We start from the raw sequence: 922,746 nt of genomic DNA, 5'->3' as shown, positions 1-922,746 counted from the left end.
GGAGCGCGGGTGTCGCGCTGAGGTTGAATATCGTCAGTGACAGAAACGGACATTCTCTGTGCAGACATGGGGGTACTCAAAATCAATCCTTATCCGGAAAAAATACGGCAAAAACATCAGTGGACAAATCATAGAATTAGCTCGATTGTTTTGTATAATATATTAATTGTTAATAATGATATTTTATAAATATGAATATCGAACTCAGGCACTTACGCTACTTTATTGCTGTTGCTGAAGAGCTGCATTTCGGTCGTGCGGCGGAAAGGTTGCATATCTCCCAGCCGCCTCTCAGTCAGCAGATACAGGCACTAGAAGAGCAAATTGGTGCTCAACTGCTGGAGCGAAATAACCGTAATGTGCGCCTGACACAGGCCGGCGAATTATTCCTGAAGGAGGCCTGGGCCATCATCAGCCAGGTTAATCAGGCAGCAGAGCGAGCAGCCCGCATTCAGCGTGGTGAAATAGGGGAGCTTAATATCGGTTTCACCTCATCAGCCCCCTTTGTTAAACAGGTTTCGCGTAGCCTGTTGCAGTTTCGCCAGCGCTATCCTGAGGTGCATATCCAGATGATGGAGATCAACACCAAGCAACAGATTGCACCGTTGCTTGACGGTAAGCTGGATCTCGGGGTGATGCGTAACAACCCATTGCCGGATATGCTGCGTCATCAGTTATTACTGCATGAGCCGATGGTAGCGGTTGTTCATGAAGAACACCCGCTGGCCTCTGTTCCCGGCGGGCATATCAGTATCCAGCAGCTAGCTAACGAACCCTTCGTATTTTTTGCCCGTGAAGTGGGAACGGCGCTATATGATGAAGTTATGAACTTGCTCAAAAAGTACGGCATTACACCCTACATTACGCAGGAAGTCGGCGAGGCGATGACGATTATCGGCCTGGTCTCATCTGGATTAGGGGTCTCCTTGCTACCAGCGTCATTCCGTCGCATCCGGATAGATGGCGTGAAATACCTGTCGTTGCAGGAAAAAGATGCTATCAGTGAAATGTGGTTAGTAACCCACCAGCACCGCCCGCTGAACACCGCTGCCCAGACGTTAATCACACTAATGTTGGGTAATACCATCAAAAATATGTGCGGTTAATCACATATCGAATCAAATATTTGACGGCTATTTACAAAAGCTCCACCATAGCCTCAGTTTTTTATTTTACAGCGTAAAAAATACCTATTACGCCTAATTGCAGGAGCCGTTTTACCGTGATTGTCAGTGGTCAGCCGGGACACATCGATCAGATCAAACAGATGAACGCAGGTGGCGTTTATCGACTGATCGATGAACATGGCCCCATCTCCCGCATTGAGTTGTCAAAACAGGCTCAGCTTGCTCCCGCCAGTATTACCAAAATCGTGCGCGAACTGATGGAGGCGCATCTGGTACGGGAAACCGAGTACCAGGAGATGGGAAGCCGCGGGCGGCCGGCAATCGGTCTGGTATTGGATACCGAAGCGTGGCATTACCTGTCGGTACGAATCAGCAACCAGGTGATGACCCTGGCCCTGCGTGATTTGAGTGGCCATCTGGTGGTAGAGGATAAGGTTGATTTACCCAGCGAACATCCCCAGCCACTACTGGAACGCATTCTGACGGACATCGATCAGTTTTTTATCCGCCACCAACGTCAGTTGGAACGACTGACCGCTATCGCCATCACCTCACCCGGCATGGTGGACTCATCCACCGGCATCATTCACCGTATGCCGTTTTACGCCGTAGAAGAAATGGCGATTGGTCCGGCGCTGGAAAAGTGCACAGGGGTACCAGTTTATCTGCAACATGATATTTGCGCCTGGACGATGGCAGAAGCGTTGTTTGGCGCATCACGCGGTTGCCAAAACGTTATCCAGATAGTTATCGACCATAACGTCGGTGCCGGCATTATTACCGGTGGACGGATACTGCATGCCGGTAGCCGAACATTGGTGGAAATTGGCCACACTCAGGTTGACCCTTATGGTAAACGCTGTTATTGCGGTAACCACGGATGTCTGGAAACCGTTGCCAGCATTGAAAGTATGCTGGAACTGGCTCAGCAGCGGCTGAAGGGCTCGATGAGTTCGCTGTTGCACGGCTCACCGCTGACGGTCGAGTCTCTGTGTGAGGCGGCGCTGAACGGTGATCAACTGGCAAAGGATATTATCGTTGATGTCGGCAATAACGTAGGCCGTATCACCGCTATCATGGTTAATCTGTTCAATCCAGAGAAAATTCTGATTGGTTCTCCACTGAATCAGGCAGCCGATATTCTGTATCCCGCAATCCTTGATTGTATCCGCCGCCAGGCATTACCGGCTTATAGTCACCATCTGCAAGTCACATCGACCCATTTTTATAATCAGGGAACCGTGCCCGGTGCCGCGCTAATTAAAGATGCGCTGTATAACGGCTCTCTGCTGATTAAACTGATGCAGGGTTAACCATCACTGCATCGTGTCTTCGCTTACCGACAAAACATTGCGCTAACGCAAGCCGCTCCACAGGCCCATCCCCTAGACTTTAGGCTTCATCAGTACGTTTTTTGAGGTTTATTTTTTCAGGTGGGGCCTGCTGGAGTGGTGTTTTCATGTTAAAGCGTATGTTTGTTACAGGAACGGATACTGCCGTTGGAAAAACAGTAGTATCGAAGGCGTTATTACAGGCGCTGACGAAAACGGGCAAAACCGTGACGGGATATAAACCTGTCGCCAAGAGCTGTAAGGAAACAGAAGAGGGGCTGCGTAACAAAGATGCGCTGATCTTGCAGGAAGCCTCGTCGATCCCACTGTCCTATCAGCAGGTCAATCCTGTGTCGTTACAGGAAGATGAAATCAGTGCCAGTGAACAAGAGATTAATTACTGCGCGATGACTGAAGGGCTGAACCAGCTTGGCGTGTTATCGGACATGGTTATCGTCGAAGGCAGTGGCGGCTGGCGTACCTTAATGAACGACATGCGGACCTATTCGGAATGGGTGGTTCAGGAGCAATTACCGGTCGTTTTGGTGGTTGGGATAAAGCTCGGCTGCATCAACCATGCGCTGCTGACGGCGCAGGCGATTATTAATGATGGGTTGCCGCTGGTCGGCTGGGTTGCAAACCGCATTAACCCAGGGCTGGCTAACTATGCTGAAATCATCCAGGCGCTGCGGGAAAAAATTCCTGCCCCTCAATTGGGGGAGTTGCCATATTTGCCCCGCGCAGAGCAACGGGATTTATCTACCTATATTGATCTTTCCGCGATTAGCCAGTCGTTCTAACCATCGACAGGCGCCCGGTTCCATATCATCCACAATGCATGGCGGAGGTATTCCTCCGGTGGTTTTCATTCAGGTATGGCAAGGTATTGATGTAATTTTTACTGCTCAATAACGAATGTAAAAAGGGGAGAACGCCGCTCCCCCTTTTTTATTGCATCGATTTATTGTGTTGCGGGCTTCATTATTAACGCGGAATAGGTTGTTGAACGACCCTAACGCTTCTTACCCATCGGGTGAGAACTCAGGTCATCACTGTCATTATCCGGCAGGCGGATATAAACGATTTTCTGTGTATCCTGTCCGCAATGACCAACAACCTGACCACCGTGCTGGCTGACCTGATCGTTAGGTACGATATCCAGCTCAAAACCGGATTCAGGTACGCCATTGCTGATAATCTTGCGAGCGATGTCATCGCGAATACGTTCACAGGAGGCTTGTGAAGCTTGTGCGATAAGTGGTGTCAGTAATAGTGTTATTGCACCGGCCAGCATCGTTTTCTTCATGGCATCCTCCCACTCATCTTGATGGTTTATCTGCCCAAACACGGGCAGATAAAGTATAGATCAACCTATCAGGGTGTTACCGGGCGGCCGGAGCGACGGTCAAGACAGCGCGAAGAGTTGGGTTCCCAATAAGCATTGAAGTTGGAACTGGCTTTGCATTTTTCTTCAAGCGCTTCTGCCATATCGGCTTTATCGAAATCTCGATCGGCTTTATCAACGCGTTTTTCAAGATGCTTGTTCACTTTATTACGCAACGTACGTGTCTCGTTCCAGTCTTCGCTACTCTGTCGCGCCGCTTCTTTTGATAACGCACTGTTGCCGTTATCAATCACGATGTGTTGCGCGGCCTGTGCTGATGACAAAAGGCTCAGACTAAACAGGGATGAGGAAAGAAGAAGGAGTAAATTACGTGTTTTTTTCTGCATGTTTCACCCAGACAGGAGTTCTGTAAATACGAAAGCAACGTTGTCATAACAAAAGATAGCGTTATGGTGACTATAGCATCCGCTACCATCAACAAACTATAACTGAACTAACATATTCAGGGTATATCGCTGCTTTCACTGCAGTGTCGTCTGGGCAGAGTCGGCATCGCTGGGCCGGAATGTTTCATGGCATGACAGTGATACCGCTCCGCGTTCGTCCCTGAATATCCACATCAGGCATTGGCGCATCACACCAGCCTATTTATGTGGTACTAACTTTATGTGGTACTGCCGGTATGAATTACTCGTCACGGGTGACTTTCAGGCCGCCGTACGTCTGGCTTACCGGCATCATTTCCAATGTGTTGATATTGACATGAGAGGGTAATGTCGCCACCCAGAACACCGCTTCTGTCACATCTTCCGGCGTCAGTGGGTTGGATTTATCATATGTCTGGCTGACCTTGGCTTCATCGCCTTTAAAGCGTACGGCTGAAAATTCGGTACCACCGACCAGGCCGGGTTCAATATTGGTCACACGCACGCGAGTACCGGACAGGTCAGCCCGCAATCCCAGACTGAACTGACGCACGAATGCCTTGCTGGCACCGTAGACATTCCCACCAAGATAAGGCCAGTTGCCAGCTGTCGAGCCGATATTAATGATATGGCCCACATTGCGTTTCACCATTTCCGGCAATAACGCATGGGTCATAAAGACCAGCCCTTTGTTATTAGTATCGATCATGGTTTCCCAGTCATCGACGTTGGCTTTATGCGCAGGCTCTAGCCCTAAAGCCAGACCGGCATTGTTGACCAGCACATCAATGTTGCGCCACTGGGCTGGCAACGCAGCGATAGCCTGCTCGATGGCTTGCCGATCGCGAACATCAAGACGAAGCGTGAAAAGCGCATCGCCATATTCAGCTTTCAGCGCATCAAGACGTTCCTGGCGGCGCCCTGTGGCGATAACCTGATGGCCTTCTTTGATAAAACGCCGGGTAATTGCCTCACCAAAGCCCGCCGTCGCACCGGTAACCAAAATAATCATGCGTTTTTCCTCTGTTATTTCTGACTGCAATTATTTCTGATTGCAATGCCTGTCACACCCTAATGAAAATCAGCATACCTCAACCTCAGGGCTATCTCTATGTCAGTGTTGATCTTTTCGGTGCGCCTCGTATTCAGGATAGCGCGTTGCACTGTGTTGCAGACATTCTATTGAGCCCGGCTGCAGGCTAATTAACGCCGGGTTGTTATAGGTTATTGTCTGGCACTATAGTGATTTTTGAGGTAATGATTAAGCAGGGTATCGATAACACCGGTAAGGAGCGTTTATGGAAAACAGTAAAAGTCACCAGCAGTCCGTCGAGCAACAGTTTGGCGAACAGGCTCACGCCTATCTTAACAGCGCCGTTCACGCCCAAGGTGAAGACCTTACCCAGTTGGCCCTGCGTTTGCAGGATAACCGCCATGCCAGCGTGTTGGATTTAGGCTGCGGTGCGGGTCATGTCAGCTTTACCATTGCCGGCCTGGTCAACAAGGTGGTGGCATGCGATTTGTCGCCGCGGATGCTGGATGTCGTTGCCAGTGCTGCACAGGAAAAGGGGCTGGCGAATATCACGACTGAGCAGGCGGTAGCAGAATCATTACCATTTGCTGATGCGAGCTTTGATGTGGTGGTTAGTCGTTATTCGGCCCATCACTGGCAGGATGTCGGGCTGGCGTTGCGGGAAGTCAGAAGGGTGCTGAAACCGGGAGGCGAAGCGATTTTCATGGACGTGATTTCACCCGGCCACCCGGTGCTGGATGTTTATTTGCAAACGGCGGAAATGCTGCGCGACACATCGCATGTACGCGATTATTCCTCGGGTGAATGGTTGACACTGCTGAGCGAAGCTGGGTTAACAGTACGCTCTGTGCAAACATCGCGTCTGCACCTGGAATTCCAAAGCTGGGTGACGCGGATGCGGACTCCGGAACATTTTGTCACGGCAATCCGCGCCCTGCAGCAGCAAATGTCGGCTGAAGTTATCCGCCATTACGCTATTGAGCCTGATGGCTCCTTTACCACCGATACCGCTTTTATTGTTGCCAGTCGGGGATAAAGGAGCGAGTAAAGGAACCAGGTCGCGGGTTAGGCATCATCCATTTCCTGATTATCCGCTTCAACGGCGTCGTACAGCCGCTCCAGAATATCAGGGAATGCTGACTGAACACGGTTCCAACTGGGGACAAATGGCTTGTCCCCAGGGCTGTCGCTGTATGCCTGTCCTGATTGGGTAATGACATCGGCAAACAGCTCGACTGCTGATTCTTCGGTATGGCGATCAAAATGCAGGCCATTCATACGGGCATCATGCTCGAATGAGTCGATCATATCCAGTGCGGTTCGATAATAAGTGGCACGTAACACCCGGAACGAATCCGTCGTGATATTCACGCCCTGAATTGCCAGTTTGCGGTATAGCGCTTTGGTGATATCCATTGCCATACGCTGCAACCCGGAGCTGGGGTCGTTTTCCGACATCGGTTGATGTTTGTGGTCGTAATTGTCAGCGATATCCACCTGACAGATGCGGCTGGTTGCTGTTCCCCGGTGGATTTCAGACAACATACCGATTTCCAGTCCCCAGTCGCTCGGAATGCGCAAATTCCGCAACACATGGCTGCGCATCGCGAACTCACCGGATAATGGGTAGCGAAAACTGCGCATATACTCGAGATAATCTGAATTACCGTAAACGCTTTGCAGCGATTTCAGCAAGGGGAAGACCAGCAAACGCCCAACCCGGCCATTCAGTTTTCCCTCGGCTACCCGCGCGTAATAGCCTTTGCAGAAATCGTAGTGAAAATAGGGGTTGGCGATCGGATAGAGCAGGCGAGCCAGCATAGTGCGATCGTAAGTGACAATGTCACAATCATGCAATGCAATACAGGCCGTGCGCCGTGACGCTAAGGTATACCCAACACAAAACCAGACATTACGGCCTTTGCCTTGTTCCATCGGCGCTAGTTCCTTGTCGGTCAGTTCCTGACTGAGCCGGGTCAGGCGGGGACCATCGTTCCACAAAATGCGGTGCCGCTGCGGAAGGCGGGAGAAAAACTGTCGGGCAAACAGAAACTGCTCGCGGTCGGCCCTGTCCAGCCCGATGACGATTTCTGACAGGTAAGGTACCTGAGAGAGCATATCGACAATCTTATCCAGCGCCGGGCCTTCCAGCTCAGAATACAGGGAAGGGAGGATCAGCCCCATACTGCTTTGACCGGAAAACACCTGTAACTCGTATTCCAGTTCTTCAACGCTGCGCCGGGTAAGGTTATGAAAATTGGTAATCATTCCATCCTGATAGAATTCACTCATGATTGCTATTCCTCCCATGTCAATCAAACAGTTCAGCCCCGTAGCGGCCAAGAAAATACGTGAGCCCTTCATTCCAGCCAGCCGGTCCGGCAGCCTGTGTGCGGTAGACCTCCTTATGACTTTTTTGTGACAACGTCACTTTATGGTTGTGGTGACCTTTAATGACCACGGCGTAATCAGTCGCTTCCAGTAACGATACATCGTTGGGGCCATCACCTAATCCCAGAGTAACCAGGGATTGTCTGCTCGCGGTTTGCATCTGTTTTATCAGGTGCTGTACCGCAATACCTTTGCTGATACCGAAAGGCATCACGTGAAGAAAGCGGCCGCCTTGTGTTAAACACAGCTGTATTTGGGCCAGACAGGTCCTGAATGTTTCCAGCGATGTCGCATCGTCTTGCCACAATATAGGCTCGGAAGCGTAGCGTTGACGGGCCAGCGCCGCCTGTGACAGTGTCAAACCTGTCGCCGCTACCACAGTGGCATTATCCATGTCAGCAAAGCCACAGAAACGAAAGCCATGTTGTTCACGTAACCGCTGTAGTTCCCGACAGAGATCAGGGTAGGTAAGGGAATGCATTGAACGTGTGGATAGCGGTGGTGTTTGCCAGCATGATGGCAGCAAAATGTGAGCACCGTTTTCCGCGATAGCTGGCATATTGCTTAGCCCCAGTTCCTGCTGCAGTGGCATGATTTCCGCTGCCGTTTTACTGGTGGTGATAACAACCGGCACCTGATGGCGTTGCAAGCGGTTCAGACAGGGTTTGGCTGCATCCCAACTGTAGGTGTCGTGATCCAGTAATGAACCGTCCAGATCGGTAAAAATAACCCAATTCGTAGTCAATTCAGGCACTTTACCTCCTGTGTCTATGTTGGGATGATGAGGGAATGATATAAGGCAACTGACATGCGGATTGGCGACATAACGCTATTCGCCTGATTATTTTTATGGAAATGATTCGAATGCTTTGTTAAGCCTAGACAGGGATCACGGTTTTGGCAAATTGATGGTTATAGCTCAAGTCCATTGACCACGAGGATTACCAGCCCGAACGCCAGAACCCGTCTGACCTTTCATTGGTTCGCATAATGTATATTATGTTAAATTAAATATACCATACGGTGTCCTAGTGTCTATGCCTACGGTCAGTCGATTATCGTGGATGGTTTTTCATTTTCGGGTGACCAGTAACCACCACTGCCATGGTAGGTTTCTGCTCCCAAAACGAATTGAGTTCCGCAATAAGTACATACGAAGTGGTAATCAACTATATCACCCCACTCCATCTTCTCTGCACACTCACGGAAGTTGTATTGGTTTCTGCCATTCATTGTTTTAATTTCGGACAAAATCCCTTCATTGATCGAGTCTCGGGCAATGCGAATTGCCTTTCGTAATTGATCTGGTACCCGGATAACGTATTTAACACATAGATCCTGACAGTGCTCACAGCTCATTTAGTTGTGCCTCATGTTGTTAGTCTGGGCCTTTTATCAGGCTCATTGCTCAGGTATGAAACCACTTTGCACTTAATAAACTCGTGAACAAATCGCAACCTATTCACACCATGGATAGGTCGTATCCACCAGGTGCGGATTCTCAAAAAATGTTGGTGGAATAACATGAGGCTTTTCGTAAGGAGCCCATCATGTTTATTGCAAAAAAACTTGCTACAACAACGCTGTTAACCGGATCGTTGCTGTTATACCCTGCTCTTCACTCTATGGCAGCTGACGTCCCCCAGCATACTGTTCAACAGCAGGCTGGTGGCTATAGCGTTCAGGTTGGTAAAGTTCTTGTCACATCATTTACCGATGGCAGTGTCGCGCAAGATCTTCACCGGCTGCTGCTGCGTACAACAACGCAGAATACGGACGCGTTATTGGCTAAAAACTTTCAGTCCAACCCGGTTGAAGCATCCATTAATGCATTTCTGATCAGTCTGCCCGGACGCAAAATATTAGTTGATACCGGTGCTGGCCAACTATTTGGCCCCGGCAATGGCGGTCGACTGATTGAGAGCCTGGCGACCCAAGGGATTCATCCGCAGGATATTACGGATATTTTGCTGACTCATGCGCACTCCGATCATGCTGGTGGCATGGTTAAAGACGGTCAGCGGGTATTCGTCAATGCACGCGTGTTCGTGGGAAAACCGGACATTGATTTTTTCTTTGATAACGCGAATCAGCAAAAAACAGGCTACGACAAAAGTTACTTTGATATTGCCCAGAAAACCTTAAAACCCTATCTGGATGCGGGTAAAGTTGTGCCGTTTTCAGGCTCTGCGGAGCTAATACCGGGTATTACGGGTACGGTGCATCCTGGGCATACGCCAGGATCGGCGTTCTATACGCTGACAAGCGAGGGTGAAAAGATAACCTTTGTGGGCGATCTTATCCACATCGCTGCCGTGCAGTTCCCACAGCCGAATATCACTATCGCGTATGATGAAGACCAGGATCGTGCTGCTGGTGTGCGCATTCATGCGTTTGAAGACTTTGCCAGAAATAAAAGTCTTATTGCCGCCCCCCATTTGCCGTTTCCCGGTATTGGTTATGTTGCCCGAAACGAACATGGCGGCTATGCGTGGGTGCCCGTCACCTATACTGATCGTGCTGCTGCCGTCACACAGTAAACGGAAACAGAATGATGCCATTTTCAGACATTGATATTGACCTGATGCTGACGCTAGATGCATTGCTAAAAGATCAGAACATCACGCACGCCGCTGCGCGACTGGGTATCAGTCAACCAGCAATGTCAGCCCGACTGTCGCGCTTGCGGGCCATCTTTGGCGATCAACTGTTTATTCCTTCCCCACATGGACGTGGGGTTTTACCAACCCCACGAGCTGAATCGCTGCGACCACAGGTTGTGAGCGTTCTGCGCGATATATCGACCATGCTTGAACCGGTGCATTTTGATGCGGCAAGCAGTAATCGAACGTTTGTGATTGCGCTGCATGAAAATCCGGCCCTGATGCTGGGGGCAGATCTGGTTAATCAATTTCGGGTGGCCGCACCAGGTATCCGGCTTCGCTTCGCCCTGCCGGAAAGTACGCGTTTACCTGAGCAGTTGGAAAGTGGTGACATCGACATCTATATTGGCGTGAATGCCGGTGCGCATGATGCCTGGATCAGACGCAAACTTTTTGACGATGAGTTTGCGACTGCGCAGCGTAAAGAACATCCACGAGGCACGGCTCCCCTTGACCTGAAAAGTTATTGCGCCCTTCCTCATCTGGTCGTTTCTTCCGAAGGGGATCCGTTTACCGGTTTTGTTGATCAAACGCTGGCAGGTCTGGGGTACCAGCGTAGCGTGGTGATGTCCACCCAAAGCTATGCCATGGCACCACCGATTGTCGCTGGAACAGATTTGCTTTGCACGTTACCCAGACGAATGTTGCAACGTTTTGCTCAGACACTCGATATTTTTACTCCACCGGTCCCCCTACAACCGATTGTCATCAGCATGTATTGGCACCCCAAAAATAGTCATGATCCGGCCAACGTCTGGTTACGTGCACAACTGCTGTATGCGGCAGGCCTTCAACCGTGAGGTTAACTATTCCGTTGTCAGCGCATCGTAAACACTGCGTAGCCGTGTGCGCAGGTAAAGAACGGCTTTGTGTTTGCGTGATAACAACGCCTGAACGCTAACGCCGGTTTCGGCTGACAACTCGTTGTAGCTATAGCCCTGCAACTCGGTTTTGTCGAACACTTCACGTTGTGCGGATGGCAATTCAGATAACGCCGCGTCCAGCTCATCCCACAATAGCGCTTTAAGATACTCGTCTTCCGGCGTTTGCGGTGTGCCGAACAGCGTTTCCGCCAGTTCATCCTCCGGAAAATCCCCATCTGCATCGTCAGTGAAATATCCGGATAGCGGCAGCTCGCATTTTTTGCGTGCCCGGTCGGTCATCTCGTTACGTGCGGCACGAAACAGCCAGGCGGCGACATTTTCCACCGGCTGTTCTACCGTCATCAACTGATAAGTCACTTCCTGCAAGATATCGTCAGCATCATCACGTACAGCCGTCCGGCCACGGATAAACGCGGTTAACCGCGACCGGCAGGCTTTGATGGCTGATATCAGCAGCGATTCTCCCGCCATTTCGGCTTTCATCGCGGTTACTCGGCTTCCGGTGCTTTAGGTGCGGCATCTGTTGAATTGCGATCATGACGACGCCCATGCCAGTTGCAGCGATCGTGATGGCCAAATCCGTCACGGCGTTGCCGGATAAATTCTTCACGTTGTTCCGGTGTCATTTGCATCCAACGCTCATGCATACGGCGGCGCTCACGTGCCATACCAAACATTCCAGGCCGGAATCCCAGACCGCCGAACAGAATACGACTCAGTACCAACAGGCCAAGTGCCTGCCAGAAATCAATACTTTTTACTCCAATAATCGCGGGTAACAACGCATTCCATAACGACATCACCAGCAATCCCAGAACGACAAACAGCACAACGGCAATCAATAACGGCTTTGCCATCCGGTGCCCATGGAACCCATAACCTCTGCCGTGCCGATACATTTCACTATTTCTCATCATATCTCTACCTCATTACATTCGCGGATAACTTGCTTGTGATGTAGTAGACGAATGAGCGGGAAAAATATTGCTGAAAATTTGAAAAAATAGTCGAAAGGCCGCTACAGAAAACTACCTGCTTCCGCGGCAGCGTCTGTTATGCCGTTAGCAGGTGACTATCAGATACCAGTTGCCAAAGAACCTCGGTATCGATTTCTTGCAAGACTACACTGACCCAATGCTCTTTGTTCATATGGTAAGCCGGTAAAACACCGTTGATTGAACGCAGTGAACCGATCATCTCTGGTCTGGCTTTGACGTTAACGATTTCCACATCCGCATCACCTCCCCGTCCCAGTTGGTGATTTTTCACGGTCATATGCACACAAAACCACTTTCGGTTCGGATGCCGAAATACGCAGGCATCTGTGTTTTTCCATGGATAGTCCGGTGATACCCCATATTGCTGTGCAATGCTTTCAAAAAATTGTGCTGTGTTCATACCATATGGTTCTCAGTGGGCGCTCTTTCTATCTGCATTTGGCTCATTTTTCGCTGAGCGTGTACAGTAAGTCTCAGCTCATTAAACCTGAAGGTTTAAAAAATCACACAACCCGCCTTAGGTAAGGTACTTTCTTTATAAAGAAGACTGAAACAACACAGCATAAAAAAACAGCTGCGGAAAATAATGGTATAGCGATGATAGATTGAACTATCCACTGCTTAGCGGCCAGATAATAAAATAACTCGACAAAAACGGGATGGATGAGATAGATACCAAGGCTAATTTCAGATAAAAATCTTAACTTTCCAGGGTTAATGGCGCTAGTACTGCACCCTTTAAGAATCCACATGAAAGAGATAGACATAATGATGACATTAATACTGAGGTAGTTATAAAAATAGAGGCCGGACTCTTTCCCCAAGAGGAAAGATAGCAAATAACAAAGCAGGCAGGTAAAAACAAACGACGTGAAAAAAATAACCATGTAATGTGGTAACGAACGGCTGGGGTTGCTTCTGCCTATTAAGTGACCACAAAGATAATATGGAAGGTAATAAAGAAACTCACTAAAGAATAGAAAATCGTTACTTTTGATAGAGAAATTATACATATCTATCAATGAGCAAAAAGCGAACATCATGAAGACAAAAAATAATAAAACCCCTCTTTCCGTGTTTATCACTACGACTCTAATTAATGGGGTAAAAATATACAACCCCATTATCATGTATAAAAACCACAAGTGATAATAGGGCCTGCCATTCACGATGTTTCTTAATACTTCAATCTCACCACTACCACTCACTCTTGCTTTGATTACCCCCCATAAAATAAAAAAAGCTGACCAGAAAACCAATGGATAAAAAATCCTACTCATTCTCTTTTTGTAGAAAAAAGAAAGACTTTCATTTTTATCTGGAGAGAGCAATAAGGCTCCGCTAATCATGACAAAAACAGGAACACACCAGCGAGTTAACGAATCATATATGTTTCCTGCCCACCAGGAAAGGCTACCAAGCTCGGCTAAACTTACCGTGTAAGCTGATATATGCAAAACAATAACCGCAAAAGTCGATACAATCCTAGCTATATAGAGCCATTCCATTCTGTTATATTCTCTTTGTTATATATTCCATGCAAGCGATCAGTGGCATAGTGTTTTATTGATGATAGTTTTAATCCATTTCAATGAATACACATCCATGGTGCGGCTAGTCTTACATCTCAATAGATATGTTGAACCGACAAGGATAAGTCTTGCTCAATAGCACAGTGTAACGATTAACCCTGCGTGGGTGAAGGCATCGGCGATGACCAAAATTAAAAGATGGCAAGTGAAATAACCCTAATGAAAAAGTGAAGTAATCATATCACAGTCAAAATAGCATTCCACGTATAAAACATGCTACTGACGTTACATGATAAAAAATCGTGAGCACGATGTCACTACGCCATACCCGCATCCAGACCGCTTGTACCCGACAGACTTGCGAGAGTTCGTAAACCTGGGCGCTACGGCCCCCGCTGTTCTTTGTGCTCTCACTGCACGGAGGTAAGTACGCCAATCCATTAAGCATTACTTATGTACCAACAAACCCGCTGACGATAGCACTGTTTCGTTTATTGTCAGCCTTTTCCATAAATGCATTAATTTTGCTATTTCCAAGTTATAACAAAAAGTTAGCCAGCGTATTACCAATGTGGGGGATAGACTTTCTTTGCTAACTATATAAGTATACCGGCCGATGATGGGATGGCTTTTTGAACACCAGCAAGAGTGTTGATGAGATGTCTCCCGCAGTGCGTTCTTCACTGGGGATTCAGATGACTCCGGCATTTGTCGCTTGCAGTGCCTGGCTGAGCGTGAATGGTGGTCAGGTAGACGTGTTTGCCAAGTTGTTGTCTGTTGCAGGTGCTATTCATGATCAGGCTGATTCCGTGGTACTGCTCTCAACCGTTTTCCCCTGCATTTTGGAGCTTCTCATTTGGTGTGGCGTCACTGGCAACAACCTCCATCCGGTTGGGACATGCCGTGCCAGGAGGCACATTATACTGGATGGCCTTTCCACTATTTATTGCATCGAATTTTATTATCGCCCTACTTATTGTAAAGACAAGTATGCTTTTACTCAGAGGGAAGCTCATCGTCTGGGATGAAATCGATAAAAAGTAATAGCAAGGATAAAAATACTGGTATCAGCCAGTGTTTTTATCATAGCCACCGTTGGCTCAAAAACGCTATCTCACACCATCATTTATTCAATATATATCATTGCATTAGGTGTTTTAATTTCTTTATCCATTCCTGATGATGATAATCTTCGGCGTAAATAACAACCCAAGCTTTATTTTAATCCATAAATTAAGATTTTTCTTATTTAGAAAAAAGCAATTGTCCAACACTGTTAATGCTGAAGCAGGATATGCTTCTTATTTTTACAGTGAATAATATATGGACATGAAATGATGAAGCTCAAAACAGTTTTATTAGCATCCTCAGTATTATTTTTTCCTCTGACTCAACATGCCCAGGCAGCCTGGGAACTTGGTGATATTTGTTATGGGTACGCAACACCTACTGGTTCAGGCTATTCCGGTGGTGCTTTATTATTGGATCCCATCCCTTCCAATATGGAAATTACTGCGTTAAACCGGACACAACTAGACTACCACGGAGTTAAAGCGGCACTTGCCGGTGCTTATTTGAAGGTCACCGGTCCGAAAGGAAGCACGACTGTATATGTGACGGATCTTTACCCTGAAGGGGGAGATTGTGCTTTAGATTTATCATTCAATGCCTTCGAGAAAATTGGTAATTTGCAAGATGGCAAGATCAATATTCAGTGGGAGCTGGTCAAAGCGCCGGTCAGTGGTAACGTCGTGTATAGGATTAAGGAAGGCTCGAATCCTTACTGGGCAGCAGTGCAATTCAGGAACGTGAAATACCCCATTATCGAGGTAAAGTATTTACGAGATACACAATGGGTCAGCGCACCCAAAACGGATTACAACCACTTTATTTTTGAGTTCGTTGGTAAGAATGATATCCCCATCGAATTTACCGATCTTAAAGGCAATATATTAAGTGATACGCTCCCGCCGATGCCGGATGGCACGTCATCAGCCTATCTGATCACCGGAAAAGTCCAACTGCCATAATCGATCAATAACGTGTGTCGCCTTCCTCTGAGGGTTACCGGTTGAACGGGTAACCCTCTTCTCTCTTTCTTTTATCCATTTTCTACACGCTTTTCGAGCCCTCCGGCTGATCACACGGCCGGGCTGAAACTTTGCCACACTTCACATTTCTTAATGATTTGTGATGTTACTCAGAACTACGGCGGGGTCACACTCAGATAATCATAACCGTCTACACTATGATTACACGGCATTTTTCCTGATACTCACTCTTCACCGGGATGTGCATATGATGAATACGCAACAAGAGAAATCACCTGGTTTATTGGCTATTTCCGCGTTGGGCATTGTTTTTGGCGATATCGGTACCAGCCCACTTTATACCTTCAATACGGTAATACAGCTAGCTGGTGACGCTACTCAGCCAGCCACCATCCTGGGACTGCTCTCCACACTGTTCTGGACCTTAATCATTGTTACCTCTGTCAAATATGCGCTGTTCGCCATGCGGATTGATAACAAAGGTGAAGGTGGCGTTCTGGCGTTGATGTCTCTGCTACAAGGTAATCAACCCAAACATCAGAAGTGGATCATTGCTGCCGGCCTGCTTGGTGCGGCATTTATTTATGGCGATGGGGCGATTACGCCAGCTATTTCTGTGTTGTCGGCGCTGGAAGGATTGGAACTGGTGTTTCCTGAAACTGCAAATTATATCCTGCCGCTGACGCTGGCTCTGTTGATTCTTCTCTTCGCTATTCAACCGCTGGGCACAGACAAAATCAGCCGATTTTTTGCACCGGTGATGCTGCTGTGGTTTGCCGTTCTGGCGTTACTGGGTATCAAGAGCATTTTGAGTTATCCCGCCGTGCTCTGGGCGCTGAACCCAGGTTATGCGTTGGCATTTTTTGCCAGCCACGGACATATCGGCTTATTGATTCTTGGTGGTGTATTTCTGTGCGTGACGGGAGCGGAAGCACTGTATGCTGATATGGGGCATTTTGGTCGCAAGCCTATCTGGCTTGCCTGGTATGTGATGGCACTTCCTTGCCTGTTGCTCAATTATGCCGGTCAGGCCGCATTTATTTTATCCGGTGCGGATGTCAGCAATAATATCTTCTATCGCCTCTGTCCACCTTCATTGCAAGTGCCCTTGATTGTTCTGGCAACCCTAGCGACTATCATCGCCAGTCAGGCAATTATCTCAGGTGCCTTTTCGATGACCCGCCAGGCCATTCAGTTAGGCTGGCTACCCAGAATGAAAATTACCCAAACGGCGGAACAAAGTTATGGGCAAATTTACCTGGGAACCATTAACTGGCTATTAATGGTGGTGACACTCAGTCTGGTTATTTTTTTCCAATCGTCAGAGCGACTGGCCGCGGCTTACGGTATTGCCGTATCCATTACCATGCTGATGACGACGCTGTTGTTGTATATGGCAATGCGCAAGATTTGGCACTGGAACAGAATGCTGAGCCTGAGTATCACCACAGTCTTTATCCTCATAGACCTCGGTTTTTGCGTCGCCAATATGCTGAAAGTGTTCGAGGGTGGCTACGTTCCCCTGCTACTGGCTATGCTGATTTTCTGCATTATGTTTATCTGGCGTCGGGGCGTGACCCGGGTATCACAAACGGTGTCGGAAAAAACGCAGTCGGTGGATGAATTCCTGTCTTCATTACAGAAGAATGGTATTTCACGGGTGCCGGGCGTGGCCGTATTTTTGACCAGAATACAAAATGTGGCGCCCCCGGTAATGCGCTGGCATGTGAAGCGTAATCACGCACTGCATGATAAAATTATCGCGCTGACTATTCAGGTACTGGATGTACCGCGAGTCAGGAAGGAAGATAAACTGATTATTACCGAGCAGTACCCGGGTTTCTGGCAAGGTGTGGCTTACTACGGATTTATGGAAAAGCCCAATATCCCCGATCTGCTTAAACAAACGCCACCGATTCAGGCATGCAACGACCATGAAGCCGTAACTTACTATATCGGGCATGAGTCGATTGTTGCCAAAGACGGCACTGATGCCCTGCCACGCTGGCAATCCTATCTTTTTGCCTGGATGATGAGAAACAGCCTGCATGTTACAGAGTACTATCAGTTGCCGGGCAATCAGGTAATCGAAATCGGTCGCCGAATAGCTATCTAACCTGCCATCGAAGGGTGACAAGCGTTTTTTCTGTCTGTCACCCTCTCATCTCACTTTTCAACCCTGCTTTGCGATAGGAACAGTAGTGTTTCAGGCGGAAGTTTGGTTGATAGAAAATAGTATGTTGTAACTAAATGATGTTAATTATTGGGTCATGATGACAGGCGATAAATATTCTCGGGAAGCGTTCAGGAATAAAGGGCGGAAAACCGCCCTTCTCTGATGTAAACGTCAAACAACGAAATCCGATGTTTGTGATACCTGACCCACGATTTTCACCAGGAATTCCGCGGAAGTATTGTTATCGAGATTCAGGTAAAGATTGCTGACATTGGATGAGGCATCCCAATTAAACATGATCTCCCCACCGCTACCGCTGAACTGATTAACAAAGTGCAAATTGTGGCCGGTATTGAATGCAGAGAGATCGATCTTATCAACCCCGGTCTGAAAATCGAGAATCCAGTCTGGGGCGCTAACACTCGAGTCAGACACCGCGGTATACACAAAGGTATCTTTGCCACTACCACCATACAGACGATCGGCCCCGCCCCCACCATAAAGGATATCGTCACCAGCGCCACCTTGCAGGGTATTATTGGTGTCGTTGCCAATCAGTACATCATTGCCTGAACCGCCAATCGCGTTTTCAATGGTGACCCCGTGAGCAATCGATATATTGCCTTTCAGGCCGCCGACATCCGAAAACGCGCCTTCATTGAGATTGATACGCTGGTTATTGCTGTAGCCGGAGAAATCAAAGGTGTCGTTACCACCGGCATCCCATACCGAGAAAATCAGCGCCTTACTGCTGCTGGTGGCGGTATAGAAATCACGATCGGTATTGGAATGGAATCCGTAGGTGGTATCCCCCATACGGGTGGACATATTGGCACCGTATAAACGCTGGATGGCCTCGATATCATCCAGCATCGGCCCAGCGGCATAGTGGCCTTTGAAATCACCGCCCGTATTTTTCTCACTCCAGTAACTCATAATACTGAACTGGCGGGTGTCTTCCGCATAAGTGACATCGCTGTAACTGGGGTTCCCTACCCCGGCATTATAATCACCAGGATGATTCAGGCCCAACGCATGGCCAATTTCATGCGTCAAGGTCTGGCGGCCGTACTCCATCGTATCCGGACTACGAATGTTATCCACATTGTAGTTGTACCAGGTCGAGCCTGAAGCGCTACCACTTCCCGGCAGGTACGCATAAGCCTGGGAACCGTAGTCTAAACGACCGCTAGAATCACGGGTGTAATTACCGAAGGTGACATTAGCCGACTGATTACCGGTAACCTCCGTAAACGTGATATTGGCGACGTCCGCCCAGGATTGTAGTGCCAGCTTCGCCTGGGAAATTTGTGCGGCATTGAATTTGACAAAACCGGTATCGCCATCCGGTGTAGCTCGAGCTGACTGCAGAAATTTAAACGTCAGGTTAGCTGATTTGCCAAACACATTCGCACCGTTCCAGCTCACATTGTCACGGGTAATTTGCGCTCCTGCCTCCTCAAGCGAGTAAGAAGGCTTGCCGTTAATCGTCAATCCATTACCACGTTCATGGTAGTGCAGCAAATTATAAATGGCGTCATAACTGCTGCTGGGGGCAGATAGTGAATGTAAAGCGTCATCATCACGTGAAGACAGATTTCTTTCCATAAAACCCTCATTCTCATGAATAATCATAAAGCGCCATTAGATTTTGGGATAAAATTACCCTACCAACTTAATGGCCTATTTTTAGGAAATAAATTTGCTAATTTCAGATATAACCTGATCAGCACTGTCACCAGCACTGACTAGTTATATAATTCACTGTAATGAATTTGTAAAGAATGTGTCGTTATTTTTCCATTTTACCACAGTGATAATATGAAAATTTAAATACACCGCTAATTGATGGAAATGGAATAAGTTATAAGAATGACAGAAGAGAAAAAGAAAACGATTGCTTTGCGATAAATAAAGTATTACTAGCCGTAGATTATTGCAGTAAAGAATAATACTGCGACAGGGTATTAATAATAAAACAGGGCAGAGAGTCTGCCCTGTGTATGACGTTCAGTAATTAATTACACGATAACATCGGACTGTGCTACCTGACCGACGATACGTACCAGGAAATCGACAGAGCTGTGGCCCGCTTCATGTAACCACAGATTCGTGATGCTGTCCGCCGCATCCCACTGCAGTATGATTTCCTGCCCTTTACCAGAGAACTGATCCTGCACAAAACTCAGCTGTCCCTCGCTACGGAACGCCGACAGATCGATTTTGTCCACGCCGGTCTGGAAATCAGTGATCCAGTCGTACGCTGACAGGGTAGAATCCTGACCGCTGCCGTAGACGAAAGTATCACGCCCGGCACCGCCGGTCAGGGTATCCGCCCCAGCACCGCCGTACAACACGTCGTTGCCTGCGCCGCCCTGCAGCACGTTATCAGCACTGTTGCCAACCAGAATATCGTTGCCGGAGCCGCCAATTGCATTCTCGATAGTGACCCCGTGCGCAATCGATACGTTGCCTTTCAGGCCGCCAACATCCGAAAACGAACCTTCATTGAGGTTGATTCGCTGGTTACTGCTGTAGCCAGAGAAATCAAAGGTGTCGTTGCCACCCGCATCCCATACCGAGAAAATCAACGCCTTGCTGCTGTCGGTCGCGGTATAAAAATCACGATCGGTATTGGAGTGGAATCCGTATACCGTATCGCCAGTACGGGTGGTCATATTGGCACCGTACAGCTTCTGGATAGCCGCAATATCATCCATCAACGGACCGGCAGAGTAATGACCTCTGAAATCACCACCGGTGTCCTCCACATCCCAGTAACTCATGATGCTGAACTGACGGGAATCTTCTGCATAGGCCGCACTGTTTTTATAGCTGATATCCCCTTCACCGGCGTTATATTCAGCCGGGTGGCTCAGCCCCAGAGCGTGCCCAATTTCATGCGTCAGAGTCTGACGGCCATATTCTTCAGCCCCCGGACTGCGAATATTGGACTGGTTATAGTTATACCAGGTGCTGCCAGCCCCCTGATACTGACCGGGATAATAGGCATAGGCCTGAGTCCCATAATCCAGATTACCGCTGGCATCACGGGTATAATTACCAAAGGTGATATTGGCTGATTTATTTCCCGTTACCTCGGTAAACGTCAGGTTGGCGACATCAGCCCAGGATTGCAATGCCAGTTTCGCCTGTGCAATTTGCTCTGCATTGAATTTCACAAACCCGGTATCCCCCGCTGGGGTTGAGCTTGCTGATTGCAAAAACTTAAATGTCAGGTTGGCTGATTTACCTAATACATTGCTTCCATTCCAGGTGGTATTTTCCCGGGTGATTTGCGACACAGCCTGATCAACAGAATAAGAGGCCTTGTCATTCACTGTCAGACCATTACCCCGGTCGTGGTAATGCAGGAAATTATACACCGAATTATACGTATTGCTGCTATTGGCAGATAATGCACTTTGCGCGTCATCTTGACGTAAAGACAGATTTTTTCCCATAAAATCCTCTGAAAATAATATAACCGAGAGTAGCCATTACTTATTCAGGGCGACCACATCCCTGCCAGAATGGCATGTAAATAAGATTTCGATGGAAATCTTATTAAACAGGATAGTGACACTACCCTGTTTAATATTTTCAGTGATTAATTACACGATAATATCGGACTGCGACACCTGACCGACGATACGCACCAGGAAATCGGCAGAGCTGTGGCCCGCTTCATGCAACCACAAATTCGTGATGCTATCTGCCGCATCCCACTGCAGTATGATTTCCTGCCCTTTTCCAGAGAATTGGTCCTGCGCAAAACTCAGCTGCCCTTCGCTACGGAATGCCGACAGATCGATTTTGTCCACACCGGTTTGGAAATCAGTGATCCAGTCGTACGCAGACAGGGTAGAATCCTGGCCGCTGCCGTAGACGAAAATATCGCGACCGGCACCGCCGGTCAGGGTATCCGCGCCCAGACTGCCGAACAGCACATCATCGCCCGCGCCGCCCTGCAGCACGTTATCAGCGCTGTTACCAACCAGAATATCGCTACCAGAGCCGCCAATCGCATTCTCGATAGTGACCCCATGCGCAATCGATACGTTACCTTTCAGGCCGCCGACGTCTGAGAACGAACCTTCATTGAGGTTGATACGCTGGTTACTGCTGTAACCAGAGAAATCAAAGGTGTCATTGCCACCGGCATCCCATACTGAGAAAACCAGCGCTTTGCTGCTGTCGGTCGCGGTATAAAAATCACGATCGGTATTGGAGTGGAACCCGTATACCGTATCACCAGTGCGGGTGGTCATATTGGCGCCGTACAGCTTCTGAATAGCCGCAATATCATCCATCAATGGTCCGGCGGAGTAATGGCCTTTAAAGTCTCCACCCGTATTTTCCACATCCCAGTAGCTCATGATGCTGAACTGGCGGGAATCTTCTGCATAGGCCGCACTGTTTTTATAGCTGATATCCCCTTCGCCGGCGTTATATTCAGCCGGGTGGCTCAGTCCCAATGCATGCCCAATTTCATGGGTGAAGGTATGGCGCCCGTATTCTTCGGTACCCGGGTTACGAACAGTCGATTGGTTATAGTTGAACCAGGCGCTACCCGATAGCGGATGCGTCCCCGGATAAGCCGCATAAGCCTGCGTATCCGTATTCAGACTGCCATCGGCATTGCGGGTGTAATTGGCAAAGGTAATATTCGCTTTTTGATTAGGGCTGACTTCGGTGAACGTCAGGTTCGCGACATCCGCCCACGACTGTAATGACAGTTTTACCTGTTCCATTTGTACCGGTGTAAATTTTACCGGTCCGGTGTGGCCGTTGGGCGTCGACGTAAAGGTATTCAGGAACGAATAAGTCAGATTCGCTGCCTTGCCATACACATTATCACCGTTCCAGGTGGTATGCGGTCGGGTTAACCCTTCATCCACCGCTTTATCCGTGGAATAAGACGGCTTACCATTCACCGTCACGCCATCGCCACGTTGATGGTAATACCAAAAATCATAGACATCGGCATAGCCGATATAATTACCTGCCTTGGCGGCAGCAGAGGTATTTAATGGTATATTTTCGTTTTGTTGCATATTACTTCTTCCATAAAGTCTGACTTATTTATTACAGTCAGAATGCCTTATTCGCCATTATATCGTCGGCAGTCACCCTGACTGCCAACGAATGGCACACCCTTCTTTCGTAGCCTGCTACGAAAGAAATCTTGTGGATACGGCATAAATTCGCGCAACACGCGCTTATTAATGTGTTTTATTGCCGGATGGCGTTTTTACCTTCCCCTTTCTGGCAACATCGGCGGGTTGGAACCAGGCAGCCAGTTGCATCATGTCCTGTTCATTGAGTGTACCTGCGGTATAGCGCAGAATTAACCATGCCTGAAGCCAACGATATTTCACTTCCGCCAGTTCACGCCGGGCGTTGTACCACTCCTGTTCCGCCATCAATACATCCAGATTAATACGTTCACCACCGGCAACGCTTTGGCGCGTAGCGCGAATGGCTTCCTCTGCGGCATCGACACTCATTTGCCAGGCTCGGATCTTGGCCGCGCCGTTGGTACACAGGTTAAATTGACGACGTAATTCTGCGAAGGTTTGCCGGGTCTGATTATCCAGTTCAGCCTGATTTTGCTCATATTCCGCTGTCGCCTGACGCATTGACGCCGACACCGCACCGCCGGAATACAGCGGTACACGCACCTGCAACCCTACCGTCTGGGTGTCATATTTCTGGTTATAGTTATATTCGGATTCAGACAGGCTATTGCGGGTGGACGCCACCAGATCCATGCTCGGCAGATGACCGGCACGGTTACGCTCGATTTCATAGCGACTGTAACCGACGTTCTCTCGCTGCACCGCCAGCTTTGCGTTGTGCCGGACCGCCAGTTCACGCCATTGCGTCAACGAACGGTTTTCCGTCACATTATCCGGCAACACATCCAACGCCAGCGGCGACAAATCCTGAATCTGTAGCGGCGAGCCAATCATATTTTCCAGCGTAGTCATGGCGGCATCCAGCGTATCTTCCTGCTCAATACGCTGCGCATTGGTGACAGTGTAACGCGCCTTCGTCTCACGCAGATCGGTTTGCGTCCCTTCCCCCGCCGCCAGCAAGCGACGATTCAACGCCAATTGTTCTTCGTAGGCGCGACGTTGCGCATCAAGTAACGTCAATTTTTCTTGTGCCAGCAGCGCGTCACTCCAGGACTGATACAGCCGAACCATCAAATCCTGGCTGCGATCACGAAATCGCTGATCGGCCATCAGTTTACGACTGATACCCTGCTGATAACGCGCCCAGGCGGCATAATCCAGCAACGGCTGACGCAGCGTCAGCGTTGACACATAGTTGTCGTAGTCACGTTGACTGGTGTTATTCACCGTGCGATCCCGCTGCGTCACCTTGGAATGGCTGTAGTTGACACCGTAGTTGTACTGTAACGACGGCAACAATCCGGCCCGACCGATCGCCACTTCTTCCTGCCCGGCATCCCGTTCAAAACCAGCCGCTCGCAACTGCGCATCATTACGCAACGCCAGTTCCCAGGCGTCTACCAACCCCATAGCCTGAGCACCGCCGCCCGTCAGAGATAACCCTATTGACAGAGATAACACTACCGCCAGTAATACCGCTTTCCTTCGCATTGCTTCCTTCCGTTACTCTTCCGTCAACGCCAGATGCATACGATCCATCAACGGCTTAAACAGATAATTGATAAACGAGCGTTCCCCGGTACGCACAAAGCCCTGCACCGGCATGCCAGGTTTAATCTCCAGCCCATGCAACGTTCGTTTGCCTTCTTCGCTCACCTGAATACGCAGGCTGTAATACGGCATGCCGTCTTTCTCATCGACCAATCGGTCGGCGGAAAGTAAGGTCACTGTCCCCGGAACGCGAGGTGTTGTACTCTGGCTAAACGCGGTAAATTGCAGCTCCACCGGCAACCCGGCCCACACTTTATCCACCATTTCTACCGGAATGCGACCATCCACCAGCAAGGGCTGATCTTCCGGCACGATTTCCATCATCACCTGTCCGGCGGCGATCACCCCACCTTCAGTGAACACCTTCATATCCACCACAGTACCGGCAACCGGCGCACGCACTTGCACATTGGCAAGATTAAAATCTGCCTTCTCGCGCTGGCTTATCACTTCATTCAGTTTGGACTGTACGTCAGATAACTCGCTGCTTACTTCTCGGTCATATTCCTGCTGACGCTGGGCAATACGCAGTTTCTGTTGCTGAATATCACGACGGATTCGCCCTGCTTCGCCGCTGGTTTGCGCCAGTTCACCGCTTACCTGCGCAAACAGCCGCTCCATCTCCAACATTTTATTGCGTGGCACATAATTCTCCGCCGCCAGTGGGCGTAACCCTTGCAACTGCTGGCTTAATACGGCTTGTTCCGACTGTTTGCTGGTGATCACTTTTTGCAGCGCGCCAAGCGATGTCTCCATACCGTCGATACTGGCGCGCACACCGTCAGTTTCCAGTTTCAGGGCTTGTTGTCGGCTATACAGCAGGTTTTCCTGTAACGCGATAATGCCCGTCATTTCCGGCCGCCGACGAGCCTCAACCAGCCGGGGCGTCGCCACTAGCGATGGTTGATTACGCTGTTCCGCCAGTAGCCGGGCTTCGCGTGCAATCAACTGATCATATTGGGAACCCAGGCCCTCGCTGGTGGTACGGGCATCAACGGCATTGAGCGTCAGCAATACCTGACCGGCGGCAACCCGGTCCCCCTCTTTGACCTGAATGCGCTCGACAATGCCGCCTTGCATGTGCTGAATCACTTTACGATTGCCAGACACCACGACATTACCCTGCACCGCCACGCCTTTATCCAACGGTGCCAACAAGGCCCACAGCAGAAAGCCGCCAAAACCGGCAAACACCAGCCACCAGCCTAATCGCAACGCCTTTTCTTCATCACGACTGGCGCGATCGCGCATTGTCGCTTCGTTTAATTCATCCTGTGCCGTTACATCCATGCCTGTCATTGGTTCATCCCTGTTATTGCGGCATCACAGCCGGCGCATTCATTCGGGCCTGATTGGCTGCGCTACGTTGCTGCAACTCCGTCAGCACATCCCGGGCCAGGCCCACACGCTGTTGCTGGCCTTCATGGAGGATCAGAATTTTTTGTGCCAGCGTAGTCAGCGCCGGACGATGCGTGATGAGCACCACGGTGGCACCACGTTTTTGCAGTGCGACAATCGCCTGCATCAGGGCCTTATCACCGTCACTGTCAAGGCTGGCATTGGGTTCATCTAACACCAACAGGCAAGGATCACCGTACATCGCCCGGGCCAGACCAATACGCTGACGCTGTCCCCCCGACAGGCCACTACCGCCATCCCCCAATTCCGTGTCATATCCCTTCGGCAAGGACAAAATCAGCTCGTGTACCCCCGCCAGTTTTGCCGCCGACACCACTTTTTCCGGGTCGGCTTCGCCAAAGCGGGCAATGTTTTCCGCCAGTGTTCCTCTGAACAACTGCACGTCCTGTGGCAAATACCCAATAGCCGGGCCAAACGCGCTTTTATCCACCAGATCCAGGTCTGCACCATCCAGGCGTACTTTGCCTTGTGTCGGCGCTTGAGCACCGACCAGCAAGCGAGCCAATGTAGACTTACCCGAACCAGAAGCGCCCAACACCACCAGCGTTTCCCCCGCTTGTAGTGAAAAATGGATATTCTGTAATCGGGCGTTACCATTACCTTGTGCCGGGCGCAGTGATACCTGTTCAACACTGAGATGACCTTCCGGGGCGGGTAATGCCATCGATTCTGGGCGCGGCGGATACACCGCAATCAGCCGCGTCAAACGTTGCCAGGCAATGCGTGCGCTGCTCCACTGTTTCCACACGCCGATCAACTGATCGATCGGGCTTAAAACACGACCAACCAGAATGGAGCCAGCGATCATCATCCCCGGTGTAATTTTGCCGTCGATCGCCAGCAATGCCCCTAACCCCAACATGAATGATTGCAACGCGATACGGCTGTATTTGGAGGCACCACCCACCGCTGCGGCACGCTCGCTGGCGAGATTTTGCAGAGAAATAAAGCGGTAATGACGTGCCAGCCAGCGCCGACGCAGGTTACCCAACATCCCCATCGCTTCAATCACGTCAGCATTGCGCAGTTGGGCATCAGCCAGATGGGTCGCCTGCTGGGATTGCAGGTTAGCTTCCGCCAGTGGTTGGCTGGTCAGATACTGGTTTAGCCAGGTCAGCGCAACCAGTACGACGGTACCGCCCAGAGCCAGCAACCCCAACCAGGGGTGCAATAAAAACAGAACCAGCAAGAACAACGGGAACCACGGTACATCGAAGAAGGCGAATAACGCATTGCCAGTAATGAACTGGCGCAACAGGGTTAAATCGGTGAGTGCCATTCCGGCGCGACCATCACCGGCGTCAAGATTACGGGCAAAGGCCGCATTGAAAACATCCTGATTGAGCGCCAGGTCGATCCGGGTCCCCAGTCGCACGACCAGCAGGCTGCGAACCCATTCCAACGCCCCCATAAACGCGCACAACCCCGCCATCAGCAGGGTCAGCATCAGCAGGGTAATGCCGTTGCCAGACGCCAGCACCCGGTCATACACCTGCAGCATGTAGACCGAAGGAGCCAGCATCAGCAGGTTAATGACCGCGCTGAAAATACCGACGCTCCAAAAACTGCGGCGAAACTGACGCAGTACGCCGAACAGCGAACGATCTTGCTCAGAGGAAGCATTCACGACGGACGACTCCCACTCAGGCTTTCTTTTTCAAAATACGCACACTGCCGTTAGTCAGCGTATGTTCATACTGATCGCGATTACGGCTAAAAAACGCTACTGCCGAACCGTCTGCCTGTGTCAGCGTCACCCCATCAGGTGTAGGTCGCCAGCCAACCGGAGCTTCCGGCAACAGCGTTTGCAGACAGGTCGTGTCGCCAACCAGCCGCCAGGTCGTGCTATCAAGCACCTCCGTATTCAGACGGATATCGCAGTGCTGTTCCGTGCCGCTCAATACCCACTCTCCGCTCAGCTCCGCTGCAGACGGTAATCTCAGACTGCTCGCCATACATCCTCCACTCAGTGCACTCAGTAATGTCGCAATAATCAGCTTTTTCATGATATTCCCATCTTTCGGTTATCAGAGCGCGCCATTCATGATTGAAACTATCTGGTTAAATACATTGATAATGGCAGGCTCATCCACATGAAGCATGGCCTGCCATTATTTGATGGCCCTGTAAATAACAGGGGTTTTCTATTCCCGCTTTATTTTCGTTAAAAAATCACGCGGTCGTTGAACGATTACACTATTATTAAACAATGAAATCCGACGGCTGCAACGCCGTACCGACAATGTTCACCAGAAAATCAGCCGAACTGTGTCCGCTTAAATGCATCCACATATTGGTCTGATTAGCTTGTCCATCCCAATTCAACAACACTTCGTTGCCAGCGCCAGAGAAATGATCGACAAACTGGAGATCATGATTCTTATTAAATGCGGATAAGTCGATTTTATCTGCACCACGCTGAAAATCAGTAATGGTATCCGGTGCCGATGCGAGCGAGTCTTTTTCCCAGGCATAAACAAAAATATCTTTACCCGCCCCACCCGTTAAAATATCAGCGCCGCCATCACCGTACAGCACGTCATTACCCGCCCCACCGTCAATACGGTTATCAGACAGATTACCGACAAGGACATCATTACCGGAACCGCCGATAGCATTTTCAATTACAGCGCCCGCCGCAATAGAAACATTACCTTTCAAACCGCCGACATCTGAAAACGTACCGCTAATCAGGCTAATGCGCTGATTCGAGCTATAACCGGAAAAATCAAAGGTATCATTGCCGCCGGCATCCCAAACGGAAAATATCAACGGTGTTTTGCTGTCGGTCGCGGTATAAAAATCACGACCTGTATTAGAGTGGAACCCGTATACCGTATCACCAGTGCGGGTGGTCATATTCGCGCCATACAGTTTTTGGATAGCAGCGATGTCGTCCATCAACGGAGCAGCGGCATGATAGCCATGAAAATCGCCACCGGTATAGCCTTCATTCCAGTAACTCATGATACTGAATTGACGGGTATCCTCGGCGTAGGTCACGTCTTTATAGCCAGGGTTGCCATCGGAGGCGTCATAATCCCCCGGATGATACAATCCGAGCGTGTGGCCAATTTCATGTGCCAGCGTATTGCGGCCAAATTCATTAATATCCGGCCGCTGGTTATCAGCCTGATTGTAATTAAACCAGGCTGAACCGGCCCACTTCCAATTACCAGGATAGAAACCAAAGGCCTGGCTATTGTTATCCGTATGGCCATCTGAGGTTAATGTATAGTTACCGAATTTAATCGTAGCCTGTTGAGGGTTTTTGACTTCCGTGAAAGTCACATTCGCTACATCGGCCCAGGATTGTAATGCCAGCCTGGCCTGCTGAATTTGTGCGGCGTTAAATTTGACGAAGCCTTTGTAATTATCCGGCATATTGGCATCAGAAACTGACTGAAGAAAAGCGTAAGTCAGTGCGACAGGTTTACCGAAAACGTTTTCGCCATTCCAGGTGACATTACCTCGGGTTATTTGATCACGCGCCTGCTCCAGCGTATAGGATGGCTTATCGCCAATATTGCCATCCCCACGGTGGTGATAATTCCAGAATTGATAGACATCCGCCACACCGGTATAGCCACCGGCCGATGCGGAAGAAAGATCGGTTTTTTTGCTATATAAAGCCATCACGCTTCCTCCATGAAATTACGTTCATATTTGATGATGTTATGTGCGAACATAACATCTTTTTATAAACACACGCGTTTTAAGCGCGTAATTCATAAAACTCTCGCTGAACACCCACCATTCACTTTTTCTTTTCTGTTCTGTTAAAAGCGAATGTTCCCTGTTAGGCATAAATCAACTATTCAGGCAGCATAGCCTGACAACACAGACAGGTTAGTAAAACAGAAATAAAATGACAAGATTTCATCAAGAAAATCGATGTTTTGTTACAGACAATTCAGGCTGCCAAAAAAAAACCAGACAGAAGCGTGTGGAAGGAAAAATTAGCAGAATAAAAAATGGTGCGTAAGTAGCCAAACGCACCACTTCAGAGCATCACTCAGTCATCAATGACGGAATAACAACGGCACTACAACGACGCCAGCGTACTGCGGATGACATCAGCATACGGCGTCGTCGGACGACCTAGCAGCGCTGACAGCGCGTTCTTATCATCAAACAACCCACCTTTTTCCGCCCCTGCATCCGAATCAGCCAGCATATCGGCAAGGCCACCTGGCAAGCCTGCGCCTTTTAACGCGTTGGCGAACTCGGCTTGCGACAGGTTGACATACTGCAATGGCTTGCCGCTCTGCCGGGCAACTTCAGCAGTAAACTCCGCCAGCGTATAGCTATTGTCCCCGGCCAGTTCATAAACTTTTCCTGCCTGACCGCCCAATTGCAGCACGAGAGCCGCCGCCTGTGCATAATCACTCCGCGCCGCTGACGCGATACGCCCTTCACCGGCCGCGCCGACGAATGCACCATGCGCCAACGCCGGGGCAATACTGGCGGCATAGTTTTCGGTATACCAGCCGTTACGCAAAATCACATGAGGAATGCCGGAAGCCTTTAACGCCGCTTCCGTCGCCAAATGCTCTGTCGCCAATCCTAATGGCGACGCATCAGCATGCAGCAAACTGGTGTAGACGATAAGACCGACGCCTGCCGCTTTAGCCGCGTCGATAACGGCTTTATGTTGCGTTTCGCGCTTGCCAACCTCACTGGATGAAATCAACAACAGCTTTTCGACCCCGCTCAGTGCCTTGACCAGTGTTTGCGGTCGATCGTAATCGCCATAACGCACATGGATCCCTTTTGACGCCAGTCCACTGGCTTTCGCTGGATCGCGAACCACAGCAATGATGTGCGCTGTCGGTACTGATTTCGCCAGAGTATCAATCACTAAACGGCCTAACTGACCGGTTGCTCCTGTAATCGCAAACATCGTGTACTCCTGTTTATGGGGAAATACCGCTGCACGCTTCAGCCCGTATATCCTAAACATCGGTATCCGGTTGAAACTCATACCTGCAGCATATGGCCTTAACTCACTTTTAGTAAGTACTAACAAAAATGTTAGTGTGAAATAACAATGCGAGCATCATCACAACATCCCGGCCACTGGCTTCCTGCTGACGCGTTACCGGGTAATCTGTAAAATGGCTACGGCCGGTTTTTTAGTTTCAGTCATATCGCACTTATGCGATATTGCTTTCTCAGAGAGCTGATGACGCAAATATTTGTCATATTTGTCACTTCTTTACTTATTTGATTCGTGCCCATCAGAATTATAATCGCAGACAGTGGACACGATTTTCTGCCTTGACGGTTTATCACAAAGGGTCTCTTTGGCGTGGCAAAATTATTTTTACGCAGTGGAAATTTAGACGATTTTCTTGCGTTGGGAGAGAACGGCCAGCCCGTTTATGCTTCGGCGCTACAACTACGGGAAACACTGCGTCTTCGCAAACAACAGCCTATCGCTGATTGTCTGGCTATTCCTCAGCCTAATGAGGATGGCGATCGCATCGACTGGTATTCCCCCTTCTCCGGTAAAATTACTTCCTGGATGGCAGCCAGCGACGAACAACGCGAGCAAGCGTTGACGCTGCTGGAGCACTATCTCAACACGGTTGACGCGATCAGCGAACGAGCGCGTCAGTCCGACAAACCGGCACAAAAACTTTTCGGCGTATTGTTGTCGAAGGCCTTTCAGTTTCCGGGTTCCAATCATGTGTATCTGGTGGACGATAAACCGGTTATTACCTTCTGGGGATTCGTCAGCCTGGGCAAAAAATCTCGCCAGGATGTGCTGGAGTGCTTGCGCCCGGTTGAACTCCCGGAGCCGGAGCCAGAACCGTTGCCGGAAGTCACGGTGCACATTGCCGAGCCCGAACCGGAGTTACCGCCGCCGCCCGTCGTCGAGCCGGAACCCGTCGTGATTGCCGAACCGGTCGCAGCGCAGCCCGCTCCGCTGTCGGCGCGCCGTGTCTGGACCAGCCCTTGGGTACTGGGTCCGGGTGTCGCACTGCTGGCGACACTGGCGTTTCAGATCCGCGGCTGCGTTTCCCACCCCGAAACTAGCGCGCCCTCCGCCGTGACCGCCATCAAACCGGAAAAACGCGCACTGGGTGCAACGCCGCCAGAAACACTCCCACAACCCAATCTGCCATTAAATGTGGCCACACTGCTGCCACCACCCGTCGCAGCAGAACCACAGAAAAAATCGGAAGAGAAAGCACCGCCAGCACCAGCTGCAGTAGAGATGGCCGCAGCACCGAAAGGCGCGCTGGTGATGCCAGCCGACGCGGTGAAAATCGGCTCCATCCGCTTCCTGGATGGCAACTGGCAAGCCACACTGTCGGTGAAAAACCCACTGACCGGTAAGCCGCCAGTACTGCGCTATCAACTCAAAAACGGCAAAGGCCGGGTGCACTTTACCTATGGCGACAACATCACCTGTCAGGCCGAGGTGGAGGCTGGGTTGCATCAATCCGGTAATCTGGTGATCAACAGCCGCTACCGTGCGCGCTGCAGCGATGGTTCCCGCTATCCGATGCCGGAAATCGTCTGTACCCGACAGGAGTCGAGCGAGGCTGCTGAATGTAAAGGCCGCTATGATGCCGACACTGTGCTACCGATGACGATTAAGCGTGAGAGTAAATAACCATGCTGGCAACCCTGACAGATTACAAACAACACATTACGCTGATTCAAAATAGCGGTATTCAGTTTCTTGATTTTGCGTTGAAGCTCACGCCAGCCCGCGCAGGATTCGCCAATCGTTTCGTGCGTAAAAGCGCCAACGGGCCGTTGCTGCGACTGACCTATAACGAACACAGCGGGAAATACACCCTGCCAAGTGCGATGCAGGTGCTGCCGGAAGCGGTCAACCCGGAATCCAGTTATACACTGGAGCAGTCTCTCCATTTACTGAGCAATGCGTGGTTACCGCTACCGTTCTTCCGCTTTAACCCACCACGTACGTTTATGGGCGGCCCGAATAACTGGGCGCGGGTACAGGTACTGGAACTCGACGAGCCAGACGATGACGGCAACACCCACCGAATCTGTCTGGCGTTCGATACCCGTGTTTACCCGGAAAGTCATGACCTGGAAGCACTGGCCCCTAGCGAGAACGATATCAACGCCGGGCGACTGTTTACACTGGCTTACCACAGTGAAGAACTGGATGATTTTCTCGACCAGACCTGGGTGGACGGTTGGTTGCGCGAAACCTTTTCGCAGCAAGCGCTTACGGTGGAAAACCGCAAGCCTCGCGACATTCGCCAGAACCTGCGTGAATTCGAATATCAGGCGCATTACCTGAATCTGCTGGATATTATGGCGACGCTGCTGGATGTACCGGAAATCCGGATCACCAGCGGTACCTTAAAAGAACCCGCCATTAACGTGGACCTGATCCTTGATGTCGGCAACTCTCATACCGCCGGAATCCTGGTGGAAGATCATGCCGACGAGAGCAACGGCTTGCGGCAGACCTACGAATTGCAGATTCGCGATTTGAGCCAGCCTCATTATTTGTACAATGAGTTGTTCGACAGCCGGGTGGAATTCGCCCAGGCACGCTTCGGTAAGCAAAACTTCTCCTTTGAAAGCGGGCGCGACGACGCGTTTGTCTGGCCATCGATTACCCGCGTTGGCAGAGAAGCCAGCCGTCTGGCGCTACAGCGTCAGGGAACCGAAGGTTCCAGTGGTATTTCCAGCCCTCGTCGCTATCTGTGGGATGAAGAACCGTACGTGCCAGGCTGGCGTTTTAGCCAGACAACCAGCCCGCGCCAGCAGGAGCCGCTGGCGACCGCCATGCCGCTGACCATGCTGGTCAACGATGAAGGCCAGCCCCTGTTCAGCCTGCCGCTGGATGAACGCCTGCCGGTGTTCGACCCACACTACAGCCGCAGTTCGGTCATGACATTTATGCTCTCCGAGTTGCTGGCACAGGCGCTGATGCAAATGAACAGCGCGGCCCAGCGTCTGAAGATGATTCATGCCAATGCGCCGCGTCAGTTGCGCAATATTATTCTGACCCTACCGTCAGCCATGCCCAAACCAGAGCGTGAGATTTTCCGCCGCCGTATGATCGAAGCGATCGGGCTGGTGTGGAAAGCGATGGGCTGGCACCCGTCCGATGATGAGTTCATAACGGCGGACGATAAACGCCGCAGCACCGTCCCCGTACCTGACGTGCAAATGGAGTGGGATGAAGCCACCTGCGGGCAGATGGTGTACCTCTATAACGAAGCACAAGTGAATTTCGGTGGCCGGGCAGAAGCCTTTTTCGCCAGCATGGCGCGGCCGGATAAAGAGCTGGCAGATGACGAGCAGCTGGGGAAAACCTTGCGCATCGCGTCTATCGATATCGGCGGTGGTACCACCGATCTGGCGATTACCCAGTACTGGCTGGATGACGGTGTCGGCAGCAACGTCAAAATCATTCCTCGTCTGCTGTTCCGTGAGGGGTTCAAAGTCGCTGGTGATGACATTTTGCTGGACGTGATCCAGTTGTATGTCCTGCCAGCCCTGCAGGCGGCGTTGAAAAAAGCCGGTGTCACCAGCCCGGATAGCCTGATGACCCGCCTGTTTGGCAGTGAAGGCCGCATGGATGGTCAGTTGACACTGCGTCAGCAGGTGACGCTGCAAATGTTCATTCCTATCGGGCAGGCGATTCTGGAAGCCTATGAACGATTCGACCCGCTCGATCTGAATGCGGAAATCGACACCACGTTCGGTGAAATGTTGTCGCAAACACCGACACGTAAGGTGCTGGATTACGTCAACACCGAGATCCAACGCGAATTACCGGATGAAGAGACCCCGTTTGACATTCTGCAGGTGCCGCTGATTCTGCGTCTTAGCAAGCTACACAGCGAGTTTCTGGCTAACCGCATGAGTATCACCCAACATTTACGCTTGATGTCGGAAGTGGTATCGCTGTACGCCTGCGATGTGCTGCTGCTGACCGGTCGGCCGTCCCGTTTCCCAGGTATTCAGGCGTTGTTCCGCCATCTGCAACCGTTGCCGATTAACCGTATGATGTCGCTCGATGGCTATCACACCAGCGACTGGTACCCGTTTAACAAGCGCGGTCGCATTGAAAACCCGAAATCCACTGCGGCGGTGGGGGCCATGTTATGCCTGTTGGCGCTGGATCTGCGCCTGCCTGGCTTCTACTTCAAAGCCGGGGATTTCGAGCCCTATTCCACCGTGCGTTACCTTGGCATGCTCGACAACACCAATACGCTCACCACCGATAACGTCTACTATAACGATATTGATCTGGATGATGCGGATTTCACGCTGGATGACCAACCCGGTTTTGAAGTGCGCGGTTCGCTGTGCCTCGGCTTCCGCCAGTTAGATAACGAGCGTTGGCCCGCTTCGCCACTCTATTCGCTGTCGATAGTCGACCCGGAGTTGGCGCGTAAAGTCGCGGGTGACAGCGTCCTGCATGTGCGCCTGAAAGTCGTACCGGGTGACGATAACCCCACGCCAGAACGCGTTGAAATAGCCAGTGCGGTGTTAGGGTCAGGACATACTATTTCACCGCATCAATTGAGGTTAAAACTGAATACCTTATCCAGCACAGTTTCCGGCATGGCACATTACTGGATCGACAGCGGGAGCGTCTTCAAGAAATGAAACCATTAACGCCCAAACAGTTGTCGAGCCGACTCAGCCGTCAGTTACAATCCGTTTCACAAGGCGTGGATCAGGCGATCGCCTGGGTAGAAGAGACCCGACGCAACGTTCCGCGTCTGGATATGGAAGCCGATCGGCTGATCATTAAATTGCGTCGTTGTCGCAACAAAGCCCGTGGGCTGTCCGAGTCATCGCTCAAAGAGATCGCCATGGGGATGTTCGGTTTGGCTCAGGGGGGGAAAACCTACCTGCTGACATCTCTGGCTGGCGGAGAAAACGGTCGAATCGAAACGTCCGTCGGTGGCGTCACACTGGATTACCAGAAAAATATCAACCCGGACAACCAGCAACCGGCGTTTGTCACCCGTTTTACCCGGCAGGTTGAAGGCAAAAATACGCCGAACCCGGTGCAACTCCAGTTGCTTAACGAAGCCGATATCGCCCGTATTATGGCTTATTCCTTCATTCTGGAAGACGCTCAGAACAACACAGCGGAACTGGATGAGCAGCATATTGCCGAGCACCTGAAAACCCTGTCGCTGCACCGCCAACAGGAGCCCGTGGCCGGGCTTGGCAGCGATGATGTGGTGGCGTTGTGGGATTACCTGACACGTCATGACGCCCGGCGGCAAAAACCGCTGGAGCGCAAGTTCTGGCCACTGGCGGTCGAACTGGCTCCACATCTCAGTATCGACGATCGCGCCAGCCTGTTCTCGGTGCTGTGGGGCGAACGCGCAGACTATACCTCGCTCTATCGTCATTTTGCTCACACGCTGGAGCAGCTCTCCGGTGCCCGAAAAGTACTGGCACCGATTAGCCTGCTGGTGGATGAAGCGTTGCAACCGGACAGCGGCATTTTTAATGCCAGTCAGTTCGACCGGCTTAATAGCCCTTCCGACCTGAGCGTACAGGTACGCCCTATCGTGAATGGTCGTGCTGCCCGCGGCGTGGAACTGTCACTGGCAGAACTGATTATGCTGACAGCCGAAGTGCTGATTCCACTGCTGTCACCGCCGAAAGAAACCCTGTTCGGTCAGGTCGATCTACTCGATTTCCCAGGCTTTAGCCTGCAGGATGAACCCGAAGCGGAGTCGGATGACGATAACCCGGACCGCCTGTTGCGGCTCAAACCGCATCCGTTATCCCGGGCGTTGCTGCGCGCCAAGCGTGCTTATTTGCTGGAGCGCTATACTGACGATCAGGAAATGAATCTGCTGATGGTGTGTACCGCCGCAGCCTGTAAAGCAGATGTGCGCCACGTCGGCCGGGCGCTGGATTTTTGGGTTCGCCATACTCAGGGGGAAAACCCGCAAATCCGCAGCCGCCGTAAACCTGGCCTGATTTGGGCGGTCACCCGTCATGACAGGCGTTTCACCCATGGCCATAACAACGATGAAGCGGTACAGCGCTATGTGGGTAACCCCGGCGATGCCTGGGGCACCATGCTGGCGATGGACAAGCGCGGTATCAACCGCATGGCTGCCTGGCTGGATACCGAAGTTCGCCGCGAGGTCAAACTGGGGCGTATTAACGAACAGTTGAGCGAATTACAGCGCGAGTTGTCTGATAACCTGCTTGGCAGTTGGTACCAACCGGCCGGTGCTGATGACCCGGCGCGCAAGCAACACATCGCCGAATCAATGCTCAAGGCGCTGCAGACACGAACCGGCGTACACGGCGAGTTGCTGGAGCGCTTGCTCCCTTCTCGCGATGAACTGCGTCACCTTTATCTGCAGCAACAAGAGCAGCAATCGCGTAATTTTGCCGCCTATCAGGAAACACAGGATACCGCTGTGCCGATGGCCAGTTACGAGCCTTTTGGCGTCGGGCTGGATATCGACCTCTTCAGCGATGATAGCGAACCGGCTGAAAGCGAAGAAAAAGCAGCGCCCGTCGTACCCGTGCAAACAGAAGAGGACCAGGCCGAGAATCACAGCTATGAGGCAGAGTTCGCCCGCAACCTGTATCGTTACTGGATCAATCACCTGCGCAATTTACCGGAAAATGTCGCCATCATTGAGTTGTTGGGGATTAACCGCCCCACAATCGAAATGCTGGTGGAAGAGCTGATTACCGCCAGTATTCGTCTGAAACTCGAAGACGAATTACAAATCATGCTGGTGGATTCCGGTCAGCTAGGGATTAACCGGGAAAGCAAAGCAGACCGTCAGGTATCCCGCGCACTTAATGTGCTCGGTGATTTCGTCGCCTGGCTGGGCTTCCAGCAAATATCGGAATCCCTGCGCCCGGACAGCCGAGTCAACAAAGGCAACAAGATCTTCGCTAAACCGGAAAAGCAGGTCGCCAACTTTGGTACCTCGCGTCGACTGACGAAGCTATCAGTCACTCCGGTCAACAACACCGCGTATTACATCTATGACTGGCTGATTGGTCTCAATGAGATGATTATCCAGAACGCGGGTTACGCGGCTGGTCGTGATATCAAGCCAAAACAACGTGAACGTCTGGGAACGATCCTCAGTCAGATCAAACCCACGGAAGGTTAACGGCTCAGGCGGAGCAGCAGGCTCCGCCTCCCTCCCTTTTCTGTACAAAAGTTTACATAATCAAATAATTGTGTCGCTTTTCACACCTCTTCTTTCGACAAAATCACGTTATAAATCAGGCTGGTCTTGCAAAAACGCAGCGCTCACGTCATAGTTTCATGCGGGGTGCGTACTGTTGTACCGAATGTCTGCTATTGTCATGCTTTTTCGTTAATTCGCCCGGTTTAAAACACGCTGTTGATTTAAAAAAAGGAACACAGACCACCCCGTTCTTTATTCCGCCATCTTGATGCTGTTCTGTTTCTTCTGCTATCTCGTGAGAACATGAGAACAGAAAAGCACCACTTCCAGGGATATCAGTTGCCGCTATCGATTGGGTATGCGCCAGTCGTACTGACCATCCGAGTTCACATATCCGGTTGCTGATGCCGTTTTTCGACCTATCACCCTAAAACGATTAACTAAGATAAAGAGAGCATCGCCTATTCCACGACGCCTGACACCCGGATCAGACGCGCGGGTTTCTCTTAGCTGTTCACGACATGGCACAGGTAACGCATCATGAGTAACAGTAGCGAATCCGATACCGCATTTGATGATTTTCTGACCCTTTCCGCCCTGCTTACCGGGTTCAGTCGATTTGAACTGACCGGTACCGGGCTGGCCCATGACTATTTCGCCTGGCTGCAACAGGCAGCCCCTTTACCCTTCAAACAATTGCAGCGCGATTTTTCAGCACAACCCGACGATGACACCATAAGGCTCACCTGGCTGCAAAACACCGTGCTGACATCGTCATCACTCGGGCCAGTCGCACGCAGCCTGCTACGGCTGTGGTATACCGGGCAGTGGATCCCCGTCAGCCCGACACCCCATGCGGATGCCCAGTTTCTCAGCGAGTCGGCCTGGCGCGAAGCCTTGATCTGGCAGGCTATCCATGCCCATCCACAGTCAATCCGTCAACAAGAGTTCGGTGCCTGGGCCGAGCCACCGATAGCCGAATGGAGAACACGTGGATGAATCTTGTCACGCCCCATCAGGCAGAACAGACCGATTACGATGTGGTGATTGTCGGCGGCGGCATTGCCGGGGCGCTGATGGCCAAAACACTGACTCGCGCAGGCAAGCGTTGTCTGATACTGGAAGCTGGCTCTGGAGATAACCTGCATTACACCGGCTACCGGGGAACGCTGACGCACTATCGCCAACGGCCGGATAAAAGCCATCAGGTATCGGGTGTACATAATATCAATGCACCCGTACCGCACGATACGGCATTGCACTCGCTGCTACCAGGTGGGTACGACGACCGTGGTTATCTGGTGCAACGCGGCCCGCTGCCGTTCAGTTCCACCTATTGCCGCCAGCTCGGTGGCACCTCGCTACACTGGCTTGGCACTGCTATGCGCATGCTACCAGAAGACTTCGAGTTGCAAAGCCGTTACGGCGTCGGGTTGGATTGGCCGCTGCGTTATAACGACCTGGAACCCTGGTATCGGGCTGCCGAGTATGAGCTGGGGGTATCGGCCAATGTCGAAGAACAAGCGTATGCTGGTATTCATTTTCCAGCGGACTATGTTTATCCCATGCACGGGATACCTACCGCCTGGGGTGATCGGCAACTGGCCCGGCGTCTGACCGGTATGAGTATCATGGAGGACGGGCAGTCTATCCCTTTGTCGCTGCGTGGTACCCCATCGGCCCGTAACGGTGTACCGCATCCCGCTTATGACCATGGGCGCGGCTATCACCCGCGTGGGGCCGCCGGTAACCCGCACCTTGGTCTGTTTTGCACCGGTAATAGTTATTGCACGCCGCTTTGCCCGACACAGGCGCGGTATAATGCACTGAAAACACTGGAAGACGCCGATGCTACACGGCTGGATGTGCTCACCTGCAGTGTGGTACATAAGTTATTGATAGACCCCGCCACCGACGCCATCACCGGTATCCAGTTTCGTCACTATGTCCATCATGAAACGGCATTACATCACTTGCATACCGTCAGCGCCCGACGCTATGTACTGGCTGGCAACGCGATTGCTAACGCGGTTCTGCTACTGGCGTCCGGTGCCTGCAAAGGCAATGATCTGGTAGGCCGCCATCTGATGGATCATCCGGTATTACCGGTTTGGGGTCGGGCAGATGCACCGCAATGGCCGATGCGTGGCCCGCTGACCACCTCAGGCATTGAAGCGATGCGAGGCGGCAGCGCCCGTGTACACCGGGCGGCGTTCCGTATCGAGCTAAGCAATGACGGCTGGCGTTGGCCTGTGAACAAACTGTATGACGATGTCGAAGCGTTACTGAAAGATCCCCTGTGTGGCCCTCGCTTACGCAGTCAGATTCGTGAGCGGCTGTCCCGGCAATGCAGCGCGCGTTGTATGGTGGAGCAGTTGCCAGAGTACAATAACCGGGTGACGATCCATCCGGATTACCGCGATGCGTTGGGTAATTACCGCCCGGTGATTCATTACGATCTGTCGCTGTATACCCGCGCGGGTGTTGCACGCGCCAACACGGTTATGCGGCAGGTTTTCCGGCAGATGGGGGTACATAACTACAGCCATTATTCACCGGATGAACCCGGTTATTTTACCTGTCAGGGCCAACCGCTGGCGTTTACCGGTGCCGGCCACATCGCAGGGACCCACTGCATGGGGAACTCTCCGCACCACTCGGTGGTGGATCGCCAACAGCGCAGTTGGACTCATAAGAATCTCTATCTGGTAGGAGCCGGAAACATGGTAAGCATGGGAACGGCACCACCGACTCTGACACTGGCAGCACTGACGTTATGGGCGGCGCACACAATTCTTTCCGAACTGGACAGAATGTGTGCCAGCACACGTTAAACGTGAAAAAAGCGCTACAAAAGATGATGATATTCAGGTTTCATGCTAGGAATAAATAGATAAGACTAATTACACACTTCGTCACTGCCGCAACTGACTAGACGGAATAACACCATGAACTTAAACGAACAAAATCAACAGCACGATTTGGATGCGACTTTCAGGGAAAAGGGCTACGTCAAACTCACCAGTCATAAAGATTTGGCCCATGAACTGGACGACATCCGCGATCTCCTGCAAAAGGCGATGGTGCTGGAACATGCGGTAATCCCCCCCTATCTGACCATGCTTTACACGGTGAATGACGATATCGACCCACGGGTGACTGACGTTATCCATTCGGTCGTAATAGAAGAAATGTTGCACTTCGTCATGGTCGGCAACCTACTCAACGCGGTAGGCGGCACACCCGATATTAGCGGCCCCAGTTTTATGCCTGACTATCCGGCTACACTACCGTTCGGCATTGAAGATCTGGAAATTCAGCTCCACCCGTTTTCCCAGCACGCCATTCATCAGGCGATGCAAATCGAACACCCCAAGTACGTTCGCCCGGAAGTGGTAGCCAGTCATGTTTGCAGTGACATGTCTATCGGTGAGTACTACATCTACATCGAATCACGCTTACGTGCGGCGGTAGAGTCTTTCGGCGAAAAAGCCGTGTTCTGCGGCGACCCAACCCGTCAGATCGAACCAGAACAGTTCTGCCACGGCTCATACGGCAATATCACGCCCGTAGTCGACCTCGATAGCGCGGTCTATACCCTGCGTCAAATTTGCGATCAGGGCGAAGGTTCACCACACAATATTTGGCAGGGTGACGAAAATAATGTGCCGCATTACTACCGCTTCAACGAAATCTACTGTGAGCGCATGTATACGCACGGCGATACCATCGCCAGCGGCCCAACCGGCGATCCACTGAATATCGAATGGGATAAAGCGGTAAAAACCCACAGTGCCGCCAAAATCACCGATTACCCGGAAGGCGAACTGCGTAAAGCCATTGTGCGTTTCAATCGCCGTTACAGCGAAATACTGGAAAACCTGCAACTGGCACTGTCCGGTCGGCCGCTGAAACTTACCCCGGCGGTCATGGCAATGGGATCGTTGCGCGAAGATTTCCGCGCCATTGTCGCCCATCCGTTCCCCGGAGATAACGCGTACCACGCCGCACCGACATTCGAATACACTCCGCCACCGCCGCCGCGTTTTCAGGCTAAAAGTCAGGCGGTCACCTTCGCCAATAACCAGGCCACGTTGGAAAAACTCTCTCAGGCTTATGCCGCTGGCGACTTGCAGATGGCACTGGCTTGCCTGAGCGAACAACTGGTGTGGGACATGACCGGCCCGGTAGATGTGCCCTATACCGGCGTCTTCTACGGTCATGAAGGCTTCTCCCGTTTTTGGTCACTGATGGGCCAGACAGTGGAGTTCAGCAGTGAGGTGGTGGAAAAAGTCTTCTTTAGCGACAATCAGGCGATGGCTTACGGCAGCCAGCAAGGGATCACCAAATCTACCCGCGTACCTTACAGCTACGACTGGGCAATCCGGTATGAATTTACCAGTGATCACCGCATTCGGTTGATGCGTCATTATTTCAACCCGATGCGAATTCAGGCCGCGTTGGCGGCCACGCCACCAAAACCACGGTCGTTCATCAACAAATAACGCCGTTTTTGATGGGTTTGATTTAATAGGTTTGATTTGAACGGGCACCGCCGCATTGGCGGTGCTTTTTTATTTATATCAAATCAGATCGCGTCAGCGACTGAGTTATAGGATGAAAAACGGTTCGATTATCTGTTGTACCTCGGGGATAGCCGTTGCCACATGCATGCCTCCCGCCTCGTAGCTTCCCCGATATTTCACCACCAACCCGGCCTCCGAACCGATGACCACCCCGGCGGCGATATCCCAAATGCTGGTGTTCTTTTCCACGTAGCCGTCGGTAAAGCCCAGCGCGGCAAAACTCAGCCCAACCGTTGCACAACGATAGCGCGCCACCGCCCAGCCTTCATCGCGCAGATAGCCGTCGAGCATCGCCACTTCCGCCGCGGCCCATTTATTGCTTTCGCCCAACGCCAGCAAGCGCACTTCGCTAAAGGGAACCTGACGGCGATAAGGCATGCCATTGCGCCAGACCCCGCATCCAATTGCGGCTGACAGCGTCAAGCCCAGCATCGGTAACGCAATGGTGCCAACCACCGCTAATCCGTTTTCGACATACCCGATGGAAATCCCCCACAGCGGCAGCCCACGTAAAAAGTTGGTGGTGCCATCAATCGGGTCGATAGACCAGAAACTATCGCCAACCTCTCCGCCCATTTCCTCGCCTAAAATGGCGTCATCAGGAAAGACATCTTTCAGGCGATCACGAATCAACTGCTCTACCTGACGGTCTGCATCGGATACAAAATCGTTGGCGGATTTCTGTTCCACTACCACGCTGTCACGCCGGGCAAACAATTGCCTCGCCAGTAACGCGGCCTCTTCCATAACCGCGTTGGCGGTCTCAAAGCGTAACTGCAAATCAGACATGACGTCCTCCGGTTATATCACCCCAGCAAATCGGGAATATCAGACAGTACGGTCTGCGCACCCTTATCCAGAAATCGCCGGGCTTGTGCGGCATCATTGACAATTGCTACCGCGTATTCAATACCACTGTCAGCCAGAATATGCAGCGCTTCATCATCCAGCAGTTCCGACAAACAGTGCAAAATCTGGCAGTTCGTTTCCTGCAACAGCGCAACGGGGTTTTTAGGCGGTACCACGACGGCAAAGGCACGCGGTACATCCGGCATCAATCGGGCCGCCGCCTGAATTGAGCGAACAGAAAAACTCGACAGAAACAGGCGATCACGATTAGCAGGCCACATGGACTTCAGCACCGCCAGGGCGACCTCCGCCGTTTCCACATCATCACCGGCGGTGGGCTTGAGTTCGAGTTGCAGCCCCATGTCTAATTCCAGTACACATTCAATCAATTCCTGCAAAGTAGGAATTGTCACGCCAGCGAATGCGTCGCCAAAGTGTGCGCGTGCGTCAAGCTGGCGAATCTCCGCCAGTGTTAACCCGGCGACCAAACCACGGCCGTTGGTGGTGCGATCGACCCGGTCATCGTGAATGATCACCGGTTGACCATCCCGGGTCAGTTTGACATCCACCTCCAGCCAGGTCGCGCCCTGTTGCGCGGCTTTACGCATTGCAATCAGCGTGTTTTCCGGTGCCAGCGAGGAGGCACCACGGTGGGCAATGAGTGAAGATGCTACCACACGGCGGCGGCGTGAGTGCTCGGTTACAACATCAGACATAATGGTTTCCCTGGTGTTTCAATGCATCGGTGTTGAGTAAAAAAATGTGTTGATATCTGGATGACGTCAGGCGTCTTATCGTGTCGTTACGCCCAGACGGACACCGGAAAGCACCAGCCGGGTTCCGGTATTGCGGCCAGGCATCGTCATCTCATTTCAGCATCACGTTTTGGATAAACTGTTTTCTAATTTCATCACCCAACGGTTTAGCCGCCCAGGCGAAGCTGTGTGACCTGTCCAGAGAACCCGCAGCCGGTACGTCGGTTCCTGCTGGCATTAATGGTGCTGTACCAAACTGAGAATGAAAGCGACGTTGGGTGTCAGGCAGTGTCAGCCAGTGGATAAACAACAATGCCGCCGCTTTGTGTCGGGCATTAGCGGGAATGCCGACGACATTACCGCCGCCCGGCATACCAAAATCGGGCAGGTAAAATTTGATATCCGGCGACAGTTCCCCTTTATGTTGCAGCGAAAGCACCAAATCTTCCCAGGAGGCGGCAAGTTTAAACTCACCGGCATTGAGCCGGGTGATGCTATCGGCATTGGAAGCACTGATCACCAGACTACTTTTGTAATGGTTGAACCAGCGCCAGGACGGGGCGAGCTGCTGCACTATCTCCGGTGTAACGCGCCCATCGCGATAGTTCACATCTGGTACCAGCGTACGGGTGACAGACTCGATAAATGCAGGCCCGGAACCGCCATTCTCTACGTTAAAAGTGAATTCGCCGGGGTTTTTCGCCAGAAACTGTTCGAGTTGAGGCAACGAATGCGGCAGGTCGGCCTCCTTGATACGGGCTGAATTGTAAGCGATGACCGTCTGATTACCCCAGAACGCCACGGCGTAGCCTTTCGTATCAACCCCTTCTATCTGATAGGTTAGCTTGTCGCCACCGGGCAACCGCGACGTCAGCGGCCCCCAGAACAATTTGGGCCCATTGAACAACCCAAACTGACTGCCACCCACGGATATCACATCAATATCACCCTGGTCGCGGTTCTGTTCCGCCAACAGCTTATTGATACTGCCCGCCGCCTCGCCATCCGGAATGGTGACCCGAATACCGTACTGTTTCTCAAACGCTTTCACTTCATCGCGCAGCCGATCCTGGTAATACCAGTTAAACCAGGTGAGTTGCCCTTCCTGACGCGCTTGTGCTTCCACGTCCTGCCAGGACATCGTTTTTAAATCTGCAGCCTGAGCCCCACACAGTGGCAACAACAACACCGGCAATGCCACCAGCTTGCGTAAGGACGACTGCGTAAATCGAGTAAACATGCAAGGTTCCCCTGATGATTTCCCTGATAAGTCGTGAGGCCGCCTCATCGCTATCCTTTATTGACAAACGCTGAGGTCGGCACATTTTTGAGACAGCGCTCCATCAGCAGCATCAACACCACGTTGGGCACCACCAGAATCAGCGACACCACTGCAGCGTTAGGCCGGATGAAGTTATAACCAAGGTATGAATACAAAATGGTAGGTACGGTGATGAAATCCGGTGCCCCCACGATGTAGGAAACGGAAAACTCTTCGATAGAGAGGATGAACACCATAATCATCGCCGCCATCACCCCAGATTGCAGGGATGGCCAGTAGGCAACCCGGAAGATCTCCCCCCTGCTGGCACCCAGATTGCGCGCCGCATCCACCAGGTCCTGCCGGACCTGGCTAAAAGAGACACTCAGAATGCGAATGGCGTATGGCATAAATAACACGGTGTGCCCGACAAAAATCCCCATAAACCGCGAATAAACCCCCAATCGCATCAATAACGAGGATAAGAACACCGCGATAACAAACCCCGGCAAGACGATCGGCAACAGTGTCATTAACTGTGCAACCCCCTTTGCCGGAAATGACAACCGCCCAAACGCATAAGCCGTCGGCATCGCCAGCAGCAGGCATGTTACGGTGACACAGGGTGCCAACAGGTAGCTGTGCAACAGCGCATCAGGTAGCGACGTGGTATTCCACAGCTCGCTCCAGCGCAATAACGACAAGACCGGCGGAAAGACATCCGGGTAAGACCAGGGATGCGCCGGGTCGACCAGGGACCACAGTATCGCCATGGCAAATGGCAGAACCAGCCAGACAAGCCCCAAGAGCAAAAGCAACATGACCAGCAGGCGATTGAGTCGGTTAACGGCTGTTTGTTGCATCGGTTATCTCCTTATGCCCCGCACGACGACACCTGTCGCCAGCGCCAACAATCCCGCCCCCACCAGTGATAGCAACATGAGCATCACCGCCACGACCGCCGCCTGATTCCAGCCATCGGTTCCTGACTGTTGTACCCGCAACATCAGTTGTGCCATGGAGTTCAGGTTGACCGGCCCTGCGACCGACTGAAAGGAGAAGTCACCGGCGGCACCGATGAAGATCAGCATCATGGCCGTCTGCAATGCCCGCAACGTTAACGGCAGCACAATTCGCCGAAAGCGAACCCATACACCGGCCCCCAGATTACGGGCGGCCTCCAGCACCGTTTCACCGATGGCCTGCACGGAGCCGCTTATCAGCAACAACGCAAACGGCATCTGTTTCCAGATTTGAAGCAGGATCACACCGATACCGTTGGCGTCATTCTGCATACGGATAGGCCGTTCCGTTAACCCCAGCCGCAGCATCGCCACGTTGAGAAAGCCTTGATAGGAAATAAAGTTGACGAACAGAAACGCCGCCGTCAGCCCCGGGACCAGCAACGGCGCTTTGAGTACCGCACGCAAGGTCACAGCACCTGGAAACGGTTTACGTAGCCAAATGGCTAATGGGTACGCCAGTGCAACGGACAACACGGCGCTAAACAACGCGATACGGGCTGAATAGAAAAAAGAGCGCCAGAGTTGCTCGTCCGCCAGCATGACCTGCCAGAAACGCAGCGAAAACGCACTGTCTCCGGCAAAATTGAAAAAACCGAGCGACTGGGAGAACGCCATTCCCAACACCGCCCCCATCACCAGCACGATAACCCCCACGCCAGGCAGCAGTAGCAGGTAAGCCATGAATGACGATTTCATGTCACCTCCTCGCGCAAAAAGCGTAATGCGTCCGGCGGCAGCGAAAAGGTATAGGTTTCCCCTTCCAGTAGCGGCTGGTATCCCAACAGTTGAATGCGATAGCAGGTCATGTCGGAATCCGTCGGGCTGCCCTCGATGTCGGTCAGGTTGCCGAGAAAAGTATGGCGTTTCACACGCAGAGAAAAAATATTCTGCCCCGTTGCGGACTGTGACAGCAGGCGAACGTTTTCAGGACGCCAGCACAGATAAAGTCGATCCCGAACCGGCGGTTCGTCAGAGGCGACCACCAGCTCGCCCAGTGGCGTCACCACCCGATAATGCCCGCTGTGTTCATCCCGCGTCATTACCGTGCCGACCATAATATTGGCGGTACCAATAAAATCCGCGACAAAGCGGTTGACCGGCCGCTGGTAAATATCTTGTGGAGTACCGGCCTGAATGATATTGCCGCCGTGCATCACCATCACCTTGTCAGACATGGCTAACGCTTCAGCCTGATCATGCGTGACATACACCGCGGTAAAGCCCTGTTTGCGTTGTAACGCACGGATCTGCAACCGCAGTTGCTCGCGCAACCGGGCATCCAGGTTGGACAAGGGTTCATCAAACAGCATCACATCCGGCCGCACGGCCATGGAGCGCGCCAGCGCCACGCGCTGTTGCTGCCCTCCGGAGAGCTGAGCAGGCAACTTATCCAAATGCCCGGCCATCGCTACCGTTAACGCGGTTTCCACAACCCGGTGGCTTAGCGCCTCTCCCGACACCCGGCGTTGCTGTAATCCAAAGGCAATGTTTTCTGATACGGTCAGGTGGGGAAACAACGCGTAAGATTGAAAGCACATCGCGGTGTTACGTTTCTCTGGCTCAAGACCATTCATCTCTCGGCCACCAATACGAATGGCCCCACCATCCAGCGGCACAAAGCCGGCAATAGCCCGTAAGAGCGTGGTTTTACCGCATCCAGACGGCCCCAGCAGAGTAACGAATTCACCTTCGTTAGCCTCGAATGATACCGCCTTGAGTACAGGTGTATCACCGTAAGCCACACTGGCGCGCTCCACTTCCAGTCTACTCATTCACACGTTCCCCGTTGTTCGTCAGGCACCTGTTTAATCAGGTGAAAACGCTGCCAATTGAATTTATAATGCATTATGCATAATAATAATGACAAATACGTTTCAAATGCGTCACAGAAAATAGACAACACAAACAAATGATATATAAGAAAATAAATTTAAATTAACTGTAATATCTGATGAAACCATATCAATCATAAGGTTTTATCTGATACCAAGGGTTATTATCATTCTTTATGTTTAATAATTGGTAGCACCGGCATTTCCGGCACGCTCTCCTACATCAGCGATGAGCTAACTGCACGACAAGACGTGATAAAAGGATCATAAAAACCATGAAGACACACGCGGAGGCCCGCGCCTGATGTGGCCAATACTTCACGACAATGCAAGTGTCACAGTGAATGAACGTCTGGTTCTGGATATCGTTCGTCGTAACCGGAACATCATGCGCTCTGCGGTATCACCGCAGACCAACCTGACCCAACCCTCGGTACATCGAATTATCGATAACCTGCTGGAGCGAGGGCTATTGCAGTTAGGCGATAGCATTGTGCATGGGCGTGGGAAACCCAGCCCGGCACTGGAACTGGCACCATCGGCACGGTATAGCATCGGTATCTCAGTGAATACCGATGCGCTGGCGTTTTGCCTGTGTGATTTCAGTTGTCAGGTGGTCTACGAGGAAACCATCGATATTCCGCTGGATGACCGCACGCGTGCGTTGTTTATGTTGAAAGAGCAGACACGTAAAGCGCTGCAGCAGTGTGCGATCCCTCTCTCTGCGGTGGTGGGAATAGGGTTCGCTATGGCGGGCTATCTGGTGGACGAAAAACGGTTATTTAACGCACCGGAGCCGCTTCGTGACTGGTCACTGGTGGATATCAAAAGTGAACTGGAGACCCTGTTTGATCTGGAAGTCTGGACAGAGAATAACGCCACCACCGGTGCAATTGGCGAGTCTGTGCTGGGGGCGGGGTTGCAGTACCCTACCTTCGGTTACCTGTCATTCAACTATGGCTTTGGCGCGGGGCTCATCCTCAATGGTCAGTCCTTTGCCGGCTCTTTTGGCAACGCCGGAGAAATCAGCCGTCTTTATACCAGACAAGAGTTTTCCTCCCGCCCTGCGCTGGGTGAATTGCTTAAACGGCTTAATGCACAGGGTATCGATATCCAGCGGGTCAGTGCCCTGCGTAAGCAGTTCAATCCACAATGGCCAGGTGTATCCGACTGGGTTGAAGAAGTCAGACCCTGCCTGAACCGTGCTATTGATGCGCTGCGGGCGGTAGTCGACCCGGCAGCGATTGTATTTGGCGGCGAGTTACCAACGGCATTGGGAGAGATGCTGCTTACTGTTCCTCCCACCCAGCAACCACCACGTTATGGGCACGCCGCTCGCTATCCACAGCTGTTGCTAAGCCAGATCCAACATGACCCGGCCGTGATTGGCGCAGCATTGATGCCGTTCAAAGCACGCTACTTCGCCTGAATGGATATGGGTAATGGATGGTTGCACAGCGAGCGGCTGTTACACATGAATGGTGACAACGTCACTTTACACCATAGCGTCGGCGGCCTCCGTCAGTAGCGCTACCAGCGTTGCGACCTCCGTGTCGTAAGGCTGTTTGTCTTCTTCCACTACCAGATAGAGCGGCGTAAAACGCCGCCCGCCTTGTGGCAAGGGCAGCAATTTCAGTATGCCGGACGCCAGCCCATCCGCCACACGCGCTTGCGGCATCCAGCCATAACCCACACCGTGCATCACCGCTTCGATGGCCGCTTCCACCGTGGTAAATGTCCAGTTTTCCGTGCTGGCGGGTTTATGCAGACTCTCTTTCTGCTGTTGTCTGTCAATAATTTCAATCAATGGATAGGCGCTAAGATCCGCAAATGACAACGGCTGGGCGCGCTGATGCAGCGGATGATCTGCCCGCGCAACAGCGACGAATGCCATGTCCATCAGCAATCGCCCCCGGTTAATCCCCTCCCACGGCTGGGAAATCAGCCAGATATCAGCCTGATAGTCAGCAAGCTGCGACCGACTCTCGCTGCGTAGCACCTCCATTAAATGGACTTGAGTGTGTGGATGACGGGACTGAAAGGTACTCAGCGCGGCAAACAACGTCGGTTTGGGGAAAATGCTATCTACCACCAAATCAATTCTGGCCCGCCCGCCGTGCCGCAGCATGTCTGCACGCAACTCCAGCGTGTGAAAGGCATTAAGCAACGGAATAGCCTGCGTCAGCAGTTGCTGCCCCTGTGCAGTCAACACCGTCCGACGCCCGGATGGTGCCAACAGCGAAACCCCCAGCCGTTCCTGCATCAATGATAATTGGTAGCTCACCGAAGACTGGCTACGGTTAAGCGCTTGCGCGGCCTGAGCAAACCCACCCAGCTCCACCACCGCCCGTAGCAGCGCCCATTGTTCCAGTGTCGTTTTCGTCAACATCTGCGTCATTCCATCTGTTGGTGTTGCCGGCACAAGCCAGCTATTCAATCTAATTATTGAATTAATTAACACTAAAAACAGCGTTATTCATCAATTTATTCAGACCTTATACTCTGTTGCAGCCAACAATAAGGAAAACAGTATGAGCACTTTCGACAAACACGATCTCAGCGGTTTTGTAGGAAAACATCTGGTATATACCTACGATAACGGCTGGAATTACGAGATATACGTGAAAAATGGTCACACACTGGATTACCGCATTCATAGCGGTATCGTGGCCAATCGCTGGGTAAAAGATCAGGAGGCGTTCATTGTCCGAGTCGCCAGCGATGTTTACAAAATCTCCTGGACGGAACCAACCGGCACCGACGTGAGCCTGATGGTCAACCTGGGTGATCGCATTTTTCACGGCACCATTTTCTTCCCACGTTGGGTCATCAATAACCCGGAAAAAACTGTCTGCTTCCAGAATGAGCACATTCCGTTGATGGAATCTTACCGTGCCGCGGGCCCGGCCTACCCAACGGAAGTGATTGACGAATTCGCCACCATTACGTTCGTGCGTGACTGTGGTGAAAACAACAATAGCGTCATTGATTGCCCGGCCAGCGACTTGCCGGACAACTTTCCGCAGAACCTGCGTTAAGTCACCCCGCGGCGGGCTGCCCGGTCCGCCGCGGGTAATCTCCTCGTTTTAAATAGAATCAGGTTATACGCTGAATAGACTGTATTCAGGTTAGGAGAAAACTCCACTTATGCGTGTATCGATTTTCGGGAGGATTACGATGATTGTTAATACGATTGTTAAAGAAAGAGATAATCGAAAAAAGGACCTTAGGAGAGTATCAAATGGAGCATTCTCTTAAGGCCCTGTGTGTAATTAACCGTTAACGACTGATATACAGTATAACACAATATTCATTGTGTATATTCCAATAAGGAAAAGCAAAGGAAATATCCTTATACTAACCTTTTCATTCTTCAATACGAAAAATCTAATTGCATTTACCAGCAAGAATACAACTGGCAACCATAACAGATAAGAAAAACCACCTAAAACTGGATTTACGTTTACATAGCAGATGATGACACCAATCACACCTAAAGCGGCCCCCAATAGATGGGATTGTACAGGGCCAATATCGTTGGAATAAAGACCATCCTTTACATTCTTCCACCGAGTTTTTCTCAAAATCTCTAAAGAAAGGAAAGACAATGCGAATGGAACAACAAAAAATATATATCCGCTCTTATAATCATACCCATATTTAGTTAATAGGAAAAATAAATAATATATATATATTTGAAGACTGGCAGGAAAAGCTATCACTAGTTGAAAAAACGAATTAGCACTAATCTTGTTAACGACCTTGTCGATAAGCCAAATAAACAATATATATATAATCATTGTATATGGTAGTAATGAATTATTATTTAATAAATTCAAAACAATTATTAACAACGCCGTTGTTACACTATAAAGAATAATATCGGTTCTTGATACCACCCCCTTTACCAAAGGTCTTTCTGGGTTATTTTTGATGTCAAATTCATAATCCTTTATCTCATCGATGACTCTAATAAAGAATAAAATCAAAAAGCCTATAGCGATTGAGAGAAAGTCTCCAATTGTAAAAAACATTTTCTCTCCTGTAACAAGTGCAAAAAACGCCTCCATTCCGAAGAACCAGACAATAGAAAAGAAGATATAAAATTTAACGGGGAAAACGATATTACAAAAATTTTTTAATCTTTCCATCTTTCTCTACCTTGTTATATATACAGAATGAGATCCCTTTCTGCATCAATTACTCTGAAATAAGGGTTATTTCCCCTGTGGCTCCATTCATTTCAATAAATTGCCCATCTTTGAATAGCTCAGTACAATTATCGACACCGACGATTGTTGGTATGCCGAATTTACGCCCAGTTATTGCGGTGTGGGATAAAAGGCTTCCTTTTTCTACAATAATTCCAGTGGATTTAACCATAAGGAATAACCAAGCTGGATCCGTTTCTCTTGTTACCAAAATAGTTCCTTCAGGAATGCTTTCGATAGCCTTAGAGTCGTGTACTATTCTAACAACACCTCTCGCAATACCAAAGGAAGAACCAATTCCTGATAACTTAGCATTTGTATTCTTATTATTAATAATGACACCATTGCGTGAGAAAAAAGAAGAAAATAGCTTCTCTTCTTTATAGGTCTCAAATTGCATTGAGCGATGAGTAACAATGCTCTTCAGATCCAACGTACTATCAACACATTTTGCATAGTTAAATATTTCCGTGACGGAAAGATGCATTATATCGTCTTTTTTTTCGATAGCACGTACCTTCATCAAATCATCAGCTAATTTATCAAATACATGCTTTGCATAATCAAAAACTTCACTTCGAAGATATCGGGTATCTTCACGTATCTTAATAAATTCAACTAATGACCTAATTGATAATCTTAAGACCGTTCTCCATAAGAAGGGTATACGTTTATAAATACTTTCGATATCTTCACTCGAATGCTGATATGATTTAGTAAAATCATTCTGCTTAGATAGTGTTAATACTTTTAGCTGCTTAATAAATTCACTTTTATCTAAACGATTTGAAGGACTTTCTATCTTTAGTTCATGCAGACCTCTCGCACCGTACTTATCAATATGCTGATTGATTATCGCCTTGATTTCTTCATATTCAGGTTGAGTATCAATCATTTGCCAAATGATGTTATTATCATTTAATGAAAATAATGTAGAGTATAAGTCTTCCTCTTTGATTAAACTCGAAATCCTAATCGAAGATTCAATAACATCTGTACTTGTTAGATTATCACCTTCAGAGATCAGTCTATTATCGCGGACGACTACTGTTCGGTTCTCGAGGACAGGTCATAGTTGCCCGCCGCGATATCGGAAGAGGCTTTTGCCACGCTATAAACACTATGCCGGATATCTGCTATCAGCTGACGCAGTTTTTCCGTCATCGACATCATCGCCAGCGTCAATTGTCCCAGTTCATCATGCCGTTCCACGGTCACACTGGCGGACAAAAAAAGCCCCGCCAACTGGCAGGGCTGAGCCTATCAGGCAATAACCATCACTCTACTTAGCGCCCGCCAGCAGACTTTTGCCGATGGACAACACCACCCCAGCCTGACGCTGCTGTGCCGGTTCGAACGCTTTATTGTCAACCAGTGTGACCGGCTGGATTTCCACCACTCGACCTTTCACTACCGCAGAACATAATGAATGCACAACCTGATCATTCAGAATGGTCAGCAGACACCGGAATTTTGGGGTGCCATCGGCAACCAGATCCCTTTTCTCTGGGCGAATTCGCTGGCGCAGCATCTCTTTCTCGGAACTGGCAACCGCGGCATCCAGTTCACTTTCACCGGTCACCTCCTGCCCGCTGATTGATGGCGGAATATAAATGGTGACCAGCGTCTTACGTTTTGTCGCGGTATCCACATATTCTGCCTGCACGGAATGCTCTTTAGCATCCACTTCCACGCCGCGACGTTTTAAGCCATCAACCACCGCCGGTAACGCATCAGCCAGTTGTTGCGAGGTATAACCGGCAATCAGATCCGGATTTTTGTTATCGGCGAAACCATAGAGCGGCATCGCCAGCAACAGGCCACATAGCCCTTTCGTTACCACACCCTTACTCATTTTTTTCGTCTCCTTCGTGCCTAATTTTTTCATCACATTTTCCATCCCCTGATTACACTATATATCGAATTGTTGTTTTATCAGTGTGATAGACTCAATTTTTGTCCTGCTTGCGTGATTGTACCGTCTGAGAATGCCCAAACGCTGCTGTGACTCGCCCTCCCGGTGCAGATTCTCGCCCGCAATACGTGACAACGTCACCAAAAACTGGCGCGCTATACCGTGCCGACTATATTTGGCTTGAGGGAATCCGTTTTATTGGGTACCCGTTGATGAGATAACGGGCGTTTTATGCCCTCGGCATGACCGCTGATGTTGCCGCGTAATACTCAGGATTGCGGCAATAGCATGACAATGGAAAAAAGGGAGCATCATGAAACTCAACGCACTGATTCTGTCTGGCCTGTTCATCAGCGCCATCACCCACGCAGCCAGTACGACCGTCACGCTAAAAGAAGCACTGCCCACTGGCGATGGCGATACGCTTGGCAATATCACTATCACGGAAACAGAGTATGGCTTGCTGTTTAGTCCCAACCTGAAGGGGTTGCAGCCTGGCATTCACGGTTTCCACGTCCATGCTAATGCCAGTTGCGCGCCGGGCGTACAAAATGGCAATACCGTGCCAGCACTGGCAGCGGGCGGGCATCTGGACCCGCAAAAAACCGGTCGGCATCTCGGCCCTTACAATGATAAAGGGCACCTGGGCGATTTACCTGGCCTGGTCGTCAACGCGGATGGCACCGCGACTTATGAGGTACTGGCGCCACGGTTAAAAACGCTATCAGAAGTGAAAGACCACGCCTTGATGGTTCATACCGGTGGTGACAACTACGCCGACACGCCGAAGGAACTTGGCGGCGGTGGAATGCGCATCGCCTGCGGCGTTATCCAGTGACGTACCCCGGCCGATGCGGCCGTACACCGCATCGGCCATTTCTGCAGCAGTCATTGCGATAGTGAAATCCCCGCTCACCCACATATACATTAACAAAACTAAGTAATTTCATTTTTTACAAAAAATTTTCTCATCATTCCTTGATCCACTCACCTACCACTATCATCAATGTGATCCCGCACACGGAATTAGATTTCTTGCCTATTCGAGTGGTGGCAGGTGATCACGATCACCCTACACTCTATTCGCATCTCGTAGGATAAAATCAGGCTTCCCATTAAATTAATTTAAATATAGGGAGTGGAAATATTATGTCATCTTTCCTGAGCCATATCGCAATCCCGGGTTTAACAAGGAACCGCCCAGCACGTGGCACCTATCGTTGTGACGCCTTACCCACCTCATTGTCTGCTCTCGGGCTCCCCTCAAAACCAGGGTTGCTGTTGGCGTTTGTCCCTCCTGAAGCCAGCTTTTCCGAGGTCAACCGTGCCTGGCAACGTTTTTCAGCCCCTAATCGCACGGTGATCACCCTCTCCTCCACCGGCGCGTTATGCAGTCAACGTAATCGCTCTGCTTACTGCGAGATGAATAGCCCGCAAGGCAGTTGGTTATGGATGCCTCAATCGCTGATCGCCAGACATGAGGTACATCTGGTCGATCTACACATGCATGACAAACCCAGTGCTCGTGTCAGAATCGACGCCATTAAACGAGAACTGGATCGCCTGAATGTCAGTATGCCGCTCTCTCCGGATAACACCTTTGCCCTGATTTATTGTGATGGTCTGGCGGCATCGGAAGGGTTTTTGATGCAGGCCTGGTACGCCTGCCGTCGTTTCCCCTGCCTGACTATCGGTGGCGCAGCTGGAGGACGGCTCGATTTCAGCGGCACCTACATTGGTGCAGACAACACCGTGCTACAAGGAAAGGCGGTGATCGTGTTCTGTCAGATGGCACCTGGCAAATCATTTGCGCCATTCAAGAGCCAGAACTTTGAACCGACAAAACAGAGCTGGCTAGTGGCGGATGCTGATCCTGTCGCCCGTAAGGTGAAATCTGTTTTTGATGCCAACGGCCATGAACAGCCGATTATTGAGGCGATCGCTGCCTGTTTACGCTGTCCGCCAGATCAAATCAGCCAGCATCTGACAGGAAAAACGTTCGCGGTTAAGGTCAATGACGAATACTTCGTTCGTTCTGTCGCCGCCATTAAAGAAGACCATATTGCCTTTTTCTGTGACCTTGAATTTGGTGACCGACTGCATCTCATGCAATCAACCGATTTTATCGCCACCACCGAACGGGACTGGCAACAGTTTGTGTCACAACATGGCAAACCGGAGCTGTTACTGCTCAATGACTGTGTACTGCGTAGGGTTGGCAACACCAATCTGGAGCAGGCTCAGTTTTTTGATCAGGTTCCCGCCGCTGGATTTTCCAGCTTTGGTGAAATTCTGGGGGTGCCTATCAACCAGACGCTATCCGCACTGGCATTTTTTGACCGTGACGTGAAAGCCATGAACCATTTCCCTGTCGAATACGCCGCCTACGCCGGTCATTATGCTCAACGCGCCCTGCGGCGTTGGGAAGCGCTGCATGACATTCAGTCGGCCGTAGTCAAACAAGTGGTTGATTATGAACAGGCATTGGCACCGCTGTTGATCGCCATGCCTCAACTGGAACAGGCAACGCTACGCCAGAGTGATACACTGGATGTGGCTCAAAGCAGCATCCGTGCAATTAGCGACTCCGCCTCAAAAACACAAGAAGCACAGGTCCGGCTGGAAACCGGCCTTAACGACCTGGAGCGTATTTCAACCAGCATCAGCCATATCACCAACGGCATCAACGCGATTGCGGATAAAACCAATTTGCTGGCGCTGAATGCCGCCGTAGAAGCCGCCCGTGCGGGCGAGGCAGGACGGGGATTCGCCGTGGTCGCGGATGAGGTCCGCAAACTGGCAAGCTCCTCTAAAGAGCAGGTTGACGCGACAACCCACAGCATTAACGAAGCGGTTCAAACCATCGCGCATATCCGCTCCATTGCTCAGCAAACCGTCACGACAACCGCACAAATGGCGGATAAAAGTATCTCGGCAGCCAACCAAATCGCCACCATGAGTGCCGAAACCGACAAGGACCGGGCCAACATGACGGCGAATCTGGGTAATCTGAAAGATCTCGCCAAAGGTATGGACGCCATGCAAGATGCCGTTAACCAGTTGACGACGCTTCAAAAACTGGCCTCATCCTGATTCTGCCGTGCCCTGGAGGTGCTGGCCGTGTACCCGGCTAGCACCTCCAGCCCTTTCTAAAAATCATGCAGTTTTCATGTGACAGATGTTGCTATTAAAGCGACAATGCGCCCACGCTTAAATCTGGTTACCACGTCACTGTTATTGGCTGACGTTACATAACACGATATCCATGCAGACATTTTTATTTGATTCGCTCCCCACGCCCATTGGGGAATTATTATTGATTGCTGATGAAAATTATCACCTTAGAGCGGTGGAATGGCGTGAGTATGAAGAGAATTTATATCAATTGCTGAATAAGCGTTACCGTCATGACCCGTTCGTGTTAAAAGCCTGTAATAACCCTGGTCAATTGACCGATGCGTTATGCGCCTATTTCGCAGGCGATCTGAACATTATTGAGACCTTGCCCGTCGCTGCCGCAGGCACCGACTTCCAGCATCAGGTCTGGCAGGCGCTTCGAACCATACCTTGTGGTAGTACAACCACTTACGGCGAACTGGCCGCCCGACTCGGGCAACCAGGTGCCGCCCGTGCCGTTGGGCTGGCCAATGGTTCCAATCCCATCAGTATTGTCGTTCCCTGCCATCGTGTTATTGGTGCGCGAGGTGCGCTCACTGGTTACGCCGGCGGCATTCATCGTAAACAATGGTTATTAACCCACGAAGGGTATTTACCACAGCAGGATTTATTCAACCGCAATCACTGAGTGAGTGAAAATCCGGGAGTGGTGAAGCGAAGAATCCAAATATCGTGCCAAAAATATTAATAAGCTCACTATTTACTTGTCAGTTCCAGAGATAGCAGATCTTATCAGACCCAATAAAAGCTGTTAAAATTGACCAATATCAATTATCGCCTGAGTAAAGTCTATGATTCCTGAAAAGCGAATAATCCGACGCATTCAGTCTGGCGGCTGTGCAATCCATTGTCAGGATTGCAGCATCAGCCAGCTGTGTATTCCTTTCACACTGAACGAGCATGAACTCGACCAGCTCGACAACATTATCGAAAGGAAAAAACCCATCCAGAAAGGGCAAGCGTTGTTCAAGGCCGGTGATGAACTGAAATCACTGTATGCTATCCGCTCAGGTACCATCAAAAGCTACACCATCACCGAACAAGGCGATGAGCAAATCACCGGTTTTCATCTGGCAGGCGATCTGGTTGGGTTTGATGCTATCGGTAGCGCCCAACACCCCAGTTTCGCTCAGGCACTGGAAACGTCCATGGTGTGCGAAATCCCATTTGAAACGCTGGACGACTTGTCCGGTAAAATGCCCAACCTGCGTCAGCAAATGATGCGGTTGATGAGCGGCGAAATCCGTGGCGATCAGGACATGATCCTGCTGTTGTCGAAGAAGAACGCCGAAGAGCGCCTGGCCGCCTTTATCTACAACCTTTCCCGCCGTTTTGCCCAGCGCGGCTTTTCACCTCGTGAATTCCGCCTGACCATGACTCGCGGTGATATCGGCAACTATCTGGGTCTGACGGTAGAAACCATCAGTCGCCTGCTCGGCCGCTTCCAAAAAAGCGGTATGCTGGCCGTAAAAGGTAAGTACATCACTATCGAGAATAATGAACTGCTAGCCGAACTGGCAGGCTCATCACGCACAAAAGCTTAATACCTTCTGTACAGCGCCGGATCAATGATTGCTCTGAATTGTTGATCCGGTCGCGCTCATCTTATTGTTCAAAGCGATTTCCTTGCGTTACTCTTAACGGGCAGGCTGCAGAGTGACAGCCAACAGGAGGAGCTATGGCGAAGTATCAGAATTTACTGGTAGCTATTGACCCCAATCAGGATGACCAGCCCGCACTGAGACGGGCCGTTTATCTGGTCCAGCGGCTTGGTGGTCGTATTAAGGCGTTTTTGCCTATCTACGACTTTTCCTACGAAATGACTACCCTGCTCTCTCCGGATGAAAGAACCGAGATGAGACAAGGGGTTATCGCCCAAAGAACCGAATGGATTGCGGAACAGTGTAAATACTACCTTGATGCGGGGATCCCCATTGATATCAAGGTCGTCTGGCATAACAAACCTTATGAAGCCATTATTCAGGAGGTGATTGCCGGTAAACACGATTTATTGCTCAAAATGGCTCACCAGCACGACAGGCTGGAAGCGGTGATTTTCACCCCGACCGACTGGCAGTTACTGCGTAAATGTCCTTGCCCGGTCTGGATGGTGAAAGACCAGCCCTGGCCGGAAGAAGGTCGCGCACTGGTGGCGGTCAATCTGGCGAGTGAAGACCCCTATCACGACCCGCTTAATATAAAACTGGTATCCGAAGCGCTGGATTTAGCTCGTCAGGTCAACCAAACCGAAGTCCACCTGGTTGGTGCTTATCCGGTCACCCCCATCAATATTGCCATTGAACTGCCGGATTTCGACCCCGGCGTCTATAACGGGGCTATCCGCGGCCAACACCTGCTGGCGATGAAATCTCTGCGACAGAAGTTTAATTTGGATGAACGCGTCACCCACGTGGAAAAAGGTTTGCCGGAAGAGGTCATTCCCGACCTGGCTGAACATCTGCAAGCTGGGGTGGTGGTGTTGGGATCGCTTGGGCGCACCGGCCTGTCCGCTGCGTTTATCGGCAACACGGTAGAACACGTGATCGATCACCTAAAATGCGATTTGCTGGCAATTAAACCGGACGACTTTGTTTCTCCGGTCACATTGCAGGGTGAAAATGACGCGGGTAGTCAGGAAAAGACCAACTGACCGCTGCGGCTATCACGCTCAGTCACCACTCTCAATAACAACAGGGGCCATCGGCCCCTGTTGTTTTATAGATTGTTGTTTTACTGATGTTTCATCGAATTGATGCTGACTTACAACGCTTTCAGAATCGCTTCCACGCTTTCTTTGGCATCGCCGAACAGCATTTGGGTGTTCTCTTTAAAGAACAGCGGGTTCTGCACACCAGCATAGCCGGTATTCATCGAACGCTTAAACACGATAACATTCTGCGCTTTCCAGACTTCCAGTACCGGCATACCCGCAATAGGACTGTGTGGATCTTCCTGAGCGGCAGGGTTAACGGTGTCGTTAGCGCCAATCACCAACACGGTATCGGTATCGGTGAAATCATCATTGATCTCATCCATTTCCAGCACGATATCGTAAGGCACTTTCGCTTCCGCCAGCAGAACGTTCATGTGCCCTGGCAGACGACCAGCAACCGGGTGAATACCAAAGCGCACCGTAATGCCGCGGGCACGCAGTTTAGCGGTAATGTCATGCACCGGGTATTGTGCCTGCGCCACCGCCATACCATACCCCGGCGTAATAATCACCGAGGTAGAGTTTTTCAGCAGTTCCGCAACTTCTTCTGCGGTGGTTTCACGATGTTCACCTACGGCTTCATCACTACCCGCCGAAGAACCGTCCGTACCGAAACCGCCAGCAATAACGCTAATGAACGAGCGGTTCATCGCCTTACACATGATGTAAGACAGAATCGCACCAGAAGAACCCACCAGCGCACCGGTTACGATGAGCAGGTCGTTGCTCAGCATAAACCCTGCCGCCGCTGCCGCCCATCCTGAATAGGAGTTCAGCATGGAAACCACGACCGGCATATCCGCGCCACCGATAGAGGCCACCAGATGCCAGCCGAACGCCAGCGCAATCAACGTCATCAGCAGCAACGCGAATGCCTGCATTCCAGCACTGCCGGTTTTGACAAACACCAGCAACAACAGGAATGACAGTACCAACGCCAACAGATTCAGCTTATGGCGATTAGGCAACATCAATGGTTTCGATGAAATCAAACCACGCAGTTTACCAAACGCGACGATCGAACCAGTAAAGGTCACCGCACCGATGAAAATACCCAAAAATACTTCGGTCAGATGGATATTTTCCATGATAGGTTCAGCAATATCGGCTTCGCCAATAAAGCTGTTGAAACCGACCAGTACCGCCGCCAGGCCGACAAAGCTGTGCAGAATCGCGACCAGCTCCGGCATTTCGGTCATTTCAACCTTGCGAGCCAAGCGCACACCGATAGTACCGCCGATCACCATCGCGACGAGAATCCAGCCTACGTTCCCGGCATGCGGCCCCAGGATGGTCGCCAACAGCGCAATCGCCATCCCGCTAATACCGAAAATGTTCCCCTGACGCGACGTCTCGTGTTTGGATAAACCAGCCAGGCTGAAAATAAACAGAATTGCAGCAACGATGTATGCTGCTGTCACTAATCCTCCAGACATCCGTTACCCCTTAATTCTTACGGAACATTTTCAGCATGCGCTGAGTGACGGTAAACCCGCCGAAAATATTGATGCTGGCGATCAGCACGGCGATGAAGGAGAGAAAGGATACCCATCCCCCATGCCCAATCTGCAACAACGCCCCCACCACAATAATGCCGGAAATCGCATTGGTGACCGACATCAATGGTGTATGCAGCGCGTGACTGACGTTCCAGACCACGTAGTATCCCACCACGCAAGACAGTGCAAATACCGTGAAGTGAGACAGGAACTCTTTCGGCGCCACGTTTGCCAGCCAGCCAAACAATACTATCGCCAACGCGATGAAGATAAATTTCTTCCAGGGCGACGCAGGTTTAGCTTCTTGCGGTGCCACCGCTGCCGCCGGCTTAGCCTGTTGCGCTTGTGCTGAAACCTGAATCGGCGGGGCTGGCCAGGTAATTTCACCGGATTTAACCACGGTCACACCGCGAATCACGTTATCCTCGAAATCAATCTCGATTTCGCCGTTCTTCTCTTTACACAGCAGTTTCAGCAGATTCACCAGGTTAGTGCCGTACAACTGTGACGACTGGGTCGGCAGGCGACTGGGCAAATCGGTATAACCGATGATCTTCACGCCGTTTTCTGTCACCGTTACCTGATCAGCGACGGTCAGCTCACAGTTACCACCGGTCTGGGCAGCCAGGTCGACAATCACGCTGCCGGGCTTCATGCTCTGCACCATTTCACGGGTAATCAGTCGCGGTGCCGGTTTTCCCGGGATCAACGCAGTGGTGACGATAATATCCACCTCTTGAGCCTGTGCCGCGAACAGCGCCATTTCGGCCTTGATAAAGGCTTCAGACATCACTTTGGCGTAACCATCGCCACTGCCGGCTTCTTCTTCGAATTCCAGTTCCAGGAATTCGGCGCCCATACTTTTCACCTGCTCTTTAACTTCCGGGCGTGTATCGAATGCACGAACGATAGCGCCCAGGCTTCCGGCAGCCCCGATCGCGGCGAGCCCCGCCACGCCAGCACCGATGATCATCACCTTCGCCGGTGGTACTTTACCTGCCGCCGTTATCTGACCGGTAAAGAAACGGCCAAACTCATGCGCCGCTTCAACAATGGCACGATACCCGGCAATGTTTGCCATTGAACTCAGCGCATCCATGGACTGGGCACGAGAAATACGCGGCACAGCATCCATCGCCAGAACGGTCACCTGACGCGCCGCCAGTTTTTCCAGCAATGCCGGATTCTGAGCAGGCCAGATGAAACTAATGATCGTACTGCCAGCGCGCGTGAATTCTATTTCTTCATCCAGCGGCGCATTCACTTTGAGCAGAATATCGCTCTGCCAGATCTCCGCTGTATCCAGAATTATCGCGCCAGCTTGCTCGTAAGCACTGTCCTCGAAACTGGCCGGTTTGCCCGCCCCACGCTCAATAGCGACCTCAAAGCCCAGTTTCAGCAGTTGCTCCACCGTTTTTGGCGTGGCTGCGACACGGGCTTCATTGGCCAACCTCTCTTTTGGTACACCAATACGCATTGTGAATCCCTTTTCGTTGTCACGAAGGTTTTATATAGGCTATGTCAATCACTTGAAAAATGACTTGTCGCTGTTACCAGCACCCGCGGCGGCAGCGATAAGTCCCTTTATAACCTACTTAAAATGGAATTAATGATCCACCGCTAAAACCATTACGTTCTAAAAGCAGAGTTATGACAGGCAGCAATGCCCATTTACGGTCAAAAATCACAGCTAAAACAAGTTTTTCTACCATTATTGCTATAACAATATTCAAAGACGCCTCACAAAAAAGCACTGTTAACGCTTTGTTAACCGCACTAATTGCGATAAATATCGTTTATAAAATGAATTCGATTATTAATGGTGATTATTTCCATTTTTCTCTTTCCCTGTTGTTCACCGCATGATTTTGTAAGATTTGGCTTAAAATGCAGAGGCATAACATCAGGTTCCATGCCATAATCAGCGGCTACCACATAAAGATGGCTTGGAACGTATTCACCGTATGCGTCAGGCGAAAGGATTTTTTATGAAGCTGAGAACTAGCGTTGTTGCATCCACACTCTTATCAATAGTAGCGTTTTCGACGCAGGCTGCGCAGGAACTTACGCCAGAAAAAGCACAATCACTACAGCCCTTTAAGCGTATTACCTTTTTTGGTCGTTACGATGCTATTTATGAAGCAACTGCCGATGCCTCTCAAAAGGCCGATGAGAGCGGCGCGGCAGCGTTTTACATTCAGGGTACTTCCGAAGTTAACGGTGGCCGTTGGCAGGTAACCGTTGATTTATATAAAAAAGATGCACCGGCTGCCATCAAAGATACCTCTTACCGTGAATTCAGTGGCGTTAAAGAGTTGCCAAAAGATGAAGCGGTGCGCCAGGAACCTTATGATACCGTTACCGTAACTGGTTATTTCGGCAATCAGCCAGAAGTAAACGAGGCTATCGGTAAAGCCGCCCAGCAAAAAAAAGCATATTCTTTCTATATTGTTCGCCAAGTCGATATCAACTCCAGCGGTGCCACTCAGTCAGTTACCGCTTTTATCTATAAGAAAGATGCGCCAAAACGTCAGGTACAAAGCCCTGATGCTATTCCGGCAGACTCTGAAGCGGGTAAAGCAGCCATTGCTGCTGGTGGTGCCGCCGCGGCTAAAGTGGAAATTCCCGGTGTGGCAACCTCTTCAAGCCTGAGCGATAAGGTGGGTAACTTCTTCCAGACCCAGTCTTCAAACGTAGGTTCACGTTACACGGTAACGATGCCGGATGGCACCAAGATTCAGGAACTCAACAACGCCACTGCCGCTCAGATGGCACCGTTTGACTCCATTAGCTTCCGCGATAGCTTTAGCAGCCCGACAGACATTTCTGAAGCCGTAGCCAAACGTGCTTACAAGAAAGGTGCTAAGTTCTATCACATCACCAAACAGTGGCAGGAAAACGGCGACCACTACACTATCGGTGCCGACCTGTACAAATAATCACCGTGCGTGATGCATAAAAAAACCGCCAGATGGCGGTTTTTTTGTGTCTGAAAGGTCGATTAATTACTGGTATCCAATTCCGGGAAATTTTTAACCAGCTCATCAATCGCTTTCATCTGTTGCAAGAACGGCTCCAGCTTATCCAGCGGCAATGCCGAAGGACCGTCACATCTGGCACTGTTCGGTTCTGGGTGGGCTTCAATAAACAACCCGGCGATGCCGACAGCCATACCGGCTCGTGCCAGTTCAGCGACCTGAGCACGGCGTCCACCTGAAGCCGCACCAAACGGATCACGGCATTGCAGTGCATGCGTGACATCAAAAATTACCGGTGCGCCATGCGAAACCTGTTTCATGACATTGAAGCCCAGCATATCCACAACCAGGTTGTCATAACCGAAGTTGGTGCCACGATCGCACAGGATCACCTGCTCATTGCCGCCTTCGCGGAATTTATCCACGATATTCCCCACCTGACCGGGGCTAATGAACTGTGGTTTTTTGATATTGATAACCGCGCCCGTTTTGGCCATCGCCTCGACCAGATCGGTCTGGCGGGCCAGGAAGGCCGGTAACTGAATAACGTCGACGACCTCAGAGACCGGTTGAGCCTGCTGAGGTTCGTGCACATCGGTAATGATTTTCACGCCGAAGGTGTCCTTCAGCTCCTGGAAAATCTTCATCCCTTCTTCCAGACCCGGGCCACGGTAAGAGTGGATAGAGGAGCGGTTCGCTTTATCAAAGGAAGCCTTGAAAACATAGGGGATGCCCAGTTTCTGCGTCACCGTGACATAGTGCTCACAAATACGCATCGCCAGTTCACGGGATTCAAGCACATTCATGCCGCCAAACAGCACAAACGGCAGATGGTTGCCGACCGGGATAGACCCGATGTTAACCACTTTATTGTTCATAAACTTACCTTATTGTCGGATAAATCAGATATTCGGATTTCCGGTTATGCCCCGAACTAATGCAGCACAATCTGCTTATGTTCAATGGAGTGAATCTGTTTTTTGATCATGTCGCTGACCGGGTCTTCCGGGCACTGCTCTACAAAGTAACTCAGATCTGACAACGCGATATGATCGCAGTCTAACTGTGCATAAATCAAACCACGGTCACGAATTTCATACGGGTCTTCAGGGTCAAACTGCAACACAGCCTCACTGGCACGCAGCGCCAGCTCCATCTGCTTTTCTTCCATTAGTGCGACTTTGAGCGTATCTAACAGCTTGCGGACAATCATCACGTTTTCCGCTTCATCCAGATCGCTATCCAACAGTCTGGCAGAGAGGCCGATATTGCCTTTCAGCCAGACCTCAAGCACATGCTCGCTCAGCGTGTCGCCATTTAGCGGATTAATCAGCCACATTTCATCATCGAGCCAATCCGCACGTAAAATAAGTTGGGTGGGGAAAATCACAGGCATCAGAGGCAGATCTAACTGATGAGCGATATGCAGGAAGATAATCCCGAGCGACACCGGCATCCCTTGTCGGGTGGCCAGCACTTTGTCCAGCCATAGCACGTCAGACAAATGGTACACACCGCTGGCACCGCCAAAACCCCAGGTATGGAAAAAGAGGTCAATCAACTGCTCCAGTTGTTGATCCTGATCCAAATCGGCGGAGATGGTCGCTCGCGCTTCATCAACAAGCTGTTGCAGATTTTGCTTCACTTCCTGCGCGGAAAAATCGCGGCGTATCGACTGGGAAACCAGGATCACGCCTTCGCTTAAGGATGACTGGTTAAATTCAAAATCAGCAATAGAACTCATAGTTATTCCATCAAAGCAAAGATAACGTCAGCTGCACGCCTGAAAAACGAACTTCATAACCGCTGCCCACACGCCCCGCGAGTCCGGTCGCGCCAGCGAATCCGATAATAATGCCAAATCGCGTGTTCGTCAGCAGCTCTGTCTGGAACCTCAAGCGATAATGACCGCTAATCATTACCAATGTGATCCTGTTCAAGTTGTGCCACCAGAGGCCCCAACGGGTTTAGCGCTGGTCAGGCGAACCGACGGACCATTGTCCCAACGTCACCCGCTCATTATCACCATAATCACGGTGCGTTTTCACCTGAGCGAACCCCTGTTGCGACAACAGTTTCCGAACCGACTCGCCCTGCTGCCAGCCATGCTCCAGCAGTAACCAGCCACCATCCAGCAGGAAATCACCTGCCTGTCGGATAATGTGCTGCAAATCAGCCAAACCCTGTGCGCCTGCCACCAATGCACTGGCTGGCTCAAAACGCACATCGCCACATGACAGATGCGGGTCATGTTCATCAATATACGGTGGGTTGCTGACGATGACGGCAAATCGCTCTTCGCCCAACGGCGAAAACCAATCGCCCGGCAAAAATCGGGCATTATGGATCCCCAGTTGGCTGGCATTCTGGCTTGCCAACGCGACCGCATCCGCTTGGCGATCAATACCCACAACCTGACAGTCAGGCCGTTCATGAGCAATCGCTAATGCTATCGCCCCGGTACCGGTCCCTAAGTCCAGCACCGATGACGCACCGTCCGGCAGATGCGCCAGTGCCTGCTCGACCAGACATTCGGTATCCGGCCGCGGGATCAACGTCGCCGGCGATACTGCCAACGGTAACGACCAGAATTCCCTATACCCGATCAAATAAGCAATCGGCTCGCCGGTTACACGCCGTGCCAGCAGGGACTCCAGCGCCAGCGCTTCGTCGCCAGTCAGTTCAGTTTCGCCAAACGCCAATAGAAACGTACGGCGTTTACCGGTCACATGCTCCAGCAGGATTTCAGCATCGCGCTTGGGGCTATCACTTGCCTGAAGCCGGACTGTCGCCTGTTTCAACCAGCTCTGATAATTCATTGATCCTGCTCAGCCAGCGCTGCCAGTTGGTCAGCCTGATATTCCTGAACGATAGGCTGAATCAACATATCCAGCTTGCCTTCCATCGCTTCATCCAACCGATAGAGCGTCAGGTTAATACGATGATCCGTCACTCGCCCTTGGGGGAAATTGTACGTTCGGATACGGTCAGAGCGGTCACCACTCCCTAACAAGTTACGTCGGGTAGAAGCCTCTTCCTGTTGACGCTTATGCATTTCCGCAGCGCGAATACGAGCAGCCAACACTGACAACGCCTTGGCTTTATTCTTGTGCTGCGAACGCTCGTCCTGACACTCCACCACAATGCCGGTCGGCAGGTGGGTAATACGGATAGCGGAATCCGTGGTGTTGACGTGCTGCCCGCCCGCACCGGAGGAGCGGAAGGTATCGATTCTCAAATCAGAAGGATTGATGTCAGGTAACTCGGCTTCCGGCACTTCCGGCATCACGGCCACCGTGCAGGCAGAGGTATGAATACGGCCCTGAGACTCGGTGGCTGGCACACGCTGAACACGGTGACCACCGGATTCGAATTTCAATTGCCCATAAGCGCCATCACCGATGACCTTGGCAATCATTTCTTTGTAGCCACCGTGCTCGCCGTCGCTTGCGCTCATGATCTCGACCTTCCAGCGGCGGGACTCGGCATAACGGCTGTACATGCGAAACAGGTCACCGGCGAATAACGCGGCCTCATCACCACCGGTACCGGCGCGGATTTCCAAAAAGCAGCCACGTTCATCATCAGGGTCTTTTGGCAACAGCAGCACTTGCAGCTGTTGTTCCAGATCTTCACTGGCTACTTTAGCCGCCTGCAGTTCGTCCTGGGCCAAATCACGCATTTCAGGATCGTCCAGCATCAATTCAGCCGTTTCGATATCATCCTGCGTCTGCTGCCAGCGCTCAAAGCAACGGGTAATGTCGGTAAGTTGCGCGTACTCGCGGGACAACGCCCGGAAACGGTCCATATCGGCAATCACACTGGGTTCCCCCAGCAGCGCCTGTACTTCTTCATGGCGCTCTTGTAACGCTTCCAGTTTGGCAACAATAGAAGACTTCATGCGGGCAGTTCAATCCTGTGTTGAATCATATGGGGGGAGAAGAATGCTAGTTCAGGCCGAGGCTGTCACGCAAAATCTGCAAACGCTCAACATCGCCATCGCGGGCGGCCTGCTGTAACGAACGGGTGGGCGCATGGATCAGGCGGTTGGTCAGGCGGTGCGTCAGTTCCTGCACGATGGCCTCAACATCACCACCATTCTGTATTGCCGCCAGCGCTTTGGTTGTCATCTCTTCACGCAGGCTATCCGCCTGAGAGCGATAATCCCGGATAGTCTCTACCGCTGACTGCGCGCGCAGCCACGCCATAAACTCTGAACACTCCTGCTGTACGATGGATTCAGCCTGAATTGCCGCCGCTTTGCGCTGCGCCAGATTGTGCTGAATGATCGCTTGCAGGTCATCCACGCTGTACAGGTAAATATTCGGCAATCGTCCGACTTCCGGCTCGATGTCACGCGGTACCGCGATATCCACCATCAGCATCGGTTGGTTGCGACGCGTTTTCATCGTGCGCTCCATCATCCCTTTACCGATGATGGGTAATGTACTGGCGGTAGAGCTGATGACGATATCCGCCTGCGGTAAATACGCGTCCAGCTCCGCCAGCGTAATGACTTCTGCACCCACCTCTTCGGCCAGCGCCTGAGCGCGCTCACGCGTACGATTGGCAATCACCATTCGCTTCACACGATGTTCACGCAGATGGCGGGATACCAGCTCGATGGTTTCGCCTGCGCCGACCAACAGCACATTGACATCCGCCAGCGATTCAAAAATCTGCCGCGCCAGCGTACAGGCGGCAAACGCGACCGATACCGCACTGGCACCAATATCCGTTTCGGTACGAACCCGTTTGGCGACGGTGAATGATTTCTGGAACATGCGCTCCAGATCGCCTGACAGCGAACGCTCACGCTGGGAATCCGCAAACGCTTTTTTGACCTGCCCCAAAATCTGGGGTTCACCCAATACCAGAGAATCCAGCCCGCTGGCGACACGCATCAGATGGCTGACGGCAGCGTTGCCTTCATGCCAGTAAAGATTTTTGCGGATGTCATCAGGGTTCAGCTGGTGATAATCACACAGCCAGGCGATCAACTGTTCGTGCCGGTTTTCCTGCTCTTCCACACTGAGATACAGCTCAGTGCGGTTACAGGTAGACAACAACACACCGCCTTGAACCAACGGTTGTTGTAACAGACTGTGCAGCGCCTGCCCCTGTCTGTCTGGCGAGAACGCGACGCGCTCGCGAAGAGAGACGGGTGCTGTTTTATGATTGATACCAAGCGCAAGCAGGGTCATGGTCTAGAGAGTAATCCCGGTGTTAGTATGGGTTTCATCTAAGGGGCATTCTACTTGAAGCCTGCGGGCAAGAAAAGTAACCCCGATTGACTAGACTCACGTCATCAGCGTCTTACCAGGTAACATCACAAGGATTGACGCTGCCAGCCAACCCCGTTAGCGTGACGCCTTGTTGTGAACCTATGATGCTTGTAACAGGACCTCTTCGACATGCCCAATAAACCCACCCAAGCCTTACGGTTACTGCCTTTGGCGAGTGTGTTACTGACTGCCTGTACCCTGACTCAGCCCTCCTTGCCAGGCAAAAAAACCACCTCTCCCGAGTGGCGCGAACACGAGCAGAAAGTACAAAATTTGACCCACTATCAAACGCGCGGCTCGTTTGCCTATATTTCTGATAGGAAAAAACTGTATGCCCGTTTTTTCTGGCAACAGCCCTCCCCACAGCGCTACCGCCTGTTACTCACCAACCCGCTTGGCGGCACAGAACTGGAGCTTCAGGCAAGCCCGGACCTGGTGCAGATAACCGACAACCAGGGCAAGCGTTATATGGGTAAAGACGCGCAGTACATGGTTCAACAGTTAACCGGCATGGCGATTCCGCTCGACAACTTACGCCAGTGGATGCTTGGCCTGCCGGGCGACGCACAGGATTTCACACTGGATGAACATGCGCTGCTGCGTAGCGTCAACTATCAGCAAGGCGATCAGCACTGGAATGTCTCCTACCTGTCTTATACCGATGGTCCGTTGCCATTGCCGCAGAATCTGGAACTGACTCAGGGCGAGCAGCGCATCAAACTGAAAATGGACAACTGGACAACGCAATAAATCATGGCGACTGCAAGCAACCGCTGGCCTTCCCCGGCCAAGCTGAATCTATTTTTGTATATCACCGGTCGCCGACCGGACGGGTATCATAATTTGCAAACGCTGTTTCAGTTTCTTGACTACGGCGATACGCTGACCATTACGCCACGCCAGGATAAGCACATCGTGCTGCTGACGCCGCTGCCCGGCGTTCCCGATGAACAGAATCTGGTAGTTCGCGCCGCCCGTTTGTTGCAGGAATGGTGCCAACAGGCCGGATTACCGTTTGCCGGTGCTGATATTGGTATCGATAAACGTCTGCCGATGGGGGGCGGTCTGGGTGGTGGCTCCTCAAATGCCGCCACCGTGCTGGTGGCACTCAATCAGTTGTGGCACAGTCAGGTCCCCGTGGACACACTGGCCGCGCTGGGCCTGAAACTAGGGGCGGACGTACCGGTATTTGTGCACGGGCACGCCGCATTCGCCGAAGGGGTGGGAGAGCAGTTAACCCCCGCCTCACCTGCAGAGAAGTGGTATCTGGTGGTGCATCCCGGTGTGAGTATTCCTACCCCGCTCATCTTCGGCGATCCAGACCTGACGCGAGACACGCCAGTACGCCCATTGTCACAGTTACTGACACAAACTTTCAGCAACGATTGTGAAGCCGTCGTAAGAAAACGTTTTCGTGAGGTTGAAGAGCGACTTTTATGGCTGTTAGAATACGCACCGTCGCGCCTGACTGGCACCGGCGCTTGCGTGTTTGCCGAATTCGACACCGAGTCCGCCGCTCGTCAGGTGTTAGACCGGGCCCCGGAAGGTTTACAGGGTTTTGTTGCCCGTGGAATGAACGTTTCTCCACTGCAACAACAGCTTTCCGGGCAATTCAAGGGTTGCTAAAACACCACCGCCGACCGTGGTGCTCTAACGATCTTATCCACACCCGTATGTATATCCTGCTTGCGGTACGACACACGGCCTTCCGCAGGCGGAATATTTCTCTGGACGCAAGCTTGAGGTTCTTCTCGTGCCTGATATGAAGCTTTTTGCTGGTAACGCTACGCCGGAACTAGCACAACGTATTGCCAACCGTTTGTACACCAGTCTGGGCGACGCTGCTGTTGGTCGTTTTAGCGACGGCGAAGTCAGCGTACAAATCAACGAAAATGTACGCGGTGGTGATATTTTCATCATCCAGTCGACCTGTGCTCCCACCAACGATAACCTGATGGAACTGGTCGTTATGGTTGATGCCCTGCGCCGCGCTTCCGCAGGACGCATTACCGCTGTCATCCCCTATTTCGGCTATGCTCGCCAGGATCGCCGTGTGCGTTCCGCCCGCGTGCCGATTACGGCTAAAGTCGTGGCTGATTTTCTCTCCAGCGTCGGTGTTGACCGTGTCCTGACGGTGGACCTCCATGCCGAGCAGATCCAGGGCTTCTTTGATGTGCCGGTAGACAACGTGTTCGGTAGCCCAATCCTGCTCGAAGACATGCTGCAACAGAGTCTGGATAACCCGATCGTGGTTTCTCCGGATATCGGCGGTGTGGTTCGCGCCCGTGCTATCGCGAAGCTGTTGAACGATACCGACATGGCGATCATCGATAAACGTCGTCCTCGTGCCAACGTTTCTCAGGTGATGCATATCATCGGGGACGTAGCGGGTCGTGACTGCGTACTGGTTGATGACATGATCGATACCGGCGGCACGTTGTGCAAAGCGGCAGAAGCGCTGAAAGAGCGCGGTGCCAAACGTGTCTTCGCTTATGCAACCCACCCGATCTTCTCCGGCAACGCTTACGAGAACATCAAGAACTCTGTCATTGATGAAGTGATTGTCTGCGATACCATTCCGCTGTCGGAAAATATTAAGTCACTGCCGAATGTACGCACGCTGACATTATCTGGCATGCTGGCAGAAGCTATCCGCCGTATCAGTAACGAAGAATCTATTTCTGCGATGTTCGAGCATTAATCGATATTTCGGTTAGCAAGGCGACGCCACCGGAGCATTATTATCCGGTGGCGTTTTTATTGGCATCACATTATGACGATGCGTATTATTTATACCCGTCTTTATTCTTCTTACCCGATTCTGGTGAATATCTCCCCCACCTCACTCGGATTGCAGGACAACACGTTCTTGTTTTGAACATTCATACGTTGAACATTCACAGCTGAACGATGCGCTTGGGCCTCGTTACAGATCGAGTAAAACACCAACTCACGCCTGCAACGTGAAATATGACGGGTATACATAACCCCCCGCCTGCGACCGACGGGTCGATTGCGTCTGAAGCTACACGTGACTCAGGGGTGACGCTCGCGGCGGCAGCGTTTATCAAAGTGTTTCAGCCACCAGTAACGGTCCGTCACACTCTCACGACCACTAATACGTGCACCTGTCAGCCACAAAATAGCGCCAGCAAAAATAGCCAGTAACTCTACATAATAGAGCGACCCCGGCAGATTTAATTCAGGCAACTGATTAGCAATCGAATACGCTATTCCGGCAACCATAAGCAACAGACCCAATCCCATGAATGCGTTGCCCACTCTCACAGCATTTCTACGTTTCATATTTCACCTCCAGAAATATCCAGTGGAAATAATCAGACCAGAGAAAATAATCTGAATTGTGCTGCGTGTCCTTCTGATCTGTTTACAGTATAAGCAGCCCCTCCGCCTAGGGTTGCGTGAAGGATCACATGTTGGTGATCAACAGCCCCTGCGTTACACTACCAGCTTTGCCAATTCCCCAGATACGTGGCATGCCCCTGGCCGTTTGAAAACGTATCGCGTGAGTCGTATCCAATAATGAGTGGTATGCAACTGTGAGTGGTATCAAATTGATTGTAGGTCTGGCGAACCCTGGTGCCGAATACGCCGCCACCCGCCACAATGCGGGCGCTTGGTACGTTGACCGCCTGGCTGACGCCTACCGGCAACCGCTGAAAGAAGAGAGTAAATTTTTCGGCTATACCGCACGTCTGTCTCTGGCAGGCAACGATGTACGTTTGCTGGTGCCCACGACGTTCATGAACCTGAGTGGTAAAGCCGTGGCCGCCATGGCAACGTTTTATCGCATTCAACCTGATGAAATTTTGGTGGCACACGATGAACTGGACTTACCGCCCGGCGTCGCCAAGCTGAAACTTGGCGGTGGTCACGGTGGTCACAATGGGCTGAAAGATATCGTCAGTAAACTGGGCAATAACCCCAATTTCCACCGTTTACGCATTGGCATCGGCCATCCGGGCGATAAAAACAAAGTGGTGGGATTCGTGCTCGGTAAGCCGCCTGTCAGCGAACAGACGCTGATCGATCAAGCCATCGACGAATCCTTGCGCTGTACCGATATTTTGATGAAAGAAGACATGGTCAAAGCCATGAATCGCCTGCATGCGTTCAAAGCGTCATGATGACGTATCGGGCGGATCGAGTTCATGCCGCATTATGTGTATAATTAGCATCAAGACTGACTTTTTCCATTCTGACAGGCTTTTTACACGCAAAGCCTGATGATTAGTGATTTTTAAGGTGACATAAACATGGGATTCAAATGCGGTATCGTTGGGCTGCCTAACGTGGGTAAATCTACTCTGTTCAACGCGCTGACCAAAGCCGGTATCGAAGCGGCCAACTTTCCGTTTTGTACTATCGAACCCAACACCGGCGTTGTGCCGATGCCGGATCTACGCCTCGACCAACTGGCTGAGATCGTCAAGCCGCAGCGCACCATCCCCACCACCATGGAATTTGTGGATATCGCCGGTCTGGTAAAAGGTGCCTCCAAAGGTGAAGGTCTGGGTAACCAGTTCCTGACCAACATCCGTGAAACCGAAGCCATCGGCCATGTGGTACGTTGCTTTGAGAATGAAAATATCATCCACGTTGCGGGTAAAGTGAACCCAGCGGAAGATATCGATACCATTAACACCGAACTGGCGCTGGCGGATCTGGATACCTGTGAGCGTGCGCTGCACCGTGTACAGAAGAAAGCCAAAGGCGGCGACAAAGACGCTAAAATTGAGCAAGCGGCGCTGGAAAAATGCCTGCCGCAACTGGAAAAGGCTGGCATGCTTCGCGCCTTAGATCTGAGTGCAGAAGAGAAAGCCGCCATTCGTTACCTGAGCTTCCTGACGTTAAAGCCGACCATGTACATTGCCAACGTCAATGAAGACGGTTTCGAAAACAACCCCTACCTGGATCAGGTGCGTGAAATCGCGGCCAGCGAAGGTTCGGTGGTGGTTCCTGTCTGTGCGGCGGTGGAGTCAGACATTGCCGAGCTGGACGACGCCGAGCGTGACGAATTCATGGCCGAACTCGGTCTGGAAGAACCGGGGTTAAACCGCGTGATTCGTGCTGGTTACAAACTGCTGAACCTGCAAACCTATTTCACCGCTGGGGTGAAAGAAGTCCGCGCCTGGACCATCCCGGTCGGTGCGACGGCTCCGCAGGCAGCCGGTAAAATTCATACCGACTTCGAGAAAGGCTTTATCCGCGCCCAAACCATCGCCTTTGATGATTTCATCACTTACAAAGGTGAACAAGGTGCCAAAGAAGCCGGTAAAATGCGTTCAGAAGGGAAAGAATATATCGTTAAAGACGGCGATATTATGAACTTCCTGTTTAACGTCTAAATCGCTTCTGTTGTCTCATGAGATCTCAATACATCGCATGAGGATTGACAAGCCATTGATAATCCACGCAATAGCGTGGATTTTTCTTTTCATGATGTCTCATGTAATCTCATGGCAGCGCAGTCAAAAATGAGTATAGAGATGCAAATAGCGGTATAAGAAACTGGCAAGAACCCACTATGCTCACTGATACGCAATGCCGCACTGCCAAGCCGAAAGAAAAATTCTATCGACTTAACGACTTTAACGGCCTCTACTTCGAAGTGAAACTCAACGGAAAATCAAGCATGTTTGCGTTGGGTGAGTATCCAGCGGTAAAACTCTCCGAAGCACGAGAGAAATGTGAGCAAGCGCGAAAGCAGGTCGCGGGTGGAGTCAACCCAGCACAGGCTTGTCAGTTAGATAAGATCCGCAAAGTCAACGACGCATCCAACACTTTTGAACTTATCACCAAAGAATGGTTGCAGATGAAAGACTGGTTACTGGGACCACTTTCTTACGCAGGATATACACTCGCGAGTTCTTCACCTCAACGAGGTGAAGAACCGTAACGATAATGGGCATTGTCGCCGCGAAAACCTTAATCAATCAGGCGCGTCTCATCTGCCTCATAGCGTAAAAAATCAAAATGAGCTTCGTGTTGATGGAGCATCGCATCCACACAGGCCAGCCCGAAAAATGCACCGGTAAATTCCCCATACTGGCTATACTCATCGGAAAATGCCGTCGTATCGTAGCGTTCGCCAATCGGCTGATAATCACCATCGCTCAGTGACCAGTAACAGCAGATATCCCGCCCTTCAATTCGCATCTGGAGAAAGACCGGCTCGTCACCTGACCTGACAGGCTGCGCAATGTCATGCCGCTGACCGTTATCCACATGAATTACCGACAGCACGGGTTCCTCTATTGATGCATCCCAGGTCTGCAGCAGGTAGAGATAGTTCATGTTGTCGTAATAAAACACTAAGCCCGCACTGTGTTGGTAGACCTGCGGGGAAAAGGTGAGTTTAGTGGTGATAGTGCAATAGACCGAGGTCAGTTTCTTCGCCAGTAGACTCACCTTGTTGGTCGAACTTAACGACTCCTGCCCCCGTAACGTGACATGGCTGGTGCGCGTTTGCAGCGAGGTAAAGCGGCGAAAATCGATGCGCGGCGCGTAATAACTGTTATCCAGCTCCGCCTTATCAAAATGATCCATCGGCGCATCCGGCGCAAACGGGAAGGGCGGCAAGGCCGATGCGTTGACCTCATGTCGGGCAATATTGCCCCCGCCTTTTAATCTTAACCAGTTATCCGCCGTCCAGTACATCTCCTGAATGGCGGTTTCCCGGCCAAGGGTGCAACGCCGTTCCTCACGAAACGGTCGGCTACATAAATGAACCAACCAGACCTCCCCTTGAGGCGTCTCGACATAGCTGCCGTGCCCGGCTTTTTGCAGGTAAGTTTCCGGATTGAAGTACTGCGGCTTAAGGTGGTTTGCATCGTGGCGTTCATTAAAGTTTTCACTGTGCGATGTGACAATCGGATTTTGCGGGTCGCTCTTATACGGCCCCCAGACATTTTTCGCCCGCCCCATAGTGACCGCATGCCCGTATCCCGTGCCACCTTCCGCCGTCATCATGTAGTAGTAATCACCGCGTTTCGTCAGATGAGGTGCCTCTATGCACCCCCGATCAGTACCACCGGACCAGATGCGTTGAGGAAAACCGATAATGGCTTTCTGCACCGGAGAATACTCCACCAGGCAAATGGCGCCGGGTTTTTCATAGCCAGGGCGTGTTTCCCACTCCAGAGAGACAATCCATTTCCGTCCGTCGGTATCATGCAGTATCGACGCATCAAAACCGGCGGAGTGAAGATAGACAGGCTCACTCCACGGTCCGGTTACCTCTTTGGCGGTAATCAGGTAATTGTCGACATCAAAATAGCGGGCATTCATGGAGTTCATTACGCCATAAATGACATAGAACAACTGCTCCTCTTCACACCAGGTCAGGCAAGGTGCCCAGATGCCTTTGGCGGAGGGCAATTTTCGCAAGTCGGGGGCATTGTCATCCTGCAAAATGTGTGTCAGCAATTGCCAGTTTTTTAAATCCCGCGAATGATAAATGGGGATCCCCGGAAACCATTCAAATGAGGAGACAGCAACATAATAATCATCGCCTCGGCGGCAAATACACGGATCGGGATTAAAGCCTTTGAATATGGGATTCTGAATCATAAATAACCACTCTTTATCCGTTATTAACGTAACCTGTTATCCCTGATTTTACCGCCCGTATTTTTACCCAGGTATATTAAACGCCCTCGTAAATATAAGAAGTATCTCCCATGCAGGTGATCCCTTTCACAGAAAATAAAAAGCGCCTTTATCTTAATGGCACTGGCAGGAAAAACACATGCCGTGCTATCAACGGTTAGTACTGTTCTGCCGAATAAGAAAAGTAATCAGAGTCCGCATAAGCCTGTTCGCCGGTCAAATCCTGGCAACACATGCCCACAAAGGCTCCGGTGAAGCGCTCAATATTGTGTTCTTTAAAGTATTGGTCATATCGTAAAAGCAGACCAGCCCGGCCATTGCTGGAACGCACGCGGGGAAAAATCCACACAGGTCTGCGCGGTATAGGCAAAATCTGTCTGCCGCCGGGCCAGCAAACGCTGGTAATGACGAGAACTAAGAGACTCACGGCAACGCAGGCGCAGCCAGCCGTTTCTTTCACGAAGCGAACACATCTCTTCACCGAGCGGAATGCGCAGCGATTGGTAATGCAGAGCCAGGGTCGTGGAGCCAAAATCATCTTTCGTCGGCAGTGCGGGCCACGGGTGCTCTTCCAGACGGGTATGAACCACGCTTTCCGGCCTCGTTTTCTCATTTACATAACAATACCTTTATTTTCAAGGGATGATCAGCGTGGTGAAACAAGCGCCGTATTCACGTTATGAAAAGCAAGCTTAATTGTGGGCAAAAAAATTATTCTTTGGTGGGTTTTATATGATTTTTTGCGCGACCAGTGAAACGTCTATCACACTCAGAAAAGAAGCCCCTATTTTATTCAGCATCCATTTTTAACATTGTTATTTTATGAACTTAGCCCGTTAGCGACATCAGTGGTAGTTCTAACTTTAACCCTGAATGACAATGGGGTATCGCTCATCATTTCTCGGAATTTAAGACAAAAATAGGCACTATCAGTAAAACCTGCGCGCTGCGAAACATCACTAATCCGAAGATCAGTATTTGCTAACAAATTAACTGCAATATTAATTTTTCTCAGCAACATAAATTTCTTAAAACTAATACCGAAGGTGAGCTTAAATGTTTTTGAGAACCACGATTTCGACCAGTGGCAGATTCGTGCGGCCTCCTCCGTGGTAATTTCATAATTTTCGCTCACATCAATGGATTTAAGTAACCTTATAAGCTCCCCGAGATAAGTATTGTTTGCTATTTCCGTAATATGCACAGCCGCTTTCAGGTTTTTAAACGCATGCAGCAAAATACTGCGGATAAGCGAGCGGAAAAGTGTGTCGGTAAAATCACTAAACTCGCCACACCAGTTAAATAACATCTCCAGTCGGTCGGCGTCTTCAGCGCCGAGCACGGCCATTGCACCGCACTGCAGCGCGTCGGATGCCAGCGCGTACTCATCAAGCCACTCTTTTTCAAATTGCAGAAGATAACGAACATGATTTGTCTGAGCCGGGATGCTCATCTCATGGATCATTAGTGCTGGAACATAAATCAATGTATTGTTTTCTATAAACAATTTCTCACTTCCAATGGTAAAGCTCCCGGCTGATTTCCTGAACCACATCAGCTCGTGCATCATATGGTAATGAGGCACAACCTCTATACCTGGGAAGTTGTCGATAGCATCGACCCGGAAGGTGAACAGCTCCCCGGCGCGAACAGGTATTTTTTCGAAAACGGGAGATTCGTCACTCATACAGTACACTCTTCTTATATTTAACGGGATTGTTTATACATATCACAAGCGAGCTTGGCAATAACTTAATTATTGTCTGTTAGAGCAAGTTTGTTACTTCTTATCTGATGGAGTCCCTATGAATAGTACACAACTAACTGTAAAAGAAAAAATAAGTTATGGGCTGGGCGATACCGGTTGTAATCTAGTTTGGCAGACCGTAATGTTGTTTATGGCCTATTTTTATACTGACATTTTTGGCTTAAGCCCTGCTCATATGGGCACCATGTTTCTGGCGGTACGTTTCCTGGATGCCGTAACAGATGTATTAATGGGCGCGGTGGCTGACAGGACAAAATCAAAATATGGTCAGTTCCGTCCTTACTTATTATGGTTTGCCATTCCTTTTGGTGTGCTTTGCTGTTTAACCTTTTACACCCCAGATTTATCTTACGGTGGCAAACTGATTTACGCGTATGTTTCTTATACATTACTTTCGCTGGTTTACACCGCCATTAATGTGCCCTACTGCGCAATGATCAATAATATTTCAAATGACTCCAGAGAACGCGTGTCACTACAATCCTGGCGATTTGCCTTAAGCACCCTGGGGGGATTAATTGTTTCCCTGACAGCCCTGCCACTGGTGGCTTATCTGGGGAAAGGTAATTTACAGAACGGATATTTCTACACCATGATGGTGATGGGTACGCTAAGCATTATTCTCTTTTTTATCTGCTTCGGTCTGACAAAAGAGCGTTTTTCAACTGATGTCGAATCAACCAAAAAGAATAGCATTCTCGACGATCTTAAAACACTTATTGCTAATAAAGACTGGCGCATTTTGTTTGCGCTCAATGTGGTTAACCTAGTGGCTGTGCTGTTTAAAGGCGGTACCACTCTCTATTTTGTAAATAGTATTATGAATCGCCCCGATTTGGGCAGCATGTTACTGACCGCCACGCTGGCATCGGGAGTACTGGGTGCGATGGTTTCGTCCACTATATTCAAAAGCATCGATAAAGTGAAAGGGTTTAAAGCAGCAATGCTCCTCGAAGCCGCGCTACTACTGGGCATGTATTTTATTCCTGGCAGCAATGTTATTGCCATTTTCTCGCTGGTGATTATGATCAATATCATCCAGCTCGCAGCGACCCCCTTACAGTGGAGCATGCTGTCAGACATTATCGATGCTGAGAAGCAAAAAAGCGGGAAGAAACTCAGCGGAATCGTGTTTTCCACCAATTTATTCGCCATTAAGTTAGGGATCGCCATTGGCGGCGCGCTGGTAGGATATCTGCTCGCCTGGGGCGAGTATGTCGGCGGTGCAACAACGCAAACCGCATCGGCATTAGAAACCATTCGGCTATTATTCACCGTGTTTCCGGCTATTCTGGTGGCATTGTTGGTGCTAATCATGCGCAAATACAGCCTCAACGATAAAGCGCTTACGACCATGACGCATAAAAACTCAGCGGCATAAATTCACAAAGGCGACCGGTCTCCCCGGTCGTTTAGTCTTTTACGTTCAACATGTTGTGTAAACCTAGAACAAGGGGCCGCCGGCCGCTGCTGAAAAATGCATCTCCCTTTATGATACAGACAGGAACATCTCACTACGGCGCCGCTAAAAGTGAGTACACCGATGAGTGCAATGGCGGTATAAAAAACAGACAAGGAATCGCTGCTTCAGATGAGATGGATGAGGCTGAACTTATACGCTAAGAACTACGCTACCCGTCTGTTTTTGAAGAGTAAACCATTACCATCCGAGCTGAACAAGTCTACCTGCTCTTTTTTACTCTTCTGACAGCAATTTCTGCGCTGTCGCTAAAGCATCTTCCTTTGAGGATGCCATCATCAAAGGATAGCCCCAGAATTTTTCATATACGATAGCGAAGGGTTTGGCCGCAATCCGTTTGGCCTTGTTTGGTTCAATGTGGATTGATGCTTTGACGAAAGCCCGTAATTCACCCTTGTGAGCTTTCATCCAGCGTGTAATCTGTTTCATCTCTTCAGGCGAGTGCTCATGTTCATGTTCGTCGTGCATCGTGCCTTCATCGTTCAAGAGGACAAAGACCTCCTGACGGGCAAGCAGAGTTTCAAACTCTGTAAACGGGGAGATGTTTGGATCCTTACCAGGAGCAGCCATTTGTATCCACACAAAAGGGAACTGAGCGGCATCAATTCGCATATGAATATTCCTTCCAACGTTTGATTTTATCAATTGTCGATAGCCTCACCGACCAGTAAACGTATTTACATCAGCGAGAAACCTCGAACAGCAACACACCAACACGGTTAGTCCAAAATTACCTGATTGGGCATTAGACTGCATTGCGAATGTTGGTCATAATATTGTTCAAACCTGCCATGTGATGTTTTCCTTCAACCCGAGGCCCAGTCAAGACCATGTCACGCCAACCCTCACTGGATTCTGTTGCTCCCTTCGATGTTGATAGCATTCCCCGGCCCGTAGTCTCTTTGAGCGCATCCATGGTGTCCAAAGGTTGGGAACAGGAGAAGCACCAGCATCGCAAAGCACAATTGATCTACTCGGTGAGAGGTATGCTCAACTGCGAGGTGGAGGATGGGGTGTGGATTGTCCCGCCACATTGTGCGGTATGGATCCCGGGTAATTTACCGCATTCCGCTCGTGGTTCCGGCGATACGGAATGCTACTGCTTATTTGTCGAACCAGAGGCTGCGCCAGCGCTTCCGAAAATCTGTTGCACGATTTCAGTAGGACCTCTTTTGCGCGAACTACTACTGAAGGTCGCCGGTTTCCCCCAGCTATACCTGACCGATGGCCCCGAAGGCAGGTTGATAGCAACGCTGCTGGATGAATTGTCTGCGGCCCCTGTAGAAGATCTGCATTTGCCGATGCCTCGCGATCGCAGGCTACGGCGGCTTGCAGAAATGCTGCTGGCCGATCCGACGGACAAATCGTCTTTAGGCGAATGGGCTAATCGTATTGGTATGAGCGAAAGAAGCATGAGTCGACTGCTTCTACACGAAATTGGAATGAGTTTTGGCCGCTGGCGTCGGCAGTTGCACGTCATCCTTTCACTTCAGCGTCTCTCAAGAGGTGAAAGCGTACAAACGGTGGCTCTGGAGCTTGGCTATGAGAACGCCAGCGGATTTGTCACCATGTTCCGAAAAGCAGTCGGTAAGCCACCAGCACGTTACCTTTTCGAACGAATGGCGAGTTCGGCTGGCGGTGAGTCAACCTCTATGCCTGATATAATTCGTTTGGATTAAACGCACGGCTGATTAGCGCACGAAGTGGCTGCTGAACGATAATCCATACTTATCGGAGACGAAACTGACTGGCTCGGGCAATATTCGGGTTGGGTCGATACCGGTGCGACGGAGGGATTGGCATCGCACCGGTATCCTGGCGTTACTGGATACTGCCCTGCTCCCATCCGCCACCCAGCGCCTTGAATACGCTAACCCTCGCGGAACCGACCTGTTGGTCAGCCGCGGCCACCTGTGATTTCGTATCTATCAGGTTTTTCTGCGCGACAATCACATCGAGATAACTGATCGATCCAACACGGTACTGCTGCTGAGCTAACCGGAAGGCGTTCTCTGCACGATTACGCGCGTCGACCAACGACTCTCGCTGCTGTATCGCTGCACGATAGGCACTCAATGATTGCTCAGACTCTTTCAGCGCATTCAGTACGGTGCCATCAAAGTGAGCCAGTGATGCTGCAGTTTGCGCCTTCGCCTGAGCAAGATGGCTACGCGCCACCATCATGTTCGGGAATGACCAGGAAATCAGCGGACCGACTGAGAAAGACCAGGTGCGATTGCCTGTCAGATAGTCATTACGCAGGTAGTTTCCTGAAGCACCCAGTGAAACCCTTGGGTAAAGGTCAGCCACTGCCACGCCGATGCGTGCAGTATCGCCAGCTAACTGGCGTTCGGCCTGCCGCACATCAGGGCGACGACGCAGCAATGCGGTGCCGTCACCAACCGGTAGCACACCCGCGAGCTCGGGCGCTTTGGTGCAGTCACGAGCAGAAGCTGGCACCTGCGATGGCGTGCGGCCCATTAATGCAGCCAACTCGAACAACGCAGTATCCCGCTGACTCTGTAACGGCGGTAGAGAGGCCTCGGCCTGAGCCAGCGTCACACCAGCCCGCTCCACATCCAGATTTGATGCCGCACCGGCGTGCGCCTGATTGCTGATGAGTTCCAGGCTGTGTCGGGCCAGTTCAACGGACGAATGCGCGACATTGATGGATTCACCATAGGCGCAGGCATCGATGTAGGCCCGTGTCGTTGCAGCGACCACAATGACTTTCGCTGCATCGTAGTCAGCAGCGACAGCATCAGTGTCAGCCTGTGCAGCTTCAATATCACGTCTGACCCGACCGAACAGGTCTAGTTCATAAGAGACGTTAAGTCCACCGCTGTAACTCCACTGGGTAGGTGCCTGCCCGGAACCCGTCCATGTGGTCTGGTCGCGTCCGTAGCCTGCTCCGCCCGATACGTTAGTCGATGGAAGCAAGCCACTTTGCGCCTCCTTGTAAACAGCCCGTGCACGTTCAAGGTTAGCCAGAGCAACACGCAGATCGGTATTGGCAGACAGTGCTTCCAGCACCAGACTGTTGAGTCTGGGGTCATCATACAATTTCCACCACTCAGATGGCAGAGAGTGCGCCGTATCCGTATGGTCCGATTTGCTGACAAAAGGACCTGCTGCGGTTTGAGGTAAAGCAGGCGCATGGTAATCAGGGCCACTGGCGCAACCGGTGATAAAGCTGGCAACGGCAGTGCTCAGGAAAGTAGCGCGCAAAATGGGAAACAAGGCCCGACGCAGAGCGATGCCCATGGCGTCGGTGTGGGCAGAAAACAGATCAGAGTTCGACATCAGGTGCCTCCGTAGTAGCGAGTTCGCGTGCACGGGGGCTTTCCGCGACTGCCCGATGATCCTTGGCAACGAAGCTATAAATTGTGGGAAGTACGAACAACGTAAAGAAGGTGCCGATAAGCATCCCCATCACCACGACGATACCGATGGAAAATCGGCTCGCAGAACCTGCACCATCAGCGAATAAAAGCGGTACCAAACCAGCGACCATCGCCGATGTTGTCATCAACACAGGACGCATACGCACCGTCGCCGCCTTCTCAATGGCCTCTATACGGCTGATATTTTCATGGTGCTGAATGTGGTTGGCGAACGTGACCATCAGAATTCCGTGCTTGGAAATCAGCCCTATCAGGGTGACGAGTCCAATCTGGGTGTAGATGTTGAGCGTCGCGTAACCCAGCCACAATGGTACCAGTGCGCCACAGATCGCCAGTGGAACCGTCACCAGGATCACCAGCGGATCACGCAGGCTCTCGAACTGCGCTGCCAACACGAGGAAGATAACCACGAGTGCGAAGCAGAAGGACACCAGCAGGCGGTTGCCTTCCTGTACAAACTGGCGACTGTCGCTGAGCCAGTCCACGCTGGTTCCGGGCGGCAGTGCCTGCGATTGCAGGAAAGCTACCGCCTCTCCCATGCTGACGCCCGGCGCTGGCAACATTTCCAGTGTCGTGGAGTTCATCTGTCCGAACTGGGTGAGCTGGTTGGCCTGCGGACGCATGTCGATGCGGGTCACGGTCGATAGCGGCACCAACGTGCCAGAGGTCGCCTTGACATAAAAGCGCCCGAGGTCTTCTGGCGTCATACGTTCGCTACCGCGCACCTGCGGGATCACATCGTAGGAGCGATCGTGAAAGTTGAAGCGGTTGACATAGTTTTCGCCGACCAGCACGGCCAGGGTATCAGCAATCGACTGCATGGTTACGCCCATTTCGCTGGCGCGGACGTTGTCGATGGTGATGTGCGCCTGCGGGCTGTCGTAAGACAGGTCGTTCTGCACGTAAAGGAACAGGCCACTGGCATAAGCGGCGGCCTTGATCTTCTCGCCGGTCTCGTACAGCGTATTGAAGTCATCGGGTGAGCGCAGCACCATCTGCACCGGCAGGCCACCGCTAGAGCCTGGCAGCGGTGGCAATTGCACGGCGGTCAGCGTCTCGCCCTCGATGGTGCCGCCGGCTGCCTGAATCTGGCCCTGGATTTCGGTGGCCGAACGCTTGCGTCCCGACCAGTCCTTCAGTATGGCGCCGCCGAGCATCATGTTCTGACCGCCGGCGGCGTCGCCGATGTTCATAAAGCTGCTGTCGAACTCAGGAATTTGCTCGAACAGTTTTTCGATCTGTTGAGCATAGCGGGCGGTGTAGCCCACGCCAGCGTATTGCGGTGCTTTGGTGACGACGATGACGACACCCTGATCCTCAGTCGGTGCCAGTTCGCGACGGGCACCGGCGAACAACACCACGATAGCCACCAGCACGACTACGCCGACCAGCAGGACCGCGCCGCGAGCGGCCAGGGTATGTGCAAGCATTCGCCCATAGAGCGCAGTCAGACCTTCCATGTAGTGTTCAACCCGCTTCGCCAGCCGTCCCTCGCCTTGCCTGGAACTGAGCAGCATCGAACTCATCACGGGCGAGAGTGTCAGCGCGACGACCCCCGAGACGATCACCGAGCCGGCCAGCGTGAAGGCGAACTCCTTGAATAGTGCGCCGGTCAACCCACCCATCATGCCGATAGGCGCGTAGACCGCCGCCAGCGTGATGGTCATGGCGATCACCGGTCCGACGATTTCGCGAGCGCCGAGCAATGCCGCACGCACGGGTGACAGTCCGTCCTCAATGTGGCGATGGATGTTCTCCACCACGACGATGGCATCATCCACCACCAGGCCGATCGCTAGCACCATCGCCAACAATGTCAGCAGGTTGATCGAGAAACCGCAGGCCAACATCAGTGCCGCCGTACCGACCAGCGACAGCGGGATGGTGACCACCGGGATGATGACGGCGCGGAAGGTGCCGAGGAACAGGAATATCACCACGATCACAATCACGATGGCTTCGACCAGCGTGTGCTTCACTTCTTCGATGGACGCATTGACGAAACGTGCCACGTCGTAGTTGGGGGCGACAGTGAGCCCCGGCGGCGCCATCGCGCGGATCTTGGGCAACAGTTCGTTGGCCCGTTTGACGATCTCCAGAGGATTGCCATCGGGCGTAGGCTGCAGGGCGACGAAGATCGCGGGGACGCCTGTCGCGAACGACAGGTTGTTGTAGTTCTGGCCACCGACTTCCACCGTGGCGACATCCGACAGCCGCACCACACCGCCTTCTGGGCTGGACTTGACGACCATCTGGCGGAAGTCCTCCACGCCGCGCAGGTCGGTGGCGGCGCTGATATTGGTGACGGTCAGGGAACTCTTGAGCTGGCCCGGTGCGGCCTGCACGTTGTTGGCGCGCAGGGCGGCCGCAATCTCTCCAGCCGATAGTCCATGCGCGGCCAACCGTACCGGATCGATCCAGATGCGCATGGCAAGCGCCTGGCCTCCATAGACGTCGGCCGAGGCCACGCCCGGAATACTCGTGAACAGCGGCTGCGCCACCCGGGAGGCGAAATCCGTCACCTGCGAGATCGAAAGGGTTTTGCTGTAAAAGGCGATGTACTGCACCGCCGTGCCGCCTTCAGTGGACTTGCTGATGACCGGATCGGTGACGCCCGCCGGCAACTGGTACTTGACCTGCTGCACCTTGGCGAGGACTTCCGTCATCGTTCGATCGGCGTTGGCATTGAGCACCAGGCGCGCCTTGATCTCGCTCTTGCCCTGCGTAGTGGTCGAACTGAGGTATTCAATGCCGCTGGCCGTGGCGATGGATTGCGCGATCGGCGTGGTCACGAACCCCTGCATCACTTCCTGGGTTGCGCCCGGCAAAGTGGTACTCACGCTAATGGTGGCGTTTTCGAGATAAGGGTACTGACGCACCGGTAACTGGAAAACGGCAGTAATACCCATCAGCAGGATTAACAGGCTGACGACCAGCGCCAGGATAGGTCGGCGGATGAAAATATCAGTGAGGTGCACGATGTTGTCTTCCTATTTTGCGTTGGCGGCAGAGTCAACGGTCGCAGAGGCCGTGGTACTGATTTTCACGACTGCGCCTGGCGGGAGCCGGTTCTGACCCGCTGTCACCACGATGTCACCAGCCTTAACGCCTTGTGTCACCACGACTTCTTCCCCAAGTCGCCGACCCGTAATAACCGGAACAGCGACCGTTTTACCGATCCCTTGAGCATCCGCACTTTGCACGAGTACCACACTGTCGCCAGAAGCTGAGGTCTGGATCGCCGTCTGCGGTAAGACTATGGCATCGTTACTGGCAGGTAATGTCAGCCGCGCCGTCGCGTACATGCCGGATTTCAGAGACTGGTCTGCATTGGGTAACAGTGCCTGAATGGCGATGTTACGTGTTTCTCTATCAATTCGAGGGTCGATGGTGCTGACTTTAGCCGTGAATACCCGCCCCGGTGCCGCATCCACCGTGACCTGAACGGATGCACCAGGCGTCAATTTGGGGAGATCCTGCTGAGGCAACGTGAAGTTAACGTAGAGTGGGTCGAGTTGGGTCAGCGAGGCTATCTCATCACCGGCGTTGAGATACTGACCAGGATTGATGCGACGGATACCAAGCTGACCGGAGAACGGCGCACGAATAGCCTTTTGCTGTATACGCGCGTCCAGTTGCTTGACCTCAGCGGCGGACTGGGCGGCTTCCGACATGCGCTGCTCCAGCAGTTCGCGGGATCCGGCACCCGTAGAGGCCAGTGCCTGAGAACGTCGCAATTGCAGTTGCGCAAAATCAGCTTTGGCTTTGGCAGCGAGTCGATCAGCTTGTTCGGGAGCATCGTAGAGCTGTATCAGTACATCCCCTTCCCTCACAAACTGGCCCGCTTCGAAGTTAATCGCGGTCACACGGCCAGACGTGTCTGGCGCGAGCAACACTTCGCGCACAGCCTGCAAACTGGCCACAGCCTGAAGTTGCTCTGCAACACTACGGGGTTCAGCGCGGATCGTCGATACCGGTATAGGCGGTAGGGCCTGATATTCTGCGCCACTGCTGCGACTGGCCCGCCAGGTGTACAGCAGGCTGAAGACGACAATGAGACCAATTATGCTGATGGCCGCAGGCTTCACATGGCGATTCATCCCGATGCTCATAAGGATTCACCTTTGTACGGGGAGACGAACAAGGTTGGCGGCTTGGGCTGTATTACCTGCCCGCGAATATTTCGTGGATACATCGATGTTCCTCATAAATTTGAGTTTCTGGCTTTGCTGACGCGTGTATTTGCTCACGTTGAGACATTCAGAGGGTCACTCTAACTTTTTGAGGGTGCCGAGCAGTTGCGAAAATTTGTCATGTTATTTCGCATTCCAGCCAAAGATTTCATCAACGTCACTTTGGCTGAATTGAACAACTATATGGCTGTATTTCGCTATCGAAACATGATCTCTCATTGTTAAATGAGAATGAGTTTTATTTGATTGTTGCTGCGGATTTTATTCTTTCGGAAACTTGATGCACCAGCGTCCTATCGAAGATGGCAGGCCCAGGTGCTGGGTACATAAGCATCAATATTGATCGCCAGGAAAATATTGAAGCAGGTGACGTAGGACATTCGTTTGACAGCGTTGTCCGGATAAATCTCTTAACACGACCTCTCACTTAAACCAAATGAGTTCATACACACATGAAATTTAGAGGATTTTTTGTTAAACGACCGTCTGCTGTCATGATCAGTGCGTTTATCAGTTCATTGTCATTTCCCGCAATGTCGGCAGACAATGCTCCGTCCTCCACCACCGAAGATACCATGACCGTAACTGCCGATGGTCAGAATCATTCTTCAGAAAATGCATGGGGCCCGGTAGGCTCTATGGTGGCAAAACGCAGTGCGACTGGTACCAAAACGGATACACCGTTACGTAAAACACCACAATCAGTCACCGTAGTGACTCGTGAAGAAATGGATCTGCTCGATCCTCCAAACCTGAAAGACGCTTTTCGTTATTCCGCGGGCGTGATGACTGACAACCGAGGCTCAACAACCTTATTCAATTCCGTCAATATTCGGGGTTTTAGCCAGATTGCAGATAATATTTACCTTGATGGACTCAAACTACAGAGTGACGATTATGCTTCATTCCAGATTGACCCTTATATGCTGGAACGCGCTGAATTGTTACGTGGTCCCGCATCAGTCTTATACGGCCTGAGTGATCCCAGTGGTGTTATTGCGCTGGTGAGCAAACGCCCGACCGCGGAAACCATACGTGAAATTCAGTTTAAGGCAGGCAACCATAATCTTTTTCAAACCGGTTTTGATTTTGGCGGCGCGGTTGACGATAAAAGAGAATTAACGTACCGACTGACAGGGGTGGCCAGCGATCAGGATCAGCAACAAGTCGGTGAAAAGGCAAAACGTTATTCGATAGCGCCGTCATTCACCTGGCGTCCAGATGACAAAACCAGCTTTACTTTTTTAAGCAACTTTCTTAATGAACCGGATGTTGGCTGGTTCGGCTATTTACCTAAAGAAGGGACCGTGACTAGCGGGGCCGGCGGTAAGTTGCCGACCCACTTTAATGATGGCGAGCCGGGCTACAATAAAATTTCCCGAAATCAGAAGTTAGTCGGTTATACCTTCGATCATCAGATTAACGATAACTGGACCATACGCCAGAACCTGCGCTACGGAACGGTCGATATGGATTACAGGACCATCTATGGGAGTGGTGTTTCCATGTTTGACCCCACTCAGCTAGCGAGAGGGGCATTGGCGTTCAAGGAGGATTTGTCGACCTTTGCAGTCGATACTCAGGCACAAAGCACGTTTTCTACAGATGCTGTTGATCACACGCTGTTGATGGGGGTGGATTATCGCCACACCCGAAATGACGTCTGGCATGCGCTTGGTCTGGCATCAAATCTGAATCTGGTTAATCCTGTTTATGGTAATACCGCAGTGCAGTATTACGGTTACACTAGCCAGATAGACCGCCAGGAGCAAACTGGACTGTATCTACAAGATCAGGCTGAGTGGAATCGTTGGGTATTAACCTTGGGCGGGCGGTACGATTGGGCTAAAACAGACACGGTCAATCGCTTGAGCGACAATGCTGTCACCAAACAGGACGACAATCAATTTACCTGGCGTGGGGGCGTGAATTACCTGTTTGACAACGGTATTTCACCTTATTTCAGCTACAGTGAATCTTTCCTGCCAACCAGCGGCACCGACTATGCCGGTAATACATTCAAGGCGTCACGTGCAAAACAATATGAGGCAGGCGTCAAATATATCCCTAATGATGGAGCGATTTCGGCAACGTTATCTGTATTTCAGTTAACTAAAGATAAGAACCTGAGCACCGACCCAGAACATATCTATTATTCAGTACAAAACGGTGAAATACGGTCAAGGGGGATTGAGCTTGAGACCAAAGCGTCGTTAACTGAAAATGTGGATGTTATCGGGAGCTATTCATATACAGATGCAGAATACACCAAAGACACGTTATACCAGGGTAATCGTCCTTCTGAAATTCCAAGAAATATGGCAACACTGTGGGGGAACTACACTTTGCATGAAACCGCACTGAGCGGATTGACGTTAGGACTCGGAGGACAGTATATCGGTTCAACGAAAGGTGATACCGCTAATACCTTCAACGTGAAGCCCTACACCATCTGGAATGCAGCAATCCAGTACGATCTGGCCAGATTTAACCTACCGGGTTCAAATGTAGGGGTCAACGTCAATAATCTCTTTGATAAAAAATATGTGGCAGCGTGTTACGCAACGACAGCGTGCTATTACGGAGCCGAACGTCAGATTACGGCAACGGCCACCTTTAGATTCTGAAACATGGCGCATCCTGAACGATGGTAGCGTTTATAGTATGTGGTCATTGAGAAAGCCAGAAATGCCCTGGGATTTTTTCTGTCGACTACTAGCCTGCAGCCACAGTCAGAATAGCCTTTTCAGAATAACTACTGAGAAAATATCAATACCTTTCTTCATGACTGGATACGTTTTGAAAATACCGTTCTTAACGTACTGAGGTGTCATCAGGAAAATATTGATTCAGGAACTGCACAGAAAAGGAGCATTCCCCCGAAATGCTCCTTTTTATATTGCAGGTATACTGTCGCTAACGCTCTTATACGCAAGCTATAGGGGTTAATTATTTGCGAACACTCACATTAACTGGACTTCAACAAACGCGTGTTTTTATCAACGAACGCCGTAAAAATAAAAAAGTGTGGAATAGGCCAGCATACCAGACATGACGGTAATAAAAAGACTGCGAGATAACACACCAGAAATCCCAGCAAAAATCGCAGCAACAAGTGAAATACTTATCCCCGTCGCTGTTAGTACAGGTTTATTTAGCAATTCAGCTGCAATAATTGCGGCCATTATGGCTGATGGGATAAAATTGAGCCATTGCTGGGCCATGACTGAAAGCCTGAACCTGGACAAAAGGATAATAGGTATAGCCCGCATACCTGCAGTAATAACCGCTGAAAGTGTAATAGCAATAATGATATGTCTTTCCATATTAACCTCTATGTTTCTCCTTCAGCCTGAGGGCGATAGTGGTCAATGTTGCTGATAAGGCAGCAGCGATAACGACCAGTAAACTCATATCAAGATGCCCTGCGAAACAGGCGGTGATCATCATTGAGGTCACGATGGTGAAAAACTCAAGCGCTTTTCGCTTACTGGCAAACCATGTCATCAGCACCAGACCAATGAACATGGATACGAGGCTAAAACTTAATCCTTTCATTAAGGATTCAGGTATGGCGGAGGCAAACCAGGCTCCTGCGATACACGCAATAACCCAGTTAACCCAAGCAGCAAGGTTTAGGCCAAACATCCAGTAAAATGGTAAAGCGCCCTGTCGAGCCCCATACTCAGCGGCAACGCCAAATGTTTCATCCGTAAGAAGAATACCATTGAGTATTTTTTGACTCATGGTGTTCTCTCTAAAATAAAGGCTGAGCGCTGAACTCATGAGTAAATAACGTAAATTGACTAATACCACACTTAAAACAATTGAAACTGTTTCAGCGCCAGCAGCCCACAGGGAATAGAATAAAAACTGGGCAGAACCCGCATACAACCCCCCTGCAAGCAATGCGGTTTGCACAACAGAAAAACCAGATAGCGTTCCAATAGCGCCAGCAGCAAAACCAATGCTCCAATAACCGGTGATGGTTGGCAGGCAGGCAATCACGCCAGCCCTGAACAGCGTGTAAGCTCTGCTACCCTCTCCCGTTTCGTGCGTCACTGACATCAGAAACCCCCGTAGACCAGACATTGACGAGTCACTGATTTTAAGTAGTCTGATAAGGAGTGATAGGATAATCCTGCTCCTCCGCCTCTCTCCTGGCTTCTTTTATTCAGGTAACGGTTATTCATGATAAATACGCGCGATAACATCAAACTCTGGAAAGATTCTGGTTTGTTTGACGGGACAGAAATTTTGCAAGCATCCTGCTTCGAGCACAGCTACCCGCCTCATTTTCATGAGGAGTTCGTTATCGCCGCCTTTGCCCGCGGGGCCCAGAAAAATCGGATATGCCGGGATATCGGTGTCGCGACCGCAGGTACCGTCATGGTTATTCACCCAGGAGAAATCCACACTGGTGAAGCGTTTGAGCGAGATAAAGGATGGGATTATTGCGCCCTTTATCCGTCAGAAAAACTCCTGAATAAAATCGCTGACACGACTCTCAAAGGGCACGGCTATTTACATTTTGGCAAAGGGGCTATGCGGTATGATCGGGGACTTGCCAGACGGCTTATCCACACCTCGTCGGTATTATTAACAAGCGATGATACTCTTGAGAAAGAATGTGCTTTATTCGGCGCATTAAGTTGTCTCATTAGTCAATACGGTAAGCGCTCTGGGGATACAACTCATCTGTTATATTCAAAAGCTGATATTCGCGATGCGATTGACTACTTGCAGGACATGCATGATAAAAAAGTCAGTGTGAAAGATGTGGCCACTGCGGTTGGCATGAGTGAGTTTCATTTTATGCGCGTTTTTCAGGCTACCACGGGGCTCTCTGTACATCGCTATTTAACACAAATCAGGCTCTTCAAGGCCAAAGCGCTGCTATCTCAAGGTGTGAGTGCGATTGAAACGGCACACTCTACCGGTTTTTTCGATCAAAGCCATTTGATTAAAAATTTCAGGTTGCATTTTGGCATCACACCCAGCGCATACGCAGCGGGTTGTATTACATAATGGGGTGAGAGCGACCTTTTGTGTTTGCTTCAGGGTATTTCCCCTCACCACAATCGGTAGCTCTCGTACTTTCAGACTGTTCAGACTGATGTGTCAGATCGCATCGTGACGACTACAGACTATGAGACACATTATTTGCTGACAAACGTTGTCACACTTAACGGGTTCAGCCATGCCGTTGCCTTGCCGCTACTATCAACCTGATATGTACCGCCATATTCAACGTTCAGCGATGCTGACGTGCTGTATTTCTCAAATTTAGTCACGTTGGCGTTACTGATATTCAGTGACAGCATCTGGTCGGAGTCATTGGTATTGACAGCAACAATCACCATTTTTCCATCCGTATTCTTATAAGCGGTCAGATGAACATTTGACTGGGGATTTTCCGTTGCCTGAATGCGTACCGCTCCGGGGCGAACGAAGCGGGCATATTGTGACATCACATAACCCCGCTTACTGACTTTACCGTCTTCTGTCAGTAATCCATACGAGCGACGGATATACCACCAGACGTAAGCGCTATAGTTTGACACCATGCTGGCATTCAGTTCAGTACCCACCTCAATCGCCGATGCCCAGTTATTCGCTGATTGCTTGGAATCCACATAGTGTTCGGTCATCCACAGTTGCTTACCGGCATTCTGTGCTAACGGATAGGGTTTAGGCGTCGTGCCATACAGGTGCCCACCGATGATTGACACATATTTTGATGCGTCACTGTCTTTCAATACCGGGTCAGTTAACCCAGGGTTAAAACCTAACGACTCTGCGACAATCACTTTGAGGGAGCCGAATTTGGATCCTTGCGATTTGAGATAGTTTTTAAATTCATCACCACTCCATTCGCAGGATTCATAGTCAGGCGTCCAGTCTGGCTCGTTTTGTATCGAAATGGCATACAGCGGTGCGCCGTTAGTCTGCATATATTTGGAGAAATCCAGCAGATGCGAAGTATAAGCAGAATAATGCGCCGGTAGTAAACGTCCACCGTTTATCAGACTGTTGTTGCTCTTCATATAAGCCGGTGGTGACCAGGGGGTTGCCATTATTTTGGCACCCAGTGAAACAGCCTGACGTGCACTCGGAAGCTGTATATTCCATTTACTGGAATCTGGATCAATTCGGACGCGCATAATTGACAGCCCTATCTGACCAGCCCCACTCCCGTATGCAGCATTAATTTGTTCCGTGGTGAGATCATTGATCCATCCCACCCCACTCATTCCACCAAAACCTTGAATTGTTTGATAATTAACTTTTGCGTCAATTTTTACTGTATCAGCATATACAGAGAGAGAACCTGCCGTAGCCGAAACAAATAGAGCCGCATGTAAACAATGACGAACCCAGAGACTAACATTTCCATTCATAGCATCCATCCTTAATAAATGAATATTTAGAAATAATTGGAAATAATTGACTTTGTAATTCCTAATAACACGATGGGGGGTATAAAAATCCACCGAGAATTACATTGTAATAGTTATTTACTGATATGCAATTTTATAAATAGATATATCATGAATGGTTTTTCATTCAGTCATTATATTAACGAAACGGTATAATAAGATAAATAAACACCGAACTAATAATTAGCTCATTCTCTATTTTCTATCTTTAACCTGATATTCGAAATAAATAAACCACAACACATACTGGCCGCAAAAGCGGCCAGTATCCTTGAGATTATCCACGAGTAAAAGCAACGAAAGAAAACCTGATATCGGTCATCAGCTCACTTTAGCAACCTGACCTTTACTGCCTTCCCTTTAATTTTACCTTGTTGCAGTTGCTTCCAAACCTGACGCGCCAGCGACTGCTTGACGGCCACATAAGCGTGCATTGGGTGGATAGTAATCTTGCCGATATCCGCACCATCCAATCCCATGTCGCCGGTTAGCGCGCCCAGAATATCGCCGGGGCGCATTTTGGCTTTTTTGCCGCCATCGATGCATAGTGTTGCCATCGCCGCTTCCAGAGGCGTGATGCGCAACCCACTGGGCAATGGATGCCAGGTCAGTTTCATCTTCAGCATCTCTTCCAGTGCATTCGCTCGCTGTGCTTCTTCCGGTGCACACAGGCTGATGGCAAGCCCCTGTTCACCAGCACGGGCGGTACGGCCGATACGATGGACATGCACTTCAGGATCCCACGACAGTTCGTAGTTAATCACCATCTCCAGTGCTTTGATATCCAGCCCGCGTGCAGCAACGTCGGTTGCCACCAGCACACGACTGCTGCCGTTGGCAAAACGCACCAACGTCTGGTCACGATCGCGCTGCTCCATGTCGCCGTGCAGCGCCAGTACACTTTGGTTACTGTGGGTCAGCGCATCGTATACCGCCTGGCAATCTTTCTTGGTATTGCAGAACACGACGCAGGACGCGGGCTGCTCGCGGCTCAGCAACTTTTGCAGCAGATCGAGCTTGCCGTTGCGCGACACCTCATAGAATTGCTGCTCGACCGCAGGCAATTCATCCACCGTGTCGATTTCAATGACCAACGGATCACGCTGAATACGACGGCTGATGGCGGCAATCGCCTCCGGCCAGGTGGCGGAAAACAGTAGCGTCTGGCGTTCAACCGGCGCGTGGTGAATCACCTCGTCGATGGCGTCGGCAAACCCCATATCGAGCATGCGATCCGCTTCATCCAGCACCAATATCTGCAATGCATCAAGGCTGACGGTCTCTTTTTTCAGGTGATCCAACAGTCGGCCCGGTGTGGCGACAATAATATGGGGAGCATGAATCAGCGAGTCACGCTGGATGCTAAACGGTACGCCGCCGCACAACACCAACACTTTGATGTTCGGCATACCACGTGCCAGACGACGCAGCTCATTGGCGACCTGGTCGGCCAGTTCGCGGGTCGGGCACAGCACCAACGACTGGGTATTGAACTGCCCGGCATCAAGATGCTGCAGCAGGCCCAGGCCAAAAGCCGCCGTTTTACCGCTGCCGGTTTTCGCCTGCGCACGGATGTCTTTCCCGGCAAGGATCGCCGGTAATGCCGCAGCCTGAATCGGGGTCATGGACAGATACCCTAATTCGTTTAAGGTGGTGAGTTGTTCCGCAGCAAGCGCGTTCAGTTCAGCAAATGAGGTCACAGTGAAAATTCCAGATAAATTCGGCCGACAATAATACCATTCCTTGACTGCCATGCCGCGAGGAGTTTTCTCTACCTCAGCGGATCGATGCGTCGTTCAATGACGTCTGCGCCCGCCACTCTTTTTTTAAGATCGCATACACATAGGTATTGTCGTATCGCTGTACTTCATCTGGCGTGCTGCGCCATACCGGAACAAACTCCAGAAAACAGGCTTCTCTGCGCATATTCAGGCGCTCACACATTTTCTGCGATCGGACATTATAATCTTCGACGTACGCATAAATTCGCCTTCCATTTTTACTGTCAAACAGGAAATTGAAAAATGCCCGCGCCGCTTCACTGGCGTAGCCCTTCCCTTCGTATTTTTCATTAAAATGCCAGCCGACGCCGTACGTGTCGTTATCCACGTCATCCCGCTCAGCAAATACATGCCCGATGAGGGTATCCGTATCTTTCAGGCAAACAGCAAATTGCGTTTCATCGTGATGCCTGCGCTGTACTTCGCTGATGGCATCCTCAAGGGTATCGAGCTTTTCCTGCATAAAACAATTCATGCGCGGCTGGGCGAGATATTCCCATAACCCGGCTGCATCTTTCGTCTCGAAGGGTCTAATGACGAGTCTTTCGGTGGTTATTTTCATCGCTATGATGCGTCCTCAACAAGTCAGATATCGACGGTGTAAACAGGTAGACTGCGACACCCTATCGCACCATTCCTAAACCACTGGACAATTTAATGAGAACAAACGTGACCACCGTGCCATCAGGAAACGACTGGCGGGCTACTCCACCAGTCCGCTGACCCGGAGTACCCGTCGACTGACTGCCTCTGCCAGCACTGTACTGTGTTCGCCGGCACAACCGAGGCTGAAGGCCTGCTTCGCACGGGTGATGCCGGTGTAAACCAGTTCACGGGTCAGAATAGGGCTTAAGCTATCGGGTAGCAGCAAGGCGGTGTGGGCGAATTCCGACCCTTGCGATTTATGCACCGTCATGGCGAACACCGTTTCCACTGCTGACAACCGCCCCGGCATCATCCAGCGAATGCCTGAGGAGCCATCACCGACCGGGAACGCAACCCGGGTGACCCATAGTCGGGAACCGTCCGGCTGCGTCTGCGGTACTGTCAACGTAATGCCGATATCACCGTTCATCAGCCGCTGCCCATAATCGTTGCGGGTCACCATCACCGGCCTTCCCGGATACCAGCCTTGCCAGCCAGCCAGCAGCCTTTCCCGATACAGCAAATGGGCGATGCGTTCATTCATGCTCTCGACGCCCCACGGCCCGTTACGCAACGCACACAGCAACTGAAACTGACCAAACGCCGCCAGAATTTCTGTAGCCCAGGCGTCAAACTCATCCGGCGATGCCGCCAGTGCTGGCCGTGTCGACGCCATACGCCGCAGGTAGTCACCGTAGCCCACTGGGGCACGCGTACCGGGTCGAGCATCGAATCGGCTGGCGGCACCGTCGATAACCCATTCACGCAACGTATTGTCATCGTTTGCGGTGAGTGTCAGTTGCGCCAAATCAGCAAACCCATGCCGCCAGACAGACGCCAGCGCCGCGCTATCTCCCGCGTTGACCGCGTCAGCCAGTTTCCCAATGCCGCTGTCAGCACCAAAACGGTAACTGTGGCGCAGCATAACGATAGACTGATCCAGCGCATTGCCCTGCGGGTCAAGCAACTCGTCATCCGGTGCCTCTCCCGTCACCTCGCGCAGCCAGTCACGAGTCTGCGGCAGATAATGCCCCTTTGCGGCGCGTTGACAGAGTTCCCCCATCAACGCCCCCGCCTCCACCGACGCCAGTTGATCCTTGTCGCCCAGCAAAATCAGCCGGGAATCGCGTGGCATGGCGGCCAGTAACGCCGCCATCATCTCCAGATCCACCATTGAGGCCTCGTCCACCACCAGCACATCCAGCAGCAGCGGATTATCGGCATGGTGCCGGAAATGTCGGGTATCCGGTCGGCTACCTAGCAAGCGATGCAGCGTTACCACCTCACTGTTAATGTGCGAACGAATCGCCTCTCCCTGCGCCAGCCCGTCCAGCGTCAGGCTGGCAATGGCCCCAGCGATGGATTCGTTTAGTCGCGCCGCTGCCTTGCCGGTCGGTGCCGCCAGTCGGATACGCAGCGGTTTGCCCTGCTGCTCCAGCGCCAGTGACTGCAACAGCGCCAGCAATTTCACCACCGTGGTGGTTTTCCCGGTACCCGGCCCACCGGTGATGATGCTAAAGGCGCTGCCCGCCGCCAGTGCACAAGCCAGCTTCTGCCAGTTGGTGGTATGGGATGTCGTCGTAGGAAATAGCGCCTCCAGCCGCTGGCGTAGCGCTGCTGGCGCGATGGCTGCACGCAAGGTTTCGTTGTGCCGTAACTGTCGGGTAATCGCCTGACGGACATCCTGCTCATACTGCCAGTAACGGCGCAGGTAAAGACGCGAGCCTACCAACACCAGCGGGGTCACCCCTTCGCCCGACGCCACCAGTTGTGGCTGCTGCAATGCCGCCAGCCAGGCTGACAGAGTCACCCCCGCCAGCGCCTGTGCCGGTCGTGCTACCTTACGGTTGTCACTGCGATCGCCTTCCGGCGGCAGCGCCAGCGAGAACCCACTGTCAGCCAGCGTAGCGGCCAGATCGAGACACACATGCCCGCGCCCAAGCTGATAACTGACCAGCGCTGCGCCCAGCAGCAACAGGGGTGATGCCTCCGGGCATTCCTGATGCAGAAAGCGCACCAGCGCGCGATCCAACTCTCGCAACCACCCGCAATCAACCCACTGATCCAGTAGTTGAACCACATCATCATGGTGAGTGAGGGTCATACCGTCACCTCCGTATCGCCGCTAAACAGGCAGTCCAGCGAATCAATCAGCGCCCGCTCCGGTCGCTCAGCGTAAACGCCGCCCCCCGGTGCCTGACTACCGCGCAGGAACAGATACAACGCCCCACCGACATGACGATCGTAGTCATAATCTGGCAGTCGGGAGCGTAGTAAGCGGTGCAAGGCAAACAGGTACAAGGCCAGTTGCAGATCATACCGATGATCTAGCATCGCTCGCGCCATATGCGCTGAGTCATAGTCGGCGGCGTCCGCCCCCAGCCAGTTGGACTTGTAATCCAGCACGTAGTAGCGCCCCTGATGTTCAAACACCAAATCGATAAAGCCTTTCAGCATGCCATTGAGCGCATCACGCATCAGCGGCACGCGTGGTGCCCCCGCCAGAGTGGCGGCGCTGACCCGTTGGTCCAGACGTTGCGTATCGACCTGATTGAGCGCAAACCAGAATTCCATTTCCACCTGATACTGCGTCAGACCGGCCAGCGACACCGTACCAGCGGGTGATGCGGGCAACGACAGCGGTTGGTTGAGTTGCGCCATCAACCAGTCGGTCAGCATCGATATCCACGGTGTCCAGCCCTGTCGGTTACAGCGTCGCGCCACCTGATCTTCCACTCGCGGGCGATCCATTGCCAGAGCGGCAAACCCCTCTTTACCCGCCCACTCCAGCAGCCCATGCAGAAAACTGCCCGGCACCGCACCGCGCGGAAAACTGTACATATCGTAGCCGACCGGCAATGACGGCAGGCGTTCTGCGGCGTCCTGCGGTTCGCTAAAGGTTTCCTGCCGGGCACTCTGTACTTCAGCGGCGTCATGGGCAGCGGACTCACGACGCTCCTGATACTGCCCCTCCGGTGCCAGTTGCAGCCCGGAATAACTGGTGATGCGCCAACGGTGACGGCGAATATCCGGTAACGGCGGCTCTTTTCCCAACGCAGGGGTTTCCCGTACCGCGCGATATACCGCGTCATCGTCTTCTGGCAGCGGCGCTATCTGGCTGTGTGGCCCGCCCCAGAGCGACAAACATGACGCCAGTTGCCCTGCTTCCAATGGCTCACCGGCACCGAGCAGATAACCGGGCGCGCTTTTCTCAAGCCCTTTCAATGGCGCGATTCCTAGCCACAGCGCATAGCGCGCGCGGGTCAATGCGACATAAAACTTACGCAGGTCTTCCCCCAGGCGCTCATGGTCGGCACGCGTAACCGCCTCATCGCTGGCAATCAACTCAAAGCGCAGTTGTCCGTCATCATCATGAAATTTCAGCGGCACATCCCGATGGCTGACCGTGCGGAACGCACAGGCGAACGGCAAAAACACCAGCGGGTACTCCAATCCTTTCGATTTATGAACGGTCACCACTTTGACCAGATCCGCGTCACTTTCCAGTCGCACTTTCAGGCTATCGCTACCGGGATTATCCGCCTGACACTGCTCCGCCAGATAACGGATCAACGCGTGTTCGCCGTCCAGATGCACGCTGGCCTGTTGCAGTAACTCCGACAGGTGCAGCACATCGGTCAACGCCCGGGCGTTATCGGCAGCCAGCAACCGACGCGGGACATCAAACTCCCACAGCAACCGCCGTAGCATCGGCAACACGCCTTGCTGACGCCAGCATTGCTGGTAGCGAACAAATTGTATCACCCGGCTTTCCCACTCCTGCTCGTCGTGGTTAAGGCGGTCAAGCGCCTGCCAGCTCAGCCCCAGTAACGGGGTAGCCAGCGCGGCGCGTAGCAACCGGTCGTTCTCCGGGTCAGCACAGGCGGCCAACCAGCAGTGCAGTTCTCCTGCCTGCGGGCTATCAAACACCGACTCACGGTCAGACAGATACACACTGCGCACACCGCGAGCAGACAGTTGCGCCCGCACCGCCATCGCCTCGCGCCCGCTATTAACCAGCACCGCCATATCGCCCGGTTTAACCGGACGCCAGCGTTGGTCTGACGAGACAAAACCGGCCTGCCCCTGCTCGCCCAGCTGTAACAGTCTCACCATTTCACGTGCGCACCCCGCCGCCATTCGCTGACGGTATTCAGACGACGACAGCGGTTCATCGGTTTCCAGCGTCCAGCAGGTCAACGCCGCGGCTGGCGTTCCTGCCTGCACCCAGATGTCATCACGGCCGTTGGCCTGCACCGGTAAAAACGGCACCGGGTTGTCGCCATCTGGCTGACGAAATAAAAACGCGCCTGCGCCGTTGGCACGGTTCTCCGCTTGCATAAACACCTGATTAACGGCATCGACCATCGTCTGCGTGGAACGAAAGTTGGTCCCCAACGTGTAATGCCGACCGTCGGTATCGCGCCGGGCACGCAAATAGGTGTAGATATCGGCACCGCGAAACGCGTAAATCGCCTGTTTCGGATCGCCTATCAGGATCAACCCCTGTTGCGGATCATTGGTTGCCACCCGGTACAGCGTATCGAAAATGCGGTATTGCAGCGGATCGGTATCCTGAAATTCGTCGATCATCGCCACCGGGAACTGGCGGCGAATGCGTTGGGCTAGTCGTTCGCCGTTATCGCCGCGCAATGCGGCATCCAGCCGGGTCAGCAAGTCCTGAAACCCCATCTGCGCCCGGCTTTCCTGCTCGAAGCGAAAACGCTGGTGTATCCAGCGGCAGGCGTGCCGTAACAGTTGACTACGTGGCTCCGGCAAGTCGTCCAACTGCTGCGCTAAGGTTTCCATCGCACGTAACGCCGGATGTGTCGGTGCTTCGTCCGGTACTTTCCAGCACTCCCGTAACCCTTGTGGCGTCAGCCGCGTCCAGCCGGTGCCGATATCCAGCGTCGTCTCGTCACTGCTGGCCCAGTGTTGCAGTTTATCCAGCCACGGGTCGAAATAACGGGCCTGTAGCTTGCGGCCATCCGCTTTTTTCTCTGCCACGGCGGCGTTCAGCAGGTCGCGTAGCTCGTCGCACCATTGCGCCCAGGGCGCTTTCAGCTCCGCCAGTTGGCGTGTTTTTTCATCACGAACGGTGCTGAATATCTGTGCGGGCAGGTCATCAATGCCAATCTCATCGGCATAGTCCAGCAACGGCGTGACGCTGCGATAAAAATCTTCCGGTGCGGCCCAGCTATCGCGCAGTTCCAGCACATCACGGGCATCGAGCGGGAAAAAGAAGGTGCGCCAGTAATCACGCACCACCTCCAGCAGCAATTCGCTCTGGTCGGTTTCCAGCGTCTGATTAAACAGGCTGCCGCTGTCAAACGCGTGTTCACCCAGCATCCGGTTACACCAACTGTGGATGGTGGACACCGCCGCTTCATCCATCCATTCCGCCGCCAGTTGCAGTTTGCGGGCGCAATCCGGCCACTGCTCCAATGGGTAGTCGGCGCTCAGTTCGCGCAGTAGCGGATCAACCTCGTCATCCTCACCCGCCGAGCCGTCCTTGTCGCCCAGTTGAAAGTAAGCCGCGGCCTGCGCCAGCCGTGCGCGAATACGGTCACGCAGTTCGCGGGTCGCGGCATCGGTAAAGGTCACCACCAGAATATCTGGCGGGTTGAGCGGACGCGAGAAAGCGTGCTCACCACCGTGCCCCAACACCAACCGCACATACAACATGGCGATAGTAAAGGTTTTGCCGGTACCGGCGCTGGCCTCAATCAACCGACTGCCGCAGAGAGGAAAGCGCAGCACATCCAGCGCAGAAGGTAACGCGTTCGCCGTCATGGCTGGCCTCCTGATTTTTTATTTCTCGCCGATGCGGCTTTCAGTGTGTGGTGTAGCGGTGCCAGCAACTGCTGTACCCAGCGGGCAAATTCGCCGTCGGCCCACAGCTGCTCGAACGTCGGGAAAGCCCGCGCCAGATAAGGGTTGGACGCTGATTCCGCATATTTACGGTTAGCAGGATCATGCTCCTCATAGCACTGGCGTGCCGCTTTTGCCGCTTCACCGTCAGCTGGTTGCCCCGGCTCACCGCCAACCTCCAGCCAGCGAAACCCGGTTTTCACCGCAACGGGCAACGGGTAACGCATGCCCTCCCGCCAGGCGTCCAGCAGTGACTGCCAGTAAGCCGCCGCCTGCGCGGGCTCCAGCGCAGGCAGATGAACAGTACCGTTTTTGCTGACCAGCGTGCTGTGTAACGTCTGCCCGCCGAGGTGCCCGGCCAGATGCGCGACCCAGAACGGCAACAGTTTATCCAGGCGATAACTGCGACGGGTGGGATGGAGCAACCCACCGCTTTCCAGCACCAGCCGACAGCGGTTCCCCTGTTCGTCACGGCGCAGTTCGTTTAGCCAGTCTTCCAGCGGTAACTCTGGCAACGACAGCGCTTCGTCCGGTATCGGTGTCGGCCATTTATCCCGCTCCTGTTGGTAACGGGTAAACAGGTCTGCCATGGGTTCTGCCAAATCCTGCTCCAGTACCGTGGTGAAACCGCCGGGTGCCAGCTCACCACGCCGGGCGATACGCTGCAAATGCTCAGCCAGCGCCTGCTCGCGGGGAATCTGCCGCTGCAACGCGGCTTTTTGTACCTGGATCAACTCATGTTGCAGACGCCAGTTTTCCAGTGCATCGATAGCAAACGGTTCCTGATCCTGGCTGGTGGGGTCTTCCTGCTCAAACCAGACGTTGAGCCGTAAACGAAAGAAGCTACGCACCGGGTCACGCACAAAATCGGCCAGTTGACGCAACGTCAGCACCCCATCCTGCACATAATCATCCAACACGGCATTCGGAGCGGCGGCAGTGTGCGGTAACGCGCCATCGTATGACGGCAGCCCGGCACGCCATTCGCGGGCATAACTGAACAGCGAACTGCCCGCGGTAAAATACTCCGGGCTGAAAGGTTGCAACCGGTGTTCCACCGTTAACACGGGCAATACGTCTTGTCTGTTAACCGTCCGCCAGCCATTGCTGAGGTGGTCGCGCAGTTGCGCGACCAGCACCGAGGGCGGACGTTCGCTGTTATCGTGGATGCTGCGCCCAACCCAACTGATATACAGCCGCTCACGTGCCGACAGCAGCGCCTCCAGAAACAGGTAACGGTCATCTTCACGGCGGGAACGGTCACCGGGTCGGTAATCCTGCCCCATCAGATCGAAGTCCAGTGGCACCCGGTTGCGGGGGTAATCACCGTCATTCATGCCCAGCAGGCACACATGGCGGAATGGGATAGCGCGCATCGGCATCAATGTGGCGAAGGTAACGGCCCCGGCGAAAAACGGCTGGGTCAGGCTCGCCTGTTCAAATAACCCCAGCCAGTGTTCCCGGACTACCGATAACGGCAGTTCCTGCGTCAACGCGACCGATTCGCACGCCTCCAGCCAGTTCTGCAACCCTTCGTCCAGTTGCAGTAGCATGAAGCCATCCTCGCCATCATCCGCCGCAAAAAACGTGCTCAGCAGTACACGTAACCGCTCGCCCCACTGCTCCGGCGTCGCAGGCTGACAAAGCTGCTGCCAACTGTAATCGAGCCGGTCGAGCAACCACGCCAGTTGTCCAGCCAGCGCAGCATCCAGCCCGCCGATTTCATCCAACGGTTCGATATCCCGCCAGGCGCTACCTGCACCCACCGCATACCCCAGCAGCATACGGCGCAGGCCGAAAAACCAGCTGTTCTGCTCCGGTGCATCCGGCAGGTTAAGGCTTTGGCGCTGACGCGCATGCAACCCCCAGCGCACGTTGGCTGCCCGGATCCAACGCTGCAATAACGGTAGCTGTTCTTCCTCAATGGCAAAACGCTGGCGCACCGCCGGTACATCCAGTAGATCCAGCACATCGCTGACCGCCACGCGCGACTGCGGCAGGTGCAACAGTTTTTCCAGCGCCGCCAGCACCAGGTTGTTCTGCCGTGCACCGCGATCCGCCACACTGAATGGGATATAACGCGGGTCCTGCCGGTCTATCAATCCGAATACCGCCTGAATATGTGGCGCATAGCCATTGATGTCCGGCACCATCACAATCACATCGCTCGGGCGCAGCGTCGGGTCGGCGGCAAACGCCGCCAGCAGTTGGTCATGCAGCACTTCGACTTCACGCTGCGGGCTGTGCGCCAGATGAAACCGGACAGAACCGTCCTGATCGGGGTCGATGGCCGGCCAGCGCGACCGGCTTTCCGACAGCGGGCGCAAATCCCGAATGTCGTCCTGTAACTGATGCAGCAGGCAGTCTTCGCCGTTGCTGTTAAACAGATCAATACGCGAGATTACCGGTTGCAGTTGGGATTCATATTGCTCACGCTGGTCGTACTCATCGAGCAATCCGATGTAGTCTCGCCCTTGTTTGCCCCATGCCGCCAGCAGTGGGTGGGCATGCTGATGTAACTCCTCCAGCGCAATCACCTCTGGCATACCAGGTTTTCGCTGCTGACGGGCGCGTTCAGCACGTAACAGATCTTTATCAGCAATAATGTTGCCCCAGTAATGTTCGCACGGGTTATGCACGCACATGAACACCTGGGTCCAACGCCCGATAGCCGCCAGCAGTTCCAGTGCCTGTTGCGATAACGACGAAATACCAAACACGACAACACGCGACGGTAAACCGGCCGGACGCTCACTGTCGCCTCGTCGGTCGACCTCGTTCAGAAAACGTCGGTGCAGCGCCGCGCGACTGGTGCCGGACAGCGCCTCGCCGGTATCCGCCAGCAGTGCGCGCCACAACAACGGTTGCCAGCGCTGCTCCTCTGGTAGCGGCTCCACGCCACGTCGGTGGCTGGTCAGCACATCCCGCCCCTCGCTCCAGTCAGCCAGCCAGTCGGCGCGATACACCTGATATTGGTCGAACAGGTCAGCCAGCCGTTCGGCCAACTGGTAGTGTTTTCGCAAATCGGTATCCTGTCGCAAAAAACGCGCCAGTGCGGCAAACTCGGGTTGTGTCAGCAGGTCCGGCAACAGGCGTAACAGCCGCCATACCAACAACGGTTTATCAAAGGGGGAGGTTTCCGGTACCTGCTCACGACCCAGCATCGCGCGGTAAACCTGCCAGAAAAAACGTGACGGTAACTGAATATCCAACGCGGCAGCCACACCACACCCGCCATCGCGGGCATCGAGCGCCAGCGCCAGTTTCAACCACTGCCCGATACCGTTGCTTTGCACCAGAATCAGTTCGTTTTCCAGCCCGGACAGCGGATTGGCCGCCATCCACGATACCAGCACGTCACGCAGCGCTTCAGGATGGTTGCTGTGGATCGCCATCAAACCGGGTCGTAACCTGTTTTCGTTCATCGCTCTCTCTGCTCGTTGCCGCACCGGATGTACCGAATAAATAACCGAATAACAGTACAGTCAGTAAATATCTTAGCATTCATGGGATTGGCTGTGATACCGGGAAGCGCGTCGTGCGAAGCCGGTCGCAGCCGCGACCGGTGTGATGGTGTTGATACGATGATTTCAGGGATAAGAATTTGTTAGTACAGACCTCGTCAGGCCGCCTGACTGTCCGTCAACGACTGCGTGATAAAGGCACGAACGTCGCCAACCTGTCGGATATAGCCATTGAGTAACGCGGTAAAACCCGGCTCATCCAGCTTATCGAGCGGGTATTGACTGCACAGACGCAGGTTATCGAATTCATCCAGTGCCAGCCAGCAGCCGCGCATCGCCGCCATCTCGAAATTGAGCAGTAACATCAGGCGGTAGATACCGGGCCGTTCTTCCCCTTGCAGGCTCACTATCTGGCAGTGCAGTAGCAGGTTGTCGCTTTGCGCTGGCACTTCGATGACCGCTGCCTCTTGCCCTTCTGCGTCATTCAGAACACAGATGCCGTTATTGAGCGTCAGCCGGGTGTGGTTAAACTGACTAAAATGTTGCAGCAAACGCGCCGCCTGTTGTTGTGCTGAGGTCATGGTGTTTTACTCCTTATGCTTTAATGAACCGCTAATGCCTTAATGAACCGGTACCAGGTTTTCGCTTTCCGCGGTTTCGCTATTTACTGTGCCGCGCCAGACGGTATCCGCCGTTGCAGACCTTACTGTTTCGCCAGCGTAATACCTTGCTGGTACAGATGATTGACCGCCTGCGATACCTCAGGGCTGGCTTTAGCGATAGCCCCTTCCAGACTGAAACTGGCGGGGTTGTTCTGGTTCTGGCCGTAGCTGAAGTTAATCTTGCCCAGCAGTTTGGTCATGCTGACATCGGCACTGCTACCTGCGCTGACAATCGGCAGCGGAAACGCCAGCCCTTCCTTGTTTTTTACCGTTTGGGTGAAATCGACTGACTTGATACGCAGGTTGTTGCTGTCACGGAAAATAGCCGCAATGTCATCCTTACCCAGCGTATTGTTCTGGATGCCTTTTTCGACCCTCGCTTTCACCTCGTCTTTCAACTCCAGGCTGACGCCCGCGGTGGCATTAGTCAGTGACTGCATTTTTTGCACTACGGCTTTCAGCGCCGGGTTCTCCTCCATAAACCCATGAATACGTTCGGCGTTGGTGGGTGGCAGGTTATCGCTAACCAGCTTACGCAGGGCATGGAAAATCCCGTTGCTGTCCAGTTTGGCGAGGTTGGCGTACGTCGTGCTGTAGCTGGCGCTATCGAGCGTCACCCCCTGTTTTCCCGCCGCGTCATGCTGTCGAACCTTCGCCTGCAAATCCCTGATGGCACCATACTGACCATCGTCCGCCGGGGTTTTCGCGTCAAAATGTGTATTCAGAATAGCCAGTTGTTCGCCAACATCTGTCAGGTCTTTCACGCCTTTCAATACCTGTTGTGTCTCCGGGTCGGTGAATTTTTTCTTCAATGCTGTCAGCAGGTTATCCATTTCGCGCTGTTCCAGCGGTTGGGCCGGTTTGATCTGCATACTGATACTGTGGTTGGTTTTGGTGTCCACCGTCATCGTGGCTGACGCACCGGTCGTTAGCGGGGCTATCCACGCCCCATTCGGGTCCGGTCGGGTGATTCCGGCAAACGCGGTGGCGTTGGCCCCGACATTCACCTGGTTCATGAAGCGCGCCCGGTTGTTGGTGGTCGCATTCTGCTCGGTGAACGCCCCCCGCACCGTGCTGTGCTCATGGCTGGCCGACATCAGGTTCGCCCCGGCACCCACGCCAACAGAAAAACGGGTCGCCGAAGTCGGCACTTTGCCTTTTTTCGACGCCGCGGGTTTATCCGTCAGATTGATTTCAGCGCGGGCATCTGCCGTCAGTGCCGCATCCACATCAAATTTAATGGAGAATCCCTCTTTGACCCGGTGGTCGTTCCCCTTTGCCACCAGTTCCAGCGGGTTCACCTTGCCCTCCATCAGGTTATCGATAAAACCGGGCAGCTCTTTTTCGCTCAGCGTAAATTTGAGGCCATGTTGCTGAACGGTTCCCAGCCCGGCAGAGAGACTGCCGCCGAAGCGAACGTCCAACGTCACGGTGTGTTTTTTATCGTCGAAATCAAAACGCTTCTTAGCATCATTCGGTATTTGCCCGGTTGAGACCCCAACTTTGGCGTTCAATCCCCCATTGCGCCCAAAGTTAACGTCAATACCATTGTCGCTGCGGCTAAAGGTGAGGCTATAGGTGCGATCGCCGGTGACGCCGCCGTTGGGCACAATCGGGAAAGCGGTGGCGTTGAGCATCACTTTGGCCTTCGCCGGTACATAGAAGGTGCTGGCACCAGCGTTATAACTGCGGTTAACGGCCAGGCTTTCACCATTATCCAGAGATAAAATGGTCTCTTTGAGTTTACTGGCCAACCCGGCCTTATCGCTGGCATCCAGCGAGGTGCGAGAGGTCAGGTTGATAGCGCTTTTTTCGTTGCTAAACGCGTGAGTAAAGGTTTTCACCGCATCGTAATCCGCCTCCAGCGCGCCAAACCGGGTAAACCCCATATCCGTGACCTTTTTGACGTCGTTATCACCGTAATGGTGGTCACGCAGCGCACTCAGGGCCGCGTGCATCGGCTTAAGATCAGCCGCGGTCGGCTGTTTACCGGAGAAGGCGGCCAGTTGGTCAACGATGCCGTGCAGATCGCTTGCCGTCATGACATCCAACGCCAGACGTGATTTGGTCAGTGCCATCGCATCGCCCAAATCACGCCGGGGCCCGGTTGCCACGCTGTCACTCTGGTAGCTCATGTCGACTTTTTTGGCGACGAAGGTGTTCAGCAATGCCCCGGCTTTGCTGTCTTTGGAAAGCGGTGCCGCATTGATGACCGTCGACAACGCCACACTCAGATCTTTGCCGGAACGCTTATCATTGATGGCTTGAGCCACCGCCTTGAATGCCGAGGGTTTGAATGTGTCGTTGACCTCGCCGCCAGGTTGCAATACCCCCTGATGCTTGCCTAACAAGGTGGCGGATTTAGCCGCGCTCATTTCCAAATCGTTCTGGAATGATGTCAATGCTGCCAGCAACGGCCTTCCAGCCTCGCCTAAATCGAGTTTTTCCAGCCGACTTTGCAAATCTTCGCGTTTAGCACTCCAGCGATGAGAAGAGACCGCCAGTTCCAGTTTTTTGAACAGGTTGGCTTGCGTGTCGTAAAGCTGTGACAGCCCTTCTCGCCCTTTCAGGTGGTGTTGTGCGGCGTCAATCGGCTTTCTGGCTATCTCTTTCACCGTTTCTTTGACATAAGCCCCCAAAAAATCACCAAAGTGGCTGTTGGTCTTGTGCCCCTCCATCCCTGAGCGCCCCAGAACCTGTGCCTCCACTTTCCCCGTGAGGTGAGTCAATGGAATGTGTACCGCTTTGGTAGCACCCGCCAGCCGATCATAGGCAGCCGCAGCGGCACGCGGCGCATGCGTGTCGGGGGTTTCCGGCGTGGCGGTTTTCCAGCCCTCGGCCGTTAAACTGTGCTGCTGATGCCCGTCATCCACGATCATCGGCTCGTGATTTTTACTGGTCGATAACCGCTCGGCTTTCACGTTGTCCGGCAACGCAACTGGCTGCCACTGGCTACTGGCTCGCGCCTCTGCGTGACCCTGTAACGCTTGTTTATCCAGTCGGAATACCTGCCCGTCGTTATTGAGTGCAAACAGGTTCTGTTCCTTATCCAACGCCAGATGTTTCACTTCACCGTGCAGTCCATCGGTCGGTAATGGCTGAGGTGGTATCGCCGCACGTTGTAACCCCGGCTTGTTGAGATGCAGTTGCAATGTGCCTTGTGCGGTGGCGGTAACATATTTGTTGCCATCCACCACCGCCAGTGCCCTGGTACCGCTGTTTTTATCCGGCCCGGATAACGGGTCACCCGCCGAGGGCGAGTTACGTCCTTGCGTGACGGCAAAGACGTTGTTATCGCCGTGGGTCACGCTGTCGGCTTTTTGGTTGATGGACAGCTTCTTCACCTGCCCTTCATCCAACACGTAGGCCTGATTATCCAGGCCTCGCGTCAATTGGGTGGCACCCACCTCGGTTTTGGTCCAGCTCTGAGTGGTATTGTCGAGGTAGTGAATTTTGCCGTCATGCAGCGCCATAGCCCCCAGCCGCCCCATGTCCATCACGTCATGCGTTGGTGGGTCCTGTTTGGTTAACCCGGCCTGATTATCCACCACCAACGCATCACTCAGATTCCAACCGGGCTTGAACCCTTCGGTCTCCCCCGGTTTACTGCCATCCGCCAGCGGTGCCAGATGTTTTTGCCCGGCAGCATCGTTAACCTGTGCATGCATGGCACCGTGTTCATCCGCCACAAAGCCTTGCACCTTGTGATGTTCACCCAATACCGCATTCAACGCCGGGCTGTGATACGGCTCCAGTTTCACGGTATTGTCGCCAGTCGATGGCAGCGTCCCGACAAAAACCTTGCCTTCATCATCGGCCACAAATAAACGATGGCCTTCCAGCCCGACGGCTCTGGCGTTCACCTGTTCACTGCCGCGAGCCAGTGCCACATGCCCTTCGAGCTTCAGGTTAAGCGTGAGGTGCTGGTCTGCCGGGGCATCGGCTTTCGGCAACAGATGGAGCTGTACCGTGCTGTCCTCTTTTTCCGTCAATAACGCCACGTTGTGCTGTGCATTGGCGAAGAAGGATTTAATTTTGTCAGCAAACGGCAGCGATTCCTGCCCTGCCGACAGGCTAGCCAGGGTTTTATCCCCCTTCACGGCATACAATTTGCCATCGGCCTGACTCGCCAGATGGCTGTGCGGCGTATCGCTCTTTTTCTCCCACACCTGATCGGCGTTCAGGCTATACAGCGCTTTGTCATGAATCCTCAGCGTCAGGTTCTCGTTTGACGGGTCGGTGTGCCCCCCTGTCAATAATGCCTTAACCGCCTGACCCGGTTGTGGCAGGTTGATGGTATTGACACCACTGTGGTTAACGACGGACGCACGGATGTGCGTATCATCCATCTCCAGCGCAAATCTGGCCTGATGCTTACCGGACAACGCTTGTGCGGCTTTACCTGCCTGCGCCGGAGCACTGGAATGCAACGCCACCATCCTGTCGCCCACCAGATGCAGGCTAAACAATCGGCCGCTTTTATCCATCAGCACGTGTTGGCTACCATCGTCGCTAGCCTGATGCGCGACAAAAGGCAACGTGTTCTTACCGAGTGTTTGCGACAATAGCGTTTTCAGGTGATCGGACACCCCTTCGCCCAGTTCAAGCCGCCCTTTCTTATCCAGCGATATCACGCTGCCTGCGGTGCCGGCCCCGACTACCGCAGGCGTATTCGCGGCTGTTGATAGCGCACGGTCTATCGCCCCTTTCATGCCTTGCAAATTGGGAGAACGGCCAATCTGCGCACCTTCACCATTGGGAAGCGATGGCTGCTGGCTAACTTGTGCGATACCGGCGTGCATCCCTGCCCGTTGCAGCGACGCCGACGTGGACTGCGCGGGCACGTTCGTACTGCCTTGCGTCAACGTATGACTGCGTTGGGGGACGGTGTTCTGGATGTCTGTCAACGACGATTGTCGCTGAATAGGATTAATGTTGCCCAACATTGGCCTTCTCCCGTGTGCTGGATTGAGTGCGGTGATGCCTGTTGAGTGGCCTGTTCTCGTCTTCAGTTCCACCAGCCCACAGAGTGCTCTCCCACATTCCCCCTGCGTGCATTCCCCCACCGTGAGGGATGGAACCATCACGCCGCGTTCCTCACTCAGCAAACAGCGGGCATTTGCCGTGCTGACACGCGCTCGTTTTCGATGACGGGCATCCATATCCTGATAAACAGAGGCGAACTATGGCTGATATCAACATCACGCTAAGTCTCCCCAGTGCTGGCCTGAATGGCGGACTGGGTGGCGTTGGCGGTGCAGACAACCTCAATAACGGCCCGCGTGGTAACGGGCTTTCCGGCAATCAATCCAGTGCGCAGGAAAACAAACTGCTGGAGGCGCTGGCGGTGCTCATGACCGCGCTGCTCCCCAGTCTGCTGAACAACAAAGACGGTCAGAGCAGCGGCGACAGTCCTCTCGGGCGAACCAGTGATGCACTTGGTGGCGGTGCAGGTAACGCACAAGGCGGCGGGCAGAGCAACGGTCTGGCCGACGGACTGAATAGCGGCTTGAGCAGTCTGGGTGATGGCGCGGGAGCAAACGGTAGCCAGGGTCAAAACGGGTTGACCGACATGCTAACGAAATTGCTGGACTTGCTGATGCCGAAAAACGGGGCTCAAGGCGGACAGGGATTGCAAGGTAGCGGACTGGACAGCAGCGGTGGTGCGGGCGGCGCGCAAGGTGCAGGCGGTGCATCCGGGGCTGGGGGAACGGGCGGTCTGGAGGATCTCAGTAAATCACTGTTGCAGGACTCAGGCGAAAACAGCCTCGGCAACGGTATTTCTCCAACGCAGGATGGTGGCGGCCAAATCAGTGATAACCCGTTGGTGAAAATCCTGATGGCATTGGTGGCGATGCTGATGGAAAACCAGAAAAACCAATTTGGTCAGCCTCAGGGCGGCTCCGGTGGCGGAAGTGGTGCGGCACCGGTATCCGGCGGCAATGCGGCCCCCGGTGTCGGTAGCGGAGCAAACCCAGTTCTGAGCGGCACGGCACCTGAAACTGGCGGTATCGCACCAACCGGGGCCAGCCATAACGCCAGCGAACTGACCGACAGCAAAGGCGGAACACCACTCGGTATGGCTCCTGCACCTGCCGAGGCAGGCAGCAATACCGACAACGCCACGGTGTGATCATCTCACGCGCCGGTTTGTTATCTCCTGGGGAAGAACACATCAGGCGCGTTTTTTAGTCGGTTAAAGACAGTTCATTCGGCGAAAGGCAGGCCGTGTCGCCTGCCTGTTTGGTGAACGGTATCTCATCTTTGGGTTAAAGGGGCATATCATGTCAGATATCAGCATCACGCTTCGCATCCCCAGCACGGGGCTTGCGAGCGGTATTGGCGGCACGGACCGCATAACGAATAACGGGCCTTACGGCGCGCAGCGATCGAGTGGAACACCGAATAAGTGCCTAAATCCACCACGCTACTGACAGGAAATTCATCATGACCGAACATGATATCGGCACGCCTACCCGCTGGACTGAACTGGTCGACCGGGGCGGATATATCACACCCGAACAACGTCAGGCATTCGAACAGGCTATCCAGATGGTTACCCGACGTTTCAATCTGGTTTTGAGCAAAAAAGAATTACCGCGTAGTGGTCAGTTCGACTTTGACGCTTTTGTCGACTCGTTGGAGGCTGATTTTCTGAAAAGCGTGGATACCACGTTGGATCCAGAAATGAACAGCGACGTAGGACAAACGGCATTCTGGGTTATTCGTCAGATAGCCGACCATTTGATCGCCCTGCAACAACAACGGCATGCGTTATAATTCGTGAGCCTATCCCACCTTACAAGCCAGCGCCAGACGCTGGTTTTTTTATGCCTGATGCCAGTACGACGTTTCCTCTCGTGATGCCGCATCCGAGCCTGACGAAATGAACCATCCTGAATCGTAATGACAAAAGTTTGTAAAGCAAGACAGTAATGAACGACTCCCGTAATCTAATCCAACCTGATTTCCACTCGCCACGCGTAAACTGTCGGCACATGATATGAAAAAGAAAAAACGCCTGCGCACCATTGTGTTAATACTCCTTCTCTTGCTGATCTACGTTAACCGTGAGTCGTTTAACCCGTTTGCCCCTGACTGCAACGCCCGTTCTCCGGCCTCCGATGTACCTGCAGCCTGTCGAAAACCGGTGAAAGAGGTCGCCCCCGGTTTCGAACTCTGACCTTCTGCCAGACACGGTGCTTTTACCGGGACTCAGCCGGGACACACTGAGTCTCGGCATTGATACTGTTATTTGTTTTTTCGCTTATTATGATTTCATAATAATAAATTTACGCATTCCTTACCATTGCGGTTATTTATTTCAATCCATTTCCACAATATCGTTTTTCTTTCTCTATCCTTACAAAAATTACGTTTAGCCTTTTTCTATGCCATTAATAGAAAAATAAATCACCACCTTTTCACCCGATTGATTTTCACTCTTTATTGAACCACTTCTGCGCCAATCGCCCCTGATAGAAAAATAATTTTAATTATTCTATATACCTATGCGGCGTCGTGTATTTCATGCACGTGTCGAGCGTAGTTAATTTTCTGGCAAATACTACAAGGAGAAATATCATGGTGATGTCCATATCCTCCAACTACGCGGGGTTATATAATTCCGTGTTGCAGGTATCCGGCGTCAGTTCCACGTCGTCCTCCTCATCTTCTGTAACGGCGCTCCCTTACCGTAAACAGGATGATGATAAAGAGGGGGGCTTGTTTTCGTCTTTGGTGACAGCGTTATCTTCAATTGGTATCACGCTTGGCACCAGCAGTACCTCGGAAACCAGTTCCACGACATCGTCAACATCCTCAACAGACAGCAGCACGTCGGACACCTCATCTTCCAGCGCGAAAGAAGCCGTGGCCACCTTCCTGCATACGTTGATGGATACCCTGCACAGCATCGGTGCGTCATCCAACTCATCGTCGCTGTCTGACAACCCGATGAAAAATGACCTGTCTTCACTGATTAGCGCACTCTCTTCCGACTCCTCTTCCAGCAGTTCTGTGTCGAGCAGCCAGTTGAGTGAATTACAAAGCGCCTTCAGTTCAATGGTCACCGCTTTGGGTGGCGATAGCAGCAATGCATCCCTGTCGACTTTCCTGCAAAGTTTTTCCTCTTCGCTGGCTTCCGCCTCATCACAAGGCAATCTGGTTAATACCGCCGCTTGATGGTCGTTTGCCCGAGACGCTTTCTCCGCCCTGCCAGACAGGGCGTTTTGCCCTTTGTCTGTGATCTCCGCGTCCTTTCTGTACAATCAGACCATTCTCTTACCCAATCAAAAATAATTAGAAAAAATTAATAATAACGTTATACCACGCCCCGTTTCACGCCATTTAATTCCAGAAAAAATGGCACATCAAGAACAACTCACCGCCCAAAATCATTCAGTGATTTTAATCATTTCGTTCACTTTTTCTTCCTGTTTGTTTTTATTTAATCCGATAGACTCAACTCTCAATTCCCTGACAGAAAAAGGGAAAAACACCTGCAGTCGTTCGCTTATTACGCCGTCGCTGTCGTTCAATTCTGAAGGTTATCACCTGTCAGCACGGCTTTTATCACCCCAGTCAAGGAGACCACGATGCAATACACTGGGAAGTACTTAAAGAAAACCGCACTACTCTTGACCATGATGGCGGGCATCAGCAGCTGGCAAGCGCAGGCTGCCGTTGCACCCGATACCCGTTCACTGGATGAAATTTATCAGAGCGCGCTCAGCGAAGGCGGGACGGTCACCGTTTATGCCGGTGGCGATGTGCAGTCACAGCAAACGGGCTTCAAGCAGGCGTTTGAGAGCCGTTTTCCTGGTATCAAGCTGAATGTCATCGTCGACTACAGCAAATATCACGACGCGCGTATCGACAACCAACTGGCGACCAATACCCTGATTCCGGATGTGGTGCAGTTACAGACGGTGCAGAATTTCCCTCGCTGGAAAAAACAGGGGGTTTTGCTGAATTACAAACCCATAGGCTGGGACAAAATTTACCCGGAATTTCGTGACGCAGACGGTGCCTGGATTGGTGCGTACGTCATCGCCTTTAGTAACCTGGTCAACACCCAGTTGCTGGATGAAAAATCCTGGCCGCGAGAGGCTAACGACTATCTGCGCCCCGATTTAAAAGGCAACCTGATACTGGCCTATCCAAACGACGATGACGCGGTGCTGTTTTGGTACAAACAGATAGTGGATAAATACGGCTGGGAGTTTGTAGAAAAACTTCAGGAGCAAGACCCGGTTTATGCACGAGGCACTAACGTCCCCGGCGCGCAAATAGCCACCGGTAAATACAGCGCCACCCCAAGCAGTTCTGGCGCACTGGTTCCCGCAGCAGGTTCGGTAACCCGATTTGTACTGCCGAAATCAGACCCCTTTGTCTCCTGGGCGCAGCGTGCTGCCATCTTCAAACAGGCCAAACATCCTGAAAGCGCCAAGTTGTATCTGAGCTGGCTGCTGGATCCGCAAACACAAACGCAGGTTGCGCGGATGTGGTCAGTGCGTACCGATGTAGCTCCACCCGCAGGTTATAAGCACATCTGGGAATACAGAAACACCCGTCCACAGGCGTTTGTCGACTTCATGTCTGATCGCGCTGCCGTTGAACGCTTCCGTGCCCAAATGAGTCTGTATGTAGGCGAAGCCAAAGGCGATCCCACACCTGGTTGGCTGGGCCTGCACCCGGATGCACCGTTGTCTAACTAAATATCACTGTATTCATTGACTACATGACAGGGCCATTCTGGCCCTTTTTATTTAGGTATCGTTACCATGACAGCGATAAATCTGCTTTTTCTGCATATTCGTTGGGAACGAATTTGACCAGCCAACGGAACGGCTGGCCTCTGGTGAGAGACAGGATGTCTCTCATTTCATCCCGATGGGCTTACTCAGGTAAGTGATTCGGGTGAATGACAAATCGGTATACGCCGATTTGAACGCTGCCTGCAGGGCCCGAAGGGCGAAGCCCATTGATGGGCCGAGTAACGCAACCAACACACCTGCAACTTGAAGTATGACGGGTATATCTGCTTATCTTGGATATGAAATGGCAACCTTACACTCATCACAAATGAATCCCTCATCCGCCTTATTGTGGGGTGTCGCAGTCGTCGAGAAATATCTTAAACAGGGTTCTTCTCTTTCTATTTTAATACGCAAATCCCATGACATTTTTTCAGAAAAGAACACAACACAATTCACACCACTCCATCCATATGACACCTCTTTCACTTCATTCCCTACAGCAAGAGACAACTCAATTGCATGATTTATGTGTGACGACTTCGCACTAGTCTTATTCAAATTTTATTTACCCCTAACACTATTCCTGCGAGGAATCGCCTCACAGCATGCATACCGAATTTTAATTATCTGCCCCTGTGATTTCATCAATACTTGCCAGCAATGCACAATGATTAATTCAAATTATTCTCATATAAATCTAAATTTTCATTCCAGAATAAAATTAAATTCCTTATCCGCCCCTTTCCCCTGATATCTATCTTTAGTTCTTTTAAGAATATCACTAATAACATCAAAGGAAACACCCAATTTTTCTCGGGAAACTGCTGATTGTTTCCAATGTAAAAACACACCGCAAGCCATGCCTGAGCTTAACCAATCCCAGAGAGCGTCGGTATTATTACCATAATACACCCCAAAGTCTAAAGCATTGGCTAATGCACAATGAAAATCAAACTCTGTGTTTATTATTCCGCCATCTATTATAATCTTTTGGCACATATAAATCCTTATCAAATCTACTCCTGCCCTTGATATTATCATTTCATAAAATCCTGTAATGATATAGTGAATTTTTACAACGCATTACGTTTCTCAATAAGCCATCGGACCATAAGATGATGGGAAGCATTTCAAACAGCAAGCCCTTCACGATCTAAGTTCATGGCAACACACTTAGCACCTCTCAGGATATGACTCTCCACAGCTACCTGAGTCGAATCTGCACCACTGTTGCTCGCCACCTTCGCTATTTAACTGTAGATATATAACTCGATCGAACTTTCAGCACCAATCTCTCCTAAAAACCGGTTCGTATCCACTGACCAGTAAATCACTGGTTTTTCTCCATTTTCTACCTCTATCAGAAGAGAGAAAATAAATATAACATTATATTTTTCCTTGATGCCATTTAAAGTGAAAACCTTATCCTTTAATAGGGATAACAATTTCTCTGTTTGCTCACCAACATCATAGGATTCTTCTTTCTCCGTGCATTTTGACCAACTTGTTTCTGTAGTTGGTCTTCTCCTTGTTCCACCAGTAAAACCTTTTAGACAGATTTCCGTTGGTTCAATACGTAAAATTTCTGTTATTTCATGAGGATCAAAAATATCCCCACAGATAGAAAACTCTGCCTTTACAGTTGTTTTATTCATTACTCATTCCACTCGTTAATACCTTCTCTGGTTGAAACAGCTTCGCCTGATCGAATATCGGATTCAGTACCCTGTATCCGCGCCCGCCACCTGCGGCGAACGGCTACTGCACACGGTCGACGTGGCTGTGCATCTTGTCACGACAAAAGCTGATGCTCTCCCCAGTATCAAATCAGCATGTCTGTCGGTAGTATGAATCTTATTGCTTGTTTGATCGATAGTTTTCTGTGTCAGACTTCTTTGGATACAGGGTTTTAATGCGATAATCGACATCATTCAGCTCGGCTGGTGTATTTGGCGGTTGATTAGTTTGCACAGTTCGGGCTTAAGGACTACTGCTGGCCGTAAGAAATCTGACTTCGTACAGACTTGTTGGTTATCGTAAGTGCTAAACGTAGACGAACAGATAAAAAAATCTATTTTTTTACGTACTGAGATTTATCATAAAATTTTAGATTAGATCTTCACCATTCAAAAGCACAATAACGTTCTCTTCCCCTAACTCTCGCCTGAATAAATCTGCTATTCCAGAAGTATTCAAACTGGGGAAAGACTTATCATTGACCGAAACTAAAAAATAGGATTTTGGCTCTTTTAAACCATGTTCCTCAGCAATTAACAACTTGGTTTCTTGGTTGTATTTTTCGATATGGTCATCAATAAACTCAAGTTGTTGGCGATTTAAAATCTCATGCGGTTCAAATATAAGATATGGTCCATCAAAAACATGAGCAGTGCTTATCTTAGTCATATCTAATCTTTCCTTCAACACATCAATATTTATTGATGTATAACATATAATATCAATTGCCATTTACGTACCTTACTTATTTTTTATTGGTTTTAAAGATCTGGCAGTAACCTTCCCAATATTCTTAGCCGCGTTAACCATCACTGTTCTAAAATCTTAACCATCGTTGTGACTGCAGCAGTATTGCCATCCTCGATAGTTCGCTCCTATACCACCTGACATCGTCACCCACGCTACCGCTCAGCACATAAACTAACGCTCTCGTGGAAACCTATCGATATTTCCATGGCGGCCGTATATCACTCACGTGTTTTCAACAGATCGTACTGTACCACGGTCACGGAGTTCGATGAGAGAGTTAACCGCCCCAATCAGGCGGTTAAATTCCAACAGGAATGGCGAAGTCAGGCGTAGCGAGAGAAAGAGAGATCGTCGTACTCAATGGCTGGCGTTTTGCCGGAGATAATATCGGCGAGCAACTGACCGGAGCCGCACCCCATTGTCCACCCCAGTGTGCCGTGGCCGGTGTTCAGATACAGGTTTTGCAAGGGGGAACGCCCCACCAATGGCGTGCCGTCTGGCGTCATCGGTCTCAGCCCAGTCCAGAACGTCGCCTGTTCCACTGGCCCACAGTTGGGGTACAGATCACGCACCACCATTTCCAGCGTAGCCCGGCGTTTCTGGCTCAACGAGAGATCAAACCCAGCTATCTCAGCCATACCGCCGACGCGAATGCGCTGATCAAAACGCGTAATCGCAATCTTATAGGTTTCATCCAGTACGGTGGACACGGGTGCTCCCTCTTCGCTGGAGAGCGGGATCGTCAGCGAATACCCCTTGAGTGGATAGACCGGGATATCGAACCATTTTTCCAGTAAGCCGCGAGAATAGGAGCCACACGCCATCACATAAGCATCTGCGGTAATTTTTTCACCGTTGCAATGCACTGAGCTAACCCGTTGCCCTTCCACGGCGAGATGTTGTATCGGGCTATTGAAACGGAAGGTAACCCCCGCCGCCGCCGCCAGCGTCGCCAACTGCTGAGTAAACAGCTGGCAATCACCGGTTTCGTCATGCGGCAGTCGCAATCCCCCGGTGAGTTTGTGGCGCACGCCCGCCAGCGCCGGTTCGACAGACGCCAGTTGGCTTGCTTCCAGCAATTCATACGGGACACCGGCTTCCTTGAGCACCGCGATATCACGGTAAGCATTTTCATACTGCTGTGGGGTTCTGAACAGTTGTAATGTTCCCCCCTGACGCCCTTCATAGGCAATACCGGTTGCGGCACGCAGCGCTTGCAGGCAATCACGGCTGTACTCGGCCAGCCGGACCATGCGGGCTTTATTAACCCGGTAGTGTGCGCTGTCGCAATTTAACAGCATCTGCCACATCCAACGTAGTTGCGTGGCGGTAAAGTCCGGGCGAATCGCCAACGGGGCATGCTGCTGAAAGAGCCATTTGACGGCCTTAAGCGGAATACCCGGCGCCGCCCAGGGGGCAGAATAACCGGGGGAAATCTGCCCTGCGTTAGCTGCGCTGGTTTCCAGGGCTGGCTCAGCCTGCCGGTCAATAACCGTGACATCATGCCCTGATTGCGCCAGATACCAGGCGGTACTGACGCCGATAACACCACTCCCTAAAATTACCACCTTCATTGTTGCTATTCTCCCTGCTTCCTCCGCCAATCCGGCGAAATATGCTGCGTAACAGTTTAAACACCAAAATAAAAACCTACTTTAACATGCGGGTATTAATTGTCATCTGTTGCAGATATAGCTTTTATTTATTATGAGAGAGTGAACACAACAACGTAGGATAACCCATAGCGGTGTGTCGCTATCAGGCGTAGCGCTGACGGCGCGTTATCCGGCTTTCTCCCTAAAGCTTTCATCCAAGCTACCGATTTCACATCACTTTTCTCAGAATAAGCTACGATTAAGTATGCCGACGCAATGAAGTGGCGGCAGTTATAGTGAGGGGTGCGCTGATGGCTATATCGACTGATGAGCGGGTAACAAGCCCACAACGTCTGAATGACGGACCTGACTGGACATTCGATTTGCTGCAGGTCTATCTGGATGAAATTGACCGGGTAGCCAAACTGTATCGTCTGGATACCTATCCCCACCAAATCGAGGTGATCACGTCTGAGCAAATGATGGACGCCTATTCCAGCATCGGGATGCCCATCAACTATGCCCACTGGTCGTTCGGCAAGAAATTTATCGAAACCGAACAACGCTATAAACACGGCCAGCAAGGGTTGGCCTATGAAATCGTCATCAACTCCAATCCGTGCATCGCGTATCTGATGGAAGAAAATACCATGCCGATGCAGGCATTGGTGATGGCACATGCGTGCTACGGTCATAACTCCTTCTTCAAAGGTAATTACCTGTTTCGCAGTTGGACCGACGCCAGTTCTATCGTCGATTACCTGCTGTTCGCCCGCCAATACATTGCCCAATGTGAAGAGCGCCACGGTGTCGATGAAGTGGAGAAACTGCTCGATTCCTGCCATGCACTGATGAATTACGGGGTGGACCGCTATAAACGACCGCAAAAAATCTCGCTGGAAGAGGAAAAAATGCGCCAGAAAAGTCGTGAAGCCTACTTGCAGAGTCAGGTCAACGAACTTTGGCGCACACTGCCACGTCGTGAACAGGAAGCCTCACCGGAGAAAGCGCGTCGTTTCCCCCATGAGCCGCAAGAGAACCTGCTCTACTTCATGGAGAAAAATGCCCCGCTGCTGGAGCCGTGGCAGCGTGAGATTTTGCGTATCGTGCGCAAGATAAGTCAGTACTTTTATCCGCAAAAACAAACACAGGTGATGAACGAAGGCTGGGCGACCTTCTGGCATTACAGCATCCTCAATCATCTTTATGACGAGGGGAAACTGTCTGACCGTTTTATGTTGGAGTTTCTTCACAGTCACACCAACGTCGTCTACCAACCGCCGTACAACAGCCCGTATTACAGCGGCATCAATCCGTATGCCCTCGGTTTTGCGATGTTCCAGGATATCAAGCGCATTTGTCAGAGCCCGACGGAAGAAGATCGTTATTGGTTCCCGGATATCGCTGGCAAAGACTGGCTGACAACGCTGCATTTCGCGATGCAAAACTTCAAAGACGAAAGCTTTATCAGCCAGTTCCTCTCGCCGAAAGTGATGCGAGATTTTCGGCTGTTTACCGTACTGGATGACGATCGCAACAATTATCTGGAGATTGCCGCGATCCATGATGAAAAAGGCTACCGGAAAATCCGCCAGGAGCTTTCGTCCCAGTACAACCTGAGCAACATCGAGCCCAATATACAGGTCTGGAACGTAGATTTACGCGGCAATCGCTCATTGACGCTGCGCTATGTACCGCAAGACCGTGCACCGCTGGATAAAAGCAGCCATGAAGTGATGAAACATGTTCATCGTCTGTGGGGATTTGACGTCACACTGGAACAGATGAACGAGGATGGCAACATTGAGCTGATCGACCGTTGCCCGCCACGCAATCCAGCCTTATGACCAAGGATGTTTCCATAAAATAACGGGTAGCGTTGAAGCTACCCGTTTTTATTGTCTGATTCTTTAGTGGTGAATGTGACTACCGGCGACCTTCCGCCAGATCACGCGGGATGGCGTTTTGCATGCTATGCCACAATGCCCCGCTCTCTTTACCATACTGACGAATCGCATCAGGCACCTGCTCATACAACCCGTCACGACCCAGCGATTCCAGACGGCGATAAAACGCCAGTGCTGTTTTGCGAGCCTCAGGATTAGAGAAGTAATAACGCCCTACCCGAATGTACAACCCTTTCAACCCGTTGATGATAAGACCATAAATCGGGTTGCCGGAGGCAAAAGCCAGCCCACGGAACACGTTGTAATCCAGCTCGGCATACGCATCTGACGTATCCTGAACAGACTCGGCCAGCTTAAGAATTTCTACCGATTTTGCCGGATGCAGACGGATTGCAGTGCGGATAAAAATCCCGGCGATATTCGTGCGCACCGCCAGCAAGTTATCGATCAACTGAGGAACGCTGTCATGATCGAGTCGAGCCAGCGTTTCCAGGATATTTAATCCGGACGTTTCCCAAAAATTATTGATTTTGGTCGGTTTGCCATGCTGGATAGTAAGCCATCCATCACGGGACAGGCGCTGTAGCACCTCGCGTAACGTCGTACGCGTCACCCCGATCAACTCGGACAACTCCCGCTCAGCGGGCAGAATAGACCCAGGAGGGAAACGATTATTCCATATACTTTCAATAATATATTCTTCCGCGAATCCCGCCGGACTTTGCGCCTTTATAACCATAAGTTTATATTCCGTAGCGATGTTTACCAGTGAAAGTCAACATCATCATACCAAACGAACCCTACATCACATAGCATAGCAGGACCTGAAAATCTCAATTCGACATAAAAACTGTGACTAAAGACAATTCCCCGTAAACAAACGCGAATATCCCCCACGCTTTACGATAATTTTCTCTAAACACCCATCAAATAGTTAAATTAAATTAACGTGAAAAGAGGAAAATTGATGCGCCAAGCGCAATCTGCCACCCTATTTCCTCTACATACATTGCAGGCACCCTGTCAGATAGCGACGTGGTGTCTGCCATTATTCTCATTTTAACCACCTCGCCGTTTCCGCCAGACTCCCATTTTTCGGGGTGGCGTTGTGCACAGTGGTTATTTTTCCCTGGGCATAGCCCTGAATGCTACCTGCCGCGATTCGATGGCTCATCCGCGTCGGCAGACTATTTTCACTGGCATGACCAGTCCAAATCAAGTATGGCATGCCATCCTGAGTAATATTGAAGTTTTGTTATTACGGATTTTTATGACAACGGGAAGCTATTCCAACAAACGGTTATTATCGCCACGCTCATCCTGAGAGATGGCATCCGTGACAACAATAGCACCATCAGTTACATGGCAAGCAAGCACACAGCCACGGCACCATTATTCAATACAGTTATGATTGATCAATAGCGTCATGCTCTGGAATAAATCGTGTATAGTAAGGGGCGGATTTTGTCACGAAACTGGCGATCCCTCACAGAAAGCGTTAAAAACAGCAAGGTATTTGTTGGCACAGCAGAATCTTCGCTCAGGCGCTGATGCACATTCCATGCGGTACAGGGCAACCCCACCACCGCGAGAAACGTCAGTTCACCCGAACCAGAGATTCAATGAGGGCGGTGAGCACGGTTATCACTGCTCATATTATCGTTTTTAGCATGGAATATTTTTTATGTTGCGATTTTTAAACCGTTGCTCCCGCGGCCGGGGTGCCTGGCTTCTGATGGCGTTTACGGCACTGGCTTTTGAACTGGTTGCCCTCTATTTCCAGTACGTAATGATGCTAAAACCTTGCGTACTGTGCATTTATCAGCGAACTGCGCTCTATGGTGTCATGGCCGCCGGGCTGGTGGGAGCTATCGCACCGGGCAGCGTGCTGCGTTATCCAGCTATCGGGTTATGGATTTACAGTGCCTGGGAAGGTCTGGCATTGGCTATCAAACACACCAATATCCAGTTGCACCCTTCGCCGTTCGTTACCTGTGACTTTTTTGTCAGTTTCCCATCCTGGCTGCCGCTGGACAAATGGCTACCGGCTATCTTCACCGCGACGGGCGATTGTGCCGAACGTCAGTGGAACTTCCTGAATCTGGAAATGCCGCAGTGGATGATCGTCATTTTCGCAGCTTACTTGCTGGTGGCCGTGCTGGTACTGATTGCCCAGCCATTCCGCCCCAAACGTCGAGACCTGTTCGGCCGTTAAATATTTCGATAAATCCCCAAACCACGAAGACTCCGGGCCAGATTAATTCTGGCCCGGCTGGTTTTAGACGATACGCTAACGGCTAGTCCTGAACTGTTGTTTCTGACGAACACCCTGTTCGCATCACATTAGTCTCTCCGTCAGGCTGCTCGGTTTTATCTCGCCCACTCCGGTTTGTTGAGGATATGGTCTTGCCAGTCCACCACATCGCTTTCACGCACCGCGATATAACGCACCGAGATCCGCTGCTGGTGCATCGCTGATTTGGAACCCGCCAGCAACGGATGCCAGGGTTGTAACCCTTTGCCTTCATGGATCAAACGATAAGCGCAGGTTTCCGGTAACCAGTCAAATGACAACAAATTCTCTCGCGTCAGCTTGATGCAATCCGGCTCATACTCGAATCGACGTGCGTAATTACGGCACTGGCAGCTTTTAATGTTCAGTTGGTTACACGCGACATTGGTGAAATAAAGCTCTTCCGTATCCTCATCGATCAGCTTATGCAGGCAGCAGCGACCGCAACCATCACAGAGTGTCTCCCACTCGTCGTTCGACATTTGTTCCAATGTTTTGGTTTCCCAAAAGGGTTGTTGAGTCATGACTGCAATTCCGATGATAAACAGGAGGTCTGTGGCGTATTGTAAAGGCGGATGATGAGGGATACCACCCGCAGCGACACCGCGGGTGGTGTTAAATCAAATGACGTGGGTAGTCAACGTGCGATCGTTAAGCGTAATGGTCAACGCATCGCCTACCTGTAACGGCCCCACACCCTGAGGGGTTCCGGTCAGGATAATGTCTCCGGCGCGCAAGGTGAAAAAGCGGCTCATATAAGCTATCAGCGGCAGGATTGGTGTAATCATATCGCTGGTGTTGCCTTGCTGGCGTACCTCACCATTGATGTTGATGCCCAAATCCGCCTGCTGCGGGTCGCCAAATTCAGCCACAGGAATGAAGCCCGATACCGGACAGGAACCATCAAATCCCTTCGCTTTTTCCCATGGCTGCCCGGCTTTTTTGAAACCGGCTTGTAGATCACGCAGCGTCAGGTCCAATGCCACACCATAGCCTGCGATGGCTCTGGCGACACGTTCTTCGTTTGCCTGTTTGAGCGGCGTGCCGATCAATACAGCCAGTTCAACCTCATGATGTACCGATCCCAATTCTTTCGGAATAACCACTGGCTGGCGCAAATCGCACAGCGCGGTCTCAGGCTTGATAAACAGAACCGGTTCCGCCGGTTTGGCGCTACCCATTTCACGGATATGCTCGGAATAGTTACTACCGACACACACCACTTTGTTGACAGGAAAATCCAGTAATGCGCCCTGCCAGTCTCTGTGTTGATACATGAACCCTCTCCTGACTTTTCTGTTAGTGGATGCGCCAGCCCACCACCGTGAGCGGGACATAGCCTGCCCATCATACCGGCATCACCATCCAAAAAGTAAGCACAATTGATGAACAATAGTGTCTGAAATGTATCAGAAATCTTGCGCTACCTTTAGCTCGCACCACCAATACACCAGGCAAAGAAAGGAATCCTGAGGGGCGCTAGAAAATAGATTTATTTATAATACACCTGTATATAAATCAGTATCCGAGAAATAGCATCAGTAAAATTAACGCATTCACCTGGTTTATTTCTGACACCCCTGTATTAAAAAACAGCGGCTAATTCCTCCAACGGTCCTGACCATTATATGAAAAATAATTTGGACATTATTTTTTCGCGCTTGCCTGCAACTCATCCAATAGATTTTCCGGCGGCGGGGGCAGTTGCAGATAAAAGCCGTGTTCCTTAATCATCTGTTTTACCTTCTCTATATCTGCTGAGGCCAGTTTCTTACTGCCATCAAGCGGTAATAACATCACCAGATGTGGCAGGCCAAAACTTTTCATCAACTCTGCCGGAACTCGGGAAAAATCGTCTTTTTTTTCGACGTAGAGATATGTTTGCTCGCGTTTAGAACTTCTATAGATCACACAATACATGTTTTTTACTCTGAACCAGGAAAATGGTGTCTTGCCTGTATTTTCGTGTGACTATAACATGCTTGGAGCGCTCTGGAATATCATGCCTTAAATGTTACTCTGGGGATTTAAAGATGCTGAAACTGAGTCAGGACAGATGTCACAAACGCCAATTGAGTTGAAAGGCAGCAACTTTACCTTATCTGTTGTTCATCTGCATGATGCACAGCCCGACATTATTCACCAGGCCTTGCAGGAAAAGATTGAACAGGCACCGGCGTTTCTCAAAAACGCGCCGGTTGTTGTCAATGTATCGACACTGCCCGTTGATGCAGACTGGAGTAAGCTTCAGCAGGCGATTACCGACGCCGGTTTGAAAGTCGTCGGGGTAAGTGGATGCGATGATGAGCAACTCAGGCACGTCATCGCCAGAGCGGGACTCCCGCTATTACGTGAAGGTAAATTACGTGAAGGCAAGGAACGCTGGACGACTCAACCTCCGGCACCGGTTGCTACACCCGTTAAAACCCGGGTGATCAACACGCCCGTCCGTTCCGGACAGCAAATTTATGCTCGCGACTGTGATCTTATCGTCACCAGCCATGTCAGTGCCGGTGCGGAGGTCATTGCCGACGGCAATATCCATATTTACGGCATGATGCGCGGCCGTGCGCTGGCAGGTGTTTCTGGCGATGTCAGCAGCCAGATCTTCTGTACCCAGTTGGCCGCTGAACTGGTGTCTATCGCCGGGCGTTACTGGCTTAGCGATCAGATACCGGAAAGTTATTTCGGGAAGGCGGCGCGCCTGAAACTCAATCCGCCTGACCATGTTTTGACTATACAACCTCTAGACTAGGCCCTTGAAAGGAATTATTTATGGCACGCATCATTGTTGTTACTTCAGGTAAAGGGGGCGTTGGCAAGACCACTTCAAGCGCGGCCATTGCTACCGGTTTAGCCCAAAAAGGTAAGAAGACAGTTGTCATCGACTTTGACATCGGTCTGCGTAACCTCGACCTGATCATGGGATGTGAGCGCCGGGTCGTGTATGACTTTGTGAACGTCATCCAGAACGACGCGACCCTGAATCAGGCGTTGATCAAAGATAAGCGTACCGAAAACCTGTACATATTACCGGCTTCACAAACCCGGGATAAAGATGCACTGACCCGCGAAGGCGTGGATAAGGTTCTCAACGATCTGGCTGACATGGAGTTCGATTTTATTATCTGTGACTCCCCGGCAGGCATTGAAACCGGCGCCTTGATGGCGTTGTATTTCGCCGATGAGGCCATCATTACTACCAACCCGGAAGTTTCGTCAGTGCGTGACTCCGACCGCATCCTGGGGATTTTGTCGTCCAAATCGCGCCGTGCGGAACAAGGGCAGGACCCTATCAAGGAACACCTGCTGCTCACCCGTTACAACCCAGGTCGTGTCAGCCGTGGCGATATGTTGAGCATGGAAGATGTTCTGGAAATTCTGCGTATTCCGTTGATAGGCGTCATCCCGGAAGACCAGTCCGTATTGCGAGCGTCCAACCAGGGTGAGCCTGTTATTCTGGATAAAGAAGCCGATGCTGGCAAAGCCTATGCGGATACCGTGGATCGCCTGCTGGGCGAAGATAGACCGTATCGGTTTATTGAGGAAGAGAAGAAAAGCTTCCTGAAACGACTCTTTGGGGGATAAATCATGGCGTTACTCGATTTCTTTTTGTCCCGCAAAAAAACGACAGCCAATATCGCCAAGGAACGGCTACAGATTATTGTCGCGGAGCGACGCCGTGGGGACAGTGAGCCGCATTATCTGCCGCAGCTCAAACGTGACATTCTGGAAGTCATCTGTAAGTACGTGCAGATAGACCCGGAAATGGTGACGGTACAGTTAGAACAGAAAGGCGACGATATTTCCGTACTGGAACTGAACGTTACGCTGCCGGAAGCCGACGAACCCGCAGCACCCACGCCGACTGTCGACAAATAATCACCGTTTCCCTGCTCCAACACAACAGGTAACCGTTTCCACCACCGCCCCTGCAAATCAGGGGCGGTAGTTTTCGTCATGATGATTTATCGTGCTTAATAATGAGCCAGAATGGCTTGCAACCCATCCCCAAACAGACGAGCGCGCCAGCCAGTGACCATTTCCGGCGAATTATCCAGCGATACCAGTTTCCAGTGCCAATTCAGCAAACGGTTAATCTGCCGCCGGGATGCCAGCAATTCTGCTGATAAACCGCTTTGTTCAGCGCACTGCTGAACCAGCGCCTTGATATCACGGAAGGCTTTCTTGTAGCCGGGGTAATCGATCAGGTTAACCACGGCAGGCGGATAATCCGCCTCGCTCAGCGGCGCGGTTTCCGCCACTAGCGACAACAGCGTCTTACCATGATAACGAATCTCCGGCCCGCTCAGGCCTAACGAGTCCAGCTCGCCGAGCGAACCGGGAAGGCAACGAGCGATCTGCCACAGATTCTCCTCACGGACAATAAAATTAACCGCGCTATCACGCTCCCGTGCTTTACGCAGACGCCACGCCGCCAATTTTTGCAGACAAGCCAGATGACGCCCTCTCAGTTGCCAGGCATTACCGATTTCCCGATACGCCATCTCTGGTGCCAGCACATCCTGACGACGCTGGCATAACAACAAACACTCATCCAGCGCCGCCTCCAGCCAGCCAGCCGCCCGTGTCTCTTCTACCAGCACTCTGGCTACCGGTAGCAGATAAAACACGTCGGCGGCCGCATACTGGCACTGTCTCTCACTCAATGGACGCGCCAGCCAGTCGGTGCGGGACTCGCTTTTATCCAGCACAACCTGGCGGTAATCCGCCACCAGTGCCGCAAACCCATAAGACAATGGCTTACCCAAAAATGCCGCCAGAATCTGGGTATCGATAAAGGGCGATGGCAGGCAGCCGAACGCATTTAAAAACACTTCTAAATCTTCACTACCGGCATGCAGGAACTTGGTCACCTGCGGGTTCTGCAACAGCGCCCGAAACGGCTCCCAGTTGCTGATTGCCAGCGGGTCTATCAACGACAGATTCTCGCCGTCATATAACTGGATCAGCCCCAGTTGCGGATAGTAAGTACGGGTACGGACAAACTCGGTATCCAGCGCGACTTCGGACACCGCGCACGCCAACGCGCACACCGCTGATAATCCTTCATCGGTCGTAATCAACTGATAATTCAAAACGGTATTCTCTTGGTTGTACCCCGGTGCGAACAGCCGCGCTCAGGGCATAAAACACATTCATGACGAACCACCAACACGACGCGGTTCTACCGGTCCGTCAGGGCAGGCAAGGGCCTGGCGAAAGGTGATGTTGTCCTGTGGTATACTCAGCAGGCAGGCTCTCACCATACCCGTCATGACCGTCACAGGCAACCATCAGGCAGCTGACTGCTCATTACGCAGCTCACGCCGGAGGATTTTCCCCACGTTGGATTTAGGTAACTCACTTCGGAACTCAAACAATCGTGGCACTTTATACCCCGTGAGGTTACGGCGACAATGGCTAATGAGTTCCTCTACCGTCAATGAGGGGTCGCGACACACCACGAAGACTTTCACCGCTTCCCCGGACGTTTCACTGGTCACGCCGACGGCGGCGGCTTCAGAGACCTTAGGATGGCGAACCACCACTTCCTCTATCTCGTTAGGATAAACATTAAAGCCAGATACCAAAATCATATCTTTTTTACGATCAACGATTTTCAGAAAACCCTGCTCGTTTGACGTGACAATGTCACCGGTTGCCAGCCAGCCCTCTTTGAGCACCTCTTGCGTCGCGGCCGGTTGCTGCCAGTAACCCGACATCACCTGTGGGCCGCGCACCCATAACTCCCCGGGTTCGCCGGGTGCCACATCCAGCCCATCATCATTGATGATTCGCACATCGGTGGACGGCACCGGCAAACCGATGCTGCCGCTATAGTGCTGCAAATCGTAAGGATTGCCCGCCACCAGCGGTGCACTTTCCGTCAACCCATAACCTTCCAGCAGGTGAATACCGGTCAGTTTTTCCCAACGTTCAGCCACCACCTGTTGTACCGATGCGCCACCGCCCACCGACAAGTGCAACGAGGAGAAATCCAGCCGACTAAACGCTTCATTGTTCAGCAACGCGTTAAACAGCGTATTCACTCCGGTAATGGCAGTAAACGGATAATGCGACAGTTCTTTAATCATGCCGGGGATATCGCGCGGATTGGTGATCAGCAGGTTTTTGCCGCCCAACTCGACAAACAACAGGCAATTCACTGTTAACGCGAAGATGTGATAGAGCGGCAGCGCCGTTACCACCAGTTCGCGTCCTTCATGGAGTACCGGACCATACGCCGCTTTAGCCTGCATCAGGTTAGCCTGCATATTTCGGTGAGTCAGCATGGCACCTTTGGCAACGCCGGTGGTGCCACCGGTGTATTGCAGAAAAGCCAGATCCTGGTTATTAACCTCCGGGCGCACATAGGGCATCCGTTTACCCTGCTGCAAGACACGGCGAAACGAAATAGCATCCGGCAGGTGGTACTTCGGTACCAGTCGCTTGATGTACTTAACCACAAAGTTAACCAGCGTACCTTTCGCCGGTGCAAGTTGATCGCCCATACGGGTCAGAATCACATGCTTCACCGGGGTGTTATACACCACCTTCTCCAGCGTATGGGCGAAATTGGAAACGATAACAATCGCTGAGGCACCACAATCTTTTAGCTGGTGCTCCAGTTCACGCGGCGTATACAGAGGATTGACGTTGACTACCACCAGCCCGGCGCGCAACACACCAAACAGCGCGATCGGATACTGCAGCAAATTAGGCATCATCAGCGCGACGCGCTCACCTTTTTTCAACTTCAATTGATGCTGCAGATAAGCGGCGAACGCCCGACTACGCTCCTCCAGCCGACGAAACGTCATGACCTCGCCCATATTGATAAAGGCGGGCTGGTCGGCATAACGCGCTACCGCTTGTTCAAACAATTCGATCAGCGAAGCATAACGATCCGGGTCAATTTCTGCGGGGACATCCACCGGATAACGCGCTAACCAGATTTTTTCCAAAACGTCACTCCCGAGATATTTTTTAAGTGGCATAATCAATCCCAACCCGAGTGATCTGTAACAACATTTTAACTCATATTAACAACTGTGAAGTTCACAATGCTCAGGTTGAGAAGACGATCACTTAATTTCAACGTATTGCTATTACTGCAAATACTGCAAAAACCATAACGACAAAAAAATGAGGCGACCCTCGCCGCCTCTTTTTACTATCAGGTCATCTGACTATCAGGTCAGTGCCTGACGGATGATGAGTATTACTCCGTTACCACCGTCTCCACCTGCACCGGTGCGTAGCCATCATTCCAGCCCGGCCCCCAGCCTGGACCCCAGACGTGACGATAGCGACGGTCCCACCAGGGATCATAAGCCCGTGGCGGCAACACCATCTGCTGCACCACTCGCCAACGTTTGTAGCCTTCTACCTTCACAACCACAAACGTGTATGGCCGTTCACCAATTTTACCCTGCTCGCTACCGGTAATAGGTCCGACGACCGTGATGAGTTGATTTTTAAACTCCACCGGTTCCAGAAAACCGTTCACGTAGGCCACTAGTCGCCCTTCCGACGGCTCATCAAGCCGTGGTCGACCTGCGTTATCCAGCGGTAACGTCACGATTTCCAGCCGGGTGCGGTTGGCTTCATTGCGAATATCCGCAATCCGGCCGCCAAAGCGTGACTCCTGCCCGACATACAGATTGGGTGCATTCATCACCCGAATCAGATCCATCTGCGGTGTTGCCGACGTGCCACGGATTTCATCCGGCACCGTGACACAACCGGATAACACACTCAGGCTTAGCAACAACAGCGCACACCACCCACCCCGAGTCCACCCTGACCGTCTGCGTTCAAACGCTTGATTGGCGAAACATTCGATTGTCATCACATACACCTGCCTGCTGCCGTTAAGTTATGACAGATACCTGAATTAGACTGTAGCTGATGCGATAAGTTGCTGTTATTCGCGGCCGGGTAATTTTTTCCATGCCACGTTGTTGCGCAGATAACGGGGCTCAGCCTGTTCGACGCTCACCGCCCCACCTGACGACCATAACTGACAGGCCATCGGCAACATGTCTTGTGCCTGAGGCAACTGCACATCGGTATGATTCAGGGTGACCGCCGGGTCACCCAGTAAATCCGGGTAAGTTTGCCAGCCGGTTCCGGCCGTGGCCCAGTCGCCACTCAGCGATGCCGTCAGCGCCTGTACCTGAACCGGTGCCAGCACGGCCTCACTCGCTTCACCCTGCCAGTGACCTTGTGGGTCACGCTCATAACTCGCCCAGTAGACTTCCCCCATACGGGCGTCAATCGCGGCCAATACCCGGTTCGCGCCGGTCAGGCGGTACGCGCCTTGCGCCAGCGTCGCCAGCGTCGACACGCCAAGCATCGGCAAACCGGCACCCAGCGCTAACCCTTGCGCAATGCCGATACCAATACGCACACCGGTGAAACTACCCGGCCCCCGAGCGAACGCCAGCGCGTCCAGTTGATTGAGCGTAATACCCTGCTCGGCCAGCAGTTGCTGAACCATCGGCAAGACTCGCTGGGTATGTTCACGAGGGCAAACCTCAAACAGGGAATGGATTTCACCATCATTCCAGAGTGCAACAGAACAGGCTTCCGTTGCGGTATCAAGCGCTAAAATTCGCGTAGACATGCCAACCTCAGGCAGGGAGAGAATATTTCAACGGCGCGCATCATAACAGCCAGCGCCGGTAAGCGTCACGGTTTGCGCGTCAGAAAATCGATAGCCTGACGCAAATCGCGCGTTCTTGGCGCGGGCGGCAGGCTGGTCAAAAACACCTCACCATAGGGTCGTGTCACTAATCGATTATCGCAAATCACCAACACACCGCGATCTTCCACATCGCGAATCAGCCGACCAACCCCTTGCTTTAGCGTAATGACCGCATCAGGCAGTTGTACCTCATCAAACGGATCACCACCGCGCACCCGGCAATCCTCCATACGCGCTTTCAGCAGCGGGTCATCCGGTGAGGTAAACGGTAGCTTGTCGATAATCACACACGACAACGCATCCCCTCGCACATCGACGCCTTCCCAAAAACTGCCGGTCGCTACCAGCAGCGCATTGCCCGCCGCCAGAAACTGCGCCAGTAATTGCGGCTTACTGGTTTCCCCCTGGATCAGCACCGGTAACGTTAATGAGGCACGAAACTCCGTAGCCAGATCACGCATCATCTGGTGTGAGGTACACAACATGAAGCAACGGCCCTGATTGGCTTCGATGAGTGGGCGTAACAGCCGCGCCAGTTGTCTGGCAGCGCCAGGGCGATTGATCTCCGGCAGGTTACGCGGTACGCACAGTAATGCCTGGGTCGCATAGTCAAACGGGCTTGGCAGCAGTAATGTGCGAGCCTGATCCAGCCCCAACCGCTCGATAAAATGCGTGAGCTGCTCGTTAACTGACAGCGTAGCTGAGGTAAACACCCAACAGGCCGGTTTCTCTTTCATCACATCGCGAAAGCGGTCTGCGACCGACAGTGGCGTCAGCGCCAGCACAAAATGACGCGAGGTGCATTCGTACCAGTAGCTGTAGCCAGGTTGCTGCACATCACGCAGCCGCTTTAACCGAGCCCGATAAACGGTCGCACGCTCAAAGGCAGCGTCCAGCAACGCAGAACGGCCCAGCGATAACTTCGCCACATCACAGCACAGCTCCAGCGCATCATCCAGCAACGTCAACGACCGCTGCAACACATTATCCGTGACAATGTCACGTAAATTACCACGAAATCCCGGGTCACCCAGCGCCAGCCGGAAATCCTGGGTGCTCTGGCTCAACCGATCGGCGCTTTTCTGCAACTGACTGGCGTCGCGCACTTCAGTGCGGTAAGCAATCACGATATCTTTGGCGAGATCCAGCAACTGACGACTGGTGAGCTGCTGACCAAAGTACTGGCTGGCAATATCGGGAATCTGGTGGGCTTCGTCGAATATTACGACGTCGCTATCGGGGATCAATTCAGCAAACCCGCTCTCTTTGACCACCATATCCGCTAAATAAAGATGATGGTTCACCACGACCACATCGGCATCCATCGCCCGTCGACGGGCCTTCACCACAAAACAGTCTTTGTAATGTGGGCAATCGCTGCCAAGACAGTTATCGTTGGTGCTGGTCACCAGCGGCCATACCGCGCTGTCTTCGGCGACATCGCCGCACTGGCTGATGTCGCCGTCTTCCGTTTCGCTGCTCCAACTGCGCAACCGTACCAGCACACGCAGTACTTCATGACCGAGATCGCCGCCCGCCAGCGATTGCTGCTCTAAGCGTTCGATGCACAAATAATTGGCACGGCCTTTTAGTAGCGCCAGCTTACCCTGAAACTGTAATGCATCGGCGACTTTCGGTAGATCACGGCTATACAGTTGATCCTGCAACGCGCGCGAGCCGGTAGACACAATCACTTTTTTGCCAGAACGCAGAGCCGGTGCCAGATACGCATAGGTTTTGCCCGTACCGGTACCCGCTTCCACCACCAGCGGTTGTCTGGCATCAATAGCTTCCAGCACAGCCGCCGCCATCTGCCGTTGTGGTTCACGCGGCTGGAAGCCCTGAATCGCCCTCGCCAGTACGCCATCCGTTGCAAAATCGTCGATTGTGTTCTCTGCTGTCACGCGGTCTCTCTTGTCTGACAATGCTGTCACCTGAATGCGGCCGAATAAGGTGGCTGATTATGCCAAGCCTGCGCGCACGACACCACTCCGGCTCAGGTATCCACAGCACGCGGGTATTCGCGCCCCACTCTGGAGTCACGCGGAAAGACGAATTGTGTTAGTCTCTGCGGTTTTAGCGCCTGTTCCACTTTGTACAATTCTACTCTGCACAACTGCACTGCACATGCTGCAATACGCAAATCCTGCAACGCGCACATACCACAAGGAGACTGACTTCATGGCCATTACCCGTATCAATCCCGACGCACGCTGGTCCGACGCGGTTATCTATAACAACACGCTGTACTACACCAGTGTGCCGGAAAACCTGGATGACGACGCCAAGGCCCAAACCGAAAACGCGCTCGCATCGCTGGATGCCATCTTGCAACAGGCGGGCAGCGATAAGAGTCGCCTGCTGGATGTCACTATTTTTCTGGCCGATAAAGCGGATTTCGCCGCCATGAACGCCGCCTGGGATGCCTGGGTCGTAGCAGGTAGCGCACCGGTGCGTTGCACCGTCGAAGCGAAACTGATGAACCCCAAATTTAAAGTGGAAATCAAAGCGATCGCCGCTGTGGAATAACACTCGCGGGCGGCGGTGACCTGTGCCGCCCGTCAGCCATTACTCTTGTGCGTCGTCATCCTCAAAACGCGCCACCACCCGCGCCCCTTGGTGGTTTTGACGCAATTCCTCCGCGACCTGGGCGATGGCTTCACCGCTACTCATGCCTTCCGCCATCAGATGCTGTATTCTTTCCACCGCTTGTTGCTGCTGCTCATGGGTCAGCGCCGGGATACCTGCAAACATCATTCTTCTCCTGAAAACCTTTTTATGCCGACAATGCCCGCGTCAGGTTGCGGTTTGTGGTACGCTTGCAACACTGCAACGCCTGCTGCCGGTTCAGCACTCGGCTGCCGGTATGACCAACACCGCGAGACCATACCAATACCGTTATGCCGACATCGATAGTCTATCATGCTCTGTCCTACCAACCGGATGTGCTGTTACGCCTTTTTAGCACACTCTCACACCAGCCTTGGGCGATGTTGCTCCATTCCGGATTTGCCGACCATCCTCATAACCGGTTTGACATTCTGGTCGCCGAGCCACGCCTGACGCTAGAGACGATTGGTACACAAACCACCATTCAACAAGGTGATACCCGGCAGATTTCGATCGAAGACCCGTTTTTATTGCTGCAACAGCACATCGATGCGCTGGCAGTCAACGTCCCACCCCATCCGGATTATCCGTTTCAGGGCGGCGCGCTGGGCCTGTTTGGGTACGATCTGGGTCGACGGGTAGAAACCTTGCCGTCAGTGGCGGCGCGGGATATCGACCAGCCTGACATGGCGGTAGGTATTTACGATTGGGCGTTAATTGCCGACCATCACCAACAACGCCTGACCCTGGTGTGCCACGGAGATATCGCGAGCCGACTGGCCTGGATAAATAATCTTTCCCCCGTTGAGCCGGGCGCATTTTGCCTGACCAGCGACTGGCAAGCCAACATGAGCCGCGAACAGTACGGTGAAAAATTCCGCCGAATTCAGGACTATCTGCGTGCTGGCGATTGTTATCAGGTCAATCTGGCTCAGCGTTTTCAGGCGGCTTATCAAGGGGATGAATGGCAGGCCTTCCTGACGCTTTCCGCCAGCAACCGGGCACCGTTTTCTGCTTTTTTGCGATTACCGCATAGCGCCGTGCTCAGCATTTCGCCAGAGCGTTTCCTGTGGCTGCACGATAACCACATTCAAACGCGACCGATCAAAGGCACACTGCCGCGGCTGCCGGATGCCGACGAAGATGCCCGTCAGGCGCAGCGATTGGCTGACTCCGAAAAAGACCGTGCAGAAAACCTGATGATCGTTGACCTGCTGCGCAACGATATTGGTCGGGTCGCCGTGCCGGGTAGCGTGCGTGTTCCCGAGTTATTTGTCGTGGAGCCTTTTCCGGCGGTACACCATCTGGTCAGCACCATTGAAGCGCAACTCCCGTCGCAACAGCACGCCACGAACCTGCTACGCGCCTGCTTTCCCGGCGGCTCGATCACCGGCGCGCCCAAGGTACGCGCGATGGAGATTATCGAGGAACTGGAGCCTCACCGACGCAATGCGTATTGCGGCAGTATCGGCTATCTCAGCGTTTGCGGCACCATGGATACCAACATCACCATTCGCACACTGATCGCCACCAACGGCACACTTTCCTGCTGGGCGGGTGGTGGAATTGTGGCCGATAGCGAAGAACAGGCAGAATATCAGGAAACATTCGACAAGATTGGCCGCATTCTGCCGTTATTAACAGTATCGACTATGGATTAAACCGGAGGGCTGAACATCATGACGGATACCACGCTGTTGCCTTTCTTACCCGATACAGATGATGACGCCCCTTACGATCTGGACGCATTTATTACACGCTTTCAGTTGCAAACAGCACCGGTTTTGCCGATTACTCGCCACCAACAGCAGGCGGCTGTGCTGATACCGATTATCCGTCGCCCGGACCCATGCCTGCTGCTGACACGCCGTTCGCCCCACCTGCGTAAGCATGCCGGACAGGTAGCGTTCCCCGGCGGAGCGGCAGATCCGGAAGATACCTCGCTGATTGCCACCGCGCTGCGTGAAGCCGAGGAAGAAGTCGCCATTCCGCCAGCATCGGTTCAGATTTTGGGTACACTGCCTGCCTTCGACAGCTCCAGTGGTTATCAGGTCACGCCGGTGGTCGGCCTGTTACCGGAAAACACGCCTTTTCATCCTAACGCCGATGAAGTCGCAGAACTGTTTGAAATGCCATTACGAGAGGCGTTTGCCCTACAGCGTTACTACCCGCTGGATATCAAACGCCATCAACAACGCCACCGGGTTTACCTTTCCTGGTATCAGCAACAACTGGTCTGGGGGCTGACCGCCGCCATCATTCGTCAGTTAGCACTGCACGTGGCGATGCCGGAGTCCGTTTGATTTTGCCGTGTTTCCCTTCGCCAGCTATAAGTTATTTTTCGGCATAACATAACTTTATTTCATGTGAAAAGCCGAATATGTCAGCATACTCTCCACTACAATAGCGCGATCTATCGAGTTTTATTCTAAAGCAAGTCAGCTTCGCGCCATCACACCGGATATGTGGTGGTATAGCGAGCAACGACGACCCGCTTCCTATATAGTCACAACAGGCAACGCCCTGAGAGGAGTTTCAGCGTGATAAGCGTATTCGACATGTTCAAAATCGGAATTGGCCCCTCCAGCTCTCATACGGTTGGACCGATGAAAGCCGGTAAGCAATTTGTCGATGAACTGCAACAGCGGGATTTGCTGTCTCGTACCGATCGGGTCATGGTCGAGGTTTACGGCTCTCTCGCTCTGACCGGCAAGGGTCACCATACCGATATCGCGATTATTCTTGGTCTGGCGGGTAACCAACCCGATACGGTAGATATCGATGCTATCCCGACGTTCATTCGGGAAGTCGAGCAGACCGAACGGTTGTCTCTGGCAGGCGCACATGAGGTCGCCTTCCCCCGCGAAGGCGGCATGATCTTTCGGGGAGAAAATTTGCCGCTGCACGAAAACGGCATGACGCTGACCGCTTTTGCTGCCGATCTTCCGCTGTTTCGCCAAACGTATTACTCGATCGGCGGTGGGTTTATCGTCGATGAAGCGCACTTTGGTCAGACTCAGGAAGATACCCTCACCGTTCCGCATCCTTACCGCTCGGCCCGGGAAATTCTGGAGCACTGCAAACAGAGCGGACTTTCTATTTCCGGCATGATGATGCGCAATGAACTGGCGTTGCATAGCCGTCAGGAAATTGAAGATTATTTCGCTGCGGTCTGGCAAACCATGCGTGCATGTATGGATCGCGGCATGAATACCGAGGGCGTGCTACCTGGCCCGCTGCGGGTGCCGCGCCGCGCCGCCGCGCTTCGCCGCATGTTGGTCTCCTCGGACAAGCTATCTAACGACCCGATGAACGTTGTGGACTGGGTCAACATGTTCGCACTGGCAGTCAACGAGGAAAACGCAGCCGGAGGACGGGTTGTCACCGCACCGACTAACGGCGCTTGTGGTATCGTGCCGGCGGTACTGGCCTACTATGATCACTTTATCGAACCCGTCGGCCCCGGTATCTATCTGCGTTATTTCATGGCGGCTGGCGCGATTGGGTCGTTGTATAAAATGAATGCGTCTATTTCCGGAGCGGAAGTCGGTTGTCAGGGCGAAGTGGGTGTGGCCTGTTCGATGGCGGCGGCGGGTCTGGCTGAATTGCTGGGTGCCAGCCCGGAACAGGTGTGCGTAGCCGCAGAAATCGGTATGGAACACAATTTAGGCCTGACCTGCGATCCGGTTGCCGGACAGGTGCAAGTGCCGTGTATCGAGCGCAATGCTATCGCGTCCGTCAAAGCCATCAACGCGACCCGCATGGCGATACGCCGCACGACTGAAGCGCGCGTATCACTCGATAAGGTGATTGAAACCATGTACGAAACCGGCAAAGACATGAACGCCAAATACCGTGAAACTTCCCGCGGTGGGCTGGCAATCAAGGTTCAATGCGACTGATGGCAAACGCTCCATTGATTTATCCTGACAGGAATTGATACTTTTGCGCCAGTAACGCCCGCCACAACGGCGGGCGTTACATCACTCGGCCGACACGGCTTATACAGCGTTTTCTGCGGTTGTTTCCGGTATACGAACCACCCGAACCAGTTCAATACGGTAGTCCGTCGCTTCCACGATCAGGAAACGCAATCGGTGCAGCTCCAGTGTGTCGCCCACTTTGGGGAATTCATCGCTGTGCGCCAATAACAATCCCGCCAACGAGGTATAATCCTCTTTCGGGTCGACCAGGTCCTGCACATTGAGCACCTGCTGCAACGAATGCAGATCGGTCCCCCCTCGTACCAGCCAGCCGTCCCCGTCTTCGATGATGTCCAGCGTTTCATCTTCATCCGGGAATTCGCCAGCAATTGCCTCCAGAATATCCAGCGGCGTAACCAGCCCTTGTACCACGCCAAACTCATTGGTGATGATCACCAGACTGCCTTTTGCCCGGCGCAGTACCGGCAGCAGATTGATCACATCCAATGTTTCAGGGACCACGATCGGCGGGTTGTTGGCAGCGAACTGTTCCACATCGGTATGTTCTTCCAACGCGACCAGCAAGTCTTTGGCACGCACGACACCGACCAGCTCATCCAGCGATCCCCGACACACCGGAAACAGACTATGGGGTGTATCCAGTAATTGCAGACGAATATCTTCCACCGACCGTTCGCTGTCCACCCAGGAAATATCGGTACGCGGCGTCATAACACTACGCAGGGAGCGGGAAGCCAGCGTCAGCACCCCGCTTATCATGTAGCGTTCTTCTTCCGCAAACGTTTCTTCCGGTTGTTGCAGCGGCTGCTCTTCCTCATCATGGGTCGCTTTGCGCGCCCCCATCAGACGCAAAATCGCTTCGGCGGTACGTTCACGCATAGGTAAGTGCGACTGGTGTTTGATGAAGTTGTGTCGGGCAACCTGGTTAAACAGTTCGATAATGATCGAAAAACCGATCGCCGCGTACAGGTAGCCTTTCGGGATATGGAAACCAAACCCTTCAGCAACCAGACTCAGGCCGATCATCAGCAGGAAGCTCAGACAAAGCACAACGACGGTTTGATGCGCGTTCACAAAACGGGTTAACGGCTTCGATGCCAATAACATAATGGCCATCGCAATCACCACGGCGGTCATCATCACACCCAGATGGTTGACCATACCTACCGCTGTAATCACCGCATCCAGCGAGAACACCGCATCCAGAATAACGATCTGTACCACTACGGCCCAGAAACTTGCCTGCGCACGGTTGGCATTGGGATCATGCGGGCGATTTTCCAGCCGTTCATGCAATTCCATCGTGGCCTTGAACAGCAAAAATATCCCCCCGGCCAGCAAAATCAAATCGCGGCCCGAAAAGCTAAACTGCCCGACGAAAAACAACGGTCGAGTCAGTGTCACCATCCAGGAAATCAGTGATAGCAGGCAAAGCCGCATCAACAGCGCCAGCGATAAACCGATGACTCGCGCCTTGTCACGCTGTCTGGCAGGCAGTTTATCTGCCAGAATGGCGATGAACACCAGGTTGTCGATACCCAATACAATTTCGAGTACCACCAACGTCAGTAAGCCTGCCCAGATTGAGGGATCCAGCAAAAATTCCATGTCAGACTCCGGAAAATGAACGAGCAAACGACATCAATGCCGTCGCATTATGCAGCGAAAGAAAAAGAGAGATATCAGTACAAGGCTGAATACGGCCTGAATGGCCAATTAGCTGAAGAACCCCACCGGCCAGCGCCGGAGTAAAAGAAATGAATCGTCGGTGACAGTCCATAGGAAGGGCGTTTACCCGTAACTCCTCTGTAATTAAAGGGAGAGTAACTTTAACAGAGTCAATGCTATTTTCCACAACGATTTTCTGTGACTCCAGCCGGTCGCATCATGGGCAACACAACCATCGTCAGCGCAATTCCGCTACTAATTGTCGAGCGATATCACATAATTTATTTATTCGACCCCTAAAATAAATCCTGCCGATGTCAGTCTGTCCTGAATCGATTCATAAAGCGGCGTAATGCGTACCTTACGCGCTTTTTGTGCCCTATATCGGAAAGAATCAGGCAAGAAACGGTATTGCAGCCATACTGAATATCGCTCACAGATAAACGTGACGAAATTTATCCAGATAATCAGACAGATTTCACTCTCAACAAAACAGTGATTCTTGAAAGGAGGGAGCAAGTGAGTATTGCCATCATACTATGCACTCACGGCGCCACGGCCGGTCCGCTGTTAAATACAGCTGAAATGATTCTTGGTGAACAGAGTAACGTTGGTTGGATTGATTTTGTTCCCGGCGAAAACGCCGAGATCCTGATGGAAAAATATCAGGCGAAACTAGCCGAGCTGGACACCTCGCAAGGTGTGCTTTTTCTGGTCGACACCTGGGGCGGTAGCCCGTTTAACGCGGCCAGCCGTCTGGTGAACGACAAGAAAAATCACGAAGTGATTACCGGGGTCAATATTCCCATGCTGGCCGAAACATTTATGGCCCGCGACGACAACCCAGCCTTCGACGAACTGGTTGCCATCGCTCTGGAGGCCGGTCGTGCTGGCGTCAAAACGCTGAAGGCACCAGAACCGGGAAATGCGCCTCGCCCTGCCCCTGTCAGCGCCAAACCAAGCGCACCACCGGGAGCGGGTGGACACATGAAAATCGGGTTGGCCCGCATTGATGACCGCCTGATTCACGGGCAAGTCGCCACCCGCTGGACCAAGGAAACCAACGTCAGCCGGATTATTGTGGTTAGCGACGAAGTGGCGGCGGATAACGTGCGAAAAACGCTACTGACTCAAGTCGCTCCTCCCGGCGTTTCTGCGCATGTGGTCGATGTCGCCAAGGCTGTCAGAGTTTACGATAACCCGAAATACGCCGCTGACCGCGTTATGCTGCTGTTTACCAATCCAACCGATGTACTGCGACTGGTGGAAAACGGCGTCGAGATTAAGTCGATCAATATTGGCGGGATGGCTTACCGTCAGGGCAAAACCCAGGTCAATAATGCAGTATCGATTGACGACAAGGATATCGACGCGTTCAACAAGCTCCATGCGCGAGGTATTGAGCTGGAAGTCCGGAAGGTATCGACAGATACCAAACTCAATATGATGGATTTGATCACCAAAGTGCCGCGTTGACGCCTCCGGAGCAACGAAGCGCGTAACGACGTTATTGTTCGGACCACTATTCTCACAGGAGAAGTACCATGGAGATCACCACGTTTCAAATCGTGCTGATATTTATTGTGGCCTGTATTTCAGGTATGGGTTCTATTCTCGACGAATTCCAGTTTCACCGGCCACTGGTGGCTTGTACCCTCATCGGGCTGGTGCTGGGCGATCTGAAAACCGGGATTATTATCGGCGGTACACTGGAAATGATCGCATTAGGCTGGATGAACATCGGTGCGGCGGTTGCACCCGATGCGGCCCTGGCCTCTATCATCTCTACCATTCTGGTTATCGCTGGTGGCCAAAGCGTCGGTGCCGGGATCGCTCTGGCTATCCCGCTGGCTGCCGCAGGTCAGGTATTGACCATTATTGTGCGCACTATCACCGTCGCCTTCCAGCATGCCGCTGACAGCGCCGCCGAGCGCGGTAACCTTTCCGCTATCAGTTGGATCCACGTTTCCGCCCTGCTGTTGCAGGCCATGCGTATTGCTATCCCTGCGGTGATTGTTGCCATTTCAGTCGGAACAGAAGCGGTACACGGCCTGCTCTCTTCCATCCCCGAAGTGGTCACCACTGGGCTGAATATCGCCGGCGGTATGATCGTAGTCGTCGGTTATGCGATGGTCATCAACATGATGCGCGCCGGTTATCTGATGCCATTTTTCTATTTGGGCTTTGTTACCGCCGCCTTCACTAATTTCAATCTGGTCGCACTGGGTGTCATCGGTGTTGTTATGGCGGTGCTGTATATCCAACTCAGCCCTAAATACAACAAAGCTCATGGTGCAGCGGCTGCATCGTCAAACAACGATCTTGATAACGAACTGGATTAACAGGAGAGCAAGCCATGGTGGACACCACAAAGAAACTGACTCCCAGCGATATTCGCGCCGTGTTCCTACGCTCGAACCTGTTCCAGGGGTCGTGGAATTTTGAACGCATGCAAGCACTGGGCTTCTGCTTTTCCATGGTACCGGTGATTCGTCGCCTCTACCCGGAAAACTCGGAAGAGCGCAAACAGGCGATTAAACGCCATCTGGAGTTTTTTAATACACAGCCATTTGTCGCCGCCCCCGTTCTGGGCGTGACGATGGCGATGGAAGAACAGCGCGCCAACGGCGCACCGATCGACGATGGGGCGATAAACGGCCTGAAAGTCGGGCTGATGGGGCCGCTGGCCGGTGTGGGTGACCCGATATTCTGGGGAACAGCGCGCCCTGTCTTCGCGGCGCTGGGTGCTGGCATCGCTATGAGCGGCAGCCTGCTTGGTCCTATCCTGTTTTTTGTATTGTTTAATCTGGTGCGCCTGTTGGTGCGCTATTACGGTGTGGCTTACGGTTACCGTAAAGGGGCGGATATCGTGAGTGACATGGGTGGCGGCTTGCTGCAAAAAATGACTGAAGGGGCGTCGATTCTGGGGCTCTTCGTCATGGGGGCGCTAGTCAACAAATGGACCCACGTTAACATTCCTTTGGTGGTGTCGCGCGTAACTGGGCAGGACGGGCATACCACCGTCACGACGGTGCAATCGATACTTGATCAATTGATGCCAGGTTTAGTGCCGTTACTGCTGACATTTGGCTGTATGTGGCTTCTGCGCCGCAAAGTGAATGCACTTTGGTTGATTGTCGGCTTTTTCGTTATCGGTATCATCGGTTACTGGATTGGCGTGTTGGGACTCTGACGCAACCGGCCGGGGCAACCCGGCCATGTTATTTTTTGTATTGTTAGACAGAGAGATCGTTAAACTGTCATCGCCTTACGTTCCTGACGATATTTGCCACTTTCACCATCCAAATTGTTTTTAGCGCCTATCACCACCATTGGAGTTGTACATGACTTTTACCGACGTTGTTCTGATGGTCTCGATTGCCTTGTCACTGCTGTACGCCATTTACGATGAGTTCCTCATGGGTCGACAGCATGGTCATACCCTGCTCAAGGTGCAATTGCGACGAAAACACCGACTGGACGCGCTGATCTTTATCGTATTGGTGGCGATACTCATCTACAAGAATGTCACAACGCAGGGCGCTTACCTGACAACATTGTTGCTTTTTTCGCTCATACTCATGGCGATATATCTCACCATGATTCGTTACCCAAAATTACTCTTCAAAGATCAGGGTTTCTTTTATGCCAATACCTATATTCCTTATCACCGTATTAGGAATATGAATTTATCAGAAGACGGCATTCTGGTGATTGGGCTTGAAAAAAGGCGACTACTGGTGGCGGTCGATGATTTGGATGATTTAGAGAAAATATATAATTTTATGATTGAAAATCAATGAAATGAAATAAATTCGCTTTGCGAATAAATCGTCATCCATATTAACCTAATATATCTGGTCGCTATTTTAACCACGTAGTATTGTTTTAATTTTCACCAATTGTTTCCGGCCTTTTAAAGATGAAAATAATTCTCAATTTCAATTAAACCCATATATTATTTATTGTTGTTTCCTGCAGGAATAATATGGTATCTTTGCGCCGTCCTTGGGGAGTAGCCGATTCCTGATATCTCACATTCAGGAATGCTCGTATCAACATACTCGTTCTTCACTGAACGTGGTACGAGCGGCCAGACTGGCAGGCGAGACCATAGACACGTGATCCGTCGTCTGGTTGGGGGGGGATTACGTGGATATGGAGAACTGCCCAGCCGAGGCCATTTATTATGAATTTATCCGCTACACTCATTCTTGCTTTTGGCATGTCTATGGACGCTTTTGCTGCGTCTATTGGTAAAGGTGCCACACTGCACAATCCCCGTTTCCGTGAAGCTATACGAACTGGTCTCATCTTCGGTTTTGTCGAGGCGTTGACGCCGTTAATCGGTTGGGCGCTCGGATTTTATGCCAGCCGTTTTATTCTCGCCTGGGACCATTGGGTTGCTTTCAGTCTGCTGCTCATTTTGGGCGGCCGTATGATTGTGCAAGGGTTAAAAGGCGAAGACGCCTGTAACTGCGAGAAAATATCTAAACACAGTCTGTTCGTTTTGGTGTGCACCGCTGTCGCCACCAGTCTGGATGCGATGGCGATTGGCGTCGGGTTGGCGTTCCTGCAGGTGAATATCTTCCACACCGCGATGGCCATCGGTTGTGCCACCATGATCATGGTGACACTCGGCATGATGATTGGCCGATATGTCGGTCCCATCCTGGGTAAACGAGCCGAAATTCTTGGTGGCGTGGTTCTGATCGGCATAGGCTGCAACATTCTTTACGAACACCTGCTCGATCTCGCCTGATGAATACACCAACGGGCAGCCTTCGCTGCCCGTTCGTTATCCCACGCGCTTCAACCTTCGCGCCGGTGCAATCGAATCAGAAAATCGGTTTCACACTCAAACTGCGATTCTGCCATTAATCCATCACGTACATCCGGCGTCGCTCGCCACGCAAATGGCGTCATCTGTAATAGACTAGCGGCATCCGTTCCCGTCATCGACATGCGATACTGTAGCCGCTCAACGGTTTCCAGCACAAACCCCGGAAATACTTCATCAATTTCAGGATGCGGTTTGACATCCTGGTAAACCCGCGCTTTGAGCGACAATAAATGGTTGGGCCCTGGAGAGACGGTCATCACCCCTCCTCCAGGCTGAATAACCCGCGCCAGTTCGTCGCCATTGCAGGGCGCATAGATTTTCAATACGGCAGCCAAAGAGTTGTCCTGAAAAGGCAGCCGTTGGCTGGAGGCCACACAAAACATGACCTGGGGATAGCGTTTTGCCGCTCGCTGTATCGCCGCTTTAGACACATCTAGCCCATAAACAGGCATCTGCTGCGGGGCGAGTTTGTCCGCTAGCGCGGCCGTGTAATACCCCTCGCCACACCCAATATCCAATAATGCCCCCGGCAGTCCCTGCATGCAGAAAGACAGGCGCTCTGATACCCGATCGCGCAGCGGCTGATAGTGCCCATTATCAAGAAAAGCCCGGCGGGCCTGCATCATTTCAGCACTGTCTCCCGGCTGTTTGGAGCGCTTAAACTGCACTGGCAGTAAATTGACGTACCCTTCCCGTGCGCGATCAAAATGGTGTCGTCCACAAGACCAACGATCGGATTCGGCGTATAGGGGTTGATGACATAGAGGGCATTGATAAGGCACTGACGATTTTTGCATAGCGTTCTTGATGATGAGAAAAGCAAAAAACCCGCACAGGGCGGGTTTTATGGCATGAGCTGGAAATTACAGCGCAACAACATTCACTGCAGAAGGACCTTTCTGGCCATCCTGAATTTCGAACTCAACATTCTGGCCTTCAGCCAATGTTTTGAAGCCGTTGCCCTGAATTGCAGAGAAGTGTACGAACACGTCTTTGCTGCCATCAGCCGGAGTAATGAAACCGAAGCCTTTAGACTCGTTGAACCACTTAACCTGACCTTTAATCTTTGCCATTTCAAAGTTTCCTTGAATAGTTTAAACCGCACTGAGGCGTTATACAGAAAAACCAGAGTCGTTACTGCTTGAGGCACTAAAATAAGGATCGGCAGAGAAGTGGTATTCAACGCTAACGTTTGTACTCAAGACTTCTTTACTGAAAATGCCATTCATATACAGAACTGTACCTCGTTTTACCCAGATGCGTTATTACATACTATGTAATCGTTGGCAAGCCATTTTTTACCAGCAATGGACATGTCGCACAAATTAGAACCTTTAATGTATCATTAATATCCACTCTACAATATCCCGGGATATTGATACACCAAAGCATTCTCTTCGGTGCACCCAACCATTTGATTATGTGCACGGTATTTCAATTACGCAAGTCGCTATGATCGACTTATTGCTGAATGTACTATGCCATAAAAAAATAATATTACTCATCAATCACAGGATGTAGTCGCTGTCCAGACACTGTTGGCAAAAAGTGTGACTAAGGCTTTCTTTTTTACTCTTTTGTAATAAGAGAACCCCCTCAAACCGGTCAGCACGACAGAACGTCTATTTCCAATCGTGACTATCCGCTTTTATAATAATGAAACATAGCAAATAGATATGAAAAATAGTTCTGAGCATCCTCAACAACCGCCTCCTCAGAACGCAAACGCATGCTGAGCCTGGGTAACCGTATCGTCATATAGCCCGCCACCGTCGTCCTGGCGTTGCCAGACACATGTTAGCCAGAGTAATAAATCAGCACACTGGCAACGCCTGATCTACCGGGTCACACATTCCCCCCCAGAACAGAGATAACATTATTTTTGCAAAAAAATGATGTAATGATGATTTATGTCCCGTTTATTACAGATTCATTTCTATTTTTTAGCCGCAGAAAAAATGTTTATACCCGATTATTACTCGATGACACCGGTTGTTTATTTCTCCATGGGTCAATAATGTTACGGAGTTATATTTCTCACGCTGCCTGTATCACCATCATTCAATCGGTGTGATCACATTTTGCACCGAACAAAAAATTAATCTGTATCAACCTCTGACGCATCCGCCAGTAATAAACAACATCAGCCCACGTCAAATTCACTATTCCGTTCGTTCATTTACCGTTGTGTGCTCGTTTTTTGATCTCCATCGTGACAACCCCGACACAGCGCGTTATTGTGTCTTTACCGCCACTATCCAATCATTCACGTCTATACCGGCACCGGCGGGTTCATCTTTTTCTGAGGGGCAGACCGGTCAGTCTCTGCATCATGGTGATGCACATCTGCAAACCTCATTTCCGGTAGCAACGATAACGCTGCCAGCTGTGCGCCAGATTCTGTTTTTACTCTGCATAAATCGCTAACGTAATGGTACATCGGCAACATCAACGGGAGGTGACCTATGTGGCAGACGATCGAGCAACTGCTGGAAGAACATCTTGGCCACGGTGATATCCTGGATCGGCGGGAATTACCTGGTGGTGAAGTTCATTCCGCCTGGTATCTGCGTTACGGCCAGTATGACGTTTTCGTCAAATGCGATGCCCGTGAATTACTGACCAAATTTCGGGCAGAAGCCGAGCAACTGGAACTCCTGGCGCGTAGCCAAACAGTGCAGGTACCGGCTGTTTATGGTGTCGGCAGCAACCGCGATTACAGCTTTCTACTGCTGGAATACCTCGCTCCCAAACCCGCATCCGCCCACGATGCATGGCGGCTGGGGCAGCAGTTGGCACAGTTGCACCAATGGAGTGAGCAACCGCAGTTTGGGCTTGATTTTGATAATGACCTCTCGACTACCCCCCAACCCAATGCCTGGCAGCGCCGCTGGTCCAGCTTTTTTGCCGAACAACGCATCGGCTGGCAGCTACAGTTGGCAGCCGAAAAAGGGCTACATTTTGGGGATATCGATGCACTGATTACGCTGGTGGAAAAACGCCTTTGTGGCCATCATCCACAACCGTCGTTGCTGCATGGTGATTTATGGTCTGGAAATACCCTCAACACCGACCGTGGCTATTATCTGTTTGACCCCGCCTGTTACTGGGGAGACAGGGAATGTGATTTGGCGATGTTGCCGCTGCACCCTGAGTTACCGCCACAGATTTACGATGGCTACCAAAGCGTCTGGCCACTGGAGAGGAATTTTGTTGAGCGACAGCCAATCTATCAAATTTACTATCTGCTTAATCGTGCGAACCTGTTTGGCGGCAAACACGTGGTGACAGCTCAACAGGCGATAGAACATCACTTGTTATAATGCACAACTGGTTGTCGTCGTACGCAGACAATCAGACTCGATACCGGGGCAGCGTCAGCCCCGGTAAGCTCACCCCACTATACCGACGACTTTCAGCGTCAGGTAACCGATGACGCCAACAACAATCGGCAGGATGTACAGCGGAAAGAATTGCAACAAAATCGTATGCCGGGGCAGCTCTACACGTGACTCCAGTTCTTCACGCGTTTTACCTTCATCCCCTTTGACCTTCTCCAGAATCAACTGGTCTTCCAGCCCTTCCCGGATATGTTTTACCTGGCGGGACAAACGGGAACCAGACACTTGCAATGCCAGGCCAACAAACATCAGCACATAAATAAGCCAAAACATAACAGTAGCGGGTGACGACAAACGACCAAAGTCAGGAACCGGTGAGTTGTACCAAAAGAGGTTTAAAAACGGTGTATTGAAACGCAGCACCTCAACAACCAGATGTAAAAAGTCCTGCATCACACCATTGATCCCCTGCTTTTTCTCGGTAAAAGCATGGATGAGATTGGCCAGTGAGATAATGGTCGAAAGCAAAGCAGGAAGGAAGACGACCCACCCCGTAATACGCTTAATCACGGCAAAAAGGCCAGCCTGTTGATACGTCATGTGTTCCCCTTGTGCGTGACGTCACGCCCAGTGCCACGGTGGGCAAAAAGTGTAGACCCATAAAACCCGTTAGCAGGGTACTTCAGGTTTTAACAGAGTCAACGTTTTCTTTCCCGGCCACCTGGCTACCTATTTTGACCACGATAGCCATCCAGACGATGAAAAGCAGAACATAAGAATAGGATATAAGCAAGGTGTCGACACCGTCGCCGACACCTTAATTAATAGAAGAAAATAAATAGAAGAACGCAGATTATGCGAAAAACTCAGAGGAAGTCGGCACGTTTGGGCGAGAAGGTATCAATCAGTACACTGCCTTCTTCAAGCGATACCACACCGTGCATTTCATGCTTCACCGCCATGTAAGCATCGCCGGTTTTGAGAATGCGCTTTTCGCCTTCAATCACTACTTCGAAGCTCCCTGCCGCGACATAAGCTATCTGATCATGAATGTCGTGTGTGTGTGGCGTACCGATAGCGCCTTTGGCAAAATGGACGCATACCATCATCAGGTCATCGCTCCAGGTGATGATTTTACGTTTGATACCGCCGCCCAGTTCTTCCCACGGCGTTTCGTCGTCAATAAAGTACCTTCTCATGCTTTCTCCTCAAAGGTAATACAACGTGCTTCCCTGATGTGAACAAGGTAACACAAAGGGTTATGCCGCTATTCTAGTAACAACGGCATCAGATTAAACATAAAATAAGCAAAACCATGACGTCTCTCAAGAAATAAATAAAACATTATTTCATTTTTATTGAATTCACATCTCAACCGCACTATTATCGCGTCATAACACGAAAGAACCGGGCAAAAAAGGTTCAGGTGACGTTGTCACTGCCACGCAAGGTGACCTGTTCCGCCCGGCGCTTTCCTGTCAGGCCATGGCCTGATGTCTATCTGAAAGCGAGGAGCAACCATGCAAGTCCGTCAGAGCATCCACAGCGACCACGCCCGCCAGCTTGATACTGCTGGTCTGCGGCGCGAATTTCTGATCGAGCACATTTTTGATGCAGACACCTGCACCATGACGTATAGCCATATTGACAGGATCATCGTAGGCGGCGTTATGCCCGTCCATCAGGTGGTGACAATAGGCGAAGACGTGGGGACACAATTGGGCGTCAGCTACTTTCTTGAGCGTCGTGAATTGGGCGCCATCAATATCGGCGGCAACGGCGTAGTCAGCGTTGACGGCGAGCGCTATGAAATTGGTCACGAAGAAGCGATTTACATCGGCAAAGGCGCACGGGATATCCGGTTTACCAGCGTAGACCCGTCTGCCCCGGCGCGTTTCTACTATAACAGCGCGCCTGCTCACACCACTTATCCAACACGCAAGATTACCGCCGCTGATGCGTCTCCCCAAACCATCGGGGATAACGCGACCAGCAACCGACGTACCATCAACAAATATATCGTTCCTGATGTGTTACCGACCTGCCAGCTTACTATGGGTCTGACCAAACTGGCGGAAGGTAGCCTGTGGAACACCATGCCGTGTCATACCCATGAGCGCCGTATGGAGGTGTATTTCTACTTTGATATGGACGAGGAAACGGCCGTGTTTCACATGATGGGGCAACCACAGGAAACGCGCCATATTTTGGTTCACAACGAACAGGCGGTGATTTCGCCGAGCTGGTCGATTCATTCTGGTGTAGGCACCAAACGCTACACCTTTATCTGGGGTATGGTTGGCGAGAATCAGGTTTTCTCAGACATGGATCACGTCAAAGTTAGCGAATTGCGCTAGCGGCTTACCCACCAGATTTCGTGTTGCAGGAAAGCGGCAAGCAGGCAAATCCGTGTCCCGTAGAGGGGATGGTGAAAGCGGCCACTCGACCGGCAACCTGAAAAATGACGGGTATAACCGGTATTTCCCTACAGTAACAAGCTCACGACAAAACATGTCGTTTACAGAGAGATTAAAGCTATGATTCTAGATGCATTCAATTTACAGGGCAAAGTGGCACTGATTACGGGTTGTGATACCGGCCTGGGTCAGGGTATGGCTGTCGGTCTGGCAGAAGCAGGTTGTGACATCGTCGGCGTCAACATCGTTGAGCCGAAAGAAACCATCGAAAAAGTCACTGCCACAGGCCGTCGTTTCCTCAGCCTGACCGCTGACATGAGCGATATCTCCGGTCATGCTGCACTGGTGGAAAAAGCCGTAGCTGAGTTCGGTAAAGTGGATATTCTGGTTAACAACGCTGGCATCATCCGTCGTGAAGACGCCATCGAGTTCAGTGAAAAGAACTGGGATGATGTGATGAATCTGAACATCAAGAGCGTGTTCTTCATGTCGCAGACTGTTGCCCGTCAGTTCATCAAACAGGGTCATGGCGGTAAAATTATTAATATCGCCTCCATGCTGTCCTTCCAGGGTGGTATCCGCGTACCGTCTTACACCGCGTCCAAGAGCGCCGTCATGGGGATCACCCGCCTGCTGGCCAACGAATGGGCAAAACACAACATCAATGTAAACGCTATCGCCCCTGGCTACATGGCAACCAACAACACCCAGCAGTTGCGTGCCGATCAAGACCGCAGCAAAGAAATCCTGGATCGTATCCCGGCGGGTCGTTGGGGTCTGCCGCAGGATTTGCAAGGCCCGGCCGTGTTCCTGGCATCCAGCGCCTCCGATTATGTGAACGGTTACACCATCGCAGTCGACGGTGGCTGGCTGGCTCGCTAATTTTCTACAAAATTTCTTTATGGACAAAGGCACAATGTATTATTGTGCCTTTCTTCTATCTATCAGCAAGTTACTCTTTCCACTCCTTCCCTCCCGGTTTCCAAATTCTCCATAAAAAATTTTCAAAACAACGTTCCGACTTTGATCACACTTTCGATACTGAGCACATGACGAAAATATAACTTGGGCAATATAATCAATCAAAACAATGTTTCTATTTATAAGGAACTGTTTCTTCCAGTTCTGCAAGAAGGTAGTCCATGAGTATTTTTACTGATTTGAACACCAGCAGAAAATGGCAAATCGACCAGTGGTTATCGGCGATTAACAGCCACATTGAAAAGATTCAGCAATACGCTCACAGCGCGGTCAATCCCACGCCGTTATTGGCTGACGGATTTGAGATAAAAACACAATCTCCCGTTGTCTGGCGGTTTCCCGATGGCCATGATGCACCAATCTCTAACTTCGCCAGTCAGCAAAACTGGCTGCGTTTATTAATATCCATGAGCGCAGTCACAGAAACAGAAAAATATCGTCAGTCTGCTTTTGCTCAGTGCGAATATTTTCTGGACCGCTTTGCCGATGAAAATAGCGGGCTTTTTTACTGGGGTGGCCATCGTTTTATTCATCTCGACACATTAGCCAGTGAAGGACCAGAATCAAAATCGCTGGTACATGAATTAAAGCACCATCTTCCTTATTATGAGTTCCTGTATCAGGTCAACCCTGAAAAAACCCATCATTTTATTCAGGGATTCTGGAACGCACATGTAGAAAATTGGGATAGCCTGGATTTGGGGCGCCACGGCGATTACGCCAAGATGCGCGATCCACACGTCTTTGAGCATGCCCGGCATGATGTCGTCGACCCTGCCAAATGGCCGGAGCTGCCGTTAACCAAAGGGTTAACCTTCGTTAATGCCGGTACTGACCTGATCTACGCCGCCTTCGTTTACGCCCGCCACAGCGGTGATACACAGGCGTCTGACTGGGGTAAACACCTCTACCGGCAGTATGTATTGGCGCGTAACCCGGAAACCGGCATGCCGGTTTACCAATTCAGTTCGCCATTGCAGCGCCAGCCCGTACCGGCTGATGACAATCAAACCCAGTCCTGGTTTGGCGACCGCGCACAGCGGCAGTTTGGTCCGGAATTTGGCACCATTGCCCGTGAAGCGAATGTGTTGTTCCGCGATATGCGTCCATTGCTGATCGACAACCCGCTGGCAATGCTCGATATTTTGCAACACCACCCTGATACCGAAACACTCACTTGGGTCATCACCGGCCTGAAAAATTACTACCAATACGCTTATGATATCGACAGTAATAGCCTGCGGCCGATGTGGAACGATGGCCAGGACATGACCGGTTACTGCTTCAAGCGCGATGGTTACTACGGCAAGGCGGGTACCGTGTTAAAGCCGTTCCCGCTGGAAGGTGATTATCTGCTGCCATTGGTGCGTGCCTGGCGACTGAGTCACGATAGCGACCTGTATACGTTGATCATGACGATGTTGTCACGGTTGGAAAAAGAAGGCTTTCATCAGTCCGCCTCACCATTCCTGTTGTTGGCAATTACCGAACTGGCGCACACTCAGCAATCCGCACAGTGGGCGGAATATGCCTGGCAAATGGCGGAAATTTTATTTAAGCGTCATTTCCACCACGGCTTATTTGTGCGCTCTGAACACCATCGTTATGTACGCCTTGATGACCCCTTCCCTGCCATTCTGTTGACGTTGATCGCCGCCTGCAGAAATAAATGTCAGGAAGTTCCTACGATATTAACCCAAGGGGGATATATCCATGGCGATTATCGGATTAATGGAGAAAGCCGGGTTATTTATGACACGGAGTTTATTTACCCAGAGAAACTAATTTATTGATTTTATTTTTACAGACTCACCATTACAAAAGTAGGTAAGCATTATGAATGAAAACAGAATGCTGGGGCTAGCTTATATCTCCCCCTATATAATAGGGCTGATAGTTTTTACCGCTTTTCCCTTTATTTCGTCGTTCGTACTCAGTTTTACTGAATACGATTTAATGAGTCCGCCCACCTTCACCGGCCTGGAAAATTACCACCGGATGTTTATGGAGGACGATCTTTTCTGGAAATCCATGGGAGTGACGTTTGCTTATGTGTTCCTGACCATTCCGCTGAAACTGATTTTCGCACTGCTCATCGCATTCGTGCTGAACTTCAAATTACGTGGCATCGGTTTTTTCCGTACAGCCTATTATGTGCCATCAATTCTCGGTAGCAGCGTCGCTATCGCCGTACTGTGGCGCGCATTGTTCGCCATTGATGGGTTACTCAATAGCTTTATCGGCGTCTTCGGTTTAGACCCGGTTAACTGGCTGGGCGAACCCTCGCTGGCGTTAATGTCAGTCACCTTGCTGCGTGTGTGGCAGTTCGGTTCCGCGATGGTTATCTTCCTGGCTGCTCTGCAGAACGTGCCGCAATCCCAGTATGAAGCAGCGATGATCGATGGTGCCTCAAAATGGCAGATGTTCCTGAAGGTCACCGTACCGCTGATTACGCCGGTTATCTTCTTCAACTTCATTATGCAGACAACGCAGGCGTTCCAGGAGTTTACCGCGCCCTATGTCATTACTGGTGGTGGCCCAACCCACTACACCTATCTGTTCTCGCTCTATATCTACGATACCGCGTTCAAGTATTTCGATATGGGGTACGGTGCCGCGCTGGCATGGGTGCTGTTCCTGGTGGTAGCCGTATTTGCCGCTATCTCCTTCAAATCGTCTAAATACTGGGTGTTCTATTCCGCCGATAAAGGAGGAAAAAATGGCTGATATTCATTCTCCACTCTCTGCGCAGAACATCGCCGCAGAAGAAGTTCGCCGCACGCTGCGCCGTGAAAAAATCAGCGCCAGCATCCGCTACATCATTTTGCTGGCCGTCGGCATCCTGATGCTCTACCCGCTGGCGTGGATGTTCTCAGCATCGTTCAAACCGAACCATGAGATCTTCACCACCCTCAGCCTGTGGCCGACACACGCCACCTGGGATGGTTTTATCAATGGTTGGAAAACCGGTACCGAATACAACTTCGGTCACTACATGATCAATACCTTCAAGTATGTGATTCCGAAGGTGGTGTTGACGGTCATTTCTTCCACCATCGTCGCTTACGGTTTTGCCCGGTTCGAGATTCCGTGGAAGAACTTTTGGTTCGCCACGCTGATCGCCACCATGCTGTTGCCAAGCACCGTTTTGCTGATTCCGCAATACATCATGTTCCGTGAAATGGGCATGCTGAACAGCTACCTGCCGTTGTATGTGCCGGTTGCATTCGCCACCCAGGGATTCTTTGTCTTCATGCTGATTCAGTTCCTGCGTGGTGTACCGCGTGATATGGAAGAAGCCGCACAGATCGATGGGTGCAACTCCTGGCAGGTACTGTGGTATGTCGTAGTGCCGATTCTGAAACCGGCCATCATTTCGGTCGCACTGTTCCAGTTCATGTGGTCAATGAACGACTTTATCGGTCCGCTGATTTACGTTTACAGCGTCGACAAATACCCGATTGCGCTGGCGTTGAAAATGTCTATCGACGTGACAGAAGGCGCACCGTGGAACGAAATTCTGGCAATGGCGAGCATCTCCATTCTGCCGTCCATCATCATTTTCTTCATGGCGCAGCGCTACTTCGTTCAGGGCGTTACCAGCAGCGGAATTAAAGGTTAATTGAGGATTTATCATGGCTGAAGTCATTTTCAACAAACTGGAAAAAGTTTACTCCAACGGTTTCAAAGCAGTTCACGGTATCGACCTGACGATCAAAGACGGCGAATTCATGGTCATCGTCGGTCCGTCTGGTTGTGCCAAGTCCACGACCCTGCGCATGCTGGCCGGTCTGGAAACCATCAGCGGCGGTGAAGTTCGTATCGGCGACAAGATCGTCAACAATCTGGCACCAAAAGATCGCGGTATCGCGATGGTGTTCCAGAACTACGCGCTCTATCCGCACATGACGGTGCGCGAAAACCTGGCCTTCGGTCTGAAACTCAGCAAGATGCCGAAAGACAAGATCGAAGCGCAGGTGAATGAAGCAGCCAAAATTCTGGAACTGGAAGAATTGATGGATCGCCTGCCGCGCCAGCTATCCGGTGGTCAGGCGCAGCGTGTGGCGGTAGGCCGTGCCATCGTGAAAAAACCGGATGTATTCCTGTTCGATGAACCACTCTCCAACCTGGATGCCAAGCTGCGTGCCTCAATGCGTATCCGTATCTCGGATCTGCATAAGCAGTTGAAAAAGAGTGGGCATCCTGCGACCAGCGTCTACGTGACCCATGACCAGACCGAAGCCATGACGATGGGTGACCGCATTTGCGTGATGAAGCTGGGCCACATCATGCAGGTGGATACACCAGATAACCTGTATCACTTCCCGAAAAACATGTTTGTCGCCGGTTTTATCGGTGCGCCGGAAATGAACATCAAGCCGGGCAAACTGTTGGAAGAAAACGGTCAGATCTCATTGCAGGTCGGCCAATACACCATGAGCTTGAACCAATCCAAGCAGGACAAAGTTCGCAATTATGTGGGTAAAGATATCTGCTTCGGCGTTCGCCCTGAATACGTCACGGTATCGGAAACACCTTTCGATGGCGGCCATTTCCAGGGAGACCTGGTGCGTGCCGAAAACATGGGCCACGAATTCTTTATGTACATCAAGGTTGATGGGTTTGAGTTGACCAGTCGTATGCCATCAGACGAAGCGCGGACGATTATCAACAACAGCATGCATCGTCAGGTGTATTTCAAATTTGATATGGATAAATGCCATATCTTTGATGCAAAAACAGAACAAAATATCTCTCTCTAACAGGAGTATAACCGATGAAAAAAGTGATCCTACGGACATTAATTGCCTCTTCTCTGGCGCTGATGGCGCACCAGTCTTTTGCTGCTGACCAGGTTGACCTGCGCATGTCATGGTGGGGCGGTAACGGTCGTCACCAGGTGACATTGAAAGCCATCGAGGAATTCCAGAAAAAGTACCCGGACATCAAAGTTAAAGCAGAATACACCGGCTGGGATGGTCACCTGTCCCGCCTGACTACCCAAATCGCAGGTAATACCGAGCCGGACGTGATGCAGACCAACTGGAACTGGCTGCCGATTTTCTCCCGCACAGGTGACGGTTTCTACGACCTGAACAAGGTGAAAGACGTACTGGATCTGTCGCAGTTTGATGCCAAAGAACTGCAGGCCACGACTGTCGACGGCAAACTGAACGGGATCCCGATCTCGGTGACAGCACGTGTGTTCTATTACAACACCGAAACCTGGAAGAAATCTGGCTTAACTTACCCGAAAAACTGGGATGAGTTGATGAACGCCGGTAAAGTCTTCAAGGAAAAACTGGGCGACCAATTCTACCCGCTGGTACTGGAGCATCAGGATTCTCTGGCACTGCTGAACTCCTACATGGTTCAGAAATACAACATCCCGGCGGTAGACGAGAAGAACAAGAAATTCTCTTATACCGAGGCACAGTGGGTAGAATTCTTCGAGACGTATAAAAAGCTGGTTGACTCCCACGTCATGCCGTCTGCGAAGTACTACGCCTCGTTTGGCAAGAGCAACATGTATGAAATGAAGCCATGGATTGCGGGTGACTGGGGCGGTACTTACATGTGGAACTCCACCATCACCAAATACTCCGACAACCTGCAGCCACCGGCCAAACTGGAGTTAGGCTCCTACCCCATGCTGCCAGGTGCTAAAGAGGCAGGGCTGTTCTTCAAACCTGCTCAGATGTTGTCCATCGGCAAATCCAGCAAGCATCCGAAAGAAGCGGCCATGCTGATCAACTACCTATTGAACAGCAAAGAAGGGATTCAGGCGTTGGGCCTGGAGCGTGGCGTGCCGTTGAGCAAAGCAGCCGTCGCTCAATTGCGTGCTGATGGTGTGATCAAAGACAACGATCCATCCGTGGCTGGTCTGAATCTGGCATTGTCTTTACCACATGAAACCAAGACATCACCTTATTTCGATGACCCACAAATTGTCGCATTGTTTGGTGATGCCATTCAGTATATCGATTATGGTCAGAAATCTGTGGAAGAAACGGCTAAATATTTCCAACGGCAGGCTGATCGTATTCTGAAACGCGCAATGAAAGAATAATTGCCATTTGATTTTCTATTTAAAGCCCCGAGCGCTAAGCCGGGGCTTTTTTATTTAAATTGAAACAAAAAGAATCATTCTGTCGATCATCGTCACAATTTGAAATGATTTTGAATTCATTGTGATTCTAAAAGATCAAGATCACAAAACGAAACCAAATAATCCATAAAATAGAACTCGTTCCATAAGAACACATCGATTTTATTTTTTTATTCTTTTCTTTATCTGTATATATATAGGGAAAATACAATGAAGATTAAGTTATTAACTTTGGCTGTTGCATCTCTGGTTAGCATTAATGCTTTAGCTGTATCCATCGATTATCGTCATGAAATGCAGGATACCGCTAAGGCGGGTCATAAAGACCGTCTGACAATTGCTCATCGCTTTGCTAATGGTTTCGGATTATCTTCTGAAGTGAAATGGGCGCAATCCAGCAATGACAAAACGCCGGATAAACCCTTTAATGAGCAAGTCAGCAACGGAACTGAAGTGATTGCCAGTTATGTTTACAAATTCAACAACACCTTTTCCATTGAGCCAGGTTTGTCTTTAGAATCAGGATCATCCGGCAACAACTATCGCCCTTACATTCGCGGTCGTGCTAATGTCACCGATGATTTGTCTGTCGCGTTACGTTATCGTCCTTACTTCAAACGTAATAGTGGCAATATTGGCAAGGACAATACGACAGATAAAGGTTATACGTTAACCGGTAATATCGACTATAACTTCCTGCAAGTTTACACCATCGGTTACGAGCTGGAGTATAAAAAAGCCACCTCGGGTGAGGTTGTTCTTGCCGACAACGATGATTACGAGATCACCCATAACGTGAAATTGTCTTATAAATGGGACAAGAATTGGAAACCCTATGTTGAAGTGGGTAACGTTGCCGGTTCTAAATCCACCGATGAACGTCAAACACGTTACCGTGTCGGTGTGCAGTACAGTTTCTAATTCACTGACCACGATATCTGGAATATTGCGTCAAAACGGATAATAACCGTGTTATTATTGCGACATTTTTATTATCCAGGTTAATATCTGCCAGAAATTAACCAAACCATCAATTCGTCATTTTAAATTTCTGTGCCTATTTCCCTTTATGGGAAATAATATTACTCGCCAGTTTGGGTAAACATTTTATTCTCTTCGATGAAATGTTTACCTGTTTTTTTATCCCCACCACCGTCATACTGACTCAATAAAAGCAATGGATAAACGGCTATGTTACTACGCAAATTCATTACAGGAACACTTATCATGTCTGTCAGTGGACTCACCTTCGCCGACACCACCTTCCCGATATGGCCGCAAGGCGACGCGCCCGGTGCGGTAACATCGTCAGTACAGCAGCAAGTGGTTGAACGCAGCAAAGACCCCACACTGCCAGACCGTGCTGTAACCGGCATACGCCGACCAGAAATCACGGTTTACGCGCCAGAAAACCCTAACGGCACCGCACTATTAATTACCCCTGGCGGCTCTTACCAGCGCGTCGTACTGGATAAAGAAGGCAGTGACCTGGCACCGTATTTCACTCAACAAGGTTACACCTTGTTCGTCATGACCTACCGTATGCCAGCCGATGGCCATCAGGAAGGTGCCGATGCGCCACTGGCCGATGCTCAACGCGCGATCCGCACCTTGCGTACCCATGCCGCACAATGGCGTATTAACCCGCACCATATCGGCGTGATGGGATTCTCTGCCGGTGGGCATGTTGCAGCCAGCCTCGGTACGCGTTTTGCACAAGCCGTTTATCCGGCTCAGGACGAAATAGACTACGCCAGCGCCCGCCCCGACTTTATGGTGCTGATGTACCCCGTCATCTCTATGCAGGAAAGTATTGCCCATCCAGGCTCGCGCAAAGCGCTGATAGGCTCGCGCCCCAGCGACGCACAAATTCAGCGTTATTCCGCAGAAAAACAGGTAGGTGCACAAACTCCACCGACATTTTTGGTACATGCGATTGATGACCCCTCGGTGTCAGTAGACAACAGCCTGGTGATGCTGGCAGCACTGCGAGAGCACCACATTCCAGCCGAAATCCATCTGTTTGAACAAGGGAAACATGGTTTTGGTATCCGAGGGACAACCGGACTACCTGCGGCTATGTGGCCACAGTTATTGAATAACTGGATAAAATCACTGCAATTAGATAAAAAGTCCAGGAATCAACCAGATAAAACATAACTGGTTACAGCGTCACACCTTCCGTCAACTGTTGCAATCTCTTATACTGTATAAAATGACAGTTTTTGAGATGTTTCATGACCGCGGAAGGCCACCTCCTGTTTGCCGTAGCCAGCGCAATCTTTGCAAAGAAAGCAGAACTCTCACCCGCTCTGGCAGCGGGTGACTGGTGGCATATTATTCCCGCCGCAATGCTAACAGCCCTGTTACCGGACATCGATCATCCTAAGTCGATTCTAGGCCAGCGTCTGAAGTGGATTTCCGTACCGATCGCCAGGTTGTGTGGCCACCGTGGTTTTACACATAGTTTGCTGGCGATATTGGTCGGCGTTTATGTCATTCGTACCCGGCTACCGGTCGGCTGGCCCTTACCGGGTGATGTCTACCATGCCATGATCGTGGGGTATTTAAGCCATATTGTCGCTGATATGCTGACGACCGCTGGCGTACCACTGTTATGGCCGTGCCGGTGGCGTTTTCGTCTGCCCATTCTCAATAGCGATAAAGGAAACCAACTGGAGCGCCTACTGTGCGTAGGCCTTATTCTGTTTATGTTATGGCAACCACAACAACCGCTGGAATCCTGGCACTACGGTGAACCCGCGCGCTGGTTGCAGCAATTCGGCCAACAATTGCATGAACTACTGATGCGTTAAATCAACGCCAACCTCGTTATTCCATTCGGTTTAATCAATGTTAGTTATCTCTATAACCGCAATATAAAAGACCTGCTATTCTACTGCGCTGGCTACGTTTCCTTCTGACCGTAGCGGTGATAAACATTAAAAAAAGGAGTAGTGGGATGAATTCTCCGCTGATAATAAATGTGCTTGTTTTTGCTATGCTACTTTTCGCACTCGGGTATGGCGGTAATAAAAGCTGGAGTCTGTCTACAAAGGTACTGCTGGGGCTGGTTACTGGCGTGCTGTTTGGGCTGGTATTACACCTGATTTATGGTGATGACAACCCGGTCATCCGACAATCCATCGCCTGGTTCAACATCGTCGGCAACGGCTATGTGCAATTACTGCAAATGATCGTAATGCCGTTGGTGTTCGTGTCGATTCTTAATTCAGTGGCGCGCTTACATAACGCGTCATCGCTGGGAAAAATCAGCCTGCTGGCTCTTGGTACGCTGCTGTTTACCACGCTGATCGCCGCCTTAATCGGTATCTTTGTGACCAATCTGTTTGGGCTTACCGCTTCAGGGCTGGTGCAAGGCTCACAGGAAACCGCGCGGCTGTCGACCATTCAGACGACTTATGTTGGTAAGGTCGCAGACCTGAACGTACCACAACTGCTGCTGTCGTTTATTCCGAAAAACCCGTTTGCCGACCTGACCGGTGCCAACCCGACGTCAATCATCAGCGTGGTCATTTTCGCGGCCTTCCTTGGCGTCGCCGCCCTGCATCTGGTCAAAGACGATGCGGTGAAAGGTGAACGCGTACTGACATCGATTGATACCTTGCAATCCTGGGTAATGAAGCTGGTCCGTCTGGTTATGCGCCTCACACCTTATGGCGTGATGGCATTGATGACCAAAATGGTCGCCAGCTCTAACCTACAAGATATCCTCAAGCTCGGCGGTTTTGTCGTGGCGTCCTATCTTGGCCTGGGATTAATGTTTGGCGTGCATGCCGTGTTACTGGCGTTGACGGGCATCAACCCTGCCCGCTTCTACCGCAAAGTCTGGCCGGTGCTGAGCTTCGCGTTCACAAGCCGTTCCAGCGCGGCCACTATCCCGCTGAATATTGAAGCGCAGACGCGCCGTATCGGCGTACCAGAATCTATCGCGAGCTTTGCCGCGTCGTTTGGTACCACCATCGGTCAGAATGGTTGTGCGGGGTTATATCCGGCAATGCTGGCCGTCATGGTCGCCCCAACGGTTGGCATCAATCCGTGGGACCCAATGTGGATAGCCACTCTGGCCGGCATTGTCACCCTCAGTTCGGCCGGTGTCGCAGGTGTTGGCGGCGGAGCCACCTTCGCTGCGCTGATTGTCCTGCCAGCCATGGGCTTACCTGTGACACTGGTGGCGCTGCTGATTTCGATTGAACCACTCATCGATATGGGCCGCACCGCGCTTAACGTCAGCGGTTCCATGACTGCGGGTACCGTAACCAGCCAATTGCTCAGGCAAACCGATAAAGTCGTGTTTAATCAGGATGATGACACGGCATTAACGCACCGTTAATCCCTGTCGCAATGTTATAAAGCCATGCCGACAACGTTGATGTTCTTCGCGTCGGCATGGCACTTCACGTCGACATAGCATTAACCACTTAGAATTTCGGGTTGGTGTCGTATTCCTGGCAGCTCTGGAACCCCTTGTTCAGTACATGTCCAGTCTCATCAAAGCTGACAAAGTAGTACTGCACCTTACCGTCTCGGGTACCTAGCACATAAGTATTACAGGTTCCCCTGGCATGAAGCATCGTGGCCTGCGTCGACGCAGGTCCGGCAATCTGATTCACCTCCTGACGACTCATGCCTTTTTTCACGTCCTTCACCACCGGTTTAGTGAAAAAATTTTCTGCACGATCGTAAGCCACACACCCAGTGAGCATCAGGGTACTTGCTGCGATACACAGGAATAAATCACGTTTCTTCATGGAATGACCTCACTCATTCGCTATCGGTGTTGCTAAGACTAGATAGCAGGCTCGGCTTTTTCAAATACCTTATTGTCTTTCAACAGGCTGATAATTGGCGAAAAAGCCCCCGATCCACTGTAAAACCTCCGGCTTTTTCTTGTTCTTTTACTCCGTCGGAATTAACGTTACTCTTTGGCGATGTGAGTAATTGTTCTGGCACATCAATAGGTTCAGTAGGGGGTGGACATGTCATTACAGCAAGAAATCATTCGGGCGCTCGGGGTAAAAAACGCGATTGATCCGGCACAGGAAATCCGGGTGAGCGTTGATTTTTTAAAGAATTATCTGAAGGCGCACCCGTTCGTCAAAAGCCTGGTACTGGGGATCAGCGGCGGGCAGGATTCGACGCTAACTGGCAAATTATGCCAGACCGCTATCACCGAATTGCGTCAGGAAACCGGCAAGGCTGATTATCGCTTTATTGCGGTACGACTGCCGTATGGCGTGCAAGCTGATGAGCAAGACTGCCAGGATGCGATTCAGTTTATCCAGCCTGACCAGGTACTGACCGTCAATATCAAACCGGCAGTAGATGCCAGTGAAGCGACGCTGCGCGCCATCGGTATTGAGCTGTCTGACTTCGTCAAAGGCAACGAAAAAGCGCGTGAGCGTATGAAAGCACAGTACAGCATCGCGGGCATGAACGCGGGTTTGGTGGTGGGTACCGACCATGCAGCGGAAGCCGTCACCGGTTTCTTCACCAAGTACGGTGACGGCGGCACCGACATTAACCCGATTTTCCGTCTCAACAAGCGACAGGGTAAAGCCTTACTCAAGCTGCTGGGGTGCCCGTCCCACCTTTACACCAAAGCGCCAACAGCAGACCTGGAAGATGATCGTCCATCCTTACCGGATGAGATGGCTCTCGGCATCACTTACGAGAAAATTGACGATTATCTGGAAGGCAACACGCTTGATCCGATCGACGCCGCGATCATCGAAAGCTGGTATCGTAAAACCGAGCATAAACGCCGCCCACCGATTACCGTTTTTGACGACTTCTGGCGTTAATAACCGCGTCACTGCGTTAATTTCTCTGGGCAGATACGACTATCGGCATCTGCCCGCTTTCTTGCTACGTGATAGTCAATAGCCATGATAGTCGATAATCATTAATGATACCCATAACCCCTCGCCGCGCTACGCTGGCTGGCTTGCTGGCAATCGTACTCTGGAGCACTTCTGTCGGGGTGATTCGTAGCCTGACCGAAGCATTAGGAGCGTTAGGCGGCGCCGCCATGATTTACACCACCAGCGCGATATGCTTGCTGTTATTCGGGCATCGCCCCACCTTTCGTACTCATGCCAGGATCTACCTGCTACTCGGCGGAGCTTTATTTGTCAGTTACGAAATCTGTTTTTCATTGTCGATTGGGATGGCACAAAACCGTCTGCAGGCAATGGAACTGGGAATGATTAATTACCTGTGGCCTTGCCTGACCATTCTGTTTTCGCTGTTTATCAATCAACAAAAAAGTCGATTATGGCTGTGGCCGGGCCTTGCCCTTTCAATAACCGGTATTCTGTGGATTCTGAAAGGTCACGGTGACTGGACTCCCACCCTGATGTGGCAGAATGTCAGCACCAACCCGCTAGCTTATTGCATGGCTCTGGCCGCGGCACTGGTTTGGGCGTTGTACTGCAATATCTCGCGCCGTTTCGGCAATGGCAAAAGTGGCATCCTGCTGTTTTTCATCGTTACGGCGGTGGTGCTGTGGGGGCAATATCTGCGCAGTGACGCGCCGACGTTCTCTTTTTCGATTCGCACCCTGCTCGAATTGCTGTTTATCGGCGGTTCAACGGCATTGGCCTATGCCGCGTGGGATACCGGTATTCAACGCGGCAACATGGCATTACTGGCAACGGCGTCTTATTTTACCCCGATACTGACGACGCTGATGGCGGCGCTGTGGCTACAAACCACGCCTTCAGTAGCGTTCTGGCAAGGCGTTATCATGGTGACGCTGGGGGCGCTGCTGTCCTGGCTGGCAACACGCGGAGCACCTTAAACGGCGACAGGATTGTGTTTCTCGATTAAAATGCATCCATTATGCAACTTAATGGTCACCATGGGAGCACAGCAATGTCTTCTTCCTCCGGCAAACGTATTCAACGGGAAATCCGTACCATTCAGGCGATGATCACGTTGTATGAACGTGCCTTTCCAGCCCCAGCCGATGACGCGGATTATTATGTCAGGCTGCAGGACTACGCCTTGAACCGGCTAGAAAAATGTTACTACGGGGAAAACAAACCCGCCTGTAAACAATGTCCGATCCATTGCTATCAGCCTGCGAAGCGAGAGGAAATCAAGGTTGTCATGCGGTGGGCCGGGCCAAGAATGCTGTTGCACCATCCAATACTGGCAATCCGACATCTGTTAGACGACCGTAAACCAACACCTGCCGCGCCGCAACGCCCGCGCACAGTACTCCAGCGCAAAACAGTAGTCCAGCGCAAAGTAGTCCAGAACGAAGTAGTAAAAAGGCCTGAATCGACTACTATATTTTCAGACGATTCTGCAAAAGGAAAAGGCCGCTAATGCGGCCTTTTTGTCAAATCAGGACTCTTTGGGTGACGCGTTTTCCACTCTGCTCTTTAATTTCTGCCCTGGACGGAACGTAACGACCCGACGCGCCGTAATCGGAATATCTTCGCCGGTTTTTGGGTTACGTCCCGGGCGCTGGTTCTTGTCCCGCAAATCAAAGTTGCCAAACCCCGACAACTTAACCTGCTCACCATTTTCCAGAGCGCGCCGGACTTCTTCGAAAAACAACTCGACGAGCTCTTTGGCATCCCGTTTGCTGAGCCCAAGCTTTTCAAACAGGTATTCAGACATTTCAGCTTTAGTAAGCGCCATAGGTTAATCCCTCAAGGATGCTTGGAATCGCTGTTTTAGTGCTGCTACACATTGCGCAACGGTAGCGGCAATTTCCTCTTCTGCCAGTGTACGAGCGGTATCCTGCAATACCAGACTGATAGCAAGACTCTTATACCCTTCCGCTACGCCCTTGCCCCGGTACACGTCAAATAAGTTTACGCCAACTAACTGATTTGCGCCAACTTTCTTGCACTCGTTCAAAACATCGCCAGCAGGCACGCTTTCAGCCACTACCACAGCGATATCACGACGGTTTGCCGGGAAACGAGAAATGTCCGCCGCCTCTGGCACCACACGATCAGCGAGCTTATCCCACAGCACTTCAAACACCACGGTACGACCGTTCAAGTCCAGCTTGCGTTCTAGTTCCGGATGAACAACACCGATATAACCGATACGCTCGCCAGCCAGATAAATAGCCGCACTCTGCCCTGGGTGCAATGCTGAGTGGCTCTCTGCGCGAAACTCAATCGCAGACAGTTTCCCAGTCAATGCCAATACCGCTTCCAAATCGCCTTTCAAATCATAGAAGTCAACGGTCTGACGTGCCAGATCCCAATGCTCTTCGTAGCGAGTCCCTGTGATAACCCCTGCCAGCATAGTTTCCTGACGCACGCCCAAGTCAGCGCTCTGGTCTGGAACAAAGCGTAAACCGCTCTCAAACACCCGCAGACGGCTTTGTTGACGGTTCTGGTTATACACCACCGCCCCCAACAACCCACTCCACAGAGACAGGCGCATAGCGGACATTTCTACCGAAATTGGGCTCGGCAGAATCAACGCCTCTTCACCGGGATGAATCAGCGACTGAATTTTAGGATCAACGAAGCTGTATGTGATCGCCTCCTGAAAACCGCGATCCACCAACAACGTTTTCACACGCTTAAGCGTCAGACTCGCTTCGCGATGTTGCGTCATCTTCAGCGGCGCTTGAGTAGGAATATTCGGAATGTTGTTGTAGCCGTAAATACGAGCCACTTCTTCCACCAAATCTTCCTCGATAGCCATATCGAAACGCCAGCTCGGCGCAACCGCCTGCCAGCCATCAGCAGCTTTCGTCACCTGGCAGCCCAGACGGTTAAGAATATCGCTGACTTTCTCATCGGAAATCACATGACCAATCAACCGATCCAGCTTGTCGCGACGCAACGTAATGGTCGCACGTGCCGGTAAATCTTTTTCACTGCTCACATCCACGACCGGACCAGCGTCACCGCCACAAATATCCAGTAGCAGACGCGTCGCACGCTCGATTGCCTGATACTGCAATGCCGGATCGACACCACGCTCATAACGATGTGATGCATCTGTATGCAGACCATAACGGCGGGCACGCCCTGTAATCGACAGCGGATTAAAATAGGCACATTCCAGCAGCACATCTTGCGTGTCACCATTTACGCCAGAATGTTCACCACCAAAAATCCCACCCATCGCCAGCGCTTTTTGATGATCGGCAATCACGAGTGTATCAGCGCTCAGGGTAGCGTCAGTGCCGTCCAACAGGCGCAGGGGTTCCCCTTCTTTCGCCATGCGAACCACAATACCGCCTTCAAGACGATTAAGGTCAAACGCATGCATTGGCTGGCCGAGTTCCAGCAAAACATAGTTAGTGACATCCACAACCGGATCGATGGAGCGGATACCACAGCGGCGCAGTTTTTCACGCATCCACAGCGGCGTAGCCGCTTTCACATTGATACCTTTGACCACTCGCCCCAAATAACGCGGACATGCGTCACTCGCTTCAACCTGAATGGGGAATTGATCGGTAATCGTAGCGGGCACCGGCTCAGTCGTCGGCACCGTCAACGCCATCGCATTTAATACCGCAACGTCACGCGCCACACCCAAAATGCCCAGACAATCGGCACGGTTAGGGGTTACGCTGATCTCAATAGTATGGTCATCCAGTTTCAGGTATTCGCGGATGTCGGTACCCAACGGCGCATCGGACGGCAGTTCGATAATGCCGCTATGATCTTCGGAAATCCCCAGCTCGGAGAAAGAACACAGCATTCCCTCAGACGGTTCGCCACGCAGTTTGGCAGCCTTGATTTTGAAATCGCCCGGCAATACTGCGCCCACCGTGGCTACCGCCACCTTGAGCCCTTGACGGCAATTCGGCGCACCACAAACGATATCCAGCAAGCGCTCACCGCCAACATTCACCTTAGTGACACGCAATTTGTCCGCATTGGGATGCTGCGCACATTCCACGACTTCCCCGACAACCACACCATGGAAGGCACCCGCGACCGGCTCGACGCCATCCACTTCCAGGCCTGCCATCGTGATTTGTTCAGATAAGGCATCGCTGCTGATAGCTGGGTTAACCCATTCCCGTAACCAGAGTTCACTGAATTTCATCTTGATATTCCTGCCTTATTTAAACTGTTTGAGGAAGCGTAAATCGTTTTCGAAGAAGGCGCGTAAATCCGTCACGCCGTAGCGCAGCATGGTCAGACGTTCCATCCCCATACCGAATGCAAAGCCGGAATACACTTCCGGATCAATGCCGACATTACGCAACACGTTTGGATGCACCATGCCGCATCCCAATACTTCAAGCCATTTGCCGTTTTTGCCCATCACATCCACTTCGGCGGAGGGTTCGGTAAACGGGAAGTAGGACGGGCGGAAACGCACCTGTAAATCTTCCTCAAAAAAGTTGCGCAGAAAATCATGTAGCGTTCCCTTCAGATTGGTGAAGCTGATGTTTTTATCCACGATCAGCCCTTCCATCTGGTGGAACATCGGGGTATGTGTCTGATCGTAATCGTTACGGTAGACACGCCCCGGTGCGATAATACGGATCGGCGGCTGCTGTTTCTTCATCGTACGAATCTGTACACCGGATGTCTGTGTACGCAGCAGGCGGGTAGCATCGAACCAGAACGTGTCATGGTCAGCACGCGCCGGGTGATGTCCGGGAATATTCAATGCATCAAAGTTATGATAGTCGTCTTCGATTTCCGGGCCTGATGCCACGGCAAATCCCAGTTCGCCAAAGAAGGTTTCAATGCGATCAATCGTGCGGGTAATCGGATGCAGACCACCGTTTTCCATCGTCCGGCCAGGTAGAGAGACATCGATGGTTTCCGCTGCCAGACGGGCATTCAGCTCAGCATTTTCCAGCGTTTGCTTACGCGCATTCAGCGCGTCCTGTACTTCCTGCTTCGCCTGATTGATCACCGCGCCCGCGGCAGGACGCTCTTCAGCAGGCAGCTCGCGCAGCGAGGTCATCTGAAGGGTTAAGTGACCTTTTTTGCCCAGAAACTCGACGCGCACATTTTCCAGTGCGGCGACGTCTCCAGCCTGTTCTATGGCTGCTCTGGCTTTAGCAACCAGTTCTGCGAGATGTTGCATTGCATTCCTCTTCTTCTGCCTGTATGGCCGACAATCATGATTGGAAAGATACGGTTTTCAGTGCGCCAAACGTAACTATGACTACGAATTAAGAAATCCGAACCAATAAAAAAGCCTCCACAGAGGAGGCTTAGGCGCTACTTTTCGTTTCTCTTCTTACGCGCAAAGCCCCCGACGTTCAGGCGCTAAAGTAAAAAAAGAAACGGAAAATAGCAGCGTTCATACTTGCGTTACCTTTTGCTGTCATTGTTGATGCGTTATTACTTTCTAACCCGTTGACAATATACCAATTTCGCTCGTTCTGAAAGTCTTTCATCTACGATAGTGGAACATTGTCGGCTTTTTCACGGCGGCAAAGACGAAAAGAGGGAGACTAGCTCCCTCTTCCATCTGACTTACGCCAGAGCTGATTTCGCTTTTTCAACCAGTGCGCTGAAAGCCACTTTGTCGAATACGGCGATGTCAGCCAGAATCTTACGGTCGATTTCAACAGAGGCTTTTTTCAGGCCATTGATGAATTTGCTGTAAGACAAGCCATTCTGGCGGGCTGCTGCATTGATACGTGCAATCCACAGCTGGCGGAACTGACGTTTACGCTGACGACGGTCACGGTAAGCGTACTGACCAGCTTTGATTACTGCCTGGAAGGCAACACGATAAACGCGCGAACGGGCACCGTAGTAACCTTTCGCTTGTTTCAGGATCTTTTTGTGACGTGCGCGAGCAACCACACCACGTTTTACGCGAGCCATATGCTCTCTCCTAAAGTCTTAATTCTGAGTTAAAAAAAGTTACTTATGCGTAAGGCAGACATGCTGCAACCAGGCCCAGATCGCCTTTGGAAACCATGGCTTTCGGACGCAGGTGACGCTTACGTTTAGTCGCTTTTTTGGTCAGAATATGACGCAGGTTAGCATGCTTACGCTTGAAACCACCGCTGGCGGTTTTTTTGAAGCGTTTAGCGGCGCCACGTACAGTTTTAATCTTTGGCATTGTTATTTCCACTTCGCATTGTTAAACAATGAATCAGATAAGGCGAACAAAAACCGCGCTACGCGAAGGCAGCGCGGACGTTGTTACTTGAATGCCTTACTGTTTCTTCTTCGGTGCCAGCACCATAATCATCTGACGCCCTTCGATCTTGGTTGGGAACGACTCGACGACAGATAACTCATTCAGATCATCACGAATGCGGTTAAGCATTTCGATACCGATCTGTTGGTGCGCCATTTCACGACCGCGGAAACGCAGTGTGATCTTGGCTTTGTCACCATCTTCCAGAAAGCGAACCAGGTTGCGTAGTTTGACCTGATAGTCGCCATCATCGGTACCAGGCCGGAATTTGATTTCCTTGACCTGAATAACTTTTTGCTTCTTCTTCTGTTCTTTAGTGGCCTTACTCTTCTCGTAAAGGAACTTGCCGTAATCCATGATTCGGCAAACCGGCGGTTCGGCGTTCGGGCTGATTTCAACTAAATCAACACCTGCTTCCTCAGCTTTCTCTAACGCTTCATTCAGGCTAACAATACCAATCTGTTCGCCATCAACGCCCGTCAGACGTACCTCTTGTGCGCGAATTTCTCTGTTGATGCGATTAGGACGCGCCGGTTGAACTCGTTTTCCGCCTTTAATACCTTATTCCTCCAACTGATGAAGACTACGGCTGCGAATCTCTTCTTGCAGCTTCGTGATTACTTCACTGACGTCCAAACTTCCCAGATCTTTGCCGCGGCGGGTGCGAACAGCGACTTTTCCTGCTTCCACCTCTTTATCGCCACAAACAAGCATATAGGGAACACGCCGTAAAGTGTGCTCGCGGATTTTAAAGCCTATCTTCTCATTTCTCAAGTCCGCTTTAACGCGAATGCCCGCATCCTGCAATTTTCTTGTCAATTCGCTGACATAATCAGACTGACTATCCGTAATATTCATGATGACAGCCTGAACCGGTGCCAACCAGGTCGGGAAGAAACCGGCAAACTCTTCGGTCAAAATCCCGATAAAACGCTCCATCGACCCGAGAATAGCCCGATGAATCATGACAGGGACCTGACGCTCGTTGTTTTCGCCGACATAGGATGCACTCAGACGGCCTGGCAACGAGAAGTCCAACTGTACCGTACCGCACTGCCAGGCGCGATCCAGACAGTCATGCAACGTAAATTCGATTTTCGGACCGTAGAACGCGCCCTCACCCGGTTGATACTCAAACGGAATAGCGTTTTCAGTCAATGCCGCAGCAAGGTCTTCTTCAGCCCGGTCCCACATGTCATCACTGCCGATACGTTTTTCAGGACGCGTTGACAGTTTCACCACGATTTTCTCGAAACCGAAGGTGCTGTACATGTCGTAGACCATCTTGATGCAGCTGTTTACCTCGTCACGCACCTGCTCTTCGGTACAGAAGATATGGGCGTCATCCTGCGTAAAGCCGCGTACACGCATCAAACCATGCAGGGAACCTGACGGCTCATTACGATGGCAACTGCCGAACTCCGCCATACGCAACGGCAGGTCACGATAGGATTTCAGCCCCTGATTGAAGATCTGCACATGGCCAGGGCAGTTCATCGGTTTGACGCAGTATTCACGGTTTTCAGACGACGTCGTGAACATGGCTTCTTTATAGTTTTCCCAGTGCCCGGTTTTTTCCCACAGCACACGGTCCATCATGAACGGACCTTTAACTTCCTGATACTGGTATTCTTTGAGCTTCATGCGCACAAAGGCTTCCAGTTCACGGAAAATCGTCCAGCCATCGTTGTGCCAGAACACCATACCCGGCGCTTCTTCCTGCATATGGTACAGGTCTAGCTGCTTACCAATTTTACGGTGGTCACGTTTGGCGGCTTCTTCAAGGCGTTGCAGGTAGGCACTTAACTGTTTCTTATCCGCCCAGGCGGTACCATAAATACGCTGCAGCATTTTATTTTTGCTGTCACCGCGCCAGTAGGCACCGGAAGTTTTCTGCAGTTTAAAGTGGTGACAGAAACGCATATTCGGTACGTGCGGACCACGGCACATATCGATATATTCTTCATGGTGGTACAGCCCAGGGCGATCATCATGGCTGATATTTTCATCAAGAATCGCCACTTTATAGCTTTCGCCACGCGCCATAAACGTATCACGCGCTTCCTGCCAACTGACTTTTTTCTTAATAACGTCGTAGTCTTTGCCGGCCAGCTCATGCATCCGCTTTTCAAGCTGTTCCAGGTCTTCCTGTGTCAGCGTATGTTCCAGATCAACGTCATAGTAAAAACCGTTGTCGATGACCGGGCCAATCGCCATTTTGGTATCTGGCCACAATTGCTTGATAGCATGTCCCAGCAAGTGCGCACAGGAATGGCGAATAATTTCCATCCCCTCTTCGTCTTTGGCGGTGATGATGGCCAGCTGTGCGTCAGATTCAATAACATCGACCGCATCAACCAATTCACCATTAACGCGACCGGCAATACAAGCCTTCGCCAGGCCAGGGCCGATATCCAGCGCGACATCAAGAGGAGAAACGGCATGGTCGTAATGACGCTGACTGCCGTCAGGAAGCGTAATAACAGGCATGTAAATTCCCTTATTTGCAGTGGTGAGCCACACGAAAGCCCACATACAAAAGATAATTGTGTTTGATATAGAAGGTCGGAGAGAAAGGATTTAACCCACAATTGTTAAATCAGTCCCATCCTGTTGACAGGCAACATGGTGACGGCCACCACACGGTACAGCGGTTCAGCCAAAGACACCAGCAATAGCCCGACGGCGTAGAGTAGCACCATGCACCGAGCGATGCCACCCGTTGGGCCAAAACAGGCGGCAGATAATCGATAAATACCAAAGCATTCAGACGAGTTGGGTACATTCGACGGTATATCGCTACACATCGAACGCTTACCGTTCAGGGATCATGTCCTTGAACAAAGTGTCCACTTCGCTTTCTTTAGTTTCAGGCAATACTGGCTGTTCCGTTACCGGTTCTACGCTCTGTGGCTCTGTTGCCGTTACCGGCACCAGCGCTTGTAGTAGCGCGATTTGTTGTTGCTGCTGATCAACAATCTCATGCAACAATCTTATCTGCTCATTGGCCCGGACACTGGCACGATTGATAAAGAACCACACCAGGATCACCAGCAGTACAATCAATGCGACAAAAACCACTTCCAGCATGTCTGAAGCAAAACTACTCATGTCTAAAACCTGTTACATAACCTGACTCAGGCGCGCATTCTAGCACTGTGCCGCCAGACAATTCGACAGTCATACCGCAATTCCCTGGCTGAAAAGCAGGTTCTGCCCATAAAAAAGCCTGTCACTGGGACAGGCTAATAGCCAGAGCGTGGTAACGGGTAACGTACCCTACTCTTGTCAGAACGGGTAATCGTGGTAACCCATTTGATCAGAAATATTGCGCGCCGCAGTATGCAGCATAGCCACATACTCATGCTTATTATCTTCTGAAAAACGAATCGTCGGAAAAGAAATACTCAGACCAGCAATCACTACGCCAAAACGGTCAAAGACCGGAACAGCGATACAGCGCAGCCCTTCTTCCTGCTCTTCGTTGTCTTCGCCGAATCCTTGCTGACGAACCAGATCAAGTTGTGGCAACAGTTCTTCTGTACTACCGATAGTGTGCACGGTACTACGCTTGAACTCGACATTAGATAGAATGCCTTTAACCTCTTCACGATCGCGCCAGGCCAACAATACCTTACCAATCGCGGTACTGTGCAGCGGGTTACGGCGGCCAATACGGGAATACATGCGCAGGTTGTACATAGAGTCAATTTTATGGATATAGACAATACTGTCTTCATCCAGCGCGCCGAGGTGGATAGTTTCGCGTGTTAATGCGGACAATTCACGCATTTGAATATCCGCACTGCGAATCAAGTCCACATTCTGTAATGCTTTCGCACCCAGTTCGAACAATTTCAACGTCAGTGAATATTTCTCTGACTCACCTTCCTGAGCAACATATCCCAGCGATTTCATCGTCTGCAGGAAGCGATAAACCGTACTTTTAGACATCATCACACGTTGTGATAGTTCAGTGATGCCAATTTCACGCTCTTCGCCTAATGCCTGCAAAATACCAAAAACCTTTAAGACTGACGACACGGAATCGGGTTGTTTATCTAAATCTGCAATAGCCATTTTTTTGGTTACCCTACTCAGTATTTTTGTTTTAAAAAAAATAGAACACTTGTTTTAGTATAAAGGGAACGCTCTGAATATGGCAATCAGGCATTACTATAACAGACAACATGATTAAATATTGCCCACTGCAATAGTACTGCCGGATTAATAATCTTATTGTAAAGCGAAAAAAAACCGCGCCCTTGGTGGGCACGGTTGCAGATGCTATTAGTGCCAGACAGAATCAGGCACTTTTGCCAGATAGAGCGCCGGTTTACCATCGACATCCGACGTAAACAGAATATGTTTATCGTCCGGTGTGAATGATGGATGTGGGTGCGTCACCTGACGGTCACCTTCCAGTACTTCCCATGACGTATTGTGTTGTGCAACCTGGAAATGTTTCCCGGTCTTCATGTTGAACACATACAGGAAAGGATCGTTTTCAATCTTGTAACCACCGTCATCTTTCACGTCTACGGGGGCGTTGCAACCATCCCCTACCATTAGCGTGCCATCATAGTTACTCATCAGATGCGAGCACGGCGGCATTTCTGTCAGTTGACGGTTTTCCAGCGTAACGGGGTCAACACTGCAAATAAAGCGGTTAGTGCTGCCTTTCAGATAAGAAACATAAGCCAGTGCAGAGCCATTCGGCACCCAGAATTCATGAGTACAGCTTTCACCTGGAGCATGCTCTTTCACTTTGCGCATGTTGGTGCCATCTTCATTGATGAACCACATGCGAGCATCCACCAGGTCATGCGGGCCTTCGTGACAGAAGGCGACCGTATTATCGTCGCCAGGACGGTAAATCGGGTGACCCAACCATTGTTTTTCCTGCAAAATGGTCGTGGCGTCACCGGTTTTAAGATCGATACGAATGAGGCGGCAGCATGGGTTGGTGAAATAGAACTCCTGGAATTTTTTCCAGTCAGTCAACGGCTTCCAGTCTTCTTTTTTGATCTCAATTCCCACCATCTTGGTGCAATCAGAGTTGGCGACCCAGGTACCGTATCCGACCCAGTCATCCGGTACCTGATAGATATTGGTTTCTTCCAGTGTGTTAAGATCGACACGCATCAGGTTGCGAACATTCTTCACATAATACAGCGCGTCATCGTTCGGAGACAGGAAGCCGCCAAAGGTATTGTCGCCAGTACCTTCGGTCAGTTGAGTAGCCTGCTGAGTTTTCAGGTCTAACAAATAATAGTTCCACGGCCCATCAAATGCCCCACCAAACAGCAGTTTGCTACCATCATTGGAAAAACACTTCTGGTAGAAGTAGTTGCGGTGGCAGATGACATCGGGAGGGGTGAGACGCACCACTTCGGTGCCGGTGACTGAGTCCTGGTAGGTATGGAACGTAAAAGAAAGCTTTTTACCTTTGGCCATCCGTAAATCCTTAGCGCTTATCGTGAAAAATCAGACGCCGCCAGGTGAAAGAACCTGTCACTCCGGCAAATCGCCTTGTTATACCGGTATTGTAGAAACAATGTTTCACTTTTCCGTGATCATGGTTTTATTTTATAAAACATTCTTTCGCTTTTCACTGACTGTTTGCGTTTGCGCAAGATTATTTTGCCAGACAGGGCGTCGGGTAAGACGGCGGTACATCAGGCTAATTACCAGAAAAAACAAAGGCCCAACAGGGCCTTTGTACATAAAACAATCTCATTGAACACGTGCACATGATTAGTGCGCGCGGATTATTTGAGATACTCACCAGAGCGCAACGCCTCAATACGTTTGTCCAGCGGCGGATGCGACATGAACAATTCGCTAAGAGACTTGGACTTACCGTTGATGCAGAATGCCATCATGCTACTGGCCTCCTGCGGTTCATAGCTGGTTTTCAGGCGCTGTAACGCAGCAATCATTTTCTCACGACCAACCAGTTTCGCCGAACCAGCATCAGCATGGAATTCACGATAGCGGGAGAACCACATGGTGATGATGCTGGCCAAAATACCAAACACCAGTTCCAGCACCATGGAAACAGCCATATAAACCAGCGGGTTACCGTTACCACTCTCTTCACCATCGTCACGGTTACCAGAAAGAAAACCGGTAACAATTTGCGCAATGATGCGGGAGATAAAAATAACGAAGGTATTCACTACACCTTGAACCAACGTCATCGTGACCATGTCACCGTTAGCAATGTGACTGATTTCATGAGCAATAACCGCTTCGGCCTCGTCACGGCTCATATTCTGCAATAACCCGGTGCTAACCGCGACCAGCGAACTGTCGCGACGTGCGCCTGTCGCAAATGCATTGATATCGGGAGCATGATAGATAGCAACCTGTGGCATGGCGATACCCGCCTGCTGAGACTGCATCCGCACGGTATCCAGTAACCAGCGCTCGGTTTCATCACGGGGTTGTTCAATCACCTCACCGCCGACGGAGCGCAGCGCCATCCATTTAGACATCAGCAGCGAAACAATTGACCCGCCGAAACCAAACACACCGGCCATGATAATCAAGCCCGCCATGCTGTTGTGCTGGACTCCCGTCAGGCTGAGTACCAGCCCGAACACCACCATCACCGCCAGGTTGGTGAGCAGGAAAAGCGCAATACGCATCATATGATTAAGATTTCCTCTTTCAGCAAAAGCAACAAAAGTGTTTGCAACAACCACATCGTATGGGCTGCGTCGTCATTTTCAAGCATCCATAACCTTTATGTTACCAAATTAACATAAATTTACACTTTTATTCGGGCTTAATTTGGGTAAAACAGGGAAGCGGTATACTCAGAGCACAGATTATCTCTGAACCTTATTTTGGAAAGATGTCTGGCAGGCGTATAGTTTACGTTCAATCTCAGTCAGACGAGCGCCAGACTGATGTGCAAATGGTGGTGTAAGTAAATATAACCGATGTCATAGTGGAGGAATGTTCACCGTACCAAGATCCCTCGCCCCATTCGATCGCGCCAACCCACCATCGATGCTAAAACTACATGGTTAATGGCAGCAATACAGAGACTGTCTGCCGCTTTCGCACTGATCCATACTGGTGACAAAAAATGCCTCGGCCTTATTCGCAATTCGCTGACGGGCCGATTCGGTTACATCGCCTGATGAAGCATCAACCCAGAGGCGTATCCTCCAGATCGAGCAATTTCTCGAACTCCGCTGCCGGCATCGGCCGACCAAACAGATAGCCCTGAGCCTGCTCACACCCTTTATTAAGCAGTCTTTCACACTGATCCTGCGTTTCCACGCCTTCGGCAATCACATCCAGACCAAAACTTTTTCCTAAATACAGAATAGCGCGGACAATCGCCGCATCGGGTGCCGACTCACACATGGCGCGCACGAAGGTCTGATCGATTTTAAGCCGGGTAACCGGGTAATGTTTCAACATACTGAGTGACGCATAGCCCGTTCCATAGTCGTCAAACGCAATGCCAATACCGCTATTACGCAACTCATTGAGGGGCTTCATCATATTTTCGTCATGTCGCAATATGATGTTCTCTGTAATTTCCAGCTCTAGCGCACTGGGTTTCAGGCCGGTTTGCGCCAGCACATCTCTGATTTTCTGCGCCAGCATGCCTGAGCGGAACTGTGCTGCAAACAAATTGATGCTGATCCGGAAATTTTTTGCCCCGGCACGACACCAGTCGGAAGCCTGTTGACAGGCTGAGCGCACAACCCAATCGCCAATACGTTCCGCCCAAGGCCCACGCTCCAGCGCTGACATAAATGCCGCCGGGCCCAACAACCCTTTATAGGGATGACGCCAGCGTAGTAGCGCCTCCGCCCCCACAATCTTGTTATTGACCAGATTGACCTGAGGTTGATAGAACACCTCAAACTCCTCCTGCTCATACGCCCGGATAAACTCCAGTTGAAAGGCATGACGGGCCTGAAAGACTTCTCTCAACTCACGGGTAAAGAAGCGATAGCAGTTTCGCCCGTCGGCTTTCGCCTGATACAACGCCAGATCAGCGCTGGTCAGCAAGTCCTGCACGGTGGTTCCATGCGCCGGGTACATGACTAACCCAATGCTGGCGCTGGTGTTGATTTGTTTGTCGTCAACGGGAACGGCTTGCGAAATATCATGGATGATTTTTTCCGCCAGTCTCGCGACCTGCTCTTCATCATTCTGGTTTGGCAACAATATCGCGAACTCGTCGCCCCCCATGCGGGCGACCAGATCGCCAGAATGGGCGTTGTCCTGCAGTCTTCTTGCCACACTGGACAAAATTTCGTCACCGCTGGCATGACCGAGGCTGTCATTGATATCTTTAAAGCCATCCAGATCAATAATCATGATGGCCGCGGGTTCACCGTTTTTTAGCACCTGATCCAGCGTGGACGTCAGCAAGGTACGATTCGCCAGCCCGGTAAGCGGGTCACGGTGCGCCTGCAAAAAGAGCCGCTCCTCGTAACGCTGTCTTTCCGTAACATCACGCAGGATGATGCCATAACGCGTCTGGTTATGATCCCGCCACATGGATACCGTCAACTCAGTTGATATCAATGTGCCAGACAGCGCACGGGTTTCCAGCTCGATTGAGCTGCCTTTAAAAATTGCGGTTTTGTCCGTCGCCAGATGGTGCAACTGCACAACAAACATATCCGGGACGATGATGCTGATGTGCTCACCGATAATCTGATCGCGGTTGTATTCCAGCATTTTTTCCGCAGATTCATTCCAGAAGGTGATAGTCCCTCTGTCATTGACGCACAAAATGGCGTCTGGTGACGACTCGGCAATGCTCTCAAAACGGGCCTGGCTGGCCCGGCGCGCTAAATCCAGCCGCCGCATTTCCAGTTTGTCCATCACCAACGCGGCAAAATCCTGCAAGTTATGCGCATCACGGGCGCTAAGAGAAGAACGGGGTTTGTTGTCGATGATGCACAACACACCGATCGGAAAGCCGCTAGGTGTTCGAAGTGGAATACCGGCATAAAAACGGATGTGCGGTTCGCCAGTTACCAGAGGGTTATCTCTGAAGCGGGGGTCTTTGCGCGTATCGGGGATCACCATGATCCGTTTCTTGAGAATCGCATGAGCACAGAAGGATTCATCTCTGGAGGTTTCGCATATCGACATGCCAGTACTGGCAGCAAACAGCTGTCGTTCTTCTTCTATCAGCGAAATCAACACGATAGGGACGTTAAAAACGTTAGCCGCCAAATTGATCAGATTATCAAAACCAGGATCAGACAGCGGTTTACTAATGCCGTACTCTCTTAACGCCGCAAGTCGGCTTTTCTCATCTTTATTTGCTGGGGCTCGACTCATGGGGGTTCCCCTCACATTATCCATTGTTTTTTCTGTCAGAAAAAATTGTAGCCTGTTGCCGCGACGGCACTTACCGTAACTTTTCACGCAAAAAAAATCATCGACGAATAAAATCCATCGATATCTTTCGATTAAATTTAAAACGATAACTGGCTACTATCCCTCTTTGCTCTGTCTCTTCCCCATACCAGGGAGCTCATCGTTCATGCAAATTATCGGGCAGCGCCAACAGAATAGCAAAATGCCGACGAGGAGGAAGACCCTGTTTCCAACATTTTCAGAGATTCTCAGCTTTTAATAAAAATAGCGATAAACGCAAGTGGTTAATTATCCTAATAGATCGTTATTCCCAATCATCAACCAAAACTTGATAACTTATCGCTATAAATGTTTATTGTCGGTAACTTTCCATAGCCAACCAATCACCGGATATTTTTTCTCCGAACGGTTAAATACTGGAAAAGACTTTTTCTTTAAGGGAATCGACGTACAAAATCAAAATAACAATTAGCTGACTGATGATATATCAACCTCAGTTTCTATTCTGACTCGATGCCAAAACGAGCAACAAAACAAACCACTATTCGTCCTCTGGCGTTATAACAACCAAATTTCGACGATGAATTCGGATAAAAAGCATCAAAAACGAGAAGAGAATGTAATGTGATGGTTCTAAATTGATAGCACAAAAAAGCGAAAGAGGAAAAAAACACGGCGCAATAGCCGTAACATTAGTAAGGACTACAGAGGAATACATCGGAGAGGCCGTACGAATCGTACGTCGTTAAAGATAAAAAAAACCTCACGGAAGCCTGACCACCGTGAGGTTTGGTACGATGTCGCCATCGATTACATGTTGCTGATGATATCCTGAGCGAATTCGCTACATTTACGCAGCGTAGCGCCTTCCATCAGACGTTCGAAGTCATAGGTGACCGTCTTGTTCCTGATAGCGCCTTCCATCCCTTTCACGATCAGGTCAGCCGCTTCAAACCACTGCAGGTGGCGCAGCATCATCTCAGCAGACAAAATAACCGAACCTGGGTTCACTTTGTCCTGACCGGCATACTTCGGCGCCGTACCGTGAGTCGCTTCAAACAGTGCACATTCGTCACCAATGTTAGCCCCCGGAGCGATACCGATCCCACCAACCTGAGCTGCCAGCGCATCAGAAATATAATCACCGTTAAGGTTCATACAGGCGATGACATCGTATTCAGCCGGACGCAGCAGGATCTGCTGCAGGAAGGCATCGGCAATAACATCTTTAACGATGATATCTTTGCCGGTTTTCGGGTTCTTGATTTTCACCCACGGCCCACCGTCGATCAGTTCGCCGCCGAATTCTTCGCGAGCCAGCTGGTAACCCCAGTCTTTGAACGCACCTTCGGTGAACTTCATGATGTTGCCTTTGTGCACCAGCGTGACAGAATCGCGATCATTGGTGATGGCGTATTCAATGGCGGCACGAACCAGACGCTTAGTCCCGGCTTCAGAACACGGTTTTATACCGATACCACACTGCTGCGGGAAACGGATTTTCTTCACACCCATTTCATCTTGCAGGAACTTGATGACTTTGTCCGCTTCCGGTGTGCCAGCTTTCCACTCTATACCGGCATAAATGTCTTCAGCGTTTTCACGGAAGATGACCATGTCAGTCAGTTCGGGTTGTTTCACCGGGCTCGGCGTACCTTCATAATAACGAACCGGACGCAGACAGACGTACAAATCCAGTTGCTGACGCAGTGCCACGTTTAAAGAACGGATACCACCACCTACCGGCGTAGTCAGCGGCCCTTTGATAGCAACGCGATATTCGCGGATCAGATCCAGCGTTTCATCTGGCAACCAGACATCTTGACCATACACCTGAGTGGATTTCTCACCGGTGTAAATTTCCATCCAGGAAATTTTGCGCTTACCCTGATAGGCTTTGTTTACCGCGGCATCGACAACGTTAATCATGGCTGGCGTAACATCAACACCGATACCGTCACCTTCGATGAACGGAATGATCGGATTAGCAGGCACGACCAGTTTACCCTGGGCGTCAACCGTGATTTTCTGCCCTTCTGCCGGTACAACTACTTTACTTTCCATTAACCTCTCCTTCGAGCGCCATTTTGTTAATGACTTGTAAGATGCGTGTCAATACTACTTGAATATTTAGCCTGAGCCAATCACAAACCATTTCGAGTATAATGTTTTTGTCATTCACAGCCAGTAATAAGATGAATAAATTCCCTGTTAGAAATCACCAACTTAAACGATTCAGCTCTCGACCAAAAAAAAATGAGCCTGGCGTCGTCACCCAAAGGCGCATCGTCTTGCTTAATAAACCGTTCGATGTGCTTTCTCAGTTTACCGATGAAGGCGGCCGCGCCACGCTGAAAGACTACGTTCCCTTTCGCGATATCTACGCCGCCGGGCGACTCGATCGGGACAGCGAAGGCCTGCTCATTCTGACTAATGACGGCAAATTGCAGGCACGGCTGACTCAACCCGGCAAGCAGACCCCCAAAATTTACTATGCCCAGGTTGAAGGCATTCCCGATGAAGACGCGCTGCGTGCTTTTCGCACCGGTTTGGTGTTAAACGATGGCCCTACACTGCCTGCGGGCGCAGAACGTGTGGATGAACCCGCCTGGCTGTGGCCACGCCAGCCACCTATCCGCGAACGTAAAAACATTCCGGTGAGCTGGCTAAAAATCACACTCTATGAAGGCCGTAATCGCCAGGTAAGACGGATGACGGCGCATATCGGCTATCCGACACTGCGTTTGATTCGCTACAGTATGGCTAACCACACTCTTGATGGATTACTCCCCGGCGACTGGAAGGAGATTGATCATGTTTAAACCCCATGTAACCGTGGCCTGTGTTGTACAGGCAGAAGGCCATTTTCTGGTAGTGGAAGAAGAAATCAACCATCGTCGGCTGTGGAACCAACCAGCAGGTCACCTGGAAGCAGACGAAACGCTGATTCAGGCAGCCCAACGGGAGCTGTTCGAAGAAACCGGCATCCGAGCCATGCCACAACATTTTTTGCAACTTCACCAGTGGATCGCGCCAGATAGTACCCCCTTCCTGCGTTTTAGCTTCACAATTGATCTACCCGAACGGCTCCCAACCACGCCGCACGATAGCGACATCCTCTGCTGCCACTGGCTGAAGCCAGAAGAGATTCTTCAGGCGCCGTGTTTACGCTCGCCATTGGTCGCCGCCAGCCTGCATTGTTATCAGCACGGCCAGCGTTATCCGCTGAGCCTGTTGGAAGCGTTTAACTGGCCATTTCCCATCCCTGCCTGATATCTTCCGGTTCGCCGTTTAGCCAGCGGCGAACCCGTTTCACCTGAAAGCCGGTTTTCAGGTATCGCGCTATCAGGTCAATGACGCGCAAGAAAATGTGTGATCACGATAAATGTGTTAACCTATTGCGCTTGTTTTTCGCTTTAACGCTTTACACCACCTCACTGAGTTTGAGTTCGCGAGATGTCCATGTCAGATAACAGCCAGAAAAAAGTCATTGTCGGTATGTCCGGCGGTGTTGACTCATCGGTATCCGCCTATCTGTTGCAACAGCAAGGGTATCAGGTGGAAGGCCTGTTCATGAAAAACTGGGAAGAGGATGACGACACGGAGTATTGCTCCGCCGCCACCGACCTGGCCGATGCGCAAGCGGTCTGCGACAAGTTAGGCATAACGCTGCACACCGTGAATTTCGCCGCCGAGTACTGGGACAATGTCTTTGAGCATTTTCTGGCGGAATACCGTGCAGGTCGCACGCCTAACCCGGATATTCTGTGCAACAAAGAAATCAAATTCAAAGCCTTCCTGGAGTTTGCAGCCGAAGATTTAGGCGCCGACTACATTGCTACCGGCCATTATGTCCGCCGTCAGGATATCGACGGTAAAAGCCGTCTGCTGCGTGGTCTGGACGGCAACAAAGACCAGAGCTATTTCCTTTATACCCTGAGTCACCAGCAAGTGGCACAAAGTCTGTTCCCGGTGGGTGAGCTGGAAAAACCCGAAGTGCGGAAAATCGCCGAGCAGTTGGACCTGGCAACCGCCAGGAAAAAAGACTCGACCGGCATCTGTTTTATTGGCGAGCGCAAGTTCCGTGACTTCCTGGCTCGTTACCTGCCAGCGCAACCTGGCCCTATCTTATCTGTAGACGACGGTAAGGTGATGGGTGAGCATCAGGGGTTGATGTACCACACGCTGGGGCAACGCAAAGGCCTCGGCATTGGTGGCGTTAAAGAAGGCGGCGATGACCCGTGGTACGTGGTTGATAAAGATGTCGCCAGCAATGTGTTGTACGTCGCACAAGGGCACGAGCATCCCCGCCTGATGTCCGTTGGCTTGATTGCCCAACAACTCCACTGGGTTGACCGCGAGCCGCTGAGCGCACCGCTGCGTTGCACGGTAAAAACTCGTTATCGTCAGGCAGATATCCCGTGTTTGCTGACACCGCTGGATGCAGACCGTATCGAAGTCCGCTTTGACGAACCGGTCGCCGCCGTCACGCCGGGCCAGTCCGCCGTATTCTATCAGGGTGAAATCTGCCTTGGTGGCGGCATCATCGAAGAACGCCTGCGTATGGTGCCATAACCGGCTCACACCGCATTCGACCAGAGGAGCTTCAACGCTTCTCTGGTTTTTTTCTGACTTTTCTCTTCTTATTTCCCGTTTGCTGTCTTTTTTTGTTGCGTCACTGATGCGTTTTGCCACTCATCCCTTCCCTCTCTTCTCCACCTGATGACGTCAAATAAAACACCGCGTTGGCACCTTTTTCGTTGTCATGACACTAAACTTTGAAGTACCGAACGATCAGGATGAACGATTTGCAACCCGTGCTGGGTTTTGCCGGGTTGATACTGGGTTCATCTTGATTTTTATGGCATGATCATCGCCTTTTTAGGCTGTGTGAGTGAAAAAGCTGGAGATGTACGCCAGTTTTTGACTTCTTTTCTGGGGAAAATTGGCTGTGCAGTCAGTATCGCCATTCCGGACCCACACAGTGGCCAGATGATGTTGACAGGAGTAATTGTGGCTAAAAATTATCATGACATTACGCTGGCAATGGCAGGAATCTGCCAGTCTGCTTATTTGGTGCAGCAACTCGCGCATCAAGGCAGTTGCAATACGGATGTATTAAAAACGTCACTGAAAAGTATCATGAATATTAACCCATCCAGTACGATGGATGTGTTTGGCAACGCGGAACAGCATCTGAAGATTGGGCTGGAAACGCTGCTGGGGATCCTCAACTCGTCACGCGAAGGTCTGGGCGCTGAGTTGTCGCGCTATACGTTTAGCCTGATGGTGCTGGAGCGCCGACTGAACAATAACCGGGCCGCACTGGATGAATTAGGCAACCGTATCAATAAGTTGGACAGACAACTGGAACACTACGACTTGTTATCAGACACGTTTATTAACGTACTCGCCGGTATTTATGTGGATGTCATCAGTAAACTGGGCCCCCGTATTCAGGTAACCGGCGCGCAAGATGTGCTAAAAAGCCCGCAGATTCAGGCGAAGGTACGTGCCGTACTGCTGGCAGGGATCCGTGCTGCCGTACTGTGGCAGCAAGTGGGCGGTAGTCGGCTACAGTTGATGTTCTCCCGTAGTAAACTGGTACGCCACGCACAAGAGATCTTGAACCGCTGCCACCACACCCTCTGACAGAGACACCGCTTGATTGATGGTGGCTGCTTATTCCGGTTCAGCCACCGTCATGAGATACTAGTTATCAGACGATGCTGTTTGTCATGCGCTGTTGTTACGATGCGCGGTTATTTGCCATGAAACGCGATTCGTCATGCGATAGGATGGCGATAATCTATGTTATTTATTTGAAAACAATCCCAGGAGTTGCTTGCGATGGAATTATCCTCACTGACCGCCGTTTCCCCCATTGATGGACGCTACGGCGATAAAGTCAGCATGTTGCGCACTATTTTCAGCGAATACGGTTTGCTGAAATTCCGTGTGCAGGTTGAAGTACGTTGGCTGCAAAAACTGGCGGCCTGTGCAGAAATCAAGGAAGTTCCTGCATTTGATGCCGACGCAAACGCTTTCCTTGACAAGATTGTCGCTGAATTTAGCGAAGAAGACGCCGCGCGCATTAAAACCATCGAACGCACCACCAACCATGACGTCAAAGCGGTGGAGTATTTCCTGAAGGAAAAAGTGGCGGCGGTTCCGGCTTTGCACGCCGTGAATGAATTCATCCACTTCGCCTGCACGTCTGAAGATATCAACAACCTGTCCCACGCCCTGATGCTGGATGCCGCTCGTCGTGACGTCTTGCTGCCGTTCTGGCGTAATATCATCGATGCCATCAAGCAACTGGCGCAGCAGTACCGCGATATCCCGCTGTTGTCCCGTACCCACGGGCAGCCCGCCACACCGTCGACTATCGGTAAAGAATTTGCCAACGTCGCCTACCGTATGGAGCGTCAATTCCGCCAACTGCAACAGGTGGAAATCCTGGGTAAAATCAACGGTGCTGTCGGGAACTATAACGCCCACATGGTGGCGTACCCGGCGGTTGACTGGCACCAGTTTAGCGAAAGCTTCGTCACCTCACTGGGTATTCAGTGGAACCCCTACACCACACAGATCGAACCGCATGACTATATTGCCGAAATGTTCGATTGTATCGCCCGTTTCAACACCATTCTGATCGACTTTGACCGCGATGTGTGGGGTTACGTGGCCCTTAACCATTTCAAACAGAAAACCATCGCCGGTGAAATTGGCTCTTCTACCATGCCGCACAAAGTTAACCCGATCGACTTTGAGAACTCCGAGGGTAATCTGGGGCTGGCTAACGCAGTAATGGGCCATCTTGCCAGCAAATTGCCGGTATCACGCTGGCAGCGCGACCTGACCGATTCAACGGTACTGCGTAATCTCGGCGTGGGCGTAGGCTATGCCGTTATCGCTTATCAGGCATCCCTGAAAGGCATCAGCAAGCTGGAGGTCAATCGTGACCACCTGCTGGATGAACTGGATCACAACTGGGAAGTACTGGCTGAGCCGATTCAAACGGTAATGCGTCGTTACGGTATCGAAAAACCTTACGAGAAACTCAAAGAACTGACCCGTGGCAAGCGAGTAGACGCGGAAGGCATGAAGGCGTTTATCGACGGGCTGGCGCTGCCGGACGATGAAAAAACGCGTCTTAAGGCATTAACACCGGCCAATTACATCGGTCGTGCCATCAAACTGGTTGACGAACTTTAACCTTATTTCGGGCGACATCACCGTCGCCCGAGCTATTTCCTGCCTCATCGTTTAGCCCCAGTTGAGCACGATTGTGGATAATGCTGACGTACCTTACATCTATAAGGTATTTTTGTCGTTGGCTATCCTAAATGACGGTAAACGCGCTGGTCAGCACAGCAAGACCTGTACAACGCGTTAACAGTTCTCTAAGTTTGGATAATTCACTAAGTTTGGATCGTTCTCATCAGGCAATGGACCGAGGAAAACCGTCATGCGTATTCTTGTGATTGAAGATAATGTTCTGTTACGCCATCACCTGAATGTCCAGTTAAATGAAATGGGACACCAGGTTGATGCAGCGGCGGACGCAAAAGAAGCGGATTATTTCCTTCAGGAACACGCGCCAGACATCGCGATTGTCGATTTGGGATTGCCGGTAGAAGATGGCACCAGCCTGATCCGCCGCTGGCGCTCGCATCAGGTCAAATTGCCAATTTTGGTTCTCACCGCTCGGGAAAGCTGGCAGGAAAAAGTCGCGGTTCTGGAAGCGGGTGCGGATGATTACGTCACCAAGCCGTTTCACATTGAGGAAGTCGTCGCACGCATGCAGGCGCTGATGCGTCGCAATAGTGGCCTGGCGTCTCAAATTATCAGCCTGCCGCCCTTTGAAGTGGACCTGTCACGTCGCGAATTACTGGTGCATGGCGAACCGGTCAAGCTCACCGCGTTTGAATATACCATCGTCGAAACGCTTATCCGCAACAACGGTAAGGTGGTCAGCAAAGAATCACTGATGCTGCAACTGTATCCCGACGCGGAGTTGCGGGAAAGTCATACCATCGACGTATTAATGGGACGGCTGCGCAAGAAACTGCAATCTGCCAACTCCCATGATGTTATTACCACCGTTCGCGGGCAGGGTTACCGCTTCGATATCTAATTATTCTGGACGGCAAGTTGAGAAAATCTCATTTTTCGCTGCGTTTTCGCTTTCTGATTTCGACCGCTGCGGTAGTACTGGCACTCACACTCTCCTACGGTATTGTCGCAGTAGTGGGATATAGCGTGAGTTTTGACAAGACGTCATTCCGCTTGCTGCGCGGCGAGAGCAACCTGTTTTATAGCCTGGCGCAGTGGCATGATAATCAACTGACCATCGCAACACCGCCTGAAATCGATATTAACTACCCTACGCTGGTATTTATCTACGATAAACACGGCCACCTATTGTGGCGGGAACGCGCCGTTCCGGAGCTGGAATCCCAGATAAAACCTGAATGGCTGGAAAAAACGGATTACCACGAACTGGACGCCGACTCCAATACCAGTAATGCCGTCTTACAAGGCAGCAGCCCGCAAATGCTGGATAAGTTGCACGCCTACAGTTCGGAAGACAAAACACCGTTCACCCATTCCATCGCCGTCAACGTTTACCCCGCCTCTGAACGTTTGCCTAAACTGGTTATCGTGGTGGTAGACAGGGTGCCGCAGGAACTGCAACAGGCGGATGTGGTGTGGGAGTGGTTCCGTTACGTGTTTATCGCTCATCTGGTGTTGGTACTGCCGTTATTGTGGCTGGCAGCCCACTGGAGTCTGCGGCCTATTAAGCATCTGGTGCATCAGATAAGCGAACTGGAAAGTGGTTCCCGCGAGCACCTGGATGAAAATCCACCACGCGAGTTGAACAGTCTGGTGCGAAATCTCAATACATTGTTGAGTAACGAGCGCCAGCGTTATCACAAATATCGAACGACGTTAACCGACCTGACCCACAGTCTGAAAACACCGCTGGCGGTGTTGCAGACCACGTTACGCTCGTTACGCACCGGCAAAGAGCTGACCATCGAACAAGCCGAACCCATCATGCTGACGCAAATCAGCCGTATCTCGCAGCAAATCGGCTATTACCTGCACCGTGCCAGCGTGCGGACCGAACACCTCACTATCATACGGGAAGTGCACTCCGTTCCGGCACAGCTCGACGCGCTCTGCTCCGCGTTGAATAAGGTGTACCAGCGTAAAGGTGTTGTGCTGACCATGGACATTGCCCCCGAGCTGACCTTCATTGGCGAGAAGAACGACTTTATGGAGGTCATGGGCAATATTCTCGACAACGCCTGTAAGTATTGTCTGGAGTTCGTTGAAATCAGCGCCCGCTATTCCGGCCAAAAACTGCATCTGGTCGTTGATGATGACGGCCCTGGTATTCCTGACAGCAAGCGCGAAGTCATTTTCCAGCGCGGTCAACGGGCGGACACATTGCGCCCGGGGCAAGGCATTGGGCTATCCGTTGCCGCAGAAATCATCGAGCAATATCAGGGCGAAATTCTTATCGGCTCCAGCGCACTCGGCGGTGCCAAAGTAGAAGCGATTTTCGGTCAGCAGCACCTCGGCCAGAATGATAATTAATGCGCTCTGCTGCGAATCACCTACACTGTAGTGAGTGGTACGGTTGTCATTAATTAACATCAACCTTGTTATTAACAGCCCGGTTAGCGACAACCCCCATCGTTATTGCCTGCGGTCGAGCGCATCGACCGCGCTTTTCAGCCTGCCATCTCATCTGTGAATAAAGGGCAAACACCATCACGGCGACTTCGTTATAATCGTCGATAGCTCCCTGTTACTGGAAATGCGTTATGGACTACCAACTTAATCTTGACTGGCAGAACTTCCTGACTCACCACTGGCAAAAAAAGCCGGTAATCATCAAAGCCGGTTTTCCTCATTTTCTTGATCCCATTAGCCCGGACGAATTAGCGGGACTTGCGATGGAAAACGAGGTAGACAGCCGTCTGGTCAGCCATCGTGACGGTCGCTGGGATGTCAGCCACGGCCCGTTTGAAAGCTATGACCATCTGGGAGAAAGCAACTGGTCTTTACTGGTACAAGCCGTCGACCACTGGCATGAGCCTTCTGCCGCGTTGATGCGCCCTTTCCGTCAGCTACCTGACTGGCGTATTGACGACCTGATGATTTCATTCTCGGTGCCCGGCGGCGGCGTCGGCCCGCATCTTGACCAATACGATGTGTTTATTATTCAGGGCACCGGACGCCGTCGTTGGCGCGTTGGCAACAAGGTGCCAATGAAGCAGCATTGCCCACATCCTGACTTGCTGCAGGTTGCACCGTTCGACGCCATTATTGATGAAGAAATGGCACCCGGCGATATTCTCTATATTCCGCCGGGTTTTCCGCACGAAGGTTATTCTCTGGAAAACTCGCTCAACTACTCGGTGGGGTTCCGTGCCCCCAGTTCCCGCGAGCTGGTCAGTGGTTTTGCCGACTATGTGTTGTCCCGCGAACTGGGTGGCCAACGCTACAGTGACCCGGATATTCCTTCTCGCGCCCATCCAGCCGACGTGTTACCACAGGAGTTGGATAAACTTCAGCACATGATGCTGGAACTGGTGCAGCACAAAGACGCCTTTCATCAATGGTTCGGCGAATTTGCTTCCCAGTCACGGCATGAACTGGATTTGGCACCACCGGAGCCGCCTTACCAGCCAGGCGAAGTATACGACCTGTTACAACAGGGCGAGGCATTGCGCCGTCTTGGCGGATTGCGGGTATTGCGTATTGGCGAAACCTGTTTCGTCAATGGCGAACGGCTGGAGAACCACCCACCGCAGGCGATCGCCGCCCTGGCACAATATGACGTGCTGAACATCGGGCGATTTGGCGACACGCTGGACGATCCGTCTTTCCTTGCCCAGTTGACCGCTCTGGTTAACAGCGGTTACTGGTACTTTGTTGACTGATTATCGTTGGCTGATTATTGCTCTGCCATCTAAAACACAGAAGACGCCAAACGGCGTCTTCTGTGTTAGTAGCTTACTAACCATCAGGCTTTTACTGACGCACTCTCATTGCTGGTTTGTCGGCTCTTAGCCCGTAATGCCGTCAGTTCGGCGATACGTATAATCACTGCCACTGCGCTTTCCATCCCTTCCAGCGTCACAAATTCATGCTTACCGTGAGCATTGTAGCCGCCAGTAAACAGATTGGGGCACGGCAAGCCACGGAAAGATAACTGAGCGCCATCCGTACCGCCGCGAATCGGTTGCATCAGCGGCGTAATCCCGCAATCACGCATGGCCTGCTGCGCCAGCGCGATGATATGGGGATGCTGCTCCACTTGTTCACGCATGTTGTAGTAGCTATCGGTGATCGTGACTTCGATATAACAATCCGGGTGCAGGCCCTTACCCACTTTTTCCGCGATATCCAGCAGCGTTTTCTTGCGCCGTTCGAAGCTATCACGCTCAAAGTCCCGAATGCTGTAGTGCAGTTCAGCCCGTTCTACCGTCCCTTTCGCGCTATTGAGGTGATAAAACCCCTGATAGCCGTCGGTCTGCTCTGGCGTCTCATCGGCCGGTACGAGTTGATGAAACCGTGTCGCCAGTGACAACGCATTGACCATCACCCCTTTTGCCCAGCCCGGATGGACGTTGTTACCGACAATCTTCACGACAGCCGACGCAGCATTGAAGTTTTCATACTCCAACTCACCCACACCACCGCCATCTACCGTATAGGCCCATTCCGCCCGGAATGCATCGACATCAAAGTGCTGAGCACCTTTACCGACTTCCTCATCCGGCGTGAAAGCAATACGAATCTCACCATGTGGGATTTGGCGTTTCTTTAGCCGAACCAGTGCGGTCATGATCTCCGCAATGCCGGCTTTATCGTCCGCCCCTAACAGCGTTTTGCCATCAGTCGTAATCAATGTCTGTCCAAGCAGATGATGCAGTACCGGGAACATCACTGGCGACAAGACTTCATCACCCATACCCAGCGCGATATCACCGCCACGGTAATTCTCGACAATCTGTGGATTAACATGTTTGCCGCTAAAATCCGGTGAGGTATCCATATGGGCGATAAACCCCACCACCGGCACAGGCCAGGCAACATTAGCGGGTAATGTCGCCATCACACAGCCATGCTTGGTGAGCGATACCTGTTCCAGTCCCAGTTCAATTAATTCTTGTTGCAGCGCCTGCGCCAGCTTCAATTGCCCTTCCGTGCTCGGCACCTGCCGAACACCCGGTCGGGATTGGGTATCAAACGCAACGTAATTCAAAAAACGATCAAGTAATTTTTCCATCATCACCCCCTCCGATGGATTACAGGTTTCATTATGTAGAGGGTGCCTGTACCACATATTGCGTCAGGTCAGTTTTTATTGGTTTTCCGCCCGGCACCGCTGCCTTACACCGCCCATAACGCCGGGCAGCGCGTCAGCCACCATGCCAGACACGCCCGGAACACCTACAACGAATTAATAAACAGACAACATCTCAAGACAGGCGGCAGACTTACCGCCACAGGGCAGGAAGCCGGGCCGACGGCTGATTGCGTATCGGCCCGGGGAAAACATCACAACCACTCGTAATACTGGCCCTGGCGTTTATCACAGCCGCAACAGCCGCCGCATTTGGGTGCGGCATCCCCTTGATGGAAGCGGATTTTGCCTTTCTGTACCCACACCTCCAGCATTCCCTCCACCACACCGGGATCGGCCTTAAAAGCCGTGCTGATATCTTGCAGCGACACCTTTTTTCTTTCGCGGACAAAATCCCGCAATTCAAGTAGCGTCATTATGTCTCCCCGGCGGGCAGTTGCCCGCCCGACTGGTTTATTTTACTTCACCTACCACGGTGCGCTGGCGTTGCAGACCATTGCGGCGCAGCAACATCACTGTGACACACAGCATTGCCGCCACCCCCACCAGCGCACACAGCGAATACAACGGGTGCTGACTAAACCGCCCAACCTGATACACCACCACCGCTGTGCTATAGCCAACCTGAATGGTCCAGCCAGCGCAGAATAGCGTCCAGGCGGTGCCCACCTCACGCCAGATGGCGGATACCGCCGCCACACAAGGGATATACAACAGCACCATCAGCAGGTAACTAAACGCCCCCAAACGGCCATCAAACAGTTGGCTGATCACAGTCAGCGAGGTCACCGAGAATTTATTGTCTTTGGCAATCGTGGCGGTATCACTCAAATCACCGACATTGATCCCTAACGGGTTTAATACCGCGTCACCCAGCTTGCCCAGATTTTCAGGGATAGTCGCCAGCGCATCGTGAATACCACCGGTCAGGCTAAAAGGTTTGGCTTCCGCTTTCGCGCCGCCGTCCTGCGAGGCTGCCATTGCGCCGTACAATGAATCCAGCGTACCGACAACCGCTTCTTTGGCGAAGATCCCGGTGAACACGCCCACTGCTGCCGGCCAGTTTTCATCGCGAATGCCCAGCGGCTTGAATACCGGCACGATGGCTTGCCCCACCGCCGACAGCACCGACTTCTGGGTATTCTGGTTGCCAAAGGAACCGTCGGTCCCCATCGAGTTAAGAAAGCCCAGCACCGTCACCACCACGACAATCAGCCGCCCGGCACGCAGCAAGAACCCCTTCAGGCGCTCCCAGGTACGAATCAGTACACTACGCAAGCTGGGCAAGTGATAAGGGGGAATTTCCATCACAAAGGCAGACGCTTCACCTTTCAGCGCGGTATTTTTCAGCAAAAAGCCGGTCGCAATCGCCGCCGCGATACCGATCAGATACAACCCGAATACCAGGTTTTGTCCGCCTTCGACAAACAAGGCAGACGCAAACAGCACGTACACCGGCAACCGTGCGCCACAGGACATAAACGGTGCCATCATCACCGTCACCACACGGTCACTATGGCGCTCCATGGTGCGCGTCGCCATCACCGCCGGTACGTTACAACCAAACCCGACAATCAGCGGCACGAACGCCTTGCCCGGCAAACCGATGCCGCGCATAAAGCGGTCCATCACAAACGCCGCTCGCGCCATATAGCCAGAATCCTCCAGCCAGGACAGGAACAGATACAGACAACCGATCACCGGAATAAAGGTGGATACGGTCTGAATACCGCCGCCCACGCCATCTGCCAGCAGGGTTTTCAGCCATTCCGGGGTATGCAACGCCAGCAACAGCTCGCCGAATCCATCCACCATCAGGGTACCGAACAGCTTGTCGAAGAAATCGGTAAAGGCGCTACCGATATTGATGGTGAAGACAAACATCAGGTACATCACCAGCAGGAAGATCGGAATACCAAAAAAGCGGTGCAATACGACACGGTCAATTTTGTCGGTCAGGGTTGCGGAAGCCTCACCACGGCGGGTAATCACCTCACGCGCCACCGCGCCAACGAACTGGTAACGCGCGTCCGCCAGAAAAATATCCAGTTCATCCTCATACTCAGCGACCAGCCGGGCGACTTCAGCATCGGCAAAGGCCAGCGTATCCGCAGGCACCCGGTTACGCACCGACATGTCGCCTTCCAGCAACTGAATCGCCAGCCAATACGGGTTACGAATCGCCGCCTGCCCTTGCAGTTGATCTGCAATCGCCTGCGCCGCCTGGTTCAGTGGCGCGTCATAAGGAATCGACACCGGTGGAATCACCGGTTGTGCCAGCGCGGCCTGACACACCTCATGCAACATCGAGATGCCTTTCTTCTGGCTGGCGGTAATCGGGATGACCGGGCACCCCAGGCGCTGCTGTAAACCGGCGATATCAATATCCAGCTTACGTGCGGCGGCGATATCCATCATATTGACGGCCACCACCATCGGCACCTGCATATCCAGCAACTGCGCGGTGAGATACAGATTTCGCTCCAGATTGGAAGCATCAACGATATTCAGTACCAGATTGGCTTCGCCGGACAGGATGTAATCACGTGCAACCCGTTCGTCTTCCGAGCTTTCGGAAGACGGGTTCAGCGAGTAAACCCCCGGCAAATCCACCAACGTCACCTGTTGCTGCTGATAACGGTAACTACCGACTTTCTTTTCCACCGTCACGCCGGGCCAGTTACCGACCGTTTGTTTACCGCCGGTCAGGACGTTAAATAGCGTCGTTTTGCCACAATTGGGGTTACCCACCACGCAAATTACGGGTTGCGTACTCATAAAAAATCCTTACCTGCCCGGATTAACATTTTTCCAGAATCAAAATCTGTGCTTCGCCTTTACGCACGCTGATCGATGCACCACGCAGGCGCAGTTCTATCGGATCACCCAGCGGTGCGACTCGCGACACCGAAAACTCCACTCCCGGCGTCACGCCCAGCGCCAGCAGGCGCTTGCGGTAATCCGCCGATCCTTTCTGAAACCCCAGCACACGCCACTGTGTGCCCACTGCCAATGCTTCCAGTGTCATCGCTGTGTAAACCTCATACCCATTGCTGCCTGATAAAGAACAACGGGTGTCGTAAACCCGTTGTCATCAACCGGTTGCCAGAAACTGAACGTGACAAGCCAATTGCCATCGTGTTTATTGCTGTGGCGATACCCACACTTGCTTACCCATCTCCCAGTTGATCGCCACCCGGCTATCCCCGGCGGCCAACATTAACGGCTGGTTGGCATCACGCTGAATCACGCGCACCTGGCCACCGACACGGATGCCAAGCTCAGTCAGCCGCTGCTGGTACTCGCCCGTTGAGCGAATACGCGCCACTACAGCATTCACGTTGATAGGGAGATCAAGCAGCGTTTGAAGACTCAGAGCCATACACCATTCCTTCAATGACAGTGCGCCGCACCCCGCCTGCGTTACAACACGGCGGCAATGCATTAAGGTAAGTAATAACGATTATCAATCATATTCCTGTCTACGCATCGCCTTTTGATGTGCGTCAAGGGAGGTGAAGATTGGGGGGATAGAGTCAGAAGGGTAATGGAGGTAAAGAGTAATAGAGGAACGACTGAGGGTTGGCGATAATACAGAGCCTCGCTGTCGAACATGAGTCAGGGTAAACGTTATCCGGTCCCGCTCCCCCGGTGGACTCACCCGGTAGAGCTAACGCTTACGGTAATGTCCCGCTATTTTTCGGGAGGTATGCAGTATGCGCAGAACACAAACCACATGCTCTTCAACGGCATAGACAATGATGAACGGGAAGCGTGGCACCACCAGTTTCCGCTGTTTTTCCGTTTTCCCGGCTTTTACCCCCGCCTGCGGATTGTCCTGAAGGATGTCGGCCATACTGACGAACCGGTCATCCGTGGCACTGGCTACCGATAATCCCGCTTCTTTATACAGATAACGGAAGATGGCCTCACGATCTGCCTGTGCCTGCTTTTCCCACTGAATGGCTGATGTCACAGCTTGCCCCGTGCTGCCTGTATTTTCAGTTCATTCATGTGGTGGTTCATTTCTTCGTTACTGATAAACTCGCTTTCCCCGTCCTCATAACGGTTGAACGCTTCCAGAATCTGTTGCTCCAGCCAGCCCTCATGCTCACTGTTTTGATAGTGACGCTCCTCTGCGGCCAGCTCTTCTGCCCGCTGACGCATTACCTCTGTCAGGCTCATTCGCCGTCTTTCCGCTGCCTGCATCGCCAGACGCTTGGTTTCCTCGTCAATTCTGAAGTGGATTGTTCCCATCATTTTTCACCTTTGTGGTGTCACTTGTGTTGTCATTATGCAGGCGGTTTTTCGGCCTGTCACGCTCAACATCTGGCCGTTTTTCATTCTGCCTGTTCACTGCCATCTGACGGTATTTCTCCGACAGACGACCGAACACCACCTGCGCCTCCTTGCCCGGCCCGCTATTCACGCCCAGCTCTACCGCCGCCCGCAGCGCATCCAGCGTCATCTGTTGCTCCCGCCCTTCCCGCACCTCAGCACTTACCACCTCGCTGACGTTGTTGTAACGGCCACTGTCGATTTGCTCACGGATAAACTGCTCGAAGTACGGACTTAACGCGATACTGGTTGCCATCATTGCCTCCAACTCTGCGGGATAGTATTCATTACTATCTGTCAGACTTTTCGTCCTTTGCCGCACTACCCCTCTTCTGATACACCTCTTCATCCACCATCAAAGCAGCTATATCAGGCAATACAACGCATTTCCCAAGCCGAACGCTATGCACGCGCCCGCTTTCAGGCGGTGTCGCTGCAAGGCGCATGGCTCACCGAATCCGGATTTACCGACGGGATGCCGTTAAAAATACGGGTCATGCCCGGCTGCATGGTCATCACCGCCCAGAACACCCGCGAGCTGTGGCACTGTCTCGAAGGACTCAGCATTGAACCCTTTGGCCCGGACGCCGCCGCCAACTGGATCAAGCATTACCCCGGCGGCCTTAAGTTCGCCGGGTAACCAACACCACCCCCGGCCCGCGCCGGGGTTTTTGTTTTAACGCTGGGGTGTCGGGGCATGGCCCTGACCGGATGGTTTTGGGGGCACGGCCCACTGGCGGTGGCCACAAAACATTTCCTGTCCGGGGGTTGAGGTATTTTCAGGCCACCGCCGCCGCAACTCACGCTCAAGGGCCGCGGGCTGGACGATCTCGGCTTTAACACCGGACAGCCCGTTACCGTCACCGTGGAGCGCGGGCGGCTGGTGATTGAAGCGGAGCTTAGGATCTAACCGGTAAAAACAACGATCCCGGCGCGGGGCCGGGATCGTTTCTATAACTGAGTCTTTACACCCAAGCGAATCATTTCAGTTGGGAACAAAGGTTGTAATATTATTTCATCATTAAAAATGAATAATTTTGGCGACAAGGCCGTAACATCATAAATATTTTCAGCAATCAATTTTAATTTCGTCTTAAATACAGGAATACTAGCATCATCTGCAAAAACGAATACATCATCGGTTTTCATAGGGCTCTTAATCAACAGATCATCAATATTTTCATAATCTGAAGATTTTATTTCTGACCAAGTAATCCCCCCTTTTGAAAATGGATATTTTTTTAAAATATCCATAGCATCCTTCAAGGCTTGACCCTCAACCACACTAAAATCAGCACTAAGTGCTTCTTTACACTCTTCAAATAAAGTCATCTACTTTACCTGTTTAGCTGTTTCAATATCGTTTCAAAAGACTTTTCATTACCCTCAAATGGTATGACCTGCTTAATTGCTTTCCCCGGACCTTTACCTTGAGAATAATCCCATGTATTGATGTGAGTACCTTTTTCCGGATCATAATCGACACGCCAGCCTACCTTACCATCGCCAGATTGCCGACCAATAACCTTTCCATTCCCAGCACTTATCTCTAACCGCCCAATAACAGGTTTAGAATCAGCCCCTAAATTACCTACGATATCCAACGCCTTATTTCGAGCACTTTCCCAGTTTTTCTCTGGTTTAAGTATTTGCTCAATTTTATTCCCAGACTGAGAGCTAGTTTTACCCTTACCAATTCCACCGAACGCCGCCGCAGCAGCATTCGCAACAATCCCAGCCTGAATCTCATCCAGACCATATTCTTTCTGGAGTGCTTCTGAGACTTTATTTGTTGCAACAACACCTTCAACCTGTATTTGCTGCGCAAACGTAGCTGTCAGGTCATAGACCATCTTGATCGGGATATCTTCTCCCAAAGCACGATCTATCGACTGCTTCACCGCCATGCTGTCGGCCAACACATTACCATATTTCTGCTGGCATGTTGCCGGATCAGTCGCACAATCACTGATCAGTTGTTTCTGCTGAGCGGTACTTAACTCCTCGTATTTCTTAATGATGTCATTACAGTCACCACCATTTGCCTGACAGGACTTCATTTCAGCAGACCATGCGTCTATCTGTTTACTGCTCAGATAGTTATTCTCCACCTCATTCTTCGCGGTATTCGCAGCGCTTCCGGCATCAGTCAGGTTACCACCGGCCAGACCACCCACGCCAGCGCCCGCTATCATCACCAGATTTGCAACCAGCTGTTTTTGCTCCGGCGATAGCTGCTCCACATCGGGGTACAGCGCCTTGGCAATCAACCCACTCGCCGCCGCTGCAGTGAACCCGCCCAGTGCACCGCCGGTCGCACTTCCTCCCTGAGTTCGTGCAAGGAACGCCCCCAACACCGTGTGCAACGCTATACGAACCGACTTATTACCGTCGCTCGCATCCTTAACCAGTCTCGCCAGATACGGTGCTGCCGCGCCACTTAGCGCGCCTTGCAGGTTTCCTCCCAGCCCTCCAGATAATGCAGCCGTCAGCGCCGTACCGGCCTGCCAGTAGAGGCTCCCCTGAGCGTAATCTGTCGCTGCCTGTCTGACTTCCTCGCTGAGTTTTATTCGTGCTTCCAGTTCACCAGCCGGGACGCCTTCGCGGGTCAGCCTTTCCCGTGCTGCCGTTTCAGCCTCACTCCGTTTATACGCCCCATACGCGTCCATCGCCTGTACACCCAGCGAGGTTATTTCTTTCTGGATAGCCAGCCGATCTTCGACCTCACGCCGTGTAAATCCATCGGCCACATAACCCAGCGTACCCGACGTATCACGACTGAGCTGTCCGAGATCTTGCGACTGCGACGCATCGTGAATGAGTATTGTACCCGGTGCTACCGCAGAGCGGGTTGTGCCTGACGCGTGGCCCTGAGTTTGCAGCAATCCCCCCACTGGTGAGCTGTCCGTCGAGGCACCCATGCTTATCCCACGCCCCTGATAAGATGAGGCATTGGCGATGTCACGCCAGCCCAGCGTGCCCGTTTCCAGCCGGTTCTTTTCCGGAGTTGCCGTAGACGCCAGTACGACGCCATCCAGTTGGGTGTGGTTGCCGACGTGGATGTCGTAACCCCCCTGACCCGCAAACAGCCAGGTCTGCTGCTGCACACTGTCATAACTGCTGTGCATTTTATCCTGACTGGCGCTCAGGTAAGCGCTGCCGGTCATACTGCCAAAGGTAAAGCTACCGCCTGCCGACACGCGGGTCAGTGTCGGATCATCATGGAGCTGTTCTGCTAGTTTTGCTACAGACAGCCGCTACGCTGTGTTATCTCGCTAAAATCAAAGATTACGCATTTCCCAAGCCGAACGCTATGCACGCGCCTGCTTTCAGGTGGTGTCATTGCAAGGCGCATGGCTCACCGAGGCCGGATTTACCGACGGGATGCCGTTAAAAATACGGGTCATGCCCGGCTGCATGGTCATCACCGCCCAGAACACCCGCGAGCTGTAGCACTGTCTGGAAGGCCTCAGCATCGAACCCTTTGACCCGGACGCCGCCGCCAACAGGATCAGGCATTACCCCGGTGGCCTTAAGTTCGCCGGGTAACCAACACCACCCCCGGCCCGCGCCGGGGTTTTTTGTTTTAACGCTGGGATGTCGGGGCATGGCCCTGACCGGGTGGTTTTGGGGACACGGCCCACTGGCGGTGGCCACAAAACATTTCCTGTCCGGGTGCTGAAGTATTTTCAGGCCCCCCGCCAATCAGACCCAAGGATGGCGGGGATTGCGGTGGAGCTAAGGGGCTGACAAGCAGATAAAAAATCCCGGCCTGTTAAGAACTGGGATTTTTATTTCGCTAATTGTATTAAATTTAGCTATAAATATATAAATCAATAGAACTTTCGGCCCCAATACAACCCAAAAAACGGTTTGTCTCTGCTGACCAATATATAGCTGGCTTCTCCCCATTTTCTACTTCTATTAAAAGAGAAAATATGAATGCAACATCATATCTCTCTTTTATTTCTTGCAAAGAAGAAATTTTACACTTTAATAAAGACAGCAATTTCCTTGTTTGCTCATCCACATCATAGGACTCTTCCTTCTCTGTACAAATTGACCAACTATTCTCCGAGCTTGGCCTTTTCCTCGTCCCACTAATAATACCTTTTCGATGAACCTCCATAGGCTCTATCTGTAGTAATGCAGTTATCTCATTGGGTTCAAAGACATCTCCACAAATGGAAAACTCTGCTTTTACTGTTGTCTTATCCATATAACTGCCCTACTTATTAATAAATTCGCCAGTCGGGATACCTTCACCTTTCCCGCCCTTTCTAAAAATCCACAACTGTCCATTATCTTTATCAACATAAATATCATAATGATCCTACCCACGTAATGTGGACACAGCCCTAAGCGAGGTTTTCGTTTTCAAATTGTTCCGGGCTGAGACCGCCACAGGCACTGTGACGACGCCAGCGATTGTAATCACACTCGATATAATTAAATACCGTCGTCCGCATAATTTCACGGTCGGTAAAACGCTCTCCGTGGATACATTCCACTTTCAGTGAATGAAAGAAGCTTTCCGCGCACGCATATCGTAGCAACAACCTGTTGCGCTCATGCTGCCGTGCAGGTTGTGCCGCTTCAGTAATGCCTGATAATCCGCTGAACAGTACTGCCCGCCGCGATCCGTGTGAACGATAACGTTTTTCCGGGCGTTTACGCCGCTAGATACAGCCAGCCCTCATCCGTGCGAAGGTACGTGATATCGCCTGCCTACTTCTGGTTCGGGCCACTAGTGATGAAGTCCTGCTTCAACAGGTTTTCCGATACCGGCAGACCGTGTTCGCGGTAGCTGACCGGGCTGAATTTGCGGCTGGCTTTTGCCCCTAATCCCTGACGACGTAGGCTGACGGCGATGGTTTTGATGTTGTACTCCGGCAACTCATCAGCAAGGCGTGGTAAAGGTAAAGCTACCGCCTGCCGACACGCAGTCAGTGTCGGATCATCATGGGGGGGTTCTGCTAGTTTTGCTACAGACAGCCGCTGCGCTGTGTTATCTCGCTAAAATCAAAGATTACGCATTTCCCAAGCCGAACGCTATGCACGCGCCTGCTTTCAGGTGGTGTCATTGCAAGGCGCATGGCTCACCGAGGCCGGATTTACCGACGGGATGCCGTTAAAAATACGGGTCATGCCCGGCTGCATGGTCATCACCGCCCAGAACACCCGCGAGCTGTGGCACTGTCTCGAAGGACTCAGCATTGAACCCTTTGACCCGGACGCCGCCGCCAACTGGATCAAGCATTACCCCGGCGGCCTTAAGTTCGCCGGGTAACCAACACCACCCCCGGCCCGCGCCGGGGTTTTTTGTTTTAACCGAGGGGTGTCGGGGCATGGCCCTGACCGGGTGGTTTTGGGGACACGGCCCACTGGCGGTGGCCACAAAACATTTCCTGTCCGGGGGCTGAAGCTTTTTCAGGCAACCTCGCCACTTATGCTCAAGGGCGGCGGGGGATTAAAGCGTAACTCAAGAGCCGACCGGTAAAACAACGATCCCGGCACAGGCCACGATCATTGTTTAATTAAGCAATCTCGTTTCGACATTTCCAGTATCAAAAAACTCTTTAAATACCAATTTAACAATATCAAAGTTCTTTGTTATATTCTGCGCAGGCCAATTATCTCCTAATATCATTATTTCAATATTAGGCTGAGAAAGATCCCTGTAAGTTTTTACAACATACTCACCATCTTTCACTCCACCTAATGTCATAAAGTAAAACCCCTTTTCAGTTCTAAGTTGTAAGCACTCTGCTTCACTTTCATTACTATTGATTACATCAATAGTTAAAGTACCCTTCTTTCCTTCAATCCGTTCCAAGCGGAATTCAATATCATCCCACAATGATATTTTTTTATTCCCACCATCACCTTCTAAAGTCCAACTTAATTTAAGTACCATGTTAATCCCTAGCCTTAAGTGATTTCATGCCCGGCTGCCAGTAAAGAACTGAGCCAGTAGCTTCTTCATAGATGGTTAAAGATTTAAGTCCAGCTTTATCGGCCATTGCCGCGACATCTCCTCGACAAAAGCCACAGACGGGCTCTTTAGAAACACTCATAGTCATCTCACGTCCTTGGGTCATACCTTTCTCAAATGCTTGTTGGATAACGCCAACTTCAGCATGTGCCGTGGCCATATTCCCATTTGGAAGTGCTTTATTCTGCTTATCTATTTTTACCTGAACCCTACCATCAATAAGAGTTGGTTTATCCACATCTGCAAGAGCGGAAGGTCTTGCTCCTTGGTTTGTATCGGAGAACTCAACACCATCTACATTCCCCCTCGCTACAACTTTCAAATTTGCATCAATAATTTTACTTAATTGCTTTGCCGCTGCTTCACCTAATACAGGCGTCACTGATGCAAAGAAGATATCTGCACCTTCTTTTAATTCCGCATACCCTTTCGCCGTCTCATAATCAACGCCTTTGTTCTTCATAAAGAAGTTGATCATGGCATCCCTAACTTGCTGCTTGTTCTGTGCATCAACACTGGTGATATTCAGCAGGTTCACTATCTGGCCGTAGGCATCGCCGTACTGCTGGCTGGCTCTGGAGTTATAGGTGCCGGTGTTTTCATACTCCACTTTGGCTTGATAAGCCTCCAGCCGCGCGGCTGCACAACCCGTACTGGCAGCATTTCCGTTACCGCAGGCGGCGATAACTTTCTTATCCCTTGAGATATCCAGTTCCGTTAACCGGGCAACGTCTTTCTCCGCCTGTTCACGCTCTGCCGGGTCTGTGCTGTTGCGGAGTTTCTGCTTCGCTATCTCAAGTTCTGATTTCTCAGAGACACTCAGGAAGTTATTCTCGATCGCATTACGCCCGGCCTGGGCACCTGTCGCTGCCCCCTCGACGCTGCCAGATGCAATCCCCGATGCCAGACCCGCAGCCAGTGACGCCAGTGCGCTGACCGATTGTTTTTCCGCTTCCGTCAGGTCGCTGGTGTCACGCCCTCCATACAGCTCCTTCATGATCAGCAGCCGGGCGGTCAGCTCGCCACCTGCCGCGCCCACGGCTCCCGCTACCGCATCCTTGCCCGACAGTTGCGCTACCACCGCCCCCATCAGTGCATGGCCCATCGCATTGGCCGCGATGTCCGATGCCGTGGCTTTACGCTCGTCTGCTGGCATCGTGACGCTTTTCACCAGTTGCGCCAGATACGGTGCCGAGGCACCCGCCAGCGCCTGCTGCAGGTTACCACCGCCGGCCAGCGACTGAATGGCCGCCGTCGCCGCCTGCGCCGCCCGTTGCAGGTCACTGCCGGTGCCGTAAGACGCCATCACCGCCTTGTAATCTGCCGTTTCCGTCAGGTCTTTCCTGTATTTATCCCACGCTGCCTCGGAGGCGTTATCCGCCGGGCGATCCACCTTGCCACTGGCTTCGGCCGCCCGCGTCGCACGAATTTCCCCTTCGGTGCGGATGACATCCATCACCTGTGAGCCCAGTTCACCGACCATCTGCGCCGTCTGCAGGCGCTTCTGCTCCTTCTCCTTGTCAAATATCGGACTCAGCGCATTATTGGCGTGCTCCACATCCCGGCTCAGGGTGGCAATGTCCTGCTGCTGACCGGCCTGATTACGGATAATCAGTGCACCGTCGCTCACCGCAGCGTAAGTGGTACTGCTGGCGTTGCCGCCACGCCCCATCGACATCAGGGCCGACGGCGCGGTCAGCGCGGCGGACTTCATCATATCCGACAGGCTCAGTGACGGGCTGGCACTGAGTCCGATGCCGCTGTGCGACACCGAAAACACCGCCTGATTGTCGATATTGCTCCAGCCCAGCGTGCCGGTATCCAGCCGGTTTTTATCTGCGCTGGCCGTCGAACCAATCACTGCCCCATCCAGTTGGGTGTGGTTGCCGACGTGGATGTCGTAACCCCCCTGACCCGCAAACAGCCCGGTCTGCTGCTGCACACTGTCATAACTGCTGTGCATTTTATCCTGACTGGCGCTCAGGTAACCGCTGCCGGTCATACTGCCAAAGGTAAAGCTACCGCCTGCCGACACACTGGTCTGCCTGGAATCATAGCGGTTGTTATCCTGCTGGCTTGCCAGCAGCAGATCGCCCCCCACATCGGCCACGATGCGATCACCACTGACCTGTGCGCCGATGAGACGGGTGTCTCCACCACTGGTCAGGCCGACTCGCTGCCCCGCATCCACCGTGGTTTCCGACCAGCTGTTGCCGCTGCCCATCTCACGGCCTTTGGCCGCGTTGACGTTGGCAAAGACGCTGAATCCTGCCCCACTGTTACTCAGCCCAAAACTGACACCAATATTCCCGCCGCTGCTGCTGCTGCTGCCGGTCAACGACTCAGTATTGCGTGCCGACAACAGATTAATCGCGTGAGCCGCATTCAGGTCTACGTTGTTGGCAGCCTTTAACTGGCTACCGACGGCAGTGATATCGCCCTGGCGGGCCACTACGCTGATATCATGGCCCGCATTCAGCGTCGAGGCAAAACTCTGTGACTGTTCACTGCTTTGACTGCTGCTGGCACGCTGCGCCCCCAGCGACACGCTGATGCCGACAAACGACGACGCCCCCTGGTTATTGGTATCAACCTGCGTGCCCTGATAAGCCTGATACCCTGACAGCGCGGCTTTCATTCCCTGCAACGCCTGCAGGCGGCTGTCACTCTGCTCACGCACCGCCTGTACCGCCTGTACGGCACTGTTCAGCGCCGACCCCACCACACCAGACAGCGTCACCGTCAATCCGGCGGTTTTCTGCTCCATCTTCTGTGACTGGCGATGGCTGTCGTAGCCCGGATCAATGGTGACCGTATTGCCCACCACCTGAATATCCCGCGCCGCAATCACATCGGTGGCGGACAGGTTCACGTCCTGCCCGGCATGCAGGCTCACCGACCCGCCGGTGCTGCCCAATGTGCTTACGCTCTGGCTTTCCGTCGTCCCCGCTGACGCCAGTGTCTGACGAAGTGAGGTACTGCCGATGGTAAAGCCGATTCCGCCTCCGCTGAACACCCCGCTCTTTTTACGGCTGACATCCTCGTACTGCCGGTAGGTCTCCACACTGGCCGCCGTGTTGATATTATGCCCGGCTGTCAGCGCCACATCGCCGTCCGCCGCCACCGACGAGCCGCGTACCCCGATATCATTCCCCGCCGTCAGCGCCACGCTGCCTGCCGACAACAGCGTGCCTTTCTCCGTGGTCTGCTCCCGCTCCCGCAACGTGTGCGTGGTGGTGCTGGACAGGAAACCTTTCTTCACCGTGGTTTCTTCAAAAAAGTCGTGCTGACTTTCTGTCGCCGACAGCAGGTTCAGGTCACGGCCAGCCTGTGCCGTCAGTGCCCCACGCGTTTCCGCCTGCGCCCCTTGCAGCGTCAGGTCCTGCCCGGCCCGCAGGCTCAGCCCGTCACCCGCGTTCAGCACCGTGCCCTGCTGCGTCACCGTCTGCTGCCAGTCCAGATGGCGGTTCCACGCGTTCGAGCTGAACTGCTCCTGCTCAGCGGACAGCAGGCTCAGGTCACGCCCCGCCGACAGCGCCATGGTGCCCGTCGCGCTCAGCTGTGCCGCCGTGCCATTCAGGTCACGCCCGGCATTCAGGCTCAGGTCGCCCCCGCTGGCGAGTGTGCTCTGCACCAGCCCCTGCTGCCGACGCTGTGTCGTGGCACGCCCGTCCTGACGCACCGTCTCCGTCACCGTGCCCAGCGCATTCAGCTGGATGTCGTTGCCTGCTGCCAGCGTCAGCGGCCCGCCCGCGCTCAGTTGCGCCCCGTTCAGGGCGATATCGTGCCCTGCCTGTAACGTCAGCCCGCCCTGTGCGGTTATCAGCCCGGTCTGGCCGATATCGGTACGTGTCAGCGACCCACTGCCCCGGCCGTCCCTCGCTTGTGTGTGCCACTGGTTGGTCGTTGTGGTATTGACGATATCCCCGTTGACGCTTGCCAGCGTCACCGTATTGCCCTTAATGGTGGCACTGCTGTTGGTCAGATTACCCAGCGCCACCAGATTAAGCGCGCCCCCCGCGTTCAGCAGCCCGCCCTCGCTGTTAGTGACCTGCCCCCCGCTGGTGACGGTCAGTGCATTCAGCGCCGTCACCGTGCTGCCACGGTTGTCGATATCCCCGCCCGCGCTCAGGCTGACGCTGTTCGCCACGATGCGGCTGCCTGACAGGTTGGTTTTATCCGCCTGCGCCAGATACAGCTTCGGTGCCAGCACGGTTTGCCCGTCGACGGTAATGTTTTCCCACCACACGATGCTGTGGCTCAGCCCCGCCACCTGCTCTGGACTGAGGCTCACCCCCAGTTGCAGGTTCAGCCGGCTTTTCTCCGCCGCCGCGTTATCCATCAACGTCTGCATCTGCGCCAGGTCCGACCCCACGCCATTGAGGTAACGTTGCCCGGTCTGGCTCAGTACCGCATTGCTGATGTAACGGGTGTCAAACGCCGCATCGCCCAGAAAACGGTAGTCGTGCTCCGCGTCCAGATTCAGCTTGCCCAGCAGGTAGGATGAACCGAGGAACTGCGTCGGGTCGGTCAGCGTCGGGCTGGTCTCCACCGGCACGCTGGTGCCCGGTGTCTGCCCCAACAGGCGACGCAGGTCGCCAAACAGGCTGTTGTCGACCTGCCCGAGCTGGCTCAGCAGCGGGTTGCTGCGTATCAGGTAGCGACCGTTGCTGCTGGTGTCAGCGACAAACAGTCCGTTCTGACTGGTGGGTAACGGGTAGTCGTTTAGCGACGGGCCACCCAGCTGGGCCAGCGCCGCCTGCAAGGCATTCAGTGACGGATCACTATTTCCGGCCAGCGACAAGGGGTCTCGCCCTGCCACTAATGACGGTGACGCCGGGGTATTCTGGCTGCCCGCCCCATTGGCGGTGCTCAGCGTTGGCGTGGCTATCGCCGGAATAAAGCCGCCGCTGCCCGGTTGTAAACCGGTGTTACTGATGTTCTGCGAGAAATTGGCGGTTATCGCACCACCCGCCTGAATGGTGGCGTTGTAGGACTGGCCGGGGGTGTATTCGGTGGTGGGATCGCCATCTAATTTAAAGAAAAAATCACCTCGTCCTGAAGATCCTGCATAGACATATCTAAGTTTCTGGCTACTCGTCCCTGCCTGATAAGACTGATTATTAAGTTGTCCTCCACTTAATAATATAATTCCTCGACTCGAAAGGCTGGACGCATTGTTATTCAACGTTTGTGCCGATATATCTAAATTTCCTGCTGAATTAAATTGCGCTATTCCTCCGCTTGCAGTGACAGCGATAGTTTTCTGTCCAATAGCTACAATTTGAGTAGAGGCTTTCTCAGATGGCACTGTTCCATATTGAGTACGGCAAATCTCACCATGACCATTATTAGTACCAGACCCACCCGAACACACCTCATAGGCGTATGACTCAAGCTCATCTGGTTTAAACCAGCCCTGCGGAATGGTCGCCCTCGTCCCGCCCGCCCATGACGGCATATCCGCCACCGAGCTGCTGCTTTCGGTCACCGTCAGCCCTTCGCGCTGGTTGGTTAGCGTGCCGGTGCGCACCGTGATATCGCCGCGCTGCGTTTCGATAGTGCCTGAGCTGTTCAGTACACTGCTGCTGGCGTTGCCTGCCGCGTCACGCTGTATCCACAGGCTGTTCCCCGCCAGAATGTTGCCGAACCGGTTGATCAGGGCATCCGACAGCAGTTGCAGATTGCCGCCGCCATACAGCAGGCTGCTGTTGTCTATCAGACCGCCCGCCTGCAGCAGCAGGTCCGCCGCCGTGCCGACAAAGCCCCGGTTGGTGATGTTGCCATCGGCCCGCAGACTCAGCGGCCCGCCGCCCTGAATACTGCCGCTCGCCGTCTGGTTGATGGCTGCCGCCGACAGGGTGCTGGTGCCAGTGCCCGCGACGATGCGCCCCTGCTGTGTCAGCGTGCCGGTACTGCTTACTGTCACGCCGTTGCCCTGCAACGTCCCCGCCTGTAGCAGGTCACCCGTGACATTCAGCGTCAGTTGGTCGCCCGCCGCCAGGGTGTGAGTCAGGGTGAAGGGGCCGCCGATATCCGCCTGCAGGCTTCCCAGCGCCGCCAGTTCCCCTTCCTGCGTTAACGTGCCGGTACGCAGTTGCAGGTTCCCCGCACTGTACAGTCGCGCCCCGCTGGCATTATTCAGCCCAGCCGACTGGAGTGTCAGCCCCGTCAGCCCCAACAGCGTGCCCCGGTTCGTCAGTTGACCATCGGTGGTGATGTCCAGTTGCCGCGCCTGCGTCGTCCCGCTGTTATCGAGTTGGAGCGCGTTCAGCGTCAGCCCGTTATACCCTTGCAGTACACCACCGTTTTGCAGCGTCCCGGCCTTGACGGTGGTCTCCGTGCCACTGATTAACCCGGCACTGTCCAGACGGTCAGCCTGCAGTTGCAACGCTCCACCGCTGGTCAGCTCGCTCCCGGCAAGCCCGGTATACGCACCGCTCAGTTGCAGTGTGCCGTTATTGACCCCCAGAATGCGCCCACCGTTATCCAGCGTGCCTGACGTCAGCGTCAGATTGTCTGCCTGCCACACCCCCTGATTGCTGAGCACACCGGTGGTTATCTCCCCGCGTCCCGCACTCAGCAGTTGGCCGTTCGCCCGGTTGTCGAGGCGGCCATCAAAGGCGGCCGACAGGCCATCCTGCGCTTTTACCGTGCCACTGTTGTCCAGTGCTGTGCCCGACAGCGTCATCAGCCCGTCGGTGTTGAGCAGGCCACTATTGTGCTGCTGCCCGGCCGCTATCGTCAGCGCCTGTGCGCCTAACAGCGTGCCGCTGTTATCCAGACTATCCGCCGTCACCGACAGCCGCGTGCCCCCGAGACTGCCGCTGTTACCCAGCCGCCCGCCCGTGATGTCCCAGGCACCGGACGCCAGCAGGATGCCGCTGTTATCCAGTGCCTCCAGCGTCAGTTGCCCGTCGCCGCCCAGGTTCACCGTGCCCTGATTGCGCCACAGTCCGGTGTGCAGTTGCAGCCCCTGCGCCGATAACGCACCGGCCGTGTCTGCTGCCCCCGATGACAGCGTGACTGTCCCGCCGCTGGTCAGCGCGCCGTCTGCCGTCTGGCTGAACCCGGTCAGTGCATTCACCCCGAGCGACTGTCGCCCCTGCACTACCCCGCCGTTCCACAGCGAATCGCCGCTCAGCGTCACCGCGCCACCCGACAGCACGCCCCGGTTGACCGTCTGCCCGGCGGCTATCGTCAGTCCACCGCCTGACAGCAATGAGCCGCTGTTATCCAGCTCGGTCTGTGCCTGTATCGACAGCCCCTCGTCCGCCGACAGTGTCCCGCTGTTGCCGAGTTGCCCCGCCTGCAGCCTGACCTGACGCCCGCTCACCGTGCCCCGGTTGTCCAGCACCGGCGTCGTCAGTTGTACCTGCCCGCCCGCCAGGGTGCCCCGGTTGCTCAGGCTGGCCGTCTCCAGCGACAGCGTGCCGCCAGCCAGCAGGGTGCCGTCCCATTGCGTCGTGGTCAGCCCACCCAGTGACAGGTCACCTGTTGACTGCCAGCGCCCCGCGCCGCTCAGGCTGCCGCCACTGACCGTCAGCGTCTGCGCCCCCGCATCGCCATCCAGTGACAGCGCGTCACCCTGCAGCGTCAGGCCGCTGCCCGCCTGCCAGGCACCACCCGACGACTGACTCACCGCGCCCGTACTGTTCAGGCTGAGCCGGTCGCCCGCCAGCTGGCTTTGCCCCAGCGCCAGCTCCGCGCCCGACAGCGTCAGACCGTACCCCGGTTGTACCGTGCCGCTGTCACTCACGCCCGCGCTCAGCCGCGCACGGTCGGCGCTGATGCGCCCGTCACTCGACAGCGTCAGCCCCTGACCGGCCTGTGTCCGGCTGCTCCCCAGCGTGATGCCCTGCTCGCCCCGCAGTGCCACCGCACCCTGCGCCTGCTGGTCGCCCGAGACCACCAGCGTGCCGCCCTGCGCCGTGATGTTCCCCTGCGCTATCGCACTGCCGACCTGCAACCGGCCGTTCGCCGACAGTTGGATGTCCCCCTGACGTGCGCTCAGCCCGGCGGTGTTCACCCCGACACCCTGCTCCGTCGATACCAGACTGATACGGTTGGCGTACATGCCCCCGAGCGCCCCGGTGTCCAGCGCCAGCACCGGCGTGGCCCCGCTTCCCGCCTGCGGCGTTATCCGCCCGTCGCTCCCTACCCGGTTCGCCCCCAGCACTACCTGCGCATCACGTGCATTCAGCCCGGCTTGCAGATTTGCTGTGCGCGCTATCAGCGCAAAATAGTCACTCTGGCTGGCGTCCAGCCCCGCCCCGTCGACCAGAATGTCACCACCGCGCACGTCCAGACCGCTCAGCCCGCCCGCCGCGTCAAACTGCGGGGTGCCGGTGGTCAGCGTGATGCGCGGGGTGTTGATAAAGCCACAGCCGCTACAGGTGATGCCGTACGGGTTCGCCACCATCACGCTGGCCGCCTGACCGGCCACCTCCAGGTAGCCCGCCAGATGACTGCGGTTGGGCGACACCACTTCGTTGATGATGGCCGAGGCGGCGCGACCGTTCAGGTTGGGGTTGTTCTGCAGCAGGCCGCCCAGTTGACTCGGTGTCAGTTGGGCGGTGCCGTTGTTGAGGATGAGTCCGCGGTTATCCACGTTGAAGTCGTTATAGCGGTTGTGAGACAGCCCGGCCGCATTCGGTGTGGCGATGTTCACTACCGGTACGCCGTTTCCTGCCGCCTCCAGCGTGGTATTGCCCGACGCCACTGTCACGCCTGCCGCCCATGCGGGCAGCAGCGGCTGCAGCCCGGTCAGCCACACCAGACACCACACCATGACTCGCTGCGACGACTTCACCGCTTTCATCCCTGAACTCCTGACTCTGTGCTGTATGAAAACCCCATGTCGTGCCGACACAGGAAAATGGGTTTAACGTATTGAAATAAAAACACTATTTTTAATAAATAAACGATATTGCGTGTGTCAGAACGACACCCCGACCCGGTAACCCACCACCAGGGTGTCGGGTTGTAGCCATGCCGGGTAGGATAGCGGCCACCCCATCGTCACCTGCTGGCTGAGCCAGCGGTTGGCCACGGTGACCCCAACGGCGCCCCCCCATAAGGAGGCCGCTGTCGCGTCATCCTGTTTATGGTTGTAGAGGTGCCCCCCGTCGATGGCCGCCATGAACGTGACAGCGCCCACTACCGGCAACTGCCACGTCTGCCAGTTCAGCTCATTACGCCAGTACGCACCCCGGTTGCCGGCGGTGTACTGTTCACGGAACCCGCGGATGGACGACTCCCCGCCCAGTGTCAGCTGTTCACTACCGTACAGTGCACGGGCCGAGTATTGTCCGTACAGACTGCCGAGGTAGGTGATGCTGTCGGTAACCGGGTGATAGTAGCTGGCTGACAGCGTCCATTTATTGAACTCGGCTCGCGGCGCATCGGCGCTTTTGTCGGTATCAGTTTCTGCGCCAAGCCAGCGGACACCGCGGTTATAGGTCGGGTTAACCGTCGCCAGGCCGCCCCACAGCTTCTGGCTGTGATTGACCCCTAACGACACACTGCTCAGCGTGCGACTGCTGGACGGCAACAGCGCCCCGTTCAGATAGTTGTTACCGGTTCGCTGACTGAGCGCGCCGGTCAGCGCGGTTTTCATCGTGCCGTTGCGGAACACCACACGGGACAACGACAGCCGGTGGGTATCGCTGTCACCGGTAGAGCGCCAGGGGAAATCGCGGTTGATGAAGGTATTGCGATAACGGCTTTGAGCGTAGCTGTAGCCCAGGCTCCAGTAGCCATACGGCAGGGAAAAACCAGCCTGCAGCATCTGCGCATCATGACTGGTGGCAAAACGGCTGCTATGGCCGGCAGTGAGAAACCACTGGTCAGCCACGCCGAACAGATTATCCAGCGTCAGGCTACCGGTCAGCTGTTCCTGACCGGTGCTTTTCTGGCCGCTGTTGTCGAAGGTCAGTCCACCGCTGAACGGCAGGCGGGCTTCGCGGGTCAGGTTAACTACCGAGTATCCCGGCGTGCTGCCCGGCAGGATTTCGATGGTCACCTGCTGAGACGGCATGCGGTTCATCTGCTCCATCCCCTGTTCGATATCGCGCAGGTTCAGGATGTCCCCGTCATGAGCCGGAAACGCGATACGGGTCATCCGTTCCGTTTGCCTGTTGATGGTGATTTTTTCCAGCCGCCCTTCCAGAATCTCCAGTTGCAGCACACCCCCTGACAAATCCTGTTCACTCAAGAACGCCCGGCTGGTGATATAGCCGCGCTGGATATACCAGTTGCTGACGTCATGCACCAGCTGGTTGATGTGCTCAAGGTTGTTGCAACGATTGAGGTAGCCAGCGGTCAGGGTGGCCTGATCCCGTGGGCTCAGTAACGTGCTGTGATTAAAGCGAATTTCATGCAGGGTAAAACAGGGGCCTTGCGGCGTGTTATCCGCTTTTAGTGGTGCCTGCACGATGTTGCTTAACTGCTGGAGGGCTTCTCGCTGTTGGCGGGACTGTTCAATCACATCCGACTGATGTTGCTGGATTTCACTTCGCTCCGCCGGATTCAGCGGCGCACAGAGCGCGGAAACGGAATAACCGATAAAGAAAAAGCTCACGATCAGGTCAGCTTTCCTGCGACTGACAGGCATGATGCACATCCATGTAAATAGAAACAGAAGGTAAAGATTACCTAAATAATAATGTGCATTTATTTCGAAAACAATACAAAACCTTACAATTAGGTTGCCGAAAAACACCAATATTTCAGAAACAACCCATTGATTTGAGTGATTTTCATATTTTTTATGACAATAAGTTCTAAAAAGAACCCATAACATCAACAAGGATCACAATATTGCTGGCACATCGATGAATAAAAGGAAACGAAATCTATAAATAGGAAACGAAATCCGAATGACAACGTACCCAGCCTGCCTCTGTTCTACAGCAGAAGAGACGAGTTTCCTCGCCTCTTCCCGACCGTCATTGCCTGATATTCATGGCGCGTTATCAGGCGTTCGCCAGCTTACCTAACGCCATGTTGGCTATCTTGTCACCGACGACGCCAGCATCAATGCCCAGTGATGCACCGCCTGCCCCCCGCAGATTCAGGTTGGTATTACCGGTATCACCCGCTACCGCGCTTTTAATCATCCCCAGCGCCTGACGGAATTTATCCATGCTGGCACCGGTCATGCCGTCATCATCCGGTTTACTCAGCGCTTTCGCCCAGGATTTGTCGTCTGTTTTTGCTGAACTCCAGCTGTCTTTCTGATACTGCGGTTTACCAAAAATTTCCGGATATTGATCCATAAACTGGCCGACTTCTTTTGCCAGCCCACGATCTTCCTTATCCACAAAATGCCGGTTATTGCCATCTACATGGGTGCTGACATTGCTCAGGGCATTGAGCGCCGCACTCTGCCCCACGCCCATACCGATAGCATTACCCAACTGGTTGAATGCGCCTGCGCCACTCAGCCCTTGCAAACCGCCAGCCCCCAGCGATAGCCCGGAGAAGCCGCCCATCGCCTGGCCCAGACCATTACCCAGAATAGAGGACAACGCATTCCCCATCCCTTTACTGAATGCGTCCATGTTGTCCGGTGTCATCTGGTTGCCGTTTAGCAAAGACTGAGGCATCTGATCGCCCTGCTTCATCATGCCGTTAGCCGTATTGTTGCCCAAAAGCGTATCCAATACCTTCTGGAACATGTCGGACAACGGGTCACTACCGGATGCCGACGTTGAGTTGCCAGTCCCTTGTCCACCACCAGCGCCTTGTTTCGCCCCCAACGCCTGCGCCATAACACTGGCAAACATCATCGCGGTCATCGCAGAAGTCAGCTTATCGATAGTGCTGCTCAGCTTGTCCATACTGGAACCCAATGATGGCGTCGCGCTATTCAGGCCTTTCAAGCCTTGTGACCCCAGTCCCAGCCCGGCGACACCCAAGTCGCCGCCGATGTGTGCTTTGATCGTAATTTGCATAATCTCGTTTCCTCATTCATGTCAGATGTTCGCAACAGTACCTGCAACGGATGCCTACGCCGCTCCCGATGTGGGCATCATGATGGATACTGGTTACTGAGTGACACGGGCAGCGAAACGGTTCCCCACATTCACCGGTTTGACCTAAAAAAGCGGCAGTTAGCGCACAAATCGCGGCACGTTGTGCTCTTTTTGCGCTCGCGTTGTCGAAACCGGCGGTAATGTCAGCTCGGCCAAGGCAAACAGCTGTTCAACCCGTTGTGCATAGGTGTCAGACGCAGGCGGCAACGGCCACCAGAGGATCAGTACGTCGCTGCCGTTCAGGCACAGGTGGCATCCGTCATACTCCGCCGCTTGCTGATAACGGCGTTCGAGCAGGCGGCGATACAAACCGGGATAGTGTTTCCTGGGGTGAATCTGCAACATGAGTTCATAGCCATGATCAGCGAGCTGAAACACCAGCTCGATACCGGATTGCGGCGACCAGCGCGCCGCCCGATGCCGGGTGATCGCGGCCATAAACGCCATCATGGCATCAACCATCCTGATGCTATCGGTCATGGCACGCTCACCAGAGTAAAATCGGCCGCGCCGGGTCGCATGTCCGTCTGCCACCAGATAACCATCTGTCGGCCATCAGGATCCGGACGGCAGCTCACGGATGTACAAGCACTGGTCGGCGTGCGGGCAGCACAAGCGCTCAGCATCAGCGCCGCGCACAGCAGCAGTAGGGTTTGATAACGCATCATTTTTCTTCCTCACGCTATGAATGGTGTGAACCGTCAAGGGGTAATGAGTGACGCACGCGCAGGTTGCGTGTTTTTGGCCGGAAGCAGCGCCAGATACACCTCGGTAGATTCGCCAGGGGCCAGCGTCGTCTTCGGCCAGGCGGCGACCGCCAGCGTACGACTGCTGGCACACCGGGCTTCGTCAAAACGCTGGGGATGGATGCCGGTATTTTTCACCACGCCTACCGTCAGGCTGAAAGACACATTGCTGTACCACTGGTGGCGGTTATTCTGATAACTCAACGACGGCGACGTGCGGCATATGTCCGACAAACTCGGCCCATGACTATCACTGGTGAACCCGGCTGGCATCTGGCCGCTGGCCAAATCACGCATGGCATTTTCTACCGTGCCGAACAGGTCGGTTTTACTGTTACGCTGCGCTACGCGCCCCATCGCGTCATTCAACTGACGACGGTTATCCGCCGACACAAACCGGGTAGGGTCGTTTTGGTCGCCAATCAGATGTGGGGTCAGAATAAACAACCGTTCACGGCGAGAAACTTCGTGCTGGCGGGAGGTGAATAGCTTGCCAAGCCAGGGAATGTCGCCCAGCAGCGGTACACGTTTATCACGATCGCCACTTTCCTCAACATGAAACCCGCCCAGCACCAGCGCCCGGTTTTCGCCAATCAGCGCCTGTGTACTGACCGTACCGCGTTTCACGCCAGAGGCTGTCCCCTCGGTATTGGTTTCCACCTGGCCGTCTTCAATATCAATAACCAATTGAATACTGCTGGTACTGCCGCGACCAACGACACGTGGCGTGACCTGCAGGCTGGTGCCCGCGGTCACCGGTTGTACATTCGCCACCCGCTCACCGGTGGCAGTAATAAAGGCGGTACGGCTGAAATCGATCACCGCGGGTTGGTTTTCCAGCGTCAGTACCGATGGATTAGCGACAATCGACGCGGTTCCCTCACCTTCCAGCGCCTGAATATCGGCGAAAAACCGTTTGAAATCGCTGACAAAGAGTGTGCTGGAACCTGACATCAGGTTAGCGCCGCCGGTCACCGCACCCAGTTTCCCCTGCCAGTTGGCCTCCAGTCTTGAGAGTGCCGTGCGATCGACATCCAAAATGATCGCATCAATATTGACCAGATTTTGCGGCACATCGATCTTGTCGATCAGTTGCTGGTATTCCTCCCGCCGTTTTTCGTCATCGCGAATCAGGAGCGCGTTGTTACGCACGTCTGCCGATACTTTGCCATTAAGTTGATCTTTTTTACGGGAACTGGCCGCCTCACCGCTGCTGGAGCGGCTCGCCAGTCGGGCCAACATGGCGCGAGCATTACGTTCAATGGCCTGGCTGGCATCCTGCCCACCTGCCCCGTTGGCCTGCGCCATCCCACCATCACTGCCCATACCACTAACAGCACCTGATGCCCCCGCCGGGGCGCTGCGGTTGCCATCCATCAGCTCATTTAACATGGTCGCTACGCCGGGGATCACCAAACGCTGATCGCGGTACTGAATGGTGCGATCGGATACCGAGGCATAACGCAGCGGAAACATCATCACCTTGCGGCGATCGTCTTTGGTTTCGCGTTGCTGGCTGAAATTGCGGATCAGGCTGACGTACTCCGCGGGTCCGGTGACCAGCACCACGCCTTCCTCGGGCAGTTCCCCCCAGCCAAAACGCGTGTCCAGCAGGCCAATACCGGTCAGCGCCTGCTTCATGTCGGGTGCCGCATCTTGCGAGACTTCAATGCGTACCGATGTCTGCTCATCCTGGGGGCTGACGTACAACACATTGTTGTAGACGAACCATTGAAAACGGTGCTCCAGCGCCAGCCTATCCAGAAACGCGGTGGCGTTGTCGGCACGGATTTTGGCATCAATGTTGACGTCCTCAATGTTGCCTACTCTCAAATCGACGCCATGACTGTTGGCGAAATCCTGTAATACCGCTGATAGTGGGGTTTGTTCGGCGGAATAGGCATAAGCGCCTTTGTTCCAGTCAGATGGCGTCGCCGCGTGCGCGCTGGGCAACATTCCCATCAATACCAGCGACCAGCAAAACAAACGATAGAGGTTGAATAACAGTGCATACAGCGCGTTACGCATGCTGATCTCCTTGCAAAAAAGCCAGTGTTTTCAGATTCAGCGGCGGCGGCGATGCCGGTCTGGCAAGCGGTGCCAGCAGGCTTTGCCAGACATCCCGCTGATTAACCAGCGCTTCCAGCGTGCGGCACAATCGGACAGGGTCATCCGGTTCGTGTCGCATCAGTAACCATAATTGAGCGTCTGCGCCAGACCAGCACAGGGCGGCGGCGTCCATGCCCAAACGCAACACGGCGGCAGACGAATAACGCAGCGCCTTGTGCAACAACCGGTCATCCACCTTAACCGGCAAGGTCACCATGGCAGCACATCCCACACCGTCGTGATAGCGCGTCAACACCACCGGGCCGTCATCAATGTGCAGCGTCAGTTGACCTGCGGTGCTGTTGAGCCAACGCTCAATCACGCCGGGTAACTCAGTTGAAGTCATTGATGATGGCCTTCGCCAGGCCGTGCTTGACGCTCAGCATCTGCCCGGCTGCCCAGTTGGCGTTTGAGTAGTCCATGCTGGCTTCATAGAACGCATAGGTATCCGCCGGGCTGACCTCTCCCTCCGAAATGGTTTGCGCCATCTCATCAAGCCGGGACTGCGCATCGACAAATGCGCTGTCCAACCGACGTTGAATAGGTGAAGACAAAGACATGGTTGCGTGCTCCTGTGAGTTGAACGGGTGTGTTGAGTCGAACGAGTCTGTTGGTTAAACCGACATGGTTTCTCTGCAGTTGTGTGGCTGACGAAGAGGCGTGGTTCCATCGGGAATGAAAAGCGGTGCGCAGGCGATAGCGATACTGGGAGGGAACAGTTCCGTCACATGAAAACAAACAGGCCGTGCCTGATGGCATCGGCCTGTTACGCTAACGGACGGCTATTGAACCGGACGCGTTAAAACGTCGTCGTCCCGTACTGATAACGGTAGAAACGGCGGTATTCTGGTTTCTGTGGGTTATCTGACGACAATGTATCCTGCAATGACTTACTGCTTAAGCGGAAGATGATGTCATACGAGGCAGGGCTGGTCTGTTTGTTAAGCAGACTTATCAGTTCCGTTTTCGCACCGGCTGCAAGCTGGTTGATATAGTCGTTTTCAATCTGGCTCAGCAGGCGAGCCGATTGTTCCCAGTTAGGGTCGAACGACACCAGTTGCTGCAAAAACGCAATCGGCGCGACGCCTTTACCCTGATACAACGCGGAGATTTCGTCTTCTTTGCTGACCGGTGCCGAGTGGCGGAAACCAGCCATCACCAGTTTCGCACGTTTGGCAGGACCGGCCTGTTTGCCCATTTGCTCGGTGATGAAATGATACCAGCGGTAATCAAAGGCAAAGCTGGAGCGAGCATCATATCGGGCGCTGTAGACGATGGTATCGAACACCTCTCGTCCGCCGAACCATTTACTTTCCAGTTCAGCCAGGATCTGCGCCAGGGTTTTATCTTTAAGAATCGCGTTAAAGGCGTTGGTGTCTTTATCCGAACTCTGCTGTCCCTGCACCGGGTCGACTACCACCAGTCGGATCGTTTTCGCGTTCGCCCAAACACCCGGCGCCTGATTTTGCACCGCCAGATGATACAGCTCGGCCAAAAACTCGGTTAAGCCCACCGCCGCGCCCCGGCTGTGCCCGCCGACCACCAGTTGGTATTCCTTCAGCGTCTTAAGGTAATCCACCAGCGGGAACAGGCTATCCAGCGTTACTACACCGGCACGGTCGTCATACCCCTGTACTTGATCATAACGGACGCCCAATGCCTGGAACATATCCACAACACTACCGCCCCAACTGGCGCGTTTGGCCAATGCCTGCGTTTTGGTCAACATGGCGGCAGTGCCGATGCCGTCGATAGCAACGACGGCGCTGAAACCACTGATTTCAACGTTGGCAAGAAAATCCTGTTTCGTGGTGCCCGTGCCGCAGAACCAGATTAGTACTTTATCCATAGGTAACCTCTTGGTTTTCAATCGATTGGGTTTGTGCATCTTCATTGGGCAATGTAGCGCGGCATGCGCCTGCGGGCTGTGTGATAACAACGGAAATTCAGGCCATAACGATGGCGTAGAACCGGCAATACCGCGTCCATTGCGATAACGGTTCAGGCAAGCGCCAGCCTGCCAAATACCCTCTCAGCGGACTGGCAGAACCGAACGAATGCAGACTACAAGATGAGGCGCGCCGGTGAACGCTGCCGGGGTTGTGTGGTGATCAGACAGGCCTGCGACAGCGCAAGACAACCAGACCCCAGTCGTCTTACACTGCCTGAGCATAAACAGGGTTATCAGGAGTGAGCGTGGTGAAAACCTATCTTGAGAATGACCAGTTAAATGAGAAATACCCGGTGCAAACATTTGCACTGCAATCGCTGGACGGGAAGGCCACCCTCACCGGTCAGGTCAACTACCCGCAAACGCCGGTAGGGCGTTATCCGTTAGTGATGCTGGTGCCCGGTAGCGGTATGCACGAACGTCATTATCTGCTTGGCAATAGCGGCACTCAGGCGGATTTTGTGTTTACCTGTCTGGCACAGGCGTTTCTGGACGCCGGGCTGGCGGTGCTGCGGTTTGATGACCGTGGCGTCAAAAGTCACCCGCGCGACAAGGCGCTGGATAACCCGGAATACCTGTTCAACCGTGATCTGGCATACCGGCGTTTATTTATCGACGCCGCCGTTCGCCAGACGGTCACCCCACAAAGTCAATGCGACGACCTGTATACGCTCTATCAGTACGCCATCGACCTGCCACACATTGACCGTCACAACCTCATTTTGCTGGGTCATTCCGAAGGTACGATTAACCTTAGTCGCCTGATGTCGCGTTACACCGTCACGGCTAAAGCCCTGCTATTTATTTCCCCACTGTTCTCGTCCATGAAACAACTGATGGAATGGCAGTTGATTCACCGCACGGTCACCTGGCTTAACGCCATTCCCCGTGCTGGCGACCGGCTGACGCTGGAGGAGTTGAAAAACGGGTTTGGTCACAGCCCGCTGGCGTTCCTGCAACCTATCAGCGACCTGTTGCCCTACAAGGGGTATTGGGATCAGGCGGATTTCGATGGCATGACGGCCAAATTGCAGGCGAGTTTCGAGCAACAGAGTGCGATGGTGTTAGGGCATGACAATCAGGAGCCGTGGCCAGCCGACGCACCATTCACCCACTCGTCTTACGCCTGGTGGAAACAGTGGTATCAGAATGCATTGCCGGAAATTGAGCACCTGGCGCACTGTCGAAGCCGTATTCTCTGTTATTTCGGCGAGATGGATACGCAGGTCAATGTGGCAGCCGAAGTGGCATTATTCGAGCGAGTCCGACACCGTTTTCCGCATGTTGATATCACGCGGCTGCCCGATGTCGGACACACGCTCGGTATCCACGGTCTGTTGGGGCCGATGACCGAGTCATGCGCTGACCTGCTGGTGCAGGCAGCGCACAATATTGTGACATCCTGAATGGTAATATCGTGACCACAAGCTAGAGACCATCGGGGTTAGCCGCAGCGCAATCTGTCAAGCAAAGCATGATCGGGATAACCATCCGCCGCTAACCCCTGCTGCTGCTGATAAGTACGGATTGCCTGCGTGGTGCCGCTTCCAATATTGCCGTCGATAGCGCCCTGATAGAGATGTTTTTCCTGTAGCAGAATTTGTAGCGCTTCGCGCTCTTTGAGTGTCAACGGCGTTTCCTGCTGCGGCCAGGGTTTGAGTACCGGCGTATCATGCTGGTAGTTATCCGACAGCAAGCCAACCGTTAGGGCGTAGGAAACGTAATTGTTATACCGCAGAATAGCGCGGAAATTTTCCGTTACCAGAAACGCTGGGCCATTCTTGCCGACCGGCAGCAATATCGAGGCTTTCTCGGCAGACAACGACGTCAGGTCTCGGGGCACAGCAGTTTTCACCCCAAGCGCCTGCCAGTCAGCAACCGTTTTCTGATTATCCAAACCGGAAACGGCATAATCAAAACTGGCGGGCAGATTGACCTCCATCCCCCAGGGCACGCCCGCTTTCCATTTGGCCTGCTGCATATAATTTGCCACTGACGCCAGCGTATCCGGGAATGAGGACCAGATATCAGGGTGGTGATCGCCATCAAAATCCACCGCGTATTGCAGATAAGAGGTGGGTATGAACTGGGGCATCCCCATTGCGCCAGCCCAGGAGCCTTTTATCTGCTCCGGCCGCGCATCGCCGTTTTGTATCATGCGTAACGCCGCAATCAGATTCTGCCGGTTAAACGCCCGGCGATAATTGTAGTAATCCAGCGTCGCCAGCGAGCGGACAACCGCTTTGTTGCCGGTATTAGCGCCATAATTGCTTTCAATGGAGAGGAAGGCGAACAGCAAAGGGGGCTCCACCTGATAGCGCTGCTCAATGCGCGCCGTCACCTTCGTGTATTGCTTGAGTAACGTTTTCCCTTGCGCCAGGTTATCCGGCGTCACCCGCTGTGCAATGTAGGTCCACACCGGCACGATCACTTCAGGCTGTTTTTGCGTAGCCGCCACCACATCGTTGTCTGGGGTCAGACCAGCGAATGCGCTATCAAAGGTATCTGCCGTGATTCCCTGTGCCAGAGCCTCCTGACGCACCTCGGTTTTCCATTGCTCAACGCTTTCATCTGGCGTCGGTAGCCCTGTGGGCGTGTTGGTGACACCGTGTTCTTTCAGCAAGCCCTCAATATCCCGACATTGGCCGGGAGGCGTATGTCGGTGGGCACAGGAACTTAACACCCCGGTGCCAAGCAACACCACTATGACCTTCATTACCTTCGATATCGACATCATCGATGATGTCTGGGCACGGTTATTGATCATTTGCTTATTCCATTAGAGACAAAGACATGCCCTGGCAACCCCGTACCATTAGCAGTATCAAGATTCTAGCGGTATCAAGATTCGTGTTACCGAAATGATGGTTACCGGGTGCGGCGATGACAGCGTGTCATTTCTCTTACAGTAATAGTGCAGCAACAGGCGGGAAGATACAGACAACCGGTGACATAAGTGTCACCGGCTGGGATTATCCGTAGTATTACATGTGTCAGAGTAACGACGTATTGCAGCTTGCTCCTGTACTCGTCATCACACGCCGTTTAAGGTAGGCGTCGGCCCTTGCGGCAACAGGTGTTCTACTGCCCGCTGCCAGCTCAGGGTCATGACGCCCTGCGCGGTAATCAGTTTCAAGGTATCCTGCATCAGCGCCTCATCGTTGCTGAGTTTCCAGCCCAGATGGCTGTGTTCGGTCAGCCAGGCGGACACATCGGCCTGGCGGTCAGGGTGACAATACAGTGTGCCGCGTCCTTCCCCTCTCTGGGTACGTAATAACTGGCGCAACAACGCCGGGTAACGCTCAGCGTCAGGGACCGTGTTGAGGATGTGCTGCATCGCATCGCTCAGCAAGTGGTTGCACTGCGATACCAACCAGCTTTCCATCTGCTCACGCTCCTGCTGCCAGCCACGTAATATCTCATCCGCCTGCTGCCAGAATTGCCGCTCCGCCTGAACGGTCGCCAGCGCAACAGACTCCTGCGCCTGCTGGCGTGCTTCATCCAACAACACTTGCGCCTGTTGCCGGGCCTGGTCTATCACCGTTAGCCCATGCTGATGCTGATGCAATTGCCCAATCCGGATCACCTCTGCATCCTGCATATCGGTGCCTGCCACCAGTTTTAAACAGCGTCTGGTCAACATACTCCCTCTCCCTGATAGTGGTGAGACTCACAATTGATAACGTAGCGCCAAGTAGTTTATTTAGTGAACTATTTTAACAAGAAACTACCCAGACCGTATGCCTGCTCTGTCACGACTTTCCAGATGATCGCGTCACACAGACTGGCGATGCGGCTGGCTGGTAAGTCTTTAGACAACGGCTCTTGTGCACGTTCACGCCAGCTACGTGGGTACAACAGTGGTAAACGACTCCAACAGGGTGCAGGAAAGCGGTGGCGTAATATCACCAACGCATCCTGTTCCCGGTGTTGCGAAAACGCCAGCGACGAGGGCAACCACAAGCCGGGGCGCAGTGCTTTCGCCAACCGTCGGCACCAGACGGCCAGTGCTTGCGGTAATTCACCTGACGTTTCACGGCAGACTGCGGCTATCAGCACCAGAACCTGATGACGAGCTGGCGGCGCTAGTTGCCCCAGTTGCAGCAACGCATTTTGCGGCTCAGGAGGATAGGCTTCTTCTAGATCAAGACGATGACGTATGGCGGTATGGTGCACCGACGCCAGCGCCATATCGCTCTCGTCAAAGCGCGACGCATCGAACCAACTTGGGTCCGCCTGTTGTAAACAGCCATAACACCACCACTGGTTCCAGCGCAGGACGTCGTTATCATCGGGCATGCTGTTCATGCTCAGCCCTCACGTCAGGTTGCGCCTGCTTTCTGCTGGCTATCCGTTGTGACCACCAGGGCTGACCAACACGCCAGCCCAGTACTCCCGCCAGCGCCAACGCCAGTAAACCGGCCAGCCACTGTAATTCCGTCATGGTCTGCGGCATCAGTTGAAACGGCCCCAGTGATACGGTTGGAATATGATCTTTGTACGGTTCCGCTGGCACAAATACGATAGCCAGGTCTTTTTCGCTCTTACCGGCCAGCCCCGGAATACTGCTGGCCACCATACGGCGAATGCGCGGCTCAATGCTGTCTGGCTCCAACTCAGGCCGGTATTTGATAAACACAGCGGCGGACGCCGGTTGAATGGGTTCCCCCGGTGCAATACGCTCAGGCAGCACAACATGAACCCGCGCCACCAGCACGCCGTCAATTTGCGTGAGTGTGGATTCCACTTCCTGAGACAAGGCATAAATGTAACGAGCGCGCTCTTCCAGCGGTGTGGAAATCACGCCGGTCTTCTGAAATACCTGACCCAGATTAGTGCGGGCCTGACGGGGTAATCCGGCGGCATTGAGAATGTTGACAGCTCGCTCCATGTCCTTGACATCAATAAGAATACTGACACCCGCTTTATCCATGCGCTTTTCCGCCCCAATGTGATAGCCCCCTAACGCGGCAATCACTTCATTGGCATCGTTTTCAGAAAGACCGCGATGGAGCTCCACGCGATCACCGCAACCAGCAATCAGCATCGCCAGTAGCAGGGTCAGGAATCGGTGCAGGACGGATTTACTCATTATGGTGCCATTGATTATGGGTTGATCTGCCTGGGTTAATCATGACGAGGCGAGTCATGCATTAACTCAGGGTTATCGATTATTGCAGGTTGGTCAGTTTTTCCAGGCTCTGAACGCTTTTCGCTACCACCTTAGCGTTAAGCAGACTTTCCAGATAAAACGACGACAATGTCCGGGTCGCATCCATCACATCTTTCGGGTTATTACCAGTGATGCTTTTACCGACCTGACGCTCGGCCTTTTGCAGCAGGTTTTCCAGCTTGTCGGATTTCTCCGCCAGCGCCCCTAGCCAGGCTTTGTTATCGGCACTCGGTGTTGCCGGGGCGGCGGGTTCGATAGCAGAGCTAAACCAATTTACATCCGCTTGCACAGGGATATCCAGACGGCGCGGCTCATTGCCATTGATAACGCCATTGACAACGTCCTGAGGCGCATTGACGCGGGTCACTTTCATCATGAGTCCGTTCCTCTTTGATGGATGTTTTTTGGTGAATGCTTTTTTGATGACCGTTTAGTGATAAAAAAACCGGGGGAACCTCCCCCCGGTAGTCGACTACCTACACACCATCAGAACTGAATAGCTTTGGCCGCTTTCTGCCCGGAGTTCATGGCTTTGGTGGCGGAGTCCATCTGCATATCCGTGATGGATGAAATGGCGTTGGTTTTCATGGTCTGCGCCTGGGCGGCAGAGGTCATCAATGTCGTTTGAGCAGCGGTAGCGTCCAGCATTTTCATACTGGTCATAGCAGCAGCGTTAGACAATCCCATCATGATAGATATCTCCAGTTAACAATTGATTGATAAAGTAAATTTCGCCAGTGAACCGGCGACAGACACAGTCATCGTGTTCATAAGTTAAGTAGGAGAAAGTCCGGGGGAGTTCCGAAAGCGATTCACTTTTTTTCCCCCGGTGGTGATAACAGGATCCAGCCTGATACATAACAGGTTACGCGGTTATCAGCGTTACGGCCCGCACTTACGGTCCGCACTGCCATTCACGCTACAGTCCTCACGCCACAGTCCGCGTGCGGTGACATTCAGCAATTTGATACGGTGATAGAGCGTACGTTTGGGGATACCCAGTTCATTGACGACGTTATCGATACAGTGATCGTTACGCTGCAACGCCTCCTGAATCAGGAAACGCTCAATGCGGCGCAACCGCACTTTCAGTGATGTCAGCGGCGTATCATTCCCCGCTTTCTCAGCGTTCGCGACGACCGGCACCGGTGAGAGCCCCAGCACCCAGCGTTCCGCGGCAGCCTTCAGTTCACGGATGTTGCCTGGCCAGTCATGCATCAACAGTTGTTCCTGCATCATGGCTGACACACCGGGTACCGGCCGTTTCAGCCGCGCGGCCGCGTCGTGCAAAAAACGCTGAAACAGCGGCAGGATAATCTCCGTGCGCGAACGTAATGTCGGCAACTGAATTTTTACCGTATCCAGCCGGAAGTAAAGGTCACGGCGAAAACGCCCTTTTTCCACCAGTTTGTGCAACGGCGTTTGTGTGGCGACAATCACCCGCATGTTCACCGGTTTGAACTGGGTGCTGCCCAGCCGCTCAATACCGCGACTTTCCAGTACCCGCAGCATTTTCGCCTGTAGCGTCAACGGCATACTGTCGATTTCATCCAGAAACAGGATACCTTTGTCTGCGGTTTCCAGATACCCGGCACGCGAGCGGCTGGCACCGGTATACGCGCCGGATACCACGCCAAACAATTCGCTTTCCGCCAGTGTTTCCGGGACGGCAGCGCAATTCACCGCCACCAGCGGGCCGGGGCAACCGGAAAGCTGGTGAATACGACGCGCCAGCGTATCTTTACCGGTGCCGGTTTCACCTTCCAGTACGATATCAACATGGAGAGGGGCAATAGTGTGGATGAGTGAAGAGAGTGGACCATGTATATCTTCCAGAGGGGGGGTTAACAAAGACTCATGGGAGACACAATGAAGTGACTGCTCGAATTCATTGCTATTCCTTATCGTCATGACTACTCCTGTATTTTTCCTGTATTCCGTTATCGCGCTGCCAGGTCATATCCCTGTCAGGCCGTTACGTGGGTAACGGCATCCTGCTTATCTGACGACGGTCTCGTCATCTTGACGATTTGCTAACGATTAACAGCGATAAATCTGACCGCCTTAACAGCTTATTAATGGTATGCGCACACATTACCGTCGGCAGCAAAACAAACCATCAGCCAACCGCTGAAGTTAAGGTAGGGATTTCAGTGCGTGAAGTAGGAATAGTCTGACACCGGAAACGAGTGTAATCAGCGTGTTACGGAAATTGAGGGCAGGAATGCCCCCTCAGCCGTCGCAACGTCTCGTCGCGACAAACACGGGGGCTAAACAGCAGAGTAGCGTCAGACGATTAAACGCTGGCTCAATGCGTATTTCACAATATCCGCATTGGTGGTGAACTGCATCTTCTCCATTAATCGTGATTTATGGGTACTGACGGTTTTATTGCTGATAGCCAGCATATCGGCAATCGCATTCACCCCCAGCCCCTGCGCCAGCATGACCATGATCTGATGCTCGCGTGTGGTCAACAGATCATGACGGCCATCGCCTTGTGCCTGGCAATCCGCAAACACGATTTGCTCGGCGATGCTGTGGTCAATATAGCGCGCGCCCTGTGCAACCCGGCGAATCGCCGACAACAACGTCTCCGGATCTTTATCTTTCGTGATATAGCCAAGCGCCCCGCTCTTCAGCACCCGCCGGGCAATTTGCGGCTCGCTGTACATGCTTAACACCAGAATAGGCAAACGCGGATACTGCGCCACAATGCGGATAATCAGCTCTTCGCCACAAATCCCTGGCATACACATATCCAGCAGCAGCAAATCAACCTGACATTCCCGTAGCTGCGAGAGTACCTGTGAACCGGTTCCTGCCTCTGCCACCACTTCCAGCCTCTCGTCTAATGCAAAGATCTGTTTTAACCCTTCACGCATAATCACATGATCGTCGGCGATCATCAGTTTTATCAGTCTATCCATTCGCGTTTTCGTCCTCTTTAGAGAAATCTGTTTTACGCGGTATCCTGCGGAAACGTCAATCGAACCAGCGTACCGACTCCCGGCTGGCTGTCTATCGTCACTTCACCTCCCAGCATCCGGCCACGTTCTTTCATACTCATCAGGCCGAAAGCATTCGGTTTACAGGTTTGAGCGTCAAATCCTTTACCGTTATCGCGCACGCTTAGCACAATCATGCCGTCGCGATTTTCCAGCGAAATCACCACCTGTGTCGCCTGGGCGTGCCGTGCAATGTTGGTGAGCGACTCCTGTACCACCCGGAACGCCGCGGTCGCGTACTCATCATTGAGCAGTACTTCCGGCTCGGGGGCATGCAACAAACAAGGGCAGCGATACTGACGAATGAAATCATCACGCAGCCACTCCAGTGCCGGCGTTAAGCCCATGTCCAGCACGTTGGGGCGTAACCGGGTCGCGACATGTCGCACCACCTGGATGGTCTTATCAGACAATGCCATTAAATTCTGTAATTGTGTCAGCATATGCGGATTATCGCGGGCAAACTGCATACGCATCAGCGACAGACTCATGCGCATGGAGGTCAGGTGTTGACCCAGTTCATCATGGATCTCTCTGGCGATATGCTTGCGTTCCTCTTCCCGGGAAATCTCCCTCTGGCGCGCCAGCAACCGTAATTGCATGTGGGAGTCCTCGAGCTTTTTTTCGGCGTAGCGTATGGCGGTGATGTCGCGCCCGACCGTCAGAATCGAGGTCAACCGACCATTCTGGTCAAACTCCGGCACACACCGGATGTGATGGATAACCCGATGGCGTGTGGTGGTAACACCAATGTCCTCTTCCAGTTCCCCCTCAACGCTGCTTTGCGTATCCACCACCTGCTTCACCAGTTGCAAAATTCGCTGTGCGCAGCGGGCATTCGGTAGTAAATCCGTCATCCTACGTCCACGTAACTGCTCGGCGGTAAAACGCAGGTGGGCCAGCGTAGCGGGGTTGGCATACTGGCAGTTAAGCTCGGGATCAAACCGCGTAATCAGATCCGGTGAATTCTCAACCAGCGCCTGGAATTCCTGCTCACGCGCATAGGCCAGTTGTTCGTTCTGTTTACGCTCACGAATATCTCTGACTACACACATACTGTACTGTCGTCCTTTATGGAGAAAATGATTCACGCTGACTTCTACCGGCAATACCATCCCCGAGCGGGTTTTATGCTGGGTTTCAAACGTCAGCCCACGCTTCCAGCAGCGCGGATCACGCCAGTGGCGATTCGCCTCTTCTTTTCTCCAGCTCAGATCGATGTTGTGTATCTGCATGCGATGAAAATCGTGGCTACTGTAGCCCAGCATGCGACAGGCCTCGTCATTGACGTAACAAAACCGCTCCCTATCGTTGACGATATAAATGGCATCCTTGATACGGCTAAAGGCAAAATCCACCAGCTCCAGCGGCGGTACGTCGTCCGGATGTTGGGGTTGCCGGGAAGTCGGGGTATATAACATTGCCATCTCCTTGCTAGCGCTAAGCCTGCCGACGCGCGCTTACAAGCGTCGGCAGCGAAAGGAAAGCCGCAGGCATCGCCTTCAGGTGAGAAGACCTGCGACCCTGTTAGGCGGCACCACCACACCACGTGGCGGCGACAGCCTGATGCTGACTGACAGGTTCCTTCATCTCCCGATTCCAGGGAGATGCCCTCCTGAGCATGGCAATATAAGTCATCCCCCGCGCGGGTGTACCGCGCAGGGGCTGGGCTTATGCATCAACGGCCTGGCGCAGATATCCTCTGGCGCGGGAAAGACGCGAACGAACAGTACCAATGGGAATGTTGAGCTGTGTGGCAATATCCTGATAGCTGATATCGGCATCCAGCAGCATCACTAACATCTTGCGAGTGTCCTCCGGTAAGTGCGCACTGGCAGCAAGCGCGCGGTCCAACGCGTGATCACACTCGGTAATACGGCTGGGATCGATATCCGTTGACATCACGTCCACGGCCTCCAGTACCTCGTCGCTGATATCGACGGTGCGATAACGCGACTGCTTGAAGTGATTACGCACCAGATTCAAAGCGATGCCGAAAACCCAGGTCTCCGGACGTGAGGCACCAGCGAATTTCTCACGGTTTTTCAACACTTCCAGATAGGTCATCTGCTGTAAATCTTCCACATCTTCACGGTTCGATACGCGCTTGCGAATGAAGTTTTGCAGTCGCTTGCCATGCAGGCGGAAAACCTGCTCCCAGTCCACGGTATTGGCAGGGGTATGAATCTGACACGCATCCAATTGTTTCAGTGCAGTAGTTTCCATTTCATTCACTCTCCATCGTTGTGCCCTCATTGGCGCATCCGGGAGAGCAAGGCGCGTGCCAGCCCATGAAAACCACTTAACCAACTGTTATATAATAATTTATTTTTTATCTCTGTGGCGTTTTACGCCAGTTGTTGCCCATGAAATTCGGTCCGAATTGCAAACTCTTGCAGAACAAATCAACCAAGTAATTTCAATTATAAATAATAACTAATAGTTACTTATTATTGTTGACTTGCATCATTTAACGGGAACCCACCATCAGGTCCAGCCACATAACAGCACACCGCTAACGCTGAGGCCGCTCAGGCAGGACAGGACCATGATTTCACTCAACAACGTTTCTTCTGTGCTCACGACCAGCAGCACATCCATCAACGACAACGATATCGACGATCAGGAGCCGGTCGGTTCACCGGCCAAAGCCAGCGAGGCCCGTCCGTCGCACGACAAAGCGCTGAACGATGCGATGGAAGAAGTCACGGCCAGTTTTGGCGAGCAGGTTGAACGAAAAAGCAAAGCGCTTAGCCGTCGGCAAATCAGCCAGCCGCAAAGCCGCATGCTGGCCAATATCGAACGTATCGAAAAACTGACAGAACTGTTTCAGTTACTGGAAAACCCGAAACACCCGACACTTGACCAGCAAATTCGTCAGATGCAGGCGCTGTTGCAGCAGTCTGCGCCACCGACGGTCGATGCTATTTTGCAAGCGGCAGGCGGTGATGCGGCGCGCAGCGATATCGTGCTGCGCCATGTGTTAAGTCAGGCACAACAGCAGCAGGACGCCGCGCTCACGCAGGCAGCCAGCCAGAGCCTGACGCAGTTGCAACAAGAGAAAGGGCCGGAAGTCCGGGCCGGTCTGAACACCGCCGCCGCTATCTCCCTGTTCAGTACCGATCCAAACCAGAAGCAAGCGCTGCGTGAGCTTTACTACCAACGCATTGTCCACCAACAGTCTCCTGCCGCCCTGTTGGATGCCCTGCTGGAACGTTTTGACGCTCAGCATTTCGCGGCCGGGTTGCGCACCCTCCAGCGAGCGCTGGCGGCGGATATCGCCTCTCTGGCGCCATCCATCTCAAAAACGGCGCTGAGCCGGATGCTCAGCAACCTGAACGACTCACGCCAGCTCAGCCATACGCTGTCGGCCAGCCAGTCACTGTTGGCAAGACTGGCATCGCGGATGCCGGAATGCACACTGAATGCGGTAGAGCTGACACGACGGTTAATTGGCCTGAGCGGCAACGGGGCGTATGCCCGCGATCTGCACAATCTGGGCCGCGAAGTCGCCGGGCAGGACAGGCAACGCCAGTTACTGTTTTTCAACGGGTTGCTGCCGCTAGTGAATGACCTGCCGCACCCGCTGTGGCGCGATGCCAAAAACCGGCTCACCGCCCTGCAACTGATTCGTGGTCTGATTGGCGACGTCGCCCAGTACGAAAAACAGCAACAGAACGACCGAACCCAGGCTAAGGGGTAACCGATGGCTGTACTGATCGCCTGGCTTAACCGTTTTGCCATGAGCGCGATGCAGCGCTCCGAAGTAGTGGGTGCCGTGATCGTCATGGCGATTGTGTTCATGATGATCATCCCGCTGCCGACCGATCTTATCGACGTGCTGATCGCGTTCAATATCTGTATTTCATCGCTGCTGATTGTGCTGGCGATGTACCTGCCCAAACCGTTGGCGTTTTCCACGTTCCCGGCGGTATTGCTGCTGACCACCATGTTTCGGCTGGCGTTGTCCATCTCCACCACCCGGCAGATCCTGCTGCAACAGGATGCGGGTCACGTGGTGGAGGCATTCGGCAACTTTGTGGTGGGCGGCAACCTGGCGGTCGGTCTGGTGATCTTCCTGATCCTGACGGTGGTGAACTTTCTGGTCATTACCAAAGGGTCGGAGCGGGTGGCGGAAGTCGCTGCGCGCTTCACGCTGGACGCCATGCCCGGTAAACAAATGTCCATCGACAGCGACCTGCGCGCCGGGTTGATTGACTCGCAACAGGCTCGCCAGCGCCGGGAAAACCTCGCCAAAGAGAGCCAACTGTTCGGCGCGATGGACGGCGCGATGAAGTTCGTGAAAGGGGATGCCATCGCCAGTCTGGTGATCGTGTTTATCAACATGATTGGCGGCTTCGCCATCGGCGTACTGCAAAACGGCATGGCCGCCGGTGACGCCATGCATATCTACTCGGTGTTGACTATCGGCGACGGGTTGATTGCCCAGATCCCGGCGCTGCTGATTTCCCTGACCGCTGGTATGATCATCACCCGTGTATCAGCTGACGGCCAGCAAACGGACAACAATATTGGCCGGGAAATTGCCGAACAGCTGACCAGCCAACCCAAAGCCTGGATTATCTCCTCGGTCGGCATGCTGGGGTTTGCGCTGCTGCCGGGGATGCCAACACTGGTCTTTGTGATGATCAGTCTGGTTTCGCTCGGTAGCGGGTTATTCCAGCTCTGGCGTGCCAAACAAAACGGCCTGCAGGATGCGTTACTGGCAAACGATAACCTACCTGCCGATCAGAACGGTTATCAGGACCTGCGGCGTTTCAACCCCACCCGTGCCTACCTGTTGCAGTTTCACACGGTATGGCAAAGCGCCGCTGCTGCCGCTGTTTTGGTGCAAAACATACGACGTCTGCGCAACCGGCTGGTGTACCACTTTGGTTTTACCCTGCCCTCGTTCGATATCGAATTCACCCCTGCCATACCGGAAGATGAATTCCGCTTCTGCGTCTATGAAATTCCGCAGTTGCGGGCCAGTTTCGGCGTGCCGTTACTGGCCGTTTTACGGGAACAACTACCGCAAGACACACCAGACGACGGCATGATACCCGGCTTGCCTGCCCGCGATGAACAGCACCTGCTGTGGATGACGCCGGAACACCCGATGCTGCAACAACCACAACTGTGCCCCTGGAGCGCAGAGGCGCTGATCCTGAACCGCATGGAGCATGCGATACACCGCAGCGGCGCACAGTTTATCGGGCTACAGGAAACCAAATCGATCCTCGCCTGGCTGGAGAGCGAACAACCGGAACTGGCGCAGGAACTGCAACGCATCATGCCGCTATCGCGTTTTGCCAGTGTGCTGCAACGGCTGGCGTCGGAACGGGTACCGCTGCGCTCAGTGCGGCCGATTGCCGAAGCGCTGATCGATATCGGCCAGCATGAGCGCGACATCAACGCCCTGACCGACTATGTGCGTCTGGAACTGAAAGCCCAGATTTGCCACCAGTACAGTCAGGACGACAGCCTTACCGTTTGGTTGCTGACACCGGAAACCGAAGAGCTGCTGCGTGATGCGTTGCGCCAGACGCAAAACGACACCTTCTTCGCGCTAAACCAGGAATACGCCGCCACCCTGCTCGGCCAGTTGCGACGCGCATTCCCGCCGATGCTGCCGCCATCGGCACTGATCCTGGTCGCGCAGGACCTGCGCAGTCCGCTGCGCATTCTGTTACAGGACGAGTTTCATCACGTCCCCGTGCTGTCATTCACCGAACTGGAATCGCACCTGTCTATCAACGTTGCCGGTCGTATCGACCTGCTGGACAGGACTGATCCTTTTAACGCATAGGAAACGCAACATGTTTGAACTACGAGTTCTGACCGGATTGCACCGTGGGGCCGCGCTGCCGCTGAGCGGAACCTCATGGCGTATAGGCTCGGCCGATGAAGCCGACATGGTGCTCTACGATCCCGGGATCCGCGAGCAACACTGCCTGCTGGAAGCCGCCCCTGACGGCTGGCAGGTCTGCGTATTGGATGGCCCTGTCAGCAATAGCGAAGGCCACACCGTAGAACAGTCGCTACGGTTGCCGCCCGGCACACCGTTCGCCGTCGGGACCATCTGGTTATGTGTGGTCAGCGCCGACACCCCGTGGCAGGACAACACCTCAGCCACACCGTCACAAGACACATCAGGCCACGGCCGTGCGGCCATCGACGTTGGCAACGCTGACATGCATGCTGACATGCCCGCAGTGGATACCGACATCACCGCAGATACGCGCCAGCCTTCCCTGCCGGAAGCGACCACCGCACGCCGGGAAAAACGCCGTCTGCCGCTGTGGGCGAAATTCAGTTACCTGCTACTGGGCGTATTGCTGTTTATGATCGTCGGCAGTTGGATGCTACAGGAAACGGCAGCGATGCCACCTGCGCCGTCACCGCAGGATAACCGTTTGCCCGTCGGCACGCTGCCACAGTTAAACAGCACGCTGCACACCATGCTCACCGACCGCGAACTGGAGCGACTGGTCACCCTCAGTCAGGACAACAACCGCGTCGTGCTGAGCGGGGCGCTCTTACCCGCGCAACACACCCGACTGGCACGGATGCTGGCGCAATTCCACCAACGCTACGTCACCGCCTTACAGATTGAAAACCGCACGACAGAGAAAACCGACGCGCTACCGTTCCAGATTGTGCAAGTCACCAGCGGTCCGAAAGCCAACATCGTCACCGCAGATGGTCGACGCCTGTTCGTCGGCGACGAGGTGGATAACCTGCGGCTGGTCAGCATCAACGACAGCCAGATCGAATTTCGCGGCAAGCAGCAGATCAAGGTGAACTGGTAATGACGACGCAGGACACCATCGATACCCGCTATCCCGCGCTCACCCACTGGCTGCAACAGCGGCAACGCCAACTGGCGGCCTATTCACCGGTGACGCGGCAGGGGCAAATCATCGGCATCAGCGGCATTTTGCTGGAATCCAGCCTGCCTAACGCCCGCATCGGCGATTTGTGCCTGATCGAACGTCACGATCACTCACAGGTGCTGGCGGAAATTGTCGGCTTCAGCCCGAAAAATACCTTTCTGTCGGCACTGGGTGCGCTGGACGGTATCGCTCAGGGCGCTGTCGTCACGCCGTTGTACCAGCCGCATTGCGTACAGGTATCCGAAGCCCTGTTGGGCAGTGTGCTCGACGGCTTCGGCAGGCCGCTGGAACACGGCAGCCACAGCGCATTCGTAGAGCCTGGCTCGCTTAGCGCCAGCCCGCCGATACCGGTGATCGGCGATGCCCCACCGCCGACCGAACGCCCACGCATTGCCTCACCACTCCCGACCGGCCTGCGCGCCATCGACGGTCTGCTGACTATCGGCTGCGGCCAACGTGTAGGGATATTCGCCGGTGCAGGCTGCGGCAAAACCACCTTGCTGGCAGAGCTGGCACGTAATACGCCCTGTGACGCCATCGTATTCGGCTTAATCGGCGAGCGTGGCCGCGAACTGCGCGAGTTTCTCGACCACGAGCTGGATGAGCAGTTACGAAGCCGCACCGTGCTGGTCTGCTCTACGTCCGATCGCAGCAGCATGGAGCGCGCTCGCGCAGCGTTTACCGCGACCGCCATCGCCGAAGCCTTTCGCGCCGCAGGTAAGCAAGTGCTATTGATTATCGACTCATTAACCCGCTTTGCTCGCGCCCAGCGTGAAATCGGCCTGGCGCTCGACGAACCACAGGGGCGCGGCGGGTTACCGCCTTCGGTCTATACCCTGCTGCCCCGGCTGGTCGAACGTGCCGGGCAAACCCGTCAGGGGGCGATCACCGCGCTTTACTCGGTGTTGATCGAACAGGACTCCATGAATGACCCGGTCGCCGACGAAGTCCGTTCGCTGATTGACGGTCACATCGTGCTGTCGCGTCGTCTGGCTGAACGCAACCACTACCCGGCTATCGACATTCTGATGAGCCTGAGCCGCACCATGAGCAATGTTGTCGACACAGAGCATACCCGCAACGCCAACGCTGTACGCCGACTGATGGCGGCTTACCAACAGGTAGAAATGCTGATTCGTCTCGGTGAATACCAACCGGGGCACGATGCGTTCACCGACGCGGCCGTCAACGCCAACGACGACATCAACCGCTTTCTACAACAGGCGATGCGTGAACCACAATCCTTTGACGACATCCAGAGGCAACTCGCCGGGGTGAGTCAGTATGCCGAGGTCTGACACCATGAAATCTGTCAGCGTAATGGAAGAAGAACAGCCAGACAGCCGTGTGCAGGAGCTGCACGCGGTACTGACGCCGTTATTGCCGATCCGCCGCCAGCGTCTTAGCCGTGCCGAACGCCAGTTGCGTCAGGCCGAACTGGCGCTCAGGCAAACCGAGGCCGCATTGCGCACCCAACAAGCACAACTGGCGCAGTTGCAGGCCGAATGGCAGCAACAGCGCGACACCTTTCTGCACGAAGCCTTGGGCAAAACCCAAACGCTGGAAACCCTGAAAAACCAGCTGGAGCAGGAACAACAACACATCCGCCAGATTCAGGCACAGGTACTGCTGTGTACCGACTGGCAACAACAATACCTGAGCCAACAGCAGCACGTCGGGCAGGCAAGGGAAACCGCGCGCCTTTGTCAGAAAGCCGTCGAGAAGCTCGAATTTCTGTTAACCACCTATCAGGAGGCGATATGACCCCGTCCCGGCCCATCCCACCCGAGGTTTCGCCACCCGGCCTGTCATCGTTATCACACCACCCGCAACCGGATCTGTCCGGTTATGGCTACGGTGCTGACGATGAGGCGTGTTGGGAGCCGTTTGGCCGTCTGTCCGATCCAGACGGCGCACTGCCCGATATCAGCTGGCTGCCGTTTGGCCCATCGCTGGCGCTGTATCCCGCGCTTACGCCGACGTCCTTCCAGGATACCCCGCTGCAAACAACACCCGTCATACCTGCGGGCTGGTCGGCGCTGGAATCCTCGCTGGCCGACATGCCGTTGTTACACCGTGGCGAACCGCTGTCGTTCAGTGTGCAGTTACCACAACTGGGTAGCGTAGACGTACGTATGGTGGCGCTCCCCGCTCACGGCTGGGATGTGTCGCTGCGTTTTGGCAAAACTACCTATGAACGGTTGAAAAACCAGCGTGACGCGTGCCGCCATTCGCTGGCAAGCACGTTGCGTGCACCGGTACGCCTGCAATTCGACAGCCGGGAGGATGACGACCTATGACCCCACTGGCACAGACACTACGGCGCATCAGTCAGGCACAGGCAGCGCTATCCCGCCAACTGGCGAGCGCACACCGTTTCGCCTTCATGCTGGAGGGTCAACCGGGGGAATTGCGCATACAGTTAGCGGACGATACGCCCGCTGCCGGAGTGGAAAGCGGCTGGTGTTGCCACGATGGTACGTTATGGCTGGACAATGCCGCCCCGTTGCTGTCGTTACTCTCCGCCTGCCCGGCGCTGCTACCCGGCGAGCATGACAGCAATGACGCGGTGGCCCGCTACTGGACGCACTACAATCAGGCGCTCAGCCCGGCATTGCGCGAGCTGTTCGGTGAGATTCAGCCTTTGTTACCTGCACAACCTGATTCTGTAGCAGGGTCGGATGACCGCACCTCTTCAGATGACAACAGATACTCAGATGACAACACGTCGGCCGAATTAACCGTGTGGCTGGAGGTGATGCGGGGCGATTTTCGCATTCGCAGCCGGTTACGAACCGCACGCCATACGGTGCAACGTTGGCTATGTCGGCCGGGGTGGTACGCACCACACTCGGCTTTGCCCAATCACCTGGCGATACGCCTGCCATTAATACTGGCAGACGTGACGTTGTCACAAGAGCAATTGGCGAGTCTGGAACCGGGCGACGTGATCTGTCCACATAGACAGTACTTCTCACCGCAAGGCGACGGCAGCATTACGCTGGCCGACCGGCGGTTAGCCGGGCAACTCAGGATGGACACACTCGCCCCTTACTGGTTTGCCGTGACAGAACTGGAGGAATGCCCCGTGACCACATTTCCTGGCGACACAACGCCCTTTGGCGACCCGATACCGTTTGACGACACCGCTTCTTACGGCAATATCGCTTCTTACGGAAATACCCCGCCGGATAACAGCAACGTGCAGGAAACATCACCCTGTGCCGAGAGTACGTTGCCGTTTGGTGAGCCGCTATCAGGTTATCCACTGCCACCGCTCGCGCTGGCACTGACGGTACGCTACGGCTACCTGACGCTGACACTACAGGATTTGCAGCAACTCGCCCCCGGTACCGTGTTACCCCTGCAACAGGCCATCCCCGGCGAAGCCACGCTGTATCACGGCGAACAACCACTGGCACAGGGAGAACTGGTGAATGTAGACGGTCGACTGGGGTTGCAAATCACCCGTGGGCCGGTTGCTGTCAGGGAGATCGCCACGGAGTCATTGCGATGACCTCGGGCAATTTCGACCCGGTGATGTTTGCCCTGTTTCTGGGCTCGCTGTCACTGATTCCGCTGATGATGATCGTCTGTACCTGTTTTCTGAAAATATCGATGGTACTGATGCTCACCCGCAACGCCATCGGGGTGCAACAAGTGCCGCCCAACATGGCGTTATATGGTGTAGCGCTCGCGGCCACACTGTTCGTGATGGCACCGGTATTCAGCGACATCAAACAGCGGTTTCAGGACGCACCGGTGGACGTTAGCAGCCTTGATGCGCTGGAAAGCAGCGTGACCCGCGGCATTGAACCGTTACAGAGGTTCATGTCGCGCAACACCGACCCGGATATCCTCACCCATCTGCATGAAAACAGCCTGCGCATGTGGCCTGCTGCGATGTCGGAGAAAATAACCACCCAGAACATCCTGTTAATCCTGCCCGCTTATGTGCTCTCAGAGCTACAAGCCGGGTTTAAAATCGGTTTTCTGATTTATATCCCGTTCATCGTTATCGACCTGATTGTCTCTAACGTCCTGCTGGCTCTGGGGATGCAGATGGTCGCGCCGACCACCCTTTCGCTCCCGCTCAAGCTATTGCTGTTCGTGCTGGTTAACGGCTGGACGCGTCTGCTAGACGGTCTGTTCTACAGTTACCTGTGAGGTCGTCATGGAAACGCTCACGCTGTTCCGACAGGCGATGGTGTTGGTGGTGATGCTGTCTGCGCCGCCGTTGCTGGTCGCGGTGGTGGTCGGTGTACTGATTTCACTGCTACAGGCGGTGATGCAGTTGCAGGACCAAACGTTGCCTTTTGCCGTCAAACTGGTGGCGGTGGGGTTGGTGCTGGCCATGACCGGCCGCTGGATAGGCGTTGAGTTAATCCAACTGGCGGTAATGGCTTTTAATATGATCGAACACGTCCGGGCATGAGGTGACGATGCTCTCTCTTGCCTCCCTCCAGTCTATTTACGACTTTATTTACGCGCTGACGCTCGGCGTGGCCCGGTTGTATCCATGCCTGTTTCTGGTGCCGCTGTTCTCTTTCACCGTCATCAAAGGCATGCTGCGCAACGCGGTGGCCCTTGCCATCGCGCTAGTCCCGGCCGGTGCTATCCAGCAACACATGTTAACCACCACGATAACCTGGCCCATGTTACCCGCGCTGTTGCTCAAAGAGCTGGTCATTGGGTTGTTGCTGGGGGTGGTGCTGGCCATGCCGTTCTGGCTGTTTGAATCTGTTGGCGCGCTGTTCGACAACCAGCGCGGCGCGCTGACCGGCGGCCAGCTCAACCCGGCGTTGGGTAACGATGCCACCCCGCTCGGCCACATGATGAAAGAGCTGTTTACCCTGCTGCTGATCATCACTATCGGGTTTTCCGGCTTCACGCAATTATTGTGGGACAGTTACCAGCTATGGCCAGCGTTGGATTTTCTGCCGCCGTTATCGGAGCTGGGTTTTCACACCTATCTCGGTCTGCTCAACGACACCTTTCAACACATGATTGTGTATGCCGGCCCGCTAGTGGCGTTGTTACTGTTGCTGGAATTCAGCATCGCCATTCTCAGTCTTTACAGCCCGCAATTGCAGGTCTACGTGCTGTCCGCCCCAGCCAAATGCCTGGCCGGAATGGCATTCTTCGTGCTCTACATGCCGGTGTTGCAGTTTCTCGGTGAAGGCCGACTCAAGGCACTGGCCGACCTGAAACACCTGTTTCCACTATTCTTTCAAGCGTCGTCCTGAACACTGAATACGACGATTAACCACTAAGGTGCCGGGATGAGCGAAAAAACCGAAAAACCCACCCCCAAGAAATTGCAGGATGCGCGCAAAAAAGGGGAAGTCGGTCAAAGTCAGGATGTTCCCAAACTGCTGATTAGCTTTGCACTACTGGAGATGATTCTGGCGCTGACCGACAACGGCATGAGCAGATTACAGGCATTAATGCAATTGCCGCTGAGCCGTCTGTCTGACTCGTTCGGCCATGCCGCCGATGAAGTGTTCAGCGAAGCACTATCACTGCTGAGCACCTTCTGCCTGTTAACCGTCAGTGTGGCGCTGTTGATGCGTATTGTCGGCGGCTGGATCCAGTATGGCCCGCTGTTCGCGGTGGAAGCGCTAAAGATTGATTTCAACCGCCTTAATCCGGTCAATCAAATCAAGCAAATGTTCACAATGCGCAAGCTCACCGACATGCTGACTAACATCCTGAAGGCAACCACCATCGGACTGGTGTTCTGGCTCGTCGTCATACCACAATTGGAATGGCTGGTGGAGTTAGCCTATGGTGACCTGACCGCCTTCTGGAAAGGTGTGGAGAGTGTACTGAAAAGTGTGGCGCGCACCACCCTGTCCTCACTGCTGGCGCTGGGGATACTCGACTTCGGTTTGCAAAAATACTACTTCCTCAAGCAGCAACGCATGAGTCATGAAGATATTCGTAACGAGTTCAAAAATTCCGAAGGCGACCCCCACATGAAGGGACATCGCAAATCGGTAGCACAGGAAATCCTCAACGAACCGGCCAGCCCTCGCGCCAAACCCAACATCGAGGATGCTGACCTGCTCTTGGTTAACCCAACACACTATGCGGTAGCGCTGTTCTATCGCCCCGGCAAAACGCCATTACCGCGCATTCTACTCAAGGGTGAAGACGAACAGGCCAAAGCGCTCATCGCCCGCGCGCATCAGGCCAATGTGCCGGTGATCCGTTTTATCTGGCTGGCGCGAACCCTGTATCGGGTTCCCGAGGGGCACTACATTCCACGCCATACGTTACAATCGGTTGCGCAGGTCTACCGGGTATTACGCCAGTTGGATAACGATCTGAGCCAGCAGGAAATCATTGAACTGGATTAACCACGCATTAGGCCATGTCTTTTATTTTACTATTTCGCTTAGACATTTATTTGGGGTATATCCCTGCCGATAGCCTATCGGCAGGTAAACACGTTAGCGGTCTAAAAAGATAAAATCATATCGCCGCACCGGCTTTTGTGTACCACGGTTGTTGACCTGGACAGTTTCTCAGGTTCAACATATCGACATGCTGTAATGTTTTTTCTCCCGACGCATTATCAACAATTTTATACACCCTTAAGTATTTTCCTGTTTCTGCGTTCCGGTCATTGAAATCAATCGTCACGTAATAAAATGAACCCGCCTCAGGCTTAAAGGCAATCACGCTCTCTGACACTAACACATCGGGCGAGAAGAACGACCGGTGATTGTTTTCACCGGTGTAGAGCACCCTGACCGCGATATACCCATTGGCACTCACCCAGAACTCTTGATGCTTATCACTCATTTTATCGACGACTGGCATCCCTATTGATTTTTTGCTCAACCGCATGACAGGAACGAATCCGTTATTTTTTGAGTAGAGATCAATACATGTTTTCGTTTCCGGGTAGACCCGCGTTCTATTATTATTCATGTCGAAGGCAATACCGACTCTTTTATCGGCAAGCGAATCTGTTAAATATTTATTATAGTCACTCACAGTAGTCAGTGATGAACATGCTGTTAATAACAACAAGCCAGCCAACCCCAAATATCTCACCACAATCACTCCTTCCAGCTCCATATCATTATTTGATACATCAGAATCTCCCACACCATTGTCGATCACGATCAGTCAGTATCGATGTAGTCGTCCAATCTATCGCCCTGATGATGCTTGCGATACCGGACGTAGTATCGCTGTAACCCCGCGGTTTCGACACCACTGCGTAAAGAAAAAGCTATCACCGTCAAAAATCGTTTCAATATAATCCTGCACTTAGGTTAAATATTTGCTATTACGGCAATTATTCTCCTGTTACGGATACAAAGTGCGCTTATGTTCAAGTCGTTTTTTCCCAACCCTAAGTGGTTTTTCTCTTCTGCGTTGATCTGGTCGCTGGTGGCAGTCATCATCTGGTATGGCTGGGGACGCTCGCTGGGTGACAGCCTGCTGCACATCAGCGAACCGTTACCACACGGAGCCGCGCGGTTTTGGTCACCTGCCTTTTTGTGGTTTTACGGTTATTACCTGCTGTGCGTCTGCCTTTTCGCGGGAGCCTGGGCGCTATTACGTCCCCACCCCTGGCAACGCTGGTCTATCCTGGGAACCTCACTGATTATTTTCGTTACCTACTTTTCGGTGGAAATCGGGGTGGCGGTAAACGACTGGTATGGCCCTTTTTATGACCTGATCCAAAAAGCCCTCAGTGCCCCTAACGCGGTGACGATTCAGGCGTTTTACAAAGAGTTGCTGATTTTCCTGGGTATTGCGCTAACGGCCGTCACCGTGGGTGTGATGAACCTTTTTTTCGTCAGCCATTATGTTTTTCGCTGGCGTACCGCGATGAATGATTATTACACTTCGCACTGGCAGTCCTTACGGCACATTGAAGGGGCGGCACAGCGTATTCAGGAAGACACCATGCGCTTTGCCTCCACCGTGGAAAGCCTGGGTGTCGACCTGGTGAAATCATTGATGACGTTGATAGCCTTTTTACCGGTGCTGGTCAGCCTCTCATCCCATGTCAAAACCCTGCCGTTGATTGGCGAAGTGCCTTACGGCCTGGTGATCGCAGCGATTGTCTGGTCGCTGGCAGGAACGGGCTTGCTGGCGTTTATCGGCATCAAACTGCCGGGGCTGGAGTTTAACAACCAGCGTGTGGAAGCCGCCTATCGTAAAGAGTTGGTCTATGGTGAAGACGACGCCACCCGAGCCACGCCGCCGACGGTAAAACAGCTGTTCATCAACGTGCGGAAAAACTATTTCCGGCTCTATTTCCATTACACCTACTTCAATATTGCACGGGTGCTCTATCTGCAAACCGACAATGTGTTCGGCATTATCATGCTGCTACCGTCGATCGTCGCAGGTAGTCTGACGCTCGGTCTGATGAACCAGATAACCAACGTGTTCGATCAGGTGCGAAGCTCATTCCAATACCTGATTAACTCGTGGACCACCATCGTCGAGCTGATGTCGATTTATAAACGTCTGCGTAGTTTCGAATCGGTGATTAAGGACGTGCCGATGGTCACCGACGCGGCGGATGCAACGTCCGGCGCCTGATAACCGCGCCCCGGTTCTGTGTAGCCAGTCGGCCAGAAAGCACAGAACCGGGATTCTCTCACCACCGCCTTTATTCTGTTGATCCCCTTCTCCGCCATACCTGAATGAACATGCTCAATCCCACTTACCATCGATAGCGAGAGATAGCGCATTATATAGTGGACTGTATAGCGCACATTATCAGTTCCGAATTATTCGGGGTGTATACCCTTCATACTTCAAAATGAGAGTGACTGCCCTCCCCCTGATTATTTCTTTTCTTTATCGGAAGAATCACATTATTTTCTCGACTAACAACAAAATGAAAAAATATGACTTAGTCAGGACATTTAAAAATAATTTTTTGAAAAAGAGAGCAGATAAAACCCTGCCCAATACATCATCTGACTAGTACATGAAAACATTTAACAACTTGCAAACGGAATACCACCAGAAAAAAACCAAACTGGAATAAGAAACACAAACAACCTCTACTTTCATTATGTTAGCAAGTGTTTATAATTATAAAAAATGTGATAAAATTCACACGTTTTTCTCATCGCGAAAGAAACCCATCTCTGTATTTTTGAAAAACACGGACGTTAACAGATGGTCACTCTCTGTTGATCTGTATTGTCAACACATTTAGCTCTGTAGGAAACCTTGATGAATTCAATTATGCATACCTATAACAATTTGAAGGTTGGTAGTAAACTGACAATAGGGTTTGGACTCATTTTAGTTATGTCCGCCTTTATCATGCTATCCGGGGTTAATGGTTTTCGTAATATTGACGCTTACGTCAACAAATCCATTATCAGCAATGACATTAATAATAACCTGAACGATGCCAGACGCGCCCGCCTCGATTTCCAATATACCCATGACTACAGCTCAATAGATAAAGTGGGCGACCTGATGGCAAAAGTGGGTCAGTCACTGAAGCAGGCCAACCAGTTCACCTGGAGTCCTGATGCACGTAAGCTACTGGATCAACTCAATACCGCCTACAACGTCTATGTCCCAGGAAGAGAGGCGCTGATCAACGCCAGCAAGCAGCGTGATGCCGTGGCGCAAAAACTCAACCAGGACAGCAGTGCCAGTGTCCTGAGTTCACTACGCACCCAATTCAGTGCGAGTACGCAGACACCAGAATTGCAGTTGGAATTTATCACGCTGTACGAACAGTTGGCAGATATCCGCGATATGGCACATGAGTTGCTGCTGACCCCTTCCGCACAAACTGAATCCAACCTGCGTAAAGCCCTTAGCAGCACTCAGGCCGCATTCAATCAAAGCCTGCCGAAATTCAGTGCGGAACAGCAAGGCTGGTTGAACCAGGCCTGGCGTTTCTTTTCCGCCTATAACGGCTACATTGACGATTACATGAATGCTTTCCGTAATGAGAGCGCCGCCACCAGCACCATGAGCGGTGCGGCTGTGATTTTGGATAACGCCTCCAACGATTTATATGCCGGTCAGTTGGCGCTGGTCAGCAACACCACCGCCAGTTCACAGTGGCAATTATTGCTGACCGGGCTAGTGATTATCGCTATCGGAGTATTGATGGCCTGGCGTATCACTTTGCAGATTACCCGTCCACTGCACCAGAGCCTGTCGATAGCTGAACGGATTGCCCAGGGCGACCTGACGGCCTCCATCACCGTCGTTCGCCGCGATGAACTGGGGATGCTGATGTCTGCAATGGCAGACATGAACCATAAACTCCGCGAGATGATCGGTGAAATTCGTGAAGGCGTGAGCAACGTGGCGTCGGCCGCATCGGAAATCGCGGCCGGTAACACCGACCTCTCCTCACGCACCGAGCAGCAGTCTGCCGCCGTCGTGGAAACCGCCGCCAGCATGGAGCAGTTAACCTCAACGGTGAAACAGAACGCCGATAACGCGCATCACGCTTCACAACTGGCTGCCGATGCTTCCGCTAATGCGACCCGCGGCGGCGAAATCGTCACTAACGTCGTTAGCACCATGAATGAAATCGCCGTCAGTTCCCGGCGTATTTCCGACATCACCTCGGTTATCAACAGCATTGCCTTTCAGACCAATATTCTGGCGTTGAACGCCGCGGTGGAAGCCGCACGTGCCGGTGAGCAAGGCCGTGGTTTTGCTGTGGTGGCGGGCGAAGTACGCAGTCTGGCCCAGCGCAGTGCCCAGGCCGCTAAAGAGATCGAAACCCTGATCAACGAGTCGGTTAGCCGGGTGAATACCGGTTCCACCCAGGTGGAAAGCGCCGGTAAGACGATGGATGAGATCATTCGTTCCATCTCCCATGTGCATGACATCATGGATGAGATTGCCTCCGCCTCTGATGAGCAGAGCCGTGGCATCAACCAGATTTCCACCGCCGTCGCCGAAATGGATGCCACCACCCAGCAAAACGCTGCGCTGGTGGAACAATCTTCCGCCGCAGCCAATTCACTGGAGGAGCAGGCTCAGACGCTGGAACACGCGGTGTCGTTTTTCCGGATCAGCCATGGCGGAGCTACAGCATCACCGACACAACGCAACACCATCAGCGCCAAAGCGCCGTTAATGTTGGGGAAATCTAAATCGACCACCAAAGCGTCTGCTACGGTGAAACCCTCATCGGCAGCCGCCAAAGATGACTGGGAGTCGTTCTAATCCGTTTTGATAACGGTGCCGGTCAATTTCTGCTACGTTTGATAACGACGATTGTTGGTGCATACCACACAGCATGGCAATAAACGGCCATGCTGTGTTTAGATTCTGCTTTTTACCCTGCCTTGTATCGCCCATTTATTTTCCAGAAACGTATGTTGAGCGCTAAAATGCCTCCACCAACGACGCAACGTAAAGATTATCACTGAGTATTGTCACTCCCATGATTACTTTTTTGGGTATTCCATTTGAAAAAATCCAAAAAAATGGATGAGGCATCAACCATCGATAGTCGATATCTCATTTTTCATTAATCCATTGATAAAATCACTTTTTAATACTATTTTATAAAAGTGTAGTTATTGTATTACCTCCTTGTGAGGTACATAAATCATGACATTTAGAACAGTTATATTCAGTTTACACCGTGACTCACAGTAACAATGCAGATTAGCGCAACTATAATGATAAAATACAGCTTCAGTACTGAGGCTATGAAGATTTAGCTTATTGAATTATTCAAATCGGTTTTTCCCTCATCATTACTCTGGCAAATCAAGAAAGGAAGGGCCAATGAATACTGTTTTTGATGCTTATAACAATCTCAAGGTCGGCGTAAAGCTAGCTCTGGGGTTCGGATTAATATTATTGATGGCCGTCATTATCATGCTGTCTGGAATAAATGGTTTTCGTAATATTGACGCCTATTCACAAAAATCGATTATCAGTAATAGTATCAATAGCAATCTGGAAGAGGCCAGACGCGAGCGTCTGCGTTTTCAATATACCCACGATTATGCTGCCCTAAATAAAAATAGCGAATTGCTGAATAAAATAACGCAATTGCTGAACACGGCAGAAACGCTGAAATGGGATGCGGATACCCGTATCCTGTTGGATAAAATAACTCAGGCCAGCAAGGAATATAATACGGCACGGGGAAACTTGCTCACCGCCAGCCAAAAGCGGGATGCTATCGGCCAAAAATTATCGCAGAATACCATCAGCAACATCATTGATACCCTGCGCAAGCAATTCGACAGCGCTATGTTGCCACTGGAATTGAGACTGGAGTTCCTATACATCCATGAGGCGCTGTCTGACATTAAAGATGCCGCGCATGAGCTGACGTTAGCCCCCTCAGGTGAAAACGAAGCCGCACTTCGCAAGGCACTGGACGCCGCACAGCATATCCTCACGCAGGCTCTGCCAAATTACGATGCAGAACAACAGGCGTGGCTGAATCAGGCCTGGCAGTTGTTCGCCACCTACGACAGAGATGTCAGCCTGTATATGGCCGCGTATCAGGAGGAAAACACGGTCTCTCAGCGTATGGCGGATATCGCGCTGGTGCTGAATCAGGCAACGACACAGCTTTATCAGGCACAATTAACCAAGGTCGATGACATTACCCGTCAGTCCCAATACAAGCAGTGGGTTATCGGCCTGGCGATTATCGCTATCGGCATGTTGTTGGCCTGGCGCATCACCTTATTGATTACGCAACCATTGCGTCAAAGCCTGTCGCTGGCCGAACAGATTGCTCAGGGTGACCTGACCGCCACCATTACCGTCAACCGGCGCGACGAGCTAGGCCAATTGATGACGGCGATGAATCAAATGAACCATAAACTGCGCGACATGATAGGAGCCATTCGTGAAGGTGTAAACCATGTGGCGTCGGCCGCATCGGAAATCGCGGCCGGTAACACCGACCTCTCCTCACGCACCGAGCAGCAGTCTGCCGCCGTCGTGGAAACCGCCGCCAGCATGGAGCAGTTAACCTCCACGGTGAAACAGAACGCCGATAACGCGCATCACGCTTCACAACTGGCTGCCGACGCCGCCAATAACGCCACTAAAGGCGGTGAAATCGTCACCAACGTCGTCAGCACCATGAATGAAATCGCCACCAGTTCCCGACGTATTTCCGACATCACTTCGGTTATCAACGGTATCGCCTTCCAGACCAATATTCTGGCGCTGAATGCCGCGGTGGAAGCCGCGCGTGCCGGTGAGCAAGGCCGTGGTTTTGCTGTGGTGGCGGGCGAAGTGCGCAGTCTGGCCCAGCGCAGCGCGCAGGCCGCTAAAGAAATAGAAACCCTGATCACCGAGTCGGTCACCCGGGTCAATACCGGTTCCACCCAGGTGGAAAGCGCCGGTAAGACGATGGATGAAATCATTCGTTCTATCTCCCATGTTCATGACATTATGGGAGAAATCGCTTCCGCGTCGGATGAGCAGAGCCGAGGGATTAACCAGATCTCAAGCGCCGTCGCCGAAATGGATGCCACCACCCAACAAAACGCCGCGCTGGTGGAACAGTCGTCCGCGGCAGCTAACTCACTGGAAGAGCAGGCTCAGGCACTGGAACAGGCGGTGTCGATTTTCCGCCTCGGTGATAGTGACGCTCACCGCGTTACCCGCCAGGCCCCCGGTACCCTCGGCGCGAAAAAACCGCTGATGCTGGCCACTGCGACAACCGGGTCTCACTCGCCAGTGGCAAAAGATGAGTGGGAATCGTTCTAACCGATAGCATCAGTCTCATCATGGCGGGCAATGCCCGCCTTATGCCATGACTTCCGTTAGCCGCCCCGTGCATAAGCTCTGTCATTCTTCGCATTTAATGTCGTACTGATTTCCTGTAATACTGCCTACGCGCACCTCCATCATGTTAATGATATTAAAGCATTATTTATGATAACTAGCCGATGGCGCGCACGGTATCACCTTTTATTTATTGATTAATCCAACGCCTGGTTTTATCGGGGGATGAACAGCGTAGCCAGGCCCACACTGACACGTAACATCCCCGCTGATTCAGGCGTTTAACCATTCACACACGGGGACATTATGACTTTATCTTTTCGCAACATGATTGCCGCGCTGGCGCTGGCCGCCGCGCCCTGGCTGGTTCAGGCCGAAACGCCAACCTCCACCTGGCAGCACATCAAACAAACCGGCGAACTGCGTATCGGCGTAGCGCAGGGCGAACCCTGGTATTTCAAGAACGCGGCGACCGGCGAATGGGATGGCATCGGCTATCAGGTTGGTAAGGTGCTGGCGAAAGACCTTGGGGTCAAGCTGGTGGCGGTGGAAACCACCTGGGGCAACGCAGTCGCCGCGCTGCAAACCGGCCAGATCGACACCATGCTGGTGCTTGACCCCACTGACGAGCGCAAAAAAGCGGTCGATTTTCCGGAGCAACCTTTCTTTTGGTATGCCCAGGGGGTACTGGTGCGCGATGGCATCAATGTTACCAACTGGGAAGATCTCAACCGGCCGGATATCAAAATCGGCGTCACGCTGGGCTCCAGCCCGGATTTGCTACTGACCAAAAACCTGCCGAAAGCGCAACTGGTGCGTTTCCCCAACATGGATGAAGGCGTGGCGGCGTTTTATGCCGGTCGGGTAGACGCGTTGTCCTATTTCCATCCAGCGCTGGCGTTGCAACAGGCCAAAGTCGGCAAGGGTAACCTGATACTGCCAAAGCCCATTGTGGCGGTCAGTACCAGTGGCGCTATCCGTAAGGAAAGCGACCCAACCTTCCATCAGTTCCTCAATGACGAATTCGGCAAGCTCTATCAATCCGGCCAGATTCAGCAGTTCTACGAACAGGCACTGAAAGCCCGCGGCGTGGACATCAGCAAGGTGCCGCCAGTGATCCGCGAAGCGTGGAAATAACCGGCGAACAGGGAACGTCAGCCAGCAAACAGTGGTGCCAGCAGCGCCCCCACATCCGGCTGGCGTTCCAGACTGAGCAGCGCATCAATAAGACGCTCGCTCTCGTTATCCCCCAGTCGCCGCGACAGATTGTCGCGGCACTTGCGCACAATCTCCGCTTCTGTCATCGGGTTCTCTTCACACCCCGGCGGATAATCCACTGTCGGCGCGTTCAACCACCGCCCGTCAACGTTCACCCTCACCCGGCTGACAGGCCGCCGCTGTACCGCCATCAACTGTTCCAATTCGTTATCCACCACCAACTCGACCCGCCGGGCAAACGCCAGCAATGTCGCACTCTGCCGCGTGGCCGCGTCGCTCCAGTTCTGTCGGGGAATGCCGTAGGCCAGGCAGGCCAACGCCAGCGGGACGCTGAACTGGGCATCGGTTTCACTCAACACCTGCGTATCGGCGAATTGTTCTACCAATGTCCGACTACCGAGCACCTGAACCCGCACAATCCGACCCGGCGACAACGCCTGCTGCGCCAGCAGTTGCTCAAACGCCGCCAGTGCAGTGTGCATCCAGCGGCAAACCGGATAGCGTTTGATACTGGCATGGTGCAATCGCCACGCGTCCCCCAGCCCATCAACCAGTAGCGAGGTATCACATTGGTCAGAGCCAGCCATGCGCCAGAACCCCTGTTCGCCTGCCAGCACATCGCGCGGCCCGATAATACCCTCCCGGTGCAGCAGCACCCCGCGCACCCCGGCTTCCGTCGCCGGTGCGTTGTAATCCTTCAACGCCACCAGCGGCCGCTGCTGCCAGTTGTACTTGTGTAGTCCCGGTAGTGGGGTCAGCGACGCCGCCAGCCCGATAGCGTTCTCCAGCCCGGCGGCATCGCAACCGCAGAGCAGACCGAACACGACCGCCGCACCGAGCGACTGATGCTGGCACACGCCGTACACCTGCTGAAAACGTTCCGGGCTGGGCTGCTGAGACAGGATCACGCGGCCATTGATTTCCCAGGCGGCGACCAGCGCACATAACAACTGCGCGCCGGATATCCGCCGTCCGTCCAATGCAGCCAATGCCGCCGCCACCAACGTCGCGCCAGGGTGACCCATACCACGACCCTCTCGTTCAAATCCATCGTCATAATCCAGTGCGTTCATCGCCACCGAATTGACAAATGCGGCTCCCAGCGCCGACAGCCCATCCCGGCTTCCCAGCACCGGCGATGTTCCCACCGCATATTGCTGACGCGCCATGCGTTGCGCTTGCAAAAACACCTCGCTCTCCAGCCCGGCGACGCCGCAGCCCAGCGCATCCAGCAGATGTAGCAGGATTTTTCGCCGCCAGACCGCAGGGATCGCCTCTGGCGTAAGCTGGCAGGCAAAGCGGGCCAGCGTCAGGGTTATCGGGGAGGTAGCGTGCAAAGAGGTCATCGGTCCAGATTCCGGTCGGCGTCAGGGATGGCATTTGATGATAACACTGCGTTTTCCAACTGCTTTATGCCATTTTCGCCACCGTTGAAACCAAAGGTGATAACCCGTCGCTTCATCAGCGGATGGATATACCGCTGCATGGCTATCAGGCTGTATGGCTTTACCGCCAAACAGAATTTTATTTCTAAAAATCACATATAGATGGTCAATTATATTATTTTCATGCTGTTATGCCTGAGCTCTACCATGTGCACCTCGCTATGATCCGAGGTGATGACTATGTCTATTCCTACATCCGTGCTCAGCCTGATCGGCAACACCCCGTTGCTGGAGCTGACGCAGTTTGATACCGGCCCTTGCCGGTTATTCGCCAAGCTGGAAAACCAGAATCCCGGCGGCTCGATAAAAGATCGTGTGGCGTTATCCATGATTGAAGCAGCAGAACAGCAGGGAAAATTACAGCCTGGCGGCACGCTGATCGAAGCCACCGCTGGCAATACCGGGCTAGGGCTGGCACTGGTGGCGGCTATCAAAGGCTACCGGCTGATTCTGGTGGTACCGGACAAAATGAGCCGGGAGAAAATCTTCCATCTGCGCGCACTCGGTGTCGATGTACGCCTGACCCGATCTGACGTCGCCAAAGGCCACCCGGACTATTATCAGGACTATGCACAACGGCTGGCAAACGAGATCCCCGGTGCGTTCTACATCGACCAGTTTAATAATCCTGCCAATCCACAGGCCCACTACCGCACCACCGCGCCGGAATTGTGGCAGCAGATGGAGCATGACATTGACGCGATTGTGGTTGGCGTCGGTTCCGGCGGCACGCTGGGTGGACTGAGTCGTTACTTTGCCGACGTATCACCAAAAACCGAACTGGTACTGGCCGACCCGGCCGGTTCTATCCTGACTGACTATGTACGACAAGGCACAATTGGCGACGCGGGCAGTTGGCTGGTGGAGGGCATCGGCGAGGATTTTTTGCCAGCGCTGGCTAACTTCAGTCAGGTAAAACAGGCCTACGCCATCAGCGATCAGGAATCATTTCAGGCCGCCCGCGAACTGCTACTCAAAGAAGGTGTACTGGCCGGTTCCTCCAGTGGCACACTGCTGGCGGCGGCGCTACGCTACTGTCGCGCCCAAACCGAACCGCGCCGGGTGGTGACGCTGGTTTGCGACAGCGGCAACAAGTACCTGTCGAAGATGTTCAACGACTACTGGATGATTGAGCAAGGGTTAATCCAACGCCCGCCGCTGGGCGACCTGCGCGATCTGATCACCTATCGCCATAATGAAGGCGCTACCGTGTCTGTCTCCCCCAATGATTCATTGGCGATCGTGCATGCCCGCATGCGGCTGTATGACATTTCCCAGCTACCGGTGCTGGAACACGACCGGGTAGTCGGGGTGATTGATGAGTGGGACCTGCTCAACAATCTCAAAGCCAACCCGCGCCATTTCTCGCTGACCGCCCGTGATGCGATGACCGATCAGGTCAACACCCTGCAGAAAGACGCCTCGTTCGATCACCTGCTGACCACGTTTGATCGCGGTCATGTCGCCATCGTTCTGGACGGCCAGCGTTTCCTCGGCCTGATTACCCGCACCGATGTGCTCAATCACTGGCGGCATCTGGTGCGCTGACCTTTCTACCGTTTACCACAAGGATTTATCATGAGCCATTTCGACACGCTGACCGTTCACGCTGGCTACACCCCAGACAGCACCGGCGCAGTCATGCCAGCAATTTACGCTACCTCAACCTTTGCCCAGCCTGCTCCCGGCCAGCATACCGGTTACGAATACTCACGCAGCGGCAACCCGACCCGTCACGCGCTGGAAGCCAATATCGCCGCGCTGGAAGGCGGTATTCAGGGTTTTGCTTTCGCATCCGGACTGGCGGCTAGCGCCACCATACTGGAACTGCTCGATCAGGGCAGCCATATCGTCGCAGTGGATGACATTTACGGCGGCACCTGGCGATTGCTGGACCGGGTGCGCAAGCGCACCGCCGGGCTAAGCGTCACCTATGTCGACCCGACCGACCTGACCACGCTGGAGCAGGCGATCACCCCGCAGACCCGGATGATCTGGGTGGAAACCCCCACCAATCCGTTGTTGAAGCTGGCGGATCTCCGCGCCATCGCCGAGCTAGCCCAGCGCCACGGCGTGATAAGCGTAGCGGACAACACCTTTGCCTCTCCGGCTTTACAACGCCCGCTGGAGCTGGGCTTTGACATCGTGGTGCACTCGGCCACCAAATATCTGAACGGCCACTCGGACGTGGTCGCCGGGCTGGCGGTGGTCGGGCGGGACAAGGAACTGGCGGCGCAACTGGCGTTTTTGCAAAATGCGGTAGGCGGGGTACTCGATCCGTTCAGCAGCTTCCTGACACTGCGCGGTATCCGCACGCTGGCGCTGCGCCTGGCCCGTCATAGCGACAACGCGCTGACGCTGGCGCGCTGGCTGGAACAACAGCCGCAAGTGGAACAGGTGTACTACCCCGGCCTGCCGTCTCACCCGCAACATGCGTTGGCGCGTCAGCAAATGAGTGCGTTCGGCGGCATGATAAGCGTCAGACTACGTGGCGACGCCGAGTACGCCAGCACGGTGATTAAGCGTACCCGACTGTTTACGCTGGCGGAAAGTCTGGGCGGAGTAGAAAGCCTGATCAGCCAACCCTTCAACATGACCCACGCCTCCTTGCCGCTGGAACAGCGTCTGCACCTCGGCATCACGCCGCAGTTGTTGCGCCTGTCGGTCGGTATCGAAAATGTAGAAGACCTGATTAATGACATCCAACAGGCGTTAACCGGCCAGACGGCGTAATCCCGCGTATCAGGGCTGTCATCGACAGCCCGATTTTTCTGCCCGCAACTTCAGCGAATTTCCCGCTTTCCTTAGCTAAAAATCGGCTATCAATCCGCTTTTTTAGCATTTACTTATCACATTTTTCGGCTGCTAAGATGCTGAGAATATAAAAAGCACCATCGATATAACAATATCGTAGTCGAGTTCACAATTCGTACGCCATTGGCGTTATCAGGGAAAAACACATGCGTTATCAATGGGATTTTTCCGCCCTGCCACACTGGTGGCCGCTGCTGCTGGACGGGTTATGGGGAACAGTCCGCATCGGCTTTACCAGCATTCTCATCGGGATGCTGGCCGGTGTGCTGCTAGCCACGATGAAACTGTCGTCCACCCGGCTGTGGCGCCTGCCCGCTCACCTGTTCATCGGCTTTTACCGCAACACGCCCGCCATCGTGCATTTTTTCTGGATTTACTACGCACTGCCGGTTATCAGTCCGTTGACCCTGTCGCCGTTCGCCGCGGCGGTAACCGCCCTGTCCGCACAGTCGGCCGCGTTTTACGCCGAAGTTTACCGCGGCGGCATCCTGTCGATTGCCGAGGGGCAGTGGGAAGGGGCCAAAGCGCTCGGCATGTCGCGCCCACTGGCGCTGCGCCGCGTTATCCTGCCGCAGGCGTTGCGACGCATGATCCCGCCGCTGATTGAGCGCTCGTTCGAGTTGATTAAATCCACCTCGCTGGCGTCATCACTGGCTTACGGCGAGCTGTTGTATCAGGCGATGCAGATCAACAGCCAGAGCTTCCGCCCGCTGGAAATTTACAGCCTGGCGGCGCTGCTCTATTTCACGCTGCTGTTTGTCCTTAGCCTGCTGAGCCAGTACGCCGAGCGGCGACTGTCCTACACCCGTGTACAGTGAGGTCGCCGATGCACTATCAATGGAACTTTGGCTTTATCTGGCAACAGTTGCCCATCCTGCTGCGCGGGCTGGGCGTCACACTGGAATTGTGGCTGCTGGCGGGCATCGGTGGCACCCTGCTCGGCTTGACGCTGGGCATCACCCGCACCGCACGCCGCCGCGCCGTCCGCCTGCCGGTAATGGCATTCGTTGAACTGTTTCGCAATACGCCGGTGCTGATCCAACTGATCTGGTTTTACTACGCCCTGCCGGTGCTGACTGGTCTCCAGCTCAGCACCTTTGGCGCGGCGGTGCTGGCGCTGACGCTCTACACAGCCGCTTACAGCACCGAAATCTTCCGCGCTGGTCTGCAATCGATGGAGCAAAGCCAGTGGGAAGGGGCTAAAGCGCTCGGCATGTCTTATCCGCTGGCACTACGCCGCGTGATCCTGCCGCAAGTGTTGCAGCGCATGTTGCCCGCGCTGACCAATCGATTGATCGAGTTGGCAAAGGTCACCTCGCTGGCGTCGATGCTGGCGGTCAATGAATTGATGTATCAGGGGCGACTGCTCAGCAGCGACACGTACCGCCCGCTGGAGATTCTCACCGTGGTGGCGCTGTTCTACTTCGTGCTGATTTGGCCCGGCAGCTATCTGGCCGCACGGCTGGAGCGGCGCTGGCGTTCCCCTTTATCAACCCGGTAGCTTTTTATCAACCCGGTAATTCTTTATCAACCCGGTAACCATCTATGACTGATTCACAGGATATCGTTTTACGGCTGCGCGGGCTGACCAAAGCATTTCACGGTCAGCCGGTGCTGAAAGGCATCGACCTGGATGTACGGCGCGGGGAGAAAATCGCCATTATCGGCGGCAGCGGCTCTGGCAAAAGTACCCTACTGCGCTGCCTGAATTTCATGGAAGTGCCGAGCGGCGGCACCATCGAACTGGATGGCGACGTGCTGGGGCACCCCTTGCCGGACGGTACGCGGCGCTACCCGGAAAAGCAATTGTGCGCGGTGCGCCAGCGTATCGGCATGGTGTTCCAGCAGTTCAACCTGTTTCCTCATCAGAGCGTGTTGCAAAACGTGCAGGAAGCCCTGCTGTCGGTAAAAAAACTACCGCGTACCGAGGCCGACACCATCGCCCGTCGGCAACTGGAGAAAGTCGGGCTGGCGGATAAGCTTAACGCCCGCCCCAGCAACCTGTCCGGCGGTCAGCAACAGCGGGTGGCGATTGCCCGTGCGCTAGCGATGGAACCGGAGATCATGCTATTTGACGAGCCCACCTCGTCGCTCGACCCGGAACTGGTGGGCGAGGTGCTGCATACCATTCGCGCTCTGGCGGACGAGGGCCGTACTTTATTGCTGGTGACCCACGAACTGGGTTTCGCCTGGCACTTCGCTGACCGGGTTATCTTCATCGCCGATGGCGTTATTCACGAAATGGGCAGCGCAGAGCAGGTGCTGCGCCATCCTCAACAACCGCGTACGCAGGCGTTTCTGGCCCGCTTCGCCGAACGTGCGTTTTAAGGAGTCACCATGAGCGCTTCCTCCCCTTCCGCCGTCAGCAGCCAGGCTTACCGGCACGATACCCGCAACGATGACGTGCAGGTGTACGTCAACGGCGAATTTGTGCATCGCTCGCGGGCGGTGGTGTCGGTCTTTGATTCAGGTTACGTCTGCGGCGATGGCGTGTGGGAAGGTCTGCGGCTGGTCAATGGCCGCCTGATTTCCCTCGATGCCCATCTGGACCGCTTACTGGCGGGTGCAGCCGCCATTAGGCTGGATATCGGCCACACCCGCGCGGAGCTAATCGACATTATGCGGCGCACGCTGGTCATCAACGGCATGACCGATGGCGCGCACCTGCGGCTGATGATCACCCGCGGGCGTAAAAGCACCCCCAATCAGGACCCGCGCTTTATCCTCGGCGGGGCGACGGTGGTATGCGTAGCGGAATACAAAGTGGTGGATGAAACGGCGAAGCAACGCGGACTGGCGCTGTTCACCTCAAGCTATCGCACCAGCACGCCGGATGTGTTCGACCTGCGACTTAACTCCCATAGTCGTCTGAATCTGATTCAGGCATTGTTACAAGCTATCGATGCTGGGGCTGACGAAGCACTGATGCTGGACCCACACGGCTTCGTCGCCAGTTGTAACTCCACCAACTTCTTTATCGTGCGCCGCGGCGAACTCTGGACCTCCAGCGGTCGCTATTGCTTTAACGGTATCACCCGCCAGACGGTGATCGCGCTGGCGCGTGCCCACGGTCTGACGGTGCGGGTGGATGATTTCACGCTGGCAGAAGCGATGACTGCCGACGAAGCCTTTGTCACCGGCACGCTGGCCGGCATTACGCCAGTGCGTAGGCTGGATGGGCGGGAGTTTGAAGCGGCGAACCGCACTGTCACTGAACAGATCAGAGAATGGTACCAGACGTTTATCGAAACCTAATCGGTGTCGCCAACTGACGGTGTAAAAACCGGGGCCAGGCCCCGGTTGCTGTTGGTCAGCGAAATCCGTATTTTTCACGCAGCCCCAGTTCCGCCACAATGCGCACCCCACGCTCCAGCGCGTCGCCGTCCAGGTCGCGCAGCGGGCGGCGCAGGCTGCCCGCAGGCAGGCCGACCGCCTTCATCAGCGATTTCACCGCCACCGGGTTAATGGCGGAATAGGTGTAGTGCAGCAGTGGCAACAGATGCTGGTACGCGTCGCGGAAACGTTCAGCGTCACCCGCCTCGCGCCACGGTCGGGAGATCGCCGCCAGTTCCGCCGGTGCGATATTACCGGTCATGTTGGCGGTGCCGTGGCCACCCAACGACATCGTGGGAACAACCAGACCGAGGTTGGGCGAATCACAGCACATTACCGATACGTCCGGGTTGCCTGCCAACACTTGTGCCACCTGACCAACACGGGTGGTGGATTCTTTATGGATCACGTAATTCGGGTGCTTGAAGATACGCAGCAGCGATGTCCAGTGCAGGTCGGTTTTCACTCGCGGCGGGTTGTTATAGATACCGAGCGGCAGGTCGGTGGCGTCGGCGATCTCCAGAAAATAGTGCTCGATATCACTTTCGCTGGCGCAAATATAGGCGGGCGCGGCGATAATGGCACCATCAGCCCCGTTGTCTTTGGCAAAGCGTACATAGTCGATGGTGGTATCGGTATTGTTGCCGGTACAACCGAAAAAGATCTTCATCTTGCCGCTGTTAAAACCGGCGGTACGACGAATGATTTCCCGGCGCTCTTCCGGCGAGAGCATCGACACTTCGCCGGTAGACCCCATAATCAACACCGCCGCGGTGCCGTTTTGCTCCTGAAACTGCAACAGGGTTTCAAATGCGCCGAAATCCACACTGCCGTTGTCGTTAAACGGGGTGATCAACGCGACAAAAGACCCTTCAATTCTCTCTCTGCTCATAGCTATTCCTGTCTGATGATATGTCGTTGTCATAAAAAACGGTTATTCGGTCGGCGCGGAATCGGCCGACGGTGCCGCGAAACCCGCGCTGACGAACCGCAGCAATTGCTGCAGTACCTGTTCGTCGTCGTTGCTGTCGCACAATCCCTGCGACAACAGCGTCAAACGCCCGGAACGTGGATCGACATCCGCCAGCACGTGCATCGCCGCACCTCGTGCAAACTCATAGCGCCAGATAGCCTCCGCACGTGAAATATGTGGCACCGCCCGGACGAATGCCTGAATAAAACGGTGGGCCGTGCCATCGAAATGGTCGGACAGCAACAGCGATACTTCGCCCTGCGGCGTGGCACGCAGGTGCTGCAACAACCGCACTGCGATACGGCCACCATCCGGCGTGCGAGCGCTCTGCACCAGCGGACGCAACAGGGCATCCAGTAATGCCGACAGTGGCAGTGAATCGCCCCACTGCCGCTCCGCGTCGTCCAGCAAACGGCTACGCTCGGCGTTCAACGGTTGCAGCACGGCATCCAACACCGCCTTCAACAACCCCTCCTTGGAGCCGAAATGGTAGTTAATAGCGGCGACATTGACCTGCGTCGCTTCAGTAATCTCCCGCACCGTCGTCAGTTCGCTGCCTTTGTGGGCGAAACGCGTCATCGCTTCTTGTAAGATCCGTTGCCGGACATCTCCCTCTTTTTCTTTGGCTGCTGTACTCATTGATGGTCCTTTTGTCGTCCTTTGATAGTGAATCCACACGCTGCGGCGTACCCGGATTTACCCAGGTCATCGACTAACGATGCGCCAGCGTCAACCCATTCAAATCGATATCCGGCGTTCGACCGGCTATCACATCCGCAACGATACGCCCAACACCTGCCGCCTGTGTCCAGCCGTTGGAGCCTTGTCCGCAGGCCAGAAACAGCCCGGCTACCGGCGTAGCACCCACATAGCCGGGGCCGTCCGGTGTCATCGGCCGCAGGCCGCACCAGCGTTGTGCTGTCTGATAGTCGCCCACGCCGGGGAATAGCCGCTGCGCCACACTCGCCACAAAGGCGCTTTTCTTCGCGTCTGGCCGGGTACTGAAATCGGAAATTTCGGCAATCCCTGCTGCCCGCAATTGATTCCCCAAACGGGTGATCATCACCTTATGATGCTCGTACATCACGCACACCCGCGGGGCGGCGGCATCGTCGGCAATCGGCAGCGTTACCGAGTACCCTTTTACCGGATAAATCGGCAGACGGATGTCCACCTGACGCAACAAAGGCACCGATGCGCATCCTAATGCCACGACCACTGCATCCGCCGTTAGCACACCGGCAGGGGTTTCCACACCGGTTACTCGCCTGTGATCATCGCTCGCCCGCAGGCGTTCGATCGGGGTATTGAAATGGAAACGCACGCCGCGCTGCTGCAACACCGCCGCCAGCTGCCGGGTAAACAGCGCGCAGTCCCCTGCTTCGTCATCCGGCAGATAGAGGCCACCGCTCAGCGGTGCGTCCGCCTGCGAGAGCGCCGGTTCGATCTGCGTCACCGCCTGACGGTCAACCAGTCGGTGATTGACGCCAAACTGCGTCAACACCTGCGACGCATGATGCGCCATCGCCAGTTCCTGTTCGTCGCCGAACAGTTGCAGTACCCCCAGCGACGACTGGGCGTAATCCAGTCCCAATTCATTGCGCAGTTGGTGCAAACACTGTTGGCTGTAGTGGGCGATACGCTGCATCCGGCTTTTGTTGGCGCGATAGGCGTCCAATCGGCAGTTACGGGCAAAACGCCATAGCCACTGCCACTGCGCCGGGCTAAGCGCCGGGCGCCATTTGAGCGGTGCCTGCGGCACGAACAGCCAACGGAATGCCTTGAGCAACATGCCGGGCGATGCCCAGGGGCCAGCGAAACCGGGACAAATACCACCCGCATTGGCGAAACTGGCCTCCAGCGCCGGGCCGGGCTGGCGGTCGATCACCTCAACCTCAAACCCTTGCTGATGCAAATACCAGGCACTGGTGACACCCACCACGCCTGCGCCAAGTACCATCACTTTCATGCGATACCTCCTGCGAGGGGCAGTTCCTGACGCACCAGTTCCACCCAGTAACGCACTCCGACCGGGATCAGCGCATCGTTAAAATCGTAATGCGGGGTATGCAGTGGTCGGCCGTGGGCATCGTCGTCATCGCCATTGCCCACCATGATGAACGCACCGGGGCGCTGCTCGAGCAGATAGGCAAAATCCTCCGCCCCCAGCAACGGCGTCATCTCGCCATTGACCGCGTCCGAACCGGCTACCCGCTCGGCGGCCTGCTTCGCACGCCCGGCCATCTCCCGCTCATTAACCAGCACCGGATATTGAAATTCATAATCAACCTCTGCCGTCGCGCCGAACGCCTGTGCGCTGTGTTGCGCCAGGGTGGTCAGCCGTTTGGCCAGCAGCTCGCGGATAGCCGGTGAGTAGCTACGCCCGGTACCGGTCACGGTAACGCGGTCGGGGATCACGTTAGGTGCCAGCGGATCACCGCCGCCGATATGCCCCACGCTCAGCACTGCCGCCTCCATCGCCGGAACGTTGCGACTGACCACCGTCTGCAACGCCAGCACGAACTGCGCGGCGGGCAGTGTCGGGTCAATCGACAGGTGCGCACCGGAACCACCGTGGCCGCCGGTGCCGTGGAACACGACACGCCAACTGTCGCTGGCGCACAGCATCGGCCCGCTGCGCAACGAAAAACGCCCTAGCGCGATGCCAGGTTTGTTATGCAGCCCGAACAGGTGCTGGCACGGGAAGCGACTCAGCAGACCATCGTTGAGCATCGCCCGCGCGCCGCCCAGCCCTTCTTCGGCAGGCTGGAAGATAAAATGCACCGTCCCGGCAAAATCCGGATGGCGGGACAACAACCACGCCGCCCCCAGCAACATGGCGGTATGACCATCATGGCCGCAGGCGTGCATCTTGCCGTCGTACGCCGAGGCATACGGCAGGCCGGTTTTCTCTTGCAGGCGCAGCGCATCCATATCGGCGCGCAGACCGATCACCCCCTCGCCCGGCTGTTTCCCGCGCAGCGTCCCCACCACGCCGGTGCCGCCGATGTCGGTGGTCACCGCCAGCCCCCACTCGCGCAATTTCTCCGCCACCAGCGCCGCGGTGCCAAACTCCTCAAACCCGATTTCCGGATGCTGATGAATATGGTGGCGGATCCCGGTCAGCACCGGAACCATCTGCCGCAGCGTCTGTTCATAGTCTGCCATGTCGTATTCCCCCTGTTCTGCGCCTGTTTGTGGCAGGTGCAACAGTTAAAAAGTGCCCGGATAGCTGCCGCCGTCAATCAGCCAGTTCTGCCCAGTGATGAACGCCGCCTGCCGTGAACACAGGAACGCACAGACAGCCCCGAACTCTTCCGGCTGCCCATAGCGCCCGGCCGGGTTGGCCGCAGCACGCTCCTGATGCAGTTGCTCATAGGATTTGCCGGTCTGCGCCACCAGCGACTGGATGTGTTGCCATTGGCCGTCGGTATCGAAGATGCCCGGCAGAATATTGTTAATAGTGACATTGTCACGTACTACCGTACGGGACAGCCCGGCGACAAAACCGGTCAGCCCCGAGCGGGCACTGTTCGATAGCCCCAGTTCTAATTGCGGGATCTTCACGCTGCGGGAGGTGATGTTAACGATGCGCCCGAAGCCGCGCTGACGCATGCCATCTACCGTCAAACGCATCATTTCGATCGGGCCAAGCATCATGCCATCGAGTGCGTCCAGCCAGTGCTGGCGCGTCCAGTGGCGAAAATCGCCCGGTGCAGGGCCGCTGGCGTTGTTGATCAGAATGTCCGGCTGCGGGCAGGCTGCCAGCGCTGCCAGCCGTCCTTCGTCACGAGTAATGTCCGCCACCACCGCCTGCGGGCGTACGCCGACCGCCTGTTCTATTTCATCCTGCGCCTGACGCAACGCAACCTCGGTGCGCGCTAACAGCGTGACCTGCACGCCCTCCTGCGCCAGTTGACGGCTAACGGCTTTACCCAGCCCACGGCTGCCACCCCATACCAGCGCCCGTTTGCCAGCAATACCCAAATCCATATCAATGACCCCTTATGCGTTAACCACAGAGAAACGACTGGCGTGCGCCGTGAGCGGCTGCCTGCCCGGTACCGAGTCCAGCAGCAGGCGAGTATACGGGTGCTGCGGTTGCCGCCAGATTTGCTGGCAATCGCCGCTTTCCACACACTCGCCATGCTGCATCACCATCACCCGGTCGGCGATGTAGCGCACCACGGACAAATCATGCGAAATGAACAGCAGCGATAGCCCCATTTCACTCTTCAGTTCCACCAGCAAATTGAGGATCTGCGCCTGAATCGACACATCCAGCGCCGATACCGGCTCGTCGCAAATCACCAGTGACGGATTGACTACCAGTGCACGTGCAATGCCAATGCGCTGACGCTGGCCGCCGGAGAACTCGTGCGGATAACGCTGGAGACTGCTCTGTGGCAGGCGAACCCGTTCCAGCGCCTGACTGATCAGCCGCTGACGCTCCGCACGCTGGGTTACGCCGTGCACAATCAGCGGCCGTTCCAGAATGCGCTGGACATCGTGGCGCGGATTGAGCGACGCGTACGGATCCTGAAAAATCATCTGCACCCGGCGACGCAGCGGCTGCAGCTGCGACTCGTTCAGATGGGTAATATCCTGGCCGTCAAACAACATCCGGCCTTCAGCAACAGGCAGCAGACGCAAAATGGTCTTTGACAGCGTCGATTTGCCGCAACCGGATTCCCCCACCAACCCCAGCGTTTCGCCGGGATAAATGTCCAGCGAGATATCCTTCACTGCATTCACCACACCCTGCGAGGTGGCGTAGCGGGTATGCACCCGATGCAGCGACAGCAGCGGCGTGCGGGTGGTATCCGGAGCCGGAACACTACGCAGCGGCGGCGTCACCACCGTCACCTGCCCGGCGTCGCCATTGTCGGGATGACGGATCTCCGGCAGGCACTGCTGCCGGTAGTGCAGGTCATCGGCCAGATGCAGTGACGTCGCCAGTAGACCATGGGTATAGGGGTGCTGCGGCCGCTGAAACAACACATCGGTTGGCGACTCTTCCACCTTGCGTCCGCCGACCATCACCGCCACACGGTCTGCCCACTGCTCCACCACCCCCAGATCATGGGTGATCAGTAGCAGGCTCATCGACAACTCGCGCCGCAGTTGATCCAGCAGCGCCAGAATCTGCGCCTGAATGGTGACATCCAGCGCGGTGGTCGGCTCATCGGCAATCAGCAGCTTCGGCTGGCAGGCCACCGCCATCGCGATCATCACCCGCTGACGCTGCCCACCAGACAACTGATGCGGGTAATCGTCGATACGCCGTGGCGGCTCAGGGATCTTCACCAGGTCCAGCAGCTCGATGGCACGCGCCCGCGCCTGAGCCGGCGTCAACGACTGGTGCGTTAATAGGGTTTCGACGATCTGCTGGCCGATGGTCAACACCGGGTTGAGCGAGGTCATCGGCTCCTGAAAAATCATTGAAATCGCGTTGCCACGCAGCTGACGCATCGCGGTGTTCGGCAGCGCCAGCAGATCCTGCCCGTCGAACAGAATGCGCCCGGTGACCTGTCCCGGCGCACTGACCAGCCGCATGATGGACAGCGCAGTGGCGGATTTGCCGCAGCCGGATTCGCCCACCAACGCCAGCGTTTCACCGGGATTAAGCGCCAGATCGAGGCCGCGCACCGCCTGATGACCGGGAAAGGTCACCCGTAAATCCTGAATCTCCAACAGCGGGGTCATACGCGTTCCCTCCGTGAGCGAGGGTTCAGTGCGTCGTTGAGCGCATCCCCCACCAAATTGAGCGCCAGCACGGTCAGCACTAGCGCACCGCCGGGGATCGCGGTCAAAAACCACGCCGAGCGCAGCGACTCACGACCAGCACCGATCATGCTGCCCCAGCTCACCCGGTTCGGATCGCCAAAACCGAGGAACGACAGTGCGGATTCGATCAAAATGGACGACGCCACCATCACCGAGGTGGTAACGATGATCGACGGCAGCGCATTCGGTAGGATCTCCTGCGCCATGATGCGCAGACTGGAAAACCCCTGACTGCGCGCTGCCAGCACGAAATCGCTTTCACGCCAGGTACGGAATTCCGCCCGCACCAGCCGGGCGATGGTCGGCCAGGAGGCGACACCGATAGCGCAGGAAATCAGCGTCACCGATGGCTGACCGATGGCCACCAGCACCACCACCAGCAGAAAGGTGGGAAAGGTTTGAAACAGTTCAGTGACATGCACCAGCAGGTGATCAACCTTGCCGCCAAAGAAGCCAGCAATCGCACCGACGGTCATGCCGATCAGCAGGCTGACCGCCACGGCGGAAAAGCCTATCTGCAATGACACCTGCGCCCCATGTACCACCCCGGCGGCAACATCACGCCCCAGCGAATCGGTGCCTAACGGGAAAGCAGGATCCTGCCCCGGCCACAGAAACGGCTGCGCGACCATATCCAGCGGGTCACCGGGGTAGACCCACGGTGCCGCCAGCGCCATTACCACTACCAACACCAGTAGTGCGACCCCCGCCATGCCTGAAGGATTGCGCAAAAATAGCCTCACCTCTGGCGACAGCCGCACACGGCGGCGCGGCGGCACCCGTTCACCAACGGCGGTGCGGGAAGAAACAGTATTTTTCATATCAGTTCGCCTTGATTCGGGGGTCCAGCCAGCTTTGCAGTACGTCGACCAGAATATTGGCGACGATCACCAGAAACGCTGACAGCAGCAACACACCCAGCAGCACATTGAAATCGCGCGCCATCACCGCCTCCAGAGCCAGTCGGCCAAGCCCCGGCCAGCTAAATACGGTTTCCACCACCGCCGCACCGCCCAGCAGGTTACCGATGTGCATCCCAGCAACCGTGGTCACCGGCAACAGCGCGCAACGCAGAATATGGCGTAGCGTCACCCGCCACGGACTCAGCCCCTTCGCATGGGCAGTGCGGACGAAATCCTGCCGGTCGATTTCGAGCATCGCCGCACGCGTCAGCCGGGCGTAAATGGCGATAAAGAAACTGCTCAGAGCACCGACCGGCAACACCGCATGCAGCAACACATCGCGAAGATAAGCCCAGCCATGCAGATCTGCGCCGATGGTGGCGCTGCCGCCACCCGGTAACCAGTCAAGCCGGACCGAGAACAAAATCAGCGCCATCAGTCCAATCCAGAACCCCGGCGTGGAATAGAGCAACAGCGCCAGCAGCGACAGCAACCGATCCGGCCATTTACCTGCCCACACCGCCATCACCGCCCCCAGGGCGATCCCGGCCACGATTGCCACCAACTGCGAAGCCAACATCAGCAACAGCGTCTGCGGCAGACGGGACAGGATCAATTCCGTCACCGGCGCGTTGTAGCGCGGTGAAAAACCCAGACTGAAATGCGCCAGATTGGACAGATAGTTGTACAGTTGATGCAGTACCGGTAGATCGAGCCCGAACTGCTGGCGTATCTGCGCGGTGGTTTCGGCGGTGGCACTGCCTGCTTCGGCGGCCAGTACGTCCGCCGCATCACCCGGCACCAGTTGCAGCAAAAAGAACACGACGATCACGATACCGATGGCCACCGGCACCGCATGCAGCAACGTACGCCACAGCACCTGCCGGATGCGTTCACTATTTCTCATCACTTACCTTTATATGCAGAGGCGACGCCACAGAGCGCGCCATCGGATACCGACGCGCTCCCGGTTCATAGGTCATTAATCCAGCCAGATTTCCGACAGGCTGCCATTGGTGCCCTGAATATCGGTCAGTTGGTTGTGAACGCGTGTGTTGTAGATAGTCAGGCGTTTAAGTTGCAACAGATTGATGTCCGGCAGTTCCTGCGCCACGATGCGCTGGAAAGCGCGAAACTCCTCAGCACGTTTGGCCGGGTCGGTCTCTACTGCCGCCTGCTCCAGCAACCTGTCTACGTCCGGGTTGGCGTAATGTGAACCGTTGCCGAACGCCACACCCGGTTTAAAGGCTTGCGACCAGTACAGCCGTTGCACGCCGACTGTCGGGTCAAACAGGTTGGAGATGGAGTGGTTGGTGAACGCGAAATCCCGATCGGTATACACACGCTTGACGTAGGTAGCGAAATCCTGCGACCGGATGGTGACGTCGATTCCCACCTTAGCCAGCGCAGATTTCAGGTATTCCGCCACGCGCTTGAAGCCATCGCCGTACGGCATATAGTCATGTACCAGACGGAAACGAATGCCGTCGGCCTGACGCGGAAAACCGGCCTCGTCCAGCAGCTGTTCGGCTTTTTTCAGGTCAAACGGGTATGGCGATGGCGCGCTATCGTGGAACTGGGCCAGTTCCGGCGTAATCGGCGTTGGCGAATTGACAGCGTAGCCGTACCACACCACGTTACGCAGCACATCGCGGTTGATGCTGTGGGCGATCGCCTGCCGTACCTTCAGGTTTTTCAGGTATGGATTGTCCAGATTGAACTCGATGCGGGTCTGCGTCGGGCCGTAACCGTAACCGCCAGTTTCAATCGCCAGCTTGGGGTTTTTCTTGACGCGATCCAGCTCATTGAGCGGCACCGGCGATTCACTGCCCAGATCCAGCCCACCGGTCTCAAAGGCGATCAGGCGGGTCGCCGCGTCAGGAATGAATTTCACCACCAGACGATCCACGTATGGCTTTGGCTGATCCCAATAGTTGGGATTGCGCTCGTACACAATGTGGCTACCGCGCACCCACTCCTTGAAGATGAACGGCCCGGTACCTACCGGCGCTGTGTTGTAGGGGTTGGTACGAATATCGGTGCCGTCATACAGGTGTTTGGGAACGATCGGCGCTTCGTTGGCGGAAAACGCGCTGATCAGATAAGGCGCGGGCTGCGACAGCTCCACAATGGCGGTATAAGGATCCGGCGTTTTCACTTCAGTGACATTGGCAAAGGTGCCCTGCCCGCGGGAATTGTATTTCTTGACCGTCAGGATGGAGAACGCCACGTCAGCGGAAGTGAAATCCTTGCCATCGTGCCATTTCACGCCCTGGCGTAAATGGAATGTGTACTGTTTGCCGTCCGGGCTCACTGACCAACTGGTTGCCAGTTGTGGAATCGGCTTCATGTTGAAATCGTAGTTCAGCAATCCTTCGATCACTTTGGCGTTGACCTTGATAACCGACCCACCGCTGTTGACCAGCGACGTCAGCACCGGCGGTTCCGGCTCGACCAGAAAATTCAGCGTGCCGCCATGTTTGGGTGTCGTCTCCGCGGCCTGGCTCATCGCGCCAAACAGCGATGCGGCCACCAGCAAGGCCGCAAAAAGCGATTTATTGTTCATGTTGTTATCCCTGGATGAAATGGGTGATGTCCGGTCATTATCCGTGCCGCAAGCGCATGGTGACCGGGCAGGCTCCGGCATACGGTAGGTGTTCAACTCTGCGGAAAAACTAACCCAACGCTTGTTTGAAATGAACGTTTAATTTTGGATAAGTAATGCGGAAAAACGGATAATGAAGAGCGTGAATGTGGGAAATAACACAGGTAAACGAAAATAAAAGCGGCCAGTGACGCCGCAGGGGATTTCTACCGATGCCCTGGCCGGTTTACGCATTATCCGGCAGCAACGCCAGCCGCTGGATAATGAAGAGTATGACTGCCTGTTCGTTGCCAAAACCGATGATAAGCGAAATCATCACCGCGATTTGCTGTCGCCATACCGAGAACGACTAAACCTTCACCGCTTTGGCACTCAGCCCAACCAGTGCCAGCAAGGCCGCCACCACTAAAAACGCGGCGGACAAACTGCTGTGATGCGCAATAAACCCGATACTTGCCGGCCCAGCTAATATTCCCAGATAACCCAGCGTGGTGACCGCAGGTACCGCCGCCGCCTGTGGCATGCTGGTCTGACGCCCGATGGCCGAGAACATGACCGGCACAATATTGGAACACCCCAACCCGATCAGCGCATAACCGAGCAACGCGACCGACCAGAACGGAACCCACACCGCCAGCATCAACCCAGTGACCGCCAGCGCGGCCCCCAGCATCACCACCGGTTGTGCTCCCAGTCGGGTTACCACCCGATCGCCGGTCAGACGGCCGAGCGTCATGGTGGCGGCAAAACACGCAAAACCGAGCGCACCTTGCGCATCCGGCATGCCGCGGTATTCGGTCAGAAATACCGCGCTCCAGTCCAGTACCGCGCCTTCCGCCAGGAACACGGCAAAGCAGATCAACCCCAGCACCAGTACCGTACCGCGGGGGACAGCAAACGCCGGGCCTTCCGGCGGATTGGCGTACCTCAGCAAACCGGGCAGATGCGTCAGCAATAACAGCACCATCACCACCACACTGATCAGACTCGCCACCAGCGGCGACAACCCCAGCGACATCATGCCGCTCATCGCCCCGGCACCGACGATACCACCAATGCTGTAAAACCCATGAAACCCTGACATCATGGCTTTACCTGAGGCTTTCTCCACCAAAATCGCCTGTACGTTCATCGCACAATCGGTGGTACCAACCCCAATACCGAATATCAGTAATGCCAGCGCCAGTGGCGCCGCATTCGGGATCACCGCCAGCCACGGCAAGATCAGGCAGAACAGTAATACCGCCAGCGAAATCACCTTACGGCAGCCAAAGCGCGTGGTCAGCATACCGGTTACCGGCATCGCCACCAGCGCGCCGCCTCCCAGACACAGCAACAACAGACCGAGCATACCGTCATCCACGGCGGTATTTAGCCGGGCGAACGGCACCAACGCCGCCCAAACCGACGTACCAAACCCGGCTAAAAAAAACATCACGCGCGTCGCACGTTGTTCGCGCCGTCCCGGTTCATCAAACAACGGGGCAGCTACAGGTGAAAGCGTCTGGGAGTCCGTCAACGGTTGCATAAACGATATCGTCTCATGAGAAAGAAATAGACCAATGACCACATCGGCGTATGCGGTCTGCTAACGTGTTCGGCGTTACCCATTCAGGATCCGTAGCACATCTTCGTGTAAGCGCGGGCATCCCGTCGCCAGTATCTGCCCACCGGTTTCCGGCCGTGTGCCCTGCAAGGTGGTGACCACACCACCGGCCTGCTCCACAATCGGGATGAACGCCGTAATATCATAAGGTTGCAGCGAATATTCCAGACAGATATCGATATGCCCGGCCGCCAGCATCGCCATCGCATAGCATTCACCACCGTAGCGGGTCATTAGCGTACGCTCGGTGAGATCCCGGAAGTGGACTTGCGGATAGCGTTCGATAGGTTCCGGCGATGTGGTGTGCAAAATAGCCTGGTCCAGCGACACGCTCTTACGGGTTTCCAGTCGGCGTTCACCCTGTGGACCACGGTACCAGGCGTGCTCGCCATCCGCCCAAAAGGCTTCGCCGGTGAACGGCTGGCTCATCATCCCCATCACCGCACGTTCGCGATACAACAACCCAATCAGCGTGCCCCATACCGGCAGTCCACACAAGAACGGCCGGGTGCCATCGACCGGGTCCAGCACCCACTGGATATCACCGCTACCGGTCACGCCAAATTCCTCCCCCATGATCGCATGGTCCGGGTAGTGTTCGATAATCAGCGCCCGAATCACCCGCTCCGCTTCCCGGTCAGCATCTGTCACCGGATCAAACCGAAACCCTTCTTTGGGTTTGCTACCGACATGCAGATTCTGCTGCGAACGAAAACGCGGCAAGGTTTGCTGACTGGCGGCGTCAGCCAGACGATGGAAGAATGCGATATCGGGTAATGACTGACTCATGGTACTCACCTCTTTCGATAGGCTGCACATCACCACTATTTAATTGACAATTTAATTGACAATTCGGCGTCCCAGTGATTAATTTTGCTCGTTGTGCTCGATTAAATTAATTATAAGGCTTGTTTATGCTCGATTATGCATCTTTTCCTGAACAACGACAATCGTTGATCCGCGATCGATTAGCGAAGGAAGGTCGGGTGGTTTGTACGTTACTGTCGCAAGAGTTACAGGTATCGGAACACACCATCCGGCGTGATTTGCAGGAACTGGCGCGAGAAGGTGTATGCAAGCGGGTATATGGCGGTGCGGTCAGCCTGGCACCGGCTGACGGGCATTTTATTACCCGGGCTTCTGCCGACAGCGACGCGAAAGACCGGCTGGGGCAATCCTGCGCCGCGTTGATTCAGGCGAACCAGTGCATATTTATCGATTCTGGCTCGACCAACCTCGCCATCGCCCGGGCGATCCCGCCTGCGTTGCCCGTCACTGTCGTCACCAATTCGCCCGCTATCGCGCTGGAAATGATGCAATCCTCCCACGCCGAGGTGATCATACTCGGCGGGCGGGTGCAGCCCCACACCGGCGGCGCACTGGGTATCACACCGCAAAAACAGCTGGAGAATATCTATTTCGATCTCTGTTTTCTGGGCGGTTGTGCACTGGATACCAGCGAAGGGCTAACGGTGTTTGACTATGAAGATGCCGAGTTCAAACACGCGGCGGTGGGCAAGAGCAACGAGGTTGTGGTGGCGATGACCTCGGACAAACTCCCGGCCATCGCCCGTTACCATGTCATCCCCTGCGAAGACATCGCCACACTGGTGGTGGAAGCGACCATTGCGCCAGATAAACTCGCGCCTTTTCGCGACAAAAAAATGACTATACGGTTTGCCGGCACGCCGTAAAACAGGCGCAACCTGGCACGATGACCTTCTCGCCAACTTCTCGCTTAGCTATCGGGGCCACACACTGACAGCAATGGCCCCAGCCGCCATACACAATAAGGGCGCAACGACCAGTAGCGCTCAGCGCTTTCCACTGTGTTAGCTTCATCATGCTGTTGCCAATGAATGGCAGCATCACCCTGAATCTGCAACAGATCACCACTCACCCAATCCAGGATCAATAGTGCGGCGCGGGGTTCAGCTAACAGGTTACCCAGTGTGTTCATATAACGGTTGCCGCGAAAATCAGGTATCCACAGCCGTCCATCCCGATAACGGATAAACCCGGCTGGCCCCCCACGATGAGAAATATCCATGCCATTCCAGCCGTAGCTGGCGACAAAGGCGGTATCCGCACGGTGTAATATCCTCCTGACATCATCGTCAACACCGTCATGCACCTGACAAGTCGTCTCGGTGCCAACCAACGGCATCAGACATCGCTGCCGGATATACTGCGGGCAGTTGCCAAAGCTCTCTCGCACCGCCAGCCTGATCCCTTTTGCGTCCAGCGCGTCAATGACACCGTTCACCCGATTTCGACGCCGGGTCATAAAATCGATCCCCAGACCGCCTATCAAACCGCCGACACACAGCGCGCTCGTCAACGGATCTGACTCGGTTGGCATGGCTCCAATAAGCAACTGGCGCGCATCCGGCGTTGATAAAAAGCCAGGTGCGCCCGATAACACCGTTGCTACCGGCCACCCATCCCGACCGCGTGTAGCAATAAAAAACAACCGTAACCCAGCGAAAAATTGTTGATGCTGTATCGGCATCGCATCACGAATTGCGGCCGAAGAGACGGAAAAGCCTGCATACTGTTGCGCACGACGTTCATCAGGGTGGAAGCTCACCATCACGCACCCGGTTCCGGCAACGGTTCAAAGCCGGGTAACGCCGCCACTCGCGCCAGCCAAGCCCTGATTGACGGCCAGGATTCCAACGTGATGCCGCCTTGCGGTGCCGCTGCCACATACGCATAGCAAGCCAGGTCGGCGATAGTTGGCTGATCACTCACCAGCCAGTCGCGCACCTGCAAATGGGCGTCCATCTGAGGCAGGAAACGCTGCGCTACACGCACCGCGGAATCATAGTCTTCATCAACACCGAACAGCCGGATCAACCGCGCCGATGCGACACCATAACGAATCTCCCCGGCGGCTTTGCCCAGCCACTGGGTAATTTGCGCCGCAGTCTGCGGATCATCCGGCAACCAGTGGCTATCCGGCGCATAGCGTTTGACCAGATACACCATAATGGCAGCGCTGTCGGCCAGCGTGACCTCACCATCGACCAACACAGGAATCTGGCCGAATGGATTAAGACGTTTGAATTCAGCATCGGTACGCACGTCAGCAGGCGCGGGAATAACCTCATAAGGCAACGCCAGCATGTTCAGCAGCAGACACACTCGATGGCAATGACCGGACAACGGCGTAGCATACAAATAACGGGACATGGTTTTCTCCTGTGAAGTTCTGTTGCCAGACTACTTTTTCCTGGAGTAATGTGAATCCCTGCCAGATGAAATAGATAATTTCACTTTATGGAATAATAATGGACCGTCTTGATGAGCTGCTTATTTTTACTACCGTGGTCAGTCAAGGCAGTCTGAGTGCCGCTGCACGTCAGTTACACCGCTCGGCCCCTGCCGTTACCCGCGCCATTGCGGCGCTGGAGCAGCGACTGGGTACTCGCTTACTGGAACGCACCACCCGCAAAATTGCCCCAACCCCAGCCGGTCTACGGTTGGCAGAACGCGCCCGCATGCTGCTGGCGGATTATCAGGAGGCGGTACAGGAATCTAACGAGAGCCAACTCCGCGGTATGTTACGTCTGACCGCACCAGTACAATTCGGCCGTCGTCACGTCACACCAGTGGTAATAGCGTTTCTGTCACAGCACCCGGATATTCAGATAGAACTGCTGCTCAACGACCGCAATCAGGATCTGATCGAGCAAGGTTTGGATATGGCGGTACGAATTGGCGACCTGAAAGACTCATCAATGATTGCCCGCCAGGTCGGCAGTGTTGGTCGTATGCTGGCAGCCAGCCCAACTTATCTTGCAGTGCGGGGGACACCCGTGCAGCCGGGCGATCTGGCTCACCATGATGTGATCGCCGGATCGCTGCTGCCAGTGGTGGAGTGGCGCTTTGACGCACATGGAGCGATGGTCAAAGTACCTATTTCTCCACGGTTGATCACCAATGACGTAGAAGCACAGTGCGTAGCGGCTCGCGCGGGTTATGGCATCGTTCGCTTGCTCAGTTATCAGTTGGAGGACGATTTTCGTAACGGCTCGCTGGTTCATCTGCTGCCGGAATGGGAACCCGCTCCCCTTCCGGTACAATTGGTTGCGCCGCATCGGGAACTGATGCCTCGCCGGGTGAGAGCGTTCTGGGAGTTTGCCTGCGAGCAGTTGCAGGAAAGATTACAGAAAAGTATATGATGGCTACGGCGAGTACCGCAGCCATCATCGCAGCAGAGGTCTTATACCCATAGTCAGCAATGGCGCTTATCCACGGTTGGAATCAATGCCCGCCGCGCAATTTCTCCGAACGACGACGCAGCACTTCCATCACCACCAACAGCACCAGCGCGGCAGCCACCATCATCGTCGCTGCGGCTGCGATAGTCGGGTCAAGGTTTTCGCGGATCCCGGCGAACATCTGCAATGGCAACGTACGCTGCCGCGGACTGGCGAGAAACAGCGTCACAATCACCTCATCAAACGAGGTGGCGAACGCAAACAGTGCGCCGGAGAAAACGCCAGGGGCTATCAGCGGCAGGGTTACCCGACGAAACGCCAGCAACGGCGGCGCACCCAGGCTGGCGGCAGCACGAGTCAGGTTCTGGTCGTAATTTTTCAGCACCGCGGTGACGGTAATCACCACAAATGGCACCCCCAACACCGCATGGGCCAGCACCAACCCGATGTAGCTATTGAGCAGTGACAGCTTGGCGAAGAAGAAAAACATCCCGACTGCTACGATCACTACCGGGGCAATCATTGGTGAAATCAGTACCGCCATCACCAACGACTTGCCGCGAAACTCACCGCGAACCAGCCCCACCGACGCCAGCACGCCCAATACGGTTGCCAGTATCGTCGCCAGCGGCGCGATCAGCAGGCTGTTGCCCAACGCACCGAGCCATTCACTGGAGTGAAAAAACTCCCGATACCAGCGCAGGGAAAATCCGGCCAATGGGTAGCTGAGGAACGACCCGGCATTAAACGACAGCGGTACGATCACCAGCACCGGCACGATCAGAAACAGCAACATCGCCGCGCCATAAAAATTGAAGAAGCCATTCCACACCCGCAACAGCTGCGATCCCTGTTGTCTCATTTCCTTCATCGGTTTCATCGCTTGCTCCTTCTTTTAACGCGCCGCCGCTTCGGCGTCGGTGCGGGTAACACGGATATACACCACATACAGCAGTACTACGATCACCAACAGTTGCGTCCCCAGCGCGGCCGCCATTCCCCAGTTCATGGTGGTATTGGTGAAAAACGCCACGAAATAACTGAGCATCTGGTCGCCTGGCCCGCCAAGCAGCGCTGGCGTAATGTAGTAGCCAATCGCCATCATGAACACCAGCAACGCACCGGCCGTCACCCCGGCGTAAGTCTGCGGCACATACACCCGCCAGAACGCCAGAAACGGATGCGCGCCCAGCGAAATCGCCGCCCGCACATAGTTAGGCGAAATACCTTTCATCACCGCATACAGCGGCAACACAAAAAACGGCAACAGGATATGCGTCATGGAGATATAGACACCGATGCGGTTAAACACCAGCACCAGCGGCTCATCAATAATGCCCAGACCTATCAACGAACGGTTGATCAGCCCGCCGGATTGCAGCAACACGATCCAACTGGCGGTGCGCACAATCAACGAGGTCCAGAACGGCAGCAACACCAGAATCATCAATAAATTGGCGCGGTTATCCGGCTGTTTCGCCAGCCAGTAAGCCAACGGATAACCCAATGCCACACACAGCAGCGTAACGACACCGGCCATCAGCAACGTGCGCATCAGCACATCGACATACAACGCCTGATCTGCCGGCTGTGCCACCACCTTATCGGTTTGTGGGTCAACCTTATGGTCAAACACCGCCAGCAGGTAATAGCTGGTAAACGGACTCGACGCTCGTTCGATGGTTTTCCAGGTGTTGAGCTCCCCCCACATCGGCTGTTCGGCGATCAGCTGTTCACGCAGCCCCGGCTGTTCATCCGACGGCAGTTTACGCAGGGTACGGGTAATCAGCGTGCGGTACTGGCTATCTTCATACCCCAGCCGCTTGGTGATCGTAGCGACCTGCCCGGTACTGCGAGCATTACGCAGGTCGCTCACCAGCGCACGAAACACACTTTCATCCGGCACCGCTTTGCCGGGCCAGTTCCGCATCGCCTCCACCGTCATTGGCATACTGACGCGCAAATCCGGGTTAGACACGCTTTTGCCCAGAATCGACAGTATCGGGAACAGAAAACTGACCAGAATAAACAGGAATAGTGGTGCTATCAGCAACAGCGACCGTTTCTGATAGAGGGCCTGCGCCTGACGCAGTTGCTGTTTCAGACTGGTGCGACCTTCCTGATTACCGACTGGCGGTTTAGCCTTCAACATCTCATTCTGGGACATAAGCGTGCTCTCCTTGTTCAATACCGGTTCAGGATTACTTCTGGGCAGCCCAGGCGTTGAAGCGCTGCTCCAGCTCTTCGCCGTGATCAATCCAGAATTCGGTATCGACCTGCACCGATTGCGCCAGGTTATCCGGAGCGGTTGGCAGGTTGTTGCTGATGGACGGGCTCAGTAACGCGGTGGTTTTGCTGTTGGTCGGCCCATAAGCGATGTTTTCAGCAAACACCTTTTGGTTTTCCGGCTGGTTGGCGAACGCAATAAACTGTTCAGCCAGCGCTTTATGCTTGGAGCCTTTTACAATCGCCCAGCTATCCAAATCGTACAGGCCATCTTTCCAGACGATATTGATGCCCGGTTTTTCTTTCTGCGCCACGGCTACGCGGCCATTGTAGGCAGAGGTCATGACCACATCCCCAGCCACCAGCCACTGCAACGGCTGTGCACCGGATTCCCACCACTGAATATTGGATTTGATCTGATCAAGTTTTTTGAACGCGCGATCAACACCCGCCGGGGTCGCCAGCACGTTGTAGACATCTTCACGCTTCACACCATCAGCCAACAACGCGATTTCCAGCGTGAACTTGGCGCTCTTGCGCAGCGCGCGCTTGCCGGGGAAGTTTTTCACATCCCAGAAATCAGCCCAGCTTTTGGGGGCCTGCTGTAATTTATTGGCGTTGTAAGTCAGCACCGTGGACCAGACAAAAATCCCGGCACCGCATTCAGAGACGGCACCTTTAACGAAATCAGCCTGATGACCCAGCTTTTGCCAGTCCAGCGGTTCAAACAGTCCCTCGTTACATCCACGCAGCAGTTCCGGGCCTTCCACTTCCACCACATCCCAGCCAACCTGCCCGGTCTGCACCATTGCGCGGATACGAGCCATTTCACCATTGTATTCACCGGCTTCGATCGTGCCTTTGCCCGCGGCCTGGAACGGCTTATAAAACGCCTTATCCTGTGCATCTTTATTGGTGCCGCCAAAGGAAATCACGGTCAGATTATCAGCCCAGCTCTGGGAAGCCATGGCAACGAGCAGAGCGGATAGTGCAAATTTTTTCAACATGGTCTGGCTCCTAAAGAGAGTAGTCAACGTATGTCCACAAGGGGAAAACCCTTAAATTTTTTTGATGCATGACATCATTCTGTATAGCAGTTTTCATGCCAGTTTCTATCGACTGGATTAAAAACCGCCGGATGGAGCCGTGGAAGTCCCACACTGTGCAAACTGCACAGTGCTGGTGTTATTTTTAATCTGATAGACTGTTTTTTACTGCGACAGTCGGTGGTTGATTTGCCTTGTTATGGTGCAATCGGTTAGCGGACTGCACCAGACTGGCCCGGCCGTTCCTGACATGAACATCCTTGTTCATCCGAATGCATCCGTCGTCAGGCTGATGGGGTAAGGTCAACACAGAGATATTTCATCTCCAGGTATTCCTCAATGCCGAAGCGTGAACCTTCGCGTCCCAGCCCCGACTGTTTTACCCCGCCAAATGGGGCCACTTCGTTAGAAATGAGGCCGGTATTAATGCCGACCATGCCGTACTCCAGCACTTCCGGCACACGCCACTGGCGGATGGCGTCACGGGTATAGACGTAGGCTGCCAGGCCAAACTCGGTGTCGTTCGCCATCGCCACCGCCTGCGCCTCATCGTCAAACGGGAACAACGGCGCCACCGGCCCGAATGTTTCCTCTCGCGCAAACCGCATCTCGCGTGTTACGCCACCTATCACCGTCGGCGTAAAGAACGTGCCGCCCAGCGCATGGCGTGAACCGCCGGTCAGCAACGTCGCCCCTTTGGCCAGGGCATCGCTAATATGCGACTCGACCTTGCCGACCGCGTCCTGATCAATCAACGGGCCTTGCGTCACGCCGGGTTGCGTCCCCTCGCCCACGTTCAGTTTTTCCACTTCCTCCACCAGCCGTGCAGCCAGTGCCGGGTAGATACCCCGCTGAACATAAATGCGGTTGGCACAAACGCAGGTCTGGCCGCTATTGCGGAACTTGGACGCCAGAATGCCTTTTATCGCCAGTTCCAGATCGGCGTCGTCAAATACGATGAACGGCGCGTTGCCGCCCAGTTCCAGCGACAGTTTTTTCACCGTCGGCGCACTTTGCGCCATCAAAATGCGGCCAACTTCGGTGGAACCGGTAAAGCTCAGCTTGCGCACGACCGGGCTATCACACAGCACTTTACCCACCGAGGCGGCTTCGCCAGTCACCACCTGCAACACACCCGCAGGGATGCCCGCCTGTAGCGCCAGCTGCGCCAGCGCCAGTGCGGTGAACGGTGTCTGCTCCGCCGGTTTGACTATCATGGTGCATCCGGCCGCCAATGCAGGCGCCGCTTTACGGGTAATCATCGCAGCCGGGAAGTTCCACGGCGTGATCGCCGCGCATACGCCGATGCCTTGCTTAATCACCAGCAGGCGTTGATTGGCCTGCGGCGACTGCAACACACTGCCTTCCACCCGCTTCGCCTCTTCGGCAAACCAGTCGATAAACGAATTAGCGTAAGCGATTTCCCCACGGGCTTCCGCCAACGGTTTCCCCTGTTCAGCGGTGAGGATCGCCGCCAAATCGTCCTGATGGTCACGAATCAATTGCGCCCATGCCTGCATCAGTGCCGCACGCTCTTTACCAGTACGCTGACGCCACACCACCAGCGCCTGCTCAGCCTGCGCAATCGCCTGCTGAGTCTGCTGCGCCGTGACCAGTGGAATGCTGCCCAGTTCATCACCGGTCGCCGGGTTGTTCACGCTCAGTCGAGCGCCGTTATGGCTGTCTTGCCACTCGTCGCCAATCAGACATTGCTGGCGGAATAACGCTTTATTTTTTAGTTGCATAGCTACCTTTTCGCTCACACTCACTTCGCCAGAACCTGGGCCAGAATAGACAGTGCTTTGCTGAACTGGGCATCCGGAATGGTCAGCGGATACAGAAAACGGATCACGTTGCCATGCGTACCACAGGTCAGTAACAGCAGCCCTTGCTCCAGCGCCGCTTGCTGGTATTTTTTGGTGATTTCCGCGCTCGGTTTGCCGGTTTTCGGGTCATTAAACTCCACCGCCACCATAGAGCCACGGGCACGGATATCGGCGATCGCCGGGTTGGCGGTTTTCGCCTGTTCCAGCGCTTCAACCAGTGTAGCGCCAAGGCGTTGAGCACGCTGGCATAGTTGTTCCTCTTCAATCACATCCAGTACGGCCAGCGCCGAGGCCACCGCCAGCGGGTTACCCGCATAGGTACCACCCAACCCGCCGGGGCCCGGTGCGTCCATCACCTCGGCACGCCCTACCACGCCGGAAATCGGGAAGCCGCCGCCCAGGCTTTTCGCCATGGTGATCAGGTCCGCTTTATCGTCGTAATACTCCATCGCGAACACCTTGCCGGTACGGGCAAAGCCGCTCTGTACTTCATCAGCAATCAGCAACATGCCGTATTTGTCACACAACTGGCGTACACCACGGATGAATTCCGGCGGTGCCACATTGAATCCCCCTTCGCCTTGTACCGGCTCCAGCAGAATGGCCGCGACCTGATCGGCACCGATATCGGTATGCAGAATGCGATCAATGCTCTCCAGCGCCTGTTCTACCGTAACGCCGTGTTGGGCATTCGGGTACAACGCATGAAAAATGGACCCTGGGAACGGGCCGAAACCGGTGGAATACGGAGCCACTTTGCCGGTCAGCGTCAGGGTCAGCAGTGTACGGCCGTGGAACGCCGCACCAAAGGCAATCACGCCAGGGCGCTTGGTGTAAGCACGAGCAATTTTCACTGCGTTTTCAACCGCCTCGGCCCCGGTGGTGAAGAAAGCCGTTTTGGCCGGGCCGGCGATCGGTGCCAGTGCATTCAGACGCTCCGCCAGTGCCACATAGCTGCCGTAAGGCACGATTTGATAGGCGGTGTGGGTGAATTTTTCCAGTTGCTCACGTACCGCCGCCAACAGTTTAGGGTGACGGTGGCCGGTGTTCAGTACCGCAATCCCGGCCGCAAAATCAATATACTCGCGCCCTTCAACATCCCACAGGGTGGCATTCTCCGCCTTGTCGGCATAGAAATCACACATCACACCCACGCCACGCGGCGTGGCGGCCAAACGACGTTGATTCAATTCGCTGTTACTCATTTTCCGCTCCGATTCGATGAACACACCACCCAATAAGGGTTGACGATTGACGTTACGATGTTGTTATTTATCTCCTGTATGGCCCTATAATCCAGAGCCAGTTTTTAATATTTAAAGGATCCACTTTGCGCTCATTACTGACCGATTTGCTGCTGCAGGGGCTGGAACGCCAGTTGGAAGGCACCCTTAACAAGCGGCTGTACGACACCATCCGCCTGGCGATTCTTTCCGGTGATATCGCGCCGGGGCGGCGTTTACCCTCGTCCCGCGACCTGGCGCAGCAGTTATCGCTATCGCGCAATACGGTGATCGCCGCCTTTGAACAACTACTTGCGGAAGGCTATATCGAGACCCGTACCGGCAGCGGCAGTTACGTCACCGAACAGTTGCCAGACACCCATACGCCGGATATGCGCGACGATACGTTGTCGCCACTACGCCCGGCCGTACAGGAAATTTCCCGACGGGGTATGCATCTGCTGGGGTATGCCGGTGCATCGGCTCGCCAGTGGGGCGCGTTTATGCCGGGCGTTCCGGATATCGCCAGCTTTCCGCATGACCTATGGCGGCGGTTGCAGACCCGCCTGTCCCGCCGCCTGAAGCCGGAACAGCTCTCTTATTCGCCGATCGGCGGTTGCCCGGAACTGCAACAAGCGCTGGTGGACTACCTGCGGGTGGCGCGTTCGGTGACCTGTACGCCGGAACAAATCCTGATCACCGAAGGGACCCATCAGGCGATGGATCTACTGGCCAAAATGCTGTGCAACCCGGGTGATTTGGCATGGATTGAAGACCCCTGCTATTGGGGCATGCGCAATGTGTTGACCATCAATGGTCTGCGTGTCGCGCCAGTGGCGGTGGATGAGCAAGGCATGGTGCCGCCGGACGATGTCTCGCCGCACTCGGTGCCCCGGTTGATTTGCGTTACGCCATCACACCAGTATCCGTTGGGGGCGGTGATGAGCCTGACTCGTCGCCAGCGGCTGCTGGCGTTGGCGCAGGAACACAACAGTTGGGTGATTGAAGACGATTACGATAGCGAATTCCGCTTTTCTGGCAGCCCGATTCCGGCTTTGCAGGGGCTCCAGACACAACCTCCGGTTATCTACATCGGCACCTTCAGCAAAACACTCTATCCGGGGCTGCGAGTCAGTTACATGGTGCTACCGCCGCAACTGGCGCGGGAGCTGAAAATAGCGCACGCCGAGTTGTACCGTGGCGGGCACCTGCTGACGCAACTGACGCTAAGCCAGTTCATCAGTGAAGGGCACTACGCCGCTCACATCCGCCGTATGCGCCTGTTGTACGCCCGCCGTCGCGCGCTGCTGAGCGAATTGATTGTGCAGCATTTGGGGGATGACTACCTCGGCTATAACAGTAACGCCGGGCTACACCTGATTCTGCGCTTGCCCGACCCCATCGATGATGTGGTACTGGCCGCCCGTATTCTGCAACACGGCGTGATGGTTAAACCGCTTTCCAGTTACTACCTGCACCCAGCGCATCAGCGCGGGCTGTTGCTCGGTTACGCTGGTGTCGATGAGGCTGAAATGGTACAGGCGTTTGACGTGATTCTTCGCTGTTTACGCGCGCTGGAAAAGCAGCTCGGCTAAGGCCCCAGAGAGCCCGAGCGCCCTACTCGCCACCCGCCCCAATTGGTGGCAGTAGCCCTCATCCAACCTCACATTTTTGTTCGCACCACTGCACAACGCTGGTGCTTTTGTTTAACAAAAAATCACCATTTTGATGCAATCTCAGCAAACAATGCACCATACTGTTCAGGCATTCTGTTTGTTGCACCAGTGTTAATGCTGTGCACTATGCACTGTTAATACACAGGGTAATAGCCGGACATTCGCGTTCATCTCGGTAACCGGCTGAACATCTGACGCCTCTTTTTTATCCCAAACTAATAAGAAAAGTTTCTCAATTAAGTATCAGGCACGACTTATGCATAAGTCATTATCAGCATCGAGCTACGACACGTGAGAGAAGGGAAGAATGAAAACCTACGTCAGCTTCAAAAATATTCAAAAAACCTACGATGGCGATCGTCTGGTGGTCAAAAACCTGAATCTGGATATTCAGGAAGGTGAATTCCTGACCATGCTGGGCCCATCCGGCTCCGGTAAAACCACCAGTCTGATGATGCTGGCCGGGTTTGAAACGCCCACGCAGGGTGAAATCCTGCTGCGTGACACCCCATTGCACAACCTGCCCCCCCATCAGCGCGGCATCGGCATGGTGTTTCAAAACTATGCCTTGTTCCCGCATATGACGGTGGCGGAAAACCTGGCGTTTCCACTGTCCATTCGCCGCCTGAACCGCAGTGACATCAAAGAGAAAGTGGACCGCGTGCTGGACCGCGTCAAGCTGGCTAATCTGGCTGACCGCTACCCGGCGCAGATGTCAGGTGGCCAGCAGCAGCGCGTGGCGCTGGCCAGAGCGCTGGTGTTTGAACCCCGGTTGGTACTGATGGATGAACCCTTGGGCGCGCTGGACAAGCAACTTCGCGAACATATGCAACTGGAAATCAAGGAACTGCACCGGGCGTTAGAACTTACCGTGGTGTACGTCACCCACGACCAGAGCGAAGCGATGACCATGTCAGACCGGGTGGCGGTGTTCAATGACGGCATCATCCAACAGATGGACAGCCCGAGTGATATCTACGAACACCCACAAAATACCTTCGTGGCGCAATTTATCGGTGAAAACAATACGCTGATTGCCACCCAATGCGGCAGCGATGGCGATTATTATCAGGCTAAACTGGATGACGGCACCGTCCTGCGCGCGCTGAAAGTACGCCCCAGTTCACCGGGTAAAAAAATCCATCTATGCATTCGCCCGGAGCGGGTAAAAGTTAACGCCAGCGTCCTGCCGGATGGTGCCCAGCAGGTTCGCGCCCATATCCAGCAATTTATCTATCTTGGCGATCACGTTCGCATGATGACCGAGGTGGCCGGGCAGCCACAATTTATGGTGAAACTGCCTGCCAGCGACGTTAACCCGAACTGGCAAATTGGCAGTGAAATCCACTTATCCTGGTTGCCGGAGCACCTGCGCGCACTGGATGTGGTCGTCGTACAGTAAATACGCCACGGTTCGGCGCGGATCTCGCCATCGATCAACGCCGAACTGTTAATGTACCGCTCAGTTAATCCGGCTAGTTTCCGTTTGGGTAGCGCGCCTTCATTGGGTAAATCATCTTCGTTAGGTAAACCGTCGTCTTTGAGCAGATAGTCGTCTGCCCAAAACCATGCCACTATATATTCATGTTATAGAGTTCATGCTATAGCGTTTATGCCATAGGGTTCATGCCACAGGCGGTTGGCGTTTCAGCGCTATCCCCCTCGCCCGATACTCACTTTCACACACGGAGCGTCTTAGCTATGCCACATGTTGCCATCAAGTATTTTCCCCGCAATCTGCCGGAAACCGTCAAACAGGATTTGGCAAACGATATCAGCGACCTGCTCAAGAAGTACCTGAACGCGGAAGACAAGTCTATCTCGGTGGCGCTAACCGAAGTCACGCCAGAACGCTGGAAAGACGACGTTTACGATATCGAAATCGGTCCAGAACTGGATAACCTCACCAAAAAACCGGGCTATTCGATGTAACGTCAACACATGCAGCACGTTGTCGGTGTTCAACCGCGAGATGGAGTGCACACTGGTTGCTGTGCAGAAATTCGTGTTATCCCGTCAAGAACAAGGCTCATGATGGGCCTTGTTATACAAATCGACCTGTCTGTCGTTCGCCACCACGGCTTTTCCCTCTTTTAGCATTGGCATAAGCCAGCTCAGTAACATATGGATTCCTATGGTGAATATGTGGGGCTGGGCCACCTGCCCCCTCCCTGACCTGACCATATGCCTGACCATGAATATGGCTCATGTTGTCATGAAATTAAGTCTCTTTCACTCACCCATTAACTCTGGCATAAAATATGCTAAACCTTACTTATTGGTAACATGAAGATCACCAAGTGATAAAATAAAGTCATTTAAGATCAACAAATTAACCAAGTTTTCATATCAGGCAGCAGGATAAAAGAACGCGATGACTAAAAATTTTACATTTACGATTAAGAGCAGTTGCTTCGATGAGAACTATAACCCTTCCGAAAACACGCGCATCACCACCAACTTTGCGAATTTGGCCAGGGGAGCGAACCGCCAGGAGAACTTACGCAACACATTGGTGATGATTGATAATCGCTTCAATACATTAGCGTATTGGGATAACCCCAAAGGTGACCGTTATTCTGTTGAGCTTGAAATCATTTCTGTTGATCTGCATATTGCCAATAATGACGGCACCTTCCCGGCCATTGAAATATTGAAAACAAACATTATTGATAAAAAAACAAACCAACGGATTGAAGGTATTGTAGGCAATAACTTCTCGTCTTATGTGCGAGATTATGATTTTAGTGTGTTGCTGTTAGAGCACAATAATAACCAGCCCGAATTTAGCATTCCAGATAACTTCGGCGATTTGCATGGGAATATATTTAAGCATTTCGTCAACTCACAGGAATACAAAGATAATTTTAAAAAATCACCTGTAATATGTTTAAGTGTTTCCAGTAAAGATATCTATCATCGCACTGGAAACCAGCATCCTGTGTTGGGTATCGAATACCAGCCAAATGGTTCTTCTTTAACCGAACAGTATTTCGAAAAAATGGGGTTACAGGTTCGCTATTTTATGCCGCAACATAGTGTTGCGCCTTTGGCTTTTTATTTTTCTGGTGACTTACTGAGTGATTATACTGATCTTGAGCTTATCAGTACCATCAGCACGATGGAGACTTTCCAAAAAATTTACCGACCTGAGATTTACAATGCTAACTCTGCCGCAGGGCAATACTATCAACCCGACCTGAATAATCAGGACCATTCATTAACCAAGATTGTTTATGATCGGGAAGAGCGCAGCCAGTTAGCGATTAAGCAAGGGAAATTTGCTGAAGAGCACTTCATCAAGCCGTACAAACATATTCTTGAACAATGGTCTGCCCATTACGCGCGTTAATTCACCAAAAATATAAGGTCACCTGCTATGAAAACATTGCTACCCACTTCGACTGCGGGCAGTTTACCCAAGCCCTCCTGGCTCGCTGAGCCTGAGAAACTGTGGTCCCCCTGGAAATTACAGAATGAAGAGTTGATTGAGGGGAAAAAAGATGCCCTGAGTTTGTCGCTGTTTGATCAACTGCGTGCGGGTATTGATATTGTCAGCGATGGCGAACAAACACGCCAACACTTTGTCACCACGTTTATTGAGCACCTGAGCGGTGTGGATTTTGAGAAACGTGAAGTCGTTAAAATTCGTAATCGTTATGACGCGAGCGTACCGACAGTTGTCGGTGCGGTGGCGCGTCAAAAACCCGTTTTTGTTGAAGATGCCAAATTCTTACGTCAACTCACCAGGCAACCCATTAAATGGGCGTTGCCGGGGCCGATGACGATGATTGATACACTCTATGATAGCCACTACAAAAGCCGCGAAAAGCTCGCCTGGGAATTTGCAAAAATACTCAATCAGGAAGCGAAAGAATTAGAGGCTGCGGGTGTCGATATTATCCAGTTTGATGAGCCGGCATTTAATGTTTTCTTTGAAGAGGTGAATGACTGGGGGATCGCCGCGTTAGAAAAAGCCATTGAAGGGCTGAAATGCGAAACGGCTGTACATATTTGCTATGGCTATGGCATCAAGGCCAATACTGACTGGAAAAAAACGCTAGGGTCAGAATGGCGGCAATATGAAGAAGCGTTTCCCAAACTGCAAACATCGAATATCGATATCATCTCACTGGAATGCCATAACTCGCGTGTTCCCATGGATCTGCTGGAACTGATTCGCGGTAAAAAAGTCATGGTAGGTGCCATTGATGTGGCAACCAATACCATTGAAACACCAGAGGACGTCGCCGATACGCTACGAAAAGCACTTCAGTTTGTGGATGCCGATAAGCTCTATCCTTCTACCAACTGTGGTATGGCTCCCTTATCTCGTCGGGTCGCCATAGGCAAGCTCAATGCATTAAGCGCAGGCGCAGATATCGTCCGCAGAGAGATCCTGGCTAAATAACACCGCTGGATTGTCGATCATTAAAAACTCAGTCCGTGTCTGGCGCTCAGCTCAATCGCCAGATAAGCCAAACCACCAACCGGACTGAGTCATATTGATCATTACGTGATGACGGATAAAAAGCAGCGAATTTATATAATGCCGTCAGCCCGTTTTTTTAGACCATACCATTATTGCCATGACGCAAAAATGCCGGCCGCTGATTCAAGCGCATAAACCATGCGTCAATGGCAGGTACGTCGGGATGGGCAAACGGTGTCATTTTCCAGCGATTCACCGACAACCCAAGCACCACATCCGCCAGCGTAAACGTCTCACCAGCCGCCCATGCACCGGTGCGCTGGAGTTGTTGTTCCAGAATACCAATACAGTGGTTCCACGCGTTAATGCCTTCGGCAATCGCATTCTGATCGTTATAGGCTGGGTTCTTACGCGCCAGAGCGGGGAAGACATAACGCCAGGCGTTATTAAATTCGGTCGCCTGCCAATCCATCCAGTGCTCGACGTTAGCACAGGCCTTTGGCTCATTGGGGAGTAAGTCATCGCGCCCGGCTTTACGCGCCAGATAGCGACAAATCGAATTCGATTCCCACAGCACGAACTCATCGTCAATCAACACGGGCACCATCTCGTTCGGGTTCATGGCGCGAAATGCATCGGTTTGCGTCGAGGCAAATCCGCTACCGTAATCTTCCTGAACGTAATCCAGCCCTACTTCTTCGCAGGTCCAGAGTACTTTACGCACATTTATTGACGTCGTTTTGCCCAGTATTTTCAGCATACTTCGAATATCCTTCCGCGTGATTAATCGTTTAAAAACACTACACCAACCTCATGTCTTGTTGCTACTGGCAGCAGCAAATTGACATGGTTGCAGCGCATTCGTGAGCTTATGCTTTTCACTGCAAGTGCAGATTGTGTGACGCCTCTCAAATCAATCCCTTTACGCTGACATCAAAAACCGGTTTGGCAAGAGCCTGAGCACGCGTCATCCCCCCCTGGCAGGCCCCTTCAGGTTTATAGCCGACAGTGGGAGGCTGCTCAACCACCTGAAAGCATCATACCGTCGCGTTGGGCAAAAACCGTCACGCTCATCGTGGACAACGACATCATCAATAACAGCTTTTGATAACTGCGCAAAAAATTTTCGCAATTCCACCCCTAAAAATGAAACACCGTTCCAGCAACCTCTTGTTTTATCAATAATTCCAGTTATTACGATGAAAAAAATAAAAAAACGAGGTCGAATTAAATATTGCCAAAGCTCACAAAATATGAACGAAAAATTTTTTCGTATTGCGCACATTAAATACATAGTGATTTAATCATTATTGAAATAATCATCACGCTCTGACTGGGAATAAAAATGGAAAAACGCATTCTGAATAAAAATATCGACTTACTTTTAAGTGGATTCACTGAATTAAAAGACAACGGGCGATTTAATGAACCCAATCTTGACGGTAGCATCGGAGATTATATTTCATTTGCCAGTTGGGAATGGCCACAGGGCGTTGGGCTATTTGGACTGGTGCGTTTATGGGAGAATAATAAATCGAATGACCTTTATCAAATTATCGATAACTGGTTTCAGAAAAATATTGAAAAAGGGCTGCCGGGCCTGAACGTGAATACCACCGCACCGATGCTTCCCTTATCGCTTTTCTGGTCTCATCACCGGCAGCCCCATTATCAGCAGGTGTTGGATAACTGGGCAACCCGCGTGATGACCGAACTCCCGCGTACACCAGAACAGGGCTTCCAGCATGTGGTTTCCGACGGCATTAATGAGATGGAGCTCTGGGACGATACGCTGTTCATGGTCGTGCTGTTCCTGGCGCACTACGGTACGGTATCCGGGCGCAAAGAACTGGTTGATGAAGCGGTGCGTCAGTTCTTGCTGCATGCACGCTATCTCAATGATCCCCAAACCGGTTTGTGGTACCACGGCTGGAGCTTTGTCGAGAACAGCAACTTTGCCAATGCACGTTGGGCGCGTGGCAATGCGTGGATTACTGTTGGCATCCTCGAGTTACTGGACCTTGCCGATGTGGACACGGGCGTGCGCGAGTACCTGATCGAGTGTCTGAAAAAGCAGGTCGATACGCTGATTGACTTACAGGCAGATAACGGCGCATGGCACACCTTGCTCGACCATCCTGACTCCTATACCGAAATTTCCGCCACCGCAGGTTTTGGCTATGGCTTATTAAAAGGCGTACGCATGGGAATTGGCGATGAACGGTGGCAACAGGCGGGTTTAAAAGCGCTGGCAATTGTTCAGGATAATATTGATGCCAAGGGGACTGTGCATAACGTTTCTTATGGCACTCGCATGGGGCGAACACTGCAATTTTATAAAGACATTCCATTACAACCTACTGGGTATGGACAGTCACTGGCAATATTATGCCTGAGTGAAGGTTTGCATTTCGTTAATTAAAAATAAAACTGAACCGTTCTCTTTTGGAGAAAAATAATGGCTATTGAATATAGTAATTTTAATTTAACGGCAGGTAATGCTGTGCGTTACTGGCAGCTATCCGATATTTCAAGTTTACGCTATGACACGGTGGATTTACCGATGGCTGGCGAAATGGATCCGTTTTTCTTTTTAAGCAAACATAAGAACTTCATTCCGCATACTTACCCGTGCCGTGATATTTTTCGCCAGCACTTTTCCGAGAAAAAGCCACAACCGTTTGCAAGCGCAAACTATTCTCGTTGGTGGTTCCCTTTTGCCTCAGACAGAGTCGATCTGTCCGGCTTTTGGTTCCGTCCAACCCGCGTTGGGGCCTGGGCCAGAACGCTGCTCGATTGCCCGCAGGCGGGTGAATATCGTTTTCGCCTGACAACCTGTGGCGGCACGGTGCTAAAGCTCAATGGTGAAGAAGTACTCTGGATGGCTGATTACCAGCGCAATCTGGAAAGCCAGCGTGAATTCAGCCTGTCACTGCATGCCGGAAAAAACGAGCTTGAGATCTGGTTCGATGATTTAGCCGAACGTGATATTCGTTTCTTTTTCGAACTCGACTACCTTGCTGGCGAGCCGCTACACATTGCGCTGGAAACACCCCTGTCTGACATACAAGTCAAAGAGATGGAACAGCTGTTGGACGGCGTTTCCTTTGAGCATCCAGTGTATAACCGTGGCACCATTCGCCTGGCATTCCCGCAGCCTTCCTCGACGGACTATAGGTTACACGTCAACGTCCTGGGCGATTTTATCTCACTCGATAAACCCGTAGCATTTCACACCCAACTGACCGCCGGTGAGTCGCTGGTAGCCATTGCTGAAAGCGAAGAGATCCCGGCGGACTTCCGCAATTTCCACATAACACTGCAACGCGAAGGGTTCCGAATTAGCCGTACCCTGGGGGTTGAAATCTGCCACGCCGACCGGCAGAAGGATATCCCACAAACACAGGAAGCGCGGATTGCTGAAGCGCTAAGCGTGGTCGCTCATGAAGGTGAATACAGCAGCGTCAAAGCTCTGGCGCGTCTGGCCTGCGGCCTTAACGATGAGCAAACCCAGCAGATGCTTGATGGTGTTTTGCCGTCCGTACTCGACTGTCATGATTGCGCAGACTTTACCCTTGTTCCGCTGTTGTGGTGCCGCACAGTGTGGGGCGATGAGATCGACCCGGTAGTACGCGGGCGTATTGATGACGCCATTCTGCGTTTCCGATACTGGATGGATGAGCCTGGCAACGATGTCCAATGGTACTTCTCTGAAAATCACGCACTGTTGTTCCACACTGCTGCGCTACTGGCGGGCAATCTCTTCCCAGAGGCTATTTTCACTCGCTCCGGACGTAGCGGACGTGAGCAGGCGGCGGCAGGTAAAGCGCGCGTCATCAACTGGCTGGACCATTTTGAACAATGCGAAATGGCCGAATGGAACTCTGCGCCCTATTTCCCCATCGATCTGAAAGGATTAACCGCACTCGCGGCGCTGTCAGGCGACGCGCAGATAAGCAAACGAGCGATTGCGGCAATAGAGCGCCTGCTCACGCAGATTGCCCGTTCAGCCCATCAAGGCTTTCTGACCGCCTCGCAGGGACGTTCGTACGAACATACCCTACGCGCCGGACGCTCTCTGGAACTTGCGGCCATTTCGCGTTTGCTCTGGGGAAAAGGCAACTACGGCTGTCGCTTCCATGCACTGCCGCAATTAGCACTTCTGCTGCGTGATGGCCTGCTCAATCCTCCGAGTGAGCTCGCTGACGTTGCCGCCTGGCAACAAAAAGAGAGCGCTACCGAGTGGTGTTTTGCACAAGGTGCTAACCGAATTGCCCGACTGTATCACTACAAAAACCACCATGCGGCAATGGGGTCAATAGCGGGCTACCGCTGGGGTGAATGGGGCTATCAGGAGACACCTTTCCATTTACGCCTTGGCAGCCAACCCGAAGCGCAGATCTGGATCAATCATCCGGGAGAGACCCTGCACGGTGGCTTCGGTCGCCCCTCCTACTGGGGTGGATGCGGCACGCTCCCCCGCGTTCAGCAATATCGAGGATTGGCCGTGCTGATTTTTAATTTGCACGAGGACCAACCGTCCTTTACCCACGCGTGGCTGCCGCAAAGCCAGTTTGATGAGGTCGCTATCAACAACCAGTACGCAGCCGTACGCAGCGGTGACGGAATGGCGCTGCTGATGGGAAACCAGGCGTTTGAAATGGTGAATACAGGCCCAACCCGAGACTGTGAAATTCGCCTTAACGGGCAGCAAACCTGTTGGCTGGTGCGCATCAACGACCGTGTCGATAGCAGTCTGGACACCTTTAGCACGCGCTTTAGCTCCCTGGCAATGACTCAACACGGCGACGGCAGCATAGCAGTGAACGATCCGCTGTACGGCACAGTGTGTTTCCTGGCTGACGGGCGAGTGAACGCCGAAGGCCGCACTCTTGACCCTCAGCAGTGGAGCGTCATTGGCAGTAGCTGTGAACTTCCTCTGTAGCCAACACCCGACACAGACCGGGCAAGGAAAATAATAATGGATACACAAATCGACAAACAGTCAGCACCTTCAGGGCGTACCTCTGGTCATGTTAATCCGAGCAGTCTGCACAATTCCGCACTCGAAGGGGCTAAACCGCAACGCAACTATCGCTGGGTAGTGTGTTCCATGCTGGTATTTGCTACGACAGTTAACTATATGGACCGTCAAATTCTCGGCCTGCTGGCACCGATGCTGCAAAAAGATATCGGCTGGACGGAGATGGAATACAGTTGGCTGGTCAATGCTTTTACCGTGGCTTACGGTGTCGGCACGCTGGTATGTGGGCGAATTATCGACAAACTGGGGACCAAAATTAGTTATGCCGTGGCGATGGTCGTTTGGAGCACCGCGGCAATGCTGCATGCTGTCGCCGGTTCAGTCATCGGTTTTGCGGTGGTACGTGTACTGCTCGGGCTTGGAGAATCGGCTAACTTCCCGGCTGCAATGAAAGTGATTGCCGAGTGGCATCCCAAAAAGGAGCGCACACTGGCGACCGGCATTCTTGGGGTTGCGGTGAATATCGGCGTGGTGATCTCTCCGGCACTGATTCCACTCATCGCGATACATTATGGCTGGCAAGGCGCGTTCTTAATTCTGGGTGCGGTTGGCTTTCTGTGGCTGATCCCCTGGTTCCTCGCCTTTGGTCCGGTGAAGGCGAAAACCAGTGCGGAAGAACAGGCCTGGATTGCCCAGGATAAAGAAGAGATCGTGAATGTTTCCGCCATTAAATGGTCGCGTCTGTTGGGTTATCGACAACTGTGGGCCGTGGCATTAGGTAAAATGTTGACCGACCCAATTTGGTGGTTCTTCCTGTTCTGGCTACCGAAATGGCTGCATGAATCACGCGGTATCGACATGAAAGGCTTAGGCCTGCCGCTTATCGTGATTTATCTCTTCGCCATCGTTGGCAGCCTGGGGGCTGGCTGGTTACCCGGTAAGCTGATGAGCAAAGGCTTCAGTACCGCCAGCGCGCGCAAAATCACGATGCTTATCTGCGCCTGCCTTGTTTTACCGATTTTCGCCGCCACTCAGGTTGAAAATCTGTGGGCTGCAGTGGCGCTGGTTGGTTTGGCCGCAGCGGCTCACCAGGGCTGGTCCGCCAACATTCTGACCTCAGTATCCGACCTGTTCCCAAGCGCTGCCGTCGGCTCAGTCGTAGGAATTGGCAGCACGTTTGGGATGATCGGCAGCGTCATCTTCTCTACCGTAATTGGTGCCGTTCTCGATGCATCAGGTAACTACTGGGCTCTTTTCGCCATCAGCTCCGTCGCTTACCTACTGGCATGGGCGGTTATGTATCTCCTGCTCGTGCCGAAAATGGAACGTGCTAATTTTGATTAACCTGCTTTCTTTCCGGTGGCCCGCATCACTCGATGCGGGCCACCGATTGACGTTCCACAATGGAGCACGCCAGCTCAATACGCCTTGGCGTCTCAACACTACCTGCAATCATATCCTGCAACAGCTCTAGCGCCAGGGTGCCAATTTCCTGTACTGGAAGATGAACGGTGGTTAATGGTGGTGTCGCAAAATCGGCCTGCGGCAGGTTATTCATACCGATCACCGAAATATCTTCCGGCACGCGTAGTCCCAAGGCCCGTATGCCATTAATCGCGCCGAGCGCCAACGAATCATTGGCACACAGTATCGCTGTACACTCGCCCGGATTATCGCTCAAGCGCGCAATCACCGCCTGCTCCGCCAGCTCTGGCAACCAGTCGCTTACCGTCAAGACGCGCGAGTTGTCGCACACCAGTTGACGACAGCGCATCGCTTCACGCCAGCCGTCCTCCCGTTGTTCAATCGTCCGTCGGCCGGGATGGGTTAAAAACAGAACGTCGCGATGCCCGCGCTCCAGCAGATATTCGCAAGCCATGCGCGTTGCCGAACGATTACAGGGAAGCACGCTGGACAACCGCATCAACGGATCTTCCGTATTCACTAAGACCGCCGGTTTTTTCAGGTTCACCAACGTATTCAGAAAGACGCCGTCATCCACCGTCAGCGCCAATACCCCACCCACGTCAGGCTCTTCCAGCAGCGCCTGCAAAACACCATTGTTATTATCGTTGAGCGGATGGGTAATCAGATCAACGCCCAGCACCTTCGCTCGCTCCTTTAATCCTTGCAACACGTACCAGCTAAACTGGTAGCGGTTATAATCCAGCATCGCTACCTGCGAAATAGCCAGAACGATTCGCGCGCCGTACAGCTCCTGAGCAGGGGTATAACGCATAGCACGCGCCACCTCCTGAATCCGCGTGCGCAGTTCGTGACTAACCCCTTTTTCACCTGACAGCGCTCGTGACACCGTACTGAGCGAAGTTCGGCAACGGGTGGCAATATCCTCCAGTCGTACCCGGCGATATCCCGCCTCTCGCTCTTCCCGATTACCTGGTTTACTCATATCCCATCCTTTCTGCCTCCGCTCAGCGTAATCCCAAAGACCTTTTTATACAGTGTGGTGAAATAGTTGCTGTTAGCAAAACCGCATAAACAGGCAATTTCGGTCGCCAGCCTCTCCGTTTCGCTTAATTTAATCCGCGCAGATACCCTACGCTATCGTTCCCGATACAGTCGTTCAGGCCTGTCAGCGGCCAGGAGCTGAGGTTATCCGTATAGTCATTCGCACCCTGAGAATTACACGTTGAAGTGATTCAGGGTATGCGCTTAGTGGTTACGAATGTTGAGCGAGAATCATGCGATGATCGCCGCTTTTCTTTCGAGCCAGTAGGTGCTCCACGTTCGCCTACGAATACTCAGGGCATGCAGACAAACTGCTGGCTGTATTCAGCATGCTTCGAATGTCCTTCCGCGTGATTAATCATTTAAAAACACTACACCGACCTCATACCTTGTTGCTACTGGCAACAGAACACTGGCCAGTTGCAACGCATTCGTGAGCTTATGCTTTTCACTGCAAATGCAGGTGGTGTGGCGCTACCCAGACGAATCGCTACACAAGAGCTGCGACTCGAAATGTGTGGATGCTCAGTGGCGGTTCAACTATAACGGCAGGTTCATCTTCCCAGGATGGTACAGTCAACTCTGCTATTGATTTGTCATGCAAATAAGAAGTAGCGCTCATTTTATTACCTTAGCGAGTAATATTCTGTGAATAGATCTCAGGAGGAAATACCATGAAAAAGCTTCTGATATGTTGTTTGTTCGGGAATACCGCAAACTCTCTCGCCAAAAAGATGCAGTTACTGGCAGAAAGGAAGGGCTACCATCTAATCATTAGTGCTGTGGGTCTGGATAATTTCACCAGCGTAGCTCCCGTTTTCGACGGTTTTCTCATTGCGCCGCACATTCAGTACAAACTTGCAGAGATTAGAGAGATTGTCGGAGACTCTCGTTCAATTGCAATTATTGAAAGTCTGCTCTATGCATCACTGGACGCGGAGAAAGTTTTAAAGTTCGTGATGGAGCAGATGCCTGAACTAGCAGCCTGACGCTGACGGCCGTACCTCTTGTGCGGCCACCTCTCTCATGCATGGAGTTTGAGCATAACATGATGGTCTACCCTATTAATTAATAAACCGTGAAGCGGAAGTTATCCTCTCACGGATAATGAGTTGTTCGTAAGCACTCGAAAATTGAACGGTTCGAATTATCGAAACACGTAGATTTCAAGTGCCGCAAGGATTGTGGCTTCCAACAGGCGACCTTTGTCCTGCTCTCCCTGATTAACACAGTATGAAGTTCGCTGTGCGCGTTTTGGTACGAAACCAAACATTGTGTCATCATCGGACTGCTATGGGCGAGGAGCGGAAGTTCGCAAGGCAAGACTAACATCACGGTATATTGATCAACGGGGAGCCGGTCAGTTTCAGAGTGAAAAGAATAATAATTCTAACATCCACGATATTAATCCCTTACTTCACTCCTCTTTCCAAAATAAAATTCAGTTGGTAATACTAAGTTGAATATTTACTGAGTTTACTGATATGTATGCCTAGCCAGGTAAGTTCATCGTTAGGAATAGCAATGGCGTAATGGATTTTTATATAGTCACGAATTGCCTCAGCAACCACCATCGCTTTTGGATGGAAGCGAATTAATTCATTATAGAAGTCATCAGTTTCTTCTATTGCAAGGCTGTCATTTAATACTCTTTCAGCGAAATATCTTAAATGCGTAATAAACCTGGCATAGTGGATTGAATTAATATCAATATTTTTATTGAGTTTATAGCGAACAATTTCAGCAATTCTATTCACTAATTCCACTTGCTTATGTGCATTAGTCTCATCACATTGAGAACTTGCATTGATAATATGAAAAGCAATGTGTACAGCCTCATCATCAGGAAGATTCACTGCAAACTTAGCTGATACCAAATCTCTTGCTAACTCGCCAATACTATATTCCTTCTGGTAGTAACGCTTTATTTCCCAAGTGAGTTTGTTCGCGATGTTCGCATTTGTCTTGCAGCGCTCGACAGCAAAATGTAAGTGTTCCGCCAAGGTAAATAACAAAACTGAATTAAGCTTTTCGTTGTAATGTGCTTGAGCCAGTTTAACTATTTCGTGTGTGATTTCAAAAAAATCCGCGGGAATTGTGTCCGTTAGTGACAGATAATGCCGCGACTTAAGCGTATTCAAAGGTATAAAGACCTGTTCTACACTATGTAAGTCGATCATTGTGCCCGGTTTGGTGTTAAAACCTATACCTTTGCCAAAGAGTATAATCTCTTTTCCGTCATTCTCAGCAAGCAGCATACTGTTATTTAAGGACTTTTTAACTTTCATCTCAATTCCCGCGGTAGCAAATGATTAACTTAAATCAGTCCCGTTAGTCGCTATGACCTTTCGATACCAATAGAAGGAGTCCTTGCGTAACCGATTCAACGAACCGTTCCCCTCGTCATCTTGATCTACATAAATAAAACCATAGCGTTTGGTCATTTGCGACGTTCCAGCACTGATAATATCAATTGTGCCCCAACTGGTATATCCCATCAAATCAACGCCTTCTCTGACTGCTTCAATCATCTGCTCGAAATGTGCACGAAAATAATTAATGCGGTAATCGTCATGAATTTTCCCATCAACCACTGTATCTTTTGCACCAAATCCATTTTCAACAATGAATAAGGGTATTTGATATCGGTCGTAAAGCTCCAGTAGCGATATTTTAAGCCCAACCGGATCTATTTGCCATCCCCATTCAGAAGCGGGTAGATGTGGGTTTTTCACACCCATGATAGTGTTTCCGGCAGTGCGCTCTGCATCGGACTGAACAGACTCCGTGATGGACATATAATAACTGAATGAAAGGAAGTCTACAGTATAGTGACGTAACGTTTCCAAATCATCCGGCTGCATTTTTATCTTGATTTTCCGTAGTTCCAGGTCCCGCCTAATTAATGGTGGGTATTCACCTTTAATCTGAACATCTGAATAGAAATAGTTTTCTAGATTTTTTTTCAGAGTGGCTTCCACGTCATCAGGATGACAGGTCAGCGGGTAAGTGGTTAACTTGGTAAGCATGCACCCTACCTGGCTACCTGGTATCTTTTCGTGACAGTCTCTTGTCGCTAACGCCGAAGCAACAAACTGATGATGCAACGCCTGATAAATATCCTGCGTACTCTCTCCTGGTAAACTTTTTTCTTCGCGAACACCTGCAGTCGTAAAAGGATGTCGATGAATGCTATCAATTTCATTGAATGTTAACCAGTAACGTACCAGATTCTTGTAACGGTCAAAGCACACATTTGAATAACGCACAAACGCATCAACAACATTTCGGTGGACCCAGCCATTATATTTCTCACTCAATGCTAATGGCATTTCATAGTGTGATAGCGTAACTAGTGGTTCAATGCCAAGTCTGCGCATTTCAGTGAACATATTTTCATAAAACTGTAAACCACGTTCATTCGGTTGCTCATCTTCACCTGTGGGGAAGATTCTTGACCAGGCGATTGATACTCGCAGGACTTTTATACCCATTTCTGCAAAAAGGGCTAAGTCTTCTTTGTAACGATGATAAAAATCTATGCCTCTGCGTTTAGGATAATTTTTATCATTCTCACCCTTAAGCGCATCACTAACGTTCTCATCAGATACGGCCATATGGCCAGCATAATCGCTTGTGCTCAAATGTGCCTTATAGGCGACAGCATCTGCAACGGAAGGCCCTTTGCCGTCAACGTTCCATGCGCCCTCTGCCTGATTTGCTGCAATGGCTGCACCCCATAAAAAATTCTCGGGAAGAATAGGTTTCGACATAATTATTAAGCCTCTTTTAGTGAAAGAATATTAAATTGATGGGTTGCTTCAGTTTGATCGGTTGACGGCTTCATCATAAAACGATCGCTATTGGTAATAACCATTACTACGACTGGGTCATAACCCGCTTTAATGATTTCATCAATTTCAAATTCGATTAATAGTTCACCAGCCTTAACGCGTTGGCCATCTGTAATTGTGGGGTGAAAGCCTGCACCGTTCATTTGTATCGTATCAATTCCAATATGAAAGATAATCTCTACTCCATGGTCAGTCATCATGCTTGCTGCATGGCCACTTTCGAACACATGCTCAATAACGCCATCGGCAGGTGCATATAGTGCTCCCACAGTTGGAAGGATAGCGATACCATCCCCCATGATTTTTGAAGAAAATACATCGTCGTTGACATCTGTCAGGGGGATTACTTTGCCTTCAACCGGACTGGTAAAGGTAAATTCTTTTGCTAAGCCTGGAGTAGCAGTGGCCTCTGTATCCTCAAATTTGGGCTTTTCTTCATCAGGGAGAGGAATTGCAGTCTTTTCTTTCCAAAAGAATAATGTTGATAAAAATGCCAGGCAGAATGAAATAAGTGCACCGATGATTGCATACATCAAACTGGTTGGATTATCTGGGGAAGCAAATATTGAGATACTGGCAAGGCTCGGTGCTACTATTGCGTAAGCTGAGACCATCATAAATCCCATGAAGAATCCACCGACCATTGCACCTAACATCACAGAAATCAGTACTGGCTTATGCAATAAAGTTATACCGTAAAGTGCAGGTTCAGTAATGCCAAACAGGGCTGATATTCCGGAGGAAAGTGCAGTACCTTTAAACATTTTATCTTTACTTTTGAGAGAAACTGCAAGGCAGGCACCTGCTTCAGCTATATTGTGAGCTAAGGAAGCTGGATTATACAAAGATTCTTTACCCGTTTGCCCCATGGACATTATTGCGTAAGGAAGAAAAGGTTTATGCATTCCAGCAGCCACAATAAATGGTAGCCCGCCCGCCAGCAAGCCTGTGGTGATGAATCCAAATTTTCCATGCATCCAAAGGATTAACTGTGTTAACAGAGAACCCATTTCAAAACCTAATGGCCCAAGAATAAGTAATGTTACGGGAACCGTTGTGACCAGAGATAACATGGGTGATAAGAAACCACGTAATGCATTAGGCGTGTAACGATTAAAAAGAGATTCAGTCTGTGCATAAAAAATAACACAAAGGATTGCGGGAAATACCTGCGCTGCATAGGAGACGTTCGTAATATCGAAAGTCATTAACGTTGCTCCTTGCTTTGCCAGTGTAGTAAACGTGGGCAACAACAAGACTGAAACAGCAGTCAATGCAACTAATGGATTCACTTTAAGCTTATTCGCAGTAGTGATTGCGATAAGTAAAGGTAAAAAGTAAATAGGCGCGGTTCCAATGCAGTCCAAAATTTTATAAGTTGAACTGTCTTTCGTAAGCCATCCAGCCATATCCATAATAATTAAAAGGGATTTCAGCACGCCGCCACCTGCAATAGCAGGTATGAGTGGTTGAAAAATACTAATAACAAAGTCAATCAGCCATACATTCCACCTTTTTTTGATAACGGGTTTATGTTTCGCGTCATCATTATTACCCATTAATGATTTAATAGCATCAAACACTTTGATAACGTCTTTGCCAATGACTATCTGACACTGCACATTTGTCACAACCCCCATTACCTCAGGTAATTTTTGGAGCTCAGATACCTCCACTTTAGAGTTGTCATACAAGCTTAATCGTAATCTGGTTGAGCAATGTTCAATGTGTTCTATGTTACCTGCTCCGCCGACTAATTCGATAATTGTACGCCCAGTATTTAGATGATCCATAAGTTGCCTCATGAGCAAAAAAAAGACCTGAAACTCTTGCCCCAAAAGAGGGGGGAGTTTCAGGTCTTGCCTGCATTACCAGTTACACGCCTGTACTACATATTTGCCAACGATATACTATATGTATAGTTACAGACAACAAATTTTATCCATGTTTTATGAAAATGTGACAGCTATAACATAATGAACCTCATAGATACTTACTGTAGACAGATCCTGCAGTAGCGTTTTCTTTCCATATTTGGTTTCCAGTTAAAATCAATTATTTATAATCTAAACAAATGCTACTGCCAATTTGTTTTATTTAGGATGTGGTTATAAATTCTTGATTCAAAAAAGTGAAGTATGACAACGATTATTCCGGCTTCATGAACAATCTCCCAAAAAGAAGACCTGAATGCACTTTCGAATCAAAGAGAGTTCGAAAGTGCACTCAGGTCTTGCCTGCTTTAGCAGTTACACGCCCGTAAACCAATTGACACATTAATAAATATAAAATATGCATTTGACAATGATAAAATCATCGTTCCTCTTGAAATGTGAGCCACTTAACACTTGGTTATGTACACTTTGGTGTTCATGTATCACATAAAGTTTATTTTCAATTACTTATTTTAACACATAATTTCGTTTCCACTGACCTAAGGGCTGATTACTATCTCCGATGAAATATCCAGACCGGGATGACAATGCCTCACACTGCCAGTAAATTCATAAACTGCATTACAATAAGTAATACCCCCCCCCTTTTTTCTGCTGACAATGACTAAAACTACTTTGCTTTATAATCTAAAAGAATCGTTTCTGTTTTTTATTTACTGAGTTGCCTTTATTCTCATCGTACTCTCTTTCGTAATAATCTGTAGATTACTATTACAATCCGTATGACTTTATACTTAGATAGAAGCGGATATATGCAACGCGAAATCCACTTCAATGCCTAGGTAACGAATTATCTTCCCAATTTATTATCGCTTGGCAGTAGACGGATAACACGAAAAAAACTGTCCAACATCAACGCCATTGATACACCGATACCCTCGGCAAACTGTATAGGTAGTGCTACCCGTGATCTATTACCTGGATTGGTCATGGCAACTTCCGCCTTTGACTCGAAGCAGACAGCCCCAAAAGACATGCCGTCCGCTCGCTCTACGCGAAAAGTGAAAAGTGAAAAGTGAAAAGTGAAAAGTGGATAGTGCCTTTTATCAAAATAATGTCATTGTGATGACCGATATCCTTCCACACGATTATCGGGTTGACCAGATACAAGGCTTGCCAATAAAGGAGCGCAGCGCATCCATAAAGATACTCACTCGCGCAGGTGGGTTTCTTAGCGCCCGTAAAGCATATATTCCTGTGGATGCGGCCGGATGTTCGGCCCACTCCGGGCATAACAGCGTAAGTAAGCCGGCTTTAATATCAGGACCAGCAACCCAGTCGGGGAGATAAGCAATTCCCAGGCCTTCAATGGCTGCAAGGCGCATTGCTTCAAAATCGTCGCAGCCGAAAACCGGATGCGTAAGACTGCTGCGGGCAGGATGCCCCAGAATATCGCTCCAGTGCAAAAGATCGCCTCCATGCAACTTATCAATGAGGCGATGGGTCCTGACTTCAGAGAGATGATGCGGCGTACCCGCCTGTAAGAGATAGTCAGGACTGGCGCAGAGCACACGTGTCTGTGTTGCTATGCGCGTACCAATCAACGTACTGTCTGACATATCGCCAATGCGTATCACTATATCCAGCCGCTCCGCCACCGGATCGGCAATCCTCTCCGTCAGGTCAAGTTCGACGCTCAGTTCAGGATACTGGCGGGCGAGTTGCCCCATCACCGGCAATACATAGCGCTTACCAAACGTCGGGTAACAGGCTACACGTAGTGTGCCTGTTACATCGCCTTTCATCGAGGAAAGCTCCTGGCGTGCATCATCCAGTGAATCCAGTATCTGCCTCGCGCGAATTAACAGGGCTTCTCCCGCATCTGTCAGCGTCAGATGGCGGGTAGAACGCAAGAACAGTGGCGTCTCAAGGTAGGTTTCCAGCGCATCTATCTGACGGCCTATCGATGAGGGGGTACGGCCGCGGCGGCGGCCTGCACCAGAAAAACTACTTTCCCGCGCCACATCGACAAATACGCCTAAAAACTCAGCAAATTTTTCTGACTGCATCTGTGCATTCTTTGCATAGCTGTTTTGGGTAATGGCTATCTTATCAGCAATACGCTTCGCTCTTAAGCTTCTCCTCACCAGACAAACATCATCGTTCATGTCCAGAAGGAAGAAGCCCGTGCAAACACAACAGTATGATTCACTTTATCTTTTCATCAACGGCCAGTGGCTGACCGCTGGCGATCGGGATACCTCCGCTGTTATCAATCCTGCCAACGGCACAACGCTCGGCCGCCTGCCACTAGCAACAAATGCAGATCTTGATCAGGCGCTCATCACCGCAGGCGAAAGTTTCCACGTATGGCGCAACACGGTGCCCGATGAGCGCGCCCGTATTATGAAAAAAGCCGCAGTGCTGATGCGCGAGCGTGCAGAACACATTGCCACGCTGATGACGCAGGAAGAAGGCAAGCCGCTTAGTGAAAGCCGTGATGAGGTCCAGCGTGCAGCCGATTATTTTGAGTGGTTCGCAGAAGAAGCGCGACGGATTGATGGACGCGTTGTACCGGCTAACCGTCCCGGCGTACAGCAACTGGTAAAACGACAGGCAATTGGTCCGGTAGCCGCTTTTACCCCGTGGAATTTCCCGGCAATCACGCCGGCCCGCAAACTCTCAGCCGCACTGGCAGCAGGCTGCAGCGTGATTCTCAAACCCGGTGAAGAGAGCCCTGCTACTGCGTTGGCGCTGGCACGCTGCCTTGATGATGCTGGTTTACCCAAAGGGGTACTGCAAATTGTCTTTGGCGTTCCCGACAAGGTTTCCGCAAAGCTTATTGCTTCGCCGATTATCCGCAAAGTTGCCTTTACTGGTTCCGTTCCCGTCGGACGATTACTGTCTGAACGCGCCGCTGCAGGCGTTAAACCTATTTCACTTGAGCTGGGCGGTCACGGACCGGTGCTTGTCTTTGAAGATGCAGATATTGAGGAAGCGGCAACGGGCGGAGCAGCAAACCGTTTCCGTGGTACAGGGCAGATCTGTATTTCCTCGACGCGTTTTCTTGTGCAGCGCAACGCTTACGAACGCTTCGTGCAGCGCTTTGTTGAAGCCACTGAGAGCCTTGTCATTGGCGATGGTATGGAGCCAGGCACTCAGGTTGGCCCGCTAGCTAACGAAAGGCAACTGGAGAAAATGGCTGCGCTGGTTGAGGACGCCGTCGCGCAGGGGGCCACTGTACTGACAGGAGGAAAGCGTATTAACCGTCCTGGCTTCTTCTTTGAACCCACCGTACTGGCAAACGTGCCCATGAGCGCCCGTATTATGCATGAAGAGCCTTTTGGCCCGATTGCCATCATGCGTCCGTTCGACACCATCCAGGATGGTCTGGAAGAAGCAAACCGACTGCCTTACGCCTTGTCTGCCTACGCCTTTACCTCCAGTGCGCGTACCGCACTGGAGGTAGGAGATGGACTGGAAGCCGGGATGATTGGCATTAATCAGTACCGCATCATCGCCACAGAGCTACCGTTTGGCGGCATGAAAGACAGTGGGCATGGCTCAGAAGGTGGACGTGAAGGGATCGCGCCGTATCTGACCAATAAATTTATCAGCCAGATCTGAATTTTTGTCGGAGATGATCATTATGAAACCCATTGACTTTACCAGCCCACGCGCAGCAGCCCGTCCGTTTACACCTAAGCTGGCTGATTTTGTAGAACATCCGCTTTATTCAGACGTCTGGGCCGATCCGGCGCTGACTCCCCGCGATCGCAGCCTGATTACCATCGCCTGCCTGATTGCGCTGAATCACGCAAATGAATTACCTGCGCACCTTCGTCGCGGCATTGAAAACGGCCTGACCGAGTCAGAGTTGAGTGAAGTGATAACACATCTGGCATTTTACGCCGGTTTCCCGGCGGCAATCACCGCCTCTGCTTACGCGAACGCTACGTTTTCAGAAAGCAAATAACGACACATCACCCGTCTGCTGACTAAAGGCGGGCGACAGAAAACCCCTTGCTCAAAGGTACAGATGAACATGAAAGCCATTACATTTGAAGAATTTGGTACGCCGGACGTGCTGAAAGTGGCAGAGGTGGAAAAACCTCTGCTGCGCCGGAATGACCTTCTGATACGAACCCATGCTGCCGGCGTAAATCGTGCAGATCTGACTCACCGTAAAGGGGGGTATGGCCGCCCTGATTTTGGTGATTCAACCATTATGGGGCTGGAGGTTGCCGGTGAAGTTATTGCGGTCGGTGATGCAGTCGACAGCTACAAGCCTGGTGATCGCGTAATGGGAATTGTCGGCGGCGGTGCGTATGCAGAATTTTCCCGCATCGATTACCGGATGGCGATGCCCATTCCTGATGGGCTCGACTATATTCAGGCCGCAGCTATTACCGAGGTGTTTGTGACTGCGCATGAAGCCCTGATACACCTGGGCAAACTAAAAGCCGGGGAAACTGTACTCATTCACGCAGGGGCTGGCGGGGTTGGCGGTGCGGCAGTACAACTGGCGCATGCTACCGGTGCCACCGTTTTTACAACGGTAAAGGCGAGCAATCAGGAGCAGGCCCGCAAGTTAGGTGCGGACTGGCTAATTGATTATGAGAAGGAAGACTTTTCAGAAGTAATAAACAAATTAACGGATGGTAAGGGAGTGAATCTTATTCTGGACTTTATTGGTGCGCCTTATTTTGAACGCAACATCAATACGCTCGATTTTGGCGGACGTCTTATCCAGATTGGCATAATGGGCGGTATCGATAACGCAAAAATTCCACTCGACCGACTCTTATACCGGCATCTCCAGATTACGGGCACGGTAATGAAATCACGCTCACAGGATGTTAAGCATGCGATGTCCCGCAGATTCCGTGAACACTGGCTTTCAAGCTTTGAAAAAGGTGTCCTGAAACCCGTTATTGACAGCGTTTATCCCTTGTCAGAGGCCGCTGCTGCTCATCAGCGCATGGAATCAGGTCTGAACGTAGGAAAAATCGTTCTGAAAATGGAATGATCGCATAGAGCGGGCATTACCTGGGTAATGCCTGCCCTCTTCCTGTAGCTAAATTTCCGGGCTGACTTAACAGCTTTGCTTCAGACCCTGAATCTGACTGGTTATTTGCACTCAGACTGGGCACTTCCGACAGGGCCGCTTTCCCTTGGGCAAGCCGCATATAAAGGAGTCAGCGAATCGGTAATCTGAAACCGAAAGCTATATTAGAATTTCTCGCCGGAAGCGAAGTCAGTTCTGAAGCCCCACTAAAACTCAGTTAATCATAGATTTAGAATAGAAGACATCCGCTCCGGACGCGAGGCAAGCTGTAGGACTGTGAGGTCTGCCATGAGCGAACAACGGAAGTTATCCGCTCACGGATAAGGGTGGTTCGTAAGCGCTCCAAATTGAACGCTTCGAATTACCGAAACACTTAGCTTTTAAGTGCCGCAAGGATTGTGGCTTCCATTTTCTCCGGAGTAGTGAACGGTGCAAAACGCTTGAGCGGTTTACCGTCGCGACCGATCAGGAACTTAGTGAAGTTCCATTTGATCCGTCCACCCAGCACGCCGGGCAATTCGTTTTTCAGATAACGAAACACCGGGTGTGCGGCGGTTCCGTTGACCTCTACTTTCTCGAACATCGGGAAGCTCACACCATAGTTAATGTGACAGGTCCGCGCGATGTCGTCGGCGTTGCCGGGTTCCTGTTTACCGAACTGGTTGCAGGGGAAACCCAGCACCACCAAACCCTGGGCGGCATATTTCTGGTAGAGCGCTTCAAGGCCGCCGTATTGTGGCGTGAAACCGCAATGGCTGGCGGTATTAACGACCAGAACCACCTTACCAGCGTAGTCAGCCATCGGGATCAGCTGGCCGCCCAGACTGGTGGCTGTAAATCGGTGAAAGGTAGTCATATCGGAATCCTCAAAGCAGAACCAGTTCGACGCCGACATTGCCACGTAACGCGTTACTGCCGGAGCATGGGCCGTGGCGAGTAGATTCTGTTCCTGATGGCGTGGCAGGCCTGGAATCGTGTGCGATACATCTTTGCAAAGCCGAACGAAAAGAACAACCAACAGGCGACCTTTGTCCTGCTCTCCCTGATTAGCATAGTGTGAAGTTCATTGAGCGCGTTTGGGTACGAAACCAAATATCGTGTCATCACCAGACTGTCAGAGCGGACATCAGTGCTGTCCGCCGATTGCTCAGGGCTAAATGTGAATAACTACAACCGAATCATGACCGCTGCGGTGATGCAAATTTTGCAGCAATCATTTCAGATGTGGGTTGTATTCCCCCAAGACTCCACTGCTCTGGTTCATGCTCGTCAATTCGAATCCATACCGAACGCCGAAACTCAGGATCGCCTTTCCCCTCAATTTCAACAATAAGGTCAGTCATACGACGTAGAAGTTCATTTTTTTGCTCCGGGCTCAAAATCCCTTTAATGGTTTGCACATTAACGAAGGGCATTGTATTCTCCTTAACCTGCTGGGTATTAAAATCATACTTAGGTTAAGAGGCAAATGGACACATGTCAAAAGATAATTCCTTACCGTACTTGTTACCTGAACTTTGCGGGCTTGCCGCGGCAGCAGAACTACTTGGAGATCAATGGATTTTGTTGATTCTAAGGGAAGCCTTTTACGGGGTTAATCGCTTTGAAACGATACGTGCACATACAAAAATTACGAAGCAGACATTGGCAAACCGATTAAAAAAAATGACTGAACTCGGTCTACTTTGCAAAATCCCCTATCAGGAAGAAGGTACACGTGAACGCTATGAATATGTTCTCACCCCCAAAAGCCGATCGCTGGCACCGCTTCTTTTTTCCCTAATGGAATGGGGACATAAAAATATATTGCATGATGAACCACATATTTCCTTAGTTGATAAAAGTACAGGGGACGTAGTGCACAGTGCATTTGTATCAACAAGGGGGAATATCGTTGATGCTAAAAATCTCAAGATAGTGGCTTTCAAACGTTAATATGTCTACTAACGTTATTCTCGCTGGTCTCGTTCGCTAATTAAATGCCTGCATTTGATGTCCGCCTCTGGAACCGCGCAGATAAGCCTCTCGGGCTGAGAGGCTGCTCTGAGCGATGAGCAGAAGTTATTAATTGTTATTAAAGCTGTTGGACTAATTCTTGCCGGAGACGTATTCGGTCCCCCACTTCCATTTCGGCCCGTAAATGGCTGCAATCACTGCCCTAATCCAATCACGCTCCTGACTTATACCGCGTCCGACTCGCGCGCATCGTCGAACCGTTTATGTGCTTCGGCGATGGTGAAACGGTTATCGTTTGCCCAATTCACAAGCGCCATCACCGGCACTAACAGCGTCCGGCCCAGTTCGGTGAGTTCGTACTCGACTCGTGGCGGAATGGTCGGATAGATCGTCCGGGTGACAATACCGTCGCGCTCCATACCACGCAAAGTCAGCGTCAGCATGCGTTGGGAGATGCCTTCAATACCGCGCCTTAACTCGTTGAACCGCAGCTTTCCATTAGCCAGCGAAGCAATAATGTAGAGACTCCATTTATCGCCAATGCGATCCAGTATCTCGCGGGTGGCTTGACAGCCTCCTGTACTAGGTGCTGGCAGTGCTTCGGGCAAATTTTTGTGACTCAGTGACATGGATGTGCCTTCTTGTTAAATGCAGACAGGAATCTTAGTATCCTCTGTATCAATAGATAACCAGGGACATAAATGTTACCTGATATCTATTTTATATCACATAAGGAGCCAACATGAGCAAAATCCTGCAGATCACATCCAGTCCACGCGGGGCTGAAAGTCTTTCCACTCGCTTCGCCACTGAGATTGCCAATGGCATCCAGATGCAACTTGGCGGCTCATTGACCGTTCGAGACCTTGTCGCAAACCCGGCACCGCACATTACGTCGGCCTATATCAAGGGCCGCATGATGGCTCCTGATGTGCGCACAGCAGAAGAAACTCAGGCCGTCGAACGCGCCATGGAACTGGTTGATGAATTGCGTGCCGCCGACGTGATTGTACTCGGATCAGGCATGATGAATTTCGGTCCCTCTTCGCAGCTCAAGGCCTGGATTGACAACATCACCTGGCCGGGCATCACCTTCAGTTACGAAGCAGGCGTCCCCCGTGGACTGCTGACCGGCAAGAAGGTTTATCTGGTCACTGCCGCTGGAGGGGTATTCTCGCAGGGAGTCTATGCACCGTTCGATTTCCAGACCAACTATCTTCTGCACATGCTCGGCTTCATCGGATTGACCGACGTCGAGCTCATCCGCATCGAGGGCACAGTGCACGGCCCGGAAGCGGCACAGGCCGCCTTAGCGAGTGCAGACGAGACGGTGAAATCCTTGCTGGCGACAATGGCTTAAATTCATGAACCGGAGCCAAATTATCTTGTGTTCAGGCGCGGGTACCGGCAGTTCCAATAGTTGAAGAAGGAGAAAGCAGGCATGTTGAAAATCGACTTATATACCGAGATCACCTGCCCCTGGTGCATCATCGGTCAATATCGTCTCGACAAGGTTCTGAAAGAGCGCTTTCCCGAACTTGCGGTTGACATTCATCATCATCCTATCCTGCTGATGCCTGACGCCCCTGCTCAGGGATTATATATCCCCGACTTGCTTTTTAAGCGATACGGCGTAACCAACCCGAAGACTTTGTTTGCCCGGGTCGAAGATGAAGCCAGTGCGTCTGGACTTGACCTCGATCTTGGGCGGCAACGTTATACCTATCCGACACAGGCCGCACACGCGATCATCATGGCAGCGGGAGAGCGCGGTCGCGATCACCGAAGCTTACTTCCTGCATGCGAAGAATATTGGCAAAGCGGATGTATTGGCAGACATCGCCATATCTCATGGTTTTGAACGCGATGAAGCGCTTGCTATTGCGCATGATCAGATATGGCACGAAAGGGTCGCGCAAGCGGCGGCTGACTCCGCCGCTGCCGGTGTTCAGTCAGTTCCATACTTCGTTTTCGGTACTCATGTGGCTATCAACGGAAGCCGCAGCGAAGATGAGATAACAGCGGCGATTGTAAACTGCTCCCCATAAAGTTACATCTCTCCATGTTATCCACGTCCGCTCCTGGCACAAAGGGGACAGGCCGATGCGTAAAGCGTCTGCTATGAGCGAGGAGCTGAAGTTCGGAATGCATACTTACATCGATGCGTCTTAAGCAAAGGGGAGCAGGTCAAATCGACTCATTATACAATCAAGCCAGCTAAGTGCTTGTAGGGTCCATCCAATACATCTAACCCCATATGTTTAGCCAATGCTATAGCTTCATCATATTCAGTTTGGCTAAGCTGTACTTCATACTCACAAATATGTTCGCATAAGATTTCAAAGGCTAATGGTTCTTCGTTAAAGTTTATATAGTCCAAAGCACCTTCAAGTAGAAAAGGCTCTAATCTACCTTCAAATGCCTTTCCAAAATTCCTTATTCGATTAGCAAACATTTTTTAAAATTCCTCAATTGACTGCTCTCCATAAATTAGCATATATCAATGTCTGCTTTTGGCTGTGAGTTCAACAGGTCGATGCAACGCTATCCTTAATCGAAGGGGGACGTTGCCATGAAACGAAGAACTCGCATCTACTACACACCAGAACAAAAGGCGATTATCTGGGACAGATATAAGCGAGGTGATTCCCTGCATGATATCGCCAGAATGTTCGACAGATATCATTCTTCTATTATGCCTACTATCCACCAGACTGGTGGATACCGTCCCCCTGTCCGAAAGCGGCACCGGTTAGCGCTTTCGCTTGATGAAAGAGAGGAGATATCCAGAGGATTGGTAGCAAAACGCAGCATCAGGGACATCGCTGTTAAATTATCAAGAGCTCCTTCAACGATTAGCCGCGAGATCAGGAGGCACGGCGGTGCAAAACAATATCGTGCAGCAAAAGCCGATACTGCTGCGTGGGAAAATGCTCTGAGACCAAAACCCTGCAAGCTAATCGAAAGCCCCACGTTGTGTAAAATCATCGCAGAGAAGATGCATCAGGACTGGTCGCCGGAACAGATCGCCGGTTGGCTGAAACGCTGTTATCCGGATAGTCAGGAAATGCATGTGTCACACGAAACGATATATAAAACGCTTTTTATACAAACCCGGGGGGCGTTAAAAAAAGAACTGCAGCAATGCCTCAGAAGCGGAAGAGTCGTGCGTAGATCCAGAACATCATCGCTTAAAGGGAAAGGATTAGGGTCAATCCCGGATACGATCTCTATCAGCGAAAGGCCACCTGAAGCAGCTGACAGAGCCATACCAGGTCACTGGGAAGGTGACCTGATCCAGGGCTCTAAAAACTCCTATATCGTCACCCTCGTAGAACGTCATTCCCGTTTTGTTATGCTGGCCAAAGTCAGGGACAACAAGACCATAACGGTTATATCTGCACTCATCAGACAAGCCCGGGAATTACCTGCTGAGCTTTATAAAACATTAACATGGGACCGGGGTGCTGAAATGACCAGCCATACCCGGTTTACCGTAGCCACAGATATTCAGGTTTACTTCTGCGATCCTCAATCCCCCTGGCAACGCGGCTCAAATGAAAATACAAACAGATTACTCAGACAGTATTTTCCAAAAGGAACTGACTTATCAGTTCACAGCCAGCAAAGACTAAACAGTGTTGCCAGGCAGCTCAACGAGAGGCCAAGAAAAACGCTAGACTATGAATCACCCGCAGAGCGTTTTAACCAATGTGTTGCATCCATCAGTTGAACTCACAGCACTTAGCGGACCACCAGAAATAATCACGCAAGCACCAATACTGAATCAAAACCAATCACAATCCAATAAATATACCCGATTGATAAAACCCCCTATCATCCCGACGATAACGCGTTATAAAAAAAAGCCCCCAACCATCAGGTCAGGGGCTTTTCAATATCGACACTCACATCACATTAGAATGCAGCGGCAAAAATCTCGACGATTTCCGCGTGAGTAGCTTTTTTCGGGTTAGTCAGGCCGCAGGCATCTTTCAGCGCGTTATCGGCCAGGATGTTGAAGTCTTCTTCTTTCACACCCAGGTCTTTCAGGCCTGCCGGAATACCAACGTCACGCGCCATCTGGCTGATGGCCTGGATAGCCGCTTCCGCCGCCTGCTGGTCGCTCAAACCGGCGACATCCACACCCAGTGCGACGGCAACGTCTTTCAGGCGCGGTGCAGCAACGGTGGCGTTATAACGCTCAACGTGCGGCAGCAGTACCGCGTTACACACCCCGTGTGGCAGGTTGTAGAAACCGCCCAGTTGGTGCGCCATCGCATGCACATAACCCAGTGACGCGTTATTGAATGCCATACCGGCCATGAACTGGGCATAGGCCATCTGTTCACGCGCGACCATGTTTTTACCGTCTTTCACGGCGTCACGCAGGTGGTCACGAATCAGTTCCATCGCTTTGATCGCGACCGCGTCGGTAATCGGGTTGGCGGCGGTCGACACATAGGCTTCGATAGCATGGGTCAATGCGTCCATCCCGGTGGCGGCAGTCAGTGATGCAGGCATGCCGACCATCAGCGCCGGATCGTTGACGGACATCACCGGTGTCACGTTTTTATCCACGATCGCCATTTTCACGTGGCGCGCTTCATCGGTGATGATGCAGAAACGGGTCATTTCAGAGGCCGTCCCCGCCGTGGTGTTGATGCCGATCAGCGGCAGTTGCGGTTTGGCAGAGACATCCACGCCTTCATAGTCCGCAATTTCGCCGCCATTGGCCGCCAGCAGAGCAATCCCTTTGGCGCAGTCATGAGAAGAGCCACCACCCAGCGATACAACGCAATCGCTGTTGTTCGCTTTGAGAATTTTCAGGCCTGCATCCACGTTGGCCACAGTCGGGTTCGGCTGCACGCCGTCATACACCTCACTGTCGACCTGATATTTCTTCAGCAGTTGCTGCACGGAAGCCGCAACACCAATCTTGTTCAGCACGCCATCCGTTACGATTAACGCGTGTTTGAAACCCTGCAACTGAATCTGCCTTGCCGCTTCCTCTAATGCCCCTTCGCCCATCAGGTTTAAGGCTGGAATGTAAAATGCGCTGCTCATAGATCACCATCCATTTATTACAGAGTTTTAACTTGAATTCATCCTAGCATTGACATTTTTCAGTAAAATTGACCCAGAACAAATTTCTAACATTCTTTAACCCCTGAAGTGAGAAATCATTCTTTTGTTTCATATGCACTGATAACTGACTGTTATTTTAGTAAATAACCATTTCATATCGTGAAATTATATTGCCGCTAACATAATCAGCCACCAGACTGACGCAACACGTGCATTACAATTCGTTTACACAAGAAATGATGCTGATGCGAAACCTTTTCGGGTAAAACGAGCAAGGCGAACAATAACCCCATGATGAAAAGTCGTTGACGATAAGACGGGATGAGAGGTGATAAAAATTATTTTGAATCAGCTTGATAGGTAATTTTTAGACTGATGGGTCGCACAGAGACAACGCCGCCGTCGTCAAGCGGCGTTGTTTTGCAGAGAAACGGCTGAATTAGTGGCGGTTTCTGACCAACTGATAACGGCGGGTCAGATACTCAATCGGCGCGCTCCAGATATGCACCAGACGGCAGAATGGGAATAGCAGGAACAACGTCATCCCCAATACCAGGTGTACCCGGAAAATGAAGGCCACATCATCCAGATAGGCAGATGCACCACCACGGAAAGTGACGACGGCCTGCGCCCAGTTAACCAGCTTCATCATTTCGCTGCCATCCATATGCTGGGCAGAGAACGGGATGGTCAACAACCCCAACGCCGCCTGAATCACCAGCAATGTCAGGATCAGAATGTCACCGGTGGTGGAGGTGGCGCGGACACGCGGGTTAGTCAGCCGACGTCTTAACAACAAGATACCGCCAACCAGCGTCAACAGACCGCAAGCACCGCCACCGAACATCGCCATTTTCTGTTTTACGTCCAACGGCAGGAAAGATTCGTACATCCAGTGTGGCGTCATCATGCCCACAAAATGGCCGCCCAGTACGCCAAGAATGCCGATGTGGAACAGGTTAGACGCCAGCCGCATGCCTTTTTTATCCAGCATCTGACTGGAGCCAGCACGCCAACTGTACTGACCATAGTCATAACGCAGCCAGCTGCCGACCAGGAAAACCGCACCGGCGATGTAAGGATAGATATCGAATAAAAACAGATTGAGGTAATGCATCAGCAATCTCCTTTGACCGGTGAAGCGTCAAGGTTCAGGTAGTGCGGTGCCACCGCGTCGGCGAACCGACGCTGATGACGAGTCTGTTGCGCCGGGGCGCAGCCCGCGTCGGCCAAAAAGCGGACCTGCTCCTCCTCCCATACGGCATCCAGCGCCTGCGGCGTGTCGTCGCGTGCTTCTTGCGCTACTTTCTCCGCCACCGCGTCGCTTGACGGCTCGCACGCCGCCAGCGTCAGTAACAACTCCAGCAACAGGGCATAGTCACTGTCGCGCTGGCGTAAGCGCTCCGCCAGCAGCGTCAGGATCGGCGCAATATCACGCAATCCATCACGCGCGGCCTGCGGTTCACGCAACGTCAAATACTCCAGATACAGCGGCAGGAAATCCGGCAGTTCACGGCAGTCCAGCTCCAGGCCGACCTCACGGTATTGCGCCAGCAAGTCCACCATCGCCTGACCACGCTCACGCGACTCGCCATGGACGTGTTCAAACAGCAGCAATGACAGCGCACGACCGCGATCAAACAGCTCGCTGTAGCGCGCCTGCCGGTCCAGCAGGTCGCCCTGATAAAAGTCGCCGATGAACTGCAACAACTGCGCGCTTTGGCGCAGCGGCAGCTCGTCAGCCTGCTCCAGCGCCTCCAGCATGTCCTGGCGCTGTTGCCACAGCTCCGCATCCGGGTACTCCAGCAGCCGGGCGATAACACGAAGGCTGATCATGACTTGTTCTCCTGCATCCGCCGGCTCATGTTCTGGGTTTTGCTGGTGACGTCGATAGCGTCAATGCGGCGGCTGTTAAACAGGTTGAACGAGGAATCGCTACCGTGGCAGCCGTCGCCGAAACTAAAACCACAACCATGCGCTTCCGGGAAGGCTTCACGCGCCAGCTCACGGTGACTGGACGGCACCACAAAGCGATCTTCATAGTTGGCGATCGCCAGATAGCGGTACATCTCTTCGGCCTGCGATGGCGTCAGCCCCACCTGCTCCAGCGCGCTGGTATCGGTGACCTGCTCGACGGTTTGCGCACGCTTGAAGTGACGCATCGCCAGCATGCGACGCAATGCACGCAGCACCGGACGGGTATCGCCCGCTGTCAGCAGGTTCGCCAGATACTGCACCGGGATACGCAGGCTTTCGACGTCAGGCAAGACACCGCTGTGCGCCAGGTTACCCGCATCGGCTGCCGCCTGAATCGGTGACAACGGCGGCACGTACCACACCATCGGCAGTGTGCGGTATTCCGGGTGCAGCGGCAGCGCCAGTTGCCACTCCACCGCCAGTTTGTACACCGGCGATTGTTGTGCGGCTTCAATCACGCTGAGCGGAATGCCGTCACGTTGTGCCTGAGCAATCACCTCGGGGTCGTTCGGGTCGAGGAAAATGTCTAACTGACGGCCGTACAGATCGGTTTCATTCTCCGTGGAGGCCGCCTGTTCGATACGGTCGGCATCGTAGAGCAGGACACCCAGATAGCGGATACGACCCACGCAGGTTTCCGAGCACAGCGTCGGCATGCCGGATTCGATACGCGGATAACAGAAAATACATTTTTCTGATTTGCCGCTCTTCCAGTTGAAATAGATTTTCTTGTACGGGCAGCCGGTCAGGCACATGCGCCAGCCACGGCATTTATCCTGATCGATCAGCACAATGCCGTCTTCCGCGCGCTTGTAAATCGCCCCACTCGGACAGGTAGCGACGCACGCTGGATTCAGGCAGTGTTCGCACAGTCGCGGCAAGTACATCATGAAAGTGTTTTCGAACTGTCCGTACATGTCTTTCTGCATGTCGTCGAAGTTCTTGTCCTGCGAGCGTTTGCTGAACTCACCACCCAGATCATCTTCCCAGTTCGGACCGTTTTCGATCTTCTCCATGCGCTGGCCGGTTATCAGCGAACGCGGACGTGCCACTGGCTGATGCCGACTTTCGCCGGCACGTTGCAGGTGTGCGTAGTCGTAGTCAAACGGCTCGTAGTAGTCATCCAGCGCTGGAACATCCGGGTTGGCGAAAATCTTCGACAACACCCCCACACGGTTACCCATGCGCGGTTCCAGTCGACCATTGATCTTACGGATCCAGCCGCCCTTCCATTTTTCCTGATCTTCCCAGGCATGCGGGTAACCGGTGCCGGGTTTGGTTTCCACGTTGTTGAACCAGGCGTATTCCACCCCTTCGCGGCTGGTCCAGACGTTTTTACAGGTCACCGAACAGGTGTGGCAGCCAATGCATTTATCCAGATTCAGCACCATGCCGACTTGTGAACGAATTTTCATCAGGCTTTCTCCTGCAGATGAGGTTGCACATGGGAAGACGGGTCGTCATGGCTGTCCTCATCCAGCCAGTCGATACGGTTCATCTTACGCACCACCACGAATTCATCGCGGTTAGAACCGACGGTGCCGTAGTAGTTAAAGCCGTACGCCAGTTGGGCATAGCCGCCAATCATATGGGTTGGTTTCGGGCAAACACGCGTCACGGAGTTATGGATACCGCCGCGCTGGCCGGTGATTTCAGAACCCGGCAGGTGCACCAGTCGCTCCTGCGCGTGGTACATCATGGTCATCCCTGCCGGAACACGCTGGCTTACCACCGCACGGGCCGTCAGCGCACCGTTGGCGTTAAATACTTCTATCCAGTCGTTATCGACGATGTTCAGCTCGCGGGCATCATCCTCGCTCAGCCAGACGATCGGACCACCACGGCTGAGTGTCAGCATCAACAGGTTTTCACTATAGGTAGAGTGAATCCCCCATTTCTGATGCGGCGTCAGGAAGTTGAGCGCCTTCTCCGGGTTACCGTTCGGTTTCTTGTTCAACAACGGCTGAGCAGCACGGGTATCTACCGGTGGACGGTAAACCAACAGGCTTTCACCGAAGGCACGCATCCACTCATGATCCTGATACAGTTGCTGGCGACCGGAAATCGTGCGCCACGGAATCAGCTCATGCACGTTGGTGTAACAGGCGTTGTAAGACACATGCTCGTCTTCAAGGCCAGACCAGGTCGGGCTGGAGATGATCTTGCGTGGCTGCGCCTGAATATCCCGGAAGCGAATTTTCTCATCCTCTTTCGGGTGCGCCAGATGGGTGTGATCACGCCCGGTCACCTTGCCCAGCGCATCCCAGGCTTTCACCGCCACCTGACCGTTGGTTTCCGGTGCCAGCGACAGAATCACTTCAGCCGCATCAATGGCACTGTTGATTCTCGGACGACCCGCCGCTGCGCCCTCTTCCTGCACCCGGTTCAGGCGCTTGAGGAAGTCCACTTCATGTTGAGTATTCCAGCTAATACCTTTACCACCGTTGCCGAGTTTATCCAGCAGCGGGCCGAGTGAGGTAAAGCGGGCATACAGGTTCGGGTAATCGCGTTCCACGGTCATAATGTGCGGTGCGGTTTTACCCGGAATCAGGTCACATTCGCCTTTTTTCCAGTCTTTCACACCCAGCGGCTGCGCCAGTTCGGCGGCGGAGTCGTGCTGAATCGGCAGCGTGACCACATCGGTTTCTACCCCAAGGTGACCCTGACACACGCGAGAGAAGGTTTTCGCCAGCCCTTTATAGATTTCCCAGTCGGTTTTCGACTCCCAGGCTGGGTCGACTGCCGCCGACAACGGATGAATGAACGGATGCATATCCGAGGTGTTCATGTCGTCTTTTTCATACCAGGTGGCGGTCGGCAACACGATGTCGGAATAGAGGCAGGTACTGGACATACGGAAATCCAGCGTCACGACCAGATCCAGCTTGCCTTCACCGCCTTGTGCGCGCCATTCCACTTCTTCCGGCGTGACCGCACCCTGCTCGCCCAGGTCCTGTCCCTGAATACCGTGCTCGGTACCCAGCAGATACTTCAGCATGTACTCATGGCCCTTACCGGAAGAACCCAGCAAGTTGGAACGCCAGATAAATAGGTTACGCGGGAAGTTTTGCGGGCTGTCCGGCTGCTCAGCGGCAAAACGCAGACGACCGGCTTTCAGTTCCGCTACGGTGAAATCCTGCGGTGACATACCGGCGGCAGCAGCCTGTTCGGCGATACGCAGCGGATTAGCTCCCAGTTGTGGTGCGGAAGGCAACCAGCCCATGCGCTCAGCGCGCACGTTAAAATCAATCAAACTGCCACTAAAGCGTGATGAGTCTGCCAGCGGCGACAACAATTCCTGCGGTGCGACGGTTTCATAACGCCACTGGCTGGAATGGTTATAGAAGAACGAGGTGCTGTTCATGTGACGTGGCGGACGCTGCCAGTCCAGACCGAACGCCAGCGGTAACCAGCCGGTTTGCGGACGTAGTTTCTCCTGGCCGACATAGTGTGCCCAGCCGCCGCCACTCTGCCCGACACAACCGCAGAAGATCAGCATGTTGATGATCCCGCGGTAGTTCATGTCGAGGTGATACCAGTGGTTCATACCGGCACCGACGATGATCATCGACCGTCCGTGGGTTTTGTCGGCGTTGTCGGCAAATTCACGTGCGATGCGGATGATGTTCTGCCGTGATACGCCGGTAATCTGCTCGGCCCACGCCGGGGTATAGGCCTTGACCTGATCGTAATCACTGGCGCACTGTGCGTCATTCAAGCCACGATCCACACCGTAGTTAGCCAACGTCAGATCAAAGACGCTGGTCACCAGCCCTTCCTGACCATCAGCCAGCGTCAGGCGTTTCACCGGCAGTTGATGCAGCAGCACTTCATCGAGCGCGACGCTGGCAAAGTGTTCACTGGTTGCACCGCCAAAATACGGGAAGCCGACGGACACCACCTCATCATGGTGGCCCAGCAAGCTCAGTTGCAGGTTAACATCACGTTGGGAGCCCCCTTCGCGCTGTTCCAGATTCCATTTGCCTTGTTCACCCCAGCGATAGCCGATAGAACCCTGCGGTGCCACCAACTCGCCCGTGGTTTCATCAATGGCGATGGTTTTCCATTCCGGGTTGTTTTGCTGGCCCAGATTCCCCACCAGGTCGGCGGCACGCAATAAACGCCCGGCGGCGTAGCTGCCATCAGCACGCGGTTCCAGCAACACCAGCATCGGCATGTCGGTATAACGGCGCACGTAGTCGGTGAAGTATTGACGCGGTTGCTTGAGATGGAACTCGTTGAGGATCACGTGGCCCATTGCCAGCGCCAGCGCGCTGTCAGTACCTTGTTTCGGGTTCAGCCACTGATCACACAGTTTGGCGATTTCGGCATAATCCGGGGTAATGGCTACTGTTTTGGTGCCTTTGTAACGGACTTCAGCAAAGAAATGCGCATCGGGGGTACGGGTCTGCGGTACGTTGGAACCCCAGGCAATAATGTACGACGAGTTATACCAGTCGGCCGATTCCGGCACGTCGGTTTGCTCGCCCCAGGTTTGCGGTGAGGCGGGCGGCAGGTCGCAATACCAGTCGTAGAAACTCAGGCATACCCCGCCCATCAGCGACAGGTAACGGGCACCGGCGGCGTAAGACACCATCGACATCGCCGGGATCGGCGAGAAACCAATCACCCGGTCCGGGCCAAAGGTTTTGGCGGTATACACGTTAGCGGCAGCAATCAGCTCATTCACTTCCTGCCAGTCGGCACGGACAAAACCACCACGACCACGGACTTGCTTGTATTCTTTCGTTTTATTCGCATCGCCAACAATCGACGCCCAGGCATCTACCGGGTCAGCATGGTGACGACGCGCTTCACGCCACAGCTTCATCAGGCGCTTACGCATCATCGGGTATTTCAGGCGGTTAGCGCTATAGAGATACCAGGAGTAACTGGCACCGCGTGGGCAGCCGCGCGGTTCATGGTTCGGCAGATCAGGCCGGGTGCGGGGGTAATCGGTTTGTTGCGTCTCCCAGGTGACCAGCCCGTTTTTGACGTAAATCTTCCAGCTACATGAACCGGTACAGTTGACGCCATGCGTCGAACGCACCACTTTGTCATGTTGCCAGCGGCTACGGTAGCCATCCTCCCAGTCACGGTTGGTATTCAGTGTCTGGCCGTGATCACCGGAAAACGGTTCGGCCACCTGTTTGAAATAGCGTAACCGGTCAAGAAATTTGCTCATCCGGACTCTCCTGCTGCGGAACCTGACGGTTCCTGTCGTTATAGAAGTACACGTGGGTATTGCTCACTACGGTGCAGGGTAGCCAACTGAATAAGTATCAGAATTGACAGCGATCAAGCCCTCAGGAGCCGGTTTATGGTGGGGTTCGGGAAAATACCACCTTGGTGGTAGCAGAAAAAATCCAGATAATTAACTGATAAAAAAGGAAATATTGAGGATTGAAATGATAAGGTCAGGTGACATTTGCTCATGGAGACTCTTTGGAGGTAGTAGAATGCCATCGGCCACGTAGCCGGGCGTTTTACCTCCTGTTTGCCTTTGGTTCATCCAGCATCAGTCTGATGCTGATAAATCCTGCACCAGAAAATCCAATAGCGTGCGCAGTGTAGCAGGCATATGACGCCGCGACATGTAACACGCGTAAATACCCAGTGTCTGTGTCTGGTAATCCCCCAGCAGCGGCACCAGCTCTCCGGCATTCAGCCCGGTACGCACGACAAATTCCGGCAAACAGGCGATCCCCTCGCCCGCCCGAGCCGCTGTCAGCAGCACCAGCGTGTCATTGGCCACCACGCGTCCCGACACCATGACACGGTGCTGCGCCCCGCTCTCCCGGTGTGTAAAGCGCCATTCCCGCCCAAGACGGATATGGTTAAGACAATTATGCCGCACCAGATCGTTCGGCGTGGCCGGCGGAGCATGGTGCGCCAGATAATCCGGTGACGCGCAGACCACCGATGCACAGCGCCCCAGTGGTTTGGCTATCAGGTTAGGATCCGGTGAGTTCGTCACGTCTACCGCCAGATCGATACGCTCTTCCGCTAGCTTGATGGCACGATCTGTCAGTATCAGTTCTGTTGTAGTACGAGGGTAACGAGCGCGATAGCGCCCCAGCGCTTGCGCCAGATAAGACTGCCCGAACGACACACTGCTTGCGACCCGGATCACGCCGTGCGGTTCCGTATTACCACTGCTGGAAAGTGCCGCCATGTCCTCAGATAACGCTAAAATCTGACGGCAGCGCACCAGCATGTCGTTACCGACGCTGGTCAACCCCAGACTGCGGGTTGAGCGATGCAGCAACCGCACCCCTAACCCGTGTTCCAGTGCGGCAATGTAACGTGTGGCCATTGAGCGCGATATATCCAGTTTATTCGCCGCTGCGGTCAGACTTCCCAGGTCTGCCACCGCTACAAATACCTGCATCGCAATAAGACGATCCATAGCGCCCCTATTGAGCGATATATGCAACAAACTATGGCTGATTCTAGGGTTTATTCGTTCACTTCAGGAAGCAATAATAATCATCAATAATCCAAAATAACCCTATGAGACTGATTATGCTTAAGAAATACCTCGCGTTGTATTTTACCTTCGGGTTGCTGACCACACCGGTCACCGCCACGCTGGCACAAACGTCGCCGTCTTCCGCTGTCCCGGCCGCATCATCACTGGCGGGTTGCCCATCCGACGCCATTAACGCGCGTTTTGTCGAGTTCGGCCGCACCGGGCGTATGCCACCAGACCTAAACCGTTGGTTAAACGATCCACAGGCCCAGGCGATTACACCGTATAAAGCGTTCGATAATGTCTATTTCGTCGGTGTGTGCTGGGTGTCCGCCTGGCTGGTCAAAACCAGTGCAGGCCCGGTGTTGATCGATACCTTGCATGAACCCTATGTCGATCAATTACTGGCTAACATCCGTCAGGTTGGCGTTGATCCGGCGGATATCAAATTGGTATTGATGACACACGGACACTTCGACCATGTCGGTGGAGCCTATAAGATCAAAGCCCTCAGTCAGGCTCGATTTGTTATGACACAGCCAGGCTGGGACGAAGCACTAGAGGGTGCCAAACAATCGCAACACACCCCCCATCCCTGGAAAATGCTTGACCACGCCGATATCGTGGCGCATGACGGGCAAACCTTCACGGTCGGTGATACGACGTTTTACGCTTATGCCACCCCCGGACATACCTGGGGAACGACCTCTTACGCCTTTGACGTCAACGATGGCGACAAGACCTATCGAGCCATCACCATCGGGGGAATGGGGCTGAATGCGATAGAAAACGCCCGGCAGGTCGAAGCCTACCTTGCCAGCATTGAGCGGATAAAACGCCTGATTACCGACCCGCAGCATCCAATCATGGTCCACCTCACGGCCCACCCGTTCAATACCGGTTTAACGGAAGCGAAAGAACGCCTGAAAACACGCAAACCAGGAGACCCCCACCCGCTGGTGAATCAGGCGGCGTTAATTAAACAAATGGACAGCGCCTATCAAGAAGCGGAACAGCGACTGGCGGACGAGCAGAAAAAAGAACGAGGAAACAAGCAGTAAATCGAACTGACATATGCCTGATAGCAGCCAGGCAGAAAAGCGGGAAGGCGTCATGTTGAATACACCGAGCCGGGACATCTCACCGGCTCGGTATCATCACCCGCTGGACTACGCGCGGGCTTTACGTCCGTAACACAGCCAGGTGATCAACACACAGGCAACGTAGAACACCACAAACACCTTCATGGCTCCGGCAGGTGAACCGGTCAGCGCCAGCGATGTACCAAACGCTTTCGGAATGAAAAAGCCGCCGATAGCACCGATAGCGGAGATAAACCCTAACGCTGCGGCGGTATCGGTCACCGCGCTACGCTGCGCTTCCTCAGTATCACCACCTGCGGCTGTTACCCTTTCCATCGTCATACCACGGAAGATAACCGCGATCATCTGGAAGGTGGAGCCACTTCCCAGCCCGGCTGTCAAAAACAGCAGCATGAAAATGCCGAAGAACATCAGGAAGGAACCCGGCTGATTCTGACCCGGCAATGCGGTGAACAGCAGCAGTGACAGGATAGCCATCAACACAAAATTAATCAGTGTCACCCGCACACCACCGAAGCGGTCCGACAGCATGCCCCCCACCGGACGCGCCAGCGCACCAAGCAACGGCCCGAAAAAGGCGTAATGCAGGATTACCACATCCGGGAACTGGGTTTTCGACAGCATAGCGAAACCGGCGGAAAAACCGATAAACGAGCCGAACGCCGACAGATACAGTACGCTTAAGATCCACAGATGTGCGCGTTTCAGTACCGGCAACTGCTGGCGCAGTGAGGCTCTGGCGGTGGAGAGATCATTCATACCGAACCAGGCCGCCGCCGAAGCGATAAGCAACAACGGTACCCATACCCAGGGCGCATTCTGCAGCCAGACCTGGCTGCCATCCGGCTGAACGATACCTTTACCCGTGAAACTCAGTACTGGCAGAAAGATCACCACCGGCACCAGTAACTGCATCACGCTAACGCCCAGATTGCCAAACCCGCCATTTAACCCCAGCGCACCACCCTGCTGTGCTTTCGGGAAAAAGAAGCTGATATTCGCCATGCTGGAAGCAAAGTTAGCGCCAGCGAATCCACACAGCAGCGAAATAATGATAAATACGTTGTACGGTGTCTGTGGATCCTGCACGGCAAACCCCAGCCACACACACGGAATCACCAGAATCAGCGTACTGAAGGTGGTCCAGCGGCGTCCGCCTGCCAGCGGAATAATAAATGAATACGGTACCCGCAATAATGCCCCGGATACCGATGGTAATGCCGTCAGCATAAACAGTTCATCGGTACTGAAATGGAAACCGACTTTGTTCAAATTGACGGCCACTGTGCTGAACAACATCCAGACACAGAAAGCCAACAACAGACAAGGAATGGAAATCCACAGGTTACGTTGCGCGATACCACGCCCCTGTTTTTGCCAGAACTGTACATCCTCCGGGCGCCATTCCCGGATAACAGTCTGCCGTGAAGCACCTGGCGTAATGGTTGACTGCGTCATAACAAGCCTCGGTCAGAAAAATACCCCTATCACTACGCGCCACATTAGAGGGTATGACCGAAGCAAACTTGATATACATCAACAGCTTGTTGGGTAAAAAAATGCGCTGATTTAACACCCACTCCCAAATAGGTAAGTCGCTATGACCAGTTAATGGTGTCGTTTCATCATGTTATGACCATTAACTCCGTCACGGTACTCACCACTACCTACCAATGGAAATTGTGGAGTAACCCTTTGTGGGTATAGGGTTACTTCTGGAAATAAGAAAAAATGCCGTGGTGTGGCATGAATGGATTTCGACACTGAATCCACGATAGCTAACCGGCGTCGGTCAGAATCAAGGTAACCTGTCTGACCCGCAGTCTATTCTTTAGCATACACATGTGTTTCCACTTTCGTCACAGGCGGTTTCCCTCATGTTAAGACGCTTTCGGCTTCCACTCTCACTGGTCAATCAGGTGGCGTTGTCCATGCTACTGCTTGGCCTGCTGGGTATTGCTGGTATGGCGATATCAAGCTGGATGTCACAAAGCATTCAGGGCAACGCACACGCCATCAATAAAGCCGGTTCTCTGCGCATGCAAAGTTACCGGTTATTGTCGATGGTGCCGCTTAGCGCGGGCAGCGACCATTATCTGCAAGAGCTGGAGCGGGATGAAAACGACAACGATCTGCGTCAGGCGGTCATACGCGAGGGGCTAAGCGAGCAACTCACCACGCTGCAACGTTACTGGGCCGATCAATTGAAACCAAGTCTACGTCAGGCAGAACGTCCGGCGGATGCCGCCGACGCTGTCGCGGATTTTGTCCACCATCTGGACGCGCTGGTACTGGCTATCGACCAGAAGACAGAAGCGCACCTGCGGCTGGTGACGCTGGTACAGCGCATGTTTATCGTCATCATGCTGTCGCTGTTGGTGCTCACCTTTTTCTATCTGCGTCACCGGCTGCTGACCCCCTGGCGCAAGTTGCTGTCGATGGCTCAAGCCATCGGTCAGGGTGAATTTCACCAGCGGGTGACCCCGCACGGCCAGGATGAAATGAGCACGCTGGCACAAGCGCTAAACAACATGTCGGATGAACTGTCGACGATGTACCGCGACCTGGAACAACGTGTAATCGAAAAAACCGCTGATTTACAACAAAAAAACGACACCCTGGCGTTTCTTTATCGTTCCAGTCGCCGCTTGCATACCAATGCGCCGCTGTGTAGCCGCTTGCTGCCCGTGCTGGATGAACTCAGCGCGTTGATGCCGCTGACCGGCATTCAGTTACAGTTGTATGAAGATAACCATCAGGCGCATGTCACTCCTTCCAGCCTGACTGTCATTCCCAACCCTGACACCTGCCCGGACAGCGCCTGTCAGCGTTGTGCACACTTTTCAACCCGGATGACGTATGAAGGCAAACCCGTAAGCTGGAATCTGCATGACAAGCTCGGTCACTACGGTGTGGTGCTGGCACGACTGCCGGTTCACCAACATCTGACCCCCGACCAACACCAGTTGCTCAATACGTTACTGGAGCAGCTAACCAGCACACTGGCGCTGGAACGGCAATCCAGCCATCAACAACAACTGATGCTGATGGAAGAACGCGCCACCATCGCCCGGGAGTTACACGACTCGATTGCCCAGTCGCTCTCTTGTCTGAAGATTCAGGTTAGTTGCCTGCAAATGCAGCACACCGCGCTGACACCAGAAATACAACAGCAGTTGGACGCCATGCGCGATGAAATCAATACCGCTTACCGGCAGCTACGTGAATTACTGACCACTTTCCGTTTGAAGCTGTCAGAATCCGGCCTGCTGGCAGCATTACGATCCACCGTGGAGGAGTTCAATCAACGGCTCGGCTATGACATCGTGCTGAACTACCAACTGCCACCGCAGGCCGTCTCTGCCCACCAAGGGATCCACCTGTTGCAGATCGTGCGTGAGGCACTGAGCAACACCTATAAACATGCACAGGCGACAGCAACCAGCATTACCCTGAGTCAACAGCAAGGGTATATCGAGCTGCGTGTGCGCGATAACGGCATCGGCATCAGTGATGACAACCGTCGTACCAACCACTATGGTCTTATCATCATGCGCGACCGCGCCCGAAGCCTTCACGGCGACTGTACTGTTCAACGTCTTGTTTCCGGCGGCACGGAAGTGTATGTCCGTTTTCAGGCCGACTCTCGCCAGCCCCCCGTATTATCAGGAGAAAACCATGACTAATGACGCCTCTACCGTACTGCTTATTGATGACCATCCGATGCTACGCAATGGCGTCAAACAGCTACTCAGTATGGCGCCAGACCTGTGTGTGGTCGGTGAGGCCAGTGAGGGGGAACAGGGTGTGACGCTGGCAGAACAGCTCGACCCGGACCTGATCTTGCTGGATTTGAATATGCCGGGCATGAACGGGCTGGAAACGCTGGCCCGCCTGCGGGAAACCTCGTTATCCGGGCGCATCGTGGTATTTACCGTGTCGAACCATGAAGAAGACGTGATCAGCGCCTTTAAAAGTGGAGCCGATGGCTATCTGCTAAAAGATATGGAACCGGAGGACCTGCTGGTCGCGCTTCATCAGGCAGCGGCGGGGAAAATGGTACTCAGTGATACCCTGACGCCGGTTCTGGCAGCCAGCCTGCGCGAGACACGCAGCACGGATACCCGTGATATCCAGCAATTGACCCCGCGAGAAAAAGACATTCTGAAGCTGATAGCCCAAGGGTTGCCCAACAAAGTGATCGCCCGCAAGTTGACGATTACCGAAAGTACGGTAAAAGTACACGTCAAACACCTGTTGAAAAAAATGAAGCTGCGCTCACGCGTAGAAGCGGCAGTCTGGGTAGTACAAGAGAAGATTTTCTAACCGACGGCGGCCCGTGCCGCCAGTCATTCTGTTATCCGCCATCATCGCTCGATGATGTTGTCTTTTACGTTTAGATGTTAAAAATTACAGTAAAATACACCTACCTACATTTCTATACGTTTGTTTGCAATACGGCTGATAGAGTAACCGCCGTTCATAATTTTTAGTACTTTATCGCCATTTTCCTAGATATTTCCCCATATTCATTTCCTAGACTCACCTCGTTCGGCGTTTCATTGCGCTTTAGCCAGGCTTAACCGGAGGAAAAAGAGAATGAAAGTCAGAGAACGATTTATTGGACTTGAATGGCTCCGATTTTTGCTTGGATGCTATGTGATGGTTTACCACACCGTACATATCTATCCGCAGCGTGACAAGATCCCTTTTCTCAACGAACTGACCAGCATGGGATTCTTCGCCACCAGCACATTCTTTGTGTTGTCTGGCTTTCTGCTGACGCACGTTTATCTGCGTGAAGGCCAGTTGCGTGAACCCGCCCGGCATTTTTTGGCTAAGCGGCTGTTTAACCTCTACCCAATCCATATTATCGGTCTGGTGTCCTCGATTGTGGTGGTCAGCCTGATGCACTGGCTGGCCATCCCCCCCGAGGGGCACGTCGCCAGCGCCCGTTTCGTCATTTACGACAGTAACGACCCCGGTGTCGCCCCGGAAACCTTACGCCACTACATGGATAACGTGCAGTTGGCTGTTAATGGACTGCTGCAACTGCTGATGTTACAGGCTTGGAACCCCTATTTTTTGACCTTCAACGCGCCGTTGTGGTCGGTCTCGACGCTGTTCTTTTTCTATTTACTGTTCCCGTTACTGGCTCCACGGTTGTTGGGTAGCCGTTACCCGCGGCTGTGGCTGGCGGCCCTGTTCTTGTTATATCTGCTGCCGCCGGTATGGGTTATCTGGCATCAATTATATGGCGTGCCGTATACCGGTTTGCTGCAACGCAATCCGCTACTCCGACTGCCGGAATTTTTAGCCGGGATAGTAGGTTACGCCATTTTCCGCCAATATCGGGACGGTAAGATACCGGCGTTGACATGGATGCAAGGTGCTACCCAACGTAAAGCGCTGGGCGTATTTATCGGTCTGAGCTTCATCATAGCGACCTGGTTGTTTACGCATGGCGAGCACTACTGGTATTTCCTGTTGCACAACGGCCTGCTGTTACCGGCACAGGTTGCCTTGGTCTGCTTGTGTGCTCATGCCCGCGAACCAGGCAGCGATACGCTGAAAACCTGGGCAACCCGCCTGGGTGGCGCATCACTGTCGATTTTCGCCTTGCACGTGCCGCTGTTTAATCTGTTCCGTACCTTAGAACAGTTATTACGCGGCAATCCGTTGCAATGTTTTACCGACTGGCAGGCCTGTATCGATGCGGCAGGACGCGTGGACGTCTCCATGACCGGCTACGGCGTATTCCTGCTCACAACCGTTACCTTGTGCGTGATATTCCAGGAACAGGTCGTGACCCGCATGAAACAGTCGCTGACCGAACGCTTCCTCACTCGCCGCTTCCAACCTTCCCGCAGCGCAGCCTGATGACAGCGGCTATAACGGTGATGTGATCGCCATCACCGTTATAGCCGTAAATCATTAATCACACGGTTTATAACAATTTCCATTCTAATTATGGGTCACTTATACCTAGAGGCGCGGCACGATTCCTGTTAATGTTGCCTCGCCGGGAAGTAACCGGTATATCGATACATCGGCAAGCCGTTCGAACGGCGTCTTTCACTTTTAGTCATTCACTGTTTTATCTGACATCATGACATATTCCAAACATGCACTTTCGCCGCTGGGTCTATTCATTGCGCTCAGCGCTGCAGGCATTTCCACCAGCCATGCGGACACCGTCTGGCTAACCAACGGTGACAAGATCAGCGGCCAGATTACGCTGCTGGATAGCGGCAAGTTATTCATCAAAACCGATTATGCCGACACCCTGTCGGTAACCTGGGACAAAGTTAAAACCTTCCAGACCGACCACGGCATGGTGATTCAGGGGCAGCGTTACGAAAAAGGCGTGCTTTACCCGTCTATCAAAGCCTCTGACAGTTCACGTGCTATCGTGGCGCAACCCGCCAGCGTAGACGGGCAACAAGTCAGCGCCGGGCAGGAAACGCTGCCGTTGTCCGATATCAACTCAATGGTCGTTCCACACCGTTGGGTGGAGGATTTCTCCTGGAAAGGCAATATCGATGTCAGCCTGGCCCACAAGAAAAGCTCCACTGAAACCGACAACCGTGATGCAACGCTGAGCACGCGCCTGCGCCACGGCACATGGCGTCACAACCTGGATGCCAGCTACCACATGACCAAAGAAGACAATGTGGAAAGCACCAAAAACGCCGACGGTGAATACGCGCTGGATAAATTCATCGACGAGCACTGGTTCTGGCAGGGTCGCTATGAATACAAACGCGACTGGATAGAAAACATCAAGGTCAACCGCTCTGTGGGTACCGGTCCGGGTTACCAGTTCTGGGATAACGATCTGGGTGCGTTCTCGGTTACAACGCTGGTTAACTCCCAGACGTTTATTTATCAGAACAACAGCGAAGACAATTTCTACTCCGGTGGCCTGAAGTGGAGCTACGATCGCTTCCTGTTTAGCAAGCGTACCGAGCTGTTCAGCGATGGCGAAGTGGGCCGTTCGTTTGACAGCACCACCCCGCTTTATTTCAAAGCGGGTGCAGGTCTGCGCTTCAAAGTTACCGACTGGTCATCCGTCAGTATGAAAGTCTCCCGCAACCGTACCGAAAGCGTACAGGGTAATGTCAATGACACCCTGTACTCGCTGGGTCTGGGCGTCGGCTGGTAATTTACCGCGTTCTGGTTCCTGCAAATATCGCAGGAACCCTCTGTTAAGCACCGCGGAATTGTTGAATGCCGTGAAATGCGGCGATAAAAAAAGCCCGGTTTGTTTAAACCGGGCTTTTTGTTTTTGCTCACCGTAGCACCACAGCCTTACTGTGACTTCGATTCCTGTTTAGACAGGTCTTCCGCAATCTGGACGGTTTCATTCAGATATGCATCCGGATCCTGATAATCCTTCGGCAAGTCATCCAGCGATTTCAACGGCGGTTTACCCTGACGTTTCAGTCGATCATTGATGCGTTGCAGACGCGTTGCCTCGTCTTCGTTGTTTTCTTTCTGGCGCTGCACCAGGTTCAACGACACGTGATTACGCTTCTCTTTCATCTCCTGATAACGCGCCACATCCTGCTGGATATACTGGAATTCCGGATCCTTGGCGATACGCGCATTGTGCTGTTCAATCAGCCACGGCAACAACGGTTTCATGTCGCCCATCACGGTATAACTGGCCGGTTTGATGCTATCCCACGGCAACGCGTTATCTTCAAACTTCTCGCCGGTATCCACCGCCTCGTTGCCGGTCGGCATCACGATATCAGGCGTTACCCCTTTACGCTGGGTACTACCGCCGTTAATGCGATAGAACTTCTGAATGGTGTACTGCACTGAACCCAGCGCTGGCCACTCAGGGCGTAACATCTGGTCGTAAATACGATTAAGAGAACGGTATTGCTGCACCGTACCCTTACCGAAGGTGGGTTCACCCACAATCAGTGCACGGCCGTAATCCTGCATCGCGGCAGCAAAAATCTCTGACGCCGAGGCGCTAAACCGATCAACCAGCACCACCAGCGGGCCTTTGTAATAGATAGTGTCATCCGTGTCGCTATCTTCACGGACCTTGCCGTTATTGTCGCGCACCTGCACCACTGGCCCGGTGGGAATGAATAGCCCCGACAGGCCGACCGCTTCGGTTAACGCACCACCGCCGTTGCCACGCAGGTCGATAACGATGCTACTGACGTGCTCTTTTTCCAGTTTTTGCAACTGTACTTTCACATCATCCGTCAATCCGACGTAGAAACCGGGGATATCCAGCACACCAACTTTGTCTTTGCCGACATCTTTGATGGACATTTTCACCGCACGGTCTTCCAGGCGAATGCGCTCACGGGTCAGCGTGATGGTTTGCGTTTTGTTGCCCTTACCTGCTGGCAACACTTCCAAACGCACCTTGCTACCTTTCGGCCCTTTGATCAGCGCGACGACGTCATCAAGCCGCCAGCCAATCACATCCACCATCGGCTTACCCGCTTGTCCTACACCTACGATACGATCGCCAACGCTAATGCGTTTACTTTTCGCCGCCGGGCCACCCGGCACCATCGAATTGATGACGGTGTAATCTTCATCCATCTGCAGCACCGCACCAATACCTTCGAGCGACAAGCTCATTTCAGTGTTGAACTGTTCGGTATTGCGGGGAGACAGATAACTGGTGTGCGGATCGATTTCCCGCGCGAAGGCATTCATAATGAGCTGGAACACATCTTCGCTATTGCTCTGGACCAGACGGCGAATCGCAAACTGATAGCGTTTGGTCAAGGTTTCCTTGATTTCCGCATCGGTTTTGCCGGTCAGTTTCAGGCTCAGCCAGTCATATTTGACCTTGGCATCCCACAGTGCGTTGAGTTCGTCTACGCTTTGCGGCCAGGGCGCTTTAGCGCGATCAAGGTCAATAAAATCGTTGCCGTTGAGGTTAATCGGCTTTTCCAGCAGCGTCAGCGCATACTGATAACGCTCAAAACGGCGCTTCTGAGCCAGGTTATACATGGCGTATGGCAGGCTTAGCTTGCCATTCTTCAGATTTTCCCCTAACTCACCTTTCTGACCGGCAAACTGCGCCACGTCTGAAGCCAACAACACGTTATGGCTGTAATCCAGCATGTTGAGATAACGGTCGAAGATCTTGCCGGAAAATTGTGCATCCAGCATGAACTGGCGATAGTGGGAACGCAGAAAGCGCGATGCCACGCGCTCACTGACGGTAGAATGCTGCGCTTCTGGCTGTAGTTGAGGAATTTGGTCTGCGCGGGTGATGTTCTCGCTGGCAAAACTGCTCCCGGACAGCAAAAGCCAGGTTAATGCAACTGCTTTAACAAATTTGTTCATGCCCTGGTTGGCCTCCGTATCAGAACTGCAAATGTTCTGCGCGTACGATCATCGCCAGACCAGAAGCCAGTTGTACCCTGACCCCGTCTTTAGCGATCTCCAGCACAGTGGCATCCATGGCGTTTTTGCCAGCCCTGACCTTGATTTCCTGGCCGATTTGCAAGCTGGAAATATCCGTCACCGCTTGCCGTTCCGGTGTTACCGCACGGGCTGCTTTAGGCTGACGAGGTTGGGATTTATCGGATGACGGAGAAGCGGTCTGTGTGGCGCGAGGAGAAGATGGACGCGGCTTGCGCGGCGCGGCACCAGCGGCATCACGTTCACGACGCGGAGCATTTTTGCCGGCAGACGGACGCGTACGGGAAGGTTCGGCTTCACCGGACTCGCGTTTCTTCGCCTGTTGCTCGGCACGCTGAGCCTGGACTCGAGCCTTAGCCTCTTCCAGTTGCTTGCGGGCATGCTCCACATGCTGCTGCTCAAGCTCGCCGCACGGGTTGCCGTCAAGGTCAACGCGTTGAGCGCCGAGTTTAACGCCATACAGATAACGCCAGCTTGACGTATAAAGACGAAGCGCAGAGCGCAACTGCGTCTTGCTAACGTGTTCAGATTCGGACACGCGTTCGACCAGATCCTGAAAAATACCAATCTTTAACGGACGCGCTTCGCCTTCAAGCGTGAAACAAAGCGGAAAACGCTCTGCCAGATAGGCGATCACTTCTTTACTACTGTTCAACTTAGGTTGATTTTCCATGAAATTTCCTGATTACAACGGGTTTGCCAACCAGCGCAGGCATGAACAGGCGTCATTATAATGACGCCATCGGCAATTGCTACGTTATCCTTGTCGCAACATAAGAGAATTGATGAAAGATAGCAGATCGCTCTGTGACAATTGGCGGCATAACACCGCAGCGATAGCCAGTAAACCGGCTTCGTCTTCGGCGTCAAAGCGCTCATGGACTGTGCTGTCAATATCCAGCACGCCAATCAATTGACCATCCACCATCAGTGGCAACACGATTTCAGCATTGCTGGAGGCATCGCAGGCGATATGACCGGGGAACGCATGGACATCGCCGACCCGTTGAACATGGTTTTCCGCAATAGCTCGACCACAGACCCCTTTTCCTGCTGGAATACGCACACAAGCCGGACGCCCTTGAAACGGCCCCAGAAACAGCGTGTCGCCTTCCAGCAAATAAAAGCCGGCCCAATTCACACCATCCAATCGTTCAAACAGTAACGCACTGCTGTTTGATAATATCGTGAGGAAGCGATCTTCACCGGCAATCAGTGCGGTTAAGTCACGTTCCAGTTCATTGTAGAATTGTTCTTTTTTCATCATTTGCATAGGCAGAAATTGTCTTTACGGACCGCCTGACGGCTGATGTCCGCAGTACATTACATAAACTCTCGCGTCGGGATGCTACAGGATTTCTCTTGCCAGCCCAACTTTCACCGCACGGGGCGTGCCATAAAGCCACCGTCATCGCACGTTATACCACGCCCGACACCGATAATTGCCCGCAGGATACCGTCTGATGACACCATCATGTGACCTGACAAGAGTAGCAGTGATTTTGTGTCATCCATCATTCAGTTACACTATGATAATACCTGTCCTGTTAACCTGCCCGCAGGAAATATGAAAATTTATAACGCCGCTGCGCCTGTCGAGTCGGCCGATTCGCCGCCTGCCGCGCCGCGCCGCTTTCAGCGTTGCCCGCAATGCGACCAGCCCTTCATGTTGCCCCGGCTCAAACGCCATCAACACGGTCACTGCCCGCGCTGTGCGGCACATCTTGCCAGCGGCCGCGATTGGTCTATCTCCCGTCTGGTGTCGATGGCCATCGCCATGCTGGTACTGATGCCGTTTGCCTATACCGAGCCGCTGCTCAATATTCGCCTGCTGGGTGTTTCCATCAATGCCAGCTTGCTGGAAGGTATCTGGCAAATGACACGCCAGGGCCACCCGGTTACCGCCAGTATCGTGGCATTTTGTACTATCGGTGCACCACTCACCCTGGTTTTCGCACTGTTGTATCTGTTTTTCGCTCCACGCGTCGGTATGAACCTGCGTCCGGCCTTGTTGCTGTTCGAACGCCTGAAAGAATGGGTCATGCTGGATGTGTATCTGGTCGGTCTGGCGGTCGCGTCGATTAAAGTGCGTGAGTTTTCCGAGGTTCTGCCCGGCAATGGGTTGCTGGCGTTTCTGGTGCTGATGGCGCTAAGCCTGTTGACGCTGATTCACCTTAATGCCGAGCAGCTCTGGCAGCGCTACTACCCACAGAGAGACCCACAACGTGATCAGCAGCGTGCCAACTCAGCCTCAACAGAAGCTCTGGTCTGCCTGTCCTGCCATTTTACTGCACAGCCTGACCATCAAGGCCGTTGCCGTCGTTGCCATGTGCCGCTCACGCCGCGCCGTCCTTATAGCCTGCAAAAATCCTGGTCGGCGTTGATTTCCGCCGTTATCTTGCTGTTGCCTGCTAATTTGATGCCGATCTCAATCATTTATGTCAACGGTGTTCGCCGCGAGGACACGATTTTTTCCGGCATTATGTCGCTGGCGGCCGGGAATGTCCCGGTGGCGCTGGTGGTTTTTATCGCCAGTATTCTGGTGCCGTTCAGTAAGGTTATCATCACCACATTTCTGCTGGTCAGCATCCATTTTCGGATGAAAACCGGCCGCATGCTCCGTATGCGTCTGCTGCGCCTGATGACCTGGATTGGGCGTTGGTCGATGCTCGACCTGTTCGTCATCGCCCTGACCATGTCGCTGGTTAACCGCGACCAATTGCTTGCTTTTACCATGGGACCTGCAGCGCTTTATTTTGGCGCTGCCGTTATCTTGACCATATTGTCTGTCGAGTGGCTGGATAGTCGACTGATATGGGATAACGACTAAATTAATAGGATAACAATGTCGAACTCAACGCCGATGCCCGCCGCTGAAGCCCGCATCAAATCCCGACGTCGCTTGTCGCCTTTCTGGCTGCTGCCCGTTGTCGCCTTGCTGATTGCTGGCTGGTTGCTTTACACCAACCAGCAGGAGCGTGGTGCGACGGTAACGATTGATTTCGTCTCGGCGGACGGCATCGTTCCCGGCCGCACACCGGTGCGCTATCAAGGGGTGGAAGTCGGTACTGTGCGCAACATAAAACTCAGCGATGATTTGCGCACGATTCAGGTCGTCGCCAGCATCCGTAACGACATGAAGGATGCGCTACGCAGCGGTACCCAGTTCTGGCTGGTGACGCCCAAAGCCTCACTGGCCGGAGTATCGGGGCTGGATGCACTGGTCGGCGGTAACTATATTGGCATGTTACCCGGCCGTGGTGACCCGGCGACACACTTCACTGCACAAGATAATCAGCCGAAATATCGCGCTAACAGTGGCGAATTGCTGGTACACCTGCATGCTGACGACCTGGGGTCGCTCAATGCCGGTTCGCTGGTTTATTTCCGTAAGATTCCGGTTGGGAAAGTCTACGACTACAGCGTTAATGCCGATCACCGTGGTGTGACGATTGACGTATTGATCGACCGCCGTTTCACCGGGTTAGTGAAAAAGAACAGCCGCTTTTGGAACGTTTCCGGGCTAAAAGCAGATGTCAGTTTCAGCGGGGCGACCGTTGAAATGCAAAATCTATCGGCACTGGTTAACGGTGCTATCGCTTTTGACTCGCCCGAACAGAGCGAACCCGCCTCTGCGGACCAAATTTATGATTTGTATCCGGACCTGGCACACAGCCAGCGTGGCGTGTCGATAACGCTGGACTTGCCTTCTGGCGATAAACTACAAGCCGGGCACACTCCCCTGCTGTATCAGGGATTGGAAGTGGGGACACTGCAACGGCTTACCCTGGAAGCTAACCAGCGCGTCACCGGTGAGTTAATTGTCGACCCGTCCGTGGTGCCGCTGATGCGAGACAACACCCGCATTGAACTGGCCGCACCGCGTTTATCGCTCAGTGATCTCAACCTGCCCAGCCTGTTAGGGGGGACAACACTGACGCTCATCCCCGGCGAGGGCGAACCGAAGCAACACTTTACCGTGGCTGACGCCACACAACAGCAGCTGCAGCAGCCCGGTGCCCTCAACGTCGAATTAACGGCCGACCAGAGTTACGGTATCGACAGCGGCCAGCCGATCATGTTGCATGGTGTGCAAATTGGTCGCATTGTTCAACGCACGCTGACCGATAACGGTGTGAGTTTTACCGCCGTTATCGACCGCCAATACCGTCACCTGCTGCATAAAGACAGTCAATTTGTCGCCAGTAGCCGGGTCAATGTCAAACTTGGGCTGGATGGCGTACAGATGCTGGGCGCCAGCGCGCAAGAGTGGCTTAACGGCGGTGTCACCGTGTTACCGGGCTCGGCCGGCGAGCCACAATCACGTTACCCGCTCTACAGCGATCGGGAAAAAGCCGGTGCCGGTATTCAGGGGACAACGCCCCCCACCACACTGACATTATTGGCCGACAGCCTGCCGGATATTCAGGACGGCTCCGTCGTGCTGTATCGCAAATTTCAGGTCGGTGAAATTACCCGTATTCGCCCCAAAGCCGAAACCTTCGAAATCGATGTTTATATTCGACCGGAATACCGCAAACTGCTCACCGATAACAGCGTATTCTGGGCCGAGGGCGGCGCGCGCGTGCAACTGAACGGCGCAGGACTGACGGTTCAGGCTTCTCCGCTCAGCCGGGCGCTGAAAGGGGCGATTAGTTTTGACAATGTCGACGGCGCTGCCGATGTGCAAGGCGGCAAGCGCCCGTTGTACAGCAATGAAACCGCCGCCAGAGCCATTGGCAGCCGAATCACATTACGCACCTACGATGCCAGCAAGCTCTCCGCCGGTATGCCAATCCGCTATCTTGGCATCGACATCGGCCAACTGGAGTCACTCAAACTGGCGGATCAGCGCGACGAAGTGCGAGTGCAGGCGGTGTTGTACCCGGAATACGTTCGCCATTTTGCCCGTGCGGGTACCCGTTTTTCGGTGGTGACACCCGAAATTTCCGCGGCTGGGGTCAACCACCTGGAAACGCTGATCCAGCCCTATATCAACGTCGAGCCAGGCAATGGTGCCGTTACCCGCAGTTTTGAACTGCAAAAAGCCACGATTTCCGACTCACGCTATCAGGACGGACTCAATATCAGCGTTGATACCGCGGAAGCCGGATCGCTACAGATTGGTACCCCGGTACTGTTCCGCGGTATTGAGGTCGGCACGGTGACCGGCCTGTCACTCGGCACCTTGTCCGATCGGGTCTCTGTCGCGCTGCGTATCAGTAAACGCCATGCCCATCTGGTACGCGATAACTCGGTATTCTGGCTCGCTTCCGGCTATAACCTGCAATTTGGCCTGACCGGCGGTGTTATCAAGAGCGGTACGTTCCAGCAATTCATTCGCGGCGGCATCGCCTTTGCCACACCACCCACCACACCGCTGGCACCGACAGCACAGGCCGGTAAACACTTCCTATTGCATAGCGAAGAGCCCAGTGGCTGGCGCGACTGGGGAACCGCCCTGCCGGAACGATAAGCACAGACGGCGGCTCACCGCATCAGAAGCAGTGAGCCGCCATCCCTTCCCATCACTGGGATATGGTAAGATTCACACTTTGATTGTTGTTGTAACGGAAACGCTGCTGTGGCTAAACCTATTCCTGCCTCCCTCACCCCCGATTTTCTGACCGCCATGCAAGCCATCATGCCTGCGCATCTGAGCATGGATGACTTCGTCGATGCCTGCCAGCGGCCATTACGCCGTAGTATCCGCGTCAACACATTGAAAATCAGCGTGCCTGATTTTCTTACACTGGTCGCCCCCTACGGTTGGGAAATGGAAGCGGTGCCCTGGTGTCACGACGGTTTTTGGCTGCTCAACGCGGATGAAGAAGCCATGCGGCTGGGTAATGTGCTCGAACACCTGAGCGGCCTGTTTTACATCCAGGAAGCCAGTTCGATGCTACCGGTCAGTGCGCTGTTCATGGGGCATGATACCCCAGAGCGGGTGTTGGATATGGCCGCCGCCCCCGGCTCTAAAACCACGCAGATTGCCGCCCATCTCAACAATCAGGGATTGATTGTCGCCAACGAATACTCCGCCAGCCGGGTGAAGGTTTTGCACGCCAACCTGCATCGTTGTGGCGTGAGCAATACCACGCTGACACACTTTGACGGCCGGGTCTTCGGCAACGCCTTGCCTGAAACCTTTGACGCTATCCTGCTGGATGCCCCTTGCTCTGGCGAAGGCGTCGTCAGGAAAGATCCTGCCGCCATGAGTCACTGGTCGCTGGAAAGCATCGCTGATATCGCCGCCACTCAACGCGACCTGATACTCAGTGCCTTCCATGCATTGAAACCGGGCGGCGTGCTGATTTACTCCACCTGTACCCTGAATCATCAGGAAAACCAACAGGCGTGCCATTGGTTAATGCAACAATTCCCCGGTGCGTGTGAAATCGAGTCGCTAAAAGATCTGTTCCCGCAAGCACATCGCGCTCTGACGGACGAGGGGTTCCTGCACGTCTTCCCACAGATTTATGACAGCGAGGGTTTTTTTGTGGCGCGCTTGCGTAAAACTGCGAGCGTACCGCCGCTGGCACCGCCGGATTACAAACCGGGCAAGCTGCCATTTACGCCGCTCAGCAACAAAGATGCACAACTGATTTGCCAAAACGCCCGACGTTTGGGGTTGCGATGGTCAGAGCAGCAGTTACAGCTGTGGCAGCGAGACGATGAGATCTGGTTGTTTCCAACCGCACTGCAACCGATGCTGGGTAAAATGCGCTTCTCCCGTATCGGCATCAAACTGGCAGAACGTTTTGCCAAAGGGTATCGCTGGCAGCATGAAGCCATTGTGGCGCTGGGCGACCCTCACAGCCCGAACGCCTTCGCGCTTACTGCCGAGCAGGCCGTGGACTGGTTCCGGGGAAAAGACATTTATCCTCCCGTCTTCATCGACCATGACGACATGTTATTGACCTGGCAGCAGACTCCGTTGGGGCTCACCAAGCGTGTTGGTCAACGGCTGAAAAACACTCTGCCTCGCGATCTGGTACGCGATGGTGCCAATCTTGTGCTTGCTATCGATTAATCTTTCATTCCATCGCTTAATCTTTGACCGGGTCGCCGTTTGTGGCGTTCCCGATCGACGTTTTTCATCTACACTCACAACCAAGGCGTAGTAACCTGTTGAGGAATCTATGTTCGCACTGGTGATCTTTGTCTGTTACCTGGGGGGTAACTGCGAGAGTCTGGTCGCGGGAACCTATATCAATGAGCCACAGTGTCTGAGCGCCATGGAGGAGCAACAAATCCGTAATGGCGGCTGCTTTCCGATTGACGATTTTCGCAGCGGGTACTGGAAACCGGCCCACGAATACCGTGACCGTTAATCCCCCACGCGTCCTGTGTTTTGCAGCTACGCACGGCAGCTCCGGCAGCGCACGCCATAACCGTTATTGACTCGCTCTACACACAAGTCAATACGTCCCCAATAAATGACAACGCCATAACGCAGAACGCATAAAAAAGGGCAATGCCGTAACGGTAACGACATTGCCCAAACTGATGTAATAAAGACCGACTGTTATGGACAGACTCTCACTCACTTATCAAAACTTCACCCACTCATCTTTGTCAGAATGGTGTTTAGCACTACCAGACGACGACTGATCCATCTTCGCTGTGTGTTTGCGCCCTGACTGGCTCGATTTACCGGACGACGGTTTACCCAACAATAGCGCCTGATGATTGGCTGCTGCACCGGAAGTATGGGTATGGTGGTGCGTATGGGAATCGTCACCTAAATGAAACGCCGATACCGCCTGCATCAGCAACTGTGACTGTTCTTCCAGCGCATTAGCCGCCGAGGACGACTCTTCCACCAACGCGGCGTTTTGCTGTGTGGTGCTATCCAGTTCAGTCACTGCCTGGGCGATTTGGCTAATCCCGCGACTTTGCTCATCGGATGCCGAGGCAATTTCTCCCATGATGTCAAACACATGGGTAATAGAGCGGACGATATCCTGCATGGTTTTGCCTGCATCATCCACCAGCTCTGAACCGGTATTCACCCGCGATACCGATTCCTGAATCAGCCCTTCAATTTCTTTTGCTGCCTGCGAGCTGCGCTGAGCCAGATTACGTACCTCACTGGCGACGACAGCAAAACCACGCCCTTGTTCGCCCGCTCTTGCCGCTTCAACCGCCGCATTCAGCGCCAGAATGTTGGTCTGGAATGCAATACTATTGATAACCGAGGTAATTTCGGAAATGCGTTTAGAACTGCTTGAAATATCATTCATGGTTTTCACCACGTTACTGACTATCTCACCGCCTTTGATGGCATTTTGTGAGGCTTCTGAGGCCAGTTGTGAGGCGTGATGCGCGTTTTCCGAGTTCTGTTTTACCGTTGAGGTCAGCTGTTCCATACTGGCGGCGGTTTCCACGACGGCTGCCGACTGCTGCTCCGTGCGGGACGACAGGTCTGTATTACCGGCCGCGATCTCCGCCGACGCCGACGCCACATTCCCGACGCCTTCGCGAATATCCCGAATCATAGTGCGTAATTTGTCATTCATGTTCGCCATGGCGGTGATCAACATGCCTAGCTCATCACGGCGTGAAGAACTAACCGATGACGAGAGATCACCATCGGCGATGCGCTCAGCCACCGACAGCCCCTGCTTAAGTGGCATCACAATCTGCACCGAAATACGCCATGCCATGATGATGCCAAGCAACACCACCGCCAACCCGGTCACCATCATTTTCAATTCCGATGAACGGGTGGTTTGAGTCGAGTTAGTCAGTTGCTGACTAAACAGGGCAGACACATCTTTATTCAATTTATCCGCGGATGCCGTCATTGCCTGACTGGCGCGGGTTTCATCCTGAAATGCTGCCAGATATGCTCCTGCAGATTGACGATACACCAGAAAATAATCCCAGGCAGTTTTCAGACTGCCTTGTATCGCTGCTGGCAATTGCCCGGCTTTTTCTTTAATGGCTTTTTCCGCCGTATCAATACTCTTCAGCGTCACCGCCAACGTATTATCAGACGGTGCCAGCAACAAATCATGGGCTACATCACGAATATCCGACATGCGTTCACCCAGTTGATACAGCACCAACTGGGTATCAGAAGGAAGCCCGGTTACCTGCTGCCACTGGCTCTGGAACGTTTCCAGTACTTTTTCACTGTCGTCCTGACTGATTGCCAATCCTGCGGTATCACGCTTTTTACTGGTGGCAATAAACGCTTCTCGCGTAGCACTATAGGCTTTCAAATCCTGATCGATACGTTCAACATCATCAAAGGTATTCTTATCCCAGTTCAAATTTTTAGCCTGAGCGAGGATATCGCCCATCTTATTAACCAGCACCCCATTTTTCTCAATCACACTGTAATCGTGCGTGAACTGGAATTGCGTACGCAAGACGCGAGCTTGTGCCAATGTAGCATTAAGATCATTCGTCACCTGAACCTTAGTATTACTATCATCGATGGTACGAAACCCGACGAGGCCGGATATCAATACCACCAGTGATAATAACAGCACTAAGCCAAACCCTAACGACAGCCGGGTTCCCACTTTAAGATTATCGTATTTTTCACCCAGAATACTCATAGCATCACCTGTTTATGATTATCGTAATCTGATTACCAGCGTATTATTTCTGCCATCACCATACTGTAAACATATTGATTCACCTGCACTCCAAACACATAAGGCATAGCACATAGCAACGATAACGGATAAAAACAACGTCATGTAATAATTTAGCGATTAACTACTCACAGAGATTCTCTACCATCCAGGTTTTATGGCCACACACTCCACCTCAAAAATTATCGACCTGTATAAAGAGTAGTTTAATAAAAACACCTAATAACACCCAATAAGTAGACAACTATCACAACTCATCTTTTTTCAATTAAATATCTAATAAATCATAACCATGTAGAATAAATAAATCTTTATTCTAAAAATGAGTGCGAACAATAATGTGGAAAATAAAAAAGCAACATAATAATAATCAGCTATAATTGTGCCCTCACGCCATCGAGGCAATCACAGGAGTCAATGTAATTACAATGTTAATTGGATGATATCTATTTGATGGCGATTTTTTATGGTCGCGTGGTTATTCACGTAATATACCCTAAATAATTTGAGTTGCAGGAAGGCGGCAACCGAGTGAATCCCCAGGAGCTTACTCAAGTAAGTGACCGGGGTGAGCGAGGGAAGCCAACGCACCTGCAGCAACTTGAAGTATGACGGGTATATAGACTTCAATAAGACAGCAAACGCATTGCCAACCGTAATACCGTCACGATAACCGGACGCTCCTTGAGCATGCATGACTGACAGCCGCAGAAACCTGCGTTACAACGACAGATTCACGAGGATAATGACTAAGAGAGAACACATACAGCGCACCTCGGCACGCTATATGTGTTGATGTTGATTTTAGAGACTGGGCGTTAACGTCAGCACCACCACCCCACGGGGAGTGACCTCGTCGACCCCACACTGGAATTGCAAACCGCCGCCTTCAACCTGCATTTTGCGCCCCGGCAACAGGGCTACATCATAGATATCGTTTTTACCGTCAATGTCCAGCAACCAACGTCCATTACTGATACTGGTAATACCGGTATCCACCAGCCAGGAAGCGGTGCTCCCCTCCACCAGCAACGGTGCATGCAAGCCAGCAGGAATACATTGCGGGTCAGCTTTCCACTCCCCTGCCTCCTGCAATTTACCCGTTTTCAGTACGTTGCGTGGAATCAGGGTAATACCCGCGTCATCATGACGGCTCACCGGCGTATCATGCTGTTGCGGCGATCCTTTACCGGTCGCCAGCCACGCCAGTGACACCCCGGTATCCAGCGCACAGGTTACGACGACATCCCCAGGAAAGAAATCTCGCCGAATCCAGGTACTGATCGTCCCGGGCGCAATGCCCAGTAAGTCACCCAACTCTTTTTGCGTACTAAAGCCATAGGCATCAAGCATACGACGCAGTACCGCCTTACCACCCGATGATAGGATTTGCTCATAAAGCGCCTTACCTTTCAGCGGTGATTTATGAGCAAAAACATTCGCATTTGCAAACTCGCCAGTTACCAGCCATCCTGCATCGGCTCCAGTATCTAGCGCACATTTAAGAATAATGTTACCCGGCACGTTCCCTCGCTGAACCCAGTTACTGATTGTATTGGTAGGTATTTCAGTTACCTCGCTCAGTTCCTTCTGAGTCTTTACTCCATAGCTTGACATGATGCGCTCAAGCACGGAGGCCGCAGACACGGCATCACTATTTGTATTCAAAAACACCTCACGAGTATTTACATATACACGTTACGTGTTTTATAGTGTCGACATAGCACATGTAACACCATAGAACACCCTGGCCTGGGGGAGATATTGCTTTATGTCGAACGAGATTTCAATTCTATCGCTCATTTCTGAGGAAAATCCTACGTCAGTGAGTGCTTTTTGTGTCATCGCAACACCGGCAGCCATAGATTATCGAATACCTCATTTTATGCCTGCTCAGGTAACGGCGACTTTCACCTGCTTGCACAACACGATGCAAACGGTATCGGCAATGGCTGATCTCTGGCGCTATCCACCTGCTACCGGGAATACAGACTGCACCGCAATCGATCTCCCCAGTTCCTGTTATTTTGCAAATGCAAAAACGCCGTTCACTCCTGACTGGAAATCGGACGCATTTTCACTTGTTGCAACGTTACAGCTGCTGCCAAATGGGCAATACCATTTGAACGCTGTGAATGATACTAATGACTTTACCATGAAATTCGGAAATTCGAACTCTACTAAAGTTCAGTACCACCATCCCCAGTTCAGCAACCGGCCAAACGACCGTGATAGTCAGCGAGCGTCATCATGAAGCCGCATTATGCCTTTACTGCCAATCACCTGCAGGCTCTGCCGCCAAATTTGCGGGCGCTGCTTGGAAAACATTTTGCTGATTCGCGCTGGGAACAGACATGCCTGTTTTACCAACGACTTTCGGAACGCTATCGGCGCACGCTGTGTTTTCATGCTGCCTTGCACCAACGCTGGTGTGTCTACCTGCTTGATGAGATGGATGAAATGGCAAGAGAACGGGTTGTCAGCGCGTTGAATGAACTACGCAACGCATTTGGCGGGTCGGAGATTAAGGAAAGAAGTGACGTATTGCCATTAGTCACCCGCTTACACCTTAGCGAGCGCCGCACACTGTTTTTTCACGCTGGGCTTACAGCGCGGGAATTCAACCACCCTTTGCGGCGTATCGATGAGCCAGATTGCCAATGGACAGATGCACTGGTTCGCGCTGCCGGTGAATTACACAGCCTGTTTAGCGATGCCCCCGACATTCTGTCCAGTATCAAACCCGAACATTATTTTCGCTAACACCCGTTTTTATCGCTAACGGCTGATTTCATCAGAAAACCACCGCCGTTAACTCAACCGCCGCCAGACAAGCCGCCATTTTGGCTGGCAGGACTTGTTGCGGCTTATTATCAGGAGAATGTATGAAAAATAACCAAAAAAGACACTGCACAAGCTTCATCCCACCGGGTAGCCGCCCGCAGGATAGCTGGCGTACCGACCTTGCTCATCGCTACAGCGAGCATCTGGATAATCTGGCGCAACACGCCTGTCAGGAGCATTTATCCGCACAGGAGCTGGTAGCGCTATTGCAACAGGAAGCAGAAAACATCCGGCACCAGCTGTGGGAGGCGCACTGATGGCAGACAGTATGGACATCTCTCAGGAGCAGCAAGCGTTACTGCTGGATGCACAAATTGCGCACGCACCGCGCCCGTCATCCCATCGGCATTAGTCTGTGAAGATTGTGATGCGCCGATTCCCGAGGCTCGTCGGCTGGCGATTCCCGGTGTGGTGTGCTGCGTATCCTGTCAGGAAATCCGTGAACAGCGACTACGCCATTACCGGCCGCTGTCCTGATGACAACATCTACGAACTGACAGACCGGGAGCGATACGGTGATTTGTGCCGATCATCCGGCAAACACGCATTGGGTAAACAACACGCGGGCTGGTTATGACGTCTGACAACAGCGAAAAAAGTGTCGATAACGGGGAACAACGCTGGGCATACGCCTGGAATGCCCCTCGTACGGCTATTCTGCCCGAATCCAGTACGCTGTCTTCAGATACACTGCGACAAGGGCAGGCAGTCTTGTATCAACTGGCGCTGTTACCGCGTTTCCTCGCTGATCACTTTCGGCGACGCTTCGAGTATCTCAAGCAACATCAGGGGCTACAGGCCGCGTTTAACTACCTGTTAGCGGTGGTTCATCGTCGGCTGTGGCCCCGAATCGACGCCGTTAACTCCCGTTACCGGATGAACACTCGCCGTTCTTCGCGCTTCATCAGTGAGGCGGAACAATACTACCAACTGCCGGACATGCCAGATCGGGTGCTGTCTGCATTTGCCAGCCGTATCGCCGGTCACATGAATGATGCCTACAACGCGCGTTGCGATCAGTACTTGCAGGCGTGTAGTGGCAATCATCACATGCCGCTATTCAGTGACGAGATACAAACCCGTCTCTATGGTCAATTGGCGACGCTGGCACAGGCACTGAACGTAACCCCGGCGTACTGGCATCGCCACCAGAGTGGAACGCTCACGCTAGAACAAGCCTGCGCCGGTATCATGCGGCTGGTGACCCCGCGCTGGTGGGAGCGCCAGTTAAAAATCCAGCGCACCCGTTGGCGTGAAGCGTTGTGGATTGCCAGCGGCGAAGTCAGCCGGGCGGCATCGCCCTTTCTCAGCCGTCAGGCCTGGCAGGAGAGTCACTACCGCCGACTGGCGACGCTGGATTTCCTGAAAAGTCGGGATCTGGAAAACACCCGCAGCGGTGAGCGTGTGGATCTGATCGATAAAGTCATGTCCAGTATCGCTAACCCCAGTATTCGCCGTATGGAACTGATGGCGATGCTGGCAGGCATTGAACGTTATGCCACGGCTCATCAACACATCGGTATGCTGGTAACGCTAACGGCCCCAGGGCATTACCATCCAACCCGTACCCGTAATCACGACCAGGTATTGCCTAACACTGGATGGATGCCGGATTGCCCATCTCCCAAAATGACTCAACATTATTTGGTCAAGCTGTGGAGCAAAATTCGTACTGCACTCAAAGACCGCAAATTATCCGTTTACGGTCTGCGGGTCGTCGAACCGCATCATGATGGTACGCCACACTGGCACCTAATGTTGTATTGCGAGCGCGCGCAGCGTCAGTCTATCGTCGATGTCCTACGGCGTTATGTGTTACAACAGGAAAACAGCGGCGCAATGCAACGCTTGTTTGACTGCAAACACATCAACAAAGGCGGAGCAACGGCCTATGTTGCCAAATACATTGCCAAAAATATCGACGGCTACGCATTGGACGATGAAACAGACAATGAAACGGGAAAGCCATTGAAAGATATGGCGGCCGCCGCTTCTGCATGGGCATCGCTGTGGCGTATCCCCCAGTTTCATTTTATTGGCCTGCCTACCGTCGGTGCCTATCGGGAATGCCGACGCATTCGCAGCCGCTCTCTGGCAGGCTCATTGGGGGAGCAAGCTGAACGAGTGAGACATGCCGCCGACCACGGCGACTTTGCTGCCTATATTGAAGCGCAAGGGGGGGCCAACGTGGCCCGAAAATGCCAGTCGGTTCGCGTCGCCAGAGCCGCCAGCGAACGACTAAACGCTTATGATGAAACGATCGTGCGTACCGTCGGCATTTTTTCTGTCCAGTGCGGCAGTGAACGCGTCTTCCCCACCCGGCCAGATGAATGGCGAATCGTGGCTAAAAACCGTACCACTCACCACGACGAAACCGATAGGCATCGGTCTGCTCTCCCTTGGAGTTCTGTCAATAACTGTGGGGGGGTAATTTCACCGGCCTCACTCCCATCGTCATACCGTGATATTCCTCGTGTTCCTTCAGCACGATTAACCAATTTCCAGCGTGACAAACTGGCGTCATTAGGCCCCCGGTTAAGACAACAAGGCATTCACCTTTCACGCTGGGAACGGGAAGCACTGGCTCGCGGCGCCAGGGTCAGCGTTGACGGGCAACTGATTGATGAAATTAGGAATAAAGCTATATCCGCCGTTGATGGAAAGCGCATCATGGACATACAGGTCCTGCACTTATGAGTTGACGAATATTACTGAATAAAGTACTGTATATAAATACAGTCTCACAATGGAAGAGGTACCGTGGAACAGACTGAAAGCAGAGAGCTGACCTTGTCAAGGATTCGATTAATTGCCGATATGTCTTTGATATCACAATGCAATCCTGAAGAAATGAAAATTGCCATGTCGCTAATCGCCGACTTATCTCACGGCGAGCTCCCACATAGTGATTATCAGCAATTTCTGAAGAGCAGTGGTGATGGGCAACGGCTAAAGGCATGGTTAGAGCAACAATCGTTGTGAGGGATTGCGATGGATAATAACGACCGGCATGAAACTCCTGGTTATTTAACCAGAGGCACGGCAAATTAATGGATTTTCTCTGTGGCCAATGCGCCAGACTTATACACAGCAGCATCTTTTTTCGTATCCAGACCGTTTGATAATAACGGCCAATCCGATTAAACCCGGAATATACGTTTTGGCATGAATTATAATAACTGACTCAGTGCAGACCTGTTCGTTGGTAATATTTTTTTCGTTTTATACAGCAAGGTAGAATTAAGAGCCTATCCCAACTGGCGCGATAATGGAGGAAATAGCCTGGTGGGATAGGTTCTGTCATATCGCCCCATCCTCCCTTTTAATCATTCGAATGACATAACAACGCGCTTATATGTTGTTGTGCTATCAGCACCACACCGCGCCTGCATTGCAGTTGAGGCTGATCCTCGGGAGGATAACGAATCAGAAACAGCCTGTTTTATTCGGCCTTATTTTATCTGCACTCAAAGGTATCACATGAAAGTCTACGCTCATCAGGACGACTCGCTGGATGCGCTCTGTTACCGCTATTACGGCCGTACGCAGGGCGTAGTTGAAACCGTCATGCAATCCAACCCGGGACTGGCAGATCTTGGCCCCATTCTGCCACACGGCACTGCCGTTACCCTGCCCGATATCAGCGTGTCCAGTTCTCAGGAAAGTATCAATATTTGGGAATAATCAGCCTACGCTGACGATCGCCGCCACACCAGGAACCTTACTATGCAAAAACCGCAAAGCCTCAGACTTGCACTGACCACAGCATTACCGTCATTGAGTAATGCATTACAGTTTCGGATCCAGGAAGGTGAAATTGCTGCGTTGCAGGAACCCTCTCTGTCATTCGAATACCGTTATCAGCTGCTGCTGACGCTGAATAATTTCGCTGATAACCCCGATACACTTTTCGTCACGCTGTTACTTTGGGTTCGCCAAAACCAGCCCGATTTACTGACGCGGGAAAGCATTCGCAATAAAGGTATTAGTTTCACCATTGATAATAATGCTGATAATACCAGTACGCTGTCTATTCGCCTTAACCTGACAGAACGTAATCGCGTCAGCGAACTAAACCAGACAGTGCAGGTCAATTACGAACCGGAACCCACTCCGCCTGAACCGGTTAGCCGACCCATCGCACTCTATATTGCTGGGGAATTGATCAGTCAATGGAAAGGCAACTGATCGTTTGAAATAACACTATCCCCATAAAGGCCGTTGTGAAAGCGGCCTGTTTTTTCACTATTACCTCATTCCTGCCTCAGATATTCTCCCTCTGTCATAGAGTGATTCCTGATATTACTCTCTTATTATTTTATTTATCTCCAATTTGTCATCATCACTCTATCCGCACTTTTTTCGTATTCATTTCCCCTAATCTCTCATGCCAGGTTATTCGCCAATAACTCGCGACATATTATTTAGCGTTTACCTCTCAACAAATAATGCAACTACCGGTGGTATCCGTAGCCACACAACCGTGGACAATTGTCTCATTCACCGGGAAGACGCATGCTTCCCACCATGAATACATACGAATATCTCTCCGAAATCCAGCGTGCGCTGCGTAACCTGATTCGTATCGGCGTCGTTACTGAAGTTGATACCCAACAGGCACGCTGTCGTGTGCAGACCGGTGGCATGGTCACCGGATGGCTCCATTGGCTGTCCCGTCGCGCGGGGAGTTCCCGCGAATGGTGGGCACCGTCGGTGGGTGAACAGGTACTCATACTTGCTATAGGAGGCGAACTCAACACAGCTTTTGTCGTACCGGGTATTTATAGCGATAACCACCCTGCACCATCGGTTTCTGCGGATGCCTGCCACATCCGTTTTCCCGATGGTGCCGTGATGGAATATGAACCAGCGAACGGCGCACTGACCGTCACCGGCATCAAAACCGCCACTGTCGTTGCGGCAGAATCCGTGTCCGTTACCACAAAAAACGTCACCATCAACGCCAGCGAACGCATCACGCTGGATACTCCGGAAGTCGTCTGTACGCATAAGCTGATTACTCAGACCATCGAAGTACAGCAAGGCGGCAGCATCACAGGCAGCGTCACCCATTCAGGGGGCAGTTTCTCCTCCAATGGTGTGGTGGTCCATACCCATCAACACGGCGGCGTACAAAGTGGCGGCGGCACTACAGGAGGACCTTTATGACCAGCGCATCGTACACCGGCATGAATCGCAACACTGGCGTAAGCCTGAGCGATCTGGAACATTTGCGCCAGAGCGTGCGCGATATTCTAACCACCCCGCAAGGCAGCCGGGTCATGCGGCGCGATTATGGCTCGCTGCTGTCCACGCTTATCGACCAACCGCAGACACCCGCCCTGAAGCTACAGGTTCAGGCAGCCTGCTATGTCGCGCTGTTGAAGTGGGAACCCCGCCTGACGCTGACGTCCATCTCAATGGAAAGCCACTACGACGGCCAGTTGATTGTGGATATTTCCGGCTCGTTGTCCGGCAACAGCACATCCCTTTCGTTAACCATTCCTGTGAGCTGAGATCATGCCCATTATCGATTTAAGTCAGTTACCCGCCCCAAGCGTCGTGGAAACGCTGGATTATGAAACCCTGTACGCCTCGCGCAAGGAAACGCTGTTATCGCTTTACAGTGACGATGAACGTGCCGCCATTGCTCGTACCCTGACCCTAGAGTCAGAGCCGTTGGTAAAACTGCTGCAGGAAAACGCCTATCGCGAACTCCTGTTACGACAACGCATCAATGAAGCCGCTCAGGCTGGGATGCTGGCGTTTTCCCGTGGCAACGATCTGGATCAGTTGGGTGCTAACGTTAACGTATCGCGACTGGTGATCACCCCGGCCGATGCGAGCACTGTTCCCCCGACCGCCGCAGTGATGGAGTCTGATACCGATTTTCGCCTGCGTATCCAACAGGCTTATGAAGGCCTGAGTGTGGCGGGCTCCATCGGCGCATACCAGTTTCATGGACGCAGCGCCAGCGGCCAGGTCGCCGACATTTCGGTTATCAGTCCTGGCCCTGCCGAGGTACTGGTATCGGTCCTGTCTCGGGAAAATGACGGTACCGCCAGTGACGCGCTCATCGCCACCGTTAACGCCGCACTCAACGCCGAAGATGTCAGGCCGGTGGCAGATCGGGTCACCGTCAAATCGGCGGTGATTGTTCCTTACGACATCAATGCCACGCTGTATTTGTACCCCGGACCAGAAGCCGAACCGATACGTGCGGCTGCCGAGAAGAAGCTACAGAGTTACGTCACCACCCAGCACCGCTTGGGACGCGACATCCGCCGATCGGCCATTTACGCGGCATTGCATGTGGAAGGCGTTCAGCGGGTAGAGTTAGCCAGTCCGGCCGCTGATATCGTACTGGATGATACCCAGGCGTCGCATTGCACTGGCTACACCCTGATATTGGGGGGCACGGATGAATAAAAGCCCCCTGCTTCCCCCCGGTTCATCCACACTGGAGCATGCGGTCGCGACGACCGGCGCCAGTGTGGAAAACGTGCCGATTCCCCTGCGCCAGATCTGGAATCCCGACACCTGCCCGGTCGAGCTGTTGCCCTATCTGGCCTGGACATGGTCGGTTGATCGCTGGGATGAAAGCTGGTCGGAAGCCGTCAAACGAAAAGTCATCAAAGATGCGTTTTTTATCCATCGGCATAAGGGCACTATCGGCGCACTGCGCCGGGTGGTTGAACCGCTGGGATACCTGATTCGCATCAAAGAGTGGTGGCAAACTGGCGACGTTCCCGGCACCTTCCGGCTGGATATCGGCATCCAGGAATCGGGCATTACAGAGGAGTCCTTTCAGGAGCTGGAACGCCTGATTGCCGATGCCAAACCCGTCAGCCGTCAGATGTTAGGGCTGAATATCAATCTGGACACGCAAGGTACCGTCTCGCTGGGCGCCAGCTCTTACAGCGGTGACGAGTTAACCATCTACCCCTACTTCCCAGAAACCATCAGTATTTCGGGCGAAGAATTCACCGGTGGTGCGATTCATCTGATTGACGACCTGAACGTCGGCGGTTAATCCACGCTCCTCGCCAAGCCAGCCTGCGCTGGCTTTTTTTATGTCCCCCTCCCCGATGTTGTCTGCGCCTTGCGCCAACACCCACCAGATGCGGCCTGGCAGACACTCTCGCATACTACCGTGACGCAATCACAGCCGGGGTTCAGCCGGCTGGTTATCACCAGTCAGCACCCCAGCATCCCCGATGCCACTACGGCATCCTACCTTGTTAACCGTATGAGTAATCTGCATGAGTACAAAATACTTTGCTTTACTGACGAATATCGGCGCGGCGAAGTTGGCCAACGCCACCGCGTTGGGTAGCCATCTGGCTATCACGCAAATGGCCGTGGGCGATGGCGGCGGCAGCCTGCCAACCCCAACGCCGGCCCAAACCAAGTTGGTCAACGAAAAACGTCGTGCGCCACTCAATGCACTGAGTGTCGATCCCCAAAACACTAACCAAATCATTGCCGAGCAGGTTATTCCTGAAAATGAAGGCGGCTGGTGGATTCGCGAAATCGGCCTGTATGACAGCGACGGCGACCTGATTGCCGTAGCAAACTGCGCCGACACCTATAAACCGCAGTTGCAAGAAGGTTCAGGCCGGGTGCAAACCGTCCGCATGATCCTGATTGTGAATAGCGCTGACGCCATCACCCTGAAAATCGACCCGGCGGTCGTGCTGGCAACACGACAATACGTCGACGATAAAGCGATTGAGGTGAAAGCATACGCCGATAGCCAGCTCAACGCGCATATCACCGCCGCCAACCCTCACCCACAGTACGCACCGCTCAACAGCCCTGCGCTGACTGGCGTGCCAAGTGCCCCGACTGCGGACAAAAGCACAAACTCTACCCAACTGGCCACCACCGCATTTGTCAAAAACACCGCCTTGCTCAAAGAGCAAAACGGTGCCGATATCGCCGATAAATCGGCTTTTCTCGCAAACCTGGGTTTAAGCGACACACTGAAAATCGCCGATATTGTTGGCATTCCGTTGCCCTGGCCACAGGCGACGCCGCCTGCTGGCTGGCTCAAATGCAACGGTCAGGCTTTCGACAAAAACGCCTTCCCGAAACTGGCGCAGGTCTACCCCGGTGGCGTACTACCGGATTTGCGCGGCGAATTTATTCGTGGCTGGGATGATGGGCGCGGGGTGGATAGCAACAGAAGCATACTTTCGCTACAGGGCGATGCGATTAGAAACATCACCGGGTTTGTAAGTGGTGTTTATGTTGGATTTGATGCTTACACTGGTGCGTTTTATGATACCGGTTCCCGAAATTCAATAGCACCAGCATCGGCAGTTGTTGGACAAATGAACGATGACTTTGCGTTCGATGCTTCCAGAGTAGTGCCGACAGCCAACGAAAACCGGCCCCGCAATATCGCCTTTAGCTATATAGTAAGGGCTGCCTGATTATCTAGTTGTATAGGTCCCATAGAGGTCAAAGTGCTACTACGCGGTGAGGAAACTCGCCGCGTTTATGCTTACTGGGTGATATTTGATGGCGCTCTGGTTATAGTAGGGGCGTAGTTAAGTAGATTATTGCGAGTGACACGATGACTCCTGACGAAAAAGCCCTATTCCTTAACGCCATGGACGATGTCAAACCGCTGAAACCGTCCTCAACCGTCGTTCACCTGAAGTCCTCCCTCCCGAATGTGACGTCTCATTGTGTGCAAGAACCCGAGCTGGATAATTTCCTGATTACTGGATTTTTGGATCTGGTTTCGTGTGACACTCCATTGGAATTCAAAAGAGAAGGCATCCAGCAAGGGGTGGTGGACAAATTACGTCAGGGAAAATATGCGCTGGATGCCAGCCTGAACTTGTTGCGACAGCCCATCGAAACCTGTCGACAGAATCTGTTCGTGTTCATGTTACGGGCACAGCAGGAGAATTTGCGCAATCTGCTGATCATTCATGGTAAAAGTCGCCATGATAAGTCGCATGCCAACGTGGTGCGTAACTACCTGTTTCGTTGGTTGCAGCAGTTTGATGCGGTGCAGGCATGCTGTGTTGCTCAGCCATTTCATGGTGGTACTGGTGCCTGTTATGTGTCGCTGAGAAAATCAGAGCAGGCCCGACAGGATAACCGCGAGAGGCATGCTAAACGTAGCCGGTGACGAATGTGGCTTATCTGATAACAAAAACGCCCGGCTGACCGGGCGTTAATGCATTAATTGTTCAACGCTAAACTAAAATAGCTCAACGCTAATAACTCAATTCTGCGATGGGGGGGCGACTATGGCCGAATTGCCCCTTGGCGAAGATCATTAGTGATGTCAGTAACGCCGGAATGGCAAGAATAGTGAACATAGCGCTCAATCCCCACCCCATACTGACAACTTGCGCACCCGCAAACGCACTCATTATGGCTCCCATGCGCCCAATGCCATGCATCCAGCCTGAACCGGTAGCTCGGGCCTCAGTCGGATAATAACGCGCCGAAAGCGCATTCATGCCGGTATTGGCACCGTTAAGGCAAAAACCGCTGCTGAAAGCCACCACAGCCAGGAGCACGAAATAAGCATGAGTGACCCCAATCATTGCTGTGGCAACACCACCGACGGCATAAATCACACCCAGCGCCAGATGTGGATTAACCCGGTCCATCAGCCAGCCGGCAAATAGCGAACCGAATGTACCGCCGGCCTGATAGAGCGCCGTGATGACGGTCGCTTCGGTCACGCTCATGCCAGCCTCTTTAATAACGGTTGGCAACCAGCTTCCCAGCAAATACACCATGAACAGGCCAAAGAAATAGCCGCCCCACAACATAATACTGCCGAAACGATAAGAGCGGGACAGCACCAGTCTCACGGCAAACGCCGGTGGTTTTTCCGCTATCGGTATGGCAAACAGGCTATCGGCCTGGGTCACGCCGGGGGCTATCTTATCCACAATGTGATGTATCTGTCGTGAGTCTGCTCGCTTGCTAACCAGAAAGCGTACCGACTCGGGTAGCTTTAACAGCAGGAACGGCATCAGTAACAGTGGCAAAATCCCCCCCAGCAGCAAGACAGAATGCCAGCCCCACTGCGGAATCATCCATGAGGCCGCAAATCCACCACTGGCGGCACCGAAACTAAAACCGCAAAAAACCACGGTAATGATGAAGGAGCGTTTTTTCTCTGGAGCAAATTCTGAGACTAGCGTACCTACATTTGGCATCGCTGCTCCCAGACCTAACCCGGTCAAAAAGCGGAAAATGACCATGTGCTGCACGTTTTCGGAAAATGCTGTCAGTAATGTCCATAGACCGAACAGAAACACACTGGCGATAATGATAGTTTTACGCCCACGCCAGTCTGCCAACGGGCCAGACACCATGGCACCCACTGCCAGACCAATCAATGCCGCGCTGATAACCACGGCTAATTCTGCATTACCAATTCCCCACGCCGTTTTCAGTGAAGGGGCAATAAACCCCATGATGGCGATATCCATACCATCAAGCGCAATAATGCAAAAACACAGGAGAACGATCAGTTTCTGGTAAGCGCCAAGCGGACGCTGGTTAATCAGCTGGCGTACGTCAATCGCGGTGGAACCTGTCACGCTTTTTCTCCAACAATACCGCAAAATGTTCACAATGGCTTACACTGTAAACAATTATTTCCGATAGGGAAATACGATGCTGAGAAAATTTTGTGTAACAATGAAAAAGCAGCGCTCCTTTAGGAGAAACGCTGCCCGGCAAGCTGCCTGATTTTACTGGAGTGGCTGGGGAAGATGAATAATCCACAGTTGGCTGGTTGCCTCATCTTTAGGCAGTGGCTCCAGCTCCAGTTGGGTATTGACCGGCTGGCCGTTTAGCGACAGTTTGCCATCAAACCCGACCTGATATTTGCCTATTTTCTTTACACCGTTGGCAGGATTGATCAGCACAGACTGTAAACCAAAATCGTTGTCATTGGTTACCGCCAGCGTGCTGGTATCAATCAACGCTAGCCCTTCCGCTTTTTCCGGTTTCCAGCCTAACTGGCGTAAATCGACCAATTGCTGTTTTTTCGCCAGTACAATACCGCGTGTTGTCAGTGTTTCGGCATCGTTCCACTCTGGGGGCTGTGTCGTATCCAACGGGGTTAAGTCACTGGCTCCGCGGAGATCTACACGATAAATCAGGTTGCGCATGACCTGCTCTCTATCCGCCCCTTGCTCAATCACCAACACTTCATGATCGTTTAGCGCGACCATGTCACCAATTTTGGCATCGCCTGTTTTCTTCCATCTTTCGGCATCCAGCGGATAACCATGCATCGCTGTTTTACCTGTTGCGGGATCAAAACTGACCAGGCGGGTGAATAGCGCTTTATTTTGCGTTTTCCCATCGATATTCAATGTACTTTGTACCGCCGCAAGAATGCGCCCATCAGGCATTCGGGTGATACCTTCAAAGCCCCGGTTAGGTTGTCGCCATTTAAGAATGTTAGGGAGACCACTGGCGATCCCTTGTTCATCGTTTAACGGGGTTGGCCCCACTTTTTTCAGGATTTTACCCTGGGTATCAGTCTGGATAAGAAATGGGCCGTACTCATCCGAGATCCAAAATCCTCCCAGACCATCAGGTGTAATCCCTTCAGTATCTAATCCCCGACGATCGTTTGGCAGCGTTTGCAGCACATCATTGAGGGCTACTTCATTGGTTGTGCCGATCAAAGTGCCTGGTAATGGCAAACCGCTGGCGGGGCCCGATTCATCATGCAATGGATGTAGCGCCGTGGCTTGTGCGCTTTTAGCATCCACGGTAATAGTCATAATCGCAGGGGTAAAATCAGGAGCAGCAAATATTTTCGCCTCTCTCCCCTGATATTCCGGTGCATCTGCATTTGGCCCACGATCAGTGACGGTAGCAAATATCAGTTTGTCCCCCTCCCGCCTGATGAATGACAACCCGGAACCGACCCCCATTGGAAAACCATTGGGGAAACGCGCTTGCCATTTGCCGTGATAACTCACCCGATCATTATCAGGAAAGGTAATCTGGTATTGGTCGGTTTGAATGTCGGCAGCGTAGACTGCATGGGTTAACAGCATCATAGGGAGAAGAGGTAAGCCAAAGCGCATAGTTGAATCCCGTGATAGAGAAGTGGCGAGATTACACTAAGACGGTAATACGACGCTTGTATGACAATCCCCATAGCCGATTACTTTAGAAAACGCGGTGAGTTTCCTCACCGCGTAATCGCGTACTGATAGGGTCTAACTGATGGAGTCTATACGGCAAGTGGGGCAACAAACTCTACCGTCAGGCTGCCCTCACAATATAACTAAAGGCGATGTTGCGGGGGCGAGCGCCACCAACTCGAAATGCAGCATTATTGTTTAATGGCCGGTTAGCATTTGGATCAATCTGCAAGTTTGCACTGCTACTGTTTGAGTAAGCATAATTATTCCATACAAAAGCATGCCCTTTCAGTGCAGGACCATAATCAGAGTCATTAATTGTGTCAGTCTGCATCGCATCGTTGAACTCATCGACTGTTGCCAGGTTAGCCACACTGCCTTCAACAACAAGTAGTTGTGCAGCATCAGGACCGATGTCAGCAGTAATGAGGGACGGGGCCTGTCGTGATAACAGTCCTCTCCCCGCATCCACCCCGCGCCCATCATCCCAGCCACGAATAAACTCACCGCGCAAATCCGGTAGTACGCCACCGGGGTAGACCTGTGCCAGTTTCGGGAAGGCGTTTTTGTCGAAAGCCTGACCGTTGCATTTGAGCCAGCCAGCAGGCGGCGTCGCCTGTGGCCAGGGCAACGGAATGCCAACAATATCGGCGATTTTCAGTGTGTCGCTTAAACCCAGGTTTGCGAGAAAGTTTACAGATAAATACAATCAACTTTTTCAGGAGGTTACGTTATGCTTATCGGTTATGCCCGGGTATCGACCAGCGATCAAAACACCGAATTACAGAAAAATGCACTGAACAGTGCAAATTGTGAGCTGATTTTCGAAGATCAGGCCAGCGGCAAAAACGCCAGGCGACCGGGGCTTAAACGCGCATTGCGTAAACTCAAACGTGGCGACACGCTGATTGTCTGGAAACTGGACCGACTGGGCCGCAGTGTGCGCGATTTGATTACCATGGTGTCTGACCTGCAAAGCCGTGGTATTCATTTTCGTAGCCTGACAGATGCCATTGATACCTCCACGCCTGCTGGCCGTTTCTTTTTCCATGTCATGAGTGCACTGGCGGAGATGGAACGCGAGTTGATAGTCGAACGTACCCGGGCGGGATTAGCAGCAGCCAGAGCCGCCGGTCGCATCGGTGGGCGGCGGCGAATTATGACACCCGATGCGATTGATCATGCCAAAACATTGTTAAGTAATGGCGCAACACGCTGGCAAATCGCCAATATCATTGGGGTGTCAGAAAAAACCATCTATAAATATTTCCCCGCCAAAATGGCGGGGTAGCTATTATTATAAAATAAAAAATGTAAGTTCCGATAATTCACGTTGAAATAGTAAAGTCAATTCAGGCTTTATCCTTTTTCACACAACACGCTTACCATGCATAACCTGTGTTTTCGAAAAATAATAAAAGCGCGATATCACTCGCGCTAACAACGTTATTAATATTGAGAGAAAATACATGGAAAAATATAGCTCACCTTGTTCACTGGATCTCATTCTCGGCAAAGAGAATCTGTATAAAAACAGCCCGATTAATATCGGCAGTATTACCATTGGATGTGCCAAATGCCAGGATAGCCAGCAAGATACCCCAGCGACGCAACCCTCAACGATCGACGGGTTGAAAGATTTGGTCGGTATCCCGCAACCCTGGCCGCTGGCAGAAGCACCAGAAGGCTGGCTGAAATGTAATGGTCAGGCATTTGACACTGCGAAATATCCACAACTGGCGAAATTGTACCCTGCTGGCACGTTACCGGATCTGCGCGGCGAATTTATTCGTGGCTGGGATGATGGCAGAAATGTCGACACTGGACGCACTCTTCTCAGTTGGCAGAAAGGAACCTTGACTGTATCAGATCCAACGCTGTCATCGGTCAACATTGGTGCACTGATCCACAGTAATAATGATGCAGCCAATACTTATCTCGCCATGGGTTTTGATAAAGTAGATAAAAAAGATTATGAGATGCTTCGCTCTGCAATTAATGTCGACTCAGCAGGAGCACAAGATCTGGATAATAACGGCTGGGCTAATGGGTATGGTTCTACCCGTCCGCGTAATATTGCTTTCAGCTATATCGTTAAGGCAGGTTAATCATGACAACACCAAACGAAAATACGACTCAGCTGAATGAACAGGGGCTGAGTGTCAGCAATGGGTATATTCAGGTTTACCATATTGACCCACAAACACGGGAATATATCGGTAGCACCCGGGAATACCTGATGGAAGGTGTTGGCATTCCAGCGCACAGCTTTACGGATACGCCACCGGATGAGCAAGCTGGCCACACGACCGTGCGCAGTCAGGACGGTTTAACCTGGGAAAGTATTGTCAATTATCGCGGACAGACCGCCTACGATAAACAGACACGTCAATCCACCCAGATAAGCCAACTCGGCGACCTGCCCGATACCCTGACGCTCTTGCCGCCGACAACCGACTATGATGTCTGGCAAGGTGACAACTGGGTAACGGATGAAAAGGCAAAACAGGCCGCTCAGCTTACTGCCGCTCAGCAGCAGCAGGCGAGTTACCTGACGCAGGCGGAAAAACGCCTGACCGTACTGCAGTACGCGGTTGAGCTGAACATGGCGAGCGAACAGGAAGTTCAGGCACTGAAGGACTGGAAAACCTATCTGGTCTTGTTAAACCGGGTAGATCTGTCTGCCGCGCCCGCTATTGACTGGCCAACCATGCCAGCCTGATTGAGCGTTCACACTGACGCCCTCTGCTGATGTGTGCCCTGCCAAAGATGCCGTTGCCCCCCCAACGGCATCTTTTTTATTTCCACTTAACTATCTGTTTTTAATTAAAATTAAAACACTCCACTTATTCCCCTGTTGTGCCATCCGATACCAAACCCCATTCGGATGCCTTCTTTTTTGTGGCAAGGCACTATTACTCCCACCCCACAACAGGAGACATTCTTGATGAGTGATTTTCATCACGGTACGCAGGTCGTCGAAATCAACGACGGTACCCGCGTCATTTCAACTGTATCAACCGCGATCGTCGGTATGGTCTGTACTGGACCAGATGCTGACGCCGCCACTTTCCCACTGAATACACCGGTGCTGATTACCGATGTACTGACCGCCGCAGGCAAAGCCGGTAAAACCGGTACCCTGGCTGCTGCGTTGCAGGCCATCGGCGACCAGACCAAACCGGTTACGGTAGTCGTTCGTGTAGCGGAAGGCGCCAACGAGGCTGAAACGGTATCCAACATCATCGGCGGTGCCGATGCCAACGGTAAATACACCGGCATGAAAGCCCTGCTGGACGCGCAGGCTGTGACTGGCGTGAAACCGCGTATCCTCGGCGTTCCGGGGCTGGATTCTCAGCCTGTCGCTACCGCGCTGGCGGCTATCTGCCAGTCACTGCGCGCCTTCGGTTACGTGAGCGCTTATGGCTGCAAAACCCTGTCTGACGCCATCAAATACCGCGGCAACTTTAGCCAGCGCGAACTGATGGTGATTTGGCCGGACTTCGTTGCCTGGGACACCACGACTAACGCCAGCGCAACAGCTTACGCCACCGCACGTGCGCTGGGCCTGCGTGCCAAAATCGACCAGGAAACCGGCTGGCATAAAACCCTGTCTAACGTCGGCGTTAACGGTGTTACCGGCATCTCCGCAAGCGTGTACTGGGACCTGCAGACCATCGGTAGCGATGCCGACCTGCTGAACCAGGCTGGCGTCACCACGCTGGTACGCAAGGACGGTTTCCGCTTCTGGGGTAACCGCACCTGCTCCGACGATCCGCTTTTCCTGTTTGAAAACTACACCCGCACGGCGCAGGTACTGGCCGACACCATGGCCGAAGCGCACATGTGGGCGGTCGACAAACCGGTAACTGCCACCCTGATCCGCGACATCATCGAAGGTATCAAGGCTAAATTCCGCGAGCTGAAATCCAATGGCTACATTATCGACGCCGATTGCTGGTTCGATGAAAGCGCCAACGACAAGGAAACGCTGAAGGCAGGCAAGCTGTACATCGACTACGAGTACACCCCGGTGCCGCCACTGGAAAACCTCACGCTGCGTCAGCGTATCACCGACAAGTATCTGGTGAACCTGGCCGCATCTGTTAACAGCTAAGGAGCGACAGACTCATGGCACTGCCACGTAAACTTAAATATCTCAACCTGTTCAACGACGGTATGAGCTACATGGGCCAGGTGCATTCCGTCACCCTGCCGAAACTAACCCGCAAACTGGAAAACTACCGTGGCGGCGGTATGCAAGGTTCCGCGCCGGTGGATTTCGGTCTGGACAACGACGCCCTGGTGATGGAATGGAACATGGGCGGTCTGCCGGACAGCGCCTTCTGGAGCCAGTACTCCCTGCCGGGTGCTGATGCCGTTCCGTTGCGTTTCGCCGGTTCTTACCAGCGTGACGACACCGGTGACATCACCGCTGTTGAAATCGTACTGCGCGGCCGCCACAAGTCGATTGACAGTGGCGAATCCAAGCAAGGCGAAGAAACCGATGTCCGTGTTTCCACCCAGTGTACCTACTACAAACTGATCATTGATGGCGTCGACATGATTGAAATCGACACCATCAACATGATCGAAAAAGTTAACGGCGTTGACCGTCTGGAACAGCACCGCCGCAATATCGGTCTGTAATGACCGCTTCATGGCCAGCTACGGCTGGCCATTCTTATTGATAAAACGGGAGTCTTTATTATGACGGCTGAAAACACTGTACAACACCACGTGATTACCCTGAACGCCCCGATTAAACGCGGCGACACGCAGATCGACGCGATTACGCTGCTCACGCCAACGGCAGGTACGTTGCGTGGCATCGGGCTGGCAGCACTGGCGAGCGCCGATGTGGAAGCGCTGATTAAATTGCTGCCTCGCATCACCTACCCGGCCTTGACCGAGGCGGACGTGATGGGGCTGGAACTGCCTGATCTGCTCGAATTCGCCGGTAAGGTGATCAGTTTTTTATCACCGGGCTCGGTTCGCTAACGCCCCCACCGAGCCTCACGGTTGACGACCTGATGGCGGATATTGCGGTGGTGTTCCACTGGCCGCCATCAGAACTTTTCCCCATGAGCCTGGCAGAGTTGATTAACTGGCGTGGCCGGGCGCTACAACGAAGTGGACAAGACTATGCCTAAGCCATCAACTTCCCCAGGTTCGGGGTCTGCGGCAACACAGCGCAACAACGCTCCGGACAACAGCATTTTCTCACCGCTGCGAGACAATGTGTATCTGAATAAAATCAACAGCGTATTGCTGGATTTCTTGAGCAAAGCCGGTCAGCTCGCCAACAGCGGTACATCAACCGTTGCCAGCGCGCAGAAAAGCAGCGGAAAAAAAGGCGGCAGGACTTCTGCCGCCGCACAGCTGGGGATGCTGGGTAATCTCGCCAGACGGTTCGATGCCATCACCGCTGCGCTGAACCCAACGTATGCTGCATTGAAAAATGCCCATCACTTATCGCAAACCGGCAATAGTGGCCTCTCTCGCTCAGGTCAGAGCCCGAACGCTGGCGTGACGCAATCACTTATTGCCCAGGCCAGTGACGGTGTCAACAGCATCTATTTATCTGCCGCTGCCGCCATGCAGGCACAACAACATATCGCCGGTCTGGTGCCCTCTGCCAGACTGGCTTCCGCCTCTTTGCCGGGCAACGTCTCATCATTGCTGAACGCACAGCAAAGCCTCAATCTGCCGACCAACCTACTGCCACAGATTGGCACGGGTGCAACATCGCAGACTGGCGCTGAGGGGCTGAGTGCCCTCTTCGGTACCGCCCAGGAGTCTTTCGTCGGTACGGAAGAAACCAGCATGATGATATCCGCCTTAAGCAATGCGGATCTGGATGACGGTGATGGCAGTTCAGCGTTTCAGGGCGGGCTCGATAATCTGCAGGCGCTGTCAGGATCCGCGATGCAATTGCTCAACCAGCCGGGTCTGATGAACCAAAACAACGTGGAAAACCACGCCAGCTTGCAGTCCGACATGACGAACGGCCATTACAACGCCCTCTTGCCGAATTCATCACAACGTTATTTCGACCAGCGCGTGGTCAATAACATCACCATTACCGTACCCGAAAACAGTAACCTCGACGTGATTAAGCAATACATCGAAGAGGCACTAAGAAAATACAGCCCGAATAGCAGCGCCTATTCCTACAACTCGATGACCTCTAACCTTATTTCATGAGGATAATATGATGATGCTTGCACTGGGTTTATTTGTCTTTCAATTGCAAACACTGCCGTACAGTACCCTCAGTCGTAATGTTAATTATCGCTGGGCCAACAATGGCCGTATCGGTCTACGCCCTGCGCAGCAGTTTTTGGGGCAAGGTAACGAAACCATTAGCCTTAATGGCGTACTGTGCCCTGAAATTAACGGCAAGTTCAGTAAACTCTCGTTATCAGCGCTGGAACTGATGGCCGGGACAGGTCGCGCCTGGCCGTTGATCGAGGGTAGCGGCACCATTTATGGCATGTTCGTCGTTGAAAGCCTGCAACACACCAATACGGAATTCTTCTCCGACGGCAGCGCCAAGCGTATCGAATTCACGATTAACCTGACACGTGTCGATGAATCGCTGATAGCCATGTTTGGCGACCTCAGCCAACAAGCTACCGATTTGTACAACCAGCAGATTACACCGGCCATCACGTCCGCCAAAGCCGCCATCGGAGGTGTCTTCTCGTGATAGTAAATAACCGCATTGGTATTGCAGACCAGCTTGCGCCGGACTATCAGATAACACTGACGGATTCATCCGGTAACCCCCAGACGACCCGCAATCTTAGCCAGCGGCTCATTTCGCTGTCACTGCACGATGTCCTGGGATTTGAATCCGACCAGCTATCGCTGGATATCGATGACAGCGACGGCAAAGTGCTGATGCCCAAACGCGGGGAGAAAGTCAGCGTTAAAATCGGCTGGAAGGGTAAAGCACTGGAGGATAAAGGCACCTTTGTGGTTGACCAGGTCAGTCACAGCGGGGCACCGGACAGAATTACCCTCAGCGCACGTAGCGTTAATTTTCGCGGCGACCTCAACACGCCACGTGATGGTTCCTATAACGCGACCACGCTGGGCGATATCGCCCGGACGATTGCGGAACGCTACAGCCTGCTGGCATCAATCGACACCTCGCTGGCTAATACGGCAATCGTGCACGAAAACCAATCCAAAGAGTCCGATTTGTCGTTTCTCTGTCGTCTGGCCAGAAAATACAGCGGCACAGTAGCGATAAAAAGCGATACGTTGCGACTCTTCGTCGCAGGCAGCGGTACGGCGGCAGATGGCAAAAATGTCGCGACGTATCTGATCGAACGCAGCGACGGCGACTCTCACAGTTTTACGATTGCCGATCGCATTGCCAATACCGCGATCACCGCCAACTGGCATGATAGCCGCGATGCAAAAACACATACTGTGAAGATTAGCCGTCAGCGTAAAACACAGACCACGGCGTCAACATCGCACCCCAGCGCCAAATCGGCTAGCCAGCCGTCCGATCTGTCGACTGACGATTATCTGGCCGGGGAAGAAGACAGCCAGCAAACGCTACAAACCACCTACGCCAGCCAGGACGAAGCCACGCAGGCCGCGGTGAGTAAATGGCGTGAAACCCAGCGTGGCACGGTAACGTTCTCGATTTCGCTGGCACGCGGTATGGAGAATCTAAAGCCTGGCGCGCTGGTGAATCTCAAAGGATTCAAGCACGTGATCGACGAGCGGCAGTGGACTATCAAACGTCTGACCCACACCATCGCCGGTAACGGTTTTACCACGGCGGTTGAGTTGGAAGTGTCGATGCTGGATGTCGCTTACGACATTAGCTACAGCGTAGTGGATAACACCAGCGCGCAATGAATCACTTTTCGAATTTAAAGTTTGCAAATTCGAATTTGATCGCATAGTATGTGTGTAAGATGTTTAACTAACCCGTACACATAAGGTGATTTCAAAATGATGCATTGTCCTTTGTGCCGTCATTCCGCTCATGCCCGCTCCAGTCGCTACCTGTCTGAAAATACCAAGGAGCGTTACCACCAGTGCACCAACGTCAACTGCGGTCATACGTTCGTGACGATGGAAGCCATTACCCGCTCCATCATGGTACCCGGCAAAACTGAACCGGTTGACGGCGAACGCAAGTAACCCGTTATTCCTCTCTCCCTCCGTGTTTCCTTACTTTTCTGACCGTCTTTCCCCGCCGCCCGGCGGGGTTTTTTATGCATCAGAATACACATAAAGTGTTTTTCCTGGCTTTACTCGTCAATCATTAGCAAAACGTATTATTGACGCAGACCGCCATCGGCTCGTAGTATCAAACCGCTTTTACTGATTTTCAGTCACTTGCTGCGACAATGTCTCACGGTCTGCCGGGCCATCAGCGCCGCAAGGAATGAATCCTGCCGTGACGATGGTGCACCTTCCTTTTCACCATCAAAAATCAGACGCTGACACCGCTTTGAACAACACGGGAGCAGGAAGGCGTCATGGCAATGCGCCCATGTTTTCCTGCTCCACAGCAGGGAGAATACCCATGATGGACGCCACCCTGGCCTACCGCGCCAGTCTGTTACACTTTGTCGACGACCCACTGCACCACCCCGACGCCACGCGCTTTATCGAAGACGGTGCGCTATTGGTGCGTAACGGCCGTATTCAGGACGCCGTGCCGTATGACAGCCTCACCGAAACGGATCGTCAGGCGATAACGGTTATTGACTACCGTGGTCAATTACTGATGCCGGGATTTATCGACACCCATATCCATTTTCCCCAGACAGAAATGATCGCCTGTTACGGTGAGCAACTGCTGTCCTGGCTTAATACTTACACCTTCCCTACCGAGTGCAAGTTCGCTGATGAACATTACGCTCGTAAACGGGCGGTATTCTTTATTCAGGAACTGTTACGGCACGGTACCACCAGCGCGCTGGTATTTGCGACTGTCCATCCCCAGTCGGTTGATGCGCTGTTTAGCGCCGCCGAAGACAAAAACATGTGCCTGATTGCCGGTAAAGTCATGATGGACCGCCATGCGCCGGACGAGCTGTGCGACACCGCCCAGCAGAGCTATGACGAGAGCAAAGCGCTGATTGAAAAATGGCACCACCGTGGGCGATTGCGCTATGCGGTCACGCCGCGCTTTGCCGCCACCTCCACCCCGGAACAACTGGCGCTGGCAGGCCGGTTATTGCAGGAGTATCCGGATGTGTATTTGCATACTCATCTGTGTGAAAACACGGACGAAATCGCCTGGGTCAAGTCGTTGTTTCCCGAACAGCAACACTACCTCGATGTCTACCACCACCACGGGTTAACTGGACGCCGCTCGGTGTTTGCTCATGCTATTCACCTGCACCCGGATGAAATTCACACGCTGACGCGTAGTCAGTCCGCCGTGGCGTTTTGTCCCAGCTCCAATTTGTTTTTAGGCAGCGGCTTATTCCGACTGCATCCGTTAAAAGCCGCCGGGGTTCGTGTGGGCATCGGTACCGATGTTGGCGCAGGTACCAGCCTGTCGTTGCTGCAAACCCTCAGCGACGGTTATAAAGTGCAGCAATTGCAAGGCGAAAAACTCTCGGCACGCGAAGGCTTCTATCAGGCCACATTGGGGAGTGCTGCTGCACTGTCGCTGGATGACAGGCTGGGTAATTTTCTGCCGGGCAAAGACGCCGACTTCGTGGTGCTGAACTGGGCCGCGACACCACTGCAGCAACTCCGCCAGCAGCAGGCTACCTCGCTGGACTCACGGCTGTTCGCCCTAATGATGCAAGGTGATGACCGAAACATCAGCGCGACTTATGTTCACGGTCAATGCGTCTATCGGCAAGGTCAATAAACCACGAACCTGTCTGTGATAAACCGGACTGGATTACACCCTATAGAGTGACACATCGCACATTTCGCTAAAAAAAGTCGTGTTGCGGTGTGCCACCTACCGATAACTATTCTTGAATCTTGAATCATAACCGGACAAGCGCTCAGGCCAATTGCGGGATGGCGACATCCGCTGCGCTCTGCCCTTCGCAGAGCCGACAGCCACTATCATCAGGTATTATAAGGTTTCGTCATGACGTCCCCATGCCATCGTTGTAGCGAAGAACAGCAAGACATCCTCGCGCGCATGCTGAATATTTTCGACACCCAGCCCGCTGATGAACTCCCGCGTCTGGCACGCATCACCCGCACCTTTTTCCAGGTGCAGAGCGTGGTGATTTCGCTGGTTAACAGTGAGCGCCAGTGGTTTCTGACAAAAGAGAATTTTCCGCGTCAGGAGCCCCCTATCGAATTTTCCTTCTGCGCTCATACCGTCAGCGCCAACGCACCGCTGATCGTTCCAGACACTCTGCTGGATTCACGCTTTGTGAATAATCCGCTGGTCACCGGCGCAAACCCGATTCGTTTTCACGCCAGTTACCCACTGCGTTCTTCACTCGGTACGCCACTGGGTGCGCTGTGCCTGTATCACCATCAACCACGTACCTTTAGCGACGAGGAACTGCAGCAACTGAGCGATTTGGCCTGCATCGTGCAAACCGTGCTGCATAAAGCCGAAATGCAGGCGCGTGAAGCCATAGCGCAGGAAAAGTTGCATCACGCGGATTACATTAACCAGCAGATGTTTTCCAGCGCGGCCATTGGTCTGGTGCTGGTAGCCCCGGATAAACGGCCGATAAAGGTCAATCCCGCGTTTTGCGATATGCTCGGCTACGATGAGCAAACGTTACTGACGCTACCGGTGGAAAAGATCGTCCACCCGGAGGATATGCCCGCATTAATCGCCGACCACGAACGGCTGATGAACAACGATGTGCGGGAAAGCACAAAGCAACGCCGCTACATCCGTGCAGACGGCAGCGAACTGTGGGCACAGGTCTCTATTTCGGTACTCAGCAATCCCGACGGCAGCAAGTTCGGCTTGTTACTGGCGCTGACCGACCTTAGCGCGCAAAAAGCCTCGGAGCAGCGATTACGCGACCTGAGCCTGGAGCTGGAAAACCGGGTAGAACAGCGCACCGCCGAACTGTACCAAAGCCATCAATTCATTCAGGACATCACCGACCATATTCCGGCGATGATTTCCTGCATCAATCCGGATAACGTGCTGGTTTTTGCCAATCGCCACCTACGCAGGTTAATCGGTCATGAGCATGACACCCTGTATCAGCGTGATATCCATGACATCTTTCGCCCAAAGGAGCTGGCGTTGCTGTTGCCACGGCTGGAGGAATCACGCCAGAAACAGCACCCGGCGTCTTTTGAGCATGAAGTGGGCATGCCTGACGGCCAGCGCGTCACATTGCATACCGAACTGGTGCCCGCCGAATCACCGGAACTCGGCACCTATATCCTCTCCACCGACATCACCTACCTGACGGTGTTGCGCGATCGGCTATCATTTGAAGCCAATCACGACCACCTGACCGGCCTGCCCAACCGACGTGCCGTCATCAGTTATCTGCAACGACTGGCGGGCAAGAAACGGCGTGGGGCGCTGGCCCTGCTATTTTTTGATATCAATAACTTCAAACACTATAACGACCATTTTGGGCATGATTTTGGCGATCGGGTCATCAAAACCTTTGCCCGGCTGCTACGCCAGAATACCCGCTCTTACGATTTCATCGGACGGCTGGCGGGAGATGAATTTCTGATGGTTATTCATGAACAGCAGAATCTGTCCAGCGAAATTCGCAGCATCACCCAGAAACTGAAGGCGAAGATTGAAAAACCGGTCACCATTCGCCATCAGACGATTACGCTATCCGCCAGCGTGGGGCATGCCATTTTGCAAGAGGACGCGCCGCTTAACGCCAATGAGCTGATCCGCAAAGCGGATAGCGCTATGTATCGGGCGAAACGCCGTTATGTTCCCCCGGCATAATGGCCCTAACATTTTAGCCTGATGACGATTTACCTCGTCATCACTTACTTTGCCATTACTTTTACTTTGCCATTATCTTATACCCAAAATAATTCGAGTTGCGGGACAACACGCATGCGTGTTGAACAACGCCACGCGTTGGCCCTTTAGGGCAAGGCTCATTAGAGCCTTGTCACGCGGCAAGTGAGTGACAAATTCGTTGGGAACGAATTTGACCAGCCAACGGCTGGCCTCTGGTGAGAGACAGGATGTCTCTCATTTCATCCCGATGAGCTTACACCGGTAAGTGATTCGGGTGAGCGACAAATCGGCATGCGCCGATTTGAACGCTGCTTGCAGCGGCCCGAAGGGCGAGGCCCATTGATGGGCCGAGTAACGCCGCCAACACACCTGCAACTTGAAGTATGACGGGTATACTTTGCCATAATCAGCAACCCCACCTGCCAGAATAAGAATAACGAAAAACTATAAAAATAATATTGTCCGGACGATCATCCTGCTTATTCCACTGGGATAACGAGAAGCTGTGTCATAAGTATTTCCTGTGATGATAATCACGTTTTTTTTAAAGTTCTCACTTTTGATTGCCGATGGATTTTTTACCGACGTCATTATTCCATCACCGAGAGCAAACCATGTTCAGAAATATAAAAATTGTCACCGGACTTTTTTCATTACTACTGGCATTAAGTCTATTGCAGTTGGTCAGTTACGGTTTTTTCTTTGGCGCCATGAAGAGTGATCGCAATAACTTTGTCGTCGCACAAACGCTGCGCAAACAGAGCAGCGAGTTGAATGCGTCCTGGATAGCCCTGATCCAGACACGCAATACCATGAATCGCGCCATCGCACGTATGATTATGGAAACCAACAACATTCCCAGCGCCGGAAAATCGGCCGAGCTGATTGATGTCGCCAATCAGTCGCTGGCTCAGGCAGACAAACATTTCGCCGCCTATGCTCAAATTCCGTTATTGCCGGTACAGGACGCCGCGCTGGCGAAAGACATCAACGCAAATTACCAGGCACTGCGTCGCGTATTACAGCAAATCGTCGATTTGATCAAAACGCAGGACGTCAAAACCATTCAGGCACTGCCGACACAAAAAATGCAGGACGCCTTCCAGAATTCCTTTGATGCCTATTTCCGTCAAAACGATGCCCTCAATGACAGCGCGGTGACCGATAGCAACCAAAATTATGACTACAGTATCATCGTGATAGCCATTTGTGTGTTGATCCTGCTGTTCGCCACCAGCAGTGCCTGGGTGTATATTCGCCGTGTCCTGTTGCAGCCATTACGCCGGGTAATAACGCACTTGCACCACATCGCCACCGGCGACCTGACACAGTCGCTGCACATTGAAGCGAAAAATGAAATTGGCCAATTGGCACAGAGTGTCCGCCATATGCAACAGTCGCTGACTGATACCGTCGGGAAAGTGCGTACCAGCGCAGATGAAATTTATCGCAGCGCCAGTGAAATTGCCGGTGGCAATAGCGACCTTTCCTCGCGTACCGAACAGCAGTCGGCATCACTGGTAGAAACCGCCGCCAGCATGGAGCAGTTAACCGCCACCGTTAAACAGAATGCCGACAACGCCCGTCACGCCTCTCAGCTGGCGCGCGACGCGTCTGATACCGCTCACAAAGGGTTGCAGGTGGTGGATAACGTGGTCAGCACGATGAAACAAATCAGCGGCAGTTCGCAGAAGATCAGTGATATTACCGGGCTTATCGACAGCATCGCCTTTCAGACCAATATTCTGGCGCTCAACGCGGCGGTAGAAGCCGCACGCGCAGGGGAACAGGGCCGCGGCTTTGCCGTGGTAGCCGGTGAAGTACGTAATCTGGCGCAGCGTAGCGCCGAAGCAGCCCGCGAAATCAAAGGGCTTATCGAAGACTCGGTTAATCGGGTGCACGAAGGCTCGGTACTGGTGACCTCTGCCGGAGAAACCATGGGCGATCTGGTGAAAGCCGTTTCACGCGTCACCGATATCATGGGGGAAATCTCGTGTGCATCGGAAGAGCAAAGCCATGGTATCGATCAGGTCAGCCAGGCCATCAGCGAGATGGATCGCGTCACACAACAGAACGCGGTACTGGTAGAACAATCCGCTAATGCGGCCGTCTCACTGGAAGAGCAAAGTGACCACCTTAACCATGCGGTGTCGCTGTTCCGGCTTCATGCAACGCCCTCCCAGGACAGCGGAAAAAAACGGCCAGTCATCGGCACATCCGGTAAAACACCGTCGCCGTTAACGCTTCCCGGCAAAACCGCCACCGCCGGAGCCTACCACGATGCTGGCAACTGGGAGACATTCTGACTCCTCCCTCCCGACTGAGAACCTGCTTTTATCGTCCGCCCTGCTTTTGGGCGGACACCCCATGAACGCGCTTACCAACCGCTTATCCACTGCGTATCTCACGCTTTTATCACGACCAGACGCTATTCTTCTATGCCCTTCAAAAACCACTGGCAATAAATAATGTGCTACCGGATAAACACCTGTTAGATGAACCCCTGGGACATGATTTGTTTTCTCTTTTTCTGCTATTCATCTCTGCCCATCGATGGCGATAACCGTCAGGCGTTTATTTTTCATCACAACCTTGCGATAGCGCATCATTATTTTCTGCTGAAAATGAAATTTGCCAGACAAATGCTAAATTTAAAATGATATCGGATCAGATCTCATGTATATGTTTGTTATTGTTAGGTTGCGGAATCGTTAACTGCATCAACGGTCGGCTGTCTATGGCCTGAACAGGGCATATATCGTCAGCTTTTCATTAAAAAGCGAGCTATAGGTAAAAAAACAAATCACAGATTACGCTACGGGTATCCCAATAATTCAATAGCGGGACGTCAGCATTGATGCGCACGACGTCCTTCGAAAAGGAATACGTCAGGGAAGACGGGATAATAAAATCAGCGCACCTGCACGCTGAAGCATCTCGGCTATATATCTTTTCTATGCGACAGACCCTGAAGTTCAAACTAAAAATAATTTTCACGAGGACCTGAAATGCGCAACAACCAGCCAGTCACACAAAGGGAATATATTTTTGACAAGGATGCCACACTCATGTCGGTCACCGACGTGAATAGCCATATTGTTTATGCCAACGATGCGTTTATTGAGGTCAGTGGTTTCGAACCCGATGAAATTGATGGACAACCACATAATTTCGTCCGTCACCCAGATATGCCGGTCGAGGCCTTTCGCGACATGTGGCAAACACTCAAGCAGCAAGAACCCTGGACAGCACTGGTCAAGAATCGACGCAAAAACGGCGATCATTACTGGGTGCGCGCCAACGCCGTCCCGATTGTGCGCCAGGGACGCACAACCGGATATATGTCCGTGCGTACCCAACCTTCCCGTCAGGATGTGGATGCGGCGGAAAAATTGTATCAAACCATGCGTGGCGATCAGGGTAAAAATCTGAAATTACACAAAGGGGTACTGTTTCACACTGGCCTGACCGGGGTGTTTTCACGTCTGAAGCTGATATCGATGCGCTGGCGTTTGCGCGGGCTTATCACGCTGACGGCGTTGATAAGCTACATCGCGTTCTGGTCGCTTCATGGCGATTTTGACTCTGATTTTTATATTACCAGCGCGTTTATGACCGGCATGATGCTGCTGCTGGATGGCTTACTGGAGTGGCAGTTAATCAACCCGATTGAAATGGTCAAACAACAGGCGCTGGATATCGCTACCGGTAACGTCACCACCCTGGATTATGGTAGTCGCGGCGATGAGATTGGTACCATCCAGCGTGCTATCGGGCAACTGGGGTTGATGTTTCGCTGGCTGGTGGACGATATCAGCACGCAGGTGCTGAACATCCGCTCCGCCAGCGACGAGCTGGCCCACGGCAGTGAAGACATGAGTGACCACGCCGAACGTACCGCGGCGAATGTGCAGCAGACCGCCGCTGCCATGAACGAAATCAATACCACGGTGCAGACCAACACCACTACTACCAGCGAAGCCAGTCAACAGGCCTCCACCGCCTGTGATGCGGCCATCAGCGGCGGTCGGGTCATTGGCGAGATGGAAAAGACCATGGACAGCATTGTCGCCAGTTCGGAGAAAATTGCCGGTATTACCTCCATTATCGATAACATCGCCTTCCAGACCAATATTCTAGCATTGAACGCCGCCGTGGAAGCCGCGCGCGCGGGCGAACAAGGGAAAGGGTTTGCTGTGGTAGCTGGCGAGGTACGTAATCTGGCACAGCGTAGCGCCAGCGCAGCCAATGAAATTAAGCAGTTGATCGAATCCAGTGTGGAACAGGTCCGCACCGGTTCCAGCCATGTGCGGGACGCGGGCAACAGTACACAAAACATCGTCACCCGGGTAAATAGCGTCAGCCAGTTGATTGCGCATATTGCGGATTCGACCAAAGAACAAACGGTTGGACTGTCTGAAATCGGCCGTGCGGTGGAAGAACTGGAACAGATCACCCAGAAAAATGCGGCTCAGGTCAATGCCTGTGCGCAGGCATCGGATCAGTTAAAACAACAGGCACGCCGACTGGAACAAGCGTTACACGTATTCCGTTAACGCATATCAACCTTTCCAGGCTATTTACACAACGCCCTGATGAACTTGTCAGGGCGTTTTTTCAGGTACCGTTCGGGAAAATCCCCACTTCGGACAAGCGTGGAGCGCGATGCGTAATGGTTACTGTGCTCGCGACTTGTTGTTTTCACGCCAGCGCGCCACTTGCTCTTTTGTCACATCGTCTTTATAACAGGCGGGTGCCGCGCCGCCTTTGCGGCTCCAGGCGCTACGCCCGCCACAGCGGCTGCCATTGCTGGCAGAACTATATGGACAGGCACAATTCCCCGCATAACTGGCAATAGATTCCTCAATAATAATTTGCTTGATCTCATTATCGCTCAGGCGGGTATTTTTCGCGTCCGCGGTTGCAGCCAATAAAACACATGACGCACACAATAATTGGAAGAGATATTTTTTCACGATACATTCCTTACCCAGACAATGTTTCTTACCTAAATACTTTTTACCTACATACCGTTTCTTGCCTAAATACGGTTGTTTACTCAAATAATGTTGTTTGTTCAAATAGTGTTATTTGCTCGAACGATGTGGCTTACTCAAATAATGCGTCTTACCCGGAAAAGGGTATTCCCCGCCCATTCACGTTGCCGCATACCCTATCGTCACACCGTATCCGGTAGCGTCATCTGTGCTTAAGAGCCTTGCAGGACAGGCCTTCGCCCCGGTTATCGACAATCTGAAACCAAGTGGAGCATAGCGATGTTTATTGATGGCGGCCATCACTCACATTGCGTCTCGAATTAGCATTCGAAGTAGTAAGCATAGAACGATTATTCAGATAATGCCGGTATACCCAAAATAATTCGGGTTGCAGGCAAGCGGCAAGTGAATGAATCCCGATGAGCTTACTCAAGTAAGTGATTCGGGTGAGCGAACGCAGCCAACACACCGGCAACGTGAAGTATGACGGGTATAAAATGGTTATTTTTATTTCTCAGGATATCGATTGTTCTTTATTTCCCGCCATCTGTTGATTTCTCTCTGCAGGCTTTCCCGGCTCGCTGAACACAATACAGCGTCAGCTCACCGCCAAATACCGCACCGGTATCGATATAGTGGATATTCCAGAACGTGAGGGGCTTTCGCAACGGCGTATGACCAAACAGGAAATCGTCTGCGCCGACGATAGGCCCACCGATCCCGGCCATCGCCTGGCTAAGTCGTTGCCGATTCCATAATACCTGCGCCCAGGGCAACGGCTGCTCAAACTGGTAGCAGTCGGCCGGGTAATCGGCATGTGCTACCACCGTGCGCTGGGTTGCGGTCACGATTTCGATGACATAAGGCAATTGTGCCGCTTGTGACAACCCGTGACAGGCCAGCCTTTGCTGTTGCTCTTCGAGCCTGAAAAACCAGTCGCCGCCATTGGCCCGCCACAACGCAATACGCCCGGCATCGTTTAACGCATCCAGCGCCATCTGCTCATGATTACCCCGCACGGCGCGAAACCACGGCTGTTGTAGCAAATCAAGACAGGCCAGATTTTGAGGGCCACGATCGATCACATCGCCGACAGATACCAGCAGATCACAACCGGTATCAAACCCGACCCGCTCCAGTGCCGCTATCAGGGACTGATAGCAACCGTGTAGATCGCCCATAACAAAGATATGTCGCCAATCAACACCGGTAATACGCTGATAGGCTGGCGGTGGTTGAACATGGGTCATGATACCTGCCTCCCTGTCGCCGCATTGCAGCCAAGAGACCTCCGGTTGAGGTATAGTCCGTACAATGTGCGGTGATAATGATGCGGCAATGCGTTTTTCCACAGCTGATGTGAGTGAGTATGTCCGAAATAATGTCCGAGCAAGTGTCCGGGAACCTGTCCCAGCGTTTTCGTTTTGCCATCGCACTGCTGCTAACCGGCATCCTGTCTGGTCTTGGCGGTATGTTACTGGCGCTGTTGCTCCACACCATTCAACACCTGGCCTATGGTTACAGTGTGGACCATATCATCAGCGAGGAAAGTTTTTTACAGGGAGTCAGTGCGGCAGAGCCCACCCGCCGGTTTCTTGCCTTGCTGGCAGGCGGGCTGATCGCCGGGTTGGGCTGGTACGCGCTCTACCGCTATGGCCGTCGGCTGGTGAACATCAACGCGGCATTACAGGCTGATAAGCCTGACATGCCGATAAAAGAAACCATCATCCACACCTTATTACAGATTACGACCGTAGCACTCGGCTCACCACTGGGTCGGGAAGTGGCACCACGTGAACTGGGGGCATTGGCCGCCAACCATCTCTGTCGCGCATTACGCATGACCCCGGAAGACACCCGGTTGCTGATTGCCTGCGGTGCCGGTGGTGGGCTGGCGGCGGTGTATAACGTTCCGTTGAGCGGCGCGCTGTTTGTTGTGGAAGTCTTGCTGGCGCGCGTTCAGATCAAAACCTGTCTGGCTGCTTTTTTCACCAGCGCGACAGCCGCCCTGATAGCCCGTGTCGCGCTGGGTGATGAATACCAGTACCACCTCACGATGCCGCTGACGGTATCCAGCGACCTGACCGTCTGGGCGTTGATCTGCGGGCCGATATTCGGGGTCGCCGCCTATGGGTTTAGCCGACTCACCCGCCATGCCCGGCAGCATTCACCGCGAGACGCCTGGCTGATTGTCACCAACCTGCTCAACTTCGCGTTACTGGGCGCGCTGGTGATCATCCTGCCGCAACTGGCTGGCAACGGCAAAGGGCCGGCGGAGCTGAGCTTCACCAGCCAGCTGTCAGTATCGATGGCATTACTGCTATTGGGGTGCAAGGTGTTAGTGCAATGGGGCAGCTTGCGCGCTGGCGCGCAAGGCGGCTTGCTGACACCGGGACTTGCGAACGGCGCGTTACTGGCAGTGGCGTTAGGCGGTATCTGGTCGTGGTTCTTTCCGGACAACCAGCCGGGTGCCTATGCCGTCATTGGTGCCGCCGCGTTTCTGGCGACATCAATGAAAATGCCGATCACCAGTCTGGTTCTGATTATGGAACTGACTCATGTCAGCGACGATTTCTTTGCGCCCATGGCACTGTGTATTACCGGCGCGGTCGGTACCGGCATGCTGATTGAGAACATGACGGCAGATAAAAAATAACGCTGGATACCCATCGACGGTGGGTAAACGAGCGGGCAATACAGCCATCGTCATTCTGGTGGCACCGCTTTCGCCTTGCTGATTTCATCGAAATAGAGCATGGAATTGGTCATGCTCTGGCGAGCATTCACCAGCGTACTGCGTAACGCGACTAGCCGTCTTCCCTGCAACATGAGCACGAACGGCGAGTTATCCCTGACCGCCCGTTGCAATTGCTGGTAGATATCACGCCGCACCACGGGATCGCACTGCGCGGCGGCCGCTCGCGTCATCTGGCTGAGTGCCGGAGGGGCCGACCACCCCAACCGCCCGGCCAGCGTGCCGGGCTGGCTAAGCGCGAACGCGCTGGCATTACTGTTAGGATCAATATAGTCTGGCCCCCAGTAGGTAAATACCGCCTCAAAGCGACCGCTACGCATACGCGTCCACAGTTCGCTCTCCACCACCATCTGCACATCAATGCGAATATCGGCACGAGCGAAACTGTCCTGCAACGCCTGCGCCACCTCCACATACGGTGGTTGATTCGCCACCAGTAAGGTAAACCGGCTGCCCGCTGCTATTCCGGCATCGCGCAATACCTGCCGCGCTTTCGCCACATCCAGCCGGAACGGCTCTTCCTGCAGCGCGGCATCAAAGCCCTGCGGCAAAAAATTCTGATGCACGCTGAACTGTTTTTTCAACAATTGCTGCGCAATGCTCTGGTAGTCAACCAGCCAGCGCGCCGCCTGCCAAAAAGCGGGTTGCCCGAGAAATGACGCCGTCTTGCTGCGCGTATTAAAACCCAGATAGTAGATTTTGGTGCCTGATGTCATTTGCACCGTCACGCCGGGGTGGCTTTCCAGAGCGCTGAATTGATCAGCCCCCAGGTCGTACGCGACATCGGCATCACCTTGTAGCAGCAACAGGCGCCGCACACTCGGGTCGGCCACGTCTTTTAAAATCACCCGCGGTAATATCGGCGGATGACGGGCGTAGGGGTTACTCTCCAGCAACAAAGCCTGCTGCGGCAAATAGTGTCGAATGTGATAACTGCCGCTGCCTGCCGAATGCGTCTTCAGCCATTTGTTGCCGAAATCGCCGTTATCACTGTGTTTTTCCACCACTTTACTGTCGACAATCAGCGCGACGCTGGCCGACAGCAGCCGCAACACCAGTTCGCTGCCAATATCGCGACTCCAGCGTATTTCCAAGCGCTGATCGTCGATTTTGCGAAATTGTGCCTCGATATTGCCCGGCTCCCACCCCAGCTCATTGAGAATAAACGCCGGTGTTTTATTGAGCTTCACCGCCCGGGTCAGTGAATAAATCACATCATCAGCCTGTACCGGGTTACCGGAAGCAAACACCGCACCGGGGTCCAGGGTAAACGTCAGGCTTCGTTCGTCCGCGCCGGGATGCCAGTCAAGCGCTAACGCGGGTTCCAGTTGGGTGGGGTTATCACGACTGCTGGTGACCAGTCCTTGATACAGTGAGGTAAGGCAGCTGCTGCTGACAGTTTCAAAACTTTCCGCCGGATCAAAACTGATAATACTGTTCAGGGAAATGGCGACGACCAGCGTATCACCCGGTGTCGACGCTTTCGCTGGCAGACTGAATAGCAGCATCAGTAAAACGGCAAACCATACCTTCATCGTTTCGTCCTCAGTATCGCGGCATCCATATGGTCAGAAGGATGGTGGTCAGCGGGATCCTGTTCTATGGGATGATGTTCCGTGAGATCATGTTCAGTGAGACTGTAGCCTGCCGTCTTGCATCCACAACACGCGATCACACATGTGTTCCATCACATTGCGGTCATTGCTGACCAGTATCATGGTCAGGTCGTCGCTCTCCCGCAGACGTGTAAGTAGATTGAACACTCGCGCCTGCCCGAGCATGTCCAGCGCGGAGGTGGCATCATCAAGCAATAACACGCGCGGGCGCATCAGTAACGTGCGCAATAACGCCATCAGTTGGCGTTGTCCGCCAGATAATTGATGCGGGTAATTATCCAGCAGATAGCCGGGCAAACCCAGTTGCCCCATCCCTTGTGCCAGTCGCTCATCCACATCGGATACGCCCATCAGCCGCAACGGGTCGCTCAGGGTTTTACGCAGCGTATGGCGTGGATGCAACGACGCGTAGGGGTCCTGAAAGACCATCTGTACCTGTCGCCGCAAGACCGCCCCGAATGACCGACCGGGATGTATCGGCTGCTCAAGCAATGTCATCGTTCCCGACCAGTGGGGGTTCAGCCCGGCCAGTGCCCACAACAGTGAGGACTTGCCACTGCCGGATGGCCCGGCCAGCCCGAAACATTCGCCCTGTACCACCGTAAAACTGGCGTTATGCACAACGTCATGGCGCTGATACCCCTGCCAGTGCGCCACACTCACCTGCTCGACTACCACGGCCATCAGTTCGTGCATCATGCCGTTCCTTCCGGTTCGTCCGGCATCATCGGCAATATCTGCCCGTGCGTCTGTTTACCCGGCTGGGAATGCCAGAGCATCTGGGTGTAAGGGTGTGTCGCATTCGGTAGCTGCGACGCGGGCAGCGTATCCACCAGATGGCCCTGGCGCATCACCAGAATGTGGGCACAATGGTGCACGACCAGTGGTAAATCATGGCTAATCAACAGTAGCCCCATGTGGTGTTCGGTGAGCAAGTGGTCAAGTAACGACAGCACCTGCACCCGGGTTTCCCTGTCCAGCGCAAAGGTGCGTTCATCGATAATCAACAGATCCGGCTGGGTAATCATCGCCATCGCCAGCATCACCCGTTGTGCCATACCGCCGGAAATCTGGTGAGGATAACAGGCCAGCACCCCACCGGACTCCGCCAGACCAACAGCGTTAAGACTCTCCAGCACGCGTTCTTGTCTTTCATGGCGCGGCAACCGGGTGTGCAGCCGCAGCGGCTCCTCCATTTGCCAGCCTATCGTGCGCATCGGGTTTAATGCCTGCTTCGGCTCCTGCATCACCATCGCGACACGCCTGCCACGCCATTGCCGCCACTGCGTCGAACTAAACCGCAACAGGTCCTGCCCGGCCAGCTCAAGCCGCTCCGCCTGCATCTGACACTCATACGGCAGCAATCCCATCAGCGCCCAGGCCAATAGCGATTTCCCCGCGCCGGACTCGCCCACCAGCGCCACCCGCTCTCGCCGCATACTAAATGACAACGGGTGCACCAGCACGTGCGGCTGACCGTTACGACGCCAGATCGAAAGATTTTCGACCTCCAGCAAGCAGGAGTCAGTGTTTGCCATAACGAGGATCCAGTCTGTCGCGCAGAGCGTTGCCCAGTAAATTAAAGGTCAGGCTGGTAAATAAAATCGCCAGCCCCGGCATGGTGGCAACCCACCACTGTTCCAGCATCACATTACTGCCTTCCGCTACCATCGCGCCCCATTCCGCCATCGGCGGCGGTGCGCCCAACCCCAGAAAGCCCAGGCCAGCGGCCGCCAAAATCATATTGCCCGGCGTCATCGCGGCACGGGCCATCGCACCAGGCAGACACAATGGCAGTACGTGGCCATACATCAATCGCCATCCACTAATGCCTTGCATACGGGCGGCCAGCAGAAACTCACTGTTACGCAGCGCCATCGTTTCAGCTCGCGCTTGTCGGGCAAACTGCGGCCAGGCACTTAACGCCAGTGCCAGTGCGCCATGCAGTAATCCTGGGCCCAGCACCGCGACCAGCGACAGCGCAATCACCAATCCCGGCAGCGCCAGCATGATATCCGTCAGTCGCATCAATACTTTATCTATCCAGCCACCCAGATACCCTGCGCCCACCCCCACGATAAGCCCAACGGGAATCGTGATGATGAGAATCAGCGCCACCATAATCAATACGGGGCGGGTACCGTAAATCACCCGTGATAACAGGTCACGCCCAAAACCGTCGGTCCCCAGCCAATGCGCCTGGCTCGGTGGTTGCAATCGCTGGATGATATTGTGGGTATAAGGGTCAAACGGTGCCAGCCAGGGGGCGAAAAGCGCCACCAGCGTCAGTAAGATCAGCATAAAAAAACACACATTGATGCTGTTGAGCGCAACGCGACGACGCGCCGGCCGACGGCTAACCGGGAACAGAAATGTCCACCTCATCGTGTACGTGGGTCCAGCAAAAAGATCAGCGCATCCGCCAGTGCATTGAGCAGGATGAAACAGACCCCAATCAACAGCGTCGCCCCCAGTACCGCCGGAATGTCAGCGGCAAACAGCGCCGTCGTCAGGTAACGCCCTACGCCAGGCCAGGAAAACACCGTTTCCACCAGAATCGCCCCTTCCAGCAAGCTGGCGTAAGACAGCATCAATACCGTCACCATGACCGTCTGAATATTGGGCAGGATATGAAAAAGCAGGATACGCCACCGACTGGCCCCCATCGCACGGGCTAACGTGACGTATTCTTTACCACTCTCTTCCAACAGCGCCGTGCGTAACATCCGTGCGATGCTGGCCATTGACACAAACCCCAGTACGCAGGCGGGCAGCCACAGGTGTGCCAGCGCGTTACGAAGCATCGCCAGATCGCGACTCCAGTTGCCGAATAACACAAATCCGGTCGGTAATTCGGCCGAATACTGATAAACGTCATCGATCCGTCCCGGCCCGGCAGACCAGTGCAACACCGAGTAAAACAGCAACAGGCTGAGTAATCCAATCCAGAATACCGGTACGGAATACCCCAGCAACGCCACCGTACGCACCAGATAGTCTAAAACACCGCCGGGTTTCAACGCCGATAACAGCGCCAGCGTAATGCCTCCGCCAAATCCAAGCACGATGGCGCTGGTCGCCAGTTCAAAGGTAGCCGGGAAGGTGCGCAGTAAATCGTCCAGCACCGGTTGCGAGGTGGTACGCGATACGCCGAAGTCGCCTTGCATCAGCGCACACAGGTAATCCCAGAATTGCAGCCACAATGGCTTGTCGAGCCCCAGTTGCTGGCGCACCTGGCTATAGGTAGCATCGCTGGCATGTTCTCCCGTGACGGGCAACACCTGATCAACCGACGCTAAATGGGTTAACAGGAAGGTAAAAAACAACAAGCCCAACAACGTCAGGCACAATGAAAGGAAACCACCCAGCACCTTGCCGGGACGCGCCGCAGTTCCCCATATCTGTTGATAAAATGAACTCATTGACGGTGGCCTTGTTGCCGGTCTGACAATCCCAGTCGTGACACGTTGCCTGCATGGTATCATCACTGCCGCCGGACCGGTATAGACAACCGCCGCCTCAGTGTATGCCTACCCTGCTGGCTAACACCGCCAACGTGCCGCCAGAACACCACCAATATCAATCAGCACGGGGACTCCTGTGCCGGGCCAATGGAGAGGTTTTGTTGCAGCTCACGCACCCGCTGCGCCAGCGCGCTCAGGCTTTCGTCCTCCATACCGTAATGATTCAGTTCCTGTTCCAGTGCGAACAGATACTGGGCATTGGTACCGAGCGGCCCGCTGGCGCGGGCAATCAACGGCGCGATGCTCTGAATACAGGTATCCGCTTCCAGCAATGGATGTTCCGGGTTGGTGACAAACACCAGCGCGGTAATCGGCTCCCGGTTCTGACACCGTAACTCGCACCACAATGGCCGGTAACAGCCGGTCAGCATTTCGCGCTTCCACAGCAGTTCCAGTTCGTCGCGCAGCGTCATTTCAGGCAACCGATAGGCCAGCCCGGTCGTTTCGCCTCCCGGTTTCAACCCCAGCATGCGGCCGGGCTGACTGTGCGTCCCACGCCCTGCGGTAAGGCGCAGACAAAAGGTACGATGCCAGCCATGAAGCGTTGCCACACAGACTTCTTCGGCATCAAACACCGGGTTCCACATCAACGAGCCATAGCCAAACACCCAGACAGGGCTTTGATCGGGGCGGGATGCCAACGTGCACGCCAGAGATGCCTCTCGCTGCTGAGGCGTTAGCAGCAATGATTCATCAATTTTTCCAAACGAGGTTTTACAATCCGCTTTCTGCAAGAAATCACGCGTCAACACTACCTACTGCCCTCACTAAAACGATTTTACTGCGCGGCGGCATCGCCTTGTCTATTCTGGCCGATTATCAACCCTATAATCAACGCAGGTATTGCTTATTTCTACGGCAAAATATCGTTAATCTTTACCAGAATTATCATAAAGCCGATGAGACATTAAGAGCTGTAAGAAAATGCAATGACAACAAGGTGGAGTGACCACGCCTTAAGCACTATCTCGCCCGGCCCCCGGCATTCGGTACCATCGCATCAGGAATCGTGTCAAGAATAAACACCGGGCTTGCCGCCCAACGCACAACCATTCGATTAATGAAAAAATAGCACTCACGCCTTATTTATTGCTCGATAACCCTAAAAACAACTATGTATAGAAAGATAAAGTGCGTTATTCTTTAGTAAAGAGAGTAAACAAAACCAACAAATTCTTTTATTATTAATCATATAAATATTAAATAACAAAAACCCTCAGCCACCTTTCATTTTATGAGGTTACCCTGAGGTTTCAGCAATAATTCAACACCGAGATTATCACGAGGCAGCGAAAACATTCAGGTAACACCGCCGACTATGGCCAGCGCCAGGCTATATCTTGTCGGCAGCGATAAACACCCGGATACCGCCTCAGCATTTTTTCCAAAACGAATTGTTTCCAAAACGCATAGCTTCTCGCGCTGCATTGCTTGCAAGAAACCGTTTTTCACCACCTGTTGCTTTCACGACATTCTGTTTGCAGACGGTATTTTTTTCAGACGGTATATAAGGAGACCCGACCATGCCGACATCCACTGACGCGGTGAAAACCCGTCATCACGAATATACCTTGATTTTCCCCCTGCTGGCGTTGCTGGTGCTCATGCTCTGGGGTGATAGTCGCAGCTTGCCCGCCATGGTCGGCATCAATCTGCTGGCGTTGGTAGGGATCCTCGCCAGCGCATTTAGCGTGGTGCGCCATGCGGATGTGCTGGCGCATCGTCTGGGTGAGCCCTACGGGTCGCTTATCCTCAGCCTGTCGGTCGTCATTCTCGAGGTCAGCCTGATTTCAGCGCTGATGGCGACCGGGGACGCAGGCCCGACGCTGATGCGCGATACCCTCTACTCCATCATTATGATCGTCAGTGGTGGTTTGGTCGGTTTCGCCCTGTTGCTGGGCGGGCGAAAATTCGCCACGCAGTACGTTAATCTGGGCGGAATCAAACAGTACCTGATGGCTATCTTTCCGCTGGCGGTGCTGGTGTTGGTGTTCCCGGCCGCCTTACCGGACGGCAATTTTTCTGTGGTGCAATCCATTATTATCGCGCTGATTTCAGCCATGATGTACGGCGTCTTCCTGCTGATTCAAACCCGTACGCATCAAAGCCTGTTTGTTTATGAGCATGAAGACGAGGGCGATGACGGCGACCCACATCACGGCAAGCCTTCCGCACACAGCTCTGCCTGGCATGCCGTCTGGCTGCTGGTCCACCTGGTGGCGGTCATTGCCGTAACCAAGATGGACTCCCCGCAGTTGGAAGGGCTGCTGGACGCTATGAACGCCCCGTCCCAGTTCACCGGTTTTCTGGTCGCGCTGCTGATCCTCTCGCCGGAAGGTCTGGGGGCGATTACCGCCGTACTGCGTAATCAGGTGCAACGTGCGATGAACCTGTTCTTTGGTTCCGTGCTGGCAACCATTTCGCTGACGGTCCCCGCCGTGACGTTGATAGCTACCCTCACCGGCCGGACGTTGCATTTCGCCCTCGACTTGCCTCACATCGTGGTGATGCTATCGGTACTGATCTTGTGCCAGATTTCGTTTTCTACCGGTCGCACCAATGTGCTCAACGGTAGCGCTCATTTGGCGCTGTTTGTGGCGTACCTGATGACCGTCATGCTGTAAGCACACCGCTGTTCTCGCTGTGCCGGTATCGACAACGTATATCGGCGCAGGCCGCCAGCGACGATCGACAGTGTGGCACGGCCGCAATAGCGACACATTTACCCCGAAAAAACCTTTCTATTGATTTATCGCTGGATCTTCGCCAAAAAACAGGCGTATGGTATCGACTTTGGACTGTGTCCTACCGTGGTGGCTGCGTTTTTTATTCACGTTTTTCAGGCAACCACCGCAGGCGGCACACGCCCTGGCCGTGACGGGCCGCTGTCGACCCGCCTGTTTTTCATTGTTTGGTTCTTGCTTTCCATGAAATCACACCGAATTAACGGTATCAGACCGTTCAGCGCGCTGATTGAAGCCTGCTGGCGAGAAAAGTACACCTTATCGCGTTTTACCCATGATGTTATCGCCGGCATTACTGTCGGTATTATCGCCATCCCACTGGCAATGGCGTTAGCTATCGCCAGCGGCGTGCCACCGCAGTACGGGCTTTACACCTCGGCGGTTGCTGGATTGCTGATCGCCATCTGCGGCGGTTCGCGCTACAGCGTATCGGGGCCGACAGCCGCGTTTGTGGTCATTCTCAACCCGGTGTCGCAACAGTTTGGTCTTTCCGGCCTGCTGGTCGCCACCCTACTCTCCGGGGTCTTTTTACTGCTGATGGGGCTGTGTCGGCTGGGTCGGCTGATTGAATACATCCCCTTGCCGGTCACGCTTGGCTTCACATCGGGTATCGCCATTACCATCGCCACCATGCAGGTAAAAGACTTTTTCGGCCTGACGATGGCGACCGTGCCGGAGCACTATGCCGCCAAAGTCGCGGCGCTGGCGCTGGCTATGCCCACACTCAACATCGGCGATACCCTTATCGGCGCCACTACACTATTGGTATTGATAGTCTGGCCCCGACTCGGCGTTCGCCTGCCGGGGCACCTCCCTGCACTGCTGGCTGGCACCGCCGTAATGGGGGTGCTGTCATCGTTTCATATCGAGATCGCCACCATCGGTTCGCGTTTTAGCTACCTGTTGGCCGACGGCAGCCACGGGCAAGGGATCCCGGCGATCCTGCCGCAGTTTGTCCTGCCGTGGAACATCCCCGCGCCGGATGGGCACACCATGACGCTGAGCTGGCAAAGCCTGTCCGAACTGCTGCCAGCCGCATTTTCGATGGCGATGCTGGGTGCCATTGAATCGTTGCTATGTGCCGTCGTACTGGATGGGATGACCGGCCGAAAACACCACCCCAGCAGCGAATTGCTGGGCCAGGGCATCGGCAATATGGTTGCCCCGTTCTTTGGCGGCATTACCGCTACGGCGGCGATCGCCCGCTCGGCGGCAAACGTGCGTGCGGGTGCGACCTCACCTATCGCCGCGGTGATCCATGCCTTGCTGGTATTGCTGTCTTTGCTGGTGCTGGCCCCTTGGCTGTCTTATCTGCCGCTCTCCGCCATGGCGTCGTTGCTGCTGCTGGTGGCCTGGAACATGAGCGAGGCGCACAAAGTGGTCTATATCCTGCGCCGGGCACCACGCGACGATATCCTGATATTGCTGTTGTGCATGGGGTTAACCGTTCTGTTTGATATGGTGATCGCCATTACGGTTGGTATTGTGCTGGCCTCATTGCTGTTTATGAGGAATGTGGCGCGCATGACCCGACTGAGCGAACTGCCAGGCACCGTTGCAGACCAGCGGCTGGTGCTGCGAATCAACGGCCCGCTATTCTTTGCGGCCGCGGAGCGCCTGTTTACGGAACTGATGGAACGTGTCGAGCCTTATCCAACCATTATCCTGCAGTGGGATGCGGTCTCGGTGCTGGATGCGGGCGGCCTTAATGCATTCCGCCATTTTGTGGAATTGTTACCGCCGGAAAAACAGTTGATTCTTACCGACATCCCGTTTCAGCCGCTCAAAACACTGGCTCGGGCGAATGTGACACCGATTGCCAACCGGCTGGGCTTCTACGCGACGCTGGAACAAGCACTGGCAGAAACAAAGCCCCAGCACGACGCTCTCAACGCCTGACGACCGACCGGCCTTAGCATTGCGCGAGGCCGGTTTTTCCTCATCAGTTAAAGAACAGATAGGTTAAAAAACAGATTAGCAAAATGCGGCTGACGCCACGGAATGCACCGAGAGGCATTCCGCCTGCTGACTCAGCACCAGTTCGTAGCCGCGGCACGCTCGCTCGATTATCTGCAACTGGTCGCCAGACAACGCATACGGTAACTGGATATCCAGCTCCGTCACCCCATGTTGGCATGCCAGTGTAATCAACCGAGAAAGATTGGTTTCATCGCTGGCCTGAGTGGACAGCACCTGCATCGCCAGCTCCAGCAGGTCATCTTTCCCCGTGGCACCGGTCGTTCCCACCGCCATGGAAGATTTGGTCACCATACCAAAAATAGGCATAACACCATACAACGCATCAACAAAACGCCAGCGCTTGCGGCACAGCGCACCCAGGTACGCGGTGTAATCAATACACATCCTTTCAGAGGAGCCCGCAGGCCCAGAGTGAGCCTCTTCCATCCCTTCTCTCCTTTCCGCCAGGCGACCATTGCCGTCGCGCCATTCACATCAACCATTACAACGTAAAAAGGATTAATAAGGTATAGTATCTCTAACAATTGTAGAGCTATACGGCAAAAGCAGGGGCTTTTCTGCTGGCAATGCGATCCAGCGCACCCTACGCTTTTGCCGTCGCTTCCATGCTGTCGCATGAACCATAATACGCGTACTGTTGTGAGTAGAATGTCATGTATAAAGTTGTTTTTGTTGAGGATGATCCGGAAGTTGGCAAACTGATTGCAGCCTATCTGGGCAAACATGATATTGATGTGCACATCGAGCCTCGTGGTGATAACGCACTGGCCTTCATCGAAGAACAACAACCCGACCTGGTGCTACTGGACATCATGTTGCCCGGCAAGGACGGTATGACGATTTGCCGTGAACTCCGCCCGCAATACACCGGCCCGATCGTTCTGCTCACCTCGCTCGACAGCGACATGAACCACATTCTGTCGCTGGAGATGGGGGCCGATGACTATATCCTGAAAACCACGCCGCCCGCGGTCCTGCTGGCACGTTTGAGATTACATTTCCGTCAATACGCCGCCGCACCGCAACCTGTCGTTGAGAAAAACACCCCGGAAAAAGCACAGGTGCAGGTGCATAAATCGCTACATTTCGGCCTGCTGTGTATCGACCCGGTTAACCGCGACGTCACGCTGGCGGACGAAAATATTCCGCTTTCCACGTCGGACTTCGATTTACTGTGGTTACTGGCTACCCACGCCGGGCAGATCATGGATCGTGAAGCGTTGCTCAAGGCGTTGCGCGGCGTCAGTTACGACGGTATGGATCGCAGTATTGATGTGGCGATTTCCCGTCTGCGTAAAAAACTCTACGACAACGCACTGGAGCCAGTGCGTATCAAAACCATCCGCAACAAAGGCTACCTGTTCGCCCCGAATGCCTGGGAGACCCTCACGCCATGAAAAAACTGTTTATTCAGTTCTTTCTACTGCTGTTTGCCAGCTTTCTGGTGATGACGCTGCTGGTCGGGTTGGTGTACAAAGTCACGGCGGAGCGCGCCGGTCGACAATCGATGGACGACCTGATGAAAAGCTCGCTGTACCTGATTCGCAACGAGTTACGCTCCATCCCCCCCAGAGAGTGGCACAAGACCATCAACCAGATGGATCTCAATTTGTCGTTCAAGTTACACATTGAGCCCATCAATAAATATCGGCTCAGCACGCTGGCGCAACAACGGCTGATTCAGGGTGAAATCGTCGCGTTGGACGACGAGTACACCTTCATCCAGCGTATTCCGCGCAGCCATTATGTGCTGGCGGTCGGCCCTATTCCCTACTTGTTCTTCCTGCATGAAATACGTCTGGTCAATTTACTGTTTCTGGCGTTAATCGGCCTGTCGCTGGCGCTACCGGTGTTCTTATGGATGCGCCCACACTGGAAAGCGATGCTACGACTGGAAAGTGCGGCACAACGGCTGGGTGACGGTCATCTGGAGGAACGCACCCATTTTGATAATACCTCCAGCCTGTTTCGCCTGGGCGTGGCATTCAACCGTATGGCCGATAACCTCAACCAATTGATTACCAGTAAGAAACAGCTTATCGACAATATTGCCCATGAGCTGCGCACCCCGCTGGTTCGGTTGCGTTACCGGCTGGCGATGAGCGACAACCTGACCGATGACGAGCAGGAAGCCATCAACCGGGATGTCGGCCAACTCGAAGCGCTCATCGACGAACTGCTGACCTACGCCCGTCTTGACCGGCCGCAGGTGACGCTGCATCTCGAAGAGATCGACCTGTCGCAATGGCTGCAAAAACGGGTCGATGATTTTCGACTGGTGCACGATGACAAACTGATTGAACTGGATGTCGCGAGCGGTAACCATTTCGGCTATGTCGACCTGCGCCTGATGGAGCGGGTACTGAATAATCTGGTCAATAATGGTTTACGTTTCTGCCAACAACGCCTGCGGGTAGGGTTGACGCTCGATCAGCAGACCGCGTGTCTGCAAGTGGAAGATGACGGGCCAGGTATCGCGCCGCAAGACCGTGAGCACATTTTCGAACCCTTCATCCGTCTGGAGGCTGGCATCGAAAACAGCAGTGGCGGTTGCGGTCTGGGACTGGCCATTGTTCACGCCATCGTGCGAGCTTACAATGGCACTGTCGAAGTCGACAGCAGCCCGTTGGGAGGCGCTCGTTTCCTGTTCCGCTGGCCGATTGTCACCGCCAAACCCGCGTCAAACTCTTCGTCTGCGAACCTTGTACAATCCGTTACACGCGGAAACCAAACACTCACAGATCGTTAGCGTAGCTTATCTTATGCTTCAGTCATCGGCCCACCCTGGGGCTTGAAATGTGAACGGGATAACGAGGAATTTACGATGAAAAAATTTTTAGTGTTGATCGCAGGTGCGGCTCTGGGTCTGTCCTCTGTAGCCTTCGCAGCTGGCACCACTGCTGCTCCGGCTAACGCCCCGGCAACTGCTGCCGCTCCGGCTAAAGCGGATACCGCGAAAAAACCGGTGAAAAAAGTTGAGAAGAAGAAAGCGGCCCAGAAAGCTCAGGCAGCTAAAAAACACAAAAAAGTAGCCAAGAAAAAAGCTCCGGCTGCTCAGAAAGCCCAGGCTGCCAAAAAACACAAAAAAGTAGCTAAGAGAAAAGCCCCGGCTGCTCAGAAAGCTCAGGCTGCCAAAAAACACAAAAAAGTAGCTAAGAAAAAAGCCCCGGCTGCTCAGAAAGCCCAGGCTGCCAAAAAACACAAAAAAGTAGCTAAGAAAAAAGCCCCGGCTGCTCAGAAAGCTCAGGCTGCCAAAAAACACAAAAAAGTAGCTAAGAAAAAAGCCCCGGCTGCTCAGAAAGCTCAGGCTGCCAAAAAACACAAAAAAGTAGCTAAGAAAGCTCCGGCTGCTCAGAAAGCTCAGGCTGCCAAAAAACACAAAAAAGTGAAAAAAGCGAAAAAAGTTGCTGCTCCAACAGCCGCTTAATTCACCCAGGTAAGAAATAGTTAATGGTCATGAACACCGGTAGCGATTATCGGCATGACAGTAGTGTTATAAAACACCCGGTTCGCCGGGTGTTTGTTTCATGGGGGACCTGATAATGCTGCGGCGTTATTCATTCGAAATCATGTTGTCCTTCCTGCTTATCTGCGCGTTGGTCATTGTCGTCTTTTTCCTGTAATCCGATTTCACTCTCACCAACGCGCCCAAATCAGGTTATTCGATCCACCTGACTACCCTATCGTTTCCTGCTTTGATGTCGGCATGCTACGTTTATAGTGGATTGATGACGGTTACTACGCTGAATTTTTTCATTTTTAAAGGCCATTCATTACATGCGCATATCAGCCTGGTTGTTATGTTCATTGAGCGTGCTCGCCCCTTACGTGTGGGCCGATGACGACGCCTCAACCCTGACGGAACAACAAAAACAGACCCTGTTCTTTAATCATGATGATCGCGATAGCGTGCCGGATACCTCCCAGTGGCCATGGCAGGCGATTGGTCAATTAGAAACCGCCAGCGGCAACCTGTGCACCGCCACCTTGATTTCGCCCCATCTGGCACTGACGGCAGGCCACTGTGTCGTAGCACCACCCGGTGTACCGGACAAACCGGTCGCACTGCGTTTTCTGTCGACAGAAAATGGCTGGCGCTATGAAACCGATAAAATTGAAGCGTTAACCAATAAGAAACTGGCCAAAATGTTAAAAGCGGACGGTGATGGCTGGATTGTTCCCCCCGCTGCCGCACCGTGGGATTTCGCCCTGATTCGCCTGCGGGAAACACCGCCGGGCATCCGCCCATTACCTATCTGGCAAGGCACGCAGGAAGAACTGAAAACCGCGCTGGATGCGGCACAACATAAGGTTACTCAGGCCGGTTACCCGGAAGACCATGAGGACACCTTGTACCGCCATCAGGATTGCCAGATTACCGGTTGGGTCCAGAAAACCGTGATGGCCCACCGTTGCGACACCTTACCGGGCGATAGCGGTTCGCCGTTGATGCTGAAAACCGCCGGTAGCTGGATTCTGGTCGGCATCCAAAGCTCCGCCCCGGACGCCAGCAACCGCAAACTCGCCGATAACCGCGCTGTTGCAGTCACCGCCATACGCCAGCAGTTGGAAGCACTGGCTAAAGAGAAACGCTGATAGCAATGACCCGCCGGTATCGTCGCTGACGTGCCGGCAGTTTCCCGTTCCCTCCCCTATACCGTCTGCCCCTACCCCTTTTTTGCCGTAAAAGCCCACAAATTGTTAATGGTATTAACCTTCTCTTATACCTAAGAGTAACCTGTTCATACCTTTTACCGACAAGTTGAAACTTATCTTTCAATGAAGCGATCCAGCCACCTGACCCGATTTTTTGATCTCTCTATAAACGATTACTCCTAGAACGATATCAATAAGTTACATTTTTATTTTAGGGAGCATCATGTACGAATACTTACAATTCTCACTTGGCGTATTGCCATTAGTGATAATGATCATTCTGATTTTGAAAATCAAAATGCCCATTCATCATTCCGTCCTGATCACCCTGGTGATCACGGCAATATTGAGCATGACGGTCTGGCACATGCCGTTACAAACACTCGGGTCAGCCATTGGCTATGGGGTGATAAAGGGCTTATGGCCTATCATTATTGTGATTCTGGGGGCGATTTACAGTTATAACCTGATGCAAGAAACACGCAGCATGGATGTTCTGCGTGACGTACTGGCCAGCATCAGCGACGACAAGCGTATTCAGGTGCTGTTGATTTCCTGGTGCTTCGGCGGCTTCCTTGAAGCGGCAGCAGGCTACGGTACCGCCGTGGCGATTCCTATCGGTATTCTGATTGCGCTGGGTTTTAACCCACTAAAAGCGGCCATCGCCTCATTGGTGGCAAACACCGTGCCCACCGCCTTCGGTGCCGTCGGTATTCCGGTGTCGATTTTGGCAGAGCAGGTCCACCTGCCGGTCACCGCCCTCGGCGGCACGATCATTTTGCAACTGGCGTTGTTCAACATTCTGCTGCCGTTTGTGATTATTGCCATCATCGGCGACGGTGTGAAAGCGATAAAAGGCGTGGTGGGCATCACGCTGGTGTGTGGGATTACCACCCTAATCCCGCAGTATTTTGTCGCCGTTCACCTGGGTGCAGAGCTGCCAGCGTTTGCAGGCAGCCTTGTCAGCCTTATCGCGGTCGCGGCCATGGGGCGCGCACGTAAAGGGCAAACCGACCCGCGCTATCTTATTCAGAATAATACCCGCTCAGGGGCGTTGCCTTCAGGCCGTGAATTGCTGAAAGCCTGTTCTATTTATATGCTTATTTTTACCTTTATCCTGCTTTGTTCGCCGTTATTCCCCGGCATTAAGCAGGTTGTCGGGCAGGTGACCTCAACGCTGTCTTTCCCGTTACCGCAAGGAAAAGCGCTGTCACTGAAAATCGACTGGATAGCCACACCGGGTGTGCTGATCATTATTGCGACCCTGCTGGGTGGTTTCATTCAGGGTGCCACGTTAGGCAAGATGCTGAGTGTGTTAGCTAGCACGATTAAGCAGTTGAAAAACTCGATTATTGCTATCACCACTATCGTCGCGATGGCGACCATCATGGATGTCAGTGGGCTTATCGCCACGCTGGCGCAGACCATGGTGAATCTCACGGGGGGTGCCTATGTCTTTATCGCGCCTATCATCGGTGCGCTGGGGACGTTCGTCACCGGTAGCGATACCAACTCGAACGTTCTGTTCGGCAAGTTGCAAACTGTCGCGGCAGAAAAACTCCATATTGACCCCGTCTGGCTGGCGGCTGCTAACACCTCCGGGGCAACCGGCGGGAAAATGATCTCCCCGCAGAGTATCGCTATTGCGGTATCCGCCACCCGAATGGACGGACAAGGCAGCGCCATTATGGCCAGTACGCTGAAATACTGTACCGCCTATATCCTGATTCTCGGGCTAAAAGTCGGGCTGTTTTATTATTTATTTATGTCTTAAACCTGTTTATGTCCTGAACCTGTTTGTTTTTCCGAATAATCAGCGTCAGACAATAACGTCTTATCATAAAAACAAGCCTATATCCTGTATTGGAGAGATGTCGTGAATGTTAACTTTTTTGTGACCTGTATCGGCGACGCGCTGAAATCACGCATGGCACGTGATTCGGTGCTGTTGCTGGAGCATTTAGGCTGCCAGGTTCATTTCCCTGAAAAACAGGGATGCTGCGGTCAGCCCGCGCTCAATAGCGGCTATGTGAAAGAAGCCATCCCGGGGATGAAAAACCTGATTGCGGCGCTGGAAGAAAACGACGACCCGATTATCTCCCCGGCGGGTTCTTGCACCTACGCTATCAAAAGTTACGCCTCCTGGCTGGGTGATGAACCGCAGTGGGCGAAACGCGCTGAGAAGGTCGCCGCGCGGATGTTCGACCTGACCTCGTTCATCGTCAACACGTTGGGCGTCGTCGATGTGGGCGCGCGTTTACCCGGCAAAGCGGTTTACCATCCGTCCTGTAGTCTGTTTCGCAAAATGGGGGTGAAAGAAGAACCGCTGGCGCTGCTAAAACAAGTCGACGGTCTGACGCTGCTGCCGTTTCAGGCACCGGAAACCTGCTGCGGTTTCGGTGGTACCTTCTCGGTAAAAATGGCGGAAATCTCCGGTGAAATGGTGAAAGAAAAAGTGGGCCATATTATGGATGCCGAGCCGGATTACCTGATCGGTGCCGATGTCAGTTGCCTGCTCAATATCGGCGGACGTCTGCAACGCGAAGGACGCCCGGTCAAGGTGATGCATATCGCCGAAGTGTTGATGAGCCGCTGAGGAGGTTACCCATGTACTTAAAAACCAGCGATGTTGCTTTCAAAGCGCGTATCAAGCAGCAGATAGACGACCCCATTATGCGTAACGCCGTTGCCAACGCGCAGGAGCGCATCGGTGCCAACCGCCAGAAAATGGTGGATGAGTTGGGGCATTGGGAAGACTGGCGCGAGCGTGCCAGCCAAATCCGTGAACACGTACTGGCTAATCTGGATGCCTACCTCTACCAGCTCTCAGAACGCGTCAGCGCTAACGGCGGTAACGTCTTTTTTGCCAAAACCAAAGAGGACGCGACGGATTACATTCTGCGTGTCGCCCAGTCGAAGCAGGCGAAAAAAGTGGTCAAGGCCAAATCGATGGTCACCGAAGAGATTGGCATGAACCACGTGCTGCAGGAAGCCGGTATCCAGGTGATTGAAACCGACCTTGGCGAATACATTCTGCAGCTTGATGGCGATCCACCGTCACACATCGTGGTACCGGCGATTCATAAAGATCGTCACCAGATTCAGCGTGTGCTGCGTGAAAAACTGGGCTACGACGGGCCGGAAACCCCGGAGGCCATGACACTGTTCATCCGCCAAAAGATCCGTCAGGATTTTCTGAGTGCGGAAATCGGCGTCACCGGCTGTAACTTCGCCGTGGCGGAAACCGGTTCCGTGTGTCTGGTGACCAATGAAGGTAACGCCCGCATGTGTACCACCCTGCCGAAAACACACATCGCGGTGATGGGGATGGAGCGTATCGCGCCAACGTTTGAAGAGGTGGATGTGCTCATCACCATGCTGGCACGCAGTGCCGTCGGCGCACGGCTAACCGGGTACAATACCTGGCTCACCGGCCCACGCGAGGCAGGTAATGTGGATGGCCCGGAAGAGTTCCATCTGGTGATTGTCGATAACGGCCGATCCACCGTGCTGGGGTCGCAGTTCAAGGACATATTGCGTTGTATTCGCTGCGGCGCATGCATGAACACCTGCCCGGCGTACCGTCATATCGGCGGTCACGGCTACGGTTCTATCTACCCAGGCCCTATCGGCGCGGTCATTTCTCCCCTGCTGGGTGGTTACGATGATTTTAAAGATCTGCCTTACGCCTGCTCGTTGTGTACCGCCTGTGACAGCGTATGCCCGGTCCAGATTCCGTTATCGAAACTGATTCTGAAACACCGCCGGGTCATGGCAGAAGGTGGGCTCACGCCCAAAGGCGAGCAGAGCACGATCAAGCTGTTCGCTTATGCCAACAGCCACCCGACGTTATGGAAAGTCGGCATGATAGCGGGTGCCCGTGCCGCCAGTTGGTTTATCCGGGACGGGAAACTCCCCATTAACATCGGCGCCATCAGCGAATGGACACAGGCACGCGACTTGCCGCCCGCCGATGGTGAAAGTTTCCGTTCCTGGTTTAAAAAACACAAAGCGCAGGGAAATAAATGATGAATCATAGAGACGCATTTTTAGCCGACATCGCCAACGCACTGGACCGACCGGTTCGTCATCTTCCGTCGCCGCCGCCGGTTCCTGCGCATGACCATGCCCAGACCCGTCTGACTGAACTTAACGCGCAGCAACGCTGTGACGCGTTCATTGAATGCGCCACCAACGTCATGCTGGCGCATTGTGAATTGACCACCGAGGCGGATGCCGCGGAGGCTGCATGGCGTTTATGCGAACGCTATGGCCGCGAGCCCGTCATCCTCAGTGGCGATGAGCGACTGGTCGCGTTGGGGATCACCGCCCGGTTGCAGGAAGCCTGCCACGCCGTGGTGTGGGATCCTGCGCGGGGAGACGAAAATATCCGGCTGGCTGAGCAAGCCAAAGTCGGCGTGGTCTACGCGGAATATGGGTTAACGGAATCGGGCGGCGTGGTGCTATTTTCCACCCCGGAGCGCGGCCGTGCGGTCAGCTTACTGCCGGAGTCGTCAATTTTTGTGGTACGCAAGAGCACGATTTTGCCGCGTGTCGCGCAACTGGCGCACCATCTGCATCAGTTGGCGGAGCAAGGCACCCGTATGCCTTCCTGTATCAACCTGATAGGCGGCCCCAGTTCCACCGCCGATATCGAACTTATCAAGGTGGTCGGGGTACACGGCCCGGTTAACGCCGCGTATCTGATTATCGAAGACTGTTAATTGCCACCATTAATTGCCACTATCCCCTTGCCCGATGCTACTTGAGCACCGGGCAAGGGCTATGCAGCGTTTACTGCCTCAAGCCCGGTACTGCTACAAGGCCGGTTATCCCGCTATCCGCGTTACCCGTCTATCTGATCCATCGCCTGCATAATGCGTTTATCAGAAATGGGATACGGCGTGCCCAGTTGTTGGGCAAAATAGCTGACACGCAACTCTTCGAGCATCCAGCGGATGGCTTTCACGTCATCATCATCGCGTCGTTCCGGCGGCAGCTTATTCAGCCACTGTTGCCAGGCCTGCTGCACCTGCTCGACTTTCAGCATCTGCGCCCGATCGCGGTGAACATCCTGCGCCAGTTTATCCAGCCGACGCTCAATGGCTTGCAGATAACGCAGCACATCCGGCAACCGCTTATAGCCGTTATCGGTCACGAAACCGCGAAATACCAACCCGCTCAACTGACTTTTGATGTCGCTTAACGCCAGTGCCAGCGCCATGTCCACCCGGCCTTTCAACCGTTTATTGATGTTGAACACCGTGGTGAGGATCTGCTCCACCTGACGAGCGATATCCACCACCGTATCGTTCAGTTCCGCCCGCACACGTTCGTGCAGCTGTCGAAACGCCGCTTCCTGCCACACCGGGCCACCGGCTTGTTCCATCAATTTGTCCACACCGCAGGCGATGCAATCGTCAATCAGCTCCAGCACCTTGCCGTAAGGGTTGAAATACAGCCCCAACTTGGCCTTATTCGGCAGTTTCTCGTGCAGGTATTTAATGGGTGACGGAATATTCAGCAGCAACAGACGGCGCTGACCACGCCACATCATCTGTTGTTGCTGGTGCGGCGAATCAAACAGACGGATTGCCACGCTGTCTTTTTCATCCACCAGCGCCGGATAGGCTTTTACCGCATAACCGCTCCGTTTTTGTTCGTAGCGCTCCGGTAAATCGCCAAAACTCCAGATGTGCAAATCGCGTTGCTCGATGCCGTCATCCGCCACCGCCGACAACGTCTGTTGCACCTTCTCCTGCAACTGATTTTTCAGCGCTCGCAACTGCTTGCCTTCCCGCAGCGTCCGGTTTTTCTCATCCACCACCCGGAAGGTAATTTTCAGATGATCGGGCACCTGATCCCACTGCCAGGCTTCGCGATCAACCGTGACACCGGTCATCAGGCGTAACTCACGCTCCAGCGCCTCCAGCAACCCTTTTTCCAGTGGGGTGACCCGCGCCAGAAACGCTTGCGCGTAGTTAGGTGCCGGCACAAAGTTACGCCGTATCGGTTTTGGCAATGACTTGATCAACGCCACCACCAGATCACGCCGTAACCCTGGGATCTGCCATTCGAATCCGTCTTCTTTCACCTGATTCAACACCGGCAGCGGGATATGCACGGTTACGCCGTCCGCATCCGCGCCCGGTTCAAACTGGTAGGTCAGCCGTAACCGCAACTCACCCTGCTGCCAATGGTTCGGGTAATCCAGCGCGCTGACACGCTCCGCGCCATCTTTGATCAGCATTGCCTTTTCGAAATTGAGCAATTCCGGGTTGGCTTTGGCGGCCTGCTTCCACCAGCTATCGAAATGGCGGCTCGATACCACATCCTGCGGCACACGCTGGTCGTAGAACGCAAACAGTGTCTCGTCATCCACCAAAATATCGCGACGACGGGATTTGTTTTCCAGTTCCTCCACTTCCTGGCGTAATTGCTGGTTAGCCCGGAAAAACCCGTGTGAAGTTTGCCAGTCGCCTTCCACCAGTGCGTGGCGAATGAACAGTTCACGCGACACCACCGGGTCGATAGCGCCATAGTTCACTTTACGGGCGACCACCAGCGGCAAACCGTACAGCGTGACCTTCTCCTGCGCCATCACCGCGCCCTGCGCTTTTTCCCAGTGCGGATCGCTATAACTGCGTTTGATAAGATGCTGCGCCAGCGGTTCGACCCATTCCGGTTCGATGCGGGCAGCGATACGCCCCCACAAACGGCTGGTTTCCACCAGTTCCGCCACCATCGCCCACTTCGGCGGCTTCTTAAACAAACCGGAGCCAGGGAAAATGGCAAACCGGGTGTTCCGCGCGCCGCTGAATTCCTGCTTATCGACGTCCTTTTGACCAATATGTGACAACAGCCCGGTCAGCAACGCGCAATGCAGGCTGCGGTAATCCGCCGGTTCGCTATTCACCGGGAAGCCCAGCTCTTTTACCACCTGACGCAATTGGGTATAGATATCCTGCCATTCCCGCACCCGCAGGTAGTTGAGGTAGTCGCTACGGCACAGCTTGCGAAACTGGCTGGATGACAAGGCTTTTTGCTGTTCCTGCAGGTAGTCCCACAGGTTGACGAACGCCAGAAAATCGGACTCTTTGTCGGCAAACCGGCGATGTTTTTCTTCCGCCGCCTGCTTTTTCTCTACCGGGCGTTCGCGTGGGTCCTGAATCGACAACGCGGCGGTAATGATCATCGCCTCACGTACACAGCTGGTCTGTCGTGCTTCCAGCACCATACGCGCCAGACGAGGGTCAACCGGCAGTTGCGCCAGTTGCCGCCCCTGCGGGGTCAGGCGATAGCGGCCGTCATCGCTGGTGTGAATCGCACCCAGCTCTTCCAGTAACCGTACCCCGTCCTGAATATTGCGCTTGTCCGGCGCTTCGACAAACGGGAAGGCCGCGATATCCCCCAGCCCCAACGCCGTCATCTGCAAAATGACCGAGGCCAGGTTGGTACGCAGAATCTCCGGGTCGGTAAATTCGGGCCGGGAGAGAAAATCCTGCTCAGAATAAAGGCGGATACAGATACCCGCCGCCACACGGCCACAACGCCCTTTTCGCTGGTTGGCGGAAGCCTGTGACACCGGCTCAATCGGCAAGCGTTGCACCTTGGTGCGATAGCTGTAACGGCTGATGCGCGCCGTGCCGGGGTCAATCACATAGCGGATACCCGGTACCGTCAACGACGTTTCTGCCACATTGGTCGCCAGCACGATGCGACGCCCGTGGTGAGACTGGAATACCCGGTTCTGCTCCTGACTGGAAAGACGCGCGTACAGCGGCAAAATCTCTGTGTGCGGCAAATCGAGCTTGCTTAATGCATCGGCCGTATCGCGGATTTCCCGCTCGCCGCTCATAAACACCAGAATATCGCCCGGCCCTTCGTGACACAGCTCATCCACCGCATCCAGTATCGCCTGGAGCTGATCGCGGTCGCTGTCTTGCGCTTCTTCCACCACCGGCCGATAACGCACGTCCACCGGGTAGGTACGCCCGGACACTTCGATCACCGGCGCACTACTGAAATGGCGCGAAAAACGCTGCGGGTCGATGGTCGCCGAGGTGATGATCACCTTAAGGTCCGGACGTTTCGGTAACAGTTGTTTGAGGTAACCGAGAATAAAATCGATATTGAGGCTGCGTTCGTGGGCCTCATCAATGATCAGCGTGTCGTACTGCATCAGCAGCCTGTCCTGCTGAATCTCCGCCAGCAGGATACCGTCGGTCATCAACTTGACCAGCGTGTTGTCACCCACCTGATCGTTAAACCGCACCTTGTAACCCACGGTGCTGCCCAACGGGGTTTCCAGCTCGGCGGCAATGCGGTCCGCCACGCTGCGGGCCGCCAGTCGACGCGGCTGGGTATGGCCTATCAGACCGGTCACGCCGCGCCCCAACTCCAGGCACATCTTCGGCAACTGGGTGGTTTTACCTGAACCGGTTTCCCCGGCCACAATCACCACCTGGTGATCGCGGATAGCGCTGAGGATCGCCTCACGTTTCTGGCTGACCGGCAACGCCTCTGGATAATGGATGGTCGGCAGCGACGTCCTGCGTTGTTCTACCCGCAGGCGAGCCGTGTCAATCTCCTGACCAATTTCCTGCGCAATCGCCACCTGTGCCTGTGGATTCCCCACTTTCATCGCGCCTTGCAAACGGCGACGCAAACGTTGCCGGTCACGTAGCATTAAGGCATCAAGTTGAGGTTCTAACGCATGGAGAGGTGATGTCACGGTGCAATTCCTTACTGTCTGATTCCGGGGGGGCGTCGCCATACCGAACACGTATGGGTTATGGCCGCTGTCCGGTGCCGCTGGTCGGCAAGCATCGCCTGATGGTTACCCCAAAAAACGGTTACCAGAAAAAATAATGACCAGCGCAACATGGCGAAAACACAAATTCGGGCGGCGGCATGGTATCACATTGACGGCGCAGGCTATATGCCATCAAAAGGGATTCTGCCGCGCTATCTCTCACCCCTCTCACCCTTCATTCAATAAAATCGAACAAAGAACTCGAAATATTGCGCTATCCCGTTGCCCATAACACACCTATGATGCATTCATACGACGACAACGTTCGTTCTGTCACACTTAACAAGGAATAGGCAATGAGCAAAGTACTCGTTCTGAAATCAAGCATTTTGGCTGACTTCTCTCAATCCAACCAGTTGGCTGACCACTTTACCGCCTCCTGGCAGGCAGCACACCCTGCTGACACCATTACCGTTCGCGACCTGGCCGCTCAGCCGGTACCGGTGCTGGATGGTGAGCTGGTTGGTGCAATGCGTCCTTCCGACAAACCGCTGACCCCGCGTCAGCAGGACGCGCTGGCGCTGTCCGACGCTCTGATCGCCGAATTGCAGGCGCACGACGTTATCGTGCTGGCCGCCCCGATGTACAACTTCAACATTTCAACCCAGTTGAAGAACTATTTCGACTTTATCGCCCGTGCTGGCGTCACCTTCCGCTACACCGAGCAAGGACCGGAAGGTCTGGTGAAAGGCAAACGCGCCGTGGTACTGACCAGCCGTGGCGGTATCCACAAAGATACCGCAAGCGATGTGGTCGCACCGTACCTGCGCCTGATGCTGGGCTTCATCGGCATCACCGATGTCGAATTTGTGTTTGCGGAAGGTATCGCTTACGGCCCGGATATGGCTCAGAAAGCGGTGGCTGATGCTAAAGAACAGCTGTCTCAGTTGGCATCTGCATAATACTCCCCGTCCTTCTTCACGTTGCCGGTGCGTTGGCTGGCCTGCAACGTGAATGATTTGGGGTATATAACAAATTAATGACCCTCATACTCGCCGCCGTGTTGCCTGATTATTCCTTTTTATGGCACACGGCGTTTTTTTATGACTTGTCTATAACGACTACTCGTCTATAACGACGCCTTTACTACCCTGGGTTTTCTTTATCTGCTCACCGGCGCGGTTACCGGCGCTATCGAGCAGTTGTGCCGTTTCTTTATCCGTGTGAATACGAATGTCGTGTTCAATATGCACGTTCATGTTGATGGTAATCGGCTCCTTTGGCGCCGCCACCTCAATGCGCGGGGTGCAGCCGGTTAGCAACACGGCCGTTATCGCGACACAGGCTGTTCTCATCTCGTCCTCTTACGGCTCATCACCTTACCATTCATCATCGATTACTCAGCGACCTGTTGTTCCAGTGCCGCCTTCAGATTGTCGCCAAAACGCAGGCTGCGCCATAACTGGAAGATGTTTTCCTGCTGGCGATAATTGAGCACAATGTCACGCCGTGACAGATCATTCATCACGCTTTGCCCCGTAATGCGCGACACCAGCGACAACTCTCCGTTCTGACTGATATCGACCGTCACCCAGGAACGTCCCACTTCCAGATAGCGCAACCAGGCTACAGCAGTGGCATTGGCGACACTGTTTCGCGCCAGTTGGTCCGCCAGTTGCGAATCCAGCTCTATGGTCAATGGCGTATCATTGGTGAATTTGCCGTCTTTGACCAGCATTGACGGGTGGCTGAAGTTCAGCGGGAGTACGCCGCTCACCCGGCCGGACATCGACAGTTTCTTCACCTTCAGGCCACTCACCAGTTCACCAATATCAATCCCTTGTAGCCGTAATATCGCCGAATCATGCGCTGGCAGGCGCAACGGCGATAACGACAGGTGCCCTTCCAGCACATCCAGGTCCAGCTGCGCCAGCGTAAACGGGTGACGCTCACTGTAAGGATAATAGCCGTACAGTTGTATATCGACGTTTTGCATCGGGAACAGGCTATCGAGCCGGCTAATGCGTAACGCCACCGGACGGGAAATGCCCAACTGCCAGCGATGATTTTCGAAGCGATACGGCAGCACAAAGTTCACCCCGCTGACTTCGCCATCCTCCAGCCAGGCACTGGCGTTTTTCACCACCCAATGCCCCCCGGCGCGGAATCCCTGTCCACGAGCGGCGGAAAACGCCGCTTGTGCGTAAAACTGCCCGGTACGAATAGCCAGTTGCCAACGTGGCGGTAACAATGTCTGGAATACCCGTAACGGCTGAGGCGCCCACCACCCGTTACCACGCAGCCGTTGTCCGTCCCAGCGACCGTTAAGTCGAATAGGGCCGACCGCCTGCGCCTGCAACTGACCATTCCATTGGAAATCCTGCAAATTGCGGCCATGAATATCCAGCGCCAGTTCGGTGGCGGGCAGTGTGCCAGCACCGTGAAAATTCACCTGCTTCGCCGCCAATTTCAGTGCGCCACGCAACGTTCCCGTCGTGGGGTCGCGTCGCCAGCGCAGGGGGTCGGTCAGCGTCAGCCTCGGCTGTTCTACCGTCACCACGCCGTAACGCAGTTGATTAAGACCGCTGGACAACGACTCGACGTCAATCTCATTGTTCTGCCAGCGCCCCTGACCTGCGATATCCCATCGGCCTTGCAACGGCGGCAACTCGCCCTCTCCCCAATAACGCCAGCGCCAGTCACCGCTGTCTGGCCAAAACTGCTGCGCCTTACCGTCAAGGTGCAAGCGAAAGCGCCCCCAGTACCGGTCGCGTACGTTGACAATCGCCTGTAACCTGCCGCTCACACCTTGTCGGGTAACCTGAATTCCCGCCAGCGGCCAACGCGCTTCCTCTAGCTCCACGTCCGGACGCGGCATTCCCCAGGCCCGTAACAGCGCGCCCGGTAGCAACGCCACGGTAGGATCAAGCACCGCCCCTTTCACGGTACCCGGCAATGACGCGAAAATGGACAAGTCAGGCAAATTCACTTGCCCGGTAAACTGGAAGCGCATATCGCTGTCGGTCAGCCCCAGCAAACCGGGTCCCAGCGACAGCACGGCGTTAGCGCGGCCATGATGGCCCTGGGTCAGGATATTGAGGCGTGCTTCCAGCCGCAGTGGATCGCGCGGTTGCAACAGATCATACAATGTCAGCGAAACGCCGCCGGTCAACGGCTGGCTGGCATACGGCCAACGCCAGCGCCCGTCCTGAATACGCAGGTTGCCATCACTTATCCGCCACGGCAGCGTCAGCAGCGGTTCGTCCATTGACGCTACACTGACCGTCAACTCGCCCTGATTGCCCTGCCAGCGCAACACCGCACTGGCCGGTTCCGGTAACCGTAATGGTAACCCGACGCCTTGCACCTCCCCCCGTTGCGGCAGGCGGTTAAGCGTTGGTGCCAGATGCATCGCACCGTTGATTTGTAGCGGTGTTTCTTGCGGTGCCGTGCGCATCAGGCCTTGATGTAGCGTCAATTCAGCGCCACGCAGTTCGGCCTGCACCTGTAGCTGGTCGCTTTGGATACGGAGTTGCTGGCGCGATGCGTCGGTAGACAGTTGCAGACTTCCCGCCTCGGGCAGCCAGGGGGTGAGTGCAACGTGGTGCAGAATCAATTCGGTTTCCGGCAACCACTGTTGCCACTGCGCTAATCGAGGTGCCGTCATCGCGGAAGAGGCAGGCCACTGCCGCAAACACGCCGCATCCAGCGTCAAGGCTTGCGCCTCCAGGTGCCAGCGCCCTTGCCGATAACGCACCAGCAAACCGGACAGCGTCGCTGGCTGACACGATGCCAGACGCAGTTGTACATCGGGCAACCAGAATCCCCCCTGACGCCAGCCGGGCGTGTCATTCAACGCCACACTCACACCGACAGGCAGATAGGGCTGCAATACCACGGGCAACCAGCGCGGCATCGTCAGGCAGGCGATGATTCCCCCTAGCGGCAGCGCAACGATCAGCAGGGTCAGCCATCGGGTACAGCGTATAAACGTCAGCATGGATTATGTTTCAGGGTGTTCTGGCTATCATCATTTTTATCATTCAGTGCGAATTGTTACGATTAATGTGCTAAATGTCACCATTCAGTTCACATTACCCAGCAAAATCCGTACATACCAATTACCTGATCATGATAAAATTTTTACATAAGCGCAGTATCTGACTACGCTCCGCCTCTGATGGCAGGCACGGTGGCGACGCCCGTACACCGCGTTCCTGCCCGGATTATCGATTCATCAGCATTGTTGATTATTTAGACAATATGGACTCGCTTTACCCTTCAATATCGCAAAAAGGGATGCTTCATGCGTAAAAATTACCCGGTAAGCCAACGTCAGTATCCGCTGGATGCCAACACCAAACTGATGTCGGTCACCACCCCTGATAGCCTCATTACTTACGCCAACGCCGATTTCATCAACGTCAGCGGCTATGAGCCGGAAGAACTGATGGAGCAACCGCATAATATTATCCGCCATCCGGATATGCCACCGTCGGCCTTCGCGGACATGTGGAATACGCTAAAAGCCGGAAAAATCTGGACCGGTGTGGTCAAAAACCGTCGCAAGAACGGCGATCACTATTGGGTACGCTCCAGCACGACGCCGCTAAAGCGCGACGGCAAGCTGGTCGGTTATATGTCGGTACGCACTGCCGCTACCACAGACGAAATCAGCCAGGCGGAAGCACTCTATGCTCAGGTGAATCAGGGTACCCTGAAAAACCGCACTTTTCACCACGGTTTGGTGGTGTATACCGGTCCGCTGAAATGGTTGAGCATGTTCAAAACCATGCCGCTGCGCTGGCGTATTCGCAGCTATTTTGGGCTGCTGGGGCTGATGCCGCTGGCTATCGCTTTCGCGCTGCTGCCGAAAACGGCGTTGGTATGGGGCGTGTTTGCCGCCTTGATCGCCTGCGCCTGCCTGTTCTGTGAACTGCTGGTACAGCATATCGCCAAACCGACGGAACTGATCCTCGATCAAGCGATGCGCTCTGCGTCCGGCCAGGCTAACAGCCTGACTCAGCTTAACCGTGCTGATGAGATAGGCATGCTAATGCGCGCCGTCAATCAATCCGGCATGAACTTCCGCACCTTTGTCGATGACGTCAACGTCAACCTGCATGAACTCAAAACCGCGTGTAGTGAAATCGCCCAAGGTAACCACATTTTGGCCGAATGCTGCGAGAAAACCGAAGAGAGCCTGCAACAAACCGCCGCTTCGGTCGAACAGCTTACCGCGACCATCAAAAGCAATGCCGACGCGTCGCTACGCGCCTCGCAATATGCGCAAGACGTCAATCAGGTCGTCAATGTCGGCGAGCAAGCCGTTTCGGAGGTTGCCAATACGATGGATGCAATCACCCGCGCCAGTGAACGCATCACCGATATCATCAGCGTGTTGGATAATCTGGCATTCCAGACCAATATTCTGGCTGTCAACGCCGCCGTAGAAGCTGCCCATGCCGGGGAGCAAGGTAAGAGTTTCGCGGTGGTCGCCAGTGAGGTTCGTTCGCTGGCGCAGCGCAGCGCCTCCTCCGCCAAGGACATCGCGGCATTGATCGACAATACGCTCTCCAGCATCCGCGCCGGCGACCAGCAAGTGGCTCACACCAACCGCTCGATGAACAACATTTTGGTCAAAGTGCAGGAAGTGACGCACTTGATGAATGACATCAGCCTGGCCACTAAAGAACAGTCTCAGGGGCTGCAGCAGATCAATGACGCAGTCAATCGCATTGACGAATTGACCCACCAGAATACCGCGCTGGCGAGCCAGTCCAACTCCGCCACCGGGCACCTGCAGCAGCAGATCGCCAGCATGGCGCAAGCCATCTCGGTATTCGGCGCCTCAAAGTAAGTCACACCATCCTTGTCATGAAGGAGGGGAAATTACCCCTCCTTTTTTGTTGTTTTCAACCATACCGCCGCCCTGACGTTTTCATCCCGTTATCATGATGGTAGTAACAGTTTGTCTGTTTATGGTTTTCTGCTAGCTTATTCTGGTTGCCATCATCACGGCAGGTGATAAAACCACCTATGACAGATGCGCAACCGACAATACCCTGTGGAGAGACCATCATGAAGCTGGCGATTTACAGCACCAAACAATACGACCGCAAATATCTGGAACAGGTAAACCAACAGTTCGGGTATGAGCTGGAGTTTTTCGATTTTATGCTGAGCCCGCGCACCGTCAAAATGGCGGCGGGATGCGACGCGGTTTGCATTTTCGTCAACGATGAAGCCGGGCGTGAGGTGCTGACCGAGCTGGCGAATACCGGCATCAATATCCTGGCGTTACGCTGCGCTGGTTTTAACAACGTCGACCTGGAAGCAGCCCGCGAACTGGGAATTCGGGTGGTGCGTGTACCGGCCTACTCACCGGAAGCGGTAGCAGAGCATGCGGTAGGCATGATGATGAGCCTCAACCGCCGCATTCATCGCGCGTATCAGCGCACCCGCGATGCCAATTTCTCACTGGAAGGGTTAATTGGATTCAACATGTACCAGCGCACGGCGGGGATTATTGGCACGGGGAAAATTGGTATCGCCACCCTGCGTATTCTTAAAGGATTCGGCATGACGCTGCTGGCACACGACCCTTACCCGAATCCACTCGCACTGGAACTGGGCGCAGAGTATGTCGACCTCGATACCCTGTATGCCCGCTCAGACGTGATTTCACTGCACTGCCCGCTGACACCGGAAAACCATCACCTGCTCGACCAGAATGCGTTTGCACGCATGAAAAATGGCGTGATGATCATCAACACCAGCCGGGGTGGATTGATTGACTCTCAGGCCGCCATCGACGCGCTCAAACAGCAGAAAATCGGGTCGCTGGGCATGGATGTGTATGAAAACGAACGTGACTTGTTTTTTACCGACAAATCCAACGACGTGATTCAGGATGACGTGTTCCGTCGGCTTTCGGCCTGCCACAATGTGCTGTTTACCGGTCATCAAGCCTTTTTGACAGAAGAAGCATTGACCAGCATCGCCGACACCACCTTGCACAACATCCAACAACTTAGCGAAGGCGTACCCTGCCCCAATCAGGTCAATTCGTGATCACACTGCCGGTGGCGTCATGCTGCCGGTTTACTTACCTGCTTGCTTACCTGCCGAATGACTCGCCGGGATCACCCCGCCGGGCAATGACCGTTCATTAATGAGGTTTCGTCGCAGCGCTTGCCATTCGCCAACAGGCAAGTACCGATGCTGGCCCCACTCAACTGGCGCGAAACCCCCATGCGCCCACCGGCCAGCGTGCAGTTCACCGCGGCCGGGGTCTCCTGCCCTTGCCAGGCCGCCCGTTGCGGCGCGACCGACTCCTGCATTTGCGTCGATTCAGATTGTCCGCCACTACATCCGCTACTACAGACCACCAGCATCAGCGCCGTGCCCACCACCAGCCATTGCGGCATCATCATATTCTTGTCGACTCCTATATCGTGAGTGTGAGAAAGCATGAATGTGAGAAGCAATCCGTCCATTTTATCGCTAAATAGGGGAATACGGCATAGTCCTATTTACTTCTCTTTTCAAGCGCTGTTTATGGCGTAAAACGTCATCGGTTGCCCCCATTTTTGCCTCTCATGTTTTTACTCACGGTAAGTAACAAATACAATTATTGTCAGGGTGATAAATTATATGTCCTTATTTTTCAGTGAATAAAGACAGCCATTCGTTGGTCGATTAATGGTTAGGCTGGTAATCAATCAGCCTAATTGCCAACGGGAGTAGATAATGGCACCTGTGAGAAAACGTTTTTTTGACATGCATGTCTCAACCAAGCTGTATCTGGGTTTTGCCATCATTTTATTTTTAGTGGTTATGTCCTCAGCACTGAGTATTTACCGTTTTTCAACCATCAAAGCGTACGACGGCAAGAACGACCTGATGCATACCGTCATCATGGATATTTTTCAGGTCAAAATTGCCAGAACAAAGTATTTCGTCAGCAATGACAATGAGCCTTACGACACCATGCTCAGCTATAACAATGACCTGGCTAAAAACCTTGAACAGGGTAACCAGTTATACCGTGAAAGCGAGTTCAGGCAGCCGCTGGCCCAGATGCAGAAACACCAGATTGCCTTGCAGCAGTCCATCAGTGAAATGGCGCGCGCCAAACACGCGCTTAGCGACGCCTACACCCAGTTTAACGGTATTTCAGTCGATGCCGCCCTCTCCCGCTTTCGCAGCAGCCTGACAACCATCACGTTTCCATCCGATAACGACCGGGAAAAAGCCATGGATTTCATCCTGGCGGTCGCATCTTACAAAGCAACGGCCGATGCGGTAGTGATTGAACATACTCCCGCTGCGCTGAATATGCTGCAAAGCCGTTTTGGCGATCTCGAAAAAAACTATCGCGACCTTGCCGCACAATTTCCTGCCGACAAAAAAGCCGCGCTGGATGCATTCTGGGGAAATGTCGTTAACCTGAAAACCGGTGCGGAAAATGACCTGGCGGCGTACCAGACGTTGTCGAACGCGGAAGCCGCGGTGAAAACCGACGGCGACAACGTCAGTAATATCGCCAAAGAGGTCATCAAGCGCCTGAATGAGATCAACACCACACTGACCAACAACGCCATCACCGGTACGGCGGCCTTCGCCCTACTGGCACTGGTATTCGGCCTACTGGTGTCACGCTATATCACCCGCCAGATTACCCAACCGGTATCCCACAATCTGGTACTGGCAGAGCGCATCGCCAGCGGCGACCTGACCGCCCGTATCGAAACCACACGTCATGATGAGCTGGGCCAGTTGACTACCGCCATGGCCGGGATGACCGAACGGTTGCGTCAGATGATCGGCAACATCCGTGATAGCGTGAGCAACGTAGCAGCGTCTGCCGCACAAATCGCCCACGGCAACCATGAACTGTCGTCCCGTACCGAGCAACAATCCGCCGCTGTCGTCCAGACCGCCGCCAGCATGGAACAGCTGACCTCAACGGTGAAAAACAACGCCGACAACGCTCGCCACGCCAGCCAGATTGCGGCGGAAGCCTCCAAAGATGCTCAAACCGGTGGTGACGTGGTACAAAACGTGGTCAATACTATGAACGACATCGCCGTCAGTTCGAAAAAAATCGCCGATATTACCGACGTTATCAACAGCATCGCCTTCCAGACGAATATTCTGGCGCTTAACGCCGCTGTGGAAGCCGCGCGTGCCGGAGAACAAGGGCGAGGTTTCGCCGTCGTCGCAGGCGAAGTGCGCAATCTGGCACAACGCAGCGCGCAGGCCGCACGTGAAATCGCGGATCTGATCACCGATTCGGTTCGTCGTATCGATACCGGCTCCATGCTGGCCTCAGAAGCCGGTGACGCGATGCAGAAAATCCTGCGCTCAGTTTCTCGCGTCAACGACATTATCGGTGATATCGCCGCAGCGTCGGATGAACAGCGCCGTGGAATCGAACAGATCGCCAGTGCCGTGAGTGAACTGGATGTCACCACCCAGCAAAACGCCTCGCTGGTTACAGCATCCGCGTCCTCCGCCAGCTCGCTGGAGGAACAATCCGTACAGTTGGAAACACTGGTGAGCCATTTCCGGCTAACGCAGGATAATCAACCGTTAGAGAATCGACGGTTAGATAATAAATATTTAGGAAATAAACAGTTAGATAGACAGCCGTTATTGCCCCGTACCGCCTTGACGGCCAGCCCCCGCAATTCGTTATCCACATCGAGTCAGGCTACATTGAATCAGGCCACACTGTCGTTAAACCACAACCGTCGCCAGAACCAGCAGGACTGGGAAAGCTTCTGAGTCAGCCGGTTTGTCATCAGACAGCAGCGCTACTCAGTAATAAAAAAACCGGCAAGGACGCCGGTTGATCAGTCAAACCATGATGGTAAATCAAGCTATGATGCACCGTCACGGCATCATGCCGTTGCCCTCGTTCGCGGGTTAACGATCCTCAATCGAATGCATCTCGACTTTTTCTGCCAGTGACACTTCCACCTTGATGTCATCGGTCAGCGTCAGCATCGCCTTTTTGTCCATGCTCACCACGGCACTACGCTGTGGGATGAGGAACTGCCGCACGCTCTCGCCTTCAATCATGTCTTTGCCATTCTCAACACCATGCCGGGCCGACAGCAGATAATTCACCATCCCGTTATAGGTGATCCGATACCCACCATCGGCAGGTTCCACCCGGTAGTTAAGGGTAATTTTCGGCAATGCTGCCTTATACGTACCGCGAATTTCATCCCAGCGTGCCGGGTTACCGGTCAAATAGACAGAATCCACCCAGTTAGTCTGGCCCTTCAACACATGGCTCGTATCGTAGGTAAAGTAATACGGCGAGATAAATGTACTGTTCAGGCTCGTTGTCTTGGTACGGAATACCGAGCATCCTGACAACATCGCCGTGACCGCTACGGCCAGAAGCAGTTTCTTCATGGGTATTGTTCTCTTTTCGCCAACAGTTTCAGCCCGGGCAAGGGCCATACCGTGTCTTGTCATGGCCTGTCGCACAACGCATGCAGGCACCGGGTCCTGTCCACAGGATAGCAGTGTTCTCCCCCGTCGATGAGAGGAAAAAGGGGCAAGTCGGGGGATAATTATCCGTATCGGCAAAGGCCATCGATTATCCCCACCCTACCTATCTGTTTGCTGAGCCACCAGCAAACGCGTCTGAATAGTGTATTCAGCCACAAACGATAATATAACGCCATCGTTCTTCTCATGACGCTGAAATATATCCACCTCAGTGAGCAATAACGCTGAAGCGGCTTCCCATTCATCCTGCTGGCGTTAATTTTTATCATTGACGTCAGCTAACACGCTTATTAAACGCCTATGAAAAAGAATAACACCACCCGGAAACAACTCTTCGTCGTGATAAAAAAAACGCGGTCATTTACGAAGAAAACGGAAATAAACTCCCAGTCACGACAAAATAACTCAGAAGCCAATAATACAGCATCTGGTTATTCTACTTTGCCAGCAACCGGGCCAGACAATATTCGATCATCCGCACCGGAATCCGCACGGCCATCATCAGCGCCAGCCGCCGCCAGCCAACCGACACCGCCTACAACGCCACCGGTGACAACGGTTCCGCCGCTGCCTAAGTTTTCCCCACCACAGACGCCCACGCCGCCTGTGGAAGCACCGACACAGCCTGCGGCAACCAATACCACCCCACCCAGCCAGCCGACGCCTGCACCGACTGCCTCCGCGCCCACCACCGAACCGGCCGCACCGCAAGAACCGGCCTCTGCGCCATTTGCACCTGATTACGCCGCCGCGGGAAGCCAGTTAAGTAAGCTGATGTCCGGCATGGCAGCACCGTTGTCGCGCCTGGCAGGCACCGTACCGGGATTACTCTCGTCCGCATCGGCATCTTTGGTACAGGCAGCCAAAGGTAAGGCCGTTGAATCCAAACCAGTTCCTGGCGAATCTCAGGCTTCGCCTGTCGACGTTAAGCCGGTCGAAGTTGACGTTAAGATTAATTCCATCGCACCGACCTCATCATCTGATTCGTCAACACCGACTGCTGCTGCCGCATTATCAAATAATGCAACAGCATCGACGCCTAAACCTATTGCAACGGTAACCTGGAACCCTGCTACCACCATAAGTTCGCTGCAACGCAAAGCTAAAAAAGAATCTATAGGTTATTGCGCCAGAGCCGTTGTAGATGCCATTCAGGCTGGTGGAACAAAAATAGAAAGAGCGCCTGCGGCGAAAGATCTTGGTTCCAAACTCATTGCCGCTGGTTTTACCGCCGTATTCTCCATGCCTAGGCCATCAAAAGAATATGACCGCAGCAAACTGCTTCCCGGTGACATAGTTATTCTGGAAGGGTTTAAGCAGGATATAAAAGCTGGGATCAAAAAAGACCACCCATTTGGCCATGCTGCCATGTACGACGGCAGCAAATGGATTTCTGACTTCAATCAACCCGGATTCTATCCCGGCTCTGATTACCGAGCAGCTCGGCCCGGATACACCATTTATAGAATGGTTACCACACAGGCCCAAATTGACGCGATTAACGCATCTCAAAATACCGAACCGGCTTCCCACACAGCAGTATCGACACCTCCGGCAACAGTCACTCAGGCTACACGGTCATCTACATCAGCACCGATATCACGGCCTACAGCGCAGACACCGCAACCGTCTGCAACCGTCGCTCGTACTGCACAGCAAACAGTGAGTCCTTCTGTACCATTAACACGCTCTACTGTTTCTAATTCTAATCAATCGGGAAATAAGCCGATATCATCGGATCAAGACTTTCTTAAAGAATTCAACATAGATATATCCTTCTTGAGGGAGTCAGAAGGTATGAGAACTGACGGGTATGTTCCTTTAAATAAAGATGGCACTCCTGTCGAAAATTCGGGAGTAACCATAGGAATGGGGATTGACTTAGGTCAGCGGGAAGCAAAAGATTTAATACGCGATGGTGTACCCAGTAGCATTGTAGAAAAGCTTAAACCCTACATGAAATTAAAGAAAACAAGTGCATTACAGAAAATACGAGAAATGCCACTAAGATTAACCTCAAATGAAATAAATATACTATCAAATATCTATATTCAAAAATCACTGCAGTCCTTAGAAACTGAGTTTGACAACGAAAGTAAAGGTGTGAAATTCTCACAATTACCTGTAAATACGCGAACCATGATTTTAGATTTAGCACATCAATATGGGAATTTAAAACTGAAAACGCCCAAAACATGGGGATTTATAATAAACCAGCAATGGGATGAGCTGGTCAGAGAGCTAAACAATTTCCACGATAAATACCCAACCAGAAGAGGAAGGGAAGCCGCACTAATAGTGGATGATATTAATAACGGGAGAATATAACTCCTCCTGATGCAGGTGGCCGCTTAAACGGCCACCTGACGTTACCCATTATCAGGTTTATCCTTCCACCAGACTCCCCTTGCACGCACTTAATGGTACACTTAGCCCCCAGCAATGCTGGAGCACCGGCCCCATGAACACGAGCTACCGTTAAATGTCAGAAAATCAATCTGTTACACCTAAGCAGCAGTACAACCTCAACAAATTACAAAAGCGTCTGCGTCGTAACGTGGGCGAAGCGATTGCCGATTTCAATATGATTGAAGACGGCGATCGGATCATGGTCTGCCTGTCCGGTGGCAAAGACAGCTATACCATGTTGGAGATCCTGCGTAATTTGCAGCAGAGCGCACCGGTGAACTTCTCGCTGGTGGCAGTGAATCTGGACCAGAAGCAGCCGGGGTTCCCGGAGCATGTGCTGCCGCAGTATCTGGACAGTATCGGCGTTGAATATAAGATTGTGGAAGAAAACACCTACGGCATCGTGAAAGAGAAGATCCCGGAAGGGAAAACCACCTGTTCACTGTGCTCTCGCCTGCGTCGCGGCATTCTGTATCGCACTGCCACCGAACTGGGTGCCACCAAGATAGCGCTTGGCCACCACCGCGATGACATCCTGCAAACGCTGTTTCTGAACATGTTCTACGGCGGCAAACTGAAAGGCATGCCACCCAAACTGGTAAGCGATGACGGTAAGCATGTCGTTATTCGCCCCCTGGCGTATTGCCGTGAAAAAGACATTGAGCGCTTTGCGGATGCACGCCAGTTCCCGATCATCCCGTGTAATCTGTGCGGTTCACAACCAAACCTGCAACGTCAGGTGATCAAAGACATGCTGCGCGATTGGGATAAACGCTACCCCGGCCGTATCGAAACCATGTTCAGCGCCATGCAAAATGCGGTGCCATCGCATCTGTGCGATACCGCCTTGTTCGATTTCAAATCGATCCGTCAGGGCAGTGCTGTCGTGGATGGCGGCGATTTAGCGTTCGACCGTGAAGAAATGCCGCTACAACCCGCAGGCTGGCAGCCGGATGAAGATGACGAAGATAACACCCGGCCACTGGAACGTCTGGACGTGCTGGAGATTCGCTAGTTTTCGCATTTACCGATTTAACAACGCAAGTGGTTGATCGGCGGTGTGATGGCCGCCGATACGTTCACTGCCAGCCTGCGTTTTATTGCAATGGTTGTTTAATCGCTGGTTTCAACGTAAACACGACAGTCTTCGACGCCAACCCCAGATAACAACATCGTCAAATTACAGGCAAAAAAAAGCCGACGAAACGTCGGCATGGTGTGAATTAATTGTGCTATGCAGTAATTCAAAAAAGGAAGTAAGACAATATGGAGCGCAACGCCCATCGCTTGACGTTGCATTCACCTGCGGGATGCATAGTGCCGCAGGTGGGGGCCAAAAATGTTGATATTGCTCAATATTGACAATGGTTTTTATCTCCGCCACCGGTTGTGTGATATTTCACGCAATAATTCCACCGTGCCACTCACAACCATTTACTGCGTTTTAACCACCAGGCAACGCCGCCCACTAATAACACCAACATCAGGCAAAATACGCCAAAACCAATACCGCTATTCGCGCCAGGAATACCGCCCAGATTAACGCCAAATAATCCGGTCAGAAAGGTGGTGGGCAAAAACACCATCGCCAGCAACGACATGGTATAGGTGCGTCGGTTCATGGCATCCGTCATCAACGAGGTAATTTCATCAGCAATAACGGTGGTTCGCGCGATACTGGCATCCAAATCCTCCAGCCCGCGGCCAAGGCGCTCGGCGATTTCCTGCATGCGACGGCGATCGTCATCCTGCATCCAGCTAAATTTTTCACCGGACAGGCGCGAGAAGATATCACGCTGCGGCGTCATATAACGGCGCAACACAATCAGCTGCTTACGGATCAGCGCCAGCTCACCGCGCGGTGGAATGCGCTGTTCCAGTAACGCATCTTCCAAATCGATGATTTTCTCATGCAGCTCGTCAATGAACTCACTGGTGTGGTCGGTTAATGCCTCAGCGATGGACACTATCCAGTCGCCGCTGTTGGCAGGCCCGTTGCCCTCTTTCAGGTCGCTCATTACCTCGTCGATCGCCGCGACCTTGCGGCGTCGGGTAGAAACAATCAGCCGCTCAGAAATAAACACCCGGATAGCGACCAGTTCGTCCGGCCGCTCATTGGGGTTGTAGTTGATGCTGCGCAGGGTCACCAGTGTACCCTCGCCCAGCCGGACCACGCGGGGCCGGGCACTTTCGCCCGCCAGCGCATTGCGTACGCTATCCGGTAACAGGGTGGTTTCGTGCAACCAGCGCACGCTGGCCGATTGTGTCGAGTCGAGGTGCAACCAGACGGGTAACCCTCCGTCCTCTCCCAGCCCACTCTCTGCCAACGGCAGAATGCCGCCCTGTCCATCCAGTTGATAGGTAAAAACCGCCCCCATATGCTGGATAGCGTTACTGTCCATCACGTCCACACTTCCTCTCCTGACTTCACTCCTGCTTTGTTCACCACGCACATCTTACTGCCTGTATACCGGCCTGCAATCGGAAAGCGGCGCACCGTGATACCCGGATAACCCCTCGATAAAACCCGGCAGCCCCGTTTATCAGTGCTTGAGAATATACAGCGTGTGACTGTAGGCCACATCCTCCGGGTTAGTGATGGGATAACCTTTAACCCAGGGCTTGATCAGTCGGCCGTTGGTGTACTGGTAGATAGGCGCGATCGGTGCCTGTTCCGCCAGAATCTGCTCGGCGCGGTTATAATCCTCGTTGAGGATCTTCCGGTCAGTCTGTCCGGCGGTGTCCGCCATCAGGCGGTCATAGTCGGCATTATTGAAACGGGCGATATTGCCGCTGTGGCTCGAAGTCAGCAGCGACAGGAAGGTGGAAGGCTCATTGTAATCACCAATCCAGGACGCGCGTATCACATCAAAATTACCGGTGTTACGGCTGTCGATGTAGGTCTTCCATTCCTGATTCACCAGTTTGACGTCCACACCGAGCTTCGTCTTCCACATTGACGCGATTGCAATGGCGATTTTCTGGTGAACTTCCTGCATGTTGTACAACAGCGTCAGTTTCAACGGTCTGGACAGGCCATAACCAGCGGCCGCCATCAGCGCTTTAGCCTGCATGTCCAATTCAGCCTGTGAATACTGTTGCAGTTGTCCCGGTTGCGGCTTGAAACCGGCGGTGACATCGGGCGTAAAGCGATAGGCCGGCTTTTCCCCCGTCCCCAACACTTTCTCAGCAATAATCTTGCGATCGATGGCATAAGAGAGCGCTTTACGCACCCGTACATCGTTGGTCGGCGCACGCTGGGTGTTAAACGCATAATAGTAGGTACCCAGTTGCTCTGGCGTAAACACCTGCCCCGGCAGATCTTTCAACAGTTTCTGATACTGATTTTTCGGGAAGGATTCGGTGATATCGATATCGCCCGCCAGATAACGCTTGGTGGCGTTAGATTCCTGATTGATAGGCACAAACGTCACTTGCGTCAGGCGAGTATTCGCGTGATCCCAATAGTGATCGTTAGGGGTCAGCACCAGCTTTTCATTCACTACGCGCTCTTTAAGCACAAACGCGCCGTTACCCACCAGATTGCCGGGTTTAGTCCACTCGTTACCGTATTTCTCCACGGTGGCCTGATGCACCGGGTAAAGGCTGAAATTGGCCATCAGGCTAATGAAATACGGTACCGGTTTGCTCAGTTGCACCTTTAGCGTGTGGTCATCAACCGCGACAGCCCCGAGCTTATCGGCAGGCAACTTACCGGCCAGAATCTCATCGGCATTGACGATTCCCGCCATTCGGGCAAACCAGCTAAACGGCGAGTTATTCTGCGGCGTTACCAGCCGCCGCCAGCTGTAAACGAAGTCTCTGGCGGTGACCGGGTCGCCATTTGACCAGCGCGCATCCGGTCGCAAAGTAAAAATAAAGGTGCGGTTATCGTTAGTCTGCCAGCGCTGAGCCACGCCGGGAATCGGGTTGCCGTGCGCATCCTGATTCACCAGCCCTTCAAACAAATCGCGAATCACCTGAATTTCCGGTAGCCCCACTGCTTTAATCGGGTCCAGCGAAGCGGGTTCATCCTTGATATGGCGTACGATCTGCTGCTGGTCCGCCAGTACCGTACCGGGGGGAACCTGTGCCGCATTCGCCCCACCAGTCAGAGAGGTCATCAGTATGGCGCAAAGCACGCTCACGGAAACTGCAGAGTCACGAAATTGCATGTTGTGTCCTTTAACCAAAGAGCCGTGTCCTGCCACCCCGTAGCAGTGCATGGCTCGAATTATGTTGGGCATGTGCCTACTGAAAAAATCGTTATCAAGCTGGAAGTTATCATAGTCGTAAACCCGCCCTTCCAGCCAGTAGCGCGAAAGCGGTTTGCAAAGCGCCCCGCAATTCAGATTCACCGACGCGACCAGCCCGAATTTTTTGTTATTATCAGACGATATAACGCAGCAACAGTCAGGATAACACCATGACAGATATCGGATTTATGCCGCGCCCTCGTACCGAGCGCGGGGGATTTACCTCACCGGGTCAGGAGTACGGACGTTCCCGGCTCGGTGCGCCGCTACTGTGGTTCCCGGCGGAAAACGCAGGAAAACACAGCGGATTGATCCTCGCGGGGACGCACGGTGATGAAACCGCCTCGGTGGTCGCACTCTCGTGTGCCTTGCGCACTCTGGCACCCGGCAATCGGGCGCACCATGTGGTACTGGCGGTCAATCCGGATGGGTGCCAGTTGGGGTTGCGCGCGAATGCCAACGGTGTTGACCTCAATCGCAATTTCCCCACCGCCAACTGGCAGCCGGATGGCACCGTCTACCGCTGGAGCAGCGATACCCCGGTGCGCGATGTGCAGATATCGACCGGCAGTAGCCCTGGTTCTGAGCCAGAAACACAGGCACTGTGCCGTCTCATCGAACACTTATCGCCACCATGGGTGGTGTCGTTTCATGAACCGCTGGCCTGCATTGATGACCCCCAACACTCCGCATTGGGTACCTGGCTGTCGGAGACCTTTTCGCTCCCGCTGGTCGACGATGTGGGGTATCCGACACCGGGATCCTTTGGCAGTTGGTGTGCTGAACGCCAGTTGCTGTGCATTACGGCAGAATTACCGGTGATCGCCGCAGACAGTGCCACTCAGCGCTATTTGCCAGCACTGACCCAGTTACTGAGCCATAACTTTTTATACCAATGTTGATAATGTTGCCCTACACTAATCGACATGTTAATCACCTGTGATAGAAGGACGTAAGCATGTCAACAAATGTACATTTCCAGGGTAACCCGGTACCGGTAGCAGGATCTTTCCCGGCTGCGGGCAGCAAGGCACCGGCATTTTCACTGGTTGCCAAAGACCTCTCTGATGTGGCGCTGAGCCACTACGCCGGCAAGCGTAAAGTCCTGAACATTTTCCCAAGCATCGATACCGGTGTGTGCGCCGCTTCTGTGCGTAAATTCAACCAACTGGCTTCCAGCCTGGATAATACCGTTGTCCTGTGCGTTTCTGCCGATTTGCCATTCGCGCAGTCTCGCTTCTGCGGTGCAGAAGGCCTGAACAACGTGGTAGTTCTGTCTACACTGCGCGGTGCGGAATTCAAAGAAAACTACGGTGTGGCGATTGCCGAAGGCGCACTGAAAGGGCTGACCGCCCGTGCCGTTGTCGTGCTGGATGAAAACGACAATGTCCTGCATAGCGAGCTGGTAAACGAAATTACCAACGAGCCAGACTACGATGCAGCCATCGCCGTTCTGAAATAAATCCCGGCGATAATCCACAGAACAATGCCAGTCTGTTGACTGGCATTTTTTTACTGCTTTCACCTTGTCCAACAGCGCATCACCCACCCGACAGGGCTTATTCCCCACAGGCCACCGTCTGTGACACGGGGCGTGATGGTCGGTTACGCAGCGCGCACAACACCAACACCAGCATGACGACCCATTCCGCCATCAATGCCGCTGTCAGTGCGCTGGCAAAATGCCCGCCGCTGGCGTGCAACACATGCACCAGCACGGTACCCAGTACGATAGGCCCCAGCCCCAGTGATGCCTGTTGCATGGTAGAAAGCAGCGCACTGCCCGCCCCTGCCTGCTGCGTCGGCACGTCAGACATGCCAATCCGATAGAAGCTACTGACGATAAACGCCTGACCAAACCCAATCATCATGGTTGCGGGCAGTAATTGCAGCACCGATACCGGCCAGCGCCAGGCGAGCGACGCCATCAACAACGCCAGGCCGCTCATCTGGATAGCACACCCGATCAGCAGCACACTTCTGTTCCCCAGACGGGTCAGCAGGCGGCCGCTAAACAGCGATGAGACAAAATAAGACAATCCCAGACCGATAAAACTGTTACCCGATTGCAACGGGGTAAAGCCCGCGCCGGATTGCAGGGTATACGCCACCGCAAACATGAACCCGCTCCAGCTGGAAAAGAACAGTAACGCCAGCAACAAGCCAAAACGGATCCCCGGTAACCGGAATAACGCCGGTGGCAGCAACGGCGCAGGCTGGCGGTTTTCTACCCGCCATAGCCACGCAAACCACAGCAGACTGCTCAACAATACCGCCACGCAACTCAACGGCCAGTGCCAGATTGGCCCCAATGCCAACGGAAACAACAGGCTGGCTAACCCTAATGACAACAGCACGGTACCGGGTAAATCCAACGCCACCGGTTTTTCACCGCGGGTATCCGGCAGGCGTGACGGTGCCACCAACAACACCAACAGGCAAACCGGCAGATTGACCAGAAACACGCTCCGCCAGCCATAACCGGCGATATCTAACTGAATTAAAAATCCGCCTAACACCTGTCCGACCACAAACGCCAGCCCGCCAATCGCGCTGTAAAGCCCCAACGCCCGGGCATGCTCGCGCCCTCGCAGGCAGACATGAATCGTCGCCAGAATCTGCGGCACCACCAGTGCCGCCCCAACACCTTGCAAGGCGCGGGCCGCCAGCAGCACCCATACCGACTGGGCGATGCCACACAACAACGACGCAACGCCGAACACGGCTACGCCCGTCAGAAACACCCGGCGTCGGCCCAGGTTGTCCCCCAACCGCCCGCCCATTGCCAGAGAGACGGCAAACGCCACACCATACACCGACACAACCAGCTCCAGCTCAGCCGGGCTGGCAGACAGTGAATGGGCGATCGCTTCCAGTGCGACGTTGACGATCGAAAAATCGATCATCGGCAACAGTTGGCCGGTCAGCAATACCATCAGACCGATGCCGGTAAGCCCCTGTGAAAGTGAAACCTGTTTCATCGCAGTACCCGTTGTGTTAATTCTGTGAGGTAGTTAGCATTATCGATAATTTAAACGGGTACCAGTTCCTGTTTATCCTGGTATAAAAACTACCTGTCTGTCATGTTCCCCCATCTGGAGATTGCTATGGTTATGCCGACACCCGTTCCTGCTGCTGACTCCCGGGTTACGCCACTACAACCGGATAACCGTAAACGGCTGGGGGCGTTTTTACGCGCACGACGTGAAAGCCTTGACCCGCTGCGCCTGGGGCTTTCCATTCCCCGCAAGCGGCGCACGCCGGGGCTGCGCCGCGAAGATGTGGCGCTGCTGGCCGATGTGGGTATCACCTGGTACACCTGGCTGGAGCAAGGCCGTGAGATTCGCGCTTCGGCTAAAACGCTCACGGCGATAGCCAATGCCCTGCAATGCAATGAAGCCGAAACCCGACATCTGTTTATGCTGGCCGGGCTGCCATTTTCCCCCTCAGCTCAGGCCAGTTGCGAGAAAATCAGCGCCGACAGCCAACGCATTCTCGATCAACTCAACCCGCTTCCGGCGGTGATCGTTAATGCGCGCTTCGTCATCCTGGGGTTTAACCTTACCTGGTGCCGGTTGCTGGATATCGACCTGCATCAGTTGGCACCGGAAGATCGTAACTGCATCTGGCTGGCGCTGACGCACCCGAACTGGCGGGAAAGGATGGTCGATCAGCAGGATTTACTGCCCAATCTGGTGGCGATGTTTCGCGCCCAGATGACCGAGCATGCCGGGGAACCGCTGTGGGAAGCACAGCTACAGCGCTATCTGAACGCTTCGGACGAGTTTCGTCAGTTGTGGTATCAGCGTTACGAGGTGCAAGGCGTGGATGATAAAATCAAACGATTTCGTCATCCCTCGTTGGGTATTTTCACCCTGCGGCAAATCAACTGGTGGAGCGCTTCGCGCAGCGGTGACCGGCTGCTGGTCTACATGCCTGCCAGCGAGCAGGATAGCGCGCAATTGGCACAGCTGGCGCAACTGCCGCCACCTGGCGATGCACCGCATTCGTCATAAACGCTACCGGTCCCCTCGCCCGCATTAAAGCTGAGCGCTGTCAGCCGGTTTCAGTCGCAATTGTCGGGTGCCGGTACCCGGTAATAACGGTGTCTGCGCTTCGCTTATCCAGCGGTGATACCCATCGAGCCACCAGCGACTGAGCGGATTCCCACTCTGCCCCCCCGGCAGGCTCAACGTCGCGCCAGCGTCATCACCCGGCGATATCACCAGCCGCTCCGACGCGCCAAACGTCGGGCGATTGACGTGTGGCACGTTGTTGTCTCCGGATAGCGGGTATACCGGCGCTTGCAGCAAACGGCCCAGCAACGGCAGTGACGACGCCAGCGGGTGAGCGATGTGGCTCTGATTCTCATCCCCCCAGCGACGGTGGCCCTCGCCGTTATCCCGCCATACCGTTTCCAGTTGCTGTAACGAAAGCTGGCACCAGTTCTTCGCCGGTTTCGGTACCCACAAAATGGCCTCATCACGCATGAGCTGTTGTACCGTCATATCCCAGCGCGGGTTAGCTGCCCGGTAACTGGCCTTCGGCCACGCTTGCGACAGTTGTTGATCGAATGTGCCGAACAGGTGTTGGTAAAGCGCCTCACGCCAGCGATTCAGCAACAGGTACGCCACAGAATCGGCCGATGCCTGACCATCCCATTGCTGTAATAACGTTTTGATTGCGGTGTAATCGGCCATCGAGTCAGGCGCAGAGGCATTCATGCACTCCATCAACCGGTCACGCCAGCTGGCCGCCAGCAGTGCGCGGTTATCGAGTTGGATCCGGTGCATCGCGGCAATATCTGGCTGGCTGACCGCCCCCAACGCCTGATGAATCGCCGATGCGCGCACACCGGGGTCCGCCCCGCCATCCCCGAGCCGCTCCCCCTGATCATCAAACAGCATACGGTTGTTGGCAGCAACAATGACGCCTTGCGGCGGGTCGATGATTTCAGGATAGGACTCGGGGGGTAACCCACGTTCACGCCAGCGCGCCTGCGCCAGATCAACCAGGGGGAACGTGTTCTGCCTGCCGGGCATCAGGCGGTCCGGCAGTACGCCAGCCAGCGTCCAGCCGATATGGCCTCGGTTATCCGCCACCAACAGGTTTTGTGCTGGCAGACCGGCGCGCTGCCCCGCAGCCAGCGCGTCTGGCACGGAGTGTGTTTCTGCCAGCGACATCAGCGACAGATCCAGCGCGCCCGGCAACTGGAGTACCCAATGCATCGCCATGCGTCCTTGTCCGGTATCGACCACCGGCCCCCAGTCGCTGGTTTGCACGGTCATCGTCTGTGGCTCGCCATGACTGACTGTCAGCGTTTCCTGCACCGTGCGTTGATGGCCTTCCTGATGATCCAGTTTCACCCAGTCAAAGGTATCGACATAACTGTTGGTAAAACCCCAGGCAATCACCCCATTACTGCCACTGACGATAGCAGGCGCACCGGGCAGAGAAAATCCGGTCAGGCGCAGTGTGCCCGCCTCCGTCGGGTAAATAAGCTGTGCGCGATACCATATCGTCGGCAGGCTCAAGCCAAGATGCATGTCGTTAGCCAGTATCGCCTTCCCGGCGGTGCTCACCAGCCAGCCATTACTGCCTTTGGCTTGCTCCTGGCCGCCAACTGACGCCCCAGTCTTGCCACCAGACTGCCCCCACCACGATGGCGGCGTAGCCGGTTCTTGCGAAAAAGGCGGCAGCTGGCCTGCCAACGGCGCATCCCATACGCTGGCATCCGGCAACAAAAAATCAGCCTGTTCCGGCGTACTCTGGCTGGCAATCCAGCCACGGGCGTACTCCCGACCAAACTGGTTATCCTGCAAATCAAAATACATGGAGGCGATCACCAGCAAGGTGTCTTCCGGCAACCAGACTTGCGGCTTAACGCGTAGCAACCAATATTCAAACGGACGCGTTTTCAGGCTACTCAGCCCGGCATTGACCCCATCGGCATAACTGCGCAAGGTCTGCTGCTGCTCAACGGGCAATGCCTGCCAGTTTCGGGCCACTTGCTGGCGCAACAAGAACAACCGATGCTGCCGGTCCAACGGTAACGCCGCCGCACCTACCAGCGCCGCCAGTTCTCCTGCGGCATTGCGTCTTAGCAAGTCCATCTGGAAGAAGCGGTCTTGCGCATGGACAAACCCCAGCGCGAAGGCGGCTGACTGGCGATCGTTAGCCCGGATGATCGGCACACCGGCATCGTCCCGGTCGATCGTCACAGCGGTGTGCAACCCAGGGACGCGTAACTCACCGTCTATCGGGGGTAAACTCTGGCGCAGTAACCACCATACGGTGGCAGCCAGCGCTATCACCAGCACGCCCCCCAGCGACAACGCGCCAACCGTCAGCCTTCGCCAGTTTTTGATACGCACAATCTATTCTCCCGCATTATTCAGGTGAGCGTTAATGACCATAGCGTGGGGCCAAAAACTGTTGCATTATCATTTGTATCATCCTGTATCCGCCAGGCTGATTTTCTGGAGGTGATATGTTCCCACTGCTAACCGAGCGTTTGAGTCTGCGCCCGTTCATGCCTTCTGACGACGTCGCGCTATTTGACGCCATCCGTGAATCGATAGAATCCGTAGGACGCTGGCTACCGTGGTGCGTGCCCGATTACGATCTGCCAATGGCACAAAGCTGGATAACCTTCTGCGAACAGCTACGCCGTGAAGGCACCGCCTTTGATCTGGTGATCACCGACCGTACTACTGGCGATCTGTTGGGTTCCATCGCCATCAACAATATCAGCAAAGCCTACCGACTCGGCAATATTGGTTATTGGGTTCGCCAGTCTGCACAGGGCCAAGGGGTCGTTCCTGAAGCGCTACGAGAAGTGGTGCCATTTGGTTTCGGCACGCTGGGGTTGACGCGACTGGAAATCATCGCCGCCGAGGAAAATCACGCCAGCCGTCAGGTCGCGGAAAAAGTCGGCGCTCATTTCGAAGGGTTGCTGCGAAACCGGATTATCATTCATGACCAACCGGTCACCGCCGCGCTCTATTCGCTTATTCCGGGAGATGTGCTGGCTCATTGATGTTTGTCGGTGTTGATAACACCGGCAGCGTTGAGTTTTGCCCAGATTGATGTGTGCTGTGTGTCCGCAGGTGCTCATGACGCAGAGCCACCATGAGCATCGAAGGCCATCATAGACGTATTTAATTACCGCCATAGTATGTCAGGTTGCGGGGGGCATATTAGCTGCCTTATTAAAAAATAAGGCAGCAGTGTAAAACGCAGAATTAAGCCAGTAGAGTGCGATAGCGTGCGACCTGTGCATCAATGTCTGTATCACTGATATTCATGCTGCCACCCGTAATGAAGGGGGTGATATATGACATACCGGTGTATTTCGCGATCGATTCAAATGAAAGCAAGTATTCGCCAACAGTATGTCCTATTTCCCCGTCAGCCTGATAAGCCGATTCAGTCCCACCGAGTGAAACGGCCAGCATCAGTTCTTTTCCGAGCAACGCTTCACCTTCGCTACCATAAGCCCAGCCATAGGTAAGAACATCATCCAGCCATTGCTTGAGCAACGGGGGGGTGCTGTACCATTGCATAGGAAATTGCAAAACGATCCGGTCTGTATTTTCTAATGCCGCCTGCTCGACCATTACGTCAATGTTTCTGTCAGGATAAAGCGAGTACACATAGCGCACGTTCACGTTTGACAGGTTTTCAATACCGTTGGCCAGGGCTGAATTTACGCGTGATTGATTAATAGTAGGGTGAAAAACTAATACTGCTGTTTTCATTTCTTATTCCTTGCTATTTAAAAAAATGTTTCATCGATGTCGATTTGGGATAATTTTTCATTTATTTCCGCTAACTCAGACCGGTTCAACTGAACATCGACGGCTTTGAAATTTTCTTCTAATCGATGCAATTTTGTGGTACCGGGAAGAGGAACAAGGTAAGGCTTTTGCGCCAGTTGCCAGGCGAGAACCACCTGCGCAGAAGTGGCATTTTTCCGCTCCGCAATTTTCGCAATTAAATCTAATAAAGCCTGATTACGCGCAATCACGTCGGGTTTAAATCGCCCCATCAGGCCTCTAAAATCACCGTCCTGATATGTTGTCTCTTTGGTGATTTTTCCACTGAGAAATCCGTTACCTAAAGGGCTGTATGCCATAAATCCAATATCCAGTTCTTCGCAAACCTGAAACAACGCATTCTCGGGTTTACGCCACATCATTGAATACTGGTCTTCGATGGCCGTAACAGGACAGACAGCATGAGCGCGTCGGATATATTCGACGGGTGAGTTTGATAACCCCCAATAGTTAATTTTCCCTTCGGTGATTAATTCCTCCATGACGCCAGCCACCACTTCTGGCTCTACATTCGGATCAATACGATGTTGGTAGAGCAAATCGATACAATCTACCTGCAACCGTTTTAAAGAGCCGTCCACTTGTTTTCTGATCGATTCCGGGCGGCTATCGACTATTGGCGTGAGCTGCCCCTGAATATTCTCCAGCCCCGTCACCCCAAATTTCGTCGCGACGATGACAGCCTCTTTATTATCCTTCAGCGCCTCACCTAATAACGCTTCATTTTCAAATCCATAAATAGGTGCTGTATCAAAAAGATTGCAGCCTAATTCGATAGCTTTATGTATTAACGTCGTCATGTCCTCGCGCGTGGCGGTTTGACCATAACCATGACTCATCCCCATACAGCCCAGCCCCATCTCTGAAACAACCAGACCTTGCGAGCCTAACCTTCTCATTTTCATGTTGGATTCTTTACCCTCTTTATGAATTAACGCGCTGATTTTCTGATAAGTCGATTGAGTGTGCGTCGTCAGACACTGACGCAAACCGGCTTTCTGGCAATCCAGGAAATACGGGTGACTGGGCCTGAAATAACGCACCGTCATATTCGGTTGGTGCAGAAAGGCCTACGCGTGCACTGGTACAATAGAGCGTATCGAGTGATCTCCCCCCCAGTACCGGACAGGTCATCTGGATGCCTGGAGAGGGCAAAATGCGGTCTGGTTCTCCTGCGGGACTGTAACGCACAACCCGGCTACCGCCCCACTCGGCGTTCCATAGATAACCCTGCGCATCAATGCAGGAGCCATCCGGCGCACCCTCTGCGTCAATCTCGGCAAAAAGTCGCTGATTGCTGAGCGAAGGGTAATCACAGCAGAAAATCCGCCCTTGTAAGGAATCGCTGTAATACATGGTGCGGCCATCCGGGCTGAAGCAAATGCTGTTAGGAATGGCGACAGCGGGCAAATCCAGCGTCTCCGTTTCCAGCGTGCTGGCGTTCAGCCGGTGAAATTTACCGATGGACTGCACAGGACTGCCTTCGTGCATCGTGCCAAAGACAAAGTTTCCGGCACGATCGCAGCGGCCATCGTTAATACGCGTTCCCGGTGCGCCGGGTGACGCAGCAAGCTCGGTAAAGCGGTGGCTTCGCAGGTTGTAATAGCCCAGGCGGGACGCAAACCCCATTAGCAATATGTCTGTGTTATCTGTCAGTGCAAACGAACCGAGCCGTTCCGGTAAGGACCAGCGACTGATTACACTGCTATTTTCCCGGATGGAGAGCAGCTCGCTACCCTCAATATCTGTCCAGTACAGGCTGCTCGTCTTTTCGCACCACACCGGGCACTCTCCCAGTTCATTTCTGACATGCGTCGCAGCAGTAAACATCATCGTCTCCCTCAATCTGGCGGTATTCCCCCGCCTTTTATGCGTTACGTTCTAAAGCCTCGGCGAGTGGCTTCGCCCTGTCAGTTCAGAAAGCGCGACACCAAACGATCGCCGAACAACGAGATGGCAAGCCCGCTCAGCATGATCAGTAATCCACTCAGTTTGATGACCGACACCGGCCTTCGGATGGCACCCAGCAGGCCAAAGTGGTCAATCACCTGTGATGAAAGTAATTGCCCGGCAATGGCAAGCCCGAGCAGGGCTGAAAAACCAATTTTCGGGGCGAGCACGACATAGCTGAACAGCGCGCAAGCGCCAATCAGGCCACCGGTCAGACTCCATAACGGTTGCGACGGGATGACGGCAAGCGAGGTGAATAATCCCCCTCGCAGCAGCGAGTAAAGCCCGAGGCTGAACGCCCCGGCAGCGAAGGAAAACAGCGCGGCGGTAACCGGGTCACCCCCCAGTCCTCTTGCAAGCTGGCTGTTGACGGTCGTCTGTAGCGTAATCCCCAGGCCTGCGGCAAAAGCAATCAAGTAATAAACCGTGCTCATGTGTTTCATTCCTGTCAGTGTGCCTGCTGCAGCGCCAGGAATGTTTCAGCAAACATATCAGGCTGATAACCGGCCGCCGCAAACAGGTGTTGACGGGATTCATCAATCGCCGCTCGAAGCTGTTCGCTATCAACACCCAGCACCTTGCCGCCCTGCTTGACGATACGTCCGCCGATCATCACCGTATCGATATTGCTGCGCTCCGCCGCATGAACGACGGTACCCAGCGCATTGCTGGATGGATAAAGGTTGATGTCATCGGTTCGGATCAGTATCAGGTCCGCCTGTTTTCCGGGGGTCAGGCTGCCGATTTTTTCCTGCAACCCTGCACAGGCAGCACCGTCAAGCGTGGCGGCTTTTAGCAGGGTATGAGCCTGAAGCGTAACCGGCGTATGCGCGGCACCACAGCACTGGTGCTGGTGCATGCCCATAACACGCTGGAGATAAAACGCCACGCGCATCTCCATAAACATATCGCCACTGTAAGAGGTCTCGTTATCGACGCTCAGACCTGGGTTGATACCGTGGCGCAGGGCTGACTGCATGGCAAACATACCGTCTTCAATGCCGTAGTGGGCATCTGACCGTGGGCATACGTTTACCCGCAAGCCCGCCTCGCGCAGGATTTCCCACCCGGTGTCTGGCAGTGAGGTGCAGTGGTTAAAGATATTATCCGGGCCGAGTAACCCTTTTCGGTGTAGTCCTTCCAGCTCCGCCGCCATCTCACCACCGAAGAATTCAGTAATAATCGGCAGGCCCAGCCTGCGAGCTTCGGCCCACATCTCTGGCTCCAACTGGGCCATCACCGCAAGAGAAACCAGGCTGTCAGGGTTATTCTTGAAATATTTTTCCTGCAGGCGTTGCCAGTTACCGGGCCAGTGCGCTCGGTCCCACTCTCCGCTAACGGGTGCCCCCGACGCATGAACAGCACGAATGCCAGCATCAAGCAACGCTTCAACAGCGGCATCAGCGTGCGCACCGGAGCGGCTGTTGTGCGAGTTATCAATCACCGTGGTGATACCAGCATCGATGCAGCCCAGGGCGGTAATCAGGTTGCCGATGTACATGTCAGCGGGACGATAGTATTTGGCAAAGGAAAAGTGTGTGGCATTGCAATAATCCTCAAGCGTAGCGGCATTGGGATTGATTCGGCGCAGCTGGCCTTCCCAGGAATGGCGATGGGTATCGACCATGCCCGGCATGGCAATCATGTTGGTTGCATCAATAATGGCCGCATCCCGGCCCTCCAGGTTTTCGCCTACAGCCTTGATGGTGGTGCCATCGATGAGAATATCTCCGCGCACCTTATTCCCCCTCTCGCTATCCATGCTCAGGATGGTGGCACCGCGGATCAGCGTCCGGGCAAGGGGGTCTGTCGTGTGATGTACGATATTCCTGTTGTAATCCGTCATTGATATTTCACCTTCACATAGGGAGTGGCGTAAAGGTACGGAAAGTCATTAGAGCGAAAAAGCCAGCCAAACTGTTTTTATTATTCATGAATAACGAATAATCTTGATGGTCGGGAATGTCATTACAGTGAGGTCGATAGAAAATGGATCGCATTCAGGCCATGCAGATTTTTATACGCGTTGCGGAAGCCGGAAGTTTCATCCACGCCGCACAAACACTGTCTTTGCCGGCCTCAACGGTGACGAGCACGATTAAAAATCTCGAAAAACATCTGCAGGTGCGGTTGCTGAACAGAACAACGCGGCGGGTCAACCTGACGCCAGAAGGTGCACAGTATCTGGCGAGTTGCCGTGAAATACTCGCGTTGATTGCGCATACAGAGTCTAGCCTGACGGACGCCATACAACGACCGCAAGGGCGTCTGCGGGTTGATATGCCCGCAGGGATTGCTCACGCGGTGATTACGCCGAATCTGAAAGATTTTCGCCGACGCTACCCGGATATCTATCTGATGATAGGCGTTAGCGATCGTCAGGTAGACCTCATTCAGGAGGGTGTGGATTGTGTGATACGCACCGGCGATCTGAGTGATTCAACATTGATAGCCCGTCCGCTTGGGAAGTTAACCTGGGTAACCTGTGCATCACCAGCGTATCTGCACGCAAAGGGGACGCCGCTCACCCCTGATGATCTGTCCCACCATCAGGTTATTCATTATTTCTCGGGAAACGCCAGGCGCGCGAATGAAATGCGCTTTGTTCGCGGTCATGAAAGCAAAATTGTTCAGGTTAACGGCGTGGTGGCAGTGAATGAAACCGGCCTTTATATAAAGATGTGTCTTGACGGATATGGGCTGGCGCAGCTAGCGAAAAGCGTGGTATCCCGCTATCTGCAGGACAAAAGGCTGATTGAAGTGCTGGAGGATTGGCGACCTGCTGGCGTGCCGGTGACGTTGCTTTATCCACATCACCGTTTCGTTTCGCCAGCACTACGCGCATTCACTGACTGGGTTGCTGAACTGTTCCGCAACGAGATGCCTGAACAGTGCTCAACGTCCTGACAATCCGCTTCGCACTGTGAGTTCAACAAGGCGATGCCACGCGAAGTCAGTACACCGTCGATCACAAGCCCGAACGACCAACGTACCAGCATCACTCCGTCAATTATCATCGCCGCAGAAGAAAATCACGCCAGCCGTCAGGCCGCAGAAAAAGTGGCCGCACATGTCGAAGGGCTGCTGCGCAACCGGATTATTATTCATGGCCTGTCGGTATCGGTGGCGTTATATTCGTTGATTCCGGGGGATGAGCTTATTAATTAATTTTTTTTAGCGTGATGTGCTGCCAGATTTACTGCACTCGAATTATTTCAGGTATATCGTTCGCCTTATCCAGATACTGGCCGCTATTTTTAGATGGCAATAGATAAATACCGCTGCCAGAACCGGTTCGTTTTTTCTTCATTTTCTCTGAGGAGGCTATTTTGCTAAAATTCATTTAAAAATGATGACGGATTACTTTTATCTTTCACGCAAAAAACCTGTAACTTACACACCTTACCATGATGATTGGTATTGAAATAAATCATCGCTACGTTTAGCTTTTATCATAAAGCCTTCCCATCACGATGGTGTTATAATATTCCCCATCAGAAAGTATTTTATCACTCCTCAACACACCTTCTATCTCAAACCCAAATTTTTTATATAAAGCAATCGCTGTCGTATTAGTTTCCAGAACATTCAGTGTTATTTTTTTTATTTTATTCTTATCAGCCCAGTCAATAGACTCCTTCAAAAGATTGCTTCCCACACCATATCCCCAGAACGCTTTAAGCACACAAACCCCAAACTCCACTTTATGCGAGAACCGTTTGAGGTTCACCCCTTCACACCGTGAAAAGCCAACAAGATGGTTATTCACGATAACCACCAAAAATAAGTTTCTGGTACTTTCCGTATCTGCACGAATGAGTTTTTCAAATCCTGACTCGTCAATAAATCCCTCGCCAGATTCTCTGTCCAGATTTTCTGTTTCTCCATCAATCTTCAGTCTTAATTGGGATAATACTTTCGCATCAGCTTCAACGGCTGATCTAATCGTATAGCGCAATCCCTTCGCTACGTGTTCTTTATGACTAATAACCATCATCACCTCATGGCACGTAAAACAGCATCCAATACAATGTCATCGCACCCCTGGCATCAAAAGGCACGGCTATCTTGCTTCATAGACACTTATCTTCATAACCACGTTTTCAATAAAAGGATAGTACAGTCATCCGCTTTTTTATTCGTGATTACTCGTCCTCATCCCCACTTTTACGGCTACTCAGCCCATATTCCCGCAATTTGTTGGCGATGGCGGTGTGAGAGACGCCAAGCCGTTTGGCCAGCTTACGGGTACTCGGGTAAGTCTGGTAAAGGCGGGTTAATACCGAACGTTCAAAGCGCTTGCTGATATCGTCGAGCGAGCCTTCCAGTAAATCGTCATTGTGGGTAATTTCCGGCTGAAAGGCCGGTAAATCGATATCGTGCAGGCGCAGTTCGCCACCGTCCATTTGCGCCAGCGCGCGATAGATGGTGTTTTTCAACTGCCGCACGTTGCCCGGCCAGCCATACTGCGGCAGTAGGTTGCGCACTTCCTGAGCGATAGGCGGACGCGTCATGCCTTGCTCATCAGCAAAGCGGGCGACGAACAGCTCAACCAACGGCATGACATCCGCCGGGCACTCCCGCAGCGGCGGCAGTTGCAACGTCAGCACATTCAGACGGTAGTAGAGGTCTTCACGGAACAGGCCACGCTGCACCAGGTCGAGCAAATTTTTCTGTGTCGCGCAGATAACCCGCACATCCACATGCACCTCATGCTCTTCCCCTACCCGGCGAAACGTCCCGTCGTTGAGGAAACGCAGCAGTTTAGTCTGCATCTGCGGTGACATTTCGCCCACTTCATCCAGCAGTACCGAACCGCCGTTCGCCTGCTCAAAGAAGCCTTTCTTGCCTTCCAGCGCGTTGGGGTACGCGCCCGGCGCATGGCCGTAAAGCTCGCTTTCCATCACGTCATCTGGCAAGGCAGCGCAGTTGAGCGCCAAAAACGGTTTTTTACCGCGGCTACTGCGCAGATGGCAGGCGCGGGCCAGCATATCCTTGCCGGTGCCGGTTTCGCCTACCAGTAACAACGGCGCATCCAGCATCGCCAGCTTGCGTGCCTGTTCCACCACCTGCCGCATGCGTGGGCTCACTGCCACGATATGATCGAACTCGCGCTCATCGTTAACGGGGGTATCCTGTAACTGGCGGCCCATGCGTGCAGCAGATTTCAGCGTCACCAGCGCGCCGACGACAGTAGGTTTCCCTTTATCGTCTTCCAGGTGAACCGGGGTGACTTCCTGCAGGAAATCCTGACCGCGTAGCACCACGCGGGTGGTTTCCGGCTGGCCGCCCTGCTCTTGCCAGCGGGTGATAGGGGAATCATTGAGCAACTGGCTGATGGTCAATGTACGGGCTTTTTCCTGCGTCAGCTCAAACAGGCTAAGGGCTGCCGCGTTGATAAGCTCCACTTTTCCTTTCAGGTCACATGATAAAACTGGCTCAGGCATCGACTCCAGCAACGCATTCAGCGCCCGATGCTCCCGTTCGGATGGCATAAACGCCACGGTACGCACATCACTGACCCCCGCGATGCGGCGAATTTCCGTCATCAGTTCGCGGAATGTGTCAAAACCGAGGGTGGTGAAATTGAGGTAGATACGACCCGCAGGATCAATTTCAATACCGCGCAGGTCGATATGCCGCAATACCAGCAGATCCAGCAATTCACGAGTCAGACCAATGCGGTCTTCACAAAATACTTCCAGACGCATCAATAAAACCTTCTTCTATCAGGTGCGGCAGGGACGAGAGCTGCATCATACCCTTTCACCGCCACCGGATGAAGTGGGGTGTCAGCAAAAGTTGACACCCCGGCAAGTGAATTTCAAGTTTACTTCGCCTTTTCCTCTTCAGGAAACGGTGTTGTCAACATGGAGACCATAATCCGGATGCCATCGATATAGTTGCCGATGCGCATATTTTCATCAGCGCCATACGAACTGTTATCCGCATTCACCAGTGAGACCACCGCAAACGCGTTTTTCAGCGCGGCCAATGCGCCGTTAATCGGCGGCGAGACCCCCAGCATGCGGTTTTTCTCCGGCTCCCCTTTTACCGGTGCCTTCACGCCGTCTATCGCCCATTTCGCCAGTGGCGACGCCATCTGGGTGCGCACCGCAAAGGAACTGCCTGACGAGGTCATCATGCTCATGGAGATAAGCCGGGCATTATGATTACGTTCCTGTAACGAGGGCGAATCCGAACGAACCACGTAGAACCCTTTCGACACCACGTATTTTTTCAGCAGGTCATACAGATAATCTGGCGATGTTTCAGGCACAGTACGGATATTGATACTGGCGGTCGCGGTTGAGGGAATAGCGTACACCGCCTTACGGCCGGTATCGCCCGCCCGGAACCCAATCACATCCAGCGATGGGTACTGCACGGCTTCCACCGGGTTGGGTGCCATTTTCTCCAGTTGGGTTACCCCATAACGGCTTTCGATAGTGCCCGGCTGCGGAGCCTGCGCGGCCAGTTGCTTATGCTCGTCGTCGGTTAATTTGACCCGGTCATAGAAACCGGGCAAGGTCACCCGTCCATCGGCGTCTTTAAGCCCGGCCAGCAATGTCGCCATCTGTTGCACCGGGTTAATAATCACATTACCGAACGCACCGCTGTGCGCAGCCGGGTCCGGGCCAAAGACCGTCATATCGACCTGTATCGACCCGCGATAACCGAAGGTGATCACCGGTTTGTTATTGGTGTTCACCGCGCCATTGAAAATCACTACGCCGTCGTTTTTAAGCCGGGCCGCATTCTGGTTGACCACCGCCGTCAGGTGCGGCGACCCGCGCTCCTCTTCAGAGTCGAGTAACACCTTGATATTTACCGTCGGCGTTATGCGTGCGCTTTTAATCGCATCCACTGCTGTCAGGAACATCGAGATAACGCCTTTCCCATCCGATGCGGACCGCCCAAAAACACGCCACTCCGGATCCAACCCCGGTTGCGTCAGCCGATCATTGGGCTGCGGCATCCAGATTCCGCGAGAATCTTTAATTTTCAACGTGGGTTTCCAGGGGTCAGACGTCCAGTCAGAGGCGCTGGCTGATTGGCCGTCAAAGTGCATCAGAAACAACACCGTCGGGCGATTGGGCTGGATAGGCCCCCACTCCGCATACAACATCGGGTGTGCGCCATTAGCCAATTGCTGGGTGGTGAATCCGCGCTTTTGAAACACCTTATCCAGCCAATTGAGGTTACGCTGAATATCAGCGGCGACATCGGTATCGTTACTGAGCGTCAGGCCCTCAAGATATTCGGGAAAGCTGGCCTTAGCGAAATTCAGGCCTTCAGTGGGCGTCATGACCCACTGTTGAGCCTGAGCAGAGCCTGCCAGCGCCAACGCACCAAGCACGCTGACCAACAGGCGTTTTTTGCCACGAAACATTATCAGTATCCTTCCAGCCAGAGGAAAAAAAGAACATCCATCTTCTGGTTATCGGCAGCATCGAACATCGTGTGAGCGATTTGCCTGCCGGGTTACCCGTTACCCGTCATACTTCGAGTTGCAGGTGTGTTGGCTGCGTTCGTTCACCCGAATCACTTACTTAAGTAAGCTCATCGGGATTCACTCTCTTGCCGCCTTCCTGCAACTCGAATTATTTAGGGTACAAATCCATCAGGTTGCCGCACAATGGCAACCTGATGGATAACAAGTATAGATAAACATGCTTCGTGGCAACGCGGGCTACATCAAAACCCGGTTGTTTTTAGGCGGTATTCTTCATAACGGATGGGCAACGGCATCTCCACCCCCTCAGATATTTTCCAGCCGAACGCCACGAGTTCGCGGACCAAATACCCCAACGGTGACCACCACGGTTAACATGCTGATAATGATAAACGCCAGCACGCCACTGGTATCGTAGTGCTGTAAAATCAACCCGATGACCAGGCTACTGAACGCGGTAGACAGACGGCTGAACGAGTAGCAAAAGCCCACGCCGCGAGCGCGAATCGCAGTGGGAAAAACCTCGGTCTGGTAGGCATGATAGCTGATGGTCAGCCAGGCGTTGGAGTAAGCGACCAGAAACCCGCAGACAATCAACCACAGCGGTTGGGTCTGAAAGGCAAACAGGGTACCGCATACCACGGTCATCAGTGACGACAACACAATGTGCCATTTATTTTCGAGTTTCCCGATATACCAGCAGCACAGTAGCGACCCGAGCGGATAGGCAAGCGTAATAAAAAAGGCGTACAACAAACTGTGGGTGACGGTGGCTCCCTGCCCTGCCAACAGCGTCGGCAGCCAGTTACCGAAACCGAAAAAACCGATGGCCTGAAACACATTCATCACCATCAGCATCAGGGTTCGGCGTCGGTAACGCGGCGACCAGATATCACGAAAGCGACCACGTGACGGGGAGGTGATGACCGACTGCGACGGCGTCAACGCTTCCCCCGGCTGTACACCGCAACGGTGTTCCATCGCCGTCATCACCTGCTCGGCTTCCCGATAACGCCCGCGTGACAGCAGCCAGCGCGCCGACTCCATCAGATTGCGCCGCAACAACCACACCACCAGCGAACATAGTGCGCCGATAATCACCACATAACGCCAGCCAGACAGCCCCCAGAACTGGTGCGGCACCAGCCACCACGACATCAGCGCCACCGCAGGTACCGAGAGGAATTGCATGAAGAATGCCAACGCAAACGCCCGGTTGCGCAGGTGGGTCGGCATCCATTCAGACAGGTAGGTATCGATGGTCACCAGTTCCACCCCCAACCCAATGCCGACCAAAAAGCGACACAGGATCACCCCTTGTACCTGATGCTGGAACGCCATCAACAACGAGAACGCGCCGTACCACGCCAGCGCAAACATGAATGCGCTGCGACGCCCCAGTTTGTCAGCCTGCGGAGCCAGCACACTGGCCCCGACGAACAAGCCAAGGAAGGTGACGCACGCGAAAGTCGCCTGATCCGATACCCCGAGGAGTCCTGCCTGACCGGCATGAAAGATATTCTCGTTCATCAGACCGGTGCTGATATACGCCGTCTGAAACAGGTCGTAGAGTTCAAAGAACCCCCCCAGCGACAGCAGGATGATGAAGCGCCATAACCCCCACGACGGGGGCAAGGCGTCAATACGTGCCGCCAGTATATGGAGCGGAAGTGGATGATTGACCGTATAAACCGTCGGCGCACTGCGTTCAGTAAAGCTGGTGTCCATGGCTTGCCCCTGATTGATGATATACCCTTCATACTTCAAGTTGCAGGTGTGTTGGCTGCGCTCGTTCACCCGAATCACTTACCTGAGTAAGCTCATCGGGATTCACTCTCTTGCCGCCTTCCTGCAACTCGAATTATTTTGGGTATAGGTTATCGATAATCACGTTCCGGCAAACCATAGCGGTAATAATCATCATTTATTACTGCTTATAAATGGAATTATTTTCAGAATATGACGGTATGACCAGGCGGTAACAGGCGGCCTCACCCGTTTACTAGAATAATCGATAGGTTATCACCATTATTACCCCAAATGGCGATATATCTGGTTACATCATGCACAACCTGTGGAGGGAAGTCAGTGGGTTGTACCAGGGGTTATTCCCCTGGTGACGACGGTGTTTTTACCCGCATCCGGCCAATCAGTTCGCGCCGGAAATCGCCCAATCGGGGTTTATCATCCAGCCACGGCAATGGGCGACATAACTCCATGGCGCGGATCCCCAGTCGTGCGGTCAGCAACCCAGCCCCCAGCCCTTGCGCGGCACGTGCCGACAGGCGAGCCGCCAGATCCTGTGACATCCAATCCATGCCGATTTCCCGCACCAGTTCACTGGCACCGGCAAACGCCACATTCAGCAGCACCAGTCGGAACAGGCGAATCCGGCTGAAATAACCCAGCTCGATGCCATACAACCGGGCGATACGATTAACCAATCGCAGATTGCGCCAGGCAATGAACGCCATATCCACCAGCGCCAACGGGCTGACGGCAATCATCAGGGCGGACTCGGCGGCGGAACGGCTAATCTCACGACGCGCCTGCGCATCCAGCACCGGTTGAACCAGACGCGCGTATAACTCCGTCACCTCGCGGTCGTTGTGGGTATCCTGCAGCGACGCCTGCCAGCGTTGCAGCGCTGGATGCCCGGCCTCAAGTCCGGCCTGACGGGCCAGATGTTCGCAAAACGCCCGGGCTTGCCCGGTGCTGTGACTGTTAAGCAACGCCCGTGCCCGGTCTCGGGTTTCCGCCCGCTGGCGCAGCCGGTACAGCCGACGCCACTCCACCGCCAGCGACCCGACACCCGCGCCAACAATCAGAATACCGGCGGCCACAGCGCCAAGCGCAATCCAGTCCTGGCCGACCCACGCCTGATACAGCGCACGTCCACCCTGCGCCAGCGCACTCAGGCCGAACAACGCCACACCGACCCCCAGCATGCGTCGCCACAGACTACGACGTGGGCGCAACGCATCACTGACCACCTGCTCCGCCCCTTCGCCGTCATCGGTCTGCGCATCGTCAACGGCGACGGTCGGCGCGAAATGGCGGGCGTCACCGTCATCAAAGGCAACCGAGGGTCGCAACGATGCCGCCGCTGGTTCAATCGGCGTATCGTCAAAGGTGATGCGAGGCTTTAGCGGTTCACTCATCGCAATTTATCTCCCAGTAAAAATTCCATCACCGTATCCATACGAATATGCGGCAGCGGCAGGTCCATCTGCATCTCTTGTGGACGGAACGGTTCGAAATGGAACCCCTGCTCACGCCAGAAGGACGGGTCCGGTAACCGTGCCGGGACGTCACCCGGATACAGGGTAATAGGCTCACCGTCCGCCAGCCGGTTGCCGCGCAAAGCAGGCAACGATTGTCCCTGATGCGACACCACGCCGCTTTGCGTCGCCTGCACGGCCGCAATACCAGCACAGTCGATCTCGATGCCCTCGAACGCCACATTGCGCCAGGCTTCCTGCACCAGTTGCTGCAACAGCGACACCAGATTGGCGTGCTGGTCGGCGGTAATATGGTCAGACTGGCTGGCGGCGAACATCAGCCGGTCGATACACGGCGAAAATAACCGGCGCAACAGCGTGCGCTTACCGTAATGAAAACTCTGCATCAGTTGAGTCAGCGCCAGTCGCATGTCGTTAAACGACTGCACGCCATGATTGAGCGATTGCAGGCAATCCACCAGTACGATTTGCCGGTCAAAGCGGACAAAGTGCTGGCGATAGAACTCACGCACCACATGCTGGCAGTAGTATTCAAAGCGGCGGCGCAACATCCCGATCACCGTGTGTTCGCCTGCCTGCGCCAGCGCAGCATCCAGTCGTTCGTCGGGCTGAGGCCAGGGGAAAAACTGCAATACCGGCGCACCGGCCAGATCGCCCGGCAACACAAAACGCCCCGGCTGAATGAAATGCAAGCCTTCCTGCTTACAGCGCAACAGGTAGTCGGTGTACGCCTGGGCGATCGCCGCCAGTTGGTTTTCATCGGCGGGGGCCAGCGGGTCAAGCCCTTCACACAACGCCAGAAAGGGCTGTGCCCAGCGTAGTCTGTCCCCCTGCAACAGGGTGGACATCTGCCGGGACCAGTCGGCGTAGCTTTGCTCCAGCAGCGGTAAATCCAACAGCCATTCACCGGGATAATCGACGATTTCCAGATACAGCGTGGCGGTATCACGAAAGTGACGCAACAGGCTGTCGCGGGAGCGGTAGCGCAGCGCCAGTCGGATTTCACTCACCCCACGCGTCGGCGTCGGCCAGGCAGGCGGCACGCCGTATAACGACGCCATGCCTTCGTCATACGCAAACCGGGGAATAGCCAAATCCCGCTGCGGAATACGACGAGCCCCCAACAAGCGGTTTTCGCGCACCACCGAAAACAGCGGCAACCGCGCGCCATGCTGCGCGTTCAACAGTTGATTAACCAGTGAGGTAATAAACGCCGTTTTGCCGCTGCGGCTCAGGCCAGTAACGGCCAGCCGCAGGTGACGATCGGCGCTGCGATTGACCAGCGCGCTGAACTCGTTCTGTAAGCGGTTAACATGATGGGAATAAGCCATGACACTCCTGTTGGTTGTCCTGTCACATGATCGTCCTGCCATATCCGGCCACCGTCGCGTTGCCTGTCAATTACGGAAAACAGCACACACGCAAACCGCATACCCACAAACAATAATGCGACGGTGCAAAAAACGGTGAGCAGAATTCGATGCCTGCGCCACGAATCCTGCTCAGAAGATCAGGCCAGCCGGGTGGCTGGCAGCGCGATTACAGTTGGCGAAACTTACTGCGCACGCCGTAGGTTTCTGACGTGATATAGCGTTCGATATGGCGTAAGCGTTGTTCGCTGGCGCTCAATATCGCATCGGCTTGATCGAGCAACGTCTGCGGTGAAGCCTCATCACGTGTCGTCGTGTATGCCTCCGGCGGCGCGGGTTCCAGTACGAAACTGAGAACGATATAAGCGATGACCGTAATCAGAAACAGACCGAAAAAAATCGACAGCACGGCAATAAAACGCACCAGTTTTACCGGCACATCGAAATAGCGCGCCAGCCCGGCACACACGCCTTTAATCATGCCCTCTTCCGGCAGCAGGTAAAGTTTTCGCTCGGCACGGGTGTTCATCAGGATTGTCTCCAGTTGGGATGTTCCGCATCCAGAATCTGTTCCAGCGCCTCAATCCGTTCGCGCATGCGCTGTGCGTCTTGCGTTAACCGGGTCAGCCGCTGCATTTCAGCCTGATCCCACTGAGGCGCACGGCGGCGCTGACTGTAATGCAGCCACAACCACAGCGGTGCGACAAACAGCAGAAACACCGTCAGGGGAATCATTGTCATTACCAGAGCACCCATTTTTTCTCCTTAATTATTATGGTGATGCAGCCTGGCTGCCGCCGAAACGGCAACCAGTAATCATTATTCCGCCGGTTTGACTTTCGCTTTCAGCGCAGCCAGTTGCGCATCGATCTCGTCGCTGGTTTTCAGCTCGGCAAACTGTTGATCCAACGATTTTTGTTTACCCAGCCCCACGCTTTCCGCTTCCGCCTCCAGGGTATCGATACGGCGTTCAAACTGCTCGAAGCGCGCCATCGCTTCATCCAGTTTACCGCTATCCAACTGGCGACGAATATCACGGGATGAACTGGCGGCCTGATGGCGTAATGTCAGCGCCTGTTGACGGGCGCGGGTTTCGGTCAGTTTATTTTCCAGCTCGCCAATTTCGCGTTTCAGGCGATCCAGCGTTTCTTCAACCGCCGCACCCTCTTGCTCCAGTACCGTGACCAGTTCCGTCAGCTTCTGTTTTTCTACCAGCGCCGCTCGCGCCAGGTCTTCACGCTCGCGCCGTAACGCCAGCTCGGCTTTTTCCTGCCACTCCTGCTGCTGGCTGCGCGCCTGTTCAATACGGCGAGCCAGTTGTTTCTTTTCCGCCAATGCCCGGGCGGAGGTAGAACGCACTTCAACCAGTGTATCTTCCATTTCCTGAATCATCAGCCGCACCAGTTTTTGCGGGTCTTCAGCCTTATCCAGCAAGGCATTGATATTGGCGTTCACGATGTCGGCAAAACGGGAAAAAATACCCATACTCTACTCCTCAATGATTTCCGGCGTCTGCGACGCCCGGTTCGTTATCTCCATCAGCCGTTGCCTGATGACATCCTGACATAATCAAATACTGTGCCAGTTTTTAAAATCGTCATAATTGCATGATAAATAATGTGTTATTGATTTCGATATACAATAGACGCGTGCTTTGCTATGGTCAAATTGACCAACAAGTGGTGAAAAAAACAAGGCGATATCATGACGCATGGACAGGATTCGTTACTGGGCGAGGCCAACAGTTTTCTGGAGGTGCTGGAGCAGGTGTCCCAACTGGCGCAGCTCAATAAACCGGTGCTGGTGATTGGCGAACGCGGCACCGGTAAAGAACTGATTGCCAGCCGTCTGCATTACCTTTCTCCCCGTTGGCAGGGGCCGTTTATTTCACTTAACTGCGCCGCCCTGAACGACAACCTGCTGGATTCCGAACTGTTCGGCCATGAAGCCGGGGCATTTACCGGCGCACAAAAACGTCATCTGGGCCGTTTTGAGCGTGCCGACGGCGGAACCCTGTTTCTGGATGAACTGGCGACCGCGCCGATGCTGGTGCAGGAAAAGCTGTTGCGGGTGATTGAATACGGCGTACTCGAACGTGTGGGCGGCGGGCAACCGCTACAGGTGGATGTCCGACTGGTGTGCGCCACCAACGAAGACCTGCCCGCGCTGGCGGCACAGGGCAGGTTCCGCGCCGACCTGCTTGACAGGCTGGCGTTCGATGTAGTTCACCTGCCGCCACTGCGCCAACGCCAGCAAGACATCATGCTGCTGGCACAGCATTTCGCGGTACAGATGTGCCGGGAATTGGGCTTGCCGCTGTTTCCCGGCTTCAGCCCACAGGCGGAACGTACCCTGCTGGACTACAGCTGGCCGGGCAATATCCGCGAGCTAAAAAACGTAGTGGAACGCTCGCTGTACCGCCATGGTGCCAACCCGGACGCGGTGGACAGCATTATCCTTAACCCGTTTACGCCACTGGCTCCCCCCGCACCGGCGCTCGACTCGCCACATGCGGGGGCGACGGGCTTACCCACGCTGCCGTTGAATCTGCGTGACTGGCAGCACCATCAGGAGCGACAACTGGTAGAGCGGGCGCTCGTTCAGGCGCAGTTTAACCAGCGTAAAGCCGCCGGGTTGCTGACACTCACTTACCATCAGTTTCGCGGCCTGCTGAAAAAGCACGAGATCGGTGCCAGTGACTAACCGCGGCCTGCAAAGCCCCACCGCCGCAATCACTGCCCCCGGCAATAAAACCGGGGGCAGTGCGCGTTACCACTCGTCAAACGGGTCGACCAAATCCTGCCAGCTCTCCACGCCGCCCAGCAGTTCCTCATCCGTGAGCAGGCAGACATTCAGTTGGGCGGTAATCCACGCCTGATCCAGATGTTGGCCAATAAACACGATTTCCTGTCGCATATCGCCGAACGGCTCCTGCCATTTCTCCTGAATCGCCGCCAGGGTTTCTTCGTCCTGCGGCCAGCGCTCTGGTGCGACCGCTTTCCAGAACAGACCGGCCAGCCCGTAGCGCAAAATCCCCCCAGCCTGATGCCAGGACCCGGCCTCGAACGGACGGCTCGCCAGCCAGAAAAACCCTTTGGAGCGCAGCAAACGACCCGGTCCCCACTCCTCGCGGCTCAGGAAGTCATAGAAGCGCTGGGGGTGAAACGGCCTGCGTGCCTGATAGACAAAGTTACCGATGCCATACTCTTCGGTTTCCGGTGTATGGCTACCGCGTAGCTCCTGTAGCCAGCCCGGCGTCATGGCCGCCGTTTGCATATTAAAACGCCCGGTATTTAACACTTCGTCCATCGGCACCTGCCCGTGGGCAATCGGCAGAATTCGCGCGGAGGGATTGAGTGTGTGGAGAATAGCGATCACTTCATCACGCTGGCTGTCGGTCATTTCATCGGTTTTACTGACCAGCAGCACATCACAAAACTCAATTTGTTCAATCAGCAGGTCGGCGACACTGCGAACATCGTCGTCTCCCAGGCTCTGCCCCACCGATTGCAGACTTTCCGCCGCCTGATACTGCGCCAGAAAGCTGGCACCATCCACCACGGTGACCATCGTATCCAACCGGGCGAACTCAGACAGACATTGCCCTTGTTCGTCTTCAAACGTAAACGTCTCTGCCACTGGCAACGGCTCGGAAATGCCGCTGGACTCGATCAACAGATAATCGTAACGCCCGGTGCGAGCCAGTTCACGTACCGCCACCAGCAAATCTTCCCGCAGGGTACAGCAGATACAACCGTTACTCATCGACACCAGTTTTTCCTGACGGTGATCCAGCGTCACCTCCTGGTTAACCAAATCCGCGTCGATATTCACTTCACTCATGTCATTGACGATCACCGCGACCCGACGTCCCTGACGATTATTCAGAATATGGTTCAGCACCGTGGTTTTCCCGGCCCCTAAAAAGCCGGAGAGTACGGTAACGGGTAAAGGTTGCATGCAAGTGCTCCTGCTCAAAAATGATTGCCCGGCGACCGACTTAGCGCGAGTCACCGCTGGCTGCGCATACTACCACAAAATAGATATGTTATAACATAACAATTACGGGTGACGGATATGTGCTTTCCGTGGTGTACAAATACCTGCCAGCCGCTGCCGACAACCCCAGCAGTTTGTAGAAAAAACCGGCAGATAAGCGTAAGAAATTGGGTGGAATCACAGAGTGCGGTACACTCTGTGTATTGCCGATTGTCTGAAAAAAACCGTATGTCCGGAAAACACATTCTCATACTGGCGCTGGCCTGGCTGACACAGTCCTCTCTGGCACAGACGCCGACCGTCCCCGACGCGCCGGTGCCCCCTATCCGCCAGAGCGGTTTTGTCTATTGCGTCAACGACGTTCTCAACACTTTCAATCCCCAAATGGCGCGTAGCGGGCTGATGGTGGATACGCTGGCCGCGCAACTCTATGACCGTCTGCTGGGCGTTGACCCTTATACCTATCGGTTGATGCCGGAACTGGCGCAGCACTGGGAAGTCACCGACAACGGCGCGACCTACCGTTTCACCCTGCGTCGTGATGTGCCGTTCCAGAAGACCGCCTGGTTTACCCCCAGCCGGATGATGAACGCTGACGATGTGTTGTTCAGTTTCCAGCGCATGCTGGACAAAAAGCACCCGTTCCATGATGTCAACGGCGGCGAGTATCCTTACTTCGACAGTCTGCAACTGGCGGATAACATACAAAGCATCCGCAAGCTGGGCGATTACACCATCGAGTTCCGTCTGCAAAGCCCTGACGCCTCGTTCCTGTGGCATCTCGCCACCCACTATGCACCTATCCTGTCGGCGGAATACGCCCAGCAACTGACCCGTCAGGACCACCGGGAATTGCTTGACCGCCAACCGGTGGGGACTGGTCCTTACCGGCTGGAACAGTATCGCTACGGGCAGTACGTGCGGCTCAAACGCAACGATAACTACTGGCGCGGCGAACCACGTATGGAGCAGGTGGTTATCGACCTGGGTGCCGGTGGGACCGGTCGCCTGTCAAAGCTGTTGACAGGCGAGTGCGACGTGCTGGCCTACCCGGCCGCCAGCCAGTTAAGCATTCTGCGTAATGATCCTCGTTTGCGGCTATCGCTGCGACCGGGGATGAACGTCGCCTATCTGGCGTTTAACGTGCGAAAACCGCCGCTGGATGATGCTCGCGTGCGTCACGCCATCGCGCTGGCTATCAATAACGATCGTCTGATGCAGTCGATTTACTACGGCACTGCCGAAACCGCCGCCTCGATTCTGCCGCGCGCCTCCTGGGCTTACGACAATGAAGCGCAGATTTCCGAGTACAATCCGGATAAAGCGCGCCAGTTACTCAAAGAGTTGGGCATTCACGGCCTGCAATTGCAATTGTGGGTGCCGAGCGCGTCGCAGTCCTATAACCCCAGCCCGGTGAAAACCGCCGAACTGATTCAGGCTGACCTGGCGCAAATCGGCATTCGGGTAACCATCATGCCGGTAGAGGGCCGTTTTCAGGAAGCACGCCTGATGGAGATGAACCACGACCTGACGCTGGCCGGTTGGGCTACCGACAGTAACGACCCAGACAGTGTGTTCCGCCCGTTATTGAGCTGTGCCGCTATCCGCTCCCAAACCAACTATGCTCACTGGTGTGATCCCGATTTCGATCAGGTCTTGCAGGACGCGCTCTCTTCCCAGCAACTCTCCCGACGTATGGAGTACTACCGGGTCGCCCATCACATTCTGACCGAGCAGTTGCCGGTGCTACCACTGGCCTCATCGCTGCGGATGCAAGCCTACCGCTACGATATCAAAGGACTGGTGCTCAGTCCGTTTGGTAACGCCTCCTTCGCCGGTGTTTACCGTGAGGACGGCAGCGATGGCCATAAAGACAAACCGGATGAGCACGCCGTTGATCCGTCTTCCAACGCGCCGATCCAGGGGGAACAACCGTGATTATCTTTACCCTTCGTCGCTTGTTGTTGCTGCTGGTCACGCTGTTTCTGCTGTCGCTGATTGGCTTTAGTCTGCTGTATTACACCCCACACGCACCACTTAGCGGGGCGGCGCTGTTCGACGCCTATCGCTTTTATTTCGTCAGCCTGTTGCAGGGGGATTTTGGCGTTTCCAGTATTAACGGACAGCCGATTAGCGAGCAGTTGCGCGATATTTTGCCCGCGACCATCGAACTGTGCCTGCTGGCGTTTTGGCTGTCGCTGTTGGTGGGTATTCCACTCGGTATCACCACCGGCGTGTTGCAACACAAAGCCGCCGATCGGATGATTAGCGCGCTGGCACTGCTGGGCTTTTCATTGCCGGTATTCTGGCTGGCACTGTTAATGACCTTATTCTTTTCGCTGCATCTGGGCTGGTTGCCAGTTTCTGGTCGTTTCGACCTGCTTTACCCGGTACCGCCGGTGACCGGTTTTGCGCTGATCGATGCCTGGCTTTCCCATTCTCCCTACCGGGACGAGATGATCGCCAGCGCCATACAGCACATGATTCTGCCGGTGCTGGTGTTGTCTGTCGGCCCGACCACCGAAGTGATTCGCCTGATGCGTATCAGCACCACTGACATTGGCACCCAGAATTACATTAAAGCGGCGATTATCCGTGGGTTACCCCGCGCGACGGTCATCCGCCGTCACCTGTTGCATAACGCCCTGCCGCCGATCATTCCGCAACTGGGGCTGCAATTCTCCACCATGCTGACACTGGAGATGATTACCGAGGTGGTGTTTAACTGGCCGGGCCTTGGCCGCTGGCTGGTCAACGCCATCCGCCAGCAGGATTTTGCGGCGATTTCCGCCGGGGTGATGGTGGTCGGCGCGCTGGTGATCACCATCAACGTGCTGTCCGATATCTGGGGCGCCATGACAAACCCGCTGAAACATAAGGAATGGTATGCACTCCGATAACATCTACGGTGAAAAAGCGCTCCCCAGCCGCTGGGTCGACACCTGGACAGTCTTCCGGCAGGACCGGATGGCGATGGTGGGTTTTTACGGATTCCTGTTGCTGCTGGGGTTATGCCTGTTTGGCAACACGCTGGCGCCCTACGCGTTGGATCAACAATTTCTCGGTTACCAATTGCTGCCGCCGTCCTGGTCACGTTATGGCGAAGTGTCGTTTTTTCTCGGCACCGATGACCTGGGCCGCGACCTGCTGAGCCGCTTGCTGAGCGGCACCGCGCCGACCTTCGGCTCGGCGCTGCTGGTTACGCTGGCCGCCACGCTGGTCGGTATTGTGCTCGGCATGCTGGCGGGGGTCACCCACGGCCTGCGTTCTGCGGTACTCAACCATATTCTCGACCCGCTGCTGTCGATTCCCTCGTTGCTGCTGGCGATGGTGGTGATTGCGTTTATCGGCCCGCAACTGAGCCACGCCATGCTGGCGGTGTGGATGGCGCTGCTGCCGCGTATGGTGCGCACGATTTATTCCGCTGTGCACGACGAACTGGAAAAAGAGTACGTGACCGCTGCCCGGCTGGATGGTGCCTCCACACTCTACCTGCTCTGGTATGCCGTGGTGCCCAACATCCTGCCGATACTGGTCAGTGAAATTACCCGTGCGCTCTCCATCGCCATCCTGGATATCGCCGCACTCGGCTTTCTCAATCTCGGCGCGCAACTCCCCTCCACCGAATGGGGTGTACTGTTGGGTAATTCGCTGGAGCTGGTGTACACCGCGCCGTGGACGGTGATGCTGCCCGGTGCAGCCATTACTGTCAGCGTACTGATCGTTAATCTGCTGGGGGACGGCATTCGCCGCGCCCTGCTCGCTCAAACCGAATAGTGACGGAACTGCATCATGGCATTACTGGAAATTCGTAATCTGACCATTGAATTCCTCACCCCGGATGGCCCGGTGAAAGCGGTGGATCGCGTCAGCATCAGCCTTAACGAGGGTGAAATTCGCGGGCTGGTGGGGGAATCCGGCTCTGGCAAGAGCCTTATCGCCAAAGCCATCTGCGGCATCAACAAGGAAAACTGGCGTATTACCGCCGATCGTTTCCGTTTCGATGACGTGGATTTGCTTCAGCTCACGCCCCGTCAGCGCCGTAAACTGGTACGGCACAACATGTCGATGATCTTTCAGGAACCACAATCCTGTCTGGATCCCTCCGCGCGTGTCGGTCGCCAGTTGATTCAATCTATTCCTGGCTGGACGTACAAAGGCCGCTGGTGGCAGCGCGTCAACTGGCGCAAACGCCGGGCCATCGAATTGCTGCACCGCGTCGGCATCAAAGACCATAAAGACATTATGCGCAGCTACCCCTATGAACTGACCGAAGGGGAATGCCAGAAGGTGATGATCGCCATCGCGCTTGCCAACCAGCCCAGACTGCTGATTGCCGATGAGCCAACCAACGCGATGGAAGCCACGACACAGGCGCAAATTTTCCGCCTGCTTTCCCGTCTTAACCAGAACAACAACACCACCATTTTGTTAATCAGCCACGATTTGCAGACCATGAGCAAATGGGCGGATCGTATCAACGTGTTGTACTGCGGCCAGACAGTGGAAAGCGCGGTCAGCGATGAATTGATCAGCGCGCCGCACCACCCTTACACCCAGGCATTGATCCGCGCCATGCCGGATTTCGGCTGTTCATTACCACACAAGAGCCGCCTGAATGCGCTGCCGGGGGCGATTCCGGCGCTGGCGCATCTGCCCGTCGGCTGTCGGCTGGGGCCGCGTTGTCCCTATTCGCAAAAACGCTGTATGACAGCACCGCCGCTCGTTCCGGTGAAAACCCATTGGTACGCCTGCCACTTCCCGCTCAATATGGAGGAATCCTGATGGTGGAAACCCTGCTGGAAGCCCGTAATCTCACCAAAACCTTCCGCTACCGTACCGGTTGGTTCCGGCGTCAGCACGTTGAGGCGGTGAAATCGGTGAGTTTTACGCTGCGTGAGCGGCAAACGCTGGCGATCATCGGCGAGAACGGGTCGGGCAAGTCCACGCTGGCCAAGATGCTGAGCGGCGTGATCCCCCCCACCTCCGGCGAGCTGGTCATTGACGATCATCCGCTGCAATACGGTGACTATCACTACCGCAGCCAGCGTATCCGCATGATCTTTCAGGATTCAGCCAACTCGCTCAACCCACGCCAGCGGATTGGTCAGCTACTGGAGTTGCCGCTGCGGCTCAATACCGACCTGACGCCGCAAGAGCGGGAAAAAGCCATTAATCTGGCGCTGCGTCAGGTTGGCCTGCGTGCCGACCACGCCACCTACTACCCGCACGCACTGGCACCGGGTCAGAAACAGCGTATCGGGCTGGCGCGGGCGTTGATTCTGCAACCCAAGGTGATCGTGGCAGACGAGGTGCTGGCGTCACTGGATATGTCGGTACGCTCCCAGATAATCAACCTGATGCTGGAGCTACAGGAAAAACACGGCATCTCCTATATCTACGTCACCCAGCATCTGGGCATGATGAAGCACATCAGCGACCAGATTCTGGTGATGCAGGCGGGCGAAGTGGTCGAACGCGGCAGCACCGCCGATGTGCTGGCATCGCCGTTACACGACCTGACCAAGCGCTTGATCGCCAGTCACTTTGGTGAGGCGCTGAGCGCCGACGCCTGGCGACAGGATAGTAACCGCCCGTAAAAACCTGTGCTGAACTAGACAACATCGCCGGGTGAGCCGTATGGATGGGGTGAAAGCCCCTCCGGCCTCTAGTGGTTGGAGTACCCCTTGGGGCACCATACATGCTAGAATCGCCCAGTTTATTCACATCGATCATGGTAAATAATTATTTTTATTAACGATGATCGCAGTAACAATGATCACAAGGATACTGCCATGGGTTTTCTTAACGGTAAGCGCATTCTGGTAACGGGCGTTGCCAGCAACCGCTCCATCGCATACGGTATCGCACAGGCAATGCATCGTGAAGGTGCAGAACTGGCGTTCACCTACCAGAATGACAAGCTGAAGCCGCGTGTGGATGAGTTTGCCAAAGAGTTTGATTCGAGCATCGTGTTACCCTGTGATGTGGCAGAAGATGCCAGCATTGAGGCACTGTTCACTGAACTGGCGAAAGTGTGGCCGAACTTTGATGGCTTCGTGCACTCCATCGCTTACGCGCCGGGCGACCAGTTGGATGGCGACTACGTCAACGCCGTTACCCGCGAAGGTTTCTCCATCGCTCACGACATCAGCGCCTACAGCTTTGTAGCAATGGCGAAAGCCTGCCGCAGCATGCTGAACCCGAACGCTGGCCTGATCACCCTGTCCTACCTGGGTGCTGAGCGCGCCATCCCGAACTATAACGTCATGGGTCTGGCTAAAGCCTCTCTGGAAGCTAACGTACGCTATATGGCTAACGCTATGGGCGCGCAGGGTGTCCGCGTCAACGCCATTTCCGCAGGTCCGATCCGTACGCTGGCCGCTTCCGGCATCAAGAACTTCAAGAAGATGCTGTCTCACTGCGAAGCCGTCACGCCGATCCGCCGCGTGGTCACCATTGAAGACGTGGGCAACGCTGCCGCGTTCATGTGTTCTGACCTGGCAGCCGGTATCTCCGGTGAAATCCTGCACGTTGACGGCGGCTTCAACATCGCCGCGATGAACGAGCTGGAACTGGGCGAATAATCATCTATAACAGTAAACGAGTCATATGATTCGTTTACTGTTATTCATCAAATTATCAAATATCTACTAGATTAATATCACAAAAATCATATCCTTTTCAGGTCTCTGATTTAAAGACAACCCTCGCCAGAAAAGCGTAAATCACTATATATCCTATTCTCTACCTTAAATCCCCCAAAAAACGGCAAATTCCTCCAAGTGGAACATGATAATAAAAAATAAAATGAACCTATTATTTATCATATTCACTTCACAAGATAAAAAGAGGTATACATGTTATTAAAGAAAGGAACCCAACTTTTTCATATTACAATCATCGAGCATGAAAAAAACTTTATTGAGAAAGGGATTAAGATACAGCATGGAAATGTCAATGCCCAAGGCAAAGGCTTCTACCTGACAGAAAAAATTGACCTTGTTTTCCAATGGAACCATGCTGAAGATAAAGAACACTTTTTAAATGGATACTGTATTGTTTTTTGCACTGTTTTAAACGATATTCCTGAAGACAATGATGGAAGTGTTATTATTTCTGAAAAAGAAGTCGTATGGAAAAAATTTAATCCAGAAGGCAAGGCTATTGATTTAGCAGTTGAAAAGATCATTATAATAAAAAACCTGACTGGTACAGAGAAAGAAAAATTAGAGACTTATCTAGAAAACTGGTTCGACGCCTAAAAACACAACCCAGAGCCACACCTGCGCCTACTACTTTTTCTGGCAAGCAAGAACCACAGAATACCAGCGCCAACGGCTGGTATTCTGCATCGTACAGAGAATAACCTAAAGCAAACGGGCGACTGAACGCTCACCCAGCCAGTGCTGCGCGGCGTCAAAGAAATGTTGTGCCAGCATGGTGGCTCGCCCGGCTTCGGCAATCACCACCGCACCGTGTCGTGACATCGGTGTCAGTGCCAACGGCCGCCAGGCCAGTTCCGGGGTCATCTCCGGCAGCAAACTGCCATTGGGTACAATGCCGCACCCCAGCCCGACGAACACACTTTGCATCAATTGCAGTATCGAGGCGCTTTCCACCCGCACTCGCGGCGTCACCCCGGCTTCCCTGAACTGACTGTCCAGATAGCGGCGAAAGTAACGGCTGGGTTCCGCCAGACACAACGGCACAGTCGCCAGTTCCGCTAATGTCAGTGGGCCGTCCCCCTGTAGCGTGGGAAAGTAGCGTGGATGATACAGCAGCGAGGCCCCCTGCTCCGCCAGCGATGAGGCCTGAAAATGTAACTCGCGCAGCGTCGTCAGTTCGAAAAAACCGATCCCGACATCCACCGTGTGGGCAGTGAGTGCTTCCAGTAACTGATCGGCGCTAAACAGTGCGACCTGATAATCCATCTCCGGGTAGGTACGGCTGACCTCGGCCAGCAAGGCCGGTACCGCCATGCTGCATTGTGGTACCGCACCGATACGCAACAACCCGCTGGTACCGCGTGCCAGTGATGCTACCTCCAACTTCAACCCCTGATACACCGACACCATTTCCCGCGCCCAGGCCAATACCCGCTCGCCTTCGGCGGTAAACCCCTCGAAATTGTTACCCCGATTGATAAGCGACAGCCCCAGTTCCCGCTCCAGGTTCTTCAGTCGCATCGATAATGTCGGCTGGCTGACAAAACTGGCCTCGGCCGCACGGCCGAAATGGCGCTCTTTTTCCAGATTGCACAAGTAGATAAGTTGCTTAATGTCCATCAGGTTCTCCAGCATGTCAGGCTGGGGCAGTATACCATCCCCCTCTGGCGCAGCAGAGATGACCACCACGATAAGCATCCTCTATCCCGCTATTATCCCCTTTGATTAGACGCCCTGTGACACGCCGCCTACACTCTTGATTAGCAAGCAAAGTTTTAAAGATTTTTTTACATACTAAAAACATCATCACCTGCGTAGCGAATCATGAAATTTAAATCTGCCATTAAGCCATACCGCGCCGCTGCTGGCGGTTGGGGCTCACTGGAAGCCACCACCCGCTTTGTTCTGGACAGCAAGCAAGCGCTGAAAAATATCCGTAATTTGATGCGAGTCAATAAAAGCAAAGGGTTCGACTGCCCCGGCTGTGCCTGGGGAGATGACAACAGCAGTACCTTCAGCTTTTGTGAAAACGGTGCCAAGGCGGTCAGTTGGGAAGCCACCCGCAAAGCCGCCGGGCCGGATTTCTTCGCTGAGCACAGCGTCAGTACACTGCGCCGCCAGAGCGATTATTTCCTTGAATATCAAGGCAGGCTGACTCACCCGCTGCGTTACGACCCGGAGCGCGACCATTACGTACCGATAAGCTGGGACGATGCCTTCGCGCTTATCGCCAGCCATATCCGCACGCTGGAACACCCCGACCAGATGGAGCTTTATACTTCCGGTCGGGCCAGTAACGAAGCCTCGTACCTGTATCAACTGTTCGGCCGTATGGCGGGCACCAATAATTTCCCCGACTGCTCCAACATGTGCCATGAAGCCAGCGGTACCGGGCTGAAACAGAGCATTGGCGTGGGTAAAGGCACGGTACGATTAGCGGATTTCGAACACGCCGACGCCATTTTCGTCTTCGGTCAGAATCCCGGTACCAATCACCCCCGTATGCTGCACAGTTTGCGACATGCCGCCGATCGCGGTGCGCATATCGTGGCGTTTAATACCTTGCGCGAACGGGGTCTGGAACGCTTCGCCAACCCGCAAAACCCGCTGGAGTTGCTGACGCCGCTGTCCGGCACCATCAGTGAAACCTACCTGCAACCGCATCTGGGCGGTGACATGGCGGCAGTACGCGGCATGGTAAAAGCGCTGCTGGAAGCCCATCGTCAACGGCTGGACGCGGGAGACAGCGGGCTGTTCGATCAGGACTTCATTAATAAGCATACCGACGGCGTCAACGCCTATCTGCAACAGGTGGATGCCACCTCATGGGACAAAATCACCCAGCAATCGGGGCTGAGTGAGGCGCAAATCCGCTATGTCGCCGATATTTACCGGCGCTCTGAGCGGGTGATCTGCACCTGGGCGATGGGGGTGACTCAACACCGTCACTCGGTCGCCACGGTACGGGAAATCGTCAACCTGCAACTGCTGTTTGGTCAGCTCGGCAAGCCGGGGGCAGGTTTGTGCCCGGTGCGGGGCCATAGCAATGTGCAGGGTAACCGCACCATGGGGATTGATGAAAAACCCTCTGACGCGATGCTCGACAGTCTGGCACGTCACTTCGGTTTTACCCCGCCGCGCGGCCACGGCCACAATACCGTACAAGCGCTGGAGGCGATGCTGCGTGATGAGGTACGGGTCTTAATCGCGCTGGGTGGCAATCTGGCCGCCGCCGCACCGGATACTGAGCGCACCGCACAGGCGCTTAGCCGCTGCGAACTGGCGGTGTATATCAGCACCAAACTCAACCGCAGCCACCTGATTACCGCACAGCGTGATACGTTGATTCTGCCGACGCTGGGGCGCACCGAACGGGATATGCAGGCCAGTGGCCCACAATTCGTCACCGTCGAGGACTCGTTTAGCATGGTGCATGCCTCTGAGGGGATAAGCCCGCCGTTGTCGGACCAACAACGCTCGGAAACGGCCATCGTGGCGGGCATTGCCCACGCCGTCCTCGGCAACGCGCACCTCGACTGGCTGGCGCTGGCGGCCGACTATAACCTGATCCGCGATCACATCGCCGCCACCCTGCCGGGTTTTGCTGACTTCAATCAGCGCTGCGCCGAACCGGGGGGATTCTGGCTGGGTAACGCCGCCGCCGACTACCGTTTCAACACCGCCACCGGTAAAGCCGGTTTCAGCGCCGCCGCCTTACCCGACAGCGTGGTGCCGGTATACGGTGATACCCCGGCACCGTTTACCCTGCAAACACTGCGTTCCCACGACCAGTACAACACCACGATTTACGGGTTGGATGACCGTTATCGCGGCGTGTACGGCCAGCGCGACGTGCTGTTTATGCACCCGGAGGACATCGCCGCGCTCGGTCTACAAGACGGCGACAGGGTGGATATCGAAACCCTGTGGCATGACCACATCGAGCGTAAAGTCCGTGGGTTTCGGTTGGTCAGCTATAACATTCCTCGCGGTAATCTGGCGGCGTACTATCCGGAAACCAATCCGCTGGTGCCGTTATCCAGCTACGGCGACGGCACCTTCACCCCGACGTCCAAATCCGTGCCGGTACGCATTACCCCCAGTGCCGACACCACGCTGCAACGCATCGCCTGATACCCCTGGCCGGGTGGGTTCTTTTCACGCCCGGTTTAATCCATCATGCTACCCACAACGGGTGTCATACTGATGCCCGTAAACTCCGACAACAGATTGTTTAGTCGTTATTTGCAACCGTGCCATACTCAAGTAAGATTAACTAAGAAGAATGTCATCAGTGTTGGTTCCAAGGAGATAAAACATGTTGAAGGCAACCCGTAGGTATCTTCGTGCCGCCGGCAGCATTTTAGATCTGATGCCAGCGACAGACTATCTGGCAGACATCAACAAGCAAAGTGATGCGCAGAGAATGGCCAGTGATTTTCAAGCCATAGGTGACGACCTAAGAGTAGCGATGAATGCATACGGAAGAAGAAAAGGAATTGCGTCAGGGATTGCAAAACGCTGACACACAGAACAGGGAAAATGAAGAGGCACAGGCGCTTGCCGAAAGAGTCGAGTCTACGCTGATTGAAAACCCGGTATTCCTTGAGCGCTTGCTTGCCAGGCCACAGATTCAAGCCATCGTTTCATCCACATTTTTTCGCGGACCGCTTCCCCCTCCAGAAATGCTGAAAGAGTACGATGATATCGTGCCCAACGGCGCTGAAAGGATCATGGCGAAAAGCGAGCGAGAGCAGGCCCATCGTCATCGTATCACTGAAAAAGGCCTCGACGGCGAGATAAGCAGAGACAGACGCGGGCAGTGGATGGCATTTGCCATTACCATGACTATTCTGGCAATCGCGACTTTTTTTGCCTGGAAGGGCGAAATGGTGTTTGCCGGTACGTTAATCACGCTTGATTTAATCGGGCTGGCGTCGGTATTTGTTATCGGAAGATATCGTCCTTCCAACAACAGCGAATAACCCACCCACCTACCCCGAGACGTAGTTCGAACACGTCGGCATTGTACAGGCTGTTCATTGCAGCAACGCTTGCCGCCAGCGGCCGATTCGCGTAAAACTGTCTGCCGCTAAAGCCACTATTAACCGCAATTCTGGACGCTATGTTTCAAGATAACCCGCTGCTTGCGCAGCTTAAACAGCAACTCCACTCTCAGACGCCACGAGCGGAAGGTATCGTCAAAGCCACCGACAAAGGATTTGGTTTTCTTGAAGCCGACGCGCAGAAGAGCTATTTCATCCCGCCGCCGCACATGAAGAAAGTGATGCACGGCGACCGTATCATCGTCACGCTGCATACCGAAAAAGAGCGCGAAATCGCGGAGCCGGAATCGCTGGTGGAACCGTTTCTGACCCGCTTTGTCGGCCGGGTACAGAAAAAAGATGACCGCTTGTCTATCGTGCCGGATCATCCGTTGCTGAAAGACGCCATTCCGTGCCGCCCGGCGCGTGGCGTCGAGCAGGACTTTAAAGAAGGCGATTGGGCGGTCGCGGAAATGCGCCGTCATCCGTTGAAAGGCGATCGTGGTTTCTTTGCTGACCTGACCCAGTACATTACTACCGGCGATGACCCGCTAGCCCCCTGGTGGGTGACGTTGTCGCGTCATAATCTGGAGCGCGAAGCGCCGAACGCCGACGCGGCCGAACTCGACGATGGCTCGCTTGAGCGTGAAGACCTGACCGGGCTGGATTTTGTCACTATCGACAGCGCCAGCACCGAAGACATGGATGACGCCTTGTACGTGCAGGACAACGGCGACGGGACGCTGGATATGACGGTGGCCATCGCCGACCCGACCGCTTACGTGCGTGCCGATAGCGAGCTGGACAGCATTGCCCGTCAACGCGCGTTTACCAACTATCTGCCCGGCTTTAACATTCCGATGCTGCCGCGCCACTTGTCAGACGACATCTGTTCACTGCGCCCAAACGAACGCCGTCCGGTGTTGGCCTGCCGCATGACCGTCGCCGCTGATGGCGCACTGAGCCAGATTCGCTTCTTTGCCGCCTGGATCGAATCGCGTGCCAAACTGGTGTACGACGAGGTGTCGGACTGGCTGGAGCAGCGTGGCGACTGGCAGCCGCAGAGCGATAACATCGCCAGCCAAATCCGTCTGTTGCATCGCGTGTGTCAGGCGCGCAGTGCCTGGCGCTCCACCCATGCGCTGGTGTTCCGCGATCGCCCGGATTATCGCTTCCTGTTAGGCGAGAAAGGTGAAGTGCTGGATATCGTTACCGAACCACGCCGCATCGCTAACCGCATCGTGGAAGAAGCGATGATCGCCGCCAACGTCTGCGCGGCACAGGTACTGCGCGACACCGTCGGTTTCGGCATTTACAACGTCCACACCGGTTTCGATCCGGTCAGTATTGATCAGGCGGTTGCCGTGCTGGAGAGCAACGGGATTCATGCTGAGGCTCAGCAACTGCTGACGCTGGAAGGCTTCTGTATCCTGCGCCGTGAACTGGACGCCCAACCGACCCAGTTCCTCGATAGCCGTATCCGTCGTTTCCAGACATTTGCAGAAATCAGCACCGCTCCCGGTCCACACTTTGGCCTGGGTCTGGAGGCTTACGCCACCTGGACGTCACCGATTCGTAAATACGGCGATATGGTTAACCATCGTCTGCTCAAGGCCGTCATCACCCATACCGCAGCAGACAAACCGCAGGATGACGTCACGCAGCAATTGGCTGAGCGTCGTCGTCTTAACCGTATGGCAGAGCGTGACGTCAGTGACTGGCTGTACGCCCGTTTCCTGAAAGACAAAGCCGGTACCGACACCCGCTTTACCGCCGAGATTATGGATGTCAATCGTGGCGGCTTGCGTGTACGTCTGCTAGAAAACGGGGCTTCCGCCTTCATTCCAGCCTCGTTTATCCACGCGGTACGCGACGAGCTGGTCTGTAGTCAGGAAACCGGCATCGTGACGGTAAAAGGCGAACCCGTCTATCGCCAAAGCGATACCCTGACGGTGGTATTAACCGAAGTGCGGCTTGAAACGCGCAGCATTATCGCCAAACCCGCCGCCTAATCCGCATCCGTATCACGCCACCCCACCGGGTGGCGTTTTTTTATCGTCGGGAGCACACCACAGCCCCTGTAACCGAGAGCAACATAACGGAGAGGTGAACATGAAAAGAATCACACTGGGAACAAGTACCCTGTCAGTCCCGAATATTGCGCTGGGTTGTATGCGGCTGGCGGGCAAGACACAGCAGGAAGCCGCCACGGTGTTGCAAACGGCGCTTGATGCCGGTATCGATTTCTTTGACCACGCCGATATTTACGGCGGTGGCCGTTCCGAAGAGATGTTTGCCGCCGCGGCGCGTCAGGCGGGCATCACCCGAGATCAGGTGCTGCTGCAAAGCAAATGCGGTATCCGCCCCGGCTTTTTCGATTTCTCCAAAGCGCACATTATTGCGTCGGTCGAAGATAGCCTGAAACGCCTGAACACAGATTACCTCGACACCTTGCTGCTGCACCGCCCGGATACGCTGTGCGAGCCAGATGAAGTCGCCGCCGCCTTTGACGCATTAGAAACCAGCGGTAAGGTGCGCTATTTTGGCGTCAGCAATCAGCACCCGTTGCAGGTCGAATTACTGAAAAGCGCGGTGCGCCAGCCGCTGCTGACTAACCAGTTACAGCTTAGCATTATGCACACGCCAATGATTGACGCGGGTTTCAACGTCAATATGACCCATGCGCCGTCACTGCACCACGACGGCATGGTGTTGGAATACAGTCGTTTGCAGAAGATGACCATTCAGGCCTGGTCGCCCTTCCAGTACGGCTTCTTTGACGGTGTATTCGTGGATAACGATAAATTCCCGCAGCTCAATGCCACGCTGACGCATATCGCCAGCGAGCACGGCGTATCCACCACCGCGCTCGCGGCGGCCTGGATCCTGCGTCACCCAGCCAGTATGCAAGTGATTGTCGGCAGTATGGACCCACAACGCCTGCAAGACATCGCCACCGCCTCTGAACTGCACATCAGCCGCGAAGAATGGTATGAAATTTATCGTGCGGCCGGTAACAAGCTCCCCTGAGCTGACTTTACCGTGCCTTGCCCGGCTCCCGCCGGGCTTGCCGCGCCGGGCCATTCCCCCATCACCCGTTTCTCTCTGATTGAAAATACAGACAACTGCTTTATTCGTAACAAAAATATATCTTTGCTCACATTTTTATCTTGTTATGACCACGCTGATTAATCGCTGCACTATGGTTATTTATTGATATCACAATATTTCCTGTTATCCCGCTGTGGATACGATTCGAGTATTGCTGGTGTCTTGCCGTATTCGTTACGCCAAGAGGTTCGTTGACAGGGTGCCAGGATTATCGACGACCGGGAATCATAACCAGTCAGGAGTCAGTGAGATGAAAACGATCAAGAGCGTGTCTATCTGGATAGCTGTTGCTATAGCCGGCGCCGTGGCGTTTGCCATGCTGGCGCTGAGTCAGGGAGAGCATGTGAGCGCCGTCTGGCTGGTCATCGCCGCCGTCGCGTGCTACAGCATTGCCTACCGTTTTTATAGCTTGTTTATTGCGCGTCGGGTGTTCGAACTGGATGACCGCCGTTTAACCCCAGCGGAGCGTCACAACGATGGTCTGGATTACGTTCCTACCAACAAGTGGGTGTTATTCGGCCACCATTTTGCCGCTATCGCCGGTGCTGGTCCATTGGTGGGGCCGATTCTGGCGGCGCAAATGGGTTTTCTGCCGGGTACGCTGTGGATCCTGATCGGCGTGATGCTGGCAGGTGCCGTGCAGGACTTTCTGGTGCTGTTCATCTCCACGCGTCGTGATGGTCGCTCATTAGGCGAGATGGCGCGTCAGGAATTAGGGTCGTTCGCCGGGGTCGTCACCATGCTGGGCGCACTGGGCGTAATGATCATCATCCTGTCGGCACTGGCGCTGGTGGTGGTTAAAGCGTTGACCAACAGCCCGTGGGGGGTATTCACCATTGCGGCCACCATCCCGATTGCGCTGTTTATGGGGGTCTACATGCGCTTTCTGCGACCGGGCAAGATTGCCGAGGTGTCGCTGATAGGCTTTGTGCTGATGATGATGGCGATTGTCTACGGTGGCGACATTGCCGCCCATCCTTACTGGGGACCGTTTTTTACCCTGAAAGGCACCACCCTGACCTGGGTACTGGTGATTTACGGATTCATTGCCTCGGTACTGCCGGTCTGGCTGTTGCTGGCACCGCGCGATTACCTCTCCACCTTCCTGAAAATCGGCGTGATCGTCGGGCTGGCGATCGGCATTCTGTTTGCTATGCCTGAACTGAAAATGCCTGCGGTTTCACGCTTTATTGACGGCAGTGGGCCGGTGTTCTCAGGCAGCCTGTTCCCGTTCCTGTTTATTACCATCGCCTGCGGTGCTATCTCCGGCTTCCACGCACTGGTCTCCAGCGGTACCTCGCCCAAACTGGTTGAGCGCGAAAGTCACATCCGTTTCATCGGTTATGGCGCAATGCTGATGGAGTCTTTCGTCGCCATCATGGCGCTGATTTGCGCCTCGGTGATCGACCCCGGCGTGTATTTCGCCATGAATGCGCCCGCCGCGCTGATTGGCACCACGGTAGAAAACGCCGCGCAAGTGGTCAGTGGCTGGGGCTTTGTCATCACACCGGCTGATCTTAGCAGCATCGCCAAAGACGTCGGTGAAGCCTCGATTCTCTCGCGTGCTGGTGGTGCGCCGACCTTTGCCGTTGGCATGGCGCATATTATTACCGACATCTTCAATAGCCGGGCCATGATGGCCTTCTGGTATCACTTCGCCATTCTGTTCGAAGCGCTGTTTATTCTTACCGCCGTTGACGCCGGTACCCGTGCCTGCCGCTTCATGGTGCAGGATCTGGCGGGTTTGGTGGTGCCGGGGATGGGGAAAAGTCACTCCTGGCTGGGCAACATGGCCGGTACTACCGTGGCGGTAGCGGGCTGGGGTTTCTTCGTCTATCAGGGGGTGATCGACCCGCTGGGCGGTATCAACACCTTGTGGCCGCTGTTTGGCATTGGTAACCAGATGCTGGCCTCAATGGCGCTGATCCTCGGTACGGTCGTGCTGTTCAAGATGAAAAAACAGCGTTACGCCTGGGTGACGATACTGCCTACCGCCTGGCTGTTTATCACCTCGATGACCGCAGGCTGGCAGAAGATTTTCCACGAAAAACCCAGTATCGGTTTTCTGGCGCAGGCTAAACGCTTCTCGACAGGTATCGAATCCGGCACCCTGATAGCGCCGGCCAAGAACATGCAGGACATGGCAACCATCGTGTTTAGCAACCAGATTAACGCCATCCTGTGCGGCTTCTTTATGCTGGTGGCGGTCACCATGCTGGTCGCTGCGTTCTTCGCTATCCGCCGTGCATTAAACAGTCACAGTCCCACCACACACGAAACCACCGCCGCCTGGCGACAGGAGGCGCATAACAACTGATCCCTTCAGATTTTTTCCGGGCCCATGTCACACCGCTCACGCCCCCATTGCCAGAGGGCGTGAGCACTATTTAGTGATGTGCTGCTTAGTGATGTGCTGCCTGTTGCGATTGTTCTTGCTCCGGCGCGCCCTCTTCTTGCACGACGGTGCCATCGCCACCTTTGACATGTTTTGACCACATCGCGGTGATGATCGGAACCAGAACCGACGTCACAATCACCGATGTCGCCACCAGTGTCGTGGCCGCCGGGGCCACCGGTTTAAACGCCGGGACCATTTCCGCAATCAGCACCGGTGTCGCCACCGCCGCCCCTGCCGAACTGGAAGCGGCAATCCCCGCGGTACCGTCACCACCTCCCAACAGCTTGTCCGCCACCATCAACGGGATACCGGTAATGATGATCACCGCGACACCTAGCATAACCCCCAGGAACCCGGTCTGACCGATAACGCTCAAATCAATGGTATTGCCCAGCGCGAACGCAAAAAAAGGAATGAGCATCTGCACCGAACGGCTGAAAAACTCACGCAATTCCGGATCCAAATTCCCCAGTACAAACCCCACCAGAAACGGCAACACCGCACCGACAAAAACATGCGGTTCAAACGAGGCGATACCGGCGGTGCCTAGGATCACCATCGTCATCAGTGGGCCAGACTCCAGCGACATCAGCACGAACGCGCCGGATTCTTCTTTAGTGCCATATTGCTGCATAATGGACGCATACAACCCGCCATTGGTCATGTCCATCGCCGCCACCAGCGCCAAGGTGGACAACCCGGCAAAAAAGCCGGCTTCCACCCCATGCGCCGGCAGCAGGCGTGACGCGAGGGCTGCCACCACCCAGGCTACCGCAATTTTCGTCACCACCAACGTGCCAGATTTACGCAATACCGTTGCGGTGGCACTCAGCCGAATCGATGCCCCCATGCAGAAAAACCACACCGCCAGAATCGGCACCGTGCCGCTGATCAAACCGTTGGTAAACGACCCGAAATACTTGCCAGCACCCGGCGCAAAGGTATGACACAACGCGCCAAGAAACAGCGGCACCAGCATCATGCCACCCGGAATCTTTTCAATAGAACGTTTGATATGCATAGGATTCATTGCCTGAAAAAGGGACAGAAACCATGAGCAATACAGACGCATCCGTCATGACCTGCATCTACCACCTGAACCGCGCATTCATGACGTAACACCGCCTGTTCAGCCCACCCGAAGCAAGGCCGTGTCACATCCCTGAACTACATCGCCACCATTGATCACCAGCATTGGCGATGTAGAAAATCGGCAATGAAGATGCGTCGATGATAAAGAAAACAGCAAGGAGGACAGCGACCCCATACTTCTCAGTGCTGAAGGTAGTCGTTTAATGATGAGAGAAAAGTGATCATTGGCAAGCAAATAAAACGATGTTTCTATTTTGCGGGTTCGTTATTTTGTTTATTCCGCAATGGAGAAAAAGATATCTATCCCCCATTGCGAGAGGTAAAGCACGTATGACGGGCAACCAGCGCGTGACGGCTAGATCCCTGATGAATCACTGCCCGTAGTAAGCGTTCTTACCGTGTTTACGCAGATAATGCTTATCCAACAACGTGGATTGCATTGGTTCCAATGTTGGGGTCAGTTGACGCGAGAAAATCCCCATGTAAGCGATTTCTTCCAGCACCACGGCATTGTGCACCGCGTTATGCGCATCCGTTCCCCAGGCAAACGGGCCGTGGGTATTGACCAATACCGCCGGAATATCTTGTGGCGACAATCCCCGCTCACGAAATGTCTCGACAATGACCTGCCCGGTTTCCCACTCATAGCGCCCGTTGATTTCCGCCTCGGTCATCAATCGGGTGCAGGGAATAGGCCCATAGAAATAATCAGCGTGGGTGGTTCCCCACGGCGGTAAATCCTTACCCGCCTGTGACCAGATAGTGGCATGGCGTGAGTGCGTATGGACGATTCCGCCCAACGCTGAGAAAGCCAGATATAACACGCGGTGGGTATCGGTGTCAGACGAGGGCTTACGCTGCCCTTCCACCACCCGGCCGCTTTCCAGTTCAACGACGACCATGTCTTGCGCGGTCATCACGTCGTACTCGACCCCTGAGGGTTTAATCACCATCAGACCGCGCTCACGATCCACCGCGCTCACGTTTCCCCAGGTGAAGGTCACCAGTTGATGCCGGGGTAAAGCCAGATTAGCTTCAAGCACCTGAATTTTAAGTTCTTCCAACATCATCCGCCCTCCTGTGTGGTTTGCCCTATTCTCACGTCGGGCTACCGGCACAGGTATGGGCTGAATGGCTGAAAAACGGGCTGTGTTCTGCTGGGACGACAGGAAAGGGATCACGCCGACACCGAAGGCGTGCCTGAAAGCAGGTCGTATTGCTGCCATCGCCGCCAGCCTACTGTGAATTAAGAGTTTTTCACCTGTTACGCCCCCTGCCGATAATTATACTGGCAGCCAGATAGACACAGCACGTCACGGCAAGTCATCGCGCTCTGTCATAACGCCCCTTGCCACGACAATAACATTATTCATGGCCGTGATAGTGCGCTGCCATGCAAGGTGAATAACCGGAGAAGAACCATGCAAATCAATAAAAAATTCACAACCGCCGTTCTGGCTATGGTGATCGTCAGTACACTGGCAGGCTGTGCCGGTATGAATAAACGGCAACGGAATACCGCCATCGGCGCGGGTATTGGCGCACTCGGCGGCGCGGTATTGACCAACGGCAGCGCCCTCGGCACGGTTGGCGGCGCAGCGGTAGGTGGCATCATCGGTCACCAGACGACGCGATAACCACCCCGCAAAACAAACAGGCTCCCAAGGGAGCCTGTTTGTTTTCATACTGCTATTTTCATGCTGTCATCAATGCCTGTCGCGGCACAGAGGAGGTTTACCCCCCAGCCAGCTTGACCTTCATCCCTTTGGCTTCCAGCAGTTGCTTGAGTTGATCGCGTTTGTCGCCCTGAATTTCGATCACCCCGTCTTTAACCGCACCGCCACAACCGCACTTCTTTTTCAGTTCGGCTGCCAGTACGTCCAGCGCCGTGTCATCCAGATCGATACCGGTAATCAGACAAACGCCCTTACCCTTGCGGCCACTGGTCTGGCGTTGAATGCGCACAATACCGTCCCCTTTCGGACGGGCCGCTTTCTGCTCGGGTTCATCAATACGCCCGGTTTCGGTGGAATACACCAGCCGGCTGTTATCGTCGCGCATTATTTCTCTCCCAGCGAAGCCAAAATCGTTTTCAGGGTCAAAGCCGGATCAGCGGACTGGGTAATAGGACGGCCAATCACCATATAATCCACACCGGCGTGTTGTGCCTGCTGCGGCGTCATAATCCGACGCTGATCGCCGGCATCGCTGCCCGCCGGGCGAATACCTGGGGTAACCAGCCGGAAATCTGCACCGCACACCTGTTTGAGCCGCACGGCTTCATGGGCAGAACACACCACCCCATCCAGACCACACTGCTGGGTCAACCGCGCCAGCTTTTCTGCCTGCTCGGCCGGAGAGAGCGTAATCCCCAGTCCCTGCAAGTCTGCGTCATCCATGCTGGTCAGTACCGTCACCGCAATCAGTAACGGCGCGTCACTACCAAACGGCACCAGCGCCTCACGGGCAGCCGTCATCATGCGAGCCCCTCCGCTGGCGTGGACATTCACCATCCATACGCCCAATTCTGCCGCAGCGGCTACGGCTCTGGCCGTGGTATTGGGAATATCATGAAACTTAAGATCGAGAAACACCTCAAAACCACGCTGTTGCAAATCGCTGACCAGCTGCGGCCCGAACAGCGTGAACATCTCTTTGCCGACCTTCAGCCGACAGTCACGCGGATCGATACGGTCGACAAACGCATAGGCGGCATGTTGATCGGCGTAATCCAGCGCCACAATAATCGGCGAGCCTGAAGCCGTGATATGCGAAGGCGTCGTATTCGAAGAGATGATTGGGCTGTTCACTGGTATGCTCCCGTCGTTAAGCCTGAGTGAGTTAATCATTTTATGGCGCGCATTCTACCTGCCCCTGCTCCTAAATGCCAAACCACGCCGACGCTTAACCCAGGCGTAGCGTCCATCGGACTTTAGTATGTTGTAACTAATATGCGTCGTGCAGGATGAAGTGAAAATGGCGGGGTGACGTGACGAGCCGTTCTGGCAGCGGTTGGGGAGCAGAATGGCCGGACGACTTATTCCCCGTCCAACCCGCGAATCGGCTTAACACTGGCCCAGGTACGGCAGGAAGGACAATGCCAGTAGAGTGATTGCGAGGTAAAACCGCATTTATGGCAACGGTAACGTGGTTTGGCCTGGATTTGCTCGCCAACCATGTTACGCAGCACCAGCAGGCTTTCTTTGGCACGGCCATCTTCCGCTTCACGCAGATGGTAGTCGATCAACCGGTGGAACACCCGCATTGTGGGATGGCGCTGCAACTGGCGCGTGACGTAAGTCTGTGCCGACTCGGTGCTTTCATACTGTTCCAGCACATCGGCCATCATCAGATCTGCCGTGGAACCACTTTTCTCTTCAACACAACGACGCAGAAATGCCGCCCACCCTTCAGGTTGTTGCAGGTGACGGTAGCACTCCTGCAACATCGGCAGAGTTTCACTGACCAGTTCGGTATCCTGTTCCAGAACCTGCTGCAGTAATGCAACAGCCTGCGCGTAATTCTGCTGCGCCATATAAATGCGCCCCAGCATGATGGACGCGCGCGCGCATTGACTATCCGCCGCCGATGCCTTTTTCAACATCGCCAGGGCTTTATCAAGATCATCGCTGCCCATCGCCTGTAGCGACTGTTCACAGTAGAAGTGGGCGATTTCACTGCGAAATTGCGTTTTGCCCAATTTCACCAGCTTTTCGGCGGTGTCGATAGCGTTTGGCCAGTCACTGGTAGATTGATGAATCTGAAGCAGTTGCTGCAACGCGCTGACGCGAAAATCCTCTTCATCCACCAGTTGCTTAAAAATCTCTTCGGCGCGGTCGTACAAACCGGCCACCATGTAATCACGCCCCAACTGTTGTACCGCCAGCAGGCGTTGTTCAAAACTGAGGGACGCGCTTTCGGTGAGCGCCTGATGGATACGGATAGCCCTGTCAACCTCGCCGCGCGAGCGAAACAGGTTGCCTAGCGTCAGGTGAGCTTCAAAGGTATTGCTGTCATCTTTGAGCATGTCGAGAAACAACTCGACCGCTTTATCCTGCTGGTTAGACAGCAGAAAGTTTACCCCAGTGACATAATCGCGCGACAGGCGGTTGGTTTCGTCCTGCTTGTCCTGCTGTGCACTCCTGCGCCCCATATACCAGCCATAGGCGGCGGCAACCGGCAGCAACAGAAACAGCAGTTCTAGCATGGAGGCGATCCTTAGTGGGTAGCGGACTCAGCGGAGGTCGCACCGCTGGCGCTCTCCGGGGCAGACAGTTGCTGCTCAAGACGTTTGATTTTACGTTGTTCCCGCCCTAGCGCAATGCGCAGGCGCAGATAAAACAGGCCACAGATCACCCAGCCGAGCGCAAAACCAGCGGCAAACAGCGTTGCTAGCAACGTCGACAACCGGTATTCCCCCTGAGCCAGCAGGTAGTTAAAAGTAATCACCTGATCGTTATGCGCTCCCAGCGTGATCGATACGATAAATACCGCCAGCACCAGAAAAAAAATCAGCATATATTTCACGTTCGCTTCCTGTGATATCGCCTTAAACGGATGAATTATGCCAAATTTCGGCAGTGAACCCTATTAACTTAACATTTCCTCAGCGGAGGGGGAACGCTAACGGGGGCCGTAAAAGGAAAAACGGGGGTGAGCGGCACACTAGCGACACATCAGCGGCGGCTGCGACAGTCAATCCGCGAAGCCGCCTTGTTATCATAGGTATCTACCGGCATTCGTATCCACCGGTTGTGAATATCCAGATGATGGATATTCACGTCGCCATACCCACTCAACCGATTTCCTTATCAGCAATCATCGGGCGTTCGGGCGGGCTTGCTGGGGGTACCGTGTTGCTATTTTGGGTGGCGCTACCGCCAGCAGTGGTCCACACCAGCGCTGCGCCAGCAAGACTGCCACCAGCGAGACCACCATGCCTATCAAGGTGGCGGCTGCCACGTCCTGCGGCCAGTGCATCCCCAGCAACAAGCGGCTGGCAATCACACTATTCGCCCACAATACGATGAGAGAAACCATCAGATAATGACGCCGCGTCCACAGTAATCCCACCGCCAGCAACGCCCAGGTAGCGGCAAACACGGTGTGGCCCGATGGGAAGGAGTAATCCGCCTGTTCCTGCCAATGCTGGCGCTGCCATGGTGGCAATTGCGAGACTTGCTGAAGTTGCTGTTCCAGCAAACTGGCGCGCTCGCTGGCGGGTAATGAGTAAAAATAGTGTTCATCCACCTGATGCGCTTGTTCGAGCCAGACCACAAATGGCCGGGCTTCCTGCGTCAGGTTTTTCGTTACGGATTTCACACCCTGCCCCAGCACAATGCTGGCAAACAGGATAGCCAGCAGAGTCAACGTCGGGCGCAGAGGTAGTCGCAGCAGCCACAGAAAACAGGCCGACAGCACCACGCTGGTCAGAATTCCCCACGGGGCTGATACTGTCTGTGTCATCCAGAATAACGGTTTGAGCCACCATCCTGACACGGTTGGCTGCCAGTGCCATCCCGTGATCCAGACCAATATAGGCAACACCATCAACGATATTGTGCCAATTACGGTGCGTCTGGCGAGGTCGTACATTACTTCTCCCTATAATTCAGCAGGATATTAGAACAAAATTTTTACATTTTTATCAAAAAATGGGACATCGGTTTTCAGTATGACGTAAACTATCTGTCAGTTCTGTCAACGACACCACGATTATCCCGAATCATTCAGTCATCGATAACAAAGCAGGTGACTATCCGCCACCGGAGCGCAGCCCGGCAGCGGCGATACGAGATTCCCTTCCTGCCTGGAGCGGGAATTTATCATTTATGCGTTGGAGAGTAACATGCAGCTAAAACGGGTGGCGGAAGCCAAACTACCCACTCCGTGGGGCGATTTCCTAATGGTAGGATTCGAGGAAACAGCAACCGGGCGCGATCACCTGGCGTTAGTGTACGGTGATATTTCCAGTCCCGAACCGGTACTGGCGCGAGTACACTCTGAATGTCTGACGGGAGATGCACTGTTTAGCCTGCGTTGTGATTGTGGCTTTCAACTGGAAGCGGCACTTAATCACATTGCCGAAGAAGGGCGCGGCATTCTGCTGTATCACCGTCAGGAAGGACGTAACATCGGTCTGTTGAATAAGATCCGGGCTTATGCGCTACAGGATCAAGGTGCCGACACGGTGGAAGCGAACCACCAATTGGGCTTCGCTGCCGACGAGCGTGATTTCACACTGTGTGCGGATATGTTCAAGCTACTGAACGTGGAAGCAGTACGTCTTTTGACCAACAACCCGAAGAAAGTCACCATCCTGACCGAAGCGGGCATCAACATCGTTGAACGTGTGCCACTCATCGTTGGCCGCAATCCGAAAAACGAGCATTATCTGGCCACCAAGGCCGCCAAAATGGGCCACTTGCTGGACAGCGAATAATCCCCCTTCATCGTCACACCAGGCGGTAACCGCCTGGTGTGCTCTCGACAATCAATGATCGCCAATCAATGTTTGACGATATAAATATCCTTGCTGTAAAAATCCCCTTTCAGGTCAGGTTTAAACCCACCCACATACGGCTTCACCATCTGGCTACGCACGTAATAATAAATCGGGATCAACGGCATCTGCTGTTGCAGGATAGTTTCCGCCTGATGATAAAGCGCGTTGCGCGCCTCCAGCGACGATGCCATCACCGCTTTATCCAACACCTCGTCGTACGCCTTGTCAGTAAACTTGCCGGTATTATTACTGTCGTTGGCACGCAGGGTGTCAAAATAGGTGGAAGGTTCATTATAGTCAGCCCCCCAGGAGTTCCTCACTACCTCGAAGTTGCCGGTACGTGAGGTATCCAGCAGCGTTTTCCACTCCTGATTCAGCAATGTCGCCTCCGCGCCGAGATTCTGCTTCCACATCGAAGCGGCAGCAATAGCAATCTTTTGATGGGACTCGGAGGTGTTATACAACAACTGGAATTTCAGCGGATGACTTGCATCGTAGCCCGCTTCCTTGAGCAGTTTTTTCGCTTCAGCGTTACGCTGCTGCTGCGTCCAGTTCGCCCATTCCGGCTGATTGCTGGTATAGCCAGCCATGCCACGAGGCACGTAGTTATACGCCGGTACCTGGCCCTGCCCCAGCACCTTATCGGCAATCACGCTCTTATCGAGCGCCAGATCCAGCGCACGTCTGACCCGTGGGTCATTAAACGGGGGTTTTTGGGTATTGAAGCGATAAATATACGTCGAGAGATACGGCGTCACCTTCACTTCATTCGGTAATTCCTGTTGCAAGGATTTAAACAGCTGGTTGGGCATGGTGTACGTTGTGTCGACTTCCCCCGCTTTATAGCGGTTGACTTCGGCCGTATTGGACACGATGACCAGATAGGTCACTTTGTTCAATACCGTGTGCGCGTTATCCCAATAGTTAACGTTACGTTTGGCGGTGATACGCTCGTTGACGACCCACTCGGTCGGCACAAACGGTCCGCTGCCGACAAAATTGCTCGTTTGGGTCCATTTGTCGCCGAATTTCTCAATGGCTGCTTTCGGCACGGTCACCATCACATAGTGGTCGACCATTGGCAGGAAATAAGACAGCGGTTGATCCAGCGTTACCTGTACCGTTTGTTTATCCAATGCCTTAATACCCAGTTCCTGCGTGCTCTTCTTACCCGCGATAATATCGCTGGCATTCAGCACATGCATACTGCCGAGGTAACTTTGATACGGCGACAAGGTTTTGGGGTCTATCAGACGCTGCCAGCTAAATACCACATCATCAGCGGTGATCGGGCTACCGTCCGACCATTTCAGCCCCGGGCGCAGGTGGAACGTCCAGACCTGATTGTCTTTATTTTCCCAGCGATCCGCCAAACCGGGTGCCACCGTGCCGTCATCGTGCACCGACACCAACTTTTCAAAAAAATCGTGGACCAGGTTCCCTTCAACATCACTTTCCACTTTATGTGGATCCAGCGACGCGGGCTCGGACCCATTGGCACGAACCAGTTCCTGTTTATCTGCCAGTTGTACACCCGCCGGTACCACCGCTGCCTGCACTGAAACCGCTGCGACACTCAACACACCCAAAATGGATGCCAGCCAACCCTTGTCTATCGTCATTCTCTGCTCCTCTGCATGACGGTCTTATTTCCATTTACCGTGGTATAACGACCGTTACCCCACGACTTGAATTATTCAGGTGTAATAATTTTATGTTATGAATCATGGCATTAAACCATCAACCACTAATACTGTATCCGTGAGAACAGTACAAGTACGCAACGCACAATTCCCGTCACACATCATCATGGCAAAACGCGCTCGACATAGACGCTGGGCACAATCATCCAGATCACAATCATCCAGATCACAGCCATCCTGATCACACTGAACACAGCCATATGTGCAGAACGTTCGTAGCAACGACCTGAGCCAGAATAAGAATAGCGTGATGGTGCCAGGGCGCCCTGCGCTTCACCAGATAATGGTTTTACATCCGCGGATATGCGGTGTGGATGGCAACGGATTTGTCCGATGGCTGGAGACTTCCGCATTGCATTATCGTCGAGCGACCGTCATGGCGTATTGATTGATAACGGACAGCACGTTTAACGCATTTTTAACACACCGAATTGTAAGATAAACCACACATCAGGGTGAACATTCCCTCATTGCAACCGATAACAATAGGAAGAGGAGGACTCTCTGCAGACTAACGAATATTGGGAAAAGGAGACAACCCGGCAGTGCGTTGATTTCACAGCACTCTTATCTTGCGATGCCGCGCACAGCCTGATTCTGTGATTTATAGCAATATGAATTTACATGATCGTGTGAAAACGCTTACGTTGTTAACACTATGCTCTGATAGAACATGCTCTGATAGAACATGTTTTGATACAACATGCACTGACACGATATACCTGACACTACAACTCACCGCAAAGACGTTTACTGAAGGAATGGCGAATGAAACTCTATTACAAACCGGGAAGTTGCTCACTGTTTCCTCATATCATCCTGCATGAGACCCGGGCCAAGTTCACACTGGTGAATGTCGACCTGCGTACCAAGAGAACCGAGCAGGATGTCGACTACCTGCAGATCAACCCCAAAGGAATGGTCCCGGCGCTGGCATTGGATGACGGAACGATTTTGACGGAAAATATTGCTATCGCCCTGTATCTGGCAGACAAAGCACCGCAATATAATCTGATAGCACCATCCAGCACTATCCATCACTACCGCGCCATTGAGTGGCTGGCCTACATTTCCACTGAATTGCACAAATCGTTCACGCCGCTGTTCCGCCCCGGAACACCGGAACTGTACAAAGATTTGCTGAAAAGCTATCTGGAACAACGCTTTCGTTACCTGAATCAGGTACTCAGCGAACACGATTATCTGGTCGGTAACCGGTTTGGCGTCGCCGATGCTTACCTGTTCACCATTTCTCGCTGGGCACATGACCTGAAATTTAACCTGCTCCAATTCCCTGCGTTGGTGGCTTATCTGGAACGTGTTTCCGGGCGACCGGCGGTAGAAAAAGCGCTGACGGCGGAAGGGCTTGAAGTGAAATTCTGACAAGTCAGAATGATGGAAATACACACTGCACTTATCGCAGTAACCATAACGGGGCTCAACGCCCCGTTATGATATGCAGGTCACCGCTGGTTTTAGTCACTACTGATTTTAGTAGCTTTTAGTGGCTACACATTTAGTGACTACCGATTTAGCAACTACAGACGAACGGCCTGGAAATGGTGACGCGGCTGTACGATGCCATCCTGCGCGGCCACCAGTTGCAGTTCGTATTGTTCCATTTCTTTGGTGACTAACATCACCTCGTAGACGGCCGCCGTGGTGTGTTCCAGCGCTTTTTCCGGCGCGACGCCTTTTAGCAGACTCACCAGTAACAAACCGCTGGTCAGGTCACCCACTCCCACCGGCTGGCGCGGTCCAAAATCCACCAGCGGCCGCTGGATATGCCAGGCCTCTTTCGGGGTAACCAGCAACATTTCAAAACTGTCTTTACTGGCGGCTGCACGGCTTAAGTGTTTAACCAGCACCAGTTGCGGCCCGCGCTGACACAGTTCACGACTGGCCTGCACGGCTTCCTCTACCGTATGAATCGTCCGCCCGCTCAGCAGCTCCAGTTCCGGCAGGTTGGGGGCAATCATGTCGCTTGCCTGCAGTGACTGATTGCAGTGAAAATCCGTCACTCCTGCTGGCACAATGCAGCCTTTTTCCGGCGTACCCATTACCGGGTCGCAGAAATAAATGGCTCGCGGATTCGCCGCCTTCACCCGGCGTACTACCTCCAGAATATGCCCACCCTGCTCTGGTGAGCCAATATACCCACTCAGTACTGCGTCGCAGTCCTTCAGATGATCAATATTACTGATGCCCTGAGCAATTTCGGTCAGGTGTTCGGCGGGCATAACACAGCCTGTCCACTGACCATATTGCGTGTGGTTGGAGAATTGCACGGTATTCAGCGGCCAGACATTGACGCCCATCCGACGCATGGGGAACTCCGCCGCGCTGTTGCCGGCATGACCGAAAACCACGTGAGACTGAATCGACAGTATGTTTTTCATGAAAGTGACTACCTTTGCCTGCTCAAATGCGATGTGCTTGTTTTTATATACTGCTGGTTATTAAACCGTTTCTTATCGAACAGCGTCATGCTGTTATCCCGTCCGCCACGGTATGGCTGATACGGTATTACCTGGTGAGCTTGTCAGGCTATCCCCCACTGTGGGGAGATACCTAAAAACGAAGGGAGCATGTTGCTCCCTTCAGTGTCGCTATCAGTCTTTCCAGCAGACCAGGCAGTAGTTTTTCTTGCCCCGACGCAGCAAGGTATAACGGCCAAACAGACGGTCAGCATCCGTAAAGGTGTATTCTGGATCAGACTGTTTTTCACCGTTGATCGTGATCGCGTTGGAGGCGATGGTCTTACGCGCCTGCCCACGAGAGGGCTGCAATTCAGAATCAACCAGCGCCTGTTGTAAATCCGCGCCTGTCGCCAGTTCCACCATCGGTACGCCGTCTTGCGCCAGTTGCGCGAAATCCGCTTCAGTCAGGTCGCTCAGGTTACCGTTAAACAGACTCTGGGTGATACGTTTAGCGGCTGTCAGCCCCTCTTCGCCATGCACCAGACGGGTCACTTCTTCCGCCAGAACGTACTGAGCACGCGGCGCCACCCCACTATTCTTGTCCTCTTCTTCCAGCGCATTGATAACGTCAATGTCGAGGAAGGTGAAGAACTTCAGGAAGCGATACACATCCGCGTCAGAGGTGTTGATCCAGAACTGGTAGAACTTGTACGGACTGGTCTTCTTCGGATCCAGCCATACTGCTCCACCTTCGGTTTTACCAAATTTGGTCCCATCAGCCTTGGTGATCAACGGAACCGTCAAGCCGAACACCTGCTTCTGATGCAGGCGACGGGTCAGGTCGATCCCGGAGGTGATGTTACCCCACTGATCAGAACCACCAATCTCCAACTCCACGCCATGCAGCGCATTCAGCGAAGCAAAGTCGTAGCCCTGCAACAGGTTGTAGGAAAACTCGGTGAAGGAAATGCCCACGTCATCGCGGTTCAGACGTTGCTTGACCGCTTCTTTGTTGATCATCTGGTTGACGGAGAAATGCTTACCGATATCGCGCAGGAACGTCAGCACGTTCATGGAACCAAACCAATCGTAGTTGTTGGCTGCTATAGCGCTGTTGGTGCCGCAGTCAAAATCCAGGAAAGGAGCGACCTGACGGCGGATTTTCTCCACCCACTCCTGCACTGTTTCTTCGGTATTCAGCTTACGCTCGGCGGCTTTGAAACTCGGGTCGCCAATCAACCCTGTAGCACCACCCACCAGCGCTACCGGTTTGTGTCCGGCCATCTGAAAGCGTTTCAGGCACAGCAGCGGTACCAGATGTCCCAAATGCAAGCTGTCGGCGGTCGGGTCGAAGCCGCAATACAGTGCAATTGGCCCCTGCGCCAGTCGCTCTGCTAACGCGCCCTCGTCCGTTACCTGGGCCACCAGGCCCCGCTCTTGCAATTGTTGAATCAGATTGCTTGCCATCAAAGTCTCCATGTATAAACGACTGCACCTTTGCCGGTACACGACTTTTCGCCATAGCGGCGAAAGTAATAATTCAGGGTGACATAGAATAAAGCGCCGTCACCGGGAGTGCCAGCGCTTAACTCAACAAATTCCGGTGATTTAGGGTGCCAGCCGGTCAATTGTCCAGCCATTGCCCTCGCGTTGGTACAGAAAACGGTCATGCAGGCGGTGCTCGCCCCCCTGCCAGAACTCCACCGACTCGATAGTGACACGGAACCCACCCCAGAAGCTCGGCAGTGGAATCTCACCTTGCTGGAACTTCTGCTTCATTTCAAAGAATTTGCTTTCCAGCATACTCCGGGCAGAGATGCGGCTGGACTGCTTGGAAACCCAGGCACCAATCTGGCTATCGCGCGGGCGACTATGGAAATACTTCATGACATCGAGCATCGGCAGTTTTTCCGCCTTACCCAGGACGATGACCTGACGCTCCAGCATGTGCCAGGGGAACAGCAGACTGATACGGGCATTGGCAGCCAATTGCTGAGCCTTGCGGCTGCCCATATTGGTATAAAACACCATGCCTTTTTCGTCATAGTGTTTCAGCAGTACGATGCGCTGATAAGGCTGGCCCTGCTCGTCGACCGTTGCCACGCACATCGCGGTAGGATCCGCCAATTGCGCTTCGCAGGCTTGTTTCAGCCAGCGTTCAAACAGATCGAGCGGGTTGGCGGTGAGGTCACGACGGCGCAGGCCGCCTTGAGTGTATTCACGCCGCAAATCGGCGATATCGACGCTTGCGGCCTGTTCCGGCGCAAGGGCCACCTTGTTGCGGGCATTGTCGTTTTCTGTGGTCATGCAATCCTGCCGTTGCCTTATCGGGCGAGAAAGGGGAATGGCCCATTTTGCTCCCGCGTCGCCGAAATCTCAACGCCCGCAACGACATACAACGGCATAGAAACGGCCTTACTGCAACACGCAATCATTCACGATGATTCTGTCGCCTCTGACGATAAACGCCTGTTGACCCTTGCTCCAGAACGTATAACGATCATCGCTGTAACGCGTACCAGACGCAGCCGGCACCTGTGGCAAAGTGTGAGATTCGCCATCCAGCAGGAACGTCACGCTATCGACCTTTTGGCCGGAATTCAGTGTGACGGTAAGCGGCATGGTGCCACATTGGTAGTGTAAGGTTTGTGGCTTCGCCGTCGGCATAAAATGGGCGCAGCCACTGAGCAAGACCAATGCCCCAGCCATAAACAGTGGTTTCATCTTATTTTTCTCCGTCTTTTTCTGGCATTCGACGATTCCGGCATCCCATCCGAACCATCGCACAAAAGAGGAGTCTATCAACAACGCGCTAACAGGCCTGTCGGCAAAATCTGATTACGCCACCCTCATCCGATTTACGGTACCATCGCGGGATAAATCGCCCCCAGGACAGTTTCACGGCTGGCACCCGTCACCGAGGGTAAATTGCCCGGCAACCCCGACAAGGTACGAAATGCCAGCCAGGCGAACGCTAGCGCCTCCATATCATCACCCCGGATACCGAAGTTATCGGTCGGGCAAACCTCAATACCCGGCAGACGCGCTGACAGTTGGCTCATCAGCAATGGATTACGTGCGCCACCGCCACACACCAGTACGCGTTCACAACCACCGGTCAGCAGCACCTGTTCCGCGATGCTTTCCGCCGTCAGCGCCACCAGCGTAGCCTGCACATCTTCCGGGCGCAAACGCTCCGGGTACAAACGTGCAAACGACGCCAGTTGCCTTTCCAGCCATGTCAGATTGAAGTACTCACGCCCGGTACTCTTTGGTGCCGCCAGACCGAAATACCAGTCGGCCAGCATGTGGCTCAGTAAGCGGTTATCCACCTGCCCCGTCAGCGCCCAGGCGGCATCTTTGTCATAGGGCTGCGCCCGATTGCGCCATACCCAGGCATCCAACAGCATATTACCTGGCCCGGTGTCGTAACCTTTTACCGCCTTCCCCGGAGCCAGCACCGAAATATTGGCGATCCCGCCGATGTTCAGTACGATTCGTCGCTCCACTGGATGTTGCAGCAAAGCGTGGTGAAAAACGGGTACCAGCGGTGCCCCTTGCCCGCCCAACGCCATGTCACGCCGTCGAAAATCACCCACGGTGGTGATGCCGGTCACCGCGGCAATACGGTTACAATCGCCAATCTGCATCGTACAAGGGGCATCGCCGTCTGGTTCATGCCAAACCGTCTGGCCATGACAACCAATCGCGGTAATATCCCTCGCATTCAGGCCGGTCTGGCGTAATAACGCCTGTACCGCGTCGGCAAACAGCGCGCCAAGGCGGGTATCAAGCCGCCCCAGCTCGGAAAGCGTTACCGCCTGCCCTTGATTCATGCTCAGTATCGTCTGGCGAATCTCAGGCGAAATCGGGTGACAATAACTGGCTTGCTGTGCAACGGTGTGCTCGTCAATGGCGGCCAGCACCACATCGACACCATCCAGGCTGGTGCCAGACATCACGCCAATATATCTTCCAGACCTCATCGGGTTACCTTTCGTTATGTAAATGACCGCCTGTTACGCCATAGCGGCATCGGCGCACACGGTTCGTGGAGCGCGGTTTTCTGGCCCAATTTTGTCTTTTTTGTCAGACAGATGCCAGAACAGATCGCCCATTATCATTCAGTGCCTTTTTTCAGAAAAAGAAGGATTCTCAAGGAACTTTATAACGCGTTTATTATCAATTTAGTCGCGCTATTCTATCTTTGATGCTAATCGACACAGTAGAATGGTGCGTTCGACCACGCCATAATGCGACAAGAGATAATTCGTCGGCTCAGGCTGCGCCTTCCGACACAGACACAGCTATAACAGGAGTCTTTCTATGATGAAACGTTTTCTCGTGATCACTTTAGCAGGTATCACACTGGCGGGTTGTGCTAACACCAGTACTCTGTCAGGAGACGTTTATAGTGCATCTGAAGCCAAACAAGTCCAGACGGTAACCTACGGTACCGTTGTCTCCACCCGTCCGGTACAGATTCAGGCCGGGGAAGACAGCAATGTCATCGGTACGATCGGTGGCGCGGTACTGGGCGGACTGGTGGGGAATACTATCGGTCGTGGTACGGGTCGTAATCTGGCAACAGCGGCAGGCGCGGTTGCAGGTGGCGTTGCGGGTAACAGCATTGAAGGCGCGGTTAACCGCGTTCAGGGGGTTGAGCTGGAAATCCGTAAAGATGACGGCAGCACCATCATGGTGGTACAAAAACAAGGCGACACCAAATTCCACGCCGGTCAGCGTGTAGCGATGGCCAGTAATGGTCGTTCCATCACGGTATCTCCTCGCTAAGCGATAATAATCAATCACCACCCAACGGGTGGTGATTGCCTTATCGCCCTCATCCGACTCGCCTGTTCAGATATTCGTACGCTATACCCGTTATAACGTCATACCTGTTATAACTTCAGGTTACAGGAATGTTGGTGTTATCAGTCCAGCCCTGACTTTTACCCTTCAGGTCTGAGGCCTATCGAACACAACGCCGCTCCCGATGACGTTGCACGTTATCTCAGTGACTTATTCATGCAAGTCACTTCAAATATGCCCGATTACCGCATTGCAAGATTCATCATGAATCTTGCAATGAAGGGTTAACGCCTTGCACAACATACAATTGAGCAACATAAAATTGAACAACATGCCATTGTACAACACGCAAGCGCACTGTCCCGCTACTCGAATCATTGTGAGTATATATTGCCTGAAATTCGAATTACCTACCGGGACATTTACTGCTTCTATTAATTAAGACTGAGTCTCATGTAATGCCAATATGTTTTTTTCCAGCCGGGAGATAATAGTGGCTAACTCATCCACTTCGGCAGGGGTAATACCATCTAATATTTCACTGCGTGTTTGGTCAATAACATCATTGACCGCCTGGATGATCGGATCGGCCATATCGGTTAACAGAATTCGTTTGGCGCGTCGATCATGGGCACAAATATGTCGGGTAATTAACCCTTTGTCTTCCAATTGATCCAACGTTCGCACCAACGAAGGCTGTTCTATTCCAATCGCCTTGGCAAGTTGAATTTGGGACTGCCCCGGAGGCAGTTGGTGAATATTATGCAGCGTGACCCAGTGAGTTTGAGTGAGCTCTAGAGGCTTCAATCGATGATCAATCAAAGCACGCCATACACGAACCAACCGAGCTAAATCAGAACCTAACGGCAATTCCATCACTTCTCCTTATAGTTAGCATACTAAGCAACTTCCCTGGATTGCAATCAACTCTGATTTAAAACGAAAGTTTTATAAAAATGTCTTATTGTTATCTATCTATTCTAGCAAATAATAATTAATTAAAAATGATCTTGAACTTAATTTATGCCATTAAATATCACCATGTCGATTAAAACAGGGTGGGCTGATCCGGTTCTGAGGATGTTGAATTTTTCTCATTTCGCTGCGAACGCTTCATCCTTTGGCGGCATAATCGCAACACATCCTGTTTTTGCGCATCACTCATCGTTCCCCAATTAAAGCGCTCGCTACGGCTTCGAAAACAACCACGGCAGAAGCCCCGGTCATCCGCCTGACAGATACCGCGGCACGGGTTGGGAACGGGAAAAAGCTCGAGCTGCTCGGCCACAGTACCTCCTCATCCGACATCTTTATTGAAACCTTGATTGTTGCCACTGGCAAGCCTTACGTAGCGTTAATACGCAATTAACCACCATATTTCCGTTTATCCTGGTTGTTTGGCGGCAAACGCGCATCAAAGCAGGACTCAGCGGCACAACACATCACTCAGCCACAGGTTTGGACTCCCCCCGGCAACGACGCTATACTCTGGCCCTATTGTTTCAGACGATAACGGAATACCTGCGATATCGTCCAGACGGCTAACCCACGGATCAAAATAGGGGTCATTATGCGTTTACTTCACACCATGCTACGCGTTGGCGACCTGCAACGCGCTATCGATTTTTATACCAAGGTACTGGGCATGCGTCTGCTGCGCACCAGTGACAATCCGGAATATAAATATTCTCTGGCATTTGTCGGCTACACCGAGGAAAGCGAAGGCGCGGTGATCGAACTGACCTACAACTGGGGTGTAGACAGCTATGACATGGGTACCGCCTTTGGTCATATTGCCCTGGGTGTGGATGATGTTGCCGGAGCGTGTGAGCGTATTCGTCAGGCGGGCGGCAAAGTGACCCGTGAAGCAGGCCCGGTCAAAGGCGGCACGACGGTGATCGCCTTCGTTGAAGACCCAGATGGCTACAAGATAGAACTGATTGAGCGTTCACAAGCCGGTCAGGGCCTGGGTAACTGATTCTATCCTTGTCTGTTCAGGTGCCGACGGCACCTGCCTTTTCCGGGGGACAATGCCATGTCCGGCTGCTGCATCCCCCGACACAATTTGCCATAATGCGCACTGCATGTTGCTGAAGAAATAAGAAACGAATGGCTGAGAAAAATAACCTGAATGCGCTGAATGCGCGTTTTCGTGGCTTTTACCCTGTGGTGATTGACGTTGAAACCGCCGGATTCAACGCGAAAACTGATGCGCTGCTGGAAATTGCAGCCGTAACGCTGAAAATGGATGAAAGCGGTTGGTTACAGCCGGACGACACCTTACATTTTCATATCGAACCCTTTGAAGGCGCGATTCTGCGGCCTGAAGCGCTGGCGTTTAACGGTATCGACCCGACCAATCCTCTGCGCGGTGCGGTGAGTGAATATGACGCCCTGCATGACATTTTTAAAGCCGTTCGCAAAGGTATCAAAGACCAGAATTGTAATCGTGCGATCATCGTGGCGCATAACGCGACCTTCGATCACAGCTTTCTGATGGCGGCGGCTGAACGTTGTGGGCTGAAACGCAACCCATTCCACCCGTTTGCCACTTTTGATACCGCCGCGCTCAGCGGGTTGGTGCTGGGGCAAACCGTGTTGGCCAAAGCCTGTATTGCCGCGGAGATCCCTTTCGACGCCAGTCAGGCACATTCGGCACTGTATGATACCGAGCGTACCGCACAGCTGTTTTGTGAACTGGTCAATCGGTGGAAACGGATGGGGGGTTGGCCGCTGGCGGGCGGTGTCGGCGATACCGAAGACGCGCCACTGGCTGTCGACGAAGAATAAGGCGGTACAGCTACTGCTCACACGCTGTCCTATGCTGGCGTAAAACAACGATAAACAGGCTGTCAGGCAGCTCAATGCTGCCTGACAATAAGGAAGACTACTGCTGGCCTTCCTGCTCGGAACGGTGTTTGTCGGCAGTCTCTTTAATCAACTTTTGCAGTTCGCCGCGCTGATACATCTCAATCACGATGTCGCAACCGCCAACCAATTCACCATCCACCCACAACTGCGGGAATGTCGGCCAATTGGCATATTTCGGCAATTCGGCGCGGATATCCGGGTTCTGCAAAATATCTACATAGGCAAAACGTTCGCCACACGCCGACAACGCCTGTACTGCCTGAGCAGAAAAACCGCAGCTTGGCAGTTTGGGAGAGCCTTTCATGTACAGCAGAATCGGGTTTTCAGCAATCTGGCGCTGAATTTTTTCAAGTGTCGTTGTCGTCATTCTATTGCTTCCTCAAGCGCGTGATGAACGGCCCTTCAGGACCGCTCATATGACTCGCGGCAAACCGTGGCATACCGCTTCTTTTGTTTTGTATTCTAACGATAGCGACGGCCACAAAAAAACGCTATCTTTTATAGGGTTTTATCCGGGCGACGCGTAACGGTACAAAGCGACGCCAAATCGCCTGATAATTAAGCAGCAAACGCTGTTGTTAACGTTTTCTCACTATTTTGTAGTAGGATTATTCTATCTCCCGCTTTTTTATCAGGTCATTTTCGGGAATACTGTGAAGATTGAACGATTGAGGACAACATTCGGTCAGAACTATCATGCGGTTATTTATTACGCTCTTTTTATTATTTTTCAGTAATCTATTTTCTGGTCTGGCGCTGGCTAATCCGCATGGCGGTGCAGTGTTACCTCGCAAATCTGGCGTAGAAACGGCAAATAAAGCGCTTGATGAATCCAAAAAGAACAAAGTTACCAAAAACGCCAACAAAAAAGGTGCGGAGCCGACGCACGGCAAAAAACCGGAGAAAAACGCGAAGTCTACGCCAGCCAAAACCGTAGCCAGCCATGATAAAAATGCAAAGTCGCACAATGACAAGAAGTCTGCGGACAAAAAGTCGGTGGCGGCCGTAGCGCATTCCCCTCATACAAAATCGCAGCCTGAGAAAAGCACGCATACTGCCAGTACTCATACCACTAACAGTGCTCATGCAACTAAAGCGGTATTAGCTAAAACGGCAAAAAAAGAAACAACAAAGAAAGAGACGCTGGCGCAAGCTAAAACCAGCCACAAAGCCCATGAGCTGGCGGTGGCTAAAAGCGCACACAAAAAAGGTAAAGCGGCGGTCGACGAAGAAGATGAGGTAGCGGCCACATCTTCACATGGTAAAAGTAAGAAAGGTAAACACGATAAAGCGGCGCTGACCATCAGTGCTGCTCACCAAAAACGCTATCAGCACGCTAAATTGACTGCCATGAACAAGCTGATGAGCCAAATCGGTAAACCTTATCATTGGGGCGGTTCAACACCTTATTCAGGTTTTGATTGCAGCGGGCTGGTGTATTACGCCTATAAAGATGTGGTAAAAATCCCGATTCCGCGCACCGCCAATGAGATGTTCCACCTGCGTGACGCGGCTCCCATCAAGAAAAGCGAACTGGAAAGTGGCGACCTGGTGTTCTTTCGTATCACCAACCGCGGCGCTGCCGACCACGTTGGCGTCTACCTGGGCAATGGCCGTTTCATCCAGTCACCGCGATCGGGTTCCGATATCAAGATCAGTAAATTGAGTGAAGATTACTGGCAGGATCATTATGTCGGCGCTCGCCGCGTGGTGACACCGAAGACCATTCGCTAACAGTGATTCGCCAGATAATCACCGGCTAAACGACCTAATGAATAACGAGAAAAGGGGCACTAGCCCCTTTTCTGTTTTCTTTTTCTACACCGGCGATCTGCTATCAGTTCAATACCGCAGTGAAACCAAAGACAATGATCACCGCCAACGCAACCAACGTACTACACAGTGACATTTTCAAATTTGTATCCATCGTATTCTCCTGTATGTGACTGATGATCGCCGTCATCCCGTTACGTCTGAATCAGCACCGTATCCCGGCGGATGGGGAAACACACAAAGTATAGGTCTATTATGACCCGACTGAAGTCAAAAAACCGGTTTCTGCGTCACAGAGATAACACAAATTGCCTCTTCCCCTTTCGCTCTAAATCGGCCAAAATCCGCAGTTTACCGTGTACACTGCGTTGGTCGAAGCGTCAGCCCTCCCTTCAAGCTACACACCTCGGCATGTCTCCTACTGAAATGTTGCCTTGTTGTCCAGCAGGAGCAAAATTCACGCAGGCAAACGATTAACAACATATTTACTGCTGTAACAGACCCACGACTGTAACAGATGAGTTCAGGAGTCACTTTAGATGGCAACGATTAAAGATGTGGCAAAACGCGCAGGCGTTTCAACCACAACCGTATCACACGTGATTAATAAAACACGTTTCGTCGCCGAAGAGACCAAGGCTGCGGTACGCGCAGCTATTGATGAATTGCATTATTCACCCAGTGCGGTGGCCCGAAGCCTGAAAGTCAACCACACCAAATCCATCGGACTGCTGGCCACCTCCAGCGAAGCCCCCTATTTCGCTGAAATTATCGAAGCGGTGGAAAACAGCTGCTACGCCAGAGGCTATACGCTGATTCTGTGTAACTCTCACAATAATCAGGATAAACAGCGTGCTTATCTGTCCATGCTGGCGCAAAAACGTGTTGATGGCCTGCTGGTGATGTGTGCCGAGTACCCGCCTGAACTGCTGTCAATGCTGGCGGATTATCGCCACATCCCGATGGTCGTCATGGATTGGGGCGGAGCTCACAGCGATTTCACCGATACCATTGTTGATAATGCGTTTGCCGGTGGGTATATGGCCGGTCGTTATCTGATTGAGCGCGGGCACCGCGATATCGGCGCCATCCCCGGATCTCAGGGGCGCAATACTGGCAGCGGGCGTTATCTGGGCTTTCTGAAAGCGCTGAAAGAGGCGGATATTCCTCTACGTGAAGAGTGGGTGGTTCAGGGTGACTTTGAACCCGAATCAGGCTACAAAGCCATGCACCAGATTCTGGCGCAAAAACAGCGACCGACGGCGGTATTCTGCGGCGGCGATATTATGGCTATGGGGGCGATTTGTGCAGCGGATGAACTGGGCCTGCGTGTACCGCAGGATATTTCGGTGATCGGTTACGACAATGTGCGCCACTCCCGCTATTTTACGCCAGCGCTCACGACCATTCATCAGCCTAAGGAACGACTGGGACAAGCGGCATTCTCCATGTTGCTTGACCGCATCACCAGCAAACGCGAGGAAGCGCAAACCATCGAAGTCCACCCGACGCTGATCGAGCGTCGTTCTGTTGCCGACGGTCCATATCTCGATTACCGCCGTTAATGAATTAGCCAGACGATTTCGTTATCACTCGCAGGTGTGTCAACCGCCGCCATACCGCGCTGTAAAGCGCCAAAGCGTGCCTCCCTGGCACCCTAATATAGAACGCAATGTGCTGCTTTAGCCCGATGAATCTTGTCGACGGGTTAAAGCAGTCATACACTTGTCACTGTCATTGACGACAATAACCATGATCAGACGATGCTTTTAGCAGTACGCATCGCCTTACTTTTTCTACCCCACTAATGACTGTTGCACCGTTTGTCACGGCCGGGGTAGACGCCTTTCGTGTCGGCTTGTCTCTTATTTTCCTCTGAGGCTCTCAGGGATAGACGATGACGTGTGGAATGGGTACATCGAATACCCTCCCCATCGCCATAGTTGTCTGGTTTATCCCGTATAACGCATGTATCTGGCAAGGTAGGGAGAAGTTATGAGTTCATCTTATGTGGAGGATCTGGGTACCCCCAGTCAACCCTGGTTCCAACTGGTTAATGAAATGTTATCGGCCGCTGATATCGCCATTAACGGTTCGCGACCGTTTGATATTCAGGTCAAAAACCCTGAACTGTACAAGCGCATATTGCGTGACGGGTCACTGGGTCTGGGCGAAAGTTACATGGATGGCTGGTGGGAATGTGAACGGCTGGACATGTTTTTCCACCGTGCGATACGCGCCGGGCTGGAGAAGCAACTGCCCCAGCGTTGGCAGGATACGCTACGGATACTGATGGCGCGCCTGACCAATCTGCAATCGCGTCGGCGGGCATGGATTGTGGGTAAGGAGCATTACGACCTCGGTAATGATCTTTTTAGCCTGATGCTAGACCCGTACATGCAGTACTCCTGTGGTTACTGGAAACAAGCCGAAACCCTGGAGCAGGCACAACAAGATAAGCTGCGCCTCATTTGCGAGAAATTGCAGTTACGCCGCGGGATGACACTGCTGGATATCGGCTGCGGCTGGGGCGGTCTGGCTGAATTTGCCGCCCGCCATTACGGTGTTAGCGTAACCGGTGTGACTATCTCCCGCGAGCAACAGGCATTGGCGCAGCAGCGCTGTCAGGATTTGGATGTCACCATTCTGCTACAGGACTACCGCGATCTGAATCGGCAGTTTGACCGTATCGTTTCCGTCGGCATGTTCGAACATGTCGGCCCGAAAAATTACGATACCTACTTCCAGGTGGTCAGAAAAAACCTCAAATCCACCGGCCTGTTCCTGTTGCATACCATTGGCGCAAACGAAACCAGCCTGAAGGTTGATGCCTGGATAGACAAATACATCTTCCCTAATGGCTGTTTACCCTCAGTGCAGCATATCGCCCAGCACAGCGAGCCTTATCTGGTCATGGAAGACTGGCACAATTTCGGCGCGGACTATGACCGAACCCTTATGGCCTGGCACGAGCGCTTCCAGCAGCACTGGCCCACCTTGTCAGCACGCTACCCCGAGCGCTTCCGGCGGATGTTCAGTTATTACCTTAACGCCTGTGCTGGCGCGTTTCGCGCACGCAACATCCAACTCTGGCAGGTGTTATTCAGTGTCGAAGGAATTGAAGGCGGCATGCGCGTGGCGCGATGACTGGGTGGGCGGCATATCGCCCACGCTCCCCCACCGCTCTCGCCCACGAGGGAACATCTACAAACAAAAACCGGCAGTCAGGCTGCCGGTTTTTATTATGAATAACAGGAATAACGCGTACTCAGACGCCTTTTATTCCCCCAACTATTCACTCTTCGCGGCAAGCTCTGCCGCCAGCGCTTGTTGTTGCTCTGCCTGACGAGCCATAACACGCTCAACCGTGTCGATAATAGCCTGAGTCTGCGGGTCAATTTCGATATTGATACGGTCGCCCAGTCGTTTTTGCCCCAGTGTCGTGCGTTGCAGGGTTTCTGGAATCAGGTGTACACAGAAACGACTGCGGGTCACTTCACCGACCGTCAGGCTGATACCGTCAATACCAATAAATCCTTTGTGCAACACATATTTCATCTGCGATTCATCAGACAAGCGGAACCAAATCTGATGATTATTTTCCGATGTCAGAATTTTCACTATTTCTGCTGTACACATGATATGACCAGACATGACATGCCCGCCAATCTCATCGCCATATTTGGCTGCACGCTCCACATTAACCCGATCGCCGACTTTCACGTCACCCAGATTGGTCAACCGCAGAGTCTCTTTGATCAGATCAAAACTCACCCGATCACCGTCGATATGGGTGACAGTCAGACAGCAACCGTTGTGTGCTACGGATGCGCCCGTTTCCAGTCCCGGCAACAGTTCGGGGGGCAGTTGAACGACATGGGTGCGGAAATTGGGTTTTTCATCGACGGACACGACGGTCGCCGTGCCCTGAACAATACCGGTAAACATGGTGTTGAGCTTGCCTCCTAATCAGTAATAGGCGTGAACGCCCCATGACAGCGGAGCAGCCGACGCCCGACAGTGGCGACGTTCACTTATGTCTGGCAGTTTGCACCATATCATCAGGAAAACCAAACGGGATCATTCTCTGTCAGTCAATCATTGGTTTACTGTTGGCAAATAGTTACAATACTTCATCTTTTTTCGTAAAAATAAAGGATGATTGCCTTTCTCTCCTCATTAGAGATCTCTCTCCATCCTGCATTAGGAAGGTGTTTTCGTGCAGAAGTACTTATCAGAAGCCTGTCATTTGCTGGCGCTGGCTATTCCGGTCATCATCGCGCAAGTATCACAAACCTCAATGGGTGTGGTGGATACCATCATGGCAGGCTCCTACAGCGCCACGGATATGGCCGCCGTAGCCGTAGGGACATCCATCTGGTTGCCTGTCATTCTGTTCGGCCACGGTTTGCTGATGGCGCTAACCCCCGTCGTAGCGAACCTCAACGGTTCCGGACGTCGAGACCGCATCGCGCATCAAACCCAGCAAGCCTTTCTGCTGGCGACAGGCATTTCCATCCTGACCATGGTGGTGCTTTATCAGGGGAAATACGCGATCAACCTGATGCATGACGGCGCGCCGGAGCTGGCTGACAAAGCGGTGAATTATCTGCATGCGTTGCTGTGGGGCGCGCCCGGTTATCTGTTCTATCAGGTATTGCGCAGTCAGTGCGAAGGACTATCCAAAACCAAGCCAGGTATGGTGATCGGCTTTATCGGCCTGTTGATTAACATCCCCATCAACTACGTGTTTATCCACGGTAAACTCGGCATGCCGGAACTGGGTGGTGTCGGCTGTGGCGTGGCGACGGCCTCCGTATACTGGATAATGATGCTGATGATGGCGATATATTCCCGCCACGCTTACTGGCTGAAAGATATCCGCCGGTTCAACACCCCGTTAAAGCCGGATTGGACGGTACTCCGGCGTTTGTCCGGTCTGGGGTTGCCGATAGCACTGGCGATGTTATTTGAAGTGACATTATTCGCCATCGTCGCCCTGCTGGTGTTGCCACTCGGGGTCGTGAATGTGGCAGGACACCAGATTGCGCTTAATTTCAGTTCACTGATGTTCGTACTGCCGTTGTCGGTGGGTGTTGCCGCAACCATTCGTGTCGGCCACCGCCTGGGAGAAGGCTCGGCACCCGCCGCCCGGGTGGCGGCACGCACCAGTATTGCGGCCGGTGTGTTGCTGGCTATATGCACCGCTATCTTTACTATTACGCTGCGTGAACCTATCGCCATGCTGTACAACAAAAACCCGGATGTCGTGGCGATGGCATCGCATTTGATGCTGCTGGCAGCGGTCTATCAGATTTCTGATGCCGTGCAGACCATCGGCAGTGGCGTCTTACGTGGCTACAAGGATACGCGCGCTATCTTCTTCATCACGTTCATCGCTTACTGGTTGCTGGGGTTGCCCAGTGGTTATGTGCTGGCGCTAACCGACATCGTGGTGCCACGTATGGGGCCTGCGGGATTCTGGTGGGGATTTATCATCGGCCTGACCTCCTCCGCCACCATGATGGTACTGCGGATACGCTGGGTACAGCGCCAGTCGCCAGATCGTATTCTGGCACGAGCCGCACGATAAAGACGTCAGAGCGCCGAAAAAAGCGGCGCTCTGTCTACAAGCTCGTCAATCAGTGAGATACAACGGGAATTTTGCGTTTTTCTCCTTGCAAGCGTCCATCCAGCCCGTTAATATTCGTCCCCGCTGTCGCCCTGACAGCGACTGATAAAAATAATGCGTTCATAGCTCAGTTGGTTAGAGCACCACCTTGACATGGTGGGGGTCGTTGGTTCGAGTCCAATTGAACGCACCATTTTTCAGGCATTAGCCTTACGCTAATGTGCACGTTGCGACCGTAGCTCAGTTGGTTAGAGCACCACCTTGACATGGTGGGGGTCGGTGGTTCGAGTCCACTCGGTCGCACCATTTCATGTTCTATAATCGTACACTGACGTCTACAGTGCGTGGAACAGCAGAAAATCTCCATCTTCTTTTGTTCCAGTGAAATCTATCGAAATACCCCCCAATCCAGCGATTTTAAATCCACGTATTAAGTTCATCTTGAATACGAGTGAATTCGATCCCAGATTGTTACTGTCAAGCGGTACTGCCGGGAACCCAGAATCCAGCTCTGACTCATAATCCGGAGCGATGAACATACCCGATGTAGTGACCCATAATGGAATTGCTAAACATTACAGCGGACCGTGCGTGGATAATAAGCAAGGCAACACCTTCCTTCACCATTGATGATGGAGAGGTGTGTTAGTTAGGTTACAACAACGACAATGCTTGGGGGTAGGCCGCGTTGTTTAGCCTATTCCGCGCAGTTAAAGATCGTAATTTAAAATTGTGTAATTTAATGTACATTGTTTTTCATGAAATAATATCTGGGATAAAGATAAGACACTGGTCGATAAAATATAAAGTAAAAAATAAGAAAGGTGACCTCGAACGCACGGCTCAATGGAAACATTCATTAATGGAAACATTCAGTGAGATTTATCCGAATGCTGTTACGTCGATTATAAACCTTGCTATATTAATGATCATCGAATGAGCATTAATTACATGGAGAAAAAAATGAGGCTTTCGTTAATGTTTATATTGGCGAGTTCGACATCACTTATTTTTAATGATTCAGCTGTCGCCAGTTCTTCTCATATAAAGCTATCACAACCTTGCTGTGAAAAACCAAACCAGGATGGTGTTCTTTCATCTGATAAATTAATATATCTCATATCAATCTCTTCTCAGTATGATGAGAGCATCATCCCAGAAATAAAAAAAGCATTTTCCTCTTCTGGATATAGTATTGACACAACTTATCTCCATCAAAATCCGACGCCATTAGGCTATACAGACACCGATAAAGCCCGTGCGGATACATTGATTAAGGCCATGACAGACGATAAAGTAAAGTACCTCTGGTTTGTAAGAGGGGGAGCGGGCGCCCTTAATTTATACCCTTACCTCTATGAAAAAAAAGAAGAAATTGCCAAATCAACGCCTAAGGTACTTATCGGATTCAGCGATGTCACTGCAATACATTATTATGTTAACAATGTAATAAAATGGCCAAGTGTTCACGGGATTCTCGCATCTTATAATATGGAGATGCATGCTATAGACGGAAGCAAGATTAATATGTATAGCAGCATTAATGACACACTTGCTGCCATTTTTAAAGGCAGTACATACAGTGGAGTTTCACCGATGAATTCCGTCGCTTATGCCGGAGCCATAGGGGTTGCAAGCGGTGGCAATCTGACGCTAGTGCAGTCATTTTTTTCAACAAAATATGAAGAGAATTACTCAAAAAAAATCTTGTTATTAGAAGATGTTAATGAAAACCCACGACAACTTGACCGAACATTACATCAACTGCTCTATAAGAGAAACTTCCACCCTAAAGCAATAATTTTTGGACAGTTTTACAAGGATGACATGGATAACAAAGATAAAGAAATATATAAATATGCCATCAGCAATTTTGCAAAAAAAGCGAATTACCCCGTATATTACTACCCAGAATTCGGGCATGGGTACACGAACACACCCTTTATTCTTTCGAAAAGATTAGAGATAGATTGCAATATAAAATATGAGTATTGCAGCCTTAAACAACCTCCCCTTTATCGGCATTAGATTAGGCGTACAACATCCACAACGATCACCACCTGGCACAACATTTTTTCGGCACAACCATCACGGTACCAACGAGTCTAAAATCGCCGACCTGCACCACAACAAGTTGCCCCGATAGTTAATAAACGTCACCCTATTTCCAACTTACACCATCTACCGATATGTAGGAGACCAGGATGAAATATTCGGTGCAACCGACTAAATAGCTATTTAGCTAACTGATGGGACTCAACTCAGACTGCTCAATAGTAAAATACGGGCAAAATTTGTATCAGATATGGCAGAGCATCCATCGGTATTACTGTGCGGATTCTGTGTTGCTTGCTCTCGAAAACAATGTCATTGGTGTTTAGATACCGAAACGGGCAGGATACCCCACCCGTTTCGGTGCCTGACGGGTATTTCGGTTATTTAAATATCTTCTGCACAAACTCGATATAGGCCGGACGCCAGACGTCCATTTCATGCCCTAAACCAGGGTATTGCCGGTAATCAAATTTAACACCTTTCTGCTCCAGTTGCGCTTTCAACCCAGCGATATCTTTACCGGTCACGGTATCTTTTTCACCCACGGCTACGCTGAAATTATGCAGTTGCCGATTGATAGCAGCGGCATTCCCCAGTTGTGCGGTGACCTGTGCATTCGGCACGGTTTCCGTCGTCACACCGCTAAAAGTTGCCAGCCAGCCGAAATAATCCAGATGACTCATGCCGGACACCAATGCCTGATATCCCCCCTGAGACAACCCGGCCAGCGCACGGCCATCCGCATCCCGACGTGCATTGAAGCGCTCGCTGACCAGCGGAATAATGTCATGGATCAGCTCGCGATCAGCGGCGGCGGCATTACGCGGATAGAACACCTTACGTCGATCTTTCGGCAAAAAATCTTCCGCAATCGCGTCTTTCGCATCGGTTTCGGTATCCGGGATCACCACCAGCATCGGCGTGATTTTTTTCTCCGCCAGCAGGTTATCCATGATCTGGGGGATACGCCCTTGTCTGACGGCAGAATCCCCGGCATCACCAAACCCATGATAGAAATACAACACGGGCAGCGGCTTACCGGTACCGGTGTATCCCGGTGGCGTCCAGACATAAATCTGCCGTTCTGATTTCAGCGACGCTGAATGGTAGGTCACTGTACGCAGTTCACCATGTGGCACCGCCCGTGTATCCAGCACGCTACCGGGTACCAGAATCATACTGGTATTGACCTGACGCTGCGGTTTGGGGAAAGCGGAACCGGTATCAATACTGCGAAAACCATCCACATTAAAAAAATACTCATACAGGTTGGGCTGCTTTGGCTCGCTACGCCACGACCAGATACCCAGATCGTTTTTTACCATCGGGTGGGCAACCCAGGTTTCAGGCGTTGCACCGGTCACGACACTCACCGATTTCGCCGCCGGTGCAAACAACCGAAACGTAATACTGTTATCCGCGTTTACCTGTGACAAATACTGTTTCGTCGGCACATCAACACGCGGTAGTTCCGGGATAGCCCCCGAGGCGGCTAACGCCGTCAGTGGTGCCGAGATGCTCAGTGCAGAGAACAACAGGTACAGACAGGTTTTCCTGGTTTTCATTATTAACCTCTTTTTGTCGGTGCAGGGAAAAGAAACACGCTGTGTCAATAAAACGGCGCAAGTTCATGTAACGTGATGGACGCCCGGCTGCCAGTTGACGATGCTACGGTAGCGGGCGCAGGATTGTCCGCGATCGGCGTAGCGGTTTTCGTTATGCCGCCAACATTATTTTTCACACGCTTATCGACAATAAAGCACGCTCTGATTGGCGTGATAAAAATGGAAACATTATTTGCAGGTACATGTTTTCGCCCCCCAAAACAGAAAGGATTGAGAGCATGATGCTATCGCTAAAAATAACTGTCATGTGCACGTTGCAGGTATACCTGCACGCCTGCAACGTGAATATTCCCGACGATGATCGGGTCGTCGTTTTGTTAGCGTGTCAGCGTTTTTCCGTGGCTGGCAATAACGGACTGATACCAATAGAAGCTCTTTTTACGCCGCCGTTCCAGCGTTCCCTTGCCAGTATCATCACGATCAACATAAATAAAACCGTAGCGCTTTGACATTTCCGCTTTTGAGGCACTGACCAGGTCAATTGGCCCCCAGCAGGTATACCCTACTACCTCCACGCCATCGGCAATCGCTTCGCTAACCTGCACCAGATGAGCATTTAAATAACGGATACGATAATCATCGTGTATTTCGCCATTGTCTTCGATTTTATCTTTCGCTCCCAGGCCATTCTCAACAATAAATAATGGCTTTTGATAGCGGTCGTACAAGAAATTCAGTAAATACCGCAACCCTAGGGGATCAATCTGCCAACCCCATTCAGAACTTTCCAAATAGGGGTTCGGCACCATATTCAAAATATTGCCACGCGTTTTTTCAAGTTGCGCCTCATCGGTGCTGACACAGCCGGTCATATAATAGCTAAACGAAATAAAATCGACGGTGGCGGTCAGATCCTGCTTGTCCTGTTCCGTAATCATCAGCGTAATACCCTGCTCACGGAAATAACGCTGCATATATCCAGGGTACGCACCACGTACCTGCACATCACCGAAGAAGAGCCATTCCCGGTTCTGGTGCAGGCTTTCCATCACATCTTCCGGTTTGCTGGTCAGCGGGTAGAGCATCGCCCCCAGCAGCATATTGCCGATTTTCGCGTCCGGGATGAGTTCGTGACAGGCTTTCACTGCTCTGGCACTCGCAACCAGTTGATGATGGATAGCCTGATAAATCGCCGCCTTGCTGCTGTCTGACGGTAACCCAACACCGGTAAAAGGCGCGTGGAGCGACATGTTGATCTCATTGAATGTCAGCCAACGCTTCACCTTATGCTGGTAACGCGCAAACACCGTGCGGGCATACCGCTCAAAACAATCGATGGTCAGACGATTACCCCAGCCACCATGCTTTTTCACCAGTCCATACGGCATTTCATAATGTGACAACGTCACTAATGGCTGAATACCGTGTTTTGCCAGCTCATCAAACAGCCGATCGTAAAATGCCAGCCCCGCTTCATTCGGTTCCAGCTCATCTCCCTCGGGAAAAATACGTGTCCAGGCAATGGATACACGCAGGCAGGTAAAGCCCATTTCAGCAAACAACGCGATATCTTGCGGGTAACGATGATAGAAATCGATCGCCACATCTTTAATACCGCTGTCGCCGGGCTGGCGCTCCACAATATTGCCGAAAATCCCCTGAGGCTGTAAATCTGAGGTGGAAAGCCCTTTTCCATCCGTCAGATAGGCACCTTCCACCTGGTTGGCGGCAATCGCACCGCCCCATAAAAAGTGTTCCGGGAAAGGATTACTCATCACTGATCTCCTGTATCGCTATTCATGCATTATTCAACATACCAGCTGTAGCAGCGGTGTATTGGTATCGACCTTGCCACTGGCGATGGGCGTTACCCCTTGATAATTCTCACTATTGGTAATCACTATCGGCGTGGTAAGGTCGTATCCTGCCGCCTCAATCGCCGGGCCATCAAACTCCAGCAACAGATCACCTCGCCGCACCACATCACCGACACGCACATGCGGAGTAAAGTAGCGGCCATCCAGCCGGACAGTATCAATACCAACGTGTATCAATATTTCTGCGCCGCCCCTTGATGCCAGACCAATGGCGTGGTGGGTCTTAAACACTGACATGACGGTGCCGTCTACCGGCGCACAGAGCCGCCCCTGCAAAGGCCGGATAGCAACCCCTTTGCCCATCACGCCGCTGGCAAAGGTGCGATCGGTGACCTGCGCTAACGGCGCGACCTCACCCACCAACGGACTACACAGTTCTTCCGCGTACACCCGGTTTTCGCCACGAGTCAAGGCGTCATCACGGGTCAAGGGTTCATCACGAGTAACGGGTTCATCGTGAACCACACCGGTGTGATCCGGTGTCGCGGCGGGTCGCGTTGTACTTTCCACCACCGCCTCTTGTGCGTCGTCTTTCGGTATGCCGAATGCCCAACTGGTTACCGCCGCGAATATGAACGCTGCCAGTGTTCCGATAACAGCCGCCCAGACGCTGCTATCTACACCGGTCGACGGAATGATCTGGGTAAAAGTAAAAATACTCGGGAAACCAAACGAATAGATGGTGGTGTGGAAATACCCCATGACCGCCGCGCCCACCGCCCCCCCGATGCAACCAAAGATGAAAGGACGGCGTAGTGGTAAGGTCACACCGTATACCGCCGGTTCAGTGATACCGAAAATTGCGGCGGAAAACGCCGATCCGGCAATGCCTTTGCGCTTCATGTCGCGAGTGCGCAGTAGTACGCCAAGCGTCGCACCAGCCTGGCCGAGTACCGCTGGCGTCAACAACGGCAGCAGCGTGTCATGCCCCATCACGCTCAGGTTATTCAGCATCAGCGGCACAAACCCCCAGTGCAGACCGAAAATCACGCACACCTGCCAAAATGCCCCCATGACTGCACCAGCCAGCATCGAGTTCAACCCATACAACCATTGATACCCGCCCGACAGCATCTGGCTAAGCCAGGTGGCACTGGGACCAATCACTAAAAATGTCAGAGGGACGCTAATGGCAACACACAGCAGCGGCGTGAAGAAATTGCGAATATTGGCGTGTAGCCAATGGTTCAACGGTTTTTCCAGTTTGCAAGACACCCAACTGGCGAACAGGATCGGAATGACCGACGAACTGTAGTTAATGAAGGTTATCGGGAGACCCAAAAAATGGAGTATCGGATGATCGGGTGCCTGCATGGCGCTAAAAGCGGCGATCATACTGGGGTGAACCAGCGTGGCGCCAATCACCAGTGTCGTAAACGGGTTGCCGCCAAATTTCTTGCCCGCGGTATACCCCAGCACAATCGGGAAAAAATAGAACAGCGCATCACTGGCGGCAAACAACAATTTATAGGTGCCGCTACTCTCCACGATTATCTGGGTGGCAATGCCCAGCGCCAAAAACCCTTTCAGGATCCCCATTGCCGCCATCACACCGACAAAGGGCGTAAAAATACTGGAAATAATATCGATAAAACGGGCTAGCAGGTTCTCTTTCTTCTCTTCTGACGAGGCAGATGGGTCGCTAAAACGCGCCATACCATCAAGCGATAGTAATGCCTGATAGACCTCAGCGACCTGATTACCCACCACGACCTGAAACTGCCCACCGCTTTCCACCACCATAATAATGCCGGGATTATTTTTCAGGGCATCCGCATGGGCAGCAGCATTATTTTTTAATTTAAACCGCAAGCGTGTGGCGCAATGGATCACGCTAATAATATTATCCTGACCCCCTACGCCCTCTTTTATCTCACTGGCTAATGTTTCGTAATTCATGGTGATATCCTTAATGCTCAGTCCATGCCCGAAGCAAACTGCTGAGTGGCTGCGCTCTACACTATCAGTAAACCTTGATGTCAGCGCACCCGGGTTCGCGGCAAAAAAAAACCTGAACCGTTTCATTGCGGCGTAACGCTCGCAAAAAACGGTTCAGGTTTTGCCTGTATTCTCCTTAGTGGGATATACAGTCGCAATCCATATTTCTTACATTACAGACTACCAGCGTAGTGTATTCTGACAAGCGTTTCGCACCGGTCATCGGCTATTTTGTGATGTCACGCACTCTTCTGTTGCTCGATGCCAGCATTTATTTTTTCGCCTGTTCCTGTAATTCAGCACGCACCCGCTCAATGTGAATAGTCAGAAACATCAGCTCTTCTTTTGTTAGCTGATACTGGTAATTCAGTATCATGTGATCCTGAATTTTCTCGGCACACCGATACGCCAGACTGTATTTCTCTTTTACCACATCGTGTAGCGACTCATCTTCACTGGAAACCGGTATACGCCCCAATAAACGCTGGGCAAAAAACTTCAGGTGGGTGACAAAGCGATGATAGCTGAACGCCTGCTCGTTATAGTCAAGATGGAGATGGTACTTAACAATATTCAGTATCTCCTGCATGATGCGAGTGATACGCATCACTTCCGGCATATGGCTGTCCAATTGTGCGTTCACCAGGTGCAATGCAATAAAACCCGCCTCATCCTCCGGCAGCCGCACCCCCAAACGCTGGTGAATGATGTCCAGCGCGTCCAGCCCGACGGCAAACTCTTTTTGATACAACCGTTTTACTTCCCACAGCAGTCCATTAGGGATATCCACGCCTTGTCGATGCCGTTCAATGGCAAAATGGCAGTGGTCGGTCAGCGAGATGTAGAGGCTGTTTTGCAGGTTTCCGGTCAGCTTTTCTTTTGCCAGCGCGATGATACGATCCGCCGTCGTCACCACCTCCAGTGGAATACGCTCCAGCACATCACTCAGACGCGCGGTCAGTTCGCTGCTCCGCAAAGAAAAAACCTTCTCGACAAGGGTGGTGTCCAGCATCTCGCCCGGCCGTTTTTTAAATGCCAGTCCTCGCCCCATCACGACCTGTTCGTTACCCTGCTCATCGATGACTGTGACGACATTATTATTCAGTATTTTAGCGATCTTCATTGTTCAACCCCTGAAAACAAAAAAACCAGACGCTCGCAACCAACGCGAACATCTGGTTTTGCCTGCCAACGGCAGTAACAACCCCGGGCTGCACACCGCCACAACGCCACCCTCTCGCTGACCATGTACAACCTGCAAATGTTAACTTACCACCAGCATACAAGGGCTCAACTGCCCGGTGATGGAAACGTGACCGGATCGACACAAAGCCAGCATTATCACGACAAATTATTGTCAGACCTGTCACTGACGCCTCGCGTTTAGCGCCATCGCCACACCGACAGCTAGGTGTTTTTCGTGCATTTGCGCAACAAGTTTGTGTAAAAACAATAAATCGTACATTTTTTTGCGCAAGAGCACGAAAATACGTGCTATACATCCCTTCAACGGCTTGTATCTCTTTGCCTGATAACTATAATACGGAACGTTGTTTCATTGAATGGTTTCAGCGAATCCACGTGCCACTGATAAAAACACAACCAACAATCTATTCCTCAGGGATATTGCCGCCTCGCCCACTCCTTACCATGGGCAATATCCAGTCACGTGCTTCTTCACTCTCCCTCGTCTGTCACCATCTATACTTATCATTTCATTCTCTCGCAATCGCAAACATATTGTCCCCGGCTGTCAGGTCTCAGTCTCAGCTAACCGCCGGTCATCCTGTTTTTTTATCCATCACAACTTGTAGAAACTACCGTTATGAAAAAGACCAAAATTGTTTGTACTATCGGCCCGAAAACCGAATCAGAGGAAGTACTGGGCAAGCTGCTGAACGCCGGTATGAACGTCATGCGCCTGAACTTCTCTCACGGTGACTACGCCGAACATGGTCAGCGCATCAAAAATCTGCGTGCCATTACAGAAAAAACCGGCCAGAAAGCGGCCATCCTGCTGGATACCAAAGGCCCGGAAATTCGTACCATCAAACTGGAAAACGGTGCAGACGTTTCTCTGACCGCGGGCCAGACTTTTACTTTCACCACCGATACCAGCGTTGTCGGTAACAAGGAACGCGTGGCAGTCACTTATGCGGGTTTTGCTGATGACCTGAGCGTTGGCAACACCGTGCTGGTCGACGATGGTCTGATTGGCATGGAAGTCATCGAGATCAACGGCGGCGAGGTGGTGTGTAAAGTACTGAACAACGGCGACCTCGGCGAGAACAAAGGGGTTAACCTGCCAGGAGTATCCATCCAGTTGCCAGCACTGGCGGAAAAAGACAAACGTGACCTGATTTTCGGTTGCGAGCAAGGCGTCGATTTCGTTGCAGCATCCTTTATTCGTAAGCGTTCTGACGTAGAAGAGATCCGCGCCCACCTGAAACAGCACGGTGGCGAGCACATCCAGATCATTTCCAAGATCGAAAACCAGGAAGGCCTGAACAACTTCGACGACATCCTGGACGCTTCTGATGGCATCATGGTTGCCCGTGGCGATCTGGGTGTTGAAATTCCGGTTGAAGAAGTGATCTTCGCCCAGAAGATGATGATCGAAAAATGCAACCTGGCTCGCAAAGTGGTGATCACCGCGACGCAGATGCTGGATTCCATGATCAAGAACCCACGCCCGACTCGCGCTGAAGCCGGTGACGTTGCCAACGCCATCATCGACGGTACCGACGCCGTCATGCTGTCTGGCGAGAGTGCCAAAGGCAAATACCCGCTGGAAGCGGTCAGCATCATGGCGACCATCTGCGAACGTACTGATAGAGTCATGACGTCACGGCTGGATAAACTGCAAAACACCAGCAAACTGCGCATTACCGAAGCGGTGTGCCGCGGTGCGGTGGAAACGGCAGAGAAACTGGAAGCCCCGCTGATCGTGGTTGCCACCCATGGCGGTAAATCCGCCAAGTCTATCCGTAAATACTTCCCAACGGCTCGCATTCTGGCGCTGACCACCAACGAAATCACCGCCCGCCAGCTGCTGCTGAGCAAAGGTGTGGAAACCATGCTGGTGAAAGAAATCGCCTCTACCGATGATTTCTACCGCATTGGTAAAGAAGCCGCGCTGAAGAGCGGTTTAGCGCAGGAAGGCGATGTGGTTGTGATGGTTTCCGGTGCGCTGGTACCGAGCGGCACCACCAATACCGCGTCAGTCCACCGCCTGTAATTCGATAATGAGAATTTTTTAAAGCGCCCTACGGGGCGCTTTTTTATTTTTCGCGATAGACGGCGATGATAAATAGCACGATCGGTTAGACAAAAAAGATATATCCACGGCCATGAAGGCCACAGGACTCTGATAAAATGGCCCTGTTTTCCTTACTTTTTTAACCTGTTTGTAAAACTCGATGATTCTTTGAGCGAACGATCAAAATTAAGCATGTTCCCATCAAAAATTTATTCTCATCAGAAAACGGTTTGTGTAATACTTGTAACGCTACATGGAGATTAACTCAATTTAGAGGGTATTAATAATGAATCGTACTAAACTGGTACTGGGCGCGGTAATCCTGGGTTCCACTCTGCTGGCTGGTTGCTCCAGCAACGCTAAACTGGATCAGCTGTCTTCTGACGTTTCTTCTCTGAACGAGAAAGTATCTGCTCTGACCAGCAAAGTTGACGCTCTGGCTACCGACGTGCAGGCTGCTAAAGATGACGCAGCTCGTGCTAACCAGCGCCTGGACAACCAGGTTCGTACTTACAAAAAGTAAGAACTGGTTGAATGAAAAATGGCGCACTTCTGTGCGCCATTTTTTTTGCCCTTCATTTTACACCTCTGCCCTCACCACTCACATCACCACAGACTCATGCGTGCCGCCAATCTGGCGCAGTACCCTCTCACGCTGTATGACAAACCCGTGTATTCGGACGAGGCGACTGAGCCTGCTCCCCCTCTGAAGGCTTATACACCTGATGAGTTATCTCTCTGAGTGGTTATCTACCTGAAGGACTACTGAGGACTGTGTCAGAACGCCCGTTCACACATGGCGCTCTGACACCCGTTGCCGTTAGTGTGACGATGACGTCTTCACCGCCGATATCGGCGCAGCGTTTTGCGGTAGCAATGACGATGGTTGCTGAGGAACAGTCTGCCCGGTATTGACCAGCACCGGCATACCAGAGCGACGCACAATCGCGTTATGAACAGCATCAGTATCGGTATCACCATTGTGGATAAAGGCCTTCACTTTCTGGTTCAGGGCAATCGGCATGGTTTGCGGGTCATCTTTATCGGTATGAGACAGCGGCTGATGCACTTCGACATACCGTTTCCCATCCGGCTCCACCGCAATCTTGATAGGCTCATTGATGATCTGTACACGGGTACCTACCGGCACGTCATTAAACAACGCCTCAATGTCTTCCGGGCGCAAGCGGATACAACCGGAACTCACCCGCATACCGATACCAAAATCGGCGTTAGTGCCGTGGATAGAGTACACCCCGCCGCTTTTCTCCAGCCGCAATGCAAACAATCCCATCGGGTTATCCGGCCCACCGGGTACCATAGCGGGTAAATCAATACCCTGTTCTTTGTAATGACGCCGCGTATTCGCGGTCGGGATCCAGGTCGGATTCGGGCGACGCTCAATAACGTGGGTCACCATTACCGGTGTATTACGACCAAGCTGGCCGATGCCGATAGGATAGACGATGACGGTGTTTTTCCCTTTAGGAAAATAGTAGAGCCGCAGTTCTGCCAGATTTACCACTATCCCTTCTCGCGGCGTATCCGGCAGCAGCATTTGCAGCGGGATAGTCAGGCTGGAGCCAGGTTTCGGCAGATAGGGATCGGTACCCGGATTAGCTTCCAACATCCCCAGCAAACCAATTTTAAATTTGGCGGCAATGGTTTCCAGTGGGTGACCATCATTAGGTACGGTGTAGCTAATATTTTCCCCAATCAGGCGGCTATCTGGGGGTGGCAGAGTATATTCCGTCGCGCTGGCAGGCTGTATGCCCGTCAGGCAGGATGCAAACAATAATCCCATCAGGGTAAGCGCACGTTTCATTATGAGTTTCCTGTTGTAATTCTGAAGATAGGGTGAGCGCCAGAGTATGCGTCAGGTCTGCGTCTGTCACAGGCACGGAAGCATCGCCACCGGCGGGCACTTTCTTTCTTATTTCTTATCAATAGGTTGAATCTCTTTCGTCATTGGAAAGCCCCAAGGATAAAAGCAGGGTAGCAGGAAATCCACCGGATGGATTCCGAAATGTGACACATCAAAGCGCAGAAATAGCGCTCAGTCGGTACGAATCGCCGTCAGGTAACGGATAATAGTCACCGACAATATTCCCTCATACCGTCAGCCCCGCCCTACCCCCTCTCATATTCCCTTCCCTCAGACAAAGCCACGGGTCAAAAACGTTGCATGATCAACCACTCGAAAATATGATAATGATTCTTATTTCGCAATGAGGTGCCCGATATGTTTCCGTTCCGAGCCTGGTTGCAGACACAGATTGATGACTACCGGCGGCAACTGCGTAACGCCACCATGGAGTTTTATCTGGCAGAGTTATCGCTGGAACGGGAGGATGGCGATATCAGTGATTTGCGCCACTACTACCTGACGGGGCTTCATATGGCAGAGCTGAGTCAACAGCACGGTGACGAAAACAGTTATCTGTTCAGCCTGATCAAACTACATCAGCGTCTGATTCATGAAATCAACAACGCCGAACGCGACCGTTTGTTCCGGGTACAAAGCTACTATTTTGCACACCAGACGCTGCGGTGCATTTGTACTCAATTCAATCTGATGGGTAACTGGGATAAGGCCACCGCTTTCCAGGCGGATTTTATGCAACGGGTGGCGTTTATTCCCTGAAAGGAAGCAGACGCTGTCCTGCCAGGCCTCAAACCTGGCAAGACACAGATAAGACAGATATCAGGCGTCGGGTGAAATCACCGCGGTAGTCAGTCGTGAGGTGCAGCACAGTCGATCCTGGCTGTCGAAAATATCAATCTGCCAGACTTGCATCCGTTTACCGGTGTGCAACGCACGACACACTCCTCGCACCTCGCCTTCGGTGACCGCCCGCAGGTGGTTAGCGTTAATCTCCACCCCCACTACCCGTTGGTCGCCTTCTGAACACAAGTAACCGGCGATAGAGCCCAGCGATTCCGCCAGCGCCACCGACGCCCCACCATGCAGCAGACCAAACGGCTGGCGGGTGCGATGATCCACCGGCATCACCGCTTCCAGCGTATCGTCACTCAGGCGCGTCATGCGGATACCGATATGGCCGGCCATACCGCCCACCGCCATCTGGTTGAGTTGTTCTATATTTACACTACGTTTCCACAGCATCACACCAGCTCCAGCAACGCCTGCAACGGATGTTTGACTCCACGCCCTTCCACGCGCTTAACCTGACTACGACAGGAATAACCGGTAGTCAGACAACGCGCCTGCGGCAGCCGTTGCAGGGACGGTTGCCAGGAAAGAGCATAGATCCCCTGAGAATGGGCCAGATTGCGGGTTTCATGACCGTAAGTACCGGCCATACCGCAACAACCGACGCTGACATTTTCCAGCCGGGCACCAAAATGCGCGAAAATCGCCGCCCACTGTTGTCCGCTGGCAGGCAACGCCGTGGTTTCAGTGCAGTGACCGAACAAATACCACGGCTCGTCACGCAGGGCCGGAGCGCGGTCATCACGGCTGTTCACCAGCGTCGTCAACCACTCATGTACCAGTTGTACCTGAAACTCACCGCGCCTATCACCCAGCACTTCCCGGTATTCGTCCCGATAACACAGCACCAGCGCCGGATCGACTCCCACCATCGGTAACCCCAGACGGGCAACCCGGTTCAGAAACTCGGCAGTTTTACCGGCGGTTTTCGCAAAACGCTGCAGGAATCCTTTGATATGCTGCGGTTTACCGTTCGGTGAGAACGGCAGCAACACCGGCCGTAACCCCAACTTTTCGACCAACCGAACAAAATCCGCCACCACCTGTGCATCGTAATAGCTGGTAAAGGGATCCTGCACGATCAGCACGTGATCAGCACGGGCCTGCGCTGACATCTGCTCCAGTTGCTCCAGCGTGGTGGTCATCGCCCGGTGACCGACAAACTGCTGGCGCAGCGATGGTGTCGACAGTAACGGCAAATCCACCATACCGATCACCGTACGGCTAATCGTATTGACCCACGGCTGGCTCAGGAAGAAGTTAAACGCTTTCGGACTGCGCGCCATCAACGGGGCGTAGCTTTCCACACCGGCTACCAGGTAGTCGCGGGCCGGTCGCAGGTAACGGGTGTGGTACAGTTGCAGAAAACGGGCACGAAAGCCGGGCACATCAATTTTGATCGGGCATTGCGTCGAGCAGGCTTTACAGGCCAGACAACCAGACATCGCCTCTTTGACCTCATGCGAGAAGTCATACTCGCCCTGACGCGCCGCCAGGGTATTGCGGGTTTTGGCGATCAGGCCGCGAAAACTGACGCGCTGGCGCGGCAGTGCCTGCTCCAGTGCCAGCGGATCTACCCCTTGCTCTGACAACAAACGCAACCATTCGCGCACCAGCGTGGCGCGCCCTTTCGGCGAGTGGATACGGTTGCCGGTCACTTTCATCGACGGGCACATCGGGCTGCGGGTATCGAAATTGAAGCACAGACCGTTACCGTTACACTCCATGGCACCACGGTAAGCGGTACGTACTGTCAGCGGAATCTGCCGGTCATAGGTGCCGCGTTTTACCGCGTCCACTTTCATCATCGGCGCATCTACCCCCAGCGGCGCACAGATCTTGCCGGGGTTGAGGCGGTTATCCGGGTCAAACGCGGCTTTGATTCGGCGCAACTCGTCATACAGTTCCGGCCCAAAAAATGCCGGGCTGTATTCAGCACGGAAACCTTTACCGTGTTCGCCCCATAACAGGCCACCGTATTTGGCAGTGAGCGCCACTATCTGATCGGAAAGCTGTTTCATCAGCACTTCCTGCTGTGGGTCGCACATGTCCAGTGCCGGACGGACATGTAACACCCCGGCATCGACGTGGCCAAACATACCGTAACTCAGGTGGTGGCTATCCAGCAGTGCACGGAATTCGGCAATGTAATCCGCCAGATGCGGCGGCGGTACACAGGTGTCTTCCGCAAACGGGATCGGCTTTGCCAGCCCTTTGCTGTTGCCAAGCAGACCGACCGCTTTCTTGCGCATGCCGTAAATACGCTCGATCCCCACCAGATCACGACAAACCTGATAGCCGATCACCCCGGCCTCACGGCTAACCAGCAGTCCATCCAGACGTTCGCACAACGAGGCCACCTGGCCATCGATAAGCGTTTCATCGTCACCAGCAAACTCGACAATGTTTAACCCTAGCATCTCTTCGCCGGGGACATCGGTGATAAGTTCGCTGACTGAGTGCCACACGATGTCCTCACGTGCCAGATTCAGCACTTTCGAATCCACCGTCTCCACCGACAGTGCGCGTGCTTCCACCATGAACGGCGCGTTGCGTAAGGCGGAATCGAACGAGTCATATTTGACATTAACCAGCCGCCGCACCTTGGGCAGCGGCGTGATGTCCAGCTTCGCTTCGGTAATAAACGCCAGCGTCCCTTCCGCACCGGTCAGGATGCGGGTCAGGTCAAAGGTTTGCATATCATCGCTGAACACATGACGCAGGTCATACCCGGTCAGAAAACGGTTCAGCTTGGGAAATTTGTCGATAATCAGCTGGCGCTGCTCACGGCAACGATGCAGCACGGTGTGGTATATACGCCCGACCGGTGAATCTTCCTGCGCCAGTTGTTCCGCCAGCGCGACCGGCATCGCCCGCGTATCCAGCAGTTCACCGCCAGGCAGTACCGCGCGCAAACCCAACACATGGTCTGAGGTTTTGCCATACACCAGCGACCCTTGTCCCGAGGCATCGGTATTAATCATACCGCCCAGCGTCGCGCGGTTACTGGTGGAGAGCTCCGGCGAGAAAAAGTAGCCGTAAGGTTTCAGGTACTGGTTCAGTTGATCCTTGATGACCCCCGCTTCCACCCGTACCCACCCTTGTTCCGGGTTGATTTCCAGAATGCGGTTCATGTAGCGCGACATATCCACCACAATACCGTGATTGAGCGCCTGTCCGTTGGTGCCGGTGCCGCCGCCACGTGGCGTGAACACCAGCTCATGAAAACGCGCTTCACCCGCCAGCCGGGCGAGCAGTGATACGTCAGCGGTCGAGCGGGGAAACACCACCGCGTCCGGCAATAACTGATAGATACTGTTATCCGTCGCCATCGTCAGGCGATCAGCGTACTGCGTGGCGATATCGCCGGTAAAACCGTGTTGTTTCAAGGCTTCCAAAAAGCTCAGCACCGGTTGAACGATTCCCGGCGCTTGTGTGATCTGTGGGATCATTATCTGTTGACCCTGTCCATGCGAGAGGTGTTTGCCAATAAAATACGTGTCGGCGGGCAGCAATCCGCTACCTGCAGGCCTTTCGTTTTATCATATTTCCCCCGGTAGTGCGTCAACGGATCAATAAAAACTTAAACAGGCAACGACCATAAATCCATGTTGCGACACAGCGCCGATAGCCGCTCACGCTCAGGAATCACTGTGCAAATCGCTGTAAATCACGCATGATAAATTCTGGCCCGGCTTCTGACTGTCAGCCAGACAGACATGACCGCCAGCCCTGTTTTCATCATCTTGCATTAGGCCTGTCGCCTGAATTAACGAGGTAACCTCTCTTGATGAGACAATCTCAGTCACAGCGATTCGATCTCGCTCGAATACTGTTTAGCCTGTTATTTATTGGCATTATGATCATTGCCTGCTTCTGGGTCGTACAACCCTTTATTCTCGGGTTCGCCTGGGCCAGCATGGTGGTTATCGCCACCTGGCCGCTGCTCATCCGATTGCAGCAGATACTCTGGGGATACCGTTCGCTGGCCGTTATCGTCATGACCATACTGCTGGTCTTGTTGTTCGTTTTCCCGACATCCATTCTGGTCAGTAGCGTCATAGACAACGCTTCCAACCTGATCAACTGGGTCAGCGCACAAGGGCGGATGACCCCGCCGTCGCTTGACTGGCTGCAATCCATCCCGCTGGTGGGTGCCAAGTTGCACAGCAGTTGGCATGCGCTGGCGCACAGCGGCGGCCCGGCGCTGATGGCCAAAATCCAGCCCTATATCGGCCAGACGGCTTCCTGGGTTGTTTCTCAGGCGGCACATGTCGGCCGTTTCCTGATGCACTGCGCACTGATGGTGCTATTTAGCGTGTTGCTGTACAGCAAAGGCGATCAGGTGGCCCTGGGTGTGCGCCGGTTTGCCATTCGGCTGGGGGGTCAGGGCGGGGATTCGGCGGTGATTCTGGCGGCTCAGGCTATTCGAGCGGTCGCCCTTGGGGTCGTCGTCACCGCCATCGTACAGTCGGTGCTGGGCGGTATTGGCCTGGCGCTGGCCGGTATCCCCTACACTACGCTGCTCACGGTATTGATGTTTTTGTCTTGTGTGGCGCAAATCGGCCCGTTGACCGTACTGGTACCGGCCATTATCTGGCTGTACTGGAGCGGTGACACCACCTGGGGCACCGTCTTACTGGTCTGGAGCTGTGTCGTCGGCACGTTGGATAACATTATTCGCCCGTTGCTGATTCGTATGGGCGCGGATTTACCGATGTTGCTGATCTTGTCCGGCGTCATCGGCGGGTTGCTGGCATTCGGCATGATCGGGTTATTTATTGGCCCAGTAGTGTTGGCGGTGTCCTACCGTTTATTGTCGGCCTGGATGAAAGCCTCACCGGAACCGCAGCCGATCCGCACGCTCTCACACCACCACAAAAAACCCTGATTACTGCATTCATTTCCCGGTGTAATCCGCACCGGGAACATTCCTAATATGTAAGATAATTTTATCTTTTTAAGAAACCTCCCAGCCATAAAACACTATTTTTGCTATTTAACTCGATTCCAGATCGATTTTCCTGAAAAAAACACTTTTACCGCAAATCAATAATTCAAAAATAATTAACCATTAGGATGATTCCTAATGACTCGACTCGGTCCAAAACCTAGTATTCATACCCGGAGCTATTGTTAACGTAATGTTTGTCAGTGAGGTTTCTCCTCGTCAGAGCTAGTAACGAATTGCTGTGTGTAGTCTTTGCCCATCCCCCGAGGTGGGCATTTTTTTTATCTGCACCTTGCCGCCAATACCGTCTACAGGCATAAAAAAAACCGCCCGGCATCTGCGCCAGGCGGTTAGGTATGATCGAACAGTCAGACGAAATGTTAGCGTTTTTCAGCCAGGCTCAGCCAGGTCTGCACCACGGTATCCGGGTTCAGCGACAGGCTATCAATGCCTTCATCCATCAGCCAGGCCGCGAAATCTTCATGGTCAGACGGCCCCTGACCACAGATTCCAACGTATTTGCCTTGTTTTTTCGCAGCACGGATCGCCATTGCCAGCAACGCCTTCACCGCGTCATTGCGTTCGTCAAACAACTCGGAGACGACACCAGAGTCGCGGTCCAGCCCCAACGTAAGCTGGGTCATGTCGTTCGAGCCGATAGAGAAACCATCAAAGTGTTTCAGGAACTCATCCGCCAGCAAAGCGTTGGACGGAATTTCGCACATCATGATGATTTTCAGGCCATTCTCGCCACGTTTCAGCCCTTGATTCGCCAGCTCCGCCACCACGGCCTCCGCTTGCGCCACTGTGCGTACAAACGGAATCATCACTTCGACATTGGTCAGCCCCATGCCGTTGCGGACCCGTTTCACCGCTTCACATTCCAGCGCAAAGCAGGCACGGAAATTCGGCGATACATAACGACCAGCGCCACGGAAGCCCAGCATCGGGTTTTCTTCTTCCGGTTCGTAGCGAGTGCCGCCCAACAGGTTGGCGTACTCGTTGGATTTGAAGTCGGACAAACGCACGATCACACGCTTCGGCCAGAACGCTGACGCCAGCGTCGCGATGCCCTCTTTCAGACGTTCGATATAGAATTCCACCGGATCGTCATACCCTTGCATCAGGGTGCGGATTTCACGCTGCAATTCTGGCGTTTGCTGCTCAAACTCCAGCAACGCACGCGGGTGAACCCCAATCATCCGGTTGATGATGAACTCGAGGCGCGCCAACCCGACCCCTTCATTCGGCAGGCAGGCGAAATCGAATGCCCGGTCCGGGTTACCGACGTTCATCATGATTTTCAGCGGCAGCGGCGGCATGGCGTCCACCTGCGAGCTTTTCACGGTGAAGTCCAGCAAGTCCTGATAGACATAGCCGGTATCGCCTTCAGCACAGGACACAGTGACTTTTTGGCCATTCTGCAAACGCTCCGTGGCATCGCCACAACCCACCACCGCAGGAATACCCAGTTCACGAGCGATAATCGCCGCATGGCAGGTACGCCCGCCACGGTTGGTGACGATAGCCGCCGCTTTTTTCATGATCGGCTCCCAGTCAGGGTCGGTCATGTCGGTCACCAGCACATCACCCGCATTCACTCGATGCATTTCACTGATGTCATGGACGATTTTCACTTCACCGGCACCGATGCGATGGCCGATAGCACGCCCTTCCACTAACACCTTACCGCCCGCTGGCAGATGATAACGTTCCATCACCTGACCGTTGGAGCGCACCGTTTCCGGTCGTGCCTGCACGATGTAAAGCTTGCCGGTGTGACCGTCTTTGGCCCACTCGATGTCCATGGGGCGGCCATAGTGTTTTTCGATCAACAGCGCCTGATGCGCCAGCGCCTGCACTTCGTCATCACTCAGACAAAACCGGGTACGCTGTGCTTCTTCCACGTCTTCCACCCGCACCTGTTTGCCGTGCTCTTGCGTTGCGGCATACACCATGCGGATTTTCTTCGAGCCCATATTGCGGCGCACAATCGACGGTTTACCGCTCAGCAGCGTCGGTTTATGCACATAAAACTCATCCGGGTTCACCGCACCCTGTACCACCATTTCACCCAGGCCCCAGGCTGCGGTAATAAATACCACCTGATCGAAACCCGATTCGGTATCCAGCGTAAACATAACGCCAGAAGCCGCCAAATCGGAACGCACCATGCGCTGTACCCCGGCGGATAACGCCACGCCACGGTGATCATAGCCCTGATGCACGCGATAAGAGATGGCGCGATCGTTAAACAGTGAGGCAAACACGTGCTTCACCGCCACCATCACGGCGTCTATGCCCTGTACGTTAAGAAAGGTTTCCTGCTGACCCGCGAAGGACGCATCCGGCATGTCTTCCGCCGTTGCCGACGAGCGCACCGCAAAGGATGCTTCCGGTTCGCCATCCGCCAGTTGCTGATAGGCGCTACGGATAGCCTGCTCCAGCTCCGGCTGGAATGGCGTATCAATAATCCACTGACGAATCTGTGCACCGGCTTTAGCCAACTGGCTGACGTCGTCGGCATCGGTGCGATCCAACAGCTCATAGATACGCTGATTGATACCGCTTTGGTTAAGAAAGTCATTAAACGCCTGGGCGGTGGTCGCAAAACCATTCGGAACCGACACCCCAAGTTCCGACAGATTCGTGATCATTTCCCCCAGCGAGGCATTTTTGCCTCCCACCCGCTCAACGTCGTGCATACCAAGCTGGTTATACCACAGGACATTACGCATATCAGGGCCGTTGTTAGACATCGAAAATAATCCTTTTTGCATACAATTAGGGTGTGAAATATTTCGCCGTGAATGAGTTTCGGCTTTATCAGCGTAGCACAGGGTTTCAAAAAGGACGGAAAGGTGAATCGATCAACCAGGTGAAAAAAAAAGGAATTCGTGGATTGAGATTGCTAAAAGTCAGAAAAATCCCAATATTGTGAAATAATATCATCGTAATCATGAGGATAATGAAATGCCGTTTCAACAAAAAAGTCAGGAAACACCTGATTTTCGGCACAAAAGCCTTATACCCAAAATAATTCGAGTTGCAGGACAACACGCATGCGTGTTGAACAACGCAATGCGTTGGCCCTTCAGGGCAAGGCTCATTAGAGCCTTGTAATGCGGCAAGAGAGTGAGTCCCGATGAGCTTACTCAGGTAAGTGATTCGGGTGAACGAACGCCGCCAACGCACCTGCAACTTGAAGTATGACGAGTATATGATAGCCAGCGAGGGCATTTAAGGAGTCAGTATGGAAAGAAGCGTATTTTATGTATCCGACGGCACGGCCATTACCGCAGAAGTGCTAGGCCATGCGGTCATGTCCCAGTTTCCGGTCGGCACCACCAGCTACACCTTGCCGTTTGTCGATAATGAAACCCGGGCCGCCGCTGTTCGCGATCAGATTAATAGCTTATACCATCAAAGCGGCGTGCGCCCACTGGTATTCTATTCCATTGTCACGCCCGCTATCCGCGACATCATCATCGGCAGCGAAGGATTTTGTCAGGATATCGTGCAAGCGCTGGTCGCGCCGCTGCAGCAAGAGTTGGGGGTTTCACCAACGCCGGTAGCCAATCGCACCCACGGGTTAACCGCCAACAACCTGATCAAATATGACGCCCGCATCGCCGCCATCGACTATACGCTGGCGCATGATGATGGCATTTCATTGCGAAATCTCGATCAGGCACAGGTGATTCTACTGGGCGTTTCCCGCTGCGGCAAAACCCCCACCAGCCTTTATCTGGCGATGCAATTCGGCATTCGCGCCGCCAACTATCCTTTCACTGCCGACGACATGGACAACCTGTTATTACCGGACGCGCTCAAGCCTTATCAACAAAAACTGTTCGGGTTAACCATTGATGCCGAGCGCCTCACCGCCATTCGTGAAGAACGCCGCGGCAACAGCCGGTACGCGTCCCTGCGGCAATGCCGTATGGAGCTGAGCGAAGTGGAATCGCTGTTCCGTCGTCACCAAATTCGCTACATCAACACCACCAATTATTCGGTAGAAGAAATTTCAGCCAGAATTATTGACCTGATGGGCATAAATCGACGTATGTATTAATTGATCTCATCCATCGGAGTAGCAAATCTCCTGTGATAAACTACGGTCATCGCGGTCAGGCGGTCCCGCAGGCATATAGGTGGCTTTACAGCCACCTCCCCGCAGGTCAACCAGGCCGACAAGGATCGATACGATAGATTTCACGGACATTTAGAGATTACACATGCAACTAACTGATCAGCGGCGCAGTGAACGACTTGCCAGTCTGATGACGCCCCATGAACTGTTGACCGAACTTCCGCTCACACCGGATATCGCCGACACCGTCATCGCCTCACGCGCACGCATAGAACGTATTATTTCCGGGCAAGATCGCCGTTTGCTGGTGATCATTGGCCCATGTTCCATTCACCATATTGATAGCGCCAGAGAGTATGCCCAACGTTTGGCCGCATTACGGACGCGATACCAGCACCGGCTGGAGATTGTCATGCGGACCTACTTCGAAAAACCACGCACCGTGGTGGGCTGGAAAGGGCTGATAGCTGATCCACAGCTTAACGGCAGCTTCCTGATCAATGAAGGATTGACGCAGGCGCGCCAGTTGCTGCTGGATATCAACGCGCTTGGGCTGCCAACCGCCACCGAGTTTCTGGATATCGTCACCGGGCAGTACATTGCCGATACCATCAGTTGGGGAGCCATTGGCGCACGCACGACCGAGAGCCAAATCCATCGGGAAATGGCCTCTGCGCTTTCCTGTCCGGTAGGGTTCAAAAACGGTACCGACGGCAACGTCCGTATCGCGATTGACGCTATCCGTGCCGCCCGCGCGCGTCATATGCTTTTATCGCCTGATGAACACGGCCGTATGACGGTGTATCAGACCCACGGCAACCCATTCGGACATATTATTCTGCGTGGCGGCAAAGCCCCCAATTACGAAGCGGAGCACATTGCCGCCGCCTGCAACGCGCTGCGGGAATTCTCACTACCAGAACGACTGGTGGTGGATTTCAGCCACGGCAACAGCCAGAAACAGTTCCAGCGGCAACTGACGGTCGCCCAGACGATATGTGACCAGATTCGTGACGGTGGCAGCGCCATTGCTGGCGTGATGGCCGAGAGTTTTTTGGTAGAAGGCACCCAACCGCTACGCCATCCAGACCAACTCACCTATGGTCAGTCGATTACCGACGCCTGCCTCGGCTGGCAAGATAGCGAACGTCTGTTAAGTATGCTGGCGGATGCGGTAGACAGCCGTTTTGCTCGCTGACGGGACGCCATTCGGCGCACTGCATCACCCAAACCTGAAAACGAAAACCTCCGCCGCAGCGGAGGTTGTTCCCTTTTCGATTGACAAGGCGTGATCAGGCCATCACTGCCCTGTCCTCCATGGCTTCTCGCCAGCCTCCCAACCAGTTAGACCGGGCATCGATAGATTGATAAGGACAGAGCTCCTTGGACCGGCCAATGATACCAGCCTGGTAGCCCCGTGAATGCGCCCGTGCCAGACGATCTCTTTTCTGTCTCTTCATGCCTTGTTTCCCTCATTTCGACTCTGGTGGAAAGAAAACAGTGGTCGTTTTTCATGCAACCACACTTTGTGAATAGCCATTTGGGAGACGAAGATCAAGGCGCAAAATTCACGCCATTGTCATATTTGTGAACCAGAATGAAGAGTTTTCCGTAGAATAAAACCACATTTCGCGCTAACCGGCTGAGACAAAAACAAAACCCCTGAAACCCGATCATGCTCACAAAAACGGGATTCAGAGGTATTTGCTATAACTCAATCTCTCTCGGTATAAGACATCCGAGTTTCACGTCAGATAAGTCTTAATTCGCGGCTAATAGCCGCTGACTAATCTGCTCTGCTACCTGCTGCCAGCCTTTGCCAAGCGCGGCAACCAATGCGTCATAACCATCTTCGGTTTGTGCCACCTCGAAACTAAACGGCTGGATCACGATACGCTTATTGCTACGTAGCACCCAATCCCCCTGGATAACCGCTTTACCGTCAAAGCGCCCCTGAAACGCTGTCACATTAATTTGCAAACTGGACGCCGCCGCGCTGGCAACACCGTTAGTCACCACATTCCACCCCGGCAGACGGGTGCGTAACGACGATGCCAACGCCTGCTGCAGTTGCTGATCCAGCGGGCTGGCCCACAGATTGTTGGTGGCAATGGTATAACGCACTGCTGAGGTCTGGAACACGATGCCGTTTCCAGCCAGCGAATCGGTCAGGACAACGGGCGCTACCCACAACTGGCGACTGTCGGCTGGCGTCACCGACAGGCTGGTTGTCCCCTGCGTCATAGCAGGCAGTTGATAATAGACTTTCTGCGGGCTGCTACAGGCAGCCAGCAACAACACCAGCCACAACGGCCATTGCTTTATCATGGTTTCGCCTTCTTCGGTTGTGGATCACGGGCACCCGGTGCCTCGAAAATCAGCGCGTTACTCTTGTCATTCAGGGTACGCAGCAGCGGCTGCAACTCACGCAACGTCTGATCGAGGCGTTGCATATCGACCACCATGCGGTTGTAGGCCGGTGAGCCGGGCTGTACTCCTTGCAGGCTACTGTTCAGCTCGCGCAAGGTGCGTTGCATATCCGCGGGCAACTGCTGCATCGCATCGCTACTGGTCAGCTTATTGAGTGACGCCAGCGTTTTCTGCAACTCACGCAGGGTGGACTGACTCTCTGTCAGGGTTTTCGTTGCCTGTTCCACCATCGGATTGAGTGGCAGGCCATTGATCTTATCCAACACCGACATCAGTTTTTGCTGAATCTGCGTCAGGCCGCCATTCACCGTCGGCAGCACCGGGTAACCATCCACCTGCGTCAGCGACGTCATCCGGCCTTTCTGTTGCGGGTAAAAATCCAGATCCACATACAACGCACCGGTCAACAGATTGGCGGTTTTCATGGATGCCCGCATCCCCGAGTCGGCACCTTTGCTTAACTCTCGCTCCAGGTTGATCTGGCCACGTAATCCAGGCTTGAGCCGCCCTGGTTCGATGCGTACCAGGACCGGAATGCGATAATCGCTATCAAAACGCTGCGACATGTTTTTAGGAAAGAACGGCACTTCGGTCACGGTCCCCAGGCGGATGCCACGAAACTCGACCGGTGCCCCCGCCTGCAAGCCACGAACCGACTCGTCGAAAAACAGCAAATACTCTTTGTATTCGGTGTAAAGCGAATCCTGAATACTGTTCTGATTATCAAACAGTTGGTATTCATCACGCTCATGCGCCGGGCTGCCGATGTCCCAACCGGTAGGCACATCAAAACTGACGCCGCCACTGAGCAACGTACTCAGCGAGCCCATCTCCACCCGCATTCCCTGTGCCGACAGATTGAGCGCCACGCCGCTGTCTTTCCAGAAACGGACATTCGATGTCACCAGTTGGTCATAAGGTGAGGCGACAAACAGTTGATACTGTATTTTTCTGGCGGCGGGATCAAAATGGCTGGTTTCTACCGAGCCCACCCGATAGCCACGAAACAGCACCGGGTCGCCCGCGCTCAGCTGCCCGGACTGTACACTGTTGAGAATAATACGGATCCCTTTCGCGTCAGGTGACGCCAGCGGTGGCGAATCCAGTAGTTTGAACGTGCGGCTGTCTTCCTTGCTGGAGCCTGGCTGGAGTTGGATGAACGCGCCGGACAGCAACGTTCCCAACCCGGAAACACCCTCACGGCCTATCTGTGGCTTGACGACCCAAAACGCCGAATCCTTGCTCAGCAGTTTATCCATGCCGTCGTTTAACCGTGCCTTGATCTCCACCTGGTGCAAGTCTTCGCTAAGCCTCACCCCTTCCACCACGCCCACGTTCACGCTGCGGCTTTTGATCGCCGTTTTTCCCGGCTCGATTCCATCCGCATTACTGGTGGTCAGCGTAATTTCCGGCCCCTGATGACTCACGTGATAAAACAGAATCCAGGCGCCAATCAGCACGGTCACAATCGGCACTATCCATACCGGCGACCAGCGTTTGATAGTTTCTATCTGCGCCATACCTTGATTAGTGTTCGTCAACAGAATGCTCCTCTCCTTGCACGTGATGCCTATCCCACAGCAAGCGGGGATCAAAGGTCATTGCGGCAATCATGGTCAGAATGACCACGGTGGCAAACAACACCGCGCCGATGGCCGGATAAATGCTCATCAGTCGGCCCATACGCACCATCGCCGACAGTACGGCAATAACAAAAACATCGATCATGGACCAGCGCCCCACAAATTCCACGACCTCATACACCCGGTGCAGACGTTCGGTGTCATGACGACGCGCGCCGTGCGCACACCAGCACAACCACCCCATCGCCAGCATTTTAAGCGTGGGTACCATGATACTGGCGACAAAAATCACCAACGCGACCGGCCACGACCCGGAATCCCACAGCAGGATAACCCCGGACATGATGGTCGAGGTGACGTTATGTCCCAGGGCTTCGGTCACCATAATCGGCATCAGGTTGGCAGGGACATACAGCAACACTGACGTGAACAGCAGCGCCAGTGTCCACTGCAAACTGTGACGCCGCCGCACATGACCATGGGTATGGCAGCGTGGGCAACGCACTACCGCGGCAGGCAGAATCGCACTGCAACAGTGACAGGAACGCACCCCCTGCGCTTGTCCAACCCGCCCGACTTGTAGCCCGGCTGGCATCAGCGGCGGTGGTGCGACGTCATCCCACAACCAGCGACGATCCAGACTCTGAAAAGCCAACAGTTGCAACAGACAGAAAACGATATACGGGATAAAGCTGGCACCGATGCCAATATCGCCGTATGACATCAGTTTGACGAAGCTGACCAGTACACCAGCCAGGAAGATTTCCGCCATGCCCCAGCTTTTCAACTGGAACAGCAGCCGGGTAAACAGGCGCCGCACCCCATCAGGCAACGGCGCGCGCAGACACAGTAACAGGATCACCGTCATCGAACAGGCGGGAACCAACTGGGCAAACAGCAGAAAAAGCGTCGCCATGCTGACGTAGTTTTCCGCCACCATCACCCGGGGAATTTCCAGTAAGGTGATTTCACTGCGAATACCGGCCACGCTCATCGAAACGAAAGGAAACAGCATGGACAGCAGCAACATCATCAGTGCGCTAAACGCAAAACTGGCCGGACGCCAGCGCGGCTCGCGCTGACGGCTGGATAACGCGGTTTTACAGCGCGGGCACACCGCCCGCTGCCCATCCTGTAATGTCGGCAGTTCTACCAGCAGATCACAATGCGGACACAGCATATGCCGGTCATAGTGGTGGTGATGCACACCCATTCGCCGCCTCCTGTGGCCTGGCTGATAACAACAATCGCTCATACTGCCGCACGGGCATTACCGGGGTGTTAACGCGATGGAGGCGCTCGCCTTAACACTCCGGCTATTACCGTTAAAAAAACATTACCGTTAAAAAGCATTACCGTTAAAAATGACGCGCCGCGGCACAACACCGCGCCTCAGCCGTTCTTTTGTGCCTCAAGCGCTTCCCAGCGCTCAAAACAAGTCTCCAGTTGCTGTTCCGCTTGCGCCAGCGCCGCCAGCACTGGCTGAGTTTCATCATGCGATCGGGAAAAGAATGCCGGGTCATTCATCTGCTGTTGCAGCGAGGCAATCTCACCCTCAAGCGCTTCAATACGTTGCGGCAACTGTTCCAGTTCACGCTGTTGGTTATAACTGAGCTTACCGCCGCTACGTTTAGCTGGCTGTGCTGCCGGTGTGCTTTGTGCGCTCTCGCTATCAAGGTCTTCTTTGGTTGCCACGCTTTTTACGGGGGCAGCACTTCGCAATGGCGCAGCGGAGGCACGCTGGTATTGGGCATCATAATACCCGCCGACATAGCGGCCAATCAGGCCGTTGCCTTCAAAAATCCAGCACTCGGTGACCGAGTTATCGACGAACTGACGATCGTGGCTGACCAGCAGCACGGTTCCTTGATAACTTTCCAACAGCTCTTCCAGCAATTCCAGCGTTTCCACGTCCAGATCGTTGGTCGGTTCGTCGAGAATCAGCAGGTTGCTGGGTTTGAGGAACAACCGCGCCAGCAACAGACGGTTACGCTCCCCACCTGACAGCGCTTTTACCGGTGTCATGGCACGTTTCGGGTGGAACAGGAAGTCCTGTAGATAACCCAGTACATGGCGCGGACGGCCATTGACCATCACTTCCTGTTTCCCTTCGGCGAGGTTATCCATCACCGTTTTTTCCGGGTCTAACTCAGCACGGTGCTGATCGAAATACGCCACTTCCAGCTTGGTACCACAGTGAATGCGCCCGGATGTCGGTGCCAGTTGACCCAGCATCAGCTTTAACAGCGTGGTTTTACCGCAGCCATTCGGCCCGACCAGCGCGATTTTATCGCCGCGTTGTACCTGAGCAGAAAAGCCCGATACCAGTGTTTTCCCGTCGACCTGATACTGTACGTCTTCCAGTTCAAACACTATCTTGCCAGAGCGGGCCGCTTCTTCCACCTGCATTCTGGCGTTGCCCATGACTTCACGGCGCTCAGCCCGCTCTTGTCGCATCGCCTTGAGCGCCCGCACCCGACCTTCATTACGGGTACGGCGGGCTTTGATTCCCTGACGAATCCACACTTCTTCCTGCGCCAGTTTGCGGTCGAATTCCGCATTCTGCAGTTCTTCCACCCGCAACGCCTCTTCTTTCCCCAGCAAGTATTTATCGTAATCGCCAGGCCAGGACACCATCTTACCGCGATCCAGATCGACAATACGGGTGGCCATGTTGCGAATAAACGACCGATCATGGGAAATAAACACAATGCTGCCGGAAAATGCTTTGAGGAAACCTTCCAGCCAATCGATAGTGTCGATATCCAGGTGGTTGGTGGGTTCGTCCAACAACAATACCCGCGGCGCGCTGACTAACGCCCGCCCTAACGCCGCTTTACGCAGCCAGCCGCCAGACAACGCCGACAACGGCGTATCCGCCGATAACCCCAGTTGGCCCAATACCTCGTTGATACGGTCTTCCAGCTTCCACAGCCCTTGGTGGTCCAGCACGTCCTGAATCTTCGCCAGTTGATTCAGGTTCTTCTCGCTGGGGTCTTCCCCGACCTGACGCAACGCTACATGGTAGGCTTTCAGGTATTCCGCCTGCGCCGCGACGCCTTCGGCCACGAAATCAAACACTGTACCGTCGATATCGCGCGGCGGATCCTGCTGCAAGCGCGCCACAATCAGGTCTTGCTCGTACACCAGCCGACCATCATCCAGCGGGATTTCTTTTGCCAGAATTTTCAGCAAGGTGGATTTGCCCGCGCCATTGCGCCCAACCAGACACACACGCTCGTTGTCTTCAATATGCAGTTCGGTGTTGTCCAACAGCGGCGCATCGCTGAACGATAGCCAGGCGCCGGATAAACTGATCAATGACATAGTCGTTATTTTTCCTCGCCGGCGTGTTTCAACAGCCAGCAGTTGTGAATCTGACGGTTACGGGCGAAATCTTGCGACTGTGTTTGCGCGGTAATTTCTTTCGCCTCCAGTCCCAGCGTGGCAAGCCCGGCCTTGTCCATCTGGAATCCGCGTTTATTGTTAGAAAACAGGATGGTACCGCGAGGGCGCAACAGGCGCTTGAGCTGGGTCATCAGCATCAGGTGGTCACGCTGTACATCAAACGATTCGTCCATCCGTTTAGAGTTGGAGAAGGTTGGCGGGTCGATAAAAATCAGGTCAAACTGTTCGCGGGTTTCCCGCATCCATGCCAGGCAATCAGCGTGGATCAGCCGGTGCTGACAACCGGTCAGACCGTTAAGACGCAGGTTTTTCTCCGCCCATTCCAGATAAGTACGCGACATATCCACCGTGGTCGTAGAACGCGCGCCGCCAAGCCCGGCGTGCACACTGGCGCTGCCGGTGTACGCGAACAGGTTGAGGAAATCCTTGCCGTTACTCATTTCGCCCAGCATACGGCGCGCGATACGGTGGTCGAGAAACAGCCCGGTGTCCAGATAGTCGGTCAGGTTAACCCACAGTTTGGCGTTGAACTCCGATACCTGCAGGAACTCCCCTTTCTCCGCCAGCTTTTCGTACTGGTTTTTGCCTTTCTGACGCTCACGGGTTTTCAATATCAGATGACTGGCGGGCAACCCCAGTACGCTCAGGGTGGCGTTAATCACATCAAACAAGCGCTGGCGCGCTTTCTGGGCATCAACGCTTTTCGGCGGTGCGTATTCCTGAATCACCACCCGATCACCGTAACGGTCTACCGCGACGTTATATTCCGGCAGGTCGGCGTCATACAGGCGATAACACTCAATGCCCTGCTGCTGCGCCCATTTCTCCAGCTTACGCAGATTCTTGCGCAGACGATTGGCGAAATCCTCGGCAAAGGCGGCTGTAGTTGGCGCACCGCTTTCGTTTACCGCCAGTTGGTAATTTTTCTGCACGCACTCCAGCGGGCCGTTTTTGGCTTTGAACTGGCGATCAGCACGTAGTTGCAGGCAACTGAGCAATTCTGGCGAGGCGCTAAACAGCGACAGCTTCCAGCCGCCGAACTCGCTTTTCATTTTACGACCGAGCAGGTTGTGCAACGCAATCAGCGCCGGTTCGCTCTCCAGACGCTCACCGTAAGGCGGGTTACTGACCACTGTTCCCGTCGGCCCTTGCGGCAGCGGGTTCTTTAACTGTGTAGCGTCATGGGCTTCAAACCGAATCAGGGAGCTAACACCAGCACGGCGCGCGTTGCTGCTGGCGATCTCCACCATACGGCGGTCAATATCGGAACCGAAGAAACGGGAGGTGGTCGCCTGCAAACCCGCTCGGGCACGCTCCTGTGCCTCGGTGGTAATGCTTTTCCACAGCGTTGGGTTATGTTTTTGCCAGGCCAGAAAACCCCAATGCTGGCGATGCAAGCCGGGAGCGCGATCGGCCGCCATCATCGCCGCTTCAATCAGCAGCGTACCGGAGCCACACATCGGGTCCACCATCGGCGTACCGGTTTCCCAGCCAGAACGCAGCACAATCGCCGCTGCCAGGTTTTCTTTGAGCGGTGCCTGTCCGGCCATGTCGCGGTAGCCGCGCAAATGTAGACTCTCGCCGCTGAGATCCAGCGCGATGCTGGCCTTCTCGCGTTGCAGAAAAACATTAATACGGATATCTGGCTGCTGACGGGCAACATCCGGGCGCTGGCCGGTTTTACGGCTGAAGCTGTCGACAATCGCGTCTTTCACCTTGAGCGCGCCGTATTGGGTGTTGCGAATCTCATCATTGGTGCCGGTAAAATGCACGGCAAAGGTATGATTGACGTCAAACACCGAACTCCAGTCTATCGCCTGCACCCCCAGGTACAGGTCCAGATCGCTATAGACTTTACACTCGTTGAGCGGCAGCAGGATGCGCGATGCCAGTCGGCTCCACATCAGGCTTTGGTACAGCAGCCGATCGTCTCCCTGAAAGTGCACCCCGCCCTGCACCACCGTGCAGTGCTGCGCGCCCAGCGCTTCAAGTTCACTTTTTAACAATTCTTCCAGACCACGTGCCGTGCTGGCAAACAGAGAGTTCATATCGCGACGATTACCTTCACTAAAGGACGACCTTGAAAAGAACGCTCTCCCAAAGAAAACGTCCTCGAAAAAAACGCACCGGAAAGAAAACCGGCATCGATAAAGAAAATTGAGGCGCATTATAGCTAATCCCGGCGGCTTGTCATAAAGTTGCCGCTTTACGTCAGCAAGGAACCCTCACCGTGATTGTGTTAAGTCGGCTTTTTGTTCATCCGGTTAAATCCCTGCGTGGTCTGCAATTGTCACAGGCGATGGCCAGCCCCAGCGGCCTGGCGTTTGACCGCATGTTTATGATCACCGAGCCCGATGGCACCTTCATTACTGCCCGTCAGTTTCCACAACTGGTGCTGTTCACGCCAGCGTTGACGCACGAGGGGATTTTCCTGTCCGCGCCTGATGGGCAGACCTGTCTGGTACGCTTTGACGATTTCGCCCCTGACACCGCGCCGACAGAAGTCTGGGGTAATCATTTTCAGGCACGGATCGCCCCCGACGCCGTCAATCACTGGCTGAGCGGTTATCTGCAACGACCGGTACAACTGCGCTGGCAAGGGCCGACACAGTCACGCCGTGTCAAACGCCACCCGGATATCCCGCTGGGATTTGCCGACGGTTATCCCTTCCTGCTTGTCAACGACGCCTCGTTTAACGATGTACGCAACCGTTGCGGTGCCGGTATCCGTATCGAGCAATTCCGCCCTAATCTGGTGGTCAGTGGTGCAGAGGCGTTCGCTGAAGACAGTTGGCAGACCCTGCGCATCGGCGAAGTGATGTTTGATGTGGCAAAACCCTGTAGCCGCTGTGTGCTGACCACAGTGAGTCCGGAACGTGGACGCAAGCATCCGGCAGGCGAGCCGCTGGCGACGCTGCAACAATACCGAACGGCGGAAAACGGCGATGTCGATTTTGGCCTCAATCTTATCGCCCGCAATAGCGGCATCATCCGCGTGGGCGACAGCGTCGAGGTGCTGTCGACTAAACCGCCCCGACCTTATGGCGCGGGTGCCGTCACAGAAAGCCTGACACCGCCACCCAGTGCTGCCAAACCGGTACAAATTACCTATCAGGGGACACGTTTCACCGGCAACAACCAGCAAATTCTATTGGAACAGCTGGAACAGCAAGGAATACGCGTTCCTTATTCATGCCGGGCCGGGTTGTGCGGTTGCTGCCGACTGACACTCAACGACGGTGACGTGTCACCACTGAAAGCCAGCGCGCAGGGAGAGGACGGAACGATACTGGCATGCAGTTGCATTCCGGCTGGGGATATTACGTTAACCTGATCAATGGCATTAATCTGATCAATAGCATTAACCTGACCCAATGGCATTAGCCTGACAGGTTATGCATGGCGCGGGGCAACATGCCTCGCGTCGTCAATATTCAACCGGCAAAGGCGTAACGCGCCGATGTTTCGTCGTTTTCTTCCACCGCAGGACTGAGACGATCGTGCATGATTTTGATGGCATCGCCCAGTTGCATCGCTTTCCCACTGAGCGTCAATTGCCCTTGCGCCAGCACGCACAGGCTGGCTTTATCACCGGCCTCCACCACCATGAAATTCGCCATTTCCGGGCGCTCATTGAGTTGTACGCTAACCTGATCACCGGTTTGCACCACAGTCTGAACCTGTGGTTGCGCCACGAAATGCCAGCTTTTCGGCATCATCGGTTTCAGGAAACGATTCGCCACCAGCGCGTTCAATACCAGTTCAGCCCGAGCTTCAGCCGATAACGCCAGTGTCTGGCATTTCTCCTGATAAGTGAAAAACAGTGCGGCATCCTCAACACAGAATACGCTGGGCGTAAACGCATCCGGCGTTAGCATTGAAGAAGAGAAACGGGAACGAAATACCATGCCGTTGGCCAGATCAAGCATCAGGCGCGCCTGATCGGTATCGAAATACCAGCGCCAGCTATCATCAGGGGTTAATTTCATCACATTACCTTTATTTATGCCTTACTGATGCCAAAGTCCCGGAAAACAGGCCAGGATGAATAATCGGTGCCACATCAATAAGCAACCGAAATGAATTAGGTGTAATCAGCCTGCCTGAAATTCAAATTATTTGGGGTATAGGCTATCTGTCGTCATCGATAGCATTAAAAATACCCCATCAGGCACGATGATGCTGTATTTTTGCACAAACGAAGAAAATATAGACCAGCGCAAGGGAGAAATAAACCCCCAACGCCTATATTCCCGTCATACTTCAAGTTGCAGGTGTGTTGGCTACGTTCGTTCACCCGAATCACTTACCTGAGTAAGCTCATCGGGATTCACTCTCTTGCCGCCTTCCTGCAACTCGAATTATTTTGGGCATAACGGGAATGAAAAATCAGATGTGGGTAACAATATCTTTAATCAGTCGCGGTCCACGATAAATAAATCCGCTATAAATCTGAACCAGCGTCGCACCAGCCGCTAATTTTTCTCTGGCAGCGACCACCGAATCAATTCCGCCGACGCCAATAATTGGCAATCGGCCCTGCAATTCCTGTGACAGTCGACGAATCACTTCGGTGCTACGCAACTGCAATGGACGCCCGCTTAATCCACCGGTTTGCCCGCAATGATTCAGTCCCTGAATCAATTGTCTGTCGAGCGTGGTATTGGTGGCTATCACACCATCGATATTATGGCGCACCAGACTGTCGGCAATTTGGATCAATTCTTCTTCGGAAAGATCCGGCGCAATTTTTACCGCGACCGGCACATATTTCTGATAATGGGCATGCAGCTCAGCCTGTTTATCTTTTACAGCCTGTAACAAATCATCCAACGCATCACCATATTGCAGCGTGCGTAATCCCGGTGTATTGGGAGAGGAAATGTTGATAGCGATATAACCGGCATGAGAATAGACCTTATCCATGCAGATCAGATAATCCTCTTTTCCCTGCTCTACCGGCGTGTCTTTATTTTTGCCGATATTAATGCCCAGCACGCCACCAAACCGCGACTGTTTGACATTTTCCACCAGATTATCGACCCCACGGTTATTGAACCCCATGCGGTTGATAAGCCCTTCTGCCTCCACCACCCGAAACAGGCGCGGCTTGTCATTACCCGGTTGCGGACGCGGTGTCACGGTGCCGACTTCGATAAAGCCGAACCCCATCGCGCCGAGCGCATCAATGCACTCGCCATCTTTATCCAGCCCGGCGGCCAGCCCCAGCGGGTTGCGAAACGACAGCCCCATGCAGGTTACCGGCTTGGTAGGGACTGACTGACGAACCAGCCATTCAAACGGGGTGTGGGTGATACGGCGCAACTGATGCAGGGTAAACTCGTGCGCCTGTTCGGGGTCGAGCTGGAATAACGCTTTACGAATGAGGGGATACATGACTTCTCCTGAATTCCCGGTTATAAACCGGGGGCGTATTATCATCCATCAACGGGCGAAAGGGAATTGACCTGGGCTAAAAAACGCCACAACAACGCAATCGTTTTCCTTTCTTGCTGCTGGGTTGGGGATTTTTTATCCGTTTTTTCACTTTTCATTCCACAATAAATCATTTTCCGACCCTCTCCCTCCTCTGCCAGACTAGCCAAACAGTTATTAAATCGTGACAAATGCTAATTTTCAGTTATAAGGAGTCGCTATGCGCGTTATAACGCTGGCAGGAAGCCCCCGCTACCCTTCCCGGTCAACGGCTTTACTACACCACGCTGGAAAATGGCTGGAGGCCAAAGGCGTCGAGGTGTTGCCGTGGCATCTGCATAATTTCCCGCCGGAAGACCTGCTCAATGCCCGTTTCGACAGCCCGGCGTTGCAAACCCTGAACGAACAGCTCGCCAGCGCCGAGGGTGTGCTGGTCGCAACCCCAATTTATAAAGCGTCGTTCTCCGGCGCGCTGAAAACCCTGCTGGACCTGCTGCCAGAACGGGCACTGGAACATAAAGTGGTATTGCCACTGTCTACCGCCGGTTCCGTCGCTCACATGCTGGCTATGGACTACAGCCTCAAGCCAGTGCTAAACGCGCTGAAAGCCCAGGAAATCCTGCAAGGCGTATTTGCCGATGACAGCCAGATAAGTCACTACGATCGCACCCCGCATTTCCACGATGTGCTGGAAACGCGTCTGCAAGAAGCGTTGCACCTTTTCTTTCAGGCATTGATTCGCCGTCAGCCTGAACCACTGCGTCAGAGCGCCTGACTCCGGTTTCATCTATAAGGAAAAATGTCACATGCTATCCTCGATTAAGCACGCCGCCTTGACGCTGCTTTTTACCGCCGCCTTTAGTACATCCGTGTTTAGCTCATCGGCCCTGGCACAAACCGAGGACGCGCCTAAACAATTGCGCATCGGTTTTCAGAAAGGCTCGGTCAGCCTGGTGCTGGCTAAAACCCACCAGTTGCTGGAAAAGCAATTCCCGCATACCAAAATTAGCTGGATTGAATTTCCCGCCGGGCCGCAAATGCTCGAAGCGCTAAACATCGGCAGTATTGATATTGGCAGTACCGGTGATATTCCGCCGCTGTTTGCCCAGGCTGCCGGTGCCGATCTGGTTTATATCGGTGTCGAACCGCCGAAACCCAAAGCCGAGGTGATTCTGGTTCGGGACGACAGCCCCATCAAGACCGTCGCCGACCTGAAAGGCCGCAAAGTAGCGTTCCAGAAAGGCTCCAGCTCGCATAACCTGCTGCTGCGTAACCTGCAAAAAGCTGGTCTGGCCTTCACCGATATTCAGCCTGCTTATCTGACACCGGCAGACGCTCGTGCCGCGTTCCAGCAAGGCAACGTCGATGCCTGGACTATCTGGGATCCCTACTATTCGGCAGCGCTGTTGCAAGGGGGTGTCCGCGTTCTGGCCGATGGTACTGACCTGAACCTGACCGGGTCGTTCTATCTGGCCTCACGCCATTATGCCGAGCAATACGGTCCGTTCCTGCAACAGGTGCTCAACACCCTGACCCAGGCCGATGCCCTGACCATCAGCCAGCGGGCGCAAAGCGTCACACTACTGGCGAATGCCATGGGGCTGCCGGAAGCTGTCATCAGCACCTATTTCGATCACCGGCCTATTACGGTGATTAAGCCGGTGGATGAACACACCCTGCAGGCACAGCAGCACACCGCTGATCTGTTTTACGAAAACCATCTGATCCCCACCCGACTGGATGTCGCCAGCCGCATCTGGCACGCGCCGGTCACCCCCTAATTCTCAGCACGATTGCATGGAGACGATACGAATGAGTCTGAATATTTTCTGGTTTCTGCCTACTCACGGTGACGGCCGCTATTTTGGTCGCGGCGAAAATGCCCGCCCGGTTGATTACAGTTACCTGCAACAAATAGCCCAGGCAGCGGATCGTCTGGGGTTCGGCGGCGTGCTGATCCCCACCGGACGCTCCTGTGAAGACTCCTGGCTGGTGGCATCGTCACTGATCCCCGTCACCCAGCGTTTGCGTTTTCTGGTGGCGTTACGGCCGGGAATTATCTCGCCAACGTTGGCCGCGCGTCAGGCCGCCACGCTGGACAGACTGTCTAACGGGCGGGCGTTGTTTAATCTGGTGACCGGCGGTGACCCGGAAGAACTGGCCGCTGAAGGCCTGTTCCTTGATCATGAACAGCGCTATGAGGCTTCAGCAGAGTTTACCCGCATCTGGCGGCGGGTACTGGAAGGCGAAACCGTCGATTACGATGGCAAGCACATTCAGGTCAAAGGCGCCAAACTGCACTACCCACCGGTACAACAGCCACGCCCGCCGCTGTATTTCGGCGGTTCATCCGATGCGGCGCTGGATCTGGCAGCCGAACAGGTAGAGCTTTACCTCACCTGGGGTGAGCCTCCCGAGCAGGTGAAAGAAAAGATCGAACGCGTACGGGCCAAAGCCGCGGCAAAAGGGCGTAGCGTACGGTTCGGCATCCGCCTGCACGTGATTGTACGAGAAACCAATGAAGAGGCGTGGCAGGCCGCCAATCGCCTGATCTCCCGGCTGGATGACGACACCATCGCCGAAGCGCAGGCATCGCTGAAACGTTTTGACTCCGTGGGCCAGCAACGCATGGTGGCGTTACATGGCGGTCGCCGTGACAAGCTGGAGATCAGTCCCAATTTGTGGGCCGGTATCGGTCTGGTGCGTGGCGGTGCGGGGACGGCGTTGGTCGGCGACCCGCAGACGGTGGCGCAGCGCATCCAGGAATATGCCGATTTGGGTATCGATACCTTTGTGTTGTCAGGCTACCCGCATCTGGAAGAGGCCTATCGCGTGGGCGAATTGCTGTTCCCGCATCTGGATGTCGCGGTACCCGAGGTGCCACAGCCACAGCCGCTGCGCTCACAGGGTGAAATCGTCGGCAACGAGTTCGTCCCGCTGCTCAAAGCGGCACAAAGCTAAGGAGCAAGCCGATGCTGAGGATCCTGACACCGATCACCGCACGCCTGACGCCCTGGTTGCTGCCGTTACTGCTGGTGGTGCTCTGGCAACTCGCTTCCAGCGCAGGCTGGCTTTCCACCCGCATTCTGCCGTCACCGCAGGCAATCACCCATACCTTCTGGCGGCTTATCCGCAGTGGTGAACTGTGGCAGCACCTTAGCATCAGCACCTGGCGTGCGCTAACCGGGTTTGCTATCGGTGGCACGCTGGGGCTGGTGTTGGGGTTTATTACCGGGTTATCCCGCACGGGTGAGCGCTTGCTGGATACGTCCATGCAAATGCTGCGCAATGTGCCGCATCTGGCGCTGATCCCGCTGGTGATCCTGTGGTTTGGCATTGATGAAAGCGCCAAGATTTTTCTGGTGGCGCTCGGCACCCTGTTCCCCATTTACCTCAACACCTACCACGGCATCCGCACCATCGACAGCGGCTTGCTGGAAATGGCGCGCAGTTACGGGTTATCGGGCTTTCGGCTGTTCCGCGAGGTGGTGCTACCCGGCGCGCTACCGTCGATCATGGTCGGTGTGCGCTTTTCGCTCGGCTTGATGTGGCTGACGCTGATCGTGGCAGAAACGATATCCGCCAGTTCCGGCATCGGCTATCTGGCGATGAACGCGCGCGAATTCCTGCAAACCGATGTGGTGGTGGTGGCCATTATTCTGTACGCCCTGCTAGGCAAACTGGCGGATATCATCGCCCTGACACTGGAGCACGTCTGGCTACGCTGGCACCCCAGTTGGCAACGAACGGAGGAACACGCATGACATTCATCCCTACGCCACCCGCACGCCTGAACGTCGGTACGCCAGTGTTGATTAACGGTGTGACCAAACGCTATGGCCAGCGCACCATCTTAAATGACGTGCATCTGCATATTCCGTCCGGTCAGTTCGTGGCGGTAGTCGGTCGCAGCGGCTGTGGCAAAAGTACTCTGCTGCGATTGCTGGCCGGTCTGGAACACGCCAGCCAGGGTGAACTGTTGGCCGGTCGTGCCCCGCTACATCAGGCGCGCGATGATATCCGGTTGATGTTTCAGGAAGCCCGCCTGCTGCCATGGAAACGGGTGATCGACAATGTCGGGTTAGGGTTGCGCGGCAACTGGCGTCCTGACGCGCATCAGGCACTGGAGGCCGTCGGATTATCGATACGGGCCGCTGACTGGCCGACGGCACTCTCCGGCGGCCAAAAGCAACGAGTGGCACTGGCACGGGCGCTGATCCACCATCCCGGCCTGTTATTGCTGGACGAACCACTGGGCGCACTCGACGCGCTGACTCGTATCGAGATGCAAGGGCTGATTGAATCATTGTGGCTACAACAAGGGTTCACCGTGGTGCTGGTGACGCATGACGTCAGCGAGGCGGTGAGCCTCGCCGACCGGGTTATCCTGATAGAAGATGGTCACGTCGGGCTGGATATCATGGTTGACCTGCCACGCCCACGCCGTCGCGGCTCCGCCCGGCTGGCAGAGCTGGAAGCGCAAGTGCTGGAGCGGATTTTAGCACCTGCAGCTCGCGAGACCCTCTACCCTTCACAGGCGCACGCCTGACACGGGCACCCACTCAGGGTATAAAAAAACCACCGTCTGCGAGCAGCGGTGGTTTTTTGTTACCGTTATATTATCAAGCGGATACCGCCAGGATACGGCGGTATTTACGCTTCCAGCGCTTTAGTTATCTTCTCAAACAGATCGCCGGAGAGGTTTTCCAGCCCTTTGAGGGTTTCCAGCGCCTGACGCATCAACGCCTGACGCGCCGCATCGTAGCGTTTAAGACGAATCAGCGGTTCAATCAGACGTGACGCCACCTGCGGGTTGCGGGTGTTCAGTTCTGTGAGCATCTCGGTCAGGAACTGATAGCCACTGCCGTCCTGGGCGTGGAACGCCGACGGGTTACCCGCACAGAACGATCCTATCAGCGAGCGCAGCCGGTTCGGGTTGTTCAGGCTGAAGGAGCGGTGGTTGAGCAAGTCACGAACCCGGTGTAGCACGTCACTGGCCGGACTGCTGGCTTGCAGAACAAACCATTTGTCCATCACCAGGCCATCCTGGTGCCAGCGTTCGTCAAACGCCGCCAGCAAACCGTCCCGGCACGGCAACTGCGCCGCTACCGCGGCTGCCATCGCCGCCAGCGAATCCGTCATGTTGTCCGCCTCAGTAAATTGCACTGCCACCAGCTTGTCGGCCTGTTCTCTCTCGGCAAACGCCAGATAGTGCAAGCACAGGTTACGCAGGGCGCGTTTACCCATGTCCTGTTGATCAACACGATAAGAAGGCAGTTTATTGGCACGGTATACCGCCAGCAATTCGTCCGCCATTTCCTGCGCCAGCGTCTGTGTCAGTGACTGACGTACTGCGGCGATAGCTTCCGGGTCGATAACCTCAAACAGTTCCGCCATTTCATTTTCGCTCGGCAGCGACAGAATCTGCGAAGCCAGCATCGGATCCAGACCGTCATCCAGCAATACACCGCGGAAGGCGTCTACCACATGCATCGGTAACGATAGCGGTTGTTTTTGCTGATGACGCGCCACATTCAGGCGAATATAGTTCGCCAGCAGGCTCTGAGCGGCATCCCAACGTGAAAAGGCATTGCTGGCATGACGCATCAGGAACGTCAGTTGCTCATCACTCCAGGAATAGTTCAGCTTGACCGGCGCGGAGAATTCACGCAGCAACGACGGTACCGGCTGACAAGGAACCTCATCAAACACGAACGTTTGCTCGGCTTCGGTGACGTTCAGTACCGATCCCAGCTTTTGGCCTTTTTGACGCAGCGGGATAACCTTCCCTTCGCTATCGTACAGTTCGATATCCAGCGGGATATGCAGTGGCAGTTTGGGTTGTTTATCGGCACCAACAGGCGTCATTTGGCTGACATGCAGGTGGTACTGGTGGGTTGCCGCGTCATAGTCGTCACGTATCGTCACTACCGGCGTACCGGACTGGCTATACCAGCGACGGAATTGCGACAGATCGACGCTGGAAGCGTCCTCCATCGCCTGCACAAAGTCATCACAGGTCGCTGCGCTGCCGTCATGACGATCAAAATAGAGCCGCATCCCCGCCTGGAATTTCTCTTCACCCAGCAGCGTGTGCATCATACGAATCACTTCTGACCCTTTTTCATACACCGTCAGGGTATAGAAGTTATTCATTTCGATAACCTGATCCGGACGAATCGGGTGGGACATCGGGCTGGCGTCTTCAGCAAACTGTGCGCCACGCATCACCCGCACGTTGTCAATACGGTTAGCCGGGCGGGACCCCACGTCAGAACTGAACTCCTGATCGCGGAACACCGTCAGCCCTTCTTTCAGGCTAAGCTGGAACCAGTCGCGACAGGTCACGCGGTTACCGGTCCAGTTGTGAAAATACTCGTGCGCTATCACTGCCTCGATACCGAGGTAGTCCTTGTCGGTAGCGGTTTCAGCTTTGGCCAGCACAAACTTGGAGTTGAATATGTTCAACCCTTTGTTTTCCATTGCCCCCATATTGAAGAAGTCCACTGCCACGATCATATAAATGTCGAGGTCGTATTCCAGCCCAAAACGGGTTTCATCCCACTTCATGGCATTCTTCAGCGAGGTCATCGCCCAGTCGGCCCGATCGAGGTTGCCGCGATCGACAAACAGTTCCAGCGCGACGTCACGGCCGGAGCGGGTAACAAAGGTGTCGCGCAGCACATCGAAATCACCGGCAACCAGCGCAAACAGATAGCAGGGTTTCGGGAACGGATCTTGCCATTCCACCCAGTGACGTCCGTTATCCGCTTCACCCTGCCCAACTCGGTTACCATTGGAAAGCAGGTACGGGTAACGCGCTTTATCGGCAGTGATGCGGGTGGTGAAACGCGCCAGAACATCCGGCCGGTCGAGATAATAGGTAATGTGGCGGAATCCTTCGGCCTCACACTGCGTACACAGCGCATCCCCCGACTGATACAACCCTTCCAGCGCACTGTTCGCCGCTGGGTTAATCTCTGTTTCAATCCGCAGGGTGAATTTTTCTGGCACACCGGTCAGTTCCAGGCCGTCATCCAGTAAACGATATGCCTGCCAGTCTTGCCCATCGACCTGGAGACTCAGCAGGGTTAGCCCTTCACCATTCAGTTTTAGCGCCGCGCCTTTTTCTCCCTGCAACACGACCTGACTGACGGCCACCACCCGGGTCTTTTGCGGATGCAGATCAAAATCCAGTGCAATGTCGGTAATGGTGTAGTCCGGCGCACGGTAATCGTGCCGGTATTTGACTTGTGGTTGTTGACTCATGACTGATTACCTTAATGACAGCAGTAATAGTGGCGGTAAGACGTGTTCCGGCGGCCCATCCGCGTCCTTGTTCATGAAGCACGTTATTCACGAAGCATGCTATTTACAAAGCCTGTTATCGCTGAAGAACGGTTTTATGCTGCGGGCACACCAAATGTTATCGGATGCCCATCATCCGTAACATTCGCCAGGCGACGATTCCGTCCTTTATATATTCACACAGTAAACAAGGTTAAACAGCGAACCCGGTACAACGTCACTCTGCGGGCTCTCAGGCCACCACATGATCGTCGGGTTACGCGGTTTATTCCGTTTACTTTATGCGCAGTTCCGTTATTCAACAGGCTGTTACGTCTATTAAAGGGGAGTGACTGCCGGAATGCAAACTTTCCTGTCACCCCCTACTGAATGCGGTGACGACAGGATTTTTCGGGTAAAATTGTTTAGTATAAAAAACATTATAATTCAATCACTCATGGTAAACAGGGCGTAAAAACAGCTACTTTTTTGTCACAATCGCACGATTGAATCTCGCCTTCATCCTCCCAATATGATGTGATAAGCCAGGTTGAACAGACAGCGTGCTCTCGCTGCCAATGACCATGACAGTCACTTGCATTAGCTTGTAAATTGTATTAAACGAGGATGCGGTAACGCATTATGACTTTACACACAGCCCCGATACTAACCTCATTGCTGGATACCGACGCCTACAAACTGCATATGCAGCAGGCGGTATTCCACCACTACCACGATGTGCATGTGGCGGCGGAATTTCGCTGTCGCGGTGATGAACTGTTAGGTCACTACGCGGATGAGATTCGGGCACAAGTGGAGGCCATGAGCCACTTGTCGTTGCATGACGATGAGTACGCCTACCTCTCCTCGCTGCCATTTTTCAACACCGACTACCTCGATTGGCTGAAGACATTCCGCTTCAACCCGTCGCAGATCCAGGTTCGCAACCATCAAGGTAAACTGGATATTCGTATCACCGGACCGTGGCGCGAAGTTATTTTGTGGGAAGTCCCGCTACTGGCTGTCATCAGCGAAGTGGTTCACCGTGCCCGGACACCGGGCGGGCATATCGATGCCGCGCTCAACCAGTTGCACCATACGCTGGCGAGTTTCCGCCAGCACAGTGCCGACGTCGACCTTAGTCGCTTTAAACTGATGGATTTCGGTACCCGTCGCCGTTTTTCTCGTGAAGTCCAGCACCAGATCGTACGCACCCTGAAAGCACAATTTTCTTACCTGATCGGCACCAGCAATTATGACCTGGCGCGTCGACTGCAACTGACGCCGGTCGGCACCCAGGCGCACGAATGGTTCCAGGCGCATCAGCAAATCAGTCAAACCCTGGCAAACAGCCAGCGGGCGGCACTGGATGCCTGGCTGTTGGAATATCCCGACCAACTCGGCATCGCGCTCACCGATTGCATCACCATGGATGCGTTCCTGCGCGACTTTGATCGTTCATTCGCCCGCCGTTATCAGGGATTGCGCCATGACTCCGGCGACCCAATTGAATGGGGTGAAAAAGCCATCGCGCATTACCATGCGCTGGATATCGACCCGATGGAGAAAACGCTGGTGTTTTCCGATAATCTCAATCTGGAAAAAGCACTGCATCTCTATCGCCACTTTGGGCAACGCATCAACGTCGTCTTTGGTATCGGCACCCGCCTGACCTGCGATATTCCGGGAGTGAAACCGCTGAATATCGTTATCAAACTGGTGGAGTGCAACGGCAAACCGGTGGCCAAGCTGTCGGACAGCCCGGGAAAAACCATTTGTCAGGATCAGGCCTTTGTCAGTGCACTGCGTAAAGCCTTTGACCTGCCCCGTGTGAAAAAAGCCTCCTGAGTCGTACACCACCTGTACGACTGACTACTCTTTAAGCCAGTAACACCGGAATCGCATAAAACTTGCCACGTTCCGGTGATTTCTGCTTGTGTCCTGCCCGACGACAAGTAACATAACGAAACGCCCGTATTCGGGTAGTAAACTATTACATTTCACCCATTAAATTTCACCAATAGAGAGAATGTTATGAGCGTAGTGCCTGTAGTCGACGTACTGCAAGGCCGTGTCGCCGTTGACAGTGACGTCACCGTGCGCGGCTGGGTACGTACCCGGAGAGACTCTAAAGCCGGTATTTCCTTTATTGCCGTCTATGACGGTTCCTGCTTTGATTCGCTACAGGCTGTCGTCAATAATAATCTTGCTAATTATCAGAGCGACATCTTGCGCCTGACGACTGGCTGTTCGGTAGAAGTCACCGGCAAGGTGGTGGAATCTCCAGGTGAAGGCCAAAGCTTCGAACTGCAGGCCACTGAACTCAAGGTCGTCGGCTGGGTGGAAGACCCGGATACTTACCCGATGGCGGCTAAGCGCCACAGTATCGAATATCTGCGTGAGGTCGCGCACTTACGCCCGCGCACCAACCTGATCGGTGCCGTCGCCCGTGTGCGTCACACGCTGGCGCAGGCTATCCATCGCTTCTTCCATCAGAACGGTTTCTATTGGGTATCTACGCCTATCATTACCGCTTCCGATACCGAAGGCGCAGGTGAAATGTTCCGGGTTTCCACGCTGGACCTGGAAAACCTGCCGCGTGACGATCAGGGTAAAGTCGATTTCAGCGAAGACTTCTTCGGTAAAGAGGCGTTTCTGACCGTATCCGGCCAGCTTAACGGCGAAACCTACGCCTGCGCCCTGTCTAAAATCTATACCTTCGGGCCGACCTTCCGTGCGGAAAACTCCAATACCAGCCGCCACCTGGCAGAGTTTTGGATGATTGAACCGGAAGTCGCCTTCGCAACACTGGATGACGTTGCCGCGCTGGCGGAAAACTTGCTGAAGTTTGTGTTCAAGGCCGTACTGGAAGAACGTGCTGACGACATGAAATTCTTCGCGGAACGTGTGGATAAAGACGCCATCAGCCGTCTGGAGCGTTTTGTCACCTCTGATTTCGCCCAGGTGGATTACACCGACGCTATCACGATTCTGGAAAACTGCGGGCAGACGTTTGAGAACCCGGTGTCCTGGGGTATCGACCTCTCTTCCGAGCACGAACGTTATCTGGCAGAGAAACACTTCCAGGCCCCGGTTGTGGTGAAGAACTACCCGAAAGACATTAAAGCCTTTTATATGCGCATGAACAGCGACGGTAAAACCGTGGCGGCGATGGACGTACTGGCACCGGGCATCGGCGAGATTATCGGCGGTTCACAACGTGAAGAGCGTCTGGAGCAACTGGATATCCGTCTGGAAGAGATGGGACTCAGTAAAGAAGACTACTGGTGGTACCGCGATTTGCGTCGCTACGGCACCATCCCGCATTCGGGTTTTGGTCTCGGTTTTGAACGTTTGATAGCTTATGTAACCGGTGTACAAAATGTGCGCGATGTGATTCCGTTCCCGCGCACGCCGCGCAATGCCACGTTCTAAGCAAAAAATAACATAAGAAAAACAGATATATGTAACAAGAAAGAGCACCTGAAACGGTGCTCTTTTTTTTGTTTTAGAGATAGCTCACAAAGTTCCGTGATTTTTACAAATTGAAATACATATTTTCCAATAGTTACGCCATTTTTGAATTTGTATCATTTTAACGGTAGATTAACGCGCGGGTGAATGGAAAACTGCGTGCAGACACAGGAAGACAACTGCATTCGCAATAAAGTTCCGTTAAGGTTTTTTTACTGTGAGCCAGATGTCTTATATAACACCAATGAGGGTAATAATGATGAAGCGCAATATTCTTGCAGTGGTAATCCCTGCGCTGCTGGCTGCCGGCGCAGCTAACGCAGCTGAAGTATACAACAAAGACGGCAACAAACTGGACCTGACTGGTAAGATCGAAGCCGCTCACTATTTTGGTGATCAGGATAAGAGTGTGTTTGGTACTGGTGACCAAACTTATACCCGTCTGGGCTTCAAAGGCGAAACCAAGATCAATAACGACCTGACTGGTTATGGTCGTTTTGAATACCAGTTTGACGCCAGCAACGCTGAAGATACTAATAGCCTGCCTAGCAGCAATACCGGCAGCAAGACCCGTTATGCTTATGCTGGCCTGAAATTTGGTGATTTCGGCTCTCTGGATTACGGCCGTAACCGCGCAGTCGGCTACGATGGCTTGTCTTACACTGACGTACTGCCGGAGCAAGGCGGTGACTCATCTTATACTGATAACCTGACTGGCCGTAATTCAGGCGTTGCTACCTATCGCAACAAAAACTTCTTTGGTCTGGTTGATGGCTGGGACTTCGCGTTGGGCTACCAAGCCAAGCATGACGACTCTACTCAGACCAGAAAAAATACCGGCGACGGTTGGGCGATTTCCTCTTCTTACACCGCACCGTTTGGCGTGGGTGTGATTGGTTCTTACACCGCAGCTGACCGTACTAATACACAAACTGCTGATGGTCATGGTAAAAAAGCTGAAGCATGGGCAACTGGCCTGAAGTATGATGCTAACAACATCTATGTTGCTACTACCTACGGCGAATACCACAACCTGTCTTACAAAAACGCAGCTGCCACTTCTGCTTACGACAAGACCAAGGTATTTGAAGCTGTTGCTCAGTACAACTTTGACTTCGGTCTGACACCGTCTCTGGGTTATGTGTCTGCCAAGGCTGATGATGATGCAGCGCAAACCAGCGGCTACCTGCGTAAATATGTCAGCGTGGGTGCAACCTATGCATTCAACAAGAACTTCTCTACTCTGGTTGAATATGACATCAACCTGATTAAGAGCGACAACAACCCGAACGGCGTTTCTACTGGCAACACTGTCGCTGTTGGTGCAATCTACCAGTTCTAATCGTTATCAGTTAACGACTCTGTCGTAGTACTGACCTTTCTTCTAAAATGCCGATCAAATATTGATCGGCATTTTTTTTCACAAAAACGCGCATAATGTATGCAATACCTTGCCTGCAATGGTCGAGGTAAATGACCTCGAGCGCCCAAAAGACAATAATAGCGGCAATGCGCAGCATACATAGCATTCATGACAAAAAAACACATCAAATATGAAAAAATCATGTCAGTTATGCGTATTTTTTCTTACAAAGAAAAATCATAACCTTATGATAAATAATCGAATAATAAAGAAGATAAGGGTAAAAGTTGCTTATACCATAAGACTTGCACGAAATCAGAACGTGACACACCTCTAATTTTACATTCAGAAACAAAATAAAACAAAGTGTTTCAAAAACCAGTAACTAGTAGCATTTGTGGAGTGGATTATCATCATTGTGAATGAAACACTGCGTTTGGACACATAGACACCGCCATAATGCAGAAGTTCAGTTCGGATTGTTCTGCAAAAATGAGTGGGCGTGAACCAACACAATGAGGGTTATTTATAATGATGAAACGTAATATTCTGGCAGTGGTCATCCCGGCTCTGTTGGCTGCCGGCGCAGCTAACGCAGCAGAAATCTATAACAAAGACGGCAACAAGCTGAACCTCAACGGTAAACTGCATGCTGGTTATATCTTTGGCGATGATACAGACAGTCTTTTCGGCCATACCGATAAAACCTATACACGCCTGGGTTTCACCGGCGAGACCAAAATCAACAACGATCTGACTGGCTATGGCCGCTTTGAATATGAATTCAACGCTGCAAAAGCTGAAGACACTAACTCCAGTAATGGTAACAGCAAAACCCGTTATGCCTATGCCGGTCTGAAATTTGCTGATTTCGGTTCTTTTGATTATGGCCGTAACCGCGGTATCGCTTACGACGGTATCTCTTATACCGACGTTCTGCCGGAATGGGGTGGTGACAGCAGCTATACCGACAGTATTACTGGCCGTAGTTCTGGTCTGGCTACTTATCGCAACAAAAACTTCTTCGGTCTGGTACAAGGCTGGGATTTCGGAGTGCAATACCAAGCCAAACATGAAGACTCGACAGACTTGTCGAAACAGACAGGTGATGGTTGGGGTATTTCCTCATCCTACACCTCTCCTATCGGTGTTGGCGTAATCGCATCTTATGCGAAAGCAGACCGTACAAGCTCACAGGTAAACAATACTAAGTTAGGTAAAGGTGACAAAGCGGAAGTTTGGGCTACTGGCCTGAAATATGACGCAAACAATGTCTATCTTGCAACTACCTATGCTGAATACCATAACCTGAGCTTTATCAAAGCTCTGGGTGGGTTTGCTGATAAAACAAAAGTTTTTGAAGCCGTTGCTCAATACAGCTTCGATTTTGGTCTGAAGCCGTCGTTAGCATACGTTTCAGCTAAAGGCTATGATGATACAACTACCATGGCTAACGGTTACCTGACCAAATACGTCAGCGTTGGCGCTACCTACTCATTCAACAAAAACATGTCCGCCTCTGTTGAATACGCAATCAACCTGATTAACAAAGATAGCAACCCTACTGGCGCCAAAACTGGCAACAGTGTCTTTACTGGCCTGACCTACCAGTTCTAATCCAGCCTCACTTCTCTGAAGTGATGTTGCGTAAAGCCGGGGATAACGCCCCGGCTTTTTCTTATCAGGTGCCCTTTGCTTAGCAAGAGAATTGCTTTCTGACTCCTACCCTGTGAAAATTTAAGTGCCCTCCACTCGTGACATTCCACAGTGATACTAACGCCTGTTGATGCACACCACTGACGTCAGTCTTGAAAATCACATCTAAAATTAATAAAACCACCACAAAGTAAAGAAAAGACAACCCCTTGTTTATTCTATGTAAAAAGAGAAATAAAAATGAAATATAATAATTTTATTCGGATAAAAACATAATATTTCACCCCTACCACTCTCGTATCACATTCAGTCTGGTTCCCTCCCTTCGCAGATGTGAGACTGCAGCCGAAAAAAACAAAAAACTAACAATACTCCAGCGGCTTCTCTTTGCTGTTTGGCAGAAATGCGGCAGCGCACATTAACGGGTTATGAGGGTAAAGGTGATGAAACATCTGATAGCGATGTCAGCGGTATCGATATGCTTGTTTTCCAGCGGGCTGGCCAGTGCGGCTGAAGTTTATAATAACCAGGGTAATAAACTTGATCTGTATGGCAAGGTGCGGGCAGGTTATTACTTTGGCGATAAGACCAACAGTTTCAAAGGGAATGGTGATTCGACGTATGCACGGCTGGGAATAAAAGGCGAGACCCAGATAAACCAGGATATGACTGGTTACGGCAATTATGAATACCACTTTGATGCCAGTAAGGCGGAAGACACCAACGCGGTAAATGGAAAAACCCGCTATGCGTATGCGGGTTTGAAATTTCGTCAATTCGGTAGTATCGACTACGGCAGGAATAAAGGCATCGCTTACGACGGCTTATCCTATACCGATGTACTACCAGAGTTTGGTGGCGATCAAGGCTATACCGACAGTATTACTGGTCGTACTGCTGGCGTCGCAACCTATCGCAACAAGAATTTCTTTGGCCTGGTCGACGGGTGGGATATTGGTTTGCAGTATCAGTCTACACACACGGATTCTAGCAACCCCGCCCTTCAGGTCGGTAATGGTGTGGGCGTATCGTCTGCGTATACATCCCCCAGTGGTCTGGGTGTTATAGCTTCTTACGAAACCGTTAATCGTACAACGGCACAACGCGCAACCAATGAGGGCGACAAGGCCGATGCCTGGGCCGCGGGGATGAAATACGATGCCAACAGCGCCTATCTCGCGGTCATGTATGGCCTATTCCACAACCTGACCTTCATCGGTACGTCCACCACCGCCTTTGCCGATAAAACCAGAATCTTTGAAGCGGTCGCGCAGTATCACTTTGATATGGGACTGACGCCATCTTTAGCTTATATCGCAGCCAGAGCATACGATGAGACTGGCCTCGGGCAAGGTACCAGCGGATACATTACCCGCTACGTCAGTTTAGGGGTGAATTACACCTTCAATAAGAACATGGTGATGAATGTCGCCTATTTGCGCAACCTGATTAACAGCACCAATAATCCGTTTGCCAGAAAGACCGATGACACCCTGTTCACCGGTCTGGTATATCAGTTCTGACAACCCGCACTATTCCCGATACACACGGTAACGACAGTGTATACGCTGCCTTTGTCATGTGTATCGGGAAAAAATCCCGACTGCCCCACCGCTCTCATTATTTCCGTTTCTTTTGATGCAAACGGTTGGCAAAGCCGAACGCTGGCGTTAACCTGCTATTTCTGTTTATTCTCTGTCATGGATTACTTCGCAATGTTTGAAAAAATCTCTGCCGCACCTGCTGACCCGATTCTGGGGTTGGCCGATTTGTTTCGTGCTGACGAACGCCCCCACAAGATTAACCTGGGGATTGGGGTCTACAAAGACGAAACCGGCAAGACACCTGTACTCACCAGCGTAAAAAAAGCAGAGCAGTTACTGCTGGAAACAGAAACCACCAAAAACTACCTGAGTATTGATGGCATACCAGAATTCGCCCGCTGCACTCAGGAACTGTTATTTGGTAAGCAGAGTGACATCATTGCGAATAAACGTGCACGCACCGCACAGACTCCGGGCGGCACCGGTGGCTTGCGCGTGGCGGCAGACTTCATTGCCAACCAGACCAGCGCCAAGCGTATTTGGGTGAGCAACCCAAGCTGGCCGAACCACAAAAACGTTTTTGCGGCTGTCGGCCTCGAAGTCTGTGATTACACCTACTACGATGCGGCTAACCACACGCTGGATTTTGACGGCATGCTGACCAGTTTGAGCGCAGCCCAGGCGGGCGATGTCGTTCTGTTCCACGGCTGCTGCCACAACCCTACCGGTATCGATCCGACTAAAGAACAGTGGGAACAACTGGCTGTACTGGCACAAGAGAAAGGCTGGCTACCGCTGTTTGACTTCGCCTATCAGGGCTTTGCTCGTGGTCTTGAGGAAGATGCTGAAGGCTTGCGTATTTTTGCCGCCAGACATCAAGAGCTGATTGTCGCCAGTTCCTATTCCAAGAACTTTGGCCTCTACAACGAACGTGTCGGCGCTTGTACGATTGTGGCGGCTGACGCCGCTATTGCCGATACGGCATTCAGCCAGGTCAAAGCGGGCATTCGCGCCAACTACTCTAACCCGCCGTCACACGGTGCGGCGGTGGTGGCGACCGTGCTGTCTAACGAATCGCTGCGCAACATCTGGGAACAGGAATTAACGGCAATGCGCGAACGCATCCAGCGCATGCGTCACTTGTTCGTCAGCACACTGCAGGAAAAAGGGGCTAATCAGGACTTCTCCTTTATTATCAACCAGAATGGCATGTTCTCCTTCAGCGGTCTTAATAAAGACCAGGTGCTGCGTCTGCGTAACGAGTTCGGTATTTACGCTGTGAACTCAGGCCGCATCAACGTAGCCGGTATGACACCGGAGAACATGGCACCGCTGTGCGAAGCCATCGTCGCCGTACTGTAAACAGCCTGCCATCGCCCTGTTGTTAGCAGGGCTCATGCAATGATAAAAAAGCCAGCATCTCTGCTGGCTTTTTTATTGGCGGATAGCGCGGTTATTACTCGGTATCACGAACAAATGGATTGGTACGGCGTTCTTCACCAAAGGTAGACATTGGGCCATGCCCCGGGATAAACGCAATATCATCCCCCAAAGGGAACAACTTAGTGCGGATAGAGGCTATCAACGCCTGATGGTTCCCTTGAGGGAAATCGCTACGCCCTACGCCGCCACGAAAAATGACATCACCCACCTGGGCAAAACGCGCCTGCTTATCGACAAACACCACATGACCCGGCGTATGCCCGGGGCAATGCAACACCGATAACACGGACTCACCCACAGTAACGGTATCACCGTCTTCCAGCCAGCGGGCTGGCGTCAATGGAGGGCAATCACTCAAACCGAACATGCGGCTCTGCGCGGGCAATCCATCAAGCCAGAAAGCGTCTTCACGTTGTGGGCCAACGATAGGCGCCTGATAGTATTCGGACAACGCAGCTGCCGCTCCGACATGATCCAGATGACCATGCGTCAGCAGAATCTGGGTTACCGTCACCCCTGTCTGCGCCACGACTTGTTTGATTTTGTCTGCTTCGCCACCGGGATCAACAATAGCGGCCTGCAACGTTTTCTCGCACCACAACAGGGTGCAATTTTGGCTGAAGGCCGTGACAGGAATAATTTGGTACTTCATACCGCTCCGTTTCTACTCGATATCCTTATTCAGGGAATAAAACCACCGATATTGCCCGGCTGGCACCTGCATTCATTCTATCAGGTACAAATACTACCAGGTGCGAACAGCGCCGGTATCGATGTGCACAAAATTACTCTGCGGGTAGTACCCTACACCACCGGCGCGCATTTTCAGCGCCGCTTTTCGAATATTTGCCAGTTGGACACCTTCAATATGGAAATCCATGGCTTTTCCCTGGGTGTGGTAGCTCTGTTTCGCCACGCCCTTACTGTGCGACCGCAAATCTTCATTGGTGCTGTAAGAACGGTAACCCGAGATCAGCTGTACCGGCTTGGTCGTACCCAACATGACCTGCAGGCGGTATAGCTGATCAAACAGCGCGGGGTCGATAGTTTTTACTTTATTGGCCCGATAATCACGGAAAAAATGATTTAACCGGGATAACTCTGCTTTGTTATAACGCCGACCGTCGAAAAACTCGACCTTAATGTGTTCACCGGTGTTGATATTGTTCAGCGTGAGAATGCGTGGGCGCGAGGTGGAAAGCGAGGCCAGCGCCTGGCCCGGTAACAGCGCCATCCCTAACGCCGCGCCGCCGATCGCCAGCCATTTGCGTCGATGATTATCAATGTATTCCATAAAGATTGCATACCCTGGGCTAAAAGAAGCGAAGCGAAAAATAACAAGCGAAAACGGTGCATAAATGTACCGCTTTGCACCTTAACTGCCAGTGCGTGGCCCGTCAACCCGCTTTACCCAGATGCTGACGCCCACGTTCACTGGCTTTCACTGCGCTACCCCGCCGCCGTAATTCAGGAATTGCCCGAATTACGGATAGTTACTGTAATAATAATCCCACTTTAGACAAAGCCAGAGCGCCGGTTTTCACCGTGTCATCATAATTGTAAATATCTGTGCGGAACTGGGGCTTGCCATCGTCAGCCACCCAGGCGGTGAGATAGTAAAAGTTCACCGGTATCCGCTGACGCACTGCCACGTAAGTCGTGTTTCCCTGCTCCAGGGTTGAGGAAATACGGGCATTGTTCCAGCCAGCATCCTGTAATAATAACGCCGCCAGTTCAGACGCCTTGTTAACACGCACACACCCGGAACTCAGCGCCCGAATATCTTTCTGGAATAGCGCATGGTTAGGCGTGTCATGCAAGTAGATAGAATCCGTATTGGGTATATTAAATTTATAGCGCCCCAACGAATTGCTGTCGCCCGGTGCCTGACGCAAGCGATAAGGGAAGTTGCTGGCTGACATCATCGGCCAGTCAATCATTGACGGATCGATAGGTTGAGCGCTCTCGGTCCAGTCCGACAACACGGTATAACCGTGGCGCTGCAGATAACCTGGGTCCTGAATCACTTTGGGAATGATATCCTGACGCGTTAGCGTGGTAGGCACGTTCCACGGCGGGTTCATCACCACATTACTCAGTGAAGTGCTCATCAGCGGCGTCTTGCGTTTAGGCTGACCGACGATCACTCTGGACGATAATATCTCCGCCCCATGCTGATAATAGATAAGCGAGTAGTTAGGGATATTGACCATAATACCGCTGTTGACATTATCCGGTACCAGCCGTAACCGCTGGATATTCAACGCCAACAATGTCGCGCGCATCTGCGATGACACATTGAGCCAGTCACGGGTGCGCTTACCAATGACACCATCGTCCTGCAACCCTTGTGAATGCTGGAAACGTTTTACCGCCTCTACAAGCTCGCCGTCATAACGCAACGGGGACGCATTGCCTGACGACGCATCATTAAACAGCGGCATAGCAGCACTATTCTGGCTGAGCATGCCGGTGCGCAACAGAATTTCCCTCAGTACCGGTAACTCGTTACTTTCATCACCGGGACGCAACGAATCCGCCAGCATCAGCTTCGGCCAGGGGCGCTTATCCATCAGCATGTCTTTCAGTGCCACATGCATTTTCGCATACTGAGAATGATGAGGAGCCAATGACGCAATAAACGCGGTCCCATTACCTGACGCCATCGCCTGCTGCCATTGTTCAATCATCGTTGCCGATGGTAGCGCCAATTTGTAAGGAACACTGCCGTATAGCCAACTGTTGCCATTTTTCTCTACTCCGGCAACAAATTGCATATACCCCAGCATGGCATCAGACAGCACCACATCTCGAGCAAAACCGTTCAGTTTCGGATCGGTTAACCAGCTCACCCAGGTGGTAAACTGTGGCTGCACACCGGACAGCGCCACCTCCGCCAGTTGTTGCTGGAAGGCTTTAACCGCCTGCGTATCGCCCCACATTGGCCGCCGATGCTGGCGCGAATAGAGCGCAGTCAGCTCGTTCAGATAGTGAGGGGAAATACCGGCGGGCAAGCCTGCCGTGATAGAGGCATCATGTTGGGAGGCGTGATTTTGGGTCACCGCTGACGCCGCCACACTACCGGACACCGTCGGTGACGCCGCTTGAATGGAAAACGAAGTCAATACGCTACCCAACCAAATCGAACCGGCTACTCGCAAAAGCCGTTTTTGCGTATTTCGTTTGACTACCAACATCCATTTATCCCCTGTACTTAAAATGGCACGGCTTTTATGACGCCGTTTTTAGCCACTGGCGTTGTTGCTGTCAGCCAGGATGGTTTCACATCCGCGTTATCATCACACCGACTCTCAGTTACCACACACGACGGTCATGCATCAACACCTTGACCGCGTCGTTGAACCTGCATCATGAAAAACAATAGCATTCAGCTCTGGCTTACATTGATTTTACGGCGTGTCATAGGAAATAACGAGTCCCCTGGCCCCGTAATTTCCATCATCATACAGTCGGTTATCGTGTTTTTCTTCACTCGTGTTGCATACCGTCAAAACGCCTCTAGCTGGAGCAGGAAATGTTCAGATGCTTACCCCAGTCTGGCGGTAAAGCGGCCAGGTCGGCCTTATCGGGCTGCTCGGCATACGGTTGTTGCAGCGTGTGGTGCAGGCGGGCAAGCGCACTGACATCTTCTTTTTCTGCCAGATCAATCACCTGTTGGGCCAGATAATTACGCAAAATATAACGCGGATTAGCCTGTTTCATCCGTTGCTGACGCTCGGTATCATCCACACTTTCCAGCATCAGCCGTTGACGATAGGCACTGAACCACCCATCAAATGCCGCCAGGTCGATAAATACATCCCGCAGTGGGGAGTGGCTGCTGTGGCGCTCGGTTTCCGACAACAGACGAAAAATATGCGTATAATCCGCCCGCTCCCGCTTCATCAGTTGCAACAAGCCGACCAGCAGATCATTATCCTGCGCCTGCGGCGTATCAAACCCCAGTTTACCGCGCATCAGCTCGCCGAATCGCTGCATCAATGCAGGTTCATAGCCATTCAGCGCCTGCTGCAACCGCTCCACGGGCATCAACCCTGACAGCGATTGCGCCAGTCGATGCAGGTTCCATAACGCCACCGCGGGTTGGTTATCGAAGGCGTAACGCCCCTGATGATCCGAATGATTACAGATATAATCGGGCTGATAGTCGTCCATAAACCCGAATGGGCCATAATCGATAGTCAATCCGAGAATGGACATGTTGTCGGTATTCATCACACCGTGTGCGAACCCAACCGCCTGCCAGTGTGCAATCAGCCTCGCCGTTCGCTCCACCACATCACTGAACCACAGATAATAGCGATCAGCGTCCTGCTGCCACTGTGGCCAGTGACAGGCAATGACGTAATCTGCCAACTGGCGAACTTGCTCGGGTTCACGCCGGTAATAGAAATGTTCGAAATGCCCGAAACGGACATGGCTATCCGCCACCCGCAATAGCATCGCCCCACGCTCCTCCTGCTCACGCCGCACTGGATGATCACTATTGACGATGGTTAACGCACGTGTGGTGGGAATACCGAGGTGATGTAACGCTTCCGATGCCAGAAACTCGCGCACAACAGAACGCAAAACGGCCCGTCCGTCGCCCATTCGCGAATACGGGGTCAACCCGGCACCTTTGAGATGCCAGTCCTGCGTGCGGCCATCCGCCAGTTGTTGTTGCCCAAGGAGGATGCCGCGCCCATCACCCAGTTGCCCGGCCCAGACACCGAATTGATGGCCGCTGTACACCTGGGCCAACGGAGCCATACCGGGTAATTGCCGCTCACCACTCCAGATACGCTGATTATCGCCTTCAAACCAGTCGGCGGATAACCCGAGTTCCTGAGCAAGGGACGCGTTGTGATACAACAACCGCGCGCCATGCAGAGGAGTCGGCGTCAGCTCGGTATAATATCCGGGCAGTTGCTGGTGGTAATGATTATTGAATGGCAGGTCATGTGGCATAACTTCCCCCTTTTTCATCAGTGTAGAACTGCGACGGGGGAATTAACACGGAGTAACTACAGGGCTATTAGCCAGCAGGGACATACCGACAGAAACGTTACGTCGGATAGGAACATACAAGCGCGTGCATCATATAACCGGGGTCAACATAGCCATGGTGGATGCCACACCGCACTCGGCAGGGCATCCGCATGGATAGTGAACGACCGGGATAGTAGTCAACTGAGAATAGTAGTCAACCGAGGGTAGTGATCAACCGTAACAGGCTACCGGCATCAATACATTATCCAGCGCCTCTGGCGACACCGAAGGCCATAACTGCCCCTGAACGGCGTTAACATTCAGTTCAAGCGCCTTCTCAAAACCTGCGACATTATCTATCCCTTTTGCTACCACCTTTAGCGAGGGACATTGTTTTCTCATTGCCAGCAACATAGGGTTAATAATAGAAACACAAACAGGGCGCGTTAATAATTTATTAGTAAATGCCGTATCCATTTTCACACTGGAAATGACACCATCATAAAAGGGTTTCATATTCATTTTGCCGGAACCAAAATCATCCAGCCATAAATGGAACGACCGACTTAATTTCATCAGTAGAGGATTATCCCGTCCGGATGATATATCAGGAAAATTCTCATTAATTTCAAGTTGCAGGAAAGGCAGTGAGCGAAACTCCCGCCCCAGTAACGTATCCTCAACCAGAAACTCAGTCAGCGTGTGATCGATTTTCAGTACCACGGCAACCCGATGATGGATAAACCAGGGTGATTTCTCTTTGAGGATCGCGAGTTGCTCTGTGAGTAACGTCTGCTTTTGGCGGCGATTCAGCACCCCCAGTAAAATCTCCTGTGGAACGGAGAACCCGCCTGACTCGTTCTGGAAACGTCCGCTCATCTCCACTGCCAGTAACCGTGAGTCCAGGTGATAGACAGGAGAAAAGTGGTACTGACTGACATAGTCAACTGCAAGCTGGATACGCATAGTGTTATAGCCAGAGTTAAAAGATGAACCCGCCGTAACGAGCGGTCAGACAAGATGGGCACTGCCTGACCTGATCCTATTCGCTGCTATCACTCCAGAAGCATTAAAGATTATTAACAATAATATTCAGACGGGTCGATGGCATTACGTTTAATCACGAATCCATGCCTCAACACCCGTAAGAAAATATGATAAATAATCCTCGTCCTTTTCACGCGAATACCATTTGGTTACTGCCAAAACCGATATTAATTTATCGTTTGATCCTGTCGAAAAACAATCCGCTTTTCACTTTTCAGACAAAGCCCTAATACAGATTTCAAATTATTAACGCACGTTTTCCGATAACCAGACAGTCAGTGCATGTATTTCATTGTATTGTTGCGGATAATCCCCAGCCACTTGCTCACCAACCGCCAGCAGTGCTTCGGGACGGTACAATACCCCTTTCAACCGGTCGGCTAATGCCTCCAACGGGGTAGGATTCAGGCTATCGGTAAACAGCTGGCACCGACTGATGACACCACGATCCACATCAAAATGCAGTTCTACGCCACCCCAGTCAAAACGGGTATCTAGCGTATGGCTAAACTCCGGAGCCTGACCGAAATTCCATTCCCAACTACTTTGATGGGCGAACCGCTCAGCGAACCCTGGGAGATCAGGGAACGCATCCGGCGAGATAATCTCTGGCTGACACTCCGCCTGATAATGTTCGAAAAATGCCTGTATCACGGCGTTGCACACCGTTTCATGGCGAATACCCGGCAATAACTCCACCAGATTCGCCACACGTGAACGTACTGAGGCAATGCCTTTCGCCTGCAATTTCTTTTTGTCTGGATTGAGGTAATCCGCCAGACGCGACAGGTTGGCGTCAAGCAACAAGGTTCCATGATGGAATCCCCGATCAATACTTTCCCGATAGGCCGATCCAGAAATTTTCCTGACGCCATCCGCCGTCTCAATCACGAGATCATTACGGCCCGACGCCTGTGCCGTCACTCCCAGCACAGACAGCGCGCGCAAGATTATCCCTGTAGAGACACTTTTGTCGTAACCGGGTTTACCCGCCATGAAGGTGAAACAGGTATTGCCCAGGTCATGAAACACCGCGCCGCCGCCGCTACTGCGTCGGGCCAGTTTAACGCCATCCTGCTCCATCCGCCGGGTGTTACACTCTTTCCACGGATTCTGAGCCCGGCCAATCACCACCGTTTCGGCATTTCGCCACAAAAACAGCACTCGCTGTGTCGGCGGCATCTGACGAAAGATGCACTCTTCCACGGCCAGATTGAACCAAGGGTCGACAGAGTCGGAAATCAACAAACGCAGTGCGGACATGACAAGGCTCCGAAAACAGCAGGCCACCGTCAGGCGGCCGTAAATCAGATGCGGCGGGCCTGCCAGTAGGCCCGTTTCCAGTAAACGTTGTTCAGCGATGAACGCATCACACCGTGACTGGTGGAAGCATGAATAAACTGGTCATGACTGTCGTAGATGCCGACATGCAGCCCGTTTTCGCCGCTGCCGGTGCGGAAAAAGACCAGATCACCGGGCAATAAGTCACTGCGGTCAACGCGGGTGCCGATTTCAGTTTGCTCCTCGGTAGAGCGCGGCAACGTTAGACCGAATCGGTCACGGAATGTCAGATAAACAAAACCGGAACAATCAATACCATTGTGATCCAACCCGCCATAGCGATATGGCGTACCACGCCACTGCGCCAGTTGGGCGTGCAGTTGCGAGCGCACCTCGCTGGTATCACCCAAACGAGTACTCTGCGGAACATGACTGCTACACCCGGCCAGAAACAATGCCACCACTATTAGCCAGACTCTCCAGAACCTCATGCCGTTATGCTCACTGTTACCGGGGATGCCCCACAAAAACCGAATTGCGACATATTATCATTCACGCGCTGGCGTTAATCGTTCGAGAACAGAGAATTTTTCTGTCTTAACGGTACGTTACGGCGATTATCTCGCCGCTTATCCCACCGTTTATCACTCCTGCTGCGCCAGCATCCAGTGGCGCCCTTCCAGTACATAACCCGTAAAGGCGACGCCAAAAACCGACGATAGCGTTTCTGGCTGCATCACCTCGGCAGCCGCCCCCTGAGCGGCCACTTCACCGCCGGACAACAGCCAGACGCGATCGGCATGGTGCAAGGTGTGGTTCAGATCATGGCCAGACGCCACCACGGTGATACCGGCACGGCATAACTCAGCCAACAACGCATCCAACGCGACGCGCTGGGCAATATCCAGGTTGGCGACGGGCTCATCGAGCAACAATAGCCGGGCGGATGAGTTCAATGTCGGCCAGACCTGCAACAACACCGCCGCCAGTCTGACCCGTTGCCATTCACCGCCGGACAAGCGGGTCAGCGGACGACGCAGTTTATCGGCTAACGACAGCCGCTCAGCCAGCCGCTGAACCACCCTATCCACCTCATCCACTTCACCTGACGCTGGCTGGTGCAGTTGCAAGTACTGGAATACTGGCATTAACGTCGGCGCACTGTGATTCTGAGGCAAATAAGCCCGCACTCTCGCCAGCGCGCGCGCTGGCCACACTGCCATTGTCTGTCCTAACAACTGCGTTTCGCCTTCTCCCGGCTGTAGCCCGGCCATCAGTGCCAACAACGTACTCTTACCAGCCCCATTGGGGCCAATAATATGCACCAGTTCACCGCAGTGACAACCTAGCGTCACCGAGGATAACCGCCCAGTGACACTGACGTGATCAAGGCTCAGTAGGGGTTGACGCGTCACGATTACTGCGCCAGTGCCTGCTCAACAGCTTTGATGATCGCACTGTCGTCCGGCGTCATGTCTGGTGAAAAGCGTGCCACGACATCACCACGGCGGTTAATCAGGAATTTTTCAAAATTCCACAAAATATCACCAAGGTGTGCGGGGGCCTGACCCCGGCTGACACGACGCTCGTAAAACTCACTGCCTTGCGGTCGCAGCGCCTCTGGTTGAGCCTGAATCAATGCCTGATACAAGGGGTGACGACCACTGCCATTGACTTCAATCTTGCCAAACATCGGGAACTCAACGCCAAAAGTCCCACGACAGAAGGCCTGTATTTCTTCATTGCTGCCCGGCTCCTGCCCGGCGAATTCATTGGAAGGAAAACCCAGCACCGCGAACCCACGATCGCGATAGGTTTCATATAGATTCTCCAGCGCTTCATATTGCCGGGTCAGACCACACTCTGAGGCCACATTCACAACCAGCAGCACGTTATTACGCCAGTTTTCCAGTGATGTCTGGCGGCCGTCGATGGTTTGCAGGGGAATTGCGTAGATGTCATTGCTCATTGTCTATTCCTGTTGTTGTCTAACCAACCGATTGTTGTCTACCCAACGGATGTCATCGCATCGGTGGGTGTTAGTAAACCGCTTGGTGTTAGTAAACCGATGTTCTGTCGCTGGGTCATGGTGTCATGGTGTCATGGTGTCATGGTGTCATGGAGAATGACAGGCAGAATCACACCTGATGGCGCAACAGCAGCCAGATGAACCAGGGAGCCCCCAGTGTGGCGGTCACCACGCCAATCGGCAGTTCTGCCGTCGCCAGCAACGTCCGCGCCAGCGTATCCGCCAGCATCAACACGACGGCACCAGCCAGACCACACCCGGTTAATAGATAGCGCTGATCCGTCAGCCCACACAAGCGCAAAATATGCGGGATAACCAACCCGACAAACCCTATTACGCCAGCCAGCGCCACACTGATGCCGACCAACGTCCCCATCACCAGCACCAGCAGATGACGCCAGTACAATACCGCGACCCCCAACTGCCGGGCCGCCTGCTCACCCAGCGCCAGATGGTTGAGTACCTCGCCACAACGCGCCAGCCAGACCAACAGCGGCAACATCAGTAGCATTAACCCACTGTAACGCCAGTCCACACCGCTAAAACCGCCCATCATCCAGTACATCAACTGGCGCAGATCGAGACTGGTGCTGAAATAGACTGCCCAGGTCATCAATGCACTGCAAATAATGCCCAATGCAACGCCAATAAGGAGTAAACGCGCATTGGAAACGCCCGCATGGGAAAAACGCAACAGCAGCAATGTCACCAGTAATGCGCCGATGATGGCACACAGGCTGAGGCTCCAGACTGGCAATATCCCATGACCAAGCAACACCGCGATAACCAGCGCCACGCCCGCTCCATTGGAAACCCCCAGCAGTCCGGGTTCGGCTAACGGATTATCAAACACCGCCTGCATGACCGCACCGCTCATTGCCAGCCCCGCCCCCACCAGCATCACTGCCAGCATACGCGGCAACCGCAGTTGCCAGATAAAAAGTGAGGACTCCGGGTCCAGCCAGTGTGTCGGCGCAATCCAGCGCTCACCGGCACACAGGCTCACCGCCCCCCCCACGGCCAGCAAGAGCCACAACCCCAGCAAACGCTGGCGATCACGCCGCCGCTGCTGATGTTTCAGTTGGGTATAGCCTGCCGGGGTTGACTGCATGAGATAGCCTGTCATGAAGAAATCGGATAATGGCACCATAATGCGCATATCCACAGTGATATCAAGCTGATGCCGGGAAATTTCGCCAAAGAATGGAAAGCGGCCCGCAAAGCCTGCTGCCTGCCACCCGGACAGCAACCCTCTTCGGTATGGTATGAAATGTGATTATCTCATCTAATTTGATTATTTTTCGTTCTAAGAAATCTCAACTACCTTAATAGAGTGACTTTCACCACCCTGTTGCGGAGTAACGTTATGCTGGCATCCTTTCTGCGCATGCTGCATCGCGCTCGGCGCCAAAGCCAGCGTCGGGATAGCGAGCCATCCGACGCCTGCGTCGAGTGCGAATACAGCTTCTATAACCATGAGGCTAACCTGCCGTTCGACCAGCTTGAAGAGTGTCTTCGCGCCCGGCGTGACGCGCTGATGCAGGAGCATCCGCCACAGGCCGAACCAACGCCGGTCGGCACACGCCCGCGCTGGGCGGCACGGTAAGCGGATTCAGGCTGAGATTCAGCGTGCAGATAACCCGTGGCGCGCAAGCCAGCTATGGACATAGTCCACGACGACCTTGCTGGCAGGGCCATAAATGTGTTCATCGAACTGGCTTTGGATCTCACTCGGTTCCAAATTCAGTTCCACGGTATGGGCACCGTGCACCCGCGCTTCGTGTACAAACCCCGCCGCCGGATAAACATGGCCTGATGTCCCAATGGCAATGAAAACATTCGCCTCTGACAACGCATGGTAGATGTGATCCATACCCAGCGGCATTTCGCCGAACCACACCACATGCGGACGCAGCGGTGCCGGGAACTGGCAGCAATGGCAACGATCGTCGACGGATAGATCGTCTGTCCACTCAAAGACTTGCCCACTGTGGCTGCAACGCACTTTCAGCAATTCACCGTGCATGTGGATGATTCGCTTATTGCCAGCGCGTTCATGCAGGTTGTCAATATTTTGTGTGACCAGGAGAAAATGGTCGCCCAGCGCGGCTTCCAGCTCCGCCAACGCCAGATGCGCGGCATTCGGTGCAATCTCCGGCTGCTGTAGCTGCCGACGACGCATATTGTAGAAACTCTGAACCGTTTGCGGATCGCGATGATACCCTTCCGGGGTAGCGACATCCTCCACCCGATGTTCTTCCCACAACCCATCCGACGCACGGAACGTGCGAATACCGGACTCAGCAGAAATCCCTGCTCCGGTAAGTACAACAACACGTGGTTTATTCACGTTTTTGACCACCAGATAATCAAGATGAAAAATGCGGGCACACAAACGCTGATGACGCAGACGTTTTCGTTGCCGAAAACGGTGTAATCGTTGACGCGAGTGCATGTCTGCTCCTTAGCCTGTCTGTCTTACGCGTACCGCTGCCGATTTACAGCGGGCTCGCTTTATGTCCGCCCTGAGAGCGGGGTTATCCATCGCCGCATACACATCAGGACGGCAGCGACGGACTCATCAAGTGTAGCAATGCCGCGCCACGCACGCCGCCTGCATCGCCATGTCGTGCTTTCTCAATACGCGGGACGCGAGCCACTGGCAACAGACTCTCTGGCAATCGCTGCGGCAACTGGCGGTAAATTTCATCGAAATTAGACAACCCACCACCAAACACGACCAGATGCGGGTCAATCAACGTTAGCAGATTTCCCAAACACACCGCCAGCAACGCCAGATAGCGATCCACATGCGCACGCGCCTGCGGTTCCCCGGCGTAAAAGGCGCGGATAATCTCCGGTGCCGATAGCGTACGATGGTGAAAATGCGCGTACAACCATTCAAATCCACGCCCGGAAAGGTAATTTTCCACACACCCGGCACGCCCGCAGCCACAGGGTACCCGCGGAATAGACTCGCCAAGAATATCCAGCGCATCGACCGGCAGACGAAAATGCCCCAGTTCCCCGGCAACACCGTTTTTCCCGTCAACGACCCGGCCGTTCACCACCAGACCACCGCCCATGCCGGTACCGAGAATAATCCCCAGCACCACCGGGTAAGCACGAAATTCGTTGTCCCAGGCCTCTGAGAGTGCAAAGCAATTGGCATCGTTACTGAGCCGAACGTCACGTTGCAGTCGCCGACTGAGATCGGCCCGCAGCGGTCGCCCCATCGCGGCGGGCAGGTTGGCAGCGAACAAGGTGCCATCATCCGCATTTTCCATGCCCGGCACACCGATACCTACGCTTCCCTGACACCCGCTCAGCGCATCAGCCTCATGTGTTAACGCCATCAGGTCATTTAACAAACGCTCATAATCATCGCGGGAGGTCGGAATACGTTTTTGCCAGATACGCTGTAGCCCGGCGTCAAATACCGCCAGTTCTATCTTGGTGCCTCCGATGTCAAAACCGTAGTACATGGATGCTCCCTTCACGTCAGACAAAAAACAACGCCATTGCCCCAGGCAATGGCGTTTCAGATTACTGACCGCTCAATATCCGCGCCGGATCGATACGGCTGGCGCGCCGGGCCGGATACCAGCTGGCTATCAGACTCAACACCAGCGAGGTGCCTAATACGATAGCCACATCCAGCATGTGCAGCTCGGACGGCAGAAAATCGATGAAATAGATATCACCGGACAAGAAATGATGACCGGTAAGCGTTTCAAGCCCACGGATAATCGGCGTCAGTTGCAGCGTGACCACAATCCCGACCACGGTACCGACGATGCTGCCGAGCAACCCGGCCAATAACCCGTACCAGACAAAAATCGCGCGGATAAGGCCATCGCCCGCGCCCAGCGTGCGCAATACTGCGATATCGCTGCTTTTGTCCTTCACCGCCATCACCAGTGTGGAAACGATGTTGAAACAGGCCACCCCAATCACTAACACCATCGCCAGATACATAATGGTACGGATCATTTGAATATCGCGGTACATGTACCCGTAAGTGCCGATCCAACTGCGGATATACACAAAGAGATTGGTGGCTTCCCCGGCGTCATGCACCACCTTCTGTGCGGCGAACACATCCCGCACTTTGATGGCGATGCCGGTCACGCCATCGCCCAGCTCCAGATACTGCTGGGCATCCGCCAGCGGCACCAATGCCAGGCTATGATCCAACTGACCGCTCAACTGCAGGATACCTGCAACCTGAAGGCGAATACGCTTAGGTTGCAACAGCTTCATCTGCGGGTCGCTATTGGGGATCATGACCGTGACCCAATCGCCACTTTTCACACCCAGCGTATCCGCCACGCCTTTACCGATAATCACCTGTTGCGCCCCGGCATGAAAACGTGACCAGGCGTTATCCTGCACGAAGGTGGGTAACGCACTGAGCTTCAGTTCCTGTTGCGGGTCCACGCCTTTGAACTGAATCGCCTTTAGGCTGGCGCCGTTCTCCAACAGGCCGGTAAAACTGACGTAAGGCGCGGCAGCGGCAACGCCGGGCACCTGTTCGATTTTCGGCAACAACGGTTGCCAGTTGCGAAACGGCTGCTCGCCGGCTTCGATCTCGCCGTGCGGTACAACGGCCAGAATACGGTTGTTGAGTTCACGCTCGAAACCGTTCATCGCACTCAGTCCGACTATCAATACCGCGACACCCAGCGCGATGCCAAGGGTGGAAATCACCGAAATCAGCGATACCATACCGCTGCGACGACGCCCGCGGCTAAAACGCAACCCAACCAGCAGCGAAAGCGGAGGAAAGGTCATTGCGACGCCCCCATCAGGGTTAACTCCTGCTGCAACTGTCCGTCACGCATTTCCAGTTGTCGGCCGAGACGGCGGGCCAGACTCAGGTCGTGGGTGACCACCAGAAACGCCGTACCCTGACGCACGTTCAGCTCACCCAGTAACTCAAAAATGGCATCGGTAGTACGCTGGTCAAGGTTACCGGTCGGTTCGTCCGCCAGTACCAGTGACGGGTTATTCACCAGCGCGCGGGCAATCGCCACACGCTGGCGCTCACCACCGGACAATTCAGAAGAGCGGTGCTGGCTGCGCTGTGCCAGACCGACTGCCGCCAGCATGGTTTGCGCCCGTTCTTTGACCTCTTTGGGGGCCACATTGCCGATAAGCAGCGGCATTGCCACATTTTCCAACGCGGTGAAATCCGGCAGCAGATGATGAAACTGATAGATAAAACCCAGTTCGCGATTACGCAGCGCGGCTTTCGCCGCCGCTGACAGTTGATTCAACGTGTTACCCTTGAACACCACCTCACCGGAGGTCGGCGCGTCCAGCCCGCCCAGCAAATGCAACAAGGTACTTTTACCGGATCCGGAGCTACCGACAATCGCCATCATCTCGCCATTCTGCATCTCGAATGACACATCGCGCAGCACATCGGTCGACAGGTTGCCTTCCTGATAGCGTTTACACAGCTGACGGCACTGCAATAAAGGTGAATTACTCATAACGTAAAGCCTCTGCGGGATGGGTGGCGGCCGCGCGCCAGGAAGGATAAAACGTGGAAAGCAACGCCAGCAGCATGGCGACTAGCGCAATGGCGATCACCTGCAATGGCTGGATTTGTACCGGCAGCGAACCACCGTCAATCAACAGCCCCAGCATCGGTATCAGCGTATTTAACTGGCTGGCCAGCACCATACCCAGTATCGCCCCGACCAGCGCGCCCACCACACCCGCGCCGCCGCCCTGAACCATAAAGACCGCCATGATTTGCCGCCGGGTCAACCCCTGCGTTTGCAAAATGGCAACCTCACCCTGTTTCTCCATCACCAGCAAACCCAGTGAGGTAATGATATTGAACGCCGCGACAGCCACGATCAGGCTCAACAGCAGCCCCATCATGTTTTTCTCCATCCTGACCGCCTGGAACAACTCCCCTTTGCGCTCGCGCCAGTCTTTCCATACCGTTCCTGACGGCAATGTCTGCTGACTCAGCGTATCCACCGCCAGCGGCTGATCCAGCCACAACCGCCAGCCGGTGATGTTGCCAAGGGGGTAGTGCATCAGGCGCGACGCATCCTGCTGGTTCACCAACAGTTGGTAGCCATCCACTTCGCTGTGGGCATAAAACGTGCCGACCACGGTAAACAAACGCTGACTGGGCACCCGCCCCATCGGCGTCAATTGACTGGCGCTGGTGACCATCAGGCGCAGTTGATCGCCGAGTTTAACGCCAAGCTGGTTGGCCAGTTGTTCACCGAGAATCACCTGATATTGCCCTGGCTGCAGTTGCTGTAATGACGCGCCATGCGTCAGATAGTTCGCCAACGGCTCTTGTTCATCCGGGTTCACACCCAGCATCACCCCTACCGCCACGCTGCGCGCGCTTTGCAGCACCACATCGCCGGTCGTCAGCGGTGCAATGCGCCTGACGCCCGTCAGACCAGAGAGCGAAGCGGCAGACAAGGTCTGAGGGTTCAGGGAGCCTTGCGGCGTCGTGATGAGTGCCTGAGGCATCAGCCCCAGAATGCTGTTTTCCAGTTCCCGCTCAAAGCCGTTCATCACCGACAAGACGGTGACCAGCGCCATCACTCCGAGGGTAATGCCAATGGCGGACAACCAGGAAACAAACCGCCCAAAGCGGTCCGCGGCCCGCCCTCGCATATAGCGCAGGCCGATAAAAAGTGCGACAGGTTGATACATGAAATCCGTCTGGATGAGGTTGCTAAAGCAAAGTGAACAAGGATAATAAAGGGTAGTACCGCTTTATGGAACCCTAAGCCTCTCTCTTCCCGACTTTTTCTTAGTGGATATCGAGACCTGATAATCGGATGATGCCTGAACAATATCGCTATACCTTGCCTGGCAAAGCGGGCGAACAACGCCTGCTGGGTCAGCTTACCGGCGCAGCCTGCGCCGTCGAATGCGCAGAAATCGTTGAACGTCACACCGGACTGGTGGTGCTGATTACGCCAGACATGCAAAACGCTCTGCGGTTGCGCGACGAAATTCAGCAATTTACCGGCCACCCGGTCATGACGCTGCCGGATTGGGAAACGCTGCCCTATGACAGCTTCTCGCCCCATCAGGAAATTGTCTCTGCCCGTCTATCTACGCTTTACCAGCTTCCTTCGCTGACACGTGGCGTGTTGATCTTGCCGGTCAATACCCTGATGCAGAAAGTGTGCCCGCACGCGTTCCTGCACGGCCATGCGTTGATGCTGAAAAAAGGCCAGCGTCTGTCTCGTGACCAGCTACGCAGCCAACTGGAACAAGCCGGTTATCGTAGCGTCGATCAGGTGATGGAGCATGGCGAATTCGCCACCCGTGGCGCGTTGCTTGACCTGTTCCCTATGGGGAGCGAAGAGCCGTTTCGTATTGATTTCTTCGATGACGAGATAGACAGCCTGCGGCTGTTCGATGCCGATACCCAACGAACCCTGAATGAAGTCGAACAGATTCATTTGTTGCCTGCGCGGGAATTTCCTACTGATAAAAACGCCATTGAGCTATTTCGCAGCCAGTGGCGCGAGCAGTTTGAGGTCAGGCGCGACGCCGAACATATCTATCAGCAGGTAAGTAAAGGTACCCTGCCCGCCGGGATCGAATACTGGCAGCCGCTGTTTTTCAACCAGCCGCTGCCCGCGCTGTTCAGTTATCTGCCAGCCGGTACGCTGCTGGTCAATACCGGCGATATCCAGCAAGGTGCCGAACGTTTCTGGCAAGATGTTCAGCAACGTCACGACAGCCGCCGCGTCGACCCGATGCGCCCACTGTTGTCGCCGGATACACTGTGGCTACCGGTTGATGCGCTGTTCGCCGAGCTCAAGCAGTGGCCACGCGTACAACTTCGCAGCGATACCCTGCCGGACAAAGCCGCCAACTTGAATCTGGGCTACCAGTCGCTGCCGGACCTGGCGGTCCAGCATCAGAATAAATCGCCGTTGGATGCGCTGCGCCGTTTCGTGGAGCAGTTTAACGGGCAGGTGGTGTTTTCCGTAGAGAGCGAAGGCCGCCGGGAAACCTTGCAAGAGTTACTGTCTCGCATCAAGTTATCGCCAACGCCGGTAAAACGCCTTGAACAGCTGGCATCCCCAGGGTGTTACCTGATGGTAGGGGCCAGCGAACACGGCTTTATTGACACCCTGCGCCAGCGCGCGCTGATCTGCGAAAGCGATCTGCTGGGTGAGCGCGTCAGTCGTCGGCGTCAGGACAGCCGCCGTACCATCAATACCGATACGTTGATTCGCAATCTGGCGGAACTGCGCCCGGGTCAACCGGTGGTGCACCTTGAGCACGGTGTCGGCCGTTACGCCGGGCTAACCACACTGGAAGCGGGCGGTATCAAGGCGGAATACCTGATCCTACACTACGCCGGTGAAGACAAACTGTACGTGCCGGTCTCCTCGTTGCACCTGATCAGCCGCTACGCCGGTGGCGCGGAAGAAAGCGCGCCACTACACAAACTGGGTGGGGACGCCTGGACGCGAGCACGGCAGAAGGCGGCGGAGAAAGTACGTGACGTGGCCGCCGAACTGTTGGATGTGTATGCCCAGCGCGCGGCTCACACCGGCTTCGCGTTCAAACACGATCGCGAGCAGTACCAATTGTTCTGTCAGGGCTTTCCGTTTGATACCACCCCGGATCAGGCGCAGGCCATCAACGCCGTGCTGAGCGACATGTGCCGCCCGCTGGCGATGGACCGGCTGGTGTGCGGCGATGTCGGCTTCGGCAAAACCGAGGTGGCAATGCGCGCCGCGTTTCTGGCAGTGGAAAACCATAAACAGGTGGCGGTACTGGTGCCGACCACCTTGCTGGCGCAGCAGCACTTCGACAATTTCCGTGACCGTTTCGCCAACTGGCCGGTGCGCATTGAAATGCTGTCGCGCTTTCGCAGCCAGAAAGAGCAGACGCAGGTGCTGGAACAAACCCAGGAAGGCAAAGTGGATATCCTGATCGGTACCCACAAATTATTGCAAAGCGATGTCCGCTGGCGGGATTTGGGGTTATTGATCGTCGATGAAGAACACCGCTTCGGCGTGCGCCACAAAGAGCGCATTAAAGCGATGCGTGCCAATGTGGATATCCTCACCCTTACCGCCACGCCGATTCCTCGAACCCTGAATATGGCAATGAGCGGCATCCGTGATTTGTCGATCATCGCCACACCGCCCGCTCGCCGTCTGGCGGTGAAAACCTTCGTGCGTGAGTACGACAATCTGGTGGTGCGCGAGGCAATGCTGCGTGAAATTCTGCGCGGCGGGCAGGTGTACTACCTCTACAACGACGTGGAAAACATCGAAAAAGCCGCCCAGCGACTCAGCGAACTGGTGCCGGAAGCGCGTATCGCCATCGGTCATGGGCAGATGCGCGAACGCGACCTGGAACGGGTGATGAACGATTTTCATCATCAGCGTTTCAATGTGCTGGTGTGTACCACCATCATTGAAACCGGGATCGACATCCCCAGTGCCAATACCATCATCATTGAGCGCGCCGACCATTTCGGCCTGGCACAGTTGCATCAGTTACGTGGCCGCGTTGGTCGTTCACACCATCAGGCTTACGCTTACCTGCTGACCCCCAATCCTAAAGCGATGAGCAGTGATGCCCACAAGCGACTGGAGGCTATCGCGTCACTGGAAGATTTGGGTGCCGGTTTTGCTCTTGCCACCCACGACCTGGAAATCCGCGGTGCAGGGGAATTGCTGGGTGAAGACCAGAGCGGCCAGATGGAAAGCGTCGGTTTCTCGCTGTACATGGAGTTGCTGGAAAGCGCAGTAGAATCACTCAAAGCGGGACGAGAACCGTCGCTCGACGACCTGCTCAGCAGCCAGACCGACGTAGAGTTGCGCCTGCCCGCACTGTTACCGGACGATTTCATTCCTGACGTCAATACCCGTTTGTCGTTCTATAAACGCATCGCCAGCGCCAAAAACGATAACGAACTGGATGATCTGAAAGCGGAACTGATCGACCGTTTCGGTACCTTGCCGGACGCCGCCCGCCACTTGCTACAGGTCGCGGCATTGCGCCAGCAGGCGCAGGCGCTCGGCATCAAACGCATTGAAGGCAATGACAAAGGCGGGTTCATCGAATTCAGCCAGCACAATCGCGTCGACCCGACGCATCTTATCGGCCTGTTACAGCGTGACCCGAAAGTGTATCGACTGGATGGCCCGACCCGGTTGAAATTCATTAACGATCTGGGCGGATACCCGAAACGACTGACGTTTATCACCCAACTACTGGAGGAGATGGCGCAGCATACGTGCGCGGCCTGATGATGTTTCTATACCCTAAATATTCGGGTTGCAGCACAAAACGCATTGCGTGTTGAACAGCGCAATGCGTTTGCCTGTAGGGCGACGCCCATTGATAGGCCGGGTAAGGAAGCCAACGCACCTGCTGCGTGAAGTATGAAGGGTATAAATGACTTGATAACTTTTCTGAACTAATTGCTGTGGCCCGACTAAAATCAAAGGAATAATCGCCGATATATATCCAGAACATTCAGATTACAGGGCAAAATGTATTGCGTTTTGCGTACACCGCGTTGGCCCACCAGGGCAAGGTCCACGGATGGACGGGTTATCCCTGTAATAGTAACGATGATGGATATAGAACAACGATAAGGTCGGATCAAGGGCCACAACCAATGAATAAACTAATCGCTTTTCTGACTTTTTTAGCGATGTTCGCCGTGGGCTTATGGGTAATTTATTATCAGGACTACCGTACTGACCGTCAGAGCGCGTATGACAATGCGCAAAGAGCGGTCAGAAATATTGAAGACATTCTCAATGAGGCTAAAGACGCGGTGGAAGAAAGTAAACCGCTACTGGCCTCCCCTTGCACGCCTGACGTTATCCGGCAATTGAATATGACAGCAGCCATTGGCAGCCACCTGCGCACGGTCAGCTTGATCAAAAACGACGTGGTGTACTGCTCATCCTTGTATGGTGTGGATAACCGCCCCGCCGCGCTGGAGCGTTTCCATATGCGAGAATTGGCGCTGCTGGCCGGTAACTCCGTCACACCGGATAGAACCCTGATTATGTACCTCGGTAACACCCCATCCGGCAGTGTGGGGGTAGCCATTCACGGTCAACACCTGACGAATGTGCTCGATTTACTGAGTAAACAACGAGATCTTTATTTATCCGTCGGTAATACCTGGATATCCCGCGAGAATAAAGTATCAACACTTACCCCTGACACTCTACATAATTTTGTTATTACCCCCTCCAGTCACTATCATTTCGCTATTCTGTTTCCAAGTAACGATAAATATTCCATTGCCGATTTCTGGAATCAGGAAAAAATGACCTTTCTGGTGGTGTTTTTTATCGCTCTTGGTTCCAGTGTCCTGGCTTATAAATATTCAACACGCCTTAATTCACCTTATGACGGTATTCGACGCGCCATCGAAAATCAGGAAGTGTTGCCCTATTACCAGCCGGTTATTGCGAATGAATCACGGGAAATCTACGGTGTGGAGGTTCTGGCTCGCTGGCACCATCCGAAAAGCGGGTTTATTTCCCCCGATGTTTTCATTCCACTGTGCGAACAAAGTGGGCTGATTATCCCACTGACGCGTACACTCATGAGTAGCGTGGTGCGCGATTTGACGCCGCATCTGGACTCGCTGCCAGACAATTTACACATTGCGATTAACATCAGCGCTCAGCACTGCCAGTCCGACGACTTTATTACTGACTGCAAAAATTTCATCACCGCCTTCGGCGATAAAAACGTGCATCTGATGATTGAAATTACTGAACGGGAAAAAGTCGACATTACACCAGACACCATCGCGTTCTTCAAAAAACTCAGTGATGCCGGTGTCTTGATCGCACTGGACGATTTCGGTACCGGTTATTCTAATTTTGACTATCTCAGAAAATTGCACGTCAACGTCATCAAAATCGACCAGTCTTTTGTCAGCATGATCGATGAAAACGATCCGCAATCCAGCACGCTGGTGAACTGTGTTATCGACCTGGCGCAACAAATGAAACTGATGACGATCGCCGAAGGGGTGGAAACCGAATATCAGGCCGAATTCCTATCCCGCAAGCAGATCAACTTCATGCAGGGGTATTTCTTCTCCAGACCCTTGCCGTTTGATGAACTGGCGCGCACCTGGCTGACTCAAACGCAGAGCCTCGATGCCGGGCCGCATCCCTGACAACACACGATTTTTATCCTCCGCGTCTCTTTACAAGCCCCGGAGCAAGCGGTAAATTCCCGCCCCTTCTCTACTGGCATGGGGATGACAATCATGTTTGTCGGCTTTGACTACGGAACAGCCAACTGCTCGCTGGCTGTCATGGAACACGAAACACCACGGTTGTTGCAACTGGAGCAACAAGCGCCTTATTTACAATCTATGTTGTGCGCGCCCAGTCGCGAAGCGGTTAGCGAGTGGCTGTGGCGACATCATCAGATCCCAGCCGAGGGAGAAAACGCCCGGCAACTGCAACGCGCTATCAGCCACAATCGCGAAGAGGATATTCGTGTTCAATCCGATAGCGTCAGGTTCGGACTGGACGCACTGGCGCACTACATGGATGACCCGCAAGATACCTGGTTTGTTAAATCACCCAAGTCATTTCTCGGCGCAACCGGATTAAAACCACAGCAGATAGCGCTGTTCGAGGATCTGGTCTGCGCCATGATGCTGCATATTCGTCGTCAGGCCGAGCAACAACTTGACCGGCCGATTGAACAGGCGGTCATCGGGCGACCAATCAACTTTCAGGGGATGGGTGGCGAAGAGTCCAACCGACAGGCTCAGGGTATTCTGGAGCGTGCTGCCGGGCGCGCCGGGTTCCGGCAGGTGGCGTTTCAGTTTGAGCCGGTGGCTGCCGGTCTTGATTTTGAAGCGACTCTGCAACAGGAAAAACGAGTACTGGTGGTCGACATTGGCGGCGGTACCACCGACTGTTCGATGCTACTGATGGGGCCAGCGTGGCGTCATCGCCGTGAGCGCGCAGAAAGCCTGCTCGGCCACAGCGGTTGCCGGGTCGGGGGTAACGATCTGGACATTATGCTGGCATTCAGGCAGTTCTGCCCGTTGCTGGGCATGAACGGCAGCACCGAAAAAGGCACAGCCCTGCCGGTCTTGCCGTGGTGGAATGCGGTGGCTATCAACGACGTACCGGCACAGGCCGAATTCTACAGTAACGCCAGCGGCAAGCTGCTGCGTGATTTGATTCATGATGCCCGCGAACCCGATCAGGTAGCGCGCCTGCTGACCGTATGGCGTCAACGACTCAGCTATCGGCTGGTTCGGCTGGCAGAAGAACAGAAAATCGCCTTATCGCAGGCGGACATATCGCAGGCCTGCCTGCCGTTTATCTCGCCTGAACTGGCAACCGACGTTAGCGTAAACCAACTAGAAGAGGCGATCGCACAGCCGCTGGAGCACATTAAGCGCCAGCTTATTCAAGCGCAGGAAAGCAGCCAGACGCAGCCGGACGTCATTTACCTGACTGGCGGTAGCGCGCGTTCGCCATTACTACGCACTGCCATCAGCCACTGCCTGCCCGATGTCCCGATCGAAAGCGGCGATGACTTTGGCTCGGTCACCGCCGGTCTGGCCCGCTGGGCACAGACGCTGTTTCGCTAGATAAAACCAAACCTTACACTGCCGCTGGCGACTCAGGTCACCGCGGCGCTAAGGCGCTCAAACCAGTGCTGGCTGTCGTAATCGTCCGTCAGCACAATACCGAACTGTTGTTGCAGGCAATCCAGATAGTCACGATGGCTACCGATAACACGCTCGCTCTTCTGGCCGTGCCGGGTGACTATCAAGCGGTTATTCGACAGGGTTAATCGCCCTTGTGCCGTTACGCGGGTGCAAAGTGCCTTGGTGGTAAATGGCGATGACAGCGAGGTTTGATGGTAGTGCGCCATCCCGGCATAGTCCGCCAGTTGGTAAGCGTGCAGCGTAAACTTGTATTGTGGTTTCCAGTCATTATCGCCAATCCGCTGCTGCAACTGATAGCCGCCCTCTACCGCCACGACCTGATAATGGACAAACGCTTCACTCGACACCTCACCCGACAGTGGCACCGGCACACAGAACGAATCCCCAAAGCTGATATCGGCAATGACGGACGCTTGCGGCAGCGTCACGTGTAAAAACAGATGATCAAAGGGCTGCCCATAGTGACCGTCATCGTTCCACACCTGACCGGCCAACAGGTGTACCTCAAACCCTAACGCCTGCAGCAGCAAATAAAAACCGTAATTAAGCTCGTAGCAAAACCCGCCACGCCGGTCATCAACGATTTTCCGATAGATGGCAGACGGATTCAGGTGTATCGGTTTTCCGAACACCACATCCAGATTTTCAAATGGAACATGCGTGAGGTGAGCAAGATGAAGGGTGCGCAGTTGTAAAGCCGGTTCCGCAGGCAAAGAGCTGACGCCAATGCGCTGCAGATAGCGTTGAACTTCCGAATTATTCAGCATATGTCTTCCCGGTGCCTGAATAAAAGCCTATCCCCTTCCTGCTTCAGGTTGCTGGCGTATCGTCCTGCAACGTGAATGATTTGGGGTATACGCTGTAGACATCATTGGCAATGTGCTATCGATAATACCCCTTCGCTGTCTATTGATAAACGGGACTTACTATTCGGCTGACAATAAAGCGATAACGGTCACGCCCCCCTGCCGACAGATGAAACTGTCGGCAGGGCATGCTCCATGCTTCGGTTAGCGCTGGGAAGGCAGTGTGTACTGCGTGGTGCGCTCGCCATTAATGTACAGCGCGCGTTGCTCGTCTGGCGGCAACTGCACGGTCAACTGACGCCACGCCGGTACAAACGCCCCTTCCGGGTGGAAGGTCACGTCAATACGTCCGGCGCTGCAACACAGCTCCCAACGCAGCCACAACGCCTGTCCATCACGCCAGCGGTGGGTTTCCCCGTCATCTTCAAACAACAGGCCTTGACGTGTGCCATTCCCCATCAGCGGGAAAAGCAGCATGGTGCGTTGGTCGTCGCTATCCGGGCAGACAAAATCGGTACGCGCCGACATCGGTATCATGGCACCGGCCCGGACCAGCAGTGGTAAACGCTCCAGCGGCGCATCCAGCGTCACCGTTTGTCCCGCGCTGAACCAGTCACCGCGGTAAAAGTCGTACCAACCCTCATGATTATCCGGCAAGTAGACCTGACGCTGACGTTGCCCCGGCTCCACGACGCTGGCGACCAGCAGATCTTTACCGAGCATGAAATCGTCGCTTTCCTCAAAGGTGCGCGGGTCATGCTCATGGTCCAGAAACATTGGACGAAGCATCGGCTCGTCATCCGTATGGGCCTGCCAGAACAAGGTATACAGGTACGGCAACAGTCGATAACGCAACTGAATGGCATCACGGATAATCGGCGTGACCGCCGGATACATCCAGGGTTCGTTAACCGTGGCGTCATCATTCCATGAGTGAATGGTAAAGCGCGGATGCATCACACCGTTTTGTACCCAGCGCACAAACAGTTCGGCGTCCGGCTTATTACCGGCAAAGCCTCCCACATCATGCCCGACGTTATACAGGCCGGACAGGCTCATGCCGACGCCCATGCGGGTGTTATAGCGCAGTGTCTGCCAGTTGGTGCGGTTGTCACCGCTCCAGGTCTGCACGTAACGCTGCATACCGGCGCTGCCGGAGCGTGAAATCAGGTAAGGACGCAGCTCGGGCGCAAAACGCTGCTGCGCCTCCATTGACGCACGCATCATCAGCAACGGCATTAACGGGCGAATATGCTTGATGGCAATCGGCTGCCCAAAGCCATGACAGCGCGCCTCGCCATCCCAGACTTCGAATTCGTTGTTATCGTTCCAGGTTGAATCAATCCCTTTTTCCAGCAGTTGCCGGGTGACGTTTTCCTGCCACCAGGCAACGGTGTCCGGGTTGGTAAAATCCAGATGGGAGCCTTCATCGTCCCAGAAACTGGAACGCTCCGGGTTATCCGATTCTGAATCACGCACAAACAGCCCTTTCGCGGCCACTTCCTGATAGCGTGGATGATCCTGCAACAGGCAAGGCTTGATGTTGGCGGCCAAATGCAGTCCCGCGTCATGAAACGCCTGGCTCATCTGCTCCGGCTGCGGCACCTTGTCGTAGTTCCAGTTAAACACGTAGCGCTTATTGCCGATCGAGGTGTACCCAGATGAGAGCTGGAAAGAATCGCACGGGATAGCATGCTGGCGGCACAATTCAATGAACGACAACAGCTGTTGCTGGGCATCGGGCGCATCAGTGTAATGCATGGTCGAACCGCTGTAGCCGAGGCTCCATTTAGGGCCAAAGTAGGCTTTACCGGTAAGCCGGACGAAAGCTTTGGTCACATCCAGGATTGCCGGGCCGAGCAGGAAATAGTAATCCAAATCCCCTGCCTCAGCCTGATAGCGACGGTAAGCCAGATGATAGTTGTCAAGCTCGTTACCCAGATCCAACCAGGTGGAACTGAGGTTGTCATAAAACACGCCATAGCTGACACCGGGCTGGTTCACAATGGTAAACGGCAGGTGCTTATACAGCGGATCGGTGCTTTGCGCGTTATAGCCCATCGCATCCAGATTACGAAACTCAAAGCGACGACCGGCGCGGTTGAGATCCCCGGCTTTTTCGCCCAGCCCGTAGCAACGTTCCTGTGGTGTACGGCGCTGGTAGTGCGCCACGCCATCACCGTGACGGTTAAGCAGATAAGCGCCGGTCGGTCGGTCAGAAGCCAGCGGTTGCCACTGCCCCTGCGCATCACAGTGTTCCCATGACAACCACAGCGGCTGGTGTATCGTCACCCGCAGTTGCGCGGTGCTTATCTGCAACGCATCGCCTTGCCAGGATAAGCTATACCCCGGTAAGGCAAAGCCGTCGCTGCTCTCGCGCACTCGCCCCTGCCACGGAACATCATCCTGCTGCGGCGCGATACTCCAGGTACGGTTCAATCGCAGTTCATCATCCTGCTTAATCAATACCCGCATTAACCCCGGCGCCAGCACATACAACATAAAGCGATGCGCGCCGTCCACCAGCAACTCAACCCGATCCTCGGCCTGATGGTGCAATACCCAGTGTTTCAATGTCTTCATAACATCACTCGTCTATTCGGAAATTCTGTCAATACTGAAACGTTATCAATGTGCGCGCTGACGACGCTCGGCAATGAATGCCACCAAAAACAGTGCGCCAAACAAATCAAAAAAGCCCATCGCCACAAACAGTGGATTAAAGCCAATCTTGTCGGCGGTCACACCAATCAACAACGAAAACAGGAAACTGGCAATCCAGGCGCTGGCACCGCGCATACCGTTAACGGTCGCCATTTGGCCTTTATCGAACGAATCCACCACCACGGCGCTCAGCATGCAGGAAATGATCTGGTGGCCAAACCCGCCGATGGAGATCAAAATGATGGCCAGATAAGGGTTTTGGGTCACGCTGACCAGTGCGAGTGACAGCATCAGGAATGCGCCGGTCACCGAACTGCCCACCACGGAATTAATCCGTGAACAACCAAACAAGCGCGTGTAGAGCTTGGTCAGATAACCACTGGCGATACTGCCAAAGTCAGCGGCCAGAAACGGCAGCCAGGCAAACATGGCGATCTGTTTCAAATCCATACCGCGTTCTTTCGCCAGATACAGCGGCACCCAGAAACTCAGCACCGCCCAGGCCGGTTCGGCCATAAACGCCGGAATGGCGATACCGTAGAAGCGGCGGTTTTTCAGCACCGTTTTCATGGCGGTGAAAAAGGGTTGTTTCACCGGTGCCGGTTCGTTGTCCTGACGGATAAATGCCAGCTCGGCTTTACTCAGGTTCGGGTGCTTTTCCGGATCATGGTAAAACAGCCACCACAACACCACCCAAAGCATGGCCAGCACCCCGGCAAAAATGAATGCCCCCTGCCAGCCCAACAGCGAGTGGGCAATCACGATGATCGGCGGAGCCAGCATCGCACCAATCGAAAACCCAACGCCCGCCCAACCTGCAGCCACAGGGCGCTCCTGACGAGGGAACCACTCGCCAATGGTTTTCGCGTTGGCCGGGGTGGCGGCGGCTTCAGCGCCCCCCATCATAAAACGCAAGACCGCGAGTTGAATCCAACTGCCAGCCCCGGCATGTAACAGACACATCAGCGCCCAGATAACCGCGCAAATCATGAAGCCCATCTTTAAGCCGATGACGTCGATAAGCCATCCACACAACGGCTGGAATAGGGTGTAAGCCAATTGGAACGCACCGACAATCCAGGAGTATTGCTCGGTAGTAATGTTTAAAACGGTTTTTAATTCAGGTGCCAGAATACCCAGTGAATTACGGGTGATGTAATTGACGGTGACGCCAAACAGAAATAACGCCAGAACCCACCAGCGTAATTGTTTGAATTTTCGTTTTTCATTCACAGCGGGAGAGGAATTAACGTCGAGACTCATGGTGATCTCCTTACAGCGGACTTCGGTGAATACCTGTCGGCACACACCATCCTGATGTTCTAATATTCAGATTTTTATAAAGTTTTATGTCTTTTAAACCCATTCCTCCGGTGGAATATCACCGGAAGAATCGCGACATATTCAGCGTAAGGAAATAAAAAAGCGGGAGATACTCACTTTTTTGCAACTATTTTCATGATAGCGTCATTAGCTGCTGTTTTTGGTCATTTTTATGCCTAAAACCGACCATCTTCTGCTTATGAAAATTTTTTCATAAGCCAAATTGAGCAGGATCACAAAATGAAAAAAAACCTCCGGATCCGCGATATTGCCCTGCAAACCGGTTTTTCCGTCAGTACTGTTTCGCGGGTGCTGGCGGGTAAATCCAACACCAGTGAGGAGGCACGGATGCGCATCCTCACTGCCGCCCGGCAATACGGTGTGATGGATAACCTGGCTACCGGTCGTTTATTACTGAATAGCCTGACCGTGTTCGCTCCAGAGCGGGCTTTTAACAGCCGGGCCGACATCTTTTATCACAAGGTATTGCAAGGGGTGCAGGAGTCGCTGGACCCGCATGATGTCCGCCTGCGTTACTGCGGGTTGGCGGAGAACGACAGCGATGTCTCACTCTTTCTGGAGAAAATGTCCGCGCCGGAAACCGAAGGCGCGATTTTAATCGGTATTGATGACCCGTATATCCATGCGCTGGCGGCAGAATTGAATAAACCGTGCGTACTGGTGAACTGCTTTGATCACAAAATGAGGTTATCCGGTGTCTCGCCTGCGCACCAGCTTATTGGCGAATTTGCCGCCAATTACCTGATTGAACAGGGACACCGTCAGATCCTCACCCTACTCTGCCTGCGGCGTTATACCATGGAGTGGCGACTGACGGGGATCCGCGAGGCGTATCAACAGCATAACCTGCCGTTTAGCGAGGAGCGCCACCTGCTTACCCCCCGCGGTTTCGGCAGCGCAGAAACGGAACAAGCCGTCACCGAGTTTCTGGCTACCTGCCCACGTGAGCAGTACCCTACCGCGATACTGGCAGGCGGTAACTTCATCGCGGTAGGCGCGATTAATGCGCTGCATAAAGCAAAGTTGCGGGTACCACAAGACATATCGGTGATGAGCATGGATGGTGCCAACCTGGCGGCGGTGCATGACATCCCGCTTACCTCGATACTGATTCCATGCGAAGAATTGGGTCGGGAAGCCGTCAGATTATTGCAACTTCAGTTGATGCAGCCGGGTCGTGGTCACGGCAATCTGTTGCTGAACGGTACGCTGGCAGTGAGAAGTTCGGTCAAGCGTATTCGGCCAAGTCAGCGCCACTCGCCGGTACAGGACACGGATTTATACGATGCCTGATGAGAGGGTGAAACCGGTAGGATCATGGCTTCAGGCCTGCCACACCGTCAGGGTGTGGCAGGCCTGCCGGTCTGGCGCATCAACTGGATTGGTTGATGATTAACTGACCGTTGCTGTCGAGTGGGATGCGGGTACCAGGGTCACGATCCATCCTGATTTTGCCTTCCTGATCGCCAATCTTGTAGGTGACGTCATAACCCAGCACTTTTTGTGATTTGTCATACACCGTTTGGCAGCGTTGCTGCGTAGAGGTAGTAACATCACTGTCCTGCATATTCCCCTGCACCTGGTTACCGGCATAGCCACCGGCCAGTGCCCCGGCTACCGTTGCCACGTCGCGTCCGCGTCCACCACCGATCTGGTGCCCCAGCACACCACCCGCCACCGCACCCAACAGTGAACCGGCAAGGCGATTTTCGTCCTGCACCGGCTGACGGTGCGTCACCGTCACATTACGGCATTCCTGACGCGGCGTTTTCACCGTTTCTTTGATGGGGGTAGCTGTCAGCACCTGTGCAAACTGCGGTCTGGATGCGAACACATCCAGACTGGCAACAGCAGCCACGCCCAGCGCTGCCGCCATACCGATACCCACACCCGCTAACATTGACTTGTTCACAGGAAACCTCCTGAATAAATAATCACGCACCGTCCATCTCGCCGTGCCTTATACGGTTTATCACCGCCGGATGGCTGACCCGAAAGCCCCGCTAGCGGGGTGCAGCGTGTGCGCAACGCTGTCTGATGCGATGAAGTCTGCCGAATCCCTGCGGTACTCTCAATCGGATTACTACCTTAAAAGGGAGGCTCAGATAACAAAACTGTCACATTTGAGAGTTTTCTTACCTTGAGTTGGCGTTAGTGCAATATTTTGTTCTGAAATAGATGCGGTATGGCGGGGAATAGCAGGTTGCCCGCCGGATAGCGGGCAACCTGAAGTCAAGGTCGAGCGGTATCAGCCTTAGTGCAGTTTGAGGCGCGGGCGGATAACCCGGTTGATGCTACCGACCAGCATCATCAGGCCGGTTTTGAGATAGCCATGCAACGCAATCTGATGCATACGGTAGAGCGAAATATAAACGAAGCGGGCAATGCGCCCTTCTACCATCACCGAGCCACGCATCAGGTTCCCCATCAGACTACCGACGGTGCTAAATTTGGATAATGACACCAACGAACCGTGGTCTTTATAGACATAGGCTTTCAGCGGCTGGCCATCCAGCAAGGCCAGAATGTTGCTGTAGCAACGTGACGCCATTTGATGCGCGGCCTGCGCACGCGGTGGTACCACACCGCCGCCTGGCTGAGGACAAGACGCACAGTCGCCAATGGCAAAAATCGCCGGATCACGCGTGGTTTGTAGCGTCGGCTCCACCACCAACTGGTTGATGCGGTTGGTTTCCAGACCCGCAATATCCTTCATCGCATCGGCCGCTTTGATACCCGCCGCCCATACCATCAGGTCAGCGTCAATAAATTCGCCGTCCTTGGTGTTCAGACCGCCCTGCTCAGCGCTGGTCACCATGGTTTTAGTCAGAACGCGAACACCGAGTTGGGTCAATTCATGATGCGCCGCCGCAGAAATACGCGGTGGCAGGGCTGGCAGAATACGCTCACCGGCTTCCACCAACGTCACGTTCAGCGCCTGGTTACTGAGGCTGTCAAAACCGTAACTGTGCAGCTGTTTGACTGCATTGTGCAACTCGGCAGACAGTTCCACGCCGGTGGCACCGCCCCCGACAATCGCGATATTGACCCTCTCTTTTTCGCCCTGAGAGGCGGAGAATTTGAGGAACAGATTGAGCATTTCGTTGTGAAAACGGCGAGCCTGTTTCGGGTTATCCAGGAAAATGCAGTGATCTTTGACCCCAGGGGTGCCAAAGTCATTGGAGGTACTGCCCAGCGCCACCACCAGAATGTCGTAAGGCAGTGAACGGGCCGCGACCAGCAACTCCCCTTGTTCATTGCGGATCTCTGCTAACTGGATAGTACGCTGTTCACGATCAATATCGGTCAGCATACCCAGTTGGAAATTGAAATGATGATTGCGGGCATGCGCCAGATAGCTCAATGCATCCATGTCATCATCCAGCGAACCGGTCGCCACTTCGTGCAGCAGCGGCTTCCACAGGTGGCTGTGATTACGGTCCACCAGTGTGATTTCCGCTTTATTCTTGCGACCGAGCTTGCGCCCCAGGCTAGTCGCCAGTTCCAGTCCGCCGGCACCGCCGCCGACAATCACGATTTTCTTGATTGGCAATGATGTCAAAATGACCCCCTGAAAATTTGTGAACCAATAGTTAATAAAGAGTAAATAAACAATATCCTTAAATTACATATGGTTATAAATGATTGAATGGGATATTTGTCATGAGAATATCATGTAAGGTCATTTGGTCATACCAAAATTGATTTAAATCAATTTACTTTAGTTACAGATAGTCAGCCCGACAAATTAGATATTGATAACCAATGGGTTAGCAAAAGAGGTTGGCAGAGGAAAAACAGGCTGCCAGACCCACACTGAGCGAATCCGGCAACGATAAAAAGCGACAGGAAGGGATCAGCCTAATGATTTAAAGGCTTTGATGCGCTGCAGGTGTGAAGAAATGTCGCGGAACTTATGGCCTTCGATGTCGTTCCAGATGATTTCGTAATACTCGCCCAGCAGACGAGCGCTGCGCTGGTTATCCAGCATGTCGTCATGACGTGATAAGACCACCATACAGCGATCGCGGTTTTTCTCACGGAAATTCTCTACGCATTTGGTGGCGATATCGGCGTACTCTTCCGGGCGATCGATTTTGCCAGCCATATTCTCTTGCGGGAACAGATTGGGGTTGAACATGACCTGACGGATATCGCACAGGAAGCCAATGCGTTCAGCCCAAAATCCCCCCAGTCCAACGCCACAAATCAACGGCCGACTATCCTCATTGGATTGCAGCATCTTGTCGACTTCCCTGAGCAGATGCTGCATATCATGACGCGGATGCAGGGTGCTGTAGCTCACCAGTCGGACATCCGGGTCGATAAACTGCAACTGCAGCACTTTCTCATGATTACCCGGACTGCTTGAATCAAAACCGTGCAAATAGATGATCATCTGTGCCTTCCCTCCAGCCTTGTTTAGCGGTGATTAACCGGCGGCTTTATGTGCCTGCCAGCGTTCACTCAATGCCGTCAACTGCGACGTCGCCTGCTTCCAGCGCGATGAATTCAGCAGTTCCCGACGCGTGATCATTCCCCGATGATAGAGCGTCTCCAACCCCGGTACTTTGACCGCCGACAGATTATCCAACACGCTGATGGCTCCCTGACGCTGATTGCAGACCAAAATCATGTCGCAGCCAGCGTCCAACGCTGCCTGGGCACGCTCAGCGTAGCCGCCCATCACCGCCGCCCCTTCCATCGACAGGTCATCCGAGAAAATAATGCCGCCGAACCCCAATTCCTGACGCAACACCTGTTTCAGCCAGTACGGCGACCCGCTGGCCGGACGAGGATCCGCATCACGGTAGATAACATGTGCAGGCATGATGGCATCCAACTGCTGTCGGGCAATCAACTCCCGAAAGACACGCATATCCCGTTCCCGAATTTGTGCCAGCGGTCGGTTATCCTGAGGCGTTTCCTTATGGGAGTCCGCCGTGACCGCACCGTGTCCAGGGAAGTGCTTACCTGTCGCTTTCATACCAGCGGCACGCATACCAGCGATAAAATGCTCCGCGACGGCCAGCAACGTATCCGGGTCGTTATGGAAAGCACGATCGCCGATTGCCGCACTCTGATGTCCCACATCCAACACCGGCGCAAAGCTGATATCAATGTCCATGGTGATTATTTCCGCCGCCATGACCCAGCCCGCTTCTTGTGCCAGTTGCTGCGCCTGCGCCAATGGATTCAGTGCGGCAAAAGACTGGGCGGCCGGTAATGGGGTAAAGCCGTGACGAAAGCGTTGTACCCGGCCGCCTTCCTGATCGACAGCCACCACTAACCGTTCACGCGAGGCACGCCGCATCTGGCGGACTAATTCGGCCAACTGGTCAGCATCGTGAAAATTACGGCTGAACAGGATAACGCCCCCTACCAGCGGGTGCGCCAGCACCTCACGATCTTCCGCGTCCAGCTCATAGCCAGCCACATCTAACATTAACGGACCCACAAAAACCTCTTCTTGTTAATTGCAATCAGCCTGATGGCCGCAAAACCTGCCATGGCGCTACCCGCCTGCCCGACGTAATGCATCGGCGGTCTGACGGTAGCTCTGCTCACCGGTTTGCCGCCAGCGGACTTCGAACCACATTAAGACCAGGTAATCCGCCCAATATTGCCAGCGCGCCACCTGTTGCCGCAACGACGTCAATGACAAACCACGCCAGTGACGGCAGTAAGCCTGTAAAAAATCCTGCTGCTGCACCGCATCCAGCTCACATCCCCGAAACAACAACGCCAGTTCCAGCCCGATGTCGCCGTCTGCCGCATACTCCCAGTCAATCAGCCGCCAGCCTGCCGTGGTACGCAGCAGATTGCCGGGATGCACGTCCAGATGCAGCGGTGCCATCAATAGCGGTGCAGGTAACGGCGTGTCGATAAGCCATCGACAGGCGCGCTTCAACTGCGGTGAACGCCTTGCCGGGTCCATATGCAGCCAGTGATGTGCTATCAAGCGTTTCAAGGCCAGCGGATAACCGTAACGTGGCTGGTGATGCAAACGCGCTATTAACGCCGCCAGCCGTCCTTCGGTGAGCAATAGCGAAAACTGGCTGGCATCCACGTCCGAGCCTGCCAGCCACTCTACTAATAACCAGCCATCACGCCAGCATACCGGGCGCGGTGCCAGCGCTTGCCCGCTCAACTGACGCAGCACACGGAACTCACGCTGGCGGGAGGTCCCTAACTGCCGTCCTTGTGGTGTTTCGCCACGCGCCAGCCATATCCCCGCCGGAGATTGCACACGCCAACTCTGCTGGCTAAGACCACAGACGGGCTGCAAATGAAAACCGGCGGTGGCTACCGCCGGCAGAGCCTGCTGCAACAGCGCATGCAACGCTTCACTGCTGGCGAACCGAGCCATTACCGGACCAGACTATCTCACCGGTCTGCACCAGCATCAGTTGCATCGACAAATCAGGTGATTTGACATCACCGCTGGCATCCGCGTACAGCACATACTGCGCACCGACATAACGGGCCAGACCCACCGCTTTGCTACGCGATTCGAGGCTATCTTCTTCGGACAAGCCTAACGATTGCCGCGCTACGCCTAACTGTTCATGCGACACCATCGTAAATTGTCCCGATGCTGCCAACGCGTTGTATAACGCTGTGGTCGCCTGAGCAGACTGTAGCGAACCATTGGTGTTATTTTTAATCTTGTTCACCAACAGAATACTGCCTTTAGCAATACCGTCGGTTTTCACCATCTGCCCTACCAGCGGCGTTACCGCAGCAGACCAATTGAGCACCGGTACCTGAATTTTCGGCGGTGTCGGCAACGGCTGACTTTCTGATGGCGGCAAGGTCGGTTTCACCGGTACAGGTGGCGCGACGGGCTCGATAGTCGCCGGTTGTTCTGTTTGTGGCGCGCGGCTGCTACAGCCTGCGATCACCAGCGCCATCAGCACGATGCCAAGATATTTTTTCATGTCTGTCCTCTCAATCACGCATCAGAGAAAAAGATAAAGCCGTACCTGGCTGGCTGCCGGATTAGCATGCGTGGCCACAAGGGAGATATCCGTATGAGCAGGGATCACCACCGTCTGGTTGATACCCAGCGGCGGTACGTCCAGTCCCTGACGATCATACCAGTAAAATTGATAGTGCAGCGTTACCGGCTGTGTAGACGTATTGCTGACACGAGCCGACACCTGCTGACCTGCATTGTCACGCGACAACGACGGACTGGAAACACGAATGCCCGCAGCCAGTACCGCGGCATCCAGCACCAATGTCTGTTTGGAATTAATGCTCAGACTGGTCGTCCTGCTACATCCGACAAGTGACATCCCCAGTAGCAGGGCGACCAATATGCCCGATAACACGCTTTCGGGTAATACCTTACGCATGGCCGTATCAACCAGCCAGCAGCGGCCCCAGCGGGCGACCGCCCAGCAGATGCATATGAATGTGATACACCTCCTGCCCACCGTGGCGATTGCAGTTAATGATCAGACGATAGCCGTCATCCGCAATGCCTTCCTGATGCGCAATCTTACCCGCGACCGTGATCATTCGACCAAGCGCGGCCTCATGCTCTGGCGCGGTCTCATTCACTGTGGGGATCAGCACATTCGGTACAATCAAAATATGGGTGGGAGTGCGGGGTGCGATGTCGCGAAAAGCCGTCACCAGTTCGTCTTGATAAACGATATCAGCGGGGATTTCCCGACGAATGATCTTACTGAAAATGGTTTCTTCAGCCATAACACAGTTCCTTTAAAAACAAGCGCTCTTGCGCGAAGCGGCTTGCAGTATGAGTGATAAATCTAATGTTTTTCAACTCTCTTTGTCAGCGTATGCCATGCCTTAAGCGAGGTATTACGCCGCAAAAAATGCCGCTGACATCCCCAACGAGCACCCGGCATCGGTAATTTTCCGCCACTCACCTTCGGAAATGACGATACCATCAGTCAGACGTTGCGTACGCGCCTGACGCTCAGGTTCTCCGGCAATCAGGATCGGCGCGGACTGATCCGGCACGCGCGACGCACGTACATAAGCCAGCATGGCATCATACTCCTGTTGCAACCATGACATGCCCACCAGCTTCGTCGGGTCAATCAGAATCGTGGTCATGTTGTTTACTATCGCGCCTTCGCGCGGGTTACCCGGATGGATAGTGCCGCCGCCGGACAAAATGCCCGCCAGTAATTCTGCGGCCAGAATCAGACCGCCGCCTTTGTGGCGCGCGATCGGTAGCAGCGCACCAGTTTGCTGCCCTTCCCACATGACCCGTGGGTCTGCGCTCGGATGACCATCACGGTCTAGCATCACCGGCTCATCAAAGGTTTTCCCCGCCAGCCAGGCTACGCGTGTCTTACCCAGTGCTACCACGCTGGTGGCAAAATCCAGAATAAAGTCAGGGTTGTCGTCACTGCCCGGGAAGGCGATACAAATGGGGTTGGTGCCAAAGCGTGCGTCACTACCGCCAAACGGTGCCACCAGCGGTGCAATGTCACTGACATTAACGAAATGAATCGAAATCAGGCCAGCCTGCGCCGCCATTTCACCGTACGTCCCGATCCGTCCCAGATGGCAGGTTGACGATAGCGTCATCAGGCACACGCCGGTGGTTTTCACCCGCTCAATCGCCGCCTGCATCGCCTCACGTCCGGTTCGTTGCCCAAACCCACGATCGCCCGCGAACTGCAGTACCGCACCGCCATCCTGCACCAAACGGGCTGGGGTATTGGGGTGCATGTTACCTGCGGCGATAAAACTAACGTATTCCGGCAACATGCCAACCCCGTGACTGTCGTGTCCTTTGAGGTTCGCGCCAACCAAATGGTGCGCCACACACTCAGCCTCATCATGCTCGCACCCGGCATGACGTAACAGTTCATACGCTATCTGCGTCAAGCGATCAGCTGAAATCTGCATCCTGTTCCCTCTGAAAAGTGATGTTGTGATACGCCGCTGATGGACGATGTTGTTATTCAACGATCTTGTTATTCCAACGATATAATTATTCAGGGCGGCGTTGGTTATCGCGCTGTCGATGATGATAATGCCAACGGTTACATGACACGCGGCAACGTCAATCATCCTACTGCTGAATATCCCGCTAGGGGAAACGATTCTGTTCAGTCGGGCGGGAATTTAAGGACACAAAGTCGGCAGCAATAAAAAAGGGGCCGCAGCCCCTTTCGTCAACTCCCTGTTATCCGTCAATGGTGACGGACCTTTCAGTGATTGCGGATGTAATCATCCATATCGGTTTTCAGGTTATCAGACTTGGTACCGAAGATAGCCTGTACGCCGGAGCCGGCTACCACTACACCTGCCGCGCCCAGTTTCTTCAACTCAGCCTGGTCAACTTTAGACACATCACCCACGCTGACACGCAGACGGGTAATACACGCATCCAGGTTGGTGATGTTTTCTTTACCACCGAATGCCGATACCAGCGACGCGGCCATTTCAGAACCGCCCTGAGCAGACTGCTCGGATGCAGAATCTTCACGCCCCGGGGTTTTCAGGTCCAGCTTGGTGATCAGCACGCGGAATATGGTGTAATACACCACGGCGTAGCACAGACCAACAATCGGGAACAGCCACAGTTTGCTGCCGTTGCCACTCAGTACGATGAAGTCGATCAGACCGTGAGAGAAGCTGGTACCATCACGCATACCGAGCAGAATACAAATCGGGAACGCCAGACCGGCCAGAATAGCGTGGATGACGTACAGGATCGGCGCTACGAAGATGAAGGAAAACTCGATAGGTTCGGTAATCCCGGTCAGGAACGCAGTCAGCGCAGCGGAAATCATGATACCGCCCACTTTGGCGCGATTTTCCGGTTTCGCCGAATGCCAGATAGCCAGCGCAGCAGCAGGCAAACCATACATCTTGAACAGGAAGCCACCTGACAGTTTGCCCGCCGTCGGGTCACCTGCCATATAACGCGGAATGTCGCCGTGGAATACCTGACCTGCTGCGTTAGTGAATTCACCAACCTGCATCTGGAACGGTACGTTCCAGATATGGTGCAGACCAAACGGCACCAGGCTACGTTCAACGATACCGTAGATACCGAATGCCAGCACTGGGTTCTGGTAAGCAGCCCATTTAGAAAATGTCTGAATCGCACTCCCCACCGGTGGCCAAATGAACGACAGCACCACACCAGTGATGATGGCGGTCAAACCAGAAATGATTGGCACAAAACGTTTACCGGCAAAGAAGCCCAGGTACTCAGGCAAGCGAATACGGTAAAAACGATTGAACATATAAGCGGCGATTGCACCAGCAATAATCCCACCCAACACGCCGGTATCGGCCATGTGGTTAGCAGCGATATCAGCCGGTGACATGTGCAGCACCAGCGGTGCTACCACTGCCATGGTTTTCACCATGATGCCGTAAGCGACTACCGACGCCAGCGCCGATACACCGTCATTGTTGGTGAAGCCCAGTGCCACACCGATGGCAAAAATCAGCGGCATATTGGCAAAAACCGAATCGCCTGCCTGCGCCATCACGCTGGAAACAACCGTCGGCAACCAGCTAAAGTTGGCTGACCCGACGCCCAGCAAAATACCGGCGATAGGCAGCACAGACACTGGCAGCATCAGCGATTTACCTACTTTTTGCAGGTTTGCAAATGCATTTTTGAACATAATAGAGAGTGCTCCTGAGTAATAGTGCTTCTATTTCTGATAGTTTCTGACAGTTCACCTGAAGGTGGGGAGGTCATCCTTCACGCGGTCGGGATGTGATATGCATCCTCATTAATTTTTACGCAGAGTAAAATAAATGTTGCATCAAATGTTTGATAGCAGTCACGTTTCAACTCATGGGAAACCCACGTTACTATCAGAAGTCTTATAATTTGTGATCTAACGCCAAAAATTAGCCCTACCACCGTGCAGTAAACACTACAAATGGCAGGGATTATTAGCGATTAATTACGAAGCCAAAAAAAACTCGCGTATTCTCAACCAGGATCACGCCACGGTCAACCGTGCAGGATCAATATGGAATAGACGGGCGAAGTTTTCGGTGGTGGAGGATGCCAGCTTTTCGAGACTGACATTTTTGAGAACAGCCAGATATTCTGCGACATCACGCACGTACGCGGGCTGGTTTTCCTTGCCGCGATAGGGAACAGGTGCCAGCCACGGAGAATCGGTTTCTATCAATAGCCTGTCTAACGGCACATAGCGCGCGACATCTCGCAGTGCCTCGGCATTGCGGAAGGTCACAATCCCGGAAAAAGAAATGTAGAACCCGAGATCCAGCAGTTGCTCCGCTGTTTCCTTATCCTCGGTAAAACAGTGTAGTACACCGCCACATTCATCAGCTTTTTCTTCGCGCAGGATAGCCAGCGTATCTTCACGCGCAGAGCGAGTATGCACAATAACGGGTTTATTCAATTCGCGACCGATGCGAATGTGTTCACGAAACGACGCCTGCTGCGAAGAGACGGTATCTTGCTGATAATAGTAATCCAGCCCGGTTTCACCTAATGCCACCACCGACGGCAGCGCCGCCAGTGTACGCAGTTCAGCGAAATCATACGGTGTTTCCTGGCTGAGTGGGTGCACCCCGCAGGAAAACGCCACATCGTCACGCTCGCCAATCAACTCAGTCATCTTGCGAAACCCGGGTAACGTGGTGGCTACCGCCAGAAAAAAGCCCACATCACGCTCACGTGCCTTGTTCAATACATCAGACACATCGTGGTGCAGGGACTGATAATCCAAACCATCAAGATGGCAGTGGGAATCAACTAACAACATAATCAGGACTTCCGCTATTCAGGAAAAAGGTGACGGAATCGGCAACGTAGGAGACGATAATACCGACTCCCACGTCAACAACAGTTCTGTTAATAACAATTCGCGGTTAACGCCAGTCACCGACACCAGTTGGTGACGACACTGCAACCAACACCGCAGGCTGGCATGCAAGCGGGCATCGCCACACTGGGATGCCAGTTGCGCCACTAATGGTGCCTGATCCTGGTTGGTTCGCTGGCTAGCCGCCTGATAGCGCCATTTCAGCGCATCCAGAAACACGGTGCTAACCCAGTGCATGCGGCGTTCAACGTCATCATGATTCAATACAGGCAACAGCGTCAGTGCATCGCCTGATTGCAGAGTGAGACCTAACTGCTGGCAGACCGCCTGGCGTGCTTTCCAGATGTCGGGTTGCAGCAGCGCCTCCGCGGCCAGTGGTGCCCCTGCCGACAACCGTAATGCGGTCTGTGATGCCATCTCATCAGCGTACCCGCGCGTACGCAGCCACTGCATTCCTTGCGCCTGCGCCAGTACATCAAGATATAAATGCAAACAGCGGCTGCGCAATGTCGCCAGCAACTGTCCCGGTGCGCGGCACCCCAGCAGGAAATAGGTCTGTGTTGGCGGTTCTTCCAATGTTTTTAGCAACGCATTAGCCGCCGCCTCGGTCAGGCTTTCCGCCAGTGGCAGCCAAACGACCTTGGCGCCTCCCTGCCGCGAACGCTGATACACCTGCTCCAGTGCATCACGCACCGCGTCAACCCCCAGACTGTGCTTCCCTTTTTCGGGACTGAGGGTATGCCAGTCAGGGTGGGTCCCCGCGTTCATCAACTCACAGGAATGGCAACGGCCACAGCTTTTGGCCCCCTCCGGCTGCTGACACAGCAGCCACCGGCTGAAGGCATACGCCAGCGATGCCTCGCCCATCCCCTCGATAGCCTGCAACAACACCGCATGATGGCCGCGTTTTGCCTGATGCGACGCCAGTAACTGTCGGTAAGGTGCGTTCAGCCAGGGATACCACTCCATCAGCCGCTCACTCCCCTCGCCCGGTCAGCCGCTGCAACCAGTCACGGAGCACCCGGCGAATATCAGCGTTGACCTCATCCAGCCCGCGGGACGCGTCAACCGTCACAATACTGTTGTCGGCCGCTGCCAATTGCTGATAACGGGCACGGGTTCGTTCGAAAAACGCCAGCGATTCCTGCTCGATACGGTCCAGTTCACCACGCTGGCGGGCACGTTTTAGCCCTAGCTCAGGAGGAATATCCAGATAAAGCGTCAAATCAGGACGAAAATTGCCTAACACCGTGTCCCGTAATGACGCCATCAAGTGCGGGTCCATTCCTCGTCCACCACCCTGGTAAGCCTGAGACGAGAGATCGTGTCGATCGCCAACCACCCAGGCACCGCGCGCCAACGCCGGGCGGATCACGTTCTCCACCAGTTGTACGCGAGCGGCATACAACATCAGCAATTCTGCTTTATCCGTGAGTTTCTCTTCTGCCACACCCTGTTTGATAAGCGTACGCAACTTTTCTGCTAGTGGCGTACCACCGGGCTCACGGGTAAAGACGATATCGTCGATACCAAACTCGCGCAGTGTTTCCACCACCACGGCATGAGCGCTGCTCTTCCCCGCCCCTTCGAGCCCTTCAATCACAATAAATTTACTGTTCATTCTTTTCCTTTCCGGCGGCTGCAGCCTGCGCGGAACGATACGCCTGCACGGCGCGATTATGATCGTTTAGATTCGAGGTGAACGTATGTCCACCTTTACCATCGGCCACGAAATAGAGATAACTGGTTTTGGCCGGATGCGCGGCCGCTTCAAGTGATGCCTTACCCGGCATGGCGATGGGTGTTGGCGGCAGCCCATTAATCACATAGGTATTGTACGGAGTGGCCGCTTCAAGCGCACTGCGGGTAATCACGCCGTTATAGTTCTCGCCCATGCCGTAGATTACCGTCGGGTCAGTCTGCAAACGCATCCCCACGCGCAGGCGGTTGATAAACACCGACGCTACCAGTGGCCGCTCCTCGTTAATCGCGGTCTCTTTTTCAATCAATGACGCCATCACCAGCAGCTCTTCCGGCGACTTATACGGCAGCCCCTCATCCCGAGCAGTCCAGACGTCATTAAGTATTTTGGTCATCCGCTGATGTGCCCGTTGCAGAATCGACTTATCACTCATCCCGGCGGTATGGAGGTAAGTATCTGGATAAAACCACCCTTCAGGATTCGGTTTATCTTTCAGCCCTATCGCTTCAGCAATCTCTTGCGGGGTTTTATCCTCCAGCGTGTGCCGCAGATACGGGGCCGACTTCAGCGTTTCCAGCCACTCTTTCAGACGCGACCCTTCCACAAATCGCACCGAAAACTGTGCCTCTTTGCCACTGGCTAACAGCACCAGCATATCGCGCACGGTCATGGCAGGCGTCAGACGATAGGTTCCGGCTTTAAATGTGGCCAGTTCCGGTTCCAACTGCAGTAACCAGGGAAACCAGTGACTGTCATCGATAATATGCTGTTCTGTCAGTAATGCTTGTAAGCCTTCACGATTCGTGCCGGCAGGGAGAGTAAAAATGGTTTCCTGTTTGATGATAAGCGGTGAGGCAGCGAAGTGTTGTATTTGCCGCCACCCGCTCCAGGCAACCACCGCCAACAGAACAATAATCCCAAGACCCCACTTCGTTCTCTTCATAACCCATCATGACTCACAGTTAGGGCTCAGAAAGTCGTATAACTCTCGTGAGCGATAACGCCAGATATGCGCCTGATTCACGGGTATCACCGGCATCAGCGCATTGCACACCAGCACTTCATCGGCATCCGCCAACGTTTCCAAAGGTTCCGACACCACATGGAGTTCAAACGCGGAGGACTGCAACAGCGCCATAATATGTCGCCGTGCCACACCGTCAACACCGCAAAGCGAGAGATCCGGCGTAAAAACCCGCGATCCCTTACGCCAGAATAAATTAGCGGCACAGCATTCCACCAGCGCCCCAGAGGTGTCAAGCACCAGCGCCTCATCGGCACCGGAGCGTTCAAGATGCGTGCGAATCAATACCTGCTCCAGCCGGTTCAAATGCTTGATACCCGCCAGCCACGCATTTTGCGCCAGCGGCACTGGACTGAGCGCCAGCCGAATGCCATCCAGACGCCAGTTGACGTAATGCTGTGGGTAGGGAGCCTGCATCACGATACGCACCGGCTGGTTACACCCAGCGGAGCTGTAACCACGACCACCATGACCCCGGCTGATGATGGCTTTTACGACGCCATCCGCACGGCCCGCCGCCGCCTGTTGCATCTCATCGCGCAAGCGCGACCAATCGACCTCAGGCAACAGCAACGTTTCCGCCGCCTGCCGAAGCCGATGGATATGCCGCTCCAGCCATACCACCTGCCCCGCCACGACCCTGGCGGTAGTAAAACAACCATCGCCAAATTGTACACTGCGATCCGATACCGGCAGTTGCTGTTCCGCTTTTCCGTCAACCCACCACATATTCGCCTCCCCGGCCAGAGTGCAAGCCTGTCAATCGCCGGGGTGTCCGGCAAGCGGCAATACTCCTATTTTTGCACAGACGAAAAAAAACCCGGCAAAACCGGGCTCTTTATTAAAGCATCACATCAGACTTTTCGGAACACCACAGAACCGTTGGTGCCGCCGAAACCAAAGGAGTTACACAAGGTGTATTCCATGTTGGCGACCTGACGCGCTTCATGCGCTACAAAATCCAGATCACAGCCATCATCAGGGTTATCCAGGTTGATGGTCGGTGGAACCGCATTATCACGCAGCGCCAGGATACAGAAGATTGACTCTACCGCACCCGCCGCGCCCAACAGATGGCCGATCATCGACTTGGTCGAACTGACCAGTACACGGGTATCTGCACCAAAAACGGATTTCACTGCCTGCGCTTCGGCCTTGTCACCCGCTGAGGTAGACGTGCCGTGTGCATTGATGTAACCCACTTTATCGGTGGTAATGCCTGCATCACGCAACGCGTTTTCCATCGCCAGCGCGGCTCCGGCACCGCTTTCCGGCGGAGAAGTCATGTGATAGGCATCGCTGCTCATACCAAAACCGACGATTTCGGCGTAAATTTTCGCACCGCGTTTTTTGGCATGTTCATACTCTTCCAGCACCAGAATACCGGCACCGTCGCCCAGCACGAAGCCATCACGATCTTTATCCCACGGACGGCTCGCTGCTTGTGGATTTTCGTTACGGGTCGACAACGCTCGCGCAGCACCAAACCCGCCTACGCCCAACGGTGTACTGGCTTTTTCAGCCCCGCCGGCCAACATAACATCGGCATCGTTATACGCGATAATACGCGCAGCGTGGCCGATGTTATGCACACCAGAAGTACATGCGGTGGCAATCGAAATGGTAGGTCCACGCAGACCAAACATGATGCTCAGGTGTCCTGCGACCATGTTCACAATGGTAGACGGCACAAAGAACGGACTGATTTTACGCGGGCCACCATGCATCAGCGCGCCATGGTTTTCCTCGATCAGCCCTAGCCCACCAATACCCGACCCGATAGCAGCTCCGATACGACTCGCATTAGCTTCCGTTACCTCAAGGCCTGAGTCCTGCATGGCCTGAATGCCTGCTGCAATTCCGTATTGAATAAAGGCATCCATCTTGCGCGCTTCTTTGCGCGAGATGAAGTCTTCACTGTTAAAGTCCTTTACTAAGCCAGCAAAACGCGTTGCATAGGCACTAGTATCGAAATGATCAATCAGGCTGATACCACTCTGACCGGCAAGCAGAGCATTCCAGGATGACGCTACTGTATTGCCGACAGGAGATAACATGCCCAGACCAGTCACAACTACTCGACGCTTAGACACGCTGATCCTCCAGGGAGGGAAAAAATGATACTGAGGTAGAAGAAAACTTAGGCGGTCGAGCGACCGCCTAGATATGTTCGATTACTGCTGATTAGCTTGAATGAAATCGATGGCTGCCTGAACAGTCGTGATTTTTTCAGCTTCTTCGTCTGGAATCTCGGTATCGAATTCTTCTTCCAATGCCATTACCAGCTCAACAGTGTCAAGAGAATCAGCGCCCAGGTCATCAACGAAAGAGGCATTGTTCACGACTTCTTCCGGCTTAACACCCAGCTGTTCAACGATGATTTTCTTAACGCGTTCTTCGATAGTGCTCATACTCTTAAATTTCCTATCAAAACTCGCTTTCGCGATGGTTTTCGTAGTGTATAAAATGTTGAAAAAGATGCAACAAAATCAATACTGGTCGAACCAAGATTTTGTGCTTTTTGCATTTTTCGCTGTAAATTAACGCAAATTACGGTGCTACTTATCAGATCATATACATGCCACCATTGACATGCAATGTTTCACCGGTAATGTAGCCCGCCTCATCAGAGGCTAAAAACGCCACAGCACTGGCGATTTCTTTTGGATCACCCAGACGACTGGCAGGAACTCCCGCCAAAATGCCCGCCCGTTGTTCCTCTGTCAATGCCCGGGTCATATCAGTTTCAATGAAGCCTGGCGCGACGACGTTAACAGTAATACCGCGAGACGCCACCTCCCTCGCCAACGACTTACTGAAACCGACCAACCCTGCTTTGGCAGCAGCATAGTTGGCCTGTCCCGGGTTACCGCTAGAACCAATCACGGAACCAATAGCAATGATGCGGCCAAAACGTTTTTTCATCATGGCGCGCAACACGGCTTTCGACATACGAAAAACCGAGCTCAGGTTGGTATCCAGCACTTCCTGCCAGGCATCGTCTTTCATGCGCATCATCAGATCATCGCGCGTGATACCGGCATTGTTTACCAGAATATCAACATCGCCGAATGCTTCTTTGATGCCGGCCAAAACGTTTTCAATCGAGGCACTATCTGTAACGTTTAACGCATAGCCTCTGCCTTTCGGCCCCAGCCATTCGCTGATATCCGCGGCCCCTTTCTCACTGGTGGCGGTACCGATTACGGTGGCACCATGGGCAGCCAGCATTTCGGCAATCGCCCGACCGATGCCTCGACTCGCGCCCGTCACCAGGGCAATTTTTCCTTCAAAATTCATTATCTTCACCGTTTTTACTGTTCAAGCGCTGCTGATAAGGAAGCAGGATCATTAATCGCCGTCGCCGTGAGGCCGTCGACGATTCGTTTGGTCAGCCCGGTCAATACTTTACCAGGACCAATTTCCACCAGGGTTGACACGCCCTGAGCGGCTATATATTCGACGCACTCCGTCCAGCGGACCGGATTGTGCAGTTGACGCACCAGTGCGCTGCGGATAGCTTGCGGTGCAGATTCCGCACGCACATCCACATTATTTACCACCGGAATCTGCGGTGCATTAAACGTCACCGCCTCCAGCGCTTGCGCCAGTTTATGGGCTGCGGGTTCCATCAGTGCGCAGTGTGAAGGCACGCTGACCGGCAACGGTAAAGCACGTTTCGCACCGGCGGCTTTACAGGCAGCACCCGCACGTTCAACCGCTTCTTTATTCCCGGCGATAACAACCTGCCCTGGCGAATTGAAGTTCACCGGCGAAACGACCTGGCCTTGCGCCGCCTCGGCACAGGCAGTGGCAATCGCGTCATTATCAAGACCGATGATCGCGGACATTGCGCCCGTTCCTTCCGGAACCGCTTCCTGCATCAGTTTACCGCGCAGTTCAACCAGGCTAACGGCCTGTTTGAAATCCAGCACCCCAGCGCATACCAGCGCGGAGTATTCGCCCAGGCTATGACCAGCCATCAATGTCGGCTGTGCACCACCCTGTTGCTGCCAGACACGCCAAAGCGCTACTGATGCTGTCAGCAACGCTGGCTGGGTCTGCCAGGTTTTATTCAGTTCTTCTGCCGGCCCTTGTTGGGAAAGCTGCCACAGGTCATATCCCAGTACCGAGGAAGCCTCGTCAAACGCTTCTTTGATAAGCGGAAACTGTTCAGCCAACTCTGCCAGCATCCCCACAGACTGGGAGCCCTGGCCGGGAAATACCATTGCAAATTTCGTCATAGTAATAGGTCCTGATTAATCAAAAACGGATCAGCGCTGAACCCCAGGTGAAACCACCACCGAATGCTTCTAAGAGAATCAACTGACCGCGCTGGATACGACCATCGCGAACCGCTTCATCAAGCGCTGAAGGCACGGAAGCCGCGGACGTGTTGCCATGGCGATCGAGCGTGACCACCACTTTATCCATGCCCATACCTAATTTTTTGGCAGTAGCGCTTATAATGCGCAGGTTTGCCTGATGGGGAACCAGCCAGTCGATTTTGCTCTTATCAAGGCCAGAGACATCCAGCGTTTCTTCAACAATATGGGCCAGTTCCGTTACAGCGACTTTAAACACTTCGTTACCCGCCATCGTCAGATAAGCAGGCTCAGGCGCTTGCCGATCGGTATAAGGCAAGGTCAGAAGCTCACCATAACGGCCGTCAGCATGCAGATGTGTGGACAGAATGCCTGCTTCTTGCGAGCGTCCCAGCACTACCGCGCCCGCCGCATCGCCGAAGAGAATCAGTGTACCGCGATCAGCCGGATCAAGCGTTCTGGACAACGCATCAGACCCGATGACCAATGCATAGTCCACCGCACCACTTTTGACATACTGATCAGCGACGCTTAACGCATAGGTAAACCCTGCACAGGCGGCAGCGAGATCAAAAGCGATCGTATCTTTAATTCCCAGCATGTGCTGGATTTGGCAGGCCGAGCTGGGGAACGCATGGCTGGACGACGTCGTCGCTACGATAAGCAAACCGACCTGACTCTGGTCGATACCCGCCATATCCAGTGCGCTCTGTGCCGCACGATACCCCATTGAGGCGACGCTTTCATCAGGCGCAGCAATGCGGCGTTCACGGATACCGGTACGTGTAACGATCCATTCGTCTGACGTATCCACCATTTTTTCTAAATCAGCATTCGTCCTGATTTGTTCGGGCAAATAACTTCCCGTTCCGAGAATATTTGTATACATGTACGCTCAGTCACTCTTGGGTAATACAGCCTTTAGTCGCGACGCAATCCGCTCCGGGAGTTGCCGCTGCACCGTCTGCATGGCCTGTTCGATCGCTACGGCAAACGCATTCTGGTTCGCAGCGCCGTGGCTCTTTATGACAGTTCCACGTAATCCTAACAGACATGCACCGTTATAGTGGTCAGGGTTCAGGTGTCCAAAACGCCTGGCCAGACGCCTTTTCAAAAAACGCCCTAAAAATTTCAACCACCACGGCTGTGTTTGCCGACCTTCTCCCTCACCAGACGTCCCCTTCAGGAGAGACAGAAACATTCGCACGACACCTTCCATAGTTTTCAACGTGACGTTACCTACAAAGCCGTCACAGACCATCACATCCGTTTTGCCGGTCAGTAATTCGTTGCCTTCCAGATAACCAATATAGTTAATCGAAGGCATAGCTTTCAGTTGCGCTGCGGCGTCACGGATACTGGCAAGCCCTTTGCTCTCTTCTTCACCGATATTCAGCAGCGCGACGCGTGGATTCTTCAATCCAAGCACTTCTTCCGCCATGACCGACCCCATCACGGCAAACTGCACCAGCATCGTGCTATCGCAGTCAACATTCGCTCCCAAATCCAATACGACGCTCTTCCCGTGCTGCTGATGAGGCAACATCGTCATCAATGCCGGGCGATCAATCCCCTCAATCGGTTTGATCAGTAACGTCGCCAATCCCATCAGCGCGCCAGTATTCCCTGCACTAACACAGGCTTGCGCCCGCCCTTCCCGGATCAGCTCCAGAGCGATGCGCATAGAAGTCCCCCGACTGGCTCGAATAGCCTGGGATGGACGCGCATCACCAGCGATCACCGATTCGGCTGGCACAATTTCCAGACGGGAAGATAAAGGGGAATCGACGTTGACAAGTAATGGAGTAAGCGCAGAAGGATCGCCGACCAACAGTAAATGGAGGTCTGGATTAGAATCCAGTACCTGCAATGCTGCAGGCACTGTAACGCAGGGACCGAAGTCCCCGCCCATTGCATCTAACGCCAAGGTTAGGCGCGTCAAAGTGTTTCCTTGCGAAATCGCAAGAATTACTTAGCAACAACCTTGCGACCGCGGTAGTAACCATCCGCAGTGACGTGGTGACGCAGATGAGTTTCGCCGGAAACTTTATCTACGGATACAGCGGAAGTGGTCAACGCATCGTGAGCACGACGCATACCACGTTTGGAACGGCTAGGTTTATTCTGTTGTACGGCCATGGACCTTACTCCTTAATTACTTACGCTTTAAACTGGCTAATACGGCAAATGGATTCGGTTTTTCCGCCTCAGCGGGCAACTGACCAAACACCATATCCGCTTCGGACACTTCACAGTGTTCAGAATCATGCACCGGCGCAATGGGTAAAGAGAGGATGAGTTCATCTTCAACCATCGCCAGCAAATCAACCTCACCGAACTCATTGACTTCGATAGGTTCATAAGCCTCCGGCAAGGCTTCGGCCTGTTCATCACTGATGACCGGGCTAAAACAGAACGTGGTGTGGACCTGATGTTCGAAAGTCTTGCCGCAGCGCTGACACAGCAACGTCACCGTTACATCAGCCTGTCCATCAATCACCGCCAGCCGCTGGCTGTCAATGCTGAATGACAGCGTCGCATTCACATCACTGTCCACACTAACCACTGATTCGGCAACACGCATCACCTGTTCAGCCGTATAGACACCAACATAATCTAAACGTTTTTGAGCAGTGCGAACCGCATCAAGGGTTAAGGGTAATTTTACCTTTTGCATAGGGCGCGCATATTAACGTCGTAACGACGGAGAGTCAAAGAAAAAGGTGGCGATGTCAGTGCTTTCACCCAAATTTACTTTCGCACACCTCAATTCGCTTCCAGAGCGACAAGCAGTTTAAAATGCATTCCCTGATTACGCTATGACCTGGTTGAAATTTATGTCCCGGATTGTACTCGCCTCTACATCCATTTATCGCAAGGCCCTGCTTGAAAAACTGGGGTTGGCGTTTATCTGCGCCGCACCTGATTACGATGAAACACCGGATACCGGAGAAAGCGCCACCGAACTGGTTCGCCGACTGGCTATCGGCAAAGCAAAATCGCTCGCAGAACGCTACCCAGACAGCCTGATTATTGGCAGCGATCAGGTGTGTGTGGTGGGCAACACGATTACCGGAAAACCGCACACGCCGGAAAACGCGATACGCCAGTTACAGCAAGCCAGTGGACAATGCATTACCTTTTATACCGGATTGGCATTATTCAACAGCGCAACGGCGCATCTGCAATCAGTCGTTGAGCCGTTTGACGTGTACTTTCGTGCACTCAGTACACGCGAGATTGAACGCTACGTTGATATTGAGCAGCCGCTTGACTGTGCGGGCAGCTTTAAAAGCGAAGGACTTGGCATTACTTTGTTTGACCGGTTATCAGGGCGCGACCCCAATACGCTTGTCGGCTTACCGCTCATTACGTTACTGGAGTTATTGCGCGTGGAAGGGGTTAATCCGTTATTGCAATGATGAGGGAGTGATCTGGAGGCAGAGCGCGCACGCGCCCTGCCATGTCGGCAACGCGTGCGCAGTAACGCACGTGTTATTTCTGACTTTGCCGTTGTCGCAAAACCTGCAGACAGTGACGCAAGCCCGCATCGAGCGGAGCCTCAATGCGTAACGTTTCACCGGTATGGGGATGTTCGAAACGCAATGCTTGTGCATGGAGAAACAGACGTTTTAGTCCGGTACCTACCAGTTGAGCGTCGAAATCACGATCACCGTAGCGATCATCAAACGCAATCGGATGACCGGCATGCTGAGTATGTACGCGAATCTGGTGGGTTCTGCCGGTTATCGGGCTGGCTCGTACCAGTGTGGCGCAATCGAATCGCTCTTCCACCTTAAACAACGTTTCCGATGGTTTACCTTCACTATTAACGCGCACGATGCGCTCGCCGCTTTGCAGCACATTCTTCAGCAACGGCGCCTGCACAGATTTACAATGTGACTGCCATTGGCCACGAACCAGTGCCAGATAATCCTTCTGCATGCCTTTAGCACGCAGTTGTTCATGCAGCGAACGCAACGCCGAACGCTTCTTGGCCACCAGCAACACCCCTGACGTATCGCGATCCAGACGATGTACCAGTTCCAGAAAGCGTGCTTCAGGACGCAGTGCTCTCAGTCCCTCGATCACCCCAAAGCTCAGCCCGCTGCCACCATGCACCGCTGTACCTGACGGTTTATTCAGCAGCAACAGGTAGTCATCCTCATAAAGGATGCAGTTTGCCAACGCCGAGACTTTATCAAGGCTGGCGGAAACCGCTGCCTCTTCACGCTCTGACTGGCGCACCGGAGGAATACGCACTTCATCGCCATCCAGTAATTTGTATTCTGGCTTCACACGCTTTTTATTTACCCGCACTTCGCCTTTACGCAAAATGCGATAAATCATGCTTTTCGGTACGCCTTTAAGTTGCGTACGCAAAAAATTGTCGATCCGCTGGCCTGCTTCTTCGGCGGAGATCGTCAGAAATTGTACGGTTGGATTCTCTGTTTTCATGGAGGCGGATTCTAAAGAGCACACACCGATAGCGCCACATCTTTTTCTATGGTTAACTGTCGGTCTGGCTTATGAAGATATTGTTACTGTCCGTGGCCCGACTGGTTTCAGCATCAACAGGTATCAGTTTGGTTAAAAACAGCACAATAAACTTTATATTGACAGGCAAAGTCACCTTGCTATCGACGTGTCAGCAATGGAATAATGCTTTGGCTTTCCGTGCTGATTTCCGGTAAACAAGGGAAATTGCGGAATTATTATATTTGTCTGATTACTCATAAACGCAGCAATGGCGTAAGACGTATTGAATAATCAGGCAGTTAGCGAGCTGTGGTTTGCAGCTTGGCCGGCATATGGAATCAGATCTGGCAACCTATTTTCAGAAGCTGTTCCCGCAGTAAACGTGCTGTATTCCATCAGGAAATACAGGCTACCGAAACATGCGCCTCTATGCAGGCGACAACCGTGAGGTTGACGCCCCTGCGATAAGACACGAGGCCATCGGTCCCTCCGGTCATGCACCGCGTTCATCCGCAGCTCTATCAATAATGCAAGTAAAAATAACGAGTTAAGTACGATGAAAAGAATGTTGATTAACGCAACTCAGCAGGAAGAGTTGCGTGTTGCCTTGGTTGATGGTCAGCGGCTCTACGATCTGGATATTGAAAGCCCTGGACACGAACAGAAAAAGGCAAACATTTACAAAGGCAAAATCACCCGCATTGAACCCAGCCTTGAAGCCGCTTTTGTTGATTATGGCGCAGAGCGACATGGCTTCCTTCCCCTCAAAGAAATCGCACGCGAATACTTCCCCAGCAATTACAACTCTCACGGTCGGCCGAATATCAAAGACGTGCTCCGTGAAGGCCAGGAAGTTATCGTTCAGGTGGACAAAGAAGAGCGCGGCAACAAAGGGGCTGCCTTAACGACGTTCATCAGTCTGGCTGGCAGCTATCTGGTGCTGATGCCAAATAACCCCCGTGCTGGCGGTATTTCCCGCCGTATTGAAGGGGATGACCGTACCGAATTGAAAGAAGCGCTTGGCTCACTGGAACTGCCGGATGGTATGGGCCTTATCGTCCGTACTGCCGGGGTGGGTAAATCCGCCGACGCATTACAGTGGGACCTGGCGTTTCGTCTGAAACACTGGGAGGCTATCAAAAAAGCAGCGGAAGGCCGCCCGGCGCCATTCCTGATTCATCAGGAAAGCAATGTAATTGTCCGCGCGTTTCGTGATTACCTGCGCCCGGATATCGGCGAAATCCTGATCGATAACCCCAAAATTCTGGAATTGGCTAAAGAGCATATCGCTGCGCTGGGCCGTCCGGATTTCAGCAGTAAAATAAAGCTGTATACCGGTGAAATTCCGCTGTTCAGCCATTATCAGATCGAGTCGCAGATTGAGTCCGCCTTCCAGCGTGAAGTACGTCTGCCATCTGGCGGTTCTATCGTCATCGATACCACCGAAGCGTTGACCGCTATCGATATCAACTCCGCCCGGGCAACACGCGGCGGCGATATTGAAGAAACCGCGTTTAACACCAACCTGGAAGCCGCCGATGAAATTGCCCGCCAGTTACGTTTGCGTGACCTGGGTGGTTTGATCGTTATCGACTTCATCGACATGACGCCAGTTCGCCATCAACGCGAAGTGGAAAACCGCCTGCGTGAAGCCGTCCGCCAGGACCGTGCCCGAATTCAGATTGGTCGCATTTCCCGCTTTGGTTTGCTGGAGATGTCTCGTCAGCGTCTGAGCCCTTCGCTGGGTGAATCCAGCCATCATGTCTGCCCTCGCTGTAATGGCACCGGCACGATTCGTGACAACGAATCGCTGTCGCTGTCTATCCTGCGATTGATTGAAGAAGAGGCGCTGAAAGAAAACACCAAAGAGGTGCATGCAATTGTACCGGTGCCTATCGCGTCTTATCTGCTCAACGAAAAACGTGAAGCCGTCAACGCGATTGAAAAACGTCAGGGTGGTGTACGCGCCATTATCGTCCCGCACGACGGTATGGAAACGCCGCACTACGCCGTACTGCGTATCCGTAAAGGTGAGGAAAAACAGACCCTAAGCTATATGTTGCCTCAGTTGCTGGAAGCTGAAGCCCAGCAGGCAACGGAAGAACAGGTTTCTGAGCGCCGGGCTCCGGAGCAACCAGCTCTGGCCTCCTTCACCATGACGGACATTTCACCAGAGGAAGCCCAACCCGCTCCCGTCACCCCGACCCCGAGCGTGGAAAAACAGGCCGCTTCCGAGCGCGGGTTGTTTGGTCGATTTATTGGTGCGCTGAAAGGAATGTTCTCCTCCTCTGACGCCGTTAAAGATAAACCGGCTGAAGCAGCGAAAACCGAGTCTGATGAGCAGGAGCAGAAGCAGGATCGTCGGAACAATCGCCGTCAGTCCGGTCGACGTGATCGTCCCCGTGATAATCGCGAACCGCGTGAGCGCGATGAGCAGCGCCGTAACAAACGTTCACAGCAACAAAATGCCGACGTCGATACTACCGCGGTAGCAGAGACATCGGTGCAGGATAAGGCGGTACGTGATGAACAACGCCGCGAACAACGCGCTGAACGCCAACGTCGTCGTCAGGAAGAAAAACGCCAGGCGCAGAATGACGTTAAAGAGCTGAATACGGCTGCCGTTGAAGCAGAAGACACCGTTGCTGCCGAACAGGAAAAACCGGTACAGGTGATGCCGCGTCGTCAACGTCGTCAGTTGCCCCAAAAAGTAAGGGTGGAAGATGGCAGCGCTGCTGGAGAACAGACGGTAGCGAATGTTGACGCGTTGCCTCTGGCGGTATCCTACGTGCAGGAATCGACGGTAGAAAAAGCGCCAGAATCAGCCACCTCTGCCACCGACATTACCGACGCGGAAAACGAGGCAGCAACCGAAAGTAACCGTGAAAACGGCCTGCCACGTCGTTCTCGTCGCTCACCTCGCCATCTGCGCGTCAGTGGTCAGCGTCGTCGTCGTTACCGCGATGAGCGTTACCCAGCACAGTCGCCGATGCCGCTGGCACAAGCATCGGCCTCACCGGAAATGGCTTCAGGTAAAGTCTGGGTTCGTTATCCGGTTGCGCAGCCACAGCAACCAGAACGTGTAGAAGATCTGAACACGCCGGCCGATGAGCAACTGTCTGCCGCACCCGCGCTGGCAACTGCCCTGACCGCGTTACCCGATGTCACTACACCGGATATCACTACCGCTCTGGATACAGTGCCTGCCAGCACCCCAGTCGAGGAAAATCCGACCGCTGTGCCGGTCCTCGCATCAACGCAGCAGGATGAAGCCTTAGCCGAAGAAGCCACTCAACCCGTCGAAAGCACTGTACAGCAGGCAGCTACAGCGCCTCTGGAAGTTCAAGAGCCGACACCGCAGGTTGAGCCGGTTGCACCGGTTGTAGAGCACGTTGAAGTAGTGCACGTTGAAGACACGCCGGCTGCCGTCGTTGCTGATAACGCCACGACAGCCAGCGGTGATGAATCCGTGGATGCTCAACCAACCGAACCAGCGCCGGTGATTCATGTTGCTGTGGAGGCTACACCAGCCCCTATCGCTCAGGAACCGGTGTCTGCTTCAGTATCTGTTGTTGATACCGCTGTGGCGGCACAGCCTCACCAGCATCACGCCACGGCACCGATGACGCGTGCACCGGCACCGGCTTATATTCCGGATGCACCGCGTGTCAGCAACTGGCAACGCCCGACGTTTGAGTTCACAGGCAAAGGCTCTGCTGGCGGTCACTCTGCCGTTAATCAGGCCAGTGCCCCGGCAACTCGTCCTGTGGAATAAAGAGTCTTGTGGACTCAATAGAAAAAAGCACCTTGCTAACGCAGGTGCTTATTCTGATTCGATGCCCGTCTGTATGACGGGCATTTTTTTATGCTACTGGCTGCAATAATTTAATATCCATGCGCTCTACCTTGCCCTCCAACTGGGTGACAAGCGCCTGAAAATGTGCGGTCAGCTCATGTTCACTGATGGCCTGCTGACTCTTCCAGCGTTCAAAAAACACGAACGAGCCGCTTTTATTCAACTCTTCATGCAATTCATACTGCAAATTACCCTCTTCCTGACGGCTCGGTGCAACGACCTGGCGAACCGCAGCGGCAACCTCATTGATAAATTGCGGCTTGGCCTGAACACTGGCAACGATACGAATTTCCATCACAATACTCCATTGATATAGCAACAGATTGAATATTCACCCATAAAACGCCAATAACAAGCTAATTTCAACCTTTTCACAACGAACGGATGCATTCGCTGCGCTTTCCGCTTATGCTTATTCCCCGCCGTATTTCCCCCTGCTTCAGGGGCGTTATTTACTGATCGCGGAGCGTTTCATGACCCCTTTGCCGACTATTCTGAAGATTCGTCGCCCTGACGACTGGCACCTTCATCTGCGTGATGACGAGATGCTCAAAGCCGTGCTGCCTTACACCAGCCGCCTGTTCGCCCGAGCTATCGTCATGCCGAATCTGACACCACCCATTACCCGTGTGGCCCAGGCAGAGGCGTACCGGCAACGGATCCTGTCTGCCGTACCGGTTGGCGACACCTTCCAGCCGCTGATGACCTGTTATCTGACAGAATCACTGGATAAAAACGAAATTATCTCCGGCTACCAGCAAGGCGTTTTTACTGCCGCCAAACTTTACCCAGCCCATGCCACCACGAACTCCAGCCATGGTGTCTCAGATATCAAAACCATCTACCCAATACTGGAGTCGATGCAGAAACTGGGCATGCCGCTGTTGGTTCATGGTGAAGTCACCGACCCACAAGTCGATATTTTCGATCGCGAAGCTCGCTTTATCGAGCAAGTCATGGAGCCGCTGCGCAAGCAATTCCCAGAACTAAAGGTGGTATTTGAGCATATCACCACCCGCGAAGCCGCCCAGTATGTGCAAGCGGCCGATCGCTTCGTTGCCGCGACTATTACCCCGCAGCATCTGATGTTTAACCGTAACCATATGCTGGTCGGTGGTATTCGCCCACATTTGTACTGCCTGCCTATCCTAAAACGTAACATTCACCAGCAGGCCTTACGCGAAGCCGTTGCCTCAGGTAGTGAGAAATTTTTCCTTGGCACAGACTCTGCACCCCACGCGAAACACCGTAAAGAGTCATCCTGTGGCTGTGCCGGTGTTTTCAACGCCCAGGCTTCATTAAGCGCTTACGCAACAGTCTTTGAAGAATTGAACGCCCTGGATAAACTGGAAGCATTCTGCTCACTGAATGGCCCACGTTTTTATGGATTGCCGGTCAATGAAGAGACGCTGGAATTACGCCGCCAGCCGGTGCAATTCCCCGAAGAAATCGTGACAGGTGAAGAATGCATTATTCCATTCCTCGCCGGACAGAGTCTGAACTGGTCTGTCGCCTGATAGTGGTTGACGCGCGGCCATGTGATAAAGGACGCGCGCTCTACATTTTGTCTATGTTGTTATTTTTTATCCATGTTGTTGCCTTTTCTCTTTTACTGTATAAAATTACAGTAAAAAGGAGGCAACCATGCGTATTGAACTGACTATTGCAAAAACCACCCTACTGCCTACTGGCGCACTTGAAGCATTAACCCATGAGTTGAGCCATCGGGTTCATGACATTTACCCGGATACCCCAGTGAGCATTCGTTATGCCGCCTCGAATAACCTGAGCGTTTTGGGCGGCAGTAAAGACGACAGAGAGAGAATATCGGAAATCCTGCAGGAGACTTGGGAAAGCGCTGACGACTGGTTTGTTCAAAGCGAGTAATCTCCTTTTTCTATCCGCACAGGTTACCCAATGGTCAGACATCTCGTCTGACCTTTTCGTTTCTTCGGTAAGATGTCGTACTACCTCGCCGTCTTACATTAACGCACTGTACTATTTTTGTTCAAATCACAGCGCTCGTTTTGCCGGATAATTAATCGAAACATCCACTTGAGTTTTTTTTACATTTAATTTCCATAAATGAATCCGACAGAGATATACTGATATTGCTCAGCTACAAGAGCCGTCTTAAACCTCGTTTAGTCACTCACGGTAGTAACTAGTCAATAAGGGGTATTTATGGACAGAAAAAATGAGATCATTCAAACGCACCCGCTTGTGGGTTGGGATATCAGTACCGTTGACAGTTATGACGCGATGATGATCCGTCTGCATTACCTCGCTACGGCGGATCAGGCGCCGGACGAAGCCCAGGTTGATCGCACATTATGGTTGACCACCGATGTGGCAAAACAGCTCATCTTTATCCTGGAGGCTGGCATTGCCAAAATTGAATCAAAAGACTGCCAACTGACCGACTACCTTAAGCATTAACGCTTTTTATATTTAGCCTCATTCACCATCCAGACACCGCTCCCTGAGCGGTGTTCCACCGTTATTACCTCCATGACAATGATTCACACCCTGATTTTTTCTTTAAAAGAAGAATCAAAATAAAAAAATTAAGAAATAAATAAAACAATTTAAGATAAATCCGCTTTATTTATTAAAAAATAAATCAAAAAGAAAAATAACAAAAACCACTAAAACAACTCATTCGAATAAAAATACGAGCACACATTCAAAACCACTGAAATATAATTTAACCGATTTGGATATGTCATTTTTATATTGATTTTACGATTCCGTATAGTTATGTTCCTGTAACAGTTGTCAGTAAATGATAAGGACTTCAATAATGGTTTGGCGTAATACATCAACCCGATATGGATATATCAGTGTGCTCTTACACTGGGCCAGCGCCATAACAGTGTATGGCATGTTTGCCTTAGGACTGTGGATGGTCACCCTGGGCTATTACAACCCCTGGTATCACAATGCCCCGGAAATACACAAGGGGATAGGCATACTGCTGTTTCTGACCCTGCTTTTTCGCGTTATATGGCGCTGGCTTTCCCCACCTCCCCCGGCGTTGTCAAGTTATTCAACATTAACCCGCATCGGCGCTACAGCAGTGCATGTTTTCCTGTATTTGTTGTTATTTAGCATTCTTATTAGTGGCTATCTGATTTCCACGGCTGAAGGCCAGCCAATTTCTGTTTTTGGCTGGTTCTCCGTGCCTGCAACGTTAAGTGGCATTCAAAACCAGGCGGATAGCGCCGGGAAGATTCATTTATATCTGGCCTGGTCAGTTGTCATTTTATCGGTTTTACATGCACTGGCGGCACTAAAACATCACTTTATTGATCGTGATGTCACGTTGAAACGCATGTCTGGTCGACATGTTGATTAATTCATTTGGGAATTTAAGGAAAAATACCAATGCTGAAAAAAACGCTTCTGCTGGGTGTCACCCTGGCATCACTGTTCTCCTGGACCAGCTCGGCCTCTGCTGCCGATTATCAAATTGATAAGAAAGAGCAACATGCGTTTATTCAATTTCGGATTCAACATCTGGGATATAGCTGGATTTACGGTTCATTCAAAGACTTCGACGGGACATTTACGTTCGACGAAAATAACCCTGCAGCAGATAAAGTGAATGTTACTGTTAATACCAACAGTGTGGATACCAATCAGGCAGAGCGCGACAAACATATTCGTAGTGCTGAATTGTTAAATGCCGACAAATACCCTCAGTCAACATTTACCTCAACAAGCGTTCAGAAAGACGGGGATGTATTAAAAATCACCGGTAATTTAACATTACATGGTGTCACCAAACCCTTAACGTTGGACGCTAAACTGATGGGCAAGGGTGATGACCCGTGGGGTGGATATCGTGCTGGTTTTGAGGCGAAAGGTAAACTGGCGCTAAAAGACTTCAATATCACCACCGATCTCGGCCCAGCGTCTCAGGAAGTAGAACTGATTATCTCTATCGAAGGTGTTCGTCAAAAATAATCGCTGATGCAGGGCTCTTACGAGCCCTGCGCTTATTTTCAAATCTGACTATTTGTCTTTTCTGGGTTCTTTTTCCGGTGCTGGAATCCCCAGTGTGGTGTTCAGCAACCCCTTCGATTTGTTAAAAATCTTCATGCTGATTTCACGATTCTTGCGGCGCAGACGTTGCTCTTCAAGCGGCAGCCGTGTTTCTTCCTGACACGCGCTGCTGCAGCAACCCGCATATTTTTCTGCGCATGTCGGGCATTGGATGAACAACAAATGGCATCCCTGATTTTTGCAATTGACGTGGGTATCACAAGGCTCCCCACATTGATGGCAATGCGCAATCACATCATCGGATACCCGCTCACCCATCCGTTCGTCAAACACGAAATTCTTACCGATAAATTTCAGCGGTAGCCCGCGGGATTTAGCCTGACGGACATACTCAATAATACCGCCCTCAACATGGTAAACATTCCTGAAACCATGATGAAGCATATAGGCACTGGCTTTTTCGCAGCGAATCCCGCCGGTGCAATACATCACGATATTCTTGTCACGTGCGTTTGCCAGCATATCGACGGCCATCGGCAATTGCTCACGAAATGTATCGGAAGGCACTTCGAGCGCGTTTTCAAAATGACCAACTTCATATTCGTAATGATTACGCATATCCACGAATAAGGTGTCGGGGTCATCGGCCATCCGGTTAACCTCTTCCGCTTTGAGATACTGCCCTACCCGTGTTGGGTCGAAACTGGCATCGTCAATCCCATCAGCCACAATGCGATCCCGCACTTTCATCCGTAATACCCAAAATGACTTGCCGTCATCTTCCAGAGCAATATTCAAACGAACACCATTGAGTGCCGGATGCGCGCCATACAATGCGGCACGGAAATCCTCAAACCGACTGGCGGGGACGCTTATCTGCGCATTGATCCCCTCACGGGCGATATAAACGCGACCGAAGACCCGAGCCTTATCAAACGCGATATACAGTGCGTCACGAAAGGCTTGTGGTTCATCCAGCTGAAAATATTTGTAAAAGGACACTGTCGTTCGCGGCTCGGTTTCAGCGAGCATACGCGCTTTCAGTTCCTCATTGGAAACACGGTTATGTAACACTGGCATGGTGTACTGTCCTGTTTTTATTGAGGTGAATGGCGTTAAGATGATATGAACGCGATGTTGCGTAACCAATAAATTTCCGTCGCATCATACAGGAGGGATAGCATACTGTCAGTGAACGACGGGGATATCGGAATGTGAAATCAGGATTTCAGGCATACTCTGGCATGGTGTGCTGAATCTATCTCAGATAAGGAGTTATTTTCATGAGCAAGCTGTTCAGTCCATTGGCACTGGGAAACCTGACGCTGCCAAACCGTATTATCATCGCACCCATGTGTCAGTACTCCGCAAAAGACGGCAAAGCCACAGAGTGGCACATGATGCACCTGGGCACGTTGTCGCATTCCGGCGCGGGCTTACTGATTCTTGAAGCCACCGCCGTGGTGCCGGAAGGACGCATCTCACCACATGATCTCGGCCTGTGGGATGACGATACCGAGCGTGCTTTAGCACCCATCATCCGGGGAATCCGTCAGCACTCCACTATCCCGTTGGGTATTCAGCTCGGCCATGCCGGCCGAAAGGCCTCAACCGATGCCCCCTGGGCTAACCGGGCCTTCCTGTCTCCCACACAAGGTGGCTGGCAAACCGTCGCTCCCTCGGCATTGCCTTATGCCCCTGATGACACCGTGCCGGTCGCCATGAGCCATGATCAAATCAAAAACCTGATTGATGCCTTCGCCGCTTCAGCCAAACGGGCAGACCGGCTGGGGTTCGATTTGATAGAAATCCATGCGGCACACGGTTATCTGTTGCACCAGTTCCTCTCGCCTCTCTCCAACCAGCGTGACGACGAATACGGTGGCTCACTGACAAATCGGATGCGGTTACTGCGTGAGGTTTATATGGCGGTACGAGAGGTGCTTCCACCGCATAAAGCAGTCGGTGTTCGCATTTCCGCCACGGATGCCGTTGACGACGGCTGGGATTTGGCACAATCCATTGAACTTGGTCACGTATTGCGTCAGCTGGGGTGCGACTATATTCATGTTTCCAGCGGTGGGTTATCACCGTTGCAGCACATCCAGCCCGCGCCCAACTATCAGGTGCCTTTCGCCCAAAAAATTCGTCAGGAAACGGGGCTGGTAACGATTGCCGTCGGCTTGATTACTGAGCCAGAGCAGGCGGAAGCTATTCTTGCAACCGAAGAAGCGGACGCGGTAGCCCTTGCCCGAGCCATGCTGTTTAACCCTCGCTGGCCATGGCATGCCGCGATCCGACTGAAAGAAAACGTCACCGTTCCTCCGCAGTTCTGGCGCTGTGAACCTCACTACGCCAAAGGTTTGTTCACCTCCTGACCGCCATATCCCCGCCGTCACCGTGCGGGGATCACAGGCTTGATGCCGATCCCACCCTAATGTCATCAAACGTTAAAATCGGTATTTCACAGATGCTATGATAAATACCGTGTTGAATTTGCGGATAAAAAACACACGTGTGTTTTCTTCTTAAGAATGTCGCCTTTGGCTGCTCGGTTGGAAAACGCAAAGAACTCCATTAACCGTCGGCGTATTGTTCGCCGTTTTTTAATACTAAAGCTATGACTCAAATCCCCGCCTTCAATCGCTCGCTACTACACCCACGCTACTGGCCGACCTGGACAGGCATCGCGCTACTCTATCTGGTGGTCCTGTTACCTTATCCTCTCATCTATCGCATCGGTACTGGGTTGGGAAGACTGTCAATGCGTATACTGAAACGCCGCGTCGCGATCGCACATCGTAATTTGCAACTTTGCTTCCCAGATATGCCTGCTGAGGAACGAAAGGCGCTGGTTAAGAAAAATTTTGAATCCGTCGGGATGGGCGTGATGGAGACGGGTATGGCCTGGTTCTGGCCAGACTGGCGAGTGGAGCGCTGGTTTACGGTAACCGGACTAGAACATATGCGACCGCTGCGAGAACAACAACGCGGTGTGTTACTGATTGGTCTGCATTTCCTTACCCTGGAATTAGGTGCTCGCATCTTTGGCATACAAAACGCCGGCATCGGTGTTTATCGGCCTAACGACAATAAATTGATCGACTGGCTGCAAACCTGGGGAAGAATGCGCTCTAACAAATCCATGCTGGACCGAAAAGACGTTAAGGGCATGATCCGGGCGCTGAAACAAGGCGAGATTATCTGGTATGCCCCTGATCACGACTATGGTCCACGCAGTAGCGTATTTGTTCCTTTGTTTGCAGTTAAAAACGCCGCAACGACGGTCGGTAGTTATATGCTAGCCCGTGCGGCAAAACCCGCTATTGTGCCGTTCGTCCCCCGTCGTTTGCCCGATGGAAAAGGTTATGAGCTGCTCATTCGCCCAGCCCAACTGGATATCCCATTGGAGAATGAAGCAACCACCGCGGCCTGGATGAATAAGCTGGTTGAAGAAAATATCCTGCTGGCACCGGACCAATACATGTGGTTGCATCGCCGTTTTAAAACACGCCCTAACGGGGAACCTTCGCTCTATTAAGCGCTTTTTGAATCACGTGCTGGCATACGGCCAGCCAGGGAAACATGATGGACGATACCGCTCCGATTGACTGGAAACGCAACCTCTACATTGCCTGGCTGGGATGTTTCTTTACCGGGGCGGCCTTCAGCCTGGTCATGCCTTTTCTTTCACTTTACGTCGAACAACTGGGCATACAGGGTCATGAGGCGCTCAATCTCTGGTCAGGTGTAGTGTTCAGCATCACGTTTCTATTTTCCGCTATCGCTTCGCCCTTCTGGGGACGCCTTGCCGACCGCAAAGGGCGAAAACTGATGCTATTACGCTCCGCCCTGGGGATGGCGATAGTGATGGCGTTAATGGGCCTGGTGCAGAATATCTGGCAGTTTCTGTTACTCAGAGCCGCATTAGGTGTTTTGGGCGGATTTGTGCCGAATGCTAATGCCCTGATCGCCACACAAGTGCCTCGTAATCGCAGTGGCTGGGCACTGGGAACCTTGTCTACCGGCGCAGTTGGTGGCGCGCTGCTTGGCCCGCTACTCGGAGGCTATCTGGCCGATACCTTCGGTTTGCGTCCCGTTTTTTTCATTACCGCCGTAGTGCTGTTTATCTGCTTTCTGGTTACGCTCTTTTTCATTCGCGAGCGCATTGAGCCTGTCAGGAAAAAAGACATGCTCAGCGGGCGTCAGGTCATGGTTTCTCTGAAAAATCCCCATCTGGTGATGAGTTTGTTCGTTACTACGCTGATCATTCAGGTAGCAACCGGCTCCGTTGCACCGATACTGACCCTGTATGTACGCGAGCTGGCAGGCCAAACCGACAATCTGGCGTTTATCAGTGGTGCGATTGCGGCTATTCCAGGTGTATCAGCACTCCTGAGCGCCCCCCGGTTGGGAAAACTTGGCGACAAAATTGGCCCGGAGCGGATTCTGGTTGCCATGCTGATACTGTCGGTATTATTACTGATCCCCATGGCGTTCGTGCAATCCCCCTGGCAACTGGCAGCATTACGATTCCTGCTAGGTGCAGCTGACGGCGCGTTACTGCCCGCCGTGCAAACGTTGCTTATCTATCACTCTTCTCATCAGGTTGCCGGGCGGATATTCAGCTATAACCAGTCATTCCGCGATGTCGGTAACGTGACGGGGCCGTTGTTAGGTGCCAGCGTTTCCGCAAGTTTTGGGTTCAGAGCCGTATTTCTGGTGACAGCCAGCGTTGTGATGATCAATGCATTCTACTCATGGCTCTCTTTACGCCGGAAATCAAACCGGGAAGCGCTATCCGAAGCGGAATAATGCTGCAAGCATCACGTTTGGGCATAAAAAAAGCAACGGACTAGCCGTTGCTTTTTCACTGAATTATACGGGTTTACTCGCTTTTAATCACCGGCGCAGCAAGCGTCTGGTAATGGTTTCGCCAGTTACTGTACGCATCAGACTGACTCCAGACCCGATGATGTAACCGAGCCAATGTCACCGGATCGCTAATCAACGCCAGACGCAAATTACCATCAACCTCCTGAGGGTTACGATGCAGTGCGTCATTCACGCGCTGTTCACGCATATCCTCAATCGGCTTACTCAGGCAGTGACGTGCTGTTGCCATGGCACTGGCCAGCGCATTGACGGACGGATCAAACACCGCATGCATAAAGCCATGTTCCAGCTTGCGCTCACGATTGCGACGGAAGTATTCGTCGGTCGCCACCAACTCTCGCGGCGGATTAGACTCTTCCGGAATAAGTAGCAACTTACCACGCTTGCAAGCCAGACCGAGGCTGGCGCGACTGGACAATACAGAGACCAGCGGCGAGAGGATCAGTGAGAATACGATAGGTCCGAGCCACCACAGGAAGCGTAAATCCAGCCATGCCATGCCGCCAGCCCATACCAGCCCCAGCAACAACTGAGAGCCATGACGAGTAAAGGCTTCGCTCCAGGGCGTTGCGTCATCATCACGCTGTGGCGATTTCCATTGTACTGACCACCCCAGAAATGCGCTGACCACGAATACGGTATGGAACAACATACGCACTGGCGCCAGTAAGACGGAAAACAGCATTTCAATCAGCAGTGAAGTACACAGCCTTATCGAACCGCCATACGCCTTAGCACCCTTGGCACAAACCAGAATGACACTCAGCAGCTTGGGCAGGAACAGCAACACCAATGTTGTCGAGAACAAGGCGATCGCCAGTTCCGGACGCCACTGCGGCCACACCGGGAACAACTGGCGGGGCTGCAGGAAATACTGCGGCTCCATCAGCGTATGTACCACCTGCAATGCCGTAGACAGCGCCAGGAACATGAACCACAGCGGCGCGGACAGGTAAGACATCACCCCCGTCAAAAATACCGCACGGTGTACCGGGTGCATACCTTTGACCAGAAACAGGCGGAAGTTCATCAGGTTACCGTGACACCAGCGACGATCACGTTTCAACTCGTCCAGCAGGTTAGGCGGTAGTTCTTCATAACTGCCTGGTAAATCGTACGCGATCCATACCCCCCACCCGGCACGACGCATCAGCGCTGCTTCGACAAAGTCATGTGACAGGATAGAACCGGCAAAAGAGCCTTCGCCCGGCAACGGCGCCAGCGCACAATGCTCTATGAAGGGTTTCACACGGATGATGGCGTTATGCCCCCAATAATGGGATTCACCTAACTGCCAGAAATGTAGACCGGCAGTGAACAGTGGCCCATACACACGGGTAGCAAACTGCTGGCAGCGGGCATACAGCGTATCCATACCCGATGCACGCGGTGCGGACTGGATAATCCCGGCATTTGGATTGGCTTCCATCAACCGAACCAGTGATGTTAAGCACTCGCCGCTCATCACACTGTCAGCATCCAGCACCACCATATAGCTGTACTGGCTACCCCAGCGACGGCAGAAGTCATCGATGTTGCCACTCTTACGCTTCACGCGGCGACGACGGCGACGATAGAAGATACGACCCGCGCCGTCGACTTCCCGGCATAAATCCATCCACGCTTTTTGTTCCGCGATGCAAATATCCGGATCATTGCTGTCACTGAGGACATAAATATCAAAATGATCCAGATCACCGGTAGCCGCCACCGACTCATAGGTCGCCCGCAACCCTGCAAAAACGCGTTCGACGTCCTCATTACAGATAGGCATAATCAATGCCGTGCGATGCGCCGGATTTAACGGCTCATTCCCGGCAACCGTCGACGAGATACTGTATTTATCCTTACCGATCAGCAACTGCAGGAAGCCCATCAGCGCCGTCCAGAAACCGGCGGAGACCCAACAGAACAGAATCGCAAACAGGATCAATATTCCGCTTTGCAGCACGTAAGGCAGCAATTGCATGACGGTGCGCCAGACATCCTGATGGATCATCGCAAACGGGTCGATCAAGGCCCATCCCTGATAAGGAAGAATGGTCTTCATATACCAGGTAGCAATCGCTGTCTGGAACAAGGTGAGCACCAACAGGATATAACGACGCAGCGTCCCCACCTTACGCCAGCGGTTTTCCGCTTCGTTTTCCTCTGCCGTCTTGTATTGATGGCGAGGAGGTTTAGTGCGTCCTTTGAAAGTATCCCACCAGCGCACCATCGGGTTCGTCTGCCAGGCATCAGGGAACATAGAAGCACGGGTAATACGTGGCATAGCCTGTAATGCAGTGCGACCTTCACGGTCTTTGCCCAGTTGCTTACCGCCATTGAGCCCCTCTTCCCACGCCATTTCCAGACGGCGCGGGACAGAAACCAACGGAATATCATCCGGCGACTGCATATTGACGACAGAACCATCAGACAGTGACTGATGTAAGGAAGACAGATCCTGAGACGAAGACAGCGTCTCACGAAGGGCCTCTGCCTGCCCGGCAGGCAGAGGCAATTTCTCGATATACTCGAGGGTAGTCGTTGATTTATTCATTAGCAGGCAGCTGATAGCTCCAGGTTTCAGTCAATGTGGTATCACCATTGACCAACGCTGCTCGCATTTCCGTCGGCTGCTTGTTGTCCTTCACTTTCAGACGCAGTGTCAGACGCCAGCCATGCGTTACCGGATTATAGCGAACACTGTTTTCCACAATTTCGCCGTTGTCGCCAATACTGGCTTGCGACGCGACCGGCGTATTCGGATCCAGATCCTTCATCTTGCCGCCGACAAAATCAACCAGGAATGCGATGGTGCCATCTGGCTGACGAATCAGGTTAGACTGTTTCACGTCACCCGTCGAACGCATGGTCTGCATGACATAAGCCTGTTCCGGAGAATGCAGTGCTTCTTCATCTCGGGTGAAATGCAAGCGGTACTTCATTTCCAGCGGCTTGCCTTTCTCTGGCAGGTTTTCCGGTGTCCAGAAAGCGACAATATTGTCATTGGTTTCATCCGCAGTCGGAATTTCTACCAATTCAACCTTGCCTTTACCCCAGTCGCCTTTGGTTTCAACCCAGCCGCTTGGGCGCAGGTCATAACGGTCGTCCAGGTCTTCATAACCGGAGAAGTTACGGCCGCGTTGCAGCAGACCAAAGCCTTTCGGGTTTTCAATGGTATAAGTGCTGACCGACAAGTGTTTGGGATTATTCAGCGGACGCCAGATCCACTCACCATTACCGGCATGGATCGACAGACCGTCGGAATCATGCAGCGCCGGGCGGTAGTTCAGCGTCGGCGACGGCTGGTTTGGCCCAAACAGGAACATACTGGTCAACGGCGCTATGCCCAGTTTACCCACTTTATCACGCAGATAGACTTTGGCTTCCACGTCCATCATGCTGTCACTACCTGGATAAAGTACAAACCGGTAGGCACCCACAGAACGCGGAGAATCCAGCAACGCATAGATCACCAGATGCTTGTCTTCCGGTTTCGGATGCTCAATCCAGAATTCGCGAAAACGTGGGAACTCTTCACCGGAAGGCAATGCCGTGTCGATAGCCAACCCGCGGGCAGACAAACCATACACCTGCCCTTTACCAACGATACGGAAATAACTCGCCCCCAGCATGCTGAGGATTTCATCGTTCTTATCCGCTTTATTGATTGGGTAAAGCACCTTGAAGCCAGCAAAGCCCAGATCTTTCACGGTCGCCGGGTCATGGTTGACCGAGCCAAAATCGAAGTAATCCGTAGAATATTTGATTTCGTTGACTTCAGTGGCAGTCACTTCGTTGATTTTGACCGGAATGTCAAAATACATACCTTGATGGTAGAACTGCAGTTTGAAAGGCGTTGGGTCTGAATTCCAGTAGGATTTGTCCTGGTTGAAGCGAATCTGCTGATAATCAGCAAATTTCATGTCACGAAACTGGGCAGGAAGATTGCTCTTTGGCGCTTCATAGCCCTTTTCAGCCAGCTTTTCCGCCTTTTGCGCCACATCATCAATGGAAAAAGCCCAGGCGTGCAATGATGTCAGAGACAGCATGACCGCCGCTGAAACCCAGCGAAGATTAGCAACACGCTGCTTAACCCTAAATTTATTAACCAGCACATCTCCCCCTGTATGTGTGCCTAAATCAACTAAAACCCATATTAATGGATAAGTTAGCTTTCCGACAACTTGAGAAAAGAATGGTTCATCATAATAGGTCACCGTTTAGACAACATCGACCCACTTCAGCGATAAACCACGTCCCCAAGATGAAAAACCATAACGGATATGACGCCAGAAATGCCTAAGAATCATCCGTTGAGAAACGAGGGTAAATTTTCCTCTCACATGACGGCAGTAGCAAGAAACTTCTGGCCCCGACAGGCATTAAACGGCGATTTATGGAAAACAAAGCGCAATTTTTTCACCGAACGGGATCAAAAAAGAACATTTTCTTAACCCTTATCGACTGATCGGGTACAGTGTCACCCATTCAGCCTTTTTCTGAGCATCGCATGTAACGCATGTCCCTGTTTGAACTGAGACAACAACGCCTCCCTGCCTGGCTTGGGATATTGGCCGTTGTCATGATCTTTTTGGCTCCGCCCATTTCGCAATCGCTGCGAAATAGCCATCACGTTCAACCCCCCTCTCCCGCTTCACTGTCAGCAATGGCCCCCATGTCGGGTCATCATGAACACCACAGTATGCATACGCCCCCAGCATATCCTGCTCATTCGCCCATCACCCCAATGTCACACGGGGAAATGGGGATGGAGGATCATGCTGCATGTGGTTACTGCGTCCTGTTGTCGCATTTACCGCTGCTGACGTTATCAGGCTCACTCCAACCTGCCCATGCTGTCTGGCTGTCCCGCTGGCAGACGCCTCGCCCTCTATTTTCATCACCTTATATTCTACGTTTCCTGCCACCCTTACCTCGCGCGCCCCCCTTATAAATCGCTCGGTTATAAAACAATGTGTTTATAAAACATGGTGTTCATAAAGCGTGGTGTCACGTCGCACGCTTGCGGCTGAGTTCATCAATGAGAAGGTGATTTCAGATGCCGGTGAACAACAATGCCTGCCAACAAGCGCAGAGATATCGGCTGTCGGCGGCAGGTATACGCTATTGGAGATGTTATGTCCGAGTCAAAAACAGGTACCACCTACATTCGTCAGGCAGAAACACTCGCGGATGTGTCGCCCGCGCAAGACGCGAGCCACGACAATCTGGTTCGGTCTCAACGCATCGCGATGCTGGCATTATTGATGCGTTTGCATTTTTATATTGGGCTATTTGTTGGCCCGTTCATCTTTATTGCCGCCCTGACGGGCACGCTCTATGTGCTAACTCCCCAGATTGAAACAAAGCTCTATTCTCAGCAGTTGTTTACCGATACCAGCGGAACGCCGCAGTTGCTGTCGCAACAAATTGCCGCGGCGGCGCATGCGCTGGGTGATAAGGCGCAATATGCCCGGCTGACCGCCGTTCGACCCGCGCCCGGTGCCGGGCAGACGACGCGGGTGATGTATTCGCTGCCGGAACTCGGCCCATCAGAAAGTTTTGCGGTCTTCGTGGATCCGGTATCCCTTGATATCCATGGCGCTCTGACCGTCTATGGTACCAGTGGTATTTTGCCGTTTCGCACCGCGCTGGATTATCTGCATCGCAACCTGTTGCTGGGCGATATTGGCCGCCATTACAGCGAACTGGCCGCATCCTGGCTATGGATTGCGGCACTGGGAGGGGGTTATATCTGGCTCTCAACCCGCAAAGCGCAGCCCCGTTCACGTCGTCGTTCCACCAGCGATCGTCAAAGTCCCGTCCGGCAACGTCAGGGATTACGCCGCAATCACACATCCCTCGGCCTACTGTTGCTGCTTGGATTGCTCTTCTTTTCAGCAACCGGTCTGACCTGGTCACGCTGGGCAGGTGACAATGTTGCCCAGTTGCGCGCTGTACTGGGCTGGCAAACCCCGTCGGTGAATACCCATCTGGATTCGGTGCCGAATACGCCAGCGTCACCACATGCAGAACATCACATGATGTCGATGCCTGAGATGCCCTCCCCTGTCACACCGCAGATCTTCGATAATGTGCTGGCTGCCGCCAGAGACGCGGGTATTGATGCCGGGAAAATAGAGATTCGTCCGTCACTCAAACCTCAACGTGCCTGGACTGTCAGCGAAATTGATCGATCATGGCCGACACAGGTTGATGCGGTTGCCGTTGACCCAACAACGTTCCACGTCATAGATAAAGTCCGTTTTGCCGACTATCCACTGGCCGCCAAACTGACTCGTTGGGGGATTGACGCGCACATGGGCGTGCTATTCGGCCTGCCCAACCAGTTGTTGCTCGCTGCTTTTGGACTCGGGCTCTGCTGCCTGATTGTCTGGGGATATCGCATGTGGTGGATACGACGTCCGACATATGATTCCCCCCGCAACCCGGCACAGACCTTAACCACAGCGTTCTTGCAACTGGCTGTACCTCTGCGGCTGCTGGTGTTAATCATTTCAGGTGTGCTGATGGTTAGCCTGCCCGTCATGGGAGTCAGTCTGGTGCTATTTCTAGTCGTCGACATCTGGCGATGGTCACGACACCGGCGCATTGGGTAATTTCCAGCCTGATGAAGCTGATGAAATAGCAGAGATAAGCAACCACCACGATATTCTCTGGTGGTGCTCGCGTCTGGATGTAAAAAACCGCAGCGACATGCTGTTACGCTGCGGTTTTTATTTGCATCGGCGATGAACCGTTGATTCAGAACGTTACCCATTCCGGTGTATCAGACACGTTCGCGTTTTTTGTACCCGGCAACCCGGTCAGCGCCACCCCTTTTCCTGCTGATTCGCGCCGCAACGTTCCTTTCGCTGAACCCGAATTATTCAGCTTGAATACACTGACGGTCTTCGCCAGCGTTTGTGCCTGTTCCTGTAGCGATAACGCCGCCGCTGCGGATTCTTCTACCAGGGCGGCATTCTGCTGCGTCGTTGTATCGATCTGGCCGATCGCCAGGTTTATCTGATTAATGCCTTCACTTTGCTCCAGGCTGGCCCTCGCGATTTCCGTAATTACGCTATCGGCGTTGTGCGCATTATCAATCACTGCCCCCATCGTGTGCTCCGTGTTTTCTACCAGCGACATGCCGTCCTGCACTTTCTGCACCGAGTTATCAATCAGCTCTTTAATTTCCTTGGCTGAATTCGCACTGCGTTGTGCCAGAGCCCGAACTTCGCTGGCTACTACTGCGAACCCTCGCCCTTGCTCACCGGCCCGGGCGGCTTCCACGGCGGCATTCAGCGCCAGAATATTGGTCTGGAACGCAATACTGTCGATGACCCCGATAATTTCAGCCATACGCTGAGACGCATCATGTATTTCACGCATCTCCCGGGTGACGTCCGTCATCATTTCACCACTCTGACGCACAATCTCGGAAGCCTGTCCCGCCAGTGACGCAGCGTGTTCCGTATTGGCCGCCGTATTTTTGATAGTCGCGGTCAGTTGTTCAATCGACGCGGCGGTTTCCTCCAGCGAACTGGCCTGTTCCTCAGTTCGGGCAGACAAATCCTGATTACCTGATGCAATCTGCGAGGCAGCGGAAGAAATGGTTTCCGCACCCTCACGGACCTGACTGACGATATTGCACAAACTGTCATTCATCCCATACAGTGCGTGCAATAACTTCCCGGTTTCATCTTGTGTGCATGCCGAAGGTTCAGACGTTAAATCACCTTTAGCAACTTTCTCTGCCAGTGTGAGCGCCTCCTGCAACGGCCGCGTCACACTACGGGTAATTCCCCAGGCGATCAGCCCACCAGCCACAATACTGATGATAAAAACCATCAACAGCATCATACGAATTTCGTTATGACTCTTTTGCACCATATCCTGTGCGTCAATCATTTGGCTATCCTGATAACTGATGAATTCGGCGACTTTGCTTTTATATTTTTTCTGCAACGCCTGTGAGACATCCATCAATTCCGTCATGGCTTCACGGTTGCTCCCACGACCGGCCAGGTCTATCAACTTATTTGCGGACAAGGTGTACTCGCTGCGAATCTGCTGGATGTCTTTAAGCAAACCAACAGAATGAGCATCTTTAACATCTTTATTCAACTCAGACAGTAAGGTCGTAATTTCCGCAGAGTGTGCTTTAATCTCTTCATTCTGCTTTTGAATATCTGCCACGGAATCTGACATTAAAATAAACTGTTGCCCCAGCAACGCATTGTTTAGCTCATCAATTAGCTTATTTCCTTTTGCTGTCAACGGATAAAGCTCAGAGACGGTATAATCCATTTTTTGGTTAAAATCGCTCAGTTTGCTTAATGCCACAGCACCTGAAATCAATAACATAACAATAAGAAATGAAAATCCGATTGCCAGTCTGTAGCCTATTTTTAAATTAGAAAAATTCATTGTGAGCCCCTTTAATAAAATCCTTTCGTTTACAATCCAATAAAACGATTGGTAAATAATGTATATTTACCAGGTACCATACCTTGATAGGTTCATTCTTTTGGCTTTATGAATCATGGGTTCACCCTCTATACACGCCATACTTCAAGCTTGAACCTTGCCCTAAAGGGCTAACGCGTTGCACCCAAGCGCTTTGTCCTGAAACTCGAATTATCTGGGGTAGAGAAAGAACGCAAAATAAGATAACAACACTGATCTCTTACCTGCGCACCATGTGACAACATCTGTGTGATGCAATGCGCATTGAGGAAATGCACGTAAGGGAAAGTCGAGTCTTACATTGTTCAGGTTAGTACAATGAATACGTTTACCGTATATTTTATATCTGGAAATCACATTATCCTCCATGATTATCATTTCCTGCGATGAATCCGTCGCTAAATCAACCATGCATGGTTTAGTTTTGAGTCTGGAACATGACACGGTTATATCTATAAGATATTGATTGCAATAATCGGATTCGGCGTCCTGCCATCCTCATTATCAGCGTCATCTCTGTGATGAAATCACACCGATGATGGATTGTTTCATATTATAAAAAGAATAGTAAGTGCATTGTTGTCGCTGACAGAAAAATCTTACAAAATTTTCCATACCATTACGCGATAAATAATGTGACTGTCTATTTAAGCAATATTTTTCAAGTAATATTTTTGATACGAAAATACTTTTCATTGGAACACACACCCATATACGATAGTGCAGGAAAATACTCGGCGTTTTTTTGGAAAGATAGCGCAATGTTTATTTTTTCAGGTAAACACCTGGCAAAACGGCTCCCCGCTTTATTCACATACACCCGATACGATACGCTCATCTTCGCCTCTCACACCTATTGGCACTGGAATGGTCGGCAAGCGCTGTCAGAGCATAGCGAGCGATACACCCGACATCCTGAGCTAACAACAATCGATAAGAACTGAATCGATGAGAACTGAGTAGTCCGAGCAGGTAAACGTTCCTTCAGGCTTTCCCCACTTTGCGACGACGCTATTGCTATCGTGCATACTGGGAGAAGACGACTGTATTGATGAAGCAGGCAGAGAGAGCGGCGGTTCAAACTCAGGGGAGAAAAACAAGATAAATGCTGTACCACTTAAGGCTGATACAGCATGCAAGGCGAGGATTATTTTTTCCTGGAAGTTCCTTTGCCTTTGAGCAACTGGCGAAGCTTTTTGATTTCCTTCGCCGTCAGCGGTTGCTCGACGATCTCTTCCGTGTTCTGGCTATCAACGATCTCTGCCTCATCAGCGTCATGGGCATGACCTTCGATATCAAAACTTCTCAGTAAACGGGCACTGACCTCAGCACTGATAGAAACCTCGTTTTCCAATGCGGCGGCTTTGATCTTTTCTTTCAGCTCTGATGGTATTTTCAGTGACAGACTGGATATCTCACTCATTTCATTACCTTTCTGGCAGGATAAAGTCCCAAGCTATGCCAGTCCTTTGATAAAGTCCATACTGAAACAAAAAATTAATATAATCGTCATATAAACAACAAAAAAATATAAAAAGTACGTGTTTTTGATGTGATATAGATCTCAGTTTATTCTTTTTACCCCATCCCTTGTTTAAGCGTTCTGACTACAGGGTGTGAGTAGCGATTTTTATCACGGCCACTCACTGCGTTTTATACTTTGCCTGAAAATAAATAATTATCTAAAAAAGGGATAAACGCAGCTCAGACTATTCTGGATTTGTATTCTTTGACATATCTGGCAAAAATAAATCGTGACTCTGTGTAATATTATTACAAAGTAAATGTTAGGGCTGAGTGCCCAACAGTGGCGGCATTCCATGCTGTTAACATTTTTCCGGCATTCAGGCACGCATAGTGAGAGTCTGCCACAACAGTGGCGATGTTCACTTAGTGGCTGTGCTGCAAGGTTTCCCCGCCGGTATGTCCATGCAGGCATCACTCAGGTAGGTTAATCGATTGATCGTAAAATTTTAACGGCATAGAATATGCGCCCCTGCAACCATAAGGAAGTAAATGTGTCACACCATCACCTGTGGGAAATGATCAGAACCCTCTATTTCCTGGGCCTTTCGGTCTCGATGATATTTACTTTTTTTATGAGCAAAGATAATTCGTTAATCATGCGTTTTTTAGCCGCTATATTAATTGGCATCACCTGGCCATTAAGTTTTCCAGTCGTCATCGTTTTTTCATTTTTTTAATTATTGTACTCAAAATATTTAAGTCTCAGGACAATCCGTTAGCATGTTGAAATGTGTTAGCGCACTGAAATGTGTTGGCACGCTGAACTATCTGGTACTGTCGGGCATGAAGTCTGCGATGGAACTCACTGCATGAATCGGGAAGGGATAACGCATTAGCACCGCTTAACGAGTCCCCCCCTCTTAGTCGACAAACTTAACTGGCGAAATCGCGCGTTATCGCCGACGTGTTTCAGTTTCAGTCTGAAACATCATTTTCCGGTGGTTGATTCAACATGGCCTGGAGGTCTTGTCTGAGCAGCGACATCTGGCTGGCGTACTTTTCTTTATGCTCTGCATCTTCGAGCAATTGCACAATGGTTTCTGACAGGGTAATGCCGCGACGCTGCGCCAGCGCCGCCAGACGTTGCCACACCAGATAATCCAGATCGATAGATTTTTTACGGGTGTGCTGGTGTTCGGCGTTGAAATGCCGTTTACGCCGGGCGCGGATCGTCTGCTTCATGCGATTCTCCAGCGTTGGATTCATGCACTGCGCAATCCACTCCAGTACCAATACCGGCTGGCTTTCCATTTTCAGCAGTCGGTTGACGGCTTCATCGGCTGCGCTTTGCTCAATAAAGCGTGTTATCGGCTCACCCTCGCGATGTTTTTTAACCAGGTATTTCCACTTCCAGCCGCACTCAAGATTTTTTAGTTGTTGATATTTCATACATTATTCTTTAGTGACCGTGTAACGTGCCTGAACTTGCCCCCATTGTTGCCCGATATTCCCACTACAGGCAATCCCTGTCTGGTTATTTTTCACCCAGAATGGTCCCCGAATGCTCTCTTGTTAACCTCTCCCTACTCAGCACGTATGCAGCCTTGAGAATTCTTGTATAATTACGGTTTTCCTTTAAACGATTACAGCAGATACTTTGACCAATAACCGACTCGAATGGCAGCAACTGCTGCCCGATCATACGCCATATCAGACGTTATTCTCCCAGGCAGCCCAACTCGCCCCCGCTGAATTCTCTGCGGTACAACCTCGGCTTGCCGATGCACTGACGATTTTTTGCCATCCCCGCTCGCCATCTCAGTTTATGCTGCTGAAGGCGCAGGAAAATAATGCTTATCTGGCCTTGATCGCCAACGCCATCGCGCAGTTGCCAGCACGGCAACCAGAAGCGTTATCTGGCTATCGTTATCATATTGATGGACGTCAGATCAGCATTCAGCCCGCCCAGTATCCGGATGACAATTTTGCGGCTACGTTGCGCTGCGGCTATCAGGAATGGATCGAACCGGAACAGCTATTTGGCTGTGTGCGAATATACAAAGACGATATCAGTCTGCAGCCCGGCCTGCTCCATCGCGTCAACGGCGGTACCCTGATCCTGTCCGCACGGACATTGCTGGCGCAGCCGCTGATGTGGCTGCGGCTTAAGCAAATTATCATTGATGGTCAATATCACTGGTCGTCTCCCGATGAGCGACGACCGTTACCGGTAGAGATCCCGCCGATGCCAGTCGACCTGCATCTGGTCGTACTCGGCGATCGTGACAGCCTGGGCGATATCCATGATATGGAGCCTGAACTGGGCGAACTGGCGATCTATGGTGAATTTGAGTCGCACCTGCAGTTAATCGAGCCGGAAGATATGGTGCACTGGTGTTCTTACATCAACGCATTATGTCTGGAAAATCAGTTGCCACTGCTGTCCGCCGATGCCTGGCCAGAACTGTTCTCACTGGCCGTGCGCTATAGCGGCGATCAAGGTAATGTGCCGTTATGCCCGCAATGGCTGACGCACCAGCTCAAGCACGCGGCGCTCTATACGCGCCAGGAAGAGATTACCGGGCAAGCGTTTATTGATGCCGTCACGGCACGCCGCTGGCGCGAAGGGTATCTGTCTGAGCGCATGCAGGATGAAATCGAACTGGGTCAGGTTCTGATCGAAACCGAAGGCGACATGATTGGCCAGGTCAATGGCCTGTCAGTGCTGGAATACCCAGGTTACCCGCTGATGTTTGGTGAGCCTACCCGTATCAGCTGTGTGGTCCATCCTGGCGATGGTGAACTCACCGATGTCGAGCGTAAGGCCGAATTGGGTGGCAACCTGCATGCTAAGGGCATGATGATCATGCAGGCGTTTCTGATTTCCGAGTTGGAACTCGAGCAACAACTGCCATTTTCTGCCTCGATTGTGTTTGAACAGTCCTATGGCGAGGTCGATGGCGACAGCGCGTCACTGGCTGAGCTTAGCGCGCTGGTGAGTGCGCTGTCGCAATGTCCTATCAATCAACAACTGGCGGTGACCGGTTCCGTCGACCAGTTTGGGCATGTGCAGCCCATTGGCGGCGTTAACGAAAAAATCGAAGGATTCTTCGAGGTATGCCAGCGTCGCGGCCTGACAGGTAAGCAAGGGGTGATAATCCCATCGACCAATCAACGTCATCTATGCCTGTTGCCGGACGTCATTGACGCCGTGCGCAAAGAGCAGTTCCATATCTATGTCGTGGATTCGGTCGCCGAAGCACTGACGCTCTTGACGCAGGTGCCTTACGACGATGAACATCAACCCAACCTGCTGGCAGCGATCCGTGAACGCATCGCGCAGTTGGCACCACCGGAACGGCGTCGCTTTCCGTGGTTTTTCCGCTAAAGAAACTGGTTGGGCCAGAAGCAACAGACTTGCTCAGCGTACATCTGTACGCTAACCTGCCTGCTCCACAAAAACAGGGCTTATAGAAACATGGTAGACAAACGCGATTCCTATTCAAAAGAAGATCTTTTCGCCAGCGGACGCGGTGAACTGTTTGGGCCACAGGGGCCACAACTGCCAGCCGGCAACATGCTGATGATGGATCGTGTCATCTCTATGACCGAAGACGGTGGTCTGCATGGAAAAGGCTATGTGGAAGCAGAACTGGATATCAATCCTGATCTGTGGTTCTTCGGTTGCCACTTCATCGGTGACCCGGTGATGCCAGGCTGTCTGGGTCTGGATGCAATGTGGCAGTTGGTTGGTTTCTATCTCGGCTGGCTGGGCGGCGAAGGTAAAGGTCGTGCGCTGGGCGTAGGCGAAGTAAAGTTCACCGGGCAAGTGCTGCCGGAAGCTAAAAAAGTGACATATCGCATCCATTTCAAGCGCGTTATCAACCGTAAGCTCATCATGGGCATCGCCGACGGCGAAGTGTTGGTTGATGGTCGCCTGATCTACACAGCAACCGATCTGAAAGTCGGTCTGTTCAAAGATACCAGCACATTCTAATTCCGCATCGATCGTCGATATCGATGAGATGAATAGAAAAAACGCGGCGATAACGCCGCGTTTTTTCTATTGATATGCCTGTTATGCCTGACAACTTGTTATGCCTGACAACTTCCCCCTTACCATGTGCCGTTAGCACATTAAATACGCCGTCCGGCAACCCAGCCCATTCGCACAACACATCACAGCAGCAGTGGTCATCACGAGATGGTCGAGCAGGTCACGTTTTTGCGATCAATTCCGGTTTCTGGTGGTTTGCGGTTTCTGATGAGCAAGGTATACTGGGTCAATTGAAATGAAATAGTGTTTTAAAAAATGTAGTTGTCCGCACACTTAAAGGAACGAACATGAAAATTGCACTGATTAACGAGAACAGCCAGGCTGCAAAAAACGCGATTATCGCGACTGCTCTGTCCAAAGCCGTTGAACCGATGGGTCACACCGTATACAACTACGGTCAATATGCTGTTGAAGACGCTGCACAGCTGACCTACATCCAGAACGGTATTCTGGCTGCCATCCTGCTGAACTCCGGTGCCGCTGATTTCGTGGTCACAGGTTGTGGTACGGGTCAGGGTGCGATGCTGGCCTGTAACTCTTTCCCGGGTGTAATCTGTGGTCTGGTTGTTGACCCGTCTGACGCTTACCTGTTCTCTCAGATCAATAACGGTAATGCCGTTTCTCTGCCTTACGCTAAAGGCTTTGGCTGGGGTGCTGAACTGAATCTGGAAAACCTGTTCACTCAGCTGTTCAAAGAAGAAGGAGGCCGTGGTTACCCGAGTGATCGCGTTGCGCCGCAGCAGCGTAACAAGAAAATTCTGGATGCGGTAAAAGCAGTGACCTACAACGATCTGATCACCATTCTGAAAGGTCTGGATCAGGATCTGGTTAAAGGCGCTATCGCAGGCCCGAAATTCCAGGAATATTTCTTCGCCAACAGCACCAATGCGGAGCTGACTAGCTTTATCAAATCCCTGCTGAACTAATTCAGCCTGCGAGTGTTATCCCGACCACCGCATGCGCGGTGGTCTTTTTTTATCGGTAATCGGCGCACGTCTGTTCAGGTCGAACAACTGTTAGCCAGATGTTTTAAAAGCCTGAAATACTGCTTGACCATAACTGGGTGACTCCCTATAGTAGCGCCCCGTTGCCCTTGAGGTAACAATCCGGTGAGGTGTCCGAGTGGCTGAAGGAGCACGCCTGGAAAGTGTGTATACGTGAAAACGTATCGAGGGTTCGAATCCCTCCCTCACCGCCAGATTAAAAGTAAAAACCCCAGACGAAAGTCTGGGGTTTTTACTTTTAACCGGTGATGGGACGGTGAGAGCCCCCGACAGGGTTCGACAAAACGGCCTGCCGTTTTGGACCGCCGCAGGCGGCCCGCAGGGCGAGCGCAACGCGCGAGTCTATCCCGACCGGATCATTTCCCCTCCCAGACAGTTAGACGCAATATGTCGCCACCTGATAATGAGAGAAATACCGGTACTTAGAGCCTATCCCATTAGGACTATTTCACTTGCCATTTCGGCCCTGGGCAGGGCTCGAAATCCTCACGTACTACGTGTACGCTCCGGTTTACTCGCTGCGTTCGCCCGCAGGATCGGACAGCGTGCTTTTTCCGTTCAACATGCATTGCATGTTGTCTGCACGCTGTCCGTGTCCAAACTGGCTACGCCAATAACGCCTACTGGGATAGGCTCTTATGATAAAACGCCGTTTCTCTTGTATCTGAGTAAAATTAACGTTTATTTCATATAACAATCCGCACCATGCATATGTACCACTAATGCTTTTCTCGAAAAACGAGGAAGCACTCTGTGAGTTAAAAAGACAAAACATTGATGTAAAACAAAAAAATTAAAACTATCATTAGTCACTAGAGTCATACTTAACCAATGGAAGAAAATACAAAGCGATTTTTTATTTCCATTAATGTTCACTTAATCTAAATAAAATAAATTTATTTTCGAAAGAACATTGTACCTTTGTATTTTTACCATCGTGTATTTCCTTGGCGGAGTATTCCAACATGACTATCGTAAAAAAACTAGCTATCGTAATCAGTATCTTCGCCCTTGCACTGATTGGCGTAGGTGGCTTTGGACTTCAATCACTTAACCAGTCAAAGGACCGTCTGGAATATGTGATGGTGAATACCTTACCCAGCCTTGACAATCTCGTGAGGTCTAATAACGCATTAAATGATGCTCGCAGTGCGCTGGCACTCATTTTTCTGACCCGAGAAGAACAACAGCGTAATACCTTAAAACGCGCGCTTGATGACTCGCTCTCCAAAGTTGAAAAACTGAATGCCATTTACAAAAAAGATCTGATTTCTGATCCCAAAGATTTACAGATGGCGAATGATAATCTGCAATACCTGAACGATTTCCGCACCGCGAAAGATAAGCTGTTTCAGCAATCCCAGGCCGATACGCAAGCAGCAGAAAAAGCGTTTTCCTCTCAGGGGTATGTCACTCTGGCCCAGGAAAAGCTGGTGAAAGGGTTCCAGGATCAGTACGACTATAACGTCACGCTGGCCAGTGGACTGCAGGAGCAAAATAACTCCAGCTTCAAACAGGCGTTCTTCGGGCTAGTTGGCTTAATTGTAGTGGCATTACTCGTTGCTGGCACCTTCTCCACGGTGATTATCAGTTACGTGCGCAATAGCCTGAATGCCTTGCGCCAGACACTGATTAACGTCAGTGAAAACCTGGACCTGACCTTGCATGCTGATGCCAGCAAAAATGACGAAATTGGTCAGACATCAAGCGCGTTCAACAATCTGATCCAACGCTTTGCGATGGTATTGTCCGACGTTCGTTCTGCCAGCGAGAGTGTATCAACGGCATCCGGTGAGATTGCTGCAGCCAATGAAGACCTTTCTGCTCGCACAGAAGAGCAAGCCTCTTCTCTGGCACAGACCGCTGCCAGCATGCATGAGATTTCATCCACAATCGAAAGTAACGTCGACAATACGGCACAGGCCAATAAGCTGGGCCAGCAGGCCAGTGTTGCGGTTCAGCACGGTGACGAAGCCGTACAACGTATGGTGCATGCCATGGAAGATATCGCCAATGGCTCCGCCAAAGTTGCTGATATCACTAACCTGATTGAAGGCATCGCGTTCCAGACCAATATTCTGGCGCTAAATGCCGCAGTTGAAGCCGCTCGGGCGGGTGAGCATGGCCGGGGCTTTGCGGTGGTTGCTGGTGAAGTTCGCACACTGTCACAACGCTCTTCATCCGCCGCCAAAGAGATCAAAAACCTGATCGACAGTGCCATCACCGCGGTGAAACACGGTGCGGTGCAAGCTGATGAAGTCCGCGATGCTATCAGCAACGTGAAGGGCGTGATTCAAAACGTGTCTAACCTGGTCAACGAAGTATCGCTGGCCTCCGAAGAACAGAGCCGCGGTATCTCCCAGATCAATACCGCCATTAACCAGATGGAAGGCGTCACACAGCAGAATGCTGCCATGGTGGAACAAGCCTCCTCGGCCGCAGACTCACTGAACGAACAGGCAACCAGACTGCGTCAGTCGGTCGAAGTTTTCAAACTCGAAGCGGGCTCTCACTTTACTGACTCGCACACCATGAGTGGTGCCAGCCACCTGCGTCTGAGCCACCGCTAAACCGTCAGGTATAGCGATAAAAAAGGGTTGCGAGAGCAACCCTTTTTACCTGGATGTTAACCCGGTATCAGGAATAGGCCACCAGCGTGCGCTGACACAACTCCGAACGCACACAATCCTCTTTACCAAAAGTCACAATGCTGACCATGCTGTCTTCCGTAAACCGCTCCAGTGCATCCCGCAGACCGGATTTTACACCGGCAGGCAAGTCACACTGGGTAATATCGCCATTAACAATCACCGTCACGTTCTCGCCCAGACGCGTCAGGAACATCTTCATCTGATTGACGGTAACGTTCTGGGCCTCATCCAGGATCACCACGGCATTTTCGAACGTCCGCCCACGCATGTACGCAAACGGCGAAATTTCCACTTTAGCGATTTCCGGTCGTAGACAATACTGCAAGAAAGAAGAGCCGAGTCGACGTTGCAACACGTCATAGACCGGGCGAAAATACGGCGCGAACTTCTCCGCAATGTCGCCCGGCAGGAAGCCAAGATCTTCTTCAGCCTGCAAGACCGGCCGTGTCACGATAATGCGTTCAACCTCTTTATGAAGCAGTGCTTCAGCCGCTTTGGCCGCACTGAGAAACGTTTTGCCACAACCAGCCTCGCCGGTGGCAAAGATTAACTGTTTATTTTCTATTGCAGACAAGTAGTGTTCCTGCGCCGGGTTTCGGGCCTCAATGATTGAGGTGTCACGGCTCTCACGCGCCATACCGATAGCTTCAATGCCGCCCAACTGAACCAGAGAAGTGACCGAATCTTCTTCACGCTGACGATGACTGCGCGATTCACGTCTGATAACACGTTTGGCTTCACGACGCGCTTTGATCACTGCTTTTTGTCTTCCCATAGTGGCACCTTACAGTTTGTTTCACTGACCGAACGACCTGAGATCGACGGTGTTTTGTTCACAAATGAGGTTTGGCTTCCTTATTAAGCCGTAGCGTTGGAAATGACGAAAGCCAATGCATAACCGACACAGTTCCCCTTGCGAAGAGTCGAGTTCAACATTGGCATAAATGAATGGAGCGGAAATCGCTCTATGGGGATTATCGCAACAACCGGGAGAAAGTGAAAAAACGGAGCGGGAGAGAGAACCTCCGCCTCGGCAAGGCGGCAGAAACGGGCGAATTTGCTGACTATTCCGTCCAGGAAAGGACTCTACCATTCGCGTTCCTCACTGTGACAATAACTATTCGGATGAATAATGATTGACCGCATCAGGCATCCGACATCTGGGATGAAATTACCGTCCGTAGATGTCATTATGATGACAGTGCTATATTTTGCCCCTACATGGCAAGTATTTTTGCATAGCCATAACATAAAGCTCTATATTGCGCCCAATTGCGCCCACGCTGGGTCAGGCAAGCTATATATTGGATTAGCCACACAGCGGATTCGTACTGGAGAGATATCCTCCGCCAACTGACGGAGGAATCCGGGGGGTTAGTAATGTTTCTGCCAGTGCAGATATTGGTCGTACTTGCGCAGAGCACTGCGGTATGTGTTTTGCTCGATATCAGGTAAATAATCGCAGACACGCTGCTGAATATTACCGTCTGAGGTGAAACTTTCCTGTGGGTAATTCTTCGCCAACAGTAATTCATCCAGACGCCGTAAGCGAATGACATATTCACGCATAGTGCTGTGTCGCACTTCTGTCTGCTCGATCAAATACTGCGTAAACGCTTTGATATCGAAATAATTGGCGTGCGTATTGCAGGAGACCTCGCTGCAAAAACGGCATAGCGGGATAAGTTCTTCCTGCACAGACTCCCAGATCGTGTTGTCAATCAGTCTATCCATCATGGCAATCGACTTCTTGTTGATCAGCTGATCACGAAATACCAGCGACACACGATCCAGTTCTTTGGCGCAATGAGCGCAGTGTGTTTGTCTGTGTTTGAAGTCCTTCAAATAACGGCTAAGAAGCTGCTTCTTCCTGGTTGATTGAGGCATGAGTCCATTCCTGACTGTAGGGTGGTACAACTACATGTCTGTGTGCTCCAAATTAAACGTCACTCATTAATTTTGCACGCAGACGCTTTATCGCCTGGCTATGCAACTGACTAACGCGCGACTCGCCCACCTCAAGAACCGCACCGATTTCCTTCAGGTTCAGTTCTTCCTGATAGTAGAGAGTCAACACCATTTTTTCGCGCTCTGGCAGGTTTTCAATCGCGTCCATCACCCGTTGACGTAGATTTACGTCCATCAACAGGTTTAATGGATTGGCTTCTTCATTCCCTTCCAGTAACGCCTCAGCGCTATCCCCGTGCTCTTCCCGCCACTCATCGTAAGAAAACAACTGGCTATTATTGGTGTCCAGCAGAATCTGACGATATTCCTCTAACGAGATGTTCAGGGTTTGGGCTACTTCCTGTTCGGTTGGAGCCCGGCCGAGTGACTGTTCAGCCTGCTGCATTGCCTGCGCCACTTCCCGGGCGTTACGCCTGACACTACGTGGCGCCCAGTCCCGGCTGCGCAACTCATCCAGCATCGCGCCACGAATACGTTGTACGGCATAAGTAGTAAATGCCGTGCCTTGCAACGAATCATAACGCTCTACGGCACTGAGCAGCCCAATGCCCCCTGCCTGCAGGAGATCATCAAGCTCAACGCTCGCCGGAAGACGAACCTGCAACCGCAAGGCTTCATGGCGCACCAACGGAACATAGCGCTTCCATAATGAATTTTTATCCATTGTGCCTTCAGCGGTATACAGTTCGCTCACAGTGATAAATACCTATAAAATTAAGGTGCTCAACATCATTATGCGTTTAGCATACTATGACAATCGGAAGAATAGGTGTAGAAAAAAGGCTTTTTTCAGATATGCTGCCAAATTCCCATTTCTGAAAATTGTAGCGGCTATAGCGCAAGGTGGGTACCTGTTCCACCAGGAAAGGCGCATTTTTTGTGATATTGATGTGTAGTTACTGACTGATAATGAAAGAAACTATTAACACAATAATTGTCATGATGAAGGAAAAATCAGACTGCTATTACTGCACAATCCGCTTTATGCTGAATAAGGTGGCGTAGCCTACCACCTTATTCCTAATCATCGACTGATTTTATTGATTAGTTTTATTACCATATTTTTCAGATAGATAATCTTTATATTCTGCGTAGCGATTTTTGGCATCCTTGATAGTCGTCACCACCCAGGAAAATGAGCCTTCCCTGTGATTAACATCACAGACAAAAGAAGCATCAATACGTGATACATGAGTCGACTTTCCAATACCATCCAGGACCGCAGATAGCGCAACCTGATCTAAAAACCAGACGGCGTTATTTTTCATCAAGTTATTCCATATAAAAAGCGCAACTTTCTTGATGAATCGTCTGGACTCTTCGCCACCATTTAGATAAACAAACCCAGCAATCGCTTTTTCCCAGAACGGTGCACTATCGTTTTTCGTCAAAGCAATGTCAGCACTCTCTACCCTATGACTGATAAATTGCCAGTCATTTCTCATCAGACAATCTGCATCGACAACGATCAGCGGGGCTTTAATGAGAGGCAACAGATAATTGGCAGCAACAAATCGTCTGCAAGCGTAGTGCACATTGATACCCGTTACATCAGCAATAAATTCGGATGTACAAGAGATATTTAACTCAGGAAATTGAGCATGCTTGGTTTTGATATCTTCAGCTGTTGCATCATCAATATTATAAACATGCAGATGCACATTGAATTTTTCGCGGTTCGTCTCGTAAAGAGAGTAAATCAGATACGCAGCATGCTGATGATAATATTTGACATCACAGGCAATCAATACTGTAGGTTTATCATTATCTAACTCTCTTTTCAGTAGCCACTGATAATGATCGTAATTGATATCCTCTGTTTTTGATATGAGTGAACTAAAATCAATATAGGATTCAGGATAACCACCATTTTTGAATATGGTCGATACCACCATCAATAACGTCAACGGATCTTCGCCAATAAGATAGGAGTTCGCCGTCATTTTTTTGACAAGTAGGAATGCATACTCGTAATCCTCCTCCAGAATACAAGTAAGCAATAGAATCTTAAAGATAACAGGCACATCTTGCAGAGTATCTAAATTGTTCTCGATGAGCCCAATCGCTTGTTCTGTCGCACCAATACGAAAAAGAAGCTGGATCGATGCGACCAAATACTCAAGATTCGGAGCCAACTCCAGCACATCGCTGAGATAGCTGATAATACTGTTAATATATTCGGCCGGCATGCGTACCTGCTGGCCGTCCCACTTGTCATCGAAAGACAGATTAGACAGTGCTATCGCATTAAGCAGCTGTTTTAACGCACGATCCTGAGCTTCGGGTAAATTACTCTGACTGGTAGCCAGATTTTTGTTCAGGGTATAGAGATCACTGCTTCTATTAACGATAACGTCAAGGACAATTTTTTTCGGCAGATCACCAATGCTGCCAATCATCAATTCACGACTGAACACATCCCGATAGTATTGATGTGTTGATTTTACCTGCGTGTAATCTGCCATAAACAACCTTCAATTGTTGTATTTACTGTTACAGCAACATGACCATACATATAACAGAATGTCTTTCCGGGTGATTAATATCATCACCCGAATAAGGACGTGTCAGTCGGCCACAGGGATAAAGAACATAATGGTTTCAGCCCACCCTTCAGTGTAATGACGCAAATAAATGCGATAATCACTCCGAAGACTCAGAATATATTCGGGGATCTTCCAAAAGTCGCTAGGATAATGATAAACCGCCACCGCCAGCTTCGGATGATCATCCAGAATATGCTGTTTCATTCCGGTTAATGCGGCGATTTCCGCCCCTTCCAGATCAAGCTTGATAAAGCTGACCGGCTCATTCACGACGCTATCCAGCGTCGCGACTTCAATTTTCACATCCCCGTCTTCCGAAATATGGCTGGCTGAACCGTCACCCGAGGAAAAGCTCAGCGTCGTATTCCGGTCGAACAGCCCCAGCAGATGATAGTTAACGTTATGCAAATTACGCATATTTTCTTTCGCCAGCACCAGGGTATCACTGCCCGGTTCGAAGAAATGAATACTGCCATAACCCGGGCAGCGTTTAGCAAACTCCAGGCTGGTAAAACCATCAAACCCGCCACCATCGACAAAGACTTCTCCTTCGGAAAACACAACGAATGGTTCGAAGTACTGTCTGTCGACACAAAAATCGTATTTTTCGATGGCAGCCAGATTGGCTTCAAGGCGGAAACGCAAAATATCGTCAAATACCTGGCGAGACTCATCATCTACCAGCAACCCACGAATCCACTCAAATTTCGCAGTATTGGTCGCATGCTCTTTGCGCATATCCGTGATGCATTCAAGCTGTGGAACGCTACCGTTGCTCAGATCAGCAAACGCGAAATAGTCCATCACCTCTTTAACGCCAGCCGCCTTCAGTTTTTCTACGCCAGTTTTGGGGCGGGAATTGGTCACCGCAGACACCACCATGCTGTCTTTATCGATTTGATTCAAGCGCAGCACCGGCTTACCAAGCCATGTCGTTAGGGTAGTGTACTCGTCAATAAAACCATCAACCGGTGCGACTCTGGCGATCGCCTCTGCATACGGGTTCACACCCAGTACATAGCGTTTAGTCTCATCTACACGGGTAAAACGCTCAAAAAAGTTAGCTGTTGCGCTGTTTGCTGCCGCAGGCTTACTGGTTGTATTCATTCGTCTTCTCTCCAATACCTTCTGATATCGCCATGAGTCATCACCCTCATCATGCACTGCTCTGACATGACTGTTATCCGTCATCGCAGTTTTACCAGTAAAAGTTTAGTGACAGTAACGCCGGGTGATCTCTAAACCGATACAGTACAAAATCAGCAACACATTGTTTTGGGTATAATCAGATCATCGCTTATTCCGTGATCCTAACCTTTTCGCCTTTATGCGCACTGGCTGCCGCAGCCTGAAGATAACGTATCCCCCTCATCGCAACATCACTACCAAACACATACTCGCACGCGCCGTCTTTAAGATAAGAAGCGATGTCCTCGTAATAGTTGGCGAACGCCTCTATAAATCCAGCCGGGTGCCCAGCTTTAAAACGGTGGTATCGCGGTTGTGACGCCACCAGATTATCTGGGTGAGTTCGGTCTATTACGCTGGAAGTACCATTGATATTGCTGAGTTTCAAATGCTCAGGATCCATTTGTAGCCATTCCGCCGCCCCTTTGCTGCCATAAATCCGGATACGTAAGCCGTTGCGGCAACCTAGTGCTGCTTTGGTGTACCAGTAGTTACACACCACCTGGTTGGTATAACCGGAAATGCAATGAACGGTATCCTCCACATCAGGGATCTCACCAAAACGGTGGTGTACAGCATACACATCCTGAGCCTGCTCACCGATAATGTAATCCACCATCTGATGAGCATGAGAGCCCAGATCCAATGACACGGTAGGGATCACACCATCATGCTGCCGCCAGTCTTGTGGACGAGGTACCGCCCCACTTTTGACGTGACGCAGGAATCCCTCCTGAGGCATCTCAACCATCACCTGTCTGATCTGGCCCAGCTCGCCACTGGCAACACGCTGCCTCAGTTCCCTAACCATCGGATAACCGGAATAGTTAAAGGTAACCAGCAATGTTCCGTTCATTTTTTCCAGAGCATTCTGAATGGCAGCGACCTCTTCAACATTGGTAGCCAGCGATTTCTCACAAATGACCGGTAGTTGATGTTCAATACAGGCAATCACAATGTCTTTATGCGTCGGCGTCGGCGTCAGGATAACGACCGCATCCAGTTTACTGGCTTCCGCTCGTAAGAAACTGGCCAGGTCACTATATACGCGATCTGCATGGATTCCCCAACTGGCGGCAGTCTGCTGATTAATATCCTCATGGCGACTAAAGAAACCCGACACCAGTTCGAAATGACCATCCATTTGCGAAGCTATCTTATGCGTTTCGCCAATTGCCGAATTAATACCACCACCGATGAACCCAATTTTGAGTGCGCCACCGGCGCTTGTTATATTTTTCATTTCATTCTTCCCAGGAAGGAGTGGCACACATTCAGATGATGTTTCAGACCCTCGGTATTACCTAATAGTCGGGTTTTATCAGCAAAAGTCATAAAGACTACCGCTGCACGATCACCTGGAGCCGGGTTTAGAATTTCGCCACTTTTCTTTAGCACAACACTTTCCAGTAACTCACCAGGTAACTTGTGATAGCGCAACGCATTGAAGATGGTCTTTTCAGACACCGACACCGTGTGTCTGGCAACATAGTGGTGGGCAGACGGGCGCTTATTGGCGAATGTCGTAGGTGACGACAAGAAAGGCGCCACAAAATATTCCGCATAAGGAATATCAGTGGAATAACGAATCAGCTGACAATAAAGATCACCGGGGCAACGTCGGGTCAGCTCAATCAGCCAAAAATTATCACCATTGGCAATAAACTGTGTATGCAGCAAGCCATCGCATAATTTCAGGTCAGCAACAATGCTATTAATACAATCGCTCACCGCATTTTTCAGCGCTTCACTCATCTGATGGGCAATACAACTGCTATCCACCTGATAAGGGTAAACGGTGCAATACTCATTAACGAAGAACTCGCAAGCTATCTCACCATTGCGAATAAAGGCCGAGTGGCTGTGCAATGAGCCCTGCTTGAACTCTTCTATCACGACTTGACCGCTTGCAGAGGACGATGCCGCTAGTTGGTAAGCCGGTAAAATATCCTGCTCACACTGGACTAACGTAATGCCACGGCCACTATAGGCATCCACAGGCTTCACCAAAATCGGGTAAGACAGTTGTCCTGCGCAGGAAATATCACGTACCGCGGTGGGAACAGGCAAGCCTTTGCGCTGAGCATAAGTACGAAATTCATCCTTTCTCAGCAAAATGTTGGTTGTCTCAACCGAATCGAAACCAGGCATACCTAATGATTCAGCAACCCAAGCCCCGGTTTCGTAAGACACATCCGTCACACCGGGCAGGATGGCCTTAACATTTTCCTTTCTGACAATACCGAGGATTGCCTCTTTGTCCGAATAATCTTCAACAATCGACCGGGTTGCACGGATATGACCAGGATCGCCCGGTTTACCGCTACACACACCGATGGCAACCCCCTGCTCCAGACACGCTTCCAGCAGTGGTAACGCAGAAAAACCGGCATCAAGCATTAAGGCATCTATCGTCGACATATCCATTCTCTGTTACAAAATTTCAGGTATCTCCTGAGGAGATATGCCCCTTTGCTCGCGTTCAGTCACGATAAGGGGAGCCGGTTCATTAACACGCGCTTTCGTTCAACGTGCGCTCGATAATCTCAATGATGCGATCCTGGTCGTCAGCTTCCAGCCCTGGATAAATAGGAAGACACAACACCGAGTTGGCCACATTCGTCGCTACGGGCAAGTTAGCAGCACTCGCACTATTCATACCGCGATACATCGGGAAGCTGCTAATTAACGGATAGAAATACCGGCGAGACATAATGCCCTGCGCTTTTAACGCACTATATAGTTTCTCTCGGGTGTCGAATGAGCAATCATCCATAAAGAGCGGGAAATAGGCATAATTCCAGTCAATTGAGTCAGGTACACTCACTGTTGTTAAACCATGAATCCGGGCTAACCCGTCACGGTAATAGTGATAAATACGTTTTCTATCTTCCAACGCCTGTTCAATATATTTCAGCTGCAATAAGCCAAACGCGGCCTGCACTTCGTTCATCTTGCCGTTAATACCTGGTGCTACAACGGTAGTCTCATCTGCAAAACCAAAGTTTTTCAGATAATCAATCCGCTTCTTCATTTTCGCATCAGGGCAGATAATCGCACCGCCTTCTATGGTGTTGAATACCTTGGTTGCATGAAAACTCAGGATAGAGAGATCGCCATAATTCAGAATACTGGCTCCCTCTTTTTTTACGCCGAAAGAATGCGCTGCGTCATAAATGACTTTCAGACCATACACATCGGCAATTTCCTGAATTTTATCCACATCACAGGGAATACCGTAGCAATGGACAGGAAGAATCGCGGATGTAAGTGGTGTAATCGCCTCTTCGATCTTTTTAGGATCCAGATTACAGGTGACGGGGTCGATATCCACAAAAACAGGTTTCAGGTTATTCCACAGTAACGAATGCGATGTCGCCACAAACGAATAAGGCGTGGTGATAACTTCACCGGTGATACGCAATGCCTGCAATGCCGTCAGTAGCGCCAGTGTGCCATTGGTAAACAAGCACAGGTGCTTAACGCCCAGATACTCTGCCAGTTCCTGCTCAAGTTGCTGATGAAAAGGCCCACCATTTGTCAGGCACTTGTTATCCCATATCTTTTCCAGATAGGGCATAAACTCATCAAGCTCGGGCAGCAAAGGGCTCGTTACATAGATATTCTTGCTCATCATTCACCTGTCCTTGCGCTTATGTCGCCATGCATAACGCAGCGTTATCTATTTTTTATCGCTATCACTGCTCCCGCCAAACCTTGCCACACAGACGAAAACAGCGGTACCTTCGTCAGTTTTATGACTCACTTTCCCAGTCAATGCTAAATGAACTGGGTTCTTTTCCTTCGCAGTACATCTGCCATGCATTGCGTATCGCCTGCTCGAAATACACAGACGGAGACAGGACAGAGTTCATTCTGGCAGCAATGCGTCCCCGAATTCCGGCACGCACATCACTCAGTTTTTCTAGCGACTGACTCCAATACAACGCCTTTTGGAGAAACTCGTCTTCACTCGTCGAGATAAAGTCATCCAGCCCCAGAATGCGCATCGTGACGCTGCCTTGCCGTGAGGCGATAGACTCCCCTTCAAGGGTCAGCACAGGGACGCCCATCCAGGCCGCATGACTCACTGTCGTACCACCGGTATACGGATAGGTATCCAGCAATAAATCCACTTCGCGGTGCATTCCCAGATACTCTTTCAAACCGGTCCGCATGCGGAAAGATAGCTGTTCCTCGTTGACACCATATTCAAGCAGCCGTGTACGGAAATAATCTATTGTTTCCTGGCCCGTCATGTATCCCATGATCAAACGCGAATTCGGTATTGTCGTCAGAACCTTAGCCCATAAAGCCAGTGTTTCATCAGAAATTTTCTGCGGGCGGTTAAAACTGGCAAACGTCAGATAGCCATTCTTTAAGGCCGGAAGCTCGTTTACATCCGGGCTGTCTTTAACCGGCTCAAAGTATTTAACCGAGGGCAAATAAATGATTTTTTCTGTCAGATACGGATCCAGTGCTCCACCTTGACGGTAATGCACATCAAGCAGAATGTAGTCAACCGTCTTCATCCCCGTAGTGCCGGGATAACCGATCCAGGTCATCTGGATCGGTGCGGGCTTCAGTGCCAAAACTGGCAGGCGGTTATAGGCCGTATGGCCGGACAGATCAATCAGGATGTCTATCTCATCCTGATTGATGAGCATCGCCAGTTCCAGGTCGCCCATCTTATCGACGTTATGCCAACTGGCTGCAGTCTGTTTTAAGCTTTCAGCCTTTGCATCATTACGTTGAAAACTTGAATAGGCATAAAGCGAGAATAGAGTGCGATCAAGCGAATTCCAGATAGGCTCCAGGAAGTTGGTTACCGGATGATCACCAAAATCGCCGGAAATAAAACCGATGCGTAACGGGCGTTGGCTATCTTTGTTCTGTGTATAGCTAAAGTGCTGATGATAATTCGCAGCAGCGGCTTCAACGCGGTTACCAAATAAGACATGTTCCTGAAACAACGCTTGCGGCGTCACGTCGACATCATGGGACAGCCCCAGTAACAAGTTGCTGTACAGATGGAACGCCTCTGGCATCAATTCAATCGTTTTACGGTGATACTTGATGGCGTCCTTACGGCCCAGATTATGGCAAATCATCCCCATATGACTGATAAAATTGGGGTTTTCAGGGTCTATTTGTAGCGCTTTTTCCATACAAATAAACGCCGAATCAAGATTATGGGTAATGTTCAGCAATACCGCCAACGTGTCCCACGCCAGTCCTTTTCGCTTGTCGCAACGCAGTACCTTTCTGGTCAGTGCCATGCCATGGTGCCATTCATTCTTTTTCCAGAAGCACACCGATAAATCGACATAGAAATCCCAGTTAAAAGGCATCAGTGCGATGGCCCGAGTAATGACGCCCAGTGCGCCATCAAAATCACCGGTTCGTACATAGGTATTCACAAAGGGGTACCAGACACTCAGGTTATCTGGATAGGTACTGATTATATCTTCCGCTTTCGTTCTGACTTCAGCGAAATGCCCCAGCGCAGTGAGGCGATCCATCTCTTCGTATACCTTGCGATTAAGCGGGTTCTTATCCTGTAGTTTATTCTTTTTATGTGTCACGGGCTTTTCTGGTTCGATGAAGCCACCCGCATTCGTTTCACTGACGTACACCACCAGTGACTGAATATAGACCGCAACCTGCGTGGCATCCGCTTTTACTATCGCTTCCTGCAGGTAATCTCGCCACGCCCGTGGCGTTCCCCATACCACGCCTTTATTACGCAACGCCCAGAGTTGGCTATAAAAGGCGTTGTCGTTATCCTTGAGCGATGGGGGTAATTGCTGCAGGAAAAGTCGCTCATCACTATCGAGTGAAACCGGTTCATGCCAAAAATTGAATGCCAGGTCAGTTGTAGCAAGCCCTGGCAACCCGGTCAGCGTCTTGTGCCGACTGTTACGATAAGGACAATTCCCTATCCGGATATAAACGCCGTCGATCCCTTTTGCAAACAAACTTCTGAGTGCATCCAGTACATCCTGCTGGTGATTATCCGTTTCTTTTTCCGGGAAACGCGTATTAAAGACCAATTGTTCCAGACTCAAGCTGGCAGGCCAAGCCTCACCTAATGCATCGAGAATACTTAAAACCACTGGGTTGTCAGTACTGATGGTTTCGCCGGTACTGGAGGTGTGGGCGTTTAATATTCTATTGCCATCGGCTCTGACACGTTGAAAATTTCCAGCCCAATTGAAATCCGCAAGTTTTGCCAGATCAGGCTCAGACAGGATATCACCTGCGCGTTCCTGCGGAACCAGTATGCTAAAACGCTGAGAACGGTTGACAGCGAAATCCAGATACTGTTGGCGCAAATAGACCGTATTTTCAGGGCAAATCGTCTCATGCAAATGCGAAACCTGATCGCCATAATGCTCCGCCAGCTCGGTGTATGCGCGAACATCCCCTACATAGGCGAAGCCAGCCTGCGTAATTTGTGAATAGAAATCAACAAAATAGCAAGGCTGATTCAGCCCTTGTAGATAGAGCAACGCGAAGTCTACATCAGACTGTTTTTCAGCTTGTTCAATGAACGATTTCAGTGCGGCATTTTGAGGGTTATCCGGCGCAGTCCCTAAAGACATGTAGGTCAACATTGCCCGGGCACTGGCATTCGCCGTCTTTTCATCGCTAGCAAGACCGCTATGAAGCTGAATAGCATCTCGTAGAATTTCGCCAGTCTTCCATCCCGGGTACGTATTGTAGCAATAGCAGACAATACCTTCTGTTGTCAGATGTTCATGGCAGAATCGCAGCAAAGCATCTCGCGTTTCACCGCCAATGAGACTAAACAGACCGTGAATAATAATGTAATCGAATGTCCCGGGATCGCAGGCCAGTAGCGACTCCAGGTCCAGTGCGAATAATGCAATGTTCTCCAGTTCGAGCTGCTTTATTAGCCCGTTGCCTTTTTCAATTTGCTCCGCATCAAGATCGACCCCGACAGCCTGCGCCTGTGGATTTGCCAGCGCAAAAGGCAACAAATTGCCACCATCTTTACAGCCGATCTCAAGTACACGCGCCTTTTCCGGCGCAGCGGATTTGATACCGTAAAGATGTGCTGTGGCTTGCAAATGAAAGGGGGCGGTATGAGGGATGGGAGGTGACATCGAACTCAGTGGTGCTTTACCAGTATCTTCACCCAGGTCAGTATTATTCGCTAAAGGCTGTGTATCTGGCATGGTCACAAGGCATTTCCTTCAATACTTTATGCGGAGATAAAATTGCTTCCAGTATATAAGAAAACCTTTTTCACCAATCCTCTGAGCATCAAATTATAACTTCCCTATTTCATCGCTTAAGAAGTCGATTTTTATTCTGATAATTTTATTTATCGCGATAACATCACAGAATAAAAAAAACCAACCCCGAAGGGTTGGTTTCTGAATTCATCACTGCGTAAACCGGGATTACTGCAGCAGTTTCAGAACAGTCTGCGGAACCTGGTTAGCCTGAGCCAGTACAGAAGTACCAGCCTGCTGCAGAATCTGCGCACGGCTCATGTTAGATACTTCGGTCGCGTAGTCAGCATCCTGAATACGGCTACGTGCGCCACTCAGGTTGTTGATGGTGTTGCTCAGGTTGTCAATGGTAGACTGGAAGCGGTTCAGAGTCGCACCAATGTTTGCCTTAGCGGTGTTGATGGTCTGCAGAGCGGTGTCGATTGCAGCAACCAGAGCAGTAGCGCCAGCAGAGGTAGATACGTCGGTATTGGTAGCGGTGATACCCAGGCCGCCAGCAGTCGCGTTGATCAGTGCAGAGCTACCAACGGAGATGGAGTCGTTAGTTGTGGTGCCGGCACCAACCTGAATGTTGAAACCAGTAGCGGTAACAGAACCGTCCAGCAGTTTTTTGCCGTTAAAGTTTGCGCTGTTAGCAACACGGTTGATTTCGTCAACACGGCGGTTGATTTCAGTCTGGATTGCAGAACGGTCGTTAGTACCGTTGGTGTCGTTCGCTGCCTGTACGGCCAGCTCACGGATACGCTGCAAGTTGTCGTTGATGGTGTCCAGGTTACCTTCAGCGGTCTGTACCAGAGATACACCGTCGTTGGCGTTTTTGGAAGCCTGGGTCAGACCTTTGATCTGAGCAGTCATGCCGTTAACGATACCAGAACCTGCTGCGTTGTCTTTAGCGCTGTTGATAGCCAGACCAGAGGACAGACGTTCGATAGCAGTCTGCAGGGAAGATTGAGATTTGTTCAGGTTGGACTGGGCCAACAGCGACATGCTGTTAGTATTAATGACTGCCATAATTGTATTCCTTTCATCTCTATTAATGGGGATGGGCTGTTGCCCCCGGTGTCATCACCGTCACTAACTGTATCGGCCGGGGTAAAACAACCTTTAGTTTTTTTTTGAAATTTTCGCGGATCCCTTAAAAACCCAGACTGGACGGCCTTTGCAAAGAAGAAAGTGAGGGGAAAATGCGATGACGGAATACACCGATCACCCTACTTTTATATAAATGACGGCTTATCAAACCATCCTAAAGAGCCAACCGGATAAACGTTCGCCATGCACAGTTGCCATCGCCTTTACTGATGTCGCCTCAAAAAACCATGGATGGAAAACGCGCATGCAATTTGATAACCAGAGCTCAGGCGCACAACATTCGATGTGTTACCAGACCGATCCCGGACACGAACGCAACAATGTTTCTTTGCATTACGTTCATAATACCGTGATAGAGTCCCCAGTGTGGGTAGGCGTGATGGAAATCAAGGTGAATAACGATTACGCTGAAATTTACATTACGCCTGTAAACTTTTCGGATACAGTGCCGATAAGACTGTCAGTTCACAATTCAAATGCAAGGGTGTTTCTATGGCTACGACGGTTAGCAGTAACTCAGACATTATCTCTTCGATAGGTATGAACTTGGGTACCTCGGTCAGTGGCTCCTCACTCGACCTGAGTTCTCTGCTTACCAAGTTGCAAACCGTTGAAGAGCAGCGGTTGACCCCTTACCAAAATAAGAGCGACTCACTAAGCGCACAGGCAAAGGCTTATAGTGTTGTTGAAGCGTCGATGAAGAGCCTGCAGAATGCAACGACAACACTGCAGAATATGAAGAGCATTACATCGACTGCAGTGACAAGCACTAATACGGCATTCAGCGCCAGCACAGACAGTACTGCTGTGGCCGGGACTTATAGCATCTTTGTTAATAACCTGGCTCAGGCCCAGTCGCAACTTTCTGGGGCTTTTAGCAGCGCCTCAACCGCACTGGTCTCCGGCGGTACCTCTAGCACCAGTAGTACGATTACGATTTCTCAGCCAGGCCAGTCGACCCCACTGAAAATTACGCTGACGGATGATAAAACATCATTGAATGACATCCGTGACGCTATTAACAATGCCGGTGGCAGCGTCAGCGCCAGTATCATTAATAACGGCACCAGCAACTACTTGATGCTGACCGCAAAAAATACTGGTACGCAATCTGCGATGACCATCTCCGTCAGCGGTAACCTGGCCAGCCCGCTAGGTAATTTCACTGAGCAGGTCGCTGCCAAAGATGCGTCATTTACGCTTAATGGCATGTCAGTCACCAGCCAGAGCAATACGGTGACTACTGCTATCACTGGCGTAACGCTGAATCTTAAGGCGGCATCAGCGACAGGTTCGTCTGCAGAAAGTCTGAGCATTTCCTCAGATGTTACCAATACACAACAAGCTATTCAGAACTGGGTCACCGCATACAATAACGTGCTGGACACGATCAGCACGCAGACTAACTACACTGCGCCGACTGCAGCCGAGCAGAGTAGCGGTAGCCAATCTGCAAGTAACGGCGCACTGGTTGGTGATAGCACTGTTCGCACCATTCAGCGACAGTTACAGAACCTGATGACCAATTTGCAGAGTAATAGCGGTGGACTGCATACCATGGCTGACTTGGGGATTACTCAAGATCCAACCAACAATGGCAAACTGCTTGTCGATAACACCAAACTGACAAATACGCTGAAAACCAGCGCCGGCAGCGTGACCACATTCTTTACCGGCGATGGTTCTACCACCGGATTCGCAACCCAGGCGGGCAATTACCTGAGCCAGACGCTGGATTCGAGCGATGGCCTGATGCAATCAGCTCAGGCTGGTATCAAGACGAGTCAGGCAACAGTAACTAAACAGCTTGCCAGTATTCAGGACAGTATTGATGCGACGATGAATCGTTATAAGACTCAATTTACCCAGCTTAACACCCTGTTGGCTAAACTGTCGTCAACCAGTTCTTACCTGACACAGCAATTTAATAAAACCAGCAGTAGCTAATAGCCAGGATGTATCTGACGTGCTCTATTTTGTAGCACGTCAGATAACAATAAGTATTATTTTTTATCATTATTAATCGGTTATTCACGCATGGTCATGTATAGAAAGAGTGCCAGTCAGGCGTATGCTCAGGTGAGTGTGGAAAGCGCAGTAATGAGCGCCACCCCCCATCAGCTGATCGTTATGTTATTTGACGGGACTAAAAGTGCACTTGTCCGGGCAAGAATTCTTCTTGAGCAGAATGACGTCGTCGGCAAAGGGAATGCGCTATCCAAAGCCATTGACATTATCAGTAATGGCTTAAAGCTCGGATTAGATATGGAAAAAGGCGGTGAACTAGCAGAAAACCTTGCCGACCTTTACGACTACATGGTGCGTCGATTATTGCATGCCAATATTAATAATGATTTGCAAGCGATTATGGAAGTGGAAGCTCTCCTTGATAACATTGCGGATGCATGGAAACAAATTGGGCCGGGTTATCAACCAACGACGGAAACGCGCTAATGGAAAATCTCTCTCCATTACTAACTGAGTATCAGGGGTTACTCACACTCATCCGGAATATCAAAACCATGGCCCTCAATGGATTATGGGATGATGTTGTTGAACAGGAAATTGTTTATATTCAGTCAATAGAGAGAATCAGCCAAATTACAGTCCCTGCCAATATCCCCAGCACGGTACAATTACAGTTCCGTCAACTGCTTCAGGATATACTGGATACGGAAGCGCAAGTGAAGGAACTGCTACAAAACAGAATGCAAGAGCTGGCAGTCTTGATCCAGCAGTCTCAAAATCAAAAATCGGTCAATAATACATACGCCGAGTTTTCCAACGATATTCTTCCTGGAAAACCTCAATCCTGATTCACACCGCCGCCTTATCTACTTACGAGCCCTGACCACTCAGAACGGGCTCATCAATATAATTTTTATAAGTGTACGTTTTCTTAAAAATCAGGGTGAATAACCACTGGCTATTCACCCTGATACAAAAGCGCAATATATAACGCTCCTGGATTGCATCGCAAAATGATTGGCTTGCGATTATATCGTCATATTCATCACTTCCTGGTAGGCTGACACCAGTTTGTTGCGCACCTGAACGCCCATCTGCAAAGCAATGGAAGCCTTCTGGTTATCAATCATCACATCGTTCAGGGCAACCCCCGGCTTACCTAACGTAAACGCCTCGCCTTGTGCCTGAGCTTGTATGCGTGTTTCGTTGATTTTCTCAATTGCAGCTTTCAGCTCACTGGCAAAGCCAGATTGCGACGCTGCGGTGGAATCCAGTCCACCGGCAGCTTTGGTTGCGGTAACCTGCATTTGTTGCAATACCGCATCAATACCCTGAATAGACATGCCCTATTCCTCAACTAAAGATTGAGAACATAATAAAAACCAAATAAATTATAAACATACATAACACCAACAAGAAAAAAACGCTGGTAATGCAGTTTATTTCTCATACACCTCTTTACCGGCTTACTACGCTACCATATCCATAAGGTAGTAAATCGTATAAATGACATTAAAAATGCCAGCTTATCGACCCATCAATTTTCGCATTACGGAAAATAATGGCATGCTGGTAAATGTAGGTGATGAGTTTTTATGATTGCGCAATCAGGGAGTTCTGTTTTGTTACGTTACAACGTTATCCATATCGTTCAGCAACCAGGCAGAGATAGAGTATGAACGCCTTAACATCCGGAGCCGCTACCGGTGGGAAAAGCTTTGGCGAGATACTCAACCGTTTGCGCGCCAATCCTAAAATCCCTTTGTTGATTGCTGCAGCAGCAACGATTGCTATTGTTGTCGCATTGTCCTTGTGGGCTCGTGGCCCAGATTATCGTGTGCTCTATACCAATCTGAACGAGCGCGATGGTGGCAGTATTGTTTCCGAACTGGGCAAAATGAATATACCCTACCGCTTTGCGGAAAACGGTGCAGCCATACTGGTCCCGGCAGACAAAGTTTATGACACCCGATTGAAACTGGCCCAGCAAGGTTTGCCGAAAGGTGGTGCCGTCGGTTTTGAACTACTCGATCAAGAAAAATTCGGTATCAGCCAGTTCAGCGAGCAAATTAACTACCAGCGCGCCCTTGAAGGTGAACTGGCAAGAACCATGGAAACGCTGGGGCCAATCCAGAGCGCCCGCGTTCACCTGGCCATTCCCAAACCCTCACTGTTTGTACGTGAGCAGAAATCTCCCTCTGCTGCAGTTACCGTCACGCTGCAACCAGGTCGTGCACTGGATGATAGCCAAATCAACGCGATTACCTATCTCGTTTCCAGCAGTGTAGCCGGACTCCCTGCCGACAAAGTGACCGTTGTTGATCAGACTGGCAAACTGCTAACGCAAAATGATGGTTCAGGGCGCGACCTGAATGCCGCGCAGTTGAAATATGCCAACGAGGTAGAAAGTAATTACCAACGTCGCATTGAAGCCATCCTGACACCGGTAGTCGGCGCGGGCAATGTACATGCGCAGGTCACTGCTCAAATCGATTTCGCCAATCGTGAACAAACTGATGAGCAATATCAGCCGAACCAGGCGCCGAATCAGGCTGCGGTGCGCTCTCAACAAACCAGTCAGAGCGACCAGCGTGGTGGGCCAAATGTAGGTGGTGTACCTGGCGCGCTGTCTAATACCCCCACCCCAGCGCCGACAGCACCTATTTCAACGCCGCCGGCGAATAATGCTAATAACGCAAACAATACCAATAACGCGAACAATGCTAATGCCGCGGGTGCCAATACCCAGACATCAGCGAGTAACTCAGCAAACCAGACATTCAACAGCCGTCGCGATCAGACGATCAATTATGAAGTTGACCGTACTATCCGTCATACCAAACAAAGCACCGGGAGCGTCCAGCGTTTATCAGTCGCTGTTGTGGTTAACTACACACAAGGTGAAGATGGTAAGCCAGCCGCGCTCAGCGATGAGCAGCTCAAGAAAATCGAAGCGTTAGTCCGTGAATCAATGGGCTTCTCCAGTGAACGTGGTGACTCTGTAAACGTAGTCAACACGCCGTTCACCGTCACAGATACCTCTGCGGGTGAACTGCCCTTCTGGAAGAAACAAGCATTCTTCGATCTGCTGATTGAAGCAGGCCGCTGGTTGCTGGTACTGATTGTCGGTTGGATTATGTATCGCAAACTGGTGCGTCCGCAGTTGCAAAAACGTGCTCAGATACAACAAGCTGCCGAGGCTGCTGCCGCGTTGCGTGGTCAGGATTCGGATGTCTCCGTCACCATCAGTGCAATGGAAGAGGAAATACAGAAGAAATCCGAACAGCGGGCTCATGCCGAGCTGCACAGCCAGCGTATTCGTGAGCTGGCCGAGAACGATCCTCGCGTTGTCGCACTGGTAATCCGCCACTGGATGAGTAACGAACTATGAGTCTGACAGGTACAGAAAAAAGCGCCGTCTTGTTAATGACCATCGGCGAAGATCGTGCAGCGGAAGTTTTTACGCACCTTTCGACGCGTGAAGTGCAGCACCTCAGTACTGCGATGGCCAACATGAAGCAGGTCTCTCAATCCGAATTGCTGGAAGTATTGCGCGAGTTTGATCTTGAAGCCGAGCAGTATGCCGCATTGGGCGTTAATGCCGGCGATTACCTGCGCTCTGTGCTGGTTAAAGCACTGGGTGAAGAACGTGCCTCTAGCCTGCTGGAAGACATCCTTGAAAGCAAAGAAACGTCTTCTGGTATGGAAACGCTCAACTTCATGGAGCCGCAAAGCGCGGCCGACCTTATTCGCGACGAACACCCGCAGATTATCGCGACCATCCTGGTGCACCTCAAACGTGCACAGGCAGCGGATATTCTGGCGCATTTCGATGAGCGCATGCGTAACGATGTCATGTTACGTATCGCCACCTTTGGTGGGGTGCAGCCATCAGCATTGGCGGAATTGACCGAAGTGCTTAACGGGCTGTTGGATGGTCAAAACCTCAAACGCAGTAAGATGGGTGGTGTTCGTACTGCGGCGGAAATCATCAACCTGATGAAAACGCAGCACGAAGAAGCCGTTATCGATGCGGTACGCGAATTCGACGGCGAACTGGCACAAAAAATTATCGACGAAATGTTCCTGTTCGAAAACCTGGTGGAAGTGGACGACCGCAGTATTCAGCGTCTGCTGCAGGAAGTGGAGTCCGAGTCTTTGCTGGTTGCCCTGAAAGGCGCCGATCAGCCGTTGCGCGAGAAGTTCCTGCGCAACATGTCGCAGCGTGCGGCAGAAATTCTGCGCGACGATCTGGCAACCCGTGGCCCAGTCCGTATGTCTCAGGTGGAAAACGAACAGAAAGCCATTCTGCTTATTGTGCGTCGTCTGGCAGATAGCGGAGAAATGATTATCGGTGGTGGTGATGACGCGTTTGTCTAATTCTTCCAGTGATCTTGACTGGCAACCGTGGAAGTTGGATGACCTTTCCGCCCCTGCCGCCCCATCAGTCAAAGAGGCGGCAGCACCGGCTGCGCCCTCTTCTGTGTCAACCCCGATGTCATCAGAAGATGATAACGGCTTTTTTGCCATGTCTGATTTCCAGCAACCGCAGGATGACCTGGCAACGTTACGCGAACAAGTGCTGCAACAAGCTCGGGAAACCGGATTTGCTGAAGGTAAGCAACAAGGATACGCCGCCGGTTATCAGGATGGACTCCAGGCGGGTACACAGCAGGGCTTGCAAAATGCAGTTCAACAGCAGCAGCCGGTTATTGCCCAGATGCAGCAAATGGTCAATGAATTCCAACAAACGTTGGATTCTCTTGACAGCGTCATCGTTTCACGGCTGATGCAACTCGCTTTAACTGCCGCCAGACAGGTCATTGGACAGTCACCGGTTTGTGACGGTACCGCATTAATGGGTCAAATACAGCAGCTAATCCAGCAAGAGCCCATGTTTAGCGGTAAACCGCAGTTGCGGGTACACCCTTCAGATCTGGAGATGGTGGAGCAGCACCTCGGGCCAACCCTCAGTCTGCATGGCTGGCGGTTGTTGGCGGATAATCAGTTACACCCCGGTGGATGCAAAGTCAGCGCTGAAGAAGGTGATCTCGACGCGAGTATTGCCACACGCTGGCATGAACTTTGCCGACTGGCCGCACCGGGAGAACTTTGATGACTGTGCGTCTCTCCCGTTGGCTTTCTTCCATTGATGCATTTGAAAAGCGCATCACCAATACGCCTTCAATACGCCGTTACGGACGGCTAACGCGGGCAACGGGATTGGTGCTTGAAGCAACTGGCCTTCATATGCCATTAGGCTCAACCTGTTTGATTGAACGGCAAACCGGCAATCAGGTTGACGAAGTTGAAAGTGAAGTCGTCGGATTTAATGGCCAGAAACTGTTCCTGATGCCACTTGAAGAAGTCGAGGGCATCATCCCAGGCGCTCGTGTCTACGAACGTGTTGGCCTGTCCGGTAGCAGCCAGGGTAAACAATTGCCATTAGGCCCGGCACTGCTGGGACGAGTGCTGGATGGCAGCGCCAAACCGCTGGATGGCCTACCCACGCCTGATACCGGCTATAGCGCTCCGCTGGTGACAGCACCGTTTAACCCTCTTCAGCGCACGCCCATCGAGCATGTGCTGGATGTGGGTGTTCGGGCCATTAATGCCTTACTGACCGTTGGTCGAGGTCAACGTATGGGGCTTTTCGCTGGCTCCGGCGTGGGTAAAAGTGTGCTACTCGGTATGATGGCGCGCTATACTCAAGCTGATGTTATTGTTGTTGGGTTGATCGGGGAACGTGGACGTGAAGTCAAAGACTTCATTGAAAACATTCTCGGTACCGAAGGGCTCGCACGCTCGGTGGTGATCGCCGCTCCGGCGGATGTCTCTCCCCTGCTGCGTATGCAGGGTGCGGCTTATGCTACGCGTATCGCAGAAGATTTTCGCGATCGTGGACATCATGTATTGTTAATTATGGATTCGCTGACGCGTTATGCGATGGCTCAGCGTGAAATCGCGCTGGCGATCGGCGAACCACCGGCAACCAAAGGGTATCCGCCTTCGGTTTTCGCGAAACTGCCTGCGCTGGTAGAACGTGCAGGTAACGGCATTTCAGGCGGTGGTTCGATCACTGCATTTTATACGGTGTTGACCGAAGGCGACGATCAGCAAGATCCGATTGCTGATTCAGCCCGTGCGATTCTGGACGGCCACATTGTGTTGTCTCGCCAGTTGGCAGAGTCAGGGCATTATCCGGCTATTGATATAGAAGCATCGATTAGTCGTGCTATGACAGCATTAATCGATGAGAACCATTATTCTGCGGTAAGGCAGTTCAAACAGTCGTTATCCAGTTATCAGCGCAATCGCGATCTGATTAACGTTGGTGCTTATGCCGCGGGTAGTGACCCGATGCTTGATCGGGCAATACAGCTGTATCCGCAAATGCAACATTTTTTGCAGCAGGGAATGTTTGAGCGCAGTTCGTTTGATGAAGCCTGTCAGGCACTCAATAACATTTTCCCGTATAATAGATAGGAGGGCGAATGAGTACTCAGTCAACCTTCGTCATGCTCCGTGATTTGGCCCAAAAGGAAGTCGATGCGGCGACAACGCATCTGGGCCAGGTGCAAAAAGCCTATTCGCAGGCTGAACAGCAATTGAATATGTTGTTAGGCTACCATGATGATTATCGCCAGCGGCTCAACGATTCGATGACCGAAGGCATGGCCAATACTGCCTGGCAGAATTATCAGCAATTTATTTTGACTCTGGAAAAAGCGATTGAGCAGCATCAGAATCAGTTATTAAATTGGTCTTCTCGTTTGGATCAGGCGATGAAAGCCTGGCAGGAAAAGCAACAGCGATTAAATGCATTTAGTACGCTGCAACAACGTGAACGAACCAAAATGCTGGCACACGAAAATCGCCTGGAACAAAAGCGGATGGATGAGTTCGCCCAACGTGCATCAATGAGGAAAACATAATTATGAACTTGCCAGCAATGACAACCACTACAACGATTGACGCAAGCAGCACGACTACGCCTCAGGGGAACTCTCTACTTGCGCTGCTGGGCAAGGATCAACTGCCAGAGAATTTTGTGCAATTACTCTCGCAAAAACTCTCTGCAACGCAATCGGCCAAGAAAACGGTCATCAGTGATCAGGAAGCAGCTGAATTCAAAGATGCACTCGCAAAGAGTGGGATTGAGGCAAACAGTGATGAATTGAATGCCATCCTGACCGCCTTGACCAAAGGAACGCTGACACTAAGCGATCTGCAGTCGGGTAATTCCCTTGAGTCGCTTCTGGCGAAAGCGCAGAAAAAAGACAGCGTAAAAGACGAAAAAACAACGAATACCGACGCATTAGCGATGCAAGCGTTGTTCGCTATGATCCCTGCGCAGACCTCTGCTCAGGGGAAAGACGGTACAGGCTCAGCGCAATCTGTATCTGATGCGCTGGATGTACTGAAAAATGGTAAAGGCGACAACGGTGTTCTGAGCTCGTTAATCAGCTCAACGAAAAACACTGACACATCAGCACAAGGAAATTTTGCGCTGAACGCCTCTACAACAGCGACAAATAGCACTGGCTCAACACTGTCTGGCACCGGTGCATCAGTTGCTGCTGCCCAAAATGCCGGATTACGCGCCACTGACAATAGCTACGATCAATCCAAAGAGAATGCTCTGCTGGTATCGCGTAAAGAAGACAGTGCCAGCAACCCGGTTGCCGCCACCGCGCCTGCCGATGCAGGCACACACTCGTCCTTACAAGCACTATCTACATTGTTTGCCAGTAATGCGACGCCAACCCAACCGGCAGCACAGCATGTCACCAGCCAGATTAATGCCCCCTTGGGTACTCAACAATGGAATGATGCACTGGGTCAGCAAGTTGTCATGTTTACCCGTAACGGGCAGCAGACAGCAGAACTGAAGCTGCACCCGGAAGAACTCGGGTCACTGCATATTACGTTGAAAATCGAAGATAATCAGGCCCAGATTCATCTGGTCTCCGGCAATAGTCAGGTGCGCTCCGCACTGGAATCCGCTCTCCCCCATCTACGTAGTGCTATGGCGGAGAATGGTATCAATCTGGGACAAAGCAGCGTAGGCTCAGACGCCAGTAGCTGGCAGCAGTCTCAGCAGCAGGTGGCAAGTAATGCCAACGGGAATGGCGGTGGTAACGCTTCGTCTTACCAACAGCAGTTTAGCCAACCTGATCGTACCGGCGCTGAAGCAGAAACACTGGCTGTACCAGCACAGTTGCAATCAATGGTAACGGGGCTTAATGGCGTTGATATCTTTGCCTAATGAAAAAGTTAACGCTTTTTTTATTGTTTATTCATTGTATTGAAGCGGTGAATAGGCAGGATAATCATGATATCACGCATTTATCTCATGGCTAACGTTGCCATGAGATACTGATAAATAACAGGATACATCATTGGCTACGTCTAATAAGAAAGCCCAGTCAGGTGGTAAAAAACGCTCCCTCTGGCTGATACTCTTGATTGTTATCGCCCTGGCAGCTACAGCTGGAGCGGGTGCTGGCTGGTGGTTCTTGAATCATAAAAAAACCGAGACGGCATCCAGCGAGCCACCTCCGCCGCCGGCACCTGTATTCATGCCGTTGGATACATTCACCGTTAACCTGTTATCCCCAGATAACAACCCAGATCGGGTGTTGTACGTGGGCATTACCCTGCGACTGCCGGATGAAGCGACCCGTGCACGCCTGACGAACTATCTGCCGGAAATTCGCAGTCGTTTGATTATGCTGTTTTCCCGCCAGAGCTCATCTGTTCTGGCAACGGAACAAGGTAAACAAAAACTGGTTGAAGATATCAAGCAGGTATTAAGCCCACCGCTGGTCCCTGGACAACCTAACCAGGTCGTCAGCGATGTCCTGTTCACTGCTTTTATTTTGCGGTAATCACTATGGGTGACAGCATTCTTTCACAGGCAGAGATTGATGCTCTGCTAAACGGTGACAGTGGTGATAGCAGCGCTGATGCCAGCAACGCCGCTTCCCAAAAAGATGGGGATGTTAAGCCCTATGATCCCAATACACAGCGACGCGTTATCCGTGAGCGTCTGCAAGCACTGGAGATCATCAACGAGCGTTTCGCGCGCCAATTCCGTATGGGCTTGTTTAACCTGCTTCGTCGTAGCCCTGATATTACTGTTGGTGCCATCAAGATTCAGCCGTATCATGAGTTTGCACGTAACCTGCCGGTTCCAACCAACCTCAACCTGATACATCTGAAGCCATTGCGCGGTACTGCTCTGTTCGTGTTTTCACCCAGTCTGGTTTTCATTGCCGTTGACAACCTGTTTGGTGGCGATGGTCGTTTTCCTACCAAGGTTGAAGGCCGAGAATTTACACACACCGAGCAGCGCGTAGTGCGTCGTATGCTGAAACTGGCTCTCGAATCCTACAGTGACGCCTGGAACGCGATTTACAAGCTGGATGTGGAGTATGTGCGTTCGGAAATGCAGGTAAAATTCACCAATATCACCACGTCGCCAAACGACATCGTGGTAACCACGCCTTTCCATCTGGAAATTGGTACGCTGACCGGTGAATTCAGCATCTGTATTCCATTCTCCATGATTGAACCTTTACGCGAATTGCTCGCCAACCCGCCGCTGGAAAACTCGCAGCAGGAAGACCAGCATTGGCGTGAAACACTGGCAAAACAAGTGCAGCACTCAGAGTTAGAGCTGGTTGCTAACTTTGTTGATATCCCGGTTCGACTGTCAAAGGTATTAAAACTCAAGCCCGGAGATATTTTGCCGATTGATAAACCTGAACGTCTGGTAGCACATGTGGATGGCGTGCCTGTATTGACATGCCAATACGGTACGTTAGATGGTCAGTATGCCTTGCGTGTTGAACACTTGATTAACCCCATTTTAAATTCTCTGAATGACGAGGAACCGCTCAATGAGTGACATCAAGAAACCGTCCGAAGAAACGGATTCCGTGGACGATCTGTGGGCTGATGCATTTAATGAGCAGCAGTCGGCAGAAAAAGGCGCGTCGGGTAGTACTGAAAATATCTTCAAAAACTTTGATGTGCAGGATACCCAAGGGTCAATGCAGGATATCGACCTAATTTTGGATATCCCGGTTAAATTGACTGTAGAGCTAGGCCGCACCAAAATGACGATCAAAGAGCTGCTGCGCTTGTCACAGGGCTCTGTCGTGGCACTAGACGGTTTGGCTGGTGAGCCACTGGATATCATGATTAACGGGTATCTGATTGCTCAGGGCGAAGTAGTTGTCGTTTCCGACAAATATGGTGTGCGTATCACCGATATTATTACGCCATCAGAACGTATGCGCAGGCTAGGCCGTTAATGGCTGGCACCACCGCACAACAGACTACATCGACCATTCAGCAGCCACCTGTGGCTGCTGAATCCGTTATTTCTGGCGGTGCGCTCTTGTCACAAGTGGGTACCGCCTTATGCGGTGTGTTATTGCTGATTTTACTGGTTGCCTGGGCACTGCGAAAACTGGGATTTGCGCCGCAGACTAAGAAAAGCAATGTCATGAAAATGGTGTCGGCTTATCCGGTTGGGCAGCGTGAGCGTATTGTGATCGTTGAAGTTGATGACACCTGGCTTGTATTGGGGGTTACAGCCCAACAAATAACCCATTTGCACACCCTGCCTGCTCGTCCCATTAACGATGCAGCGTCGGCAGAAAGTATTGCGCCAGCCGATTTTCTTCAGTTCCTTAAGAAAGCGACCAAGCGTCCGGAAAAAACCGAATGAGTACCCCCCTGCGTCCGATTTCACTTTCTCCCTGGTTCCGCCTGCTTCGTTACCCTGCGGCCTTCATGTTATTGCTGATTGCGCCTCACGCACTTGCACAGTTGCCAAGCATTATTAGCCACCCACTACCTAATGGTGGACAGAGCTGGTCCTTACCCGTTCAGACACTGATCTTCATCACTGCGCTGAGCTTTATTCCCGCCGTGTTGCTGATGATGACGTGCTTTACTCGCATCATCATCGTTCTGAGCTTGCTGCGTAACGCATTAGGAACGCCTACGGCGCCCCCGAACCAGGTTCTGCTCGGTCTCAGTCTTTTTCTGACTTTTTTTGTTATGTCTCCTGTACTGAACCGTGTTTACGATGAGGCCTACCGCCCGTTCAGTGAAGACAAAATCAGCATGGAAGTCGCTATTGATAAGGGCTCGAAACCGCTGCGTGAGTTTATGCTGCGGCAAACCCGGGAAGCGGATTTAGCGTTGTTTACCCGTTTGGCTCAGATTCCTTCGCTGCAAGGCCCGGAAGCTGTACCGATGCGAGTGTTAGTACCGGCTTATGTTACCAGCGAACTGAAAACCGCCTTTCAGATTGGTTTTACGATTTTCATTCCTTTTCTGCTGATTGACCTGGTTGTTGCCAGCGTATTAATGGCACTGGGTATGATGATGGTTCCTCCAGCGACGATTTCGTTGCCATTCAAACTGATGCTTTTTGTGTTGGTTGATGGATGGCAATTGCTGCTGGGGTCGCTGGCCCAGAGTTTCTATACTTAGTTAGTGCGGATGCTGCTGTCCACCACATCAGAGGAATGCCTGTATGACTCCTGAATCCGTCATGGCTTTAGGCTATGAAGCAATGAAAATAGCGCTGATGCTGGCAGGCCCTCCTCTTATCGCCGCACTGGTCAGCGGTTTGATTGTCAGCATGCTTCAGGCGGCTACACAAATCAACGAAATGACCTTGTCATTCATCCCCAAGGTTCTCACGGTATTTTTTACCCTTGTGGTAGCCGGGCCGTGGATGCTCAGCGTCATTCTCGACTACATGCGCACAATGTTCAGCCAGTTCCCTAACATGATCGGGTAGATATGGTTACCCTCAGCAGCATCGATATGATCGGCTGGTTCAATCAGTTTTTCTGGCCACTGGTCAGGATTCTGGCACTGATTAGCACTGCCCCTATTTTTAGCGAACGGGCTATTACCCGCCGTGTGAAAATCGGCATCGGCGTGCTCATCACTATTGTCATTGCGCCAAATATCCCACATTCGTCGATTCCTATCTTTTCGGCAGCTGGTGTATGGATGCTGTTTCAGCAAATAGTGATCGGCGTCATGTTGGGTTTCACCATGCAACTGGCGTTTGCGGCAATCCGACTGGCAGGAGAGATTATCGGTCTGCAAATGGGACTATCATTCGCCACGTTCTTTGACCCCAGCGGTGGGCCCAACATGCCAGTCGTATCCCGGTTCATGAACCTACTGGCATTATTGCTTTTTCTGACGATGAATGGGCATTTATGGCTGATTTCACTGCTGGTTGACAGTTTCCACACTATTCCCATTGGAGCGGCACCTGTCAGCGGTAATGTATTTATGGCTCTTGCAGCCGCTGGGGGAAGGATCTTCTCTAACGGGCTGATGCTTGCACTCCCGCTCATTACATTACTGCTCACCATTAACATGGCGCTTGGGTTATTAAGTCGGCTGGCACCACAGTTAACCATCTTCGCTATCGGTTTTCCTATCACCCTTTTTACCGGGATTATTACCGTAGGATTCCTGATTTTCCTTATCTCCCCTTATGCCGAAAAACTGTTTGGCGAAACCTATGATCTTCTGGCTGACTTGCTAAACCAGTTTGCCGGATAGCCCCTCGCTCGTTGGTGTGCCTCGACCTTTTTCATGCACTGCGCACAATAAAAAAAAGCATGTCATCTTATGACGGATGACATGCCAAAAAGAATACGCCCGGTTTAAGCGTATCCAAATACTGGACCGCTATTCCATATTATTTGTTTAGCTGGAACAGCGAGAGACCCTGCATATCGCTAAATGCTTTATATGATGCTTGCAAGGATTGCTGTTGCATCATGTATGTGGAGATGGTTGCGACCATATCGATATCAACCAAATCGCTCAATGTCTGTTTATTGGCATTGCTGCGATCAGTACCAATACTGTTCAATGTATCGACTTCCTGCAACTGAACCCCCAAGGTGGCTTGCGCAGAAGAAACATTCGTCAGCGCATTTTTGAGGTTCTGGCTAGCCGCGTTGATAGAAGCGGTATTAGCACTCTTCACCGCATCCGTTGCCCCTTCGAGCGGTGTTTCCAACGCACTAATCGCACTGTCCAGAGCACCAAAGATATCTGCGGTACCACTAGCGTTATTAAATACGTCTGACCCGATATGCCCGACCGTCATGACACGATCAGCATCTACCTGCTGAGAAATAGCCTGGGTGCCACCCACATAGCTCACTGTACCGGCTGCATTGGTAGTAAACGGTTGAGCGTCGGTCTTATAACCACCAAAGATAAAATTGCCATTACCATCGGTGCTGTTTCCCAGGTTCAGCAACTGAGCTTTTAACCCACGCAAAGAGGTGGCGATAAGCTGGCGATCGTTATCATTTTTTGTACCATCAGCACTTAACAGTGTGGTACTGGCACTGGTCAATGCAGTCGCAACGTTGGTCAGCACGGACAGCTCGCTATTCATGCCATTTTCGGCAAACGTGCGAGCCAAAGAGTACTGATCGTTCTGGGCCTGTGCCTGATTAACCATTACCGCTTTAGACGCCGCAATCGGATCATCAGAAGGGTTCACCACTCGGGTATTACTGGCTAACTGTTGGCCCGTCTTGCTGAAATTTGACAGCCCGTCTGTGACGCCCTGCATACTCTGCTGAAAAATAATACTGGTACTCAGTCGCATAACCTATTTCCTTACTGATTTTATCGTCACAAACTTAGCTACGGATCGCCAACAGGGAATCAAAGATCGTCGAAGCCGTCTGGATTACCTTGGCATTTGCCATGTAGTACTGTTGGAAACGAACAAGGTCACCGTACTCTTCGTCCAGGTTTACACCAGACACAGACTGCTGCTCGGTGGTTAACTGCGACACCACATTCTTCTGAGATGTATCAGTAACCTTAGCAGTACTCGTCTTGTTACCGATGTCCCCAACCAGACTGGCGTATGCCTGACTGATACTCGATTTACCTTCAACGACTTTAACCGTCTGCAAATTCAGTAATGCTTTAGCATTCGTATTATCACTAACCCCACCACCAGCAGAGGTCAACGAAGAACCAGCCGCTGCTATCTTGGAAGAATCCGAGATAACAACAGACATACCAACAACGACATCACGCACACCTTTCACAGTAAACACGTCTTTAGCCGCTGGCGTACCGGTGATATCTAATTTCATACCATCAAAAATCAGACTGGCGGGTGTCGACCCACTGGCTGCGGCATAGGTGGCAGAAGAAGACAAATCAGCGCCATCTGACAGACGGGTAATTGACCAGTTGTTGGCAGCCGGGCCGACGAATTTAACGGTGTAATCGCTCGCTTTGATGTAGTTATTATCATTGCGTGTCAGCGACGCAGCCGAGGCTGCTGCTGGAGCAGTCTGCGAAATGGAAGACTGCCCTGGTGACACTTTGAAACTGAAGGTATCCCCCGAAGCGGCGGAACCGGAAATATCGATAGTGAAACCATCAAACGTTAACGCCGACCCCGACAACGTTGAGCTGGCAGTGGTACCGTCAGACCGGGTAACACTCCAGGACGTTCCGTTGTACTGCATTGAATAGGTATCACTGAGATAGGAAGAACTCAGCTCGGCAGCAGACGTATTTTTAGCGCTTGTCAATGTGACTGACGAACCGACGCCGAAGAAGTCCCCTCCCTGAGCATTGTTCAAGTCAAAACCCGCTTTGTGCTGCTGGTTGAAAGCATCAGTAAACGCCAACGCCATCTGACCTAATTGGTTACGAGCGCTATCAAGCGTACTGGTGCGGAAATTAAGCAACCCGCCGAGAGAACCACCGGTAATCGTGCTCTCTTTCACTTCACTCACACCGGCAATGGCATCGTTATACGCAATGGTAGTACGAGTAGGGTCAGTACTGGATGTCGTCGCAACAAGCGTATTAAAGCTTTTACCTTGTACTAGTGTCAGGCCATTTTTCAGCGAGATGTTGTACATATTGCCGTCTTGAACCGCGACATCGACGCCGACCAGCTTATTCAACGAATCAACCAGTGAGTCACGCTGGTCCAGCAAATCATTTGGTGCCGCGCCATTATTCGCACCTTTCAGGCGTACAATCTGATCGTTGATATCGGCGATTTGTTGGGCATAGGTATTGATCTGCGTCACCGTGACGGAGAGCTCGCCATTGATGTTGCTGTCCATGTCACGCAAATACTGATCGGTGATTTTGAACTGGTTGACCAACGCATTCGCTTTGCCCAGCACGGTTTGGCGAACGGACGAATCACTGGAGTTACTGGTCAGGTTCTGCAGGTTCTTAAAGAAATCCTGAATAGAGGTTGACAGGCTGGATGAACTGCTAGACAGCAGGTTGTCAATTTTGGAGATCTGGTCGTAATAAGAGGTAGTCGCGCTACTGCTTGCCTGCGCCGCACGCAACTGCTTGGCGATAAAATCGTTGTAATCACGATTAATGCTGACGACCGTAACCCCGTTACCAATGTAACCGGCAGAAGTCGTCGTACCATTATTCTGTGCCAACAGCGCGTTTTGGCGGCTATACCCTGCAACAGCCTGATTACTGATGTTGTTACTGACAGTGCTCAGTGCCGCTTGTGCTGCACTCAAACCACTCATTCCGGTGTTAATCAAATTGGACATGCTGGGTTCCTTTTACTCTTACTCATGCGCAGACAGGGCACAACCTATTGCCGAGCACAAAAAGATATCGCCGTTATAAATTAACTTGTATAACTATCGGCAGGCGGGCTGAAAACTTGAGAAAAATTAGAAAATCCCGCTCAGATCATGTGTATAGGCCTGAACTGCCTTTTCGCCTGTATTTTTCATCTGCTGGATCATGCTGACCAACTTCTTCGCATAAGCTGGATCCGTCGCATACCCCGCCTGCTGTAATGCTACCGCGGCCTGTTCCGCCGTTGCCGCCGCAGACACGCCAGCATAACGGGGATTCTGAGTTAACAGTTTGGCATAATCATTCAACGCTTCCAGATAAGAACCATACACACGGAAGGCCGCAGTGACTTTTTTGGCAACACCTTGTTCGTATTCTGTCGTGGTGATTTCCGTGACCGGTCCATCCCAGTTGCTGCCAGCCTTAATACCGAAAATGTTGTGGCTACGACGCCCATCGTTGGTAGGGATTTCATGCTGTCCCCAACCCGACTCAAGGGCGGCCTGAGCCATAATGAGGTGATGTGGAATACCACTTTGCTGACTAACCAGCATGGCGGGTGTGGACAAACGAGAAATAAAATCAGCACTGCTCATGGGCAATGGCGATGATTTTTCCGATAGCTTAGGCATCGCTTTGCGCACCATCTGCTCCACTGCAAATGAAGGCATATTGCGAGCCAATTGACCATCAGGCTTAAATGGCGTCGACGGTGCAGGTTGCTCAATTCCGACTATACCCTGCCCCATCATTTGTTTTTCAATAACAGCAGCCAGTCCTACTCCTTTGCCAGATGACATCTGCTGAGCCAACTGCTGATCATACATTGAGGTGATCATGCGCGTCTGATCGCTACTGAACATACCATCCTTCGGTAGCGTATCACGCATACTCTTCATCATCATTTGTACGAAGACGCCTTCCAACTGCTTGGCCACAGCACGGATCCCTTCCCGGCTCTGGGGATGGTTCGATACATCCCGTTTTAGCGCGTTAAGAGACTGTGTTTCATAAGCCGGGTTGTTAAACGTCTTCATGTCACTCATCAGATGATTTCCAGCTTCGCTCTCAGGCAACCTGCACTTTCCATTGCCTGAAGAATTGACATCAAATCCATTGGTGTGGCACCAAGTGAATTCAAGGCTCTAACCACACTGTTGAGGTTAGCACTCGAGTTCACGCGCTGTAATGCCCCACCCTCCTGACGCATAGAAATTTCCGTTTGCGGCGTAACGACCGTCTGCCCACCTGCCAGCGGTGTATTTGGCTGACTCACCACATTCTGTTGATTGATAGTCACAGACAGGTTGCCCTGTGCAACGGCACAATTTTCCAGCTGGACATTGCGGTTCATCACCACTGAGCCGGTACGGGAATTGACAATGACTTTGGCATCCAGCGTACCGACATTGACTTCGATATTCTGCATATCCGCCAGGAAGCGAACCTGAGCACTGTTACCGGCAGGCACGATAACCCGTACGGTACGGGAGTCCAGTGGTGCTGCAGAACCGCCTCGCCCGAAGCGATTAATTGCATCGCTGATACTCTGCGCCATGGTGAAATCATCCTGATTTAATTGCAGCATGATGGCATTACCGGTACCGAAGGTATTCGGCAACTCACGCTCGATAATTGCACCACCGCTAATACGCCCACCGGCGAGCTGGTTTACCTGAACACTACTACCGCCAGCCGCCGCACCCGCGCCACCGATCAAAAGGTTACCCTGTGCGATAGCATAGACCTGATTGTCTACACCTTTCAGCGGCGTCATCAGCAATGTACCGCCTCGCAAGCTCTTGGCATTACCCATAGAGGAAACAACCACATCGACTGCTTGCCCTGCACGAGCAAACGGCGGCAATTTAGCCGTTACCATTACTGCCGCTACGTTTTTCAACTGCATATTGGTGCCGGCAGGAACGGTTATCCCCAATTGGGACAGCATGTTATTTAAACTTTGAGTGGTGAACGGCGTCTGAGTAGTCTGGTCACCCGTACCATCCAGCCCTACCACCAGACCATAACCGATGAGCGCGTTATCACGCACCCCCTGAATCGTCACCAAATCGCGGATACGCTCAGCTGATGCTGGCGGAGCCACCATCACCAGCAAAGCAAGAAAAAGAGTAAAAACTGAAGTGATCCGCATTATGTGCCTCATCAATTTAGAACGGCGAAACATTAAGGAAGAACCGCTGCAGCCAGCCCATGGTCTGCGTTTCGTTAATGTAGCCATTACCCACATATTCCATACGCGCGTCCGCCACTTGCGTCGACGGCACGGTGTTGCTGCCGCTGATAGTCCTTGGGTTTACCACCCCAGAGAAGCGAATAAACTCGGTTCCCTGATTAACGGCGATTTGTTTCTCACCAACGACATGCAAGTTGCCGTTTGTCAGCACCTGATCGACGGTCACGGTGATTGTGCCGGTGAAGGTATTATTTGCGTTAGCGCCGCCCTTCCCGGTAAACGCATCTTTACCTGTCGCATCGAGTGCCGCCCGGTTGTTGCCCAAAGGCCCTTCAAGCAAACGTGGTGTCGTGGTCATACCAAAGGAACTGGACGCATCCCTGCTGGCATTCGCCGACGAGTTCTTGCTGGCACTGACGTTTTCCTGCAACACGATAGTCAGCGTATCCCCGACGTTTCTTGGTCGACGATCCTCAAACATCGGCTGATATCCGTAATTCATCGCCTGACCGGCCTGGAAAATAGACCCGTTAGGGATAGCCTGTAACGGCGGTGCAGGTTGTGCTGTCGTTGGTCCAGTGACAACCTTATCATGAGGTACATAGGCGCAACCGGACAGTGTTAACATCATCACGTATGCCAGCAACCGGGGCCGACACGGCTGCGATGCAGCAACCGACTTCGTATTCATCATCACTACGGATATCGCCTTACTTTCAGTAACCTATCCATATATTGAATCAAGGTGGCTACTTCACCCATTTGCGCGCCAAGCACAAATCAGTAAAAAGCCACCCTATCTTATACACAAACGCTACCCAAGAATGATTACAACTGGGTCAGTTTTTGCAGCATCTGGTCCGTGGACGAGATGGCCTTACTGTTGATTTCATACGCGCGCTGAGTCTGAATCATGGAAACCAATTCTTCAGCCACATTCACGTTCGATGTTTCAACATATTTTTGCATAATCAGCCCAGCACCATTCAATCCAGGCGTACTCTGGGTCGGGGCACCAGAACTGGCCGTTTCTGCATACAGGTTTTCACCCATATTCTGCAATCCAGCTTCGTTGATAAACATGGCCAGGTTGAGCTGTCCGACCTGAACAGGTGCAGTTTGCCCTTGTTGAGTCACGGTCACCACACCGTCACGACCAACCGTAATATTGGTCGCATTCGCCGGAATAGTGATCGCAGGCTGAACCTGAAAACCGCTGGATGTCACCAGTTGACCATTCGAATCCAGTTGGAAAGAACCGTCACGGGTATACTGAGTTGTGCCATCCGGCATCAATACCTGAAAGAAACCTGCGCCGTTGATTGCCAGGTCTTTAGCGTTACCGGTTTCAGTCAACCCCCCTTGCGTGTGGATACGCTCGGTCGACACCGGACGCACCCCCGTCCCCAGCTGCAGACCTGACGGCAAAGTGGTCTGTTCAGAAGACTGCGCCCCCGGCTGGCGTACAGTTTGATACATCAGGTCTTCAAATACGGCACGCTGACGTTTAAAACCGTTGGTACTGACGTTTGCCAGGTTGTTGGATATGACATCCATATTGGTTTGCTGGGCGTTCAGGCCGGTTTTGGCAATCCATAAAGAACGGATCATCGAGTCACTCCTGTGCGCAAGGGCACTTAATTCATCGCAAGTATCTGATTAGCACGCTGCGTATTATCGTCAACGCTGCTAATCACTTTCATCTGCATCTCAAAACGGCGTGAGTTGGAGATCATTTCCACCATCGATTCAACCGTATTGACGTTACTACCTTCCAGTACCCCAGGCATGACTCTGACCGTAGCGTCATTCTGCAGTACCGCACCACGCTGCTGCTGCACAGCAGGGGATACACGGAAGAAACCGTCATCGCCGCGAACCACTTCATTGGCTGTCGCTTTGACCAGTTTCAAACGCCCGATCTGAGTTACCGTATTGGCGGCATCACTGGGGTTCAAGGCGTTAATAGTGCCGTCGGGGCCGATAGTCAGTTGGGTCTGTGGTGGAACCTCGATCGGTCCGCCATCGCCCATGACCAGTTTACCCTGAACGGTCAGTTGCCCGTTGGAATTAATTTCCATATTACCATTGCGGGTATAGGCCTCACTGCCGTCCTCTGCTCGCACTGCCAGCCAGCCGTCCTGAGAAAGTGCAACATCCATAGAACGCCCGGTGTAATCCATAGAACCCGGGGTGGTATCCACCCCAGGTGTCGAGGACACTACCAGTGTGCGGGTTTCATTCGTAACCCCCTGGATTGGCACGGCACGCATCGCAGCCAGTTGCGCGCGGAAGCCCGGCGTAGAGGCGTTAGCCATGTTATGCGACGTAACAGCTTGCTGCTCCAGCGTCTGACTTGCCGCGCCCATCGCTGTATAGATAGCGTGATCCATGCAATATCCTCGTTATGATAATTAACGCAGGTTAACCAACGTATTGAGTATCTGATCCTGCGTTTTGATCGTCTGAGCATTCGACTGATAGTTACGCTGAGCAACGATCATATTAACCAGCTCTTTACTCATATCGACGTTGGAACTTTCGGTTGCCTTACCCACCAGCTTCCCGAGGTTACCGGAACCTGCCAGACCAACTACCGCCTGACCAGAATTGCTGGTTGCCGCCCAAACATTATCCCCCTGAGGAGACAGCCCTTCCGGGTTAGCGAAGTTAGCCAGTGCAATCTGTCCGAGTACCTGGGTTTTCGAGTTGGAGTAAGAACCGACAACCGTACCATCGGTGCTGATGCTGTAACCGGTCAGTTCACCCGGCGCATAGCCATCCTGCGTTGGCGTCTTGGTACTGTTGGAACCACTGTTCTGCTGTACCGTACCGGTAAAGGCAAGCGTAAAGGTACTGGCGGCAGAACCGTTCAGTGTCGCCATGTTGATGGTTGCAGGCGTGGTGGTCGTCAGTGCACCGCTATTGTTGAAAGACAGAGTCGTCGGCCCCTGGAAACCGGCACCGCTAATGCTGGTGTCCTGTGCGTACACGTCCCAACTGTTAGCAGCGGTTTTCACGAAATACAGCGCAAAGTTGTGTGCGTTACCCAAACTGTCATAGGTCGTAATAGAACCTTTGTAGTTTGAGGTGTTGGTCGGGTCGGTTGCGTTCCAGGTATTGGTACTATCCGAAGAGTTCAGGTTGGCGATAATCGAAGCCGTCGACGTCGCTTTAGCTGACATCGTGGTTTCAGGAATACTCAACCCAACCGGGTTCGCCCCTTGCTGAATAGTCGGCGGTGTACCGGTGGCGGGATACCCCGTCAACTGCAGGCCCTGTGAGTTAACGATATTGCGGCTGCTGTCTAACGTGAACTGGCCGTTACGGCTATAAACCACGTTACCGTTAGTATCAAGCAAACGATAGAAACCATTACCGTTGATAGCTACGTCAAGCGCACGAGACGTATTGTTAATGGAACCGTTGCTGAAATCCTGCAGTACGGACGCGACCTTGGTACCCAAGCCTACGTTGGAGCCCGCGTACATATCGGCAAAGGAGATATTGCTGGCTTTGAAGCCAACAGTAGCGGAGTTGGCAATGTTGTTACCAATGACGTCCAGATTGTTAGAGGCAGCGTTTAAGCCACTGACCGCCTGAGAAAAGCTCATGATGCTCTCCTGAATATTGATGAACTGTTATTCACTAAAAAGTGACGCGCGTTATATCCGTAACTGCTACAAAATCTGGCGTACATTATCCAATGTGGACTGACCACTCAGACCCAAATCCAGCAATGCACCGCTGCTATTGGTCACGACACCATTCACATAGGCATAATTTAGAGCCTGAACAACCTGTTGAGATCCGTTTGAGGTCGCAGATACCGAAATGGTATAAGAACCATCCGGTGCCGTTGTACCATCAGCGGCCTTACCATCCCAGGAATACGCATGTACCCCGGCGCTAAGCCCACCCAGATCCATCGTACGTACCACTTTTCCTGAGCTGTCAGTGATATTTACGGTAACGCTATCCGCTGCACTTTCCAGTTCAACACCAAACGGTGTGGTGGTTTCTTTGCCCACCAATACGCTAGTACCGGGCACCAAAACACCATGACCAATTAATGAGGCGGCCTGGATAGATTGGTTGCTGTTGATTTGCGTAGAGATAGAACCGAGGGTGGTGTTCAGTTTTTCGATACCGCTCACCGTGTTTAACTGAGCCAGCTGTGAAACCAGTTGGTTGTTATCCATCGGATTTGTGGGATCCTGATTCTTCAACTGAGCAACCAGCAGAGTCAGAAAGCTGTTCTGTAAGTCAGCAGCACTGCTGCTTCCGCTAATAGCCGACGTCGTCGATGTCGTACTTTGAGCACCACTGACAGAAGAGGTAGTAGCCATGATTTCTCCAGATTACTGACCAATAGTGAGAGTCTTTAACATCATCGATTTCGTGGTATTCAATACTTCCACGTTCGCCTGATAGCTTCGGGATGCTGAAATGGTATTCACCATCTCATTGACAGGATCCACATTCGGCATGCGGACATAGCCTTTGGCATCGGCCAGCGGATTACCCGGCTGATAGACCAGTTTTTCCGGGGAAGGATCTTCAACCACCTTGGAAACTTTCACACCACCGGTCGCCTGCCCCGGAGCAGCATCGACCTCAAAAACCACCTGCTTGGCGCGATAAGGCTGACCATCAGGCCCTGTAACGCTGTCGGCGTTAGCCAGGTTACTGGCGCTAACATTAAGGCGTTGAGACTGGGCAGAAAGCGCCGAGCCGGAAATATCAAAAATATTAAGTAACGACATGAGACATCACCTTATATCTGTCACCAATACTGTTATGATGACCCGGACTGCAGTACCGACATCATCCCTTTAATCTGCCCACTAATGAGGGTCAGGCTACTCTGATACTTGAGACTGTTGTCCGCGAAATTGGTACGCTCACGATCCATATCAACAGTGTTGCCATCAAGCGCAGGTTGAGTCGGCACGCGGTAGAGCAGATCGAGCGAAGGTGGTTCTACAGCCTGCGCAGGAATGTGGCGTGTAGACGTCAGGCTCAGCGAAACGGATTGACCGCTGGTGCGCCCTTGTTCCATGACCTTGTTCAGTTCGCTGGCGAAATCAATGTCACGCGCCTGATAACCAGGGGTATCGGCGTTAGCAATGTTAGCCGCCAGAATCTCCTGACGTTGGGCACGGAGATTCAACGCTTCTTGCTGAAACCGTAGCGCCGCATCCAATTTATCGAGCATGCTCCCTCCGCAATTTAAACTTTAGTCTGCGTAGGATAATTCTCATCCTGCAAAAATCATCGCAAGAATAGACATAAAATGAAGCGCTATTTATTGCCTTAACTGTAAGCAAGTACCGTTACACTGGTAGCGTGAAATTAACTGGGTTTGAGAGAGCATAAAACGGATGCTGGATATCAGAAAATACATACAGTTATCGATTTTGGGTTTGCTGTTTGCCCCGATACTGGTGAATGCTGCCGATCTTGCATCACAGTTATCCCGCTTCTTTTCGGATAATTTTAAAGGCTCAGCCAATACCGTGAACGTTGTCGTGAAAACGCCCGAAGCGCAATGGCCCGCCTGTGACAACCCACAGATTTCATTGCCAGGAAACGCAAGGATGTGGGGTAACCTTTCCGTGTCAGTGCGCTGCAATCAGGACCGACGTTTTGTTCAGGTTGAAGTACAGGTTACCGGAAATTATGTGGCGGCAGCCGCCCCAATTAGCCGGGGTACCGAGCTGGCATCAGGAGATATCCGGATGGTCCGCGGCAGGATAGACCAACTGCCGCCTCATGCCTTGTTTACACAAGAAGACGTTCAGGGGGCCGTCGCGTTGCGAGATATTGCCCCCGGTCAGGCCATCACTCAGGTCATGATCAGGAAGCCCTGGGTGATCCGTGCCGGGCAAAACGTCCAGATTCTTGCGCAGGGCGATGGCTTTAGTGTGCGCAGCGAAGGGAAGGCAATGAACAATGCGGCATCAGGACAGCAGGCAAGAGCTCGTACAGCGTCAGGGCAGGTTGTTTCTGGTATCGCAAGCGGAGATGGGATTATTCTGATCTCACAATAATTTGCTAAAGTAATGCTCAATACTGCCGATATGATGAACATAGTCGCTGATGATAACGCTGGTCAAGTTAGCAACCAGAGTGGGCAGTTAAATCTATCTCACTGATTATCATCATTTATACCTTTTATGACATGAGCACACTACCATGAGCATTGATCGGACCCAGTCAGTCAAACCGGTAAGCCAGGTTCAGCCTCGGGATACTGGCGACGTAGCAAAATTAAAACGTAAAGAAGAAGCCGGGCAGCAAAGTTCTGTGACGGGTACTCAAGTTAAGTTGAGTGACGCTCAGTCCAAACTGATGCAGCCGTCTGCCCAGGATATCGACGTACAGCGTGTCGAAACGCTTAAACAGGCTATTCGTGACGGTTCATTAAAAATGAACGTCGGTAAAATTGCTGACGCATTAATCAAAAATGCTCAGGACTTGATTTCAGGCGAGTAACTCAATGGAAAAACTTGTAAAGCTGCTGGAGCAACTTCTGCTCAACATGCGTGAACTTGAAGCCGTGTTGTCTGACGAGCAGTCGTTGCTCTGTGCTGGTCATGTTGATGGCCCTGCTCTGCAAGTGATCACCGATAGAAAAAGCTCATTGTTAGCCACTATCCAACACTTGGATAAAATTCGTCTTCAGGGCGAGTCTGCATTGCGAGTAAAAGCCCCCTACAGTTCCCATCCCGCTGTGGCTCAAGTCTGGCAACAGATTACCGCGTTAAGTGAAGCTCTGCGTGACAAAAACCAGCATAATGGGTTGTTGCTTGGCTACCACCTTGATCACAATGAAAAAGCACTGGCGGTACTAAAGCCACGTCATGCGCAGTCTCTGTACGGGCCAGATGGCCAGTCTCGGAGCAATTCAATTTCTGGTCGTCGGATTAGTATCTGATCCTGTTCGGTCTTTTTTTCTGCTTACTTACTCACTACACCGTACTGCCGAGTCCACTGATGAGCTGCTGCCGTTCATCACTCATGGATTACTTGTAGTTTACTGATATCTCAGTAGATGCCACATCAACGGACGTTGCCATACGCCCGGAACCGGGTACATAAAATAGCATTCTAAATTCACTATTTGCCGGTATGCCTTGCAATCCGTAGGTTTGCCCACTGGCACCATCCAGATTAATACATCGATTAGCCGCACAGAGCTTAACAGCCAAATCTATCGGTGCAGGCGATTTCAATTGATATCGCCAGTAGACCACTGTGACGGATTGGGTGGTGGTAACGCCCAATCCAGAGGGCGGAAGAAAAGCAGGGGAAGATGCTAACATCCCTTTGTATTGAAATGATGGCCCTGTCAGACTGGCATTCCAGCCGCCTTGCTGAGCATAGACAACGGGCGATGATATTACTGTCGTCATCCCCCAAAACACGGCCATCATGATTTTCTTCATCAGGAAAGTTCGCCACCAATCATTGATGTCATTCTGATTTGACGAGTATCGCTAATCTCAAGGTTCGACAGTACGGCAATTTGCGGCAGACTGCGGCGCAGGAATCGCGACAATAGCCCGCGCAGTGCGTGGTTGACCAACAACACTGGCGGCGCACCCAATACTTCCTGCCGTTGCAATGCCTGTCGAGCCTGATCCAGTAACCTGTCACTCAATCCGGGCTCCAGCCCACCGCCTCCCTGAAGCGCTTGCAATAACAAACGTTCCAGCGCACCATCAAGACCGATGACCTGAAGTTCTGTATCACCCGGGAACCACTGCTGAGTGATAGCCCGTCCAAGTGCAATGCGTACAGCCGTCGTCAACTCATTAGGATCCGTTTGCACTGCCGCATGTTCAGCCAGCGTTTCGATAACCGTGCGCATATCACGAATCGATACCTGCTCGCTTAACAAATTCTGCAATACTTTGTGTAACGTGGTTAACGTCACTACACCCGGGATAAAATCCTCGGTTAGCTTTGGCATTTCTTGAGATACGCGGTCCATCAATTGTTGCGCTTCCTGACGGCCAAACAACTCACTGGCATGCAAGCTAAGTAAATGATTCAGGTGAGTCGCCACCACTGTACTGGCTTCAACTACGGTAAATCCCTGGGTTTGTGCCTGCTCCTTCAATGCACTTTCTATCCAGACCGCAGGCAAACCGAAAGCCGGATCTTTCGTTAGATCTCCCGGTAGCGTGCCCACCGCATTACCAGGGTTAATCGCCATCCAACGCCCCGGATGTGCCTCACCGCTACCGATCTCAACACCTTTCATCAGGATGCGATAGCTCGCCGGCTGCAAGTCCAGGTTATCCCGAATATGCACTACCGGTGGAAGGAATCCCATTTCCTGGGCAAACTTCTTGCGGATACTGCGAATACGTCCAAGTAACTCACCGTTTTGCTGGAAATCCACCATAGGTATTAGACGGTATCCCACTTCCATACCAAGCGGGTCTTCCAGTTGTACGTCAGACCAACTGGCCTCTACCACCTGTGGTGTTGCAGGAGTGGCAGCCGCCGCCTCCGTCGCTGCAAATGCGGCTTTATTCTCGCTTCCTTTCTTCATCCACCAGGCCAACCCCAACAGCGTTGCGGTAAACAGCAGGAAGACAAAGTTAGGCATGCCAGGAACCAGACCAATCAGTCCCAATACCCCCGCACTTAAGATCATGACACGCGGGTTATTGAACAGTTGGGTCACCATCTGTTGACCAACATCCTGATCGGTACTGACCCGAGTCACAATCACACCGGCAGCGGTTGAAATCACCAGCGCCGGAATCTGTGCAACCAGACCGTCACCGATGGTCAGGAGCGTATAGTTTTCAACAGCCTGCCCCAGCACCATATCATGCTGAACGACCCCTACCAGTAAACCACCGATGATGTTGATGGCCATGATCATCAGCCCGGCGATAGCATCACCACGCACGAACTTACTCGCACCGTCCATGGAGCCATAGAAATCCGCTTCCTGGGTGACTTCGGAGCGACGTTTTTTGGCTTCATCCTCACCAATCAACCCGGCGTTCAAATCGGCATCAATCGCCATTTGTTTACCGGGCATCCCATCCAAGGTAAAGCGAGCGCCAACTTCCGCGATACGCCCAGCACCCTTGGTGATTACCATGAAGTTGATCAAGACCAGGATAATAAACACCACAATACCGATGGCAAAATTACCCCCTACCAGGAAGTGACCAAAGGCCTCGACCACTCTCCCAGCCGCACCAGCGCCAGTATGCCCTTCCATTAGAATGATACGTGTGGACGCAACGTTAAGTGACAAACGCAATAGTGTGGAAAACAACAAGATAGTCGGGAAGGCCGCAAAATCGAGCGTACGCTGGGTAAACATCGCAACCAGCAACACCATAATGGACAGTGCAATGTTGAACGTAAACAGCAGGTCCAAAACAAACGGTGGCAGCGGCAGAACCATCATCGACAGGATGAGCAATATCAGAACAGGTCCTGCCAGAATCTGCCATTGCGAACCTTTCATATTGCCAGGTAGGCGAAGTAAAGAGGCCAGGTTAGCCATCGGTTGTTTTCTCTTTAGCAAAATCCAGTGCATCCGGCACAGGTAAGTTTTTAGGTTTACGCGGAATCAATCCGCCTTCACGTTTCCAGCGTTTGAGCTGATAGACCCACGAAAGCACTTCAGCAACAGCGGCATATAATCCGGTCGGGATCTGTTGCCCAATTTCAGTATGGCGGTAAAGGGCTCGAGCCAACGGCGGCGCTTCAAGTATCGGGATACGGTTTTCTGTGCCAAGTTCGCGGATGCGTTGGGCTATCCGATCAGCACCTTTGGCCAGCACCCGAGGTGCACTCATTTTCTTTTCATCATATTTCAGCGCAACAGCATAGTGAGTCGGGTTGGTGACGATAACGTCTGCCTTCGGCACATCCGACATCATTCGGCGTTGTGCCATCGCCCGCTGCTGCTGGCGGATACGGTTTTTAATATGCGGATCCCCTTCGTGCTCTTTGTACTCGTCACGAATTTCCTGCTTGCTCATGCGTAGCCGTTTAATGTGGCTCCATATCTGCCACGCCACGTCAAAGCCCACCATAGGGAACAGCCCGAGGATCACCCAAAAACAACACAAGAACGCGATATTCAGCGCATCTTTTATCGCCATCCCCATGGGTTCCGACACCAGGTGCAACATACTATTCCAGTTGTGCCGGAGAAACCAAAAAGTAATAAAACCGACAATGACGGCTTTAAGGATTGCTTTAAATAACTCAGCCAACACCTGGGTCGAAAACATGCGCTTCAACCCAGATAACGGGTTCATCTTACCAAAATCGAAACTTATCGCCTTAGTACTGAAAATCAGGCCACCCAGCAATATGGGGGCACCCAAGGCGACCAATACTAATCCAAACAAGATAGGTACAAGCGCCATCACCGCCTGCTCAAGCAACGTACCGACATGGGAGATTATCAACCGTTCGTCATTAATGAAGCCGTGGTCAAAAATCAGCCCTTTAGCCATCATATCAGACAGTCTGCCAGCCATACTGGAACCATATCCCCATAAAATAGCGAGGCCGGCAATCAGCATGAATACTGACGTCAGCTCCTTCGATCGGGGGATCTGACCTTCTTCTCGGGCTTTTTCTGTTCGTTGGGGGGTGGGAGCTTCTGTTTTCTCCAGATCGCTATCATCTGCCACTAGAGCCGCTCCTGTTAACGCTCGCTGACATAAAGTTATACAACGCTAGCATGACAAAATCCGGCAAATTCTTATGGGTAGAACAAAGGAGAAAATAAGTGGCTATTTATTTTATTGCATAAGAAAAGGGGACAGGAATTTACGATCGGGACCAGCCCGATCGTAAAAATCCACATACGTTACGCCACGATGCCCACTCATACGAAGGATGAAATGGGTGTCGGGGTGAAATCAAAAACCCAGGCTATCCAACAGGTCATCGACCTGATCCTGATTGGAAACAATACCTGCGGCGGTTTTATCAACCTGAGGCCCGTTAAGCAGACCTTCATTCGCACGACGTGCATCAGACGGTTTCTCTGGAATGTTTTCCAGCAATACCATCAGCAGTTGTTTTTCAATTTCCTGAACAACATCCATCATGCGTTTAATAACTTGCCCGGTTAAGTCCTGGAAATCCTGTGCCATCATGATTTCTAGTAACTGGGCATTGGTAAACGCAGTATGATCTGGGACAGACTCAAGGTAGCTACGCGTATCGGTAACCAACTCGCGTGCCTCAGAGAGTTCAATCGGATTCTCAAACCACTGATCCCAACGGGTTTTCAGGGCTTTAGATTCTTCTTCCAGTTGGTTCTGACGAGGCTGGGCTGCTTCAACACAACTCAATGCACGCTCTGCAGCCTGCGCAGTCATCTGAACAACATAATCAAGACGATCACGAGCATCAGGAATCGCTTCGGCCGCTTCGGTGATCGCCTGATCTAAACCAAGCTCTTTCAGGCTGTCACGCAGCATGCGTGTCAATTGCCCGATACGAGAAATAATCTCTGTAGCAGACGCATGATCGTTAATGGGCATCGGATGTGGATTCATGGCATCTCCTTACATACCAAGCTTTTCGAAAATCTTACTCAGCTTTTCTTCAAGCGTAGCGGCAGTAAACGGTTTAACAACATAACCGCTGGCACCAGCCTGTGCTGCAGCAATAATATTCTCTTTCTTTGCTTCAGCGGTTACCATCAACACTGGGAGCTTGGAAAGCGCGCCGTCGGCACGGATAGCCTGTAACAGTTCCAGTCCGTCCATATTAGGCATGTTCCAGTCAGAAATGACAAAATCGAAACCGCCTGAACGAAGTTTGTTCAGAGCATCAGCGCCATCCTCCGCTTCTTCCACATTGTTGAAGCCCAGTTCTTTTAGTAGATTTCGAACAATACGACGCATTGTCGAAAAATCATCCACTACTAAAAATCTGAGTTCTTTATCAGCCATACCTACTCCTAATATTATTGCTCACCCCGGAGCTGCTATATACGTAATGCCTGTCCGGCAGAAACTTGTGCCAGCATCCGCTGACTCACCTGGTGCAAATCCACCACCTCATCGACACCACCGAGTGCAATAGCCTCTCGAGGCATACCGAATACTACACAACTGGCTTCATTCTGCGCGATCGTATACGCCCCCGCCTTATGAAGCTCCAGCATTCCTGCGGCACCATCATTCCCCATGCCGGTTAGGATTACTCCTACTGCATTTCGTCCGGCGTACTGTGCAACAGAGTGGAACAGTACGTCAACAGAAGGACGATGACGATTGACCGGCGGACCATCATGCAGTTTTACCTGATAGTTCGCGCCACTACGCGCCAGCTCAAGATGACGAGCGCCAGGTGCGATATAAGCATGCCCTGGCAGGACACGTTCACCATCTTCAGCTTCTTTCACTGTAATCTGACACAGCTTGTTCAGTCGTTCAGCAAAAGACTTGGTAAATCCTGGCGGCATATGCTGAGTAATCAGTAATGCCGGGCTGGTTGGCGGCAGCGGCTGTAAAACATGTCGGATTGCCTCAGTACCACCTGTTGACGCACCAATTGCGATCAATTTTTCACTACTGAGCAGCGGCATGCTGGGGAGCAGAACCGAAGGTGCAACCCCCGTACTGCGCTGCGGCAGGCGTGCTTTGGCAGCCATGCGAATTTTTTCCGCGATCAGCTCACTGTATGCCAGCATCCCCTCGCGAATACCCAATTGAGGCTTGGTAACAAAGTCAATAGCCCCAAGTTCAAGCGCCCGCAAAGTAATTTCAGAACCTTTCCCTGTCAACGAAGACACCATCACCACAGGCATTGGGCGAAGGCGCATTAACTTCTCAAGAAAATCAAGGCCATCCATACGTGGCATTTCCACATCAAGCGTCAACACCTGCGGGTTGAATTTCTTGATCAGATCGCGTGCCACCAATGGGTCAGGTGCAGTAGCAACCACTTCCATATCGGGATGACTGTTAATGATTTCGGTCATGATCTGTCGCATCAGGGCAGAATCATCAACACATAATACTTTTATTTTGCTCATTATCTTTCCTTAGCCAGCCCATAAACAGTCTGCCCGCGCAGGTAGAATTCCCGACTGATCTGACTGAAGTTCTCTGAGTGTCCGGCAAACAATAATCCGCCTGGTTTAAGTAGCGGAACAAAACGACGCAAAATGCGTTCCTGAGTCTCTTTATCGAAATAAATCATCACATTACGACAAAAGATCGCATCAAACGGCGCAGGTACAGACCATTCTGGTGCCAATAAATTCACTTGCTGAAAATGAATCATGTTCGCCAGATCCGGACGAACCCGAACCAGACCACTGTGCGGCCCGGTTCCACGCAAAAAGAAGCGCTGCATCTGCTGTGGAGAAAGTGATCGAAGATCTTCCTGCCGATAAATACCCGCAGAGGCTTTCTCTAAAACTTGTGTATCAATATCACTGGCCGTTATCTGACAGTTACTGGCACGATCGCCATACACCTCCGCCAGCGTCATAGCCAGAGAATACGGTTCTTCACCGGTGGAAGCTGCAGTACACCAGATACTGTACCCACCCTGTCGTTTGCGGGCATGCTCAGCAAGGATAGGAAAATGGTGAGCCTCGCGAAAAAATGCCGTCAAATTCGTTGTTAACGCATTGATGAATGCCTGCCACTCGGCACTGTTAGGGTCTGACTCCAACAGCGCAAGGTACTGACCAAAATCATTGATTCCCAACAAACGCAATCGTCTAACCAGGCGGTTATAGACCATTTCACGTTTATGGTCGGCCAGCACAATACCAGCACGTTGATAAATGAGCTGACTGATTCTCCGGAAGTGAACATCAGACAGCGGCAACCGTTCAACCATCTGACTCAAAATAGATGTAGAACCTGAACGATTTGGCGATGGTGTATTATTCATATCTGACCGCCCGAAAATGGATAGATGATTTTATTGTTTTTCAATCAGACTTCCCATTATGACTATTACAGGTCTAATGCCTTATCTCAAGCTTCGCCACGCGATGAACGCTATCTATCAACATACCACTGGGAAACTTGCTTTTATCCGTCTTTTTCCGACGAATTAATAGCGGTAATCACACAATGGTTTAAATTGATGCTTTTGACATTGTTCATCATGAAGATTGTTCACAGTAAAACAATTCAATCTTCATCGTCGCCACACTCCCTGAGTAGCACCATCGTTACCAGCCAACGCTGCTGACTGAGAGGCGCCCTTTGAGGCTCGCTAAAATACGCCTATACAATTGGCATTAGTTATATAAATCGGCTGTATTAAACCTTTCTTTAACTAAAGAGGCGTCATAACGGCAACAAAAATTAAAACTGCAACATTTGTCTCAAAACCGTCTGTTCCTCTGTACAGCCTCGGGACTATTAGTGCACGAAATCCCTTAAAAAAATCTTAAGTAAACAGCATCAATATAGATCTTATCAGCTATTTTTTCTGTTCTGTGATGCGACTTTCATCAGAAATAGAACTAAAAGCTGAAAAATTAGCCAACCGAAAATTTATACTCAACACCGTTGCTCAGGATAAACTTCCATTACTATTTAAGTATCAATCGGGTAGGTCATATCCTGACCCACCCGATTCAGTCATTAAAAACGATTAAAAGGTTTCCCAGTTATCGGTGGTTTTACTGGTTCTGGCCTTTTTCTCTGTCTCCGTCGTTACTGAGGTTGCCAGCAAAGCAGGTCTGGCAACGCGCGCTGAAGCAGCAACCGCAGCGGGCTGGGTCGTCATACCGTTGTTTCCTGATAAACGGAACACCGCTACCGCCTGATTCAATACCCGAACCTGCTCTTCGAGTGAGTGGGCTGCAGAAGCAGACTCCTCAACCAACGCAGAGTTTTGCTGGGTAACCCGATCCATTTCTGTCACCGCCTGACCGACTTGATCGATACCACGGCTTTGTTCTTCAGAAGCCGATGCGATTTCGCCCATGATGTCAGTCACACGAGTAACCGCACCCACTATCTCTCCCATCGTTTCACCGGCGCTTTCAACCAGTACGGAGCCTTCCTCAACCCGGTTTACCGAGTCTTCAATCAGAGACTTAATCTCTTTCGCCGCCTGCGCACTGCGCTGGGCCAGACTACGGACCTCGCCAGCAACAACGGCAAAGCCCCGTCCCTGCTCCCCTGCTCTCGCGGCTTCAACAGCAGCATTTAGCGCCAGAATATTAGTCTGGAACGCAATACCGTCGATCACACTGGTGATATCAGCAATCTTCTGCGAGCTTCCCGCAATGTTATGCATGGTTTTCACCACATTATCGACCACTTTCCCACCTTTTTGCGCAGTCTCAGACGCGCTCAAAGCCAGTTGGCTCGCCTGACGCGCGTTTTCAGCATTCTGCTTCACGGTAGAAGTGAGTTGTTCCATGCTGGCAGCGGTTTCTTCAAGTGCAGCAGCTTGCTGTTCCGTTCTTGACGACAGGTCAGTGTTACCCGCACTGATTTCCGACGCACCGGTGTAAATGGCTTCTGCACTTTGCCGAACCGCACTCACCGTCGTAAAAAACTCGGTTTGCATATGTCGCAGGCTATCAGCCAGGATGCCCATCTCATTCGTGCCATGAAAATCAATCCGGGTCGTCAGATCACCTTTCGCCATGTGACGAATATGCTCAATAAGGTTATGCAGTGGCTGAACCAGCGAACGATTAATACCCAACCAGACGATCAAGGCCATAACCACAACGAATATCGCAACAGAAACCAACAGCCATAACGCCGTCGAATAAGATACATTATTCTCTTCTACTGCATTGGCATAAACTTTATCGTAGGAGTCTTTGTAAGAATAATAAGCCTTCTCGAACCGGTCCTGAAAACCTTGGGTTGGTTGATCAAAAAACTCCTTCAGTTTTCCGGTAGAGATAAAAACAATCAACTCACTTAATGCATTGTTCAGTGCGGTATAATTATCTTTTACCGCCTGAGCAATGGCAGGATCTTGTTGATTTGTATATGGTATTTTCTCATAGTTAGCAAAATGGGTATTGGCAATAACCAGTTGCTTTTTCGCCAGTTCAATCAGATCTTTTGCTGACACGCCGCCGGAAACCCCGCCAGATATGTCCATCGCATAACGCGTTCCTGCACGGTTCAGCGTGTTACGCGTTTGCAATAAGTAAGACCAGGTGGATTCCAGCTCTGATTTCTGCTGGTTAATAATTCTTGTCGTCGTGAAGATATCTCTGTCCGACTTCAATGCATTGAAAAATAGTCCGCCGGAAATGATTTGTAGGGCAATAAATAACCCAAGAATAATAACAAGCCCAGTAACAACTTTTATACGATTCAGCATATTAAAACCTTAATTGCAACGATCCCTGATGCTTTGGTATCTCTACAGCCTTTTAACTTCCAGAGATTGGGGGTAATAAATGATATGGGCCACCGAAGTGGCCCAGTATGGCTTTTTTATCAAACCTTCATGACGCTATCAACCAGCGCCATTTCTTCGCTGCTGAGTAGCCTTTCAATATCTACCAGAATCAGCATACGTTCCCCCAACGAACCCAGTCCGGTGAGGTATTCCGTTGACAGCGTGACAGCAAACTCCGGTGCCGGGCGAATTTGTTCAGCTGTCAGGGACAGAACATCAGAAACGCCATCGACCACGATGCCTACAACACGCTGTCCCAGGTTTAATACGATAACAACGGTATTGTCATCATAGTCGACTTCCTGCTGCATAAATTTGATACGCAAATCGACAATCGGCACGATAACGCCACGCAGGTTGGTTACACCTTTAATAAACTCAGGGGTATTGGCAATACGGGTAACTTGATCGTAACCGCGAATTTCTTGAACCTTCAAAATATCCACGCCGTATTCTTCATCACCCAGCGTGAAAATCAAAAATTCCTGACCTACTGTCTCGCCTGCTAATTTTGTGACATTTGCAAGTCCAGTCATGTTTCTCACCTTTAATCTATAGCTGTAATTTGCTGTTAAGCTGCGGTTTCAACCACACGCTTTTCCCGATAAAGCGCCTGCAACGCAGAAACATCCACAATCAGCGCTACGCTACCATCACCCAAAATAGTTGCGGCTGAAACGCCTGGCACCTTGCGGTAGTTGCTTTCCAGGTTTTTCACAACAACCTGATGCTGACCAATCAACTGGTCAACCAGCAAGGCATAACGACGGCCAGCACTCTGCAGAATAACAACGATACCCTGAGTGGCATCCGTTTTTGCTCCGGCGACATCGAATACCTGATACAGCTCAACCAGTGGCAGATATTCGCCACGAACCTGCAACACCCGCTCTCCCCCCGCCAGAGGATACAAATCCTCAGACTGAGGCTGCAAAGATTCCATCACGGCGTTAAGCGGCAGAATAAAGACTTCATCATTAACCTTGACAGACATCCCATCAAGTATGGCCAGTGTCAGCGGCAGCAGAATGCGGATCGTCGTTCCTTTACCTTTCACGAAATGGATTTCAACATGCCCACCCATTTCCTGAATATTCCGTTTCACCACATCCATACCAACGCCACGGCCTGACACATCGGTCACTTTCTCTGCGGTAGAAAAGCCTGGAGCAAAGATCAGCATACCGACGTCTTCATCCGTCATGCTTTCACTGACAGCCATCCCCTGGGACAACGCCTTAGCCAGAATACGTTCACGATTCAAACCGGCACCGTCGTCAATCACTTCAATGCAAATATTGCCACCCTGATGTTCCGCGGATAGTATCAGGTTCCCTACCGCAGGTTTGCCTGATTCAATGCGCTTCTCAGGTGATTCGATACCGTGATCAAGACTGTTACGCACAAGGTGCGTCAATGGGTCAATGATGCGTTCAATCAGGCTTTTATCCAGTTCTGTTGAACTCCCTTGCAGAGTCAGTTCAACTTCTTTACCCAATTTAGCCGCTAGATCGCGAACCAGACGTGGGAAGCGGCTGAATACATATTCCATCGGCATCATACGGATGGACATCACCGATTCCTGCAGGTCACGAGCATTTCTTTCAAGTTGCCCCATGCTATTGAGCAAATCGCCATGCGCGACAGGATCAAGAGCACTGGAACGCTGTGCCAGCATAGACTGAGTAATAACCAATTCGCCGACCAGGTTGATGAGCTGGTCAACTTTTTCTACCGCTACACGGATACTGGTATCACCTGTTTTCTGTCTGCCTTTAGCGGCGTCATTATTACCGCCAGCAGGCTTGGCCACAGGAGCAGCCGCGGCCGGTGCAGCAGGCTGAGCGGGCGCAACCGCAGGGGCAGGCTCGACAGGCTCAGCTGCAGCGACAGGCGCTGGCTCGGCTTGGGCTGGTGCCCCACCGGCAGCAGACTTGAAGCTGATCTGATCTGGCTCCAGCACAAAACACAACACAGCGCTGATGTCATCTTCGCTGGCTGATGTATCGAGCGTCAGTTCAACACTGTTACTGGTCTGTACAGAGTCCTTCACTGTTCCGAGATTACCCAGTTCTTCAATTAACTGAGGAATATCCGATTCTTTCAGGTTGGTAAGGGCTATACGCAATCCCGAGTGGCTGCCGGCAGACGCCGGCGCTGAGGGTGCGGAAACCGATTGTTCAGCCTCTGCTGCTTTGACAGGGGCGGCCGCTCCGGCAGTACCATTTTCTTTGGACTCCAGAGCAAGCTGACGCAGAGCCTGACAGATATACTCAAAGCTTTCGGCGTTGGGCTCTTGCGCGGTTTTGTAAGCATCCAACTGATCCTGCATGATATCTTTGGTTTCCAAAAACAGGTTGATAATGTCAGTGCTCAGCCGCATTTCACCGCGCCTGGCACCATCCAACAGGTTTTCTAGTATATGTGTAGTTTCCTGTAATACAGTGAAACCAAACGTTCCCGCGCCCCCTTTAATCGAGTGAGCAGCACGAAATATGGCATTCATCTGTTCCGTATCGGGCGCTAACGGATCAAGTTGCAATAGATGCTGCTCCATGTCCGCCAACAATTCATCTGCTTCATCAAAAAATGTTTGATAAAAAGCACTCATGTCCATGCTCACGTGGGTCACCTCTGCTGTGAATCGCGGCTTGTTGAAGAAGGTGTCGCCTGACTATCAGGTGCTGCTGGTAAAGCTGTCGTAGGCTGCCGACGGCTTGTTGCCGATGAGCCATTCGCTCCCGACGCAGGCGCCGCTGTTGCGGGTGCCTGAACAGGAGCCACAGTTGAGCCAGATACAGGCGTCCCATTGGTTTCGGGTTGTGGTGCAGCCGTACTGTTACCGTTATCGGCAGGCGCGGTAACTGGCTTGGCTTTATCCATCCCCATGTTTTGTAAATTTTCTATTTTATCAATGTTTACTGCACTGCTTTCAGCATTTTCACGTTCGATATTCTCCTGAGCCTGCTTATTCAGGACAACCAGGCTGATACGCCGGTTGATGGCATCACTGCCGCCTTTCGCCTGCTTCAAATTCATCGTGTCAGCCATACCCACAACGCGCAACACTTTGCCATCGGCAAGTCCGCCCGCAATTAACTCACGCCGGGAAGCGTTGGCACGATCAGCTGAAAGCTCCCAGTTACTATAACCACGCTCCCCCATCGCATACTGCGCATCATCAGTATGGCCCGATAAACTGATCTTATTGGGAATATCATTCAAAATCGGCGCGATGGCTCGCAAAATATCACTCATGTAAGGCTCAACCTGCGCACTACCCGTCTTAAACATGGGGCGATTGTTACTATCGATAATCTGGATGCGCAAACCTTCATCAACCATTTCAATCAACAGATGCGGCCTTAATGCTCTGAGACGCGGATCCGCTTCAATCAACTGATCGAGCCGTTCGCGCAATTTATTCAGCTTAATTTCTTCAAGACGCCCATCCATCGTATCAATCTGTCGCTTCACATCCCCTTCCTGCTGTGTCGGATCAGAACCGCCACCAGGGATAGGATTGGAAGCATCACTAATCTTAGGACCAGATGTAATGGCAATTTTTAATGGTGTACGAAAATACTCAGCAATCTGAGCCAACTGGGAAGGCGAAGAAATAGCAATCAACCACATGACCAAAAAAAGCGCCATCATAGCGGTCATGAAGTCAGCATAAGCAATCTTCCATGAACCACCATGGTGGGCGGCATGTCCCGATTTACGTTTTTTGCGGATAATGGGATGCTGATGTTTCATGCGTCATTTTCCGATGCCTGCTGTGCCGGAGCCTTCACATTACGAATATGCTCTTCCATTTCAGTAAATGAAGGACGCACGGTTGAATAAAGCGTTTTACGTCCAAACTCAACGGCAATCTGTGGCGCATAGCCATTCAGGCTGGATAACAGGGTCACCTTGATGCACTGTAGCACCTTGAGCTTCTCTGAGTTCTTCTGACGCAACAGTGATGCCAGAGGCGATACGAAGCCGTAAGCCAACAAAATACCCAAGAACGTCCCCACCATCGCATGAGCAATCATCATACCCAGTTCTGCCGCAGGACGATCAACAAATGCCAGAGAGTGCACTACCCCCATAACTGCAGCAACGATACCAAACGCAGGCAAACCATCCCCCATCAGGTTCAAACTGGTGGCCGGTACTTCAACTTCATGCTCGACGGTTTCGATCTCTTCATCCATCAGCGTTTCAATTTCAAACGCATTCATGTTGCCACTAACCATCAAACGCAGATAATCCGTAACAAATTCGACAATGTAGTTATCAGCAAGAATGCGTGGATAATTGGAAAATATCTCACTCTCTTTCGGGTTATCGATGTCAAATTCCAGAGAAAGCATACCCTGCTGGCGAGACTTGGCCATCAACCGGAATAAAACTGCCATCAGGTCCATATACACAGCTTTGGTATATTTGGAGCCCTGAAATAGCACCGGAAAAGCCTTCATCGTCGCTTTGATCGCTTTGGCATTGTTACCGACAATAAAGGCCCCTACTGCCGCGCCACCGATAATCAGTAGTTCTGAAGGCTGATACAACGCCCCCAGCTCGCCACCAACGATAAGATAACCGCCAAGTATGGAGCCTATAGTGACAAGATAACCCAATATAACCAGCACAAGAATTCCTTATAGATAGTAAAAGGGTAGCTGAGAGAGTTATAAATGCAGTCTTACCAACGACTTATTTGGAGGGGATACTGCCATCGAGCAATGAACGCGCGATGACAGAACCACAAAATCGCCATCAGGCTCAGACTGCATGCTTAACCTGTTCGTCCAGCAGTTGAGGTATCATATCGGCAACACTCGGCGAAAGTTTACGTCTTTTTACTGCTCTGGAAGGTGGCTGGCATAAACTGCAGACAAAACTGTTTTTTGGCTGGTGCGCATGGGTGATAAACATACCCTTGCAGCAATTGCATGAGGACAACTGCAACATGCCACTATCGACAAAGCGTACCAGTGTCCAGGCACGGGTCAACGCCAGCAAAGGCACATCACTTTGAGGGGCACATTGTTCGAGATAAAGGCGATAAGCCTTGATAACCGCTTCAACACCGCTGCATTGACCATTCTTGAGCAAAAACAGGTAGGCGTTATAAAACATGGAGGAGTGGATGTTCTGTTCCCATGTCATGAACCAGTCGGTAGAAAACGGCAGCATCCCTTTAGGTGGAGGGCTGCCTCTCAATTCTTTATAGAGCTTAATCAAGCGGCCACGGCTTAATTGAGTCTCGCTTTCTAGCATCTGGAGGCGTGCGCCCAGTGAAATGAGCTCCATCGCCAGCTGTATGTCCTTAGCTTCCTGAACAATACTTTTCTCAGCCATCATTATGCCCTTTTCTTAGGCAAGCTCTCTTCTTTTGAAGATAGCTCTTGTAATAAATGACTCGACAACAAAATGCCGGTATGAATCTGTTGCAGATCATCGACCCGGGATTCTTGTGTTAATAACTTAATCGTATTGTGATCACTGAAACGGAAGTGGCATATCAGCTGGTTGGTTTCAGCTAGCTTGACCATTTGCGGTAAGGTCAATTGCATCAATGCATCAGCCATTTCTTCATTGATACCCAACCGGAACATCGCTGATGCTTTTTCGTCGTTTATTAATCGCTGAGCCAGTAACAAATAAGACAAATTGATGTCATAAATGTGCTTTAGCAATTCAGAGGTACCCATATTCCCATCCCGACAGACTATGTTTCAAACATAAGTTAGGTGATAGACTGCTCACCCGCTAAACAATCACTCTCCATAGGTGGCATGAAAACTATCGGTGCCAGACAATTCTATTACTTTATAATCTTCTAATATGACGAAAAATACAGCATCAATGTTGATAAGTTTGAGATCCCATCTCTTCATAACGTCAGGCTCATCCTTTCCCTGTATTGCGTCCAACATAGAACGTAGGATTAATCCTAATGCTACGCCACTGTACCGCCTTCAGGCTGATTCATACAACGCAAGCCTGTCGGCATTTTGATAATTATGTGACCTTGATCACAAAAATGAAAGAGGCAAAACATAATATTTCACTGATTTTTGCTCCGCTGTGAAATTTTCCTGAACACAATATACGCATAACAGAAGAAAAAAACTCCCCATGCTCCCCTACTCTTTTGATAAATTTTCATAACCAATTGATATTTTAGATATAAAAAGCAAATCCGATGACTGACAATTTTTGTCCTACTCCTGCGACCACCTTGATTTACATTAACATTTCTAATTTTATAACCTAGGTTATTATTTTGTAAGTTTCCTATATGTTCCGGTGCATCTGTGTCGTCAGCACACCATGGAGACTGGCCATACACATGTACACCCATTCCTGACGCCCTCAGTACCTGACCGAGAGAACGCCCTCGTTACCATCACGCACAGCGGAAAAGTACAGACGCACATTGCTAAAAAGCCATTGCTGAACTTAATAGAAGAAAGCGCTAATACCGTCACGTCTGGGGGCATTCCGCTATCGACGCAGGCACATTATTACCCTTGTGTTAAAAACGCGAGATGGCTTAGGGCTTCCCCAGATGAAGGACCGAATACGTGATGACGCTATGGACTGCCAGAAATCACCGTCTGCTGTCAGCATACCTCGAAAGAGGTGAAGTTTTGTTCCCCCCCATCATTTACCTGTCTTTCTCTGCCTTCTCGGCAAGAACACCAGAAGAGAGATCGGGCTAAATCCACCGGGTTTTACATCAGAGCGATTAGCCAGGTTCCTGCTAAACTGGTAGGCCATGCACGCTTGTGTTTTTGAGAGGGCTATTTTCCTATTTTTAGGTATCCGTTATGTTGAATAGCTACCGATTGGCTGAATAAAAAAGAGACAGAACCTGATATCCTTCCGCCAGCAGATTCGTGATCGACATCGCATTGAAATTCATGAATGTTTCACATTATATGACGATGTTAGATTATGTTGGTATTTTGAAAACGGATCGCCACACAGCTGTTTCCAGAAACAAAAGCACCCAAACTACACCTGCAAGTAGTACGGTTGATGTACATATATTTTTCCTGAAAATGAGCGAATGGATATGAAAATGATGTCAAAGTCTGAACAACAGGGTAAAACCGGCATATTGGGTAATCTTGGACTGGTGCCGTTATTTGTCATCATTCTGGGCGGCATTATGCTGTTGTTTGCCCTGGCTATCGGTACGTCCAGTTATTTTCTGGTGCGTGCTAATCAAAGTCTGGATTATGTCACTCAGGAAATTGACGTCCGTCTTGGACTGTCAAACAGCTCTAACCATCTCAGAACCGCCCGTCTGTTGATTATTCAGGCTGGCGCTGCGGTGCGCGTTGGGGACACTGATGTATTCAACAACAACCTGAAACAGGCAGAACAGCGCATTGCCGCCTCGAAAGAGGCATTCAAAGCTTATCAAAACCGAAGCGTCAAAACCGATACGGATCTGGCAATCGACCCCGAACTGAATAAAGCCTATAACGACTACCTTGAGAAAGGCATCATGCCGATGCTCAAGGCGGCTAAAGACGGCTATTTCGAAGAAATCCTGACACACGAATCAGAAGAGGTTCGCCTTCTCGATGACGCCTATAACAAACCATTACTGAAAGCCATTGCCTTTCGTACTGAACGTGCCAAAGCACTCAATAGTAATGCACAGTACGAGGCTAAAATGGGCTACACCCTGATGGCTGTCAGCTTTGCCATCGCGATTGTCATGACCATGCTAACCTTCTTCTTCTTGCGTGGTACGTTAATTAAGCCAATGAATCGCCTGGTGCAGCGTATTCAACGTATTGCTCAAGGTGACCTGACCCAACCGGACGAAGTCTATGGTAAAAACGAAATCGGCATACTGGGTCACAATATCCAGCAAATGCAGGCATCGCTGGTGCATACCGTTTCCACCGTCCGTGACAGCGCAGATTCCATTTATCAGGGAACCACTGAGATAACCGCCGGCAACACCGATTTGTCTTCACGTACTGAGCAGCAAGCAGCAGCAATCGAGCAAACTGCCGCCAGCATGGAACAGTTGACAGCCACCGTTAAACAGAACTCCGATAACGCACACCATGCCAGTCAACTGGCCTCTAATGCTTCTGGCAAGGCGAAGCAAGGGGGTGAGATTGTCGAAAATGTCGTTAATACCATGAACAGTATTTCCGGCAGTTCACGGAAAATTTCTGAAATCACGAATGTGATCAACAGTATTGCTTTCCAGACGAACATTCTGGCGCTGAACGCCGCAGTAGAAGCAGCACGTGCTGGTGAGCAAGGCCGAGGCTTTGCGGTAGTGGCAGGTGAAGTGCGTAGTCTGGCTCAGCGCAGTGCCCAGGCGGCCAAAGAGATTGAAGGATTGATCTCTGAATCCGTTTCACTGGTTCACAGCGGCTCAGAGCTGGTGGATAAAGCAGGCCAGACTATGCACGAAATTGTTCAGGCCGTCACCAATGTAACTGACATTATGAATGAAATCGCTTCTGCATCGGATGAGCAAAGTCGCGGCATCACCCAAGTCGGCCAGGCAATTTCAGAGATGGATAGCGTGACACAGCAGAATGCGGCGTTGGTGCAACAAGCCTCTGCTGCCGCTGCCTCACTCGAAGAGCAGGCTATGATACTGACTCGTGCCGTATCGGCGTTCAAACTTGCCAACGCTATCAATAACACAGCCCCCACCCGTGCGACATTCACATCGAAGCCTTTACTGGCAACATCGACTACAGCGACGGCGGCGTTAGGTGCATCTTCCGGAGCCAAATCCGGCAGCGATAATTGGGAAACCTTCTGAGTTCCTTCGGCCGATACAGATAACAGTATCGGCCTGTTTATTTATCGGCTTACTGATGTGGTTCGACAAAGATCCCTTCCGGATTATCCCGTTCATTGAAAAACCAAATCCCTTCGGGATAATCTTCCAGGGCGATTAGATACATCGTCCCCTCCTGGAAAGGCTCTACCGCCATAATCCTCCCTTTTCTGCGGGTTTCACCATCCGTTTTTACGGTTACCACATCATTCACGTTCACACGTTCACCTTATCCGTCATTCATCTTGAGGCTGCGACTATACAGCCGCTCATACCAATCCGCCGATAGTATTGTCAAACTCAGGCGTATAAACAAAACACAACTTGTTCCCCTCAGGATCACGACAATAAGCCCCATAATAATCAGCCGCATAGTATGGGCGAAGACCCGGCGCACCCTCATCATAAGCGCCCAGCGATAATGCCGTTTCCCACACGTGGCACACGACCTGTGGCGAACTGACTGCAAAGCTCACTTGCGTTCCATTTCCCCAGGTCGCGGGCAAGCCATTGACCGGAATCTGGACATAAAACTGGGGCCAGCGTCGTCCAGGGATATGCCATCCTTGTCCGGCTGGACCTCCCGGCTCCTCCTGAACCGGAACGAAACCTAATTCGGTCAGGATCACCGAATAAAACCGAATCATCATGTCGATATCTCGGGCGCCAAGAATAATGTGACTGAACATCTTTTTTCCTTCTGTTATTCCATATCCCAGTCGTTGTACCAGCCAACCACGCCATTGATCATCATAAGTACAATGGTCGTATTGAACGAATAAGACACATTCCCACTTTTATTTACTACTATGTGTTTTGGTACATCACCACGAGGTTATTGCCGTAGACAGTTGAATATATCGCCATAGCCACTTAAAACACCATTTCATCTAAATTATTATTTTTCTGATATTAGCATCCCCACCCTGTGCAGCATGCTTTTATAATCGCATCAGTGAATTGTTATCCGAACATGTAATTCAGCCACAATCCACTGGATGAAGGGGCTTGAGGCATCCACCACGTGTCCACCTGTAAGACAAAAAGATAGGCTATATGACCTTAAACGCAGCCAAACAGCTGTTAATAAACACACTAAAAAATACCGCCTGGTACAAAAAACGTCACTCTAACCGAGTCCTACTCTGGCGCGAAATCACACCGTTGGCCGTCCCCATTTTCATCGAAGGATTGTGTGTGGTATTGATGGGGATCTTCAGTACCTTTCTGGTGAGCTGGCTTGGTAAAGAAGCCATGGCAGCCGTGGGACTGGCGGATAGCTTCAACATGTTGATCATTGCCTTTTTCACCGCTGTCGCGCTTGGGACAGCGGTTGTCGTCGCGTTTAGTCTCGGCCAGCGTAACCGTAAGCAGGCGCGACAAGCCGCTCGCCAATCAATCTCATTACTGGTACTAGTTTCCTTGCTACTGGTAGTGCTGGTTGAAATCGCGGGACAATCCATCATCGATCTGATTGCCGGTAGTGCCGAGCCCTCTGTCAAATCATTGGCGCTGATATTCCTGCGCCTTACCGTCTGGGGTTACCCTGCACTAGCGATCACGCTGGTAGGGTGTGGGGCATTACGGGGCGCTGGCAATACCCGCTTACCTATGGTTATCAATATCTGGATGAATATCCTGAATATTCTGTTTAGCGGCGTGTTGATCTACGGTGTCGCGTCATGGCAAGGGCTAGGATTTATCGGGGCGGGATTAGGGATCACACTCTCCCGTTACCTGGGGGCATTTTGTGTGGTGATCGCACTGACAAAAGGTTTCAATGGCGCACTGCGTATCCCCTTTCAGAGCTATTTCGCTCCGTTTACCACAGCCATCCTCTACGAAGTACTCAGCATTGGCATCCCGGCCAGCATTGAGTCGGTGATGTTTAATGTCGGTAAATTGATCACCCAGCGTTTTGTCGCAGGCATGGGAACAGAGGTTATCGCCGGCAACTTTATCGCTTTTTCGATTGTTGCACTGATCAACCTGCCGGGTAATGCCCTGGGCTCGACATCGACCATTGTTGTCGGTTCCAGACTGGGCAAAGGGCAACGCATGCAACCGGAGCGGCAGCTGAAATATATCTTTTGGCTTTCGAACATTGGCCTGTGTGCGTTAGCGCTGCTGTCAGTACCCACCGCCGGATTGTTGGCTGCAATGTATACCAATGAACCCGATGTGATTCAGGTTGTTAAACACCTGCTCTGGCTGAACGCGCTATTCATGCCAGTATGGGCGGCATCCTGGGTACTGCCAGCCGGATTAAAAGGAGCCAAAGATGCCAGTTACACCATGTGGGTAGCACTGGCAGGTATGTGGGGATGCCGGGTGATCACGGGTTATATTCTGGGCATCATGTTGGGTTTTGGCGTGGTCGGCGTCTGGATGGGCATGTTTTTTGACTGGATTGTCCGTGGCGTTCTGTTTTATCACCGTATGGTTAGCGGGAAATGGCTATGCCGTTACACCACCCAAAACAGGAATAATCAGTAAAAAACCTACTAGCGGTGGTGTTCCGGCGAAAAATCTTCATGGTATGCAATGCATTAGTCGGGATGTCGTCCCCTGACTTTTACCTTTCATCATTATCATGACGCTGCGATGTAAAATCCATTTGACCATACATAGGTGGTCGTCAATACTGCCGAAAACTAATAAAGGGTATAAACCCCGCCATCAGGCTAACTAACAGGAGTGAGCAATGAAAAAAACTATTATGGCTATCAGTCTGGCAATCGCGGCATCTGCAGTCACACTGCCGTTCGCCAGTCAGGCTGCTGTCAAAGATGAAATGGGTGCGATGGCAAAGAGCTACAAAGAGGCCTCAAGTACCAAGGATGCCGCTACACTGAAAGCCGATCTGCTGAACATGAAAGCACATGCAACCAAGGCTAAAGCAGACCCAGAATTCAACAATAGCCCAAACAGCAAAGTCTTCAATGAAGGTCTGGACAAACTGCTCAAGCAGATTGATGCCGCCATTGCACTGGTTGATGCAGGCAAACTTCAGGAAGCAAAAGCGGCTACTGATGAGCTGAAAAAAACCCGTGCAGAGTACCACAAAAAGCTGGGCGTATAACCCGTCGTGATTCCATTGCAGCAGTGAGATTTATTATCACTGCTGCACTTTCCTTCCCTACCCCACCAATGCTTAATTAACAGAAAAGCGTGAACCCAATCATCGAAGAGTAATATTATCACGCTAATCCTCACGAGAATCCCCTCCAAAGACTGTATTGTCAGAAAAGCTCTCATATTATTTTAATTTATCGCATTATCTCATCCATGGAGATTTTTATTCCCTGATATGACTAACCGCCGACAAATACACTTGGATAAGCCTTCATGACATCAATGCCTTTAGATTCTATCGCAGAAAGAAGTATAGATTAAAATATTCACACTGCTAAGAAAACTGGAACTGCTGGATAAACAGACTATAACATTACAGTGTCTTTCATCATATTTGATGCATCGATATGGATAAAGACTTCAATTGATAGCATGCCAATGTTGCGCATTCTATTTATTACTCAACCTAAAATATAACCATCTGAAATGGAGATTCATTCATGCCTCTATTTAATTTAAAAAATAACGCCATCATCAATAAAAAAGAACACACCTTTCGTCAAAAACTGTTCTTTTTCTATAGCTGTGTAGGTCTCAGTCTTATTTTACTTTCCACTAATACATGTGCAAGTGTTGAACCATTATCTGTCAGTGGGAGTAAAATCTATGCAGGAGGAAAAGTCAGAAGCTTTTCCGGTAATAGCTTATTCTGGAGTAATACCGGATGGAATGCAGAGAAATTCTATACAGCAGAGACGGTTGCCTCACTTAAAAAAGACTGGAAATCCAGCATTGTTCGCGCAGCAATGGGGGTGCAGGAATACGGTGGCTATCTTCAGGACCCGACCAATAACAAAGCCAGGGTTGAAAAGGTCGTGAATGCAGCGATTGCCAACGATATGTATGTCATCATCGACTGGCACTCGCATTCAGCAGAAAATAACCGTAGTGAAGCTATCAGTTTCTTTCAGGAGATGGCCAGGAAATATGGTAATAAGCCAAATGTGATTTATGAAATCTATAACGAACCACTCCAGGTATCATGGAGCTATACCATAAAGCCGTATGCGGAAGCCGTCATTTCTGCGATCCGCGCGATTGACCCTGATAATCTAATTATTGTTGGTACCCCTAGTTGGTCGCAAAACGTTGATGAAGCATCACGAGATCCCATCAATGCTAATAACATTGCTTATACACTGCACTTTTATGCTGGAGCGCATGGTGAGTCATTGCGAAATAAGGCACGACAAGCGATAAATAACGGTATTGCACTTTTTGTTACCGAATGGGGTAGCGTTAACGCAGATGGAAATGGTGGAGTGAATTATTCAGAGACAGATGCCTGGGTCACGTTTATGCGTGATAACAATATCAGCAACGCGAACTGGGCATTGAATGATAAAAATGAAGGGGCGTCCACCTATTACCCTGATTCTAAAAATTTGACTGAATCAGGCAAGAAAGTAAAATCAATCATTCAAAGCTGGCCCTATAAAACCAGTAATGCATCCAGAGCGATGGCTGAATCTGAATCCTCCGACGATATCTCAACAGACATTGACAGCAACAGTGCTAACACACCTGATTCATCGGTTACGACTAGTTGTGCCAATGTTAATATTTACCCCAACTGGGTCAGTAAAGACTGGGCAGGAGGCCAACCCGATCATAACGAAGCGGGTCAGTCGATTGTTTATAAAGGCAGCCTCTACACCGCGAACTGGTATACGACATCCGTTCCAGGCAGCGATTCATCCTGGGCTTTGGTAGGAATTTGTAACTAGACTAGTTACAATGCATTGATTTAAAAATAAAAATAGGGCTGCACATTGCAGCCCTGATGCACATGCCGTTCGATTAATTACGTTCAAACGCACCAAGATCAGGTGCACTTCCTGAATAACTAATATTGCTCTCCTTCGTACCGGCATTGATCAGCTTTGAATTAGCCGACAGACGAAACAATGATGTTTCCGGTAATGTTCCATCGGTATCACGCGCTACCGTAGCCAGCGAGGTATCCAGGCTGGCGAAATCAGACTCGGTGGCTGCTGGCCCTGTATCCCACGAGTTGGATTTTGCATCCGCATTGCTTACCGTTACCGAACCAGCCACTGAAATGTTGTTACGAAAATAGTGCTTCTGCCCTGACTGTACACTGCTGCCAAAGCCATAGTTAATACCATTTTTATACGATGTATTATTTATTACCGTCACGCCACCAGCATTATTGTTCTGATCAAACCCTTTACTTACATTGCCAAACGCAACAGAGCGGGTAATTTGGTGATTACCAACCGCCCGATTACCACCCAGTTTAAATCCATTACCATTACCAGCGAATGCACTGTCACTCCAATAGTTGATACCATTACGGAAAGTCCAGCTATTCTCAATCACTACCTTTTGTGGGCTATCAAATAAATCGAACCCATCATCTGAGTTTTCCCAGGCCCGACAACCAATAAAGCGGTTACCTGGACCTTGCTTCTGCTTCGGACCAAAACCATCAGCCATGCTACCATTCTTTTTAGGATCATAGTTGCGGTAAGCGTCTGAGTTAATAACGGTGTTGTATGCACCACCATTATTGATTTCAAGACCGGTATTACGATTATGATGGAACGCTGTGTTTTCAAAGGTATTATGGCTACCGATGACATAGGCACCCTGATAACCAGCCCGTGTTACCTCAACACCTTTGAAATACCAATAATCCCCCGTCACATAGAATCCGTATGATGCCTGCACCCATTGACTATCTGGAAATGAAAAATCAAATACGGCGCGACCACAATTAGCCGCCGCCACATAAATCGGTGATCCTTCCTTTCCTGATTTATTAAATGTAATGGTATTCCCTTTCCCCTGGCTATAGGGAATGATATAGGTTCCTGGTTTGAGAAGAATCAGCTCACCTGGGTTAACCACTGCCATCGCAGCAGAAAAGCTCATTGGAGAATTAAAGCTATTACCATCATTGCTGCTATTACCATTAGGTGCCACATAATAAATACGTTTAGTGCTAATTCCACTGGTGAGATCAGAACTACAATCCGCAGCCAGAACAGATGTGCTATTTACCAAAAAGAATGCTGCTAACCCGGTACTGATGAAACAGTTTAAATACTTCATCTCTTGCCCCATTTATGTTGTAAAAATCATTTATCCATTGTCCCCAAGATGCCTACACCAAACTATGCCATCAGGAAAATAATCCGTTATAGCGCTATCTATCCGATATCAATAGCGGCATTGATGACTGAATGAATCAGTCTCAACAGAGTTAAGTAACCTGTCCCGGTAAATATTATGTTAAAAGAAAATGATATTACTTCGACTATTCATAAGCAAAGTTTGTGTTGAATACATGGCATCCTGCATATTGGGGTGAGGCGAGTATACTATCTTTAGACGATATGAATATAAAGAAACCCTTGGTAATATTCAACCACCAAAGGAATTTATCCCTCCAGGATAATGGCATTACATCATAAAATAACAAAGATAATACAGTTTTAATCATTCCTCTCTCACCTAACTAAAAATATCGTTATTAGTATATGAATTCAAAAATGAGAAATCGCGCAGTCGGCAACATCCTGTTTGCTGATAACTGAACCATCATCCATCGCTGCCATCACCTTGCATCAGTTGGTTTAATAGCGGGCGTATACCGCGAGACAACACGTAAAAACACGCCGTTATCTCTGTTGCTTTATTGCTCCACTTCCAACACCAACGACTGGACTTACACATGAATGAAACTGATAAAAGCATTGTCTCCCTATTTATTATCGGCACGCTGATTGCCGTCGGCAAAGTACTGGCAAGCAGCAAACCCATCACACTCCGACTGTTCGTAGGGCGTGTGATGCTGGGAGGATTCGTCTCGATGATGGCGGGTATCGCACTGGTTCAATTCCCCGACCTGTCACCGGTTGCCATTAACGGCATTGGCGCAGCACTTGGCATTGCCGGTTACCAGGCGATTGAATTGCTTATTCAACGCCGTGTTCAACAACTGAGCGAACAGACCAAACCGGAGGAAAATGACGATGCCCACTAACTCACCCAATCTGACCGCATTTCTGGATATGTTGGCATTTTCCGAAGGGACCGCAACACACCCACTTACTCGTAATCGCGGCTACGATGTCATTGTTACCGGCATTGATGGTAAACCGGAGATCTTCACCGACTACCATGATCACCCCTTTGCCAACGGTCGCCCGGGAAAAATCTTCAACAAACAAGGGCAACGTTCTACTGCAGCCGGGCGCTATCAACAGCTCTACCGCTACTGGCCGACATACAAGGCGCAGTTAAAACTGCCAGATTTCGGACCTGATTCACAAGATACGCTGGCTATTCAGCTAATCAGGGAGCAGCGTGCACTCGAAGACATCACGCAGGGACAGATCGCCAGCGCCATCACTCGGTGTAGCAACATCTGGGCTTCATTACCAGGGGCTGGCTATGGTCAACGCGAACATAGTCTAGACCGCCTCCTTACCGCCTATCAGCAAGCAGGAGGAGAACTGGCATGAAAAGCAGCATGATCATTGCTGCCATCATAATGCTACTTAGCGCTGGAATCGGTGTGCAGTCCTGGCGGCTGCACACCAACCGGCAGTTGACAGAGCAGCAAACACAAACACTGTCGTTGCAACAAACAGCGCTAAATGAAAAATCCAGCCAGTTAGCAGCACTGTCTGAGCAGGCTGAACGTAGCAACATTGAGCAGGCACGTTTACGCGATATGGCCACAGACACCCAGGTGGCTCTTTCCGAGAGACAAAAAATGATAGTGAGATTACAACATGAAAATGAAGCGCTTAAACGCTGGGCTGATTCTGAGCTGCCTGCTGATATTATCCGGTTGCGCCAGCGCCCCGCCCTCTCAGGTGGCCGTGCTTACCGTGAATGGTTGTCCCAGACTGACTCCCTGCCGGTTTCCGCCAGCCAACCCACAAACCAACGGTGAATTGAACGCTCTACTGGATGAAACCGAAGCCGCACTGGCAACCTGTGCCGACCAGGTGGACGCAATCATCAAGTGCCAGGCAAAAAGCAATGCTGCAGATGACACCGCAACTCTACACGCTGTTCAATGGGCCCAAGCACCGAAAGAGCAGTAATAACGTTTCATTGCCAGGTGGCTGATTGAAGGCCACCTTTTTTGTATCTGAAAAACGGGTGCCGCCATTTTGTCGCCACTCGCCAAATTACAGGCACAAAAAAACCGCCTCGTGGCGGTCATGTTCTTTTAATTATTTTCTTATATTACAGGACGTTAACGCATGGTGCCCAGAGCGGGACTTGAACCCGCACAGCGCGAACGCCGAGGGATTTTAAATCCCTTGTGTCTACCGATTCCACCATCTGGGCTCAGAATTTGGAGGCGCGTCCCGGAGTCGAACCGAGGTGGACGGATTTGCAATCCGCTGCATGGCCACTCTGCCAACGCGCCCCATTTTTAACGCTACTACCCAACTAACTTGGAGCGGGAAACGAGACTCGAACTCGCGACCCCGACCTTGGCAAGGTCGTGCTCTACCAACTGAGCTATTCCCGCATTCTACAGAACATATTGTTTATTAAGTAATTTCAATAAACTGTGTTGCTGTCGATGCGGTGCATTCTACTTACCTGACGCAGTGAGTCAATAAAATTATCACCTCATCAGAACCGTTTGCTGTTTTTTAAGGCGAGGCGATCAATGTTCAAGCAAATCACGCCAGGCTGCGCTCAAATACTGGAACATTGACCAGAACGTTAATACGGCCGCCACATACAGAGCTACGACACCCGCCGCCTCAACCATAGGCTCCGGTCGCCACAGTAAACCGACCAACGAGACCATCTGCGCAGTAGTTTTAATTTTGCCAATCCAGGATACCGCCACACTGCTGCGCTTACCCAGCTCTGCCATCCACTCACGCAATGCGGAAATGATGATCTCGCGCGCAATCATCGTTGCAGCAGGCAACGTAATCCACCAGGAATGGTAGTGTTCGCAGACCAGCACCAAGGCCACCGCCACCATCACCTTGTCAGCCACCGGATCCAGAAAGGCTCCGAAACGCGTGGTCTGCTTCCATCGACGGGCAAGGAAACCATCAAACCAGTCGGTTACCGCTGCAAAAACAAAGATGCCAGCGCATACCATCGGTGCCCAGCTAAATGGCAGATAAAACGCCAGCACAAAGAATGGGATTAGCACAACACGAAACAGGGTAAGCCACGTTGGTATATTAAATCGCATAGCGTCTGGGTAACTGTCTGGCCCGAAAGATAATAGGGTTATGTTGCTACATTGCCTCTAGTGTTTCAATGCATGAAAGATTTTTTCTGCCAACGCGTGCGAAATTCCCGGCACATTGGCAATCTCTTCCACACTGGCATTCATCAATGGCTGCAATCCGCCCATATATTTCAGCAGCATTTGACGACGCTTTGGCCCAACCCCCTCAATCGTTTCCAGCGAACTGGTACTTTTGACTTTGGCACGCTGTTTACGGTGACCACTGATAGCATGATTATGCGAATCATCACGAATATGCTGAATCATATGCAATGCTGGCGAATCAGCCGGTAAGGCTATCCCTTCACCCGTCGCTTCAAAGAACAGTGTTTCCAGACCGGCTTTACGATCACTGCCTTTCGCAACGCCCAACAGCACGGGGCGGGATGTATCCCAGGTCACATGCAATGACGCAAAAACATCCCTGGCCTGCGCCAGTTGCCCTTTACCACCATCAATGACGATCACATCAGGAATCTTGCTTTCATCAATTGATTTATCATATCGCCGCCTGAGTACCTGATTCATCGCCGCATAGTCATCACCCGGTGTAATACCCGTAATATTGTAGCGTCTGTACTCCGAACGTAGCGGACCATCCGCATTGAATACGACACAGGAGGCCACTGTCTGCTCGCCCATGGTATGACTGATATCGAAGCACTCCATGCGGTTGATTTTTTCGATCCCAAGCACAGAGGCCAGCGCCGTCAGACGTTGCTGGATTGTCGACTGCTGTGACAGCTTCGTTGTCAATGCAGTGTGCGCATTCGTGCGGGCCAGTTTAAGATAACGCGCCCGGTCGCCGCGAGGTCGGGTTTGAATCTGAATTTTCCGGCCTGCTTGCTCAGTCAGAGACTCAGCCAGTAACTGATGCTCCGGTAGGGAAAAATCCAGCAGGATGTCAGACGGTAAGGTACGAGAAACACTCCCTTGCAAATAGAACTGACCAACAAAGGTCTGTACCACTTCTGCCAGCTCCGTGCCTCCAGGAACCTTCGGGAAATAACTCCGACTACCCAGTATTTTGCCCTGACGAATAAAGAGCACATGCACACACGCCATACCGGCATCGAACGCCACACCGATGACATCAAGGTCATCACCGTCGCCAGAGACAAATTGTTTTTCGGTGACACGGCGTACAGCCTGAATCTGGTCGCGAATACGGGCGGCTTCCTCAAACTTCAGTGCATGGCTGGCCGCTTCCATTCGTTCAATCAGGCGGGTTAATACCTGCTGATCCTTACCTGACAGAAACAGGCGAACATAATCGACCTGCTGTTGGTATTCCTCTTCGCTAACCAGGCCGCTAACGCATGGCCCCAGACAGCGGCCAATCTGATATTGCAGGCAGGGACGCGAGCGATTGCGGTACACGCTGTTTTCACATTGGCGAATGGGAAACAACTTTTGCAATAGCATCAGTGTTTCACGAACCGCATTCCCATTGGGAAACGGGCCAAAGTACTCGCCTTTGGCATGTTTAGCGCCTCGATGGACAGATAGCCGGGGATGCATATCCCCACTGAGGAAAATCATGGGGTAGGATTTATCGTCGCGCAACAACACGTTATAACGTGGTTGATAACGCTTGATGTAGTTGTGCTCAAGCAACAGGGCTTCGGTTTCAGTATGCGTAATCGTCACATCAATCTGACGGATACTTTTTACCAAGGCCTCTGTTTTACGGCTGGCAACATGAGCACGAAAGTAGCTGGAAAGACGTTTTTTCAGATCCTTAGCTTTACCGACATAGATAACGGTGTCACTGGCATCATACATACGGTAAACCCCAGGCTGACTGGTTACGGTCTTCAGAAAAGCCTGGGCATCAAAACAGTCAGTCACTACTAATCAATGTCTCCGCATTAAAGAGCCCATGACGAATCGCCAGATGCGTCAGCTCTACATCGCCATTAATATTCAATTTGCTGAACATTCGATAGCGATAACTGTTGACCGTCTTCGGGCTGAGATTGAGTTGATCAGAGATCTCCGTCACCTTCTGCCCTTTCGTGATCATTATCATGATCTGCAACTCACGCTCAGACAGGCACTCCAACGGTGTTTCCGCCTGCGGCTCCAGTTGGCTTAATGCCATCTGCTGAGCAATGTCCGACGCTATGTATCGCTTACCGGCATGCACAGAGCGAATGGCGCAAATCACCTCTTCCGGGGTTGCCCCTTTACTGAGATAACCCGCCGCACCTGCCTGCATCACCTTAGCTGGCAAGGGGTTCTCTGTGTAAATCGTTAGCATTATAACTTTAATTTCAGGGGAAAATCGCACAATTTTGCGCGTTGCCTCAAGACCGCCGATTCCAGGCATGTTCATGTCCATCAGCACAACATCCACACTATTATTACGGCACCATCTGACCGCATCTTCTCCGCACTGCGCCTCACCAACAACCTTGAGGCCTTTGATATCGTCAAGAATGCGCCGTATCCCTGCTCGCACCAGTTCATGGTCATCAACAAGAAAAACGCTAATCAAAGAACAATTCTCCAAAAAGAGTAACACTTACAGACGCGTTTGTTGCAGGTGGTACTACATGGTTTAGAAAAAATGAATACACTTTTTAATTAAAAATGTATTTTTTATTCTACTATGTGGTATTATTGTTTAAGCTCCTGAATGATACCGAGTGCGTATCAGACACGGAACTCTCCGCCATCACAGTATTCATATTTCAAACCTGGTTTTTTAGAGAAACAGACGGCATCACCGTCTAAAATTTCAAAAAATAAATACAATCAAGAGATTATCAAGTTTTACGAGTGTAGGCAATCAGTCACACGACGACTTTTTCCCATCATTGTAACTGTCTTGTCACGTTGTTGCACCGACTGTTTACTACAAATAATACACCTGCCCCAAAATATCCATATAAAAGTTGCAATGTTTCTAATCGAACGCATTTAAAAGCCAAAAAACACGTTAACAAAATATAAGCAAAATGTGGCATAAACAGATAAAAACAATACAACTTCACCGTCTGACAGGATTATTTTCCTCGCCAGACAGATTGTCATCTATGGTATAGTAGGTTCAATTTTTGTTATATCGTCGGCAAGCATAGCGTGTAGACCCCTTCAGGAGCCGTGCGCCGACTTCCGTTTGCCAAAGGAGATTCTATGAATAACAATGACTTCCCGACAGCTTCTATACCAGAAACACTGGCCCATGAAGTGAGCTGTCTGAAAGTGCTGATGACGTTGATGCTGAAATCCATCGGTCAGGCTGACGCTGGGAAAGTGATCGTTAACATGGAGAAATACGCGGCTCAGCTGGAAGACCCTACCCAGGCTGAGATATTCAATACAACGATTAAGCAAATCAAAACAGTCTACCGTCGCTAATCAAATCCCATCGAACAAGATTATAGCTACAATTGTTCGATGGGTATAAATCACGCTTACCTGATTAATAAAAAAACAGAGATAGAAATAAGAATACACAAATACTGACAAGATGTTTTATATTTCGCCAACAAATAGAATTTATTAGGTAGGCACCAGATCTGTATTTAGCCGATTTTATTTAAAATGAAATTTTCTAAATGAAAAAAGCGAAACAAGAAATCACTTAATAATTAAACAGCGCGGCATATTGGCATGAGCAGCTAATCATGCTCATGAAAGGAAGTGTTGGTGGGTCGTATAGGGCTCGAACCTATGACCAATTGATTAAGAGTCAACTGCTCTACCAACTGAGCTAACGACCCAACGGGGACGGATTATTCTCCTCTTAACGCCATCTGTCAAATAGTTCATCCTACTTTTTTCAACCTCAGTCTATTCAACGAACACCTTGTAACCCATCACTATTTTACCCTCCCGGTCGACTTCGCCCTGGTTGCAACCCGACGCAGATAGGTGGGTATCGTTTTCCATCATTCACCGGATACGGCTTTACCCGATAAGCAGGCGCGATATTCTCAACTCATCATCAGATGAATACCGTGTTATTATTAATCATTCTGATTTCTTATCACTTGAGGGTGATTCGTTCTCCCCTTTATCACGACAGACAGGATCCGGAAACTACAACAAATGACAGAACAAACGCCTCACTCCCCGGATAACACCGGGCATAGCGACCTGCGGCGCAATCTTACCAACCGCCATATCCAGTTAATTGCCATCGGTGGCGCTATTGGCACCGGCCTATTCATGGGGTCGGGAAAAACGATCAGTCTTGCAGGCCCATCGATCATCTTTGTTTATATGATCATCGGTTTCATGTTGTTTTTTGTTATGCGTGCGATGGGGGAACTGCTGCTCTCTGACCTTAATTACAAGTCATTTAGTGATTTCGCCGCCGATTTGCTCGGACCGTGGGCCGGATTTTTTACCGGCTGGACATATTGGTTTTGTTGGGTGGTAACTGGTATTGCCGATGTCGTCGCCATCAGTGCCTATGCACAATTCTGGTTACCGGATTTATCACAATGGATTAGCTCACTGCTTTGTGTGTTGCTGCTCCTGACATTGAACCTGGCTACCGTTAAGCTGTTTGGCGAAATGGAGTTCTGGTTCGCCATGATTAAGATAGTCGCCATCGTCGCACTCATTGTGATCGGTGCCGGGCTGGTTATCATGCATTTCACCTCACCTTCTGGTGCTGTCGCATCCGTGAGCAATCTGTGGCAGGACGGGGGATTTTTTCCTAAAGGGCTCAGTGGCTTTTTCGCCGGTTTTCAAATCGCGGTCTTTGCCTTTGTTGGTATAGAGCTGGTCGGCACCACCGCGGCGGAAACCAAAAATCCTAATGTGGTATTGCCACGCGCTATCAACGCCATCCCCATACGCATAATCATGTTCTACGTCTTTGCGCTGATCATGATTATGTCCGTAACGCCATGGAGTCATATTGCGGCGGATCGCAGTCCGTTTGTTGAAATGTTTGTCCTGGTAGGGTTACCGGCGGCGGCCAGCGTCATTAACTTTGTGGTACTGACATCCGCAGCGTCTTCCGCCAATAGCGGGGTTTTCTCCACCAGTCGCATGCTGTTCGGGTTGGCCAGACAAGGGGACGCCCCGGCACGCTTTGGCCAACTGTCTAAACGCGCCGTACCGTCAGCAGGCCTGCTTTTTTCGTGCCTGTGCCTGCTTTCCGGTGTGGTACTGATCTATTTAATTCCCAACGTCATGACGGTGTTTACTCTGGTGACGACCGTGTCCGCCATTCTGTTCATGTTCGTATGGAGCATTATCCTGTGCTCTTATCTGGCGTACCGTCGGCATCGCCCACAGTTACACCACACCTCTTCATACAAAATGCCATGCGGTATAGTGATGAGTTGGGTTTGTCTGGCTTTCTTTGCTTTTGTACTGGTATTGCTGACGCTGCAGCCGGATACACGGCAGGCATTGATGGTGACACCAATATGGTTTGTGGTGCTGGCAATCGCCTATCAGCTTATTCGCCAGCGTAGAACACAGGCCCAGGCATAAACCCCAGACGCCAAAACAGAGTGTAAAATAGCCTGAGATTCAATACGGTCAGCTACACCTGCTGGTATAGCTGACCGTATCCGATTAAACACTTACTGTTTGTCGTACACCGTTCACCGCGTGCTTTGCTTGTTCACACTGATTCAAAATAGTTTGTGCATGCGAATACAGAATCTTGCCCGCTTCAGTCGGCGTTACGCCACGACGACTACGTACCAGCAATTGCTTCTCCATTTCGCTTTCGAGCGTGGCAACTTGCTGGCTCAGCGCTGGTTGCGCAATATGCAACATTTCAGCGGCCTGGGTCAGGCTGCCAATATCAACGATTTTTACAAAGTATTTGAGCCGTCTCAGATTCATGTGTACCTCCTGAATAGTTACGGCTTAGTAGTAGCAAGAAGCGCGCCAGATCATTTCACTATTATCAAAAAAAGTGCTCCAGTGGCTTAACCCACTTAAAAATAAGTAAAAGCAATGGTGATAGCCGCAACAGTAACAATACTAATTCCCCCATCATGAGCCGCTGCCCGCCCGTCGCTCAGCCCACTCGCACTAAAATAGTGCAAATGCTGCTATCTGAAAGTGCATTCCTGAACTAGTGTCGACCATCGGCTGGTGTAAAAAACGCCGACTACCGCAATAATTTCAATAATTTGATTATAAGTTCAGCAAACAGTCACCCTCAGCGCTATCATGCTTTGACAAGCACTCAGGCTGCCGCTATCATCCACACCACTTAGCGATTCCTCTGTAGTTCAGTCGGTAGAACGGCGGACTGTTAATCCGTATGTCACTGGTTCGAGTCCAGTCAGAGGAGCCAAATTCTTGTTTTCATGCCTCTTTGCGAATCCTTATGTAATTCGGATTCAATAAGTTAGCGTGAAATGTCTTCCCGGTGCATTTTCAGTTTTCCCTCTGCATCGGGAGAATTTGGTGGTCAGATTTGGGGTCAGGTTAGTTCGATGACGGAGTGACCCCCACATGTCTCTTAATGACTCAAAAATCCGCAACTTAAAACCATCTGCAAAACCCTACAAAGTTTCCGATTCTCACGGTCTGTACCTGTTGATTAATCCCGGCGGTTCACGTCTCTGGTATCTCAAATATCGTATCAATAAAAAAGAATCCCGCCTTGGTTTAGGTACCTACCCCGATGTATCGCTGGCTGATGCGCGTCAACAACGTGACAGCATCCGTAAACTGCTGGCGCAGAATATCAACCCCGCGCACCATCGGGCGGCTGAAAAAGCGCCCCGTTCACCAGAAAAATCATTCAGAGATGTAGCCCTGGACTGGCACAAGAGCAACCGGATATGGTCAGAGAGCCATGCCACTCGCCTGCTCGCCAGCATGAACAACCATCTCTTTCCGGTTATCGGGCACCTGCCCGTCACGGAGCTGAAACCCCGTCACTGCATCGGTCTGCTGAGAGGGATTGAGAAAAAAGGTTTACTGGAAGTGGCAGCCCGTACCCGGCAGCACCTGTGCAACATCATGCGTCATGCTGTGCATCAGGAACTGATAGAACACAATCCGGCGGCCAATCTGGACGGTATTATCGCCCCGCCGGTTAAACGTCACTACCCTGCCCTGCCGCTGGAGCAACTACCGGAACTGTTGACGCGCATTGAGGACTACCGGCAAGGACGGGAATTAACCCGGCTGGCCGTATCGCTCACCCTGCATCTGTTCATCCGCTCCAGCGAATTGCGCTTCGCGCGATGGTCGGAAATTGATTTCAGAAACCACATCTGGACTATTCCCGCTACCCGCAAAGCCATCCCCGGCGTACGTTATTCCGGGCGTGGCGCGAAGATGCGTACCCCACATATCGTTCCCCTCTCCCAGCAGGCCATCGCTATTCTGAGACAGATACAGGAAATCTCCGGACATCAGGTGCTGATATTTCCCGGCGCTCACAATCCGTATAAACCGATGTGCGAAAACACGGTCAACAAGGCGCTGCGCCTGATGGGCTATGACACAAAAAATGATATCTGTGGTCACGGATTCCGGGCTATGGCCTGTAGCGCGCTGATGGAATCCAGCCTGTGGTTACAGGATGCGGTTGAGCGCCAGATGAGCCATCAGGAGCGCAACAGCGTGCGAGCGGCTTACATCCATAAAGCGAAATACCTTGATGCCCGACAAGCGATGATGCAATGGTGGTCGGATTATCTGGATATGAACCGGGAGGGATACGTTGCGCCCTATGTTTATGCGCGAGAATGCAGGGAGCGCGCAGTAAACTTTATCATCGGTTAGCAAAAAGTATTCGCTGTATGTCCCCTGCCCATTAACGCAGGGGACATACAGCATTGACCATCTCAACGTAATGAGCCACAGGCTTATTGCCGGAGTCAACAGCGTGCGCCCCACCGTGACTGGCGGGGCGAGGTGTCTGGCTGTCAGGCCGACGGTTTGCTGCGCGACCAGATCAACTGGTGCTTGCCATTCTCTTCTTCGATAAGGCGAGCATAGAGGGTTGCCGGGAAGGAAGGGTCGTCGAGCGTCACCGACAGATAAGGCCGTTCGGCCTGGCTGATTTTCCGCCAGGCTGCGCCGATGTCATAACCACCGAGGGTCTGAATGCGGAAGTCAGGTGCGTGCTCGCTGCTTTTGTCGCAGGGGATGAACCTGGCTTTGACATTCAAAGTCAGAGTGCGGACGGTGCCAGTGAAGCCGTTGTTTTGTGTGGTGAAGGTGCCGATGTTAGCCATGATGTTGCTCCTTTCGGATTTTCAAGGTCGCGCCTGTCGCGTCCTTTGTGGTGATCCGAATGGCAGGAGCCGGGCTGGCCGCATCGCTTGCGACCGTAACACCGTGAAGGACCGGAAGAGGCAAAGAATTTGCTGCGCGAGGAAGGCGTTTGCGCCGGGGAAATTGTTTGCCTCTTCCGGTTGCGGCCATAAAGCCTGTCTCCTGCAAGGATTCACAACGAGCTCAAGGACGCACAGGCTGACCAGGCCGAAAGGCGCACTGGCTGACCCGGCTTCCCCGCACAACAGCTTTACCGGCTCCTCTCCTGATTCGGCCAAGCCCATCCCCCCCGCGACAGGCGACATGCCCTGCTGCCAGTCCCTCGCTGCAAACAGCCTATGGCGTCAACCCGGTCATCAGGCCGGACGGCATATTGGTGACGCATCCTTCATGACCGCAACACCATCATCGCCAGTGTCAAAAACGGCAAGCATCCATGCAACCTGACGCAGCAAGCTATGGCAAACGAAAACGCCCCGCCAATTACGATGGGTAACCTTTTAAGACTGAAAAGATGCCAATTACCCTTTCTATACACGCAAAAATACCGGAGCTAACACGTAATAACCAATAATGACAGCAGTACATCTATTTTTATGACAAACTGCATCACTTTAAGTAAAAATTTCATTCTATAAATTCAATCTGGCAGAACAGTTATGGGCTGTCCATGCCAGTGAAACACTGTGATGACATCCATTCATAAAACTAAACAATACGTATCTCAGATGCTGTGGTGGTGCTACCACTGCAGGCGGTAGCCCACTTGTGATACAAGGTTATCTCATTCCTTGTGGATTTTTATTTTTTTCTTAAAAGATAAAAAAATAAAAATGACATACTCTGGTCATTCTAACTAAACCTCTTCCACGCCATGGAAATTTATATATAAAAGTTTAACGTCATACACGGCAATTTTATTAACCCCCCAGTTATTCCCTACGCACAGGAAAGGTTGTCATGCTGAAGGAGATTACATCATGCAAAAACAGACCTTCCTTTTAAACACAAAGAGCAGTATGCCTGAATGGATGACGATACAGGAGGCTATCAGAATAACGAAGAAAACAACAAAAACAGAACTGACGGACAGTGATATTTATCGCCATGCTTTATATGGCAATATCAGCCTTTCCATCTACTTCCAGTCACCGGTTGTTTTACGAAAAATACGAACATTGGATAATAAATTGAAGCTACGCCCGGTCGGACACTCATTCATCGACCGACTTTGTTTGCTCGATAGAAACAGTTTCCTTGGCAAACGAAATCTTATTCTCAGTACCGAGGGACGATACATTACTCCCACCCAGCCAATTATCGACACACTATTAGCGGGACATGAGTACGTTATAGTACAACGCTTGCTTGCCCGCTCCCTGCACATTCCATTACCACACATCGGTGAGAATGAGATCAATTACGGTATATCGGTAACTCTTTCAGGAGAGATATTTCAGGTATTCGAAAAGTTCACATGGCAGGAAAGAATAAACCAGAAAATCATGCGACTCCCTGAGAAGATGTGGACTGATATTTATCAAGAGATTCAACAACAATGCATGAATCCAAACCTCCGAAAGGATTACTTTCCGGTTCACGACCTACCGCAAGATGCCTGCTTTGTCATCCGGCATACTGAACTGGAAAAGTTAATCAACATGCCGACCAAAAACCAAACATCCTCGTCATCTTCCACACGGATATCCACGCCGTTATCACGATTATTCTGGCTCGCCTGCAAACATAATGAGGCCATTAGCCCATTAATCAGGCAGCCCTATAAACTGTTGTCCATTTTTGAGCAATGGGCATCAACTGATGGTATCACCGACCATCTAAGTGGTGACACACTAAAAACGGCACTGGAGCGAGGATCCCCCACATCCATTTCGGGATCTGGTTAATAGAGTACGTCCTCATTCAATCCAAGCTGTGTCTCTTAATCACCTGTGTGCTGGAAAATCACATAACGCTTACAGGTGATGGCAGTGGAAATGTACGAAATCGGCTCATAAATGAGCGAATTTAATGCATTTTTTCACCATCAATCAGTGAATATGAATTAAGGGACACAGCCTGATATATGATCGTTGAACTAAACAGCATAAAAAGCAGCCGGAAGGATCATTGGGATCGCTTCCGGCCCTGTCAATATCAAGCAGGGAATTTCCCATTTTTATATGACTGCCAAAGATAGTTTATAGGCCAGCCATTAGTATTTCCCTTCAATATGTCTTTCGCTATTATTTCAATATCATCTGATATTCTTGATGCAATTTCAGGCTCTTTGATAATCTTAAATGAAAGTTTAAAGGATTTTTCACGAAGGATATCGATGAAATCTAAATCATCCTTACTAAAAACCTCTTTTTATAATCTATTGAAATTATTCATCCACTCCGAATCAAATGTTTTTGAATCGCGAGAATCCAATACATTTTCTACATCCAGATTTTTTAAGAAATCAAAAAATGATGGCGAAGATAACACATTTTCCATGTCTATAAGATTGCTATTAATCATTACATCAACCCTTGTTTGGTAAGCCAGTTTTCAATTAGGTCTACAGCTTGGCTCGGTGTTACATTTGAACCCAATATATGTGTACCATTTGGAGAGCGAACATCCACTTTGATATCGTCCAAACTCGAATACGCTTTCTTATCAGGTGCAGGTCGTTAAAGCCGAATTCGCTGGCTTGCCTGTAAACATAATTAGGAATATTAGTCCATTAATTAGACATCCCTATGAGATTGTTGTCCATTTTTGAGCAATGGACATCAACTGATGTTATCACCGACCATCTAAGCGGCGATACATTAAAAACTGAACTGGAGCGCAGCTCGCCAACGTCCATTTCGGCATCTATCGGCATCTAATTGATAGGGTACTTCCTCATTTAATCTAGGCTGAGCTCCTTAATCACCTGCATTGCATGGAGGGAAATCATAAAGCGTTGGCAGGTAACGGCAGTGGAAATATACGAAATTGATTCATAAATGAACGAATTCAATACATTTCTTCACCATCATCAGTGAATCTGAATTAAGAGATACACCTAATATATGATCGCTGAACTAAACAGCATAAAAAACAGCCGGAAGGAGCGTGTGGATCACTTCCGGCTTTTATTTTATAATGGATAGTCATCAACTTTATTTACATCAATAAAATCCTCTAATTCCACACTGTATTTTGATAGTTGTTTCATAAGTTCATCTATTGAATCAAGATAAGTGTAACTTCCGACTCTATCGTAAGATGGATCTAGCTCATTCTCTATATCTTCCGCTAGAAAGTGAGAAACTCTGAGTTTAAATTTAGCGTCAGACTCATTGCATGAATTTGCATAAGGAGAACCACCTAGCATTGCTCCCGGCTCCGTTCTAAATGGATAGCTGGGTCTTAGATTATCTTGTAAAGATAATTCAATCCAAGAGCGATAGTCATCATCTCCGCCATTGAACTCTTTTATCAAGATCTTTCCTTGTAATAGATTTATAAGGTTTTTACTTTCCATATCTGATTACCCCTCTCTACCACGGGAAAAATATATGAATTACATTTCCATCAAGTTCATGAATTTGTAAGTGCGGAAGATCACCGTCAGGATTATTGGGTCCATGTCCCATAACACGATTTTTGTTATTAGGGTCCATAACGTCATCCCAATGATAGGTTCCTGACTTCGTTTTATTTCCTGTGAGATATTCCATTATGTTTTTTGTGCTAGGACCTGACTCTCCAGTCATATTTTTATAGCCGGACCCTAAATATCTATCCATGAATAGCTGCTCTGCGTCACTTCTTGATTTGACAGTGACTTTAACCTCGCCGCTATCTAGTAATTTATTCGCCTTATCTCTGGTAACTGGACAACCAGCCAATCCCAGCGGATCAACCCAACTTACCGGGTTTTTGACATAAGCATAGAGGTTAAGACCACCTCTTATCCCTATCGGGTCTGGCGAGACATAACACCCACCGGCCGGGTCGTAGTACCGAAAGCGGTTATAGCACAGCCCGCTTTCGCTGTCACGGAGCTGCCCGGCGAAGGCCAGGCCGGGGTCCGAGCTTTCCGATTTTTCTGCCTGACGCTGGCCCCACAGGGTGGCTGTCGGGGCCTGCCAGCGCAGGGTGCCGTCCGGTGTGAACAGCGCCTGTGGGGTGCCGTTCTGGCTGCTGGTGACAAAATCCGTTTCCCAGTCGCCTCCGGTGTGCTGGCGCTGCTGTACCACCAGCTCCCAGCCGTTGTAGACCCAGTGTCGGCGCTGTATCAGTTGGCCGTGGCGGTAGTGGCGGATTTCCGCTATCTGGTCGCCGTCCCACTGGTAGCGAATTTCTTCGGCTTTCTGGTCGCAGCGTTTGCCCACCCGGCGACCGAACGGGTCGTAACGGTACAGCCAGCGTTCGCCGCTCGGGGTATCCACCACCCGCAGCTGGTTGCGGCTGTCCCAGCGGTACTGCCACACCTGCGGGCGGTAGCCCGGCTGCACCACCTGTTTACGGATAAGCCGTCCGGCCCTGTCGTACTGGTAATGGGTGTCATCGTGCTGAACCAGTCGGCCAGACTGCCACTCGGTAAGCCGCCCTGCCTCCTGCGGCAGGCCGCTGCGGGTGTAGTGGAAGCGGGCGGTGGTGTCCACCGGTTTGCCTGCGCCGCATCAGGTCAGGTAGGGATGGGAAACGGACGGTAAATCACCGCCACTGAGCGGCAGATAATAATAAGCCGTAAGGATCGTTGGGATCGCTTCCGGGTTATTGTTTAAATAACTACATATCTTTCTTTTGCAAAACCTACAGGCCAATGACCTGAGTAATAAATCTCAGTAATCCTTTCCCATCTGTTACCAAGGGAAAAATATCTCTCTGTAATAAGTTGCCTAAACGCAAAGCAAATTGCATTTCTCGCTGCAACACTAAAATCATGAGGAGAAGAGATAAAATTAGCTTTATTAAGCTCTCTTGTCGCAGAGATCACGTATTTATTTATCTCTTTACGTAATTCAATAAGCTCTTTGGGGTTGGCTTGTTTCTTATAAAATGGATCATCTTGAGTGGGTGAAGTCGGAAGCCATTCGGTTTTTTTATAGAACCCTTTAAAATCAGTATCTGATGGCTCAATGAATACTTTTCTTACATTTTCAATGAGTATAACATCCTCTTCATGGAGGTTGTTAACCCCCATGAGAGAGAAAAAGCTAGCAGCTTCTATTTTTTTTATCTCTTCAGTTATATCAACCATATGGCAGCCTTAAATCGGTTATCGTTCCAGGGGGTAAAGCTTTGCGTCCTTGTTGAATCGTTGTGCGAAGCGTTCCTCCGGCAGCATGAGGGCCGGGTATTCCGGGAAGTGAATGGTTCGGCAATGTTCCATTTGTTGGCATTAAATTCCACCATTTATTTGCACCACCACTCTCCAGAGGAATTATATGATGTGGTGTAGCTCCTTTTGGCCACGTCATCCCCATATTGGCCTCCCATTGTTTCATTAGGTAATCTTGAGTTTTTACAAACTCTTTTCTAGCCATTTGGTTTTGGAAAGCGCTACGCCTCTGGATGACTGGGAGATTGTTTCGCAGTATTTGTGCTTGTTTTGATGTAATACCACCACCCGGTGAAGCAACTTTATTTGCATCTTTTATTATATCGTCAAGTACAGAGCACCCCGCCAACCCCAGCGGGTCGATCCAGGTAATCGGATTCGGCGCGTAAGCGTAGTTATTATCCCCGCCCGCTATTCCTATCGGGTCTGGCGAGACATAGCACCCACCGGCCGGGTCGTAGTACCGAAAGCGGTTATAGCACAGCCCGCTTTCGCTGTCACGGAGCTGCCCGGCGAAGGCCAGGCCGGGGTCCGAGCTTTCCGATTTTTCTGCCTGACGCTGGCCCCACAGGGTGGCTGTCGGGGCCTGCCAGCGCAGGGTGCCGTCCGGTGTGAACAGCGCCTGTGGGGTGCCGTTCTGGCTGCTGGTGACAAAATCCGTTTCCCAGTCGCCTCCGGTGTGCTGGCGCTGCTGTACCACCAGCTCCCAGCCGTTGTAGACCCAGTGGCGACGGGCCACGAGCTGGCCGTGGCGGTAGTGGCGGATTTCCGCTATCTGGTCGCCGTCCCACTGGTAGCGAATTTCTTCGGCTTTCTGGTCGCAGCGTTTGCCCACCCGGCGACCGAACGGGTCGTAACGGTACAGCCAGCGTTCGCCGGTCGGGGTATCCACCACCCGCAGCTGGTTGCGGCTGTCCCAGCGGTACTGCCACACCTGCGGGCGGTAGCCCGGCTGCACCACCTGTTTACGGATAAGCCGTCCGGCCCTGTCGTACTGGTAATGGGTGTCATCGTGCTGAACCAGTCGGCCAGACTGCCACTCGGTGAGGCGGCCTGCCTCCTGCGGCAGGCCGCTGCGGGTGTAGTGGAAGCGGGCGGTGGTGTCCACCGGTTTGCCCGCACCGCCGCTCAGTACATCCAGCACCCGGCCGGTGGCGTCCAGACGATAACCTTCGGCGTCGCGGTTGTGACGCACCCCGGTCAGGTTACCGGCACCGTCGTAGCGGTATTCCCGCGTCTGTGCCGCCAGCAGGTGGCCGTCGTGCTGTGCGCCGCTCATCTCCCGCGTCAGCCAGCCCATCACGTCGTACTCCCGCTGCTGGACAAAGCCGCTGCCGCCGCGGTGTGACTCGCGGCCCGCTGCATCCTGGGTCAGGGTCAGGTCGGCACCGTCCGGCAACTGCACCTGCCGCAGCTCGCCGGTGCGGGTGTAATGGAACAGACTGGTGAGCGGCGCGAGGGGGCCGGTGGTGTCCCCGGCGTCGCCGTCCCAGGTCAGGGTGCGGGTGACGGTGCGGGCCGCGTCATCGTACTGGCGGGTGAGCAGCGTGCCGTTGTGCCATTCACGCACCACCCGGTCGCGCAGGTCGTAGTCCAGTTGCACATGGGCGGTGGCTGACGAGACCTCGGTCAGGCGGCCCACCGCATCATAGCGGTAGTGCAGGGTGTCGTCCGGCGCGGTTTCACGCAACAGCAGGCCGCGGGCGTCGTAGAGGAAGTGACGGGTGTCGCCTTCGCCGTTGCGCACGCTGACGCACAGGCCGTCCTCGTCGTAGCTGTAGTGCGTCTCGGTGCCGGTCATGTCACGCTCGCGGATGACCCGCCCGTCGGCATCCAGCCACCACTGCCAGCGGCTGCCGTCCGGGGCAATAACCGTTGTCAGTTGCTGGCTCTCTTTATCGTACGCGTAGTGCCAGGTGCGGCCTTCGGCGTCGGTGCGCGCGGTCAGCAGGTCGAACGGGCCGAAGGTCTGACGCCACAGCGCGCCGTTGCCGTCCACGTGGCTCAGCAGGTTGTTGTGGCGGTCGTACTGGCGCTGCTCTTCCTTGTCATCCGGGCGTATCAGCTGCTCCGGCAGCATCCAGCTGGCCCGGCGGTAGCCGAGCCGGAAACGGGCACCGTCCGCCCGTTGCCACTGCACCACCCGGTCCTGCCCGTCGTAGCGTAACTGCTGGGTACGGCTCTCGGCGTCAGTGGCACTCAGCAGCCGCTGGCGGTGGTCGTACTGTAACCGGGCCTGCACCTCACCGGCGGCGTCGCTGACCTGGGTCAGCAGGCCGTAGCGGTTCCAGGTGAATCGTACCTCGCTGGCATCCGGCCCGGTGAGTCGCTCCGGGTTGCCTTCGGCGTCATACACCCAGCCCCACTCGCGTCCCAGCGGGTCGGTGACGCCGCACAGCCGCAGCGCGTCGTCGTAGTCGTACTGCCACTGGTGGCCGCTGGCGTCGGTAAAGGTGCTGACCCGCCCGGTATCGTCCAGATAGCCGAATTCGACCACCCGCCCGGCGGGCGAGATTTCCCGCAGCAGGTTGCCAACCTCGTCGTAGTCGTAGCGGGTGACGTGACCGAGCGGGGATGTTTCCCAGCTCATCAGGTGCAGGTCGTTAAAGCCGAATTCGCTGCGCTGGCCGTGGCCGTCGGTCATTACCACCCGGTCGGGCAGGTAGTCGAAGCGGGCGGTCAGGAAACCGTCGGCGCAGGTGGTGTAGACGCAGCGCCCCTGTGCGTCGTATTCGTAGCGCGCCCAGGTCTGGTCGTTATCGTGCCAGCGGGTCAGCCGATGGGCGGTGTCGTACTCGTAGTAGAGGTGATAGGCGTGGGTGGCGTCCGCTTCCACCAGTCGGCCCTGTTCGTCCTGGCGGTACACGGCCAGCAGCGTTTTCTGGCCGCCATCGATGCGTTGTATCTGGTACAGGTACTCACCCTGCCACACCAGCAGCAGGGTGACGCCGTCGCTGTGGCGCACCTGGCGCAGGTAGCCTTTCGGGTCGCGCACCAGTTCGATGCGGTTGTCGTGGCTATCGTGAATGGCCGACAGCAACCGTCGCTCGCCCTGCACCACGCTAAAGTCGCGCCAGGTCTGCTGGTCGCGGTGCCACAGGCTGAAACCCTCGCCCCGGCGGTGCAGGGTAAATTCAGGGTAGTGCGGGCAGTACACCGCCTGTACGTCCTGATGGAAGGTAAAATCGATGTCGTAGCCCTGTGCCAGCGTGATGACCACGTGGGTGTTGAGGCCGTCGCGCGTTACCGTCGCCACCTCGCTCCAGCTGTCGTGCCAGCCGCGGCCCAGCAGCCCGACATGTACCGAGGCGGAGCGGTAGGTGCGTTCGAACACCAGCGGCAGCGTCTGGCCCAGCGCGATATCGGTACGGGATTCAATCACCTCGCCGCTGGCGATATAAACCGGGTCTTTGAGGAAACCGCGCACCGCTTCCGTGACACGCGACAATCCCTTGTTGTTGCGAAACCCCTCACTGGCACATTTAACGGCGCTTTTCAGTCCTTTTAGCGTTTTCAGCGCCCCGACACGCATCCCTTTTAGAACCCACATCGGCCCACGGGTGAACAGTTTCCCCAGCCCTTTGAACATGCCGCGGCTAGGCGGCACCAGAAACTCCACCGCAATCAGCAGCGCCTTTTCCCACCAGCTGAATTCGTCGGCTATCTCCAGATAGGTGCCCTGCCCGGAACCGAAAAATACCGTCGAGGCCCCTTCCTTGAGGGTAGCACCACACACGGTTTTATCGTCGATACGGGCGGCCGGTGCGTCGTTCACGAACACGGATTCGCTGCCCTGGGCAATCAGTTGCGGACTGTTGTGCTTGGTGCAGGCGACAGTATCTTTCGTGGCGCGGGCCACCGGCTGCTTTTCGACAAACACGTTACCCGAGCCAGACGCCACCGGCCCGAAGGCCGGTGATGCACTGTCCACCATCGCCGACACCTTGCTGGACACCGCGTCTATCAGCCCACCCAGCAGGCTGACCGCACCAAATCCGGCGGCCAGTTTTACCGCCCCCACCACCAGCGCCGCCCCCATCCCGCCAGTCCCCACCACGGCGACGGCGATAGCGCCCGCCACGGCGGCGGCGGCGGTAAATACGGCGGCCGCCACCAGCGCCCCGGCCACGGCACCCGCCAGTGCACCCAGGAAGCTCTTGTGCTTGATGGTCTTGCCCGGCGACGTTGGCGGTTTACCCTGACAGGGTTGCGGCCGGTCGGCGGGCGGGTTGGGACGGTTTCCGGCATGCATGGCCCCTACCCGGGCCACCCGGCTCAGAATATCGTTGAGCATCGTGACTCCCTTCAGGACGCGGCTTTAAACGTCTCGATGACCGCCAGCAGGGCGGCTTTCTGTTCATCCTGCAGTTCACCGGCGGCGGTAAGGGTAAAGGTCAGCAGCAGCTCGCCGCGTACCTGCATCACCACCACCTGGTGCATCGGGCCTTCCGGCGAGCGCCAACTGTACTCCAGCCCGCGTGCAGGTTGACCATCCAGCGTCAGTTCCCAGGCGGCACGCTCCTGATAGCCCTTCAGGTGGGCGGAAAACTGTGACAGCGTCTGTTCATAGACGGTGTCCGGCGACAGGCCGAATTCAATCGGCGTGCGGTTGACCACCAGATTGGCGGTATCGCCCGGCAGCACAAACACGTGCAGCGACTCGTCGCGCCAGCCCGTCGGAATAGCCAGGATGCCTTCGTTCATCTGATACATGCGTGCTGCTCCCTCAGTTCAAATCGATACGGGTGCCGTTCAGCACCAGTCCTTTGCCGGTAATGGAAATGTTGCCTTCGCTGTCAATGGCGATGAAGCCACCCGCGGTGGCAATCAGGATGTCGCCGCTCTGGGACTGGATGGCGATATTGTTTTTCACCTGCAGCGACTCGTTGTCGTCAACGGTGGTGTGGCGGTTTTTGGTGACGGCGACGGTCTGCTCGCCCTGAATTTCGGTGACCTGATTTTCCTTCACCGACACCGTCTGATTGTGCTGCACCACCACGGTCTGGTCGCCGCCGACATTCTCGGTATGACTGGCGTTGACCGCCGTGCTGCGGTTATTCAGCACCACGGTGTTCATGTCCTTCTGGGCGTGGATAAACACCTCTTCCTGCCCGGCCTGGTCCTCAAAGCGTAGCTCGTTGAAACCGGCCCCTTTATGAGTACTGGTGCGCAGCGAGGTGCGGGTCTTGTTGGCCGGTAGCGGATACGGCGACGGGTTGGTGGCGTGAAAGGTGCGACCGGTGACGATGGGCTGGTCCGGGTCCCCTTCCAGAAAGCTCACCACCACCTCATGGCCGATGCGCGGAATGGCAATCAGCCCGTACTGACCACCGGCCCAGCCCTGACTGACCCGCACCCAGCACGAGCTCTGGTCGTCGCTGGCACCGTAGCGGTCCCACGGGAACTGCAGCTTCACCCGGCCAAACTCGTCGCAGTAAATTTCTTCACCCGCCGGGCCGACCACGGTGGCAATCTGCGGGCCGTCCACCATCGGCTTGTACGGCATGGCCGCACGCCAGGTGGTGGTGGCTTTCACCACCTCGAAGCTGTTGCTGATGGTGGTCGGCTCGCCGCCGCTCTCTTCCTCCAGCGCCTGCGGCTGCTGGCCGCTGTGGGTCACCGCCACCACCTGCCAGGCCAGATTAAACGCCGGGTTCGGGTGCTCGGTCAGGGTAAAGGTGCCACCCGGCATCAGTTCGGCAGCGTTGGATTCACCCGCCCCGGTCATTGCCCCGGCACGCAGCGCGTCCAGCCGGTAGCCGGTAAACGCCTTGCCGCTCGGGTCCTGCTTGAAGCGGCCGGGGTAGTCAAAGTGCTGGTAGGATTCACGCTGATGGTCCAGCTCGCTGCTCATCCTGTTGTGCAGCAGCCCGTAGGCCGGGGTCTTGAAGCTGTAATCCTTCAGCGCCACTTCGGCGGTACTGACCGCTTCGGCGTAGCGGAAACGCCGCACATACGCCCCTTCGCTCAGCCCCTGCGTGGCGAGATTGAAGAACAGTTCCGGGCCTTTGGCCAGCGCACCGGCGTCATCGGCGAACACCACCCGGTGCTTACCGGCGTCGAACTCGTGGAAGTAGAACAGCCCTTCTTCTGCCGCCAGCCGGTGGATGAACGCCAGGTCGCTTTCGCGGTACTGCACGCAGTACTCGCGCACCGCGTGGTCGTGGCGCAGGGCGAAGGCATAATCGGTAATCCCGGCTTCTTCCAGCAGGGTACTGATAATCGCGTCCGGCTTCTGGGTCTGGAAGATGCGGGCGTTGGTACGCAGACCGAGCCGCCACAGCGCCGGGCGCACTTCTGCCTGATAGCGGGTGCGGCGAAAACCGGTGTCACCCTGGGCAAAGCGGCTGACGATACCGCTGACCCGGCGCTGCAGTTCGCCTTCATACCACACCAGCAGCTCGCACGGCTGGTCCAGCACCGCGCCGAAATCGATGCCGGGCTGGCTGCTGGCCAGATTGAGCGACAGCGCGAACGGCTGGTTCAGCGCCTCGCTCAGTTCAAAATCCACCACCGCGAAGGTGGTGTCCGGCAACGCGCCGACCTTCACGGTAAACTGCAATCCGGTACTGTTGGCCACCTGACTTCCTCCTTATTCCCTGTCTGCGTCCGCACTCAGCGATGACCCCTTTCATCGCTCAGGGCAGGCTGAAAACGACAACACCCGGACCGGAGTCCGGGTGACGGCGTGATTACGCTTCGACCGGCGCGCGCCAGTCGTCAGAGCCGGAGGTCCCGGCCACGGTGTGCTCCCAGTCGATTTTGCGGTACGCCAGCGATACTTCGATAAGCTGGGTGTAATCCTGCTTGGACGGGTCCTGGCAGTGTGGCATCTGGTTGTTGATGTCGACGATGGTGGCGTCGGTCAGTTTGGTGGTGAAGAAATGCTCCTGCTTGCCTTCGACAGAGGTGCGGAACCACTTCAGGGTCACGGTCGGCAGCATTTCGCCGGAGGCCAGCGCGTTATACAGCAGCGGTACGGCTTTATTCAGGGCCACGGTGAACTTGAACGGTTTGTGCACGCGCTGACCGGCAGGCTGGCCGGACTGCGGGTCGGTCGGTACGGTGACGATGTGTTTGAATTCCTGCACCAGCATCTCGTCTTCGTGGCCCTGCACGTAGATGTTGCCGACGGAGTCGGAGGTGAAGGCACCGGCGGTGATATTGCCCTGCGTTTTACCTTCGATGCTGATATAGCATGGAGTTGGCATAGTCTTGCTCCTTGTTGTTGAACGGTTAGTGTGACTTCACCGTTTACATAGCAATGACTGTGCCATTTTTTATTTTATTGTTTTTAAAGGAAAAAATAATATCGCCATTTTCCCTAAGTCAAATTCACGCAAAAAATGGCCCAGACTTCCCGAAAAAACGGCATCCATTGCGCAAACAGGGATTTATGCTGGAAAGTGAGCAATAAATGGCCCAGGATGCGCACTTATTCTGAATTCTTCTCTTAATGACATGAAACGCAGGCCTGTTTTTTCGGCGAAAGTGCATGAAAAAAACAACGGGCACCGTTATTGAAAACCCCCTGTTCGACTCACACAATCTACTGTGTTATCCCCAGCTTGAGGCACTTGCCGTTAAACGTTCGCTTAGGCATATTGAGACTTTCCGCCGCCAACTGGCGGTTGCCGTCAAACTGACGTATCCGTTCCTCAATAACGGCTGTTTCGCGCTGCTGTACGGCAAGACGTAGGTCATGGATGTATTGAAAGTCCTCATCCCGTCGGCCAGTACTGCTTGCCAGACGAGCCTGTAACTCAGGTGGCAATACCTGCACGGTCAGTCGCTGCCCCGGCGGCGTATGAGCACAGGCCACCTCCAGCACATTACGCAGCTCCCGCACATTACCAGGAAAGTCATAGGTGATTAACTGGCGCAAAAGCGCACGATCCAAAAACACAGGTTCTTTCTGACTCTCTGCACAAAACTGCTCTATGAAGTGCTGGCTCAGCAACGGAATATCGTCAGCGCGTTCGCGCAATGGCGCGACATGCAAGACACACTGACACAGACGATGATAGAGATCCTGCCGGAACTGCCCTTCCAGGACCCGTTGTTCCAGTGAGTGATGCGTTGCGGCAATCAGCCGAAAATCCAGGTCGATTTCCTGCTCCGCACCCAGCGGACGGATACTGTGGGTTTCCAACACCCGCAGCAGCTTGGCCTGCATGGAGGCAGGCATATCACCCACTTCGTCAAGAAACAGCGTGCCCCCATTGGCCTGTTCCACCAGGCCAACCTTTCGGCATTGAGCATCGGAGAACGCCCCTTTCTCATAGCCGAATAATTCACTCTCAATCAGGTTTTCGGGAATGGCGGCACAGTTAATCGCCACAAACGGCTTATCAGCCCGCCCAGAGCATTGATGCAGCAGACGGGCAACCACATCCTTGCCCACACCGGTTTCACCCAGGATCAAAACAGACAGGGAATACTCGGCAGTCTGGCAAATTTTCTGCTGTAAATCCTGCATGCTTGCTGATTTGCCTAGTAATGTTTCCTGCATCCGCTTTTCCTGCGCTTGCCGGTATTCCTCATCCCGAAGCTGACCAATCGATTTCTTGAGTATTTCCCGCGCCTGCTGTCGACAGCTCAGCTCACGTAACAGGCTCAACTGACGGCAAAACACCTGCGCCAGACGTTCACAATCGCGACGCCGATGCCATTCCCGCAGGCGGTCTGGTCTATCCAGTAATGCCAGTATTCCCAACACCTTGCCGCCATCTGACAATAACGGTATGGCATAGAGCCCACACACCGTACTCATGGCAGACAGCATGTGATGAAATGCCGGGTTACCGACACGTGCGCCACCCTGTAACGACGCCCAGAAGCGGGCCTGATTTTTATGCAGAACATAAGACAACGGATGGTTGAAATCATCTACGTCAAGTTCCAGCGTCACCGGATTATTCTCAATAAAACCCTGACACACCAATTGCCTGCCAGTGCTATCGACCAACCCGAGTACGCTCCCCTGCGGTTGCCAGTCAAGATGCAGAGTTGTCAGTAACCAGTCACACAATCCGGCTTCATCATGCTGATTGGTAAGATTAAAGACCCACTCAAGAGATAAAGATAGTGTCGGCCTATTTCCTCTGTCAGTGTGAGATTCACTGGTAGATAATCCTCCATGTTCAGACATCATCATCCCCCTGTCGTATTCATCATCCTTTTAACAGCCTATCGAGATACTTTAACATCTCTAATTATTTGGGAATATTGGTTTTATAGGGAAGGTTTCACTGTGGTAGTGATATCGCACTTTGGCTATGCTACGTGCGCTGATAGTAAAGTAAGGATGACAAATGAAGTGCCTGAATTGTGATAACGATGCGCGCAAAGAATCTGGCTTGTGTTGGGATTGCGAAGACAAAGAACAACAGAAGATTAACGGTATTCTCTTCCTTCCTGCGCTGGGGATTGTTCTCTCTGTGATGTCGACGCCATTTTCACTTTACGACATCATCAGTTCGGTGGTTATTCACTTTAAGAAAACTGGATTTTTGGGTTACTACGCTCTGGGCCTGATACTTTTCCTGCTTGTCATGTTTGCTCTGGAAGTTTTCACCGCCTTGAGCTTCTTCCTACGCAAAAAGCGCACGCGAAACGTCATGATTATCTACTATCTCATGAGTGCACTGCTGGCGTGTTACATGGTCTTGCTACCGGCTTACCTCTCCAATACAAAATTCAGCACAAGTGAAATACGCATGCTGGTTTCGGCTCTCATTGGTATTACCGTTTGGATCCCATACTTTCTGTTCTCGAAAAGAATTCCATTGGTATTTAACCGCTAGCCAACTTCGCACACTTTCTGAAAACGATGTCATCCAGACTGTGAAGAGGAACGCTCATCAGAGAGTTTACCAAGCAATCTCAGTGATCCTCGACTTGCGAGATCACTCTGTCCGACGAAAACCAACGGGTATATCTGCGTCTCATGCACGAAGACTGGCCCGATAGCATCGGGCCACAAAGAACAGATGACCTGCACCCCGTCAACTAACATACGATGATGCAAGCACGGCCGCTCCTGGCACTTGGCGGGCATCTTTGCGACAGGGTCCGCTCAGAGCGAGGAACGGACATTGCTAACAGCGTTCTGTATCAATCAACGGGTAGCAGGTCAATGCGGCCCAGACTTCCAGGAAAGCCCTCTGGCACTTTTTTATTCGTCAAAGGCATAGAATTTGTAGCGTTTTCTGAGATCGTCTGGTTATGGCTCGTGAGATAGCTACATAGAAACTGTTTCCTTTGAACGTTCTTTGGGCAAGATCGGTCAGGCAAACTGAATCGCCTTCGAGCATATTAAGCAGCACGGAGGAAGTCATGTGTGATAATAAAACTGATAGTTACGCCAGACGTTTTAAACAGGTCTTTGATTATATTGACTGCCATCTTGATGACACATTATTACTGGAAAAACTTAGTGAAGTGGCTCATTTCTCGCCATTTCATTTCCATCGTCAGTTTTGTAGTTATTGTGGGATGCCACCTGGTCGTTACATCCAGATGATGCGCTTAAAGCGCGCATCTTATCGGCTGGCTTTTAATCCGTTAGAGAAAATCACTGATATCGCGTTCGACGCCGGTTTCCAGCATTCTGAATCATTTAGCCGTGCTTTCAGACAAATGTTTGGTCTATCACCGACGCAATTCCGCCAGCAGCCCCCTTGGGTAGATTGGCATAAGCGCATATCCGAACCTTACAAAGCCAGGAGACAAACAATGCAAGGCCAGGTCAAGATCATTAATTTCCCCGCGACATCAGTCGCAATGCTGACTCATTATGGACAACCGGAGCTAATAAACGAAACTGCGGCTCGCTTCATTCAATGGCGAAAAACCTCGGGTTATTCGCCTGTTGCCAGCAGCCAGACATACGGTATTGCACCACACGATCCTACCTTAACGGCGCCGGATGAATTTGAGTTCCATATTTGCGGAACCGTAACGTCACCGATTGCGGAAGACAATCGCTTCGGGGTGATAAATAGCGCCATCCCTGCTGGCCGATGTGCGGTGTTACGCCATCAGGGATCGCATGATGCCTTAACCGAGTTAGCCAAGACGCTGTATCGTGACTGGTTGCCTGAGAGCGGAGAGGAACTCCGCGACTTCCCGCTTTTCTTTCATTACCACAACTTTGTGCATGAGGTAGCGGAACATGAGTTACTCACTGATATCTATTTGCCGTTGAACCCACAGCACGGAACGGATAGAGAGTAAGGTCACCAAGCACCTTGAACAGCGTCGCCTGATGCTGCAATGGTGGGCTAATTTTCTGGATGCTAACAGCAACGGTCTGATCAGGCTGTTTGACAGTATCAGGAAGGTGGCAAGGAACGGTATTCTGGTTCCGTTTGACGCCAAAAACCGGGAGATGTTTCTGTTCCACACGATAGACGAACTGGAACAGGCTCCCGACAGCCACGATTAAATGCCGTCAATGAGGAAATCTATTGCGGCTTTTACCTGATTACGGTACTGCGACGCATCACAGAACACCGCACCCAACGCCTGCACAGGGATACTTGCCAGCTCGTGCGTCATTACGGCGTATTCTTTGCCGTCCGTCAGCCTGACGACGGGGACAAGGCGATCCGGTCGGCGACCTGCCGGGTACTTTTCAACCGGGAGCAACGGGATCACTATCCGACGATTCAACTGCCCAATAATATCGCTCGTGACATCAAGCAACAGCGGGTAAATGGTGCTTTTCCCGGTATTACCGTATACGGTGAATTGCATGGTTAAAACGTCCTGTATTCATCGCTGAAACAGCCGTTTTCATCATGAAAATGATTTAATGCGTCGATAGCTTCCCTGTTCTCTTCCTGCCATTCTTTCGCTTCATGACGGCGAAGTTCCGCATCCAGAGCGGCGGTCAGGGTAGCACTCAGGTTAATGCCTGCTTCACGCGCCCGGAGCAGTAAGGCACGCTCTACCGTCATGGTCACGCTCTGCGTGTTGCGTTGTTTCACGGTCATGATGGCTCTCCTGCATGAAATACGTGCGTATTACACGGCACAATACACTTTATCATAACACCAAAAACAGGCCCGGCTACCGTTGCAGTCTTGCAAACGTCACCGTCAGCCGTCATACCTGAGCCGTCGTTTATAGCAATCAGCGGTGTAAAAACGCTATTTGCGGGATGCGCGGGCTCTTTGCCGCCCGCACCCGCAGCCTGAGAATTCCCCAGGCATTCAATGCCCGGAAAATTCTCAGGGAAATTGAAACATCCGTCACGTTGGCTGCCCCGATATCAGGTTAACGCCGCCTTCCTTTGCGGCTTCTTCCCCCTGCCCCTCAAACCTTATCCATCAGATAACGATGCGCTTTCGATGCCGCACTGGCGGCTTTGAAAATATAGCGCTTATCGCTCTTCAGTGCTCTCAGCCAGGAAGCAATATAGCTTTCATGCTGAACCCCTCCAACAATCCCCAGATCCGCCATCAGGAACGCGCTTCCCAACTCGGCGATCAACTCTTCAAAGGCGTAACCTTCACTACCAAACTTCCCTTTCATTTCACGGTTAAGACGATTTTTCGCACCGCTCCAGTGAACCAGCTCATGCAGGCCGGTGGCGTAGAAATTAGCGGCATCGGAAAAAAGATGGCGTTCCGGCAACCAGACTTCATCCGTTAATGGCTTGAAAAAAGCATTCTGACCTTTCTCTATGATACGGGCACCACTGCGGTGAAATAGGTTTTCAGCCTGCGGTAACAGCTCGAACGTCTCAGTGGGGCTAACAACCTCAGTTGTCAGCGGAAGGCCGTCGATTTGTTCAACGTTAAACACGGTGAAGGTTTTCAGCATTGGGATCTGGTCGATTTCTCCGTCTTCGTTTTCCTTCTCTAAGGTTGTATAGAAAATTGCTGTCGTGCCGTGCTCGCCTTTGCGAACCTGCCCGCCTACTGCCTGTGCTTGTTTGTAGGTCATCCAGCGTGGATCACCGAAACCCTGTTCTGACGCACTGCACCACAACAGCATGATATTCATTCCGCTATACGCGATGCCGGTTGCGAAGTTGGAAGGCAAACCGGACATGCCCGGCACTCGCTGCCACGGACACGTCCAGGGCTTCACACCGGCTTCCAGCGCGGTAATGATGCTGTCGGTGATAGTCTGATAAATATCGGTTTGGGTTTTGGAAAATTTCGTTTTTGAGGAGCCTGACTGCTCCAGCGGGGATACGCTGGTCGCCGCTGCGGTGTTAGGGGCGCTAGTCTGGGTATGCTGGGAAATGGTCATGGTTTTTTCTCCGTCAGTGGTGTGATTTTCGTCTTCGTATCGCCTGACGGTTCGCTTTCCCGGCATCGTTCCGGCACGCAAGGGCGCAGAATGCGTGCCATTTACCCTTGCGGGACGGGTTGTGCTGGGAAACGATTAGCCGGAAGCTGATATGAAGAACGAAAAGCGCAGAGGAGAAAAAACTTGCCCCCGCATAGCCGGGTGTAGCGCCCCTTGGTCTGCGGCGGTGAAATGGGGTTGGGGTTGGGGTTGGGGTTGGGGTTGGGGTTGGGGTTGGGGTTGGGGTTGGGGTTGGGGTTGGGGTTGGGGTTGGGGTTGGGGTTGGGGTTGGGGTTGGGGTTGAGATTTAGAAGTTGAATTTAGCTGTATCAGTTCAGGCCTGTGTTAGCCGCGTTCTGAGGTATAACATACTCAAATCTGACATTCTGCTCTGAGCGAGAAGCAGAAGTATTGAAGGCAAAGTTCATTCTTTGTATAGCTGGTTTTTATCTCCCTAACCATTAATTAGTCATACTGATCTCTTCCCGGATCTCTGATTTACCCTAGCACCGATATTGGGAGGGGATCAGACCCCAGAAATCTCAAAAAGTGCATGGAACTAAAACTGGTGTGCTTACAGTGGAACCGGACGGGGTTGGAACTACCGGCCTCACCGACACCGGCGCGTCTTGCGACGCCCCCGCCCGGCCCACCATTGAGATGTAGCCAAGCGCACGACACAAAAAAAGCGCTAACGCGCCTTGTGTCGTCAGTGAAGTTATCCAGGGGTTCCAATCCCTGCGCCTGATTTTGCAGGCGCAGGGGATACTGCGATTGGGGATGGGCGGCAAGAGAGAATAAGGAGCACTGCTTATGCCAGATATCTGGCATACAGCAACAATGTAACATTCTGACTCATCATTATGTTACAGAATGCGCAATGTGCATTGTTTTATAAAGAAAAATCTACCATAAGCATTGTAATGCTATTCGAACGGCGTAACATAAGTTGTTGAAATATTAGTCGTCGAAAAGTCGATATAGATGAGGTGACATGTGAATATCCCGTTATTACGTTCCTATAATGCCGTTATCGAATATACGTTATCTCAGGCGAAAAAATCTAAGGCAGTGAAACGTATTGCTGGGTTTTGCCAACTTCAGGGACCAACGGGTAGCGGAAAAACCAGCTCACTCTACCGCTCTGGCTATGCCGATAACGCTCTCCCGGCGCTGGAGACGATAAAAAAATCAGGCTCTCAAGCCATTCTGGTTACCCATCGCTGGAATATTTTGCACGATATTTATGAGAAAACGGCAGTGCATAAAGACAGTAACGGGGAACCATTCACCGTCAGCGTGCTCTATGCACAAGATGAACAGATCGTTTCTGCCATCGAGGCCACCCCCTTGCCTCATGAGAATAATATTTCCGCAGACTCACTTCCCGATCCATTTGACTCCATCAATATCCTGGAAGACAGAAATTTGTTTGCCAGTCAGGATATCGCCGACAAATTGCGTAGAAATTGCAAAAATATACTGCATATTAACAAATCGCTGAAAGGATATCCGACGCGTTTTCAGACGGCCATCGCCAGTGAAAAAGAGTCATTAATCAAATCATGCGCAGCGGTGGAGATAACTCTGATTCAGAATATCAGATTACTGGAAAAAGAAGCCAAGAAACAAAAAGAAAAATATGGCGAAGAACATGAACTCACGCAGGCAGCCAGGCAACGAGTTGCAGATTTCCGTCGCCACGTCTGGGTCAGGCGCATTCTGCCCGCCATTGTCTGGCATGACGAAAAGCAACATCTGCTGATCATGACGACTCAAAAGATGGTTTCATCGTTTTACGATGGACGGCGCAAAGTAAAAATGTCCAGCAAAGAGCTGCGTAATTACATCATTTTCATCGATGAATTTGATTACCAGGCTGAGGTACTACAAGAATATCTGGCACAGGCGCAATGGGTTCAGGAGCCTCCTGAATGTTTGGGTCAGTTGCTTGATGGGGGGCGCAGATTACTGCAACGTATGCAGTATGTTGAAACGGAACCTGCACCAATGATCCGTGAACGTCTAGAAAAATTTATTAATGATCTGGATAGCGCATTAACAGAAAAACATATCGATTTAACACATGCCCGATCGCTGGTTATTCCTCTTCAGCAATATCTGGATAATAAACCCTTTGGTGAGCATTACTTATTTCGTTCCGATCAACTGGTGACTAGTGAACGGCTTATTATGCGAAAAGCGGAACACGGCTACGAAATTATCAGGCCAGACTCTCCGCTTCAGGATAGCGATCAGACTATCGACATCAGTGATTTTTTACGCTTGATGGAGAAATTCATTCGACAGTTTAGCCTGATGTTGACTGACCTGACTGCCAGTGAAGATGAAGCGTATGAATACATTAAAAAGTTAACCCGACTTCTGTTCGACCCCGTTAATGATTACAGGCCATCATACTACGGCTCAACCCTGCCCAATATGTCCCGATTTCTGTTACCGCGTACTGACCTGCCGGAACTACGGGAATTAAGGAAAAGTAATATTTTACCCAATACTCATGCCAGTATTTTTGGCTTGACCAACTGGTTGCTGAAACAGAATGTCTCAGATACGGATATCGATCCGTTACGGATACAGATCAAACGTGCCTTTCTGCCCACGACGGCAGAAGGTCTGCTGCTTTCTCTCGCCAGTCGTAATCTTGTCTTTGCACTGTCGGCTACGTCATATATTGAAAGAGCCTGCAATCACTTCGATGTCCGGTGGATTAATTCAGCGCTTCGTTATATTGCAGAATCGCGCAACCCTGCTGTTACACAAAGTTTTCTGGGAACAACTTTTGAAAAACGACCTGTCGAGTGGTTTAAAGAACCGATACCTTATGTCCAGACGGCTGATGATTTCCAGTTGCAGTATTTAGCTATTGAAGAGATCAATAATAGCAAAGAAAATATCAGAAACACACGACTGAATGCTGAGATTCAAGATTTCAATAGCATAAAGAATAGCCCGCATTGTGTTGATCTGCTCGCTTCGCTAGCCCCCGATTTTTTCCAGAATGGCGATGACCCCTCATCGGATTTCGAATCAGAATATCGAAAAAATATACTGCTAAAATTGCTTAATGTATTGGATCTTGCGGGAAAAAGGCCTCAACACCGGGGGCATCTTGCTTTCGTGAATTCCATAGCCTATTTAAGAAAATGGCTTACCACTGTAATAGCAACGCAAAGTAGAGAATGCCTCGCATGGTTAAAAATGGAACAACCCTTATCTGATGATCCTCTACTAAAAAATTTTGCTGATGTGTTTATCCCAGTGAGCATACATAATGAGCCTGCGCTGATTTGTCTGTTAACCGCAGAATGTCAGAAGAAAAAGGGCTTTAGTGATGCTTATCAGGCCGCATTTGCATCCCGGCGTATTGTCATTGTGCTGACTCAGACCGCCTCTGCGACGAATGGTGTGAATCTGGATTTCAGCCTGCCTGAATCTGGCAAAAATATGGATCTGACCTGTTTATATTTGCTGGAATCACGGCATTATTATTTTTCCGCTTTTCAGGCCAATGCAGAAAGCAATGATGATATGGCGCATGCGGGTTTCCAGTTACGCAATCTGGAAAAACTGCTCCGTGCTGGTGAAATTTCTCGTCAGCAGCATCAACGCTTCATTCTTCCTTTAATGATGAACCGAAAATATGAGATTTCCCGATTAAACGGCGAATATAAGAGAACCAGTGATTACATAAAAAATACGGCAGCTAATGTGCAGCAACAGGTCGGTCGTATTGAACGAGCCTGGTGTGAAGTCCCCAATGCTGAAATCCATCTTGATTCTGAACTGGCAAAAGACCTTTCGCGCTTTGCTTCATTGTCTGTTTATACATCGAACCGTCGTCAGCTTTCTGCGCTCAATCGCCAGTTACTGGATATTTTACGGGAACGTGATGAAAAAATGCAGGACAATTTCCTTAACCTGATAATGATACCGACACAACCGGGTAAACTGGTTTTGGATTATATCGATAAACGACTGGTTCCGGCCATACGATTGTTGCGAGAGCAATCAACACCCAGAAATGATGTTACGCAACTCTGGAGACAATTAGGTAAAGCGATACTTCAACACGATCTTGCCTGGAAACCAGGACATAATGACTTTGGTATTGATCTTGAACTGTACAAGTGGGCTTGTTTTAAAAAACCAGAATCTGCATTTAATTGTGGAGAAATCTGGTATTCCCCTCAGACTTGGCAGTTTTTCGAGGAAGCAGCAGAAGGACGGCGTAAGTACAATCCTCAGATGCTGTATCAGTATATCCAGCGTCATTCGGACATTACTGACTGGTTTAACCGTAAAGGGTACAGAACATCTTTAATGCCTTACGCTAACGATCTGGAAGAACATTACGCCTTCCACCCACTGATCGTACAACGTCTACTTATGGGGCGCTTGGGTGAAGAGGCTATTCGGGCACTACTTCATGAGCGTTATAAAATTATTACTACGACTCAGGTAAGCGACCATCGAATTTTCGAACTGTATGATTTTAGTGTAAAAAACTCAGACTACCGCATAGATGCGAAATTTTGGGGACAGGATACCCTCGACAAAGCGGATGAAGAATATCAGCAATGGCTGGCGTCTGGCACTGACCCGAATCAAACTCCTCTTGGATTAAGTAGCAAATTAGCAAAAATACGTGCGATTGAGGGAGACAACGTCAAACTTGTTATCGCTAATTTCGTGGCTCCCCATTCTGATTGTCAGTTGCTGGGATTTTCAAGTCAGTTAATTCCGATTCAGGATCTTTATCATGCAGATATTCTCATTCTCGGCGGGTGTATTACTCCCGACACAGTTTCATCAGTTACACCGGGGTTTGAAAATCTTACTACCATGATCTACCAGAATATTCATGAAAGGGCATAATTTATGATGAACTATAAAGACGAAGTAACCCGCACACTTCCCCTTTCTCATATGATTTATCGGGACAGTGAGATTGACCAGGAGAAAGCTGAAAAGCTGATTGTGTACCATTATCCATTAAGCAAAAGTTATCGCTGGAAGCAGTGGGAAAATCATATTGATAGTGAATTAGGTGATCGATATCATCCTTATCTGATGCGCACCTATAAAGAGCAATTTGGATTATTCGTTGCGGTTGATTCAGAACAGGATACTCCTCCTGTTATTAAAAATGCCGATGGCATAATCATCTCACCAGAAAGGATAAAGTACGAGTCCTCGCTTAATCCCATATGGATTCGTCTTATCATGCGTAAAATCTCTGCATTTGGTTCTCATTGCAAGGGTAGCCACTCATTAGGCCGACCGCTACTACAGACAGATGCCTGGAAAAGTAAAACCAGTTGCGGTATCAATGCCATTAGTCTGGACTGCCGAACTCAGCAAAGAAGTGATAAAGATACAACAGAAGTCGTTTTATTTTATGAAAATGTGCCACTACGACCTGTGGATATGAAAAGCGAATTTTCAACCACCTCTCAGGCACTGTGGGTGTATGACAAAAATAAAGTGCTGGTTCGCTGGAAGCCTGAAAAATCAACAAAGCAAAAATTTCAGGCTTATCAGGAAATACCTAAAAAAAAGAATAAGCGTAAGCTTCGTCCCTTTATTGATCTCTCTTCGCCTGATGCGTTAAGAAATAGTTGGCCATGGATCCTTAAACCCGTACAAAATGAATTTATTGAACAAGCCAAAATTTTTGGTTTTACATTAACCGCTGTTGTTCTCCAGTTGCGTCCACTGCCGCTTAAGACTAAATTCAAAACGACTGAGAGGGCAAAATTTCCCGGCGTACAGCTTAACGCCGAAATTAAAGTACTTGATTTACGTTTTTCGCGAAATATTCCCCCACAACAGATAGTGACGCAGATACAAAAGGTGTTGAACAAAAAGTATCCTGATGTACAACTGGAATTATTACCGGATTCAGAACCCTCATCATTTGAAAAATTGGGAAAAGATAGCTCTATATGCATACTTGTTTTGTTAGATCAGATCCGTGGTATAATTGATGACTGCTATCCGTTAACTCAGAATCTAAGAACTAAAATTGCGTGCCAGCATATCAACGTTAATCCGTTTGATCTTAGTGGTGATTCTGTTGTTGATAATTTATTGATTGAGCAGGATACTCCCGATGGGACTACCCGACTCATCCCTGCGATAGATTCTTGCTATTACGACTATACCATTCAAGATTTTGAGAAAAAGACCTGTCTTGATGCATTGGCGCGTAATGCCGAAGTTGCGTACAAAGAACTTGCGTTGAAGCATCTTTTACTTTGCAAAGAAACAAGAATCAGTACAAGCCTGACAGAGCAGAAAGACTTACTGACTCATGACCTATTGGTTATCACCGAAGGATATTTATTCACCGCTGAACAAGACCGCCCAGTAATTTTACCTTTTAATCCTTCTTGCCCGGATTTAGTTAAAGCCTGCGATGAAAGGCTGAAACTGTTTGATACCTCTGTCGAGGCTCTTCTTACTCTCTTAAATAAAAAATGGCCTTACGCTTATCGACCTGAATCAATAGCGCAAGGTTTTGGCAGCAGTGAAGATAAATTAACCAGATTTGCTCAGAGATTGACAATAATTATTCATAGAATGGAAGAAATATCCATTCTTCTTCAGGATCCGAAATACGATACCCCTAATATGATTCCTGAGAATTTAGATGCATTAATGACTGTTCTTGATACTCAAAGTCAGCAATTCTCACTAAACCACTGGCTCTTACCAGATACAGAGATACTGTCTTTTTATATAGCGCAACTTAATGAGGAAGGTGAATTATCAGATACCAATAAAAATACACTCATGCGTGAACTAGACTTGCTGTGTGAGTTGTGGAATTGTGCTTTGCGTGAGTATTATTGCAATAATGAACTTAATGTTACCTACGATATTTTAAAAAGTTATATTTTTTCCAAATGGCCAGAAAGAAAAAATGCACTCCTGGCAGGTGAGAAAAAATTGGCAAAGAAAGCCAGTTCGTCATTAATAGCGTCATGGAATAAGTTACTCTCTCGTGTTTTTGATTTACCTTTAGGTGATCCGCGAAACTGGTTGAAAAACATACCTGGCATTACACGACTCTGGCATGATCCAGAACAAAATTACGTTATCGTCGGGAGTTTGGCTCCCCTTCAACCTCAAATTCAGCGCCAGCCCAGTATTCGCCAGTGGCACCCATTACAAGGGGAACTGAATCCTGAACTTCTGGCTGGATTAGTGGATGTTGACTGGGTCAGAATGAATCAACTGGCGGGTAATCCCTGTGTAGCAACGCTTATTCGACGATGGAAAGAGTGCCAACCTCAACCGGATGATGTTCGTGAGGCTTTTTTGACCGAGTGAGATGCCAAAACATACCTCAGGAATAAATGTGGCCTGAGGTACATTTTGCATAGCAACGCAATCGCAAGAATGAAAATTATAGGCAGAGCAATAACATCAGATTTATCGATAGACTATAAAGAGATCATGAGGGACATATGCACATTCATCAGGTCGAAATTAAAAACTTCCGTCTTTTAGCTGATGCAGAGCTTGTATTGGAGGAACAGACGACAGTCATTGTTGGACGAAACAACAGCGGAAAAACATCACTCTCAGAAATAATACGCAGATTCTTAGCAGATGGTAGTGCTACTTTCCAACTTGAAGACTTTTCCAGTTCCTGTTACGACCGTTTTTGTGATGCTCTGGAAGCACTTAAGGAAGGCATGGAAGATCATCTCGTTCGAGAACTTATTCCCGCCATTGAACTTCGACTGAAATTCCAATACGACCCTGCACAACCTCAATTAGGTCCATTGAGTCCCTTTGTTATCGATTTGGATCCTGCGTGTTCTGAAGCGCAGGCAGTAGTCCGATACGAATTGAAAGATGGCCAACTGACACAATTTCTCGAAAGTCAGACTGAAATGCCACTTTCCAGAGAAGACCGCCTCGCTTTCCTCCGTATATTGCGAGAACGTATCCCTAATAATTTCTGTGTGAAAATATGGGCTGAAGATCCCAACGATCCTGATAATCGTCGCGAGTTACCACCTGGTGCATTGCGCGGTCTGGTCAAATCGGGATTTATCAACGCTCAGCGAGGACTTGATGATGTGACGTCCCGAGAATCCGATGTACTGGCTAAAACGGTTGAAAATCTTTTCGCAACGGCCTCTTCGGCATCTGCGGGAGCGGCTGATAAACAAATTGCGAATGCATTGAAAGGTGCGGTTCAGGACATTCAGACTCAAATTGACACAAATTTCGGAAACCAGCTCAACAGTCTGATTCCGGCACTAGAAACTTTTGGATACCCGGGATTGGGAGGACAGGAGTTACATACTGAAACATTGCTCGATGTTAGCAAGTTGCTATCAAACTTCACGAAAGTTCGCTATTCAGGTTATAGCGGAATCGCATTACCGGAATCATATAACGGTCTTGGTACACGTAATCTGATATTTATTCTCTTGCAATTAGCTGGTTTCTATAAAGCATTTTGTGCCGAAGTTACTGAGCCGGGTGTACACCTGATATTCATTGAAGAACCAGAAGCCCATCTGCATCCACAAATGCAGGAGGTTTTTATTCGTCAACTTGCCAAAATTGCACAACAACTGGTGGATGGCACCGAGGACAGGAGACCCTGGCCTGTACAATTTGTCGTGTCTACACACTCGTCTCACATTGCCAATGCGGCTGGTTTCGAGAGTATTCGCTATTTTCTGGGAGCTCCAGCACAGGGGACTCAGGAAGGTGTCCGACAAACCAAAATTAAAGATCTGCGTAAAGGACTGAATCATATTCCAATTGAAGATAAAAAATTCCTTCACCAATACATGACGTTGACACGTTGTGATCTGTTTTTCGCAGATAAAGCGATTCTCGTCGAGGGGTTAAGCGAGCGATTATTGCTTCCCGTCATCATCAAAAAACTAGAATCAGCCGAACCAGGGGGACCGAAGCTGTCGAGCCAGTACGCAACGGTGATGGAAGTCGGCGGTGCTTACGCTCATTTGTTCTTCGAGTTATTAGCGTTTCTTGAGCTTCAGAGTCTGATCATAACAGATCTGGACGCAGTCCTAAGATCAGGAGGTCAGGCATGTGCTGTTCATCTTGGTACATATTCCAGTAATGCTTGTTTGAAAGCATGGTTCTCTGAAGATACCCCTTTCACATTAGCTGGTTTGATTGCCAGGAGTGACGATGATAAAGCTCGTAATGGAAACCGTATTGCCTATCAATGTGCAGAAGTGACAGATGGCCCCTGCGGACGCACATTCGAAGATGCATTTATCCTTGCAAATTCGGCTCTATTCGGGCTGGTAGGGAGAAATACTCAGGAACTGGAAATAGAAGCCCGTGATAAAGCGGCTGAGTGGAAAAAATCAGAATTTGCATTGAAATACGCGATTACAGAGACAGAATGGAACGCCCCCAAATACATAGTCGATGGAATTCGCTGGTTAGCTGGCAGCAATGAGCCTATGACACAAGATCCAGTATTGGCGCAGGTTGTAGAGGCCACAACTAGCATTGAAGAAGGAGCCAGCGCTGATGTCTGAGATCCATTCGCCCGCCGAAGCTGCTAGCCAGCGAGCTTTGGAATCTATGTATGCTTGCCTCAGTGAAGGACGAAGCTTCCGGCTGGAAGCAGGCGCTGGTGCGGGTAAAACGTATTCCCTTATTAAGGCACTTCGATTCTTGATTGAGCGAAATAAGGATTTATTTGAAAAACGTAGCCAGCAAATTGCCTGCATCACCTTTACTAACGTGGCGAAGGATGAAATCGTCGCGCGAACAGATCGAAGCCCCATCGTTTTTTGTGATACCAATCATGCGTTCTGTTGGTCGTTAATTAGCAGCTTTCAAAAACCGTTGAGAGAACTGATTGAAACAATGCCAACATGGACAGAAAAGCTCGAAGAAGTTGGTGGAAGCCTTGGGAATCGTAGTGTTGAGTATAATCTTGGACATCGCTCTATTCGCGACCATCGTATAACTCTTCATCATGACGATGTTCTTTCTTTAACTATCTCACTCATGGAGCACGAAAAATTCCGTAGAGTGATTGCAGAACGCTTTCCAATTATTCTGGTCGATGAGTACCAGGACACTGATAAAAATTGGATTGAGGCAATTAAACGGCATTTTCTTGGACAAGCTAGAGCACCTTTATTTGGTTTTTTCGGCGACCATTGGCAAAAAATCTATGGTGGTGGATGTGGAAAGCTGGAACATAAGGACGTGGTTGAAATAGGTAAAGAAGCCAATTTTCGTTCGGACAAGATAATTGTTGATGCCCTCAACCGTATGAGACCTGAGCTACCGCAGTGTGTTAAAGATCCCGAAGCTACAGGTTTAGTACGCGTTTTCCATACAAACAATTGGCAAGGAGTTCGTCAAAAAGGCGTGCACTGGAGTGGTGATTTACCATTAAGTGAAGGCCAGGCTACTCTGGAACGAGTTAAAACAACGTTGGAGCAGGATGGTTGGGTCTTTTCTCCCAATCACACCAAAATTCTCATGTTGACCCATCGACTTTTAGCCAATCAGCAGGGCTATTCAAATATAGTGGCAGCGTTTAAATACAATGAATCCTTCACGAAAAAGGAACATGAACATATAGCCTTTTTTGTAGACAAACTGGAACCCGCCTGTGATGCCTTTACCGCTCGTAAGTATGGAGAGATGTTTAATGCGCTTGGCGGTATTACACCACTGTTGCGTAGGCATTCAGATAAGATGAGTTGGCACGATGTAATGACGCAACTTCTTGCTCTCCGCGAAACCGGTACAATTGGCGACGTAATTGAGTTCATCCGTGCTCAACGGAAGCCAAGACTTCCAGATAAGGTTGAAAAATTTGAGCAGGAGTTACTCCATTTTGACAGAACGGCTGATGTTGAAATGCCCCGAAGATTAAAAGAACTTGAAAAGCTGAAAAATATTCCCTATTCGGAGATCAGATCACTTCGCCGTTATCTTGATGGATATTCTCCATTCGAAACTAAACATGGTGTGAAAGGTGCTGAATTTGAGAATGTCCTGGTTGTTGTTGGGCGTGGGTGGAACCAGTATAACTTCGGAGAAATGTTGGAATTCGCTGGAGCCCAAACGATTCCAGTCGATAAGCAAGACTCATTTGAACGAAACCGAAATTTGTTTTACGTCGCTTGTTCCAGACCCAAAAAGCGTCTTGCGATCTTGTTTACCCAGGTCTTGTCACCTGCGGCACTGGCAACACTTGGAAATTGGTTTGGAACGGATAGTATTATGACGGCACCGTAATTGGTGCCTGAGTCCCTGAGAGTAGTGCTTAAATATGCCACATGTTGCGTAGTAAAAAGGTGGTCAGTTTAGTGGTCTTGACAAATTCAATTTTTTGTTTTAGCTTATCAAACAGCCAGTTAATGGCTATGGCGATCCCAGTCAGAGGAGCCAAATTCAACGCCTTGCAATTCATAAAGAACTGCGAGGCGTTTTTCTTTGTGCGGCCCAATGCCCCGTATGCCATCGCCATACTGTCATGCCCAGCTTCATCATCGTGGATGCATTAATCAGATATGAAATCAGATAGTGATTAATGTTCAGTCTAATAAACCGTGATAATCAGCCCATGTTAACTAAGCAACATTAATTATCTATTTATAATAAAAAAACCAATGTGACAATCAATCATTGTTATTTTCTTGCTGCTTATTTTATTTTCTTATTCGAATAAACTTCGATACAAAAAATAAATAAACCGTCCCAGGAATAAGGCCTGTACAGACTTATACCCCCTCCCCTATACTCGCGATAACACGCTACCAGCCAGCCGATGTTGACTATCACAATCTTATGCAAAAAGAGCGGTAAGACATCATACCTTCAGTGCCGCATATACATCAGGTAAGGAATCATAGGCAATGAATGCCAGCTAATACGTTATTTTCTACACTGCCATTAATTACCGTAATAAATCATAAGGATGAAATTACACCAGAGAACTCTGGTGCACACAGGAGGGAGTCATGAGGATATTTTTATCCACGCTGGGATCTGCCGGAGATGTTTATCCATTCATTATAATAGGTGAAGCATTAAAGAATGCCGGACTGGAAGTTTACCTTTGTACCAATCCTTATTTTGAAAAAACGGCAAAAGAAAGAGGATTGCAGTTTATCCCGGTTGGTAGCAGTGAGGAATATTTACGCGCCGTTAACTCACAGCGCTTATGGAATCAAAAATCCGCATTCAATGAAATGGTTCAGTATATGAATGCCCAACAACAAGCCGCTTATGATGCGCTGGAACCGTGGGTCGACAGCACCTCGGTCATCCTCACCTCGCTCTGGTCGTTCTCCGCCAAAATGTTCAGCGAAACGCGCGGCTGCTGTGTTATCCCGGTGCGCGTCACGCCATCAACATTTATCTCCAGTTACGATCCTCCCTATCACCGCCAACTGGCCTGGGGACGTCGGTTACCGATTAGCCTGCGCCGTCTGTTTTTGCATCTCGCCGAGAAATACCTGGTTGACAGAACACTGGCGCCTTTTATCAATAGCTTCAGAAATCAACTGCGATTACCGAAAATCGAACGGGTACTGACCTCCTGGGCACATCGTACGGACTCGACGTTACTGTGTCTGTTTCCGGAATGGTTTGCCTCACCCTTGCCAGACTGGCCGCCACATATCCGCCAGGTAGGGTTTCCATTGTTTAACCTGCTGGATAACCACGAGGATGACTCTCTGGCGCGGTTTATTGCACAGGGGCCTACCATAATGTTTATGCCGAGTTGGGCACTCAGTAGCAAACAGGCATTGATGGTTTCTCTGGTAAAAAAAATCCGCCGACGTGGTTATCAATGCTTAATCGTTGGCAAACCCAATGATGACTTAGCAAACGATACCGGTATTCGTATCGAGCCCCATATCAATCTGAACCGCTATTTGCATCAGTGTGCCGCGATTATCCATCACGGCGGTATTGGTACGATGGCGCAATCCTTCGCCGCCGGTATTCCTCAATTGGTGATCCCCAGTGCCTTCGATCAATTCGACAACGCGCGTCGGGTGACGGCCATGAAGTGTGGTGCCTGGCTTAAAGACGACGATATCGGCAGGTTCGAAGATACGTTATGCCAGCTACTGGACGACCCCGAGATCGCCGCAAATTGTCAGCGCATTCGCCAGCAGTGCCTTCCCGGGCCGGTTATCGGTGAGCAAATTGTCACAACGGTATGCGATGCCTATGCCAGGCATACCGCAAAGTCCCATTCATCCCCAGGTTAATCCCTCTTCGGGTCATGCTCTACTGATACACCTTCGGACTTACACCTTATCAGGCGAAGACATCACAAATCGGTAACATTTCTGATGATTTTCCGTGTATTGCATGCCGTCGCCGCTACACTGAAAACGGCATGGTGTTCAGAGGTAAAGTGGCACGCGGCATGCATTACAGAGACACAATCACAACGGTACGTAAAGACAACAACATCAATCCGGTTACAAGGGGGTTTTATGGCATCGGGAAAATGGCTGCTACCGTTAAGTCTGACGGCGTTACTGGTCAGCGGTGCAGTCCACGCAGTTTCCATACCGGCTGTGGAAGCGAAAAACGGTATGGTGGTCACCTCACAGCACCTCGCATCACAAGTCGGTGTCGATATTCTGAAAATGGGGGGAAACGCCATTGATGCGGCGGTAGCGGTCGGCTACGCACAGGCTGTCGTCAATCCTTGCTGCGGCAACATCGGCGGTGGTGGGTTTATGACAATCCATCTGGCGGATGGTCAGGATACGTTTATCAACTTCCGTGAAACGGCACCTGCCGCTGCGTCCGCTAATATGTATCTGGATGCGAACGGCAACGTTAAAAAGGATGCCAGTCTGTATGGCTATCTGGCAGCGGGTGTTCCCGGTACGGTACTGGGGCTGGAAACGGCCCGCGAAAAATACGGCAAGCTGACTCGTGCGCAGGTCATGGCACCGGCTATCAAGCTGGCACGAGAGGGCTTTATTTTGACTCGCGGCGATACCGACATCCTTGACACGACCGTCAAACGGTTTAAGCAAGACCCCGAGTCCGCACGCATTTTTCTGCGCCCGGACGGCTCCGCCTTACAACCAGGCGACCGACTGATACAGACTGATTTAGCCAACACATTACAGGCGATATCCGATAAAGGCCCTGATGCGTTCTACCATGGCACCCTTCCTCAGGTTATCGAGGAGGCTGCCAAAAAAGGCGGCGGTATCCTGACGGCTGCCGATTTCGCCGACTACCGGGTGACGGAAACCAAACCCATCACCTGTAGCTATCGCGGTTATCAGTTCATCTCATCACCACCGCCCAGCTCCGGTGGGATCACGATGTGTGAAACGCTCAATATTCTCGAAGGTTACGACCTTAAGAGTATGGGATTTAACTCGGCGCAAGCTATCCATGTGATGACCGAAGCCATGCGACACGCTTACATGGACCGCAACACCTATCTGGGCGACCCGGCATTCGTTAAAAACCCTACGGAGCGACTGTTGAGCAAAGACTATGCTGCTCAAATCCGCAAAAAAATCGACGAGACCAACGCCACGCCGTCTGAACAGGTCAAACCCGGCATGGAGCCGCATGAAAAACCGGAAACCACCCATTACTCGATCGTCGATAATCTGGGGAATGCCGTCTCTACCACTTATACGGTGAACGGTCGCTTCGGTGCGGTCGTTATCGCTCCCGGCACTGGTTTCTTCCTGAACGACGAGATGGATGACTTTACCGTCAAGGTCGGTGAGAAGAACCTGTATGGTCTGGTACAAGGAGAACGCAACGCCATTGCACCGGGTAAACGCCCGCTGTCATCAATGAGCCCGTCACTGGTGACTAAAGACGGCAAAATCTTCCTGGTACTGGGTTCGCCGGGTGGGTCACGGATTATCAGCATTACGCTGCAAAGCGCGCTGAATATTCTCGATTTCAGCATGCTGCCGCAAGAAGCGGTGGATGCACCACGCATCCACCACCAGTGGTTACCCGATGAGGTGTACTACGAACAACGCGGCCTGTCTGCCGATACCCTCAAGCTGCTAAAAGAACGCGGCTATAAGATGGTGGAACAGACCCCCTGGGGTGCCACCGAGCTTATCATGGTCGGTCTGCCCGGTGTGGAAGGGGTCATCCCCGCTAACTCCGGCAACGACTCAGCCGTGTCTGGCAAAGTCCGTGAAGGGTATCTGTACGGCGCCAACGATTCACGCCGACCCGCCGGCGCCGCTATCGGTTACTGATAACCCGGTAACCACGCTTGTTCTGCAGCCCGTTCTACACTACGGGTGTCCGGTACCGAACCGGGTGCCCGCTCCGAGAGTCGAAATACCCCTACTGCCTGCACCAATTCTTCCGCCTGACCACTCAAACTTCCCGCGGCCGCCGCCATCTCTTCGACCAGAGCCGCGTTTTGTTGGGTAGTGCGTTCCATGCTCACGACAGCATCGCCAATCTGCGATACACCACTACTTTGTTCATGGCTGGCTGAACTGATCTCACCCATAATATCGGTCACCCGGCGGATACTATTGACCACATCATGCATGGTACTACCGGCTTTATCAGCCAGCGTACTGCCGTTTTCGATGCGCTCGACACTGCTGGAAATCAGTGCCTTGATCTCACGGGCTGACTCTGCGCTACGCTGCGCCAGCGCCCGTACCTCACCCGCCACCACCGAGAACCCACGACCTTGCTCTCCGGCACGGGCCGCTTCCACCGCCGCATTCAGCGCCAGGATGTTGGTTTGAAACGCGATACCATCGATCACGCTGATGATGTCGGCGATACGGTGGGCGCTATCATTGATCTCCCTCATGGTCTCTACCACCTGAGTGACCACGCTTCCGCCCTGCTCCGCCACCTGACTGGCCGTCTGGGCCAGTTGATTTGCCTGACGGGCGTTATCCGCATTCTGTTTCACCGTTGCGGATAACTGCTCCATTGACGCGGCCGTCTGCTCCAGTGCGCTAGCCTGGGATTCCGTACGTGCGGACAAGTCATGGTTGCCGTGCGCTATTTCACCGCTGGCCATCCTCACCGATTCAGCGCCATGACGTACCTGCGTGACAATACGCCCCAGACTTTCCTGCATATGCGACAACGTATTGAGTACGACAGTAATTTCATCACGCCCACGGACGGTGATCGGATAGGTTAAATCGCCATTCGCAACTGCTTCGGCGGCCGATTGTGCCTGCAGCAGGCTGCGGACGATGCCACGCACCATCAACCAGCCAAATATCACCGCGCCGCTAATACCGGCCAGCACCGCCAGAATAGCCAGCGTTTTTAACCACTGGTAGCGCTGCACAGATTGGGTGTATTCCTCTTTAGCCACATCAACCTGCAACGTCACCAGTTGGCTGAGTACGGCATGACTTTGTTTTTCCATCGGACTGACGTTGTTGTCGTAGAGACGAATTGCCTGTTCCATTTGTCCGGCACGGATTGCCGAGTCGGTAGGCTGTATCCCTTCGCGGTTATAGCGTTGCAAATTCTCAGCAAACTGATCCGCCAGACGCGTTTCATCCGGTGTCAAATATGTCGCACGGTACTCACGCCACACCTGATCGATCCGGGTCGTATTCTGATTGAGCTCATCAACGCGTTGCTGTTTATTCGCCGCATTCGGTAATAACAGCATATCCATCAGCAATATCCGGTTACGCTGCATCAGCCATTCCATCTTTTCCAGTTGGGCCAGTACCACCGTGCGGTCTTCATACACGGTCTTAAGCGATTGATTGGCTTTTTCTGCGGTAAACATGCCAATAGCCCCCATGATCAGGATGCCCAACGATAGCATCCCGGTGAAACTCCATAATCGTGTCGAAATTTTCATTGTTGCAAAGCCTGTGCTGTGTAATGTCGTCTGTTGTTATGTCTTCATTGACCATAATTGACCATACGGCTATCCCGTACTTATCAGGTCTGGGGAATGTTTTCCTGCGAGATGACGCGAAAACAAGGGATGAACTATATATAAAACCTTGTAATGACAGAAGGTTATCAATTTTCGCACCCGGCTGATAAAATAGAATGGAATGGCGTTTCACAAGCAGAATTGCATAGCTATTACCGCTTTTCAGCACGGTAAATGTTACTTATGTTATTGAAGGCCGCCATTTATAAAAAACGTCGGAAATTATTTTTTATAGTGATCGGCAATTAAAAAGAAACGCTTATGATTGATAGCCACCCTTATGGCACCTGTTCGGAGAAAGGAATTCATGTCGCATACCCTGTTACTGCCCCCACCGTTGCGTCCAGGTGACACCATCGGTTTTTTCTCTCCTTCTTCGCCGGCAACGCACTTCGCGCCGACCCGTTTTGAGCGGGCGAAAGCCTTTCTCCAACAGCACGGTTACCGCCTGCGTGCCGGTTCGCTAACCGGTAAAAGCGATTACTACCGTTCCGGCAGTATTGCCGCTCGTGCTGACGAACTGAATACGCTGATTCGCGATCCGGCGGTACGCTGCATCATGTCGACTATCGGAGGTAACAACAGCAACGCACTGCTGCCCTATCTCGACTATGACGCACTGCGCCGGGACCCAAAAATCATCATCGGTTACTCCGATGTGACTGCGTTATTATTGGGTATTTATGCCCGTACCGGATTGGTGACGTTTTACGGCCCTGCACTGGTGGCCTCGTTCGGCGAATTCCCACCGTTAGTAAACGAGACCTTTTCCAGTTTCGTTGCACTGACCGGTACAGCGCAGCCCAGCCAAACATACACTCCGCCATCACACTGGACCGACGAACGGGTGGACTGGAACCAGCAGTCACGAGCCAAAACCACCCGGCCCAATCAGTGGCGTTTTGAGGGGAACGGTTCGTATCAGGGGCGGCTTATCGGTGGCAATCTCAACACCATGGCCGGGATCTGGGGCAGTTCGTTTATGCCGAAAATTAATGAGGGCGACATTCTGCTGCTGGAAGACTCGCTGAAAGACATCGCCACCGTAGAGCGCGCCTTTGCGCACCTGAAACTCTGCGGCGTGTTTGACCGGGTCGCCGCAGTGATCTTAGGTAAACACGAATTGTTCGATGACAAGGGCAGCGGCCGTGATTCGTTAGCCGTATTGCGCGAGGTGCTCAATGGACAACCACTGCCGGTACTGGCGAATTTTGACTGCTGCCATACCCACCCGATGTTAACAATGCCACTCGGGGTACAGGTCAGCGTTGATTTCGACGCAGGCCAGGTCAGGCTGTGTGAACCCTGGCTGCATCAGCCTTGATCCATCGATAAACACGCGGTGAAGCTGGTGAGAAAATCCGTTAGCCATTCCGGCTGAGTGCCGGGTCGGTGCGCCAGATAATAGGCTGCCCCTGTCCTTACCGTGCCGCTGAAGGGCATCACCAACCGCTGGCGGCGGAGATCTTCCGCTACCAGCGTCACATCGGCAATCGCAATCCCAAACCCTTGAATCGCGGCACTGATCGCTAAATCCATCGTATCGAACTGCTGATGGCGACGCATCATCTGCTCGCTGATGCCCTGCGTTTTTAGCCACAATTTCCAGTCGCGCTGATCCTGGGTGGGATGCAGTAACGTCAGCCGGGACAGTTGTTCCGGCATCAGTGTCGTCTGCCCGGCGGACAACAAGTGTGGTGCCAGCACTGGCGAGAGTACCTCGTCGAACAGTTTGCCGTCGTGTTGCACTGGCGCGGTATGTGGCGCAAACACCACCGCCACATCGAAGTCCTCATGGCGAAAATCGACCCCGTGTTCAGTGGTGGTGGTCAAGGCAACATGAATATCCGGCCGCGACTGCTCCAGCAGCATCAGGTGCGACACCAGCCAGCGCATGGCGCAGGTCGGCGCTTTCATGCGGATAGAGCGCCCTTCACGCACCTGATCGGTGACCCGAAACAGTTGCTCGAACACCTCACGGACTTCTGGCAGTAACTGGTTGCCCTGCGGGGTGAGCCGCAAGCCGCGCGCATGGCGCTGAAACAGTGCAAACCCCAGCCACGCTTCCAGTGAAGCGATTTGGCGGCTTACCGCTCCCTGGGTCACAAACAGTTCCTCTGCCGCCCGGGTGAAATTGAGATGGCGAGCGGTGACCACAAACGCGTGTAGTGCATTGAGCGGTGGAATACGTTTATTCATGTTCAGCAATGCCCTTTAACCGGTAGCCATAAGTAAATTGATTACATAACTATGCAAAAAGAACGGCACTACCATTGCCCTATTCATCCTGCATTACTGGCACTAATGGCCGCTTATTTCATCAGACATGCGGCTTGTCATCACAGCCACTTATCGCTGAAAGAGGATGATATCCCCCAGAATGGTCTCAAGCCATGCGTTTTTCTCATAGCTATTATGACAACAATTCGATTGTGGTACTACTACCGGCAACGTCTAATGCATGAATAGTTATTCATTTATTACGTTTTAACGTACTGCGTATTAACGGCAACCCACGGAGATCACGTATGCCGATTCACACCCCGGTGCGCTTCAGTTCCAAATTGCCGGATGTAGGAACCACCATCTTCACCGTCATTGGCCAGTTATCCAGCCAGCATAACGCCATCAACCTGTCACAAGGCGCACCCAGTTTTCCCTGCTCTCCCGAGTTGATCGCCGGGGTGACGCGCGCCATGACCGCAGGCCATAACCAGTACGCATCGATGTCTGGGCTGGTATCGCTCAAAGAGGTCGTGGCAGAAAAAGTGCGGCGCTTGTACGGCCAGCATTATGACGCCGGGCAAGAAGTAACCATCACCGCCAGCGCCAGCGAAGGGCTCTACTCCGCTATTTCTGCGTTGGTACACCCGGGCGATGAGGTCATTTATTTCGAACCCTCCTTTGACAGCTACGCGCCAATTGTGCGGCTGCAAGGCGCGACACCGGTTGCACTGAAACTGGCGTTACCGGGTTTTAGCATTGATTGGGATGAAGTGCAGGCGGCTATCACGTCACGCACCCGCATGATTATCATCAACTCGCCCCATAACCCGAGTGGTCAGGTGCTGAGTGCCGGTGATCTGGCGCAACTGGCACGCCTGACGCGCAACACCGATATCGTGATCCTGTCTGATGAAGTCTACGAACACGTAGTCTTTGACGGACAACAACACCACAGCATGGCAACCCACAGCGAGCTGGCGGCGCGCAGTGTGATTGTCTCATCGTTTGGCAAGACGTTTCACGTCACCGGCTGGCGCGTCGGTTACTGTCTGGCCCCGGCAGCGCTGATGGATGAGATCCTCAAAATCCACCAGTTTATGATGTTCTCCGCCGACACACCGATGCAGTATGCCTTTGCCGAGTACATGGCGGACCCCACTACTTATCTGTCGTTGGGGCAGTTCTATCAACAAAAACGCGATCTGCTCACGCAAGCGTTGCAGGATAGTCCCTTTGAGCTGCTGCCTTCCGCTGGTTCCTTCTTCATGCTGGCCAGCTTCGCGCATTTCAGCGATGAGAGCGACAGCGATATCGTCAAACGACTGATTGTCGAGCACGGCGTGGCGACTATTCCGCTCTCGGCGTTTTACACCGATGGTACGGATAATAAATTAATTCGTCTTTCCTTCTCTAAAGATGACGCTACGCTACTGGCGGGCGCAAAAGCCTTGTGTCAGGTAACAGGCTCACGCCGTTAATCGGCCATAACGTACCAGCCGTGCGCCATGCTGTGTGCAATACAGCTGTATGGAACAACGGTGTGATGAAAAGAGAGACAGCAGTACCTGACTGGCACCTGAAGATTACTGCTGTTTGATGATGGCGATTTAAATATTACTTATTGATAATACTACTGATTGATGATTCACCGGAGATCGTTCCCACTATGAAAAAACTAAGCATACTGATGTTGTCACTGGGGTTGTTGTCTTCTTCCGTTGCACTGGCGCAAACTGAATTGCGTTTCGGTCTGGAAGCGGAATACCCACCGTTTGAGAGTAAAAACGCCAAAGGGCAACTGGAAGGGTTCGATATCGATCTGGGCAACGCCATTTGTAAAGCCGGTCACTTTTCGTGCAGTTGGGTAGAAACCTCCTTTGATGCCCTGATCCCGGCACTGCAGGCCAAGAAATTTGACGCTATCAACTCCGCCATGAACATCACGGAAAAACGTAAAGAAGCGATCGACTTCACCCAGCCTATCTACCGTATTCCGACACAATTAGTCGGCAAACCCAATACCGGTCTGGCCCCGACAGCCGAAGCGCTGAAAGGCAAAAATATCGGTGTGTTGCAGGGTTCGATTCAGGAAGTGTACGCCAAGGCGCATTGGGAGCCGAAAGGCGTGACAGTGACAAGCTATAAAGATCAAAACCTGGCATACGACGATCTGGCAGCAGGCCGTCTGGATGGTACGCTGGTGATGGCAGCAGCAGGCCAGTCCGGTTTCCTGGATAAACCGGAAGGCAAAGGCTTCGCCTTTATCGGCGGGCCGGTAGAAGACACCTCGATTCTGGGCAGCGGCATCGGTTTTGGCCTGCGTAAAGGTGATGAGGCCTTGAAAGCCGAACTGGACAAGGCTATCAAACAAGTGAAAGACGACGGCACCGTCGAGAAACTGGCAAAACAATACTTCCCCGGTTTCGACGTACGAGTGCAATAACGGTTGTTATCACCGACTCATGCACTGAAAGACAGCTATAACATGACAAAGCCCGCATCCGATGATGCGGGCTTTGTGGCATTTAAAGACGATAAACCGCGCTCATGGACCGCTATTACGGTGCCTAATATCTTCAGAGTAAAGTACAAAAACGCCAATATCCTCACGCAATAGTCCACACGACTCAATGGCAATTTTCCCCCCACGCTCTATGCTATGACGAGTCAGGGAAAACGATGACGCGATGCGCGCCGACGTTATCCTGGTGATTTTTTTCACACAAAAAGGACAACACCATGAATCAAATCAAATTGTTAGGTATTGGTGGCAGCCTGCGTAAAGCCTCTGCCAACCGGGGATTGTTGCGTGCCGCGCAGTCGGTACTGCCCGCTTATGCCACGCTGGAAATTGCCGACCTTCTGGATGTACCGTTTTATAACGCTGATTTGACTGAGGTACCGGAATCCGTGCAGCGCATCGCCCGTCAGGCCAGTGAGGCGGATGGCTTTGTGTTTGCCTGTACCGAATACAACTATTCTATGGCACCGGCGCTGAAAAATATTCTGGACTGGTTATCCCGCCTGCCGGATACCACCATTCTGAGCGGTAAACCGGCAGCATTAATGGGCGCAGGCGGCGGTATGGGTACCTCGCGGGCGCAGTATCATTTGCGCCAGAGTTGCGTCTATCTGAATGTTCATGTGCTGAACAAGCCGGAAGTTTTCGCTAACGCCTTTGCTGGTGGCTTTGACGATCAGGGCAACCTGAAAGATGAAAACATTACCGTTCTGATTGCCGAGCAAATGAATGCGCTTGTCGATGAGATTGGACTCAGAAGATAACACATCCTTTCATCAGGCTACCGCCCACTGTCGGGCGGCAGTCGCTTATGCCGCCACCGTTCCCACTTTCATCATCGCTTCGCTAGCCACCGTCAGTGCCGGGTGACGACAAAACCGTACCACTTCGCCGACCACTAATAAGCTGGGCGATTGCGGCTGATAACGCGCCATCAGTGCGGGCAAGGTCGCAAGCGTCGCAGTCATCACGCGTTGCTCCGGCTGTGTGCCGCGTTCAATAATCGCCAGCGGTGTACTGGCAGGCAGGCCGTGTGCTATTAACTTCTGGCACAGGCGGCTGGCATGACTCAACCCCATATAAAACACCAGTGTTTGCTGGCCTGCCCCCAGGGTTTCCCAGTCCAGTTGCGGCTCGCCGTCGCGAGCATGACCGGTAATAAACCGTACCGATTGAGCACAATCCCGGTGCGTCAGCGGCAACCCCACCGCCGCCGCACAGCCGGTCGCAGCAGTAATCCCCGGTACAACATGGCAACGCACACCCTGTTGATGCAGGTAATCCATTTCCTCACCGCCACGCCCGAAAATAAACGGATCGCCGCCTTTTAAGCGCACGACACGCTGCCCGGCTTGCGCCAACTCCATCAACAGCTGATTGATTTGCGGTTGCGGCAGTGCGTGGTTGCCCTGCTGTTTACCGACATCAATGCGCAAGGTGTCACGCGCTACTAACGCCATAATATCGGCCGAAACCAGCCGGTCATGCACGACCACATCTGCCTGCTGAATCACTCGCAGCGCCTTGATAGTCAATAATTCGGCATCGCCCGGACCGGCACCCACCAGCCAGACATCGCCTGCCAGCAACGGCTGGCGTTGATGGCCCTGCGCCATCAGCGTATTCAGAGTAAGGTTCATAGGATGACTCCTTTTTCCGGGCGCGGCTCAGCCCGCCCGGCGTAATGTGTCTGGCGTCGCATACTGTTGCAGCAACGCCTTCAGTTCCGGTACGCAGGATCCGCAGTTAGTCCCGCATTGTAGCTGTTCACCCAGTTGCGCCACGCTGTGGCACCCCTGACGGATAGCGTCGATAATGCGCTGCTCGCCAACCGCGAAACAGCTGCAAATGGTTGCGCCTTGCGGTGCTTCCCCCTGTGGAGCACACCCTGCCAGCAACGCCAGTCGATCCGACGACTGCTGTGGCGGCGCGGCAAATGCCGCCAACACCGCTTCACGCGCCAGTTGCGGTCGCTGCGCCCCCACATAAAGCGCCACAGCGACCTGTGTGCCTCGCCAGCCAATGGCATGAAACAGCCGGTCGTCCCCCTGAGCCTGCTGAAATTCAACGTCGCTCAGGTCATATTGCCGGGTCAGCCAGTCGAGCCAGTGTTCCGGTGTGCGCTCGTCGGCGATCACGTAATGCGACACCCCGTTCGCAGTCATCCGGCTCCAGTAGCCGCAGTCCGGTACTGTGACGTCGCTGCGGACAAACAGCTCGCCGAACCAGACGGCGGGCCAGCGTTGGATGCGCACCCGTGCCTGTTTGCTTTCTGGCTGACCGGAGTAAGGGTCGGTCACCGCCGCCACCAGACTATCGACACGCGCCTGTGCGCTGAATTGCCGGTTCCAGTGCATGGGGACAAAAATGCTGCCGGGCTGCTGACCACGCTGAACCTGCGCCCGCGCCAACATCCAGCCGGACCCGGCGCTGATGCGAACCAGTTCGCCATCGTGTACACCGGCGTTAAGCGCATCCTGCGGGTGCAGATCGCAGTAAGGCTCCGGCAGATGTTGCATCAGGCGCGCCGCCTTGCCGGTACGGGTCATGGTGTGCCACTGGTCGCGTATCCGCCCGGTGTTGAGCACCAGTGGATACGCCGGGGACGGTGGGTTGACCGGCAATTGCGGGGTGATTGCCAGCAACCGCGCCTTACCGTCCGGATGCCAGCAACGGCCATCGGTATATAAACGTACGGTACCCCCATCGGCCTGCGTGGTCACCGGCCACTGCACCGGAGCAAGTTGTTGCCATTGCTCATCGCTGAGCGTCGCCAGCGCGCTGATGTTGAAGGCACGCTGCCCCTGATTCTCAAATCCAGATAACGCGGCATGTTCACGGAAAATTTGCGCCGGGTGGCGGTAATCGAACGCCTCGCCAAACCCCATACGCGTGGCGACCTGCGATAAAATCCACCAGTCTGCCTTCGCCTCGCCCGGTGCTGGCAAAAACGCACGTTGACGGGAAATACGCCGTTCGGAATTGGTTACCGTGCCGTCTTTTTCTCCCCACGCCAATGCCGGCAGCAGGATATCGGCGCATTCGGTGGTATCGGTATGGCGCATCACATCAGAGACAATCACCAGCGGGCAGCGCAACAACGCCTGCCGCACCCGATCCGCCTCCGGCATTGACACCACCGGGTTGGTGCCCATGATCCATACCGCCTTCACCTGCCCGGCTTCGATGGCACGAAACAGATCCACCGCCATCAGCCCCGGTGTCGAGGCCACCCGATCACTGCCCCAGAAGCGACCGACCCGCGCCACCTCTTGCGGGCTGAACCCCATGTGTGCCGCCAGTTGATTAGCCAGCCCGCCAACTTCCCGGCCCCCCATGGCATTCGGTTGACCGGTAATCGAAAACGGGCCGCACCCAACCCGGCCGATACGGCCGCTGAACAGATGCACGTTGATAATCGCGTTGCATTTATCGCTGCCGGAAGCAGACTGGTTAATGCCCTGCGAGTAGAGCGTCACCACCTTGTCGGTCTCGCTGAACCACTGGTAGAAGCAGGCCACCTCCTCGTGCGGTAACCGGCAGAATTCCGCCACCCGCTCTACCGTCCACGTTTGCGCCGCCGCCAGCGCCGCTTCCACACCGCTAAGCGCGTCAGGTGGCGGCGCGGGCTGCTGCGCCAGCCAGTGCAGCAATCCGTTGAACAACCCGGCATCACTGCCGGGTGCCAGCGGCAGGTGTAAGTCCGCCGCATCGCAGGTAGCGGTATGGCGGGGGTCCACCACCACGACTTTCATGTGCGGACGCTGTTGTTTGGCCTGCATCAGCCGTTGATATACCACCGGGTGCGCCCAGGCGGTATTGGAACCGACCAGCACCACCAGATCCGCCTGTTCGATATCCTCGTAGTTACCCGGCACCGCATCGGCCCCCAACGCCCGTTTGTAACCGATAACCGCTGAGGCCATGCACAGCCGGGAATTGGTATCCATATTGGCGCCACCGATAAAGCCTTTCATCAGCTTGTTGGCGACGTAATAATCTTCGGTCAGTAATTGCCCCGAACCGTAAAACGCCACCGCCTGCGGGCCGTGCTGCGCAATGATATCGCCGAGCGATTGCGCGACCCGGTCCAGCACCTGTTCCCAACTGACGCGCTGCCCGTCCACCAACGGCCATAACAACCGTCCCTGTAGACTCAGTGTGTCGCCGAGTGCCGACCCTTTGACGCACAACCGTCCCTGATTGGCCGGGTGCTGGCTGTCGCCTTCTATGGTCACCCTCCCGTCCGGTTGCGCCGTAGCAATCACGCCGCAACCCACACCGCAATAAGGACAGGTGGTGCGACAGCCGGTCATAACGCCTCCGCCATGTCGGTCGATACCACCGTCATCGGCTCGTCAGCCACCCAGATACGCTCCTGAACGACACGTACCGGCCAGACGCGTACCCGCAGTTGGCTATCATCCGGGCTGACACCGTCACACAAGCGCAAACGTTTCTTGTACAACGGCGAAATCACCACCGGTTCACCGTCCACATCACCAACAATGCCGCGCGACAGCACGTTAGCACCGCTGCCCGGCTCCAGGTTATCGAGCGCGAACACGCGTGCCGCCTGCCCCGGTTGCGACGCCGGGAGATGGAACAACGCCACCTGCCGATGTCCGACTCGGGCTGCCATCCCTGCATTCGCCGGGATATCGCTGAGGAAACCGACACACTGCCAACCATCGGCTCCGAGGGTCTCGGATACGGTGATCGGTTTTTTCTCTTCCGGGCGCGCCGGGCGAATCTGACCACGTTCGGGGACCATCACCACCGCCTCATCCGGGGTGTCGCTGTTGAGGAAGGCGCGGAACAATGCCCGGTTTTCGTCATGCGCCAGTGTGGTTTGCCACTCGCACTGGTAGCTGTCGACAACATGGCGCATCTCGCTTTCCAGCTCATCGGCAATCCCCAGGCTGTCGTCGATCACCACCTGACGCAGGTAATCAACGCCGCCTTCCAGATTATCCAGCCACACGCTGGTACGCTGGAGCCGGTCTGCGGTACGGATGTAAAACATCAGCAGGCGGTCGATAAACCGGAACAGCGTCTCGGTATCCAGATCGCTGGCGAACAAGTCGGCATGACGTGGTTTCATACCGCCATTACCGCACACGTACAGGTTCCAGCCCTTGTCGGTGGCAATCACACCGATGTCTTTACCCTGCGCTTCGGCGCACTCACGGGTACAACCGGAGACCGCCATCTTGAGCTTGTGCGGCGAGCGCAGGCCTTTGTAACGATGCTCCAGCGCAATCGCCAGCCCGGTGGAATCCTGTACGCCATAGCGACACCAGGTTGACCCCACGCAGGATTTCACCGTACGCAGCGACTTGCCGTAGGCATGACCGGTTTCAAAGCCAGCGTCGATCAATTCCTGCCAGATAGCAGGCAGTTGTTCCAGCCGCGCACCGAACAAATCAACCCGCTGACCACCGGTAATTTTGGTGTACAGGTGGTAGCGTTCTGCGACCTGACCGATGGCGATCAACCCTTTAGGGGTGATCTCCCCACCGGGGATACGCGGCACCACCGAGTAGGTACCGTCTTTTTGGATGTTGGCCAGAAAACGGTCATTGGTATCCTGCAACGGTACGTGTTCGGGTTTCAGTACGTAGTCGTTCCAGCACGATGCCAGCATCGACCCCACCAGCGGTTTACAAATTTCACACCCGAGCCCGTGACCGTGACGGGCGATCAACTCGCCAAAACTGCGGATACGGTTGACGCGGATCAGGTGGTACAGTTCCTGGCGCGAATAGGCGAAGTGTTCGCAGATGTCTTTTTTCACCTCAATGCCTGACTGCTGCAACCGGTATTCCATCACCTGCTTGAGTAACGGCACACAACCGCCACACCCCGTCCCGGCCTTGGTGCAGGCTTTCAGTGACGCCAGATCGGTACAACCGTTGTCTACCGCCGCAAAAATATCTGCTTTGCTGACGTTGTGGCAGGAGCAAATCTGCGCGCTGTCCGGCAAGGCCGCTACCCCCAGTCCTTTCGGGGCGGCTCCGTCCAGTGCGGGCAGGATCAGGCTTTCCGGGTGATCGGGTAACGTCATGTCGTTGAGTTTCATTTGCAGCAGTGTGCTGTAATCACTGCTGTCACCGACCAGCACCGCCCCCAGCAGTCGCTTGCCGTCTGCCGAGACAATGATTTTTTTGTAGACCTGATTCGGCTCGTCGTTCCACTGATAACTCTGGCTGCCTTCGGTGTTGCCGTGCGCATCACCGATTGACGCGACATCCACCCCCAGCAACTTGAGCTTGGTACTCATGTCAGCACCAGTGAAAGCCTGTTGCTGCTGTTCCTGCTGCGCCGACTTTGCCAATTGGGCCGCGACGGTGCGCGCCATCTGGTAGCCTGGTGCCACCAGTCCGAAAATCTGCCCTTGCCATACCGCACACTCACCGATGGCAAAGATAGCGTCATCCGACGTCTGGCAATGATCGTCAATCACGATACCGCCACGCGTGCCAATCTCCAGCCCGGCTTCACTCGCCAGACGAACGCGTGGGCGAATACCGGCGGAAAACAGGATCAGGTCGGTTTCCAGCGATGTGCCATCGGCAAAATTCATCCGGTGACGCGCCTGCTCGCCTGCCGTAATGTCGAGCGTTTCTTTGCTGGTGTGCACCTGCAGGCCCAACGCTTCAATTTTGCGCCGGAGCAGCTGAGCGCCGCCCTCATCCAGTTGCACCGCCATCAGCCGGGGCGCGAACTCCACCACATGGGTCTCCAGCCCCAGTTGGCGCAGTGCGTTCGCCGCTTCCAGCCCCAGCAGGCCGCCCCCCACGACGACACCACTGCGTGATTCGCGTGCATAGTCGGCAATCGCATCCAGATTATCCAACGTGCGATAGACCAGACAGCCGGGGCGATCGTTGCCTTTGATTGGCGGTACAAACGCATAGGAGCCGGTTGCCAGCACCAGACGATCGTAAGGCGTTTCCTGACCATTCGCGTCACGCACACAGCGGCGCTGACGATCGATGGCCATCACCTGACAGCCGGTACGCAGTTCAATACCGGTCTGCTCGAAAAAGCCTTCACTGACCATCGACAGCGATTCGGCGCTGCGCCCGGCGAAATACTCAGACAAATGTACCCGGTCATAGGCCGGGTAGCGTTCTTCACCGAACACCACCACGTGATACTGCTGGTGCAGGCCGCGCTCCACCAGTTGCTCCAGAAAGTGGTGACCGACCATGCCGTGTCCCACTACCACCAATACGGGTTTACTCATAACAGAAATCCTTACGGCTTCAGGCCGTATGTCTATTTCAGGAAAAGAAAGACCAAATAAAAGCGATGACGGTGCCGATGGCAGCCTGGTCTCCATGGCCGCCAGCAGTTGCGGGCTGTCGTTGACATGACCGAACAGCAGCGCACCGCACAACCGATCGTCGCGGAATATCAGACGGCGGTAGTGACCGCCGAGCGGGTCTGACAGTGAGTGGGTCTTATCGCCCATCTGCGGATGCAGTTCACCCGCGCTCACAACGTCAATCCCGGTTACCTTCAGGCGCGTGGCCAGCGGCGTCGGTACATAATCCGCTACCGGCTGCCCGGCCAGTCTGGCCGCCAGCACATCCGCCTGCGCCAGACAGGGGGCCACCAGCCCCACCGTCTCCCCATTGATTTCTGCGCATTCACCGAACGCGCTGATAGCCTCGTCGCAGGTACGCAACTGACCATCCACCAGAATGCCGCGCCCGCATGGCAGGCCGCTGTCGCGAGCCAGCTCACATACCGGCTCGACACCGGTCGCCACCACCACCAGACCGGCAGGAAGGCGTGTGCCGTCCGCCAGCACCACCGCCTCGACCTGCCCGCTCCCTTGCAGCGACTGGATCTGCACACCGGTCAGGCAACGGATGCCACGCTCTCGCAACCGGATAGCCAGTAAATCGCTGGCGACATCGTCAAGCTGGCGCTCCATCAGCCGGGTGTGGCGATGCACTAACGTCACCTCGGCACCGTGCAGGCGCAATGCGGCGGCGGCCTCAATCCCCAATACCCCGCCGCCAATCACCACCACCGGTGCCTTTTGCCGTACCGCCGCCCACATCCGCTCGACATCGTCCAGCGTGCGAAACCCGGTGACCCCCGACAGGCTGATACCCGGCAATGGCGGCATAAACGGGCGGGCCCCTGTTGCCAGCACCAGGTGGTCATAGGCCAGACGGCGGCGGTCGGTGACCACCTCCCGCGCGGCCCTGTCGATACGCAAGGCTGACTCACCGGTCAGGACGGTGACATCCATCGACTCAGGCAGCGGCTCCAGTTGTGTTTCCTCAAACGTTTTCTCGCCCCCCAGCACCGACGAGAGCAGCACGCGGTTATAACTGGCACGCGGCTCACGGTCGATGAGGGTGATGCGGTAGCGTTGCGCTGCAAGCTGCCCCAATTTTTTTACCAGCCGGGCGCTGGACAGGCCGTTACCGATGACAACCAGATGCGCGCTCATCGATCCCTCCCGTCAGGCCGCGTGCGGCTGCTTCTCGTAGAGGAAATGCAGTACCTGCTGGCGGTACTGGTGATAACGCGGGTCGTCCGCCAGCGCGACGCGGGAACGCGGACGCTCCAGCGCCACCGTCATGATTTCTCCCACGGTGGCGGCCGGGCCATTAGTCATCATCAGCACCCGATCGGACAGCAGCACCGCTTCATCCACGTCATGGGTGATCAGCACGATGGTGGTATTCAGTTGCTGCTGAATATCCATCACCGCATCCTGCAAATGAGCACGGGTCAGCGCATCCAGCGCGCCGAAGGGCTCATCCATCAGCAGCACTTTGGGTTTCATCGCCAGCGCACGGGCGATGCCCACCCGCTGCTTCATCCCACCGGAAATTTCATGTGGCCGCTTGTTCAGGGCATGCCCCATGTGCACCAGTTCCAGGTTGTGGACAATCCACTCGTGCATTTCCGCTTTGGTCATCTGACCGCGAAACACCTGTTTCACCGCCAGCGCCACGTTGTCGTAAGTGGTGAGCCACGGCAGCAGCGAATGGTTCTGGAATACCACCGCCCGCTCCGGCCCCGGTCCGTCGATTTCACAGTTGTCACACAACAGGCCACCGTGCGTCGGCAGCGTCAGCCCGGCAATCAGGTTAAGCAGTGTTGATTTACCGCAGCCGGAATGCCCAATCAGACTCAGGGTTTCCCCGGCATGAATATCAAAGCTCACGTTATCGAGCGCCACGAACGAACCGCTGGCGGTGGAGAAACGCTGGCTAACCTGCTGAATACGAATAATCGGTTGATGGCGCATCGGTTTCTCCTTAACGGGTTTCATAGCTAAAACGTTTGGCCAGCAACATCAGCCCTTGCTCAAGTAACAACCCGACCACGCCAATCACCAAAATAGCGGTGATGATGTTGGGCACGTTGAGGTTGTTCCACTCGTTCCAGATCCAAAAACCGATGCCGATACCGCCAGTCAGCATTTCCGCCGCCACGATCACCAGCCAGGCGATACCGATGGACAAACGAACCCCGGTCAGCACACTCGGCAGTACCGCCGGTAGCAAAATAGTGCGCATGATGGCGAACTCGGACAGCTTCAACACCCGCGCCACATTCAGGTAATCCTGCGGGATTTGGCGTACGCCTTCCGCGGTGTTGAGGATCATCGGCCAGATGGAGCAGATGAAAATCGTCCAACTGGATGCCGGTTCGGCACGCTGGAACAACAGCAAGCCGATGGGTAGCCACGCCAGTGGGCTGACCGGACGCAACAGCGAAATAATCGGGTTGAACATCGCGGCAATAAACCGAAAACGGCCAATCAGGAAACCGGCGGGAATGCCCACCAGTGCCGCCAGACCGAACCCGATGCCGACGCGCTTGAGCGATGCCAGCACATTCCAGCCAATACCCTGATCGTTAGGGCCCGCCACATAAAAAGGGTCGGCAAAAATGCTTTGCGCCGCCTGCCAGGTCTGCCACGGCGTCGGGAACCCTTTGCTACTCAGTGCCGCCATCTGCCATACCGCCAGCAGCAACAACATACCGAGCCCTCCCGGCAGCAAGCGGGACAACCCGTTACTCAGACGCTGCCGCCAGACAGGGCAAGGCGTCGCTACCACCGGTTGTGCTGGTGGTACTACAGTGGCGGCATCAGGCAGCGTGATAACCACCGCATCGGCGGCGCTCGGGTTTTCCGGTTCAGCGTCAGGGACGATCGAAAGAATCTGGGCTTGCGTTTTCATGGTCGCTCTCCGTTACTTTTTCACGCTGACGTTCACGCTGAAGCTGTTGGCATAACCGGCCGGATCGCTGCCGTCCCACCGCTTACCATCAATCAATACGCTGCTGCGCATCTCACTGGACGGCAGCGGTACATTGCCGACCATGCTGGCCGCCTGCTTGTAGATATCGATGCGGTTGACCTGACGGGCCAGCGCCTGATAATCCGGCTCCTTTGTCAGCAGGCCCCAGCGCTTGTGCTGGGTGAGAAACCACATGCCGTCCGACAGATACGGGAAGTTCACTTCGCCGTCGTGGTAGAAGCGCATCGCGTGCGCATCCTGCCAGCGTTTACCGGCCCCGTTGTCGTATTGCCCCAGCATGCGCCCGACAATCGTCTCCTCCTGGGTATTGACGTAGGCTCGCCCGGCGATCACGCGGGCAGTTTCACGTCGGTTATCATCCGAGCTGTCTATCCAGCGCGACGCGTCCAGTACCGCCGCCGTTAAGGCACGCGCGGTGTTAGGGTTAGCGTTTACCCAGGCGGCACGGGTACCGAGCACTTTCTCCGGATGGTCCGGCCAAATCTCCTGCGACGTCACGGCGGTAAAGCCAAGGCCATCGGTAATCGCGCGTTGGTTCCAGGGCTCACCGACACAAAAACCGCTCATGTTGCCAATCTTCATGTTCACCACCATCTGCGGTGGCGGTACCACCACGGTGCGCACGTCATCAAACGGGTTGATGCCAGCGGCCCCCAACCAGTAATAAAGCCACATGGCATGGGTGCCAGTGGGAAACGTCTGGGCGAAGGTATACGTCCCCGCTGGGCTGGCTGAGATGAATGTCTTCAGGCTGGAGGCATCCGTCACCCCTGCCTGACGCAAGGCGTTAGATAAGGTGATCGCCTGGCCGTTATTGTTGATAGTCATCAGCGCCGCCATATCGTGCTGCGGCCCTGACGCACCGGCTTGCAAGCCGTACAACAACCCATACAGCACATGGGCAGCATCCAGTTCGCCCGATACCAGCTTGTCACGTACCGCGGCCCAGCTCGCTTCCTTACTCGGCACAATGGTAATGCCGTATTTCTTGTCAAACCCTTTGACCGACGCCATCACCACCGAGGCGCAATCCGTCAATGGAATAAAGCCGACACGCACCTCGTTCTTCTCTGGGGCGTCGGAACCGGCCGCCCAGGCGCTGTTCATTATTCCCGGCATTCCCGGCAGTAACATGGCACCGCCCAGTGCGGCACTCCCGACCAAAAACTGGCGACGGGAAAACGCCTGTGTTTGGTTACTGGTTTTCTTATCGGTTGTGGAATCACTCATTAACGACACCTCGGCAACCCGTCCTTCGACGGCAAAAACAAAAAGGCGCCCATAAGCCATGCGAAAATCGCACGCTTATGGGCGCCTTTGCCCAGCGCTTTTCCATACCGCCATTAGCACGGAAAAGTCGCAGTGAATTGTTACCGGAGATGAAGCAAGGTGTGTGCCAATCTGTCGGATATCCCGATAACCTGACGGCACATTGCGTTATCCCTCTATGCCACGCCGGATAGCCGACGAGTCACGATGACACTATTCTGCTCGCCAGAGGCACAGCAAATATTGAGCTGGATCAATTCAGCAGGGATATACGAGAGATTGAAAAACCGTTATCAGACTCAGTAAACACGGGGGCTACGCGATAAATATTGCACGGGCTGCACCGTTATCTGGCACGTTGCGCACATTTTATGTGCACTCCCCCCTGTTTCACCGCGTATCGCGCTGCAACCATCAGGGCGTATCCTGAAAAACATCCGCCACCGCCAGCATGGCGTTAGCAATCTCGATGAGCTTTTTGTTCTGGTTCATCGCCATGCGGCGCAGGGTTTTGTAAGCCTCTTCCTCGCTCAATCCACGATGTTGCATCAGCAACCCTTTGGCCCGGTCGATTTGACGGCGCTCATCCAGCGTTGCCCGCATCGTCGCCAGTTCATGGTCCAGCGCCTGCAAGCGCCGCGCCTGCTGCTGTACCAGTGACAACAGCGAACGCCCCAATTGCGGCCGCACACCGTCGCTATCAAGCCAGCCGCCTTGCCCGGCACTGCTCTGCTCCATCTCTGAGCGAGCGATAAACACCGAATAACTGTGGTCATCACCTTGCTGCTGCGCCATCAGGCTGGCGACATCCGCCTGCTGGTCGAGGCACGCTTGCTCCGCAGCGGCAATACGCTCACGGCACAGATGCATCAGCGTCTGCGACAAACGGTCCTCAATCTGTTTCATGGCATCAATACGTGCCGTTGCCAGGGCAAACCATTGCAAACCGCCTTCCGGCGGTAAGTTCTCCGGCGCACGGGTACAGGCGACGCGGCGTAAGCGCTCAAACTCCCGGTCGGTCACCAACGATTGCCAGCGCTCCCGGTTGGCATCATCGGCAAACGTGGCGAAGGTATCAAAGCACCGCTCCTGACGGTCGATTAAATCCATCAACGTTTGCTGAACGTTGACCGGAAACTCACCAGCGGCAAACGCCGCCGCGCCCACCGCCCGCTCCTGCCCAGCCAGTTCCTTACCTTGCATAAAGCTAAACATCGCCACCAACGCGCGGGCGATAACCGGCTCTGCCGCGGTATCCGACACTTCAAATACCAACGTCAGCAGGTGACGAATACTGTCGTTAAATAGCGTCATCACCGCTGACTGTGCAAGCGCACGCTGGCGCATGTGCTCGCGCATCGACGGCAATAATCCCAGGGTATACACCACGCTGGCAGCACGGCTGAACAGTCGAGTAGCCTGCGGCAACAGGCTGGCACGCTGCGCCAGATCGTCAAGTTGCGCCATAAACTGAGATTCGGCCTGCTGCACATCCTGCTCGCGTTGCGACAACTCATCGGCACATAACCGCCCGTCCGAGCACAGGAACAGGTTAGCGGTTCCACGCTCACGCTGTAGCATATGCACCAGTTGACTGATGCGCCCCACCAGTTCGCCGCTTTGCAGCAAACCGCGCAGGCTGTTCAGCTCACACTGGCGCGATGCCATCAGAAAACGAATTGTCGTTGAAGGGTCCGCTATCATTCTCTCTTCTCTCCACACGGCAGTGATACATCCTGCGCTGTCATACAACGTCCTGTTATACAACCATTCTGTTATAAAACTGCCCTGTCATAAACTATCGCGTCATAAAACCATGCAATGGTATCGCCATGCAAACCCTACGCCATGCTGCTGTTACGACGCAGGTCTATTACGGTCAGTACGGTCAGTACGGTCAGTTCTCAGAGGGTATAGACAACGAAAAGCGATTTCCTGGACTATTGGTGAGCGTGGCGTTGTGAATGTAACGTGGTAAATGTGGCGTGGTGAATGTGACTTACTATTTTCTCTCACCCCACCACGACAGCGATGTGTAAAAGGCAGAGCCGGTCAATCATACCGGCTCTGTCAGAACGTATTATTTTCCCCCGCCGCCCAACACATTATACAGCGTGATCAGATTATCCAGCCGCGACTGCTCCAGGCTGAATAACGACTGACGGGCACTGTACAACGTGCGCTGGGCATCCAGCACGTTAAGGTAGGTATCTATCCCAGCCTGGTAGCGGTTGCTGGCCAATTGATAGCTACGTTCGGCTGCTGCCACGTAATCTCGCTGTGCCGCCTGTTGCTCATCAATTGTCCCTTTACGCGCCAGCGCATCGGCCACTTCGCGAAATGCGGTCTGCACCGTTTTCTCGTAGCTGGCAACATAGCCTTGCTTTTCTGCTTCGGCATAGCGTAACGCCGACAGATTGGCACCACCGTCAAAGATAGGCAGGCTGACGGACGGTGCCAGCGACCACACGTGGGCACCGCCACTGAACAATGATGACAGCGCCTCGCTACTCAAACCGTTGCTGGCAGTCAGCGTAATGCTGGGGAAAAACGCCGCACGCGCCGCGCCGATATTGGCATTGGCCGATTTCAGCGTATGTTCCGCGGCCTGTACATCAGGACGGCGCAACAACACGGCAGACGAAATACCGGCGGCGACCGGTTTCACCGCCTGCGACAACGATGCCACATCGCCCGGCAGTAGCGCCTCCGGCACGGGCCGTCCGGCTAACAAATCGAGCGCATTTTTATCCTGCGCTTCGGTGGTTAGCGCGCTGGCGACATCGGCACGAGCCTGTTGATAGACAGTTTCCGCTTGTGCCACATCCACCGCCGATGCCACACCATTACGCAATCGGCTGCGGGTTACCGCCAACGATTGTCCGGCACTCTCCATCGTCTGGCGCGCCAGCGCCAGATTGCTGCGGGCCGTTGCCAGCGCCACCCAGGCTGTCGCCGTATCGGCAATCAGCGTCAGGCGGGTACTGGTGGCAGTGGCGGCACTGGACAAATACGCTTCCCGCGCCGCACCCGTTAGGCTGCGGTTTTTCCCAAACAGATCGAGCGTAAACGCGCTGGTAGATAAGCTGGCACCATAACTGCTGCTTAGCACGGTGCTGTCACTGCCGCTGATGAGTGACCGGCTGCGATCACCGTCTATACCGGCGTTAATCGTCGGCAACAATGTTGCCCGTTGTTCACCAAGCTGCGCCCGTGCCGCCTCCACATCGGCAATCGCTTTACGCAAATCCCGGTTATCCGATAACGCCATCTCCACGACCTGACGCAATTTGTCATCCACCATCACCTCTCGCCAGGGAATATCCTCTGCGGGTGGGTGAGCCTGCGCTGTCGCCGGATAAGATGCGCCTTGCGGCCAGGCGGCAGGCACCGGTGCGGATGGCCGTTGATAGTGCGGATCCAGTGAGCAACCGGATAACAGCAGGGTGCCGCCCAATACCATCATGATAACGCGCATCAGTTTTCTCCCTGTGTAGAGGTAGACTCTACCATTGACGATGCTGCTGGCGTGCGGCGACCGGGGAAAGCCCGTCTGACCATCACAAAGAACATCGGTACCAGAAAAATCGCCAGTACGGTGGCCGTCAGCGTACCGCCGACAATACCGCTACCAATAGAGATGCGGCTGTTGGCACCGGCACCGGTCGCTATCGCTAATGGGAACACCCCGGCGATAAACGCCAGCGACGTCATCAGTACCGGCCGCAGACGGGTGCTGGCCCCTTCCAGTGCCGCTTCATACAGGGTGGCTCCTCGCTGATAAGCGGCTTCGGCGAATTCCACAATCAAAATGGCGTTTTTGGCCGACAACCCGATAGTGGTGAGTAGCGCCACCTGGAAATACACATCGTTTTCCAGCCCACGCACCGTCGCCGCCAGCACCGCACCGACCACCCCAAGCGGGATAACCAGCATCACCGAGAAAGGAATACTCCAGCTTTCATACAGCGCCGCCAGACACAAAAACACCACCAGAATCGACATGACATAAAGCGACATTGCCTGCCCGCTGGCCAGCCGCTCCTGATAAGAGAGTTCACTCCAGGCAAAGGTTGTACCGGCGGGCAGCGCACGCGCCAGCGCTTCCATTTCATCCATCGCCTTACCGGAGCTGACACCGGGCGCGCCAGTACCCTGAATCTCGTAAGAGGCCAGGCCGTTATAACGCGACAGGCTTTCCGGGCCGTAACTCCAGCGAGTAGACGCAAACGAGGAAAATGGCGTCATCACCGTGTTGCCACTGCTGTCGGTTCCGCGGACAAACCACTTATCGAGATCCGATGGCTGACCGCGAGACTCAGCATCACCCTGAATGTAAACCTTTTTTACCCGACCGCGATCGATGAAGTCATTCACATAAGTACCACCCCAGGCACTGCTCAGCGTGCTGGTGACATCACTGATCGACAGCCCCAGCACACGAATTCTGGCGTAATCGAGGTCTACCTGTAGTTGCGGCATCTGCTCCAGATCGTTAGGACGTACCGCCGCCAGCCGTGGGTCTTTCGCTGCCGCAACCAACAGTTGATTACGTAACGCCAGCAAGCGGCTGCGATCCGTATTGCCGGTCGCCTGCAACTCAAAGGTAAAACCATCGGACTGCCCCAGCCCCTGTACCGCCGGAGGTGACATGGTGAAGACCTGCGCGTCGCGAATAACGGACAGCGACTGCATGGCGCGTTGGGCAATCGCGACGGAACTGTTCGCCTGACCGGGGCGTTGGCTCCAGTTCTTGAGTGCCACAAACGCCATCCCGGCATTCTGCCCACTGCCGCTGAAGTTGAAGCCGGAAATCACGAAAATAGCCTCAACATTGTTTTTCTCTTCATTGAGAAAATAGTGCTCAATGCTCTCCCCAACTTTGCTGGTACGGGCTTCGGTGGCACCTGCCGGTAGCGTGAACATCACCATCACGTCGCCCTGATCTTCATTGGGCAGAAAGCCGCCCGGCAGCCGCACGAACAGTACGCCCATGACCACAATCACGACGCCGTACAGCGCCAGATAACGCCACGGGCCGGTTATCACATGCGTCACCCGTCCGGTATAGCGCTGCTGTACATTTTCATAGCCCCGGTTGAAACGGGCGAAAAAGCCGTTACCGTTCGACGGCGCATGCACCACCGGTTTGAGCAACGCGGCACAGAGTGCCGGGGTCAGTGTCAGTGCCACAACCACCGACAGTAACATCGAGGAGACAATGGTGATGGAGAATTGCCGGTAGATAACCCCGGTCGAGCCCCCAAAGAACGCCATCGGCAGGAACACCGCGCTCAGTACCAGCGCCACCCCCACCAGCGCGCTGGAAATCTCACGCATCGACTGTTCCGTCGCCGCCACCGGCGACAAGCCCTTATCGCGCATTAGCCGCTCGACGTTCTCCACCACCACGATGGCATCATCCACCAGCAGACCTATCGCCAGCACCATACCGAACAGCGTCAGGGTATTGATGGAATACCCGAATACCGCCAGTACGCCAAAGGTCCCCAGCAACACCACCGGCACCGCCACCGCCGGGATCAGCGTGGCACGCAGGTTCTGCAGGAACAGAAACATCACCAACACCACCAGCAGGATGGCTTCAAACAAGGTATGCACCACTTCTTCTACCGATACCTTGATAAAGTCGGTGCTGTCTTTCGGGTAAGACACCGCATAGCCTCGCGGCATCTGCGCAGTGAATTCCGCCACTTTGGCTTTCACCCGTTCCGCCGTTGCCAGCGCGTTGGCACCGGATGACAGCATCACGGCGATACCGGCAGCCGGGTGACCATTCAACCGCGTAGTGGTGGTGTAATCCTCATTACCCAGCTCAACCCGCGCCACATCGCCAAGATGAACCAGCGCACCGCTGGATTCACTTTTCACGATGATGTCGCGAAACTGTTCCGGGGTTTTCAACCGTGATTGCGCCGTGACCGTAGCGGTCAGTTGCTGATCGCGGTTGGCGGGCTGCGCGCCGATTTTCCCGGCGGAAACCTGGGTATTCTGCGCTTCAATCGCGGAGGAAATATCCGATGGAATCAGGCTGTACGCCGCCAGCTTGGCCGGGTCCATCCAGATCCGCATCGCATACTGGGAACCAAACACTTGTATGCTGCCCACCCCTTCCACCCGGGAGAGCGGATCCTGTAGGTTGCTGACCATATAGTCCGCGATATCCGCAGCCGTGCTTTTATCTGTTGTGTCGTACAGCGCCATAATCAACAGGAAATCCTGCTGGGATTTGGTCACCGTGATACCTTGTTGCTGCACTTCCGTCGGCAGACGCGTGGTGGCTTGCTGTACTTTATTTTGTACCTGAACCTGTGCGGTATCCGGGTTGGTACCCTGTGCAAAGGTGGCGGTGATGCGGACATCACCACTCGAATCGCTGGATGAAGAAAAATAGAGTAGCCCGTCAAGCCCAGTGAGCTGCTGTTCAATCACCTGGGTTACACTGTTTTCCAGCACATCAGCGGAAGCGCCAGGGTAACTGGCTTTGATAGCGATAGAAGGCGGAGCCACATCCGGGTATTGCGCAACCGGCAGCGACTCTATCGACAACGCCCCCGCCAGCATAATCACGATAGCGAGTACCCAGGCAAACACGGGTCGATGAATAAAGAAACGGGAGAACATGATTAGCGGGCCTCCGTCGTGCCTGACACCGTCGACGCTGGCTGGCTCGTCGCCTCAACGGCGGTGACCTTATCGCCTTCACGCACCTTGTCGGTCCCCTCAGTCACCAAACGATCTCCATCCGCTAACCCCCGGATGATCAACCAACGGTTACCGAGCGCCTCGCCGGTTTCCACTTCACGCCGCTCCACCACCTGCTGATTATTGACCACCAGCGCGTAGGCATTGCCTTTGGTATCCCGCAGGATGCCTTGCTGGGGTGCCAGAATGGCATCGGGTAGGTTGTCTGTCTCCACCGCCGCACGCACAAACATGCCGGGCAACAGCATATGACCCGCGTTGGGGAACTCGGCGCGCAGCGTTACCGAGCCAGTAGACTGGTCAACCGCCACTTCTGCCAGTTTCAGCTTGCCGGTCTGGCCGTAAGGCTGGCCGTTTTCCAGCGTTAGCGTCACCGCCGCCTGTTGCTGCTTCTGATGTGCCAGCATCGCCAGCCGCTGGCTACTTGACTGGGTAAGGTCGACATAGATCGGATCCAACTGGCGAATGGTCGCCAGCGCGGTGCTCTGACTGGCGGTGACCAGCGCTCCCGGCGTTACCGATGAAATGCCGATACGGCCGGATATCGGTGCGGTAATCCGTGTGTACGCCAGGTTGATTTGCGCGGTTTTCAGCGCGGCGGCTTTCTCCGCCACGCTGGCGACGTCCTGTTCATACGTGGCCTGGGCATCATCCGCGTCCTGCTGCGCTACCCCCTCGTCTTTCAACAAGCGGGCATAACGTTCGGCTTTCAGTTTGGCCGAGCGCACTGTGGACTGGGCGTTTTTCAACGCCGCTGCTGCCTGATCGACCGCCGCCTGATAACTGGCTGGGTCTATCTGATACAGCACTTGCCCGACTTTAACTTCGCTCCCTTCGGTAAACAACCGTTGCTGGATAATGCCATCGACCTGTGGGCGAACCTCAGACACCATCGCCGCCGTCACGCGGCCGGTCAGTTCGCTGTGCAACGTCACGGGGGCACCATGCAACGTCTGTACGGTCACCGATACCGGTTGTATCGCCTCTGATGAAGCGGTGTTGCGCTCACAACCGGTCAGCAGCACGGTGAGCATACCGGCTGTTACAATAAAGCTCTTACCTCTCATCAGTCCCTGTCCTAATATTGAGAATGAACGTTCATTCTCAATATAAAAAATTTGACGTCAGACTTCTTATAAAATTTGCAAGGATAACGTTAACAAGGTTGTCCAGGCATTGGAGCAAGGTTATGTCATCACCCCATCATGAAGAGAAAACCCAAGCCCGGCGTGACCAGATAGTCGCTGCTGCCCGCCTGTGCTTCCGTCGCTCAGGCTTCCACGGGGCCAGCATGGCGGAGATAGCCGGACAGGCACAGCTCAGCGTCGGGCAGATTTACCGTTACTTCGTCAATAAAGACGACATCATCGAAGAGATCGTGCGCCGCATCGTTGATATTCGGCTCCAGCGCATGACACCTGAAAACGGCGAACCCCAGCGTTTTATCCCGCTGCTAGCCCGCCGCCAGTTGCCAGCCGACCTCGGCGGCGATGACGATGGCGATGACAATGACAACCTGCTGATGCTGGAAGTAGCCTCTGAAGCGACCCGTAACCCACGCGTAGCCGACATCATGCGGGATGCCGAGCAGAAAATGTTCACCCACACCAGTACCTTGATAAAAAAACGTTTTCCACATTTCCCGGATGAGGACATCGCCGCACGAACCGAACTGATCGCCGTATTGTGCGAAGGCACGACATTTCGCAGCTTAATTCCGCAACACGCCCCGGTTGCGGTACTGGAGCAGTTGTATCAGACCCTGATTGATTCGTTATTCCCAGAGAAAACACCATGACTGAAAAATCATCCCGTTCGCAGCTTGAGTACGCCCTGATTCTGGGGTCACTGGCCGCTCTCGGCCCGCTGTGTATCGACCTCTATCTGCCCGCGCTGCCGCAGATGGCTACTGCGTTTGCCACCTCGACATCCGCCATCCAACTCAGCCTGACCGCTGGTTTACTCGGGCTGGGTGCCGGTCAGTTGATCTTCGGGCCGTTGAGCGACAAGCTGGGCAGACGCCTGCCGCTGCTGCTTTCGCTGGTCATGCTGCTACTGACCTCCATTTGGTGCGCGCTGGCACAGGATATGGGTCAGTTGCTCGTCGCCCGCTTGTTGCAAGGCATCGCCGGTGCGGGTGGTGCGGTATTATCCAGGGCTATCGCACGGGATCTGTACATCGGCCATGCATTAACGCGTTTTTTCTCACTGCTGATGTTGATCAACGGTCTGGCACCCATCCTCTCGCCGGTGTTCGGCGGACTGCTACTGGGCGTCACCAGTTGGCGCGGTATTTTTGCATTGCTGGCAGTGATTGCCTGCTTGCTGCTGACGATGAGTGCGCTGCGGCTCAATGAGACGCTGCCAGCTGAACGGCGTATCACCGGCGGTGTCGGGTCGATGCTGTCATCATTGGGTAGCCTGCTGCGGGAGCGGACGTTCATGGGCCTGTGTCTGGCTCAGGGACTGTGCGGTGCCGGGATGTTCGCCTACATCGGTGCCTCGCCATTTGTGCTGCAAGAGGTATACGGCTTGAGCCCGCAGGCGTTCAGCTTGTGCTTTGCCGTCAACGGTATCGGGCTTATCGCCGCCGGGCAACTCGCCGCCCACTTTAGTCTGCGTTTTGGCGAACAACGCGTCCTGCGCGTCGGGCTGGCTATCGCGGTGATTGCCGCACTGACACTGACGGTGGCGGGTTTGTTACATGCGCCTCTCATCGCCATTCTCATCCCGTTATTTTTTGCCATCGCCATGATAGGCATTGTCAGCCCCTGTGCATCATCACTGGCGATGCAGAGTCAAGGCGACAAGGCAGGCAGCGCTTCGGCGCTGATTGGTCTGAACATGTTTGTCTTTGGTGCGCTGAGCGTGCCGTTTACCGGGCTGGGCGGGAGCACCAGCGCGTTATCAATGGCACTGGTGATTTTGGGGTGCTACCTGCTGGCGGTTACCGCCTATCTGTTGTTATCGCTCAAGTATGTTCCAACGCGCGATAAGCCACGGAAAGGCTGAACCGACACACGGCGATAAAATGATAAGAAGCCGGGTTCACCCGTCGGTTTTCCCGGCGTCTTATCAATATGCCATCGCTAATCAATGTCAGCGTTAATGAATGTCGGTGCTAATAGCGGCGGCACGAGCTTCTGAGGGCCAACGCCGCCTTGTCGGGTGATGCCGATTACGCGTTGCTGTCCGGGAACAGGAACGGGTTGATACTGCTACGGGAAAAGCCTTCCTCTTCCATTTTCACATCCAGTACCAGCGAGGCTAAATCGTCCGCCACCGCTTCCACCCGATGATCTTTTTCCTGATACAGCAGCTTCAGGTATGTGCCACAGTCATCACAGCTTTCCACTTTGATGGCCGCGTTCTCATCATCGAGCGACCAGTAGTGCAGTTTGCCTGCCTGCTCGCAATTGCTGCATTTGACACGCACCATGTGCCACTCGGTTTCACACAGGTTACAGTGTAAATAGCGCAGGCCGCTGGTGGTGCCAATCTGTACCACCCCGGAGACCGGCATGCTGCCGCATACCGGGCAGAATTGACGATGTTCACCCTGCTCAGCCTGCGCCCGGCCTGGTAACTGCGTGGCCATCTGTGCCCAGTACAGCGACAATGCCGCCCAGACAAACGGGGCTTTATCGTTGTTTTCCGCCGTGAACTGCTGGCTGAGCAGTGCATCCGCCAGCGAATCCCACTGCTGGGCTGACATTTTTTCCAGGTTTTCCAGTGTGGCAAGCACCTGGCCGCTGGCCGCTGGCTTGAGTTCTTCGATCAGCGCCTGCAACAACCTATGCCAGTGCGGAGCGCGGGTCAGCGTGGCGATATCCAGCGGCGGGCGCACAGCACCATTGTCACCTAAATCACCGCGGTGTGAGCTACCCTGTAACAACCCGGTGAGATCTACCTCAAGCGGGTGGTCATGACGCACTTTTTCCTGCGCCTCTACCACACCCGCGGCAAACAGCAGGTAATCCGCCAGCGGATGGTCCTGCGCCAGTTGATGCAAGCGCTCGGCACGGCCACGGTACAGGCTCTTTAGGTTGGCGAACAGTAAAGGAGGAATGACGCCGATGGTTGAGGCTTTCTCACTGTCTGCCAGTTGCTCCTGCGGCACAATACGAATACTCATCAGGTGATGCTTCCTGTTTATCTATGTTGAAGAGACGCGGCGCTCGCGGCGAAGGCCCCGTTCTGATGCCCTCATGTTAGCAGGTTATTCCCCACAATCAGCAGGATTTTCCGCCGCATACCTCGCAGTGGAAACATCAACGAAACAAGATAGACACAACGGGTCATCAACCGCACAATGGAGGCGACTGCACCTGCTGAGCGTATCCAGTCTGCTTTCGTTCATGTGGTATTGAGATAAGCATGATATCGAAGCGGCACTGCCGATACGTATCGCGATAATTCTGTCTACATGCTGGAAACGACATCCATGACTGCCGTTGCTTCTCACACGCCCCCATCGGGCACCACTCGGGTTTACCGCAAAATTGCCTGGCGGCTGATTCCTTTTCTGTGTCTGTGCTATCTCGCTGCCTACCTTGACCGCATCAATATCGGGCTGGCGAAACTCCAGATGGCAAACCAGCTGGCGCTCAGCGACGTCGCCTTCGGTCTGGGTGCCGGGTTATTCTTCGTCGGCTATATTTTGTTTGAGGTGCCCAGCAATCTGATTTTGCAACGTGTCGGCGCACGACTATGGATTGCGCGCATCATGATAAGCTGGGGGCTGCTATCCGCCGGAACCCTGTTTGTCACCACACCAGGCCAGTTCTATGTCCTGCGTTTTCTACTGGGTGCCGCCGAAGCCGGTTTTCTCCCCGGCGTGCTGTTTTACCTGACTCGCTGGTTCCCCTCCTGGCGACGCGGTCGCATTATTTCCCTGTTCATGATTGGCCTGCCGCTCTCCAGTGTGGTGGGTGCGCCGCTGTCTGGCTTTATCATGTCGCATTTTGATTCCGCTTACGGGCTACACGGCTGGCAGTGGATGTTCCTGCTGGAAGGGCTGCCAAGTGTACTACTGGGTGTGCTGACCTTCTGGCTCCTGCCGGAAAACATTGAGCAGGCGCACTGGTTGAATGAAGCAGAAAGAATGCAGGTACGTGCCGATCTGGCCATTGACACCCGTGAAGCGCCATACCTGAAGCACCGCTTTCGCGACGGTTTTCTGAACCTGAAGGTCTGGATGCTGGGTGGTATCGACTTTTCGATTTTGCTGTGTGCTTATGCGATGGGGTTTTGGCTACCGACCTTCATTAAACAGGCTGGTGTGGCTGACATCGGACAAATTGGTGTACTGACCGCCCTCCCCAGTATCGCAGCGTTGGCAGGTATGGTGCTGTTAGGTGCCAGTTCCGACCGCTTACGCGAACGGCGCTGGCACATCATCGTGCCATTTTGGTTCGGTGCGGCGGCCATGGCGGCCAGTACCCTCTTCACCCACAATATCGTGATGACGGTGTTGCTGTTCTCGGTGGCGCAGGCCGCTATCATTGGCACCGTGCCGGTGTTCTTCAGCCTGCCAGCGACCTTTCTCAGCGGGACCGCCGCGGCCACCGGCTTTGCACTGGCCTGTTCGCTGGCTAACATCGCCGGTCTGGTGAGTAACTCCATCATGGGTTTTGCGATGGAGTTAACCGGTAGCGGTAGTGGCGCGCTGTGGTTCTTTGCTTTCTGCCTGCTACTCAGTTCGCTGTTGGTAGTGGCGCTACCGGCAAAACTGGTCAATAGGTGAGTTAGGCTGTAGGCAAACAGCCATGTTGCTTTGTGAACGAGTAAGTTTGTCTGATCAGGGAAGCGTTTCGTGCGAGATAAACGGTGTCGTTTCTTTGTTACCTCATCGCACGCACGACAAGGAGAGGCTCAACGCCGCCTCTCCTTGACCTCGGGCTAGATAGCTAAACTGTGCCGCTGGCGCGGTCCCTTCGGCGTTCGCCTTCGCTGTTCGGACCGCCTGTGACGTGCTCCCAGCACGGCACAGGCTTTCGCGGTATCCATGCCGCTCACCCGGCGAAGTCGTCCACCTCAGCACAGTTTTTGACGCTGAAAAATCTCACCATCAACCACAGACTTCACCAGTTTGCGAATTAGGATCAGTGCTTATCCTGCCCTTTGGATTGCAGCTCACGATACCAGCGCGGATGGTGTTTCTTCGCCCAACCGCTGGATACCCAGCCTTCCACCATCGCGGTGATGGTGCCCTTCACCCACAGCGCGGCGTACACATGCACCATGATAGTCAGGATCAAACCGACTGCGGATACCGAGTGCACCACCAATGCGGCACGGATCACCGGGATGGAGAACGACGGCGCAAAGTAAGGCCGCCAAATCACAATCCCGCTTGCCAGCAACAGCAGCAGACAGAGAATCGCCAGCCAAAACACACACTTCTGACCGAAGTTGTACCGACCGGTATCGCCAACCTCTTCGTTACGAGCGATTTTGTGGATGTTTTTCGCCCACTCCAAATCGCTGCGCTCAATCAGGTTGTGTTTCCAGTAACGTAAAAACATCAGCAGGAAGGCGACAAACATCACTACCCCGACAAACGGGTGCAGGATGCGCGCCAGTTGCGGCGTGCCCAGCACACTCATCAGCCAGTTGAGCGACGGGAAGAAAAACCCTAATCCGCTGAGTGCGGCAAACACAAAGCAGAACGCCACAATCCAGTGATTAATGCGCTCGGGGGCGCTGTAACGCTGAATTCGATTACTCTTTTTCATGCTGCTTGCCCTCGTGGTGCGCTTCGTCATCGTCTTCTACCCGGTTCGGGCCGATACCCACGTAGTGGAATACGCTGGCCGCGAAGGTGGCGGCAAAACCGATGGCCGCCAGCGGCTTCCAAATGCCTTTCCAGAAGGTAACCGCCGGGCTGATGGTCGGGTTAGCGGGCAGACCGTTATACAGCTCTGGCCGGTCTGCATGGTGCAGCACGTACATCACGTGTGTGCCACCCACTCCTGCCGGGTCGTACAGACCGGCATTCTGATAACCGCGGCTGTTCAGGTCTTTCACCCGTTCGGCCGCCAGCACTTTCATCTCGTCTTTGGTACCGAAATGAATTGCGCCAGTCGGGCAGGTTTTCACGCACGACGGCTCCTGGCCGACTTCCACACGATCAACACACAACGTGCACTTGTATACCTTGTTGTCGTCCTTATTCATGCGCGGCACATTGAACGGGCAGCCAGCGATACAGTAGCCACAACCGATGCAGTGCTCGGACTGGAAATCGACGATGCCGTTAGCGTACTGGATAATCGCGCCTTCCGACGGGCACGCCTTCAGGCAGCCCGGGTCGGCACAGTGCATGCAGCCATCCTTACGGATAAGCCACTCCAGCTTGCCGTTTTCTTCGAACTCGGCAAACTTCATGACCGTCCAGGACTTGGCGCTCAAATCGGTCGGGTTGTCGTACACCCCCACGTTATGCCCCACCTCGTCACGGATGTCGTTCCACTCGGAACACGCCACCTGACAGGCTTTACAGCCGATACAGGTGGTCACATCGATCAGTTTGGCAACCTGCTCTTTGTGGTTGCGGGCCTGTGGCGGTGGCGTCAGTGAGTTAGTCGCGGAGCGACGGATAATATCTTGTGATTGCATTGCCATAATGTTTCTCCGCGACTACGCTTTTTCCACATTAACCAGAAACGCCTTGTATTCCGGCGTCTGACTGTTGGCGTCACCGACATGCGGCGTCAGGATATTCGCCATAAAGCCTTTCTGGGTGGTGCCTTCAAAGCCCCAGTGACAAGGCACGCCGATGGTTTCCACCGGTTTGCCCTGAATCATCAGGGTACGGATACGCTTGGTAACGACTGCCTTCGCCTTGATATATCCTCGTTTACTGCTGACTTTCACGACATCGCCCGCCTGAATACCCTTCTGCTTCGCCAGCCCTTCGCCGATTTCCACAAACTGCTCCGGCTGAACGATAGCGTTAAGACGCGCGTGTTTCGTCCAGTGGCGGAACAACTCGGTAATCGAGTAGGTAGTGGCAACAAACGGGAATTCTTCCACCGTTCCCATATACGGACGGTCGGCAGGCAGAATACGGGCAGCCGGGTTGACCTGAACCTTGCTGTAAACCGGGTTGGTTTTCAGTGGCGATTCCAGCGGCTCATAGTGCGCCGGGAACGGCCCTTCGGCCATCTTGTCGATAGCGAACAGACGTCCCAGCCCTTCGGCGTTCATAATAAACGGGCCAGCAGCGCTACCCGGCGGCACGGTGGCGGCGAAATCAGGCACGTCTATCCCCGTCCATTTCTGGCCGTTCCAGCGAATCAGCTCACGTTTCGGATCCCACGGGCGGCCTTGTTCGTCAGCCGACGCACGGTTGTATAGGATGCGGCGGTTTTGCGGCCAGCACCAGGCCCAGCCCGGCGTACAGCCCAGGCCTGACGGGTCGGCGTTGTCGCGACGCGCCATCTGGTTACCCGCCTCTGTCCACGAACCGGCGTAAATCCAGCAGAAGCTGGCCGTGCTGCCGTCATCGCGCAGCACCGAGAAGTCAGGCAGCAGTTGCCCTTTCTTCAACAACAGGTTGCCTTTATCGTCGTACAGATCCGCCAGCGCGCGGCCGTTGGCTTCTTTAGTAATTTCCTCGGCGGACGGGTCTTCCGGCTGCAGGTAATCCCAACTCATGTTGATCACCGGAGTCGGGTTAGCGCCGCCCTCTTTGGCATACAACTCACGCAGACGCAGGAACAGGCCGGCGATAATCACCCCATCGTGGCGCGCTTCACCTGGCGGCTCTGCACCCTGATAGTGCCATTGCAACCAGCGGCCGGAGTTAACGATGGAGCCGTTTTCCTCGGCAAAACAGCTCGACGGCAGGCGGAACACCTCGGTCTGAATCTTACTGGGGTCGACATCGTTCAGCTCACCGTGGTTCTGCCAGAAGTTGGAGGTTTCGGTCGCCAGCGGGTCAATGATCACCAGATACTTCAGTTTCTTCAGGGCATCACGAGCCCGGTTGGAGTCCGCGAAGGCCGCCATCGGGTTGAACCCCTGCACGATATAACCGTTGACCTTGCCGTCCAGCATCATGCGGGAATACGCCAGCGCATCGTAGCTCTTGTCCCACTTCGGCAGCCAGTCATAACCCCAGTCATTCTCTTTGGTCGCTTTATCGCCCCAGAAACTCTTCAGCATGCTGATAAAGAACTTCGGCGTATTCTTCCAATAGTTAACCTGATCCGGCAACAACGCTTTCGGTGTTATCTGATCGAGATACATCGCCAGCGAGGTTTGTTTTTCCGATGGCAGCGGCATATAGCCCGGCAGGTTCAGCGACAACAACCCCAAATCGGTGTAGCCCTGAATATTCGAGTGACCGCGCAGTGCGTTCACACCGCCGCCAGCCATACCAACGTTACCCAGCAGCAACTGCACCATGGCCGCGGTACGGATAATTTGTGCGCCCGCGGTGTGCTGTGTCCAGCCAAGGGCGTACATAATGGTCGCGGTACGATCCGGTACGCAGGTCGAGGCCAGTTGCTCACAAATGGTCAGAAAATCCTGCTTCGGCGTACCGCATACATTGGTCACCAAATCCGGCGTATAACGGCTGACGTGCTCTTTGAGCAGATTCCAGACGCAGCGCGGATCACTGAGTGTGTCATCACGTTTGGCAAAGCCGTTTTCATCCAGCGCATACTGCCAGCTGGTGCGGTCGTACTTGCGCTCTTTTTCGTCGTAACCGCTAAACAGGCCTTCATCAAAGTGGTAATCGTCACGAACGATCAGGCTGGCGTTGGTATACGCCTTCACATACGGCATCTGCACTTTGTTGTGGGTAAGCAGATAGTTGACGACACCCAGCAGGAAAGTGATATCGGACCCGGCGCGAATCGGCGAGTACATGTCGGCAACGGCGGCCGAGCGGTTAAAACGCGGGTCGACGACAATCAATTTGGCACCGTTGTGAATCTTGGCTTCTACCGCCCATTTAAATCCGACCGGGTGCGCTTCTGCCGGGTTGCCCCCCATCACCAGAATCACATTGGCGTTCTTGATGTCGACCCAGTTATTGGTCATCGCACCGCGACCAAAAGTCGGTGCCAGCGCCGCCACCGTTGGGCCATGACACAGACGCGCTTGCGTATCGATGCCGATCATACCCAGTGCGCGGGCAAATTTTTGATCCAGTATCCCGGTTTCATTACTGGCAGCGGAGGAGCACAGCATCCCGGTCGTCAACCAACGGTTAACCGTCACACCGGCGGCGTTTTTCTCAACGAAATTGGCGTCGCGATCTTTTTTCATCAATGTGGCGATGCGATCGAACGCCTCTTCCCAACTGATGCGCTGCCATTTGTCCGATCCCGGCGCACGGTATTCCGGGTACTTCAGTCGCTGATCGCTATGAATAAAATCAACCAGACCAGCCCCTTTCGGGCACAACGAACCACGGCTCACCGGATGATCCGGATCCCCTTCAATGTGGTAAATGGAAGCGTTGGCGTTTTTAGCACCATCGCCCAGGCTGTACATCAGAATACCGCACCCGACTGAACAGTAAGTGCAATTATTCCGGGTTTCTTTGGCTCGCAATAGCTTGTATTGCCGCGTTTCGGCTAACGCCGCGCTGGGCGAGAACCCCAGAGCGGTGACCGTCGTTCCGGCCATACCGCCTGCGCATATTTTAAAGAACTGCCTTCTGCTGACCTGCATGGGAGATTCCTCGCACGACATCACTCAGATCTATACCCGTCATACGTCGAATTGCAGGCCCATAGGCTGTGCTATCAGGCTCACCTGAGCCCTACCCTGAAAAGGCAACGCGCGGCGTTGTTCAACACGTTGTCCCGCAACTCTGATTATTGGGGTAATATCGTATTTTATGTATTAATGCTTTATTAATATGAATGAATGCTGACAGGGTGAGTGCATAAACCCCTATCAAACATATGTATTATGTACCGACGAATAAAAAGCGCCAATTAATTATCCCAATAACAACAAATAAGTCACAATTCGTCGTGACGCGGCTGTTTTTTAACGTTATCACACAGTTAAGAATAATCATTCTCATTATCAAGAGAGCCAAGCTCTTGTATCGCTATATATTTATTTACATATCGATTTCAGCCGAGTGCTCTCTCCCACGTTATACCAACGAGAAATAATTAAGATTTTCTTTATAAAGAAAACAGAGTATCTGTTCCTTCGACAAAAGAGGAATACCACGTCTGATGATAAAAAAATAAATACCGCAGGCGGCGTAAAATAAATAACGCCCGACATGATATGACCGTGAATCGATTATTTTTGATGGGAAACGATAAATAACGCGAGTTGCCGATCAGGACGAGGAGAGTGCGTTTTTCAACAATGTCGCCAATGCAATAATGGCGTTTTCTGTTTTCTCCTGCCATTCGAAGGAGGTATTAATACGGAAATAGCGATCAAACTTATCGTTGGTCGTGAACATGCGGCCCGGCGCGATACTGATATTCAGCGCCAGAGCCTGTTGATACAGGTCAATACTGTTGATGCCCTCCGGCAACCCCAGCCACAGAAAATAACCACCATCGGCGTAGTAAATATCCACACCGGCCGGGAAGTACGCTTTCATTGCCTGGTACAAGCGGTGTTTGCGTTGCTCAAGCGTTCGCCGCAGACGCCGCAGATGACTATCGTAACTACTGGTCGCCAGATAATCGGCCACCGCCAATTGCATCGGTGCACTGGCAGACAGTGTACTCATCAGTTGCAGCCGCTGAACGCCTTGCGCAAAGCGGCCTGCCGCCACCCAACCAACACGGAATCCGGCGACCAGATTTTTTGAAAACGAAGAGCAGTGCAGTACCTGGCCTTGCGTATCCAATGCTTTGACCGGCAGCGGACGATGAGGACCGGCGTACAGCTCACTGTAGACATCATCTTCAATCAACGGTACCTGATATTCGCTCAACAGCGCGGCCAGTTGCTGCTTTTTCTCCCATGCCAGCGTACAACCAAGCGGGTTGTGAAAATTGGTCATCAGCCAGCAGGCGCGGATCGGATAGTCCTGCAATGCCTGTCGCAATGCCGCCAGTTCAATACCGGTATGCGGATGTGTGGCGATAGCAATGGCCTTCAACTGCAAACGTTCGATAGCCTGCAATGCGCCGTAAAACGACGGTGACTCTACCACCACATAATCGCCGGGACGGGTCAACATTTGCAGGCTGAGGTTCAGTGACTCCATGGCACCGCTGGTAATGACTATCTCGTCCGGCGATACCGCGATACCTTGCAGCGCGTAGCGCTGGGCTATCTGTTTGCGTAAACGTTCATTGCCGGGCGGCAGGTTATCCAGCGCACTCTCCGGTTGCATACGACGTGCTACCGTCGCCAGTGAGCGGGTTAACTGGCGCTGAGGAAACAACCGGGGATCGGGAAAGGCCGACCCAAACGGCACCACGCCGGGCGAACGGCTGGCGTGCAGCACATCAAAAATGAAGCGGTTAACATCAACGTTTTCCGTCAAATGCACCGCTTCACCCTCGCTCACTGGCGCAGACGGGCGTTCAATGCGCGGGGCGGCGTAATAACCCGATTGCGGGCGCGATACAATCCAGCCCTGACTTTCCAGTAGCTGATAGGCATGCAGCACCGTCATCAGACTCAGGCCGGAATGTACCGCCTTTTCACGCAACGACGGCAGTTTTTCCCCCGGTTGCCAGATACCCGACTGTAACTGCTCGCGCATCTGGTCAGCCAGTTGTTCGAACTTAGCCAGTGCCATGCTCCTTAGCGGGACAACGCCTGCCGGACAAAATCCAGCAGCAACCGCCGCGCCCACACCGGCTCAGCGCTATGGGTTATTTCCGGCAAGGCGCAGTGTCGCAGGCAGGCGTTCATCACCGCGGCATCCATCTCGGGGTGGAACTGGAATGACAAGGTATGCGGCGTGTAACGAATAATCTGGCATCCATCCTGTTCTGACGCCGCCAGCACCTGTGCACCCGGTGGTGGCGTCACCACAGACTGAAGATGGCTGAGGTAAGCGCTAAACTGCGTCGGTACCGCCGTCAGCAACGCATCATTCGCGGCATGGTCATACAGCGTCACCGTCTTAAGCCCCATCTCACGTCCATTCGGGTTATCCGCCACCATGCCGCCCAACGCATGCGCCAACAACTGATGGCCGTAGCACACGCCCAGCACCGGCAACCCGACCTGTACGCTCTGGCGTAGCCACTCGGCGGTACGCTCGCTCCAGTCCAGCCGGTCAGTCACCATCGACCAGGAACCGCTGATAATAGCGGCATCATGCTCACCGGGGTGCGGCAAGGCATCACCGGCGTCTGGCCGTACCACATGCAGTTGCACGCCTTGCGCCGCCAGCGCGCTGCAAAACCAGTCAGCCTGCTGACCGACAGCCTGCGCGATAGGCTCGGGAGGTTCACCCATCTGTACAATGAGTAAAGAAGGAGAGCGTGATGAGGAAGGACAATCTGCGTTTCGCATCGTCATAGCGCGTCGCTGGCCTCGAAGAACGGTAAACAAGATGAGTTTTGAACGTATCACGCAGGACACGCCCTGTCACCGCTTCATGTTGTTGATTTTTATTCACCGCGATAAAGACGCGCAGAAAGGCGCACAGCCCTTCAACGCGCAGCGGTTGAACGGTAGGCCAGAGAGAAAACATCGTAGAAATAGAGGTACCCCTTGGTTTGCAACAAACGGGCGATCCCCTCTTTTACCGCGGCGGCGACCTGTGGATTATGCAGCAATGCCTCCAGCGTCTGTGCCGACACATGGCGACTGTTATACCACTCGCCGTTGTAGCACACCCGCAGATCCAGCGTGTCGATATCTTCAAAGCGATAGCGCGGGTTGATATCCATCGACATCGCCAGCGACATCAGCGCCAGAAACAACGTAAACCCCACCACATAAGGCAGGCCGAAATAAGGTGCATACCACAGAATCAACGCCACTGGCACATAACTCGCCAGCATACCGCCGAATAAATAAGGATGGGTTACCATAAACCGGCGACTGAAACGGATGCGATTATCGCGCCGCTCCTCACGATTCAGACGTTCGATTTCTTCATTCAGAATGCGTTTCACTTCGTCCATACCGAATCCTCTGCCCCTGCTTATTGGTGCGCAACGGTAGCACGGCGCACCCCTTCAGAACAGATACAGTCCGGTGAAAAAAAGCTATAACAGTTACCCTTGTGTTGATAGGCGGCTGGCGGCAATCAACGCCTGCCCCAGCGCCAGCCCACCGTCGCCAGCCGGTAAACGTGACGGCATTAGCAATGTCACATCCGCCAGCCGTTCACGCAGCAGTGCAACCAGCAAACGGTTATGCATCACCCCGCCTGAGCACACCACCGTATTCAGCCCGTACTCCCGTGATGCCTGACGCACCAGCGCCGCCAGCCCGTCAGCCAACGCCACATGAAACGCAAACGCACGGTCAGCCGGTGTCGCGTGCCAGCCCAGAAACTGCCGCCAGAACGTGGCCAGATCTAACTGGTAGCCGGATAACGGTAGCGTCACCGGCGATCGGGTCTGTTGATGTTGCCGGGCCAGCGCTTCCAGCCAGCAGGCAGCCTCCCCTTCCCAACTTTGTTCGCCGTCAAATCCACAAGCGGCGGCGACGGCATCAAACAACCGGCCAGCGGATGAAGCCAGTGGAGCATTCAGTCCACGCTCAATAGCACGCGTCAGCAACGGCCGCGCAGCGACAGGAATCACACCCGCTTGCGGCAGTGACGCCCAATCCGGTACAAACGCCAGAAACTGTGCCAGTAGATTACGCCACGGCTGGCGTGCCGCCAGGTCGCCGCCCGGCAGCGCCACCGCAGGCAACCCTCCCAGATGCTGGCACTGGCTGTAATCCACCCGCAGGCACTCACCGCCCCACCAGCGGTTATCACCACCATAGCCGATGCCATCCAACGCCAGCCCGATGACTGGCCCGGCGTCACGCGGCCAGCGGTGTTCCGCCAGACAGGCAACGATATGCGCGTGATGGTGCAGCACCTCGATGCAGGGGACGCCCAACTGTTGCGCCTGTTGCTGCCCTAAACGACGGCTGACATACCCCGGGTGAGCATCCACCGCGATGGCCTGCGGAGTAAACCGGTAGATATCGGCAAACAACCTTTGCGCCTGCTGGTACTGCTGTTCCACCTCGTCATCAGCCAGGTCGCCCAGGTGCTGGCTGACAATCGCAGAGCCATCACGCAGCAAGCAGAAGGTATTTTTGAGGTCGGCCCCCATGGCTAATAACGCGGGCTGTTGGCTAAATCCCGGTGGCAACGGCAGGGCATCCGGCACATACCCGCGCGCACGCCGCAGCATCTCCGCCCGCGCGTCCTGCATCCTCACTACCGAGTCGTCAGCCCGCTGCACAATATCGCGATCATGCAGCAACCATAGATCAGCGATAGCCGCCAGTTCAACCAGCGCCTGCATGTTATCCAGCGCGGGCGGTTTACCACTGGCATTGCCAGAGGTCATCACCAGCGGTCGGCCCACCGCTGCCAACAGCACGTGCTGTAATGGGTTGGCAGGCAGCATTAACCCCGCTTCATCCAGACCGGGGGCAATGCCTGCTGCCAGTACACCATCGTGGCGTAGCGGTAGCAGCACGATCGGTGCCGCCGGGCTTTGCATCAGACGCAGCGCTGGCGCAGGGTTTTCCACACCGCTGCACTGTGCAAGCCAGTCAGCACCCGGCAGCATCACCGCCAGCGGCTTGGCCGGGCGGTGCTTGCGCTCACGCAGTCGTGCCACTGCCTGCGCATTGGTAGCGTCACAAGCCAGATGAAAACCACCCAGCCCTTTTACTGCCACAATCTGCCCGGCACATAATGCGGCGGCCGCTTGCATAATGGCGTTATCACCACGCACCACGACACCCGAGGCATCACTCAGCCACACCTGCGGCCCGCAGGTTGGACAGGCGTTGGGTTGAGCATGAAAGCGCCGATCCGCCGGATGTTGGTATTCCTGCTGACAGGTGGGGCAAAACGGGAACTTCGCCATCGCCGTATTCGGGCGGTCGTATGGCATCTGGCGGATGATAGTAAAACGCGGGCCACAATGGGTGCAGTTGATAAACGGATAACGGTAGCGACGATCGCGCGGATCAAACAGCTCCTGACGGCAGGCATCACAGGTCGCCGCATCCGGCACAATGTGAGTATCCATCTGCCCGGCACCGCTATGTTCAATGATGAAATCGTCCGGCGGTGTTTCCCAACGATAAGGCTGACAGGTGACCTGGTCAATCTGCGCCAGCGGCGGGCACTCAGCGTATAGTGCAGCAATAAAATCCGCCTCGGCGCTCACTGGCCACAGCCGGACTAACACCCCCGCGCCATCATTCAGCACACTGCCTTTGGCACCAAGCCGGTGAGCAATTTGCCAGACATAAGGCCGAAACCCCACCCCCTGCACTTTGCCCTTAACGCGAATTTCAATTCCGTCGTGATGTGGTGACATCATAGTTATATGAATAGCTATCACTGTAAGTGTTGCTGTATGGACGCCTTTATATACAGCGTCTCGCTGCACTACCCCGCTCTGGCGTCCACTTAGGGCGGCCAATCGCCGCCGCCCTAAGAACCCGGGCTTTTGGCGGGAAATTACGCCGCTACGCGGTGCCTTCGGGAAAAACAGACTCCTTTTCGGCCCGCCGCTGACGCGCTCCCGGCGCGGCAGCGGCTCTCGCGGCATCCATGCCGCTCGGCCGGGAGTCTGTTTTCCCCTCAGCGTAATTTACGCCATTGCGTCCACCTGCCACCATCAAATCGACAATGACAACGATCAGAACAGGGCTAGAGGATTAGCAAATCCTCGGCATGGGCTCGCTGTGGGGCAAGTCCAGCAGGCGGGAGGGGCCGAATACGCCGCACAGGCGTACCTGTTTTTTGTCGGTGACGCTGCCGATTACCGCGGCATCGCGCCCCAACGGGTGAGACTGTAAAACGTCCAGGACCCGGCTTTCCGCTTCTGGCGACACCGCTAGCACCAGTTTACCTTCATTGGCGAAATTGAGCGCTTCCAGCCCCAGCAGTTCACAGATACCACGCACCGCCGTTTTGACCGGTAACGCGCTTTCCTGTATTTCCATGCCGCAACCACTGGCTTGCGCGAATTCGTGCAGGATTGCCGTCACCCCGCCACGGGTAGCATCGCGCAGAGCACGTACGCCATCAATCTCTCGCAGTGGCGCAATCAACGGTGCCAGTACCGCGCAATCGCTGGTCAATTCGGCTTCCAGTCCCAGCTTTTCACGCAAATTCAGAATGGTGGCACCGTGATCCCCCAGCGTACCACTGACGATCAAACGGTCACCGGGGCGGATTTCACCGGTGCCCCACTGCACATGTGGCGGAATCACACCAATACCCGCGGTATTGATGAAAATTTTGTCCGCCGCGCCGCGCGGCACCACTTTGGTATCACCAGTGACGATTTGGATACCCGCCTCGCGGGCCGTTTGCGCCATCGAATTGACGATGCGCAGCAGCGTTTCTCCCGCCAGCCCTTCCTCCAGAATAAAACCACAGGAGAGGTAACGTGGCACGGCACCACTGACCGCCAGATCGTTAGCCGTACCGCATACCGCCAGCTTGCCAATATTACCGCCGGGAAATTCGATCGGGTCGATAACATAGCTGTCGGTGGTAAACGCCAGCCGATCGCCCTCGGCATTCAGCTCCGCCAGCAACAAACGCGCCTGATCTTCACGTTCTGCCAATAATGGGTTATCGAACGCCTGCAGGAACAGGCCTTCGATCAACTGCTGCATTGCCTGCCCGCCGCTGCCATGCGCTAGGGTAATTTCTTTTGGCAATAAAGTGTTCTTCATCAGGCGCACTCCCGTCGATACTGGTAATAAGCGGCACAGGCGCCTTCTGAGGACACCATCAACGCACCGATAGCATTTTGCGGTGTACAACGCTGACCAAACAACGGGCAATCACCCGGTTTGCAACGCCCGGTGAGCACATCACCGCAACGTGACAGCGGCTCATCCGCCACCTGTTGCTGCTGCGGTTTGAAACGGCGTTCAGCATCAAATGCCGCATACTCTGCCCGCAATTGCATACCGGAATCGGCAATTTCGCCCAACCCACGCCATTCACTACTGGCCTTGGTTTCAAATACCTCGGCCATCGCCTGCTGCGCCAGCGTATTACCACAGTCCGGCACGATACGACGGTACTGGTTTTCCACTTCACAGCGTTCATCATGCAGTTGTTGCACCAGCATCAACAGCGCCTGCAGGATATCCAACGGCTCGAAGCCCGTAACCACGAACGGTTTATGGAACTGCTCGCACAGCGGCTGATAAGGATACGCGCCAATCACCATGCTGACATGCCCCGGTGCCAGGAAACCGTCGATACGCAAATCGGGTTGCTCCAGCAGGCTTCTTAGTGTCGGAATGATAGTGATGTGCTGGCAAAATAGCGAAAAGTTATCGATACCGCGACGTTTGGCTTGTTGCAGGGTCAGTGCAGTACTCGGCATGGTGGTTTCAAATCCCAGTCCGAAGAACACCACTTGTCGATCAGGGTGTTGCTCCGCCAGCGCCAGCGCATCCAGCGGGGAATAAACCACCCGGACATCAGCGCCGTGGCGTCGGGCGTCCTGCAACGATCCGTTACGGCCCGGCACCCGCATGGCGTCGCCGAAAGTACAAAAGATCACGTCAGGGCGAGCGGCTATCTCCAGACAGGCATCGATCCGCCCCATCGGCAGCACGCACACCGGGCAACCTGGCCCGTGCACAAACTCAATTTCCGGCGGCAATAGCCGGTCGATACCGAACTTAAAAATGGCATGGGTATGCCCGCCGCACACCTCCATCAGTTGCAACGGGCGCGCCTTTAAATGTGGCATGTCGTCAACCAACGCCTGAATGCGCTGTAACAACGATTTCGCCAGTTCGGGATCACGAAATTCATCAACGTACTGCATAAATGGCTCCGGTTTGCCTGACTTCATCCAGCTCCAGTCCAACCGCCTGCATGGATTGTAGCGCCGCCAGCGTTTCCTGTGCTTCCTGCTCATCGAGCAAACTCATGGCGAAACCGACATGCACCAGTACCCACTGGCCTACCAACTCTGCCGGGTCACCTTCACATACCAGCGCAATATTTACCTCACGCTGTACACCACACACATCCACCCGTGCCGGATAATGCAGGTCCGGCCCGACAGCGACCACTTTACCGGGAACGCCCAAGCACATGGTTAGACTCCTGACAGCAGTGACGGTTGTGACGGCGTTTGCGCTCCCAAAAGCTGGGCTTCCAGCCAGGCCAACCAGGCTTCCATCCCTTCACCAGTACGCGCAGACAACGCAATCACCTCGATCTGCGGATTAACGCGACGCGCGTTAGCAACACAGGCGTCGAGATCGAAATCCAGATACGGCAACAGATCGATCTTGTTGATGACCATCAGCGATGCAGCGGCAAACATGTGCGGATACTTAAGCGGTTTGTCTTCACCTTCGGTGACCGACAACACCGCGATTTTGTGCCGTTCCCCCAAATCGAAACCGGCCGGACACACCAGGTTGCCAACGTTTTCGATAAACAGCAGGCTCTGATTTGGCAGTTGCAGTCGGTGCATGGCGTCATGCACCATCTGCGCATCCAGATGACAGCCTTTGCCGGTATTAACCTGAATCGCGGGTACACCGGTGGCCCGAATACGTTCGGCGTCGTTGGTGGTTTGCTGGTCGCCTTCGATCACCGCGCACGGCACGCGCTCACGCAGCAAGTGCAAGGTATTGGTCAGCAGCGTGGTTTTCCCGGAACCGGGGCTGGACACCAGATTCAACGCCAGAATCTGGTCGGCGTCGAAATGCTCGCGGTTATGCGCCGCCAGTTGGTTATTTTTACTCAGCACATCCATTTCTATCTGTAGCAGTCGTTGCTGACCGACACCCGGCGCATGGGTGCCTGCCGCGCCCTGCCCATAGTGCAGATGGTTTTCCTGCTCCACCGGCTGGAACCGCTCTTCCTGCTGACGGTGTTCGTGCGAATGCGCGTGATGGTCATGACCATGATGAGCATGGCTGTGATGAGCATGCTCATGGTGGTGATCATGGTGGTCGTGATCATGGTGGTCATGCGAATCGTGCGTATGGGCATGATGCTCATGCGCGTGACGCACGGCCAGCGGACGCGATGCGCCATGATAATGATGGTGTACGTCGCCGTGGTGATAATAGTAATGGTGATGATGAATAATCACACTGGGCGCTACGTCATCATGGTGATGGTCATGCCCGTGATCGTGGTCATGATGGTGAGGATGCGAATGCGCATGATCATGACTGTGGCTATGTTCGTGGTGGTGATCGTGCGTATGGGGATGGTGGTGTGAATGCGCAGGTTCATCGCCCTCTATCCGGCGTTCTCCTTCGCCACAACCGCATGTGGTACACATTGATACGACTCCTCCGGTCAACCAGACCGCTTTCTACTGATGACAGGTCGCGTTGAAAACGTAGCGTGTTTTATTCAACCGCCAGTTGCTTGAGTTGCAGGCTATCGCCTCCGCTTTCAACTCGCAGACTATGACTGCCGCAATGCGGACAGCCGCTGTCGTGGTGGGTCACTTCCACTGGCTGGCTACACTCCCAGCACCAGGCCTGTGCCGGACGCACCGACACATGCAACTGGCAGCCTTCTGCCAGGGTTTCACGGCAGACCGACTCAAAGCAGAACTGCAACGCACTTTCTTCAATGCAAGACAGCGCGCCGATTTCCAACCAGACGCCGGTAACCCGGCGGGCGCCATGTTGACGCGCCTGCTGCTCAATCAACTCCAGTGCGTTGTAGCACAAGGACACTTCATGCATGCCGCTGACTCCGATAACGGCTGAACAGCGCGCGGCGACTCAGGTTCTCTGGTGCATCGGCATCCTGCACCGGCAATGACAACGCCATACGTGCGCTTTGTTGTGCCAACTGCAACGCCTGTTCCGCACCGAGTGCCGAGTCCAGCGGCGACATCAGTGAACAGGACAGATACTGCTGCCCGTCATCACTTTCACTGACCACAAACTTCATACTGCCGCACGGCAGCGCTAACGCCAGTCGGGTGGACAGATCACGTCGGGGCCATTGTTGCCCCGGCCCCGGCAGCACCAGCAGACTCAACATCCACGGCGTCAACAGGCAACCGAACCACTGCTGTTCAAACAGGGTAAATCCACAGGCCCGCACCGGAATACCGTCACGATAAAACGGCAACGACCGCATGCGTTCTTGCGCAATACGGTTGAACTCGGCTTCCAGCCAGGCCACCGGACTCTGATCATGCCCCGCAATCCACGCCAATTCTTTGCGCTCGTCAGGTATTACCGACGGATTGTTGTCACCATTGTGTGGCGTAGCCGGTAAATTGTGTGGCGTAGCCGGTAAATTGTGTGGCGTAGCCGGTAAATTGTGTGGCGTAGCCGGTAAATCGTGTGGCGTAGCCGGTAAATCGTGTGGCGTAGCCGGTAAATCGTGTGGCGCAGCAGAAAAACAGTCAGTCACCATACACCTCCTGCGCGGTTTTCTCCGTCACCGTCACACCACTTTGACGCAGCGCGACGATAATGTGCTGTAAGGCAGGCTCCAGCGCCTGGGTCACGGTATCGGACAAGCCGATACCGGAATCGAGCGCTTCCGGCTCCACGCCAACCAGTGTCAGTTGGCGGGGAAATTCGCCGGTCAATTGCAACGCCATCAGCACATCAGCCAGACCTAACTGGTGCGGGGAGATCTTGCGGGTAAACAACGCCGGGACTTCACGGTCACGCAGCACCGTCACACTGCCCGGTGCCTTACCGGTCAGTACCGCATCGGCAACGATCAGGTGATCACGCCCGGCCATGTATTCCATCAGCTCCATGCCGCAGGTGCCACCGTCCACCACATCAATGGCGGGTGTGCAGTCAAAGCACTGCTCCAGTTGTTCCACCAGACGCACCCCAACCCCTTCATCACTCAGCAAAATATTGCCGATCCCCAACACCAGTATATTCATCACAGCACCTTCACCCGCGTCACTTCATTGCCATTCACGGTATCCACTACGTGCACCGCACAAGACATACAAGGGTCGAAGGAGTGGATGGTACGTACCACTTCCAACGGCTTATGCGGGTCCGCCACTGGTGTACCAACCAGCGACTGCTCGTACGGGCCGGGCTTGTCTTCACTGTTACGTGGACAGGATGTCCAGGTTGACGGCACTACCGCCTGATAGTTAGTGATTTTGCCGTTTTTAAACACCACCCAGTGCGACAGCATGCCGCGCGGCATTTCCCCGAAGCCCACACCGTGAAACTCGGTATCGGGTGAAAAGTCCGGTTTGATGAAGGTCTGATGATCGCCTTTACCGATGTTGTCCACCAGCGCCTGCCATTGCTGCGCCAGCGTATCTTTCAGTACGCAGCAGTGCACCGTGCGGCCAATCACCCGACCCAATGTGGAGTGCAGATGTTTCTCTTCCAGTTGGTGTCCACTGAGCGTCTGATAAGCGGCTTTAACCTGAGAGAAATGGGTCAACGTGTCTTTATGCTTCGCAGCCAGGCCGCACAGCAACCAGGCCAGCGGCCCCACTTCCACGGTTTTGCCGTAGAAAGTCGGCGATTTCACCCATGAGTATTTGCCGTCTTCATGCCAGCCGGTGTACTTCGGTCGTGTCAGCCCTTCCCACGGTGCCAGCGGCTGATCGTCCTGATACCAGGCGTGTTTACCGCTCTCACGGATACCGTCTATCAGGAACTTATCGCTGTGGCTGGTGATCGGTCGGTACGTCGACAGATCGCTGTTTTCGATATATCCACCCGCCAGCAGGAAGCTACCGTTCTTGTTGTCGGTCGGCAGTTCCGGCACGCTCAGGTAATGATCGGCACCGCGTCCCAGCGACAACCATTGTGGGTAATGGGCAGCAATCACCGCGCAGTCCACTTTGTAGACCTGCTCGATAAAATCACCCAGCCGGTCGATAAAGCTCTTCACATACATCAACCGTTCCAGATTGAGTACGCTCGGGGCATCCAGATTGATTGGGTTAGCCACTCCACCAACCGCCAGGTTTTGAATATGTGGCGATTTACCGCCCAGGATCGCCACGATGCGGTTAGCATCACGCTGACATTCCAGCGCCTGCAGATAGTGAGCGACGGCAATCAGGTTCACTTCCGGCGGCAATGACATCGCCGGGTGGCCCCAGTAGCCGTTGGCGAAAATACCCAACTGACCGCTAGCAACCAGATCTTTGAGCTTCTGCTGCACTTTGGTGAACTCGGCAGCGGTATTTAGCGGCCACGTGGATAACCCGTTGAGCAGCGTCGCCGCTTTCTGCGGATCGGCTTTCAACGCGGAGGTCACATCCACCCAGTCAAGCGCCGACAACTGGTAGAAATGCACAATATGGTCATGGATACTGTGCGCGGCCAGAATCAGGTTGCGGATGTACTGGGCGTTGACCGGCACATTCAGGCCAAGCCCATTCTCTACCGCACGCACGGAGGCGATAGCATGCACGGTGGTGCACACGCCGCAGATACGCTGCACGATCATCCAGGCATCACGCGGGTCACGCCCTTTGACAATCTCTTCCATGCCACGCCACATAGTGCCGGATGACCAGGCTTTGGTGACTTTGCCGTTTTCAATTTCGCAATCAATGCGCAGATGCCCTTCGATACGGGTAATGGGATCAATGGTGATGCGTTGGCTCATGCTTTACCTCAGCCTGATGATGCGTATGTTCGCCTTTCAGCGCGGGCAGTACCGGCAGCAGGCGGATTAACAAGATGTAGGCGCAGACCTCAATGGCGACGAAGCCAATGGAAATCAGGATCTCCTGCGCTTTAGGAAAGTAGTGGTAGCCGTTGCCTGGGTTGAACGCCAGCAGCGAATAGCTCAGTCGCCACAGGGCAGCGCCAAACAGCATGCAGAGCGCGCTGACGAACAGCCAGCGGGCATCCTGACGGCAGCGTTTCAAGCGCAGCAGTACTAGCGGCAAGACCATCAACGCGGCTTCACACCAGAACATGGCGGCAAACCGGTCACCGGCGAACAACAGAGCGGTTTTCTGGTGCCAGATGATTTCACCGAAACGCAGCACCACAAACAGCAGCACCAGCACATGGGCAAGCCCTGTCAGTTTGCGGAACAACGCCTGTTCGTCCGGACCACGCCCTTTCAGCCCAGCCTGTACCAGCGAGCCTTCGAAAATCACGATCGAAAAGCCCATGATGAACGCGGTCAGCAGCGACAGCAACGGCAACAGTTCATAGCTTTGCCACAGCGGATGCACTTTATAACCGGCGGAAATCATCAGCGATCCCATCGATGACTGGTGCATCGTCGGCAGTAACGCCCCCAACGCAATGATGAAAAACATCACCTTGTTGAGCCGTTTCAGCGACACCTTCCAGCCGAATCGTTCCAGCACGACTGGTGCAAACTCCAGCGCCATCACCCCGATGTAGATAGTCATACACACGGCGGTTTCAAACAGTACCGAGTTGGTATTGAAATAACCGGGGATATAAAAGTACGGCAGGTTCCAGTAACGGCCGACGTCGATGGTGATGGACAATCCACCCAGCGAATAGCCAAACAGGCTGGCGAGTAGCGCCGGACGTACTAACGGGTGGTATTCGCCACGGTTGAATACATACACCGCCCAGGCCAACGCCCAACCGCCGCAGGCAAAACCGGTACCGACCAACAGGTCAAACGCGATCCAAATCCCCCACGGGTAGCCGCCGTTAAGATCGGCAACGGAGCCTATCCCCAGAAACAGACGTTTCACGATGAGGATCGCGCAAATCGCCACCAGCGGAGCCAGCAGCATCACCGGCCAGCTCACCAGCCGACCGCCCAACGGACTTGCTTTATGCGCCGTCATGAGGTTTCTCCTGTGAGTCGTCGTGCGTCTCCTCGCGCTCAGCACGAGTATTGCGATGCACCAGTACGGATAACCCAGCCAGTACCGCCAGCGGTAACACCATACCTTTATACAACGTGTGCTGGATGTGCTCCGAGCGTGCACCGGTAGACAGCGAATCCAAAGCGGGCATTTCCAGATTCGAGTACGGCACCCCAGACAACACCAGCACTTGCGTCCCGCCCGCTTCCTTCTCGCCATAGACATAGCGTTCGTAGCGTGGCACGGTGTGCTGGTAGGTGTCTTTCCTGTCCAACGTCTGGCGTGGATAAGCGTATTCATCACCCGGTTTCAGCGCCAGTCGACGTTTTGCTTCCTCCAGCAGTTGCTCACGGGTGCCGTAAATCACCGCACCAGTCGGGCAGACTTCCACACACCCCGGCATGCCGCCTTTGTCGAGTCTGGCCAGCTCAGGCTGGTTACACAGCTCGCATTTGTGGATTTTGCCCAGCGGGTTTTCATAGTCGTACTTCGGCACATCGAACGGGCACGCCACCATGCAATAACGACACCCGGTACAGATGCTGGCGTCGTAATGCACCACGCCGGTTTTCGGGTCTTTCTTCAACGCCGATACCGGACACACCGACACACAGTTGGGATCGACGCAGTGCATGCACTGCTTCTTGATGTAGGCGTAACCGTCTTTTTCCTGATCTTTGTTCTTGCCGTCGCCGCTACGCCACACCTGGATGATGTTGTTGGTGTAAGGGCTGAGCTTGTCATTGTTGGACCAGGTCGCCGCGCCACCGGAATAGACCGTGCTATCTGGTTTATATTCCAGCTTGTTGACCTGCTGGCACTTGCTTACACATGCCTGACAGCCCACGCACAGCGTCGAGTCGTACAGCATGCCAAGCGCGCCAGGGATTGGCGGTCGATTGGTGGCCTGCGCCTGACTGGCAAGTGGCGTCCCCGCCAGCAGTGCTCCCGCGGACGCCAGCTTGAAAAAATTGCGTCTGTTCACGGCTTAACCCTCCCGGGATGCGTTGCCGGCGTCCTGCTGTTTTTGCTGCCGACCCAATTCGCGTACTGCCATCAGGCTCACACCGGCTACCGCCCCCAGCACGCCGCCGATAAGCCCCGTGGCGGTAGCGGAGCTGTTGCCGCCTTCCGGGCTGGTCACCGACGGTTTTTCAACACGTGGCGTCGGATTTTCCACATTTGCCAGTTGGAAAATCCCCTTGGTAAAGCCGATGCCCTGCTCGTTGCAGCCGTAGCATGGATGTCCGATCCCCACCGGCCAAATGCCGCCGCCAACGTCACAAAACTCCAGCGTCGGGCAGTTGCCATAGGTTTCCGGCCCCTTGCAACCAAGATGATAGAGGCACCATCCCTGCCGATGCCCTTCATCGCCAAACTCTTTGGCAAACCGGCCTGCGTCGAAATGCGGACGACGTTCGCAGTTCTCGTGAATCAGGCGGGCATAAGCAAAGGTGGGACGATTCTGGCTGTCGAGTGCTGGCGCACGCTGATAGGTGATGATGTGCGCCACGGTCGCCAGGAAGTTGTGCGGGTTGGGTGGACAACCGGGAATGTTGATAACGGTTTTACCCGGCAGCACCGCTTGCAAGCTGGCGGCACCTGTTGGGTTGGAACCGCTGGCAGGTACCCCGCCCCAGGCAGAACAAGACCCAATGGCGACGATAGCAGCAGCATGCTCAGCGGCGGCGCGAATGTGCTCGACAATCGGCTTACCGGCCACCATGCAGTAGATGCCGCCATCTTTCAGCGGGATGGAACCGTCTACGACCAGAACATATTTACCTTTGTACTGTTCGATAGCCCGGTGCTTGTTCTCCTCAGCCTGTTCGCCAAACGCGGCAGAGAGGACTTCGTGGTATTCCAGCGAAATAGTATTTAGTAGCAGATTTTCAATGGTCGGGTGGGTGGCTCGTAACAGGGATTCGGTACACCCGGTACATTCCTGAGCGCCAATCCAGATCACCGGCGGACGCTGGGGAGACGTCAGTGACTGTGCCATCTCTGCGGCAGCGGCCTCTTTTAACCCCATGGTGGCGGCAAGTGCTGCACATAGCTTCATAAAATCACGGCGATTGATACCGTGATGGGAAAGCATCATATTTTCCCCATTCATTCTTTATTATTCTCCTGTAGCCAAGTCGGAGTAACACATTTCCGTGTCGGCATAGAATAATGAGGAGAATAACGTCACCGACTTGATCTCTATCAATCGGCCGGGGAATAACCATTCTATTTATGCGTCTTCTGTGAAGTTCTTCGCGACATTCCTTTTTTAAAAGCACCGAGCTGAGATTAAATGAGAAAATATCTCAATGCGTGACAAACACATATTTTTTTGTGATCCAGAATTGCTTAATCGATTTAACTACGCCTTATATCAGTTATAATAAAATTGTCATGATATTGATTTTAAATGATTTAATTAAATCACACCTTTATTGGATTTTATTCTTTAATTATTGATTTATCTTTATCACTCACTTTCACTTCAATCGGTTACTTTAGCTATTTTACTTTTAAAAGTGTAATTGCAGGATAATATTGCTGCCAGTCGCGAAGATAAAAGTGTGCGCTGTGGTGGTTTTTTATTCAGGATTTTGATTATCTCACTGCCATCGTGATTCTACGATGCGGCGTTTTAACATTTCGCGCAATAAAAAAAGCAGCCGGTAATGGCTGCTTTTCTTCAATACGTTGAATGTTATTCGATTCCGCGACTGCGTAGGTAGTCTTCGTAGTTGCCACTGAAATCAACCACTTTGCCTGGCATGATCTCAACAATGCGGGTGGCCAGTGAGCTAACGAATTCACGGTCATGCGACACGAACAGCAACGTTCCCTGATAGAGCTCCAGCGCCATATTAAGCGACTCGATGGATTCCATATCCAGGTGGTTGGTCGGTTCGTCCATCACCAAAATGTTCGGTTTTTGCATCATCAGCTTGCCGAACAGCATCCGCCCTTTTTCCCCTCCGGACAGCACTTTGACTTTTTTACGGATATCGTCCTGAGAAAACAACAGACGACCCAGCACGCTGCGTACCGCCTGCTCGTCATCGTTTTCTTGCTTCCACTGACTCATCCAGTCAAATACAGTCAGTTCATCGTCAAACTCGTACTCATGGTCCTGCGCATAATAGCCAATACGCGCGTTTTCCGACCACTTCACCAGGCCGGATTCCGGCTCCAGTTCACCCACCAGTGTTTTCAGCAAGGTAGATTTACCGATCCCGTTGGTACCCAGAATCGCTACTTTTTCCCCGACTTCCACCAACATTTTTAGCTGGCTGAACAGCGGCCCATTATCAAAACCCTTGGTCAGGCTGTCGATTTCCAGCGCGTTACGGAACAGTTTCTTATCCTGCTCGAAACGAATAAAGGGGTTTTGACGGCTGGAGGCTTTCACCTCTTCCAACTGGATTTTTTCTATCTGGCGCGCACGGGAGGTTGCCTGACGCGACTTGGACGCGTTAGCGCTAAAGCGGCTGACAAACGACTGCAACTCGGCAATCTGCGCTTTCTTCTTAGCGTTATCCGAAAGCAGACGTTCACGCGCCTGCGTTGCCGCGGTCATGTACTCATCGTAATTGCCCGGATAAATGCGCAGTTCGCCATAATCCAGGTCCGCCATGTGGGTACACACCATATTCAGGAAGTGACGGTCATGGGAAATGATGATCATGGTGCTATCGCGTTCGTTCAGCACCTGCTCCAGCCAGCGGATAGTGTCAATGTCCAGGTTGTTAGTCGGTTCGTCCAGCAACAGAATATCCGGGTTGGAAAACAGTGCCTGTGCCAGCAACACACGCAGCTTCCAGCCCGGTGCGACTTCGCTCATCGGCCCATAGTGCTGCTCCAGCGGAATGCCCACGCCCAACAGCAGTTCACCAGCGCGTGACTCAGCACTGTAGCCATCCATTTCGCCGTATTTGACTTCCAGATCGGCCACCCGGTAACCGTCTTCCTCGCTCATTTCGCTCAGCGCATAGATGCGGTCACGTTCTTCCTTCACTTCCCACAGCTCGACGTGACCCATGATTACCGTATCCAGCACGGTATATTGTTCAAACGCGAACTGATCCTGACGCAATTTACCGATCCGCTCATTCGGATCAATCGCGATGTTACCCGCACTCGGTGCCAGATCGCCGCCGAGGATCTTCATAAATGTCGATTTGCCACACCCATTGGCGCCGATCAGACCATAGCGATTACCGCCGCCAAATTTGACAGAAATGTTTTCAAACAACGGCTTACTGCCGAATTGCATCGTAATATTATTGGTTACCAGCACAGCACTTACTCGATTCGGAATGTGATTTGGCGCGCATTATGCCACAAGCGAGACCCAGAATCCCGGCGATTAAAGCACATTTTTTAATCAGATGGAGGGTGGCAGGTCGTCATCTGTGCCAGGCTGACCGGGCACTCATCGAAAACAGGCACGACAGCGCGTAACCGGGCGTACATAATGAACGCTGAGCCCGCTTGCAAAAGGAAAAACCAGATGCCGTCATCACGCCGTTTCAAACAGGTCGATGTATTCAGTCAGCACCCCACTAAAGGCAATCCGCTCGCCGTCATTCTGGACGCCGATGGGCTTAGCGACGAACAAATGCAAGCGATTGCCCGCTGGACTAACTTATCGGAAACCACGTTTGTGCTGGCACCGGATAACCCGGTGGCTGATTATCGGGTACGAATTTTCACCCCACAAAACGAGCTGCCTTTCGCGGGCCACCCTACGCTTGGTACCGCGCACGCGCTATTGGAGTCGGGCCTGACGCCACATGTCCCTCATCAGCTTATCCAGCAGTGTGGCGTTGGTCTGGTACCTGTTGCGATAGGCAATGACGGCCAGCTGGCGTTTCGTGCGCCAGAGGTCACCATGACCGAACTCGACCCTCACCATAACGCGTTACTTGACGCCGCCATCGGTAGCCATTTACGCCATCCGGATCATTGCCCGGTCAATGTCCATATGGGGATACGCTGGCTGACGGTACGAATGGAAAGTGCACGAGCCTGCCTGAATGCCCGTCCAGACGCGGCTCATCTGCAACGCTTGCAGCAACTCGCCCAGACCGATGTCGTGGCAATCTATGGACCACATGACGATAGCACGCCCACCGACTATGAAGTACGCGCCTTCTTTATGCTGAATGATGCCGTAGTGGAAGACCCAGTAACCGGTAGCGCCAACGCCTGTATTGCCCGGGTGATTCAGCATAGTCCGTTACCGGAACAGGCAGACCATCGGCTTGGTTATCGGGTGCGTCAGGGTACCATGCTGTACCGCGATGGCCGGGTTACCGTCTCTTACATTGATGGTCAACCGTGGATCGGCGGTTACAGCACCACCTTGATTGACGGGCACATCACCCTCTGATACCCGCTTTCTGGTGTCACCCACCTGACGACGAGCCTGCCACTGGCGGCTCGTTATTCACGGCCACGCACGACACTCATAAAAATAATGTGACTTTTATCACGAAAAAGTTGAAATGCCGTTTCTTATCCATTATTATCAAAACCGTGATGAACATCACACAAAACACCAACAACAATAATGGAGATACAACATGAATGCATTCATCAGCTTCTTCAAAAAACTTGGCGACATCTACGTTAGCTACTGCGAACGTATCGGCTCTATCATCAGCCCGTTTTAAGATGAACGCCGCAGACTAAAAGCCGCCCACTTCGATCAGGCGGCTTTAGTTTTTTTCACTCCCTTTCAGCAATATCTCCCTGTCACTCTTCAGCCCAGTTCCAATTCCCAGCTACTTTGCTGGCGACGTTTGGTTTTTTTGCTCCTGTGACAACACAATCTCGACATTTTCCATCATCCCTTTATCCTCGTGATCCAGAATATGGCAGTGCAGTACAAATTCGCCGATATAGCGCTGATAGCGGGTTCTTATCAGTATGCGGTAGTAGTTTTGCGGCGTACCCGTCAATTGGCCGGGCAACAAATTGGTTTTGACGAAAATCGTGTCTTTCCACTGCCCTTTCAAACCGGCGAACTGGCTATCGCCATCGGCTTCCGTGACGCCGGGTAGGCTGACATCACGCCCCTGAGGGTCGTAAATCGCGACAATCTGGAACGGGTTCACATGAATATGAAATGGATGACTGACACTGTACGATCGCAGTTCCCATTCTTGCGACGCCCACAGAGGCAACTTTATATCGATGCGGTTGGGGTCATAAGCCTTTATTTGTTTCGGCAACCACACACCGTTCACTTTCTCAACGCCAAAGTCATGGCCGATAGCGAAGATATTGGCTTTATTCGGCTGCGTACCGCCAGCAAAAAAGACGATTTTCTGTTTTGGTTGACCGGCAATCTCTTCATCACTCACATTGCGAGTATGTGGTGCAAACCGGGTGAGATAGATCTGGTTATCACTACGATTGAGGTCATCAATAATGTCCTGCCTCACCGCTTCCGGCATCAGCTTCTGCGCCGAATAGGTCAGTTTCCGACGTAACGTCGGCACAAAATCCTGCACCGCGATATTGTCCGAGCCAGATACGGAAACGAACCCCAGCAAACTGTTTCCCTGAGCCTTACCGGTAATGCTGCCTGTCATGGATTGCGATGGCTGGATCATGCAATAACCGCCAGACTGTGGAAACATCGTCAACAGATCATAACGGTACCCCGGCTGCAGCGTCACCTTATCCGCCGTCAGCGAATGGGCCATGGTTAATCCATCAGCGGCGACCACCTGGAAAGGGACTTTTTCACCAGAGCAGAGCTCGCTAATCAACGTCCCGACATCCTGACGGCGCAACTTGCCCAGATAAGCCTTTCGATGCAATTCGTTGAGGCTCAGGCCCGTCTTTATTTTACGGAATTCCAGATTAATGGTTTCCCTTACGCCGCCGTGAATCAGCCGCCAATGCTCAACCTGCCCGGTGGTGGCTTTAAAGGTCGGCAGTACCACGCCGTTAATGCTGGTCCAGCGGCCGGAGGCCTGCCAGGTGCCAGGACCGAACTGATCGTAATCCTCAATGACCCCCGTCTCGTTGGGGCTGCAATCCCAGTTGATGTTACCCTGCTTATCCCGCTTCAGCTTTCCGTCCCGACCTAAGCAGGCATACTGAATCTGCTGAAACAATACCGTATGCTCCGGGAACGGTTGCTGGCTGTCGGGGTCAATCAGAAGCGTGTCCAAATCGCCATTCGACGACGCGGTAGGCTTGCGGTCACCATGCACAATAAGCGCTCCCGCCATGCCGCTGGAAACCTGTAACGCGGTAGAGCCGTGTCGGTGAGAGTGATACCAGAAAGTACCGGCTGGAATATCCTGCGAGAAGTTGTACTGGTATTCAAAGCTGTTGCCCGGATTCACTGACAACAGCACATTGTCACTGTTGCCTGTCGGGCTGATCCATATACCATGGGCGTGCAGGTTAGTGCCATTAAAGCAGTGGGGTGGGTTGGACAACGCCGATGATGATAGCGAAGTGCCTGAAACCGGTTGTGCCATGGTAGTATGGGAATGCATCAGCATTGATGACGTATTTCCTCTCCCCATTTGATGCGGCTGACAGCTACTATCCACAGGCAAATTATTTTTAAGCAGAATCCTTACCGTATCACCGGGCATAACATCTATCTGTGGTGCAACAAACGGCGCGCCGTTAACCGGTAGTCTATCCGTACTGCCGGTGTATCCACGCAAGTGCACTTTCTGAAAGCGGTTTTGTGACGGGTCATAAATTCTCCCATCCACATACCCGACGTCCAGCTCATAATATTTTTCTCGGTTTCCCTCCTGAACACCGCTAAAGTGATTTTGTAATAACGACCGGACCAATCGCTGCAAATGCGGCGGATTTTCGAATAAAAAGCCTGCCTCTTCATTTTCATTCAATGTACTTTCATTCTCTATCGACACACCATCAGCTCGGCTATCAAATACCAACAATGTCAGCAGGAAAATAAAAAAAAGCCGGGGTATCATTCTGTATCTAATTTTCTCACAGTTTGTCATTTCACCATCCTCATATCTGATTTAATTCTTTATTAATTGAATTTAATAGAAAAATCCCCAACCCACTCCCAAGCCCATCATATAAGGACTATAAATAGAAAAGCGTTGTCATTATTTCCAGGCTGGAAATGCATGTAAGGAAATAAGGAAAGTAAATAACACGATAACACCAGACAATCAGATATCACCCTAAACCACCCAAAGACTCTGTATCGATATCTTTCTACAGACAATAGAAGCTGATAACTGTCTAAAAAGGAGAAAAATTAAGATTAAAAATAATATTGGGGAACAATGCAGTGAGGTAAAGATAATCAAGGCGTAATAATAAGAAAGCCGCGACAGTGCGCGGCTTTCAGTATTACAGAAAGTAGGATTACATCAGTGGCTGCGCCAGTTGTACCAGCGAAATCAGCGGCTGCGGGTAAAGACCCAGCAGCAACACCAGCACCGATGAAATCAGCACCACAACACCGCCTGCGGTCAACGCCCAGTTGCTTGGCGTATCGCGGTTCAGGGTCTGCGGTGCGCTCAGGTACAGACTGACCAGTACGCGCAGATAGTAATACAGACCGATGGCACTCCCTACCACAACAGCGGCACTCAGCCACCACAGGTGAGCGTTAACGCCTACCGCCAGAACATAGAACTTACCGAAGAAGCCCAGCGTCATCGGAATACCGGCCAGTGACAGCATCATCACCGTCATCACCGCAGACAGAATCGGCTTATGCCAGAACAACCCACGGTAAGAGAACAGTGAATCCGCATCCGGACCACGGTACGGGCTGGACATCAGGCTGACCACACCAAACGCGCCCAGACTACTGAACAGGTAACCCGCCAGATACACACCGATGGTTTCCAGTGCCAGCTGATGCGTCTGTACAGCAATCAACGCCACCAGCAGATAACCCAGGTGCGCAATGGAAGAATACCCCAGCAGACGCTTGATGTTGCTCTGCGCCACCGCCATCAGGTTACCAAACAGGATCGATGCAAAAGCAATGATACCCAGCGTAGTGCGTACCGACTCACTATCAACCAGCGGTGCGTACAAGAACAAACGCATTACCGCACCAAAGATAGCGATTTTACTGGCGGTCGCCAGGAAGGTGGAAACCGGTGCCGGAGCACCCTGATAAACATCGGGAGTCCACAGATGGAACGGTACCAGCGACAGCTTGAAGCCCAGACCGACTAGCATCATACCCAGACCAGCCAGCAGCAACGGTGCATGCAGTTGGTGATCACCGAGGCTCTTGCCAAGGCTGGCGAAGCTCAGGCTGCCGGAATCGGCATACACCAGCGCCATACCAAACAGCAGGAATGAGGATGCAGCGGCAGACAGCAGCATGTACTTGATAGCCGCTTCCAGCGAACGCTTCTGGCGGAAGGCATACCCCACCATACCGAACAACGGCAGGGAGATAAGCTCGATACCGATGAAGAACGCGGCCAGATGGTTTGCGCTCGCCAGCAGAATACCGCCCAGCGCCGCAATCAGCACCATCAGGTAGAACTCGTCTTTATTGTCCGGGAAACCTTCCAGCCACGGGTACGCAAAGGTACTGGTCGCCAGGCTCGCTGCCAGCACCAGACCGGTATAGAACATCGAGAAACCATCGACCCGGATAAGCGGAGTCACGTCGGTCGGCCCAACCTGGCCGACCAGATACAGCGACAACAGCGCAATGTTCAGGCCGATGACCGTCAGCGTTGCGTTGATAAAATGGTTGCGTCGCCACGCAATGCACAGCATCACAACCACAACTGTCAATCCGACGATTAACAGTGGCGACATCGCGATCAGTTGTTGAGGAGTTATTGTCATGGCGAATTACAGCCCTGTCGTTGAAATTGTTGAACTCTGAACCGATGACGTAAACCAGTGCTGGATATTCGCCATCGCCGCACTGGACGTGTCCAGAATCGGCTGCGGATAAACACCCAACAACACCAGCAGTACCACCAGCAGCAGAATGAGTGACAGTTCACGTGCGGTCATACCCTGCAGCGGTTCATCCGATTTAGGGGCACCGTAGAATGCACGTTGCATCATCACCAGCGAATACACAGAAGCAAACACCAGACCAAACGTTGAAATCACCGTAATCACCGGCACGACAGGGTAGCTGCCGAACAGGATCATGAATTCGCCAACAAAGTTACCGGTACCCGGCATCCCGAGGGTAGCCACTGCAAAGAACAGCGACAGTGCAGGCAAGTAACGAATACGGCCCCACAATCCGCCCATCTGACGCAAATCGCGCGTGTGCAGACGTTCATACATCTGACCACAGATAATGAACAGACCCGCCGCTGACAGGCCGTGTGCAATCATCTGCACCACCGCACCCTGATAAGCCAGTTGACTGCCGGAGTAGATGGCAATCATCACAAAGCCCATGTGCGATACCGAGGTATAGGCAATAAGGCGTTTGATATCGGTTTGTTTAAAGGCCATCCAGGCGCCGTAGAAAATACCGATAATCCCCAACCACATCGCGATAGGCGCAAAATCATGGGAAGCGTTTGGGAACAGCGGCAGGCTGAATCGCAATAAACCGTAAGCCGCCGTTTTCAGCAGAATACCTGCCAGGTCAACGGAACCTGCGGTCGGTGCCTGGCTGTGCGCATCGGGCAACCAACCATGCAACGGTACTACCGGCATTTTCACCGCGAAAGCGATGAAGAAACCCAGCATCAGTGCGTATTCCAGCCCGTAAGACATCGGGGTCTTCAGCAGACGGGAATAGTCAAAGGTCCATTCGCCAGTGGCGTTATGATGAACGAACACCAACGCCAGAATGGCTATCAACATCACCAGACCACTCGCCTGCGTATAAATAAAGAATTTAGTCGCAGCAGCGATACGCGTTTTACCGTCAGACCCTTTGTGCCCCCACAGCGCGATCAGGAAGTACATCGGCACCAACATCATTTCCCAGAAGAAGAAGAACAGGAACATGTCGATAGCCAGGAAGACACCAATCACCCCGCCGAGGATCCACAGCAAGTTCAGGTGGAAAAAGCCCTGATAGCGTTGAATCTCACGCCAGGAACAGAGGATCGCCAGCACACCCAGCAGGCCGGTCAGCACGACCATCAACAATGACAGACCATCAAGCGCCAGGTGAATAGAGATACCAAAACGCGGTATCCAGTTCAGGATGAACTCCGACTGCCACTGCGGGATGCCCGTCGGTGTCGCCAGCGAAAAGCCGCCTTGCAGCCACAACTGCAATGACAGCGCCAGTGTTAACCCCATTGAGATCAGCGCGATCCAGCGCGGCACACGCGTGCCGAAACGCTCGAGCTGCCAGCACAGCAGGCCGCCGATAAAGGGGATAAGAATCAGCCAAGGTAGTAGCATGGCGTTTTGTGTCCCTAAATTAAAGAAAACGAAAAACTTGCTGCCTGCGGGGCCACGCAATGTTATGTGCCCCGCCCCTCTGCATTACCGCATCGCTTAAACCAGCAACAGCAGCGCCAGTACCACCACAGCGCCGATGCCCATTGATGCGGCATACCAGCGCACCTGCCCGTTCTCGCTGACGACCAGCGCACGGTTACCCCAACGGGTAATAATGGCTGGAATATTCATCAACGCATTCAGCGGGTCACGCTGCAGCAATGTCGCAATGGCCAGATACGGTTTGACGAACACCTTGTCGTACAGCCAGTCGAATCCCCAGGCATGGAACCACCATGTTGAGAAGAAGCGACCCGGTGCACTGTTGGCGACACTGGTCACCAACTGGCGTTTGCCCAGCCACAGTGCGGCTGCCAGTAAAATACCGGCGATAGCTACCACACCAGAGGCGATTTCCAGCGTCATGACCTGACCATGTTCAAGTTCGGTCGTAGCTGGCAGTACGCCATGCAGTGGCAGCGCAATCTGAGCGCCAACGAAGGTGGACAGCACCAGCAGCACCAGCAGCGGCAAGTGATGGGAGATTCCCTTACCTGCGTGGGCTTTGGTTTTTGCTTCACCATGGAACACGATAAAAATCATCCGGAAGGTATACAGCGACGTCATGAACGCGCCCACCAGACCGGCAACTACCAGATTGATATGACCGTTGGCCCAGGCACCAGCCAGGATTTCGTCCTTACTGAAGAAACCGGCCGTTACCATCGGCAATGCCGACAGCGCCGCGCCCCCCACCAGGAAACAGGCATATACCAGCGGAATGGTCTTACGCAGTCCACCCATCTTGAAGATGTTTTGTTCATGATGGCAGGCCAGAATGACCGAGCCGGAGGACAGGAACAGCAGTGCTTTGAAGAACGCATGCGTCATCAGATGGAAGATGGCCGCGTCCCACGCCTGAACACCCAGAGCCAGGAACATATAACCAATCTGGCTCATAGTGGAGTAGGCCAACACACGCTTGATGTCGGTCTGTACCAGTGCGGCGAAACCCGCCAGCAGCAAGGTAATAGCACCCACATTGGCCACCAGATGCAATATATCCGGTGCCAGCAGGAACAGGCCGTGGGTACGAGCTATCAGATATACACCTGCGGTCACCATGGTTGCCGCGTGAATCAACGCGGAAACCGGTGTCGGACCAGCCATCGCATCCGCCAGCCAGGTTTGCAACGGCAACTGAGCCGATTTACCTACCGCGCCACCCAACAGCATCAGCGTTGCCCAGGTGATAGCCGGTGAGCCTTCAGCAAAATGCTGCGGTGCCAGCACCATCAGATCACGGAAGTTCAACGTACCCAATTCGCGATACAGGATGAACAACGCAATCGCCAGGAACACGTCGCCCACACGGGTAACAATGAAGGCTTTCATCGCCGCCGCGCCGTTATTCGGGTTAGTGTAGTAGAAGCCAATCAGCAGGTAACTGCACAGCCCCACCCCTTCCCAGCCGAGGTACATCAGCAACAGGTTGTCTGACAGCACCAGCACAACCATGCTGGCGATGAACAGGTTGGTGTAGGCAAAGAAGCGGGAATACCCCTCTTCACCGCGCATGTACCAGGAAGCAAACAGATGGATGAAGAAGCCCACGCCAGTCACCACCGACAGCATGGTCAACGACAGACCGTCCAACGTCAGCGTAACGCCGATGTCGAACTTGCCTACCGTCATCCAGCTCCACAGGTGCTGACTGAAGAAGGTCACCCCGCCAGGCTGTTGCTGGCTGAGAAAATCCATCACCACGCCGCCGGTAACCAGCGCGGCCAGGCCAATCGACCCCACCCCGATAGTTGCGGAAACATTTTCCGACCAGCGTCCACGAGAGAAAGCCAGTAACAGGAATCCGATCAGCGGAAACAGAATAGTTAAGTAGAGTAAGTTCATCCGCGCATCTCACTGACAGTATCAATATTCAGGGTCTGACGGCGACGATACAGCTGAAGCAGCAACGCCAGACCAATACTGGCCTCCGCTGCGGCCAGCGTAATAGCCAGGATATACATCACCTGACCATCCGATTGCCCCCAGTAACTTCCTGCAACCACAAAAGCCAGCGCCGCAGCATTAATCATGATTTCCAGACAAATCAGCATAAACAGCAGATTGCGACGAATCACCAGCCCGGTCAGCCCCAGCACAAAGAGGATGGCCGCCAACAGCAAACCATGTTGTAGCGGAATCATGCGCGTTCCTCCGTTATTTTCTTATCGGTATCCTGATCTTTGGCAATCAGCTCTCCGCGCTTATCTTCACGGCCAATGTGGAAAGCCACCACCAGACCGGCCAGCAACAGCATCGACGCCAGTTCAACCGCCAGTACATACGGGCCGAACAAACTGATACCCACCGCTTTTGCATCAACCATATTACCGGCGATATTCTGGTCGGTGATGCTGACGATCCCTTTGACGATCACCGCCAGCAGAATCAGAGAAAGCGCCCCCGGCCCTATCCACACAGCAGGCTTCAGCCACAGTTTTTCCTGTTCATCCACCGAATTACCGAGGTTCAGCATCATGACCACGAAGACGAACAACACCATGATGGCACCAGCGTAGACGATTATCTCCAGCGCCCCGGCGAAATACGCACCCAGCGAGAAGAACACACCGGCCACCGCCAGTAACGAAACAATCAGATAAAGTAATGCATGTACTGGATTGGTATGGGTAATGACACGTAGTGTTGCCAGTACCGCAATAATCGCAGTCGCATAAAAAGCGAATTCCATGCTTGGCTCCTTAGGGCAGCAGGCCTTTGACGTCAATGGGTTTGGCTTCGTTTTCGGCTTCGCCCTTCTCTTTCCCATCAACAGCCATACCGGCCATCCGGTAGAAGTTGTATTCCGGATATTTACCCGGCCCCGAGATCAGCAGATCGTCTTTTTCGTACACCAGATCCTGGCGCTTGAACTCACCCATTTCAAAATCAGGGGTCAGCTGAATTGCCGTCGTCGGGCAGGCCTCTTCACACATGCCGCAGAAAATGCAGCGGGAGAAGTTGATGCGGAAAAACTCCGGATACCAACGGCCGTCCTTCATTTCCGCCTTCTGCAGGGAGATACAGCCTACCGGACAGGCTACGGCGCACAGGTTACAGGCGACGCAACGCTCCTGTCCGTCCGGATCACGGGTCAGTACAATACGACCACGGAAGCGCGGCGGTGGATTCACCGGCTCTTCCGGATACATTTTGGTTTCACGCTTTTTAAACGCGTTGGAACCCACCATGCAGATACTGCGTACCTGGGTGCCGAAACCAATCAAAAGTTCTTTCAGTGTCATGGTTTATTCACCCCTATCAAGCGTTGTACAGAATGACCGCAGCGGTCACCAGCAGGTTCAGCAGCGTCAGCGGCAAACATACGCGCCAGCCGAATGCCATCACCTGGTCATAACGCGGACGTGGCAACGACGCACGAATCAGGATGAACATCATCATGAAAAACGCCGTTTTCAACGCAAACCAGACGAACGGAGGCAGGAAAGGACCATGCCAGCCGCCGAAGAACAACGTGACGATAAGCGCAGAGACCGTCACGATACCGATGTATTCACCGACGAAGAACAGACCGAATTTCATCCCGGCGTACTCGATATGGTAGCCGTCCGCCAGTTCCTGTTCCGCTTCCGGTTGGTCAAACGGATGACGGTGACACACCGCCACACCCGCAATCGCAAAGGTGATAAAGCCAAAGAACTGCGGGATGACGTTCCACACGGTGGACTGCGCGTTAACGATATCCGCCATGTTGAACGAACCTGCCTGAGCGACCACGCCCATCAGCGACAATCCGAGGAACACCTCATAGCTCAGTGTTTGCGCCGAAGCACGCACCGCACCCAACAGCGAGTATTTGTTGTTACTCGACCATCCGGCAAACAGCACGGCGTAAACCGCCAGCCCTGCCATCATCAGGAAGAACAACACCCCGATGTTCAGGTTGGCAACCTGCCAGGTTGGGCTAACCGGTACGATAGCGAACGATAGCAGCAGCGACGTAAACGCAATGACCGGTGCCAGCGTGAAAATCACCTTGTCGGCAAACGGCGGCGTCCAGTCCTCTTTGAAGAACATCTTGAGCATGTCCGCCACCAGTTGCAGCGAACCGCCCCAGCCTACGCGGTTAGGCCCGTAACGCCCCTGGAACAGCGCCAGCAAACGGCGCTCCCCCATACTCATCAGCGCACCGCAGCTGACTACGACCAGCAGAATCACAACTGCTTTGCCGACGGTAGCCAGAATATCCAGTACATCCGGAGTCAACCAACTCATTGTGCAGCCTCCCGCAGCATTTCAACGGTCGCACCCGCCAGCACCGGAGCAACGCCCGGGAAGCCCAGCGGCAAACCAATCTGACCCTGACGCAGTTCAGCACTTAACCGCACCGGCAGGCGCAGCGTCTGACCACCACAGGTGATGTCCAGCAGCGCTCCGGCATTAACCCCCAACAACGCGGCATCCGCCTGATTCACGACCGCACAAGCCTGTGGCATACGCTGCTGAATCACACCAGAACGCTGTGACAACTCGTCACTACCAAACAGATTGTAGTAAGGCGCAACCTGCCACTGTCCTTGTTGAGGAGCAAACGGCGCGGGGATCTGGCTGAAGTATGGCAGCGAACCCTCACCGGCTTCGATAAGACGCACGCCCGGATCGCCGTGACGCAAATGTCCGCCCACTTCATCCTGGAATTTGTTCCACGCTTGCGGTGAGTTCCAACCCGGTGCCCAGGCAAACGGCACCTGCTGACGCTCGGCCAACGGACTGTTGTTCCCTTCCATTGAGAAGGCGAACATGGTGTCGCGATCCTGTGGCTGACGCGGCTCATGCACGCTGATGTTGGCGCGCATAGCGGTACGACCACTATAACGATGTGGTTCACGCGCCAGTTTCTGGCCCTGAATGCGGAACGAGGCATCCGGTGCAGCGTCCTTGATTGCCGCCAGTTGCGGCAGCGCGCTGACACAGGCGTCAATAACATGGTCCAGTTGTGTCCAGTCCACCTGACGGCTGTTATAGGTGATATACAGGGAATGCAGCCAACGCCAGCTTTCCAGCATAACCACCTTGCTGTCGTAGTAGGTCGGATCGTAGACCTGGAAGAAGCGCTGTGCACGACCTTCCTGGCTGATGAGCGTACCGTCGCTTTCTGCAAAGCTGGCGGAAGACAGCACCAGACTGGCTTTATCCATGATCGCCGTACGCTGGTGATCCAACACAATCAGATTGGTTGCTTTTGCCAGCGCCGCATCGACACGTGCCGCAGGCGCATGGCGATACAGATCATTTTCCAACACCACCACACTGTCGGCTTCGCCGGTTTCCAACTGAGACAGTGCATCATCCAGCGAACCACCACCGATCATCGCCACACCCATGCTGTTGGCAGCGGCGGCGACAAACGTAATGCCGACGTCGGAACCGCGGGCTTTGAGCGCCTTGGCAACGTTGGCAGCCGCCGCAATTACATCGTCGCTACCGGCATTGGTGCCGGAGATAATCAACGGTTTGCGAGCGCCAGCCAGTGCCTGAACGATGACGTCCACTTTCTGGGTAAGATCAGCAGGTAAATCGCTAACGGCCGGGGCAGCATTGTCGAGTGCATGGGCAATCGCGAAGCCCAGACGCGCCTGTTCTGCTACCGGTGCACGGTAATTCCACGCCGCGATATCATCCAGACGGGTGCTATCGACGTTAGTAACAAACAACGGGTGTTTGGCGTGCTGACCGATATTCAGGATGGCGGCTATCTGCCAGTCAGCGACTTTCTGGGCTGCCGCCAGTTCACGGGCTTTGCCTTTCACCGCCTGACGAACAGCCAGTGCAATACGCGCCCCGGTCTGGGTCAAATCTTCACCCAGCACCAACACAGCGTCATAGCTTTCGATTTCACGCAGAGAAGGCGTACGGACACCACTCTCTTTCAACACTTTCAGCATCAGTTGCAGACGGTTTTGCTCAGCCTGCGATACACCAGTGTAGAAGTTGTCGGCACCGACCAGCTCACGCAACGCGAAGTTGCTTTCTACGCTGGCGCGCGGCGACCCGATACCGATGACACGTTTAGCCTGACGCAACACATCGGCGGCACCTTGCAATGCCTGCTCGGCATTCAGGGCAATCCAGTCATCGCCGCGACGTTGCAACGGCTGACGAGGACGGTCTTTCAGGTTGACGTAGCCATAACCGAAACGACCGCGGTCGCACAGGAAATAATGGTTCACGCTGCCATTATAGCGGTTTTCGATACGGCGCAATTCGCCATAGCGCTCGCCAGGACTGGTGTTACATCCCACGCTGCACTGCTGACAAATGCTCGGCGCGAACTGCATATCCCATTTACGGTTGTAACGTTCAGAATGGGTTTTGTCGGTGAATACCCCTGTCGGGCACACTTCCACCAGGTTGCCGGAAAACTCACTTTCCAACACGCCGTCTTCCGGACGACCGAAATAGACGTTGTCATGCGCACCGTAAACACCCAAATCTTTACCGTCGGCGTAATCCTTGTAATACCGCACGCAACGGTAACAAGCGATACAACGGTTCATCTCATGGGAGATGAACGGGCCAAGATCCTGGTTGTGATGCGTACGCTTGGTGAAACGGTAACGACGGAAGTTATGGCCCGTCATTACGGTCATATCCTGCAGATGACAGTTCCCCCCCTCTTCACAGACCGGACAGTCGTGCGGGTGGTTGGTCATCAGAAATTCCACAATAGTTTTGCGGAACTGCTTTGCTTCGTCATCGTCAATAGCGATATAAGCGCCATCCGACGCTGGCGTCATACAGGACATTACCAGACGACCACGGGTATCTTCCGCGTTCTGATACTGCTTGACCGCACACAGGCGGCAAGCACCGACGCTCCCCAGCGCCGGATGCCAGCAAAAGTAAGGAATATCAAGTCCCAGAGACAGACAAGCCTGCAGCAGGTTATCCGCTCCGTCCACTTCATATTCTTTGCCGTCTACATGAATCGTTGCCATAGTCAGCATGCTTCCATAACAGCCCACCTCAGGCGGGCACTAATCAAAAATTCTGTCTGCGGGATGAATCGACGTTGACTCCCGGCATGATGCTCAACACACCGGGCAACGTGATTACCAGCGCTGTTTCAGCAGGTTGGGCTGAATACCGCCAATCGGTTTGGCGTTACTGACAACCTGTCTGGCGATGCCTGCCTCGAATTCGTCCCGGAAATATTTAATGGCGCTCTGCAACGGTTCGACCGCACCCGGCGCATGCGCGCAGAAGGTGTTACCCGGCCCCAGGAAGCGGCACAATTGTTCCAGCGTTTCAATATCGCCGGGTTGCCCTTCACCACGCTCCAGCGCACGCAAAATCTTCACGCTCCACGGCAAGCCGTCACGACAAGGCGTACACCAGCCGCAAGACTCACGGGCGAAAAACTCTTCCAGATTGCGGGTCAGCGATACCATGTTGATCTCATTATCAACCGCCATCGCCAGCGCCGTACCCAGACGGCTACCCGCCTTACCGATGTTTTCGAAGTCCATCGGTAAGTCGAGATGGGCATCGGTCAGAAAATCGGTACCGGCTCCGCCAGGCTGCCACGCTTTTAAGGTCAGGCCATCGCGCATCCCACCAGCATAGTCTTCCAGGATTTCACGGGCAGTCGTGCCAAACGGCAGTTCCCACAGACCTGGATTTTTCACACGGCCGGAGAAGCCCATCAGTTTGGTGCCGGCATCTTTACTCTTGCCAGCTGACAGCCCCTGATACCACTCAACACCATGCTCAATAATGGCAGGTACGTTGCACAGCGTTTCTACGTTGTTGACGCAGGTGGGTTTACCCCACGCACCAGCAGAAGCTGGGAACGGTGGTTTAGAGCGAGGATTGGCACGACGACCTTCCAGCGAGTTAATAAGCGCTGTTTCTTCGCCGCAAATGTAACGACCCGCACCGGTGTGGACAAACAGCTCAAAATCAAAGCCGGTGCCCATGATATTTTTGCCAAGCAGCCCTGCTTCTGTCGCCTCAGCGATAGCACGACGCAAATTGGCCGCCGCCTCAACGTATTCGCCGCGCAGGAAGATATAACCGCGATAGGCTTTCAGCGCATAAGCACCGATCAACATGCCTTCCACCAGCAGATGCGGCATTTGCTCCATCAGCAGGCGGTCTTTGTAGGTACCCGGTTCCATCTCATCCGCGTTGCACAGCAGGTAGCGGATATTCATGCTTTCATCTTTCGGCATCAGGCTCCACTTAAGACCTGTAGAGAAACCTGCACCACCGCGACCACGCAACCCGGCATCTTTAACCAGGGTGACAACCTCATCCTGTGCCATACCGGTCAGTGCTTTTTTAGCACCGGCATAACCATTTTTACTGCGGTATTCGTCCAACCATACCGGCTGCTTGTCGGCACGCAAGCGCCAGGTCAAAGGATGCTGTTCAGCCGTCAGAACAATGTTTTTACTCATTGATACTGCTCCAGTAACGAATCGAGATCATCAGGCTTCAACTGACTATGGGTGTCTTCGTCGATCATCATCGTCGGCCCCTTGTCGCAGTTCCCCAGACAGCAGGTCGGCAATAATGTGAAACGACCATCAAATGTCGTCTGGCCCGGCTTGATATTCAGCTTTTTCTCCAGCGCAGCCTGAATGCCTTGATAGCCCGTGATGTGGCACACGACGCTGTCGCAGTAGCGGATAACATGGCGGCCTACCGGCTGACGGTAAATCTGGCTATAAAACGTCGCTACGCCTTCCACATCGCTGGCTGGGATACCCAGCACATCAGCAATGGCGTTAATCGCGCCATCCGGTACCCACCCACGCTGTTTCTGTACAATTTTCAGCGCTTCGATAGACGCCGCGCGCGCATCTTCGTAGTGGTGTTTTTCATGCTCGATAGCATCACGCTCTGTGTCACTTAACACAAAAACATCGCTGGCGGCCTGCGCCGGAGCATCGATAGAATCCTGAGTGTTGTTATGGTCGTGCATAATTAGCGGTCCACATCTGACATGACAAAATCAATACTACCGAGGTATACGATCAAGTCGGATACCAGACAGCCACGAATCACCGCCGGGATCTGTTGCAGGTGCGCAAAGCTCGGCGTGCGAATACGGGTTCGGTAACTCATGGTGCTGCCGTCGCTGGTCAGGTAATAACTGTTGATTCCCTTGGTCGCTTCGATCATCTGGAATGATTCGTTAGCCGGCATCACCGGGCCCCAGGAAACCTGCAGGAAGTGGTTAATCAGCGTCTCAATATGTTGCAGCGTGCGCTCTTTCGGTGGCGGCGTAGTCAGCGGATGATCAGCCTTGAACGGACCTTCCGGCATGTTCTTCAGGCACTGTTCCAGAATACGCAGACTCTGACGCAGCTCTTCCACTTTCAGCATGACGCGACTGTAGCAATCACTAACGCCATCACCCACCGGTATCTCAAAGTCGAAGTTTTCATAGCCAGAGTAAGGACGGGCTTTACGCACATCGAATGCGATGCCGGTAGCACGCAGGCCTGCGCCAGTCACACCCCATTCCAACGCTTCTTTAGCGTTGTAAGCGGCAACACCCTGTGAACGCCCTTTCAGAATACTGTTTTGCAGCGCGGCTTTGATGTAGGTGTCCAGACGAGCCGGCATCCAGTCAAGGAACTCACGCAGCAGACGCTCCCAGCCACGCGGCAGGTCATGTGCAACACCGCCGATACGGAACCAGGCCGGGTGCATACGGTAGCCGGTAATCGCTTCGACCAAGTCGTAGATTTTCTGACGATCGGTAAACGCGAAGAACACCGGTGTCATGGCACCGACGTCCTGAATAAAGGTACTGATGTACAGCAGGTGGCTGTTGATACGGAACAGCTCGGACAGCATGACGCGAATCACCTTCACGCGTTCCGGCACCTCTATACCCGCCAGTTTTTCTACCGCCAGCACATAAGGCATTTCATTTACACAACCGCCGAGGTATTCGATACGGTCGGTGTAAGGGATATAACTGTGCCAGGACTGGCGCTCACCCATTTTTTCCGCACCACGGTGGTGATAGCCGATATCAGGAATACAATCGACAATCTCTTCACCATCGAGCTGCAGGATGATACGGAAGGCACCATGCGCAGACGGGTGGTTCGGCCCCAGGTTCAGGAACATGAAGTCTTCGTTATTCGTACCGCGCTTCATCCCCCACTCTTCTGGTTTGAAGGTCAGGGACTCCATCTCCATGTCCTCGCGCTGTTTGGTCAGCACGAAAGGATCGAATTCGGTAGCACGCGCAGGGAAATCCTTGCGCAGCGGGTGGCCCTGCCAGGTCTGCGGCATCATGATGCGCGTCAGGTGGGGGTGACCTTTAAAAGTGATGCCAAACATGTCCCACACTTCACGCTCATACCAGTTGGCGTTAGGGAACAGTTTGGTCAGGGTAGGCATGTTGAGATCGTTTTCAGACAATGCCACTTTCAGCATGATATCGCGGTTACGCTCAATCGAAATAAAGTGGTAGAAAACGGTAAAATCAGCATCCGGCAACCCCTGGCGGTGGGTACGCAGACGTTCGTCCACACCATGCAGGTCAAGCAGCATCACATAGGGTTTAGGCTGTTTTTTCAGGAAAACCACTACATCCAGCAATTGCTCGCGTTTCACCCAAACTACCGGCAGGCCGGTACGGGTTGCCTGGATGGTGAATGCTTCCGGCCCAAAACGGTTACACAGCTCGCCAACGACCGGATCATCCATGTGATCACGGGTTTGCCATGCAGGCAGAGCGACATCGTGCGTCGTTAAATCTGTCATAAATTATGTCACCACAGTAAATGTGCTATTTCTGTGACTGATGATGGCTACACACGTTTATCGTGATATGAATTTACCGTGATCTTACGTAGCCACTACAGCCTTCACTCACAGGGGTCAAATCTCATCAGGAGAACGCAGGTTGGTTACCGCAATGCGCTCGCCTCGTTTACGTTCGCGCTCGGATTGCATGTTCGCGCGGTAAACCCCCTGATCGCCTACCACCCATGACAGAGGACGGCGTTCCTTACCAATAGACTCTTTCAGCAGCAACAGTGCCTGCATGTAGGCTTCCGGACGTGGCGGGCATCCAGGGATGTACACATCGACCGGCAGGAACTTATCAACCCCCTGCACTACGGAATAAATATCGTACATACCGCCGGAATTCGCACAGGCTCCCATGGATATAACCCATTTAGGTGCCAACATCTGGTCGTATAAACGCTGAATGACCGGCGCCATTTTTAAGAACGGCGTACCGGCCACGACCATGAAATCCGCCTGACGCGGTGAAGCACGAATAACTTCGGAACCAAAGCGCGCCACATCGTGCACCGAGGTAAAGGATGTGGCCATTTCTACATAGCAACAGGAAAGACCGAAGTTATAAGGCCACAAGGAATTGCTGCGCCCCCAGTTGACCATGCTGTGCAGCGACTGTTCCAGGTTGCCCATGAAAACGCTGCGATTGACATGCTGCTCAAGCGGATCGCTGACAATCTCTTGCTTCTGGAGGGGGTAACGGTCGTTCTCACCGTCCGGGTCAATGCGGGTGAGCGTATAATCCATCTTCTAAATGCCTCGCTATTACTGCTGATGAGTGTTAGTGGTCTGGGTCACGACATTGGATTTCACGACTTGTCTTTTGGAACGCACAGGCGTCCAGTCCAACGCGCCGATGCGCACCAGATAGACCAAACCAGCCAACAGCACCAAAATGAAAATTGTAGCCTCGACGAAGCCTATCCACCCACTTTCCCGGACAGAAACTGACCAGGCGTAGAGGTAGAGAGCTTCAACGTCGAAAATAACGAAAAACATGGCAACCAGGTAAAACTTGGCAGAAAGGCGCAACCGCGCTGAGCCAACAGAAGCGATACCTGATTCATAAGGGATGTTTTTGTGTCGTGCCCGGGCTCTGCCTCCTAGCAGGAAGCCGCCGAGTAACATAAAGCCGCAGAGACCTACAGCAATGATAACGAATAGCGCAAAAGCCCAGTGATGGGCGAGGACTTCAGTAGTTGTTGACATACTCTTGCTTACTCATCAAAAGTGATCAGACACCTGCTCTTTACTCGGCAGTTTGTCGCCACATCGATTAAAAGGAAGGATTTTTCGCCACAAAAACGCCACAACGTATAAGGTTAAGCAGCGCTTTAATGCGGTCTGATTCCCTGTTATGTAACCTTATTTTCAACGCCACTAAAAATAACAGCACATTACTTTACATGCACGTGGTTTCGTTAACATTTTGTGTGTAACGCGGTAACTAAATCGAGTCAGTCAATCACCTCACGTTAACGATTCCTCCTGCAAAAACCCCTTAAGAGGCTGGGTGACTATACCATTTTCGACAAGAATTCCTGTTCCCCCATAGGGTTAATAGGGGTATTTTTTGATCCAGAACACACTTTTTTCATTTATGTTAGTAAAAAAATTGCGCCAGTTGCTCACCCATTCGCCTTTTCATTCGATCAACATGGCTTTAAAAAAAAAGAAAAGCAGTTTTAATAAAACGGGAACGCAACGACGTGCGGAATAATGATAAGCGGTTGGAAAATGTAGTGATAACCCCTCATCAGTGGGGAAAGCGGGGAGTGAATCGGCGGGGCAAAAACACTATCAAAAGAAACAATCAAAGAACACAACATAGCGAGGCTTATCGCCCCGCCATGTTGATATACTGATAATATCGCGTAACGGATCAGTCGTTGGGCGGCTCACGCATATCGTTTTCTGCCCCAGCGGCGCTCACCGGCAGCAGATGAGACCGCGTACCAGACTCGATAGCGCTGAAAATAGCGTTCGTCAGCTCGTTGTCATGATCCGGATTCTTGCACAGATAGTAGCGAGTATCAGGCAGTTTAGGCAGCCCTTCCTCTTCACCCAACACGCGCAACTCCGGGCTCATCATTTCGACTGAACGAACCGTAATCCCCAGACCTGCTTTCACCGCCGCACGCACGGCAGACAACGTAGAAGCGACATAGGAAATTTTCCACGGAATACCCGCCGCAGTCAGTTGCTCAAGCGCCAGCGTACGGAACGGGCTCGGCTCATCCAGTACCACCAGGGAAACGGTCTCTCCCGGCTGATACTGGTAGTCGGCAGCGCAGTACCACAACGTCGGTGATGTACGCAGCAACACATGGGGTAGATCCTCGGCATTAGACGTAGTAATGACCAGATCAATTTTCCCCTGTTGTAGCATATCCGCCATTTCTGCGCTGCGTTTGATACTGACCGCAATCGACAATTTCGGAAATACGGTAGTCACACGCTGCAGGATGAAAGGCAGAATAGTATCCGCCGTATCATCAGAGGCACCGATAGTCAGCGTACCCTGAATATCGCTATACATCAGTGAGGCGCACGCCTCATCATTAAACTGCAGAATTTTTCTGGCATACCCGAGAAACTGGATGCCATGCTCAGTCAGCAGCTTGTTTCGCCCGTGGCGGGCAAACAGCTCTTTACCAATTAACTGCTCCAGACGCTGCATCTGCTGGCTTACCGCCGACTGTGTTCGACACACAGCGACAGCGGCTGCCGCAAACGTATTCAAATCTGCAACAGCGACGAACGTTCTCAACAGATCGAGATCAAGGTTGAGGACAGGGCGACTTGTATTTGTCATACGGCTCTTCACTTATCTATTTTAATTTTTAACAAACATACCTGGTGTTGATGTTGATGCCCCGACAAAGGCCGGATGCACAATAAAAGACGAACAGTATCGCAGACGAACGGTTACGGCAAAAGGCTATCTCTACTATATTCCTTTCCCCGAATCACCTCTCTCCCCTACCCTCCCTATTTAAGCATCTTATTACGGAATCAGACCATCAAGAAGAACCCTTTTATTATTTTAGATAGTAAAATAAAAATGAAAAAAACACCAGCTATCTCATTGCCCCGAAATTGACTGTCAGCAGATATAAGATTCTGATTGCGCTTACTTTATGAGCCACTGCCATCAAAATATACGACATCTCTTATTTTTCACTTTTGACGCATACTTTGTGCATCATTGATTGTTTGTTTGCTTGAAAAAGACATTACGCACAAAACATCGGCAGACCTTCAAATCACACTATTACGTTTGAAATCTCGATTTAATCCCGCCGCAGAACCCATCAACCAGCCTGATGAATCTGCATCTATCGATGCTCTTGCTGCTAACCTGCCATCCGTAAGCACTCTGCAATCTTCGGGCACAATCACAACTAATACAGTGAGTTACTATCATTCTGTGACACATTTTTTATGTAAAGATTATTTCTTTTTTGTAAAAGAATCAAAAAATACACAAAAATGTCATATGTAACATAAACTTTCATGAAGTTATACGCTGTGAGTTCCAACGGAAAAATAATTATCGTATTTACGGCAAGATAGACCTGTTCTTTTTATTTCCGTGCAGTCATTTACGCTATTCGGTTAAATACTCTGGTTTTTTATTATCAGCGCCTTGGATAGTTTTTATTTCATCACCAATAAGAGAACATTCCGTGCAGCTCCACAAAGAAACATTTGCTTGCGCTTCTGTTATTACCCTATTTAAAAAATGGTTTTTATGACACCAGAACTCATCGACCATTTTATGATACCGGTTTCAGCACTTAAAACAGGTATCTCAATTACGTCAATGAGTGACCGAAATTATTCCCCAGCCTTCACCATAAGATGATTAACGCATCGTTATGCGAGCCAGATCGAATTATCGGACGAAGCCAGATGGTTTTTTTCTGGTCATCTACTTCGGGATGTGGTCGAAAAATAAAAACGCCGCCACAATTTCAGAACATTCCGTTAACAGCAAGTGCTGTTTATCGCCGCCATGTCGAGAATCACGAATCTGGAAGCATCGTCACAGCCATAGTAATGATTCTTCAAAACACACGACGGGAAGAGTACATTAGTGTCGTTAGGCGATTACTCATCAGGAATAGGATCCTGTAAAAGGCTTGTTACATGTCACCGATAGAAAAATCGAAAAAACTGGAAAACGTTTGTTACGATATTCGTGGCCCAGTACTAAAAGAAGCAAAAAGACTGGAAGAAGAAGGCAACAAGGTACTTAAGCTGAATATTGGCAACCCGGCACCTTTTGGGTTTGATGCCCCAGATGAAATTCTGGTGGATGTCATCCGCAATTTGCCAACCGCGCAAGGTTACTGTGACTCAAAAGGGTTGTACTCCGCCCGTAAGGCTATCGTGCAGCACTATCAGGCACGCGATATGCGTGATGTCACGTTGGAAGACGTCTACATCGGTAACGGCGTATCCGAGCTGATTGTCCAGTCAATGCAGGCGTTGCTGAATACCGGTGACGAAATGCTGGTGCCTGCACCGGACTATCCACTGTGGACCGCCGCGGTTTCGCTTTCCAGCGGCAACGCCGTGCACTACCGTTGTGATGAAGAATCCGACTGGTTCCCGGATTTGGATGATATCCGTAGCAAAATCACCCCTCGTACCCGAGGGATCGTCATTATTAACCCGAACAACCCGACCGGAGCGGTATACAGTAAAGAGCTGCTGCTGGAAGTGGTTGAAATCGCGCGTCAGCATAACCTGATCATTTTTGCCGACGAGATTTACGACAAAATCCTTTATGACGACGCCCAGCATCATTCCATTGCCGCACTGGCACCGGATTTGCTGACTGTGACCTTCAACGGCCTGTCCAAGACCTATCGCGTCGCCGGGTTCCGCCAGGGGTGGATGGTGCTCAATGGCCCGAAAAAACACGCCCGCGGTTATATTGAAGGCCTGGAAATGCTGGCATCCATGCGCTTGTGCGCTAATGTGCCGATGCAGCATGCGATCCAGACGGCGCTGGGGGGTTACCAAAGTATCAGTGAATTCATTCATCCAGGCGGGCGCTTGTATGAACAGCGCAATCGTGCCTGGGAACTGATTAACCAGATCCCCGGAGTTTCTTGTGTTAAACCCAATGGCGCGCTGTACATGTTCCCCCGCATTGACGCCAAACGGTTCAATATCCACGACGACCAGAAACTGGTACTGGATTTGCTGCTGCAGGAAAAAGTGCTGCTGGTGCAAGGTACCGCGTTTAACTGGCCGGAACCGGACCACCTGCGTATCGTGACGCTGCCGCGTGTTGATGATCTGGACATGGCAATCAACAAACTGGGCCGTTTCCTGGAAGGGTATCACCAGTAGTGCGCTGCGTCCGGCTCTGCACGGTGCCGGACGCAACCTTCCTCTTATTCTGACCTCTTCTCTTATTCTGACCCTTTCACTACACCTGCTTTTTTCAGGCTAGCCCTGATTTGCTTCTTGATGTCAGAGCCGCCACAATGAACCTCTATTGCCTTACGCCGAGAGATGTTCATGGTCCAGAGTCACTTCTTCGCTCATTTATCCCGCCTGAAACTCATTAGCCGCTGGCCGCTGATGCGCAATGTCCGGACAGAAAATGTCTCCGAACACAGTCTGCAGGTCGCCTTTGTCGCGCACGCGCTTGCCGTGATCAAAAACCGTAAATTCAACGGTAATATCAATGTTGGCCGTATTGCCTTGCTGGCCATGTACCATGATGCCAGCGAAGTGTTGACCGGCGACATGCCCACCCCGGTTAAGTATTACAACGCACAGATTGCCCACGAATATAAGAAAATCGAAAAAATCGCCCGCCATAACCTGATCGCCATGTTACCTGCCGAACTGCAACAGGACTTCAGCCCACTGCTGGACGAATCCCACATCAGTGAAGAAGAACAGGCGATTGTTAAACAGGCGGATGCGCTTTGCGCGTACCTGAAGTGTCTGGAAGAGCTATCAGCAGGCAATAATGAATTTCTGCTGGCCAAAGCGCGACTGGAAAAAACGCTCCAGCAACGCCACAGCCCGGAAATGGATTACTTCATGACGGTGTTTATTCCAAGTTTCAGCCTGTCGCTGGACGAAATCAGCCAGGAATCGCCGCTGTAATCGCTCTTGCAGGTCAACTCAAACAGCCTGAGTCAGGCCTCAGGCTGTTCTCCTCGTTTGCCGGTCAGAATGGGTATAACCAGGGCACCATCACCACGCTAACGACCATCACTACCAGGGTAAACGGTACGCCAACCCGAACAAAATCGCTGAAACGATATCCGCCAGGTGCCAGAACCAGCGTATTAACCGGCGAGGAAACCGGCGTCATAAATGCAGCCGAAGCGGCAATCGCAATGATCATTGCAAACGGGTAAGGCGAAACCTGCATCTGTTCTGCCGCAGCAATCGCAATCGGCGCCATCAAGACCGCCGTCGCCGTGTTGGAAATAAACAACCCCGTCAGCGCGCACAGTAGAAACAGGCATACCAGCATCACATGCGGCCCGGCATCACCGCCAATTTCCATCAGCCCTTTTACCACCAGCGCAACCCCACCGGTTTGCTGCAATGCCAGCGCAAACGGCATCATCCCGACGATAAGAATCAGGCTAGGCCAGTGTACTGCGCGATAGGCGCTTTCCATGTCGATACAGCGGAACTGCCCCATCAACAAACACGCAATCAAGGCAGCAATCGCGTTAGGAATTTCGTCGGTGAGCATCATCGCCACCATCAGCGCCAGACAAAATAACGCATGCGGGGCCTGATTACTGGCGGGAGCGACGTCATCGACTTCCGCCGGTAAATTGAGCACAATAAAATGACGCTTATGTTGATGTAGCAAACGGATGTTTTTCCAGTCGCCGATAACCAGCAGGATATCGCCCAGCTTCAACGCTTCGTCAGCCAGTGTCCCTTCCATTGCCTCACCGTCCCGGCGAATGCCGACAACCGTTAACCCATAGCGACTACGAAATGCAACCTCTTGCAACGTTTTGCCCAAGAGCCCGGAATCCGGGATAAGCGAGACCTCCGCCATACCGACATCGCGAGCCTGCTCAGAGAAATATTCGCCGCGCAGCACCATCGGCTCCAGCCGCTGGGTGGCGCAAAACTCACGCAGGTCGACCTCCGATGCCGACATGTCGACCAGCAGCACATCATTGAGCCGTAACTCGCTATTACCGCTGACGCTCACCATAATGCGCCGGAATTTTTGCCAGCGTTCAATCCCAACCACATTGGCGCCATAGCGCTGGCGCAATCGCAAATCGTCCAGACGTTGACCGATGAGCGGTGATCCGGTTCGGATCGCCAGCCGACGCGCCCGCCCGGTCAGGCGATACTCCCTGATAAGATCCCGAAACGTTTTACGCTTCCACCCGTCTTTCTGACCATCGCTATCTGTTGCGGTCAGCCAGAAACGCGCAACCAGCATGTACACGATCCCGGTCAACAGAACGACGACACCGATAGGCGTGACGCTAAAAAAACTGAACCCGGCCATTCCGGTTCGCATCAACTCACTGCTGACGACCATATTGGGTGGCGTCGCCACCAACGTCATCATCCCACTGATAAGCCCAGCGAAAGCCAGCGGCATCATCAGACGGGCTGGTGTCGTTTTCATTCGTGCGGCGACATTCAGCACCACGGGAATAAAAATAGCCACCACGCCGGTCGAGCTCATGAAAGCCCCCAGCAATGCTACCGTGCACATCAGCAAAATCAGCATGCGGGTTTCACTCTGACCGGCCACACGCATCAGCCAGTCGCCGACCTGATAAGCGACGCCTGTTCGCACCAAGCCTTCACCAATCACAAACAACGCCGCGATCAGGAATACGTTTGGATCGCTGAAACCAATCAGTGCCTCCTGTAGCGTTAGCGTACCACTCAAGACAAACGCGACGATTACCAGCAACGCGATCACATCCATGCGCAGCTTACCGGTGGCAAACAACACAATGGCAATCGATAACAGAATGACGACCCAGACTAGCGAACTGCTCAACATGCCTCCTCCTGACGTTAACAGTCCTTATTCATCAGGCGGCACTCCGGTCAGAAGTTGTTCTTCCGAGGGAGCCGCTTAAGCCCAGAATGCCATAAAAAAACCCTGACAAAGCAGGGTCTTGATCATGTTTAGCGGGGTTTGCGTCATCATTTCAGGGTGATAGTCACCCAGCCATCCACTGTACGCGAAATCTGCAATTGCTCAAGAGAAGATAATGCGGCATCCACCTCATCCAGACGTGGCGTATCAGCAGGTGCCTTCACCGCGATAACTTTGCACCCAGCGGCTAAACCCGACAGCACGCCGGCTGGCGCATCCTCTACCACGACACACTCTGCGGGTGACAGCCCCAAACGTTGCGCCCCCAGCAGGTAAGCATCCGGGTTCGGTTTACCACGTGCTACCTGCTCTGCGGTAATAAACTCACGCGGAGCAGACAACCCCGCCTCGCGATGGCGGGCATGGGCAATCGGCACCGTTCCTGACGTCACTATCGCCCACGGGATATCCAGCTCATCCAGACGAGTCAGCAACGCCTGTGCACCTGGCATAGCGACAATGCCTGCCGTATCCGTCGCTTCAACCTGCTCCAGCTCAACAAACTCTCGTTGGATAGTCTCTTCGCTGGCACCTGCCAGAAAATGACGCAACGAGGTAATAGCTTGTTTACCATGAATAAAATCCAGGACCGTCTGCGGCGCGATATCATGATCTCGTGCCCAGTTACTCCAGGCCCGCTCCACCGCTGGCAATGAATCCACCAGCGTGCCGTCAAGATCAAACAGAAAACCTTTACACTCCACAAAAAGCCCCTTCTTTACTTATCTGCCCCTGAACCTAATCAGGCATTGATGATTTGTGCGATCTCCACCGCACTCAGGTGATACTGGCGTGGGCAGGATTGCCAAATCGCCAGCATGCGGACGTATTTATCCCACATTTTGGTCTGTGAGTTAAAGCCATGCGTGCCGGAATCAAAATGAGGATAACGGCCTTCCACATGCACCATAAAGCGCACGTAGCCAAGGTAACGCGCTTCCGTTGCCGCATCGAAACCCAAAAACGCCAGGCGGCGCTCATCCATATCCGGTTTTTCTTTCAGGTTGGCCCAGGACACCTGCAACGCATGGTGCATTTCCATGACATTGATGAGGGTACGGCACACATCTTCGCTCAAATCGCCAAAGTCGCGATCCAGTTCCCGCATTTGCAACCCATATCCTCGTTCAATAATGGTTTGCAAACGACGGTAACGCTCTGCGTTATCGGGATCCAGCATCGACATCATTTTGTACTGGTTAGACAGGATAAGTCTTTGAGCATTGGTCATTTCCATGGTGCACTCCTGAATCTGATTCCGACGAAAGGGATATTGACAGCAGAATCGCACACTGACTGGCAGTCGTTTCTTGATTTAAAACAGAATCGAATGGAAAAAAACTCAGCGTCTTTGGCTAAAAACCGGGTTTACATCAAAGAGAGTCCAGGAATGTCTTATCAAGTTGCTTGAAGGCACGATTCAGCACATCCGCCAGCATCTGATAAGTGGGCTCCCCCTCCACCGGTGCCAACGCCATCCCTGACTCCAGCAGCTTATTACGAATTTCATGAAACCAGTGTAATAAAGAAGGCGGTAACGGTGTCACCGAACGACGCCCCAGCCACCATAACCCCTGCATTGGCAAGCTAAGCGCAAACAGCGCCGTTGCCACGCACGGGCCTAATTGCCCGCCCAATCCAATTTGCCAGGTCAGGGTAAATACGGCCAGTGGCGGCATGATGCGAATGGCAAACCGGGTGGCTCGCACCACACGATTTTCAGGAAACACCGGCGCCAGACGCTTATCCGCAGGCCAGGTTTTCATATAGTGCTGACCAAGACGGAACCGTTGTAGCCATCCTGTTTTACCGGAGGGTTTCGTTGTCACGCTCAACCTCAATTTCATGTATAAAAAATAAAAAATTTGTACAAATCACCAACTGCAATTGACAACCTTAAAATATATTTTGTGTTTAATGATTGCTATCGGTATCCTAAAATAGCCTTTTGGCCGCGATAAAAGCCGTCTGACCGCCGTTTGGTATTCGCTGTAGTGTTACTGTCGTGTCTGTGTGTTTTCAGGCAGCGTGTTACCCTGTCATTCAGCAAATCGGGCCACTGTTGATTTAGCGCGCAGCACCCTCACGGGTATTTGCTGTCGCCGTTTTTTGCTGCGCCGATGTCACCTCGTCAGGGCGTCCATACGCCGCCAGTCGATCAACATCGGTGTTTTCCGTTGTCATGTCTGGAAAGTTGACCCGGTCATGATGTTAATCATAAATGTCAACCGTCTTCTGCGCTACGCTAGTCGTTGTATGACATTTTTTTAACCATGTATAACAAGTAGGTACTTCCATGTCGAGTAAGTTAGTACTGGTTCTTAACTGCGGTAGTTCTTCTCTGAAGTTCGCCATCATTGATGCCGTTAACGGGGATGAATACCTGTCTGGTCTGGCCGAGTGTTTCAATCTGCCCGAAGCGCGCATCAAATGGAAAATCGATGGCGGCAAACAGGAAGCCGCACTGGGTGCCGGTGCCGCCCACAGTGAAGCACTGAGTTTTATCGTTAACACCATCCTCAGCCAGAAGCCGGAACTCTCCGCTCAACTGGTAGCGATTGGTCATCGTATCGTACATGGCGGCGAGAAGTTCACCCAGTCCGCTGTGATCAACGACGAAGTGTTGCAGGGTATCAAAGATGCGGTTCCATTCGCACCGCTGCATAACCCGGCTCACCTGATCGGCATCGAAGAAGCACTGAAAGAATTCCCGCACCTGAAAGACAAGAACATCGCTGTTTTTGACACCGCGTTCCATCAGACTATGCCGGAAGAAGCCTACCTGTACGCCCTGCCTTACAAATTATACAAAGAACATCACATCCGTCGTTACGGCGCTCACGGTACCAGCCACTACTTTGTTTCCCGTGAAGCGGCAAAAGTCCTGAACAAGCCGGTAGACGAACTGAACGTCATTACCTGCCATCTGGGCAATGGCGGTTCTGTTAGCGCGATTCGCAACGGCAAATGCGTTGATACCTCTATGGGTCTGACACCGCTGGAAGGTCTGGTGATGGGTACCCGCAGTGGTGATATCGACCCGGCGGTGGTTTTCCACCTGCACGATTCCCTGGGTATGAGCGTAGACAGCATCAACAAACTGCTGACCAAAGAATCCGGTCTGCTGGGCCTGACTGAAGTGACCAGCGACTGCCGTTACGTGGAAGATAACTACGAGACCAAAGAAGACGCCAAGCGTGCGATGAACGTGTACTGCCATCGTCTGGCGAAGTACATCGGTTCTTATTCTGCGCTGATGGAAGGCCGTCTGGACGCGGTTATCTTCACCGGTGGTATCGGTGAAAACGCCGCCATGGTCCGTGAGCTGACGCTGAAGCAACTGGGTCTGCTGGGCTTCGACGTTGACCACGAGCGTAACCTGGCTGCCCGCTTCGGCAAAGGCGGCAACATCGCTAAAGACGGTACCCGTCCGGCATTGGTTATCCCGACCAACGAAGAACTGGTCATCGCTCAGGATGCACTGAGCCTGACCGCCTAAGTCTCCCCCACTCCGTCAGCCCAGGCTGACGGAGTTGTTTTAGCAGCATCGTTTTTGAACAACGAGCAACCGCAAACAGAGGTTAAGCCGTGTCCCGTACAATCATGTTGATTCCTACTGGCACCAGCGTGGGCCTGACCAGCGTCAGCCTGGGTGTCATTCGTTCCATGGAACAAAAAGGCGTGCGCCTGAGCGTATTCAAGCCTATCGCCCAGCCACGTTCCGGTGATAGCACACTGGATCAAACCACCACTATCGTTCGCGCCACATCCGCCATTCCAGCCGCTGAACCGCTGGCAATGAGCTACGTGGAATCCATGCTGAGCAGCAACCAGCAGGACGTTCTGCTGGAAGAGATCATCGCTCGCTACCACGAAAATACCAAAGATGCAGAAGTCGTGTTGGTCGAAGGTCTGGTTCCGACCCGTAAGCACCAGTTCGCCAATGCGCTGAACTATGAAATCGCCAAAACGCTGAACGCGGAAATCGTCTTCGTACTGGCGCTGGGTAATGACTCCCCGGCACAGTTGAAAGAGCGTATCGACATCGCACGTTCCAGCTTCGGCGGCAGCAAGAACAAAAACATCACCGGCGTTATCATCAACAAACTGAATGCACCGGTCGATGAACAGGGTCGCACCCGTCCTGATCTGTCTGAGATCTTTGATGACTCGACCAAAGCCAGCGTTGCCAACATCGATCCGAAGCTGCTGTTTGCCAACAGCCCGCTGCCGATTCTGGGTTGCGTTCCCTGGAGCTTCGATCTGATCGCCACCCGCGCCATCGACATGGCCAACCACCTGAACGCACGCGTTATCAACACGGGCGACATTCAGACCCGTCGCGTGAAATCGGTAACGTTCTGCGCCCGCAGTATTCCGCACATGCTGGAGCATTTCCGCCCTGGTTCACTGTTGGTGACCTCTGCTGACCGTCCGGATGTACTGGTTGCCGCCTGTCTGGCTGCCATGAACGGTGTTGAGATCGGTGCCCTGTTGCTGACCGGCGGTTACGAAATCGACCCGGCTATCAGCAAGCTGTGCGAACGTGCCTTCCAGACCGGCCTGCCGGTGTTCATGGTCAAGACCAATACCTGGCAGACCTCACTGAACCTGCAGAGCTTCAATCTGGAACTGCCGCCGGACGACCATGAGCGTGTGGAAAAAGTGCAGGAATACGTGGCTCGCCACATCGATGCCCAGTGGATCGACTCCCTGACCGCCACCTCTGAGCGTTCACGTCGCCTGTCTCCGCCAGCGTTCCGCTATCAGTTGACCGAATTGGCACGTCAGGCTGGCAAACGTATCGTACTGCCGGAAGGCGACGAACCGCGTACCGTTAAAGCCGCTTCCATCTGTGCCGAACGCGGTATCGCACAGTGCGTGCTGCTGGGCAACCCGGATGAAATCCAGCGTGTCGCCGCTGCACAGGGTGTGGAACTGGGTAAAGGTATCGAAATTATCGACCCGGTTGAAGCCCGTGAACGCTATGTCCCGCGTCTGGTTGAACTGCGTAAGAGCAAAGGCATGACCGAGGTGGTCGCCCGCGAACAACTCGAAGACAACGTGGTTCTGGGTACCCTGATGCTGGAACAAGGCGAAGTTGACGGTCTGGTCTCCGGTGCCGTTCACACTACCGCTAACACCATTCGTCCGCCGTTGCAGTTGATCAAAACCGCACCGGGCAGCTCACTGGTGTCTTCCGTGTTCTTCATGCTGCTGCCAGAGCAGGTACTGGTGTATGGCGACTGCGCCATCAACCCGGACCCGACGGCTGAACAGCTGGCTGAAATCGCTATCCAGTCCGCCGACTCGGCTGCCGCTTTCGGCATCGACCCGCGTGTGGCGATGATCTCCTACTCCACCGGTAACTCTGGTGCGGGCAGCGATGTGGATAAAGTTCGCGAAGCAACCCGTCTGGCGCAGGAAAAACGCCCGGATCTGGTCATTGACGGTCCGCTGCAGTACGACGCGGCTATCATGGCTGACGTTGCACAGTCCAAAGCACCGAACTCACCGGTTGCGGGTAAAGCCACCGTGTTCGTGTTCCCGGACCTCAACACCGGTAACACCACTTACAAAGCGGTACAGCGTTCTGCCGACCTGATTTCCATCGGGCCAATGCTGCAAGGCATGCGTAAACCGGTTAACGATCTGTCCCGTGGCGCGCTGGTAGACGACATCGTCTATACCGTAGCCCTGACCGCTATTCAGGCTACCCAGATTGCCTGATGAGGGTGTTGCGGTGCATCGGTTGATATGCCGCAACGACAGAAACACAAACGCCAGCATCCGCTGGCGTTTTTTATGCAACCCATTATTACCGCAACGACAATTAATGCTCTTCTTCTACGGTATCATGGTCTTGTGTTCCGCTCGGCTCCTCGTTTTGAGCGCGTGACGTCACACGTGTCGGCTTGATGTAATCATTGTTGCTGCCGCTGTTGCGGCTTAGCCAAAGCGATAACGCTTTGAGTGAATCCGGGGTGAACTCATCACAGCGCGCGGTAATCTCCTCCGGTGTCAGCCAGCTCACCTCGTCAATCTCTTCAGCTTGCAAGGCAAATGGGCCATGCATGACACAACTGAACAACGCGCCCCACACCCGGCAATCATCGCTTTCATAATAAAACAGGCCGTGTTCGGCAAACGGAACACCCGCGATACCCAATTCCTCTTCCGCCTCACGGCGCGCCGACTCCAGCAGATTCTCACCCGTTTGCACCACGCCGCCTGCAGTCGCATCCAGCCAGCCGGGGTAAAAATCTTTGGTTTCGGTACGGCGCTGGACCAGAATCTTGCCCATGCCATCATGTACGACAATGTAGGTAGCGCGGTGTCGCAGATGCTGAGCACGCATCTGTTGGCGGCTCGACTGGGCAATCACCTCGTTGTTCTCATCAACGATGTCGACCCACTCTGTACCTGCCGTCTGTGTTTGTTCCACCATCCTCTGAAACCCTTTCGTCATCACGCGCTGATGCGCATCAGTTTTTAGAAATATTGGAATTATCGATGTAACCTGAGAGTAGTAGCGTCTAAATTAGTGGCTAATCGCAACCTGCGCAATAGTCTCCCCGCCTTGTAATGGCACAACCTGCAACACGCCGTTTTCCAGTAAGCCGTAACTGGCAGGGTAACCGCCCTTCGGCAGGCTGACGGAGCCGGGGTTGAAGCAAAAAATATCATCACGTCGCTCGGCTACTGGGATATGAGTGTGACCAAACACCAGCACATCACCGGCGTGCAGCGGTGGTCGTTTTTCCGGATGATAAAGGTGCCCGTGGGTTAAAAATAAGCGGTTGCCCGGTAACAGCACCTGCTGCCAGGGGGCAGTAATGGGGAATTGCAGCAGCATCTGGTCAACCTCGCTGTCACAATTTCCCCGCACCGCCATAATCTGCGACGCATAACGGTTCAATAAACTCGCGACATCCGCAGGTTGATAACGATCCGGCAACGGGTTGCGGGGGCCGTGATTAAGAAAATCGCCCAGCAGAATCAGCCAGTCAGCGCCGCTTTGTTCAAAATGCTCCAGCAGGGTTTCAGTGGCTGACAGTGAGCCATGCAGGTCAGAGGCAAACATCAGTTTCATGGTTCTATCCCGATGTGTGAATACATTCAGTCTTGCTATAGTACCAAAAACCCATGTCATCACAGGCAAAATTATCAGCCCTGACGCTTTTCGAGAGGAGCCAATACCGTAGCGCTATCTGTATGAAAGGAAAAGAATAGCCATAACGGTTATTTATGTCTTATCCGCTAAGGTGCTAGGCTTTTGTCTGCCAATTGCTTTTCGGAGTCTTCTGCCTCAGGCCAATGACTCCCCCACTGGAGAGATGATTCATGATTGATGTGTATTATGCCCCGACGCCTAACGGTCACAAAATCACCCTGTTCCTGGAAGAAGCACAATTACCTTACCAATTGCACAGGGTGGATATCAGCGCTGGCGACCAGTTCAAGCCCGCGTTCCTGGCGATTTCCCCGAATAACAAAATCCCCGCGATTGTGGATAACCAACCGGCAGATCAGGGAACCCCGCTCAGCCTGTTCGAATCCGGGGCTATCTTGCTCTATCTGGCGGAAAAAACCAGCAAGCTATTGAGTACTAACATGCGGGAGCGCGCTACCACCCTGCAATGGTTATTCTGGCAAATGGCAGGCTTTGGCCCAATGCTGGGACAAAACCATCATTTCAATCACTATGCTCCGCAGCCAGTACCCTATGCTATCGACCGCTATCAGAAAGAAACGGAACGGCTATACGGTGTGTTGAACAAGCAGTTGTCTGAGCACACCTGGCTTGCTGGCAATGAATACAGTATTGCCGATATCGCTACCTATCCCTGGGTAGTGTCACATGAACGCCAGCGTATTGATCTTGACGACTTCCCAGCGGTGAAAGGCTGGTTTGAGCGCATTCGCGAACGTCCGGCCACAGAGCGTGCCTACCAACTGGCAACCAAAGCCTGATAAAAATCGCATGAGAGTCCCACGTCCGGTGTTCCGGGCGTGGGGTCTTCCCCCTCCCTTCACTCTCGCTGTCACCCCGAAGGCTATCACTGCGCTTTCTGTTGTCACCCCATCACGCTATGCTGTTTCGACTACCCTGAAAAGTGCTTGTTCCACTGATAAAAATTCCCTGAGATGTGGGTAATATCACCGGCAGGTGCAGATGAATCATCTATGCTGAAATCAGAGTGAGTCAACGCGATGCCAGCGTATAAAGCACCACCATCACTCCCAAGGGAATAACCTGATACACAAAGCGAGGCCAGCTTATGAAGCTACTGATTACCGGGGGAACCGGCCTTATTGGGCGTCATCTGATTGCGCGTTTGTTGTCACTGTCACATCAGGTCACCGTCGTTTCCCGCTCGCCGGAACGCGCGCGGCGACTCCTGGGCGATCAGGTTACTTACTGGCACGGACTGGAAGATAAGACCTCGTTGGATGGCTTCGATGGCGTTGTCAATCTGGCGGGGGAGCCTATCGCCGATAAACGCTGGACCAAAGCCCAGAAAGCCCGTCTGTGCCATAGCCGCTGGGACATCACCCGGCAACTGGCACAGTTGATCCGCCACAGTCAGACGCCGCCTGCGGTGTTTTTGTCCGGCTCAGCCGTTGGCTATTACGGCGATCAGGGACAGGCGCTGGTGACCGAAGATGAGCCGCCTCACGATGATTTTACCCACGAGCTCTGCGCCCGTTGGGAAGCATTGGCACTGGAGGCAGAAAGCGATAAGACCCGTGTATGCCTGATGCGTACTGGGGTGGTGTTATCGGCAGAAGGCGGCGCGCTGGCAAAAATGCTGCCGGTTTTCCGCCTCGGGTTAGGTGGCCCGATAGGCTCTGGCAGGCAATACCTGCCGTGGATTCATATTGATGATATGACCAATGCTATTTTATACCTGCTGGATACCCCCATGCTGAACGGCCCCTTCAACATGGTGTCGCCTTATCCGGTGCGTAACGAGAAATTCTCCGCCATGCTGGCGAATGTGCTGGATCGCCCCGGCTTTATGCGCACACCCGGTTGGGCACTCAGGATACTGATGGGCGAAGCCGCGACACTGTTGTTGGGCGGACAGCGGGCCATTCCCCAACAACTGGAGAAAGCCGGGTTCGGTTTTCGCTTTTTCGAGCTGGAAGAAGCCTTGAACGACTTGTTGCACCCTCGCGCCAGCTGAGTTATTTCAACCAGCGCGAGGAGCGTGTGACGTGCGCCGCGTTACTTTAGCGCACCAGACAGGAACTGCTGCAAACGAGGGCTTTGCGGGTTGCCGAATACGGCCTCCGGCGGGCCCTCCTCTTCCACTACCCCTTGATGCAGGAAAATCACATGGCTCGACACATGCCGGGCAAACTCCATTTCATGGGTCACCACCACCATGGTTTTACCCTCTTCCGCCAGTTGCTGCATGATGCGCAGCACTTCGCCCACCAGTTCTGGGTCCAGCGCGGAAGTCGGCTCATCAAACAGTAACACATCCGGCTCCATCGCCAGTGCGCGGGCAATGGAAACACGCTGCTGTTGACCACCAGACAAATCAGAAGGATATTTCTCCTGTGACGCCCCGGTGATCCCGACCTTATTCAGATAAAACTCCGCGCGTTTACGGGCTTCCGCCTTACTCAGCCCCAACACCTGTACCGGCGCTTCCATGACGTTTTCCAGCGCCGTCATGAAGCTCCACAAGTTGAAATGCTGGAACACCATCGTCAACCGGGTACGCAGCAACTGTAGCTGCTTTTTATCAAAGACTTTGAGCTGACCGTCTTTGTCCCGCACCATGTGGATTTCCTGTCCATTCACATGGATAGATCCTTCGCACGGTTTTTCCAGAAAGTTGATACACCGTAATAAGGTGCTCTTCCCCGACCCCGATGATCCAATAATCGAAATAACGTCCCCGGCTTTAGCCTCTAATGAAATGCCTTTCAGCACCTCATGCTGACCATAACGCTTACGCAATTCCGTCACCATCAGCTTATTATTCTGCATGCTTTATCTGTTCCTGCACTATTTCATGGAATGAACGGTTAATGGGATGAACGGGTGTGAAGATGCCGTAACCAGCGGCGTTCTGCCTTCCTGAACAACGCAATCAGTACAAACGATATCGCCAGGTACATCACCCCTGCAATGCCAAAGGCGTAAAACGGTTGATAGGTGGCGGCATTGATATCGCGCGCTACTTTCAGCAAGTCCGGCACCGTGACGGTAAACGCCAGCGCAGTAGAATGCAGCATCAGGATAACTTCGTTGCTGTAAGCCGGTAAGGCGATGCGCAACGCGCCCGGCAAAATGATGCAGCGATACTGTTTGAAGCGTGAAAAGCCATAGGCGCGTGCCGCTTCGATTTCACCATGCGGCACCGAACGAATAGCACCGGCAAAAATCTCCGTGGTATAGGCACAGGTGTTGAGCGCCAGCGCCAAAATAGCGCAATTCAGACCACTGCGAAAAAAGGCATTCAGCAAATCGGTACCACGCACGATCTCCAGGCTGTACACGCCAGAATAAAACACCAGCAGTTGCACGTAGAGCGGTGTACCGCGAAACACGTAGGTAAAAACCCATACCGGCAGCCAGTAACGACGACGCGGCGAAACGCGGGCTACCGCCAACGGAACCGCCATCAGACCACCGAGGGTCACCGAGATAATCAGCAGCCACAGTGTCATCGCCAGCCCGGTAAGGCGATAGCCGTCGCTCCACAGCAGGGCCTGCCAATATTGTTGTAGAATCTCACTCATAATTTACTTTCCGGACTCCCTGCGAGTAGCGTTTTTCCAGCCACCACAGCACCCCGTTGGAAAGGGTGGTAAAAACCAGATACAGCACACCGGCAACAATGGCGAAAAAGAACGGATGGTGCGTGCCTTTCCCCGCCAATTGCGTTGCTTTGATCACATCGCTCAGCCCCAGCAGCGACACCAGCGCCGTCGCTTTCAGGATAACCTGCCAGTTGTTGCCGATGCCCGGCAGCGCAAAACGCATCATCGACGGAAACATAATGCGGCGAAACACCTTCATCGGCGTAAAGCCAAACGCCACAGCCGCTTCAATCTGACCACGCGGCACTGCCAGATAGGCACCACGGAAGGTTTCAGTGAAGTACGCGCCGTAGATGAATCCCACCGTAATAATCCCGGCGCCCATCGGGTCGATATCGATTTGAGCCGCACCCAGCGTTTCGGTGATGCTGTTAAGCACCATCTGCAACCCATAAAAAATCAGCAGCATCAGCACCAGATCGGGTACGCCGCGAATCAGGGTGGTATAGCCAGAAAAAAAGCCGGACAGCAATCGACTGGATGAGAGCTTCGCCGCCGCGCCCACCAGACCAATCAGCAGTGACAGCACCAGCGAGCACAACGCCAGTTGCAACGTCATGCGCGCGCCATCCATGATTAATTCGGAATAGCCATAAAGCATTACATCAATCCGCTCAGAAAAGACATGCCACTGCCCGCACCGGGCAGGCAGTGGCTAATCAGGAAGGCTTAATCACCGTACACGTTGAAGTCAAAGTACTTCTTCGCCAGTTTGTCGTAGGTACCGTCTTTACGCATATCAGCAAACGCTTTATCCAGCGCCACTTTCAGATCGGTTTCGTCCTTACGCAGTCCCATACCGGTACCGACGCCAAACAGTTTGTCGTCTTTCACCGCCGGGCCAGCAAACGCATAATCTTTACCCGCAGCCTGCTTGAGGAAACCTTCGCTGCCCGCCACTTCATCCTGGAAGGCTGCATCGATGCGCCCGGAAGTCAGGTCGGCATAGATCAGATCCTGGTTTTGGTAGGCCACCACATCCACCCCTTTCGGCTGCCAGTACTGGTTGGCGTAAGCCTCCTGCGTGGATGCCTGCAATACGCCGACACGTTTACCCTTCAGCGCGTCCAATGTCGGCACAATCGGTGAGCCTTTTTTCGCGATCAGGCGAGCATTCGCCGCATACAGTTTGTCGGTAAACGCAATTTCCTGCTGACGTTTTTCAGTGATAGACAGGGAGGAGATGATGGCATCGATCTTTTTCGCTTTCAGCGACGGGATCAACGCGTCGAAATCACTTTCTACGAAGGTGCAATTAGCCTGAATGCGTTTGCACAAGTCTTTTGCCAGGTCGATATCAAACCCGACCAGTTGACCACTGGCATCCTTGGATTCAAACGGTGCGTACGTCGGGTCGGTACCAATCTTGATATTTTTCGGAACCTCGGCGAACGCACTGCCTGCAGCGAATACCAGTGCAAGGGGCAAAAGTTTCAACATTTTTTTCATTGCATTACCCTTATTTTATGATTGTCTATGCCTAAGTGATGTTGACGGCGAACGCAAAACCGCTGTGATGAATACGTTTGCTGTGTGCATTAATTTATGTGCTGGTTGTCAAAATATAGCAAATTTTATGCCATAAAAAATATGCCACTCTGCATAAAATCAGATTCCGTGACCATGACAATCACATCAATATAATCAATAAATTATCCTGGTATCAGCAATAGAAAGGGATGATAGCGCGACACCATCCTGCATGATGCGCACAATCATGGTGCATCGATGTGCACCATAAAAATAATACGCATCAAAATAGTGCAACCCATGACACTATCGTCAGGCAGCCAGAAGCGATAATAGCGCCGCGAGGGGATTTCACATGAAAGGCTTACGCGCCCTGCCAGCGTGTAAAGAGATCTTGCGGCAACTCGATATCAAATTGGTCAAGTACCCGATTGACCGTCTGATCGATGATATCTTGCACAGTTTGTGGGCGATGGTAAAACGCAGGCACCGGCGGCATGATAACCGCCCCCATTTCTGCGGCGGCATTCATCAAGCGTAAATGGCCGATGTGAAGTGGCGTTTCTCGTACACATAACACCAGCGGGCGGCGTTCTTTCAGCACCACGTCAGCCGCACGAGTCAGCAAACTATCGGTATAGCTGTGGGTAATCCCAGATAACGTTTTGATAGAACACGGCAGAATCACCATCCCTGCGGTTTTAAACGAACCGGATGAAATGCTGGCGGCAATGTCACGCGAATCATGCACCACATCAGCCAGCGACTGCACATCGCGCACGGTTAGATCGCTTTCCAACGCCAGTGTTTGCCGGGCTGCCGGGCTCATCACCAAATGGGTTTCAACCCCATTTACCGGTTGCAGCACCTGCAACAACCGCACCCCATATATCACGCCGCTGGCGCCAGAAATACCGACAATCAGTCGTTTCATTTTCACCTCACGGGCCACCGCCGCAGCGGTACTCACAACTTGTGCGCTGACTTTGCCGCATCACCTACAGATTGGCAAGAATAACAGTGACAAAAAAAGGAGCTTGCGCTCCCTGTATCGTTATCGGTCGATAGCTGATGATGCTCAACCTTCGTTGTGCAGTTCCAGATCTTCGACTTCATTCTGGCTACGCATCGCTTTGGCATCGTCATTGCGCAACGCTTCCAGGTAGTCGAGATAATCCTGATTCACATCTTTGGTGACATAAACACCGTTGAACACTGAACATTCGAACTGGACGATTTCCGGATTATCTTCCCGCACCGCCTCGATCAAATCGTTCAGGTCCTGGAAAATCAGAGCATCGGCACCAATGATCTTACGAATTTCTTCCACTTCACGACCGTGAGCAATCAGCTCGTTCACGCTTGGCATATCAATGCCGTACACATTCGGGAAGCGAATTTCCGGTGCGGCAGACGCCAGATAGACCCGGCGGGCGCCCGCTTCACGTGCCATCTCCACAATCTGCTGGGACGTGGTGCCACGCACGATAGAATCATCCACCAGCAGGACGTTTTTCCCGCGGAATTCCGCCCGGTTAGCATTCAGCTTACGGCGCACGGATTTGATACGGGTTTGCTGACCCGGCATGATAAAAGTACGGCCGACATAGCGGTTTTTCACAAACCCCTGGCGGTACGGTTTATTGATAATGCGAGCAATTTCCAGCGCGATGTCGCAGGAGGTCTCGGGAATCGGAATCACAACATCGATATCCAGCTCTTCCCACTGGCGGGCAATTTTCTCACCCAGCTTCTGCCCCATGCGCACACGTGCGCTGTAGACTGAAATTTTGTCGATGAAGGAGTCAGGGCGCGCGAAATAGACATACTCGAACAGGCACGGGTGACTTTTCGGGTTTTCCGCACACTGACGGGTAAACAGCTGGCCGTTTTCGGTAATGTATACCGCCTCGCCCGGTGCCACATCACGCAGAAATTCAAAGCCCAACGTATCCAGCGCGACGCTCTCCGACGCCACGATATACTCGTTACGCCCATCTTCCAGTTCACGCTTGCCGATCACCAGCGGACGGATACCGTTTGGATCGCGGAACGCCACCATGCCGTGGCCGATAATCATGCCAATGCAGGCGTAAGCGCCACGAATTTGCTGATGCACGGCCGCTACCGCTGCAAAAATGTTATCCGCTTCCAGCGGATAGTGCTGAAAACGGTCCAGCTCTTTGGCAAAGACATTCAGCAGAATTTCGGAATCCGACGTGGTATTGACGTGACGACGGCCTTCTTCAAACAGCTTTTGACGCAACTCATGGGCGTTGGTCAGGTTGCCGTTGTGAGCCAGCGTAATCCCGAACGGAGAGTTGACATAGAAAGGCTGGGCCTCTGAGGCGCTGGAACTGCCCGCGGTGGGATAGCGCACGTGGCCAATCCCCATATTGCCCTGCAACCGTTGCATGTGCCGGGCTTCAAACACATCTTTCACCAGACCATTGGCTTTGCGCAGGCGAAAGCAATTGGTCTCATTAATGGTGACGATGCCTGCGGCATCCTGCCCACGGTGCTGTAACACCGTTAACGCGTCATAAATCGACTGGTTGACCGGTGTAAAACCGGCGATACCGACAATACCGCACATGTGGTCTTTTCCTCATCAGCGCTACCGCGGCTAGATGTGCCGCGGCAAGAAACTCGACGTGCTTTGCAGGTAGTCAAAAAACCACCTGATGATATAACTGAATTGCGGGATTAAATGGGACTGCTTCCAGTCGGCACTCTGTGAAAAACCGGTGAAGGTATCAAGAAAAAACAGTAACGCAGAGACTATCAACACACCCCGTAAGGCACCAAAGCAAATACCCAGTACCCGATCAGTGCCTGATAATCCGGTGCGTTCAACCAACGAACCGATCACATAATTGACGATAGCACCCACAATCAACGTCGCAATAAACAGAATGGCAATAGCGATACCGTTGCGCACCAGCTCATCAGTAAACCGCGTGAAATAGACCGCGAGATAGGCATAGTAGTGGCTGGCGATAAAGAACGCCGCCCCCCAGGTCACCAGCGACAGCGCTTCACGTACAAACCCCCGGATGAGACTGACCAGAGCCGAGAATCCGACAATACCGATAATGACGTAATCAACCCAAACCATGAACTATCCTAATAATGAACGATGACAATCATAGCGCCGCTCATCCTGTTCGCGGCGCATTCTAACAGAAAAAGAAAACGTTTGCGTAGCGTATTTCCTGCCGATTTTTTCGATAGGCGAAGAAATTAAAAAAACCGCCTGCCGCCAGACAAATAGCGCCTGCTGTTCGCTACCTGCCATATTGCCCAGCCCCACAAAACACAAGGGGCAAGGTCGCTACGCTCCCCTACCCCTCAATGAACTGACTGACGGTTGGCCGACTCAGCGCGCGCTGTACGACCGAACCTGCCCGCTCAACCCACTCAGTTGCTGCAAGTCTCCCAATGCTGACTGCAGTTTCTGCTTCGATGCATCCGGCCCGACGTAGATACGGGTAATCTGCCCGGCTATCGGTGCCGATGGCACGGTATAGGCACGGTATCCCGACAAGCGCAACTTCGCGACAATTTCATTAACCTTGTCAGCGTTCTTCAGTGCCCCTAACTGCACCACAAAAGCCTGACCAGCCGGAGCCTGCTCCTGCGATGCCGCTTTAGCGTCCGCCGACTTATTTTCTGTCGATCGATTTTCTGCCGATCGGGTTTCCAGCGCACGGGTGTCGGTTTTAGCTTCCGCTACCGGTTTTTCGCTCGGTTTGTTGTCAGGCGTTTTGCTTTCAGCCGCTTTCACATCGGGCTTAGGCCGGGCGTCCGCTTTGGTTTCCGGCTTTTTCGGTTCAGGTTTCGCCGGCTGCGCTTTCATCGCCGGTGGAGCAAGCTGCTGCACTGGCTGACGCGGCTCTGTCACCACCGGGGGGACAGACATCGCCGGATGAGAAGACGACGATGCCCCACGGCGTTCCGGTACGGCGGGTGCCGGGGTCGACTCAGGCACCGTTTCGGCATCAGCGTTATTTTTGTTTTGCATCGCGGCTTCAGCGCCTTCAGGCGGCTGAGCAGGCAGCGACTGGTTGACCGGCGGCACCGACTCTGCCTCCAGCGTATCACCCGGCTTGGGAACCAGTGGGATGGCAGCAAACTCGTCTTCGTAATGCTTTTTTTTGCCATCCAACAGCCCAGGCAGCACGATAACACCCAGCGCCACCAGCACAACGGTTCCCACCAGGCGATTCTGAAACTTACTCGCCATGCATTCCGCTCCCGTCCAACGCTTCCATCACATGCGCGACAGTATGGAAAGAACCACAAACAATCACCACATCATTTTCTCCGGCATCCTGCATCGCCTGCCGCCAGGCTGTCGCCACATCCGAATACTGGGTACAGAGCGTCAAATGCTCAGCCAATTGATCAGCACTGGCACCGCGCGGGCCTTCCAGCGGCGCACAGTACCAGACATCCACCTGCGGCTTAAGATGCGCCAGCGTACCGGGAATATCTTTATCGGCCAGCATACCGACTACCGCCCGCACCTGGCCGGTACGCGGCAAATCGGCCAGTCGGGCCGCAAGGTAAGCGGCTGCATGAGGATTATGCGCGACATCCAGAATCAACAACGGTTTTTCGCTCACAATCTGGAAACGGCCCGGTAGCTGCGCCTGACGCAATCCCTGGCGAATCACATCGACACTCAGTGCAATGTCAGAAACCTGTAGCGCTGCCAGCGCGGTGGCCGCATTGGCCAACGGCACGGAGGGGATCGGTAGCGCATCATAGCAAACGTCACCGTTCTGCCAGCGCCAGCCGCCATCCTGCAATGAAAACTGCCAATCCGCACCACGGCGAAACAGCCGGGCACCTTTTTCCTGCGCGACAGCGGCGATGGAGACCGGCATGTCCGGCTCGCCCACCACTGCCGGTCGGTTGTCACGGAAGATCCCTGCTTTTTCCCGACCGATGCTGTCACGGTCGTTGCCCAGCCAGTCGGTGTGATCGAGCGCGATGCTGGTTACCACCGCGACATCAGCATCCACAATGTTAGTGGCATCCAGGCGACCACCCAGACCCACTTCCAGTATCACCACATCCAGTTGTGCCTGTTTAAACAACCACAATGCCGCCAGCGTACCGAATTCAAAATAGGTCAGCGAAGTACCGTCGCGGCCTGCTTCGATCGCCGCAAAGGCTTCAGCATGCCGTGATTCTGCTAATTCCTGCCCCTGAATGCGTACTCGCTCGGTGTAACGCAGCAAATGTGGCGAACTGTACACCCCAACACGTAACCCGGCAGCGCTCAAAATGGATTCCAGCGTGCAGCAGGTCGTGCCTTTGCCGTTGGTTCCCGCCACAGTAAATACGCGGGGAGAGGGTTGTTGTAGCTGCAGGCGTTCCGCGACATGCCGGATGCGATCGAGGCCCAGATCAATGGCCTGACTGTGCAGATGTTCAAGATAGTGAAGCCACGTGGCCAAAGGCGACGTGGCTTGAGGTGTCTGAAGATTGTCCATGAGTCCCGTTCACTGACTTACGGTTGATTACTGCCGGGAACACGGCAATAACGCCGCCCTGCTCCCGGTTCATCATTGATTAGGCATCACTCTGTGATTCGTGCGAGGCGGACAACCGCACCACAGCGGGTTCCTGCGGTTCCGGGCGGTTAGTCAACCGGGACAGGATGCTGGCCAGTTTGTAGCGCATATCCGCACGACGAACGATCATGTCGATAGCGCCTTTTTCCAGCAGGAATTCACTACGCTGGAAGCCCGGCGGCAGTTTTTCACGAACAGTCTGCTCAATAACACGCGGACCGGCAAAACCGATCAACGCTTTCGGTTCGGCGATATTCAAATCACCCAGCATTGCCAGACTGGCGGATACACCGCCCATGGTCGGGTCAGTCAGCACCGAAATATACGGCAAACCACGCTCGCGCATTTTCGCCAGCGCCGCACTGGTTTTCGCCATCTGCATCAGCGACATCAGCGCTTCCTGCATACGGGCACCACCACTGGCGGAGAAGCAAACCAGCGGGCAGTTATCTTCCAGCGCCTGCTCCACGGCACGAACGAAGCGTGCACCCACCACCGACGCCATGGAACCGCCCATGAAAGAAAACTCGAACGATGCGGCAACCACCGGCATGTCGTACAAGGTCCCTTTCATCACCACCAGCGCGTCTTTTTCATCAGACTGCTTTTGCGCTGAAGCAATGCGGTCTTTGTACTTCTTCGAGTCTCTAAACTTCAGGACGTCTTTGGGCTCCAGTTCGCTGCCCAGTTCTACCATACCTTCCTTGTCCAGAAACGCATGGAGACGAGCCCGGGCAGATAACCGCATGTGGTGATCACATTTCGGGCACACTTCCAGATTACGTTCCAGCTCAGCGCGATAAAGCACCTGACCGCAACTGTCACATTTCGTCCAGACCCCCTCAGGAATATTCGCCTTACGGGTAGGTGTGACATTACTTTTATTGAGAATTCGTTCAATCCAGCTCATTGATAACCTTTCTGCTTGAACCTGGCACCAGCCAGTACGCTGCTACACATTGCCCAATCCCTGGCAACGCCGCCGATAAAGCGATGTCCCATCCCGGCAAGCCGGGGCAAGACATAGGTATTAAGGCTTGTTAATACAAACACAGCCGTAAATGCTGCTCATTAAACCATAACGATCCGGGCGTGTGGATAAAAAACTGGTCAAACCGGATGTTAAAATAATTTTCCACTTATTTCATATTTTGCCGTGTCATGGCGCGCTTATGCCGCCAGAACTCGATCAACCCCGGCAAAATGGAGATGAAGATGATCGCCACGATCAATAACTTCAGGTTCTCCTGCACCACCGGCAAGTCGCCAAACAGGTAACCGGCATAGGTGAATAACAACACCCACAACACGGCCCCGGTCACGTTATACAGCGCGAACTCACGATAGCGCATATGCCCCATACCGGCGACAAAGGGCGCGAATGTTCTCACAATCGGCACAAATCGCGCCAGAATTATTGTCTTGCCACCATGGCGTTCGTAAAACGCATGGGTGCGATCCAGGTAGCTGCGGCGGAAAATGCGTGAGTGAGGATTGCGGAACAATTTCTCACCGAACAATCGACCGATAGTGTAATTCACCGCATCCCCCAGCACCGCCGCGACCACCATCAGCGCCACCATGGTGTGGACGTTCAGATCGTTGGTCGGCAGCGAGGCCAGCGCACCGGCGACAAACAGCAACGAGTCGCCAGGCAGGAATGGCGTCACCACCAACCCGGTTTCACAAAACAAAATCAGGAACAAAATGGCGTAAACCCATATGCCATACTGCGCTACCAGCTCAGCCAGATGCACATCAATGTGCAGGATAAAATCAATGATAAACCGTACAACATCGAGCATAATCGCGTCCTTATTCAGTTCAATACCGACTCAATTCATATCAATGTCGGCTTCGCCGTTTATCGCCGTCACGCCGCTGTCTCTTACTTCATCGGGTAAAAAAAGCGGCCCCATCGACGCGCAGGGGATCCCGAAATGCGGTGGATAGTCCACGGCAACCAGATACAGTCCATCAGCCTTTGCCGTCGCAGCAGCCAGCGTGCGATCTTTCGCCGCCAGCAGCTCAGCCATCCAGTTTTCCGGCTGGTTGCCGCAACCGATCTCCATCAGGCTGCCAACAATATTACGCACCATATGATGCACAAAAGCGTTGGCTTTGATGTCTACCACCACATAATCACCCAGACGCGTTACCCGCAGGTGCATCAGGTTACGCCACGGCGTACGTGACTGGCATTGCACCGCCCGAAACGAGGTAAAATCGTTCTCGCCCAACAGGCACTGACCGGCTCGATGCATACGCTCGGCATCCAGTGGCAGGTAATAATGCGTCACCCCGTGCGACAGGATGGCTGGCCGAAAACGCCGGTTATAAATCACGTAGCGATAACGGCGTGCCGTGGCGCTAAAACGGGCGTGAAACGCCTCATCCACCGTTTTGACCCAGCGCACCGCGATATCCGGTGGCAGGTTGGCATTCACCCCCATCGTCCAGGCGGCATCTTTGCGCACTGAGTGAGTGGTGAAATGCACCACTTGCCCGGTAGCATGTACCCCGGCATCGGTACGGCCAGCGCAAAACACATCGATACGTTCGTTCGCCACCTGAGACAATGCCGCTTCCAGACACCCCTGAACGCTGTCTACCTCGGCCTGACGCTGCCAGCCGTAATAGCGACTGCCGTCATATTCAATCCCCAGAGCGATTTTCAGCGGTGCCTCATCGTCCGCATGCTGCAACGCCGTCATTACCCCAGGTACTCCTCAATCAGCCGTTCCGCAGTTTCTATCGCCATCAACGCACCGCCGAAGCGGATGTTGTCGGCCACCGACCAGAACTGCAACAGCTCAGGTATGCCGTAATCGTTACGCAGACACCCAATACTCAGTTGTACATTGCCAGAGGCATCTTCCACCTGCGTCGGATAGTCATCTTCCTCGCTCAACGCGATATCCCCCGCCTGCACCAGCACATCACGCGCTTCATCGGCAGACAACGGGCGCAACGCTTCCAAATGCACCACCTGCGCATGACCGTAAAACACGGGCGACTGCACGCAACTGACCGATATCGGCAGGCCGTCATCCTGCAATACCTTGCGCACCTGATCGACCAGCCGACGCTCCTCACGGACACTACCTTCACTGTCGGCCAGCAGCGGTAACATATTGAACGCCAGTTGTTTCGGGAACAGCCCCGCTTCGGCCGGAATACCGTTGAGAAGACGAGCACTTTGCCCCGCCAAATCATCCACCGCCGCTTTACCATGCGCCGACACCGACAACAGGTTGCTGACGTGCAAACGCGACAACCCAGCCTGTTCCGTCAACGGTTTAATCGCAGTCAGTAACTGGCTGGTCAGGCTATCTGCCACCGCCACGATATTGCGATTACGGTAATCCCCCAGTACATGCGGATTCACCCCCGGCACCACCAGCGGGACATCCGGTTCCAGCGCAAACAGGCCGCTACTGTCAATCACCAGACACCCGGCATCGCCTGCGGCTTGCGCATAGCGAGCACTGGCATCGATACCGGCGACGAAAAAGGCCAGTTGCACCTGCGACCAGTCGAAATCGGCCGCGTCTTCTACCCGCAGCGAACGGCCGTTAAAACGCAAACTCTCACCGACGCTGTTTTCACTCGCCAGCGCATAGAGCTCACCCACGGGAAACTCACGCTCCTGCAATAGCTCCAGCAACGCGGTGCCGACAGCGCCGGTCGCTCCCAGCAACGCGATATTCCAGCCATTGGACATGTGGTTGTACTCCCCAAGAATAATGAATAAAACACACCGGACGATGATGACATCGCCCGGATTAATCTGATTTTGATACAGGAAATTAGCGCTCGTTAACCGACGCAGTGAAACCTAACCGGTTCAGTTGCCCGGCGCTTTCGCGATCAGCGCAGATGACATGCAACGATGACCACTCGCGCCGCTCCTGATAGCACTTACGCAACCGGTCGAATTCGCCGGGAATCTGAGCGACCTGACGCAATAAGGCATCATCGCGGCGCACATCATACACCAGATGCACCAGTCGTTTGAGTTGATACTCATCCAACGGCACCGTCAGGGTCACCTCCGCCAGTTCCGGCGTCGGCAGTAACGACGACAAGGCCACCTGCTGCGGTTGACCGATAAAACGGCTCCAGGCTTCGAACACCTGCGTGGTGCCGCGTGCTTTACCTTCCAGCGTATAACCGGCGATATGGGCCGTGCCAATGTCGACCCGTTCCAGCAGTTCGAGAGATAGCTCAGGCTCGGGTTCCCACACATCCAGCACCACGCTAAGGTGTTGGCCGCGTTTAAGGGCAGCCAGCAAGGCAGCGTTGTCCACCACCGGGCCACGACAGGCATTAATCAGGATAGTGCCTGCTTTCAGGCGCGCCAGCAGTGCGGCATCCACACAATGCAAAGTGGCATAAGGCCCCGCTTTCAATAGTGGCGTGTGGAACGTCAGCACATCAGCCTGCTCCACCACCTCGTCTAGCGACAAAAACGGCCCTTCATCACCGCGATCCGCTCGCGGCGGGTCGCACAGCAGCGTCCGCACCCCCAGCGCCGTCAACCGGTCATTGAGGCGAGACCCCACGTTCCCTACCCCGACGATCCCAACGGTACGGTCTGTCAACGCGAAGCCATCACGTTCTGCCAGCATTAACAGCGCGGAAAACACATACTCGACTACCGCAATCGCATTGCAGCCAGGGGCTGCGGAAAACGCGATCCCCTGCTGACGCAGAAACACTTCATCCACATGGTCGGTGCCCGCTGTCGCCGTGCCGACAAACTTTACCGCTTTGCCGCTCAGCAGGTCGGCATTCACTTTCGTGACCGAGCGCACCATCAGGGCATCCGCCCCGTTCAGAGCCTCCATCGGAATCGGCCGGCCCGGTACCGCCGTTACCTCGCCAAGGCGGCTGAATAGCGTCTGAGCGTAAGGCATATTTTCATCAACAAGGATTTTCACGTTGGCTTTCCTGATAGACCGCTGACGACACCCGCGTCGCCGCGACAAAACGAAGGGCGTTATTCTGCCATAAACCAACTGCCGGTAACACTGACGAGCGGCATCGGTTCATCACGGGGTATCAGATATCAGCATCAGGCAGCTGACTCCCCAAAGACGATGCGTACCCGCAGTCCACCCAGTGACGGGCAATCCAGCAGTTGAAGTCGAGCGTGATGCCAGAGCGCGATATCCCTGACCAGCGCCAACCCCAGCCCTGCGCCCGGTAAGCCATGATGGTTATCCAGCCGGTGGAATGGCCTCATCGCCTGCGCGCGTTCCAGCGGCGGGATCCCCGGGCCGCTGTCGTCGATTTCCAGTTGCTGCACCTGTACCCGAGCCGTCACCACGCCGCCTTGCGGTGTGTATTTCAGCGCATTATCCAGCAAGTTGGCGCACAATTCCGCCAGCAGCAGCGGTTCACCACGAATCAGGCAATGCTCATCGCCTTCGTATCCCAGATCGATCTGTCGGCTACGCGCCTGTGGCAGGCGGGAAAAGCAGGCATCCCGCACCAGTTCAGCCAAATCCACGGTTTGCCAGATGTGTTCTTTGCTGTCTTGCGCTCTCAGACGCGATAGTTGCAACAGACGATCGGTCAGTTGGATGGTATCGTCCAGCGTAGCGCTCATGCCGGTCAGGCTGTCACGCCACTGCGCAGGCTGAGGGCTATTGAGCGCCACACTCACCTGCGTTTTCAGCACTGCCAACGGTGTTCTGAGCTGATGCGCGGCATCAGCGCCAAAACGCTCCTGCCGTTGAAGTACGCCTCTAAGCCGTGCCATATACCGGTTGAATGCCACCAGCAACGGCTGCATTTCAGACCAGGGTAATAACGGGGGCAACGGCGTCAAATCACCGGGCTCACGGCGCGCCATCACACCAGACAGCTGGCGCAACGGCCGCAACAATTTACGAAACAGCAGCAGCACCAGTAGCAGTACCAGCAACACCAATGCGCTTTGGCTAATCAAGGCAATCAGCCATTGCTGGTGCGCAAAGGCCTCGCGAGAACGCAGCGTTTCCGCTACCAGAATCAGCACCATTCCTTCCACGCCAGACTCATTGACCGGTTGCCATAACGCCGCCACCCGGATAGCCCGGCCGTGATAATGCGCATCATAGAAATGGGCCAGCGCCGGATAATGCCGGGACAACGGGATACCGCGCGGCAACGGTGGCAGGTCATCATAACCAGAGAGCGTATTACCCTGAGGGGTCAGGACCTGATAATACAGTTGGTCGTTCATGTTGCGCTCAAAGCTATCCAGCACCACCCAGGGCACATCCACCGCCAGTTGACCGTTGCGTACCGTCAATCGCTCAGCCACGGTACGTGCCGACGCCAACAGCGTGCGATCATAGGCCTGCGTCGCCGCCGCTTTGGCACTGTGGTAGTGGCTCCACACCGACAACGCCCACAACAGCGCCATCGGCACACCGAGGTAGAGCATCAACTGGCCACGCAGCGAATTAACTTTCAGCATGATGGCATTCCAGGCTGTATCCCAACCCACGCAGCGTGACAATCATGACATCGCTGCCCGCCAGTTTTTTGCGGATACGGTGCACGTACAGATCGAGGCTATCTGTGCTGGCTTCATCGGCGAGTGTGAATACCTGTTCATACAGATACTGGCGTGATACTGGTCGCCCCCGGCGTTGCATCAACGTGTGCAGTACCGCCTGCTCACGCGGCGTCAGCGCCAGCGGTTTGTCCTGTAGCAGAAAGTAGCCTTCATCGTGCCAGCTCAGAGAACCCAGACGCTGCACATCCTGTATCTGCCCCTGACTACGCCGCAGCAATGCCCGCAACCGTGCTTCCAGTTCAGGCAGTTCAAACGGCTTGGTCAGATAATCATCCGCGCCCAGATTCAGCCCCTTGACCCTATCCGCTACACTGGCACGGGCCGTCAACAGCAGCACCGGCAAGTTCTGCCCGCGTTTACGCAACCGCGCCAGTAACGCCAGTCCATCCATCCGCGGCAATGACACATCCAGCACCATCAGCGTATAGGCTTCCTGCTGCAACAGATGATCCGCCGCCACACCATCGCCGACCAGATCCACGGCGAATCCCGCCTCGCTCAGGGCTTTTTTCAGCCAGTGCGCCAGCTCAGGATGATCCTCAACCAGTAAAAGTCGCATCACCGTCAGCCTTTATCCACATTGATTTCTCCTTTCATCACCCGCTGGTGACCATTCTCCCTCAAGACCAGTCGTTTTTTTAAGCGACGGTAATCACATCCTGAACACATTTTCACTAACCGAAAGGTAACTGAAAGATTACTTCATTAACAATCCATCAACAGTCCCGTTCCGGGAATAATAAAAACAGGAAGGAATGACAATGAAAAAATACCTCGCCCTTTCCCTGCTGCTGTGCGGTTCGATTGCCACCGCCGAGACCAACCCGACAACCGCACCGACACGTACCGAGTGCATCGCCCCTGCCAAGCCAGGCGGTGGATTTGATTTGACCTGTAAATTGCTGCAGATATCGCTGCAAGAAACCGGCACGCTCACCAGTCCGATGCGCGTCACCTACATGCCAGGGGGTGTCGGTGCTGTTGCGTATAACGCGATCGTGGCGCAGCGGCCAGACGAACCCGGCACCGTGGTCGCCTTTTCTGGCGGTTCGCTGCTCAACCTGGCGCAGGGTAAATTCGGACGCTACGGCGTCGATGATGTGAAATGGCTGGCGGCGGTCGGCACCGATTACGGCATGATCGCCGTGCGGGCCGATTCCCCTTATCAGACGCTGAAAGACCTGCTCGGTGCCATGCAGAAAAACCCCAATCAGGTGGTGGTCGGAGCCGGGGCTTCTATCGGCAGCCAGGACTGGATGAAAACTGCGATGCTGGCACGCCATGCTGGCATCAGTCCGCGCGACATGCGCTATGTGGCGTTTGAAGGCGGCGGTGAACCGCTGACCGCGATGTTGGGCGGACATGTGCAGGCAGTTTCCGGCGATATCAGCGAAATGGTGCCCCACCTGCAAGGCGGCAAGATTCGAGTACTGGCGGTATTTTCCGAGCAGCGCCTGCCGGAGCCGCTGGCAAGCATCCCTACAGCTAAAGAGCAAGGGTACGATTTAGTCTGGCCAATCATTCGCGGCTTCTATCTCGGCCCCAAAGTGAATGAGGCCAGCTACCAGTGGTGGGAACAGGCATTCAAGCACATCGCCGCCACCGACGAATTTAAAAAGCAACGCGACCTGCGTGGTCTGTTCGAGTTCAACCTGACCGGACAAGCGCTGGATACCTACATCAAAAAGCAGGTCGCGGATTACCGCGAGCAGGCGAAGCTGTTTGGGTTAGCTAAATAGAGGAGAAACACATGATGAGCGATCGTCTGTTTGCCGGGGTCTGGTTGTTACTGTGCCTGATTGGCCTGGTGATCGGCTGGGAAATCCAGAGCGAATACAGCTACGAACCGGTTGGCCCACGCCCGTTTCCCATCATGATTCTGGGATTGATGGCGATGTGTGCCGTGTTGATGCTGCTGCGTAAACCTGACGCCCTTGTCTGGCCTTCCGCTGTGGTTCGTCAGCGCTTGTTGCTGCTGGTCATCATGCTGGCGCTGTACGCCTGGCTGTTTGAACCGCTGGGCTTTCCGCTGACCACCGCATTGCTGGGTTGCGGTCTCGGCATGTTGTTTGGCGCGGTGTGGTGGATGGCGGCGTTATCCGGCGCGGTCATGGGCATCTCACTGTTTTACGCCTTCGATAAACTGCTCGACGTCACGCTGCCAGCTGGCACGTGGCTCTAACCGGGAGGCAGGTTCATGGATATCTGGTCTTTTCTGATGCAAGGTTTTGCGGTGGCGATGACGCCGCAAAACCTGATGATTGCGCTGATCGGCTGCTTTATCGGTACCGTTGTCGGGCTGTTGCCCGGTTTGGGCCCGATTAACGGGGTGGCGATTCTGATGCCGCTGGCTTTCGCGTTGAAACTGCCGGCGGAATCGGCGCTGATTCTGCTCGCGACGGTGTACCTCGGCTGCGAGTACGGCGGGCGTATTTCTTCCATTCTACTTAATGTCCCAGGCGATGCCGGGGCAATCATGACCGCCCTTGACGGCTACCCGATGGCGCAACAAGGGAAAGCGGGGGTGGCACTGTCGATTTCCGCTGTCAGTTCGTTTGTCGGTTCCAGTATCGCGATTCTCGGCATCATTTTGTTTGCGCCGCTATTGGCTAACTGGTCACTGGCATTCGGCCCGGCGGAATACTTCGCGCTGATGGTGTTCGCCATCGCCTGCCTTGGCAGCATGATGAGTCATAATCCGCTGAAATCGTTTCTGGCCGCGCTGATCGGCTTGTCGATGGCGACAGTCGGCGTGGACGCCAACACCGGTGTCTACCGCTTCACCTTCGACAGTGTCCACCTGTCAGACGGGATTCAGTTTGTGGTGGTGGTCATTGGCCTGTTTTCCGTTAGCGAAATCCTGTTGATGCTGGAACAAACCGGTAGCGGACAAAAGCTGACCAAAGCGACCGGACGCATGCTGTTTAACGTTCGGGAAGGCATGCAGTGCGTTGGGGCGACATTACGCTCCTCATTACTGGGGTTCTTTGTCGGTATCCTGCCCGGCGCGGGGGCCACTATCGCCAGTGCGATGGCCTGGATGACGGAGAAGAAAATCAGCGGCAACAGCGACAGTTTTGGTAAAGGTGACATTCGTGGCGTGGCGGCACCGGAAGCGGCTAACAACGCCTCCGCCTGTGGTTCGTTTATCCCGATGCTGACGCTGGGTGTTCCCGGTTCTGGTACCACCGCGGTGATGATGGGCGCACTGACGCTATACAATATTACACCGGGGCCGGCCATGTTTACCGAACAGCCGGATATCGTCTGGGGTCTCATCGCCGCCATGCTGATCGGTAACCTGATGCTGTTACTGCTCAACCTGCCGATGATTGGCCTGTTTACCCGTATGCTGGCGATTCCGATGTGGTTTCTGGTACCGACGATTGCCGCGATTTCCGCCGTCGGTGTCTATGCCGTACATAGCACCACCTTTGACCTGTTACTGATGGTCGGGCTGGGGGTATTCGGCTACCTGCTACGCAAAATGCACTTCCCGATGTCGCCGCTGATCCTCGGATTTGTGTTGGGTGAAATGCTGGAGCAGAACCTGCGCCGTGCGTTGTCCATCAGCAACGGCGGGTTATCCATCCTGTGGGAAGGGCACATCAGCCAGACGTTACTGGGGATGGCGGTGCTGATTCTGGTGGTGCCGCCGGTATTGAAACGCTGGCGACATCGCCGTGCTCAGCTTCAGTCCGTCCCTCGCACATAACACCACCGCTAATCTCTAACGCAGCACGCGGGCTCTGCACCCCGCGTGCTGCGTTGCCCACGGGGAACGCTGACGTCACGCCCATTCTGCGTTTTCTCGCCTTTTTGCCCTGCTTAACGAAATATTAACCGGTTCATACACCACGACTATCGGGAATACCGCACCGTTGTTATGATGACAATAGTTATGATCACAACAGCTGTGATGACAATAAACACACAGATGACACCGATCATGGTGATAACGTCATCGGGCTCTGGTGAAATCCGTCACGCGTCTACGGTAAGGAGAGCAGCATGCAACCGATCAGTAATCCCGGTAATGTTTCCCTGCCGGGAGAAAAAACGCTGGACCCCACGCTGTCAAAAACCGCGACATCCCAGACGGATGACCTCCCGTTGACGCTGGCACAACGAACCACGCTGGAAAAGCTGGTGACGCAGATTTCCACCCTGAGCGGTGCCAGACCAGCAGAAGTCTGGGCAACCGTGCGAGCAGAATTGGGTAACAAAAATAATGCGGAACTGCTCGCCAGCCAGTTTCCGGCCGCCGAACAGAGTTTGCAAAACCGGCTGAGCACGGTACAAGGTTCACAGGATACCCGCCAGTTGCTGCAACAATTGACCAGTCTGCTATCTCAGGGGAATAACCGTCAGGCAGCCAGTGACTTTATCCGCCAGCAATTTGGTCACACCGTGTTAAGTTCACTGACGCCTTCACAACTGAAACTGGTGGTGACGCTGCTGCAAAACGGCCAGTTGCCTCAGGCCGCCACACTGTTGTCTACGGACGCTAACGCCACGGTGCCGTTTGGTCAAACTGCTAACGGGCAAACACTCCCGTTGGCACAAACGCCTACCGCGACCACGATCCCCTCCCCCTTGCCACAAACATCCCAGCAACTGGCGGCGATGTTACAAGCTGGCGTGGCACCAGGCGGATTGGGTGCCAATACCTCAACAGCCGCCTTGCTGGACCGCGCCTTATTACCCGCAGAACACAACCAGCTCAACCAGTTGGTTGCCAAACTGGTTGCGCTGAGCGGTGAATCGCCCGCTAAAGTCTGGCATACGCTGATGGACATGCAGGGGTTAAAAATCGGCGACCCGATACCGGCGAAGAATTTTCACGTGTTAAGTCAGTTCATTAACACACAAAGCGCACTGCTACAGCAGCACCCCCCGACCACGTTGCAGACGTTACAGGCGGCGCTAAAGCAACCGCTCGACCAACAAGAGCAGCAACTGTTGCAGGATTTCACCCGTAATACCCTCAACCTCACGCCGCAAACGCCGCTTACCCTTTCGCAGGTTAGCGATGTAGTGGCCTTTCTGTACCGGCGGCGGTTGCAACAGATACAAGACGCCACCACCACACCGATGCAGCCGTTTATCAACCCGCTGATCATGGCGTTGCCACAGGAGTGGCGGGCGCTGGTCAATAAACCTATCGGTCTGGCGTTAGTCGCCGTAGTGGTCGTAGCGTTGCTGATGTGGGTATTGCTCTAACGCTTCGCAAAGCCAAAGAAAGGCAGGCGTTCGGGATAGGCGGTCAGCTAGCGTCAGGCAAAAAAATACCGGGCAAGCCCGGTATTTTTACTCAATGACAAGGTTCTGGCGTTTACTGTGCGTATTTACGCATCACCAACACGGCGTTGGTACCGCCGAAGCCGAAGCCGTTGGACATCACCGTCGTCAGCTCGCGCTCAGTCGGCTCGGTCACCACGTTCATGCCCACGGCCTGCTCGTCGAGTGTTTCAACGTTAATGCTTGGCGCGATGAAACCGTGCTCCAGCATCAGCAGTGAATAAATGGCTTCCTGAACACCAGCAGCACCCAGTGAGTGGCCGGTCATCGCTTTGGTAGAAGAGATAGGTGGCACGTTGTCGCCGAACACCTGACGGATAGCCCACAGTTCTTTTACATCACCCACCGGCGTTGAGGTACCATGGGTATTGATGTAATCCACTGGTGTATCAACATCCTGCAGCGCCAGCTTCATGCAGCGTACCGCGCCTTCGCCTGACGGTGCGACCATGTCGGCACCGTCGGAGGTGGCGCCGTAGCCAACCACTTCTGCGTAGATGTGAGCCCCACGCGCCAGCGCGTGTTCTAACTCTTCCACTACCACCATACCGCCGCCGCCAGCAATCACGAAACCATCGCGATCAGCGTCATAAGTACGGGAGGAGCGAGTCGGCGTTTCGTTGTACTTCGTGGACAACGCGCCCATGGCGTCAAACTCGCACGCCAGTTCCCAGCACAGCTCTTCGCCACCACCGGCAAACACGATATCCTGTTTGCCCATCTGAATCTGCTCAACGGCGTTGCCGATACAATGTGCGGAGGTCGCACAAGCAGAACTGATGGAGTAGTTCACGCCCTGAATTTTGAACGGCGTGGCCAGACAGGCGGAAACTGCAGAGCCCATCGCCTTGGTCACGACGTAAGGGCCAACAGCTTTCAGAGCACGCGGGCTGCGCATAGCATCAGCGCCAAACACCTGAGAACGCGCAGAACCGCCGGAACCGGCGATCAAACCAACACGCGGATTGTGCTGATATTGCTCTTCCGACAGGCCAGAATCCTTGATGGCTTCTTCCATGCTCAGATAAGCGTAAATGGAAGCATCGCTCATGAAACGCACGATCTTACGCTCAATCAGGCCTGCTGTATCTAACTTGACATTACCCCAGACGTGACTGCGCATGCCGGAATCTTTCAGCTCTTGAGAGAATGTGATGCCAGAACGGCCTTCACGCAGGGATGCCAGCACTTCTTCTTTGTTATTACCGATACTGGACAGGATCCCCAGACCCGTAATCACCGCACGTTTCATTCAATACCTCTTCCGCTTGTAGAGTTTGGATTTAGCTCCGCACTTTAGCGTACAGTTGTAAGCTGAACAAGTCCGATCAGACTAACTTTTCTCAAATTTGCGACTTAATAAACCACTCGCTAGAATCGCGCCATCGCCTGAATAATGAGTTAGTTGCCGTGACAAGCCCTTCCATCCAGCATGCGGACCTTAACTGGAACGCTCAGGGTACACCTGTATCGCAACAATTTGATGACGTCTATTTCTCCAACCAGGATGGTCTGGCGGAAACCCGCTATGTCTTTTTACAGGGCAATGGCTTTCCGCAACGTTTCCTTCATCATGCAGGCCCGGTCTGTACCGTAGCGGAAACAGGTTTCGGCACGGGGTTAAATTTCCTGACCTTGTGGCAGGCATTCATGCAATTTCGCCAGCAACAACCGGATGCCGCATTGCAGCGCCTGCACTTCATCAGTTTTGAGAAATTTCCGCTACGCCAGTCAGACCTCGCCGCCGCGCACGCCAGCTGGCCGGAGCTGGCACCTTTCGCCGAGGAATTACGCCAGCACTGGCCTCTGGCGCTACCCGGCTGCCATCGGCTGATTCTGGCGCAGGGGCGCATCACGCTGGATTTGTGGTTCGGCGATGTCAACACCCTGCTGCCAACGCTGGACCACAGCCTGACACGCCGTGTCGACGCCTGGTTTTTGGATGGCTTTGCGCCGGCCAAAAACCCGGACATGTGGACCGATGCATTGTTTAGCGCGATGGCTCGTCTGTGCCGAACCGGGGGCACCTTTGCTACCTTCACCGCCGCCGGTTTTGTTCGCCGGGGTCTGCAACAGGCCGGATTCCAGGTCAGTAAAATAAAAGGATTCGGGCAGAAGCGGGAAATGCTGTGCGGCACCGTGTCACACAGTACTGAACCGTTACACCCTACGCCCTGGTATGCCCGCCCGGCGGCCACCAACCCGCAGGAGGTGGCTATCGTCGGCGGCGGCATTGCCGCCGTACTCACCGCGCTCGCCCTGCTGCGACGAGGCGCACAGGTCACGCTGTATTGCGCCGACGATCAGGTGGGGCAACGCGCCTCCGGCAATCGCCAGGGGGCACTCTATCCGCTGTTGAACGACAAGCAGGATGCCTTGTCAGGGTTCTTCGCCGCCGCGTTTGGCTTCGCCCGTCGCTGCTATGACGACCTCGCTGCACAAGGCGTGACGTTCGAACATGACTGGTGTGGCGTCAGCCAACTGGCCTACGATGAAAAAAGCACGCGTAAGATAACACAGATTCTGGCGGGCAACTGGCCCGATACGTTGGTGCGACTGGTTGATGCCCACCATCTGGCCGAGCAGGCGGGTGTCGCATTGCACACCCACGGTATCACCTACCCGCAAGGCGGCTGGTTGTGCCCATCCGAGCTGACCGCCTCCGCCTGCGCGCTCGCGTGTCGGCAGGGCCTTCAGGTGCATTTATCGACCGGCGTAACGACACTCACGCACACCGACAACAGCTGGCAATTGACACTGGCAGACGGGCGGCAGGTGCAACATGCCACGGTAATACTGGCAAACGGTCATCAGATAAACGACTGGGAACACACGCAACACCTGCCCGTTTATGCGGTACGTGGTCAGGTCAGCCACATTCCTGACACCCCGGCGCTGTCTGCGTTGCGCCAGGTACTGTGCTATGACGGTTACCTGACGCCGGTGAGCCCGCGTCACCAGACACACTGTATCGGTGCCAGTTATCACCGTGGCGACACCGGCACCGACTACCGTGAGACCGATCAACAGCAAAACCGCCAGCGACTGATTGACTGCCTGCCCGGCTGCGACTGGCCGACGTCGATAGACATCTCCGGGCAACAGGCTCGATGCGGCGTGCGCTGCGCCATCCGTGATCATCTGCCACTGCTCGGTCAGGTACCGGATTATCACCAAACGTTGGCGGAATATCAGCACCTGTCGGGACAGCTTGCTACTGGCTCAGCAGTGAAAACAGCGCCATCCTGGCCGAATCTCTATCTGATTGGCGCGCTAGGGTCACGCGGCTTATGCTCTGCGCCACTGGCGGCCGAGATCCTGGCCTCGCAATTGTTTGGCGAACCACTACCGCTGGCAAGCGATGCGCTGGCGGCGCTGCACCCCAATCGTTTTTGGGTGAGAAAATTGCTCAAAGGCAAAAGCCCGATACCCGCGAGTGCAGAATAGTCGACCACAAGACGCGGGCCGCTGTTACTTCGAAGGACAACACGGCCCGATTATCGTGCGCGACAGTGCAAAGATGGTAGCCCATTGATATGTAGCATCAGTGATGTTATATAGCATCGCTGATATATAGCACGATGGCCTCTATACCCAGTTGAAATTCACACGCCGCCACCACAAACCGTCACTCATAAGATCTCCTACCATTAATACGGCATGACACACTGATGCTCACGGGTGTTTTATTTTTCTTTTCATCTAGTTAGCTACGCAAACGTTTTCTTCCCTGCAGGGTGTTGATAGGGATTACGAATGATTTTGACGATCAATAACGCCTTATCGATATGTAAATAATATCAATTATTTCACATTGAATGGTTTTTTCGATCAAAATTATCAAGACACTGGTTTCAATGCCGATAATAGCTAATGAATCACGTGTTGTCGGTGACCTATTCGGCGCAGGCACGCCACGATTCAGCACACGCTTTACACCATGAGCTGTATCCCAAAAGTTCGGGTTGCAGAACCCACTCTGGCATTTTCATCACGGCTCCCCCACTGCGCTTTCACGCTGGGACACGTGATGATCCTTACGACGTAGTGGCACGGTAGCCCTTCTGAAAACAACGTCCATCAAGCGACGAGAAAAGCGACGCGGTCTATAGCAACACGATTGAACACCGCGTACCACACCCCCACAGGGCGACGCCCGTGAAGGGGCAGAATAATAAAGCCAGTACACCTGCAATCTGACGCATCACAGGAATAAAATGGAGAGGTTATGAATATTACGCAACGCCTGTTACTAACGTTTTCGCTGCTATCTCTGGCACTTATCGCACTGGTTGTGATTACCCTGTCATTGTTATCTGGCTTTCAATCTCGCGCCGATTATGTGCAGGATAATGCTGTCGCCAGTATTAAGGACCTGAATAACGCCGTGGATAAAAGCAACTCGCTGGTGCTTTTTTTCTACCGTTATCAAACCACGCCAGACAGCAGTAAATTACCCAGTATAGAACAAAGCATTAATCAAACTATTGAGGATATCAAGTCACTCAATGACTACTATATGAAGAATGATATCTCCAGTGAGGAAGACAAAACGCTGACTCTTGCGTCAATGGACAATGTCAAAAAATTGCAGTCGGCGTTACCGGCCTTTTTGGCAGCAGCAAAATCCAATCAGAAAGATCTCTCTTTGGGTATGCTGCAAGGCGATGGGGGAGTCGGTGAAGCCCTGCGCAACATCCTCAGCACCTACCGTAAACAGTTCGATTTGAATGTCAAAATCGGCGACGACCTGCGCCAGACAAATACCCGTATTTATAACCAGAGCTGGGTGAGCTTATTAAGTGGCGCGCTGTTGACACTGTTGCTAACCAGCCTCCTGGCGATCAAAACGATTTTGAGCATTCGCAAAAGCCTCAGCAACATGAGCCAGGTGATGGAGACGGCCAGCACAACGCTGGATTTGACTCTCAAAGCGGACGACCAGCGTAAAGATGAAATCGGCATCACCGCACGGGCGTTTAATGCGCTGATGCAGCGTGTCGCCAGCACGCTGGCTTCCGTCAGTGTTTCTGCGCAATCGGTTGGCAGCGCTGCAACGCAAATCGCGGCCGGTAACGAAGACCTCTCTTCCCGTACGGAGCAACAGGCCGCCTCGCTCGAAGAAACCGCCGCCAGCATGACGGAAATCAGCGAAACCGTGCGTCAGAATGCGGAAAACACGCAACAGGCCAGCATGCTGGCAGGTAATGCCAGCCAGATATCTGTCAGCAGCGCCGACGCAGTTGCTACCATGCTAGACACCATGGATAAGATCCGTACCAGCGGCAGTAAAGTCACCGACATTATCGCCCTGATTGAAGGCATCGCGTTTCAAACCAATATTCTGGCATTGAACGCCGCCGTGGAAGCCGCTCGTGCCGGGGAGCAAGGGCGTGGGTTCGCGGTCGTTGCCGGTGAAGTACGTACGCTGGCGCAACGCTCCTCTACCGCAGCGCGTGAAATCAAGGATCTGATTGATACCTCCAACGCGCTGATTCTCACCGGTGCCGAGCAGGCAGGCGATGTGGGCAAAAAAATGTCGTCCATGAAAGAGGCCATTCAGCAAGTCACCGACCTGATGAGTGAAATCTCCGCCGCCACCGAAGAGCAAAGCAAAGGGATTGACCAGGTGCATCAGGCCGTCAATCAGATGGATGATGTCACGCAACAAAACGCCTCGCTGGTGGAGGAAGCCTCGGCGGCATCGCAATCCTTGCAGGAACAAGCGCTGGTCTTAAACCAACTGGTGGGACAGTTTACCGTCGGTCATCATGCGGCGGCGGCACTGGCTGCCACCGGCACGCCATCAGTACCATCGGCACCCGCGCCGCGCCTTCTGTCACCCACCAAAAAGCGTGTCGCCACCACAGGGGAAACGAGTTGGGAAAGTTTCTGATAACCGATGCTTTCCGCTATCAATGTTTTGATTAACGCGGGGTTTCCACCCGCCTGAAATCCATCGCATCAGAGCCTGCTCTGGTGCGATGCACCGGTATCCACCGTAGATAACCGGTTAAGAACCTCTCCCATCCGGTGTAATCGGTGCAGCATGTACACGCCATGCATAACGGTTAAGTGCGCGCAAGTTAATGCACCAATCAGATGTAAGATGGCGAGAAAATTGCTTATTGGGATAGGTTCTAGGCCACAATAAGGAAAACAACCATTATGCACTGCGACAAAGACAATATGCACTGCGACGAACACGACAGGGAAAATAGGGACAACCATGCGTTACTGGTTGATGAATTTGAACAGCTCACGGCCTTGCTGGCACAGTTGCTCAACAGCGATTACCGATCGTTCGAGAGTTATCTCAACAATTGTCGCCACGTGAGCTTACGGCAGATTGCGATCAGCAAAATGCTCACTAAACCGGCATTTGAACATTATTTACAGCAGCATGATGCCGCGCTCTATTACAACATCAACAGTATTGGTATTGCATTACGGCTGTTTGAAAACCTGCTCATCAATATCCGAACACTGTCTGAGGTGGAACGCTTTTGCTAGATGGTGCAGGACGCCATTGATAAGCACCATCACCACGAAGAACCGTCAGCCATCCGTACCATCAGGCCGACGGTTTTACAAGGGAGAGATCTTTTTCTCTGAGCGCATGATCGAAGGGAGACCCTGACAGCCCCCCAGCGATGGCCCTTTATGCCGGAGTGGACTCCAGGTGTTTTGTCCGCTGCCAGCTTGGTGTGTCAGCAAGACGTGTCACATAACGGGCAAGATGAGGATACTGCTGTCCCAAATTAAACCGCTCTGTGACCAACTGCACCACGAACCCCAGCATAAAATCGGCCCCGGTCAGGCGCTGCCCGACAATGAACTCGCGTGAAGCAAGGTAATCGTCCAGATAAGAAAATACCTTTCTGAATTCCATGTCAGCATAGTCATCCAGAAAATGCAGTGTCTGACCGCTTTTCTTCTCAAACTGGTTAAATACTTTCAGTAACACCGGCAGCATGGCGGAGCTTTCTGCAAAATGGATCCATTGCAGATACTCGACATAGCTCTCGTCCTGTTCGTCAGGTGCCAGGTGTGGCGCGTATCGACGAATGATGTACTCAACAATCGCCCCTGACTCGGCAATCACCTTGCCATCAATCTCAACCACCGGTGATTTACCCAGCGGGTGAATAGCCTTCAGTTCTTCCGGTGCCAGTTGTGTCTGCGGATTGCGCTGATAGCGGATCAGCTCATAAGGAAGCTGTGCCTCTTCAAGCAACCAGAGGATACGCGTAGAGCGCGATTCATTCAGATGATGTAGCTTTATGACCATGCTGCCGATTTCCTTTTTAGCCGATTACGTTTAGCCAATTAAGCCAGTTGCTTTAACAATGCGTGGGCGACCGCTTCCGAGCTGGCCGGGTTCTGACCGGTTACCAGCTTACCATCTTCCACCAGATAGGGGTGCCAGTCAGGACCTTTGCTATATTCGCCGCCCAGTTTTTGAAACTCGTCTTCAATCAAAAACGGAACCACATCGGTTAATTCCACCGCGGCTTCTTCCGAATTGGTAAACCCGGTTACCCGACGGCCTTTGATCAGCGGTTCACCATTAGCGGCTTTGACATGACGCAATACGCCGGGCGCATGACACACGAAGCCAATAGGTTTCCCCGCCCGTTCGAACGCTTCGATAAGCGCAATCGAGGTGGCTGACTCGGCCAGATCCCACAACGGGCCATGCCCACCCGGATAAAATACCGTGTCGAAATCCTCCATGCGGACGCTGTCGAGTGTTACCGTCGATGCCAGTGCCTGCTGAGCGGCGGGGTCAGCTTTGAAGCGATGGGTCAGCTCAGTTTGAAAGTCTGGCAAATCGCTTTTCGGATCCAGTGGTGGCTGCCCACCTGCCGGCGACGCCAGTACAATCTCGGCACCCGCGTCTTTAAACACATAGTAAGGTGCGGCAAACTCTTCGAGCCAGAAACCGGTTTTTTTACCCGTATTTCCCAGTTGATCGTGGGATGTTAATACCATCAATACTTTCATTGTTATTCTCCTCACATCACCCTTCATTTACCGGGTGCTTTTACGTTAACCGTTAAAAAACATTGCTCGTTAAAAACAGTGTTCGTTAAAAACCATTGATCGTTCAAATGCATGAACCGTTCAGAGTTAGCCCTTCAGAAACGCTTCAAGCTGAGACAATTTATCGCTGTAGGGAGCTCGCAGGCGCAAACTGGATGTCCCCTCTTCATTCTGGACCACTATCGGTTTGTCGTGGCTAAAACGGCGAAAACCGTGAATACCGTGGTACGCCCCCATACCGGAAGCCCCTACTCCACCAAACGGCAGCGCATCGATACTGGCATGCGTCATGACGTCATTAATCACCAGCGCACCAGACGTGGTACGTTCTGCGAATGTGGTTTGCCGCTCAGCCTGCTGACCAAAGTAATACGCCGCTAACGGACGAGGATGGCCATTGATATACGCTATCGCCTCCTCCTGTGACGCACAGGTGCGTATCGGCAACAGCGGCCCGAAAATTTCTTCCTGCATAATGTGCATATCATCGGTGGCATTCAGTACCAGATGTGGCGCAATTTTGCGCGACGCGGCATCCGTGTCCGGTTCACCCAATGGCGCGAGGCTCACCAGTGTCGCTCCTTTGCTTGCCGCATCAGCTAACAGCGCGATCAGGCGCTCATAGTGCTGCGGCGAGATGATGGCCGTATAGTCCGGGTTGTTTTGAAGCGTCGGAAATGCCTGCGTCATAAACGCTTTGCTGGCAGAAACGAAGGCGTCAATCTGCGCGTCCTGCAGCAGAACATAATCCGGAGACAGGCAAATCTGCCCGGCATTGAAAGTTTTCACCGTCAGGGTACGCTGCGCGGCCAGGCTGATATCGGCGTCATGGTCGATAACCACCGGTGATTTGCCCCCCAGCTCCAGCGTCACTGGCACCAGATTTTCTGCGGCAGCACGCATGACATGACGCCCAACAGCAGAACTGCCGGTAAAGACCAGGTGATCAAACGGCAGGCTGCTGAACGCCGCGCCGATGGTGGCATCCCCCAGCACCACTTCCAGCTCCAGTGGGTCAAAGTAGCGTGCGATAAGCTCAGCCAGCAGCTCGGATGTGGCCGGTGTCAGCTCGGAAGGTTTGAGCATGGCGGTGTTACCGGCGGCAAAGACACCAGCCAACGGAGCAAACGCCAGATTGATGGGAAAATTCCACGGGCTGATCACCCCAACCACGCCCAGCGGCTGGCGCTGTATCCAACTTTGCATTCCCGGCATCGGGCTGTCGACACACTCCGGCTGCATCCACTGCTCAACGTGCTCTGCGGAATGCTCCAGCGTTTTTACGGTTGTCACCATATCCGCCACCAGCGACTGATAGCGGCTGCGATGACCAAAATCCGCACTCATCGCCTTGCTGAGCAAGGCATAATTCTCCCGAATCAGCTGGGCGCTGCGTACCAACCGGTCACGACGCAGCGCCGCATCGGCAGGCCCATTGGCGAGGTGGGCATTCTTCATAGTCTGCAGTATCGCTTTTAAATCGTTGCTTGTTTGTACTAATGACACCGTAGTCGCTCCTTAAAAAGGGGATGCCGTCTTTTCTGGCCTGCTGGTATAAATTTTCTTTGCTTCTTGCAAGGCGATTTTCTGACAAAAGACAGTTATGCTTTGATAGATCGCACTTTACTGATGTTAATACACTGTGACCAACTAGCATATTTAGGTATAGGTATAAAAAAATTTATGGGTAGGCTATGTCTCTCGTTCGGCTAAGAACCTTTATTGAGGTGTACCGACAGCGTTCCATCAGTAGTGCCGCCCGCACGCTGAACCTGACGCAGCCTGCGGTATCGCAGCACATCGCCGGTCTGGAAGCATCGCTTGGGCATCCGTTGTTTGCGCGCCAAACGCGTGGGGTCGTCCCGACCTCGGTTGCCGATGAACTGGCGGCGGATATTGGTGACAGGCTGGATGAGACGGAAAACGCACTGGCGTCGGCAAAGGCGCGTTCGCTGGAACTGGCCGGGGCGCTACAAATTATTGGTCATGCGGATTTTCTGGCCGAAGTCGTGGCTAAACAGCTGTTGCCACTGCTGGAGGTGGGAGTCCGCATCCGCATGCAAACCGGGGATTATGACGTGATTACCCAAAGTCTTATCGAAGGGTATTGCGACCTGGGGATCTCGGCTGCCCCGGCGAATGACGGGCGTTTAAAAAGCGAACTGATGCTGACCGATGAAATCATGGCGGTCGCCGCACCGCAGGTGGTCAAACGTCTGCTGAATACACCTGATACGCTGGCAGCCATGCAAACCGAACCGTTGCTGGCCTACAGCCTGACACTACCGCTTATCGATAACTGGTTTGCCGCTAATCGGGTACAGGCACCCGCCATTCTTCCGGCCATGGTCGGGCAGGATTTACGGGCACTGTGCAGTTTATTGTGCCAGGGGTTTGGCTGGAGCGCGCTCCCGGCTTATCTCTGCACACCGTATATCGAGCGAGGAGAACTGGCTGAAATTCCCGCGCCGGTGGCGCGGGCCAGCCGAAGTTACTATTTACTCTGGCAACCGAGTGCGCTGCGTCAGCCACGCGTCGCCCATGCCCGGCAGGCGTTGTTGTTTCGGTTAAGGCAAAAGCACGGCTAATCGACCCTGCGCAAAAACGCGCTGGCAGGCCGAAACAGGCATCGCCCATGTCGGCCTGAGCGGTATTAAGACAGTTGCGCCTGCTGGTAAAGCGCTTCCCACACCTGGGCGACCAGGGCCTGATCAGGCGGCGACAACTCACCGTTTTTAATCGCCTGGTCCAGACTTTCCTGAACCCGTGCATGCAGCGCCTGTGCGGTCTGTTCGTCATGCGCTTCGACTTGCGCCACCGCCAGCGTCAGGTGACCACGCAGGTAACCGCTGGCAAACAGCTCATCATCACTGCCGTGCTCCACCAGATTGTCAATCAGCGTCAGGATGCGCGCCTCAAATTCTGCGATCATTCATAGTCCTTAGTTATTGGAGTCGTTGCCGAACATCACAGATCGGCTGGATAAGGAAAGTCCGCCGCCGTTTGCGGCGCGGTGTGGTAATAGTCCTGCAACGCTTCGATAAAACGCGCAGGCCGACTGGGTACACCCTGTTGCAGATAAACCATTACTTGTGCGTGCACCCGGCGCTGAAAGGCGATACGGTCCGGATCGACATCGCCACTGAGGTTGTCGCAACTGACATTAAACGGGAACCCGGCCGCGACGCAAAACATCCATTCCAGCGCCTGAGGTTTGATTTCCACCACTTCAAACTGGCTCTGAGTCTCGGCATCACGCCCATCCGGGCAGTACCAGTAACCAAAATCCACCAATTTGCGCCGTTCTTCACCGGCAATACACCAGTGCGAAATTTCGTGCATCGCACTGGCATAAAACCCATGCGCAAACACAATGCGGTGATACGGTGCCTGTTCGTCGGCTGGCAGGTAGATAGGCTCGTCATCGCCTTTCACCAGACGGGTATTGTATTGCTCACTAAAACACCGGTTGAAAATAGTGATCAACTGTTGGTAATGGTGAGTACTTTCAGTGTCAGTCAACATCGTCATCAAAATAGCTGTCCCAGCCAGCGAGCAATCTCGCTGCCGTGGTTGTCGTGAATCAATTTAATGCTCATCAGGGCGGACATGATAACCAACATCGGGCGAATCAGTTTTTGCCCTTTGGTGAGCACCATTCTGGCACCCAGCCGGGCACCGATAATTTGCCCCACCAGCATCACCAGACCCACACCCCAGACAACCTGACCGCCCAACATGAAAAACAGCAGGCTGCCAAAATTGGAGGTGAAGTTGAGTACTTTGGCGTGTGCGGTGGCTTTGGCCAGATTGAACCCCAGCAGGGTGACATACGCCAGTGCGTAAAACGACCCGGCCCCCGGCCCGAAAAAACCGTCGTAAAACCCGACGCAAGCCCCGCCTAACAGAGAGAACGGCAGCAACGACAGACGGGCATGCCGATCGTCGTCCCCGACTTTTGGCATCAGCAAAAAATAGAGGCCAATCCCAATCACCAGCACCGGCAGCAATTTACGCAGAAAGTCAGCATGAATCTGCTGGATAAGCCAGGCACCGAATACCGCACCCAGAAACGTCAGCGGCACAGTCAGCCTGAGTATTTTCATATCTACTGCTTTGCGGCGCATGAAATACAAGCTGGCGGAAAACGATCCCCCCACCGCCTGTAATTTATTGGTCGCCAGTACCTGTGCCGGGGATAGCCCCGCCGCCAGCAACACCGGAATAGACAACAACCCGCCGCCACCAGCGATTGAATCGACAAAGCCGGCAATCACGCTAGCCAAAAACAACAAGGCCAGAATATCTGGCCCGACAACAAACCATTCCATGAATTAGTCCGCAATCAAATGACGATCAAGTAATGCCTGACAGGATGGCGGTAACGGCGGCGGCGTTGTTTTCACCGGCGCTTGTGTACCCGGTTGACGCGGCTGGAACCAACTGTTCAGTTCGGCACCGCACCCATCGCCCGCTGGCGGTGCGTCCTGCTCCTGACACTCCAGGCTTTCCGGCGGACAACGCAGGCGCACATGCATATGGGCACGATGGGCAAACCACGGTCGCACCTTGTGCAACCAGTTGCGATCGCTACCCGCTTCCAGACACAGTTGCTTTTTGATGGCCGGATTCACAAAGATGCGCGTCACGTCGTTATCCTGCGCCGCTGTTTTCACCAGTTTCAGTACATCTGGCGACCAGACGCGCGGGTTGACGTTTTTACCATCCGCCAGGACCAGGTCCAGCGGTTGTGGCTGCAACAGTTGTTGCTGGCTCCAGCGCTGGCGGGGCAACTGTAACCAGATATCCACATCCAGACCTGACTGATGACTGGCATGGCCGCTGCTAAAACGCCCGCCAGCTGGCATCCCCATATCGCCGATCAACACCGTACCACCGGTGGTGCGATGGACCGTGGCGCTAAGGCGATGGATGAACGCCAGCAGGTCCGGGTGACCAAAATAGCGCCGTTGATCAACACGCATCACCTGATAATCAGGCGACTGCAACGCCAGCGGCTGTGCCCCAACGATGCAGCCATTGGCAAACGCGCCGATGGCCTGAGGCTGGCCTGCCACCGGATGCGTTATTTCCTGCCACGGTGTTTTCGCCAGCACGGCGCTGCAAAACAGCAGCGCAGCCATCCCAATCCAGTTTGTTTTCATTCTATTGTTGTCATTCGATCTATTGTTGTCATTCGATTTGTTGATGTCGTTCGTTATGCCCTGCGAAGACGCTGTATTACCGCCTTACCAGCGCGGTACCTGACAGATCACATCGGCACACTGCGCCCGTTGGCGCAACAGGTGATCCATCAACACGATCGCCATCATCGCTTCGGCAATCGGTACCGCACGGATACCCACGCAAGGGTCGTGTCGACCACGGGTGATCATTTCCGTGGCTTCACCGTCGCGGGTAATGGTGCGGCCCGGCACGGTAATACTGGATGTTGGTTTCAACGCCAGATGGGCGGAAATGGTTTGGCCGCTACTGATACCGCCCAGAATGCCGCCAGCATGGTTGCTCTGAAAACCATCTGGGGTGATTTCATCACGATTTTCACTGCCGCGACGATTAACCACGGCAAAGCCATCGCCAATCTCTACGCCTTTAACCGCATTGATGCTCATCAGCGCATGGGCCAGGTCGGCGTCAAGACGATCAAATACCGGCTCACCCAGTCCCGGCGGGACGGATTCTGCCACCACTGTCACCTTCGCACCGATAGAATCACCGTCTTTTTTCAGTGCACGCATCAGTTCATCCAGCGCCTCCAGCTTATCCGGGTCCGGACAGAAAAACGGGTTCTGATCTACCTGTTCCCAGTCTTTCAGTTCGCACACCACATCGCCCATCTGCGCCAGATAACCGCGGATCGCCACACCATACTGCTGTTGCAGGTATTTCTTGGCTATCGCACCGGCAGCCACACGCATCGCCGTTTCACGAGCAGAAGAACGGCCACCGCCACGGTAATCGCGGATACCGTATTTCTGCTCGTAGGTGTAATCGGCATGACCCGGACGGAATAGGTCCTTGATGGCGCTATAATCCTGTGAACGCTGGTCGGTATTTTCAATCAGCAACCCGATACTGGTACCCGTCGTCACCCCTTCAAACACCCCAGACAGAATGCGAACCTGATCCGGCTCACGGCGTTGGGTGGTATAACGGGACGTCCCCGGGCGACGACGGTCCAGGTCGTGCTGCAAATCGGCCTCAGTTAACGGAATACCCGGCGGAACACCGTCCACCACACACCCCAACGCAATACCGTGGGATTCACCAAAGGTGGTGACACGGAAAAACTGACCAATACTGTTTCCTGCCATCACGGCTCCTTAGCATTGAAAAAACATCAGCACGGCAGACGGGAACACACCGCCCACCATCCTGCAGAATAATTAATCCCGGTAAGCGCTGAAATGCGCCTGACAATCCAGCAATTGAGAGCGGGTCAACATGAACACACCGTCGCCGCCATTGTCGAACTCCAGCCAGGTGAACGGAATGTCAGGGTATTGATCCATCAGATGCACCATGCTATTGCCGACTTCGCAAATCAGCACCCCGTCCTCAGCCAGGTAGTCCGGCGCGCACGCCATAATCCGACGCACCAGTGCCAGACCGTCACTGCCTGCCGCCAGCCCCAGTTCCGGCTCGAAGCGGTATTCCTGCGGCAGGTCGGCCATGTCTTCTTCATCGACATACGGCGGATTGGTCACAATCAGGTCGTACTGAATCGCAGGCAGCTCGCGGAACAGATCAGAGCGAATCGGCGTCACGTTATATTCCATACCGTGCTGCTGAATATTCTGCTCGGTGACGGCCAGTGCATCGGCGGAAATATCCACCGCGTCCACTTCCGCTTCAGGGAAAGCCTGCGCACAGGCGATGGCAATACACCCGCTACCGGTACACAAATCGAGAATATGACGCGGGGCATTCGGCAGCAACGAGGCAAAGCGCTGGTTAATCAGCTCGCCAATCGGTGAACGGGGTACCAACACGCGCTCATCAACGTAAAACTCCAGTCCGCAGAACCAAGCTTTATTCGTCAGATATGCCACTGGAATACGTTCGTTAACACGACGAATCACTCGCTCAACGATACGATGACGCTCGCTGGAGGTCAGCCGGGCGTGGTACATGTCTTCTGGAATATCAACCGGTAGAAACAACGTAGGCAGCACCAACTGTAACGCTTCATCCCAAGGATTATCGGTACCGTGGCCATAGTAGACGTTGGCGGCATTAAACCGGCTCACCGCCCAGCGCAGCATATCCTGAATGGTATGCAAATCGTTGACCGCCTCATCGACGAAAATTTTGTCCAAGTGTGTTCTCCGCAAACAACTGTTGCTGCGATCGCTGGTTTTTGTGATCGCGTGTGTCTGTCACCGTACTGGTTTCTATAACCGTACTGCTTTCTATAAACGCAATAGTTTGCCATGAAGACGGCGACAAATCAGCAGATATCACCGCCAGACAGCGTGGGCCGGGGAAACCACCGGAGGAATAGACACGAAATGATAAGGTTTTGTTTAGCCACCGACACGGAACAGGTAGACTACATCGATACCGTATTTCTATACCGATACCGTATTTTTATTCTGAAACAGAACGGCGACGAGACAGAGCAACGCACTAATGAAAAAAAAATTCATGCTTGATGACGAGGAACAGGCGCTTTTCCGCACGTCGGTAGCGGGTGCCACCCGGTTGCGTCAGGATACTTATGTCCACCGTCCGGTTCGTCATAAACCCGGCGTACTGCCGCCCCGGCGAATGATTCAGGAGCAGGTGGACGCCAGCTTCTATTTTTCGGATGAGTTTCAACCGCAACTGGAAAACGACGGGCCGACACGTTATATCCGTCCCGGTGCCAGCCATTATGAGTTGAAAAAATTACGCCGGGGAGATTACTCACCAGAGCTGTTTCTGGATTTGCACGGGCTGACGCAACTGGAAGCCAAGCAGGAACTCGGGGCGTTGCTGGCTGCCTGTCAGCGCGAACATGTTTACTGTGCCTGCGTGATGCACGGCCATGGTAAACACATTCTCAAACAACAAACACCGCTGTGGCTGGCGCAACACCCGGATGTGCTGGCATTCCATCAGGCACCGAAAGAATTCGGCGGTGATGCCGCCTTGCTGGTACTGGTGGCACAAGAAAGCACTGACGACGAATAACCACTGATCGTCGGCGCATCTTGTCAGCCACAGCCCATCGCCACCCCGAGGGGCTCACTGCCCGGGGCATCGACGATTCAGAATTTGGCTGCTTTGGCTGCTTTAGCCGCTAACTGAGAGGGGGAAACCTGCCAGTGATAAACGCCGGTTCCGGATACGTCATCCAGTTCGACGCAGGCAATGGCCGAGGTGGCAAACATGGGCGCATTCTCAGCCGGGCACAACCCAGCGACCAGATACCCCACCAGCGGCAGATGAGAGACCACCAGCACGGCGCTGGTACCTTCTTTCGCCTGCGCCAGCAGGTAGTCACACACTAATTCGGCATTACCGCCCGGCGTCAATTCCGGCAGGCATTCGCTTTCTTCCGGTAATGGCATGACATCGGCTACGACCTGTAACGTCTGTTGAGCCCGCACATAGGGACTCACCAGTACCCGCTCAATATCAATCGCCTGATCGTTAAGCCAGGCTGCCATCTGACGAGATTCTTCATCTCCCCGGCGGCTTAACGGCCGGAGTGCATCACTGGCGGCGTCAGGTACGGCATCACCATGACGCATGATCAAAACTTGCATATTACACCGCTATATTGATGAAAAAGGGCAATAAATCCCTGGGGATAGCTGTAGATTAACTGAATCGGCATAACGCCGTTTTGCGACAAGTCACAGCCTGGTGTCGGATACCACCATCGTCTTGCTGATGGTGTTTTGACCGACGCAAAGCGCATTTTTTTACCCCAATTGTCAGGGAATCGCAACCAACCCCCGGTGTGAAGCACCGCCATTGTCATCCCACCCTCCCATTACGCTCGCGTCGGCACCGCCAACATCCCGTATTTTCAGGCAATTAACCTTGCTTTTATCAGGGGGAAATCAGTATGACCGCATCATAATATGCTACCCGCCATCAATTCCCCCTCAGTTAGCAACATTTTAAACTGCAATATAATTTTTATTCAGATAAAAAAATTATCAATCCTGATAATACAGAACAAACCGACACCGGTTTTATTTTTATGACACTTTTACACTTTTTCATCTTATTAACATGGGAAATACTGGAAAAAAGACGCTGCCTCACTCATAGTAAACACAGACAACACTGGCAACGAATACAACATATTTAAATAGTTCAGCGCGGTATTATGCCCAGCACTCAGGGAATCGTTATTCCGGGTAAAGGAAGACTATAAAGCAACCAATTAAAACCGCTATTTTTCAAAAAGATAAAATAGACACCCTCAAAAAAATCGTCTTTGTATTTAATGTGGTTATTAATTAAAGGCCTTAACCAAAAATTAAATTCAGCGAAGGCCTTTTCCCGTCATAAAATAATGATATTTTTTAAACAAGATCGGGTTGAATCATTCAAATAACCTGTTTCTAATACATTACCGTCTTTATTCACCCTGTCGGGGGAAGAATAAACAAGATAACGCAAAGTGCAGCTGACTCTGCCTTTACCCTGTGGTGCCTATGCCAAAACGGCAAGTAAAATAGCCCTAACGAGACAGGTTATTAATCTGTCGTGTCATCGATAAAACCGGTCTGTTCAGACTGCCGCCGGAGCAGCCCTTCAGCAGGGGCAAACCGATCGCCGTACTGCTTTTGTAATGACCGCAGCGTACCGACCACTGTCGTGATACCCAATTGATTCATATAATGAAACGGTCCCCCCAGGAACGGTGGGAACCCAATGCCCATCACTGCGCCGATGTCCCCCTCACCAGGGCGACGAATCACCCCTTCATCCAGACAACGTACCGCTTCATTGAGCATCATCATGACGCAGCGCTGCGCCATCAACGCCGGGTCCAGATGCGCGGTTGGCGTAACATCCAGCAAGCGATAGATACGGCTATCAGAGACTTTATGCTGTCGACGCCACCGGTTACACAACCGCTCATAGCGAGACAGATCGTAGCGATAAAAACCCCGCCCGTTCTTACGCCCTTTGCGGTTATCTCTGGCTATCGCCTCCAGTGCCGGAGGCGCGCAGAATCGTTCCCCCAGTTCGGCGACCAGCACGGGTACAATTTTCATCGCCACATCAATCCCCACTTCATCCAGCAGGGTAAACGGACCGACAGGAAAACCAAAACGGACCAGCGCCCGGTCAATCGACTCTACCGGTTCCCCTTCCAGCAGGCAGCGGGCCGCTTCATTCAGGTAAGGCGCCAGAATGCGATTGACGTAAAACCCGGCTTTATCCGCCACGACAATCGCCGTTTTGCCCTGCTTTCTCGCCAACGCCACCGTGGTGGCTAGCGTCGAGTTATCGGTTCCGGCATGGGGGATAACCTCAACCAGCGGCATCTTATCCACCGGGCTAAAGTAGTGCAGGCCGATCACTTGCTCTGGACGGCTGGCACCCGCAGCAATCTGATGGATGGGTAACGATGACGTGTTGGTAGCAAACACGGTATGGGGCGGCGTGACCGCCTCAATGTCCCGAACCATCTGCTGTTTGAGCGCGATATCCTCAAATACCGCTTCCACCACCACATCAACATGCTCAAACCCTCGATAATCGGTGCCACCGGAGAGCAGGCTCATCTGTCGCCGCTGTTCTGCTGGTGTCATACGCCGACGGGCCACCTGCTTGTTTAGCCGTTGCCAGCTACTGTGCAATGCCTGGGTGATCCCCTGCTCTTGAATATCCTTAATCCTTACCGGTAACTGGCCGTTCAGTGCCGTCACACTGGCGATACCGCCCCCCATTAACCCACCGCCCAACACGCCGACACGACGTAATGGACCGGGATCCACCGACGCACCAAAATCTTTTTTCAATGCCGTGGTGGTAAAAAACAACCGCCGCAATGCCACGGATTCCGGCGACATCACCAATTGCCCGAAAGCGCGGGCCTCGGCCTGATACCCCGCCTGACTCCCCTGCTCCAGACCACAGCGCACCACCTCAATGATGCGCGTCGCCGCCGGATAGTTGCCCTGCGTTTTTGCCAGCGTCTGTCGCCGCACCCGCTCAAACAGCCAACGACGAACATACGGCAGCATCAGTAACCGGTGTCGCCAGCCGGGTGAGGTCACCGGACGTTTACCCCGGCGAATAAAACCCAGCGCCGCCTCCAGCAAGACGGCGGGGGCCACCACCTCATCAACCAGCCCGATACGCCGTGCCTGCGCAGCGCGCAGTTGTCGCCCGGTGAGTATTAACTCCAGCGCACGATCCACGCCTATCAGGCGAGGAAGACGTTGGGTCCCCCCCGCCCCTGGTAATAACCCCAGTTGCACCTCCGGTAATCCGAGGCGGGTGCTGTCATCGGCGGTACAGAGCCGATAGTCGCACGCCAGCGCCAGTTCCAGACCACCACCCAGACAGGTACCATGAATAGCAGCCACCACCGGGAACGGCAGATGGGCGATCGCATCCAGCGTGTGCTGGCCGGTTTCGGCCAGCTTCTGCGCACTGGCCACATCGGCACAGGCATCCAACATGCCGATATCCGCTCCCGCGATAAACGACGCCGGTTTTCCTGACAGGATAACGAGACCCTGCAAGCCGTTGTACTGCCGGGCTTGTGACAACACGGCTTGCATCTGCTCAGCAAATTCCGCTTTCAAGGTATTCACTTTTTCACCGGGGACATCCACGGTAATCACCCCGATATGGTCAGGGCGAAATGTCAGTTGAAAAGCGGCTTGGGTGCCGCGCTCATCCGTTTGATCCGTCCGTAACTGCTCCGTCATTGCGCCACCTCCACCACCATCGCTGCTCCCAGACCACCCGCCGCACAGGCGGTCACCAAGCCCAACCCACCGCCCCGTCGACGCAATTCATGCAACGTTTGGGTGATCATCCGTGCGCCGGTTGCCGCAAACGGATGCCCATAAGCAATCGAACCGCCCCGGACATTAAAACGCGCCTCATCCACCTCACCTAACGGTGCACTACGGCCCAGTTTGTCACGGGCGAATTCAGCACTGGCGAACAGGTGAAGGTTGGCCAGCGTTTGAGCGGCAAAGGCTTCATGCATGTCAATCAGCGTCAGGTCATCAAGCCGGATGCCCGCTCGGTCAAGAGCCAGTGGTGTGGCATACGCAGGCCCGGCCAGCATGTCTTGCTGTACCGGGATCGCGCTAAAGGCATAACTGAGCAGGTAACCGAGCGGGGTCAAGCGCAGTTCGCTGGCCCGGGATTCGCTCATCAGCAACACCGCCGCAGCGCCATCAGTCAACGGCGAACTGTTAGCCGCGGTCACACTACCGTAGCGACGGTCAAAGGCGGGGTTAAGGCGGGAATACTGTTCTGGCGCGCTGTCACGACGAATGGTGTTGTCTTCGCTGATGGCCTGCTTATACGGCGGCACCCAGGCCGTCATCACTTCATCGCGTAACACGCCATCAGCCCAGGCCTGAGCCGCCCGCTGGTGGGAGCGGTGGGCGAACGCATCCTGCGCGTCGCGGCTGATACGGTAAGCCTTCGCCATCTGCTCAGCGGTATCCCCCATCCGCAGCCCAGTGGAATACTCCGCAACAGCAGGCGCTACCGGCAGTAAATCCCGGGGGCGCAGTCGGGCCAGCAACGCCAGCCGCTGGCTGAGTGTTTTGGCCCGCGACAGAGAAACCAGCGTGTGCGCCAGCGCCTTGCTAACACCAATCGGCAGCACAGACGCCGAGTCTGCGCCACCGGCAACACCGATATCGATAGTGCCAGCCAGAATACTTTCCGCCACGTTAGCCACCGCCTGAAAACTGGTCGCACAGGCGCGGGAAACACTGTAAGCATCGGTGTGCACACTCATGCCGCTACCTAGCACAATTTCACGCGCAATATTGGGGGCTTCAGGCATCTGAATCACCTGTCCGAAGACCAGTTGATCCACCTGCTCTGGTTCAACACCGCTACGCAGCAGTAACTCATTCACCACCAGCTTCCCCAGCTCCAGCGCCGGAACGCCATGATATACCGTCGCCTGCCGGGCGAACGGGGTTCTCAATCCACTGACAATCGCAATCCGATCGCCGCGTCGGGTGAGCAACGGCGTGACTTCGCGCATAACCATGAGGTTCATCCCTTTTCAGAGGTCGAGGAGGTTTGAACTCATTGTTAACCTGAAGATTACATTATGCAAACAAGCCGATACCAAACAGCGAACCCCGCCACGCTTCCCGGTACGCCGGCAGTAGATATCGCGATACGACAGGGCATAACCAGACGAAAATCACATGGTACAAGGTAGTCAAAACGCAGAAACGGAAATGGCAAGAATGACAGGAATAATGACGGGGTGATCACGAGAAAATACCGCCCCGTTGAGTGTCAGACACAAAACGAGGCAGAGTGCACCGAGGTGATTCCCGGTCCGCTCAGGGCCGTTTATTCGCTCAGTTAGCTCAGGCTGTTTATTGGCTCAGAGCTGTTTATTGGCTCAGGGCTGTACTGGCACAGCGGAGGATTAACGCAGACCCAACTGGAAAATCAGGGTTTCGGCCTGGCAACTGAAGGTGAAATCCATATCCAGTTTGACCCCTGCATCCACCTCAGACAGGCGGGTATCAATCACGCAAGGTTCAGATTCAACTGAACGGGCTTTTTCCGTTAATTGCTTCTGCGTCTGCTCCGCATCGCTACGACTGGTAAATACGTGGCTGTAAGACGCCGTGCAGTCGGTATTATCCATTACGGTTCCTACATCCACACAGCAACAGGCGGCGGTTTCTTCTGCGCTACATTTGTTAATCGCGTTTGTCATGGCAAAACTCCTCTGCGGTGACAGGCGCTTCCTCAAGCGGAAGCGGGCTATCAATGTAATCTGGCTCTCATTTTACTCACACGGACGGCCTATCACTAGCACTTACCAACTAAAGGGGTATTACGTGACACAGATCACGCATTAACGTTATTTTTCAATGAAATAAGCTAAAAACCCTAAACACAACCACAACATTTGTTAACCAGATCCAAATTCTAGAATCATTTTTGCAACATAAATGGAACTTCAAGAAAACATTTCATAGTGTTAATTCTATATTTTTCGTAACTGGTCTGATTTGTCAGCCCAGTAAGCCCCCCTACAATGCGCGTCCCTTGTTACACGCTAACAAAAATAGCCAATATCAGTGAGGTTTCGGTCATGAGCCAGAAAGTCCTGTTAAAGAAAACATCACTTGCTGTGGCGCTGGCGCTCATGGCATCCAATGCAACCGCAGCGGGTTTCCAGTTGAATGAATTCTCTTCATCGGGCCTTGGGCGTGCTTTCTCCGGTGAAAGTGCCATTGCAGATAACGCCAGCTCCGGCAGCCGCAACCCAGCCACGATGACGATGTTTGATCGCCCGTCGTTTTCCGGCGGTGTCACCTATATTGACCCGGACATCAATCTGCACGGCACCAGCAGCAGCGGCCGTGACGCCAGCGCCGATAACATCGCGCCAAACGCCTGGGTGCCTAACCTGCACTTCATCATGCCGCTGAACGATCAGTGGGCGGTAGGTGCTTTTGCCACCACCAACTTCGGTCTGGCGACCGAATTCAGTGATAATTTCAGTGCCGGTTCCATCGCGGGCAAAACCGACCTGAAAACAACCAACCTGAACCTGAGTGCCGCCTATCGCCTCAACCAGCATTTCAGCTTTGGTCTGGGCGTTAACGCTGTATACGCCGATGCCAAAATCGTGCGTAATGCTGGTGAAATCGGCCCGGCGCTGCGCGTGAACCCAACCGCTGAGATAACACATCTGGACGGTAAAGAATGGGGTTATGGCTGGAATGCCGGTCTCTTGTATGAACTGGATAAAAATAACCGTTTTGGCCTGAGTTACCGCTCCAAAGTCGATATCGACTTTAACGGTTCTTTCCGAAGTGACCTCGCAGCACCACGCGGCACCAGCGGTACCACCATCCCCGGTAAGCTGACGCTCAACCTGCCGGAAATGTGGGAATTCTCCGCGTACCATCGTGTTGCACCGCAATGGGCCGTTCACTACAGTCTGGCCTACACCAGTTGGAGCGCATTCCAGGAACTGCGCGCTACCGGCAGCAGCGGCCAGCAGTTGTTCCAAAAAGACGAGAGCTTCCACGACGCCTACCGTATCGCGTTGGGAACCACCTACTACTACGACAACAATTGGACTTTCCGTGCGGGTATCGCGTTTGACGATAGCCCGGTTCCGGCTGACAAGCGCACTATCTCCATTCCGGATCAGGATCGTCTGTGGCTGAGCGCAGGTACCACTTACGCCTTCAATAAAGACGCATCGGTCGATGTGGGTGTGTCTTACATGCACGGCCAGAAAGTGACTATCCACGAGCCGGGCATTTCCCAGAGCGTGCCTTCCTATACCTTTACCTCTAAAGGGCAGGCGTGGTTGTACGGTGTGAACTTTAACTACAGTTTCTGACATAACACCCTCTGTGTACGTAAAAAAGGCCGCGATAGCGGCCTTTTGTTTTCTTGCATAGCGATAACTGATGCGGTGATTACTCCGGTTTCACTTCCATGTAATCCAGTTTCAGCGTACTGCTGGTGTAACTGCGAATCTTATTCGTCAGCTCGATGTTGCCTTCCAGTTTCTGACCGTAAGACGGGATGATTTCTTTCAGCTTCGCCTGCCATTGTGGCGTGGCGACGTTATCTTTAAACACCGTTTGCAACAGGCTAAGCATGATAGGCGCGGCGGTAGAGGCACCCGGCGAAGCACCCAGCAGTGCGGCAATGGTTCCATCTTTGTCGCTGACAATCTCGGTACCCAGTTTTAGTACACCGCCTTGTTCTTTGTCTTTTTTGATGACCTGAACACGCTGCCCCGCTACCGCCAGGCGCCAGTCAGACGGCTTGGCTTGCGGAAAGTACTCTTTCAGCGCGGCAAAACGGTCATCATCATTCATCATCAACTGCCCGATCAGGTATTTCACCAGGTCGAAATTATCGATACCCACATCCATCATCGGTATCACATTGGAGGTGTTCATTGACGAGATAAGATCCCACAATGAGCCGTTTTTCAGGAATTTACTGGAAAAAGTCGCAAACGGGCCAAACAGCAACACCGGTTTACCGTCAAAGATACGGGTATCCAGATGCGGGACTGACATCGGTGGTGCCCCAACCGACGCCTTACCATACACCTTGGCAAGATGGCGTTTTACGATATCCGGATTATCCGTCACCAGAAACTCACCACCGACCGGAAAGCCGCCGTAGTTATTCGCTTCCGGAATACCGGATTTCTGCAACAATTGCAGTGCCGCACCGCCAGCGCCGATAAACACGAACTTCGCGTTAATTGCGCTTTCTTTACCACCGTTTTTCAGGTCGGCGACCACAACGCGCCAGGTTTTATCCGGGTTACGTTTGATATCACGCACTTCATTGTTCAGTTTCAGGTTGAAAGTCGAATGCTGTTGCAATCCATTCACCAACTGGCGGGTTACTTCGCCGTAGTTGACATCGGTACCAATCGGCATGCGGGTAGCGGCAACTTTCTGCTGTGGATCTCGCCCTTCCATCACCAGTGGAATCCACTGTTTTATCTGTTCCGGATTATCCGAGAACGCCATGCCGCGGAATAAGGTGCTGTGCTGCAACGCTTGATAGCGTTTGTGCAGATAATTGACGTTCTCGTCCCCCCACACGAAGCTCATGTGCGGTACGCTGTTGATGAACGACGACGGGTCTTTCATCACATCATGGGAAATTTGATAAGACCAGAACTGGCGGGAAACCTCGAACGCTTCGCTGATTTCAACCGCTTTGCTGATATCAATCGAGCCATCGGCTTTTTCCGGCGTATAGTTCAGTTCCATAAATGCCGAGTGGCCGGTGCCAGCGTTATTCCAGCCGTTGGAACTCTCTTGCGCGACGTTGTCCAGCCGCTCAACCATACTGATGGTCCAGTTCGGCTCCAGCGCCTGTAAATATGTCCCCAGTGTGGCACTCATGACTCCGCCGCCAATCAGCACCACATCCACAGCGTGTTGTTCCTCCGCCATGGCAGGCTGTGCCAGCCCTACTGTGCCCAGACACAAGGTGGTAACCAGTAACTTTTTCATATTTATGTCCCGTTATGTCAGTGTGTCATCCCTGCAGGTGAACAAGGGTGATTCCCGATTAGCGAGATAACGATACAAAAGCGATAAACCATGCGGGAAACAGTGACAAACCGTGGTAGTCAAACCTGCCTTTATGATGTCGGTACGACATAGAGCCGGTTGACGACAGGCGGAGATAAAAACAGGTTACGCAACATGCGGATTGCCTGCCCAGGGCAGCTGAATCGTTACCTTCTCTAACCATCTGTTATTATTGTTACATAAACGATAAAAATGAATTTATGTAATTAAATAAACGATTAACAAGAAAATAACGCCTTACAAACAATCAATTGGCTGTAACAGAAGGGGTTTGACGGGAAAATTAGTTACAAAAGGCACCCGTAGGTGCCTGTATAACACTACAACAAGACTTATTTATTTGAATCAATTTCGTCCAGACTGCCTTCAATCGCTTTAGCATTCGGGTTGACCACCGGAACGGATTTACCACCGTTCGCCAGGAAATCATGGCGCTGGAAGTAAGCATCACGCACCATCAGGTATGGATCAGACGAATTACGCAGCAACCCGTCGGAATCCAGCAGGCTGGCGCGGGTTTCTAACCCTTCCACCACCCATTTACCCGCCGACATCCAGAACGTGAGGTAACTCAATGGTGGATAGAGCGTATCCACTACACCACCACCGTCTTCACGTAATGTCGCGCTGCCATACCCCGGTAACACCAGATAAGGCCCGTAACCCACATGGTAATAACCCAAGGTACTGCCGAAACGGTGTGGTTCTTCTTTCGCCAGCTTAGGATTCGCCATCGAGGCCACGTCAATCAGGCCACCCATACCCAGTAAGGTATTGAGGAAGAAACGGTTAAGGTGAATCATCGCCTGATAGGGTTTCCCCTCAACGAAATAGTTCACCATCGCGGCAGGTTCAGACAGGTTGACGAAGAAATTGGTTAGCCCGTTACGTGCAGGCTGTGGCATGTAGTCACGCCAGACTACGGCAGCCGGACGAACGACATAGGGATCCAACACATTGTAGTTGAACCCGAACATGGTACGGTTGAATCCTTCCAGCGGATCCGAACGTTGCTCCGGCGCTGAGGTTTTAGAGCTGGCACAGCCAGCAAGCACTACACTCGCCAGTACCACACCACCCAGACGAAAATTCATAACGTATCTCCCTGCTGAACTTTCATGCGGTCCGCACGACCTGCCACTGGGCCATCAGCGCACAAGGCCACATGTTATCATTTTAATACACCGGGCTTTGGTTTGCCCGTGCCGCCCTGTCGCGGCATATCAGAAAATGGCAATCGCCTGATCGCAACACCAGACGTGACGCAGCTCTCATCAATGCTTCGGAATTGTCCGGTTCTTACCCGATACGATGAACCAAGACGCTCACCGGTTCGCCACCGTCGCCAACATGTGCTCAACCGTGGCAAAGTGCAGATCCTGCGTTAGCCTCTCGCAAAATTCCAGCACCCAATGTGCGATCGCACCCGAATTCAGTGACTTGCTATGCAGTCATCCCCGTATCAGGGCGATTCGGATAACGGAAGATAGCATGATTAAGGCAGGTATACCGCTCAAAACTGGTGGCAGATTGAGCAAACGCACCGGCAAGTGCTTATGAAGATAACCAAATCGGGTATAATGCAGCGCCAACGCGGTCCCCGTAGTTAAATGGATATAACGAGCCCCTCCTAAGGGCTAGTTACAGGTTCGATTCCTGTCGGGGACGCCATCGACCCGTCTCACACCTTCTCGGCAAGTCTGAAAATCCTTTAAAAACAAATATAAAACATAAAAATGACGTTGACCGGGCTGTCAGGCCCGGCCGGTACACTATTTAGCGCTGTCCACGCTGGCTTGCGTGAAGTTCGGGTAATCACCCGGTTTGCCCGCGTTCAGGTTAGACAGAAAATTGTTGTCCTTCATCGGGATATCTGCCGAGCCATAATCAAATGTATTCATCTTATTACGCATGTCCTGATTGCTGACGCCATCACCATGCACGGCATACCAACTGACAATATCCGGCGTGACAAAGGTGTTATAAGGGTTTTCCGCCTGCTCGCCTGATTTGGCAAAACGAAACGCGTGGGTCAGCGCACCATCTTTGTGATAGACAAACTTCAGGTGGCCATTTTGTTTATCCAGGCTGGAGGCAGCGGCTGTCGTCAGCTTGCCGTGAGCGCTATAGCTACCATGGGTTACCGTGCCGTTTTTGGTCCAGACTGCCGCATATTCCCAGTCATTCCGGTGGCCGCTTTTGACGCCCGCCACAATCTGATCTTTCAGGAAATAGAGCGCATAAAAATGGCCGCAGTAGCGGTTACCACCACTATTCACGCAGGCGTACCGATGTAGCGTATTGGATTTATCGAGAAACGTCGTCCAGCGGCAACCGCCGGTGAGGCTACCAGTCGGATTGAGGCCGCCATTTTGCTGACCGCTGCGACTGATTCCAGCACTGGGCAAGCAACCATCGGTATCGAAATCAAATACCGGCGCAATCGACGCCGCATTAACACCCGAAGGCAATGCCTGATCCAGTTTGTCGAAATCATCAGCATGCGCTGTAAATACGGCCCAGAGAGGGAGGGTTGCCAGAATTACTTTCTTCTTTAAAAACATAGTATCTCCTGTTGCTATTTTGCTTAGGCGTCATGCCCATTCGTGTTTTTAAAAATAAAGAGTGGAATTACGATTAACATGTAATATTTAAATCAGCAAATCGTTATTCAGTAAAACCATTACCTATCTATTTCAGCCCCATAACAAAAAAAATAGATAAAAAACGGCCCCAGAAAATTATCATAACTATATTTCAGCCAGCAACCAACGATTACCCGGAGAAACAACCTTATATTACCTATTCAATATTTATTTTCTTTTCCGTTTTAAAATAAATAAAACCGAGATAACTCTCCCCAATTAATTACTCACATCTAATTCGCTGTTATTTTTCTTATTATTATCGTCCTTTGTTTTTTACTTCATTTCTTAGCGCCAGATGAGATAGGTTCTTCACTCCCCTGTCTCCCTCACATCGTTGTGGCGTCTTTTGAAATCCGTCGTCGTCCACCCACAGATTCGTGACAGCACTTAAAAAAGTGCGTACAAATAAAATCTGCGTATTTACTCTCTGATACATTGCTGTTTCGATACGTTGATGCACTTACTCCATGACTTCGGCGCGGTGCTCTTACCCTGCCAGGCCCAAACAAGAAAGGAAAATACATGAAAAAGCTGACTTTCAGCGCAGGCGCTCTAATGGTAATGCTGGCGTTAACCGGTTGCAGCACACCGTCACAACAAGCCCAAACTACGCTCTCTAACCAGTCGGTGCTGGCTCTGAACTGGTTCCAGCAGTCAGGTGAATATCAGGCATTGTGTTATCAGGCATTCAACTCGGCTCGCGTGGCATTCGATGCCGCTCCCGTGACTGCCGGTAAGAAAAAAGTCGTCGTGGTTGACCTGGATGAAACCATGCTGGATAACAGCGCCTACAGCGGCTGGCAGGCAAAAGAGCATCAGCCCTTTAGTCCAGCAAGCTGGAGCCGCTGGTCACATGCCCGTCAGGCTCTGGCCGTACCCGGCGCAGTGGAATTTGCGCGTTATGTGAATAGTCATGGCGGGCAGGTGTTCTATGTTTCGAACCGGCTGGAAAGCGAAGCCACGGATACCCGCGAAAACATGCTAAAACTCGGTTTCCCGGATGTGAACAGCCAGACACTGTGGCTGAGCAAAGGGAGCAGCAACAAGCAAGCCCGTTTTGATGAAATTAGCGCGAAAGGCAACCAGATCGTGCTGTATGTCGGCGACAACCTCAATGATTTCGGCGCTGCGACATACCACAAGCTGAACGATGAACGCCGTGCGTTTGTCAGTGCAAACCAGGCGAAATTCGGCACACAGTTCATCGTATTGCCTAACCCGCTTTACGGCGACTGGGAGAGCGGCCTTAGCAGCAACTACAACGCGCTGACACCAGAACAAAAGTTACAGGTACGCAGCCAACAGATGCGAGTCTGGAACGGCCAGTAATCCGGATTACATCGCATTGGCCAACAACAACGGGGCGTCTGCCCCGTTGTTTATTCACCTGAGTCGACAAACACTCACGTCGACAACCATTCACATCGACAACCACTAATGTTATCGATTCACCGATCACATACTGTGACTCTGTCTGCGGCTTATTTGGCGTAAGCCGGACGTTCGGTCACCTCAGGTACCGCGTCGCTCAGGCTGGCACCGGCCTGATTATCCCGCACCTCATTGTCGTCAATGAAGCCGTAGAACACCCCCTGAGAGACAGAAACCCCACGAATTTCCGCATCACCGCGCAGTTGCGCTGAGCCGGACACCACAACGCCACGCTCAAATGCTCCCGGCCCTTTGAACACGGTATTCACCTGCGCATTGTCTTTGATGACTGTATCGCCCTGCACGACAGTGAGGCCCCCCACACGGGCATTGCCCGAAACCGTGCCGCTTAACACCGTTGCATGCTCTTCGATACGGGCATAATCCAGCACCTTGCCGCCAATCACGCGGGCATACGGCCCGACATACGCGGTCGATGCCACTTGTGCACCATTCGCCACCCAACCACCGCCGTTACTGTGGCGACGGCCCCTGGCAGTCGGTGTCGGCGCGTTTGGCTGTGAGCCTTCCGCCCAGGCGCTGGTCAGGTCCACCGTCCACGGATAGCGGTACAACGAGTAATACGCCTGATCCCAGGTGATCTGATGCATTTGCGACGGTGTCCCCATCACCACCAGATACAACCCTTTGTCATTGGATTTCACCGCAAAGTTACTGATTTGGGCTGAAGCGCCACGTTGCAGTGCGCTATAACGGCTCTTGCCCGCCGCGTCGATCGCGACCAGACCCCAACGCCAGTCAGAATCCGGCTGGGTGAGAGAAACCGGATCGTTCTTTAAGCCCGGCAGGCGGTTAACCGCCGGTGCACTTTGCACCACGCCCTGAAACGACACCGTTACCTTGGTGGCACCGCTATCCGGGATCAGGCGAACAATGTTGTAACCCCAGCGTTGCGGTGCCTGATCAAACGGGACGGCAAATCGTCTGACACCAGAGACACTGACCGGCTCCAGCGCGGTAGTACGCAATAGCTGATCAGCGTTGGACTGGGAGGGTGTTAGCGCACCATATCCCCCATAGCTGAGACGATAAAAGCTGCTGCGATCGTAACCATCAGGATCGGTATAGTCCCAGTTGACGTTGTGCATTGCCCAGTCGCCGAAGAAATCGTTCAGTTCGGATTGGCTCCAGCCCATGTTGCTCTTCAGCACACTGATCGGGTCAGTTGTATTTTGCCCGGCGCTTCCCACCTTCGGCGCTTTAGCCCACAGGTCGTTAACGGCACTGTAGCCATAGCGGTTCTTCAGGTGTTCCATGAACTGCCAGTTACAGTAACGATCGCGGGTCGACCCCAGATAGAGGTGCGGATAATTCACCAGCATGTCGGAGCAATGCGTGGAAGTACCGTGATATTCATCAAGCTGATGCGCCATCCAGTTCGCATGAGATTCCCAAATCCAGCCGACAAAGTTTTGATTACCATAAGACTGGAAGCTGCCAGTCTGCCCTTGCAACGCGTGGGTAAACTCATGCGCCAGCCCCCAGTGGTCAAGCAAAGACTCCGCACCGATCCACATGCCCATGGTACCGCCGCTGGCAATCCCACCGTTCAGGCCAAAAGACGGGTCAATATGAATGTTCGCTTTGTACTTGGTGGTGGCGTTGCAATACGGCTGCGGGAATTTGATCTGGTTGATGAACTTATCCCAAATCAACTCCAGTTGCTTACCGGCGGCAACGACGTCGGCCTGCTTAACCTGATTACTGTTCCAGCGAAACGCGAAGTGTTCGGTTTGATACTGCACTGCGGGCATATCGCTGACGTTACTGACTCGCCAGTTGCCTGCCACACAGGTTTCATCGGCATAAGCGGCGTTCGCCGCCAATAAGCCACCTGCGACAAACAGGCAGCGCCCCAGAGAAATATGCTTTTTTATCTGCGACATAAGTCCGTTTTCCGAGCATGATAATGAGTAAGTACGCCTTCTCACGATCCAATGAAAAGGAAAGCAAGCCTCCTGACATCAGACGTCAAAGGCAGCCTTAAGGTCTTCATGACCTGTTTTGTATAAATAAAGAATCTCGCTGCTCTCAACAGAACAACACATTAACTTTATTACACTTATTATGCTTTCGATACACAGTGATGAATCATGATTAACAAAACATGACATAGCCGCTGTGTGTTTTACTTTGAAAAAACGATGAACATGTCTGACACCAAAAAATCAGCATGGTTAACTGATCATTTTCACCCTAGGCAATCATTAAGAGATATTAACCATCCCACTCAACCATATTGAATATGATACGCATTATCGATAACCTTGCGGCACATTTTCATGCTCAACAGGTAAACGTATGGTGGGTTCAGGCAGGCGCGCGACCGGCGTGCCATCAGGGAATAAACAACAGGGTTACCTACCCTGGGTACTGGGGTTACTGGCAATGCTACTGGTCGGTTGTGACAACGCCGCCTCCTCAACGTCAACAACCCCGGCGTCAGCTTCCGTGGGCTGGCCCCGTACGGTACCAACGCCGAAAGGGCCGCTCACACTCACGCATCCACCACAACGCATCGTTTCCACCAGTGTCACCCTCAGCGGCACACTATTGGCTATCAATGCGCCACTGGTTGGCTCGGGTGCCACCAGCCCTGATACCGTCGTGGCTGACGAGCAAGGATTCTTTCGTCAGTGGAGTGCAGAGGCAAAAGCCCGCCACGTCAAACCGCTCTATATCACCGAACCGAATGCAGAAGCGATTGCCGCGGCCGCACCGGACATGATCATTATTGCCGCCACTGGCGGTGACTCCGCCCTGAAGCTGTATGAACAGCTTTCGGCCATCGCGCCGACGCTGGTGGTGGATTACGGTGACAAAAGCTGGCAACAGCTGGCTGACTATATGGGTGCAGCTACCGGTCATGAAACCGATGCCCGCCAGGTGATTGAGCGTTTCGAACAGCGGGTGCAGGCGGTGAAACAGGCGATTCAGTTGCCGCCACAACCCGTGTCGGCGCTGGTGTATTACGAAGACGGTCGTGGAGTTAACCTATGGACACCCTCGTCCGCACAGGGACAATTGCTCCATGAACTCGGGTTCCAGTTAGCCTCGCTGCCGGACAATCTGCCTACCGAAACGCGAATGGGCAAACGGCAAGATATTGTGCAAATCTCCGGTGAGAATATGGCTGCCAGTCTCAACGGCCAGTCACTGTTGCTGTTCGCCACTGACGAGAATACCGTGAAGCGAGTTATCGACAACCCATTCCTCAGTCACCTCGATCCGGTCATGCAGCACCGCGTCTGGGCGATGGGCCCGGATACCTTCCGGCTCGATTATTACAGCGCCAGCAACATGCTAAACCAGGTCGAACACTATTTTCGTCGGCCAGCGGCTCACTGACCGACAGCATTGATCACACGGCGACGCGTTATCCTTCCTGTAACGCGTCGTCGGTTTCCTCTTCGGTCTGTGTTTCCAGCGGTTCGCCAAAACGGCATTGTCGCAGTGGACGTACCAGCAATGTTATCAGTGCCCCCAGCGCAGTCGCCGCCGCGCCGAACGCCAGAATGCTGGTCGCAGGCACCAGGAGTTTGCCCATCAGCCCCAGAATCAGCGCGCCAACGGAATCGCCGGTGACATCCTGCGCGGTACCGAGGCTATTAACCCGGCCCAGCAAGTGATCCGGCGTGTGGCTCTGAATCAGGGTGAACTGCAACAACGAGGTGATCGCGTTGAAATAGCCATAACAAACCAACGCCAGCAACGCGGGCAGCAAATGGCTGAACAGCCCCAGCGACCCCACCGCCAGAAACGCCCCTGTCGCACACCCCAGCAGAATGCGCCCCGGCCGCGCGACACCGGATACCCAGCCACTGGTAAACGCCCCCAGCATGGCACCCAGCGGTACGGCGGAATACATTAACCCGACCGCCGATGGCCCGGCGTGGTACGTATCACCTGCCAGCGCCGGGAACAGCACCCGCATGGCACCGACCACGCTCACTAACATCCCCAGCAACACCACGCACCCCACCACTGGGTGCGCGCAAACGAAACGTACCCCACCAGCCAGCGCCTGCAACGGGTGCTCCGGCTTGCCCGGTGCCGGTTTCATGGTCGGCAGTCGCACCAGTGGGATCAAGGTTGCCAGCGTACCGGCCGCCGCAACCGCGAAATTCCAGCCTACGCCACCGGCGACAATAATCACCCCACCCAGCGCGGGTGACAGAATAGCCCCCAGTCGCACCGTCAACATGGTCAACGCCCCAGCCGCCGGTAAATTTTCCCGACCGACCAATAACGGAATCACTGCCATCAACGCGGTCATCCCCAATGCGCCGAAAAAGCCGTCCCAGGCCGCCAGCACGTAGAGCGCCAGCAATGACGGCGAGCCGGAAAACGCGTTCAGGCTCAGTGCCACAAACCCTATCCCGCAGGTGCCTCGGGCAAACAAAATCAGTTTGCGACGATCAAAGCGATCCGCCAGTACCCCGCCCAACATCAGCCCGATAAACATACCGATGCCATCCAATGCCACCGCCATACCAACCTGTAACGTAGAACCGGTCATCGCCTGAATCTGCACCGGTACGCCTACGGTCAACATACCAAGAGCAAACACCGACAACATGCGGGCCATAAAAATGGCGCGAAAATGTGCGTTCTGCCTGAGCAGGCTGAAGTCGAGAAAAAAAGAAGATTTAGCCATGAGTATTGGTTGAATTCCTGTCTTTAATGAAAATGCGGCCGCAGCCGCGCCGCAGCGCCGCCATTAGCGACCTGAAATAACGGCACCCCCAGCCAGGGATGAAGCGTTAATCCTGCGATAGTTAATCCTGTGGGGGTTAACCCCGCGGTAAATGCCGCTAACCCAGCGTCAGGTCAATGTCTTTGCCAAAACCTCAATGTTACCCTAGTCATGCCATAACATTAATGATAATAATAATCATATGCATTATTTAATAAAGCAGTTCTTATCAATGCGTTCATCTCTTGGTGGTCAGGTTCCCCCCCTGCCGTACACACCGTCATCGTTAACCGGGCGTCGGCTCGGTGGCGTACTGCCTTGTCTGCTGTTGCTTGCCTTGGTGTGTCTCGCCAGCCTGATGCTGGGTGCCCGCGCCATCGCGCCGGAGGTCGTCTGGCAGAGTCTGGCGGGTCACACGCAAGGTCCGGACAGCATCATCGTTTTACAGGCGCGGCTGCCGCGCACACTGGCCGGTATTCTGGTAGGTATGGCGCTGGGTGCCGCCGGGGCGGTGATGCAGGCGCTGACCCGCAACCCGCTGGCCGACCCTGGTATCCTCGGTGTTAACGCCGGTGCCAGCTTCGCCATCGTGCTCGGCATTAGCGTGTTCGGGATTACCGGTATGGCGTCGTGGCTGGGGTTTGCCTGGCTCGGCGTATTGGCAGCCAGTCTGATGGTGTGGATCATCGGTACACTGAGCGGCGGTCGGGTTAATCCCATACGCCTGACGCTGGCCGGTGTGGCGCTAAGCGCCGTGTTGTCGGGTTTTACCTCATCACTGTCGCTGCTCAATCCCCACGCCTTTGATCAGTTACGCCTGTGGGAAGCCGGTACGCTGGATATCCGTTCGCTGAGCAATGTGGCCTGGGTCACTCCCATCGTACTGCTGGGCTGTGCGCTGGCGTTTTTGGCTGCCCGTTCATTGAATACCCTCAGTATGGGGGATGACCTCGCGACGGCACTCGGCACCCATGTCGGGGTCATTCGCGTGATGGCGATGCTGTCGGTGATGCTACTGTGTGGCTCCGCCACCGCGCTGACCGGCCCGATTGGCTTTGTCGGCCTGATGATCCCTCACATCGCACGCGGCTGGGCCGGTCCGGATCAACGCTGGATTCTGCTCTATTCCCTGCTGTTCGCCCCCATACTGTTGCTCTGCGCTGATATTGTCGGCCGCCTGCTGGTACCGGGTGAATTACGGGTTTCTATCGTCACCGCCTTTATCGGTGCGCCGGTGCTGATCTGGCTGGTACGCCAGCGCAAGTTTTAGGAAACACGTTATGTCTACCCGAACTCTGTTCCTGCGCACGGCTTCTGGTTTGATTAGCGGTCGGTTGCCGCTGCGTGCAGTGTGGATCAACCTCTCGCTGCTGTTGGTCTGCGTCGCCCTGCTGACGCTGGCAGTCAGCCTCGGCACCCTGCCGCTGTCAGCCATCACCGTTTGGCAGGCGCTAGCTCACCACGGTGATGCCGGTACCGTGACCGTGGTAACCCAATGGCGCGCGCCACGGGCGATCATGGCGTTACTGTGCGGCGCTTGTCTTGGTATCAGCGGTGCTATTTTCCAGTCACTGACACGTAACCCATTAGGTAGCCCGGACGTCGTGGGCTTTAATACCGGTGCCTATACCGGTGCGCTGGTCACGATCATTGTGCTGCACGGCAGCTATTACCAGATTGCTGGTGGTGCCATGTTGGGTGGTCTGGCGACCGCGTTACTGGTGTATCTGCTGGCCTGGCGGCAGGGTATCAGCGGCTTTCGGTTGATTATCGTCGGGATCGCGGTCAGTGCCGTGTTGTCGGCGTTCAATACCTGGTTGATGATCACCGGCGCGCTGGAAACGGTGATGAGCGCCGCCTTGTGGGGAGCCGGCTCGTTGAACGGTATGACCTGGGCCAAAGCCACTCCCGCGTTACTGTTAATGCCGCTGACTGTACTGGCGACGCTATTGCTGGCGCGGCGCTTGCAACTGCTGGAAATGGGCGATGACAGCGCCAGAGCACTAGGGGTCAATGCACAGGCTAGCCGGTTGTGGCTGATGCTGTGCGGCATCGTATTGATTGCGGTTGTCACGGCCAGCGCCGGGCCGGTTTCCTTTATCGCACTGGCCGCGCCACAGATAGCACGCCGCCTGACCCGCGCCAGCACCATGCCGCTGTGTGCTGCCGCACTGGTGGGCAGCGTGCTGCTACTGGCGGCGGATATTGTCGCTCAGCATCTGTTTACCGGTCGGCAACTGCCTGTCGGTTCGGTGACGGTCAGCATTGGCGGGTTGTATCTGATAGGGTTGCTGATCCGTGAATCACGTCGCTAATCCGCCCCTTAATTTACCTGTAATTTGCCTGTAAAGAGTGATTCTGATGACACAGCTTTTACACGCCGAGCAGTTAACGCTGGGCTACGACAATAACATTATCGCCCGCAATTTGAGCGTGGCGATCCCGGCTGGAAAATTCAGCGTCATCATCGGCCCTAACGCCTGCGGCAAATCCACCCTGCTGCGGGCACTATGTCGCCTGCTCAAACCGATGGCGGGCGACGTGTTACTGGACGGTACCAGCATCCACCGTATTCCCACCAAAACGCTGGCCCGGCAGTTAGGTCTGCTGCCACAGCACGCTATCGTTCCGGATAACATCACCGTGATGGATTTGGTCGCGCGCGGCCGCTACCCGCATCAAACGCTACTGCGCCAGTGGAGTGAGGCGGATCAAGTGGCGGTGGAACAGGCGATGGTGGCAACCAACGTCAGCGAACTGGCAGAACGCAGCGTCGATGAACTGTCTGGCGGCCAGCGTCAACGGGTGTGGATTGCGATGGTGCTGGCACAACAAACGCCGCTGTTATTGCTGGATGAACCGACCACCTGGCTGGATATCGCCCATCAGATTGACCTGCTCGATCTGTTTCGGGAACTGAACCAGCAGCATGACCGCACACTGGTGGCGGTACTGCACGACCTCAATCAGGCCTGCCGCTACGCCGATCACCTTATCGTGATGCGCGCAGGCAGCGTCATGGCGCAGGGTGCCCCCGCCGATGTCATCACCGCCGAGCTGGTGCAGGCAGTGTTCGGCATGGCCTGTGTCATCATCGACGACCCGGTTTCCCACACACCCCTTATCGTCCCCTGTGGCCGCCATCACCCAGCCCCTTGACGCTGTCGACAAACAGCGCTGTTGTTTTGTTATTGGTGATTTATGTTGGAGTTGCGAGAGGTTTCGTGCTTGATGACATCCGTTATCCCTTTGCGACATCATCGCACGCACGACAAGGAGAGGCTCAGCGCCGCCTCTCCTTGACCACTGGCTGGTGGCTAAACTGTGCCGCTAACGCGGTCCCTTCGGCGTTCGCCTTCGCTGTTCGGGCCGCCCGTGACGCGGTTACTCGCCCCATCCATGGGGCTCGCCCTTCGGGCCAGCGTAAACGCTGTTCAAAAACGTTCCCGACGTTTTTGTCCGGAGCGGCACGGGCTTTCGCCGCGTCCGTGCGGCTCACCCGGCGAAGTCGCCCACCTCAGCACAGTTTTTGACGCCAGAAAGACCCATTGCTGACGATTAAGATGGTTGTCGACAGCCTCCATGGCCGACTGCTGTCGGCCATGTTCCCACTCACCGGTGTAGCAGCTTATTCAGCAACGGCCCCAGGTTTTCCAGCGATGCGGGCGACAGAATATCCGCGTGCTCACAATACTGCGGATACTGCGTCAGTGTACCGACATACGGTGCCCAGGTAGCGTCAACGTCCATCCCTACTGGCAGGGTGCGGGTTGCCACAAACAACGTGGCTTCACCGTCGTAACGGTGTGAGCGGGCCGATGACAATAGCCGTACCGCATCCTGATAGTTAGCGACGATATTGCCAAACATTGCCTCGCGTTCTGCGCGCAGTTGTGGGTCGTCCTCCGCCTGCGTGTCGGCCATAAATCCGGCCTGTTCACGCTCGACTTCCTCGCGGGCGTCGGCTTCATCCGGAGCGGTCCAGTCCTGCCCTTCCGGCGGATAGGTATCCAGCAAACCGAGGAACGACACCGTTTCGCCCGCCTGTTGCAACCGTGCGGCGATACCGTGCGCCAGCGTACCGCCGAGCGAGTAACCCAGCAGGAAATACGGCCCCTGCGGCTGAATTCGCCGGATGGTCGCCAGATGACGCTCGCACATCGCCTCCACCGATTCACACGCGGCAATGACCCCGTCCGGTCGTGGTGATTGCAAGCCGACAATCGGGTACTCCCCGTCCAGATACTGCAACAGACCCGCATACTGCCAGGCAAAACCCGATGCCGGATGCAGGCAGAACAGCACCGGCCCGCTTCCCGTCCGTAACGGCAGCATATCGCCATTACCATCCAGATGCTGGCTGTCCGCATCGCCTTCTACCAGCGCTGCAATACGGGCTACGCTGCGTGCCGCCATAATCTGCCCCACCGTCAGTGAGTGTTGCAGCTGACGGCGTATCTCGGCGGCCAGTCGCATGGCCAGCAACGAGTGACCACCCAGTGCGAAGAAATCGTCATCCGCCGATACCGTCTCGCAGGCCAGTAGCTCCGCAAACAGGGCCGCGATCGTGCGTTCGGTGTCCGTTTGCGGGGCGCGGCCGTCAGCGTGCTGTCCGGCAGGTACCGGTAACGCCTTACGATCCAGCTTACCATTCGCACTCAGCGGGAAGGACGCCATCAGCACATAACTCACCGGCACCATATGGGCCGGCAATTGCTGCGACAGCGCCTGTTGTAACTGGTCAACATCCAGCGAGATACCGGCCTGCGGCACCAGCCAGGCCACCAGCTGTCGGGCATCGGCACCGTGCAGTCGGGTGGCTTTTCCACCCAACTCTCGCGCACCGACCACCGCTTGCGCCACGCCGGGCTGTGCCAGCAGCACCTGCTCAATTTCCCCCAGTTCGATGCGCTGACCACGGATTTTCAACTGGTCATCGCTGCGCCCCAGGTAGTCTACCGTGCCATCTTCCAGCCAACGTGCGATATCGCCGGTACGGTACATCCGTTCACCGTGGGCAAACGGGTCCGCCACAAAACGGCTGGCGGTCAAGTCCGGCCGACGCAGGTATCCCTGCGCCAGTTGGATACCGCACAAATACAGATCGCCCGCTACGCCAACCGGTACCGGCCGCAACGCGCCGTCCAGAATACGCAGTTGGGTGTTCCACACCGGCAGGCCGATAGGAATGCCCGGCAACTGACAGCGCGCCAGCGCCTCGCCAGAGGCCGGTTGCCAGGTGACATCCACCGCCGCTTCGGTCGGGCCGTACAGGTTGTGCAGCGGTGCCGCGATGAGCGACTGATAATCCAGCGCCAGTTCGCGCGACAGCGCTTCACCACTACAGAACACTCGCCGCAGGCTGCCACAGCCGATCTCTTCACGCGGATGCGTCTCCAGCGCACTCACCCAGGCCGCCAGCATCGACGGTACAAAGTGCATGGTGGTCACCGCGTAATCGTTGATCAACTGTACCAGTGCCTCCGGGTCACGGTGCGCATCCGGCGGTGCCATCACCAGACGGGCACCGACCATCAGCGGCCAGAAGAACTCCCACACCGACACATCGAAGCTGCATGGCGTTTTCTGTAGCACCACGTCATCCGCCACTAACGGGTATTGATGCTGCATCCACCATAAGCGGTTGACGATGGCCTGATGGCCGACCACCACCCCTTTCGGGCGACCGGTAGAACCGGAGGTGTAAATCACGTAAGCGGCCTGCTGATCGGCGACCGGTGGTGACGAGTGACGCGGCGACTGGCGTTCATCCGCCAGCGTATCGAGCAGCAGTACATCGGCCATGCCTGCAAAACGCGATTGCAAACTGCTTTCGGTGATCATCAGACGAGGTTGCGCATCCTCCACCATCAGCGCCAGTCGTTCATCCGGGTAACCGGTATCCAGCGGCAGCCAGGCCGCGCCCGCCTCCAGAATGGCGTACAACGCCAGGCTCAGGCGCACCGAGCGCGGCAGCGCCACCGCCACAATATCACCGGGTCGCACCCCGGCATCGATCAGCCGGTCAGCCAGCAGTCGGGTCTGGCGTTGAACCTGACGGTAGGTCAACTGATGCTGGCTATCCACCAGCGCGATGCTATCCGGCGTGCGTTGTGCCTGTGCTGCCAACGCCTGATGCAACGTACCCGGCGGTACCGGCTGTTCGGTACGGTTGACCGCTGCCAGCAGCGCCTGCTCTTGCGGCAGTTGCAGATTCCAGGCCGACAACGGGCGCTCCGGGTCTGCCACCAGTTGTTGCAGTAGCAGTAACAAGCGCTGCGCCAGCCGCTGCGGCTGAACCACGCTGTCACGGTATTCCATCAGTAGCCGCAGCCGTTTGCCCGGCAGCACCAGCAGCGTCAGCGGATAGTGGGTGTAACCCCGATTGTTGACCGCCTCGCAGCGCAACGCCTGCCCGGCCTGACTCAGCTCATCGCCATCCGGGTAGTTCTCCACCACCAGCAAGGTGTCGAACAGCGTGCCGGTACCCGCCAGTTGCTGGATTTCCCCCAGCCCCACATCATCATGCTCGATCAGCTGGATTTGCAGCGCCTGTAGTTCAGCCAACTGCGGCGGCAACGGCCGTGATGCATCCAACCGTACCCGCACCGGTAACGTATTGCTGAATAACCCGACCTGCTGGCTGATGCCGTCGATCTGCCCGAAGCGGCCCGACACCGGCGAGCCGAACAGCACATCGTCCGCGCCGCTACTGGCGCACAGCAACATCCCCCAGAGGCCCTGCATTACGCTGTTGAGCGTCAGGCCATACTGTTTACACAGCGCCAGTAACCCGTGTTCCAGTTGCGGTTCCGGTAGTAACTCCAGCTCACGCACTTCATCATGATACGAACCATCGCCATGATGCGGTCCGTCACCAAATAGCAGGGTCGGGCGGGCACCCGTCAGCACATCGCGCCAGCGTTGACGTGACGCCTGCGCGTCGCGGGCCGCCAGTTGGCGAACGATGTCGGCATACGGCACGCTGTGCGGCGTGAGTGCCGAGCGGCCCTGATACAACGCGGTGAACAGGTCACGCAGGCATACCGGGGTCGACCAGCCATCCACCACCAGATGATGCGCATTCAGAAACAGTGTGTGACGTTCTGTGCCCGCGTGGCTGACCAGTAAGGCATGCAACATGGATGAGGGCTGGTGGAACAGGTCGCGCGCCAGTTCAGCTTTTTCCAGCGCCAGCAGCGCAGCGGCCTCTTCGTCTGCTGGCATCGCCGGTAACGTCTGACTCTCTAGCGGCCAGTAACACTGGTCGTCACGCAACACCGGCAGTACCTGCAATGGCACCGACGTCTGTTCGGTGTCAAAGCGCGCCGCCAGTTGCGGATGGTGACGGACCACCGCTTCCAGTGCCTGACTCAGTTGTGCCACCGACAGCGGGCCGTGCAACGACAACCGGGTCAGCGAGTTATAACTCCCGGAGGTCTGCGCTAGTTGGGCGTGGAACAGCAACCCTTGCTGCAAGGGCAGCACCGGCAACACCGCCGACAACGGCCCGTAATGTTGACGCAGGCAGTCCAGTGTCTCGTCGGTGACCGCATCCTGCGCGACGTCAGCGCAGACCAGCGTATCCGACAACGGCGGGTAGTCCGCCTGTTGCCGCCACGCGTCGATCGCTTGCGCCATTCCCTGATGCAGCGCGTCGATATCATCCTCATCGAACACGCCATGCGCCCATCCCCAGTGGATGGCCAGTTGTGGCTGTTCGCCCTGTTCATCCACAAAGATATTGATATCCAGCGGGTGGCTGAGCGGTATCGTCGGTGCCTGTAGTACGGCAAAGGTATCGCGGAAGTGGCGATCGCTGCGACGAGGTGACCAGTGGCCCTCGCCCGACTCGAAGCGCCCCAAATAGTTAAACAGGATTTCCGGTGCCTGTGCGTGCAACGACGCCAGCGTTTCGGCACTCTGTGTATCCAGATAGCGCAGCACGCCGTAGCCGACGCCGCGATCCGGCACCGCCCGCAGCGCACGTTTCACGGACCGTAAAATCGCCCAGGGCGCATCGGCCTGTGCCGTCGGTGCTGCGATGCACACCGGGTATTCAGCAGTCAGCCAGCCGACGGTGCGGGCGAGATCCAACCCTTCCGGCGTTTCGATACGCCCGTGAGATTCCAGTGCCAGCCGCAACGGTTGCACGCCAAAACGGTGGTGGCAGGCCTGCACCAACGCGCCTAGCAAAATCTCGTCCACCCGCGCCTGATAGCATTCCGGTAAGCGCGTCAGCACCGCCTGCGTCAACCGGGCATCCAGCACCCGGCGTGATTGTTGCCGGGTCTGCTCCTGATCGCAGGACGGGTCAAGCGCCCGGCGTCCCAGCCGAGGCAGTGGTGTCGCCAGCACCGATTGCCAGAATGGTAACTCAGCACGGCGCGCAGCTACCTGCCCTTTCAGGCTGGCAGACCAGTCGTATAACGAGCACTCCTCAGTCGATAACACGACCGGTTGTCCCCCCATCGCGGCTTCAGCGGCCTGACGCAGCTCGGGTAACAGCACACGCCACGATACGCCGTCCACCACCAGATGGTGGGCCACCAGCACCAGCCCGCAGGCTCGACCATCGCGCTGCAACAGTACAGCCTGCATCATCTGACCGGCCGCCGGGTCAAGACGCACCACCGCCGCTTCATACGCCCGTTCCGCCGCCACCTCAACCGGCTCTTGTGCGCGTAGCGTGTCACACTGTAGCGGCACGGCCGTCGATGACGTTTGATGAATGACCAGATGGCTGTCACCAGTCTGCGCGGTTAACGCCGGGTGTGCCTGCACCAGTGCGCTCAGCGCCTGCATCAGGTGCATCGGTTGCAATGTTTCAGGCACCGACAGGAATACGCCGTGCGCAAACCGTTGGTTGATGCCCGCCAGTTGGGCGAAGCTGTGTACGATAGGCAAACCATCCACCACACCGTAGCGCCGCGTACGTGACGGTGTGGCCGTCGTCGTCAGCGGCTGCATCGCTTGCGCCATCCGTGCTGGCGTGCGCTCAGCGAAAATGGTTTTCGGTCGTAGTTGCCAACCGGCGCGCCGCAACAGCGTGCCCAGCCCCATCGCGGAAATGCTGTCGCCGCCGAGTGCAAAGAAATCCGCTTCCGCGCTGACCGCGTCCAGTTTCAGCAGGCTGGCGATGGACTGGCAAATCAGCCGCTCTTCATCGCTGGCTGGTTCGCGTCCCGCCACCGCTTCTGCCTGCTGCGGTTTTGGCAGTGCCTGGCGGTCAATTTTACCGTTGACGGTCAGCGACAGTTCCGCCATCACCATCAGCACCGCCGGGACCATGTAATCCGGCAGTTGTTCAGCCAGTTGTGCCAGCAAACGGGCCGCGCAATCCGGTTGTTCGCGGACGGTATCACTCGGCACCGAGCAATAACCGATGAGCCGGTGCGTCGCACCCAGTGGTTCAGCGATCACCACCGCGGTGCTGACCTCATCCAACGCCACCAGCGCATTTTCTACTTCGCCCAGCTCCACGCGAAAGCCGCGCACTTTGATCTGATGATCAACGCGACCGATAAACGCCAGTTGGCCGTCGTGACGCCAGCGCATCAGGTCACCGGTGCGGTACATCACCGCCCCTGATATGAACGGACAGGCAACAAAGCGCGTCGCCGTGAGATCCGGGCGGCGCAGGTAACCACGCGCCAGCCCCGGCCCGGCGATATACAGCTCACCGGGTACACCCACCGGCACCGGTCGCAGGTGGTTATCCAGCAACCATACCCGGGTATTGGCGACCGGTTGGCCGATAACCGGCTGGTCTGCCACCGTGACCCGGGCACCCAACGTATCGATGGTGTATTCCGACGGCCCGTAATAGTTATGAATTTCCATCTGCGGATGCTGGCGCATCAGTTGCCACAGCCGTGGCGTGGCCGCTTCACCGCCAATCATGATGAAAGCGGGCTGGTGGTTATCCGGCTCCAGCAAGCCGCTGTCGATCATCTGGGTGAAGAACGACGGGGTGATATCCAGCAAATCGATAGGCGTCTGAGTAAAGTGCTGAACCAACGCCCAGGCATCTTTACGCAGCTCTTCATCGAAAATGTGTAATTCGCTGCCCATCATCATGCAAAACAGCGGTTCCCAGGAGGAATCGAAGGAGAATGACGCCGTGTGTCCGGCACGTAAACGGCGACCATTTTGCCGTGAAAAGCGATCTATCACCGGGCCAAACAGGAAGCTCGAATGTGACATCATCAGGTTGAGCAAACCGGCATGGGTACTCATCACCCCTTTCGGCTTCCCGGTAGAACCGGAGGTGTAGATCATGTACGCCAGATGTTCCGCCCGTAACGGCTCGCGTCGCTCCGCCTGTGTTACCGGATGGGCAGGCAAGCGGGCGCACTCGGCCCGTAACCTGGCATCGTCCAGACACAGCACCTGCGGCAGTGCCGGCATATGCTCACGCACCGTGCTGTGGGTCAGCAACAGTACCGGACGCGCATCGTCACACATCAACGCCAGACGTTCGCGTGGATAATCCAGATCCAACGGCATATAAGCCGCGCCGCTGGCCAGTACCCCGAACATCGCCACCACCGACGAGACCGAGCGCGGGACGCCGATCGCTACCACATCGCCTGCGCCGATCCCCTTCGCCATCAGCCGACGCGCCAGTTGCATGACCTGCGCCGATAACTGGCGGTAGCTGAGTTGCTCACGGCCACAGGTCACAGCCAGCGCGTCGGGCTGTTGCTGTACCTGCTGTTGCAGGCAATCCAGCACCGAGTGCAGCGTCGCGGGTATCGTCAGGCGTGGGCCGCTGCCCCAACCGTCAATACGCCGCCATTCGTCGTCGTTGAGCAGACTCACTTCACCGATAGCCAGTTCCGGTTGTTGTATCAGTTGCGTCAGCACGTGTTGCAGACGTTGCGCATGCCCCTGCAACGCTGAGGCGTCGTAGCGCGCCGGATTGGCGACCAGTTCCAGTTGCAGCTCGCCCTCCTGCACACCAAGGGTAAACTCCATATCATCCACCGGCCCCATCGCCAGCACATGGGTGGTGACCGGCGTATTTGCCAGTGTCAGTTCGGCGTTATAAACCTTGAAATTGATCACTGGTCCGTACAAACCTTCACTGCCACCGACCAGCCCCAGATCCCGTCGTAACTGTTCCGCCTCATAACGCTGATGACGTCGTACCGCCTTGATTTCCTTCTGCAGCATTTGCGTGGCGTCGATTAAGGTCATCTCGGGTTGTAGTGTGAATTGTAGCGGCAGCACGTTCACTACCGGTCCACTGGCACACAATGCTGCCGACCCCATCCGTCGCATAAACGGAAAGCCCACCGACAAGCGCGACTCGCCACTCATGCGGTAGAGGTATACCGCCAGTGCCGCCATCGCAATTTCCGCCGGTTGTAGCTGAGCGCCAAACCGTTGCTCCGCCAGCGTCACAAAAGGTGCGGCGGGTAAGGTGACCCGTTGCTGCACAGTGCGAATACCTTGCGGCGAGGCCTCACAAACGTCTGCCGCCAGCGACACGGGCGTCGGCAATTCACGGGCATGCTCGCGCCAAAACGCCGCCGACTGCTGATACGCCGACGAACGTTCCCACGCCTGGTATTCCGTCACCACATCGGCAAACGGTGTAAACGGCGAGGCGTCCGGCGTTTTACCGGCACAAAGGGCGTTGTAAATCGCTACTATCCGTCGGGTCAGGGCATCGAAACTGAAACCATCCACCATCAGATGATGAAAGCGCTGATACCAGAACCAGCGCTCGGGCTGCGCGGAGACCTGCATCAGCACCTGGCGATACAGCGGTTGCTCACCATCGACCGGCAGCGGCGCGGCCAGATCCGCTTGCATCAACGCCCAGGCCGCCTGCTCACCTTGTGCCGGGTCGCGAAAATCCAGCCATTCCGGTTCGTTAATCGCCGCCATACCCGGCGCAGAAGGTAGCCACTGCACCGGCTCGCCGAGATCATTGAAGCCAAAGCGCGCCTGCACCGTATCCGCTTCCGACAGCCCCTGACGGATGGCCGCCAGCAGACAATCCGGGTCAACCGGGCCGTTCAACTCCAGCGCATGCGCCACCGTAAACGCATTCGACTGACTGGCGATGTGGTCGGCCATCCAGATACCGGGTTGGGCCGCCACCAGCGGCAGTTCCAACGTATTCACCGACTGTGCCAACGTGACGTCATGAGCAGGCACGGGCTGCCCGGACGTCCCCGTAGAGGAGAAGGAGACGTGGGGATGAGACGATGATGCGTCAGCGGATGATGGCTGCTGGGGCGATGATGGTTTCTCTGTCGATGATGATTGCTGGGTGGATAATTGTGTTTCGTTAAGTAGATCTGACACGTTGTTTTCCTTACTCCGTCAACGGAAACAGTCCCGACTGGTCATGCCGGTTAGGCTTTTTCAGCCCGCAGGCTCGCCGGACGCATGTCCTGCCAGTGGGTTTCGGTATAGGCGATGCACGCCTCGCGGGACTGCGGCCCGTAGACCACCTGCCAGCCCGCCGGTACGGCGGCAAACTCTGGCCACAGGCTGTATTGCTGTTGTTCGTTGATGACGACCAAAAATGTCAGACGATCATCGTCAAACGGATTCACTTGTTCCTGACTCATTGTTATTACCTCATGTGATAAGGGTTGCTGCGCGTTATCGGGTGTGGATGTGGTTCAACAACCAACGACATCCCTCTATCAACCCGCCGCGCCAGCACAAGGTGTCATGCCCACCGGCATACACACGCTGGTAAACCTGATGCCCTGCCGCTACCAGCGCTTCATGCATCTGTTGATTAACGAAGGCAATATCCGCCTCACGTCGTCCCGCTTCCTGAAAAATCACCAGCGGCGATGCGGCCCGGCCACCCTGCCGCACCTGGGTCACCAACACACCGGGCTCCAGTGTTGCGTGCTGGTTAAAATCAGTGATGAATTGCAGATTTGGCCACCAGAACGAGCCAGATTGCGTAAGTACGCGACCAAAACGCTGCGGCCAGTGCAACCCGGCGTACAGCGCCGCCAGCCCGCCATAACTCTGCCCGGCCACCACCGTGCGGTCTGGATCATCGCTAAATGGCGTCAGGCGTGCCGCCTGCAACAGCAATTCCTGCTGCACCGCCTGCCAGAACGCGGTATCGCACGGCAATTCCCGACAACGGGTTTCGCCATCAATCGCGTCAATAAATAACCAAACGGCGGGTGGGAGATTCCCCTGTGCGGTTTCCGCATCCAGAGCGCTAAACAGCGGCGTGTCATTAGCCCACCGCTGCCCATCCAGTACGAGACAGAGCGGCCGTTGCGCCTGTGCCTCGCTCTCCCCGGTGGTGTACAGCCAGATGCGACGCTGGTTGCCAAGCTGCTCGCTCTGCCAGTCAAACACCGTCAGCCGGGCTGGGTCTGCGCCACTCGCCTCGCCTTGATCCACCGCCCGCCAGGCCTGCTGTGATGGCGCACCCGGCATATGCGCCGCTGACAATTGCGCTCCCCACGGTCGGTTCAGGTTGAGCGGATCAGCCATCGCGCAGGGAAACAGCGAACACCACCACGCTCGCTGCTGGTCATCACGCTGTTGTTCATCGTCGCTGAATGCCGGTGGCAGTTGCGCCGCCTCAATCGGGATCAGGGAGTAACTACCGCGCCAGTCGTGTTCAATCACCATCGACCAATGCCAGACATCAGTACCGGGCAGGCGCACCAGGCTCTGCGGATCAGTACTGTGGTGATCGGTCACGCCGTTGATATCGGCATAGACCCGTTGAATAGCGGAGTGATACTCATCGCCGTTCGGGTCACGCCAGAGAAAGGTAACGCGAACCCGCTCGCTATCCTGCGTTTCCACCAGCGGCGTCCCCACGTTGGCGATCTGTTGCCACCACGCGTCATCCCCGGCCTGGGGTGATGACAAAAGCGTGGCGGCGAAACCTGGCGGCTGTACTGCCGACATCAAAACCTCCTGTTTCTGCCCTTTACGTTTCACTTACATTTAGTTAACAGAACTAATGTGTCCGTTTGTGAATTTACATTTATTTAGACAACGAGAATAATATTGAGAAACATTTTCATTTGCAATAATATGCAATTCCCAAAGTTTACTGGGATTCAAAAACTCGCCATCTGGTCACATATCGCTAAAAAATGAATTAACAATATGAATTTAAAGTTAATTTATTTTTTAATGCAAAGAATGGCAAGGCCGGTGAGTACACAGCCTGACGTACACAAAAAATAAGATCTTTTACAGGAGGGGATCACTGATGCGTAGCACCAGGAAGAAACAATTAATAAAACTAAAGTCTTGGCAGAAAAATAAAAACGCCATGCCAGCCATGCTGGCTTCCACCTTGCTGGTGGCCGCACATGCACAGGCAGCAGAAACCACGACCAGCACCGATACCATGGTGGTATCGGCAACAGCCGCTGAAAGCGTGACTGCACCGCTGAAAGGCATCGTGGCGAAGGAAAGTGCGTCCGGCACCAAAACCAGCACGCCGCTCATCAAAACCCCGCAATCCGTCACTGTGGTCACCCGCGACCAGATGGACGCACAAGCGGTTTCTTCCGTGTCCGACGCGTTGAACTATTCCAGCGGCGTGGTCAGCAACTACCGCGGTTCGTCTAACCGCAACGATGAGGTGATTGCCCGTGGTTTCCGCTACGCGCCGAAATTCCTTGATGGCCTGAGCTATGGCCTGAGCGGCCAGGGCGCTGCGCTGGGGAAAATAGATCCCTGGTTGCTGGAACGGGTAGAGCTGGTGCACGGTCCTGCCTCCGTCCTGTATGGACAGGTCAACCCCGGCGGGCTTATCAGCATGACCAGCAAACGCCCGACGGCAGAAGATATCCACAAAGTGCAATTCAGCGCGGGTAATCAACATCTGGGTGAAGCGGCGTTTGATTTCGGCGGCGCGCTCAATGACGATAAAACCCTGCTTTACCGCCTCAACGGTATCGCCAGCACCCGTGATGAATTCGTTAAGGATTACAAAGAGAAGCGCGTTGCTATCGCACCGGCGATCACCTGGTTACCTAACAGCGATACCAGCTTTACGCTACTGACCAGTTACCAGAACGATCCACAGGCCGGTTACCGTAACTTCCTGCCCAAGATAGGTACCGTGACCGAAGCCAGCGCAGGTTATATTCCGCGCGATCTGGACGTCAGCGACCCCAACTACAATCGTTCAAAACGCGAGCAGGTCGGCATCGGTTATATTTTCGACCACTCCTTCAACGATAACGTCTCTTTCCAGCAAAACTTCCGCTATTCCCAGCTAAGAGAACGTTACAAGTATCTGGTGTATACCTGGAGTAACCCGGAAATCTCTGATACGTCGTTGTCCCGCCGTCAGGTCCGTGAAGAACTGAACGCCGACGAAATCGGTCTGGATAACCAGATTAAAGTCAAACTGGAAACCGGCGATGTCCAGCACACTGTGCTCAGTGGTGTGGATTACAAATGGCAGGACCGCGATTACAACTACTGGCGCAACAGCGGTTCGGGATACAACTTTGACTGGGCGAACCCCAGCTACGGTGGTTCTTATCTGGTCAGCGACAGCCAGCTCTCGTTGAACCAGTCTTACAAGAAGAAACTCGATCAGGTCGGCGTCTATCTGCAAGACCAGATGGAGTGGAATCAGTGGAACCTGCTGCTGTCCGGTCGCCATGACTGGAGCCAAATACGCACGCAAGACCACACCACCAGTACCTCAACACAGCAAGACGACAGTAAATTCACCGGTCGTACTGGCCTGCTCTACGCGTTTGATAACGGTATTTCGCCGTATGTCAGCTACAGCACCTCGTTTGAACCCAACCTGGACTCCGGTGCCCCCGGCACGCCTGCGTTTAAACCGACCACCGGTGAACAATCCGAGGTGGGTATCAAGTTCCAGCCTAAAGGCAGCAATACCCTGCTGACCTTATCGCTGTTTGATATCACGCAGAAAAACATCACCTCGTACAACAGCGTGACCCAATACAACGAACAGATCGGCAAAGTGAAATCCAAAGGCGCGGAAGCGGAAGTGCACACGCAACTGACGCCGGAAATCAGCCTGATGGCGGCCTACACCTATACCGACGCGGTTACCAAGGACAGCTACACCGCCAGCCAGGTGAACAAAACACCATCGGCGATTCCGCGTCACTCTGCGTCCACCTGGGGCAGCTACAGCTTCCAGAACGGTCCGCTGCGTGGTGTCACGCTGGGTACTGGGGTGCGTTATGTCGGCTCAAGCTACGGCGATAACGCCGAGAGCTTCAAAGTCCCGGCCTATACCCTGTACGACGCGATGGCACGTTACGAGTTGGGGTCGCTCTCTTCTCAGTTGAAAGGCACCACCGTGCAACTGAACGTCAACAACCTGACCGACAAGCGCTATGTGGCGTCATGCGGTGGCGATACCGCCTGCTTCTACGGCAGCGGGCGTACTGTCGTCGCGACGGTCAGCTATAGCTGGTAATACGCGGCAGGGCGGGCTTTCCCGCCCTGCGGTGACGCCTGCGCGCCACCATTTTGTTCCACTCTCGACATAAGGAAACCCCCGTGTCAACGCTCGCAGCTACCTCTTCATCGCTGGATATCCGCACACTTCAGCACGATGATTTTCTGTTTCTGTCTCCCGACAACAGCCTGCATGCCCGTGGATGTTACGCCGCCTTGTCGACGGCCGTGGCAGGGGGCGAGCACCTCCAGGGTGATGTCCAGCAACAGGTCAGCGCCCTGTTTGCCCGCGCCCGACAGGATGGTATCGCCCGGCCACTGCTGGTGGGCGCGATCCCGTTTGACAAACGCCAGCCTGCACGACTGTTTGTGCCACAACAGTCTCACTGGTTCTCACGGGACACACTACAACACGACCTGGTGCCCGCCACGCCAATAAACGCACGTCAAATACGTGAAGTGCCGGGACACGATACCTTTTGCCAGATGGTCAGTGCTGGCGTTGACGCCACCCGCAACGGTGATCTGAATAAAATCGTGCTGTCACGCCTGCTGGATATCGACACCGAACAACCGCTGGACTCAATCCGCCTGTTGCGACAGCTCAACCAGCAAAATCCCTGGAGCTACAACTTCCACGTGCCGCTGGAACAAGGCGCGTTGCTGGGTGCCAGCCCGGAACTGTTACTGCATAAGCAGGGCAACCACATTGTGTCGCAGCCGCTGGCCGGTTCCGCCCGCCGTAGCGATGACCCGGTGGAAGATCAACGCCTGCGCCGTACGCTGCTGGCCTCCGCGAAAGATCGCCACGAACATCGGCTGGTCACCGATGATATTCGTCGGGTACTGGCATCACGTTGTCGGACACTGACCATTCCGGACACCCCCGAACTGCTGAGCACGCCGGTGCTGTGGCATCTGGCGACCCGTGTTCAGGGTGAAGTGTTGGATGCACGGGAAAACGCCCTGTCGATGGCCTGTCTGCTGCACCCCACCCCGGCGCTGTGCGGCGTACCGTTTGAAGCAGCCCGGGACCGTATCGCCCAACTGGAACCGTTCACCCGCGGGCTATTCGGCGGTATCGTCGGCTGGTGCGACGATGAAGGCAACGGCCAGTGGGTGGTGACTATTCGCTGTGGCGAAGTACGGCAAAACCGGGTACGGCTGTTTGCCGGTGCAGGCATCGTGCCAGACTCTCAGCCCGTGTCTGAATGGCACGAAACCGGTGTTAAATTGAGCACCATGCTGCGTGCATTTGGTCTGCGTCAGGATCAGGAGTGTGCAGCATGATGGTTGAATTCACCCGCTGGCCGCCCGAGCTGGAGCAGCGTTATCGCGAGCGAGGCTACTGGCTGGATCTCCCGCTGGGCGACATCCTCACCCGCCATGCCGATAATGACGCTATCGCCCTGATCGATGGCGAACGCACGCTCAGCTACCGCCAGATGAACCAGCTGGTGGCGCAGTTAGCGGGCTCACTGCAACGCCGGGGCATCGCGCCGGGGCAAACAGCACTGGTACAACTAGGCAATACCGCCGAGTTCTACCTGACCTACTTCGCACTGCTGCGTGCCGGTATCGTGCCGGTCAACGCCCTGTTCAGCCATCAGCGCAGCGAACTGTGCGCCTATGCCGACCAGATTGCGCCAACGTTGCTGATAGCCGATCGCAGCCACGCATTGTTCGCCAGCGATGATTTTATCAACGAACTCCGCCAACGCTGCCCCACGTTACAGCACGTTCTGCTGCGTGGCGACGGCAACACGTCTCAGGATTTGTCACAACTATTGTTGGAAGCGGAAGCCTTCGCACCGGCAACCCCAACACCCGCCGATCAGGTGGCATTCTTCCAGCTTTCCGGCGGTAGCACCGGCACCCCGAAACTGATTCCTCGCACCCACAACGATTACTACTACAGCATTCGCGGCAGCGTGGAGATTTGCCGGGTTGACGCCCATACCCGTTTCCTGTGCGCCCTGCCCGCCGCCCACAACTACCCGCTCAGTTCGCCGGGTGCACTGGGTGTGTTTTATGCCGGGGGTACGGTCGTGCTGGCAAACGACCCCAGCCCAGCCAGCTGCTTCCCGTTGATTGCGCAGCATCACATCACCCTCACCGCGCTGGTTCCCCCAGCTGTCACTCTGTGGCTGGAAGCGGTGGCGTTATCTGGCGATCACCACGAGCTGGCGAGCCTGCGCGTACTCCAGGTCGGTGGGGCACGGTTAAGCGAATCGCTGGCGCGACGCATACCAACGGAACTGGGTTGCCAGTTACAGCAAGTGTTCGGCATGGCCGAAGGGCTGGTGAATTACACCCGGCTGGACGATGACGATCTCCACTGTTTCACCACGCAGGGCCGCCCTATCAGCGACGATGACGAGGTCTGGGTGGCCGATGCCGACGGCAATCCATTACCTCACGGTACACCGGGCCGTCTGATGACACGTGGCCCCTATACCTTCCGTGGTTACTACCGCAGCCCAGCCTACAACCGCCAGGTGTTCGACGCGCAAGGGTTCTACTGCTCTGGCGATGTGGTGATCCAACAGGCCGATGGCTACCTGCAAGTGGTCGGGCGTGAAAAAGACCAGATCAACCGTGGTGGGGAAAAGATTGCCGCCGAAGAGATCGAAAACCTGCTGCTTCGTCACCCTGCCGTGATCAATGCCGCGCTGGTGGCGGTGCCCGACCCGATGATGGGTGAGAAAAGCTGCGCTTTCCTGGTCACCCGCGAACCACTCAAAGCGGTGACATTACGTCGCCACCTGCGTGAACAAGGTATCGCCGACTACAAATTACCGGACCGATTTGAACAACTGCCCATCCTGCCGGAAACCGCAGTGGGCAAAGTCGATAAACAGCGGCTACGCCAGCTGGCGCAACAGCATGTCGCAACAGCCGCTGCAGGAGAATAAATCATGGCTATTCCAAAACTGAACGCCTACCCACTTCCCGGCGCAGAGCATCTGCCAGTCAATAAGGTGAACTGGCCGGTTGACGCTTCACGCGCGGCCTTGCTGATTCATGACATGCAAAACTACTTCCTTAATTTCTGGGGAGAAAACAGCCCGCTGACCGAACAGTTGATCGCCAACGTCGCTCGCCTTCGCCAGGCATGTCGTCAGCAGGGTATCCCGGTGTTTTATACCGCTCAACCCAACCAGCAAAGCGACGCCGACCGGGCGTTGCTCAACGACATGTGGGGGCCAGGGCTCAATCGCCACCCGGAACAGCAGCGCATCACCGCGGCCCTGACACCGGACGACAGCGACACCGTGCTGGTGAAATGGCGCTACAGCGCTTTCCACCGTTCTGATCTGGAACAACGCTTGAAATCATCCGGCCGCGACCAGTTGATTATCTGTGGGGTATACGCACATATCGGTTGTTTGACGACCGCTACCGATGCGTTTATGCGTGACATCAAACCGTTCATGGTAGCCGACGCGCTGGCGGACTTTTCCCAGGAAGAACACCTGATGGCGCTGAGCTATACCGCCGGTCGCTGCGGCCGGGTGTTGACCTGCGAACAACTGCTGGATGCCCTCGCACCACAGGCAGACGACGGCCTGATGCGCCTGCGCGCCGAACTGCTGCCGCTGCTGGATGACGATGACGACATCGGTGACGACGACAACCTGCTGGATTATGGTCTGGACTCGGTACGCATCATGTCGCTGGTTACCCGCTGGCGTCAGCAAGGGCATGACCTGGACTTCGTGGCATTAGTGAAAAAGCCTACGTTGCGTCACTGGCATCAGTTGCTCAGCCAGCGTCAGGTGGAGGAAGCATGAGCGTCGCGCTGGATTTCAGCGGTAAGCAAGTGTGGGTGACCGGTGCCGGACGTGGCATCGGTTATGACATCGCCTGCCGTTTTACCGAGGCGGGAGCGACCGTCACCGGATTTGACCGCGCCTTTTCCTCAGACTCTCTGCCGTTTCACGCCATCGAACTGGATGTCAGCGATGCGGCGGCTGTTGCTGCCACCTGTGCCAGACAACTGGCACAGACGCCGCATCTGGATGTGCTGATTAACGGTGCCGGGATCCTGCGCATGGGCCACACCGAAACGCTCAGTCAGCAAGACTGGCAGGATTGCCTGAACGTCAACGCAGGCGGCGCGTTTCATCTGTTTCAGGCCGTGATCCCACAATTTCAGCGGCAACGCGGCGGTGCTATCGTGTCTATCGGCTCCAACGCCGCACATGTGCCGCGCGTCGGCATGGCCGCCTATTGCGCTTCTAAGGCGGCGTTACGCAGCCTGTGCCTGACCGTCGGTCTCGAACTGGCCCCGTATGGCGTGCGCTGCAATCTGGTCTCACCCGGCTCCACCGATACCCCGATGCAACGCAGCCTGTGGCACGCCCCTGACGCAGAACAGCATACCATCGCCGGTTTTCCGGAACAGTTCAAACTGGGTATTCCGCTCGGCAAAATCGCTCGTCCTCGCGACATTACCGATACGGTGCTATTTCTGGCGTCTGATTTGGCAGGCCACGTGACGTTACAGGATGTGGTCATCGACGGTGGTGCTACGCTGGGCGCATGACTCTGGCATGGGCTCTTGATGGAAAGCGGGAGAAACACACCTTGATCTGGAAACGCGTCACCACGCTGGACATGCTCAACCAAATGAGTGAAGAGTGCATGTTGTCGCATCTGGGGATCCGTTTTGTCCACATGACGGACAACAGTCTGGAAGCGCTCATGCCCGTAGACACCCGTACCCGACAGCCATTTGGCCTGTTGCACGGCGGTGCTTCGGTGGTGCTGGCGGAATCTCTCGGCTCGGTAGCGGGCTGGCTGTGCACCGAACCGGGTGCCAGCGTGGTCGGCGTAGAGATTAACGCCAGCCATTTACGGGCGGTCACGCAGGGAGACGTGCGGGGCATCTGCCAGCCATTGCATCTGGGCCGCCAGACACAGGTCTGGCAGGTAGAAATAGTGGACGAACGCCAGCGGCGCTGCTGCATTGCCCGGCTGACCACCGCGGTGATTCAACCGTAGAAGTTGTAAATACAGAAAGTCGTAAATAAGAGAAAGGAGGCCGATGGCCTCCTGGTGAATTTTATTGCGCTAATACCGGGTAATCGGTATAGCCTTCCGCCCCCGCACTATAGATCGTGCTGCCGTTGAGTTCATTGAGCGGTGCGCCACGACGCAGGCGTTCAACCAGATCCGGGTTGGCGATATACATTCTCCCAAACGATACCGCATCCGCCTCGCCATCTGCTAACAGTTGCTCGGCCGAGTCACGGGTCAGACCATCGTTGGCGATCACCACGCCACCGAACGTTTTACGGATCAGCGGCAGAATACGCTGTGGGGTATCCAGCGCTTCACGCACAAAGATGAAGGCCAGTTTACGACTGTTGAGTTGTTCTGCCACATAGCCGAACAGCGCCTGCGGATCGGAATCCTGCATTGAATGGGTGTTAGACATGGTATTGACGTGCACGCCAACCCGATCTGCTGGCCAGACGGTCAACACGGCATCGACGGTTTCCAACAGGAAACGCGCTCGATTGGCAATAGAGCCACCGTACTGATCGGTGCGCTGGTTTGAGCCATCATGCAGGAACTGATCGAACAGGTAACCGTTGGCCGCATGGACTTCCACCCCATCAAACCCGGCGCGTTTGGCGTTTTCCGCCGCCTGACGAAAGTCTTCAACAATCCCCGGGATTTCATCCGTTTCCAGCGCACGTGGCACCACATAGGGTTTATAGGGCCGAATCGTCGCCACATGCCCTTCTGCCGCAATGGCGCTGGGGGCCACCGGTAACTCGCCGTCCAGATAGATAGGGTCTGAAATGCGCCCCACATGCCACATCTGCAACACCATTTTACCGCCTGCCGCGTGTACCGCCGCATTGATGCGACGCCAGCCTTCAATGTGTTCATCCGACCAAATACCTGGGGTATTAGGATAACCGACACCCTGTGGGGTGACGGCGGTCGCCTCCGTCAGGATCATCCCGGCACTGGCGCGCTGAACGTAATATTCCTGCGACAGCGCGCTTGGGATGCGCTGATCAAAAGCACGCATGCGGGTCAGCGGTGCCATGACAATACGGTTTTCAGCCTGAATAGCACCAATATGGATAGGATCAAACAAACCTGACATAGCGTTTTCCTTAATTTGCTGGTGGTCGATACGGGTGATTACGCCCCACCGCCTTGTGTTTTTAGCGAACGGCAATGTGATAGCGAAACGATAATGCGATAGCCGAATACCCAGTAACAACGCTCCAGTAACAGCGGTAACATCGGTAACGGCTCAGGACAAGGGATATACCTTATTGCAGGAACAACCGCCATACCATTCGGTGCTAATGACGACGCGTCAAGTTATATACGCTGAATACGCCAGACGGTGGGCGAAGGATTCACAGGCTTAACACAGGGTGTATTGGCCCATCGGGCGACAGGCCAATAGATATACCCGTCATACTTCAAGTTGCAGGTGTGTTGGCTGCGTTCATTCACCCGAATCACTTACCTGAGTAAGCTCATCGGGATTCACTCTCTTGCCGCCTTCCTGCAACTCGAATTATTTTGGGTATAGATCAGATAAGCAAACCAGCGCGTTGGTAGCCTATCAATGACGAAGATAGGTAGGGATAGCCACACAGCACACCAGCCTGTGTGCGAGTCTCACCGCATCAACCGGCAGGCGACAGGTGCTCACCAAACGCCGCCAGACGTTGTAGCCCATATTCCCATTTACCAAACCCAGCTTCAGCATTGATATGCCCGCCTTCGCCCACATCCACCAGGCTACTTCCCCAGACTTTCGCCCAGTACTCGGCTCGTGAAAAGGTCATCAACGGGTCGTTGTGGCTGGCAAATGCCAGACTGGGTACCGCCAGTTGCTCGGGTAGAATTCGGTCTTCAATCTCAAATCGCATGGGTTCTGCAGGTGCCACCAGCATCACACCGGCAATCCCTTCCATGCCCTGCTGGACCACATGGCAGGCAGCCAGCGCGCCAAAACTGTGGCCTATCAGCACTGCGGGGCGATCACAGGTCGCCAGTTCGCGGCGGATAGCCAACACCCAGCGATCCAGATCTGCCTGATACCATTCTTTCTGGCGTATACGCCGCCAGAAGGGAAACCGTCGTTCCCAGTAGCTCTGCCAGTGGTCTTCGTCACTGTCACGTAATCCCGGCACCAGCACCATCGTTAAGCGCGAGTCGAGCTCTCTCAGCCGCTGGTCTACTTCTGTTGTCTGCATCAGGTTCTGTGTCTCCCTGTTGATTGTCCGTCAGGATGACACAGACAGCATTGACGACCTCGCCATCCTTACATCCTTTCCATTACAATCTGATAACAATATCAGTACCGGCTTACAGCCTACCACGGGATTCCTGATTTGTATCCTGATTCAGTGCAGCAATTTACATGCTGGCCCGATTCACCAAAAAAACGATTTTTTCTTTTTATGTCTGGCACTTGCCGCCATATAACCTGCTGGCTTACCCCGTCTGACGAGAGAATGTCCATTCCCTGTGGCTGGCGATACGACGATCATCGTCACTATTGAGGAGCACAGGGCACGCCAATGAGCCGACGTTAAACATTCCGCTTGAATTTCGCCCCTGACCCGGCGTAGATTAGCGCCGATTCCATCATCTGCCCGCCCAGGCGGCAGTGACTGGGGGAATCGTCTCAATGCAGGCGGCTCCTGAAAGCTAAACGCACAATCGGAATCATTGCTGGCGTAATAGTGCTGGAGAAAAATCAGTGAAGTACTTATTCATGGGCGTTTCGTTTATTTTATTTTTATGGGTAGGCACTTTTTTACTGATGTTGGAATAACCCTGACGGTTTTTCCTCATCCACTTCAACAGAAGGCTCCTGTTGAAGCGACAACAAAAAATTATTATCAGTACACGAAAGACGAATAAATGACAGGCTGGCAGCCATTCTGCCAGCCTGTTTCTTTTGGACTTACAGAGAAAAGAGACCGGCCGCAAGACGGTATCCGGCTCGTTAGTGACTCCAGCCACCAAGCACATTCAACACCAGACCGATTGCCCCGCTCACCGCCAACCAGGGGCCGAACGCCAGCGGTTGCTGCATACTGATACGCCGGATACGCCGCCACAACAGTGTCGCCACCAGTCCGGTTAACGATGCGATCAGCACCAGATTGGGTAACGCCTGCCAGCCAAGCCAGGCCCCCAACGCCGCCAGCAATTTAAAATCGCCATACCCCAGCGCCTCACGTCCACTCAGCAGGCGAAATCCCCAGTAAATCAGCCACAGCGACAGGTATCCCGTCATGGCACCGACAACCGCCTGCTCAAGCGGTACAAACGTATCAGCCAGATTGAACAACAACCCGCACCATAACAGCGGCAATGTCATCATGTCCGGTAATAATTGGGTTCGCGCGTCAATCACTGCCAGCGCCAGCAACATGCTAATACACAGCAATGCGCCCAGTAGCGCTAGCCCCGGTTGCCAGAGTAAACCCGCTAACAAAAAAGCGCCCCCTGACAGCAATTCAATCAGCGGATAACGCCAGGATACCTCGCCACCGCAACAATGAGCGCGCCCACGCAGCCATAACCAGCTCAGCAGCGGAATGTTGTCACGTACGCGTAAACGTTGATGGCAATGTGGGCAGGAAGACGGCGGCCAGCACAGATCATAACGAGAAGGCAGCGCACCAACGGGCAACCCCAGGTGGAAACGCGCCTCCTGCCGCCAGCGCCGCTCCAGCATGACAGGTAACCGGTGGATAACCACGTTGAGGAAGCTGCCGATGACCAGCCCCAGTACGAGCAGCATACTCAGCCAGATACGCGGGCTAGTATTGGCGAAGGCGACCAGATCCATGTTTTCTCCTATTCCGATCCCTGATGGCCTATACCCCTCATACTTCAAGTTGCAGGTGTGTTGGCTGCGTTCGTTCACCCGAATCACTTACCTGAGTAAGCTCATCGGGATTCACTCACTTGCCGCCTTCCTGCAACTCGAATTATTTTGGGTATATACACCACTTTCAGCACCGGCCAGGTAGCCGGGAGCCGGACATTGTTTTTTACGAGCCAGCGCGCAGTGCGGCTGACTCGCGGATTGATCCGTTACAGTACCCGCTCCAGCGACAAACGAGTCACTTCCACGATGCCAGGACTGTTGGGTACCGCGGTTACATCCATCCCCTGGGTAATCACACCGTTTTTCTGCTCCAGTTCGGCCAGCCAGTGCAGCAGGTTATTAAAGTCGCTACGGGCCAACGTTACCGATACCTGCGACTCCTGCGGCTGCATACGCAGTACAGTAATGCCGAAACGGGCCGCGCTTTGCGGCACCAGTACCGTCAGGCTGATGTCACGACCGGCGATTTGTCGCCGTGCGCCTTCCGGCGGCGGTAACCGTGGCGCTTGCTGTTGCATCCAACGCACGGTCTGGCGCTCACGATCGATAGTCATCTGCCATTGCCGCGCACTCTCCTGCCAGGGTGACCAGATCAGATAATACAACAGGCAAAGTACCACCAGACCGCCACACGCCAGCAGCATCATCCGCTCGCGCTGGCTCATTATCTGCCAGCGACGACGTAACTCATTCATGGCTGACTCCTCAAGGTTAACTGGCCTTCAACATGGTCTTTTTCCTGCTTCATTTCCCCCGGTGGGATCTGGAAATACGCCTGGGCCTGCTGACGGAACTGCTCCATCTGCGCATAGGACGTGGCACGCAGGCTGAGCCGTAGTTCATCGCGGCTGCGATCGTACGACAACGACTGCAACGACACGCCGTCATTCTGCGCCACTAACTGCTGCAACCGGTTCATCTGTTCCGTCAAGGCAAAGCCACTGCCCCCTGTGCGCACTTCCTGCAAATGGCGTTGCATCTGCGCACGCGGGTTAACCACCTGTTTTTCATCTGGGAATAATTTGCGGTATACCCGCACGCTTTCCTGACGCCAATAGTCCGCCTGGCGATACAGTTGATAATGGGTCCAGACCGATTCCCCCAACACCAGCAACAACCAGGCCGACAAGGCAATCAGCACATTGCGCCACGGCAACAGCGCCTGTTTCCAGGGCTTCACCGGCGCATACTCCCCCTGCCGCAAATCCATACTCATCGGCAAGGTTGCTTGTGCCGCCAGTGTCAGTAAATCGGTTACCGGTTGTGGTTGCCAGGTGAGTGCCGACGCGGGTATCGGGCTGTAGCAGTGTACGGCAGGTAATGGCTGAAAACTGGACAGCAACGATTGATACCAGCTTTCCTCAGCGGCCATGCCAATACCGGTATCCTGGCGGAATAACCACAGATTCTGGTGGCTAATGGCACTCCAGGCGCTATCGGCGCGCGGCAATGCCATCACATCCGGCATGATAGTTTCTACCGGCACGCCCAGTTCCTCGCACAACGTCAGCCACGCCTGCAAACGTGACTTTTGCACTACCGCCACCGTTGCGGTATCCCCTTGCATGTCCATAACGGCAAAATGCAACTGGTCAATATCGCTTGCTACCTGCTCTTCCAACATAAATGGAATCGCCTGTAACAGTTGCCGACGCGACTGGCGTGGTAATGACAGGTTATGCAGCGTCACATCCGTGGACGGCACCAGTGCCCGTACCGACATGACCGGATAATCCGCCAACGCTGACTGAAGGCTCTCCAGCGTGCCCGTACCTTTGGACAGCGTCTGGTGACGGCTGACAGACCAGATAAGCCACTCCAGACTGCCGGAGGCTTCTGTCGGTAACCGCAAAATCAGTTGTTGTTTGCCGCTGGTATTGTCGGCCTTATTCATGGGTTCACCGTCCTATATCCCCCGTACTGACGCTGTACTACCTCAGTCTGTTTACCGCGGTGAAACAGGCTGCGTTGATAGAATTCACTGTCGTCCACCCGTATCTGGATATCAGCAAAAAACCAGTCGCTCTTTATCACCAGCACCTGGCGAGCGCCAGTCTTACCATTTCCCGACAGCGTCAACATCCCCATAAAATCATTCAGATTGCGCCACCCCTGCGGTGGTCGTTGCTGCAAAATGCGCTCAGCGATATCCCGATTGATTTCGCCCATGAATAACGCCGATAGCAACGGCGCGCTGTCTGGCGTCAACGTATTCACGTTGATAGCCAGCTTGTCCACCGGCAGGACGCAGACATAAGGCAATAACCGACGGTATAACCCCGCATCCACCCCCATGACCGCCCGCAGCTCTGAAACATCCGCCATGCGCTGGTTACCGGGATGAAAGTTGACATAGCTGTCGTCTTCCGCACCGTTCATCAACGGTTCACTATCCTCATCGATCCAATCGCGTACCGCATCGGTGATATGTTCCGCCTGCTTAGGCTCTTCCCCCAACACAATCAATAGCTGGCGAAAAACCCGCGCGGCATACGGCCCTTGCTCAGGGTTAGCGCTACTGCTGTTGGTACTACTTGTACTGCTACTGCTTGTATTGCTACTACTCGTGTTACTGCCTGTTGAATTGTTGCCGCTACTATTGCCGGACGCGCCCGTCGCCGTTGTATTCTTTGCCGGGCTCAACGCGTTCAGATTAAGACAGGCCTGACCATCCTGCACCTGGGCGCGAATTTCACTGCCATCCGACATTATCTGATGGTCCACTTTAGACCAGGGCTGGCCGATAAAGGTACTTTGCGGCGACGCCTTCGCATCACGCTGTAACACGCTGGAAATCAGCGCCTCCGCACCCAGGGCATACCAGCGGGCCTGCGTACGGTTGAGTAAATTGCTGGTACGTTGCCAGGCTTTACCGCTGCGCTCCGTAATTGACGCGGCGATAGTGACCATCAAGGCCAGCATCAACATCACGATCAGCAGAGCGACTCCACGTTGGCGACGACTCATGAATCTCCCCCGCTGTTATCATCCGGTGCGGCCTGCTGGTTCTGCTCGCCATCGGTATTGTCCTGCGACTGTTGTTCCTGACTGCTCACGTTCTTATCGTCGTCGCGACTATCGCCGTTTTGCCCTGCCTTATTTTGATTTTGCGTTGCCACATAGCGCGGCGTCACCATAAACACGCGGGTAATGTCGCCATAATCCCGCAAGGTCACGACGATGGCGATACCTCGTGGCAGATGGGTCGTATCATCCCAACGATCCTGCCAGCCATCCTTACCGAAAAAGCGCAAGACGAAACCGCTCACGCCGGTTAACACCGTTCGTATCGCAGGCTCCTGCGTCGACAGCGGCTCGGAAGAATCATAAAACAACCGCTCCAGCGTATCGCCGCGCAGCCGATATCCGACCCGTTGTAGTTCCGATCGCGGCATGATGCCCAGCGGGTTGAGCCAGCCATTGCGGATGAAGCTGACTGCCCAATCGGCGCTGCCTAATTGATAACGCTCAGCGTAAAACCCCAGCTCATAGCCTTGGCTACGGCGAGGAACGATTTGTGAAAAATCTCGCTCCATCAGGGAAAAGCCCCGTTGCAATTCTGCCAGTCGGGCTTCTTTTCGTGCTGACGCCTCATCGTTATGCATCACGCCGTTCATCACCTGCGATGCAGCCAGACTTAACGCCGCGAAAATCGCCAGTGCCAGCATCATTTCCAGCAAGGTAAAGCCGCTTTCTGGCCGTTTCACTCTTTCTGGACGTTTCACTGCGCAGGGTCTCCCGGCTGAACCTGATAACTGCGCAATACGGCATCGGCAGCGCGGCTGTCACGATCATGGCGCACTTCAACATCGATGGCGCGTACCTGCGGATCTGCTGTGGCTACCCCCTGAATGCGCCAAAACCACTGTGAACCGGCAAAAGTCACCTCACCTGTCACCCACTGGGTTTGCGGCCACTGTTTTTCCAGCCGCATCACCGCCTGTTGGTTTTCCGCAATCCAGAGCGCAAACGTCTTCTCTTCCAGACGCCCCAGGCTATTTGCCTGCTGCGCGGTTGTTTTCAGCACCGTCAACCCCGCCAGCGCGAAAATAACCAACGCCACCATCACTTCAAGCAACGTCATTCCCTGCTGTTTCATCCCTTAGCGCTCCGCTTCCGACGACGTATGTAGCTGACCGTTGGTATCGACCTGTAGCCAGGCAGAATCATTACCGTTACGCAACGTCAGACGAAAAGGCGTCACTTCGCCGCCCGGCAGAATCAGGATATGCGGGTCGCCATTGCCCGGCGAAAAGCCGGCACCGTCGCCCGCCGCCCCTGCCTGCGTAGACAGTTCAATTTGAAAGCTAACCGGCAGCTCGCTGGGTGAAGACAGGCGGTACGGCTGCCACGGTACCCAGACATAGCGCAGACGTTGTTGATCTTCTGGCGAATTCTCCACGACCTGACGCTGCAACAGCGCGTATTGCCAGCGGTGAGGCTGCAGATAAATCCCCAGAATATGGTCATTCATCTGGCTGTCCTCCACCGCGTATTGCAGTTGTGCTTTAAAGCGGGCTATTTGCCAGCCGCTGTCCTGCTGCTTGGGCGCAGGGATCGCCATCATGACCAGCGTGGCGGCAATGCCTGCCAGTAACACCACCAGCATGATTTCCAGCAGCGTGAATCCCCGCTGGCGCACAATCAGGGGTTCCCGCTACCGTTGTTACCGTTATTGTGCGCACCATTGCCGACATTCCAGTTGCCAATGTCGTCATCGGTATCCGGCATGCCATCCGGGCCGTAGGAGAACACGTCTATTTTGCCGTGGCGGCCTGGGCTAACCAGTTGGTAGTCGGCACCCCACGGGTCTTGCGGTAAACGGCGAATATATCCATCCTGCGGGTAGTTTCGTGGTTCCGGCGGCGTGGTCGGTTTTTTCACCAACGCGCCCAGCCCCTGCTCGGTCGTCGGGTAACGGCTGTTATCCAGTTTGTACATGTCCAGTGCGCTCTCCAGCGCCACTATGTCGCTGACGGCTTTCTGCTTGTCGGCTTTTTCTTTGTTGCCCATTAAGTTCGGGACAACCAGACTGGCCAATACGCCAAGAATGACGATGACCACCATGATTTCCAACAGGGTAAAACCTCGCTGACGTCGTTCCATCTCTTTGTTACCTCATTAACGTATCAATCTTCGCTACATACTCATTAGGGTATTCAACTGCAAAATCGGCTGGAGGATAGCCAGCACGATGAACAGCACAATGCCAGCCATACTCACCACCAGTAGCGGCTCAAACAGCCCCAGCGCCAGTGTCATCTGAGCGCTGAATTCACGATCCTGGTTATCCGCGGCGCGAGTCAGCATGCCATCAAGTTCGCCGCTGCGTTCGCCGCTGGCGATCATGTGGCGCATCATCGGTGGGAACAGCGATGTCTGCTCCAGCGCTTTGTGCAGGCTCACCCCTTCGCGTACAGCGTCAGTCGCCTGCCCCAGCCGGAAGCGCGCATAATCGTTGGTCAGTACATCGCCGCTGATACGCATCGCCTGCAATAGCGGCACCGCGCTGGAATTCAAAATACTTAATGTGCGTGCGTAGCGGGCGGTGTTAAGACCACGAGCAACCCGCCCAATAACAGGCAAAAACAGTAAACGCCGGTGGAACGCCAGACGGTACTTCTCATTACGCAGCAACACGCGCAGCCCCATGACCGCCAGTATCAGCAATAACACCACCCAGGGACCGTAGGTTCTCACCGCATCGCTGACGCTCATCAGTAACCGGGTGGACAACGGTAGCGTCTGTTTCATGTGAATAAACTGCTCGACTACTTTAGGCACCACGGCAGACAGCAGGATAGACACCACCGAAATCGCCACCAGGGTCAACACGCAAGGGTAAATCATCGCCTGCTGAATACGGCTACGCATCTGTTGACGCTGTTCGGTGTAATCCGCCAGCCGATTTAACACCGCATCCAGATGGCCCGAGGCTTCGCCCGCCGCCACCATCGCGCAGTACAACCGTTCAAAACTGCCGGGGAAATTCCCCATCGCTTCAGCCAGTGAATGTCCTTCCACCACTTTGGCGCGCACCGCCGCCATCAGGGCGCTGAGCTTCGGTTTTTCGCTCTGTTTCGCCACCGCGTCGAGTGCTTCTTCCAACGGTAACGCCGCCGCGACCAGTGTCGCCAGTTGCCGGGTCAGCAAGGCCAGATCGCTGGCACTGATACGGTGGGAACGGCGCAACGACAGCGAAAAACCACTGCGCGGAGCGGCTTCGCCGCGCTGCTCCTCAATGCTGACCGGTACCAGTCCTTTCTCACGCAGCAGTTGGCGTGCATGACGCGCAGAGTCCGCCTCCTGCATGCCCTGACTTTTCTTTCCCTGGGCATTCAATGCCTGATACTGGAACAGCGCCATGTCATTCCTCTTTCGTTACACGCACCACTTCTTCCCAGGTGGTGATGCCCGCCAGCACTTTGTCCATACCATCCTGACGAATCGTGATTCGCCCATCGCCGAGCATCCGGGCAATGCCCAACTCACTTTCGCCGCGATGAATCGCCGTGCGCACCGTATCATCAATCAGCAACAGCTCATGGATACCGGTACGGCCGCGATAGCCACTGTAGTTACACTTCTCGCAACCACCGGGATGGTAGAGTGTGGTTCCCACCGCCAGTCCGGTCTGTTTTGCCTGTTCATCATCAACGGCATAGGGCTGACGGCATGACGGGCAGAGTGTGCGCACCAGCCGCTGTGCGAGCACACCCAGTAGCGACGTTGACAGCAGAAACGGTTCAATCCCCATATCCTGCAAGCGGGACAACGCCCCCAGCGCGCTATTGGTATGCAGGGTAGATAACACCAGATGCCCGGTTAGCGACGCTTGCACCGCAATTTGTGCCGTTTCACCGTCACGAATTTCCCCCACCAACACCACGTCCGGGTCCTGACGCAAAATAGCGCGCAAACCACGGGCGAACGTCATATCAACCTTGGGGTTCACCTGGGTCTGACCAATGCCCTCCAGCTCATATTCAATCGGGTCTTCCACCGTCATGATGTTGCGCTCGGCAGAGTTGAGTCGACTCAAGGCGGCATACAAGGTGGTACTTTTCCCCGAGCCGGTAGGGCCGGTAACCAGAATGATGCCGTGCGGACGGTGGATCAGCGTATCCAACTGACGACGGTTATGTTCCGCCATCCCCAGTGTTTCCAGATCCAACCGCACGCTGTTTTTATCGAGCAAACGCAACACCACGCGTTCACCATAGTTAGAAGGTAGGGTCGAGACACGCACATCGATAGCCCGGCCGCCAATGCGCAATGCCATACGGCCATCCTGCGGGACGCGCTTTTCGGCAATATCCAGCTTGGCCATGACTTTGATACGTGATACCAGTAATGACGCCAGTTGGCGTTGCGGGCGCAAAATCTCCCGCAACACACCATCAATACGAAAGCGGATCAGCAGGTGGCGCTCAAATGTCTCGATGTGGATATCCGACGCCTTGTGTTTGATGGCCTCCGTGAGCATGGCGTTGATCAACCGAATAATCGGTGCGTCATCGTCGGCATCGAGTAAGTCATCGCTGTCCGGCAGCTCTTCGGCCAACGTGTAGAAATCGATATCGTTACCGATGTCTTCCATCAGGCGTCGTGCTTCTTCAGAATCGCGCTGATAACGCATAACCAGTTGCCGCTCAAACTCTTCCGGGCTGACCTGACTGACCGCCAACGCTACTCCGGCGACCCGGCGAGCCTCCAGTAACGCCAGTGCCGAGGTGCCGGGTACACAAACCGCCTCTGCAACTGTCGCCGACTCATCTTGCAGCAACAGAATTTGCTGTGAACGGGCAAACGCAAACGGCAATACAGGTCGTAAGTCAGACGTGTGGGCGGGCTGAGCGCTCATCGCCCCTCCGGCTGATAAAACGCGGCGATGGATGACTGCACCTGTCGGAAGGTGTAGGTGTTGCCACCGGGTAAACGCACCGTGTTGCTATCCAGCACACTGCTGCCCTCACCGCGCTGCTGTTGCTGTTCGTTGTTAAAACTGCGGTATTTACTGATCGACGCATCCTGGAATTGTTTCGGGTCGCGGATGATGGTCGGTCGTAAAAACAGCATCAGATTGCGTTTTTTCACGCTCTGGCTCTTCGAACGGAACAAATTGCCCAGCACCGGAATATCCCCCAACAAAGGCACTTTGCTGTTGTTTTCATCGGTCGTTTTATCGAGTAAGCCCCCTACGACCACCGTTTCGCCATTGCTGACCATGACTGCGTTATTCACCGTTCGGGTATTAAAGGTCACCCCCAGTGAACTGTTGGCGCTGCTATTGCTGTCTGCCACGCTGGACACTTCCTGCTCAATTTGCAGCAACACCGAATCGCCTTCGTTAATCTGCGGTTTGACGCGCAGTTTGATACCGACGGTCTTACGTTCCACAGTATTAAAAATGTTGTTTCCTGAACCAACCGTGGTTTGCGATCCGGTCAATACCGGCACTTCCTGACCGACATTGAAGGTCGCTTCCATGTTATCCAGCGTCACAATGCTGGGTGTCGCCAGCACATCGTTTTTACTGTCGCTGGACAACGCGGTCATCAGCATCGACCAGTTACCACGATAGAAACCGGCGGTAATACCGTTGAAGCTACCGAGTGCGCTGGCATAGGCCGTAGTCAGTGTTCCATCTTTACGGAACTGATCGGTGCCGATCACCGCTGTTGAAATCGGTATGCCGGTATTGGTGAATTGGGTCATCCCAGCGCGATTATTGGCCCACTGGATCCCCAGGTTCAGCCCATCAGCATCCTGAATCTCAGCGATGATCGCTTCTACCAATACCTGAGGCCGACGAATATCCAATTGGTTAATCACCTGTTCCAGGTCCCGCATGATATCGGGCGGCGCGGTGATGATCAGTGAGTTGGTCTGATCATGGGCGCGCACCGTCACCTCTTTCCCCTGAATCATAATCGTGCGTCCACCAGAGCTATTGGTTGAACCAAACGCAGAACCAAACCCCATACTGGAGCTGGATGAAGACGACGATGAAGAGGATGACGAGTTGGAGGAATTATTAGACGAACTAAGATTACCGTTGCTGTTGGTGCTGCTGCCTGAGCGCGAAGAAGACGAATTGTTCGACGATGAATTGCGACTCCCGCTGGTTCCGTTACCGGCCAGTACTTCAATTAGATCCAACGCTTTGGCGTACTTGAGGTAGATAACTTTGGTGCCGCCCTGCACCACCTGTTTGCGATCCAGCTGTCGGATCATCTCTACCGCACGCTGACGGGCATTTTCTTCACCACTGACCACCACCGAGTTGGTACGGCTATCCGCCACCACATTCGCCAGCATCGTACTGGGTAACGAATTCTTCTCATCCGTTTTGTTGAGATCGTTCACCAGTTTGGCCACATCGTCCGCTGATGCGTAGGTCAACGGCACGGTGATCATTTCACGATCGCCAGTTTTATCCACGGTATTGACGATATCCACCAACCGTTTGATAACCGCCGCTCGCCCGGTCATCAACAGCACGTTGGACGGTTCATAATGCACCACCGTACCGGCACCCGCGTTATCGTTAAGTTGACGCAGTAATGGTGCCAGATCGCGGGCGGCCACATTATTGAGCGGCACCACACGTGTGACCAGTTCATCGCCTACCCCGGGCTGTTCGTTATTCGCCAGCGGAATCGACGACGATTTGGCATCTTTAGAGCGGATAACTTTCAAGACGCCGTTATCCATCGGCACGACTGAAAAGCCATAAACATCCAGTACACTGAGAAAAAACTGGTAGTACTGCTCTTCGTTCATCATGTCATAACTGCGCACACTGATCGTGCCGCGCACTGTTGGGTCAATAATGACCGTTTTGTTCAGGTTCTTACTGACCGTATTGATGAACTCCTGAATATCGGTCCCTTTAAAACTGGCTGAAAATTCAGCGGCCCAGCCACACGGCGAGCCAAGCAGGAGAACGGTTAGCCCCAGCCACCCCAAGCTTTTTTTTATCCCTTTGCCAAGCACGTTACTCGTCTCCCCCAAATTCCATATAAATATCCTGACGCTGCCCATCCCGCTCAATCGTCAGGGTAAAGTTATGCACATCGGCCATACGTTCCATGGCCTTTTTCGCCTGTTCTTCGTCACGTAAATCCAGGCCATTCAGGGCAACGGCCATATCGTTATCCTGAAGTCCAACACGGTAGAACGAGTCGCTTTTCGGCCCAGGATTCAACCGGTATCCTTGCAGTTTGTTGCTGTTCATCACCGGCGAGAACGACACGTAATCACTCATGGCGGTGGAAGCGCGCTGTTGAAGCTGCTCACTTACCTGCGCGCCGGGTACACCATCCGCACCGGTCTCTTCCTGACCATACAACCCCAGCACCTCATAACGCCCCTGATACTGCAACACCACTTTATCCGGCTGGATTGACACGATTTTGGCGTTATAACCGGGGACCTCTTCATTGATGCCGCGACTGAACTGCTCGTTGTCTTTGCTAATAATGGCGATAGATCGGGACGCATCGTCACCCGCCATCACACCGGTCAGCGAAAGATTCAGCGTAGAAGGGGGAAGATTGCTCATTTGCGACGCATCCAACGCGCCCGCGCGATTTTTTTCGGGAGAAACGCCGAACAGCGTGAAGTCATTCAGAGTAACAGGCTGCTGACGGGCTTGAGCCGGGGTGATCTGCACACTGGCGACCGGCGTATTCTCTGGCAAACCGATGCGCCAGAAAATCATCGCCAGTTGCTGACAAATGAGCAGCATCAACAGATAAAACAAAATCCGTCTGATAGCAGACGGAGATAACGGTGGCAGTGTCGAGATATTCATCTGCAAACATTATCCCTATGTGTTCGCCGATTATCCTTGCCACGTTCGCAAACGTGGAATAAGGGCTATACAGCGCCATGTTTAACGGTATGGCACCCATTTGAAATGGATGCGACTTCGGAAAAACAGCGCTTCTGCGTGGTTGTCGTTTTACTACCTGCGGGCCAGACATCACCCATACAGGTAACGATATGTGTTCAAACTTGTTTGCCGGAAAGGCCACACGGTCACATGATGGCATTTATGCTTTGTGCGTTTTTTGCGCGTTTTTCGCCATCACACCGTGCTTACGCGACACCTGTCTACAGTCGTGTTGCTGGCTGACAGGCATCCTGTTTCCTGTTATGCCAGGCGAGTGATACGCCTTACCGTCGTGCCGGGTCGCACTAAAATCTTCAACAATATAACCCAGGTTAATGACAAGACAATCCTCCAGTCAGCAACCATTTTTCTACCCTGCGTCAGTTACTACTCGATACCATTGGTCATACAAGTATTACCGAAATCTCTTAAACACGTAGAAATATTCTGTCTTGTAAAAGAATCGTATTTTATTGACATACTCATTTCATGTCATGACTAAGATTGCTGACTGATACAAAAATACAATTTTCTTGCAGAAATGACTTTTATTGCCAATCACGTCTCGTCTTTTTATCTAAAAAAAGCGATCACATGAAAGATACATATTCCGCTAAGCATTTGATGAACCGCTCTATTGCCCCTGGCTTTCTCCCTGCTATTCGGCCCATCTCCAAATACGTCGGATTATTTAATCACCTGACGTCATTTAGGTTTCCTATACTCTATCTGCTGCCTGTGATTCTTTTGTGTACAAAAAAAGAAACAACACCATCATGATAGTAAAACGCCGTTTCATTAAAACATATTCCTGCATTTTTTTTGCGACTAGCCTCAAATTTTTACCGGCATTAATGAGCTGCGTAATAGAATGTTGTTGAAATGGCATTCAGGTCACATAACTGGGATGAAGCGTTGATTATTCCTTTTCATTCCCAGGAAAATAAGGCATCCGCATTCCTGCCAAGGTCTGTCAGATGGATTCAAAAAGAGCGTCAGGCTGCGTAACCGTTGAGGTAAGACGTGAAAAATACACCGGAAGTAACATCATCGACCCAGGCAACCTCGTCCCAAACAGGCTATCGCATTCCCGGTTACTTGCTGGCGGTTTACGCGCTGCTGCTGTTCACGCTGGGGTGGTTTGGTCATCAGCACTGGGTGGACATCCACTCGCCATCAACGCCTATGGAAGCAATCGCTGCTTCGCCAGCACCTTCACCGGCTCTTGCAACACAGCCCCATGACAAGCCGACCGAGGCTACTGCGTCTACTCCGGCACAGACAGCCGTGAACCATCAGGACACCTCATCTGAACCGACAGATACCGCAGGAGAAGCAAAAGCACAAAAATCGCCAGCCCATTGGCAAACCGCGCAACCCGGCGAATTACCCTCTATCGCCTTCAGCGCCCACGTTTATACCTCCGACCCGGACAAACGCAGCGTCACTCTGAACGGGGAGCGTTATCGGGAAGGCGACACCCCGTATCCAGGGCTGATTATCGAGCAGATTGAACAGGATATGGTGATCTTCAGCTTCGATGGCGAACCGTTTATTCTGGATTCATTGCAGGATTGGCCGGGCGGGAAACCAGGAAGCGACGCCGGCGAAGATTCAGTGCCGAAAACAACGCCGAAACCGGAAAAAACCATCAGAACCACGAAAAAATAGTGCAGCAACTGCACATCAGGCAGTTGCTTGCCTCATCAGCGGACGGTACGCATGGTGTCAAGGAATGGCGTCATCGTGCGGTTGAACGACGAGCACTGTGTGGCTTTGGGCGTACCATCTTTTAGCAGCCCCTGATACAGGTTTTCACTCAGTGGCGGCAACGATTGATAGCGGGTCGTATCCCAGCCTTTTTGCGCCGCCACCTTCATTGCCGTTTTCAGGATCACGCTGTCATCCGGCAAATCACTGCGCTCACACTGCACCCGCAGGTATTTACTGGCCGCCACCAATGACGCCAGTTGGCTGACTTGTTCATTAACCGACAGGCTGGTTGTGCTGCGAGACGCCGTGTTTTTCACCGGCGCGGATGTTTGACAGGCCGCCAGACTCAGACAACAGACACCGAAAAGCACCACTTTTAACGAAGATACATGCATGACTCAACTCGTCTTATTGATTAAGTTCCATCTCTGGGATGCCCGACATGGGCATCCGCCTAGCAAACCATTAACCCTTTGTCGCCACAAGCGGCGACAAAGGACGGCGTGATCAAACCATCAGAAAAATATTTCTGCAAGCCTGGGCAGGCTTATCCCCCTTTCTTATTGCCGGACAACGCGTTAGCGACAGGCAATATACCATCGGCACGGAACATGGCTTTGATACCACGCACCGCCTGTCGAATACGGTCCTGATTTTCGATCAAGGCAAAACGCACATGCGTGTCGCCGTAATCACCGAACCCAATGCCGGGAGAGACACACACTTTCGCCTCCGCCAGTAGTCGCTTGGCGAACTCCAGCGATCCTAAATGCGCGTACGCATCCGGGATTTTCGCCCAGACATACATTGACGCTTTCGGCTCATCCACCATCCAACCGGCTTCATGCAGACCACGCACCAGCACATTACGGCGCTGGCGATACTGCTCAGCAATATCGCGCACACATTGCTGATCCCCTTCCAGTGCGGCGATCGCCGCCACCTGTAACGGGGTGAAGGTACCATAGTCGTGATAACTTTTGATTCGCGCCAGTGCATTCACCAGCTCTGGGTTACCCACCATGAAACCGATACGCCAGCCTGCCATGTTGTAGCTTTTTGATAGCGTAAAGAACTCTACCGCTATCTCTTTGGCACCTGGAACCTGCATGATTGACGGCGCTTTCCAGCCATCGTAAACGATATCGGCGTACGCCAGATCGTGAACCACCAATACCCCATACTGCTTGGCCAACGCCACAACCCGCTCAAAGAAATCCAGCTCAACGCACTGCGCTGTCGGGTTTGAGGGAAAACCTAAAATCATCATTTTAGGTTTGGGAATACTTTCACGGATGGCACGCTCCAGCTCGTTGAAGAAATCGATACCCTCGATCAACGGCACTGAGCGCACCTGCGCACCGGCAATAACCGCACCATAAATATGAATCGGATAACTGGGGTTCGGCACCAGTACGGTGTCGCCATGATCCAGCGTCGCCAGCATCAAATGTGCCAGCCCTTCTTTAGAACCGATTGTGACTATCGCTTCGCTTTCGGGATCAATCTCGACCTGATAACGCTCGGCATACCAGCGGGAAATCGCCCGACGCAAACGCGGGATACCCCGTGATGTGGAATAGCCGTGGGTGTCTTCACGCTGGGCCACCGTACAGAGTTTTTCGACAATATGTGGTGGTGTCGGGCCGTCTGGATTGCCCATACTGAAATCAATAATGTCCTCGCCGCGACGACGCGCAGCCATTTTCAATTCAGCCGTAATATTAAAAACGTAAGGCGGGAGACGATCGATGCGCGCAAAATGGCGCTGAGAAGTAGAATCAGCCATAGAATCCTCAGGATAACGTAAGCGCCCGGACCGTCCGAGCGACGCAGGCCCGTGAGACGGGCCGTTATTCACCCTATCCCAGTTAACCCAGGCTGTCGATAGCGACAGATAATTATTTTTTCCAAGCGCGGGAGTGATTTATCCGGCGATTTTTCAGGCTGCAACCGTTCAACACACCCCATTTGGACGATACTCACCACCGGTGAGTATTGGACACGCCAACGCCATCGACACCAACAACATATCTTTTTCCTATGAAAGACTGCTGCAACACCCTTTCACCCGGTCAGGGAAATCAGTATCTTTATGCGCGGTTACGACGCGCGACAATCTTTGCTCCTGATGCCTCAGACTGCCGCTGGCAGAACTGCCCGTCCGATTCCTAAAATTTTCCCACATGCCAGAAGCCGTCGTGTTTCCAGTACGGCAAATACGGCGTTATGACATGGTTTTGCCCGACATCATTAAGGAGTGTTGTCATGCAGCGTACGGTTTATGTTGATGGTCAGTATCTGCCGGAATCCCAGGCCACCATTTCGGTGTTCGATCGTGGTTTTCTGTTTGCTGATGCGGTGTATGAAGTGACATCGGTGATTAACAGCGGATTAGTCGACCTGGATGCACATCTGGTGCGGCTACAGCGTTCTTGTCGCGAGCTTTCCCTATCGTTGCCCGTGTCGAGTGATGACCTGAAAACCATCCACCAACAGCTGATCGAACGAAATCACCTGCAGGAAGGCTCGATTTACCTTCAGCTCAGCCGCGGCAATGGCGGTGATCGCGATTTTTACTTTCCATCGGCGGATGTCAAACCAACGCTGGTGTTATTCACCCAGGCTCGCCCTATTATCGCCCACCCCAAAGCGGAAACCGGGCTCTCGGTGGTGACCTGCCCGGATATTCGCTGGCATCGTCGCGATATTAAAACGGTCAGTTTACTGGCGGCCTGTATGGCTAAAGAATATGCGCACGCCCATCAGGCAGATGACGCCCTGCTCGTTGAAAACGGCTTTGTCACCGAAGGCACCTCCTGCAACTGCTACATCGTGCTGGATGACAATACCGTGGTTACTCGTCCGCTGAGTCACGATATCCTGCACGGTATTACCCGCCAGTCACTGCTCGCTCTGGCGGAACAGCAGCAGATCAAGGTAGAAGAACGGCCATTCACACCGGAAGAAGCCTGGCAGGCAAGGGAAATATTTATCACCTCAGCCACATCTTTCGTGTTACCGGTGGTGAGCATCGATGGTCGGCAGGTCGGCGACGGCAAGCCGGGGCCTGTCACTCGCCGCCTGCGTGACATCTACATCGCGATGGCGCACGCCCAAACCCGTTAACCGCCCTATCCGTCTGACAAACTGGCCCCGACTGAAGCCGAGTGCCGGTTTGTTACGATTACGGCAAGGCGCCTACCGTTTACCCTAAGAGACGAAGGTACAATACCGTCCCGCTATCCTTTTCCTACCATCCGCCGATTTACTGTCTGGGTAGCGGTAACGCGTCTGTTTGTAGCGAGGAAATATCCACGCTGCTTTCCAGCACCATTTTTTGCGGCACGGCCAGCGGGATATTCTCGGCTCTCAGGCGCTTGATGATGTCGAACAACAGGTCACTCTTGGCTGACGATACCATGCGTGGACTACCGACATACCCGGTGACACTGAGCACCATACCGTTTGGCGTCAACTGGCTGAACATGACAGACGGTGCCGGGGTGTCCAGAATTTTTTCATGTTCGTGGTAAGCATCAAGCAAAATGCTCCTGACCATTTCCGGATCGATATCCAGCGGGAAAGTGAGTGCCAGCGTGGCGACACCGTGTGGGTTACCCATCGTAATATTGCGGACATTCTGCGAAATAAACTGCGAGTTCGGCACAATCACGGTGGAACGATCTCCCAACTGAATTTCCGTCGCGCGCACATTAATGCGCCGAATATCCCCTTCGACGCCACTGATGTTGACCAAATCCCCCACTTTGACCGGCCGTTCCGTCAGCAGGATCAACCCGGAAATAAAGTTCTTCACAATTTCCTGCAAACCGAACCCGATACCGACGGATAACGCACTGACAATCCAGGCCAGCTTGCTCCACTCGATGCCAAGCGTCGCCAGTGTCAGCAGAATAATCAGGATGTAGCCAATATTGGAATACAAGGTCACCAGTGACGCCTTGATACCGGCTTCCAGCATCGTTTTCGGGAAAAAATCATGCTCCAGCCAACGGCGGGACACCCGCAGGCTATAAATACCAATCACCAGCAGGATAATGGCATTGACCAGGTGGGCAGGTACAATGCTGATGGACTCCAGCCCTTTGCCACCCCAGATTTCGACGACTTTCTGCACCAGTTCAACCGGTGTCGTGGAGCCAAAGGTGCCATTCATCAATGCCACAATCGCCATCAAAATCAGCATGACTTTCAAACCGGCGGACAAAACGGTCGCCGCCTGATCCAGATGGCGATCATCCAGATTCAGTGTTCGCTTAATCTGTCGGCCACAGGCAAATGCGGGTGAAAACACGCTCTCGCACACATCTTCCACAAAGGTCGTCATCAGATACAACAGCGATAACACCATGCCAACCCATACCAGCTCATACGTCAGGAAGCGTGCCAGCGAGATATAGCCAATCAACAGCGACACCAGCACCGCCAGCGTCGTTAATAACACAGCCAGATGAACCAATCCCGCCAGCGTAGAGCGGGCTTCTGGCGTTTCGCCAGCCTCTACCATACGCCGCCGAATCTGATCGCTGCGTAAGGCAATGGCCCCGGAGGTCAACGCCAGAAACAGTGACGACAGACCATTGCCTACAACCGTCACCCCCACAGAAATGCCGCTAACCGTGTTAATTTGTTCAATCACACCAAAAATAACGATGAAACTGGTGGCAATAATCGAGAACGGCTCCATCGCCTTCGCCACCGGGTTAGCCAGCGCCGGTAATCGCCAGGACGGACGTTTATTAGAGAGAAAGGCCCGTCCGAGCCCGGAAATCATCGAGCAGAACACAACCAGCCGCACCAATCCTTCCATGAAGCCTTCAGCGCGATCGGTCACATCGCCATGACGGGTGAACACATAATCCACCAACAGAATGGCCAGCCCCATCGTCAGCACCGTGGAAAACACCACTGCGATAGCCAGGAAACTACGTCTCAGGCGGCCTTCCGGCAAAAGATGAATTCCCGCGCGCGCCAGATATTTCTCCAGCAGCTTTCGGCCGACCGTACCCAGCGCTATCGCCAGAAACAGGAAAAACGCCGAACCATAACGCCACTCAAGTTGCCAGGCGGCGCTAAACGCTTCACCCAGGTCATCTCTCAAGTCGGATAAACGCTCCACATCTTCCTGCAACGGCTTGATAATGGGTGACCAAAATCGGCTGCCAAGAATGCTACCGGAATTGAGCGCCAGCTGACTTTTCAGCACATTACGACGCAGTGCCAGAATCTGTGTCGACAGGTTCTCAGCACCGGTTTTTATCGACTGAACCTGATTAGCCTGCGTATCCAGCTTTTGTTTTTGTTGATTAAGCGAAGCGCGTTTACGCGTCACCTCCGCCGTTTCACTTACCGCGGCCTGCGGCGCTGGCGCTGGCCCTAACACATCCAGTTGAGCCTGTAACTGCGTACGCATCGGTGCAATGACACCCGCGAGCTTATCCGCACTGGTCACCAATTCCAGCGTGGTATCGTTGAGCGCGTTGAGCTTGGCGTCAGTAGTCGCGCCGGAAACCTGTTGCTTGATACCATCGAGTTGTTTTTGCAACTTCACCAGTTCGGTATCCACATTCACTTTTTCTACGGCATCCCCCTGCCCATCTGATACCGGGTCTGTCGCCGCCATACTCACGGAGCTGAAAGCAAACAACGCCATCAGCAGCATCACTCCATAAACCCCGAATAACCTTTTACGCATACACTCAATGTACCCTTGATACTGTCGTCAGCCGGTACAGCACACCCCATACCGGTTGCCTATAAAATAAAAGCCCACGTCACTCTGCAGGCAGGTAGCTAATAACTTACTCAGCAATGAAGGTAAAACTCAAACAGATATCGCCGAAACTGCTCAACGTGCGAGAACACTCCCGATATGCTGACGTGATTTACAACAATAACAAGGGATAATACGACAGTTGTTCAGGGATTCGCCGACCGACCCGAATAGCGCGCCAATTCATTGACTCATCAGTGATGCCCGGTATAATCCAGCCCACATCGCCAAGCGACTGTATGTCATCAAGGCGCCCTTAGCTCAGTTGGATAGAGCAACGGCCTTCTAAGCCGTAGGTCACAGGTTCGAATCCTGTAGGGCGTGCCATTCAAATCAATCACTCATATTAATAATCCCTAAATACGCAATTCTCACAGGTGCTCTAACAGGTGTCGTTGCGATTCACGGTGATGTGACATTCTATAGTGCGACCAAAGCGGCAGTGGGCTTCCCCAGCTCCGGTAGACGCTCCTGCTCTATTGTTTGGTCTGAGCGCATGCCGGGCCTGCGTGCGGAGAACTGGTTTAGCCAATAAGCCGTATGAGGCTTTTACGCAGAACTGTACAACAATAGAGTCTTTTCGTTTATTTCGCATTTTTCGTTTATTTCGTATAATCTGCCTTAAACCGCTTTTGGCATCACTCAAGCTGAAAGCGTAATCGCTAATTGGCTGACTAACGCACTGAAAATGGAATACCAACGATGACACACTCAATTCCTGATAGCCTGAGCCTTCCGGCTCCAAATGAGATTGAGGCAGCAGTTCGCGGGCAAAGGGAGCTTGCTGCCTATCTCTCCACAAAGGTGGAAACACAAAAAATCTTGATTCAGGACGCCGAAAACAACACCCGCCAGATCGAATTGCCAACGTCTTCACTGAAGCTGCTGATGTCAATTCTAGGTGAACTGGCTATGGGAAATGCGGTTCAGGTTGTTCCTGTACATGCAGAATTAACCACGCAGGAAGCGGCTAACATTCTCAACGTCTCACGTCCCCATATGGTGAAACTGTTGGAAGAGGGGAAACTGCCTTTTCATAAAACCGGTCGCCACCGTCGCGTGCTTTTCGCGAACCTGATGGAATATAAACGCCAGCGGGATAATGAAAGCCGTAGCGCAATGCAGGAACTGACCGACCATAGCCAGGAGCTTGGATTTTACTAATGACTCATACACCTTATCCTGTCGTGTTAGATGCGTGTGTCATTTATCCATCTCTCCTGCGGGATCTCTTAATTCGCTTAGGTTTGACAGGGTTGTACCAGCCTAAATGGACCGTCGTCATAGAGGATGAGTGGAAACGAAATTTATTGGCAAATAGACCTGATCTATTGCCCGAGAATGTCTTGCGAATCAGCGAACTGATGAATAAGGCGCTTCCTGATGCGCTGATCACAGAGTTTGAATCACTCATCCCGGGCATCATTCTTCCAGACCCCGATGATCGGCATGTGGTTGCTGCTGCTGTTCGCGGTAACGCCGAAATCATTGTTACGTTTAACCTGAAAGACTTTCCTCATCAGCCGCTCAACAGCTTCGGTATTGAAGTTTTGCATCCAGATGACTTCATCATAGACCTGTTCGATTTAAACCGGGCACTTGTGTTATCTGCTGTCAGTGAACAGCGCCGTTGCATGAGGAAACCGCCAAAATCAGTCGATGAATACCTTGAAGCGCTACTTCGGCAAGGCTTGCCTCAAACCGTAAAAGCATTGAACGATTTTTACACTCTGATTTAGTCTGCCTTGTAGTGGCCAACTAAAACTGGCCACGGTTTTATCATTTTCCCAGTACAACGCTTCAGCTTCGCTTCGGTGACAGCGAATGGCCAGAAGTTGGGCAGACCAGTGCTATCGTGGATGGTGTCCTCTGAAGTGGATGGCGCCCTCTGAATTTGTAGCGGGATCTGCCGGCTGCCAGAGCGTGCAGCCGGGCGAAAATCGGTGATGACTGAAGAAAATCGGCAGGCGAATATTCACGCCACGCCCTGCTCTTACTTCGTTTTCAGCCCTCCCTTCTATCCTTTTTCTGCAAAACGCATCGCCAGCCATTGTGCCTGCTGCTGCATTACCAGCACCTGGCTGTCCTGCTCGCGCCACTGAATATCGCCCTGACTAAGGCAGCGCCTGAGCTGCTCCAGTGAGGTTGTCTGAAAACAGAGTGCCACCATTTTCGTCGGAGCCTGCGCAGCGACAGGTGGCAGAGCGAACTCCAGGCTTGCCTGTTGATGCGTGATAATACGCAGGCAGCAGGTTCCTGAATCAAGCACATAGCCGCCGTTATCCTCCTCACGAGCCTCCGTACTGAATAACTGACGATACAGCGCCAGCGTCTGTTCAGGTTGAGGCGAAGCGATAACGAATGCGGACAGCGCCTGCACGCCATTCGGATGTACCTGCCAGGCGGGCTGCCAGACGGCTTGTGGCGTCTGATGTTCGCAGAAAAAACTGAATCCGTACTCCACGGCGCTGGCGCGGATCCGCGAGATACAGAACCGGGCTTCAGTCTGACTGCCATCCGGCAGTATCACCGGGCGAAAGAAGCGGGTCGGCGGTTCGCCATCAAGTTGGCATTGCTGGAGGTGCTGCCATACCGCATGCGCATCCTGGGTTTTCCAGACCAGCCCGGCAAGGCCTGGCGCAACGTTCCATAAACCTCGCGAGTCTGTCCGTATGGCAGGCTCATAGCCTAACAGCTCCAGATAGTTATCGGCGAATATGGCCAGATGGTTGCTGGAGCCCATCGAATGATGTCCCCGCGTACTGAGCTGAAACCCCATCCGCTGGAACAGATATTGCGCCTGATCCAGCTCTTCATTGACGTTAATCACCGCGTGATCGATAACCGGTGTAATCGGCATGGTGTATTCCTTCTGTTCTTTTTATTGATCCTGTCAGGCGGCACGACCACCAAAATAGAGCTCGCGCATACGGGGGTCATCCTGCAGCATCCGCGCACTGCCCTCCATCGCCACTTTCCCCAGCGCCAGTACGTAAGCCCGGTCGGAAATGTGCAGTGCCTCCATGGCGTTCTGCTCGACCATCAAAATAGTCACTTTTTCCTTGCGGCGAATGGTTTGTATGGCGCTAAACACTTCCGTCAGCATTTTCGGTGACAGCCCGGCCGAGGGTTCATCAAGCAGCAGTACCGCCGGTTCAGGCATCAGTGCGCGGGCGAGCGCGAGAATCTGCCGCTCGCCGCCGGAAAGCGCGGACGCAGGCGATTGCCACTTTTTATGTAATACCGGGTAATGTTCCGCCAGTTGCGCCATCCGCTGCTTACGCTGACCGGGCGCTAAAAACTGTCCCCCGGTTTGCAGGTTTTCTGCCACGGTCAGAGTGTTGAAGACGTTGTCCAGTTGCGGGACAAACCCGAGTGCGCATTCACGGATTTTCCGGTGCACCGGAATGTTGGCCGTTTCCTGGCCATTGATTTCAACCCGCCCTTCGCGCGGGGAGACAAAACCGGCAATCGATTTCAGCAAGGTGGATTTGCCGCAGCCATTTGGCCCCAGTAGCGTCACAATTTCCGCCTGTTTAACATGCAATGAAATACCATGCAGAATATCAATCCCCGGGGTATAACCGGCGACCACGTTTTCGAGGGTAATCATACCGCCTCCTGCAATGTTGCGGTGCTGTGCCCGAGGTAGGCCTCCAGTACCTGCTGGTTCTGTGCCAGTTCGCTCGGGTGGCAACTGGCGACAATCTGCCCGCGATCCAGCACAATGCAGCGCTGACACAAGGTGTTAATAAAGTGCATGTCGTGCTCGATAACTAAAAGCGAAATGCCCTGACGGCTCAGGTTGACCAGCGTTTCCACCAGTTCCTGGCGTAATTTCGGGTGCACGCCCGCCATCGGCTCATCCAGCATCAGCAGCGTTGGGTTGCCCATCAACGCGCAGGCAATGCCCAGTAATTTTTTCTGTCCGCCGGAAAGTGCGGCGGCAGGCAGGTCTTTCACTTTGGTTAATAACAAGATATCGAGTAATTCACGGGCACGGGCTCTGTCTTCCTGCTCGACTTTACGCCCGGAAGCCAGCCCCAGCAGACCGTTGAATAAACCGTGCTGACGTGTACCCGCTGTCATTACCACTTCCATAACGCTCATTTTTTCCGGCATGACAGGGAGCTGGAAAGTGCGCGCAATGCCCGCCTGGATGATCCGGTGACTGGGCTGACAAGCAATGGCGTGGCCATC

775 protein-coding genes, 10 tRNA genes, 1 other RNA gene, 16 pseudogenes, 1 riboswitch and 1 other annotated feature (2 of these 804 cut by a window edge) are annotated in these 922,746 nt (G+C 53.1%); of the genes and pseudogenes, 337 read left to right on the top strand and 465 right to left on the bottom strand.

Annotation, left to right across the window (positions count from 1 at the left end; all coding sequences use genetic code 11):
• Window positions 1–53, bottom strand: the 5' portion of a protein-coding gene (locus tag FGI04_RS08275; RefSeq protein ID WP_342701286.1) for an MFS transporter. Its footprint begins 1,192 nt before the window's first position; the window shows 53 of its 1,245 coding nt (coding positions 1–53); the start codon lies at window positions 51–53; its stop codon lies beyond the left edge, outside the window.
• Between the two features lie 138 nt (window positions 54–191).
• Here FGI04_RS08275 and FGI04_RS08270 point away from each other — a divergent pair, with 138 nt between their 5' ends.
• From FGI04_RS08270 to bioD, 3 genes are all read left to right on the top strand, one after another.
• Window positions 192–1,106 carry a LysR family transcriptional regulator gene (locus FGI04_RS08270; protein ID WP_342700811.1) on the top strand — a complete coding sequence of 305 codons (915 nt, stop codon included), beginning with the start codon at window positions 192–194 and terminating at the stop codon, window positions 1,104–1,106.
• 116 nt (window positions 1,107–1,222) lie between these two features.
• Complete coding sequence (mlc, locus tag FGI04_RS08265; protein ID WP_407336566.1) at window positions 1,223–2,440, top strand: sugar metabolism global transcriptional regulator Mlc; 1,218 nt, start codon at window positions 1,223–1,225, stop codon at window positions 2,438–2,440.
• Between the two features lie 146 nt (window positions 2,441–2,586).
• Window positions 2,587–3,258 carry a dethiobiotin synthase gene (bioD, locus tag FGI04_RS08260; RefSeq protein ID WP_342700812.1) on the top strand — a complete coding sequence of 224 codons (672 nt, stop codon included), beginning with the start codon at window positions 2,587–2,589 and terminating at the stop codon, window positions 3,256–3,258.
• Window positions 3,259–3,470: 212 nt separating this feature from the next.
• Here bioD and FGI04_RS08255 read toward each other — a convergent pair whose 3' ends face one another.
• The 3 genes from FGI04_RS08255 to ydfG form a co-directional block, all read right to left on the bottom strand.
• Window positions 3,471–3,764 (bottom strand): DUF1161 domain-containing protein, encoded by a 294-nt coding sequence (locus tag FGI04_RS08255; RefSeq protein WP_016941356.1) that lies wholly within the window; start codon window positions 3,762–3,764, stop codon window positions 3,471–3,473.
• Between the two features lie 68 nt (window positions 3,765–3,832).
• The gene (locus FGI04_RS08250; RefSeq protein WP_342700813.1) at window positions 3,833–4,189 is read right to left on the bottom strand and encodes a DUF1283 family protein; all 357 of its coding nucleotides are present in this window, start codon (window positions 4,187–4,189) and stop codon (window positions 3,833–3,835) included.
• Window positions 4,190–4,490: 301 nt separating this feature from the next.
• Window positions 4,491–5,240 carry a bifunctional NADP-dependent 3-hydroxy acid dehydrogenase/3-hydroxypropionate dehydrogenase YdfG gene (gene ydfG / locus FGI04_RS08245; protein ID WP_016941358.1) on the bottom strand — a complete coding sequence of 250 codons (750 nt, stop codon included), beginning with the start codon at window positions 5,238–5,240 and terminating at the stop codon, window positions 4,491–4,493.
• Between the two features lie 286 nt (window positions 5,241–5,526).
• On the opposite strand from ydfG, the gene FGI04_RS08240 reads away from it, so the two are divergent.
• Window positions 5,527–6,297, top strand: coding sequence for a class I SAM-dependent methyltransferase (locus FGI04_RS08240; protein ID WP_342700814.1), 771 nt, complete (start codon window positions 5,527–5,529; stop codon window positions 6,295–6,297).
• 29 nt (window positions 6,298–6,326) lie between these two features.
• Here FGI04_RS08240 and FGI04_RS08235 read toward each other — a convergent pair whose 3' ends face one another.
• Both FGI04_RS08235 and FGI04_RS08230 read right to left on the bottom strand, forming a co-directional pair.
• The gene (locus FGI04_RS08235) at window positions 6,327–7,553 is read right to left on the bottom strand and encodes a glycosyltransferase family protein (protein ID WP_016941360.1); all 1,227 of its coding nucleotides are present in this window, start codon (window positions 7,551–7,553) and stop codon (window positions 6,327–6,329) included.
• 19 nt (window positions 7,554–7,572) lie between these two features.
• Complete coding sequence (locus FGI04_RS08230) at window positions 7,573–8,406, bottom strand: mannosyl-3-phosphoglycerate phosphatase-related protein (RefSeq protein WP_407273473.1); 834 nt, start codon at window positions 8,404–8,406, stop codon at window positions 7,573–7,575.
• A gap of 796 nt (window positions 8,407–9,202) precedes the next feature.
• Between FGI04_RS08230 and FGI04_RS08225 the strand changes: the two genes are divergently transcribed.
• Window positions 9,203–10,192, top strand: a complete 990-nt coding sequence (locus FGI04_RS08225; RefSeq protein WP_342700820.1) for an MBL fold metallo-hydrolase — start codon at window positions 9,203–9,205, stop codon at window positions 10,190–10,192.
• Window positions 10,193–10,203: 11 nt separating this feature from the next.
• Entirely contained in the window at window positions 10,204–11,115 is a 912-nt protein-coding gene (locus FGI04_RS08220; RefSeq protein ID WP_407336565.1) for a LysR family transcriptional regulator, read from the top strand.
• Window positions 11,116–11,121: 6 nt separating this feature from the next.
• Here FGI04_RS08220 and FGI04_RS08215 read toward each other — a convergent pair whose 3' ends face one another.
• The 4 genes from FGI04_RS08215 to FGI04_RS08200 all read right to left on the bottom strand — a co-directional run bounded on the left by FGI04_RS08215 (window position 11,122) and on the right by FGI04_RS08200 (window position 13,705).
• A complete protein-coding gene (locus FGI04_RS08215; RefSeq protein WP_407336564.1) occupies window positions 11,122–11,682 on the bottom strand; it encodes an RNA polymerase sigma factor in 561 nt (186 codons plus the stop codon).
• A gap of 5 nt (window positions 11,683–11,687) precedes the next feature.
• Window positions 11,688–12,113, bottom strand: a complete 426-nt coding sequence (locus FGI04_RS08210; RefSeq protein WP_342701287.1) for a hypothetical protein — start codon at window positions 12,111–12,113, stop codon at window positions 11,688–11,690.
• Window positions 12,114–12,252: 139 nt separating this feature from the next.
• The gene (locus tag FGI04_RS08205) at window positions 12,253–12,597 is read right to left on the bottom strand and encodes an MmcQ/YjbR family DNA-binding protein (protein ID WP_407273471.1); all 345 of its coding nucleotides are present in this window, start codon (window positions 12,595–12,597) and stop codon (window positions 12,253–12,255) included.
• A gap of 103 nt (window positions 12,598–12,700) precedes the next feature.
• Window positions 12,701–13,705, bottom strand: coding sequence for an acyltransferase (locus tag FGI04_RS08200; protein ID WP_407273470.1), 1,005 nt, complete (start codon window positions 13,703–13,705; stop codon window positions 12,701–12,703).
• Window positions 13,706–14,379: 674 nt separating this feature from the next.
• Here FGI04_RS08200 and FGI04_RS08195 point away from each other — a divergent pair.
• The 3 genes and pseudogenes from FGI04_RS08195 to FGI04_RS08185 form a co-directional block, all read left to right on the top strand.
• Window positions 14,380–14,773 (top strand): annotated as a pseudogene (locus FGI04_RS08195) (SLAC1 family transporter); the annotation flags it as partial.
• 290 nt (window positions 14,774–15,063) lie between these two features.
• Window positions 15,064–15,759, top strand: coding sequence for an expansin EXLX1 family cellulose-binding protein (locus tag FGI04_RS08190; RefSeq protein ID WP_342700826.1), 696 nt, complete (start codon window positions 15,064–15,066; stop codon window positions 15,757–15,759).
• Window positions 15,760–16,027: 268 nt separating this feature from the next.
• Window positions 16,028–17,896 (top strand): potassium transporter Kup, encoded by a 1,869-nt coding sequence (locus tag FGI04_RS08185; RefSeq protein WP_342700827.1) that lies wholly within the window; start codon window positions 16,028–16,030, stop codon window positions 17,894–17,896.
• A gap of 231 nt (window positions 17,897–18,127) precedes the next feature.
• Here FGI04_RS08185 and FGI04_RS08180 read toward each other — a convergent pair whose 3' ends face one another.
• The 9 genes from FGI04_RS08180 to FGI04_RS08140 all read right to left on the bottom strand — a co-directional run bounded on the left by FGI04_RS08180 (window position 18,128) and on the right by FGI04_RS08140 (window position 30,970).
• On the bottom strand, window positions 18,128–19,564 hold the full coding sequence (locus FGI04_RS08180) for a serralysin family metalloprotease (RefSeq protein ID WP_407273468.1): 1,437 nt from the start codon (window positions 19,562–19,564) through the stop codon (window positions 18,128–18,130).
• Between the two features lie 413 nt (window positions 19,565–19,977).
• Window positions 19,978–21,420: a serralysin family metalloprotease gene (locus FGI04_RS08175; RefSeq protein ID WP_342700829.1), complete on the bottom strand. Its 1,443-nt coding sequence runs from the start codon at window positions 21,418–21,420 to the stop codon at window positions 19,978–19,980.
• A 150-nt stretch (window positions 21,421–21,570) separates the two neighbouring features.
• Window positions 21,571–23,013 (bottom strand): serralysin family metalloprotease, encoded by a 1,443-nt coding sequence (locus tag FGI04_RS08170; RefSeq protein ID WP_407274786.1) that lies wholly within the window; start codon window positions 23,011–23,013, stop codon window positions 21,571–21,573.
• 168 nt (window positions 23,014–23,181) lie between these two features.
• Window positions 23,182–24,588: a TolC family outer membrane protein gene (locus tag FGI04_RS08165; protein WP_407336563.1), complete on the bottom strand. Its 1,407-nt coding sequence runs from the start codon at window positions 24,586–24,588 to the stop codon at window positions 23,182–23,184.
• A gap of 12 nt (window positions 24,589–24,600) precedes the next feature.
• Window positions 24,601–25,947, bottom strand: coding sequence for an HlyD family type I secretion periplasmic adaptor subunit (locus FGI04_RS08160; RefSeq protein ID WP_407336562.1), 1,347 nt, complete (start codon window positions 25,945–25,947; stop codon window positions 24,601–24,603).
• 13 nt (window positions 25,948–25,960) lie between these two features.
• Window positions 25,961–27,694, bottom strand: a complete 1,734-nt coding sequence (locus tag FGI04_RS08155; RefSeq protein WP_342700833.1) for a type I secretion system permease/ATPase — start codon at window positions 27,692–27,694, stop codon at window positions 25,961–25,963.
• A 16-nt stretch (window positions 27,695–27,710) separates the two neighbouring features.
• A complete protein-coding gene (locus FGI04_RS08150; RefSeq protein ID WP_342700834.1) occupies window positions 27,711–28,073 on the bottom strand; it encodes a protease inhibitor Inh/omp19 family protein in 363 nt (120 codons plus the stop codon).
• 196 nt (window positions 28,074–28,269) lie between these two features.
• Entirely contained in the window at window positions 28,270–29,703 is a 1,434-nt protein-coding gene (locus FGI04_RS08145) for a serralysin family metalloprotease (protein ID WP_434964884.1), read from the bottom strand.
• A gap of 409 nt (window positions 29,704–30,112) precedes the next feature.
• Complete coding sequence (locus FGI04_RS08140; RefSeq protein ID WP_342700836.1) at window positions 30,113–30,970, bottom strand: SDR family oxidoreductase; 858 nt, start codon at window positions 30,968–30,970, stop codon at window positions 30,113–30,115.
• 408 nt (window positions 30,971–31,378) lie between these two features.
• Here FGI04_RS08140 and FGI04_RS08135 point away from each other — a divergent pair, with 408 nt between their 5' ends.
• From FGI04_RS08135 to FGI04_RS08110, 6 genes are all read left to right on the top strand, one after another.
• Window positions 31,379–32,692 (top strand): SrfA family protein, encoded by a 1,314-nt coding sequence (locus FGI04_RS08135; RefSeq protein ID WP_342700837.1) that lies wholly within the window; start codon window positions 31,379–31,381, stop codon window positions 32,690–32,692.
• 2 nt (window positions 32,693–32,694) lie between these two features.
• Window positions 32,695–35,685: a virulence factor SrfB gene (locus tag FGI04_RS08130; protein WP_342700838.1), complete on the top strand. Its 2,991-nt coding sequence runs from the start codon at window positions 32,695–32,697 to the stop codon at window positions 35,683–35,685.
• The gene (locus FGI04_RS08125) at window positions 35,682–38,192 is read left to right on the top strand and encodes a putative virulence factor (RefSeq protein ID WP_407336561.1); all 2,511 of its coding nucleotides are present in this window, start codon (window positions 35,682–35,684) and stop codon (window positions 38,190–38,192) included. The genes FGI04_RS08130 and FGI04_RS08125 overlap by 4 nt, the downstream gene beginning before the upstream one ends.
• A 561-nt stretch (window positions 38,193–38,753) precedes the next feature.
• Window positions 38,754–39,212 carry a hypothetical protein gene (locus FGI04_RS08120; protein ID WP_342700840.1) on the top strand — a complete coding sequence of 153 codons (459 nt, stop codon included), beginning with the start codon at window positions 38,754–38,756 and terminating at the stop codon, window positions 39,210–39,212.
• The gene (locus tag FGI04_RS08115; RefSeq protein ID WP_342700841.1) at window positions 39,209–41,047 is read left to right on the top strand and encodes a GMC family oxidoreductase; all 1,839 of its coding nucleotides are present in this window, start codon (window positions 39,209–39,211) and stop codon (window positions 41,045–41,047) included. The genes FGI04_RS08120 and FGI04_RS08115 overlap by 4 nt, the downstream gene beginning before the upstream one ends.
• Before the next feature lie 114 nt (window positions 41,048–41,161).
• Complete coding sequence (locus FGI04_RS08110) at window positions 41,162–42,718, top strand: ferritin-like domain-containing protein (protein ID WP_342700842.1); 1,557 nt, start codon at window positions 41,162–41,164, stop codon at window positions 42,716–42,718.
• Between the two features lie 105 nt (window positions 42,719–42,823).
• On the opposite strand, the gene FGI04_RS08105 is transcribed toward FGI04_RS08110, so the two are convergent.
• The 6 genes from FGI04_RS08105 to FGI04_RS08080 all read right to left on the bottom strand — a co-directional run bounded on the left by FGI04_RS08105 (window position 42,824) and on the right by FGI04_RS08080 (window position 48,461).
• Window positions 42,824–43,588 carry an inositol monophosphatase family protein gene (locus FGI04_RS08105; RefSeq protein ID WP_019846349.1) on the bottom strand — a complete coding sequence of 255 codons (765 nt, stop codon included), beginning with the start codon at window positions 43,586–43,588 and terminating at the stop codon, window positions 42,824–42,826.
• A gap of 17 nt (window positions 43,589–43,605) precedes the next feature.
• Window positions 43,606–44,364: a glycerophosphodiester phosphodiesterase family protein gene (locus FGI04_RS08100; RefSeq protein ID WP_248587576.1), complete on the bottom strand. Its 759-nt coding sequence runs from the start codon at window positions 44,362–44,364 to the stop codon at window positions 43,606–43,608.
• A 151-nt stretch (window positions 44,365–44,515) separates the two neighbouring features.
• Window positions 44,516–45,643, bottom strand: coding sequence for an extracellular solute-binding protein (locus tag FGI04_RS08095; protein WP_407336560.1), 1,128 nt, complete (start codon window positions 45,641–45,643; stop codon window positions 44,516–44,518).
• 50 nt (window positions 45,644–45,693) lie between these two features.
• The gene (locus tag FGI04_RS08090) at window positions 45,694–46,527 is read right to left on the bottom strand and encodes an ABC transporter permease (protein ID WP_016941385.1); all 834 of its coding nucleotides are present in this window, start codon (window positions 46,525–46,527) and stop codon (window positions 45,694–45,696) included.
• 3 nt (window positions 46,528–46,530) lie between these two features.
• Window positions 46,531–47,385 carry an ABC transporter permease gene (locus FGI04_RS08085; protein WP_016941386.1) on the bottom strand — a complete coding sequence of 285 codons (855 nt, stop codon included), beginning with the start codon at window positions 47,383–47,385 and terminating at the stop codon, window positions 46,531–46,533.
• On the bottom strand, window positions 47,382–48,461 hold the full coding sequence (locus FGI04_RS08080) for an ABC transporter ATP-binding protein (RefSeq protein WP_407336558.1): 1,080 nt from the start codon (window positions 48,459–48,461) through the stop codon (window positions 47,382–47,384). Before FGI04_RS08080 ends, FGI04_RS08085 begins: the two co-directional genes overlap by 4 nt.
• A 364-nt stretch (window positions 48,462–48,825) precedes the next feature.
• Between FGI04_RS08080 and FGI04_RS08075 the strand changes: the two genes are divergently transcribed.
• Entirely contained in the window at window positions 48,826–49,950 is a 1,125-nt protein-coding gene (locus tag FGI04_RS08075; protein ID WP_342700849.1) for an ROK family transcriptional regulator, read from the top strand.
• A 66-nt stretch (window positions 49,951–50,016) separates the two neighbouring features.
• On the opposite strand, the gene FGI04_RS08070 is transcribed toward FGI04_RS08075, so the two are convergent.
• The gene (locus tag FGI04_RS08070) at window positions 50,017–50,910 is read right to left on the bottom strand and encodes a LysR family transcriptional regulator (protein ID WP_407336557.1); all 894 of its coding nucleotides are present in this window, start codon (window positions 50,908–50,910) and stop codon (window positions 50,017–50,019) included.
• 142 nt (window positions 50,911–51,052) lie between these two features.
• Between FGI04_RS08070 and FGI04_RS08065 the strand changes: the two genes are divergently transcribed.
• A complete protein-coding gene (locus FGI04_RS08065; protein WP_342700851.1) occupies window positions 51,053–51,559 on the top strand; it encodes a phenolic acid decarboxylase in 507 nt (168 codons plus the stop codon).
• Between the two features lie 234 nt (window positions 51,560–51,793).
• Here FGI04_RS08065 and FGI04_RS08060 read toward each other — a convergent pair whose 3' ends face one another.
• The 4 genes and pseudogenes from FGI04_RS08060 to FGI04_RS08045 form a co-directional block, all read right to left on the bottom strand.
• Window positions 51,794–52,672, bottom strand: coding sequence for a UbiA prenyltransferase family protein (locus FGI04_RS08060; RefSeq protein ID WP_407274787.1), 879 nt, complete (start codon window positions 52,670–52,672; stop codon window positions 51,794–51,796).
• A gap of 49 nt (window positions 52,673–52,721) precedes the next feature.
• Complete coding sequence (locus FGI04_RS08055) at window positions 52,722–53,756, bottom strand: PEP-utilizing enzyme (RefSeq protein ID WP_498067679.1); 1,035 nt, start codon at window positions 53,754–53,756, stop codon at window positions 52,722–52,724.
• Between the two features lie 23 nt (window positions 53,757–53,779).
• Window positions 53,780–53,980 (bottom strand): annotated as a pseudogene (locus tag FGI04_RS08050) (methyl-accepting chemotaxis protein); the annotation flags it as partial.
• A gap of 34 nt (window positions 53,981–54,014) precedes the next feature.
• Window positions 54,015–54,587: a hypothetical protein gene (locus FGI04_RS08045; protein WP_342700858.1), complete on the bottom strand. Its 573-nt coding sequence runs from the start codon at window positions 54,585–54,587 to the stop codon at window positions 54,015–54,017.
• A 373-nt stretch (window positions 54,588–54,960) separates the two neighbouring features.
• Here FGI04_RS08045 and sodC point away from each other — a divergent pair, with 373 nt between their 5' ends.
• The 5 genes from sodC (at window position 54,961) to uspE (ending at window position 60,474) form a co-directional block, all read left to right on the top strand.
• A complete protein-coding gene (sodC, locus tag FGI04_RS08040; protein ID WP_342700859.1) occupies window positions 54,961–55,485 on the top strand; it encodes a superoxide dismutase [Cu-Zn] SodC in 525 nt (174 codons plus the stop codon).
• A gap of 311 nt (window positions 55,486–55,796) precedes the next feature.
• A complete protein-coding gene (locus tag FGI04_RS08035) occupies window positions 55,797–57,740 on the top strand; it encodes a methyl-accepting chemotaxis protein (RefSeq protein WP_407336555.1) in 1,944 nt (647 codons plus the stop codon).
• Window positions 57,741–57,912: 172 nt separating this feature from the next.
• Window positions 57,913–58,452 carry a methylated-DNA--[protein]-cysteine S-methyltransferase gene (gene ogt / locus FGI04_RS08030; RefSeq protein ID WP_342700861.1) on the top strand — a complete coding sequence of 180 codons (540 nt, stop codon included), beginning with the start codon at window positions 57,913–57,915 and terminating at the stop codon, window positions 58,450–58,452.
• Between the two features lie 163 nt (window positions 58,453–58,615).
• Window positions 58,616–59,368: a fumarate/nitrate reduction transcriptional regulator Fnr gene (gene fnr / locus FGI04_RS08025; protein ID WP_210195445.1), complete on the top strand. Its 753-nt coding sequence runs from the start codon at window positions 58,616–58,618 to the stop codon at window positions 59,366–59,368.
• A gap of 134 nt (window positions 59,369–59,502) precedes the next feature.
• Window positions 59,503–60,474, top strand: a complete 972-nt coding sequence (uspE, locus tag FGI04_RS08020) for a universal stress protein UspE (protein ID WP_342700862.1) — start codon at window positions 59,503–59,505, stop codon at window positions 60,472–60,474.
• 110 nt (window positions 60,475–60,584) lie between these two features.
• On the opposite strand, the gene pntB is transcribed toward uspE, so the two are convergent.
• Complete coding sequence (gene pntB / locus FGI04_RS08015; RefSeq protein ID WP_342700863.1) at window positions 60,585–61,973, bottom strand: Re/Si-specific NAD(P)(+) transhydrogenase subunit beta; 1,389 nt, start codon at window positions 61,971–61,973, stop codon at window positions 60,585–60,587.
• 10 nt (window positions 61,974–61,983) lie between these two features.
• The gene (gene pntA, locus FGI04_RS08010) at window positions 61,984–63,513 is read right to left on the bottom strand and encodes a Re/Si-specific NAD(P)(+) transhydrogenase subunit alpha (protein ID WP_342700864.1); all 1,530 of its coding nucleotides are present in this window, start codon (window positions 63,511–63,513) and stop codon (window positions 61,984–61,986) included.
• A gap of 511 nt (window positions 63,514–64,024) precedes the next feature.
• Between pntA and ydgH the strand changes: the two genes are divergently transcribed.
• Window positions 64,025–64,975 carry a DUF1471 family protein YdgH gene (gene ydgH / locus FGI04_RS08005; RefSeq protein WP_342700865.1) on the top strand — a complete coding sequence of 317 codons (951 nt, stop codon included), beginning with the start codon at window positions 64,025–64,027 and terminating at the stop codon, window positions 64,973–64,975.
• Between the two features lie 62 nt (window positions 64,976–65,037).
• On the opposite strand, the gene kdsA is transcribed toward ydgH, so the two are convergent.
• The 5 genes from kdsA to hemA form a co-directional block, all read right to left on the bottom strand.
• Window positions 65,038–65,892, bottom strand: coding sequence for a 3-deoxy-8-phosphooctulonate synthase (gene kdsA, locus FGI04_RS08000; protein WP_019846393.1), 855 nt, complete (start codon window positions 65,890–65,892; stop codon window positions 65,038–65,040).
• 56 nt (window positions 65,893–65,948) lie between these two features.
• Window positions 65,949–66,758 carry an invasion regulator SirB1 gene (gene sirB1 / locus FGI04_RS07995; RefSeq protein WP_012884697.1) on the bottom strand — a complete coding sequence of 270 codons (810 nt, stop codon included), beginning with the start codon at window positions 66,756–66,758 and terminating at the stop codon, window positions 65,949–65,951.
• Between the two features lie 223 nt (window positions 66,759–66,981).
• Window positions 66,982–67,833, bottom strand: a complete 852-nt coding sequence (gene prmC, locus FGI04_RS07990) for a peptide chain release factor N(5)-glutamine methyltransferase (protein ID WP_407336554.1) — start codon at window positions 67,831–67,833, stop codon at window positions 66,982–66,984.
• The gene (prfA, locus tag FGI04_RS07985; protein WP_038904316.1) at window positions 67,830–68,915 is read right to left on the bottom strand and encodes a peptide chain release factor 1; all 1,086 of its coding nucleotides are present in this window, start codon (window positions 68,913–68,915) and stop codon (window positions 67,830–67,832) included. Before prfA ends, prmC begins: the two co-directional genes overlap by 4 nt.
• Before the next feature lie 46 nt (window positions 68,916–68,961).
• The gene (gene hemA / locus FGI04_RS07980; protein ID WP_342700867.1) at window positions 68,962–70,218 is read right to left on the bottom strand and encodes a glutamyl-tRNA reductase; all 1,257 of its coding nucleotides are present in this window, start codon (window positions 70,216–70,218) and stop codon (window positions 68,962–68,964) included.
• Window positions 70,219–70,428: 210 nt separating this feature from the next.
• Between hemA and lolB the strand changes: the two genes are divergently transcribed.
• The 3 genes from lolB to prs all read left to right on the top strand — a co-directional run bounded on the left by lolB (window position 70,429) and on the right by prs (window position 73,000).
• On the top strand, window positions 70,429–71,049 hold the full coding sequence (gene lolB, locus FGI04_RS07975) for a lipoprotein insertase outer membrane protein LolB (RefSeq protein WP_342700868.1): 621 nt from the start codon (window positions 70,429–70,431) through the stop codon (window positions 71,047–71,049).
• A 3-nt stretch (window positions 71,050–71,052) separates the two neighbouring features.
• On the top strand, window positions 71,053–71,925 hold the full coding sequence (gene ispE / locus FGI04_RS07970) for a 4-(cytidine 5'-diphospho)-2-C-methyl-D-erythritol kinase (protein ID WP_407336553.1): 873 nt from the start codon (window positions 71,053–71,055) through the stop codon (window positions 71,923–71,925).
• Between the two features lie 127 nt (window positions 71,926–72,052).
• Window positions 72,053–73,000, top strand: a complete 948-nt coding sequence (prs, locus tag FGI04_RS07965) for a ribose-phosphate diphosphokinase (protein WP_012884690.1) — start codon at window positions 72,053–72,055, stop codon at window positions 72,998–73,000.
• A gap of 335 nt (window positions 73,001–73,335) precedes the next feature.
• Here prs and ychH read toward each other — a convergent pair whose 3' ends face one another.
• Entirely contained in the window at window positions 73,336–73,605 is a 270-nt protein-coding gene (gene ychH, locus FGI04_RS07960) for a stress-induced protein YchH (RefSeq protein ID WP_012884689.1), read from the bottom strand.
• A 254-nt stretch (window positions 73,606–73,859) separates the two neighbouring features.
• Here ychH and pth point away from each other — a divergent pair, with 254 nt between their 5' ends.
• The 3 genes and pseudogenes from pth to FGI04_RS07945 form a co-directional block, all read left to right on the top strand.
• Window positions 73,860–74,447, top strand: coding sequence for an aminoacyl-tRNA hydrolase (gene pth, locus FGI04_RS07955; protein WP_012884688.1), 588 nt, complete (start codon window positions 73,860–73,862; stop codon window positions 74,445–74,447).
• A gap of 129 nt (window positions 74,448–74,576) precedes the next feature.
• The gene (gene ychF, locus FGI04_RS07950) at window positions 74,577–75,668 is read left to right on the top strand and encodes a redox-regulated ATPase YchF (protein ID WP_012884687.1); all 1,092 of its coding nucleotides are present in this window, start codon (window positions 74,577–74,579) and stop codon (window positions 75,666–75,668) included.
• A 179-nt stretch (window positions 75,669–75,847) separates the two neighbouring features.
• Window positions 75,848–76,147: pseudogene (locus FGI04_RS07945) on the top strand (Arm DNA-binding domain-containing protein); the annotation flags it as partial.
• Between the two features lie 101 nt (window positions 76,148–76,248).
• Here FGI04_RS07945 and FGI04_RS07940 read toward each other — a convergent pair.
• The 4 genes from FGI04_RS07940 to FGI04_RS07925 form a co-directional block, all read right to left on the bottom strand.
• On the bottom strand, window positions 76,249–77,892 hold the full coding sequence (locus FGI04_RS07940; protein WP_342700870.1) for a glycoside hydrolase family 43 protein: 1,644 nt from the start codon (window positions 77,890–77,892) through the stop codon (window positions 76,249–76,251).
• A gap of 196 nt (window positions 77,893–78,088) precedes the next feature.
• Window positions 78,089–78,166 carry a hypothetical protein gene (locus FGI04_RS07935; protein ID WP_342701288.1) on the bottom strand — a complete coding sequence of 26 codons (78 nt, stop codon included), beginning with the start codon at window positions 78,164–78,166 and terminating at the stop codon, window positions 78,089–78,091.
• A 52-nt stretch (window positions 78,167–78,218) separates the two neighbouring features.
• The gene (locus FGI04_RS07930; RefSeq protein ID WP_342700871.1) at window positions 78,219–78,521 is read right to left on the bottom strand and encodes a beta-xylosidase family glycoside hydrolase; all 303 of its coding nucleotides are present in this window, start codon (window positions 78,519–78,521) and stop codon (window positions 78,219–78,221) included.
• A 230-nt stretch (window positions 78,522–78,751) separates the two neighbouring features.
• Window positions 78,752–79,618, bottom strand: a complete 867-nt coding sequence (locus tag FGI04_RS07925; RefSeq protein ID WP_407336552.1) for a helix-turn-helix domain-containing protein — start codon at window positions 79,616–79,618, stop codon at window positions 78,752–78,754.
• A 118-nt stretch (window positions 79,619–79,736) separates the two neighbouring features.
• Here FGI04_RS07925 and FGI04_RS07920 point away from each other — a divergent pair, with 118 nt between their 5' ends.
• The gene (locus FGI04_RS07920; RefSeq protein WP_407339898.1) at window positions 79,737–81,080 is read left to right on the top strand and encodes a glycoside-pentoside-hexuronide (GPH):cation symporter; all 1,344 of its coding nucleotides are present in this window, start codon (window positions 79,737–79,739) and stop codon (window positions 81,078–81,080) included.
• 315 nt (window positions 81,081–81,395) lie between these two features.
• On the opposite strand, the gene FGI04_RS07915 is transcribed toward FGI04_RS07920, so the two are convergent.
• On the bottom strand, window positions 81,396–81,791 hold the full coding sequence (locus FGI04_RS07915; protein ID WP_407321413.1) for a hypothetical protein: 396 nt from the start codon (window positions 81,789–81,791) through the stop codon (window positions 81,396–81,398).
• A gap of 218 nt (window positions 81,792–82,009) precedes the next feature.
• On the opposite strand from FGI04_RS07915, the gene FGI04_RS07910 reads away from it, so the two are divergent.
• A complete protein-coding gene (locus FGI04_RS07910; RefSeq protein ID WP_407336551.1) occupies window positions 82,010–82,858 on the top strand; it encodes an AraC family transcriptional regulator in 849 nt (282 codons plus the stop codon).
• 142 nt (window positions 82,859–83,000) lie between these two features.
• Here the strand turns inward: FGI04_RS07910 and FGI04_RS07905 are convergent, their stop codons facing one another.
• Genes FGI04_RS07905 through FGI04_RS07895 form a run of 3 tightly spaced genes read right to left on the bottom strand, consistent with a single transcriptional unit; the run spans window position 83,001 to window position 88,695 of the window.
• On the bottom strand, window positions 83,001–84,482 hold the full coding sequence (locus FGI04_RS07905; protein ID WP_407273446.1) for an efflux transporter outer membrane subunit: 1,482 nt from the start codon (window positions 84,480–84,482) through the stop codon (window positions 83,001–83,003).
• Window positions 84,469–87,561, bottom strand: a complete 3,093-nt coding sequence (locus FGI04_RS07900; RefSeq protein WP_407321415.1) for an efflux RND transporter permease subunit — start codon at window positions 87,559–87,561, stop codon at window positions 84,469–84,471. Before FGI04_RS07900 ends, FGI04_RS07905 begins: the two co-directional genes overlap by 14 nt.
• Before the next feature lie 12 nt (window positions 87,562–87,573).
• On the bottom strand, window positions 87,574–88,695 hold the full coding sequence (locus FGI04_RS07895) for an efflux RND transporter periplasmic adaptor subunit (protein WP_342700878.1): 1,122 nt from the start codon (window positions 88,693–88,695) through the stop codon (window positions 87,574–87,576).
• A 533-nt stretch (window positions 88,696–89,228) separates the two neighbouring features.
• Between FGI04_RS07895 and fhuA the strand changes: the two genes are divergently transcribed.
• Window positions 89,229–91,403, top strand: a complete 2,175-nt coding sequence (gene fhuA, locus FGI04_RS07890) for a ferrichrome porin FhuA (RefSeq protein WP_407336550.1) — start codon at window positions 89,229–89,231, stop codon at window positions 91,401–91,403.
• A 372-nt stretch (window positions 91,404–91,775) separates the two neighbouring features.
• On the opposite strand, the gene FGI04_RS07885 is transcribed toward fhuA, so the two are convergent.
• Both FGI04_RS07885 and FGI04_RS07880 read right to left on the bottom strand, forming a co-directional pair.
• Window positions 91,776–92,102 (bottom strand): branched-chain amino acid transport AzlD family protein, encoded by a 327-nt coding sequence (locus FGI04_RS07885; RefSeq protein ID WP_407336549.1) that lies wholly within the window; start codon window positions 92,100–92,102, stop codon window positions 91,776–91,778.
• Window position 92,103: 1 nt separating this feature from the next.
• A complete protein-coding gene (locus tag FGI04_RS07880; protein WP_407321418.1) occupies window positions 92,104–92,844 on the bottom strand; it encodes an AzlC family ABC transporter permease in 741 nt (246 codons plus the stop codon).
• Window positions 92,845–92,967: 123 nt separating this feature from the next.
• Here FGI04_RS07880 and FGI04_RS07875 point away from each other — a divergent pair, with 123 nt between their 5' ends.
• Window positions 92,968–93,804 carry an AraC family transcriptional regulator gene (locus tag FGI04_RS07875; protein ID WP_407273442.1) on the top strand — a complete coding sequence of 279 codons (837 nt, stop codon included), beginning with the start codon at window positions 92,968–92,970 and terminating at the stop codon, window positions 93,802–93,804.
• 131 nt (window positions 93,805–93,935) lie between these two features.
• Here the strand turns inward: FGI04_RS07875 and FGI04_RS07870 are convergent, their stop codons facing one another.
• From FGI04_RS07870 to FGI04_RS07835, 8 genes are all read right to left on the bottom strand, one after another.
• Complete coding sequence (locus FGI04_RS07870; protein WP_342700883.1) at window positions 93,936–95,177, bottom strand: glycoside hydrolase family 30 protein; 1,242 nt, start codon at window positions 95,175–95,177, stop codon at window positions 93,936–93,938.
• 365 nt (window positions 95,178–95,542) lie between these two features.
• A complete protein-coding gene (dbpA, locus tag FGI04_RS07865) occupies window positions 95,543–96,916 on the bottom strand; it encodes an ATP-dependent RNA helicase DbpA (RefSeq protein WP_342700884.1) in 1,374 nt (457 codons plus the stop codon).
• A gap of 76 nt (window positions 96,917–96,992) precedes the next feature.
• The gene (locus FGI04_RS07860; RefSeq protein WP_342700885.1) at window positions 96,993–97,559 is read right to left on the bottom strand and encodes a GNAT family N-acetyltransferase; all 567 of its coding nucleotides are present in this window, start codon (window positions 97,557–97,559) and stop codon (window positions 96,993–96,995) included.
• 141 nt (window positions 97,560–97,700) lie between these two features.
• Entirely contained in the window at window positions 97,701–99,746 is a 2,046-nt protein-coding gene (gene recD, locus FGI04_RS07855; RefSeq protein ID WP_407336548.1) for an exodeoxyribonuclease V subunit alpha, read from the bottom strand.
• A complete protein-coding gene (gene recB / locus FGI04_RS07850) occupies window positions 99,743–103,435 on the bottom strand; it encodes an exodeoxyribonuclease V subunit beta (protein ID WP_407336547.1) in 3,693 nt (1,230 codons plus the stop codon). The genes recD and recB overlap by 4 nt, the downstream gene beginning before the upstream one ends.
• Entirely contained in the window at window positions 103,432–106,938 is a 3,507-nt protein-coding gene (gene recC, locus FGI04_RS07845; protein ID WP_407336546.1) for an exodeoxyribonuclease V subunit gamma, read from the bottom strand. The genes recB and recC overlap by 4 nt, the downstream gene beginning before the upstream one ends.
• A 197-nt stretch (window positions 106,939–107,135) precedes the next feature.
• Window positions 107,136–107,558, bottom strand: a complete 423-nt coding sequence (locus FGI04_RS07840) for a type III secretion system chaperone (protein ID WP_407273439.1) — start codon at window positions 107,556–107,558, stop codon at window positions 107,136–107,138.
• 122 nt (window positions 107,559–107,680) lie between these two features.
• Entirely contained in the window at window positions 107,681–112,585 is a 4,905-nt protein-coding gene (locus tag FGI04_RS07835; RefSeq protein ID WP_407336545.1) for an AvrE-family type 3 secretion system effector, read from the bottom strand.
• A 239-nt stretch (window positions 112,586–112,824) separates the two neighbouring features.
• On the opposite strand from FGI04_RS07835, the gene FGI04_RS07830 reads away from it, so the two are divergent.
• The 5 genes from FGI04_RS07830 to FGI04_RS07810 all read left to right on the top strand — a co-directional run bounded on the left by FGI04_RS07830 (window position 112,825) and on the right by FGI04_RS07810 (window position 117,358).
• Window positions 112,825–113,772 (top strand): type III effector protein, encoded by a 948-nt coding sequence (locus FGI04_RS07830; RefSeq protein WP_407336544.1) that lies wholly within the window; start codon window positions 112,825–112,827, stop codon window positions 113,770–113,772.
• Window positions 113,773–114,086: 314 nt separating this feature from the next.
• Complete coding sequence (locus tag FGI04_RS07825) at window positions 114,087–114,419, top strand: DNA-binding protein (protein ID WP_407336543.1); 333 nt, start codon at window positions 114,087–114,089, stop codon at window positions 114,417–114,419.
• Window positions 114,420–114,642: 223 nt separating this feature from the next.
• Complete coding sequence (locus FGI04_RS07820) at window positions 114,643–114,822, top strand: hypothetical protein (RefSeq protein ID WP_407336542.1); 180 nt, start codon at window positions 114,643–114,645, stop codon at window positions 114,820–114,822.
• Window positions 114,823–115,223: 401 nt separating this feature from the next.
• Window positions 115,224–115,823, top strand: coding sequence for a hypothetical protein (locus tag FGI04_RS07815; RefSeq protein ID WP_038904287.1), 600 nt, complete (start codon window positions 115,224–115,226; stop codon window positions 115,821–115,823).
• Window positions 115,824–116,236: 413 nt separating this feature from the next.
• Window positions 116,237–117,358, top strand: a complete 1,122-nt coding sequence (locus tag FGI04_RS07810) for an ABC transporter substrate-binding protein (protein ID WP_407336541.1) — start codon at window positions 116,237–116,239, stop codon at window positions 117,356–117,358.
• 747 nt (window positions 117,359–118,105) lie between these two features.
• Here FGI04_RS07810 and FGI04_RS07805 read toward each other — a convergent pair.
• The 4 genes from FGI04_RS07805 to FGI04_RS07790 form a co-directional block, all read right to left on the bottom strand.
• Entirely contained in the window at window positions 118,106–118,399 is a 294-nt protein-coding gene (locus tag FGI04_RS07805) for a barstar family protein (protein ID WP_407336539.1), read from the bottom strand.
• A gap of 251 nt (window positions 118,400–118,650) precedes the next feature.
• Window positions 118,651–119,055 (bottom strand): DUF4279 domain-containing protein, encoded by a 405-nt coding sequence (locus FGI04_RS07800; RefSeq protein WP_407336538.1) that lies wholly within the window; start codon window positions 119,053–119,055, stop codon window positions 118,651–118,653.
• 451 nt (window positions 119,056–119,506) lie between these two features.
• Window positions 119,507–119,869 carry a CDI system immunity component gene (locus FGI04_RS07795; RefSeq protein WP_407336537.1) on the bottom strand — a complete coding sequence of 121 codons (363 nt, stop codon included), beginning with the start codon at window positions 119,867–119,869 and terminating at the stop codon, window positions 119,507–119,509.
• A 341-nt stretch (window positions 119,870–120,210) separates the two neighbouring features.
• On the bottom strand, window positions 120,211–121,461 hold the full coding sequence (locus tag FGI04_RS07790) for a D-amino acid dehydrogenase (protein ID WP_016941423.1): 1,251 nt from the start codon (window positions 121,459–121,461) through the stop codon (window positions 120,211–120,213).
• 332 nt (window positions 121,462–121,793) lie between these two features.
• Between FGI04_RS07790 and FGI04_RS07785 the strand changes: the two genes are divergently transcribed.
• Window positions 121,794–123,329, top strand: a complete 1,536-nt coding sequence (locus FGI04_RS07785) for a SpoVR family protein (RefSeq protein ID WP_407336536.1) — start codon at window positions 121,794–121,796, stop codon at window positions 123,327–123,329.
• Between the two features lie 79 nt (window positions 123,330–123,408).
• On the opposite strand, the gene fadR is transcribed toward FGI04_RS07785, so the two are convergent.
• Window positions 123,409–124,128, bottom strand: a complete 720-nt coding sequence (fadR, locus tag FGI04_RS07780) for a fatty acid metabolism transcriptional regulator FadR (RefSeq protein ID WP_038907874.1) — start codon at window positions 124,126–124,128, stop codon at window positions 123,409–123,411.
• Between the two features lie 369 nt (window positions 124,129–124,497).
• Between fadR and FGI04_RS07775 the strand changes: the two genes are divergently transcribed.
• Together FGI04_RS07775 and dsbB are read left to right on the top strand one after the other, a co-directional pair.
• Window positions 124,498–124,713 carry a hypothetical protein gene (locus tag FGI04_RS07775; protein WP_407273433.1) on the top strand — a complete coding sequence of 72 codons (216 nt, stop codon included), beginning with the start codon at window positions 124,498–124,500 and terminating at the stop codon, window positions 124,711–124,713.
• Between the two features lie 360 nt (window positions 124,714–125,073).
• Window positions 125,074–125,604 (top strand): disulfide bond formation protein DsbB, encoded by a 531-nt coding sequence (gene dsbB / locus FGI04_RS07770; protein WP_038907873.1) that lies wholly within the window; start codon window positions 125,074–125,076, stop codon window positions 125,602–125,604.
• Between the two features lie 155 nt (window positions 125,605–125,759).
• Here the strand turns inward: dsbB and FGI04_RS07765 are convergent, their stop codons facing one another.
• The 3 genes from FGI04_RS07765 to FGI04_RS07755 all read right to left on the bottom strand — a co-directional run bounded on the left by FGI04_RS07765 (window position 125,760) and on the right by FGI04_RS07755 (window position 127,602).
• Window positions 125,760–126,206, bottom strand: a complete 447-nt coding sequence (locus FGI04_RS07765; RefSeq protein WP_407336535.1) for a YcgN family cysteine cluster protein — start codon at window positions 126,204–126,206, stop codon at window positions 125,760–125,762.
• A 96-nt stretch (window positions 126,207–126,302) separates the two neighbouring features.
• A complete protein-coding gene (locus FGI04_RS07760; protein WP_342700900.1) occupies window positions 126,303–126,959 on the bottom strand; it encodes a fumarylacetoacetate hydrolase family protein in 657 nt (218 codons plus the stop codon).
• 370 nt (window positions 126,960–127,329) lie between these two features.
• Window positions 127,330–127,602, bottom strand: a complete 273-nt coding sequence (locus FGI04_RS07755; RefSeq protein ID WP_342700901.1) for a YcgL domain-containing protein — start codon at window positions 127,600–127,602, stop codon at window positions 127,330–127,332.
• Window positions 127,603–127,738: 136 nt separating this feature from the next.
• On the opposite strand from FGI04_RS07755, the gene minC reads away from it, so the two are divergent.
• The 3 genes from minC to minE are packed head-to-tail and all read left to right on the top strand — an operon-like array spanning window position 127,739 to window position 129,564.
• Window positions 127,739–128,437 (top strand): septum site-determining protein MinC, encoded by a 699-nt coding sequence (gene minC / locus FGI04_RS07750; RefSeq protein ID WP_342700902.1) that lies wholly within the window; start codon window positions 127,739–127,741, stop codon window positions 128,435–128,437.
• Between the two features lie 20 nt (window positions 128,438–128,457).
• The gene (gene minD / locus FGI04_RS07745) at window positions 128,458–129,270 is read left to right on the top strand and encodes a septum site-determining protein MinD (RefSeq protein ID WP_342700903.1); all 813 of its coding nucleotides are present in this window, start codon (window positions 128,458–128,460) and stop codon (window positions 129,268–129,270) included.
• Between the two features lie 3 nt (window positions 129,271–129,273).
• Window positions 129,274–129,564, top strand: coding sequence for a cell division topological specificity factor MinE (minE, locus tag FGI04_RS07740; protein ID WP_016941431.1), 291 nt, complete (start codon window positions 129,274–129,276; stop codon window positions 129,562–129,564).
• A gap of 95 nt (window positions 129,565–129,659) precedes the next feature.
• Here minE and rnd read toward each other — a convergent pair whose 3' ends face one another.
• The 5 genes from rnd to yoaA all read right to left on the bottom strand — a co-directional run bounded on the left by rnd (window position 129,660) and on the right by yoaA (window position 136,299).
• Window positions 129,660–130,781: a ribonuclease D gene (gene rnd / locus FGI04_RS07735; RefSeq protein ID WP_342700904.1), complete on the bottom strand. Its 1,122-nt coding sequence runs from the start codon at window positions 130,779–130,781 to the stop codon at window positions 129,660–129,662.
• 198 nt (window positions 130,782–130,979) lie between these two features.
• Window positions 130,980–132,650, bottom strand: coding sequence for a long-chain-fatty-acid--CoA ligase FadD (fadD, locus tag FGI04_RS07730; RefSeq protein WP_342700905.1), 1,671 nt, complete (start codon window positions 132,648–132,650; stop codon window positions 130,980–130,982).
• Between the two features lie 257 nt (window positions 132,651–132,907).
• Window positions 132,908–133,537 carry a Slp family lipoprotein gene (locus FGI04_RS07725; protein ID WP_168365743.1) on the bottom strand — a complete coding sequence of 210 codons (630 nt, stop codon included), beginning with the start codon at window positions 133,535–133,537 and terminating at the stop codon, window positions 132,908–132,910.
• Between the two features lie 75 nt (window positions 133,538–133,612).
• Window positions 133,613–134,314 carry a tRNA (adenosine(37)-N6)-threonylcarbamoyltransferase complex dimerization subunit type 1 TsaB gene (gene tsaB, locus FGI04_RS07720; protein WP_342700907.1) on the bottom strand — a complete coding sequence of 234 codons (702 nt, stop codon included), beginning with the start codon at window positions 134,312–134,314 and terminating at the stop codon, window positions 133,613–133,615.
• Between the two features lie 65 nt (window positions 134,315–134,379).
• Window positions 134,380–136,299, bottom strand: a complete 1,920-nt coding sequence (yoaA, locus tag FGI04_RS07715) for a DNA repair helicase YoaA (RefSeq protein ID WP_342700908.1) — start codon at window positions 136,297–136,299, stop codon at window positions 134,380–134,382.
• Between the two features lie 277 nt (window positions 136,300–136,576).
• On the opposite strand from yoaA, the gene FGI04_RS07710 reads away from it, so the two are divergent.
• Entirely contained in the window at window positions 136,577–136,924 is a 348-nt protein-coding gene (locus FGI04_RS07710) for a RidA family protein (RefSeq protein WP_016941436.1), read from the top strand.
• 39 nt (window positions 136,925–136,963) lie between these two features.
• On the opposite strand, the gene FGI04_RS07705 is transcribed toward FGI04_RS07710, so the two are convergent.
• On the bottom strand, window positions 136,964–137,149 hold the full coding sequence (locus FGI04_RS07705) for a YoaH family protein (protein WP_342701289.1): 186 nt from the start codon (window positions 137,147–137,149) through the stop codon (window positions 136,964–136,966).
• Between the two features lie 146 nt (window positions 137,150–137,295).
• On the opposite strand from FGI04_RS07705, the gene pabB reads away from it, so the two are divergent.
• The 3 genes from pabB (at window position 137,296) to FGI04_RS07690 (ending at window position 140,907) form a co-directional block, all read left to right on the top strand.
• Window positions 137,296–138,666 (top strand): aminodeoxychorismate synthase component 1, encoded by a 1,371-nt coding sequence (gene pabB / locus FGI04_RS07700; RefSeq protein WP_407336534.1) that lies wholly within the window; start codon window positions 137,296–137,298, stop codon window positions 138,664–138,666.
• An 18-nt stretch (window positions 138,667–138,684) separates the two neighbouring features.
• Window positions 138,685–139,308, top strand: a complete 624-nt coding sequence (locus tag FGI04_RS07695) for a CoA pyrophosphatase (RefSeq protein WP_342700910.1) — start codon at window positions 138,685–138,687, stop codon at window positions 139,306–139,308.
• A 237-nt stretch (window positions 139,309–139,545) separates the two neighbouring features.
• A complete protein-coding gene (locus FGI04_RS07690; RefSeq protein ID WP_038904266.1) occupies window positions 139,546–140,907 on the top strand; it encodes an L-serine ammonia-lyase in 1,362 nt (453 codons plus the stop codon).
• Window positions 140,908–141,006: 99 nt separating this feature from the next.
• Here the strand turns inward: FGI04_RS07690 and FGI04_RS07685 are convergent, their stop codons facing one another.
• On the bottom strand, window positions 141,007–142,557 hold the full coding sequence (locus FGI04_RS07685; RefSeq protein ID WP_342700912.1) for a TerC family protein: 1,551 nt from the start codon (window positions 142,555–142,557) through the stop codon (window positions 141,007–141,009).
• A 579-nt stretch (window positions 142,558–143,136) separates the two neighbouring features.
• Between FGI04_RS07685 and manX the strand changes: the two genes are divergently transcribed.
• From manX to mntP, 5 genes are all read left to right on the top strand, one after another.
• On the top strand, window positions 143,137–144,093 hold the full coding sequence (manX, locus tag FGI04_RS07680; protein ID WP_407336533.1) for a PTS mannose transporter subunit IIAB: 957 nt from the start codon (window positions 143,137–143,139) through the stop codon (window positions 144,091–144,093).
• Window positions 144,094–144,161: 68 nt separating this feature from the next.
• Window positions 144,162–144,959 carry a PTS mannose/fructose/sorbose transporter subunit IIC gene (locus FGI04_RS07675; RefSeq protein ID WP_342700914.1) on the top strand — a complete coding sequence of 266 codons (798 nt, stop codon included), beginning with the start codon at window positions 144,162–144,164 and terminating at the stop codon, window positions 144,957–144,959.
• Between the two features lie 14 nt (window positions 144,960–144,973).
• Window positions 144,974–145,810, top strand: a complete 837-nt coding sequence (locus FGI04_RS07670; protein WP_016941443.1) for a PTS mannose transporter subunit IID — start codon at window positions 144,974–144,976, stop codon at window positions 145,808–145,810.
• Between the two features lie 151 nt (window positions 145,811–145,961).
• On the top strand, window positions 145,962–146,420 hold the full coding sequence (locus FGI04_RS07665; protein WP_407273426.1) for a DUF986 family protein: 459 nt from the start codon (window positions 145,962–145,964) through the stop codon (window positions 146,418–146,420).
• Between the two features lie 195 nt (window positions 146,421–146,615).
• Window positions 146,616–146,799, top strand: a riboswitch (yybP-ykoY riboswitch).
• 7 nt (window positions 146,800–146,806) lie between these two features.
• Window positions 146,807–147,379, top strand: a complete 573-nt coding sequence (mntP, locus tag FGI04_RS07660) for a manganese efflux pump MntP (protein ID WP_342700916.1) — start codon at window positions 146,807–146,809, stop codon at window positions 147,377–147,379.
• 50 nt (window positions 147,380–147,429) lie between these two features.
• Here the strand turns inward: mntP and rlmA are convergent, their stop codons facing one another.
• From rlmA to FGI04_RS07645, 3 genes are all read right to left on the bottom strand, one after another.
• A complete protein-coding gene (gene rlmA, locus FGI04_RS07655) occupies window positions 147,430–148,242 on the bottom strand; it encodes a 23S rRNA (guanine(745)-N(1))-methyltransferase (RefSeq protein WP_407274752.1) in 813 nt (270 codons plus the stop codon).
• A gap of 81 nt (window positions 148,243–148,323) precedes the next feature.
• The gene (cspE, locus tag FGI04_RS07650) at window positions 148,324–148,533 is read right to left on the bottom strand and encodes a transcription antiterminator/RNA stability regulator CspE (RefSeq protein ID WP_012769694.1); all 210 of its coding nucleotides are present in this window, start codon (window positions 148,531–148,533) and stop codon (window positions 148,324–148,326) included.
• A 39-nt stretch (window positions 148,534–148,572) separates the two neighbouring features.
• Window positions 148,573–148,689 (bottom strand): DUF2627 domain-containing protein, encoded by a 117-nt coding sequence (locus FGI04_RS07645; RefSeq protein WP_071526204.1) that lies wholly within the window; start codon window positions 148,687–148,689, stop codon window positions 148,573–148,575.
• A gap of 1,236 nt (window positions 148,690–149,925) precedes the next feature.
• Here FGI04_RS07645 and FGI04_RS07640 point away from each other — a divergent pair.
• Complete coding sequence (locus tag FGI04_RS07640; RefSeq protein ID WP_342700917.1) at window positions 149,926–150,783, top strand: fructosamine kinase family protein; 858 nt, start codon at window positions 149,926–149,928, stop codon at window positions 150,781–150,783.
• Between the two features lie 69 nt (window positions 150,784–150,852).
• Here the strand turns inward: FGI04_RS07640 and FGI04_RS07635 are convergent, their stop codons facing one another.
• Window positions 150,853–151,401 (bottom strand): YniB family protein, encoded by a 549-nt coding sequence (locus FGI04_RS07635; RefSeq protein ID WP_407273425.1) that lies wholly within the window; start codon window positions 151,399–151,401, stop codon window positions 150,853–150,855.
• Between the two features lie 266 nt (window positions 151,402–151,667).
• Complete coding sequence (locus FGI04_RS07630; RefSeq protein WP_012884640.1) at window positions 151,668–152,000, bottom strand: cupin domain-containing protein; 333 nt, start codon at window positions 151,998–152,000, stop codon at window positions 151,668–151,670.
• A gap of 321 nt (window positions 152,001–152,321) precedes the next feature.
• On the opposite strand from FGI04_RS07630, the gene kduI reads away from it, so the two are divergent.
• The 11 genes from kduI (at window position 152,322) to FGI04_RS07575 (ending at window position 164,662) form a co-directional block, all read left to right on the top strand.
• Complete coding sequence (gene kduI / locus FGI04_RS07625; protein WP_342700919.1) at window positions 152,322–153,158, top strand: 5-dehydro-4-deoxy-D-glucuronate isomerase; 837 nt, start codon at window positions 152,322–152,324, stop codon at window positions 153,156–153,158.
• A 180-nt stretch (window positions 153,159–153,338) separates the two neighbouring features.
• The gene (gene kduD / locus FGI04_RS07620) at window positions 153,339–154,100 is read left to right on the top strand and encodes a 2-dehydro-3-deoxy-D-gluconate 5-dehydrogenase KduD (protein WP_012884638.1); all 762 of its coding nucleotides are present in this window, start codon (window positions 153,339–153,341) and stop codon (window positions 154,098–154,100) included.
• A 260-nt stretch (window positions 154,101–154,360) separates the two neighbouring features.
• Window positions 154,361–155,992, top strand: a complete 1,632-nt coding sequence (pelW, locus tag FGI04_RS07615) for a pectate disaccharide-lyase PelW (protein WP_407336532.1) — start codon at window positions 154,361–154,363, stop codon at window positions 155,990–155,992.
• 43 nt (window positions 155,993–156,035) lie between these two features.
• Window positions 156,036–156,926: a carbohydrate ABC transporter permease gene (locus tag FGI04_RS07610; RefSeq protein ID WP_022633693.1), complete on the top strand. Its 891-nt coding sequence runs from the start codon at window positions 156,036–156,038 to the stop codon at window positions 156,924–156,926.
• Window positions 156,919–157,821 carry a carbohydrate ABC transporter permease gene (locus FGI04_RS07605; protein WP_342700921.1) on the top strand — a complete coding sequence of 301 codons (903 nt, stop codon included), beginning with the start codon at window positions 156,919–156,921 and terminating at the stop codon, window positions 157,819–157,821. Before FGI04_RS07610 ends, FGI04_RS07605 begins: the two co-directional genes overlap by 8 nt.
• A gap of 13 nt (window positions 157,822–157,834) precedes the next feature.
• Window positions 157,835–158,962: an ABC transporter ATP-binding protein gene (locus FGI04_RS07600; protein WP_012884635.1), complete on the top strand. Its 1,128-nt coding sequence runs from the start codon at window positions 157,835–157,837 to the stop codon at window positions 158,960–158,962.
• Between the two features lie 14 nt (window positions 158,963–158,976).
• Window positions 158,977–160,269 (top strand): ABC transporter substrate-binding protein, encoded by a 1,293-nt coding sequence (locus tag FGI04_RS07595; RefSeq protein WP_248589711.1) that lies wholly within the window; start codon window positions 158,977–158,979, stop codon window positions 160,267–160,269.
• Window positions 160,270–160,518: 249 nt separating this feature from the next.
• On the top strand, window positions 160,519–161,229 hold the full coding sequence (kdgM, locus tag FGI04_RS07590; RefSeq protein ID WP_342700922.1) for an oligogalacturonate-specific porin KdgM: 711 nt from the start codon (window positions 160,519–160,521) through the stop codon (window positions 161,227–161,229).
• 270 nt (window positions 161,230–161,499) lie between these two features.
• The gene (gene paeX, locus FGI04_RS07585) at window positions 161,500–162,468 is read left to right on the top strand and encodes a pectin acetylesterase PaeX (RefSeq protein ID WP_407321431.1); all 969 of its coding nucleotides are present in this window, start codon (window positions 161,500–161,502) and stop codon (window positions 162,466–162,468) included.
• A gap of 77 nt (window positions 162,469–162,545) precedes the next feature.
• Window positions 162,546–163,124: a metal-dependent hydrolase gene (locus tag FGI04_RS07580; protein WP_342700924.1), complete on the top strand. Its 579-nt coding sequence runs from the start codon at window positions 162,546–162,548 to the stop codon at window positions 163,122–163,124.
• 146 nt (window positions 163,125–163,270) lie between these two features.
• Window positions 163,271–164,662 (top strand): L-cystine transporter, encoded by a 1,392-nt coding sequence (locus FGI04_RS07575; protein ID WP_407336531.1) that lies wholly within the window; start codon window positions 163,271–163,273, stop codon window positions 164,660–164,662.
• 88 nt (window positions 164,663–164,750) lie between these two features.
• Here FGI04_RS07575 and osmE read toward each other — a convergent pair whose 3' ends face one another.
• On the bottom strand, window positions 164,751–165,080 hold the full coding sequence (gene osmE, locus FGI04_RS07570) for an osmotically-inducible lipoprotein OsmE (RefSeq protein WP_012884629.1): 330 nt from the start codon (window positions 165,078–165,080) through the stop codon (window positions 164,751–164,753).
• A gap of 228 nt (window positions 165,081–165,308) precedes the next feature.
• Between osmE and nadE the strand changes: the two genes are divergently transcribed.
• From nadE to FGI04_RS07555, 3 genes are all read left to right on the top strand, one after another.
• Entirely contained in the window at window positions 165,309–166,133 is an 825-nt protein-coding gene (gene nadE, locus FGI04_RS07565) for an NAD(+) synthase (protein WP_342700926.1), read from the top strand.
• Window positions 166,134–166,237: 104 nt separating this feature from the next.
• Window positions 166,238–167,131, top strand: coding sequence for an aromatic amino acid DMT transporter YddG (gene yddG / locus FGI04_RS07560; protein ID WP_407336530.1), 894 nt, complete (start codon window positions 166,238–166,240; stop codon window positions 167,129–167,131).
• A 74-nt stretch (window positions 167,132–167,205) separates the two neighbouring features.
• Entirely contained in the window at window positions 167,206–167,664 is a 459-nt protein-coding gene (locus FGI04_RS07555; RefSeq protein WP_342700928.1) for a nitrous oxide-stimulated promoter family protein, read from the top strand.
• A gap of 18 nt (window positions 167,665–167,682) precedes the next feature.
• Here FGI04_RS07555 and ihfA read toward each other — a convergent pair whose 3' ends face one another.
• From ihfA to icd, 15 genes are all read right to left on the bottom strand, one after another.
• Window positions 167,683–167,982 carry an integration host factor subunit alpha gene (ihfA, locus tag FGI04_RS07550; RefSeq protein WP_012769674.1) on the bottom strand — a complete coding sequence of 100 codons (300 nt, stop codon included), beginning with the start codon at window positions 167,980–167,982 and terminating at the stop codon, window positions 167,683–167,685.
• A 3-nt stretch (window positions 167,983–167,985) separates the two neighbouring features.
• Window positions 167,986–170,373 (bottom strand): phenylalanine--tRNA ligase subunit beta, encoded by a 2,388-nt coding sequence (gene pheT, locus FGI04_RS07545; RefSeq protein ID WP_407273420.1) that lies wholly within the window; start codon window positions 170,371–170,373, stop codon window positions 167,986–167,988.
• A 15-nt stretch (window positions 170,374–170,388) separates the two neighbouring features.
• Window positions 170,389–171,372: a phenylalanine--tRNA ligase subunit alpha gene (pheS, locus tag FGI04_RS07540; protein ID WP_012884624.1), complete on the bottom strand. Its 984-nt coding sequence runs from the start codon at window positions 171,370–171,372 to the stop codon at window positions 170,389–170,391.
• A gap of 104 nt (window positions 171,373–171,476) precedes the next feature.
• Window positions 171,477–171,600 (bottom strand) — a sequence feature (Phe leader region).
• Window positions 171,551–171,595 carry a pheST operon leader peptide PheM gene (gene pheM / locus FGI04_RS07535; RefSeq protein ID WP_106120997.1) on the bottom strand — a complete coding sequence of 15 codons (45 nt, stop codon included), beginning with the start codon at window positions 171,593–171,595 and terminating at the stop codon, window positions 171,551–171,553. (Overlaps the previous feature by 45 nt.)
• A gap of 167 nt (window positions 171,601–171,767) precedes the next feature.
• Window positions 171,768–172,124, bottom strand: coding sequence for a 50S ribosomal protein L20 (gene rplT, locus FGI04_RS07530; RefSeq protein ID WP_012769671.1), 357 nt, complete (start codon window positions 172,122–172,124; stop codon window positions 171,768–171,770).
• A 43-nt stretch (window positions 172,125–172,167) separates the two neighbouring features.
• Window positions 172,168–172,365 (bottom strand): 50S ribosomal protein L35, encoded by a 198-nt coding sequence (gene rpmI / locus FGI04_RS07525; protein ID WP_012769670.1) that lies wholly within the window; start codon window positions 172,363–172,365, stop codon window positions 172,168–172,170.
• Window positions 172,366–172,461: 96 nt separating this feature from the next.
• Window positions 172,462–173,004, bottom strand: coding sequence for a translation initiation factor IF-3 (infC, locus tag FGI04_RS07520; RefSeq protein ID WP_168364041.1), 543 nt, complete (start codon window positions 173,002–173,004; stop codon window positions 172,462–172,464).
• A gap of 3 nt (window positions 173,005–173,007) precedes the next feature.
• Window positions 173,008–174,936, bottom strand: coding sequence for a threonine--tRNA ligase (gene thrS / locus FGI04_RS07515; RefSeq protein WP_342700931.1), 1,929 nt, complete (start codon window positions 174,934–174,936; stop codon window positions 173,008–173,010).
• A gap of 104 nt (window positions 174,937–175,040) precedes the next feature.
• Complete coding sequence (locus FGI04_RS07510) at window positions 175,041–175,253, bottom strand: hypothetical protein (RefSeq protein WP_407336529.1); 213 nt, start codon at window positions 175,251–175,253, stop codon at window positions 175,041–175,043.
• A gap of 7 nt (window positions 175,254–175,260) precedes the next feature.
• On the bottom strand, window positions 175,261–175,557 hold the full coding sequence (locus FGI04_RS07505) for a YebO family protein (protein WP_407273418.1): 297 nt from the start codon (window positions 175,555–175,557) through the stop codon (window positions 175,261–175,263).
• Between the two features lie 177 nt (window positions 175,558–175,734).
• Window positions 175,735–176,526 (bottom strand): DNA-binding transcriptional regulator KdgR, encoded by a 792-nt coding sequence (gene kdgR / locus FGI04_RS07500; RefSeq protein ID WP_016941465.1) that lies wholly within the window; start codon window positions 176,524–176,526, stop codon window positions 175,735–175,737.
• Window positions 176,527–176,736: 210 nt separating this feature from the next.
• The gene (gene ogl, locus FGI04_RS07495; protein ID WP_407336528.1) at window positions 176,737–177,903 is read right to left on the bottom strand and encodes an oligogalacturonate lyase; all 1,167 of its coding nucleotides are present in this window, start codon (window positions 177,901–177,903) and stop codon (window positions 176,737–176,739) included.
• Between the two features lie 314 nt (window positions 177,904–178,217).
• On the bottom strand, window positions 178,218–179,102 hold the full coding sequence (gene htpX / locus FGI04_RS07490; protein ID WP_016941467.1) for a protease HtpX: 885 nt from the start codon (window positions 179,100–179,102) through the stop codon (window positions 178,218–178,220).
• A 505-nt stretch (window positions 179,103–179,607) separates the two neighbouring features.
• Window positions 179,608–181,776: a sensor domain-containing phosphodiesterase gene (locus tag FGI04_RS07485; RefSeq protein WP_342700932.1), complete on the bottom strand. Its 2,169-nt coding sequence runs from the start codon at window positions 181,774–181,776 to the stop codon at window positions 179,608–179,610.
• An 849-nt stretch (window positions 181,777–182,625) separates the two neighbouring features.
• Window positions 182,626–183,879 carry an NADP-dependent isocitrate dehydrogenase gene (gene icd, locus FGI04_RS07480; RefSeq protein WP_012884613.1) on the bottom strand — a complete coding sequence of 418 codons (1,254 nt, stop codon included), beginning with the start codon at window positions 183,877–183,879 and terminating at the stop codon, window positions 182,626–182,628.
• A 131-nt stretch (window positions 183,880–184,010) separates the two neighbouring features.
• Here icd and rluE point away from each other — a divergent pair, with 131 nt between their 5' ends.
• The 8 genes from rluE (at window position 184,011) to FGI04_RS07440 (ending at window position 192,776) form a co-directional block, all read left to right on the top strand.
• Window positions 184,011–184,637, top strand: a complete 627-nt coding sequence (gene rluE, locus FGI04_RS07475; RefSeq protein WP_342700933.1) for a 23S rRNA pseudouridine(2457) synthase RluE — start codon at window positions 184,011–184,013, stop codon at window positions 184,635–184,637.
• Entirely contained in the window at window positions 184,630–185,088 is a 459-nt protein-coding gene (locus FGI04_RS07470; RefSeq protein WP_407336527.1) for an NUDIX hydrolase, read from the top strand. Before rluE ends, FGI04_RS07470 begins: the two co-directional genes overlap by 8 nt.
• 189 nt (window positions 185,089–185,277) lie before the next feature.
• Window positions 185,278–186,390: a tRNA 2-thiouridine(34) synthase MnmA gene (gene mnmA, locus FGI04_RS07465; protein WP_016941472.1), complete on the top strand. Its 1,113-nt coding sequence runs from the start codon at window positions 185,278–185,280 to the stop codon at window positions 186,388–186,390.
• A 438-nt stretch (window positions 186,391–186,828) separates the two neighbouring features.
• Entirely contained in the window at window positions 186,829–187,467 is a 639-nt protein-coding gene (gene hflD, locus FGI04_RS07460; protein ID WP_407336526.1) for a high frequency lysogenization protein HflD, read from the top strand.
• 198 nt (window positions 187,468–187,665) lie between these two features.
• Complete coding sequence (purB, locus tag FGI04_RS07455) at window positions 187,666–189,033, top strand: adenylosuccinate lyase (protein ID WP_016941474.1); 1,368 nt, start codon at window positions 187,666–187,668, stop codon at window positions 189,031–189,033.
• Between the two features lie 253 nt (window positions 189,034–189,286).
• Window positions 189,287–189,955: a two-component system response regulator PhoP gene (gene phoP / locus FGI04_RS07450; protein WP_038907846.1), complete on the top strand. Its 669-nt coding sequence runs from the start codon at window positions 189,287–189,289 to the stop codon at window positions 189,953–189,955.
• A gap of 17 nt (window positions 189,956–189,972) precedes the next feature.
• Window positions 189,973–191,424: a two-component system sensor histidine kinase PhoQ gene (gene phoQ / locus FGI04_RS07445; protein ID WP_028085619.1), complete on the top strand. Its 1,452-nt coding sequence runs from the start codon at window positions 189,973–189,975 to the stop codon at window positions 191,422–191,424.
• 230 nt (window positions 191,425–191,654) lie between these two features.
• Window positions 191,655–192,776 (top strand): ribosomal protein uL16 3-hydroxylase, encoded by a 1,122-nt coding sequence (locus FGI04_RS07440; protein ID WP_407321434.1) that lies wholly within the window; start codon window positions 191,655–191,657, stop codon window positions 192,774–192,776.
• A gap of 83 nt (window positions 192,777–192,859) precedes the next feature.
• Here FGI04_RS07440 and pepT read toward each other — a convergent pair whose 3' ends face one another.
• The 8 genes and pseudogenes from pepT to FGI04_RS07400 all read right to left on the bottom strand — a co-directional run.
• A complete protein-coding gene (gene pepT, locus FGI04_RS07435; protein ID WP_407322237.1) occupies window positions 192,860–194,128 on the bottom strand; it encodes a peptidase T in 1,269 nt (422 codons plus the stop codon).
• 272 nt (window positions 194,129–194,400) lie between these two features.
• On the bottom strand, window positions 194,401–194,622 hold the full coding sequence (locus tag FGI04_RS07430; protein WP_016941523.1) for a FeoC-like transcriptional regulator: 222 nt from the start codon (window positions 194,620–194,622) through the stop codon (window positions 194,401–194,403).
• 37 nt (window positions 194,623–194,659) lie between these two features.
• A complete protein-coding gene (gene feoB / locus FGI04_RS07425) occupies window positions 194,660–196,984 on the bottom strand; it encodes a Fe(2+) transporter permease subunit FeoB (protein ID WP_407336525.1) in 2,325 nt (774 codons plus the stop codon).
• 22 nt (window positions 196,985–197,006) lie between these two features.
• On the bottom strand, window positions 197,007–197,234 hold the full coding sequence (locus FGI04_RS07420) for a FeoA family protein (protein ID WP_012884601.1): 228 nt from the start codon (window positions 197,232–197,234) through the stop codon (window positions 197,007–197,009).
• Window positions 197,235–197,348: 114 nt separating this feature from the next.
• Window positions 197,349–197,588 carry a FeoA family protein gene (locus FGI04_RS07415; RefSeq protein ID WP_342700937.1) on the bottom strand — a complete coding sequence of 80 codons (240 nt, stop codon included), beginning with the start codon at window positions 197,586–197,588 and terminating at the stop codon, window positions 197,349–197,351.
• 288 nt (window positions 197,589–197,876) lie between these two features.
• The gene (locus FGI04_RS07410; RefSeq protein WP_342700938.1) at window positions 197,877–198,182 is read right to left on the bottom strand and encodes a type II toxin-antitoxin system RelE/ParE family toxin; all 306 of its coding nucleotides are present in this window, start codon (window positions 198,180–198,182) and stop codon (window positions 197,877–197,879) included.
• Window positions 198,179–198,463 carry a damage-inducible protein J gene (locus FGI04_RS07405; RefSeq protein WP_342701292.1) on the bottom strand — a complete coding sequence of 95 codons (285 nt, stop codon included), beginning with the start codon at window positions 198,461–198,463 and terminating at the stop codon, window positions 198,179–198,181. The genes FGI04_RS07410 and FGI04_RS07405 overlap by 4 nt, the downstream gene beginning before the upstream one ends.
• An 88-nt stretch (window positions 198,464–198,551) precedes the next feature.
• Window positions 198,552–198,800, bottom strand: a pseudogene (locus FGI04_RS07400) (type II toxin-antitoxin system ParD family antitoxin); the annotation flags it as partial.
• Between the two features lie 57 nt (window positions 198,801–198,857).
• Here FGI04_RS07400 and FGI04_RS07395 point away from each other — a divergent pair.
• Together FGI04_RS07395 and FGI04_RS07390 are read left to right on the top strand one after the other, a co-directional pair.
• Complete coding sequence (locus tag FGI04_RS07395; protein ID WP_407336524.1) at window positions 198,858–199,184, top strand: SymE family type I addiction module toxin; 327 nt, start codon at window positions 198,858–198,860, stop codon at window positions 199,182–199,184.
• Between the two features lie 135 nt (window positions 199,185–199,319).
• A complete protein-coding gene (locus FGI04_RS07390) occupies window positions 199,320–199,454 on the top strand; it encodes a SymE family type I addiction module toxin (protein ID WP_407337402.1) in 135 nt (44 codons plus the stop codon).
• Window positions 199,455–199,495: 41 nt separating this feature from the next.
• On the opposite strand, the gene FGI04_RS07385 is transcribed toward FGI04_RS07390, so the two are convergent.
• Window positions 199,496–199,876, bottom strand: a complete 381-nt coding sequence (locus FGI04_RS07385) for a CDI toxin immunity protein (RefSeq protein WP_407336523.1) — start codon at window positions 199,874–199,876, stop codon at window positions 199,496–199,498.
• A gap of 5 nt (window positions 199,877–199,881) precedes the next feature.
• Window positions 199,882–201,744 carry a VENN motif pre-toxin domain-containing protein gene (locus FGI04_RS07380; protein ID WP_407336522.1) on the bottom strand — a complete coding sequence of 621 codons (1,863 nt, stop codon included), beginning with the start codon at window positions 201,742–201,744 and terminating at the stop codon, window positions 199,882–199,884.
• A gap of 133 nt (window positions 201,745–201,877) precedes the next feature.
• Between FGI04_RS07380 and FGI04_RS07375 the strand changes: the two are divergent.
• Window positions 201,878–201,931, top strand: a pseudogene (locus FGI04_RS07375) (SymE family type I addiction module toxin); the annotation flags it as partial.
• Between the two features lie 3 nt (window positions 201,932–201,934).
• Here the strand turns inward: FGI04_RS07375 and FGI04_RS07370 are convergent.
• The 4 genes and pseudogenes from FGI04_RS07370 to FGI04_RS07355 form a co-directional block, all read right to left on the bottom strand.
• Entirely contained in the window at window positions 201,935–202,063 is a 129-nt protein-coding gene (locus FGI04_RS07370; RefSeq protein WP_407340176.1) for a hypothetical protein, read from the bottom strand.
• Between the two features lie 295 nt (window positions 202,064–202,358).
• Window positions 202,359–202,763 (bottom strand): DUF4279 domain-containing protein, encoded by a 405-nt coding sequence (locus FGI04_RS07365; RefSeq protein WP_038916120.1) that lies wholly within the window; start codon window positions 202,761–202,763, stop codon window positions 202,359–202,361.
• Window positions 202,764–202,772: 9 nt separating this feature from the next.
• Entirely contained in the window at window positions 202,773–202,865 is a 93-nt protein-coding gene (locus tag FGI04_RS07360; RefSeq protein ID WP_434964887.1) for a polymorphic toxin type 33 domain-containing protein, read from the bottom strand.
• A 37-nt stretch (window positions 202,866–202,902) separates the two neighbouring features.
• Window positions 202,903–203,458, bottom strand: a pseudogene (locus FGI04_RS07355) (IS3 family transposase); the annotation flags it as partial.
• 163 nt (window positions 203,459–203,621) lie between these two features.
• Here FGI04_RS07355 and FGI04_RS07350 point away from each other — a divergent pair.
• Window positions 203,622–203,834, top strand: coding sequence for a SymE family type I addiction module toxin (locus tag FGI04_RS07350; RefSeq protein ID WP_041164396.1), 213 nt, complete (start codon window positions 203,622–203,624; stop codon window positions 203,832–203,834).
• A gap of 243 nt (window positions 203,835–204,077) precedes the next feature.
• Here the strand turns inward: FGI04_RS07350 and FGI04_RS07345 are convergent, their stop codons facing one another.
• From FGI04_RS07345 to FGI04_RS07300, 10 genes are all read right to left on the bottom strand, one after another.
• Entirely contained in the window at window positions 204,078–204,461 is a 384-nt protein-coding gene (locus FGI04_RS07345; protein WP_016941530.1) for a DUF6911 family protein, read from the bottom strand.
• A 1-nt stretch (window position 204,462) separates the two neighbouring features.
• The gene (locus FGI04_RS07340) at window positions 204,463–213,360 is read right to left on the bottom strand and encodes a hemagglutinin repeat-containing protein (protein ID WP_407339907.1); all 8,898 of its coding nucleotides are present in this window, start codon (window positions 213,358–213,360) and stop codon (window positions 204,463–204,465) included.
• A gap of 117 nt (window positions 213,361–213,477) precedes the next feature.
• Entirely contained in the window at window positions 213,478–215,154 is a 1,677-nt protein-coding gene (locus FGI04_RS07335) for a ShlB/FhaC/HecB family hemolysin secretion/activation protein (RefSeq protein ID WP_407273410.1), read from the bottom strand.
• 361 nt (window positions 215,155–215,515) lie between these two features.
• Window positions 215,516–216,496 carry a harpin HrpN gene (gene hrpN, locus FGI04_RS07330; protein WP_407273409.1) on the bottom strand — a complete coding sequence of 327 codons (981 nt, stop codon included), beginning with the start codon at window positions 216,494–216,496 and terminating at the stop codon, window positions 215,516–215,518.
• A gap of 159 nt (window positions 216,497–216,655) precedes the next feature.
• Window positions 216,656–217,057 carry an HrpV family type III secretion system protein gene (hrpV, locus tag FGI04_RS07325; protein WP_407336518.1) on the bottom strand — a complete coding sequence of 134 codons (402 nt, stop codon included), beginning with the start codon at window positions 217,055–217,057 and terminating at the stop codon, window positions 216,656–216,658.
• Entirely contained in the window at window positions 217,054–217,245 is a 192-nt protein-coding gene (gene hrpT / locus FGI04_RS07320; protein WP_342700944.1) for an HrpT family type III secretion system protein, read from the bottom strand. The genes hrpV and hrpT overlap by 4 nt, the downstream gene beginning before the upstream one ends.
• 33 nt (window positions 217,246–217,278) lie before the next feature.
• Window positions 217,279–219,351 carry a type III secretion system outer membrane ring subunit SctC gene (gene sctC, locus FGI04_RS07315; RefSeq protein ID WP_407336517.1) on the bottom strand — a complete coding sequence of 691 codons (2,073 nt, stop codon included), beginning with the start codon at window positions 219,349–219,351 and terminating at the stop codon, window positions 217,279–217,281.
• The gene (locus FGI04_RS07310; RefSeq protein WP_236306237.1) at window positions 219,344–219,778 is read right to left on the bottom strand and encodes a type III secretion system chaperone; all 435 of its coding nucleotides are present in this window, start codon (window positions 219,776–219,778) and stop codon (window positions 219,344–219,346) included. The genes sctC and FGI04_RS07310 overlap by 8 nt, the downstream gene beginning before the upstream one ends.
• A complete protein-coding gene (locus tag FGI04_RS07305; RefSeq protein WP_019845531.1) occupies window positions 219,765–219,992 on the bottom strand; it encodes a type III secretion protein HrpF in 228 nt (75 codons plus the stop codon). Before FGI04_RS07305 ends, FGI04_RS07310 begins: the two co-directional genes overlap by 14 nt.
• Window positions 219,993–220,231: 239 nt before the next feature.
• Window positions 220,232–221,281 (bottom strand): phospholipase, encoded by a 1,050-nt coding sequence (locus FGI04_RS07300; RefSeq protein ID WP_407321442.1) that lies wholly within the window; start codon window positions 221,279–221,281, stop codon window positions 220,232–220,234.
• Between the two features lie 350 nt (window positions 221,282–221,631).
• Between FGI04_RS07300 and FGI04_RS07295 the strand changes: the two genes are divergently transcribed.
• The gene (locus FGI04_RS07295) at window positions 221,632–222,789 is read left to right on the top strand and encodes an alpha/beta hydrolase (protein ID WP_407336516.1); all 1,158 of its coding nucleotides are present in this window, start codon (window positions 221,632–221,634) and stop codon (window positions 222,787–222,789) included.
• 38 nt (window positions 222,790–222,827) lie between these two features.
• Here the strand turns inward: FGI04_RS07295 and FGI04_RS07290 are convergent, their stop codons facing one another.
• The 10 genes from FGI04_RS07290 to FGI04_RS07245 form a co-directional block, all read right to left on the bottom strand.
• Window positions 222,828–224,150, bottom strand: a complete 1,323-nt coding sequence (locus FGI04_RS07290) for a lytic murein transglycosylase (protein ID WP_342700948.1) — start codon at window positions 224,148–224,150, stop codon at window positions 222,828–222,830.
• Window positions 224,151–224,417: 267 nt separating this feature from the next.
• Entirely contained in the window at window positions 224,418–225,026 is a 609-nt protein-coding gene (sctL, locus tag FGI04_RS07285) for a type III secretion system stator protein SctL (RefSeq protein ID WP_407336515.1), read from the bottom strand.
• 68 nt (window positions 225,027–225,094) lie between these two features.
• Window positions 225,095–225,691 carry a serine kinase gene (locus FGI04_RS07280; RefSeq protein WP_407273403.1) on the bottom strand — a complete coding sequence of 199 codons (597 nt, stop codon included), beginning with the start codon at window positions 225,689–225,691 and terminating at the stop codon, window positions 225,095–225,097.
• Complete coding sequence (gene sctJ / locus FGI04_RS07275; protein ID WP_342700951.1) at window positions 225,672–226,475, bottom strand: type III secretion system inner membrane ring lipoprotein SctJ; 804 nt, start codon at window positions 226,473–226,475, stop codon at window positions 225,672–225,674. The genes FGI04_RS07280 and sctJ overlap by 20 nt, the downstream gene beginning before the upstream one ends.
• Before the next feature lie 79 nt (window positions 226,476–226,554).
• Complete coding sequence (locus tag FGI04_RS07270; protein WP_407336514.1) at window positions 226,555–226,932, bottom strand: EscI/YscI/HrpB family type III secretion system inner rod protein; 378 nt, start codon at window positions 226,930–226,932, stop codon at window positions 226,555–226,557.
• A 110-nt stretch (window positions 226,933–227,042) separates the two neighbouring features.
• Window positions 227,043–227,246 carry a type III secretion system major pilin HrpA gene (locus tag FGI04_RS07265; RefSeq protein ID WP_019845523.1) on the bottom strand — a complete coding sequence of 68 codons (204 nt, stop codon included), beginning with the start codon at window positions 227,244–227,246 and terminating at the stop codon, window positions 227,043–227,045.
• Window positions 227,247–227,438: 192 nt separating this feature from the next.
• Window positions 227,439–228,467: a sigma 54-interacting transcriptional regulator gene (locus FGI04_RS07260; protein ID WP_407339909.1), complete on the bottom strand. Its 1,029-nt coding sequence runs from the start codon at window positions 228,465–228,467 to the stop codon at window positions 227,439–227,441.
• Between the two features lie 377 nt (window positions 228,468–228,844).
• Window positions 228,845–229,486 (bottom strand): response regulator, encoded by a 642-nt coding sequence (locus tag FGI04_RS07255; protein ID WP_342700954.1) that lies wholly within the window; start codon window positions 229,484–229,486, stop codon window positions 228,845–228,847.
• Window positions 229,487–229,518: 32 nt separating this feature from the next.
• Window positions 229,519–230,985 carry a PAS domain-containing sensor histidine kinase gene (locus FGI04_RS07250; protein ID WP_342700955.1) on the bottom strand — a complete coding sequence of 489 codons (1,467 nt, stop codon included), beginning with the start codon at window positions 230,983–230,985 and terminating at the stop codon, window positions 229,519–229,521.
• Between the two features lie 250 nt (window positions 230,986–231,235).
• On the bottom strand, window positions 231,236–231,790 hold the full coding sequence (locus FGI04_RS07245) for an RNA polymerase sigma factor (RefSeq protein ID WP_407336513.1): 555 nt from the start codon (window positions 231,788–231,790) through the stop codon (window positions 231,236–231,238).
• Window positions 231,791–232,112: 322 nt separating this feature from the next.
• Here FGI04_RS07245 and sctW point away from each other — a divergent pair, with 322 nt between their 5' ends.
• From sctW to sctU, 11 genes are read left to right on the top strand one after another with little or no spacing between them, the layout of a single operon-like run.
• The gene (sctW, locus tag FGI04_RS07240; protein ID WP_407336512.1) at window positions 232,113–233,267 is read left to right on the top strand and encodes a type III secretion system gatekeeper subunit SctW; all 1,155 of its coding nucleotides are present in this window, start codon (window positions 232,113–232,115) and stop codon (window positions 233,265–233,267) included.
• A 3-nt stretch (window positions 233,268–233,270) separates the two neighbouring features.
• Window positions 233,271–235,373 carry a type III secretion system export apparatus subunit SctV gene (sctV, locus tag FGI04_RS07235; protein ID WP_342700958.1) on the top strand — a complete coding sequence of 701 codons (2,103 nt, stop codon included), beginning with the start codon at window positions 233,271–233,273 and terminating at the stop codon, window positions 235,371–235,373.
• Window positions 235,374–235,383: 10 nt separating this feature from the next.
• Window positions 235,384–236,376, top strand: a complete 993-nt coding sequence (sctD, locus tag FGI04_RS07230; RefSeq protein WP_407336510.1) for a type III secretion system inner membrane ring subunit SctD — start codon at window positions 235,384–235,386, stop codon at window positions 236,374–236,376.
• Entirely contained in the window at window positions 236,376–237,758 is a 1,383-nt protein-coding gene (sctN, locus tag FGI04_RS07225) for a type III secretion system ATPase SctN (protein WP_407336509.1), read from the top strand. The genes sctD and sctN overlap by 1 nt, the downstream gene beginning before the upstream one ends.
• Before the next feature lie 4 nt (window positions 237,759–237,762).
• Window positions 237,763–238,224, top strand: coding sequence for a type III secretion protein (locus tag FGI04_RS07220; RefSeq protein ID WP_407321451.1), 462 nt, complete (start codon window positions 237,763–237,765; stop codon window positions 238,222–238,224).
• On the top strand, window positions 238,221–238,760 hold the full coding sequence (locus FGI04_RS07215) for a type III secretion system HrpP C-terminal domain-containing protein (RefSeq protein ID WP_407321452.1): 540 nt from the start codon (window positions 238,221–238,223) through the stop codon (window positions 238,758–238,760). The genes FGI04_RS07220 and FGI04_RS07215 overlap by 4 nt, the downstream gene beginning before the upstream one ends.
• Window positions 238,757–239,977: a type III secretion system cytoplasmic ring protein SctQ gene (sctQ, locus tag FGI04_RS07210; RefSeq protein WP_407336508.1), complete on the top strand. Its 1,221-nt coding sequence runs from the start codon at window positions 238,757–238,759 to the stop codon at window positions 239,975–239,977. Before FGI04_RS07215 ends, sctQ begins: the two co-directional genes overlap by 4 nt.
• The gene (gene sctR / locus FGI04_RS07205; protein WP_407336507.1) at window positions 239,974–240,627 is read left to right on the top strand and encodes a type III secretion system export apparatus subunit SctR; all 654 of its coding nucleotides are present in this window, start codon (window positions 239,974–239,976) and stop codon (window positions 240,625–240,627) included. Before sctQ ends, sctR begins: the two co-directional genes overlap by 4 nt.
• Window positions 240,628–240,634: 7 nt before the next feature.
• Complete coding sequence (gene sctS, locus FGI04_RS07200; protein ID WP_342700965.1) at window positions 240,635–240,895, top strand: type III secretion system export apparatus subunit SctS; 261 nt, start codon at window positions 240,635–240,637, stop codon at window positions 240,893–240,895.
• A 7-nt stretch (window positions 240,896–240,902) separates the two neighbouring features.
• Window positions 240,903–241,706, top strand: a complete 804-nt coding sequence (gene sctT, locus FGI04_RS07195) for a type III secretion system export apparatus subunit SctT (RefSeq protein ID WP_342700966.1) — start codon at window positions 240,903–240,905, stop codon at window positions 241,704–241,706.
• Between the two features lie 36 nt (window positions 241,707–241,742).
• Complete coding sequence (gene sctU / locus FGI04_RS07190; protein ID WP_342700967.1) at window positions 241,743–242,822, top strand: type III secretion system export apparatus subunit SctU; 1,080 nt, start codon at window positions 241,743–241,745, stop codon at window positions 242,820–242,822.
• A 115-nt stretch (window positions 242,823–242,937) separates the two neighbouring features.
• On the opposite strand, the gene FGI04_RS07185 is transcribed toward sctU, so the two are convergent.
• Window positions 242,938–243,594, bottom strand: a complete 657-nt coding sequence (locus FGI04_RS07185) for a hypothetical protein (protein ID WP_407336506.1) — start codon at window positions 243,592–243,594, stop codon at window positions 242,938–242,940.
• Between the two features lie 210 nt (window positions 243,595–243,804).
• Between FGI04_RS07185 and sbmA the strand changes: the two genes are divergently transcribed.
• From sbmA to FGI04_RS07165, 4 genes are all read left to right on the top strand, one after another.
• Complete coding sequence (gene sbmA / locus FGI04_RS07180; protein ID WP_342700969.1) at window positions 243,805–245,034, top strand: peptide antibiotic transporter SbmA; 1,230 nt, start codon at window positions 243,805–243,807, stop codon at window positions 245,032–245,034.
• Window positions 245,035–245,679: 645 nt separating this feature from the next.
• A complete protein-coding gene (locus FGI04_RS07175; RefSeq protein WP_407273394.1) occupies window positions 245,680–247,656 on the top strand; it encodes a methyl-accepting chemotaxis protein in 1,977 nt (658 codons plus the stop codon).
• A gap of 570 nt (window positions 247,657–248,226) precedes the next feature.
• Window positions 248,227–250,182 carry a methyl-accepting chemotaxis protein gene (locus FGI04_RS07170; protein WP_407321455.1) on the top strand — a complete coding sequence of 652 codons (1,956 nt, stop codon included), beginning with the start codon at window positions 248,227–248,229 and terminating at the stop codon, window positions 250,180–250,182.
• 345 nt (window positions 250,183–250,527) lie between these two features.
• Window positions 250,528–251,337, top strand: a complete 810-nt coding sequence (locus FGI04_RS07165; protein ID WP_396112851.1) for a transporter substrate-binding domain-containing protein — start codon at window positions 250,528–250,530, stop codon at window positions 251,335–251,337.
• Between the two features lie 17 nt (window positions 251,338–251,354).
• On the opposite strand, the gene FGI04_RS07160 is transcribed toward FGI04_RS07165, so the two are convergent.
• Window positions 251,355–252,764 carry an MmgE/PrpD family protein gene (locus FGI04_RS07160; protein ID WP_407321456.1) on the bottom strand — a complete coding sequence of 470 codons (1,410 nt, stop codon included), beginning with the start codon at window positions 252,762–252,764 and terminating at the stop codon, window positions 251,355–251,357.
• A gap of 279 nt (window positions 252,765–253,043) precedes the next feature.
• Between FGI04_RS07160 and FGI04_RS07155 the strand changes: the two genes are divergently transcribed.
• From FGI04_RS07155 to FGI04_RS07130, 6 genes are all read left to right on the top strand, one after another.
• Complete coding sequence (locus FGI04_RS07155) at window positions 253,044–254,411, top strand: pyridoxal-phosphate dependent enzyme (protein WP_407321457.1); 1,368 nt, start codon at window positions 253,044–253,046, stop codon at window positions 254,409–254,411.
• Window positions 254,412–254,441: 30 nt separating this feature from the next.
• A complete protein-coding gene (locus FGI04_RS07150; RefSeq protein ID WP_342700973.1) occupies window positions 254,442–255,596 on the top strand; it encodes a trans-sulfuration enzyme family protein in 1,155 nt (384 codons plus the stop codon).
• Window positions 255,597–255,823: 227 nt separating this feature from the next.
• Window positions 255,824–256,495: an amino acid ABC transporter permease gene (locus FGI04_RS07145; protein ID WP_038904190.1), complete on the top strand. Its 672-nt coding sequence runs from the start codon at window positions 255,824–255,826 to the stop codon at window positions 256,493–256,495.
• Window positions 256,496–256,503: 8 nt separating this feature from the next.
• Window positions 256,504–257,178: an amino acid ABC transporter permease gene (locus FGI04_RS07140; protein WP_342700975.1), complete on the top strand. Its 675-nt coding sequence runs from the start codon at window positions 256,504–256,506 to the stop codon at window positions 257,176–257,178.
• A gap of 44 nt (window positions 257,179–257,222) precedes the next feature.
• Window positions 257,223–258,005: an amino acid ABC transporter ATP-binding protein gene (locus FGI04_RS07135; RefSeq protein ID WP_407321458.1), complete on the top strand. Its 783-nt coding sequence runs from the start codon at window positions 257,223–257,225 to the stop codon at window positions 258,003–258,005.
• A 9-nt stretch (window positions 258,006–258,014) separates the two neighbouring features.
• Window positions 258,015–258,932 carry an aminotransferase class IV gene (locus FGI04_RS07130; protein WP_407273391.1) on the top strand — a complete coding sequence of 306 codons (918 nt, stop codon included), beginning with the start codon at window positions 258,015–258,017 and terminating at the stop codon, window positions 258,930–258,932.
• 55 nt (window positions 258,933–258,987) lie between these two features.
• On the opposite strand, the gene FGI04_RS07125 is transcribed toward FGI04_RS07130, so the two are convergent.
• From FGI04_RS07125 to hisN, 11 genes are all read right to left on the bottom strand, one after another.
• Entirely contained in the window at window positions 258,988–259,902 is a 915-nt protein-coding gene (locus tag FGI04_RS07125) for a 4-hydroxy-tetrahydrodipicolinate synthase family protein (RefSeq protein ID WP_012884547.1), read from the bottom strand.
• Between the two features lie 42 nt (window positions 259,903–259,944).
• Window positions 259,945–260,622, bottom strand: coding sequence for a TetR/AcrR family transcriptional regulator (locus FGI04_RS07120; RefSeq protein ID WP_407273390.1), 678 nt, complete (start codon window positions 260,620–260,622; stop codon window positions 259,945–259,947).
• 73 nt (window positions 260,623–260,695) lie between these two features.
• Window positions 260,696–261,952 carry a D-amino acid dehydrogenase gene (locus FGI04_RS07115; RefSeq protein ID WP_407336505.1) on the bottom strand — a complete coding sequence of 419 codons (1,257 nt, stop codon included), beginning with the start codon at window positions 261,950–261,952 and terminating at the stop codon, window positions 260,696–260,698.
• Window positions 261,949–263,151: a M20 aminoacylase family protein gene (locus tag FGI04_RS07110; RefSeq protein ID WP_407336504.1), complete on the bottom strand. Its 1,203-nt coding sequence runs from the start codon at window positions 263,149–263,151 to the stop codon at window positions 261,949–261,951. Before FGI04_RS07110 ends, FGI04_RS07115 begins: the two co-directional genes overlap by 4 nt.
• 45 nt (window positions 263,152–263,196) lie before the next feature.
• Window positions 263,197–263,976, bottom strand: a complete 780-nt coding sequence (locus FGI04_RS07105) for an SDR family oxidoreductase (RefSeq protein WP_342700981.1) — start codon at window positions 263,974–263,976, stop codon at window positions 263,197–263,199.
• Window positions 263,977–263,988: 12 nt separating this feature from the next.
• A complete protein-coding gene (locus FGI04_RS07100; RefSeq protein ID WP_407336501.1) occupies window positions 263,989–265,689 on the bottom strand; it encodes an ABC transporter ATP-binding protein in 1,701 nt (566 codons plus the stop codon).
• Window positions 265,686–266,591 (bottom strand): ABC transporter permease, encoded by a 906-nt coding sequence (locus tag FGI04_RS07095; protein ID WP_407336500.1) that lies wholly within the window; start codon window positions 266,589–266,591, stop codon window positions 265,686–265,688. The genes FGI04_RS07100 and FGI04_RS07095 overlap by 4 nt, the downstream gene beginning before the upstream one ends.
• A gap of 1 nt (window position 266,592) precedes the next feature.
• On the bottom strand, window positions 266,593–267,579 hold the full coding sequence (locus tag FGI04_RS07090; RefSeq protein ID WP_407336499.1) for an ABC transporter permease: 987 nt from the start codon (window positions 267,577–267,579) through the stop codon (window positions 266,593–266,595).
• 75 nt (window positions 267,580–267,654) lie between these two features.
• A complete protein-coding gene (locus tag FGI04_RS07085; protein WP_407336498.1) occupies window positions 267,655–269,238 on the bottom strand; it encodes an ABC transporter substrate-binding protein in 1,584 nt (527 codons plus the stop codon).
• A 388-nt stretch (window positions 269,239–269,626) separates the two neighbouring features.
• Window positions 269,627–270,805 carry an MFS transporter gene (locus tag FGI04_RS07080; RefSeq protein ID WP_407336497.1) on the bottom strand — a complete coding sequence of 393 codons (1,179 nt, stop codon included), beginning with the start codon at window positions 270,803–270,805 and terminating at the stop codon, window positions 269,627–269,629.
• Between the two features lie 75 nt (window positions 270,806–270,880).
• Window positions 270,881–271,672 (bottom strand): histidinol-phosphatase, encoded by a 792-nt coding sequence (hisN, locus tag FGI04_RS07075; RefSeq protein ID WP_407273384.1) that lies wholly within the window; start codon window positions 271,670–271,672, stop codon window positions 270,881–270,883.
• A gap of 125 nt (window positions 271,673–271,797) precedes the next feature.
• On the opposite strand from hisN, the gene FGI04_RS07070 reads away from it, so the two are divergent.
• Complete coding sequence (locus FGI04_RS07070) at window positions 271,798–272,577, top strand: DeoR/GlpR family DNA-binding transcription regulator (protein WP_407336496.1); 780 nt, start codon at window positions 271,798–271,800, stop codon at window positions 272,575–272,577.
• A gap of 44 nt (window positions 272,578–272,621) precedes the next feature.
• On the opposite strand, the gene FGI04_RS07065 is transcribed toward FGI04_RS07070, so the two are convergent.
• Window positions 272,622–273,476, bottom strand: coding sequence for a pyridoxamine 5'-phosphate oxidase family protein (locus tag FGI04_RS07065; RefSeq protein WP_407337400.1), 855 nt, complete (start codon window positions 273,474–273,476; stop codon window positions 272,622–272,624).
• Window positions 273,476–274,078 carry a glutathione S-transferase gene (locus FGI04_RS07060; RefSeq protein WP_407336495.1) on the bottom strand — a complete coding sequence of 201 codons (603 nt, stop codon included), beginning with the start codon at window positions 274,076–274,078 and terminating at the stop codon, window positions 273,476–273,478. The genes FGI04_RS07065 and FGI04_RS07060 overlap by 1 nt, the downstream gene beginning before the upstream one ends.
• Before the next feature lie 98 nt (window positions 274,079–274,176).
• Between FGI04_RS07060 and FGI04_RS07055 the strand changes: the two genes are divergently transcribed.
• Entirely contained in the window at window positions 274,177–275,070 is an 894-nt protein-coding gene (locus FGI04_RS07055) for a LysR family transcriptional regulator (RefSeq protein ID WP_407336494.1), read from the top strand.
• An 82-nt stretch (window positions 275,071–275,152) separates the two neighbouring features.
• Here the strand turns inward: FGI04_RS07055 and FGI04_RS07050 are convergent, their stop codons facing one another.
• The 5 genes from FGI04_RS07050 to FGI04_RS07030 form a co-directional block, all read right to left on the bottom strand.
• A complete protein-coding gene (locus FGI04_RS07050; protein WP_029456449.1) occupies window positions 275,153–275,971 on the bottom strand; it encodes an ABC transporter permease in 819 nt (272 codons plus the stop codon).
• A 33-nt stretch (window positions 275,972–276,004) separates the two neighbouring features.
• Window positions 276,005–277,276 carry an ABC transporter permease gene (locus FGI04_RS07045; RefSeq protein WP_342700990.1) on the bottom strand — a complete coding sequence of 424 codons (1,272 nt, stop codon included), beginning with the start codon at window positions 277,274–277,276 and terminating at the stop codon, window positions 276,005–276,007.
• 34 nt (window positions 277,277–277,310) lie between these two features.
• Window positions 277,311–278,342: an ABC transporter substrate-binding protein gene (locus FGI04_RS07040; RefSeq protein WP_407336493.1), complete on the bottom strand. Its 1,032-nt coding sequence runs from the start codon at window positions 278,340–278,342 to the stop codon at window positions 277,311–277,313.
• 323 nt (window positions 278,343–278,665) lie between these two features.
• Window positions 278,666–280,126, bottom strand: coding sequence for an NAD-dependent succinate-semialdehyde dehydrogenase (locus tag FGI04_RS07035; protein ID WP_407336492.1), 1,461 nt, complete (start codon window positions 280,124–280,126; stop codon window positions 278,666–278,668).
• A 20-nt stretch (window positions 280,127–280,146) separates the two neighbouring features.
• A complete protein-coding gene (locus FGI04_RS07030; RefSeq protein WP_407321469.1) occupies window positions 280,147–281,412 on the bottom strand; it encodes a 4-aminobutyrate--2-oxoglutarate transaminase in 1,266 nt (421 codons plus the stop codon).
• Window positions 281,413–281,537: 125 nt separating this feature from the next.
• Between FGI04_RS07030 and pdxR the strand changes: the two genes are divergently transcribed.
• The 5 genes from pdxR to FGI04_RS07005 all read left to right on the top strand — a co-directional run bounded on the left by pdxR (window position 281,538) and on the right by FGI04_RS07005 (window position 287,517).
• On the top strand, window positions 281,538–283,025 hold the full coding sequence (gene pdxR, locus FGI04_RS07025; RefSeq protein WP_342700994.1) for a MocR-like pyridoxine biosynthesis transcription factor PdxR: 1,488 nt from the start codon (window positions 281,538–281,540) through the stop codon (window positions 283,023–283,025).
• 388 nt (window positions 283,026–283,413) lie between these two features.
• On the top strand, window positions 283,414–284,508 hold the full coding sequence (locus tag FGI04_RS07020) for an ABC transporter ATP-binding protein (protein WP_342700995.1): 1,095 nt from the start codon (window positions 283,414–283,416) through the stop codon (window positions 284,506–284,508).
• A 299-nt stretch (window positions 284,509–284,807) separates the two neighbouring features.
• A complete protein-coding gene (pptA, locus tag FGI04_RS07015) occupies window positions 284,808–285,038 on the top strand; it encodes a tautomerase PptA (protein WP_407273377.1) in 231 nt (76 codons plus the stop codon).
• A 442-nt stretch (window positions 285,039–285,480) separates the two neighbouring features.
• Window positions 285,481–286,458, top strand: a complete 978-nt coding sequence (locus FGI04_RS07010) for a DUF1852 domain-containing protein (RefSeq protein ID WP_342700996.1) — start codon at window positions 285,481–285,483, stop codon at window positions 286,456–286,458.
• 27 nt (window positions 286,459–286,485) lie between these two features.
• Window positions 286,486–287,517 (top strand): methionine synthase, encoded by a 1,032-nt coding sequence (locus FGI04_RS07005; RefSeq protein WP_407273376.1) that lies wholly within the window; start codon window positions 286,486–286,488, stop codon window positions 287,515–287,517.
• Between the two features lie 157 nt (window positions 287,518–287,674).
• On the opposite strand, the gene FGI04_RS07000 is transcribed toward FGI04_RS07005, so the two are convergent.
• Entirely contained in the window at window positions 287,675–288,298 is a 624-nt protein-coding gene (locus FGI04_RS07000) for a glutathione S-transferase family protein (RefSeq protein ID WP_407273375.1), read from the bottom strand.
• A 585-nt stretch (window positions 288,299–288,883) separates the two neighbouring features.
• Here FGI04_RS07000 and bglB point away from each other — a divergent pair.
• Genes bglB through FGI04_RS06985 form a run of 3 tightly spaced genes read left to right on the top strand, consistent with a single transcriptional unit; the run spans window position 288,884 to window position 293,866 of the window.
• Window positions 288,884–289,960 (top strand): beta-galactosidase BglB, encoded by a 1,077-nt coding sequence (gene bglB / locus FGI04_RS06995; protein WP_342700999.1) that lies wholly within the window; start codon window positions 288,884–288,886, stop codon window positions 289,958–289,960.
• A 36-nt stretch (window positions 289,961–289,996) separates the two neighbouring features.
• Entirely contained in the window at window positions 289,997–292,483 is a 2,487-nt protein-coding gene (locus FGI04_RS06990; RefSeq protein ID WP_407336491.1) for a hypothetical protein, read from the top strand.
• A gap of 36 nt (window positions 292,484–292,519) precedes the next feature.
• Window positions 292,520–293,866, top strand: a complete 1,347-nt coding sequence (locus FGI04_RS06985) for an MFS transporter (protein WP_342701001.1) — start codon at window positions 292,520–292,522, stop codon at window positions 293,864–293,866.
• A gap of 25 nt (window positions 293,867–293,891) precedes the next feature.
• On the opposite strand, the gene FGI04_RS06980 is transcribed toward FGI04_RS06985, so the two are convergent.
• Window positions 293,892–294,932, bottom strand: a complete 1,041-nt coding sequence (locus tag FGI04_RS06980; RefSeq protein WP_342701002.1) for a LacI family DNA-binding transcriptional regulator — start codon at window positions 294,930–294,932, stop codon at window positions 293,892–293,894.
• Window positions 294,929–295,084, bottom strand: a pseudogene (locus FGI04_RS06975) (helix-turn-helix domain-containing protein); the annotation flags it as partial. The gene FGI04_RS06980 and the pseudogene FGI04_RS06975, both read right to left, overlap by 4 nt.
• Window positions 295,085–295,665: 581 nt before the next feature.
• Here FGI04_RS06975 and FGI04_RS06970 point away from each other — a divergent pair.
• Complete coding sequence (locus FGI04_RS06970) at window positions 295,666–295,980, top strand: PTS sugar transporter subunit IIB (RefSeq protein ID WP_342701003.1); 315 nt, start codon at window positions 295,666–295,668, stop codon at window positions 295,978–295,980.
• 465 nt (window positions 295,981–296,445) lie between these two features.
• Here the strand turns inward: FGI04_RS06970 and FGI04_RS06965 are convergent, their stop codons facing one another.
• The 4 genes from FGI04_RS06965 to FGI04_RS06950 form a co-directional block, all read right to left on the bottom strand.
• Window positions 296,446–297,279, bottom strand: a complete 834-nt coding sequence (locus tag FGI04_RS06965; protein WP_407336490.1) for a PRD domain-containing protein — start codon at window positions 297,277–297,279, stop codon at window positions 296,446–296,448.
• A 24-nt stretch (window positions 297,280–297,303) separates the two neighbouring features.
• Entirely contained in the window at window positions 297,304–298,764 is a 1,461-nt protein-coding gene (locus FGI04_RS06960) for a glycoside hydrolase family 1 protein (RefSeq protein WP_407336489.1), read from the bottom strand.
• A 5-nt stretch (window positions 298,765–298,769) separates the two neighbouring features.
• Entirely contained in the window at window positions 298,770–300,638 is a 1,869-nt protein-coding gene (locus tag FGI04_RS06955; RefSeq protein ID WP_407336488.1) for a beta-glucoside-specific PTS transporter subunit IIABC, read from the bottom strand.
• 1,250 nt (window positions 300,639–301,888) lie between these two features.
• Window positions 301,889–302,908: a LysR family transcriptional regulator gene (locus FGI04_RS06950; protein WP_226093540.1), complete on the bottom strand. Its 1,020-nt coding sequence runs from the start codon at window positions 302,906–302,908 to the stop codon at window positions 301,889–301,891.
• Between the two features lie 19 nt (window positions 302,909–302,927).
• On the opposite strand from FGI04_RS06950, the gene FGI04_RS06945 reads away from it, so the two are divergent.
• The 3 genes from FGI04_RS06945 (at window position 302,928) to FGI04_RS06935 (ending at window position 305,769) form a co-directional block, all read left to right on the top strand.
• Window positions 302,928–304,367: an NAD-dependent succinate-semialdehyde dehydrogenase gene (locus tag FGI04_RS06945; protein ID WP_407321477.1), complete on the top strand. Its 1,440-nt coding sequence runs from the start codon at window positions 302,928–302,930 to the stop codon at window positions 304,365–304,367.
• A gap of 22 nt (window positions 304,368–304,389) precedes the next feature.
• Window positions 304,390–304,716: a carboxymuconolactone decarboxylase family protein gene (locus FGI04_RS06940; RefSeq protein WP_407321478.1), complete on the top strand. Its 327-nt coding sequence runs from the start codon at window positions 304,390–304,392 to the stop codon at window positions 304,714–304,716.
• A gap of 69 nt (window positions 304,717–304,785) precedes the next feature.
• Window positions 304,786–305,769 carry an NAD(P)H-quinone oxidoreductase gene (locus tag FGI04_RS06935; protein ID WP_407321479.1) on the top strand — a complete coding sequence of 328 codons (984 nt, stop codon included), beginning with the start codon at window positions 304,786–304,788 and terminating at the stop codon, window positions 305,767–305,769.
• 412 nt (window positions 305,770–306,181) lie between these two features.
• On the opposite strand, the gene FGI04_RS06930 is transcribed toward FGI04_RS06935, so the two are convergent.
• Together FGI04_RS06930 and FGI04_RS06925 are read right to left on the bottom strand one after the other, a co-directional pair.
• A complete protein-coding gene (locus tag FGI04_RS06930) occupies window positions 306,182–306,664 on the bottom strand; it encodes a glutathione peroxidase (RefSeq protein WP_342701293.1) in 483 nt (160 codons plus the stop codon).
• A gap of 322 nt (window positions 306,665–306,986) precedes the next feature.
• Entirely contained in the window at window positions 306,987–307,223 is a 237-nt protein-coding gene (locus tag FGI04_RS06925) for a tautomerase family protein (protein ID WP_038904147.1), read from the bottom strand.
• A 61-nt stretch (window positions 307,224–307,284) separates the two neighbouring features.
• On the opposite strand from FGI04_RS06925, the gene FGI04_RS06920 reads away from it, so the two are divergent.
• Entirely contained in the window at window positions 307,285–307,743 is a 459-nt protein-coding gene (locus tag FGI04_RS06920; protein ID WP_407321480.1) for a winged helix-turn-helix transcriptional regulator, read from the top strand.
• Between the two features lie 245 nt (window positions 307,744–307,988).
• Here FGI04_RS06920 and FGI04_RS06915 read toward each other — a convergent pair whose 3' ends face one another.
• The gene (locus tag FGI04_RS06915) at window positions 307,989–308,393 is read right to left on the bottom strand and encodes a winged helix-turn-helix transcriptional regulator (protein ID WP_253000730.1); all 405 of its coding nucleotides are present in this window, start codon (window positions 308,391–308,393) and stop codon (window positions 307,989–307,991) included.
• 113 nt (window positions 308,394–308,506) lie between these two features.
• Here FGI04_RS06915 and FGI04_RS06910 point away from each other — a divergent pair, with 113 nt between their 5' ends.
• Window positions 308,507–309,124, top strand: coding sequence for an FMN-dependent NADH-azoreductase (locus FGI04_RS06910; RefSeq protein ID WP_407336486.1), 618 nt, complete (start codon window positions 308,507–308,509; stop codon window positions 309,122–309,124).
• Between the two features lie 81 nt (window positions 309,125–309,205).
• Window positions 309,206–309,812, top strand: a pseudogene (locus FGI04_RS06905) (DsbA family protein).
• A gap of 152 nt (window positions 309,813–309,964) precedes the next feature.
• On the opposite strand, the gene FGI04_RS06900 reads toward FGI04_RS06905, so the two are convergent.
• The gene (locus FGI04_RS06900; protein ID WP_407336485.1) at window positions 309,965–310,219 is read right to left on the bottom strand and encodes a MafI family immunity protein; all 255 of its coding nucleotides are present in this window, start codon (window positions 310,217–310,219) and stop codon (window positions 309,965–309,967) included.
• A gap of 117 nt (window positions 310,220–310,336) precedes the next feature.
• On the opposite strand from FGI04_RS06900, the gene FGI04_RS06895 reads away from it, so the two are divergent.
• Window positions 310,337–311,497, top strand: a complete 1,161-nt coding sequence (locus tag FGI04_RS06895; protein WP_407336483.1) for an IS30 family transposase — start codon at window positions 310,337–310,339, stop codon at window positions 311,495–311,497.
• 185 nt (window positions 311,498–311,682) lie between these two features.
• Here FGI04_RS06895 and yiaY read toward each other — a convergent pair whose 3' ends face one another.
• The 6 genes from yiaY to FGI04_RS06865 form a co-directional block, all read right to left on the bottom strand.
• On the bottom strand, window positions 311,683–312,831 hold the full coding sequence (gene yiaY, locus FGI04_RS06890; RefSeq protein WP_342701015.1) for an L-threonine dehydrogenase: 1,149 nt from the start codon (window positions 312,829–312,831) through the stop codon (window positions 311,683–311,685).
• A gap of 460 nt (window positions 312,832–313,291) precedes the next feature.
• Window positions 313,292–313,969: a respiratory nitrate reductase subunit gamma gene (narI, locus tag FGI04_RS06885; RefSeq protein ID WP_407336482.1), complete on the bottom strand. Its 678-nt coding sequence runs from the start codon at window positions 313,967–313,969 to the stop codon at window positions 313,292–313,294.
• The gene (narJ, locus tag FGI04_RS06880) at window positions 313,969–314,688 is read right to left on the bottom strand and encodes a nitrate reductase molybdenum cofactor assembly chaperone (protein WP_038904134.1); all 720 of its coding nucleotides are present in this window, start codon (window positions 314,686–314,688) and stop codon (window positions 313,969–313,971) included. The genes narI and narJ overlap by 1 nt, the downstream gene beginning before the upstream one ends.
• A complete protein-coding gene (gene narH, locus FGI04_RS06875) occupies window positions 314,685–316,244 on the bottom strand; it encodes a nitrate reductase subunit beta (protein ID WP_168365800.1) in 1,560 nt (519 codons plus the stop codon). Before narH ends, narJ begins: the two co-directional genes overlap by 4 nt.
• Entirely contained in the window at window positions 316,244–320,014 is a 3,771-nt protein-coding gene (locus tag FGI04_RS06870; protein ID WP_407339918.1) for a nitrate reductase subunit alpha, read from the bottom strand. Before FGI04_RS06870 ends, narH begins: the two co-directional genes overlap by 1 nt.
• Before the next feature lie 333 nt (window positions 320,015–320,347).
• A complete protein-coding gene (locus FGI04_RS06865) occupies window positions 320,348–321,238 on the bottom strand; it encodes a LysR family transcriptional regulator (RefSeq protein WP_407339920.1) in 891 nt (296 codons plus the stop codon).
• Window positions 321,239–321,354: 116 nt separating this feature from the next.
• Between FGI04_RS06865 and blaCAR the strand changes: the two genes are divergently transcribed.
• Complete coding sequence (blaCAR, locus tag FGI04_RS06860; RefSeq protein WP_407336481.1) at window positions 321,355–322,362, top strand: CAR family subclass B3 metallo-beta-lactamase; 1,008 nt, start codon at window positions 321,355–321,357, stop codon at window positions 322,360–322,362.
• Between the two features lie 108 nt (window positions 322,363–322,470).
• Here the strand turns inward: blaCAR and FGI04_RS06855 are convergent, their stop codons facing one another.
• Window positions 322,471–323,862: a NarK family nitrate/nitrite MFS transporter gene (locus FGI04_RS06855; RefSeq protein ID WP_168365804.1), complete on the bottom strand. Its 1,392-nt coding sequence runs from the start codon at window positions 323,860–323,862 to the stop codon at window positions 322,471–322,473.
• Between the two features lie 419 nt (window positions 323,863–324,281).
• Between FGI04_RS06855 and narX the strand changes: the two genes are divergently transcribed.
• The 4 genes from narX to FGI04_RS06835 all read left to right on the top strand — a co-directional run bounded on the left by narX (window position 324,282) and on the right by FGI04_RS06835 (window position 329,569).
• Window positions 324,282–326,090, top strand: coding sequence for a nitrate/nitrite two-component system sensor histidine kinase NarX (gene narX, locus FGI04_RS06850; RefSeq protein WP_407336480.1), 1,809 nt, complete (start codon window positions 324,282–324,284; stop codon window positions 326,088–326,090).
• Window positions 326,083–326,730, top strand: a complete 648-nt coding sequence (gene narL / locus FGI04_RS06845) for a two-component system response regulator NarL (protein WP_012884498.1) — start codon at window positions 326,083–326,085, stop codon at window positions 326,728–326,730. The genes narX and narL overlap by 8 nt, the downstream gene beginning before the upstream one ends.
• Window positions 326,731–327,003: 273 nt before the next feature.
• Window positions 327,004–328,284, top strand: coding sequence for an acyltransferase family protein (locus FGI04_RS06840; protein ID WP_407336479.1), 1,281 nt, complete (start codon window positions 327,004–327,006; stop codon window positions 328,282–328,284).
• A gap of 229 nt (window positions 328,285–328,513) precedes the next feature.
• Window positions 328,514–329,569: a DUF481 domain-containing protein gene (locus FGI04_RS06835; protein ID WP_407336478.1), complete on the top strand. Its 1,056-nt coding sequence runs from the start codon at window positions 328,514–328,516 to the stop codon at window positions 329,567–329,569.
• 146 nt (window positions 329,570–329,715) lie between these two features.
• On the opposite strand, the gene prc is transcribed toward FGI04_RS06835, so the two are convergent.
• The 3 genes from prc to FGI04_RS06820 all read right to left on the bottom strand — a co-directional run bounded on the left by prc (window position 329,716) and on the right by FGI04_RS06820 (window position 333,079).
• Window positions 329,716–331,737: a carboxy terminal-processing peptidase gene (gene prc / locus FGI04_RS06830; protein ID WP_342701026.1), complete on the bottom strand. Its 2,022-nt coding sequence runs from the start codon at window positions 331,735–331,737 to the stop codon at window positions 329,716–329,718.
• A 19-nt stretch (window positions 331,738–331,756) separates the two neighbouring features.
• Window positions 331,757–332,488 carry an RNA chaperone ProQ gene (proQ, locus tag FGI04_RS06825; RefSeq protein ID WP_342701027.1) on the bottom strand — a complete coding sequence of 244 codons (732 nt, stop codon included), beginning with the start codon at window positions 332,486–332,488 and terminating at the stop codon, window positions 331,757–331,759.
• An 84-nt stretch (window positions 332,489–332,572) separates the two neighbouring features.
• The gene (locus FGI04_RS06820; protein WP_342701294.1) at window positions 332,573–333,079 is read right to left on the bottom strand and encodes a free L-methionine (R)-S-oxide reductase MsrC; all 507 of its coding nucleotides are present in this window, start codon (window positions 333,077–333,079) and stop codon (window positions 332,573–332,575) included.
• Window positions 333,080–333,382: 303 nt separating this feature from the next.
• Here FGI04_RS06820 and yebS point away from each other — a divergent pair, with 303 nt between their 5' ends.
• The 4 genes from yebS (at window position 333,383) to FGI04_RS06800 (ending at window position 339,149) form a co-directional block, all read left to right on the top strand.
• Window positions 333,383–334,645 carry a membrane integrity lipid transport subunit YebS gene (yebS, locus tag FGI04_RS06815; RefSeq protein ID WP_342701028.1) on the top strand — a complete coding sequence of 421 codons (1,263 nt, stop codon included), beginning with the start codon at window positions 333,383–333,385 and terminating at the stop codon, window positions 334,643–334,645.
• Between the two features lie 15 nt (window positions 334,646–334,660).
• Window positions 334,661–337,291, top strand: coding sequence for a PqiB family protein (locus tag FGI04_RS06810; RefSeq protein WP_342701029.1), 2,631 nt, complete (start codon window positions 334,661–334,663; stop codon window positions 337,289–337,291).
• Window positions 337,292–337,399: 108 nt separating this feature from the next.
• Window positions 337,400–338,848, top strand: a complete 1,449-nt coding sequence (gene rsmF / locus FGI04_RS06805) for a 16S rRNA (cytosine(1407)-C(5))-methyltransferase RsmF (RefSeq protein ID WP_407336476.1) — start codon at window positions 337,400–337,402, stop codon at window positions 338,846–338,848.
• A gap of 109 nt (window positions 338,849–338,957) precedes the next feature.
• On the top strand, window positions 338,958–339,149 hold the full coding sequence (locus FGI04_RS06800; protein ID WP_012769560.1) for a YdfD/YebW family protein: 192 nt from the start codon (window positions 338,958–338,960) through the stop codon (window positions 339,147–339,149).
• A gap of 219 nt (window positions 339,150–339,368) precedes the next feature.
• Here FGI04_RS06800 and FGI04_RS06795 read toward each other — a convergent pair whose 3' ends face one another.
• Together FGI04_RS06795 and FGI04_RS06790 are read right to left on the bottom strand one after the other, a co-directional pair.
• Window positions 339,369–341,387, bottom strand: a complete 2,019-nt coding sequence (locus FGI04_RS06795) for a methyl-accepting chemotaxis protein (RefSeq protein WP_407336475.1) — start codon at window positions 341,385–341,387, stop codon at window positions 339,369–339,371.
• A gap of 843 nt (window positions 341,388–342,230) precedes the next feature.
• Complete coding sequence (locus FGI04_RS06790; RefSeq protein WP_342701295.1) at window positions 342,231–343,073, bottom strand: phage repressor protein CI; 843 nt, start codon at window positions 343,071–343,073, stop codon at window positions 342,231–342,233.
• 124 nt (window positions 343,074–343,197) lie between these two features.
• On the opposite strand from FGI04_RS06790, the gene FGI04_RS06785 reads away from it, so the two are divergent.
• From FGI04_RS06785 to smrA, 15 genes and pseudogenes are all read left to right on the top strand, one after another.
• Complete coding sequence (locus FGI04_RS06785) at window positions 343,198–343,680, top strand: hypothetical protein (RefSeq protein ID WP_407336473.1); 483 nt, start codon at window positions 343,198–343,200, stop codon at window positions 343,678–343,680.
• Window positions 343,677–344,189, top strand: coding sequence for a phage replication protein B (repB, locus tag FGI04_RS06780; protein WP_016942385.1), 513 nt, complete (start codon window positions 343,677–343,679; stop codon window positions 344,187–344,189). The genes FGI04_RS06785 and repB overlap by 4 nt, the downstream gene beginning before the upstream one ends.
• Before the next feature lie 122 nt (window positions 344,190–344,311).
• Entirely contained in the window at window positions 344,312–344,527 is a 216-nt protein-coding gene (locus FGI04_RS06775) for a DUF2732 family protein (RefSeq protein ID WP_016942386.1), read from the top strand.
• Window positions 344,527–344,747: pseudogene (locus FGI04_RS06770) on the top strand (TraR/DksA family transcriptional regulator). The gene FGI04_RS06775 and the pseudogene FGI04_RS06770 overlap by 1 nt, the downstream one beginning before the upstream one ends.
• Window positions 344,710–344,847, top strand: coding sequence for a hypothetical protein (locus FGI04_RS06765; RefSeq protein WP_407337421.1), 138 nt, complete (start codon window positions 344,710–344,712; stop codon window positions 344,845–344,847). Before FGI04_RS06770 ends, FGI04_RS06765 begins: the two are co-directional and overlap by 38 nt.
• Complete coding sequence (locus FGI04_RS06760) at window positions 344,844–346,967, top strand: replication endonuclease (protein WP_407336472.1); 2,124 nt, start codon at window positions 344,844–344,846, stop codon at window positions 346,965–346,967. The genes FGI04_RS06765 and FGI04_RS06760 overlap by 4 nt, the downstream gene beginning before the upstream one ends.
• A gap of 63 nt (window positions 346,968–347,030) precedes the next feature.
• Window positions 347,031–347,252, top strand: a complete 222-nt coding sequence (locus FGI04_RS06755; RefSeq protein WP_153507910.1) for a hypothetical protein — start codon at window positions 347,031–347,033, stop codon at window positions 347,250–347,252.
• Window positions 347,253–347,750: 498 nt separating this feature from the next.
• Window positions 347,751–347,954 (top strand): tail protein X, encoded by a 204-nt coding sequence (locus FGI04_RS06750; protein ID WP_012884479.1) that lies wholly within the window; start codon window positions 347,751–347,753, stop codon window positions 347,952–347,954.
• 42 nt (window positions 347,955–347,996) lie between these two features.
• A complete protein-coding gene (locus FGI04_RS06745) occupies window positions 347,997–348,458 on the top strand; it encodes a phage tail protein (RefSeq protein ID WP_407273347.1) in 462 nt (153 codons plus the stop codon).
• A gap of 339 nt (window positions 348,459–348,797) precedes the next feature.
• A complete protein-coding gene (locus FGI04_RS06740) occupies window positions 348,798–349,439 on the top strand; it encodes a phage baseplate assembly protein V (protein WP_023639486.1) in 642 nt (213 codons plus the stop codon).
• The gene (locus FGI04_RS06735) at window positions 349,436–349,786 is read left to right on the top strand and encodes a GPW/gp25 family protein (protein WP_342701036.1); all 351 of its coding nucleotides are present in this window, start codon (window positions 349,436–349,438) and stop codon (window positions 349,784–349,786) included. Before FGI04_RS06740 ends, FGI04_RS06735 begins: the two co-directional genes overlap by 4 nt.
• Before the next feature lie 4 nt (window positions 349,787–349,790).
• Window positions 349,791–350,699 (top strand): baseplate assembly protein, encoded by a 909-nt coding sequence (locus FGI04_RS06730; RefSeq protein WP_342701037.1) that lies wholly within the window; start codon window positions 349,791–349,793, stop codon window positions 350,697–350,699.
• Complete coding sequence (locus FGI04_RS06725) at window positions 350,692–351,303, top strand: phage tail protein I (RefSeq protein WP_019846003.1); 612 nt, start codon at window positions 350,692–350,694, stop codon at window positions 351,301–351,303. Before FGI04_RS06730 ends, FGI04_RS06725 begins: the two co-directional genes overlap by 8 nt.
• Window positions 351,304–351,532: 229 nt before the next feature.
• Complete coding sequence (locus tag FGI04_RS06720; RefSeq protein ID WP_407339924.1) at window positions 351,533–352,708, top strand: phage tail-collar fiber domain-containing protein; 1,176 nt, start codon at window positions 351,533–351,535, stop codon at window positions 352,706–352,708.
• Window positions 352,709–352,851: 143 nt separating this feature from the next.
• Window positions 352,852–353,418: a DNA endonuclease SmrA gene (gene smrA, locus FGI04_RS06715; protein ID WP_407273345.1), complete on the top strand. Its 567-nt coding sequence runs from the start codon at window positions 352,852–352,854 to the stop codon at window positions 353,416–353,418.
• A gap of 88 nt (window positions 353,419–353,506) precedes the next feature.
• Here smrA and FGI04_RS06710 read toward each other — a convergent pair whose 3' ends face one another.
• The 3 genes and pseudogenes from FGI04_RS06710 to FGI04_RS06700 all read right to left on the bottom strand — a co-directional run.
• The gene (locus FGI04_RS06710) at window positions 353,507–354,853 is read right to left on the bottom strand and encodes an MFS transporter (protein ID WP_342701040.1); all 1,347 of its coding nucleotides are present in this window, start codon (window positions 354,851–354,853) and stop codon (window positions 353,507–353,509) included.
• A gap of 153 nt (window positions 354,854–355,006) precedes the next feature.
• On the bottom strand, window positions 355,007–356,362 hold the full coding sequence (locus tag FGI04_RS06705) for an esterase-like activity of phytase family protein (protein WP_434964883.1): 1,356 nt from the start codon (window positions 356,360–356,362) through the stop codon (window positions 355,007–355,009).
• Window positions 356,363–356,543: 181 nt separating this feature from the next.
• Window positions 356,544–357,083 (bottom strand): annotated as a pseudogene (locus tag FGI04_RS06700) (phage tail protein); the annotation flags it as partial.
• 72 nt (window positions 357,084–357,155) lie between these two features.
• Between FGI04_RS06700 and FGI04_RS06695 the strand changes: the two are divergent.
• From FGI04_RS06695 to FGI04_RS06625, 15 genes are all read left to right on the top strand, one after another.
• On the top strand, window positions 357,156–357,713 hold the full coding sequence (locus FGI04_RS06695) for a recombinase family protein (RefSeq protein ID WP_342701043.1): 558 nt from the start codon (window positions 357,156–357,158) through the stop codon (window positions 357,711–357,713).
• Window positions 357,714–357,891: 178 nt separating this feature from the next.
• The gene (locus tag FGI04_RS06690) at window positions 357,892–358,530 is read left to right on the top strand and encodes a phage tail protein (protein ID WP_407273343.1); all 639 of its coding nucleotides are present in this window, start codon (window positions 357,892–357,894) and stop codon (window positions 358,528–358,530) included.
• 2 nt (window positions 358,531–358,532) lie between these two features.
• Window positions 358,533–359,144 (top strand): tail fiber assembly protein, encoded by a 612-nt coding sequence (locus FGI04_RS06685; RefSeq protein WP_342701045.1) that lies wholly within the window; start codon window positions 358,533–358,535, stop codon window positions 359,142–359,144.
• A gap of 225 nt (window positions 359,145–359,369) precedes the next feature.
• Entirely contained in the window at window positions 359,370–360,539 is a 1,170-nt protein-coding gene (locus FGI04_RS06680) for a phage tail sheath protein (RefSeq protein WP_342701046.1), read from the top strand.
• Window positions 360,540–360,553: 14 nt separating this feature from the next.
• Window positions 360,554–361,072: a phage major tail tube protein gene (locus FGI04_RS06675; RefSeq protein ID WP_023639476.1), complete on the top strand. Its 519-nt coding sequence runs from the start codon at window positions 360,554–360,556 to the stop codon at window positions 361,070–361,072.
• Window positions 361,073–361,132: 60 nt separating this feature from the next.
• Window positions 361,133–361,423, top strand: coding sequence for a phage tail assembly protein (locus FGI04_RS06670; protein ID WP_012884463.1), 291 nt, complete (start codon window positions 361,133–361,135; stop codon window positions 361,421–361,423).
• A 32-nt stretch (window positions 361,424–361,455) separates the two neighbouring features.
• Window positions 361,456–361,575 carry a GpE family phage tail protein gene (locus FGI04_RS06665; protein ID WP_012769533.1) on the top strand — a complete coding sequence of 40 codons (120 nt, stop codon included), beginning with the start codon at window positions 361,456–361,458 and terminating at the stop codon, window positions 361,573–361,575.
• Window positions 361,568–362,629: a hypothetical protein gene (locus tag FGI04_RS06660; RefSeq protein ID WP_407339928.1), complete on the top strand. Its 1,062-nt coding sequence runs from the start codon at window positions 361,568–361,570 to the stop codon at window positions 362,627–362,629. The genes FGI04_RS06665 and FGI04_RS06660 overlap by 8 nt, the downstream gene beginning before the upstream one ends.
• 10 nt (window positions 362,630–362,639) lie before the next feature.
• The gene (locus FGI04_RS06655; protein WP_342701296.1) at window positions 362,640–363,134 is read left to right on the top strand and encodes a phage tail protein; all 495 of its coding nucleotides are present in this window, start codon (window positions 362,640–362,642) and stop codon (window positions 363,132–363,134) included.
• Entirely contained in the window at window positions 363,131–364,306 is a 1,176-nt protein-coding gene (locus FGI04_RS06650) for a contractile injection system protein, VgrG/Pvc8 family (RefSeq protein ID WP_407273340.1), read from the top strand. Before FGI04_RS06655 ends, FGI04_RS06650 begins: the two co-directional genes overlap by 4 nt.
• A gap of 96 nt (window positions 364,307–364,402) precedes the next feature.
• Entirely contained in the window at window positions 364,403–364,594 is a 192-nt protein-coding gene (locus tag FGI04_RS06645; RefSeq protein WP_012769529.1) for an ogr/Delta-like zinc finger family protein, read from the top strand.
• A gap of 388 nt (window positions 364,595–364,982) precedes the next feature.
• On the top strand, window positions 364,983–366,287 hold the full coding sequence (gene guaD, locus FGI04_RS06640; protein ID WP_407273339.1) for a guanine deaminase: 1,305 nt from the start codon (window positions 364,983–364,985) through the stop codon (window positions 366,285–366,287).
• Between the two features lie 231 nt (window positions 366,288–366,518).
• On the top strand, window positions 366,519–368,333 hold the full coding sequence (locus FGI04_RS06635) for a sensor domain-containing diguanylate cyclase (RefSeq protein ID WP_342701051.1): 1,815 nt from the start codon (window positions 366,519–366,521) through the stop codon (window positions 368,331–368,333).
• A gap of 635 nt (window positions 368,334–368,968) precedes the next feature.
• Window positions 368,969–370,660: a methyl-accepting chemotaxis protein gene (locus tag FGI04_RS06630; protein ID WP_342701052.1), complete on the top strand. Its 1,692-nt coding sequence runs from the start codon at window positions 368,969–368,971 to the stop codon at window positions 370,658–370,660.
• Window positions 370,661–371,362: 702 nt separating this feature from the next.
• Window positions 371,363–372,910 carry a methyl-accepting chemotaxis protein gene (locus tag FGI04_RS06625; protein WP_407336464.1) on the top strand — a complete coding sequence of 516 codons (1,548 nt, stop codon included), beginning with the start codon at window positions 371,363–371,365 and terminating at the stop codon, window positions 372,908–372,910.
• Between the two features lie 120 nt (window positions 372,911–373,030).
• Here the strand turns inward: FGI04_RS06625 and FGI04_RS06620 are convergent, their stop codons facing one another.
• Window positions 373,031–373,435: a hypothetical protein gene (locus FGI04_RS06620; RefSeq protein ID WP_407336463.1), complete on the bottom strand. Its 405-nt coding sequence runs from the start codon at window positions 373,433–373,435 to the stop codon at window positions 373,031–373,033.
• A 449-nt stretch (window positions 373,436–373,884) separates the two neighbouring features.
• Window positions 373,885–374,601 carry a metallophosphoesterase gene (locus FGI04_RS06615; RefSeq protein WP_407321500.1) on the bottom strand — a complete coding sequence of 239 codons (717 nt, stop codon included), beginning with the start codon at window positions 374,599–374,601 and terminating at the stop codon, window positions 373,885–373,887.
• A 119-nt stretch (window positions 374,602–374,720) separates the two neighbouring features.
• Between FGI04_RS06615 and FGI04_RS06610 the strand changes: the two genes are divergently transcribed.
• On the top strand, window positions 374,721–376,007 hold the full coding sequence (locus tag FGI04_RS06610; RefSeq protein WP_342701055.1) for a chloride channel protein: 1,287 nt from the start codon (window positions 374,721–374,723) through the stop codon (window positions 376,005–376,007).
• 50 nt (window positions 376,008–376,057) lie between these two features.
• Here FGI04_RS06610 and FGI04_RS06605 read toward each other — a convergent pair whose 3' ends face one another.
• The 6 genes from FGI04_RS06605 to FGI04_RS06580 form a co-directional block, all read right to left on the bottom strand.
• Entirely contained in the window at window positions 376,058–377,641 is a 1,584-nt protein-coding gene (locus tag FGI04_RS06605) for an ABC transporter substrate-binding protein (RefSeq protein WP_407336462.1), read from the bottom strand.
• Window positions 377,642–377,734: 93 nt separating this feature from the next.
• A complete protein-coding gene (locus tag FGI04_RS06600) occupies window positions 377,735–378,418 on the bottom strand; it encodes an ABC transporter ATP-binding protein (protein ID WP_342701298.1) in 684 nt (227 codons plus the stop codon).
• Window positions 378,418–379,260 carry an ATP-binding cassette domain-containing protein gene (locus FGI04_RS06595; protein ID WP_342701057.1) on the bottom strand — a complete coding sequence of 281 codons (843 nt, stop codon included), beginning with the start codon at window positions 379,258–379,260 and terminating at the stop codon, window positions 378,418–378,420. Before FGI04_RS06595 ends, FGI04_RS06600 begins: the two co-directional genes overlap by 1 nt.
• Window positions 379,247–380,107, bottom strand: coding sequence for an ABC transporter permease (locus tag FGI04_RS06590; protein ID WP_342701058.1), 861 nt, complete (start codon window positions 380,105–380,107; stop codon window positions 379,247–379,249). Before FGI04_RS06590 ends, FGI04_RS06595 begins: the two co-directional genes overlap by 14 nt.
• Window positions 380,104–381,144 (bottom strand): ABC transporter permease, encoded by a 1,041-nt coding sequence (locus tag FGI04_RS06585; protein ID WP_342701059.1) that lies wholly within the window; start codon window positions 381,142–381,144, stop codon window positions 380,104–380,106. The genes FGI04_RS06590 and FGI04_RS06585 overlap by 4 nt, the downstream gene beginning before the upstream one ends.
• Window positions 381,145–381,305: 161 nt before the next feature.
• A complete protein-coding gene (locus tag FGI04_RS06580) occupies window positions 381,306–381,998 on the bottom strand; it encodes a gamma-glutamylcyclotransferase (RefSeq protein ID WP_342701060.1) in 693 nt (230 codons plus the stop codon).
• 771 nt (window positions 381,999–382,769) lie between these two features.
• On the opposite strand from FGI04_RS06580, the gene chaA reads away from it, so the two are divergent.
• Both chaA and dauA read left to right on the top strand, forming a co-directional pair.
• On the top strand, window positions 382,770–383,870 hold the full coding sequence (gene chaA, locus FGI04_RS06575; RefSeq protein WP_407273333.1) for a sodium-potassium/proton antiporter ChaA: 1,101 nt from the start codon (window positions 382,770–382,772) through the stop codon (window positions 383,868–383,870).
• Between the two features lie 303 nt (window positions 383,871–384,173).
• The gene (gene dauA / locus FGI04_RS06570; protein WP_342701299.1) at window positions 384,174–385,889 is read left to right on the top strand and encodes a C4-dicarboxylic acid transporter DauA; all 1,716 of its coding nucleotides are present in this window, start codon (window positions 384,174–384,176) and stop codon (window positions 385,887–385,889) included.
• Window positions 385,890–385,964: 75 nt separating this feature from the next.
• Here dauA and FGI04_RS06565 read toward each other — a convergent pair whose 3' ends face one another.
• On the bottom strand, window positions 385,965–386,396 hold the full coding sequence (locus FGI04_RS06565) for a hypothetical protein (RefSeq protein ID WP_342701062.1): 432 nt from the start codon (window positions 386,394–386,396) through the stop codon (window positions 385,965–385,967).
• A gap of 227 nt (window positions 386,397–386,623) precedes the next feature.
• Here FGI04_RS06565 and rstA point away from each other — a divergent pair, with 227 nt between their 5' ends.
• From rstA to FGI04_RS06525, 9 genes are all read left to right on the top strand, one after another.
• Window positions 386,624–387,367, top strand: a complete 744-nt coding sequence (gene rstA, locus FGI04_RS06560) for a two-component system response regulator RstA (RefSeq protein ID WP_342701063.1) — start codon at window positions 386,624–386,626, stop codon at window positions 387,365–387,367.
• Window positions 387,364–388,719 carry a two-component system sensor histidine kinase RstB gene (rstB, locus tag FGI04_RS06555; protein WP_342701064.1) on the top strand — a complete coding sequence of 452 codons (1,356 nt, stop codon included), beginning with the start codon at window positions 387,364–387,366 and terminating at the stop codon, window positions 388,717–388,719. Before rstA ends, rstB begins: the two co-directional genes overlap by 4 nt.
• A 75-nt stretch (window positions 388,720–388,794) precedes the next feature.
• Window positions 388,795–389,397 (top strand): acid resistance repetitive basic protein Asr, encoded by a 603-nt coding sequence (gene asr, locus FGI04_RS06550; RefSeq protein WP_407336461.1) that lies wholly within the window; start codon window positions 388,795–388,797, stop codon window positions 389,395–389,397.
• A 100-nt stretch (window positions 389,398–389,497) separates the two neighbouring features.
• Window positions 389,498–389,593, top strand: a complete 96-nt coding sequence (locus FGI04_RS21420; protein WP_016942431.1) for a hypothetical protein — start codon at window positions 389,498–389,500, stop codon at window positions 389,591–389,593.
• Window positions 389,594–389,747: 154 nt separating this feature from the next.
• Window positions 389,748–390,566 (top strand): trypsin-like serine peptidase, encoded by an 819-nt coding sequence (locus FGI04_RS06545; protein ID WP_407336460.1) that lies wholly within the window; start codon window positions 389,748–389,750, stop codon window positions 390,564–390,566.
• Window positions 390,567–390,849: 283 nt separating this feature from the next.
• Window positions 390,850–392,400, top strand: coding sequence for an L-lactate permease (locus tag FGI04_RS06540; RefSeq protein WP_407336459.1), 1,551 nt, complete (start codon window positions 390,850–390,852; stop codon window positions 392,398–392,400).
• Between the two features lie 102 nt (window positions 392,401–392,502).
• Window positions 392,503–393,222 (top strand): (Fe-S)-binding protein, encoded by a 720-nt coding sequence (locus tag FGI04_RS06535; protein WP_342701068.1) that lies wholly within the window; start codon window positions 392,503–392,505, stop codon window positions 393,220–393,222.
• Window positions 393,223–393,233: 11 nt separating this feature from the next.
• On the top strand, window positions 393,234–394,655 hold the full coding sequence (locus FGI04_RS06530; RefSeq protein WP_407273330.1) for a LutB/LldF family L-lactate oxidation iron-sulfur protein: 1,422 nt from the start codon (window positions 393,234–393,236) through the stop codon (window positions 394,653–394,655).
• Window positions 394,655–395,350 carry a LutC/YkgG family protein gene (locus tag FGI04_RS06525; protein WP_407274745.1) on the top strand — a complete coding sequence of 232 codons (696 nt, stop codon included), beginning with the start codon at window positions 394,655–394,657 and terminating at the stop codon, window positions 395,348–395,350. The genes FGI04_RS06530 and FGI04_RS06525 overlap by 1 nt, the downstream gene beginning before the upstream one ends.
• Window positions 395,351–395,472: 122 nt before the next feature.
• Here the strand turns inward: FGI04_RS06525 and hrpA are convergent, their stop codons facing one another.
• On the bottom strand, window positions 395,473–399,360 hold the full coding sequence (gene hrpA / locus FGI04_RS06520; protein WP_407336458.1) for an ATP-dependent RNA helicase HrpA: 3,888 nt from the start codon (window positions 399,358–399,360) through the stop codon (window positions 395,473–395,475).
• A 377-nt stretch (window positions 399,361–399,737) separates the two neighbouring features.
• Between hrpA and FGI04_RS06515 the strand changes: the two genes are divergently transcribed.
• On the top strand, window positions 399,738–400,343 hold the full coding sequence (locus FGI04_RS06515; RefSeq protein WP_342701070.1) for an FMN-dependent NADH-azoreductase: 606 nt from the start codon (window positions 399,738–399,740) through the stop codon (window positions 400,341–400,343).
• A 159-nt stretch (window positions 400,344–400,502) separates the two neighbouring features.
• Here the strand turns inward: FGI04_RS06515 and FGI04_RS06510 are convergent, their stop codons facing one another.
• The gene (locus FGI04_RS06510) at window positions 400,503–400,736 is read right to left on the bottom strand and encodes a YnbE family lipoprotein (RefSeq protein WP_016942440.1); all 234 of its coding nucleotides are present in this window, start codon (window positions 400,734–400,736) and stop codon (window positions 400,503–400,505) included.
• Between the two features lie 41 nt (window positions 400,737–400,777).
• A complete protein-coding gene (locus FGI04_RS06505) occupies window positions 400,778–403,381 on the bottom strand; it encodes a YdbH family protein (RefSeq protein WP_407339930.1) in 2,604 nt (867 codons plus the stop codon).
• 306 nt (window positions 403,382–403,687) lie between these two features.
• Here FGI04_RS06505 and FGI04_RS06500 point away from each other — a divergent pair, with 306 nt between their 5' ends.
• Together FGI04_RS06500 and FGI04_RS06495 are read left to right on the top strand one after the other, a co-directional pair.
• Complete coding sequence (locus tag FGI04_RS06500; protein WP_342701072.1) at window positions 403,688–405,241, top strand: methyl-accepting chemotaxis protein; 1,554 nt, start codon at window positions 403,688–403,690, stop codon at window positions 405,239–405,241.
• Window positions 405,242–405,462: 221 nt separating this feature from the next.
• A complete protein-coding gene (locus FGI04_RS06495) occupies window positions 405,463–406,455 on the top strand; it encodes a 2-hydroxyacid dehydrogenase (protein WP_342701073.1) in 993 nt (330 codons plus the stop codon).
• Between the two features lie 71 nt (window positions 406,456–406,526).
• Here FGI04_RS06495 and FGI04_RS06490 read toward each other — a convergent pair whose 3' ends face one another.
• Window positions 406,527–406,817: a putative hemolysin gene (locus tag FGI04_RS06490; RefSeq protein WP_407321506.1), complete on the bottom strand. Its 291-nt coding sequence runs from the start codon at window positions 406,815–406,817 to the stop codon at window positions 406,527–406,529.
• A 316-nt stretch (window positions 406,818–407,133) separates the two neighbouring features.
• Between FGI04_RS06490 and FGI04_RS06485 the strand changes: the two genes are divergently transcribed.
• A complete protein-coding gene (locus FGI04_RS06485; protein WP_407336456.1) occupies window positions 407,134–409,173 on the top strand; it encodes a methyl-accepting chemotaxis protein in 2,040 nt (679 codons plus the stop codon).
• Between the two features lie 141 nt (window positions 409,174–409,314).
• Here FGI04_RS06485 and FGI04_RS06480 read toward each other — a convergent pair whose 3' ends face one another.
• Both FGI04_RS06480 and FGI04_RS06475 read right to left on the bottom strand, forming a co-directional pair.
• The gene (locus FGI04_RS06480; RefSeq protein WP_342701076.1) at window positions 409,315–409,812 is read right to left on the bottom strand and encodes a hypothetical protein; all 498 of its coding nucleotides are present in this window, start codon (window positions 409,810–409,812) and stop codon (window positions 409,315–409,317) included.
• Window positions 409,813–410,342: 530 nt separating this feature from the next.
• Window positions 410,343–410,600, bottom strand: a complete 258-nt coding sequence (locus tag FGI04_RS06475) for a hypothetical protein (RefSeq protein WP_407321508.1) — start codon at window positions 410,598–410,600, stop codon at window positions 410,343–410,345.
• Window positions 410,601–410,694: 94 nt separating this feature from the next.
• Here FGI04_RS06475 and FGI04_RS06470 point away from each other — a divergent pair, with 94 nt between their 5' ends.
• Entirely contained in the window at window positions 410,695–412,239 is a 1,545-nt protein-coding gene (locus tag FGI04_RS06470) for a pesticin C-terminus-like muramidase (protein ID WP_407321509.1), read from the top strand.
• A 154-nt stretch (window positions 412,240–412,393) separates the two neighbouring features.
• Window positions 412,394–413,335 carry a tRNA 2-thiocytidine(32) synthetase TtcA gene (ttcA, locus tag FGI04_RS06465; RefSeq protein ID WP_407321510.1) on the top strand — a complete coding sequence of 314 codons (942 nt, stop codon included), beginning with the start codon at window positions 412,394–412,396 and terminating at the stop codon, window positions 413,333–413,335.
• Between the two features lie 409 nt (window positions 413,336–413,744).
• Here ttcA and zntB read toward each other — a convergent pair whose 3' ends face one another.
• Window positions 413,745–414,722, bottom strand: coding sequence for a zinc transporter ZntB (zntB, locus tag FGI04_RS06460; protein WP_253000796.1), 978 nt, complete (start codon window positions 414,720–414,722; stop codon window positions 413,745–413,747).
• A gap of 141 nt (window positions 414,723–414,863) precedes the next feature.
• On the bottom strand, window positions 414,864–416,444 hold the full coding sequence (locus FGI04_RS06455) for a peptide ABC transporter substrate-binding protein (RefSeq protein WP_342701302.1): 1,581 nt from the start codon (window positions 416,442–416,444) through the stop codon (window positions 414,864–414,866).
• A gap of 302 nt (window positions 416,445–416,746) precedes the next feature.
• Here FGI04_RS06455 and mpaA point away from each other — a divergent pair, with 302 nt between their 5' ends.
• Entirely contained in the window at window positions 416,747–417,478 is a 732-nt protein-coding gene (mpaA, locus tag FGI04_RS06450) for a murein tripeptide amidase MpaA (protein ID WP_342701081.1), read from the top strand.
• Between the two features lie 56 nt (window positions 417,479–417,534).
• Window positions 417,535–418,038: a thiol peroxidase gene (gene tpx / locus FGI04_RS06445; protein ID WP_012884420.1), complete on the top strand. Its 504-nt coding sequence runs from the start codon at window positions 417,535–417,537 to the stop codon at window positions 418,036–418,038.
• Between the two features lie 97 nt (window positions 418,039–418,135).
• On the opposite strand, the gene FGI04_RS06440 is transcribed toward tpx, so the two are convergent.
• On the bottom strand, window positions 418,136–419,557 hold the full coding sequence (locus tag FGI04_RS06440; protein ID WP_407336455.1) for an MFS transporter: 1,422 nt from the start codon (window positions 419,555–419,557) through the stop codon (window positions 418,136–418,138).
• A gap of 126 nt (window positions 419,558–419,683) precedes the next feature.
• On the opposite strand from FGI04_RS06440, the gene FGI04_RS06435 reads away from it, so the two are divergent.
• On the top strand, window positions 419,684–420,592 hold the full coding sequence (locus FGI04_RS06435; protein WP_407339941.1) for a helix-turn-helix transcriptional regulator: 909 nt from the start codon (window positions 419,684–419,686) through the stop codon (window positions 420,590–420,592).
• A 24-nt stretch (window positions 420,593–420,616) separates the two neighbouring features.
• Here FGI04_RS06435 and FGI04_RS06430 read toward each other — a convergent pair whose 3' ends face one another.
• Window positions 420,617–422,950, bottom strand: coding sequence for a penicillin acylase family protein (locus FGI04_RS06430; protein ID WP_407336454.1), 2,334 nt, complete (start codon window positions 422,948–422,950; stop codon window positions 420,617–420,619).
• A gap of 116 nt (window positions 422,951–423,066) precedes the next feature.
• On the opposite strand from FGI04_RS06430, the gene FGI04_RS06425 reads away from it, so the two are divergent.
• Window positions 423,067–423,615 (top strand): GNAT family N-acetyltransferase, encoded by a 549-nt coding sequence (locus FGI04_RS06425; RefSeq protein ID WP_407336453.1) that lies wholly within the window; start codon window positions 423,067–423,069, stop codon window positions 423,613–423,615.
• Window positions 423,616–423,820: 205 nt separating this feature from the next.
• On the opposite strand, the gene FGI04_RS06420 is transcribed toward FGI04_RS06425, so the two are convergent.
• From FGI04_RS06420 to FGI04_RS06400, 5 genes are all read right to left on the bottom strand, one after another.
• Window positions 423,821–424,336: an NAD(P)H-dependent oxidoreductase gene (locus FGI04_RS06420; protein ID WP_407336452.1), complete on the bottom strand. Its 516-nt coding sequence runs from the start codon at window positions 424,334–424,336 to the stop codon at window positions 423,821–423,823.
• 17 nt (window positions 424,337–424,353) lie between these two features.
• On the bottom strand, window positions 424,354–425,319 hold the full coding sequence (locus FGI04_RS06415) for an aldo/keto reductase (RefSeq protein WP_407336451.1): 966 nt from the start codon (window positions 425,317–425,319) through the stop codon (window positions 424,354–424,356).
• Window positions 425,320–425,338: 19 nt separating this feature from the next.
• Window positions 425,339–426,244 carry an SMP-30/gluconolactonase/LRE family protein gene (locus tag FGI04_RS06410; RefSeq protein WP_407337396.1) on the bottom strand — a complete coding sequence of 302 codons (906 nt, stop codon included), beginning with the start codon at window positions 426,242–426,244 and terminating at the stop codon, window positions 425,339–425,341.
• Between the two features lie 80 nt (window positions 426,245–426,324).
• Window positions 426,325–426,798, bottom strand: coding sequence for a DMT family transporter (locus tag FGI04_RS06405; RefSeq protein ID WP_407336450.1), 474 nt, complete (start codon window positions 426,796–426,798; stop codon window positions 426,325–426,327).
• A 14-nt stretch (window positions 426,799–426,812) separates the two neighbouring features.
• Window positions 426,813–428,210, bottom strand: coding sequence for an amidohydrolase family protein (locus FGI04_RS06400; RefSeq protein WP_407336449.1), 1,398 nt, complete (start codon window positions 428,208–428,210; stop codon window positions 426,813–426,815).
• 143 nt (window positions 428,211–428,353) lie between these two features.
• Between FGI04_RS06400 and FGI04_RS06395 the strand changes: the two genes are divergently transcribed.
• A complete protein-coding gene (locus FGI04_RS06395) occupies window positions 428,354–429,271 on the top strand; it encodes a LysR family transcriptional regulator (RefSeq protein WP_407336448.1) in 918 nt (305 codons plus the stop codon).
• Window positions 429,272–429,304: 33 nt separating this feature from the next.
• Window positions 429,305–429,532, top strand: coding sequence for a GNAT family N-acetyltransferase (locus FGI04_RS06390; protein WP_407336447.1), 228 nt, complete (start codon window positions 429,305–429,307; stop codon window positions 429,530–429,532).
• 274 nt (window positions 429,533–429,806) lie between these two features.
• On the opposite strand, the gene FGI04_RS06385 is transcribed toward FGI04_RS06390, so the two are convergent.
• The 9 genes from FGI04_RS06385 to pspA form a co-directional block, all read right to left on the bottom strand.
• Window positions 429,807–430,361 carry a GNAT family N-acetyltransferase gene (locus FGI04_RS06385; RefSeq protein WP_407336446.1) on the bottom strand — a complete coding sequence of 185 codons (555 nt, stop codon included), beginning with the start codon at window positions 430,359–430,361 and terminating at the stop codon, window positions 429,807–429,809.
• Window positions 430,362–430,509: 148 nt separating this feature from the next.
• A complete protein-coding gene (gene tyrR / locus FGI04_RS06380; protein WP_407339947.1) occupies window positions 430,510–432,075 on the bottom strand; it encodes a transcriptional regulator TyrR in 1,566 nt (521 codons plus the stop codon).
• A 119-nt stretch (window positions 432,076–432,194) separates the two neighbouring features.
• Entirely contained in the window at window positions 432,195–433,757 is a 1,563-nt protein-coding gene (locus FGI04_RS06375) for a M20/M25/M40 family metallo-hydrolase (RefSeq protein WP_342701093.1), read from the bottom strand.
• A gap of 369 nt (window positions 433,758–434,126) precedes the next feature.
• Window positions 434,127–435,548: an MFS transporter gene (locus tag FGI04_RS06370; protein WP_407336445.1), complete on the bottom strand. Its 1,422-nt coding sequence runs from the start codon at window positions 435,546–435,548 to the stop codon at window positions 434,127–434,129.
• 377 nt (window positions 435,549–435,925) lie between these two features.
• On the bottom strand, window positions 435,926–436,981 hold the full coding sequence (locus tag FGI04_RS06365) for a TIGR01620 family protein (RefSeq protein ID WP_407336444.1): 1,056 nt from the start codon (window positions 436,979–436,981) through the stop codon (window positions 435,926–435,928).
• Window positions 436,978–438,393, bottom strand: coding sequence for a YcjX family GTP-binding protein (locus FGI04_RS06360; RefSeq protein ID WP_407336443.1), 1,416 nt, complete (start codon window positions 438,391–438,393; stop codon window positions 436,978–436,980). The genes FGI04_RS06365 and FGI04_RS06360 overlap by 4 nt, the downstream gene beginning before the upstream one ends.
• A gap of 208 nt (window positions 438,394–438,601) precedes the next feature.
• Window positions 438,602–438,961, bottom strand: coding sequence for an envelope stress response membrane protein PspC (pspC, locus tag FGI04_RS06355; RefSeq protein ID WP_012884404.1), 360 nt, complete (start codon window positions 438,959–438,961; stop codon window positions 438,602–438,604).
• Window positions 438,961–439,188: an envelope stress response membrane protein PspB gene (gene pspB, locus FGI04_RS06350; RefSeq protein ID WP_012884403.1), complete on the bottom strand. Its 228-nt coding sequence runs from the start codon at window positions 439,186–439,188 to the stop codon at window positions 438,961–438,963. Before pspB ends, pspC begins: the two co-directional genes overlap by 1 nt.
• A gap of 63 nt (window positions 439,189–439,251) precedes the next feature.
• Window positions 439,252–439,917 (bottom strand): phage shock protein PspA, encoded by a 666-nt coding sequence (gene pspA / locus FGI04_RS06345; RefSeq protein ID WP_016942465.1) that lies wholly within the window; start codon window positions 439,915–439,917, stop codon window positions 439,252–439,254.
• Between the two features lie 219 nt (window positions 439,918–440,136).
• Here pspA and pspF point away from each other — a divergent pair, with 219 nt between their 5' ends.
• The gene (pspF, locus tag FGI04_RS06340) at window positions 440,137–441,135 is read left to right on the top strand and encodes a phage shock protein operon transcriptional activator (RefSeq protein WP_407336442.1); all 999 of its coding nucleotides are present in this window, start codon (window positions 440,137–440,139) and stop codon (window positions 441,133–441,135) included.
• A gap of 66 nt (window positions 441,136–441,201) precedes the next feature.
• On the opposite strand, the gene zigA is transcribed toward pspF, so the two are convergent.
• Window positions 441,202–442,392, bottom strand: a complete 1,191-nt coding sequence (zigA, locus tag FGI04_RS06335) for a zinc metallochaperone GTPase ZigA (protein ID WP_407336441.1) — start codon at window positions 442,390–442,392, stop codon at window positions 441,202–441,204.
• A 267-nt stretch (window positions 442,393–442,659) separates the two neighbouring features.
• Between zigA and sapA the strand changes: the two genes are divergently transcribed.
• The 7 genes from sapA (at window position 442,660) to FGI04_RS06300 (ending at window position 449,696) form a co-directional block, all read left to right on the top strand.
• A complete protein-coding gene (gene sapA, locus FGI04_RS06330) occupies window positions 442,660–444,369 on the top strand; it encodes an ABC transporter substrate-binding protein SapA (RefSeq protein WP_342701101.1) in 1,710 nt (569 codons plus the stop codon).
• Complete coding sequence (gene sapB, locus FGI04_RS06325; RefSeq protein ID WP_407336440.1) at window positions 444,366–445,331, top strand: putrescine export ABC transporter permease SapB; 966 nt, start codon at window positions 444,366–444,368, stop codon at window positions 445,329–445,331. Before sapA ends, sapB begins: the two co-directional genes overlap by 4 nt.
• Window positions 445,318–446,208, top strand: a complete 891-nt coding sequence (gene sapC / locus FGI04_RS06320) for a putrescine export ABC transporter permease SapC (RefSeq protein ID WP_342701103.1) — start codon at window positions 445,318–445,320, stop codon at window positions 446,206–446,208. The genes sapB and sapC overlap by 14 nt, the downstream gene beginning before the upstream one ends.
• 15 nt (window positions 446,209–446,223) lie before the next feature.
• Window positions 446,224–447,216 (top strand): putrescine export ABC transporter ATP-binding protein SapD, encoded by a 993-nt coding sequence (gene sapD, locus FGI04_RS06315; RefSeq protein ID WP_038904040.1) that lies wholly within the window; start codon window positions 446,224–446,226, stop codon window positions 447,214–447,216.
• Window positions 447,216–448,031, top strand: coding sequence for a putrescine export ABC transporter ATP-binding protein SapF (sapF, locus tag FGI04_RS06310; RefSeq protein WP_407336439.1), 816 nt, complete (start codon window positions 447,216–447,218; stop codon window positions 448,029–448,031). The genes sapD and sapF overlap by 1 nt, the downstream gene beginning before the upstream one ends.
• 195 nt (window positions 448,032–448,226) lie before the next feature.
• Complete coding sequence (fabI, locus tag FGI04_RS06305) at window positions 448,227–449,018, top strand: enoyl-ACP reductase FabI (RefSeq protein ID WP_407336438.1); 792 nt, start codon at window positions 448,227–448,229, stop codon at window positions 449,016–449,018.
• Between the two features lie 273 nt (window positions 449,019–449,291).
• Window positions 449,292–449,696, top strand: coding sequence for a hypothetical protein (locus FGI04_RS06300; protein WP_342701106.1), 405 nt, complete (start codon window positions 449,292–449,294; stop codon window positions 449,694–449,696).
• A gap of 105 nt (window positions 449,697–449,801) precedes the next feature.
• Here the strand turns inward: FGI04_RS06300 and FGI04_RS06295 are convergent, their stop codons facing one another.
• Window positions 449,802–450,719 (bottom strand): LysR family transcriptional regulator, encoded by a 918-nt coding sequence (locus FGI04_RS06295; protein WP_342701303.1) that lies wholly within the window; start codon window positions 450,717–450,719, stop codon window positions 449,802–449,804.
• Window positions 450,720–450,923: 204 nt separating this feature from the next.
• Between FGI04_RS06295 and FGI04_RS06290 the strand changes: the two genes are divergently transcribed.
• The 6 genes from FGI04_RS06290 to FGI04_RS06265 all read left to right on the top strand — a co-directional run bounded on the left by FGI04_RS06290 (window position 450,924) and on the right by FGI04_RS06265 (window position 459,572).
• Complete coding sequence (locus FGI04_RS06290; RefSeq protein ID WP_407336437.1) at window positions 450,924–453,233, top strand: FdhF/YdeP family oxidoreductase; 2,310 nt, start codon at window positions 450,924–450,926, stop codon at window positions 453,231–453,233.
• Window positions 453,234–453,417: 184 nt separating this feature from the next.
• Window positions 453,418–453,624 (top strand): hypothetical protein, encoded by a 207-nt coding sequence (locus tag FGI04_RS06285; RefSeq protein WP_019845791.1) that lies wholly within the window; start codon window positions 453,418–453,420, stop codon window positions 453,622–453,624.
• Complete coding sequence (locus FGI04_RS06280) at window positions 453,611–454,084, top strand: DUF2335 domain-containing protein (RefSeq protein ID WP_407337395.1); 474 nt, start codon at window positions 453,611–453,613, stop codon at window positions 454,082–454,084. The genes FGI04_RS06285 and FGI04_RS06280 overlap by 14 nt, the downstream gene beginning before the upstream one ends.
• A gap of 140 nt (window positions 454,085–454,224) precedes the next feature.
• Window positions 454,225–456,156, top strand: a complete 1,932-nt coding sequence (locus tag FGI04_RS06275; protein ID WP_407273304.1) for an exoribonuclease II — start codon at window positions 454,225–454,227, stop codon at window positions 456,154–456,156.
• Window positions 456,157–456,256: 100 nt separating this feature from the next.
• Window positions 456,257–457,174 (top strand): aldo/keto reductase, encoded by a 918-nt coding sequence (locus tag FGI04_RS06270; protein WP_342701109.1) that lies wholly within the window; start codon window positions 456,257–456,259, stop codon window positions 457,172–457,174.
• A gap of 331 nt (window positions 457,175–457,505) precedes the next feature.
• On the top strand, window positions 457,506–459,572 hold the full coding sequence (locus tag FGI04_RS06265; protein WP_342701110.1) for a carbon starvation CstA family protein: 2,067 nt from the start codon (window positions 457,506–457,508) through the stop codon (window positions 459,570–459,572).
• Between the two features lie 85 nt (window positions 459,573–459,657).
• Here FGI04_RS06265 and kdgT read toward each other — a convergent pair whose 3' ends face one another.
• Both kdgT and araD read right to left on the bottom strand, forming a co-directional pair.
• Window positions 459,658–460,674 (bottom strand): 2-keto-3-deoxygluconate transporter, encoded by a 1,017-nt coding sequence (kdgT, locus tag FGI04_RS06260; RefSeq protein ID WP_342701111.1) that lies wholly within the window; start codon window positions 460,672–460,674, stop codon window positions 459,658–459,660.
• A 442-nt stretch (window positions 460,675–461,116) separates the two neighbouring features.
• Window positions 461,117–461,812 carry an L-ribulose-5-phosphate 4-epimerase gene (gene araD, locus FGI04_RS06255; RefSeq protein ID WP_407274741.1) on the bottom strand — a complete coding sequence of 232 codons (696 nt, stop codon included), beginning with the start codon at window positions 461,810–461,812 and terminating at the stop codon, window positions 461,117–461,119.
• A gap of 354 nt (window positions 461,813–462,166) precedes the next feature.
• Here araD and osmB point away from each other — a divergent pair, with 354 nt between their 5' ends.
• A complete protein-coding gene (gene osmB, locus FGI04_RS06250; RefSeq protein ID WP_016942482.1) occupies window positions 462,167–462,382 on the top strand; it encodes an osmotically-inducible lipoprotein OsmB in 216 nt (71 codons plus the stop codon).
• A 97-nt stretch (window positions 462,383–462,479) separates the two neighbouring features.
• On the opposite strand, the gene yciH is transcribed toward osmB, so the two are convergent.
• The 5 genes from yciH to pgpB form a co-directional block, all read right to left on the bottom strand.
• Complete coding sequence (gene yciH, locus FGI04_RS06245; RefSeq protein ID WP_038904029.1) at window positions 462,480–462,806, bottom strand: stress response translation initiation inhibitor YciH; 327 nt, start codon at window positions 462,804–462,806, stop codon at window positions 462,480–462,482.
• A complete protein-coding gene (gene pyrF, locus FGI04_RS06240) occupies window positions 462,806–463,555 on the bottom strand; it encodes an orotidine-5'-phosphate decarboxylase (protein WP_153507946.1) in 750 nt (249 codons plus the stop codon). Before pyrF ends, yciH begins: the two co-directional genes overlap by 1 nt.
• A gap of 227 nt (window positions 463,556–463,782) precedes the next feature.
• Entirely contained in the window at window positions 463,783–464,952 is a 1,170-nt protein-coding gene (lapB, locus tag FGI04_RS06235) for a lipopolysaccharide assembly protein LapB (RefSeq protein ID WP_342701113.1), read from the bottom strand.
• Window positions 464,953–464,963: 11 nt separating this feature from the next.
• Window positions 464,964–465,272 (bottom strand): LapA family protein, encoded by a 309-nt coding sequence (locus FGI04_RS06230; RefSeq protein WP_012884377.1) that lies wholly within the window; start codon window positions 465,270–465,272, stop codon window positions 464,964–464,966.
• 291 nt (window positions 465,273–465,563) lie between these two features.
• Window positions 465,564–466,340, bottom strand: a complete 777-nt coding sequence (gene pgpB / locus FGI04_RS06225) for a phosphatidylglycerophosphatase B (RefSeq protein WP_407273303.1) — start codon at window positions 466,338–466,340, stop codon at window positions 465,564–465,566.
• A gap of 253 nt (window positions 466,341–466,593) precedes the next feature.
• Between pgpB and ribA the strand changes: the two genes are divergently transcribed.
• Window positions 466,594–467,187, top strand: a complete 594-nt coding sequence (gene ribA, locus FGI04_RS06220) for a GTP cyclohydrolase II (protein ID WP_342701115.1) — start codon at window positions 466,594–466,596, stop codon at window positions 467,185–467,187.
• Between the two features lie 65 nt (window positions 467,188–467,252).
• Here the strand turns inward: ribA and FGI04_RS06215 are convergent, their stop codons facing one another.
• Entirely contained in the window at window positions 467,253–468,872 is a 1,620-nt protein-coding gene (locus tag FGI04_RS06215) for an ABC transporter substrate-binding protein (RefSeq protein WP_407336436.1), read from the bottom strand.
• 849 nt (window positions 468,873–469,721) lie between these two features.
• Here FGI04_RS06215 and gstA point away from each other — a divergent pair.
• Window positions 469,722–470,336 (top strand): glutathione transferase GstA, encoded by a 615-nt coding sequence (gene gstA, locus FGI04_RS06210; RefSeq protein ID WP_038904024.1) that lies wholly within the window; start codon window positions 469,722–469,724, stop codon window positions 470,334–470,336.
• Between the two features lie 155 nt (window positions 470,337–470,491).
• Here the strand turns inward: gstA and pdxY are convergent, their stop codons facing one another.
• The 5 genes from pdxY to anmK all read right to left on the bottom strand — a co-directional run bounded on the left by pdxY (window position 470,492) and on the right by anmK (window position 475,359).
• On the bottom strand, window positions 470,492–471,352 hold the full coding sequence (gene pdxY, locus FGI04_RS06205) for a pyridoxal kinase PdxY (RefSeq protein WP_342701117.1): 861 nt from the start codon (window positions 471,350–471,352) through the stop codon (window positions 470,492–470,494).
• Between the two features lie 213 nt (window positions 471,353–471,565).
• Window positions 471,566–472,843: a tyrosine--tRNA ligase gene (tyrS, locus tag FGI04_RS06200; protein WP_342701306.1), complete on the bottom strand. Its 1,278-nt coding sequence runs from the start codon at window positions 472,841–472,843 to the stop codon at window positions 471,566–471,568.
• A 138-nt stretch (window positions 472,844–472,981) separates the two neighbouring features.
• On the bottom strand, window positions 472,982–473,680 hold the full coding sequence (pdxH, locus tag FGI04_RS06195; RefSeq protein ID WP_226093184.1) for a pyridoxamine 5'-phosphate oxidase: 699 nt from the start codon (window positions 473,678–473,680) through the stop codon (window positions 472,982–472,984).
• Between the two features lie 108 nt (window positions 473,681–473,788).
• Window positions 473,789–474,097 (bottom strand): MliC family protein, encoded by a 309-nt coding sequence (locus FGI04_RS06190; RefSeq protein WP_407273301.1) that lies wholly within the window; start codon window positions 474,095–474,097, stop codon window positions 473,789–473,791.
• A gap of 134 nt (window positions 474,098–474,231) precedes the next feature.
• Window positions 474,232–475,359: an anhydro-N-acetylmuramic acid kinase gene (gene anmK / locus FGI04_RS06185; RefSeq protein ID WP_342701120.1), complete on the bottom strand. Its 1,128-nt coding sequence runs from the start codon at window positions 475,357–475,359 to the stop codon at window positions 474,232–474,234.
• A 340-nt stretch (window positions 475,360–475,699) separates the two neighbouring features.
• On the opposite strand from anmK, the gene FGI04_RS06180 reads away from it, so the two are divergent.
• On the top strand, window positions 475,700–476,167 hold the full coding sequence (locus tag FGI04_RS06180; RefSeq protein WP_012884366.1) for an outer membrane lipoprotein: 468 nt from the start codon (window positions 475,700–475,702) through the stop codon (window positions 476,165–476,167).
• A 456-nt stretch (window positions 476,168–476,623) separates the two neighbouring features.
• Here FGI04_RS06180 and slyA read toward each other — a convergent pair whose 3' ends face one another.
• Both slyA and FGI04_RS06170 read right to left on the bottom strand, forming a co-directional pair.
• Window positions 476,624–477,061: a transcriptional regulator SlyA gene (gene slyA, locus FGI04_RS06175; protein WP_012884365.1), complete on the bottom strand. Its 438-nt coding sequence runs from the start codon at window positions 477,059–477,061 to the stop codon at window positions 476,624–476,626.
• Between the two features lie 172 nt (window positions 477,062–477,233).
• On the bottom strand, window positions 477,234–477,473 hold the full coding sequence (locus tag FGI04_RS06170; protein ID WP_342701121.1) for a DUF1289 domain-containing protein: 240 nt from the start codon (window positions 477,471–477,473) through the stop codon (window positions 477,234–477,236).
• A gap of 282 nt (window positions 477,474–477,755) precedes the next feature.
• Here FGI04_RS06170 and gloA point away from each other — a divergent pair, with 282 nt between their 5' ends.
• Both gloA and rnt read left to right on the top strand, forming a co-directional pair.
• A complete protein-coding gene (gene gloA, locus FGI04_RS06165) occupies window positions 477,756–478,163 on the top strand; it encodes a lactoylglutathione lyase (RefSeq protein WP_019845813.1) in 408 nt (135 codons plus the stop codon).
• A gap of 131 nt (window positions 478,164–478,294) precedes the next feature.
• Entirely contained in the window at window positions 478,295–478,975 is a 681-nt protein-coding gene (gene rnt / locus FGI04_RS06160; protein WP_407321523.1) for a ribonuclease T, read from the top strand.
• A gap of 97 nt (window positions 478,976–479,072) precedes the next feature.
• On the opposite strand, the gene FGI04_RS06155 is transcribed toward rnt, so the two are convergent.
• On the bottom strand, window positions 479,073–479,423 hold the full coding sequence (locus FGI04_RS06155; protein WP_342701123.1) for a Grx4 family monothiol glutaredoxin: 351 nt from the start codon (window positions 479,421–479,423) through the stop codon (window positions 479,073–479,075).
• Between the two features lie 329 nt (window positions 479,424–479,752).
• Here FGI04_RS06155 and FGI04_RS06150 point away from each other — a divergent pair, with 329 nt between their 5' ends.
• Entirely contained in the window at window positions 479,753–480,790 is a 1,038-nt protein-coding gene (locus tag FGI04_RS06150; protein WP_407321524.1) for a C40 family peptidase, read from the top strand.
• Window positions 480,791–480,893: 103 nt separating this feature from the next.
• Here the strand turns inward: FGI04_RS06150 and cydH are convergent, their stop codons facing one another.
• Complete coding sequence (cydH, locus tag FGI04_RS06145; protein ID WP_168365881.1) at window positions 480,894–480,983, bottom strand: cytochrome bd-I oxidase subunit CydH; 90 nt, start codon at window positions 480,981–480,983, stop codon at window positions 480,894–480,896.
• 385 nt (window positions 480,984–481,368) lie between these two features.
• Between cydH and purR the strand changes: the two genes are divergently transcribed.
• Both purR and cfa read left to right on the top strand, forming a co-directional pair.
• Complete coding sequence (purR, locus tag FGI04_RS06140) at window positions 481,369–482,394, top strand: HTH-type transcriptional repressor PurR (protein WP_342701125.1); 1,026 nt, start codon at window positions 481,369–481,371, stop codon at window positions 482,392–482,394.
• A 430-nt stretch (window positions 482,395–482,824) separates the two neighbouring features.
• Window positions 482,825–483,976 carry a cyclopropane fatty acyl phospholipid synthase gene (gene cfa, locus FGI04_RS06135; RefSeq protein WP_407273298.1) on the top strand — a complete coding sequence of 384 codons (1,152 nt, stop codon included), beginning with the start codon at window positions 482,825–482,827 and terminating at the stop codon, window positions 483,974–483,976.
• Between the two features lie 144 nt (window positions 483,977–484,120).
• Here cfa and FGI04_RS06130 read toward each other — a convergent pair whose 3' ends face one another.
• Window positions 484,121–484,777, bottom strand: a complete 657-nt coding sequence (locus FGI04_RS06130) for a riboflavin synthase subunit alpha (protein WP_342701127.1) — start codon at window positions 484,775–484,777, stop codon at window positions 484,121–484,123.
• A gap of 271 nt (window positions 484,778–485,048) precedes the next feature.
• On the opposite strand from FGI04_RS06130, the gene FGI04_RS06125 reads away from it, so the two are divergent.
• The 4 genes from FGI04_RS06125 to FGI04_RS06110 all read left to right on the top strand — a co-directional run bounded on the left by FGI04_RS06125 (window position 485,049) and on the right by FGI04_RS06110 (window position 488,489).
• On the top strand, window positions 485,049–486,422 hold the full coding sequence (locus tag FGI04_RS06125) for an MATE family efflux transporter (RefSeq protein ID WP_407336435.1): 1,374 nt from the start codon (window positions 485,049–485,051) through the stop codon (window positions 486,420–486,422).
• Between the two features lie 155 nt (window positions 486,423–486,577).
• A tRNA-Val gene (locus FGI04_RS06120) sits at window positions 486,578–486,654 on the top strand.
• A 36-nt stretch (window positions 486,655–486,690) separates the two neighbouring features.
• Window positions 486,691–486,767, top strand: a tRNA-Val gene (locus tag FGI04_RS06115).
• A gap of 630 nt (window positions 486,768–487,397) precedes the next feature.
• The gene (locus tag FGI04_RS06110; protein WP_342701129.1) at window positions 487,398–488,489 is read left to right on the top strand and encodes an LD-carboxypeptidase; all 1,092 of its coding nucleotides are present in this window, start codon (window positions 487,398–487,400) and stop codon (window positions 488,487–488,489) included.
• Between the two features lie 407 nt (window positions 488,490–488,896).
• Here the strand turns inward: FGI04_RS06110 and FGI04_RS06105 are convergent, their stop codons facing one another.
• The 4 genes from FGI04_RS06105 to licT all read right to left on the bottom strand — a co-directional run bounded on the left by FGI04_RS06105 (window position 488,897) and on the right by licT (window position 495,019).
• The gene (locus FGI04_RS06105; RefSeq protein WP_407336434.1) at window positions 488,897–490,081 is read right to left on the bottom strand and encodes an alpha/beta hydrolase; all 1,185 of its coding nucleotides are present in this window, start codon (window positions 490,079–490,081) and stop codon (window positions 488,897–488,899) included.
• A gap of 377 nt (window positions 490,082–490,458) precedes the next feature.
• Entirely contained in the window at window positions 490,459–491,856 is a 1,398-nt protein-coding gene (locus tag FGI04_RS06100) for a glycoside hydrolase family 1 protein (RefSeq protein WP_407336433.1), read from the bottom strand.
• A gap of 33 nt (window positions 491,857–491,889) precedes the next feature.
• Complete coding sequence (bglF, locus tag FGI04_RS06095) at window positions 491,890–493,857, bottom strand: PTS beta-glucoside transporter subunit IIABC (protein ID WP_407336432.1); 1,968 nt, start codon at window positions 493,855–493,857, stop codon at window positions 491,890–491,892.
• A gap of 310 nt (window positions 493,858–494,167) precedes the next feature.
• A complete protein-coding gene (licT, locus tag FGI04_RS06090) occupies window positions 494,168–495,019 on the bottom strand; it encodes a BglG family transcription antiterminator LicT (protein ID WP_407273293.1) in 852 nt (283 codons plus the stop codon).
• Window positions 495,020–495,721: 702 nt separating this feature from the next.
• On the opposite strand from licT, the gene pykF reads away from it, so the two are divergent.
• Window positions 495,722–497,134, top strand: coding sequence for a pyruvate kinase PykF (pykF, locus tag FGI04_RS06085; RefSeq protein WP_253000648.1), 1,413 nt, complete (start codon window positions 495,722–495,724; stop codon window positions 497,132–497,134).
• A 307-nt stretch (window positions 497,135–497,441) separates the two neighbouring features.
• Complete coding sequence (locus FGI04_RS06080) at window positions 497,442–497,678, top strand: major outer membrane lipoprotein (RefSeq protein WP_012769424.1); 237 nt, start codon at window positions 497,442–497,444, stop codon at window positions 497,676–497,678.
• 297 nt (window positions 497,679–497,975) lie between these two features.
• On the opposite strand, the gene FGI04_RS06075 is transcribed toward FGI04_RS06080, so the two are convergent.
• Complete coding sequence (locus tag FGI04_RS06075; protein WP_407336431.1) at window positions 497,976–498,980, bottom strand: L,D-transpeptidase family protein; 1,005 nt, start codon at window positions 498,978–498,980, stop codon at window positions 497,976–497,978.
• A gap of 417 nt (window positions 498,981–499,397) precedes the next feature.
• Between FGI04_RS06075 and FGI04_RS06070 the strand changes: the two genes are divergently transcribed.
• Window positions 499,398–499,799 (top strand): hypothetical protein, encoded by a 402-nt coding sequence (locus FGI04_RS06070; protein ID WP_342701135.1) that lies wholly within the window; start codon window positions 499,398–499,400, stop codon window positions 499,797–499,799.
• Between the two features lie 60 nt (window positions 499,800–499,859).
• Here FGI04_RS06070 and FGI04_RS06065 read toward each other — a convergent pair whose 3' ends face one another.
• Together FGI04_RS06065 and ydiJ are read right to left on the bottom strand one after the other, a co-directional pair.
• On the bottom strand, window positions 499,860–500,282 hold the full coding sequence (locus FGI04_RS06065; RefSeq protein WP_407273291.1) for a hotdog fold thioesterase: 423 nt from the start codon (window positions 500,280–500,282) through the stop codon (window positions 499,860–499,862).
• Window positions 500,282–503,341, bottom strand: coding sequence for a D-2-hydroxyglutarate dehydrogenase YdiJ (gene ydiJ / locus FGI04_RS06060; RefSeq protein ID WP_407336430.1), 3,060 nt, complete (start codon window positions 503,339–503,341; stop codon window positions 500,282–500,284). The genes FGI04_RS06065 and ydiJ overlap by 1 nt, the downstream gene beginning before the upstream one ends.
• A 338-nt stretch (window positions 503,342–503,679) precedes the next feature.
• On the opposite strand from ydiJ, the gene ydiK reads away from it, so the two are divergent.
• Window positions 503,680–504,780 carry an AI-2E family transporter YdiK gene (ydiK, locus tag FGI04_RS06055; RefSeq protein WP_012884344.1) on the top strand — a complete coding sequence of 367 codons (1,101 nt, stop codon included), beginning with the start codon at window positions 503,680–503,682 and terminating at the stop codon, window positions 504,778–504,780.
• Between the two features lie 233 nt (window positions 504,781–505,013).
• An RNA gene (gene rprA / locus FGI04_RS06050) (antisense sRNA RprA) lies at window positions 505,014–505,124 on the top strand.
• Window positions 505,125–505,220: 96 nt separating this feature from the next.
• Here the strand turns inward: rprA and ppsA are convergent.
• Window positions 505,221–507,599: a phosphoenolpyruvate synthase gene (gene ppsA, locus FGI04_RS06045; RefSeq protein WP_342701138.1), complete on the bottom strand. Its 2,379-nt coding sequence runs from the start codon at window positions 507,597–507,599 to the stop codon at window positions 505,221–505,223.
• Window positions 507,600–508,093: 494 nt separating this feature from the next.
• Here ppsA and ppsR point away from each other — a divergent pair, with 494 nt between their 5' ends.
• Complete coding sequence (gene ppsR, locus FGI04_RS06040) at window positions 508,094–508,915, top strand: phosphoenolpyruvate synthetase regulatory kinase/phosphorylase PpsR (RefSeq protein WP_342701139.1); 822 nt, start codon at window positions 508,094–508,096, stop codon at window positions 508,913–508,915.
• Between the two features lie 163 nt (window positions 508,916–509,078).
• Complete coding sequence (locus tag FGI04_RS06035; protein WP_342701140.1) at window positions 509,079–510,131, top strand: 3-deoxy-7-phosphoheptulonate synthase; 1,053 nt, start codon at window positions 509,079–509,081, stop codon at window positions 510,129–510,131.
• 94 nt (window positions 510,132–510,225) lie between these two features.
• Here FGI04_RS06035 and rmf read toward each other — a convergent pair whose 3' ends face one another.
• The 6 genes from rmf to rlmKL form a co-directional block, all read right to left on the bottom strand.
• Window positions 510,226–510,393 (bottom strand): ribosome modulation factor, encoded by a 168-nt coding sequence (gene rmf / locus FGI04_RS06030; protein ID WP_012884340.1) that lies wholly within the window; start codon window positions 510,391–510,393, stop codon window positions 510,226–510,228.
• 301 nt (window positions 510,394–510,694) lie between these two features.
• Window positions 510,695–511,261: a membrane integrity-associated transporter subunit PqiC gene (gene pqiC, locus FGI04_RS06025; protein WP_407321529.1), complete on the bottom strand. Its 567-nt coding sequence runs from the start codon at window positions 511,259–511,261 to the stop codon at window positions 510,695–510,697.
• Window positions 511,258–512,904: an intermembrane transport protein PqiB gene (pqiB, locus tag FGI04_RS06020; protein WP_407339950.1), complete on the bottom strand. Its 1,647-nt coding sequence runs from the start codon at window positions 512,902–512,904 to the stop codon at window positions 511,258–511,260. The genes pqiC and pqiB overlap by 4 nt, the downstream gene beginning before the upstream one ends.
• Window positions 512,891–514,159 carry a membrane integrity-associated transporter subunit PqiA gene (gene pqiA / locus FGI04_RS06015; RefSeq protein ID WP_342701142.1) on the bottom strand — a complete coding sequence of 423 codons (1,269 nt, stop codon included), beginning with the start codon at window positions 514,157–514,159 and terminating at the stop codon, window positions 512,891–512,893. Before pqiA ends, pqiB begins: the two co-directional genes overlap by 14 nt.
• A 179-nt stretch (window positions 514,160–514,338) precedes the next feature.
• Window positions 514,339–516,273 (bottom strand): ABC transporter ATP-binding protein, encoded by a 1,935-nt coding sequence (locus tag FGI04_RS06010; protein WP_248589538.1) that lies wholly within the window; start codon window positions 516,271–516,273, stop codon window positions 514,339–514,341.
• A 5-nt stretch (window positions 516,274–516,278) separates the two neighbouring features.
• Window positions 516,279–518,402 carry a bifunctional 23S rRNA (guanine(2069)-N(7))-methyltransferase RlmK/23S rRNA (guanine(2445)-N(2))-methyltransferase RlmL gene (gene rlmKL / locus FGI04_RS06005; RefSeq protein ID WP_407336429.1) on the bottom strand — a complete coding sequence of 708 codons (2,124 nt, stop codon included), beginning with the start codon at window positions 518,400–518,402 and terminating at the stop codon, window positions 516,279–516,281.
• A 182-nt stretch (window positions 518,403–518,584) separates the two neighbouring features.
• On the opposite strand from rlmKL, the gene FGI04_RS06000 reads away from it, so the two are divergent.
• Entirely contained in the window at window positions 518,585–519,688 is a 1,104-nt protein-coding gene (locus tag FGI04_RS06000) for a YcbX family protein (RefSeq protein WP_407336428.1), read from the top strand.
• 100 nt (window positions 519,689–519,788) lie between these two features.
• Here FGI04_RS06000 and FGI04_RS05995 read toward each other — a convergent pair whose 3' ends face one another.
• Both FGI04_RS05995 and pyrD read right to left on the bottom strand, forming a co-directional pair.
• Window positions 519,789–520,343: a cell division protein ZapC gene (locus tag FGI04_RS05995; protein WP_342701145.1), complete on the bottom strand. Its 555-nt coding sequence runs from the start codon at window positions 520,341–520,343 to the stop codon at window positions 519,789–519,791.
• Between the two features lie 400 nt (window positions 520,344–520,743).
• Window positions 520,744–521,751, bottom strand: coding sequence for a quinone-dependent dihydroorotate dehydrogenase (gene pyrD / locus FGI04_RS05990; protein WP_226092923.1), 1,008 nt, complete (start codon window positions 521,749–521,751; stop codon window positions 520,744–520,746).
• Window positions 521,752–522,010: 259 nt separating this feature from the next.
• Here pyrD and ssuE point away from each other — a divergent pair, with 259 nt between their 5' ends.
• Genes ssuE through ssuB form a run of 5 tightly spaced genes read left to right on the top strand, consistent with a single transcriptional unit; the run spans window position 522,011 to window position 526,339 of the window.
• Window positions 522,011–522,565, top strand: coding sequence for an NADPH-dependent FMN reductase (gene ssuE, locus FGI04_RS05985; protein WP_023640107.1), 555 nt, complete (start codon window positions 522,011–522,013; stop codon window positions 522,563–522,565).
• Window positions 522,566–522,596: 31 nt separating this feature from the next.
• Window positions 522,597–523,571, top strand: a complete 975-nt coding sequence (locus FGI04_RS05980; protein ID WP_407336427.1) for a sulfonate ABC transporter substrate-binding protein — start codon at window positions 522,597–522,599, stop codon at window positions 523,569–523,571.
• A 31-nt stretch (window positions 523,572–523,602) separates the two neighbouring features.
• Complete coding sequence (gene ssuD, locus FGI04_RS05975; protein ID WP_407336426.1) at window positions 523,603–524,751, top strand: FMNH2-dependent alkanesulfonate monooxygenase; 1,149 nt, start codon at window positions 523,603–523,605, stop codon at window positions 524,749–524,751.
• An 11-nt stretch (window positions 524,752–524,762) separates the two neighbouring features.
• Complete coding sequence (gene ssuC, locus FGI04_RS05970) at window positions 524,763–525,554, top strand: aliphatic sulfonate ABC transporter permease SsuC (RefSeq protein ID WP_407336425.1); 792 nt, start codon at window positions 524,763–524,765, stop codon at window positions 525,552–525,554.
• On the top strand, window positions 525,551–526,339 hold the full coding sequence (gene ssuB, locus FGI04_RS05965) for an aliphatic sulfonates ABC transporter ATP-binding protein (RefSeq protein ID WP_407336424.1): 789 nt from the start codon (window positions 525,551–525,553) through the stop codon (window positions 526,337–526,339). Before ssuC ends, ssuB begins: the two co-directional genes overlap by 4 nt.
• A 104-nt stretch (window positions 526,340–526,443) precedes the next feature.
• On the opposite strand, the gene pepN is transcribed toward ssuB, so the two are convergent.
• A complete protein-coding gene (gene pepN / locus FGI04_RS05960) occupies window positions 526,444–529,059 on the bottom strand; it encodes an aminopeptidase N (RefSeq protein WP_342701151.1) in 2,616 nt (871 codons plus the stop codon).
• Between the two features lie 660 nt (window positions 529,060–529,719).
• Between pepN and pncB the strand changes: the two genes are divergently transcribed.
• From pncB to FGI04_RS05930, 6 genes are all read left to right on the top strand, one after another.
• Window positions 529,720–530,925, top strand: coding sequence for a nicotinate phosphoribosyltransferase (pncB, locus tag FGI04_RS05955; RefSeq protein ID WP_407336423.1), 1,206 nt, complete (start codon window positions 529,720–529,722; stop codon window positions 530,923–530,925).
• Between the two features lie 186 nt (window positions 530,926–531,111).
• The gene (asnS, locus tag FGI04_RS05950) at window positions 531,112–532,512 is read left to right on the top strand and encodes an asparagine--tRNA ligase (RefSeq protein ID WP_038903995.1); all 1,401 of its coding nucleotides are present in this window, start codon (window positions 531,112–531,114) and stop codon (window positions 532,510–532,512) included.
• Between the two features lie 295 nt (window positions 532,513–532,807).
• Window positions 532,808–533,893 (top strand): porin, encoded by a 1,086-nt coding sequence (locus FGI04_RS05945; protein ID WP_342701153.1) that lies wholly within the window; start codon window positions 532,808–532,810, stop codon window positions 533,891–533,893.
• 552 nt (window positions 533,894–534,445) lie between these two features.
• The gene (locus FGI04_RS05940) at window positions 534,446–535,531 is read left to right on the top strand and encodes a porin (protein WP_342701154.1); all 1,086 of its coding nucleotides are present in this window, start codon (window positions 534,446–534,448) and stop codon (window positions 535,529–535,531) included.
• A 479-nt stretch (window positions 535,532–536,010) separates the two neighbouring features.
• On the top strand, window positions 536,011–537,093 hold the full coding sequence (locus tag FGI04_RS05935) for a porin (RefSeq protein ID WP_496111674.1): 1,083 nt from the start codon (window positions 536,011–536,013) through the stop codon (window positions 537,091–537,093).
• A gap of 192 nt (window positions 537,094–537,285) precedes the next feature.
• On the top strand, window positions 537,286–538,476 hold the full coding sequence (locus tag FGI04_RS05930; protein WP_342701156.1) for an amino acid aminotransferase: 1,191 nt from the start codon (window positions 537,286–537,288) through the stop codon (window positions 538,474–538,476).
• Window positions 538,477–538,570: 94 nt separating this feature from the next.
• Here the strand turns inward: FGI04_RS05930 and FGI04_RS05925 are convergent, their stop codons facing one another.
• From FGI04_RS05925 to btuC, 10 genes are all read right to left on the bottom strand, one after another.
• Window positions 538,571–539,209, bottom strand: coding sequence for an MBL fold metallo-hydrolase (locus FGI04_RS05925; protein WP_342701157.1), 639 nt, complete (start codon window positions 539,207–539,209; stop codon window positions 538,571–538,573).
• A gap of 93 nt (window positions 539,210–539,302) precedes the next feature.
• Window positions 539,303–539,851 carry a peptidoglycan L,D-endopeptidase MepK gene (gene mepK / locus FGI04_RS05920; RefSeq protein WP_016940806.1) on the bottom strand — a complete coding sequence of 183 codons (549 nt, stop codon included), beginning with the start codon at window positions 539,849–539,851 and terminating at the stop codon, window positions 539,303–539,305.
• 199 nt (window positions 539,852–540,050) lie between these two features.
• Window positions 540,051–541,754, bottom strand: coding sequence for a L,D-transpeptidase LdtD (gene ldtD / locus FGI04_RS05915; protein ID WP_407336420.1), 1,704 nt, complete (start codon window positions 541,752–541,754; stop codon window positions 540,051–540,053).
• A gap of 322 nt (window positions 541,755–542,076) precedes the next feature.
• On the bottom strand, window positions 542,077–543,528 hold the full coding sequence (locus FGI04_RS05910; RefSeq protein WP_407336419.1) for a protein adenylyltransferase SelO: 1,452 nt from the start codon (window positions 543,526–543,528) through the stop codon (window positions 542,077–542,079).
• A 252-nt stretch (window positions 543,529–543,780) separates the two neighbouring features.
• Entirely contained in the window at window positions 543,781–544,515 is a 735-nt protein-coding gene (locus FGI04_RS05905; protein WP_342701160.1) for an EAL domain-containing protein, read from the bottom strand.
• Between the two features lie 327 nt (window positions 544,516–544,842).
• Window positions 544,843–545,859 (bottom strand): lipoate--protein ligase, encoded by a 1,017-nt coding sequence (gene lplA / locus FGI04_RS05900; RefSeq protein WP_407336418.1) that lies wholly within the window; start codon window positions 545,857–545,859, stop codon window positions 544,843–544,845.
• Between the two features lie 44 nt (window positions 545,860–545,903).
• Window positions 545,904–546,368 carry an NlpC/P60 family protein gene (locus tag FGI04_RS05895; RefSeq protein WP_342701162.1) on the bottom strand — a complete coding sequence of 155 codons (465 nt, stop codon included), beginning with the start codon at window positions 546,366–546,368 and terminating at the stop codon, window positions 545,904–545,906.
• Between the two features lie 153 nt (window positions 546,369–546,521).
• Complete coding sequence (gene btuD / locus FGI04_RS05890; RefSeq protein ID WP_407273274.1) at window positions 546,522–547,292, bottom strand: vitamin B12 ABC transporter ATP-binding protein BtuD; 771 nt, start codon at window positions 547,290–547,292, stop codon at window positions 546,522–546,524.
• Between the two features lie 2 nt (window positions 547,293–547,294).
• A complete protein-coding gene (locus tag FGI04_RS05885; RefSeq protein WP_342701164.1) occupies window positions 547,295–547,846 on the bottom strand; it encodes a glutathione peroxidase in 552 nt (183 codons plus the stop codon).
• Between the two features lie 169 nt (window positions 547,847–548,015).
• A complete protein-coding gene (gene btuC, locus FGI04_RS05880) occupies window positions 548,016–549,017 on the bottom strand; it encodes a vitamin B12 ABC transporter permease BtuC (protein ID WP_342701308.1) in 1,002 nt (333 codons plus the stop codon).
• Between the two features lie 255 nt (window positions 549,018–549,272).
• On the opposite strand from btuC, the gene FGI04_RS05875 reads away from it, so the two are divergent.
• Entirely contained in the window at window positions 549,273–549,512 is a 240-nt protein-coding gene (locus tag FGI04_RS05875; RefSeq protein ID WP_407336417.1) for a hypothetical protein, read from the top strand.
• Between the two features lie 18 nt (window positions 549,513–549,530).
• Here the strand turns inward: FGI04_RS05875 and cobB are convergent, their stop codons facing one another.
• The 5 genes from cobB to lolC form a co-directional block, all read right to left on the bottom strand.
• A complete protein-coding gene (gene cobB, locus FGI04_RS05870) occupies window positions 549,531–550,361 on the bottom strand; it encodes a Sir2 family NAD+-dependent deacetylase (RefSeq protein ID WP_342701166.1) in 831 nt (276 codons plus the stop codon).
• Between the two features lie 103 nt (window positions 550,362–550,464).
• Window positions 550,465–551,391, bottom strand: a complete 927-nt coding sequence (gene nagK / locus FGI04_RS05865) for an N-acetylglucosamine kinase (RefSeq protein ID WP_342701167.1) — start codon at window positions 551,389–551,391, stop codon at window positions 550,465–550,467.
• 61 nt (window positions 551,392–551,452) lie between these two features.
• A complete protein-coding gene (gene lolE, locus FGI04_RS05860; protein ID WP_407273273.1) occupies window positions 551,453–552,700 on the bottom strand; it encodes a lipoprotein-releasing ABC transporter permease subunit LolE in 1,248 nt (415 codons plus the stop codon).
• Window positions 552,697–553,404, bottom strand: coding sequence for a lipoprotein-releasing ABC transporter ATP-binding protein LolD (gene lolD, locus FGI04_RS05855; RefSeq protein ID WP_342701169.1), 708 nt, complete (start codon window positions 553,402–553,404; stop codon window positions 552,697–552,699). The genes lolE and lolD overlap by 4 nt, the downstream gene beginning before the upstream one ends.
• A complete protein-coding gene (gene lolC / locus FGI04_RS05850; protein ID WP_407273272.1) occupies window positions 553,397–554,602 on the bottom strand; it encodes a lipoprotein-releasing ABC transporter permease subunit LolC in 1,206 nt (401 codons plus the stop codon). Before lolC ends, lolD begins: the two co-directional genes overlap by 8 nt.
• Window positions 554,603–554,730: 128 nt before the next feature.
• Between lolC and mfd the strand changes: the two genes are divergently transcribed.
• The 3 genes from mfd (at window position 554,731) to yegD (ending at window position 561,533) form a co-directional block, all read left to right on the top strand.
• Window positions 554,731–558,183 (top strand): transcription-repair coupling factor, encoded by a 3,453-nt coding sequence (gene mfd / locus FGI04_RS05845; protein WP_342701171.1) that lies wholly within the window; start codon window positions 554,731–554,733, stop codon window positions 558,181–558,183.
• Between the two features lie 374 nt (window positions 558,184–558,557).
• A complete protein-coding gene (locus FGI04_RS05840; RefSeq protein ID WP_342701172.1) occupies window positions 558,558–560,090 on the top strand; it encodes an EAL domain-containing protein in 1,533 nt (510 codons plus the stop codon).
• 93 nt (window positions 560,091–560,183) lie between these two features.
• Window positions 560,184–561,533, top strand: a complete 1,350-nt coding sequence (yegD, locus tag FGI04_RS05835) for a molecular chaperone (RefSeq protein ID WP_407337394.1) — start codon at window positions 560,184–560,186, stop codon at window positions 561,531–561,533.
• A gap of 32 nt (window positions 561,534–561,565) precedes the next feature.
• On the opposite strand, the gene FGI04_RS05830 is transcribed toward yegD, so the two are convergent.
• The 3 genes from FGI04_RS05830 to FGI04_RS05820 all read right to left on the bottom strand — a co-directional run bounded on the left by FGI04_RS05830 (window position 561,566) and on the right by FGI04_RS05820 (window position 566,347).
• Window positions 561,566–562,381 (bottom strand): arylamine N-acetyltransferase family protein, encoded by an 816-nt coding sequence (locus tag FGI04_RS05830; protein ID WP_407336416.1) that lies wholly within the window; start codon window positions 562,379–562,381, stop codon window positions 561,566–561,568.
• Between the two features lie 243 nt (window positions 562,382–562,624).
• A complete protein-coding gene (locus FGI04_RS05825; RefSeq protein WP_407336415.1) occupies window positions 562,625–565,003 on the bottom strand; it encodes a glycoside hydrolase family 31 protein in 2,379 nt (792 codons plus the stop codon).
• Window positions 565,004–565,048: 45 nt separating this feature from the next.
• Window positions 565,049–566,347 carry an MFS transporter gene (locus tag FGI04_RS05820; protein WP_342701175.1) on the bottom strand — a complete coding sequence of 433 codons (1,299 nt, stop codon included), beginning with the start codon at window positions 566,345–566,347 and terminating at the stop codon, window positions 565,049–565,051.
• Window positions 566,348–566,647: 300 nt separating this feature from the next.
• On the opposite strand from FGI04_RS05820, the gene FGI04_RS05815 reads away from it, so the two are divergent.
• Window positions 566,648–567,721 (top strand): LacI family DNA-binding transcriptional regulator, encoded by a 1,074-nt coding sequence (locus FGI04_RS05815; protein ID WP_342701176.1) that lies wholly within the window; start codon window positions 566,648–566,650, stop codon window positions 567,719–567,721.
• Between the two features lie 79 nt (window positions 567,722–567,800).
• Here FGI04_RS05815 and FGI04_RS05810 read toward each other — a convergent pair whose 3' ends face one another.
• The 23 genes from FGI04_RS05810 to yceD all read right to left on the bottom strand — a co-directional run bounded on the left by FGI04_RS05810 (window position 567,801) and on the right by yceD (window position 587,972).
• Window positions 567,801–568,340, bottom strand: coding sequence for a glycine zipper 2TM domain-containing protein (locus FGI04_RS05810; RefSeq protein WP_342701177.1), 540 nt, complete (start codon window positions 568,338–568,340; stop codon window positions 567,801–567,803).
• 342 nt (window positions 568,341–568,682) lie between these two features.
• Window positions 568,683–569,990, bottom strand: a complete 1,308-nt coding sequence (locus FGI04_RS05805; RefSeq protein WP_407336413.1) for an NAD(P)/FAD-dependent oxidoreductase — start codon at window positions 569,988–569,990, stop codon at window positions 568,683–568,685.
• Between the two features lie 294 nt (window positions 569,991–570,284).
• Window positions 570,285–570,827: an alpha/beta hydrolase YcfP gene (ycfP, locus tag FGI04_RS05800; RefSeq protein ID WP_168365921.1), complete on the bottom strand. Its 543-nt coding sequence runs from the start codon at window positions 570,825–570,827 to the stop codon at window positions 570,285–570,287.
• 33 nt (window positions 570,828–570,860) lie between these two features.
• Entirely contained in the window at window positions 570,861–571,886 is a 1,026-nt protein-coding gene (nagZ, locus tag FGI04_RS05795) for a beta-N-acetylhexosaminidase (protein ID WP_407336411.1), read from the bottom strand.
• A 57-nt stretch (window positions 571,887–571,943) separates the two neighbouring features.
• Window positions 571,944–572,798 (bottom strand): protein kinase family protein, encoded by an 855-nt coding sequence (locus FGI04_RS05790; RefSeq protein ID WP_342701180.1) that lies wholly within the window; start codon window positions 572,796–572,798, stop codon window positions 571,944–571,946.
• Complete coding sequence (gene lpoB, locus FGI04_RS05785) at window positions 572,776–573,369, bottom strand: penicillin-binding protein activator LpoB (RefSeq protein WP_407273267.1); 594 nt, start codon at window positions 573,367–573,369, stop codon at window positions 572,776–572,778. The genes FGI04_RS05790 and lpoB overlap by 23 nt, the downstream gene beginning before the upstream one ends.
• A gap of 21 nt (window positions 573,370–573,390) precedes the next feature.
• Window positions 573,391–573,789, bottom strand: coding sequence for a YcfL family putative periplasmic lipoprotein (locus FGI04_RS05780; protein ID WP_407336410.1), 399 nt, complete (start codon window positions 573,787–573,789; stop codon window positions 573,391–573,393).
• A 7-nt stretch (window positions 573,790–573,796) separates the two neighbouring features.
• The gene (gene hinT / locus FGI04_RS05775) at window positions 573,797–574,147 is read right to left on the bottom strand and encodes a purine nucleoside phosphoramidase (protein WP_342701183.1); all 351 of its coding nucleotides are present in this window, start codon (window positions 574,145–574,147) and stop codon (window positions 573,797–573,799) included.
• 114 nt (window positions 574,148–574,261) lie between these two features.
• Window positions 574,262–575,323, bottom strand: coding sequence for a malate/lactate/ureidoglycolate dehydrogenase (locus tag FGI04_RS05770; RefSeq protein WP_407336409.1), 1,062 nt, complete (start codon window positions 575,321–575,323; stop codon window positions 574,262–574,264).
• Between the two features lie 305 nt (window positions 575,324–575,628).
• On the bottom strand, window positions 575,629–577,062 hold the full coding sequence (ptsG, locus tag FGI04_RS05765) for a PTS glucose transporter subunit IIBC (RefSeq protein ID WP_342701185.1): 1,434 nt from the start codon (window positions 577,060–577,062) through the stop codon (window positions 575,629–575,631).
• 327 nt (window positions 577,063–577,389) lie between these two features.
• Window positions 577,390–578,184 (bottom strand): metal-dependent hydrolase, encoded by a 795-nt coding sequence (locus FGI04_RS05760; RefSeq protein ID WP_342701186.1) that lies wholly within the window; start codon window positions 578,182–578,184, stop codon window positions 577,390–577,392.
• Window positions 578,185–578,202: 18 nt separating this feature from the next.
• Window positions 578,203–579,213: a DNA polymerase III subunit delta' gene (holB, locus tag FGI04_RS05755; protein WP_407336408.1), complete on the bottom strand. Its 1,011-nt coding sequence runs from the start codon at window positions 579,211–579,213 to the stop codon at window positions 578,203–578,205.
• A gap of 7 nt (window positions 579,214–579,220) precedes the next feature.
• Window positions 579,221–579,865, bottom strand: a complete 645-nt coding sequence (gene tmk / locus FGI04_RS05750) for a dTMP kinase (protein ID WP_407336407.1) — start codon at window positions 579,863–579,865, stop codon at window positions 579,221–579,223.
• On the bottom strand, window positions 579,855–580,889 hold the full coding sequence (gene mltG, locus FGI04_RS05745; protein WP_407336406.1) for an endolytic transglycosylase MltG: 1,035 nt from the start codon (window positions 580,887–580,889) through the stop codon (window positions 579,855–579,857). Before mltG ends, tmk begins: the two co-directional genes overlap by 11 nt.
• A gap of 6 nt (window positions 580,890–580,895) precedes the next feature.
• Entirely contained in the window at window positions 580,896–581,699 is an 804-nt protein-coding gene (gene pabC / locus FGI04_RS05740; RefSeq protein ID WP_407336405.1) for an aminodeoxychorismate lyase, read from the bottom strand.
• A 125-nt stretch (window positions 581,700–581,824) separates the two neighbouring features.
• Window positions 581,825–583,063, bottom strand: a complete 1,239-nt coding sequence (fabF, locus tag FGI04_RS05735; RefSeq protein WP_342701191.1) for a beta-ketoacyl-ACP synthase II — start codon at window positions 583,061–583,063, stop codon at window positions 581,825–581,827.
• Window positions 583,064–583,144: 81 nt separating this feature from the next.
• On the bottom strand, window positions 583,145–583,381 hold the full coding sequence (gene acpP / locus FGI04_RS05730) for an acyl carrier protein (protein WP_012765204.1): 237 nt from the start codon (window positions 583,379–583,381) through the stop codon (window positions 583,145–583,147).
• 154 nt (window positions 583,382–583,535) lie between these two features.
• Window positions 583,536–584,270: a 3-oxoacyl-ACP reductase FabG gene (gene fabG, locus FGI04_RS05725; protein ID WP_342701192.1), complete on the bottom strand. Its 735-nt coding sequence runs from the start codon at window positions 584,268–584,270 to the stop codon at window positions 583,536–583,538.
• Between the two features lie 14 nt (window positions 584,271–584,284).
• Window positions 584,285–585,214, bottom strand: coding sequence for an ACP S-malonyltransferase (fabD, locus tag FGI04_RS05720; RefSeq protein ID WP_407321549.1), 930 nt, complete (start codon window positions 585,212–585,214; stop codon window positions 584,285–584,287).
• A gap of 19 nt (window positions 585,215–585,233) precedes the next feature.
• Window positions 585,234–586,184, bottom strand: a complete 951-nt coding sequence (locus tag FGI04_RS05715; protein ID WP_038903954.1) for a beta-ketoacyl-ACP synthase III — start codon at window positions 586,182–586,184, stop codon at window positions 585,234–585,236.
• Window positions 586,185–586,190: 6 nt separating this feature from the next.
• Window positions 586,191–587,237, bottom strand: a complete 1,047-nt coding sequence (plsX, locus tag FGI04_RS05710; protein WP_407321550.1) for a phosphate acyltransferase PlsX — start codon at window positions 587,235–587,237, stop codon at window positions 586,191–586,193.
• A gap of 26 nt (window positions 587,238–587,263) precedes the next feature.
• On the bottom strand, window positions 587,264–587,434 hold the full coding sequence (gene rpmF / locus FGI04_RS05705; protein ID WP_012769343.1) for a 50S ribosomal protein L32: 171 nt from the start codon (window positions 587,432–587,434) through the stop codon (window positions 587,264–587,266).
• A gap of 16 nt (window positions 587,435–587,450) precedes the next feature.
• Window positions 587,451–587,972, bottom strand: coding sequence for a 23S rRNA accumulation protein YceD (yceD, locus tag FGI04_RS05700; RefSeq protein WP_012884276.1), 522 nt, complete (start codon window positions 587,970–587,972; stop codon window positions 587,451–587,453).
• Window positions 587,973–588,132: 160 nt separating this feature from the next.
• On the opposite strand from yceD, the gene FGI04_RS05695 reads away from it, so the two are divergent.
• A complete protein-coding gene (locus tag FGI04_RS05695) occupies window positions 588,133–588,717 on the top strand; it encodes a Maf family protein (protein WP_210174276.1) in 585 nt (194 codons plus the stop codon).
• 73 nt (window positions 588,718–588,790) lie between these two features.
• Here the strand turns inward: FGI04_RS05695 and rluC are convergent, their stop codons facing one another.
• A complete protein-coding gene (rluC, locus tag FGI04_RS05690) occupies window positions 588,791–589,753 on the bottom strand; it encodes a 23S rRNA pseudouridine(955/2504/2580) synthase RluC (protein WP_407321551.1) in 963 nt (320 codons plus the stop codon).
• 577 nt (window positions 589,754–590,330) lie between these two features.
• Here rluC and rne point away from each other — a divergent pair.
• The gene (gene rne / locus FGI04_RS05685) at window positions 590,331–593,549 is read left to right on the top strand and encodes a ribonuclease E (RefSeq protein ID WP_407336404.1); all 3,219 of its coding nucleotides are present in this window, start codon (window positions 590,331–590,333) and stop codon (window positions 593,547–593,549) included.
• A gap of 88 nt (window positions 593,550–593,637) precedes the next feature.
• Here rne and FGI04_RS05680 read toward each other — a convergent pair whose 3' ends face one another.
• Entirely contained in the window at window positions 593,638–593,925 is a 288-nt protein-coding gene (locus FGI04_RS05680) for a putative quinol monooxygenase (protein ID WP_407336403.1), read from the bottom strand.
• Between the two features lie 178 nt (window positions 593,926–594,103).
• On the opposite strand from FGI04_RS05680, the gene pyrC reads away from it, so the two are divergent.
• The 5 genes from pyrC to FGI04_RS05655 all read left to right on the top strand — a co-directional run bounded on the left by pyrC (window position 594,104) and on the right by FGI04_RS05655 (window position 597,599).
• Window positions 594,104–595,147 carry a dihydroorotase gene (pyrC, locus tag FGI04_RS05675; RefSeq protein ID WP_407336402.1) on the top strand — a complete coding sequence of 348 codons (1,044 nt, stop codon included), beginning with the start codon at window positions 594,104–594,106 and terminating at the stop codon, window positions 595,145–595,147.
• Between the two features lie 127 nt (window positions 595,148–595,274).
• Window positions 595,275–595,517 (top strand): DNA damage-inducible protein I, encoded by a 243-nt coding sequence (gene dinI, locus FGI04_RS05670; protein ID WP_038903950.1) that lies wholly within the window; start codon window positions 595,275–595,277, stop codon window positions 595,515–595,517.
• Between the two features lie 297 nt (window positions 595,518–595,814).
• Window positions 595,815–596,069 carry a biofilm formation regulator BssS gene (gene bssS, locus FGI04_RS05665; protein ID WP_038903949.1) on the top strand — a complete coding sequence of 85 codons (255 nt, stop codon included), beginning with the start codon at window positions 595,815–595,817 and terminating at the stop codon, window positions 596,067–596,069.
• A 364-nt stretch (window positions 596,070–596,433) separates the two neighbouring features.
• Window positions 596,434–596,988 (top strand): cytochrome b, encoded by a 555-nt coding sequence (locus FGI04_RS05660; protein ID WP_407321553.1) that lies wholly within the window; start codon window positions 596,434–596,436, stop codon window positions 596,986–596,988.
• A gap of 29 nt (window positions 596,989–597,017) precedes the next feature.
• Window positions 597,018–597,599 carry a YceI family protein gene (locus tag FGI04_RS05655; protein ID WP_396112845.1) on the top strand — a complete coding sequence of 194 codons (582 nt, stop codon included), beginning with the start codon at window positions 597,018–597,020 and terminating at the stop codon, window positions 597,597–597,599.
• A gap of 48 nt (window positions 597,600–597,647) precedes the next feature.
• Here FGI04_RS05655 and trhO read toward each other — a convergent pair whose 3' ends face one another.
• Entirely contained in the window at window positions 597,648–598,718 is a 1,071-nt protein-coding gene (gene trhO / locus FGI04_RS05650) for an oxygen-dependent tRNA uridine(34) hydroxylase TrhO (protein WP_407336401.1), read from the bottom strand.
• A 203-nt stretch (window positions 598,719–598,921) separates the two neighbouring features.
• Between trhO and FGI04_RS05645 the strand changes: the two genes are divergently transcribed.
• The 3 genes from FGI04_RS05645 (at window position 598,922) to mdtG (ending at window position 602,453) form a co-directional block, all read left to right on the top strand.
• Entirely contained in the window at window positions 598,922–600,016 is a 1,095-nt protein-coding gene (locus tag FGI04_RS05645) for an NADH:flavin oxidoreductase/NADH oxidase (RefSeq protein ID WP_407321554.1), read from the top strand.
• 242 nt (window positions 600,017–600,258) lie between these two features.
• Entirely contained in the window at window positions 600,259–601,179 is a 921-nt protein-coding gene (locus FGI04_RS05640) for a Kdo(2)-lipid IV(A) acyltransferase (protein ID WP_342701200.1), read from the top strand.
• A gap of 47 nt (window positions 601,180–601,226) precedes the next feature.
• Window positions 601,227–602,453 (top strand): multidrug efflux MFS transporter MdtG, encoded by a 1,227-nt coding sequence (mdtG, locus tag FGI04_RS05635; protein WP_342701310.1) that lies wholly within the window; start codon window positions 601,227–601,229, stop codon window positions 602,451–602,453.
• Between the two features lie 73 nt (window positions 602,454–602,526).
• Here mdtG and mdoH read toward each other — a convergent pair whose 3' ends face one another.
• Both mdoH and FGI04_RS05625 read right to left on the bottom strand, forming a co-directional pair.
• Window positions 602,527–605,076 (bottom strand): glucans biosynthesis glucosyltransferase MdoH, encoded by a 2,550-nt coding sequence (gene mdoH, locus FGI04_RS05630; RefSeq protein WP_342701201.1) that lies wholly within the window; start codon window positions 605,074–605,076, stop codon window positions 602,527–602,529.
• Window positions 605,069–606,571, bottom strand: coding sequence for a glucan biosynthesis protein G (locus FGI04_RS05625; protein WP_152490374.1), 1,503 nt, complete (start codon window positions 606,569–606,571; stop codon window positions 605,069–605,071). The genes mdoH and FGI04_RS05625 overlap by 8 nt, the downstream gene beginning before the upstream one ends.
• A 470-nt stretch (window positions 606,572–607,041) precedes the next feature.
• Here FGI04_RS05625 and FGI04_RS05620 point away from each other — a divergent pair, with 470 nt between their 5' ends.
• Window positions 607,042–607,476, top strand: a complete 435-nt coding sequence (locus FGI04_RS05620; protein ID WP_407273255.1) for a DUF2946 family protein — start codon at window positions 607,042–607,044, stop codon at window positions 607,474–607,476.
• Between the two features lie 184 nt (window positions 607,477–607,660).
• On the top strand, window positions 607,661–609,142 hold the full coding sequence (locus tag FGI04_RS05615) for a PepSY-associated TM helix domain-containing protein (RefSeq protein WP_407273254.1): 1,482 nt from the start codon (window positions 607,661–607,663) through the stop codon (window positions 609,140–609,142).
• 145 nt (window positions 609,143–609,287) lie between these two features.
• Here FGI04_RS05615 and FGI04_RS05610 read toward each other — a convergent pair whose 3' ends face one another.
• Together FGI04_RS05610 and FGI04_RS05605 are read right to left on the bottom strand one after the other, a co-directional pair.
• The gene (locus tag FGI04_RS05610; protein ID WP_407336400.1) at window positions 609,288–610,952 is read right to left on the bottom strand and encodes a methyl-accepting chemotaxis protein; all 1,665 of its coding nucleotides are present in this window, start codon (window positions 610,950–610,952) and stop codon (window positions 609,288–609,290) included.
• A gap of 1,186 nt (window positions 610,953–612,138) precedes the next feature.
• Window positions 612,139–612,414, bottom strand: a complete 276-nt coding sequence (locus FGI04_RS05605; RefSeq protein ID WP_342701204.1) for an Arc family DNA-binding protein — start codon at window positions 612,412–612,414, stop codon at window positions 612,139–612,141.
• 595 nt (window positions 612,415–613,009) lie between these two features.
• On the opposite strand from FGI04_RS05605, the gene FGI04_RS05600 reads away from it, so the two are divergent.
• Complete coding sequence (locus FGI04_RS05600; RefSeq protein ID WP_342701205.1) at window positions 613,010–613,195, top strand: GhoT/OrtT family toxin; 186 nt, start codon at window positions 613,010–613,012, stop codon at window positions 613,193–613,195.
• Between the two features lie 238 nt (window positions 613,196–613,433).
• On the opposite strand, the gene matP is transcribed toward FGI04_RS05600, so the two are convergent.
• Window positions 613,434–613,907, bottom strand: a complete 474-nt coding sequence (matP, locus tag FGI04_RS05595) for a macrodomain Ter protein MatP (protein WP_012884255.1) — start codon at window positions 613,905–613,907, stop codon at window positions 613,434–613,436.
• Window positions 613,908–614,115: 208 nt separating this feature from the next.
• On the opposite strand from matP, the gene FGI04_RS05590 reads away from it, so the two are divergent.
• From FGI04_RS05590 to FGI04_RS05570, 5 genes are all read left to right on the top strand, one after another.
• Window positions 614,116–615,846: an AAA family ATPase gene (locus FGI04_RS05590; RefSeq protein WP_407273253.1), complete on the top strand. Its 1,731-nt coding sequence runs from the start codon at window positions 614,116–614,118 to the stop codon at window positions 615,844–615,846.
• A 90-nt stretch (window positions 615,847–615,936) separates the two neighbouring features.
• Window positions 615,937–616,455 (top strand): bifunctional 3-hydroxydecanoyl-ACP dehydratase/trans-2-decenoyl-ACP isomerase, encoded by a 519-nt coding sequence (gene fabA / locus FGI04_RS05585; protein ID WP_342701207.1) that lies wholly within the window; start codon window positions 615,937–615,939, stop codon window positions 616,453–616,455.
• Between the two features lie 347 nt (window positions 616,456–616,802).
• Entirely contained in the window at window positions 616,803–617,441 is a 639-nt protein-coding gene (locus tag FGI04_RS05580; RefSeq protein WP_016940872.1) for an RpiB/LacA/LacB family sugar-phosphate isomerase, read from the top strand.
• 182 nt (window positions 617,442–617,623) lie between these two features.
• A tRNA-Ser gene (locus FGI04_RS05575) sits at window positions 617,624–617,713 on the top strand.
• A 771-nt stretch (window positions 617,714–618,484) separates the two neighbouring features.
• Window positions 618,485–620,089 (top strand): methyl-accepting chemotaxis protein, encoded by a 1,605-nt coding sequence (locus FGI04_RS05570; RefSeq protein ID WP_342701209.1) that lies wholly within the window; start codon window positions 618,485–618,487, stop codon window positions 620,087–620,089.
• A gap of 67 nt (window positions 620,090–620,156) precedes the next feature.
• Here FGI04_RS05570 and phoH read toward each other — a convergent pair whose 3' ends face one another.
• The 10 genes from phoH to FGI04_RS05520 form a co-directional block, all read right to left on the bottom strand.
• A complete protein-coding gene (gene phoH, locus FGI04_RS05565; RefSeq protein ID WP_342701210.1) occupies window positions 620,157–620,945 on the bottom strand; it encodes a phosphate starvation-inducible protein PhoH in 789 nt (262 codons plus the stop codon).
• Between the two features lie 599 nt (window positions 620,946–621,544).
• Window positions 621,545–622,057, bottom strand: coding sequence for a flagella biosynthesis regulatory protein FliZ (gene fliZ / locus FGI04_RS05560; protein WP_012884248.1), 513 nt, complete (start codon window positions 622,055–622,057; stop codon window positions 621,545–621,547).
• Between the two features lie 52 nt (window positions 622,058–622,109).
• On the bottom strand, window positions 622,110–622,832 hold the full coding sequence (locus FGI04_RS05555) for an RNA polymerase sigma factor FliA (RefSeq protein WP_342701211.1): 723 nt from the start codon (window positions 622,830–622,832) through the stop codon (window positions 622,110–622,112).
• A 343-nt stretch (window positions 622,833–623,175) separates the two neighbouring features.
• Entirely contained in the window at window positions 623,176–624,603 is a 1,428-nt protein-coding gene (locus FGI04_RS05550; protein WP_407336399.1) for a hypothetical protein, read from the bottom strand.
• 102 nt (window positions 624,604–624,705) lie between these two features.
• Window positions 624,706–625,791 carry an FkbM family methyltransferase gene (locus tag FGI04_RS05545; protein WP_342701213.1) on the bottom strand — a complete coding sequence of 362 codons (1,086 nt, stop codon included), beginning with the start codon at window positions 625,789–625,791 and terminating at the stop codon, window positions 624,706–624,708.
• A gap of 190 nt (window positions 625,792–625,981) precedes the next feature.
• Window positions 625,982–627,115: a Gfo/Idh/MocA family protein gene (locus tag FGI04_RS05540; RefSeq protein ID WP_342701214.1), complete on the bottom strand. Its 1,134-nt coding sequence runs from the start codon at window positions 627,113–627,115 to the stop codon at window positions 625,982–625,984.
• Window positions 627,112–628,299 carry an ATP-grasp domain-containing protein gene (locus FGI04_RS05535; protein ID WP_407336398.1) on the bottom strand — a complete coding sequence of 396 codons (1,188 nt, stop codon included), beginning with the start codon at window positions 628,297–628,299 and terminating at the stop codon, window positions 627,112–627,114. Before FGI04_RS05535 ends, FGI04_RS05540 begins: the two co-directional genes overlap by 4 nt.
• Window positions 628,300–628,381: 82 nt before the next feature.
• Complete coding sequence (locus tag FGI04_RS05530) at window positions 628,382–629,506, bottom strand: DegT/DnrJ/EryC1/StrS family aminotransferase (RefSeq protein WP_407337393.1); 1,125 nt, start codon at window positions 629,504–629,506, stop codon at window positions 628,382–628,384.
• A gap of 121 nt (window positions 629,507–629,627) precedes the next feature.
• Window positions 629,628–633,074: an O-linked N-acetylglucosamine transferase family protein gene (locus tag FGI04_RS05525; RefSeq protein ID WP_407340172.1), complete on the bottom strand. Its 3,447-nt coding sequence runs from the start codon at window positions 633,072–633,074 to the stop codon at window positions 629,628–629,630.
• A gap of 228 nt (window positions 633,075–633,302) precedes the next feature.
• Window positions 633,303–634,145, bottom strand: a complete 843-nt coding sequence (locus FGI04_RS05520; RefSeq protein WP_407273250.1) for a flagellin N-terminal helical domain-containing protein — start codon at window positions 634,143–634,145, stop codon at window positions 633,303–633,305.
• Window positions 634,146–634,718: 573 nt separating this feature from the next.
• Between FGI04_RS05520 and fliD the strand changes: the two genes are divergently transcribed.
• From fliD to fliT, 3 genes are all read left to right on the top strand, one after another.
• Window positions 634,719–636,173, top strand: a complete 1,455-nt coding sequence (gene fliD, locus FGI04_RS05515; RefSeq protein ID WP_342701217.1) for a flagellar filament capping protein FliD — start codon at window positions 634,719–634,721, stop codon at window positions 636,171–636,173.
• Window positions 636,174–636,269: 96 nt separating this feature from the next.
• Entirely contained in the window at window positions 636,270–636,680 is a 411-nt protein-coding gene (gene fliS / locus FGI04_RS05510; RefSeq protein WP_342701218.1) for a flagellar export chaperone FliS, read from the top strand.
• Complete coding sequence (gene fliT / locus FGI04_RS05505) at window positions 636,680–637,042, top strand: flagellar protein FliT (RefSeq protein WP_023640162.1); 363 nt, start codon at window positions 636,680–636,682, stop codon at window positions 637,040–637,042. The genes fliS and fliT overlap by 1 nt, the downstream gene beginning before the upstream one ends.
• 180 nt (window positions 637,043–637,222) lie before the next feature.
• Here the strand turns inward: fliT and fliE are convergent, their stop codons facing one another.
• Entirely contained in the window at window positions 637,223–637,537 is a 315-nt protein-coding gene (fliE, locus tag FGI04_RS05500) for a flagellar hook-basal body complex protein FliE (protein ID WP_342701219.1), read from the bottom strand.
• A gap of 332 nt (window positions 637,538–637,869) precedes the next feature.
• Between fliE and fliF the strand changes: the two genes are divergently transcribed.
• The 13 genes from fliF to fliR all read left to right on the top strand — a co-directional run bounded on the left by fliF (window position 637,870) and on the right by fliR (window position 648,806).
• Window positions 637,870–639,585 (top strand): flagellar basal-body MS-ring/collar protein FliF, encoded by a 1,716-nt coding sequence (gene fliF / locus FGI04_RS05495; protein WP_342701220.1) that lies wholly within the window; start codon window positions 637,870–637,872, stop codon window positions 639,583–639,585.
• Window positions 639,582–640,574, top strand: a complete 993-nt coding sequence (gene fliG / locus FGI04_RS05490) for a flagellar motor switch protein FliG (RefSeq protein WP_038904920.1) — start codon at window positions 639,582–639,584, stop codon at window positions 640,572–640,574. The genes fliF and fliG overlap by 4 nt, the downstream gene beginning before the upstream one ends.
• Window positions 640,549–641,310: a flagellar assembly protein FliH gene (gene fliH, locus FGI04_RS05485; protein ID WP_407273249.1), complete on the top strand. Its 762-nt coding sequence runs from the start codon at window positions 640,549–640,551 to the stop codon at window positions 641,308–641,310. Before fliG ends, fliH begins: the two co-directional genes overlap by 26 nt.
• Window positions 641,310–642,680: a flagellar protein export ATPase FliI gene (gene fliI / locus FGI04_RS05480; RefSeq protein WP_342701222.1), complete on the top strand. Its 1,371-nt coding sequence runs from the start codon at window positions 641,310–641,312 to the stop codon at window positions 642,678–642,680. The genes fliH and fliI overlap by 1 nt, the downstream gene beginning before the upstream one ends.
• Before the next feature lie 8 nt (window positions 642,681–642,688).
• Window positions 642,689–643,129, top strand: coding sequence for a flagellar export protein FliJ (fliJ, locus tag FGI04_RS05475; RefSeq protein ID WP_407273248.1), 441 nt, complete (start codon window positions 642,689–642,691; stop codon window positions 643,127–643,129).
• A 2-nt stretch (window positions 643,130–643,131) separates the two neighbouring features.
• Window positions 643,132–644,463: a flagellar hook-length control protein FliK gene (locus FGI04_RS05470; RefSeq protein WP_342701224.1), complete on the top strand. Its 1,332-nt coding sequence runs from the start codon at window positions 643,132–643,134 to the stop codon at window positions 644,461–644,463.
• A gap of 133 nt (window positions 644,464–644,596) precedes the next feature.
• Window positions 644,597–645,085 carry a flagellar basal body-associated protein FliL gene (fliL, locus tag FGI04_RS05465; protein ID WP_019843831.1) on the top strand — a complete coding sequence of 163 codons (489 nt, stop codon included), beginning with the start codon at window positions 644,597–644,599 and terminating at the stop codon, window positions 645,083–645,085.
• 5 nt (window positions 645,086–645,090) lie between these two features.
• A complete protein-coding gene (fliM, locus tag FGI04_RS05460; protein ID WP_016940901.1) occupies window positions 645,091–646,107 on the top strand; it encodes a flagellar motor switch protein FliM in 1,017 nt (338 codons plus the stop codon).
• Complete coding sequence (gene fliN, locus FGI04_RS05455; protein ID WP_012884227.1) at window positions 646,100–646,516, top strand: flagellar motor switch protein FliN; 417 nt, start codon at window positions 646,100–646,102, stop codon at window positions 646,514–646,516. Before fliM ends, fliN begins: the two co-directional genes overlap by 8 nt.
• Window positions 646,516–646,935, top strand: a complete 420-nt coding sequence (gene fliO, locus FGI04_RS05450) for a flagellar biosynthetic protein FliO (protein WP_342701225.1) — start codon at window positions 646,516–646,518, stop codon at window positions 646,933–646,935. The genes fliN and fliO overlap by 1 nt, the downstream gene beginning before the upstream one ends.
• Window positions 646,932–647,708: a flagellar type III secretion system pore protein FliP gene (fliP, locus tag FGI04_RS05445; RefSeq protein WP_496111666.1), complete on the top strand. Its 777-nt coding sequence runs from the start codon at window positions 646,932–646,934 to the stop codon at window positions 647,706–647,708. Before fliO ends, fliP begins: the two co-directional genes overlap by 4 nt.
• 43 nt (window positions 647,709–647,751) lie before the next feature.
• On the top strand, window positions 647,752–648,021 hold the full coding sequence (gene fliQ / locus FGI04_RS05440) for a flagellar biosynthesis protein FliQ (RefSeq protein ID WP_038904928.1): 270 nt from the start codon (window positions 647,752–647,754) through the stop codon (window positions 648,019–648,021).
• A 2-nt stretch (window positions 648,022–648,023) separates the two neighbouring features.
• Entirely contained in the window at window positions 648,024–648,806 is a 783-nt protein-coding gene (fliR, locus tag FGI04_RS05435; RefSeq protein ID WP_342701226.1) for a flagellar biosynthetic protein FliR, read from the top strand.
• Window positions 648,807–648,945: 139 nt separating this feature from the next.
• Here fliR and flgL read toward each other — a convergent pair whose 3' ends face one another.
• The 11 genes from flgL to flgB form a co-directional block, all read right to left on the bottom strand.
• Entirely contained in the window at window positions 648,946–649,875 is a 930-nt protein-coding gene (gene flgL, locus FGI04_RS05430) for a flagellar hook-associated protein FlgL (RefSeq protein WP_248589477.1), read from the bottom strand.
• 34 nt (window positions 649,876–649,909) lie between these two features.
• A complete protein-coding gene (gene flgK / locus FGI04_RS05425) occupies window positions 649,910–651,829 on the bottom strand; it encodes a flagellar hook-associated protein FlgK (protein ID WP_342701227.1) in 1,920 nt (639 codons plus the stop codon).
• Between the two features lie 126 nt (window positions 651,830–651,955).
• Entirely contained in the window at window positions 651,956–652,909 is a 954-nt protein-coding gene (gene flgJ, locus FGI04_RS05420; protein WP_342701228.1) for a flagellar assembly peptidoglycan hydrolase FlgJ, read from the bottom strand.
• A complete protein-coding gene (locus FGI04_RS05415) occupies window positions 652,909–654,018 on the bottom strand; it encodes a flagellar basal body P-ring protein FlgI (protein ID WP_342701229.1) in 1,110 nt (369 codons plus the stop codon). Before FGI04_RS05415 ends, flgJ begins: the two co-directional genes overlap by 1 nt.
• A 16-nt stretch (window positions 654,019–654,034) precedes the next feature.
• Complete coding sequence (locus tag FGI04_RS05410; RefSeq protein WP_342701313.1) at window positions 654,035–654,751, bottom strand: flagellar basal body L-ring protein FlgH; 717 nt, start codon at window positions 654,749–654,751, stop codon at window positions 654,035–654,037.
• Between the two features lie 137 nt (window positions 654,752–654,888).
• The gene (gene flgG, locus FGI04_RS05405) at window positions 654,889–655,671 is read right to left on the bottom strand and encodes a flagellar basal-body rod protein FlgG (protein ID WP_012884217.1); all 783 of its coding nucleotides are present in this window, start codon (window positions 655,669–655,671) and stop codon (window positions 654,889–654,891) included.
• A gap of 26 nt (window positions 655,672–655,697) precedes the next feature.
• Window positions 655,698–656,453, bottom strand: a complete 756-nt coding sequence (locus tag FGI04_RS05400) for a flagellar basal-body rod protein FlgF (RefSeq protein ID WP_342701230.1) — start codon at window positions 656,451–656,453, stop codon at window positions 655,698–655,700.
• 21 nt (window positions 656,454–656,474) lie between these two features.
• Window positions 656,475–657,674, bottom strand: coding sequence for a flagellar hook protein FlgE (gene flgE / locus FGI04_RS05395; protein ID WP_342701231.1), 1,200 nt, complete (start codon window positions 657,672–657,674; stop codon window positions 656,475–656,477).
• Window positions 657,675–657,740: 66 nt separating this feature from the next.
• Complete coding sequence (gene flgD / locus FGI04_RS05390) at window positions 657,741–658,409, bottom strand: flagellar hook assembly protein FlgD (protein ID WP_342701232.1); 669 nt, start codon at window positions 658,407–658,409, stop codon at window positions 657,741–657,743.
• Window positions 658,410–658,421: 12 nt separating this feature from the next.
• Window positions 658,422–658,826 (bottom strand): flagellar basal body rod protein FlgC, encoded by a 405-nt coding sequence (gene flgC / locus FGI04_RS05385; RefSeq protein WP_342701233.1) that lies wholly within the window; start codon window positions 658,824–658,826, stop codon window positions 658,422–658,424.
• A 32-nt stretch (window positions 658,827–658,858) separates the two neighbouring features.
• Window positions 658,859–659,278, bottom strand: a complete 420-nt coding sequence (gene flgB, locus FGI04_RS05380; RefSeq protein WP_016940916.1) for a flagellar basal body rod protein FlgB — start codon at window positions 659,276–659,278, stop codon at window positions 658,859–658,861.
• Window positions 659,279–659,444: 166 nt separating this feature from the next.
• On the opposite strand from flgB, the gene flgA reads away from it, so the two are divergent.
• The 3 genes from flgA (at window position 659,445) to FGI04_RS05365 (ending at window position 661,000) form a co-directional block, all read left to right on the top strand.
• Window positions 659,445–660,113 (top strand): flagellar basal body P-ring formation chaperone FlgA, encoded by a 669-nt coding sequence (flgA, locus tag FGI04_RS05375; protein WP_342701234.1) that lies wholly within the window; start codon window positions 659,445–659,447, stop codon window positions 660,111–660,113.
• A 145-nt stretch (window positions 660,114–660,258) separates the two neighbouring features.
• Window positions 660,259–660,558: a flagellar biosynthesis anti-sigma factor FlgM gene (gene flgM / locus FGI04_RS05370; protein ID WP_038904947.1), complete on the top strand. Its 300-nt coding sequence runs from the start codon at window positions 660,259–660,261 to the stop codon at window positions 660,556–660,558.
• Window positions 660,559–660,562: 4 nt separating this feature from the next.
• Entirely contained in the window at window positions 660,563–661,000 is a 438-nt protein-coding gene (locus FGI04_RS05365) for a flagellar protein FlgN (protein WP_342701235.1), read from the top strand.
• Between the two features lie 88 nt (window positions 661,001–661,088).
• On the opposite strand, the gene FGI04_RS05360 is transcribed toward FGI04_RS05365, so the two are convergent.
• The 14 genes from FGI04_RS05360 to flhD all read right to left on the bottom strand — a co-directional run bounded on the left by FGI04_RS05360 (window position 661,089) and on the right by flhD (window position 676,190).
• A complete protein-coding gene (locus FGI04_RS05360; RefSeq protein WP_342701236.1) occupies window positions 661,089–661,511 on the bottom strand; it encodes a flagellar protein FlhE in 423 nt (140 codons plus the stop codon).
• Complete coding sequence (flhA, locus tag FGI04_RS05355) at window positions 661,511–663,604, bottom strand: flagellar biosynthesis protein FlhA (RefSeq protein WP_407273246.1); 2,094 nt, start codon at window positions 663,602–663,604, stop codon at window positions 661,511–661,513. The genes FGI04_RS05360 and flhA overlap by 1 nt, the downstream gene beginning before the upstream one ends.
• Window positions 663,597–664,748 carry a flagellar biosynthesis protein FlhB gene (gene flhB / locus FGI04_RS05350; protein ID WP_342701238.1) on the bottom strand — a complete coding sequence of 384 codons (1,152 nt, stop codon included), beginning with the start codon at window positions 664,746–664,748 and terminating at the stop codon, window positions 663,597–663,599. Before flhB ends, flhA begins: the two co-directional genes overlap by 8 nt.
• A 231-nt stretch (window positions 664,749–664,979) precedes the next feature.
• Window positions 664,980–665,624 carry a protein phosphatase CheZ gene (gene cheZ, locus FGI04_RS05345; RefSeq protein ID WP_012884206.1) on the bottom strand — a complete coding sequence of 215 codons (645 nt, stop codon included), beginning with the start codon at window positions 665,622–665,624 and terminating at the stop codon, window positions 664,980–664,982.
• A gap of 9 nt (window positions 665,625–665,633) precedes the next feature.
• On the bottom strand, window positions 665,634–666,023 hold the full coding sequence (gene cheY / locus FGI04_RS05340; RefSeq protein ID WP_012884205.1) for a chemotaxis response regulator CheY: 390 nt from the start codon (window positions 666,021–666,023) through the stop codon (window positions 665,634–665,636).
• Between the two features lie 35 nt (window positions 666,024–666,058).
• The gene (locus tag FGI04_RS05335) at window positions 666,059–667,111 is read right to left on the bottom strand and encodes a protein-glutamate methylesterase/protein-glutamine glutaminase (RefSeq protein ID WP_016940923.1); all 1,053 of its coding nucleotides are present in this window, start codon (window positions 667,109–667,111) and stop codon (window positions 666,059–666,061) included.
• Window positions 667,111–667,983: a protein-glutamate O-methyltransferase CheR gene (cheR, locus tag FGI04_RS05330; protein ID WP_012884203.1), complete on the bottom strand. Its 873-nt coding sequence runs from the start codon at window positions 667,981–667,983 to the stop codon at window positions 667,111–667,113. The genes FGI04_RS05335 and cheR overlap by 1 nt, the downstream gene beginning before the upstream one ends.
• A gap of 714 nt (window positions 667,984–668,697) precedes the next feature.
• Window positions 668,698–670,401, bottom strand: a complete 1,704-nt coding sequence (locus FGI04_RS05325; protein ID WP_342701239.1) for a methyl-accepting chemotaxis protein — start codon at window positions 670,399–670,401, stop codon at window positions 668,698–668,700.
• A 119-nt stretch (window positions 670,402–670,520) separates the two neighbouring features.
• Window positions 670,521–671,018 carry a chemotaxis protein CheW gene (gene cheW, locus FGI04_RS05320; RefSeq protein WP_016940926.1) on the bottom strand — a complete coding sequence of 166 codons (498 nt, stop codon included), beginning with the start codon at window positions 671,016–671,018 and terminating at the stop codon, window positions 670,521–670,523.
• 35 nt (window positions 671,019–671,053) lie between these two features.
• Complete coding sequence (cheA, locus tag FGI04_RS05315) at window positions 671,054–673,093, bottom strand: chemotaxis protein CheA (RefSeq protein WP_407322243.1); 2,040 nt, start codon at window positions 673,091–673,093, stop codon at window positions 671,054–671,056.
• A gap of 17 nt (window positions 673,094–673,110) precedes the next feature.
• Window positions 673,111–674,241 (bottom strand): flagellar motor protein MotB, encoded by a 1,131-nt coding sequence (gene motB, locus FGI04_RS05310; RefSeq protein WP_342701241.1) that lies wholly within the window; start codon window positions 674,239–674,241, stop codon window positions 673,111–673,113.
• Complete coding sequence (gene motA, locus FGI04_RS05305; protein ID WP_168365985.1) at window positions 674,238–675,125, bottom strand: flagellar motor stator protein MotA; 888 nt, start codon at window positions 675,123–675,125, stop codon at window positions 674,238–674,240. Before motA ends, motB begins: the two co-directional genes overlap by 4 nt.
• 133 nt (window positions 675,126–675,258) lie before the next feature.
• Window positions 675,259–675,837 (bottom strand): flagellar transcriptional regulator FlhC, encoded by a 579-nt coding sequence (gene flhC, locus FGI04_RS05300; protein ID WP_012884197.1) that lies wholly within the window; start codon window positions 675,835–675,837, stop codon window positions 675,259–675,261.
• A gap of 2 nt (window positions 675,838–675,839) precedes the next feature.
• Window positions 675,840–676,190: a flagellar transcriptional regulator FlhD gene (gene flhD, locus FGI04_RS05295; RefSeq protein WP_016940930.1), complete on the bottom strand. Its 351-nt coding sequence runs from the start codon at window positions 676,188–676,190 to the stop codon at window positions 675,840–675,842.
• Window positions 676,191–677,554: 1,364 nt separating this feature from the next.
• Here flhD and FGI04_RS05290 point away from each other — a divergent pair.
• On the top strand, window positions 677,555–679,291 hold the full coding sequence (locus FGI04_RS05290; RefSeq protein ID WP_342701242.1) for a methyl-accepting chemotaxis protein: 1,737 nt from the start codon (window positions 677,555–677,557) through the stop codon (window positions 679,289–679,291).
• Between the two features lie 49 nt (window positions 679,292–679,340).
• On the opposite strand, the gene dsrB is transcribed toward FGI04_RS05290, so the two are convergent.
• Both dsrB and FGI04_RS05280 read right to left on the bottom strand, forming a co-directional pair.
• Window positions 679,341–679,529, bottom strand: coding sequence for a protein DsrB (gene dsrB / locus FGI04_RS05285; RefSeq protein ID WP_342701243.1), 189 nt, complete (start codon window positions 679,527–679,529; stop codon window positions 679,341–679,343).
• Between the two features lie 49 nt (window positions 679,530–679,578).
• A complete protein-coding gene (locus FGI04_RS05280) occupies window positions 679,579–679,998 on the bottom strand; it encodes a VOC family protein (protein ID WP_342701244.1) in 420 nt (139 codons plus the stop codon).
• A gap of 367 nt (window positions 679,999–680,365) precedes the next feature.
• On the opposite strand from FGI04_RS05280, the gene FGI04_RS05275 reads away from it, so the two are divergent.
• The 3 genes from FGI04_RS05275 to FGI04_RS05265 all read left to right on the top strand — a co-directional run bounded on the left by FGI04_RS05275 (window position 680,366) and on the right by FGI04_RS05265 (window position 684,171).
• Complete coding sequence (locus FGI04_RS05275) at window positions 680,366–681,805, top strand: EmmdR/YeeO family multidrug/toxin efflux MATE transporter (RefSeq protein WP_407336394.1); 1,440 nt, start codon at window positions 680,366–680,368, stop codon at window positions 681,803–681,805.
• Between the two features lie 208 nt (window positions 681,806–682,013).
• On the top strand, window positions 682,014–682,391 hold the full coding sequence (locus FGI04_RS05270) for a cytochrome b562 (protein ID WP_342701246.1): 378 nt from the start codon (window positions 682,014–682,016) through the stop codon (window positions 682,389–682,391).
• Window positions 682,392–682,884: 493 nt separating this feature from the next.
• Entirely contained in the window at window positions 682,885–684,171 is a 1,287-nt protein-coding gene (locus FGI04_RS05265) for a cellulase family glycosylhydrolase (protein WP_407336393.1), read from the top strand.
• Window positions 684,172–684,244: 73 nt separating this feature from the next.
• Here FGI04_RS05265 and FGI04_RS05260 read toward each other — a convergent pair whose 3' ends face one another.
• Entirely contained in the window at window positions 684,245–685,522 is a 1,278-nt protein-coding gene (locus FGI04_RS05260; protein ID WP_407336392.1) for a right-handed parallel beta-helix repeat-containing protein, read from the bottom strand.
• Between the two features lie 622 nt (window positions 685,523–686,144).
• Here FGI04_RS05260 and FGI04_RS05255 point away from each other — a divergent pair.
• From FGI04_RS05255 to lysC, 4 genes are read left to right on the top strand one after another with little or no spacing between them, the layout of a single operon-like run.
• Window positions 686,145–686,456: a phage holin family protein gene (locus tag FGI04_RS05255; RefSeq protein WP_016940938.1), complete on the top strand. Its 312-nt coding sequence runs from the start codon at window positions 686,145–686,147 to the stop codon at window positions 686,454–686,456.
• Window positions 686,440–686,937 carry a glycoside hydrolase family 24 protein gene (locus FGI04_RS05250; protein ID WP_407321561.1) on the top strand — a complete coding sequence of 166 codons (498 nt, stop codon included), beginning with the start codon at window positions 686,440–686,442 and terminating at the stop codon, window positions 686,935–686,937. Before FGI04_RS05255 ends, FGI04_RS05250 begins: the two co-directional genes overlap by 17 nt.
• Entirely contained in the window at window positions 686,934–687,374 is a 441-nt protein-coding gene (gene lysB / locus FGI04_RS05245; protein WP_342701250.1) for an Rz-like lysis system protein LysB, read from the top strand. The genes FGI04_RS05250 and lysB overlap by 4 nt, the downstream gene beginning before the upstream one ends.
• Window positions 687,256–687,528, top strand: coding sequence for an Rz1-like lysis system protein LysC (lysC, locus tag FGI04_RS05240; RefSeq protein WP_407337391.1), 273 nt, complete (start codon window positions 687,256–687,258; stop codon window positions 687,526–687,528). The genes lysB and lysC overlap by 119 nt, the downstream gene beginning before the upstream one ends.
• Window positions 687,529–687,691: 163 nt before the next feature.
• Here lysC and FGI04_RS05235 read toward each other — a convergent pair.
• The 6 genes from FGI04_RS05235 to uvrY form a co-directional block, all read right to left on the bottom strand.
• Window positions 687,692–687,778, bottom strand: a tRNA-Leu gene (locus tag FGI04_RS05235).
• Window positions 687,779–687,786: 8 nt separating this feature from the next.
• Window positions 687,787–687,860: transfer RNA gene (locus FGI04_RS05230), tRNA-Cys, on the bottom strand.
• Window positions 687,861–687,889: 29 nt separating this feature from the next.
• A tRNA-Gly gene (locus FGI04_RS05225) sits at window positions 687,890–687,965 on the bottom strand.
• 141 nt (window positions 687,966–688,106) lie between these two features.
• Window positions 688,107–688,655 carry a CDP-diacylglycerol--glycerol-3-phosphate 3-phosphatidyltransferase gene (gene pgsA / locus FGI04_RS05220; RefSeq protein WP_342701251.1) on the bottom strand — a complete coding sequence of 183 codons (549 nt, stop codon included), beginning with the start codon at window positions 688,653–688,655 and terminating at the stop codon, window positions 688,107–688,109.
• 57 nt (window positions 688,656–688,712) lie between these two features.
• Window positions 688,713–690,545, bottom strand: coding sequence for an excinuclease ABC subunit UvrC (gene uvrC / locus FGI04_RS05215; RefSeq protein WP_407336391.1), 1,833 nt, complete (start codon window positions 690,543–690,545; stop codon window positions 688,713–688,715).
• Window positions 690,538–691,194, bottom strand: a complete 657-nt coding sequence (uvrY, locus tag FGI04_RS05210) for a UvrY/SirA/GacA family response regulator transcription factor (protein WP_342701253.1) — start codon at window positions 691,192–691,194, stop codon at window positions 690,538–690,540. Before uvrY ends, uvrC begins: the two co-directional genes overlap by 8 nt.
• Window positions 691,195–691,835: 641 nt before the next feature.
• On the opposite strand from uvrY, the gene FGI04_RS05205 reads away from it, so the two are divergent.
• Window positions 691,836–692,060 (top strand): DUF2594 family protein, encoded by a 225-nt coding sequence (locus FGI04_RS05205; protein ID WP_016940985.1) that lies wholly within the window; start codon window positions 691,836–691,838, stop codon window positions 692,058–692,060.
• 289 nt (window positions 692,061–692,349) lie between these two features.
• Here FGI04_RS05205 and FGI04_RS05200 read toward each other — a convergent pair.
• Window positions 692,350–692,425 (bottom strand) — tRNA-Lys (locus FGI04_RS05200).
• 328 nt (window positions 692,426–692,753) lie between these two features.
• On the opposite strand from FGI04_RS05200, the gene cycA reads away from it, so the two are divergent.
• Complete coding sequence (gene cycA / locus FGI04_RS05195) at window positions 692,754–694,157, top strand: D-serine/D-alanine/glycine transporter (RefSeq protein ID WP_407273236.1); 1,404 nt, start codon at window positions 692,754–692,756, stop codon at window positions 694,155–694,157.
• 93 nt (window positions 694,158–694,250) lie between these two features.
• Here cycA and FGI04_RS05190 read toward each other — a convergent pair.
• Window positions 694,251–694,517 (bottom strand): annotated as a pseudogene (locus FGI04_RS05190) (LysR family transcriptional regulator); the annotation flags it as partial.
• Between the two features lie 384 nt (window positions 694,518–694,901).
• Here FGI04_RS05190 and FGI04_RS05185 point away from each other — a divergent pair.
• Together FGI04_RS05185 and FGI04_RS05180 are read left to right on the top strand one after the other, a co-directional pair.
• Window positions 694,902–694,977: transfer RNA gene (locus FGI04_RS05185), tRNA-Asn, on the top strand.
• Between the two features lie 161 nt (window positions 694,978–695,138).
• On the top strand, window positions 695,139–696,422 hold the full coding sequence (locus FGI04_RS05180) for a tyrosine-type recombinase/integrase (protein WP_407336390.1): 1,284 nt from the start codon (window positions 695,139–695,141) through the stop codon (window positions 696,420–696,422).
• A 143-nt stretch (window positions 696,423–696,565) separates the two neighbouring features.
• On the opposite strand, the gene FGI04_RS05175 is transcribed toward FGI04_RS05180, so the two are convergent.
• Window positions 696,566–696,877: a DUF736 domain-containing protein gene (locus FGI04_RS05175; protein ID WP_038926124.1), complete on the bottom strand. Its 312-nt coding sequence runs from the start codon at window positions 696,875–696,877 to the stop codon at window positions 696,566–696,568.
• Between the two features lie 1,020 nt (window positions 696,878–697,897).
• Between FGI04_RS05175 and FGI04_RS05170 the strand changes: the two genes are divergently transcribed.
• On the top strand, window positions 697,898–698,824 hold the full coding sequence (locus tag FGI04_RS05170) for a hypothetical protein (RefSeq protein WP_407339954.1): 927 nt from the start codon (window positions 697,898–697,900) through the stop codon (window positions 698,822–698,824).
• 250 nt (window positions 698,825–699,074) lie between these two features.
• Here the strand turns inward: FGI04_RS05170 and FGI04_RS21415 are convergent.
• A pseudogene (locus tag FGI04_RS21415) lies at window positions 699,075–699,419 on the bottom strand (immunity protein PIM1 family protein).
• A 23-nt stretch (window positions 699,420–699,442) separates the two neighbouring features.
• Window positions 699,443–699,571: pseudogene (locus FGI04_RS21410) on the bottom strand (hypothetical protein); the annotation flags it as partial.
• A 31-nt stretch (window positions 699,572–699,602) separates the two neighbouring features.
• On the opposite strand from FGI04_RS21410, the pseudogene FGI04_RS05165 reads away from it, so the two are divergent.
• Window positions 699,603–699,799 (top strand): annotated as a pseudogene (locus FGI04_RS05165) (hypothetical protein); the annotation flags it as partial.
• Window positions 699,800–700,053: 254 nt separating this feature from the next.
• On the opposite strand, the gene FGI04_RS05160 reads toward FGI04_RS05165, so the two are convergent.
• From FGI04_RS05160 to FGI04_RS05125, 8 genes and pseudogenes are all read right to left on the bottom strand, one after another.
• Entirely contained in the window at window positions 700,054–700,440 is a 387-nt protein-coding gene (locus tag FGI04_RS05160) for a hypothetical protein (protein WP_226068718.1), read from the bottom strand.
• Between the two features lie 16 nt (window positions 700,441–700,456).
• A pseudogene (locus tag FGI04_RS05155) lies at window positions 700,457–701,581 on the bottom strand (RHS repeat domain-containing protein); the annotation flags it as partial.
• A gap of 104 nt (window positions 701,582–701,685) precedes the next feature.
• Complete coding sequence (locus FGI04_RS05150) at window positions 701,686–702,165, bottom strand: hypothetical protein (protein ID WP_168365435.1); 480 nt, start codon at window positions 702,163–702,165, stop codon at window positions 701,686–701,688.
• On the bottom strand, window positions 702,158–706,540 hold the full coding sequence (locus FGI04_RS05145; RefSeq protein ID WP_434964882.1) for an RHS repeat-associated core domain-containing protein: 4,383 nt from the start codon (window positions 706,538–706,540) through the stop codon (window positions 702,158–702,160). The genes FGI04_RS05150 and FGI04_RS05145 overlap by 8 nt, the downstream gene beginning before the upstream one ends.
• 11 nt (window positions 706,541–706,551) lie before the next feature.
• Complete coding sequence (locus tag FGI04_RS05140; protein ID WP_407321191.1) at window positions 706,552–706,959, bottom strand: DUF1795 domain-containing protein; 408 nt, start codon at window positions 706,957–706,959, stop codon at window positions 706,552–706,554.
• A gap of 13 nt (window positions 706,960–706,972) precedes the next feature.
• A complete protein-coding gene (locus FGI04_RS05135; protein ID WP_407336389.1) occupies window positions 706,973–708,826 on the bottom strand; it encodes a type VI secretion system Vgr family protein in 1,854 nt (617 codons plus the stop codon).
• A 112-nt stretch (window positions 708,827–708,938) separates the two neighbouring features.
• The gene (locus tag FGI04_RS05130; RefSeq protein ID WP_407336388.1) at window positions 708,939–709,457 is read right to left on the bottom strand and encodes an Hcp family type VI secretion system effector; all 519 of its coding nucleotides are present in this window, start codon (window positions 709,455–709,457) and stop codon (window positions 708,939–708,941) included.
• A gap of 338 nt (window positions 709,458–709,795) precedes the next feature.
• Window positions 709,796–711,397 (bottom strand): sigma-54 interaction domain-containing protein, encoded by a 1,602-nt coding sequence (locus FGI04_RS05125; RefSeq protein WP_407336387.1) that lies wholly within the window; start codon window positions 711,395–711,397, stop codon window positions 709,796–709,798.
• Between the two features lie 163 nt (window positions 711,398–711,560).
• On the opposite strand from FGI04_RS05125, the gene FGI04_RS05120 reads away from it, so the two are divergent.
• The 3 genes and pseudogenes from FGI04_RS05120 to FGI04_RS05110 form a co-directional block, all read left to right on the top strand.
• Window positions 711,561–712,052 (top strand): DUF2569 domain-containing protein, encoded by a 492-nt coding sequence (locus FGI04_RS05120; protein ID WP_019846719.1) that lies wholly within the window; start codon window positions 711,561–711,563, stop codon window positions 712,050–712,052.
• Window positions 712,053–712,584: 532 nt separating this feature from the next.
• Window positions 712,585–713,484, top strand: coding sequence for an AraC family transcriptional regulator (locus FGI04_RS05115; protein WP_016941019.1), 900 nt, complete (start codon window positions 712,585–712,587; stop codon window positions 713,482–713,484).
• Window positions 713,485–713,557: 73 nt separating this feature from the next.
• Window positions 713,558–713,695, top strand: a pseudogene (locus tag FGI04_RS05110) (mobilization protein mobC); the annotation flags it as partial.
• On the opposite strand, the gene FGI04_RS05105 reads toward FGI04_RS05110, so the two are convergent.
• The 3 genes from FGI04_RS05105 to FGI04_RS05095 form a co-directional block, all read right to left on the bottom strand.
• Window positions 713,692–714,006, bottom strand: a complete 315-nt coding sequence (locus FGI04_RS05105) for a CcdB family protein (protein WP_226093284.1) — start codon at window positions 714,004–714,006, stop codon at window positions 713,692–713,694. The pseudogene FGI04_RS05110 and the gene FGI04_RS05105 overlap by 4 nt on opposite strands.
• A 2-nt stretch (window positions 714,007–714,008) precedes the next feature.
• Complete coding sequence (locus tag FGI04_RS05100; RefSeq protein WP_407336386.1) at window positions 714,009–714,245, bottom strand: type II toxin-antitoxin system CcdA family antitoxin; 237 nt, start codon at window positions 714,243–714,245, stop codon at window positions 714,009–714,011.
• Window positions 714,246–714,567: 322 nt separating this feature from the next.
• On the bottom strand, window positions 714,568–715,512 hold the full coding sequence (locus tag FGI04_RS05095; protein ID WP_407336385.1) for an ArdC family protein: 945 nt from the start codon (window positions 715,510–715,512) through the stop codon (window positions 714,568–714,570).
• A 213-nt stretch (window positions 715,513–715,725) separates the two neighbouring features.
• Between FGI04_RS05095 and FGI04_RS05090 the strand changes: the two genes are divergently transcribed.
• The 5 genes from FGI04_RS05090 to FGI04_RS05070 all read left to right on the top strand — a co-directional run bounded on the left by FGI04_RS05090 (window position 715,726) and on the right by FGI04_RS05070 (window position 726,846).
• A complete protein-coding gene (locus FGI04_RS05090; protein WP_434964881.1) occupies window positions 715,726–715,869 on the top strand; it encodes a hypothetical protein in 144 nt (47 codons plus the stop codon).
• A gap of 678 nt (window positions 715,870–716,547) precedes the next feature.
• A complete protein-coding gene (locus FGI04_RS05085) occupies window positions 716,548–720,450 on the top strand; it encodes a hypothetical protein (RefSeq protein ID WP_342698821.1) in 3,903 nt (1,300 codons plus the stop codon).
• A gap of 3 nt (window positions 720,451–720,453) precedes the next feature.
• Window positions 720,454–722,910, top strand: a complete 2,457-nt coding sequence (locus tag FGI04_RS05080; RefSeq protein WP_407273225.1) for a hypothetical protein — start codon at window positions 720,454–720,456, stop codon at window positions 722,908–722,910.
• Window positions 722,911–723,047: 137 nt separating this feature from the next.
• The gene (locus tag FGI04_RS05075; RefSeq protein WP_342698819.1) at window positions 723,048–725,120 is read left to right on the top strand and encodes an ATP-dependent nuclease; all 2,073 of its coding nucleotides are present in this window, start codon (window positions 723,048–723,050) and stop codon (window positions 725,118–725,120) included.
• Window positions 725,113–726,846 carry a UvrD-helicase domain-containing protein gene (locus FGI04_RS05070; protein WP_342698818.1) on the top strand — a complete coding sequence of 578 codons (1,734 nt, stop codon included), beginning with the start codon at window positions 725,113–725,115 and terminating at the stop codon, window positions 726,844–726,846. Before FGI04_RS05075 ends, FGI04_RS05070 begins: the two co-directional genes overlap by 8 nt.
• 28 nt (window positions 726,847–726,874) lie before the next feature.
• On the opposite strand, the gene FGI04_RS05065 is transcribed toward FGI04_RS05070, so the two are convergent.
• Entirely contained in the window at window positions 726,875–727,078 is a 204-nt protein-coding gene (locus tag FGI04_RS05065; RefSeq protein ID WP_407336383.1) for a hypothetical protein, read from the bottom strand.
• Between the two features lie 493 nt (window positions 727,079–727,571).
• Between FGI04_RS05065 and FGI04_RS05060 the strand changes: the two genes are divergently transcribed.
• Entirely contained in the window at window positions 727,572–728,834 is a 1,263-nt protein-coding gene (locus tag FGI04_RS05060; protein ID WP_407321562.1) for a glycosyltransferase, read from the top strand.
• Window positions 728,835–729,065: 231 nt separating this feature from the next.
• Window positions 729,066–730,829, top strand: a complete 1,764-nt coding sequence (gene ggt / locus FGI04_RS05055; protein WP_342701256.1) for a gamma-glutamyltransferase — start codon at window positions 729,066–729,068, stop codon at window positions 730,827–730,829.
• Here ggt and FGI04_RS05050 read toward each other — a convergent pair.
• Window positions 730,823–732,433 carry a methyl-accepting chemotaxis protein gene (locus FGI04_RS05050; RefSeq protein WP_407336382.1) on the bottom strand — a complete coding sequence of 537 codons (1,611 nt, stop codon included), beginning with the start codon at window positions 732,431–732,433 and terminating at the stop codon, window positions 730,823–730,825. The genes ggt and FGI04_RS05050 overlap by 7 nt on opposite strands.
• Window positions 732,434–732,821: 388 nt before the next feature.
• Between FGI04_RS05050 and FGI04_RS05045 the strand changes: the two genes are divergently transcribed.
• Complete coding sequence (locus FGI04_RS05045; protein WP_407336381.1) at window positions 732,822–733,838, top strand: S66 family peptidase; 1,017 nt, start codon at window positions 732,822–732,824, stop codon at window positions 733,836–733,838.
• On the opposite strand, the gene FGI04_RS05040 is transcribed toward FGI04_RS05045, so the two are convergent.
• A complete protein-coding gene (locus tag FGI04_RS05040) occupies window positions 733,829–734,713 on the bottom strand; it encodes a LysR family transcriptional regulator (protein ID WP_407336380.1) in 885 nt (294 codons plus the stop codon). The genes FGI04_RS05045 and FGI04_RS05040 overlap by 10 nt on opposite strands.
• A gap of 329 nt (window positions 734,714–735,042) precedes the next feature.
• On the opposite strand from FGI04_RS05040, the gene FGI04_RS05035 reads away from it, so the two are divergent.
• From FGI04_RS05035 to FGI04_RS05025, 3 genes are all read left to right on the top strand, one after another.
• The gene (locus tag FGI04_RS05035) at window positions 735,043–736,218 is read left to right on the top strand and encodes a pyridoxal phosphate-dependent aminotransferase (RefSeq protein WP_342701260.1); all 1,176 of its coding nucleotides are present in this window, start codon (window positions 735,043–735,045) and stop codon (window positions 736,216–736,218) included.
• Window positions 736,219–736,406: 188 nt separating this feature from the next.
• Entirely contained in the window at window positions 736,407–737,183 is a 777-nt protein-coding gene (locus tag FGI04_RS05030) for a transporter substrate-binding domain-containing protein (protein ID WP_342701261.1), read from the top strand.
• A 296-nt stretch (window positions 737,184–737,479) separates the two neighbouring features.
• Entirely contained in the window at window positions 737,480–738,025 is a 546-nt protein-coding gene (locus FGI04_RS05025) for an NADPH-dependent FMN reductase (RefSeq protein WP_342701264.1), read from the top strand.
• 45 nt (window positions 738,026–738,070) lie between these two features.
• Here FGI04_RS05025 and cobA read toward each other — a convergent pair whose 3' ends face one another.
• The 10 genes from cobA to FGI04_RS04975 form a co-directional block, all read right to left on the bottom strand.
• Entirely contained in the window at window positions 738,071–738,901 is an 831-nt protein-coding gene (gene cobA / locus FGI04_RS05020) for a uroporphyrinogen-III C-methyltransferase (protein WP_038916503.1), read from the bottom strand.
• Between the two features lie 27 nt (window positions 738,902–738,928).
• Window positions 738,929–741,577 (bottom strand): nitrate reductase, encoded by a 2,649-nt coding sequence (locus FGI04_RS05015; protein WP_407339960.1) that lies wholly within the window; start codon window positions 741,575–741,577, stop codon window positions 738,929–738,931.
• Complete coding sequence (nirB, locus tag FGI04_RS05010) at window positions 741,574–745,737, bottom strand: nitrite reductase large subunit NirB (protein WP_407336379.1); 4,164 nt, start codon at window positions 745,735–745,737, stop codon at window positions 741,574–741,576. Before nirB ends, FGI04_RS05015 begins: the two co-directional genes overlap by 4 nt.
• 12 nt (window positions 745,738–745,749) lie before the next feature.
• The gene (locus FGI04_RS05005; RefSeq protein WP_407339962.1) at window positions 745,750–746,544 is read right to left on the bottom strand and encodes an ABC transporter ATP-binding protein; all 795 of its coding nucleotides are present in this window, start codon (window positions 746,542–746,544) and stop codon (window positions 745,750–745,752) included.
• A gap of 10 nt (window positions 746,545–746,554) precedes the next feature.
• Complete coding sequence (ntrB, locus tag FGI04_RS05000; protein ID WP_407336378.1) at window positions 746,555–747,484, bottom strand: nitrate ABC transporter permease; 930 nt, start codon at window positions 747,482–747,484, stop codon at window positions 746,555–746,557.
• A 12-nt stretch (window positions 747,485–747,496) separates the two neighbouring features.
• Complete coding sequence (locus FGI04_RS04995) at window positions 747,497–748,795, bottom strand: ABC transporter substrate-binding protein (RefSeq protein ID WP_407336377.1); 1,299 nt, start codon at window positions 748,793–748,795, stop codon at window positions 747,497–747,499.
• A 453-nt stretch (window positions 748,796–749,248) separates the two neighbouring features.
• On the bottom strand, window positions 749,249–750,538 hold the full coding sequence (locus FGI04_RS04990; RefSeq protein ID WP_407336376.1) for a nitrate regulatory protein: 1,290 nt from the start codon (window positions 750,536–750,538) through the stop codon (window positions 749,249–749,251).
• A gap of 376 nt (window positions 750,539–750,914) precedes the next feature.
• Complete coding sequence (locus FGI04_RS04985) at window positions 750,915–752,312, bottom strand: efflux transporter outer membrane subunit (RefSeq protein ID WP_407336375.1); 1,398 nt, start codon at window positions 752,310–752,312, stop codon at window positions 750,915–750,917.
• Complete coding sequence (locus FGI04_RS04980) at window positions 752,312–755,479, bottom strand: efflux RND transporter permease subunit (protein WP_407336374.1); 3,168 nt, start codon at window positions 755,477–755,479, stop codon at window positions 752,312–752,314. The genes FGI04_RS04985 and FGI04_RS04980 overlap by 1 nt, the downstream gene beginning before the upstream one ends.
• A gap of 2 nt (window positions 755,480–755,481) precedes the next feature.
• Window positions 755,482–756,627, bottom strand: a complete 1,146-nt coding sequence (locus FGI04_RS04975) for an efflux RND transporter periplasmic adaptor subunit (protein ID WP_407336373.1) — start codon at window positions 756,625–756,627, stop codon at window positions 755,482–755,484.
• Between the two features lie 122 nt (window positions 756,628–756,749).
• Between FGI04_RS04975 and FGI04_RS04970 the strand changes: the two genes are divergently transcribed.
• Both FGI04_RS04970 and FGI04_RS04965 read left to right on the top strand, forming a co-directional pair.
• Window positions 756,750–757,358 (top strand): TetR/AcrR family transcriptional regulator, encoded by a 609-nt coding sequence (locus FGI04_RS04970; protein WP_342701273.1) that lies wholly within the window; start codon window positions 756,750–756,752, stop codon window positions 757,356–757,358.
• Window positions 757,355–758,572 carry a multidrug effflux MFS transporter gene (locus FGI04_RS04965; protein WP_407336371.1) on the top strand — a complete coding sequence of 406 codons (1,218 nt, stop codon included), beginning with the start codon at window positions 757,355–757,357 and terminating at the stop codon, window positions 758,570–758,572. The genes FGI04_RS04970 and FGI04_RS04965 overlap by 4 nt, the downstream gene beginning before the upstream one ends.
• 166 nt (window positions 758,573–758,738) lie before the next feature.
• Here the strand turns inward: FGI04_RS04965 and fdhE are convergent, their stop codons facing one another.
• Window positions 758,739–759,695, bottom strand: coding sequence for a formate dehydrogenase accessory protein FdhE (gene fdhE / locus FGI04_RS04960; RefSeq protein WP_407336370.1), 957 nt, complete (start codon window positions 759,693–759,695; stop codon window positions 758,739–758,741).
• A gap of 309 nt (window positions 759,696–760,004) precedes the next feature.
• Here fdhE and FGI04_RS04955 point away from each other — a divergent pair, with 309 nt between their 5' ends.
• Window positions 760,005–761,306, top strand: a complete 1,302-nt coding sequence (locus FGI04_RS04955; protein ID WP_342701276.1) for an MFS transporter — start codon at window positions 760,005–760,007, stop codon at window positions 761,304–761,306.
• A gap of 358 nt (window positions 761,307–761,664) precedes the next feature.
• On the opposite strand, the gene fdoI is transcribed toward FGI04_RS04955, so the two are convergent.
• From fdoI to FGI04_RS04860, 19 genes are all read right to left on the bottom strand, one after another.
• Window positions 761,665–762,297: a formate dehydrogenase cytochrome b556 subunit gene (gene fdoI, locus FGI04_RS04950; protein WP_012885368.1), complete on the bottom strand. Its 633-nt coding sequence runs from the start codon at window positions 762,295–762,297 to the stop codon at window positions 761,665–761,667.
• Complete coding sequence (fdxH, locus tag FGI04_RS04945) at window positions 762,284–763,186, bottom strand: formate dehydrogenase subunit beta (RefSeq protein ID WP_012885369.1); 903 nt, start codon at window positions 763,184–763,186, stop codon at window positions 762,284–762,286. Before fdxH ends, fdoI begins: the two co-directional genes overlap by 14 nt.
• A 15-nt stretch (window positions 763,187–763,201) precedes the next feature.
• A complete protein-coding gene (fdnG, locus tag FGI04_RS04940) occupies window positions 763,202–766,252 on the bottom strand; it encodes a formate dehydrogenase-N subunit alpha (RefSeq protein WP_407273722.1) in 3,051 nt (1,016 codons plus the stop codon).
• 631 nt (window positions 766,253–766,883) lie between these two features.
• Entirely contained in the window at window positions 766,884–768,305 is a 1,422-nt protein-coding gene (locus FGI04_RS04935) for an aminotransferase-like domain-containing protein (protein WP_407337390.1), read from the bottom strand.
• A gap of 11 nt (window positions 768,306–768,316) precedes the next feature.
• On the bottom strand, window positions 768,317–769,042 hold the full coding sequence (locus FGI04_RS04930) for a glutamine amidotransferase (protein WP_407336369.1): 726 nt from the start codon (window positions 769,040–769,042) through the stop codon (window positions 768,317–768,319).
• Window positions 769,043–769,176: 134 nt separating this feature from the next.
• On the bottom strand, window positions 769,177–769,653 hold the full coding sequence (locus tag FGI04_RS04925) for a YlaC family protein (RefSeq protein WP_038904999.1): 477 nt from the start codon (window positions 769,651–769,653) through the stop codon (window positions 769,177–769,179).
• Window positions 769,654–769,746: 93 nt separating this feature from the next.
• Window positions 769,747–772,038: a carbamoyltransferase HypF gene (gene hypF, locus FGI04_RS04920; RefSeq protein ID WP_407336368.1), complete on the bottom strand. Its 2,292-nt coding sequence runs from the start codon at window positions 772,036–772,038 to the stop codon at window positions 769,747–769,749.
• 340 nt (window positions 772,039–772,378) lie between these two features.
• Entirely contained in the window at window positions 772,379–773,407 is a 1,029-nt protein-coding gene (hypE, locus tag FGI04_RS04915) for a hydrogenase expression/formation protein HypE (RefSeq protein WP_407273724.1), read from the bottom strand.
• Window positions 773,407–774,522 (bottom strand): hydrogenase formation protein HypD, encoded by a 1,116-nt coding sequence (gene hypD / locus FGI04_RS04910; RefSeq protein WP_407321576.1) that lies wholly within the window; start codon window positions 774,520–774,522, stop codon window positions 773,407–773,409. Before hypD ends, hypE begins: the two co-directional genes overlap by 1 nt.
• Complete coding sequence (hybG, locus tag FGI04_RS04905; protein WP_013318684.1) at window positions 774,509–774,796, bottom strand: hydrogenase maturation factor HybG; 288 nt, start codon at window positions 774,794–774,796, stop codon at window positions 774,509–774,511. Before hybG ends, hypD begins: the two co-directional genes overlap by 14 nt.
• Before the next feature lie 2 nt (window positions 774,797–774,798).
• Window positions 774,799–776,004 (bottom strand): hydrogenase nickel incorporation protein HypB, encoded by a 1,206-nt coding sequence (gene hypB, locus FGI04_RS04900; protein ID WP_407336367.1) that lies wholly within the window; start codon window positions 776,002–776,004, stop codon window positions 774,799–774,801.
• A 70-nt stretch (window positions 776,005–776,074) separates the two neighbouring features.
• The gene (hypA, locus tag FGI04_RS04895; protein ID WP_016941061.1) at window positions 776,075–776,419 is read right to left on the bottom strand and encodes a hydrogenase maturation nickel metallochaperone HypA; all 345 of its coding nucleotides are present in this window, start codon (window positions 776,417–776,419) and stop codon (window positions 776,075–776,077) included.
• Window positions 776,412–776,900, bottom strand: coding sequence for a hydrogenase-2 assembly chaperone (gene hybE, locus FGI04_RS04890; protein WP_407337388.1), 489 nt, complete (start codon window positions 776,898–776,900; stop codon window positions 776,412–776,414). Before hybE ends, hypA begins: the two co-directional genes overlap by 8 nt.
• Window positions 776,901–777,093: 193 nt before the next feature.
• Window positions 777,094–777,594 carry a HyaD/HybD family hydrogenase maturation endopeptidase gene (locus tag FGI04_RS04885; protein WP_342700420.1) on the bottom strand — a complete coding sequence of 167 codons (501 nt, stop codon included), beginning with the start codon at window positions 777,592–777,594 and terminating at the stop codon, window positions 777,094–777,096.
• Complete coding sequence (hybC, locus tag FGI04_RS04880) at window positions 777,594–779,300, bottom strand: hydrogenase 2 large subunit (protein WP_226102194.1); 1,707 nt, start codon at window positions 779,298–779,300, stop codon at window positions 777,594–777,596. The genes FGI04_RS04885 and hybC overlap by 1 nt, the downstream gene beginning before the upstream one ends.
• A complete protein-coding gene (gene hybB / locus FGI04_RS04875) occupies window positions 779,278–780,477 on the bottom strand; it encodes a Ni/Fe-hydrogenase cytochrome b subunit (RefSeq protein ID WP_407273729.1) in 1,200 nt (399 codons plus the stop codon). The genes hybC and hybB overlap by 23 nt, the downstream gene beginning before the upstream one ends.
• Window positions 780,464–781,483, bottom strand: coding sequence for a hydrogenase 2 operon protein HybA (gene hybA / locus FGI04_RS04870; RefSeq protein WP_012885384.1), 1,020 nt, complete (start codon window positions 781,481–781,483; stop codon window positions 780,464–780,466). The genes hybB and hybA overlap by 14 nt, the downstream gene beginning before the upstream one ends.
• 3 nt (window positions 781,484–781,486) lie before the next feature.
• Window positions 781,487–782,614, bottom strand: a complete 1,128-nt coding sequence (gene hybO / locus FGI04_RS04865) for a hydrogenase 2 small subunit (RefSeq protein ID WP_071603293.1) — start codon at window positions 782,612–782,614, stop codon at window positions 781,487–781,489.
• 588 nt (window positions 782,615–783,202) lie between these two features.
• Window positions 783,203–784,795 (bottom strand): ABC-F family ATPase, encoded by a 1,593-nt coding sequence (locus FGI04_RS04860; protein WP_038908535.1) that lies wholly within the window; start codon window positions 784,793–784,795, stop codon window positions 783,203–783,205.
• Window positions 784,796–785,008: 213 nt separating this feature from the next.
• Here FGI04_RS04860 and FGI04_RS04855 point away from each other — a divergent pair, with 213 nt between their 5' ends.
• The gene (locus FGI04_RS04855; RefSeq protein WP_407336366.1) at window positions 785,009–785,890 is read left to right on the top strand and encodes a PhzF family protein; all 882 of its coding nucleotides are present in this window, start codon (window positions 785,009–785,011) and stop codon (window positions 785,888–785,890) included.
• Window positions 785,891–786,284: 394 nt separating this feature from the next.
• Here the strand turns inward: FGI04_RS04855 and FGI04_RS04850 are convergent, their stop codons facing one another.
• The 15 genes from FGI04_RS04850 to lrhA all read right to left on the bottom strand — a co-directional run bounded on the left by FGI04_RS04850 (window position 786,285) and on the right by lrhA (window position 805,597).
• The gene (locus FGI04_RS04850; RefSeq protein WP_407336365.1) at window positions 786,285–788,024 is read right to left on the bottom strand and encodes a multicopper oxidase family protein; all 1,740 of its coding nucleotides are present in this window, start codon (window positions 788,022–788,024) and stop codon (window positions 786,285–786,287) included.
• A gap of 859 nt (window positions 788,025–788,883) precedes the next feature.
• Window positions 788,884–790,341 (bottom strand): NADH-quinone oxidoreductase subunit NuoN, encoded by a 1,458-nt coding sequence (gene nuoN / locus FGI04_RS04845; protein ID WP_342700416.1) that lies wholly within the window; start codon window positions 790,339–790,341, stop codon window positions 788,884–788,886.
• A 6-nt stretch (window positions 790,342–790,347) separates the two neighbouring features.
• Window positions 790,348–791,883 (bottom strand): NADH-quinone oxidoreductase subunit M, encoded by a 1,536-nt coding sequence (gene nuoM / locus FGI04_RS04840; RefSeq protein WP_038905006.1) that lies wholly within the window; start codon window positions 791,881–791,883, stop codon window positions 790,348–790,350.
• A 96-nt stretch (window positions 791,884–791,979) separates the two neighbouring features.
• Window positions 791,980–793,830, bottom strand: coding sequence for an NADH-quinone oxidoreductase subunit L (gene nuoL, locus FGI04_RS04835; RefSeq protein ID WP_407336364.1), 1,851 nt, complete (start codon window positions 793,828–793,830; stop codon window positions 791,980–791,982).
• A complete protein-coding gene (nuoK, locus tag FGI04_RS04830) occupies window positions 793,827–794,129 on the bottom strand; it encodes an NADH-quinone oxidoreductase subunit NuoK (RefSeq protein ID WP_012885391.1) in 303 nt (100 codons plus the stop codon). Before nuoK ends, nuoL begins: the two co-directional genes overlap by 4 nt.
• Window positions 794,126–794,677 carry an NADH-quinone oxidoreductase subunit J gene (nuoJ, locus tag FGI04_RS04825; RefSeq protein WP_016941076.1) on the bottom strand — a complete coding sequence of 184 codons (552 nt, stop codon included), beginning with the start codon at window positions 794,675–794,677 and terminating at the stop codon, window positions 794,126–794,128. Before nuoJ ends, nuoK begins: the two co-directional genes overlap by 4 nt.
• A 10-nt stretch (window positions 794,678–794,687) precedes the next feature.
• The gene (nuoI, locus tag FGI04_RS04820) at window positions 794,688–795,230 is read right to left on the bottom strand and encodes an NADH-quinone oxidoreductase subunit NuoI (RefSeq protein ID WP_013318702.1); all 543 of its coding nucleotides are present in this window, start codon (window positions 795,228–795,230) and stop codon (window positions 794,688–794,690) included.
• 16 nt (window positions 795,231–795,246) lie between these two features.
• Window positions 795,247–796,221, bottom strand: coding sequence for an NADH-quinone oxidoreductase subunit NuoH (nuoH, locus tag FGI04_RS04815; RefSeq protein ID WP_342700415.1), 975 nt, complete (start codon window positions 796,219–796,221; stop codon window positions 795,247–795,249).
• Window positions 796,218–798,944, bottom strand: coding sequence for an NADH-quinone oxidoreductase subunit NuoG (nuoG, locus tag FGI04_RS04810; protein WP_342700414.1), 2,727 nt, complete (start codon window positions 798,942–798,944; stop codon window positions 796,218–796,220). Before nuoG ends, nuoH begins: the two co-directional genes overlap by 4 nt.
• Window positions 798,945–799,058: 114 nt before the next feature.
• On the bottom strand, window positions 799,059–800,408 hold the full coding sequence (nuoF, locus tag FGI04_RS04805; protein WP_012885395.1) for an NADH-quinone oxidoreductase subunit NuoF: 1,350 nt from the start codon (window positions 800,406–800,408) through the stop codon (window positions 799,059–799,061).
• Complete coding sequence (gene nuoE / locus FGI04_RS04800; RefSeq protein ID WP_012885396.1) at window positions 800,405–800,935, bottom strand: NADH-quinone oxidoreductase subunit NuoE; 531 nt, start codon at window positions 800,933–800,935, stop codon at window positions 800,405–800,407. Before nuoE ends, nuoF begins: the two co-directional genes overlap by 4 nt.
• 2 nt (window positions 800,936–800,937) lie before the next feature.
• On the bottom strand, window positions 800,938–802,737 hold the full coding sequence (gene nuoC / locus FGI04_RS04795; protein WP_168366050.1) for an NADH-quinone oxidoreductase subunit C/D: 1,800 nt from the start codon (window positions 802,735–802,737) through the stop codon (window positions 800,938–800,940).
• Between the two features lie 117 nt (window positions 802,738–802,854).
• On the bottom strand, window positions 802,855–803,529 hold the full coding sequence (locus FGI04_RS04790) for a NuoB/complex I 20 kDa subunit family protein (protein ID WP_012885398.1): 675 nt from the start codon (window positions 803,527–803,529) through the stop codon (window positions 802,855–802,857).
• Window positions 803,530–803,547: 18 nt separating this feature from the next.
• A complete protein-coding gene (locus tag FGI04_RS04785) occupies window positions 803,548–803,991 on the bottom strand; it encodes an NADH-quinone oxidoreductase subunit A (RefSeq protein WP_012885399.1) in 444 nt (147 codons plus the stop codon).
• Between the two features lie 673 nt (window positions 803,992–804,664).
• Window positions 804,665–805,597, bottom strand: a complete 933-nt coding sequence (gene lrhA, locus FGI04_RS04780; protein ID WP_342700413.1) for a transcriptional regulator LrhA — start codon at window positions 805,595–805,597, stop codon at window positions 804,665–804,667.
• A gap of 1,337 nt (window positions 805,598–806,934) precedes the next feature.
• Here lrhA and FGI04_RS04775 point away from each other — a divergent pair.
• Both FGI04_RS04775 and yfbR read left to right on the top strand, forming a co-directional pair.
• Window positions 806,935–808,149 carry a pyridoxal phosphate-dependent aminotransferase gene (locus FGI04_RS04775; protein ID WP_012885401.1) on the top strand — a complete coding sequence of 405 codons (1,215 nt, stop codon included), beginning with the start codon at window positions 806,935–806,937 and terminating at the stop codon, window positions 808,147–808,149.
• Window positions 808,150–808,320: 171 nt separating this feature from the next.
• Window positions 808,321–808,920, top strand: coding sequence for a 5'-deoxynucleotidase (gene yfbR / locus FGI04_RS04770; RefSeq protein WP_342700411.1), 600 nt, complete (start codon window positions 808,321–808,323; stop codon window positions 808,918–808,920).
• Window positions 808,921–808,984: 64 nt separating this feature from the next.
• Here yfbR and FGI04_RS04765 read toward each other — a convergent pair whose 3' ends face one another.
• The 4 genes from FGI04_RS04765 to yfbV all read right to left on the bottom strand — a co-directional run bounded on the left by FGI04_RS04765 (window position 808,985) and on the right by yfbV (window position 812,748).
• The gene (locus FGI04_RS04765; RefSeq protein WP_407339965.1) at window positions 808,985–810,820 is read right to left on the bottom strand and encodes an SLC13 family permease; all 1,836 of its coding nucleotides are present in this window, start codon (window positions 810,818–810,820) and stop codon (window positions 808,985–808,987) included.
• Window positions 810,821–810,966: 146 nt separating this feature from the next.
• The gene (locus tag FGI04_RS04760; protein ID WP_407336362.1) at window positions 810,967–811,623 is read right to left on the bottom strand and encodes a sugar phosphatase; all 657 of its coding nucleotides are present in this window, start codon (window positions 811,621–811,623) and stop codon (window positions 810,967–810,969) included.
• 38 nt (window positions 811,624–811,661) lie between these two features.
• Complete coding sequence (locus FGI04_RS04755; RefSeq protein ID WP_012885405.1) at window positions 811,662–812,156, bottom strand: YfbU family protein; 495 nt, start codon at window positions 812,154–812,156, stop codon at window positions 811,662–811,664.
• Between the two features lie 136 nt (window positions 812,157–812,292).
• Window positions 812,293–812,748, bottom strand: a complete 456-nt coding sequence (gene yfbV / locus FGI04_RS04750; protein WP_342700408.1) for a terminus macrodomain insulation protein YfbV — start codon at window positions 812,746–812,748, stop codon at window positions 812,293–812,295.
• Between the two features lie 467 nt (window positions 812,749–813,215).
• On the opposite strand from yfbV, the gene ackA reads away from it, so the two are divergent.
• A complete protein-coding gene (gene ackA / locus FGI04_RS04745) occupies window positions 813,216–814,418 on the top strand; it encodes an acetate kinase (protein ID WP_407336361.1) in 1,203 nt (400 codons plus the stop codon).
• A gap of 89 nt (window positions 814,419–814,507) precedes the next feature.
• Window positions 814,508–816,649, top strand: a complete 2,142-nt coding sequence (pta, locus tag FGI04_RS04740) for a phosphate acetyltransferase (RefSeq protein WP_016941090.1) — start codon at window positions 814,508–814,510, stop codon at window positions 816,647–816,649.
• Between the two features lie 103 nt (window positions 816,650–816,752).
• Here pta and yfcD read toward each other — a convergent pair whose 3' ends face one another.
• A complete protein-coding gene (gene yfcD, locus FGI04_RS04735) occupies window positions 816,753–817,367 on the bottom strand; it encodes an NUDIX hydrolase YfcD (protein ID WP_016941091.1) in 615 nt (204 codons plus the stop codon).
• A 93-nt stretch (window positions 817,368–817,460) separates the two neighbouring features.
• Window positions 817,461–818,012, bottom strand: coding sequence for a phosphodiesterase (gene yfcE / locus FGI04_RS04730; protein WP_407336360.1), 552 nt, complete (start codon window positions 818,010–818,012; stop codon window positions 817,461–817,463).
• Between the two features lie 251 nt (window positions 818,013–818,263).
• Here yfcE and yfcG point away from each other — a divergent pair, with 251 nt between their 5' ends.
• Together yfcG and FGI04_RS04720 are read left to right on the top strand one after the other, a co-directional pair.
• Window positions 818,264–818,893, top strand: a complete 630-nt coding sequence (gene yfcG / locus FGI04_RS04725; RefSeq protein ID WP_407336359.1) for a GSH-dependent disulfide bond oxidoreductase — start codon at window positions 818,264–818,266, stop codon at window positions 818,891–818,893.
• A 308-nt stretch (window positions 818,894–819,201) separates the two neighbouring features.
• Entirely contained in the window at window positions 819,202–820,110 is a 909-nt protein-coding gene (locus FGI04_RS04720; protein WP_342700405.1) for a TIGR01777 family oxidoreductase, read from the top strand.
• Window positions 820,111–820,151: 41 nt separating this feature from the next.
• Here the strand turns inward: FGI04_RS04720 and hisP are convergent, their stop codons facing one another.
• The 17 genes from hisP to tctD form a co-directional block, all read right to left on the bottom strand.
• Window positions 820,152–820,925, bottom strand: a complete 774-nt coding sequence (hisP, locus tag FGI04_RS04715; RefSeq protein WP_016941095.1) for a histidine ABC transporter ATP-binding protein HisP — start codon at window positions 820,923–820,925, stop codon at window positions 820,152–820,154.
• Between the two features lie 38 nt (window positions 820,926–820,963).
• Window positions 820,964–821,680 (bottom strand): ABC transporter permease, encoded by a 717-nt coding sequence (locus tag FGI04_RS04710; protein WP_016941096.1) that lies wholly within the window; start codon window positions 821,678–821,680, stop codon window positions 820,964–820,966.
• A complete protein-coding gene (locus tag FGI04_RS04705; protein WP_342700404.1) occupies window positions 821,673–822,362 on the bottom strand; it encodes a histidine ABC transporter permease HisQ in 690 nt (229 codons plus the stop codon). Before FGI04_RS04705 ends, FGI04_RS04710 begins: the two co-directional genes overlap by 8 nt.
• A gap of 68 nt (window positions 822,363–822,430) precedes the next feature.
• Window positions 822,431–823,210: a lysine/arginine/ornithine ABC transporter substrate-binding protein ArgT gene (argT, locus tag FGI04_RS04700; RefSeq protein ID WP_210192593.1), complete on the bottom strand. Its 780-nt coding sequence runs from the start codon at window positions 823,208–823,210 to the stop codon at window positions 822,431–822,433.
• A gap of 385 nt (window positions 823,211–823,595) precedes the next feature.
• Window positions 823,596–824,171, bottom strand: a complete 576-nt coding sequence (locus FGI04_RS04695; protein WP_496111671.1) for a UbiX family flavin prenyltransferase — start codon at window positions 824,169–824,171, stop codon at window positions 823,596–823,598.
• Window positions 824,172–824,309: 138 nt separating this feature from the next.
• On the bottom strand, window positions 824,310–825,827 hold the full coding sequence (purF, locus tag FGI04_RS04690; protein ID WP_038905025.1) for an amidophosphoribosyltransferase: 1,518 nt from the start codon (window positions 825,825–825,827) through the stop codon (window positions 824,310–824,312).
• Window positions 825,828–825,857: 30 nt separating this feature from the next.
• Window positions 825,858–826,349, bottom strand: coding sequence for a colicin V production protein (gene cvpA, locus FGI04_RS04685; protein WP_012885419.1), 492 nt, complete (start codon window positions 826,347–826,349; stop codon window positions 825,858–825,860).
• Window positions 826,350–826,352: 3 nt separating this feature from the next.
• The gene (locus FGI04_RS04680; RefSeq protein WP_342700401.1) at window positions 826,353–826,529 is read right to left on the bottom strand and encodes a hypothetical protein; all 177 of its coding nucleotides are present in this window, start codon (window positions 826,527–826,529) and stop codon (window positions 826,353–826,355) included.
• A gap of 81 nt (window positions 826,530–826,610) precedes the next feature.
• The gene (dedD, locus tag FGI04_RS04675) at window positions 826,611–827,477 is read right to left on the bottom strand and encodes a cell division protein DedD (RefSeq protein WP_407321585.1); all 867 of its coding nucleotides are present in this window, start codon (window positions 827,475–827,477) and stop codon (window positions 826,611–826,613) included.
• A complete protein-coding gene (gene folC / locus FGI04_RS04670) occupies window positions 827,467–828,735 on the bottom strand; it encodes a bifunctional tetrahydrofolate synthase/dihydrofolate synthase (RefSeq protein ID WP_407336357.1) in 1,269 nt (422 codons plus the stop codon). The genes dedD and folC overlap by 11 nt, the downstream gene beginning before the upstream one ends.
• A 79-nt stretch (window positions 828,736–828,814) precedes the next feature.
• Window positions 828,815–829,726: an acetyl-CoA carboxylase, carboxyltransferase subunit beta gene (accD, locus tag FGI04_RS04665; protein WP_248589403.1), complete on the bottom strand. Its 912-nt coding sequence runs from the start codon at window positions 829,724–829,726 to the stop codon at window positions 828,815–828,817.
• 229 nt (window positions 829,727–829,955) lie between these two features.
• Window positions 829,956–830,621 (bottom strand): DedA family protein, encoded by a 666-nt coding sequence (locus FGI04_RS04660; RefSeq protein ID WP_342700398.1) that lies wholly within the window; start codon window positions 830,619–830,621, stop codon window positions 829,956–829,958.
• 30 nt (window positions 830,622–830,651) lie between these two features.
• Complete coding sequence (gene truA / locus FGI04_RS04655; RefSeq protein ID WP_342700397.1) at window positions 830,652–831,530, bottom strand: tRNA pseudouridine(38-40) synthase TruA; 879 nt, start codon at window positions 831,528–831,530, stop codon at window positions 830,652–830,654.
• The gene (locus FGI04_RS04650; RefSeq protein WP_342700396.1) at window positions 831,530–832,540 is read right to left on the bottom strand and encodes an aspartate-semialdehyde dehydrogenase; all 1,011 of its coding nucleotides are present in this window, start codon (window positions 832,538–832,540) and stop codon (window positions 831,530–831,532) included. The genes truA and FGI04_RS04650 overlap by 1 nt, the downstream gene beginning before the upstream one ends.
• A gap of 85 nt (window positions 832,541–832,625) precedes the next feature.
• The gene (pdxB, locus tag FGI04_RS04645; RefSeq protein ID WP_342700395.1) at window positions 832,626–833,759 is read right to left on the bottom strand and encodes a 4-phosphoerythronate dehydrogenase PdxB; all 1,134 of its coding nucleotides are present in this window, start codon (window positions 833,757–833,759) and stop codon (window positions 832,626–832,628) included.
• A 134-nt stretch (window positions 833,760–833,893) separates the two neighbouring features.
• On the bottom strand, window positions 833,894–835,285 hold the full coding sequence (locus FGI04_RS04640) for a sensor histidine kinase (protein ID WP_407336355.1): 1,392 nt from the start codon (window positions 835,283–835,285) through the stop codon (window positions 833,894–833,896).
• A complete protein-coding gene (tctD, locus tag FGI04_RS04635) occupies window positions 835,272–835,946 on the bottom strand; it encodes a transcriptional regulator TctD (protein ID WP_407321589.1) in 675 nt (224 codons plus the stop codon). Before tctD ends, FGI04_RS04640 begins: the two co-directional genes overlap by 14 nt.
• Window positions 835,947–836,148: 202 nt before the next feature.
• Between tctD and FGI04_RS04630 the strand changes: the two genes are divergently transcribed.
• The 4 genes from FGI04_RS04630 to flk all read left to right on the top strand — a co-directional run bounded on the left by FGI04_RS04630 (window position 836,149) and on the right by flk (window position 840,610).
• Entirely contained in the window at window positions 836,149–837,126 is a 978-nt protein-coding gene (locus FGI04_RS04630; protein ID WP_407273741.1) for a Bug family tripartite tricarboxylate transporter substrate binding protein, read from the top strand.
• 14 nt (window positions 837,127–837,140) lie between these two features.
• Window positions 837,141–837,569, top strand: a complete 429-nt coding sequence (locus FGI04_RS04625; RefSeq protein WP_407337387.1) for a tripartite tricarboxylate transporter TctB family protein — start codon at window positions 837,141–837,143, stop codon at window positions 837,567–837,569.
• 15 nt (window positions 837,570–837,584) lie between these two features.
• Window positions 837,585–839,102 (top strand): tripartite tricarboxylate transporter permease, encoded by a 1,518-nt coding sequence (locus FGI04_RS04620; RefSeq protein ID WP_407273742.1) that lies wholly within the window; start codon window positions 837,585–837,587, stop codon window positions 839,100–839,102.
• A gap of 296 nt (window positions 839,103–839,398) precedes the next feature.
• Complete coding sequence (gene flk, locus FGI04_RS04615) at window positions 839,399–840,610, top strand: flagella biosynthesis regulator Flk (RefSeq protein WP_342700391.1); 1,212 nt, start codon at window positions 839,399–839,401, stop codon at window positions 840,608–840,610.
• 112 nt (window positions 840,611–840,722) lie between these two features.
• On the opposite strand, the gene fabB is transcribed toward flk, so the two are convergent.
• Window positions 840,723–841,940 carry a beta-ketoacyl-ACP synthase I gene (fabB, locus tag FGI04_RS04610; protein WP_342700390.1) on the bottom strand — a complete coding sequence of 406 codons (1,218 nt, stop codon included), beginning with the start codon at window positions 841,938–841,940 and terminating at the stop codon, window positions 840,723–840,725.
• A 158-nt stretch (window positions 841,941–842,098) separates the two neighbouring features.
• Between fabB and mnmC the strand changes: the two genes are divergently transcribed.
• The 3 genes from mnmC (at window position 842,099) to FGI04_RS04595 (ending at window position 847,201) form a co-directional block, all read left to right on the top strand.
• Window positions 842,099–844,135: a bifunctional tRNA (5-methylaminomethyl-2-thiouridine)(34)-methyltransferase MnmC2/FAD-dependent 5-carboxymethylaminomethyl-2-thiouridine(34) oxidoreductase MnmC1 gene (gene mnmC, locus FGI04_RS04605; RefSeq protein WP_342700389.1), complete on the top strand. Its 2,037-nt coding sequence runs from the start codon at window positions 842,099–842,101 to the stop codon at window positions 844,133–844,135.
• Window positions 844,136–844,916: 781 nt separating this feature from the next.
• Window positions 844,917–846,584: a methyl-accepting chemotaxis protein gene (locus tag FGI04_RS04600; RefSeq protein ID WP_407339967.1), complete on the top strand. Its 1,668-nt coding sequence runs from the start codon at window positions 844,917–844,919 to the stop codon at window positions 846,582–846,584.
• Window positions 846,585–846,856: 272 nt separating this feature from the next.
• A complete protein-coding gene (locus FGI04_RS04595; protein ID WP_342700387.1) occupies window positions 846,857–847,201 on the top strand; it encodes a hypothetical protein in 345 nt (114 codons plus the stop codon).
• A gap of 148 nt (window positions 847,202–847,349) precedes the next feature.
• Here the strand turns inward: FGI04_RS04595 and FGI04_RS04590 are convergent, their stop codons facing one another.
• The 3 genes from FGI04_RS04590 to FGI04_RS04580 all read right to left on the bottom strand — a co-directional run bounded on the left by FGI04_RS04590 (window position 847,350) and on the right by FGI04_RS04580 (window position 850,240).
• Entirely contained in the window at window positions 847,350–847,979 is a 630-nt protein-coding gene (locus tag FGI04_RS04590) for a glutathione S-transferase family protein (RefSeq protein ID WP_342700386.1), read from the bottom strand.
• A gap of 38 nt (window positions 847,980–848,017) precedes the next feature.
• Window positions 848,018–848,695, bottom strand: coding sequence for a type 1 glutamine amidotransferase domain-containing protein (locus tag FGI04_RS04585; RefSeq protein WP_038905045.1), 678 nt, complete (start codon window positions 848,693–848,695; stop codon window positions 848,018–848,020).
• Between the two features lie 126 nt (window positions 848,696–848,821).
• On the bottom strand, window positions 848,822–850,240 hold the full coding sequence (locus FGI04_RS04580; protein WP_407336354.1) for a coniferyl aldehyde dehydrogenase: 1,419 nt from the start codon (window positions 850,238–850,240) through the stop codon (window positions 848,822–848,824).
• A gap of 188 nt (window positions 850,241–850,428) precedes the next feature.
• Here FGI04_RS04580 and FGI04_RS04575 point away from each other — a divergent pair, with 188 nt between their 5' ends.
• Window positions 850,429–851,322: a LysR family transcriptional regulator gene (locus FGI04_RS04575; protein WP_407336353.1), complete on the top strand. Its 894-nt coding sequence runs from the start codon at window positions 850,429–850,431 to the stop codon at window positions 851,320–851,322.
• 65 nt (window positions 851,323–851,387) lie between these two features.
• Here the strand turns inward: FGI04_RS04575 and FGI04_RS04570 are convergent, their stop codons facing one another.
• From FGI04_RS04570 to prmB, 6 genes are all read right to left on the bottom strand, one after another.
• Window positions 851,388–851,666 carry a YfcL family protein gene (locus tag FGI04_RS04570; RefSeq protein WP_342700383.1) on the bottom strand — a complete coding sequence of 93 codons (279 nt, stop codon included), beginning with the start codon at window positions 851,664–851,666 and terminating at the stop codon, window positions 851,388–851,390.
• A 35-nt stretch (window positions 851,667–851,701) separates the two neighbouring features.
• A complete protein-coding gene (locus tag FGI04_RS04565; protein WP_038925332.1) occupies window positions 851,702–852,265 on the bottom strand; it encodes an elongation factor P hydroxylase in 564 nt (187 codons plus the stop codon).
• Entirely contained in the window at window positions 852,265–853,065 is an 801-nt protein-coding gene (locus FGI04_RS04560; protein ID WP_342700382.1) for a sulfite exporter TauE/SafE family protein, read from the bottom strand. The genes FGI04_RS04565 and FGI04_RS04560 overlap by 1 nt, the downstream gene beginning before the upstream one ends.
• Window positions 853,066–853,068: 3 nt before the next feature.
• Window positions 853,069–853,899 carry a penicillin-insensitive murein endopeptidase gene (gene mepA / locus FGI04_RS04555; RefSeq protein WP_023640260.1) on the bottom strand — a complete coding sequence of 277 codons (831 nt, stop codon included), beginning with the start codon at window positions 853,897–853,899 and terminating at the stop codon, window positions 853,069–853,071.
• Between the two features lie 84 nt (window positions 853,900–853,983).
• On the bottom strand, window positions 853,984–855,069 hold the full coding sequence (aroC, locus tag FGI04_RS04550) for a chorismate synthase (RefSeq protein WP_342700380.1): 1,086 nt from the start codon (window positions 855,067–855,069) through the stop codon (window positions 853,984–853,986).
• A gap of 72 nt (window positions 855,070–855,141) precedes the next feature.
• The gene (gene prmB, locus FGI04_RS04545; RefSeq protein WP_342700379.1) at window positions 855,142–856,074 is read right to left on the bottom strand and encodes a 50S ribosomal protein L3 N(5)-glutamine methyltransferase; all 933 of its coding nucleotides are present in this window, start codon (window positions 856,072–856,074) and stop codon (window positions 855,142–855,144) included.
• 313 nt (window positions 856,075–856,387) lie between these two features.
• On the opposite strand from prmB, the gene smrB reads away from it, so the two are divergent.
• A complete protein-coding gene (gene smrB / locus FGI04_RS04540; protein WP_016941131.1) occupies window positions 856,388–856,930 on the top strand; it encodes an endonuclease SmrB in 543 nt (180 codons plus the stop codon).
• A 77-nt stretch (window positions 856,931–857,007) separates the two neighbouring features.
• Here the strand turns inward: smrB and sixA are convergent, their stop codons facing one another.
• The 4 genes from sixA to FGI04_RS04520 form a co-directional block, all read right to left on the bottom strand.
• Window positions 857,008–857,508 (bottom strand): phosphohistidine phosphatase SixA, encoded by a 501-nt coding sequence (gene sixA, locus FGI04_RS04535; RefSeq protein ID WP_248589386.1) that lies wholly within the window; start codon window positions 857,506–857,508, stop codon window positions 857,008–857,010.
• A 945-nt stretch (window positions 857,509–858,453) separates the two neighbouring features.
• Window positions 858,454–860,646 (bottom strand): fatty acid oxidation complex subunit alpha FadJ, encoded by a 2,193-nt coding sequence (gene fadJ, locus FGI04_RS04530; RefSeq protein WP_407336352.1) that lies wholly within the window; start codon window positions 860,644–860,646, stop codon window positions 858,454–858,456.
• Window positions 860,643–861,956: an acetyl-CoA C-acyltransferase FadI gene (gene fadI / locus FGI04_RS04525; RefSeq protein WP_407322245.1), complete on the bottom strand. Its 1,314-nt coding sequence runs from the start codon at window positions 861,954–861,956 to the stop codon at window positions 860,643–860,645. Before fadI ends, fadJ begins: the two co-directional genes overlap by 4 nt.
• Window positions 861,957–862,355: 399 nt before the next feature.
• Window positions 862,356–862,652, bottom strand: coding sequence for a YfcZ/YiiS family protein (locus FGI04_RS04520; protein ID WP_342700377.1), 297 nt, complete (start codon window positions 862,650–862,652; stop codon window positions 862,356–862,358).
• A gap of 381 nt (window positions 862,653–863,033) precedes the next feature.
• Between FGI04_RS04520 and fadL the strand changes: the two genes are divergently transcribed.
• Complete coding sequence (fadL, locus tag FGI04_RS04515; RefSeq protein WP_407336351.1) at window positions 863,034–864,299, top strand: long-chain fatty acid transporter FadL; 1,266 nt, start codon at window positions 863,034–863,036, stop codon at window positions 864,297–864,299.
• A 79-nt stretch (window positions 864,300–864,378) separates the two neighbouring features.
• On the opposite strand, the gene mqo is transcribed toward fadL, so the two are convergent.
• Both mqo and mlaA read right to left on the bottom strand, forming a co-directional pair.
• The gene (mqo, locus tag FGI04_RS04510) at window positions 864,379–865,950 is read right to left on the bottom strand and encodes a malate dehydrogenase (quinone) (protein ID WP_407336350.1); all 1,572 of its coding nucleotides are present in this window, start codon (window positions 865,948–865,950) and stop codon (window positions 864,379–864,381) included.
• Between the two features lie 413 nt (window positions 865,951–866,363).
• On the bottom strand, window positions 866,364–867,125 hold the full coding sequence (mlaA, locus tag FGI04_RS04505; RefSeq protein ID WP_407273751.1) for a phospholipid-binding lipoprotein MlaA: 762 nt from the start codon (window positions 867,123–867,125) through the stop codon (window positions 866,364–866,366).
• Between the two features lie 502 nt (window positions 867,126–867,627).
• Here mlaA and FGI04_RS04500 point away from each other — a divergent pair.
• A tRNA-Arg gene (locus FGI04_RS04500) sits at window positions 867,628–867,702 on the top strand.
• 101 nt (window positions 867,703–867,803) lie between these two features.
• On the opposite strand, the gene FGI04_RS04495 is transcribed toward FGI04_RS04500, so the two are convergent.
• A complete protein-coding gene (locus tag FGI04_RS04495) occupies window positions 867,804–868,595 on the bottom strand; it encodes an NPP1 family protein (RefSeq protein WP_407273752.1) in 792 nt (263 codons plus the stop codon).
• 606 nt (window positions 868,596–869,201) lie between these two features.
• Between FGI04_RS04495 and FGI04_RS04490 the strand changes: the two genes are divergently transcribed.
• On the top strand, window positions 869,202–870,008 hold the full coding sequence (locus FGI04_RS04490; protein WP_407273753.1) for a 5'-nucleotidase, lipoprotein e(P4) family: 807 nt from the start codon (window positions 869,202–869,204) through the stop codon (window positions 870,006–870,008).
• A 152-nt stretch (window positions 870,009–870,160) separates the two neighbouring features.
• Here the strand turns inward: FGI04_RS04490 and FGI04_RS04485 are convergent, their stop codons facing one another.
• On the bottom strand, window positions 870,161–872,017 hold the full coding sequence (locus FGI04_RS04485) for an Svx/AvrXca family virulence/avirulence protein (protein ID WP_342700362.1): 1,857 nt from the start codon (window positions 872,015–872,017) through the stop codon (window positions 870,161–870,163).
• Window positions 872,018–872,432: 415 nt separating this feature from the next.
• Between FGI04_RS04485 and fepB the strand changes: the two genes are divergently transcribed.
• Window positions 872,433–873,479 (top strand): Fe2+-enterobactin ABC transporter substrate-binding protein, encoded by a 1,047-nt coding sequence (gene fepB, locus FGI04_RS04480; protein WP_407336349.1) that lies wholly within the window; start codon window positions 872,433–872,435, stop codon window positions 873,477–873,479.
• Window positions 873,480–873,507: 28 nt separating this feature from the next.
• Here the strand turns inward: fepB and entS are convergent, their stop codons facing one another.
• A complete protein-coding gene (entS, locus tag FGI04_RS04475) occupies window positions 873,508–874,788 on the bottom strand; it encodes an enterobactin transporter EntS (RefSeq protein ID WP_342700360.1) in 1,281 nt (426 codons plus the stop codon).
• Between the two features lie 241 nt (window positions 874,789–875,029).
• Between entS and fepD the strand changes: the two genes are divergently transcribed.
• The 3 genes from fepD to FGI04_RS04460 are packed head-to-tail and all read left to right on the top strand — an operon-like array spanning window position 875,030 to window position 877,986.
• Window positions 875,030–876,097 carry a Fe(3+)-siderophore ABC transporter permease gene (fepD, locus tag FGI04_RS04470; protein WP_407336348.1) on the top strand — a complete coding sequence of 356 codons (1,068 nt, stop codon included), beginning with the start codon at window positions 875,030–875,032 and terminating at the stop codon, window positions 876,095–876,097.
• A gap of 10 nt (window positions 876,098–876,107) precedes the next feature.
• Window positions 876,108–877,142 (top strand): iron-enterobactin ABC transporter permease, encoded by a 1,035-nt coding sequence (gene fepG, locus FGI04_RS04465; protein WP_253000164.1) that lies wholly within the window; start codon window positions 876,108–876,110, stop codon window positions 877,140–877,142.
• A 46-nt stretch (window positions 877,143–877,188) separates the two neighbouring features.
• The gene (locus tag FGI04_RS04460; protein WP_016941146.1) at window positions 877,189–877,986 is read left to right on the top strand and encodes an ABC transporter ATP-binding protein; all 798 of its coding nucleotides are present in this window, start codon (window positions 877,189–877,191) and stop codon (window positions 877,984–877,986) included.
• 453 nt (window positions 877,987–878,439) lie between these two features.
• Here FGI04_RS04460 and FGI04_RS04455 read toward each other — a convergent pair whose 3' ends face one another.
• From FGI04_RS04455 to fes, 3 genes are read right to left on the bottom strand one after another with little or no spacing between them, the layout of a single operon-like run.
• On the bottom strand, window positions 878,440–887,148 hold the full coding sequence (locus FGI04_RS04455) for a non-ribosomal peptide synthetase (RefSeq protein WP_407336347.1): 8,709 nt from the start codon (window positions 887,146–887,148) through the stop codon (window positions 878,440–878,442).
• Window positions 887,149–887,198: 50 nt separating this feature from the next.
• The gene (locus FGI04_RS04450; protein ID WP_038908580.1) at window positions 887,199–887,417 is read right to left on the bottom strand and encodes an MbtH family protein; all 219 of its coding nucleotides are present in this window, start codon (window positions 887,415–887,417) and stop codon (window positions 887,199–887,201) included.
• Between the two features lie 34 nt (window positions 887,418–887,451).
• Entirely contained in the window at window positions 887,452–888,744 is a 1,293-nt protein-coding gene (fes, locus tag FGI04_RS04445) for an enterochelin esterase (protein WP_407339969.1), read from the bottom strand.
• A 310-nt stretch (window positions 888,745–889,054) separates the two neighbouring features.
• Here fes and FGI04_RS04440 point away from each other — a divergent pair, with 310 nt between their 5' ends.
• The 6 genes from FGI04_RS04440 to FGI04_RS04415 all read left to right on the top strand — a co-directional run bounded on the left by FGI04_RS04440 (window position 889,055) and on the right by FGI04_RS04415 (window position 896,253).
• Window positions 889,055–891,265: a TonB-dependent siderophore receptor gene (locus FGI04_RS04440; RefSeq protein ID WP_407336346.1), complete on the top strand. Its 2,211-nt coding sequence runs from the start codon at window positions 889,055–889,057 to the stop codon at window positions 891,263–891,265.
• An 83-nt stretch (window positions 891,266–891,348) separates the two neighbouring features.
• Window positions 891,349–892,536: an isochorismate synthase gene (locus FGI04_RS04435; protein ID WP_407336345.1), complete on the top strand. Its 1,188-nt coding sequence runs from the start codon at window positions 891,349–891,351 to the stop codon at window positions 892,534–892,536.
• Window positions 892,533–894,161 (top strand): (2,3-dihydroxybenzoyl)adenylate synthase, encoded by a 1,629-nt coding sequence (locus FGI04_RS04430; protein WP_407336344.1) that lies wholly within the window; start codon window positions 892,533–892,535, stop codon window positions 894,159–894,161. The genes FGI04_RS04435 and FGI04_RS04430 overlap by 4 nt, the downstream gene beginning before the upstream one ends.
• 3 nt (window positions 894,162–894,164) lie before the next feature.
• Window positions 894,165–895,040: an isochorismatase family protein gene (locus tag FGI04_RS04425; protein ID WP_407336343.1), complete on the top strand. Its 876-nt coding sequence runs from the start codon at window positions 894,165–894,167 to the stop codon at window positions 895,038–895,040.
• Window positions 895,037–895,795 carry a 2,3-dihydro-2,3-dihydroxybenzoate dehydrogenase gene (dhbA, locus tag FGI04_RS04420; protein ID WP_038916545.1) on the top strand — a complete coding sequence of 253 codons (759 nt, stop codon included), beginning with the start codon at window positions 895,037–895,039 and terminating at the stop codon, window positions 895,793–895,795. The genes FGI04_RS04425 and dhbA overlap by 4 nt, the downstream gene beginning before the upstream one ends.
• Before the next feature lie 41 nt (window positions 895,796–895,836).
• A complete protein-coding gene (locus tag FGI04_RS04415; protein ID WP_407336342.1) occupies window positions 895,837–896,253 on the top strand; it encodes a hotdog fold thioesterase in 417 nt (138 codons plus the stop codon).
• A gap of 61 nt (window positions 896,254–896,314) precedes the next feature.
• Here the strand turns inward: FGI04_RS04415 and FGI04_RS04410 are convergent, their stop codons facing one another.
• Together FGI04_RS04410 and FGI04_RS04405 are read right to left on the bottom strand one after the other, a co-directional pair.
• Window positions 896,315–897,373 carry an alkene reductase gene (locus FGI04_RS04410; protein ID WP_407336341.1) on the bottom strand — a complete coding sequence of 353 codons (1,059 nt, stop codon included), beginning with the start codon at window positions 897,371–897,373 and terminating at the stop codon, window positions 896,315–896,317.
• Window positions 897,374–897,911: 538 nt separating this feature from the next.
• Window positions 897,912–898,484, bottom strand: a complete 573-nt coding sequence (locus FGI04_RS04405) for an RBBP9/YdeN family alpha/beta hydrolase (RefSeq protein ID WP_012885474.1) — start codon at window positions 898,482–898,484, stop codon at window positions 897,912–897,914.
• A 509-nt stretch (window positions 898,485–898,993) separates the two neighbouring features.
• On the opposite strand from FGI04_RS04405, the gene ypdK reads away from it, so the two are divergent.
• Complete coding sequence (gene ypdK, locus FGI04_RS04400; RefSeq protein ID WP_099327210.1) at window positions 898,994–899,068, top strand: membrane protein YpdK; 75 nt, start codon at window positions 898,994–898,996, stop codon at window positions 899,066–899,068.
• 174 nt (window positions 899,069–899,242) lie between these two features.
• On the opposite strand, the gene FGI04_RS04395 is transcribed toward ypdK, so the two are convergent.
• The 12 genes from FGI04_RS04395 to gspC all read right to left on the bottom strand — a co-directional run bounded on the left by FGI04_RS04395 (window position 899,243) and on the right by gspC (window position 910,955).
• Window positions 899,243–900,094, bottom strand: a complete 852-nt coding sequence (locus tag FGI04_RS04395; RefSeq protein WP_407336340.1) for a prepilin peptidase — start codon at window positions 900,092–900,094, stop codon at window positions 899,243–899,245.
• Between the two features lie 248 nt (window positions 900,095–900,342).
• The gene (locus FGI04_RS04390; RefSeq protein WP_407336339.1) at window positions 900,343–900,831 is read right to left on the bottom strand and encodes a type II secretion system protein M; all 489 of its coding nucleotides are present in this window, start codon (window positions 900,829–900,831) and stop codon (window positions 900,343–900,345) included.
• Complete coding sequence (gene gspL / locus FGI04_RS04385; protein ID WP_407336338.1) at window positions 900,828–902,030, bottom strand: type II secretion system protein GspL; 1,203 nt, start codon at window positions 902,028–902,030, stop codon at window positions 900,828–900,830. The genes FGI04_RS04390 and gspL overlap by 4 nt, the downstream gene beginning before the upstream one ends.
• The gene (gspK, locus tag FGI04_RS04380) at window positions 902,027–903,103 is read right to left on the bottom strand and encodes a type II secretion system minor pseudopilin GspK (protein WP_407336337.1); all 1,077 of its coding nucleotides are present in this window, start codon (window positions 903,101–903,103) and stop codon (window positions 902,027–902,029) included. Before gspK ends, gspL begins: the two co-directional genes overlap by 4 nt.
• On the bottom strand, window positions 903,100–903,861 hold the full coding sequence (gene gspJ / locus FGI04_RS04375) for a type II secretion system minor pseudopilin GspJ (protein WP_407336336.1): 762 nt from the start codon (window positions 903,859–903,861) through the stop codon (window positions 903,100–903,102). The genes gspK and gspJ overlap by 4 nt, the downstream gene beginning before the upstream one ends.
• A complete protein-coding gene (gspI, locus tag FGI04_RS04370; RefSeq protein WP_012885481.1) occupies window positions 903,858–904,235 on the bottom strand; it encodes a type II secretion system minor pseudopilin GspI in 378 nt (125 codons plus the stop codon). Before gspI ends, gspJ begins: the two co-directional genes overlap by 4 nt.
• A 3-nt stretch (window positions 904,236–904,238) precedes the next feature.
• Window positions 904,239–904,778, bottom strand: coding sequence for a type II secretion system minor pseudopilin GspH (gspH, locus tag FGI04_RS04365; protein ID WP_407273767.1), 540 nt, complete (start codon window positions 904,776–904,778; stop codon window positions 904,239–904,241).
• Window positions 904,779–904,780: 2 nt separating this feature from the next.
• Complete coding sequence (gspG, locus tag FGI04_RS04360; RefSeq protein WP_342700347.1) at window positions 904,781–905,242, bottom strand: type II secretion system major pseudopilin GspG; 462 nt, start codon at window positions 905,240–905,242, stop codon at window positions 904,781–904,783.
• Between the two features lie 33 nt (window positions 905,243–905,275).
• Entirely contained in the window at window positions 905,276–906,502 is a 1,227-nt protein-coding gene (gene gspF, locus FGI04_RS04355; protein WP_407336335.1) for a type II secretion system inner membrane protein GspF, read from the bottom strand.
• A 1-nt stretch (window position 906,503) separates the two neighbouring features.
• Window positions 906,504–908,000, bottom strand: a complete 1,497-nt coding sequence (gspE, locus tag FGI04_RS04350) for a type II secretion system ATPase GspE (RefSeq protein WP_342700345.1) — start codon at window positions 907,998–908,000, stop codon at window positions 906,504–906,506.
• Window positions 907,997–910,183: a type II secretion system secretin GspD gene (gene gspD / locus FGI04_RS04345; protein ID WP_407274931.1), complete on the bottom strand. Its 2,187-nt coding sequence runs from the start codon at window positions 910,181–910,183 to the stop codon at window positions 907,997–907,999. Before gspD ends, gspE begins: the two co-directional genes overlap by 4 nt.
• Window positions 910,137–910,955 carry a type II secretion system protein GspC gene (gspC, locus tag FGI04_RS04340; RefSeq protein WP_407336334.1) on the bottom strand — a complete coding sequence of 273 codons (819 nt, stop codon included), beginning with the start codon at window positions 910,953–910,955 and terminating at the stop codon, window positions 910,137–910,139. Before gspC ends, gspD begins: the two co-directional genes overlap by 47 nt.
• A gap of 1,104 nt (window positions 910,956–912,059) precedes the next feature.
• On the opposite strand from gspC, the gene gspB reads away from it, so the two are divergent.
• Complete coding sequence (gspB, locus tag FGI04_RS04335; protein ID WP_407336333.1) at window positions 912,060–912,707, top strand: type II secretion system assembly factor GspB; 648 nt, start codon at window positions 912,060–912,062, stop codon at window positions 912,705–912,707.
• A gap of 35 nt (window positions 912,708–912,742) precedes the next feature.
• Here gspB and outS read toward each other — a convergent pair whose 3' ends face one another.
• Both outS and alaC read right to left on the bottom strand, forming a co-directional pair.
• On the bottom strand, window positions 912,743–913,144 hold the full coding sequence (outS, locus tag FGI04_RS04330; protein ID WP_342700341.1) for a GspS family T2SS pilot lipoprotein variant OutS: 402 nt from the start codon (window positions 913,142–913,144) through the stop codon (window positions 912,743–912,745).
• Window positions 913,145–913,296: 152 nt separating this feature from the next.
• Entirely contained in the window at window positions 913,297–914,538 is a 1,242-nt protein-coding gene (alaC, locus tag FGI04_RS04325; RefSeq protein ID WP_407336332.1) for an alanine transaminase, read from the bottom strand.
• Between the two features lie 479 nt (window positions 914,539–915,017).
• Between alaC and FGI04_RS04320 the strand changes: the two genes are divergently transcribed.
• Window positions 915,018–915,878 (top strand): D-amino-acid transaminase, encoded by an 861-nt coding sequence (locus FGI04_RS04320; RefSeq protein ID WP_407336330.1) that lies wholly within the window; start codon window positions 915,018–915,020, stop codon window positions 915,876–915,878.
• 139 nt (window positions 915,879–916,017) lie between these two features.
• Here the strand turns inward: FGI04_RS04320 and FGI04_RS04315 are convergent, their stop codons facing one another.
• Complete coding sequence (locus FGI04_RS04315; RefSeq protein ID WP_407336328.1) at window positions 916,018–918,468, bottom strand: DUF3772 domain-containing protein; 2,451 nt, start codon at window positions 918,466–918,468, stop codon at window positions 916,018–916,020.
• Between the two features lie 328 nt (window positions 918,469–918,796).
• Between FGI04_RS04315 and FGI04_RS04310 the strand changes: the two genes are divergently transcribed.
• The 3 genes from FGI04_RS04310 to FGI04_RS04300 all read left to right on the top strand — a co-directional run bounded on the left by FGI04_RS04310 (window position 918,797) and on the right by FGI04_RS04300 (window position 920,285).
• Window positions 918,797–918,873 (top strand) — tRNA-Arg (locus tag FGI04_RS04310).
• A gap of 375 nt (window positions 918,874–919,248) precedes the next feature.
• A complete protein-coding gene (locus FGI04_RS04305) occupies window positions 919,249–919,710 on the top strand; it encodes a helix-turn-helix domain-containing protein (protein WP_038905100.1) in 462 nt (153 codons plus the stop codon).
• Window positions 919,710–920,285 carry a PIN domain-containing protein gene (locus FGI04_RS04300; protein ID WP_342700321.1) on the top strand — a complete coding sequence of 192 codons (576 nt, stop codon included), beginning with the start codon at window positions 919,710–919,712 and terminating at the stop codon, window positions 920,283–920,285. The genes FGI04_RS04305 and FGI04_RS04300 overlap by 1 nt, the downstream gene beginning before the upstream one ends.
• Window positions 920,286–920,563: 278 nt before the next feature.
• Here the strand turns inward: FGI04_RS04300 and FGI04_RS04295 are convergent, their stop codons facing one another.
• The 3 genes in view from FGI04_RS04295 to FGI04_RS04285 are tightly spaced (at most 33 nt apart) and all read right to left on the bottom strand, a layout consistent with a single transcriptional unit that may run on beyond the window.
• Window positions 920,564–921,406 carry a VOC family protein gene (locus tag FGI04_RS04295; RefSeq protein WP_407336327.1) on the bottom strand — a complete coding sequence of 281 codons (843 nt, stop codon included), beginning with the start codon at window positions 921,404–921,406 and terminating at the stop codon, window positions 920,564–920,566.
• 33 nt (window positions 921,407–921,439) lie between these two features.
• Complete coding sequence (locus FGI04_RS04290) at window positions 921,440–922,159, bottom strand: ABC transporter ATP-binding protein (protein ID WP_038908613.1); 720 nt, start codon at window positions 922,157–922,159, stop codon at window positions 921,440–921,442.
• Window positions 922,156–922,746 carry the 3' portion of an ABC transporter ATP-binding protein gene (locus FGI04_RS04285; RefSeq protein ID WP_407273772.1) on the bottom strand. It continues 189 nt past the right edge of the window, so only the last 591 of its 780 coding nucleotides appear in the window; its start codon lies beyond the right edge, outside the window — the gene reads right to left on this strand; the stop codon is at window positions 922,156–922,158. Before FGI04_RS04285 ends, FGI04_RS04290 begins: the two co-directional genes overlap by 4 nt.

The sequence above is a fragment of the Dickeya ananatis genome, assembly GCF_019464615.1.
Taxonomy (GTDB): domain Bacteria; phylum Pseudomonadota; class Gammaproteobacteria; order Enterobacterales; family Enterobacteriaceae; genus Dickeya; species Dickeya oryzae.
This window is presented reverse-complemented; position numbering and strand designations above follow the sequence as displayed.

Bases quoted from the DNA above. Each gene is read 5' to 3' on its own strand.
- FGI04_RS06180 (WP_012884366.1), top strand. From the start codon at position 475,700: ATGATGAAACGTTTTCTCGTGATCACTTTAGCAGGTATCACACTGGCG.
- FGI04_RS05620 (WP_407273255.1), top strand. From the start codon at position 607,042: ATGTCCCTGTTTGAACTGAGACAACAACGCCTCCCTGCCTGGCTTGGG.
- FGI04_RS06290 (WP_407336437.1), top strand. From the start codon at position 450,924: ATGAAATTTAAATCTGCCATTAAGCCATACCGCGCCGCTGCTGGCGGT.
- FGI04_RS07695 (WP_342700910.1), top strand. From the start codon at position 138,685: ATGACGGATACCACGCTGTTGCCTTTCTTACCCGATACAGATGATGAC.
- FGI04_RS04855 (WP_407336366.1), top strand. From the start codon at position 785,009: ATGCCGTCATCACGCCGTTTCAAACAGGTCGATGTATTCAGTCAGCAC.
- FGI04_RS06835 (WP_407336478.1), top strand. From the start codon at position 328,514: ATGACATATTCCAAACATGCACTTTCGCCGCTGGGTCTATTCATTGCG.
- FGI04_RS04395 (WP_407336340.1), bottom strand. From the start codon at position 900,094: ATGGATCTGGTCGCCTTCGCCAATACTAGCCCGCGTATCTGGCTGAGT.
- FGI04_RS04320 (WP_407336330.1), top strand. From the start codon at position 915,018: ATGCAGCGTACGGTTTATGTTGATGGTCAGTATCTGCCGGAATCCCAG.
- FGI04_RS08085 (WP_016941386.1), bottom strand. From the start codon at position 47,385: ATGAAATCGTCATTCATGGCTTACCTGCTACTGCTGCCTGGCGTGGGG.
- FGI04_RS05105 (WP_226093284.1), bottom strand. From the start codon at position 714,006: ATGCAATTCACCGTATACGGTAATACCGGGAAAAGCACCATTTACCCG.
- FGI04_RS07300 (WP_407321442.1), bottom strand. From the start codon at position 221,281: ATGGATAAAGTACTAATCTGGTTCTGCGGCACGGGCACCACGAAACAG.
- FGI04_RS08255 (WP_016941356.1), bottom strand. From the start codon at position 3,764: ATGAAGAAAACGATGCTGGCCGGTGCAATAACACTATTACTGACACCA.
- yceD (WP_012884276.1), bottom strand. From the start codon at position 587,972: ATGCAAAAGGTAAAATTACCCTTAACCCTTGATGCGGTTCGCACTGCT.
- FGI04_RS06485 (WP_407336456.1), top strand. From the start codon at position 407,134: ATGGCACCTGTGAGAAAACGTTTTTTTGACATGCATGTCTCAACCAAG.
- FGI04_RS06610 (WP_342701055.1), top strand. From the start codon at position 374,721: ATGTCCGAAATAATGTCCGAGCAAGTGTCCGGGAACCTGTCCCAGCGT.
- FGI04_RS08140 (WP_342700836.1), bottom strand. From the start codon at position 30,970: ATGTTTGCGATTACAGGAGCAACCGGTCAGTTAGGCCGTTTAGTGATT.
- FGI04_RS06915 (WP_253000730.1), bottom strand. From the start codon at position 308,393: ATGTCACTGAGTCACAAAAATTTGCCCGAAGCACTGCCAGCACCTAGT.
- FGI04_RS05995 (WP_342701145.1), bottom strand. From the start codon at position 520,343: ATGAAATTAACCCCTGATGATAGCTGGCGCTGGTATTTCGATACCGAT.
- FGI04_RS06295 (WP_342701303.1), bottom strand. From the start codon at position 450,719: ATGGACATTAAGCAACTTATCTACTTGTGCAATCTGGAAAAAGAGCGC.
- ispE (WP_407336553.1), top strand. From the start codon at position 71,053: ATGGCGACTGCAAGCAACCGCTGGCCTTCCCCGGCCAAGCTGAATCTA.
- FGI04_RS05535 (WP_407336398.1), bottom strand. From the start codon at position 628,299: ATGGATATGTCGACGATAGATGCCTTAATGCTTGATGCCGGTTTTTCT.
- cycA (WP_407273236.1), top strand. From the start codon at position 692,754: ATGACAGAACAAACGCCTCACTCCCCGGATAACACCGGGCATAGCGAC.
- fdnG (WP_407273722.1), bottom strand. From the start codon at position 766,252: ATGCAGGTCAGCAGAAGGCAGTTCTTTAAAATATGCGCAGGCGGTATG.
- FGI04_RS07150 (WP_342700973.1), top strand. From the start codon at position 254,442: ATGAGCCATTTCGACACGCTGACCGTTCACGCTGGCTACACCCCAGAC.
- FGI04_RS06075 (WP_407336431.1), bottom strand. From the start codon at position 498,980: ATGAAACGTGCGCTTACCCTGATGGGATTATTGTTTGCATCCTGCCTG.
- gloA (WP_019845813.1), top strand. From the start codon at position 477,756: ATGCGTTTACTTCACACCATGCTACGCGTTGGCGACCTGCAACGCGCT.
- FGI04_RS07055 (WP_407336494.1), top strand. From the start codon at position 274,177: ATGGACCGTCTTGATGAGCTGCTTATTTTTACTACCGTGGTCAGTCAA.
- flgJ (WP_342701228.1), bottom strand. From the start codon at position 652,909: ATGAGTGACATGAAGACGTTTAACAACCCGGCTTATGAAACACAGTCT.
- FGI04_RS07170 (WP_407321455.1), top strand. From the start codon at position 248,227: ATGAATACTGTTTTTGATGCTTATAACAATCTCAAGGTCGGCGTAAAG.
- narH (WP_168365800.1), bottom strand. From the start codon at position 316,244: ATGAAAATTCGTTCACAAGTCGGCATGGTGCTGAATCTGGATAAATGC.
- FGI04_RS05065 (WP_407336383.1), bottom strand. From the start codon at position 727,078: ATGGCGATGGCATACGGGGCATTGGGCCGCACAAAGAAAAACGCCTCG.
- FGI04_RS06435 (WP_407339941.1), top strand. From the start codon at position 419,684: ATGGTTATGCCGACACCCGTTCCTGCTGCTGACTCCCGGGTTACGCCA.
- lplA (WP_407336418.1), bottom strand. From the start codon at position 545,859: ATGTCCGCACTGCGTTTGTTGATTTCCGACTCTGTCGACCCTTGGTTC.
- gspF (WP_407336335.1), bottom strand. From the start codon at position 906,502: ATGGCGCTGTTCCAGTATCAGGCATTGAATGCCCAGGGAAAGAAAAGT.
- FGI04_RS08080 (WP_407336558.1), bottom strand. From the start codon at position 48,461: ATGAGTAGACTGGAAGTGGAGCGCGCCAGTGTGGCTTACGGTGATACA.
- FGI04_RS05520 (WP_407273250.1), bottom strand. From the start codon at position 634,145: ATGGCAGTCATTAATACTAACAGCATGTCGCTGTTGGCCCAGTCCAAC.
- FGI04_RS04995 (WP_407336377.1), bottom strand. From the start codon at position 748,795: ATGAGTGATTCCACAACCGATAAGAAAACCAGTAACCAAACACAGGCG.
- FGI04_RS05140 (WP_407321191.1), bottom strand. From the start codon at position 706,959: ATGTATCAGATGAACGAAGGCATCCTGGCTATTCCGACGGGCTGGCGC.
- recC (WP_407336546.1), bottom strand. From the start codon at position 106,938: ATGAACGAAAACAGGTTACGACCCGGTTTGATGGCGATCCACAGCAAC.
- FGI04_RS06400 (WP_407336449.1), bottom strand. From the start codon at position 428,210: ATGACGGATTACAACAGGAATATCGTACATCACACGACAGACCCCCTT.
- ntrB (WP_407336378.1), bottom strand. From the start codon at position 747,484: ATGAAAACGCAAGCCCAGATTCTTTCGATCGTCCCTGACGCTGAACCG.
- FGI04_RS07140 (WP_342700975.1), top strand. From the start codon at position 256,504: ATGCACTATCAATGGAACTTTGGCTTTATCTGGCAACAGTTGCCCATC.
- phoH (WP_342701210.1), bottom strand. From the start codon at position 620,945: ATGGGAAGACAAAAAGCAGTGATCAAAGCGCGTCGTGAAGCCAAACGT.
- FGI04_RS05645 (WP_407321554.1), top strand. From the start codon at position 598,922: ATGAGCAAGCTGTTCAGTCCATTGGCACTGGGAAACCTGACGCTGCCA.
- FGI04_RS04590 (WP_342700386.1), bottom strand. From the start codon at position 847,979: ATGGTCATAAAGCTACATCATCTGAATGAATCGCGCTCTACGCGTATC.
- FGI04_RS05820 (WP_342701175.1), bottom strand. From the start codon at position 566,347: ATGAGTCTCGACGTTAATTCCTCTCCCGCTGTGAATGAAAAACGAAAA.
- FGI04_RS04640 (WP_407336355.1), bottom strand. From the start codon at position 835,285: ATGCTGAAAGTTAATTCGCTGCGTGGCCAGTTGATGCTCTACCTCGGT.
- FGI04_RS08115 (WP_342700841.1), top strand. From the start codon at position 39,209: ATGAATCTTGTCACGCCCCATCAGGCAGAACAGACCGATTACGATGTG.
- pspF (WP_407336442.1), top strand. From the start codon at position 440,137: ATGACGCATGGACAGGATTCGTTACTGGGCGAGGCCAACAGTTTTCTG.
- FGI04_RS07580 (WP_342700924.1), top strand. From the start codon at position 162,546: ATGACCGCGGAAGGCCACCTCCTGTTTGCCGTAGCCAGCGCAATCTTT.
- FGI04_RS05160 (WP_226068718.1), bottom strand. From the start codon at position 700,440: ATGGAAAGTAAAAACCTTATAAATCTATTACAAGGAAAGATCTTGATA.
- repB (WP_016942385.1), top strand. From the start codon at position 343,677: ATGAAGCCGCATTATGCCTTTACTGCCAATCACCTGCAGGCTCTGCCG.
- FGI04_RS05640 (WP_342701200.1), top strand. From the start codon at position 600,259: ATGACTCAAATCCCCGCCTTCAATCGCTCGCTACTACACCCACGCTAC.
- FGI04_RS06705 (WP_434964883.1), bottom strand. From the start codon at position 356,362: ATGCGCTTTGGCTTACCTCTTCTCCCTATGATGCTGTTAACCCATGCA.
- FGI04_RS04495 (WP_407273752.1), bottom strand. From the start codon at position 868,595: ATGTTTTTAAAGAAGAAAGTAATTCTGGCAACCCTCCCTCTCTGGGCC.
- FGI04_RS04850 (WP_407336365.1), bottom strand. From the start codon at position 788,024: ATGCTGATGCATTCCCATACTACCATGGCACAACCGGTTTCAGGCACT.
- FGI04_RS05030 (WP_342701261.1), top strand. From the start codon at position 736,407: ATGAAAAAACTAAGCATACTGATGTTGTCACTGGGGTTGTTGTCTTCT.
- FGI04_RS05040 (WP_407336380.1), bottom strand. From the start codon at position 734,713: ATGAATAAACGTATTCCACCGCTCAATGCACTACACGCGTTTGTGGTC.
- FGI04_RS08145 (WP_434964884.1), bottom strand. From the start codon at position 29,703: ATGGCTTTATATAGCAAAAAAACCGATCTTTCTTCCGCATCGGCCGGT.
- FGI04_RS07760 (WP_342700900.1), bottom strand. From the start codon at position 126,959: ATGTATCAACACAGAGACTGGCAGGGCGCATTACTGGATTTTCCTGTC.
- flgM (WP_038904947.1), top strand. From the start codon at position 660,259: ATGAGCATTGATCGGACCCAGTCAGTCAAACCGGTAAGCCAGGTTCAG.
- fabD (WP_407321549.1), bottom strand. From the start codon at position 585,214: ATGACGAAATTTGCAATGGTATTTCCCGGCCAGGGCTCCCAGTCTGTG.
- sctT (WP_342700966.1), top strand. From the start codon at position 240,903: ATGCTCTCTCTTGCCTCCCTCCAGTCTATTTACGACTTTATTTACGCG.
- FGI04_RS06645 (WP_012769529.1), top strand. From the start codon at position 364,403: ATGATGCATTGTCCTTTGTGCCGTCATTCCGCTCATGCCCGCTCCAGT.
- fliQ (WP_038904928.1), top strand. From the start codon at position 647,752: ATGACTCCTGAATCCGTCATGGCTTTAGGCTATGAAGCAATGAAAATA.
- FGI04_RS06665 (WP_012769533.1), top strand. From the start codon at position 361,456: ATGGCGGATATTGCGGTGGTGTTCCACTGGCCGCCATCAGAACTTTTC.
- FGI04_RS06530 (WP_407273330.1), top strand. From the start codon at position 393,234: ATGTACTTAAAAACCAGCGATGTTGCTTTCAAAGCGCGTATCAAGCAG.
- FGI04_RS08035 (WP_407336555.1), top strand. From the start codon at position 55,797: ATGTCATCTTTCCTGAGCCATATCGCAATCCCGGGTTTAACAAGGAAC.
- FGI04_RS06600 (WP_342701298.1), bottom strand. From the start codon at position 378,418: ATGCACGAACTGATGGCCGTGGTAGTCGAGCAGGTGAGTGTGGCGCAC.
- bglB (WP_342700999.1), top strand. From the start codon at position 288,884: ATGGAAAAACGCATTCTGAATAAAAATATCGACTTACTTTTAAGTGGA.
- FGI04_RS21420 (WP_016942431.1), top strand. From the start codon at position 389,498: ATGGGGGACCTGATAATGCTGCGGCGTTATTCATTCGAAATCATGTTG.
- ydfG (WP_016941358.1), bottom strand. From the start codon at position 5,240: ATGATTATTTTGGTTACCGGTGCGACGGCGGGCTTTGGTGAGGCAATT.
- FGI04_RS06675 (WP_023639476.1), top strand. From the start codon at position 360,554: ATGGCACTGCCACGTAAACTTAAATATCTCAACCTGTTCAACGACGGT.
- sctJ (WP_342700951.1), bottom strand. From the start codon at position 226,475: ATGAGTAAATCCGTCCTGCACCGATTCCTGACCCTGCTACTGGCGATG.
- FGI04_RS06395 (WP_407336448.1), top strand. From the start codon at position 428,354: ATGGATCGCATTCAGGCCATGCAGATTTTTATACGCGTTGCGGAAGCC.
- FGI04_RS04620 (WP_407273742.1), top strand. From the start codon at position 837,585: ATGGATATCTGGTCTTTTCTGATGCAAGGTTTTGCGGTGGCGATGACG.
- FGI04_RS08220 (WP_407336565.1), top strand. From the start codon at position 10,204: ATGATGCCATTTTCAGACATTGATATTGACCTGATGCTGACGCTAGAT.
- FGI04_RS06100 (WP_407336433.1), bottom strand. From the start codon at position 491,856: ATGAGTAATCCTTTCCCGGAACACTTTTTATGGGGCGGTGCGATTGCC.
- tmk (WP_407336407.1), bottom strand. From the start codon at position 579,865: ATGAACAGTAAATTTATTGTGATTGAAGGGCTCGAAGGGGCGGGGAAG.
- FGI04_RS04985 (WP_407336375.1), bottom strand. From the start codon at position 752,312: ATGCGCGTTATCATGATGGTATTGGGCGGCACCCTGCTGTTATCCGGT.
- FGI04_RS06155 (WP_342701123.1), bottom strand. From the start codon at position 479,423: ATGACGACAACGACACTTGAAAAAATTCAGCGCCAGATTGCTGAAAAC.
- purR (WP_342701125.1), top strand. From the start codon at position 481,369: ATGGCAACGATTAAAGATGTGGCAAAACGCGCAGGCGTTTCAACCACA.
- FGI04_RS04575 (WP_407336353.1), top strand. From the start codon at position 850,429: ATGTCTCTCGTTCGGCTAAGAACCTTTATTGAGGTGTACCGACAGCGT.
- aroC (WP_342700380.1), bottom strand. From the start codon at position 855,069: ATGGCAGGAAACAGTATTGGTCAGTTTTTCCGTGTCACCACCTTTGGT.
- FGI04_RS07920 (WP_407339898.1), top strand. From the start codon at position 79,737: ATGAATAGTACACAACTAACTGTAAAAGAAAAAATAAGTTATGGGCTG.
- rstB (WP_342701064.1), top strand. From the start codon at position 387,364: ATGAAAAAACTGTTTATTCAGTTCTTTCTACTGCTGTTTGCCAGCTTT.
- FGI04_RS06950 (WP_226093540.1), bottom strand. From the start codon at position 302,908: ATGAACGATGATGTTTGTCTGGTGAGGAGAAGCTTAAGAGCGAAGCGT.
- ycfP (WP_168365921.1), bottom strand. From the start codon at position 570,827: ATGATCATCTATTTGCACGGTTTTGATTCAAGCAGTCCGGGTAATCAT.
- FGI04_RS05180 (WP_407336390.1), top strand. From the start codon at position 695,139: ATGTCTCTTAATGACTCAAAAATCCGCAACTTAAAACCATCTGCAAAA.
- pspB (WP_012884403.1), bottom strand. From the start codon at position 439,188: ATGGGTGCTCTGGTAATGACAATGATTCCCCTGACGGTGTTTCTGCTG.
- FGI04_RS05080 (WP_407273225.1), top strand. From the start codon at position 720,454: ATGATGAACTATAAAGACGAAGTAACCCGCACACTTCCCCTTTCTCAT.
- matP (WP_012884255.1), bottom strand. From the start codon at position 613,907: ATGAAATATCAACAACTAAAAAATCTTGAGTGCGGCTGGAAGTGGAAA.
- zigA (WP_407336441.1), bottom strand. From the start codon at position 442,392: ATGCAACCTTTACCCGTTACCGTACTCTCCGGCTTTTTAGGGGCCGGG.
- FGI04_RS07420 (WP_012884601.1), bottom strand. From the start codon at position 197,234: ATGACACTGGAAGCATTGGCAGTGGGCACACAGTGGCGTGTGCTGGGG.
- narJ (WP_038904134.1), bottom strand. From the start codon at position 314,688: ATGATCAGCCTTCGTGTTATCGCCCGGCTGCTGGAGTACCCGGATGCG.
- FGI04_RS05945 (WP_342701153.1), top strand. From the start codon at position 532,808: ATGATGAAGCGCAATATTCTTGCAGTGGTAATCCCTGCGCTGCTGGCT.
- fliD (WP_342701217.1), top strand. From the start codon at position 634,719: ATGGCTACGACGGTTAGCAGTAACTCAGACATTATCTCTTCGATAGGT.
- FGI04_RS05045 (WP_407336381.1), top strand. From the start codon at position 732,822: ATGTCGCATACCCTGTTACTGCCCCCACCGTTGCGTCCAGGTGACACC.
- FGI04_RS04600 (WP_407339967.1), top strand. From the start codon at position 844,917: ATGAATATTACGCAACGCCTGTTACTAACGTTTTCGCTGCTATCTCTG.
- FGI04_RS04595 (WP_342700387.1), top strand. From the start codon at position 846,857: ATGCACTGCGACAAAGACAATATGCACTGCGACGAACACGACAGGGAA.
- FGI04_RS06130 (WP_342701127.1), bottom strand. From the start codon at position 484,777: ATGTTTACCGGTATTGTTCAGGGCACGGCGACCGTCGTGTCCGTCGAT.
- FGI04_RS07505 (WP_407273418.1), bottom strand. From the start codon at position 175,557: ATGAGTAGTTTTGCTTCAGACATGCTGGAAGTGGTTTTTGTCGCATTG.
- flhD (WP_016940930.1), bottom strand. From the start codon at position 676,190: ATGGGTACCTCTGAATTGCTAAAGCACATTTATGACATCAATTTGTCT.
- FGI04_RS05415 (WP_342701229.1), bottom strand. From the start codon at position 654,018: ATGCGGATCACTTCAGTTTTTACTCTTTTTCTTGCTTTGCTGGTGATG.
- FGI04_RS05815 (WP_342701176.1), top strand. From the start codon at position 566,648: ATGAAAAAAAACCTCCGGATCCGCGATATTGCCCTGCAAACCGGTTTT.
- purF (WP_038905025.1), bottom strand. From the start codon at position 825,827: ATGTGCGGTATTGTCGGTATCGCCGGTTTTACACCGGTCAACCAGTCG.
- nagK (WP_342701167.1), bottom strand. From the start codon at position 551,391: ATGTACTACGGTTTTGACATCGGAGGCACCAAGATAGAACTGGCGGTA.
- hypE (WP_407273724.1), bottom strand. From the start codon at position 773,407: ATGAAGAACACTTTATTGCCAAAAGAAATTACCCTAGCGCATGGCAGC.
- FGI04_RS07080 (WP_407336497.1), bottom strand. From the start codon at position 270,805: ATGCAACCGTTGACGGACTCCCAGACGCTTTCACCTGTAGCTGCCCCG.
- FGI04_RS06900 (WP_407336485.1), bottom strand. From the start codon at position 310,219: ATGTTTGCTAATCGAATAAGGAATTTTGGAAAGGCATTTGAAGGTAGA.
- FGI04_RS08180 (WP_407273468.1), bottom strand. From the start codon at position 19,564: ATGGAAAGAAATCTGTCTTCACGTGATGATGACGCTTTACATTCACTA.
- FGI04_RS04405 (WP_012885474.1), bottom strand. From the start codon at position 898,484: ATGCAGACAACAGAAGTAGACCAGCGGCTGAGAGAGCTCGACTCGCGC.
- FGI04_RS08200 (WP_407273470.1), bottom strand. From the start codon at position 13,705: ATGGAATGGCTCTATATAGCTAGGATTGTATCGACTTTTGCGGTTATT.
- icd (WP_012884613.1), bottom strand. From the start codon at position 183,879: ATGGAAAGTAAAGTAGTTGTACCGGCAGAAGGGCAGAAAATCACGGTT.
- ssuD (WP_407336426.1), top strand. From the start codon at position 523,603: ATGAGTCTGAATATTTTCTGGTTTCTGCCTACTCACGGTGACGGCCGC.
- cvpA (WP_012885419.1), bottom strand. From the start codon at position 826,349: ATGGTTTGGGTTGATTACGTCATTATCGGTATTGTCGGATTCTCGGCT.
- hinT (WP_342701183.1), bottom strand. From the start codon at position 574,147: ATGGCTGAAGAAACCATTTTCAGTAAGATCATTCGTCGGGAAATCCCC.
- ldtD (WP_407336420.1), bottom strand. From the start codon at position 541,754: ATGTTGGTAGTCAAACGAAATACGCAAAAACGGCTTTTGCGAGTAGCC.
- FGI04_RS07155 (WP_407321457.1), top strand. From the start codon at position 253,044: ATGTCTATTCCTACATCCGTGCTCAGCCTGATCGGCAACACCCCGTTG.
- kdgR (WP_016941465.1), bottom strand. From the start codon at position 176,526: ATGGCTATTGCAGATTTAGATAAACAACCCGATTCCGTGTCGTCAGTC.
- dedD (WP_407321585.1), bottom strand. From the start codon at position 827,477: ATGGCGAGTAAGTTTCAGAATCGCCTGGTGGGAACCGTTGTGCTGGTG.
- tctD (WP_407321589.1), bottom strand. From the start codon at position 835,946: ATGCGACTTTTACTGGTTGAGGATCATCCTGAGCTGGCGCACTGGCTG.
- FGI04_RS07595 (WP_248589711.1), top strand. From the start codon at position 158,977: ATGAAAAAAGTGATCCTACGGACATTAATTGCCTCTTCTCTGGCGCTG.
- FGI04_RS06405 (WP_407336450.1), bottom strand. From the start codon at position 426,798: ATGAGCACGGTTTATTACTTGATTGCTTTTGCCGCAGGCCTGGGGATT.
- FGI04_RS06470 (WP_407321509.1), top strand. From the start codon at position 410,695: ATGGCAGCACCGTTGTCGCGCCTGGCAGGCACCGTACCGGGATTACTC.
- FGI04_RS05145 (WP_434964882.1), bottom strand. From the start codon at position 706,540: ATGCTCAACGATATTCTGAGCCGGGTGGCCCGGGTAGGGGCCATGCAT.
- pelW (WP_407336532.1), top strand. From the start codon at position 154,361: ATGAGTATTTTTACTGATTTGAACACCAGCAGAAAATGGCAAATCGAC.
- FGI04_RS06730 (WP_342701037.1), top strand. From the start codon at position 349,791: ATGCCCATTATCGATTTAAGTCAGTTACCCGCCCCAAGCGTCGTGGAA.
- gspI (WP_012885481.1), bottom strand. From the start codon at position 904,235: ATGAAACAGCAGGGAATGACGTTGCTTGAAGTGATGGTGGCGTTGGTT.
- nadE (WP_342700926.1), top strand. From the start codon at position 165,309: ATGTCATTACAGCAAGAAATCATTCGGGCGCTCGGGGTAAAAAACGCG.
- asr (WP_407336461.1), top strand. From the start codon at position 388,795: ATGAAAAAATTTTTAGTGTTGATCGCAGGTGCGGCTCTGGGTCTGTCC.
- FGI04_RS06670 (WP_012884463.1), top strand. From the start codon at position 361,133: ATGACGGCTGAAAACACTGTACAACACCACGTGATTACCCTGAACGCC.
- hypA (WP_016941061.1), bottom strand. From the start codon at position 776,419: ATGCATGAAGTGTCCTTGTGCTACAACGCACTGGAGTTGATTGAGCAG.
- yfcE (WP_407336360.1), bottom strand. From the start codon at position 818,012: ATGAAACTGATGTTTGCCTCTGACCTGCATGGCTCACTGTCAGCCACT.
- FGI04_RS06960 (WP_407336489.1), bottom strand. From the start codon at position 298,764: ATGTCGAAACCTATTCTTCCCGAGAATTTTTTATGGGGTGCAGCCATT.
- gspC (WP_407336334.1), bottom strand. From the start codon at position 910,955: ATGAATATCTCGACACTGCCACCGTTATCTCCGTCTGCTATCAGACGG.
- ssuC (WP_407336425.1), top strand. From the start codon at position 524,763: ATGCTGAGGATCCTGACACCGATCACCGCACGCCTGACGCCCTGGTTG.
- FGI04_RS04485 (WP_342700362.1), bottom strand. From the start codon at position 872,017: ATGTCGCAGATAAAAAAGCATATTTCTCTGGGGCGCTGCCTGTTTGTC.
- FGI04_RS06680 (WP_342701046.1), top strand. From the start codon at position 359,370: ATGAGTGATTTTCATCACGGTACGCAGGTCGTCGAAATCAACGACGGT.
- rstA (WP_342701063.1), top strand. From the start codon at position 386,624: ATGTATAAAGTTGTTTTTGTTGAGGATGATCCGGAAGTTGGCAAACTG.
- FGI04_RS06865 (WP_407339920.1), bottom strand. From the start codon at position 321,238: ATGGATCGTCTTATTGCGATGCAGGTATTTGTAGCGGTGGCAGACCTG.
- sctL (WP_407336515.1), bottom strand. From the start codon at position 225,026: ATGTTGACCAGACGCTGTTTAAAACTGGTGGCAGGCACCGATATGCAG.
- FGI04_RS07070 (WP_407336496.1), top strand. From the start codon at position 271,798: ATGCTCGATTATGCATCTTTTCCTGAACAACGACAATCGTTGATCCGC.
- hypB (WP_407336367.1), bottom strand. From the start codon at position 776,004: ATGTGTACCACATGCGGTTGTGGCGAAGGAGAACGCCGGATAGAGGGC.
- accD (WP_248589403.1), bottom strand. From the start codon at position 829,726: ATGAGCTGGATTGAACGAATTCTCAATAAAAGTAATGTCACACCTACC.
- nuoC (WP_168366050.1), bottom strand. From the start codon at position 802,737: ATGACAGATTTAACGACGCACGATGTCGCTCTGCCTGCATGGCAAACC.
- FGI04_RS05655 (WP_396112845.1), top strand. From the start codon at position 597,018: ATGCTGAAAAAAACGCTTCTGCTGGGTGTCACCCTGGCATCACTGTTC.
- flhC (WP_012884197.1), bottom strand. From the start codon at position 675,837: ATGGCTGAGAAAAGTATTGTTCAGGAAGCTAAGGACATACAGCTGGCG.
- mltG (WP_407336406.1), bottom strand. From the start codon at position 580,889: ATGAAGAGAACGAAGTGGGGTCTTGGGATTATTGTTCTGTTGGCGGTG.
- FGI04_RS07050 (WP_029456449.1), bottom strand. From the start codon at position 275,971: ATGAGACAACAGGGATCGCAGCTGTTGCGGGTGTGGAATGGCTTCTTC.
- FGI04_RS08190 (WP_342700826.1), top strand. From the start codon at position 15,064: ATGATGAAGCTCAAAACAGTTTTATTAGCATCCTCAGTATTATTTTTT.
- fliZ (WP_012884248.1), bottom strand. From the start codon at position 622,057: ATGCCTCAATCAACCAGGAAGAAGCAGCTTCTTAGCCGTTATTTGAAG.
- fabB (WP_342700390.1), bottom strand. From the start codon at position 841,940: ATGAAACGTGCGGTGATTACGGGTCTGGGGATCCTGTCCAGTATCGGT.
- fliO (WP_342701225.1), top strand. From the start codon at position 646,516: ATGGCTGGCACCACCGCACAACAGACTACATCGACCATTCAGCAGCCA.
- FGI04_RS05050 (WP_407336382.1), bottom strand. From the start codon at position 732,433: ATGAAAATTTCGACACGATTATGGAGTTTCACCGGGATGCTATCGTTG.
- FGI04_RS04570 (WP_342700383.1), bottom strand. From the start codon at position 851,666: ATGATCGCAGAATTTGAGGCGCGCATCCTGACGCTGATTGACAATCTG.
- sctD (WP_407336510.1), top strand. From the start codon at position 235,384: ATGTTTGAACTACGAGTTCTGACCGGATTGCACCGTGGGGCCGCGCTG.
- FGI04_RS08070 (WP_407336557.1), bottom strand. From the start codon at position 50,910: ATGTTGACGAAAACGACACTGGAACAATGGGCGCTGCTACGGGCGGTG.
- mepK (WP_016940806.1), bottom strand. From the start codon at position 539,851: ATGGAATACATTGATAATCATCGACGCAAATGGCTGGCGATCGGCGGC.
- FGI04_RS05365 (WP_342701235.1), top strand. From the start codon at position 660,563: ATGGAAAAACTTGTAAAGCTGCTGGAGCAACTTCTGCTCAACATGCGT.
- argT (WP_210192593.1), bottom strand. From the start codon at position 823,210: ATGAAAAAAATGTTGAAACTTTTGCCCCTTGCACTGGTATTCGCTGCA.
- prfA (WP_038904316.1), bottom strand. From the start codon at position 68,915: ATGAAGTCTTCTATTGTTGCCAAACTGGAAGCGTTACAAGAGCGCCAT.
- FGI04_RS06685 (WP_342701045.1), top strand. From the start codon at position 358,533: ATGACAACACCAAACGAAAATACGACTCAGCTGAATGAACAGGGGCTG.
- sixA (WP_248589386.1), bottom strand. From the start codon at position 857,508: ATGCAAGTTTTGATCATGCGTCATGGTGATGCCGTACCTGACGCCGCC.
- FGI04_RS06740 (WP_023639486.1), top strand. From the start codon at position 348,798: ATGAATACATACGAATATCTCTCCGAAATCCAGCGTGCGCTGCGTAAC.
- flgG (WP_012884217.1), bottom strand. From the start codon at position 655,671: ATGATCCGTTCTTTATGGATTGCCAAAACCGGCCTGAACGCCCAGCAA.
- ppsR (WP_342701139.1), top strand. From the start codon at position 508,094: ATGGAAAGAAGCGTATTTTATGTATCCGACGGCACGGCCATTACCGCA.
- FGI04_RS08225 (WP_342700820.1), top strand. From the start codon at position 9,203: ATGTTTATTGCAAAAAAACTTGCTACAACAACGCTGTTAACCGGATCG.
- FGI04_RS07575 (WP_407336531.1), top strand. From the start codon at position 163,271: ATGAATTCTCCGCTGATAATAAATGTGCTTGTTTTTGCTATGCTACTT.
- ihfA (WP_012769674.1), bottom strand. From the start codon at position 167,982: ATGGCGCTTACTAAAGCTGAAATGTCTGAATACCTGTTTGAAAAGCTT.
- FGI04_RS04490 (WP_407273753.1), top strand. From the start codon at position 869,202: ATGAAAAAGCTGACTTTCAGCGCAGGCGCTCTAATGGTAATGCTGGCG.
- FGI04_RS07805 (WP_407336539.1), bottom strand. From the start codon at position 118,399: ATGTGCCAAAAGATTATAATAGATGGCGGAATAATAAACACAGAGTTT.
- ssuB (WP_407336424.1), top strand. From the start codon at position 525,551: ATGACATTCATCCCTACGCCACCCGCACGCCTGAACGTCGGTACGCCA.
- FGI04_RS07885 (WP_407336549.1), bottom strand. From the start codon at position 92,102: ATGGAAAGACATATCATTATTGCTATTACACTTTCAGCGGTTATTACT.
- lrhA (WP_342700413.1), bottom strand. From the start codon at position 805,597: ATGACAAATACAAGTCGCCCTGTCCTCAACCTTGATCTCGATCTGTTG.
- smrA (WP_407273345.1), top strand. From the start codon at position 352,852: ATGACTCCTGACGAAAAAGCCCTATTCCTTAACGCCATGGACGATGTC.
- FGI04_RS07370 (WP_407340176.1), bottom strand. From the start codon at position 202,063: ATGCCTGATCCTGTTGGCGGCGGCGTCCGGGTCAAAGGGTTCGATGCT.
- flgK (WP_342701227.1), bottom strand. From the start codon at position 651,829: ATGTCCAATTTGATTAACACCGGAATGAGTGGTTTGAGTGCAGCACAA.
- FGI04_RS07815 (WP_038904287.1), top strand. From the start codon at position 115,224: ATGGTGATGTCCATATCCTCCAACTACGCGGGGTTATATAATTCCGTG.
- FGI04_RS06690 (WP_407273343.1), top strand. From the start codon at position 357,892: ATGGAAAAATATAGCTCACCTTGTTCACTGGATCTCATTCTCGGCAAA.
- FGI04_RS05605 (WP_342701204.1), bottom strand. From the start codon at position 612,414: ATGAGTGAGATATCCAGTCTGTCACTGAAAATACCATCAGAGCTGAAA.
- FGI04_RS04680 (WP_342700401.1), bottom strand. From the start codon at position 826,529: ATGGCAGGTAGCGAACAGCAGGCGCTATTTGTCTGGCGGCAGGCGGTT.
- FGI04_RS07220 (WP_407321451.1), top strand. From the start codon at position 237,763: ATGAAATCTGTCAGCGTAATGGAAGAAGAACAGCCAGACAGCCGTGTG.
- fliI (WP_342701222.1), top strand. From the start codon at position 641,310: ATGACTGTGCGTCTCTCCCGTTGGCTTTCTTCCATTGATGCATTTGAA.
- mlaA (WP_407273751.1), bottom strand. From the start codon at position 867,125: ATGAATTTTCGTCTGGGTGGTGTGGTACTGGCGAGTGTAGTGCTTGCT.
- FGI04_RS06655 (WP_342701296.1), top strand. From the start codon at position 362,640: ATGATGCTTGCACTGGGTTTATTTGTCTTTCAATTGCAAACACTGCCG.
- FGI04_RS05335 (WP_016940923.1), bottom strand. From the start codon at position 667,111: ATGAGCAAAATAAAAGTATTATGTGTTGATGATTCTGCCCTGATGCGA.
- FGI04_RS07005 (WP_407273376.1), top strand. From the start codon at position 286,486: ATGAAAACATTGCTACCCACTTCGACTGCGGGCAGTTTACCCAAGCCC.
- FGI04_RS07915 (WP_407321413.1), bottom strand. From the start codon at position 81,791: ATGCGAATTGATGCCGCTCAGTTCCCTTTTGTGTGGATACAAATGGCT.
- FGI04_RS04650 (WP_342700396.1), bottom strand. From the start codon at position 832,540: ATGTCCAATGGCTGGAATATCGCGTTGCTGGGAGCGACCGGCGCTGTC.
- FGI04_RS06605 (WP_407336462.1), bottom strand. From the start codon at position 377,641: ATGAAGGTATGGTTTGCCGTTTTACTGATGCTGCTATTCAGTCTGCCA.
- FGI04_RS05925 (WP_342701157.1), bottom strand. From the start codon at position 539,209: ATGAAGTACCAAATTATTCCTGTCACGGCCTTCAGCCAAAATTGCACC.
- FGI04_RS05325 (WP_342701239.1), bottom strand. From the start codon at position 670,401: ATGCTGAATCGTATAAAAGTTGTTACTGGGCTTGTTATTATTCTTGGG.
- FGI04_RS07895 (WP_342700878.1), bottom strand. From the start codon at position 88,695: ATGAGCATCGGGATGAATCGCCATGTGAAGCCTGCGGCCATCAGCATA.
- FGI04_RS05980 (WP_407336427.1), top strand. From the start codon at position 522,597: ATGCTATCCTCGATTAAGCACGCCGCCTTGACGCTGCTTTTTACCGCC.
- FGI04_RS07600 (WP_012884635.1), top strand. From the start codon at position 157,835: ATGGCTGAAGTCATTTTCAACAAACTGGAAAAAGTTTACTCCAACGGT.
- FGI04_RS06515 (WP_342701070.1), top strand. From the start codon at position 399,738: ATGAGCAAAGTACTCGTTCTGAAATCAAGCATTTTGGCTGACTTCTCT.
- bssS (WP_038903949.1), top strand. From the start codon at position 595,815: ATGGACAGAAAAAATGAGATCATTCAAACGCACCCGCTTGTGGGTTGG.
- FGI04_RS04785 (WP_012885399.1), bottom strand. From the start codon at position 803,991: ATGTCAACAACTACTGAAGTCCTCGCCCATCACTGGGCTTTTGCGCTA.
- FGI04_RS05115 (WP_016941019.1), top strand. From the start codon at position 712,585: ATGTGTGATAATAAAACTGATAGTTACGCCAGACGTTTTAAACAGGTC.
- asnS (WP_038903995.1), top strand. From the start codon at position 531,112: ATGAGCGTAGTGCCTGTAGTCGACGTACTGCAAGGCCGTGTCGCCGTT.
- flgC (WP_342701233.1), bottom strand. From the start codon at position 658,826: ATGTCGTTACTTAATATTTTTGATATTTCCGGCTCGGCGCTTTCTGCC.
- FGI04_RS05940 (WP_342701154.1), top strand. From the start codon at position 534,446: ATGATGAAACGTAATATTCTGGCAGTGGTCATCCCGGCTCTGTTGGCT.
- FGI04_RS06525 (WP_407274745.1), top strand. From the start codon at position 394,655: ATGAATCATAGAGACGCATTTTTAGCCGACATCGCCAACGCACTGGAC.
- ogl (WP_407336528.1), bottom strand. From the start codon at position 177,903: ATGGCCAAAGGTAAAAAGCTTTCTTTTACGTTCCATACCTACCAGGAC.
- slyA (WP_012884365.1), bottom strand. From the start codon at position 477,061: ATGGAATTGCCGTTAGGTTCTGATTTAGCTCGGTTGGTTCGTGTATGG.
- sctR (WP_407336507.1), top strand. From the start codon at position 239,974: ATGACCTCGGGCAATTTCGACCCGGTGATGTTTGCCCTGTTTCTGGGC.
- FGI04_RS07335 (WP_407273410.1), bottom strand. From the start codon at position 215,154: ATGCCTGTCAGTCGCAGGAAAGCTGACCTGATCGTGAGCTTTTTCTTT.
- FGI04_RS05760 (WP_342701186.1), bottom strand. From the start codon at position 578,184: ATGTTGTTAGTTGATTCCCACTGCCATCTTGATGGTTTGGATTATCAG.
- FGI04_RS08075 (WP_342700849.1), top strand. From the start codon at position 48,826: ATGTGGCCAATACTTCACGACAATGCAAGTGTCACAGTGAATGAACGT.
- FGI04_RS06760 (WP_407336472.1), top strand. From the start codon at position 344,844: ATGACGTCTGACAACAGCGAAAAAAGTGTCGATAACGGGGAACAACGC.
- FGI04_RS07100 (WP_407336501.1), bottom strand. From the start codon at position 265,689: ATGACCCCGCTGTTGGAGATTCAGGATTTACGGGTGACCTTTCCCGGT.
- FGI04_RS08120 (WP_342700840.1), top strand. From the start codon at position 38,754: ATGAGTAACAGTAGCGAATCCGATACCGCATTTGATGATTTTCTGACC.
- FGI04_RS06970 (WP_342701003.1), top strand. From the start codon at position 295,666: ATGAAAAAGCTTCTGATATGTTGTTTGTTCGGGAATACCGCAAACTCT.
- FGI04_RS05825 (WP_407336415.1), bottom strand. From the start codon at position 565,003: ATGAAGACATTGAAACACTGGGTATTGCACCATCAGGCCGAGGATCGG.
- rplT (WP_012769671.1), bottom strand. From the start codon at position 172,124: ATGGCTCGCGTAAAACGTGGTGTGGTTGCTCGCGCACGTCACAAAAAG.
- hybB (WP_407273729.1), bottom strand. From the start codon at position 780,477: ATGACGGCGCATAAAGCAAGTCCGTTGGGCGGTCGGCTGGTGAGCTGG.
- FGI04_RS07555 (WP_342700928.1), top strand. From the start codon at position 167,206: ATGTCTTCTTCCTCCGGCAAACGTATTCAACGGGAAATCCGTACCATT.
- FGI04_RS06390 (WP_407336447.1), top strand. From the start codon at position 429,305: ATGCCACGCGAAGTCAGTACACCGTCGATCACAAGCCCGAACGACCAA.
- folC (WP_407336357.1), bottom strand. From the start codon at position 828,735: ATGGACAATCTTCAGACACCTCAAGCCACGTCGCCTTTGGCCACGTGG.
- fadJ (WP_407336352.1), bottom strand. From the start codon at position 860,646: ATGACGGAGCAGTTACGGACGGATCAAACGGATGAGCGCGGCACCCAA.
- FGI04_RS07630 (WP_012884640.1), bottom strand. From the start codon at position 152,000: ATGAGAAGGTACTTTATTGACGACGAAACGCCGTGGGAAGAACTGGGC.
- cheR (WP_012884203.1), bottom strand. From the start codon at position 667,983: ATGAATAATACACCATCGCCAAATCGTTCAGGTTCTACATCTATTTTG.
- ppsA (WP_342701138.1), bottom strand. From the start codon at position 507,599: ATGTCTAACAACGGCCCTGATATGCGTAATGTCCTGTGGTATAACCAG.
- fes (WP_407339969.1), bottom strand. From the start codon at position 888,744: ATGTCGGCAGTACAGCCGCCAGGTTTCGCCGCCACGCTTTTGTCATCA.
- FGI04_RS07250 (WP_342700955.1), bottom strand. From the start codon at position 230,985: ATGTTATATACCCCGACTTCCCGGCAACCCCAACATCCGGACGACGTA.
- FGI04_RS07305 (WP_019845531.1), bottom strand. From the start codon at position 219,992: ATGTCTTTGTCTTCACCTATTCAACGTCGGTTGGACAGCGCATTTGTC.
- FGI04_RS06745 (WP_407273347.1), top strand. From the start codon at position 347,997: ATGCAAAAACCGCAAAGCCTCAGACTTGCACTGACCACAGCATTACCG.
- FGI04_RS06980 (WP_342701002.1), bottom strand. From the start codon at position 294,932: ATGAGTAAACCAGGTAATCGGGAAGAGCGAGAGGCGGGATATCGCCGG.
- rluE (WP_342700933.1), top strand. From the start codon at position 184,011: ATGAATAAATTCCCTGTTAGAAATCACCAACTTAAACGATTCAGCTCT.
- FGI04_RS07060 (WP_407336495.1), bottom strand. From the start codon at position 274,078: ATGTCCCGTTATTTGTATGCTACGCCGTTGTCCGGTCATTGCCATCGA.
- FGI04_RS04970 (WP_342701273.1), top strand. From the start codon at position 756,750: ATGTCATCACCCCATCATGAAGAGAAAACCCAAGCCCGGCGTGACCAG.
- FGI04_RS06495 (WP_342701073.1), top strand. From the start codon at position 405,463: ATGAAGCTGGCGATTTACAGCACCAAACAATACGACCGCAAATATCTG.
- proQ (WP_342701027.1), bottom strand. From the start codon at position 332,488: ATGGAAAATCAACCTAAGTTGAACAGTAGTAAAGAAGTGATCGCCTAT.
- FGI04_RS05125 (WP_407336387.1), bottom strand. From the start codon at position 711,397: ATGTCTGAACATGGAGGATTATCTACCAGTGAATCTCACACTGACAGA.
- flgL (WP_248589477.1), bottom strand. From the start codon at position 649,875: ATGCGACTGAGTACCAGTATTATTTTTCAGCAGAGTATGCAGGGCGTC.
- sctS (WP_342700965.1), top strand. From the start codon at position 240,635: ATGGAAACGCTCACGCTGTTCCGACAGGCGATGGTGTTGGTGGTGATG.
- lapB (WP_342701113.1), bottom strand. From the start codon at position 464,952: ATGCTAGAACTGCTGTTTCTGTTGCTGCCGGTTGCCGCCGCCTATGGC.
- pqiC (WP_407321529.1), bottom strand. From the start codon at position 511,261: ATGATAAAGCAATGGCCGTTGTGGCTGGTGTTGTTGCTGGCTGCCTGT.
- fabI (WP_407336438.1), top strand. From the start codon at position 448,227: ATGGGTTTTCTTAACGGTAAGCGCATTCTGGTAACGGGCGTTGCCAGC.
- nuoL (WP_407336364.1), bottom strand. From the start codon at position 793,830: ATGAACTTACTCTACTTAACTATTCTGTTTCCGCTGATCGGATTCCTG.
- cfa (WP_407273298.1), top strand. From the start codon at position 482,825: ATGAGTTCATCTTATGTGGAGGATCTGGGTACCCCCAGTCAACCCTGG.
- pspA (WP_016942465.1), bottom strand. From the start codon at position 439,917: ATGGGTATTTTTTCCCGTTTTGCCGACATCGTGAACGCCAATATCAAT.
- FGI04_RS05695 (WP_210174276.1), top strand. From the start codon at position 588,133: ATGTCCCGGATTGTACTCGCCTCTACATCCATTTATCGCAAGGCCCTG.
- pdxY (WP_342701117.1), bottom strand. From the start codon at position 471,352: ATGAAAAACATACTGTCGATTCAGTCTCACGTGGTTTTCGGTCATGCC.
- FGI04_RS07020 (WP_342700995.1), top strand. From the start codon at position 283,414: ATGAAAACCTACGTCAGCTTCAAAAATATTCAAAAAACCTACGATGGC.
- FGI04_RS05570 (WP_342701209.1), top strand. From the start codon at position 618,485: ATGACTATCGTAAAAAAACTAGCTATCGTAATCAGTATCTTCGCCCTT.
- FGI04_RS05530 (WP_407337393.1), bottom strand. From the start codon at position 629,506: ATGAGCAAGAATATCTATGTAACGAGCCCTTTGCTGCCCGAGCTTGAT.
- cydH (WP_168365881.1), bottom strand. From the start codon at position 480,983: ATGGATACAAATTTGAAAATGTCACTGTGTAGTACGTTGGTTGCGTTG.
- FGI04_RS05905 (WP_342701160.1), bottom strand. From the start codon at position 544,515: ATGCGTATCCAGCTTGCAGTTGACTATGTCAGTCAGTACCACTTTTCT.
- licT (WP_407273293.1), bottom strand. From the start codon at position 495,019: ATGAAGATCGCTAAAATACTGAATAATAATGTCGTCACAGTCATCGAT.
- FGI04_RS06420 (WP_407336452.1), bottom strand. From the start codon at position 424,336: ATGAAAACAGCAGTATTAGTTTTTCACCCTACTATTAATCAATCACGC.
- FGI04_RS07755 (WP_342700901.1), bottom strand. From the start codon at position 127,602: ATGTATTGTGTGATCTATAGAAGTTCTAAACGCGAGCAAACATATCTC.
- btuC (WP_342701308.1), bottom strand. From the start codon at position 549,017: ATGCAGTCAACCCCGGCAGGCTATACCCAACTGAAACATCAGCAGCGG.
- FGI04_RS06785 (WP_407336473.1), top strand. From the start codon at position 343,198: ATGTCGAACGAGATTTCAATTCTATCGCTCATTTCTGAGGAAAATCCT.
- FGI04_RS06920 (WP_407321480.1), top strand. From the start codon at position 307,285: ATGTCAAAAGATAATTCCTTACCGTACTTGTTACCTGAACTTTGCGGG.
- FGI04_RS05625 (WP_152490374.1), bottom strand. From the start codon at position 606,571: ATGCTGTCTCTGACATCATTGCACGCCTGGGCTTTTTCCATTGATGAT.
- mdoH (WP_342701201.1), bottom strand. From the start codon at position 605,076: ATGAATAAATCAACGACTACCCTCGAGTATATCGAGAAATTGCCTCTG.
- pntA (WP_342700864.1), bottom strand. From the start codon at position 63,513: ATGCGTATTGGTGTACCAAAAGAGAGGTTGGCCAATGAAGCCCGTGTC.
- bioD (WP_342700812.1), top strand. From the start codon at position 2,587: ATGTTAAAGCGTATGTTTGTTACAGGAACGGATACTGCCGTTGGAAAA.
- mpaA (WP_342701081.1), top strand. From the start codon at position 416,747: ATGACAGATATCGGATTTATGCCGCGCCCTCGTACCGAGCGCGGGGGA.
- pncB (WP_407336423.1), top strand. From the start codon at position 529,720: ATGACTTTACACACAGCCCCGATACTAACCTCATTGCTGGATACCGAC.
- FGI04_RS08240 (WP_342700814.1), top strand. From the start codon at position 5,527: ATGGAAAACAGTAAAAGTCACCAGCAGTCCGTCGAGCAACAGTTTGGC.
- ychH (WP_012884689.1), bottom strand. From the start codon at position 73,605: ATGAAACGTAGAAATGCTGTGAGAGTGGGCAACGCATTCATGGGATTG.
- FGI04_RS08250 (WP_342700813.1), bottom strand. From the start codon at position 4,189: ATGCAGAAAAAAACACGTAATTTACTCCTTCTTCTTTCCTCATCCCTG.
- yfbR (WP_342700411.1), top strand. From the start codon at position 808,321: ATGGTCCAGAGTCACTTCTTCGCTCATTTATCCCGCCTGAAACTCATT.
- FGI04_RS06385 (WP_407336446.1), bottom strand. From the start codon at position 430,361: ATGATGGTTATTAGTCATAAAGAACACGTAGCGAAGGGATTGCGCTAT.
- yciH (WP_038904029.1), bottom strand. From the start codon at position 462,806: ATGCGCGACGATAACAGCCGGCTGGTGTATTCCACCGAAACCGGGCGT.
- FGI04_RS05015 (WP_407339960.1), bottom strand. From the start codon at position 741,577: ATGACCGGCTGTCGCACCACCTGTCCTTATTGCGGTGTGGGTTGCGGC.
- gspL (WP_407336338.1), bottom strand. From the start codon at position 902,030: ATGAATAAGGCCGACAATACCAGCGGCAAACAACAACTGATTTTGCGG.
- nuoI (WP_013318702.1), bottom strand. From the start codon at position 795,230: ATGACACTGAAAGAACTTTTGATTGGTTTCGGCACCCAGGTACGCAGT.
- FGI04_RS07130 (WP_407273391.1), top strand. From the start codon at position 258,015: ATGAGCGCTTCCTCCCCTTCCGCCGTCAGCAGCCAGGCTTACCGGCAC.
- mnmA (WP_016941472.1), top strand. From the start codon at position 185,278: ATGTCAGATAACAGCCAGAAAAAAGTCATTGTCGGTATGTCCGGCGGT.
- FGI04_RS07065 (WP_407337400.1), bottom strand. From the start codon at position 273,476: ATGGTGAGCTTCCACCCTGATGAACGTCGTGCGCAACAGTATGCAGGC.
- fhuA (WP_407336550.1), top strand. From the start codon at position 89,229: ATGAAATTTAGAGGATTTTTTGTTAAACGACCGTCTGCTGTCATGATC.
- FGI04_RS06615 (WP_407321500.1), bottom strand. From the start codon at position 374,601: ATGACCCATGTTCAACCACCGCCAGCCTATCAGCGTATTACCGGTGTT.
- sapF (WP_407336439.1), top strand. From the start codon at position 447,216: ATGGTGGAAACCCTGCTGGAAGCCCGTAATCTCACCAAAACCTTCCGC.
- FGI04_RS06265 (WP_342701110.1), top strand. From the start codon at position 457,506: ATGAAAACGATCAAGAGCGTGTCTATCTGGATAGCTGTTGCTATAGCC.
- FGI04_RS05250 (WP_407321561.1), top strand. From the start codon at position 686,440: ATGACGATGCCCACTAACTCACCCAATCTGACCGCATTTCTGGATATG.
- hypD (WP_407321576.1), bottom strand. From the start codon at position 774,522: ATGCAGTACGTTGATGAATTTCGTGATCCCGAACTGGCGAAATCGTTG.
- FGI04_RS08060 (WP_407274787.1), bottom strand. From the start codon at position 52,672: ATGGAAAGATTAAAAAATTTTTGTAATATCGTTTTCCCCGTTAAATTT.
- FGI04_RS06510 (WP_016942440.1), bottom strand. From the start codon at position 400,736: ATGAGAACAGCCTGTGTCGCGATAACGGCCGTGTTGCTAACCGGCTGC.
- FGI04_RS06630 (WP_342701052.1), top strand. From the start codon at position 368,969: ATGTTCAGAAATATAAAAATTGTCACCGGACTTTTTTCATTACTACTG.
- sirB1 (WP_012884697.1), bottom strand. From the start codon at position 66,758: ATGAGTTCTATTGCTGATTTTGAATTTAACCAGTCATCCTTAAGCGAA.
- FGI04_RS04410 (WP_407336341.1), bottom strand. From the start codon at position 897,373: ATGTCAGGTTTGTTTGATCCTATCCATATTGGTGCTATTCAGGCTGAA.
- FGI04_RS05360 (WP_342701236.1), bottom strand. From the start codon at position 661,511: ATGAAGAAAATCATGATGGCCGTGTTTTGGGGGATGACGACAGTAATA.
- FGI04_RS05660 (WP_407321553.1), top strand. From the start codon at position 596,434: ATGGTTTGGCGTAATACATCAACCCGATATGGATATATCAGTGTGCTC.
- FGI04_RS06800 (WP_012769560.1), top strand. From the start codon at position 338,958: ATGTTCGCACTGGTGATCTTTGTCTGTTACCTGGGGGGTAACTGCGAG.
- FGI04_RS05770 (WP_407336409.1), bottom strand. From the start codon at position 575,323: ATGCAGATTTCAGCTGATCGCTTGACGCAGATAGCGTATGAACTGTTA.
- FGI04_RS07105 (WP_342700981.1), bottom strand. From the start codon at position 263,976: ATGGATTTGGGTATTGCTGGCAAACGGGCGCTGGTATGGGGTGGCAGC.
- fliR (WP_342701226.1), top strand. From the start codon at position 648,024: ATGGTTACCCTCAGCAGCATCGATATGATCGGCTGGTTCAATCAGTTT.
- cheZ (WP_012884206.1), bottom strand. From the start codon at position 665,624: ATGAATCCACATCCGATGCCCATTAACGATCATGCGTCTGCTACAGAG.
- FGI04_RS05120 (WP_019846719.1), top strand. From the start codon at position 711,561: ATGAAGTGCCTGAATTGTGATAACGATGCGCGCAAAGAATCTGGCTTG.
- nuoM (WP_038905006.1), bottom strand. From the start codon at position 791,883: ATGCTACTACCTTGGCTGATTCTTATCCCCTTTATCGGCGGCCTGCTG.
- FGI04_RS08095 (WP_407336560.1), bottom strand. From the start codon at position 45,643: ATGTTTACTCGATTTACGCAGTCGTCCTTACGCAAGCTGGTGGCATTG.
- fnr (WP_210195445.1), top strand. From the start codon at position 58,616: ATGATTCCTGAAAAGCGAATAATCCGACGCATTCAGTCTGGCGGCTGT.
- sapA (WP_342701101.1), top strand. From the start codon at position 442,660: ATGTCCGGAAAACACATTCTCATACTGGCGCTGGCCTGGCTGACACAG.
- FGI04_RS07090 (WP_407336499.1), bottom strand. From the start codon at position 267,579: ATGAGAAATAGTGAACGCATCCGGCAGGTGCTGTGGCGTACGTTGCTG.
- rpmI (WP_012769670.1), bottom strand. From the start codon at position 172,365: ATGCCAAAGATTAAAACTGTACGTGGCGCCGCTAAACGCTTCAAAAAA.
- FGI04_RS07795 (WP_407336537.1), bottom strand. From the start codon at position 119,869: ATGGCAATTGATATTATATGTTATACATCAATAAATATTGATGTGTTG.
- ogt (WP_342700861.1), top strand. From the start codon at position 57,913: ATGCAGACATTTTTATTTGATTCGCTCCCCACGCCCATTGGGGAATTA.
- FGI04_RS04765 (WP_407339965.1), bottom strand. From the start codon at position 810,820: ATGTTGAGCAGTTCGCTAGTCTGGGTCGTCATTCTGTTATCGATTGCC.
- FGI04_RS07340 (WP_407339907.1), bottom strand. From the start codon at position 213,360: ATGAAAGCGGTGAAGTCGTCGCAGCGAGTCATGGTGTGGTGTCTGGTG.
- flk (WP_342700391.1), top strand. From the start codon at position 839,399: ATGCAACCGATCAGTAATCCCGGTAATGTTTCCCTGCCGGGAGAAAAA.
- fepD (WP_407336348.1), top strand. From the start codon at position 875,030: ATGCATTATTTAATAAAGCAGTTCTTATCAATGCGTTCATCTCTTGGT.
- FGI04_RS07120 (WP_407273390.1), bottom strand. From the start codon at position 260,622: ATGAGTACAGCAGCCAAAGAAAAAGAGGGAGATGTCCGGCAACGGATC.
- rpmF (WP_012769343.1), bottom strand. From the start codon at position 587,434: ATGGCCGTACAACAGAATAAACCTAGCCGTTCCAAACGTGGTATGCGT.
- nuoE (WP_012885396.1), bottom strand. From the start codon at position 800,935: ATGCACGACCATAACAACACTCAGGATTCTATCGATGCTCCGGCGCAG.
- FGI04_RS04625 (WP_407337387.1), top strand. From the start codon at position 837,141: ATGAGCGATCGTCTGTTTGCCGGGGTCTGGTTGTTACTGTGCCTGATT.
- pgpB (WP_407273303.1), bottom strand. From the start codon at position 466,340: ATGTACGACCTCGCCAGACGCACCGTAATTGGCACAATATCGTTGATG.
- FGI04_RS04980 (WP_407336374.1), bottom strand. From the start codon at position 755,479: ATGTTCTCCCGTTTCTTTATTCATCGACCCGTGTTTGCCTGGGTACTC.
- FGI04_RS04965 (WP_407336371.1), top strand. From the start codon at position 757,355: ATGACTGAAAAATCATCCCGTTCGCAGCTTGAGTACGCCCTGATTCTG.
- FGI04_RS07095 (WP_407336500.1), bottom strand. From the start codon at position 266,591: ATGAAAAATACTGTTTCTTCCCGCACCGCCGTTGGTGAACGGGTGCCG.
- sapC (WP_342701103.1), top strand. From the start codon at position 445,318: ATGCACTCCGATAACATCTACGGTGAAAAAGCGCTCCCCAGCCGCTGG.
- htpX (WP_016941467.1), bottom strand. From the start codon at position 179,102: ATGATGCGTATTGCGCTTTTCCTGCTCACCAACCTGGCGGTGATGGTG.
- FGI04_RS08170 (WP_407274786.1), bottom strand. From the start codon at position 23,013: ATGCAACAAAACGAAAATATACCATTAAATACCTCTGCTGCCGCCAAG.
- FGI04_RS06035 (WP_342701140.1), top strand. From the start codon at position 509,079: ATGCAACTAACTGATCAGCGGCGCAGTGAACGACTTGCCAGTCTGATG.
- nuoG (WP_342700414.1), bottom strand. From the start codon at position 798,944: ATGGCAACGATTCATGTAGACGGCAAAGAATATGAAGTGGACGGAGCG.
- ackA (WP_407336361.1), top strand. From the start codon at position 813,216: ATGTCGAGTAAGTTAGTACTGGTTCTTAACTGCGGTAGTTCTTCTCTG.
- FGI04_RS06870 (WP_407339918.1), bottom strand. From the start codon at position 320,014: ATGAGCAAATTTCTTGACCGGTTACGCTATTTCAAACAGGTGGCCGAA.
- FGI04_RS06010 (WP_248589538.1), bottom strand. From the start codon at position 516,273: ATGTCATTGATCAGTTTATCCGGCGCCTGGCTATCGTTCAGCGATGCG.
- FGI04_RS06820 (WP_342701294.1), bottom strand. From the start codon at position 333,079: ATGAAAAAAGAACAATTCTACAATGAACTGGAACGTGACTTAACCGCA.
- hisN (WP_407273384.1), bottom strand. From the start codon at position 271,672: ATGAGTCAGTCATTACCCGATATCGCATTCTTCCATCGTCTGGCTGAC.
- flgA (WP_342701234.1), top strand. From the start codon at position 659,445: ATGCTGGATATCAGAAAATACATACAGTTATCGATTTTGGGTTTGCTG.
- FGI04_RS04305 (WP_038905100.1), top strand. From the start codon at position 919,249: ATGACACACTCAATTCCTGATAGCCTGAGCCTTCCGGCTCCAAATGAG.
- yiaY (WP_342701015.1), bottom strand. From the start codon at position 312,831: ATGAGCAGCGCATTTTACATTCCAGCCTTAAACCTGATGGGCGAAGGG.
- FGI04_RS07430 (WP_016941523.1), bottom strand. From the start codon at position 194,622: ATGACGCTACTTGAATTGCGGGATTTTGTCCGCGAAAGAAAAAAGGTG.
- FGI04_RS06440 (WP_407336455.1), bottom strand. From the start codon at position 419,557: ATGAAACAGGTTTCACTTTCACAGGGGCTTACCGGCATCGGTCTGATG.
- lolE (WP_407273273.1), bottom strand. From the start codon at position 552,700: ATGACCTTTCCTCCGCTTTCGCTGCTGGTTGGGTTGCGTTTTAGCCGC.
- FGI04_RS06720 (WP_407339924.1), top strand. From the start codon at position 351,533: ATGAGTACAAAATACTTTGCTTTACTGACGAATATCGGCGCGGCGAAG.
- ychF (WP_012884687.1), top strand. From the start codon at position 74,577: ATGGGATTCAAATGCGGTATCGTTGGGCTGCCTAACGTGGGTAAATCT.
- FGI04_RS07640 (WP_342700917.1), top strand. From the start codon at position 149,926: ATGTGGCAGACGATCGAGCAACTGCTGGAAGAACATCTTGGCCACGGT.
- recB (WP_407336547.1), bottom strand. From the start codon at position 103,435: ATGACGGCGAACGCGTTACCTTCTGCGCTGGATGTGCTGCGCTTTCCT.
- sctU (WP_342700967.1), top strand. From the start codon at position 241,743: ATGAGCGAAAAAACCGAAAAACCCACCCCCAAGAAATTGCAGGATGCG.
- fdoI (WP_012885368.1), bottom strand. From the start codon at position 762,297: ATGAAAAAGAGTAATCGAATTCAGCGTTACAGCGCCCCCGAGCGCATT.
- alaC (WP_407336332.1), bottom strand. From the start codon at position 914,538: ATGGCTGATTCTACTTCTCAGCGCCATTTTGCGCGCATCGATCGTCTC.
- hrpT (WP_342700944.1), bottom strand. From the start codon at position 217,245: ATGATGCGTTATCAAACCCTACTGCTGCTGTGCGCGGCGCTGATGCTG.
- tsaB (WP_342700907.1), bottom strand. From the start codon at position 134,314: ATGTCTACGCGAATTTTAGCGCTTGATACCGCAACGGAAGCCTGTTCT.
- FGI04_RS07470 (WP_407336527.1), top strand. From the start codon at position 184,630: ATGTTTAAACCCCATGTAACCGTGGCCTGTGTTGTACAGGCAGAAGGC.
- FGI04_RS07125 (WP_012884547.1), bottom strand. From the start codon at position 259,902: ATGAGCAGAGAGAGAATTGAAGGGTCTTTTGTCGCGTTGATCACCCCG.
- FGI04_RS06215 (WP_407336436.1), bottom strand. From the start codon at position 468,872: ATGACGATAGACAAGGGTTGGCTGGCATCCATTTTGGGTGTGTTGAGT.
- FGI04_RS07000 (WP_407273375.1), bottom strand. From the start codon at position 288,298: ATGCTGAAAATACTGGGCAAAACGACGTCAATAAATGTGCGTAAAGTA.
- fliJ (WP_407273248.1), top strand. From the start codon at position 642,689: ATGAGTACTCAGTCAACCTTCGTCATGCTCCGTGATTTGGCCCAAAAG.
- FGI04_RS05035 (WP_342701260.1), top strand. From the start codon at position 735,043: ATGCCGATTCACACCCCGGTGCGCTTCAGTTCCAAATTGCCGGATGTA.
- FGI04_RS05255 (WP_016940938.1), top strand. From the start codon at position 686,145: ATGAATGAAACTGATAAAAGCATTGTCTCCCTATTTATTATCGGCACG.
- nuoJ (WP_016941076.1), bottom strand. From the start codon at position 794,677: ATGGAATTCGCTTTTTATGCGACTGCGATTATTGCGGTACTGGCAACA.
- pykF (WP_253000648.1), top strand. From the start codon at position 495,722: ATGAAAAAGACCAAAATTGTTTGTACTATCGGCCCGAAAACCGAATCA.
- FGI04_RS07255 (WP_342700954.1), bottom strand. From the start codon at position 229,486: ATGGATAGACTGATAAAACTGATGATCGCCGACGATCATGTGATTATG.
- FGI04_RS05005 (WP_407339962.1), bottom strand. From the start codon at position 746,544: ATGCGCCATCAACCGATTATTCGTATTCAGCAGGTTAGCCAGCGTTTC.
- FGI04_RS07215 (WP_407321452.1), top strand. From the start codon at position 238,221: ATGACCCCGTCCCGGCCCATCCCACCCGAGGTTTCGCCACCCGGCCTG.
- FGI04_RS04585 (WP_038905045.1), bottom strand. From the start codon at position 848,695: ATGAAAGTATTGATGGTATTAACATCCCACGATCAACTGGGAAATACG.
- FGI04_RS05895 (WP_342701162.1), bottom strand. From the start codon at position 546,368: ATGAGGTTCTGGAGAGTCTGGCTAATAGTGGTGGCATTGTTTCTGGCC.
- hrpN (WP_407273409.1), bottom strand. From the start codon at position 216,496: ATGCAAATTACGATCAAAGCACACATCGGCGGCGACTTGGGTGTCGCC.
- FGI04_RS05875 (WP_407336417.1), top strand. From the start codon at position 549,273: ATGCTGGCATCCTTTCTGCGCATGCTGCATCGCGCTCGGCGCCAAAGC.
- FGI04_RS07685 (WP_342700912.1), bottom strand. From the start codon at position 142,557: ATGGAATTTTTGCTGGATCCCTCAATCTGGGCAGGCTTACTGACGTTG.
- FGI04_RS05170 (WP_407339954.1), top strand. From the start codon at position 697,898: ATGCAAAAACAGACCTTCCTTTTAAACACAAAGAGCAGTATGCCTGAA.
- FGI04_RS08205 (WP_407273471.1), bottom strand. From the start codon at position 12,597: ATGAACACAGCACAATTTTTTGAAAGCATTGCACAGCAATATGGGGTA.
- FGI04_RS06070 (WP_342701135.1), top strand. From the start codon at position 499,398: ATGTTTCCGTTCCGAGCCTGGTTGCAGACACAGATTGATGACTACCGG.
- FGI04_RS06595 (WP_342701057.1), bottom strand. From the start codon at position 379,260: ATGGCAAACACTGACTCCTGCTTGCTGGAGGTCGAAAATCTTTCGATC.
- pheT (WP_407273420.1), bottom strand. From the start codon at position 170,373: ATGAAATTCAGTGAACTCTGGTTACGGGAATGGGTTAACCCAGCTATC.
- FGI04_RS07825 (WP_407336543.1), top strand. From the start codon at position 114,087: ATGACCGAACATGATATCGGCACGCCTACCCGCTGGACTGAACTGGTC.
- sctW (WP_407336512.1), top strand. From the start codon at position 232,113: ATGATTTCACTCAACAACGTTTCTTCTGTGCTCACGACCAGCAGCACA.
- FGI04_RS06985 (WP_342701001.1), top strand. From the start codon at position 292,520: ATGGATACACAAATCGACAAACAGTCAGCACCTTCAGGGCGTACCTCT.
- FGI04_RS07345 (WP_016941530.1), bottom strand. From the start codon at position 204,461: ATGGTACTTAAATTAAGTTGGACTTTAGAAGGTGATGGTGGGAATAAA.
- sctN (WP_407336509.1), top strand. From the start codon at position 236,376: ATGACGACGCAGGACACCATCGATACCCGCTATCCCGCGCTCACCCAC.
- FGI04_RS07925 (WP_407336552.1), bottom strand. From the start codon at position 79,618: ATGAGTGACGAATCTCCCGTTTTCGAAAAAATACCTGTTCGCGCCGGG.
- pabC (WP_407336405.1), bottom strand. From the start codon at position 581,699: ATGTGGTGGGTTGACGGAAAAGCGGAACAGCAACTGCCGGTATCGGAT.
- FGI04_RS05830 (WP_407336416.1), bottom strand. From the start codon at position 562,381: ATGCTGAATAATTCGGAAGTTCAACGCTATCTGCAGCGCATTGGCGTC.
- cspE (WP_012769694.1), bottom strand. From the start codon at position 148,533: ATGGCAAAGATTAAAGGTCAGGTTAAGTGGTTCAACGAGTCTAAAGGC.
- FGI04_RS07910 (WP_407336551.1), top strand. From the start codon at position 82,010: ATGTCACGCCAACCCTCACTGGATTCTGTTGCTCCCTTCGATGTTGAT.
- FGI04_RS05790 (WP_342701180.1), bottom strand. From the start codon at position 572,798: ATGGCTCGGTTCGCCAGCAGTGAAGCGTTGCATGCGCTGTTGCAGCAG.
- FGI04_RS04955 (WP_342701276.1), top strand. From the start codon at position 760,005: ATGACTGCCGTTGCTTCTCACACGCCCCCATCGGGCACCACTCGGGTT.
- FGI04_RS07010 (WP_342700996.1), top strand. From the start codon at position 285,481: ATGACTAAAAATTTTACATTTACGATTAAGAGCAGTTGCTTCGATGAG.
- FGI04_RS05525 (WP_407340172.1), bottom strand. From the start codon at position 633,074: ATGCCAGATACACAGCCTTTAGCGAATAATACTGACCTGGGTGAAGAT.
- FGI04_RS05205 (WP_016940985.1), top strand. From the start codon at position 691,836: ATGAATAACAATGACTTCCCGACAGCTTCTATACCAGAAACACTGGCC.
- FGI04_RS06415 (WP_407336451.1), bottom strand. From the start codon at position 425,319: ATGAAAATGAGAAGGTTAGGCTCGCAAGGTCTGGTTGTTTCAGAGATG.
- purB (WP_016941474.1), top strand. From the start codon at position 187,666: ATGGAATTATCCTCACTGACCGCCGTTTCCCCCATTGATGGACGCTAC.
- rmf (WP_012884340.1), bottom strand. From the start codon at position 510,393: ATGAAGAGACAGAAAAGAGATCGTCTGGCACGGGCGCATTCACGGGGC.
- gstA (WP_038904024.1), top strand. From the start codon at position 469,722: ATGAAACTCTATTACAAACCGGGAAGTTGCTCACTGTTTCCTCATATC.
- minC (WP_342700902.1), top strand. From the start codon at position 127,739: ATGTCACAAACGCCAATTGAGTTGAAAGGCAGCAACTTTACCTTATCT.
- hybC (WP_226102194.1), bottom strand. From the start codon at position 779,300: ATGAGCCAACGCATCACCATTGATCCCATTACCCGTATCGAAGGGCAT.
- nuoN (WP_342700416.1), bottom strand. From the start codon at position 790,341: ATGACAATAACTCCTCAACAACTGATCGCGATGTCGCCACTGTTAATC.
- yfcG (WP_407336359.1), top strand. From the start codon at position 818,264: ATGATTGATGTGTATTATGCCCCGACGCCTAACGGTCACAAAATCACC.
- FGI04_RS07905 (WP_407273446.1), bottom strand. From the start codon at position 84,482: ATGTCGAACTCTGATCTGTTTTCTGCCCACACCGACGCCATGGGCATC.
- bglF (WP_407336432.1), bottom strand. From the start codon at position 493,857: ATGAATTACGAAACATTAGCCAGTGAGATAAAAGAGGGCGTAGGGGGT.
- FGI04_RS04925 (WP_038904999.1), bottom strand. From the start codon at position 769,653: ATGGACGAAGTGAAACGCATTCTGAATGAAGAAATCGAACGTCTGAAT.
- yddG (WP_407336530.1), top strand. From the start codon at position 166,238: ATGATACCCATAACCCCTCGCCGCGCTACGCTGGCTGGCTTGCTGGCA.
- flhA (WP_407273246.1), bottom strand. From the start codon at position 663,604: ATGGCTAACCTGGCCTCTTTACTTCGCCTACCTGGCAATATGAAAGGT.
- pabB (WP_407336534.1), top strand. From the start codon at position 137,296: ATGCCGACATCGATAGTCTATCATGCTCTGTCCTACCAACCGGATGTG.
- FGI04_RS04720 (WP_342700405.1), top strand. From the start codon at position 819,202: ATGAAGCTACTGATTACCGGGGGAACCGGCCTTATTGGGCGTCATCTG.
- fabG (WP_342701192.1), bottom strand. From the start codon at position 584,270: ATGAATTTTGAAGGAAAAATTGCCCTGGTGACGGGCGCGAGTCGAGGC.
- FGI04_RS06150 (WP_407321524.1), top strand. From the start codon at position 479,753: ATGCGGTTATTTATTACGCTCTTTTTATTATTTTTCAGTAATCTATTT.
- lolB (WP_342700868.1), top strand. From the start codon at position 70,429: ATGCCCAATAAACCCACCCAAGCCTTACGGTTACTGCCTTTGGCGAGT.
- ydiK (WP_012884344.1), top strand. From the start codon at position 503,680: ATGAGACAATCTCAGTCACAGCGATTCGATCTCGCTCGAATACTGTTT.
- hemA (WP_342700867.1), bottom strand. From the start codon at position 70,218: ATGACCCTGCTTGCGCTTGGTATCAATCATAAAACAGCACCCGTCTCT.
- narL (WP_012884498.1), top strand. From the start codon at position 326,083: ATGACTAATGACGCCTCTACCGTACTGCTTATTGATGACCATCCGATG.
- FGI04_RS05550 (WP_407336399.1), bottom strand. From the start codon at position 624,603: ATGGCAGATTACACGCAGGTAAAATCAACACATCAATACTATCGGGAT.
- outS (WP_342700341.1), bottom strand. From the start codon at position 913,144: ATGCATGTATCTTCGTTAAAAGTGGTGCTTTTCGGTGTCTGTTGTCTG.
- FGI04_RS07310 (WP_236306237.1), bottom strand. From the start codon at position 219,778: ATGACTTCAACTGAGTTACCCGGCGTGATTGAGCGTTGGCTCAACAGC.
- fliN (WP_012884227.1), top strand. From the start codon at position 646,100: ATGAGTGACATCAAGAAACCGTCCGAAGAAACGGATTCCGTGGACGAT.
- mntP (WP_342700916.1), top strand. From the start codon at position 146,807: ATGAATTTATCCGCTACACTCATTCTTGCTTTTGGCATGTCTATGGAC.
- FGI04_RS07820 (WP_407336542.1), top strand. From the start codon at position 114,643: ATGAAAAAGAAAAAACGCCTGCGCACCATTGTGTTAATACTCCTTCTC.
- FGI04_RS06925 (WP_038904147.1), bottom strand. From the start codon at position 307,223: ATGCCCTTCGTTAATGTGCAAACCATTAAAGGGATTTTGAGCCCGGAG.
- fliS (WP_342701218.1), top strand. From the start codon at position 636,270: ATGTATAGAAAGAGTGCCAGTCAGGCGTATGCTCAGGTGAGTGTGGAA.
- sbmA (WP_342700969.1), top strand. From the start codon at position 243,805: ATGTTCAAGTCGTTTTTTCCCAACCCTAAGTGGTTTTTCTCTTCTGCG.
- FGI04_RS06360 (WP_407336443.1), bottom strand. From the start codon at position 438,393: ATGGCTTATTCCCATCATGTTAACCGCTTACAGAACGAGTTCAGCGCG.
- FGI04_RS07485 (WP_342700932.1), bottom strand. From the start codon at position 181,776: ATGAGTCGAGCCCCAGCAAATAAAGATGAGAAAAGCCGACTTGCGGCG.
- hybO (WP_071603293.1), bottom strand. From the start codon at position 782,614: ATGAATGGGGAAAATATGATGCTTTCCCATCACGGTATCAATCGCCGT.
- FGI04_RS07835 (WP_407336545.1), bottom strand. From the start codon at position 112,585: ATGTTGGGCAACATTAATCCTATTCAGCGACAATCGTCGTTGACAGAC.
- araD (WP_407274741.1), bottom strand. From the start codon at position 461,812: ATGTTGGAAGAACTTAAAATTCAGGTGCTTGAAGCTAATCTGGCTTTA.
- sctQ (WP_407336508.1), top strand. From the start codon at position 238,757: ATGACCCCACTGGCACAGACACTACGGCGCATCAGTCAGGCACAGGCA.
- FGI04_RS07160 (WP_407321456.1), bottom strand. From the start codon at position 252,764: ATGACCTCTTTGCACGCTACCTCCCCGATAACCCTGACGCTGGCCCGC.
- FGI04_RS07045 (WP_342700990.1), bottom strand. From the start codon at position 277,276: ATGTCCCAGAATGAGATGTTGAAGGCTAAACCGCCAGTCGGTAATCAG.
- FGI04_RS04560 (WP_342700382.1), bottom strand. From the start codon at position 853,065: ATGGAATGGTTTGTTGTCGGGCCAGATATTCTGGCCTTGTTGTTTTTG.
- FGI04_RS06365 (WP_407336444.1), bottom strand. From the start codon at position 436,981: ATGAGTGAACCGCTAAAGCCTCGCATCACCTTTGACGATACGCCGATT.
- fepG (WP_253000164.1), top strand. From the start codon at position 876,108: ATGTCTACCCGAACTCTGTTCCTGCGCACGGCTTCTGGTTTGATTAGC.
- chaA (WP_407273333.1), top strand. From the start codon at position 382,770: ATGCCGACATCCACTGACGCGGTGAAAACCCGTCATCACGAATATACC.
- pheS (WP_012884624.1), bottom strand. From the start codon at position 171,372: ATGCAACATCTCGCAGAACTGGTTGCTAAAGCCAGAGCAGCCATAGAA.
- FGI04_RS06540 (WP_407336459.1), top strand. From the start codon at position 390,850: ATGTACGAATACTTACAATTCTCACTTGGCGTATTGCCATTAGTGATA.
- cobA (WP_038916503.1), bottom strand. From the start codon at position 738,901: ATGAACCTTACTCTGAATACGCTGATGGCGCAGGGCCATCAACGCCAG.
- sapD (WP_038904040.1), top strand. From the start codon at position 446,224: ATGGCATTACTGGAAATTCGTAATCTGACCATTGAATTCCTCACCCCG.
- FGI04_RS04460 (WP_016941146.1), top strand. From the start codon at position 877,189: ATGACACAGCTTTTACACGCCGAGCAGTTAACGCTGGGCTACGACAAT.
- FGI04_RS04975 (WP_407336373.1), bottom strand. From the start codon at position 756,627: ATGAGAGGTAAGAGCTTTATTGTAACAGCCGGTATGCTCACCGTGCTG.
- FGI04_RS05930 (WP_342701156.1), top strand. From the start codon at position 537,286: ATGTTTGAAAAAATCTCTGCCGCACCTGCTGACCCGATTCTGGGGTTG.
- ggt (WP_342701256.1), top strand. From the start codon at position 729,066: ATGGCATCGGGAAAATGGCTGCTACCGTTAAGTCTGACGGCGTTACTG.
- FGI04_RS04425 (WP_407336343.1), top strand. From the start codon at position 894,165: ATGGCTATTCCAAAACTGAACGCCTACCCACTTCCCGGCGCAGAGCAT.
- dsbB (WP_038907873.1), top strand. From the start codon at position 125,074: ATGTTGCGATTTTTAAACCGTTGCTCCCGCGGCCGGGGTGCCTGGCTT.
- feoB (WP_407336525.1), bottom strand. From the start codon at position 196,984: ATGAGTACGCAACCCGTAATTTGCGTGGTGGGTAACCCCAATTGTGGC.
- nuoH (WP_342700415.1), bottom strand. From the start codon at position 796,221: ATGAGTTGGTTGACTCCGGATGTACTGGATATTCTGGCTACCGTCGGC.
- FGI04_RS07175 (WP_407273394.1), top strand. From the start codon at position 245,680: ATGAATTCAATTATGCATACCTATAACAATTTGAAGGTTGGTAGTAAA.
- truA (WP_342700397.1), bottom strand. From the start codon at position 831,530: ATGACGGCGTTGCAGCATGCGGACGATGAGGCACCGCTGAAAATCGCT.
- FGI04_RS05885 (WP_342701164.1), bottom strand. From the start codon at position 547,846: ATGAGCAATGACATCTACGCAATTCCCCTGCAAACCATCGACGGCCGC.
- FGI04_RS07365 (WP_038916120.1), bottom strand. From the start codon at position 202,763: ATGGATAAGACAACAGTAAAAGCAGAGTTTTCCATTTGTGGAGATGTC.
- fliF (WP_342701220.1), top strand. From the start codon at position 637,870: ATGAACGCCTTAACATCCGGAGCCGCTACCGGTGGGAAAAGCTTTGGC.
- kdsA (WP_019846393.1), bottom strand. From the start codon at position 65,892: ATGAACAATAAAGTGGTTAACATCGGGTCTATCCCGGTCGGCAACCAT.
- fliE (WP_342701219.1), bottom strand. From the start codon at position 637,537: ATGTCTATTCAGGGTATTGATGCGGTATTGCAACAAATGCAGGTTACC.
- FGI04_RS06455 (WP_342701302.1), bottom strand. From the start codon at position 416,444: ATGACCTCTCTGACTGGTGGGGCGAATGCGGCACAGGTTCCCCCCGGT.
- ptsG (WP_342701185.1), bottom strand. From the start codon at position 577,062: ATGTTCAAAAATGCATTTGCAAACCTGCAAAAAGTAGGTAAATCGCTG.
- FGI04_RS04930 (WP_407336369.1), bottom strand. From the start codon at position 769,042: ATGACGATGCGAAACGCAGATTGTCCTTCCTCATCACGCTCTCCTTCT.
- FGI04_RS08185 (WP_342700827.1), top strand. From the start codon at position 16,028: ATGATGAATACGCAACAAGAGAAATCACCTGGTTTATTGGCTATTTCC.
- FGI04_RS04390 (WP_407336339.1), bottom strand. From the start codon at position 900,831: ATGAATGAGTTACGTCGTCGCTGGCAGATAATGAGCCAGCGCGAGCGG.
- FGI04_RS07440 (WP_407321434.1), top strand. From the start codon at position 191,655: ATGGACTACCAACTTAATCTTGACTGGCAGAACTTCCTGACTCACCAC.
- pgsA (WP_342701251.1), bottom strand. From the start codon at position 688,655: ATGCGATTTAATATACCAACGTGGCTTACCCTGTTTCGTGTTGTGCTA.
- acpP (WP_012765204.1), bottom strand. From the start codon at position 583,381: ATGAGCACTATCGAAGAACGCGTTAAGAAAATCATCGTTGAACAGCTG.
- FGI04_RS08125 (WP_407336561.1), top strand. From the start codon at position 35,682: ATGAAACCATTAACGCCCAAACAGTTGTCGAGCCGACTCAGCCGTCAG.
- rnt (WP_407321523.1), top strand. From the start codon at position 478,295: ATGGCTGAGAAAAATAACCTGAATGCGCTGAATGCGCGTTTTCGTGGC.
- dhbA (WP_038916545.1), top strand. From the start codon at position 895,037: ATGAGCGTCGCGCTGGATTTCAGCGGTAAGCAAGTGTGGGTGACCGGT.
- FGI04_RS06660 (WP_407339928.1), top strand. From the start codon at position 361,568: ATGCCTAAGCCATCAACTTCCCCAGGTTCGGGGTCTGCGGCAACACAG.
- fliP (WP_496111666.1), top strand. From the start codon at position 646,932: ATGAGTACCCCCCTGCGTCCGATTTCACTTTCTCCCTGGTTCCGCCTG.
- FGI04_RS07415 (WP_342700937.1), bottom strand. From the start codon at position 197,588: ATGGCTCTGAGTCTTCAAACGCTGCTTGATCTCCCTATCAACGTGAAT.
- FGI04_RS05275 (WP_407336394.1), top strand. From the start codon at position 680,366: ATGACCTTAAACGCAGCCAAACAGCTGTTAATAAACACACTAAAAAAT.
- FGI04_RS08210 (WP_342701287.1), bottom strand. From the start codon at position 12,113: ATGAGAAATAGTGAAATGTATCGGCACGGCAGAGGTTATGGGTTCCAT.
- FGI04_RS07645 (WP_071526204.1), bottom strand. From the start codon at position 148,689: ATGAATGGCATTTTCAGTAAAGAAGTCTTGAGTACAAACGTTAGCGTT.
- FGI04_RS06585 (WP_342701059.1), bottom strand. From the start codon at position 381,144: ATGAGTTCATTTTATCAACAGATATGGGGAACTGCGGCGCGTCCCGGC.
- FGI04_RS07035 (WP_407336492.1), bottom strand. From the start codon at position 280,126: ATGCAACTAAAAAATAAAGCGTTATTCCGCCAGCAATGTCTGATTGGC.
- FGI04_RS06545 (WP_407336460.1), top strand. From the start codon at position 389,748: ATGCGCATATCAGCCTGGTTGTTATGTTCATTGAGCGTGCTCGCCCCT.
- lolC (WP_407273272.1), bottom strand. From the start codon at position 554,602: ATGTATCAACCTGTCGCACTTTTTATCGGCCTGCGCTATATGCGAGGG.
- blaCAR (WP_407336481.1), top strand. From the start codon at position 321,355: ATGCTTAAGAAATACCTCGCGTTGTATTTTACCTTCGGGTTGCTGACC.
- FGI04_RS06695 (WP_342701043.1), top strand. From the start codon at position 357,156: ATGCTTATCGGTTATGCCCGGGTATCGACCAGCGATCAAAACACCGAA.
- FGI04_RS05060 (WP_407321562.1), top strand. From the start codon at position 727,572: ATGAGGATATTTTTATCCACGCTGGGATCTGCCGGAGATGTTTATCCA.
- ttcA (WP_407321510.1), top strand. From the start codon at position 412,394: ATGTCAGAAAATCAATCTGTTACACCTAAGCAGCAGTACAACCTCAAC.
- rlmKL (WP_407336429.1), bottom strand. From the start codon at position 518,402: ATGAACTCTCTGTTTGCCAGCACGGCACGTGGTCTGGAAGAATTGTTA.
- FGI04_RS06490 (WP_407321506.1), bottom strand. From the start codon at position 406,817: ATGATGATGCCGCAATGGCTGGTGGTGGGCACGGCGCTGATGCTGGTG.
- recD (WP_407336548.1), bottom strand. From the start codon at position 99,746: ATGACCCTCACTCACCATGATGATGTGGTTCAACTACTGGATCAGTGG.
- flgE (WP_342701231.1), bottom strand. From the start codon at position 657,674: ATGAGCTTTTCTCAGGCGGTCAGTGGCTTAAACGCTGCCTCTAACAAT.
- ssuE (WP_023640107.1), top strand. From the start codon at position 522,011: ATGCGCGTTATAACGCTGGCAGGAAGCCCCCGCTACCCTTCCCGGTCA.
- FGI04_RS08175 (WP_342700829.1), bottom strand. From the start codon at position 21,420: ATGGGAAAAAATCTGTCTTTACGTCAAGATGACGCGCAAAGTGCATTA.
- FGI04_RS04300 (WP_342700321.1), top strand. From the start codon at position 919,710: ATGACTCATACACCTTATCCTGTCGTGTTAGATGCGTGTGTCATTTAT.
- rluC (WP_407321551.1), bottom strand. From the start codon at position 589,753: ATGAAAACAGAGAATCCAACCGTACAATTTCTGACGATCTCCGCCGAA.
- minD (WP_342700903.1), top strand. From the start codon at position 128,458: ATGGCACGCATCATTGTTGTTACTTCAGGTAAAGGGGGCGTTGGCAAG.
- FGI04_RS05150 (WP_168365435.1), bottom strand. From the start codon at position 702,165: ATGGTTGATATAACTGAAGAGATAAAAAAAATAGAAGCTGCTAGCTTT.
- fadL (WP_407336351.1), top strand. From the start codon at position 863,034: ATGAGCCAGAAAGTCCTGTTAAAGAAAACATCACTTGCTGTGGCGCTG.
- flgD (WP_342701232.1), bottom strand. From the start codon at position 658,409: ATGGCTACTACCTCTTCTGTCAGTGGTGCTCAAAGTACGACATCGACG.
- cobB (WP_342701166.1), bottom strand. From the start codon at position 550,361: ATGCACTCGCGTCAACGATTACACCGTTTTCGGCAACGAAAACGTCTG.
- dauA (WP_342701299.1), top strand. From the start codon at position 384,174: ATGAAATCACACCGAATTAACGGTATCAGACCGTTCAGCGCGCTGATT.
- FGI04_RS07265 (WP_019845523.1), bottom strand. From the start codon at position 227,246: ATGATGGGATTGTCTAACGCTGCTGCTATGACCAGTATGAAAATGCTG.
- mfd (WP_342701171.1), top strand. From the start codon at position 554,731: ATGATGCCTGAACAATATCGCTATACCTTGCCTGGCAAAGCGGGCGAA.
- FGI04_RS06930 (WP_342701293.1), bottom strand. From the start codon at position 306,664: ATGACTACCTTTCACCGATTTACAGCCACCAGTCTGGGCGGCCAGCTG.
- FGI04_RS04295 (WP_407336327.1), bottom strand. From the start codon at position 921,406: ATGCCGATTACACCGGTTATCGATCACGCGGTGATTAACGTCAATGAA.
- FGI04_RS05580 (WP_016940872.1), top strand. From the start codon at position 616,803: ATGAAAATTGCACTGATTAACGAGAACAGCCAGGCTGCAAAAAACGCG.
- FGI04_RS07290 (WP_342700948.1), bottom strand. From the start codon at position 224,150: ATGATCAATAACCGTGCCCAGACATCATCGATGATGTCGATATCGAAG.
- lolD (WP_342701169.1), bottom strand. From the start codon at position 553,404: ATGAGTAATTCACCTTTATTGCAGTGCCGTCAGCTGTGTAAACGCTAT.
- FGI04_RS05260 (WP_407336392.1), bottom strand. From the start codon at position 685,522: ATGAAGTATTTAAACTGTTTCATCAGTACCGGGTTAGCAGCATTCTTT.
- FGI04_RS06080 (WP_012769424.1), top strand. From the start codon at position 497,442: ATGAATCGTACTAAACTGGTACTGGGCGCGGTAATCCTGGGTTCCACT.
- FGI04_RS07725 (WP_168365743.1), bottom strand. From the start codon at position 133,537: ATGACAATCGAATGTTTCGCCAATCAAGCGTTTGAACGCAGACGGTCA.
- FGI04_RS06935 (WP_407321479.1), top strand. From the start codon at position 304,786: ATGAAAGCCATTACATTTGAAGAATTTGGTACGCCGGACGTGCTGAAA.
- FGI04_RS07165 (WP_396112851.1), top strand. From the start codon at position 250,528: ATGATTGCCGCGCTGGCGCTGGCCGCCGCGCCCTGGCTGGTTCAGGCC.
- lysB (WP_342701250.1), top strand. From the start codon at position 686,934: ATGAAAAGCAGCATGATCATTGCTGCCATCATAATGCTACTTAGCGCT.
- FGI04_RS07115 (WP_407336505.1), bottom strand. From the start codon at position 261,952: ATGAAAGTGATGGTACTTGGCGCAGGCGTGGTGGGTGTCACCAGTGCC.
- lpoB (WP_407273267.1), bottom strand. From the start codon at position 573,369: ATGAAAAAATATCTTGGCATCGTGCTGATGGCGCTGGTGATCGCAGGC.
- flgB (WP_016940916.1), bottom strand. From the start codon at position 659,278: ATGCTCGATAAATTGGATGCGGCGCTACGGTTTCAGCAAGAAGCGTTG.
- FGI04_RS07790 (WP_016941423.1), bottom strand. From the start codon at position 121,461: ATGAAGGTGGTAATTTTAGGGAGTGGTGTTATCGGCGTCAGTACCGCC.
- motB (WP_342701241.1), bottom strand. From the start codon at position 674,241: ATGAAACATCAGCATCCCATTATCCGCAAAAAACGTAAATCGGGACAT.
- FGI04_RS05100 (WP_407336386.1), bottom strand. From the start codon at position 714,245: ATGACCGTGAAACAACGCAACACGCAGAGCGTGACCATGACGGTAGAG.
- FGI04_RS05270 (WP_342701246.1), top strand. From the start codon at position 682,014: ATGAAAAAAACTATTATGGCTATCAGTCTGGCAATCGCGGCATCTGCA.
- pepT (WP_407322237.1), bottom strand. From the start codon at position 194,128: ATGGAAAAATTACTTGATCGTTTTTTGAATTACGTTGCGTTTGATACC.
- FGI04_RS04885 (WP_342700420.1), bottom strand. From the start codon at position 777,594: ATGAATATACTGGTGTTGGGGATCGGCAATATTTTGCTGAGTGATGAA.
- narI (WP_407336482.1), bottom strand. From the start codon at position 313,969: ATGCATTACCTCAATCTGTTTTTATTCGATATCTATCCTTACATCGCC.
- gspG (WP_342700347.1), bottom strand. From the start codon at position 905,242: ATGGAACGACGTCAGCGAGGTTTTACCCTGTTGGAAATCATGGTGGTC.
- FGI04_RS07840 (WP_407273439.1), bottom strand. From the start codon at position 107,558: ATGACCTCAGCACAACAACAGGCGGCGCGTTTGCTGCAACATTTTAGT.
- FGI04_RS06735 (WP_342701036.1), top strand. From the start codon at position 349,436: ATGACCAGCGCATCGTACACCGGCATGAATCGCAACACTGGCGTAAGC.
- tpx (WP_012884420.1), top strand. From the start codon at position 417,535: ATGTCAACAAATGTACATTTCCAGGGTAACCCGGTACCGGTAGCAGGA.
- FGI04_RS04710 (WP_016941096.1), bottom strand. From the start codon at position 821,680: ATGAGTGAGATTCTACAACAATATTGGCAGGCCCTGCTGTGGAGCGAC.
- FGI04_RS06990 (WP_407336491.1), top strand. From the start codon at position 289,997: ATGGCTATTGAATATAGTAATTTTAATTTAACGGCAGGTAATGCTGTG.
- anmK (WP_342701120.1), bottom strand. From the start codon at position 475,359: ATGAGGTCTGGAAGATATATTGGCGTGATGTCTGGCACCAGCCTGGAT.
- FGI04_RS05095 (WP_407336385.1), bottom strand. From the start codon at position 715,512: ATGACCATTTCCCAGCATACCCAGACTAGCGCCCCTAACACCGCAGCG.
- FGI04_RS06275 (WP_407273304.1), top strand. From the start codon at position 454,225: ATGTTTCAAGATAACCCGCTGCTTGCGCAGCTTAAACAGCAACTCCAC.
- cheW (WP_016940926.1), bottom strand. From the start codon at position 671,018: ATGACTGGACTTGCAAATGTCACAAAATTAGCAGGCGAGACAGTAGGT.
- trhO (WP_407336401.1), bottom strand. From the start codon at position 598,718: ATGCCAGTGTTACATAACCGTGTTTCCAATGAGGAACTGAAAGCGCGT.
- sctV (WP_342700958.1), top strand. From the start codon at position 233,271: ATGGCTGTACTGATCGCCTGGCTTAACCGTTTTGCCATGAGCGCGATG.
- FGI04_RS07385 (WP_407336523.1), bottom strand. From the start codon at position 199,876: ATGACTTTATTTGAAGAGTGTAAAGAAGCACTTAGTGCTGATTTTAGT.
- FGI04_RS04565 (WP_038925332.1), bottom strand. From the start codon at position 852,265: ATGACGATGTTGACTGACACTGAAAGTACTCACCATTACCAACAGTTG.
- fliT (WP_023640162.1), top strand. From the start codon at position 636,680: ATGGAAAATCTCTCTCCATTACTAACTGAGTATCAGGGGTTACTCACA.
- FGI04_RS06500 (WP_342701072.1), top strand. From the start codon at position 403,688: ATGCGTAAAAATTACCCGGTAAGCCAACGTCAGTATCCGCTGGATGCC.
- kdgT (WP_342701111.1), bottom strand. From the start codon at position 460,674: ATGCATATCAAACGTTCTATTGAAAAGATTCCGGGTGGCATGATGCTG.
- FGI04_RS07030 (WP_407321469.1), bottom strand. From the start codon at position 281,412: ATGAGTAACAGCGAATTGAATCAACGTCGTTTGGCCGCCACGCCGCGT.
- FGI04_RS06375 (WP_342701093.1), bottom strand. From the start codon at position 433,757: ATGTTTCGTGGCAAAAAACGCCTGTTGGTCAGCGTGCTTGGTGCGTTG.
- FGI04_RS07610 (WP_022633693.1), top strand. From the start codon at position 156,036: ATGAATGAAAACAGAATGCTGGGGCTAGCTTATATCTCCCCCTATATA.
- pntB (WP_342700863.1), bottom strand. From the start codon at position 61,973: ATGTCTGGAGGATTAGTGACAGCAGCATACATCGTTGCTGCAATTCTG.
- guaD (WP_407273339.1), top strand. From the start codon at position 364,983: ATGATGGACGCCACCCTGGCCTACCGCGCCAGTCTGTTACACTTTGTC.
- FGI04_RS05130 (WP_407336388.1), bottom strand. From the start codon at position 709,457: ATGCCAACTCCATGCTATATCAGCATCGAAGGTAAAACGCAGGGCAAT.
- nuoK (WP_012885391.1), bottom strand. From the start codon at position 794,129: ATGATTCCGCTACAACATGGTTTGCTGTTGGCGGCCATCCTCTTTGTG.
- FGI04_RS06110 (WP_342701129.1), top strand. From the start codon at position 487,398: ATGAGCATTAATTACATGGAGAAAAAAATGAGGCTTTCGTTAATGTTT.
- fliG (WP_038904920.1), top strand. From the start codon at position 639,582: ATGAGTCTGACAGGTACAGAAAAAAGCGCCGTCTTGTTAATGACCATC.
- ydiJ (WP_407336430.1), bottom strand. From the start codon at position 503,341: ATGATCCCACAGATCACACAAGCGCCGGGAATCGTTCAACCGGTGCTG.
- FGI04_RS07705 (WP_342701289.1), bottom strand. From the start codon at position 137,149: ATGTTTGCAGGTATCCCGGCGCTGACCCATGAGCAGCAGCAACAAGCG.
- uspE (WP_342700862.1), top strand. From the start codon at position 59,503: ATGGCGAAGTATCAGAATTTACTGGTAGCTATTGACCCCAATCAGGAT.
- FGI04_RS05610 (WP_407336400.1), bottom strand. From the start codon at position 610,952: ATGAATTTTTCTAATTTAAAAATAGGCTACAGACTGGCAATCGGATTT.
- FGI04_RS05175 (WP_038926124.1), bottom strand. From the start codon at position 696,877: ATGGCTAACATCGGCACCTTCACCACACAAAACAACGGCTTCACTGGC.
- gspK (WP_407336337.1), bottom strand. From the start codon at position 903,103: ATGAGTCGTCGCCAACGTGGAGTCGCTCTGCTGATCGTGATGTTGATG.
- FGI04_RS08045 (WP_342700858.1), bottom strand. From the start codon at position 54,587: ATGAGTAAGGGTGTGGTAACGAAAGGGCTATGTGGCCTGTTGCTGGCG.
- FGI04_RS05290 (WP_342701242.1), top strand. From the start codon at position 677,555: ATGGATATGAAAATGATGTCAAAGTCTGAACAACAGGGTAAAACCGGC.
- FGI04_RS06505 (WP_407339930.1), bottom strand. From the start codon at position 403,381: ATGCTGACGTTTATACGCTGTACCCGATGGCTGACCCTGCTGATCGTT.
- FGI04_RS06910 (WP_407336486.1), top strand. From the start codon at position 308,507: ATGAGCAAAATCCTGCAGATCACATCCAGTCCACGCGGGGCTGAAAGT.
- FGI04_RS04790 (WP_012885398.1), bottom strand. From the start codon at position 803,529: ATGGATTATACGCTCACCCGCATTGACCCGGACGGTGAGAACGACCGT.
- yegD (WP_407337394.1), top strand. From the start codon at position 560,184: ATGTTTGTCGGCTTTGACTACGGAACAGCCAACTGCTCGCTGGCTGTC.
- FGI04_RS06895 (WP_407336483.1), top strand. From the start codon at position 310,337: ATGAAACGAAGAACTCGCATCTACTACACACCAGAACAAAAGGCGATT.
- holB (WP_407336408.1), bottom strand. From the start codon at position 579,213: ATGGAGTGGTATCCCTGGCTGAACGCACCTTACCGACAGTTACTGGCG.
- sctC (WP_407336517.1), bottom strand. From the start codon at position 219,351: ATGCGTAACGCGCTGTATGCACTGTTATTCAACCTCTATCGTTTGTTT.
- FGI04_RS07245 (WP_407336513.1), bottom strand. From the start codon at position 231,790: ATGGAAACTACTGCACTGAAACAATTGGATGCGTGTCAGATTCATACC.
- FGI04_RS07510 (WP_407336529.1), bottom strand. From the start codon at position 175,253: ATGTGTAGCGATATACCGTCGAATGTACCCAACTCGTCTGAATGCTTT.
- FGI04_RS06750 (WP_012884479.1), top strand. From the start codon at position 347,751: ATGAAAGTCTACGCTCATCAGGACGACTCGCTGGATGCGCTCTGTTAC.
- FGI04_RS04315 (WP_407336328.1), bottom strand. From the start codon at position 918,468: ATGCGTAAAAGGTTATTCGGGGTTTATGGAGTGATGCTGCTGATGGCG.
- FGI04_RS05540 (WP_342701214.1), bottom strand. From the start codon at position 627,115: ATGAAAAATATAACAAGCGCCGGTGGCGCACTCAAAATTGGGTTCATC.
- FGI04_RS04630 (WP_407273741.1), top strand. From the start codon at position 836,149: ATGAAAAAATACCTCGCCCTTTCCCTGCTGCTGTGCGGTTCGATTGCC.
- pyrD (WP_226092923.1), bottom strand. From the start codon at position 521,751: ATGTATCCCCTCATTCGTAAAGCGTTATTCCAGCTCGACCCCGAACAG.
- pyrC (WP_407336402.1), top strand. From the start codon at position 594,104: ATGACCCCTTTGCCGACTATTCTGAAGATTCGTCGCCCTGACGACTGG.
- gspD (WP_407274931.1), bottom strand. From the start codon at position 910,183: ATGGGCAGCGTCAGGATATTTATATGGAATTTGGGGGAGACGAGTAAC.
- cheA (WP_407322243.1), bottom strand. From the start codon at position 673,093: ATGAGTGCTTTTTATCAAACATTTTTTGATGAAGCAGATGAATTGTTG.
- pqiA (WP_342701142.1), bottom strand. From the start codon at position 514,159: ATGGGTGTGCATCACCACCACTATGACCGGCATATGCTGTGTCCGCAT.
- hisP (WP_016941095.1), bottom strand. From the start codon at position 820,925: ATGCAGAATAATAAGCTGATGGTGACGGAATTGCGTAAGCGTTATGGT.
- FGI04_RS06190 (WP_407273301.1), bottom strand. From the start codon at position 474,097: ATGAAACCACTGTTTATGGCTGGGGCATTGGTCTTGCTCAGTGGCTGC.
- FGI04_RS06370 (WP_407336445.1), bottom strand. From the start codon at position 435,548: ATGGACACCAGCTTTACTGAACGCAGTGCGCCGACGGTTTATACGGTC.
- FGI04_RS04660 (WP_342700398.1), bottom strand. From the start codon at position 830,621: ATGCTCGATGTTGTACGGTTTATCATTGATTTTATCCTGCACATTGAT.
- rne (WP_407336404.1), top strand. From the start codon at position 590,331: ATGAAAAGAATGTTGATTAACGCAACTCAGCAGGAAGAGTTGCGTGTT.
- mepA (WP_023640260.1), bottom strand. From the start codon at position 853,899: ATGAAAACAAACTGGATTGGGATGGCTGCGCTGCTGTTTTGCAGCGCC.
- FGI04_RS07040 (WP_407336493.1), bottom strand. From the start codon at position 278,342: ATGTTGAAAAAATTTGCACTATCCGCTCTGCTCGTTGCCATGGCTTCC.
- FGI04_RS05265 (WP_407336393.1), top strand. From the start codon at position 682,885: ATGCCTCTATTTAATTTAAAAAATAACGCCATCATCAATAAAAAAGAA.
- FGI04_RS06955 (WP_407336488.1), bottom strand. From the start codon at position 300,638: ATGGATCATCTAAATACTGGGCGTACAATTATCGAATTAGTCGGCGGA.
- FGI04_RS07280 (WP_407273403.1), bottom strand. From the start codon at position 225,691: ATGAACAGCATGCCCGATGATAACGACGTCCTGCGCTGGAACCAGTGG.
- FGI04_RS04520 (WP_342700377.1), bottom strand. From the start codon at position 862,652: ATGACAAACGCGATTAACAAATGTAGCGCAGAAGAAACCGCCGCCTGT.
- FGI04_RS08105 (WP_019846349.1), bottom strand. From the start codon at position 43,588: ATGTCTGATTTGCAGTTACGCTTTGAGACCGCCAACGCGGTTATGGAA.
- FGI04_RS08110 (WP_342700842.1), top strand. From the start codon at position 41,162: ATGAACTTAAACGAACAAAATCAACAGCACGATTTGGATGCGACTTTC.
- FGI04_RS06105 (WP_407336434.1), bottom strand. From the start codon at position 490,081: ATGAAAACCAGGAAAACCTGTCTGTACCTGTTGTTCTCTGCACTGAGC.
- FGI04_RS05680 (WP_407336403.1), bottom strand. From the start codon at position 593,925: ATGGAAATTCGTATCGTTGCCAGTGTTCAGGCCAAGCCGCAATTTATC.
- ydgH (WP_342700865.1), top strand. From the start codon at position 64,025: ATGAAGCTGAGAACTAGCGTTGTTGCATCCACACTCTTATCAATAGTA.
- prc (WP_342701026.1), bottom strand. From the start codon at position 331,737: ATGAACAAATTTGTTAAAGCAGTTGCATTAACCTGGCTTTTGCTGTCC.
- osmB (WP_016942482.1), top strand. From the start codon at position 462,167: ATGCAAATCAATAAAAAATTCACAACCGCCGTTCTGGCTATGGTGATC.
- FGI04_RS07860 (WP_342700885.1), bottom strand. From the start codon at position 97,559: ATGAAAATAACCACCGAAAGACTCGTCATTAGACCCTTCGAGACGAAA.
- FGI04_RS08235 (WP_016941360.1), bottom strand. From the start codon at position 7,553: ATGAGTGAATTCTATCAGGATGGAATGATTACCAATTTTCATAACCTT.
- kduI (WP_342700919.1), top strand. From the start codon at position 152,322: ATGCAAGTCCGTCAGAGCATCCACAGCGACCACGCCCGCCAGCTTGAT.
- pepN (WP_342701151.1), bottom strand. From the start codon at position 529,059: ATGAGTCAACAACCACAAGTCAAATACCGGCACGATTACCGTGCGCCG.
- pptA (WP_407273377.1), top strand. From the start codon at position 284,808: ATGCCACATGTTGCCATCAAGTATTTTCCCCGCAATCTGCCGGAAACC.
- FGI04_RS06725 (WP_019846003.1), top strand. From the start codon at position 350,692: ATGAATAAAAGCCCCCTGCTTCCCCCCGGTTCATCCACACTGGAGCAT.
- FGI04_RS07880 (WP_407321418.1), bottom strand. From the start codon at position 92,844: ATGTCAGTGACGCACGAAACGGGAGAGGGTAGCAGAGCTTACACGCTG.
- FGI04_RS07940 (WP_342700870.1), bottom strand. From the start codon at position 77,892: ATGATTCAGAATCCCATATTCAAAGGCTTTAATCCCGATCCGTGTATT.
- FGI04_RS08160 (WP_407336562.1), bottom strand. From the start codon at position 25,947: ATGACAGGCATGGATGTAACGGCACAGGATGAATTAAACGAAGCGACA.
- FGI04_RS07260 (WP_407339909.1), bottom strand. From the start codon at position 228,467: ATGACGATAAGGAATAGCAATGAATTCGAGCAGTCACTTCATTGTGTC.
- FGI04_RS07110 (WP_407336504.1), bottom strand. From the start codon at position 263,151: ATGGCAGACTATGAACAGACGCTGCGGCAGATGGTTCCGGTGCTGACC.
- FGI04_RS04775 (WP_012885401.1), top strand. From the start codon at position 806,935: ATGTCACCGATAGAAAAATCGAAAAAACTGGAAAACGTTTGTTACGAT.
- sodC (WP_342700859.1), top strand. From the start codon at position 54,961: ATGAAACTCAACGCACTGATTCTGTCTGGCCTGTTCATCAGCGCCATC.
- FGI04_RS04705 (WP_342700404.1), bottom strand. From the start codon at position 822,362: ATGCTTTATGGCTATTCCGAATTAATCATGGATGGCGCGCGCATGACG.
- FGI04_RS08150 (WP_342700834.1), bottom strand. From the start codon at position 28,073: ATGAAAAAGCTGATTATTGCGACATTACTGAGTGCACTGAGTGGAGGA.
- smrB (WP_016941131.1), top strand. From the start codon at position 856,388: ATGAAAAAAAAATTCATGCTTGATGACGAGGAACAGGCGCTTTTCCGC.
- FGI04_RS07675 (WP_342700914.1), top strand. From the start codon at position 144,162: ATGGAGATCACCACGTTTCAAATCGTGCTGATATTTATTGTGGCCTGT.
- FGI04_RS07875 (WP_407273442.1), top strand. From the start codon at position 92,968: ATGATAAATACGCGCGATAACATCAAACTCTGGAAAGATTCTGGTTTG.
- FGI04_RS05075 (WP_342698819.1), top strand. From the start codon at position 723,048: ATGCACATTCATCAGGTCGAAATTAAAAACTTCCGTCTTTTAGCTGAT.
- FGI04_RS08130 (WP_342700838.1), top strand. From the start codon at position 32,695: ATGCTGGCAACCCTGACAGATTACAAACAACACATTACGCTGATTCAA.
- FGI04_RS07785 (WP_407336536.1), top strand. From the start codon at position 121,794: ATGGCTATATCGACTGATGAGCGGGTAACAAGCCCACAACGTCTGAAT.
- FGI04_RS06480 (WP_342701076.1), bottom strand. From the start codon at position 409,812: ATGAAGAAACTGCTTCTGGCCGTAGCGGTCACGGCGATGTTGTCAGGA.
- yebS (WP_342701028.1), top strand. From the start codon at position 333,383: ATGAAAATTTATAACGCCGCTGCGCCTGTCGAGTCGGCCGATTCGCCG.
- FGI04_RS05280 (WP_342701244.1), bottom strand. From the start codon at position 679,998: ATGTTCAGTCACATTATTCTTGGCGCCCGAGATATCGACATGATGATT.
- mdtG (WP_342701310.1), top strand. From the start codon at position 601,227: ATGGACGATACCGCTCCGATTGACTGGAAACGCAACCTCTACATTGCC.
- prmC (WP_407336554.1), bottom strand. From the start codon at position 67,833: ATGAATTATCAGAGCTGGTTGAAACAGGCGACAGTCCGGCTTCAGGCA.
- FGI04_RS05780 (WP_407336410.1), bottom strand. From the start codon at position 573,789: ATGCGTAAGGTATTACCCGAAAGCGTGTTATCGGGCATATTGGTCGCC.
- FGI04_RS07145 (WP_038904190.1), top strand. From the start codon at position 255,824: ATGCGTTATCAATGGGATTTTTCCGCCCTGCCACACTGGTGGCCGCTG.
- FGI04_RS05410 (WP_342701313.1), bottom strand. From the start codon at position 654,751: ATGAATACGAAGTCGGTTGCTGCATCGCAGCCGTGTCGGCCCCGGTTG.
- FGI04_RS07135 (WP_407321458.1), top strand. From the start codon at position 257,223: ATGACTGATTCACAGGATATCGTTTTACGGCTGCGCGGGCTGACCAAA.
- FGI04_RS06425 (WP_407336453.1), top strand. From the start codon at position 423,067: ATGTTCCCACTGCTAACCGAGCGTTTGAGTCTGCGCCCGTTCATGCCT.
- FGI04_RS06795 (WP_407336475.1), bottom strand. From the start codon at position 341,387: ATGAGTATTCTGGGTGAAAAATACGATAATCTTAAAGTGGGAACCCGG.
- FGI04_RS05070 (WP_342698818.1), top strand. From the start codon at position 725,113: ATGTCTGAGATCCATTCGCCCGCCGAAGCTGCTAGCCAGCGAGCTTTG.
- FGI04_RS06855 (WP_168365804.1), bottom strand. From the start codon at position 323,862: ATGACGCAGTCAACCATTACGCCAGGTGCTTCACGGCAGACTGTTATC.
- FGI04_RS06775 (WP_016942386.1), top strand. From the start codon at position 344,312: ATGAAAAATAACCAAAAAAGACACTGCACAAGCTTCATCCCACCGGGT.
- fadI (WP_407322245.1), bottom strand. From the start codon at position 861,956: ATGCGCGAAGTCACGCCGTTGCTCACCCGACGCGGCGATCGGATTGCG.
- FGI04_RS06285 (WP_019845791.1), top strand. From the start codon at position 453,418: ATGTTGAAGGCAACCCGTAGGTATCTTCGTGCCGCCGGCAGCATTTTA.
- tyrR (WP_407339947.1), bottom strand. From the start codon at position 432,075: ATGCGTCTGGAAGTATTTTGTGAAGACCGCATTGGTCTGACTCGTGAA.
- FGI04_RS05615 (WP_407273254.1), top strand. From the start codon at position 607,661: ATGTCCGAGTCAAAAACAGGTACCACCTACATTCGTCAGGCAGAAACA.
- FGI04_RS08165 (WP_407336563.1), bottom strand. From the start codon at position 24,588: ATGCGAAGGAAAGCGGTATTACTGGCGGTAGTGTTATCTCTGTCAATA.
- FGI04_RS04430 (WP_407336344.1), top strand. From the start codon at position 892,533: ATGATGGTTGAATTCACCCGCTGGCCGCCCGAGCTGGAGCAGCGTTAT.
- FGI04_RS04990 (WP_407336376.1), bottom strand. From the start codon at position 750,538: ATGATAGCGGACCCTTCAACGACAATTCGTTTTCTGATGGCATCGCGC.
- FGI04_RS06410 (WP_407337396.1), bottom strand. From the start codon at position 426,244: ATGTTTACTGCTGCGACGCATGTCAGAAATGAACTGGGAGAGTGCCCG.
- fabA (WP_342701207.1), top strand. From the start codon at position 615,937: ATGGTAGACAAACGCGATTCCTATTCAAAAGAAGATCTTTTCGCCAGC.
- fepB (WP_407336349.1), top strand. From the start codon at position 872,433: ATGGTGGGTTCAGGCAGGCGCGCGACCGGCGTGCCATCAGGGAATAAA.
- phoP (WP_038907846.1), top strand. From the start codon at position 189,287: ATGCGTATTCTTGTGATTGAAGATAATGTTCTGTTACGCCATCACCTG.
- FGI04_RS08100 (WP_248587576.1), bottom strand. From the start codon at position 44,364: ATGTCTGATGTTGTAACCGAGCACTCACGCCGCCGCCGTGTGGTAGCA.
- FGI04_RS07605 (WP_342700921.1), top strand. From the start codon at position 156,919: ATGGCTGATATTCATTCTCCACTCTCTGCGCAGAACATCGCCGCAGAA.
- FGI04_RS06270 (WP_342701109.1), top strand. From the start codon at position 456,257: ATGAAAAGAATCACACTGGGAACAAGTACCCTGTCAGTCCCGAATATT.
- FGI04_RS07935 (WP_342701288.1), bottom strand. From the start codon at position 78,166: ATGTGTTGCCAGGATTTGACCGGCGAACAGGCTTATGCGGACTCTGAT.
- fliM (WP_016940901.1), top strand. From the start codon at position 645,091: ATGGGTGACAGCATTCTTTCACAGGCAGAGATTGATGCTCTGCTAAAC.
- FGI04_RS06810 (WP_342701029.1), top strand. From the start codon at position 334,661: ATGTCGAACTCAACGCCGATGCCCGCCGCTGAAGCCCGCATCAAATCC.
- FGI04_RS06300 (WP_342701106.1), top strand. From the start codon at position 449,292: ATGTTATTAAAGAAAGGAACCCAACTTTTTCATATTACAATCATCGAG.
- FGI04_RS06940 (WP_407321478.1), top strand. From the start codon at position 304,390: ATGAAACCCATTGACTTTACCAGCCCACGCGCAGCAGCCCGTCCGTTT.
- zntB (WP_253000796.1), bottom strand. From the start codon at position 414,722: ATGGACAGTAACGCTATCCAGCATATGGGGGCGGTTTTTACCTATCAA.
- mqo (WP_407336350.1), bottom strand. From the start codon at position 865,950: ATGAAAAAGTTACTGGTTACCACCTTGTGTCTGGGCACAGTAGGGCTG.
- yfcD (WP_016941091.1), bottom strand. From the start codon at position 817,367: ATGGTGGAACAAACACAGACGGCAGGTACAGAGTGGGTCGACATCGTT.
- hypF (WP_407336368.1), bottom strand. From the start codon at position 772,038: ATGATGTCACCACATCACGACGGAATTGAAATTCGCGTTAAGGGCAAA.
- FGI04_RS04440 (WP_407336346.1), top strand. From the start codon at position 889,055: ATGCGTAGCACCAGGAAGAAACAATTAATAAAACTAAAGTCTTGGCAG.
- nuoF (WP_012885395.1), bottom strand. From the start codon at position 800,408: ATGAGTAAAAACATTGTTCTGACGGCTGAACAGCATCCTTTGACCTGG.
- FGI04_RS06590 (WP_342701058.1), bottom strand. From the start codon at position 380,107: ATGAGGTGGACATTTCTGTTCCCGGTTAGCCGTCGGCCGGCGCGTCGT.
- FGI04_RS07710 (WP_016941436.1), top strand. From the start codon at position 136,577: ATGGCCATTACCCGTATCAATCCCGACGCACGCTGGTCCGACGCGGTT.
- FGI04_RS07665 (WP_407273426.1), top strand. From the start codon at position 145,962: ATGACTTTTACCGACGTTGTTCTGATGGTCTCGATTGCCTTGTCACTG.
- fdhE (WP_407336370.1), bottom strand. From the start codon at position 759,695: ATGAGTATTCGTATTGTGCCGCAGGAGCAACTGGCAGACAGTGAGAAA.
- FGI04_RS07635 (WP_407273425.1), bottom strand. From the start codon at position 151,401: ATGACGTATCAACAGGCTGGCCTTTTTGCCGTGATTAAGCGTATTACG.
- FGI04_RS05470 (WP_342701224.1), top strand. From the start codon at position 643,132: ATGAACTTGCCAGCAATGACAACCACTACAACGATTGACGCAAGCAGC.
- dinI (WP_038903950.1), top strand. From the start codon at position 595,275: ATGCGTATTGAACTGACTATTGCAAAAACCACCCTACTGCCTACTGGC.
- FGI04_RS05840 (WP_342701172.1), top strand. From the start codon at position 558,558: ATGAATAAACTAATCGCTTTTCTGACTTTTTTAGCGATGTTCGCCGTG.
- ribA (WP_342701115.1), top strand. From the start codon at position 466,594: ATGCAGCTAAAACGGGTGGCGGAAGCCAAACTACCCACTCCGTGGGGC.
- FGI04_RS07765 (WP_407336535.1), bottom strand. From the start codon at position 126,206: ATGACTCAACAACCCTTTTGGGAAACCAAAACATTGGAACAAATGTCG.
- nirB (WP_407336379.1), bottom strand. From the start codon at position 745,737: ATGAGCGCGCATCTGGTTGTCATCGGTAACGGCCTGTCCAGCGCCCGG.
- FGI04_RS06965 (WP_407336490.1), bottom strand. From the start codon at position 297,279: ATGAAAGTTAAAAAGTCCTTAAATAACAGTATGCTGCTTGCTGAGAAT.
- FGI04_RS08215 (WP_407336564.1), bottom strand. From the start codon at position 11,682: ATGAAAGCCGAAATGGCGGGAGAATCGCTGCTGATATCAGCCATCAAA.
- FGI04_RS07085 (WP_407336498.1), bottom strand. From the start codon at position 269,238: ATGAACAATAAATCGCTTTTTGCGGCCTTGCTGGTGGCCGCATCGCTG.
- FGI04_RS07800 (WP_407336538.1), bottom strand. From the start codon at position 119,055: ATGAATAAAACAACTGTAAAGGCAGAGTTTTCTATCTGTGGGGATATT.
- FGI04_RS07810 (WP_407336541.1), top strand. From the start codon at position 116,237: ATGCAATACACTGGGAAGTACTTAAAGAAAACCGCACTACTCTTGACC.
- FGI04_RS04450 (WP_038908580.1), bottom strand. From the start codon at position 887,417: ATGAGTCAGGAACAAGTGAATCCGTTTGACGATGATCGTCTGACATTT.
- cheY (WP_012884205.1), bottom strand. From the start codon at position 666,023: ATGGCTGATAAAGAACTCAGATTTTTAGTAGTGGATGATTTTTCGACA.
- FGI04_RS05715 (WP_038903954.1), bottom strand. From the start codon at position 586,184: ATGTATACAAATATTCTCGGAACGGGAAGTTATTTGCCCGAACAAATC.
- FGI04_RS07870 (WP_342700883.1), bottom strand. From the start codon at position 95,177: ATGAATGGAAATGTTAGTCTCTGGGTTCGTCATTGTTTACATGCGGCT.
- FGI04_RS07270 (WP_407336514.1), bottom strand. From the start codon at position 226,932: ATGATGAAAGTGACCCGCGTCAATGCGCCTCAGGACGTTGTCAATGGC.
- paeX (WP_407321431.1), top strand. From the start codon at position 161,500: ATGTTACTACGCAAATTCATTACAGGAACACTTATCATGTCTGTCAGT.
- FGI04_RS06065 (WP_407273291.1), bottom strand. From the start codon at position 500,282: ATGCTGTGGAAACGTAGTGTAAATATAGAACAACTCAACCAGATGGCG.
- narX (WP_407336480.1), top strand. From the start codon at position 324,282: ATGTTAAGACGCTTTCGGCTTCCACTCTCACTGGTCAATCAGGTGGCG.
- FGI04_RS04755 (WP_012885405.1), bottom strand. From the start codon at position 812,156: ATGGAAATGACCAATGCTCAAAGACTTATCCTGTCTAACCAGTACAAA.
- hybG (WP_013318684.1), bottom strand. From the start codon at position 774,796: ATGTGCTTGGGCGTTCCCGGTAAAGTGGTCGCTGTCGGGCCGGACCTG.
- kduD (WP_012884638.1), top strand. From the start codon at position 153,339: ATGATTCTAGATGCATTCAATTTACAGGGCAAAGTGGCACTGATTACG.
- minE (WP_016941431.1), top strand. From the start codon at position 129,274: ATGGCGTTACTCGATTTCTTTTTGTCCCGCAAAAAAACGACAGCCAAT.
- FGI04_RS06565 (WP_342701062.1), bottom strand. From the start codon at position 386,396: ATGGAAGAGGCTCACTCTGGGCCTGCGGGCTCCTCTGAAAGGATGTGT.
- gspE (WP_342700345.1), bottom strand. From the start codon at position 908,000: ATGAGCGCTCAGCCCGCCCACACGTCTGACTTACGACCTGTATTGCCG.
- entS (WP_342700360.1), bottom strand. From the start codon at position 874,788: ATGGCTAAATCTTCTTTTTTTCTCGACTTCAGCCTGCTCAGGCAGAAC.
- FGI04_RS07405 (WP_342701292.1), bottom strand. From the start codon at position 198,463: ATGGGAACAATCCACTTCAGAATTGACGAGGAAACCAAGCGTCTGGCG.
- FGI04_RS06840 (WP_407336479.1), top strand. From the start codon at position 327,004: ATGAAAGTCAGAGAACGATTTATTGGACTTGAATGGCTCCGATTTTTG.
- kdgM (WP_342700922.1), top strand. From the start codon at position 160,519: ATGAAGATTAAGTTATTAACTTTGGCTGTTGCATCTCTGGTTAGCATT.
- FGI04_RS06635 (WP_342701051.1), top strand. From the start codon at position 366,519: ATGACGTCCCCATGCCATCGTTGTAGCGAAGAACAGCAAGACATCCTC.
- pdxH (WP_226093184.1), bottom strand. From the start codon at position 473,680: ATGACCACAGAAAACGACAATGCCCGCAACAAGGTGGCCCTTGCGCCG.
- FGI04_RS05545 (WP_342701213.1), bottom strand. From the start codon at position 625,791: ATGAATACAACCAGTAAGCCTGCGGCAGCAAACAGCGCAACAGCTAAC.
- FGI04_RS05910 (WP_407336419.1), bottom strand. From the start codon at position 543,528: ATGCCACATGACCTGCCATTCAATAATCATTACCACCAGCAACTGCCC.
- thrS (WP_342700931.1), bottom strand. From the start codon at position 174,936: ATGCCTGTTATTACGCTTCCTGACGGCAGTCAGCGTCATTACGACCAT.
- FGI04_RS08090 (WP_016941385.1), bottom strand. From the start codon at position 46,527: ATGCAACAAACAGCCGTTAACCGACTCAATCGCCTGCTGGTCATGTTG.
- FGI04_RS04290 (WP_038908613.1), bottom strand. From the start codon at position 922,159: ATGATTACCCTCGAAAACGTGGTCGCCGGTTATACCCCGGGGATTGAT.
- FGI04_RS06625 (WP_407336464.1), top strand. From the start codon at position 371,363: ATGCGCAACAACCAGCCAGTCACACAAAGGGAATATATTTTTGACAAG.
- fadR (WP_038907874.1), bottom strand. From the start codon at position 124,128: ATGGTTATAAAGGCGCAAAGTCCGGCGGGATTCGCGGAAGAATATATT.
- FGI04_RS07670 (WP_016941443.1), top strand. From the start codon at position 144,974: ATGGTGGACACCACAAAGAAACTGACTCCCAGCGATATTCGCGCCGTG.
- FGI04_RS08270 (WP_342700811.1), top strand. From the start codon at position 192: ATGAATATCGAACTCAGGCACTTACGCTACTTTATTGCTGTTGCTGAA.
- FGI04_RS08065 (WP_342700851.1), top strand. From the start codon at position 51,053: ATGAGCACTTTCGACAAACACGATCTCAGCGGTTTTGTAGGAAAACAT.
- FGI04_RS05025 (WP_342701264.1), top strand. From the start codon at position 737,480: ATGAATCAAATCAAATTGTTAGGTATTGGTGGCAGCCTGCGTAAAGCC.
- osmE (WP_012884629.1), bottom strand. From the start codon at position 165,080: ATGAAGAAACGTGATTTATTCCTGTGTATCGCAGCAAGTACCCTGATG.
- hrpV (WP_407336518.1), bottom strand. From the start codon at position 217,057: ATGACCGATAGCATCAGGATGGTTGATGCCATGATGGCGTTTATGGCC.
- fdxH (WP_012885369.1), bottom strand. From the start codon at position 763,186: ATGGCAATGCAATCACAAGATATTATCCGTCGCTCCGCGACTAACTCA.
- FGI04_RS05400 (WP_342701230.1), bottom strand. From the start codon at position 656,453: ATGGATCACGCTATCTATACAGCGATGGGCGCGGCAAGTCAGACGCTG.
- FGI04_RS07830 (WP_407336544.1), top strand. From the start codon at position 112,825: ATGGCTGATATCAACATCACGCTAAGTCTCCCCAGTGCTGGCCTGAAT.
- pspC (WP_012884404.1), bottom strand. From the start codon at position 438,961: ATGAACACCCGTGCCGAGCGAAAACTTTACCTGCTGCCGGAAGAGGGC.